860 protein-coding genes, 25 tRNA genes, 2 other RNA genes, 12 pseudogenes and 2 riboswitches (2 of these 901 running past the window's edge) are annotated in these 922,746 nt (G+C 60.8%); of the genes and pseudogenes, 543 read left to right on the top strand and 356 right to left on the bottom strand.

Going from position 1 to position 922,746, the window contains the following annotated elements:
* A protein-coding gene (locus FHS06_RS08835) for a hypothetical protein (RefSeq protein WP_167048516.1) crosses the window boundary here: on the top strand, positions 1-89 show its end. 364 nt of this gene lie to the left of the window's left edge; the window shows 89 of its 453 coding nt (coding positions 365-453); its start codon lies off the left edge, out of view; it ends in the stop codon at positions 87-89.
* 4 nt (positions 90-93) lie between these two features.
* Here the strand turns inward: FHS06_RS08835 and FHS06_RS08840 are convergent, their stop codons facing one another.
* Positions 94-987 carry an EamA family transporter gene (locus FHS06_RS08840; protein ID WP_167048518.1) on the bottom strand — a complete coding sequence of 298 codons (894 nt, stop codon included), beginning with the start codon at positions 985-987 and terminating at the stop codon, positions 94-96.
* A 56-nt stretch (positions 988-1,043) separates the two neighbouring features.
* On the opposite strand from FHS06_RS08840, the gene FHS06_RS08845 reads away from it, so the two are divergent.
* The 3 genes from FHS06_RS08845 to FHS06_RS08855 are packed head-to-tail and all read left to right on the top strand — an operon-like array spanning position 1,044 to position 5,064.
* Positions 1,044-3,299, top strand: coding sequence for an MMPL family transporter (locus tag FHS06_RS08845; protein ID WP_167048519.1), 2,256 nt, complete (start codon positions 1,044-1,046; stop codon positions 3,297-3,299).
* Positions 3,296-3,880 carry an isochorismatase family protein gene (locus tag FHS06_RS08850; protein WP_167048520.1) on the top strand — a complete coding sequence of 195 codons (585 nt, stop codon included), beginning with the start codon at positions 3,296-3,298 and terminating at the stop codon, positions 3,878-3,880. Before FHS06_RS08845 ends, FHS06_RS08850 begins: the two co-directional genes overlap by 4 nt.
* Complete coding sequence (locus FHS06_RS08855; protein WP_167048521.1) at positions 3,877-5,064, top strand: cation:proton antiporter; 1,188 nt, start codon at positions 3,877-3,879, stop codon at positions 5,062-5,064. The genes FHS06_RS08850 and FHS06_RS08855 overlap by 4 nt, the downstream gene beginning before the upstream one ends.
* Positions 5,065-5,233: 169 nt before the next feature.
* Here the strand turns inward: FHS06_RS08855 and FHS06_RS08860 are convergent, their stop codons facing one another.
* Entirely contained in the window at positions 5,234-6,580 is a 1,347-nt protein-coding gene (locus tag FHS06_RS08860; protein WP_167048522.1) for an HNH endonuclease signature motif containing protein, read from the bottom strand.
* 255 nt (positions 6,581-6,835) lie between these two features.
* On the opposite strand from FHS06_RS08860, the gene FHS06_RS08865 reads away from it, so the two are divergent.
* The 5 genes from FHS06_RS08865 (at position 6,836) to FHS06_RS08885 (ending at position 11,264) form a co-directional block, all read left to right on the top strand.
* Positions 6,836-8,500, top strand: a complete 1,665-nt coding sequence (locus tag FHS06_RS08865) for an excalibur calcium-binding domain-containing protein (RefSeq protein ID WP_182486477.1) — start codon at positions 6,836-6,838, stop codon at positions 8,498-8,500.
* A gap of 220 nt (positions 8,501-8,720) precedes the next feature.
* Positions 8,721-9,278, top strand: a complete 558-nt coding sequence (locus FHS06_RS08870) for a hypothetical protein (protein WP_167048523.1) — start codon at positions 8,721-8,723, stop codon at positions 9,276-9,278.
* A 163-nt stretch (positions 9,279-9,441) separates the two neighbouring features.
* The gene (locus tag FHS06_RS08875; RefSeq protein WP_167048524.1) at positions 9,442-9,942 is read left to right on the top strand and encodes a hypothetical protein; all 501 of its coding nucleotides are present in this window, start codon (positions 9,442-9,444) and stop codon (positions 9,940-9,942) included.
* A gap of 213 nt (positions 9,943-10,155) precedes the next feature.
* Positions 10,156-10,605, top strand: coding sequence for a hypothetical protein (locus tag FHS06_RS08880; protein WP_167048525.1), 450 nt, complete (start codon positions 10,156-10,158; stop codon positions 10,603-10,605).
* Between the two features lie 281 nt (positions 10,606-10,886).
* Positions 10,887-11,264 carry a hypothetical protein gene (locus FHS06_RS08885; RefSeq protein ID WP_167048526.1) on the top strand — a complete coding sequence of 126 codons (378 nt, stop codon included), beginning with the start codon at positions 10,887-10,889 and terminating at the stop codon, positions 11,262-11,264.
* 223 nt (positions 11,265-11,487) lie between these two features.
* On the opposite strand, the pseudogene FHS06_RS08890 reads toward FHS06_RS08885, so the two are convergent.
* Positions 11,488-12,692 (bottom strand): annotated as a pseudogene (locus FHS06_RS08890) (IS3 family transposase); the annotation flags it as partial.
* On the opposite strand from FHS06_RS08890, the gene FHS06_RS08895 reads away from it, so the two are divergent.
* From FHS06_RS08895 to FHS06_RS08910, 4 genes and pseudogenes are all read left to right on the top strand, one after another.
* Positions 12,691-13,056 (top strand): RHS repeat-associated core domain-containing protein, encoded by a 366-nt coding sequence (locus FHS06_RS08895; RefSeq protein WP_167048529.1) that lies wholly within the window; start codon positions 12,691-12,693, stop codon positions 13,054-13,056. The pseudogene FHS06_RS08890 and the gene FHS06_RS08895 sit on opposite strands and share 2 nt — an antisense overlap.
* A gap of 271 nt (positions 13,057-13,327) precedes the next feature.
* Positions 13,328-13,555, top strand: coding sequence for a hypothetical protein (locus tag FHS06_RS08900; RefSeq protein ID WP_167048531.1), 228 nt, complete (start codon positions 13,328-13,330; stop codon positions 13,553-13,555).
* A gap of 243 nt (positions 13,556-13,798) precedes the next feature.
* Positions 13,799-15,277 (top strand): RHS repeat-associated core domain-containing protein, encoded by a 1,479-nt coding sequence (locus tag FHS06_RS08905; protein WP_167048533.1) that lies wholly within the window; start codon positions 13,799-13,801, stop codon positions 15,275-15,277.
* Between the two features lie 313 nt (positions 15,278-15,590).
* Positions 15,591-16,597 (top strand): annotated as a pseudogene (locus FHS06_RS08910) (IS3 family transposase).
* A 44-nt stretch (positions 16,598-16,641) separates the two neighbouring features.
* Here FHS06_RS08910 and FHS06_RS08915 read toward each other — a convergent pair.
* The 3 genes and pseudogenes from FHS06_RS08915 to FHS06_RS08925 form a co-directional block, all read right to left on the bottom strand.
* Positions 16,642-17,798 (bottom strand): annotated as a pseudogene (locus tag FHS06_RS08915) (IS3 family transposase).
* Positions 17,799-17,988: 190 nt separating this feature from the next.
* A tRNA-Lys gene (locus FHS06_RS08920) sits at positions 17,989-18,064 on the bottom strand.
* Positions 18,065-18,169: 105 nt separating this feature from the next.
* Positions 18,170-18,835, bottom strand: a complete 666-nt coding sequence (locus FHS06_RS08925; RefSeq protein WP_167048535.1) for a fasciclin domain-containing protein — start codon at positions 18,833-18,835, stop codon at positions 18,170-18,172.
* Between the two features lie 161 nt (positions 18,836-18,996).
* On the opposite strand from FHS06_RS08925, the gene sigK reads away from it, so the two are divergent.
* From sigK to FHS06_RS08945, 4 genes are all read left to right on the top strand, one after another.
* A complete protein-coding gene (gene sigK, locus FHS06_RS08930) occupies positions 18,997-19,599 on the top strand; it encodes an ECF RNA polymerase sigma factor SigK (RefSeq protein WP_182486478.1) in 603 nt (200 codons plus the stop codon).
* Positions 19,596-20,339 carry an anti-sigma factor gene (locus FHS06_RS08935; RefSeq protein ID WP_167048537.1) on the top strand — a complete coding sequence of 248 codons (744 nt, stop codon included), beginning with the start codon at positions 19,596-19,598 and terminating at the stop codon, positions 20,337-20,339. Before sigK ends, FHS06_RS08935 begins: the two co-directional genes overlap by 4 nt.
* Positions 20,340-20,391: 52 nt before the next feature.
* Positions 20,392-21,030: a DNA-directed RNA polymerase subunit beta gene (locus FHS06_RS08940; protein WP_167048539.1), complete on the top strand. Its 639-nt coding sequence runs from the start codon at positions 20,392-20,394 to the stop codon at positions 21,028-21,030.
* A 161-nt stretch (positions 21,031-21,191) separates the two neighbouring features.
* Positions 21,192-22,076 (top strand): aminodeoxychorismate lyase, encoded by an 885-nt coding sequence (locus FHS06_RS08945; RefSeq protein ID WP_167048541.1) that lies wholly within the window; start codon positions 21,192-21,194, stop codon positions 22,074-22,076.
* A 12-nt stretch (positions 22,077-22,088) separates the two neighbouring features.
* Here FHS06_RS08945 and pstB read toward each other — a convergent pair whose 3' ends face one another.
* The 4 genes from pstB to FHS06_RS08965 all read right to left on the bottom strand — a co-directional run bounded on the left by pstB (position 22,089) and on the right by FHS06_RS08965 (position 26,187).
* Positions 22,089-22,868: a phosphate ABC transporter ATP-binding protein PstB gene (gene pstB, locus FHS06_RS08950; RefSeq protein ID WP_167048543.1), complete on the bottom strand. Its 780-nt coding sequence runs from the start codon at positions 22,866-22,868 to the stop codon at positions 22,089-22,091.
* Positions 22,869-22,887: 19 nt separating this feature from the next.
* Positions 22,888-23,985, bottom strand: coding sequence for a phosphate ABC transporter permease PstA (gene pstA, locus FHS06_RS08955; protein ID WP_167048545.1), 1,098 nt, complete (start codon positions 23,983-23,985; stop codon positions 22,888-22,890).
* On the bottom strand, positions 23,985-24,941 hold the full coding sequence (gene pstC / locus FHS06_RS08960; protein ID WP_165143403.1) for a phosphate ABC transporter permease subunit PstC: 957 nt from the start codon (positions 24,939-24,941) through the stop codon (positions 23,985-23,987). Before pstC ends, pstA begins: the two co-directional genes overlap by 1 nt.
* Before the next feature lie 142 nt (positions 24,942-25,083).
* Entirely contained in the window at positions 25,084-26,187 is a 1,104-nt protein-coding gene (locus tag FHS06_RS08965) for a phosphate ABC transporter substrate-binding protein PstS (RefSeq protein WP_167048547.1), read from the bottom strand.
* A 158-nt stretch (positions 26,188-26,345) separates the two neighbouring features.
* On the opposite strand from FHS06_RS08965, the gene FHS06_RS08970 reads away from it, so the two are divergent.
* A complete protein-coding gene (locus FHS06_RS08970; RefSeq protein WP_167048549.1) occupies positions 26,346-30,293 on the top strand; it encodes a Pls/PosA family non-ribosomal peptide synthetase in 3,948 nt (1,315 codons plus the stop codon).
* Positions 30,290-31,621, top strand: coding sequence for a M1 family metallopeptidase (locus tag FHS06_RS08975; protein ID WP_243845428.1), 1,332 nt, complete (start codon positions 30,290-30,292; stop codon positions 31,619-31,621). The genes FHS06_RS08970 and FHS06_RS08975 overlap by 4 nt, the downstream gene beginning before the upstream one ends.
* Here the strand turns inward: FHS06_RS08975 and FHS06_RS08980 are convergent.
* From FHS06_RS08980 to FHS06_RS08990, 3 genes are read right to left on the bottom strand one after another with little or no spacing between them, the layout of a single operon-like run.
* Positions 31,560-32,159: a 4'-phosphopantetheinyl transferase family protein gene (locus FHS06_RS08980; protein ID WP_167048551.1), complete on the bottom strand. Its 600-nt coding sequence runs from the start codon at positions 32,157-32,159 to the stop codon at positions 31,560-31,562. The genes FHS06_RS08975 and FHS06_RS08980 overlap by 62 nt on opposite strands.
* Position 32,160: 1 nt before the next feature.
* Positions 32,161-33,099, bottom strand: a complete 939-nt coding sequence (locus tag FHS06_RS08985; RefSeq protein ID WP_167048553.1) for an NUDIX hydrolase — start codon at positions 33,097-33,099, stop codon at positions 32,161-32,163.
* Entirely contained in the window at positions 33,096-35,267 is a 2,172-nt protein-coding gene (locus FHS06_RS08990; RefSeq protein WP_167048555.1) for an RNA degradosome polyphosphate kinase, read from the bottom strand. Before FHS06_RS08990 ends, FHS06_RS08985 begins: the two co-directional genes overlap by 4 nt.
* Positions 35,268-35,403: 136 nt before the next feature.
* Between FHS06_RS08990 and FHS06_RS08995 the strand changes: the two genes are divergently transcribed.
* Positions 35,404-36,654 carry an MFS transporter gene (locus tag FHS06_RS08995; RefSeq protein WP_167048557.1) on the top strand — a complete coding sequence of 417 codons (1,251 nt, stop codon included), beginning with the start codon at positions 35,404-35,406 and terminating at the stop codon, positions 36,652-36,654.
* 32 nt (positions 36,655-36,686) lie between these two features.
* Here FHS06_RS08995 and FHS06_RS09000 read toward each other — a convergent pair whose 3' ends face one another.
* Positions 36,687-37,385 carry a winged helix-turn-helix domain-containing protein gene (locus tag FHS06_RS09000; protein ID WP_167048559.1) on the bottom strand — a complete coding sequence of 233 codons (699 nt, stop codon included), beginning with the start codon at positions 37,383-37,385 and terminating at the stop codon, positions 36,687-36,689.
* A gap of 112 nt (positions 37,386-37,497) precedes the next feature.
* On the opposite strand from FHS06_RS09000, the gene FHS06_RS09005 reads away from it, so the two are divergent.
* The 5 genes from FHS06_RS09005 (at position 37,498) to FHS06_RS09025 (ending at position 41,541) form a co-directional block, all read left to right on the top strand.
* On the top strand, positions 37,498-37,788 hold the full coding sequence (locus tag FHS06_RS09005; RefSeq protein ID WP_167048561.1) for a hypothetical protein: 291 nt from the start codon (positions 37,498-37,500) through the stop codon (positions 37,786-37,788).
* 143 nt (positions 37,789-37,931) lie between these two features.
* A complete protein-coding gene (locus FHS06_RS09010; protein ID WP_167048563.1) occupies positions 37,932-38,534 on the top strand; it encodes a heme-binding beta-barrel domain-containing protein in 603 nt (200 codons plus the stop codon).
* Complete coding sequence (gene ygfZ / locus FHS06_RS09015) at positions 38,534-39,622, top strand: CAF17-like 4Fe-4S cluster assembly/insertion protein YgfZ (RefSeq protein ID WP_167048565.1); 1,089 nt, start codon at positions 38,534-38,536, stop codon at positions 39,620-39,622. The genes FHS06_RS09010 and ygfZ overlap by 1 nt, the downstream gene beginning before the upstream one ends.
* Positions 39,619-40,731 (top strand): aromatic acid exporter family protein, encoded by a 1,113-nt coding sequence (locus FHS06_RS09020; RefSeq protein WP_182486479.1) that lies wholly within the window; start codon positions 39,619-39,621, stop codon positions 40,729-40,731. Before ygfZ ends, FHS06_RS09020 begins: the two co-directional genes overlap by 4 nt.
* Positions 40,732-40,791: 60 nt before the next feature.
* Positions 40,792-41,541, top strand: a complete 750-nt coding sequence (locus tag FHS06_RS09025; RefSeq protein ID WP_165141941.1) for a phosphoglyceromutase — start codon at positions 40,792-40,794, stop codon at positions 41,539-41,541.
* A gap of 67 nt (positions 41,542-41,608) precedes the next feature.
* Here FHS06_RS09025 and phoU read toward each other — a convergent pair whose 3' ends face one another.
* Positions 41,609-42,268 (bottom strand): phosphate signaling complex protein PhoU, encoded by a 660-nt coding sequence (gene phoU / locus FHS06_RS09030; protein ID WP_167048567.1) that lies wholly within the window; start codon positions 42,266-42,268, stop codon positions 41,609-41,611.
* A gap of 161 nt (positions 42,269-42,429) precedes the next feature.
* Between phoU and FHS06_RS09035 the strand changes: the two genes are divergently transcribed.
* Entirely contained in the window at positions 42,430-43,629 is a 1,200-nt protein-coding gene (locus tag FHS06_RS09035) for a sensor histidine kinase (protein WP_167048569.1), read from the top strand.
* Positions 43,626-44,309 carry a response regulator transcription factor gene (locus FHS06_RS09040; RefSeq protein ID WP_167048571.1) on the top strand — a complete coding sequence of 228 codons (684 nt, stop codon included), beginning with the start codon at positions 43,626-43,628 and terminating at the stop codon, positions 44,307-44,309. Before FHS06_RS09035 ends, FHS06_RS09040 begins: the two co-directional genes overlap by 4 nt.
* Before the next feature lie 57 nt (positions 44,310-44,366).
* Here FHS06_RS09040 and FHS06_RS09045 read toward each other — a convergent pair whose 3' ends face one another.
* Positions 44,367-44,843, bottom strand: coding sequence for a DNA modification methylase (locus tag FHS06_RS09045; RefSeq protein WP_167048573.1), 477 nt, complete (start codon positions 44,841-44,843; stop codon positions 44,367-44,369).
* Positions 44,844-45,000: 157 nt separating this feature from the next.
* On the opposite strand from FHS06_RS09045, the gene FHS06_RS09050 reads away from it, so the two are divergent.
* Both FHS06_RS09050 and ispD read left to right on the top strand, forming a co-directional pair.
* Positions 45,001-45,483 carry a CarD family transcriptional regulator gene (locus tag FHS06_RS09050; protein WP_165141951.1) on the top strand — a complete coding sequence of 161 codons (483 nt, stop codon included), beginning with the start codon at positions 45,001-45,003 and terminating at the stop codon, positions 45,481-45,483.
* Between the two features lie 29 nt (positions 45,484-45,512).
* Complete coding sequence (gene ispD / locus FHS06_RS09055) at positions 45,513-46,703, top strand: 2-C-methyl-D-erythritol 4-phosphate cytidylyltransferase (protein WP_167048575.1); 1,191 nt, start codon at positions 45,513-45,515, stop codon at positions 46,701-46,703.
* A 3-nt stretch (positions 46,704-46,706) separates the two neighbouring features.
* Here the strand turns inward: ispD and FHS06_RS09060 are convergent, their stop codons facing one another.
* Positions 46,707-47,171: a GNAT family N-acetyltransferase gene (locus FHS06_RS09060; RefSeq protein ID WP_310734791.1), complete on the bottom strand. Its 465-nt coding sequence runs from the start codon at positions 47,169-47,171 to the stop codon at positions 46,707-46,709.
* Positions 47,172-47,252: 81 nt separating this feature from the next.
* Here FHS06_RS09060 and cysS point away from each other — a divergent pair, with 81 nt between their 5' ends.
* The 3 genes from cysS to FHS06_RS09075 are packed head-to-tail and all read left to right on the top strand — an operon-like array spanning position 47,253 to position 50,284.
* Positions 47,253-48,653 (top strand): cysteine--tRNA ligase, encoded by a 1,401-nt coding sequence (cysS, locus tag FHS06_RS09065; RefSeq protein WP_167048579.1) that lies wholly within the window; start codon positions 47,253-47,255, stop codon positions 48,651-48,653.
* Positions 48,622-49,635 carry a 23S rRNA (guanosine(2251)-2'-O)-methyltransferase RlmB gene (rlmB, locus tag FHS06_RS09070; protein WP_243845429.1) on the top strand — a complete coding sequence of 338 codons (1,014 nt, stop codon included), beginning with the start codon at positions 48,622-48,624 and terminating at the stop codon, positions 49,633-49,635. Before cysS ends, rlmB begins: the two co-directional genes overlap by 32 nt.
* A 10-nt stretch (positions 49,636-49,645) precedes the next feature.
* Complete coding sequence (locus FHS06_RS09075) at positions 49,646-50,284, top strand: NAD(P)-dependent oxidoreductase (RefSeq protein ID WP_167048581.1); 639 nt, start codon at positions 49,646-49,648, stop codon at positions 50,282-50,284.
* A gap of 38 nt (positions 50,285-50,322) precedes the next feature.
* Here FHS06_RS09075 and FHS06_RS09080 read toward each other — a convergent pair whose 3' ends face one another.
* Together FHS06_RS09080 and FHS06_RS09085 are read right to left on the bottom strand one after the other, a co-directional pair.
* Positions 50,323-51,633, bottom strand: coding sequence for a DUF4032 domain-containing protein (locus FHS06_RS09080; RefSeq protein ID WP_167048583.1), 1,311 nt, complete (start codon positions 51,631-51,633; stop codon positions 50,323-50,325).
* 94 nt (positions 51,634-51,727) lie between these two features.
* Positions 51,728-52,831, bottom strand: a complete 1,104-nt coding sequence (locus tag FHS06_RS09085; RefSeq protein ID WP_167048585.1) for an ABC transporter ATP-binding protein — start codon at positions 52,829-52,831, stop codon at positions 51,728-51,730.
* A 220-nt stretch (positions 52,832-53,051) separates the two neighbouring features.
* On the opposite strand from FHS06_RS09085, the gene FHS06_RS09090 reads away from it, so the two are divergent.
* From FHS06_RS09090 to FHS06_RS09110, 5 genes are all read left to right on the top strand, one after another.
* On the top strand, positions 53,052-53,999 hold the full coding sequence (locus FHS06_RS09090; RefSeq protein WP_167048587.1) for a DsbA family protein: 948 nt from the start codon (positions 53,052-53,054) through the stop codon (positions 53,997-53,999).
* Between the two features lie 37 nt (positions 54,000-54,036).
* Positions 54,037-54,109, top strand: a tRNA-Thr gene (locus FHS06_RS09095).
* Positions 54,110-54,660: 551 nt separating this feature from the next.
* Positions 54,661-55,245: a hypothetical protein gene (locus FHS06_RS09100; protein WP_167048589.1), complete on the top strand. Its 585-nt coding sequence runs from the start codon at positions 54,661-54,663 to the stop codon at positions 55,243-55,245.
* Positions 55,246-55,951: 706 nt separating this feature from the next.
* Positions 55,952-56,440, top strand: a complete 489-nt coding sequence (locus FHS06_RS09105) for a Panacea domain-containing protein (protein ID WP_167048592.1) — start codon at positions 55,952-55,954, stop codon at positions 56,438-56,440.
* A complete protein-coding gene (locus tag FHS06_RS09110) occupies positions 56,437-56,745 on the top strand; it encodes a hypothetical protein (RefSeq protein ID WP_167048594.1) in 309 nt (102 codons plus the stop codon). Before FHS06_RS09105 ends, FHS06_RS09110 begins: the two co-directional genes overlap by 4 nt.
* Before the next feature lie 760 nt (positions 56,746-57,505).
* On the opposite strand, the gene FHS06_RS09115 is transcribed toward FHS06_RS09110, so the two are convergent.
* Positions 57,506-57,811 carry a hypothetical protein gene (locus FHS06_RS09115; protein ID WP_167048596.1) on the bottom strand — a complete coding sequence of 102 codons (306 nt, stop codon included), beginning with the start codon at positions 57,809-57,811 and terminating at the stop codon, positions 57,506-57,508.
* Positions 57,812-58,146: 335 nt separating this feature from the next.
* Here FHS06_RS09115 and FHS06_RS09120 point away from each other — a divergent pair, with 335 nt between their 5' ends.
* Positions 58,147-58,425, top strand: coding sequence for a hypothetical protein (locus FHS06_RS09120; protein ID WP_167048598.1), 279 nt, complete (start codon positions 58,147-58,149; stop codon positions 58,423-58,425).
* Between the two features lie 171 nt (positions 58,426-58,596).
* On the opposite strand, the gene FHS06_RS09125 is transcribed toward FHS06_RS09120, so the two are convergent.
* The 5 genes from FHS06_RS09125 to FHS06_RS14350 form a co-directional block, all read right to left on the bottom strand.
* Positions 58,597-59,349: a hypothetical protein gene (locus FHS06_RS09125; protein WP_167048600.1), complete on the bottom strand. Its 753-nt coding sequence runs from the start codon at positions 59,347-59,349 to the stop codon at positions 58,597-58,599.
* Positions 59,350-59,601: 252 nt separating this feature from the next.
* Complete coding sequence (locus FHS06_RS09130) at positions 59,602-60,009, bottom strand: hypothetical protein (RefSeq protein ID WP_167048602.1); 408 nt, start codon at positions 60,007-60,009, stop codon at positions 59,602-59,604.
* A 77-nt stretch (positions 60,010-60,086) separates the two neighbouring features.
* Positions 60,087-60,719 carry a hypothetical protein gene (locus FHS06_RS09135; protein WP_167048604.1) on the bottom strand — a complete coding sequence of 211 codons (633 nt, stop codon included), beginning with the start codon at positions 60,717-60,719 and terminating at the stop codon, positions 60,087-60,089.
* 651 nt (positions 60,720-61,370) lie between these two features.
* Positions 61,371-61,760 carry a hypothetical protein gene (locus FHS06_RS09140; RefSeq protein ID WP_167048606.1) on the bottom strand — a complete coding sequence of 130 codons (390 nt, stop codon included), beginning with the start codon at positions 61,758-61,760 and terminating at the stop codon, positions 61,371-61,373.
* A gap of 9 nt (positions 61,761-61,769) precedes the next feature.
* Entirely contained in the window at positions 61,770-62,960 is a 1,191-nt protein-coding gene (locus FHS06_RS14350; protein WP_167048608.1) for a tyrosine-type recombinase/integrase, read from the bottom strand.
* A gap of 247 nt (positions 62,961-63,207) precedes the next feature.
* Between FHS06_RS14350 and FHS06_RS09150 the strand changes: the two genes are divergently transcribed.
* On the top strand, positions 63,208-64,158 hold the full coding sequence (locus FHS06_RS09150) for a DMT family transporter (protein ID WP_167048610.1): 951 nt from the start codon (positions 63,208-63,210) through the stop codon (positions 64,156-64,158).
* On the opposite strand, the gene FHS06_RS09155 is transcribed toward FHS06_RS09150, so the two are convergent.
* Both FHS06_RS09155 and msrB (FHS06_RS09160) read right to left on the bottom strand, forming a co-directional pair.
* Entirely contained in the window at positions 64,155-64,718 is a 564-nt protein-coding gene (locus FHS06_RS09155) for a nitroreductase family protein (RefSeq protein ID WP_310734792.1), read from the bottom strand. The genes FHS06_RS09150 and FHS06_RS09155 overlap by 4 nt on opposite strands.
* Positions 64,715-65,122, bottom strand: a complete 408-nt coding sequence (msrB, locus tag FHS06_RS09160) for a peptide-methionine (R)-S-oxide reductase MsrB (RefSeq protein ID WP_167048612.1) — start codon at positions 65,120-65,122, stop codon at positions 64,715-64,717. The genes FHS06_RS09155 and msrB (FHS06_RS09160) overlap by 4 nt, the downstream gene beginning before the upstream one ends.
* A 76-nt stretch (positions 65,123-65,198) precedes the next feature.
* On the opposite strand from msrB (FHS06_RS09160), the gene FHS06_RS09165 reads away from it, so the two are divergent.
* From FHS06_RS09165 to groL, 5 genes are all read left to right on the top strand, one after another.
* A complete protein-coding gene (locus FHS06_RS09165; protein WP_167048614.1) occupies positions 65,199-66,197 on the top strand; it encodes a DUF2332 domain-containing protein in 999 nt (332 codons plus the stop codon).
* A 9-nt stretch (positions 66,198-66,206) separates the two neighbouring features.
* Positions 66,207-66,464 (top strand): DUF3263 domain-containing protein, encoded by a 258-nt coding sequence (locus FHS06_RS09170; protein WP_167048615.1) that lies wholly within the window; start codon positions 66,207-66,209, stop codon positions 66,462-66,464.
* A gap of 9 nt (positions 66,465-66,473) precedes the next feature.
* Complete coding sequence (locus FHS06_RS09175; RefSeq protein ID WP_167048617.1) at positions 66,474-67,064, top strand: LytR C-terminal domain-containing protein; 591 nt, start codon at positions 66,474-66,476, stop codon at positions 67,062-67,064.
* A 155-nt stretch (positions 67,065-67,219) separates the two neighbouring features.
* Entirely contained in the window at positions 67,220-67,423 is a 204-nt protein-coding gene (locus FHS06_RS09180; protein WP_165141977.1) for a cold-shock protein, read from the top strand.
* 215 nt (positions 67,424-67,638) lie between these two features.
* Complete coding sequence (gene groL / locus FHS06_RS09185) at positions 67,639-69,267, top strand: chaperonin GroEL (RefSeq protein WP_167048619.1); 1,629 nt, start codon at positions 67,639-67,641, stop codon at positions 69,265-69,267.
* A 65-nt stretch (positions 69,268-69,332) separates the two neighbouring features.
* On the opposite strand, the gene FHS06_RS09190 is transcribed toward groL, so the two are convergent.
* The 6 genes from FHS06_RS09190 to FHS06_RS09215 form a co-directional block, all read right to left on the bottom strand.
* Complete coding sequence (locus FHS06_RS09190; protein WP_167048621.1) at positions 69,333-69,620, bottom strand: WXG100 family type VII secretion target; 288 nt, start codon at positions 69,618-69,620, stop codon at positions 69,333-69,335.
* 128 nt (positions 69,621-69,748) lie between these two features.
* Entirely contained in the window at positions 69,749-71,428 is a 1,680-nt protein-coding gene (locus tag FHS06_RS09195; protein ID WP_310734793.1) for a sensor histidine kinase, read from the bottom strand.
* An 86-nt stretch (positions 71,429-71,514) separates the two neighbouring features.
* The gene (locus FHS06_RS09200) at positions 71,515-72,207 is read right to left on the bottom strand and encodes a response regulator transcription factor (protein WP_167048623.1); all 693 of its coding nucleotides are present in this window, start codon (positions 72,205-72,207) and stop codon (positions 71,515-71,517) included.
* A 78-nt stretch (positions 72,208-72,285) separates the two neighbouring features.
* The gene (locus FHS06_RS09205) at positions 72,286-73,941 is read right to left on the bottom strand and encodes a DNA repair helicase XPB (RefSeq protein WP_167048625.1); all 1,656 of its coding nucleotides are present in this window, start codon (positions 73,939-73,941) and stop codon (positions 72,286-72,288) included.
* A gap of 56 nt (positions 73,942-73,997) precedes the next feature.
* Positions 73,998-75,767, bottom strand: a complete 1,770-nt coding sequence (locus FHS06_RS09210; protein ID WP_167048627.1) for a helicase-associated domain-containing protein — start codon at positions 75,765-75,767, stop codon at positions 73,998-74,000.
* Position 75,768: 1 nt separating this feature from the next.
* The gene (locus FHS06_RS09215) at positions 75,769-76,035 is read right to left on the bottom strand and encodes a multidrug ABC transporter ATPase (RefSeq protein WP_165141989.1); all 267 of its coding nucleotides are present in this window, start codon (positions 76,033-76,035) and stop codon (positions 75,769-75,771) included.
* A 108-nt stretch (positions 76,036-76,143) separates the two neighbouring features.
* Between FHS06_RS09215 and FHS06_RS09220 the strand changes: the two genes are divergently transcribed.
* Together FHS06_RS09220 and FHS06_RS09225 are read left to right on the top strand one after the other, a co-directional pair.
* The gene (locus FHS06_RS09220; protein WP_167048629.1) at positions 76,144-76,527 is read left to right on the top strand and encodes a cold-shock protein; all 384 of its coding nucleotides are present in this window, start codon (positions 76,144-76,146) and stop codon (positions 76,525-76,527) included.
* Complete coding sequence (locus tag FHS06_RS09225) at positions 76,511-77,116, top strand: DUF3027 domain-containing protein (RefSeq protein ID WP_167048631.1); 606 nt, start codon at positions 76,511-76,513, stop codon at positions 77,114-77,116. The genes FHS06_RS09220 and FHS06_RS09225 overlap by 17 nt, the downstream gene beginning before the upstream one ends.
* A gap of 8 nt (positions 77,117-77,124) precedes the next feature.
* Here FHS06_RS09225 and serC read toward each other — a convergent pair whose 3' ends face one another.
* Positions 77,125-78,237 (bottom strand): phosphoserine transaminase, encoded by a 1,113-nt coding sequence (gene serC, locus FHS06_RS09230; RefSeq protein WP_167048634.1) that lies wholly within the window; start codon positions 78,235-78,237, stop codon positions 77,125-77,127.
* A 117-nt stretch (positions 78,238-78,354) separates the two neighbouring features.
* On the opposite strand from serC, the gene FHS06_RS09235 reads away from it, so the two are divergent.
* The 3 genes from FHS06_RS09235 (at position 78,355) to FHS06_RS09245 (ending at position 80,977) form a co-directional block, all read left to right on the top strand.
* Positions 78,355-79,056 (top strand): iron-dependent transcriptional repressor DtxR, encoded by a 702-nt coding sequence (locus FHS06_RS09235; protein ID WP_167048636.1) that lies wholly within the window; start codon positions 78,355-78,357, stop codon positions 79,054-79,056.
* Positions 79,057-79,275: 219 nt separating this feature from the next.
* Complete coding sequence (locus FHS06_RS09240; RefSeq protein WP_243845430.1) at positions 79,276-80,181, top strand: M23 family metallopeptidase; 906 nt, start codon at positions 79,276-79,278, stop codon at positions 80,179-80,181.
* Positions 80,182-80,479: 298 nt separating this feature from the next.
* Positions 80,480-80,977, top strand: coding sequence for an HNH endonuclease (locus FHS06_RS09245; protein WP_167048638.1), 498 nt, complete (start codon positions 80,480-80,482; stop codon positions 80,975-80,977).
* 6 nt (positions 80,978-80,983) lie between these two features.
* Here FHS06_RS09245 and FHS06_RS09250 read toward each other — a convergent pair whose 3' ends face one another.
* Positions 80,984-81,490, bottom strand: a complete 507-nt coding sequence (locus tag FHS06_RS09250; RefSeq protein WP_167048640.1) for a MarR family winged helix-turn-helix transcriptional regulator — start codon at positions 81,488-81,490, stop codon at positions 80,984-80,986.
* A 39-nt stretch (positions 81,491-81,529) separates the two neighbouring features.
* Here FHS06_RS09250 and FHS06_RS09255 point away from each other — a divergent pair, with 39 nt between their 5' ends.
* From FHS06_RS09255 to FHS06_RS09270, 4 genes are all read left to right on the top strand, one after another.
* Positions 81,530-82,420: a DMT family transporter gene (locus FHS06_RS09255; protein WP_310734794.1), complete on the top strand. Its 891-nt coding sequence runs from the start codon at positions 81,530-81,532 to the stop codon at positions 82,418-82,420.
* 86 nt (positions 82,421-82,506) lie between these two features.
* The gene (locus FHS06_RS09260) at positions 82,507-83,187 is read left to right on the top strand and encodes a hypothetical protein (protein ID WP_167048642.1); all 681 of its coding nucleotides are present in this window, start codon (positions 82,507-82,509) and stop codon (positions 83,185-83,187) included.
* A gap of 1 nt (position 83,188) precedes the next feature.
* Positions 83,189-84,739 carry a DNA polymerase Y family protein gene (locus FHS06_RS09265; RefSeq protein ID WP_167048644.1) on the top strand — a complete coding sequence of 517 codons (1,551 nt, stop codon included), beginning with the start codon at positions 83,189-83,191 and terminating at the stop codon, positions 84,737-84,739.
* A complete protein-coding gene (locus tag FHS06_RS09270; protein ID WP_167048646.1) occupies positions 84,739-88,155 on the top strand; it encodes an error-prone DNA polymerase in 3,417 nt (1,138 codons plus the stop codon). Before FHS06_RS09265 ends, FHS06_RS09270 begins: the two co-directional genes overlap by 1 nt.
* Positions 88,156-88,157: 2 nt before the next feature.
* Here FHS06_RS09270 and FHS06_RS14355 read toward each other — a convergent pair whose 3' ends face one another.
* The gene (locus FHS06_RS14355; protein ID WP_167048648.1) at positions 88,158-90,797 is read right to left on the bottom strand and encodes a LuxR C-terminal-related transcriptional regulator; all 2,640 of its coding nucleotides are present in this window, start codon (positions 90,795-90,797) and stop codon (positions 88,158-88,160) included.
* Between the two features lie 235 nt (positions 90,798-91,032).
* On the opposite strand from FHS06_RS14355, the gene FHS06_RS09280 reads away from it, so the two are divergent.
* The 4 genes from FHS06_RS09280 to FHS06_RS09295 all read left to right on the top strand — a co-directional run bounded on the left by FHS06_RS09280 (position 91,033) and on the right by FHS06_RS09295 (position 95,007).
* Positions 91,033-91,734: a SipW-dependent-type signal peptide-containing protein gene (locus tag FHS06_RS09280; RefSeq protein ID WP_167048650.1), complete on the top strand. Its 702-nt coding sequence runs from the start codon at positions 91,033-91,035 to the stop codon at positions 91,732-91,734.
* A gap of 79 nt (positions 91,735-91,813) precedes the next feature.
* Positions 91,814-92,443, top strand: coding sequence for a signal peptidase I (locus tag FHS06_RS09285; protein ID WP_167048653.1), 630 nt, complete (start codon positions 91,814-91,816; stop codon positions 92,441-92,443).
* 3 nt (positions 92,444-92,446) lie between these two features.
* A complete protein-coding gene (locus FHS06_RS09290; RefSeq protein WP_167048655.1) occupies positions 92,447-93,247 on the top strand; it encodes a hypothetical protein in 801 nt (266 codons plus the stop codon).
* The gene (locus tag FHS06_RS09295; protein WP_167048657.1) at positions 93,244-95,007 is read left to right on the top strand and encodes a choice-of-anchor G family protein; all 1,764 of its coding nucleotides are present in this window, start codon (positions 93,244-93,246) and stop codon (positions 95,005-95,007) included. The genes FHS06_RS09290 and FHS06_RS09295 overlap by 4 nt, the downstream gene beginning before the upstream one ends.
* Here FHS06_RS09295 and FHS06_RS09300 read toward each other — a convergent pair.
* Both FHS06_RS09300 and FHS06_RS09305 read right to left on the bottom strand, forming a co-directional pair.
* On the bottom strand, positions 94,994-95,140 hold the full coding sequence (locus FHS06_RS09300; protein WP_167048658.1) for a hypothetical protein: 147 nt from the start codon (positions 95,138-95,140) through the stop codon (positions 94,994-94,996). The two genes, FHS06_RS09295 and FHS06_RS09300, sit on opposite strands and share 14 nt — an antisense overlap.
* Before the next feature lie 215 nt (positions 95,141-95,355).
* The gene (locus FHS06_RS09305) at positions 95,356-95,637 is read right to left on the bottom strand and encodes a HesB/IscA family protein (RefSeq protein WP_167048660.1); all 282 of its coding nucleotides are present in this window, start codon (positions 95,635-95,637) and stop codon (positions 95,356-95,358) included.
* A 176-nt stretch (positions 95,638-95,813) separates the two neighbouring features.
* Here FHS06_RS09305 and poxB point away from each other — a divergent pair, with 176 nt between their 5' ends.
* The 8 genes and pseudogenes from poxB (at position 95,814) to FHS06_RS09340 (ending at position 105,783) form a co-directional block, all read left to right on the top strand.
* The gene (gene poxB, locus FHS06_RS09310) at positions 95,814-97,547 is read left to right on the top strand and encodes a ubiquinone-dependent pyruvate dehydrogenase (RefSeq protein ID WP_167048662.1); all 1,734 of its coding nucleotides are present in this window, start codon (positions 95,814-95,816) and stop codon (positions 97,545-97,547) included.
* 33 nt (positions 97,548-97,580) lie between these two features.
* A tRNA-Arg gene (locus FHS06_RS09315) sits at positions 97,581-97,652 on the top strand.
* A gap of 261 nt (positions 97,653-97,913) precedes the next feature.
* Complete coding sequence (gene vsr / locus FHS06_RS09320) at positions 97,914-99,650, top strand: DNA mismatch endonuclease Vsr (protein ID WP_167048664.1); 1,737 nt, start codon at positions 97,914-97,916, stop codon at positions 99,648-99,650.
* Positions 99,634-101,256, top strand: coding sequence for an Eco57I restriction-modification methylase domain-containing protein (locus FHS06_RS09325; protein WP_167048666.1), 1,623 nt, complete (start codon positions 99,634-99,636; stop codon positions 101,254-101,256). The genes vsr and FHS06_RS09325 overlap by 17 nt, the downstream gene beginning before the upstream one ends.
* Positions 101,257-101,604: 348 nt before the next feature.
* Positions 101,605-101,862 (top strand): annotated as a pseudogene (locus tag FHS06_RS14405) (ATP-binding protein); the annotation flags it as partial.
* Between the two features lie 12 nt (positions 101,863-101,874).
* Positions 101,875-103,821 carry an ATP-binding protein gene (locus FHS06_RS09330; protein ID WP_341780039.1) on the top strand — a complete coding sequence of 649 codons (1,947 nt, stop codon included), beginning with the start codon at positions 101,875-101,877 and terminating at the stop codon, positions 103,819-103,821.
* Positions 103,822-104,143: 322 nt separating this feature from the next.
* Complete coding sequence (locus FHS06_RS09335) at positions 104,144-105,061, top strand: hypothetical protein (protein ID WP_167048670.1); 918 nt, start codon at positions 104,144-104,146, stop codon at positions 105,059-105,061.
* 290 nt (positions 105,062-105,351) lie between these two features.
* The gene (locus tag FHS06_RS09340; protein ID WP_167048672.1) at positions 105,352-105,783 is read left to right on the top strand and encodes a hypothetical protein; all 432 of its coding nucleotides are present in this window, start codon (positions 105,352-105,354) and stop codon (positions 105,781-105,783) included.
* Between the two features lie 330 nt (positions 105,784-106,113).
* Here the strand turns inward: FHS06_RS09340 and FHS06_RS09345 are convergent, their stop codons facing one another.
* Positions 106,114-107,316 (bottom strand): hypothetical protein, encoded by a 1,203-nt coding sequence (locus FHS06_RS09345; protein WP_375138696.1) that lies wholly within the window; start codon positions 107,314-107,316, stop codon positions 106,114-106,116.
* 757 nt (positions 107,317-108,073) lie between these two features.
* On the opposite strand from FHS06_RS09345, the gene FHS06_RS09350 reads away from it, so the two are divergent.
* The 4 genes and pseudogenes from FHS06_RS09350 (at position 108,074) to FHS06_RS09365 (ending at position 110,896) form a co-directional block, all read left to right on the top strand.
* A complete protein-coding gene (locus FHS06_RS09350) occupies positions 108,074-108,406 on the top strand; it encodes a hypothetical protein (RefSeq protein WP_167048676.1) in 333 nt (110 codons plus the stop codon).
* Positions 108,403-108,831 (top strand): hypothetical protein, encoded by a 429-nt coding sequence (locus FHS06_RS09355; protein ID WP_167048678.1) that lies wholly within the window; start codon positions 108,403-108,405, stop codon positions 108,829-108,831. The genes FHS06_RS09350 and FHS06_RS09355 overlap by 4 nt, the downstream gene beginning before the upstream one ends.
* Positions 108,832-109,118: 287 nt before the next feature.
* Positions 109,119-109,850: pseudogene (locus FHS06_RS09360) on the top strand (AAA family ATPase).
* Between the two features lie 74 nt (positions 109,851-109,924).
* Positions 109,925-110,896: a hypothetical protein gene (locus FHS06_RS09365; protein ID WP_167048680.1), complete on the top strand. Its 972-nt coding sequence runs from the start codon at positions 109,925-109,927 to the stop codon at positions 110,894-110,896.
* Between the two features lie 464 nt (positions 110,897-111,360).
* On the opposite strand, the gene FHS06_RS09370 is transcribed toward FHS06_RS09365, so the two are convergent.
* Together FHS06_RS09370 and FHS06_RS09375 are read right to left on the bottom strand one after the other, a co-directional pair.
* Entirely contained in the window at positions 111,361-111,693 is a 333-nt protein-coding gene (locus tag FHS06_RS09370) for a hypothetical protein (protein WP_167048682.1), read from the bottom strand.
* Between the two features lie 299 nt (positions 111,694-111,992).
* Complete coding sequence (locus FHS06_RS09375; RefSeq protein ID WP_167048684.1) at positions 111,993-112,352, bottom strand: TetR/AcrR family transcriptional regulator C-terminal ligand-binding domain-containing protein; 360 nt, start codon at positions 112,350-112,352, stop codon at positions 111,993-111,995.
* 353 nt (positions 112,353-112,705) lie between these two features.
* On the opposite strand from FHS06_RS09375, the gene FHS06_RS09380 reads away from it, so the two are divergent.
* The gene (locus FHS06_RS09380) at positions 112,706-113,068 is read left to right on the top strand and encodes a hypothetical protein (RefSeq protein ID WP_167048686.1); all 363 of its coding nucleotides are present in this window, start codon (positions 112,706-112,708) and stop codon (positions 113,066-113,068) included.
* A gap of 196 nt (positions 113,069-113,264) precedes the next feature.
* Here FHS06_RS09380 and FHS06_RS09385 read toward each other — a convergent pair whose 3' ends face one another.
* The gene (locus FHS06_RS09385; RefSeq protein WP_167048688.1) at positions 113,265-113,630 is read right to left on the bottom strand and encodes a hypothetical protein; all 366 of its coding nucleotides are present in this window, start codon (positions 113,628-113,630) and stop codon (positions 113,265-113,267) included.
* A gap of 243 nt (positions 113,631-113,873) precedes the next feature.
* Between FHS06_RS09385 and FHS06_RS09390 the strand changes: the two are divergent.
* Positions 113,874-114,131 (top strand): annotated as a pseudogene (locus FHS06_RS09390) (ferritin family protein); the annotation flags it as partial.
* A 130-nt stretch (positions 114,132-114,261) separates the two neighbouring features.
* Positions 114,262-117,762, top strand: a complete 3,501-nt coding sequence (locus FHS06_RS09395) for a carboxypeptidase regulatory-like domain-containing protein (protein ID WP_167048690.1) — start codon at positions 114,262-114,264, stop codon at positions 117,760-117,762.
* A 45-nt stretch (positions 117,763-117,807) separates the two neighbouring features.
* On the opposite strand, the gene FHS06_RS09400 is transcribed toward FHS06_RS09395, so the two are convergent.
* Positions 117,808-118,527, bottom strand: a complete 720-nt coding sequence (locus tag FHS06_RS09400) for a potassium channel family protein (RefSeq protein WP_167048692.1) — start codon at positions 118,525-118,527, stop codon at positions 117,808-117,810.
* 180 nt (positions 118,528-118,707) lie between these two features.
* Between FHS06_RS09400 and FHS06_RS09405 the strand changes: the two genes are divergently transcribed.
* Entirely contained in the window at positions 118,708-120,063 is a 1,356-nt protein-coding gene (locus FHS06_RS09405) for an HNH endonuclease signature motif containing protein (RefSeq protein WP_167048694.1), read from the top strand.
* Positions 120,064-120,265: 202 nt separating this feature from the next.
* Here the strand turns inward: FHS06_RS09405 and FHS06_RS09410 are convergent, their stop codons facing one another.
* From FHS06_RS09410 to FHS06_RS09445, 8 genes are all read right to left on the bottom strand, one after another.
* Positions 120,266-121,225: a sugar phosphate isomerase/epimerase family protein gene (locus FHS06_RS09410; protein ID WP_167048696.1), complete on the bottom strand. Its 960-nt coding sequence runs from the start codon at positions 121,223-121,225 to the stop codon at positions 120,266-120,268.
* Complete coding sequence (locus FHS06_RS09415; protein WP_167048698.1) at positions 121,222-122,790, bottom strand: GMC oxidoreductase; 1,569 nt, start codon at positions 122,788-122,790, stop codon at positions 121,222-121,224. Before FHS06_RS09415 ends, FHS06_RS09410 begins: the two co-directional genes overlap by 4 nt.
* A gap of 50 nt (positions 122,791-122,840) precedes the next feature.
* Positions 122,841-123,980: an ROK family transcriptional regulator gene (locus FHS06_RS09420; protein ID WP_167048700.1), complete on the bottom strand. Its 1,140-nt coding sequence runs from the start codon at positions 123,978-123,980 to the stop codon at positions 122,841-122,843.
* 51 nt (positions 123,981-124,031) lie between these two features.
* Positions 124,032-125,423, bottom strand: coding sequence for a carboxylesterase family protein (locus FHS06_RS09425; RefSeq protein WP_167048702.1), 1,392 nt, complete (start codon positions 125,421-125,423; stop codon positions 124,032-124,034).
* Positions 125,423-126,319 carry a carbohydrate ABC transporter permease gene (locus tag FHS06_RS09430; RefSeq protein WP_243845432.1) on the bottom strand — a complete coding sequence of 299 codons (897 nt, stop codon included), beginning with the start codon at positions 126,317-126,319 and terminating at the stop codon, positions 125,423-125,425. The genes FHS06_RS09425 and FHS06_RS09430 overlap by 1 nt, the downstream gene beginning before the upstream one ends.
* Complete coding sequence (locus FHS06_RS09435) at positions 126,316-127,236, bottom strand: carbohydrate ABC transporter permease (RefSeq protein ID WP_167048704.1); 921 nt, start codon at positions 127,234-127,236, stop codon at positions 126,316-126,318. The genes FHS06_RS09430 and FHS06_RS09435 overlap by 4 nt, the downstream gene beginning before the upstream one ends.
* A gap of 8 nt (positions 127,237-127,244) precedes the next feature.
* Complete coding sequence (locus FHS06_RS09440; RefSeq protein WP_167048706.1) at positions 127,245-128,549, bottom strand: extracellular solute-binding protein; 1,305 nt, start codon at positions 128,547-128,549, stop codon at positions 127,245-127,247.
* A gap of 208 nt (positions 128,550-128,757) precedes the next feature.
* On the bottom strand, positions 128,758-129,018 hold the full coding sequence (locus FHS06_RS09445) for a hypothetical protein (RefSeq protein WP_167048708.1): 261 nt from the start codon (positions 129,016-129,018) through the stop codon (positions 128,758-128,760).
* A 336-nt stretch (positions 129,019-129,354) separates the two neighbouring features.
* Between FHS06_RS09445 and FHS06_RS09450 the strand changes: the two genes are divergently transcribed.
* The 4 genes from FHS06_RS09450 to FHS06_RS09465 all read left to right on the top strand — a co-directional run bounded on the left by FHS06_RS09450 (position 129,355) and on the right by FHS06_RS09465 (position 134,387).
* Complete coding sequence (locus FHS06_RS09450) at positions 129,355-130,770, top strand: HNH endonuclease signature motif containing protein (RefSeq protein WP_167048710.1); 1,416 nt, start codon at positions 129,355-129,357, stop codon at positions 130,768-130,770.
* Between the two features lie 136 nt (positions 130,771-130,906).
* Complete coding sequence (locus FHS06_RS09455; RefSeq protein WP_167048712.1) at positions 130,907-131,890, top strand: alpha/beta hydrolase; 984 nt, start codon at positions 130,907-130,909, stop codon at positions 131,888-131,890.
* Positions 131,891-131,932: 42 nt separating this feature from the next.
* Positions 131,933-133,633, top strand: coding sequence for an ABC1 kinase family protein (locus FHS06_RS09460; RefSeq protein WP_167048714.1), 1,701 nt, complete (start codon positions 131,933-131,935; stop codon positions 133,631-133,633).
* Between the two features lie 10 nt (positions 133,634-133,643).
* The gene (locus FHS06_RS09465; protein WP_167048716.1) at positions 133,644-134,387 is read left to right on the top strand and encodes a formylglycine-generating enzyme family protein; all 744 of its coding nucleotides are present in this window, start codon (positions 133,644-133,646) and stop codon (positions 134,385-134,387) included.
* Positions 134,388-134,404: 17 nt separating this feature from the next.
* On the opposite strand, the gene FHS06_RS09470 is transcribed toward FHS06_RS09465, so the two are convergent.
* Together FHS06_RS09470 and FHS06_RS09475 are read right to left on the bottom strand one after the other, a co-directional pair.
* Complete coding sequence (locus tag FHS06_RS09470) at positions 134,405-134,752, bottom strand: histone-like nucleoid-structuring protein Lsr2 (protein ID WP_167048718.1); 348 nt, start codon at positions 134,750-134,752, stop codon at positions 134,405-134,407.
* A gap of 71 nt (positions 134,753-134,823) precedes the next feature.
* Complete coding sequence (locus tag FHS06_RS09475; protein ID WP_167048720.1) at positions 134,824-135,333, bottom strand: methylated-DNA--[protein]-cysteine S-methyltransferase; 510 nt, start codon at positions 135,331-135,333, stop codon at positions 134,824-134,826.
* Positions 135,334-135,500: 167 nt separating this feature from the next.
* Between FHS06_RS09475 and FHS06_RS09480 the strand changes: the two genes are divergently transcribed.
* Together FHS06_RS09480 and FHS06_RS09485 are read left to right on the top strand one after the other, a co-directional pair.
* Entirely contained in the window at positions 135,501-139,235 is a 3,735-nt protein-coding gene (locus tag FHS06_RS09480; RefSeq protein ID WP_167050254.1) for an AAA family ATPase, read from the top strand.
* Complete coding sequence (locus FHS06_RS09485) at positions 139,222-139,416, top strand: hypothetical protein (protein ID WP_167048722.1); 195 nt, start codon at positions 139,222-139,224, stop codon at positions 139,414-139,416. The genes FHS06_RS09480 and FHS06_RS09485 overlap by 14 nt, the downstream gene beginning before the upstream one ends.
* A 16-nt stretch (positions 139,417-139,432) precedes the next feature.
* Here FHS06_RS09485 and mscL read toward each other — a convergent pair whose 3' ends face one another.
* On the bottom strand, positions 139,433-139,861 hold the full coding sequence (gene mscL / locus FHS06_RS09490) for a large conductance mechanosensitive channel protein MscL (RefSeq protein ID WP_167048724.1): 429 nt from the start codon (positions 139,859-139,861) through the stop codon (positions 139,433-139,435).
* 35 nt (positions 139,862-139,896) lie between these two features.
* Here mscL and FHS06_RS14410 point away from each other — a divergent pair, with 35 nt between their 5' ends.
* On the top strand, positions 139,897-140,058 hold the full coding sequence (locus FHS06_RS14410; protein ID WP_375138699.1) for a hypothetical protein: 162 nt from the start codon (positions 139,897-139,899) through the stop codon (positions 140,056-140,058).
* A gap of 14 nt (positions 140,059-140,072) precedes the next feature.
* Here FHS06_RS14410 and FHS06_RS14415 read toward each other — a convergent pair.
* Together FHS06_RS14415 and FHS06_RS09500 are read right to left on the bottom strand one after the other, a co-directional pair.
* Positions 140,073-140,213, bottom strand: a pseudogene (locus tag FHS06_RS14415) (FmdB family zinc ribbon protein); the annotation flags it as partial.
* Between the two features lie 13 nt (positions 140,214-140,226).
* Entirely contained in the window at positions 140,227-140,823 is a 597-nt protein-coding gene (locus tag FHS06_RS09500) for a 5-formyltetrahydrofolate cyclo-ligase (RefSeq protein WP_167048728.1), read from the bottom strand.
* A 102-nt stretch (positions 140,824-140,925) separates the two neighbouring features.
* Here FHS06_RS09500 and galU point away from each other — a divergent pair, with 102 nt between their 5' ends.
* From galU to FHS06_RS09540, 8 genes are all read left to right on the top strand, one after another.
* On the top strand, positions 140,926-141,813 hold the full coding sequence (gene galU / locus FHS06_RS09505) for a UTP--glucose-1-phosphate uridylyltransferase GalU (RefSeq protein WP_165142069.1): 888 nt from the start codon (positions 140,926-140,928) through the stop codon (positions 141,811-141,813).
* Positions 141,814-141,837: 24 nt separating this feature from the next.
* Positions 141,838-142,467, top strand: coding sequence for a GNAT family N-acetyltransferase (locus FHS06_RS09510; RefSeq protein ID WP_167048730.1), 630 nt, complete (start codon positions 141,838-141,840; stop codon positions 142,465-142,467).
* Positions 142,468-142,505: 38 nt separating this feature from the next.
* Positions 142,506-143,420 carry a large exoprotein gene (locus FHS06_RS09515; RefSeq protein ID WP_310734795.1) on the top strand — a complete coding sequence of 305 codons (915 nt, stop codon included), beginning with the start codon at positions 142,506-142,508 and terminating at the stop codon, positions 143,418-143,420.
* Between the two features lie 53 nt (positions 143,421-143,473).
* A tRNA-Ala gene (locus FHS06_RS09520) sits at positions 143,474-143,549 on the top strand.
* 428 nt (positions 143,550-143,977) lie between these two features.
* Positions 143,978-147,199 (top strand): LamG domain-containing protein, encoded by a 3,222-nt coding sequence (locus FHS06_RS09525; RefSeq protein ID WP_167048732.1) that lies wholly within the window; start codon positions 143,978-143,980, stop codon positions 147,197-147,199.
* A gap of 2 nt (positions 147,200-147,201) precedes the next feature.
* Entirely contained in the window at positions 147,202-154,164 is a 6,963-nt protein-coding gene (locus FHS06_RS09530; RefSeq protein ID WP_167048734.1) for a polymorphic toxin-type HINT domain-containing protein, read from the top strand.
* A gap of 32 nt (positions 154,165-154,196) precedes the next feature.
* A complete protein-coding gene (locus tag FHS06_RS09535) occupies positions 154,197-154,580 on the top strand; it encodes an Imm26 family immunity protein (protein WP_341780040.1) in 384 nt (127 codons plus the stop codon).
* Positions 154,581-154,870: 290 nt separating this feature from the next.
* Positions 154,871-155,017, top strand: a complete 147-nt coding sequence (locus FHS06_RS09540; protein ID WP_167048738.1) for a hypothetical protein — start codon at positions 154,871-154,873, stop codon at positions 155,015-155,017.
* Positions 155,018-155,094: 77 nt separating this feature from the next.
* Here the strand turns inward: FHS06_RS09540 and FHS06_RS09545 are convergent, their stop codons facing one another.
* Positions 155,095-156,678, bottom strand: coding sequence for an SPFH domain-containing protein (locus tag FHS06_RS09545; RefSeq protein ID WP_167048740.1), 1,584 nt, complete (start codon positions 156,676-156,678; stop codon positions 155,095-155,097).
* 276 nt (positions 156,679-156,954) lie between these two features.
* On the opposite strand from FHS06_RS09545, the gene FHS06_RS14360 reads away from it, so the two are divergent.
* The 3 genes from FHS06_RS14360 (at position 156,955) to FHS06_RS09560 (ending at position 160,844) form a co-directional block, all read left to right on the top strand.
* A complete protein-coding gene (locus tag FHS06_RS14360; protein WP_167048742.1) occupies positions 156,955-158,724 on the top strand; it encodes a lipocalin family protein in 1,770 nt (589 codons plus the stop codon).
* A 171-nt stretch (positions 158,725-158,895) separates the two neighbouring features.
* Positions 158,896-160,245 carry an HNH endonuclease signature motif containing protein gene (locus FHS06_RS09555; protein ID WP_167048744.1) on the top strand — a complete coding sequence of 450 codons (1,350 nt, stop codon included), beginning with the start codon at positions 158,896-158,898 and terminating at the stop codon, positions 160,243-160,245.
* A 122-nt stretch (positions 160,246-160,367) separates the two neighbouring features.
* Positions 160,368-160,844 (top strand): YbaK/EbsC family protein, encoded by a 477-nt coding sequence (locus FHS06_RS09560; protein WP_167048745.1) that lies wholly within the window; start codon positions 160,368-160,370, stop codon positions 160,842-160,844.
* Between the two features lie 70 nt (positions 160,845-160,914).
* On the opposite strand, the gene hxlA is transcribed toward FHS06_RS09560, so the two are convergent.
* Entirely contained in the window at positions 160,915-161,538 is a 624-nt protein-coding gene (hxlA, locus tag FHS06_RS09565) for a 3-hexulose-6-phosphate synthase (protein WP_167048746.1), read from the bottom strand.
* An 11-nt stretch (positions 161,539-161,549) separates the two neighbouring features.
* On the bottom strand, positions 161,550-162,155 hold the full coding sequence (gene hxlB / locus FHS06_RS09570) for a 6-phospho-3-hexuloisomerase (RefSeq protein WP_243845434.1): 606 nt from the start codon (positions 162,153-162,155) through the stop codon (positions 161,550-161,552).
* A gap of 74 nt (positions 162,156-162,229) precedes the next feature.
* Here hxlB and FHS06_RS09575 point away from each other — a divergent pair, with 74 nt between their 5' ends.
* Positions 162,230-163,057 carry a helix-turn-helix transcriptional regulator gene (locus FHS06_RS09575; RefSeq protein WP_167048747.1) on the top strand — a complete coding sequence of 276 codons (828 nt, stop codon included), beginning with the start codon at positions 162,230-162,232 and terminating at the stop codon, positions 163,055-163,057.
* A 20-nt stretch (positions 163,058-163,077) separates the two neighbouring features.
* On the opposite strand, the gene FHS06_RS09580 is transcribed toward FHS06_RS09575, so the two are convergent.
* The 4 genes from FHS06_RS09580 to FHS06_RS09595 are packed head-to-tail and all read right to left on the bottom strand — an operon-like array spanning position 163,078 to position 166,366.
* On the bottom strand, positions 163,078-163,566 hold the full coding sequence (locus tag FHS06_RS09580) for a SixA phosphatase family protein (protein ID WP_167048748.1): 489 nt from the start codon (positions 163,564-163,566) through the stop codon (positions 163,078-163,080).
* Positions 163,563-163,916: a gamma-glutamylcyclotransferase family protein gene (locus FHS06_RS09585; protein ID WP_167048749.1), complete on the bottom strand. Its 354-nt coding sequence runs from the start codon at positions 163,914-163,916 to the stop codon at positions 163,563-163,565. The genes FHS06_RS09580 and FHS06_RS09585 overlap by 4 nt, the downstream gene beginning before the upstream one ends.
* Before the next feature lie 9 nt (positions 163,917-163,925).
* Positions 163,926-165,200 carry a DUF445 domain-containing protein gene (locus FHS06_RS09590; protein WP_167048750.1) on the bottom strand — a complete coding sequence of 425 codons (1,275 nt, stop codon included), beginning with the start codon at positions 165,198-165,200 and terminating at the stop codon, positions 163,926-163,928.
* A complete protein-coding gene (locus FHS06_RS09595; protein ID WP_310734796.1) occupies positions 165,200-166,366 on the bottom strand; it encodes an acyl-CoA dehydrogenase family protein in 1,167 nt (388 codons plus the stop codon). The genes FHS06_RS09590 and FHS06_RS09595 overlap by 1 nt, the downstream gene beginning before the upstream one ends.
* A gap of 81 nt (positions 166,367-166,447) precedes the next feature.
* Between FHS06_RS09595 and FHS06_RS09600 the strand changes: the two genes are divergently transcribed.
* The gene (locus FHS06_RS09600) at positions 166,448-167,440 is read left to right on the top strand and encodes a TIGR00341 family protein (protein ID WP_167048752.1); all 993 of its coding nucleotides are present in this window, start codon (positions 166,448-166,450) and stop codon (positions 167,438-167,440) included.
* 19 nt (positions 167,441-167,459) lie between these two features.
* Here FHS06_RS09600 and FHS06_RS09605 read toward each other — a convergent pair whose 3' ends face one another.
* Complete coding sequence (locus tag FHS06_RS09605; protein ID WP_167048753.1) at positions 167,460-168,665, bottom strand: MFS transporter; 1,206 nt, start codon at positions 168,663-168,665, stop codon at positions 167,460-167,462.
* Positions 168,666-169,037: 372 nt separating this feature from the next.
* Between FHS06_RS09605 and nrdH the strand changes: the two genes are divergently transcribed.
* From nrdH to FHS06_RS09630, 5 genes are all read left to right on the top strand, one after another.
* On the top strand, positions 169,038-169,271 hold the full coding sequence (gene nrdH / locus FHS06_RS09610; RefSeq protein WP_165142123.1) for a glutaredoxin-like protein NrdH: 234 nt from the start codon (positions 169,038-169,040) through the stop codon (positions 169,269-169,271).
* Between the two features lie 4 nt (positions 169,272-169,275).
* Positions 169,276-169,716: a class Ib ribonucleoside-diphosphate reductase assembly flavoprotein NrdI gene (nrdI, locus tag FHS06_RS09615; protein WP_167048755.1), complete on the top strand. Its 441-nt coding sequence runs from the start codon at positions 169,276-169,278 to the stop codon at positions 169,714-169,716.
* Positions 169,695-171,854, top strand: a complete 2,160-nt coding sequence (gene nrdE, locus FHS06_RS09620) for a class 1b ribonucleoside-diphosphate reductase subunit alpha (RefSeq protein WP_167048757.1) — start codon at positions 169,695-169,697, stop codon at positions 171,852-171,854. The genes nrdI and nrdE overlap by 22 nt, the downstream gene beginning before the upstream one ends.
* A 24-nt stretch (positions 171,855-171,878) precedes the next feature.
* Positions 171,879-172,853 carry a class 1b ribonucleoside-diphosphate reductase subunit beta gene (gene nrdF, locus FHS06_RS09625; RefSeq protein ID WP_167048759.1) on the top strand — a complete coding sequence of 325 codons (975 nt, stop codon included), beginning with the start codon at positions 171,879-171,881 and terminating at the stop codon, positions 172,851-172,853.
* 84 nt (positions 172,854-172,937) lie between these two features.
* On the top strand, positions 172,938-173,831 hold the full coding sequence (locus tag FHS06_RS09630; protein ID WP_167048761.1) for a hypothetical protein: 894 nt from the start codon (positions 172,938-172,940) through the stop codon (positions 173,829-173,831).
* Here FHS06_RS09630 and FHS06_RS09635 read toward each other — a convergent pair.
* From FHS06_RS09635 to FHS06_RS09645, 3 genes are read right to left on the bottom strand one after another with little or no spacing between them, the layout of a single operon-like run.
* Entirely contained in the window at positions 173,809-174,927 is a 1,119-nt protein-coding gene (locus FHS06_RS09635) for a class I SAM-dependent methyltransferase (protein ID WP_167048763.1), read from the bottom strand. The two genes, FHS06_RS09630 and FHS06_RS09635, sit on opposite strands and share 23 nt — an antisense overlap.
* Positions 174,928-174,939: 12 nt before the next feature.
* Positions 174,940-175,092: a hypothetical protein gene (locus FHS06_RS09640; protein WP_167048765.1), complete on the bottom strand. Its 153-nt coding sequence runs from the start codon at positions 175,090-175,092 to the stop codon at positions 174,940-174,942.
* Positions 175,093-175,112: 20 nt separating this feature from the next.
* Positions 175,113-175,865, bottom strand: coding sequence for an EI24 domain-containing protein (locus FHS06_RS09645; protein ID WP_167048767.1), 753 nt, complete (start codon positions 175,863-175,865; stop codon positions 175,113-175,115).
* A 209-nt stretch (positions 175,866-176,074) separates the two neighbouring features.
* Between FHS06_RS09645 and FHS06_RS09650 the strand changes: the two genes are divergently transcribed.
* From FHS06_RS09650 to FHS06_RS09675, 6 genes are all read left to right on the top strand, one after another.
* Positions 176,075-178,612, top strand: a complete 2,538-nt coding sequence (locus FHS06_RS09650) for an ATP-dependent Clp protease ATP-binding subunit (protein WP_167048769.1) — start codon at positions 176,075-176,077, stop codon at positions 178,610-178,612.
* Between the two features lie 9 nt (positions 178,613-178,621).
* Positions 178,622-179,404 (top strand): LLM class flavin-dependent oxidoreductase, encoded by a 783-nt coding sequence (locus FHS06_RS09655; RefSeq protein ID WP_167048771.1) that lies wholly within the window; start codon positions 178,622-178,624, stop codon positions 179,402-179,404.
* Positions 179,404-179,796 (top strand): DoxX family protein, encoded by a 393-nt coding sequence (locus FHS06_RS09660; RefSeq protein ID WP_167048773.1) that lies wholly within the window; start codon positions 179,404-179,406, stop codon positions 179,794-179,796. The genes FHS06_RS09655 and FHS06_RS09660 overlap by 1 nt, the downstream gene beginning before the upstream one ends.
* Before the next feature lie 70 nt (positions 179,797-179,866).
* Positions 179,867-180,568, top strand: a complete 702-nt coding sequence (locus FHS06_RS09665; RefSeq protein WP_167048775.1) for a GntR family transcriptional regulator — start codon at positions 179,867-179,869, stop codon at positions 180,566-180,568.
* Positions 180,565-181,587: a 1-aminocyclopropane-1-carboxylate deaminase gene (locus FHS06_RS09670; protein ID WP_167048777.1), complete on the top strand. Its 1,023-nt coding sequence runs from the start codon at positions 180,565-180,567 to the stop codon at positions 181,585-181,587. Before FHS06_RS09665 ends, FHS06_RS09670 begins: the two co-directional genes overlap by 4 nt.
* Before the next feature lie 56 nt (positions 181,588-181,643).
* Positions 181,644-182,033 carry a DoxX family protein gene (locus FHS06_RS09675; protein WP_167048779.1) on the top strand — a complete coding sequence of 130 codons (390 nt, stop codon included), beginning with the start codon at positions 181,644-181,646 and terminating at the stop codon, positions 182,031-182,033.
* A 7-nt stretch (positions 182,034-182,040) separates the two neighbouring features.
* On the opposite strand, the gene FHS06_RS09680 is transcribed toward FHS06_RS09675, so the two are convergent.
* Both FHS06_RS09680 and FHS06_RS09685 read right to left on the bottom strand, forming a co-directional pair.
* Complete coding sequence (locus FHS06_RS09680; RefSeq protein ID WP_167048781.1) at positions 182,041-182,910, bottom strand: NYN domain-containing protein; 870 nt, start codon at positions 182,908-182,910, stop codon at positions 182,041-182,043.
* A gap of 1 nt (position 182,911) precedes the next feature.
* Positions 182,912-183,910 (bottom strand): Gfo/Idh/MocA family protein, encoded by a 999-nt coding sequence (locus FHS06_RS09685; protein ID WP_167048784.1) that lies wholly within the window; start codon positions 183,908-183,910, stop codon positions 182,912-182,914.
* A 48-nt stretch (positions 183,911-183,958) separates the two neighbouring features.
* On the opposite strand from FHS06_RS09685, the gene FHS06_RS09690 reads away from it, so the two are divergent.
* Positions 183,959-185,287, top strand: a complete 1,329-nt coding sequence (locus FHS06_RS09690) for a M20/M25/M40 family metallo-hydrolase (RefSeq protein WP_167048786.1) — start codon at positions 183,959-183,961, stop codon at positions 185,285-185,287.
* Here FHS06_RS09690 and FHS06_RS09695 read toward each other — a convergent pair.
* Positions 185,284-185,838: a hypothetical protein gene (locus FHS06_RS09695; RefSeq protein ID WP_167048788.1), complete on the bottom strand. Its 555-nt coding sequence runs from the start codon at positions 185,836-185,838 to the stop codon at positions 185,284-185,286. The genes FHS06_RS09690 and FHS06_RS09695 overlap by 4 nt on opposite strands.
* A gap of 157 nt (positions 185,839-185,995) precedes the next feature.
* Between FHS06_RS09695 and FHS06_RS09700 the strand changes: the two genes are divergently transcribed.
* From FHS06_RS09700 to mmsB, 5 genes are all read left to right on the top strand, one after another.
* Positions 185,996-187,006, top strand: coding sequence for a LacI family DNA-binding transcriptional regulator (locus FHS06_RS09700; protein WP_167048790.1), 1,011 nt, complete (start codon positions 185,996-185,998; stop codon positions 187,004-187,006).
* A gap of 164 nt (positions 187,007-187,170) precedes the next feature.
* Complete coding sequence (locus FHS06_RS09705; RefSeq protein ID WP_310734801.1) at positions 187,171-187,851, top strand: L-ribulose-5-phosphate 4-epimerase; 681 nt, start codon at positions 187,171-187,173, stop codon at positions 187,849-187,851.
* 113 nt (positions 187,852-187,964) lie between these two features.
* The gene (gene chvE / locus FHS06_RS09710) at positions 187,965-189,089 is read left to right on the top strand and encodes a multiple monosaccharide ABC transporter substrate-binding protein (protein ID WP_167048792.1); all 1,125 of its coding nucleotides are present in this window, start codon (positions 187,965-187,967) and stop codon (positions 189,087-189,089) included.
* 74 nt (positions 189,090-189,163) lie between these two features.
* A complete protein-coding gene (mmsA, locus tag FHS06_RS09715) occupies positions 189,164-190,690 on the top strand; it encodes a multiple monosaccharide ABC transporter ATP-binding protein (RefSeq protein ID WP_167048794.1) in 1,527 nt (508 codons plus the stop codon).
* A 24-nt stretch (positions 190,691-190,714) separates the two neighbouring features.
* Positions 190,715-191,953 (top strand): multiple monosaccharide ABC transporter permease, encoded by a 1,239-nt coding sequence (mmsB, locus tag FHS06_RS09720; protein WP_167048796.1) that lies wholly within the window; start codon positions 190,715-190,717, stop codon positions 191,951-191,953.
* A 192-nt stretch (positions 191,954-192,145) separates the two neighbouring features.
* Here mmsB and FHS06_RS09725 read toward each other — a convergent pair whose 3' ends face one another.
* The 3 genes from FHS06_RS09725 to FHS06_RS09735 form a co-directional block, all read right to left on the bottom strand.
* Positions 192,146-193,066: an NmrA family NAD(P)-binding protein gene (locus FHS06_RS09725; protein ID WP_167048798.1), complete on the bottom strand. Its 921-nt coding sequence runs from the start codon at positions 193,064-193,066 to the stop codon at positions 192,146-192,148.
* A 40-nt stretch (positions 193,067-193,106) separates the two neighbouring features.
* Complete coding sequence (locus FHS06_RS09730) at positions 193,107-193,658, bottom strand: MarR family winged helix-turn-helix transcriptional regulator (RefSeq protein WP_167048800.1); 552 nt, start codon at positions 193,656-193,658, stop codon at positions 193,107-193,109.
* Positions 193,659-193,838: 180 nt separating this feature from the next.
* Positions 193,839-194,327, bottom strand: a complete 489-nt coding sequence (locus FHS06_RS09735) for a SecDF P1 head subdomain-containing protein (RefSeq protein WP_167048802.1) — start codon at positions 194,325-194,327, stop codon at positions 193,839-193,841.
* 251 nt (positions 194,328-194,578) lie between these two features.
* Here FHS06_RS09735 and FHS06_RS09740 point away from each other — a divergent pair, with 251 nt between their 5' ends.
* Positions 194,579-195,565 carry a linear amide C-N hydrolase gene (locus FHS06_RS09740; protein WP_167048804.1) on the top strand — a complete coding sequence of 329 codons (987 nt, stop codon included), beginning with the start codon at positions 194,579-194,581 and terminating at the stop codon, positions 195,563-195,565.
* A 28-nt stretch (positions 195,566-195,593) separates the two neighbouring features.
* Here the strand turns inward: FHS06_RS09740 and FHS06_RS09745 are convergent, their stop codons facing one another.
* Genes FHS06_RS09745 through FHS06_RS09755 form a run of 3 tightly spaced genes read right to left on the bottom strand, consistent with a single transcriptional unit; the run spans position 195,594 to position 202,025 of the window.
* Positions 195,594-196,535, bottom strand: a complete 942-nt coding sequence (locus FHS06_RS09745; protein ID WP_167048806.1) for a quinone oxidoreductase family protein — start codon at positions 196,533-196,535, stop codon at positions 195,594-195,596.
* A gap of 29 nt (positions 196,536-196,564) precedes the next feature.
* Positions 196,565-200,440 (bottom strand): ATP-dependent RNA helicase HrpA, encoded by a 3,876-nt coding sequence (gene hrpA / locus FHS06_RS09750; RefSeq protein WP_167048808.1) that lies wholly within the window; start codon positions 200,438-200,440, stop codon positions 196,565-196,567.
* 37 nt (positions 200,441-200,477) lie between these two features.
* Positions 200,478-202,025, bottom strand: a complete 1,548-nt coding sequence (locus FHS06_RS09755) for a dolichyl-phosphate-mannose--protein mannosyltransferase (RefSeq protein WP_167048810.1) — start codon at positions 202,023-202,025, stop codon at positions 200,478-200,480.
* Positions 202,026-202,048: 23 nt separating this feature from the next.
* Between FHS06_RS09755 and rsmI the strand changes: the two genes are divergently transcribed.
* Genes rsmI through FHS06_RS09770 form a run of 3 tightly spaced genes read left to right on the top strand, consistent with a single transcriptional unit; the run spans position 202,049 to position 205,528 of the window.
* Positions 202,049-202,903 (top strand): 16S rRNA (cytidine(1402)-2'-O)-methyltransferase, encoded by an 855-nt coding sequence (gene rsmI / locus FHS06_RS09760; RefSeq protein ID WP_167048812.1) that lies wholly within the window; start codon positions 202,049-202,051, stop codon positions 202,901-202,903.
* 46 nt (positions 202,904-202,949) lie between these two features.
* Positions 202,950-204,527, top strand: a complete 1,578-nt coding sequence (metG, locus tag FHS06_RS09765; RefSeq protein WP_167048814.1) for a methionine--tRNA ligase — start codon at positions 202,950-202,952, stop codon at positions 204,525-204,527.
* A complete protein-coding gene (locus FHS06_RS09770; protein ID WP_167048816.1) occupies positions 204,524-205,528 on the top strand; it encodes a TatD family hydrolase in 1,005 nt (334 codons plus the stop codon). Before metG ends, FHS06_RS09770 begins: the two co-directional genes overlap by 4 nt.
* A 40-nt stretch (positions 205,529-205,568) precedes the next feature.
* Here the strand turns inward: FHS06_RS09770 and FHS06_RS09775 are convergent, their stop codons facing one another.
* The gene (locus FHS06_RS09775; RefSeq protein ID WP_167048818.1) at positions 205,569-207,026 is read right to left on the bottom strand and encodes a sugar porter family MFS transporter; all 1,458 of its coding nucleotides are present in this window, start codon (positions 207,024-207,026) and stop codon (positions 205,569-205,571) included.
* A 69-nt stretch (positions 207,027-207,095) separates the two neighbouring features.
* Between FHS06_RS09775 and rsmA the strand changes: the two genes are divergently transcribed.
* Together rsmA and FHS06_RS09785 are read left to right on the top strand one after the other, a co-directional pair.
* Positions 207,096-207,941 carry a 16S rRNA (adenine(1518)-N(6)/adenine(1519)-N(6))-dimethyltransferase RsmA gene (rsmA, locus tag FHS06_RS09780; RefSeq protein WP_167048820.1) on the top strand — a complete coding sequence of 282 codons (846 nt, stop codon included), beginning with the start codon at positions 207,096-207,098 and terminating at the stop codon, positions 207,939-207,941.
* A 125-nt stretch (positions 207,942-208,066) separates the two neighbouring features.
* Positions 208,067-208,996 (top strand): phosphodiesterase, encoded by a 930-nt coding sequence (locus tag FHS06_RS09785; protein ID WP_167048822.1) that lies wholly within the window; start codon positions 208,067-208,069, stop codon positions 208,994-208,996.
* Here the strand turns inward: FHS06_RS09785 and FHS06_RS09790 are convergent.
* A complete protein-coding gene (locus tag FHS06_RS09790) occupies positions 208,941-210,530 on the bottom strand; it encodes a stealth conserved region 3 domain-containing protein (RefSeq protein ID WP_167048824.1) in 1,590 nt (529 codons plus the stop codon). The two genes, FHS06_RS09785 and FHS06_RS09790, sit on opposite strands and share 56 nt — an antisense overlap.
* Before the next feature lie 153 nt (positions 210,531-210,683).
* Here FHS06_RS09790 and mgrA point away from each other — a divergent pair, with 153 nt between their 5' ends.
* The 9 genes from mgrA (at position 210,684) to FHS06_RS09835 (ending at position 219,578) form a co-directional block, all read left to right on the top strand.
* Positions 210,684-211,742, top strand: a complete 1,059-nt coding sequence (gene mgrA / locus FHS06_RS09795) for an L-glyceraldehyde 3-phosphate reductase (RefSeq protein ID WP_182486489.1) — start codon at positions 210,684-210,686, stop codon at positions 211,740-211,742.
* Positions 211,739-212,692 (top strand): 4-(cytidine 5'-diphospho)-2-C-methyl-D-erythritol kinase, encoded by a 954-nt coding sequence (locus FHS06_RS09800; protein WP_167048829.1) that lies wholly within the window; start codon positions 211,739-211,741, stop codon positions 212,690-212,692. Before mgrA ends, FHS06_RS09800 begins: the two co-directional genes overlap by 4 nt.
* Positions 212,693-212,694: 2 nt before the next feature.
* Complete coding sequence (locus FHS06_RS09805) at positions 212,695-214,008, top strand: GNAT family N-acetyltransferase (RefSeq protein WP_167048831.1); 1,314 nt, start codon at positions 212,695-212,697, stop codon at positions 214,006-214,008.
* Positions 214,009-214,151: 143 nt separating this feature from the next.
* A complete protein-coding gene (locus tag FHS06_RS09810) occupies positions 214,152-214,457 on the top strand; it encodes a DUF427 domain-containing protein (protein ID WP_167048833.1) in 306 nt (101 codons plus the stop codon).
* A 27-nt stretch (positions 214,458-214,484) separates the two neighbouring features.
* Positions 214,485-215,312, top strand: coding sequence for an ABC transporter ATP-binding protein (locus FHS06_RS09815; RefSeq protein ID WP_167048835.1), 828 nt, complete (start codon positions 214,485-214,487; stop codon positions 215,310-215,312).
* On the top strand, positions 215,309-215,998 hold the full coding sequence (locus FHS06_RS09820; RefSeq protein WP_167048837.1) for an ABC transporter permease: 690 nt from the start codon (positions 215,309-215,311) through the stop codon (positions 215,996-215,998). Before FHS06_RS09815 ends, FHS06_RS09820 begins: the two co-directional genes overlap by 4 nt.
* Positions 215,995-216,729, top strand: a complete 735-nt coding sequence (locus FHS06_RS09825) for an ABC transporter permease (protein ID WP_167048839.1) — start codon at positions 215,995-215,997, stop codon at positions 216,727-216,729. Before FHS06_RS09820 ends, FHS06_RS09825 begins: the two co-directional genes overlap by 4 nt.
* Before the next feature lie 46 nt (positions 216,730-216,775).
* Complete coding sequence (locus FHS06_RS09830) at positions 216,776-217,696, top strand: ABC transporter substrate-binding protein (protein WP_167048841.1); 921 nt, start codon at positions 216,776-216,778, stop codon at positions 217,694-217,696.
* A gap of 82 nt (positions 217,697-217,778) precedes the next feature.
* Positions 217,779-219,578: an ABC-F family ATP-binding cassette domain-containing protein gene (locus FHS06_RS09835; protein ID WP_167048843.1), complete on the top strand. Its 1,800-nt coding sequence runs from the start codon at positions 217,779-217,781 to the stop codon at positions 219,576-219,578.
* Positions 219,579-219,584: 6 nt separating this feature from the next.
* On the opposite strand, the gene FHS06_RS09840 is transcribed toward FHS06_RS09835, so the two are convergent.
* Both FHS06_RS09840 and FHS06_RS09845 read right to left on the bottom strand, forming a co-directional pair.
* Entirely contained in the window at positions 219,585-220,115 is a 531-nt protein-coding gene (locus tag FHS06_RS09840; RefSeq protein WP_167048845.1) for a hypothetical protein, read from the bottom strand.
* A complete protein-coding gene (locus FHS06_RS09845) occupies positions 220,112-220,609 on the bottom strand; it encodes a MarR family winged helix-turn-helix transcriptional regulator (RefSeq protein WP_167048847.1) in 498 nt (165 codons plus the stop codon). The genes FHS06_RS09840 and FHS06_RS09845 overlap by 4 nt, the downstream gene beginning before the upstream one ends.
* A gap of 76 nt (positions 220,610-220,685) precedes the next feature.
* Here FHS06_RS09845 and FHS06_RS09850 point away from each other — a divergent pair.
* The 6 genes from FHS06_RS09850 (at position 220,686) to FHS06_RS09875 (ending at position 226,234) form a co-directional block, all read left to right on the top strand.
* Positions 220,686-220,757 (top strand) — tRNA-Gln (locus FHS06_RS09850).
* Position 220,758: 1 nt separating this feature from the next.
* Positions 220,759-222,228: a bifunctional UDP-N-acetylglucosamine diphosphorylase/glucosamine-1-phosphate N-acetyltransferase GlmU gene (glmU, locus tag FHS06_RS09855; protein WP_167048849.1), complete on the top strand. Its 1,470-nt coding sequence runs from the start codon at positions 220,759-220,761 to the stop codon at positions 222,226-222,228.
* Entirely contained in the window at positions 222,203-223,237 is a 1,035-nt protein-coding gene (locus FHS06_RS09860) for a ribose-phosphate diphosphokinase (protein WP_167048851.1), read from the top strand. The genes glmU and FHS06_RS09860 overlap by 26 nt, the downstream gene beginning before the upstream one ends.
* Before the next feature lie 89 nt (positions 223,238-223,326).
* Positions 223,327-223,797 (top strand): FMN-binding protein, encoded by a 471-nt coding sequence (locus tag FHS06_RS09865; RefSeq protein WP_167048853.1) that lies wholly within the window; start codon positions 223,327-223,329, stop codon positions 223,795-223,797.
* 20 nt (positions 223,798-223,817) lie between these two features.
* Complete coding sequence (locus FHS06_RS09870) at positions 223,818-224,669, top strand: FAD:protein FMN transferase (RefSeq protein ID WP_167050263.1); 852 nt, start codon at positions 223,818-223,820, stop codon at positions 224,667-224,669.
* Positions 224,666-226,234 carry an FAD-dependent oxidoreductase gene (locus tag FHS06_RS09875; protein WP_167048855.1) on the top strand — a complete coding sequence of 523 codons (1,569 nt, stop codon included), beginning with the start codon at positions 224,666-224,668 and terminating at the stop codon, positions 226,232-226,234. Before FHS06_RS09870 ends, FHS06_RS09875 begins: the two co-directional genes overlap by 4 nt.
* On the opposite strand, the gene FHS06_RS09880 is transcribed toward FHS06_RS09875, so the two are convergent.
* On the bottom strand, positions 226,228-227,655 hold the full coding sequence (locus tag FHS06_RS09880; protein ID WP_167048856.1) for a sensor histidine kinase: 1,428 nt from the start codon (positions 227,653-227,655) through the stop codon (positions 226,228-226,230). The genes FHS06_RS09875 and FHS06_RS09880 overlap by 7 nt on opposite strands.
* Positions 227,656-227,708: 53 nt before the next feature.
* Positions 227,709-228,443, bottom strand: a complete 735-nt coding sequence (locus tag FHS06_RS09885) for a response regulator transcription factor (RefSeq protein WP_167048858.1) — start codon at positions 228,441-228,443, stop codon at positions 227,709-227,711.
* Positions 228,444-228,624: 181 nt separating this feature from the next.
* Here FHS06_RS09885 and FHS06_RS09890 point away from each other — a divergent pair, with 181 nt between their 5' ends.
* The 3 genes from FHS06_RS09890 to FHS06_RS09900 all read left to right on the top strand — a co-directional run bounded on the left by FHS06_RS09890 (position 228,625) and on the right by FHS06_RS09900 (position 231,889).
* Positions 228,625-230,085: an ABC transporter permease gene (locus FHS06_RS09890; protein WP_167048860.1), complete on the top strand. Its 1,461-nt coding sequence runs from the start codon at positions 228,625-228,627 to the stop codon at positions 230,083-230,085.
* A 31-nt stretch (positions 230,086-230,116) separates the two neighbouring features.
* On the top strand, positions 230,117-230,812 hold the full coding sequence (locus tag FHS06_RS09895) for an ABC transporter ATP-binding protein (RefSeq protein ID WP_167048862.1): 696 nt from the start codon (positions 230,117-230,119) through the stop codon (positions 230,810-230,812).
* Positions 230,813-230,875: 63 nt separating this feature from the next.
* Positions 230,876-231,889, top strand: a complete 1,014-nt coding sequence (locus FHS06_RS09900) for a magnesium and cobalt transport protein CorA (protein WP_167048864.1) — start codon at positions 230,876-230,878, stop codon at positions 231,887-231,889.
* 53 nt (positions 231,890-231,942) lie between these two features.
* On the opposite strand, the gene gndA is transcribed toward FHS06_RS09900, so the two are convergent.
* Positions 231,943-233,391: an NADP-dependent phosphogluconate dehydrogenase gene (gene gndA / locus FHS06_RS09905; protein WP_167048866.1), complete on the bottom strand. Its 1,449-nt coding sequence runs from the start codon at positions 233,389-233,391 to the stop codon at positions 231,943-231,945.
* Between the two features lie 434 nt (positions 233,392-233,825).
* Between gndA and FHS06_RS09910 the strand changes: the two genes are divergently transcribed.
* The 3 genes from FHS06_RS09910 (at position 233,826) to mfd (ending at position 238,767) form a co-directional block, all read left to right on the top strand.
* The gene (locus tag FHS06_RS09910; RefSeq protein WP_167048868.1) at positions 233,826-234,458 is read left to right on the top strand and encodes a 50S ribosomal protein L25/general stress protein Ctc; all 633 of its coding nucleotides are present in this window, start codon (positions 233,826-233,828) and stop codon (positions 234,456-234,458) included.
* A 69-nt stretch (positions 234,459-234,527) separates the two neighbouring features.
* Entirely contained in the window at positions 234,528-235,109 is a 582-nt protein-coding gene (gene pth, locus FHS06_RS09915; RefSeq protein ID WP_167048870.1) for an aminoacyl-tRNA hydrolase, read from the top strand.
* Positions 235,110-235,155: 46 nt separating this feature from the next.
* Entirely contained in the window at positions 235,156-238,767 is a 3,612-nt protein-coding gene (gene mfd / locus FHS06_RS09920; protein WP_167048872.1) for a transcription-repair coupling factor, read from the top strand.
* Between the two features lie 20 nt (positions 238,768-238,787).
* Here the strand turns inward: mfd and FHS06_RS09925 are convergent, their stop codons facing one another.
* A complete protein-coding gene (locus FHS06_RS09925) occupies positions 238,788-241,460 on the bottom strand; it encodes a phosphoenolpyruvate carboxylase (RefSeq protein ID WP_167048874.1) in 2,673 nt (890 codons plus the stop codon).
* Between the two features lie 127 nt (positions 241,461-241,587).
* On the opposite strand from FHS06_RS09925, the gene FHS06_RS09930 reads away from it, so the two are divergent.
* The 9 genes from FHS06_RS09930 to FHS06_RS09970 all read left to right on the top strand — a co-directional run bounded on the left by FHS06_RS09930 (position 241,588) and on the right by FHS06_RS09970 (position 250,131).
* Positions 241,588-242,760, top strand: a complete 1,173-nt coding sequence (locus FHS06_RS09930; RefSeq protein ID WP_167048876.1) for a Na+/H+ antiporter NhaA — start codon at positions 241,588-241,590, stop codon at positions 242,758-242,760.
* Complete coding sequence (locus FHS06_RS09935; protein WP_167048878.1) at positions 242,757-243,404, top strand: nucleoside triphosphate pyrophosphohydrolase; 648 nt, start codon at positions 242,757-242,759, stop codon at positions 243,402-243,404. Before FHS06_RS09930 ends, FHS06_RS09935 begins: the two co-directional genes overlap by 4 nt.
* 39 nt (positions 243,405-243,443) lie before the next feature.
* Complete coding sequence (locus FHS06_RS09940) at positions 243,444-244,700, top strand: histidine--tRNA ligase (RefSeq protein ID WP_208388247.1); 1,257 nt, start codon at positions 243,444-243,446, stop codon at positions 244,698-244,700.
* 117 nt (positions 244,701-244,817) lie between these two features.
* Complete coding sequence (gene eno, locus FHS06_RS09945; RefSeq protein ID WP_167048882.1) at positions 244,818-246,098, top strand: phosphopyruvate hydratase; 1,281 nt, start codon at positions 244,818-244,820, stop codon at positions 246,096-246,098.
* Positions 246,099-246,131: 33 nt separating this feature from the next.
* Complete coding sequence (locus tag FHS06_RS09950; RefSeq protein ID WP_167048884.1) at positions 246,132-246,656, top strand: septum formation initiator family protein; 525 nt, start codon at positions 246,132-246,134, stop codon at positions 246,654-246,656.
* On the top strand, positions 246,653-247,183 hold the full coding sequence (locus FHS06_RS09955; RefSeq protein ID WP_167048886.1) for a DUF501 domain-containing protein: 531 nt from the start codon (positions 246,653-246,655) through the stop codon (positions 247,181-247,183). Before FHS06_RS09950 ends, FHS06_RS09955 begins: the two co-directional genes overlap by 4 nt.
* On the top strand, positions 247,180-248,460 hold the full coding sequence (locus FHS06_RS09960; RefSeq protein ID WP_167048888.1) for a S8 family serine peptidase: 1,281 nt from the start codon (positions 247,180-247,182) through the stop codon (positions 248,458-248,460). The genes FHS06_RS09955 and FHS06_RS09960 overlap by 4 nt, the downstream gene beginning before the upstream one ends.
* Before the next feature lie 33 nt (positions 248,461-248,493).
* Positions 248,494-250,023 (top strand): NAD(P)/FAD-dependent oxidoreductase, encoded by a 1,530-nt coding sequence (locus FHS06_RS09965; RefSeq protein ID WP_167050264.1) that lies wholly within the window; start codon positions 248,494-248,496, stop codon positions 250,021-250,023.
* Positions 250,024-250,058: 35 nt separating this feature from the next.
* A tRNA-Leu gene (locus FHS06_RS09970) sits at positions 250,059-250,131 on the top strand.
* Positions 250,132-250,328: 197 nt separating this feature from the next.
* Here FHS06_RS09970 and FHS06_RS09975 read toward each other — a convergent pair.
* Together FHS06_RS09975 and FHS06_RS09980 are read right to left on the bottom strand one after the other, a co-directional pair.
* Complete coding sequence (locus FHS06_RS09975; protein WP_167048890.1) at positions 250,329-253,229, bottom strand: TIM-barrel domain-containing protein; 2,901 nt, start codon at positions 253,227-253,229, stop codon at positions 250,329-250,331.
* Between the two features lie 19 nt (positions 253,230-253,248).
* Positions 253,249-256,617, bottom strand: coding sequence for a TIM-barrel domain-containing protein (locus FHS06_RS09980; RefSeq protein WP_167048892.1), 3,369 nt, complete (start codon positions 256,615-256,617; stop codon positions 253,249-253,251).
* Between the two features lie 170 nt (positions 256,618-256,787).
* Here FHS06_RS09980 and FHS06_RS09985 point away from each other — a divergent pair, with 170 nt between their 5' ends.
* From FHS06_RS09985 to FHS06_RS10025, 9 genes are all read left to right on the top strand, one after another.
* Positions 256,788-258,017, top strand: a complete 1,230-nt coding sequence (locus FHS06_RS09985) for an ROK family transcriptional regulator (RefSeq protein ID WP_208388145.1) — start codon at positions 256,788-256,790, stop codon at positions 258,015-258,017.
* The gene (locus FHS06_RS09990; RefSeq protein WP_167048897.1) at positions 258,014-258,961 is read left to right on the top strand and encodes a carbohydrate ABC transporter permease; all 948 of its coding nucleotides are present in this window, start codon (positions 258,014-258,016) and stop codon (positions 258,959-258,961) included. Before FHS06_RS09985 ends, FHS06_RS09990 begins: the two co-directional genes overlap by 4 nt.
* Positions 258,954-259,769 (top strand): carbohydrate ABC transporter permease, encoded by an 816-nt coding sequence (locus FHS06_RS09995; RefSeq protein WP_167048899.1) that lies wholly within the window; start codon positions 258,954-258,956, stop codon positions 259,767-259,769. The genes FHS06_RS09990 and FHS06_RS09995 overlap by 8 nt, the downstream gene beginning before the upstream one ends.
* A gap of 41 nt (positions 259,770-259,810) precedes the next feature.
* Positions 259,811-261,058 (top strand): ABC transporter substrate-binding protein, encoded by a 1,248-nt coding sequence (locus FHS06_RS10000; RefSeq protein WP_167048901.1) that lies wholly within the window; start codon positions 259,811-259,813, stop codon positions 261,056-261,058.
* A gap of 91 nt (positions 261,059-261,149) precedes the next feature.
* Positions 261,150-262,274 (top strand): glycoside hydrolase family 15 protein, encoded by a 1,125-nt coding sequence (locus tag FHS06_RS10005; RefSeq protein WP_167048903.1) that lies wholly within the window; start codon positions 261,150-261,152, stop codon positions 262,272-262,274.
* Entirely contained in the window at positions 262,271-264,505 is a 2,235-nt protein-coding gene (locus FHS06_RS10010) for a glycoside hydrolase family 31 protein (protein ID WP_167048905.1), read from the top strand. Before FHS06_RS10005 ends, FHS06_RS10010 begins: the two co-directional genes overlap by 4 nt.
* Positions 264,506-264,768: 263 nt before the next feature.
* A complete protein-coding gene (locus FHS06_RS10015; RefSeq protein WP_167048907.1) occupies positions 264,769-266,001 on the top strand; it encodes a type III PLP-dependent enzyme domain-containing protein in 1,233 nt (410 codons plus the stop codon).
* Complete coding sequence (locus tag FHS06_RS10020; RefSeq protein WP_167048909.1) at positions 265,998-267,311, top strand: D-arabinono-1,4-lactone oxidase; 1,314 nt, start codon at positions 265,998-266,000, stop codon at positions 267,309-267,311. The genes FHS06_RS10015 and FHS06_RS10020 overlap by 4 nt, the downstream gene beginning before the upstream one ends.
* Before the next feature lie 83 nt (positions 267,312-267,394).
* Entirely contained in the window at positions 267,395-267,964 is a 570-nt protein-coding gene (locus FHS06_RS10025; protein ID WP_167048911.1) for a LemA family protein, read from the top strand.
* On the opposite strand, the gene FHS06_RS10030 is transcribed toward FHS06_RS10025, so the two are convergent.
* Positions 267,961-269,190 (bottom strand): winged helix-turn-helix domain-containing protein, encoded by a 1,230-nt coding sequence (locus FHS06_RS10030; RefSeq protein ID WP_167048913.1) that lies wholly within the window; start codon positions 269,188-269,190, stop codon positions 267,961-267,963. The two genes, FHS06_RS10025 and FHS06_RS10030, sit on opposite strands and share 4 nt — an antisense overlap.
* A gap of 60 nt (positions 269,191-269,250) precedes the next feature.
* Here FHS06_RS10030 and FHS06_RS10035 point away from each other — a divergent pair, with 60 nt between their 5' ends.
* The gene (locus FHS06_RS10035; RefSeq protein ID WP_167048915.1) at positions 269,251-270,438 is read left to right on the top strand and encodes an AI-2E family transporter; all 1,188 of its coding nucleotides are present in this window, start codon (positions 269,251-269,253) and stop codon (positions 270,436-270,438) included.
* Positions 270,435-271,661: a threonine ammonia-lyase gene (gene ilvA, locus FHS06_RS10040; protein ID WP_167048917.1), complete on the top strand. Its 1,227-nt coding sequence runs from the start codon at positions 270,435-270,437 to the stop codon at positions 271,659-271,661. The genes FHS06_RS10035 and ilvA overlap by 4 nt, the downstream gene beginning before the upstream one ends.
* 25 nt (positions 271,662-271,686) lie before the next feature.
* Here the strand turns inward: ilvA and greA are convergent, their stop codons facing one another.
* Entirely contained in the window at positions 271,687-272,178 is a 492-nt protein-coding gene (gene greA, locus FHS06_RS10045) for a transcription elongation factor GreA (protein ID WP_167048919.1), read from the bottom strand.
* Positions 272,179-272,262: 84 nt separating this feature from the next.
* A complete protein-coding gene (locus FHS06_RS10050) occupies positions 272,263-272,658 on the bottom strand; it encodes a DUF4307 domain-containing protein (RefSeq protein WP_167048921.1) in 396 nt (131 codons plus the stop codon).
* A 67-nt stretch (positions 272,659-272,725) separates the two neighbouring features.
* On the opposite strand from FHS06_RS10050, the gene FHS06_RS10055 reads away from it, so the two are divergent.
* Positions 272,726-273,040, top strand: coding sequence for a hypothetical protein (locus FHS06_RS10055; protein ID WP_167048923.1), 315 nt, complete (start codon positions 272,726-272,728; stop codon positions 273,038-273,040).
* On the opposite strand, the gene trhA is transcribed toward FHS06_RS10055, so the two are convergent.
* A complete protein-coding gene (trhA, locus tag FHS06_RS10060; RefSeq protein ID WP_167050266.1) occupies positions 273,037-273,708 on the bottom strand; it encodes a PAQR family membrane homeostasis protein TrhA in 672 nt (223 codons plus the stop codon). The genes FHS06_RS10055 and trhA overlap by 4 nt on opposite strands.
* Before the next feature lie 157 nt (positions 273,709-273,865).
* Between trhA and FHS06_RS10065 the strand changes: the two genes are divergently transcribed.
* The 3 genes from FHS06_RS10065 to FHS06_RS10075 all read left to right on the top strand — a co-directional run bounded on the left by FHS06_RS10065 (position 273,866) and on the right by FHS06_RS10075 (position 276,737).
* Positions 273,866-274,654, top strand: a complete 789-nt coding sequence (locus FHS06_RS10065; RefSeq protein ID WP_167050267.1) for an isoprenyl transferase — start codon at positions 273,866-273,868, stop codon at positions 274,652-274,654.
* 28 nt (positions 274,655-274,682) lie between these two features.
* Positions 274,683-275,165: a GNAT family N-acetyltransferase gene (locus tag FHS06_RS10070; RefSeq protein ID WP_167048925.1), complete on the top strand. Its 483-nt coding sequence runs from the start codon at positions 274,683-274,685 to the stop codon at positions 275,163-275,165.
* 255 nt (positions 275,166-275,420) lie between these two features.
* Complete coding sequence (locus FHS06_RS10075) at positions 275,421-276,737, top strand: RNA 5'-3' helicase PhoH2 (protein ID WP_310734802.1); 1,317 nt, start codon at positions 275,421-275,423, stop codon at positions 276,735-276,737.
* Positions 276,738-276,968: 231 nt separating this feature from the next.
* Here the strand turns inward: FHS06_RS10075 and FHS06_RS10080 are convergent, their stop codons facing one another.
* The 7 genes from FHS06_RS10080 to xseA are packed head-to-tail and all read right to left on the bottom strand — an operon-like array spanning position 276,969 to position 283,053.
* Positions 276,969-277,625 carry a response regulator transcription factor gene (locus FHS06_RS10080; protein ID WP_167048929.1) on the bottom strand — a complete coding sequence of 219 codons (657 nt, stop codon included), beginning with the start codon at positions 277,623-277,625 and terminating at the stop codon, positions 276,969-276,971.
* The gene (locus FHS06_RS10085; protein WP_310734797.1) at positions 277,622-278,758 is read right to left on the bottom strand and encodes a sensor histidine kinase; all 1,137 of its coding nucleotides are present in this window, start codon (positions 278,756-278,758) and stop codon (positions 277,622-277,624) included. The genes FHS06_RS10080 and FHS06_RS10085 overlap by 4 nt, the downstream gene beginning before the upstream one ends.
* A 36-nt stretch (positions 278,759-278,794) precedes the next feature.
* Positions 278,795-280,189 carry a class II fumarate hydratase gene (locus FHS06_RS10090; protein ID WP_167048931.1) on the bottom strand — a complete coding sequence of 465 codons (1,395 nt, stop codon included), beginning with the start codon at positions 280,187-280,189 and terminating at the stop codon, positions 278,795-278,797.
* Positions 280,190-280,227: 38 nt separating this feature from the next.
* Complete coding sequence (locus FHS06_RS10095; protein WP_167048933.1) at positions 280,228-280,878, bottom strand: carbonic anhydrase; 651 nt, start codon at positions 280,876-280,878, stop codon at positions 280,228-280,230.
* Positions 280,875-281,519, bottom strand: a complete 645-nt coding sequence (locus FHS06_RS10100) for a DUF4245 family protein (protein WP_167048935.1) — start codon at positions 281,517-281,519, stop codon at positions 280,875-280,877. The genes FHS06_RS10095 and FHS06_RS10100 overlap by 4 nt, the downstream gene beginning before the upstream one ends.
* Positions 281,516-281,740: an exodeoxyribonuclease VII small subunit gene (locus FHS06_RS10105; RefSeq protein WP_167048937.1), complete on the bottom strand. Its 225-nt coding sequence runs from the start codon at positions 281,738-281,740 to the stop codon at positions 281,516-281,518. Before FHS06_RS10105 ends, FHS06_RS10100 begins: the two co-directional genes overlap by 4 nt.
* Positions 281,737-283,053, bottom strand: coding sequence for an exodeoxyribonuclease VII large subunit (gene xseA / locus FHS06_RS10110; RefSeq protein ID WP_167048939.1), 1,317 nt, complete (start codon positions 283,051-283,053; stop codon positions 281,737-281,739). Before xseA ends, FHS06_RS10105 begins: the two co-directional genes overlap by 4 nt.
* A 136-nt stretch (positions 283,054-283,189) precedes the next feature.
* On the opposite strand from xseA, the gene FHS06_RS10115 reads away from it, so the two are divergent.
* From FHS06_RS10115 to FHS06_RS10125, 3 genes are read left to right on the top strand one after another with little or no spacing between them, the layout of a single operon-like run.
* A complete protein-coding gene (locus tag FHS06_RS10115) occupies positions 283,190-284,164 on the top strand; it encodes a 4-hydroxy-3-methylbut-2-enyl diphosphate reductase (RefSeq protein WP_208388254.1) in 975 nt (324 codons plus the stop codon).
* Positions 284,161-284,739, top strand: a complete 579-nt coding sequence (locus tag FHS06_RS10120; protein ID WP_167048941.1) for a DUF6264 family protein — start codon at positions 284,161-284,163, stop codon at positions 284,737-284,739. The genes FHS06_RS10115 and FHS06_RS10120 overlap by 4 nt, the downstream gene beginning before the upstream one ends.
* 30 nt (positions 284,740-284,769) lie before the next feature.
* Positions 284,770-285,318 carry an MOSC domain-containing protein gene (locus tag FHS06_RS10125; RefSeq protein ID WP_167048943.1) on the top strand — a complete coding sequence of 183 codons (549 nt, stop codon included), beginning with the start codon at positions 284,770-284,772 and terminating at the stop codon, positions 285,316-285,318.
* A 70-nt stretch (positions 285,319-285,388) separates the two neighbouring features.
* Here FHS06_RS10125 and fbaA read toward each other — a convergent pair whose 3' ends face one another.
* Entirely contained in the window at positions 285,389-286,417 is a 1,029-nt protein-coding gene (fbaA, locus tag FHS06_RS10130; RefSeq protein ID WP_167048945.1) for a class II fructose-bisphosphate aldolase, read from the bottom strand.
* A 186-nt stretch (positions 286,418-286,603) separates the two neighbouring features.
* Between fbaA and glpX the strand changes: the two genes are divergently transcribed.
* Together glpX and FHS06_RS10140 are read left to right on the top strand one after the other, a co-directional pair.
* Entirely contained in the window at positions 286,604-287,593 is a 990-nt protein-coding gene (gene glpX, locus FHS06_RS10135) for a class II fructose-bisphosphatase (protein ID WP_167048947.1), read from the top strand.
* Between the two features lie 118 nt (positions 287,594-287,711).
* The gene (locus FHS06_RS10140) at positions 287,712-287,921 is read left to right on the top strand and encodes a UDP-N-acetylmuramyl pentapeptide phosphotransferase (RefSeq protein WP_167048949.1); all 210 of its coding nucleotides are present in this window, start codon (positions 287,712-287,714) and stop codon (positions 287,919-287,921) included.
* Here FHS06_RS10140 and FHS06_RS10145 read toward each other — a convergent pair.
* Both FHS06_RS10145 and FHS06_RS10150 read right to left on the bottom strand, forming a co-directional pair.
* On the bottom strand, positions 287,892-289,178 hold the full coding sequence (locus tag FHS06_RS10145; RefSeq protein ID WP_167048951.1) for a DNA recombination protein RmuC: 1,287 nt from the start codon (positions 289,176-289,178) through the stop codon (positions 287,892-287,894). The genes FHS06_RS10140 and FHS06_RS10145 overlap by 30 nt on opposite strands.
* A gap of 57 nt (positions 289,179-289,235) precedes the next feature.
* The gene (locus FHS06_RS10150) at positions 289,236-289,823 is read right to left on the bottom strand and encodes an exonuclease domain-containing protein (protein WP_167048953.1); all 588 of its coding nucleotides are present in this window, start codon (positions 289,821-289,823) and stop codon (positions 289,236-289,238) included.
* Positions 289,824-289,912: 89 nt separating this feature from the next.
* Between FHS06_RS10150 and ychF the strand changes: the two genes are divergently transcribed.
* Complete coding sequence (ychF, locus tag FHS06_RS10155) at positions 289,913-290,986, top strand: redox-regulated ATPase YchF (protein ID WP_167048955.1); 1,074 nt, start codon at positions 289,913-289,915, stop codon at positions 290,984-290,986.
* Positions 290,987-291,315: 329 nt separating this feature from the next.
* Entirely contained in the window at positions 291,316-292,272 is a 957-nt protein-coding gene (locus tag FHS06_RS10160) for an ATP-binding protein (protein WP_167048957.1), read from the top strand.
* A gap of 75 nt (positions 292,273-292,347) precedes the next feature.
* Here FHS06_RS10160 and FHS06_RS10165 read toward each other — a convergent pair whose 3' ends face one another.
* Positions 292,348-292,782, bottom strand: coding sequence for a GNAT family N-acetyltransferase (locus FHS06_RS10165; protein WP_167048959.1), 435 nt, complete (start codon positions 292,780-292,782; stop codon positions 292,348-292,350).
* 207 nt (positions 292,783-292,989) lie between these two features.
* A complete protein-coding gene (locus FHS06_RS10170; protein ID WP_167048961.1) occupies positions 292,990-294,387 on the bottom strand; it encodes a hypothetical protein in 1,398 nt (465 codons plus the stop codon).
* A 504-nt stretch (positions 294,388-294,891) separates the two neighbouring features.
* Here FHS06_RS10170 and FHS06_RS10175 point away from each other — a divergent pair.
* From FHS06_RS10175 to FHS06_RS10205, 7 genes are all read left to right on the top strand, one after another.
* Complete coding sequence (locus FHS06_RS10175) at positions 294,892-295,092, top strand: VOC family protein (protein WP_167048963.1); 201 nt, start codon at positions 294,892-294,894, stop codon at positions 295,090-295,092.
* Positions 295,093-295,283: 191 nt separating this feature from the next.
* The gene (locus FHS06_RS10180) at positions 295,284-295,946 is read left to right on the top strand and encodes an alpha/beta fold hydrolase (RefSeq protein ID WP_167048965.1); all 663 of its coding nucleotides are present in this window, start codon (positions 295,284-295,286) and stop codon (positions 295,944-295,946) included.
* A 103-nt stretch (positions 295,947-296,049) separates the two neighbouring features.
* Positions 296,050-297,144, top strand: coding sequence for a hypothetical protein (locus tag FHS06_RS10185; RefSeq protein WP_167048967.1), 1,095 nt, complete (start codon positions 296,050-296,052; stop codon positions 297,142-297,144).
* Between the two features lies 1 nt (position 297,145).
* A complete protein-coding gene (locus tag FHS06_RS10190) occupies positions 297,146-297,607 on the top strand; it encodes a hypothetical protein (protein ID WP_167048969.1) in 462 nt (153 codons plus the stop codon).
* Positions 297,597-298,136, top strand: a complete 540-nt coding sequence (locus FHS06_RS10195; protein WP_167048971.1) for a hypothetical protein — start codon at positions 297,597-297,599, stop codon at positions 298,134-298,136. Before FHS06_RS10190 ends, FHS06_RS10195 begins: the two co-directional genes overlap by 11 nt.
* Positions 298,137-298,280: 144 nt before the next feature.
* Positions 298,281-299,510: an alpha/beta hydrolase family protein gene (locus tag FHS06_RS10200; protein WP_167048973.1), complete on the top strand. Its 1,230-nt coding sequence runs from the start codon at positions 298,281-298,283 to the stop codon at positions 299,508-299,510.
* Between the two features lie 88 nt (positions 299,511-299,598).
* Entirely contained in the window at positions 299,599-299,964 is a 366-nt protein-coding gene (locus FHS06_RS10205; protein ID WP_167048975.1) for a zinc ribbon domain-containing protein YjdM, read from the top strand.
* Between the two features lie 4 nt (positions 299,965-299,968).
* Here the strand turns inward: FHS06_RS10205 and uvrA (FHS06_RS10210) are convergent, their stop codons facing one another.
* Complete coding sequence (uvrA, locus tag FHS06_RS10210) at positions 299,969-302,413, bottom strand: excinuclease ABC subunit UvrA (protein ID WP_167048977.1); 2,445 nt, start codon at positions 302,411-302,413, stop codon at positions 299,969-299,971.
* A gap of 130 nt (positions 302,414-302,543) precedes the next feature.
* On the opposite strand from uvrA (FHS06_RS10210), the gene FHS06_RS10215 reads away from it, so the two are divergent.
* A complete protein-coding gene (locus tag FHS06_RS10215) occupies positions 302,544-302,873 on the top strand; it encodes a hypothetical protein (RefSeq protein ID WP_167048978.1) in 330 nt (109 codons plus the stop codon).
* A 115-nt stretch (positions 302,874-302,988) separates the two neighbouring features.
* Entirely contained in the window at positions 302,989-304,650 is a 1,662-nt protein-coding gene (abc-f, locus tag FHS06_RS10220) for a ribosomal protection-like ABC-F family protein (protein WP_167048979.1), read from the top strand.
* A 9-nt stretch (positions 304,651-304,659) separates the two neighbouring features.
* Here abc-f and FHS06_RS10225 read toward each other — a convergent pair whose 3' ends face one another.
* Together FHS06_RS10225 and FHS06_RS10230 are read right to left on the bottom strand one after the other, a co-directional pair.
* Positions 304,660-305,007, bottom strand: a complete 348-nt coding sequence (locus tag FHS06_RS10225) for a LysR family transcriptional regulator (RefSeq protein WP_165142327.1) — start codon at positions 305,005-305,007, stop codon at positions 304,660-304,662.
* An 88-nt stretch (positions 305,008-305,095) separates the two neighbouring features.
* Positions 305,096-306,100 carry a TerC family protein gene (locus FHS06_RS10230; RefSeq protein ID WP_167048980.1) on the bottom strand — a complete coding sequence of 335 codons (1,005 nt, stop codon included), beginning with the start codon at positions 306,098-306,100 and terminating at the stop codon, positions 305,096-305,098.
* Positions 306,101-306,343: 243 nt separating this feature from the next.
* Here FHS06_RS10230 and FHS06_RS10235 point away from each other — a divergent pair, with 243 nt between their 5' ends.
* Positions 306,344-306,700, top strand: coding sequence for a hypothetical protein (locus tag FHS06_RS10235; protein ID WP_167048981.1), 357 nt, complete (start codon positions 306,344-306,346; stop codon positions 306,698-306,700).
* A 42-nt stretch (positions 306,701-306,742) separates the two neighbouring features.
* Positions 306,743-306,874, top strand: a complete 132-nt coding sequence (locus tag FHS06_RS14215; RefSeq protein WP_259392826.1) for a hypothetical protein — start codon at positions 306,743-306,745, stop codon at positions 306,872-306,874.
* Position 306,875: 1 nt separating this feature from the next.
* Here the strand turns inward: FHS06_RS14215 and FHS06_RS10240 are convergent, their stop codons facing one another.
* Both FHS06_RS10240 and FHS06_RS10245 read right to left on the bottom strand, forming a co-directional pair.
* Positions 306,876-308,369 carry an MDR family MFS transporter gene (locus tag FHS06_RS10240; protein ID WP_167048982.1) on the bottom strand — a complete coding sequence of 498 codons (1,494 nt, stop codon included), beginning with the start codon at positions 308,367-308,369 and terminating at the stop codon, positions 306,876-306,878.
* A gap of 120 nt (positions 308,370-308,489) precedes the next feature.
* The gene (locus FHS06_RS10245; protein ID WP_167048983.1) at positions 308,490-308,711 is read right to left on the bottom strand and encodes a hypothetical protein; all 222 of its coding nucleotides are present in this window, start codon (positions 308,709-308,711) and stop codon (positions 308,490-308,492) included.
* A 93-nt stretch (positions 308,712-308,804) separates the two neighbouring features.
* Between FHS06_RS10245 and FHS06_RS10250 the strand changes: the two genes are divergently transcribed.
* Positions 308,805-310,703 (top strand): ABC transporter ATP-binding protein, encoded by a 1,899-nt coding sequence (locus FHS06_RS10250; RefSeq protein WP_167048985.1) that lies wholly within the window; start codon positions 308,805-308,807, stop codon positions 310,701-310,703.
* A gap of 4 nt (positions 310,704-310,707) precedes the next feature.
* On the opposite strand, the gene FHS06_RS10255 is transcribed toward FHS06_RS10250, so the two are convergent.
* From FHS06_RS10255 to FHS06_RS10280, 6 genes are read right to left on the bottom strand one after another with little or no spacing between them, the layout of a single operon-like run.
* Complete coding sequence (locus FHS06_RS10255) at positions 310,708-311,655, bottom strand: glycosyltransferase family 2 protein (RefSeq protein ID WP_167048987.1); 948 nt, start codon at positions 311,653-311,655, stop codon at positions 310,708-310,710.
* Positions 311,652-312,785 (bottom strand): cysteine desulfurase family protein, encoded by a 1,134-nt coding sequence (locus tag FHS06_RS10260; RefSeq protein WP_167048989.1) that lies wholly within the window; start codon positions 312,783-312,785, stop codon positions 311,652-311,654. Before FHS06_RS10260 ends, FHS06_RS10255 begins: the two co-directional genes overlap by 4 nt.
* Before the next feature lie 2 nt (positions 312,786-312,787).
* Positions 312,788-313,654, bottom strand: coding sequence for a carboxylating nicotinate-nucleotide diphosphorylase (nadC, locus tag FHS06_RS10265; RefSeq protein WP_167048991.1), 867 nt, complete (start codon positions 313,652-313,654; stop codon positions 312,788-312,790).
* Positions 313,648-315,192 (bottom strand): L-aspartate oxidase, encoded by a 1,545-nt coding sequence (gene nadB, locus FHS06_RS10270; protein ID WP_167048993.1) that lies wholly within the window; start codon positions 315,190-315,192, stop codon positions 313,648-313,650. The genes nadC and nadB overlap by 7 nt, the downstream gene beginning before the upstream one ends.
* Positions 315,189-316,535 carry a quinolinate synthase NadA gene (gene nadA / locus FHS06_RS10275; RefSeq protein ID WP_167048995.1) on the bottom strand — a complete coding sequence of 449 codons (1,347 nt, stop codon included), beginning with the start codon at positions 316,533-316,535 and terminating at the stop codon, positions 315,189-315,191. The genes nadB and nadA overlap by 4 nt, the downstream gene beginning before the upstream one ends.
* 11 nt (positions 316,536-316,546) lie before the next feature.
* Positions 316,547-317,251 carry an NUDIX hydrolase gene (locus FHS06_RS10280; protein ID WP_167048997.1) on the bottom strand — a complete coding sequence of 235 codons (705 nt, stop codon included), beginning with the start codon at positions 317,249-317,251 and terminating at the stop codon, positions 316,547-316,549.
* A 113-nt stretch (positions 317,252-317,364) separates the two neighbouring features.
* Between FHS06_RS10280 and FHS06_RS10285 the strand changes: the two genes are divergently transcribed.
* The 7 genes from FHS06_RS10285 to gcvP all read left to right on the top strand — a co-directional run bounded on the left by FHS06_RS10285 (position 317,365) and on the right by gcvP (position 326,451).
* The gene (locus FHS06_RS10285; protein WP_167048999.1) at positions 317,365-318,561 is read left to right on the top strand and encodes a MarP family serine protease; all 1,197 of its coding nucleotides are present in this window, start codon (positions 317,365-317,367) and stop codon (positions 318,559-318,561) included.
* 177 nt (positions 318,562-318,738) lie between these two features.
* Positions 318,739-319,485 carry a DUF5058 family protein gene (locus FHS06_RS10290; RefSeq protein ID WP_167049001.1) on the top strand — a complete coding sequence of 249 codons (747 nt, stop codon included), beginning with the start codon at positions 318,739-318,741 and terminating at the stop codon, positions 319,483-319,485.
* Positions 319,486-319,511: 26 nt separating this feature from the next.
* Positions 319,512-320,252: a hypothetical protein gene (locus FHS06_RS10295; protein ID WP_167049003.1), complete on the top strand. Its 741-nt coding sequence runs from the start codon at positions 319,512-319,514 to the stop codon at positions 320,250-320,252.
* A gap of 49 nt (positions 320,253-320,301) precedes the next feature.
* Complete coding sequence (locus FHS06_RS10300) at positions 320,302-321,744, top strand: amidohydrolase (RefSeq protein WP_167049005.1); 1,443 nt, start codon at positions 320,302-320,304, stop codon at positions 321,742-321,744.
* Between the two features lie 61 nt (positions 321,745-321,805).
* Positions 321,806-321,896, top strand: a riboswitch (glycine riboswitch).
* Positions 321,897-321,990, top strand: a riboswitch (glycine riboswitch).
* A gap of 44 nt (positions 321,991-322,034) precedes the next feature.
* On the top strand, positions 322,035-323,201 hold the full coding sequence (gcvT, locus tag FHS06_RS10305; RefSeq protein ID WP_167049007.1) for a glycine cleavage system aminomethyltransferase GcvT: 1,167 nt from the start codon (positions 322,035-322,037) through the stop codon (positions 323,199-323,201).
* Positions 323,198-323,578, top strand: a complete 381-nt coding sequence (gcvH, locus tag FHS06_RS10310) for a glycine cleavage system protein GcvH (protein WP_167049009.1) — start codon at positions 323,198-323,200, stop codon at positions 323,576-323,578. Before gcvT ends, gcvH begins: the two co-directional genes overlap by 4 nt.
* 53 nt (positions 323,579-323,631) lie before the next feature.
* Complete coding sequence (gene gcvP / locus FHS06_RS10315) at positions 323,632-326,451, top strand: aminomethyl-transferring glycine dehydrogenase (RefSeq protein WP_220476524.1); 2,820 nt, start codon at positions 323,632-323,634, stop codon at positions 326,449-326,451.
* A gap of 4 nt (positions 326,452-326,455) precedes the next feature.
* On the opposite strand, the gene FHS06_RS10320 is transcribed toward gcvP, so the two are convergent.
* A complete protein-coding gene (locus FHS06_RS10320) occupies positions 326,456-327,274 on the bottom strand; it encodes a CPBP family intramembrane glutamic endopeptidase (protein ID WP_167049013.1) in 819 nt (272 codons plus the stop codon).
* 297 nt (positions 327,275-327,571) lie between these two features.
* On the opposite strand from FHS06_RS10320, the gene FHS06_RS10325 reads away from it, so the two are divergent.
* The 6 genes from FHS06_RS10325 (at position 327,572) to typA (ending at position 335,429) form a co-directional block, all read left to right on the top strand.
* Positions 327,572-329,197 carry a peptide ABC transporter substrate-binding protein gene (locus tag FHS06_RS10325; protein WP_243845435.1) on the top strand — a complete coding sequence of 542 codons (1,626 nt, stop codon included), beginning with the start codon at positions 327,572-327,574 and terminating at the stop codon, positions 329,195-329,197.
* 164 nt (positions 329,198-329,361) lie between these two features.
* On the top strand, positions 329,362-330,291 hold the full coding sequence (locus tag FHS06_RS10330) for an ABC transporter permease (RefSeq protein WP_167049015.1): 930 nt from the start codon (positions 329,362-329,364) through the stop codon (positions 330,289-330,291).
* On the top strand, positions 330,281-331,228 hold the full coding sequence (locus tag FHS06_RS10335) for an ABC transporter permease (protein WP_167049017.1): 948 nt from the start codon (positions 330,281-330,283) through the stop codon (positions 331,226-331,228). The genes FHS06_RS10330 and FHS06_RS10335 overlap by 11 nt, the downstream gene beginning before the upstream one ends.
* Positions 331,225-332,892 carry a dipeptide ABC transporter ATP-binding protein gene (locus FHS06_RS10340; RefSeq protein WP_167049019.1) on the top strand — a complete coding sequence of 556 codons (1,668 nt, stop codon included), beginning with the start codon at positions 331,225-331,227 and terminating at the stop codon, positions 332,890-332,892. The genes FHS06_RS10335 and FHS06_RS10340 overlap by 4 nt, the downstream gene beginning before the upstream one ends.
* Before the next feature lie 38 nt (positions 332,893-332,930).
* Positions 332,931-333,422 carry a PH domain-containing protein gene (locus FHS06_RS10345; protein WP_167049021.1) on the top strand — a complete coding sequence of 164 codons (492 nt, stop codon included), beginning with the start codon at positions 332,931-332,933 and terminating at the stop codon, positions 333,420-333,422.
* 93 nt (positions 333,423-333,515) lie between these two features.
* On the top strand, positions 333,516-335,429 hold the full coding sequence (gene typA, locus FHS06_RS10350; protein WP_167049023.1) for a translational GTPase TypA: 1,914 nt from the start codon (positions 333,516-333,518) through the stop codon (positions 335,427-335,429).
* Positions 335,430-335,432: 3 nt separating this feature from the next.
* Here the strand turns inward: typA and FHS06_RS10355 are convergent, their stop codons facing one another.
* Positions 335,433-336,092, bottom strand: a complete 660-nt coding sequence (locus tag FHS06_RS10355) for a serine hydrolase domain-containing protein (protein ID WP_310734896.1) — start codon at positions 336,090-336,092, stop codon at positions 335,433-335,435.
* A 9-nt stretch (positions 336,093-336,101) separates the two neighbouring features.
* On the bottom strand, positions 336,102-336,650 hold the full coding sequence (locus FHS06_RS10360) for a helix-turn-helix domain-containing protein (protein WP_167049027.1): 549 nt from the start codon (positions 336,648-336,650) through the stop codon (positions 336,102-336,104).
* A 115-nt stretch (positions 336,651-336,765) separates the two neighbouring features.
* Here FHS06_RS10360 and FHS06_RS10365 point away from each other — a divergent pair, with 115 nt between their 5' ends.
* The 6 genes from FHS06_RS10365 to FHS06_RS10390 all read left to right on the top strand — a co-directional run bounded on the left by FHS06_RS10365 (position 336,766) and on the right by FHS06_RS10390 (position 341,117).
* A complete protein-coding gene (locus tag FHS06_RS10365; RefSeq protein WP_167049029.1) occupies positions 336,766-337,488 on the top strand; it encodes an AzlC family ABC transporter permease in 723 nt (240 codons plus the stop codon).
* A complete protein-coding gene (locus tag FHS06_RS10370; RefSeq protein ID WP_167049031.1) occupies positions 337,485-337,799 on the top strand; it encodes an AzlD domain-containing protein in 315 nt (104 codons plus the stop codon). The genes FHS06_RS10365 and FHS06_RS10370 overlap by 4 nt, the downstream gene beginning before the upstream one ends.
* A gap of 34 nt (positions 337,800-337,833) precedes the next feature.
* Positions 337,834-338,199, top strand: coding sequence for a DUF6113 family protein (locus FHS06_RS10375; protein WP_167049033.1), 366 nt, complete (start codon positions 337,834-337,836; stop codon positions 338,197-338,199).
* Positions 338,200-338,208: 9 nt separating this feature from the next.
* Positions 338,209-338,529 carry a ferredoxin gene (gene fdxA, locus FHS06_RS10380; RefSeq protein WP_167049035.1) on the top strand — a complete coding sequence of 107 codons (321 nt, stop codon included), beginning with the start codon at positions 338,209-338,211 and terminating at the stop codon, positions 338,527-338,529.
* 14 nt (positions 338,530-338,543) lie between these two features.
* Entirely contained in the window at positions 338,544-339,656 is a 1,113-nt protein-coding gene (gene dapC, locus FHS06_RS10385) for a succinyldiaminopimelate transaminase (protein ID WP_167049037.1), read from the top strand.
* A gap of 165 nt (positions 339,657-339,821) precedes the next feature.
* Positions 339,822-341,117, top strand: a complete 1,296-nt coding sequence (locus FHS06_RS10390; protein ID WP_167049039.1) for a citrate synthase — start codon at positions 339,822-339,824, stop codon at positions 341,115-341,117.
* On the opposite strand, the gene ppk2 is transcribed toward FHS06_RS10390, so the two are convergent.
* Positions 341,114-341,929 carry a polyphosphate kinase 2 gene (gene ppk2, locus FHS06_RS10395; RefSeq protein WP_182486539.1) on the bottom strand — a complete coding sequence of 272 codons (816 nt, stop codon included), beginning with the start codon at positions 341,927-341,929 and terminating at the stop codon, positions 341,114-341,116. The genes FHS06_RS10390 and ppk2 overlap by 4 nt on opposite strands.
* Positions 341,930-341,959: 30 nt before the next feature.
* Entirely contained in the window at positions 341,960-342,916 is a 957-nt protein-coding gene (gene dapD / locus FHS06_RS10400; protein WP_167049042.1) for a 2,3,4,5-tetrahydropyridine-2,6-dicarboxylate N-succinyltransferase, read from the bottom strand.
* Between the two features lie 39 nt (positions 342,917-342,955).
* Between dapD and dapE the strand changes: the two genes are divergently transcribed.
* The 3 genes from dapE (at position 342,956) to FHS06_RS10415 (ending at position 345,499) form a co-directional block, all read left to right on the top strand.
* Entirely contained in the window at positions 342,956-344,032 is a 1,077-nt protein-coding gene (gene dapE / locus FHS06_RS10405) for a succinyl-diaminopimelate desuccinylase (RefSeq protein ID WP_167049044.1), read from the top strand.
* The gene (locus tag FHS06_RS10410; RefSeq protein WP_310734893.1) at positions 344,014-345,243 is read left to right on the top strand and encodes a hypothetical protein; all 1,230 of its coding nucleotides are present in this window, start codon (positions 344,014-344,016) and stop codon (positions 345,241-345,243) included. Before dapE ends, FHS06_RS10410 begins: the two co-directional genes overlap by 19 nt.
* A gap of 82 nt (positions 345,244-345,325) precedes the next feature.
* Entirely contained in the window at positions 345,326-345,499 is a 174-nt protein-coding gene (locus FHS06_RS10415; protein ID WP_167049046.1) for a DUF3117 domain-containing protein, read from the top strand.
* A gap of 77 nt (positions 345,500-345,576) precedes the next feature.
* Here the strand turns inward: FHS06_RS10415 and FHS06_RS10420 are convergent, their stop codons facing one another.
* On the bottom strand, positions 345,577-346,218 hold the full coding sequence (locus FHS06_RS10420; RefSeq protein WP_167049048.1) for an O-methyltransferase: 642 nt from the start codon (positions 346,216-346,218) through the stop codon (positions 345,577-345,579).
* Positions 346,219-346,289: 71 nt separating this feature from the next.
* Here FHS06_RS10420 and FHS06_RS10425 point away from each other — a divergent pair, with 71 nt between their 5' ends.
* The gene (locus FHS06_RS10425) at positions 346,290-346,670 is read left to right on the top strand and encodes a twin-arginine translocase TatA/TatE family subunit (protein WP_167049050.1); all 381 of its coding nucleotides are present in this window, start codon (positions 346,290-346,292) and stop codon (positions 346,668-346,670) included.
* Positions 346,671-346,674: 4 nt separating this feature from the next.
* On the opposite strand, the gene FHS06_RS10430 is transcribed toward FHS06_RS10425, so the two are convergent.
* From FHS06_RS10430 to FHS06_RS10440, 3 genes are read right to left on the bottom strand one after another with little or no spacing between them, the layout of a single operon-like run.
* Positions 346,675-347,832 (bottom strand): Mrp/NBP35 family ATP-binding protein, encoded by a 1,158-nt coding sequence (locus tag FHS06_RS10430; RefSeq protein WP_167049052.1) that lies wholly within the window; start codon positions 347,830-347,832, stop codon positions 346,675-346,677.
* Entirely contained in the window at positions 347,804-348,400 is a 597-nt protein-coding gene (locus FHS06_RS10435) for a DUF1003 domain-containing protein (RefSeq protein ID WP_167049054.1), read from the bottom strand. The genes FHS06_RS10430 and FHS06_RS10435 overlap by 29 nt, the downstream gene beginning before the upstream one ends.
* Positions 348,400-349,671 carry a magnesium transporter MgtE N-terminal domain-containing protein gene (locus FHS06_RS10440; RefSeq protein WP_167049056.1) on the bottom strand — a complete coding sequence of 424 codons (1,272 nt, stop codon included), beginning with the start codon at positions 349,669-349,671 and terminating at the stop codon, positions 348,400-348,402. Before FHS06_RS10440 ends, FHS06_RS10435 begins: the two co-directional genes overlap by 1 nt.
* A 72-nt stretch (positions 349,672-349,743) precedes the next feature.
* On the opposite strand from FHS06_RS10440, the gene FHS06_RS10445 reads away from it, so the two are divergent.
* Positions 349,744-350,406, top strand: a complete 663-nt coding sequence (locus FHS06_RS10445; protein WP_167049058.1) for a YflT domain-containing protein — start codon at positions 349,744-349,746, stop codon at positions 350,404-350,406.
* 13 nt (positions 350,407-350,419) lie between these two features.
* Here the strand turns inward: FHS06_RS10445 and FHS06_RS10450 are convergent, their stop codons facing one another.
* Both FHS06_RS10450 and FHS06_RS10455 read right to left on the bottom strand, forming a co-directional pair.
* Positions 350,420-351,859 carry an aminopeptidase P family protein gene (locus tag FHS06_RS10450; RefSeq protein WP_167049060.1) on the bottom strand — a complete coding sequence of 480 codons (1,440 nt, stop codon included), beginning with the start codon at positions 351,857-351,859 and terminating at the stop codon, positions 350,420-350,422.
* A gap of 47 nt (positions 351,860-351,906) precedes the next feature.
* Complete coding sequence (locus FHS06_RS10455) at positions 351,907-352,923, bottom strand: endonuclease/exonuclease/phosphatase family protein (protein ID WP_167049062.1); 1,017 nt, start codon at positions 352,921-352,923, stop codon at positions 351,907-351,909.
* A gap of 67 nt (positions 352,924-352,990) precedes the next feature.
* Here FHS06_RS10455 and FHS06_RS10460 point away from each other — a divergent pair, with 67 nt between their 5' ends.
* Positions 352,991-353,860, top strand: a complete 870-nt coding sequence (locus FHS06_RS10460; protein ID WP_167049064.1) for a PHP domain-containing protein — start codon at positions 352,991-352,993, stop codon at positions 353,858-353,860.
* Between the two features lie 35 nt (positions 353,861-353,895).
* On the opposite strand, the gene FHS06_RS10465 is transcribed toward FHS06_RS10460, so the two are convergent.
* Complete coding sequence (locus tag FHS06_RS10465; protein ID WP_182486540.1) at positions 353,896-354,312, bottom strand: SHOCT domain-containing protein; 417 nt, start codon at positions 354,310-354,312, stop codon at positions 353,896-353,898.
* 77 nt (positions 354,313-354,389) lie between these two features.
* Positions 354,390-355,820: a DEAD/DEAH box helicase gene (locus FHS06_RS10470; RefSeq protein WP_167049066.1), complete on the bottom strand. Its 1,431-nt coding sequence runs from the start codon at positions 355,818-355,820 to the stop codon at positions 354,390-354,392.
* 154 nt (positions 355,821-355,974) lie between these two features.
* Between FHS06_RS10470 and FHS06_RS10475 the strand changes: the two genes are divergently transcribed.
* Positions 355,975-356,691 carry a ferritin-like fold-containing protein gene (locus FHS06_RS10475; RefSeq protein WP_167049068.1) on the top strand — a complete coding sequence of 239 codons (717 nt, stop codon included), beginning with the start codon at positions 355,975-355,977 and terminating at the stop codon, positions 356,689-356,691.
* A 10-nt stretch (positions 356,692-356,701) separates the two neighbouring features.
* On the opposite strand, the gene FHS06_RS10480 is transcribed toward FHS06_RS10475, so the two are convergent.
* Both FHS06_RS10480 and FHS06_RS10485 read right to left on the bottom strand, forming a co-directional pair.
* Positions 356,702-356,992, bottom strand: a complete 291-nt coding sequence (locus tag FHS06_RS10480) for a hypothetical protein (protein ID WP_167049070.1) — start codon at positions 356,990-356,992, stop codon at positions 356,702-356,704.
* A 33-nt stretch (positions 356,993-357,025) separates the two neighbouring features.
* Positions 357,026-357,250 carry a DUF3107 domain-containing protein gene (locus FHS06_RS10485; RefSeq protein ID WP_167049072.1) on the bottom strand — a complete coding sequence of 75 codons (225 nt, stop codon included), beginning with the start codon at positions 357,248-357,250 and terminating at the stop codon, positions 357,026-357,028.
* Between the two features lie 166 nt (positions 357,251-357,416).
* On the opposite strand from FHS06_RS10485, the gene FHS06_RS10490 reads away from it, so the two are divergent.
* The gene (locus FHS06_RS10490; protein WP_167049074.1) at positions 357,417-360,527 is read left to right on the top strand and encodes an ATP-dependent DNA helicase; all 3,111 of its coding nucleotides are present in this window, start codon (positions 357,417-357,419) and stop codon (positions 360,525-360,527) included.
* The gene (locus FHS06_RS10495; protein WP_243845437.1) at positions 360,524-363,859 is read left to right on the top strand and encodes an ATP-dependent DNA helicase; all 3,336 of its coding nucleotides are present in this window, start codon (positions 360,524-360,526) and stop codon (positions 363,857-363,859) included. Before FHS06_RS10490 ends, FHS06_RS10495 begins: the two co-directional genes overlap by 4 nt.
* Positions 363,860-363,865: 6 nt before the next feature.
* On the opposite strand, the gene FHS06_RS10500 is transcribed toward FHS06_RS10495, so the two are convergent.
* Positions 363,866-365,107 (bottom strand): phosphotransferase, encoded by a 1,242-nt coding sequence (locus tag FHS06_RS10500; protein ID WP_167049076.1) that lies wholly within the window; start codon positions 365,105-365,107, stop codon positions 363,866-363,868.
* Between the two features lie 62 nt (positions 365,108-365,169).
* Here FHS06_RS10500 and nudC point away from each other — a divergent pair, with 62 nt between their 5' ends.
* Both nudC and FHS06_RS10510 read left to right on the top strand, forming a co-directional pair.
* On the top strand, positions 365,170-366,081 hold the full coding sequence (gene nudC / locus FHS06_RS10505; RefSeq protein ID WP_167049078.1) for an NAD(+) diphosphatase: 912 nt from the start codon (positions 365,170-365,172) through the stop codon (positions 366,079-366,081).
* Positions 366,078-367,841 carry an ATP-dependent helicase gene (locus tag FHS06_RS10510; RefSeq protein ID WP_167049080.1) on the top strand — a complete coding sequence of 588 codons (1,764 nt, stop codon included), beginning with the start codon at positions 366,078-366,080 and terminating at the stop codon, positions 367,839-367,841. The genes nudC and FHS06_RS10510 overlap by 4 nt, the downstream gene beginning before the upstream one ends.
* Positions 367,842-368,569: 728 nt before the next feature.
* Here the strand turns inward: FHS06_RS10510 and FHS06_RS10515 are convergent.
* Positions 368,570-369,955 carry a zinc-dependent metalloprotease gene (locus tag FHS06_RS10515; RefSeq protein WP_167049082.1) on the bottom strand — a complete coding sequence of 462 codons (1,386 nt, stop codon included), beginning with the start codon at positions 369,953-369,955 and terminating at the stop codon, positions 368,570-368,572.
* Between the two features lie 128 nt (positions 369,956-370,083).
* On the opposite strand from FHS06_RS10515, the gene FHS06_RS10520 reads away from it, so the two are divergent.
* Together FHS06_RS10520 and FHS06_RS10525 are read left to right on the top strand one after the other, a co-directional pair.
* On the top strand, positions 370,084-371,208 hold the full coding sequence (locus tag FHS06_RS10520; protein ID WP_167049084.1) for a YlbL family protein: 1,125 nt from the start codon (positions 370,084-370,086) through the stop codon (positions 371,206-371,208).
* A 66-nt stretch (positions 371,209-371,274) separates the two neighbouring features.
* Positions 371,275-374,205, top strand: coding sequence for a UPF0182 family membrane protein (locus tag FHS06_RS10525; protein WP_167049086.1), 2,931 nt, complete (start codon positions 371,275-371,277; stop codon positions 374,203-374,205).
* Between the two features lie 34 nt (positions 374,206-374,239).
* On the opposite strand, the gene FHS06_RS10530 is transcribed toward FHS06_RS10525, so the two are convergent.
* Genes FHS06_RS10530 through idi form a run of 7 tightly spaced genes read right to left on the bottom strand, consistent with a single transcriptional unit; the run spans position 374,240 to position 379,803 of the window.
* Positions 374,240-375,124 (bottom strand): prenyltransferase, encoded by an 885-nt coding sequence (locus FHS06_RS10530; protein WP_167049088.1) that lies wholly within the window; start codon positions 375,122-375,124, stop codon positions 374,240-374,242.
* On the bottom strand, positions 375,121-375,426 hold the full coding sequence (locus tag FHS06_RS10535) for a lycopene cyclase domain-containing protein (RefSeq protein WP_167049091.1): 306 nt from the start codon (positions 375,424-375,426) through the stop codon (positions 375,121-375,123). The genes FHS06_RS10530 and FHS06_RS10535 overlap by 4 nt, the downstream gene beginning before the upstream one ends.
* On the bottom strand, positions 375,423-375,758 hold the full coding sequence (locus tag FHS06_RS10540) for a lycopene cyclase domain-containing protein (protein ID WP_167049093.1): 336 nt from the start codon (positions 375,756-375,758) through the stop codon (positions 375,423-375,425). The genes FHS06_RS10535 and FHS06_RS10540 overlap by 4 nt, the downstream gene beginning before the upstream one ends.
* Before the next feature lies 1 nt (position 375,759).
* Complete coding sequence (gene crtI, locus FHS06_RS10545) at positions 375,760-377,331, bottom strand: phytoene desaturase family protein (protein WP_167049095.1); 1,572 nt, start codon at positions 377,329-377,331, stop codon at positions 375,760-375,762.
* Entirely contained in the window at positions 377,328-378,194 is an 867-nt protein-coding gene (locus FHS06_RS10550; protein ID WP_167049097.1) for a phytoene/squalene synthase family protein, read from the bottom strand. The genes crtI and FHS06_RS10550 overlap by 4 nt, the downstream gene beginning before the upstream one ends.
* Positions 378,191-379,255: a polyprenyl synthetase family protein gene (locus tag FHS06_RS10555; RefSeq protein ID WP_167049099.1), complete on the bottom strand. Its 1,065-nt coding sequence runs from the start codon at positions 379,253-379,255 to the stop codon at positions 378,191-378,193. Before FHS06_RS10555 ends, FHS06_RS10550 begins: the two co-directional genes overlap by 4 nt.
* On the bottom strand, positions 379,252-379,803 hold the full coding sequence (gene idi / locus FHS06_RS10560) for an isopentenyl-diphosphate Delta-isomerase (protein ID WP_167049101.1): 552 nt from the start codon (positions 379,801-379,803) through the stop codon (positions 379,252-379,254). Before idi ends, FHS06_RS10555 begins: the two co-directional genes overlap by 4 nt.
* Positions 379,804-379,880: 77 nt before the next feature.
* Between idi and FHS06_RS10565 the strand changes: the two genes are divergently transcribed.
* Entirely contained in the window at positions 379,881-380,354 is a 474-nt protein-coding gene (locus FHS06_RS10565) for a MarR family winged helix-turn-helix transcriptional regulator (RefSeq protein ID WP_167049103.1), read from the top strand.
* 75 nt (positions 380,355-380,429) lie between these two features.
* Here FHS06_RS10565 and FHS06_RS10570 read toward each other — a convergent pair.
* A tRNA-Met gene (locus FHS06_RS10570) sits at positions 380,430-380,506 on the bottom strand.
* A gap of 99 nt (positions 380,507-380,605) precedes the next feature.
* On the opposite strand from FHS06_RS10570, the gene FHS06_RS10575 reads away from it, so the two are divergent.
* Positions 380,606-381,415 (top strand): carbon-nitrogen hydrolase family protein, encoded by an 810-nt coding sequence (locus FHS06_RS10575; protein ID WP_167049105.1) that lies wholly within the window; start codon positions 380,606-380,608, stop codon positions 381,413-381,415.
* Between the two features lie 6 nt (positions 381,416-381,421).
* Here the strand turns inward: FHS06_RS10575 and FHS06_RS10580 are convergent, their stop codons facing one another.
* On the bottom strand, positions 381,422-382,627 hold the full coding sequence (locus FHS06_RS10580; protein ID WP_167049107.1) for an aminotransferase class I/II-fold pyridoxal phosphate-dependent enzyme: 1,206 nt from the start codon (positions 382,625-382,627) through the stop codon (positions 381,422-381,424).
* 97 nt (positions 382,628-382,724) lie between these two features.
* Here FHS06_RS10580 and FHS06_RS10585 point away from each other — a divergent pair, with 97 nt between their 5' ends.
* Genes FHS06_RS10585 through FHS06_RS10595 form a run of 3 tightly spaced genes read left to right on the top strand, consistent with a single transcriptional unit; the run spans position 382,725 to position 387,071 of the window.
* Positions 382,725-384,299: a S1C family serine protease gene (locus FHS06_RS10585; protein WP_167049109.1), complete on the top strand. Its 1,575-nt coding sequence runs from the start codon at positions 382,725-382,727 to the stop codon at positions 384,297-384,299.
* Positions 384,300-384,348: 49 nt separating this feature from the next.
* Positions 384,349-385,620, top strand: a complete 1,272-nt coding sequence (locus FHS06_RS10590; protein ID WP_167049111.1) for a CDP-glycerol glycerophosphotransferase family protein — start codon at positions 384,349-384,351, stop codon at positions 385,618-385,620.
* The gene (locus FHS06_RS10595) at positions 385,617-387,071 is read left to right on the top strand and encodes a CDP-glycerol glycerophosphotransferase family protein (RefSeq protein ID WP_167049113.1); all 1,455 of its coding nucleotides are present in this window, start codon (positions 385,617-385,619) and stop codon (positions 387,069-387,071) included. The genes FHS06_RS10590 and FHS06_RS10595 overlap by 4 nt, the downstream gene beginning before the upstream one ends.
* Positions 387,072-387,076: 5 nt before the next feature.
* On the opposite strand, the gene FHS06_RS10600 is transcribed toward FHS06_RS10595, so the two are convergent.
* Positions 387,077-388,171, bottom strand: coding sequence for a glycosyltransferase family 2 protein (locus tag FHS06_RS10600; protein WP_167049115.1), 1,095 nt, complete (start codon positions 388,169-388,171; stop codon positions 387,077-387,079).
* Positions 388,172-388,210: 39 nt separating this feature from the next.
* Between FHS06_RS10600 and FHS06_RS10605 the strand changes: the two genes are divergently transcribed.
* Positions 388,211-389,485 (top strand): CDP-glycerol glycerophosphotransferase family protein, encoded by a 1,275-nt coding sequence (locus FHS06_RS10605; RefSeq protein ID WP_167049117.1) that lies wholly within the window; start codon positions 388,211-388,213, stop codon positions 389,483-389,485.
* A 3-nt stretch (positions 389,486-389,488) separates the two neighbouring features.
* Here the strand turns inward: FHS06_RS10605 and FHS06_RS10610 are convergent, their stop codons facing one another.
* A complete protein-coding gene (locus tag FHS06_RS10610) occupies positions 389,489-390,400 on the bottom strand; it encodes a hypothetical protein (RefSeq protein ID WP_167049119.1) in 912 nt (303 codons plus the stop codon).
* A 51-nt stretch (positions 390,401-390,451) separates the two neighbouring features.
* Positions 390,452-391,144 carry a phosphocholine cytidylyltransferase family protein gene (locus tag FHS06_RS10615; protein ID WP_167049121.1) on the bottom strand — a complete coding sequence of 231 codons (693 nt, stop codon included), beginning with the start codon at positions 391,142-391,144 and terminating at the stop codon, positions 390,452-390,454.
* 188 nt (positions 391,145-391,332) lie between these two features.
* Here FHS06_RS10615 and FHS06_RS10620 point away from each other — a divergent pair, with 188 nt between their 5' ends.
* Genes FHS06_RS10620 through FHS06_RS10630 form a run of 3 tightly spaced genes read left to right on the top strand, consistent with a single transcriptional unit; the run spans position 391,333 to position 394,567 of the window.
* Positions 391,333-392,712 carry an ATP-binding cassette domain-containing protein gene (locus FHS06_RS10620; protein ID WP_167049123.1) on the top strand — a complete coding sequence of 460 codons (1,380 nt, stop codon included), beginning with the start codon at positions 391,333-391,335 and terminating at the stop codon, positions 392,710-392,712.
* The gene (locus FHS06_RS10625) at positions 392,688-394,256 is read left to right on the top strand and encodes a hypothetical protein (RefSeq protein WP_167049125.1); all 1,569 of its coding nucleotides are present in this window, start codon (positions 392,688-392,690) and stop codon (positions 394,254-394,256) included. Before FHS06_RS10620 ends, FHS06_RS10625 begins: the two co-directional genes overlap by 25 nt.
* A gap of 44 nt (positions 394,257-394,300) precedes the next feature.
* On the top strand, positions 394,301-394,567 hold the full coding sequence (locus FHS06_RS10630; protein WP_167049127.1) for a DUF3039 domain-containing protein: 267 nt from the start codon (positions 394,301-394,303) through the stop codon (positions 394,565-394,567).
* Here FHS06_RS10630 and FHS06_RS10635 read toward each other — a convergent pair.
* Positions 394,553-395,896, bottom strand: a complete 1,344-nt coding sequence (locus FHS06_RS10635) for a nicotinate phosphoribosyltransferase (protein WP_167049129.1) — start codon at positions 395,894-395,896, stop codon at positions 394,553-394,555. The genes FHS06_RS10630 and FHS06_RS10635 overlap by 15 nt on opposite strands.
* A gap of 52 nt (positions 395,897-395,948) precedes the next feature.
* On the opposite strand from FHS06_RS10635, the gene murI reads away from it, so the two are divergent.
* The 4 genes from murI to FHS06_RS10655 all read left to right on the top strand — a co-directional run bounded on the left by murI (position 395,949) and on the right by FHS06_RS10655 (position 399,144).
* Complete coding sequence (gene murI / locus FHS06_RS10640; RefSeq protein WP_167049131.1) at positions 395,949-396,767, top strand: glutamate racemase; 819 nt, start codon at positions 395,949-395,951, stop codon at positions 396,765-396,767.
* A gap of 28 nt (positions 396,768-396,795) precedes the next feature.
* Positions 396,796-397,548 carry a ribonuclease PH gene (rph, locus tag FHS06_RS10645; protein ID WP_167049133.1) on the top strand — a complete coding sequence of 251 codons (753 nt, stop codon included), beginning with the start codon at positions 396,796-396,798 and terminating at the stop codon, positions 397,546-397,548.
* Positions 397,545-398,153: an RdgB/HAM1 family non-canonical purine NTP pyrophosphatase gene (rdgB, locus tag FHS06_RS10650; protein WP_167049135.1), complete on the top strand. Its 609-nt coding sequence runs from the start codon at positions 397,545-397,547 to the stop codon at positions 398,151-398,153. The genes rph and rdgB overlap by 4 nt, the downstream gene beginning before the upstream one ends.
* A 73-nt stretch (positions 398,154-398,226) precedes the next feature.
* Positions 398,227-399,144 carry a cation diffusion facilitator family transporter gene (locus FHS06_RS10655; protein WP_167049137.1) on the top strand — a complete coding sequence of 306 codons (918 nt, stop codon included), beginning with the start codon at positions 398,227-398,229 and terminating at the stop codon, positions 399,142-399,144.
* A gap of 13 nt (positions 399,145-399,157) precedes the next feature.
* On the opposite strand, the gene FHS06_RS10660 is transcribed toward FHS06_RS10655, so the two are convergent.
* From FHS06_RS10660 to FHS06_RS10700, 9 genes are all read right to left on the bottom strand, one after another.
* Positions 399,158-399,883, bottom strand: coding sequence for a DedA family protein (locus FHS06_RS10660; RefSeq protein WP_167049139.1), 726 nt, complete (start codon positions 399,881-399,883; stop codon positions 399,158-399,160).
* A gap of 39 nt (positions 399,884-399,922) precedes the next feature.
* Positions 399,923-400,004, bottom strand: a tRNA-Leu gene (locus FHS06_RS10665).
* A 43-nt stretch (positions 400,005-400,047) separates the two neighbouring features.
* Complete coding sequence (locus tag FHS06_RS10670; RefSeq protein ID WP_243845438.1) at positions 400,048-400,488, bottom strand: pilus assembly protein TadG-related protein; 441 nt, start codon at positions 400,486-400,488, stop codon at positions 400,048-400,050.
* On the bottom strand, positions 400,470-400,961 hold the full coding sequence (locus FHS06_RS10675) for a TadE family protein (protein ID WP_167049141.1): 492 nt from the start codon (positions 400,959-400,961) through the stop codon (positions 400,470-400,472). The genes FHS06_RS10670 and FHS06_RS10675 overlap by 19 nt, the downstream gene beginning before the upstream one ends.
* Positions 400,936-401,334 carry a TadE/TadG family type IV pilus assembly protein gene (locus FHS06_RS10680; protein ID WP_167049143.1) on the bottom strand — a complete coding sequence of 133 codons (399 nt, stop codon included), beginning with the start codon at positions 401,332-401,334 and terminating at the stop codon, positions 400,936-400,938. The genes FHS06_RS10675 and FHS06_RS10680 overlap by 26 nt, the downstream gene beginning before the upstream one ends.
* Positions 401,335-401,338: 4 nt before the next feature.
* Positions 401,339-401,551, bottom strand: coding sequence for a hypothetical protein (locus FHS06_RS10685; RefSeq protein ID WP_182486541.1), 213 nt, complete (start codon positions 401,549-401,551; stop codon positions 401,339-401,341).
* Positions 401,552-401,577: 26 nt separating this feature from the next.
* Positions 401,578-402,507, bottom strand: coding sequence for a type II secretion system F family protein (locus FHS06_RS10690; RefSeq protein ID WP_167050288.1), 930 nt, complete (start codon positions 402,505-402,507; stop codon positions 401,578-401,580).
* Positions 402,504-403,364: a type II secretion system F family protein gene (locus tag FHS06_RS10695; protein WP_167049145.1), complete on the bottom strand. Its 861-nt coding sequence runs from the start codon at positions 403,362-403,364 to the stop codon at positions 402,504-402,506. Before FHS06_RS10695 ends, FHS06_RS10690 begins: the two co-directional genes overlap by 4 nt.
* A complete protein-coding gene (locus FHS06_RS10700) occupies positions 403,361-404,524 on the bottom strand; it encodes a TadA family conjugal transfer-associated ATPase (protein WP_182486542.1) in 1,164 nt (387 codons plus the stop codon). Before FHS06_RS10700 ends, FHS06_RS10695 begins: the two co-directional genes overlap by 4 nt.
* A gap of 119 nt (positions 404,525-404,643) precedes the next feature.
* On the opposite strand from FHS06_RS10700, the gene prfB reads away from it, so the two are divergent.
* The 4 genes from prfB (at position 404,644) to smpB (ending at position 408,321) form a co-directional block, all read left to right on the top strand.
* Positions 404,644-405,753, top strand: coding sequence for a peptide chain release factor 2 (prfB, locus tag FHS06_RS10705; RefSeq protein WP_167049149.1), 1,110 nt, complete (start codon positions 404,644-404,646; stop codon positions 405,751-405,753).
* Positions 405,754-405,863: 110 nt separating this feature from the next.
* Positions 405,864-406,841 carry a cell division ATP-binding protein FtsE gene (gene ftsE / locus FHS06_RS10710; protein ID WP_167049151.1) on the top strand — a complete coding sequence of 326 codons (978 nt, stop codon included), beginning with the start codon at positions 405,864-405,866 and terminating at the stop codon, positions 406,839-406,841.
* Entirely contained in the window at positions 406,838-407,752 is a 915-nt protein-coding gene (gene ftsX, locus FHS06_RS10715) for a permease-like cell division protein FtsX (protein ID WP_167049153.1), read from the top strand. Before ftsE ends, ftsX begins: the two co-directional genes overlap by 4 nt.
* Before the next feature lie 92 nt (positions 407,753-407,844).
* Complete coding sequence (gene smpB / locus FHS06_RS10720) at positions 407,845-408,321, top strand: SsrA-binding protein SmpB (protein WP_165142491.1); 477 nt, start codon at positions 407,845-407,847, stop codon at positions 408,319-408,321.
* 13 nt (positions 408,322-408,334) lie between these two features.
* On the opposite strand, the gene FHS06_RS10725 is transcribed toward smpB, so the two are convergent.
* Positions 408,335-409,000: an SIMPL domain-containing protein gene (locus tag FHS06_RS10725; RefSeq protein ID WP_167049154.1), complete on the bottom strand. Its 666-nt coding sequence runs from the start codon at positions 408,998-409,000 to the stop codon at positions 408,335-408,337.
* Between the two features lie 134 nt (positions 409,001-409,134).
* Here FHS06_RS10725 and ssrA point away from each other — a divergent pair.
* The 6 genes from ssrA to FHS06_RS10755 all read left to right on the top strand — a co-directional run bounded on the left by ssrA (position 409,135) and on the right by FHS06_RS10755 (position 412,619).
* Positions 409,135-409,505, top strand: a transfer-messenger RNA (tmRNA) gene (gene ssrA / locus FHS06_RS10730).
* A 99-nt stretch (positions 409,506-409,604) separates the two neighbouring features.
* On the top strand, positions 409,605-409,922 hold the full coding sequence (locus tag FHS06_RS10735) for a YbjQ family protein (protein ID WP_167049156.1): 318 nt from the start codon (positions 409,605-409,607) through the stop codon (positions 409,920-409,922).
* A 116-nt stretch (positions 409,923-410,038) separates the two neighbouring features.
* The gene (locus FHS06_RS10740) at positions 410,039-411,133 is read left to right on the top strand and encodes an N-acetyltransferase DgcN family protein (protein ID WP_167049158.1); all 1,095 of its coding nucleotides are present in this window, start codon (positions 410,039-410,041) and stop codon (positions 411,131-411,133) included.
* Between the two features lie 57 nt (positions 411,134-411,190).
* On the top strand, positions 411,191-411,496 hold the full coding sequence (locus tag FHS06_RS10745) for a hypothetical protein (RefSeq protein WP_167049160.1): 306 nt from the start codon (positions 411,191-411,193) through the stop codon (positions 411,494-411,496).
* An 80-nt stretch (positions 411,497-411,576) separates the two neighbouring features.
* Positions 411,577-411,723, top strand: a complete 147-nt coding sequence (locus FHS06_RS10750) for a hypothetical protein (RefSeq protein ID WP_167049162.1) — start codon at positions 411,577-411,579, stop codon at positions 411,721-411,723.
* 47 nt (positions 411,724-411,770) lie between these two features.
* Positions 411,771-412,619, top strand: coding sequence for an SDR family oxidoreductase (locus tag FHS06_RS10755; RefSeq protein WP_167049164.1), 849 nt, complete (start codon positions 411,771-411,773; stop codon positions 412,617-412,619).
* On the opposite strand, the gene crcB is transcribed toward FHS06_RS10755, so the two are convergent.
* Genes crcB through FHS06_RS10770 form a run of 3 tightly spaced genes read right to left on the bottom strand, consistent with a single transcriptional unit; the run spans position 412,616 to position 413,893 of the window.
* Positions 412,616-412,993, bottom strand: a complete 378-nt coding sequence (gene crcB, locus FHS06_RS10760) for a fluoride efflux transporter CrcB (RefSeq protein WP_167049166.1) — start codon at positions 412,991-412,993, stop codon at positions 412,616-412,618. The two genes, FHS06_RS10755 and crcB, sit on opposite strands and share 4 nt — an antisense overlap.
* On the bottom strand, positions 412,990-413,511 hold the full coding sequence (locus tag FHS06_RS10765; protein ID WP_182486543.1) for a fluoride efflux transporter FluC: 522 nt from the start codon (positions 413,509-413,511) through the stop codon (positions 412,990-412,992). Before FHS06_RS10765 ends, crcB begins: the two co-directional genes overlap by 4 nt.
* Before the next feature lies 1 nt (position 413,512).
* On the bottom strand, positions 413,513-413,893 hold the full coding sequence (locus tag FHS06_RS10770; RefSeq protein ID WP_167049168.1) for a response regulator transcription factor: 381 nt from the start codon (positions 413,891-413,893) through the stop codon (positions 413,513-413,515).
* A gap of 71 nt (positions 413,894-413,964) precedes the next feature.
* Between FHS06_RS10770 and FHS06_RS14365 the strand changes: the two genes are divergently transcribed.
* A complete protein-coding gene (locus tag FHS06_RS14365) occupies positions 413,965-415,968 on the top strand; it encodes a sensor histidine kinase (RefSeq protein ID WP_167049170.1) in 2,004 nt (667 codons plus the stop codon).
* Here FHS06_RS14365 and FHS06_RS10780 read toward each other — a convergent pair.
* Complete coding sequence (locus tag FHS06_RS10780; protein WP_167049172.1) at positions 415,946-416,524, bottom strand: hypothetical protein; 579 nt, start codon at positions 416,522-416,524, stop codon at positions 415,946-415,948. The genes FHS06_RS14365 and FHS06_RS10780 overlap by 23 nt on opposite strands.
* Entirely contained in the window at positions 416,524-417,375 is an 852-nt protein-coding gene (locus FHS06_RS10785) for an inositol monophosphatase family protein (protein WP_167049173.1), read from the bottom strand. Before FHS06_RS10785 ends, FHS06_RS10780 begins: the two co-directional genes overlap by 1 nt.
* A 104-nt stretch (positions 417,376-417,479) precedes the next feature.
* Between FHS06_RS10785 and FHS06_RS10790 the strand changes: the two genes are divergently transcribed.
* The 4 genes from FHS06_RS10790 (at position 417,480) to FHS06_RS10805 (ending at position 420,762) form a co-directional block, all read left to right on the top strand.
* Positions 417,480-417,552, top strand: a tRNA-Lys gene (locus FHS06_RS10790).
* Positions 417,553-417,628: 76 nt separating this feature from the next.
* A complete protein-coding gene (locus FHS06_RS13810) occupies positions 417,629-418,261 on the top strand; it encodes a DUF2510 domain-containing protein (RefSeq protein WP_208388151.1) in 633 nt (210 codons plus the stop codon).
* Positions 418,262-418,569: 308 nt separating this feature from the next.
* Complete coding sequence (locus tag FHS06_RS10800) at positions 418,570-419,979, top strand: hypothetical protein (RefSeq protein ID WP_167049175.1); 1,410 nt, start codon at positions 418,570-418,572, stop codon at positions 419,977-419,979.
* Between the two features lie 45 nt (positions 419,980-420,024).
* Positions 420,025-420,762: a hypothetical protein gene (locus FHS06_RS10805; protein ID WP_167049177.1), complete on the top strand. Its 738-nt coding sequence runs from the start codon at positions 420,025-420,027 to the stop codon at positions 420,760-420,762.
* Between the two features lie 9 nt (positions 420,763-420,771).
* On the opposite strand, the gene FHS06_RS10810 is transcribed toward FHS06_RS10805, so the two are convergent.
* Positions 420,772-421,278: an MFS transporter gene (locus tag FHS06_RS10810; RefSeq protein WP_375138711.1), complete on the bottom strand. Its 507-nt coding sequence runs from the start codon at positions 421,276-421,278 to the stop codon at positions 420,772-420,774.
* Between the two features lie 58 nt (positions 421,279-421,336).
* Between FHS06_RS10810 and FHS06_RS10815 the strand changes: the two genes are divergently transcribed.
* Entirely contained in the window at positions 421,337-421,984 is a 648-nt protein-coding gene (locus FHS06_RS10815; protein ID WP_167049179.1) for a CoA transferase subunit B, read from the top strand.
* Complete coding sequence (locus tag FHS06_RS10820) at positions 421,981-423,162, top strand: acetyl-CoA C-acetyltransferase (RefSeq protein WP_167049181.1); 1,182 nt, start codon at positions 421,981-421,983, stop codon at positions 423,160-423,162. Before FHS06_RS10815 ends, FHS06_RS10820 begins: the two co-directional genes overlap by 4 nt.
* 4 nt (positions 423,163-423,166) lie before the next feature.
* Here the strand turns inward: FHS06_RS10820 and FHS06_RS10825 are convergent, their stop codons facing one another.
* Positions 423,167-423,424 carry a hypothetical protein gene (locus FHS06_RS10825; protein WP_167049183.1) on the bottom strand — a complete coding sequence of 86 codons (258 nt, stop codon included), beginning with the start codon at positions 423,422-423,424 and terminating at the stop codon, positions 423,167-423,169.
* Positions 423,425-423,553: 129 nt separating this feature from the next.
* Here FHS06_RS10825 and FHS06_RS10830 point away from each other — a divergent pair, with 129 nt between their 5' ends.
* The 10 genes from FHS06_RS10830 to FHS06_RS10875 all read left to right on the top strand — a co-directional run bounded on the left by FHS06_RS10830 (position 423,554) and on the right by FHS06_RS10875 (position 434,798).
* Positions 423,554-424,969, top strand: coding sequence for an alpha,alpha-trehalose-phosphate synthase (UDP-forming) (locus tag FHS06_RS10830; protein WP_167049185.1), 1,416 nt, complete (start codon positions 423,554-423,556; stop codon positions 424,967-424,969).
* On the top strand, positions 424,966-425,772 hold the full coding sequence (otsB, locus tag FHS06_RS10835) for a trehalose-phosphatase (RefSeq protein ID WP_167049187.1): 807 nt from the start codon (positions 424,966-424,968) through the stop codon (positions 425,770-425,772). Before FHS06_RS10830 ends, otsB begins: the two co-directional genes overlap by 4 nt.
* A gap of 55 nt (positions 425,773-425,827) precedes the next feature.
* Positions 425,828-427,546: a dihydroxy-acid dehydratase gene (gene ilvD / locus FHS06_RS10840; RefSeq protein ID WP_167049189.1), complete on the top strand. Its 1,719-nt coding sequence runs from the start codon at positions 425,828-425,830 to the stop codon at positions 427,544-427,546.
* Between the two features lie 42 nt (positions 427,547-427,588).
* The gene (locus FHS06_RS10845) at positions 427,589-429,391 is read left to right on the top strand and encodes an acetolactate synthase large subunit (RefSeq protein ID WP_167049191.1); all 1,803 of its coding nucleotides are present in this window, start codon (positions 427,589-427,591) and stop codon (positions 429,389-429,391) included.
* 1 nt (position 429,392) lies between these two features.
* Complete coding sequence (ilvN, locus tag FHS06_RS10850; RefSeq protein ID WP_167049193.1) at positions 429,393-429,902, top strand: acetolactate synthase small subunit; 510 nt, start codon at positions 429,393-429,395, stop codon at positions 429,900-429,902.
* A 90-nt stretch (positions 429,903-429,992) separates the two neighbouring features.
* Positions 429,993-431,018 carry a ketol-acid reductoisomerase gene (gene ilvC, locus FHS06_RS10855; protein WP_167049195.1) on the top strand — a complete coding sequence of 342 codons (1,026 nt, stop codon included), beginning with the start codon at positions 429,993-429,995 and terminating at the stop codon, positions 431,016-431,018.
* Between the two features lie 125 nt (positions 431,019-431,143).
* Positions 431,144-431,644, top strand: a complete 501-nt coding sequence (locus FHS06_RS10860; RefSeq protein ID WP_167049197.1) for a DNA polymerase III subunit gamma/tau — start codon at positions 431,144-431,146, stop codon at positions 431,642-431,644.
* Positions 431,641-432,000 (top strand): bacitracin resistance protein, encoded by a 360-nt coding sequence (locus tag FHS06_RS10865; protein WP_167049199.1) that lies wholly within the window; start codon positions 431,641-431,643, stop codon positions 431,998-432,000. Before FHS06_RS10860 ends, FHS06_RS10865 begins: the two co-directional genes overlap by 4 nt.
* Before the next feature lie 134 nt (positions 432,001-432,134).
* Positions 432,135-433,739: a phosphoglycerate dehydrogenase gene (gene serA / locus FHS06_RS10870; protein WP_167049201.1), complete on the top strand. Its 1,605-nt coding sequence runs from the start codon at positions 432,135-432,137 to the stop codon at positions 433,737-433,739.
* A 153-nt stretch (positions 433,740-433,892) separates the two neighbouring features.
* On the top strand, positions 433,893-434,798 hold the full coding sequence (locus FHS06_RS10875) for a hypothetical protein (protein WP_167049203.1): 906 nt from the start codon (positions 433,893-433,895) through the stop codon (positions 434,796-434,798).
* Between the two features lie 72 nt (positions 434,799-434,870).
* Here the strand turns inward: FHS06_RS10875 and FHS06_RS10880 are convergent, their stop codons facing one another.
* Positions 434,871-435,416: a TetR/AcrR family transcriptional regulator gene (locus FHS06_RS10880; protein ID WP_167049205.1), complete on the bottom strand. Its 546-nt coding sequence runs from the start codon at positions 435,414-435,416 to the stop codon at positions 434,871-434,873.
* 66 nt (positions 435,417-435,482) lie between these two features.
* Between FHS06_RS10880 and FHS06_RS10885 the strand changes: the two genes are divergently transcribed.
* The 5 genes from FHS06_RS10885 to FHS06_RS10905 all read left to right on the top strand — a co-directional run bounded on the left by FHS06_RS10885 (position 435,483) and on the right by FHS06_RS10905 (position 441,342).
* On the top strand, positions 435,483-437,033 hold the full coding sequence (locus FHS06_RS10885; RefSeq protein WP_167049207.1) for an MFS transporter: 1,551 nt from the start codon (positions 435,483-435,485) through the stop codon (positions 437,031-437,033).
* A 43-nt stretch (positions 437,034-437,076) separates the two neighbouring features.
* A complete protein-coding gene (locus FHS06_RS10890) occupies positions 437,077-438,129 on the top strand; it encodes a 3-isopropylmalate dehydrogenase (RefSeq protein WP_167049209.1) in 1,053 nt (350 codons plus the stop codon).
* A 62-nt stretch (positions 438,130-438,191) separates the two neighbouring features.
* Positions 438,192-439,298 carry a branched-chain amino acid aminotransferase gene (locus tag FHS06_RS10895; protein ID WP_167050292.1) on the top strand — a complete coding sequence of 369 codons (1,107 nt, stop codon included), beginning with the start codon at positions 438,192-438,194 and terminating at the stop codon, positions 439,296-439,298.
* A 36-nt stretch (positions 439,299-439,334) separates the two neighbouring features.
* Complete coding sequence (locus FHS06_RS10900; RefSeq protein ID WP_167049210.1) at positions 439,335-440,102, top strand: fumarylacetoacetate hydrolase family protein; 768 nt, start codon at positions 439,335-439,337, stop codon at positions 440,100-440,102.
* Positions 440,095-441,342, top strand: a complete 1,248-nt coding sequence (locus FHS06_RS10905; RefSeq protein WP_167049211.1) for an MFS transporter — start codon at positions 440,095-440,097, stop codon at positions 441,340-441,342. Before FHS06_RS10900 ends, FHS06_RS10905 begins: the two co-directional genes overlap by 8 nt.
* On the opposite strand, the gene FHS06_RS10910 is transcribed toward FHS06_RS10905, so the two are convergent.
* The gene (locus tag FHS06_RS10910) at positions 441,323-442,372 is read right to left on the bottom strand and encodes an aminotransferase class V-fold PLP-dependent enzyme (protein ID WP_167049212.1); all 1,050 of its coding nucleotides are present in this window, start codon (positions 442,370-442,372) and stop codon (positions 441,323-441,325) included. The genes FHS06_RS10905 and FHS06_RS10910 overlap by 20 nt on opposite strands.
* Before the next feature lie 82 nt (positions 442,373-442,454).
* On the opposite strand from FHS06_RS10910, the gene FHS06_RS10915 reads away from it, so the two are divergent.
* The 7 genes from FHS06_RS10915 to FHS06_RS10945 all read left to right on the top strand — a co-directional run bounded on the left by FHS06_RS10915 (position 442,455) and on the right by FHS06_RS10945 (position 449,559).
* Complete coding sequence (locus tag FHS06_RS10915) at positions 442,455-443,396, top strand: LysR family transcriptional regulator (protein WP_167049213.1); 942 nt, start codon at positions 442,455-442,457, stop codon at positions 443,394-443,396.
* A gap of 49 nt (positions 443,397-443,445) precedes the next feature.
* Entirely contained in the window at positions 443,446-444,957 is a 1,512-nt protein-coding gene (gltX, locus tag FHS06_RS10920; protein ID WP_167049215.1) for a glutamate--tRNA ligase, read from the top strand.
* An 86-nt stretch (positions 444,958-445,043) separates the two neighbouring features.
* A tRNA-Gln gene (locus tag FHS06_RS10925) sits at positions 445,044-445,115 on the top strand.
* A gap of 303 nt (positions 445,116-445,418) precedes the next feature.
* Positions 445,419-446,204, top strand: coding sequence for a DeoR/GlpR family DNA-binding transcription regulator (locus FHS06_RS10930; protein WP_182486546.1), 786 nt, complete (start codon positions 445,419-445,421; stop codon positions 446,202-446,204).
* Entirely contained in the window at positions 446,201-447,157 is a 957-nt protein-coding gene (locus FHS06_RS10935) for a 1-phosphofructokinase family hexose kinase (RefSeq protein ID WP_167049219.1), read from the top strand. The genes FHS06_RS10930 and FHS06_RS10935 overlap by 4 nt, the downstream gene beginning before the upstream one ends.
* Positions 447,158-447,191: 34 nt before the next feature.
* A complete protein-coding gene (locus FHS06_RS10940; RefSeq protein WP_167049221.1) occupies positions 447,192-449,255 on the top strand; it encodes a PTS fructose transporter subunit IIABC in 2,064 nt (687 codons plus the stop codon).
* Positions 449,256-449,289: 34 nt separating this feature from the next.
* Positions 449,290-449,559: an HPr family phosphocarrier protein gene (locus tag FHS06_RS10945; RefSeq protein WP_167049223.1), complete on the top strand. Its 270-nt coding sequence runs from the start codon at positions 449,290-449,292 to the stop codon at positions 449,557-449,559.
* A 69-nt stretch (positions 449,560-449,628) separates the two neighbouring features.
* Here FHS06_RS10945 and FHS06_RS10950 read toward each other — a convergent pair whose 3' ends face one another.
* Positions 449,629-450,267 (bottom strand): MBL fold metallo-hydrolase, encoded by a 639-nt coding sequence (locus tag FHS06_RS10950; RefSeq protein ID WP_167049225.1) that lies wholly within the window; start codon positions 450,265-450,267, stop codon positions 449,629-449,631.
* Between the two features lie 108 nt (positions 450,268-450,375).
* Between FHS06_RS10950 and FHS06_RS10955 the strand changes: the two genes are divergently transcribed.
* The 5 genes from FHS06_RS10955 (at position 450,376) to FHS06_RS10975 (ending at position 454,404) form a co-directional block, all read left to right on the top strand.
* Positions 450,376-450,451, top strand: a tRNA-Glu gene (locus tag FHS06_RS10955).
* 283 nt (positions 450,452-450,734) lie between these two features.
* The gene (locus FHS06_RS10960; protein ID WP_167049227.1) at positions 450,735-452,129 is read left to right on the top strand and encodes a hemolysin family protein; all 1,395 of its coding nucleotides are present in this window, start codon (positions 450,735-450,737) and stop codon (positions 452,127-452,129) included.
* Positions 452,126-453,139 carry a CNNM domain-containing protein gene (locus FHS06_RS10965; protein WP_167049229.1) on the top strand — a complete coding sequence of 338 codons (1,014 nt, stop codon included), beginning with the start codon at positions 452,126-452,128 and terminating at the stop codon, positions 453,137-453,139. The genes FHS06_RS10960 and FHS06_RS10965 overlap by 4 nt, the downstream gene beginning before the upstream one ends.
* 168 nt (positions 453,140-453,307) lie before the next feature.
* Positions 453,308-453,586, top strand: coding sequence for a DUF6412 domain-containing protein (locus tag FHS06_RS10970; protein ID WP_167049232.1), 279 nt, complete (start codon positions 453,308-453,310; stop codon positions 453,584-453,586).
* A 101-nt stretch (positions 453,587-453,687) separates the two neighbouring features.
* Positions 453,688-454,404: a YidC/Oxa1 family membrane protein insertase gene (locus FHS06_RS10975; protein ID WP_167049234.1), complete on the top strand. Its 717-nt coding sequence runs from the start codon at positions 453,688-453,690 to the stop codon at positions 454,402-454,404.
* Positions 454,405-454,412: 8 nt separating this feature from the next.
* Here the strand turns inward: FHS06_RS10975 and FHS06_RS10980 are convergent, their stop codons facing one another.
* Complete coding sequence (locus FHS06_RS10980; RefSeq protein ID WP_167049236.1) at positions 454,413-456,128, bottom strand: long-chain-fatty-acid--CoA ligase; 1,716 nt, start codon at positions 456,126-456,128, stop codon at positions 454,413-454,415.
* A 127-nt stretch (positions 456,129-456,255) separates the two neighbouring features.
* The gene (locus FHS06_RS10985) at positions 456,256-457,338 is read right to left on the bottom strand and encodes an NADH:flavin oxidoreductase/NADH oxidase (RefSeq protein WP_167049238.1); all 1,083 of its coding nucleotides are present in this window, start codon (positions 457,336-457,338) and stop codon (positions 456,256-456,258) included.
* 157 nt (positions 457,339-457,495) lie between these two features.
* On the opposite strand from FHS06_RS10985, the gene msrB (FHS06_RS10990) reads away from it, so the two are divergent.
* From msrB (FHS06_RS10990) to FHS06_RS11000, 3 genes are all read left to right on the top strand, one after another.
* Positions 457,496-457,966: a peptide-methionine (R)-S-oxide reductase MsrB gene (gene msrB / locus FHS06_RS10990; RefSeq protein WP_167049240.1), complete on the top strand. Its 471-nt coding sequence runs from the start codon at positions 457,496-457,498 to the stop codon at positions 457,964-457,966.
* A complete protein-coding gene (gene msrA, locus FHS06_RS10995) occupies positions 457,963-458,508 on the top strand; it encodes a peptide-methionine (S)-S-oxide reductase MsrA (protein WP_167049242.1) in 546 nt (181 codons plus the stop codon). The genes msrB (FHS06_RS10990) and msrA overlap by 4 nt, the downstream gene beginning before the upstream one ends.
* 63 nt (positions 458,509-458,571) lie before the next feature.
* On the top strand, positions 458,572-459,675 hold the full coding sequence (locus FHS06_RS11000) for an NAD(P)-binding domain-containing protein (RefSeq protein ID WP_167049244.1): 1,104 nt from the start codon (positions 458,572-458,574) through the stop codon (positions 459,673-459,675).
* Here FHS06_RS11000 and FHS06_RS11005 read toward each other — a convergent pair.
* Genes FHS06_RS11005 through FHS06_RS11020 form a run of 4 tightly spaced genes read right to left on the bottom strand, consistent with a single transcriptional unit; the run spans position 459,638 to position 463,459 of the window.
* A complete protein-coding gene (locus FHS06_RS11005; protein WP_167049246.1) occupies positions 459,638-460,339 on the bottom strand; it encodes a potassium channel family protein in 702 nt (233 codons plus the stop codon). The two genes, FHS06_RS11000 and FHS06_RS11005, sit on opposite strands and share 38 nt — an antisense overlap.
* Positions 460,332-461,708: a TrkH family potassium uptake protein gene (locus FHS06_RS11010; RefSeq protein WP_167049248.1), complete on the bottom strand. Its 1,377-nt coding sequence runs from the start codon at positions 461,706-461,708 to the stop codon at positions 460,332-460,334. The genes FHS06_RS11005 and FHS06_RS11010 overlap by 8 nt, the downstream gene beginning before the upstream one ends.
* A 33-nt stretch (positions 461,709-461,741) precedes the next feature.
* Positions 461,742-462,905: a DUF4349 domain-containing protein gene (locus tag FHS06_RS11015; protein ID WP_167049250.1), complete on the bottom strand. Its 1,164-nt coding sequence runs from the start codon at positions 462,903-462,905 to the stop codon at positions 461,742-461,744.
* Positions 462,905-463,459, bottom strand: coding sequence for an RNA polymerase sigma factor (locus FHS06_RS11020; protein ID WP_167049252.1), 555 nt, complete (start codon positions 463,457-463,459; stop codon positions 462,905-462,907). The genes FHS06_RS11015 and FHS06_RS11020 overlap by 1 nt, the downstream gene beginning before the upstream one ends.
* A gap of 255 nt (positions 463,460-463,714) precedes the next feature.
* Here FHS06_RS11020 and FHS06_RS11025 point away from each other — a divergent pair, with 255 nt between their 5' ends.
* Positions 463,715-464,779 (top strand): TerC family protein, encoded by a 1,065-nt coding sequence (locus FHS06_RS11025; protein WP_167049254.1) that lies wholly within the window; start codon positions 463,715-463,717, stop codon positions 464,777-464,779.
* A 133-nt stretch (positions 464,780-464,912) separates the two neighbouring features.
* On the opposite strand, the gene FHS06_RS11030 is transcribed toward FHS06_RS11025, so the two are convergent.
* Entirely contained in the window at positions 464,913-465,764 is an 852-nt protein-coding gene (locus FHS06_RS11030; protein WP_167049256.1) for a hypothetical protein, read from the bottom strand.
* Between the two features lie 412 nt (positions 465,765-466,176).
* Here FHS06_RS11030 and leuC point away from each other — a divergent pair, with 412 nt between their 5' ends.
* The 6 genes from leuC to FHS06_RS11060 are packed head-to-tail and all read left to right on the top strand — an operon-like array spanning position 466,177 to position 472,546.
* On the top strand, positions 466,177-467,664 hold the full coding sequence (leuC, locus tag FHS06_RS11035) for a 3-isopropylmalate dehydratase large subunit (protein ID WP_167049258.1): 1,488 nt from the start codon (positions 466,177-466,179) through the stop codon (positions 467,662-467,664).
* A 1-nt stretch (position 467,665) separates the two neighbouring features.
* Complete coding sequence (gene leuD, locus FHS06_RS11040; RefSeq protein ID WP_167049260.1) at positions 467,666-468,277, top strand: 3-isopropylmalate dehydratase small subunit; 612 nt, start codon at positions 467,666-467,668, stop codon at positions 468,275-468,277.
* 13 nt (positions 468,278-468,290) lie between these two features.
* Positions 468,291-469,655, top strand: coding sequence for a UDP-N-acetylglucosamine 1-carboxyvinyltransferase (gene murA / locus FHS06_RS11045; RefSeq protein WP_167049262.1), 1,365 nt, complete (start codon positions 468,291-468,293; stop codon positions 469,653-469,655).
* A gap of 3 nt (positions 469,656-469,658) precedes the next feature.
* Positions 469,659-470,429, top strand: a complete 771-nt coding sequence (locus FHS06_RS11050) for a lysophospholipid acyltransferase family protein (protein ID WP_167049264.1) — start codon at positions 469,659-469,661, stop codon at positions 470,427-470,429.
* A complete protein-coding gene (locus FHS06_RS11055; protein WP_243845439.1) occupies positions 470,419-471,549 on the top strand; it encodes an NAD(P)H-dependent glycerol-3-phosphate dehydrogenase in 1,131 nt (376 codons plus the stop codon). Before FHS06_RS11050 ends, FHS06_RS11055 begins: the two co-directional genes overlap by 11 nt.
* The gene (locus tag FHS06_RS11060) at positions 471,455-472,546 is read left to right on the top strand and encodes a D-alanine--D-alanine ligase family protein (protein WP_167049268.1); all 1,092 of its coding nucleotides are present in this window, start codon (positions 471,455-471,457) and stop codon (positions 472,544-472,546) included. The genes FHS06_RS11055 and FHS06_RS11060 overlap by 95 nt, the downstream gene beginning before the upstream one ends.
* On the opposite strand, the gene FHS06_RS11065 is transcribed toward FHS06_RS11060, so the two are convergent.
* On the bottom strand, positions 472,543-473,016 hold the full coding sequence (locus FHS06_RS11065; RefSeq protein WP_167049269.1) for a DUF3515 domain-containing protein: 474 nt from the start codon (positions 473,014-473,016) through the stop codon (positions 472,543-472,545). The two genes, FHS06_RS11060 and FHS06_RS11065, sit on opposite strands and share 4 nt — an antisense overlap.
* 32 nt (positions 473,017-473,048) lie before the next feature.
* Between FHS06_RS11065 and thiL the strand changes: the two genes are divergently transcribed.
* Positions 473,049-474,041, top strand: a complete 993-nt coding sequence (gene thiL / locus FHS06_RS11070; protein WP_167049271.1) for a thiamine-phosphate kinase — start codon at positions 473,049-473,051, stop codon at positions 474,039-474,041.
* Here thiL and rsmD read toward each other — a convergent pair.
* Positions 474,011-474,583, bottom strand: coding sequence for a 16S rRNA (guanine(966)-N(2))-methyltransferase RsmD (rsmD, locus tag FHS06_RS11075; protein ID WP_167049273.1), 573 nt, complete (start codon positions 474,581-474,583; stop codon positions 474,011-474,013). The genes thiL and rsmD overlap by 31 nt on opposite strands.
* 52 nt (positions 474,584-474,635) lie before the next feature.
* Between rsmD and FHS06_RS11080 the strand changes: the two genes are divergently transcribed.
* The 9 genes from FHS06_RS11080 to FHS06_RS11120 all read left to right on the top strand — a co-directional run bounded on the left by FHS06_RS11080 (position 474,636) and on the right by FHS06_RS11120 (position 484,852).
* On the top strand, positions 474,636-476,822 hold the full coding sequence (locus FHS06_RS11080) for an ATP-dependent DNA helicase RecG (RefSeq protein ID WP_167049275.1): 2,187 nt from the start codon (positions 474,636-474,638) through the stop codon (positions 476,820-476,822).
* 34 nt (positions 476,823-476,856) lie between these two features.
* A complete protein-coding gene (gene coaD / locus FHS06_RS11085; RefSeq protein ID WP_167049277.1) occupies positions 476,857-477,354 on the top strand; it encodes a pantetheine-phosphate adenylyltransferase in 498 nt (165 codons plus the stop codon).
* 99 nt (positions 477,355-477,453) lie between these two features.
* Positions 477,454-477,948: a YceD family protein gene (locus tag FHS06_RS11090; RefSeq protein WP_167050294.1), complete on the top strand. Its 495-nt coding sequence runs from the start codon at positions 477,454-477,456 to the stop codon at positions 477,946-477,948.
* A gap of 18 nt (positions 477,949-477,966) precedes the next feature.
* Entirely contained in the window at positions 477,967-478,176 is a 210-nt protein-coding gene (gene rpmF / locus FHS06_RS11095) for a 50S ribosomal protein L32 (RefSeq protein WP_167049279.1), read from the top strand.
* An 8-nt stretch (positions 478,177-478,184) separates the two neighbouring features.
* Positions 478,185-478,877 (top strand): ribonuclease III, encoded by a 693-nt coding sequence (gene rnc / locus FHS06_RS11100; protein ID WP_167049280.1) that lies wholly within the window; start codon positions 478,185-478,187, stop codon positions 478,875-478,877.
* A complete protein-coding gene (gene mutM, locus FHS06_RS11105; RefSeq protein WP_167049282.1) occupies positions 478,870-479,760 on the top strand; it encodes a bifunctional DNA-formamidopyrimidine glycosylase/DNA-(apurinic or apyrimidinic site) lyase in 891 nt (296 codons plus the stop codon). The genes rnc and mutM overlap by 8 nt, the downstream gene beginning before the upstream one ends.
* A gap of 108 nt (positions 479,761-479,868) precedes the next feature.
* Positions 479,869-483,381, top strand: a complete 3,513-nt coding sequence (smc, locus tag FHS06_RS11110) for a chromosome segregation protein SMC (RefSeq protein WP_167049284.1) — start codon at positions 479,869-479,871, stop codon at positions 483,379-483,381.
* 26 nt (positions 483,382-483,407) lie between these two features.
* Positions 483,408-484,280, top strand: a complete 873-nt coding sequence (gene ftsY / locus FHS06_RS11115) for a signal recognition particle-docking protein FtsY (protein ID WP_167049286.1) — start codon at positions 483,408-483,410, stop codon at positions 484,278-484,280.
* Positions 484,281-484,351: 71 nt separating this feature from the next.
* Positions 484,352-484,852 (top strand): DUF2004 domain-containing protein, encoded by a 501-nt coding sequence (locus FHS06_RS11120; RefSeq protein ID WP_167049288.1) that lies wholly within the window; start codon positions 484,352-484,354, stop codon positions 484,850-484,852.
* Between the two features lies 1 nt (position 484,853).
* On the opposite strand, the gene lipA is transcribed toward FHS06_RS11120, so the two are convergent.
* Together lipA and lipB are read right to left on the bottom strand one after the other, a co-directional pair.
* Complete coding sequence (lipA, locus tag FHS06_RS11125; protein WP_167049290.1) at positions 484,854-485,894, bottom strand: lipoyl synthase; 1,041 nt, start codon at positions 485,892-485,894, stop codon at positions 484,854-484,856.
* The gene (lipB, locus tag FHS06_RS11130; protein ID WP_167049292.1) at positions 485,891-486,529 is read right to left on the bottom strand and encodes a lipoyl(octanoyl) transferase LipB; all 639 of its coding nucleotides are present in this window, start codon (positions 486,527-486,529) and stop codon (positions 485,891-485,893) included. Before lipB ends, lipA begins: the two co-directional genes overlap by 4 nt.
* Before the next feature lie 84 nt (positions 486,530-486,613).
* Here lipB and FHS06_RS11135 point away from each other — a divergent pair, with 84 nt between their 5' ends.
* Both FHS06_RS11135 and ffh read left to right on the top strand, forming a co-directional pair.
* A complete protein-coding gene (locus FHS06_RS11135) occupies positions 486,614-487,183 on the top strand; it encodes a TetR/AcrR family transcriptional regulator (protein ID WP_167049294.1) in 570 nt (189 codons plus the stop codon).
* 79 nt (positions 487,184-487,262) lie between these two features.
* Positions 487,263-488,816 (top strand): signal recognition particle protein, encoded by a 1,554-nt coding sequence (gene ffh / locus FHS06_RS11140; RefSeq protein ID WP_167049296.1) that lies wholly within the window; start codon positions 487,263-487,265, stop codon positions 488,814-488,816.
* A gap of 10 nt (positions 488,817-488,826) precedes the next feature.
* Here ffh and FHS06_RS11145 read toward each other — a convergent pair whose 3' ends face one another.
* The 3 genes from FHS06_RS11145 to FHS06_RS11155 all read right to left on the bottom strand — a co-directional run bounded on the left by FHS06_RS11145 (position 488,827) and on the right by FHS06_RS11155 (position 490,718).
* Entirely contained in the window at positions 488,827-489,984 is a 1,158-nt protein-coding gene (locus tag FHS06_RS11145) for a glutamate--cysteine ligase (RefSeq protein ID WP_167049298.1), read from the bottom strand.
* Positions 489,985-490,050: 66 nt separating this feature from the next.
* On the bottom strand, positions 490,051-490,371 hold the full coding sequence (locus FHS06_RS11150; protein ID WP_167049300.1) for a DMT family transporter: 321 nt from the start codon (positions 490,369-490,371) through the stop codon (positions 490,051-490,053).
* Entirely contained in the window at positions 490,368-490,718 is a 351-nt protein-coding gene (locus tag FHS06_RS11155) for a DMT family transporter (protein WP_167049302.1), read from the bottom strand. The genes FHS06_RS11150 and FHS06_RS11155 overlap by 4 nt, the downstream gene beginning before the upstream one ends.
* Before the next feature lie 263 nt (positions 490,719-490,981).
* Here FHS06_RS11155 and rpsP point away from each other — a divergent pair, with 263 nt between their 5' ends.
* From rpsP to FHS06_RS11185, 6 genes and pseudogenes are all read left to right on the top strand, one after another.
* Positions 490,982-491,452, top strand: a complete 471-nt coding sequence (gene rpsP, locus FHS06_RS11160; RefSeq protein ID WP_167049304.1) for a 30S ribosomal protein S16 — start codon at positions 490,982-490,984, stop codon at positions 491,450-491,452.
* Positions 491,453-491,457: 5 nt separating this feature from the next.
* On the top strand, positions 491,458-491,688 hold the full coding sequence (locus tag FHS06_RS11165) for an RNA-binding protein (protein WP_165142653.1): 231 nt from the start codon (positions 491,458-491,460) through the stop codon (positions 491,686-491,688).
* Complete coding sequence (gene rimM, locus FHS06_RS11170; RefSeq protein ID WP_167049306.1) at positions 491,688-492,323, top strand: ribosome maturation factor RimM; 636 nt, start codon at positions 491,688-491,690, stop codon at positions 492,321-492,323. Before FHS06_RS11165 ends, rimM begins: the two co-directional genes overlap by 1 nt.
* 75 nt (positions 492,324-492,398) lie before the next feature.
* A complete protein-coding gene (gene trmD / locus FHS06_RS11175) occupies positions 492,399-493,088 on the top strand; it encodes a tRNA (guanosine(37)-N1)-methyltransferase TrmD (RefSeq protein WP_167049308.1) in 690 nt (229 codons plus the stop codon).
* An 86-nt stretch (positions 493,089-493,174) separates the two neighbouring features.
* Positions 493,175-493,228, top strand: a pseudogene (locus FHS06_RS14015) (hypothetical protein); the annotation flags it as partial.
* Positions 493,229-493,466: 238 nt separating this feature from the next.
* Positions 493,467-493,619: pseudogene (locus tag FHS06_RS11185) on the top strand (pyruvate kinase); the annotation flags it as partial.
* On the opposite strand, the gene map reads toward FHS06_RS11185, so the two are convergent.
* Positions 493,619-494,401 (bottom strand): type I methionyl aminopeptidase, encoded by a 783-nt coding sequence (gene map, locus FHS06_RS11190; RefSeq protein ID WP_167049310.1) that lies wholly within the window; start codon positions 494,399-494,401, stop codon positions 493,619-493,621. The pseudogene FHS06_RS11185 and the gene map sit on opposite strands and share 1 nt — an antisense overlap.
* A 118-nt stretch (positions 494,402-494,519) precedes the next feature.
* Here map and FHS06_RS11195 point away from each other — a divergent pair, with 118 nt between their 5' ends.
* The 10 genes from FHS06_RS11195 to FHS06_RS11240 all read left to right on the top strand — a co-directional run bounded on the left by FHS06_RS11195 (position 494,520) and on the right by FHS06_RS11240 (position 502,200).
* The gene (locus FHS06_RS11195; RefSeq protein WP_167049312.1) at positions 494,520-495,014 is read left to right on the top strand and encodes an MFS transporter permease; all 495 of its coding nucleotides are present in this window, start codon (positions 494,520-494,522) and stop codon (positions 495,012-495,014) included.
* A 175-nt stretch (positions 495,015-495,189) separates the two neighbouring features.
* Entirely contained in the window at positions 495,190-495,534 is a 345-nt protein-coding gene (gene rplS, locus FHS06_RS11200) for a 50S ribosomal protein L19 (protein ID WP_165142663.1), read from the top strand.
* 105 nt (positions 495,535-495,639) lie between these two features.
* Positions 495,640-496,401: a signal peptidase I gene (gene lepB, locus FHS06_RS11205; RefSeq protein ID WP_167049314.1), complete on the top strand. Its 762-nt coding sequence runs from the start codon at positions 495,640-495,642 to the stop codon at positions 496,399-496,401.
* Entirely contained in the window at positions 496,398-497,057 is a 660-nt protein-coding gene (locus FHS06_RS11210) for a ribonuclease HII (protein WP_167049316.1), read from the top strand. The genes lepB and FHS06_RS11210 overlap by 4 nt, the downstream gene beginning before the upstream one ends.
* Positions 497,058-497,096: 39 nt before the next feature.
* The gene (locus FHS06_RS11215) at positions 497,097-497,420 is read left to right on the top strand and encodes a DUF2469 family protein (protein ID WP_165142669.1); all 324 of its coding nucleotides are present in this window, start codon (positions 497,097-497,099) and stop codon (positions 497,418-497,420) included.
* A gap of 98 nt (positions 497,421-497,518) precedes the next feature.
* Positions 497,519-497,881 (top strand): YraN family protein, encoded by a 363-nt coding sequence (locus FHS06_RS11220; RefSeq protein ID WP_167049318.1) that lies wholly within the window; start codon positions 497,519-497,521, stop codon positions 497,879-497,881.
* Positions 497,878-499,404 carry a YifB family Mg chelatase-like AAA ATPase gene (locus FHS06_RS11225; protein ID WP_167049320.1) on the top strand — a complete coding sequence of 509 codons (1,527 nt, stop codon included), beginning with the start codon at positions 497,878-497,880 and terminating at the stop codon, positions 499,402-499,404. The genes FHS06_RS11220 and FHS06_RS11225 overlap by 4 nt, the downstream gene beginning before the upstream one ends.
* Positions 499,401-500,603, top strand: coding sequence for a DNA-processing protein DprA (gene dprA / locus FHS06_RS11230; RefSeq protein ID WP_310734803.1), 1,203 nt, complete (start codon positions 499,401-499,403; stop codon positions 500,601-500,603). The genes FHS06_RS11225 and dprA overlap by 4 nt, the downstream gene beginning before the upstream one ends.
* A gap of 73 nt (positions 500,604-500,676) precedes the next feature.
* A complete protein-coding gene (locus FHS06_RS11235) occupies positions 500,677-501,582 on the top strand; it encodes a tyrosine recombinase XerC (RefSeq protein WP_167049322.1) in 906 nt (301 codons plus the stop codon).
* A gap of 237 nt (positions 501,583-501,819) precedes the next feature.
* Positions 501,820-502,200, top strand: a complete 381-nt coding sequence (locus FHS06_RS11240) for a DUF3060 domain-containing protein (protein ID WP_167049324.1) — start codon at positions 501,820-501,822, stop codon at positions 502,198-502,200.
* A gap of 15 nt (positions 502,201-502,215) precedes the next feature.
* On the opposite strand, the gene FHS06_RS11245 is transcribed toward FHS06_RS11240, so the two are convergent.
* Complete coding sequence (locus FHS06_RS11245) at positions 502,216-502,743, bottom strand: murein hydrolase activator EnvC family protein (RefSeq protein WP_243845440.1); 528 nt, start codon at positions 502,741-502,743, stop codon at positions 502,216-502,218.
* Between the two features lie 303 nt (positions 502,744-503,046).
* On the opposite strand from FHS06_RS11245, the gene rpsB reads away from it, so the two are divergent.
* The 9 genes from rpsB to FHS06_RS11290 all read left to right on the top strand — a co-directional run bounded on the left by rpsB (position 503,047) and on the right by FHS06_RS11290 (position 509,833).
* Positions 503,047-503,982 (top strand): 30S ribosomal protein S2, encoded by a 936-nt coding sequence (gene rpsB / locus FHS06_RS11250; RefSeq protein ID WP_167049326.1) that lies wholly within the window; start codon positions 503,047-503,049, stop codon positions 503,980-503,982.
* Between the two features lie 91 nt (positions 503,983-504,073).
* Positions 504,074-504,901 carry a translation elongation factor Ts gene (tsf, locus tag FHS06_RS11255; protein ID WP_167049328.1) on the top strand — a complete coding sequence of 276 codons (828 nt, stop codon included), beginning with the start codon at positions 504,074-504,076 and terminating at the stop codon, positions 504,899-504,901.
* An 84-nt stretch (positions 504,902-504,985) separates the two neighbouring features.
* The gene (gene pyrH / locus FHS06_RS11260) at positions 504,986-505,705 is read left to right on the top strand and encodes a UMP kinase (protein ID WP_167049330.1); all 720 of its coding nucleotides are present in this window, start codon (positions 504,986-504,988) and stop codon (positions 505,703-505,705) included.
* 61 nt (positions 505,706-505,766) lie between these two features.
* A complete protein-coding gene (frr, locus tag FHS06_RS11265) occupies positions 505,767-506,321 on the top strand; it encodes a ribosome recycling factor (RefSeq protein ID WP_167049332.1) in 555 nt (184 codons plus the stop codon).
* A gap of 11 nt (positions 506,322-506,332) precedes the next feature.
* Positions 506,333-507,334: a phosphatidate cytidylyltransferase gene (locus FHS06_RS11270; protein WP_167049334.1), complete on the top strand. Its 1,002-nt coding sequence runs from the start codon at positions 506,333-506,335 to the stop codon at positions 507,332-507,334.
* Positions 507,331-507,984, top strand: coding sequence for a DivIVA domain-containing protein (locus tag FHS06_RS11275; protein WP_167049336.1), 654 nt, complete (start codon positions 507,331-507,333; stop codon positions 507,982-507,984). Before FHS06_RS11270 ends, FHS06_RS11275 begins: the two co-directional genes overlap by 4 nt.
* An 82-nt stretch (positions 507,985-508,066) precedes the next feature.
* The gene (locus tag FHS06_RS11280) at positions 508,067-508,816 is read left to right on the top strand and encodes an aggregation-promoting factor C-terminal-like domain-containing protein (protein WP_310734804.1); all 750 of its coding nucleotides are present in this window, start codon (positions 508,067-508,069) and stop codon (positions 508,814-508,816) included.
* Between the two features lie 5 nt (positions 508,817-508,821).
* Positions 508,822-509,106, top strand: coding sequence for a hypothetical protein (locus tag FHS06_RS14020; protein WP_167049338.1), 285 nt, complete (start codon positions 508,822-508,824; stop codon positions 509,104-509,106).
* A 1-nt stretch (position 509,107) separates the two neighbouring features.
* Positions 509,108-509,833, top strand: a complete 726-nt coding sequence (locus FHS06_RS11290) for an alpha/beta hydrolase (RefSeq protein ID WP_167049340.1) — start codon at positions 509,108-509,110, stop codon at positions 509,831-509,833.
* A gap of 8 nt (positions 509,834-509,841) precedes the next feature.
* Here FHS06_RS11290 and FHS06_RS11295 read toward each other — a convergent pair whose 3' ends face one another.
* Positions 509,842-510,897, bottom strand: a complete 1,056-nt coding sequence (locus FHS06_RS11295; RefSeq protein WP_167049342.1) for an AI-2E family transporter — start codon at positions 510,895-510,897, stop codon at positions 509,842-509,844.
* A 167-nt stretch (positions 510,898-511,064) separates the two neighbouring features.
* Here FHS06_RS11295 and FHS06_RS11300 point away from each other — a divergent pair, with 167 nt between their 5' ends.
* Positions 511,065-512,870 carry a DUF8094 domain-containing protein gene (locus tag FHS06_RS11300; RefSeq protein WP_182486490.1) on the top strand — a complete coding sequence of 602 codons (1,806 nt, stop codon included), beginning with the start codon at positions 511,065-511,067 and terminating at the stop codon, positions 512,868-512,870.
* Positions 512,867-513,841 carry a tetratricopeptide repeat protein gene (locus FHS06_RS11305; RefSeq protein ID WP_167049345.1) on the top strand — a complete coding sequence of 325 codons (975 nt, stop codon included), beginning with the start codon at positions 512,867-512,869 and terminating at the stop codon, positions 513,839-513,841. Before FHS06_RS11300 ends, FHS06_RS11305 begins: the two co-directional genes overlap by 4 nt.
* Here the strand turns inward: FHS06_RS11305 and glgB are convergent.
* From glgB to glgX, 3 genes are read right to left on the bottom strand one after another with little or no spacing between them, the layout of a single operon-like run.
* Positions 513,838-515,991, bottom strand: a complete 2,154-nt coding sequence (gene glgB / locus FHS06_RS11310; protein WP_167049347.1) for a 1,4-alpha-glucan branching protein GlgB — start codon at positions 515,989-515,991, stop codon at positions 513,838-513,840. The two genes, FHS06_RS11305 and glgB, sit on opposite strands and share 4 nt — an antisense overlap.
* The gene (locus tag FHS06_RS11315; protein ID WP_167049349.1) at positions 515,988-518,069 is read right to left on the bottom strand and encodes an alpha-1,4-glucan--maltose-1-phosphate maltosyltransferase; all 2,082 of its coding nucleotides are present in this window, start codon (positions 518,067-518,069) and stop codon (positions 515,988-515,990) included. Before FHS06_RS11315 ends, glgB begins: the two co-directional genes overlap by 4 nt.
* A gap of 52 nt (positions 518,070-518,121) precedes the next feature.
* Positions 518,122-520,206, bottom strand: coding sequence for a glycogen debranching protein GlgX (glgX, locus tag FHS06_RS11320; RefSeq protein WP_167049351.1), 2,085 nt, complete (start codon positions 520,204-520,206; stop codon positions 518,122-518,124).
* A gap of 56 nt (positions 520,207-520,262) precedes the next feature.
* Here glgX and FHS06_RS11325 point away from each other — a divergent pair, with 56 nt between their 5' ends.
* Genes FHS06_RS11325 through ligA form a run of 3 tightly spaced genes read left to right on the top strand, consistent with a single transcriptional unit; the run spans position 520,263 to position 524,833 of the window.
* A complete protein-coding gene (locus tag FHS06_RS11325) occupies positions 520,263-521,444 on the top strand; it encodes a cysteine desulfurase family protein (protein WP_167049353.1) in 1,182 nt (393 codons plus the stop codon).
* A gap of 9 nt (positions 521,445-521,453) precedes the next feature.
* Entirely contained in the window at positions 521,454-522,551 is a 1,098-nt protein-coding gene (gene mnmA, locus FHS06_RS11330) for a tRNA 2-thiouridine(34) synthase MnmA (RefSeq protein WP_167049355.1), read from the top strand.
* Between the two features lie 32 nt (positions 522,552-522,583).
* Positions 522,584-524,833, top strand: a complete 2,250-nt coding sequence (gene ligA / locus FHS06_RS11335) for an NAD-dependent DNA ligase LigA (protein ID WP_167049357.1) — start codon at positions 522,584-522,586, stop codon at positions 524,831-524,833.
* Here ligA and FHS06_RS11340 read toward each other — a convergent pair.
* Positions 524,830-526,527, bottom strand: coding sequence for a long-chain-fatty-acid--CoA ligase (locus FHS06_RS11340; protein WP_167049359.1), 1,698 nt, complete (start codon positions 526,525-526,527; stop codon positions 524,830-524,832). The two genes, ligA and FHS06_RS11340, sit on opposite strands and share 4 nt — an antisense overlap.
* Positions 526,528-526,576: 49 nt before the next feature.
* On the opposite strand from FHS06_RS11340, the gene gatC reads away from it, so the two are divergent.
* Genes gatC through FHS06_RS11370 form a run of 6 tightly spaced genes read left to right on the top strand, consistent with a single transcriptional unit; the run spans position 526,577 to position 532,147 of the window.
* Positions 526,577-526,876: an Asp-tRNA(Asn)/Glu-tRNA(Gln) amidotransferase subunit GatC gene (gatC, locus tag FHS06_RS11345; protein WP_167049361.1), complete on the top strand. Its 300-nt coding sequence runs from the start codon at positions 526,577-526,579 to the stop codon at positions 526,874-526,876.
* A complete protein-coding gene (gene gatA, locus FHS06_RS11350) occupies positions 526,873-528,384 on the top strand; it encodes an Asp-tRNA(Asn)/Glu-tRNA(Gln) amidotransferase subunit GatA (protein ID WP_167049363.1) in 1,512 nt (503 codons plus the stop codon). The genes gatC and gatA overlap by 4 nt, the downstream gene beginning before the upstream one ends.
* Positions 528,384-529,898 (top strand): Asp-tRNA(Asn)/Glu-tRNA(Gln) amidotransferase subunit GatB, encoded by a 1,515-nt coding sequence (gatB, locus tag FHS06_RS11355; RefSeq protein ID WP_167049366.1) that lies wholly within the window; start codon positions 528,384-528,386, stop codon positions 529,896-529,898. Before gatA ends, gatB begins: the two co-directional genes overlap by 1 nt.
* A 50-nt stretch (positions 529,899-529,948) precedes the next feature.
* Positions 529,949-531,211, top strand: coding sequence for a DNA polymerase IV (gene dinB, locus FHS06_RS11360; protein ID WP_167049368.1), 1,263 nt, complete (start codon positions 529,949-529,951; stop codon positions 531,209-531,211).
* 47 nt (positions 531,212-531,258) lie between these two features.
* Positions 531,259-531,579 carry a hypothetical protein gene (locus FHS06_RS11365; RefSeq protein WP_167049370.1) on the top strand — a complete coding sequence of 107 codons (321 nt, stop codon included), beginning with the start codon at positions 531,259-531,261 and terminating at the stop codon, positions 531,577-531,579.
* Positions 531,554-532,147 (top strand): nucleoside/nucleotide kinase family protein, encoded by a 594-nt coding sequence (locus tag FHS06_RS11370; protein WP_167049373.1) that lies wholly within the window; start codon positions 531,554-531,556, stop codon positions 532,145-532,147. The genes FHS06_RS11365 and FHS06_RS11370 overlap by 26 nt, the downstream gene beginning before the upstream one ends.
* Before the next feature lie 15 nt (positions 532,148-532,162).
* Here the strand turns inward: FHS06_RS11370 and FHS06_RS11375 are convergent, their stop codons facing one another.
* The 5 genes from FHS06_RS11375 to orn form a co-directional block, all read right to left on the bottom strand.
* Positions 532,163-532,645, bottom strand: a complete 483-nt coding sequence (locus tag FHS06_RS11375; protein WP_310734805.1) for a DUF2017 family protein — start codon at positions 532,643-532,645, stop codon at positions 532,163-532,165.
* Positions 532,642-532,938 carry an ATP-dependent Clp protease adapter ClpS gene (gene clpS / locus FHS06_RS11380; protein ID WP_243845442.1) on the bottom strand — a complete coding sequence of 99 codons (297 nt, stop codon included), beginning with the start codon at positions 532,936-532,938 and terminating at the stop codon, positions 532,642-532,644. Before clpS ends, FHS06_RS11375 begins: the two co-directional genes overlap by 4 nt.
* Before the next feature lie 2 nt (positions 532,939-532,940).
* Positions 532,941-533,291 (bottom strand): metallopeptidase family protein, encoded by a 351-nt coding sequence (locus FHS06_RS11385; RefSeq protein ID WP_167049377.1) that lies wholly within the window; start codon positions 533,289-533,291, stop codon positions 532,941-532,943.
* A tRNA-His gene (locus FHS06_RS11390) sits at positions 533,292-533,367 on the bottom strand.
* A gap of 32 nt (positions 533,368-533,399) precedes the next feature.
* On the bottom strand, positions 533,400-534,026 hold the full coding sequence (gene orn, locus FHS06_RS11395; protein ID WP_167049379.1) for an oligoribonuclease: 627 nt from the start codon (positions 534,024-534,026) through the stop codon (positions 533,400-533,402).
* A 140-nt stretch (positions 534,027-534,166) separates the two neighbouring features.
* Between orn and FHS06_RS11400 the strand changes: the two genes are divergently transcribed.
* The 3 genes from FHS06_RS11400 to yczR all read left to right on the top strand — a co-directional run bounded on the left by FHS06_RS11400 (position 534,167) and on the right by yczR (position 537,197).
* Positions 534,167-534,239, top strand: a tRNA-Arg gene (locus tag FHS06_RS11400).
* A gap of 89 nt (positions 534,240-534,328) precedes the next feature.
* Complete coding sequence (mgtE, locus tag FHS06_RS11405; protein ID WP_167049381.1) at positions 534,329-535,675, top strand: magnesium transporter; 1,347 nt, start codon at positions 534,329-534,331, stop codon at positions 535,673-535,675.
* 115 nt (positions 535,676-535,790) lie between these two features.
* Positions 535,791-537,197, top strand: coding sequence for a MocR-like transcription factor YczR (gene yczR / locus FHS06_RS11410; RefSeq protein ID WP_243845443.1), 1,407 nt, complete (start codon positions 535,791-535,793; stop codon positions 537,195-537,197).
* Positions 537,198-537,204: 7 nt separating this feature from the next.
* On the opposite strand, the gene FHS06_RS11415 is transcribed toward yczR, so the two are convergent.
* On the bottom strand, positions 537,205-537,474 hold the full coding sequence (locus tag FHS06_RS11415) for a hypothetical protein (RefSeq protein WP_167049385.1): 270 nt from the start codon (positions 537,472-537,474) through the stop codon (positions 537,205-537,207).
* A gap of 215 nt (positions 537,475-537,689) precedes the next feature.
* Here FHS06_RS11415 and FHS06_RS11420 point away from each other — a divergent pair, with 215 nt between their 5' ends.
* The 4 genes from FHS06_RS11420 to FHS06_RS11435 all read left to right on the top strand — a co-directional run bounded on the left by FHS06_RS11420 (position 537,690) and on the right by FHS06_RS11435 (position 541,032).
* Complete coding sequence (locus FHS06_RS11420; RefSeq protein ID WP_167049387.1) at positions 537,690-538,220, top strand: single-stranded DNA-binding protein; 531 nt, start codon at positions 537,690-537,692, stop codon at positions 538,218-538,220.
* Positions 538,221-538,269: 49 nt separating this feature from the next.
* The gene (locus FHS06_RS13815; protein ID WP_182486491.1) at positions 538,270-538,764 is read left to right on the top strand and encodes a DUF6993 domain-containing protein; all 495 of its coding nucleotides are present in this window, start codon (positions 538,270-538,272) and stop codon (positions 538,762-538,764) included.
* 89 nt (positions 538,765-538,853) lie between these two features.
* Positions 538,854-540,536, top strand: coding sequence for an energy-dependent translational throttle protein EttA (gene ettA, locus FHS06_RS11430; protein ID WP_167049389.1), 1,683 nt, complete (start codon positions 538,854-538,856; stop codon positions 540,534-540,536).
* Positions 540,529-541,032 carry an acyl-CoA thioesterase gene (locus tag FHS06_RS11435; RefSeq protein WP_310734806.1) on the top strand — a complete coding sequence of 168 codons (504 nt, stop codon included), beginning with the start codon at positions 540,529-540,531 and terminating at the stop codon, positions 541,030-541,032. The genes ettA and FHS06_RS11435 overlap by 8 nt, the downstream gene beginning before the upstream one ends.
* Before the next feature lie 4 nt (positions 541,033-541,036).
* On the opposite strand, the gene FHS06_RS11440 is transcribed toward FHS06_RS11435, so the two are convergent.
* Entirely contained in the window at positions 541,037-541,897 is an 861-nt protein-coding gene (locus tag FHS06_RS11440; RefSeq protein WP_310734807.1) for an acyl-CoA thioesterase, read from the bottom strand.
* A 66-nt stretch (positions 541,898-541,963) separates the two neighbouring features.
* On the opposite strand from FHS06_RS11440, the gene FHS06_RS11445 reads away from it, so the two are divergent.
* Positions 541,964-542,638 (top strand): DUF8185 domain-containing protein, encoded by a 675-nt coding sequence (locus FHS06_RS11445; RefSeq protein ID WP_167049391.1) that lies wholly within the window; start codon positions 541,964-541,966, stop codon positions 542,636-542,638.
* Here the strand turns inward: FHS06_RS11445 and FHS06_RS11450 are convergent.
* The 8 genes from FHS06_RS11450 to pepN form a co-directional block, all read right to left on the bottom strand.
* Positions 542,635-544,290 carry an FAD-binding dehydrogenase gene (locus tag FHS06_RS11450; protein WP_167050311.1) on the bottom strand — a complete coding sequence of 552 codons (1,656 nt, stop codon included), beginning with the start codon at positions 544,288-544,290 and terminating at the stop codon, positions 542,635-542,637. The genes FHS06_RS11445 and FHS06_RS11450 overlap by 4 nt on opposite strands.
* Positions 544,291-544,321: 31 nt before the next feature.
* The gene (locus FHS06_RS11455; RefSeq protein ID WP_310734808.1) at positions 544,322-544,720 is read right to left on the bottom strand and encodes a globin; all 399 of its coding nucleotides are present in this window, start codon (positions 544,718-544,720) and stop codon (positions 544,322-544,324) included.
* Entirely contained in the window at positions 544,717-545,793 is a 1,077-nt protein-coding gene (locus FHS06_RS11460) for a mechanosensitive ion channel family protein (protein ID WP_167049395.1), read from the bottom strand. The genes FHS06_RS11455 and FHS06_RS11460 overlap by 4 nt, the downstream gene beginning before the upstream one ends.
* Before the next feature lie 51 nt (positions 545,794-545,844).
* Entirely contained in the window at positions 545,845-546,534 is a 690-nt protein-coding gene (locus tag FHS06_RS11465; RefSeq protein WP_310734809.1) for a response regulator transcription factor, read from the bottom strand.
* Entirely contained in the window at positions 546,527-547,783 is a 1,257-nt protein-coding gene (locus tag FHS06_RS14370) for a sensor histidine kinase (protein WP_167049397.1), read from the bottom strand. Before FHS06_RS14370 ends, FHS06_RS11465 begins: the two co-directional genes overlap by 8 nt.
* Before the next feature lie 9 nt (positions 547,784-547,792).
* Positions 547,793-548,647: an ABC transporter permease gene (locus tag FHS06_RS11475; protein ID WP_167049399.1), complete on the bottom strand. Its 855-nt coding sequence runs from the start codon at positions 548,645-548,647 to the stop codon at positions 547,793-547,795.
* Positions 548,644-549,555 (bottom strand): ABC transporter ATP-binding protein, encoded by a 912-nt coding sequence (locus tag FHS06_RS11480; RefSeq protein WP_167049401.1) that lies wholly within the window; start codon positions 549,553-549,555, stop codon positions 548,644-548,646. Before FHS06_RS11480 ends, FHS06_RS11475 begins: the two co-directional genes overlap by 4 nt.
* A 156-nt stretch (positions 549,556-549,711) precedes the next feature.
* Positions 549,712-552,258 carry an aminopeptidase N gene (gene pepN, locus FHS06_RS11485; protein WP_167049403.1) on the bottom strand — a complete coding sequence of 849 codons (2,547 nt, stop codon included), beginning with the start codon at positions 552,256-552,258 and terminating at the stop codon, positions 549,712-549,714.
* Between the two features lie 146 nt (positions 552,259-552,404).
* Here pepN and FHS06_RS11490 point away from each other — a divergent pair, with 146 nt between their 5' ends.
* Genes FHS06_RS11490 through FHS06_RS11510 form a run of 5 tightly spaced genes read left to right on the top strand, consistent with a single transcriptional unit; the run spans position 552,405 to position 557,294 of the window.
* Positions 552,405-553,571: a ferrochelatase gene (locus FHS06_RS11490; protein ID WP_167049405.1), complete on the top strand. Its 1,167-nt coding sequence runs from the start codon at positions 552,405-552,407 to the stop codon at positions 553,569-553,571.
* A 49-nt stretch (positions 553,572-553,620) separates the two neighbouring features.
* Positions 553,621-554,154: a ribose-5-phosphate isomerase gene (locus FHS06_RS11495; RefSeq protein WP_167049407.1), complete on the top strand. Its 534-nt coding sequence runs from the start codon at positions 553,621-553,623 to the stop codon at positions 554,152-554,154.
* Entirely contained in the window at positions 554,154-555,155 is a 1,002-nt protein-coding gene (locus FHS06_RS11500) for an Fpg/Nei family DNA glycosylase (protein ID WP_167049409.1), read from the top strand. Before FHS06_RS11495 ends, FHS06_RS11500 begins: the two co-directional genes overlap by 1 nt.
* A 7-nt stretch (positions 555,156-555,162) precedes the next feature.
* Positions 555,163-555,798 carry an FMN-binding negative transcriptional regulator gene (locus FHS06_RS11505; protein ID WP_167049411.1) on the top strand — a complete coding sequence of 212 codons (636 nt, stop codon included), beginning with the start codon at positions 555,163-555,165 and terminating at the stop codon, positions 555,796-555,798.
* Positions 555,795-557,294, top strand: coding sequence for an amidohydrolase (locus FHS06_RS11510; RefSeq protein ID WP_167049413.1), 1,500 nt, complete (start codon positions 555,795-555,797; stop codon positions 557,292-557,294). Before FHS06_RS11505 ends, FHS06_RS11510 begins: the two co-directional genes overlap by 4 nt.
* Before the next feature lie 54 nt (positions 557,295-557,348).
* Here the strand turns inward: FHS06_RS11510 and FHS06_RS11515 are convergent, their stop codons facing one another.
* Positions 557,349-557,834: a Dps family protein gene (locus tag FHS06_RS11515; protein WP_167049415.1), complete on the bottom strand. Its 486-nt coding sequence runs from the start codon at positions 557,832-557,834 to the stop codon at positions 557,349-557,351.
* Between the two features lie 137 nt (positions 557,835-557,971).
* On the opposite strand from FHS06_RS11515, the gene FHS06_RS11520 reads away from it, so the two are divergent.
* The gene (locus FHS06_RS11520; RefSeq protein ID WP_167049417.1) at positions 557,972-558,508 is read left to right on the top strand and encodes a gamma carbonic anhydrase family protein; all 537 of its coding nucleotides are present in this window, start codon (positions 557,972-557,974) and stop codon (positions 558,506-558,508) included.
* A 121-nt stretch (positions 558,509-558,629) separates the two neighbouring features.
* Here FHS06_RS11520 and FHS06_RS11525 read toward each other — a convergent pair whose 3' ends face one another.
* Positions 558,630-559,670 (bottom strand): NAD(P)-dependent alcohol dehydrogenase, encoded by a 1,041-nt coding sequence (locus FHS06_RS11525; RefSeq protein ID WP_167050315.1) that lies wholly within the window; start codon positions 559,668-559,670, stop codon positions 558,630-558,632.
* Positions 559,671-559,813: 143 nt separating this feature from the next.
* Positions 559,814-559,887: transfer RNA gene (locus tag FHS06_RS11530), tRNA-Gly, on the bottom strand.
* 200 nt (positions 559,888-560,087) lie between these two features.
* On the opposite strand from FHS06_RS11530, the gene FHS06_RS11535 reads away from it, so the two are divergent.
* From FHS06_RS11535 to clpX, 6 genes are all read left to right on the top strand, one after another.
* A tRNA-Pro gene (locus FHS06_RS11535) sits at positions 560,088-560,161 on the top strand.
* Positions 560,162-560,229: 68 nt separating this feature from the next.
* On the top strand, positions 560,230-561,600 hold the full coding sequence (gene tig, locus FHS06_RS11540) for a trigger factor (RefSeq protein ID WP_167049419.1): 1,371 nt from the start codon (positions 560,230-560,232) through the stop codon (positions 561,598-561,600).
* Between the two features lie 66 nt (positions 561,601-561,666).
* Positions 561,667-562,164 carry a tetratricopeptide repeat protein gene (locus FHS06_RS11545; protein ID WP_167049421.1) on the top strand — a complete coding sequence of 166 codons (498 nt, stop codon included), beginning with the start codon at positions 561,667-561,669 and terminating at the stop codon, positions 562,162-562,164.
* A 102-nt stretch (positions 562,165-562,266) separates the two neighbouring features.
* Positions 562,267-562,851: an ATP-dependent Clp protease proteolytic subunit gene (locus tag FHS06_RS11550; RefSeq protein ID WP_165142781.1), complete on the top strand. Its 585-nt coding sequence runs from the start codon at positions 562,267-562,269 to the stop codon at positions 562,849-562,851.
* A 29-nt stretch (positions 562,852-562,880) separates the two neighbouring features.
* Complete coding sequence (locus FHS06_RS11555) at positions 562,881-563,546, top strand: ATP-dependent Clp protease proteolytic subunit (protein WP_167049423.1); 666 nt, start codon at positions 562,881-562,883, stop codon at positions 563,544-563,546.
* 176 nt (positions 563,547-563,722) lie between these two features.
* Positions 563,723-564,991 (top strand): ATP-dependent Clp protease ATP-binding subunit ClpX, encoded by a 1,269-nt coding sequence (clpX, locus tag FHS06_RS11560; protein WP_167049425.1) that lies wholly within the window; start codon positions 563,723-563,725, stop codon positions 564,989-564,991.
* Positions 564,992-565,007: 16 nt separating this feature from the next.
* Here clpX and FHS06_RS11565 read toward each other — a convergent pair whose 3' ends face one another.
* On the bottom strand, positions 565,008-565,697 hold the full coding sequence (locus FHS06_RS11565; RefSeq protein ID WP_167049427.1) for an ABC transporter ATP-binding protein: 690 nt from the start codon (positions 565,695-565,697) through the stop codon (positions 565,008-565,010).
* A complete protein-coding gene (locus FHS06_RS11570; RefSeq protein ID WP_167049429.1) occupies positions 565,694-566,749 on the bottom strand; it encodes an ABC transporter permease in 1,056 nt (351 codons plus the stop codon). Before FHS06_RS11570 ends, FHS06_RS11565 begins: the two co-directional genes overlap by 4 nt.
* Before the next feature lie 156 nt (positions 566,750-566,905).
* Here FHS06_RS11570 and FHS06_RS11575 point away from each other — a divergent pair, with 156 nt between their 5' ends.
* Positions 566,906-568,096, top strand: a complete 1,191-nt coding sequence (locus FHS06_RS11575; RefSeq protein WP_167049431.1) for a sensor histidine kinase — start codon at positions 566,906-566,908, stop codon at positions 568,094-568,096.
* Positions 568,093-568,722, top strand: coding sequence for a response regulator transcription factor (locus FHS06_RS11580; protein WP_167049433.1), 630 nt, complete (start codon positions 568,093-568,095; stop codon positions 568,720-568,722). The genes FHS06_RS11575 and FHS06_RS11580 overlap by 4 nt, the downstream gene beginning before the upstream one ends.
* A gap of 4 nt (positions 568,723-568,726) precedes the next feature.
* Here FHS06_RS11580 and FHS06_RS11585 read toward each other — a convergent pair whose 3' ends face one another.
* The 5 genes from FHS06_RS11585 to FHS06_RS11605 form a co-directional block, all read right to left on the bottom strand.
* Positions 568,727-570,781: a M3 family metallopeptidase gene (locus FHS06_RS11585; RefSeq protein ID WP_167049435.1), complete on the bottom strand. Its 2,055-nt coding sequence runs from the start codon at positions 570,779-570,781 to the stop codon at positions 568,727-568,729.
* Positions 570,782-570,811: 30 nt separating this feature from the next.
* Positions 570,812-571,060, bottom strand: a complete 249-nt coding sequence (locus FHS06_RS11590) for a hypothetical protein (protein WP_167049437.1) — start codon at positions 571,058-571,060, stop codon at positions 570,812-570,814.
* Between the two features lies 1 nt (position 571,061).
* The gene (valS, locus tag FHS06_RS11595; protein WP_167049440.1) at positions 571,062-573,641 is read right to left on the bottom strand and encodes a valine--tRNA ligase; all 2,580 of its coding nucleotides are present in this window, start codon (positions 573,639-573,641) and stop codon (positions 571,062-571,064) included.
* 104 nt (positions 573,642-573,745) lie between these two features.
* On the bottom strand, positions 573,746-574,309 hold the full coding sequence (locus FHS06_RS11600) for a GNAT family N-acetyltransferase (RefSeq protein ID WP_167049442.1): 564 nt from the start codon (positions 574,307-574,309) through the stop codon (positions 573,746-573,748).
* 123 nt (positions 574,310-574,432) lie between these two features.
* Positions 574,433-575,749 (bottom strand): MFS transporter, encoded by a 1,317-nt coding sequence (locus FHS06_RS11605; RefSeq protein WP_310734810.1) that lies wholly within the window; start codon positions 575,747-575,749, stop codon positions 574,433-574,435.
* Between the two features lie 248 nt (positions 575,750-575,997).
* On the opposite strand from FHS06_RS11605, the pseudogene FHS06_RS14420 reads away from it, so the two are divergent.
* The 6 genes and pseudogenes from FHS06_RS14420 to ndk form a co-directional block, all read left to right on the top strand.
* Positions 575,998-576,126 (top strand): annotated as a pseudogene (locus FHS06_RS14420) (type IV toxin-antitoxin system AbiEi family antitoxin domain-containing protein); the annotation flags it as partial.
* A gap of 102 nt (positions 576,127-576,228) precedes the next feature.
* Entirely contained in the window at positions 576,229-576,822 is a 594-nt protein-coding gene (locus FHS06_RS14030) for an endonuclease domain-containing protein (RefSeq protein ID WP_341780195.1), read from the top strand.
* A gap of 376 nt (positions 576,823-577,198) precedes the next feature.
* Complete coding sequence (gene ileS / locus FHS06_RS11615) at positions 577,199-580,585, top strand: isoleucine--tRNA ligase (protein ID WP_167049446.1); 3,387 nt, start codon at positions 577,199-577,201, stop codon at positions 580,583-580,585.
* Positions 580,582-581,934 (top strand): bifunctional folylpolyglutamate synthase/dihydrofolate synthase, encoded by a 1,353-nt coding sequence (locus FHS06_RS11620; RefSeq protein WP_167049448.1) that lies wholly within the window; start codon positions 580,582-580,584, stop codon positions 581,932-581,934. The genes ileS and FHS06_RS11620 overlap by 4 nt, the downstream gene beginning before the upstream one ends.
* Complete coding sequence (locus FHS06_RS11625) at positions 581,922-582,347, top strand: DUF4233 domain-containing protein (protein ID WP_310734811.1); 426 nt, start codon at positions 581,922-581,924, stop codon at positions 582,345-582,347. The genes FHS06_RS11620 and FHS06_RS11625 overlap by 13 nt, the downstream gene beginning before the upstream one ends.
* Position 582,348: 1 nt before the next feature.
* Positions 582,349-582,765 (top strand): nucleoside-diphosphate kinase, encoded by a 417-nt coding sequence (ndk, locus tag FHS06_RS11630; protein WP_167049450.1) that lies wholly within the window; start codon positions 582,349-582,351, stop codon positions 582,763-582,765.
* A gap of 43 nt (positions 582,766-582,808) precedes the next feature.
* On the opposite strand, the gene FHS06_RS11635 is transcribed toward ndk, so the two are convergent.
* Complete coding sequence (locus tag FHS06_RS11635) at positions 582,809-583,402, bottom strand: vitamin K epoxide reductase family protein (protein WP_167049452.1); 594 nt, start codon at positions 583,400-583,402, stop codon at positions 582,809-582,811.
* A 293-nt stretch (positions 583,403-583,695) separates the two neighbouring features.
* Between FHS06_RS11635 and FHS06_RS11640 the strand changes: the two genes are divergently transcribed.
* Positions 583,696-586,062, top strand: a complete 2,367-nt coding sequence (locus tag FHS06_RS11640) for an Rne/Rng family ribonuclease (protein WP_167049454.1) — start codon at positions 583,696-583,698, stop codon at positions 586,060-586,062.
* Here the strand turns inward: FHS06_RS11640 and FHS06_RS11645 are convergent.
* On the bottom strand, positions 586,059-586,346 hold the full coding sequence (locus FHS06_RS11645) for a DUF4031 domain-containing protein (protein ID WP_167049456.1): 288 nt from the start codon (positions 586,344-586,346) through the stop codon (positions 586,059-586,061). The two genes, FHS06_RS11640 and FHS06_RS11645, sit on opposite strands and share 4 nt — an antisense overlap.
* Positions 586,347-586,593: 247 nt before the next feature.
* Between FHS06_RS11645 and rplU the strand changes: the two genes are divergently transcribed.
* The 10 genes from rplU (at position 586,594) to FHS06_RS11695 (ending at position 593,227) form a co-directional block, all read left to right on the top strand.
* On the top strand, positions 586,594-586,902 hold the full coding sequence (gene rplU / locus FHS06_RS11650; protein WP_165142809.1) for a 50S ribosomal protein L21: 309 nt from the start codon (positions 586,594-586,596) through the stop codon (positions 586,900-586,902).
* A gap of 18 nt (positions 586,903-586,920) precedes the next feature.
* Complete coding sequence (gene rpmA, locus FHS06_RS11655; RefSeq protein ID WP_167049458.1) at positions 586,921-587,178, top strand: 50S ribosomal protein L27; 258 nt, start codon at positions 586,921-586,923, stop codon at positions 587,176-587,178.
* A gap of 87 nt (positions 587,179-587,265) precedes the next feature.
* Positions 587,266-588,771, top strand: coding sequence for a GTPase ObgE (gene obgE / locus FHS06_RS11660; protein ID WP_167049460.1), 1,506 nt, complete (start codon positions 587,266-587,268; stop codon positions 588,769-588,771).
* A complete protein-coding gene (proB, locus tag FHS06_RS11665; RefSeq protein ID WP_167049462.1) occupies positions 588,768-589,598 on the top strand; it encodes a glutamate 5-kinase in 831 nt (276 codons plus the stop codon). The genes obgE and proB overlap by 4 nt, the downstream gene beginning before the upstream one ends.
* A 9-nt stretch (positions 589,599-589,607) precedes the next feature.
* Positions 589,608-590,867 carry a glutamate-5-semialdehyde dehydrogenase gene (locus tag FHS06_RS11670; protein WP_167049464.1) on the top strand — a complete coding sequence of 420 codons (1,260 nt, stop codon included), beginning with the start codon at positions 589,608-589,610 and terminating at the stop codon, positions 590,865-590,867.
* Positions 590,868-590,923: 56 nt separating this feature from the next.
* A complete protein-coding gene (locus FHS06_RS11675; protein ID WP_167049466.1) occupies positions 590,924-591,148 on the top strand; it encodes a hypothetical protein in 225 nt (74 codons plus the stop codon).
* 7 nt (positions 591,149-591,155) lie between these two features.
* On the top strand, positions 591,156-591,752 hold the full coding sequence (nadD, locus tag FHS06_RS11680) for a nicotinate-nucleotide adenylyltransferase (protein WP_182486492.1): 597 nt from the start codon (positions 591,156-591,158) through the stop codon (positions 591,750-591,752).
* Positions 591,749-592,693: a hypothetical protein gene (locus FHS06_RS11685; RefSeq protein WP_167049468.1), complete on the top strand. Its 945-nt coding sequence runs from the start codon at positions 591,749-591,751 to the stop codon at positions 592,691-592,693. Before nadD ends, FHS06_RS11685 begins: the two co-directional genes overlap by 4 nt.
* Positions 592,690-593,067: a ribosome silencing factor gene (gene rsfS / locus FHS06_RS11690; protein WP_167049470.1), complete on the top strand. Its 378-nt coding sequence runs from the start codon at positions 592,690-592,692 to the stop codon at positions 593,065-593,067. The genes FHS06_RS11685 and rsfS overlap by 4 nt, the downstream gene beginning before the upstream one ends.
* 87 nt (positions 593,068-593,154) lie before the next feature.
* Positions 593,155-593,227, top strand: a tRNA-Ala gene (locus FHS06_RS11695).
* Between the two features lie 107 nt (positions 593,228-593,334).
* Here FHS06_RS11695 and FHS06_RS11700 read toward each other — a convergent pair.
* Positions 593,335-594,225, bottom strand: a complete 891-nt coding sequence (locus tag FHS06_RS11700; RefSeq protein WP_167049472.1) for an alpha/beta hydrolase fold domain-containing protein — start codon at positions 594,223-594,225, stop codon at positions 593,335-593,337.
* A 123-nt stretch (positions 594,226-594,348) separates the two neighbouring features.
* Between FHS06_RS11700 and FHS06_RS11705 the strand changes: the two genes are divergently transcribed.
* Positions 594,349-595,599 (top strand): ice-binding family protein, encoded by a 1,251-nt coding sequence (locus FHS06_RS11705; RefSeq protein WP_167049474.1) that lies wholly within the window; start codon positions 594,349-594,351, stop codon positions 595,597-595,599.
* Here the strand turns inward: FHS06_RS11705 and FHS06_RS11710 are convergent.
* From FHS06_RS11710 to FHS06_RS11725, 4 genes are all read right to left on the bottom strand, one after another.
* Positions 595,588-596,460, bottom strand: a complete 873-nt coding sequence (locus FHS06_RS11710) for a 3-methyladenine DNA glycosylase (protein WP_167049476.1) — start codon at positions 596,458-596,460, stop codon at positions 595,588-595,590. The two genes, FHS06_RS11705 and FHS06_RS11710, sit on opposite strands and share 12 nt — an antisense overlap.
* A complete protein-coding gene (locus FHS06_RS11715) occupies positions 596,457-597,170 on the bottom strand; it encodes an SOS response-associated peptidase (protein WP_167049478.1) in 714 nt (237 codons plus the stop codon). Before FHS06_RS11715 ends, FHS06_RS11710 begins: the two co-directional genes overlap by 4 nt.
* Positions 597,171-597,204: 34 nt before the next feature.
* Complete coding sequence (locus FHS06_RS11720; RefSeq protein WP_167050323.1) at positions 597,205-598,167, bottom strand: App1 family protein; 963 nt, start codon at positions 598,165-598,167, stop codon at positions 597,205-597,207.
* A gap of 88 nt (positions 598,168-598,255) precedes the next feature.
* Complete coding sequence (locus tag FHS06_RS11725; protein ID WP_167049480.1) at positions 598,256-598,945, bottom strand: DedA family protein; 690 nt, start codon at positions 598,943-598,945, stop codon at positions 598,256-598,258.
* Between the two features lie 42 nt (positions 598,946-598,987).
* Between FHS06_RS11725 and FHS06_RS11730 the strand changes: the two genes are divergently transcribed.
* From FHS06_RS11730 to FHS06_RS14220, 6 genes are all read left to right on the top strand, one after another.
* A complete protein-coding gene (locus FHS06_RS11730; RefSeq protein ID WP_167049482.1) occupies positions 598,988-600,289 on the top strand; it encodes an anthranilate synthase component I family protein in 1,302 nt (433 codons plus the stop codon).
* Between the two features lie 64 nt (positions 600,290-600,353).
* Positions 600,354-602,942: a leucine--tRNA ligase gene (gene leuS / locus FHS06_RS11735; RefSeq protein ID WP_167049484.1), complete on the top strand. Its 2,589-nt coding sequence runs from the start codon at positions 600,354-600,356 to the stop codon at positions 602,940-602,942.
* A gap of 90 nt (positions 602,943-603,032) precedes the next feature.
* On the top strand, positions 603,033-603,653 hold the full coding sequence (locus FHS06_RS11740) for a ComEA family DNA-binding protein (protein WP_167049486.1): 621 nt from the start codon (positions 603,033-603,035) through the stop codon (positions 603,651-603,653).
* A gap of 44 nt (positions 603,654-603,697) precedes the next feature.
* Positions 603,698-606,004, top strand: a complete 2,307-nt coding sequence (locus FHS06_RS11745) for a ComEC/Rec2 family competence protein (protein WP_310734813.1) — start codon at positions 603,698-603,700, stop codon at positions 606,002-606,004.
* A 28-nt stretch (positions 606,005-606,032) separates the two neighbouring features.
* Positions 606,033-606,398, top strand: coding sequence for an META domain-containing protein (locus FHS06_RS11750; protein ID WP_167049488.1), 366 nt, complete (start codon positions 606,033-606,035; stop codon positions 606,396-606,398).
* A 128-nt stretch (positions 606,399-606,526) separates the two neighbouring features.
* On the top strand, positions 606,527-606,649 hold the full coding sequence (locus FHS06_RS14220; protein ID WP_259392922.1) for a hypothetical protein: 123 nt from the start codon (positions 606,527-606,529) through the stop codon (positions 606,647-606,649).
* Positions 606,650-607,244: 595 nt separating this feature from the next.
* Here the strand turns inward: FHS06_RS14220 and FHS06_RS11755 are convergent.
* From FHS06_RS11755 to FHS06_RS11765, 3 genes are all read right to left on the bottom strand, one after another.
* Positions 607,245-607,754, bottom strand: a complete 510-nt coding sequence (locus tag FHS06_RS11755) for a hypothetical protein (RefSeq protein ID WP_167049490.1) — start codon at positions 607,752-607,754, stop codon at positions 607,245-607,247.
* Positions 607,751-608,065, bottom strand: coding sequence for a hypothetical protein (locus FHS06_RS11760; protein ID WP_167049492.1), 315 nt, complete (start codon positions 608,063-608,065; stop codon positions 607,751-607,753). Before FHS06_RS11760 ends, FHS06_RS11755 begins: the two co-directional genes overlap by 4 nt.
* Positions 608,066-608,656: 591 nt before the next feature.
* Positions 608,657-609,133, bottom strand: coding sequence for a hypothetical protein (locus FHS06_RS11765; RefSeq protein ID WP_167049494.1), 477 nt, complete (start codon positions 609,131-609,133; stop codon positions 608,657-608,659).
* A 225-nt stretch (positions 609,134-609,358) separates the two neighbouring features.
* Here FHS06_RS11765 and holA point away from each other — a divergent pair, with 225 nt between their 5' ends.
* On the top strand, positions 609,359-610,396 hold the full coding sequence (gene holA / locus FHS06_RS11770) for a DNA polymerase III subunit delta (protein WP_167049496.1): 1,038 nt from the start codon (positions 609,359-609,361) through the stop codon (positions 610,394-610,396).
* Positions 610,396-610,905: a GNAT family N-acetyltransferase gene (locus tag FHS06_RS11775; RefSeq protein ID WP_167049498.1), complete on the top strand. Its 510-nt coding sequence runs from the start codon at positions 610,396-610,398 to the stop codon at positions 610,903-610,905. The genes holA and FHS06_RS11775 overlap by 1 nt, the downstream gene beginning before the upstream one ends.
* Positions 610,906-610,983: 78 nt before the next feature.
* On the opposite strand, the gene rpsT is transcribed toward FHS06_RS11775, so the two are convergent.
* Together rpsT and FHS06_RS11785 are read right to left on the bottom strand one after the other, a co-directional pair.
* Positions 610,984-611,244: a 30S ribosomal protein S20 gene (gene rpsT / locus FHS06_RS11780; RefSeq protein WP_167049500.1), complete on the bottom strand. Its 261-nt coding sequence runs from the start codon at positions 611,242-611,244 to the stop codon at positions 610,984-610,986.
* Positions 611,245-611,354: 110 nt separating this feature from the next.
* Complete coding sequence (locus FHS06_RS11785; protein ID WP_167049502.1) at positions 611,355-612,074, bottom strand: alpha/beta fold hydrolase; 720 nt, start codon at positions 612,072-612,074, stop codon at positions 611,355-611,357.
* A 71-nt stretch (positions 612,075-612,145) separates the two neighbouring features.
* Here FHS06_RS11785 and lepA point away from each other — a divergent pair, with 71 nt between their 5' ends.
* The 12 genes from lepA to leuA all read left to right on the top strand — a co-directional run bounded on the left by lepA (position 612,146) and on the right by leuA (position 625,156).
* Positions 612,146-613,996 (top strand): translation elongation factor 4, encoded by a 1,851-nt coding sequence (lepA, locus tag FHS06_RS11790; RefSeq protein ID WP_167049504.1) that lies wholly within the window; start codon positions 612,146-612,148, stop codon positions 613,994-613,996.
* Between the two features lie 48 nt (positions 613,997-614,044).
* The gene (locus tag FHS06_RS11795) at positions 614,045-614,695 is read left to right on the top strand and encodes a DUF1990 family protein (RefSeq protein ID WP_167049506.1); all 651 of its coding nucleotides are present in this window, start codon (positions 614,045-614,047) and stop codon (positions 614,693-614,695) included.
* Positions 614,695-615,912 carry a radical SAM family heme chaperone HemW gene (gene hemW / locus FHS06_RS11800; RefSeq protein ID WP_167049508.1) on the top strand — a complete coding sequence of 406 codons (1,218 nt, stop codon included), beginning with the start codon at positions 614,695-614,697 and terminating at the stop codon, positions 615,910-615,912. The genes FHS06_RS11795 and hemW overlap by 1 nt, the downstream gene beginning before the upstream one ends.
* 63 nt (positions 615,913-615,975) lie before the next feature.
* The gene (gene hrcA, locus FHS06_RS11805; RefSeq protein WP_167049510.1) at positions 615,976-617,016 is read left to right on the top strand and encodes a heat-inducible transcriptional repressor HrcA; all 1,041 of its coding nucleotides are present in this window, start codon (positions 615,976-615,978) and stop codon (positions 617,014-617,016) included.
* A 103-nt stretch (positions 617,017-617,119) separates the two neighbouring features.
* Positions 617,120-618,238, top strand: a complete 1,119-nt coding sequence (gene dnaJ, locus FHS06_RS11810; protein WP_167049512.1) for a molecular chaperone DnaJ — start codon at positions 617,120-617,122, stop codon at positions 618,236-618,238.
* A 5-nt stretch (positions 618,239-618,243) separates the two neighbouring features.
* A complete protein-coding gene (locus FHS06_RS11815) occupies positions 618,244-618,981 on the top strand; it encodes a 16S rRNA (uracil(1498)-N(3))-methyltransferase (RefSeq protein WP_167049514.1) in 738 nt (245 codons plus the stop codon).
* A 67-nt stretch (positions 618,982-619,048) separates the two neighbouring features.
* Positions 619,049-619,396, top strand: a complete 348-nt coding sequence (locus FHS06_RS11820; RefSeq protein WP_167049516.1) for an HIT domain-containing protein — start codon at positions 619,049-619,051, stop codon at positions 619,394-619,396.
* Positions 619,374-620,471 (top strand): PhoH family protein, encoded by a 1,098-nt coding sequence (locus FHS06_RS11825; RefSeq protein WP_167049518.1) that lies wholly within the window; start codon positions 619,374-619,376, stop codon positions 620,469-620,471. Before FHS06_RS11820 ends, FHS06_RS11825 begins: the two co-directional genes overlap by 23 nt.
* Entirely contained in the window at positions 620,468-620,944 is a 477-nt protein-coding gene (gene ybeY / locus FHS06_RS11830) for an rRNA maturation RNase YbeY (protein WP_167049520.1), read from the top strand. Before FHS06_RS11825 ends, ybeY begins: the two co-directional genes overlap by 4 nt.
* The gene (locus FHS06_RS11835; protein ID WP_167049522.1) at positions 620,941-622,320 is read left to right on the top strand and encodes a hemolysin family protein; all 1,380 of its coding nucleotides are present in this window, start codon (positions 620,941-620,943) and stop codon (positions 622,318-622,320) included. Before ybeY ends, FHS06_RS11835 begins: the two co-directional genes overlap by 4 nt.
* Position 622,321: 1 nt before the next feature.
* The gene (era, locus tag FHS06_RS11840) at positions 622,322-623,242 is read left to right on the top strand and encodes a GTPase Era (RefSeq protein ID WP_167049524.1); all 921 of its coding nucleotides are present in this window, start codon (positions 622,322-622,324) and stop codon (positions 623,240-623,242) included.
* 153 nt (positions 623,243-623,395) lie between these two features.
* The gene (gene leuA, locus FHS06_RS11845; RefSeq protein ID WP_167049526.1) at positions 623,396-625,156 is read left to right on the top strand and encodes a 2-isopropylmalate synthase; all 1,761 of its coding nucleotides are present in this window, start codon (positions 623,396-623,398) and stop codon (positions 625,154-625,156) included.
* 68 nt (positions 625,157-625,224) lie between these two features.
* Here the strand turns inward: leuA and FHS06_RS11850 are convergent, their stop codons facing one another.
* A complete protein-coding gene (locus FHS06_RS11850; RefSeq protein ID WP_167049528.1) occupies positions 625,225-625,917 on the bottom strand; it encodes a trimeric intracellular cation channel family protein in 693 nt (230 codons plus the stop codon).
* 115 nt (positions 625,918-626,032) lie between these two features.
* Here FHS06_RS11850 and FHS06_RS11855 point away from each other — a divergent pair, with 115 nt between their 5' ends.
* Genes FHS06_RS11855 through FHS06_RS11865 form a run of 3 tightly spaced genes read left to right on the top strand, consistent with a single transcriptional unit; the run spans position 626,033 to position 628,422 of the window.
* Complete coding sequence (locus FHS06_RS11855; protein WP_167049530.1) at positions 626,033-627,100, top strand: NAD-dependent epimerase/dehydratase family protein; 1,068 nt, start codon at positions 626,033-626,035, stop codon at positions 627,098-627,100.
* 9 nt (positions 627,101-627,109) lie between these two features.
* Positions 627,110-627,772, top strand: coding sequence for a glycosyltransferase family 2 protein (locus FHS06_RS11860; protein ID WP_208388157.1), 663 nt, complete (start codon positions 627,110-627,112; stop codon positions 627,770-627,772).
* Positions 627,769-628,422, top strand: coding sequence for a TIGR04282 family arsenosugar biosynthesis glycosyltransferase (locus FHS06_RS11865; protein ID WP_167049532.1), 654 nt, complete (start codon positions 627,769-627,771; stop codon positions 628,420-628,422). The genes FHS06_RS11860 and FHS06_RS11865 overlap by 4 nt, the downstream gene beginning before the upstream one ends.
* On the opposite strand, the gene FHS06_RS11870 is transcribed toward FHS06_RS11865, so the two are convergent.
* Both FHS06_RS11870 and FHS06_RS11875 read right to left on the bottom strand, forming a co-directional pair.
* On the bottom strand, positions 628,395-628,886 hold the full coding sequence (locus FHS06_RS11870) for a hypothetical protein (RefSeq protein ID WP_167049534.1): 492 nt from the start codon (positions 628,884-628,886) through the stop codon (positions 628,395-628,397). The two genes, FHS06_RS11865 and FHS06_RS11870, sit on opposite strands and share 28 nt — an antisense overlap.
* Complete coding sequence (locus tag FHS06_RS11875) at positions 628,883-630,151, bottom strand: molybdopterin-dependent oxidoreductase (RefSeq protein WP_310734814.1); 1,269 nt, start codon at positions 630,149-630,151, stop codon at positions 628,883-628,885. Before FHS06_RS11875 ends, FHS06_RS11870 begins: the two co-directional genes overlap by 4 nt.
* 15 nt (positions 630,152-630,166) lie before the next feature.
* On the opposite strand from FHS06_RS11875, the gene FHS06_RS11880 reads away from it, so the two are divergent.
* Genes FHS06_RS11880 through FHS06_RS11895 form a run of 4 tightly spaced genes read left to right on the top strand, consistent with a single transcriptional unit; the run spans position 630,167 to position 633,816 of the window.
* Positions 630,167-631,525: a hypothetical protein gene (locus FHS06_RS11880; protein WP_167049536.1), complete on the top strand. Its 1,359-nt coding sequence runs from the start codon at positions 630,167-630,169 to the stop codon at positions 631,523-631,525.
* A 48-nt stretch (positions 631,526-631,573) separates the two neighbouring features.
* Positions 631,574-632,302: a DNA repair protein RecO gene (gene recO / locus FHS06_RS11885; RefSeq protein WP_167049538.1), complete on the top strand. Its 729-nt coding sequence runs from the start codon at positions 631,574-631,576 to the stop codon at positions 632,300-632,302.
* On the top strand, positions 632,299-633,102 hold the full coding sequence (locus FHS06_RS11890; protein WP_167049540.1) for an isoprenyl transferase: 804 nt from the start codon (positions 632,299-632,301) through the stop codon (positions 633,100-633,102). The genes recO and FHS06_RS11890 overlap by 4 nt, the downstream gene beginning before the upstream one ends.
* A gap of 36 nt (positions 633,103-633,138) precedes the next feature.
* A complete protein-coding gene (locus tag FHS06_RS11895; protein WP_167050331.1) occupies positions 633,139-633,816 on the top strand; it encodes a DsbA family oxidoreductase in 678 nt (225 codons plus the stop codon).
* A gap of 41 nt (positions 633,817-633,857) precedes the next feature.
* Here the strand turns inward: FHS06_RS11895 and FHS06_RS11900 are convergent, their stop codons facing one another.
* Positions 633,858-634,358 (bottom strand): glutathione peroxidase, encoded by a 501-nt coding sequence (locus tag FHS06_RS11900; protein ID WP_167049542.1) that lies wholly within the window; start codon positions 634,356-634,358, stop codon positions 633,858-633,860.
* A 57-nt stretch (positions 634,359-634,415) separates the two neighbouring features.
* On the opposite strand from FHS06_RS11900, the gene dusB reads away from it, so the two are divergent.
* The 6 genes from dusB (at position 634,416) to FHS06_RS11930 (ending at position 641,417) form a co-directional block, all read left to right on the top strand.
* Complete coding sequence (gene dusB / locus FHS06_RS11905; RefSeq protein ID WP_167049544.1) at positions 634,416-635,570, top strand: tRNA dihydrouridine synthase DusB; 1,155 nt, start codon at positions 634,416-634,418, stop codon at positions 635,568-635,570.
* The gene (locus FHS06_RS11910; RefSeq protein WP_167049546.1) at positions 635,560-636,927 is read left to right on the top strand and encodes a deoxyguanosinetriphosphate triphosphohydrolase; all 1,368 of its coding nucleotides are present in this window, start codon (positions 635,560-635,562) and stop codon (positions 636,925-636,927) included. The genes dusB and FHS06_RS11910 overlap by 11 nt, the downstream gene beginning before the upstream one ends.
* A complete protein-coding gene (gene dnaG, locus FHS06_RS11915) occupies positions 636,927-638,813 on the top strand; it encodes a DNA primase (protein ID WP_167049548.1) in 1,887 nt (628 codons plus the stop codon). The genes FHS06_RS11910 and dnaG overlap by 1 nt, the downstream gene beginning before the upstream one ends.
* Positions 638,814-638,847: 34 nt before the next feature.
* Positions 638,848-639,660 carry an ATP-binding cassette domain-containing protein gene (locus tag FHS06_RS11920; protein WP_167049550.1) on the top strand — a complete coding sequence of 271 codons (813 nt, stop codon included), beginning with the start codon at positions 638,848-638,850 and terminating at the stop codon, positions 639,658-639,660.
* 90 nt (positions 639,661-639,750) lie between these two features.
* Positions 639,751-639,823: transfer RNA gene (locus FHS06_RS11925), tRNA-Asn, on the top strand.
* A gap of 190 nt (positions 639,824-640,013) precedes the next feature.
* Positions 640,014-641,417: an SPFH domain-containing protein gene (locus FHS06_RS11930; protein WP_167049552.1), complete on the top strand. Its 1,404-nt coding sequence runs from the start codon at positions 640,014-640,016 to the stop codon at positions 641,415-641,417.
* Positions 641,418-641,433: 16 nt separating this feature from the next.
* On the opposite strand, the gene def is transcribed toward FHS06_RS11930, so the two are convergent.
* Positions 641,434-642,000: a peptide deformylase gene (def, locus tag FHS06_RS11935; protein ID WP_167049554.1), complete on the bottom strand. Its 567-nt coding sequence runs from the start codon at positions 641,998-642,000 to the stop codon at positions 641,434-641,436.
* Positions 642,001-642,042: 42 nt separating this feature from the next.
* Between def and FHS06_RS11940 the strand changes: the two genes are divergently transcribed.
* The 3 genes from FHS06_RS11940 to FHS06_RS11950 all read left to right on the top strand — a co-directional run bounded on the left by FHS06_RS11940 (position 642,043) and on the right by FHS06_RS11950 (position 643,794).
* Positions 642,043-643,044 carry a DMT family transporter gene (locus tag FHS06_RS11940; RefSeq protein WP_375138700.1) on the top strand — a complete coding sequence of 334 codons (1,002 nt, stop codon included), beginning with the start codon at positions 642,043-642,045 and terminating at the stop codon, positions 643,042-643,044.
* A gap of 13 nt (positions 643,045-643,057) precedes the next feature.
* Positions 643,058-643,131: transfer RNA gene (locus FHS06_RS11945), tRNA-Ile, on the top strand.
* Positions 643,132-643,290: 159 nt separating this feature from the next.
* Entirely contained in the window at positions 643,291-643,794 is a 504-nt protein-coding gene (locus tag FHS06_RS11950; RefSeq protein ID WP_167049558.1) for a DUF3145 domain-containing protein, read from the top strand.
* Positions 643,795-643,931: 137 nt separating this feature from the next.
* Here FHS06_RS11950 and FHS06_RS11955 read toward each other — a convergent pair whose 3' ends face one another.
* The 6 genes from FHS06_RS11955 to aceE all read right to left on the bottom strand — a co-directional run bounded on the left by FHS06_RS11955 (position 643,932) and on the right by aceE (position 651,528).
* Positions 643,932-645,170: a beta-ketoacyl-[acyl-carrier-protein] synthase family protein gene (locus FHS06_RS11955; protein WP_167049560.1), complete on the bottom strand. Its 1,239-nt coding sequence runs from the start codon at positions 645,168-645,170 to the stop codon at positions 643,932-643,934.
* A gap of 54 nt (positions 645,171-645,224) precedes the next feature.
* Positions 645,225-645,473: an acyl carrier protein gene (locus FHS06_RS11960; RefSeq protein ID WP_167049563.1), complete on the bottom strand. Its 249-nt coding sequence runs from the start codon at positions 645,471-645,473 to the stop codon at positions 645,225-645,227.
* A 74-nt stretch (positions 645,474-645,547) separates the two neighbouring features.
* The gene (locus FHS06_RS11965) at positions 645,548-646,549 is read right to left on the bottom strand and encodes a beta-ketoacyl-ACP synthase III (protein ID WP_167049565.1); all 1,002 of its coding nucleotides are present in this window, start codon (positions 646,547-646,549) and stop codon (positions 645,548-645,550) included.
* Positions 646,546-647,466 (bottom strand): ACP S-malonyltransferase, encoded by a 921-nt coding sequence (locus FHS06_RS11970; RefSeq protein WP_167049567.1) that lies wholly within the window; start codon positions 647,464-647,466, stop codon positions 646,546-646,548. The genes FHS06_RS11965 and FHS06_RS11970 overlap by 4 nt, the downstream gene beginning before the upstream one ends.
* 113 nt (positions 647,467-647,579) lie before the next feature.
* Complete coding sequence (locus FHS06_RS11975; RefSeq protein WP_167049569.1) at positions 647,580-648,797, bottom strand: PucR family transcriptional regulator; 1,218 nt, start codon at positions 648,795-648,797, stop codon at positions 647,580-647,582.
* Positions 648,798-648,801: 4 nt separating this feature from the next.
* Positions 648,802-651,528 carry a pyruvate dehydrogenase (acetyl-transferring), homodimeric type gene (gene aceE, locus FHS06_RS11980; protein ID WP_167049571.1) on the bottom strand — a complete coding sequence of 909 codons (2,727 nt, stop codon included), beginning with the start codon at positions 651,526-651,528 and terminating at the stop codon, positions 648,802-648,804.
* Between the two features lie 199 nt (positions 651,529-651,727).
* Here aceE and FHS06_RS11985 point away from each other — a divergent pair.
* The 5 genes from FHS06_RS11985 to rnpB all read left to right on the top strand — a co-directional run bounded on the left by FHS06_RS11985 (position 651,728) and on the right by rnpB (position 655,393).
* Positions 651,728-651,800, top strand: a tRNA-Val gene (locus FHS06_RS11985).
* A 190-nt stretch (positions 651,801-651,990) separates the two neighbouring features.
* The gene (locus FHS06_RS11990; RefSeq protein ID WP_167049573.1) at positions 651,991-652,383 is read left to right on the top strand and encodes a hypothetical protein; all 393 of its coding nucleotides are present in this window, start codon (positions 651,991-651,993) and stop codon (positions 652,381-652,383) included.
* 134 nt (positions 652,384-652,517) lie between these two features.
* Positions 652,518-653,249: a zinc ribbon domain-containing protein gene (locus tag FHS06_RS11995; protein WP_167049575.1), complete on the top strand. Its 732-nt coding sequence runs from the start codon at positions 652,518-652,520 to the stop codon at positions 653,247-653,249.
* A 27-nt stretch (positions 653,250-653,276) separates the two neighbouring features.
* Positions 653,277-654,995 carry a bifunctional 3'-5' exonuclease/DNA polymerase gene (locus FHS06_RS12000; protein WP_167049577.1) on the top strand — a complete coding sequence of 573 codons (1,719 nt, stop codon included), beginning with the start codon at positions 653,277-653,279 and terminating at the stop codon, positions 654,993-654,995.
* Positions 654,996-655,028: 33 nt separating this feature from the next.
* Positions 655,029-655,393, top strand: an RNA gene (gene rnpB, locus FHS06_RS12005) — RNase P RNA component class A.
* Between the two features lie 3 nt (positions 655,394-655,396).
* Here the strand turns inward: rnpB and ppgK are convergent.
* Entirely contained in the window at positions 655,397-656,158 is a 762-nt protein-coding gene (ppgK, locus tag FHS06_RS12010; RefSeq protein WP_167049579.1) for a polyphosphate--glucose phosphotransferase, read from the bottom strand.
* Between the two features lie 66 nt (positions 656,159-656,224).
* On the opposite strand from ppgK, the gene FHS06_RS12015 reads away from it, so the two are divergent.
* From FHS06_RS12015 to FHS06_RS12025, 3 genes are read left to right on the top strand one after another with little or no spacing between them, the layout of a single operon-like run.
* A complete protein-coding gene (locus tag FHS06_RS12015; RefSeq protein ID WP_165142959.1) occupies positions 656,225-656,407 on the top strand; it encodes an SPOR domain-containing protein in 183 nt (60 codons plus the stop codon).
* A gap of 59 nt (positions 656,408-656,466) precedes the next feature.
* A complete protein-coding gene (locus FHS06_RS12020; protein WP_167049581.1) occupies positions 656,467-657,804 on the top strand; it encodes a glutamine synthetase family protein in 1,338 nt (445 codons plus the stop codon).
* Positions 657,805-657,821: 17 nt separating this feature from the next.
* Positions 657,822-660,815 (top strand): bifunctional [glutamine synthetase] adenylyltransferase/[glutamine synthetase]-adenylyl-L-tyrosine phosphorylase, encoded by a 2,994-nt coding sequence (locus FHS06_RS12025; RefSeq protein WP_167049583.1) that lies wholly within the window; start codon positions 657,822-657,824, stop codon positions 660,813-660,815.
* Positions 660,816-660,878: 63 nt separating this feature from the next.
* Here the strand turns inward: FHS06_RS12025 and glnA are convergent, their stop codons facing one another.
* Positions 660,879-662,303, bottom strand: a complete 1,425-nt coding sequence (gene glnA / locus FHS06_RS12030; RefSeq protein ID WP_167049586.1) for a type I glutamate--ammonia ligase — start codon at positions 662,301-662,303, stop codon at positions 660,879-660,881.
* A gap of 133 nt (positions 662,304-662,436) precedes the next feature.
* On the opposite strand from glnA, the gene FHS06_RS12035 reads away from it, so the two are divergent.
* The gene (locus FHS06_RS12035) at positions 662,437-662,871 is read left to right on the top strand and encodes an RDD family protein (protein WP_310734815.1); all 435 of its coding nucleotides are present in this window, start codon (positions 662,437-662,439) and stop codon (positions 662,869-662,871) included.
* A 10-nt stretch (positions 662,872-662,881) separates the two neighbouring features.
* Here FHS06_RS12035 and FHS06_RS12040 read toward each other — a convergent pair whose 3' ends face one another.
* The gene (locus FHS06_RS12040) at positions 662,882-663,592 is read right to left on the bottom strand and encodes a DUF4191 family protein (protein ID WP_167049590.1); all 711 of its coding nucleotides are present in this window, start codon (positions 663,590-663,592) and stop codon (positions 662,882-662,884) included.
* 125 nt (positions 663,593-663,717) lie between these two features.
* Here FHS06_RS12040 and FHS06_RS12045 point away from each other — a divergent pair, with 125 nt between their 5' ends.
* On the top strand, positions 663,718-665,025 hold the full coding sequence (locus FHS06_RS12045) for a hypothetical protein (protein ID WP_167049592.1): 1,308 nt from the start codon (positions 663,718-663,720) through the stop codon (positions 665,023-665,025).
* Between the two features lie 12 nt (positions 665,026-665,037).
* Here FHS06_RS12045 and sucB read toward each other — a convergent pair whose 3' ends face one another.
* The 3 genes from sucB to FHS06_RS12060 form a co-directional block, all read right to left on the bottom strand.
* Positions 665,038-666,762, bottom strand: a complete 1,725-nt coding sequence (sucB, locus tag FHS06_RS12050) for a 2-oxoglutarate dehydrogenase, E2 component, dihydrolipoamide succinyltransferase (protein ID WP_167049594.1) — start codon at positions 666,760-666,762, stop codon at positions 665,038-665,040.
* Between the two features lie 62 nt (positions 666,763-666,824).
* Positions 666,825-668,198: a dihydrolipoyl dehydrogenase gene (lpdA, locus tag FHS06_RS12055; protein WP_167049596.1), complete on the bottom strand. Its 1,374-nt coding sequence runs from the start codon at positions 668,196-668,198 to the stop codon at positions 666,825-666,827.
* A complete protein-coding gene (locus FHS06_RS12060; protein WP_167049598.1) occupies positions 668,198-669,673 on the bottom strand; it encodes a leucyl aminopeptidase in 1,476 nt (491 codons plus the stop codon). Before FHS06_RS12060 ends, lpdA begins: the two co-directional genes overlap by 1 nt.
* Positions 669,674-669,751: 78 nt before the next feature.
* Between FHS06_RS12060 and FHS06_RS12065 the strand changes: the two genes are divergently transcribed.
* The 3 genes from FHS06_RS12065 to FHS06_RS12075 all read left to right on the top strand — a co-directional run bounded on the left by FHS06_RS12065 (position 669,752) and on the right by FHS06_RS12075 (position 672,912).
* A complete protein-coding gene (locus FHS06_RS12065) occupies positions 669,752-670,678 on the top strand; it encodes a proteasome assembly chaperone family protein (RefSeq protein ID WP_167049600.1) in 927 nt (308 codons plus the stop codon).
* 216 nt (positions 670,679-670,894) lie between these two features.
* The gene (locus FHS06_RS12070) at positions 670,895-672,217 is read left to right on the top strand and encodes an RNA polymerase sigma factor (protein ID WP_167049602.1); all 1,323 of its coding nucleotides are present in this window, start codon (positions 670,895-670,897) and stop codon (positions 672,215-672,217) included.
* On the top strand, positions 672,217-672,912 hold the full coding sequence (locus tag FHS06_RS12075; protein WP_167050333.1) for a coenzyme F420-0:L-glutamate ligase: 696 nt from the start codon (positions 672,217-672,219) through the stop codon (positions 672,910-672,912). Before FHS06_RS12070 ends, FHS06_RS12075 begins: the two co-directional genes overlap by 1 nt.
* Positions 672,913-672,929: 17 nt before the next feature.
* Here the strand turns inward: FHS06_RS12075 and FHS06_RS12080 are convergent, their stop codons facing one another.
* On the bottom strand, positions 672,930-673,952 hold the full coding sequence (locus FHS06_RS12080; RefSeq protein WP_167049604.1) for a sugar-transfer associated ATP-grasp domain-containing protein: 1,023 nt from the start codon (positions 673,950-673,952) through the stop codon (positions 672,930-672,932).
* Positions 673,953-673,996: 44 nt separating this feature from the next.
* On the opposite strand from FHS06_RS12080, the gene FHS06_RS14035 reads away from it, so the two are divergent.
* Together FHS06_RS14035 and FHS06_RS14375 are read left to right on the top strand one after the other, a co-directional pair.
* Positions 673,997-674,668 carry an alanine racemase C-terminal domain-containing protein gene (locus FHS06_RS14035; protein WP_310734816.1) on the top strand — a complete coding sequence of 224 codons (672 nt, stop codon included), beginning with the start codon at positions 673,997-673,999 and terminating at the stop codon, positions 674,666-674,668.
* Positions 674,665-675,690 (top strand): alanine racemase, encoded by a 1,026-nt coding sequence (locus FHS06_RS14375; protein ID WP_167049608.1) that lies wholly within the window; start codon positions 674,665-674,667, stop codon positions 675,688-675,690. Before FHS06_RS14035 ends, FHS06_RS14375 begins: the two co-directional genes overlap by 4 nt.
* A gap of 3 nt (positions 675,691-675,693) precedes the next feature.
* On the opposite strand, the gene FHS06_RS12095 is transcribed toward FHS06_RS14375, so the two are convergent.
* On the bottom strand, positions 675,694-675,912 hold the full coding sequence (locus tag FHS06_RS12095; RefSeq protein WP_165138085.1) for a DUF7455 domain-containing protein: 219 nt from the start codon (positions 675,910-675,912) through the stop codon (positions 675,694-675,696).
* Positions 675,913-676,106: 194 nt separating this feature from the next.
* Here FHS06_RS12095 and FHS06_RS12100 point away from each other — a divergent pair, with 194 nt between their 5' ends.
* Positions 676,107-678,176, top strand: a complete 2,070-nt coding sequence (locus FHS06_RS12100) for a DNA gyrase/topoisomerase IV subunit B (RefSeq protein ID WP_375138701.1) — start codon at positions 676,107-676,109, stop codon at positions 678,174-678,176.
* A gap of 25 nt (positions 678,177-678,201) precedes the next feature.
* Here FHS06_RS12100 and FHS06_RS12105 read toward each other — a convergent pair whose 3' ends face one another.
* Positions 678,202-680,649 (bottom strand): DNA gyrase/topoisomerase IV subunit A, encoded by a 2,448-nt coding sequence (locus FHS06_RS12105; protein WP_167049610.1) that lies wholly within the window; start codon positions 680,647-680,649, stop codon positions 678,202-678,204.
* A gap of 60 nt (positions 680,650-680,709) precedes the next feature.
* Here FHS06_RS12105 and FHS06_RS12110 point away from each other — a divergent pair, with 60 nt between their 5' ends.
* Positions 680,710-681,837 (top strand): alkaline phosphatase family protein, encoded by a 1,128-nt coding sequence (locus FHS06_RS12110; RefSeq protein ID WP_167049612.1) that lies wholly within the window; start codon positions 680,710-680,712, stop codon positions 681,835-681,837.
* Here the strand turns inward: FHS06_RS12110 and sepH are convergent, their stop codons facing one another.
* The gene (sepH, locus tag FHS06_RS12115) at positions 681,838-682,875 is read right to left on the bottom strand and encodes a septation protein SepH (RefSeq protein WP_167049614.1); all 1,038 of its coding nucleotides are present in this window, start codon (positions 682,873-682,875) and stop codon (positions 681,838-681,840) included.
* A 206-nt stretch (positions 682,876-683,081) separates the two neighbouring features.
* On the opposite strand from sepH, the gene FHS06_RS12120 reads away from it, so the two are divergent.
* Positions 683,082-683,375, top strand: coding sequence for a DUF4193 domain-containing protein (locus FHS06_RS12120; protein ID WP_167049618.1), 294 nt, complete (start codon positions 683,082-683,084; stop codon positions 683,373-683,375).
* Here the strand turns inward: FHS06_RS12120 and FHS06_RS12125 are convergent.
* Complete coding sequence (locus tag FHS06_RS12125) at positions 683,350-683,838, bottom strand: DUF3093 domain-containing protein (RefSeq protein ID WP_167049620.1); 489 nt, start codon at positions 683,836-683,838, stop codon at positions 683,350-683,352. The genes FHS06_RS12120 and FHS06_RS12125 overlap by 26 nt on opposite strands.
* A gap of 18 nt (positions 683,839-683,856) precedes the next feature.
* Here FHS06_RS12125 and dut point away from each other — a divergent pair, with 18 nt between their 5' ends.
* The 5 genes from dut (at position 683,857) to dxs (ending at position 690,714) form a co-directional block, all read left to right on the top strand.
* The gene (gene dut, locus FHS06_RS12130; RefSeq protein WP_167049622.1) at positions 683,857-684,306 is read left to right on the top strand and encodes a dUTP diphosphatase; all 450 of its coding nucleotides are present in this window, start codon (positions 683,857-683,859) and stop codon (positions 684,304-684,306) included.
* Positions 684,303-684,905, top strand: coding sequence for a DUF3710 domain-containing protein (locus FHS06_RS12135; RefSeq protein WP_167049624.1), 603 nt, complete (start codon positions 684,303-684,305; stop codon positions 684,903-684,905). The genes dut and FHS06_RS12135 overlap by 4 nt, the downstream gene beginning before the upstream one ends.
* Positions 684,902-685,621, top strand: coding sequence for a DUF3159 domain-containing protein (locus FHS06_RS12140; protein WP_167049626.1), 720 nt, complete (start codon positions 684,902-684,904; stop codon positions 685,619-685,621). Before FHS06_RS12135 ends, FHS06_RS12140 begins: the two co-directional genes overlap by 4 nt.
* 139 nt (positions 685,622-685,760) lie before the next feature.
* Positions 685,761-688,589: an aconitate hydratase AcnA gene (acnA, locus tag FHS06_RS12145; protein WP_167049628.1), complete on the top strand. Its 2,829-nt coding sequence runs from the start codon at positions 685,761-685,763 to the stop codon at positions 688,587-688,589.
* Positions 688,590-688,752: 163 nt separating this feature from the next.
* On the top strand, positions 688,753-690,714 hold the full coding sequence (gene dxs, locus FHS06_RS12150) for a 1-deoxy-D-xylulose-5-phosphate synthase (RefSeq protein WP_167049630.1): 1,962 nt from the start codon (positions 688,753-688,755) through the stop codon (positions 690,712-690,714).
* Between the two features lie 57 nt (positions 690,715-690,771).
* On the opposite strand, the gene FHS06_RS12155 is transcribed toward dxs, so the two are convergent.
* The 4 genes from FHS06_RS12155 to FHS06_RS12170 all read right to left on the bottom strand — a co-directional run bounded on the left by FHS06_RS12155 (position 690,772) and on the right by FHS06_RS12170 (position 695,980).
* Complete coding sequence (locus FHS06_RS12155) at positions 690,772-692,916, bottom strand: 3-hydroxyacyl-CoA dehydrogenase NAD-binding domain-containing protein (RefSeq protein ID WP_167049632.1); 2,145 nt, start codon at positions 692,914-692,916, stop codon at positions 690,772-690,774.
* Between the two features lie 11 nt (positions 692,917-692,927).
* Positions 692,928-694,133, bottom strand: coding sequence for a thiolase family protein (locus FHS06_RS12160; protein WP_167049634.1), 1,206 nt, complete (start codon positions 694,131-694,133; stop codon positions 692,928-692,930).
* Between the two features lie 73 nt (positions 694,134-694,206).
* Positions 694,207-695,403, bottom strand: coding sequence for a ribonuclease D (locus FHS06_RS12165; RefSeq protein WP_167049636.1), 1,197 nt, complete (start codon positions 695,401-695,403; stop codon positions 694,207-694,209).
* Positions 695,396-695,980 carry a DUF3000 domain-containing protein gene (locus tag FHS06_RS12170; RefSeq protein ID WP_167049638.1) on the bottom strand — a complete coding sequence of 195 codons (585 nt, stop codon included), beginning with the start codon at positions 695,978-695,980 and terminating at the stop codon, positions 695,396-695,398. The genes FHS06_RS12165 and FHS06_RS12170 overlap by 8 nt, the downstream gene beginning before the upstream one ends.
* Before the next feature lie 25 nt (positions 695,981-696,005).
* Between FHS06_RS12170 and FHS06_RS12175 the strand changes: the two genes are divergently transcribed.
* Complete coding sequence (locus tag FHS06_RS12175) at positions 696,006-697,229, top strand: alpha/beta hydrolase family protein (protein WP_167049640.1); 1,224 nt, start codon at positions 696,006-696,008, stop codon at positions 697,227-697,229.
* On the opposite strand, the gene FHS06_RS12180 is transcribed toward FHS06_RS12175, so the two are convergent.
* Genes FHS06_RS12180 through FHS06_RS12190 form a run of 3 tightly spaced genes read right to left on the bottom strand, consistent with a single transcriptional unit; the run spans position 697,198 to position 699,300 of the window.
* On the bottom strand, positions 697,198-697,932 hold the full coding sequence (locus tag FHS06_RS12180; protein WP_310734817.1) for a dihydrofolate reductase family protein: 735 nt from the start codon (positions 697,930-697,932) through the stop codon (positions 697,198-697,200). The genes FHS06_RS12175 and FHS06_RS12180 overlap by 32 nt on opposite strands.
* 7 nt (positions 697,933-697,939) lie before the next feature.
* Positions 697,940-698,377, bottom strand: coding sequence for a SufE family protein (locus tag FHS06_RS12185; protein ID WP_167049642.1), 438 nt, complete (start codon positions 698,375-698,377; stop codon positions 697,940-697,942).
* Between the two features lie 20 nt (positions 698,378-698,397).
* Positions 698,398-699,300, bottom strand: coding sequence for a sulfurtransferase (locus FHS06_RS12190; RefSeq protein WP_167049644.1), 903 nt, complete (start codon positions 699,298-699,300; stop codon positions 698,398-698,400).
* 138 nt (positions 699,301-699,438) lie between these two features.
* Here FHS06_RS12190 and zapE point away from each other — a divergent pair, with 138 nt between their 5' ends.
* From zapE to FHS06_RS12205, 3 genes are all read left to right on the top strand, one after another.
* On the top strand, positions 699,439-700,476 hold the full coding sequence (zapE, locus tag FHS06_RS12195) for a cell division protein ZapE (RefSeq protein WP_167049646.1): 1,038 nt from the start codon (positions 699,439-699,441) through the stop codon (positions 700,474-700,476).
* A gap of 196 nt (positions 700,477-700,672) precedes the next feature.
* Complete coding sequence (locus FHS06_RS12200) at positions 700,673-701,893, top strand: ammonium transporter (RefSeq protein WP_167049649.1); 1,221 nt, start codon at positions 700,673-700,675, stop codon at positions 701,891-701,893.
* Between the two features lie 85 nt (positions 701,894-701,978).
* Positions 701,979-702,473, top strand: coding sequence for a type II toxin-antitoxin system PemK/MazF family toxin (locus FHS06_RS12205; protein WP_167049651.1), 495 nt, complete (start codon positions 701,979-701,981; stop codon positions 702,471-702,473).
* A gap of 16 nt (positions 702,474-702,489) precedes the next feature.
* On the opposite strand, the pseudogene FHS06_RS12210 reads toward FHS06_RS12205, so the two are convergent.
* A pseudogene (locus FHS06_RS12210) lies at positions 702,490-703,080 on the bottom strand (YoaK family protein).
* A 108-nt stretch (positions 703,081-703,188) separates the two neighbouring features.
* Positions 703,189-703,261 (bottom strand) — tRNA-Val (locus tag FHS06_RS12220).
* A 150-nt stretch (positions 703,262-703,411) separates the two neighbouring features.
* On the opposite strand from FHS06_RS12220, the gene FHS06_RS12225 reads away from it, so the two are divergent.
* The 3 genes from FHS06_RS12225 to FHS06_RS12235 all read left to right on the top strand — a co-directional run bounded on the left by FHS06_RS12225 (position 703,412) and on the right by FHS06_RS12235 (position 703,719).
* Positions 703,412-703,483 (top strand) — tRNA-Gly (locus FHS06_RS12225).
* A gap of 68 nt (positions 703,484-703,551) precedes the next feature.
* Positions 703,552-703,622 (top strand) — tRNA-Cys (locus FHS06_RS12230).
* A gap of 25 nt (positions 703,623-703,647) precedes the next feature.
* Positions 703,648-703,719, top strand: a tRNA-Val gene (locus FHS06_RS12235).
* A gap of 32 nt (positions 703,720-703,751) precedes the next feature.
* Here FHS06_RS12235 and FHS06_RS12240 read toward each other — a convergent pair.
* Entirely contained in the window at positions 703,752-704,948 is a 1,197-nt protein-coding gene (locus FHS06_RS12240) for an SLC13 family permease (RefSeq protein WP_243845444.1), read from the bottom strand.
* A gap of 23 nt (positions 704,949-704,971) precedes the next feature.
* Here FHS06_RS12240 and thrS point away from each other — a divergent pair, with 23 nt between their 5' ends.
* A complete protein-coding gene (thrS, locus tag FHS06_RS12245) occupies positions 704,972-706,984 on the top strand; it encodes a threonine--tRNA ligase (protein ID WP_167049658.1) in 2,013 nt (670 codons plus the stop codon).
* A gap of 44 nt (positions 706,985-707,028) precedes the next feature.
* Positions 707,029-707,535, top strand: a complete 507-nt coding sequence (locus FHS06_RS12250) for an HIT family protein (RefSeq protein ID WP_167050340.1) — start codon at positions 707,029-707,031, stop codon at positions 707,533-707,535.
* 4 nt (positions 707,536-707,539) lie between these two features.
* On the opposite strand, the gene pdxY is transcribed toward FHS06_RS12250, so the two are convergent.
* Entirely contained in the window at positions 707,540-708,391 is an 852-nt protein-coding gene (pdxY, locus tag FHS06_RS12255) for a pyridoxal kinase PdxY (RefSeq protein ID WP_167049660.1), read from the bottom strand.
* A gap of 73 nt (positions 708,392-708,464) precedes the next feature.
* On the opposite strand from pdxY, the gene pdxS reads away from it, so the two are divergent.
* The 11 genes from pdxS (at position 708,465) to FHS06_RS12310 (ending at position 719,225) form a co-directional block, all read left to right on the top strand.
* The gene (pdxS, locus tag FHS06_RS12260) at positions 708,465-709,373 is read left to right on the top strand and encodes a pyridoxal 5'-phosphate synthase lyase subunit PdxS (RefSeq protein WP_167049662.1); all 909 of its coding nucleotides are present in this window, start codon (positions 708,465-708,467) and stop codon (positions 709,371-709,373) included.
* Entirely contained in the window at positions 709,363-709,956 is a 594-nt protein-coding gene (gene pdxT, locus FHS06_RS12265; protein WP_375138702.1) for a pyridoxal 5'-phosphate synthase glutaminase subunit PdxT, read from the top strand. Before pdxS ends, pdxT begins: the two co-directional genes overlap by 11 nt.
* Positions 709,957-709,965: 9 nt before the next feature.
* Positions 709,966-710,526 (top strand): DUF1697 domain-containing protein, encoded by a 561-nt coding sequence (locus FHS06_RS12270; protein WP_167049664.1) that lies wholly within the window; start codon positions 709,966-709,968, stop codon positions 710,524-710,526.
* Between the two features lie 50 nt (positions 710,527-710,576).
* Positions 710,577-711,338: a YebC/PmpR family DNA-binding transcriptional regulator gene (locus FHS06_RS12275; protein ID WP_167049666.1), complete on the top strand. Its 762-nt coding sequence runs from the start codon at positions 710,577-710,579 to the stop codon at positions 711,336-711,338.
* Positions 711,339-711,384: 46 nt separating this feature from the next.
* The gene (gene ruvC / locus FHS06_RS12280) at positions 711,385-711,948 is read left to right on the top strand and encodes a crossover junction endodeoxyribonuclease RuvC (RefSeq protein ID WP_167049668.1); all 564 of its coding nucleotides are present in this window, start codon (positions 711,385-711,387) and stop codon (positions 711,946-711,948) included.
* A gap of 48 nt (positions 711,949-711,996) precedes the next feature.
* Positions 711,997-712,617, top strand: a complete 621-nt coding sequence (gene ruvA / locus FHS06_RS12285) for a Holliday junction branch migration protein RuvA (protein WP_167049670.1) — start codon at positions 711,997-711,999, stop codon at positions 712,615-712,617.
* Positions 712,610-713,650: a Holliday junction branch migration DNA helicase RuvB gene (gene ruvB / locus FHS06_RS12290; protein WP_167049672.1), complete on the top strand. Its 1,041-nt coding sequence runs from the start codon at positions 712,610-712,612 to the stop codon at positions 713,648-713,650. The genes ruvA and ruvB overlap by 8 nt, the downstream gene beginning before the upstream one ends.
* 78 nt (positions 713,651-713,728) lie before the next feature.
* Positions 713,729-714,166 (top strand): preprotein translocase subunit YajC, encoded by a 438-nt coding sequence (locus FHS06_RS12295; protein ID WP_167049674.1) that lies wholly within the window; start codon positions 713,729-713,731, stop codon positions 714,164-714,166.
* 41 nt (positions 714,167-714,207) lie between these two features.
* Complete coding sequence (gene secD / locus FHS06_RS12300; RefSeq protein WP_167049676.1) at positions 714,208-715,917, top strand: protein translocase subunit SecD; 1,710 nt, start codon at positions 714,208-714,210, stop codon at positions 715,915-715,917.
* Positions 715,917-716,906 (top strand): protein translocase subunit SecF, encoded by a 990-nt coding sequence (gene secF / locus FHS06_RS12305; RefSeq protein ID WP_167049678.1) that lies wholly within the window; start codon positions 715,917-715,919, stop codon positions 716,904-716,906. The genes secD and secF overlap by 1 nt, the downstream gene beginning before the upstream one ends.
* Before the next feature lie 66 nt (positions 716,907-716,972).
* On the top strand, positions 716,973-719,225 hold the full coding sequence (locus FHS06_RS12310; protein ID WP_167049681.1) for a RelA/SpoT family protein: 2,253 nt from the start codon (positions 716,973-716,975) through the stop codon (positions 719,223-719,225).
* On the opposite strand, the gene FHS06_RS12315 is transcribed toward FHS06_RS12310, so the two are convergent.
* Together FHS06_RS12315 and FHS06_RS12320 are read right to left on the bottom strand one after the other, a co-directional pair.
* Positions 719,212-719,760: a type IV toxin-antitoxin system AbiEi family antitoxin gene (locus tag FHS06_RS12315; RefSeq protein ID WP_167049683.1), complete on the bottom strand. Its 549-nt coding sequence runs from the start codon at positions 719,758-719,760 to the stop codon at positions 719,212-719,214. The genes FHS06_RS12310 and FHS06_RS12315 overlap by 14 nt on opposite strands.
* Before the next feature lie 100 nt (positions 719,761-719,860).
* Positions 719,861-721,165, bottom strand: a complete 1,305-nt coding sequence (locus FHS06_RS12320; RefSeq protein ID WP_167049685.1) for a DUF349 domain-containing protein — start codon at positions 721,163-721,165, stop codon at positions 719,861-719,863.
* Between the two features lie 440 nt (positions 721,166-721,605).
* Here FHS06_RS12320 and FHS06_RS12325 point away from each other — a divergent pair, with 440 nt between their 5' ends.
* The 30 genes from FHS06_RS12325 (at position 721,606) to FHS06_RS12470 (ending at position 753,955) form a co-directional block, all read left to right on the top strand.
* Positions 721,606-723,012 (top strand): replication-associated recombination protein A, encoded by a 1,407-nt coding sequence (locus FHS06_RS12325; RefSeq protein WP_167049687.1) that lies wholly within the window; start codon positions 721,606-721,608, stop codon positions 723,010-723,012.
* A 159-nt stretch (positions 723,013-723,171) separates the two neighbouring features.
* On the top strand, positions 723,172-723,801 hold the full coding sequence (gene rpsD, locus FHS06_RS12330) for a 30S ribosomal protein S4 (RefSeq protein WP_165138169.1): 630 nt from the start codon (positions 723,172-723,174) through the stop codon (positions 723,799-723,801).
* Positions 723,802-723,917: 116 nt separating this feature from the next.
* A complete protein-coding gene (locus tag FHS06_RS12335) occupies positions 723,918-724,178 on the top strand; it encodes an ATPase (RefSeq protein WP_165138171.1) in 261 nt (86 codons plus the stop codon).
* 54 nt (positions 724,179-724,232) lie between these two features.
* Positions 724,233-726,896: an alanine--tRNA ligase gene (gene alaS / locus FHS06_RS12340; protein WP_167049689.1), complete on the top strand. Its 2,664-nt coding sequence runs from the start codon at positions 724,233-724,235 to the stop codon at positions 726,894-726,896.
* Positions 726,893-727,351: a Holliday junction resolvase RuvX gene (ruvX, locus tag FHS06_RS12345; protein ID WP_167049691.1), complete on the top strand. Its 459-nt coding sequence runs from the start codon at positions 726,893-726,895 to the stop codon at positions 727,349-727,351. The genes alaS and ruvX overlap by 4 nt, the downstream gene beginning before the upstream one ends.
* 13 nt (positions 727,352-727,364) lie before the next feature.
* Positions 727,365-728,681, top strand: coding sequence for an endolytic transglycosylase MltG (gene mltG / locus FHS06_RS12350; RefSeq protein ID WP_167049693.1), 1,317 nt, complete (start codon positions 727,365-727,367; stop codon positions 728,679-728,681).
* On the top strand, positions 728,675-729,511 hold the full coding sequence (locus FHS06_RS12355) for a shikimate dehydrogenase (RefSeq protein WP_167049696.1): 837 nt from the start codon (positions 728,675-728,677) through the stop codon (positions 729,509-729,511). The genes mltG and FHS06_RS12355 overlap by 7 nt, the downstream gene beginning before the upstream one ends.
* A 4-nt stretch (positions 729,512-729,515) precedes the next feature.
* A complete protein-coding gene (aroC, locus tag FHS06_RS12360) occupies positions 729,516-730,742 on the top strand; it encodes a chorismate synthase (RefSeq protein ID WP_167049698.1) in 1,227 nt (408 codons plus the stop codon).
* Complete coding sequence (locus tag FHS06_RS12365; RefSeq protein WP_167049700.1) at positions 730,729-731,262, top strand: shikimate kinase; 534 nt, start codon at positions 730,729-730,731, stop codon at positions 731,260-731,262. The genes aroC and FHS06_RS12365 overlap by 14 nt, the downstream gene beginning before the upstream one ends.
* Positions 731,259-732,341 (top strand): 3-dehydroquinate synthase, encoded by a 1,083-nt coding sequence (aroB, locus tag FHS06_RS12370; protein WP_167049702.1) that lies wholly within the window; start codon positions 731,259-731,261, stop codon positions 732,339-732,341. Before FHS06_RS12365 ends, aroB begins: the two co-directional genes overlap by 4 nt.
* Before the next feature lie 2 nt (positions 732,342-732,343).
* Positions 732,344-732,796: a type II 3-dehydroquinate dehydratase gene (gene aroQ / locus FHS06_RS12375; protein ID WP_208388167.1), complete on the top strand. Its 453-nt coding sequence runs from the start codon at positions 732,344-732,346 to the stop codon at positions 732,794-732,796.
* Positions 732,797-732,887: 91 nt separating this feature from the next.
* Positions 732,888-733,448, top strand: a complete 561-nt coding sequence (gene efp, locus FHS06_RS12380; protein WP_167049706.1) for an elongation factor P — start codon at positions 732,888-732,890, stop codon at positions 733,446-733,448.
* A gap of 21 nt (positions 733,449-733,469) precedes the next feature.
* Positions 733,470-733,880, top strand: coding sequence for a transcription antitermination factor NusB (gene nusB, locus FHS06_RS12385; protein ID WP_167049708.1), 411 nt, complete (start codon positions 733,470-733,472; stop codon positions 733,878-733,880).
* Between the two features lie 95 nt (positions 733,881-733,975).
* On the top strand, positions 733,976-735,553 hold the full coding sequence (locus FHS06_RS12390) for a Rieske 2Fe-2S domain-containing protein (protein ID WP_167049711.1): 1,578 nt from the start codon (positions 733,976-733,978) through the stop codon (positions 735,551-735,553).
* Between the two features lie 60 nt (positions 735,554-735,613).
* The gene (gene pyrR / locus FHS06_RS12395; RefSeq protein WP_167049713.1) at positions 735,614-736,144 is read left to right on the top strand and encodes a bifunctional pyr operon transcriptional regulator/uracil phosphoribosyltransferase PyrR; all 531 of its coding nucleotides are present in this window, start codon (positions 735,614-735,616) and stop codon (positions 736,142-736,144) included.
* Complete coding sequence (locus tag FHS06_RS12400) at positions 736,141-737,103, top strand: aspartate carbamoyltransferase catalytic subunit (protein WP_167049715.1); 963 nt, start codon at positions 736,141-736,143, stop codon at positions 737,101-737,103. Before pyrR ends, FHS06_RS12400 begins: the two co-directional genes overlap by 4 nt.
* Positions 737,104-737,105: 2 nt before the next feature.
* Entirely contained in the window at positions 737,106-738,407 is a 1,302-nt protein-coding gene (locus FHS06_RS12405; RefSeq protein ID WP_167049717.1) for a dihydroorotase, read from the top strand.
* Complete coding sequence (locus FHS06_RS12410) at positions 738,404-738,931, top strand: PH-like domain-containing protein (RefSeq protein WP_167049719.1); 528 nt, start codon at positions 738,404-738,406, stop codon at positions 738,929-738,931. Before FHS06_RS12405 ends, FHS06_RS12410 begins: the two co-directional genes overlap by 4 nt.
* A complete protein-coding gene (carA, locus tag FHS06_RS12415) occupies positions 738,928-740,109 on the top strand; it encodes a glutamine-hydrolyzing carbamoyl-phosphate synthase small subunit (RefSeq protein ID WP_167049722.1) in 1,182 nt (393 codons plus the stop codon). The genes FHS06_RS12410 and carA overlap by 4 nt, the downstream gene beginning before the upstream one ends.
* On the top strand, positions 740,102-743,386 hold the full coding sequence (carB, locus tag FHS06_RS12420) for a carbamoyl-phosphate synthase large subunit (RefSeq protein ID WP_167049724.1): 3,285 nt from the start codon (positions 740,102-740,104) through the stop codon (positions 743,384-743,386). The genes carA and carB overlap by 8 nt, the downstream gene beginning before the upstream one ends.
* A complete protein-coding gene (gene pyrF, locus FHS06_RS12425; protein ID WP_167049726.1) occupies positions 743,383-744,234 on the top strand; it encodes an orotidine-5'-phosphate decarboxylase in 852 nt (283 codons plus the stop codon). The genes carB and pyrF overlap by 4 nt, the downstream gene beginning before the upstream one ends.
* A complete protein-coding gene (gene gmk, locus FHS06_RS12430; protein WP_167049728.1) occupies positions 744,231-745,130 on the top strand; it encodes a guanylate kinase in 900 nt (299 codons plus the stop codon). The genes pyrF and gmk overlap by 4 nt, the downstream gene beginning before the upstream one ends.
* Before the next feature lie 101 nt (positions 745,131-745,231).
* Entirely contained in the window at positions 745,232-746,065 is an 834-nt protein-coding gene (locus tag FHS06_RS12435) for an ABC transporter ATP-binding protein (RefSeq protein ID WP_167050344.1), read from the top strand.
* On the top strand, positions 746,062-747,099 hold the full coding sequence (locus FHS06_RS12440; RefSeq protein ID WP_167049730.1) for an aliphatic sulfonate ABC transporter substrate-binding protein: 1,038 nt from the start codon (positions 746,062-746,064) through the stop codon (positions 747,097-747,099). Before FHS06_RS12435 ends, FHS06_RS12440 begins: the two co-directional genes overlap by 4 nt.
* On the top strand, positions 747,096-747,941 hold the full coding sequence (locus tag FHS06_RS12445) for an ABC transporter permease (protein ID WP_167049732.1): 846 nt from the start codon (positions 747,096-747,098) through the stop codon (positions 747,939-747,941). The genes FHS06_RS12440 and FHS06_RS12445 overlap by 4 nt, the downstream gene beginning before the upstream one ends.
* Positions 747,942-748,060: 119 nt before the next feature.
* On the top strand, positions 748,061-748,315 hold the full coding sequence (rpoZ, locus tag FHS06_RS12450) for a DNA-directed RNA polymerase subunit omega (protein ID WP_165138209.1): 255 nt from the start codon (positions 748,061-748,063) through the stop codon (positions 748,313-748,315).
* A 130-nt stretch (positions 748,316-748,445) separates the two neighbouring features.
* The gene (metK, locus tag FHS06_RS12455) at positions 748,446-749,639 is read left to right on the top strand and encodes a methionine adenosyltransferase (RefSeq protein WP_167049734.1); all 1,194 of its coding nucleotides are present in this window, start codon (positions 748,446-748,448) and stop codon (positions 749,637-749,639) included.
* A gap of 1 nt (position 749,640) precedes the next feature.
* Positions 749,641-751,629: a primosomal protein N' family DNA-binding protein gene (locus FHS06_RS12460; protein ID WP_167049736.1), complete on the top strand. Its 1,989-nt coding sequence runs from the start codon at positions 749,641-749,643 to the stop codon at positions 751,627-751,629.
* Positions 751,630-751,637: 8 nt separating this feature from the next.
* The gene (fmt, locus tag FHS06_RS12465; protein WP_167049738.1) at positions 751,638-752,558 is read left to right on the top strand and encodes a methionyl-tRNA formyltransferase; all 921 of its coding nucleotides are present in this window, start codon (positions 751,638-751,640) and stop codon (positions 752,556-752,558) included.
* Complete coding sequence (locus FHS06_RS12470) at positions 752,555-753,955, top strand: RsmB/NOP family class I SAM-dependent RNA methyltransferase (protein ID WP_208388168.1); 1,401 nt, start codon at positions 752,555-752,557, stop codon at positions 753,953-753,955. Before fmt ends, FHS06_RS12470 begins: the two co-directional genes overlap by 4 nt.
* Positions 753,956-753,986: 31 nt before the next feature.
* On the opposite strand, the gene glsA is transcribed toward FHS06_RS12470, so the two are convergent.
* Positions 753,987-755,159: a glutaminase A gene (gene glsA, locus FHS06_RS12475; protein WP_167049740.1), complete on the bottom strand. Its 1,173-nt coding sequence runs from the start codon at positions 755,157-755,159 to the stop codon at positions 753,987-753,989.
* A 32-nt stretch (positions 755,160-755,191) separates the two neighbouring features.
* On the opposite strand from glsA, the gene rpe reads away from it, so the two are divergent.
* Genes rpe through pyk form a run of 14 tightly spaced genes read left to right on the top strand, consistent with a single transcriptional unit; the run spans position 755,192 to position 770,418 of the window.
* Positions 755,192-755,854: a ribulose-phosphate 3-epimerase gene (gene rpe, locus FHS06_RS12480; RefSeq protein WP_310734818.1), complete on the top strand. Its 663-nt coding sequence runs from the start codon at positions 755,192-755,194 to the stop codon at positions 755,852-755,854.
* A gap of 40 nt (positions 755,855-755,894) precedes the next feature.
* A complete protein-coding gene (locus FHS06_RS12485) occupies positions 755,895-756,158 on the top strand; it encodes a phosphoribosyl-ATP diphosphatase (protein WP_167049744.1) in 264 nt (87 codons plus the stop codon).
* A 49-nt stretch (positions 756,159-756,207) separates the two neighbouring features.
* Positions 756,208-757,050, top strand: coding sequence for an ATP phosphoribosyltransferase (gene hisG, locus FHS06_RS12490; RefSeq protein ID WP_167049746.1), 843 nt, complete (start codon positions 756,208-756,210; stop codon positions 757,048-757,050).
* The gene (gene hisF, locus FHS06_RS12495) at positions 757,050-757,811 is read left to right on the top strand and encodes an imidazole glycerol phosphate synthase subunit HisF (RefSeq protein ID WP_167049748.1); all 762 of its coding nucleotides are present in this window, start codon (positions 757,050-757,052) and stop codon (positions 757,809-757,811) included. Before hisG ends, hisF begins: the two co-directional genes overlap by 1 nt.
* Positions 757,811-758,182, top strand: coding sequence for a phosphoribosyl-AMP cyclohydrolase (hisI, locus tag FHS06_RS12500; protein WP_167049750.1), 372 nt, complete (start codon positions 757,811-757,813; stop codon positions 758,180-758,182). Before hisF ends, hisI begins: the two co-directional genes overlap by 1 nt.
* The gene (locus FHS06_RS12505; RefSeq protein ID WP_167049752.1) at positions 758,179-758,781 is read left to right on the top strand and encodes a Trp biosynthesis-associated membrane protein; all 603 of its coding nucleotides are present in this window, start codon (positions 758,179-758,181) and stop codon (positions 758,779-758,781) included. Before hisI ends, FHS06_RS12505 begins: the two co-directional genes overlap by 4 nt.
* 47 nt (positions 758,782-758,828) lie before the next feature.
* The gene (locus tag FHS06_RS12510) at positions 758,829-759,059 is read left to right on the top strand and encodes a DUF6704 family protein (RefSeq protein WP_167049754.1); all 231 of its coding nucleotides are present in this window, start codon (positions 758,829-758,831) and stop codon (positions 759,057-759,059) included.
* 2 nt (positions 759,060-759,061) lie between these two features.
* A complete protein-coding gene (gene trpC, locus FHS06_RS12515; protein WP_167049756.1) occupies positions 759,062-759,838 on the top strand; it encodes an indole-3-glycerol phosphate synthase TrpC in 777 nt (258 codons plus the stop codon).
* Positions 759,835-761,043 carry a tryptophan synthase subunit beta gene (trpB, locus tag FHS06_RS12520; protein WP_167049758.1) on the top strand — a complete coding sequence of 403 codons (1,209 nt, stop codon included), beginning with the start codon at positions 759,835-759,837 and terminating at the stop codon, positions 761,041-761,043. Before trpC ends, trpB begins: the two co-directional genes overlap by 4 nt.
* A complete protein-coding gene (gene trpA / locus FHS06_RS12525) occupies positions 761,040-761,831 on the top strand; it encodes a tryptophan synthase subunit alpha (protein WP_167049760.1) in 792 nt (263 codons plus the stop codon). Before trpB ends, trpA begins: the two co-directional genes overlap by 4 nt.
* 10 nt (positions 761,832-761,841) lie before the next feature.
* Complete coding sequence (gene lgt / locus FHS06_RS12530; protein WP_167049762.1) at positions 761,842-762,825, top strand: prolipoprotein diacylglyceryl transferase; 984 nt, start codon at positions 761,842-761,844, stop codon at positions 762,823-762,825.
* Positions 762,826-762,876: 51 nt separating this feature from the next.
* Positions 762,877-767,466 (top strand): glutamate synthase large subunit, encoded by a 4,590-nt coding sequence (gene gltB / locus FHS06_RS12535; protein WP_167049764.1) that lies wholly within the window; start codon positions 762,877-762,879, stop codon positions 767,464-767,466.
* On the top strand, positions 767,459-768,925 hold the full coding sequence (locus tag FHS06_RS12540; protein WP_167049766.1) for a glutamate synthase subunit beta: 1,467 nt from the start codon (positions 767,459-767,461) through the stop codon (positions 768,923-768,925). Before gltB ends, FHS06_RS12540 begins: the two co-directional genes overlap by 8 nt.
* 47 nt (positions 768,926-768,972) lie before the next feature.
* The gene (gene pyk / locus FHS06_RS12545) at positions 768,973-770,418 is read left to right on the top strand and encodes a pyruvate kinase (RefSeq protein WP_167049768.1); all 1,446 of its coding nucleotides are present in this window, start codon (positions 768,973-768,975) and stop codon (positions 770,416-770,418) included.
* A gap of 173 nt (positions 770,419-770,591) precedes the next feature.
* On the opposite strand, the gene FHS06_RS12550 is transcribed toward pyk, so the two are convergent.
* A tRNA-Leu gene (locus FHS06_RS12550) sits at positions 770,592-770,674 on the bottom strand.
* Between the two features lie 54 nt (positions 770,675-770,728).
* Between FHS06_RS12550 and FHS06_RS12555 the strand changes: the two genes are divergently transcribed.
* The gene (locus FHS06_RS12555; RefSeq protein ID WP_375138708.1) at positions 770,729-771,340 is read left to right on the top strand and encodes an ANTAR domain-containing response regulator; all 612 of its coding nucleotides are present in this window, start codon (positions 770,729-770,731) and stop codon (positions 771,338-771,340) included.
* A 25-nt stretch (positions 771,341-771,365) separates the two neighbouring features.
* On the opposite strand, the gene FHS06_RS12560 is transcribed toward FHS06_RS12555, so the two are convergent.
* On the bottom strand, positions 771,366-771,722 hold the full coding sequence (locus FHS06_RS12560; RefSeq protein ID WP_167050348.1) for a hotdog fold thioesterase: 357 nt from the start codon (positions 771,720-771,722) through the stop codon (positions 771,366-771,368).
* A 131-nt stretch (positions 771,723-771,853) separates the two neighbouring features.
* Here FHS06_RS12560 and polA point away from each other — a divergent pair, with 131 nt between their 5' ends.
* The 5 genes from polA (at position 771,854) to FHS06_RS12585 (ending at position 778,501) form a co-directional block, all read left to right on the top strand.
* Complete coding sequence (gene polA, locus FHS06_RS12565) at positions 771,854-774,490, top strand: DNA polymerase I (protein WP_167049772.1); 2,637 nt, start codon at positions 771,854-771,856, stop codon at positions 774,488-774,490.
* 40 nt (positions 774,491-774,530) lie between these two features.
* Positions 774,531-776,201 carry a DUF885 domain-containing protein gene (locus FHS06_RS12570; RefSeq protein WP_167049774.1) on the top strand — a complete coding sequence of 557 codons (1,671 nt, stop codon included), beginning with the start codon at positions 774,531-774,533 and terminating at the stop codon, positions 776,199-776,201.
* Between the two features lie 75 nt (positions 776,202-776,276).
* The gene (locus FHS06_RS12575) at positions 776,277-777,326 is read left to right on the top strand and encodes an LLM class flavin-dependent oxidoreductase (RefSeq protein WP_167049776.1); all 1,050 of its coding nucleotides are present in this window, start codon (positions 776,277-776,279) and stop codon (positions 777,324-777,326) included.
* A 32-nt stretch (positions 777,327-777,358) separates the two neighbouring features.
* Positions 777,359-778,123: an SGNH/GDSL hydrolase family protein gene (locus tag FHS06_RS12580; protein WP_182486496.1), complete on the top strand. Its 765-nt coding sequence runs from the start codon at positions 777,359-777,361 to the stop codon at positions 778,121-778,123.
* 123 nt (positions 778,124-778,246) lie between these two features.
* Positions 778,247-778,501: a DUF6458 family protein gene (locus FHS06_RS12585; RefSeq protein ID WP_167049778.1), complete on the top strand. Its 255-nt coding sequence runs from the start codon at positions 778,247-778,249 to the stop codon at positions 778,499-778,501.
* A 153-nt stretch (positions 778,502-778,654) separates the two neighbouring features.
* On the opposite strand, the gene FHS06_RS12590 is transcribed toward FHS06_RS12585, so the two are convergent.
* Entirely contained in the window at positions 778,655-779,065 is a 411-nt protein-coding gene (locus tag FHS06_RS12590; RefSeq protein ID WP_167049780.1) for a DoxX family protein, read from the bottom strand.
* Between the two features lie 134 nt (positions 779,066-779,199).
* Between FHS06_RS12590 and FHS06_RS12595 the strand changes: the two genes are divergently transcribed.
* Positions 779,200-779,577 carry a GntR family transcriptional regulator gene (locus tag FHS06_RS12595; RefSeq protein ID WP_167049782.1) on the top strand — a complete coding sequence of 126 codons (378 nt, stop codon included), beginning with the start codon at positions 779,200-779,202 and terminating at the stop codon, positions 779,575-779,577.
* Positions 779,578-779,670: 93 nt separating this feature from the next.
* A pseudogene (locus FHS06_RS12600) lies at positions 779,671-780,472 on the top strand (transposase family protein); the annotation flags it as partial.
* Positions 780,473-781,736: 1,264 nt separating this feature from the next.
* On the opposite strand, the gene FHS06_RS12605 reads toward FHS06_RS12600, so the two are convergent.
* The 6 genes from FHS06_RS12605 to FHS06_RS12625 all read right to left on the bottom strand — a co-directional run bounded on the left by FHS06_RS12605 (position 781,737) and on the right by FHS06_RS12625 (position 787,503).
* Positions 781,737-782,036 (bottom strand): hypothetical protein, encoded by a 300-nt coding sequence (locus FHS06_RS12605; protein WP_167049784.1) that lies wholly within the window; start codon positions 782,034-782,036, stop codon positions 781,737-781,739.
* On the bottom strand, positions 782,033-784,942 hold the full coding sequence (locus FHS06_RS12610; protein ID WP_167049786.1) for an RHS repeat-associated core domain-containing protein: 2,910 nt from the start codon (positions 784,940-784,942) through the stop codon (positions 782,033-782,035). Before FHS06_RS12610 ends, FHS06_RS12605 begins: the two co-directional genes overlap by 4 nt.
* Positions 784,943-785,786: 844 nt before the next feature.
* Entirely contained in the window at positions 785,787-786,089 is a 303-nt protein-coding gene (locus FHS06_RS12615) for a transposase family protein (protein ID WP_167049788.1), read from the bottom strand.
* On the bottom strand, positions 786,067-786,201 hold the full coding sequence (locus tag FHS06_RS14230; protein WP_259392929.1) for a hypothetical protein: 135 nt from the start codon (positions 786,199-786,201) through the stop codon (positions 786,067-786,069). Before FHS06_RS14230 ends, FHS06_RS12615 begins: the two co-directional genes overlap by 23 nt.
* 82 nt (positions 786,202-786,283) lie before the next feature.
* Positions 786,284-786,691, bottom strand: a complete 408-nt coding sequence (locus FHS06_RS12620) for a hypothetical protein (protein ID WP_167049790.1) — start codon at positions 786,689-786,691, stop codon at positions 786,284-786,286.
* A gap of 89 nt (positions 786,692-786,780) precedes the next feature.
* Complete coding sequence (locus tag FHS06_RS12625) at positions 786,781-787,503, bottom strand: hypothetical protein (protein WP_167049792.1); 723 nt, start codon at positions 787,501-787,503, stop codon at positions 786,781-786,783.
* A gap of 454 nt (positions 787,504-787,957) precedes the next feature.
* Here FHS06_RS12625 and FHS06_RS12630 point away from each other — a divergent pair, with 454 nt between their 5' ends.
* From FHS06_RS12630 to FHS06_RS12645, 4 genes are all read left to right on the top strand, one after another.
* Complete coding sequence (locus FHS06_RS12630; RefSeq protein WP_167049794.1) at positions 787,958-789,070, top strand: serine/threonine-protein kinase; 1,113 nt, start codon at positions 787,958-787,960, stop codon at positions 789,068-789,070.
* A complete protein-coding gene (locus FHS06_RS12635; RefSeq protein ID WP_167049796.1) occupies positions 789,067-789,549 on the top strand; it encodes a hypothetical protein in 483 nt (160 codons plus the stop codon). The genes FHS06_RS12630 and FHS06_RS12635 overlap by 4 nt, the downstream gene beginning before the upstream one ends.
* 29 nt (positions 789,550-789,578) lie before the next feature.
* Positions 789,579-790,499 carry an AEC family transporter gene (locus tag FHS06_RS12640; protein WP_167049798.1) on the top strand — a complete coding sequence of 307 codons (921 nt, stop codon included), beginning with the start codon at positions 789,579-789,581 and terminating at the stop codon, positions 790,497-790,499.
* 85 nt (positions 790,500-790,584) lie between these two features.
* Entirely contained in the window at positions 790,585-791,136 is a 552-nt protein-coding gene (locus FHS06_RS12645; RefSeq protein WP_167049800.1) for an HdeD family acid-resistance protein, read from the top strand.
* A gap of 72 nt (positions 791,137-791,208) precedes the next feature.
* Here FHS06_RS12645 and FHS06_RS12650 read toward each other — a convergent pair whose 3' ends face one another.
* Positions 791,209-791,982, bottom strand: coding sequence for an SDR family oxidoreductase (locus FHS06_RS12650; RefSeq protein ID WP_310734819.1), 774 nt, complete (start codon positions 791,980-791,982; stop codon positions 791,209-791,211).
* Positions 791,983-792,061: 79 nt separating this feature from the next.
* Here FHS06_RS12650 and FHS06_RS12655 point away from each other — a divergent pair, with 79 nt between their 5' ends.
* On the top strand, positions 792,062-792,832 hold the full coding sequence (locus FHS06_RS12655; protein ID WP_167049804.1) for a glycerophosphodiester phosphodiesterase family protein: 771 nt from the start codon (positions 792,062-792,064) through the stop codon (positions 792,830-792,832).
* 120 nt (positions 792,833-792,952) lie between these two features.
* Positions 792,953-793,336: an RNA polymerase-binding protein RbpA gene (locus tag FHS06_RS12660; protein WP_167049806.1), complete on the top strand. Its 384-nt coding sequence runs from the start codon at positions 792,953-792,955 to the stop codon at positions 793,334-793,336.
* 50 nt (positions 793,337-793,386) lie between these two features.
* Here FHS06_RS12660 and lnt read toward each other — a convergent pair whose 3' ends face one another.
* The 9 genes from lnt to FHS06_RS12705 form a co-directional block, all read right to left on the bottom strand.
* A complete protein-coding gene (lnt, locus tag FHS06_RS12665; RefSeq protein ID WP_310734820.1) occupies positions 793,387-794,931 on the bottom strand; it encodes an apolipoprotein N-acyltransferase in 1,545 nt (514 codons plus the stop codon).
* Between the two features lie 24 nt (positions 794,932-794,955).
* Positions 794,956-797,427 (bottom strand): DEAD/DEAH box helicase, encoded by a 2,472-nt coding sequence (locus tag FHS06_RS12670; RefSeq protein WP_167049808.1) that lies wholly within the window; start codon positions 797,425-797,427, stop codon positions 794,956-794,958.
* Positions 797,424-798,182, bottom strand: a complete 759-nt coding sequence (tatC, locus tag FHS06_RS12675) for a twin-arginine translocase subunit TatC (RefSeq protein WP_167050355.1) — start codon at positions 798,180-798,182, stop codon at positions 797,424-797,426. Before tatC ends, FHS06_RS12670 begins: the two co-directional genes overlap by 4 nt.
* Before the next feature lie 66 nt (positions 798,183-798,248).
* Positions 798,249-798,506, bottom strand: a complete 258-nt coding sequence (gene tatA / locus FHS06_RS12680; protein WP_167049810.1) for a twin-arginine translocase TatA/TatE family subunit — start codon at positions 798,504-798,506, stop codon at positions 798,249-798,251.
* A 72-nt stretch (positions 798,507-798,578) separates the two neighbouring features.
* Positions 798,579-799,556 (bottom strand): helix-turn-helix transcriptional regulator, encoded by a 978-nt coding sequence (locus tag FHS06_RS12685; RefSeq protein ID WP_167049812.1) that lies wholly within the window; start codon positions 799,554-799,556, stop codon positions 798,579-798,581.
* Positions 799,553-800,482: a helix-turn-helix transcriptional regulator gene (locus FHS06_RS12690; protein WP_182486508.1), complete on the bottom strand. Its 930-nt coding sequence runs from the start codon at positions 800,480-800,482 to the stop codon at positions 799,553-799,555. The genes FHS06_RS12685 and FHS06_RS12690 overlap by 4 nt, the downstream gene beginning before the upstream one ends.
* A 100-nt stretch (positions 800,483-800,582) precedes the next feature.
* Positions 800,583-801,539 carry an FKBP-type peptidyl-prolyl cis-trans isomerase gene (locus FHS06_RS12695; protein ID WP_167049816.1) on the bottom strand — a complete coding sequence of 319 codons (957 nt, stop codon included), beginning with the start codon at positions 801,537-801,539 and terminating at the stop codon, positions 800,583-800,585.
* A gap of 4 nt (positions 801,540-801,543) precedes the next feature.
* On the bottom strand, positions 801,544-802,554 hold the full coding sequence (locus FHS06_RS12700) for a tRNA (adenine-N1)-methyltransferase (protein WP_167049818.1): 1,011 nt from the start codon (positions 802,552-802,554) through the stop codon (positions 801,544-801,546).
* Entirely contained in the window at positions 802,554-803,237 is a 684-nt protein-coding gene (locus FHS06_RS12705) for an HAD family hydrolase (RefSeq protein ID WP_167049820.1), read from the bottom strand. Before FHS06_RS12705 ends, FHS06_RS12700 begins: the two co-directional genes overlap by 1 nt.
* Positions 803,238-803,347: 110 nt before the next feature.
* Here FHS06_RS12705 and FHS06_RS12710 point away from each other — a divergent pair, with 110 nt between their 5' ends.
* Positions 803,348-804,211 carry a PAC2 family protein gene (locus FHS06_RS12710; protein ID WP_167049822.1) on the top strand — a complete coding sequence of 288 codons (864 nt, stop codon included), beginning with the start codon at positions 803,348-803,350 and terminating at the stop codon, positions 804,209-804,211.
* Between the two features lie 41 nt (positions 804,212-804,252).
* Here the strand turns inward: FHS06_RS12710 and FHS06_RS12715 are convergent, their stop codons facing one another.
* Both FHS06_RS12715 and FHS06_RS12720 read right to left on the bottom strand, forming a co-directional pair.
* Positions 804,253-805,077 carry an undecaprenyl-diphosphate phosphatase gene (locus FHS06_RS12715; RefSeq protein WP_167049824.1) on the bottom strand — a complete coding sequence of 275 codons (825 nt, stop codon included), beginning with the start codon at positions 805,075-805,077 and terminating at the stop codon, positions 804,253-804,255.
* Positions 805,078-805,087: 10 nt separating this feature from the next.
* Complete coding sequence (locus tag FHS06_RS12720) at positions 805,088-806,410, bottom strand: M20/M25/M40 family metallo-hydrolase (protein WP_167049826.1); 1,323 nt, start codon at positions 806,408-806,410, stop codon at positions 805,088-805,090.
* 134 nt (positions 806,411-806,544) lie between these two features.
* On the opposite strand from FHS06_RS12720, the gene FHS06_RS12725 reads away from it, so the two are divergent.
* A tRNA-Leu gene (locus FHS06_RS12725) sits at positions 806,545-806,628 on the top strand.
* Between the two features lie 66 nt (positions 806,629-806,694).
* Here the strand turns inward: FHS06_RS12725 and FHS06_RS12730 are convergent.
* Both FHS06_RS12730 and FHS06_RS12735 read right to left on the bottom strand, forming a co-directional pair.
* Positions 806,695-807,786 carry a VIT1/CCC1 transporter family protein gene (locus FHS06_RS12730; protein WP_167049828.1) on the bottom strand — a complete coding sequence of 364 codons (1,092 nt, stop codon included), beginning with the start codon at positions 807,784-807,786 and terminating at the stop codon, positions 806,695-806,697.
* Between the two features lie 81 nt (positions 807,787-807,867).
* Positions 807,868-809,673: a DEAD/DEAH box helicase gene (locus tag FHS06_RS12735; protein WP_310734847.1), complete on the bottom strand. Its 1,806-nt coding sequence runs from the start codon at positions 809,671-809,673 to the stop codon at positions 807,868-807,870.
* A gap of 190 nt (positions 809,674-809,863) precedes the next feature.
* Between FHS06_RS12735 and FHS06_RS12740 the strand changes: the two genes are divergently transcribed.
* A complete protein-coding gene (locus tag FHS06_RS12740; protein ID WP_167049832.1) occupies positions 809,864-810,697 on the top strand; it encodes an SGNH/GDSL hydrolase family protein in 834 nt (277 codons plus the stop codon).
* Positions 810,698-810,705: 8 nt separating this feature from the next.
* On the opposite strand, the gene FHS06_RS12745 is transcribed toward FHS06_RS12740, so the two are convergent.
* Entirely contained in the window at positions 810,706-811,530 is an 825-nt protein-coding gene (locus FHS06_RS12745) for a TrmH family RNA methyltransferase (protein ID WP_167049834.1), read from the bottom strand.
* Positions 811,531-811,634: 104 nt separating this feature from the next.
* On the opposite strand from FHS06_RS12745, the gene FHS06_RS12750 reads away from it, so the two are divergent.
* The 3 genes from FHS06_RS12750 to FHS06_RS12760 all read left to right on the top strand — a co-directional run bounded on the left by FHS06_RS12750 (position 811,635) and on the right by FHS06_RS12760 (position 813,659).
* Positions 811,635-812,486, top strand: coding sequence for a Sir2 family NAD-dependent protein deacetylase (locus FHS06_RS12750; RefSeq protein ID WP_167049836.1), 852 nt, complete (start codon positions 811,635-811,637; stop codon positions 812,484-812,486).
* Positions 812,487-812,510: 24 nt separating this feature from the next.
* Positions 812,511-813,113 (top strand): histidine phosphatase family protein, encoded by a 603-nt coding sequence (locus tag FHS06_RS12755; protein ID WP_167049838.1) that lies wholly within the window; start codon positions 812,511-812,513, stop codon positions 813,111-813,113.
* A gap of 72 nt (positions 813,114-813,185) precedes the next feature.
* Complete coding sequence (locus FHS06_RS12760; RefSeq protein WP_167049840.1) at positions 813,186-813,659, top strand: Lrp/AsnC family transcriptional regulator; 474 nt, start codon at positions 813,186-813,188, stop codon at positions 813,657-813,659.
* Positions 813,660-813,662: 3 nt separating this feature from the next.
* Here FHS06_RS12760 and FHS06_RS12765 read toward each other — a convergent pair whose 3' ends face one another.
* Positions 813,663-814,544 (bottom strand): alpha/beta fold hydrolase, encoded by an 882-nt coding sequence (locus FHS06_RS12765; protein WP_167049842.1) that lies wholly within the window; start codon positions 814,542-814,544, stop codon positions 813,663-813,665.
* Positions 814,545-814,630: 86 nt separating this feature from the next.
* Between FHS06_RS12765 and FHS06_RS12770 the strand changes: the two genes are divergently transcribed.
* Positions 814,631-815,359 (top strand): exonuclease domain-containing protein, encoded by a 729-nt coding sequence (locus FHS06_RS12770; RefSeq protein ID WP_243845445.1) that lies wholly within the window; start codon positions 814,631-814,633, stop codon positions 815,357-815,359.
* 244 nt (positions 815,360-815,603) lie between these two features.
* Here the strand turns inward: FHS06_RS12770 and FHS06_RS14235 are convergent, their stop codons facing one another.
* The 5 genes from FHS06_RS14235 to glgA all read right to left on the bottom strand — a co-directional run bounded on the left by FHS06_RS14235 (position 815,604) and on the right by glgA (position 819,471).
* A complete protein-coding gene (locus FHS06_RS14235; protein ID WP_167049846.1) occupies positions 815,604-816,365 on the bottom strand; it encodes an HNH endonuclease signature motif containing protein in 762 nt (253 codons plus the stop codon).
* A 7-nt stretch (positions 816,366-816,372) separates the two neighbouring features.
* Positions 816,373-816,969: a DUF222 domain-containing protein gene (locus FHS06_RS14240; RefSeq protein ID WP_167049848.1), complete on the bottom strand. Its 597-nt coding sequence runs from the start codon at positions 816,967-816,969 to the stop codon at positions 816,373-816,375.
* A gap of 140 nt (positions 816,970-817,109) precedes the next feature.
* The gene (locus FHS06_RS12785) at positions 817,110-817,367 is read right to left on the bottom strand and encodes a type B 50S ribosomal protein L31 (RefSeq protein ID WP_165138317.1); all 258 of its coding nucleotides are present in this window, start codon (positions 817,365-817,367) and stop codon (positions 817,110-817,112) included.
* A gap of 115 nt (positions 817,368-817,482) precedes the next feature.
* Positions 817,483-818,268: an ABC transporter ATP-binding protein gene (locus FHS06_RS12790; protein ID WP_167049850.1), complete on the bottom strand. Its 786-nt coding sequence runs from the start codon at positions 818,266-818,268 to the stop codon at positions 817,483-817,485.
* Between the two features lie 9 nt (positions 818,269-818,277).
* On the bottom strand, positions 818,278-819,471 hold the full coding sequence (gene glgA, locus FHS06_RS12795; protein WP_167049852.1) for a glycogen synthase: 1,194 nt from the start codon (positions 819,469-819,471) through the stop codon (positions 818,278-818,280).
* 46 nt (positions 819,472-819,517) lie between these two features.
* Between glgA and glgC the strand changes: the two genes are divergently transcribed.
* Complete coding sequence (gene glgC / locus FHS06_RS12800) at positions 819,518-820,762, top strand: glucose-1-phosphate adenylyltransferase (protein ID WP_167049854.1); 1,245 nt, start codon at positions 819,518-819,520, stop codon at positions 820,760-820,762.
* A 74-nt stretch (positions 820,763-820,836) separates the two neighbouring features.
* Complete coding sequence (gene serB, locus FHS06_RS12805) at positions 820,837-821,481, top strand: phosphoserine phosphatase SerB (protein WP_167049856.1); 645 nt, start codon at positions 820,837-820,839, stop codon at positions 821,479-821,481.
* Positions 821,482-821,527: 46 nt separating this feature from the next.
* Here the strand turns inward: serB and fabG are convergent, their stop codons facing one another.
* Positions 821,528-822,238 carry a 3-oxoacyl-ACP reductase FabG gene (fabG, locus tag FHS06_RS12810; RefSeq protein WP_167049858.1) on the bottom strand — a complete coding sequence of 237 codons (711 nt, stop codon included), beginning with the start codon at positions 822,236-822,238 and terminating at the stop codon, positions 821,528-821,530.
* Positions 822,239-822,347: 109 nt separating this feature from the next.
* Here fabG and FHS06_RS14380 point away from each other — a divergent pair, with 109 nt between their 5' ends.
* From FHS06_RS14380 to FHS06_RS12830, 4 genes are read left to right on the top strand one after another with little or no spacing between them, the layout of a single operon-like run.
* A complete protein-coding gene (locus tag FHS06_RS14380) occupies positions 822,348-822,788 on the top strand; it encodes a DUF4190 domain-containing protein (RefSeq protein WP_167049860.1) in 441 nt (146 codons plus the stop codon).
* Positions 822,789-822,826: 38 nt separating this feature from the next.
* A complete protein-coding gene (locus FHS06_RS12820; RefSeq protein ID WP_167049862.1) occupies positions 822,827-823,186 on the top strand; it encodes a DUF3099 domain-containing protein in 360 nt (119 codons plus the stop codon).
* A complete protein-coding gene (locus tag FHS06_RS12825; RefSeq protein ID WP_167049864.1) occupies positions 823,183-823,392 on the top strand; it encodes a hypothetical protein in 210 nt (69 codons plus the stop codon). The genes FHS06_RS12820 and FHS06_RS12825 overlap by 4 nt, the downstream gene beginning before the upstream one ends.
* Positions 823,389-824,249, top strand: a complete 861-nt coding sequence (locus tag FHS06_RS12830; RefSeq protein WP_167049866.1) for an SURF1 family cytochrome oxidase biogenesis protein — start codon at positions 823,389-823,391, stop codon at positions 824,247-824,249. The genes FHS06_RS12825 and FHS06_RS12830 overlap by 4 nt, the downstream gene beginning before the upstream one ends.
* Here FHS06_RS12830 and FHS06_RS12835 read toward each other — a convergent pair whose 3' ends face one another.
* The 6 genes from FHS06_RS12835 to sufB all read right to left on the bottom strand — a co-directional run bounded on the left by FHS06_RS12835 (position 824,250) and on the right by sufB (position 830,139).
* Positions 824,250-825,848 (bottom strand): ABC-F family ATP-binding cassette domain-containing protein, encoded by a 1,599-nt coding sequence (locus FHS06_RS12835; protein ID WP_167049868.1) that lies wholly within the window; start codon positions 825,846-825,848, stop codon positions 824,250-824,252.
* Positions 825,849-826,104: 256 nt separating this feature from the next.
* The gene (locus tag FHS06_RS12840; protein ID WP_167049870.1) at positions 826,105-826,434 is read right to left on the bottom strand and encodes a metal-sulfur cluster assembly factor; all 330 of its coding nucleotides are present in this window, start codon (positions 826,432-826,434) and stop codon (positions 826,105-826,107) included.
* Positions 826,435-826,443: 9 nt separating this feature from the next.
* A complete protein-coding gene (sufC, locus tag FHS06_RS12845) occupies positions 826,444-827,214 on the bottom strand; it encodes a Fe-S cluster assembly ATPase SufC (RefSeq protein WP_167049872.1) in 771 nt (256 codons plus the stop codon).
* Positions 827,214-827,540, bottom strand: coding sequence for a non-heme iron oxygenase ferredoxin subunit (locus FHS06_RS12850; RefSeq protein ID WP_167049874.1), 327 nt, complete (start codon positions 827,538-827,540; stop codon positions 827,214-827,216). Before FHS06_RS12850 ends, sufC begins: the two co-directional genes overlap by 1 nt.
* Positions 827,537-828,721, bottom strand: a complete 1,185-nt coding sequence (sufD, locus tag FHS06_RS12855) for a Fe-S cluster assembly protein SufD (RefSeq protein WP_167049876.1) — start codon at positions 828,719-828,721, stop codon at positions 827,537-827,539. The genes FHS06_RS12850 and sufD overlap by 4 nt, the downstream gene beginning before the upstream one ends.
* Positions 828,721-830,139, bottom strand: a complete 1,419-nt coding sequence (gene sufB / locus FHS06_RS12860) for a Fe-S cluster assembly protein SufB (protein ID WP_167049878.1) — start codon at positions 830,137-830,139, stop codon at positions 828,721-828,723. The genes sufD and sufB overlap by 1 nt, the downstream gene beginning before the upstream one ends.
* 256 nt (positions 830,140-830,395) lie before the next feature.
* On the opposite strand from sufB, the gene FHS06_RS12865 reads away from it, so the two are divergent.
* Together FHS06_RS12865 and FHS06_RS12870 are read left to right on the top strand one after the other, a co-directional pair.
* Positions 830,396-831,367 (top strand): COX15/CtaA family protein, encoded by a 972-nt coding sequence (locus FHS06_RS12865; protein WP_167049880.1) that lies wholly within the window; start codon positions 830,396-830,398, stop codon positions 831,365-831,367.
* A 107-nt stretch (positions 831,368-831,474) separates the two neighbouring features.
* The gene (locus FHS06_RS12870) at positions 831,475-831,882 is read left to right on the top strand and encodes a dinucleotide-utilizing enzyme (RefSeq protein ID WP_167049882.1); all 408 of its coding nucleotides are present in this window, start codon (positions 831,475-831,477) and stop codon (positions 831,880-831,882) included.
* 92 nt (positions 831,883-831,974) lie between these two features.
* Here FHS06_RS12870 and FHS06_RS12875 read toward each other — a convergent pair whose 3' ends face one another.
* On the bottom strand, positions 831,975-832,898 hold the full coding sequence (locus tag FHS06_RS12875) for a heme o synthase (RefSeq protein WP_167049884.1): 924 nt from the start codon (positions 832,896-832,898) through the stop codon (positions 831,975-831,977).
* 261 nt (positions 832,899-833,159) lie between these two features.
* Between FHS06_RS12875 and tkt the strand changes: the two genes are divergently transcribed.
* From tkt to pgl, 6 genes are read left to right on the top strand one after another with little or no spacing between them, the layout of a single operon-like run.
* On the top strand, positions 833,160-835,256 hold the full coding sequence (gene tkt / locus FHS06_RS12880) for a transketolase (RefSeq protein ID WP_167049886.1): 2,097 nt from the start codon (positions 833,160-833,162) through the stop codon (positions 835,254-835,256).
* A complete protein-coding gene (gene tal, locus FHS06_RS12885) occupies positions 835,253-836,371 on the top strand; it encodes a transaldolase (protein WP_167049888.1) in 1,119 nt (372 codons plus the stop codon). Before tkt ends, tal begins: the two co-directional genes overlap by 4 nt.
* Entirely contained in the window at positions 836,368-837,990 is a 1,623-nt protein-coding gene (locus FHS06_RS12890; RefSeq protein WP_167049890.1) for a glucose-6-phosphate isomerase, read from the top strand. Before tal ends, FHS06_RS12890 begins: the two co-directional genes overlap by 4 nt.
* A gap of 12 nt (positions 837,991-838,002) precedes the next feature.
* Complete coding sequence (gene zwf, locus FHS06_RS12895; RefSeq protein WP_167049892.1) at positions 838,003-839,553, top strand: glucose-6-phosphate dehydrogenase; 1,551 nt, start codon at positions 838,003-838,005, stop codon at positions 839,551-839,553.
* Positions 839,550-840,491, top strand: a complete 942-nt coding sequence (locus FHS06_RS12900; RefSeq protein ID WP_167049894.1) for a glucose-6-phosphate dehydrogenase assembly protein OpcA — start codon at positions 839,550-839,552, stop codon at positions 840,489-840,491. Before zwf ends, FHS06_RS12900 begins: the two co-directional genes overlap by 4 nt.
* Position 840,492: 1 nt before the next feature.
* The gene (pgl, locus tag FHS06_RS12905; RefSeq protein ID WP_167049896.1) at positions 840,493-841,272 is read left to right on the top strand and encodes a 6-phosphogluconolactonase; all 780 of its coding nucleotides are present in this window, start codon (positions 840,493-840,495) and stop codon (positions 841,270-841,272) included.
* Between the two features lie 74 nt (positions 841,273-841,346).
* Here the strand turns inward: pgl and FHS06_RS12910 are convergent, their stop codons facing one another.
* The 16 genes from FHS06_RS12910 to FHS06_RS12990 all read right to left on the bottom strand — a co-directional run bounded on the left by FHS06_RS12910 (position 841,347) and on the right by FHS06_RS12990 (position 860,834).
* Positions 841,347-841,706, bottom strand: a complete 360-nt coding sequence (locus FHS06_RS12910; protein ID WP_167049898.1) for an RNA polymerase-binding protein RbpA — start codon at positions 841,704-841,706, stop codon at positions 841,347-841,349.
* Positions 841,707-841,708: 2 nt separating this feature from the next.
* Positions 841,709-841,957, bottom strand: a complete 249-nt coding sequence (gene secG / locus FHS06_RS12915) for a preprotein translocase subunit SecG (RefSeq protein ID WP_165138367.1) — start codon at positions 841,955-841,957, stop codon at positions 841,709-841,711.
* Positions 841,958-842,067: 110 nt separating this feature from the next.
* On the bottom strand, positions 842,068-842,856 hold the full coding sequence (gene tpiA / locus FHS06_RS12920; RefSeq protein WP_167049900.1) for a triose-phosphate isomerase: 789 nt from the start codon (positions 842,854-842,856) through the stop codon (positions 842,068-842,070).
* Positions 842,847-844,061: a phosphoglycerate kinase gene (locus FHS06_RS12925; protein ID WP_167049902.1), complete on the bottom strand. Its 1,215-nt coding sequence runs from the start codon at positions 844,059-844,061 to the stop codon at positions 842,847-842,849. Before FHS06_RS12925 ends, tpiA begins: the two co-directional genes overlap by 10 nt.
* A gap of 9 nt (positions 844,062-844,070) precedes the next feature.
* A complete protein-coding gene (gene gap, locus FHS06_RS12930) occupies positions 844,071-845,081 on the bottom strand; it encodes a type I glyceraldehyde-3-phosphate dehydrogenase (RefSeq protein ID WP_167049905.1) in 1,011 nt (336 codons plus the stop codon).
* A gap of 149 nt (positions 845,082-845,230) precedes the next feature.
* Entirely contained in the window at positions 845,231-845,857 is a 627-nt protein-coding gene (locus FHS06_RS12935; RefSeq protein ID WP_167049907.1) for a superoxide dismutase, read from the bottom strand.
* A 127-nt stretch (positions 845,858-845,984) separates the two neighbouring features.
* On the bottom strand, positions 845,985-846,953 hold the full coding sequence (whiA, locus tag FHS06_RS12940; protein WP_167049910.1) for a DNA-binding protein WhiA: 969 nt from the start codon (positions 846,951-846,953) through the stop codon (positions 845,985-845,987).
* A 41-nt stretch (positions 846,954-846,994) separates the two neighbouring features.
* On the bottom strand, positions 846,995-847,873 hold the full coding sequence (gene rapZ, locus FHS06_RS12945; RefSeq protein WP_167049912.1) for an RNase adapter RapZ: 879 nt from the start codon (positions 847,871-847,873) through the stop codon (positions 846,995-846,997).
* 49 nt (positions 847,874-847,922) lie between these two features.
* The gene (gene uvrC, locus FHS06_RS12950) at positions 847,923-849,827 is read right to left on the bottom strand and encodes an excinuclease ABC subunit UvrC (protein ID WP_167050357.1); all 1,905 of its coding nucleotides are present in this window, start codon (positions 849,825-849,827) and stop codon (positions 847,923-847,925) included.
* Positions 849,824-852,721: an excinuclease ABC subunit UvrA gene (gene uvrA, locus FHS06_RS12955; RefSeq protein ID WP_167049914.1), complete on the bottom strand. Its 2,898-nt coding sequence runs from the start codon at positions 852,719-852,721 to the stop codon at positions 849,824-849,826. Before uvrA (FHS06_RS12955) ends, uvrC begins: the two co-directional genes overlap by 4 nt.
* Positions 852,722-852,774: 53 nt before the next feature.
* The gene (locus FHS06_RS12960; RefSeq protein ID WP_167049916.1) at positions 852,775-853,209 is read right to left on the bottom strand and encodes a MarR family winged helix-turn-helix transcriptional regulator; all 435 of its coding nucleotides are present in this window, start codon (positions 853,207-853,209) and stop codon (positions 852,775-852,777) included.
* Positions 853,210-853,487: 278 nt separating this feature from the next.
* Positions 853,488-855,563: an excinuclease ABC subunit UvrB gene (gene uvrB / locus FHS06_RS12970; protein ID WP_167049919.1), complete on the bottom strand. Its 2,076-nt coding sequence runs from the start codon at positions 855,561-855,563 to the stop codon at positions 853,488-853,490.
* Positions 855,564-855,642: 79 nt separating this feature from the next.
* Complete coding sequence (coaE, locus tag FHS06_RS12975) at positions 855,643-856,248, bottom strand: dephospho-CoA kinase (protein WP_167049921.1); 606 nt, start codon at positions 856,246-856,248, stop codon at positions 855,643-855,645.
* Between the two features lie 34 nt (positions 856,249-856,282).
* Positions 856,283-857,470, bottom strand: a complete 1,188-nt coding sequence (locus FHS06_RS12980) for a diguanylate cyclase (protein WP_167049923.1) — start codon at positions 857,468-857,470, stop codon at positions 856,283-856,285.
* Positions 857,467-859,191: a sensor histidine kinase gene (locus FHS06_RS12985; RefSeq protein ID WP_167049925.1), complete on the bottom strand. Its 1,725-nt coding sequence runs from the start codon at positions 859,189-859,191 to the stop codon at positions 857,467-857,469. The genes FHS06_RS12980 and FHS06_RS12985 overlap by 4 nt, the downstream gene beginning before the upstream one ends.
* Positions 859,192-859,235: 44 nt before the next feature.
* Positions 859,236-860,834: an MFS transporter gene (locus FHS06_RS12990; protein ID WP_167049927.1), complete on the bottom strand. Its 1,599-nt coding sequence runs from the start codon at positions 860,832-860,834 to the stop codon at positions 859,236-859,238.
* Between the two features lie 72 nt (positions 860,835-860,906).
* On the opposite strand from FHS06_RS12990, the gene FHS06_RS12995 reads away from it, so the two are divergent.
* The 4 genes from FHS06_RS12995 to FHS06_RS13010 all read left to right on the top strand — a co-directional run bounded on the left by FHS06_RS12995 (position 860,907) and on the right by FHS06_RS13010 (position 865,034).
* On the top strand, positions 860,907-861,752 hold the full coding sequence (locus tag FHS06_RS12995) for a class I SAM-dependent methyltransferase (protein WP_167049929.1): 846 nt from the start codon (positions 860,907-860,909) through the stop codon (positions 861,750-861,752).
* Between the two features lie 183 nt (positions 861,753-861,935).
* On the top strand, positions 861,936-862,346 hold the full coding sequence (locus FHS06_RS13000) for a hypothetical protein (protein ID WP_167049931.1): 411 nt from the start codon (positions 861,936-861,938) through the stop codon (positions 862,344-862,346).
* Between the two features lie 155 nt (positions 862,347-862,501).
* Positions 862,502-863,896 (top strand): ATP-binding protein, encoded by a 1,395-nt coding sequence (locus FHS06_RS13005; protein ID WP_167049933.1) that lies wholly within the window; start codon positions 862,502-862,504, stop codon positions 863,894-863,896.
* A 112-nt stretch (positions 863,897-864,008) separates the two neighbouring features.
* The gene (locus FHS06_RS13010) at positions 864,009-865,034 is read left to right on the top strand and encodes a helix-turn-helix transcriptional regulator (protein WP_167049935.1); all 1,026 of its coding nucleotides are present in this window, start codon (positions 864,009-864,011) and stop codon (positions 865,032-865,034) included.
* Between the two features lie 81 nt (positions 865,035-865,115).
* On the opposite strand, the gene rpsA is transcribed toward FHS06_RS13010, so the two are convergent.
* The 3 genes from rpsA to FHS06_RS13025 all read right to left on the bottom strand — a co-directional run bounded on the left by rpsA (position 865,116) and on the right by FHS06_RS13025 (position 868,206).
* The gene (gene rpsA, locus FHS06_RS13015) at positions 865,116-866,579 is read right to left on the bottom strand and encodes a 30S ribosomal protein S1 (protein ID WP_167049937.1); all 1,464 of its coding nucleotides are present in this window, start codon (positions 866,577-866,579) and stop codon (positions 865,116-865,118) included.
* A gap of 196 nt (positions 866,580-866,775) precedes the next feature.
* A complete protein-coding gene (locus tag FHS06_RS13020; RefSeq protein ID WP_167049939.1) occupies positions 866,776-867,342 on the bottom strand; it encodes a ribonuclease H family protein in 567 nt (188 codons plus the stop codon).
* Positions 867,343-867,432: 90 nt separating this feature from the next.
* On the bottom strand, positions 867,433-868,206 hold the full coding sequence (locus FHS06_RS13025; protein ID WP_167049941.1) for a hypothetical protein: 774 nt from the start codon (positions 868,204-868,206) through the stop codon (positions 867,433-867,435).
* A 200-nt stretch (positions 868,207-868,406) separates the two neighbouring features.
* Between FHS06_RS13025 and FHS06_RS13030 the strand changes: the two genes are divergently transcribed.
* Complete coding sequence (locus tag FHS06_RS13030) at positions 868,407-870,413, top strand: DUF262 domain-containing protein (protein ID WP_167049943.1); 2,007 nt, start codon at positions 868,407-868,409, stop codon at positions 870,411-870,413.
* A gap of 10 nt (positions 870,414-870,423) precedes the next feature.
* Here FHS06_RS13030 and trhO read toward each other — a convergent pair whose 3' ends face one another.
* Positions 870,424-871,326 carry an oxygen-dependent tRNA uridine(34) hydroxylase TrhO gene (gene trhO / locus FHS06_RS13035; protein WP_167049945.1) on the bottom strand — a complete coding sequence of 301 codons (903 nt, stop codon included), beginning with the start codon at positions 871,324-871,326 and terminating at the stop codon, positions 870,424-870,426.
* A 53-nt stretch (positions 871,327-871,379) separates the two neighbouring features.
* Here trhO and FHS06_RS13040 point away from each other — a divergent pair, with 53 nt between their 5' ends.
* Positions 871,380-871,769, top strand: coding sequence for a DUF3054 domain-containing protein (locus FHS06_RS13040; RefSeq protein WP_167049947.1), 390 nt, complete (start codon positions 871,380-871,382; stop codon positions 871,767-871,769).
* Here the strand turns inward: FHS06_RS13040 and FHS06_RS13045 are convergent.
* The 4 genes from FHS06_RS13045 to FHS06_RS14245 form a co-directional block, all read right to left on the bottom strand.
* Complete coding sequence (locus FHS06_RS13045) at positions 871,766-872,821, bottom strand: zinc-dependent alcohol dehydrogenase family protein (RefSeq protein ID WP_167049949.1); 1,056 nt, start codon at positions 872,819-872,821, stop codon at positions 871,766-871,768. The two genes, FHS06_RS13040 and FHS06_RS13045, sit on opposite strands and share 4 nt — an antisense overlap.
* Before the next feature lie 26 nt (positions 872,822-872,847).
* The gene (locus FHS06_RS13050) at positions 872,848-873,369 is read right to left on the bottom strand and encodes a DUF427 domain-containing protein (protein WP_167049951.1); all 522 of its coding nucleotides are present in this window, start codon (positions 873,367-873,369) and stop codon (positions 872,848-872,850) included.
* Positions 873,370-873,379: 10 nt separating this feature from the next.
* On the bottom strand, positions 873,380-874,024 hold the full coding sequence (locus FHS06_RS13055) for an SDR family oxidoreductase (protein WP_167049953.1): 645 nt from the start codon (positions 874,022-874,024) through the stop codon (positions 873,380-873,382).
* Positions 874,025-874,119: 95 nt separating this feature from the next.
* Positions 874,120-874,515 carry a YchJ family protein gene (locus FHS06_RS14245; RefSeq protein ID WP_310734821.1) on the bottom strand — a complete coding sequence of 132 codons (396 nt, stop codon included), beginning with the start codon at positions 874,513-874,515 and terminating at the stop codon, positions 874,120-874,122.
* A gap of 35 nt (positions 874,516-874,550) precedes the next feature.
* Here FHS06_RS14245 and FHS06_RS13065 point away from each other — a divergent pair, with 35 nt between their 5' ends.
* Genes FHS06_RS13065 through FHS06_RS13075 form a run of 3 tightly spaced genes read left to right on the top strand, consistent with a single transcriptional unit; the run spans position 874,551 to position 876,882 of the window.
* A complete protein-coding gene (locus FHS06_RS13065; RefSeq protein ID WP_167049957.1) occupies positions 874,551-875,273 on the top strand; it encodes an LON peptidase substrate-binding domain-containing protein in 723 nt (240 codons plus the stop codon).
* 50 nt (positions 875,274-875,323) lie between these two features.
* The gene (locus FHS06_RS13070; RefSeq protein ID WP_167049959.1) at positions 875,324-875,803 is read left to right on the top strand and encodes an STM3941 family protein; all 480 of its coding nucleotides are present in this window, start codon (positions 875,324-875,326) and stop codon (positions 875,801-875,803) included.
* 2 nt (positions 875,804-875,805) lie between these two features.
* The gene (locus tag FHS06_RS13075; protein ID WP_167049961.1) at positions 875,806-876,882 is read left to right on the top strand and encodes an FUSC family protein; all 1,077 of its coding nucleotides are present in this window, start codon (positions 875,806-875,808) and stop codon (positions 876,880-876,882) included.
* A gap of 2 nt (positions 876,883-876,884) precedes the next feature.
* Here FHS06_RS13075 and FHS06_RS13080 read toward each other — a convergent pair whose 3' ends face one another.
* From FHS06_RS13080 to FHS06_RS13090, 3 genes are read right to left on the bottom strand one after another with little or no spacing between them, the layout of a single operon-like run.
* The gene (locus FHS06_RS13080; protein WP_167049963.1) at positions 876,885-877,268 is read right to left on the bottom strand and encodes a TraR/DksA family transcriptional regulator; all 384 of its coding nucleotides are present in this window, start codon (positions 877,266-877,268) and stop codon (positions 876,885-876,887) included.
* Between the two features lie 10 nt (positions 877,269-877,278).
* Positions 877,279-877,662 (bottom strand): hypothetical protein, encoded by a 384-nt coding sequence (locus tag FHS06_RS13085; RefSeq protein ID WP_167049965.1) that lies wholly within the window; start codon positions 877,660-877,662, stop codon positions 877,279-877,281.
* Between the two features lie 35 nt (positions 877,663-877,697).
* A complete protein-coding gene (locus tag FHS06_RS13090; protein WP_167049967.1) occupies positions 877,698-878,297 on the bottom strand; it encodes a nucleoside deaminase in 600 nt (199 codons plus the stop codon).
* A 78-nt stretch (positions 878,298-878,375) separates the two neighbouring features.
* Here FHS06_RS13090 and FHS06_RS13095 point away from each other — a divergent pair, with 78 nt between their 5' ends.
* The gene (locus FHS06_RS13095) at positions 878,376-879,299 is read left to right on the top strand and encodes a 5'-3' exonuclease (protein ID WP_167049969.1); all 924 of its coding nucleotides are present in this window, start codon (positions 878,376-878,378) and stop codon (positions 879,297-879,299) included.
* Here the strand turns inward: FHS06_RS13095 and FHS06_RS13100 are convergent.
* The gene (locus FHS06_RS13100; protein ID WP_167049971.1) at positions 879,293-880,588 is read right to left on the bottom strand and encodes an MFS transporter; all 1,296 of its coding nucleotides are present in this window, start codon (positions 880,586-880,588) and stop codon (positions 879,293-879,295) included. The genes FHS06_RS13095 and FHS06_RS13100 overlap by 7 nt on opposite strands.
* 31 nt (positions 880,589-880,619) lie before the next feature.
* Complete coding sequence (gene trpD / locus FHS06_RS13105; protein WP_167049973.1) at positions 880,620-881,681, bottom strand: anthranilate phosphoribosyltransferase; 1,062 nt, start codon at positions 881,679-881,681, stop codon at positions 880,620-880,622.
* A 182-nt stretch (positions 881,682-881,863) separates the two neighbouring features.
* Between trpD and ctaE the strand changes: the two genes are divergently transcribed.
* The 6 genes from ctaE (at position 881,864) to FHS06_RS13135 (ending at position 888,034) form a co-directional block, all read left to right on the top strand.
* Positions 881,864-882,490, top strand: a complete 627-nt coding sequence (gene ctaE / locus FHS06_RS13110; protein ID WP_167049975.1) for an aa3-type cytochrome oxidase subunit III — start codon at positions 881,864-881,866, stop codon at positions 882,488-882,490.
* A 21-nt stretch (positions 882,491-882,511) separates the two neighbouring features.
* Positions 882,512-883,315: a cytochrome bc1 complex diheme cytochrome c subunit gene (gene qcrC, locus FHS06_RS13115; protein WP_167049977.1), complete on the top strand. Its 804-nt coding sequence runs from the start codon at positions 882,512-882,514 to the stop codon at positions 883,313-883,315.
* A gap of 41 nt (positions 883,316-883,356) precedes the next feature.
* Entirely contained in the window at positions 883,357-884,415 is a 1,059-nt protein-coding gene (gene qcrA, locus FHS06_RS13120; protein WP_167049979.1) for a cytochrome bc1 complex Rieske iron-sulfur subunit, read from the top strand.
* On the top strand, positions 884,412-886,244 hold the full coding sequence (gene qcrB / locus FHS06_RS13125; RefSeq protein WP_167049981.1) for a cytochrome bc1 complex cytochrome b subunit: 1,833 nt from the start codon (positions 884,412-884,414) through the stop codon (positions 886,242-886,244). The genes qcrA and qcrB overlap by 4 nt, the downstream gene beginning before the upstream one ends.
* A 126-nt stretch (positions 886,245-886,370) precedes the next feature.
* Positions 886,371-887,552, top strand: a complete 1,182-nt coding sequence (gene hpxO, locus FHS06_RS13130) for an FAD-dependent urate hydroxylase HpxO (RefSeq protein WP_167049983.1) — start codon at positions 886,371-886,373, stop codon at positions 887,550-887,552.
* A 68-nt stretch (positions 887,553-887,620) separates the two neighbouring features.
* Positions 887,621-888,034 (top strand): rhodanese-like domain-containing protein, encoded by a 414-nt coding sequence (locus FHS06_RS13135; RefSeq protein WP_167049985.1) that lies wholly within the window; start codon positions 887,621-887,623, stop codon positions 888,032-888,034.
* A 6-nt stretch (positions 888,035-888,040) separates the two neighbouring features.
* On the opposite strand, the gene FHS06_RS13140 is transcribed toward FHS06_RS13135, so the two are convergent.
* From FHS06_RS13140 to FHS06_RS13165, 6 genes are all read right to left on the bottom strand, one after another.
* Positions 888,041-888,835, bottom strand: coding sequence for a PP2C family protein-serine/threonine phosphatase (locus FHS06_RS13140; protein WP_167049987.1), 795 nt, complete (start codon positions 888,833-888,835; stop codon positions 888,041-888,043).
* Between the two features lie 5 nt (positions 888,836-888,840).
* Positions 888,841-889,275, bottom strand: coding sequence for a cytochrome c oxidase subunit 4 (locus tag FHS06_RS13145; protein ID WP_167049989.1), 435 nt, complete (start codon positions 889,273-889,275; stop codon positions 888,841-888,843).
* A gap of 2 nt (positions 889,276-889,277) precedes the next feature.
* Positions 889,278-891,038 carry an aa3-type cytochrome oxidase subunit I gene (ctaD, locus tag FHS06_RS13150; protein WP_167049991.1) on the bottom strand — a complete coding sequence of 587 codons (1,761 nt, stop codon included), beginning with the start codon at positions 891,036-891,038 and terminating at the stop codon, positions 889,278-889,280.
* 2 nt (positions 891,039-891,040) lie between these two features.
* On the bottom strand, positions 891,041-891,931 hold the full coding sequence (ctaC, locus tag FHS06_RS13155) for an aa3-type cytochrome oxidase subunit II (RefSeq protein ID WP_167050360.1): 891 nt from the start codon (positions 891,929-891,931) through the stop codon (positions 891,041-891,043).
* A gap of 172 nt (positions 891,932-892,103) precedes the next feature.
* Positions 892,104-892,469: an iron-sulfur cluster insertion protein ErpA gene (gene erpA / locus FHS06_RS13160; RefSeq protein ID WP_167049993.1), complete on the bottom strand. Its 366-nt coding sequence runs from the start codon at positions 892,467-892,469 to the stop codon at positions 892,104-892,106.
* 80 nt (positions 892,470-892,549) lie between these two features.
* Positions 892,550-893,944, bottom strand: coding sequence for a dipeptidase (locus FHS06_RS13165; protein ID WP_167049995.1), 1,395 nt, complete (start codon positions 893,942-893,944; stop codon positions 892,550-892,552).
* Positions 893,945-893,993: 49 nt separating this feature from the next.
* On the opposite strand from FHS06_RS13165, the gene FHS06_RS13170 reads away from it, so the two are divergent.
* Positions 893,994-894,569 carry a DUF3043 domain-containing protein gene (locus tag FHS06_RS13170; RefSeq protein WP_310734822.1) on the top strand — a complete coding sequence of 192 codons (576 nt, stop codon included), beginning with the start codon at positions 893,994-893,996 and terminating at the stop codon, positions 894,567-894,569.
* A gap of 3 nt (positions 894,570-894,572) precedes the next feature.
* Here FHS06_RS13170 and FHS06_RS13175 read toward each other — a convergent pair whose 3' ends face one another.
* The 15 genes from FHS06_RS13175 to FHS06_RS13245 form a co-directional block, all read right to left on the bottom strand.
* On the bottom strand, positions 894,573-895,337 hold the full coding sequence (locus FHS06_RS13175) for a hypothetical protein (protein ID WP_167049999.1): 765 nt from the start codon (positions 895,335-895,337) through the stop codon (positions 894,573-894,575).
* Complete coding sequence (locus FHS06_RS13180; RefSeq protein ID WP_167050001.1) at positions 895,325-895,858, bottom strand: hypothetical protein; 534 nt, start codon at positions 895,856-895,858, stop codon at positions 895,325-895,327. The genes FHS06_RS13175 and FHS06_RS13180 overlap by 13 nt, the downstream gene beginning before the upstream one ends.
* A 60-nt stretch (positions 895,859-895,918) precedes the next feature.
* Positions 895,919-896,941 (bottom strand): quinone-dependent dihydroorotate dehydrogenase, encoded by a 1,023-nt coding sequence (locus FHS06_RS13185; RefSeq protein WP_167050003.1) that lies wholly within the window; start codon positions 896,939-896,941, stop codon positions 895,919-895,921.
* Positions 896,942-896,948: 7 nt separating this feature from the next.
* Entirely contained in the window at positions 896,949-897,425 is a 477-nt protein-coding gene (gene nrdR / locus FHS06_RS13190) for a transcriptional regulator NrdR (RefSeq protein ID WP_167050005.1), read from the bottom strand.
* Between the two features lie 3 nt (positions 897,426-897,428).
* Positions 897,429-898,730, bottom strand: a complete 1,302-nt coding sequence (gene hisD, locus FHS06_RS13195) for a histidinol dehydrogenase (RefSeq protein WP_167050007.1) — start codon at positions 898,728-898,730, stop codon at positions 897,429-897,431.
* On the bottom strand, positions 898,730-899,815 hold the full coding sequence (locus FHS06_RS13200; protein ID WP_208388173.1) for a hypothetical protein: 1,086 nt from the start codon (positions 899,813-899,815) through the stop codon (positions 898,730-898,732). The genes hisD and FHS06_RS13200 overlap by 1 nt, the downstream gene beginning before the upstream one ends.
* Before the next feature lie 72 nt (positions 899,816-899,887).
* Positions 899,888-903,406: a DNA polymerase III subunit alpha gene (dnaE, locus tag FHS06_RS13205; RefSeq protein WP_167050009.1), complete on the bottom strand. Its 3,519-nt coding sequence runs from the start codon at positions 903,404-903,406 to the stop codon at positions 899,888-899,890.
* A gap of 41 nt (positions 903,407-903,447) precedes the next feature.
* A complete protein-coding gene (locus FHS06_RS13210; RefSeq protein ID WP_167050011.1) occupies positions 903,448-904,827 on the bottom strand; it encodes a GH1 family beta-glucosidase in 1,380 nt (459 codons plus the stop codon).
* Entirely contained in the window at positions 904,824-906,074 is a 1,251-nt protein-coding gene (locus tag FHS06_RS13215; protein ID WP_167050013.1) for an MFS transporter, read from the bottom strand. Before FHS06_RS13215 ends, FHS06_RS13210 begins: the two co-directional genes overlap by 4 nt.
* Positions 906,062-908,128, bottom strand: a complete 2,067-nt coding sequence (locus FHS06_RS13220; RefSeq protein WP_167050015.1) for an amidohydrolase family protein — start codon at positions 908,126-908,128, stop codon at positions 906,062-906,064. The genes FHS06_RS13215 and FHS06_RS13220 overlap by 13 nt, the downstream gene beginning before the upstream one ends.
* Positions 908,129-908,256: 128 nt before the next feature.
* Positions 908,257-909,435 (bottom strand): MFS transporter, encoded by a 1,179-nt coding sequence (locus FHS06_RS13225; protein ID WP_167050017.1) that lies wholly within the window; start codon positions 909,433-909,435, stop codon positions 908,257-908,259.
* A gap of 1 nt (position 909,436) precedes the next feature.
* Complete coding sequence (locus FHS06_RS13230; RefSeq protein ID WP_167050018.1) at positions 909,437-910,720, bottom strand: aminotransferase class III-fold pyridoxal phosphate-dependent enzyme; 1,284 nt, start codon at positions 910,718-910,720, stop codon at positions 909,437-909,439.
* A 6-nt stretch (positions 910,721-910,726) separates the two neighbouring features.
* The gene (locus FHS06_RS13235; RefSeq protein WP_167050020.1) at positions 910,727-911,500 is read right to left on the bottom strand and encodes a hypothetical protein; all 774 of its coding nucleotides are present in this window, start codon (positions 911,498-911,500) and stop codon (positions 910,727-910,729) included.
* Complete coding sequence (locus tag FHS06_RS13240; protein WP_208388174.1) at positions 911,490-912,107, bottom strand: TetR/AcrR family transcriptional regulator; 618 nt, start codon at positions 912,105-912,107, stop codon at positions 911,490-911,492. The genes FHS06_RS13235 and FHS06_RS13240 overlap by 11 nt, the downstream gene beginning before the upstream one ends.
* Positions 912,107-912,895 (bottom strand): SDR family NAD(P)-dependent oxidoreductase, encoded by a 789-nt coding sequence (locus tag FHS06_RS13245; protein ID WP_167050022.1) that lies wholly within the window; start codon positions 912,893-912,895, stop codon positions 912,107-912,109. The genes FHS06_RS13240 and FHS06_RS13245 overlap by 1 nt, the downstream gene beginning before the upstream one ends.
* 156 nt (positions 912,896-913,051) lie before the next feature.
* Here FHS06_RS13245 and FHS06_RS13250 point away from each other — a divergent pair, with 156 nt between their 5' ends.
* Positions 913,052-913,525: an NUDIX hydrolase gene (locus FHS06_RS13250; RefSeq protein WP_167050024.1), complete on the top strand. Its 474-nt coding sequence runs from the start codon at positions 913,052-913,054 to the stop codon at positions 913,523-913,525.
* A 1-nt stretch (position 913,526) separates the two neighbouring features.
* On the opposite strand, the gene FHS06_RS13255 is transcribed toward FHS06_RS13250, so the two are convergent.
* The 11 genes from FHS06_RS13255 to FHS06_RS13305 form a co-directional block, all read right to left on the bottom strand.
* A complete protein-coding gene (locus tag FHS06_RS13255) occupies positions 913,527-914,447 on the bottom strand; it encodes an RluA family pseudouridine synthase (protein WP_167050026.1) in 921 nt (306 codons plus the stop codon).
* A gap of 1 nt (position 914,448) precedes the next feature.
* A complete protein-coding gene (gene lspA, locus FHS06_RS13260) occupies positions 914,449-915,015 on the bottom strand; it encodes a signal peptidase II (RefSeq protein ID WP_167050028.1) in 567 nt (188 codons plus the stop codon).
* A 9-nt stretch (positions 915,016-915,024) separates the two neighbouring features.
* Positions 915,025-915,624, bottom strand: a complete 600-nt coding sequence (locus FHS06_RS13265) for a DivIVA domain-containing protein (RefSeq protein ID WP_167050030.1) — start codon at positions 915,622-915,624, stop codon at positions 915,025-915,027.
* Positions 915,625-915,713: 89 nt separating this feature from the next.
* Complete coding sequence (locus FHS06_RS13270; protein ID WP_167050032.1) at positions 915,714-916,016, bottom strand: YggT family protein; 303 nt, start codon at positions 916,014-916,016, stop codon at positions 915,714-915,716.
* A gap of 9 nt (positions 916,017-916,025) precedes the next feature.
* Positions 916,026-916,487: a cell division protein SepF gene (locus FHS06_RS13275; protein WP_167050034.1), complete on the bottom strand. Its 462-nt coding sequence runs from the start codon at positions 916,485-916,487 to the stop codon at positions 916,026-916,028.
* Positions 916,488-916,519: 32 nt separating this feature from the next.
* Positions 916,520-917,212, bottom strand: a complete 693-nt coding sequence (locus FHS06_RS13280) for a YggS family pyridoxal phosphate-dependent enzyme (RefSeq protein WP_310734823.1) — start codon at positions 917,210-917,212, stop codon at positions 916,520-916,522.
* Between the two features lie 19 nt (positions 917,213-917,231).
* On the bottom strand, positions 917,232-918,389 hold the full coding sequence (ftsZ, locus tag FHS06_RS13285; protein WP_167050036.1) for a cell division protein FtsZ: 1,158 nt from the start codon (positions 918,387-918,389) through the stop codon (positions 917,232-917,234).
* 178 nt (positions 918,390-918,567) lie between these two features.
* Positions 918,568-919,233: an FtsQ-type POTRA domain-containing protein gene (locus FHS06_RS13290; RefSeq protein WP_243845446.1), complete on the bottom strand. Its 666-nt coding sequence runs from the start codon at positions 919,231-919,233 to the stop codon at positions 918,568-918,570.
* Positions 919,234-919,550: 317 nt separating this feature from the next.
* A complete protein-coding gene (gene murC / locus FHS06_RS13295; RefSeq protein ID WP_167050040.1) occupies positions 919,551-920,948 on the bottom strand; it encodes a UDP-N-acetylmuramate--L-alanine ligase in 1,398 nt (465 codons plus the stop codon).
* Between the two features lie 51 nt (positions 920,949-920,999).
* Positions 921,000-922,073: a UDP-N-acetylglucosamine--N-acetylmuramyl-(pentapeptide) pyrophosphoryl-undecaprenol N-acetylglucosamine transferase gene (locus FHS06_RS13300; RefSeq protein WP_167050042.1), complete on the bottom strand. Its 1,074-nt coding sequence runs from the start codon at positions 922,071-922,073 to the stop codon at positions 921,000-921,002.
* Positions 922,074-922,082: 9 nt separating this feature from the next.
* A protein-coding gene (locus FHS06_RS13305; protein ID WP_167050044.1) for a peptidoglycan glycosyltransferase FtsW crosses the window boundary here: on the bottom strand, positions 922,083-922,746 show its 3' portion. Its footprint extends 527 nt past the window's final position; only the last 664 of its 1,191 coding nucleotides appear in the window; its start codon lies off the right edge, out of view; it ends in the stop codon at positions 922,083-922,085.

Raw genomic sequence — 922,746 nt, forward strand, 5'->3', positions numbered from 1 at the left:
GAGCCACTGGTCTATTCGGTGCTGGGTTGCTTGCGCTCGGCATTGTGGCTGTGGCGGTCTCGTTCATTCTGCTTTTCGTACGCGGATAAACCCCTACGCGATTGCAAGCAGCGCGCCAGCGGCGACGGCAAGAACGAGGCCGATCGCTTGTACCGGCGCGATCCGCTCTCGCAGCACGATGGCCGCGAGCAGGATAGTTCCGGCCGGATACAGGGCAGTCAGGGCCGAAACTATCGACAGTTGTCCTTCGCGAAGCGCGATGAGCAAGAGCACGTTCGCAAGGGCATCGGTGACGCCGCAGCCGATTGCGAGCATCCACGCGCGTCGGAGCCCTGCAGTGCCGACTGCGCGCGGACGAAGCGGAGATGTTGCACCCTCGCCGCGGCGAACCGCAACAACAATGAGCGCGACCACAATCGACCCCGTAATCGCGGTATTGACGGCACGGTTAATAACCAACGGAATCAGTCCGCTGCTCTCTGATGTGTGGTTGATCAGTATGAGGAACGCCCCGATAGACAGACCAGAACCGATCGCCATCGCGACCCCGAGCGCCGAGGGTCGTACCGTCCGCTGCCCCGGAATGAAGCCCACGAGCACGACCGCGACAACAGCGAGTGCGAGGCCGATGTATCCCACGGATGCCAGTGTCTCCCCGTCGATCAGCAGCCCCCAGAGCATGGGGGCGATTGCCGAGACCACAGCCGTCAGCGGCGAGAGGATGCTCATCGGCCCGATTGCGAGGCACGCGTAGAGCAGGCCGATAGCGAGCGCTCCTGCAATGCCAGATAGTGCACCCCATATGACGTCTTCGCGGTTCCACGTGCCACCGAAAAACGGCGCGGCGACAAGCAAGAGCATCAGCCCAGAGCCGGCAGCTGTTGCCGTCACGACGATTGCTTTCAGCTGACGCGCGGCAAGGCCGCCGAGGAAGTCGGCGGAGCCATAGATGAGCGCGCCCACAAGCGCGACGACAGCAGAGAACATTCTGGCCAGCCTAAAGGGGCTAGCGAAAATATCTTTTCGCTAGATAAGCTAGTTACATGGCGAACGAACGACGTGTGCAACCGACGCGATGGCTTCGAGTCGGTATTCCTGTTCTTCTCGTGCTTGTGTGGCTCATCGGCGGATCTGTCGGTGGGCCCTACTTCGGCAAGGTCGACGAAGTCTCAAGCAACGATCAATCGAGTTACCTGCCTTCGAGTGCAGATGCTACCCAGGTCACTGAACGGCTCACCGACTTCACCGGCAACGACAGTATCCCGGCTCTCGTCGTTGTGACCGGTGATGGCGAATTGACCGATGCTCAGATCGCAGACCTACAGACACTCGTTACAGACATCGGCAATCTCCCCGGGGTTTTGGGCGATGTGTCGCCCCCGGTGATCTCTGACGACGGCGAAGCCGCGCAAATTTTCGTGCCGTTGAGCGCTGCGGATGACGTGGGCGATGTCGTGGGAGAGCTCCGCACCATGATCGCCGACGAATTACCGGCTGGACTCGACGCATGGGTCACAGGCCCTGCGGGGTTCACCGCTGATCTCGTTGCTGGCTTCCTCGGGATCGATGGGCTCCTGCTCCTCGTTGCGCTCGGTGCTGTGTTCGTCATTTTGATCATCGTCTACCGCTCGCCGCTTCTTCCCGTGCTTGTGCTGTTGACGTCGACGTTCGCGCTGTGCGTTGCGCTTTTGACCGTGTGGTGGCTCGCCAAAGCCGAAATTCTCGTACTCAACGGTCAGGTGCAAGGCATCCTGTTCATCCTGGTGATCGGTGCGGCGACGGATTACGCCCTGCTGTATGTTGCGCGGTTCCGAGAATCGATCGGTCAAGGACAACACCGATGGGATGCCACGCGCTCGGCCTGGCGAGGAGCATTTGAGCCCATTCTCGCCTCCGGTGGCACCGTCATCGCAGGTCTTCTCTGCCTGTTGCTCTCTGATCTCGCCACCAACCGCGCGCTCGGCCCCATTGCCTCGATCGGCATTGCGTTCTCGATGCTCTCGGCCCTGACGTTCTTGCCGGCGCTTCTGGCGCTTGTTGGCCGCGCTGCATTCTGGCCGTTCATTCCGAAGCACGGCATGGTGGCGATTCCGGACGACCTCACTCAGCCCGTGAAGGGTCTCTGGCCGCGCCAGGCGCGCTTTATCGCGCGTCACGCACGCCCGGTATGGATCATCTGCACGGTGGTGTTGCTTGCGGCATCCGTGGGCATTCTGCAGCTCAAAGCTGACGGTGTGCCAACGAGCGATCTTGTTCTTGGCGCATCGCAAGCGCGTGATGGTCAAGATGTGCTGGGTGAGCACTTTCCGGGTGGGTCTGGAAGCCCGGCCTACGTGATCGTGCCCGAGAACGACCTGGCCGAAACCGTCACCGTGCTTGATGAGTCGTCGGGAATTGACGCCGTCGCTGTCTCATCCGAAGACTCACCGACGGGTCAAGCGAGCGTCACTATTGAAGACGGCGCGCCAGTGTTTGCGGCCGTGGGCCCGCCCGGCACCGCGGCGCCCACAGCGACGGTTTCGGACGGTGACGTGTTGGTCGTTGCGACCCTTACGGATGCCGCAGACTCGATGGCCGCAGAAGACACCGTCCGCGAGCTGCGCACGTCGCTGGGCGACAGTCTCGGCGAGGGTACGGCGATTGTCGGGGGAGTGACCGCGACTGACATCGATACGAACGACACGTCGATTCGCGACCGCACTCTGATCATTCCGGTCGTGCTCATTGTGATCCTGCTGATCTTGATGCTGTTGCTACGCGCGGTTATCGCTCCGGTGCTGTTGATCCTCAGCGTGATTATTTCGTTTGGAGCGGCGCTCGGGGTGAGCGCGCTCGTCTTCAACCACCTCTTCAACTTTGCCGGCGCCGACCCAGCCGTTCCGCTTTATGGATTCGTGTTCCTCGTCGCCCTCGGTGTCGACTACAACATCTTCTTGATGTCGAGAGTGCGCGAGGAGGCGCTCGGTCACGGCACGAGGCGCGGCATTCTGCGTGGGCTTGTCGCCACGGGCGGCGTCATCACGTCCGCTGGTCTCGTGTTGGCTGCCACCTTCGCCGCGCTCGGCGTGATCCCGATCCTGTTCCTCGCGCAGCTGGCGTTCATCGTGGCCTTCGGTGTGCTGCTCGATACGTTTATCGTCCGCTCACTGTTGGTGCCGGCGGTGGCTTACGACATGGGCCGTGCGATCTGGTGGCCGTCTAAACTGTGGCGCCACGGCCCTGAAACTCTCGAGCAGTCGGGAGATGAGGCATCCGAGACGATGACACGAGCCGAGTACCGACGTACGCTCGAGTCATGAGTAAGGCACTGTTTATCGTTGACGTTCAGAACGACTTCACCGAACACGGCGCTTTAGGCGTTCAAGGTGGGGATGCCGTGGCTGCACGCATCTCGAAGTTTGTCGCCGAGCATGCCGGTGACTACGAGATCATCGTCGCATCCCGAGACTGGCACGACGGCTCGAATGACAATGGCGGCCATTTTGCGGAATCGCCAGACTTCGTTGACACCTGGCCTGTGCACTGCGTTGCTGGCACCGCTGGGGCCGAATATGACCCGGAATTCGACACGTCGCTTGTGACATACCACCTCAAAAAGGGCCAAGGAAAGCCGGCCTATTCTCTGTTTGAAGCGACGAGCGACGAAGGGCTCACCGCGACGGCACTTTTGGAACAACACGGCATTCTCGATATCGACGTCGTTGGTCTTGCCACCGACTATTGCGTGCGGGCATCTGCGCTTGACGCGGTAGCTGCAGGTAGGCGCGTGCGGGTGTTTACCGATCTTGTTGCGGGGGTTCACGCTGAATCGAGCGACTCAGCTCTTGCCGAGATCGCTCACGCGGGCGCTGAGCTGGCGCAGACTCCACTTCGCGAATGATCATCGCCTTCGGGGCGGTGCTCCTGGTCGCAATCCTCATCTCGGGGATCGCGAATCGCACGGTGTTATCGACAGCTGTGCTGTTCCTTTTTGCCGGCTTCGCACTCGGCGATGGTGTTCTTGGCGTCATTAATTTGGAAGCGGGAGATCCGGCAGTCAGCCTGATCGCTCAGCTCGCGCTGTTCGTTGTGCTTTTCACCGACGGCCAGCGCATCGCTGTGGGGGATCTCCGCCGTGCCTGGCGTTTGCCCGGTCGGGCGCTGCTCTTTGGCATGCCACTCACGTTCGTGGTTACGGCGTTCCTCGGGATGCTCCTCCTCGGTGTGCCCTGGATTCAAGCTGCCCTAGTAGCCGCTGTCCTTGCTCCGACCGACCCAGTGCTCTCGTCAGCAATCGTCGGCCGGGAAGAGATTCCTGGCCGCATCCGCCATCTGCTGAGTGTGGAGTCAGGGCTCAACGACGGCCTCGCGCTGCCGGCGGTATTGATCTTCTTGGCCATCGCTGATGGTCAGCAGACCGAGTTCGGACTTCTTGCGCTTGAGCTTGTCGGTGGCATCGTCTTGGGTGTTGCCGTGACGCTGCTGGTTGCACTGCTCGTGAAGCTTCGGTTCTTCCCCTCCACCCCGCTGTATGCGTCTTTGACGCCTGTCGCGATTGCGTGCCTGATCTTCGGCATCAGCACAGCTACCGGCGCCAACCTTTATCTCGCAGCGTTTGCCGCTGGCATCACGATTGCCACCGCTATGCCAGAGGTACGAGACTCGTTCATCGAGTTTGGCGACTACGTGGCCGAAGTGGTCAAGCTCCTGGCGCTGTTCGTTTTCGGAGCGCTGATCTCGCCCGCCGTTCTTGGTGACGTCAGCATAGGGGGCTACATCTTCTGCGCTCTCACGCTGGTGCTGGCTCGCCCGCTCGCGGTCGAAGTGTCGCTTATCGGTAGTCGGCTGCCGTGGGAAGAGCGGGCTACCGCAGCGTGGTTTGGGCCCAAGGGCTTCGCGTCGGTGCTTTATGGACTCCTCGTGCTGCAGAGCGGGCTCGTGGATGCCACACACCTCTTCCACATCATCGTGGTTGCGATTTCGTTCTCGATCATTGCGCACTCATCGACCGACGTGCCGATAGCCAGGTGGTTCGCGAAGCGCGAGCAAGAAGACCGCGATCGGGCCGCCGCCAGCCCGACCTAGGCCTTCATCGGCGCCATCTCTTGAAGCGCACGCGCTACCGGGGCCGGCTCTGGCTGGTCGGTCGAGGTTGATACCCAGGTCGAGGTCGAGGTTGATACCCAGGTCCAGGTCCAGGTCCAGGTCGAGCTCGTGACGTTGGCTTGATCGCGCGCCTGGCGCCACCTCGCGTTTAAAAGGGCGGATGCGGATCGGGCAAATCAGGTGACTCGGGCAAATCAGGTTCGAATGCGACCCCGGGTGGTTTGTCGGTGTAGCTTCGCCCGGTCGGTGACGTCCACTCCAGAACCCCGTCGCCGCGTTGCTTCACCGTCCACCTGCTCGCGTGTTTCAAACTGTGATGCCTTCGACACAGATGCGCCAGATTGTGTTGATGCGTTGGTCCGCCGAGGGCGGCATCTACTGTGTGGTCAATGTCGCAGCGGTGGGTGGGCATGCGGCATCCGACGAATCTGCAGTGTTGATCTCGTGCCCTGAGCTGCCGCTTCAATTGATCGCTTGGGCGGTACCGATCGACCGCGACCACTGTGCCTGTCACGGGCCGAGTGAACACTCGATCCCAACCCGGAGCGGTACCGGCGACCCGCCGCGCACTCTCGGGATCAACGAGACTCAAGCCCGACAGGTCCGCGGGCGTCGATGAGGTGCCCGCCAGCGTGGTCGCAGGCACCGTGACCTGCACGATCGCCCGGATCGCACCCAACCCGCCGCAATCATCGCCCGCGAGTGGGTCGAGACTCGGCACCGAGGTGAGCAGCATGTCGGAGAACAGGTCGGCCCGGATTTGGTCCGTCGTCCGCCGATCATCCACCACAGGCTCATCTTCGGCGTGAATCTTCGTGCCGTAGTCAGACCGCCCAGCCTGGAAGTCCTTCAATGCTCGGGCCTGCTGCGTGAGTCGGTTGAAGATCCCGTGCGCCTGCACTGACGGCAGCACCGCATTGATCGAACTCATCCCATCGGCAAGATCGAACACCCGCACCGTACGCGTCGCGTTCGCATCATTGAAGCGTTCCTGAAGAGTGCGCGGCTGTGCCTTCTCCGCCAACGCCACAGCAAAACCCCGCAGCCTCCCCGGTGTCTCGGCCTCAGCAACCGCTACGACGTCGCGGTCGTACCGGGCTTTAGCTGCGGCATCCGTGAGGTTCACGCCCGCTCGCAGGATCTCTTGCACGTGCCGTTCTGATATGCGCCCCGCGCTCCACGACGTGAATGTCTCGGGGTAGTGTTCGGTGATTTCCATCGCCTCGTCGATGCGGTTTTGCGTGGTGCGATCCGACATCCGCAATGCCGCCGCGAATTCTGCGGCCATGGATCGCATCGGAATCTCGCGCTCCCGCGATTCACGTGACGGAATGAGGCGCATCTCCGCGAGGGCCATACGCCCGCCTTCTGCGAAATCTTCTGCCAGTCCTGCCTGCAGCTGCGCGATCTGCGCCAGGCGAGATTCTGCCGACGACACAATCTCAGCCCGGGTGCGTGCCCCGGCCGAGTGGTGTGTGGTCGTGTTCTCTGACATGACTCAAGTATCGAACATACCTCCGACATTGACCACGCTAGGCCAGCTTGTGCGGTTTCGCCCGAAAGGCTTTGCGTCGATGCTGTCCGGGCTGCGGCGACTCGCTCGCCCCGACGATCTCTGACGTCTCGTCGGGCCCATGAATGTGGTATTCATTAGCTGTGCGTGAGTTGACGCTCACAACAGTGCATTCATCTACGTCGACGCGGCCGAAGTCCTCCGCAACGGCGCCTGGGGGTAGTAGGGGGTGCTGCGATGAGCAGCAAATTGCGCGCGCGCATCACGCGTTCTTCGGCGAAGTTGGCCGTGACCGCGCTGGTTGCGGTATCGATCAGTTTCATGCCACAGCAAGCGATGGCTGCAGAATCGCCGTTGCCCGAGCCGAGTGGCAGCGTGACCGTCGAGCCGAGTACATCGCCCACCATCGACGTTGTTTCGTCACTCTTGACGGATATTCCGACAATTTCGGGAACGCCCAAAGTCGGTTCCACGCTGACTGTTAACCCGGGTGAGTGGGAAGCAGGCGCGAGCTTCTCCTATCAATGGTTTGCTGACGATGCTCCACTTTTATCCGCGACACAAGCGACGCTGAAGCTCGCGAACACGATGGCTGGCACGCGCATTTCTGTGCAGGTCACCGGGGCAAAGGAAAGCTTTGAATCGGCATCAGAGACTTCGCTCGCGACCTCGGTGGTTGCGGGAGGCATTCTCGCCGCGGTGACGCCGAAAATCTCCGGCACCGCCGCGATCGGGTTGAAGCTCACGGCAGTTACCGGCTCCTGGACGATCGGCACAGCGATCTCGTTCCAGTGGTACGCGAGCGGTAAAGCTCTCTCGGGGGCGACATCTTCGACGTACGTCGTCACGTCGTCGCTTTCCGCAGCTCAGATATCGGTGAAGGTCACCGGAGCCAAGTCGGGCTTCACATCCGTCTCCAAGACATCGTCAGTGACGGCGCGGGTGCTCGCGTCGCCGGTACCGAAAATCTCCGGCTCTGCCGCTGTAGGTGCCAAACTGACGGCGAAGCCGGGGTCGTGGACGAGCGGGACGACCCTGAAATACCAGTGGTACGCGGACGGGAAGGCGATTTCAAAAGCGACCGGCGTGACGTATACGGTCAGCTCGTCGCTTGCGGGTAAGGCTATTTCGGTCAAGGTCGCTGGCACAAAATCGGGGTATGCATGGGTCTCACGCACATCGTCAGGCGCAGCCCTCGTGCTTCTGGCAGCGACGCCGAAGGTGTCTGGCACAGCTGCGATTGGTTCGAAACTGACGGTCTCGCGTGGTTCTTGGACAAGCGGCACGACCTTCAAATACCAGTGGTACGCGAGCGGCGAAGCAATCTCGGGTGCGACCTCGTCAACATATGTTGTGACTGCGGCTCGAGCCGGCGCGCAAATTTCTGTGAAGGTCACCGGTTCGAAGTCAGGCTTCACAACGGTCGCGAAGACGTCGACATCCACCGCGAAGGTTCTCGCGGCATCCACACCGAAAATCTCAGGCTCCGTCAAAGCTGGGTCGACGCTTTCTGCAAAACCGGGTTCGTGGACGAGCGGCACCACACTCAAATACCAGTGGTACGCGAACGGCAAGGCATTATCAAAGGCAACTGGCGCGACGTACACGACAACAGCGTCGGCAGTGGGCAAGAAAATCACGCTGCGAGTGACCGGATCGAAATCAGGATACGTCTCTGTGTCTCGCACGTCGACCGCGACGGCGATGATTGTGGCACCGCCAAAACCGCCAAAGCCCGCCGCGCCTGCGAAACCAAGCCGGCCGGCGGACAACAAGAACTGCAGTGACTTCGCAAGTCAAGCGGCTGCGCAAGCGGCTTTCAACAAGTACTACCGGTATTACGGCGACGTCTTCGGCTTGGATGCTGACAAGGACCGAATCGCTTGTGAGTCCCTGCGATAGCTGTGCAGCCCGTTCACGCCGCTGAGAGTTCTATCGCGGGTTTTTCGTTTGTCGTAGAAGATGCGGGGCAGCTCCACGCGCAGGCACAACCGTCCGGCACCGAACGCGGCGTTTTCCCTGCAGGATTTGCCACCGCTATTTGAGAGTTTCCGGTCATATGGGAGTAAGAAACAGGCGCAATGTCGCACTTATTTGGGCTGCGGGCATCGTTGGAGTGGTCTTGCTTTCCGCGCGGGCAATTGCCTCGTTATACGAAGCTGGCGAGAAGTACGACGATATTGCCACGACCGTCCTGATCCTCGTGCTGACGGTCGTGGTGTGTTTCGCGATTTTTGCACTGATGACTTTCTTCCTGCGTCGGAACTCTTTTGGCGGGCTTGGGGTACTTCGTGAGCGGCACCCTGCTGCGCTGCTCTTCGTCGGCATGATTGGCGAAGACCAGAGGGAAGTGCTTGCGCAGGTGGTGAGTTCCAAACGTGCTCTTAGACTCCCGGTGTACTACAGCATGGTTGTCGAGAGCAGGCAGATGTTGATCTACAAGGGAAAAAGATTTGTGGGCAGCATGGACCTTGTCGACACGCGGTTCGAGATCGGAAGTGTGGATTTCCCGCTTCTTACCACTCCTACGTTGCGGATACGTTTTTCGAATCGAGCTTCAACCGCTCTTGTTGTGGTGCCGCTTTCGAAGTGGACGGCGTGGTTACCGAAGATGATGAAAGAAGACCTACTAGGACCGCTGGTTGACCAGCTCAACCGTTCGGTGGCGACGGCCGCGTAGATGTTCTTTATGCGCGCCTCTGACGGAGGACCGATGATGGCTAACGAGAGGAAGCGCGTTCGTTCGCTAGGCTGGACTCACTATTTTGGGGGTACGTGCGGCTCTTGAATCGAAATGATGTCGCGCTGGTTGGATGGGCTACGAGTTCTCGCATTGAGTGGCTATGAGTGATTCTGCTGTCGGCATTGCCGGTTTTCTCGGTTTGACGTGGGCGGCGATATTCTTTGGTATCTGCGGAGTTCTGTTAGTGATCGCGCGCCCTGCCGCATTCTGGTTCGCGCAATTTATGGAGAAGTCGCCTCTCCTTCTGCCTATGGAGCGGAGCAAGAAAGCCGCAATAAAGAAGTCGACCCCGGCTCGGCTGAGGGCGCAGCTCGCGGTGGGTCTTCCCGTTGCGGTTATTGTGCTGTTCAATCTGGCTGCGCTCTTGCGGAGAAACGGTACTTTTCCAGAGTCTTTGTCTATTCCGTTATCGGTTTTGGCGACTCTTCTCGGAATTCTGGTGGCGTTGGCTGCTGTTTTGATGATCGCGGCACGTACGACCTTGTTGCCGGTAACACCATCACAAAAAGCCCGTCGCGCACGCTACGCCCTCGCTGCGATCGTATGCGCGCTCATCGTCTTAGGCGCAGGGGTCCTTCTGCTTCTCCTTCCTTCCTCGTAGGAGCATCCCCACCAAAGGGACCTGACTTCGCCTGGACGGGGTGGCGCTAAACCGGCGGTGCTGTGTCTGATGGAATCAGATAGTCAAAGCCGCTCCGCTTGGGCAGGCGGCCGGTTCACAACACTTGCAACGTCGGGTGCATCACTCTCCGTCGAAGGCCCTGTCAAGGTAGGTGTGGTGAGGCCATAGTTAAACGACAATGAGAAGGCTGACGTGCTTGCACCAAGCGAGAGAATGAACCGCGGTCGACTTTGGTGGGCGGAGGGTGTTTCCCTGGCTGTTATTGCGGCGTTCTTCGTTGTCGACGACGGTACGGCGGGTTGGCCGCTCCTGAGCGGCCGCTGGGAGTTACGGCCGGATGCGCTGACTCAGCTTGTTCCGCTATTTGCGTGGGCTCTGAGTGTTCAGCTTGTGTTGCTTGGCGGGTTGTATCTATTCTTGCGCAGCGTGTCGCGTCCGGCGGGGCATTGGGAAATCACATTCGTTGTCGCGACTTGCATGGCAACGTCAATAGCGCCAGCTTCAGGGGTTCTCGTGTCGATGGAATTGTCCGGCGTTGAGGTCGTTTCGCTGGTCGCGTTTGGCTCGGGAATCGCAGGTTGTGCTGCTTGGCTTCCCATCACGCTTGCTCTAGCTATCAAGCACGTTCGTTTCCAGGTATGAAGGCGGGCGTTGAATCGCTCTGGGTTTGTTAGCGACTCTTGGCCATTATTCGGTTTTGACCAATCTCCAATTCCGCGCAGAGTTTGCTTCGTATAGAAGCGCAGCGCGGGCGAGACAACCCGGCGGATTCGTCCGATGGGAGGCCTCTCTCCAGAGGGCGCGGGCGGCTGGACCCGTGCAGAGTTCGGGCTATCGGAATTATGGTCGGTGATATGAGGAGCCTTGCCCACGTATCTTTCCTGATCGTTCTTTGCCTCGCGCTAACCGGGTGCGATCCACACATGTTCCAGGGACCGATTGCGCTGAGAGACACCGAGGGGTCGCTCGAGGTTGCGATCTGCGTAGACGGCGACGTAAGCAGAATTTCCGGGCTGGAGCGAGGGCGATCAACATCTCAGCAGTGGACGGAGTTTTGGTCTCTTGATACCCAGCAGAGCGTAAGTCCCGGGACCACCTTTGTTGCGGGTGCGCCAGGGTCTAATGGAGCCGAGGTGTTCAATACGCCGACTCTCGCCCCAGGGAGCGAACTCGATATCGCGTTTTTCGACGGCGATGAGACGATCGCGTCGGCTGTTTTCCGGATACCGTCGGAGGGAGCCCCCGCAGATGATTGGTTGCAGCCCGATGGGACGACCTCGTCGTCGGCTTGTCCAGATTGAACTTTCCGCAACAGCCTAGGGAGTATGCAACGTGGTAGGAACGGGAAGTTTCGATACGGTTTTGGTTCCCGACATCCTGTTGCGTGGGTTTTTCCTGCTGCTGAATCTGATCGCCGCTGAAACGTTGTTTCTGGGGATCCTGATTGTCTTGATCTTGCGCTCAGATCCGCTAGGTGAAGCGCCCCAGGTTTTCTGCCGCTCCTATGCGGGTTGCGGCTCTCGGGTGAAGCCTACGAGTGTTGTACCAGTCGACCCAGCCGGCGGTCGTGAATTCGACGTCTGCGATGGTCCGGTAGGGGCCGTCGTGAAATACGGTGGTGCGGATGCACTCGGTCTTGTAGAGCCCGTTGATCGTCTCCATCAGTGCGTTATCAAACGCGTCGCCGACAGACCCGATCGAGGGCGCGATGCCATCGAGCGCCAGCTTCTCGGTGTAGGCCAGCGAAACGTATTGAGACCCGGCATCCGAATGTGCCCGCAGCTGCTCGGGCTGGACCGGGTGCCCATCACGCGCTCGTTCCCAGAGGGCCATGCGCACCGGGATCATCACCAGCTCAACCTGTTTGGTGGTCTGTGCGTGCCAGGCCACGATGCGTTGCGAGTAGACATCGACGATGAACGCGACGTAGACCCAGCCCGCCCAGGTGCGGCAATAGGTGAAGTCCATGACCCAGGTGTGATCCGGCCGGGGCGCGGTGAAGTCGCGGTTCAGCAGGTCGCCGGCACGGACCCCGTCCTTGGCGGGGATCGTGGTGCGGATGCTCTTGTCGCGGCGGATGCCCGACAGCCCGAGGCCTCGCATGGCCCGGTCGACCGCGCCACGGGACGCGCCGGGGATCGTGGTGCGGCGGATCAGCGCGGTCATCTTCCGCCGCCCGTAGAGGCCCTCGGGAGTCAGCACGCGACGCATCGTCCCGTTGCGTTCGACAATGGTCCAGGCCGCGGCGCGGACAGCGTCCTGGACCTGCGCGTCCGTGATCGTCCGCGCTGCGACGATGCCTTGCCGGTGGGCTCGGTAGGTGCGCGCGGCGATCTTCACGCCCTGCGCGTGCAGGACCCGGATGATCGACTCGACCGCGTGACCTTCGGCTCTCATCGTGTCGATGAAGCCCAGCATCAACGGTTGCGGGGGTCGAGTTCCCCCGCGAAGAAAGTCGTCGCAGCTCTCAGGATCGCGACATCCTCCCGCAGGCGACTGTTCTCGGCCTTGAGCCGCTTGATCTCGGCATGCTCGACGCTGGTGATCCCGTCGCGGGTGCCGTCGTCGATATCGGCTTGCAGCACCCACCGGCGCACCGACTCGTGGCCCACGCCGACCTGGCGGGTAACGGCCGCTGACGCGGCCGTCAACGAGGGATACTCCGAACGATGCTCGCGCACCAGCCGGACAGCGCGCTCACGGAGCGCGGGATCGATCTTCTTCGGCATGACATACATCCTTCCAACTCAAAATGATGCGGCATCAAACCTGGGGCGCTTCAGAGCCCGCTATTACGATCCGGCGCTCGGGCGCTTCACCCAGACCGACCCAAGCGGGCAAGAATCCAACCCTTACGTCTATGCCGCGTGTAACCCCACAAACTCGAGTGACCCAACGGGATTTGCGACATGCGCGGGAGCCGCTGCCGCTTTGGTCGCGAGTACCGCACTCGTAGCCGTGAGCTTCGTGGGCCTCATCGCGATTGGAGCTTCAGGAAACGTTCTGCTTTCGGGCGTTATTGCTTCGACGCTGTTCGCCTACGGCATCGCACGGACCGTCTATTACGCTGCCAATGCGGTGCGGGCATGTTGAGGAAAGCGACTAGGTGGATCTGGCTGTTGATCCCCGTGGCAGTAGGGGCGGGCATCTTTCTCGTTGCATGGAGTCCGGATCCGGCTAGTGCAGCTCTAGACCTCGTGTGGGTAGCAGCAGTGGTCGGCCTCCTTACCTATCTTTCCGTCTCATCTCGGCGCAAGGATCGGAAAGACGACGAACACCCTGACGCGTGACACGGGTGTCGGCGGCGAGCGAATCCTCGGCACCGTGATAGCGCTTGCAGAACTGGTGAAGGAGCGCCCCATCTATGTCGATCGCGCAGCTTCGTAGGTGGAGCATATTTCTCTGGGCGCTGAGCTTCGCCTTCTCCATCGCGGTATTACTGTTGATGACCGCGGTTGCCACAGGTGTCATTGCCGAGATGAATAGCGGGATCTTCGGTCTGATCGTCGTAGCGATGTCAGCGGGACTCGCAGTGACGGTCATATCGCTAGTTCTGACAACAAAATACCTTCGAAGATCGAGGCTTAGGTGAACGAATATCGAGACTGCGCCAGTCACGTTGGGCGGTTCAGGCCTGTGGTCAGGAGTCGCTCGTGAGAGCTGTTCTGGTCATCTCGGCGCTGTTCATAGTCACCAGCGTTGTTACGCTGATCGTCGCGCCCGAGGCGAGACTTTGGGGTCTCATTCTCCTTACCTCATGGTCGATCATCTTCCTGATAACCCTGGTGCGATCTGTGCGTGCAGGACGAGCGAGTAGGCGAGTCGGGAAATCGACTTGACCAGCGAGGTCAGCTACGAGTACGACGACCTCGGCCGGATCACCCTGCAGAAATACCCGGATTACGAGCATGAGTACACCTACGACGGTGTCGGTAACATGCTGACCTTCACCGACGGCGCCGGCACCGTCGCCTACGCATACGACGATTCCAACCAGCTCACCTCCATTCGGGAACCCGGCGGCACCTGCCCCGCAGCCGGGTTCCCCGCCGCGAACTCCGGGTGTGTGCTGCTGGAGTACGACGACAACGGCAACGAAACCAAACGCATCTACCCCGCCGGCGCCCACACCGACACCACCCGCGACGCGGCTGGCCGACCCACCCGGATCACCGCGAAAGCCGCCGACGGAACCACCGCCGTCGACATCGGATACAGCTACGCCGCCCCCGGATCAGGCGACGACCGGACAAACATCCAAACCCGCACCTCCCACAAAGAGGAAGGCATCATCGCGGGAGCGGTAACCACCTACAGCTACGACTCCCGCAACCGACTCACCGAAGCCGACGAAAAAGACGGGTCAACCGTCACCGCGGCCTGGACGTACGGGTACGACAACGCCGGCAACCGCACCACCCAAACTCGCGTCGGCGACACTGGAGAACCCGCCGGCACCATCGACTACACCTACAACGATGCCAACCAAATCACCGCCACCACCGACGACACCACCACCTGGACCTACGACAACGCCGGCAACCAAACCCGCAACGGCCAAACCGGCCAAACCATCACCTACAACGATCAACGCCAAGCCACCACCATCAACGGCACCACCCAGGAATACTTCGGCGGCGGCAACACCGACCGCCAATCCTCCGGCACAACCGATTACGAGAATGGTGCCCTCGGCACGATGCAGGCCTCAGACTCAGGGGCGGCTAACAAGTTCACACGTTCTCCTGACGGCGCCGGCATCAGCTTTGGTGCGACAACTCGGCACTACTACGTTGCCGACCACATCGGCTCACAGGTGGGTCTGTTCGACGGGACGGGCACCGCCATAGGCGGATATTCGTATAGCCCATACGGCGAGGAACGCTACACGGGCACCAATACACCGCTTGAATCCAACACGCTCCGCTACATCGGACAGCACCAGGACAGCACAGGGCTCTACAAGCTCGGGGAGCGCTACTACGATCCGAGCACGGGTCGCTTCACTCAGATGGACCCGAGCGGTCAGGAAGCGAATCCCTTCCTCTACGCTGAAGGCAATCCAACAAACTGGAGTGACCCCAGCGGGCTAGCTGTTGATTGGCGGGAAGTGGGGTATCAGACGACTGCGGTGGCCTTCGGACTTGTCTTTTCGGGCCTTCTTGGTGTGGGTGCCGCGCCGCTGTGTGTGACCGTCGTGGCCTGCATCGGTGTCGAACTGCTCGCAGCGGTCGGCGGCGGAATGCTCGGGGATGCTTCTGCATCCATCCTTTGGGGACGCGAGTACAGTGCCGGAAGTATGTGGGGCCTTTGACGACATCTCACAGGTGGCGATTCGGAATGCTTGCTGCCGGTATTCTCGCAATACTCGCCTCAGTACTGCTTGCCATTAGCGTCGAGGTGGAACCGCTATTCATCTGGTGCCTGAGGACGGCAGGTTTTGCTGCACTGCTCCTTTCGCTTGTACTGGCATGGATGCCCCACCGGCAATCAGGCATAGACGAAGACGAAGAGCCAACCGCTCCAGAGGGCGAATCACCTAGCGAGGCAGATGGCTAGGGCGTGAGGAACGGATCGGTGACGACTGATCGCCAGTGCCGGGAGGCGCTGGCGGGGAGGACGTCATCATGCCTGGTCCTTTTCCCAGAGAATTCAGCGAGGGCGTTTCCGCGGTCGCTCGTCGCCGTGAGAGCGGCGGCGTATCTGTCGCAGGCGAATCTGAAACTCGGTGGCTCCCCAAAATGACATACCCGCTCGTATCTGAGCTCGCCGAAGCGGCGATCCCCGTCCCGGTGTCGTGCCGCGTCCTCAAACTCGCAAGACAGCCCTACTACCGGTGGCGCAACGCTCCGATCCGGGACGCGGACATCCTCCGCGCGCATCGCCTCAACGCACTTCATGACGCGCACCACGACGGCTCGACGTTCGGACACCGATACCTGGCCGGCGAGGCCCGGCGGGCCGGGTGGCGAAAGAGCCGACGGACGGCATTGAAACTGTGCTCACAGGCGGGATTTTCTCGTCCGCGCAGCGCCACCGGCGCGGGAAGGAGAAGAGCGCGGGTCCGCCGGTATTCGATGACCATGTGGAGCGGGTCTTCCGCGCCGATGCCCCAAACAAGCTCTGGCTCACGGACATCACGGAGCATCGGACGACTGCTGGAATCCAAGCGAGTGAGGGCAAGCTCTACTGCTGCGCGATCAAGGACGTGTTCTCCAACCGGATCGTCGGCTATTCGATCTCGGACGGGATAACGGCGAAGATCGCCGGTAACGCCGTCCGCAACGCCGTCACCCGCCGAGGCGACGTCGCCAGATGCATTCTGCACGCTGACAGACGCAGACAGTTCCGACGCCGTGCCATGGCGCGCGAACTACGCCGCCACGACATGATCGGCGCGACGGGACGCCTCGGCGCCGACGGAGACAACGCCGCCATGGAATCGTTCTGGTCGCTTCTGCACACGAACGTGCTGAACCAACAATGATGGGCCACGCGCCAGGAGCTTCGCCTCGCGATCGTGGTCTGGATCGAGCGGAAGTATCACCGGCAACGGGCCCAGGACGCTCTCGGCGAGTTGACGCCCATCGAGTTCGAAGTCAAACCAACCGAGTCGTTCACACTCGCGGCCTAAACCGAAACTGACCTCCCCCGCGTTTTTGGTTCCGGTGGTGGTGACTAACCGGCGGCGAGGATGTTGTTCTCTCTGAGTGTCTCGTATTTGATCGGGGTGCGGTAGCCGAGCGCCGAATGTCGGCGTTGCCGGTTGTGGAAGATCTCGATGTATTCGAAGATCGCGTTGGCGAGTTCGACCCTGGTGTTCCACCTCTTCCGGTTCAGGAGTTCGATCTGCATCGAGGACCAGAAGCTCTCCATCATCGCGTTATCGAGCCCGTCACCGACGGAACCGAACGAGGGCAGGAGCCCTGCCGAGCGGATCTTCTCGCCGAAGACCCAGGAGGTGAATTGGGTTCCGTGATCGGCATGCACGATCCCTCCGGGTTCTGGCCGGCGGTTCCGGACGGCCATGTCGAGCGCGTTCACGACGAGAGCGGAGTCTTGCTTGGAATCGATCGACCAACCGATGATCCGGCGGCTATAAGCGTCGAGGACGGCGGCGCAATAGAGCCATCCTTCCCGCGTGCGATGTTGCGTGATATCCGTGACCCAGAGCTCGTTCGGACGAGCCCTGGCGAACTTCCGGTTCACGAGATCACCGACGGTGACCACGCCACGGAGCCGTTTGGTGCGGATAGGGCCTGGGAGCGCGTAGATGCCGGCGAGACGCATCAGTTTGAACACCGTTCTGCCGCTGACGCTCACTCCCATCGCCATCGTCAGCTCCGCATGCACCCGCCGATACCCGTAGGTGCCGCGGGACGCGACGTGAACCTCCCGGATCAGGCCGGTCAGCCATTGTCGGCGCAGCTCGGATTGCGTCATCGGCTTTCGCTTCTGCCGGTAATAGTGCTGCCGGGCGACTCCGAGAACCCGTCAGCAGCGATCGATCGGAATCCCGGCGTCGGCGAGACGGTCGATCACCGGGAAGAGTCTTTTGGGCGGGGACGCTCCTCGTCGAGGAACTTCGCCGCTTGCCGGACGATGAGGAGTTCGGTCTCGAGATCGCGAATGCGTCGGCGGGCCTCGCGCAGCTCCGCGGACTCCGACGTCGGAACTCCGGGCCGGCGGCCGTTGTCGATGTCGTCCTGGCGGATCCAGTTCGACAGGGTGACGGCATGGATACCAAGCTCGAACGCGGTCTGCTTGGCTTGCTTACCGGCCCGCACCAGCGCTACAGCGCGGGCACGGAACTCCGGCGGATAGGGACGGGGCATGATGATGAGCCTTCCGGATCAGGCCACCAATTAGCCACCCAAACTGGAACCTATTCCGTGGGGCAGGTCAAACTGTCACCAGCTCGTTCCTCACGCCCGAACAGTTCCCTAAGGTGTTCAGAAACCGACGCGCTTGATGCACAACCTTCCAACCTCTATCTCAGGGTTGTTGGTTCGAATAAGGCAGATGTGGTGGGCCCGGTGGGGCTCGAACCCACGACCCGCGGATTAAAAGTCCGATGCTCTACCGACTGAGCTACAGGCCCGTACCGGACTATCTTACTTGCCTTCGGCACTGCTCGTGACAAAGCGGCGGGGCCGCTGGCATCTGTTGAGAGATGTCAGCGGCCCCGCCGCTTAAAGGTGTTTAATTACTCGGCCGGGGGCATGAGTACCGTGTCAACGAGGTACACAACCGCGTTAGCGGTCTGTACTCCACCGCAGATAACCATCGACTCGCCGTTGACCATGAGATCGTCACCGCTGCCGGTCACCTCAAGGGTCGAGCCCTGAACTGTGTCGTGGGTACCGACGATGTCGGCGGGCTCGATCTCACCGGGAACCACGTGGTAAGTGAGGATCGATGTCAGCAGGTCGCTGTCGGTGGAAAGTGTGTCGATCGTCGCCGAGTCAATCTTGGCGAACGCGTCGTCAACGGGTGCGAAGACTGTGAACTCGCCACCGTTGAGTGTGTCGACGAGGTTGACGTCGGGGTTCAAGCCGCCGCTCACAGCTGCAGTCAGCGTGGTGAGGATCGGGTTGTTCGAGGCAGCGGTCGCTACCGGGTCTTCAGCCATTCCGGCAACCGAACCCGAACCATCGGGAACAGCAGCGTCGTAGTCGGCGCAACCGGCACCGACGAGGTTCGCGTACGCGTCAGACGACATTGTCTCTTCGGCCATCGGCGTCGACGAGTCCATCGGCTCCGATGACGTGTCGTCGGTGGTGCTCCCGGCGCCGGAACAAGCCGACAGTGCGAGTGCGCCAACAAAGGCGAGTGAGAGTCCGGCGCTGATTCGAGTCTTGGTGCTGAGCATGACTTCCTCCGTATGTGTGGTGCTCGCCGCTGTCTGCGACGTTCATAAGGTCTTCGAGACCCTCGTCGAATCGGATGGAAAGTTTTTTAAATCGGATGCCGCGGCCCGTATTCCTGTGTCAATCCCGGGGCGGCGATTCATATCTGCACCGGGTGTAAGGCATGCTGGTTCTCATGGTGATTGACGGCCTCGACGTACCCGAAGATTCGGGCGCCTCAGTCGATCACGTGGCTGAGCTTTTGCTGGCTGTAGCTAAGGGCGATCAAACCGCTTTTGCTCGCCTCTACGACATGATCTCTTCGCGCGTGTTCGGTCTTATCCTGCGTGTGCTCGTTGATCGATCGCAGAGCGAAGAGGTGCTCCAAGAGGTGTTCTTGGAGATCTGGCAATCCGCAAGCAAGTTCGCTCCGAATAAAGGCCAAGGAAGATCGTGGGTCTTCACGATGGCACACAGACGAGCTGTTGACCGTGTGCGGTCAGCGCAGTCAAGTGCTGATCGTGATGTGCGTGCGGGATTCAAAGATATGGGCGTCGCACATGACGGCGTCTCGGAGGAGGCGGAGTTGCGCATCGAAGGACGTCGGGTGGCCCAAGCTGTCTCGACGCTGCCCGAAGCACAACGAGAAGCTCTGACTCTTGCCTACTACGGCGGGTACAGTCAAAGCGAAATTTCAGCCCTCGTCGGGGCTCCGCTTGGAACAATCAAGACGAGAATGAGAGACGGCCTCACCAGGCTGCGAGCAGAAATGGGGGTGACATCGTGAACCGAGAAGAATTTGCTGAACTATCGGCAGGACACGCGCTTCGCGCGCTGTCACCCGAAGACCAGACTGCGTTCGATCACGCTCTCGCAGCGCACCCCGAATGGGCGGATCTCGCCACCGACGACATCATCACGGCGTCAGCGCTCGCCGATGCGACCCCGGCGGTCTCTCCACCGACTGCTCTTCGATCTGCGCTTCTCGCGCAAATCAACTCAGAGATACCTCTCGCGGTGACCGAATCGCAGGATGCTGCGGCACCTTCTCGCCCAGCTCGTGGGCGCTGGGGTTCTCGGGCGTGGTTCGCGCTCGCGGCATCCCTCGCTCTTGTTTTGGGTATCGGAAGCGGTGCCGTGTACGTCTCGCAGCAGCTCAACACGCCACCTGCGGTCGTGGCGCTTGATCGCATCGAGCAAGCGGACGATGCGCAGAGCGCGATGACAACCCTCGACGATGGGGGAGAAGCGACACTTCACTGGTCGGTTTCGCAGGGTGACGCGGTACTCGTCTCTGATGGTCTGCCGACTCTTACCGAAGAGCAGGCTTTTGAGCTCTGGTATGTGCGCGACGGTGAACCGATCGCGGCGGGTGTGTTCGACGCATCCGGTGGTGAAGCGACGGCTCTGCTCAGCGGGGAAATGCACGAGGGCGACATCATCGCCGTGACGGTGGAAGCTTCGGGTGGTTCACCCGATGGCCAGCCCACGTCAACTCCGATCATTGCGATCGAAACCGGAGCGTAGTTCGAATCTGGGCAGCGAGATCGCTGGCGAGATTGGCGAGTAGCCTTGATCGATGAGTGATGAGTCGAGGGAATTTCACAAACCCATTCGCCGGCCCGCAGAGCTCTTTGATCGACTGTTTGCCGCCGACGACCCCGCAGAGGTCTCTCGCGTCGCTCACAGCACCGCAGCGGCCCTCCTGTCGCGTGTGCGCGAAGATCCAGAGGCTAACGTCGTCGAACGCCTGGTCGCTTTCACGCGCGATCACGGCATCGACGACATCGCAGAACTGTGGTCGCGATCGCCAGCCCGCTCGTTGCCGGGTAGCCTCTGGCGCCTCTACCTCGTGCAGCTCATGATCCACGAGGACCCGCACACAGCAGCGCTTCTCTACGAACGAGGCCGAACCGACGAGTCGACTGCCGACGAAATCGTCGCGGGAGCCCCCGCACCCGCGGGCCCCGAAGAACTCGTGGCACTCATCGACCTGATCATGCGGGGCATCTTTCAGGGAGATTTCGCCGTCGCCCTTGAGCGCGCCTCGGCTTTTTGTCGTCTAGAGGCATCGGGAGCCGCTCATCTTGCCGACGATTATGACGCGACAGAACCGGAGCGCGCGTCAGCATTTACCACGCGTGCACTTCGCCTCACCACGTACGCGACAGATCTCGCGGCTTCTGCGATGCTCTGGCGACGCGATGCGCTCACGTAGAGCGAGCTGAGAAGAGAAAAATAAGTGCCGGGCCGCAGAACGCCTCTCGGCGCGAGGCCGCTCGAAGCGGCAGAGTATGGAGCCCGGGGTTACTGCGGCCCGACTATTCAAGTGTAACAAGCGCAGGGCAACGAGCATTCCTTCCGGCGTAGGGTGACGGTATGTCTTGGCGTTTTGCTCTGCTCATTGATCCGCTCGCAGCTGACGTTTCGCTGCCCGGCTACGGCCACACTTTCGAGGTGGTAGACCCAAGCGCGCCAGCGCTGAGCGTCGGTGAACTGAGTACCCAACGCGGCGACGGCATCTTTGAGTCGATCGGCGTGATCAACGGTCATGCCCAAGAGGTTGACGCGCACCTCGAGCGTCTCGAGCACTCTGCTCGCCTGTGCGATTTGCCGGCGCCTCACCTTGCACAGTGGCGCGAGGCCATCGAGGTCACCGCAGCCGTATGCCCAGAGGGCGAGTGCGTGATCAAACTCATCCTGAGTCGCGGCATCGAGCATGGCCCCACACCCACAGCGTGGGTGACTGCGGCCGAAGCGCCCAACAACGCTCCGGTGCGAGTGAATGGTGTGCGAGCCGTCACGCTCGATCGTGGGCTCGACAGCGGCGCATCTGAGCGTGCTCCGTGGCTCTTGCTGGGCGCCAAAACGCTTTCTTATGCCGTCAACATGGCAGCCCTCCGCGAGGCGAAACGCCAAGGGGCGGATGACGCGATCTTCGTTTCGTCCGACGGCATTGTGCTCGAGGGGCCCACATCGTCGGTGATTCTGCGCTTCGGCGACAGGTTCATCACACCTCAGCCGGGAGCTGGCATCCTTCATGGCACAACGCAGATGAGTGTTTTTGAGCACTTGACGGCACGGGGTCACGAGGCGACGTACGAAACGATCACGGCAGCAGAGCTCGAAGAAGCGGATGCTGCGTGGCTCGTCTCGAGCGTGCGACTGGCAGCTCCGGTTTCTGCCCTGAACGCAAAAAAACTCGTGATGGACGCCGAGTTCACGGCATCCATCAACGAGTATTTGCTTTCGCCTCGCGACTAGGCGTTTCGGGGTTTATCCGAAGCGGCCCGAGACGTAGTCTTCGGTGGCCTGTACGGCGGGAGTCGTGAAGATCGCCGACGTGTCGTTGTACTCGATGAGCTTGCCGGGCTTGCCGGTGCCGGCGATGTTGAAGAATGCCGTTTTCTCGCTCACGCGCGAAGCCTGCTGCATGTTGTGAGTGACGATCACGATCGTGTAGTCGTTCTTCAGCTCGCCGATCAGCTCTTCGATCGCGTAGGTCGAGATGGGGTCAAGGGCCGAGCAGGGCTCGTCCATCAGCAGCACATCGGGGGAGACTGCAATTGCGCGTGCGATGCACAGACGCTGCTGCTGACCACCGGAGAGTCCCGATCCCGGGCGCTCGAGGCGATCCTTCACTTCGTTCCAAAGGTTCGCACCCTTCAGCGAGTTCTCCACGAGTTCATCAGCGTCTGACTTCGAGATGCGCTTGTTGTTGAGCTTCACGCCCGCGAGCACATTGTCGCGAATCGACATCGTGGGGAAGGGGTTCGGACGCTGGAAGACCATTCCTACGTCGCGGCGCACGGCAACCGGGTCGACACCCGGGCCGTAGAGGTCGTCACCGTCGAGCAGCACTTCGCCTTCGACATAGGCGCCGGGGATCACCTCATGCATACGGTTGAGGGTTCGGAGGAATGTCGATTTGCCGCAGCCGGACGGGCCGATGAATGCTGTGACGGATCGGGGTTCAATCATCAGCGACACGTCTTCTACCGCGAGGAAATCGCCGTAGTACACGTTGAGGTCGTTGACTTCGATGCTCTTAGACACGGGGGCTCTTTCTTTCGGTTCAGCGACGGCCGGTCTTGGGGGAGAACAGCTTCGCGACCATTCGCGCAGCCAAGTTCAACACCATGACGATGAGAATAAGGGTGAGAGCGCCGGCCCATGCGCGGGCGACGGACTCGTCGGGGGATGTGCCCTGGTTCGCGTACTGGTTGTACACGTATACCGGCAGGGTCATCATGTTGCCGTGGAAGAGGTCAAGGTTAAGGCTCTGCGTGTACCCGGCGGTGAGAAGCAGTGGGGCAGTCTCACCGATAACACGAGCGATGGCGAGCATGATGCCGGTCGTAATACCCGCGATCGAGGTGGGGATCACGACCTTGAGAATCGTGAGCCACTTCGGCACGCCTAGCGCGTACGCGGCTTCACGAAGCTCGTTGGGAACGAGGCGCAGCATCTCTTCAGATGAGCGCACGACAACGGGAATCATGAGCACGCTCAACGCGATAGCTCCGATGATTCCCATTGAGATGCCAGGTCCGAAGAACAGCGCGAAGACTGCGTAGGCGAACAGACCGGCAACGATCGAGGGGATGCCGGTCATCACATCGACGAAGAAGGTGATCGCCCGAGAAAGCCGGCTGCCGGTGGAGTACTCGACGAGATAGATCGACGTCATGAGGCCGATCGGTACCGAGATCACAGTTGTTGCGGCCGTAATGAGCAGCGTGCCGTAGATGGCGTGGATCGCGCCGCCGCCGGCGCCCACGATATTCCGCATGCTGGAGCTGAAGAACTCGACGTCGAAGCGTTGTACGCCCTCGACGACGACCGTGTACAGCAGCGAAATGAGCGGCAGGAGAGCCACGATGAATGCTGCAGATACGACGGCGGTGACGACCCTGTCAGCGGCCTTACGGCGGCCTTCAACGATGCTCGACAGCACGCCAATGGCGATGACGAACAACAAAGTTCCGAGGAACACGGCGGCCGTGATGTTGAAGTTCTTGATCGGCTGGCCGACGTTCAAAATCGCAAAGACTGCGAACGTGATCAGCCATGAGGCGCCGAGAACCGTCCACGGTACTGACCTGGGCAGCTTGCCGCTCGTGAGGGAGTTCACCGACTTCACTGGGGAAGCGGTGGCTGTAGCAGTCGACATCAGTTTGCTCCCGAGAATTCGGAACGGCGGTTAACAATCCAACGGGCAAGAGCGTTGACCGCGAACGTGAGTACAAAGAGCACGAGGCCGGTCGCGATCAAGACGCTGACGCCGTCGCCGTAGGCCTCGGGGAACGACAGCGCGATGTTCGCGGGGATCGTCGTCGGGTTTGTGGCTGTGATGAGTTCGAATGTCACGGCTCCGGATACCGAGAGCACCATTGTGACGGCCATGGTTTCACCCAGGGCGCGGCCGAGGGCCAGCATCGCGGCCGACACCATGCCACCGCGAGCGAAGGGAAGCACCGCCATGCGGATCATCTCCCAGCGGGTCGCGCCGAGCGCGAGGGCTGCTTCTTCGTGAAGCTTGGGGGTTTGCAAGAAGACCTCACGGCAGATCGCGGTCATGATCGGCAGCACCATGATTGCCAGCACGAGGGCAGCGGTAAGAATTGTGCGACCTGTGGCTGACACCTGTCCGCCGAACAGCGGGATCCAGCCGAGGTACTCATTCAGCCACGCGTAGAACGGCTGGATGAGCCCCGCGAAAGTAACGCCGCCCCAGAGGCCGAAGACCACGGAGGGGACAGCCGCAAGCAGGTCGATGATGTAGCCGAGGAACGACGCGATCCGGCGCGGCGCGTAGTGCGAGATGAAGAGCGCAATGCCGATGGCAAGGGGTGCGGCGATGATCAGCGCGAGGATCGACGCCCAGATGGTACCGAAGACGAACGGGCCGACGTAGGCCCAGAACGACTCGCCCTTGAGGATGGGGTTGGCCTCGGGGTCGCCCGTGAAAGCAGGAATGCTCTCGGCGACGAGAAAGACGGTAACGGCGGCGAGAACAACCAGGATCGTGATTCCGGCGGCAACAGCGGTGCCAGAAAAGACAAGGTCGCCAGGCCGCCGGGGTGCCTTCGGTTTACTTCGCGGCTTGGTGTCCTTCGCCGTAGTCATCGCCATTCAAGCTTCCTTTGTGTGGAGTCCGATCGGGCTCAGCACGAGCCCCGGTGTGAAAAACGCCGAGGCTCCTGCAGAACCTGCCCAGCTCGGAGTGTAACGAGTGCCCCGAGCTGGGCAAGGATTCAGCGGGACTAAATTACTTGATCAGCGCGATCGCGGACTCAACCTCGGTACGCAGGCTGTCGGAGATCGGAGCCGAACCAGCGTTCGACGCTGCGGCATCCTGACCCTCGGGGCTTGCGATGTACGAGAAGTACTGCGACACGAGGTCAGCAACGCTCGAGTCTTCGTACTCGACGCAACCGATGAGGTAGCTCACGAGAGCGATCGGGTAGACGCCGGCTGCGTCGGTGGTGCGGTCAAGCTCGATAGCGATGTCGCCGTCGCTGCGTCCTTCAACCTCGGGCGAAGCGTCAACGAGCGCGGCAGCCGCCTCGGGCGAGTAGGAGACGAACTCTCCACCAACCTCGATAGCAACGGTGCCGAGGTCGCCGGCCTGCGAAGCATCGGCGTAACCGATCGTTCCCTGACCACCGGTCACGGCAGCAACGACACCGGAGGTGCCCTGTGCGGCCTCGCCGGAGTCGAGGGGCCATTCGCCGTCAGCCTCGTAGGTCCACACGTCGGGTGCGACAACGTTGAGGTAGTCGGTGAAGTTCTCGGTGGTACCCGAGTCGTCCGAGCGGTGCACGGGCGAGATCGCGAGGTCGGGCAGCTCAACACCCGGGTTGAGGTCAGCGATCGCTGCATCGTTCCAGTTGGTGATCGTGCCGGCGAAGATGCCAGCGACGGTCGCGGCATCCAGGTCGAGCGAGTCGATGCCATCGAGGTTGAAGATGATCGCGATCGGCGAGATGTAGAGCGGGAGCTCAACGATGCCAGCGGCACCGTCATCTGCACACGAAGCGAAACCGCCAGCGGCGATCTCCTCGTCGTTGAACGCACGGTCAGAACCGATGAAGTTGCTGGCGCCGGCGATGAAGTTCTCGCGGCCCGTTCCCGAACCGGTGGGCTCGTAGTTGATGGTGACGTCGGGGTTTGCCGTCTGGAACGCGGCGACCCAAGCTTCCTGAGCGGCCGTCTGCGACGAGGCTCCCGTTGCCGAGAGGGTGCCCGAGAGCGTTGATGCGCTTTCGGAATCGGTGGCGCTGCCGCCGCCTTCGTTTGAGGCGCAGCCGGCGAGAGCGAGAGCCGCGACAGCGGCGAGGGCGCCCACCTGGGCGATGCGGTTGATCTTCACTGTGAATCCTTCACAAATCAGGGTGGTGTGACCCGGTGCAGGGCACGCCCCGACGGTAGACACGAACTCTTACGAGAGTGCGCTGCAGGGGTGAACGGGAGGTGAACGGCTCCTGTGTATGCCAGATTGGGGCTCATGCAGAAAATAGTGTGATTGACATGCCTCACCTTCCCGACGTGGCGCAGCCTGTGCTGGATGCTGCCTCCCTCGCCCCCAAGGCCCGCACGCTGATGGATGTTCTCCATGAGACTGCAGCGCAGTTTCCGGAGGCATCCGCTCTCGATGATGGCTCCGGCGCGCTGAGCTATCGCGAGCTGCTGGCGCACGTTGGCCGCACCGCTGCTCGCCTCTACGACGCGGGCGTTCGTCGTGGTGACCGCGTGGGCGTTCGTGTGGCTTCGGGGTCGAAAGAGCTCTACATCTCGATCCTCGGCATTCTTGCGGCGGGCGCCGCCTACGTCCCCGTAGACGCCGATGACCCCGATGAGCGCGCGCGCCTCGTCTTTGGTGAGGCAGCAGTGAAGGGCATCATCGTCGGTTCGGGCGACTACGTGTCATCCGACGGCGACGCTGTAGAAGACGCGGAGTCACTGTTTTCGGGAGACGCACCGCATCCAGCGACGCAATCGATCGTGACTGTTTCTCCGCCGGAGCCGACCGACGATGCGTGGATCATTTTTACCTCTGGTTCAACAGGTGTACCCAAAGGTGTCGCTGTGACGCACCGCTCAGCAGCGGCCTTTGTCGACGCGGAGGCGGGCCTTTTCTTGCGCGATGCGCCTCTCACCGCCGGCGACCGTGTGCTGGCTGGCCTGTCTGTCGCATTCGATGCTTCGTGTGAAGAGATGTGGCTCGCATGGCGAAACGGGGCGTGCCTCGTGCCGGCTCCACGTGCCCTGGTTCGTTCGGGCGAAGACCTTGCGCCATGGCTGCTGCGCCAGGGGATCACGGCAGTATCAACTGTGCCGACTCTGGCCGCGATGTGGCCCTCGAACGCAATTGAGAACGTAAGGCTGCTGATTTTCGGTGGCGAAGCATGCCCACCCGAACTTGCCGCGCGGCTCGTTTCAGAGGGGCGCGAGGTGTGGAACACCTACGGCCCCACCGAAGCAACTGTCGTCGCGTGTGCTGCTCTTCTTGATGGCAGCGTGCCAGTGCGCATTGGCCTGCCTCTCGACGGTTGGAGCCTCGCTGTCGTCACTACCGAAGGCCTTCCGGTCAACGAGGGCGAGACCGGCGAATTGATCATCGGTGGGGTGGGGCTTGCCCGCTACCTCGACCCCGCAAAAGATGCCGAGAAGTACGCGCCCATGCCTACTCTCGGCTGGGAGCGCGCGTATCGCTCCGGCGACCTCGTGCGCTACGACACTGAGGGGCTCGTTTTTCAAGGCCGCGCAGACGATCAAGTAAAGGTGGGCGGTCGACGCATCGAGCTCGGCGAGGTCGAATCTGCTCTGCAAGACCTCCCGGGGGTCGCTGCGGCGACGGCGGCTGTGCGCACAACGGATGCCGGTGTCTCGGTGCTCGTCGGATACCTCGTCGCCGACAACCCTGCTGCCGGATTCGACGCCTCGTCTGCACGGATGACGCTGTCGGAGCGCCTTCCTGCCGCGATCGTGCCGCTTCTCGCGCTCGTCGATGAGTTGCCGGTGCGGACATCGGGAAAAGTCGATCGCGCAGCACTGCCGTGGCCGCTTCCGGGCATCGATACCCCCGTGGCTGGCCTCACCCCGGGCGAAGCCTGGCTCGCCGAGCAGTGGCAGGCCGTGCTGGGTGTGCCCGTGCCGGGGCCCAAAGCTGACTTCTTCGATCTCGGTGGTGGGTCACTTGCCGCGGCGCAGCTCGTTTCGCGGATCCGCCAGCGTGTGCCGGAGTTTGCCGTCGCCGACATCTATGACGTACCGCGGCTTGGCGCAATGGCAAAAGCGCTGGGTCCGCTCGTTTCCGATGACGACGCTCACTTTCATGAACCGCTCCCCACGCCCAGACGGATGCAGTGGCTTCAAACTCTTTTGGGCATCCCGTTGTTTGTGCTCACCGGCATCCGCTGGTTGTTGTACGTGCTGACGGCCTCAGCTGTGCTTCAGCCCTTCGGCGGATTCGACGTGTTGCCCACGGTGCCGTGGCCCGTGCTCGTCGTGGGCCTCCTGGTGTTCGCGACGCCGTTCGGCAAGATGGCGATTGCGGCGGGCTCCGCTCGACTGCTGTTGCGGGGGGTCACCCCCGGCGACTATCCGCGCGGCGGGGGAGTGCACTTGCGGTTGTGGCTCGCCGAGCAGATCGCTGACCAGATCGACGCCGTCGGTCTCGCCGGCGCGCCCTGGGTGAGTTACTACGCTCGTGCGTTGGGCGCTCGTATCGGCCGGAACGTCGACCTGCACACTCTGCCGCCCATCACGGGAATGCTCCGCATCGGAGATGGTGCGTCGATCGAACCCGAGGTTGACCTCTCGGCGTATTGGATCGACGGCGACCTCGTGCGCATCGGCGAAGTCCGGATCGGCGCTGAAGCGACCGTTGGTGCACGCAGCACTCTTGCTCCGGGTACCCGTATCGGCCAGCGTGCCGAAATCGCGCCAGGTTCTGCGGTTTTCGGCCGTGTTCGAGCTGACCAGTCGTGGGCGGGATCACCCGCGGTGCGAGTGGGCGGCACTTCGCGCGGCTGGCCCGACCAGCACGCGCCAGCGACGCACCGCTGGCTGTGGGCATATGCCGCATCCGCCATGGGACTCGCTCTGCTGCCGGTGATCGCATTCGCGTGTGGCGCTGCGGTACTCGCGCTCGGGATGCGCGGCGCTGCCACTCTTTCCGATGCCGCGCTCGCCGCAGCGACCTGGCTCGTGCCAGCAACACTTCTTACGGGTCTCGTCTTTGCGGCAGTCGTTGTGGTGCTTGTGCGTGTGCTTTCGCTCGGCCTCCGCGAGGGCATCACCCCGGTGCGCAGCCGAATCGGGTGGCAAGCCTGGTCTATCGAGCGCTTGCTCGACGCATCGCGGGTCATTCTGTTCCCGCTCTACTCGAGCCTTTTCACCCCGGTGTGGCTCCGGATGCTCGGAGCCTCGGTCGGTCGCGATGTTGAGGCATCCACGGTGTTGCTGCTTCCGTCGATGACGCGCATCGATGACGGCGCGTTCCTCGCTGACGACACGATGGTCGCGACCTACGAAATGCGTGGGGGTTGGGTGCGCATCGGTCACGTGCGGATCGGCAAGCGCGCGTTCCTCGGTAACTCCGGCATGGCCGCCCCCGGCCACCGCGTGCCGAAAGACAGTCTCGTAGCGGTGCTTTCTTCAGCGCCGTTCAAAGCGAAGGCTGGGTCATCATGGCTCGGCTCTCCGGCGGTGCGCCTTCGTCGCGTGTCAGCGACCGGAGATCAGACGCGCACGTATCAACCAACCGGCGCGCTCCGGGCAGCTCGGACGCTGTGGGAACTCTGCCGCATCGTGCCCGTCATCGTCACGTATGCCCTCGGGCTCGCCGTGCTCTTCACCTTCGCCGCTCTTGTGACCGCATGGGGGATCGGGTGGGCGATCGCGCTTTCGGGCATCGTCATGCTGATCGCGGGGGCCATTGCCGCGGCGATCTCGGCGGCGGCGAAGTGGGCAATCGTTGGTCCGATCCGGGCGGGCTCTCATCCGTTGTGGTCAAGCTTCGTCTGGCGCACCGAGGTTGCCGACACCTTTACTGAGATGGTCGCGGCGCCCTGGTTCGCTCGGAGCGCCGCCGGAACCCCCGCGTTGGCCGTGTGGCTGCGAGCGCTCGGGGCCAATATCGGCCGCGGTGTCTGGTGCGACAGCTACTGGCTGCCGGAGCCAGACCTCGTGACTTTGGGTGATGGATCAACCGTCAATCGAGGCTGCGTTGTGCAGACGCACCTTTTCCATGATCGAATCATGAGCATGGACACCGTTGAACTCGCGCCGGGGGCAACCCTCGGGCCTCACAGCGTGATCCTTCCTGCCGCTGTCATCGGGGCCCACGCGACCGTGGGCCCCGCTTCCCTCGTTATGCGAGGAGAAACCGTGCCCGTGGGGTCGCGCTGGAGTGGAAATCCGATCGGGCCATGGCGTGCCGTCAAAGCGCGCGCGTACCAATCCACCTCATGAGCGACGACCTCATGAGCGACGACGAGCACGAAGACTACGCGCCGCAAAGCGGCGATCTCGCGTTCGATGTGGAGTCTTACGATCTTGATCTGACCTACCGGGTGCGAACGAATCGGTTACAGGGCACCGCTGTGCTTTCAGCGGTTGTGCGGCAACCGACGCGCGTGTTTTCGCTTGATCTCATTGGGCTCCGCGCATCGCGGGTGCGTTTTGACGGCGAAAAGCACACGAAGTTTTCGCAAGGAGCACGAAAGCTTCAGATCAGCGCTCATCGAGAGCTGCGGGCCGGCGAGCGATTCTCCGTCGCGATCGAGTACGCGGGTTCTCCCGGCCCGCGACATTCGCGCTGGGGAACGATCGGTTGGGAAGAGCTCGACAACGGGGCGCTTGTTGCCAGCCAACCGGTGGGTGCACCCACCTGGTTTCCCTGTAACGACCGACCTGATAACCGCGCCACGTACGCGCTGAGTATCGCGGTCGACGCCGAATACACCGTCGCCGCGACCGGCGTGCGTGCAGACGTCGCTCGCAAGGGTGGCATGGTCGTATCCCGATTCCGGAGCGATGTTCCGACAGCGACGTATCTGCTCGCGCTGCAGATCGGTACCTATACCGCTTCGCCGTTCGATGTGCCGGGTGGGCTTACCGGCGAGCTCTACACGGCGCCAGCCCAGCGCGCTGCAGCGGCCCGAGCCTTTGCCGACGTGCCACAGATGCTGAGTGCTTTTGCGGATGCCTTCGGGCCATACCCCCAGCAGCACTGCACGCTCGTCGTCACCCCCGACGCGCTGGAGATACCGCTCGAGTCGCAGGGCATGGCCGTGTTCGGGTCAAACCATCTGGCCCCCGACAGTGAGCGTCTCGTCGCGCACGAGCTTGCGCACCAGTGGTTCGGCAACAGTGTCGGCATCGGGCAGTGGCACGATATCTGGCTCAACGAAGGATTCGCGTGCTACGCGGAATGGCTTTGGCTCGAGGCATCCGGTCGGCAAACGGCAGACGCGAGCGCGCGCGAGCACTACCGTCAGCTGCGCGGCGAGCCGCAAGATCTCGTCATCGCCGACCCGGGGCCTGATCTGATGTTCGACGATCGTCTCTACAAACGCGGCGCACTCACGCTGCATGCATTGCGCACATTGCTGGGAGACGCAGCATTTTTCGATCTGCTTCGCGAGTGGGCCGCGGATAACCGCCATGCGCTCGTCGACACAGATGACTTTCGGATGCTGATCGCTCGCTACTCGCCGCGCCACGGCGGCGCGACCCTCAGCGCATGGATCGACCAGCCGTCACTCCCGAGCTTCCCGCGGCGATACAGGTCGATCTAATAATCGCGCCGTTCTGAGTCGCACGCTCATACGTTGCAATACCAATTGCGATTCCCGCTGGGCCCGGAAAGTCCCAACCCTGAAATGCTCCGGATCCCGGGACAACCGCTGTCCACGCGTCCGCGTCGCCGGTGACCTCGACGCTGCGCGGATCAACACGCAGCCCTCGACCATCTGCTTTGAGGGCCGCTTCGACGCGCACCCAATCAGTGACCGTCGCTGACGCACGGCCTAGCGCTCTCGCGTACCCTTCGCGTGAGCGGATCGGATCGTCGGTAGCTTCGGCGTCGATTCCGAGCGATGCCACTGAGCGACTGTCCGCAACCGCCACGATCGCGAGTCCGCCGGCGTAAGAGACGCTCGCGCAGAGCGCTGCCCCTGAAATACGAACCGGACCATGATCACCGCCACAGCGAGCGCATCCCGTCGAAATGCGGGCCGAATCGCCGATGAGTCCGCCCAACAGCAACCACGCGGCATCCCGACGGCTGCGGCGTTCGGGCGCCGGCCCCCACGCCACCCGAACGTCAGAGCGCACGTCAGCCCTTTGGTACGTGAGTCTCAATCGCGATGATTCCGGAACCGGGGTTCGTGGCAGAAATATGAGCCACCGAGAACCCCGCGAGATCAAGCGCTGCCGCCGCACCGATGTATGAGCCAGCGACAGTACCTGTCGTCATCGCGATTTCATTGAGCACATCGGGCATGACCGGTCGGTGGCTACAGAGAACAGCGGCTTTTCGAGATCGCACTCGCTTGCTGATGACGCTTCGAGGATCCGCGGTACCGGCTTCCCACGCATCCTGGCTCAGTTCGGCAGTGGACGTAACTTTGATCCCCAGAGAAGCGGCAAGCGGCGCCACAGTATCGAGGCATCGGCGGGCATCGCTTGAGACGATACGACGGATGCCGAAAGCTCGCAGAGCCCCGACAATCGACTCTGCCTGTCGCGCACCGCGCGCCGTCAGTGGACGACCGCTGTCGATTCCTGCCCACGAATCACGTGGCAACGCCTTCGCGTGCCGAAGCGCGATGATCGGGAATGTCTCCAAAACGCCGTCATTGACGAATTTCAGAAACTCCTCGAGAATCTCGACATCAGCGGGGTAGCTCACCTGCGCGATAGCCTTCTTTGGGCTCAGCCAGGTCAGCGCTGAAATCTCCTTGTTCGGTAAGAACTCTGAAGCTCTGATTGCCTCATCGGTGGCATGCGCTGCCCAGTAGTGCACGATCTTCTTGCGTCCACTCGGCAGGTGGTACGTCGCGACGCCCACCGGAATCCCGAGAGACGTCCGGATGCCGGTCTCCTCGTGGATTTCTCGAACGGCAGTCTCCGCGAGCATCTCGCCAGGATCCACTTTGCCCTTCGGCAACGAAAGATCGCGGTACTGCTCTCGACTCACAAGAAGCACCCGTAGCTTGCCGTCGACAAGGCGCCACACGACGCCCCCGGCGGCGTATACAGCCGTAGCCGTCATCGAATAGCTCGCGCCCGTGCGCGACGCTGGCGTCGAAGCGCAGCCATCGTTTTGTCTTGGAGATCCTCGAGCGGTTTACCTTCGGCGTCAGTATTGTGGCGTGTCCACTTGCCGTCGGAACCGAGCCACCACGAGCTGGTTTCTTCGCTGAGCGCCTCACTGAAGAGTGACCCCAGATCCGCGATCTGCGTCGGCTCGACGATACGCACGAGAGCTTCGACACGGCGGTCGAGGTTTCGGTGCATCATGTCGGCGCTACCGATATAGACCTGCGGGTCACCATCGTTCTCGAAGCAGAAAAGTCGAGAGTGTTCCAGATACCGACCAAGGATGCTGCGCACAGTAATGTTCTCGCTCATCCCCGCAACACCGGGGCGAAGGCTGCAAATACCGCGCACCCACACGTCGACTGGCACGCCCGCTTGGCTTGCGCGGTAGAGCGCATCGATGATCTGCTCATCAACCATCGAGTTCACCTTGATACGGATGCCAGATGGGCGCCCAGCGAGAGCGTTCGTTCGCTCTTTGTCGATGAGTCGAACGAGACCCTTTCGCAAGTGCAGCGGGGCGACGAGCAGCCGCTTGAACTTCTTTTCGATCGCGTAGCCACTGAGCTCGTTGAAAAGACGAGTGAGGTCCCGGCCCACCTGGTTGTCAACCGTAAACAGGCCGAAGTCTTCGTAGATGCGGCTGGTCTTCGGGTTGTAGTTACCGGTTCCGACGTGGCTGTAGTGGCGCAGCACGTTGTCTTCTTGGCGAATAACGAGTGCGAGCTTGCAGTGAGTTTTCAATCCCACGAGGCCGTACACAACGTGGACGCCGGCTTTTTCAAGCTTGCGAGCCCACACGATGTTGTTCGCTTCGTCGAAGCGCGCCTTCACCTCAACGAGTGCTAGTACCTGCTTGCCAGCCTCAGCAGCATCGATGAGCGCTTGCACGATAGGGCTATCGCCCGAGGTGCGATAGAGCGTCTGCTTGATGGCAAGCACGTGCGGATCTTTCGCCGCCTGCTCGAGGAACGCCTGCACGCTTGTTGCGAACGACTCGTAGGGATGGTGCACGAGCACATCTGCCTTGCGGATAGCGGTGAAGAAATCTACCCGCTCGTTGTTGTCGCCAGGCTGAAACGCTGCCGCCGTAGTGGGAACGTGGGCTGCATAGTGCAAATCCGGGCGTTCGATGCGTGCGAGGTCAAATAGTCCACGCAGGTCGAGCGGTGCGGGAAGTCGATAGACCTCTTGCGTCGTGATGCCGAGCTCATCAACAAGTAGCTTGAGCGTCAGCTCATCCATGTCGTCGGCGATCTCGAGCCGGATGGGAGGACCGAACCGTCGGCGCATGAGTTCGGCTTCGAGAGCCTGAATGAGGTTTTCGGTTTCGTCTTCTTCGATCACCATGTCTTCGTTCCGAGTGAGTCGGAAGGCGTGGTGGTCGAGAATCTCCATTCCCGGGAACAAGTCCGCAAGGTTGTTGGAGATGAGATCTTCGAGGGGGAGATACCTCACCCGATCGCCCTCGCGCAGCACCTCGACGAAGCGGGGGAGCATCGGAGGCACCTTCAAGCGCGCGAACTCTTGCCGCCCTGTCTTCGCATTACGGATGCGGATGGCGAGGTTGAGGCTCAGACCAGAGATGTAGGGGAACGGGTGTGCCGGATCGACGGCGAGCGGCATCAGAACCGGAAAAACCTGGGTCTGAAAGTATTCGTACAGACGAGCACGATCCGGATCCGAAAGCTCATCCCAGCGCACAACGTCGATGCCTGCGTCAGCGAGTGCCGGTCGCACGAGGTTTCGCCACGCGTCAGCGTGGCGCATCTGAAGCGTGTGGGCCTCTTGTGAAATATCGGCCAAAACATCCTGGGGCGCACGGCCCACATTCGTAGGCACGGCAAGCCCGGTGACAATTCGCCGCTTGAGTCCGGCGACGCGCACCATAAAGAATTCGTCGAGGTTGCTGCCGAAAATCGCGAGGAAATTGGCGCGTTCGAGCGCCGGAAGATGAGGGTCCTCGGCAAGCTCGAGAACGCGCTGATTGAACGCGAGCCAGCTCAGCTCGCGATCAAGATATCTGTTCTCGGGCAGCTCTGAGTCGCGTGATTCGTCGACGCCATCGAAGTCGTCGTCGTCTGCGTCACCAAGACCGGTGTCCAATGCCTCGTGGATCATCCCCTCATCATGACATTCAGAAGTGACCGCTGTGTGAACTCTCACACGGATACTCATGCTGGTACTGTCGCTTCAGATCGATTGAACGGGCCAAGGCGTGATCCGGGTGGGGGACGCGTCAGAAAATAGGTCTGTCATGTCTGAAAACGACACCACGCCACCGTTATCCAAACAACGAGGCTTAACGAGCTACCAAGCACTTCCTCAGCGAGTCGGTTGGGCTTACCTCGCGGCGACGACATTTGGTCGGTTGCCGATGGCGATGGTGCCGCTGGCCATCCTCACCCTTGCGACATCTGCCACAGGATCGATCGCTATCGGCGGATTTGCGGCATCCGCGGCTGCGATCGGTGAAGCAATTGGTGCACCCGCGAGCGGCTACCTCGCTGACCGTTGGGGGCAGCGAGGCGTTCTGCTTGGCGGCGTCGTGCTTCACGTCACGTTTCTTGTCGTGCTGGTTATGACCGCAGGGGTGGGGCCCGACCCGACAACGGTCGCTCTCGCTGGTGCTGCCGGGCTCACGCTTCCGCAGGTGGGTGCGCTATCGCGCGCTCGGTGGATGGCCGTCGCAGATGATGATCTGCCCGCAGCATTTGCTTTTGAAGGCGTTGTCGACGAGCTTGCCTACATTTTCGGACCCGCAATCGTAGGAATTCTCGCGGTCGTACTCGCGCCACAGGCCGCAGTGATCGTCGCGGGAATTCTCGTCGTCGTGTTCGTGACGCAGTTTGCTGTGCACCGCACGCACCGACTCGTTCCACGGCGTCGTGATTTTCAGAACGACACGCCGACGGATGACGCAGCCCCCGCCCCCGCGGGCCGCAGATTTCTCGTTGCGGTGTCTTTCACCGGAATGCTCGCGATGGGCATGTTTTTTGGGGCTTCACAGACGGGTCTCACAGCGTTTGCCGAAGAGATCGGTATTCCGGACGCCGGAGCGCTGCTCTACGCGGTGATGGCGGTCGGTTCTGCGGCCACGACAATCGCCATGGTGTGGCTCCCGGCGCGCATCGGGCTCTGGACACGCTGGTGGATTGCTGGTGTCGGAATGAGCGTGGGAGCGACACTGTTGTTGCTGGCGCCCGGACTCGGGTTTGTGCTCGCGGCGGCAGTTTTCGCGGGGCTTTTTCAGGGCCCGCTGTTGCTTACGATCTTCACCGTCACCGGATCTGTTGTCGTAAACGGCCGAGCAGGGATCGCCATGACGCTCGCGGCAAGCGGCGTCGTGATCGGAATAGCCGCTGGCGCGGCTATCGCGGGCGTATGGGCAGAACAGAGCGGTTCGCACGGAGCATTTGCGCTCGTCCTTGCAGCGTCTGTTGCTCTCGCGGTCATCGGACTTGCGATGGCAGTTGCAGCTCGCGTACGCACGCGACTTGCGCGCTGAGCGTCAGTGTTTCTCTAAGCGCGCGTGCTTCGCTACGCGTCGGAGCGTTCCTTGCGCGCTGGAACCTGATCTTCTTCGTACACGTTGAAGCGATAGCCGACGTTTCGCACAGTTCCGATGAGCTGCTCTAGGTCGCCGAGCTTTGCCCGCAAACGACGAACGTGCACATCGACGGTGCGAGTGCCACCGAAGTAGTCGTATCCCCATACTTCGCTGAGCAGCTGCTCGCGAGTGAAAACGCGCGAAGGGTGGGTGGCGAAGAAGTGGAGGAGTTGGAACTCCTTGTATGTGAGATCGAGCGGCTTGCCGTGCACCTTTGCTGAGTACGACGACTCATCGATCGTGATGCCCGATGTCTGAATGCGGCTGGAAACCTGTTCTTTTGTGACGCGTCCAATGGCGAGACGGATTCGCGCATCAACTTCAGCGGGGCCCGCTGTGACGAGAATGACGTCGTCGACACCCCAGTCGGTTGATACCGCGGTGAGGCCGCCCTCCGTGACAACGAGCAACAACGGCGCGTCGAGACCTGTCGTATTGAGAATTTTGCACAAAGACTTTGCGCCGACAAGGTCAAGACGCGCGTCGACAAAGATCACATCGGCGCTCGGTGCGTTGACCAACTGCGCGGGTTCCGCAGGAATTTGCCGCACGCGGTGACTCAAGAGTTCGAGCGCGGGCAGGATCGGACCGCCGCCATGTGCGGAACTGAGTACAAGAAGCTGTGCCAAAGAGTCCTCCCGGCCGCGGTGAACCGCGTCGTGCCCTTATCTTAGGGGCTGACAAGTGCACGCCGGCGTCTCCGGCGTTCCACCAGCGCAGCGCATGCCCCACAATAGATGCATGTCAGCGCCCGTCCTCGCCCCACGCCGACCGCTCGGTGGCATCGTTACCGTTTGGATCGCTGCTGCCATCGCGGGACTTGCGATTGGATTCTTCGTCCCCCCAGAGCTGCGCTCCGCGTGGACGTTGGTCTCGCTGGGTGGTGCGATCATCCTGTCGTTTATCGTCCAGCTTTGGTACGGGCAAACCCAGCGTTTTATTCAGCGCACGTCACTCTCAATACTCGGGTCTCTTATCGTCTTGGGAATCATCAGTGCCGTGTTCGCGCTTGCCGCCCTCATCCCGGCTTAGATCGGTCTAGAATCGAAGCATGGACCTCGTCGCGCTCGAACTCTTCTTCGTGGGACTTCTGGGGCTTGCCTCGCTCGCGATCCTCTTCGTCTCTGGGGTCGTGATCAAGAACCTCTACCGCGGTCAGCGCTAGTGGCGACCTCGTGATCGATCTACCCACGGATCTACCCGCCGAACTAGTACCGCTGTCCTGGCTCATCGGAGTGTGGGAGGGCAGCGGTGTTATCGACTACGAAGCCGATGGCACGCACTATGCCGGCGAATTCGCTCATCGTGTGAGCTTTAGTCACGACGGTGGTTCTTACCTGAACTATTCGGCCTCGGCATGGCTTATTGGCGATGACGGCGAGCGAACCCCGCTGCTCGCAGAGATGGGATATTGGCGCCTCGGACGTGACGCGACGCCGTCAGATCCTGGCCCCGCACTTCTTCCGGCCAGCGCACCCGCTGTGGTGCGCACGGCTGATGACATCGAAAAGCTGCGCACGCCGGAGGGCGGGTTCGGTATCGAAGTCTCGCTCGTTCGCGCAGACGGAATGAGCGAGCTTTACATCGGTCATGTGAGCGGCCCGCGCATCGACATGGCAACGGATGCCGTAGTCCGCACCGCCGGAGCAAAACCCTATACGGCAGCGACCCGCATGTACGGTCTCGTCGATTCTCATCTGCTCTGGGCATGGGATATCGCCGCTCTGGGATCACCACTCGCTTCCCACGCCTCGGCTCGACTCGCGAAGGCGGAGTAATGAACGAACAATTCGCGGAACTTTCTGGCGTGGTTATTGACGAGATCGGTGTAGCGCACCTCGGGTCCCCGCTGCGGGAGCAGCGGTTGCTCGCCGACGGTAGTGCTGTTGTGCCGCTCTCGGGTCGATCGGTGCTCGCTGTGACAGGTGAGGACCGCCTCACATGGCTCGATTCCATTTCGTCACAGGCACTCGGCGTTTTGGCGCCGGACGGCAGCTCTGAGACCCTCATTCTTGGTCCGAACGGACACGTGGAGTACGCGGCATCCGTCTATGACGACGGTGAGACGACGTGGCTCATTGTCGACGCGCAGGGCGCTGAGGGACTGCTCACATGGCTTACCCGGATGCGATTCCGCCTACGGGTCGCACCGCGCGACGCTAGCGCGGAATATTCCGTTGTCGGCGGCACGCCAGAAGCTCTCGAAGCTGTCGCACCGAATGCTCCGATGTGGCGCGATGGGTGGCCAGATGTCGCCCCCGGCGGCCACGGCTACGCCGTTGTCGATAACCATCCCGGTTCGGAATACTCGTGGGCCGAGGCTCTGTTCAACCCGGATGAAATGTCGCAGCTCGCCCGTCGAGCGGCCGACGGAGAGATCGCGCTCGCGGGCTACATTGCGGCTGACGCACTGCGCCTCGCCGCGTGGCGGCCACGCCTTCGCGACATCGACGACCGCACTTTGCCCCACGAAGTCGATTGGCTTCGCACAGCTGTTCACCTCAGCAAGGGCTGCTACCGCGGTCAAGAAACCGTCGCGAAGGTGCACAACCTGGGGCATCCCCCACGGCGAATCGTGATGCTTCATCTTGACGGGAGCGACAGCGTGCTCCCGGCACGCGACGCCGAAGTATTCAACGGAGATACCTCCCTCGGAACCGTGTGGGCTGCGGCTTTGCACTACGAAGACGGGCCGATCGCACTCGCGATGCTCAAGCGCAATGCTCCGGTTGAGGGCGTTGTGCAGGTAGAGACTTCCGACGGGCGAATCGCCGCAACGATCGAAACCATCGTGCCGCCGGAGGCGGGAGCCGCAGCTAACGTGCCGCGTTTGCCGCGACTGTCGCGGCGCGCTGCGGTGCGGTGAGCGGCGACGACGACCCGTCACCGCTGACGGCGCCGATTCCTACCGGATGGCGCACACGTTGGGATGTTCGACCTCGACTTTCGCGCGTGCGCTGGTCGGCCGGCGCGATTCTTCAAATTGTCGTAGCTGTGACGGCTGCTGTCGCTGTCGCGCGGTGGGGCTTTGGGCACGCGACGCCCCTTCTCGCCGCGACCGTGACGATTTCGAGCCTCGGCCTTGTGCGAGACGCCCGCCCCATCCGAGTTCTCGAAACTGTTGCCGGGATGCTGGTGGGCATCCTGATCGCGGAGCTTCTTGTCATTACGCTCGGCATAGGGTGGTGGCAGCTCGCTCTTTCCCTGTCACTTGCGATGGCCGCGGCACGCTTTCTCGCGACGGCACCCGGCTTCACGATGGCCGCCGCAACTCAGGCTGCGATCGTCATGATCTTGCCGATCGACGTGCCCTTCGTGCGACTTCTTGATGGCGCCATCGGGGGAGCCGCCGCGCTCGCGGTCACCGCTCTTATTCCGCGCAACACCCGCCGAGCCGAACTCGCCGATGCCGACAGCGTCTTCTCGGGTTTTGACGACGCTGTGGCGACGGTGGTGCAGGCGTTACGCCGTGGCGATCGAATGCGCGCGGATCGAGCGCTCCAGAAAGCCCGCGCTTTGAGTACCCGCATCGATGCGTGGACGGCGTCGCTCGAATCTAGTCTCGCGATCGCACGTATCTCACCGATTCTGGCGCGCACCAAGCCGGAGCTTCTCCGCCATGAACGTGTGCGTTCCGCGATGGATCTTTCGGTACGAAACCTCCGAGTGATCGCGAGGCGTGCGCTCTATGTCGAAGACGACGGCGCCAAACGTCCACTCATCGCCGACGTTATCGCTGAAATTCAGCGTGGCGCGACGCTCATCCATCTCTCGCTTTCTGACATTTCCTACGAGCCATTGGCGCGCGAGTCGCTCCGCGCTGTTGCTGTGCGGCTTGATCCCGGAGCGATGCTGCCGGATGCTGCGCCGAGCGATCAGAACCTGATCCTTTCGCTCCGGCCCCTTGTGGTAGATCTCCTCACTGCCGCCGGTATGCCCGGGGAACAGGCGAGAAGCTCGGTACCACGACTCTGAGTCGGCGCACCCGGCACAGCGCGGCCTCGTCGGGGTAGGTCCGCTCGGTATCATTGGGGTATGACTGCGCCATACACGCTGATCCTCCTCCGCCACGGGCAGAGCGAATGGAACGAACTCAATCTCTTCACCGGGTGGGTGGATGTGCGACTCACCGAACAGGGGCGCGCCGAAGCCGCTCGCGGTGGCAAGCTCCTTGCCGAAGCGGGTCTTTTGCCTGACGTCCTGCACACCTCGGTGCTCAGCCGTGCGATCCAGACCGCGAATATCGCGCTCGATGCGGCCGACCGCCTCTGGATTCCCGTGAAGCGCTCCTGGCGCCTCAATGAGCGCCACTACGGTGCGCTCCAGGGCAAAGACAAGGCTCAGACGCTCGAAGAATTCGGTCAGGAGCAGTTCATGCTCTGGCGTCGTTCCTTCGACGTGCCGCCCCCCGAGCTCGCTGACGACAGCGAATTCAGCCAGATGAACGATCCTCGCTATGCCGGCATTGATGGTGACGTTCCCCGCACCGAATCGCTCAAGCTGGTCATCGATCGCATGCTCCCGTACTGGTCGAGTGAGATCGTTCCCGACCTCACGGCGGGCAAGACGGTACTCGTCACAGCTCACGGCAACTCACTGCGCGGTGTCGTGAAGCACCTCGAGGGCATCAGCGATGCTGATATTGCCGAGCTCAACATTCCCACCGGAATTCCGCTCGTCTATCGCCTCGACGCCGACCTCAAGCCGCTTGGCCCGGGCGAATACCTCGATCCCGAAGCCGCAGCCGCAGGTGCCGCGGCTGTCGCGTCGCAGGGCAAGAAGTAAGCCCAGCACGTACGAAGAAGGAGCGGATGCCACGTGGCATCCGCTCCTTCTTCGTTTATCTCAGCGCTTACGCGTCGTCTGCTACCGGCACCCAGTCACCGGTGGCGAGGTAGACGATCTTCTTCGACACCGACACCGCGTGGTCGCCGAAGCGCTCGAGGTAGCGGCTTGCGAGGGTCGCATCGACGGTGGCAGCAGCTTCGCCGCGCCATGAGTCGCTCAACACCTTCTCGAAGACGCTGATGTGAAGCTCGTCGAGCTTGTCGTCAGCGTTACGAATTTCTTCGGCGAGCTCGACGTCACGCGTACGAAGCAACTCGGCGAGCTTGTTTGCGAGCTCAACGTCAAGCTCACCCATCTTGGTGAACGTGCCCTTGAGGCCCTTCGGGATGGCCCGATCGGGGAAGCGCATACGCGTCAACTGTGCGATGTGCTCGGCGATGTCACCCATACGCTCGAGCGATGCGCTGATGCGCAATGCTGAGACGACAACGCGGAGGTCGCTTGCCACGGGCTGTTGGCGAGCGAGAATATCGATTGCGAGCTCATCGAGCGCAACCGTCTTCTCGTCGATCACAGGGTCATTTTCGATGACTTCTTCGGCGAGCGCTACATCACTCGTTCCGAATGATTGGGTCGCCTTGGCCATGGCTTCTGCCACAAGCTCAGCGATCTCAATGAGTCGATCTTGCACATCTGCCAGCGATTGCTGAAAAACCTCGCGCATCGACATTCCTTCCTGGCGGGGATAAGCGTTCGAACCGGCCTCGGCGATTCTCGCGAGTGAAGGTTAACGAACGGTGCCGCGAGAGTGAATAGTAGCTGGCCTGGGCGCATCTGCCTCAATCCGGTTCGGGAGCTATGTTCGGCGCCGTCTAATCTGGAGAAATGGAAACGACGCAGCTCGCGCTGCTCGCCCTGTTTCTCGGGGTGGCTATTGGCGGGTCCGCCGCGCTCGTTGTCGTGATTGCGTTTCGTGCGCGTGATCGACAGCTCGCCGAGGCATCCATTGACGTACCCGACGGGGTACGCGACGTTCTAGCGGGCATGGATGATGCGGCCATCGTGGTCGATGCATCCGGTACGGTCCGTGCAGCATCCGTTGCTGCGGGTGGCTTCGGGATGAACGTCGGCGAGGCGATCAGCGATGAGCAGCTGCGAACTCTCGCGCGTGCTGCGCGTGCAATCGATACCCCGGGGGCCGCAACGCTGACTCTCAAACGGGCGCTCGCTCCCGCCGAGCCGCGTCTCGTCTCTGCGCGGGCGATTGCGATTACGGGCCGACTCGTGCTCATCGTGGTGCGCGACATCACAGAGCGTGAACGCGTCGAACAGATGCGGCGTGACTTCGTCGCCAACACGAGCCACGAGCTCAAGACACCCGTCGGTGCTGTGAGCTTGTTGTCTGAGGCCATCGAATCTGCGGCCGATGATCCTGAGCAGGTGCGAATTTTCGCACGCCGGCTCAACGCGGAAGCTTCGCGGTTGTCGTCGTTGACATCTCGCATCATGAATCTCTCGCGACTTCAGGCGGCCGACGAACTCGCGAACGTGCGGGACGTATCTGTCGATGAGATCGTCACGGGCGCGATGGATGCCCACATGTTGCAGGCGGACGTTGCTGGGGTCGAGATTGCCCGTGGGGGCACGCGCGGGTTGTACGTGCGCGGTGACGCACAGATCCTCAGCGAAGCACTAGGAAACCTCGTCGCGAACGCAATTGCATACTCTCCGCGCTCTTCTCGAGTCGGGGTAGGCGTCAAGCTCGACGGCGATGCCGTCGAGATCTCAGTCACTGACCGGGGCATCGGCATGAGTGATGCCGAGCAAGAGCGGGTATTCGAACGCTTCTATCGTGCCGATCAAGCCCGCTCACGACGCACCGGCGGCACAGGGCTTGGGCTTTCGATCGTGAAGCACGCTGTGCAACGGCACGGCGGAGAGGTGCGACTCTGGTCGCGGCCAGGCAAGGGCTCGACCTTCACGATCAGCTTGCCGAGTGCAAAAACACCTGATGACATCCCGGAGCCGCGTAAGGCCCGGAAGAAGAAGACTAAAGTTCAGTCCACGAATGGAGCTTCATTATGACCCGCGTGCTCATTGTCGAGGACGAGCCGGATCTTGCCGATCCGCTCGCATATTTGTTGCGTCGCGAGGGCTTTGAAACCGAGATCGCGGAGGATGGCGCCGCAGCGCTTACAGCGTTCCGTGAGCGCGGCGCCGACATCGTCTTGCTCGATCTGATGCTCCCCGGTATGCCGGGCACTGAGGTGTGCCGACAACTGCGCACCACATCGAGCGTGCCTGTCATCATGCTGACCGCGAAGGACTCCGAAGTCGACATCGTCGTTGGGCTCGAGCTCGGAGCAGACGACTACGTGACGAAGCCCTACTCGGCGCGTGAGCTTCTCGCGCGCATGCGTGCGGTTCTGCGTCGGTTTGCAAGCGCTGATGCTGATCTTGATGAGCACGTGCTGAGCGGTGGCCGCGTGTCGCTGGATATCGACCGGCACACAGTCGCTGTCGGTGGCGGCGAGATCAGCATGCCTTTGAAAGAATTCGAACTCCTCGAAGTATTGATGCGTAATGCCGGCCGAGTGCTCACCCGCGGACAGCTCATCGATCGCGTGTGGGGGACTGACTACTTCGGCGACACGAAGACCCTCGACGTGCACATCAAACGCATTCGTTCGCGAATTGAAGAGCACCCGAGCCGACCGAGCATGCTCGTCACAGTGCGAGGGCTGGGCTACCGCTTCGAGGCGTGATGCAACGAAAAACCGCGGGGCGCATCGGCGCCCCGCGGTTTTTCGTTGACCCGTGGTTTACGGCACGAGGTCAGAAAGGTACGAAAGGTCGCCGTTGAGAACGGGGATGTCGACAGTGGCTCCGGTCGATGTGCCCGACTGGAACGTGATCGGAAGCGTCGCGCCAGCTGCCGTGTCGAGGTCGGTGAGTAGCAGTGGAGGAGTGTCTTCGTTGCCCAAGCTCACATTGGCGCCAGCGGGAATACGGAGCCGCTGGACGTTGGAACTCGCAGCGTCGCCGATGTCAAGCGTCACCGTCTGAGTTTCGTCTGACGTGTTGATGAGGGCTGCGACGAGGTTGCCCTCGGTGCCTTCTTCGTTCGTGACGATCAAGACGTTACGAATCTGGACCGGTCCGCTCTCGTTCGGAATGTTGATGCCATCCGAGGGCGAGTAGGGGACCGTCGTCGATACCGGCGTGATCAAGCTGCACCCGGTCGTTCCGACTAGGACAGCAGCGCTCACGACGAGCGACGCGATGAGGCGCGATTTCACGGTTCCTCCCACAGTGACTGAAAGCTTCTTTAGCATTCTATGGGGTAGCGCACGCACCCGCCGAGCGGCAGAAGGTACTCCGTGCCGGTCAGCGGCGGCATACCTTAGCGCACAAAGCCCTGTGGTATCCTTGAGGTTGCCGAAAGGACATAACTCCATGCTTTTTGAGGTTGGCGAAACAGTCGTTTACCCCCATCACGGGGCAGCAACCATTGCCGAAGTGAAGACCCGGACGGTCAGAGGCGAAGAGAAAATCTATCTCAAGCTCCGAGTCACCCAGGGCGATCTAACGATTGAGGTCCCGGCCGATAATGTCGATCTCGTCGGTGTACGAGATGTGATTGGCAAAGAAGGACTCGAGCGCGTTTTTGATGTTCTCCGCGCTCCCTTTACCGAAGAACCGACCAACTGGTCGCGTCGGTACAAGGCGAACTTGGAAAAACTCGCATCGGGCGATGTCATCAAAGTCAGCGAGGTCGTTCGTGACCTGTGGCGTCGAGACCAGGATCGTGGCCTGTCGGCGGGCGAGAAGCGCATGCTTGCAAAGGCGCGCCAGATCTTGATCTCTGAGCTTGCATTGGCTGAGAAGACCGACGAGGAGCGCGCTGGCGTTGTTCTCGACGAGGTGCTTGCGAGCTAGCGCTCGCTGCACAGCGAGAGACACCAGGGGTGGCAATTAGCCCCGTGCCACGAATAGCCGTGATCGTGGTCGCTGCGGGGTCGGGAACACGACTGTCAGCGGGCGCGCCCAAGGCTTTTGTAGGTCTTGATGAGCACACGATTCTTTGGCACGCCCTTCAGAGTGTGGTGCGTGCGCCCGCTGCGCAAGTCATCGTCGTCGCGCCCGCCGACCGAGTGGGTGACGCCCAGACCGACGTCCGCGAAGTGGCCGGCGACCGTGCCGATCTCATCTCTGTCGTTGCGGGCGGTGCGACGCGGCAGGCATCAGTCAATGCGGGTCGACTGGCCGTATGGCCCGACGTTGAAATCGTGCTCGTCCATGACGCTGCGCGCGCACTGACTCCACCTGAAGTGTTTGCTCGAGTGATCGGAGCGGTAGAGGGCGGAGCTGCGGCCGCGATACCGACGCTTCCTGTGATCGACACCATCAAGCGTGTTGACGGTGAACGCATCGTCGGGGTCGTAGACCGGTCAGAGTTGGCGGCAGCGCAAACACCTCAGGGGTTCGCGCGTCTCATCTTCGATGCCGCATACGAGTCATCTGATGTCGAGTTCACTGACGACGCCGCGCTGATCGCAGAATCCGGCCACGATGTCGTCTCGGTCGCTGGGGACACCCTGGCTTTTAAGATCACAACACCGCCTGATCTCGATCGAGCGCGACACCTTGTTTCACCCGCGCTGGCAGTACCAGCGCGGAGTTCCGCTGGACCGCGAATTGGCGTTGGTACCGACGTCCACGCCTTCGCGGGCGACGGCACGCTGTGGCTCGCAGGCCTCGAATGGCCGGGTGAGGCCCCGCTCTCGGGCCATTCCGACGGCGACGCTGTTGCGCACGCGATCGTTGACGCACTGCTCTCCGCCGCAGGGCTTGGCGATATCGGCACTCACTTCGGGGTAGACCGCCCCGAGTTCTCCGGTGCACACGCTGATGCATTCTTGGCACGTACTCGAGAGCTTCTGCTCGCCGAGGGATGGCGCATCGGCAACGTCTCGGTACAGGTTCAAGCGGTACGACCGAGATTTTCCGTGCGACGCGTTGAAGCTGAGGCAGCATTGTCAGCGGCACTGGGTGGCGCATCGGTTTCAGTCTCGGCGACAACCACCGATGGATTGGGGTTTACCGGCCGTGGCGAAGGTGTCGCTGCTACTGCTGTCGCATTCCTGCTACCTGCATAGCTCTCACAACTGCGCCGTCATGTAACGCGAATGCGGATCTTCGGCGTAGCCATCGAAGGGGCCGCATTCGATGAAGCCTTCGCTCGCGTAGAGCTTTGTCGCAGGCATGAACGCGGGTGCAGTTCCCGTTTCGAGCCACAGCGATGACATCCCCGCCTCTCTCGCGGCGGCAACGATGTGACGAAGCAATGCGCGTCCCACGCCGCTGCCGAGAAATCGGTCATCGACGCGCATGGACTTGATTTCGCCGCGATCTGCGTCGAGTGTCTTGAGCGCTCCGATTCCGGCAATTGAGTCATCGATCCACGCCGACCAGAAGGTGACGGCGGGATGCCGCAGCTGGTCGACGTCTAAGGCATGGCAACTGTCTGCGGGAGACGTCGCGTGCATCGACGCCAAATGGGAGCGAACGAGCGCGCGGACATCGTTGCCGGAAAGATCGTCGGTGCGGATCTCAATCTGTGACACGGTTCTCGCTGCTTTCTCCTGTGCTTTTCCATGCTGATGACTCATCAGCAACGGGCAGAGCGACGCCGGTAGGCTGGTGAAGTGACTCTCCGGCTATACGACACCAAGATGCGCTCGCTGCGCGATTTCGTGCCGCTCGAGGCTGACAGTGTTTCAGTTTATGTGTGCGGCGCGACCGTGCAGTCTGGCCCGCACATCGGGCATCTCCGCGCAGCACTCAGCTTCGACATCCTGCGCCGTTGGTTGCAGCGACGCTTCGAACGCGTCACCTTTGTGCGAAACGTCACAGACATTGATGACAAAGTCCTCGCGAACGCGACCGACAGTGAGCCGTGGTGGGCCCTCGCATATCGCGTGGAGCGTGAGTTTACGAGCGTCTACGACGCCATCGGCATCTTGCCTCCCACATACGAGCCCCGTGCGACGGGGAGCATTCCCCAGATGATCGAGCTCATCACCGAGCTGATCGAACGCGGCCACGCGTATGCGGCAGATGGCGACGTCTATTTCGACGTTGCATCGTGGCCGGCGTATGGCGAGCTCACTCGTCAATCCATCGATTCGATGGAACCCGCGGCCGATTCCGACCCGCGCTCGAAGCGTGACCCGCGTGACTTCGCGCTGTGGAAGGCTCGCAAAGACGGTGAACCCGCGGATGCCAGTTGGTCGGCGCCGTGGGGAGCCGGTCGGCCTGGTTGGCATATCGAATGCTCTGCGATGTCGCGGCGCTACCTTGGTGCGGAGTTCGACATTCACGGTGGCGGCTTGGATCTGAGATTCCCGCACCACGAAAATGAGCTTGCTCAGTCAACGGCCGCGGGTGACGGTTTCGCTCGGTATTGGGTCCACAACGGACTCGTCACCGTCGGTGATCAGAAGATGTCGAAGTCGCTCGGCAACTTCTTGCTCGCCGCTGATGTGTTGGACGAACGCGATCCTCTCGTCGTGCGATATGCGCTATCCGCAGCGCACTATCGGTCAAGCCTTGACCTCACAGCTTCATCTTTCGACGAAGCGGCTGTTGCACTCGAGCGCATCACGACCTTTGTGAAGCGCTCAGTCGCCGTGAGTGGGCAGGCTGCAGAAGTGCCGCTGCCACCGCTACCGATTGATTTCGAGCATGCGATGGATGACGATCTCAACGTTCCCGAAGCGCTCGCTGTGGTTCACCGGCGGGTTCGCGACGGCAATGCGGCGCTTGACGCGGGAGACAAAAACGCTGCCGCTGTGGCTGCGGCCGAAGTTACTGGCATGATGGGAACCTTGGGGATAGCTGTCGACAACGACAGCAGCGCGCGAACGGTTGCGGCTGAGGCATCCGCTCTTGACGTTTTGGTTCAGAGCATGATCGCTCAGCGTGCCGAGGCGCGCGCCGCAAAGGATTGGCCCGCTGCAGATCGCGTCAGAGACGCGATCGGTGCTGCGGGCATCGTTCTGGAGGACACTCCAGATGGAACTCATTGGAGTATTGATGGCCGGTAAGCCAGGGCGCCCAGGCGCCAGCAAGGGTAACAAGAAGGGCCCCACAAAGGGCGCGGGCGGCAAAAACAAGCGCTCGCTCGAAGGGCGTGGCCCGACACCCAAGGCCGAGGATCGTGCGTGGCATCCTGCGGGCAAGCGTAAAGCTGCCGCGGAGCGGTACGCGGCGGCCGGTGGTAAGAAGCCATCGTCTAGCCCCCAGAACTCACGCCCGCGTTCGGCGAAGCGCGACGACGACACCGAGATCGTGACGGGCCGCAACTCGGTTCTCGAGGCACTCCGCGCGAAGATCCCTGCGACTGCGTTCTACATTGCACAGCGCGTCGAAATGGACGATCGCGTCAAGGAGATGCTCTCGACCGCGACGCAGCGCGGCATCCCCGTCATGGAGGTCACCCGCCCCGAACTCGACCGCATGGCGGGCTTTGACGGTGTGCACCAGGGCGTCGCTATCAAGGTGCCCCCGTACGACTATCCGCACCCGCAGGACGTGCTTGAGAACATCATCGAAAGCGGCAAGGTGCCGCTCATGGTGGCGCTTGACGGCATCACCGATCCGCGAAACCTCGGCGCGATCATTCGGTCCACGGGCGCGTTCGGTGGACACGCCGTGATTCTTCCCCAGCGTCGCAGCGCGAGCGTGAACTCGGCAGCATGGAAGACCAGCGCCGGCGCCGTCGCACGCGTACCGGTGGCTCTTGCTCCGAACCTCACAGCCACGTTGAAAGAGCTGAAGAAGCAGGGCGTGTTTGTGCTCGGGCTCGACGGCGGTGGCGACGTGATGCTTCCCTCCATCGAGCTGGCTGATCGTCCCGTCGTGATTGTCGTCGGCAGTGAAGGTAAAGGCCTTTCTCGGCTCGTCGCTGAGACCTGCGACCAGATTGTTTCGATTCCGATCGAGGCGGCAACCGAATCACTGAATGCCGGTATTGCGGCATCCGTTGCGCTCTACCAGATCGCAACGTTCCGAACTGTCGCGAAGTAAGGGACAGGCCATGACACGTATCGCCGTCATCGGTGGCACCGGGTATGCCGGCCGCCACATCGTGAGTGAGGCCGTCGACCGTGGGCACACGGTCGTCTCCGTTGCGCGAAACATCGCAGCGGAACGCGTCGCTGGCGCAACGTACGTCGAGGGCACGCTTCTTGACGTTCCGAGGCTGATTGGCGAACTTGAAGGTGTTGAGGTCGTCGTGGTGAGTGTTCCCGCTCGCGGCGAGCTTGTCGGTGTGCTCAATGCCGCTGTAGCCGAGCTCGAAGTACACCTTGCTGCCGATGTACGTTTCGGTGTTGTCGGTGGGGCTGGCGGTAGCCTCGTTTCGGCGGATGGTCCGCGCCTTGTCGACACCGACTTTCCGGAAGATTTCAAGCCCGAAGCGCTCGAAGCAATCGCCGTTCTCGAACACTTGCAGGCGCTGGAATCGGCACGCGACTGGTTCTTCGTCCATCCGGCGGCCAGCTTCGGCTCGTTCAATCCGGGCGCACGAACCGGAAGCTACCGAGATGGCGGAGAAGTGCTCGTCGTCGACAAGTCCGGCAACTCATTCATCTCCGGCGAAGACCTTGCGGTGGCCGTCGTCGACGAAATCGAGTCACCGAAGCACTCTCGCGAACGCTTCACTGTCGGTTATTGAGCACCTTCGTCTACTGAACACCCTCGGTTGGAGCGTTCTCAGACGAGATCGCGCCAATCGATACTGTCTGCCTCATCGTCTTTTTCAAGCGGAGCATCTTCGCTGATGATCGACATCGAGACCGTCTCGGTGGGCGGACCCATCACTGTCGCTTCGTCTCGGCGGTATCGCAGTACGTTTTCTACATACGAGGTGAGAACCTCAGCGAGCGGCGCCGCTTTGCCGCGCTCTTGCGACATGTACCAGCGGTGCTCAAGTACCTGGTGAAAAACTTCGGCTGGTTCGAGCTTCGAACGGAGGTCGAACGGAATCGCTTTCACGACCGGCTCGAAAACACGGGTGAGCCACTCGTGTGCAACCATCTCTTCGTCGTCGCCCAGCCGTGAAATGCGCGCGCGGAACTCGTCGAGATCATTGAGTAGACGGCGAGCTTGGTTTTCTTCCACATCGAGACCCGTCAGCCGCAACAGGCGACGCTGGTGGTGACCTGCGTCAACAACCTTCGGCTGAATCGAGACCTTGGTGCCGTCGTTCCTGGTTTCGATCGACATCTCGCCGATGTCGAATCCCAATTCGTTGAGTCGCTGCACGCGCTCCGTGATGCGCCACGACTCGTTGGCGGCGAAGGTTTCCTGGTCGGTGAGTGCCGCCCACAGGGCGTGGTACGACGACATGATGCCGTCAGCTATCGCGACAGCATCAATGCCACCCTCTAGCCGTCCACCCGCTTCGAGGTCCATGATTTCGCCAGCGATATTCGTGCGCGCGACGTCGAGGTCGTGCATACGTTGACCCTGTGTGAGGCCGCCCTCGTGTAACTCGCCGGTTTCCGCGTCAACGAGATAGGCCGCGAAGCTACCGGCATCCCGTCGGAAGAGTGTGTTTGAGAGCGAAACGTCGCCCCAGAAGAACCCCACGTTGTGAAGCCGCACGAGAAGTAGCGCCAGCGCATCGACGAGTCGCGTGGCGGTGTGTGGGCGCAGCACCTGCGTGAACAGTGCTCGGTAGGGGAGCGAGAACCGAAGGTGAGCGGTGACGAGAGCGGCAGGGAGCGGCTCGCCGGCGGCGTCCGTGCGGCCACCGATCACCGCGAAGCGATCGACGCATGGCACCGCAAGGCGCGTGAGGTTGCCGAGCATGTCGTACTCGCGCCGTGCCATCTCGGCCGTCGTCTCTTTGATCGCCACGACTCGGCCTGAGAGGTTCGCAAACCGCACCAGGTGACGAGAAAGGCCTTTCGGGAGATACACGATTGCAGAACTCGGCCACTCAGCAAGCGGCGTCGCCCAGGGGAGTGAGAGCAGCCCGGGATCGATTGAACTCGCCGTGATCGTCAACGACTTCGCCATGTGTTCTCCTTTACGTAACGCGCGGCGCGGGGATCAAAGACCCGCCGCGCCGCGCGTGGAGTAAATGCCCGGCCGTGGCCGGACTGCAACGTGCTTAGGCCGACGCGATAGCGCGGTCGGTGAGGCGTTCGCCCGACTCGAGGTCGAACACGTGCATGTGTCCCGGAACCGGGGTGAGAACAACCGTCTCGCCGCTGTTCGGGTGGTTGCGACCGTCAACGCGAGCAACGACGTCTGTGCGCTTGCCGTTGATGTCGGTGTGGCCATAGAGGTAGCCGTCGGCGCCGAGTTCTTCAACCAGGTCGATCGTCACCGAGAGACCCTCGCTGCCGGCCGGGTTGAGCTCGATGTCTTCGGGGCGAATACCCACGGTCACTCCAGAGCTCGATGCGCGGCCGATGACGTCTGCCTCGATCGGTACGACGAGGCTACCGAAGGTCACGCCGCCTTCTGCGAGGTTGGCGGGGAAGAGGTTCATGGCAGGCGAACCGATGAAGCCAGCAACGAAGGTGTTGCGGGGCTTCTCGTACAGGTCACGCGGGGTGCCGACCTGCTGCAGGATGCCGTCCTTCAGAACCGCGATACGGTCACCCATCGTGAGCGCCTCTGTCTGGTCGTGCGTCACGTAGACAGTGGTGACACCGAGGCGACGCTGCAGCGAAGCGATCTGGGTACGAGTCTGCACACGGAGCTTCGCGTCGAGGTTCGACAGCGGCTCATCCATGAGGAAGACCTGGGGCTGACGGACGATTGCTCGGCCCATGGCAACGCGCTGACGCTGACCACCGGAAAGTGCCTTCGGCTTACGGGTGAGGTACTCCTCGAGGTCAAGAAGCTTTGCGGCCTCGAGAACGCGAGTGGCACGCTCGTCTTTGCCGATGCCAGCGATCTTGAGCGCGAAGCCCATGTTCTCAGCAACAGTCATGTGGGGGTACAGCGCGTAGTTCTGGAAAACCATCGCAATGTCGCGGTCTTTCGGCGGAACGTCTGTGACGTCGCGGTCGCCGATGCGGATGTGGCCCGAGTTGACTTCTTCGAGGCCGGCCAGCATTCGCAGCGAGGTGGACTTTCCGCAACCGGAGGGTCCGACGAGAACGAGGAATTCTCCGTCGCTCACTTCGAGGTTGAGCTTGTCGACTGCGGGGCGGGTTCCGCCCGGGTAAAGCCGAGTTGCATTGTCAAACGTCACTGACGCCATTTTTTCTTCTCCTTCACCGGCAGGTACGTGCCGGACGATCCGTTGTGAGGATTTAACGGGTGTTGCCCGTACGCCCATCATCGGGCGCATCCTCAGTATGTCACGTGAGTTATGGTCGCGTCTGGGCTTTTCTCAGCCTCTCTGGCTACCATCTACAAGGTCGCGTCTCCCTGCGCGGCATGCCGGCACCGCCGGCTCTCCGCTTGCTTTCCGAGGTTTCATGTCCAGCGACGACCCATCGAACGTGCCCGAAGCACGTGATCGGCGCGATGCCGTTCGCGAAAAAGCTGCACAGGTGCACGCGAAACAATCACGCGCGCGCAAAATCCGCTTCAGCATCCTCGCGGTCAGCGCGGTTGTGGTTGTGGCGCTTGTTGCCGGCGGCGTGACATGGGCCGTCGTTTCGAACGCATCGCAGCCCCAGCTTCAGCCGCAGAACACCAACGATGGCTTCGTCATCACCGAGGTTTCAGGCGTTGCCGGAGCGGCACAGTCGGTTCCGGACCCGGGCGAAACTGAGCAGGCTGACGACGAACCGACTCCGAAGGTCAGCACCGCAGTAGACGAGGTCGAAATTCGTGTCTACATCGACTATTTGTCGACGGGCGCGAGGGACTTCGAGCTGGCAAACGCCCAGCAACTGTCGACCTGGGTGTCGAATGACGTCGCAACTTTGACGTATTACCCCGTCGCGATGCTGACGGCGAAGTCGAACGGAACGAAATATTCGCTTCGCGCAGCGAGCGCTGTCGCCTGCGTCGCCACTTACTCGCCCGAAGCAGTTTTTGCTTTCAACCACAATGTCCTGGATAAGCAGCCAGCTGAGGCGACCGATGGGCTGAGCGATAGCGATTTGGCAGACATCGCGCAGGCATCAGGAGTCACGAGCCCGAAGCTTGTTCGCTCGTGCATCGAAGATGAAAAGTTCGTGTCATGGGCTCGAGGCGCAACGGATCGTGCGCTCGAAGGCATTCCTGACACTGATTCTGAGACGCTGACGGGCACGCCAACAATTCTGGTGAACGGCGAGCCCTACCTCGGATCACTCACCGATCCAAAGGAATTCTCGCAATTCGTCTTGACTGTCGCGAGCGATTCTTACTACACCACACCGTCTCCGACGCCGTCACCCACATCGGGTTCGGCGACACCCACCCCCACGCCGTAACGGTCTGGGTCCGGCGCCTAGTAGACTTAGTCGCCTTGCCGGCTTGGCGCAATTGGTAGCGCACCTAACTTGTAATTAGGGGGTTGCAGGTTCAAGTCCTGTAGCCGGCACAAGAAGGAAATAGCAGATCAGCGTACATAATCTCGCGATTTTTTCAATCGCCACGATTGCTACGTGCAGCGCCGCATGCAACTAGCGTGCAACCGGGACGAGTGTTCCCGCTCGATCGACTTCAACTAATTTCCCCAGATATGGTCCAAAATTTCTCTATTCAGCGACTTCAATGAAGTCTTGTCACCTTTCATCGAGTTTTTGAGGTCGCCAACTTTGCATCGCCGCCAGTCTGCAGAGATTGTTCTGATATTGAGTTGGCGTTGAAGTTCCTTTGCAGTGGCTAGAGGGGCCTAGGTCATTTTTTGGATCTCCAAGCTGGACCGCTCAAGCTCTGAACCCGACGTCTCGCAGGGCAATCAGTCACGTCTCACTTGTTTTCGGTCTGTTGGGTCCGCGGTAGACATCGGCTTGTTTTATATCGCGGTTGGTTGGTGGGGGGGAACAGTCCTCGATGAAAAGAGGTTTCGACGCGCACCGGGTGGAGAACTGTTGACATGCTTGCGGGCTCATCTATGATCAACTCACGCCGCTCGAAAGGACCCGAACTGTGACATCCCGCCCCGAACTTCAACGCGACGTTGAGGATGCAAAGAGCGCGACCTTCGATGCTTGGGGTGAGTACATCGGCGCGCAGGTCGATGAAATTGAGCGCTTTCTCACACTCCAAGCGAGACTGACTGTGGTCGAGCAGGATTCGGTTTCCGCTCAGACGGATCTTGCTGAATTGAAAAAGTCCGTCGAAGCGGCAATTTTGCAATGCGTCGATGGTGCGAAGAAATATTTGAAGGAGCTAAGCCGAGAGGCCGTCTTGGCTGGGTGGGAACCGGATCGGGACAAGTCCTGGCGATATGTGTTTGAGCCGTTCGCCGCCACTTTTGTTAGCGCCGGCTATGAGCCTTTCTCCGGTGCAGGGATCATGCTCACGCTGAGATCGAAGCCTGTCGAGGAATGGAAGTATTACCGAGAAAATCCATATCACTCGACGAGTCGTGAGGTTGAGAACGTTCCGGTTCCTCCGGCGTGGAAAGGCTACATGGCGACGATGCCTGCTCTTTCTAGCACCTTGCGAAAACTCGACGCTTGGGAAAGTCAAGAGCGGCGCAATCGGATCGCCGATGCATGGGGAAGCTGAAGCCGTTCCGTTACAGCAGTAGATAATCGAGATGTGAGCATCTGAGCGTCGACCGGCGAGGTCGATTTTTAGGACGTCAGTAGAAGCAGACTCGCAGTTCGACTGCGTTCTAGCACTCGAACCATTGCTAGATGATGGCAGAGGGAGTCCGCTAGAAGCTTGCGAGAGCAGTCCTCAAGAGAGAAGCGGTTTTTTCTTCTACGTCGTTTCTTTCGCGAGCGGTTGCAACAGGACGGCAATATTTGGACGCTCGGTCGCCAATTCACTATGGAAGATGTCCAGGCCAAGCGGCGAAGCGGCATCGCATGGGAGAAGATCGGAGCTGCAGAGCACGAGTCGACGACGTCTGGGGTCATGTCGATACGAGGTAGGTCAGCGAATGGTTTGTGACGCAGAGCTGATCGGGTGTGAGCTAGGGCGGATGGCAGACGCACTTACAGGATTTGATTTTGGTGTCTACCCTGTTCGCAACTATTGTCGGCGCTGGCGTGGCGACTGGAACGGCACTGTGGCTCGCATGGCGCGAGCGGCCAGCTCCGGTTTGGCGAGTTGAGGCGAAGTTGAATGACCTCGTCCGCATGCGAACTAGCGAACGGCGCGCTGGAGCAGGGATAGCGTGTGCTGGCTGGCTAGCTAGCTGCTCTATCTCCCAGGAATGTCGTAGAGCTGCGATACCGTTCACTCAAGAGATGACAGGAGAAAGCTGATGCCGTACAGCCCGATAAACGTCAGCAACAACATCCTGAAACGTGCGTTTCAGGAAAAGGTGGATGTTTCGCCGATGAAACTTCAGAAGCTCCTTTTCTTCGTGGCAAGTGAGTACGCGAAGCGGACAGGCAAGCCGATGATCGATGGGAATTTCCAGGCCTGGCAATATGGGCCCGTCGTTCGAAGTGTCTACGATGAGTTTCGTTCGTTCGGGGGTCGTGCTATTCGCTCTTACGGCAAAGACGCGGAGGGCAAGTCCTACCAGATCAAAGAAGCATCTGATCCGGCGCTGCACGAATCGCTAGACGTGGTGTGGAACGCTGCGAAGAATTATTCTGCGGTGGCGCTGTCGCGAATCACACACATTCAAGGTTCCGCCTGGGCAAACTCTTTCTCCAAAAGCACCTTCATCCCCGAGGAAGCTCTTAAAGCTGACCAAACTTATCGGTCAGAACTGGGGCTTCCTGAGATCAGGAACCCCAGGTGAGCGCGTCTGATATACCTGACGACGTGCAGGAAGATGTGCCGCCGAATCCAGCGTCGGGCTGGCTTGAGAGAGTAAATGACCCGGACGGCGCACATCGTCGAAGGATGGCCTCGTCGAAGCTTGGTTTCGGCATCTTTTTGATCAGTGCAACGCTCGTCGCAATCATCGGTCTAAGCGTCCTGCAGTTCTTAGTAAGCGGGGTGGCGGGAGTGACTATGAATGGTGCGATCGACACGCTCAAGCTCATTGCAACCACAGCTCTCGGCTTCGTCTTCGCCCGGAGCGTTGGTCGGGGCGAAGAATAGCTCTCTCTGTTCCAGCTCCGGTTCTTCCTGAGACCAAACACGCCGTTGAGGCCTCGCGGCTGAGGCACTGCGCTGGGGCGTTGATAGCGGGAATCTTTGTCTCGAAGTGGAAACGTAAGAGCAATGACATGACACGGCTTTCGTCCCCGTGATCGATTCAACGCTGAACGTGAATACGGGCGCTCTAAACGTCTTAGCGAGCGCAGCGCCGTTCTCGTCAATTCTGTAGTCGATTCCACCGATCGAGTTCCTTGCCCAAGTCGGTCACGTTGAAACTCACCACGTGATCGCTGTACGTGGGTTTGGTTGAGTCCGAAAGATCGCGGCACTTTCGGCAAGTGTTGAATCGGAAACCCATGTCGCTTGTGAGTAGCGGCGCACCGTAGGACTTCTCGGGCCAGACGAACCCGCACGGCGCAATGTAGGTAGCGGGTCCGCGGCGGCCCGACACGACTTTGGCGAACATCTCACGAACCAGGTGGCTCTTGCGCGGCCCAACGAAATTTGGAAGAAGAAGACCTTCTCGCCTGCTCATCCAAACCTCGAATCCACTTTCAAGGCGTTCTCTCGCGCCCTCATATTGATCGTGCATTGGCACCCCGCGTCACGCCTTCTGGGTTGGAACTTCTTCGCCGCATTCCGGACAGAAGTTTCGCTCGGTAGTTTCGCCGAAAGTAAGTGCGACTGAAAACACGTGACCTTTGGGCTTGCACTCCAGAGTGACCATGCCGCTGACCGTACCGCGTTGCAGGCCGCACGGCTAGGCCGTTTTACTTACCGCAGTGCGCCACACCACTGGTTGCATGCCTCCGTCGTTGACCAGCTCAACGATGACAACTTGGTCATTCCATCCGACCGCCAATGCGTCGCATCGCCGTGCCGGGCCCACGTTGAATTGCACCCAAACGCGCACTGCAGGGCGATCGTTGTTGGCAGCATATTCGAGTGGCTGCGGCCCCCATGCTTGCTGCGGAAGCGTTACTGGTCGCGGGTTTCGCATGGATTGTTCCCATTGTGCGCGCATGCGTTCGAGCGATTGCTCGCGGTAGCGATTCTGTTGCGTCACGAACGCACAATAGGCAGGCACCGCCGACATTGGTGATTTAGCCGAGTACAGCCATTTCGCAGTTTCGACACCACCAGGCCGGGCTCTTCGGCATCGTCCTGGTGCCGCACGCTGGGCAGTCTGGGTCGGTCGCGGGAATATCGTCGTCGTCCATAGTGGCGAGGGTAGTTCAGCCGAAAACGTGCCGCCGAGACTGTCCACAGGTCCGCAAATCGGAGTGCCGTTATCGACGCGTTGACCGCAGCGTGGGCCGTATGGTTGCGCTCGTGTAGATCGCACATCACGGCCAGGGGTGGCAGCGCCAGGGCGTACTCACACAAACGAATGGAACGATCATGCAGGAACCTACAGCGGACTTCAGCCGAGGCGACGAGAACGAACTCCTCGGGCGACACGTTTTCGCCCTTGGAACCGAGCTGCTTACGGTCGTCTGGTCAGACGGTCGGGTAGACGGGACGCTCGTTCAAGAGGTCGATCAGAACGCTAGCCCCGATGAGCTGCGAAGCATCGCTGACTTGTGGGAGTCATTTCCCGCGTGGCTGAGAGAGCGTGCTGCGGAGTTGGAGGAGTCCGGACGTGAACAGTCGAGGGTTGTGGCCTCCTCGGCCAGCTAAGCCAGCGCTCGGACCCGCGTCGCGATGATCTGAATGCCGAAGTCAGCGCGACCGTCTGAAGCTTCGCGCTGATCGTGCCGAAGTCAGATTCGTCGCTGCGACCAGGCGATGTAGAGCGCAGCAGTGCCCCCAGAAGCAAAGGCTGGGGGCACTGCTGCGGCTGTATGTTGCTTACGCCGACTGTCGAGCTGTTTCCGCTGGGCTCAAGCCCTTTAGCTGGGACTCGGCCCTATTCCCGACTAGACGCGCTGTGACAGCGGCTGTGAGCTGGTTGAAGGTTCGGTTTGCGGCGATCGCGCTGAGACCTTCCCACCACGCTACGGCCGCGACCAGATAGACGTCGATCTGCACGGAGAGCCGGAGTGCTGCAGCAAGTGCAGGGTCGGCGGACAGCTCAGCTAGGCGTAGCGCCGCCATCGCGTGCAGCTGCTCGACAGCCGCAGCCACTGGGTCGCCGGTCTGATCGGAGCGCACATCGACGAGCTTGGCGGGGTCGCGCTGAGCCTGCAGCCAGTGAACTCCGTATTCCTCAACGGCGAGTGTCATCGACTCATCAGCGCGGGAGAGGATATGCGCAAGGCTGTGGCCCTGATCAAGGTACATTGTTGCGGCCTGCCAACCGCTCTGTGCTCTGGCGTAGTCGCTGATGCGTGGGCGCTCCTGCTCGACGACGCTGCGAATCAGTGCGGCTGCGCTTTCTGCAGCTGCTCGTAGTCTGTTTTGCTCCTGCCCCGCTGCCTCCTGAGCACGAGCCACGCGGCGTTCGCGCTCGGAGCGCAGTTCGCTGGGGAGCAACTGTGCGTTTTCGTAGGACTTCGCGGACATCACCTCGCCGTTGAACTTCATATAGGCAGTGGATGCCACGTTGGGTGCTTCGCGCAGGGTTTCCTCGGTGCTGCTGATCATGCTGGAAGAGATAGTCATGGTGTTCCTTTCATTGGGTTGAGTGAGTCCCGCTGGCATTTGACGCACGGCAGCGGGTACTCGGGGTGTTGGGTGCACGCCGTTCCCGGCCAGTAGCCGAGTCGTGGCGTACCCAGGGGCTGTCCGCCGCTGTGCGCGGCGAACACGTTTACGTCGGGCAAGAAGCGGGGGAGAGGAGTGTTCGGCTGCGAGCGCGCCGTCTGCGGTTTCTCGTGTCTGCAGCGTTCTTGAAAGCGCTCCCCAATGCACCGGTCACAGGGCACGTCGCGCCTCCAGCTCTTCAACGGGCACATAGGTGTCGGGGCTATTGCGTAGCTGCACTTCGATGCTCTGCAGCAAGCTCACGCCCTCACGCTCCGCGCCGCTGGGGTTAGCGCGGTAGAGGTTGAGAAGCTTCGCGCGGCGGTCCATGATTTTCAGAACGCTGTCGATCGCTTTCACATCTCCATTGACAGCGCGGCGGTACACGCTCACGCTCATCTCGTCGAGGCGTTGCAGCTCAAGCTCCAAGAATTCCCGGGCAAGCTCGCGGCGCTGCTGGTCGAGCGCCCTATTCACTGCGCTCCACGCTCCACGTTTAGATGCGTAGCCCAGGCGGTCAGCGATGGTCTGGTAAGTGCATCCAGCAGCACGCAGCTTCAACGCTTGCACTTGCCTCATCTTCGCTTCGAACGTTCGTCCGCGTCCGCGCCCGCTTTTTGCGGAAGTTACCTTTCCTGGTGTCCTACTCGCGACGCTCATATGGATTCCCGTTCGCGTCGAGCTTCTTCAAGAGCTGGCAGCAACTCATCAGGCACGCTTCCGAATCCGCGTGCCGCTGCGTCGACCGCGGAGCGTTCGGAGCCGGTGAGCTGCGTCAGAGTTCTTGGTGTTGCGCGTTGCTCGTTCTGTGAGGGCGTGTGGTTCGCGTTTTGCTTTTCGGCCGCTCGGCGATCCTGACCACATGGACGGCATGGCTGATCGTGTTCCCAGGTCTGATGGCGTGTGCAAGATCGGGTCGGGGGAGCGCTCTCCTCCTTTTTTGTTCCTGACTCTTCCTTGGGGTACGTCTGAGACGTACCCATTTCGACGGCTGAGACGTACTCATCGGACGGCTGAGACGTACTCATTGACTCAGCGATGGGTACGGCTGAAACGTACCCATCGATGCGCTGCTCGGTTACTCGCTTCGTGAAGACATATTCGTTCGACAAGCCAGGGCGAGCTGAGCGGTAAAGCTCGATCGCACCCGCCGAAATGAGCTTCTGGCTTGCCTCGCGCGCCTGTCGCCAGCCCCGCTCGTTGCCGTCGTAGCCGAGAGCTGCCGCGTTGCTGTCGCGCCCCCGCCAATAGCGCGGAGGGTTCGCATCGTCGAGTGCGGTTACAGCCATATGAACGAGAAGCCGAGTGGGAGCATGACCCAGCTGTGCTTCCCTCGCGAACTGCAGCGCCTTTCTCACTAGATTCGCTCCCACTTAGCCTGCTCCTCGATGGTGAGCGGGGCTGCGAGCGAAGTGAGCGCAGCGGCAGCGCGCTGTGAAGCGCAGCCTGAGGTTGAGTCGACACGATGCGACGTCAGCCAGGTGGGTACGGCACTCGGCACCGAGTGCGCCGAGTGAACGCGAGTGTCGGCGGATTCAGCTACCGTGTTTGTGGAAGTTCTGCGACTGATCGCAGCGGACGCCCCGAGTCCCAAGCTCGGGGCGTTCTGCTTTCCAGTCACTTCGCTGAGCTGATCGGGCGCACTGGGCGAGCCTCGAATGAATTGAGGTCGATTCGTATCAGTCGAGAGCTGATCCGCTCGGCGTATACATCGCCCCGGCCAACCATCCTTCGAATGGTGTCGTAGCTAACGTCGTAGTGCTCTGCAACTTGTGCGATCGTGACCCAGGTGCGTCGGGGCCAATCCGCGGTAGTGGTAGACAAGAAAACCTCCCGGAGGGGATGCGAATTAACGCCCTCTTCCGGGAGGTGCTTAAACGAGCGGCAGACGTTGCGGCTGATGCGGCAAAACGGTCTATGCGGTTGCTCTGCGTCTAATGCTACATCCTGCCGCCCCGTGCCCAGTAATGCCGAACTGCCCGCACTTCTGCGAGGGTCCACATCGACTTCGTGAGGCTCGCTCGATTGAGGAACTCATGCAGAGAGGCATAGCGGAACGAGATTGGCTTGCGGTTTCGCGGTGAATGCGCCGTGCATACGATTTCGCGATTTTCGAACCATTTTCCGGTGGGCTTTTCAGTGGCGGCGTCCATCGCAGCCCCATGGGTCGAGGCTTCTAGCCCGTCTAAGTATCCAGCGGTAATCCATTCGCCATCCACCATTCCTGATCGCTCGAACTTAGCGACGAGCCTGGGCTGGTCGTCGTGGGCGTCGCAGTAGATGGAGATGGCATCGCTTTGTCCCGGGCTGGCATCAGGTGCTGATATCAAAGATGGCTCCTAAGCGTTCAGGTGAGTCAGGTTTGTTCGCGTCGAGCCGGGAAGAGGCATGAGGTCGGTTAGCTCCTGCATGCGCTCGTCAGCGGTGTGCTGGTAGGCCATCGCGGCGACAGTAGTGCTGTGCCCAAGAAGTCGCATGGTCTCGCGCAGTGTTGCGCCGGACTGCGCGAAAGTTGTACCCGCGAACGCTCGCAGGTCATGCTCGCGAACAACGTCCCGAACACCAGCCGCATCACGTGCTTTGTTCCACATTGCATTGAACTCTCCGTCACGCATAAATTCTGCGGGATCGACTCGGCGCGGGAACAATAGTGCGTCTGGAAACGGGCCGACGTGCGTGGATAGGTGGCGCTGGACATGCTCGGTGAGCGACAAGGGGAGTGGAACGAGACGGACCCCTTCAGCTGTTTTGGGCGGGCCTACGTGCCAGCCGTGCCCGTCGAGATACTGTGCGGTGCGTTCAACGTTAACGAGCACGCGCCCTTCCACGATTGTGAGATCGCGACGACGCAGCGCTCGCCACTCGGAGAGGCGCAGTCCGCCGTAGGCGGCGAGATAGATGGCGAGCTGAATCCTCGACGGCAGGTTCTCCAGAAGGGTGTGCAACTCGTTAAGTGTTGGCGGGCGATGCTTGCGGCCCGTCATGCTTCGCGTCAAGCCCACATCGACCGGGTTTCGGTCAATAATTCCATCGAGGATCGCGGTGTTGAGGATCGCACGCAGCAAGCGAGCGTCGACGCCAGCGGACGTTCTAGCGTGCTGCAGCCGCTTGCTGTGCCATTCCCGCACACGCGCGGGTGTGATTGCGCTGAGGCGATCATCAGCGAACTCAGCGAGCGTCGTGCTCAAGCGCTGCTCATACTGAATGCGTGTCGACGGACGGAGCGGCTCGCCCTTGCTGTTAACCCGCTGGAGCAGCCATGTATGCGCGTAGGTGCTGAACTTCTCAGCTCTTGCCCGCTTCTCGTGCTCGATTGCCTCGGCTTGCTGGTCTTGAGGTGACTTCCAAGCGCCACGCTGAATTTCAAGGCGGCGTTCAGTGAGCCAGACGCGCGCGTCGGCCTTGGTGTCGAAGGTGTAGGGGCCGTTGTATCGCGCAAGGTCAGGAGCGATATAGCTTGCTTGGTATCGACCGCTGGGGAGCTTGCGAATCGCGCCCCAACTTTCGGGTCGCGGCTTAGATCGTGCCACTGGGTATCCCTTCGTGCAATGTGCGTGCAACTAAATGTGCATAGTTGTGCATATCTGAGCGTACTAAATTAGGTACGGAGGCACTGCGCAAGCCCGTTAGAACAGCGTATTTCCGCAGCGCCGATATCGTATGCAACAATGTGTAGCACCTAACTTGTAATTAGGGGGTTGCAGGTTCAAGTCCTGTAGCCGGCACAACAAAGCTGCATTTCGCATTTCTCGCCGATCGCGCGGGCGAAGGTGGGCAATGAAAAACCGGATGCCGTCGGCCCTCTCCGTTGGCGGCGCGCTGGCCGGTGCGGTAACCGTCGGTGTGCTGACGGCGCTTCAGGCGCGCGCCAACGGCTCGCTCGGCGCGGAGCTTGGCGACGGGGTCGTTGCAGCGTTCATCTCATTCGCATCGGGCCTCGGCATCCTGCTGGTGCTTTGCCTCTTTGTTCCTTCGGGACGCGCCGGGGTCAGGGCGGTGGCACAGGGGGCTTTTCGTAGCATCCCGGCGTGGATGATGCTCGGCGGCCTAGCTGGTGCGTTGACGGTTGTGACGCAGAGCCTGACCGTCGCGACAGTGGGCGTGGCGTTGTTCACTGTCGGCGTCGTTGCGGGTCAAACCGTCAACGGGCTGCTGCTTGACCGATTCGGCTATGGCCCCGCAGGATTCGTCGCGGTCACCATGCCGCGCATCATCGGAGCATCGCTCGCCGTCGTCGCTGTCATCCTCTGTGTCGTCGGCGACACGAGTGCTGGTGACACGTGGTGGATGCTCATTCTGCCGTTTCTCGCGGGCGCTGGAATCGCGTGGCAACAGGCGACCAACGGACGACTCCGGCAGCGCATCGATAGCGCCCTTGTTGCGACGCTCGTCAATTTCGTGGGCGGCACTCTTACGCTTGGCATCATCGCGCTCGTGCACATCGCAATCGCCGGTGCGCCCACGAGCTTTCCAACGAGTCCCTGGGTATATCTTGGGGGAGCGCTCGGCGTCGTCTATATCTTCTTGTCGGCAGCTCTTGTGCGGGTGACGGGCGTGCTGCTGCTCGGACTCGGCTCCGTCGTCGGACTGCTGTCAACGGCGGTCGTGCTCGATGCCATCTGGCCTGCGCCTTCAGGCCCATCCACCCTGTTCGCTGTGCTCGCAGCGGTCGTCGCACTCATCGGCGTCGCGATCGCGGTGTTTCCGAAACGTCGCCGAAGCGTCTAGTTCGAAGCGTCGGACTTCTTTTTGCGCGGCATCCGGGCCAAAAACCGGTCGCCGTCGATACTCTTTCGCCGTCCGGTCCGTGTGCGCGGCGGCTTTCCTCCGACGTACAGCCACCCCAGCAACGCCTCGTTTTTGCCGAGACCATGTGCTTTCGCCACTGCCTTGCTTCGGGTCGCGCTGCCGGTGCGCCAGAACACGCCCCAGCCTGCTTCGTCGAGCAGCAGACTCAGCATGTGAGCGACACCAGAGGCAGTAGCCTCCTGCTCCCACCGCGGTACTTTTTCACTCTTGCTGTAGCTAACGACGACAGCGATCAAAAGGGGCGCACGCATGGGCTTTGTTGACGGATGCTTTTCGCCCTCTGCCTTCGCGAATGCACGACCGAGACGCTCGCGATCGGTGCCTCGCAGCTCGATCAGTCGCCAGGGGCGCAGTGCGGAGTGATCAGCAACCGTGCCGGCGGCCGACACGAACGACGCAAGCTCGGCGTGATTTGGAGCAGCGTCCGTGACGCGCGAAAGTGACTTGCGGGCCAGCACCGCATCCAATGCGCCGCTCACGACGCACCCTCGGGGCTGAACTCGAGTGCAAGCGAATTCATGCAGTACCTGTCGCCTGTGGGTGTGCCGAATCCATCGGGAAAGACGTGCCCGAGATGCGAACCGCACCCAGCGCACCGCACTTCGGTGCGCTGCATGCCGTGTGCATTGTCGGCGATGAGCTCGACAGCATCGGGGCGCACTGACTCGTAGAAGCTCGGCCACCCGCAGTGCGAATCAAACTTCGTTCCGCTCTCAAACAGCTCTGCGCCGCATCCAGCGCAGGTGTAAAGACCCGCACGCGCCTCGTCGAGCAACTCTCCCGTCCAGGGGCGTTCGGTGGCCGCCTCGCGGAGGACGGCGAATCGGTTGGGGTCGAGCTGCTCGCGCCACTGCTCATCTGACTTGTCGACTGCGTACGTCATGAAACCTCCTTGGGGCTGCCTCTATTCAACCCGAGCAGATGCTCACTGTCGCCCAGAGTGCGCCGAGAATGGACATATGACTTCATCCGAGCACGCGGCTGTCTCGGCGCGATATGCGAGATTTGCGCGGGATGAGGCGCCAGGGCGCTCTGCGCTCTATACCGAGTGGGCTCAGGGGGTGGCAGGCGACCCGCACGTGTGCGCAATTCTGGCGAGAATTCCAGCAACGCATCGTCAGCCTCCGTTGGTGTTCGCGGCCGCTCGAATTCTCGGTGCACCGCTTGCCCCCTACCCGGTGTGGTCGAAGTGGGTGCACGCTCACACCGATCTTCTTATCGCCGAGTGCGAGCGACGCTCGTTGCAGACGAACGAACCGCTGCGCTGCGCGGCGCTTCTCCCGGCGCTTTCGCTTATCGACGGTCCGATCGCCCTTATCGAGCTTGGTGCGAGTGCTGGGCTCTGCCTGTACCCGGACCAGTATTCGTATCGCTTCTCGCGCACGGACGGCACGCCCGTGGAGCTTGACCCCCTTCGTGGGCAGAGCGCTGTCGTTCTGCACGCTGAGCTCTCGGGTCATCCGGTCCTGCGGATGCCCGAGGTGGTGTGGCGCGCGGGAATCGACATTTCACCTCTTGATGCCCGAGATTCCGATGATCGTGAGTGGCTGAAAACTCTCGTCTGGCCGGGCGAGGAAGGTCGCGCAGAACGGATCGTCGCGGCTCTCGATATCGCCGCAGCCGACCCACCGATCCTCGTCGCGGGCGATGCCGAAGCTGAGTTGCCAGCGCTGATCGCGCGTGCGCCCCGCAACGCAACGCTCGTGGTGACGACACCTGGAGTGTTGATTCACATTCCGCGAGCGCGCCGCGACGCCGTGATCAACGCCGCCCGATCGAAGGCGCGATGGATCACGATCGATCCGCCGACAGCTCACGACGCGTGGCGTGAGCCGCCGGGCGAAAACTGGCCAGCATCCCGATTCGTGCTGGGCCTCGACGGTGAGATCGTCGCCGCCGTTGACCCACTTGGTGGTGTCGTGGAGTGGCATCCGTCGTCGACGACCGGTGCGCGTTAGCGTTGAAATATGCCTCTGACGGACCGCGACCGCGCGCTGCTTGCCTTCGAAGCGCAGCATCCACGGCACGTGGGAGACAAAGAAGAACGAATTCGCGCTGAACTGCAGGTGAGCCCCGCGCGCTACTACCAGCTTCTCGGGCGTCTCATCGATACTGCGGATGCACTCGAGTTCGACCCACTACTCGTGCACCGGTTGCGGCGTGTTCGCGACGCCGATGAACGATCACGCCGCGCGCATACCGCGCGCACTGGTTCTGCCAGATAGCATCGACGGATGCCGAGAACGCCTATTTCGCGTGACCGATTCGACGATCTCCCCGAAGGAATCGATCGCGTCGGGGCGCACCGCGCCGAGAATCCCCGGATGCGCGGTTGGTTGGTGCTGACGTGGGCGATCATTGCGACGGTTGTGTTGACCGTGGTCGGCATCTTCGGAAGCATGATTGTTTCGGGTCGAATCGACCTGTTTCCGACGTCTGCCCCCACTGTTTCGCAGTCGCCCGGCATCGAGCCCGTGATTGACGCGTCGTACACGGTGCTTGTCCTCAACGCCACGGGAGAATCCGGGCTCGGAAACGTCGTACGAGACGAGATCATCGCGGCGAATGTCGGCTGGACCGGTGACACAGTGCTTGCAGCGAATGCGGCATCCACTGATTTTGAACAGACGACTGTTTTCTACCCGTACCCAGAAGACGAGGCAGCGGCTCTCGGGCTCGCTGAACTTCTGGGCGACGTGCCGGTTGCGCAGAGCGAGGCATACCTTCAGGTTGAGCAGCCTGAGGACGGATCTCAGATTCGTCAGCTGACGGTTGTCATCGGTGCGGATCGTGCGACGACTGAAGAGAACGCGCCCGCGTCCTAGCTCGCGTCGTGCTCCGGGGCAGGGTGTGAAGACCCCTGTGTTTCCGGTCTGTAAAAAGTTTGCTGCCGCCGTGTCACAAGTTGCGGGAACGGCGATATCTCAAGGGAACGCCTGGATACGATTGCCGCGTCCTACCGCAATAACAGGAGATACGCATGGCCGAGGGTACCGTCAAGTGGTTCAACGCTGAGAAAGGCTTCGGCTTTATTACGGTGTCGGATGGGCAGGATGTTTTCGTCCACTATTCGAACATCGACATGTCTGGTTTCCGTGTTCTCGAAGAAGGCCAAGCCGTCGAGTTCACGGTGGGATCAGGGCAAAAAGGCCCCCAGGCCGAAGCCGTTCGCGTCGTCGCCTGAGCACCGACCTTCACCGGGCGGTTCTGCACTTCCCTCTCTGCGGAGGGTGGCGCAGAGCCGCCCGTTGTCGTGTGTGGCGCCACGCGCCCTCGTAGCGCAGCAATCGACGGTGTCCCGCGCTTGCACTCGGCACCCCCGAGTGCCAAAATGAGTTAGCACTCGCAATCGCCGAGTGCTAAGACGGTAAGGCAACGTCCGGGAGGGACGAGACACACATGGCAAAGATCATCGCTTTCGACGAAGAGGCCCGACGAGGCCTCGAGCGCGGCCTGAACATCCTGGCCGACGCCGTCAAGGTGACCCTGGGTCCCCGCGGTCGCAACGTCGTGCTCGAGAAGAAGTGGGGCGCTCCCACCATCACGAACGACGGTGTGTCGATCGCCAAGGAAATCGAACTCGACGACCCCTACGAGAAGATCGGCGCTGAGCTGGTCAAGGAGGTCGCCAAGAAGACTGACGACGTCGCAGGTGACGGTACGACCACGGCAACTGTTCTGGCTCAGGCGCTCGTCAAGGAAGGCCTGCGGAACGTCGCAGCCGGCGCCGACCCCATCTCCCTCAAGCGCGGAATCGAGAAGGCTGTCAAGTCCATCTCGGAAGAGCTGCTTGCATCGGCCAAGGAGATCGAGACCAAGGAAGAAATCGCCGCTACGGCATCGATCTCTGCTGCGGACCAGACCATCGGTGACCTGATCGCTGAGGCGATCGACAAGGTTGGTAAAGAAGGTGTCGTCACCGTTGAGGAGTCGAACACGTTCGGCACCGAGCTTGAGCTCACCGAAGGTATGCGCTTCGACAAGGGTTACATCAACCCCTACTTCGTTACCGACCCTGAGCGTCAGGAAGTCGTTTTCGAGGAGCCTTACATCCTCATCGCGAACCAGAAGATCTCGAACATCAAGGATCTTCTTCCCATCGTCGACAAGGTGATCCAGGACGGCAAAGAGCTCCTGATCATCGCTGAAGACGTTGAGGGCGAAGCTCTCGCGACGCTGGTTCTCAACAAGATCCGTGGCATCTTCAAGTCGGCAGCCGTTAAGGCTCCCGGTTTCGGTGACCGTCGCAAGGCGCAGCTGCAGGACATCGCGATCCTCACCGGCGGCCAGGTCATCACCGAAGAGGTGGGCCTCAAGCTTGAGAACGCGACGCTTGACCTTCTTGGTCGTGCCCGCAAGGTCATCATCACCAAGGACGAGACAACCATCGTCGAGGGTGCTGGCGAGTCGGCACAGATCGAGGGTCGCGTCACGCAGATCCGTCGCGAGATCGAGAACACCGACAGCGACTACGACCGTGAGAAGCTCCAGGAGCGTCTCGCGAAGCTTGCTGGTGGCGTCGCCGTCATCAAGGCTGGCGCGGCAACTGAGGTCGAGCTGAAGGAGCGCAAGCACCGCATCGAAGATGCAGTGCGTAACGCGAAGGCAGCCGTCGAAGAGGGCATCGTCGCCGGTGGTGGCGTTGCGCTCATCCAGGCAGGCAAGAACGTGTTCTCGAATCTCGAGCTCACGGGTGACGAAGCAACCGGAGCGAACATCGTTCGCGTTGCTATCGAAGCGCCTCTCAAGCAGATCGCGCTGAACGCCGGTCTCGAGCCTGGTGTCGTCGTGAACAAGGTTGCTGACCTCCCCGTGGGTCAGGGCCTCAACGCGGCAACCGGTGAGTACGTCGACATGTTCGCAGCCGGCATCATCGACCCGGCAAAGGTCACGCGTTCGGCTCTCCAGAACGCAGCATCGATCGCAGGTCTCTTCCTGACGACCGAGGTTGTCGTCGCTGACAAGCCCGAGAAGTCACAGGCTCCGGCCGGTGACCCCTCAGGTGGCATGGGCGGCATGGACTTCTGATCCAGTAAACGCAGTCGAAGGGCCCCGGCATCTGCCGGGGCCCTTCGTGTTTTCGCGACGACGAGCTAACGGAACATGCTCGCATTTGAGAGCTCGGCATCGGCGTACTGCTGCCCCGCCAGCGCGAGTGCCTGGTTGAGGGCACCGATCGTGTCTTCGACATGATGCTGTGTCGCACGCCACTGGTCCACGACGCCCTGAAAGGCAGTGGCCGCGGTACCGGTCCATGACGACTGAAGTTGGCTGAGCTGAGCGGTCAGCGACGTCGACTCGGTATGGAGCCGGTCGATCGTGGCGCGTGCGGCGGCAGTGGTCGTGAGGACGGCGTCGCTGTCGACGGCGAAAACAGCCATGGAGTACTCCTTCGATTGGGATGACGGAGACCCCACGCTAGGAGCGCCAACAGCTGCGCCCTGCGAAGACCTGTGTTCCGTGGAGCACCGTAACAACAGCTGTCGTTGGGGAGAAAGAAGGCCCGCCGTTAGGAGGACTTCATACGGGGCAGCGGCTGTGTTTCGATCAGGAGATGAGCTGAGGCATCCTTACCCAGCGCCAGCGGGAATGCGACGCGGAACGTTGCTCCGCCGCCCGGAGTATCTGTCACCTCGACGTTGCCGTTGAGAGATTCGACGATCGAAGCGACGATCGACAGGCCGAGTCCCGAGCCACCGGTGTCGCGCGTGCGTGAGGTGTCGGCGCGCCAGAATCGCTCGAAAATATGACCGCGGATCTGTGGCGGAATACCTTCACCATGATCGACTATTTCGAGCCAACCCATCTGCTGATCGTGGTCAACTCCCACTCGGACTTCGATCGGAGACTCTTCGGGTGAGTATCGGCGGGCGTTGCCGAGCAGGTTGGCGATGACCTGGCGGATACGGTTCTCATCGCCGAGCACAACCGGTGTGGCGCGCAGGACCGGAACAGCGTCAGTGGACAGGTCGAGCGGTCCCGTGGCTGTGTCGACGCCTGCGGTGCCGTCTTGGGCCCGTGAGCGGCGGCGCAGCAGCGAACCCGCGCGTTCTATGGGCGACACGCGGCGGCGTACCGCCTCGGTGGGTGTCGTCGGGGGAGACGACACAGCTGCATTCGGCAATGGTGGTCGCGGGGGGAGCGCTGTCGTATCGACGACGGTCACAGTTCGTGTCGGAGCGGCAGCTCCCACATCGAGCGCCGCATCGCGCGCAATCGGGCGTAGGTCGATGGGTGTGATCTCAACGCCACGTCGTTCGTCGAGCCGTGCGAGAGCGAGGAGATCTTCGACGAGCACACCCATGCGGATCGCTTCTTTTTCGATTCGCTCCATCGACTGCGCAATGTCGTCGGGGTTCTTAATCGCGCCCATGCGGTAAAGCTCGGCATACCCGCGCACAGTTACGAGGGGTGTGCGCAGCTCATGGCTTGCATCCCCCACGAATCGGCGCATCTGTCGCACCGTCGCGTCGCGCTGCGACAGCGCCCCATCGATGCGCCCGAGCATTGCGTTGATCGCAGACTTCGACCGACCGACTTCCGTTGTGGGTGCCTCCACATCGGTCATGCGCAAACTGAAATCTCCCGCAGCGATCGCTTCGGCTGTGGATTCGACCTGACCGAGGCTTCTGAATGTCAGAGTGACGACCCAGCGCACGAGAAAAGCACTCGCGATAACGGTGATGATGGCAAGAAAACTGTAGATACCCAGGAACGCCGCCATGAAGCGTTCGCTCGCGGCAGTGGGGAGCGCGACGAGCTGCGTGTACAACAGCCCTGTCTCCGATTCGGTGTCGACGGCAACTGCGGCGCGGTATGGCGCTCCACCCGAAGAGTTCTCAAGAGTGAACACTGAGTCAGAACCCTGTGCCATCGCTTGCGACATGGTGTAGCTGTCGGGAAATTCCGGCGCGGCCGCACCATCACCGCCGCCCTGATTCACCAGGTGGCCATCGGCCTCGGGGCTGTAGATGACGACGAAGTAGCTCGTGGCATTCGATTTGTCGACGAACGTCAGTCCGAGGTCGGAGACCTCGGCGTCGAAAACCGAGCTTGCCACTCCGGTCTTGACGAGCTGGCGTACCTGTTCGTCGAGGTTGTTTCCGAGGGTCTGGCGCAGAAAACCCATGGTGCCAACTCCCGCGGCAAGCAAACCGATTGCGAGCACAGCAACCGTCACTCCGGTCACTTTGGCGCGCAGGCTGACGCTCCGCCACCATCGAGTGACCGAGTCGGATGAGGTGGTGTCGGTGCCCAGGGTGTTCCTCCGCGTGCTCAGGCGCTTTTAGCGGCCTTGAGCATGTAGCCGAAGCCGCGCTTTGTCTGAATCAGCGCTTCGGAGGAGTGCGGATCGATCTTCCGACGCAGGTACGAGATGTAGCTTTCGACGATTCCGGCATCGCCGTTGAAGTCGTATTCCCACACGTGATCGAGAATCTGCGCTTTGCTCAGCACACGATTCGGGTTGAGCATGAGGTAGCGCAACAGCTTGAACTCTGTCGGGCTGAGATCGATGGGGGTCTCGCCCACGAACACATCGTGCGTGTCTTGATCCATCGTGATCTCGCCGGTGCGGATGACCGACTCTTCGTCTGCCTGCATCGTGCGACGAAGAATCGCCTGGATGCGAGCGACGATCTCATCGAGCGAGAACGGCTTGGTGACGTAGTCGTCGCCGCCGGCGTTCAGCCCGGTGATCTTGTCTTCGGTGTCGTCCTTCGCAGTGAGGAAGAGGATCGGAGCCGTGTAGCCAGCCTCCCGCAATCTCTTCGTCACGCTGAACCCGTTCATGTCGGGCAGCATGACATCGAGAACGATGAGATCGGGCTCCTCTTCGAGGACAGCCGAAATCGTCTGCGCGCCGTTGCCTACGGCGCGCACCTGGAATCCCGCGAACTTGAGGCTCGTAATGAGCAGGTCGCGGATGTTCGGCTCATCGTCTACGACGAGGATGCGAGGTGCGGTCATAGCCCCATTATGGTGACCTCAGTGATGGGTCTGCTGGATATTTGCCGGAACGCCGTAAGTTTGGTGCGTTTTGCGGGGTTACGCGGCGATGCCCTCGGCATCCAAAATCGTGTAGCTGTAGCCCTGTTCGGCAAGGAAACGCTGGCGATTCTGGGCAAAATCCTGGTCGACGGTATCGCGCGCGATCAATGTGTAGAAGCTCGCCGTGTGACCGTTTGTCTTCGGACGCAGCAGTCGGCCGAGACGTTGCGCCTCTTCTTGGCGCGAGCCGAAGGAGCCCGAGACCTGAATAGCAACGGATGCCTCGGGCAAATCGACTGAGAAGTTCGCTACCTTCGAGACCACCAGCAGGTTGATGTCGCCTTCGCGGAAGGCCCGATAGAGTTCTTCTCTTTCGTCGACCGGAGTCGCGCCAGTGATCTTTGGCGCGTTGAGCGCCTCGGCCAGCGTGTCGAGCTGATCGAGGTACTGGCCGATCACGAGGATCTGCTCACCCTGATGCCGCTCAGCAAGGGTCTTTACGACACCGATCTTGGCGGGCGCTGAGGCTGCGAGTCGGTATCGGTCATCGTCGGTGGCGGCGGCATACTCAAGGCGATCTCCGGCGGGAAGATCCACTCGTACCTCGTAGCAGGCGGCGGGTGAAATGAAACCCTGAGCTTCAATCTCTTTCCACGGTGCATCAAAGCGTTTGGGGCCGATGAGGCTGAAGACATCGCCCTCGCGGCCGTCTTCGCGAACGAGTGTTGCCGTAAGACCGAGGCGACGGCGAGCCTGGAGATCGGCCGTCAGCTTGAAGACGGGCGCTGGCAGCAGGTGAACTTCGTCGTACACGACGAGTCCCCAATCGAGCGCATCGAGCAACGCGAGGTGAGCGTACTCACCCTTTCGCTTCGCCGTGAGGATCTGGTAGGTCGCAATGGTGACGGGCTTGATCTCCTTGACCTGACCCGAGTATTCGCCGATTTCTTCGGGTGTCAGCGTCGTGCGCTTGAGCAGTTCGTCTCGCCACTGCCGGGCGCTCACCGTGTTGGTCACGAGAATCAGAGTGGTGGTCTTGGTGTCGGCCATCGCTGCGGCACCGACGAGTGTTTTTCCGGCACCGCAGGGGAGCACAACGACGCCCGAGCCGCCCTCCGAGAAGATGTCGACGGCTTTGCGCTGATAGGGGCGGAGCGTCCATCCGTCTTCGGCGAGTTCGATCTCATGAGGTGTGCCGGGTGTGTACCCCGCGAGATCCTCTGCGGGCCAGCCGATTTTCAACAGTTCCTGTTTGATCTGGCCGCGCGCCCATGCATCGACGACAAAAACGTTCGGTGCGGGGTGCCCGAGCAGAAGCGGTTGAATTCGCCGGTTCTTTGAGACCTCCGAAAGAACGGCGGCGTCGGTTGAGCGCAGCACGAGCGTGTTCTCGCCGTAGCCTTCGACGTTCGCGCGCTCGATGACGAGACGCCCGTAGCGCGCAACTGTCTCGCTGATGTCGATCGACACCGAGGGAGGCACCGGAAAACGCGTCCAGCGGTCAAGAGTTGCGAGCATATCGTCGGCGCTGTGGCCCGCAGCACGAGCGTTCCAGAGACCCAGCCGAGTGATTCGGTAGGTGTGAATATGCTCGGGTGCGCGCTCGAGCTCAGCGAAAATCGCCAGTTCGTGGCGCGCGCTTTCAGCGTCGGGATGCGCCACTTCGAGCAGCACGGTGCGGTCACTTTGCACGATCAGGGGGCCATCAGCCATAACGTACGAGCCTACCGTGGGTAACTATGTGCCTGGGCCTACCGAGCAGCGTTGCTTCAGGCGCGATCGACGCGAACGATGCTCGTGATCGGCAGCGTGCGCTCGACATCAGCTGCTCGGTCTCGCCCACGGAGTCGGCCGCCACCGATTCCGGTCGCTTCGATTGTGAACGAGCGAGTGGCCCCACCTGGCAGAGCGACTTCGATGATGAGAATCTCGTGTTCACGCACCGCGCGATCAAGTTCGCGTTCTCGCCAGACGGTGTCGATGTCGGCATCAGCGGGCGTTCCAGCGCGCAGCTGAGAAATCAAACCACCGAAACGCTCGATGGGCGACAGCGCAGTGCCACGCCCGGGAGTTGCGCGGCGGCGAATCTGTTGCCGCTCCCCATCGCTTCCTAACGCCATCGCGGGATAACCGGCGTCGATGAGCATCCAGTAGACGGCTTCGCGACCGACGCCGGTGGCAAGCACGGTCTCATCGAAGACGAGACCGACGCTCCGGACGCTCTGATCGACGGCGATTGTCGCGAGCACGTGCGGGTCGTCGCTCTCGACGTGGGTTCGCCCCGACACCTCGTCGACTAGCACCCGCACGAGGCCATGGCGATCGCTTGCGCGTTCGATCAGATAGTCGAGCGGCTGCGGGATGCCGGTGAGCGAGATTTCCGAGAGGAAAGCGCGCAGTGACTCTGCTGTTTCGCCGCTCGCGATGGCGCTCGAAAGACTCGAATCACTGAACCGGTATGTCGATGCCTGCGCACGAGACTCACGCTCGGCCATCGTGCGAAGACGCATTTCGACGCGGGGAAGAAGGGGCCCCGGTGCGATCGCCGAGAGATCGGCCTGCAGGTATATGCGGTCAATCTCGGCTGGGAAAGCTGCACTGAGCGTCGCCGGATCGGGATCAACTCCCGCGTGGACAGCGGCAGCCCACGGTGGAACCGTGCCGTTCGGCAAGAACAGTGCCCATCGCACGAGGCGCCGGTGCAGAAGCACTGCGCGCGCAGGCCAACTCGAGTCGAGAGGGTAGGCGGCACGCCACGCGTTCGGCTGGTAAATACCGCCGTGAGCCGTGCGGATGCCGTCGGGAAGACGTTCCACCATCGACTTTGCAACCTGGGACCACCGCGAAACAGTATCCGCGCTGAGCCACTGCTCGCCCTCGGATGTCACGATCCATTCGCGATCGATCCCGCGAATCAGCGCAGCATCTTCCGCTGCGCCAAGCAGATCTTCGAGCTCATCGCCGTCGGCAACGGCCGCTGATTCAATCAGACGACGTCGATCGGCCGCTCCGACAGCACCGCTTCCCACGCGCTGCAGCGGAGCCTGCTGGCATGCCAACAGCACATCTGTGAGTGCCGATACCGCGGTGAATGCTCGCTCGGCCGCAGCTGCCGTGTCGATGGCCGAGCTTTCGGCGGGATCCGGAGCGACGTCATCCGCGTCTGGTGCGAGCTCGCCGGTCGGCGCAGCGGGCTTCTCTGAAGCGCGCGCCCGTTCTGCGACCGCGCGGTATGCGTGCCCGTCATCGTTGGAGAGGCCGCGAGCCAAGAGCCAGTGTGCGATCTCGGGCGAAATTGAGCCTGTGCTCTCAGCCGAGGAGTCTGCGCTCGAAACCAAGATTTCGAGTACGCCACGAGGGGCGCGAACGAGGGCCCGATCAATCGAGGCTGAATCCAAGAGCGCTGCAGCAGCATCGTAGAAATCACGCCACGATGCGGCGGCATTCACCCCGCGAAGGGCAAGGAGCGACGCCAGCTCCTCCGGCGAACGCGCAGAAAGGTTAGCCGCAAGGGCGCGTTCGTCTGAGAGGCCGCTCACGTCATCGATCCTTGTTCGCCCTTGCCCTCCGGACGAAGGCTGTGATCAAGACAATGAACATGAGGACGAATGCGACGATGGGGGCGATATAGACAACGATTCCTACCGCAGGCCATACGCCCGTTGAGAAGTTGGCACCCGCCGAAGTGCCGATCAAGATCGCGAAGAACAGGGCGATCGTCAAGATCACGAGTCCAAGAGACATGAAGGCGAGTATGCGGTCGATCCGGCGTACCGGTAGATCATCGCCAGGGGCACGGGTGCTCATCGGCCCCACACTACTCCTGGTCGGCGGTGCCGTAGGCTAGCAACAGGGTCGGCATCCGGCCCCGTTCAGTTTTACCCGCGTCAGCGGGTCGTCTTCAGCGAGGTTTCCATGCCCACCGGCAAGGTTAGATTTTACGACGAAGAAAAAGGTTTTGGCTTCATCACCGCAGAGGATGGCCAAGACGTTTTCTTGCACGCCACAGCGCTTCCCGCGGGTGCTCCCGCCCCGAAGGCTGGTGCACGTCTGGAGTTCGGTGTCGCTGATGGAAAGCGTGGGCTTCAGGCGCTTTCGGTTCGTGTCCTCGATGCGCCGGTAAGCCTTGCGAAGCGCTCGCGGAAGCCCGCCGACGACATGGCGATCATCGTCGAAGATTTAGTGAAGCTTCTCGATGACATTGGTGGAGACCTCCGCCGCGGTCGTTACCCGAGCGGTTCGCACGCCAAGAAGGTCGCTGCGGTTCTCCGCAAGGTAGCCGATGATCTCGACGCCTGATTCCACGCTTATCGAGGCCCACGATCTTGCCCTTGCGGCACTGAAAGAGATCACGGCCGACGACACGATCGGCGCGCCGCAGGGTCATCGTGTTGAAGCGGATGGCGTTATTTCGCTGCTCTTCCAAAACCGGATGCGCGGCTACCCGGGGTGGCTGTGGGCAGTGTCTGTTGCTCGAGTCGACGGCAGCGAACCCACAGTTCTTGAGACAGAACTGATTCCGGACGATGGCGCGTTGCTTGCGCCGGAATGGGTTCCGTGGGCGGTGCGTCTCGCTGACTACCACGCGCAGCAGGCTGCCTCGAGCGCGGACGAAGAACTCGATGACTCAGACAATGACGACGTAGATAACGAAGCCTCAGACGACGACGACTCGGATGACGACGACGACTCGGATGACGACGACGACTCGGATGACGACGACGACTCGGATGACGAGTTCGGCGGGTCTCCGATTCTCCACTCCGGAGACGTTGACGGCGTTGACATCGACGAACTCGACGTCAGCGACTCCGATGATGACGCTGACGACGAAGAAGCTGACGACGAAGACGACGCCGCCGACGAAGACGACGCCGCCGACGAATAACCTCCGCGCTAGAGGTTTTTCAGCGTGTAGTCGATGCAGCGGATGAGTTGACGCACATCGTCGGGCTCGATCGAAACGAAGGTCGCAACACGTAGTTGATTGCGGCCGAGTTTGCGGTACGGCTCCGTGTCGACGACGCCGTTTGCACGCAGGCTCTTCGCGATGTTTGAGGCGTCGATTGACTCATCGAAGTCGATAGTGACGACAACAGGAGAGCGGTCGGCGGGGTTCGCCACAAACGGCGTCGCGAACGAGCTGGCTTCTGCCCACTCGTAGAGGGCGTCAGACGATTCGTGGGTACGCGCATCAGCCCAGGCGAGTCCGCCGTTGCTGAGCATCCAGGTGAGCTGCTCTTCCAACAAGAACAGCGTCGAAACTGCTGGCGTGTTGAGGGTTTGGTTGAGGCGCGAGTTGTCGAGCGCATTTTTCAGGCTCAAGAACTCGGGAATGTACCGATCGGATGCCGCGATTCGCTCAATCCGATCGATCGCAGCGGGTGACACGGCTGCGAACCAGAGGCCACCGTCAGAACCGAGGTTCTTCTGCGGTGCGAAGTAGTAGACATCTGCCTCAGCGAGTGAGAAATCGATGCCGCCGGCGGCGCTTGTCGCGTCGATGACAGTGAGTGCGCCCTCATCGCCGTGAACGCGTGCAATGGGCGCGCTCACTCCGGTCGAGGTTTCGTTGTGCGGCCAGGCGTAAACGTCTACCCCCTCGACAGCTTCAGCGACGGCGCGCGTTCCGGGCTCGGCCTTCCGTACGTCGGGGGCTGTCAGCCAGGGCGCTGCTGCGGCCGCTGCGAACTTGCCGCCGAACTCGCCGAATACGAGGTTCTGGGCGCGGTGCTCGATGAGGCCGAAGGCTGCGGCATCCCAAAACGCTGTCGAGCCACCGTTGCCGACGATGATCTCGTATCCCTCAGGAAGCGTGAACAGCTCGCCAAGGTGCTCACGCACGCTGCCTACGAGGTTCTTGACCGGTGCCTGTCGGTGTGAGGTTCCGAGAACCGACCAGCCCGACTGGGCGAGTGCCTTGAGCTGCGCCGGACGGATCTTGGAGGGGCCACATCCAAAACGTCCGTCAGCCGGAAGAAGGTTAGGGGGAAGCGCAACGTGAGACATGTCACGATTCTAGAGACAGCTCGCATGTCTTTGCTGCGAGCGTGGGCGTTGGAACGGTCTTCGATGAGCCGCGTATAGATAGGCTTGACTTACTAGTTCACAGCTCCGAGGAATGCCATGACTGATCTCATCGATACCACCGAGATGTACCTGCGCACGATCCTCGAACTCGAGGAAGAACACATCGTTCCGCTGCGTGCGCGCATCTCTGAGCGGCTTGGCCATTCGGGTCCGACGGTGTCTCAGACTGTGGGGCGCATGGAGCGCGATGGGCTTGTTGTCGTCTCTGACAACCGAACGCTCGAACTCACGACGGCGGGCCGTCAGAAGGCGATCGACGTGATGCGCAAGCACCGTCTCGCCGAACGTCTGCTGAGCGACGTGATCGGGCTCGATTGGGCGTACGTGCACGAGGAAGCGTGCCGCTGGGAGCACGTCATGAGCGAGCAGGTCGAGCGTCGACTTGTCGAATTGCTGGGGCATCCCACTGAGTCGCCGTACGGAAACCCGATTCCGGGTCTTGACCAGCTTGGCGACGCTGCATCATCGACGTTCGGCGAGGGCGTTGTGAGCCTCGTGCGCGCGCTAAACGCCAGTGGCGGACCGATGACGGGAACAATCCGACGTCTCGCTGAACCCGCCCAGGTTGACCCCGAGCTGCTTCAGCAGTTGCGCACCGCAGGAGTGATGCCCGGTGCGAAGGGCACGTTCCAGTTCAGCGAGGGCTATGTGCTCGTTCAGATGGATGGCAGCGATGAAGGACTTGAGCTTCCCGTTGAAGTTGCGAGTCACATTTTTCTTGTCCACAAGTCCGAGTAGCGGCCCCTGGGCTCGCCCTCGGCGTGACATATTCGTTACCATCCGGTAGCCTCGAGTGATCCCGAAGGCAAAAACCCGCCAAGGGGTTTTGCATCAGATCTCCGCGTCGATCGCTTCTCGGGATCATTCCGGATGATCGTCGTGGCCACATTTTTGTATACGTAACCGATATTGAGTGCCGACAAGCCAGCGCGAAGCGTTGAGGCGGCGGAGGACAGTTTGGCTGAAGTAACCGAGTCGTCTCAGGACGACACCGACCTCTCGCAGGCGACCCCCACGGGTTCGCGACGAGAAGCTCGTGCGGCGACCACTGCCTCGAACAAAACGGTTACAAAGTCTCGTCGTTCCGTTATGCCGAAACGCGTTGTCACCAAAGCTGCGGCGAAGAAGTCGGCTCGAAGCGTCGTCATCGTCGCGATGGTTGGTGGCCTCGTCGCAACCGTCGCTCTTCCCGCCTATGCGGCATGGCAGCCAGAGTCTGAAGCGGTAACTGTTCAGCAGATGGCCGCTGAAGACGCGCAGTCGCTCGTTATCGCATCGGATGCCACCGATGAATCCTTCAGTCGCGAGAGCTACTCCGCCACGACCTCTGAAGAAATTGACAAGAAGAAGGCCGAAGAAGCGGCAGCAGAGCGTGCTCGTCAGCTCGCAGCGAGTGTCTCGACCGCAGCGGCGTCAGTGCCAGTTTCTGTCGACCTGAGCATGGTTGCACCCGGCAGTGGAGAAGTCCGCTGGCCCGTCAGCAGCTTCACGTATACCGACATCAACCTCTTCCGTCCGCCGTCGCGTCCGAACCACAACGGGTTCGACATGCTCGCCCCGGCAGGGTCGCCGATTTACGCGGCAGCTTCTGGCACTGTGCGTGTATCGCAAGAGAGCCTTGGTGGCTATGGTGTTGCCGTTGTCATCGATTCGGTCATCAACGGCCAGTCAGTATCAACCCTCTACGGTCACATGACGTATGGCAGCCGGGTCGTGTCTCCCGGCCAGACAGTAACCGCGGGCCAGGTCATCGGGCTCGTCGGAAGCACCGGTAGCTCGACAGCCAACCACCTCCACTTCGAGGTCACCATCAACGGTTCGCTCGTCAACCCGCTTCCGTGGTTGCAGTCCAACGCCGGCTGAGTACGACACGACACTGATCGTTTACCACTGCGTTCTTCTTCTCCCCGTGGTGTGCGTTACCCTGTGACTCGACGCTGAGAGAAGCGGAGAGCGCCGATGGACGACATACCGAACATCCGAACCATGGATGCATTCGGCATGTTCGCACTTCGGCATTGTGTGACTGGATGCTGCGGCTCTGCCGTGTCTGCAAGGCGCTGTCTGTGAAGACGGCGCCTTTTTTCATACCCTCCGCGATTCGATCGTCCATTGAATCGAATATCCGGGAAGCCTTCCCGGCCATTCGGGAGGACAGGATATGCGCACACTGGTGCTGAATGCCGGCTATGAGCCGCTTGCTGTGGTCTCTTTCAAGCGAGCGCTCGTGCTCGTGATGAACGAGAAAGCAACCGTGATTGAACATGTTGAGGGCGCGCCCATCTGGAGCGCCAGCGGCCATTACGAGAGACCGGCGGTGATCGTTCTCACCCGGTACGTGCGCGTTCCCGGTGCGCGCCGTGCGCCGGTGACTCGCCGCGGTGTGCTGCGTCGTGATGGGCACCGCTGCGCGTACTGCGGAAATGCTGCGTCAACGATCGATCACGTGCTGCCGCGCTCGCGGGGAGGTAAGGGTACGTGGGAAAACCTCGTCGCCTGCTGTTTGCGGTGCAATAACGTCAAGGGCAACCGCACGCCGCAAGAAATGGCGTGGACACTGCGGCTCGTGCCGGGTGCACCGCGGGGGTCGCACTGGACGGTTCGTGGCGTGGAGCGCGCTGACCCGCAGTGGGAACCGTATCTGCCGCTTGCCGCGTAGCGCCTGCTATCGCGTCTCGAACAATCCCAGCCACCGGGCGAGGAGCGGTTCGAGGGCCGCGCGGTCGGCGGGGTCAAGCTGCCCAACGAGTCGGTGCTCATTTGCCATGTGGGCTGAGAATGCGTCGTCGATGAGCGTGAGGCCTGCGGGTGTCAGCTGCACGATTCGCTGACGTGCGTCGGCCTGCGAGGGTGCGCGTTCGACGAGCCCACGTTCGATGAGGCGGTCTACCCGCTTCGTGAGTCCGCCAGAAGTCACCATCGTGTGTGCTGCCAGATCGCTCGCGCGGTGCGCGTAGGGGGCGCCGGTGCGGCGGAGCGAGGCTAAGAGGTCAAACTCTGCTTCGGTGAGGCCGAACTGGTCGTACACCTCGGTGAGTTCTTCGGTGAGTGCGAGGGCGAGCCGGTGGAGTCTTCCGATGAGGCCCTGTGGTGAAGGGTCGAGATCGGGGCGTTCGCGCGCCCACTCGCGCTGAATGTGCGCGACGCGGTCATCGGGGAAAGTGGCATCCATGTCTCGACTTTATCTTCCTTGGAAGCTAAAGTATCTTCCGTGGAAGATAAAAGAGTCCGATGGATGCTGCTCACCGCAATCGCGCCGATTGCCTGGGGGAGTACGTACTTTGTGACTCGGCACCTCTTGCCAGCGGATGCTGCGCTCTGGGGCAGCGTGATCAGGTGCTTGCCGGCGGGGCTCTTGGTCTTGCTGCTTGCGCGCAAGCTCCCGCGAGGAAGCTGGTGGTGGCGCTCGACAGTATTGGGCGTGCTGAACGTGGGCGGCTTTTCGGTGCTCATCTACATCGTGGGTCAGCGGATTCCGACGAGTTTGGCTGCGTCTCTCATGTCGACCTCGGCGGCTGCGATGATGCTCTTTGCCTGGTTGCTCTTGCGACAGAAGCCGCGCGCTGCGGCAGCTCTGGGAGCGGGTGTGGGAATTCTGGGCGTGGTCATCATGCTGGGGCCGGGTGCTGGTCCGGTTGATGCGTGGGGCGTTGTTGCGTCGGTGGGGGCGATGTTGGCGTCTTCTGTCGGGTTTGTGTTGACGACTCGGTGGGGCAGTGATGTTCCGCCGCTCGCGATGACGGCATGGCAGCTGATTGCGGGTGCTCTGGTTGTGCTGCCGGTCGCCGTCGTGGTGGAGGGTGCACCACCCGTACTCGACGGCGGAGCGATTGCCGGCTTTGTCTACATCATCGTTATCGCGACAGCTCTGGCGTATGCCGTGTGGTTTACCGGACTTTCGAAGTTGCCAGCCGGTGTTGTCGGCATTATCGGATTGCTTAATCCGGTGACGGGTGTCGTGCTGGGAGTGGTTTTGGCCGGTGAAGCATTCGGCATTGCTCAGGCAATCGGCCTGGCGCTTGTGATTGTCGGGGTACTGTGGGGCAGCCTTCCGCCTCGCGTGCCGTCGCGCCAACTGGCAAGGAGCGACGCGACACCGTAACAGCCAGTGTCGGATGTCGTTGTTATCTTCGAAACCTGCATTGAATTGCTAGAACATAAGTTCTAGCCTGTAGGGATGAGGATGCCATGACAGCGGCGACGACCGAGAATGTGCAGCGCCTGCGCGCACAGCTCGAACGCGCCGAGGGGCGCCGCATGGATGCCCCGGTGTTTCCGGCACCTCCCGCCCTTTCGGCGATTCTGCCCGGGGGAGGATTACGCGCGGGAGCCTCCTATTCGCTCGCGCCATCGGGTGCGCTTCTTCTGTCGCTGTTGGCCCGCCCATCGCGTGCGGGGTCGTGGTGCGCAGCCGTCGGAATTCCGTACTTGGGCATCGAAGCCGCCGAACACGCGGGCGTTGACCTTGATCGGCTTGTGCTCATTCCTGACCCCGGTCCACGCTGGCTGGCAGTTGTTGCAACCCTGGCCGATGTGCTGCCGGTGGTGGCGGTGCGTCCGCCCGCGCGGGTGTCTGACGGCGATGCAGCTCGGCTCGCCGCGCGATTGCGCGAAAAAGGGACTGTGCTGCTCGTTCAGGGAGCGTGGCCGCAGAGCGAAGCAACCCTCGACGTGAGTGATCCGCAGTGGTCGGGGCTCGGGGCCGGCCACGGGCTTCTTGAAGAGCGCGCATTGACGGTCACTGTGCATTCACGGCGTACTGCTGTTCCGCGCCGAGCGCGCATTCTGCTGCCCGATGCGCAGGGCGAGGTTGCCGCGGCATCCGTTTCTGTTGGTTCTTATCGAGCCGCCATGAGAGCGGTGGGCTGACGTGTCAGAACCAGTGCGCACGCTCGTGCTGTGGGTGCCCGACTGGCCGATCATTGCGGCAGCACACAGCGGTCTTTTCGACGCTGCCGCACCTGTTGCCGAGCCTGTTGCGGTGGTGGAAAAGAACGTTGTCGTGGCGTGCTCTGCGGCTGCTCGGTCTGAGGGCGTGCGGCGCGGGCAGCGGCGGCGCGATGCGCAGGCGCGGTGTCCGCAGCTCACGATCATTTCGACCGATCTCGAACGAGACCACCGCGCATTTGCTCCCGCTGTTGCCGCTGTCGAAGAGCGGGCACCCGGAGTGCAGATTTTGCGTGCGGGGCTGCTGGCGCTTCGCATTCGCGGGCCAGCGCGCTATTACGGTGGCGAGAGCGAAGCCGCCCACGTGCTGCGAGAGGCTGTGATCGCTCTCGGTATCGCCGATGTACGCGCGGGAGTTGCCGATGGTGTCTTCACCGCGGAACGGGCCGCACGCAACGTCGCGACAGTGCAGGCGCCGGTGATTATCGTGCCCCCGGGGGAGTCAGCGAGCTTTTTGGCGCCGATGCCGGTGGCGGTTCTGGAAGATGCCGAGGTGGCACTGCTCCTCGGCCGATTGGGCGTGCAGACACTCGGCCAGTTCGCAGGCCTTGACTCATCCCGCGTCGCAGAGCGCCTCGGCCCGCACGGCGAGCGGCTGTTTGCGCTGGCATCCGGGCGTGACTCGCGCGGTGTCGACCCACGAACGCCACCGCCGGAGCTTGATCGAGAGGTCATATTCGAACCGCCCGTTGAGGCTGCAGAACACGTGGCGTTCGGTATCAGGCTTGCCGCTTCAGAATTCATCGATGCCCTCGGAGCGCTTGATCTTGTGTGCACCGAACTGCGGGTAGAGCTCACGGGAGACCGCGCCGAGCACAGTGAGCGGGTGTGGCTGCATCCGACGGCGTTCGATGCGGCGGCGGTGGTTGACCGGGTGAGGTGGCAACTGGGCGAAGATGCGCAGCATCTGGTGACAGGGGTGGGGCGAGTGCGGCTGTCTCCGGAGGCTGTGGATGCGGCATCCCACCACCACACCGGGCTCTTTGGCGGCGGACCCGATGAGCGAGTGCACCATGCGCTTTCGCGCGTGCAGGCGATGCTTGGGCACCGAGGTGTGGTGACTCCGGCTGTTGGTGGCGGGCGGTTACTCGCGGAGCGGCGGGTGCTGGTGCCGTGGGGAGACCGGGCTGTGCTCGCGCGCGAACGCGCACAGCCATGGCCGGGGCATCTGCCCGCGCCGTTGCCGGCGTCGGTGTTTCCGGAGCTTTTGCCGGTCGAAGTGAAAGCGGCGGGCGGCATGGACGTTGACGTCGATGAGCGCGGCACTCTCACCGCCGAGCCGGAGGTATTGATCGTTCGTGGCAGGCGTTCGGCCATTTCCTCGTGGGCGGGACCATGGCCCGTGATCGAGCGCGAGTGGGATGCCGACCGAGCTCATACGACGCATCGCTTTCAGATCGTCGACGACGATCAGCTCGCATGGCTGTTGGTGTGCACCAACGGGGTATGGGCGGCAGAGGCGAGGTATGACTGATGGGGTTCAATAACCCACCGGTGAGCTGGGCCGAATTCGAACGTGTACTGAGCGACTCTGGGCGTGAGGGCGAGCGACCTCCGGGCGCCGACGGCGGAGACAGCCCCGCCTGGTCGCACAAGCGTGGGCCCTACGTGCCGCCAGAGATTGAACGCCCAGTAGATGCGGTGCCGTACGCCGAACTGCACGTGCATTCGTCGTATTCATTTCTCGATGGGGCGTCTTCTCCCGAAGAGCTCGTAGAAGAGGCCGAGCGGCTGGGGCTCCACGCACTCGCTCTCACTGACCACGACGGGTTCTATGGCATCGTGCGCTTCGCCGAGGCCGCACAGACTCGACGTGTCGACACTGTTTTCGGTGCTGAGATGTCGCTAGAGCTACCCACACCTCAAAAGGGAGTGGCCGACCCCGTAGGCGCGCACTTGCTTGTGCTCGCGCGTGGTCAAGAGGGGTACCACCGGCTCGCGGGAGCCCTTACCTCCGCACAATTGCAGGGCGCCGAAAAAGGGCGCCCCCACTATGACCTCGACGAGCTCGCCCAGCGGGCCGACGGTCACTGGGCGATTCTCACCGGATGCCGCAAGGGCGCTGTGCGGCGGGCGCTCGCCGAGTCCGGGCCCCACGCCGCAGCGCGAGAGCTCGACATCCTTGTCGACCTCTTTGGCCACGACGCTGTGCAGGTCGAACTCATCGACCACGGCGACCCGACCGATCAGCGCACGAACGATGTGTTGGCAGGTCTTGCTGCCGAGCGGTCGTTGCCGGTGCTCGCCAGCGGCAACGTGCATTACGCCTCGCCGAAAAAGCGACTGCTTGCCACCGCGATTGCGGCCGTCCGCGCAAACCGCAGCATGGATGAACTCGACGGTTGGCTACCCGCACACGGTGGCGCGTTTTTGCGATCAGGTGCCGAGATGGCAGCGCGTTTCGCCCGCTACCCGGGGGCTGTTGCGCGCACCGTCACGCTCGCCGACGAGCTGGCTTTTCCGCTCCAGAGCGCTAAACCTGCACTGCCCAAGCAAGATGTTCCGCCCGGCCACACTCCCATGTCGCACCTGCGTCAATTGGTGTGGCGAGGGGCCGCAGAGCGCTACCCCGACATGCCAGAAGGGCATCGGGCTCGGCTCGATAAAGAGCTCAATGTGATCGAGGCAAAGGACTTTCCCGGCTACTTCTTGATCGTGCACGGCATCGTTGTCGAGGCGCGTCGCCGCGGCATCCTGTGTCAGGGGCGTGGGTCTGCGGCCTCGAGTGCTGTCTGTTACGTCTTGGGAATCACGGCTGTCGACGCGATCTTTTATGGCCTGCCGTTCGAGCGGTTTTTGTCGAGCATGCGCGAAGAAGAGCCCGACATCGATGTCGACTTCGACTCTGATCGCCGTGAAGAGATCATCCAGTGGGTGTACCAGACCTACGGACGCGAGCGTGCGGCGCAAGTGGCGAACGTCATTACGTACCGGCCGAAGAACGCCGTGCGCGACATGGCCCGGGCGCTCGGGTTCTCACCCGGCCAACAGGACGCATGGTCGAAGCAGGTTGACCGCTGGGGCGACGGGCCGCAAGCCGGCAGCCACGACATCCCCGACCAGGTGTTGGCGTTCGCGGGTGAGATGCTGAAGGCGCCGCGACATCTCGGCATTCACTCGGGTGGCATGGTGCTCACCGATCGTCCCGTGGGTGAGGTGGTGCCGATCGAGCACGCACGGATGCCGAACCGCACTGTCATCCAGTGGGACAAAGACGACGCCGCCTGGATGGGGCTCGTGAAGTTCGACCTGCTGGGCCTTGGCATGCTCGCAGCCCTCCAGTACTGCTTCGATCTCGTGCGTGATGCGACGGGGGAGACCTGGGACCTCGATGCGATTCCCAAAGAAGAAGCCGCCGTGTACGACATGCTGTGCCGGGCCGACTCGATCGGGGTATTCCAGGTGGAGTCGCGTGCGCAGATGGGGCTGCTGCCGCGCCTGCAGCCACGCCGGTTTTACGACCTCGTGATTGAGATCGCCCTCATTCGCCCGGGCCCGATTCAGGGTGGGGCCGTGCACCCTTTTGTGCGGCGCAAAATCGGTGACGAAGAGGTGACGTACCCACACGAGAAGCTCAAGCCGGTGCTCGAGCGCACTCTCGGCATTCCGGTTTTTCAAGAGCAACTGATGCAGATGGCTGTGGTGATCGGCAACTGCAGCGCCGAAGAAGCCGATACTCTGCGCCGTGCGATGGGGTCGAAGCGCGGGCTCGAACGCATCGACTCGATTCGTGAGCAGCTCTACATCGGCATGGCCGAAAACGGGCTGTCGCCGGAAGAGTCCGACGCGATCTATGCCCGCATTCAAGCGTTCGCCAACTTCGGTTTCGCTGAGTCGCACTCGCTCTCGTTCGGGCTGCTTGTGTATGCCAGCTCGTGGATCAAGCTGCACTACCCGGCGGCGTTTTTGGCGGGGCTCCTTCGCGCGCAACCCATGGGGTTTTACTCACCCGCCACCCTCGTGGCCGATGCTCGCCGGCATGGCGTCAAAGTGCTGCGCCCCGATATCCAACGTTCGTTCGCGCACGCGAGCCTTCAAACAGAACAGGCGGATGCCGCGCCCACAGCTGGCTCCAAAGCGCCACCGACCGGTATGCCGCCATGCACGCACCGCACGCAGCCCCCGGTCGACACGTTCGATGCCACTGCTCCCGACGAGTCAGCCGCGCATCGCCGCGATGGTTCGCTCTCTGTGCGCATGGGGCTTGCCGCCGTCAAGGGCGTGGGCGTTGCAGTGGCTGAGCGTATCGTCGCCGCGCGAGAAGCGGAGGGCCGGTTCCGCGATATGCGCGATCTCGTCCGCCGCACCGGTGTGACCGAAGCGCACCTCGAAGCCCTCTCGACAGCAGGTGCTTTCGAGAGCTTCGGCCTCAGCCGCCGTGAAGCGCTGTGGCTTGCGGGCTCGGCTGCAACCGACCGCGAGGAGTTTCTGCCGGGCTCACTCATCTCCGTGCAGCCCCCGTTGTTTTCTGATCCCTCCAGCTACGAGCAATTGGCCTCCGACCTCTGGGCTACCGGTATTTCGACCGACGATCACCCGATGACGCACTTTCGCGCTGCTCTTGATGCACGAGGTGTGTTGACCTCGCAAGAGCTGCGCACGCATGAACCGGGCCGCCGCGTCGAGATTGCTGGTCTTGTGACGCACCGGCAGCGGCCGGCGACGGCATCCGGTATTACGTTCTTCAATCTCGAAGACGAGCACGGCATCATCAACGTGATCTGCTCGGTGGGTGTCTTTACCCGTCACCGCCGGGTTGCGCGCGACTCGCCCGCCGTGATTGTGCGGGGTATTCTCGAGCGTTCTCCCGAGGGCGTGACAAACCTTGTCGCCGACCGGTTCGAAGACCTGCAGGTGGGGGTGGGGCACCGCTCGCGCGATTACCGGTGAGGCTAGGACTCAGGGAAGCCGAGAACGTCCACAAGGTCACGTCGCGACGGAACCCCAAGTTTTGCTCGTGCCTGGTAAAGGTGAGATTCGACGGTGCGCACCGAGAGAAAGAGATCTGCTGCGATTTGTTTGTCGCTATGCCCTTGGGCTACCAACGTCACGATTTCGTACTCGCGGGGTGTCAGCACCGCCGCCGGCGGACGAAAAGTCGTCGATTCCGCCGATGCGCCGGTGTGCATCCGCGCATCGCCTGCGCGTGCTGCGGCCACCGCCGAAGCACGCTTGTGGCCCTGATCTGCCTCGATTTCACTTGCAGCGGCAAACGCTTTGGCGGCTTGGTCGAACGCACCGAGTTCCTCAAAAACCAGGCCTGCTGCCATCAGCCGATCCGCATCTGCATCAGCAAGTCCGCGCACATGATCAGCCATTGCGCGAGTGAATGCTCCGCGGCTATCGACAACAAGCCCATCAAGCAGATCAGCGTATTTCGGTGGATCAATAAGCCCAGCCCGGTAAGAATCGTGAATATCGAGCATCGGGACACCCGTGGGCGCAAAAGTCTCTGTCGAGTGTGGCGACGTCATCTGTGCGCGACGAATGAGATATTTCAAAAGTGGACGCGCAGCTTCTGATGAGAGTGCGTCAGCGAGGTTGTCTGCAGCGTCATGTTCGCCGAGTGCTCTGAGGATCATCGCGCGCTGGGCGCGAATTGCCTGAGCGACTTGCGGCACGATGATGCGCACACGACGTTCGGAGGCTGCGATATCGGTACGTGCTCTGCGCAGGTCTCCGTGGAAGTACGAAAGAGTGGCGGTGATCCAGCTCAGCACGCTCAAAACGAGACGATCGTCACTAACGACAGCATTCGTCATGAGCTGAGATACTTTCGCGTTGATGGCATCCACCGAAACGCCGGTCAATACCCGGCATATTGTCTCGACGCACGCTGCTGCTGCAGCGGTTTGCGCGTTGCGGATACGACCGGTTACAGGGTCTCGGTTGAACTGATCCGCCAGCGCCAAGCATTCAATAGCCGTTGACCACGAATTATTGAGGGTCGCCGCTACCGCTGCTGTGAGAGCAGATGTGAGACGAGCGGTCCCGGTCGAGGTTTGCGAATTCATCGTGGTGAGTGCCACCTCGAGCGCTTCGTCGAGGCGGAGCTCCATGAGCGCGGTGAGCGCGCGACCAGCGTTGAGGATGCTGGTATCGGCGGGGGAGAGATCGCCGTTGATCCGTAAATGCGATTCAACGAGATCGACGGCGTCGGCGCTTGGGAGCGAAACGGCGACCGCTGTCCACAACGCGAGAACGTTGTCGTGCTCTTCGACTTTCTTGTCGATCGTCCACTCGCGAAGAAGCGCAGAAGCGGCGGATACGTTTCCGGTCGACAACAACGAAAACGCCATGATCGCGATGGCTTGAGCATCGAACCCGCCGCCGAGCGCTTCGCGTGCGAAGACACCCGCAAGATCGTGCTCTCCGGTCGACGTCGCCGACCGTGCAGCAGAAAGAAAAACCTGACTGCGATACGCCGGATCTGCTGCGGCATCTTCGCCGCGCAGCCAGCGCAACGCAAGTTCTGTGCCGATTCCTGGACCAGGTGGTGCGAGCGAGCCAAGGTCTTCGCCCGCTCTTCCGATCACTTCGTCGAGCAACCGCTCTACTTCTTCATCTGCGACGATCGAGTGCGCAACCATACTCACCGCAGGGTTCACGTAGAGCCGACGGACGGGGTAGCCACTTTCAATGATGAGGCGTATTGAGATAAGAGCCGCCACGGTCGTCGGGCGAATGACACGGCTCGCGCGAGCATAAGAAATCCCCCGAATGCGGGCAATAAGCGCAAGTGCGGTTCCGGCATCTTGTGGCAGGTTGCTCAGCTGATGACGAACAGTGTCAGCAATCGCAGGTAGCTGTGGCTCGCGTGCAGCGGGGAAATGATCGTCTTCGTGTTGAGTGGCGAGCATGCACAGCTCTCGCAAAATCAAGCGGGAGCCGCCTGACCACTCTTGGAGAGACGCTTGAGTCACGCTGTCGATGTCTGTTGTGCCGATAAAAGTTGCAATGAGCGCGTCTGCCTCGGCTTTTGTGAGATCGGTGAGATCGAGTCGGCGCGCCATTCCAGAAGACCACAGCTCGGTGAATGCGTGACGTGAGCGACTGGCGGCGCTATCGTGCTGCGTTGTCTCACTTGGTGTCATGAAGATCAGGGCGCACGCAAAGCGCTTGTAAAGCACGCGGAGAAGCGAGTCCGTTGTCGCGTCGTCAAGGTACTCGGCATCGTCGATCACAAGAATGGGTATCGGCGATTGACGCCGTGCAGAGGGTTGCGACGACTCAAGGTCGACAGCGCCAAGAAGTGGGAGCGCTCGGTCGTCTTCGCAGACGGTGACAGCACCGAAACGCACGGACTGCAGGGCGCGCACGCCGTGGAGGAGAAGTGGATCGTGCTCTCGTTCGCGAAGCTTTTCAACGACAGCTGCGCAAAGAAAACTCTTGCCTGATCCCTGGGTGCCGACGACGACCACGCTGATTCCGGCTTCGAGGATCTTCGCAAGCTGTGTCGGATCGCGGTCTGCTCCTACAACGTGCAACGGCCCGTCGTGCGCTCGCCATCCTGATGATTCTTCTGAAAACACGCCTCACCCCCTGCCCAACACAGCGAACGTTACCGGAATCGAGGGTCGACGGGCACCCCCTCTGAAAATTACTGAGAGCGCTCTCAGCTCACTACTGGTGCACTACTGAGCTCCTACTGGCATGCAGCTTTTCTGCGTCTCCGTGTGGTTTCGCCCGTCCTACTCTCTGGATGAGGCCGCAAGAGCGACCAGCGTTGGGGAGGCCTCAGCGTACGGAGAGTCAAGGGAGACGATCATGAACACCACCGGAGCAACGAAGACCCGCAACCGCAGACGTCGCATCCTGGCGCTCGCCGCGGGCGTCGGAGTGCTGGGGCTCGGCGCGACTGCAACGTTTGCAGCGTGGACAGATAGCGAGTGGATTTTCGGCGGAAACGGCGCGGATGCAGTCGGGGTAGCGACCAGCACGTTCGAGGTCGAGCAGTCGATCGATGGGGCGACGTGGGTGCAAGAAGAAGCCGCTCCTGGTAACGAAGTGACGTTCTCTCCAAACGCTCTCGCGTTGACGCCCGGCGATGCGACCTACTCCGGTGTTGCGCTTCGCACAACCTCCGATTCGATCACCGGCACTCTCGCTCTCAACCCCGCGCTGGCTGCAACTGCAGCGCAGGTCACCGGCGTGAACGACACTGACGATCTTCTTTTTGATGCGCTGCTTGTGCGAGTGGCGACGGTTGAACTTCAACCGGGCGACCCGATTCCTACCTGTGAAGCAGCAACATTCGCAGACGTCGCGTACACGACATCCGGAGTGGCCGCGGCGCTTTCGAGTACCGGTCTTGCCGCTGAGACACTCGATGCTGAATCCGGTGATGTGCAGTACTACTGCTTCGAGGTTTCGCTGCCCTCGCCGCTCGTGCCCGCAGGCGCCGCAACAGTCGATGACTACATGGGACGCGCAGTGTCGCCGATGTGGGAGTTCTTCGGACAGTCCTGATCGTGATGACGACGGTGTAGAGCACTGAGTTTTCGCAGAGCACTGAGTTTTCGCACAGCACTGAGGGGAGATGAGGACCATGACCACGACAGCACCTACGCTGCGTCGCGACTTGCGACCAACGCCCGCCACGATCACGGTTCGTGGTGCGCAGTCTCCGCGTCGCCAGCGTGGGCGCCACGTTGCACGCCACCACACCGATTGGCAGTACGTCGGTGACCGGGCACAGAGTGTTGTTGTGGGTGGCGTAGCCGTCGTCGCCATCGCGAGCGCACTGTGGTTCGTCGTCAGTGCACTTTTCCATCTCGCTCTGGTGATCATCCTTACGGGGTCGATGGCCCCGTCGATGCCCGCGGGAACACTCATCGTCGTGCAGGATGTGCGTGCCACTGCGCTCCAAGTAGGTGACGTGGTGACAGTTCCTCGCGAAACCTCGAGCATTCCGGTTACTCACCGCATCGTCAGCATTGAAACGGATGCCGCCGATGGCCAGGTGCGATTCCTCACAATGCAGGGCGACGCCAACGCCCGGGCAGACACCGAGATTTACCGCGTACGTGACGCGCAACGAGTTGTTTTCTCGCTACCAGGGGTAGGCACGGCCATCGGCCTTCTGGGGTCGCCACTGTTTGTCGGCATCGGGACTCTGATCGCCGCGATCATCATCGCCTGGGTTATGTGGCCCACGCGGGATGATGGTGCGGAGTGAATCATGACCCGCTCACCGAGACGTGCTTCGCGCGTCGGCGTCGCTGTTCTCACTCTTCTCGGGCTCGCAGCGATTGTTTTGGGGTCGACAGTGGTTGCGGCTCGGGCGGAAGCCCTCCTTCCCGTTATTCCCGAGACGGTGTCTGATGGCAGGCTGATCCTGGCTGCCGCACCCTACCCGGAAGTCGAATTCGTCGTCTCGCCGGGTGAGCCCACGCACTGGATGATTCAGACAGCTCTCGTGGGGGAGGAGCAGGGCCTTCTTGAGTTTCAACTTCAGAAGACTGGCGAGCTTGTGGAGCATCCGCAGGGGCTGCACGTGACTATGGAATTCTGCGACATGTCGTGGGTATCTTTTCCAGAAGCACCGACGTGCCCCAGCGGTTCTGTCGTCGTAGCTAACGCAACTCCTCGTGAAGATTTTCGTGAACCTTGCCCGAGAGAATCACTCGGTGTTCTTCGTGAAGGAGCGCCGCGTGAGTTTCTCGTCACACTGAGCGTGGCCGATGATGCGGACACGGAGATCGTCGGTCTTCCCGGGGAGGTCGGAATCGGCTTCATCGTGTCGGGAGATGACGGACCCATCGCGGTGGAGACTGTTGGGGGAACGTCCACCGGCGGTACTGGAAGCACGTCGGGGAACCCCGCGGCTAGTGATGCGGCACGACTCGCTTTCTTGCCCGCCACGGGCGGTGGCGAGGCGATCGGGTGGATGGTCACCGGACTCGTCGTTGTGGGTTCTGGGCTGATCATGCTGGTGATCGCTCGCCGCATCTCGCGCAATGCGCGGCGGGCACGGTCATGAACGACCGCGAGCGCCCTTCTGCGCTTCTGGGGTCGATCGCCGTCATCGCGGCAGCGGGAGTCGTGTTCCCCACCGCGTCGGTGGGTGCATGGAGCGATGAGGAATGGGTGCACCCCGCATCCGTCGGAACCTCACAGATCGAGTGCGGTGCAGATACCGGCTACGCGGCGGAATCGAATGCCCGGTTTTTACGCGGCGACCTGCTCGGGGTCGATCTTGACCCGCTGGTTGAGCTCAAGGGAGTCGGGCTGGCAATGGATAACGGTGGCTCGGTGACGGTTGATCCGGGCAGTGCCGCGAATCTCGGCGCGACACCCCCGGCGCACAGTTACGCCAACCCGCTTTCGCTGGGGGTCATTTCGCTTCCCATTCTTGACCTGAGCCCGTTGCAGATCGGCCTGCCGGTGGGAAGCCTGGGCGCTGTTAACCAATACGCGAGGGTTAACGGGCACGGGTCGGGTGCCGCGGCTGCTGGACTCGTGAACAACAGCGGCGCCGTCTTGGTGTCGGCGATCACCCCCGATGATCAGCTACCTGAGCCTGCGGTGCTCACTCTCGACTCTTTGTTGCCTGGCATCTCGGGGATCGCCGGCACTGACGTGCGCATCGGAGCTGTGGGCTCAAGCTCGCAACTGGACTGGTGTGATGCGCTCCGGTCCGATATCTGGGGTGATGGATCGGTCAGTGGGGTCTCACGCGACTACGGGGTTGCGTCGCTAGAGCTCGACATCGATAGCCCGCTCGTTGCTGGTTTGGGTAGCTCGATCACATCCACCGTGCTCCCCGGGCTGCAGACCGATCTCAACGCGCTGACCGGTGTCAACGGGCTCATCTCCAAGATATTCACGGATGCGCTCGCGCCGATCGTTGCGGGCCTGAACCTGGGCGCCACCACTGGTGATGTCACACTCACCGGACTCGACTTCACCGCGGTATCGGCTCTTCTCGACGACAACCTTGTGGGAGATGGCGTCAGCGTCGATCTTGTTAGCGGGCTCGTGCATGTTGATCTGGAGTACTTCATAGGTGCGCTGAACGACCAACCAGCGAATACCGAATTGGTGCTCGACGCCGGTGTCGTGTCCAGCATCCTGGCAAACACGACCGCGCTGCTGAACAACTGGCGTGCGGCAGTATTTACTACCATTCAGGATGCGGTGTATGCCGCGACGCTGACCATCGACCTGAGCGTTGTGGTGTCGTCGCCGGCGATTGTGGTGGCTCTCGTACCTATTGGCGCGACGAACATCGTGCGGGTCGATCTCGATGCCACCGCCACGATTGGCAGCATCATCGGTGGTGGGTTGGTGCTCGACGTCAACGTAACGGCGCTGTCGAATGTCACCCTGATCGGCACCATCCTGAACGCCATTCTCGGCATCACGCTGACGACGCTCACCAACTCAATCCTCGCGCTCGAGACGAGTCTCGTCGCTCCGATCGCCGCTCAGGTGACGGCAACCGTGAACGGCGCTCTCGACTCAGTCGACACGCAACTGGTTGATCTCGTTGCTGCTGTGCTTGGCGCGGTCTCGGCTGTGCTCACTGAGTTGCCCAGCATTTTGTCTGTCATGGTGAACGTTCAGCCGGATCAGCCGGGCGCTCCGCCGGGGACGAGCTTTATCGCAGAATCCGGACTCTCAAGCGCACAGCACGCAGTAAGTGCGCTGCGCCTCGGGTTGGCCTACGGTCTTGCCCCCGGCGGTGTTGCAGCGTTCGACCTCGCGACATCCAGCGTGGGACCGATTACCGCTCCATGACGCCGTGAGGTTGCCGCGAGTCGTAGTCGGCTCGTTCGGGGCGTGCGCTGTAGCCGTCGCGGATCACCGTGATGATCGTTCCCGAAACCGCCGCAAGAACTAGTGCTGCAATGAGGCACAAAAAGATGATCATGGGCTTCTCCTTTGGGATCGATACTTCGATTCCAAAGCACGGATTGGAGTGCTTCAAGAAGCCAATTGCGCCCGTGTGGCCCTACGCGGTGCTGTGCTCGCAAAAAATCAAGTGTTAACCCGGGCGGTGGATGCCACGGCATCCTGATTGGACTGCTACCCAGACACAGCACAACGCCCCCGGATGAACCCGGGGGCGTTGTGTAAAAGACTGCGTTATGCGGAAACGCCGAGGGCGAATCGAACCGATCCGTCTTCGGAAACTTCTGCATCGAGGATGCGGTCATCGAGCGCGACCTTTGCGACCTCGTCGACGAACACGCGTGCGCCGTCAGTTTCGACGACGGCATCTGTTTCTTCGGGGGCCTGCACGAGTGCGAGCTCGAAGCCTGAGTTTTCGGCTCCGGTGTCTCGAATGCGAAGACCACCGGTTTCGGTGGGAATCTGTGCCGTGATGTTCTTAACAGCGCTTGCTGCGTTCTCGGTGAGCGTGAGCATAAAAGCTCTCCTTCCGTGGATTGCTGCGGGGTTGGCTACGATTCCGAGAATTGGGGCGTGACGCAAGCCACAGCCACTTCTGCCAGGCAACTCACATGTTCATTACGGTGCCCTACAACAAGGGGATAAAAATGCAACCCCTGCCTCTCAGCGTGCCCGCCGCGTAGCGTGGAATCATGGCCGATTCGATCGCAGATCTGTTCGTCGACACACTCACTCGCGCCGGGGTGAAACGAGTGTGGGGTCTTCCCGGAGACTCCCTCAACGCCTTCACCGATTCGATGCGCACCCACGGCTCGCTGGAGTGGATGCACACCCGGCACGAAGAGGCAGCAGCGTTCGCTGCCGGTGCCGAAGCCGAGGTGACCGGCGAGCTCGCTGTCGTTGCGGGTAGCTGTGGCCCAGGAAACCTGCACTTCATCAATGGGCTCTTCGATGCGCAGCGCTCCCGGGTGCCGGTGCTGGCTATCGCCTCGCACATTCCGTCGTCAGAGATCGGCAGCAACTACTTTCAAGAGACCCACCCGCAGGAGCTCTTTCGCGAGTGCAGCGTCTATTGCGAGCTCGTCTCTGATCCGTCGCAAATGCCGTGGGTGCTCGAAACCGCCATGCGCGCAGCTGTCGAGCGTCGGGGTGTTGCCGTTGTTGTGGTTCCGGGGGATGTGTTCTTCGCCGATGCGCCCAAGCGCCGGCCGTCGGCTGCGATTCAGGCGTCGTCGTCGCACACTGTGCCAGCGGATGCCGTGCTGGCCAAGGCTGCGGGGCTCTTGAACGACGCCGAGAAGGTGACGATTCTCGCCGGTGCCGGAGTTGCCGGGGCTCATGCCGAGGTGCTCGCGCTCGCCGAGAAGCTGCAGGCGCCCATCGTGCACGCGTTCCGCGGCAAAGAGCACATCGAGTACGACAACCCGTACGACGTCGGGATGACGGGGCTGCTCGGGTTCGCATCGGGGTATCGCGCCATGGAGCACTGCGACGTGCTCCTGATGCTTGGCACCGACCTGCCGTATCGCCAGTTCTACCCCGAAAAAGCGACCATCATCCAGGTAGACATTCGCGGCGAACAGCTGGGGCGACGCACGCCAATCGACCTGGGGATGGTGGGCGACGTTAAGGCGACGGCATCCGCTCTGTTGCCGTTGCTTTCGGGGGAGCGAAGCGATGCGCACCTGAGCGACAGCGTGAAGCACTACAAGAAGACGCGGCGCGAGCTTGACGGTCTCGCCAACAACGACGGCAAGGCGCCGATTCACCCGCAGTACGTGGCGCGGTTGCTCGATGAACTGGCCGATAAGGATGCCGTTTTTACCGCCGACGTCGGAACGCCCGTGATTTGGGCGGCGCGCTACCTGCAGATGACGAAAGAGCGCCGGCTGATCGGGTCGTTCTCGCATGGGTCGATGGCTAACGCCATGCCGCAGGCGCTGGGTGCTCAGGGCGTGGATCGTTCGCGGCAGGTGATCGCGCTCGCGGGCGATGGCGGACTCTCAATGCTGATGGGCGATCTGCTGTCGATTCGGCAGAACAATCTGCCGATCAAGATCGTAGTGTTCAACAACTCTGCGCTCGGTTTTGTCGAGGTGGAGATGAAGGCCGCGGGTCTCGTAACCTACGCCACTGATCTGGACAACCCGAACTTTGCCGCCGTCGCCGAGTCGGTGGGGATGACGGGGATTCGGGTCGAGGACCCGAACGATCTCGAGGGCGCGCTGACGCGCGCGCTCGCCGACCCGGGCCCGGTGCTCGTTGATGTGGTTGTGGCGCGCGAAGAGATGTCGATTCCGCCGTCGATCACTGCCGCCCAAGCAAAGGGCTTCGCGCTCTATGCACTGCGCACAGTGATGTCGGGTCGCGGCGACGAACTGCTCGACCTCGCCGACACCAACGTGTGGCGCCGAGTGTTTGGTTGATCAACCAGCACGGCGGCTAGAATTGTGGCGCCAGCCTCTGTAGCTCAATGGAAGAGCAGTTCCGTCCTAAGGAAACGGTTGGGGGTTCGAGTCCCTCCAGGGGCACCGTGTGATGAGTCGGGACATAGGTCTCACTTGAGTCGCGACATATGTGTCATATGTCGCGGGACATCTGTTATTTGTGGGGACATCTGCCGGGTGGTTGTTGTTGGTTTCGCCAGTAGCCGCGGGTATCGAGGCAGCAGACGATGGGACGATCCGTGCGGTCTGCGAGATAGATCGCTTGACATTATGTCCTGAAACTCAAGCCGGTAGACGGGCTCCAGGGCTCGAGCTTTTTGCCCCATCCGAGTAGAGTCTTCAGTGATGACCATGGTAGAGCTCGACCCCTCACAGCGACCCCATGAGGCGGTCGAATCACTCCAAGCTTTGCGCGTGGTCAGCCTGTTTAGCGGGATCGGTGGGTTCGACCTTGGTCTACAGCGGGCGGGGCATGAAGTCGTGGAAATGTGCGAGTCGTGGGAGCCGGCGCGTCGCGTGCTTGCGGCCCAGTTTCCTGACATTCACGTAGATGAGGACGTTCAGTTCTACAGCCCTACGGTGGAGTTCGACCTGCTGACAGCAGGTTTCCCTTGTGTGGATCTGTCTCACGCCGGGTCTCAGCGTGGCATTTTTGGGGCGCAGTCTGGGCTCGTTGAGCATGTCTTCCGGATCGCTGCGCAATCGAGGCCGAACTGGATCTTGCTCGAGAACGTTCCTAACCTTCTGAAGCTTCAGAAGGGTGCGGGAATTCGATACATCATCGAATCGCTGGAGAGACTCGGATACTCTTGGGCGTACAGAGTGTTAGATTCTCGGGCGTTTGGCGTCGCCCAGCGCCGCAACCGCGTCATCGTCCTTGCCTCGCTGACTGGTAACCCTCGCGACGTGCTCTTGAACCAAGACACGTCTAAACAAGATCAACCGCCCGAGCACGTCGATGCCGACGCGTCTGGTTTTTATTGGACTGAGGGTCGCAGGGGAGTCGGTCTCGTCATCGGTGCTGTGCCCACCCTAAAAGGCGGCTCGACATTAGGGCTGCCGTCAGCACCAGCGATTTGGCTGCCGAAAGCCCCGCAAGGTCAACGAATTGTCCTGCCCTCTATCGAAGATGCAGAGGAGCTCCAGGGGTTTGACCGTGGTTGGACAAAAGAAGCCGATACCGATCAGAAGCGAAGCTATCGCTGGAAGGTGGTAGGAAACGCAGTCACTGTCGGGTTGGCCGAGTGGCTCGGTGCACGGCTAAGTTCCGCATCAATCGGTGAACCGAACGAACTGAGATCGCGGGTGCCTCACAATCTCGTGAAGCCTTGGCCCGATGCTGCATTTGGAGCGAATGGTGAGGTATGGCGTTCAACTGCATCAAGGATGCCGATCGTCGATGCAGGCAGAGCGCTCGTGGATGTCGTGGACCCTACGAAGACGACACCTCTCTCCTTTCGCGCAACTAAAGGTTTCCTTTCACGTATTGAGGAGTCGGGCATAGTTATTCCCGACCGATTCATGAAGGACCTGGAGTCGCACATGGCGCGGTTGCGCGAAAGTGTTAACGTCCGAACCCCCCAAGACCCTGAGCTTCCCGACGGATCGGGGGCTACCTCCGCAAGCGTTCGCAAGCGAATGCAGGCCAATAGGCCGAAGAACACCACGCCGGAAAGAAAGTTGCGTAGGGCTTTGGCTGATCGCGGAATGAGGTACCGGCTGCAGGCTCGGCCAGAGCAGGATATGCGGTGGAGATCGGACATCATCTTCCGTGGTGCGAAGGTGGTTGTCGATGTTCGAGGATGTTTCTGGCATGTCTGTCCAATTCACCAGACTCGGCCGAAAGCAAACGCTGAGCGGTGGGCTGAGAAGCTCGAACGAAATCGCTTGAGGGACCTCCGCATGGAAAGTGAATTGATGGCCCGAGGCTGGATGGTCATAACCGTTTGGGAGCACGACGACGCGGTTGTAGCTGCGGTCGAAATTGAAACCGCCGTGCGTGCACGGCGCACGACCAAGAGGCCAACCGTCAAAGTCGACGCGAATCGAGACGGGGAAGAACAATTTGTCCGGGCAGGTTGAGGCTTCGCCTCTTCCGGGCGTCGTTTACACGAGGCCATGGGTCGCTCGTTTCATCCTGGACCTCGTCGACTACCAGCCTCAGGAAGACCTAAGCGCCGGCCTCGTCATAGATCCCGGATGCGGCGACGGGACGTTCTTGGTTGAGATTGTCAAGCGGCTACTCGAATCGTCCAAAGCCTATCGTCGTTCGCCAGCGACATTAGTTGATGCCATTCGAGCATTCGATATCGATGTGGCCGCCATTGCTGTCGCAAAGGAGCGAGTAGGACGAATCTTGTCCGATGACGGTGTAGCCGCTGAAGTGGCGGACTTGCTTGTCGGTGCCTGGATTCGGGAGGCTGATTTTCTCCTCACGCCCACCGATAAACTCAAGGCCCGCTGGATTGTCGGCAATCCGCCGTACGTTCGCCTCGAAGACATCGATGCCAAGACGTACAAGAAGTATCGCGACCGATGGTCTGCAATGTCAGGGCGCGCAGACGTTTACATCGGGTTCTTCCAGGCCGGACTCTCGTTGCTCGAAGACGGCGGACGTCTAGCCTTTATTTGTGCTGATCGTTGGATGCACAACCAATACGGCTCTGCACTTCGACGCGACGTGATCGACAACTACGCGATGGATCTTCTCCTGGAGGTACATGATGTCGATGTATTTGCTACTTGTGTGGCGGCCTATCCAGCCATCACAGTCATGCGGAATGGCCGGCACAAGTCGACCGCGATGGCCACTGCTCGAGCGGGGTTTGACGACAAATCCTCGAAGGCCTTGTCCGAGTGGTTTCAGGACCACGAACGCGAGTCAGTGGGAATCACGGAAACCAACTTCTCCGCGGCGCTCCTTGACGGACCCTTCGAGGCGGCTTCGAGCTGGCCCTCGGGGCCCCCGGAGCGATTGTTTCTCATCGCCGACCTTGAACGGCGCTTTCCGTCGATCACTGAGGTTGGTGTGACGATAGGTGTCGGGATGGCTACCGGAGCGGACAAGGTCTATGTCGTAAAAGGCGACATCGATATAGAGCCAGAGCAGCTCAAACCGGCGCTCGGCCCCTCTGACTTAGTTGACGGGAAAGTCAGCTGGAGTGGGAGATTCATTGTGAGCCCCTGGGCTGACGGTAAATTGATTGACTTAGACGATTTTCCGAAGCTCAAGGGCTACTTTGTCAAGAATCGCGTGGTTCTAAGCGCCCGGTACGTGGCGCGGCGCAAGGACGGCAAATGGTGGAGGACAATCGATCGGCCCCGGCCGGACGAATATGCCGATCCGAAGCTAATCGTTGCCGATATCAACGACCGGATTGAACCTGTCCTAGACAAGGATGCTTACTGGCCTCTGCACAGCGCCTACTTTATAAAGAGCGACTCCTGGGACCTCGAAGCACTCGGGGGCTACCTCCTTTCCGACGCAGCCGCAGCATTCGTAGAGGCATATTCAGTAAAAATGGCAAACGGCCACCTCCGGATCAGCGCCCAATATTTGAAGAGGATTAGAGCACCCCACTATGAGCAGATACCCGAGTCGACTCGAGTCGACTTGATATCGGCCTTCCGAAATCGCGACAGGGCGGCCGCGTCTGCGGTTGTGGCGACGCTCTTTTCGGTGATGTAGCGGAGCGTCACATTTCCGCGCGTATAAGTAGCGTGATTCGGGAAGCTAGGGTTCTGAGCCAGATGAGGTGTGTGATTCACCAAATCAAAAGTGGGGGCTCAGCAGTTCGGACTGGTTCCCGACGTCCGACTAGCCAGGAACGGGAACTACATAGCATGACGGGCATCCGTTCTGTCGCTCTATTAGAGTGCGGCATGATGACGCGTGGACATTTCTCGGATACGTTGAATCGCGGACTTATAAACGGGTCCGCTACGAAACGGGGCCACAAGTTTGACCACCTACAATTTTACCGTTGATGCCGCCCTGTTGCGCGAGCTCGGAGAGCGACTTGTAGGTCGACCGTATATGGCGCTCGCGGAGCTGATCAAGAATAGCTACGACGCAGATGCGACAGATGTCGAGATTCGATTCGACAATGGCACTATTTCCGTGGCGGACAATGGCCATGGCATGTCCGAACACGATTTCGCTGCTCGTTGGATGCGTGTAGGGACTACTCGCAAAGTTCAGCAGTCTGAGTCGCCGGTCTACAAACGAGCTCTGACTGGCTCGAAGGGCGTAGGACGGTTGTCCGTGCAGATTCTAGGGCGACGAACGGAAGTTCGATCTCGGGCGTTGACTGATCCGGCCGACGTGGGCGGCCCGCTTTCGAAACCAATTGTCGCTCATGTCGACTGGGATGCTGCGGTCAATGAGGGCGAGCTCACGTCTGTGAAGGTCGAGGTCAATTCGCCCTCGTCCCTTCCTGATTTTCCTGCCTCCAAACAGCACGGGACGGTCGTGTCGATTTCTGAGCTTTCCGACGAGTGGGGCGCTCAAGAATTCACTCGACTCGCTCGCGAGATCTGGGCACTTAGACCGCCTTTTGACGATGAAACAGGTACGGGCATGCGAATCGCTCTCCGGACCGGTTCTGATCTTATTGACGCATCATTCAGGGAGCAGATGACTGCGATTCTCGATATTTGGACTGCGAGAGTAACGGGACGGCTTCTTCCGGTCGGTAGGTCTGTTGGACACGATGGGGTCCTGCCGCCACGCTTACCTGCACCCTTCGAGGATGGAGAAGGCGACAGCACTGTCGCAGCCGGTGCGAAGAGACGGCCGGATCGTATTCTCCGAGTCGATGTCGAAATTCAAGGTGGCAGCAAGCGAACTGTTCACTATCTTGTGCCAGCGTCCGCTATCAGCAAGGTCCGGTTCGACATCCGGATATTTTCGCTCCAGAATCGTCAGCCGCACAACATTTCGGTCAACGACGCGCGCGACTATCTCCATCGGTTCGGCGGGGTCAATTTGTTCGATAGTGGGTTTCGTCTGCCTTACTACGGCGTGGACCAGGATTGGCTCGAGGCCGAGCGTGATCACGGTCGACGACTAGACCGCAGTCGGCTCGTGCCTGACGCGCTGCAAGTAAAAAAGGGACTGCTCGATCTACCGGCGAACGCTCGCATTTACGGCGTTGTGCAGATATCGACGGCTGAAGAAGCCAAATATGCAGGAGGTAAGGGTGCGACTAATGACGCGCTTTCTATCCAGGTCAGCCGGGACCGTCTGACTGACAACGCGGCCTATCAGCAGCTTCGAGTTCTGGTGCGCGCGGGCCTTGACCTCTACGCGATGGAAAGGGCGAGAGCGAAGCTGCTTGACGTGACGAAGCTTCGTGAGCAGCGCCAGCGTACGCCATCTGAGTCCCTCGGAGCCTTAGCGGCGAGCGTGGAGCTTGTCCGTGATGAACTTCCTCCTGATAGCTATGAGACTCTTCGTTATGCCGTCGACGAAGCGTCGAGTGCTATCAAGCTCGCCGAGGCTTCGTCCAGTGCTTACGCAAGTCTGCTTGGTGCTCTCGCCACGGCCGGGAGCACGTCGCTGGCGTACGAACATGAAATCAGTAAGCAGGTCGCAGCACTTCATGATCTTTCCGTCGATCTGACAGAAGTGGCGCAATCTCTCCACGGTGCCGAGGCTGGCCGCGTGCGCAATGCCGTTGAGCGAATGGAAGAGTGGCAAGAGCGGATAGCGGGGATACGTGCGGTGTTCGGTCCGCTGCTTAGCAAGGAATCCAGAGATACGGTCCAAAGATATAGGGCTCGTCCGACGGTGCGGAAAGTGGTTCGTGAGATGCAGCCACTGGCCAGCGGCATCGAGGTTGATGTCACAGGCATACCGAACGATTTGATGTTCCCCGCCGCTACCCTCCCGGCGTGGACTTCCATCCTTCAGAATGTCTTCCTGAATGCGTATAACGCACTATCGGACACCGCCGATCCGGTCATCAGCGTCGTCGGAAGCCGAGGCAAGACCAGATCAAAGCTCTTGGTTCTCGATAACGGAGTCGGGGTGGATCCCGAGGCCTCTGAGAATCTATGGGAACCGTTCCACCGGGAACTTATGCTCGCTCCGGAGAAGGAGGCGGCTGGTTTGGGCGGAATGGGGCTGGGCCTCACCATTGTCCGAATGATCGCCGACGAGGTTGGCGTAAAGGCTCAGTTTGTTACGCCACCGACAGGTTTCAACACCGCACTTCAACTTGACTGGAGAGAACCTCGCGATGATCGCTAACGTATTGATCTGCGACGACAAGACTGATCGAGCGGAACGCTGGAAGACTACGGTCAAAACCCATCTACCTGAAGCGCAAGTGGATACTCTGACGGGCGCTGGCCTTGCTGACTTGCTGACAGAGTTGTCGGATGCGGAGGATGAGGCGCGTAGGGGCAATTCCTTAGACCACGAAACACGTCCGCGTATTCAGCGCGTTGAGCGAGCCCACCTTCTAATCCTCGACTCTGACTTGTCGCCGGCCCCAGGAGACCTTGACTTGCTCCAGGACTCTGAACGGGGGGCCGTCGCTTCTACCCTCAGAAACGGGTATGGCGATGACGTGGCTCGACAGCTCCGGAGTTATACGGCGGCCCCCGCAATCGTCGTAGTCAATATGTTCTGGGCACGACATGCCCGTCCAAAAGTATTCGACCTGACCTTGAATCAGAACGCCACGGCGATCGCTGATCTCACGATCACGGCCGGCGAGTTGGCAGATGACATGCTTTGGGGGAATGATGCGGGCAGAGACGATTCGCCCTACCGCCCGTGGCAACGGGCGACCATCCCGGAGGTAGTCGAGACATTCAGGCGTTCCACGGAGGCCGGTGCGAACCTGAACCTGGATGCGAGCGTGCTTACGGAACTCGATATTGATGCGTCACGACTGATGCCAAGTCAGTTGGACCCGTTCTCGAAATCGCCCGAGACGCTCACGTTCCGCGATTTTGCTGACAGTTCTCTCGGATTCAAGTACACGGGTGGCGGTGAAGGGGGAGCGACGCACGACGACTCCTGCGTAACAGCCATGGCGATCTCGGCTATTAGACGTTGGCTGGAGCGATTCGTAGTCCCAAGCCAAACCGTACTGCTTGATGCACCGCATCTCGCCGAACGCTACTGGCGGGTCATCAGCGCAGCTTCTTCCGATCTCTCAGCGCTCGACAGGTTTGCAAAGCTTGGCTGGGATGACGATTTCGATGCTATGCAGCCCGCTTTGAAGAAAACCGCCGAGCCCTACGTCGTGCGCCCAGTCTTCGACGACACTGCCGCCAGGAAACTTGCAGCAGCGCAATCTCGTTTGAATGTGGAGCCGAGCGGGTCTCTCGATGCTGCGTTTGCTGAAGACACCTCGAGGTTCCGTCTACTTGACGAGCTAGTGCAGTTCCCGACGGACGTGTCCGGGGAGTTTAAGTACCGCTGGTTGGAGGGCCTTGAGGGGATAGGTTACGAGCCGTCGAACAGGTTGCTTCTGTGAGTCGGGCGAGTAAAGAACTGGCCAAAGTTCAGGCCGTTGTGGGAGCTTGGTACCAGGCGGGACTAGCCGTTGTGACGAAGTCAGATGCGGCCGCGGAATTTAGAAATATGTTTCCTCCCATTGGTAACGGGGACCCCTCACAAAAGATCAAGGCGTGGGGGAAGCATGGCGATAAAGGATCGTGGCACCCAGTTGACGGTTACTTCAGTGCACAGCCAGTTACGACGCCTGGGCGGGACGGCGAACCGGACCAGACGTTGTGGCCCCTCATAGGGTTTCAGCTGAGAGAAATGGCTGGAGCGGTCCAGCTGATGATTCGCGTCGTGCTCTGCGCTGAAGATGACGAGGGGCGTGTTGATGGCTGGGGCTGGCGCTTCGACTCGGCGGATGCTGACAGCGGGGCCAATTCTCACCCGTATGCGCACGTTCAACACATCACGACGTGGGAGCCCGGATCACAAGGGTTTCGATGGCCAAAACTAGGCGGTTTCAACGTCGACGAGACTGGCGAGCCGGTTGAGCATCGCAAGACCACGCCAGAAACAAAGCCCGCCGTTCCGCTTTCGTGCACGGACGCTGGCGGGCTAGTGGTGGCCGCCATGATTTCTCTCTACGGTTCCACTCGGACGGCGGAGATGCTGAGAGCTGTGTCCCAAGCGGACTCTCAATTTCGATCACTATGCGGTCAAGAGAAGGTGGGCATTCTCGACCGAGACAACTGACGGACGATTATTCACCGCCGGCCAAGCGAGCATCTGCCGGACCCATCTCATCCATGACAGGGGCCTTTACTGCCTTAGGATCTCGCCCAATCGTGTTCAGCGAAAGCCGCTGCTCCTAGCGTTTTCGAGATCAAGCGATCTCACTGCTACTCAATGGTTGAGCACCTAGCGCTATCCCTCGATGCTTCAAATGCCAAGCGACCGTGCTGCGGTGCATGACACGTCGCTTCTGTAACTCGTAGACAGAAGCGTCGGCGGCGCGATATTCGCCGACGAGCTGGTGGGTTTGCCGTGGCCGCGAGTAGGTCGTCGTGGGGGCGGCCAGACCGACTAGCGAGCTAGGCCCTGGCGATGTTGTGGATCCGGCACACCGACAGTGCGTAGTAGGTGTAGGAGCTGGTCAAGGATGGTGTCGAGGCCCGACCAGTCCTGTGACGCGACGACTCTGGGGTTATCCCTGGCGGCCGTAACCTTAGAGCGAAACGCTTTTTGAATCGCGTCCTTCCCTATCACCTCGCCCTGATATGCGCCGAGGGTCGCGTTGTAGCCTTTCCACTGCACCGGACGGAGCCAGCCGGTCTTAGGGTCGGTGAGCACGTCGGTGCCTAGATAGAGCTCGATCGATGCCGAAGTGCCGTTGACGTTCATGGGCTTCTCACCAGCCGGCCCCAAGGTCGGGTATGCCTCGCACAGTTCAATGTTCGAGTACCGCTGAACCACGATGTGGCCAGACAGCTGCACCTTCTTGAGGGCGAGCATCGCCTCCTCCGCCGCGGTGTCGTTATCGAGCAGGGCGATCGCCCGGTTTGTAATGCCCGCGGCGTGGAACGATTTGGCCGTGCTGACGGCAGCACCCGCTCCACCCGGGGCGATTCGGAGCTCGTAGAATCGAATGAATTCCGTGAGATGGGGACGTCGTATCTCGACGGCTGCCCGGAGGAACTCCGCATCGGTCACGCCCTCAGTGATGACCACCGCAGGGGTCAGGTTGAGGAATGTCGAGCCGAACATTACGGTGGCGGCGGCCTGCGGGTCGAAACCCTGCGCATCGAGGTAGCCGCCGAGCTCCAAGTAGCTCAGGTCCAGCGTGATGAGCTCGTCGGATTCGCATACCTCAAGCAGCGCCCGCAAGAGCCATCTCGGGTCGTAGTCCTCCCACAGCGCCCTGAGACCGTCGAAGTGAGAAAGGTCCCACGTGCGCTCGTCGCGGGACATTCCATGCGGGGCGCTCAACGCCACCGCAACGGCATGGACCCACGTCTTGAGGCGCATCGATTGGAGTATGCCGAGCGTTCTAGTGTCGTCCTCGTCGATGTCGGCCCGCTCCAGTGCTCCGATGCGCTGTTCGACGGCATGTGCGAGACAGGATTCCAGCCCGTCATGTGATATGCCGAGTGCATCTAGGCGCTCAGCGAGCACCTGAGCGGTCGTCGTGAGGACGAGTGTCGGTGCGAGGTGCGGGTCTCCGTCTTCCTTTAGCGGGTCATAGACGACGTCGTCCTTCGTGAACAAGAAGAGAAAGGACGGGTCCACTTCGCTCTTCCAGAAGAACGCATCATGTCCGCGAATACGGAGATCTGCCCAAGTGCCCACCTTGTAACTCTAAGTGCGCGAGCCAGTACACCTCCGTCACGGTCCAGAGAACTTTTCATCGAAGTGATGGTGTTGAGTGACTCGTCCATAGCTAGTCGGCGGTAATTACACCGCGGCCACGCGTGCCTGCCGCAGTGGGCCGTAGAAAGCCGCAGCAGTCGGGTGCAGAGGCCGCGTCGACGAACGCTGGCTGGGGTGACGTTGCGGGTGCGCCACGAGCAACAATCCTGGAGAGCAACGGGAGGGACGACACGACGGCGTGGGGTAGACGAGGAGCGACCAACCCAAATCACCAAGAGAAGTGATTACCGAAACAAGATGAGCATCAAGAGCAATCTGGAGCGATGTAACAAGGGAAGAGCAATGCATTCAGACACCATTCGGCGAGGCCGTGAACCGAGCATCATCTCAGAGCACCGCGCTACATGTACCTCTAGTGCTTAAAAATTCCTGGCTAGTTAGCAAAATTACTCATACCCTGGCGCCATGCAGGGAATGCTGCAGCGCTGGGAGAGAGGCGCCGGATCCGGTGTGGTCAAGTGATCAATCGACTACGCCGTCAAGGGAACATGCGACGCTGATCTCCACCTGACCACCGGATCTGACGCGCTTGAGCTGTACAGCAACTCCGCCGATTCGACCGTCAGCCGATTCGTGGTGACGGATGGCGCCACTCACGTGGACGAGCTGATGGCGAGTGCACTCCGGGTGTGGCTACGCGGTCACGGGGGAGGAGCGCGGAACCCAGCGGCTCAGCGCAGACGCCGCCCTCTTGCGCGATGCAACGCTCAACCACCCCCAGTCGTACAGCATCGCCGCGCTGCTGCATCCGGACCTGGCGCTTGAGTTCGAGTCGCTGCAGGACCGCCGGCGTGACCGGATCCTGACCACCTGGCTAAACGAGCTCAATGCACGTCGCGGCCACGGGGGACTCATCCGAGAAGACATCACCCGCATCGAGATCCTTGAGCTTGACCACCGTCGCGCGCGCTCGACCCGTTCGCCCACCGTCACCTTTGGCTCAACGTGAAAGTGCTCGGCGCCGACTACAAGTGGCCCAACGTCGACTCCAGGGTCGCGATGAAGCTACATGCGTTCATCAACGCCGAGGGCGATCTCGCTGAGCGCAGCGACCCGCACTGGGTCGCTGCGCTCACCCGCCACGTCTTTGCGCTCGACGGGCTTACGAGCCTCGATGACCGGCTCACTCTCAACCGTGCACCTGTGCCGCTCCCCTTAAACCTGATCGAGGCACTGGACGTGGACCTACTTGCGGACGCCGCAGTCGTTGATGTGGACGAGCGGCCCACCCGCTCCGGCGGCACGTTCAGTTCGTTCGACCTCCGCGACGGCGCCGTGCGCACACTTTCACGCAGCGGCGTCGTCGCGCCTCGGCGAGAGCTGGCCCCGACGATCGATGTGATCGCAGAGCAAGTACACCGCAAGTACGTGTGACTGGTGAAGGACCCTGACATCCCACGCCATGTGAAGGCATTCATGACGACTGAAACCATGCGCCTGAAAATGCACCTCGCCAGTCGACTCGACGCTCTCGCAACCCCCGGGCCGCTCACTCCTACCGCAGGAGCTCCGTCAGGCTGCGGCATCCCTGGAGGTTGTCGACCAGCCGGATATCTGGCAGATCGCTACCGCGGGCTCGATCGCGGGGACGGGCGGGCTCGATCGCGGGGACGGGCGGGCTCGTCGCGATCATCGGGCCGGCCGGTGCTGGCAAGACCACCATGCGGCGCGTCGCGCGGAGAGGGCAGCGTCGGCTAATTCTGGTCGTCGCGCCAACCCGCAAGGCGGCGTCTGTCGCCTCACGCGAGATCGGTGCCGAGGTGTCCAGCCTGCATGCTCTGCTCGCCGACCATGGCTAGCGCTGGAGCGCGGCAGCCGGTGCCCAGGTGGGGACGCGGCTGTCGTTCGGCGAGTCGGACTCAACCACCGGGGTCGTCTGCAGGGGGCCTTCGAGGTTCGAGCTTCGACGCGGGGATCGGATCGTTGTGGATGAGGCAGAAATGTTTGACCTGCAGACGGCTCCCGCGCTTGTCGATCTCGCTCTTGAATGTCGCGTAGGCCTCGCATTAGTCGGAGATCCGTACCAGGCGCTTCCTGTCGGGCACGCGGGAGCAACGGCATCTGCAATGCGCTCTGCGGCTGCACCCGTCGAGCTCGACACCGCTCACCGGTTCAGCGGTCCCGAGTGCGCGGCACTCACCCTTCGCATGCGCAACCCGAGCGACCGGGACGGCGCTCTCACTATTGCGGGGGAGTTGTTCCGGCGCGGCCAAGTGCAACATGTGCGGTGCGCGGCAACCTCGCGATTGAAGCGAGCGCGCCGGAGGCTGCCGAGCCCGAGCGCGTTTGGCTGCCCCGGAGGAACACCGCGGACATCGGAGAGACCGGCCGCAGGTCGACGACGCGGCCAAATCAGTCCGGCGCGCGGTCGACGCGTCATTGGCCGTCCATAGTTTTGCTCTTCGAAGGGCAGGGCGGCAACCGGACCGCAATAGTCGACTAGCGCCAGTTCAACTACGGTGCATGTATGACGGTAATATCCGCGTTCCGGTTCCCAATAGAGCAGAACTTCATCGTTGGAATGACCGATGCCATCTGCATAGCGCCGAGCGACATCACTACGGCAACTGACGACTTTCCCAAGTTGGAGAACTTTCCGGTCTACGCCATTGCGCGCCGGCCACGTCTCTCCATCGTCGACGTTCGGGGCGACACACACGAGCTGCACGTTGTCATCAAGAATCCAGACGGCGATGAGCTGATCATCACATTTGAGGGTTTTGAAGCCAAAATGTTGGTGGAGGACGGCGGATTGTTCTTCGAGATTCAGAGTACGGCTGGAGAGCGCCTGGCATACGGTAGACCCGCTCAGCTGCTCACACTGGAGGGCACACCTACCCGGTTGCAAGACCGTCGAGAGCGAGCTGAAGAACCATTGCTCGACGAATCGATGCTGGATCTTGAGGTGCTATACATCGGCAAGAGCGACGACGAAGAGGGTGCGGTGGAGCATCGACTCTTATCTCACAGCAAACTTCAGGAGGTGCTCGCCGATCATGTTGATCACGCCCCCGGCTACGAATTGTGGGTCATCCCAATGCGGTTCGGTGCGAAAAATACGGTCTCCATCATTCACGGTCATCAAGCTGAGCTAGAGCTCGACGTGGATACGGTACTAGCGAGAATCAATCCTCCTTTTGAGCGCGCGACCATGGTAGCCCTGGCTGAGGCTGCCGCGATCAGACTTTTCGATCCTCCCTACAACAAGCACTATCGAGGGTCATTCCCGAGCCTCACGCACCGGAGCTACAACGAGGTTTTTCCATCCGACTACAACGGATTGGGGATCACGATCGATACGTTTGGCTCGATCTGCTGTCGACTTTGGAGCGACGCCCGCTCGGCCGACTTCATACATGAGGCCGTGTGGCCGCTCGACCCAACAAATCGGAAACCCCTCACGACAGTCGACGACATCCTCGCGCTCTTCGCTGATTGAATGCATCAAGCCCCAGTGCTCTTTGATGATCCACGCCGGAAGGGGCGTCTTGTTCCCGCTGCTTATTCTCAACCGCGAGGAGCCGCGAGCTGGCGGGCGCTGCGCTCCGCGCGCAGTGTCGTCTTGATGATTCTGTTCCCAGGCGCCACTTGCTTCCTTTGAACTGAGCGCGGTCGTGAGGTGTGTGAGAGTGCTAAGACAATGGGCGTAATTACTTCTTTCCGCGGCATCCTCGGCTGAATTGACGGGGCACGACTCCTGCCAGCTTTGAGGGAGCACATGCTTGATCGCCAGTTTTCCCCCGCTCGACCTGAGCCTGATTGGTTTCCGTCCGCTGAGCATCCTCGATCGTCTCGGTGAGCATTCGGAAGCACGACCTTGGCGCAACCACAACCCTCTCCGACATCGCCGCACCAGGTGCCCAGAAATGACAGCCTCTCTAGTGCGGGTCGGGCTACGGCGGTTCAGTTGAGGACCAATTTTCGTGACGGTGTCCAGGAGCGCCAGCGAAGAATTCCAATGACAACGAGCAGGGGCACCGCGATGCTCATACACGAACAGATCACCGCAGCGGTCGTGAACGTGCGGCGCGTCGTCGTAGGCTCGCCATCCACCCTTGACAACACAATTCCGGCGAGCACTAGCACGAAGTCTGCGAATACGGCGAAGAAACCGCCCGCAGTAGCGAAAAAGACGTCCATGCCTTCGAAGGGGTCAATCGCAGCCGAGTACATACATGTCTGTGATCCGGCTCCATGGAAGTAAATCGCTGGTGTAATTGGACGCGAGGTGGTCACTTCATCCGCTAGGCATGACCGGGGGCTGGGTGGTTCATGCCTCAACAAGTTGACGTGGTCGCCACAATCGGCTTTGACGGGGATCGCGTACTTGCTTGCAGGCGCAACAGAGATAGAGCGGCGGGCGGCAAATGGGAGCTCCCAGGGTGAGGCCGACAACGAGATGTGCGGGCACCGGGCTCACTCAAGTCTCCTAATCGCTACGCCGAACTAACCTCGCGCCCGTGCCCGTAGAGGAATCCATCTACGACATGCTCTGACCCAAGCTCGGGCGCCTGCATCCCGGGGGCCGCGCGCGCCTAGATTCCGGCGGTCACCAACGGAGCGCGGAGGTGCGTCAGCAAGACCAGCGGATTGGCAGGGGCGAGGGTGCCGCGCGCCTGGTGGGCGGCGATCACAGACGCCGCATTGATCAGGTTGGGCTGCAGGGTTGACATCACAGCGCGAATCTCGGGGTGTCGCGGAATCTCGGTGATCAGCACCGCAACCGCAGCGCCATAGGCACGGTTTGTCGTTTCGTAGGCGGTCGCAATCGCGAGAAGATCAGCCCTCGCATCGTCGCTGGCGTGTACGTGCGCAAACGGAAGCGCGGCGAGTCTCTCGCTGAGCGCCGCGCTGATGAGTGCCGCTTTCGTGCTGTAACGGCGAAATAGCGTCACCTCATTGATCTCGGCACGGTTGGAAATCGCCCGTGTGGAAGACTATTTCGCAGGGGGTCAGCGCATCGGATCTCTCCAATCTGCTGTCCGGGTAATGTGCGTTGAAGCATCGATCTTTACGCGCGCGGGAGGTGCTCACAGTCATGGCAAGCCGGTCTCTAGTCGCAGCTTGAGCTGCCTCCGCATGTGCGGTGGCATGTCTGGTCGCGCTTGTGCTGACGTCTTGCGGGAACGTCTGGGCTGCGGAGGGAAGCTCGAAGCGCAGCGCCACTCGTGGTATTGCGATAGGAACGGACAACGCCGCCCTTATCTTCAGTGACGTCGTATTTGCGTTGCCGCCCGGAGGCGTTGCAGTGACCGATCTCACCCCAATAGCGGAGAATATTCTCCTCACGCCCGAAGAACAGGCCACCGCTGTCGATCTTCGACGTGCGCCAACCATCTACGGCTTTACCTCGACTCCGAGCGCGGCTGTCATTGACGTCTTCATTCCTTCGGCGGCGAGCACTAACGCGGGTCTCTACGCCGAGTCCACGAGCCTCTATGGGTGCGGAGAACTTCGCGCGGACCAAGACGGTCGAGTGGTAACGATCAAAGACCTAAAGTGCCCTGACTGGCTTGTTACGCGGAACCCCGACGATGCCACGGAGGTATCGCTTTCAGAAGCGGTGAGTCAAGAACTTGAGAAGAAGGACGAGTGGGTCGAGGGAAGTTAAGGCTGCGCATCCCAGCATCCCAGCATCCCGAGTTTCCGCGAATGCTAAAGCGAGCTGGCGAGCGAACGTCCCTAAAAAGCGCGTGAGAACGACGCCGCAAGCGCCCTGGTCCTCGTTCTAAGGACAGCACCTTGAGTGCGAGTCGGTCTACGACTGTGCGGTTGACGACCGATTTCCGTGCCGGTATCCAAGAGCGTCAGCCGGCAATGCCAGTGATTGCGAGGAAGGGCACCGCGATGCTCATGCACAAACAGATCACCGCAGCCGTCGTGACCGTGCGACGCGGCGTCGTTGGCACGCCATCCGCCCTTGCCATCACAATTCCGGCGAGTGCTAGCACGAAGCCGGCGAAGAGGGCGAAGAAACCGCCTGCGGCAGGGGCAAGGACGACCAAGCCTTCGATGGGGTCAGTCGCAGCCAAGTACCTCGCGAACGCGATCATCCGCCAGGCCGCCAGGGTGGCGCCGATTGATGTGACGAGCAGGACAGCCGCGCCCCAGACCATACCCGTGCGATCTCGATTGGGCTGCCACGCCGGCGGCATTGGTTCAAACTCAGACACGGCCCAACCGTAGCCGTCGGGTTGCCCGCAGCAGATAACGATTCGTCTTCGCCGGGTCACGTTCCGGGGTCCTTACGTGTTCGCGAAGCGATCGTCTGGCGCTCGCTTCCCTCATGAAGCGCGGACTCGCGGTGCTATAGATGGAACGCCGAAATCAGCAGTCCGGCATCGCTTAGTCCGACGATGATCTGCACGAATTCATCCGCAACATTTGTGGAGTTTTACTGACAAGAGGTCCGCACTTTTGCGCGCATGTGCGCGAGCTTGTCTGAAGAGGCTGAAGCGATCGGATGGTACGACCAGCGCATTGCCGTTGAGAAGGATGCGGTTGCCAAAGCGATCATGAATGACTCGCTGGGAGAGGAGTACAAGCACTTCAGTATGGAACTCGAATTCCTGCTGCGCGCGAAGCCGAAATGGCGCGAAATCGCGCAGGGGATTCTGTTCAAAGACGGCGACATAGTCGCGCACGGCGAAGACGCAGAAGAGGTCGCTGGGTAGCGCGACGACCTCTCAAAGAAGCCACGTGGTGCAAGCCAAATAGTCGCCGCAGCCGCGATCGAACATCGGGCTACCTGCTGTAGCTCCAAATGTGGTGTGATCAAGGCATCCTTCTTGCCTGCTTTCACCCGTGGAGAATCGATTGTTCGGCACCGACGCCCCTGGCATCTCTGTGCGCTTCCTCCTCCGGGCGGCGCTAACGGCGGTTGTTGCCGTTGCTCTCGCGGTCTCAACGGTGCAGCCAGCCGCTGCAGAAGTACTGGCGGCGCCCGCGACTTCGGTGTCTGGCACGGTCACAGGCGCTGAGGGCCAGCCGTTGTCGGGTGGTCTCGTCTACCTGATGAAGGAGACCGCTCCCTCGTGGTCGTACACGGCATACGCCGAGACAGACGCGAACGGCGCATACCGTATCGAGGGCGCGGCCGCCGGTACCTACACGCTGAGGTTCTTCCCGGTGAATGGGCACGTCGGTGAGTGGTGGAATAACGAGGCCGCGGATTGGGCCGCGAAATCCTTCGAGCTCACAGCCGGCGCGCAACTGGTTGGTATGGACGCACAGCTCTCGACCGGCGCATCCATCTCAGGAACCGTAACTGATACCGCGGGTGTCGTCGTCCCCCACGCAACCGTCCACCTCTACGGAATGTCAAGCACCTGGCGATGGCTGAAGACGGTCGTTGCCGATGATGCGGGAGCGTATAGCTTCGGCGTCATCGATCCGGGAACGTACGCCGTCAAGGCCACACCGTTGCCTGAGACTCGACTCGTCGACCAGTGGTGGATCGATCCAACACAAAGTTCTACGAAGACGCGCTTTCAGGTCTCGCGTGATCAGACAGTCACCGGAATTGATGTACAACTGCCTTACGGCGCTCAGATTCGAGGCACCGTCACCGACCAGTCGGGCGAGCCACTCCGAGACGCGATCGTCGCCCTCTCCGCGCCGGCAAACATTGAGTACCCCAAAACGGCCCCGACCTTCTCCACCCGCACCGACAGCGAAGGGGGCTACTCGTTCGATCTGCTCAAAGCTGGTGAGTACGCCCTCGATGTCCACGCCGCCGAGGGGGCGAACTTTCTCTCCACAAGCTCCCGCGGGTTGATTGTCGGAGCGGGCGAGATGATCGCAGGTAAAGACTTCGCGTTGCAGGCAGGAGGGGTTGTTTCCGGCACCGTCACTGGCCGCGGTGGATTGCCGGTTGCAGGTGCGCGGGTCCGTCTATCATCCAAGGATTCCGGCGGTTTCATCGGCGAGGCATTCGCCGATGAAAATGGTGTTTACCGCATCGAGAAAGTAGTGGCCGGCAGCTACTCTCTTTACTTTTCCGAGCCGGCCTCCGGTGGCATGGGCGGCCCGGGCGGCAACCCCGACCATTTTGATCAGCAGTGGAGAGATTCACCAAACTCTTCCGCTAGCAAGTACTTCGACGTCGCACCCGGTCAGCACCTGTCGGGTATGGATGCTGCTCTGATACCCAAAGCAGCCATTTCCGGCACCGTAACCGACGCAGATGGCAACCTACTTTCAGCTGATGTCTCGCTCTACTCTGTCAAGGATGGTCAGCTCACGCCCGTCATTCATCCCGTTCGCCGTATCGACGGCCAGTACCGCATAAACGGCCTTAGCGCAGGCACGTACACGCTCAAATTCGCCGCTGCGAACTACCTCGCGCAGTGGTGGGGCAACGCACGCGAAAAGTCGCACGCCCAGACATTCGAAGTAGGTGCGGGTCAAATACTGACGGGTGCGGATGCCGTGCTTGAGCTTGGCGGATCGATCACTGGAACCGTCACACAGAAAGATGGCACACCCGTGCGGTCTGGCTTCATATCCGTGTACAAGGTCGGAGACGACGGCCCCGAGTTATTTACGAACCAGCTCACCGACATGGACGGCCGATACCTAATCGGCGGTCTCGCAGATGGCGACTACACCATTCGGTTCAGTTCACCCTTCAGCGGTGCAACCTTTGTGAAGGAGTGGTGGAAAGACAGTCAGGATGCCGAACACTCCAGCATCATCCGGGTCGTTGAGGGCGAAGCATCCGTTGGTATCGATGCCAGCCTTGCGCTCGATTCAGTTCGCGTATCTGTCCCCGTTGTGTCAGGCACGGCCGCGATGGGTGCAAAGCTCACGGCGAGCGTTTCGCGGACGCCGACCAGCGCGGCGCTCGCCTACGAATGGCGCGCCGATGGCGTTGTCATCGAAGGGGCAACCGACAAATTTTTGACGCTTCAGGCGGAAGAGGTCGGCAAGAAGATCACGGTGCGAGTCACCGGATCAGATCCTCGTTATCTCACCGGGGCGGCTGTGTCGGAGGCCACACCGGTCGTGGCTGCCGCAAAGCTCCGCGCCGAAACTCCGTGGATGTCAGGCTCGCCGACGACAGGCGGCACGCTCACCGCGCACGCAGACTACTGGACTTCGGGCACCACATTCACCTACGAGTGGTTCGCGAATGGGGTGGTGATCGCGGGCGCTACGAGTGCCAGCATGGTGGTGAAAAGCACGCATGCCGGAAAGATGATCAGTGTTCGCGTCACGGGCTCAAAGCCGGGCTATTCGTCGGTGCGCCTCGCATCCCCTCTGAGCTCGGCCGTCTATCTCGCTCGCACGCCGACCGTGACGGGAACGCCGATTCTCGGATCGACCCTCACAGCCAACTCGGGCACCTGGACGGCGGGCAGCGCCCTCAAATACCAGTGGTACGCGGCTGGATCGGCCATTAAGGGCGCCACGTCGAGCAAACTCAAGCTCACGAGCGCCCACGCCGGCAAAGAAATTACCGTGCGCGTGACCGGGTCCTTGACTGGATACCTCACAACAGCGCGCACCTCAGCGCCCACGGCCAAGACCGCCACTGTGGCCACCCCCACCATCAGCGGTGCAGCCGCCACAGGGGTGCCGCTGACAGCGAAGCCCGGAAAATGGACGACGCATACCTCCTTCACATACCGGTGGTACGCGAACGGTGAGGCGATCGCGGGGGCTACGGCATCCACCTTCACGCCAACGAGCGCGCAGGCCGGTAAGTCGATCAAGGTCAAAGTGACCGGGTCGCAATCGGGCTATCCAACGGTCGCGAAGGTGTCGTCATCGACGAAACTCGTCTACCGTGCCGCCACCCCAAAAATCTCTGGGACCGCCGTTGTCGGGTCGACCATGACGGTCGTGCCAGGTAAATGGACGACCGGGACGCACTACAGCTACCAGTGGTACGCGAACGGCAGCCCGCTTAAGAACGCGACGTCGTCGACTCTCAAACTGACGAGAGCGCACGCTGACAAGCAAATCACCGTGCGCGTCATAGGTGGGCTTCGCGGGTACCCAACGCTGCCCCGTGTGTCTTCGGCGACGTTGAAGGTAATGACTGCGGGCTCCGTATCCGTTGCCGGAAAGGCCGCGGTCGGATCGACCCTGACTGCGGATCGCGGCACGTGGGCCAAGGGCACAGTCTTTACCTACCAGTGGTACGCGAACGGTGTTGCCGTCTCGGGTGCGAAGTCGCGCGAATTCACGGTGACCAAGTCGCACGTCGGCAAACAGTTGGCGGTGCGCGTGACGGGAAAGTTGCCCGGGTATTCGACCATCGCGAAATACAGCGCGAAGACCAAGTCCGTCACGAAGTAGGTCGCGTGCATGGCCGGGCCGAGGCATCCGTATTCTTTGCTGTCGTCACTTCACCTGCAGCGCGCGGATCATGTCTTTGAGCTCAGCTACTTCGCCGCGCAGCTCGTCTACTTGAGTCGATGTGGCCGCCGTCGTCTTGTTTGCGTCGTCTGAAACCTTCTCGACAATCCACGAGGCGAGCGTCGCTGTCACCACACCGATAAGCGCAATTCCGCCGACCATGAGGCCTACGGCAACGATGCGCCCGGTGACTGTGACCGGAAAATAGTCGCCGTAGCCGACAGTTGTGATCGTGACGAATGCCCACCACACGGCGTCGCCGAGGCTCTGAATCGGGCCGCCGTTGCCTCGCTCGGCATCGAGCACCGCGAGCCCCGCAACGACGATGGTGAGCGCGGTCGCCCCCACCGTGTAGATCATCACCTTGCCACGCAGCACGTTGCCTGCTCCGCGCTGAACGATCGCGAGGATGGTGAGAAATCGCATGAGACGCAGCGGACGCAGAAGGGGAAGAGCAACGATCGCGAGGTCGAGGAGGTGGTGGTAAAACCACTTCCACCTGTTTTCAGTAATGACGAGGCGAACGACATAGTCGATGGCGAAAATGCCCCACGTCACCCAGATCGTCACCTCTGTGGCGAGCCTCACGGTATCCGTCGCCGTAACGAGAATCTGCACCGCGTATGCGATGAGAAACAGCACGGCCGCACCCATCAGTGGCCATTCGGCAGCTTTATCCCAACGCTCGAGCCGTTTACCGTACATGCGCTCTCTGCTCCGATCAGTCGCTTTCTTCGCTACCTAGGTATACCGGCTTGTGTTGAGGTGTGAGATTTCGTGGTCATCTTCTTCTCCACAAATTTCTTTTGAGGAAGTTATCCACAGCGGGCCTTTTTGGGCTGCTTTCGGGTGGTCAATGTCGGAGGTATATTCGATACTTGAGTCATGTCAGAGAACGAAACCGAGCAACAAGAAGCAGAGGCCTACGAGCTGTGTGCGTCTGTCGCGACGTTGATTTCGTTCGACCAGCAAGCCGCACGCAGTCAGGCCGCGGGGGCCGCAGTTCTTGCAAACATGGGGCGAATCGCACGTGCGCAAATGGAGCGCATGACATCGCGTGATTCACGTGATCGTGAGATTCCGATGCGGGCGGTCGCGGCAGAAGTCGGAGCGGCACGGCGAATGTCAGACCGCACTGCGCAAACCCGCATCGATGACGCGATGGAAGTCACCGAGCACTATCCCGAGACGTTCGCATCGTGGAGCGCGGGTCGGATATCCGAACGGCATGTGCAAGACATCTTGCGAGCAGGGGCGAACCTCACGGATGCCGCAGCCAAAGCCCGATATGACCGGGATGTGGTGGCCGTCGCAGAAGCCGAGACCCCGGGCCGGTTGCGAGGGCTTGCTGCCGCTTTGGCGGAGAAAGCGCAGCCGCGAACGCTCGAGGAACGCTTCGAAGACGCGAATGCGACGCGTACAGTGCGACTGTTTGATCTTGCTGATGGGATGAGTTCGATCAACGCCATACTCCCGTCGGTGCAGGCTCATGGGATTTTCAACCGGTTGACGCAGCAAGCCCGGGCGTTGAAGGATTTTCGGGCTGGGCGATCGGACTACGGCACGCGCGAACATGAGCAACCCGTGGATGATCCGCGAACGACGGATCAGATTCGCGCCGACCTGTTCTCCGACATGTTGCTCACTTCGGTTCCGAGCCTTGACTCGCTCGCGGGGGATGACTGCGGTGGGCTTGGCGCGATCAAAGCGATTGTGCAGGTCACGGTGCCTGCGACGACTCTTGCAGGCACTTCCTCAACACCCGCGGACCTGTCTGGGCTCAGCCTGGTCGATCCCGAAAGCGCACGGCGGCTCGCCGGAACTGCACCGGGCTGGGATCGCGTGTTCACCCGACCGGTCACGGGAACCGTGGTCGCCGTTGATCGATACCGACCGAGTGATCAACTGAAGCGACAGCTTCGAGCCCGCGATCAGCACTGCCGGTTCGTGGGATGCCGCATGCCCACCCATCGTTGCGATATTGATCACACGGTGGATGCTGCCCTCGGCGGTCCGACGCATCAGCAGAACTTGGCGCATCTGTGCCGAAGGCATCACAGCTTGAAGCACGCGAGTCGTTGGACCGTGAAACAAGTCGACGACGGTGTGCTCGAGTGGACATCACCAACCGGGCGAAGTTACACCGACAAGCCACCCGGGGTCGCATTCGAACCAGACCTGCCAGATCAACCAGACCTGCCAGATCAACCAGACCTGCCAGATCCGCCTCCGCCGTTCTAGCCACTCGGCTGGGGCCCGGCCGCCTCAATCGTTAGAACGCAGAAGCATCACGGCCAGTTGCAAGAGCTACGCCGTGCCCCGAATCGCAGAGCCGCCGCGCACCGCTGAACGGATCGGCGTCATCCCAGCGACTCAACAAGATCGCACGCACGCCAGAACCACACATCGGACCCACGAGTTCGCCGGCGTCTCGACCGGAGCCTCACTGCTGATGCGCCGCTGTCCACGCCCAGCTCACCGCGGCGCTCTCGGTGGGGTCCATCGAAGCGCGATCGACCTCGATGATCGTCCAGCCGTCCCAGTCGTCTGGGAGAGCCGAGATGATGCCGTCGAGATCGAGCTGGCCAAGACCAGGCTCGAGGAAGATTCCAGCATCCGTCGCTGCGCGGTAGGGCGTTGGCGTGTTGCGGCTTTGACCGGCGATCGACATGTTGAGGTCCTTGAGGTGAAGGTCCACCAGCCGCGACGCGTGCCGTTCGATCATCATGGCCGGATCGATCCCGGCCCACGCGAGATGTCCCACGTCAAACGAAGCACCAAGGAGAGAGTCAGGAATCGCCGCAAGCGTACGCTCGATCTCCTCCTCCGTCTCGATCCAGGTACCGATGTGGTTGTGGAGTCCGGCGTGAATGCCTTCGCTGCGAAGTACCTCGGCGGCCTCGCCAAGAATGTCGATGACCCGGTCGAGGCGCCCGGAGTCGAAAGCTGCCCCGACGCCCACGGCCTGCTGAGTGCGCACCGTGCTAGGCGCCCACGACACTTCGGGGGCCAAAAAGATTGTGGACAGGCCGAAGAAGTTTGACTCCTCCGCCTTTCGACGTACGCCATCGAACCAGTGCACCCATTCAGCGCTACCCGTGCGTAGTGTGATGCCGTGGTCTTCGGGGAGCCACACATTCGCATATCCCGGGGCAACGGTGAGGCCCGCGTCGTCGATCATGCGTCGATAATCTTGCAACGTCTGTGTGTTGAGTACTTCCATCATCGTTGCTGTGAAGCCAGCATCTCGAATGTGCTTGAGCACGCCCGGATAGTCCGACCGAAAAGCTGGATCGGCGAAGAGCCAGAGGTCCTCGCTCGATGGGTCGCTCGGGTCGGACTTCAGATTGATCCACTGGATCGCATTGAGAGCGACCCGTTCCCTTTTCAGCGCACTACTCATTTGATGCCACCCATCATGTCGTCGGCGAAGACTTCGCCGGAGATTGTCGTCGTGATCTGCCCGCAAATCGCACGCGCGGCGCATACCGCTGTCACTGTTCCTGTTAGCGTCGCGTTCGCAACGACTGCCGTCGGAATAACGCCGTTGCCGGCGAGGTAGAGGTTCTCGAACCCCCACACACGGCCATCTGGATCGCACACCGACGTGCCATCGTCGACGGCACCGGCACGCACCGTTCCGGTGAGGTGCAACGACGAACCCGCAGGCAACACCGCCAGTTCAGTGTCGATGTCTTGAGTGCCAAACTCCGCCGCGAGGCGCTGCAGCAGAGCCGTCGCCTGCTCGATCAGCGCCCGATCAGTATCGGAATAGTCGAACTCGAAGTGGATGCGCGGCATCCCGGCGAGGTCGCTCTCAGTGCTCGAAAATGACAGCCGGTTCGTGGCGCGAGATTCGACGGGCGCGTACAGCGAGATGCCCACGGAATATGCCAGCGGGTTGCTGTTTTCGTCAACGTAGGTCGTGTTCATGACCTGGCCGTGGAACGGCTGCGCGGGTGCGTTTTGAGGAATCCAGATCGAGTCGGTGCAAAACTCACCTTGCCGCACGAGTGGCAAATCGGCGAGCGAGAGACCGAACCTCTCGGTGTCCATAAGAACGCGACCCGTGATAAACGCGTGTTCGTTGAGATACCGGCCGAGGGCCGGGGGACGGATGCCGGAGGCAAACAGCAGTTGCGGCGTCCGAAGAGTGTCAGCACAGACCAGCACTGCGTCGGCGAACAGTCCTGATTCCGCCCCCGACGCGACATCACGCACCCGTACACCGCGCACCCGAGTGCCGTCTTCCGAAACTATCAACTCGAGCGCCAGGGTGCCCGTCATGAGCGTGAACGCGGCATCGGGTTCGCCCGCAATCGGAGGGAAAATGGTGCCGGGTCCTGTGCGCGGAAGCGGGCCCGCAGGCCGTTGCGCAACGGCCATTGGCATGGGCTGCGGCTCCCGGCCGTTCGGCGCTGTTCCGGCGAGCGATTTGCGCAGCACGTCGATGACGACACGGCCCGCGTTCGTCGGGCCCAGCGGCGAAGAATTGACCCCGAGCACCCGCCGCGCCGTATCGATATCTGCATTCCATTGCTCGGCATCCCCAAAATCGAAGACTTCTTCTCCGGCTGGCCACGGTGTGGCGGCAGTCCAGTGAACGCCCATTCCACCCGCATTCCACGACAGCGCGGATGCCGGCATCGCCTCTGCCTCTTCGCCGAAAGCCAGGCTGTGGAACATGCCGGGCGTGAGCTCGCGCACATCGTCGACAACGTCACGCACGACCTTGGCACCCGTGTACATACCCTGGATGCCTGTTGCTACCCGCTCGTTGTACGCGCGCCACAATGAGGGGTCAGCGACGTCGTGCAAGTGCAGACCCGGCGTATCGCCGATGGGATCGCCACCGTCGACCATAAGAATCCCTGCAGACGGGCGGGCTTCGCGGATGAGGCGCGCAGCGGTGGCCCCCATGATGCCGCTTCCGACTATGAGCACGTCAACGGTCTCAGTCTCAATCATGCGCTTCTCCTGGTGATGTATATCGAAAAATAGATGGCAGTCGTGGTGCCCTAGACATCGAGAACGAGCGGGCCGAAGAGCTCCGAGTCCATGCGGTCGAGCACGAATTTCAGCGCGCCGATGAGCGGTCCGTCGGCACCGAGAGTGCTTGCGCGCAGCTCGATATCGGGCGTCTGCGCGCGCCTCATTGCTTCTCGAACGCGCGGTAGGAGTACGTCGGCACCGCGCTCAAGGCCCCCACCCAACACGATCAGCGACGGCGCAAGAGTCCACGAGAGCGTCGTGAGAACACTGCCGATGTACCCGACGAACGCATCGACTTCGCTGAGTGCACCGGGGTCTCCCGCGCGCGCGAGCCGGTAGACCTCTTCGGCTGCCGCGCGCTCCTCCGCCACTGGGGAGGTGAGGAATGCAACGGGGCGCTTGTCGAAGAGCCCGGCATCGAGCGGCTGTGCCTCCACAATCTCACCCGCGGCGCCTTGAAAACCGCGATGGACCACGCCGCGGATCAGCACTCCGAGCCCCGATCTGCTTCCCAGAATCGACCAGACCACGTCTTCATGGTCGCCCGCGCTACCTCGCCAGCTTTCGGCGAGTGCGCCGAGATTCGCATCATTATCGGCAAACCATGCGACCGGCACGCGGATTCCGAGTTCTGTGGGGAGGTTGATGTTCACCCACGCGTCCGCATGCACGAGCCGGTGAACAACACCGTGCTCATCGATGGCGCCACCAGCTGCCATGGCTCCGGCGCGCAGTTGCTCGATCGTTCCGCCGGCATCGGCGAGGGCTTCATGCACAAGCTCCGCCACGACATCTAGCGTGCCGTGCGGGTCGAAGTAGTCAGGCAGGATGCGGTGAGCCCGACCGAGAATGTGCCCTCGCACGTCGGCGACGACAACCGTGGCATCGAGCGTTGAGATGCGTGCCGCGGCGAGGAGCGAGTGGTCGGCGCGCAGCTCGAAACGCCGCGGTGGGCGACCGGCACCGCCAGACAGAGGGAGACGTTCCAACTCCAACACCCACCCGGCATCAACGAGAGCCGAAAGGATAAGTTCCACCGTCCGTCGGGAGAGCCCCGTTTGTTCCGCGAGCGTTGACATCCCGACGGGCTCGGAAGCTGTCGCGAGGGCGCGGAGCGCAACCGAAGTGTTGAGGCGCCGAAGCGCGCGAGGATCAAGACCGGGCACTGGTGCACATTTCTCGTAGGCGGTTGATTGTTGGCGACTGTCTGTGAGCCGTCACGTGGGAGTCACCGGGTCGTACACGCCGAGGATGTCCGTCGTGAATGTGCTGCCGACGCGCCCGTAAACGCGGCTCGCCGCGCCCAAAGCACCGTTTGCCTGCGGCCATGCTGATTCGTTCCCGCGCACGAATGCGAGGAGATCAGCATGCATGACGTCGGCAAGTTCGGTCGGTGCCGACTCGCCGAGCGCGTCAACGACGCCGGGAGCGTCGAGCGCATCGAAGAAGAATGGCAAGTCTGTGCAGTGAGTCGCACCGCCGAGGAGCGGGTTTGGCCATTCGAAGCTGTACGACCAGGTGCCGCCATCGGCATTGGTGCGTGCCGCGGCGCACCGGGGCACGGCCGACCGAAACAGGAAATCGCTGACGCGCCTTCCCGACGCTCGAGCTTCAGCGCGCTCGGCGTCGCTGAGCTGCCGACGGTCGGGGTCTTCGGCAGTTGGCCCGCCGTCGAATTCATCCAGCGCGCTGCCGACAAGGAGCGGGAGGTGCAGGTTGTGTTGAGCGAGACCGGTTGCAATGTCAGTGGGCAACAGATCGTCGCCGACGACTGGGCTCAGCGTCAGTGGGGGAGTGTTTTCGCGGATACGCAGGTCGACAATCGCCTGCTGCACGTCACCGTCACTGCGGGCGCTAAAACCCTCGAACGTGGGTGGAATGCCGAGGAAATTTGCAATGCGCGAGACGGAACCCATGACGGTATTTCGTTCGAGCGCGAACGTGCCGCCCGAGATGCTGACGACGCGATGCATAAGCCCGACCGTGGCAGGCGATGACATCAGTGCGAGAGCAATACCGCCGCCGGCAGACTGGCCCGCGAGCGTCACCTGCCCGGGATCACCGCCGAATGCGGCGATATTTTTCTGAATCCATTGCAGTGCGAGAATCACATCGCGAAGTCCGAGGTTCGTCGGCACATCGTCGAGCGGAGCAAAGCCCTCGACGGCGAGCCGGTACGAAACTGAGACAAGAACGACACCTTCACGTGCGAACCCGGAACCGTCGTACCACGGGCTGGCGGCGGATCCACCGGCAAAGGCGCCGCCGTGCACCCATACGAGCACGGGAGCGCTGCCCGCTGCGCCTGTGGCCGGCGCGAAGATGTTGATGCTCAAAACGTCGTCGCCCGGGATCGTCGGCTCCGGCACAGTGGTTGTCGTGAAAAGCGGAACCCGCTGCGGCGTCGCGCCATAAGCGCTCGCATAGAACGGCTCCGTGAAGTCGGCGCGAGGCACCGGTAGCGCAAAGCGCCGTTCGCCGTATGGTGCCTCGGCGTACGGAATCCCGAGGAATGTGTTGACGCCGTGCACTGCCCGGCCCACGATAGGTCCAGCCGGTGCGTCGACGCTCACTGGGACTTCGAGGGGATCTGGGACGGCAGACTGCATTACTTGACTCCTGTCGCTGCGATGCCCTGCACGAAGTAACGCTGCAAGCTGAGGAACAACGCCAGTACAGGCAACATCACGATAACGGCGCCCGCCAGCACAATGCCATAGTCGGTGACGTTCGACGACGCCTGGCTCGTCGTCGCGAGGCCCACAGGCAGCGTGTACGTGCTTTTGCTTTGCGCCACCACGAGCGGCCAGATGAAGTTGTTCCACGAAGCGAGGAAAGACATGATCGTCACGGTCGCGACCGCTGGTCCAGCCAGCGGCATGAATATTCGGAAGAAGATCCGCCACTCGCCCGCACCATCGATTCGTGCCGCCTCGATGAGTTCGTCGGGGATCGACAGCGCGTACTGCCGCATGATGAAGATCGAGAGGGGTAGTGCAACTGACGGAAGCGCGATGCCCAGCAGGGTATCTGCGAGACCGATGTTGACAGTCACGATGAACTGCGGCACAAAGACGGCCGTATACGGAACCATCAAGCCCATCATGACGGCGCCGAACGCGAGCTTTTTCCCAGCGAAGTCGAACTTGGCGAGTGCGTAGCCTGCCGCCGATGCGGCGACGATATTTCCGCCGACCACTATCGCTGCGACCACGATGCTGTTGCTGAGATAACCGCCGAATCCTTCACTGCTGAAAAGGCGCACAAAGTTGTCGAATGTCACCTGGCTCGGGAACCATGCGCCCGGATCCGCCTGCATATCGTCGAGGGTGCGAAGCGATCCGCTCACCACCCAGAGAAAAGGCAGCAGGGTCAGTGCGGCGCCAACGACCAGCGCCGCGTAGAGCAGAGCAACCGGCAGGCGACGTTTGCGCGGTCGACGCTCATCGGGCGTGACCGTCAACTCGGGCATGTGTTCTGTGACCAGTTCAGCGATGGCGGTCATGCGCGGGGCCTCAGCAGCCGAAACTGGGCGATTGCAAAGATTGCAACGAGTGTGAGGATGACGAAGGATGCCGCTGATGACACACCGTAGTTACCGAATCCGAACTGCTGATACGTGTACAGAGCGACCGACTCGGTGGAGTTGAGCGGACCGCCGCCGGTAAGAAGATACGGCTCGTCGAACACCTGAAGGTAAAACGTCGAGAGCAAGATCGAGACGAGCAGGATCGTCGGCAGTAGCAGCGGCAAGCTGATCGACCAAAGTCGTCGCAACCAGCCCGCACCGTCGATCGAGGCTGCCTCATACACATCTTCTGGAACGGCCTGCAGGCCCGCGAGGAAGAGTAACATCGCTGTGCCGAAGTTCCGCCAGATGCCGAGGAGGATCACGACGGGCATTGCGAGGTTTTCGTCTCCGAGCCAATTTGGGCCAGCAAGTCCAATGTTCGATAGCAGGTTGTTGACAGTGCCGTCTTGGTTGAACGCGTACTGCCAGATCAACGCAATGGCCACGATGTTCGTGACAACCGGGGCATAGAAGATTGTGCGGAACGGGCCGCGGAATCGACGGATGCCGTTGTTCAGGGCGAGCGCGAGGCTGAATCCGACGAGCATCGTGAGGGGAACGCCGACCACAACGAAGATCAACGTGTTGAGGATCGAGCGCAAAAAAATCTTGTTACCGAAAAGGCTGATGTAGTTGTCGATGCCGATGAAATCGACATTGAACGGATTGCGGAGATCGGTGCCCTGCAAATCGGTGAGGCTGAAAGCGAGTGACGAGATCGTCGGAACGACCGTGAACAAAAGGAAGATCACGGCGAACGGCGCGAGAAAGACCCACGCAACGACCGTGTGCCGGGCGCGCCGGGGGCGCTGCGCGAAGCGCGGCACCCTCGGCGCGAATGAGCTTGTCATCGTGTTCGCTACTTCGTGCCCGTGCCGAGGTTTTCGGCGAAGGATTGGATATTGGCTGCGGCATCTTCGGGAGATTCGCCGCCTCTCACGACAGCTTCGAATTCGCTTCCGATTTGCGTCGATACCTGAGTCCAGGTCGTCGACTGCGGGAAGGAGCGGGTGTTCTGCAACTGGTCGAAGAAGGCATCGAGAAGTGGCTGATCCGAGATCGACGGGTCATCCCACGCGGACTGCACGGCGGGCAGAGAACCGAATGCTTTGTATTGCTCGACCTGGGTCTCGGGGTTGGAGAGGTAGCGAATGACCTTCCAGGCCGCATCCGAGTTCTCGCTGTCGCTCAGGACACCCCAGCTTCCGCCACCAACTGTGCCTGCGTTGTTTGCGGAGCCCTCCGGGAGTGGCGCAGTTGCAACGTGATCGGTAAGCCAGTCGTCGTCCGTGGCGCTTGTTATCTGGTTGAGCGCCCATGGGCCGGTCACCATCGCGCCGGTCTTTCCGTCGACGAAGTACGGGATCGAATCGAGGAACATTGGTCCGTCTGGTGAGGCTACGTCCTCAGAGAAAAACGATGCGTTGTACTCAATAGCCTCGACGACCTCGGGGGTGTCGAAGGTCCACTCGCTGCCATCCGCGCTCAGAATCTCGCCACCGTTTTGCCAGGTGTAGAGCGCAATGGACTGCCCGTTGTAGCCGTCCCAGCCGACATCCGTTCCGAGGCCCTTTTCTGCGCCGCCGGCCTCAAGCCCCTTGAGGAAAGGAACCATGTCATCTTGCGTCTTGGGTGCCGTCGCACCACCGGTTTCCGCGAAATCTTTGCGGTAGACGAGCGTGCGTGTGAAGGTGTACCACGGCACCGAGTACGCAGTGCCGTCGACGACGCCAGCATCCCACGCACCTGGGAAGAAGTCGGTGGATGTGGCGACACCGTCCGGCACCGCTTCGAAGATTGCAGGGTCAAGGAACTGCGCTTGCGCTTCGGTGTAGAGCTGGGCGATATCGGGCGTCGTTCCCGCCGCGATGGCCGCTTGGAGTTTGGTCGTGTACTCGTCCGACGGAATCAGGGTTACTTCGACGTCGAGGTCTGGATTTGCTTCCTCAAACGGGGCGATGACGTCTTCAATGACGGTGGCGTCGCCGTCGGGTGCCCAGAGTGTGACTGTGCCCGTGGCGGGTGAGTCGTCGATAGCGGCGCCGGCTGTGGCCGTGGCCTCATCGGCCGAGCGGCCGCAACCGGCGAGAAGCAGGGTGGCTGTTGTGACGACCGCGATGCTGGCGGTGAGCCGAGCAGAGCGAGAGCGGATGATGTTGGACACGCAGGACTCCTGGGGGTGAGGGGTGGAGCGGTGAGTGGAACAGGACGGTGAAGTGGGCCCGGGTTTTTCGGGGGATGTAGCGAAATAGGACAACTGGGCTTGAAGATGAAGCTAAAGAGGGGGCATTACGCATTTGTTACGGCGCAAATAAGAAGAATTTCGGCGCTTGTAGCGTTATTATCCGCGACCGTCGTTCAGCACTAGCCGTCTACTTCGCGCGGAGGGCGCGAATCATCTCTTTTAGCTCTGAGACTTCCTGCTGAAGCACATCTGCCTGGGTCGATTTCGCAGCGGGCGAGTCCTTTGAATCAATCGAGACCTTCTCGACGATCCACGAGGCGAAGGCGCGCCACGCCCCGTCAGCAAACGTCTGAATGCTGCGGCAGTGGTTTCGTTCAGGGTCACGTGCAGCCAGACCCGCTCCGTAATGAGGAGGCGTACGACGTAGTCCACGGCGAATGTGAGCCATGTTGCCCAGAGCACTCCATCGGTGGGAAGGGCGACGGCCCTTCTTGGCTCGGTCAAAATCTGCACTGCGGCGTAGTCAACGAGAAAGAGCACCGCCGCGCCCATCAGCGGCCATTCGGCAGCTTTATCCCAACGATCGATCCGTCTTCGGTTCATGCGTATTCGTTCCCTTTTACTGTCGCTTTTCCGCTCACCTGCATGCACCCGGTCATGATTTCGTGCTCGATGTCGTCGCATCCTCTGCTCCCCAAAATGCTCTTGAGAAAGTTGCCCACATGGGGGCTTTTTAGGCTGTTTTGGGATGGTCGATGTCGGAGGTATGTTCGATACTTGAGTCATGTCAGAGAACACGACCACACAACACTCACCCGGGCAACGCACCCGGGCTGAGATTGTGTTGTCGGCAGAATCTCGGCTCGCGCAGATCGCGCAGCTGCAGGCAGGGTTGGCAGAAGATTTCGCCGAAGGCGGGCGTATGGCACTCGCTGAGATGCGTCTCATTCCGTCGCGTGAGTCGCGGGAACGAGAGATTCCGATGCGATCCATGGCTGCAGAATTCGCGGCGGCATTGCGGATGTCGGATCGCACGACGCAGAATCGCATCGACGAGGCGATGGACGTCACCGAGCACTATCCCGAGACGTTCGCATCGTGGAGCGCAGGTCGCATCTCGGAACGACATGTGCAAGAAATACTGCGGGCAGGCATAAACCTCACGGATGCCACAGCCAAGGCCCGATACGACCAAGAAGTGGTAGAGGTCGCTGAGGCCGAGACACCGGGACGGTTGCGAGGGTTTGCTGCAGCTCTGGCGGAGAAGGCGCAGCCGCGGACGCTCGAGGAACGCTTCGAAGACGCGAACGCGACCCGCACGGTGCGACTGTTCGACCTGGCGGATGGGATGAGTTCGATCCAAGCGGTGTTGCCCTCAGTGCAGGCACATGGGATCTTCAACCGGCTCACGCAGCAAGCCCGAGCGTTGAAAGACTTCCGGGCGGGGCGATCGGATTACGGCACGAAGCTCCGCGCCGAGGATGAGCCTGTGGTGGATGATCGGCGGACGACGGACCAAATCCGGGCCGACCTGTTCTCCGACATGCTGCTCACGTCGGTTCCGAGCCTCGATCCGCTCGCGGGTGACGACTGTGGTGGGCTCGGGGCGATCCGGGCGATCGTGCAGGTCACGGTCCCCGCCACGACGCTCGCCGGCACGTCGTCGACACCCGCGGATCTGTCGGGGCTGAGTCTGGTTGACCCCGAGAGTGCACGACGGCTCGCGGGTACCGCGCCGCGGTGGGATCGGGTGTTCACGCGGCCCGTGACAGGCACCGTGGTTGCCGTTGATCGGTACCGACCGAGTGATCAACTAAAGCGACAGCTTCGAGCGCGAGATCAGCACTGCCGGTTCGTGGGATGCCGCATGCCCACGCATCGTTGCGATATTGATCACACGGTGGATGCTGCCCTCGGGGGTCCGACGCATCAGCAGAACTTGGCGCATCTGTGCCGAAGGCATCACAGCTTGAAGCACGCGAGTCGTTGGACGGTGAAACAAGTCGACGACGGTGTGCTCGAGTGGACATCACCAACCGGGCGAAGGTATACCGACAAACCGCCAGGGGTGGCATTCGAACCAGACCCCGATTCTCGCGTCCAGTCCGATTCTCGGGCCCACGCTGACGCCGAGAGCTGTTCGGCCGCGAGGGAGCAGTACGTCTCCGCGTCAAGTTCAGACGAGCCGGCACCGTTCTGACCTTCGCAGGGTCGCCGCACCCACAGCTCGCGTTCCCGCGTTTGAACCGCCCACATGCTGCGGGTACGGGAGAAGATGGAGGGTACGCATTCGATTCCCGGCCCGCGCCGAACGACTCAGCCCACACGGAGACTTCATGAGCACCGCACCCGCAACCCCATGCCGAGACTGGGTCATGTGGGCGGCCGCCATTGTCGCAGCGGCTGGAGTTGTCGTCGTGCTGTGGGCGACCATCACCGAATGGGGCGGTGTCGTTCATGGAAACCCCGCGTACGCAGTGCTGCTCGGCGTGACGCTCATCGCGTGCGTCGCCGTGCTGCTCTTCGCGTTCCTGCCGCGCAAAAACCATGAGCCCACACGGGGCCGTTGGCGAAGCGGGTGGCGCCGCGTCGTCCGCATCATTCTGGTCGTTCTCGCCATCGGGTTCATCGCGCTCATCGCATGGCTTCGCCCGCACACTGCAGAAGAACCGGCCCTCGCCGCAATGAAATCGGATGCCGCTGTCACCATCACCGAGTCGCCCACCGAGATCGTCATGACCCCCACCGGCGACCAGAGCACCACCGGGGTGTTCTTCCAGCCGGGAGCCCTCGTCGACGCCCGTGCTTACGCCGCTGTTCTTCGCCCACTCGCCGAAGCCGGCCACACTGTCGTCATCCCGAAGCAACCCCTCGGTATCGCATTCCTGTCGCTGGGGGCATTCGATGCGGCTCGGCCGCAGCATCCTGACGTTAGAGGCTGGGTCGTCGGCGGCCACTCTCTCGGCGGCACAGTCGCAGCGATCCAAGCCGAGGGTGCCGAAAGCGACACCACGGCGCCCGCCACCGGCCTGCTGTTCTTCGCCTCGTACCCCGCAACCGACATGAGTACGTCGCTCACGATTCCCGTCGAATCGATCTCTGGCACTCAAGACGGCCTTGCCACGCCCGAGAAGATCGACGCATCGCGCACAGAGCTCCCTGCCGACACCACATTCACGATCATCGACGGGGCATCGCACGCGCAGTTCGGCTCCTACGGGCCACAATCGGGCGACAACACCCCCGAGATCAGCAACGACGATGCGCGCACGCAGATTTCTGCAGCATCCCTCGCCTTCGTCGACTCGATCGCTGACTGACATCTCCGCCCGCGAGCTCGCGATGTCGGAGAGAATCGAAGTGTGACCTCTTCGTCGATGTTCGCCCCACCGCGTTTCGCTGATTTTGCCGCTGCAGCAGCGGGGGAGAAGCCGCTGAGCGCCAGGGCGCGACGCGCGCGGTTCTGGCAGATCATCCGCCTCGCCCGCACTCACAAGCTCTTTCCGATTCGCCGGCTCGACTTCACCGCCAATCCCGAAACCTCGGCTCTTCGTGCAGCCCAGGCCCGCGGGCTACGCACAGCGCTCGAAACCGCGGGTGGCGGCTTCATCAAAGCGGGGCAGCTGCTCTCGACCCGCGACGACCTGCTCCCCACCGAGTGGGTAGCCGAGCTCTCCCGCCTGCAAAAAGAGGTGTCGCCCGCTCCAACGGATGCCGTCCACGCCCTGCTCGAACGAGAGATCGGCGACCGTCGCACCACCTTCGCCACGTTCGACGACGAACCGATGGCCGCGGCATCCATCGCGCAAGTGCACCGCGCGACCCTCAAAGACGGCACCCAGGTCGCCGTCAAGATTCAGCGCCCGGGCATCGTCGCGCTGATCGAGTGCGACATCGACATCATGCTGCGGATCGCCAGATGGATCATGCGCGGCTCGAAGCAAGCACGACAATTCGGAGCACTCGACATTGCACGTCAGTACGCCGACGACCTCATGCGACAGACCGACTTTGGGCGTGAGGGCAGCAACCTCGAGGGGTTACGCGCGGCATCTGTCAAGGCCAACGACGGCCTCCACATCCCGAAGCTCTTCGCCGAACTCTCGACCGAGCGCGTCATCACGATGGAGTTCGTCTCCGGCGACACGATCAGTTCACTCACCCGCGGCAGCAGCTCTAACAGAGTGGATAACGCCCTCAAGATCGTCTTGCGCAGCTTCTTGCGTCAGCTCGTGATCGACGGCGTCTTTCACGCCGACCTCCACCCCGGCAACATCATCATTCGCCCCGACGGGTCACCGGCGCTCATCGACTTCGGCTCCGTCGGACGCCTCGACCGCGACCTCAACCGCACCGTGCAAGACCTCGCCATCGCGTTCTTGCAGGGCGACACGAGGCGAGTGGCGGATGCCGCGCTCGAAATCATGCCGTTGGCAAACTCCGCCGACGAACCCGCTTTCCGCCGCGACCTCGCGTCTTTCATCACGAACGAGCTCGGCGACGGTTCCCGCGTCACGCTTCGGACGGTTGACCGCGCCGTCGAAGTATTCACGCGCTGGGGCACCGCGCTCCCGGCCGACCTCGTGGCAGCAGGCCGCGCCTACGCAATCTTCGAGGGCACACTTCGCACCGCAGCACCCCGACTCGACATCCTCGCCGAGTCGCGTGCTGCCGCCGAAGGGCTTATCGCAAGCCAGTTCTCACCCCGCTCGCTTGCGGGCACGATCGGCAGAGGGGCGCTCGGAATGCTCCCCGGAATGCGCCGCATGCCCGAGCAAGTCGGTCGCATCGTGGGTGACCTCTCCGACGGCAACCTCACCGTGAATATCCGCCTGTTCGCCAACGAGCGCGACCGCAAAGTGATCACCGGAGTCGTTCGCCGCGTCTCGGGTGTCACCCTCGGGGGTGCTTTCGCGATCGGCTCGCTCGTCATGTTCTCGGTTCCCGACGTGAGCGGCGGAGTGATCGCCCCGGCAACAGCGGGACTCGTGCTCGCGGGCGGCGCGGTCGCAGCCTTCGTCACTGCGGCGATCGACACGATCATCGCGCGCGGCCGCCGATGACAGGCCAGCCATGAGCGATATAGAAATGGCACGCATCGCCGGCGGCTCGGTGATGCTGCACGATGCACGCCGCAAGATCCGTTGGAGCGTCGACCTCGAGCCGTTCGAAATCGGCGTCTTTGCGGTCACTGAAGAACAGCTCGCCGAAATCATCGGCGAAACGGCACACCACCCGCGACGCCCCGCGGTCGACGTGCCGTGGCTGCGCGCAATCCGCTTTTGCAACGCCGCATCGGAGTGGGAAGGCCTCGACTCCGCGTACTCGTTCGATGGTGAAGACATCACGTGGCACGTCGATTCAGACGGATACCGCCTCCCTACCGAAGCCGAGTGGGAATTTGCCTGCCGAGCCGGATCCAACGGCCCACACTACGGGCCCCTCACCGAAGTGGCATGGACCAGCGCCGACGGTGTGAGCGCGCCGCAAAACGTCGGTGGAAAGCTCCCTAACCTCAACGGACTGTTCGACACTCTCGGCAACGCATGGGAGTGGTGCTGGGACTTTCTCGACCCCGCACGATACGGCGACTACCGAGTCTTCCGTGGTGGCGGATTCGCCGACGACGCCTGGAACGTTCGCGCCTCAACGCGTCGAGGCGGTGCCCCGAGAATGCACCACGACGATGTCGGCTTTCGAGTCGCACGCGGCGGATTCGACACCACGAACGAAGCTCAGGGATGGTCGGCCCGCGCTGATCGCGAACGAGCCGACACCGATGCTCCACTGCCGACGGGCTGGACGCCGCGGCGTTGATAGTTAAGAACTACGGGTTAGCGAGAAGCTTCGAACGCTTCGAGGATCGTTGCGGGCACGCGGCCTCGATCTGAAATCTCGTAGCCGTTCTCTTTTGCCCACGCGCGGACGGCTGAGTAGTCCTGCTGTCCGCCCCGCTGACGCTTACGAGGTGCGCTGGTGCCCTGCGCGCGACGAGCCGCAACGGGCCTTGCCGCTTCGATGTACTGGCTGAGAGCCGCACGCAATGAGTCTGCGTTTTCGGTCGTCAGATCAATTTCATATGCAGCACCGTCGAGGGAGAAGAGCAGTGTTTCGCCCTCTCCGACTTCCAACAGGGTGCCATCGAGGTCGTCTACGAGCTGATGAACGATTCTGCGAGCCATGCACACACCTTACTCAGAGTCGCGTGAATTCAGCACTACTGAAGCACTGACCGGGGTGTGGGGCGAGCGGCCTACTCGCCCGCCCCACTCTCAAGGTCAAGGAGGAATCGTTTGATCTCGGGATGCCCGCCGTATTCGCCGATCGAGCCATCGGCGCGCACAACACGGTGCACCGGCACAACAACCGAGAAGGGGGTCGTGCGGCACGCGGTGCCGACAGCTCGATGCGCGCGGGGGCTCCCCGCGAGAGCCGCAACCTCGGCGTAGCTCGCCGTCTCGCCGTACGGCACCTCGCACACAGCTTTCAAAGCGCTCGCGGTGAAGCCGTTGGCAAGTTGCCAATCCAGGGTGAGATCGAAATCTTTCCGAGTGGCGGCAAAGTACTCATCCAGTTGGCTCGCTGCATCCTGCCCAGCATCGGCGTCGTGACGCGGAATCGATCGCAACTCGTGGGCGAGCGGCTCGAGCACGTGATCCAGTGGCGCGTGCAGCACTTGAGCGGCCACAAGACCGTCGGGGGAGTGAACCAGCAGGATGTCGCCGATGGGCGTGGAATGCACTGAATACGTCGTGGGGGTCATGTTTTCATCCTCAGTACTGCACGCTCAGCGAGTGCCTGCAAGCGAACAAGCGGTGGATGCCAACCGCTCAACACCCGTCGGGGAGGAACCGCCGATCCGCTCGGCGTGTCGCCCAATAACGCGAAACTCGGGCGCGCTAAGGCCTCTCTAAGCACCACGCGCCTAGTCTGACACCTGTGTGGCGTACAGAGGGAACCGCGGTGTCGGACGAAAAGGACACCCCGTCTTCAGTGAACCCCAGTGGTTTGGGGCTATCGGAGCCGGGTGTTGTCGTGACGCACATCGCCGAGCCCGAACGCAAAAGACTGCGCGAAGAGGCGGCCGACCTGGGTGGTCGTTCCACTCTTTTGCACTTCTCCGACACGCCGGAAGCCGGCATCGACATCACCAAGGCGCACCCCGGAAGCCTTCCGCAGTTTCTCACCGGCCGCGCAACCCTCCTCTCCAACCTGTTCCGTGACGAGGTGGCATTGCGCACAGCGCGTATCGCCGCCGAGCGCATCGCCGCCAAGAATGTCGAACTTCGCACAGCTCGCGGTATGGAAGCAGTTCACCTCGGCGTCGGAATGGCCGGATGGCGCATCGGTGGCCTCACGTGCGCGTCACCCGTGCTGCTGCGCCCGCTCGCGATTCGCCGCCACCACACCGACTTCGAGCTGAAACTGCACGGATCTTTCTCGGTCAACCCCGAGCTCGTGCACGCGCTCGGCACACACTTCGGTATGCGCCTCGACAGCGCAGCGCTCGCCGCCCTCGCCTACGACGGCAACGTCTTCAAGCCGCAGCCAGTGATCGATCACCTGCGCGCGCTCACACCCCACATTGCTTCTTTCACCGTCAAACCACGCCTCATCGTGTCGACTTTCGCCGACGTCGGTTCGCCCATGGCGCGGGATGCCGCAAACCTCGACCACCCACTTCTTAATGCGCTCGCCGGTCACCCCGATGACCGCGCCCGCGTCATGGTGCGCCCACCGATGCCGCCCGCTGCCGACCCCGATCACCGTTCTCCCGCGGCCGACACGCTGCTCCTTGACGCTGATGGCGAGCAAGAAGCCGTGCTGTCGCGGATTACCGCGGGGCACTCACTCACCGTTCACACGCTCCCCGGTACCGGTGGCACACAGACCGTCATCAATGCGATGGGCGCCATGGTGCAGCAGGGCAAGCGCGTGCTGATCGTGAGTGCACGTCGCTCAACGCTCGACGGCATCCGTCACCGTCTTTCGTCGATCGGCCTCGAGTCGCTCGCCGTCTCGCCGCGGCACATCCGGCGCGACCTCATTCGCGCCATCGGCCGGAACGAAAAAGCCGAGCAGCACAACGTCTCCGAAATCGACGACGCGCTTGTGCGCTTGCGCACGGTCCTTCGTGACTATCGCTCGTCGTTGACAGTGCAGCACCACTCGCTCGGGGTCTGTGCGCTCGATATCGTGCGCAAGCTCACAGAGCTGGCTTCGCAGTCGCCAGCGCCGAGCACCACGGCCCGATTCGACGTGGCAACGCTTGAGCGGCTGCGTGACTCGCGAAAGTCAGCTGCTGCAACGCTCACAGCATCGGCACGTCTTGGCGAGTTCAGGTTTGGGCCTGACGATTCTCCCTGGTACGGCGTCAGCTTCGCCGTGACCGACGAAGCTCGAGCAGCCCACGCGCTCGCCAAGCGGCTTCACGTGCAAGACACTCCGAGCCTGATCGAGCGCGGGTACGAGCTCATCGCCCAGACGCGCATGCGCCCGTACCGCTCGATCGCCGAGCTCGGCGAGTACCTGCGTCTCTTGCAGGGCATCCGCGAAACTCTCGACAAGTTCAGCCCCACGGTGTTCGAGCGTCCGCTTGCCGAGCTCATCAAGGCTCACTCGCCACGCAAAGACACCTCGGTCATGAGCGGAGCGAACCGCCGTCGCCTGAAGAACCTCTCGAAGGAGTATGTGCGCCCAGGCGTGCACGTCGCTGACATGTACGAGTCGCTCGTGCGCATTCACGAGCAGCGCTCGCAGTGGCAGCGCTTCGTTGAAGCGGGGGCGATTCCCGAGGTGCCGGTAGGGCTCGCCGATGTGAGCGTCGCTTGGCAGCGAGTGAACGCCGACCTCGGCGAACTCGACAAGATCCTCCGCCGTGACGGCGTCAACCGGCTCGCATCGCTTCCCATCGCGCAGCTCGTTCGAACCCTTGCGGGACTTGCCGCGGAGTCGTCGTACTTCGACAACCTCGTTGAGCGCGCCCACCTCCGTACCGAACTAGCGGGCCTCGGCCTTGAGCCGCTTCTCAAAGAGCTGTCGGTTCGTCACGTGTCCGAAAAAGACGTCGAGCGCGAGCTCGAATTCGCCTGGTGGCAGTCCGCTCTCGAGCACCTGCTGCGCACCGACCGTGCACTCTTGGGTGCGAACACGGCAGTTGTTGATCGCCTCGAACGCGACTACCGCCTCGTTGATGAAGCGCACGCGGCAGCAGCCGGAAAGCTCATGGCAGCCCAGCTCGCGACGCAGTGGCGTATCGGCATCATCGACGAAGAGCGCGAGGCATCCGCTCTCAAGCAGGCCCTCAAGCAGGGCGTATCTTCTGCCGCGGCCCTCACTCGCACGGCACCGAAGCTCATGCGCACGCTCGCGCCGGTGTGGCTCGCCTCGCCCTACGACGTGCCTGAGATTCCTGATACCGAAATGTTCGATGCGGTATTGATTGCGGATGCCGCGTCGCTCTGCCTCGCAGAGGGCGCTCCCGCGCTTCGCCGGGCACGGCAGATCGTCGCGTTCGGTGATCCCGTGACGCAGCGGCCGATGCCGTTCCGTGTCGCATCTGCTGCTGCTGCCGACATCGAGGAAGAGCCGGAGGTTCCCTTCGACGAGGTGTCACTGTTTGAGCGCCTCTCGGAGCTTTTCGACGTCGAGACCCTCACGCACAGCTACCGCGCCGGGGGAGAAGACCTCGCCGAGCTCGTGAACGACGCCTTCTACGGCGGCGAGATCGTCTCACTGCCGTGGGCTGGTTCGTATCTCGGTCGCGGCAGCCTGAGCGTTGACTACGTCGAAGGCGGCACCGGAACCCCCGACCCGATCAGCGGTGCGGTTGAGAGCCCCGATGCTGAGGTTTCTCGCATTGTGACCCTCGTCACCGAGCACGCTGTGAACCGCGGTTCGGAGTCCCTCATGGTGATCACCGCGAGCCGTCGTCACGCCGAGCGCGTGCGCGCAGCCATCGACGAGGCCTTCGCCGGTCGAGGCGACGTTGCCGAATTCGTCGGGCGCGACACCGCCGAACCATTCGCCGTGCTGACGCTCGAAGAGTCTGTTGCCGAAAGCCGCGACCGCGTCATCTTCTCGCTCGGTTTCGGCCTCACCCGCCATGGCCGCGTGCTGAGTGATTTTGGTGACCTTTCGACACCCGATGGCGAACGCCTCCTCACCGTCGGCATGACCCGTGCACGCCGCTCGATGGTGATCGTTTCTTCGATCCGCCCATCGGCGTTCGACGATGGCCGCCTCGAACACGGCGCCGCAACCCTCATGGGAATTCTCGGAAACGTTGCTTCTCGCCAGCGGTCGAACCAGCTCGAAGACCTGGCAGACCCGCCCACGCGAGTGCTGGCGCGAGAGCTTCGAAAGCTCGGGATCAAGGTGGACGTCAACTACCGCGGCCTCCTGCCGCTCGTTGCCCACTTCGAGGGCAAGGCCGTGGTCGCTGAAAGCGACCCGGAGACCCGCGACGAGTCACTTCGTGAGTCGCTGCGGCTTCGCCCACAGATTCTTCGGCGCCTCGGCTGGCACTACGTGCGCGTGCACGCGTTCGACCTTTACAGCGATCCGGCCCTGGTCGCTGCCCGCATCGGCGGCGTGCTCGGCATCACGACCGACAGCAGCACCATCACCGGTGCCACGACCCAACCGCTCGATGTCATCGAATGAGCGCCGTCAGCGCGTAGAGCGAGTGGCGGGCTCACGCCGCGCCAAGCTCACGCCGGCCCCGGGCACACGCCCTGAGCCCGTGCCAAGAGACGACACAAACGCCGTTGGGGCCGAGGCATCCGTTAATACCTCCGGCCCCAACGACGAGCGGATGCTGCGCGACGTACCGCCGCACTACTGATTCCAAGCGCTGAGCGCTACGGCTTCGGAGTAGATTCCGGCTTCTGCAGCAGGTCGCGAATCTGCATGAGAAGTTCTTGCTCGGTCGGAAGTGGTTCCGACTCGGGCTCTTTGTCGACACCGGCTTTTGTTGCGGCGCGAGCTTTGATGCGGTTCATCGGGAACACGAACGCGAAGTACACGACGACAGCGACCGCGAGGAAGTTGATGACCGCACCGATCATGCTGCCGATCGCGAAGGTGGAGACACCATCGCCGATGAGGACGGGAACATCCCAGGTCCACTCGTTGAGGCTGCCGACCTGGAAAATGACACCGATGAGCGGGTTGATGAACCCGGTCACCAGCGCCGTGACGATTGCAGTGAACGCTGCGCCAATGACGACCGCTACTGCGAGATCGATGACGTTGCCGCGGAGAATGAACTCCTTGAATCCCTTGATCATGTCTTTCCTCACTGCGCGCTCAGCTGGGTGTTGAAGTGCTCGAGGACTTGCTCCCCGACGACTCTTTCGACGTCGACTTTGACGCCGACTTTGATGACGACTCTTTCGATGATGACCCAGAAGACGACGAGCTGCCAGAAGAAGAACTACCCGAGTCGCTGCTCTTCTTCTCTGCTGGCCGCGAATCGGTGCGGTAGAAGCCCGACCCGTTGAACGTCACGCCAATCGTGCCGTACTGCTTGCGGAGCGTTCCGCCGCACTCGGGGCATTCGGTGAGAGCTGAGTCTGTGAACGATTGCACAGCGTCGAATCGGTGACCGCACTGAGTGCAGGCATAGGCATAGGTGGGCATGGCGTCTTTCGGATTAGAGCGATTGCGTCGCGAAGGTGAAGGTCTGTGTCGGGGTCACGACGCCGGTGACCGGCTGGTCGTGCACGTCTGCGGGAACTGTCTCGACGTATTCGGAGTCATAAATGACGGCGTACACCGGAGGGCAGCGCTCCATCGAACCAAGTGTCTTATCGAAGTAGCCACGACCCCACCCGAGGCGCATGCCGGTGTGATCGATAGCAGCCGCGGGAATGATGAGCAGATCGACGTCATTGACAGCGATCGGCCCGAGCACTTCGCCCACCGGCTCGGGGAGCCCGAACAGACCCTCAGCAATATCGCCGTCGGCCGTGGCCACAGCCCAGTCAAGAAGTCCGTCAGCGCGCGTGATCGGCAGTAACACGCGGATGCCGCGCTCAAGAGCTCCGTTGAGGAATTCGCGGGTGCTGGGCTCGGTCGAGGTGGAGAGGAAACAGGAGATAGAGGTTGCGCCGGTGCTCTCGAGGAGGGCATCGAGCTGGGCGCGTACGCCGGCGCCGGCAGCGTCTCGCGCGGCATCCGAAAGAATCTGTCGCCGTTCGCGGAGGTCGGCGCGGAGCGCTCGCTTCTCGTTATCAATGTCGTCGGGCATGAAATGAGTCTACGAGGCTCGGGTTTATCCGCGGGTCGGGTGAATTATCTCACCGTGTGTCACCGTGACAACTTCGAAACCTTGTCCCGTTAGGATCTGGGTATGTCTCACAAGCCCTTTAAGGCCGTTATTCCTGCGGCGGGACTCGGCACCCGCTTTCTGCCTGCGACCAAGGCGATGCCCAAAGAGATGCTGCCTGTTGTCGATAAGCCAGCTATTCAGTACGTCGTAGAAGAAGCCGCTGCCGCTGGCATCGAAGACGTGCTCATCATCACCGGACGCAACAAGCACAACATTGCGAACCACTTCGACTCGGTTCCCGAACTTGAAGAAAAACTCCGCGAAAAGGGCGACCTCGATCGCCTCGCACGCGTGCACAAGTCGAGTGAGCTCGCCGACATCCACATGGTGCGTCAGGGTGAGCCGAAGGGCCTCGGTCACGCAGTGTCGCGTGCACGCCGTCACGTCGGAGACCACCCGTTCGCAGTGTTGCTTGGCGACGACCTGATCGATGCGCGTGACCCTCTCCTCACCAAGATGCTGTCTGAGTACGACAAGCGCTCAGCGACCGTCATCGCTCTGATGGAGGTTGAGCCGTCGCAGATTCACATGTACGGCGCGGCAGCTGTTGAGCCCACCGATGACCCTGACGTCGTCAAGGTGACGGGCCTTGTTGAAAAGCCCGCCACTGAGGATGCCCCCTCAAACCTTGCGATCATCGGTCGCTACGTGCTCGACCCCTCTGTCTTCGATGTGCTGGAGCACACCGAGCCCGGCAAGGGTGGCGAAATCCAGCTGACTGATGCGCTGCAGGAGATGGCAAGCGACGAGACCGGTGGCGGCGTTTATGGCGTTATCTTCCGCGGCCGTCGCTACGACACCGGCGATAGAGTGGACTACATTAAGGCGATCGTGCAGCTCGCTGCCGATCGCGACGATCTCGGACCCGATCTGCGTCCGTGGTTCAAGGAATTTGCGGCCACTCTCTGAGCCACTGTTTGAAAGGGTGCCGGCATGGATTTGACGGTGCCACGTGCACAGGGGCCCATTTCGATTCGCCTTGTGCGTCCGAAAGACGCGCGAACCCTGCAAAATGAACTGATCAGCAACCGTGGTTGGTTGCGAAAGTGGGAAGCAACCAGTCCCGACAGCGCGGTCTCGTTTGACATGCGTGCTGGTGTGAAGCGACTTTTGCAGCAGTATCGTGACGGCGCCGGCATCCCCTTCGTCATGGAGTACAACGGCGAAGTGGCCGGGCAGCTGAACGTCTGGGGGATCGCACGCGGATCCCTCTCATCGGCGACGATCGGGTACTGGGTCAGCGAACGGTTTGCCGGGCACGGAGTGACACCGACATCTGTGGCGCTTGCAACCGACATCTGTTTCTTCGAGCTGGGCATCCACCGCATGGAGATCTGCATCCGACCCGAGAACGTTGCGAGCCTCCGGGTCGTTGAGAAGCTCGGTTTTCGTTATGAGGGATTGCGCCGAAAGTACATCCACATCAACGGTGACTGGCGCGATCACTACTCATTCGCGCTCGTTCGTGAAGATGTGCCCGGCGGTGTGCTGCGTCGTTGGATGAGTGGACAAGCGCCCGAGGATGCCGCGAGAATCCCACCGGGCGACCTTTTGCCAGAGTAACCCCAGGCGACACGCGCATTCCTAGCGTGCATTGAACGGTGTCGTCGCATACCGTTTACGACATGGGTGGGCAGGTATTAGGCGGCGGAGTGATCATTGCCGTCGCTGTCGCGCTCTGGCTAGTCTATCTTTTGCCGTCGCTGCACAGCTCGCACCAGTTCAATGCCGCCGAGCGAAACGCCGTTCGGCTGAACCAGGCGCTCCGGATTCTCGCCGAAACCAGCGAGACCCCGCAAGAAGTGCGCATGGAACTGAACGCCCGCACCGCGATGGCGCAACAAAAACTTGCACGCCGTGCCCAAGCTCAGCGCGAAAATGCTGAGCTCGATACGGCGAAAGCTGAACTTGAGACCGCTCGGCTTGAGCGCGAGCGCGTACGAGCGCTTCCTGCCACGCGACGAGCACGCGCCCGACGTCGGGCACGAACCACTGCGACCATGATGGCTTTGCTTGCCCTCGCTGTTGCCGGTGTCGGTACATGGCAGCTTGTGAGCGCTGGCACGTCGACCCTGCTGTGGGCCGCTGGCGCTGTTCTGCTCGGTTCAGTTGCAGTACTACAGCGAATGGCGGCAGTTTCGCGTCGCGCGCACACGGTCGTTGCGGCGCCCGCTGCTGTTCGAACCCAGCCTGTCGTGCAAGATGTTCCTCTCGTGCGTCAGCACCGAGACACCCAGTGGCAACCGCGCACACTTCCGCGTCCGTTGAGCTCGTCGGTGGGTTCTGCGGCAGCTGTCGTTCGTGATGCAGCGGATGCTCGTGAAGCTCTTCGTGCCGCCGCGATCGAAGAAGCGAAGCGGCAGCAAGCGGCGAAGGCTGCGCCCCGTTCTATTGACACTGCGCGCGTGGTTGAGCCTGCGGCATCCGCTTCTGCGTACTCGCGCATGGGGTATGTCGACGACGCCGAGATCGAAGCGCACGTCCGCGATCTGCTGGAGCGACGCGTCGCCGGATAGCCCGCCTGATGCGTGTCGCGCCGGACCGGCGTGATAATGTTTTTGAGGTTCAAGGGCCTGTGGCGCAGTTGGTAGCGCGCCTCGTTCGCATCGAGGAGGTCAGGGGTTCAAATCCCCTCAGGTCCACCATTTTTTGATATTTTCGCGCATCTATGGGGATGATGCTCGATCAGACGCGCAAGCCGGTACCTGTCGGCGGCCCTTTTCTTTGCGGGCGATTGTGTGGCTGACCCCTGTTTCTTCGTTCGTATGTCTTTAGGGTCGTTGACCATGCGAGTGCGTCGAAGGGACTTTAGCGACGTGCTCGAACCGTTTCAGTATCGGAGCGCTTCAGCGAGTTTTCGACAGGATTTTTGTCGTCGCTTGTCGAAGGTTTCGGCGCTTCAGGTTGGGTCCGATTTCTCGGCAAAAAAACATCTTCCTCATAGGTCGTTCATAGTGATACATTTCTGAAGCTTGTTCGGGTTTCTGGTTCGCCACAGGGGCGGCCGCAGCGCAAGTGTTTGGGGATGCGCGCGCTGCTAATGCTCCGCGCGCCCTCGCGTAGTGGGGGATACGTGGAAACTAGGGCTGAGGCGAGCGCGGCTTCGAAGGCGCGCATTACCGCACGGCGGGGCCGTTTTGTTCCGATCCTTCTGATCTCGTCTTTGATAGGCGCGAGCGTCGTGGCGGGTATCCAGTCATCGCAGACACCGCCGGGTGGGGTCGATTGCTCCCTCGCCGAGGTTGAGACATCCGATGAGGCGGGGAGCATAGCGGCCGCTTGTGACGTTGAGGTCGAAGTTCTTAGTGAGCGCACACCCTGGGTGACCGTGTTCGCTCGCCCCGACGGGCAGACGCGGATGACGGTGGACGCGGTCCCTGAGCACACGAACGTGAACGGTGTGTGGGAGCCGATTGATGTTTCTGTCATCCCTGCGGCTGTGCCCGCGAATGTGGCGGAGGACGCCACGAGTGTCTCTGGTCACGGCGGCGGTGTCGGTGCGCCAGCTACGACACGCACTGACGTCTTTCCGATTGTCGAAGAGCGCACAGTTGGCGACACCGTGGTGGACGACGAGGTCACAGACGACGGTGAAGATCCTGAGGATGAAGGCGGCGGGGCCATCGATATCGATACGGAGTCGATGCTCGGCGTCGCCGCTCCGGTGTTTCCACTCTGGTTCAACCCGGGTGGCGACGCAGGTGAAGGGCTTCCGCTCGGCGTCGTTGAACGTGACGACGCATGGGTCAAGTTGTGGTTTCCGCTTCCGCTACCAGAGCCCACGCTTGATGACAGGTTTGTGACGTACGAACTCGCCGCCGGGGCGCGCCTGATTGTCGCGGTGATGGTCGATGGATCGGGATTCCGACCCGTGGTCGAACTGGATACGCCGGAGGCCGCCGACTGGTTGGAGGACGAACTTTCGTTGGCACGTGAAGAGCGCGGATTGCCCGGGTCTGGTCTGCAGATGCCATTCGAGGTCGAGGCTTCTGACGGGGTGAGCATGCAGGGAGTAGAGGACACCGGGTTCGAGTTCGTCAATGAAAGCGGGGAGATCCTCTTCTCCAGCCCGCCGTCGCTGATGTGGGACTCTAGCGCCGACGCGGCGGAAGATAGCGGGGAGGTGCGCGCGGAATTTCCTCTTCCCGGCGACCGATCGCTCGTGATGCCGGTAGATGTCGTGGCAGGAGACGAGGGTGAGGGCACGGTCCTCGTGTCGCCAAATGAGGAGATGCTGTCGGATGCCGACACCGTCTGGCCAGTGAGGATTGACCCGACGCTGGGTGGACGGACACCAACAGCATGGGTCGCGGTGCGCACAGGCGGCTATACCAGCGCGATTTACAAGTGGGCCGACACGTCGTCCCGCGTCGGCGAGTCGATGGGGCACTGCTCCCTATCGTGGACCTCAGCATGTGTGACGACCTTCACATCGCGCCTGGTGTGGGAGTTCCGCGACAGCGGCAGCAACTCCGTAGGAAGTTGGCTCGACAAACTTTCGGGATCCGACATTACCTCCGCGACATTCTCCGCCGACCCAGGACAACGTGGAAACTGCACGTCAACCCGGACGGATGCTTACCAGACCGATGGGATCTCCAGTTCGCAGCAGAGCTGGAGCAGTATGGGTTTCCTCAAGTACGCCTCCAACATCACTGCTCCGCAAGGCGACGCATGCTCTGACTCCGGGGTGCGCCGAGAGTGGGACGTGAAGAGCGTCGTTGTCGACGGGTCTAACCAAAACTGGCCATCGGTGACCATCGGTCTTAAAGCGAACAATGAGTCCAGCTCAAGCGGGTATAAGACGTACAAGAACGACGCGCGCCTCGACATCGTTTTCAACCGGGCACCGAATGTCCCGACGAGCGTAAAAATGACATCGCCCGCGCAATCGTGTGTGTCGGGTAGTAGTCGCCCCGTGTTGGCGACTACGACGCCGACTTTTTCTGCGGTTGCTTCGGACCCCGACGGCGGAAATGTCCGCGTTCGGTTTCAGGTATATATTCCGAGCCCAGAGTCAGAAGCCTGGAACAGCGGTGACCTTGCCGCGAAGGCTTCCGGGTCTACCTTCTCCGCAAAGGTCGCGTCTGGAAAACTCGTTGCCGGAAAGGTTTACCGCTATAGGGCGTACACGACTGACGGGGCGCGGCGATCGTCGTGGTCGTCGGCGTTCTGCGAGTTCACGGTCGATGTGACGAAACCGGCATCGCCGACGGTGACTCCCGTGCGCACCGGTGTTGCCGCGATTTACGACAGCGATGTGGAGCGCGGTGGTGTCGGCGTGGCAGGAAAGTTCACCATCAGCCGCGGCAACTCAAGCGATGTAACGCAGTTTAAATACTCGTTCAACAACACCTCGCTAACCTCAACAGCCACGCCGAACACCTCGGGTACCGCGCAGATTGCGTTCACACCCACTACGGCCGGACCTGTGACGTTGCGGGTGTCGAGCCGCGACAAGGCCGGAAATGAATCACCACCGACCACCTACGTGTTTGACGTAGCCGCGGCGAAAGAAGATGCAATCTGGATGCTCGACGAAGGCGAGGGTGACGTCGCCGCCGACGCGAGCGGCACCACTCCCGCCCGTGACCTCGAAGTATCCGGTGCCGGCTGGCTTGCGGGCCCGCATGATTTGTTTGGGTCGCGGCCAGGGGATGGCTCGTTGAGTTTCGACGGAACGGACGACGTTGCCAGTACGGGCCCGGTAGTGGACACCAGTGAATCGTTCGTTGTCTCCGCATTCGTCTGGCTGAATGCCGAGGCGACTAGTGCGGACGACTTCACCGCTGTTTCGCAGGACGGGATCGTCACATCCGCTTTTCAGCTGGGTTATTCCCAGTCCTGTCCAGACACGACAGCTGGCTGCTGGTCGTTCCGGATGAGAGACGCGGACGCGGGCACCGCCCCTCTCACGTTCGTGAAATCGACGGTTCCTGGCGTTCGAGACGAGTGGGTCCATCTGGTCGCCGAACACGACGCCGCCACCAAGACGATGAGTATCTGGGTGTGCGAGATCGGTACCCCCGAGAGCCCCGCAACAGGTAACCCGGTTCAAACTACGGTGCCGCGAGCAGCGGCTCCGTGGGACTCCACTGGCGCGTTCGTCCTGGGCCGGGGGTACTCCAACTCGGCCGTATCGAGCTGGTGGCCGGGGAAGATCGACAACGTTCGCGTATTTAAAGGCGAGGTCGTCGCTGAATCGAAGATCCGTCGCATGTGTCAGGGCGCGGAAGCCACCGACTTCGATAGTGACCTCGATGCCCTCGACCCGACCATCATCGAAGGCGAGTGATCATGTCTTACCGCACAGGCTCGGAACGCCACCCTTTTATGCGTCGCCTTCTCGACTCTCGGTTCTCGCTGGCTGCTGTCGCGACCGTGATGGTCGTGGTTCTTACCATCGATCCGTTCGCCACGGGGAGTGCCGCCAACGGTGTCGCGGGCACGGTTGACACGGTCGAAGATCGCGCGACCAACCTGGCTGAGGCGCAGGCCGCTGTCGCGGAACCCGCTGCGGCCGAGGCGTCGGAGATTGTGGGCGACTGGCCCGAGCTTGAGGACAGCGTGCAGCCGGAGGCTCAGGCAACACTCCCGGATGCAGCGCAACAAACCGTGACGGTGCCCTCTGTCGACACCGCAACGGTCGATCTCGGCGGGATGGACGTCAACATCGCCGCCGCAAGCAGCGGAGGCTCCCCGGAGGCAGTGAAACTTCGTGTGGAGGACTCGTCTGTCGCCGAATCAGTGGGTGTCACGGGTGTCCTCATCGACGTCGCCCAGGTGGATTCTACCGAGGTGATCGACGGTGCGCAGATCGACCTCACGGTGTCGTACGAAAATTTCAGTGGTCTTGTTGGTGGGGACTGGGCGTCCCGATTGCGGCTGGTCTTCGTGCCCGAGTGCGCGGTAGAAACCCCTGACATTGAGGCTTGCCAGTTCTCCCCTCTCGCCTCAACGAACGACGAGGAGGCGCAGACGGTGACCGGCACGGTGCCGGTCGACTCGGAACCCGGCGCCATGGGATTCGGGATGGGTGCACGGCAGGCGCGTTCTTCATCCGGTACCGGGTCGGTGGCGCTGATGGCAGGAGTATCGGGTTCGGCCGGTGATTGGTCTAAGTCAGGGCTACCGGCGTCGTCCTCGTGGGGAACTTCCGGCAACACCGGTGCGTTCACGTGGTCCTATCCCTTGGCCGTCCCGGTTCCTGAAGCAGGCCCAGCACCGGAACTCACTCTCTCGTACTCATCTGCTGTCTCCGATGGTCGTGTGCCGTCGGCCAACAATCAGTCGGGTTGGATCGGCGAGGGATTTGATCTGACCTCGAGCTACATCGAGCGCCAGTACGAATCGTGCACTACAGACTCCGAACGTCCTGGCGCGAATAACGCAAACCGTGAATCTGGCGACCTCTGCTGGGGCCGAGAGAATGCCACTCTCGTGTTCAAAGGCGCCTCATTGCCGCTTGTCTACGATGCGGCCGCCGATGTGTGGCACTCAAAAATTGACGACGGTACCCGGGTGCAGCGCACTAACGGAGGCTGGAACGGGGTGGATGGCGGCGAATACTGGAAGGTCACTACCCCGGACGGCACTCAGTACACGTTCGGTCGGGGAAAGACCTCCGAAAACGGTGCCGACCTCAAGTCCGCGTGGACAGTCCCTGTGTACGGCAACCACGCAGGTGAGCCCTGTCATGCCGCAGGTTACGCGGAATCCGACTGCAGTCAGGTCTGGCGTTGGAACCTCGATCACGTGGTCGACCCGTCCGGAAACACCATGACGTACACGTACGCCACCGAGACAAACAACTATGTCGCCGACTACATGCACAACGATGACTGGGACACCACGGGCTACATTTCCGGGGGCCACATTGTCCGCATCGACTACGGCACGCGCACTGGATCTACCGCGAGCGCGCCTTACCGAGTCGCGTTCACGACCCAAGCACGTTGCCTCACCAATTTTGTAAATCCTGCTTCGCTGTGTGAGGGCGGACACACCGAGTCGGACAAGTCAAAATGGCCCGATACGCCGCGGGATCTGCAGTGCACAGCAACTGCAGATGACTGCATGAATGTCGTCCCTGTCTTCTTCGATACCACCAGGCTCAGCAATGTCACCGCGCAAGCATGGGATGGTTCCAGCTACCGCGATATCGACTCGTGGGCATTCGGCGGCCGATTCGTGGGTGAAAGCGACTTCGATCCGGTAGAGACATCTCGGTCGGTCGTGCTGCGTGTCGATAAGATCACCCGAACCGCACGCGCTGGCACCACGAGTACCAGTGATGACATCTCTTTGCAGCCGGTCCGATTCGCCTACGATTCACTTCCGAACCGTGTTGATACCGCAACCGACGGGCAGTCAGGGTTGTGGCGCCCGCGCGTTATCCAAGTTCGCACCGATGCGGGCGCTCAGATAAGCGTCAGCTACCGCACAGAATGCACTCCTGAATCGTTGCCCGCCTCCAGCGACGCCGCGCAAAGCGCCAACGCCGCCCTCTGCTACCTCGTGCGCTGGCAACCCGATGGTGAACTCCAACCGGCCGACCACTGGTTTCACAAATATGTCGTCGAAAGCATGGTTGAAGACGGTGCCCCCCATGTGGCGGGTTCGAGTGACCTCATCACTGGCTCGCAATCCAAAGTCACCCGATACAACTATCTCGGTGGGGCGAAGTGGGTGAAGCCAACTGGGCCGATGGTGGACGCCTCAAAAGTCACTTATACCGATTTCCGGGGCTTTGCTCGAGTGGACACGGTCGTTGGCGAAGGTGAGGAGCAAGCCACCACCGAGCGGGCGACGTACCTGCGCGGAACTGGCGGCACCCTCACAGCAGGACCCGCAGGCAATACCGTCTCCGTTGTCGACGTCGAAGAGTTCGCCGGTACGGTATTCAGCACCGAGACCCTCAACGGCTCGAAGACGATTACCCAGTCGATCACCAAACCCGGCACTCCCGTCACGGTCGCAACCGGTACCGGGGTGACGTCGAAGCGGATACCCTCGACCACCACGTACGGGTTTACCTTCGATGGGGGTGGAGCGCTTGAACACCGGACTTCGTCAACGATTACTAACGACAGCGCCGGCCTGCCGGTTACGGTCGAAGACCGTGGCGACCTCACAAAGAGCACCGACGACATCTGCACGAAGACCACATATCGACGCGATCAGGCGTACCTGGGTGCGCACATGCTCGCTTTCGCTTCGAAGACCGAAACATTTGAAGCGGCCTGTGCCTCCGCAGCAGCCGCGAACCTTCTCACTCGTGACACCGCCACCTACGACACGCTAGGACGCGCCCTTTCCACAGCATCGGTGGATCCGGCGAACGCCTCGGTGAACGTCACCCGAGCGACTTACACCTATGACGTCTACGGGCGCGTCACATCGGTGAAAGATGCCGCGGGCAACAAAACAACCACCGACTACACCGCATCGGCTGGGGGACAAGTTTCAAAGGTGACGACTACCTCGCCCGACCCTGACGGCACGGGGCCGCTGCCGAAGTTCGTTTCTGTCCAGACGCTGAGCCCGCTTACCGGGCAGCCGATCTCGATGACCGATCAGAACGGCCTGGTCACCACCGCAACCTACGACGCGTTGGGCCGACCCACCTCGATCCGCTACCCACAGCACGCAGACGCGCCGCACCCCTCTCTCGAATACGAGTACACAGTGTCGCCGAACGGCCTCAACGCTGTCGTGACACGCAGCCTCGCTGTCGACGGTAAGAACCAGCATTCTTCCGTCATTTTGTATGACGGATTGCTGCGTCCTTTCCAGCAACAGGTGGAAGGCGCCAACGCGACGCTCGCCGACCGGGGCCGGATGGTCTCGCATATCTTCTATGATTCGCTCGGTCGCGTGGAGTCGCGCACTTCCGCGTGGCATGTGAAGGGTGCGCCCGAGGCGTCTCCTGAACCGCCACCTGCCGTGCCTCCGGCGTCGACATCGTATGAGTACGACGGTGCCGGGCGGGTGACCGCCGAGATTTTGTGGGTCGGCACTGAATCCAACCCCGAGTACGAGATGTGGCGGAGCACCACCGTCTACGACGGCGCCAATACACTCACGATTCCCGCAGATGGGGGAACGCCGACCGAGACGATCATCGATGCGCGAGGTCGTGCCATCGAATTGCGCGAATACGTCCGAGACCCGCGGGCCGACGCAGACGCAGATACCGCCGCTGAGATCCGTGCACTCACGTCTCATACCACCACGTATGGGTACAACGGGGCCAGTGAATTGACCACGCTCACGAATCCGACCGGGGATGTTTGGAGCTATGAGTACGACCGCGCAGGGCAACTTCTTTCCCAAACCGATCCCGACAGTGGCAAGAGCAGCACGACGTACACCGTTCTAGGTCAGGTCGCGACACAGACCAATGCGAACGAGGAAACGCTGGTCTATACGTACGACGCGCTCGGTCGTGTGACGGAGCTTCGAGACGGTGACGGCACGCGCCGAGCCTCCTGGTCTTTCGATGTCACGCCTCTGGCTGGTGGTGGTGGTGACACTGCGCTCGGACAACCCAGCTCCACCATCCGCGTCGTTGACGGTCTCGAATACACAACCACATACGGCGAGTACGACACCGCGTACCAGGCGACGACGGTGAGGACAAGCCTTCCCGAAAGTCCCGGACTTCACACCCTGTCGGGGGAATCGTTCGATACGCAGATTGCGTACACGGAGGACGGGCAGGTCGCTCAGATCACCTACCCCGAAGTCACTGACGGCGACAGTATTGTGCTCGGCAAAGAAACCGTCACGACGATGTTCGATGAGGCCTCTATGCCCTCTTGGATGAGCGGCGGATTCGGGTGGGGCACCTACGTTGCCGATGCGCAGTGGAACTCGGACGCCACACCTGCCGTGCAAGACCTCGGTACTACGTACGGGGCTGCTGTCTCCTACGACTGGGAAATTGGTACGCAGAGGCTTGCGAGTATTCGGCTGGATCGTGAACGCGTCAGCGGCACAGAAGTCGCCCTGGAATATGGGTATGACGACGCCGGAAACGTCACGAGCATCAGCGACTTGCCGACCGCAGCGCGCGTGTCTAATCAAGCCGATGTGCAGTGCTTTGACTATGACGGACTGCGGCGGTTGGAAACGGCGTGGACAGAAGGCGCGCCGGGCTGCGAGTCCGTGCCTCGGTCGACGTCTGATGTTGGTGGGTATTCGCCGTACTGGATCGACTATACGTATGACGTGCTCGGGAACCGTACCCAGCAGACCAGCTTTGACGGGGCCGACACGACGGTTACCGAGTACACCCATGGCGGCGGCGGCGCTGGTCCTCACCAGCTGACGGAGATGGTCGAGACCACGGGACAACTGACCACGGTGGTCGGGTTTGACTGGGATGCCGCGGGAAACCAGACGTCTCGCACCGTGGACGGAGCATTGCAGACGCTCACGTGGGACGCCGAAGGCGAGCTTGCCTCGATCGCCGGCGCTGAGACGGACGTCGCCAACGTCTACGACGCGTCCGGTGAGCGGTTAGTCCGCGTCGACGACGGAGCAGCAACTGTCTACCTCCCCGGCGGGCAGGAAGTGACCGCGACCGACGAGAAGGTCACCGCGACCCGCTGGTACAGCTTCGCAGGCACAACTGTTGCTGTCCGCACCGGAACGGGCCTCGGGGGTGTGTCCAGTGTCGTTTCCGACGCGAACGGCACCCCCGTCGCTTATGTGCATAACACCGATTGGGCGGCAGGTGTGCAGCGGGTGCGCACGGAACCGTTCGGTGATGCGCGCGCTGGTGAGGCTGGCCAGGTCGAAGGTCGCGGATATCTTGGCGCTCCCGCCGATACGACAGGCTTGACGTTGCTCGGTGCAAGGTATTACGACTCTGCCACGGGCACCTTCATCAGTCCCGATCCACTGTTGGATCCCGGTGTGCCGGCGCAACTCAACGCCTATGTCTATTCCGGGAACAATCCGATTACCTGGTCGGATCCGTCAGGGTTGAGTTGGCTTGGCGACGCATGGAACAACGTCACCAAGTGGGTCGACAAGAACAAGTCTGTGATCGCGGGTGTCGTGGTCGGTGTGGCCGTTACCGCGGGATGTTTGGCTGTCACCGGGGGTGTCGGAAGCGTTGCGTGTGCCGTCGCGGGTGGTGCTGCCGGGGCCGCGGTCAGCAATATCTGGAGGCAGAAGGAGTCGGGTAAACCCTTCAACTGGGGGAGCTTCGCCGCCGAGACCGCTATGGGCGGGGCTCTGGGGTTGCTCGGCCCAGCCGCGGGCGCTGCTGCGCGAGCTTTCGCGCCTGCAGCGTCTGCTGTGGTCCGCACAGTTTCGAACGCGATCAGTGCAGGCGCGGGCAAAGCCGGAACAGTGTTCAAACCCGCGATGTCGGCCACCGCGAGTCGTGCCGCGAACGCCTCCGCGACCCGATCTGCCACCCAAGCCACGTCCGGTGCGCGGAACAGCTCTACATCGATGGCATCCTGTGCGATCAACAGTTTCGTGCCCGGTACCCTCGTTCTGCTCGCTGACGGCACACGTACTGCGATCGAAAACATCCGGGTCGGTGACCTAGTGCTCGCAACCGACCCGGAAACCGGAGAATCAAGCGCTGAACCGGTCAACGTCACCATCACCGGAACGGGCGAGAAAGATCTCGTGACCATCGCCGTCATGTCAGATGACGGCTCGGCAGGCGAAGTCACGGCCACCGCCGGCCACCCCTTCTGGGTCGCAGACAAGAGCGAGTGGGTCGAAGCGGGAGAACTGCAGTCCGGCCAGTGGTTGCGTACCTCTAACGGCACATGGGTTCAGATCACTGCGATCGAACACGACCACAGGGAACAGGCGGTCTACAATCTCACCGTCGAGGCAACCCACACGTACTACGTATACGCGGGCGAAGCTGAAGCACTCGCGCACAACTGTGGCGGCGCAGCAGGGATGGGTGCAGAGAAGACATTTCAGACTTACACGAAGTTCAATGCGAAGACTGGGCAGGTCTACGTCGGTCGCACCAGTGGATACGGTAACTCGCGTGTGAATGTTGCTCGGCGCGACTCGCGCCACGCTTATAATGAATCCGGCTTCGGACCCGCGAGATTAGAAAAATCGGGGAGTTACGAAGCCGTCCGAGGTCGTGAACAACAGCTGATCGAGTCGTACCGTAGCCTAGGTTTGTCTGCAAACAAGATCAACGGGATAAGCCCGTCCAATCCTCGGTTGCAGACATACATGAATGCGGCGCGGAACGAGTTCGGGGAGTAAAAGTGGGGCGCAGAAGGCCTGTTGTGGGGTCGGTGGTTCAATTTCCGCTTCCGGGTGGAGGGTTCGCATACGGGCGTGTGTTGAGGGATGCATCCGTTGCGTTCTACTCCACGAGATCGAACGAACCGGGCATGCCGCCGATAGGTGAGCGTGAGTACGAGTTCGTCGTTGGTGTGTATGACGATGTTCTCCGTGCGGAGGACGTGCCTGTCGTTGGCTATGACCCTGGTGTGGGGCCGGAGGATGAGTGGCCTCCGCCTAATGTGATCCGTGACGCTCTTACGGGGAAGCCGACGATCTACCACCACGGCACGATATCAAAAGCGAACGAGGACCAAGTAGTTGGCCTCGAGCCGGCCGCGGTGTGGGCTCGGTGGCACCTTATCGAGCGTCTTGTGGGTGGGTCAGCACCGTAACTCTTCTTGTTTTCGGCCGCGCGACACACAACACTCTCGAAGAGGCGGTGGAAAACGAGCTCGACGGTCGTCCACGGACGCTGGTCTCGATCTGCCATCCGTCTCGTCCCGCGGCGCTAGTCGATCCACGGAGACTACGGATCGCGCGGAATTGCGATGGACAGTGATCAATTCGCGAGGTTGGCACGCTTTAAGTTGATGTTTGACGTGGAGTAACTAGGCATGATGCTCGCGAGAGCATGACAACTCACCGCCGGTCTCGGGAAGCGCCGCCGGGGAGGAACACCATCATGCTTGTTCGCTACCTCGGAGAGTTCCGCGCGGACGCGGTCGCGAGCCGCCGCCAGATAGGCGTCGCCATAGAACAGATCGCGACTCAGGCTTTCATCTCCGCCCGAATCATTTTCACGACCGCGGCGGTATCTCGGCCAAGCTGAGTCGCGACATCGTTGAGATCATAAAAAGAGCCCGGCCATCGGCCGGGCTCTTTTTATGTCTTGCGGGGGTGAGGCTTCTAAGAAGCGGCGGGGTCAGCCGGTGCAGCAGGAGAACCCTGAGAAGTCGCGTTGATCCCTGCTCCGATCCCACGGCCAACAGCCTGGCCCTGGATGATCGCAGCCAGATCGAGGCCAGTTGCGGCCTCCACACTGTCGAACACCGCGCGCATGGCCTTGGCGTTCTCGGCGCCGACGACGCTCGATGCACCGTCATTTCCGCCGCCGCCACCGATGATCGAGACGCTCCCAATCGCCGCGTAGCCCTTGGCGAATTCCGCCATCATCGACGGCAGCACATCCAGCACGCGCTGCGAGAGGATCGCTTCCTGGTTCGAGGCAATCGCCTGCGCTTCGGCCTCGACAGCCGCGGCCCGCGCTTCACCTTCGGCGCGGATCGCGTCTGCCTCGGCTTGAGCACGCAAGCGACGCGCGCTGGCTTCGGCATCAGCGAGCGAGCGGAGAGCGCCGGCCTCACCGGTAGCCTTCGCCTCGGCGGCTGCTGCCTCACCACCGGCACGAGCCTTGTCGGCCTCCGCCTGCTGCTCCGCGATGCGCGTGCGAGCCTCGGCTTCTTTCACCTTCTCGATCGCAGCAGCTTCGGCTGAGCGCTCGCGCGTGTACAACTCGGCTTGTGCCCGGGTCTCGGCTTCGTAGCGCTGTGCGTCCGCAACGCGCTTGACGTCGGCATCCAACTGCGCCTGCTTGTTCTCCGCCTGCTGCTGCAGCACGGCCTGCTCAGCCTGTGCACGAGCGAGATGCCCAGCCTGCTCCGCCTCGGCGCGAGCCCGACCGACGCCGGAATCGGCGTTGGCGGTGTTGGTGTCGAGATCGGTCTGCTCGATCAGGTTGGCTTCTTGGTTCGCGATGACTTTCTGGTTGATCGCACGGTCGGCATTGGTCTCGGCAATCTCCGCCGCCTGGCGCTTCGCCTGAATCTCGGGGGCACCCAGCGACCGGATGTATCCCGTGGCATCCGTAATGCCCTTGATCTGGAAGGAGTCGAGGATCAGGCCCTGCTCGGCGAGCTCGTTGGAGACGTCGGCCGCGATTTGGTCGGAGAACTTCTTGCGCTCCCGCATCAGTTCGACCACCGACAGTGTCGCCACGATCCCTCGAAGCGCACCTTCGAGCTGCTCGGTCGTGAACTGCTCGATGGCCTTGTCTTGCGACGCGAAGCGCTCTGCGGCACGCCGCACGAGCAGCGGGTCGGAGCCGATCTTCACGATCGCGACTCCGTCGACGTTCAAAGTGACGTTGTCGAGCGACTGCGCTTCTGCATTCAGCGACACCTGGCGGGAGCGGAGCGAAATGATCTCGTGACGCTGTGTGATGGGGTTCACCAGCGACTTGCCGTTGACAATCACCGTCACCGGTGACTCAGACATCTCGGAGCGCAGCGCACCATCCGTGTCTATCACGGTGCTCTGCACCTTCTGCTTGCGCCCTGAAATCACGAGGGCCTCATCGGCGCGAGCGACCTTGATCCAGCTCTTCGCAAATATCAACACGATCAAACCGATGATGATCGCCGCAACCACGCTGATTCCTACGATGGTCAGAATGCCGACCGTCTCGTCGATTTTCACGTCAGACTCCCTCATGCGCGCAGGCTCTCGCGGGGAGCGTGAATGCCCGGGCCCAGGCTGCGCCAGACCCAAAGTGCTGCTGCAGAGCGCCCTCGCGCGGGGTTTCTGGTACGCCACCCGCTGCAAGATCGTTCTGGCAGAACCACCCCGAAGTCACTCTAGCGACACTCGGATGCCGCGATTTCACCCCCGCGGTTCACCACCCGCGAGTGCTCAGGTCGAATAGTGCTGACGCTGATTTCCCCGGTCTCGCGCTCGGGGCGCGTTTTAGGGCCATGCCAGACTGGCGGGGTGAAATCGAGACGCGCCTGGTCTTTGTCTGTCATCGGTATTTTCGTCACCTTGAGCCTTGCGGCGTGCGTGGCCGATGCCCCGAAACCGGATGCAAACGCGACCCAGGCGCCCGGGCCAACTGCCAGCCAGACCCCTCGTCCGACTGCGACCAAGTCCCCGCGGCCTACTGTGACGCCTTCGCCGACACTCTCACCGACACCCGTCGAGCCGGGAAATGGCGGGTCAAATGGCGGCACGTCGAACCCGCGCGGATCGAGTGGTTCGGGCGGCAACGTGCCGAACTCGACACCCACTCAGGCGCCTGCGCCTGCGCCGAATCCTGCCCCGAACCCGAACCCCGCTCCGACGACGGCACCGAGCCCGAGCCCGAGCCCGACGCCGGCACCGAACCCGATTCCCGCCGCGTGCTCGAGCAGCAACACGGCGCCCGGCATCCCTGCCGCTGATTTCGGATCGATCGCAGAGTACTCCACCACGCCGCTGGCCCAGGGCAAAGACTGCACTGGCTTTCGCGCCTACCTTTCGACCGGATTGCCGCAGTATGACTCGCAGTCATACGAGTTCTTCGGGCACCTGATCGACGATGACGGCAATGTGAATTCCATCGCGATGATGTCGCAGGGCAACAAAAACGAGTGGCCGCACACAAACACGGTCTATACATTTGAGGAAGCCGGGCTGATTTTCAACCGCCTAGACCAGCGCGAAGGCCCCGTTGTCGGAGGTATCGGTGGGATAGCCGACGTCACAACGCCGGTCTCGATCGACTACCAGCCATGGAAAATCGCCGTGGCCGACATTCCGCTCGGTCAGCCCGAACAGACGATGGAAATGCGTGTCGTTTCGGGCACGGTCGGAGCGGTCGGTGCGGTCTACGAGATCACTGCTGTCGTGCCGACCGGTACGTCGATCGGGGTCGACACCGAGCCCACGACACTGCACGTGCGGGCTAAGGATACGACCGGAATCATTCAGTGGGGATACGGCCCCAACGGCTTCTTCCCGCTCTGGATGTTCGACGGCGACCCCATCGACCCGACCGATCTCGACATCGCGACTCGCGATCAGCGTGGGCCGATCATGGACACTTACAACGGTGACATCGGTGCCTACCTGAAGGCCACCGGCGACCCGATGACCGGCCAGGGCTCCCACTACTACTCGATGCCGTTGGTCGAGGTCGAGGAGTGGTCTGTGCAACGCGGCTCGTCGTATATCGCCCGCGGAACCGGTGGTGACTTGTTCTTCGACAATCTGACTGAGACCTACAACGACTCTGCCGCCTACATCGTGCAGAACGGTTACCACTGGACCGAGTTCTCGGTGCAGCTGCCCGACTCGAAACAGGGCATGTTGATCGCCGTCACCGGCCAGGAGGATGTCGGAGATCTCTACTACGCGATGCTCGGCGGTGCCGGGTCCAAGCAGTCGAAGAATGGGACCCTAGCTCCGACCTCGAATTGGCCGCAGGGAGCCATCCACATCACCCCGAAGCCTTCGAGCACCTGGACTTCTCCGAACACTTGTTATGTCTACGAGCTCAGCTACGACGTGAAGCTCGATGCGTCGTCGACGCGGCCGGCGGTCGACCTCGTCTTCACCGCGGTCGAGAAAGAGCAAGAGATCGACGCGGGGGACCGTCCCGTCTACGAGGGGCTTTTCGCATACTCCGGCAAGCTCGATGGCAAGTCAGTGAACGGGTACGCCTGGGGCGAGATTCAGGGTACTAAGCCCGCAGCAGGGCACGACACGCCACCTACCTGTTAGAGGGCGTTCGCTGCTGGGTTCCGATCGGTAGGTTGCTCGGAATTCTCGGTGTCACGCTTGTTCTCGTGCGTTGATTTCTCCCCAAAAGTTTTTTGAGAAAGTTATCCACAGCAGGGCTTTTTGGGCTGGTTTGGGGTGCTCAATGTCGGAGGTATGTTCGATACTTGAGTCATGTCAGAGAACGAAACCGAGCAACAAGACGCAGAAGCGTACGAGCTGTCTGAGTCTGTGGCGACGTTGATTTCGTTCGATCAACAGATCGCACACATCCAGGCGGCACGCGCTGCGGTCCTTGCGAACATGGGGCGCATCGCGCTTGCGCAAATGCGGCGGATGACGTCGCGTGACTCACGAGACCGAGAGATTCCGATGCGGGCGGTCGCGGCAGAAGTTGGGGCTGCACTTCGGGTGTCAGATCGCACGGCGCAAATACGTATCGATGACGCGCTCGAAGTCACCGAGTCGTATCCGGAGACGTTTGCGTCGTGGAGCGCGGGGCGTGTCTCGGAACGCCATGTGCAAGAGATCTTGCGGGCGGGCGTGAACCTGACGGATGCCACAGCCAAGGCCCGGTACGACCGCGAGGTTATCGGGGTCGCTGAGGCCGAGACACCGGGGCGGTTGCGGGGGTTCGCTGCAGCTCTGGCCGAGAAAGCGCAACCGCGAACGCTTCAGGAACGCTTTGAAGACGCCAACGCGACGCGTACGGTGCGACTGTTCGACCTCGCCGATGGCATGAGTTCGATCAACGCCGTGCTGCCGTCGGTGCAGGCGCACGGGATTTTCAACCGGCTCACGCAGCAGGCCCGAGCGTTGAAAGACTTCCGGGCGGGGCGATCGGATTACGGCACGAAGCTCCGCGCCGAGGATGAGCCTGTGGTGGATGATCGGCGGACGACGGATCAGATCCGCGCCGACCTGTTCTCCGACATGCTGTTGACATCGGTGCCGAGCCTCGACCCGCTCGCGGGCGACGACTGTGGCGGGCTGGGTGCGATCAAAGCGATCGTGCAGGTCACGGTGCCTGCGACGACGCTGGCGGGCACCTCATCGACGCCAGCGGATCTGTCTGGGCTCAGCTTGGTTGACCCCGAGAGTGCACGACGGCTCGCGGGTACCGCGCCGGGGTGGGATCGGGTGTTCACCCGGCCCGTGACGGGCACCGTCGTCGCGGTCGATCGGTATCGACCCAGCGACCAACTGAAACGGCAGCTTCGGGCGAGAGACCAGCACTGCAGGTTCGTGGGGTGCCGCATGCCTACGCACCGCTGCGATATCGACCACACCGTCGATGCTGCCCTTGGCGGGCCAACTCATCAGCACAACCTGGCGCATCTGTGCCGAAGGCATCACAGTTTGAAACACGCGAGCAGGTGGTCGGTGAAGCAGCGCGGTGATGGGGTTTTGGAGTGGACGTCGCCGACCGGGCGAAGTTACACCGACAAACCGCCCTGGGTCGCATTCGAACCAGATGTCAACGAACCACTAGTTCATTCAGCTCCTACACCGCCGCCGTTCTAGCGTTCGGCGCGTCGGCGAGAAGCCAGAGAGTTAATACGCCGGTCTTACCTTTGGCGCCGTCGGCGTCTGCCGGCAGCGCCGCCGCCGTCCACCGGTACCGTCTCGCTCGATAGGGTGAGCGCGTGAGCGAACAATTGCATAAGCGAAACCTCATCGTCCGAAAGGCCCTCCGCGCCGCCGGAATTTTGTCTGACATCGTCGTGCTTCCGGATGCCGCAGCCACAGCTGCCGTGGCCGCAGCAGCCGTCGGAGTTGAGGTCGGCGCGATCGCCAACAGCCTCGTCTTCTGGTCGGACGACGCGCCCCTGCTCGTCATGACGAGCGGCGCACATCGGGTCGACACCGCAGCACTCGCGACGCGGCTCGGGCGCGACAGCATCCGTCGCGCGACAGCCGAACAGGTCAAGGACGCCACCGGTCAAGTCATCGGGGGAGTAGCTCCCGCGGGGCATCCGTCCCCGCTCACGACCGTTGTCGACGAGGCGCTCGCAACGTTCCCCGAAATCTGGGCTGCCGCGGGAACTCCGCACACAGTGTTTCCGCTGACGTTCGCCGAACTCGTCCGCCTGACGAACGGCGCTGTTGTCGCCGTCGACTAGTAGCTGAAGCTAGATGGAAGAGGCCGCCCGAGAATCGAAATCTCGAGCGGCCTCTTTCACTAGATGCGCGCTAGACGATCGCGGCACGCAGCTCTGCTGCGGCAGCGCCGACGTCGGGTGCGCCGTAGATTGCTCCGCCGGCGACAGCAACCTGCGCGCCCGACTTCTGCACCGATGCAATGGTCGAGGCGTTGATTCCGCCCGCGACCGAGAACGGCACGCCAGATGCTTCGCCGTCGCGCAGGAGCGTTGAGAAGGTGAAGCCTTCTTCGGCCTGCTCGTCGAGCCCGGCGTGCATCTCAACGAACTCAACACCGAGAGCAACGACTTCCTGGGCGCGCTTGGGCTTGTCCTGCACTCCGATGAGGTCGACCACGATGCCCTTGCCGTGCTTCTTCGCAGCCTTCACAGCGCCCGCAATGGTGCTGTCTCCTGCTGAACCGAGCACGGTGACGAGGTCGGCACCAGCGGCGAACGCGATGTCGGCCTCGAGCTCGCCGGCATCCATCGTCTTCAGATCTGCGAACACGATCTTGTCGGGATGGGCAGCCTTTACCGCGGTAACAGCCGAAAGCCCTGCGCTCTTGATGAGCGGCGTGCCGAGCTCGAGAATGTCGACGTGGGGCGCTGCAGCAGCGGCGAGCTCCAGAGCAGCCTCGGTGGTGAGCGTGTCCATTGCGAATTGCAGTTTCATGGTGTTCCTTTTCATTCGAGGTTTGAGTGGCGGGGCCAGAGGTCGTCAGCACTTGCTCCGGAACGTCGCCACAGGGCGTGGAAGACGGCGTCACCGATGAGTACGACGGCCTGTTCAAAAAGACTTCCCGCATACTGAACAGACGCGGCCTCGCTCCGATCGAGCTTTCCCGCGGCCGGCACGACGATGGTGGCCGACGAAAGTTTCGCCAAGGGCGATGACGCTGCGGTTGTGATGGCAGCGACTTTTGCGCCGAGCGACACAGCTGTCTCGGCGGCGCTCACAATTCCGGTGGTCGTTCCGGAGCCACTTGCAGTGATCAGAAGGTCCCCACTGCTGATTGCGGGGGTTGTCACCTCTCCTGCAACGTGCACTTCGAGTCCGAGGTGCATGAGTCGCATCGCAGTCATTTTGAGCGCCAGACCGGAACGCCCGGCACCGATCACGAAGACGCGTGGCGCCTCAGCGATGGCGTCAGCGAACGCCGATAGTGACCGCGACTCGTGCTGAGCAACATGTTCAAGCGACCGGCTCAGCTCTTGCGATACTCGCGAGAGCGCATAGCTGGGCCCGTGTTCCAAGACGTCCATGTGTTCCATCGTGGGCGGTGGGGCCATGAGGAGCCCCCACCCTTAGGGTGAGGTTTACCTATCCATAGGAATGGGATGGGTTACACGGGTAGGCTGTCGACATGGAAGCACAGGGGCAGCTACCGTCATCAGCATCGCGACGACTCGCGCTGGAGCATTCACGGGTGTTGGCCGAGCAAGCTGACCGTCATGCCGTAACGCTCGAATCAATCCTCGCGATTTTGCGATCGAATCGCCTCGACGACCGTGCAGCGCGAACAATGGTGACGGATGTCGCAACGACGGCGCTGGTCGGACTCCGCATGGTCACAGACGAGCAACGCAGCAGCATCCTCGAGCCAGTCGTTGGTGCGTTCGCGCGGTTGCGATCCGATCTTCATCCCCTGGTCCGCTTCGGTGAACTCGATGTGCAGTTTGTGGAGCCTCCCGCAACGGGGCGAGCACTGCCCGGCGAAGTTGCTCACGCCGCGCGAGCTATCGTTCGAAGCGCTGTGCTCGCTTTTGTCGACAAAGGCGAAACGCGTCGTGTGCGTATCCAATGGGACTGCGACGGCCTCAACCTGCTGATCGGCATTCGCGACGACGGTCGGGGCGATCTCACACCTCACGATGATTCGCTTCGGCCCATCGCCGAGAAGGTTTCAGCGCTCGACGGTGTACTCGCGGTTTCTGCGACGCCCGGTTGGGGGTCTTCCCTTGATATTCGGTTGCCCCTTGATCCACCCGCCGAGCCCGAGCCTCTTGCCGACTCAGTCGAATTGACTGCGCGTGAGCGCGATGTGCTGCGCCTGGTGGCTTCGGGCGCTCGCAATCGCCTCGTGGCATCGACCCTTGGCATTAGCGAGAACACCGTCAAGTTCCATGTCTCGAATCTGCTTCACAAAACAGGGACCAGTGGTCGCGCAGAACTTGCGGCGCTGGCGCACTGAGCCACGAAGCGCACCAATATTTAGCGCGCGCTCGGCTCGTCGAACGTCCAACGGTCGGGCTCGTCGAAGTCGATGGACGCCCAATCCGAAGCATTCCACTCGAACACGGCAACTGCGCACGTGGGCATTTCCGTCACTTCGCCGTCGGTGAGGCGCTCGACGAGCGTGCTGAGGCCAGGGTCGTGCGCCACGATCACGGCAGTACTGCCATCGGTCTCGGATGCCACCTCGAGAAGCACTCGGGGTGGGGCGCCATAGAGACGCGCGTCGCGAGTGACGTCGACACCCAGCGCGTGGCCGAAGGCATCCGCCGTCGTTGCTGCGCGAAGCGCGGTGCTCGACACAATCGCATCGGGCTTCACACCGGCGGCGGAAAAGGTGGCCGCCAGCCGCTCGGCCATACGGGGTGCGTCGCCCTGACCGCGGCGGTTGAGCGGACGCTCATGATCATCGAGAAAGGCATTGCCCCAGTCAGACTTCGCGTGGCGCACGAGCACGAGGGTGATCATGCTTTCACCGGCAAATACGCCCACGCGGTGCGTCCGCTGACGAGAGTGACTTCGCTGCGGCAACCGCGTGACGCTTCGTAATTATCGATGGCATCAAGCTCCGCATCAGTGACTTCGAAGACAAAACCAATGACTTTGTCGAGCGCACTGCCCGTGCCGCGCACGCGTGCGTGAGTGTTCACACCGGGTGCGTCATCTCGAGGATCGTCGACTTCTACGTAGTCAACCGTGTAACCAGTGAGCACATCTACCTCGCATGTCACCAAATGCCCGAGGGTGTCGAGCTGCACGGCGGGCGAGCGCAGCGTGCCGTAGCTGAAGAGCAGCTGAGCTGGTTGCGGAGTGGCCACGGCCCCAGGCTACCCGCGGAGGAACGCCTCGGCGAGTGTGAAAATTGCAAGTCCCGCAAGAGAGCCAACAATGGTTCCGTTGAGGCGGATATATTGCAGGTCACGGCCCACCATGAGCTCAATCTTCTCGGTTGTTTCAGCGGCATCCCACCGCTCGACTGTGTCGGTGATGATCGAGGCGATGTCGTGTCGGTAGCGCTCCACGAGGAACACGGCGGCGTCCGTCACCCAGCCATCGATTCGCGCTTGAAGCGCAGCGTCAGAGGTGAGGCGGTCACCGACGTCAGCGAGCGCCCGTGCGGCCCGAATGCGCAGCGCACTCTCGGGGTCCGCAAGAGATGTGAGAAGCCCAGACTTTGCCGTGTCCCACAGGCTCGCCGCAAGCTCGCGCACGCGCGGACTGTCGAACACCCCAGACTTCGTGCTCTCAAGACTCGCAATTGTTTCGGGATCATTCTGGAGGTTCTGGGCGAGGCGCGCCAGGTAACCATCAAGAGCAATACGGGCGGGATGCTGCGGCTCAGCAGCGATCGCGGCGACAAGTTTTACGGCCTCGTTGTATGCGGCTTCATCGACAAGGCGCCGCGCGACCGATGGCACCCACGACGGCAGCCTCCGCGAGAGGAGGCCCGTGAACGACGTCTGGTTGGTACGGAGCCAGGTGGCAATTGTGTCGACACCGAGGTCTACGGCGCCGTGATGCGCACCCGAGGAGACCACCTGTTCAAGGCGCTCGCCAAGAGGCGGGCCCCACTGTGGCTCGATCAGATGCTCCCGTGCGAGGCTTTCGAGCACATCTCCGACGTCATCATCGCTCAGCGCCTGCAGCACGCCGGCGGCCATGGTGGCGCCTTCGGCGCTCACGCGCTCTGCATGCGCTGGATCGCGCAGCCATTCACCGAGGCGCGCAGCAACAGACGTTTCCTCGAGCTTTGTGCGTACGACATCCGCTGACAAAAAGTTTGTCTCGACGAATTCGCCGAGCGATCGTCCGATCTCGTCTTTGCGGCTCGGAATGATCGCCGTGTGCGGGATCTTGATGCCGAGCGGATGCCGAAACAGCGCTGTCACGGCAAACCAGTCTGCGAGCGCGCCAACCATTCCGCCTTCCGCCGCGGCACGGACATATGCGAAAGCAGGCATGCTCTCTTGCAGCACGAACGAGATGACGAAGACTATCGCCAGCGCAACGAGTGCGCCGAGCGCTATGCCTTTCATCACTCGAAGGGCGCGGCGACGCTCCTGGTCTGCGGGGCTCAAGAGAGAAGTGGGAGTGTGGGGCATCAGCTACTCATCGGTCCGAGCCATGCCGACGCCGCAGTCGAGTGCGCGGACTCTGGGTCAGAGGGGTGGAACATGCCCGCGAGCACATCGCGGTAGAGGCGGCCAAGCTCTGACGCCGAACGGTAGGACGACCCGCCACCGACGAGCATGGCGTTGTCGACGACGTCTTTCGCAGCAACTACCGCGCGGTGCTTCACTCCGCTGAGGAGCGAGAACCAGCGTGCGCCGTGGTCGACGGCATTGTCGATGTCTTCGGAAAGCGCCGCGATCTGCGGACCGAGCGCATCGTAGGTAAGAGCCATATCGGCAATGCGCCAGCGGATGTCGGGATCATCGCTGTACGCTTTTCCTGTTTTCTTAGACGTGCGCTTCTTCGCAATCTCTACCGCAAGATCGAGGGCTCGCCGCGCGATACCGGTGTAGACAGACGCCACGAGCACTTCGAACACACTGAAGATTCCAAAGACGATCGGATCGGGGTTTGGCCCTGGCGCGATCTTTCGCACGACGCGATCAGGCGACGCCACCGCACCATGAAGCTCGGTCGTGCGGCTCTGCGTGCCGCGCATGCCGACCGTGTCCCAGTCATCATGCGTGACGATCGCTTCTGTTCGTGGCACGAACGCGTAGACCATCTTCGGGCCGTCAGGGCTTGTCGTGTCGAGCCCGTGGAGCCCCAACTGGGTCCACACCGGACTGAGCGAGGTGAAAATCTTGGTGCCGGTGAAAGAGTACGAGCCGTCGGGGTGAGGCGTGGCATCCGTATCGCTGCCGAAGAGCACGAGATCATTGCCAGCTTCGCTGATGCCGAAGGCGAAGACCTCGCCACCCACCGCGCCCTCTTGCACGAATCGGAGGTCATCGATGCCTCGGTCAGCGAGCACCTTGGCAACGCCCGTCCAGACGAGGTGCATGTTGATCGCAAGCGCCGTGGCGGGAGCCGCCCCCGCGAGACGCTGCTGCAACATTGCGACCTCGGCGATGCTGAGCCCGGCCCCACCGAGCTCTGTCGGCACCAACACCGACAGATACCCGGCTGCTTTCAACTCGCTGAGGTCTTCGTCGGGGAAGGCATTTTGCGCGTCGTAGCCCGCGCCGCGAGAGCGAATCCGCTCGATCAGATCATCAGGCAGGATGTCGCGAGGGTCGAACACCGAAGAAGTCACAGTCTTTATTCTTGCGCTCTTGACGACATCCGGACGTTTTTGCCCATTGGATACTGTTATTGGTTCGGCCAAGATGTGCATATGGCCTCGCTGTCGCAGTTTCTGCTGCCCGATTCACAACGGCAAGGCGTCGACGATGTGCGCGACGCGCTCGACCTCACCCGAGGTGATGCTGTCGGCAAGCGCAGCGGGTTCCTCATCATGCTCATTCTGTCGGGCGTCATCGCGGTCGCAGGGGTACTGGCCGATTCGACGGCGACAGTCATTGGCGCCATGATTATCGCGCCTCTCGGAACCCCGATTCTTGGAATTGGGCTTGCCCTCGTCATCGGTCGGCGAAGCCTGCTGGTGCGCTCGATTCTTTGGGTGCTTGCGAGTGTCGTCATCGTGGTGGTCATCGGGTACGGACTGTCGATCATCTTGCCGCACGGTTCTTCGCTCTCGACAAACTCGCAAATTACCGGCCGCACCTCCCCGCAACTCGTGGACCTTCTGGCCGCAATGGCGACGGGTACCGCCGGCGCCTTCGCGATGTGTCGGCGGGATCTGAGCGCCATCCTCCCCGGAGTCGCTATTGCGATCTCGCTCGTTCCACCACTCGGCGTGGTCGGCGTCTGCGCCGGGCAAGGCGACTGGGATAGCGCGCTCGGCGCACTGATCCTCTTTCTATCGAACGTGATTTCACTCGTGATCGCTGGCAGCATCGTCTTCACTCTTGCGGGATTCGCGCGCGCGGTTGGATCATCACGCACGGCCAACCGCAAACGTGCGTATGCGATCGTCGGTGTGCTTTCGACAGTGATCATTCTCCCGCTCGCGTTGAACACGACAGTGACAGTGCTGATCGCCACCTGGACGCAAGAAATTCACGCGTCTGCGGAAGAGTGGCTCAGCGACGTCGACGGCGCACGCGTGGGAGGTGTGTCATGGGTTGGCCTCGATGCCACTGTGAAGGTCGCGACTCCTGACGGCACAGTGCCAGCGACGAGTGGCTTGGAATCAGACCTCACCCTCCCGGATTTCGTGAGCGTTGTGGTCGAAGTCGGCGTCGAAGCGACGTACTCGGTGCGGTAACGCTCACAGCATCGCGGATTTACGTGATCGTTTCGACCGGTTCGGTGTCGGGTATCGGACTCGGGTCGCGGTGGCGCAAATCGGGGAAAGCCCGCACGAACACGATGCTGACGATGAGCCCTACGAACATGAAGCCAAACGCTGCGGCATAGGCCCCAACGTGACCGACTCCGTCAACGAGGAATCCCGCGACAGCCGAACCCGCTGCAGCTCCGATCAGCTGACCTGTGCCGATCCACCCGTACGCTTCGGCGGTTTCGCTGAACTTCACACTCGCCGAGGTCATCGCAAAGATCACGGCGAGTGCCGGCGCAATGCCGATACCGGCAATGATGAGTGAGCCGCCGAGCCACCACGCATTGAGCGCGAACATCGTGGTGGCGAGACCGATCGTGACGATGAGAAGGCGCCGAGCCATCGACCACGGGCTGATTGGTCGGTGGCCCATGCCCAATCCGCCCGCGAGGCTTCCGATACCGAAGACGGCGAGGATGAGGCCGGCTTCAAGTCCCCCCTCGTCGAATTCGGCGACAACGCCCGCTTCGACAGCCGAGCACGCGCCAATGAGAAGGAAACCGACAGCAGTTGCCATGAGTACCGGCGGCTTCGCGAGAACGCGGCCAAGCTTTCGGCGACTGCGCGGAATTCGGACGCGCCCGACCTCGGGGGAGAGGATGAACCACGACCCGCCGCCAACGAGGATTGCGGCGATCAGGAGAAGCGCCGGCACGGTGCCAGCCTGCGTTGCGACAAAAGTGATCAGCACCGGCGCCAAGATCCAGATGATCTCTTGCAGCGATGCATCGAGTGAATAGAGCGGAGAGAGCTGCCGCGAGTTCACAAGCTTGGGGTAGATGGTGCGCGCTGCAGATTGAATCGGCGGGGTCGTGAGCCCGGCAATGAGCCCGAGAGCCATGTAGGCCGGAAGAACCATCTCGACCAGCGCGAGTGTTGTGATGGCGATCGCGCAGAGCACTGTGGTGAGAGTGAGCACTTTACGCATGCCCCACAACCCCATCCAACGACTCGTGACAGGTCCAGAGATTGCCTGGCCCACAGAGGTCGCCGCAAGCACGAGGCCAGCGGAACCATAGGAACCCGTCACGTGCTCGATATGGAGCAGGATCGCAAGACTCGTCATTCCGTTGGGAAAACGTGCGGTCAACTGTGCTGCGATGATACGTCCGACACCCGGGGTGCGCAGAAGGTCGCGGTAGCTGGCCATGTCATAACGCTAGCGCTCAAAAAGACTTGACTTGGTGCATTCGATCGAGCGCTGCGCGACACGCCGAAGCCGTCGTCGTCGACGACATTGAATGTCGGAGGTGCCCCATATCGTCACATCTGTGGAGAACGGTCGAGTGGGAGCAAGAAAACCGCACGATTCAGGCTCTTTTCGGTGACGACTGCAGCTTCCATGCTGTGGATGAAACGGTGGAGAACCTGTGTTGAACATGGGGATAACGGTGGAAAACTACATCCGTGTAACTACTACCCCTAGTGGTGCTTTCCAATGTCCGTACCCATATGTAGTATTGAGTTCCTGGCGGCGCACCGTCGGGACACAGTAAAGATTTTGAGGGGAAACGGGGCCAATATGGCAATCACTGTTTACACCAAGCCCTCCTGCGTTCAGTGCACGGCGACATATCGCGCATTGGATTCCAAGGGCATCGAGTACGAAATTCACGACCTCTCGCAGGACCCCGCGGCCCTCGAGCAGGTAAAGGCACTGGGTTACCTCCAGGCACCGGTCGTCGTGACAGACGGCGACCACTGGTCGGGCTTCCGTCCCGACAAGATCGACGAGCTCGCCAGCCGTCTGGTCTAACGAAATGACCAGGGCGGTTGCAACATCGGCACCGCTCCTCGTCTACTTCTCGAGCGTGTCGGGAAACACCGCGCGTTTCATTGAGAAGTTGGGGATGCCGGCAGAGCGAATTCCGCTCCAGCCGAAAGATGCCCCCCTCGAGGTCAACGAACCTTTTGTCTTGGTCACCCCGACATATGGGGGTGGCCAAGGACGTGGGGAAGAGGGCGGCGCGGTTCCGAAGCAGGTTATTCGCTTCTTGAATCAAGAACAGAACCGCCGCCACATCCGAGGAGTGATCTCCGCGGGAAATACGAACTTCGGTGAGGCCTTTTGTCTTGCCGGTGACATCATCAGCCGCAAGTGCAACGTGCCGCACATGTACCGGCTAGAACTCTTCGGCACGCCTGAAGATGTCGATCGCGTGAGCGACGGATTGGAAAAATGGTGGAGACAACAGCACTGAAGGACCCCGCATTCAAGAGCGAGGCGCGTTTCGAAGGGCTTGATTACCACTCGCTCAACGCGATGCTCAATCTCTACGACGCTGACGGAAAGATCCAGTTCGACGCCGACAAGCGCGCCGCTCGCGAGTACTTCCTGCAGCACGTCAATCAGAACACTGTCTTCTTCCACTCCCTCAAAGAGCGCCTCGACTATCTCGTCGAGAAGGAGTACTACGAAGGCGCAGTTCTCGAGGCCTACCCCTTTGAGTTCATCGAGAAGCTCAACGACTTCGCGTACTCCAAGAAGTTCCGCTTCGCGACCTTCCTGGGTGCTTTCAAGTACTACACGAGCTACACGCTCAAGACATTCGACGGCAAGCGTTACCTCGAGCGTTTCGAAGACCGCGTCGTCATGACGGCTCTCGCTCTCGCCGATGGCGACCAGAAGCTCGCGATGAACCTTGTCGACGAGATTCTCGCCGGCCGATTCCAGCCGGCGACGCCGACGTTCTTGAACGCCGGTAAAGCTCAGCGCGGCGAACTCGTCTCGTGCTTCCTGCTTCGCATCGAAGACAACATGGAGTCGATCTCTCGCGGAATCAACTCGTCGCTACAGCTGTCTAAGCGCGGCGGCGGCGTGGCATTGCTGCTGTCGAACATCCGCGAGTCGGGCGCTCCGATCAAGCAGATCGAGAACCAGTCCAGTGGCATCATCCCTGTCATGAAGCTTCTCGAAGACAGCTTCAGCTACGCCAATCAGCTGGGTGCTCGTCAGGGCGCCGGTGCTGTGTACCTGTCGGCCCATCACCCCGACATCATGCGCTTCCTCGACACCAAGCGTGAGAACGCCGACGAGAAGATCCGCATCAAGACGCTTTCGCTGGGCGTTGTTGTTCCCGACATCACCTTCGAGCTCGCACGCAATGACGAAGATATGTACCTCTTCTCCCCGTACGACGTCGAGAAGGTGTACGGCGTACCGTTCGGCGACATTTCAGTCACCGAGAAGTACCGCGAAATGGTCGATGACTCCCGCATCAAGAAGACCAAGATCAACGCGCGTGAGTTCTTCCAGACGATCGCCGAGATTCAGTTCGAATCCGGCTACCCGTACGTCATGTTCGAAGACACGGTCAACAAGGCGAACCCGATCAAGGGCCGCATCAACATGTCGAACCTCTGCAGCGAAATTCTGCAGGTGAACACGCCGACCACATACAACGCTGACCTGTCGTACAACGAAATCGGTAAAGACATTTCGTGCAACCTCGGTTCGATGAACATCGCGCTGTCGATGGATGCCGAAGACCTCGGCAAGACAGTCGAAACCGCTATTCGTGCCCTGAGTGCGGTGAGCGAGCAGAGCCACATCGCTTCGGTTCGCTCTATCGAAGACGGAAACGACCGCTCGCACGCCATCGGCCTCGGCCAGATGAACCTCCACGGTTACCTCGCACGTGAGCACGTGTACTACGGCTCCGAAGAGGGCGTCGACTTCACGAACATCTACTTCTACACCGTGTTGTTCCACGCGCTTCGCGCATCGAACAACCTCGCCATTGAGCGCGGGCGGGCCTTCGATGGTTTCGAAGACTCCACGTACGCCAGCGGTGAGTTCTTCGACAAGTACATCGATGGCGTATGGGCACCTGCAACAGCCAAGGTCACCGAGATGTTCGCGGGTAAGCACATCCCGACGCAAGAAGACTGGGTAGCGCTGAAGGCTTCCATCCAGGAGCACGGTATCTACAACCAGAACCTGCAGGCTGTGCCTCCGACCGGTTCGATCTCGTACATCAACAACTCGACGTCGTCGATCCACCCGATCGCGTCGAAGGTTGAGATCCGCAAAGAAGGCAAGCTCGGGCGTGTGTACTACCCGGCGGCGTTCATGACGAACGACAACCTGGAGTACTACCAGGATGCCTACGAAATCGGCTACGAGAAGGTCATCGACACCTACGCCGCAGCCACTCAGCACGTTGACCAAGGGCTGTCGCTCACACTGTTCTTCAAGGACACCGCAACGACCCGCGACATCAACAAGGCGCAGATCTACGCATGGCGCAAGGGCATCAAGACGATTTACTACATCCGCCTGCGGCAGATGGCGCTTGAGGGCACTGACATGTCCGAGTGCGTCTCGTGCATGCTCTGATCTCGGCACCAAGAGAGAACTGATATGAGCGAAAAGCTTCAGCTCCTGAACCACGTTCAGGCCATCAACTGGAACCGTATCGAAGACGATAAAGACCTTGAGGTCTGGAACCGTCTCGTGAACAACTTCTGGCTGCCCGAGAAGGTGCCGCTGTCAAACGACATTCAGTCGTGGAACACGCTGACGCCCGATGAGCAGCTGTTGACCATGCGCGTGTTCACAGGCTTGACCCTGCTCGACACGATCCAGGGCACAGTGGGCGCAGTTTCACTGATTCCTGACGCGATCACACCCCACGAAGAAGCCGTCTACACGAACATCGCGTTCATGGAGTCGGTGCACGCGAAAAGCTACTCCTCGATCTTCTCGACGCTTGCGTCGACGAAAGAGATCGACGAGGCCTTCCGGTGGTCGGTGGAGAACCCGAACCTTCAGAAGAAGGCTTCGATCGTCATGGACTACTACCGCGGAGACTCGCCCCTCAAGCGCAAGGTCGCCTCGACCCTGCTCGAGAGCTTCCTCTTCTACTCGGGCTTCTACCTGCCGATGCACTGGTCGTCACGGGCAAAGCTCACCAACACTGCCGACCTCATTCGTCTCATCATTCGCGACGAGGCAGTGCACGGTTACTACATCGGTTACAAGTTCCAGAAGGGGCTTGAGAAGGTCTCGCAGGCAGAGCGTGACGAGATCAAGGACTACGCGTTCTCGTTGATGTACGAGCTCTACGACAACGAGGTGCAGTACACGCAGGATCTTTACGACGGTGTCGGTCTGACCGAAGACGTCAAGAAGTTCTTGCACTACAACGCGAACAAGGCCCTCATGAACCTCGGCTACGAGGCTATGTTCCCGGCATCCGTCACTGACGTGAACCCCGCGATCCTCTCGGCGCTCTCACCGAACGCCGACGAGAACCACGACTTCTTCTCGGGGTCGGGTTCGTCGTACGTGATCGGCAAGGCCGAAGCCACGAGCGACGACGACTGGGCTTTCTAGCGAACACCTGACAAACGAGAGGTGGGAGTTTCGCGGTTGCGAGGCTCCCACCTCTCGTTTCACCTCGAGAGGGTTCTTATGCGGATGCGTACGACATCGACGCAGCGTACGTATCGCTATGTTCGGCTCTCGATTGTGGGCGCAGTTTTTGCGCTCGGTATCGCTCTCGCTGCCGTATTTGTGACTGATGGCCCGCTTCCATCGATCAGTGCGGCATATTATTCGCCGGCACGAGATGTTTTTGTCGGGGCAATTTTCGCAATCACGCTCGCGCTCGTGGCTCTTTCGGGCCGCAGTATCGAGCAGGCGTTGCTCGATTACATGGCAATTCTTGCGCCGATTGTTGCGATCGTTCCGACGCCGATCGATCCCGCGTTCTGGGGCGGAACATGCGCCGACGCCCCCTCATGTGTGCCGCCCGAATTTGCTGCGAGCGTTAATGTCAGCGCTGTCGCGCTGATTGCGACGGCGGCAGCGGCCGTGGGAGGGGCGTGGGCTCTCGCCATCGTTCAGCGGACGCTGAGCCGTGCGTCGGAGCTTGCGCTGATCATCGCGGCGCTCATCGTCATCGCAATGGCGACGTGGTGGATCATCTGGCCACAAGGTTTCTTGCAGGGCGCGCACGCGGTCGCCGCGTCACTCTTTTTCGCGCTGATCGCGGCGGTCGCAACGATCGCGGCGCTGGGCGCGGGGCGGCTCTCACGTACCCGACGCACTGGACTCATCTACCGCGGCTCGTATGCGACGGTCGCTATCGGCATCGGTGTGAGCGTCGCGCTCCTCATCACCGTGGTGTTGTGCGACATCTGGGGGTTCGATATCTCGCGAGCCACCGGCATCCCACTCATCTTCGTGGGTGAAGCCCTCGCACTTGCGTTGTTCGCCGTCTTTTGGACAGTGCAAACAGTGCAGCTCTGGAACGACCCGGATGCCGCAGAAGACGATGCTGCGTCTTCTAGCGTCGCACCGAACGGGTAACCGTGAACTTGTTGTTGCGGGCAATCTGACGAGTGGGGCCGACGATCCGCTCGAGCGCGGCACGGTAAGCGAGGGGCGTGTTCCACACCGTCCAGAGCTCGCCGCCCGGGCGAAGGACGCGTGCGGCGTCTTCGAACATACGTGGCGCGATGGCATCGTGAACTGCCGCACCGGCGTGGAACGGCGGATTGAGTGCAATAAAAGATGCGCTCGCGTCAGGACGGAGTGAAAGTGCGTCATCGCGTTCCACCTCAACGCGCGACGAGAGTCCGTTCGCTTCTACTGTGGCCCTCGCAGATGCAACAGCCGCAGCCGATTGATCTGAAGCATAAACGCGCGCGTCAGGATGCCGTAAGGCTAGCGACGCCGCCACGACCCCGCTGCCGCACGCCATGTCGATGAGCGGATCAGCGGAACTGCCACCCGAAATGGCGGCTGGCAGGCACTCGAGCAGGAACCGTGTTCCGATATCGATAGAGGTGCCGGCGAACACGCCACCGAAGGCGCACACTGACAGTCCATCGTGCATAGCGCGTGATGGTTCTGGATCAGCACCATCGTGCGGTTGGCACGCGATAAGGACGCGCGACTTTTGTCGAGCATGTGTCACATCAACGCGATCGAAGAACTCCCGCAGTACGTCATTCATGGCCGGCGTCATGTGCTTGATGCGACCGCCGGCGTACACAATGACCTCGGGTGCTGCGTGGGCCGCAATCAATCCGGCGATATTGCGCAACGCATCGAGCGATCGCGGAAGTCGCAACAGAACAACCCGCGCTCCGCTGACGAGAGTGGCGTCGAGGGGCCTCGAGACGGCGGCATGCTCGAGCCCGACACGCTTGGAGTTGGTGTGGAGCGCACGTTCGCCCGTGAGCGAATCCTGGTGGGTGCGGATCCCCGTGGCGCCATCGGCTGCGGCACCCAGACTCAGCGCACCGTGTGTGTCTTCGATGACAACGAGGGTGCCGTCGCGGAGCTCGCCTCGCGCGGATGCTGATTCGTCGAGAATCAGCGTGTCTGCGGCATCCCACGCCCGAAGATCGGGCGCCTCAATGTCTGGCCAGCGGCGAAGAGTGTCGAAGGAGAATGCCACCTGTGCGGTGTGCTACTTCGCCCTGAGGTGGATGGGCAACGCCATCGCAAGAGAAATGAGCAGAATGCCCGAAATAAAGATCAGCGCCTCAAGTCCTGGAATGGAAAAGGAGATGCCGAAGGCGAACATGCCGAGCAGGAATAGCAGCAGCGAGATGATGAACATGAATCTCCCTCGAGGACGTCTCAATCAAGGGTACCCGGTGTCGGCGGGTCCGCAGCGACAAGTGAGCGGGCAAGAAGCGTTGAACCGGCCACAGCTGCGGGCATAGTCACGACGGCGCCGAGGGGCACAAGAAAACATGCCTGGGTCGCGACGCCGAATCCGAGCGCTCGCGCGCGGCTCGTTCCCAGCAGCGCCCGGCGCTCACGACGTGGGATGCCTCGGGCTCCGAGGGCCCGCGAGCTCAATTCGTCCGCGAGCAACCAGCCGGTGAGAGTGACGCCTACAGTCGCCCCGAGGATTCCGCCAACAGCCGGAATGAGTCCGAGGAGGCCCGCGAGGATAGACACCCCGATGCCACGCACAAGAAGCGAGAGCGCGTCGCGGATGCCCTGCCAAAACCCGGTGTCAACGCTCGGTGCCTGATTATCGAGGTCGTTCTCGATGCGCTGCCAAATACGGTTGTAGAACGGGTCGCCGATCATCAGGCACAGTGCCGTGAAAGAAACGGCGAGAAGCACAAGTGTTGCGCCGACGAGCGCTGTGCCCACGGTGACACGGAGAGCGGTGGCCCATATCCCTGGCCAATTCTCGGCAAAGGGCGTGACTGCGACGGTGACCGTCGGGAGCGCGAACCCGAGTGCGATGAGGGCCGCCAGCATCCCGACCCCAACGATGACCGCGGGAATGAGACCGCCGAGCATGACGCCGGGTCTTCTTCGCCACCATGCAAAGCCCTGCCCGAGCAGCATGACCCCGCGTAAGAACTCTCGCATCCGCCACATCCTATTCGCGAGGGGTCGCAACACGCCGTTCTCCGCTGCAGCGACGAGGGGTTATGCGGCGTGTTGCGACCCCTCGGCACGCCGGGAAAGCAATCGGGGCAGGCGGGAATACGCCGGAAGGGCATGTCGTTAACTTGATACGTAGCGGCGCAAGTTTGTAAAGTTGCTACGCAAGACATCAAGTTTTAGAGGAGCATCGCATGGCCGAAGACTTCACCCCCGACGGATCGAACGCGTTCAATGACTTCCTCGCGCGCTACCTCGAAGGTGAGCGCGCTCGCGCGGCACGATCAATTGATCTCAGCCGCTTCATGAGCGCGCGCACGCAGGAGATCCTTCAGTCGGCCGGACGATTCGCTCTCGAACGCGGACAGCGGGAGCTCGACGCACTGCACGTGTTGCGCGTTATTGTGACCGAGGCTCCAGCACGAGACGCCGTCGCGCGCCTCGGTGTTGACCCCGATCGCATCGCACGCGCCGTCGATGAGCGCCTCCCCGCGCCGAGCGTCGCCGCCGACATCGACGGTGCCGTCGTGACCACCTCGGTGCAGCGGCTGCTGTTCCACGCCTTCCAGGTTGCGCGGTCATCGGGCTCGACCTACATCGACCCGGAGCACATGTTCTTCGCCCTCGTGCTCGCCCAGGATGCCCCCGCAGGTCAGGTTTTGGCTGACGCCGGCGTCACTGCCGAAGCGCTCACTGAGGGGGCACGCGAGACGATGACATCGACCGGCGAAGCACCCGAACGGCAAGACTCAGATGCGTCGTCCACGACGCCGATGCTTGATCGGTTCGGCACCGACCTCACAGCGCGCGCCGAAGCCGGAAAGCTTGATCCGGTCATCGGTCGCGCCACCGAAATCGATCAGACCATCGAGATCTTGAGCCGCCGCACGAAGAACAACCCCGTGTTGGTCGGCGAAGCTGGCGTCGGCAAAACCGCCATCGTTGAGGGTCTTGCGAGCGCGATTGTTGCCGGCGACGTGCCAGCGCAGCTCGCCGATAAGCGGGTGATCTCACTCGACCTCGCAGCAATGCTCTCGGGCGCCCGCTACCGCGGCGACTTCGAAGAACGCCTCACCGGCACGATCGATGAGATCGTCGCGCAGGAGGGCAAGATCATCGTCTTCATCGACGAGGTGCACACGGTTGTGGGTGCCGGCGGTGGTGGCGACGGTGCGATGGACGCAGGAAACATTCTGAAACCACGCCTGGCTCGTGGTGAACTCCACCTCGTAGGAGCCACGACTCTGAGCGAGTACCGCACGATCGAGAAGGACCCAGCTCTCGAGCGTCGGTTCCAGCCGGTGCGTGTGGGGGAGCCGTCAATCGAGAATGCCGTCGCAATCCTCCACGGAGTAGCACCTGCCTACGCCGAACACCACGCTGTGACGTACACCGACGACGCCCTTCGCGCCGCCGTCGAGCTCAGCGACCGCTACCTGACCGAACGAGTGCTCCCCGATAAGGCGATCGATTTGATCGACCAGGCGGGTGCGCGGCTTCGGTTGCGGACGGGACCGACCGTCGACATCTCGGCACTGGTCGAGCAGCTTGCCGGTCTCGAAGCCGACAAGAACGCCGCGGTCTCTGCAGAGCATTACGAGGAAGCATCCCGTGTGCGTGACGAAATGACAGCGTTGCAGCAGCAGATCGACCGCGCCGCCGTGCCAGAAAAGCACACGAGCACGATCGTCGACGAAGCTCAGATCGCGGCGGTGATCAGCCGTGCAACGGGAATCCCCGCCAACCGCATCACCGAATCGGAGCGCGCGCGCTTGGGCACGCTCGAGACTGAGCTGCACGACCGAGTGATCGGGCAGGATGATGCCGTAGCCGCGGTGTCGCGTGCTGTGCGCCGTAACCGCACCGGCATGGGTGACACTCACCGCCCCGTCGGCTCCTTCCTTTTCTTGGGCCCGACCGGGGTCGGCAAGACCGAGCTCGCGAAGGCGCTCGCGTCGTCGCTGTTCGACGATGAATCTCACGTCATTCGGTTCGACATGAGCGAGTTCGGCGAGCGTCACACTGTCTCTCGGCTCGTCGGGGCCCCTCCCGGATACGTCGGGTACGACGAAGCCGGTCAGCTCACCGAGCGGGTACGGCGAAACCCGTACTCCGTAGTGCTGTTCGATGAGATCGAGAAGGCTCACCCGGATGTCTTCAACCTGCTGCTGCAGGTGCTCGACGATGGGCGTCTGACCGACGGTCAGGGGCGCACCATCGACTTTCGAAACACCGTCATCGTCATGACATCAAACCTGGGTAGCGAGTTTCTCGCGTCCCGATCTGGGGCCATCGGCTTCATCGCAGACGGTGGCGGCGCCACCGGGTTTGGCAGCGAGGCGGATCTTCGCGCTCGCGTGATGGGAAAGCTTCGCGAGTCGATGCGTCCCGAGTTCTTGAACCGTATCGATGAAATCGTGTTGTTCCGGAAGCTCGATTCGAACCAGCTGAACGACATCGTCCGACTGCTCCTGACTGATACCGCAGCTCGCCTGGAGCGTCAGAATGTGAGCTTTACGGTGACCGATGCGGCTGTTGCGTGGCTTGCTGAAACCGGGTACGAACCCGAGTTCGGTGCTCGGCCGCTGCGCCGCGTCATTCAGCGCGAAGTAGACGACCGTGTGGCCGACATGTTCGTTGCCGGAACGCTCGCCGATGGGGGCGTCGTGCAGGTCGACGTGATGGACGGCACACTCGTCGTGTCGTCGCCGGTGCTTTCAGCCGCGGCGTAGTCTCGAATCATGAACGATCGCCGCGGTCACGTCTCCATCGGCGTGGCTGCGGCGATCGGTACTGTCCGCATCCGCGCCATTGCCGCTCTCGTCGAGCAGGCAGGTTTTCACGCCCTGTGGATCAATGACACTCCGGGCGCGGATGCGTTGGCGGGGCTTGCTGCCGCCGCAGCAGTAACCGAGCGCATCAATCTGGCGACCGGTGTCGTTCCCTTGGATCGTCGGAGCGCCGACCAGATCGTCGACGAAGTGTCGTCGCTGGAGCTTCCTGAAGACCGATTGATAGTCGGAATCGGAACCGGCGGTATGCGCACCGGTGCTTTGGCGCACATGAGGGCTGCCGTTGACACCGTCAAAGATGGCACCCACGCGCGGGTCGTGGTGGGAGCACTCGGCCCGAAGATGCGCGCGTTGGCTGCGGAGCGGAGCGACGGTGTGCTTCTGAACTGGCTGACACCAGAGGCGGCAGCGGAGCAGACTGACGAGACCCGATCGCGGGGGAATGCTCGCAGCATCCTTTATGTCCGCACTGCGTTCGACCCGGCGGCGGCCGCCGCTCTCGAAGAAGAGAGCGACCGCTACGCCAGCTTCCCGCAGTATGCCGCCAACTTTGCCCGCCTTGGTGTTAGCGCCGTCGATACCGTGATCGCACCCGGCGAACACGCGGGGGAGCGTCTTTCCGCCTACCGCGGCGCAGTCGACGAAGTCGTGTTGCGCGCGATCACCCCGAGGAACACCGCGCGAGACGATGCCGCTTTCGTCGCGCGCGCAGCGATCGAGCGCGATAGCTGATGACTCGTGTGGTCGTGGGTGCCAGGTGGTTGCTTGCCGCGCTCCTGGTCGCGGCCGGCTTTTCTCACCTGACCTGGGGCCGTCGCGGGTACCGCATCGTGGTGCCCGACTGGGCGCCGCGGCTGACAGGGCTCGATAAGGATGCGATCGTGGTGGCATCCGGCGCGGTTGAGATCATGCTCGGAGCTGCGGCCATCGCGCTGCCGCGTGAGCGTCGCCGTGTCGGCGGTGTGATCGCAGCGCTCTTCATCGCGGTCTTGCCGGGAAACGTCCACCAGTGGCGCACCGGACGAAACGCCCCAATGCTCGGAAGCGATCGCGCGCGATTTGGGCGACTCTTCTTGCAGCCGGTTCTCGTCGCATGGGCGCTGTGGAGCACTTGGCGTTTGTAACTGTTGTTCGTAACTAAGACAACCCACGGATGACTTGACGCACTCGCTTCAGTGATGTGCAATATATTGCATGTCACTACCGCACGCCGAGCGTCCTAGGTCGCTGCGTGACTACGCCTACCAGCAGATCCGTGATGCGATTGTGTCGGGCGAGCTTGCTCCCGGCGTGCGACTGCGCGACCCTGAGCTCGAAGAATGGCTCGGAGTGAGCCGCACGCCCATTAGAGAAGCTCTGACCCGGTTAGAAGCCGCAGGCCTCGTGCACACACGCCGAGCGAAGCTCACTGAAGTTGCTCCACTCGATGCTCGGCAGGCGCTCGCCGCGGAGCGAGTGGCGGCTGCTCTCCACGAACTGGCAATGCGTGACGCGGTTCCGTTGATGACAGCCGATGACCATGAGTCGTTGCGGGCAGCCAACGCTCGATTCGCGGCGGCTCTCGGCGACGCCGACGTTGACGCTGCAATCGCCGCAGACGACGACTTCCATGCCGTAGCTGTCACGGCCAGCGCAAATCCACTCCTGCCTGGCCTGCTCGAACAGGTCAGTCCCGCACTTCGTCGACTCGAGCGTGCGCGGTTCGCGAGCCTTGCCGGTCGCGGCAGCGTCGCCGACCACGAACGCATCATCGCGCTGTGCGTCCGCGGCGACATCGACGCGGCAGCGGCGGCGACTCGCGAGAACTGGCTCACTCTCGAGCGGCTTTTGCCCGAGGCATCTGATCACCCACTCCGCACGACGCCGGCACCGACTTTGAATGAGGATCCGCAATGACACTGGCAGATTTTCCGCGCCATTCGCTGATGTTCGGGCCGAGCCCGGTGCATCCACTCAATCGATTGAGCGACCACCTCGGTGGGGCGCGAATATGGGCGAAGCGTGAGGATGTCTCGAGCGGCCTTGCCTACGGCGGAAACAAGGTGCGAAAGCTTGAGTACCTGGTGCCCGATGCACTCGCGCAGGGAGCCGACACGCTCGTCTCGATCGGGGGAGTTCAGTCGAACCACACGAGGCAGGTCGCGGCTGTCGCGGCGCACCTCGGGATGAAGGCCGTGCTTGTGCAAGAGCAATGGGTCGACTGGCCCGATTCTGTCAACGACCGCGTCGGCAACATCATGCTGTCGCGAATCATGGGCGCCGACGTGCGGCTTTCGCCGTCGGGCTTCGGAATCGGTTTCAAAGACTCGTGGAAGCAGGCGATCGCCGATGTAGAGGAGCGCGGTGGCACTCCCTACGCAATTCCAGCGGGCGCCAGTGACCACCCGCTGGGTGGCCACGGTTTTGCAAACTGGGCGCACGAAGTCGCCGCTCAAGAAGAAGCTCTGGGCGTGTTCTTCGACACGATCGTGGTGTGCTCAGTAACCGGTTCTACGCACGCGGGCATGATCGCCGGTTTCGCAGATCTCGCGGAGAACTTCGGGGGCAAGCCGAGACGAGTGATCGGCATCGACGCGTCGGCGAAGATCGACGAGACCCGCGCACAAGTGGCACGCATTGCCCGCCGGACCGCCGCATCGATCGAGGTTGGTCGTGAGATAAGCGATGAAGAGATCACGGTGTTGGAGGGATGGGCCGGTAACTTCTACGGCATCCCGGTCGAGTCGACCGACGCCGCGATTCATCTGACGGGCCGACTCGAAGGCGTCATTCTCGACCCGGTATATGAAGGCAAGTCGATGGCGGGCCTCATTGACCTCGTCACATCGGGCGAAATCGCAAAAGACTCCACGGTGCTCTACGCGCACTTGGGAGGCCAACCAGCTTTGAATGCGTACAGCGCGCGGTATCACTGATCCGGGAACGGCACGACCCACTCGACAAACCCACCCCGACGCGATTTGATCGAGGTATGAAGACAATCTTTCGCTGGCTACTTGCCTCGGCCATGGTTTTTGCTGGCATCAGCCACATGTTTTGGGCACGGAAAGAATTCCAGGCTCAAGTGCCAGATGCTGTCTCTGAGGTGACGGGTATCGACAAAGACGGCGTTGTTCTGGCCTCCGGAGTCGTTGAGGTCATGCTGGGCTCGGCACTTGTCTTGTTCCCCAAAGATCGTCGCCGCGTGGGTCGCATCTTGGCGGCGTTCTTTGTCGCTATTTTCCCCGGAAACATCGCGCAGTACACCGGCCGACGTGATGGATTTGGTCTAGATAGCGACCGCAAGCGTCTCGCTCGACTCTTCTTCCAGCCTGTGCTCGTGACCTGGGCGCTATGGTCGACATCTCGTTCGCACGTCTGACGAACGCCTAGCGTCGCGCTGCGGCGAGCCTGACGAGCACAATGTTCTCTGACTCGTCGATTTCAGCGACGTCGCCGTGCGCCTTTACATAGTCAGAGAAGCTGCGGTGGCCGAGGGCCTTTTCGCTGAACGACGGATCCATTCGTGTGATGAGGCTCTTCACCACCGAGGCGTGCTGCCAATCTGTGCCTTCTTTGTCGCCCTCCAACCGCAGCGCGCGCTCGAGCAGGTCTGCTGCCGGATCGACCGATCGTTTGCGAGCGCGTGCGCGCGCAGGCGTTGCATCCTTCTTCTCGGCGCTTTCGGGTCGTGTGACGCCCGGTAGCGCGTCGTAGGCATCGAATCGGTCGCAGGCCGCGGCGAGCGATTTTGCGGTGGAGCCTGCGACCCCCACGCCCACGACGAAACGTCCGAGGCGCTTGCAACGTTGGGCAAGCGGTACATAGTCGGAGTCGCCAGCAACGATGACCACGTGGGTGAGATCGGGCAAGCGAAACATGTCTTCGACGGCGTCGACGGCGAGCCGAATATCGGCGCCGTTTTTCGCATATGCGGCCGCCGGAAAGAGCTGCACGAGATCGACGGCGCGAGCAACCAGCTGCGAGCGATACTCCGAGTTCACGGGCGAGGACCAGTCTGCGTATGCCCGGGTGAGCACGAGGGTCCCGAAGGATGCCGCGTAGTCGATGACTGCGCCGACATCGATGGTTGCGGCCGTGAGCTTTTCGGCGACTTCGGGGTCCGCTGGGTTCTGAGCGATCTTTTGACGATCCCGCGAGTATGCATTGCGGCCGTGCACGCGGTCATACCAAGACATCACGATGTTGTCGAAGTCCATATAGACAGCGACACGGGCCTCGGTACGGTTGTCGGCCATGTCAGTCCTCGCTGGGGTAGTGCACACCGATTATTTTGCGGACTTCATCGAGGGTGCCCATGATCGCCACCGATTCAGCCACCGGAAGTAGGTCACTATCAAGAGCACCGCCAGCGACGAATTTCTCCGCGGCGAGAGCTTGATACTGCATGCCGCGCCCATCTACTTCTGAGGTGTATTCCTCGAGAATCGTGCCATCGGACGCGGTAACCCGGAACGATGTCGGGGTGTACCAGACAGCGTCAACGTCGATACGCGCATCCGTGCCGACAATGTGAGCGATATTTGGTCCGCGTCCTCGAGATGACGAAATAGACGTCGATAGGGCACCATCTGCGTGCGTGAGAATTGTCGCGACTTCGGCGTCGGAACCAGCATCACTCAGGCGTCCCGCGCTAACTATCGAAACCGGGGCGCCGAGAATGTCCCATGCGAACGAAATTGGATAGATGCCGAGATCCAAGAGCGCTCCGCCGCCGAGCTCTAGGGCATTGAGGCGGTGCGTTGGGTCAGTCGAAATCTTCTGCGTGTGATCGGCGAAGACCGTGCGCACCTCTCCCAAGGTGCCCTCGCCGAGGATTTCGCGGATCCGCACCATATGGGGGAGGTACCTCGTCCACATGGCCTCCATCGCGAGAAGACCAGCCTCTGCTGCGGCGTCCCGAAGCAGGTCAGCTTCGGATGCAGTGAGAGTGAAAGGCTTCTCGACCAGCACGTGCTTGCCCGCTCGAAGCGCGAGAAGTGCATTGTCGAGATGATTCGGATGCGGCGTCGCGATGTAGACGATATCGACGTCGGGGTCGGCCACGAGCGCTTCATAGGAACCGTGTGGGTTCGCGATATCGAACTCTGCCGCGAACTTCTTTGCGGATTGCAAGCTCCGCGAGCCAACAGCCGTCACGGTGCGGCCGGCGGTACGAAGGTCACTCGCGAATGCGTGTGCAATTCCTCCCGTTGCCAGAATTCCCCATCGCAGTTTTGGTGTCTGATCTCCGGTCATGCATCCGACCCTATGCCCACGAGCGGCTCTTCGGATTAGGCTCGGGCTGTGACCGCTGACGTTGACCGCTTTCGCGAGCTTTTGCGCATACCCACTGTTTCTCATGTGGATGAAGAACTCACCGATTGGTCGGCGTTCGCTGAATTCACTGCCGCACTCGAACGGCTGTACCCCAGAACTCATGCGACGCTGAGCCGCGAGATCATCGACGAGCATGCGCTGCTCTACCGCTGGCCCGGAAAGACGAGTGATGCGCCTCTCGTGCTGATGGCGCACATGGATGTTGTGCCGGTCGTGCCCGAAGAGTGGGAATATGACCCGTTTGTCGCAACTCTTGTCGGCACCGGAAACGACGCCACCATTCACGCCCGCGGCGCGATCGATGACAAGGGCGCTCTCGTCGCAATCCTTGAAGCTGTCGAGTCTCTTGCCGAATCCGGCTACGTGCCGGCTCACGACATCTATCTCGTGTTCGGCCACAACGAAGAGACCGCTGGTGGGGGAGCACGTGCAATCGCCCAGACCCTTGAAGACCGGGGCATTCGTCCGGCGCTGATCCTCGATGAGGGCGGCGCGATCGTTGATGGCGCAATCCCCGGAGTTTCTGTGCCGACGGCAATGGTGGGAGTTGCCGAGCGCGGAATCATGACAGTGATACTGACAGCACGAGAAAGCGGCGGTCACGCATCGACTCCGCTGCGGCTGCCAGCCACCGCACGACTCGCACGTGCGATCACTCGACTGTCACGTCGACCTTTCCGTGCGCGTATTTCCCCTCCGGTACGCGCGATGTTTCGAACTGTGGCGGCGTCAGCTCCAGGCTTGTTGGGATGGGCGTTTCGTCACATCGCGCTGACGGCGCCGCTCATGGCCGCAGTGTTGTCGCGGATGGGGCCGGAGATGAATGCGACTGTTCGCACGACTGCCGTTGTGACAGAACTGTCTGGTGCATCAGCCGACAACGTGCTCGCAACAACAGCTCGAGCATCGGTGAATGTGCGAATTTTGACGGGCGAGTCGGTGGGGTCAGTGCGAGAACGGATGCGTCGAGTGATCAGCGACCCCGACATTGCCATCGATGTGCGCCATGATTCGGAGCCATCACCGGTATCGCCTTGGCGCGGCGAGCCGTGGCGCCGAATCGCGACGGCGGTGTCGACTGCCATCGGTCCAGAGGTAGTCACGACGCCGTATCTTCAGTCGGGTGCAACTGACAGTCGCTGGTTCACTGGAATCAGCGAAAACGTCTACAGGTTTGCACCTTTTCATCTCACGCGAAGCGAGCGAGAAGCACTCCACTCTCATAACGAGCGGATTCGCGTCGATTCGTGGCAAGCCGGTGTCCGGTTTTATCAGGCCTTAATAGCAGCAAGCTAGGGCGAGACCGGACGACGCGGCGGTACGTCGCTCGCACCCAACAAGAAGGCTGCGATGTGCAGCGCCGACGCCGAAATCACCGGCCCCGCACCGAATGACCACTCAGCGTCAGTCGCACTGACGGTGTGACCCGAGATAGCGGCACGGCGCTCAAGCGGTGCGCGACCTGAGGCAAAAAGTGCGACTGCGCCCGACGTCAAGACGGGAACGTGTGGCGTCATGTCAACCGCGGCGGCGAGCACGAGAAGCGCTCGCAGTGCGTCGGCGAGATGCCGGACACGCCTCTTGGGCCCTTCGCGCACCTGAACTGCGCACTCCGCGACGTCTTTCGCTGAGGACACATCCGAGGAATCACGGATGCCTTTACCCAGCTTCGCCTCCCGCACGAAAGTCTCGGCCAGCTCTGCCGCCGACCCGTTCGGCGCATGCTCAAGGAGCCGAGCAGCCTCGGCAACGAGCTCGCTAATCTGCGTGCGTCGGTCAGATGAGACCTCAGTCGAATCGGACGGCTCACGCTGACTGAGTGGAAGGTATCGGGCCAAATCCGCCATGCGGCTCAGCGTACGCCACAACATGGATGTGACAACATGTGACAGAGAAACAGGGGTGCAGCTAAATAGCGCCGCTCTATGTGACAGTCACATTTGTCGCAAACACGTGCATAATGGGCTCACCAGTAGCTGGGGGCATCACAAGGAAGCGAGTGCCATGGGCGACGAAGCGAGCGGGCGTGCGCCCAGCATCCGCGATGTTGCGCGCCTCGCGAGTGTTTCTCACCAAACTGTCTCTCGCGTACTCAACGATCACCCGAGCATTCGGCCTGAAACGCGCGAGCGTGTACTTCAGGTAATGGCACAGCTGCAGTACCGGCCAAACCGTGCAGCTCGCGCTCTCGTTACGAGCAGATCGCAAACGCTCGGGGTTCTCGCCTCGTCCGCAACGCAGTACGGCCCGGCGTCGTCGATTGCGGCTATTGAAGCGGCTGCACGCGCTCGAGGCTATTGGGTTAGCACCGCGAATATCGATGCTTCTGACCCGGAATCGATTGCGGCCGGTCTTTCGCACCTGATGGCTCAGAACATCGAAGGCCTCGTCGTCATTGCGCCACAAGTGCGAGTTTTTCGGGCTCTCGCTATGCACGAACTCAACGTGCCCTACGTGACGCTGCAGTCAACCGATCTCGAGCCCGAGAATAACCTCACGGTGGACCAGGTTGCGGGTGCAAGGCTCGCAACCCGGCACCTCATCGAACTCGGCCACCGCCAGATATATCACCTCTCCGGGCCTCAGGACTGGATCGAGGCAGAGGCGAGAATGCGCGGTTTTCTCGAGGAAATGAGCGCGAACGACATCGCCACGACAGCGCCGATTCTGGGAGACTGGACGGCGGACTTCGGTTTCTTCGTGGGCCGCGAGTTGCTGCGTATTCGCGACTTCACGGCGATCTTCTCCTCAAACGACCAAATGGCGTTGGGACTCATTCACGCCGTGCGCGATGCCGGGCTCGACGTTCCCGGCGACATCAGCATCGTGGGATTCGACGATATTCCGGAAGCTGCACATTTCTGGCCTCCGCTCACCACTGTGCGCCAGGACTTTGCAGAACTGGGCCGTCGATGTGTTGATTTGTTGCTCGGATCCGCAACAGAGCGCGACTTCGCGACGGATCCGCTCATGCCCGAAGTTGTCGTCAGAAACTCCGCCGCACCGGTTCGTTGAGTCTCGTTACCAATCTGAGACACGGCCGGAGTTGACACGACCCGTTCCGACCTGGCTATAGTGACGCAATGTGAACGGTCACATTGACCGGGGACGAAGGGGTTCTGGACGTGGTTTTGGGCAATGATGCACGTGAGCAGCAGGCTGCTGAGGCGAAGACCGAAGTGGCCATCGCTCGTGCGCGGCAGCAGGTCGCGACGCTTCACGCTGAGCTCGTGCGGTACGGCCTGGTCGTCTGGACTGGCGGCAATGTCTCGGCACGCGTGCCGGACACCGAGTTGTTTGTGATCAAGCCGTCCGGCGTTTCCTACGATGAACTCGCACCCGAGAACATGATCGTGTGTGATCTCGATGGCTCTGTCGTGGTGGACACTCCGGGTAGCGATCGCTCTCCATCGTCCGACACCGCAGCGCACGCATACGTCTACCGGAACATGCCCGAAGTCGGCGGCGTTGTGCACACTCACTCGACGTACGCGGTCGCGTGGGCGGCGCGTGGCGAAGAGATTCCCTGTGTCACGACAGGGATGGCCGACGAATTCGGCGGACCAATCCCGGTCGGTCCATTCGCTGTCATCGGTGATGATTCGATTGGCCGCGGAATCGTTGAGACTCTTACCGGTCACCGCTCACGCGCGGTGCTGATGCAGAACCACGGCCCCTTCACGATCGGGGCCACAGCGAAAGACGCCGTCAAAGCGGCCGTCATGCTCGAAGACGCGGCGCGCACAATCCACATTTCGCGCCAAGGCGGGGACCTCCTGCCAATTCCGCCCGAGGCAATCGATCGGCTCTACGACCGATATCAAAATGTCTACGGGCAGACCACGGACGACCGTCGCTGAATTTGCGGCGGTGAACCACAACTGAATATCGACACCAAGACAAAACCGAATATCGACACCAAGACAAAGCTGTCAACGAAGGCGACAACGATGTCCATCAGAAAGGGAACACAGTGAACGGTAAGAAGATTCTTCTCGGAACGGCCACGGTCGTTGCGGGCGCTTTGCTTCTGTCCGGCTGCTCGGGGGCGAGTGGGGGCGACTCAGGCGGTAGCGGAGACGGCGGGCTCGTCGGCGTTGCAATGCCGACAAAGAGCTCAGAGCGCTGGATTCAGGACGGCGACGCAGTGAAGTCGCAGCTTGAAGAGCAGGGCTTCTCGGTTGACCTGCAGTACGCAGAAGACGACATCCCCACGCAGGTCTCTCAGATCGAGAACATGATCACGAAGGGCGCCGAAGCGTTGATCGTTGCATCGATCGATGGCACGACGCTCACGAGCGTGCTGCAAGAAGCAGCGGATGCCGGCATCCCGGTTATCGCGTATGACCGCCTGATTCGTGACACCGAGAACGTTGACTACTACGCGTCGTTCGACAACTACCAGGTTGGCGTTCAGCAGGCGACATCGATTCTCAACGGTCTCGGGTTCACCGAGCTCGATGGCACACCGATTGACGGAGCTCCTGAAGGTCCGTTCAACATCGAACTCTTCGCCGGTTCACCCGACGACAACAACGCGACCTTCTTCTGGAACGGTGCGATCGACACCCTGCAGCCGTACATGGACGAGGGAACGCTCGTCGTGGCGTCGGGTCAGACCGACTTCCAGCAGGCAGCTACCCTCCGCTGGGATGGAGAAACTGCCCAGAGCCGTATGGAAGACATTCTCGTGTCGACCTACTCGGGCGGCGAACAGGTCGACGCAGTGCTGTCTCCGTATGACGGCATTTCGCGAGGCATCATCTCGGCTCTCACCGACGCTGGCTACACGGTCGGCGATGAGTGGCCGATCATCTCGGGTCAGGATGCTGAGCTCGACTCCGTGAAGGCAATCAACCGTGGCGAGCAGTACGCCACGATCTTCAAGGACACGCGTCAGCTGGCTGAGGTTGCCGTGAACATGGCAGTTGCTCTTCTCAACGGCGAAGAGCCCGAGGTGAACAACACGACCGACTACGACAACGGCGTGACGGTTGTTCCTTCGTACCTTCTCGAGTCGGCAATCGTCGTCAAGGACAACATCCAAGAGGTGCTGGTCGACAGCGGTTACTGGACCGAAGCCGACATCACCGGTTAATAATCCACGAGTGCTCAGGCCGGGCGGTGGAAATTTCCATCGCCCGGCTCGGGCCCGTTTAACGAGGAGGCAGGATGTCCGAGCACATCCTTGAGATGCGGGGAATCACCAAAACGTTCCCCGGCGTGAAAGCGCTCGCTGATGTGAACTTCTCCGTAGAACGTGGCGAGATCCACGCCATCTGCGGCGAGAACGGCGCCGGCAAGTCGACGCTCATGAAAGTGCTGTCGGGGGTCTATCCCCACGGAACGTACGACGGCAAAATCGTCTACGTCGGCGACGAGGTGCAGTTCAAAAGCCTGAGCGAAAGCGAAGCGAAGGGCATCGTCATCATCCACCAGGAGTTGGCTCTGAGCCCATACCTGTCGATCGCCGAAAACATCTTCTTGAACAATGAGCGCACCCGGTTCGGGCTCGTTGACTGGAACGAAACCAACCTCGAAGCCTCGAAGCTCTTGAAGCGAGTGGGACTAAAAGACAACCCGATGACGAAGGTCAATCAGTTGGGTGTCGGAAAGCAGCAGCTCGTCGAGATCGCAAAGGCGCTCTCGAAGGAAGTGAAGCTCCTCATCCTCGATGAGCCGACTGCTGCGCTGAACGACGAGGACTCTGACCACCTGCTTGATCTCATTCTGAGTCTGCGCGAGCAGGGGATCACGTCGATCATCATCAGCCACAAACTGAACGAGATCAAAAAGGTCGCCGACACCGTCACGATCATTCGCGACGGCAAGACGATCGAGACCATCGCCAAAGCGGATGTCACCGAAGACCGCATCATCAAAGACATGGTGGGCCGCGATCTCGAGCACCGCTATCCCGACCACGAGCCGAGCATCGGCGAAGAGCTTATGCGCGTCGAGGACTGGACCGCACACCACCCGCAGGATTCCAACCGGGTGATGGTCGATAAGGTCTCGATCAACGTGCGCGCCGGAGAAATAGTCGGAATCGCTGGTCTCATGGGGGCCGGGCGTACCGAGTTCGCGATGAGCCTTTTCGGCCACAGCTACGGCAGCAAGATCTCCGGCAAGGTGTTCATGCGCGGTAAGGAGATCAAGACCCGCACCGTCGCTGAGGCTATCGACAATGGTATTGCGTATGCCACTGAAGATCGCAAGACCTACGGTCTCAACCTCATCGAAGACATCAAGCGCAACATTTCAGTTGCGTCTCTGAAGAAGCTAGAAAAGGCTGGCTTGGTCGACGACAACGAAGAGTTCCGTGTCGCGAATAAGTACCGCAAAGACATGAACATCAAGGCGCCGAACGTGTTGGTGAAAACCGGCAAGCTGTCCGGCGGAAATCAGCAGAAGGTCGTGCTGTCGAAGTGGATCTACTCAGATCCTGACGTGCTGATTCTCGATGAGCCCACCCGCGGCATCGATGTCGGCGCAAAGTACGAGATTTACACGATCATCAACAAGCTCGCAGCCGAGGGCAAGGGAATCATCGTGATCTCTTCCGAGCTTCCGGAGCTGCTCGGCATTTCTGATCGTGTCTACGCCCTTTCCGAGGGGCGCATTACCGGTGAACTGCCGATCGCCGAAGCAACACCCGAGTCCGTCCTCAAACTTATGACCATGGAGAAGTCCCGCTAACGGGGCTTGCAGGAGACACATTTCATGTCAAACGACAATCTCTCTCAAGATTCGCAGGCTGCGGGCGGTCTCGTTCAGCCTGAAGACAACAAGTTCACTCGCTGGATCACTACCGTCATCTCCGACCTCGGGAAGAACGGCATTTTCATCGCGCTTGTCGCGGTGGTTGCGCTCTTTGCGGTGCTGACCGATGGCATCCTGCTGCGTCCGCAGAACATCTCTAACCTCGTCGTCCAGAACGGGTACATTCTCGTGCTGGCGATCGGAATGGTGATGATCATCATCGCGGGTCACATCGACCTGTCGGTGGGATCAGTCGCAGCCTTTGTGGGCGCCTGTTCCGGTGTATTCGCCGTCAACATGGGACTTCCCTGGTGGCTTTCCGTCATCCTCTCGTTGCTCATCGGAGCGCTGGTGGGTGCCTGGCAGGGATTCTGGGTCGCGTTCGTTGGGATACCCGCGTTCATCGTGACGCTGGCGGGCATGCTCATTTTCCGCGGGCTCGCGCTCGTGGTGCTCGGCAACGCGAACATCGGATCGTTCCCCGAGGAGTACCGTGCCCTCGGTAACGGCTTCCTCGACGGCGTCTTCGGTTCAGTGAAGCCGGATATCTTCACGCTGCTTCTCGGGGCGGCGGCGATCATCGCGCTTGTTGTGCAGCAGCTACGCGCTCGCGCCGGCCGCGCAAAGTACGACCAGGATGTGGAGCCGGCTCTCTGGTTCTGGATCAAGCTCGTTCTGATCGCAGTCGTCATCGGGTTCTTCGCATACGCTCTCGCGTCTTACAAGGGTATCCCGGTCACGCTGATCATCCTGGCTGCGCTCGTCATGATCTACGGCATCGTCATGAACCGCACTGTCTTCGGCCGCCACGTCTACGCGATCGGTGGCAACCGCCACGCGGCTGAGCTCTCCGGTATCAAGACCCGTCGTGTCGACTTCCTGCTGTTCGTCAACATGGGAGTGCTTGCCGCCCTTGCCGGACTCATCTTCACCGCCCGGCTGAACCTCGCTGGCCCGAAAGCCGGTGATGGATTCGAGCTCGAAGCGATCTCGGCAGCCTTCATCGGTGGCGCGGCTGTGCAAGGTGGTGTTGGAACGATCGGTGGCGCAATCATCGGTGGTCTGATCATCGGTGTGCTGAACAACGGTATGTCGATCATGGGCATCGGTATTGAGTGGCAGCAGGCGGTAAAGGGCCTCGTGCTTTTGCTTGCCGTTGCCTTCGACGTCTACAACAAGCGTCGCGCCGGCCACAGCTAGGGCACGCAGTGACAACGAACGCGTAGTTACAACGAAAAGGGTCCCGTTTTTTGGCGGGGCCTTTTTCGTTGTCCACGTGTCTTTTTGACTGAGACGTCTATGACGTTTGACGCTTTCTGGCCGATGGCGGGTTTACCCCAACTGGCGTGACTTGTTCTCTTTCCGTTATGGGCAGTGATCGGGGTGCGCAGCTCAGGGCGTCGTATATGCACTCTGATGAGTGAGGTGAGCCTGGAGGACGTCGCGGACCGTAGTCCACGTGTGGGGGCCGTAACGGTCGTTGTCGACGTGGTGCAGTTGCGCTTGGCCGCTGAACATGCTGACGAAGTACTGCATTCCCTGCCAGGCGGGGAATGTCTCGTCCGGGTTTTTCGACAGTGTCTTTCCAATTTTGCTCATGGCCGAAAGTGTGGCTGTGGTGCCGGCCCATTGCAGTTTGAAGGGAGTGCCGGTCAGCTCGGTCATTGTGCGGGCGACGTCTCGGGCGGAGACCTGTGCGCCGGCGATCTCGATGACGCGGGGCGCGTCGTTATCGAGGGCGGCGAGCGCGGTGACTCGGGCGACATCGTCTTTGGTCGTGAAGTCCAGAATCTGGTCGGCGGAAGACCAGAACAGAACCCGGCGACGGCCGAAAAGGATCATCGGCGCCTCATTTGCGAGCAGGTCCGTAAACATGCCGTTAAGAATCGAGGTGGCTTGGACAGGGGCCGCATCGACGTCAGCGGCGAACTCACGGCGCAGCTCGAAGTTTCGGTTGCTGCCCGGGGAGATCTGGCGGTAGTCGGCCGCATAATCTGAAGGAATAAATCGGGGCACCCCGGCGGCAACGGTCGCTTTCAGGAGAGCGCGCTGAGCGTCGACGATCACGGGACGGACGCCACTAACCGCCGACACAACGACGTCGACGCCGGAGATGGCGGCAGTCAAAGCACCGTGATCGGAGTACGCGGCGGTGACGATGTCGACGCGGTCGGCGTCACCGAAGAGCGCGGCAGCTTTTGTACTACCGGGGCGAGTGAGGACTCGGAGCCTAACGTCGTGCTGAAGGAGTTCGCGGACGATGCGCTGGCCGAGGTCGCCGGTGGCGCCGGCTACAAGGATGGTGTTGGTCATGGGGTGAGGTCTCATTCTGTTGTGGTCGAAGGGGGATGCATCAGTGCGATCGGCGAGGGGGTTGCGAGGGGTGCTCGGCGGCGGCGCGAGCGTCAGTGATGCAGGCCTCAACATCCCCGGCGCCGAGTGCGACCCGAGCCAGGAGCCTGCGTAACTGCGTCTGCTCGTCCGGGCTGAGGTGACGCATGAGGACACCCTCGACCTCGCGCAGGGCGCCACGTGCTGAGGTCAGTAACGACCGGCCCGCACCTGTTGGGTGTACTTGGCGGATCCGCCGATCGTTCGGATCGGGGCGACGCTCGACGAACCCACCTGCCTCGAGGGCGTCGATCACATACGTCATCTGGGTTTTGTCGATCCCGAGCCGGTGAGCGAGCGCCAATTGCGAGGAGGGTTCCTCGGTGGTGATCGCCACGAGCACCTGATAGCCCCTCGGGCCCCCCGGGACATCGGCGACCGCACCGGTGGCAGACCGCGAGAACCCTTGATACGTCGCAGGCAGGGCCCAGCCGAGTTCGGTCTGAATTCCTCCCGCGTCCCAATCGATCGTGGGCAGCGCGACCGGCGCGTTGATAGTCGAGAAATCGTCCATTCTCGAAATAGTAACTTATCAAGATCATCTGGCATAAAGATGATCTTGCTCGGCGACGATATGTGTTGGGTGGCACACCGATAGGAGAAACGATGAGCACTTCCGAAATTCCGCTGCGGTTAGGCTCTCGGGGTTGGGAGCGGCCTCGTTCGAGCAGAACTCCGCATGAGATGTCGCGGATTAGCGGCCGTTGAGCCGGTCCACGATGTCTTGGGCGTCGTCGTCTGGTGAGAGCACAATCACTGCTTCGTTGCCTGTCAAAGGTTCCATCACTGTGACCGCAGACTGCATCGTGTCGTCGATCTTGAAGACCAGGCGTGAGTCTGGGCCGGCTTGAGCTGCCTGCTGAGTCAGAGCACCGAAGATCGCTGCCCCATCGTCTGTGAAGGTCACTTCAACGGCATTCTTCTGGTTTTCGGCAACAACCGCGCTCGAAACCTGAGCCCGTTCGAATGTGGCGGGGCTCACGATGGACCCGCTCCCAACCGGTACGCACTTCGGGTCGGATCCTGTGGCGCATGTCTCGGATACTGCTAGCTCGATCGTTCCTCCGGCAGGCGCCGCGGTTTCGCTGAGTGGAGTTTCGCCGGTAGGTGCCGGGGCGGAACAGCCGATGAGAAGGAACGCGGCCAGGATGATCGGGGCGAATCGATATGGGTAAAAGGCCATGAATCTCCAATAAAGCGTTGGCGGAGGCGCTGAATGCTCAGCCCATGATTTTGCCTAACGCTACGAGAGACTGCACGCGCTCGCCACCGTTGTCTGGTGTTGGTGCAGCTCACCTGGTTGACCGCTCTGCGAATAACCTGCTTTGCTCAGAGCAGGGAATCGTAAAATCCATGCGGCCGGTGGGCGTCCACACCGCAGCGCTTCCACAAGCCAGCAGCGCTTCCACAAGCAAGGTGAAGAGGATCCACAAGATGTGCACGAGAGTTGTTTATCTAGGAGAAGGCGACCGAGTGCTCACCGCGCGGTCAATGGACTGGAACGCCGACATGGGAACCAACATGTGGCTGTTTCCCCGCGGAATGGTGCGCAATGGTGCCGCCGGTGCGAACTCGCTCACATGGACATCGCGCTACGGAAGTGTCGTATCTGCGGCCTATGACGTCGCGACAACTGACGGAATGAATGAGAAGGGTCTCGTCGCGAGCGGACTCTGGCTCGCCGAATCTGAATATCCGGCAACGGATGACGGCCGCCCCAGGCTCTCAGTCGCGGCGTGGGCGCAGTACTTTCTCGATACTTTCGCGACGGTCACCGAAGCAGTAGACGCAGTCTCGGCGGATGACACGTTCGCGATCGCAACCTCTGGCGTGCCAGGGCAAGACCGCGACACGACGATGCATCTCGCGCTGTCGGATCCGACCGGCGACAGCGCGATCCTCGAATACCTGGGTGGCAAGCTGACGGTTCACCATGGTCGCTCGTACCAGGTCATGACGAACTCGCCCCCATACGACCAGCAGTTGGCGATCAACACGTATTGGGATGAAATCGGTGGCACAGTCATGCTCCCCGGCACCAACCGTGCGGCCGACCGCTATGTGCGAGCGGGCTTCTACGTGAACGCGATTCCGCAGGTCGAAGACCGGACGATCGCCACGGCGGCGGTCTTTGGCGTCATCCGCAATGCGTCAGTGCCGTATGGCATCACAACTCCCGGTCAGCCGAATATCTCATCGACGCGGTGGCGCACGGTCGCCGACCACAAAGACGGACGCTACTTCTTCGATTCGGTGCTGTCACCCAGTGTCATTTGGGTAGATCTCCCCAAGATCGATTTCTCAGAGTCGATGCCAACACGAAAGCTTGACCTCACGACAAATCCTTCGGAGATCCACGGCGGCGATGTCTCGACACTGTTTGAGCCTGCCGAACCGTTCGCATTCGCTAACGCTGGCTGACTGCGACGTCCTCGAAGGCCCGCGACGACTATGGGATGAGAGTCACTTTGCCGTCGGCGCCGTCGTGCACGAGTTGCTGAGCCTCGGCTGCGTCGCTCAGGGCGAATGACCCGGCAAGTTCCACCGAGAAGTGACCGGCGGCCATGAGCGACAGCGTCACGGGGATTGCTTCCGTGCGCCATGCCACCTGCTGTTCAGACAGGGGAGTGGGAGAGCCACCCGAGAACGCACGGATGCCAAGGCCCGCGGCATCCGCACCGCGGACGATCGTCGCAACCCGGTTTCGGTCGGGCGCAACGGCCAGCGAAACATCGAGAGCTTCTTCGGTGCCCGCCGCATCGAAGACGACGGTGATTCCGCCCCGGGCCGCCGCACGAACGCGATCTTCGAGCCCCGGACCGTACGCGATCGGAGTCGCTCCAAGCTCTTTTACGCGGTCGAACCGGCGCGGCGACGCCGTCGCGATGACTGTCGCGCCCCAGAGCCTTGCAAACTGAATTGCCGCCTGGCCGACGGCGCCAGACCCGCCGTGAATCAGAAGGGTGTCGTCTTCGCGCACTGCGAGCGAGCGAAGCGACTGGTACGCGGTGCCGACCGGAATGCCGAGGGCTGCTCCCGCCTCGGCTGAGACCTGCGGTGGCCGGTGCTGCACGTGGTCCGCTGCAACGATAACGTCGGTCGCATACATGCCGTGGCCGCTGAAAATGACAACATCGTCACCAACCCGGAGCCCATCGACGCCCTCTCCCACCGCTGTGATGGTGCCGGCAGCATCCGAGCCCGTTCGTCGTGGCTTCGTGATCGGCTTTGAGGAGCGCATTCCGGTGCGCAATTTGATGTCGATGGGATTGATGCCAGCGGCTTTCACGCTGACCGCGACCTCGCCGGCAGCAGGCACCGGTGTCGGGATCTCGATGACGTTGAGCACGTCAGGCCCACCGAACGTGTTGTAGACGATTGCGTGTGCCATTGAGCTGTCAACCTCCGAGTGCGCGTGCGCTATTCCTTCAGCGCCTTTTGGATCCGCTGCAGCGAAACAGACTCGGCCGTGCCGAGCGTTTGCGCGAACAGGCTCATACGGTACTCCTCCAAGAGCCAGCGCGCGTGAATGATTCCGGCGGGCGCGTCGGGGGCCGCAGGAATCGTGCCACCAGCATCTGTGAAGGCCACCTGGGCGCGTTCGAACTCAGTCATGCGAGAGCGGTCGCGCCCCGGATTGTCGGGCAATATCTGCAATCGGCCGAGAATACCGCTGAGATACCGCGGCAGATGCGTGAGCTGTCGCGACCCGGTGCGAGAGACGAACCCCGGAAAAATAAGCCCGGCAAGCTGCCCACGGATATCTCCGAGCGCTCCGAGGAGTGTCATCGAGTTCTGACCCTTGAGCGAGCGCTCAACGTCGCGAGAAAGTGTCAGGATGCGGGCGGTCAGCGCGACTGTATTGAACACCGTCTCAACCGACGCTGCCGAGAATGCGGCACGCACCTGCTCGAACTGTTCTTTCGTGCGCACACCATCTGCGCGTGCGTGGCGCGAGATCACATCGTCGGCGACAGCCACGCGGCAATCTTCGATCAGCGCCTTGGCTGAAGAGTAAGGGGATGCCGCCAACGCCAACTTCTCAGCAGCTGTCAGATGCTCGAGCACGTAGCTCGCAGCGGAAGGCACTGCGAGCAAGACCAAGCGGCGAACCCCCGCGGTGTTCGCTACCACTGCGGCATCCGCTGTCGCTTCAATGCGAAGCGACACACTCTCGCCGTCATCGACGAGGGCGGGGTAGCCGCGGACGATCCCGCCAGCGACCCGGCTATCGACAACAGCGGGAAGATCGTCGATGTCCCAACTCGTGAGTCCGCTTCGCGACGCAACCGACGCAGACGACGCCTGCGGCGCGAGAGCGGCAACGCGCGCGGCGTCTCGTGTCGGCTCTGGTTTTTTGGTTCGGAGCGACCGCTCAACGCTTGAGCGCGTGCGCGCTGCGAGGCGGGTTTGAAGCGCGATCAGATCGCGATCGCTCCCGACAGTGCGCCCTCGCTCGTCAACCGCCCGGAACGAGACATGGAGGTGGGCGGGAACGCGATCGAGCTCGAAAGAATCGGCGGTGACGGGCTGATTCGCCACGCGCTGGACGAGTGAAGCCAGAGCGGCACGAAGACTCTGCGCGGGTGCGCCATCGGTGTGCTCGGGGCCGAGATCGGCGACCTGCTCAGCGAAGGTCGCTGCCCAATCCGCCGCGGGAACAACGTGGCGTCGAATTGCTTTCGGGAGCGCGCGGAGAAGCCCTGTGATGAGTTCGGGGCGAAGCCCGGGCACTTGCCAATCAAAACCATCGACGGTGATGGATGCGAGGAGAGCAAGCGGCACAACGACCGTCACTCCGTCGTCGGCGGCACCCGGTTCGAAGCGGTAGGTCAGTGACAGCACCTGATCGCGCTGGTGCCACCGCGTCGGAAAATCACGCTCGTCAGCGCGCGAAGCGTCATCGACCAGGTCGCTCTCGCTCATGTCGAGCAGTCGTGGCGTGCGCGTCATCGCATCCCGCCACCACGCTTCAAACGAGCGCACATCAAAAACGTCACTGGGAATGCGGGTGTTGTAAAACGCGTAGACGGCCTCATCGCCGACGAGGATGTCGCGGCGCCGCTCTCGTTCTTCGATCTTTTCCAGACGGCGTCGAAGCTCAAGGTTTCGCCGCGAGAAGGCGGTCAGCTTCTTGTCGAGGCGGGTGGCATCCCACTCTTCTTCGACGAGCGCGTGGCGCAAGAACATCTCTCGCGCCAGTGGGCGATCGATCCGTGCGAGCTGGATGCGGCGGCGCGGCACGATTTCAACTCCGAAGAGCGTGATCTTCTCTGCGGCGACGGCCGCTCCGGCATCTTTCGACCAGTGCGGGTCGCTCACTTGGCGTTTGATCAGATCTGGCGCCAGAGCTTCGGCCCACTCCGGGTCGATCGCGGCGACCGTCCGCGCAAACAACCGACTTGTTTCGACGAGTTCAGCGGCCATGACAGCCGCGGGCCGCTTCTTCTTCAGGCCGGAGCCGGGAAAGATCGCAAACCGCGCGCCGCGGGCTCCGAGGTATTCGCCGCCGCGCCGGGTCGATGTCTCTTTGGACGCGCCCTTGGCATCACGCGTGGGTGTGCGCTCATCGAGAATGCCGATCTGCGACAGGAGGCCCGCCATGATCGCTTTGTGTACGGCATCCGGGTCTGCCGCATCGCTCGATCCACGCGGGCGACCAAGCTGCGCTGAGAGTTGGCGGTGCACATCAGTCCACTCGCGAACGCGCACGTAGTTGAGGTGTTCGCTCCGGCACAACCGCCGAAAAGCGCTTGAGCCGAGTGCCTCTTGCTGCTCCCGCAGATAGTTCCAGAGGTTCAGTAGCGCGAGAAAGTCGCTCGTCGGATCGGTGAATCTGGCGTGTAGGCGGTCAGCCTGCTCTCGTACCTCTTCGGGGCGCTCGCGCACGTCTTGAATCGACATGCCCGCAACAATCGGCATGACATCAGCCAAAACGTCGCCGCGCTTTGCCTCGACGAGCATGCGCGCAAAACGCGGGTCGATCGGGAGACGGGAGAGTTCGTGCCCGGTGTCGGTGAGCGTCGTGCGTGCGTTCTTGCCGATGCCGTTCGTGCGTACAGCGCCGAGCTCGAGCAGCAGATCGAACGCTGCCTTCACACCGCGCGAGTCCGGGGGAGTGAGGAACGGAAAAGCCGTGATGTCGCCGAAGCCGAGCGACAGCATCTGCAAAATAACCGACGCGAGCGATGTGCGAAGAATCTCGGGATCGGTGTACTCATCGCGGGATGCGAAATCATCCTCGGCGTATAGGCGAATCGCGATGCCCGGTGCTGTGCGGCCAGCGCGGCCAGCGCGCTGTTGCGCCGAAGCTTGCGAAATCGGCTCGATCGGCAAGCGCTGAATCTTGCTACGCGGGCTGTAGCGCGTGATGCGGGCCGTGCCGATGTCAACGACGTAGCGGATGCCGGGAACCGTCAGGCTCGTCTCGGCAACGTTGGTGGCGAGCACCACGCGGCGGCGGACCCCGGCTATCCGCGACGGCTCGAACACGCGGTGCTGTTCTGCCGCGCTCAGCCGGCCATAGAGCGGGAGCACTTCGGTGGGCGCGGCATCCTTCGCGTACGCTCCGCGCACAGCATCGGCAGCGTCGCGGATTTCAGCCTCGCCGGGCAGAAACACGAGCACGTCGCCCGCGGCTTCACGATCGAGTTCTCGAAGCGCCGCCACCAATCCGTCGAGGTCGTCTTCATCGTTCGGCGGACGGTACCTGATGTCGACGGGGTATGTGCGACCAGACACTTCAATGATGGGAGCGGGGGTGCCTGAGGCATCCGCGAAGTGGGCAGCAAAGCTCTGCGGATCGATCGTTGCCGACGTGATGATCACTTTGAGGTCGGGTCGCTCGGGAAGAATGCGGGTCAAATACCCGAGCAGAAAGTCGATGTTGAGCGAACGTTCATGGGCCTCGTCAACAATGATCGTGTCGTACCGGCGCAGCAGACGGTCGCGGTGGATCTCGTTCAACAGGATGCCGTCGGTCATCAACGCGATGCTTGTTTCAGCCGAAACCTTGTCGGTGAAGCGAACTTTGTAGCCCACCGTCGAGCCGAGCTCCACCTCGAGTTCGCTTGCGATGCGCTCGGCTATCGAACGCGCTGCAATTCGCCGCGGCTGGGTGTGTGCGATCTTGGTGCGGCCAAGCTCCAGGCAGATCTTCGGCAGCTGCGTCGTTTTACCCGACCCGGTTGCACCCGCGACAATGACGACCTGGTGGTCTGCAATCGCGCGCGAAATCTCTTCCCGCGCGGCGCTGACGGGCAGCTCGGGCGGAAACGTGATGACGGGCTGAGACATAGCCTCTTATCGTATTCCCTCGCGGTGCCTACTGCGGCTAGATCCAGGTCGGCAACCAGTTGTGCAGGCGCCAGAAGTCGTAGGGCACCGGAAGCGCTGTCCACACGGGATACCAGAATGCCGAAAGCGCAATCACCACGATCAAGAAAATGATCACGCTACGCTGCCCAGATTTTCGTCGGTGCACGGGTGCGTGCCGAGAACCCGCGATTTCACGAAGCGCAAAGGTGAGCGCCAGCACGAGGAAGGGCAGCATTGCGATTGTGTAGAACTGGAAAATTGTGCGCTCGGGGTAGAGCAGCCACGGAACGTACGTGACGGCGATTCCGGTGAGTACGAGCGCGAAGCGCCAGTCGCGAGTGACGACGAAGCGGTAGATCAAGAACAGAGCAGCGGCGATGCTTGCCCACCAGATGAGCGGGTTAGGAATCGATGACACTGCCTGGACGCTGCCGTCTTGATCCCAATACATCGACGTTGGACGTACAAGCAACGGCCACTGCCAGGCCGGGCTCGCGTAGCTGTGCGCCGTGGATAGTCCGACGTGGAACGCATACATCGACTCGTGGTAGTTCCAGAGGCTCTGGAACGACTCGGGGACCCATGCCCAAAAACCTGTCGCGGGGTTATCCACCGCAGACGAACGGTCGTAACCGCCCGACGTGACGAGCCAGCCCGTCCACGATGACAGGTAGACGATGACCGACACGGGCACCAGAAGCAGAAAAGATGCCACGCCCTGGCGGACGGCATCCAGCGGCCAGAATTCCACTCCCGCGCGCCGTCGCGCGAGAGCATCGGAGACAACGACGTAGATGCCGACACCGGCGATCACGTAGAGCCCCGACCACTTGACTGCCGTCGCCGCGCCGGCTGCGGCGCCGGCCGCGATCAGCCAGGGGCGGTTCCAGAGCATCGGGCCCCAGAACACTGGTCCCTCTCTGTTCGCCATGTTGATGGCTAGGCGCTCGAGATGCCAGCGGCGATCGAAGATCAAAAACCAGAACGTCAAGAGGATAAAGAACGTCAGAAACATGTCGAGCAGCGTTGTGCGGCTCATCACGATGGCGAGTCCATCTATTGCCATGAGAGACCCGGCAATGCTCGCAAACACCGTCGAGCGGGTCAGAGCACGAGCGACGAGGTAAACGAGCAGCACTGTTACCGTGCCGAAGAGGGCGACCGAGAACCGCCACCCGAACGATGAATCAGGCCCGAACAGACACATGCCCGCGCCGATAAGCCACTTGCCCAATGGCGGGTGTACAACGTAGCTGCCCGTCGACAAGAAGATGTCGGTTGACCCGGACGTGAAGAGGTCGTCCGCGCCATCGGGCCAGTTCGCGGGGTACCCGAGAATCCACTGGCTCCAGGCATCCTTCACGTAATAGGTCTCATCGAACACCAGCGAGTGCGGCTGGCCCAACCGGAAGAAACGCAAAAAGCCCGCCAGGAGGGTGATGGCAAGCGGGGCAAAAATATTGAGTCTGTGCTGCAGCCGCAACGAAGCGTGCAGACGCGCGGCCCACCTGTCGTAGTGAGAGGGCGGCTCGATCGGAACGAGCGGCGGCGCGGTATCCGTCACAGCGTCAAGCCTAAGCTGGAGTGGTGATCATCCTCGCGGCGACGCCGATCGGAAACCTCGGAGACGTAACTCGGCGACTCGTGGAAGCGCTCGAGAACGCGACGGTTGTCGCAGCCGAAGACACCCGCACGACGCAGCGACTGCTCGCGGGCCTTGGCATTACAAACCGGCCTCGCCTGATTGCGGTGCACGATCACAACGAGAAAGAGCGGGCAGCGGAGATCATCGCGCTCGCCGAGACCGACGACGTGCTGGTGATCTCGGATGCCGGAATGCCCACCGTCAGTGACCCCGGCTACGGGCTCGTTTCCGCTGCGATCGCCGCGGGCGTGACGGTCACGGCGCTGCCTGGCCCAAGCGCCGTGCTCACGGCGCTTGCCGTCGCGGGGCTACCGACAGACCGCTTCACTTTTGAAGGATTTTTGCCGCGTAAACCCGCTGAGCGTCGCGCGCAGCTGGTGGCATTGTCTTCTGAGACTCGCACGATGGTGTTTTTCGAGTCCCCCGCGCGGACGGGTGCCGCACTCGTCGACATGGCGGCGGCGTTCGGCGATGACCGGCAGGGAGCCGTTTGTCGCGAACTCACCAAGTTCTACGAAGAGGTCGTTCGTGGCCCTGTCGCCGAATTAGCGAAATGGGCAGAAGACGGTGTGCGCGGCGAAGTCGTGCTTGTCGTGGGCGGCTCACACGAAGAGCCGGTCTCTTTTCCGGCAGCTGTCGCGCAGGTGACTGAGCTGGTTGCCGCGGGCGGCCGCTTGAAAGAAGCCGTGCGCGAAGTCGCCGGTCACACTGGCCACTCCTCGCGCGACCTCTACCAGGCGGCTCTTGGCGCGAAAGGGCCCGGTGCGAAGGCGCCCGGCAACAAAGACAGCGCGTAATCGTCATACGGCGAGCGGCGGCATCCATCGCAACTAGAATTCTCTGGTGAGCACGGACCGATCTTTTTACATCACGACGCCGATTTACTATCCGAGCGACGTACCGCACATCGGCCATGGCTACACGACGGTCGCCGTCGATGCTCTGGCCCGCTGGCACCGTCAGTCAGGGGACGACACCTGGATGCTGACGGGCACCGACGAGCACGGTCAGAAAATGATGCGTGCCGCCGCCGCCAACGGAGCTACCCCGCAAGAGTGGGTCGACAAGCTCGTGAGCGAGTCGTGGTTTCCGCTGCTCGAGACTCTCGACGTCGCAAACGACGACTTCATTCGCACCACTCAGCCCCGTCACGAAGAGCGAGTACGCGAGTTCGTGCAGGCAATTTACGACCGCGGCTACATCTACGCCGGCGAATTCGAAGCGCTGTATTGCGTCGGCTGCGAAGAGTTCAAGACCGAGTCAGAGATTCTCGACGGCACCGGTGCTTTCGAAGGGCTCAAGGTGTGCGCCATCCACTCCAAGCCGCTTGAGCTGCTGCAGGAGAAGAACTATTTCTTCAAGCTCAGCGAGTTTCAAGACCGCTTGCTTGAGCTCTACCGCACCGAGCCCGACTTCGTGCGGCCCGAGTCTGCGCGCAACGAAGTTGTCTCGTTCGTCAAGCAGGGTCTGAAAGATCTTTCGATCTCGCGTTCGACCTTCGACTGGGGCATCACCGTCCCGTGGGACGAATCGCACGTCATCTACGTGTGGGTCGACGCTCTCCTCAACTACGCGACGGCCGTCGGTTTCGGTTCAGACCCCGAGCAGTTCGAGAAGCGCTGGCCCGCCTATCACGTCGTGGGTAAAGACATCCTGCGTTTTCACGCCGTCATCTGGCCCGCCATGCTCATGGCTGCCGGCGTCGACGTGCCCAAGGGTGTTTTCGCGCACGGCTGGTTGCTTGTCGGCGGCGAGAAAATGTCGAAGTCGAAACTCACGGGTATCGCGCCGACCGAAATCACGGACGTTTTCGGGTCCGATGCGTACCGCTTCTATTTCCTCTCAGCGATTGCGTTCGGGCAAGACGGCTCGTTCTCATGGGAAGACCTTTCTGCCCGCTACCAGGCTGAACTTGCCAACGGCTTCGGCAACCTGGCATCCCGCACGATCGCGATGATCGAGCGCTACTTCGACGGCGTTGTGCCGGCCGCGGGCGCATCGACTCCGGCCGACGATGTCGTTGCAAAGACGGTTGCGGATGCTGCATCCGCCGCCGACGCCGCCATCGAACGGTTCCGCATCGATGAGGCAGTCACCGCGATCTGGATGATCGTCGACGTGCTGAACGGGTACATCACCGAGAACGAACCGTGGGCGCTCGCAAAAGACGACGCGCAGCGTGAGCGGCTTGGCACGGTGCTGTACACGGCAGCCGAGGGGCTCCGTGCCCTCGCGGTGCTGCTGTCACCTGTGATGCCGGTAGCGACCGAGAAGCTGTGGACATCGCTTGGCGTCGCAGACGCACTCGGTGCCCTCCAGGCTCAGCCGCTTCGCGACGCAGGGCGGTGGGCGCAGCTCCCCGTCGGCACGAAGGTCGCGGCGCTGTCGCCCCTCTTCCCGCGCATCGAACAGTCAGTATGACCACCGACTCCACGCCCGACTTGCCCGTTTTTGCGGGTGGGGCGGCGCCCACACCCGCGAAAACGGGCAAGTCAGCGGGGGGGAACGGGGCCACACGACCCCAAACGGCGGCGGGAGAGTTCGACGCGAGCACGTATGTGCGCGAGCGCACGGCCGACGGGCGCAAAGAGCTGCGCTACCCCGAGTCGCCTGAGCCGCTCAGCGTGCCCGTGTACGACAACCACACCCACCTCGAGATCGCTGACGGCGACAATCCGATGACGCTCGAGCAGCAGCTCGACCGGGCCGCCGCGGTCGGGGTGATCGGTGTTGTGCAGGCGGGTGGCGACATTGAATCGAGCCGCTGGTCGGCGCATGCTGCGGCATCCGATCCGCGCGTGCTTGCCGCTGTTGCGATTCACCCTAACGAGGCTCCGGTCTACGCCGCCGCGGGCAGGCTCGACGAGGCTATCGCCGTGATCGATGAGCTTGCGGCACAGCCACGCGTGCGAGCGATTGGTGAGACAGGACTCGACTTTTTCCGGACGGAAGCCGACGGCATCCCGGCACAACTCGAAAGCTTCGAAGCGCACATCGCGCTCGCCAAGAAGCACGACATCGCGATGCAGATCCACGACCGAGATGCCCACGACGCCGTGCTCGAGACGCTGCTTCGTGTTGGCGCGCCAGAACTAACCGTGTTCCACTGCTTCTCCGGTGACGACGCGATGGCGCGACTGGCAGCCGAGCGCGGCTACTACCTGTCGTTCGCGGGCAACGTGACGTTCAAGAACGCACAGAACCTCCGTGACGCGCTAGCCGTTACTCCCCGGGAGCGCATCCTGGTTGAAACGGATGCCCCGTTCCTGACTCCGACCCCGCATCGAGGCCGTCCGAACGCGCCGTATCTCGTGCCCGTGACAGTGCGGTTCATGGCGGCAGAACTCGGCGTCGGCGTTGATGAGCTCTGTGCTCAGATATCGGCCAACACACTCGAGGTCTACGGTTCGTTCGGCGCGTAGCGCCAGCGGCGTCTAGCGCGCCGAACGAACCAGAGCTCCGCTAGGCCTTCGTCTTTTTCGGTTTTTGGGTGAAGAGGGTCTCGGTCTTCTCTAGCTCCATGCCCTTTGTCTCCGGTACGCGCAGCAGCACGTAGAAGAACGAGAGAGCGGCAAATGCGGCGTACATGCTGTACGTAAGCGGAAGCGACCAGCTCGACATCGCAGGGAACGACACTGTGATGAGGAAGTTGGCGATCCACTGCGCACCTGCGGCGACACCGAGTGCCTTGCCACGAATTCGGCTGGGGAAGATTTCGCCGAGCAGCACCCAGACGAGAGGGCCCCATGACGCTCCGAAGCCGACAACGAAGAGGTTGGCGGCAACAAGCGCGACGGGACCCCATGCACCGGGCAACGACACTTCGCCATCGACGGTGACCGAGAAAGCGAACGCGAGCGCCATGGCGCCGAGAGACACCGTCATCATGATGGAACCGGTCAAGAGAATCGGCTTTCGACCGATACGGTCGACCAAGAAGATGGCGATAAGAGTAACGAGAACGTTCGTGACCGAGGTGATCACACCGATAAGTAGCGAATTGCTTTCATTGAATCCGACCGCTTTCCAGAGCGTCGTGGAGTAGTAGAAGATCACGTTGATGCCGACGAACTGCTGGAAGACCGACAGGATGATTCCCACCCAGACGATCGACTGGAGTCCCAGCACGGGTCCTCGAAGCGTCGCGTTGGAGTTCTTACGGTCCGCGTCGATGCTGTTTCTGATGTCTCGCATCGTGTGCTTGAGGTCAGCGGAGGGCACGAGGCGCGCGAAGATTTCTTCTGCGTCGTCGTCGCGGCCCTTGGCCATCAGGTACCGCGGTGATTCCGGAATCGTGAACGACAGGAGTCCGTAGACAGCTGCGGGCACGACGCCCACGAGGAACATCCAGCGCCAGGCTTCGAGGCCGAGCCAGAGCGTTTCAGAGGCGCCCCCGGCGCCCCAGACCATGACCGCGTCGCTCAAAAGTGCGGCGAAAATACCGAGCGTGATGGCGAGCTGCTGGAGAGATGCCAGGCCGCCGCGAATCTGACGCGGCGCTATTTCGGCGATATACGCCGGGGCCACAACCGAGGCGATACCGATACCGATACCGCCGATGACTCGCCAAAGAATGAGATCGGGAACGCTGAACGTTAGTCCCGAACCGATGGAGCTGACGAGGAACATGATCGCCCCGAGTCGCATGACGCGCAGGCGCCCCCAGCGATCCGAAAGGTTTCCGGCCAGCAGCGCTCCCACGGCACAACCGAGAAGCGCGACAGCCACGACAAAACCGGTGAGCACGTCACCAATGTCGAAATTGCCTTGGATCGAATCGACGGCACCGTTGATGACGGATGAATCGAAACCAAAAAGAAAGCCGCCTACGGCGGCGGCTACCGAAAGCCCGATCGCGCGGCGCCCGAACGGGCTACGCAGCGAGAAGGCGTCGGAGGGAATCGCACCTGTGCTGGTCATAGCCGTCAGAATATCCCCTGCGGGGCGCCGAGACGTCGTATTGACAGAACCCTAGCTAGGGTGAGAAGTATGTCTGTGACCCTGCTCGGCGCTACCGAGATTCGCGCCCTCGCTGGCGAACTCGACGTGACACCCACCAAGAAGCTCGGCCAGAACTTCGTCGTTGATGCAAACTCGGTGCGCAAAATCGTGCACGTTGCCCGGGTTACCGACAGCGACAAGGTTGTTGAAATCGGCCCGGGGCTCGGCTCTTTGACGCTGGCGATCCTGGAAACGGGCGCCTCTATGGTTGCTGTCGAGATCGATCACAGGCTGGCCGCGCGACTCGCCCAGACTGCTGCAGCTCACGGGGTGCCCGACGGCGCGCTCACAGTGATCGACGCCGATGCGCTTCACATCCTGGAACTGCCGGGTGCCCCCGACGTTCTTGTCGCGAACCTGCCCTACAACATTTCGGTCCCCGTGCTGCTCCACTTTCTTGAGCACTTCGACTCGTTGAGGCGTGGCGTCGTGATGGTGCAGGCCGAAGTCGGCGAGCGTCTCGCCGCAGCTCCCGGATCTAAGATTTACGGCTCGCCGAGCGCAAAAGCTGCCTGGTATGGGTCGTGGCGTCTCGCAGGCACCGTTTCGCGGCAGGTGTTTTGGCCGGTCCCCAACGTCGATAGCGTGCTCGTGGCTTTCGAGCGGGATGCTGCGCCCCGAGGTAGTGACGACGAACGCCGCAGCACGTTCCGCATCATCGACGCCGCGTTCGGTCAACGACGCAAGATGCTGCGCCAGGCGCTCGCGAGCGTTCTGGGCGGAACCGCCGCCGAGGCATCCGAGATTCTGGTGCGCGCCGGCGTTGCCCCCACATCGCGAGGCGAACAGCTGGGCATAGACGACTTTCAGCGGATCGCTCAGACGCTCGGATAACGAACCTTTTTTGGAATGTTCATATGTTGTTACCAGCGCCGCTATGAAACATGCCGGTAACATAACGAGCACGTTCCGCTGAACCACCATCCCGATGCCCGAGATGCGGAGCGCCAGGAGACATCATGCGCACTGCAGAATATGCCGCACCTGAACGCGTGCTGCTGCACATTAGCGACACTCACCTGCGGGCACCCGGGCCGCAACTCTTCGGCTCTCTCGACGGTGCAGCTCAGCTAACGAAAGCCTTGAACGCAATTACGGCCTCGGGCGCAGCGCCGGATGCTGTGGTGTTCACCGGTGACCTTGTAGATCTCGGCGAAGTAGACGCGTACCGTGCTCTTCGCGAGCTTGTGGAACCGTGGGCTGCGGGCCTCGGTGCGCCGGTGCTGTGGGTCATGGGAAACCACGATGACCGCCGCGCCTTCCGTAACGTGCTTCTCGACACGGATGCCGCCGACCCAAATGCCACGATCGACCGAGTCGATGAGCTCGATGGGCTTCGCGTCATCACGCTCGATACGAGCATTCCCGGCGAGCACTACGGCGAACTCAGCGACGCTCAGCTGGAGTGGCTTGCGGCTGAGCTATCCACGCCGGCACCACTTGGCACGATCTTGGCCATGCACCACCCGCCTGTCCCGGCCGTTCTTCCTCTCGCAGCGAGTGTGGAGCTTCGTGACCAGCGTCGCCTCGCTGCTGTCATTCGCGGATCCGATGTTCGTTCGATCATCGCGGGCCACTTGCACTACTCGACGTTTGCGACGTTCGCGGGTATTCCGGTGTCGGTTGCATCATCGACCTGTTACGCCCAAGACCTCACAGTGCCCACCGGCGGCACGCGCCCGCAAGACGGTTCGCAGGCATTCAACCTGGTGCACGTCTATGACGACACGGTCGTGCACTCGGTGGTGCCGGTGGACGTGCCAGTGCCTCTTGAGTACATCGACGCCGCAGAAGCTGAGCGCCGACTCGCTGATGCCGGAGTTCGAGCTCGCGCTACGACAGCGCGCCGGAGCGCGCACCAAAACGTTCGGCTGACGACGCTGCGCTGACCGCGGCGATTTCCCACGGCGCGCGCACCGGGAACATGCGTTCCAGTGCATCGCTCAGTACGCGAACACGCACCTCTTCGGGAACTTCGGCTTCGCCGCCATCGTTGAGGCAGAACATGTCGATGGTCCCGTCGTCGAGACGTTCGATCTTGCGGAGAGAATCAGCAAGTGTCGTTTGCACGTATCGCGTGTGAGGAGCCGTGGTTGCCACAGCGCGACCCGTGAAGAGTGCGTAGTAGTGGTACAGGCAGTTCGTCACCGAGATGTCTGTCGCAGCGCGGAATCGAGAGGCAGCCGTACGTGCGAAGTCTTCGGGAAACACTCGCTCGAGTTCCTCGAGCACGCTGCGGCGAAGGGGCGTTGCGCAGTGCTCGAGGTCACGGACGATCGTGCGGCCGAAACGCTCGCGCAAGAGTTCGCGATTCAACCGCAGAGCGTTGTCGTGGCCGCTGCGGTGGAGAGCACGGTTTCCGGTGCCGATGCGAACATCGCATTCGACGAACTGCGTCAGCCCACCCGGAGTGAAGAACATCTCCGGCTGCACAGCGCGACCGAAGAACATGTCGTCGTTGGAGTACAAGAAGTGCTCGGCTAGGCCGTCGATCTTGTGAAGCTGTGACTCCACCGCGTGTGAATTGTGGGTCGGGAGAGCTGCCGAGTCATCAAAGAACTCTTCGCTTCGTACGATCGTCACACGCGGGTCGTCTGCGAGCCATGCCGGTCGAGGCGAATCCGTCGCGATGAAGATGCGTCGCACCCACGGTGCATACATGTGCACGCTGCGAAGTGCGTAGCGGAGTTCGTCCACGTGCCGAAAGCGCGCGGCGCCGTCATCGCCTTCGCCAACCACGTAACCGGCCATTTGGGCTGCCCGTTGGCGTTGAAATTCTGTCGACGATCCATCAACCCACGAGAACACCATGTCGATGTCGTGGGTGATCTCGCTCGGGTGCGCTTCGAACATTCCGCTGACGGTGCGCCATTCGCGCCCAAAACGTGTGACGTCAGCGAAGACGATATCTTCGGCGGGCATGATGCGGCGGGTGAGCGCGTTATTGAGGGGCGCTTCGATGAGCTCTTCACCGAAGTGCCAGAACTCAACTCGCGCGGCGTGCTCCGCACCGTAGCGCTTACCACCAGAAGCGGCGCGGCGAGGGCGGAAGATGCGCACAGACGAGGGTCCGCTGTTTCGAATAGCAACGTCCGGCAGCGGCACGGTCGTCTTACCTTTTGTCTTCGCGTAGAGCGGCTCGCTCGAGCAGAGCGCAACGAGCGCGTCGAATGCTTCCTGCCGCAGGCTGTCGTCGACGACGATCGCAGGCACTGTGTTGCTGTGGCGGATCAGGATAACCGGGATGCCGGCGCTCTCTAGAGTCGATGCGACAAGCAGCAGGTCGCTAATGCGGGCTTCCGCAGGGGTCACATCGTCATGGACGAGATGAAGCATCCCATGATCGAGAACGACGTCCTCGCGTTCGAGCAAGCTGGCCCAGGGGTGCTGGTGTGCGTCGAGCGCAGAGAGTGTCGTTGCCATTTAGTCCTTCTTGTTGACAGTGTGTGTGCTCAGAGTACGTCCTGTTCGTTGCCAGGATGTTACTTGCCGTTTGGCTGCGGTTCACAGTTCGCAACTCTTGTCGAGCCGATGGCCGCGAACGAGACCGCCGAGTAGTCTCGAATCGTGACTGATATGCCGCGTTTCCGTTCCGATATCTCCGACCTCCACCGTCCGTACTCCGCAGCAGCTGGGCGTGAAAACCATCTCGGATATCGCCGAGTGGGGATGTCTGGGCTGTATCTTCCACCGCTCTCTCTCGGGCTGTGGTGGAACTTTGGCGACAATTTCCCCTTCGACAATCAGCGTGAGATTCTGCGTCACGCGTTTGACTCCGGTATCACGCACTTCGATCTCGCCAATAATTACGGGCCGCCTTACGGGTCGGCAGAAACCAACTTCGGCCGCATGATGCGCGAAGACTTCGCTCGGTATCGCGATGAATTGATCATCTCGTCGAAGGCCGGATACGACATGTGGCCCGGCCCATACGGCGATTTCGGGTCACGGAAGTACATTCTTGCGAGCGCGGAACAGTCGCTGAAGCGAATGAGTATCGACTACGTCGACATTTTTTACTCCCACCGCGCCGACCCTGAGACGCCTCTTGAAGAGACGATCGGAGCACTCGACACACTTGTGCGCCAGGGTAAGGCCCTCTACGTCGGTATTTCTTCCTACAGCGCTGAGCGCACCTCCGAAGCGGCTCAAATCGCGCGAAACCTCGGTACACCGCTCATAATTCATCAGCCCTCGTATTCGATCCTCAACAGGTGGATCGAAGACGGTCTGACCGACGCGCTCCGCGAAGAGAAGATGGGGGCAATCGCGTTCACACCACTCGCGCAAGGCATCCTCACCGACAAGTATCTTGACGATGGCAGCGCGGATCGCGCTCAGAAGCGTAACTCTCTGCCGGGCGGGGCACTGTCGGAGAACGCACTCACATCGCTTCGCAGCCTGAATGACATTGCGCGCCAACGTGGTCAAACCCTGGCTCAGATGGCAATCCAATGGGTGTTGCGTGACGACGTTGTGGCCTCCGCTCTCGGCGGCGCGTCTTCGACACGCCAGCTCGATGAGAACTTGGCGGCGCTGAACGGGGCCGTATTCGACGATGATGAACTGCAGCGCATTGACAGTCTCGCCGGTGCGATCGACGTGAACCTCTGGGCGAAGTCTTCAGATCTATGAGCGGAGCCACGGCATCCACTTTCCAAGTGCACGTTCGTGCGCCTGGAAAGATCAACGTGTTTTTCGAGGTGGGCGCTGTCGAGTCCGACGGCTACCACGACGTTGCATCGGCTTATCAAGCTCTTTCGCTCTATGAAGACGTGTGGGCGGAGCACTCTGACGGCTTCTCGATTGAAGTTGCTGGCAGTGTCGATGTGGCCGGGGTGCCGCTCGACGAGAGCAATCTTGCTGTGCGTGCGGCGCGATTGCTCGCGAGCACGACGGGCTATTCCGGGGGAGTCCACCTCACTATCCATAAAGCGGTGCCAGTCGCCGGCGGGATGGGGGGTGGCTCCGCGGATGCTGCTGGGGCCCTTGTTGCGTGCGACGCGTTGTGGGGCACAGGCCTCGCGATGTCGGAACTCCATGAGCTCGCCGCAGAGCTCGGCGCCGATGTGCCATTTTCGCTTTTGGGCGGCACCGCTATCGGGACTGGCCGCGGCGATGAGTTGAGTCCAGCGCTCGCGCGCGGACGTTTCGAGTGGGTTCTGGTGTCGAATTCTCGGGGACTTTCCACTCCGGCGGTCTATCAGGCCCTGGACGAATATCGTGCGCAGCGCGTGTTGGATATTTCACCCGCACCGCGCGCGCCGATGGTCCCACCGGGCGTGATGCAAGCGCTGCGCGCAGGCGACCCCGATATGCTGGCTTTGCACGTGAGTAATGATCTTCAGGTTGCAGCGCTTGCGTTGCGTCCCGACCTGGCAGAGATCCTCGAACTCGGTGAACGTTCTGGGGCCCTTGCGGGCTTCGTTTCTGGGTCGGGCCCGACTCTTGCCTTCCTTGCACGAGATGAAGCATCTGCACTTGATTTGCAGGTGACGTTGAGTGCCGCGGGATGCGACGCGCTTCGAGCGCATGGGCCGGTTCCGGGCGCGCGCGTATCCACCGACCCAACACCCCGGAGGTGACGATGAATCTGACCACCGCACACCACGACGGCCCCGTCGATCAGCAGTCGAGTGAGAAGCTGGCACGTCGCGGTCTCGAACTGCGGCGCATGTCGAACGAACTCGAAGAGTTCGAGCCTTGGTTTCAAGCCGTATCTCGTGGATTCCTCGATGCTGAGCCCACTGATGTGCAGCGCGATGCTACGCACGAACGCTTTAACTACCGCCGACTCATCGGCGTGATCGACAGCACCGGCGTCATGCCCGAGGTGCCCGTCGGCACCTTCGCTTCATGGATGTCTGCTGTCTCGTTGCCGGGCGAACACGTTGTCACAACGTGCGCCATCAGCGACGTCACCGTTGCACCGACTCACCGACGTCGGGGGATCGCTCGCGCAATGATGGAGGGTGAACTTCGTCGCGCCGCGGCCGTCGGTATCCCGATGGCGACGCTCACCGTCACAGAGTCGAATATCTATGGCCGTTACGGTTTCGCCCCCGCGGCGACAGCAGGACGTTGGATCATCGATGCCAAGCGTGCCTCGTGGATTGGGCCCGATTACCCGGGCCGACTCGACTTCATTTCGCGCGCCGACTGGCGTGAGCGTGCACCGGAGATCTTTGAGCGTGTACGCCCGGGTCGCCCCGGCGAAGCCAAGATGCCCGGCGGATACTGGGATCGCTTTGCGGGAACTCGGCCCGATGTCGAAAAGCCGGGTAAGCGACGAGCCGTGCAGTACACCGATACCGAGGGTGTTGTTCGAGGGGTGGCGCTTTACGCGATCACCGAGAACAAAGAAGACTTCACGAAGTCTCACCTCGAGATTCTTTCGCTCATTTCGGATGACGATGAAGCGCACGGTGCACTCTGGCGGTTCTTTATCGATCATGACCTGATCGGCGAAATTCGGATGGACGAGGGTGGCATCGACGACCCGGTCCTCTGGATGATCTCTGACCAGAAGGCCGCGAAGGTGACTCTTTTTGACCACCACTACCTTCGTATCCTTGACCTCGCGGTCGTTCTGGCGTCGCGTACCTATGCCACCCCCGGACGCTTCGTGCTCGACATCTCGGATCCGCTCGACATCACCGGCGGGCGATGGATGCTCGACATCGATGCGTCCGGCGCAGCCGAGGTTTCACCGGCTCCAGCCGATGTGCCAGTCGGCGTGACTCAGGCGCGCATGGGTATCGGTGAGCTTGGCGCCATCATGGCTGGGCAGGTTTCAGCAGCCACGCTCGCTGCCGCTGGCCGTATCGAGACGACGGATGCCGTCGCCCTGGCTCGCGCATTCAGCTGGCATGAGCAGGCTCGTCTGAGCTTCGTCTACTGACACACCTCACCCCGGACATCGGTGCAGAACCTACACGATGAATTTGTTTCTCGACAAGTCTGCCCCGATGTCCGTTGGTGTCGATAGCGTTGGAGTAGCCGAAAACCAGGCGCATATATCGATTGCGCCTTTGGGAGGAAAACATGCAGGCACTACTGGGCACGACGGTTCTCGCTGAGGCCGAAGAAGCAGATCTCGTTCGTATCGAGGGCAACTGGTACTTTCCTCCCGCGAGCATCACCGCAGGTGTTCTCACCGAGAGCCCCACTGCCTACACGTGCCCGTGGAAGGGCGCGTGCCAGTACTACTCGGTAGTCGACGGCGACGCAGTGCAGCAGGTGGACGCCGCGTGGGCTTACCTCACTCCGTTCCCGTCTGCCATTGAGCGCGTTGGTTCTGACTTCTCTGGATATGTCGCCTTTTCGCCCCAGGTGAAGGTCGTCAGCTGACGCGCGAGCGTTGACGACCGCGACATCATGATTGAGTTTCGATCTGTCACTAAGACATTTCCGGGCGGTACAAACGCTGTTGAAGAGTTCTCTCTAAAGATTCCGGCTCACACGACGACGGTTTTCGTCGGCTCGTCCGGATGTGGAAAGACGACGCTTCTGCGCATGATCAATCGGATGGTTGAGCCATCCGCCGGCGCCATTGAGATTGATGGCGAGGATGTGTCATCTGGAGACCCCGTGGGCCTTCGGCGCCGGATCGGTTACGTGATGCAGAACGCGGGCTTGATGCCGCACTTCACCGTCGCCGACAACATCGCGACGGTGCCCGTCTTGGGCGGCCAGAAGCGCGCCGCCGCGCGAGCTCGTGCCCTTGAGCTCATGGACACTGTTGGCCTCGATCGCGCAATGGCCGACCGTTATCCAGCGCAGCTTTCGGGCGGCCAGCAGCAACGGGTGGGGGTTGCGCGCGGGCTCGCCGCAGACCCCAACATTCTGCTGATGGATGAGCCCTTCGGTGCCGTTGATCCAATTGTGCGAAGCGAGCTTCAGCAAGAGCTGCTGCGCTTGCAGCGAGACGTTGCTAAGACGATCGTGTTTGTGACCCACGACATCGACGAGGCGTTTCTTCTCGGGGACCAGGTCGTCATTCTCGAGAAAGGCGCACACGTCGCGCAGGTCGGTAGCCCGAACGAAATTATCGAAAACCCAGCGAGCGATTTCGTGCGCTCCTTCATCGGCGCCGACAAAGGAAAGCGGGCTCTCCGGCTCAAAGCTACCGACGAAGGCACAGTCGTCATTGATGGCGAAGGGCGCGCGCAGGGCGCCCTCATTGAGGACGGCCGAAGCGGATGAGCTGGGTTTTCGACAACCTCGGTCTCATTGGAGAGCTGACGCTCGTGCATGCGCGTCAAAGCGTGATCGCTCTCGTCATCGGCTTCGTTCTCTCGGTGCCGTTGGGTTGGGTCGCGTGGCGCTACAAAATCGTGCGGAGCGGGATCATCACGATCACCGGGCTTCTCTACACGATCCCCTCTATCGCTCTGCTACTTCTTCTGCCGCCGGTGCTTGGCTATCCGATACTCAGCGAAGCCAACCTCATCGTCGCGCTCACGATTTACGCGTTGGCCATCCTCGTGCGGGCTGTTGCCGACGGGCTTGATTCCGTGGACCCAGCGGTTCGTCAGGCTGCTATCGCAGTGGGTTTTGGGCCTTTCCGCCGATTTTGGGCAATCGAATTTCCACTTGCTGGCCCCGTGATCTTGGCCGGTCTCCGGGTCACGGCAGCAAGCACGGTTTCGCTTACAACCGTCGGAATTCTCGTCGGAATCATCAATCTCGGCTACCTGTTCACAAACGGGTTGCAGCGGCGAATCGTGCCTGAGGTGCTCACTGGTGTGGTCGTCGTGATGGTGCTCGCTCTCGTCATCGACGCGATCCTCGTGATTCTTGGGCGAGTTCTGATGCCCTGGGTGCGTGCGCACCGCACACGGTCTCGCTCTGGCTCTGTTCGCACTGCAGTGGCGGAGAAGGCCGCATGAACTATCTCCTTGAGGCGCTCGCCTGGATTTTTTCGCCCGACCGTTTCTCCGGCACTGTGTCTCTGCCTGCCGCTCTCGGTCAGCAGTTGGGTTACACGGCTGCCGCCATCGTGATCGCATCGCTCATCGCGGTTCCGCTCGGTTGGCTCATCGGCCACACCGGGCGTGGACGAGAAGTCGCTGTTGCGGTCTCGGGAGCCGCCCGCGCTATTCCGTCGTTCGGATTGCTCGTGCTCTTGGTGCTCGTCCTCGGAGTGGTGAAAAAGCCCGAGGCCGCGATCATCACCTTCGTTGTGTTGGCAATTCCTTCAATCCTCGCTGGCGCATACTCGGGGTTCGAAGCTGTTGATCGGCGGACGGTCGATTCTGCTCGCGCGCTAGGTATGACGGAATGGCAAATACTTTGGCGAGTCGAGGTGCCGCTCGGCCTACCCTTGCTTGTGGGTGGTCTGCGTTCAGCAACGCTGCAAGTTGTGGCCACAGTCACAATCGCCGCCTACGTCATGCCGGTAGGACTCGGCCAGTACATCATCACCGGCCTGCAACTTCGCCAGCTTGACGTTCTCATCGGCGGCGCGATACTTGTCGCAGTGCTTGCGCTTGTACTCGACGGGCTCTTCGCACTCGCGCAGCGACTGGTGGTTCCTGCCGGAGTCTCGGCGGCTGAACGAGTAAGTTCAGGCAAGCCGCCGAGGCAAGTCCGCAAACGCGCGATGTCCACCAGCTCATAGTTCCCGCACCCACCGCACCCACTGCACCAAGAAAGAGAGAATCGAAATGATACTCACACGAAAGAAAGGCGCCCTAGGCGTCGTTGGATTGACGGCCGTTGCGGCTCTAGCGCTCGCGGGATGCTCATCGGCTGACCCGCTTGACAGTGGCGACTCGAGTTCTGCAAGCTCCGACACGATCGTCATCGGATCTCAGGCGTACTACTCCAACGAGATCATCGCTGAGATTTACGCGCAGGCCCTGGAAAACGGTGGTTTCGAGGTTGAGCGCCAGTTCAACATCGGTCAGCGTGACGCGTATATTCCGTCGCTTGAAAGCGGCGAGATCACGCTGTTCCCGGAGTACAGCGGAAACCTGCTGCAGTATTTCGAGCCAGACACCGAGGCACGCACGTCTGATGACGTGTACGCGGCGTTGCAGGAGGCTCTGCCCGATAACCTGACCGTTCTTGACCAGTCGAGCGCAACTGACCAGGATTCCTACACCGTGACGGGAGCGTTCGCTGAAGAGAACAACCTCGTGTCGATCGGTGATCTCGCTGACGTCACAGAGCCGTTGACTCTCGGGGGACCTGCCGAACTGGCAGAGCGCCCGTACGGCCCGACCGGGCTGCAGGATGTCTATGGCGTTTCGGTAGATTTCACGGCGACCGGTGACACAACTGTCGATGACCTGATCGCAGGCACCGTCGACATGGCGAACGTCTACACGGCGGACCCGCGTATTTCGACGGACGACCTCGTCACGCTTGAAGACCCGGAGGGTCTCTTCCTCGCATCGAACGTCGTGCCTGTCGTTAACGCCGATGTGGCAGATGAAATCGCAAGTGTCATCAACGCTGTCAGTGCCGCGCTGACGCCTGAGGGCCTCGTGCAGCTGAACGTGGAGAGCACTGTAGACGAGATGTCATCCGCTGACATCGCTACCCAGTGGTTGACCGACAACGGCCTCATCGCAACCTCCTAGCGACAAAAAACGCCGACCGGAAGCGCTCACGCGCTCCCGGTCGGCGTTTTTTGTCAGCTCCGGTCGCTACGCTGGAATCAATATGGCGCATCTTCTCGGGGCCGAGGCCCTCCAGCTCGAATACCCGACCAAAGTCGTCTTCGACTCCATCTCTTTGGGAGTCAACGAGGGCGATCGCATCGGAATCGTCGGTCGCAATGGCGATGGCAAATCAAGTCTCATGGCGATGCTCGCTGGTCGAAAACAACCCGACGCCGGCCGAGTGACGGTGCGCAGCGGCGTACGGGTGGGCGTGCTCGATCAAGCTGACACCCTCGACGACGACGATACGGTAGGTCACGCGGTCGTTGGCGACCTTGAAGAATACGAGTGGGCAGGAGACGCCCGCATCCGCGACATCATCGCGGGACTGCTCGTTGATCTTGACTGGGGCAAGTCGCTCCGAGATCTTTCCGGCGGACAGCGTCGCCGCGTGGCGCTCGCTCAGCTTCTCGCGGGTGATTACGACATCCTCGCGCTCGACGAGCCCACAAACCACCTGGACGTTGAGGCGATCACGTGGCTTGCTGACCATCTCATCCGGCGCTGGCCCGCCTCGAGTGGCGGGCTCATGGTTGTGACGCACGACCGGTGGTTCCTGGATGCCGTCTGCACGGTGACCTGGGAAGTCCACGATCGGGTCGTCGACCCATTCGAGGGTGGGTATGCCGCCTACATCCTGCAGCGCGTCGAACGTGACCGGCAGTCCGCAACTATCGAAGCCCGCCGCCAGAATCTCGCTCGCAAAGAGCTGGCGTGGCTTCGACGAGGAGCCCCCGCGCGCACAACGAAGCCGAAGTTTCGGATTGATGCCGCCAACGAACTCATCTCAGATGTTCCAGAGATCCGTGACCCGGTAGCGCTCCAGTCGCTTGCCGTTTCTCGCCTCGGAAAGGACGTCGTCGATCTGCTTGACACCGGGGTTTCGTACGGTGACCACGAAGTTCTGCGTGATGTGGAATGGCGACTCGCGCCGGGGGAGCGCACCGGAATTCTCGGCGTCAACGGTGCAGGCAAGTCGACACTCCTTGGCCTCATCTCCGGTGATGTCGAGCCAACAGTTGGTCGCGTGAAGCGAGGCAAGACTGTTCAGGTCGCAACGCTCACTCAGCGACTCGATGAGCTCGAACAGCACCTCAATGATCCGGTACGCGTCGTCATCGCGAGTCTTCGCACGACGTACGCGTTCGGCTCTGGTTCGAAGTCTCAAGAGCTCACTCCGGGCCAGTTGCTCGAGCGGATGGGCTTCTCGACCGCGCAACTGTCTACTCCCGTGAAAGACCTCTCAGGAGGCCAGAAGCGTCGCCTTCAGCTGCTTCTCATTTTGCTTGAGCAGCCCAACGTGCTGATTCTCGATGAGCCCACAAACGACCTTGACACCGACATGCTCGCTGCCATGGAAGACCTACTCGACTCGTGGCCGGGAACACTGATCGTCGTTTCCCACGATCGCTACTTTCTTGAACGCGTTACCGATCAGCAGTATGCGATTCTCGGCGGGCGGCTCCGTCATCTCCCCGGAGGCGTTGATGAGTACCTCCGACTTCGCCACATCGAGCAAACGACGGGCGGCTCATCCGGGTCGACCTCGTCTTCGACCTCGACTGCTACTCCCGCGCTCTCAGGTGCAGACGCTCGTGCAGCACAAAAAGAGGTGTCATCTCTTGAGCGCCGATTGATGAAGATCGACAAGCAGGTCTCCGCGGCACGAACAGCGCTTGCCGACCGCGACCAATCTGACTACGAAGGTCTTGCCGCTGAGATGGCCCGAATTTCCGGCCTCGAGTCGGAACGGGACGCCATTGAGGAGCGCTGGTTCTCGCTCACCGAGCAGATCGGCTGAGCGAGATCAGTGAATTGCGTACTCGAGAAGAATGATCACGAGTCCGAGTAATGCAGTTCCGGCGGCTCCGAAGAGTCGCACGATGATGTGGGCGCCACGCTTCGCATACGCGGAGTATCCCAGCAGCGCAAGCATGGCTACGGCAACCCACATCGAGGAGATATAGGCGTCATCTGCGGAGGCGCCTTGAACTCCAGTGATGACCAAAACGAGTGTCGTGGGAATCGAGGCGTACAGCATCCCTGAGGCGTGAGCGATCCCGTGACGAATTGCTCGCCAAAGCCCGTGCTCCCCGTGCGACGTCAGCGTATGAGCGAAGACGTGCGCGATAAAAAAGACAATCAGCGTGCCAACTGCGGTGTCGAGCATGTCCCACGCATCGACGGCGTGGTCCGAAGCGATGGTGATGAAGGCTGTAAAGACGATCAGGCCGTAGACAGCTGGTGCGCTGCGAAACCGGCTATCGAACCAGGCGCCGAAACCGCCAGCGTTGTGGTGCGCGCCGTCGACGGCGGAATGATCAGAATTTTCGCTCATGACTCGAACCCCATGCTCAACTTTCGAAGCAGCGTAGCGAGTCTGTCTCGATCGCCGCGCGAAAGTGCTCCGAGCAGGACAGATTCGGCGTCCACGAGTCGAGTGATCGCCGCATCGACCCGCGTGCGCCCGTTTCCTGTGAGGATCACGAGAATACTTCGACCGTCTACCGGGTCTGCCTCGCGTCTCACAAGACCTCGATCAACCAGTCGGTCGATCCTGTTCGTCATCGTTCCGCTCGAAACCAGCGTTTGCTGAAGCAACAGCTTCGGGCTCATTTGAAACGGTTCGCCCGCACGTCGAAGTGCTGAGAGCACGTCCCACTCCCACGGTTCCAGCTCACTACGCCGAAATGCGTCGCGTCGTGCTCGATCAAGGTGCCGAGAGAGCCGGTCGACACGCGAGAGTACTTCGAGCGGTGAGAAGTCGAGATCGGGCCGTTGGCTCACCCAGGCACCAACGATTCTGTCGACTTCGTCGGTCTCGTGCGTCATGTCTCTCATATCGTCGTCGCTGCAACTTCTTCAGATTCTGGCAGACTGGAGGTAGTGGCGCCTTCGGGCGCCTCGGTCCGCTGTGGTGTAACGGCAGCACGACAGCCTTTGGAGCTGTTAGGTCTAGGTTCGAATCCTGGCGGCGGAGCATGTCCCCAAGCGCTGAGACCCCACTCGCAGTGATCATCCTCGCTGCGGGCCAGGGTACGCGCATGAAGTCCCGTCTGCCCAAAGTGTTGCACGAGATCGGCGGCCGCTCTCTCGTGGGGCACGTCTTGGATTCGGCACGAAGCTTGAACCCCACGCATGTGGTCGTTGTTGTTCGTCACGAACGTGACCTCGTCGAGTCAGAAATCCGGACGGTTGACCCGCATGTCGCTGTCGTGGATCAAGATGACGTCCCGGGTACCGGCCGTGCCGTGCAACTTGCGATGGACGCATTGAGCGATTTCGAAGGTGATGTGCTCGTGTTGAGCGGTGACGTGCCGCTGCTGGATGCTGACACGATCGCCCTGCTGGTTTCGGCGCACCGCGCCAGCACCGCCGCGGTAACGCTCCTCAGCGCCCTGATGGATGAACCATACGGTTACGGCCGCATCATTCGAAGCGCGCACGGCTCGGTCGAACGCATCGTGGAACAAAAGGATGCGACGAGCGATGAGACGGCTATCGATGAGATCAACGCGGGGGTCTATGTATTCCGGTCTCTCGAGCTTCAAAAGCGCATCGGTCAGATCGGGTCAGCCAACGCCCAGGGCGAGCGCTATCTGACCGACATGGTTTCGCTCCTGCGTGCCGACGGGCTCACTGCGGAAGCGACTGTTGCCCCGGATGCATCAATCGTGCTCGGCGTCAACGATCGTGTTCAGCTGAGCGAGGCCGCGCGCACCCTCAACGCGCGCACCGTCACTAAGTGGCAGCGTGAAGGCGTCACGGTTCTCGACACGGCGACCACATGGATCGACGTTAAAGCCGAGCTCGCGCCGGACGTGACGCTGCTACCGAACACGTTCATTCTCGGTGCGACCACTGTTGCCGCTGGCGCGACGATCGGCCCCGATACGACGCTTCGGGATTGCGAAATTGCCGAAGATGCAAAGATCACGCGCACTGATGCCACGCTTGCCGTCGTCGGGAAGCGCGTAAACATCGGTCCGTTCGCCTTTCTGCGACCGGGAACAGTTGTGCACGCAGACGGCAAGGTCGGCACGTTTGTTGAGACAAAGAACTCGACGATCGGTGCTGGCAGCAAAGTGCCGCACCTGTCGTACGTCGGTGACACGACAATCGGTGCGCACGTCAACCTTGGAGCTGGCGCTGTTACCGCCAACTATGACGATTTGACCAAGCATCGCACCGAGATCGGCGACGAAGTACACACTGGCTCGCACAACGTCTTCGTTGCGCCGGTTAAGATCGGAGACGGCGCGAAAACAGGCGCCGGTGCCGTCATCCGAAAGGATGTCCCCGCCGGTGCTCTTGCACTTAGCGTCGCCCCCCAGCGCAACATCACCGGGTGGGTCGAGACCAACAGACCGGGTACCGGTGCCGCAGACGCGGCCGCTGCGTCCCGTGCGGCACAGGAAACAGGCAATGGCACGCAAAAAGAAGACAGTTGACCTCGACCGCGAAAACGGAATCGCCCCGGGATTGGTCGCGAAGACCAAGAAGCGGCTGGTTGTCGTGTCAGGACGGTCGCACCTTGAACTCGCGCATGACGTTGCCACGGGGTTAGGTACTGAGCTCGTACCCACCGAGCACCGCACTTTTGCAAGCGGTGAAATCTACACCCGCTTCGAAGTATCAATTCGTGGGTGCGATGTCTTTGTCATCCAGTCCTTCGGCCCGCCCGTCAACGAGTGGTTGATGGAGCTGATGATTATGGTCGATGCGCTCAAGCGTGCATCCGCCAAGCGCATCACTATCGTCGCGCCGTACTATCCCTACTCGCGTCAAGACAAAAAGGGCCGCGGTCGCGAGCCCATCAGTGCGCGCCTCGTCGCCGACCTTCTGCGCACGGCCGGTGCTGACCGCATCATGAGCGTTGACCTTCACGCGCCCCAGATTCAGGGTTTCTTCGACGGTCCCGTTGACCACCTGTTCGCAAAGCCGGTGCTGCTTGAACACTTTGAACAGAACCTCACTGCCGAAGACCGTGCACAGCTCACTGTCGTCTCACCTGACATGGGTCGCGTTCGTGTTGCAGACACCTGGTCAGACAGCCTGGGTGCCCCGCTCGCGATCATCCACAAGCGTCGCGACCCGAAGGTTGCCAACCAGGTCACCGTGCACGACATCGTCGGAGAGGTCGACGGGCGCGTGTGCTTGCTCGTCGACGACATGATCGACACCGGTGGAACGATTGTTAAGGCGGCCCAAGCGCTGAAGGCGAGTGGGGCAAAGAAGGTCATCGTCGCCGCGACTCACGCGATCTTCAGTGATCCCGCGGTTGAGCGCCTGCAGGACTCCTCAATTGACCAGGTTGTGGTGACAGACACAGTTCCACTGCCCCCGGAGCGTCGCTGGGACGCGCTCGTGGTGCTTCCCATCGCGCCGCTGCTCGCTCGTGCAATTCATGAGGTCTTCGAAGACGGCTCCGTGACGAGCATGTTTGACGGTGCTGCGTAAAACCCTCACCACATGTCACATGGGACCGCTCGGAGTTTATTCATAGCCGCACACACGACGATGGTTTTTCACTACTCAGGAGGACGACCATGATCCGATCCACCATCGCGCCCCGACCCGTTCGCGTCGCCGCTGCCCTGGCGTCCGTTGCCGGACTCGTCGCCCTGGCAGGTTGCTCGACGACGGACACATCGACGACGACCGATTCGGCGGCTGCGACGCCAGAGAGCTCCGCCGCGGCCGGGTCCAACGCGTCGAGTGGCACGTACGACGACGGCACATACACTGCGGAGGGCACGTATCAGACGCCCGAATCCGTCGAGACGATCAGCGTGACTGTGACTCTCGCAGACAATGTGATCACCGATGTCGAGGTCACGGGCGATCCGCAAGCGCGCGAGTCGCAGCAATACCAGTCCGAGTTCATCGGTGGGATAGCCGATGTCGTCGAGGGCAAAAACATCGACGACATCTCGGTCAGCCGAGTCGCTGGCTCATCCCTCACGAGCTCCGGATTCAACTCGGCAATCGAAGAAATCAAGTCCGAAGCAGCCGCGTGACTGCGAATGGCGAAGCGTTGATGTGGCGCTTCGCCGCTATCGGTACGCAGTGGGAGATCGAGACGGCACGCCCACTCACCCGCGACGAGCGTTCCGAGATCAGCGACCTGATCGCTGAATTCGACCTCACCTGGTCACGATTTCGTGCTGACTCAGCCGTGACACTTCTCGCCGACGGCGGCGGCGTCATCCCTCTTCCGTCGGACGCTGATGACATTTTGACGGTCTACCGCGAACTCACCGCTGCAACTGCTGGTGCCGTCAACCCCCTGGTGGGGCACTCGCTCGCTCGGCGAGGGTATGACGCTCGTTTGTCGTTAGTTGACAGCGGGCCCGCACCGGCACCAGAGGTTTGGGAAGACATTCTGGCCTGGAACGAGACTCACCTGCGGGTCTCGGAGCCGGGGGCCATAATCGACATCGGGGCGATCGGAAAAGGCCGCCTCGTCGATCTGGTGTTCGCCCACGTTGTTACCCGCGTGGATGGCCCCGTGATCGTTGATGCGAGCGGTGACCTCGCTGTGCAGGGGACGCCGGTACGTGTAGGGCTCGAGCATCCCTTCGATAGCCGGCGCGTCGTTGGAGTGTACGAACTCCACGATGAGGCGCTGTGCGCGTCGGCGACCAACCGGAGATCTTGGGGTGACGGACTGCACCACGTTCTCGATGCCCGTACAGGCATTCCGGTGCGTACTATTGCGGCAACATGGGCTGTGCATCCGGATGCCATGCACGCGGATGCCGCAGCAACAGCCCTGTTCTTCGATGGCGGTCCAGAGCTTGCTGCCGCGTGGGGCGTTGACTGGGTACGCATGACGACAGACGGACGGGTGGAATGGTCACCCGGTGGAAGAGCTGAGATTTTCCGATGAGAACGACACTGGTATCGTCCTGGAACCGGATTTATGCGGCTCTCGGCCGCATTTCGATGTATCGGCTCGTACTGATGGCGCTCGGCTTGCTCGCCGTCATCGCGTTTGGGGCTTCTTTTTTTGCTCTCGTTGCTCCCAGCCCGCTCGAGATGATCGCAACCCTTGCTGTGCTGGCGATCGTCTGCGTGGGCGTCGATGCCGCGGCGCAGCGAATTTTGCGGCTGCCGCAGCGCTTTGAGTCATCGCTCATTACCGCGCTGATCCTGCTTTTCATTCTGCGACCGACGATAGAGCCTGTTGCTCTTCTAGGCATTGCGCTTGCCGGGTTCGTGGCGTCGGCGTCGAAATATCTGCTGGTGTGGCGCGGCCGGCATATCTTCAACCCCGCAGCCACCGGTGCTGCAGTACTGACGATCGTCTCAAGCTTTCTCCCATTCGAGGTGGGCCTTGGGAGCGCAGCATGGTGGGTGGGGACCCCGGTGCTTTTCGCACCGGCTCTCTTCCTCGGAGTGCTCGTACTCTCGCGCATAGAGAAACTGGCCGTTGTTGCGGTTTTCTTTGTCGTCGCGACGCTCGTCTCTTTTGTCCGTGTGGCAGTTCAGTTACAAGACGCTGGTCTCACCCTCGACATCGCCACCCAGCTTTCCCAGATTCTTACTGCCTCGCCCTTCCTCTTTCTCGGCGCATTCATGCTTTCTGAGCCGCTCACGATGCCGCCGCGACGCTGGCAGCAGTACGTCGTCGCCCTTGTCGTCGGCGCTCTTGCGGGCTGGCCCATAAGCGTCGGCGCGTTCACCCTCGGCCAAGAGCGTGCGCTCTTGATCGGAAACCTTCTGGCCTTCGCGTTTTGCTTGCGCCAAGCGATTCACCTCACGCTTGTCGCGCGCGGAATGCCGACGTCGACATCACACGAGCTCATTTTCAGTTCGCGTCGGCCGCTTTCGTTCACGGCGGGCCAATATCTCGAGCTCGATGTGCCTCACCGTCGCCCCGATGCTCGTGGAACACGCCGTGAGTTCAGCATTGTGTCAGCGCCGGCTGACCTCCCGGAGGTGCGCGTTGCCTACCGGGATGGTGCGGGACCGCAGAGTACGTACAAACGCGCTCTGGGTGAGGTCAGGCCGGGGGATGCGCTTGCCGTGACGGGAGTGTGGGGCGACTTCGTGCTGCCGCGCGATGTCACCCGACCTGTCCTGATGGTCGCCGCAGGCATCGGCATCACGCCGTTCATCTCTCAGCTTCGCCAGATGCGACTCGCAGGACCGAAACGCGACGTGGTACTGGTCTACGTCGCGCGAACCGGGGAAGAGCTCGCGTTCCGCGAAGAGCTCGAATCCGCGAATATTCCTGTCATCGTTTACAGCGCCGATGATCCCAACGATCTTCCGCGCTCGTGGCAGTGGACCGGAGGGCAGCGCCTCGATGCGGCATCCCTCGAGGTCGCTGTGCCTGACCTCGCGTCACGGCACGCATTCACTTCCGGTCCGCCGGCACTCATCGCAGACCTTGCCCCCGCGCTTCGGAAAGCGCGGGGGCTCACAACGGATGCCTTCAGCGGTTACTGAGCATGTTCCGCTGCGTCAGGAGCATCTGGTCGCGCAGGTAGGCGCACGGTGAAAGTGGTGTCTCCCGGCAGCGATGACACCGAGATGGTGCCTCGATGCGCATCGACAATTGCTCTCGCGATCGAGAGCCCGAGGCCGGTACCGCCGGTCCTGCGTGCCCGCGAGGTGTCAGCTCGAGCGAACCGCTCAAACAGTTCGTTAGCGATGGAAGGCTCAACGCCTGGCCCGTCGTCGTGCACTCGGATTACTGCTTCCGCAGCCTCGCGAGTCACTGAGAGCGTCACGTTGGTTCCGACCGCTGTGTGAGTGCGTGCGTTCGCAAGCAGATTTACGACGACCTGATGAAGTCGCGGCTCATCGCCGGCGACAATGATGGGTTCATCGTCGAGTTCGATTTCCCAGTTGTGGTCGGTCCCGGCCGCCTGCGCGTCACCGACAGTTTCGATTGCCATGCGGCTGAGGTCGACCGCGCCGTAGACGAGGTCTTGGCCCTCTTCGAGGCGTGCCAGCAGCAGCAGATCTTCGACGAGCGCTGTCATTCGCAGTGACTGCGCTTGGATGCGCTCGAGAGACGTCTCGGTGTTGGCGACTGGTTCAGCACCGTTTCCCTGGCGGATCGCTCGAAGCGAAAGTTCTGAATAGCCACGAATTGATGCCAGGGGAGTGCGCAGTTCATGGCTCGCATCGGCGACGAATCTGCGCATACGTTCTTCGTTTCGCTGACGTTCTTCGAGCGAGGAGTCGACATGGTCGAGAAGAGTGTTGAGAGCATCGCCGACGCTGCCGATTTCGGTATGGGGGTCGGACTGCTCGGCGGGTACCCGTTCTGAAATGCGCACGGAGCCCTCCGAAAGTGGCATCCGTGCGACTCGTTGCGCCGTTTCTGCGACAGCTCGAAGCGGCCGGAGGCTACGGCGAATGACGAGCACAATGACAACACCCAGCAAGATCAGGCCACCGATTGTCACGAGAGTGACGCTCGTCAGGATCGTGCCGAGCGTCGTTGTCACCTCGGAGGTGGGGAGTCCGTAGGCGGCAAAGAGGCCGGAGGGGGATCCCGTGTAATTCAGGCGGTATTCCCCGAGGCCTGGCAGATCAACTGTCACAAAACCTGGCTCATCGAGGGCCGCGACGACCGCGCTTAGTTGCTCCGAAGTGAGCTCGGCGACGTCGGCGTCAGTGGTGACGTACGCCCCTGTAAGTCCGCCCGGCACCTGCAAAATCATGAGGTAGCCCTGCGTCTGGCGCCCGGTGTCGAGAACATCGGACGCGGTAGATGTTGCTGTCACGCGTCGCAAATCTGGGGTCTCTTCGACTACTTGCGTATTGAGGTTCTCCTGCAGGATGCTCTCGAGAATGGCGCCAGTAGCAAGCCCCGCCCCCACGAAGATGAGCGAGACGATTCCGACAACTGCGGTCATCAGGCGCGCCTGAAGGCTCCAACTGCGACGCCGCCCGGGTGATGTCGCAGACGTCACTGCGGTGTTTTGATCATGTAGCCCACACCACGCACCGTGTGGATGAGGGGGTCATGGCCCTGATCGATCTTCTTCCGCAAGTACGAAATATAAAGCTCGACAACGCTGGAGCGTCCACCGAAGTCATAATTCCAGACTCGATCAAGGATCTGCGCCTTCGAGACGACTCGTCGCTGGTTGCGCATAAGGTAGCGCAGCAACTCGAACTCGGTAGCTGTCAGTTCGATTTCAGTTCCGGCTCGTTCCACTTCGTGGCTGTCTTCATTCAGGCTCAGATCGCCGACATGCAATATTGGCTCCGCGTCGCTCGCCTCAGCAGTTCCGGCGCGACGCATGAGGCCGCGCAGGCGCGCAACCACCTCTTCAAGACTGAAGGGCTTCGTTACGTAGTCATCACCGCCGGCGGTCAGACCTGCGACGCGGTCACCCACAGCATCCTTAGCTGTCAAAAAAAGCACCGGGACGTCGTCGCCGGACTGGCGCAGCCGCTGCAAGACGGCCATGCCGTCGAGGTCGGGCATCATGATGTCGAGCACCATGGCATCGGGATGGAATTCGCGAGCTGTCTGCAGAGCTTGAAAACCCGAACCCGCTGTTCGCACATCCCACCCCTCCATGCGCAAAGCCATGGCGAGGAGGTCGGTGAGCATCTGCTCATCGTCGACAACAAGCACGCGGGGCGCGCTACCGTCGGCCCGGCGGAGGGAGTGGGTGGGTGCGATCGTGGTCATACTCCGATTGTGTGGGTCGTTCTATGTGATTCCTATGGATGATGCTATGCGCAGCCTGTGAGTTTTTCTAGACCATCTCCGCTCGGTACATAGCTCTCCCTTAAGTCCTTCAAGCGTGGCGCATCGGCGCGCCTCCTAACTTCGAGTCAGATGGCCGGACCTTGCGGCCGAGAGGAGACGAATGTACTGGACATATCTGCGGCGTGAGTTAGCTGGTCGCAAGAAACAAACAGCCATCGTGGCGTCGGGACTCGCGATAGCGATTGCGCTCGTTATCATCGTGAATTCACTGTCGGCAGGAGTCAGCGACGCGCAGGCCGTCGCTCTGCAGTCTGTATACGGTGTCGGCACCGACCTCACAGTGAGCGGTGCGCAGGCTGAACCGGGGGAGGCGGGAGACCGTGGGCAGTTCGAGTTCGGTGGCGATGATGGTGAAACATCAGACGGAACTACAACTCTCAGCCAGTCGCGTCTGTCGACTGACATGCAGCGTGGCACATTGGATGCCACAGCGGTAACCACCGTAAGCGAGCTCGACGGGGTGTTGGGGGCGTCAGGCGCACTCAGCCTCACCAACATCACCTTCGATGGTGAGATTCCCGACATGTCGCAGAGCGACAGCGGCACGGCGGGTGGCGCTCCTGGCGATGCTACCGAAGGCGGAATGGGTGGACCCGGCGGTGACGGCGGGAGCGCCTTCAACGTCGACTCGTTCACGGTTCTCGGCATCGAATCTGCCGACACCGAGGTCGGACCGCTCTCGGCAGTCGAGGTGTCAGATGGGCGCCTACTCAGCGAGTCGGATGCCGGCGAGAACGTCGCGCTCTTGGACTCGACGTATGCCACGACGAACGAACTCGCTGTCGGCGACACTATTGACGTCGGCGGCAGCGACATGGAGATCATTGGGCTCGTGACGTCGACTTCGGATGAGGCCGACACTGCGGCCAACGTCTACATCTCGATCGACGTCGCGCAGAGCTTGGCCGGCGTTGAAGATGTCGTCTCAACCATCTACGTGCAAGCAGATTCTTCCGACAGCATCAGCACCGTGCAGAGCGAGATCGAGTCGGCGCTGCCCGATGCCACTGTCAGTTCGCAATCTGACTTGGCCTCGACCGTGTCGAGCTCGCTGTCGAGCGCTTCATCGCTCATCACCAACCTCGGAACGTGGCTCTCAGTGATCCTCCTGATCGTTGCGGTAGCCCTTGCCGTGCTCTTCACGATCTCGGGAGTCTCGCGTCGCACACGGGAGTTCGGAACGCTGAAGGCCATCGGTTGGTCGAATCGTCGGGTTGTCGGCCAGGTGGCCGGTGAATCGGTTGTCCAGGGCCTCGTGGGTGGCGTAGCGGGTCTTGCCATCGGTCTCGCTGGAATTCTTGCGATCAACATCATCGGGCCCACCATCTCGACATCATCAACCACCGATACCGGTGGCATGGGCGGAATGGGTGGCGGCGGAATGCCGGGAATGGATGCTGCAGCAAGTTCAGCGGATGTCGTCCTCAGCGCTCCCATCTCGATCACCATGATCCTCATTGCGATCGGACTCTCGATCGTGGGTGGCCTCGTCGCGGGAGCCTTTGGTGGCTGGCGCGCATCCCGCCTCAGTCCGGCTGAGGCACTTCGGTCAGTCGGCTAAGCGCCGTGATAGTTCAGAACAGGAGACAGACATGAGCATCGTAGACACCGCAAGCGCCTACCGGATTAAAGGCGTCACGAAGACGTACCAGCAGAAGGGGCGTGTCGTAAACGCATTGACGGGCGTTGACATCGACATCGCTCAGGGCGATTTCGTGACAATTCAGGGCCCGACAGGCGGAGGAAAGTCAACGTTCCTTCAGCTGCTGGGAGCGCTGGAGCGACCCACGAAAGGCGAGGTGATGCTGGGCGACACCGATATCGCAAAAGCATCGAACGCAGATCTGGGAAAAGTACGCGCGCACGAGATTGGGTTCGTCTTTCAGGGATTCAACCTGATCCCCACGCTCACTGCAGCTGAGAATGTGGATATGGGTCTTGAGCCGCTGGGGCTTGCCAAGGAGGAACGCGCGAAGCGTGTGGCTGAGGCGCTCATGCGCGTCGGCCTTGAAGAGCGCGGCGATCATCGACCGGGAGAACTTTCAGGTGGCCAGCAGCAGCGTGTCGCGATCGCACGCGCTATCGCAAAGCGGCCGCGCGTTCTTCTTGCGGATGAACCAACGGGAAACCTCGATGAGAGCATGCGCGACGAGATTCTCGTGGTTCTCGAAGAGCTCAACGCTGAGGGGCTCACACTCATCATGGTGACGCATGACTCAGCTGTTGCACGGCGCGCGAAGCGCCGACTTCGTCTCGAGAAGGGGACTGTGCGCGACATCACAAAGTGAACGCTCAGCAATGGGAGCGGACGGCGGTGCTGTGCGCACCCATTGCTGCATTACGTTTGCGGAATGAGTGTGCTGAGCGCCGAGGTTTATGCTGACGGCCGAAAGATCGCGGATGCGACAACCCTTGCGGATGCGGTAACGCAGGCCCGTGCTTCGGGCGGAATGGCGTGGGTATCCCTGCTCGACCCCGATCAGGCAGAACTTGACGAGGCGCTCTCTCTACTTGATATGCATCCGCTCCTCACCGGAGGGGTGCTGCGTCCAGGCCAGCGGACGAAGATTGCAGCATCCGATGGCAAGATTTTCGTCGCGCTGCAGCCAGCGCGCTACGACGATGCATCAGAGATGGTGTCGTGCTCAGAGATCGACGTGTTCGCGGGAGTGCACGACATCGTGACGGTGCAGCACAGTCGCACGATCGACGTCTCTCCGGCGCGCGACCACTTGGCGAACCACCCCGAGTATCTCGCCCGCGGGCCGATTGCGGCACTGACGGCGATCATTGATGAAGTCATCGGCCATTACAACCCGGTACTCGACGGGGTCGAGCACGATATCGACGAAATCGAAGAGCAGCTTTCATCGACAGACCCCCACGTCTCGAAGCGGATTTTTGCCCTGCAGCGCGAAGTGATCGATCTGCAGCACGCGACGGCAGAACTCCCCGGAATCCTGGAGCATCTCGAACAGATCGCAATAGATCGCGCGCAGATCACACGGGCACCGATCCTGAGCGACCTCGCTGACCGCGCACGCCACATGGTGGAACGTACGCAAGCTTTTCGTCACGCACTCGAATCAGCGCTGCAGGTCAACGCGATTCTTGTCGAACAGGAAAACAGCGTGCAAATGCGGCGGATGACCGAGATGAGTCTCGAGCAGAACGACCAGGTGAAGAAGGTGTCGAGTTGGGCGGCGATCTTGTTTGCGCCAACCCTCGTCGGAACTGTTTATGGAATGAACTTCAACAACATGCCGGAGTTGCATTGGACCTACGGCTATCCGATGGCGATCGCCCTCATGCTCGGAACCAGCATCACGCTGTACACGATCTTCAAGCGCAAACAGTGGTTATGAAAAACGAGGGTGGCCCGGCACATGTGCCGGGCCACCCTCGTTTTTTCAGACTGTCAGTGCGTGTCTTCAGCTTCGATCTCGGTGCGGTCTCCCGACCACAGCGTGTGGAAGGTGCCTTCCTTGTCGATGCGCTTGTACGTGTGCGCACCAAAGAAGTCGCGCTGGCCCTGAATCAGGGCAGCAGGCAGGCGCTCGGCGCGCAGCCCGTCGTAGTACGCGAGTGACGATGAGAACGCGGGGGCGGGAAGCCCCGCGGCGGCGGAGATCGAGACGATTCGACGCCAGGCATCCTGAGCGCGACCGAGCGCTTCGACAAAATACGGGGCCGTCAGCAACACGGGAAGCTCTACCGCATCGCGATATGCATCGGCGATGCGGTTGAGGAACTGTGCGCGGATGATGCAGCCACCACGCCAGATCTTCGAGACAGCACCAAGATCAATGTTCCAGCCGTACGCGCTAGCGCCGGCACGAATCTCATCAAACCCCTGCGAATACGCAACGATCTTTGACGCGAACAGGGCAAGGCGCACATCTTCGATGAAGCTGTCAGCATCGTCGACGGTGAGTGCCTGTGCGGGACCGGGCAGATCTCGCGATACCGCACGTTGTTCTGCGTGGCTGGAGAGTGAGCGGGCAAAAGTTGCCTCGGCAATACCGGAGACAGGTACACCGAGATCAAGTGCGGTTTGAACCGTCCATGCGCCGGTGCCCTTAGCACCCGCCTGGTCAAGGATGATGTCGACCAATGGCTTGTTGGTGTCGGCGTCTACCTGACGGAGAACCTCTGCGGTGATCTCGATGAGGTACGACTCGAGCTCTCCACCGTTCCACTCCGCGAAGACATCAGCGATCTCGGCGGGGGACTTGTTGGTTCCGCGTCGAATCAGGTCGTACGCTTCGGCGATGAGCTGCATGTCGGCGTATTCGATGCCGTTGTGCACCATCTTGACGAAGTGGCCAGCACCGTCGTGCCCGATGTGCGTGACACACGGCTCACCCTCAGCGATCGCCGCGATGGACTTGAGGATCGGGCCGAGAGTAACCCACGACTCATCGGAGCCACCGGGCATGATCGAGGGGCCGAGGAGCGCACCCTCTTCGCCACCGGAAACGCCCATTCCGACGAAGTTGATTCCGGTTTCGCGCACTGCTTTTTCGCGACGGATGGTGTCGGTGAACAGTGCGTTTCCGCCATCAACGATGATGTCGCCCGGTTCGAATACCTTCACGAGTTCTTCGATCACAGCATCGGTTCCGCGACCAGCTTTCACCATGATGATCGCGGTGCGTGGCTGCGAAAGGCTCGCCGCGAACTCTTCGTATGTCGAGGTGGAGATGAAGCCCGCCTCGGGGTGAGTCGAAACGAGATGCTCGGTTTTGTCGTGGCTGCGGTTGTAGACCGCAACCGTGTTGCCCTCGCGGCTTGCGAGGTTGCGGGCCAGATTAGAACCCATCACCGCCAGCCCGACGACACCGATATTTGCTGTTTTATCGCTCAACTCGTTCTCCTTGGGGTTGAAATACGAAAAATCTGTTCCGTGAGATTTCACGAAGAACAGAAAGAGCAGGTCAGGCGGCTCGCGCTGACGACGTCACTACTTTCGGTACGCCTGACGGCCCATTGACCAAAAAGCAAGAACAGTTCCAACGAAACCCACGGCGACGATAGCGCCGATCACGCCGAGCATGATGTCAGAGGAAAGCTGGGCGTCCATAAGAGGGCTCCTTCAAAGTCGTTGCGCTATTTATCGTAGCGGGCACGTATCGCGGGCGCTGCGCTGGTAGACTCACACACTGTACTTCGGCGAGGGATGCGCCACGCATCCGTTATCGACGCAGTGAAGCAGGCTCACGGCTTTCCTCACGCACTCGCGTTCGAGTCGAATCCAGACCCCAGACGAAACGGGCCCGTGCGCCCGCAAGGAGAATCATCATGGCGACAAAGACCGCCGACACCAAGCTCAGCGCGGAACTCCGCGAAAACTTCGGCAAGGGCTTCGCTCGCCGCCTTCGCGCTGCAGGCAAGATCCCCGCCGTCATCTACGGTCACGGCACCGACCCCGTGCACGTCGCGCTTCCCGGCCACGAGACAGCCCTCATCGTGCGTCGTGCAAACGTCGTGCTCGAGATCGAGGTTGACGGCTCGCAGGTCCTCGCGCTTGTCAAAGACATTCAGCGCGACCCGGTACGCCAGGTCATTGAGCACATTGACCTGCTCGTTGTTATCAAGGGTGAAAAGGTTGAGGTCGATGTTCCTATCATCTTCACCGGTGACCCCGCCGCTGGCATGAATGTGAACGTCGATGCGAACACGGTTCTGCTCGAGGTCGAAGCGACGCACATCCCGCAGTCGGTTGAGGTCAGCGTCGAAGGCCTCGAAGCCGGATCTCACATCACTGCTGCCGATATCAAGCTTCCCGCCGGTGCGGTTCTCGTGGTTGACCCCGAGACCCTCATCGTTGCGATCTCGTCGCCCGCTGGCGACAGCGACATCGACGAAATTGCCGAGGCAGACGCTGCTGTTGCTGCCGAGCAGGCCGCTGAGTCAGCTGAGTCGGCCGAATAGTCGAAACGGTTTCGTAGTGAGGGGGTGCGGATGCGCGCCCCCTCACTTTTTTGTCGGAGGAGACCTGTGATGGCGACGACCTGGATAGTTCTCGGTCTCGGTAATCCCGGACCGCAATACGAGAAAACGCGCCACAACGTCGGACAGCTCGTCATTGACGAGCTCGCCACGCGTCGGCAAGAGAAGTTGCGCACGCACAAGGCAAACGCCCGCGTCGCCGAAAGCTGGGTTCGTGTCGGCGGTGACCGTTTCGTGCTCGCTAAGCCGAATACATTCATGAACGTCTCGGGTGGGCCCGCGGCCGCACTTGCCGCTTTTTATGGCGTTACGCCCGATCACGTCATCGTTGTGCACGATGAGCTCGACATTCCCTTTGACACGATCAAGCTCAAAGTGGGTGGCGGTCATGGGGGACACAACGGCGTTCGTGACGTTGCTAAAGCCCTCGGCACGCCTGAATTTCCGCGCGTTCGAGTGGGTATTGGGCGACCACCCGGGCGGATGGATGCCGCGGACTGGGTGCTTGATCCGTTCGGGGCCACTGAACGAAGCGCACTGCCGTCTCTGGTTTCAGATGCCGCCGATGCCGTCGAAGAGCTCATCGAAGACGGCCTCGTTGCCGCGCAGCAGCGACATCACGCGCCTCGCTGATGGACTGCTGACCCTGGGTGTCGTTCAGGCGCTCTAGAATCATTCGGTGACAGTTCCCGGGATTTCGCGCGCCCTCGCGTCCACAGACACCTTCCGGGAGGCACTGGAGTCAGCATCTGTTGACGCCGACTTCTCGCTCGTAGACGGGCTCGATGCGCCGCTCATTGCCGCGCTATTGCAGCGCCGCAGAGAGAATGGTCGCGTGCCAGCGGTGCTGGCGATTACTCCGACGGGTCGACGCGCCGAAGCGGTTGGCCCCGCCATCCAGGCCCTCATTCCTGGCGCCATCGTGCTTCATATCCCGGCGTGGGAAACCCTTCCGCATGAGCGACTGAGTCCCAGCACAGAGACCGTCGGTCGTCGTCTTTCGGCGCTCCGGGCTATTGCCGAATGGGACCGCACGACACCACTCGTCGTGACGTCTTCTGTCCGTGGAGCGCTGCAGCCGCTCGCGGCAGGTCTCGCTGATGTGGCCAGCTTGAAGGTTCGCCGGGGCGAGCGCGGATACGACCTCGGCGAAATCAGCGCAGCGCTCGTTGAACGGGCATACCTGCGGGTCGATATGGTTTCGCGGCGCGGAGAGTTCGCCGTGCGCGGCGGCATTCTTGATGTGTTCCCACCGATCGCCGATCATCCGTATCGTGTGGAGTTCTTCGGCGACGAGGTCGACCAGATTCGCTCGTTCTCTGTCGCCGATCAGCGATCCCTTCCCGAAGAGATCAGCGAAGTGGATTTTTTGCCGAGCCGCGAGCTACTCCTCACGGATGCTGTGCGTACCCGCGCTGTGGAGCTTCAAGAAAAGTTCCCCGGTGTGCGCGGCATGCTCGAGAAGATGAGTGAAGGCATCCCGGTAGAGGGAATGGAATCGCTTCTCCCGGCTCTCGCCGACCGTCTTGTGACTCTCGCTGAGTACCTGCCTGATGGAGCCGCCATCGCGCTGGTCGACCCGGAACGTGCGGCGTCGCGCGCAAAAACTCTCGGCGACACCAACCGAGAGTTCCTGGAGGCAGCGTGGTCGGTGGCAACGGCCGGGGGCGAAAGCCCCGTCGACCTCGGATCCGGCGATTTCGTCACTCTTACCCAGCTCAAAGAGGCCGTGCATGACCGCCACGGCGCGTGGTGGACGTTCAGCGCCTTCGATTCCGGCGCCGCGGATGCCGCAGATGAGGGCCTGACCGCCGGCGACGATGTCGTGCGTATCGCCGCGAACCCGGTGCCGTCGTTTCAGGGCATGGTGGACGGCGCGATCGATCACGTCGCTGATTTGGTCGCGCGCGGCTGGAGCGTTGTCGTTGCAGCCTCTGGCGTAGGACTCGCTGATCGCGCTCGTGACGTGCTCGCTGAACGGGGCGTTGCAGCACGCCGTGTCGACGACATTGATGCCGCTCCGCCCGCTGGCGTCGTGCTCGTTGTTCCGGCACCACTCGAGCGAGGGTTCGAAGCGCCAGCGGCCCAGTTTGCCGTGCTGACCGAGACCGAGTTTTACGGTCGCACGATCGGAAGCGATCAGCGGGTTGTCAAAAAGCTCGCGTCACGTCGTCGAAACGTCGTCGACCCGATGCAGCTGAAGGCCGGCGACGTGGTGGTGCACGCCACTCACGGCATTGGAAAATTCGTCGAGCTTGTGCAGCGTGAAGTATCGAGTGGCGGGCGCAACCCGGTCAAAAGCAAGCGCGAGTATCTGCTGCTTGAGTACGCACCAACCAAACGCGGCTATCCCGGCGACAAGCTTTTTGTTCCCACCGACCAGCTCGATCTGCTTTCTCGCTACGTCGGCGGCGAAGCTCCGACGCTGTCGAAAATGGGCGGTAGCGACTGGGCTCAGGCCAAGGGGCGAGCGCGGAAGGCCGTGCGAGACATTGCCGTCGAGCTCGTCAAGCTCTATTCGGCGCGCATGGCCTCGAAGGGCTATGCCTTCGGTCCCGATACTCCGTGGCAGCGCGAGCTAGAAGAAGCGTTCCCGTTCGCTGAGACACCTGACCAGCTGCAAACGATCGATGAGATCAAAGCAGACATGGAAAAGCCGATTCCGATGGACCGATTGCTCTCGGGCGACGTAGGTTTCGGAAAGACTGAGGTCGCCGTCCGTGCCGCCTTCAAAGCGATTCAAGATGGCAAACAGGTCGCCATGCTCGTGCCGACAACTCTGCTCGTGAAACAGCATCTCGAGACCTTCAACGAGCGCTTCGCGGGTTTCCCGGTGAAGGTGCACGCACTGTCGCGATTCCAGACCGACAAACAGGCGCGCGAGACGCTCGCCGGCATCACCGACGGCACGGTCGACATGGTGATCGGTACACATCGCATCCTCACCGAGAAGGTGATCTTCAAAGACCTTGGTCTCATGATCATCGACGAGGAGCAGCGGTTCGGCGTTGAGCACAAAGACTCGCTGAAAAAGCTCAAGACCAACGTCGACATTCTCTCGATGAGCGCGACGCCGATTCCTCGCACGCTAGAGATGGCTGTCACGGGGATTCGTGAGATGTCGACGCTTCAGACTCCACCGGAGGACCGGCATCCGATTCTGTCGTACGTCGGACCGCGAAACGACAAGCAGATCGCAGCAGCTATTCGCCGAGAGCTACTCCGCGAAGGTCAGGTCTTTTACGTGCACAACCGCGTGCAATCCATCCAAAGAGTTGCCGCGCACTTGGCCGAGCTCATTCCCGAGGCTCGCGTGGCTGTGGCACACGGCCAGATGGGAGAGCACGCGCTTGAGCAGGTCGTCGACGACTTCTGGGAGCGCCGCGCCGACGTCCTGGTCTCCACCACGATTGTGGAAACCGGCCTCGACATCTCGAACGCCAACACGATCATCATCGACCGCGCCGACAAATACGGCCTCTCGCAGCTGCATCAACTGCGAGGGCGTGTCGGACGTGCTCGTGAGCGCGCGTACGCCTACTTCCTCTACGACGACGTTAAGCCGCTGTCTGAGACAGCAGCAGACCGCCTCGAGACGATCGCGGTGAACAACGAGCTCGGAAGCGGCATGCAGGTCGCATTGAAAGACCTCGAGTTGCGAGGCGCCGGAAACCTGCTCGGCGCAGAGCAGGCGGGTCACATCGCCGGGGTGGGCTTTGACCTGTACCTGCGTATGATCGGCGAAGCTGTGTCGACCTTCCGGGGTGACGACACCGAGGGTCCGGCAGAATTGCGGCTGGAGCTGCCGGTGCAGGCACGTATTCCCGAGTCGTACATCGACAGCGAGCGTCTGCGCCTTGAGGCCTACCAGAAGCTCTCCGCCGCCGCGTCGTCAACCGCGAAAGACGATGCGCTGGATGCTGTCATCGATGAACTCCGCGATCGCTACGGCGAGCCCCCCGCGGATGTCGATGGACTCGTGGCTGTCGCCCACCTGCGCCGACGTGCTGCACGCGCCGGCCTCGCTGACGTCGTTGCGATGGGTCCAAACCTGCGTATTGCGCCCGCACACCTTGCCGACTCGATGCGCATTCGACTGCAGCGTCTGTACCCCAAGGCCAAGCTCATCTCGGGGGGAGACGCGATGGTCGTGCCGCTGCCCACAGCTGATGGCGGTGCCTTGACCGATGCCGCCCTGCTGCAGTGGGTGGCACAGCTTCTCGACCAGCTCTTCCCCGCACCCGTGACGGAGAACGCTACCGATGGGGGCACAACGGCGACTTCCGCCTGAGTGCACCCCACCGGGCTACGTCATCCGGTGTTCTGGAGGCCCGCGGCAACACCGCTGACCGACAGCAGGAGAAGCCGCTGCAGGTCGGGATCCGGCGCTGGCTGATCGGTGGGAGCGTCGCGGAGAGCACGAAGTGCCCGCAGCTGCAGCAATGACAGCGCGTCGACGTACGGGCTACGGAGCTTCACAGCGCGCTGCAGTACCGGCTTGTTTTCAAGAAGGCCCGTGCCGCCCGCGATCCGAATGACCCACGACTGCGTGAGGGTCATCTCGTCCATGACGAGGTCAGCGAGATCCTGACGGTCGCCGAGCTCGAGGTAGCGCCGAGCGATCCGGTCATCAGCCTTTGCGAGACTCATACCGACGTTGTCGATCATCGTGCGAAACAGCGGCCACTCGGCGTACGCCTGACGAAGGCGTTCTTCATCGCCCACGGTTTCGAGCGCCGTGCCGAGACCGAACCAGCCTGCGAGGTTGATGCGGGCTTGCGTCCACGCAAAGACCCATGGAATGGCGCGGAGATCTTCCAGCGACTCGACCGACAGTCCGCGACGAGCGGGACGCGAACCGAGCGCCAGAAGTCCAACCTCTTCCATCGGGGTCACAGTTGCGAACCACGGGGCAAATCCTGGCGCCTTTACGAGGCTGAAGAACCGCTCACGCGATGCCGTATCCATCGTTGCGGCGATGTCAGCGTAGGTCTCGGCTGCAGAAGAGTTCCGTTGCTCGTTCGACGGCGACGACGCCTGCAGAATCGCTGCTGCGACCTGGTCGATGTGGCGCTTCGCGATCGTCGCGTCGCCGTAGCGAGCGAAGATCACTTCGCCCTGCTCGGTGAGTTTGAATCGACCGTCGACCGAGTGCGGCGGCTGCGCCAGGATCGCACTGTTGGCAGGTCCGCCGCCGCGCCCAAGCGCTCCGCCTCGACCGTGGAACAGTGTGAGTTCGATGCGCTCATTCTTCGCCCACGCGGCGATCTTCGCCTGTGCTTCGTAGAGGGCGAGGGTAGCGGCGACTGGCCCGACGTCTTTCGACGAGTCGGAATAGCCGAGCATGACTTCAAGGCGACGATCGGTCGCTTCGAGCCGAGCGGCGAACGTGGGGTGGTCGACGATTTCGGCCAGGATGCCGGGGGCCGCCTGCAGATCGGCAAACGTCTCGAACAGGGGGACAACATCGAGAACGGGCGTCGCGGACTCGGCACCCATCGCGAAGCGTGCCAGCTTGTGCACGTTCTCGAGGTCTTCTGCTGACTGCGTGAACGACACGATGTATCGTCCAGCAGCTCGCGGACCGAAACGCTCTTGGATGAAAGCGATCGAACGGAAGACTTCGAGAACCTCGTCGGTCTGTTCGCTCCGCTCACCTCCCGCTTCGAGCTCCTCGAGTACTTTCTTGTGCACAGCGGAGTGCTGTCGCACTTCGAGCTCGGCCAGGTGAAAACCGTACGTCTCGACCTGCCAGATCAGCTCCTGCAGGTTTCCGTACGCCTGGCGGGCAGCACCGGCTGCCACCAGGGAGTCCTGTACGACACGCAAATCGGCCAAGAGCTCTTCTGGATCGCTGTACGCGAGGTCGGCATTCCGCGTGCGCGTTGCCGCGATCTTTCGTGCAACCAACAGCACGATGCGGCGATGCGGCTCGTCGGGGGAGCGCTTCGCGATATCGGCGGCCGCTTCTTCGTCTGCCGCACGAAGCCTTCGCCAAAGCGACATCAACTCGTCGGTCGGCGGTGTCGACGTGCCGTCGAGGGTGAGGCCTCGGCCGATACGATTCGTGGCGCGCTCAAGACCCAGCAGCACATGCTCGCTGGCGATTCCTGCGGCTTTTCGAGTGATCGACGCCGTGACGAAGGGGTTTCCGTCACGGTCACCGGCAACCCACGAGCCAACGCGAACGAACGGACGCACAACGGGGGCGGCACGGCCAGAAAGGCCCGGCTGAAGCGTGTCATCGATGCGGCGGTAGACCTGCGGCATCGACGTGAAGAGAGTGTCGTCGAAGACCGACATCACAGCACGGACTTCGTCTGTCGGCGAAGGCTTTTCGGGACGAAGCGGAGCTGTGCGCCACAGCGTGTCAATCTCTTCGAGCATTTGTCGCTGACGTCGCCGCCGGTCGCCGCCGTGGGTCGCAGCATCCTGTTCGTCAAGAAGCACCGAAAGGCGACGGATGCCGGTGGAAACAGCCCGTCGGCGAGCCTCAGTGGGGTGCGCGGTGAATACCGGGTGGAAGCGCAGAGCCTGAAGTCGCTCAAGCGCTTTCTCTCCGCCGATTTCTGCAGTGAGGTTCGTAAAGGCGCCAGCGACTGAATCAGTCGCGTCACCGCGCTCAGGCTGCCCATCGCGGTCGCGAAGAATCCGCACGCGCTGGTGCTCTTCGGCGAGATTCACCAGGTGGAAGTAGACGGTGAACGCTCGTGCGACTTCGTCTGCCCTCGCAACAGAAAATGAGTCCGCGACCGCTGTCGCGCGCTCAAATGCCTCGGGGGTCTCGTCGGTATAAGCCTGAATCGTGGCGATCCGAAGCCGTTCGACGTCTTCGTACAGGCCGGGAGAGCCGCTTTCGCGCAGCACTCGTCCGAGAAGGGATCCGAGTAGGCGCACGTCACCGCGCATGTTTTCAGGGATTTCTTGTCCAGCCTCGAAGCGGCCGACGAGGTCGACGGCTTCCGTGGGGGTGGGTTCACGCATGTACCCACGCTAGCGGGCCTGTGTTTCTTCTTCGTCACGCCATCACCGATAGACTGGTATCTGGTGTGCCGGGAAGTCTGGTCGGCGATGTATGTGTGACCCCCCTGCTCCCTACGGAAGGAAATCCGTGTCTCTTTTGCGCTCAGATCGTTTTCCCGCGATCGTGCTGCTCGCCGCTGCCGCTCTCGGCTTGATAATCGCCAACTCCGCAGCTGGAGCGTTTGCACAAGACGTGCAACACGCCTACATCGGTATTCCCGGTGTGTTTGAACTTTCGGTCGGCCACTGGATTGCCGATGGACTGCTCGTCTTGTTTTTCTTTGTCGTTGCGGTTGAACTTCAATACGAACTGACCAAGGGGCAGCTTGCCTCGGCACGAAAGGCGCTTCAGCCTGCGATTGCGGCGGCCGGTGGTGTGATTGTTCCGATCATTATTTTCTTGATTTTCACCGCCGGAAGTGATGTGACCTCCGGGTGGCCTATCCCGACCGCCACCGACATCGCCTTTGCGCTCGGTGTGCTTGCCATTTTCGGCCGCGGACTCCCGTCGGGCGTGCGTATCTTCTTGCTCGCGCTCGCGATCCTCGATGACATCGTCGGTATCGTCTTCATCGCGGTGCTCTTCACTTCAGACGTGAATTACGGGCTTCTGGCCCTCTCTGTTGTGACAGTGGCTGCCTTCGGCTTCGTGAGCCGCAGACTCGATGGCCGTGCCCGTGGTGCCGTGATTGCACTCATGATCGTTTTGGCAATTGCTACCTGGGTGCTGGTGTACCTCTCCGGTGTGCACGCCACGATCGCGGGAGTCGCGCTCGGTCTGGTGATGGCACAACAGCCAGCGCTCCGGGTGCGCCACGAAATGGAGCCGTGGGTCAACGGCATCGTGCTGCCACTCTTTGCCCTGTCGTCGGCACTCGTGATCATTCCGAACGTTCCACTGTCCGAGCTTTCACCGGCGTTCTGGGGAATCTTGGTGGCGTTGCCGGTCGGCAAGATCCTCGGCATCATGGTGTTTGGCTGGATCTCACAACGGGTCGTCAAAGGTGGCGGAAAACGACTCCCGATTGGTGATCTCCTCGCGGCTGGAGCGCTGGGTGGAATCGGGTTCACGGTTTCGCTGCTGCTATCTGAACTCGCTTTCGCGACCAATGAAGAGGTGCGCGACGAAGCAACACTCGGTGTGCTGGGAGGCTCCGGCATCGCAGTCATTCTCGCGGCCGTCATCGTGTCGTGGCGCGCACGCTACTACCGTCGTATTGCCGCTTCGGAAGGTGCGGCAGAGAGCGCAGCGACAGCATGACGAACGATCCTCTGCGGGATGCCGCGAGAGCGATGCGCGATATTCGTGATCGCTGCGTCTGGACGCAGGGGATTGATCATCGTGACCTCGTGCCGTACCTGATCGAAGAGAGCGCAGAACTTGTCGACGCGGTCGAGGCTGGCACGCGTGCCGATCTTCGCGAAGAGCTCGGAGATGTGCTCTGGCAGGTACTCTTCCACGCCGAGATCGCATCGCGCGACGTCGACGATCCATTTGATATCGACGACGTCGCGCGGGGCCTCACCGAGAAGATGGTGCGACGGCATCCGCATGTCTTTGCGGGGGAGACCGCCCGCACTCCCGAAGAAGTGCTCGTGCTATGGAATGCGGCGAAGGCTCTCGAAAAGCACGAGCGCCGCAGTGTGCTTGATGGAGTCTCGTCGCACATGCCGTCGCTCGCTCTCGCCCAAAAGGTGCTCGGTAAGGCCGCTCAGGTAGGCGTCTCTTCGGATGGAAGTGACACGGCACCCCTTTCTGAGGCACAGCTCGGCGACGAGCTGCTCGCTCTTGTCGCGACGGCCAAAGCTCAAGGTTTTGACGCTGAACGTGCGCTTCGTGAGCGCGTGCGTCAGCTTGAAGACGACATTCGTCGGGCTGAGCTGAAAGCCCCTCCGGCAACCTGAGACAATAGGCACGTGCCTTCGGTCAATCCTCCGCGCGGTATGCGCGACATCCTTCCTGCCGAAAAGAGTCGCCGCGAACGCGTGCTCACCGTCATCCGTGACCGCTATCGCGCTCATGGGTTCGACGAGATCGAAACGCCCGTCATGGAGGAATACGCCCGCTTGCACGCGGGCATCGGCGGCGACAACGAAAAACTCGCCTTCAATGTGATGAAGCGTGGACTTGATGCTGAGGCAATTCGTGCCGCAGCCGATAGCCCGGCGTCTCTGACAGATCTCGGCCTCCGCTACGACCTCACTGTGCCGTTGGCCCGGTATTACGCGAGCCACCGGGCCGAGCTGCCCACCGTCTTTCGTGCCATTCAGATCGCGCCGGTGTGGCGAGCTGAGCGTCCGCAAAAGGGACGGTATCGCCAATTCATGCAGTGCGATATCGACATCATTGGCGATGCATCGTCGCGGGCCGAAGCCGAACTTATCGTGGCGAGCCTCGACACTCTCGACGCGCTGGAACTGACCGGTGCGAGCGTTCGTATCAACGATCGGCGTGCGCTTATTTGGATGCTGGAATCTTTCGGTTTCAGCGAGACCGAGCGCCCCGGCGTGCTCATCACGATCGACAAACTCGACAAGGTCGGCGCTGACGGGGTGGTCGCGGAGCTTCGATCGCGAGAAGCGACGGCCCCGGCTGTGGATGCTTTCGAGATCTTCCTCAATCGAGAGCACGCCGTGGACGGCGGCGGCTTCGGAGACCAGCAGATTCGCGGCATGCTTCCTCCGGGAGCGCCGGACGAGATCGTTGATCACCTTGTCTCGCTCGGCGCAGCCGTGGCCTCCGCACGTCCCGGCGCCGATGTTCCCCTCGTCTTCGACCCCTTTCTCGTGCGTGGAATGGGTTACTACACCGGCACGATTTTCGAGTTGGCCCACCCGTCGGTGACGTATTCACTTGGCGGGGGCGGTCGCTACGACGGCATGATCGGTCGATTCCTCGGCCAAGAAGTGCCGGCGGTGGGCTTCTCCATCGGTTTCGAGCGCATTGTCGACCTGGTCGATTCGCAGGATTCGACAGACGCTCTGGCAGTCGTCATCGTCCACGACCGGGATGTGCCGACGGCAGAACTTCTCGCAGCGAAGAGCGCTCTCGTCGCAGATGGGGTGCGGGTGCGCCTTGAGCAACGCACAAAGAACTTGAAGGGTTTGCTGGAGCGCGCAGCATCCGATGGCTACCGACAGTTCGCCACTTTGCAGGCGGGCCAAGCGCCAGACACGCTCGATCTGAAGCCCCTGTCTTAAACCGGCAATTTGCCGTTCACCCCGAGCCCCCCTGGCAGCTGCCGCTCAGATCGCTAGACTCGGGAGAGGACCGACGTTGCTCCGTGAAACTTTTCTCCACTACCCAAGGAGTCCTCTGTGGCACTAATTGAGGCTGTCAACGCGCGCGAGATTCTCGACTCACGCGGAAACCCGACCGTCGAGGTGGAGGTGTTGCTCGACGATGGCATCGTCCAGCGCGCGGCAGTTCCCTCCGGCGCATCGACCGGTGCGTTCGAAGCGTACGAACTGCGCGATGGCGACAAGGATCGCTACAACGGCAAGGGCGTGCTCAAGGCCGTCGCCGCTGTGATTGACGAGCTCGGCCCGGCTATCGAAGGCGTCGACGCCACCGAGCAGCGCATCATCGACCAGATCTTGATCGAAACCGACGGCACCGAGAACAAGTCGCGCTCCGGCGCGAACGCGATCCTCGGTGTGAGCCTCGCTGTGGCAAAAGCTGCAGCTGACTCCGCTGACCTGCCGCTGTTCCGCTACCTCGGCGGACCCAACGCGCACGTCATGCCCGTGCCGTTGTTCAACGTCATCAACGGTGGCGAGCACGCCGACAACGGTATCGATTGCCAGGAGTTCTTCCTCGCGCCCATCGGCGCATCGAGCTTCGCTGAGGCACTCCGCTGGGGCGCTCAGACCTACCACGTGCTGCGCAGCGAACTGAAGGCTGCCGGCTACGCAACTGGCCTCGGCGACGAGGGTGGCTTTGCTCCCGACCTGCCGAGCAACCGTGAGGGTCTTGACTTCCTCGTGCGCGCCATCGAAAAGGCCGGCTTCACGCCCGGGACCGACATCGCGCTCGGCCTCGACGTTGCAGCGACCGAGTTCTTCAACGACGGCGTCTACCGCTTCGACAACAAGGACTGGACAGCCGCCGAGCTCACCGACTACTACGTCGATCTCGTTGATTCCTACCCGATCGTCACGATCGAGGACGCTCTCGCGGAAGACGACTGGGACAACTGGAAGCACCTCACCGACAAGCTCGGCACCAAGACGCAGCTCGTGGGTGACGACCTGTTCGTCACGAACCCCGCGCGTCTCGCTGACGGCATTTCGCGTGGCGTTGCCAACTCGCTGCTCGTCAAGGTCAACCAGATCGGTACTCTCACCGAGACGCTCGATGCTGTCGAGATGGCGCACCGCGCAGGCTACACGGCGATGTTCTCGCACCGCTCGGGTGAGACCGAAGACACCACGATCGCCGACCTCGTTGTTGCAACGAACTCGGGTCAGATCAAGAGCGGCGCGCCCGCGCGCAGCGAGCGTGTCGCCAAATACAATCAGCTTCTGCGCATTGAAGAAGAACTCGGGGATGCCGCGACCTTCATCGGTCGTGCCGCGTTCCCGCGTTTCAAGGGCTAAGCACTAAGTACGGCAAGTAACGAAGGGGGAGTCATGTCGAGACCGACGGCTCCCCCTTCTGCTGTCTCCGCGAAGTCGGCACAGCGGGCGAAGCCACCGACACGCAAGGTCGACGCGCGGGAGTGGCTCGGAGGCATCCGGCTCTCGGGCTTCATGGTCATCATGCTGGGTCTTGTCGTGCTCGGAGTTTTTGTTCTCGTGCCGACCTTTGGCACGTACCTCGATCAGCGACAGCAAATCGAAGCGCTCGAAAACTCGATCCAACTGACCAAAGATGACGTTGCCGACCTCGAGGCGCAGCGTGACCGGTGGAGTGACCCGGCGTACATCACGACTCAGGCAAGGGAGCGGCTCTACTACTTCAACCCGGGCGAAGTTGGCTATCTCATCGACAACGACCTGCCAGATTCGGCCATCCCGCAAGAAGAAGCCCCGATCAGCACGGATGTCGAGCAGACGAAAACAGACTGGATGACGCAGATGGTGCGCTCCGTCACGGCCGCGGGACTCGCGCAGACTGCGACCGAAGTGGATGACGACGGTACTCTGTCGCAGTGAGTACTCCGCCTTTTGCACCCGTCACCGATGCAGAGTTGGCTGTCGTCCGCGCTCAACTCGGACGCCCCGCCCGCGGAGTGGTAGGAATTGCCGCGCGCTGTGTGTGCGGCAACCCGACGGTTGTCGCAACGACGCCTCGGCTCGATGACGGCACGCCCTTTCCGACGTTTTATTACCTCACGCACCCCGGTGCGACTGCCGCTATGTCTGTGCTCGAAGCCGAACACATCATGCGCGAGCTGCAAGATTCGCTCGCAGAAGATGAAGAGATCGCTGCCGCGTATACGCGTGCTCATGAGGCCTATCTAGCCGATCGCGCGCAGTATGGCGACGTCGAAGAGATCAAGGGAATTTCCGCCGGGGGCATGCCGGTGCGCGTCAAGTGTCTGCACGCCCTCGCCGGTCATGCTCTTGCCGCGGGCCCCGGAGTGAACCCCATCGGTGACGCAGCCCTCGCGCGTAGTTCATGGTCTCCCGAGCGCTGCACGTGCGCCGAGCCGAATGCTGCGAGTACAGCAGCGCGATGAAACGGCCTTTCATTGCCGCGGCAACGGGCACCCTTGTGGCCGCTCTCGCCCTGATTCTCACCGCGGGTGCCGCGGTGCCAGCGACTCCCAACGTCGATCCTGTTCGTCAAGCTGAGTACTGGCTCGACGATTATGGCGTGAGCGCGGCGTGGCAAACGACGCGGGGTGTCGGTACGCGTATCGCGATTATCGACACTGGTATCGGATTCGCACCCGAGTTCGAGGGCGCTGTTGTTGGGGGTACTGACATGTCGGGCCTCGGGTCGCCAGACGGTCGCACTCCGGTCGGCGGCTCTGACTCCAACCACGGGAGTTGGGTCGCGTCGCTCGCGGCCTCGCGTGGCCTCCCTGATGGCACCGGGATGCTGGGCGTCGCCCCGCAGGCAGAGTTGCTGTCAGTGTCGGTCGGTTTCGGCGTGGAGTCGTCGGTGCCGTTCGTGACACAGGTGGCCGAAGGCATCCGCTGGGCTGTTGATAACGGCGCCGACGTGATCAACATGTCGTTTACGACGAACACTTTGGACTGGGATCCGAGCTGGGATGACGCATTCTTGTACGCGTTCGATCACAATGTCGTGGTCGTTGTCGCCGCGGGTAACCGAGGTGCGGGTACCGACCAGATCGGGGCTCCCGCAACTATTCCTGGTGTGCTCGTTGTTGGTGGAGTTGACCCGGAGGGCAACGCGAGTCAAGAGGCCTCAACACAGGGTGTGACGATCGGTGTTTCGGCGCCCAGCGAGCGCCTGCTGGGCGTCTCGGCAGACGGTGATGTTGTCGTGTGGAACGGTACGAGCGGTGCCGCGCCAATCGTTTCGGCTGTCGCCGCTCTCGTGCGTTCTGCCGACCCGGGGATGAGTGCGGCTGATGTCATCAACCACGTAGTTTCGACCGCAACCCCGGCAGCTGCGGCGACGTCAGTTCCCGACGTGCTGTATGGCTACGGGCTTGTCAACGCAGAGGCGGCGGTAACCACGTGGCTTCCGTCGGTGACGGAAAACCCGATGGGCAGCCTCGCGGAGTGGATCCGCCTCTATCGACGTGCCGACGCCGGGAGCGACCCTGAGCCGAGCACCAACCCTGTAACGATAGCTCCGCTCGAGCCGCCAGAAGAGGCGGTAACCGAAGCGTCAGCGCTCATACCGACCGCTGAATCCTTGACGTATGGCACTCTTCCGCTCGTTGCGGTGACTGTCCCGGCTATACTGGGAGCGCTCGGCGTCACTGCTGCTGTCCGACGTATCCGTTCGGCGCGCCACTCTCGTACGCCAACCCGTTAAATGTCTAGGAGTAATTCCACTGTGACTAGCACTGTGCCCAAGATCCTCGTTGTCGGTGGCGGATACGCCGGTTTTTACACCGCATGGAAGCTCGAAAAGCACTTGCGTAAGGGCGAAGCTGAGGTCACCATGGTTGACCCCCTGCCTTACATGACCTACCAGCCGTTCCTTCCCGAGATTGCTGCCGGCGAGATCGAGCCACGCCACGCTGTCGTCGGCCACCGTCGCCATCTCAAGACCACCAAGGTGATTGGCGCGAAAGTCACTGGCATCAATCACGCCACCAAGTCTGCGACGATCACGCCGCTCGTGGGGGAGCCCTGGACCGAGACCTACGACCAGATCGTCGTCACCGCGGGGGCCGTATCGCGCACCTTCCCGATCCCCGGTATCGCCGACAATGCCATCGGGCTCAAGTCGATCGAAGAGGCAGTTGCTATCCGCGACCGCATCATCACGAACTTCAACAAGGCTGAAAACCTCCCCGCTGGTCCCGAGCGCGACCGTCTGCTGACGGTCGTTGTTGTCGGCGGTGGATTCGCCGGAATCGAAGTCTTCGCCGAGCTTCGTGCGATGGCATCCTCGCTGCTGAAGAATCGCCCCAACATCCGTTTCGAAGACACGCACTTCCACCTCATCGAAGCCATGGGGCGCATCATGCCCGAGGTTTCGCTGAAGACATCGGAGTGGGTGTTGAAGGACCTCGCCAAGCGTGGCGCACACGTTCACCTCGACACTCAGGTGAAGGGTGCCGTTGACGGAAACGTCGAGATTTCAACCGGTGAAGTAATCCCAAGTGATGTGATCATCTGGACCGCCGGAGTTATGGCCAACCCGACCGTCGTTCGCGGCGGCGACCTTCCTGTCGAAGAGCGCGGTCGCATCCAGACCCGGGCCGACCTTCGGGTTGGTACTGCCGAGGAGCCCTTGGAGGGCGCCTGGGCCGCGGGTGACGTAGCAGCAGTTCCCGACCTCAGTGGTGGCGGCGTAGGCGGCTTCTGTGTGCCGAATGCTCAGCACGCCGTGCGTCAGGCAAAGCTGATGGCCAAGAACGTTGTTGCTGTTCTGCGCGGAGAGCTTCCTCGTGAGTACAAGCACAAGAACCTCGGTGCCGTTGCGGGCCTTGGCCTCTACAACGGTGTCTTCCAGTCCGGCAACATCGCGCTCAAGGGCTTCATCGCCTGGTGTGCACACCGCGGCTACCACGGTCTGGCTATGCCGTCGTGGGAGCGCAAGTGGCGCGTCATTGGTGACTGGTGGCTCAACTTCTGGATGGGCCGCGACAACGTTTCGCTTCTCGCCGTGCAGACGCCGCGTCAGTACTTCGCTGAATTCGCAACGCGTCCGCGTCCGGCCGAGCCCGAGGCCAAGCCCGCTGAAGAGGAGGCTCCGGCCGCGAAAAAGCCTGCTGCCAAGAAGGCTCCTGCGACGAAAGCCGCGTCAGCTGAGAACGCTGCAGCTCCCGCGGATGCAGCATCCGCTCCAGCCGCGAAGAAGCCCGCTGCCAAGAAGCCTGCTGTGAAGAAGGCAGCAACGCCGAAGACTGACGCCACCGAAAGCTGAAGTCGCGTTACGGTGGATTCGCCGTAGTTGGTGATGCCCCCGTAGCCCAATGGCAGAGGCAGGCGACTTAAAATCGCTCCAGTATGGGTTCGAGTCCCATCGGGGGTACTGCAAGAATTGGCGCTGAGAAAATTGTCTCCGGTGATACGGCCCCCATCAGTTTTCGGCTGATGGGGGCCGTTCGCTGTCTAGCCGCTGTTGTCGGAGGCGAGTCCGCCTGCATCCGAAGTGGTGCCCTAGTATTGTCCGCTTCGGCGAGGCGGCGGCAGCAGCCTGCGTCTGCGAGGCTCGTGTGCGCCTTTACCTCAGAACGCCCCAGTGGTTATCCCAGCTGTACCGTACGGCGGAGTGACGAGAACGTTGTTATCACCTGACTCCCACTCATCCGCAGTGCTGGGGAACCCGGCCTCCTGACGCTTGATGCACTTCCATTCGATCGTGGTAGACGGTGGCAACCCCTCGATGACGCCGGTCCACGTCGGGTAGCCGCTGGGGTTGAGCTTCACGGCGCTGGAGGGTGACCAGTTGCCGAGCTGCGCGATGCTGCCCACCGCGTAGACCGACTGGCCGAACGTCGTACTCGCGTTCTCGCAAGCGAAAGTGGCCCACGACGCAGCTTGGCCCAGTGTGAACGAGAACGTTTTAGCGCTTGTTACCGTGCTGCTGGCCGCTTTTGCCACCACGAGTCCGCTTCCGGCGTTGTACCAACCGCTGGAGGCGGCGTCGAATGCCGCCTTGTTGGCGCGCTGCGTCAGTGCGCTGCCGCCTAGTGTCACTGCCGACGCTTGGCTGCCGTCGGTCACCAGCTCGACGACCGTGGGCCGTGACGATGGTGCGCCGTTGTAGGCGCCCGACGAGGTGCCGACAGTCACCGCCACGGTGCTGCCCGAGATTGCCTGACTGATCTGCGTCGTGCGTACCGCGCCGCTCTCGTAGGCCGTGGTGGCACCGTCGTCTTCATAAAGGGTGAAGTCGCTCGCGGTGTCATCGGCGTACACAGTGGCGATCAGCTCGTCGTGAACGGTCGTGTCAGACCGTTTGCCGGTGATGTCTTTCGTCTCGGCATCGACGAACGCCTTCGGAATGATCGCCCCCGAGCGCGCGTACGCAGGAAGGGTAAACACGCCGTTGCGCCACAGCGGAACGTCTTCGATCCACTGGCCGGTGCTCGCGATGCGCTCGTTCGTGTGCACGTCGACCCAGTCGCCATCCGGCAGGTAGACGTCACGCTGACGCTCGCCTTCCGCCGCGGCGATCGCGACGAGCAGGTCGCGACCGAGCATTTTCTGGTGCCCCATCTCTCGCACGGTGTCATCGTTCTGGTAGTAGTACACGAGCGGCGGAGCCAACGGCTCTCCGTACTGGTTCGCCCGGTGAGCGAGCGAGTAGTAGTACGGCGCCAACTCATACCGCCGCTGCAGGTTCTCGAGGTTGCTGGCCTCGTCGCCGATGGCGTCAGGACTCGTCTCGAGGCAGTTGCAGAGGTTCTCGGTGTGCGGACGCAGCGGAGTGTCGAACCAGGCGCTGTTCGCGAACCACTGCGTATAAAGCTCGTCTTGATCGCTGTCGAGCATCTCGCGGCGGAAGCCGCCGACATCCGAGCCGTAGTAATCGATGCCCGACATCGACATGTGCATCTGCGCATTCTGCTGCGAGGCGAGAGCCTTCATCGTCGAACCGATGTCAGCCGACCACATCGCCGTGCCGTGCCGCTGGATGCCGCCTGCCGCGGCACGCGACAGCATGAACGGGCGTGCGTCTTCATCGTTGCGCTCGTAGCCGTCGGCGATGCTCTCGGCCCACAACAGGTTGTAGGCGTTGTGGTAGTCGGCGTGCGCGTTCTTTCCGGGGATCACGCCGGCTGTCCAGTCGTTCGCGTCATACATCTCGGGCTCACCGAGGTCGAGCCAGTGACCCGTCACGCTCTCGTCGACCAGGTGCTGGCGCTGCTCGTCATGCCATGCGGCACCCGCCGCCGACTGGGTCCAGTCGATCATGCCGCCCTTGCCCCACCAGGGGTTGCCGGTGAGGTAGACCGGTGCGCACGTGGCGCAGCCCGACCGAACGAGGTAGCCGTCGGTGGCCATGTCGGCGTGCTCGGGAAGGTTCTTGCCGATATAAGACTCCTCGATAGGGATGACACCCACGCCGTCGGCTGAGAGCGACGCGATCTTCGACGCGGGGGAGGGGAACTTGCTGGTGTCCCAGTCGAGTGTCCCCATCCTCGTATCGTCGGAGTTCGCCGTGACGCCACCGAACCACTGCACATCGAGCATCACGCCGTCGACCGGGAAGTCGGCCGACCGCAGGCCCGAGATCGTGTTATCGACCTCGGCCCAGTCGTCGTAGCCGAACTCTGACACCCATAGACCGAACGCCTTCTTAGGCGGCACGGGTGGTGTGCCGGTGAGCTCCATGTAGTCCTGGCGCAGGTCCGGGAGGTCTGGGCCCGACATCACGTACCAGCGCACCTGGTCGCCCCACGTTCGCATCGTCCACGGGTCGCCCGTGAGGTTCCACTCCTGCTTGTAGAGCTGGTCGACGAACAATCCGTGGTTGGCGTTGTCGTCACCGACGGCGAACAGCACCGGGATCTGCGTGTTGCCCACCGGGCCGTTCTCGGCGTCGTAGACCATCGCATTGCCGTACGTGCCACCGGGTGTTCGGGTGCGACCCACCCAGTCGCCGTCAGAACTGGCGCCGGTGAAGAACTGCTGGCCGAGGCCGTAGGCGTTCTCCATCGACGACTTTGTGATGTTCAACCCCTTCCACGCTTGACTGAGATCGGCGGGGCACGACGTCTGCAGCACCAGCTCAGGAGAGCGGGTGATGTCCGTCGTCGTCACACAGAGCGTCGTGGGAGCAACCGACACGCGCAGATCGGAGGTCTCAATGACCGAACCGGTCAGCGAATACACGTCGGGCCCGGCGTAGTCGGTCTTATCGACTTGAGGGGTCGTCAAGAGCGCGTTCGACGTGCCCGGAGGGGTGCCGCCGCCAGCGAGCTCGAAGTGCACGAGGTCGTCGTCGAGCACCTCGACCACGAGGTAGCTCGACCCCGCGGTGAACTGGGCCCGCTGCGCGCCGAGGGGTGCCGCAGCCGCCGGGTCGACGTCGTAGACACCCCCGACCGAGGTGAGGGTCGCGGTCGCGAGAGAGGCCGCGACGATGACAGCGACGCGTCGTCGCAGAGGAACGGTGTGCATATGTGAGTCCTTCGTGAGGTCAGCGTGCGAGCACGAGGTTGTCGAGGTTGATGCCGCCCGAACTGTCGCTGCCGTACTCGATGCGCACGGTATGACGGCCGGGAGACAGGGATGCGGCGATGGATGCTGTCGTCCACTGATCCCACGAACCACCAGACGAGGGCAGCGAGAGCGTGTCGACGACCGTCCCGTCGACGCGGACGGTGCGCACGGCGGCCGTCGCGGCGCCGTTACTGTAACGGAAGCGCAGCTGGTGTGTGGCGCTCGCATCGGCCCACACGTCGAACTGCACCGCATCCCCGTTCGTGGCGAAGCCGTCGACGAAACCGTCACCCGTGTAGCCGGGGTGGTCGGTGTTCGTGTTGACGGCCGTCTGTGTGGCGAACTCCGCCTCGTACGCCGCCTTGTCGACGCCGTTCAGCACGATCAACCGGGTGGCCGTGCTCATGCCGACCTTCACGAAGGTGAGCTGCTGCACAGCATCCCAATACCAACCGGTACCCGCGGCCGCCAGTGCGCTCACTGACCCCACCTCGGTGAGAGTCGACCCCGCCACCGTCACGGTGGCGGGTTTGGTACCCGACACCTGGTACGTCGCGGCGGCGGTCAACGGCGGTGCAGAGACCGTGACCGTGCGAGCGACGCGGTCTGACGCGACAGAGATCGCGCGGTGCGCATCGGCCGAATCCTCGAAGTAGTCGTAGCTGCTCGAGGCCGCCGGGTAGATGCGGAACGCGAGGTTGTCGTACACGTCGACATCGTTGCCGATCGTGCCGCCCAGCTCGTACGCGTCGTTCAGGTTGAGCGGGATGACCGCACCCGCCTTCGCGTAGACGGGGATGCCGTCGGTGCCGGCGTAATACTGCTTCACGCCCGCGCCGGTCGCCGGCCCACCGTTCCAGAAGTCGTACCACTCGCCCTCGGGCAGGTACACGTCTTTCACCGTCTGCCCCTGCGTTGTGATGGGCGCCACCAGCAACTGCGAACCGAACATGTACTGCTGGTCGGAGCCGGCGGCGGCCGCGTCGCCCGGGAAGGCGAGGCTCATCGCGCGCATCATCGGCACACCCGTCGTCGCGCTGTCATCCGCCTCGGTGTAGAGGTAGGGGATGAGGTTCATGCGCACGTTGGCGAACTTCGCGAATGTCGGCACAACCGAGGTGTTGCCAGTGCGAGACTGCACGTTCCACGGTGTGCGAGCCTCGGACGGGCTCGGATCCGACTTCTCGGAGTGGTATTGCATGATCGGCGAGAACGCGGCCTGCGACGTCGAACGCAGGTACAGCTCGGCGGTGGGGAACGAGCCGGTGAAACCGGCGAGATCCCACGCCCAGAACGGCACGCCCGACTGCCCGGCGCTGAGTCCTGCCCGCACGGCTTCCTGGAAAGCGCCGAACGTCGACGCCTGGTCGCCGGCCCAGAAGATCGACTGGCTCTGCCCGCCCGACGTGCCCGCACGGCTGAAGATCGTGCCGTCGCCGCCTGTCTCCTGTTGCACGTAGTCGTTGTAGGCGCGTGTGTACTCGTTCGGATAGGCGTTGTGCATCTCGTCGCCCCGACGGCCGTCGGCCACCTGCAGGTCGCGTCCGAACAGCGCCTCGCTGCCGTCGGTCTTGAAACCGTCGACGCCCAGGTCGAGCAAGTACTGGCGCTTGTTCATCCACCAGTCGGTTGCGGCCGCGCTCGTGAAGTCGGGAACCGTGCTGTCACCGAACCACTGCCCCGTGGGGATGCGATAGGGCTGGCCCGCACCGTCTTCGACGAGGTAGCCCTGCGACTGCGCGTAGGCCTTATCGTTGATGTGCTGCTGCGGGGCCTCCGACGGGTTCGAGGTGAAGCTCTCCTTCAGCACCGGAATCTGCCAGAGGATGACGCGGATGTTCTGGTCGTGCGCGTCGGCAATCATCTGCTCGGGATCGCTCCACGCACCGCCCGTCGGGAATGTCAGGTCGTTGTAGTCAAGCGCGCCAGAGCCGGCGGCCGGGGTGTACTGCGCGTCTTTCCAGAGGTAGAAGGTGGCCTCGTCGCTCCACTGCTCGAGCACCAGTGCGCTGTGCGGAATGCCGGAGTTCTCGACCTGCGCGAGCCAGGCGTCGACCTCGGCTTGGGTGTTCCACTCGTTCGCCGAGCCCCAGAGCCCGAAGGCCCACTTGGGAGGCAGCAACGGCCGTCCAGTCTCGGCTGTGTAGTCGTCGAGCATCGCCGTCTGGTCGCCGGTGAAGATCTGGTAGGTCAGCGTCGAGTCGAGCGCGCCGCCCGTGTCGACCGTGAAGCCGGCCATGTCGGTGCGGTACGTCGCGAGGTTGAAGATCGCGTAACGAGTGCTCGGCACGTGCACGCCGTAACCCGCGGAGTTCGCGAAGTAGGGAACCGAGTAGTAGGTGCGACGCGTCGCACCCTGATCCTGGTACTGGTTGTAGACGTAGTTGTGCACGTCGGTGCCACGGTGGTCGAGCCGGTCGTACCGCTCGCCAAAGCCTTCGAATCGCTCACCAGTGGGCGTCAGATAGTGGTCTTCGATCTTCGTCACGGTCGTCGCGCCGTCGCTCGCCCAACCGATGTTGCGGAAGGTGGCGGGGTCGTACTGCCGGGTGATGAGGGTCGTGCCGTCGCCCTTGTAGACCGAGAGTCGGTAGGGATTCTTGTCGATGCGCAGGACGAGCTCGGAGGTCGAGATCGTGAGCTGCGATGAGCCGTCCGTCACCGAATAGCCCGACACACCGCTGAGGTCGAGACCCGCGCCGTTCGGGGCGATCTGCACGTCGAAGCCATCGAGACGGGGGAAGGCGAAGCGCACCTTCGGTGTGAAGTCTCCGGCGCTGTCGCCCGTGACGATGTCGATCGAGGTGCCGTTGTCGACATATGAGACCACGTTGGTCACCGTGCTCCACGACGTCGTGGCGAAGGAGAAGGAACCGGTGCTCTTCTGGCCGCTGCCGTTCACGTCGGCGTTCACGGTGTACTCGACGACGTCGCCGCGGGCGAAGGTGCCCAGCTCGAGCCTCCAGTAGGTGTTGTTGCCCGAGTTGTAGTCGTAAGCGGCGCCCTTCGGCGTCTGCGTGACACCGTTCAGCGACCAGGTGACCCAAACTGACTGGCCCGATGCGATTGGCCACGTGGTGGCGCGCACCGTTACATTCTCGCCCGCCATCGGATCGCGCGGCGCGCGCTCCGTGGGCTCGGTCGCGTAGAGTTCGTCGGCGCCATGGGGGTCGTGGAACACCCCGTCGAGGCCGGCCGCCTGAGCCGGAGTCGCGGAGAGCAGCGTGAACACCAGGGCCGCTGCGACCGCCAACGCCACACCCGCGATACGTCGGCGACCGGTCAGCCCCGCCTGTCGCGGCGGGTAAGCAGTGCCTCTACGAGGAGCGTGAACCGGTTCAGACATGGAAACCCCTTTGTTCAGGTCTGTAGTTAGTGACAAATATGTCGTGGGTTCTCGGGTGTGTCAAGGTTCTTTCGAGCACCGATTAGCAGCACGAAACCCGAGAAGCGTTCGGCTTGACGTCCATGCGCAATCCCCTTACTCTTTATTTAATTCTGAACAAAGAGGTTTCCTTGACCCAGTCCACCGCACGCGCCGACGTCATGCGATCGGCCGTTCTCGCTCACATCGGCGCGAGCGGTCCGACCTCTCGCGCCGACCTCGCCCGCGAGCTCGGCGTCTCGCCGGCGCTCATCACGCAGCACACCCGACAGTTGATCGCGGACGGTCTGCTCGTCGAGCTCGAGCACAGCCCCTCGCAGGGCGGACGCCCCGCACGCCTCCTCGGGCTCGTCGCCGACGCCGGCCGCGCCATCGGGGTGAAGATCGTCGCCGACCACATCACTGCGGTGGAGGTCGGCATCGACGGCGCCGTCGTGCGCTCGGCCACCGAGCCCTTCGACGCTGCCGCCGGCACCGCCGTCACGCGCCTCGGCGAAGTGCTGCGAGGCTTTATCGCCGGGGGCGGCGACGCGCCCCTGCTTGGCGTCGGGGTCGGCGTTCCCGGCAACGTCGACGAGCAGGCCGTCGGCACCGTCGACTCGACGCAGCTCGGCTGGCTGCGGGTGCCCCTCGGGGAGGCACTGCGACGAGAGCTCGACCTGCCAGTGCTCGTCGAGAACAACGTCAACGCCCTCGCCATCGCCGAAGCACTGCACGGCCAGGCCCGGGGGCACGAAAATGTGATGGTCATCACTATCGGAACCGGCGTTGGCGCAGGGCTTCTCAGCGATAGCCGTGTGCTTCGCGGTCGAAGCGGCGGCGCGGGCGAAATCGGGCATACCCCCGTTCAGGAAGACGGACCCCTCTGCCAGTGCGGTGGCCACGGCTGCCTCGAAGCGCTCATCGGTCAGAGCGCCCTCGTCACGCAGGCGCGTGAGCGCGGCCTCATATCGGCAGACGCCGGTATCCCGGTGCTGCGCGGTCTGGCCGACGCGGGCGACGAAGGTGCACAGCAGCTTTTCTCGCGCGCAGGCCATCTGCTCGGCCGCGTGCTCGCCGGAGCGGTGAATCTGGTCGATCCCGAGATCGTGATCGTGCTGGGCGAGGGCGTAGAGGCGTGGAGCCACTGGTCGTTTGGTTTCGAACCCGCCTTCCGCGAGGGCCTCATACCCCGAAATCGCGCCGTGCCCGTCGCAGTCGAGACCTGGCAAGACGACCGATGGGCGCAGGGCGCCGCATCCCTCGTGCTCTCCACCCCGTTCGACGCGCAAGGTCAGTCGGGCGAGCAAGGACGCCTCGTGCGCGAGCGCCTCGCTGTCTCGCGCACGGCGACCCCCGATGCCGGGCTGGTGAAGGAATGACGCTGACCTACCGTCCGGTTCCGGCGACCGAGGGCCGCGAGGCGATCGAGAACCCTCCCGTTCGCCGCCGAAACAAGAGGGTGCGCTACGCACTCACGGTGCTCGTCTTCCTGCTGCCGAGCGCGCTGCCGCTCGCCTTCTTCACGATCTACCCGATGTTCGGCGCCCTGTGGGCAAGCTTCCACAAGTGGAATTTGCTCGCACCGATGCAGTGGGTCGGCATCGATAACTACATCTCCCTGGCGCAAGATCCCATGACGCAGCGGGCGTTCTTCAACACCTTCTACTACCTCGCCGGCTACCTGCCGCTGGTGTTCGTGGGTGGTCTCGCTCTCGCTCTCGCTCTTAACGAACGCATCAAAGGGCGCAACATACTTCGTGGTGTCTACTTTCTTCCGGTCGTCACGAGCTGGATCGTCGTCGCGCTCGTGTGGCGGTGGCTACTCAACCCTTCGGTTGGCATCGTCAACGCCATGCTCGGCGTCTTCGGTATCGATGGACCGGGATGGTGGACCGACCCGGCCTGGGCTATGCCATCGATCATCATTGCCTCGGCGTGGAAAGACCTCGGCTTCGTCATGATTATCCTGCTCGCAGGTCTGCAGGCGATCCCGCAGGAGATGTACGAGGCGGCGAAGGTCGACGGCGCCGGGGCGTGGCGGCGGTTGTTTAACGTCACGTTGCCGCTCCTGTCGCCGTCGACGTTTTTCGTCGTCGTAATCTCGCTGATCAACGGGTTCCAGGTATTTGACCAGGTGTACGCGATGACCGGGGGCGGTCCCGCGGGAGCAAGCACAGTAGTGGTGCAGCAGATTTTCGACCTGACTTTCCGCTACGGCGCGGCAGGCGAAGCATCCGCCCTGTCATGGATGCTCTTTGTGCTCGTGCTCGGCGTCACCGTTGTGCAGATCATCGGCCAGCGAAAGTGGGTCACCTATGCGTGAGAACACTCAGCGCATCGCGCTCACTATCGTGCTCATCATCGGGGCACTCGTCATGTTCTTCCCTTTCCTGTGGACGCTGACGACGTCGCTCTCACCGGGGGCGGGCCTCGACGCTACGCCGCAGCTCATCCCCAAAAATCCCTCGTTCTCGGCCTACCAGACACTGTTCGCGGAGCTGCCGTTCGCCCGCATTATCGCGAACTCGCTTGGGCTCGCTGTGGTTACCGCGCTGTTGCAGATCGTGACGAGCGCGCTCGCCGCCTACGCGTTCAGCCGCCTGCCGTTCCGCGGTCGCGGCGCCGTCTTCGCGCTGTACTTGGCGACGATGATGATCCCGATCCAGGTGTTGATCGTGCCGCTCTTCGTGCAGATGCGGGACCTCGGCCTCGTCGACACTTACTTGGGTGTGTTGTTGCCGAGCGTTGCAAACGCGTTCGGGGTTTTCCTGCTCCGTCAGGCGATGAACGCTGTGCCGCGCGAGCTCGACGAAGCGGCCACCCTCGATGGTGCCGGGCATTTCCGCATCTTCGGCACGGTGGTGCTGCCACTGGTCGGCCCGTCGATCGCGACGCTCGCGGTGTTCGCTTTCATGAATAGCTGGAACAGCTTCCTCTGGCCACTCATCATCCTGCGATCAAGCGAATTGCAGACCCTCCCGCTCGCGCTCGCCGGCCTGCAGGGGCAGTACACCACTCAATGGGACGTCATGATGGCAGGCTCTGTCGTCAGCATCCTGCCCATGCTCGCCATCTACCTGTTTGCTCAGCGCTTCGTCATTCAGGGCGTCGCGTCGAGCGGCATCAAATAACCCGCACCTCACCCGTAATTCACTATCAAAGGAGATACCACATGGCTCACACAGCACGCCTGGTCGGAGTCGGCATCGTCGCCGTCGCTGGACTCGCCCTCGCAGGATGCTCCGGCGGCGAAACGCCTACCGGAGACGGACCCATCACCATCACGTATACCAACTTCACCTCCAATGGTGGCAACGAAGCGAACCTGCAGAAGATCATTGATGCCTTCGAAGCTGAGAACGATAGCGTTACCGTCGAGGTCACGACGCTGCCCTATGCTGACTACTTCACGGCACTCCAGACCGACCTTGCAGGCGGCACGGTGTCTGACGTGTTCGACATCGAGTTCGCGAACTACGCCGCTTACCAAGAGAGCGGCGTGCTCGCGCCGATCGAAGGTGTCGACACCAGCATCTATCAATCGACCCTCGCCGACGCGTACGCTACCGACGGCACCCAGTACGCGCTGCCCAGCTCATTCTCGAATGTCGTGCTGTTCTACAATGCCGACCTCTTCGATGCTGCAGGCATCGAGTACCCGACGTCGGAGTGGAACTGGGAAGACGAGCAGGCCGCTGCCGAGAAGCTGACGGATGCTGCGGCTGGCGTCTGGGGCGACTATCAGCCCATTAGCTACAACGAGTTCTATAAAACCGTAGCTCAAGCTGGTGGCGAGTTCCTCAGCGCAGATGGTTCATCGGTCGAATTCAACTCGCCCGAGGGCGTTGCCGCCGCTGAGTGGCTGATCGGTAAGAGCGGAACGACGATGCCGACGGCCGAGCAAGGCGCGGGCACGCCCGACTTCGATAGCACGCTGTTCGCCGACGGCAAGCTCGGGATGTGGCACACCGGGATCTGGATGTTCGGCAGCCTCGCTGACACCACCTTTACCTGGGATGTCGCCGTTGAGCCGGGAGACTCCCAGCACGCGAGCGCACTGTTTTCCAACGGTGTCGCCATCTCCGCGGGTTCGAAAAACATCGAAGCGGCCACCACATTTGCCGACTTTCTGACGAGCTCGCAGACGACCGTCGACGTGCGGCTCGACGCCGGTTGGGAGCTCCCACCCATCGCCGACCAGGCAGCTCTTGAGCCGTACCTCGAGAAGACGCCCCCGACGAACCGCCAGGCCGTATTCGACTCGCTTGAAGAGGTCGCTCTGGCACCGTCGATCGGGGAAGGTCAGGCAGAGATGCAGGACATCGTCACTGAAGAGTTGACCGAAGCTGCAGCCGGTCGCAAGAGCGTCGAGCAGGCGTTAACCGACGCTGAGGAACGCGTCGCACCACTGCTCGGCTGACGCGTCGCGTGGGTCCCGGCCCTCGGCCGGGACCCACGGCGGTCGCTTCGGCAGACTCCCCTCCCGCATTTTCTTCTTACAGGAACGACACATGACCACGACACCCGGCGTCGACCTCGACGCGCTTCTCGACCGTTCTCGCGCCATCATAACGACGCTGCAGCAGCCGAACGGCGCCTACCCCGCGTCGCCGACGTTCTCGGCCTATCGCGGGTATTGCTGGCTGCGCGATGGTGCTTTCATCGCCGACGGCGCATCGGCCGCTGGCGAGGTCGCTTCGGCGTCGGCATTTTTCGACTGGTGCGCGATGGTCGTCACACGCCACGGCTCGCGCATCGACGAAATCGTGACGGCTGCTGCCGCGGGCACCCCGTTGCCTGACGATCGGATGTTACCGGCACGTTTCAATTTCGACGGGTCGCTCGGCGACGAGGACTGGTGGGACTTCCAGCTCGACGGCTATGGCACGTGGCTATGGGCCGCAGCGCAGCACGCGTCGCGTCACAGCGTCGACCTGAGCCGGTGGTCGGATGCGGCAGCGCTCACAGTCGATTATCTGCTGAGCTCGTGGCAGCGCCCGTGCTTTGACTGGTGGGAGGAGCACAGCGAAGAAGTGCATGTCTCCACACTCGGCTGCGTCGCCGCCGGCTTGTCTGGCGCCGCGGACGCGGGTCTCGTCTCTGGCGAGCGTGCGACACGCGCTCGTGCGGGTGCCGAGCGCGTGCGTGCCCGGATCGAGGAATCGGGGGTAGTGGGTGGGCACCTGGTCAAGTGGTTCGGATCAAGGGACGTCGATGCCAGCCTCAGCGCCCTCATTGCGCCGCTCGGCGTGATCGACGCGCGTTCCGAGCTCGGCGCAATGACGCTGCGGGCGGTCTCAGCAGATCTCGAGGCTGATGGGGGAGTGCACCGTTTCCGCGCCGACACCTTCTACGGCGGCGGCCAGTGGCCGTTGCTGTCGTGCTTTCTAGGGCTCGCCTACGCTGCATCCGGGGACAGTGAGTCCGCGCGCAGGTTGCTCGACTGGGCAGCCTCGACAGCGAGCGAGGATGGGACGCTCCCCGAGCAAGTCGCGGAGAGGCTCCTCTCTCCCCAACACCAGCAAGAGTGGATCGACCGGTGGGGACCGGTCGCGAATCCGCTGCTGTGGAGCCACGCCATGGTGCTGCGTCTTGCCGCCGAGCTCAGCGCCGGCCGCGGTGAGGTCGCCGCATGATCCGGCACCGCCCGTCTGGATCGGGCCATCCATACTCCGATGACACCGAGCAGCGCTCGCCTGTGCAGCCCGTCGCTGGTGAGCCGTTGCGGATTGGCGCACGTACATCCTCTGACGTGGAAAACGTCACGCTCGAGTTGCGCATCGACGGAGGTGGCGTCCGGGAGGTGCCCCTCGACCGTGTCGCACGGTCGTCGCGCGGGCAGGCCGTCGACGGCGGGCACCTTGCATCGGCGCAGGCGCGCACCGCCCGATCGACGGGTGGGTGGGAGGTCGTGTTCGATACACCCGACGCCGGCAGCGCGATCGAGTATCGACTCGTCGCGATCGCGGCGGACCGCCCGCAGGCGACGCGGTGGTTCCGCACACGCGCGGCAGGGTGGCGCCCCGCGCCGAACGGCGCGCTGGAGGTCGATGGGAACGCTGTCGAGGTCGATGTCGACAGCATCGACGTACTCGACGACGGCGAGAGGATCCACCGCATTCGCTTCGCTGTGCCTCTGCAGCCCAGCGAGCACGTGTCCGGTTTCGGCGAACGCTACGACGCGCTCGACCAACGTGGGGAGGCACTGGATTCAGTTGTATTCGAGCAGTACAAGAGTCAGGGTGAGAACCGACGCACCTACCTCCCGATGCCGTTCGCGCATGTCGTCGGAGGCGAAGGGTGGGGATTCCATGTGCGCACATCGCGCCGCGTGTGGTTCGACGTCGGGCGCTCGTACCCCGATCGTCTGGCTGTGGAAGCCGAGGTCGACGCAGCGGCGGGAGAGCAACGCGTTCTGAGTCTCGGGCTCTACGCCGGCCACCCGACCGCAGTGCTCGAGGCCTTCGTCGCAGAGACGGGACGGGCGCAGGCCCTGCCCGACTGGGTATTCGGGCTGTGGGCGAGTGGGAACGAGTGGAACACGCAGGCCGAGGTAGAGCGTCAGATGGCGCTGCATCGCGAGCACCGTATCCCGGTGCGAAACGTCGTGATCGAGGCGTGGAGCGACGAGGCGACGTTCACCATCTTCCGCGACGCGGAATACACCGTGCGCGAAGACAGCACACCGATGCGATTGGGTGACTTCGTGTTCCCCGCAGAAGGTGCCTGGCCCGACCCGAAGGGCATGGTCGACGACCTCCACTCGCACGACGTGCGTGTGCACCTATGGCAGATACCGCTCATGAAGCTGCGCCCCCACCCGAAGGGACAAGCCGCCGCTGACGCCCGCGCGGCGATTGAGGCTGGAGTGCTTATCCGAGAGACCGCGCCGGGTGGAGACCTGCGCCCTTACCGAAACCGCGGCTGGTGGTTCCCACTGTCGCTGATGCCCGATTTGACCGACGAGCGCTCCGCTGATTGGTGGACAGAAAAGCGCCGCTACCTCGTGGAGGAAGTGGGCATCGACGGCTTCAAGACCGACGGGGGTGAGCATGCCTGGGGAAAGGACCTGGTCTACCTCGACGGGTCGAGCGGTGCCGAATCGAACAACCGCTTTCCTGTCGCGTACGCGGCCGCCTATGGCAAGTTGCTGGCCTCGGCGGGTAAGGAACCGGTGACGTTCAGTCGCGCTGGCTTCACGGGGTCGGGCGCCCATGGTGCGTTCTGGGCCGGCGACGAGAACTCGACGTGGGATGCGTTCCGATGGTCGCTGCTCGCTGGACTCTCCGCGAGCTCTTGCGGGATCGTCTATTGGGGGTGGGACATCGCGGGCTTCTCGGGACCGATCCCCGACCCCGAGCTCTATCTGCGCGCGATGGCGGCGAGCGTGTTCGTACCTATCATGCAATATCACTCCGAGTTCAACCATCACCGGCTGCCTTCCAACGACCGAACGCCGTGGAATATCGCCGATCGCTTCCACGACCAGACCGTGATCGATGAGGTGCGTGCGCTCGTCGAGCTGCGAGAGCGGCTCGTGCCCTACCTCGCTGCTTCCGCGGAGCGGGCGGTCAATGCATCCGTTCCTCTCATGCGTCCCCTCTACTTCGATCACCCGCTTGACGAGCGGGTGTGGGACATGCCGGTGCAGTGGATGCTGGGCGACGCGCTACTTATCGCGCCCGTGCTCGAGCCCGGTGCTCTCTCGTGGCAGGTGTACCTGCCAGCGGGAGAATGGGTGGATGTCACCACCGGGGTTCGATTCGAGGGCCGCCAAGTGATCGATGTCGATGTCGCGGAGCGCGCGAGCGTGCCGGTGTTCGTCGCGTCACAGAACTGGGAGGGGCTGCGCGCAGTGTTCGAATGAGCTGAGGAGCGCGTCCGTCGCGCGCAAGCACATCGTGTCGGGGCTGACACTGTGGGACACGGTCATCGGCGCACTGGGCGCGCAAAGAAAAATCTCCGTGGCGCCGGCAAGACTGATTTCGCCGCACCTGACAGGTGTTCGACCGTCCCAGGCTGCTTGTGTCGCGAGAGAAATGGGCTATTCGTGTTTCGCGTTCTACAGGATGTCCGGCAGCATCGCCGTATGGTGAACAGAGCACCGTCTCGACGAGGAAGCGTGGTGGTATGAGCATCGACATGCTGACATCGGCCCCAGGCCCGGCAGAGCCCTGGCGTCGACCTGAGGAATTTTGGGGATCGCTTAGCGCCGCAGTCGCTGATGTCTCCGGTCCCGTCGCGGTGCTCGACCTTGGTGCGCTGCGCTACAACGCACTCGACATGGTGGTGCGATCGAGCGGCGTGCCGATTCGCGTCGCCAGCAAGTCGGTGCGCGTGCGAGAAGTTGTCAACGCAACCCTGCGGTTGCCGGGCTATCACGGCATCCTGGCTTTCACTCTGCCCGAGGCTCTCTGGCTCGCCGAAGATCACGACGACGTCGTGCTGGGGTACCCAACGGCAGACAAAGCGGCCCTCCGGGCGCTCATCGCGAACGAGCGAGCCGCCGCGCGCATCACGCTCATGGTCGATGACATCGCACAGCTCGATCTCGTCGACTCACTCGTAGCGCCCGACAAACGACCCGCTCTACGACTCGCGATCGACGCGGATGCCTCATGGCGCTCGAGCGCGATGGGGCATGTGGGCGTGCGCCGATCGCCTCTTCACGAACCGCACGAGGTCGCCGCCTTCGCACGGAAGATCGCGGTACGCGATGGCTTCACGCTCGTGGGCCTCATGATGTACGAAGCGCAGATCGCCGGGCAACCAGACGCTGCGGGCCCGGCCGACCCCGTGATCAGATGGATGCAGCGGCGCTCCGGCGCCGAACTACTCGAACGCCGCGCGGCAATCGTTGAAGCAGTGTCTTCCGTATCTCCACTGGAATTCGTGAACGGCGGAGGGACGGGTTCGCTCGAGCTCACGTCATCCGATCATGCTGTCACCGAAGTCACCGCGGGCAGCGGCCTGTTTGCCGGCCATCTCTTCGACCACTACCGCGTGTTCTCGCCAGCGCCGGCGGCAGCCTTCTCTCTCGAAGTGGTGCGAAAGCCCACCGACGACATCGCGACAGTGCTCGGCGGTGGGTGGATTGCATCGGGGCCACCTGTTGCGTCGCGTCAGCCACTGCCGGTGTGGCCAGAAGGACTCCACACGCTCGCGCGCGAAGGCGCGGGCGAAGTGCAGACACCGTTGCAGGGGCCAGCTGCTCGTTCGCTGCGCGTGGGCGATCGGGTGTGGTTTCGACATGCGAAAAGCGGCGAGCTTGCCGAGCGAGTCGATCGCTACCAGCTCGTCGAAAACGGCGCGATCGTGGGAGAGGCGCCGACCTACCGCGGTGAGGGAAAGGCGTTCCTGTGACGCGGCCCGGGGGAGTGTGGCACAACTGGGCGCGAACCGCCGAGGCACGACCGCAGCGCGTCGAATTTCCCACCAGCGTCGGCGCCGTTCAGCGCGCCGTGCGCGCCGCTGCCACACGGGGTCTTTTCGTCAAGGCGGTTGGAGCTGGCCACAGCTTCACCGATATTGCGGCGACCACCGGAGTGCTCCTCGACCTAGCAGACCTCACCGGCCTCATCGCGATTGACCGTGAGCGGGGTCGCGCTACTTTTCGAGGCGGCACCCGGCTTCGTCAAATTCCGAGGCTGCTCGCACCCTACGGGCTCGCGATGGCTAACCTCGGTGACATCGACCGGCAGACGATCGCGGGCGCAATTTCTACCGGCACTCACGGTACCGGAGCCGACTTCGGCGGAATCTCCACTCAAGTTGTCGGAGTCAGAGTCGTCACTGCCGACGGCGAGATCCTCACGGTCGACGAAGAACAGAACCCTGAGCTACTGCCCGCTTTTGCGCTCAGTCTCGGAGCCCTCGGAGTCATTGTCGAGGTCACGCTGCAGTGTGTGCCGGCATTCGTGCTGCATGCTATCGAAGCACGTGAACCATTGAACGCTGTCGCGCAGCGCATCGAGGAGCGCGCATCGGCGGCCGATCACTTTGAGCTGTACTGGTTTCCCCACACCGATATCGCGCATACGAAAACAAACACCCGGCTGCCCGAGAGCGCGCCGCGGCATCCGTTGCCGAAAGTTTCGAAGTGGCTCGATGAAGAGGTGCTCTCGAACGGCGTGTGGGGTCTCGCGTGTGCGGCGGGCACCGCGATGCCGGCCATCGTCCCGCGTCTCACGCGATTTGCCGCTGCGTTTACTGGATCCCGCGAATACACGGATGCTTCCACCCGCGTCTTCACTCAGCACAGGGGTGTCCGCTTCGTTGAGATGGAGTACGCAGTGCCGCGAGCATCGCTGAACGCGGCCTTTGCTGAGGTACGGGCCGCGATCACGCGAAGCCCTTGGCGCATTTCATTTCCCCTTGAGGTACGTGTTGCGGCGGCGGATAACCTGTGGCTGTCGACGGCTCACGAACAAGACTCCGGATATATCGCAGTGCATCGCTATTGGAGGGAAGATCCGGGGCCGTACTTTCGTGTCATGGAGGAGATCTTCCTCTCGCACGGTGGGCGCCCGCACTGGGGAAAAATGCACACGGTCGGTAGCGACGTGCTGCAGAACCGCTACCCACGGTTCGATGACTTCGTCGCCGTGCGCGACCGCCTCGATCCGAAGCGACATTTTCAGAATGCGTACCTTGCACGTGTACTGGGTGAGTAGTGACTGAGAGTACGGGCCTCGACCGAGGTCTTGACGCGCCCGCTCGATAGAATAAACACCTATCGTGAACGGAGTTTCAAGCTATGTGGGAATGGCTTATCCCGGTCCTTATTGTTGTTGTACTGCTGGTTTTGGTCGGCGTATATCTCTGGGCCAGCTACAGATCGCTCGTGCAGCTCAACGCTCGCGTTGATGAAGCATGGAACGACATCACGGTGCAGTTGACCCATCGCGCGGATGCTGTGAATAGCCTTGTGGAAGCTGTCCGCGCTTATGCTCCGCACGAGCGCGTGGTGCTCGCGCAGGCAGCCGATGCGAGTGCAGAAGCCTCAACGTCGCTGACTCCGACCGAGGCCGGGGTTGTTGAGGGCAAGCTGCAGCGCACAGTTGTGCCGCTGTTCTCCGCGGCAGAATCCTACCCGCAGCTCCACTCGAGCCATGACTTTCTCCAGCTTCAGCAATCGCTCGCTGAAGTCGAAGACAAAATTCATGCCTCGCGTCGCTTTTATAACGGTGGCGTCCGCGAGCTCAACACGAAAATGAATGTTTTTCCTGCGAGCATGTTTGCCCGCAGACTTGGCTGGGACTCACGTGAGTTCTTCGAGGTCGTTGGTGGCTCGAACGTCTCCGAGCCGCCGCGAGTTCAGTTCTAGCCGTGGCGAGCAGCGCGCGGTAACGCTCGCGCGAGATCAGCCGTTGCGTCGCCCCAGCTCGATACCGACACATTTTCGAGGCCTTGCCACGCCGCGGCTTCGTTGAGTACGCCTGCTGTTCGTTCGGCCCAGCGAGGCTCCGGAGGGCCTTCCCACCACGCTGACTGTACGAGCAACGTCGAGCGTGCACGATCTGCCTTGAGGTCAACGCGCGCGACGATTCGATCGTCGATGAGCACGGGCAAGGAGTAATAGCCGTAGATTCGCTTCTGCGCCGGCGTATAGATCTCAATCCGGTAGTCGAAGTTGAAAAGCCGTGACGCACGGTCCCGAAACCACACCATCGGATCGAACGGCGTGAGAACCGCGGCGGCATCGATGCGTCGGGGAACTGACGCACGAGCATCCATCCATGCCGGAATTGGTTTATCGCGGGACTCCCACCCGTCAACAGTCACGGGTGTAAGGGTTCCTCCCTCAACGAGGGCATCGAGAGATTCCGTGACAGCGCGACGATCTTTAATGCGCCAGTAGTCCGCGACGTCTGCGGCCGTCGCGACACCGAGCGCACGCGTTGCGCGTTCCACGAGCCGCAGTATCGCCTCATCGCGTGGCACGGTCGCATTCATGACTGCGGGAGGGATTAGCTGCTCAGCAAGGGCGTACCGGCGCTCGAAACCCCGACGACCAGCGATCGCGACGTCGCCACAGAGCCAAAGAAGCTCGAGTGCACGCTTCACATCGCTCCAGCCCCACCAGCTGCTCTTTCGAGAATGCTCCACGTCAAATTCAATTTCTGCCGGACGAAGAGGCCCTCTCGCTGAAAGTTCGCGATAAACCCACTCGACCACTTCAGGTTTTGAGGAGAGCCAGGCATCGGGACCATCACGGTAGCGCGCGCGCATGTCGCGCATGCGAAAGTTGAAGAGCGCCCAGTCCTCGATGGCGATGAACGCGGCCATATGCGCCCAGTATTCGACAAAGGGTGCGCGTTCTTCGAAGAGCAGCTGGTCAAGCTGGGCGCGGTCGTACGCTCCCAAACGAGAGAACATCGGCATGTAATGCGAACGCGAAAACACGTTCACCGAATCGATTTGCACGGTCGCCATACGTCCGAAAGCGCGACGGAGATGCTCTGCCGTGACGCGATCGGGGCGGGCGCGTCCGAAGCCTTGCGCGGCTAAGGCGAGGCGCCGAGCTTCTGCTGCACTGAGGGTCTGTCTCACCCCGGAAGACTACGGGTGAGCGCCGACACCGTGTGTCAATAGCGCAACTAGACTGAGCGGGTGACCGGTTCTGACGACAAGCGGCGCGGTGCATTTCTCGAGGCACTGCGAGGCAGAGTGGTGAGCACCGAGAGCTCGGAAGTTGTTCCACGGGGTATGAGGGTAGCGACTGCGTTCGCCTGGCGACTGCTCGTCATCGCTGCGGCCGTTGGCGTTGGAATCTGGCTGATCATTCAGCTCAAGCTTCTTGTCATCCCATTGCTCGTTGCGATTCTTGTCACGGCGCTGCTGTGGCCGGCTTTCACCTGGATGCTTCGTCATCGCGTGCCGCGCTGGGTCGCTATCGTGATCGCGCTCGTCGGTACTCTCTCGATTGTCTCTGGCTTGCTATGGCTGGCCGGCTGGCAGGTAGCACGCCAATGGTCGTCAGTGCAGGATCGAACGGTCGAGGCAACAGGTCAGTTTCGTGACTACTTGATCCAGGGGCCCCTTCACCTCACGGCTCAAGATATCGACGGCATCCTGAGCCAGATCGTCTCTCTTGTGCAAGAGCAGGCCCAACTGTTGTTGTCGGGGGCACTCGCGATCGGCAGCACAGTGGGGCACGTGGCCACGGGTTTTCTCCTCGCCATCTTCATTTTGCTCTGCATCCTCGCTGACGGAGGCGGCATCTGGCGCTGGACCACGCGTCTCTTTCCTCGAGCTGCGCGCCCCGCTATCGACCATGCCTCTCGGGCCGGCTGGGTGACTGTCGTGAACTATGCACGCACACAGATGCTCGTCGCAACGATCGACGCGGTGGGTATCGGCTTGGGCGCATTCTTTCTGGGCGTACCCCTCGCGGTACCAGTCGCCATTCTTGTCTTCCTCGGTGCCTTTGTGCCGATCGTTGGTGCGGTTGTGACGGGCGCCGTCGCTGTATTCCTTGCTCTCGTTTACAACGGACCCTGGATCGCGCTCTGGATGCTCGTGGTCGTGCTTGCGGTGCAGCAAATCGAGGGCCACATCCTGCAGCCGATCCTCATGGGTTCCGCCGTCAAAGTTCATCCCCTCGCTGTTGTGCTGGTGGTGACCGGGGGCGCAATGATTGCAGGCATCCCCGGCGCCCTATTCGCGGTGCCGCTTTCGGCTTTCGTGAATGTGGTCGCAGTTTCGCTTGCGAATAAATCGTGGAAGACGGGTCACGACCCAGCTTCTGCTGACCTCATTTGGAGCACTGTTCCCCGGCAAAGGAGGCCCAGCCGATGACGATCCCCACACTTGCTGATTTCGAGGATGCCGCGGCCACGCTCCGCGGCATCATTACGCGAACGCCGCTTGATGAGTCTTTGCACCTGTCCGAGGTGCTTGGTGTGCCGGTACACCTGAAGCTCGAGAACCTGCAGCGTACTGGCTCATTCAAGATCCGTGGCGCCACATACCGGCTCTCCCGCCTGACCGAAGAAGAGCGAGCTCGCGGCGTCGTTGCAGCCTCTGCCGGAAACCACGCTCAGGGCGTGGCGCTTGCCGCGCAGCGACTCGGCATCGCGGCGACGATTTTCATGCCTCTGGGTGTGCCTGTTCCGAAGCTGCTGGCAACGCGAGGCTACGGCGCCGAGGTCATTCTGGAGGGTGCCACGGTCGAGACACCGCTTCGCCTCGCCGCGGAGTTTGCCGAGCGCACCGGTGCTGTGCTCATCCACCCGTTCGATCACCGCGACATCATCGTCGGTCAGGGAACGCTGGGTCTTGAGCTATTCGAAGATCTGCCCGACATCGACACGGTCGTGATGGGAATTGGCGGCGGAGGCTTGATCGCTGGCGTCACCGCAGCGATCAAGGCACGTGCCGCCGCCGTGGGGCGCACTGTGCGTGTTATTGGAGTGCAGGCGGAGAACTCCGCACCTTACCCATCGTCGCTCGCAGCGGGCTCACCGCTGCAGATAGAAACGCTCCCAACCATCGCGGACGGCATCGCTGTCGCACGCCCGGGCGACCTCCCGTTTGAGATCATCAAAGAGCTCGTTGACGAGGTCGTCACAGTCACCGAAGACGACATCGCTCGCGCGCTGCTCGTGCTGCTTGAGCGTGCAAAACAGGTTGTCGAGCCAGCGGGCGCCGTGGGCGTCGCTGCGATGCTCGCGGGCAAAGTGGTGCCCAAGGGGCGCACAGTTACTGTGCTCTCTGGGGGCAACATCGATCCGCTGCTTTTGCAGCGTGTCGTCGCGCATGGGCTTGCGGCATCCGGTCGCTATATGTCGCTACGCATTCCGCTGCCCGACCGCCCCGGTCAACTGGCCCGCGTATCTGAGCTGCTCGCTCTCGTCGGCGCGAACGTCACTGAGGTGCTGCACACCCGTCACGGACAAGGCATGCAGATCAGTGAAGTGGTGCTTCAGCTCAGCGTGGAAACCCGCGGTGAAGAGCACCGCGCTCTCGTCATCACCACATTGAAAGAGGCAGGGTTTTTTCCCACGGTCGTCGCAGACTAAGCGATGACGCAGCGACGAGGACTGGCTACTGACCCGAGTAGGTTTCGACCTTGACGACCTCTACTGAGATCTCGCGCCCATTGGGTGCCGTGTAGCTCGTCTTCGTGCCTTCGCGCTGGCCCATGATCGCGGCGCCCAACGGAGAGGCCTCGCTGTAGACGTCAAGCTCGCTGTCAGCTGCGATCTCCCGGTTTCCGAGCAGGAAGACTTCTTCGCCACCTGCAACGATCGCCGTGACGACTGTGCCTGACTCGACGACGCCGGAGCTCTCCGGCGCCGTGCCGACCTTCGCGTCCTTGAGGAAGCTTGTGAGCGTGCGAATGCGGGCTTCTTGCTTTCCCTGCTCATCTTTGGCGGCGTGGTATCCACCGTTTTCTTTGAGGTCGCCTTCCTCGCGGGCGGCTTCAATGCGCTTAGCGATCTCTTCGCGGCCCGTCGTCGAGAGGTACTCGAGTTCGTTTGCAAGACGGTCGTAGGCGTCCTGAGTGAGGAACGTTTCAGGTGCGTCTGCAGACACGGCTGTCTCCTTCTTTGGGTACGTCGGCTAAAGCTAAACGCCCCGGCTCTTGCCAGGGCGTTCGTCGACTTCGTTCCCGATAGGTTACGACACCCAGCAAGAGTTGACAAACCCGGTCGTGGCTTGATCAAGGGTCGGAATGGTCTCGGTGTAAGAATGCGTCGCGTCAGTGGATGCCTCGTACTCGACGATGCGCCATCCTACGATTCCGTGGTCCTCGTCTTGTGCTTCGATGGCGCACGCGACAGTCGCACCTACCTGAGCCGTCACCTGGAATCGCACATCCACCTGGTGTTCGCTGACGAGGCTGTAGCCCGTGTCGACAGCATCAACTGTGTCGAAAACGCCACTTACTGCGCCCCAAGCAAGGCAGCCGAGCGCTGCGATCGCGACAACGCTGCCGGATATATAGGCGCCTCTCCTGGCTGCCGACAAACGGCCGCGACCGTATCTAGCATCGAGTTTTTCTTGCGTCGTCATGCTGTCTCTCACAGGGGGAATAAGCTATAACTCTACGCTATGCGCTTTAGCGCGAAACGAGGAAAACATGCCCTTCGCGGTCGCCGCGGTACTCGCGGCTGCGACGCCGAGTCCGTCATCCACTCTGGACCCGGACCTCGTCACCCCAGGACCTTGGGGCTTTGCCGCCATAGCGTTCGTGGCAATCGCCGTGATGCTGCTCGTATGGGACATGCTCCGGCGAATCCGTCGAGCTCGCTACCGATTCGAGGTGGGCGAAGATCTCGACGCTGAGCAAGCTGAGGCCGAGGCGCAGGAGAAAGCCGACAGTCACAACGACAGCGCGGCAGCTGAGCGCACCGAGGTCGATGACACGGACGGGTCAAAGCCCGGTTCTGACTAGCCGTTGTAGGCGGGCTGCAGCGCAATCAAGAGGCATGCGGTCCAGTGGCAAAGAAACGCCAGCACCGTGCACACGTGAAAGATCTCGTGGAAGCCGAACTTTCCGGGCCAGGGATTGGGCTTCTTCATCGCGTAGACGATCGCCCCACCCGTGTACAAGAGTCCGCCGACGATGACCAACACCATCATGGCGGGGTTCGCATTGAAGAGATCGACCATGTACATGACGGCCGCCCATCCGAGCACGAGGTAGAGCGCCACGTAAAGCCACCGCGGAGCGTTGATCCAGAAGACTCGGAACAAAATCCCGAGAACCGCGCCTGACCACACGAGGCTGAGCAGCAGTATGGACTTGCTGGGCGGAAGCGCAAGCACTGCGATCGGGGTGTAGGTCCCGGCGATCAACAGCAGGATGTTGGCGTGGTCTATTCGCTTGAGTACTGCTAGTGTCTTCGGGCCCCAATCGAAGCGGTGGTAAAGCGCGGAGTTTCCAAAAAGCAGAAGCGACGTCGCCATGAATACCGCAGACGCCCACTTCGCAGCCGCACCGTCAGCAAGCACGATCAGCACGATTCCCGCGGCGATTGCTACTGGAAACGTGCCGGCGTGAATCCACCCTCGCCAGGTCGGCTTGACCTCGACGATCGCATCGACGTGCGCTGCCTCCATGAGGGGGAGCTCAGGAACCGGAATGTCGGTCGGGCGAATTTTGGGGGCCACACAGCGAGCCTACGACCAGCGGTATGCCGTGTCGCGCACGTAAGGCCGTGAGATTACCTTGCACACGTGTCTTCCGGCTTTGACACATGCAGGCGGTAGCGTAGTGATCGTGAAAACGGGCTGGTCAAGTGAGGGGAGAGGCCCCCTCTACCGCTTGTACATCGCGCGGTTGCGGCGGGGTCTCACGCCAGAGACAGTGCCGCGTCACGTCGCGATGATGATCGACGGTAACCGGCGCTGGGCGCGGCAGCTTGGTTTTGACTCGGCGGCGCACGGCCACCGCGCTGGCGCTGCGAAAATGCGCGAGTTCTTGCGGTGGTGTGACGACATCGGTGTGCGTGTCGTGTCGTTATATCTCCTCTCCAACGACAACTTGCGTAAACGCGATACTCAAGAGCTTGCCGATCTTCTCCAGATCATTGCGGACCTCGCAAATGAGCTGTCGCACGAAAACAACTGGCGTGTGCATCACATGGGTCGCTCCGACCTCTTGCCGCCGGACCTCGCCGACGTCGTCTCGGAAGCCGCGGAGCGCACTAAAGGGCACACCGGCCTTCACGTGAACCTGGCAATTGGCTACGGAGGCCGCAGCGAAATCGTGCATGCCGTCCGCAGTATCATCGCCGAACACGACGGGGTCGGCGGCTCTCTCGAAGAGCTCGCTGAGAACCTCACTCCCGAACAAATCGGCGAACACCTTTATACGGGTGGTCAGCCTGACCCGGACCTCGTTATCCGAACATCGGGCGAGCAGCGTCTCAGTGATTTTCTGCTCTGGCAGAGCGCTCACAGCGAGTTCTATTTCGTTGAAGCGCTCGGCCCGGACCTCCGCGAAGTCGATTTTCTGCGAGCGATTCGCGATTACGCCACAAGAGACCGTCGATACGGCAGCTAGCACGTTACCGCTCGATAGGCTGAGTCGTATGGCTCGCGTGCATGCCGAATCCGCTGCTTCACCTCCGGCGCAGATTCTTCTCAGGGAGTATTTGGCGTTTCGCATCGAGAGATTTCCGGGCGGAGGTTACCGGCCCGCCCCCGCTGATCCGAGCGCGTTTGTCGCGCCGTTGGGCGTGTTCCTCATACTCACCGACGACAACGGGGGAGAAGTCGGATGCGGCGGTGTTCGCCGCATCCAGATACCAGGTGAGAGCGGCGCTGTCTGTTTCGAGATAAAGCATCTCTACGTGCGCGATTCCGCGCGCGGAACAGGTGGTGGTGGCATGCTTCTCGCAGCTCTTGAGCAGAACGCGCGAGAACTGGGCGCAACCGACCTGGTCCTTGATACTCACCATTCGCTGGATGCTGCGGCGCGGCTGTACGCGAGGGCCGGTTTCGCGCCTATCGCGGCGTATAACGACAACCCCAACGCGACGGTGTGGCTGCGCAAGGTGCTCGCGAAGAGCTGACTCACTCATCGACCGTGGAAGCCGCTCGCTCGACTCTTGGAGTTAACGGAGCTGTAACTCACAAAAGGGCGTGTCGGCATACGTCCGTGACAATTGCGGCGTAACTTCTGACTCATCGGGCAAGGAGCCCGATCGGGTCGGCCTCCAGGACTGCGACTCGTGGCCCACAGGTCGACTTGCGATAACCGGGATCGTGTCCCGGGTCGGGAGCGGGTTGTGACCACACAAGAAGCACAGCAGCGACAGCACGAAGCCATTCACGAGAGCGCCGATCTTGATCAAGATCTGCGCTCTTATGTTTTGGATACGTCGGTTCTCCTCAGCGATCCCCGGGCGTTCTTCCGGTTCGCAGAGCACTCGGTCGTTATCCCGGTCGTCGTGATCACCGAACTCGAGGCAAAACGACACGATGCCGAACTCGGCTATTTCGCACGCCGAGCACTTCGTCATCTCGACGAGCTTCGCGTCGAACATGGCCGACTCGATTTTCCTGTGCCGGTGGGTAGCGGCGGCACGCTTCGCGTCGAACTCAACAACACGGATGTCTCGGTGTTGCCGTCGGGAATGCGTCTCGGTGATAACGACACCCGCATCCTGGCTATCGCCATGCACCTCATGAACGGCGGTCAAGAAGTCACGATCGTTTCGAAAGACCTTCCGATGCGAGTCAAGGCAGCCGCTCTCGGAATCACGGCCGAAGAGTATCTGGCGGAGCAAGCTGTAGATTCGGGTTGGACAGGCATCGCGACGATCGATGTTGCGGGGGATGAAATCAGCGATCTCTACGAGACCGAGATTGGCACGAGCGAGTCGGTACGTGGTCTCCCTGTCAATACTGGCCTTGTCGTCCACTCCGAGCGTGGTTCGGCCCTGGGCCGCGTCACAGGCGACGGTGAGTATGCGCTGGTGCGCGGTGACCGCGAAGCATTCGGCCTGCACGGTCGTTCTGCCGAACAGCGCATCGCCATCGACCTGCTGCTTGACCCTGAGGTTGGCATCGTTTCACTCGGTGGCCGTGCCGGAACTGGCAAATCGGCGCTCGCGCTCTGCGCAGGGCTCGAAGCTGTCTTGGAACGGCAACAGCAGCGGAAGATCATCGTCTTTCGACCGCTCTTTGCCGTGGGCGGTCAGGAACTCGGTTTCCTTCCGGGCGACGCGCAAGAAAAAATGAATCCGTGGGGTCAGGCAGTTTTCGACACCCTGGGTTCGATTGTGTCGCCGAACGTCGTGGAAGAAGTGGTTGAGAGAGGGCTGCTCGAGGTGCTGCCACTCACGCACATTCGTGGACGTTCGCTGCACGACGCGTTTGTCATCGTTGACGAAGCCCAATCGCTCGAAAGGAATGTTTTGCTCACTGTGCTGAGCCGCATCGGGCAGAACTCCCGCGTCGTGTTGACTCACGACGTGGCACAGCGCGACAACCTGCGCGTCGGTCGGCACGACGGCGTCGCCTCTGTGATCGAGACGCTTAAGGGTCACGGGCTGTTCGGGCACGTCACGCTGTCGCGTTCGGAACGGTCGGCGATCGCCGCGCTTGTCACGGATCTTCTCGAGGCAGGCGAGCTCAGCTAGAAAAGGCCAAGGCGAGTGGTGGATGAGAGGTTTCTCATCCACCACTCGCCTTGCTCTCACAAAAGTCATTCATGATCTAGATGTGGCGAAAGTCACACTCCTCCGACGTTTCCCCCAAGTGCGTCGGAGAAGTTTTGAGAGGACGCCGTTTGCCCCGGTAGCGGTAGCGAAGCTTCGGCCTCGCACCTCTCTTCTGCCCCCGACGTCCCCCAGCGTCGGGGGCATCCTCTTTTACTCCCAGCGGTATCCAGCGCCGCGTACTGTCGTGATGACGGCCGTGCCGAACTTGTTTCGCAGGTAGCGCACGTAGACGTCGACGACGTTCGATCCCGGGTCGAAGTCCAGACCCCAGACCCGGCTGAGAAGTTGTTCGCGACTCAACACCTGCCCCGGGTGCCTCAGGAAGTATTCGGCCAGCGAAAATTCGCGTGCCGAAAGCTCGACGTCACGTCCGGCCGAAGTGGCGCGACGGCTGAGGGGGTCCAGGGTGACGGCACCGCGCACAAGGGCCGTCGACTCCGCAGGTCCCGGGTCCCGCAGCCGTGTTCTGACGCGTGCGAGCAACTCATCGAACCGGAAGGGTTTTGCTATGTAGTCGTTTGCCCCGGCATCGAGACCATCGACTGTGTCTCGGATGCTCGAACGCGCTGTCAGCATGATGATCGGCAAGGTGAAACCCTGGCCCCGCAGCTGGTGAAGCACCTCGAAACCGTCGATGGAGGGAAGCCCGACATCGAGAAGCACAAGGTGAAATGTGGTTTCGAACATGCGTCGGAGGGCCACCGCACCGTCGTCGACGACATCCGTTTCGTAGCCTGCAGCGACTAAACCCTTGCTCACGAATTCTGATATGCGAGGTTCGTCTTCGACGATGAGTATGCGGGTCATCCTGTTACTTCCCGTTGCGTCACGACATCCTCAGCTCGCACCGGTGCGGGCGCCGCAGGTTCTTGGTCATGAATCGGGATCTCGATGGTGAATGTTGCACCACCGCCCACTGTCTCTGTAATTGCACATGTTCCCCCGTGTGCTTTCGCAATAGCGTCGACGATTGCCAACCCCAGCCCCGATCCACCAACGCTACGCTGTCCGTTCGCTCGGTCGAAACGTCGAAATACTCGATGACGCGACGCGGGCGGAATGCCAGGCCCGTGGTCTCGAATCCACAAAGACGCGCGGACATCGTCGACCGCGCTACCAATTTCGATCGGACTCTCGTCGGGCGTGTACTTCGCAGCATTGTCTGCGAGCTGTAACCACGCCTGAAGCAACCGGTCGAAATCACCGTGCACCTGTCCTCGCGCTCGCGATTCAACGCGCCACGTGTGACCTGAGATGACAGACGCGCGCTGTGCAACTGCCTGGGTCAATGCGCGAAGGTCGACAACACCCATCGAGAGTTGACCGCCGCCTTCCACCGTCGCCAGCAGATCAATGTCGTCAATGAGCCGGCTCATCCGATCGAGTTCCGACATCGCAACTTCGCGTGCGCCCTGTACATCGACCGGGTCGGTGGCGTCCATGATCTCGAGATGACCGCGGACGATCGTCAGGGGCGTCTTCAGCTCATGACGGATGTCGTCGAGCAACTGCCTCTGCACATCTACAGATCCTTCGAGCCGCTCGAACATTTCGTTGATCGTGCGATTCAGTGAGCCGAAATTGTCTTTACCACGATCCGGCAAGCGAGCGCCGAGATCGGCGAGAGTGACTTGGGCCGCGGTCTCTTGCAAATTGCGAAGCGGCGAATATACCCGTCGACTGACGTACCACCCTGCTGCGGCGATTGCGCCGAGCACGACGATTCCAGCGGCGGCATACGTGACGCTCGAGGTCAAAACAGGTTCAAGCGCGGCGTCGATGTCTGCTCGGCTTGCACCTCGCGGGAGCGCCGCGAGAATACGGGCACGCTGCAGAGCGAACACCGATATTCCGGTGACCGCCAGACCAACCCCTGCCGCGGCGAGTACCGGCCCAAGCACGGTGGCGCGCCCTGCTAGCGGGTTGCGCACCGTGAACACGTATCGATTATGGCCCGCACTCAGTTGATTGTCGTCTTAGCCCGGGTGAGTCATCGAGAGGAGATCAAGCTTTGCATCGAGCTGCTCGATGCTGATCTCGCCGCGGTGGACGTACCCGAGGTCCAGCACTGCTTCTCGAACTGTCACTGCGTTGGCTACCGCGTGCTTTGCGATCTTGGCGGCAGCCTCGTAGCCGATGATCTTGTTAAGGGGCGTCACGATCGACGGAGACATCCCAGCAAAAGCTGTGGCGCGCTCGATATTGGCTTCGAGGCCGTCAACTGTCTTGTCCGCGAGTACACGCATCGCGTTCGAGAGGAGACGAATCGACTCGAGCAGCGCTGTGCCCATCACCGGAATGGCCACGTTCAGTTCGAAGGAGCCCGATGCGCCAGCCCAGGCCACTGTGGCGTCGTTTCCGATGACCCGCGCGCAGACCATCAGGGTAGCTTCCGGAACGACCGGGTTGACCTTTCCCGGCATGATCGAGGAACCCGGCTGCAGATCGGGGATGTGAAGTTCGCCGAGCCCGGTATTGGGACCTGAACCCATCCACCGAATGTCATTGTTGATCTTCGTCAGCGATACCGCAATCGTGCGCAGTGCGCCAGAGGCCTCGACGAGAGCGTCACGGTTTGCCTGAGCCTCGAAATGGTCCTTTGCTTCGGTGATTGGCAGCTCGGTCTCGCTCGCGAGAAGCTCGATGACCTTTTGCGGAAAACCCAGGGGAGTGTTGATGCCGGTGCCGACCGCGGTTCCACCGAGGGGAACTTCGCTCACGTGCGGGATGACAGCCTGTACGCGTTCGATGCCGAGTCGGATTTGTCGGGCATAGCCGCCGAATTCCTGACCCATCGTCACCGGCGTGGCATCCATCAAGTGTGTGCGTCCCGATTTCACGACGTCTTTCCACTCAACCGCTTTTGCTTCCAACGCGACCGCGAGGTGATCAAGCGCGGGGATGAGATCGTCGATGAGGGCCTGCGTCACGGCGATGTGCACGGAGGTCGGAAACACGTCGTTCGATGACTGTGAAGCGTTGACGTGGTCGTTGGGGTGAACATTCGCGCCGAGGATGCGAGTCGCGAGAGCCGCGAGCACCTCGTTCATGTTCATGTTCGAGGAAGTACCACTGCCGGTCTGGTAGGTGTCGACCGGGAACTGCCCATCGTGGGCTCCGGTAACGACTTCGTCGGCGGCGGCAGCAATGGCGTCAGCGATGGCTCCATCGAGAACGTTGAGTTCTTTATTCGCGAGCGCTGCAGCCTTCTTGATACGAGCGAGCGCCGCGATCTGAGTTGACTCGAGCCCATGTCCTGAAATCGGGAAGTTTTCCACCGCACGTTGCGTCTGTGCGCCATACAGCGCGTTGACGGGCACGCGTACTTCACCCATGGTGTCGTGTTCGATGCGGTATTCAGTGTCGGTCACGTCGTTGTTCCTTCTCTGCTGAGGGATATGGTGGAAAGTTACTTTGGAGGGGCCTCGCCGACGCCAACGAGGACGTCGGGTATAGCGGTACCTTCGCCGAGGCGGTAGTTGGCGCCGACGATGCCCACGCGGCTCTCGGCGACAGCTTCGCTGATGAGCTCCGACGAGCGAAGCAGCTCGGCGACGGTATCGCGGAGGTGCTCTTTGCCGACGTGCTCTGCATCGACCTGTGCGGTGGGAGCTTTGTCGGCTGCCATGACGCGTCGCACCGCAGGGACGATCGGTGAGATGAGGCGCCAGATGTGCGTCGGCAGCGGGGGAGCATCGTTGCTTGTGCTGTCGATTGCAGCGCGCACGGCGCCGCACTCGTCATGCCCGAGAACCACGATGAGCGGAACGTTCAGCACGGCGACCGCGTATTCGAGACTGCCGATCACAGAGTCAGAGATGACCTGGCCGGCGTTCCGGACGACGAAGAGGTCGCCGAGGCCCTTGTCGAAGATGATCTCAGCGGCGAGGCGCGAGTCCGAGCATCCGAAAAGTGCGGCCCGTGGCGTTTGCGCTCCTGCTAGTTCGTGACGTCGTTCCACGTCTTGACGGGGGTGCCGGGGCTCTCCGGCAACGAAACGCGCGTTGCCGCGTTGCATTTCGTTCCAGACTTGCTGTGGCGCAGACTGCGTTTCGCTCATGAAGGTGATTCCTCCCGCATTGCTCGGATGTCTCTCGTCAGTGACGCAGCAACGGATGCTGTCGTGCCGTGATCGGCTGTGCCATATACGAGGATGTGGTCGGTTCCTGCTTGAGTACCGAGAGCGTACGTGACGTTGCCGGTCGAAGACGGGTCCGAGATTACGTACTCGTCCCAGACGATGCCGTTGATGGTTGTGGTACCGGTAGGCGCACTGCCGTTGAATTCGGTACGAGCCCACGCGTCATCGGCGTCGAAGGCTTGGGAGACGACCAAGAATGATGTGTCCTGCGGCACGTATGACACTGTCCACGCCAGAACCGAGTCACCTTTCACCGCGGCGGAATTTACACGCCACGCTGAGGACACGTCTGCGACGACGACGTCACGCCCATAGGCGGACTCAGCATCAGCCGCGAGAGACACGACATCGATCTCTGGATCATCGGGGATTTCGCCGCGGGGGACAGCAAAAATGACAATGGCAACGATGACGAGGGTAACTCCCAGAGCCGCCAAGAGGTTGCGGAACGTCTGGCTGCCGCGATAGGCGCGCGATGACGCGGCCTTTCGGGCTGCGGTTTCGTCGGGCGTTTCGGGGCGCCCGAGTTCCGCCACTACACGCTGTTCTTTCTGGCTCACGAACGCGCCTCATCGTCGCGCGACGGGGCATCGAGGCGCTGCTTGGCGCCCAGCAGCCACTGCTCACAGCGGGATGCAAGTGCTTCGCCGCGTTCCCAGAGGGCCAGCGACTCTTCGAGGGTGGGGGCACCCTGTTCCAGCTCCGCAACAACGCGAATCAGCTCGTCGCGTGCCTTTTCAAACGAAAGCGATTCCACTTCGCCGGTGCTCTCGTCGGTCATGATTCCATCCTACGTGCGGGGGATGACTCCTGCGGTTCGGCGGACTCTGCTACTTCACCCTCTGACACAGCGGCAAACGAGCCACGCTCGACCGTCACCACAATGTGCGCGCCCGCAGGCGCATCGGCGGCATCCCGCAGCACTTTTCCGCCGTCGTGGTGCGCGATCGCATACCCGCGAGCGAGCGTTGCACCAGGAGAGAGCGCGCGAAGGGACGCACGAAGCTCGGAGACCGAACGCTCGGCTTGAGCGCGATGACGGTCTATAACGTCGCGAGCTCGCGCTGTGAGTAGGTGCACTTCCTGACTGCGCGAATTGAGCATCGCTGATGGGTCTCGAAGTGAGGGGCGAGAGCGCAACTGTTCGAGCTGTGCGATGTCGTGATTGACGCGCAACGTCAGACGCCCCGTGAGTCTTGCTCGTAACTGCTGCACGAGGGCATGCTGCTCGCTGACATCAGGAACCACTCGTTTCGCGGCGTCAGTAGGGGTTGATGCGCGGAGGTCTGCGACGTCATCCAACAGCGGATGGTCGTTTTCGTGCCCAATCGCGCTCACCACCGGCGTCTGGGCTGCCGCAACAGCTCGGACCACACGCTCATCACTGAAACCCAGCAGGTGCTGCGGGTCGCCGCCGCCGCGGGCAATGATGATCACGTCAACGTCAGGGTCGGCGTCAAGACGCTCGAGGGCCGCGAGGACGTCCGGAACACAACGCTCGCCCTGGACCGCCGCATACTCGTTGCGAAAGCGCACACGGGGCCATCGCAGTTCGGCGTTTCGATGCACGTCACGTTCGGCGTCGGATCGCTCGCCCGTAATGAGGCCGATGGTCTGGGGCAGAAACGGCAGCGGCTTTTTGCGGTCGAGGTCGAAGAGTCCTTCGCGGCGCAACTGCGCGCGGAGTTTCTCAAGCTTTTCCAACTGCTCGCCAAGCCCGACGTGTTTCATCGCCGAGACGATGAAACTGAAGTCGCCGCCACGCACAAAATAGTCAGCTTTCACGCACGCGATGACGTGATCGCCGACAGAAAGATCGTCAGGCAGTCGTCGTGTCGTCGTTGACCATACGCGGAAAGCAATTGTGGCGTCGGTTTCCAGATCTTTCATTCGCCCGAAGACATTGCCGCCGCGAACGTTCCACGACGTGATCTCGCCTTCGACCCAGATCGTGCCCCAGCGTTCAATGAAACCGCGGATCGTGTCGCCCAGTCGACCAACAGATGTGGGGGTGTCTTTCGACGAGTCGCGGGGGTGCACAGCGCCCGGGGGCGTCGGCTCGCCGGCGGTCGCGTCGGGTTCAAAGATCGTCATTAAAAGTTTTCTCGCAAGCGTTATCGGCAGTCCACGGCCCGCGTCCAGCGGGCGCCCATAGAATCAAGGTGTGACTTCCCCAGCCGTGCATCTGCCCGTGCCCCGTATCCCAGGACGACGGGGCAGCCTTCAGGATATGCCCGTTGCCGGACCCAAACGTGTGATACTCGCAGCTCCGCGGGGTTATTGCGCCGGTGTTGACCGCGCTGTGATCGCTGTGGAGAAGGCGCTAGAGCGCTACGGTGCGCCGGTATATGTGCGAAAGCAAATCGTGCACAACACCCATGTCGTGAGCGAACTCGAAGCGCTCGGTGCGATTTTCGTCGAAGAAGTCGACGAGGTTCCCTTGGGCTCCCACGTCGTATTCAGCGCGCACGGTGTTTCGCCCGCCGTGGTGTCGGCGGCATCCGATCGTGGTCTTCAGGCGATCGACGCAACGTGCCCGCTCGTAACGAAGGTGCACCGCGAAGCAGTGCGTTTTGCGCGCGATGATTTTGAAATTTTGCTGATCGGCCACGACGGTCACGAAGAGGTTGAGGGCACGGCCGGAGAAGCTCCGGAGCACGTGACAGTCGTTAATTCCCCCGAACACGCCGACACCGTAGAGGTGCGCGACCCCGAGAAGGTTGTGTGGCTTTCGCAGACGACGCTTTCGGTCGACGAGACTATGGAGACTGTGCGCCGGTTGCGGATTCGCTTTCCGCACCTACAGGACCCGCCCTCGGATGACATTTGCTACGCGACTCAGAACCGCCAGGTTGCTATCAAGAAGGTCGCAACAGGCGCCGACCTCGTGATCGTTGTGGGCTCGGCGAACTCTTCCAACAGCGTGCGACTCGTCGAGGTCGCCCTCGAGCACGGTGCAAAAGCTGCATACCGAGTCGACTACGCCGACGAGGTCAAGCAGGAATGGCTTGACGGGGTCGAAACCGTTGGCATCACGAGCGGCGCCTCGGTGCCCGAGGTGCTCGTGCAGCAGGTGCTTGAGGACCTCGCTGGCGCAGGCTACCGCGACATTGAGGAAGTTCGCACTGCGGAAGAAGATCTGATCTTCTCGCTGCCCAAGGAACTGCGCGAAGGGCGCGGAACCGGCGGACGGGCAAGCGCGTGAGCGACGAACGTACCGAGGCTGATAGCCGCCCGGCACCGCAGTACGGCGAGTATGCGACGCCAGAGGAACAGCGCTCACGGATTCAGCAGCCCGACGCTACTTTTGCCCTCGAAACCGGGCAGGCTCTCGAGGAGCCTTCCACCGAGCAGGCCCCGCCCGCGTCGCCGAAGCCTGTCGCGCCGGTCTTGTCGGCGCCCACACGCGGCCGTGTCGCTGATCGCATCATCACGTACGCCCTCCTTGGCTACGGGCTCTTCTCAACGATCACGTCGATTCCCACCATGACTGACTACTCGACGTTCGCGTCGAATCTTTTCTCGGTGATGGGTGTCGATGCCACCCTGAGCGACCCTGCTGCCGGAAACGGCTGGGCGCTCGCCGCGGCTATTTTCCTCGGGCTCGGATGGTTGGCGACGGCAACGTTGTCGTGGGCGAATCTTCGCGCCGGACGCGTGTCATGGTGGATTCCGCTCGTCGGAGGCATCGTCTTCAACTTCATCACGGGCATCCTGATCATCATTCCGATCATGAACGATCCGAGCGTTCTCGCCGCTTTGATGGGGACCGCTGGATAGGCAAGCTGCGTTGTCTGGCACACTCTCTCTATGGCAAGTGTGCTCGCGGTGTGCCGCGTTTTCGAACTGACACCCGACTCCGGTACAAACGGGGTTACGGCCATCGATAAGCGCCCGATTTCGGGCGAGATAAAGATCGGGCCCTACGGCGTCTACGGTGACGTACAGGCAAATCGCAAGCACCACGGCGGGCTCGACAAGGCTGTCTACGCCTACAGTCAGGATGATGCTGACTTCTGGTCTGCGGAGCTTGACCGAGAAATCGTTCCCGGCCTCTTCGGCGAGAATCTGCGCATCGAAGGGTATGACGTCAACGACGCCCGCATCGGCGAGCGTTGGAACATTGGTGAACGTCTCGTACTTGAGGTAACAATGCCGCGTCAGCCGTGCCAAACGTTTGCTCGCAGAATGGGTGGTGCTAGTGCGCGCGGCTGGGTCAAGCGGTTTGCCGCTGAACGTCGCCTCGGTACCTACCTGAAGGTCGTGCGTTCGGGCGCCATCTCTGTCGGAGACGAACTCGATATCTTGCCAGCCCCCGAGGGGTCACCGACGGTACGAGAGATTTTTCGGATGTCGTGAGGCCAGGCATCCGTCATATGAAAAACGCCCAGTCGCAATGACTGGGCGTTTTTCATAGATCTGCGGGAGCTTAGCTCTGCGACTTGCCTGCGGAACCGAGCTGCTGCGTTGCCTCGACAACGCGGGCGGCCATCGCCGATTCGGCAACCTTGCCCCAGGCGCGCGGGTCGTAGGCCTTCTTGTTGCCCACTTCACCGTCGACCTTGAGGACGCCGTCGTACTTGCTGAACATGTAGCCGGCCACTGCGCGCGTGAAGGCATACTGAGTGTCGGTGTCGATGTTCATCTTGACGACACCGTTGGCGACTGCCAGAGCGATTTCGTCAGCGGTCGAACCGCTACCGCCGTGGAAGACGAGGTCGAGGGGCTTCGCCGCGGTACCGAACTTGTCGGAGATACCGGCTTGGATTTCGCCAAGCAGTTCGGGGCGAAGCTTGACGCCACCGGGCTTGTACACGCCGTGCACGTTGCCGAAGGTGAGGGCGGCGATCCAGCGGCCCTGGTCGCCGAGGCCGAGGGCTTCGACAGCCTTCGCGACGTCTGCTGTGGTCGTGTAGAGGGCTTCGTTCGATCCCTCGTGCTGCACACCGTCTTCTTCGCCGCCGACGACGCCGATTTCGACCTCGAGGATCGAGTTGATCGCCTTCATGCGGGGGAGGAGGCTCTTGGCGATTTCGATGTTCTCGTCGAGGGGAACGGCCGAGCCGTCCCACATGTGCGACTGGAAGATCGGCTGACCGCCGTCTGCGACAACTTTTTCGCTCTCGGAGATGAGGGGGAGCAGGAAGTCGTCGAGTGCCGGCTTCGGGCAGTGGTCGGTGTGGAGTGCAACCGTAATGGGGTAGCTCTTCGCAACCTCGTGTGCAAACTTGGCAAAAGCCAAAGCGCCAGTTGCGCGGCCCTTTACAGTGTGGCCGGCGAAGTAATCAGCGCCGCCGGTCGTGACCTGGATGATGCCGTCGGAGCCGGCTTCGGTGAGCCCCTGCAGGATGGCGTTGATGCTCTGCGAGCTCGATGCGTTGAAAGCCGGGTAGGCAAAACCACCGGACTTCGCGCGGTCTAGCATCTCGGCGTACTGTTCGGGGGTTGCGATTGGCATTCGCGGGCTCCTTCGATGATGACGGATGTCTTCTTCGATTGTACCGACCGGGCCCGTCGCGCCATTGCGCCGATGTCGGGATCGCTGAGCACTCAAGGTTTCGCTGGTGATAAATACCGCGAAACCTTCGTCTCTGAGCGCGCCTGATCGGCAAGATTCGGCAATCTTCCTGCCTAGGCTGGCCCAATGGTGAGTATTACGGGGGACATGAGCCCTCTGCATCCCGACCGAAACCTCGCTCTTGAACTGGTGCGCGCGACGGAAGCGGCATCGATCCGCTCGGTTCCGTTTATTGGGCGCGGGCAGAAAGAAGTTGCCGATGGTGCCGCCGTCGACGCGATGCGCGCCTTCTTGACGACAGTGAACTTCGACGGCGTCATCGTGATTGGCGAGGGCGAAAAAGATAACGCCCCCATGCTGTTCAACGGCGAGCACGTCGGTACGGGTCGAGGCCCGAAGTGCGACATCGCGGTGGACCCGATCGATGGCACCTCGCTCACGGCAGCTGGCCGAAACAACGCGTTGTCGGTCATCGCGGTATCTGACCACGGCGCGATGCTGGATGCCTCCACGGTGTTCTACATGGACAAGCTCGTCACCGGTCCTGCTGGCGTGGGAGTCGTCGATATCCGCCTCCCTATCGGCGAAAACATCAGGTTGCTCGCGAAAGCACTCGGCAAGCCAGTCGATGAGATCGTTGTGTCGGTGCTGCACCGGCCGCGCCATGAACAGCTCATCCAAGAGATTCGGGATGCAGGCGCCGGCACACGCCTCATGAGCGATGGCGACGTCGCAGGCGGCATCAACGCGGCCCGCCACAACGCGCGCACCGACATGTGTGTCGGCATCGGTGGCAGCCCGGAAGGCATCGTGACAGCGTGCGCAATCAAGGCGCTCGGCGGGCACATTCAGGGGCGTTTTGTGCCCGGCAACGATGACGAGAGGCAGCGAGGCCTTGACGCCGGACTCAAGGTCGACGGTGAGGTTTACGAAGCTGATGGGCTCGTCAAGGGCAGCAACACGATCTTCGTTGCTACTGGCGTGACCGATGGCCAGCTGGTCGCCGGAGTGCGACGCGAGGGTGACTTCATCTATACCGAGAGCGTCGTGCTGCGTGGTTCTTCGGGAACGCTTCGTCGCATTACCTCCGAGCACCTCGCATCGAAGTGGCTGTGAGCTGACGCCGGTCGTGAAGGTGCGTTGATCGGAGACGTTCAGGAGCTGTCTGGCAGAATCGACGTAGCGGTCACGCGCATTCGCGCGCGACGTCACGCAACCTGCGGAGGGCATCTCAATGAACGCACCTGCGACTGGATCGACACCTCGCACCGGCGCCGAAGCCGTTGTTGCCAACGCGGTTGACCCTGCACGGCGACCCGATGTGCTGCTGCGCAAGCGCCGTGAAGATGGTCACGAAGTGAGCGCGTGGTGGCTCATTGGCGCTTTCGTGTTCGTTTCTGGCGCTGTGATCGCGCTACTGAGCTTCGTTCCCGGCGGCGCGTGAGTCTGTCTCGATAGCCCCTTCAGTCACCGCGTCGGTTGCTTCTAGGAGTTCGGGCGCTGTCCACCTGCGCGCACTCGTCTCGACAACTTTCGCTTCGCCCAGTGCATCGAGTTTGGTCTGATCGATGCCGGGGAAACGCCGCGCTGTCACAAGCACACGGCTTTCGAGAGACCCGGCAAACTTGTTGTAGCTGTCGACAGTACGTTCGATTGCGCGGCGGAGGTCGTCAGCGTGGCCGGCGAGGGCGCCGAGTCGGTTGTACAGCTCGGTGCCGAGTTCGAACAGCCGGCGAGCCTCGTGTGAGACCTCTTGCTGCGTCCACGTGTAGGCCACGGTTTTGAGCACTGCCCACAGATTGACGGGGGATGCGAGCGCTACCCGCTTGCTGAATGCGTAGTCGAGCAGCGACGGGTCTTCTTCTAGGGCAGACGAGAACAGAGACTCGCTTGGCAAGAAGCAGATGACGAACTCGGGGCTCGAATCGAGTCCGCTCCAGTACGTCCTCTTTGCCAGCGCGTCGATATGTGCACGCACGGCCCTTGCATGCTTGCTCAGGAGAGCTGCGCGCCGTGCCCCCTCTTCGCCCTGGGCCGTCACCGGGATTGCGCTCGCTTCGAGGTACGCATCGAGGGGTGCTTTCGCATCGACGGCCAGCGCCTTGTCGCCGGGCAGACGGATCACCATGTCGGGGCGGCCGGCTCCGGCATCCGATGTGATCGACGACTGGGTGTCGAAGTCGACGTAGCGAGTGAGACCTGCTGCCTCCACAACACGGCGCAGCTGAGTTTCGCCCCACACACCACGCGTTGTTCCCGAGCGAAGAGCGCCCGCCAGCGACTCTGTGGTTGCACGCAAAGCTTCATCTGATTCCTGTGCCCGGCGCAGTTGCTCGGCGAGCGAACCGTATTGGTTGTGTCGGTCGCGCTCGAGGTCATCGACTTTGGTCTGCATCGTCTGCAGGGCTTCGCGCACGGGTTCGAGAGCCCGGAGCACAGCTTGATCGCGCCGTTCTCGCTCTTCGCGCTGAGCGAGGTCATGCCGAGCGGATGCCGCCAACTCGCGCTGCAGGTCGCGTTGCCGTTCGAGTTCGTTCATTGCCCCCGCAGCCGACGCCTCGGCCGCGGCCATGCGTGCAGAAAGCACAGCTTGTGCCTCGGAGTGTGCGGCGCGGGCCCGAGCCGAGCCGACAAACGCCCCGGCGACTACGCCGATCGCGAGAAAGAGCACGGCGATCAGTGCCGCCAGCAGAAGATCCATGTGTTCAGTCTCGCTGAGGGCGCCGACATCGTGCGCAGCGGCTTGCCAGAGGGATCGTTAGGCGACAGCGTGAACCGGAAGCCCCACACGCGACATGTTCACACCGGCGGCGCGGGCGAGCTCGGCGATCGAGTCGACCTTGTAGCGGCGCGCGGCATCGATCATGATGTGCGCGCAAGCGAGAGCATCGGCGGTGGCATCGTGGTGCGCGAAGTCATGAAAGCCGGCTTCGGCTGCGGCCAACGGAAGGCGGTACGACGGAATGTCGTAGGCCTTTCGTGCCACCTGCAGGCTGCACGCGTACTCGAACGTGGGGCAAACGGCATCCGTTGCTTCGCATGCGCGACGCAGCACGGCCATGTCGAATCCTGCGTTGTGTGCGACGAGCACGTCAGTGCCCGCGAAGGCGGCGAGGTCTTCGAGCTGGGCGATCCAGCTCTTGGCGCTCAGTACGTCATCGGGACGGATGCCGTGGATACCGATGTTGAGCTCAAAAAACGCATCGTGACCGGGAGGCGGCTTGATGAGCCATCCGGTCGTTTCCACGATTTGGCCGTCGCGCACGCGGGCGAGACCCACGCTGCAGGCAGACGCACTACTGGAATTGGCAGTCTCAAAGTCGATCGCGGTGAAATCCAGTGGCACCCCTCCACCTTCTCACGCGTGTTTGTCGGCGGAGGCCGCACTCGCCGCTGGAGCGGGGGATGGGCGTCGGCAACGTAGACTGGACTCCCGTGGCTCTCAGCATTGGAATCGTCGGACTGCCCAACGTTGGCAAGTCAACTCTTTTTAACGCGCTCACCAAGAATCAGGTTCTCGCGGCGAACTACCCGTTCGCCACGATCGAACCCAACGTGGGTGTCGTCAACCTGCCGGATTCACGGCTGAACGCGCTCGCCGAAATCTTCGGTAGCGAGCGCATTTTGCCCGCGGTCGTGTCGTTCGTCGACATCGCCGGCATCGTTCGCGGCGCGAGTGAAGGTGAGGGCTTGGGCAATCAGTTCCTGGCGAACATTCGTGAAGCGGATGCCATCGCCCAGGTCGTGCGCGGATTCGCTGACTCTGACGTCGTTCACGTCGAGGGTGCTGTCAATCCGCAAAACGACATGGAGACGATCAACGCTGAGCTGCAGCTCGCCGACCTCCAGACACTCGAAAAGGCCATCCCGCGTTTCGAAAAAGAGATCAAGGGCAAGAAGCTTGACCCTTCAGTTCTTGAAGCCGCGGTTGCCGCCAAAGATGCTCTTGAGCGCGGCATTGTGCTGTCGGGCTCGGGTATCGACTTGGCGCCCATTCGCGAACTGGGGTTACTGACGGCAAAGCCCTTTATCTTCGTGTTCAACGTCGACGAAGCCGTGCTGACGGACGCTGCTCGCACTGCCGAGCTTGCTGCCCTTGTTGCTCCGGCCAAGGCTGTTTTCCTTGACGCGAAGATCGAGTCAGAGCTCATCGAGCTTGATCCAGAAGATGCTGCCGAGCTTCTGGCATCGACCGGGCAAGAAGAGTCGGGCCTTGACCAGCTCGCTCGTATCGGCTTCGACACTCTCGGCCTCCAGACCTACCTCACCGCTGGCCCGAAAGAAGCCCGCGCATGGACGATCGGTAAGGGCTGGAAGGCTCCGCAGGCAGCCGGTGTGATTCACACCGACTTCGAAAAGGGCTTCATCAAAGCCGAGGTCATCTCGTTCGATGACCTGGTCGCGACCGGCTCCGTTCTCGAAGCTCGCTCGAAAGGCAAAGCGCGCCTTGAGGGCAAAGAATATGTGATGCAAGACGGCGACGTCGTGGAGTTCCGGTTTAACAACTAGCGGGCGTCGCGCTTAGTTCTGATCCCAGGCATCATGTAGGGATGGTCACGCTTGCGACTGCAGCCCTTGAATTGAGGAATCTCGATTACCGAGACAATGACAACCTTATTCGTGCCTCACGCAAGTGGAGCAAACCTACTCGTGTTTCCCTTTCGATTGGGCCTAACGCGAGGGCTTATCCGAACCATGTGGTCCCGCTTGCAGCGACCCTTGATTTCCTTCGAGCCCGAGGGCATCAGTTTGTCCTGTCTGACGACTCAACAGACCTGGGCATGCCGAGGCGGGCGGCGGGAATAGCGACATTCTTGCAACCTGTGTCGACGTCGACAATGGATTCCGTACCGACTGACGTAGTTATTCGGTACGACAGCGAAAGTGACGCGCAGGTAATCTCAAGTCGCTTCATGGACGCACTGACGGAAGCTATCGTTTGCGAGTCAGGCGTAATAGACGCGCTCAACTGGTGCGTTTACGAAGTGCTTGACAATGTGTTTCAGCACAGCACAGCTTCGTCTGGCTACGTCATGATGCAGCTGCATGCGAGATCTCGAAAGCTCGCCATTGCCGTCAGCGATACGGGTAGAGGGATTCACAAATCGATGGTCGAGGCGATCGACGCTTCGAAGATCGATCGCACAAAGTTATCTCATGCGCACCTCGCGATCGAACATGCGCTTCAGCAGGGCGTGACGAGCAAAGGCAACCTGAACCAGGGAAATGGCTTGCATGGACTTCGCCGGTCGGTTGAAATCAATGGTGGTAGCCTCGCTGTTCGGTCGGGGCGCGGGCTTTGGAGTTACGCACGAGCAAACGTGCTACAGAACACTGACCTTCTGCGTCCCGTGCTCGACGTTGACCGCGCCCACGCCACGACCGTCGATTGGCAGCTGGATTGCGCAACTCCAGTGAGCATCAATGATGCGCTCGGCCGGTCTGAGCGCTCAAGCGAACTGTTGTTACAGATCGAAGTCGGGCTGGAGCATTATCGAATTGATGCGCGCGAGATCGAAGAATATGTCGGTTCGCGCTCGAAAGGGTCTGAGATTCGTACCCGGATTCGGAACTACTTGAATAGCGGCGCGCAGCAAGTTGTCATCGACCTCGCGAACATCGGGGTTGTTTCGTCTAGTTTTGCTGATGAAGTCGCGGGTAAGCTCGCGGCTGAGCTTGGGGAGCTTGAGTATCGTAGGCGCGTGTTCATTGATGGAGCTTCGCCAACGAATCGAGGATTGATTGAGCGAGCGATTGAGTTGCGTCTATCGAGCGGCGACGGTACTAGCTGGTAGTGCTAAGAGTGGCACACCGCTAACTGTGACGTAACGTGGTGGAGTTCCGCTTCAACAACTGACCGTCGGTCCGGCTCATGCTGGGGCGGGGCCTCCGTGCGTCATCCAAACGTCCACCTCATCTTCGGAGTCGACGGTGAAACCATGGCGCTCGTAGAGGCGGCGAGCGGGGCTGCCTTGGAGGACATTCAGTCGATGGGAACGCGGATTGCTCTCGGCGAGAATGAGGGTCAGTACCTTCGTCCCGATGCCTCTGTTCTGCACTACCGGCGCGATATAGAAGTGCTCAATCCAGCGAGTATCCGGCTCTTCCCGCACTGAGATGGAGCCCACATCCTCGCCCTCGAAGACGATGATCCGCATGCTCTCGGGTCGGAATCCGTCCCGCATCCGCTGACGGACTCGGCTGGGGTCATATCGTCCGAGCCGTTCCATGTCATCGTGCAGCACCTGGGCGCGGAGTTCCACGAGCCAGTCGACGTCGGTGGCCTTCGCCGAGCGTAGTTCCATCCTTGACAGCATAGGAGCCGGTCCGCGCTGGCAGCTTCTGTGTACCGTGTGCGGGTTTCGTGCGGTCGCGCGTGATGCCTATCGGCGACGTAACGTGGTCGAGTTCCGCTTCAACAACTAGTAGCACGGTCTTGAGCCAATAGCGTGCTCTTGTCCTTGCTGGGTCGTCGCAGTGGAGTTGTTCATCGATGGTCAACGATGTTCGAGTCAGATGGCCGTCGCATTCTTGGCGATCCGCGAGCCAACCACCTCGTGAACGACGCTGTCGAGCTCCCATAGCCATCCTCGATGCCCGCTTACGACCGAGAGCGTCTTGACCGCCCACGGGTACCACTTTGACTGCGCCTGCTGTACCGGATCGGTGGGGGTGAAACGCCCATAGTGTGCTGTTGCATTCCGTCGCCCGTACACGGTGCGAATGAAGTCATAAAGGTCACCTCCGTCGGGCCATTGGCGTCCGGCGAGGCTGGCGGATCTGACGAGCTCGAATACGCGAGGAGCGGCTTGGCTGGTGGTGCCCCCATCTGGCCATTGAGTGCCGTCGTCGAGGAATACCTTCGTGGCTTCGGGGACCTCGTTGATCGCGATCGTCTCGAGGACGGCCCAGAGCTTGAAGTACCGAGAATCCTCCTGCTTCTCGCGTCGGGCTTCGAGATAGAGATTGACATACAGCTCGACCTCGGGCGCCGCGGTGAGGGCGCTCCCGACACGGAGGACGTCGCGAGAGCTTTCACCGCCCATGAATCCACCGATGAGGTTCCCGGTGTAGCCTTCGCGGAGGCTCCGGAAGCGGATGTGCTGTGGCGTGCGGCTCTCGAGCGCGATCAGGATGGGCCGAGGCGCCGCGGATCGCAGGTATGCGAGAGAAAGTACGAGTTTTTCTGTCTCGGCCATGACGAGAGTGTCGGCTTCGATTTCGTTTTCCGCCCAAATCTGCGGGAACTCGAACACCGCAAAGTCGTTGCGGCGAAGTCGTTGATTCCATGCTTCGTGGTTGACGCGTCCTGGCCACCCGAGGTGCTCGAGGGAGGCGTTCGTGAGGTCGCGGAGGTCGCCGTCGTGGACCTCAAGCACCTGCGGGTGCACGACGCCGTATGTGGTCGGGATTGGCTGGGTGATTAGCAGCCCTTCGACGAGGACGGCCGCTCGGAACTGTGAGCCCTGACCGGGCGTGCCGAGGGGCTGCTCGAATCGTGTCGCCCTGCGCCTCTGCAGGCCGAGATACAAATCGACGACCTTGTCACCGGCCGTGTTCGGCGAGTTCAGCGCTGTCATTGACACGAACTCGGGATAGACGAGGTCGGGCGCGACAGGAGGTTGCGGCGACGCGGGATCAAACGGCGCCGGGGCGATCCCGGCCGCCGAGACGAAGACGACGCTTTCTCGGTCGATCTCGAATCCGGAAGCGTGGTGCCAGCTTCCCGTGCCGTCGTCTCCGATCTCCATCGAGAACGACATCACCATCACTACCGGTTCGATGTCGTCACTCGAATCGATCTGCGCACTGATGGTTTTGTTGGACCACTCCGGCGCATCGTTGACGAAAACGGTGAACGGCTGCCCGGCCTCAAGGACATAGGGCTCGATCCGGGCGTTGAAGGTCACTCGCGAACGTTACCCAAAACCGCAATATTCCGCGATGCTGGCAATGTATTCGGTGTGGTTAATGAGCTGGCGATCTTACTGACCGGGCTCGGCCGGGAAATCTTGCTTCTCGACGAGCTCGTTGGCTGAATGGACGCGGCAGCCCATCTGAACTGACAGGCTCCGCACCGCGGGTCGTGATACCTATCCGCAACGCGACGTCGTGGAGTTCCGGTTTAACAACTGAAAGTCGACCGCGGCAGGTCTCCTTCCTCGACGTGTGCCCGCCATCGCTGGTGGGCGGGGAGATTTGGGGTGGTGTCTGCGCGCTGACGTTCGCGCCGCCATCTGGCTACTGGTCTGGCCGTATGGCCCTGGTCCACCCGCTAGCCAGGGACATTCGCTGCTCCGGGAGCGTGCTAGCGTTACGGCCCCCGCAAGCTTGAGGACGGGGCGCCGTATGAGGAGCTGGCTTTCGTCGGATGGCTCGAAGCCGCTTGGCATCTCGAACTCGTCAAGGACGCGATGGTTACGCCGAACCCCACGGAAGAAGATCTCCTGGTGCTCTACCTGGCGGAACCCATCGACGACGCGCTGGTTGCTCGCATCGAGGCCGCAGGCGGCGTTGCTGTCGACGCGCGCAACCCGTACTGGAACGAAAATGGCGTCACGGTCGAGGATCCTGACGGGTATCGGCTCGTTCTCTCGACTCGCGTTTGGTCGTGAGGCTCTCGTCTGAGATCTGCGTCAACCTCTGGCCACTGACAGGCTGCGGTTGCTGGTCACTTAGACTTTATTCGGCTACGGAACGTTGTGGAGTTCCGGTTTAATAGCGGACCCCCGTCCGGTCGGTGTGCACGCGGTTCTCCGCGTGCACATTTATGTGACACGACCACACCCCGAGAGGACTCGAGACCATGGCCGATACCCAGATTTTCGAACCCGATGCCCGGGCTATTCCCTACGCCATTGAGGGCAATGGGGCTGCTGTCGTGCTGATTGCGGGGCAGGGGCTTAACATCGATTCGCTCGGGACGCTCGCGCACTCGGTTGCGGCCGAAGACTTCACGCTCGTGCGAATCGGCTCGCGCCGACCGTCGGATGCCGCAGTCTCGATGCGAGACATCGCACAAGACGTGATTGACGTGATGGACCACCTCAAGGTTGCAGATGCCTGGGTCGGCGGCCACGGCTTCGGCGGCTCTGTCGCACGCGAGGTCGCTGTCGACTACGCTGCTCGCGTCAATGGTCTGCTGCTCCTCGGTGTCGAATCTGCGGATCAGTCCGGTGGGCTCGACGTTGCGCTGATTCCCGAGCACCTGCGCGATGTAGACGTTGCAGAGCTCCAGGGCGCAGCGCGCGAAGCATCTGATCTTGCGCCGCTGGCTGACGGCATCCCCGTGCTCGTCATTCAGGCAACGGAAGACCCCATCACGCCCGCCGCGAATGGCGATGCGCTGCAGGCTGCCGCGCCCGACCGGGTGAGCGTTGTGCGTGTGGAGGGTGCTGCGCATATGTTTCCTGTGACGCATATTGGCGAGGCATCCTGGGCCATCGAGGACTACCTCGACTGGGACTAGAAGTGCCGCCTGCGGGTTCTTGCCCTGCCGTTATCTACGACCTGAATCGTGAATTTGGTTTGCTGAGTTTTCGCAGACTAGTCTTCCGACGACAGGGGAGCATATGTCCGTCACGGTAGATACGTCGTCGATCTATTCGGCTGAGACTGCGACGGAAGAGTTAGCGTCCGACGCCAATGGCGCCATCGGTTACCTTTCGACGCACATCGATTCGTCACAACAGTGGGTTAAAGGCGCGCTGATGGACATGCTGCTCGAGAGCCATGCCGAGTACGTGTCAGCGGTCGAGCGAGGCCTCGATGCGACTCGCACATGCCTCTCATCGGCTTCTGTTGCACTCCGAGACGTCGCGAAACGGTACGACCTGTCGGAAGAGGATGCACTCGAGCTCGTTCGTGATCTCTTCAAAGACTTAGACGGCTCGGTAGTTTCCGAACCCATCACAGGTTCCTCGCCGCGGCTCAACACGAGCGCAGCGTTGCCGTCAGCGTCGCTTGTCGAGCCACAGTCAGTGATGTCGGACTCTGGTTTTGCCGTGGTGTGGGCGATTTTGGCCTGGCCTGACTACCTCTCGATTTCATTTTGGGCGCGCCAGCTGATCAACGGCGCGGTGCAGCTCATCAGCCCGGGGACCTTCGGCGGGCAAGACATGTTCGACTACCTAGCCCAGCAGCTCGGCGGGGATTGGGACCGAGTGGCTCTTGCGGGGGACGCCTTCGGCAACCTCGGTGATTATTACCAAGGACTATCAAACTCAGTAAACGACGTAGGTGTCGACCTGTTCTCGGGATGGTCTGAGGGCGACGGGGCGTCAACCGCTGGCGAATATTTTGCGGAACTCGTCTCCGCGTTCGCTTCGCAGCGCACTGTCTACGAAGACCTCGATCAGAAGTACACGAATGCTGCGTGGACTGCGTTCGGTGCCTGCAAAGCGATGATTTCAGCAATCGACGCGCTCGTTGATGCTGTGATCGCAGCGGTGATGGGCGTCGAGTCGATTGGTTCGGCAATCGCTGCAGTATTCACGGCGGGCGGTACTGCACCCGCGGCGGTCGTCACCGCTGTGATCGCGGCTGTCGAAGCATTCTCGGCCGCCTGGGGGATCATGGTCACGGCTTTTTCAGCCAGTATCGCGGTTGGCGCGGCGCTGGGCTCGGCAACTCAAGAAATTGAGTTCTTGCCACTACCAGGAGCGTGATGTGACCGATCCCGATATCTCCCCGATGTTGAGGCGCCTTGTCGACGACGACTATCGCAGTGAGCTGAAGTCTCGGCTGGAAGCGATCGCTGACGAGACAGAAGACGAGGCCTATGCGAGTCGATTGCGGCTTGTCGCTCGCGGAGAACGGCCGCTTCGAACATTGCTTGCTGATCCGGCCTGGAACAAGCAGTTTCAGCCGGCGGTCGAGGCACTCGACGTCGCACCGGAGTTCTCTCAAAAGGAGCGGGAAGTGCTTGACCGTCGAGTGGCCCAGGCGCGAGACCGAGCGTTGGACGTGATCTCGAACACCGCCGAAGCGCAGCAGGATGCAGTGGAGATCGCTGACCGTGCAGAAAGGGTCCGCGAAACCATCCGCCAGGAAGAAATTTCAGGATGGACCTACGTTCACCCGGCAGCGGATGAGAGCGAAGCCGATGACGGGGGAGCCCATGAGCGTTAACGCCGACGTGCGAGAAGTTCGGTATTTGCCGGCTGCGCGTACGCGCTATGCAGAGACGCTAGCGCCGTTGGTGCGGAAACAGGCGATTCTGCTCATCATTCTCGGGTGCCTGTTTGTCTTCATGGCGGTCGTCGTTCCGGCGATAGCGTTCTCTATGGGTGGCAGCGCTGAACCGCTCCGTGTGGTTATCGGGTTGGGCATACTCAGTCTGATCCCGATCGCCCTGCTCGTCGCCGGCATTCGACAGCTCCGCTTGAGGCCAGCGCTTCCTGAGGTCGCGTTCACGGTTTCTTCGGAGTCAGTGGTCTTTTCTCGACGTGAGAAGACCACGCTGTTGAGCCGCACCCGCCCAGAGCTGCGGTGGGATCGACGAGCAACCACGGTGCGCGTCGACACGGTGGGCCCGAAGGCTGATGAGGTCTTGATTTTCACGACGAAAATCGGCAGTGCGACGCGAACCGAGCGCCAGACCACGGACGTTTTAGACACACCGGTTGCCGAGATCCTCGCGGCTGTTCAAGCGCCGTAGGTCGGGCGGCGTCTTCTGGGGTGTCGACCAAGGGTAGCGCGAGGAGAAAATTCCTCGCGCTACGCCTTCCGTGTTCTATAAGCTGCTGGCGGCCGCGCCGCTAAACCAGGCAGCTTGGCCCACACACATAAGGGGCACCTCGCCATGTCACGCGCATCCAGTTCTCACGCTCACAAATTCTCTGAAGACGCCGATTACGACTTCGAGATTCGCACCGTGCTCGGGCTGAGTAGCGAAGGTGCATCCGACATCGGCGAGGTGCTCGCAGCCACGGCCGGGATCAAGAAAGGCGATCACAAAGCGTGGCTCGAGGCGTGGCGCACGCTGGCGCAACGAACCCTCGATACAGCGGATGCCTCGGCCTCGGCCGGACGCCGTGTCAGCGCTGCCGAAGCCTACCTGCGAGCGTCGGTTTACTTCGGTGTAGCGGTTAATGCGATCAGCGCCACCGACGACCTCACCGCGCTTGTGCCGACTTTCGCCACCCAGCAAGCAGCATGGGATTCATTCGTAGATCATTCGGCAACTGACATCGAACGAGTGGCGATTCCTTATGAGAGTTCAACGCTGCCGGGCTACTTCTTGCGTCCCCGAGCGAATGCGAATGGCCGAACGATCATCGCTGTGAACGGCAGCGACGGGTCCACTGCCGCGCTCTGGGCTGTGTGCGCGTCGCCTGCTCTGAAGCGCGGGTACAACGTGCTCCTCTTTGACGGGCCCGGCCAGCAGTCGCAACTTTTCGAGCACAATGTTCCGTTTCGGCCCGACTGGGAGAACGTCCTCACTCCGGTGTTTGACTTTGTCGCCGGGGTCGACGGTGTCAACGAAGACCGTATTGCGGTTTATGGCATAAGCCAAGGCGGCTATTGGGTACCACGTGCGCTCGCCTTCGAACACCGATTCGCGGCAGCGATAGCCGACCCTGGGGTCGTTGATGTCTCGACATCATGGACAGCACACATTCCCAAGAGCCTGATGAAGTTGCTTGACGAAAAGGAGGAAGCGAAGTTCGATAACCAGATGCGCATGGGGATGAAGTTCTCGTCAGAGACCGCCAACACTTGGAGGTTTCGTGCGAGGCCCTACGGCATGTCGGGCTACGCCGAGACAGTCGAAGCTGTGCGCACTTACAACCTTGAAGCGCACGCAGCAAAGATCACGACGCCGATATTTGTCACCGACCCCGAAGACGAACAGTTCTGGCCAGGGCAGTCAGAACGTCTCGCCGAGCTCACAAGCAGCGTGTCTACCCTGAGCCATTTCACCGCAGCAGAAGGTGCGAGCGGCCACTGTCAGCCCCTTGCCCGTGACCTCACAGCGCAGCGCATGTTCGACTGGCTTGACGAGCACTTCGACTCGCTGGAAGCTCGGTAACTCTGAGGCGGGTGCGCCTGGAAGATAGTCTCGATGGTGAGGAGCACGTCGGCCCGCTGGGGGAAGACGGTGAGCTCCCTGGGGATAAATGTCTACTGTTTTGCCGCCGTGTCCTGCGTGTGCGAGTGAATACGCGTATGAGTCGGGTGCGATGCTCGTTTGCCCGATGTGCGGACATGAGTGGACGCCCGAATCCGCAGACAGCACCGATTCGGCTGAAACCGAGCGCGTCGTGAAGGATGCCGTCGGCAACGTGCTCGCGGATGGCGACACCGTGTCGATCCTGAAAGACCTGAAGGTCAAAGGTGCCGGAGGCGGCACGGTGAAGGTCGGCACAAAGGTGCGCGGCATCCGTCTCATCTCGCACGGCGTCGGAGACCATGACATCGATGCGAAGGTTCCCGGTTTCGGCCAGATGCAACTGAAATCGAGCGTGGTCAAGAAGGTTCTTTGAAGCCCTAGCGCCCCAGCCACATCGCAAGGTGCTCCGCCGTCGCGCCCTCGCCGCGCGCAACGTCCCGAGGTGTACCTGTGGTGACCACTTGGCCGCCCACATCGCCGCCACCGGGGCCCATGTCGATCATCCAGTCGCTCGCGGTGATTGCTGACTGGTCGTGCTCGACGAGAACGACCGTGTTGCCGGCATCCACGAGCTGTTGCAGCTGGTCGAGCAGAAGCTCGACATCGGCCGGATGAAGGCCAGAAGTTGGCTCGTCAAGCAGGTAGAGCGTGTGGCCGCGGTGGGCGCGCTGCAGCTCGGTCGCGAGTTTGATGCGCTGGGCTTCGCCGCCGCTCAGTTCGGTGGCGGGCTGACCGAGGCGCAGGTATCCGAGGCCGACATCACTCAGCGTCTCAAGGCTGCGGGATGCTGCGGGCACATCGGCGAAGAACACTGCGGCATCCTTCACTGTCATACCCAAGACATCCGCAATCGACGTGTCGCGGTACGTCACCTCGAGAGTCTCGGCGTTGTATCGGGCTCCGTGGCAGGTGTGGCACGCGGCGTACGTGCCGGGCAAGAACATGAGTTCGACCGAGACGAATCCCTCGCCCTGGCAGGTCTCGCATCGCCCTCCCGCGACGTTGAACGAGAAGCGGCCGGCGTTGTAGCCGCGAGATTTTGCTTCGTCGGTAGCCGCGAAGAGCTTTCGCACTGTGTCGAACATGCCGGTGTAGGTCGCCAGGTTCGAGCGTGGGGTGCGGCCGATCGGGCGCTGATCCACCACGACGAGCCGATCGAAAGCTTCAGCGCCCGAGACGTTCTGCACATCGAGATCGAGCACGGCTTCATCCGGATCTTCGGGTGTCGTGCCCAATCGATCGCGAACGACGTGGGCCAGCACCTGGGTGACGAGCGTCGACTTGCCCGAGCCTGAAACCCCGGTGACAGCCGTCATCACACCGAGTGGCACCTCGACCGATGTCTCTCGCAGATTGTGCCGTGTGATGCCATCGAGTCGCAGCCACCCGGTGGGTGTGCGGGGCTCGTGCTCTGGCGCCGACGCAGTGGGGAAGAGATAGCGCGCAGTGACGGAGTTTGTGGCTTCACGCATCCCGTCGACGGGACCTGAGTAGACCACGTGTCCGCCGCCTTCACCGGCTGCGGGTCCGATGTCGACAACCCAGTCGGCACGACGGATCACATCGAGGTCGTGCTCGACGACAAAGAGCGAGTTGCCCGACGCTTTGAGCCGTTCGAGTACTTCGAGCAGCGGCTTGGCGTCGGCCGGATGCAGCCCCGCAGACGGTTCGTCAAGCACATAGACCACCCCGAAGAGTCCGGACCGCAACTGGGTCGCGATGCGCAGGCGCTGCGCTTCGCCGGGCGACAGCGTGGTGGAGTTGCGGCCGAGGCTGAGGTATCCGAGGCCCAGGTCGAGCAATACATCGACGCGCGAAATGACGTCGGCAGCGATCCGTTCCGCGGCCTCGCTGTTGTCTCCAGCGGATGCCCCGGCGCCCACGCCGACGCCGCGCTTCAGTTCACCCGCGAGCTCGGCAAGCGGTACAGCGTTCATCTCGGCGATCGTGCGGTCGGAGTATGTCACCGCACGTGCCTCGGCACGCAGGCCACTACCGCCGCACTCGGGGCACGACATACTTTGCACGAAGCGGAGAGCGCGCTCCCGCATCCGGTCGCTTTGAGACGACGAGAGCACGTGCATAACGTGCTTGCGAGCGCTCCAGAACTTGCCGTAGTAGCCGTGGTCGACACGGCCCTCTTCGGGCTTGATCAACACGGAGGGCTGCTCGTCGGTATAGAGCAGCCAGTCACGGTTTTTGCGGGGGAGCGCGCGCCAGGGCTTTTCGATGTCGATGTCGAGGCCCCGCACAATGCTGCGGAGGTTCGCGCCCTGCCACGCGCCGGGCCACGCGGCGATTGCGCCGTCGCGGATGCTGAGCGATGTATCGGGAACGAGGAGTTCTTCGGTGACGTCGTGCACAGTGCCGAGACCCTGGCAGCGCGGGCACGCGCCAGCGGCGGTGTTGGGGGAGAAGGCTTCTGCCGAAAGGTGTCCCGCGCCCTCGGGGTACGTGCCCGCGCGGGAGTAAAGCATGCGCAGCAGATTGGAGAGCGTGGTGATCGTGCCGACTGTCGAGCGCGAGCTCGGGGCCCCGCGGCGTTGCTGCAGCGCGACCGCCGGGGGAAGACCCGTGATCTCATCGACCTCAGGTGCGCCAACCTGATTCAGGAGGCGACGAGCGTAGGGCGCGACCGACTCGAAATAGCGGCGCTGCGCCTCGGCGTACAGTGTGCCGAACGCCAGCGACGACTTGCCCGAGCCAGATACCCCAGTGAAGACGACCATGCAATCGCGGGGAACATCGATGTCGATGTTCTGCAGATTGTGCTCGCGGGCGCCGCGAACGTGCACCCAGCCATCGTGGTCGTCGGGGTTCATCCAGTCACCGTTCTCGTTGCTTCGGGTGCGCTCGTTTCGAACACAGCGCCCCACGATACGCGTGAATAGAAAACGGCCCCGAGGGTTGCGGAGGTGGGTAGGGTGTGCCGTCCACTCGTAAACTCTGGGCATGAGCGACGATCCGCTGCGCACGCTATTTGGAGCGCTCCCGCCGCCGAAGCAGACGGCGCGGGCCCGAACGCGGCGCGACACCGCCACGGGGGCCGCGTTCATGTTGCTCGGCGTCACGATATTTCTTGGTGGCGTGCTCATCGCGGCGATCGCGGTTATCTTGTTTTTCTACGACATCTGGATAGCGCTATTTGGCGGCTTCACCACCATCGAGAACGTGGTCCTGACAGTGGGGCTGCAGCTACTTCTCGGAATCAGCGGAATCGTCGTCACCTGGATCGGTATCAGTCTTGGTCTCTACGGCGTCAAACGATTGCTGCGCGACTGAACCTCGGTTATTCGGTTATTCGGCCGTCGGGGCGAACGAACCCGACGCCCTCGACCTGCCCCCTCGAACCCATGACCAGGCGCTGGCGCCCGTGCGGCAATGCGAAGATTGAGGGATGACCGCAACACTCGTCGCCCATGGAATCGCTGGCGGGTACGGCCATCGCACGCTCTTCGACTCGCTTGAACTCACAGTTGCTCCAGGCGACGTTGTCGGGGTCGTCGGTGCGAACGGCGCAGGCAAGTCGACGCTGCTCCGGTTGCTCGCCGGCATCGACGCGCCGCAGGCCGGAACCATCACGCTGCAGCCGGCTGATGCGTTTGTGGGCTGGCTGCCGCAAGAGCACGAGCGCGTAGTGGGCGAGACGGTCTCCGAATACATCGCGCGCCGCACGGGGTGCAAAGAGGCGACGACAGAGATGGATGCCGCAGCCACAGCCCTCGGCGACACATCACTCTCGGCGGGCAACGGCCCCGACCCGGCCGATGTGTACTCAGCGGCTCTTGAGCGTTGGCTTGCAAGCGGCGCCGCCGACCTCGATGAGCGCCTCCCTGTTGTGCTCGCGGACCTCGGGCTCACAGCCGTAGGCTTTGAACATGCGGAGATGACGTCACTTTCGGGTGGTCAAGCTGCTCGGGTGGGACTTGCGGCGCTGATGCTCTCCCGCTTCGACATCGTGCTGCTCGATGAACCCACCAATGATCTCGACCTCGATGGGCTCGAACGCCTCGAAACCTTTGTGCGGCAACTGCGCGGCGGCGTGGTGCTGGTCAGCCACGACCGTGAGTTTCTCGCACGCTGTGTCACGCGGGTACTGGAACTCGACCTGGCGCAGAATTCGAACCGCGTTTTCGGCGGCGGATACGACGCGTATCTCGAAGAGCGCGCAACGGTGCGCCGTCATGCCCGCGAGAAATACGACGAGTTCGCTGACAAAAGGGCTGATCTTGTTTCTCGCGCCCGAACTCAGCGCGAGTGGTCGAGCCAGGGCGTTCGCAACGCGATGAAGAAGTCGCCCGACAACGACAAGATCCGGCGCAAAGCTTCGGTCGAATCGAGCGAAAAGCAAGCCCAGAAGGTGCGCCAGATGGAAAGCCGCATCGCTCGGCTCGACGAGGTGGATGAACCGCGCAAGGAATGGCAGCTCGAATTCACGATCGGTGCGGCTCCACGTTCGGGCTCCGTCGTGTCGACGCTCAGCGCGGCAGTCCTCACCCAGGGCGACTTCACGCTGGGTCCGGTTTCGCTTCAAGTCAACTCGGGGGAGCGCATCGGTATCACTGGCCCGAACGGTGCAGGTAAGTCGACGCTGCTTCGCGCTTTACTCGGCCGGCAAGCGCCGACCGAGGGAACGGCGAGTCTCGGCTCGAGTGTGCAAATTGGGGAGATCGACCAGGCGCGCTCGAAGCTTTCGGGAACACAGCCACTTGCGGCGGCCTTCGAAGAGCTTGTGCCGTCGATGGCATCTGGCGAGGTGCGCACGCTCCTTGCCAAGTTCGGTCTCAAAGTCGATCACGTGAATCGACCTGCCAACGAGCTCTCGCCGGGGGAGCGCACGCGAGCGGGCCTTGCACTATTGCAGGCAGAAGGCATCAACCTGCTCGTGCTCGATGAGCCCACAAACCACCTCGACCTCGTCGCTATCGAGCAGCTTGAGCAGGCGCTTGAGTCCTACGAAGGCACACTGCTACTCGTTACACACGACCGGCGGATGCTCGACACTGTGCGTATCGACCGCCGCTGGCGCGTCGAGGCAGGCCGCGTTTCTGAGCTTTAAGCAGGCCTTTTAGCGGCCCTGGCGCTTCTTGTAGGGCTTGGGCTGGCCCTTGACTACGGGCGCGCGTCCTTTACCCTTCGACGCTTTAGCTTTACCGCCCGCGGGTACCTTCGGTTTCTCAGCAGGAGCGGGGGCCGCTGCAATCTCTTCTTTCGCGTCGGCGAGCAGCAAAATTCCTGCCTGAGTTAGTGCAGTCTTGCCCTGCTCAGTGGTGAAGAGAGGATGCCCGATCTCGGCCTCGAGCTTCTCAATCGAGGTGTAGAGCGAGGGGAGCGGAATGTTCAAGGCCTGGGCCGTCCGCGGAAAGTGCAGTTCTTCGGCTACCGCGACAAAGCGCTGAAGCTGTGTGATGTTCACGGGTGCCTTTCGTCAGTGCGCGCGGATCAAGCGGGGTGGGGTAGCGCCTACCCATCATTCCAGGATAGGTGCCACAGCTCACGCGGCCTTACTCGGCGTCGGGAGCGCCGAGATGCGCCGTTTCTGCGCGCCGATCGCCGCGCGTCTTGATCAGGCTCGCGACGGTGGCGACGGTGATCGTTGCGCCGATGAAGAGCAGCGAGAACCAGATCGGTATTTCGGGTGCCCATTCCACGTGTTGTCCACCGTTGATGAATGGCAGCTCATTGACGTGCAGGGCGTGCAGTACGAGCTTCACACCGATGAACGCGAGGATGACGGCGAGTCCCTGCGCGAGATAAACCAAACGCTCCAGGAGGCCACCGATCAGGAAGTAGAGCTGGCGCAGCCCCATGAGTGCGAATGCGTTCGCGGTAAAGACGATGTAGGCCTCTGATGTGAGGCCGTAGATCGCGGGAATCGAATCCAGGGCAAAGACGAGGTCGATGAAGCCGATGGCAATAATCGTGAGAAAAAGCGGTGTCACCCACCGGCGTCCGTCTTTGCGAACTGTCAGCCTGTCGCCGTGATATTCGTCGGTGACGGGCAGGATTCGGCGAACAAAGCGCATGAAGAGGCCGTTCGCCGGGTCGCTTTCGTGGCTACCTCGCGCCTGCTGTATCGCGAGGTAGAGCAGGAAACCACCGAAGATGTAAAAGACCCACGAGTAGTTTTCGATCAGTGCAGCACCGGCCGCAATGAAGATGCCCCGAAGGATCAGCGCGATGATGATTCCGATCATCAGCACCTTCTGCTGATAGATCTTCGGTACGGCAAAGCCCGTCATGATGATGAGAAAGACAAAAAGATTGTCGATCGACAGTGCCTTCTCGGTGAGATACCCGGCGAAGTACTCGCCGCCGAATGTCCAACCCGAAACAACGCCTATTCCGACGCCGAATAGCAGTGCGAGTCCGATATAGAACGCTGACCAGCGAGCCGACTCACCGATTGTGGGCTCGTGGGGCTTTCGCACGTGTACGAAGAATTCGTAGACGAAGAACGCGATCGTCACAGCGATCGTAATGACCCAGACGAGGGGGGTGATGTTCAAGAGATACTCCAAGCTTGGCGTGAGGTTATCAGCGCCAAGGTCTCTTCCATTCCCCGAATCAGGAACCGGTGGCCCGGGATGCCGATCGCATCCGTATTGACGAGCCGACCGTATCGGAATACTCCCCTTGGACTTTCAATAGTAGGGGATGCCGCAGCACTGTTGCTTCGCTCGCCAAGCCCCGACAGGATGTACACAACGAGCGGCGTGTCCGATGCGTTGCTTCCGAGGTGAGGATCCACCATGGCAGCACGACGACCCTTTGGCGTGACGCTTGTCGCGCTGTTCGCATGGATCACTGGCGTGCTTCAAATAGTCACCGGCATTCTTGCCCTGTTCGGCGGTGCTGCGATCGTGGGGCTTGTTGCGATCGCCGTAGGTGCGATCACAATCCTCGTGAGCCTTGGGCTGTTCGGTGGCAGTCGCGGATCGCGGATTCTCGTGACGATCGTGTTCATCATCAACATCGCCGGGTCGATCGCGTTGATGATCACCGGGGACTATTCGTTCTGGACTGCTCTGGGTAGCGCCTTCTTGCCTGTGATCGCACTCATCTTGCTCTACACCGGCCGCGCGAATTCATTCTTTGGTCGCTCGTAGCGAAACACGCCCTTATCTGGGGCAAGTGTCTAAGCTGGAGAGATGTCCGAAAACGTGACTCCTCTGCAACCGCTGCTCTCGACGACGCTTGTCGGAGAAAAGCCGCTTCTTGAGATCCTCGAATCTGAGGGCAATTGCTGCTCCGGGGATACCTGCGGCATCCCCGGAGCGTAACTCAGTGCCCGACGACGGGCGCTGAATCGTTGTCGGCGGGCTTCTTGATAAGAGGCGCTCCGACCAGCAGCAAAGTCGCGATCGCGGCTGAGATGAAGAACGCGGCCCGCGTGCCTGCGGCACCCGCCGCAGATTCGGTCGCTCCCGCGGCGATTTCGGATGCTGACACCGACGACATGACGGTGATCATCACTGCGATACCGGCGGCGCCGGCTACCTGCTGAATGGTATTCACTACCGCACTGCCGTACGAGTACATCTTCGGGTTCAATGATCCGAGCGACGCCGTAAACAGTGGCGTGAACGACAGGGCGAGCCCGACCGAAAGAAGACCCTGAGCGAGAACGAGGAACCATACCGGCGTCGAGTCGGTGAGGGTTGTGAACGTCCACAGTGTTCCGACGATGAGTATCGACCCGGGGATCAGCAGCGGCTTCGTTCCCCAGCGGTCGTAGAGACGTCCGACGACGGGTGCCGCGAGCCCCATGGCGATCGCGCCGGGAAGCACAATCAGGCCCGAATCGAGAGCACTCATGCCGAGAGGGCCCTGCGCATAAAGGGGAAGGATAGTGATTGCTCCGAAGAATGCCATTGACATTACGGCGAGATAGATCACGCACAGCGTGAAGTTGGAGACGCGAAAGACGCGCATGTCCATAAGTGCGTTATCGGTGCGCTGCAGTCGCAACTGTCGCCACACGAAGATGCCGAGCGAGATCACGCCGATCGCGAGCGAGATGACCAGTGAAGCTGTGCTGGCGGATGCTGCCGCCGAATCGCCACCGTGAGCTTCGGCGCCGCCGATCTGGCTGAGACCGAAGACGATTCCACCGAAACCGAAGGCAGAGAGCACGACCGATGCGATATCGATGGGCGCGCGACGAGTCTCACCAATGTTGCGAATCCAGCGCGATCCGACGAAAAGAGACGCGAGCGCGATGGGCAGAATGATGCCGAAGATCCAGCGCCACGAAAGAGTGTCGAGGATGAGACCCGAAAGTGTCGGTCCGATCGCGGGAGCGAAAGCGATAACGATGCTGACGCGGCCCATCATGCGCCCGCGAGCGTGTGCGGGAATGACTGTCATGAGTGTTGTCATGAGCAGCGGCATCATGATCGCGGTACCGGAGGCTTGCACCACGCGCGCTGCGAGCAGAAACTCGAAGGTGGGGGCAAGAAGCGCAATCGTCGTACCTGCTGAGAAAAGACTCATCGCCGCGATAAAGACAGCGCGCGTCGTGAAACGCTGCAGCAAAAACCCGGTAATCGGAATGACGACGGCCATCGTGAGCATGAATGCCGTCGTCAGCCATTGCGCGGCGACAGCTGTGATCCCGAAGTCATCGATGAGGTGCGGGATTGCAATACTCATTGTCGTCTCGTTCAAGATGGCGACAAAAGCTGCTGTCAACAGCAACCAGATGAGGCGCGTGGCCTCGGGCGTCACAACCTGGGGTGCGGCAGTTGGGGTGGTGGCGGTGGCGGGGGAAGCCATGGGTCTCCTCGTCAAAGATGCGCCGTGGCGCATCGAGTACTGCTGCGTGTGTGCAACGTGTGTTGAAACAACGGTCCCCCCGGCGGCATTCCGTCGAGGGGACAAAAAGTCTAGAGAGATTTAATTCTCGTCTGACTCACTGTCGGGGTTCGGGTCGGCCCGATCCCAATCGGTAGAACCGATTGCCTCGGTCGGATGCGGTGCGCCCTCTGCTTCTCGCAAAGCTTCGGGCTCCGGGTCGACAAGTTCTTCCTTCGACTTGCTCGCGAGCTCATCAATGACCTTGCGAAGTTCGGCAAGATCGGATCCGTTGTGGGCGGGATGCTCGGGCGTCGTTGTCATCCAACAACTCTAAGGCAACCTCTCGAGACTGGCACCTCAAAACGCATGTAGTGTGACATGTAAAGCGTAGATGTCGGCGCGCGAGGAGATTTTATGAGTGGACCAGGCGGTCACGGCGGAGGATTCAGAGGCGTCTATGTTTCTGCGCAAAAGGAACTCAACGCCTCGGCGCCCCGTATCCCCAATCTCGGTCGTCGCGTCGTCGCTCTCTTCAGCGCATATCGCCTAAAGCTCTCGTTCACCGTCTTTCTTGTGTTGGTTGGCGCGGGTGTCGCCGTCATCCCGCCGCTGCTGGTGGAGCGTGTGTTCGATGACGCGCTTTTCCCCACCACTGGCGGGCCCGATGTGCCACTGCTCGTGCGGTTAGTAAGCATTATGGTGGGACTCTTCTTTTTGTCAGCCGTGCTGGGCGTCGGCCAGACGTGGTTGACCTCCACCGTCGGCAATCAGGTCACGGGTGACCTGCGCCAGCGGCTCTTTGACCGCCTCCAAGAGATGGAATTGAGCTTTTTCACTCGCACCAAGACCGGTGTGATCCAGTCACGTCTGCAGAATGACGTGGGTGGTGTTTCTGATGTGCTGACGAACGCCGTGACGAGCATCCTCGGCAACACCGTGACTGTCATCGCTTCGCTCGTCGCGATGATTTTGATCGACTGGCGATTGACGATCGTCGCTGTGGTGCTCATGCCGATACTCGCTGTCATCCAGCGTCGCGTCGGCCAGGTGCGCGCGCGGATTGCGACCAAGACTCAAGAGTCTCTGTCTGAACTCACGGCGATCACTCAAGAGACGCTGAGCGTCTCCGGCATCCTTCTTTCGAAGTCTTTCAACCGTCAGCAGGCGGAGTCGACCCGGTACTCCTCAGAGAATTCGAACCAGATTCACCTACAGGTGCGGCGAGCAATGAGCGGCCAAGGATTCTTCGCCATTGTCATGGTGGTCATGTCGAGCGTTCCTGCTGTCATCTATCTGGTAGCCGGGTTGCTCCTCGACGGCGGATCGAGCGGGCTCACCGCAGGCACCATCGTCGCATTCACCACGGTACAAGCGCGTTTGCTGCAGCCGCTGATGGGCCTCATGCGAGTGAGTCTTGACGTGCAGACTTCGACAGCGCTCTTCGCGCGCATTTTTGAGTATCTCGACCTGAAGCCGTCGATTGTCGATGCGCCGGATGCAACGGACGTCGCTGACGGGCCGGGTCCCATGGGTCGAGTGGAATTTCGCGACGTCGAGTTTCGCTACAGCGATGCGTCGGATGACTCGACAGCGACGCTCGACGGGGTGTCGTTCGTCGCCGAACCGGGAGCTCACGTCGCGCTTGTCGGGCCCTCAGGGGCGGGAAAGTCAACAGTGTTATCGCTGGCGTCGCGGCTTTATGAGGCCACGGGTGGCGCGGTGCTGTTTGCTGGCAGCGACGTGCGTCAGGTGAAACAGCACTCGATCATCGACCACGTCGGCATCGTCTCTCAAGAGACGTATCTTTTTCACGCGAGCATCGCTGACAACCTGCGCTATGCGAAGCCGGACGCGACTGATGAAGAGCTCATCGAAGCGTGCCGAGCCGCCAGCATCCATCACGTTATTGAAACCTTCGAGCAGGGCTACGACACGATCGTCGGAGAACGCGGATACCGCCTCTCCGGCGGAGAAAAGCAGCGCATCGCGATCGCACGGGTGCTGCTGAAAGATCCACCCGTCCTCCTGCTCGATGAAGCGACCTCGGCTCTCGACACCGTGTCGGAGCGCATCGTGCAAGAGGCATTGGATGCCGCAGCCAACGGCCGCACGACAATTACGATCGCCCATCGGCTCTCGACGGTCATTGGTGCCGACGTCATCCATGTCGTCGATCACGGCCACATCGTCGAGAGCGGAAGCCATGCAACTCTTCTTGCGGAGGGTGGTTTGTACGCTGACCTCGTGGCGGAGCAGCTCGCCTCATCACGCGTACTTGCCGATGAAGAGACCCTCGCCGAGCAAGAACGGTAGGCCGCTACCAGGCGCTCGCCGCGATGATCGATTTCTTCAAGGCCTCCCCAGCGGGTACGCGTGCGATCAGCTCTCGAGTAAATGCGCCGAGAGTCGCCCGATAAACCGGGTCGGGGTGAGAGCCGGCGATCTCCACAAGCCGGGGCACGTCCATGCGCAGGATCTGACCGATCCGAGCGGATGCCGCAGCGGTACTTCCGGTGGCATCGAGTACATCGATGCCATCACGCATTGCTGTGATGCAGGCCGTGAGTACTGTCAGGTTCGCTTCTGCCTGCGTGATCGAAGACCCATCAGCGCGGACTCGCCAGAGCGCCACAACATCGGGAATGACATCAAACGCTCGGGCGCCCACGTAGAGGTGCTGGGCGATTGCCTGGTCTTCATAGAGCTGATCATTGGGAAATCGCAACGAAAGTCGCTCCCACAACGACGAACGAGTGACTTTCGACCACGCCACGACGTTCGCAGTCACCTCGGGATGGGTGACGAGTGTGGCCGCGTCGCGAGCGGGCGATGTCGAAGCTGATACCCACGGCTGCACGTCGCCGCGGAGGTAGGTTCCGTCGGGCTGTGGCCGCAACCGCACATACGCTCCGGTGACAAGATCACTGCCCGTGCGCTGGACGGTGGCAACCATTCGTTCCAGGGCGGTCTCGGTGAGTACGTCATCGGCGTCGAGGAACGCGACGAACTCGGTGTCGACCAGATCGAGACCGGTATTGCGTGCGGCGCCGAGTCCGCGGCGGAATGGGTGGTGCACGACGCGGAACCGGGGATCGGTCGTCGTCGCCTCGTCGAACCGGGTGCCAGTGGCATCCGTTGACCCGTCATCGACGAGAATCGCCTGCCACGCCGTCATCGTTTGGGCGCGGAGAGAATCGATCGCTTCGGCAACGTAGCGCGCGACGTTGAAGCCGGGAACGATTACCGTGACGAGCGCGGGACTCATGCTGTGAGCTGCGCAACAGCGGCGGCGACCGCGTCGGCGACGGGAGCGAGCGGGTCGTGCTGAGTGTGAGCGAAGGTGAAGCGCACAGCGGTCTGTGCCGTATCGGGGGCAACGCCCAGAGCTGTCAAAACGTGTGATGGCTCATCACTTCCGGCAGCGCATGCCGAGCCGCTCGATGACACGACGCCGCGACGCTCGAGTTCGAGGAGAACTGCCTCGCCGCTCGTACCTTCGAACGTAAAGCTCGCACTGTTGGCGAGGCGATGCGCGACCGAGCCTGTCAGTCGGGCGCTCGGTACACGCTGCAGGACCCGTGTCACGAATTCATCGCGGAGGTGCCCCACGCGATGAACCGACTCGATTCGTTCGGCTTCCGCGAGTTCTAGGGCGAGCGCAAAGCCAACGGCTCCGGCAACGTTTTCGGTGCCGCTGCGGCGATCACGCTCTTGCCCGCCGCCGTGGAGGAGCGGCTCGAGCGGGATTCTTCCGCGGATGGCCAGCACGCCGGTGCCGGGAGGAGCCCCAATTTTATGACCTGCAATGGCCATCGAATCCGCGCCGAGCCCGGCCAACGGCAGCCAACCTGCGGCTTGCACGGCATCGACATGGAGGGGAACCCGGTGTGCCTTGGCCACGGTGCTGAGGGACGCGGCATCCTGCACGGTGCCGACTTCGTTGTTGGCGTAGCCGATGGCGGCAAGCGCGGTGCGGTCGCTGAGGGCTTCGTCGAGTGCCGCCGCATCGAGTCGACCTGCGCTGTCGACCTCAAGCAGCGTGGCGGTGAATCCATGAATGCGTTGCAGATAGTCGACCGACTGCAAAATCGACTCGTGCTCAATGGCCGTCGTGATCACATGCGACGCGCCTCGCGCGGATGCCGCGGCCACAGCGATTCCCTTGATCGCGAGGTTGTTCGCCTCGGTGCCGCCGGAGGTGAACACGATGTCGCCCGTTCGCATACCGACGACCCTGGCGACCCGTGCGCGAGCGTCGGCGAGAGCGGAAGCCGCAGCCTCACCGACCGTGTGATGGCTCGAAGGGTTACCGAACCACTCCGCGAGGTACGGCCAGATAGCGTCTCTCACCTCTGGGCGCACGGGTGTTGTCGCCGCATTGTCGAGGTAGAGCATGGCTACGCGTTCAGGGCGGTGCTGATCGAGATGTCGAGCCCGAGATCGAGCGCCCGCGCCGAGTGGGTAAGCGCGCCGACCGAGATGACGTCGACACCCGTTGCGGCGATGTCGCCAACGGTTTCGAGTGAGACCCCACCGGATGCCTCGATGGTGGCGCGCCCGGCGACCTGAGCGACACCGGTTCGGAGGTCATCGAGTGAGAAATTGTCGAGCATGATCGTGCCAATACCGGCCGCGAGCACAGCTTCAATCTGCTCTAGCCGGTCAACCTCCACTTCGACGTGCGTGGTGTGGGGGAGCTTTGCAATCGCCTGCTGCAACGCTGTCGTCACGTCGAGGCCGCCGGCGGTGAGGACCGCAAGGTGATTGTCTTTGGCCATCACCGCGTCAGAGAGCGAGAAACGGTGGTTGTATCCGCCGCCCGAGCGAACGGCATGACGCTCGAAAGCCCGGAGTCCTGGTGTGGTCTTGCGGGTATCGACGATGCGCGCTTTCGTGCCAGCGACCTTGGTGACATACGTCGCTGTCAAAGTCGCGATGCCCGACATGCGCTGCGCAAAATTCAACCCGATGCGCTCCCCGGTGAGCACGCCCTGAGCGGGTCCACTCACTCGAGCGAGGATGTCGCCCGGCGCGAAACTATCGCCGTCGGCGACGAGAAGCTCAACCTCGATGCGCGGATCGGTCTTCGTGAAAGCCGCGGCAAAGACTTCGCCACCCGAAAAGACACCAGGTTCGCGCGCGACGAGGTCGGCTCGAGCGTTAGCCGACGATGGGATAAGCGACTCGCTTGTGATGTCTCCCCACGGAGCGTCCTCGGCGAGAGCCGCGGCAACTGTGGTCTGAATCTGGGCGTGCGTCAGCATGTGACTGCCTCTCGCGCGAGCGCTGCTGTCTCTGGCGCTGTTGTCTCTGGTGCTGCAGAGTCGACTCGAAAATGCGCGCCGACCGAGATCGGGCGTCGGCGGGCGGCATCAACAACTGCACGTGCGACGAGGAGCAGGTTCTCGTCCTCGTGCGCTGCGACGGATGTGGGTGTGCGATCGAGCGAACTCCACCACGCCAACACGGATGCCGCGTGCTCGAGTCCTGCGGCAGAGCGCACCAATCCGGCGTCATTCCACATGAGGTCCTGCAGTGCGGCACGGCTGAAGGTTGGAAATGACGCAGCAACGTCTGCCGACGGCGTGGCATTTGCTGTTCGCGGAGCGTGAGGAAGCTGACCCGAAGTGGGCATAACCGAAGGCGGGAGAGCGGCGGCCGTGCGCGCCGCAAAGACGGCACCCTCGAGTAGCGAGTTGGATGCGAGGCGATTGGCGCCGTGTACGCCGGTGCGAGCTGCTTCGCCCACGGCGAAGAGACCGGCAAGGCTTGTGCGGCCATCGAGATCGGTAGAAATTCCACCCATCAAATAGTGTGCCGCAGGCGTCACCGGAATGGGATTGTTGCCCCAGTCGAGCCCACGGTCATGCACCGCTGCATCGATTGTAGGAAATCGGGTAGCGAGAAAATTGCCGCCGAGAGCTGTGGCATCGAGGCGCACCGGGCGGCCATCTTGCTCCGCCATCTTTCGCGCGATTGCGCGGGCAACAACGTCGCGCGGAGCAAGCTCGCCGTCGGGGTGTGAATCGAAGCAGAAGCGGTAGCCGTTGTCATCGATGAGAGTTGCACCTTCGCCTCGCACAGCCTCTGACACGAGGAATGCCTCGCCGGCAGCGAGGACGGTGGGGTGGAACTGCACGAACTCCATGTCTGTCACGGCAGCACCGGCGCGAAGAGCCGCCGCGATGCCGTCACCGGTAGCGACGGACGGGTTAGTGGTGTGCGCGTAAAGACGCCCGGCCCCGCCGGTGGCGAGGACAACGGCATCCGCTCTGAGCGACAGCGTTGCGTCGTCGGTAATGAGCGTCACTCCAACGACGGCGCCGTGTTCAAGCATGAGGTCTTCGAGGAAAGCGTGTTCGATGACCCGCACTCCACGAGCGGCAACCCGAGCGACAAGCGCCTGCTCGATTGCGGTGCCCGTCGCATCGCCACCGGCGTGGAGAACGCGCGGATACGAATGGGCGGCCTCGAGCCCCTTGACGAACTCGCCGGAAGCATCGCGGTCAAATGCGACGCCCCACTGCACGAGCTCCCGGATGCGTTCGGGCCCCTCCGAAACGAGGACCCGCACCGCCTCCGGGTCCGCAATACCCGCGCCCGCAGTCACCGTGTCGGCGATATGCGACTCGGTGCTGTCGTCGGCAAAACTCACAGCGGCGATGCCGCCCTGTGCGTAGCGCGTGTTGGCTTGAGAGAGCTCGTCTTTCGTGACGACAGTAACCTCGAGCCCGCGCTCAGCGGCATGCAGCGCCGTCACGAGCCCCGCGATGCCGCTGCCCACAACGATCACGGAGGTCATGACTTATTCCGACCATCCGCGATCGGCTTTGCCGCCAGCATCCGCTCAAGAGCAACGCGTGCCGGGTCAGCGACGTCAGCGGGCACTGTGATCTGGTTGATGACGTTTCCGGAGACCAGGCCCTCGAGCACCCACGCCAGGTAGCCCGGGTGAATTCGGTACATCGTCGAGCAGGGGCACACCACCGGGTCAAGGCAGAAGATCGTGTGCTGCGGGTACTCCGCCGCGAGCCGCTGCACGAGGTTGATTTCGGTGCCGACGGCAAAGACTGTCGGCTCGGTCGCGGCGGCGATTGCCTTCCGGATGTAGTCAGTCGAACCGGCCTCATCTGCGGCGTCGACAACGTCCATCGGGCACTCGGGGTGCACGATCACTCGTACGCCCGGAAAATCCGAGCGTGCCTTGTCGATCTGCGCCACGGTGAATCGGCGATGCACTGAGCAAAAACCGTGCCACAGGATGACGCGAGCATCTTCGAGTGTTGACTCATCGTTGCCACCGAGCGCGCGATTGGGGTTCCACATCGGCATCTGCTCAAGCGGTACGCCCATCGCTTTCGCGGTGTTGCGACCAAGGTGCTGATCGGGAAAGAAGAGCACGCGACGGCCGCGTGCAAAGGCCCACTCGAGCACCGTGCGCGCGTTCGACGAGGTGCAGACGATGCCGCCGTGGCGTCCGACGAAGCCCTTGATGGCTGCGGAAGAGTTCATGTAGGTCACGGGAACGACCGGAACAAGACCATCGGCATCCTGCTGATCCATCGGGCCGTAGACCTCTTCGAGGTCTTCCCAGCACTCTTCGACCTGGTCGATATTGGCCATATCGGCCATCGAGCAGCCGGCGGCAAGGTTCGGCAAGATGACGGCCTGCTTGGGGGTTGAGAGAAGGTCGGCGGTTTCTGCCATGAAGTGCACGCCGCAGAACACGATCGCTTCGGCCTCGGGATGCTCTTTCGCGGCCCCCGCAAGCTGGAACGAATCACCCACGTAGTCCGCGTGCTCGATCACCTCTTCACGCTGATAAAAGTGCCCGAGCACCATCACGCGATCACCAAGAGTCTGCTTTGCTGCCAAAATTCGTGCGTGCAGATCGGCATCGGATGCCTCGCGGTACTCGAGCGGCAGTTCTCCCTGTCGGGGTGACCCGGCGGGTATCACGTCGCCCATCGACGCACCCGGGCCGTAGCCGGGGCGAGTGTCGAAGTTCCAGGGACCAGCGGCAAGGTCTGTGTTACACGTTTCGGTGTTGGTTTCACCCGAGACGATGGCCTGAATCTCGTGATCGACGCTGGGGTCAATCGGTGTGCCGGGGCGGTCTTGCAGTGTCAGGGGAGTGGCGGTCATAGCGATGTCCTTCAGTGGGCGAGCGGGCCGCGATCGGCGAGCTCGACATCCTGGTTATAGCGATAAAGGCGGGCCGGTCGGTGGCTACCGGTGCGGAAAGATTCGGTGGGCAAAAGCGTGTCTGCGCTCTCTACCTGCCGGCGAAAATTCGCCGGGTCCAGGCGTCTGCCAAGAATTGCCTCATACACCTCGCGAAGTTCGGCAAGAGTGAATTCATCTGCGAGAAGTCCGTGGGCGATCTGGCTGTAGCCAACCTTGTTACGCAAGCGCCAAAGGGCGTAACCCACAATCTGGTTGTGATCGAAAGCCAACGGCGGAAGCGAAGCCGCATCGAACCACGCCACGTTCTCAAACGACTCGGTGCGCGAGATGTCTTCTCGCACGAGTGCCCAGTAGACGATCGACACGACACGAGTCGGTGAACGGTCAACGGCCCCGAAAGCGTAGAGCTGCTCAAGATAGCTCGGCGAGAGTCCGGTTGTCTCAGCGAGCGTCCGAGACGCCGCACTCTCGAGGTTCTCGGCGATATCCAGCCAGCCGCCGGGGAGTGCCCATGCGCTTTCGTGCGGGTCACGGGTGCGCTTCACCAGCGGAAGCACAAGCGTTGGCCGCACTTCGCCCGGTTCGCGGCGCAGGCTGAAGATCACTGTCGATACCGCGACGCGGGTGACGTCGGTGCCGACAGCGGCAGAAGCAACGGATGCTGTTCGTGTCATGGTGACCTTAACCTCAGCACGATCTTAATGTCTCTTTGACTAGAAGGTCAATTTCATGATCGGCACAGCTTCGACACCTACGCTTAGCGTCGCAAACGTGAGGGAGTGGTTCAGTGCTGGTTGTTGACGTCATCGCGATAGTGATGCTCGTGCTCGCGCTCCTCATCGGCTTCCGGCGGGGACTCTTGTCATCGCTCGGAGTGCTCGGCGGGCTCGTGTTCGGCTGCATAGCCGTCTTCTGGGTCGTGCCGCTTCTTACTCCGTACCTCCCAGAACTCGTTCCCGACGCTGGATGGCGTGCCGCGGCATCCGTCGCTTTGCCCATCTTGATCATCGTTGTGTGCGCGAGCATCGGGTCAGCGATCGGCGGATTTCTCCGGCGCGGCGTTGACCGCACGCCATTGCGCGGCATCGAGAGGCTGCTCGGGGGTGCGCTCGGCGTCGTGGTTGCAGCTCTCACGCTGTCGCTTGTCGGCCAATCCGTGGCACTCGCGGGAGTACCGGTGGTTTCCGCTGCGGTGTCATCATCGCGAGTTCTTGGCGTTATCGATTCGCTCACTCCGGAGCCGGTAGACACCGGGCTTGCGCGGGTGCAGGCCCTCTTGCGAGACGAAGCTTTGCCGCAGCTCAGTGATGTGCTCGATATAGGTCTCGCGCTCGGAAACTCGCAACCCGCGCCCGAAATCTCACTCGACGATCCCGCGCTCAACGACGCTGCGCAGTCGGTAGCGCGCGTGTCGGGAGCGGCATACCTGTGTGGCACCACATCGAGCGGCACGGGCTTTGTGATCTCCTCTGATCGCGTGCTGACCAACGCGCACGTCGTCGCTGGCGTTGATACGCCGATGGTGGAGTTCCCGGGCGAAAGCGTGAGAGAGGGTCGCGTCGTGTACTTCGACCCTGTTGACGATCTTGCCGTCATCGCCGTCGATGATCTTGGGGTCGCCCCGTTGTCGGTTGCACCAACGCTCGAAGCCGGGGCGGAAGCCGTCATGCAGGGATATCCATACGGTGGTCCGTTCAGCATGGTCGGGGCGCGAGTGATCTCAACGGGTTCGGCCTCAGTGCCGGACGTGTACGGCACGTCGAGCTCGCCGCGCGAGATATACGCACTGACGGCGGATGTCTTTCCAGGCAACTCGGGAGGTCCGCTGTTGTCTGTTGACGGAGAGGTGGTGGGCGTGATCTTCGCCCGCGCCGATAGCGGTGAAAGCATCGGCTACGCGATGACTCCGAGCGAGTTTCTGCCCGTCGTTGCAGAATCTGTCGCCGACACTGAACCTGTCGACACCGGGGCTTGCGTGAGCTGAGGCTCATTTACGGCACTGCCAGTGAGGGTGCTTTACGCGGCGGGCGTCCCGTCGTTACTGTCGGGAAACATATCGCTAGTTGACTGCGGTGTCGGGACGTAGGCCGCAGCGCGATGGCGGCGTATGCCAAAAATCCGTGCGACGGCCCGTCTCGTTTCGCCTGCCTGGAGACCCAAAATGAACCTGCTGCACCAATCTGTCGATGCTGATTCGACAGACATTCTCGCGATCGCGAATTCGCCTGTTCTCTGGATCTGCGCTCTCTCAGTTCTTGCAGTCATCGTGATTCAGTCGGTCATTTACTTTCTTGCAGTTCGGCGGGTCTCGCCCGACGCGGGGTTGACACCGTCCGACAGTGCAAAAGCCATGCGTACCGGAGCGTTCGCTGCCATCGGTCCATCTCTCGCAGTGGCGATGATCGCGATCGCGCTGATATCGCTGTTTGGCACGCCAGCAACTCTCGTCCGCATTGGACTCATCGGATCGGCACCGTACGAGACGCTCTCAGCCAGCATCGCCACGAACGTGCAGGGGGCAACACTCGGCGGAGAGGGATACACACAGGGCGTCTTCGCGGTAGCTCTCCTCGCGATGGCGATCGCCGGCTCGATGTGGATGATCGTCACGTTGATCGCTACCCCGTTTCTCTCCCGTGGTTCGGTAAAGCTCTCTAAGGCGAATCCACTCGTAATGACGATCATCCCCGCCGCGGCGCTCGCCGGTGCCTTCTTCACCAATGTGCTCATCGAGGGCGCTAAAGGGTGGATCAACGCCGTCGTGGTCATCGTTTCGGCAGGCATCGTGGCACTCGCTGTTTTTTTGGCTAAGCGACTGCGCGCCGGTTGGCTGCAGGAATGGGCGCTGGGTTTCGGAATCATCGGCAGCGTGCTCGTTGCCTACGCCCTCAGCAGCGCTACAGCCTGATCGACGACGAGACAAGGACTATTGATATGACGAATTCGCCTCTTGCCGCCGCATCCGAAGCACGCGACACCCCGGAATGGGCTGCTTTCGACAAGACCACAGCCCGGTGGGGTCGCATCACGATGCTTGTGGGTCTGCTGTTTTCGCTTGCTGGCCCCGTCTGGCTTGTGTACTTCTCTGGGCTCCAGGTCGATGCTGGAAAAGTATGGGTGGCGTTTCTCGCGATCGCCGCCGTCGTCGGCGTGATCTGGGTGCTCGAACCATTTGCCTACTTTCCGATCCTCGGACCGGCCGCGATGTACCAGGCCTTCATGATCGGCAACATCTCCAACAAACTCTTGCCCTCAGCAGTTGCCGGGCAGGCAAGTATCGGGGCGAAAACCGGCACCAAGCGCGCCGACCTTGCCGCCATTCTGGCAATCTGTGGTGCCGCTCTTGTCCACGTCGTTTCACTCGTGGTTTTTGTCGGACTCCTCGGAACCGTGCTGCTCCAGGTGCTCCCCGAAGCCTTTCTTGCAGCGGTGAGCACCTACATTTTTCCGGCGGTCCTGGGTGGCTTCGTCGTGCAGATCATCATGACCAACCGCTCGCAGCCTCGTGTCCTCATCGTCGCCGCGCTCGTGAGCGTCGTGCTCTTCGGACTCTCGCTGCTTGTCCCAGCACTTTCAGCGTTGGCGACAGTGCTCGCCGTGGTTTTGACCGCCACGATTGCCTGGCTGACACGCTCGAAGAAAACTGCCACCGAACCGATTGAAGACGTGTCGTAGCGGGATCCTGCTTTCGAGTGATCACCCGCCTGCGGAGAAAAGAGATCTGATGAACGACACCACCCCCATCGCCGAGATCGTCGCCGAGATCGGTGCGCGCTTCACTCGACTGAGCGACGAGATTTGGTCTGACCCGCACTTGAGGTGGCAAGAGCACGCCTCCGTTGAAAAACAGATCGAGGTGGCCGCCGAATTCGGGTTTCAGGTGCAACGGAACGTCGCGGGCATTCCGACAGCGTTTTGGGCAGAAAAGGGCGAAGCGGGCCCGCTGATTGCCGTCCTCGGCGAGTTCGATGCCCTCGCGGGTATGAGCCAGCAGGCAGGAGCGCTCGAGGCGACCCCGAACCCCGACACTGCCAACACGAACGGGCATGGATGCGGTCACAACCTGCTCGGGAGTGGTTCGCTACTCGCGGCGGTCGCTGCCGCACGCTATCTCGAGCTGAACGGACTACCGGGGCGCGTGCGGTACTACGGGTGCCCCGCCGAAGAGGCCGCGGCCGGAAAAACCTTCATGGTGAAGGGCGGGGCATTCGACGGCATCGACGCCGCGGTGTCGTGGCATCCGGGCTCTGTCATGAGCACTCGACAGGTGCTCTCTCTCGCGTATACACAGGTCTACTTTCGATTCACAGGAGTTGCCGCTCATGCGGGGTCTGCGCCCCATCTTGGGCGGAGCGCGCTCGACGCCGTGGAGCTCTTGAACGTCGGGGCGAACTTCTTGCGCGAACACATGCCCGATAGCGCCCGAGTTCACTATGCGATCACCGACGCCGGGGGAACCTCTCCCAATGTGGTGCAAGCAAACGCGTCGGTGTACTACATCGTTCGTGCCGTTGACGTGGCGCAGATGAGCACCCTGTACGACCGGGTTGTCAAGATCGCGCAGGGCGCCGCGCTCATGACCGAAACCACACTCGAGGTCGATTTCGATGGGGCGTGCGCCGAGCTTCTGCCAAATCATGTGCTCGAGCAGGCGCTCCATGCCAACGTGGAGAACATCGGGGGAGTGCCGTTCGATGATGTCGACCAGAAAACAGCAGCGCCATACACCGATGCGTACCCGGCCGCCGAAGTGGTCGGCATCCGGCGGCTTCTGGGCGTCGAGGGAGACGAACCGCTCTTCAGCGGTGTGGCACCCCTGGGTAGCCCCTATGCGCGTTATCAAATGACAGGTTCGACCGACGTCGGAGACGTGAGCTGGATCGCCCCCACGGTGCAGATTTCGGGGGGAACCCATGCGGTCGGCACGCCAGCGCACTCGTGGCAGATGGTCGCCCAAGGAACCCTGCCGGCGGCGCACAAAGGCATGCTGCATGCGGCCGAAGCGATGGCTGCCACGACTGTTGATATTGCGACCGATGCTCAGTTACTCGCTGCAGCTACAGCCGAGTTTGACGCCGTCGTCGCACGGACTCCGTACGACTGCCCGATTCCGGACGGTATCGTGCCACCACCGCTGCGCGTCGGAAATGAAGCATTCATCGGCTAGCGCGGATGCCACGGCGGCGCCGCGAATTCCACTACACTCGACAGCACAACTACATGACCGCACACCCGTCACGGGAGAACGTCGCTTTACTGCGGCTGCCGTAGGAGCAACTCCTCCCGGAATCTCTCAGGCTCACGTACCGTGGCGGCAGGTCACTCTGGAAAGTGGTGCTTCGCGCATCCGCCGACGGGGCAAGCGTGATTTCGGTCGCGCGGAAACTCTCAGGCTTATGACAGAGCGGGAGGAACCCATCACATCCCCTCATCGGGTGCCGTAACTGGAGTTCCTTCATGACGAGTACCGTACGTGCCGAATCGTCCTCTCCCGAGGTGCGTCGCAGCCCGCTTCACGCGGTGCACGAAGCCCTTGGCGCGTCATTCACCGATTTCGGTGGCTGGCTCATGCCGGTGCGCTACACATCAGATCTCGCCGAACATCACGCAGTTCGAACTGCCGCAGGCATGTTCGACATCTCGCACATGGGTGAATTCTTCATCGAGGGATCCGATACCGGACGCTTCCTCGATTTCGCGCTGGCCGGAAAAATCTCAGCGCTCGTTGACGACCAGGCCAAATACAGCCTCGTGCTCGATGAAAACGGCGGGATCATCGACGACGTCATCGTCTACCGGCTGAACGCCGAGAAAACTATGGTTGTCGCCAACGCGGGTAATCGCGACGCTGTTGCAGAGGCGTTCCGCGAGCGTGCTGCGGGCTTTGACATCAGCATCATCGATGCCTCCGACGAGATCGCACTCATCGCAGTGCAGGGTCCGGCGTCGGAAGCGATCCTCGCCGAGACAGCCCAACTCACTGTCACGAGCGGCGAGCTTGAGCAGCTGAAGTACTACCGACTCGGCCACGGCGATTTCCAGCCCGACGGTGGACTTCCGGTGCTCGTGCAGATCGCCCGCACCGGGTACACCGGCGAAGATGGATTCGAAATCTACGTGCCGGCGGCATCCGCTGCACCGCTTTGGGCCGCGTTGCTGCGTGCTGGTGAAATCCATGGCCTCGTCCCGGCCGGGCTGGCTGCTCGCGACACCCTTCGACTCGAAGCGGGAATGCCGCTCTACGGGCATGAGCTTTCGCGCGATGTGCAACCGGCACAAGCTGGTCTCGGGCGCGTCGTTGTCTTCGATAAGGCTGATTTCGTTGGACGTGATGCGCTCGCCGCTGCGCGCACCACCACGCAGACCGCTGAAGCCCGTGTGCTCGTCGGCCTTGTGTCGGCTGGCAAACGTGCAGGCCGCGCCGGCTACGCCGTGTTCTCGGGTGATGACTTCGTCGGCGAAGTCACAAGCGGTGCGCTCAGTCCGACGCTTGGATACCCCATCGCCATGGCGTACGTCGCACCGGCGGTCTCGGCGCCGGGAACCGAACTCGCTCTCGACGTGCGAGGAACCCGCATACCGGCCACCGTTACCGCACCAACTTTTTACCGGAGGAAGAAATGACCGATCTCGCAGCACTTTCGTACACGCCCGAGCACGAGTGGATCTCCGTCGAGGGCGACCTGGCCCGATTCGGTGTCACCGACTTCGCCGCTGACAAGCTCGGCGACGTTGTCTTCGTAGACCTTCCGGCCGTCGGTAGCTCTGTTGTCGCAGGCGAAGTATGCGGCGAAATCGAATCGACGAAATCGGTTGGTGAACTCTACGCACCTGTCACCGGAGAAGTCGTTTCGATCAACGACGCTGTCGTCGATGACCCCTCTATCGTGAATGCTGAGCCGTTCGAAGCCGGGTGGCTTATCACCGTGCGCATTTCGGAGCCGGCACCCGATTTGCTCGATCGTGACGCGTACGTCGAGCTCACCGGCGCTGACGCGTGAGCGGGGAGTTCGCAGCACGTCACATCGGCATCGATGCGTCAGCTCAGACACAAATGCTGAAGGCCATCGGCTACGACGGCGTCGACGCGATGATGGCAGCGGCAGTTCCCGCATCCATTCACGTCACTCCGCGTTCGACGACAGAGCTGCCACCGGCGGCAACGGAGGCTGAAGCTCTTGCCGAGCTGCGGGCGCTCGCATCGCAGAATCAGAGCGCACGCAGCATGATCGGGCTCGGGTACTACGACACGTTCACTCCCACCGTCATCGCGAGAAATGTGTTTGAGAACCCGTCGTGGTACACGGCGTACACGCCCTACCAGCCAGAAATTTCGCAGGGTCGACTCGAAGCGCTCATCAACTTTCAAACGATGGTCACCGATCTCACGGGGCTGACGACCGCGAACGCGTCGATGCTCGATGAGTCGACAGCTGTCGTCGAGGGGATGCTGTTGGCACGACGCGCGTCGAAGAGCGCTTCGCCGGTATTCGCCGTAGACACCGATGCGCTGCCGCAGACTCGTGCGCTCTTGCAGCACCGCGCGGCCGCTGTCGGAATTGACATCGTCGAAGTAGATTTCGCCGCGGGCCAGACTCTCTCCGGCGATGTCTTCGGCTCGTTCGTGCAGTACCCAGGCGCATCAGGACGAGTGTGGGATCCGTCCGGTGCGATCGAGGCCACTCACCTCGCTGGCGGCCTCGCGGTTGTTGCCGCCGACCTCTTGGCGCTGACGCTGATTCGATCGCCTGGCACCCTCGGCGCCGATGTCGCGGTGGGCACGACCCAGCGTTTCGGCGTACCGATGGGGTTCGGCGGCCCCCACGCCGGCTACATGGCAGTGCGCACGGGACTTGAGCGTCAGCTCCCCGGTCGCCTCGTCGGCGTGTCACAGGATGCCGTCGGCCACCTCGCCTATCGACTGTCGCTGCAAACACGCGAACAGCACATCCGCCGCGAAAAGGCGACGTCGAACATCTGCACAGCGCAGGTGTTGCTGGCTGTCATGGCATCGATGTATGCCGTCTACCACGGCGCTGATGGCCTTCGGAAAATCGCTCTCGGCGTCGCAACGAAGACCGAAGCTCTCGCGGAACGGCTCCGCTCGTACGGACTGTCGCTCGCGTCTGATTCGTTCTTCGACACGATCAGGATCTCAACCCCGGGACCTTCCTCGCGTGTCATCGAACGCGCTCGTAGCCGCGGTATCCAACTCGCCGACATCGACGACGCCACCGTCGGTATCTCGCTCGATGAGACCACGACGACGGCCGAGCTCGCCGATGTCGCGTGGGCATTCGGGCTTCCGAACGAGTCCGACGCCGAACCCACGGTTGATCTGACCGATGCCACCGCGCTTGCTGGCGTTCCGCAGCACCTGCACCGCACGGAGTCGTACCTGCAGCATCCCGTGTTTTCAGCGCACCGCTCCGAAACGGCGATGATGCGGTACCTGAAGACCCTCGCAGACCGTGACTACGCCCTTGATCGGGGCATGATTCCACTCGGCTCCTGCACGATGAAACTCAACGCCGCCACCGAGATGGCTGCTGTGTCGTGGCCCGAATTCTCGCGCGTGCACCCCTTTGCGCCCGAAGCTGACGTGCGCGGATACCTGGCTCTCGTTGAGCAGCTCGAAACCTGGCTCGCTGAAGCAACCGGGTACGACGCCGTCTCGTTGCAACCGAACGCCGGTTCGCAGGGGGAGCTCGCAGGTCTTCTCGCGATCCGCGGCTATCACGCGGCCAACGGCGACACTCAGCGCACTGTGTGCCTGATCCCCTCATCGGCGCACGGCACGAATGCCGCATCCGCTGTGCTTGCGGGCATGAAGGTTGTTGTCGTGGCCTGTGACGAGGCCGGAAACGTCGACCTCGACGACCTGCGGGCAAAGATCGCAGCACACGCGGAGACACTGGCCGCTCTCATGATCACGTACCCGTCGACCCACGGCGTGTATGAGCACGACGTTCTCGACATCACCCAGGCGGTTCATGACGCCGGCGGTCAGGTCTACGTCGACGGTGCAAACCTCAACGCGCTGCTGGGCTTCGCGCGCTTCGGCGATTTGGGTGGCGACGTCTCTCACCTCAACCTTCACAAAACATTCGCGATCCCACACGGCGGCGGCGGCCCGGGCGTTGGCCCGGTTGCGGCAAAAGCTCACCTCGCGCAGTTCTTGCCATCGCACCCGCTGGCTCAGCGCGCTGACCATGCCTCAGGATTTGTTTTCGAGGGCGGCCCGGTGTCAGCGGCTCCCTATGGATCGGCATCGATTTTGCCGATCTCATGGGCCTACATGCGCATGATGGGCTCGGAAGGACTGCAGGATGCCACGGCTGCTGCCGTCCTTGCTGCCAACTACATCGCGGTGCAGCTACGTGACCACTTTCCGGTGCTGTACACGGGGGAGGACGGCCTCGTCGCCCACGAATGCATTCTTGACCTTCGGCCGCTTCGCGAAGCGACCGGAATCACGGTTGACGATGTCGCCAAGCGCCTGATCGACTACGGCTTCCACGCGCCGACGATGTCATTCCCGGTGGCGGGCACCCTGATGGTCGAGCCCACCGAGTCCGAAGACCTTGCGGAGCTCGACAGGTTCGTCGCGGCGATGATCGCGATCAAAGCCGAAGCGGACGCCGTGGCCGCAGGGGAGTGGCCAGCTGAAGATAACCCGCTGGTAAATGCGCCGCACACCGTCGAAGCCGTGATCGATGATGAATGGCAGCATCCGTATTCGCGCGAGACTGCTGTGTATCCGGTGCGCTCGCTTGTTCGTAACAAGTACTGGCCGCCGGTGCGACGCATCGACAACGCGTACGGCGACCGCAACCTGGTATGCGCCTGCCCGCCAATCGAAGCCTTCGCGTGACGCCCTACGACGTTGGCCCGAAGATCCCAGGAAAAAGCGACACCGCAAGGGGATAACCCACGAAGGCGATGATGTCGATGAGGGTGTGCGCGATGACGAGTGGCATCACGCGCCCCCATCGGCGGTAGCACCAGCCGAACACAACGCCCATCGCGAAGTTGCCGACGATTGAACCGACGCCCTGGTACGCGTGGTAGGCGCCGCGGAGCGCTGCTGTCGAAAGAATGATCGCCCACCACGACCAGCCGAGCCTCCGCAGCCGATCGAAGAGATAGCCGATGAAGATGATCTCCTCGGTGAGTCCGGCTCGCGCTGCCGCGAGAATCAGCAGCGGGATCGTGTACCACGCAGCGTCGAGCGGAGAAGCGTCGACCTGCAGCGTGACACCGAGCATGCGCCCGAGGGCATACACCCCCAGCCCGGGAATGCCGATGACCGCGACGAGCAGGATGCCACGCCCGGCATCCGCGAATGGGCTTCTGAAGTCGAGGCCAATGCGCCTCAACGCGTTTTGGCCGGGAGTCCACATCAGGTAGATCACGAGCGCGACAAGAGCCAGCCCGAAGAAGATTGCGAGCAACTGGTAAGCCGCGTCCCACAGAGCGGCCGAATCGCGCGTCGGATTCAACTGCGTTTGCTGGGAACCAATCCTCGACTGCTCTTCGAGCGATCGCAGGTACGAGCGAAGGAGCGAAAGTACGGAGTAGAGCGCTGACTGCCCCACCGTCACGGCGAGTACAAGCACGACCTCCCAGGTGAGGCGTACCCGAGATGAGTCCGGGCCGGGGTCGGCGAATGCTTCTCGACGTGGCTCTACGTGCACGGGAAAAGGCTCGCACACTTATGCATGTCGAGAGTGACAATCCTCGTGCAGAGCGCTCATCGCTCATCGCTTTCACATAGGTTCGAATACTCTGATTTCGACAAGAAAAGCGACGCCGGAGCACCTGCGACTTGTCATATTGCTCAACGCGGAAGTTTTTCAGTTAAAGCTATGTAACTTTTCCGCTCAGCGTTTTGACCATTGGGTAAACGCATGCTTATGTTTTGCTTATCCGCGGCAGGCGAATCACACAGGTTCGTCGTGCCCGCACTCATCCCTTTGCACAGGAGGAACACATTGTCTGAAAAGGCATGGCGCAAGCGCGTTCTCGGTTCTCTGGCAGTCGCAGCGGTGGGCTCTCTTGCCCTCGCTGGCTGCTCGAGCAGCGGTTCGTCTGACTCGGGCGACTCATCGTCGTCGGCGGTTATTCGCACCAACGGCTCGGAGCCGCAGAACCCACTTATCCCCACCAACACGAACGAAACCGGTGGCGGAAAGATTCTTGACTCGATCTTCGCGGGTCTGGTCTACTACGACGCTGATGGCGACCCCGTCAACGACGTGGCTGACTCGATCACGGTCGACGACGCACAGCACCTCACGGTGAAGATCAAGGAAGGCCAGTACTTCACCGATGGTGAAGAAGTGACGGCCGATAACTTCATCAACGCGTGGAACTACGGAGCGCTTGCTTCGAACGAGCAGCTCTCGAGCTACTTCTTCGAGGACATTGAAGGCTTCAGCTACGACGAGGACTCGGAGCTCACCGGCCTCGAGCAGGTCGATGACTACACCTTCACGATCGCTTTGAACAAGCCGGCGGCCGACTTCGCGCTGCGCCTGGGCTACTCGGCGTTCTACCCGCTGCCTGACGCAGCATTCGACGACATGGATGCGTTCGGTGAGAACCCCATCGGTAACGGTCCTTACATGCTCGATGGCGATGGCGCGTGGCAGCACGATGTTCAGATCGACCTCGTAGCCAACCCCGACTACACCGGTGGCCGTACCCCCGTAAATGGTGGACTCGACATCATCTTCTACGCCACCCAGGAAGCAGCCTATGCTGACCTCCTCGGCGGTAACGTCGACGTGATTGACGGAATCCCGGACTCCGCGTTGGCCACTTACGAGAGCGACCTCGGCGAGCGCGCAGTCAATCAGCCTGCCGCCATCTTCCAGTCGTTCACGACACCGGAGCGGCTCCCGCACTTCTCGGGTGAAGAAGGCGAGCTTCGCCGTGCCGCGATCTCGATGTCTATCAACCGTGAAGAAATCACCGACACAGTATTCCAGGGCACGCGTACCCCCGCGAAGGACTTCACTTCACCGGTTATCGCAGGTTGGTCTGACTCACTCGAGGGGTCTGAGGTTCTGGACTACAACCCCGACGAGGCTGTCAAGCTGTGGGCCGAGGCCGACGCTATCGCCCCTTGGGACGGCTCGTTCCAGATCGCGTACAACTCCGACGGTGGACACCAGGCTTGGGTCGACGCAGTATCGAACTCGATCAAAAACACGCTCGGTATCGACGCATCAGGTGCGCCGTATGTTGACTTCGCTTCGTTCCGCGACGCGATCACCACAGGCGAGATCACGACGGCATTCCGTACCGGATGGCAGGCTGACTACCCGGGTCTGTACAACTTCCTCGGGCCGTTGTATGCGACGAACGCCGGCTCCAATGACGGTGACTACTCGAACGCTGAGTTCGACGCGCTGCTTGCTGAAGGCATCTCGAGTGATGACATCGAGGTTCAGAACGAGGACTTCCAGTCCGCTCAGGAAATCCTGTTGAAGGATCTTCCTGCGACACCACTCTGGTACTCGAACGTCAACGGTGGATACGGCGAAGCTGTAGACAACGTCCAGTTTGGCTGGAACTCCGTTCCGCTGTACTACGCGATCACCAAGTCCGAGTAATCTCGGATGATCGCACCCGCGAGGCGGTGACACAACGTCACCGCCTCGCGGTCTGTTCCATGGACTGACCCAGCGCCACACCAGCCGGGTTTAGTCTTTAGCGGGCGGAGGATCGCACCCGATCGGTTGCGATAGTCCAACGTCCTTAGCCGGAGGGAGCGCACATGCTCGGCTACATCCTCAGACGTGTGCTGCAGGTAATCCCCGTATTCTTCGGGGCTACGCTGCTGATTTATTTCCTGGTGTTTGCCATGCCCGGCGACCCGATTCTCGCCCTCTTCGGCGACAAGACACCGAACCCGGCTTTGTTGGCTTCGATTCAAGACCAGTACCACCTGAACGACCCGTTCATCGTGCAGTACTTCTACTACATCACCGGTGTCTTTCGAGGTGACCTGGGTGACACCTTCTCTGGCCAGTCCGTCAACGACGTTCTTGCGAGAACCTTGCCTGTAACGGGTCGACTGGCCGTCATGGCGATCGGTATCGAGTTCGTTCTCGCGATCATCATCGGCACTGTCTCGGCTCTTCGCAAGGGCAAGATCTTCGACAACACCTCGCTGATTATTTCGCTTCTTTTCGTTGCCATGCCGATCTTCGTGTTGGCATTCCTTGCACAGTACTTTTTGGCCATTCAATGGGGATGGTTCAGTCCAACGGTGGGCGCCCAAAATGACTGGGGTGATCTCTGGCTCCCCGCGATCGTTCTCGGTCTAAGCCTCTACGCGACGAGCATGCGCCTCATGCGCGGATCTGTTATCGACACGCTTAATCAAGATTGGGTCCGGACCGCATACAGCAAGGGGATGTCGCGACGACAGGTTCTGCCGACACACGTGCTTCGCAATTCGCTCATCCCGGTGATCACGAACTCGGCGACAAACTTCGGAGTGCTGCTGGTCGGAGCGACCGTCACCGAAGGTATCTTCAACGTTCCCGGGGTCGGAAATACGCTCTTCCAGGCGACGCTGCGCCACGAAGGCCCCACGATCGTTTCGTTCGTCACCGTCTTCGTCATCATCTACGTGCTCGTCAATCTCGTGATTGACCTGCTCTACGGTCTGCTCGACCCGAGGATTCGCTATGTCAAGTAATCAAGATCTCAATGGGCATTACGTCGCGCCCATTAAAGACGCGAACGTGGCGGTCGACGCTGTTCGCGTCGACGAAAAACCTTCGAGCCTGTGGCGCGACGCATGGCGGGACCTCAGGAAGCGCCCCACGTTCTGGATCGCTCTCGTCGTCGTGTTCATCGTGCTGCTGATGTCGGTGTGGCCGACGTTGTTCACGCAGACGCCACCGAACGACAATTGCCAGCTAGCGAATTCCAACGGCGGACCGGCGCCTGGTCACCCCCTCGGGTTTACATTCCAAGGCTGCGACATCTATGCCCGCGTTGTCTGGGGTGCACGTACCTCTCTTGCGGTCGGTATCATCGCGACTCTGATCGGTTCGACCATCGGCCTCATCATGGGAGCTCTTGCAGGCTTCTACGGTGGATGGCTCGACTCGCTGCTGTCACGAATCGGCGACATCTTCTTCTCGATTCCTTACATCCTCGCCGCCATCGTCGTCATGAGCGTTCTCGCCGATTACCGAAACGTCTTCGTCCTCGCGTTCGCGATCGGCGGATTCGCGTGGGCTTCCACTGCGCGAGTCGTGCGTGCTGAGGTCCTGCGCGTGAGGCAGGCCGATTACATCACCGCATCGATGGCTCTCGGCCAAACACGTTTCCAGACTCTGATCTATCACGTCATCCCCAACGCCATTGCGCCGCTACTTGTCATCTCGACTCTGTCGCTTGCTGCGGCGATCGTTGCGGAAGCAACGTTGTCGTTCCTCGGCGTCGGTCTCGGCAGCGGCACGATGTCGTGGGGCAACGACATCTCGCAGGCTCAGACGTCGCTTCGCGTAGCCCCGATGGCGCTTATCTATCCTTCGATCGCGTTGACCGTAACTGTTCTCGCGTTTATCCTTTTGGGCGAGCTCACAAGAGACGCCCTCGACCCGAGAGCGAGGGCCCGCCGATGAGCGAAGTAAAATCGGAACCTCTGCTGAGCATCCGAGACCTGCGGGTCGCATTCGATACCCAAGAGGGTTCTCGCGAGGTCCTTCACAGCGTGAGTCTTGACGTCTTCCCCGGCGAAACCGTCGCGATCGTGGGTGAGTCAGGCTCTGGCAAGTCGACAACGGCATCCGCTGTCATTTCGCTTCTGCCGGGAACCGGCCACGTCACTTCCGGATCGATCACTCTTGCTGGGCGGGAACTCACCACGCTGACACCGCGCCAGATGGAGAATATCCGCGGTCGAGAAATCGGATACGTACCGCAAGACCCGATGTCGAACCTCAACCCGGTCTGGAGCATCGGCTTTCAGGTGAAGGAAGCGATTCGTGCAAACGGAATCGCCACCAACCGCAAAGACGTCGAGGCGCGTGCCATCGAAGTTCTGCAGCAGGCGGGCCTCGCGGATGCTGCCAAACGCCTGCACCAGTTTCCTCATCAGTTCTCGGGTGGTATGCGCCAGCGTGCGTTAATCGGTATCGGCCTCGCGGCCGACCCCAAGCTCTTGATCGCGGATGAGCCCACATCGGCGCTTGACGTCACTGTGCAGCGCGTGATTCTCGACCACATGGCAAGCCTCACCCGTGAGAAGTCCACATCCGTGCTGTTGATCACTCACGACCTCGGGCTTGCCGCTGAGCGCGCCGAGAAGATCATCGTGATGCAGCACGGTGAGATCGTGGAATCGGGTCCGAGCCGGGAAATCTTGCAGAACCCGATTCACCCGTACACGAAGAAGCTTGTCGCCGCTGCTCCTTCCATTGCGTCTCAGCGAATGGCAGCAGTCGCAACGCCGCGTGAACACATCGTGGCTGCCGCGACTGACGCCGCTCCGGCCATCCGGGTTTCTGACCTCACCAAGGAATACAAGATTCGGATGGGCTCGTTTAAGTCCGAAGCCTTCCGCGCTGTTGACGACGTCTCGTTCGAGATCCCCAAGGGCAAGACTCTGGCACTCGTGGGCGAGTCAGGATCCGGCAAGTCAACTGTGGCCAAGATGGTGTTGCGCCTTGAGAAGCCCACAAGCGGTTCTATCGAGATCGATGGAGTGGACATCGCATCGATGCCGAACCGTGAGGTTTTTGATCTCCGACGCAGGCTGCAGCCGGTCTTCCAGGACCCGTATGGTTCGCTGGACCCGCAGCGGAACATCGGTAACACGATTTCTGAGCCGTTGGAAATTCACAAGGTCGGCGATAAGAAGTCGCACCGGGAGCGAGTGCGAGAACTGCTCGACCAGGTGTCTCTTCCGCAAGACCTGGCAACTCGGTATCCGAGTGAGCTTTCGGGTGGCCAGCGACAGCGTGTCGCTATCGCTCGTGCGCTCGCGTTGAAACCCGACATTGTCGTCCTCGACGAAGCCGTGTCGGCTCTTGACGTGCTCGTACAGGATCAGATTTTGCAGCTGCTTGCTGAACTGCAGTCAGAACTGGGCCTCTCGTACCTCTTCATCACGCACGACCTCGCGGTCGTGCGGGTTGCAGCTGACACCGTGAGCGTTATGGAGCGCGGGCGTATCGTCGAGCAGGGGAGCGTGGACGAGATCTTCGCGAACCCCGCCGAGGAGTACACTCGCAAGCTGCTTGATGCCATCCCGGGTGCGTCGATCCCGCTCGGGGGGAACCTCTGAGCGGATCACGGGTCATACGCCCGGCGTCGAGCGCCGTGATGCTCGCCGTCGTCGCGATCATCGCCGCTGCGCTACTCATCGATGCGGGCGTACGTGCTGGTTTCGTTGAGCTGCTGTTGCTCGCTCCGTGGCTCTTGCTCATGGTGTGGGGTGCGTACGTCGCGTCGTTTGCATCCCACATCAAAGTCGACTCTTCGGGTGTGAGCGTGCAGAATTTTCTCCGCCGCACCTGGATTCCCTGGAGCGAGGTAGAGGACGTCGTCCTGCGTTGGCAACTCGAGTTCGTTCTGGTGGACGGTTCGAAAGTCACCGGTATGGGCGGCCCCGCGGTTGGCGCCATAGCGCGGACTCGTGGTGGCGGGCGAGGCGAGCGAGACGCCGAGGTCGTCCGTGACTTTTGGCGAAGCGCCGACGGGCACCCTGGCGCGCAGCCGAAGTCTCGCTCCTGGGACTTGCGCGCTGTACTTGCTTTGGTCGTAATTCTGGTGTGGGCCGCCATCGCGATTCTCGTCGCTGGCTCCCCGTCCTAGCCGAATATCGGCCATCAAAGAACACCGCGGAACCCTGCGGTACGATAGAGATGCCGGAATCCCGGCCCCACTCAGCTTTCAAGGACTTCTTTCATGGCGCACGCCCTCCGTTCGGACCTTCGTAACGTCGCAATTGTCGCGCACGTTGACCACGGCAAGACGACTCTCGTCGACGCCATGCTTCGGCAGACAGGGTCTTTCGGTGAACACGCACACGTCGATGACCGCGCGATGGACTCGAACGACCTCGAGCGCGAAAAGGGCATCACGATCCTTGCGAAGAACACCGCGATCACCTACTCGGGTATCCACGCAACCGAAGGTGCTGTCACGATCAACGTGATCGACACCCCGGGACACGCGGACTTCGGTGGTGAGGTCGAGCGCGGCCTGTCAATGGTTGACGGTGTCGTGCTTCTTGTCGACGCATCCGAGGGCCCGCTGCCGCAGACTCGCTTCGTGCTTCGTAAGGCTCTCGAATCAAAGCTTCCCGTCATCCTCCTCGTGAACAAGACCGACCGTCCTGACGCGCGCATCGCCGAGGTCGAAGAAGAGAGCCACGACCTTCTGCTCGGTCTTGCATCCGACCTCCAGGATGATGTTCCTGATCTTGACGTCGACGCGCTCCTCGACGTGCCTGTCGTTTACGCGTCAGGTCGTGCAGGTGCTGCATCGCACAACCGTCCCGCCGACGGCTCACTCCCCGACAACGAAGATCTTGAGCCGCTCTTCGAAGCGATTCTGGAGCACGTTCCAGCTCCGGCGTACGACGACGAAGCTCCGCTGCAGGCGTGGGTTACGAACCTCGATTCGTCGCCGTTCCTCGGTCGTCTTGCACTGTTGCGTGTCTTCAACGGCACGCTGAAAAAGGGTCAGACTGTTGCGTGGGTTCGTGCCGATGGCACGGTGAGCAATGCGCGCATCACCGAGCTCTTCAAGACTCGCGCGCTCGAGCGCTACTCCGCCGAGAGTGCAGGACCCGGTGACATCGTCGCCATCGCAGGATTTGAAGAGATCACCATCGGTGAGACGATTGCTGATCCCGACGACGTTCGCCCGTTGAAGGCGATCACGGTTGACGACCCAGCGATCTCGATGACGATCGGCACGAACACGTCGCCGCTCGTCGGCAAGGTCCGTGGCCACAAGCTCACCGCTCGCATGGTGAAAGAGCGTCTTGACCGCGAACTCATCGGTAACGTCTCGCTCAAGGTCGTCGACGTCGGACGCCCGGATGCCTGGGAAGTTCAGGGTCGCGGTGAGCTTGCTCTCGCAATCCTCGTTGAGAACATGCGCCGTGAGGGCTTCGAACTCACGGTCGGTAAGCCGCAGGTTGTGACCAAGAAGGTCGACGGAAAGACCCACGAGCCTTTCGAGCACCTCACGATCGATGCACCCGAAGAGTACTTGGGTGCGATCACGCAGCTTCTTGCTGTCCGTAAGGGACGCATGGACAACATGACGAACCACGGCACCGGCTGGGTTCGTATGGAGTTCATCGTTCCCTCGCGTGGTCTCATCGGTTTCCGTACCGAGTTCCTCACAACGACCCGCGGTACCGGAATCGCCAACGCGATTTCCCACGGCTACGAGCCGTGGGCCGGTCACATCTCGACGCGTCAGAACGGGTCGATCGTCGCTGACCGTACCGGTGTCGTGACACCGTTCGCGATCATCGCTCTGCAGGAGCGCATGAGCTTCTTCGTGCAGCCCACTCAAGAGGTGTACGAAGGAATGGTCATCGGCGAGAACTCACGTAGCGATGACATGGACGTCAACATCACGAAGGAAAAGAAGCTCACGAACATGCGTGCCGCGAGCTCGGATACCTTCGAGTCGATGACGCCCCCGCGTCAACTTTCGCTCGAGGAGAGCCTTGAGTTCGCTCGTGAAGACGAGTGCGTCGAAGTGACGCCTGAGATCGTGCGTATCCGCAAGGTTGTGCTCGACGCGACCGAACGTGGACGCTCCGCCTCACGCCTCAAGCGCCAGGACGCGAACGCCTGACGCTTATCGCATAGCGATGTCATCCTCGAGGGCTTCGAGGATGTGCGCTGGGAGGTCCCCGTCCTCGCCACTCGCGTTCAGGCAGATCGCAATCGACGTGCCTGTTGTGACGTTGTACATCGCGAGTGACTGATAGCCGAGACCGTTGCCGGTGTGCCCCACCCAATCACCGATTCTGCCGATACCCAGCCCGTACTCTTCGTAGTACGGGCTGGCTTCGTCTGCAGACGTGGATGAAAAAGATGCGAGACGTTCTTGCTGCGCGGTGGTACCGAGGACGCTTCCGGTGCCGAGGGCCTCGGCCCAGGCTGCGAGATCGGATGCCGTTCCGTACAGTCCGCCCGCCGCGCTGAATGCACTCGCTTGCACTACAGGCAGCGCCTCTGCACCGTCTGAGGTAATCGCGTACGGCGAGGCTATGTTCGTAATGCTCGTGTCATTGTCCGGATAGACGACGCTGTCGAGTCCCAGAGGCGTCAGAATACGATCCTTGACGACCTGATTCCAGGCGCTTCCGGTTGCGGCCTCAACAATCTGACCGATCAAAACCGTGTTCGTGTTGGAGTACTGGTACGAAGTGCCCGGCGCGAAGCTCTCTGGTGCACCCGCCACCAAACTCAGAAGTTCACTGTCGTCCCACCGGCGTTCGGGGTTTTCTTGTATGAGAGAGTGTCATCGCATCTCGGAGATTAAGACCGCGGACGTCCCGGCGCTGAGAGCTTCGAAGATGTGTGGCTCGTCACCCGGGTACGAGAGGTAGTCGCCCGGTGCGAGGATGAACGGCGCATCAGTTGGACCTACTCGAGCCTCGCCGGAGATGAGTACAAGGTGCTCGGTGGTACCCCGCGGGTGCGGTTCCGATCGTCGCGCAGAGCCCGGCTCGGCATTGATCAGGTACAGATCCCGTCGGGTCTGCGGGGGACCGGGTGCCAGAAGTGTCGCGGTATACATCGCCTGCGATGAGCGGATTCCGGAGGAGGTCGTGCTTCGCACGAGAGTAGGCGCCGGCGAACGCTCGTCTACGAGAGCCGCAAATGGGAGACCGAGCGCCGTAGCGAGGGCCCACAGCGTCTCGACGTTGGGGTTTCCGCCGCTGCTTTCCAGCTGCGAGACGGTCGCCTTCGACACGCCCGAGCGGCGAGCAAGTTCTGACACCGAGAGGCCAGCGGCCTCGCGTTCGCGCTTCAGAGCGCGCGCTATCCGCTGTCCAAGGTTGTTCATACCGTTCAGTATGGCAAACATTCGTTCAGCTTGACAGTCAAGATTGTGATCCCCAGGATGGTGAGTATGCGGGTGTTGCGAAAGGTGGCTATAGCTCAGGTTCGAGGCGGTGTGCGTGACCCGCGGTGAGAAGAATGAGTCGCAGCGTGCGTCGCGCCAAGCATGGTCGGTCGCGCTCGCCTCGAGCGCGTATGGCGTCTCATTCGGTGCACTCGCGGTTGCCTCGGGTTTGGATGTCTGGCAAACCTGCGTGCTGAGTCTTTTGATGTTCACGGGCGGTTCGCAGTTCGCGTTCATCGGCGTGATCGGCGCGGGGGGTCTCGCCGCGGCGCCCTCAGCAATCACTTCGGCGGCGCTCCTTGGTGTACGAAACGCGGCCTATGGCATCCGGATGTCCCCGGTCGTCGGAGACGGCTTTTGGCGAAGGCTTGCAGCCGCACAGCTCACTATCGACGAATCAACGGCTGTGGCTCTCGCCCAGCCGACTCCCCGCGGGCGCACGATCGGCTTCTGGGCGACGGGCATCGCCATCTTTGCGGGTTGGAACATCACCACTCTTGCCGGGGCACTCGCGGGCGACGTTCTCGGGGACGTGAGCAAGTACGGTCTGGACGCGGCTGCTGCCGCAGCATTTCTCGCGCTACTGTGGCCGAGGCTTCGTAGCCGCCAGACTGTCGCTGTTGCCGCTGCAGCCGCCGTCGTTGCGACGATGATGACGCCGGTAACTATGCCGGGGGTTCCGGTGATTGTGGCAGCGCTCGTGGCGATCGTGGTCGGCTGGTTCAACTGGTTGCAACCGTCAAAGCCGCGAACGGTCGAAGGAGAGGCGCCGCTATGACCGTGTGGACAGCTGTGCTCCTGGCGTCAATCGCGTGCGTTCTGCTGAAGACGCTGGGGTATCTCGTGCCGCCGGCCCTGCTTTCGGCTCCGCGGCCGGCGCGAATCTCCGAGCTGCTTACTGTGGCGCTTCTCGGCGCGCTCGTCGCGGTGCAAACCTTTGCCACGGGTCAAGAGCTCGTCGTTGATGCACGCATTCCAGCGCTACTTGCCGCGGGCGTGCTGTTGTGGCTGCGCACGCCCTTCGTCGTGGTAGTAATCGCTGCGGCTCTCGTCGCCGCGGTGCTACGTGCCGTCGGGCTTGCCAGATAGGTTTCTTCAAAACATCCCGTCGTACGATGAGAGCGTGAATCTCGGACGTATTGGCGCATGGGTTGTCAGCCTCGTCGTGGGAGCCGTATATGGCGCCGCCGGCACGATTTCGCAGGCCTACATGCTGTGGGGCGTGCCACTGGGGCTCGTCATCGCAGTTGTAGCGTGCGCCGCGGTGCTCGCGGCCATCCGTCTTCTTTCAGAAGATCGGTGGTCAACGCTGGCTGCAGGCGTGGGGATGGTGCTGACGACCTTGGTGCTTTCCGGTACTGGTCCCGGCGGTTCCGTGGTTGTGGAGGCCTCAACTCTGGGTGTCGTCTGGACTGTGGCCGTTCCACTCGTCGTCGCAATTGTCGTCGCATGGCCCGACCTTCGCAGCCCGAGCTCTGCGGACGCTTAGACTGGAAGCATGACGTATGTGATCGCCCTTCCGTGCGTCGATGTGAAGGATCGTGCCTGCATCGACGAGTGTCCCGTCGACTGCATTTATGAGGGGGAGCGTTCGCTATACATTCACCCCGACGAATGCGTCGACTGCGGTGCGTGTGAGCCCGCCTGTCCGGTAGAAGCGATCTATTACGAAGATGATCTTCCGGATGAGTGGCAGGACTACTACAAGGCAAACGTCGAGTTCTTCGACGACGTCGGGTCTCCCGGCGGCGCTGCGAAGGTCGGAGTCATCGCGAGCGATCACCCCTTCATCGCAGCTCTCCCGCCACAAGCGCACTGAGTCGGACGTCGATTATGGGCGTTGCAGACCTCGCGGAATACCCATGGGATGCTGTTGCTCCGTATGCAACGACAGCCCGCTCCCATCCAGACGGCATCGTAGATCTTTCGATCGGTTCGCCGGTTGATCCGACTCCAGAACTGATCGCGACAGAGTTGGCCGCGGCGACGGATGCGCATGCGTATCCGCAGACTATGGGGACGTCTGATCTTCGTGACGCGATTGTGCAGTGGTATTCGCGGCGTCGGGGCGTGGCGGGACTCGGTCGGAATCACGTCTTGCCTACGGTTGGGTCCAAAGAACTTGTCGCCCTGCTTCCGCTGCTTCTGGGCTTGGGGCGAGGCGACGTCGTCGTGCACCCGCGTGCTGCCTACCCGACCTACGAGGTTGGTGCTCGACTTGTCGACGCAACCCCGTTCGCGTCGGACGAACCGGATGAATGGCCCGAATCGACACGACTCGTGTGGATCAACTCACCGGGTAACCCCGACGGTCACGTGTGGGATGCCGCTTCTCTTCGCCGCGCGAAAGAACGCGCCGAGTCTCTTGGCGCGGTGCTCGCGGGTGACGAATGCTACGCCGAGTTGGGCTGGGATGCTCCGTGGGATGCCGAGCCGATCCCCTCTGTGCTCGATGCGCGCGTCGCGCAGGGAAGCTTCGCGGGTCTACTCTCGGTCTACTCGCTCAGCAAGCAGTCGAACTTGGCGGGCTACCGCGCTGCCTTCGTAGCGGGCGATGAAAAGCTGATTGCTCGGCTTCTCACCGCGCGAAAGCACCTCGGTTTGATGCCACCCGCGCCAGTGCAGGCCGCGATGACCGTTGCCCTCGGTGATGACGAGCATGTGGCAGCACAGAAGGAACGCTACCGGGCACGACGTGAGCTTTTGAAGCCCGCAATTGAGTCAGCCGGGTTTCGGGTCGATAGAAGTGAAGCGGGTCTGTACCTGTGGGCTACCGAGGGCAAAGACGCATGGGAAAGCCTCGCGACACTTGCAGATCTCGGCATCCTGGCAGGTCCCGGACACTTCTATGGCGCTGACTTCTCTCAGCACGTACGGTTTTCGCTGACGGCCACGGACGAGAGAATCCGCGCTGCGGCGACTCGACTCGCTACTTTTTCGTCGTAGACCTCTCGGAGATTACGGCATCCTTTGGACGATGTCGGCATAGCCTCGGGCGCAGACTAGGCTGTATTGGACGGAAGTCACGGCGGACTGTTCGAGACTCCCACGGAGCATCAACCGGTGCCTCCACCAACGACCCTCGACGACCAGAAATCGCAAGGAGGCGCCGTGAGCGACGCGGACACGCACCAGAACAAGGCCACACTGAATGTGGGGGAGCGTTCTGCAGAGTTCCCGGTTCTGCTCGGCACCGATGGTGCCCCCGCCATCGACATCTCGACGTTTACACGTCAAACCGGGCACACGGCGCTTGACTATGGATTCGTCAACACGTCGGCGACAAAATCCGCCATCACCTACATCGACGGCGATGAGGGGATCCTCCGCTATCGCGGCTACCCGATTGAACAGCTCGCGACGCACTCGAGTTATCTCGAAGTGGCATGGCTTTTGATTTACGGTGAGCTTCCATCCGAGAGCGAGCTTGCCGAGTTCGACAACAAGATTCGTCGTCACACTCTTCTGCACGAAGATCTGAAGCGCTTCTTCTCATCGCTTCCGCCGACGGCGCACCCGATGTCGGTGCTTTCCGCAGCTACTGCTGCGCTATCGACCTATTACGAAGGCGAATCGGATCCGTCGAATCCGGAACACGTCGAATTGAACACGATTCGGATGCTGGCAAAGCTCCCCGTCATCGCCGCATACGCGCACAAGAAGAGCGTCGGCCAGGCGTTTTTGTACCCGGACAATTCGATGAGCTTCGTCGACAACTTCTTGAAGCTCAACTTCGGTGTTCTGAGCGAGCTTTACGAAATCAACCCTGTGATGTCGCGTGCGCTTGAGCGACTGCTCATTTTGCACGAGGACCACGAACAGAACGCTTCGACTTCGACTGTGCGTCTCGTGGGATCGACGGGCGCTAACCAGTTCTCGTCGATTTCAGCAGGCATCAATGCTCTCTACGGTCCGTTGCACGGTGGTGCGAACGAGGCCGTTCTCGACATGCTCGGCCGAATTCGCGACTCAGGCGAATCGGTGCAGCGCTTCGTCGAACGCGTGAAGAATAAAGAAGACGGCGTGAAGCTCATGGGCTTCGGCCACCGCGTCTACAAGAACTACGACCCGCGCGCGCGTCTCGTGAAAGAGTCAGCCGATGAAGTGCTCCGCGAACTCGGGGTTAAAGATCCGCTTCTCGACCTTGCGAAAGAACTCGAAGACATCGCGTTGAACGACGACTACTTCAAAGAGCGCCGGCTATACCCCAACGTCGACTTCTACACCGGGGTTATCTACAAGGCGATGGGCTTCCCGACCCGCATGTTTACGGTGCTCTTCGCTATCGGGCGTCTGCCCGGCTGGCTCGCGCACTGGCGCGAAATGCAGACTGACCCGCAAACGAAGATTGGTCGCCCTCAGCAGCTCTACACCGGCTCGCCGCAGCGCGACTACCCGGGCGTCTAACCCTTCTTCTTTTTCTTGCCAATCACTTCAGAGGCGTAGTCGGGAACCGTCACGATATTGTCGCGCGGTGGCCGCTCGTACCCCTGCGACGTTGGGCGTGAGGGAATTTCTACCGCCTCGCGGTCGATTGTTGTCCACGGCACCTGGCTCAGTAGATGCGAAATCATATTCAAGCGCCCGCGTCGTTTGTCTTCGTTGTCGACCTCGAACCATGGCGCCTCAGGAATGTCGGTGTGGATGAGCATTGCGTCTTTAGCGCGCGAATAGCTCTCCCACTCGGTGATTGACGACACATCATTGGGGCTCAGCTTCCATCGACGCATCGGGTCAGCGGCGCGATCGCGAAAACGGCGCTCCTGCTCCACATCAGACACACTGAACCAGTACTTCAAGAGCAGGATGCCGTCTTCTACCAGCATCCGCTCAAAGATCGGTGCTTGACGCAAGAACCTGGTGTACTCCTCTTGCGTGCAATACCCCATGACGCGCTCAACACCCGCCCGGTTGTACCAAGACCGATCCATCAGCACTATCTCACCCGCAGCGGGTAGGTGCGCGATGTAGCGCTGAAAGTACCACTCGCTCTTTTGTCGTGGCGTGGGTGTCGGGAGCGCGACTGTGCGGGTAACGCGAGGATTGAGGTACTCGGAAACGCGTTTGATCGTCGAGCCCTTTCCGGCGGCATCCCGGCCCTCGAAGATGACGACGACGCGGGCGCCGGTCTCTTGGACCCATGCCTGCATGTCGACCAGCTGTGCCTGGAGCTTCTTCAACTCAGTTTTGTAGGGCTTCTTTGGCAGTCGCGCGGACATGCGTGCTCCTTCACTCGAGGTGAGAGAACTCTACGCGTGGAGGGCCGCGTTCAAGGTGACGCCGACGCCGCCACGTTTGACTGCTTCAATCGCGCCAGTGAGTGAGTTTCGTCGAATCAGGATGCCGCTGCTTCCCGATAGTGCTGCGCCTTTGACCACCGGTCGGGCGCCATTCGCCTGCACCGGCTCGTCAGCGAGGACGATTTTCGAGCCAGCTGTGACGTACAAACCTGCCTCGACGATGCAGTCGTCTCCCAGTGAGATGCCGATCCCGGCGTTCGCGCCCAAGAGCGTTCGCTCACCGATCGAGACCCGGTGATTGCCGCCTCCCGAGAGCGTACCCATGATCGATGCGCCGCCGCCGATATCACTGCCGTCACCGACAACAACGCCCTGTGAGATCCGCCCCTCCACCATTGATGCGCCCAATGTGCCGGCGTTGAAGTTGACGAACCCCTCGTGCATCACGGTTGTACCGGGAGCGAGGTGAGCGCCCAAGCGCACGCGTGAGGCATCCGCGATGCGCACACCGTGGGGAGTGACGTAGTCGAGTAGACGCGGGAATTTATCGATGCTCTGCACCTGAATGCCCGCACGCATCAGCGCTGGGCGAATTCGGGTGAGGTCATCTGGGTGAACCGGTCCAGCGGTTGTCCATGCCACGTTAGGGAGCACGCCGAAGAGCCCATCGAGATTGAGTGTGTTTGGAGAAACAATGAGGTGAGAGAGCGCATGAAGACGCAGGTACGCATCGGCGGTCGATGCGGGCGCGGCATCCAGATCGATTTCGACGGTGACCACGTCGACGGTAACTGAACGACGGTGATCGGGAGTTGCGAGTGCTGAGAGTTCGGCGGCCGGTTCGGGGCGAACTGACGCGGCCGGCGCTTTTCCTTCGTTCACCTCCGGAAACCAGGCGTCGAGAACGGTGCCGTTCTCTGCGGTCGTCGACAGGCCTTGCGCCCAGATCCATCGTTCAGTGCTCATCCCATCAGGCTATCGAATCAGGATCGGTAGAATCGGCCCATGCCTTCGCTTGATCTGTCCGCGTCGTCGATCGAGCTCACTAGAGCCATCTGCGATATTCCGAGTGTTTCTGACGATGAGCAGACGCTCGCCGATGCGATCACTGAAGCGGTGAGTGGCCTCGCTCATCTCGATGTGTACCGCGATGGAGACACGATTGTGGCGCGAACCGACACGGGCAAGGCGCAGCGTGTGGTTATCGCAGGTCACATCGACACGGTGCCGCTCAACGACAATTTGCCAACGCGCTTCATCGAGGTCGATGGCCAGCCAATGCTGTGGGGGCGCGGAACGGTCGATATGAAAGCGGGAGTTGCCGTGCAACTGAAGCTCGCAGCAGAACTCGTCGATCCTCGCGTTGACATCACATGGATGTGGTACGACCACGAAGAGGTTGCCGCCGATCTCAACGGACTCACTCGCCTGGCGAAAACTCGCCCGGATCTCTTTGCTGGCGACTTCGCGATCCTCGGTGAACCGTCGAACGCTGATATCGAGGGTGGCTGTAACGGCAACATTCGCGCCATTGTCCGTACAGCCGGGGTCCGTGCTCACAGCGCACGCGCGTGGATCGGCGAGAACGCCATCCACAAGGTCGCTCCCATCCTGATGCGATTGTCGGAATACCGCCCGAAAACAGTTGCGGTAGACGGCTTGGATTACCGCGAGGGCCTCAACGCGGTGCGTATCGCCGGAGGAATCGCAGGCAATGTCATCCCCGACGCTTGTGAGGTCGAAGTGAACTACCGCTTCGCGCCGAATAAGAACGCTGATGACGCAGAGAGCCACATGCGCGACGTCTTCGCGGGCTTCGACCTCGAGGTTATCGATGTCTCTGAAGGAGCCCGCCCGGGGCTTGACGCGCCGCTCGCGCAGGAGTTTATCGCCGCCGTGGGCGGTGTGCCGCGGCCGAAGTACGGCTGGACTGATGTGGCGCGCTTCTCGGCGCTCGGAGTCCCGGCGGTTAACTACGGCCCGGGTGACCCCCACCTCGCTCACCACGATAACGAGCAGGTACCGCTCTCCCAGATCGAGAGTGTTGAGCGAGGCCTGCGCGCGTGGTTGAGCAACCCCTGATCGAATCCCGCAGTGCGGGGGCACGATGGCGGGCGCTCCCGCCGTGGCTTCGGATCGGTGCGCTTTACCTAGCTGCGCGCGCGGTGACAACCGGATTCTTCTTGATCGCCGCAGCGATGTCCGGCGTGGGATCTCGGTTCGGAGAGAACGCGACAATCGCCGACTTTGCTGTCGGCTGGGACGCGCAGTGGTACTGGCTCACAGCGGTGAGTGGATATCCACTGGAGCTTCCGCTGACCGATAGTGGACAGGTCGCGGAGAACCAGTGGGCTTTCATGCCGATCTACGCGTATCTCGCGGCGGCGCTCGGGACAGTGCTGGGATCATGGATCGCGGGCGCTGTCGTCATCTCATTGAGTGCCGGCTATCTTTCAGCACTCGTGCTTTACCGGTTATGGCTGCCGCGCGTGGGGGAGTCGGCAGCGATGTGGGCTGTGCTGTTCTTCGTTTCGGGTCCGCTCGCCGCTCTCTTCCATGTGGGATATGCGGAATCCCTATTTATGCTGTGGCTTTTTCTGGCGCTTTTGCTTGTTGCACGGCGGCGCTATGGCTGGCTGTACCTTGTCATTCCACTTATGGGTTTCACTCGCCCCGGCGTGCTCGCGTTCGCGTTGTTTCTCGGACTCTTCGGGATTTGGCGATGGACGCGCCGGCGAAGCGAAGCTCTTTCTGGGCGCGAAATTTCCCATATTGTCGCGCTGGGCGCTCTCGGGGTGATCGTCGGATTTGGGTGGCAAGTGATCGCAGCAGTTGCCACCGGTGATGCCGGGGCGTATCTCGCAACTGAACTTGCCTGGCGGCGGAACTGGCTCACGGGCGACGCATCTGGCTTCATCCCGTTCGAAGGCTTCATCCAGGGAGCGGAGTTCTGGTTCGTTTCCTGGGGAAGCTCAGCACTCATCGGGGTAATCGCGCTGAGTATTGCGGTCGTCGGTGTGAGCGCCCTGCTGCTGTTTCACCCAGCCGCGCGACGTGTTGGTGTGGAGATTCGGTGGTGGGCCGCGAGTTACTTGCTGTATCTCCTTGCTGTGTTCTTTCCGCAGTCGAGTATCTTTCGACTGCTCGTGCCGCTGTCCCCGCTCTGGGGCGCTGTCGCTGTGCCGAAGCGGACTGCGTGGCGTGTCGGTGTCGTCGTCGTTGCGCTCGTTGGCCAGTGGTGGTGGATTTACAACATGTATGCGCTCGGCAACACGTATTGGCAGATTCCGTAAGCGTGTGATGCGCGAGCGTTCTCCGTCGCGCGATCCATCACGGTAAACTCATTGCTAAGACATGTTAGGAAAGGGAGCCACGATGGCAGCCATGAAGCCGAGAACCGGAGACGGGCCGATGGAGGCCGTGAAGGAAGGGCGCCTTATCATCGTTCGCGTGCCGCTTGAGGGTGGCGGACGTCTCGTCGTCTCCGTCAACGACGCGGAAGCGAAGGAGCTTTACGACGTGCTTAGCGGAGTCGTAAAGCCAGCCTGATCCTTACGACGAAATCGACGGTCGGCCCCTTTCGGGGCCGACCGTTTCGTTTTCTACCGCACGTCCGTGCGCGAGGTCTATGACGAGTAGTCGCGGAGCGTTGTGAGCTGCAGAAGCCCTTCACCAACAATCGACAGCGCGCCAATTACCGCGAGGGAAGCCTGCGTTTCTTGAATCAGTGAGCGGTACGCCACGGTCGTGGGGTCGCGCCGCACCGGGTCGGACACTCCACCGCCCGCCAGGACACGAGGAACGAGCACAGTGCCGCCCGGCCGAACGAGACGAAGACCATGCTCGACGTATTCGATGACAGCTTCCGGATCGGCGTCGACTAATACGACATCGTAAGAAGCCTCGTTCATGCGGGGCAAGACGCTGGAGGCGCGTCCGGTGATGAAGCGCGCACGTGCGGGCGGAATCTTTGCGTCGATGAAGGCTTGACGCGCGGCGCTGAGGTGTTCAGGTTCGCTGTCGATCGTCGTCAAGGTCGCTCGTGGTGCTCCGCGCATGAGCCACAACCCGGAAACGCCCGCTCCAGTGCCTATCTCGACAATGTTCAGTGCATTCGACGCGGCTGCGATGACAGAGATCTGCGAGCCGACTGCGGCACTCACGGGTGCAGCGCCGAGTTCGAGCGCGTGAGCGCGTGCTCGTGTGATGTAGTCAGGTTCGACCGAGACCTCGTCGGCGAAGCGTGCGTTCGCTGTGTGTTCGCCCATGGGTGACCTCCTCATTCAGAGTACGCGGCCACAATGACCGAACGGCGCAGGCGCGGCGGTAATCTGAAGTCATGATCTTCGGTCTCACCTTCGAGAAGCTTTTGGTGATTGCGGTGATAGCTGGACTCATCATCGGACCGGAGCGGCTACCTCGCTACGCGGAGGGCGCCGCGCGCTTCATCGGCCAAGCGCGCGACTATCTGCGCGGAGCGAAGACTCGTGTGCGTGACGAAATGGGCGCGGATTTCGATGACGTCGACTGGCGCAAACTCGACCCGAGACAGTACGACCCACGCCGCATCATTCGCGAAGCTCTCTTGGACGATCCGCCGACGGCAACTGTAAAGGCAGTTTCAGCCGCCGCGATACTCTCCGGGACTGGTTCTGACGCAGAGTCGACATCCACTCAGAAGGAGGATGGTTCGTTTCCTTTCGATGACGAGGCGACGTAGCCAATCATCTTGGTTGGAACGGTAGCTTTCGACCGGCAAGTCCGCGGGGTTCGGTAGCGAGTTTCGTCGCAAGTTCTGTGATCGCGCGTGCCGCGGGGTCTTCTGGATCGGCGAGAACGACGGGAGCGCCCGAATCTCCGGCCACTCTAAGTGCCGAGCTGAGCGGCACGGAGGCGACAAGCGAAACATTCTCGCCTCCCGCAGACAGCGAGGCGGCGACGGCAGCTCCGCCTCCCGAGCCGAACAGTTCCAGTGTGGTGCCGTCCGGGAGAGTCATAGGCGCCATGTTTTCGATGACCCCCACAACGCGTTGGCCGGTCTGACGCGCGAGCACGCCGCTGCGCACAGCCACGTCTGAGGCGGCAGGTTGGGGGGTCGTTACGACGAGGACTTCGGCGTGAGGCAGGAGCTGACCAACTGAAATTGCAACGTCTCCGGTACCTGGAGGCATGTCGAGGAGCAAGATATCAAGGTCGCCGAAGTGCACATCGGTCAAAAATTGTTGCACGGTGCGATGCAGCATCGGGCCGCGCCATGCGACGGCGGCTCCTTCATCACCCTCGCGAAGAAACATGCCAATTGACACTGTTTTCACGTCGTACGCGATGGGCGGAAGGATGAGCTGATCGATGCGAGTCGGGCGAACGGTTCGTCCCGCTTCGTCAACGAGGCCCAACAACCCAGGAATTGAGAAGCCGTGCACGTCGGCGTCGATGAGGCCAACGGAGAGTCCACGTGCGGCCAGCGCGACAGCGAGGTTTGCCGTGAGCGTGGACTTGCCGACTCCGCCCTTACCACTTGTGACGGCGATGACGCGGGTGAGGCTTTCGGCCGTGAAGGCGACACCGCGAGGACGCCCGGCTCGAAGCCGTTCGGTGAGCGCCGCTCGTTGCTCCGGGGTCATCACCCCCATCTCAATGTCGGTCTCGATGACTCCTGGCACACGTGCAGCAGCTTCACGGACGTCGCTTTCGATGCGGACGGCAGCGGGACATCCGACAATCGTTAGAGCCACCCGTACATGTGCGACGCCATCAGCGACAGTGACGTCGCCAATCATGTCTAGCTCCCCGAGTGGGCGCCGAAGCTCCGGGTCAATAACAGCTGAGACCGCGGACCGAACGCTCTGGACGTCAGCGCTCACGCGCGCGCCGTTCTGCATTCTCCGCGCGTTCGCGGCGCTCGCGGCGCTCTTCACGCTCAGCAACGACCTCTTCAGATTCGCCGGCTGCGCGAGCATCTAGGTCTTCGACGAACGACTTGAGCGCATCGCGTAGCGAATCTCTTGTAACGATCTCTTCGGAGAGGTCGGTGATCTTCATGCGCAGGGCCACGACTTCGCGAGCAAGGTATTCGGTATCGGCGAGGTTTCGCTCTGAACGTTGACGGTCCTGTTCGATCTGCACGCGATCCCGATCGTCCTGTCGGTTCTGGGCCAACAGAATGAGCGGAGCCGCATACGAGGCCTGCAGCGAGAGCACGAGGGTAAGCGCGGTGAACCCGTTTGCGGCGGAATCGAACCTCAGCGCGTTGGGTGCCATGGTGTTCCACGAGATCCATGCGACGCAGAACAGGGTAAGCGCGATCAGGAACCAGGGTGTCCCCATGGCTCGCGCAATCCACTCCGTGCCGCGCCCGAACCTGTCGCGAGATGGGCGCGGAGTGCGCGCCAGCATCCCGGAGCGTCCGCGGGGTGCGTCGAGCTCGGGGATACGTCCCTTTCGTGCCATCATCGCGTCCTCGCGACAACTGTCTCGGTGCCGTCATCAGAGTCGCCCGATCGCCAGTCATCAGGCAAGAGGTAATCGAGGACATCATCGACGCTCACGGCCCCGACCAGTCGGTGTGCGCCGTCTGTGACTGGCAGCGACACGAGGTTATAGCTGGCGAGCATTCGTGCGACTTCTGCCGCGGGAGCTGTCGCTGGCACTGGATCGATCGTGTCGTCGATGATCGCGCCCAGCCGTTCGTGCGGCGGGTAGCGGAGCATTCGCTGGAAATGCACAGTGCCGAGCAAGCGTCCCGTGGGGGTTTCGTACGGGGGGAGGGTTACATAAACCGCCGCCGCAAGCGCTGGGTGCAACTCGTGGCGCCTGATCAGAGCTAGGGCTTCCGCGACGGTTGCATCGGCCGAGAGAACGATGGGTTCGGGCGTCATGAGGCCACCCGCAGTCTCTGGGCCGTACTTCAACAGCGCGCGGACGTCTTCGGCCTCTTCAGGCTCCATGAGGTCGAGAAGTTCCTCAGAGCGGGCATCTGGCAACTGGCCGAGGAGGTCTGCGGCGTCGTCGGGCTCCATCGCGTCGAGAATGTCGGCAGCTCTTTCGTCGCCGAGGGCCTCGAGAATGTGGACTTGATCTTCCTCCGGCATTTCCTCGAGTGCATCAGCCAGGCGATCATCAGGGAGCTCCCCAGCGACCTCGATGAAGCGCTCCTCAGGAAGATCGAGAAGTGTGTTGGCGAGGTCTGCGGGCTTCAGCTCAGCAAGGCTCGCGACGAGTTGTTCGGCAGACTGCGGCTCGCCGGGCTCTTGCGTTTCGCGGATCGCCTTCCAATCCGCGAACGTCGTGGCACCCTTCGCGAACGGCGCAGAGCTCGTCTTCGGGCGGCGGAGGAAGAGCTGACCGACATCCCACTCGCCGAGCCGGTTCCGTTCGATCGCGACGTCTTCGATGACGGCTCGACCGGAGCCATCTTTCAAATACACCTTGCGCCCGAGTAGCTCCGTGATGACGCGCACTTCTCCGCCACGCTGCTGGAAGCGGCGAACGTTGATGAGCCCTGTCGTAATCACCTGGCCGGTCGCGATGGATGTCACACGGCCGATCGACACGAAAACATGCCGTCTACCGGGGATTTCAACGACGAGTCCAACGACGCGCGGAGCGTCGGTGGTGCGATATATCACGACCACGTCGCGGACCTTGCCGAGACGGTCGCCAGCGGGGTCGAAAACCGAACACCCGGCTAGGCGTGCGGCAAAAACCCGTTGCGTACTCACAGACTCAAGAGTAGTCGGCGCCAACGCACGGTGCCCGCGTCACCACGCCAGATGCGATGCGATGATGGGTACATGAGTATTTCGGGTGGATATCCTCCGGCACGGGGAGAAGTTGGCGACACAATCGCGAGCTACCCCTCTTATGAGGCGGCGCAGAAGGCAGTTTCTTCTCTCATCGCGGGGGAGGTGCCTGCGAAGCACATCGCGATAGTGGGCAACGGTTTGCGTTCAATTGAACGTGTCACCGGCCGATTGGGATACGCGGCGGCCGCGCGAAGCGGAGCACTCAACGGACTGCTTCTGGGGCTGCTATTTTCTTTCATCTTCGTCCTCGGAGATCCGGCGGCACCCATTCAGACATTCGCAGGCGTGCTGCTCGTTGGTATCGCCGTCGGAATGCTGCTGAGCATCATTACCTACTCGTTTTTACGGCGTCGACGCGATTTCGCGTCCGTCATGCAGATCGTCGCTGATAGCTACGACGTGACAGTTTCACCTACGAGCGTGCAACGCGCGCGTCAGGTACTGAACGGCGGCGGAGGAGCACCAGCATCCGTGCCGACCGCGCCGTCAGCATCGGAGGGAACACCCTCGTCATCATCAACACGTCCGCCAGTCTCCGCGCCCTCACGCGTTGATTCCGAGCCGCCGAGATATGGGGAGCGCATTGCGCCGCCGGCGGCTGCGGACGACACGAACGAGGGGCACCCCGATCAGGAGCGCCCCTCGTCTTAGCGTGCTTCGCTGTTTAATTCGTGAGTCGCGCGATCCACTGCTCAATCTCGTCGGCCGTGCGGGGCATTCCACCGGAAAGATTCACCGGACCGTCTTCAGCGAGCAGGATGTCATCTTCAATGCGGACACCAATTCCACGGAACTCTTCTGGAACAGTCAGATCGTCGATCTGGAAGTAGAGGCCGGGTTCGATCGTGAATACCATTCCCGGTAGCAACACGCCGTCGTAGTACATCTCTCGCCGCGCTGCGGCACAATCGTGCACATCGATGCCGAGGTGGTGGCTCGTGCCATGCACCATGTACCGGCGGTGCTGGCCGCCTGAGTCCGCGTCGAGCGCCTCCTCAGCGGTCACGGGAAGCAGACCCCACTCTGCAACTCGCTGGGCAATAACGCTCATTGCAGTGTTGTGGAGATCGCGAAATTTCACGCCGGGGGCAGCGACTGCGAATGCCGCGTCGGCGGCTTCACGCACGGCCTCGTAAACCTTTCGCTGTACCTCGCTGAACGTGCCGTTGACCGGCAGCGTCCGCGTGATGTCAGCTGTGTAGAGGCTGTCGACCTCAACACCTGCGTCCACAAGAATCAGGTCGCCGGGTGACACCGCGCCATCGTTACGTGTCCAGTGCAGGTAGCACGCGTGCGGGCCGGAGGCTGCGATGGTGTCGTACCCTTCGCCGTTGCCATCACTTCGCGCGCGGCTGTGGAAAACGCCCTCCACAACCCTCTCGCCACGTGGGTGATCGACGATGGACGGCAACGCGCGGACGATGTCGTCGAAGCCGGCCGCGGTGGTGTTGACCGCGAGCTGCAGCTGTTCGATTTCGAAGTCATCTTTGATGAGCCGAAGCTCCGAGACGAACTGGGTGATTTCGGCATCTTCCTCAACGACCAGATCACCAGGAACGGACGTGAAATCCGCGATGTGTGCTGTGGCGATATCGAGGTTCTCTGCGACCTCTGAGAGAGACGGCCGGGGGCCAATCCAGAACTCACCCACCGTCGAGTCCGCATAGAACTCGGTTGTCGTGCGGTCTGCTCGTTCGCGAAAATACAGCGTGATGTCGTGGCCGTTGTCATTCGGATCGAACACGAGCACGGCACCCGGTTCTGTGTCGCTCGCCCATCCGGTCAAGTGAGAGAAAGCCGAGTGCGCACGAAACGGATAGTCGGTGTCGTTGCTGCGTTGTTTCAGTTCGCCGGCAGGAACCACAATTCGGCGGCCGACGAACGTTGCTGAGACAGCTGAACGTCGTCGCGCCGCAAACTCTGCCTGCGCGCGGGCTCTGACGCGAGTAGGAGTGCGCTCTGCCCATCCCGTTGAGATCGTCGTCAGGAATCCCTGTGGGAAGGGCTGTCGTCGGTTGGTTGTGCCAACTTCTGTCTCAGCCTCCGGGGGAGTCTCCGGCGTCGCTGCGGATGCAATCGTGTCGCTGTCGCCTGTGGTTGTCATTCCTCAATTCTCGCACTTCGTGCATGAGGCAACACTGATTGCTTTGGCTATTCGTACGGCTCGAGCTGAACGACGAGTGGTCGGTGGTCGCTACCGGCGTCATCGAGTGACTGCAGCACGACGGATCCTGTGGCTGTCCAGTGCGCACTCACCATAACGTGATCGATGGGTGCACCGGCAAGCGCGGGGAGTGCCGTTGACCATGTGCCGATCGCACCGTTTCCGGTTGCCGCGGCAGTGTCGGTGCATTGGCCGAGATCTCCGCCATCGACGCCGAGTCCAGACATGTGGTCGACAGTCGCGTTGAAATCTCCCGCCATGATGACGTTGGCGTCGCCCGCGCACTGATCAGCGAGCCATTGAAGATCGCCTCGCCACTGGGGCATGTAGTCTTCCCGCGGAGCGACGGCGTGTGCCGCGACAACGATGGGCCCGTCTCCGCTGTTTGGCATGGCGACGGCGCTGGGAAGGGTCGACGTATTGCTCGTGCCATCTGCGGAAGACTCAATGACGGAGTAGTCGCCAAGATCTGGGGAAATCAAGATTGTGGTGGACTCAGAGTCCCACTCGCCGGACTGCGTGTGATGCGCCCACATCGGGTGCCCGAGTTCTCCCATTGAAACTGCGACCGCGGTACCGGTTTCGATCGTCGTCTCCGGCAGGGTGACGATGTCGGCATCCATCGCGACAGCTGTCTGCGCAATAGTGTCCGCCGATGTTGCAACACCGGCGGTATTCCAGGTCATGACTCGCACACTGGTTTCGGTCTGCTCGGGGAGCGTTTGCGATCCGAGTCCGCGTGACGCGAGGATCGCGCCGTTTACCCCCGCTCCGGCAAGAAAAACAAACGCGAGCGACAATGCCAACGCGCGGATGGGACGCACGACCGCGAGGAACAGCGCGAGCACAAAAAGTGCGGCGAATCCGACAGCGATAAGAGCCCGAAACGAGACGAGCTGGGCGATGGGAAGGTCGCGTTCGAGGCGAAAAAACTGCGGCCAAGAAATCACCGCCACAGCAATCGCGCCAAGCACAGTGAGGAGGAGTCCGAACAGGCGCAGCACGACGGCGACTCTACGTCAGGAGGCTGAGAGATCGGCGGAAGCCGTCGGCTCGGACTACGCTCAAAGGATGGCTGAGCAGGAGCGGTTTCGCGGACCAAGCGATCTGCATCTGCACTCGCTGCGCTCGGACGGCACAGACTCGCCTGCCGAAGTGATGGACGCAGTCCATCGCCATGGCATCCGGACGGCTGCGTTGACAGACCATGACACCACCGCTGGGTGGGCGGAAGCCGCGGAGGCCGCCCGAGCGCTGGGTATGACTTTCGTGCCCGGTATGGAGCTCAGCACCCGACAGAGCGGTCGAAGCGTTCACCTGCTGGCCTACCTTTTCGACCCCGCGGATCCTGCTCTCAACGCCGAGATTGCACGCATCCGTGAGTCCCGGATGGGACGAGCAGCCGCGATTGTCGCCAACATCGGGCGCGACTACGACCTCACCTGGGCGGACGTCGTTGCCCAGACTTTCGACGATGCAACCGTCGGACGCCCTCATATCGCCGACGCTCTCGTGGCGAGAGGCCTCGCTGTCGATCGGAGCGCCGCGTTTGACGGCATCCTTCACCCTCGTGCCGGATATTACATTCCGCACTATGCGCCGTCGGTCGAGGATGCTGTGCGACTCGTCGTTGCGGCCGGAGGAGTGCCGATCGTCGCCCATCCGACGCCGGCCGGACGCGATCGGATGATGCCAGTTCCGGTGTTGGAAAAGCTCATTGCCGCCGGGCTTGCTGGGTTCGAAATCAATCATCGTGAGAACACTGAAGCAGGCAAGGCCGTCCTGCGGGAGCTGAGCCATAAACACGACCTCATCGTGACGGGGTCGAGCGATTATCACGGCTGGGGAAAGCCAAATGTGCCGGGGGAGAACACCACAGCGGATGCAGCTGTTGCGCGCATTATCAGCGGTGCACGAGGAAGCGCCCCCGTCTACCCGTAGGCAGATGAGGGCGCTTCGTCTTGTGAAGATGAGGCTTAGCTCAGCGCCTTTGCTTTGAGCTGCTCAAATTCAGCCGCTGTAATAGCGCCTGCGTCAAGCATTTCTTTCGCCTTAGCGATTTCTTCGGTCGGGCTCGTGCCCGCGACCTGCTTTATGTACGAGTCCTGCGCGTCCCGGAACTGCTTCGCCTGCGCAGCACTACGTTCACCCATGCCGCCCCCGCGGACAATGAGGTATACCAGGGGTCCGAGGAACATGAAGAAGATGATGAAGAGGAGCCAGAGGGCTTTCCACCCACCCGCAAGCGTGTGATCACGGAAGATGTCGCTGACAATCGCGAACAGCGCGAAGATGTAGCCAACCAAAATGATGATCGACAGGAACCACCAGATGGTTTCGCCAAGTGATCCCCAAAACCCCTGGTACTCAACAGTCTGAGCGAATACGTGCACGGGTGTGCCTTTCTAGAAAAGTCCGATGACACTCCCTGGTGCCATCGGACTCACTCTAGCGGCGACCTGAATTTTCGCTAGACGTTTGTTCCCGCGCTATCTGTGGGGCGCGGGCCGCGGCGGCGTCGACGACGGCGAGGAGCCGCGTTGCCATCGTGGTGTTCACTTCCGCCACCGTCATGTGTTCCCGCACCTTCAGTGCTGCGCGCATCATTCGACGCGCTTTCTGGCTTGCTCGCCGAATCGTGACGACGGCGGCGCTGTTCGCCACTTCGGGAAGAGGGCGCTTTGCTGGCTGTTTTGACACTCGAGGTCCTAGGCGCGGTTGAAATGCGGCCCTTCGTGCCTTCGGGAATGTTGAGGTCGGAATAGAGGTGCGGGCTCGACGAATACGTTTCGGTCGGCTCCGGCTGACCGAACTCCAGAGCTCGGTTGATCAGTGCCCACTTGTGCAAGTCTTCCCAGTCGACGAACGTCACCGCGATTCCGGTGCGGCCAGCACGACCGGTGCGGCCCGCGCGGTGCAGATAAGTCTTCTCGTCGTCGGGGATCGTGTGGTTGATCACGTGGGTCACGTCATCGACGTCGATACCGCGGGCAGCGACGTCGGTGGCAATGAGCACGTCACGCTTCCCTGCCTTGAACGCGGCCATCGAGCGCTCGCGCGCTTCCTGGCTCATGTCGCCGTGTACGGCTCCCGCGTTGAAGCCGCGGTCGCTGAGTTCATCAACGAGACGCTGCGCTGCGCGCTTCGTGCGCGTGAAGATCACGGACTTGCCACGGCCTTCGGCCTGCAGCATCCGGGCGATCACTTCATCTTTGTCGAGCGAGTGAGCACGATAAACAAGGTGTCGGATGTTTGCCTGAGTGAGGCCTTCGTCAGGATCGCTTGCACGCATGTGAATCGGGTTTGACATGAAGCGGCGGGCCAAGGTGATGATGAGTCCGGGCATCGTTGCGCTGAACAGCTGTGTGTGGCGAACAGCCGGCACCATCTGGAAGATCTTTTCGATATCGGGAAGGAACCCGAGGTCGAGCATCTTGTCAGCCTCATCAAGCACGACCTCGGTCGCGTGCGACAGATCAAGGAGGCGCTGGTTTGCGAGGTCGATAAGTCGACCGGGCGTGCCCACAACAATCTGGGCACCAGCGCGAAGCTGGTCGATCTGGCCCTCGTACGCTTTGCCACCGTAGATGGCAACAACGTTTGTCGGCCGGTTCTGGGTCAGCATTGCCATGTCTTCGAAGACCTGCACTGCGAGTTCGCGTGTCGGCACAACGATGAGAGCTTTAACTCCCGGCGCCGGGTCGTGACCGAGTCGCTGTACGACTGGAATGCCAAAGCCGAAAGTCTTTCCGGTACCCGTCTTGGCCTGGCCGATGATGTCTTGCCCGGGAAGCCCGAGCGGAATTGTCTGTTCTTGAATCGGAAAGGCATCCACGATGCCTTTCGCTGCGAGAGCGTCGACGATGTCTTGATCGACGCCGAGCTCGGCGAAAGTCGTCACTATATGAACCTGTCTGGTGAGTGGCGGCGCGGTGCGCCACCGATGCGGATCCACGCCTTTCACTCAACCAGAGGCGCGGGGGCCCCGATCCGTCGCCGGGACACCTCCACGATAGCGGAGGCGACTGAGGATGCCCTGGCTCTATGCTGGGGGCGTGTTCGAATGGTTCCGACGGCGACGCCGTCCCGTGCGTAACCTCCGGCTTCGCACCCGAGATGAGCTCCAGGCTGCCCGCAAAGTGGATTTCGCGGCCCTCGCACCCGATATCGACACGTATTTGGGTCAGGCCGCGTATCTCCAACTTGGATACGTCGAAACTCTCAGCGAGCTCATCGCCGCGACACCTGAGCTCTCGCAGAAGGAATCGCTCTCGCGCGCCGCTGGTGCCGCGCTAAGAAAGCACGGCGAGTTGGTCGGCCTCATTCGTGATCGGGGCGACGATCCCACGGCTCTTATGCTGCCGTTTCGCGAACCACTCGACACGTTTCGCCGGGCGACCCATGGCAGCAGGCCACAAGAGACGATGCTTTCTGTCCATCTGACAGCGGGTCTCCTTGACGACTTCTACCGCACTCTTTCCGCGGGATACGGTGACACCGGTCGACGCGTGGCCCGAATCCTTGCGCAAGACAGCGACCGCGACGCTCTCGTTGAGATGTTGACAACGACGATCTCGAGCAGCGACGAGTGGGCATCGCTTCTCGGCCTATGGGGTCGACGTCTCGTCGGTGACACCCTTTTGATTGCCCGGGCGGCACTTCGCCCGCATGTCTTAGAAATCGAAGAGCAAGAAAAACAGGTCGAGCCGGTTTTCACCGAGATCATGGGCATTCATGCCCGCCGGATGGAAGCGATGGGTCTCGCTTCCTGACGGACAACGTTCAGACCAGTTTTAGGCTTTTCTTTACACGCTCATCGCGGGCAACCCGCGAGCGAGTGAGCAGGACCGTTGCTGCGAAGACAACTGCTGCGGGAACTACAACCGCGGCGGCCCACAACAAAAAACTCGCGCTGGTGAGACCAAGCCACGTCAATGCGAGCCAGACCGCTCCGCCCGTCACCGAGCCCACGAGCGGCATGAGGGCTGCGCCGCGCAGATGACGCCCAGGCAGAACGAAATGGGCAGCGAGTCCCAGTGTTGCGCCCAAGATGAAGGCAAGCAGGATGTCCACGGGTGGTTACGCGACTCGAGCGGCTACAGCGCGCTAGGCGACGAAGCCGACGCGGCGAGACTCTTCGGTTCCGAACTCGACGAAAGCAAGGCTTGTGGTCGGCACCATGTAGGAGTTGCCCTTGACGTCGGTGAAGGACACGTATGTCGCCCCTTCGTCGAGCGCTGTCGAAACTGAACTCTTCACTTTTTCGGCCGGTTCATTGGTCTCGAAGTTCAGTTCGCGGCCGGTGTTTGCGATGCCGATGCGGATCTCCACGGTGTCTCCTTCTCTCTCGCCCGAAGGCGCACCACGACTCTACGACACGTCCGGACGCGTACTGCCCGGAGCATGAACGCTGTTGGCGAACGCGCCGCGATGTTGGCACCTCGGAAGTACTTGTCGCCTCTTCTGATGTCGCCACCGAGCGATACCGTTGTCGGCGATGACTGTTAGTTCTCTCTTCGACTCGTCGCGCCTGGTTTCCGAGCAGCGCGACGTTGTCGACGCCGACCCCGAAGCATCCTTCGTAGTCGTTGGTGCACCTGGCACAGGAAAGACCGCGACAGTCGTGGCGCGCGTTGCTGCGCTGGTCGCTCAGGGGGTCAGCGTCGACTCGATTGTGGTGTTGACTGCAACACGCTCCGCGGCGACGGGACTGCGCGACGAACTTGGCCTTGCCGCTGGCGCTGCAACGTCTGGACCACTGGCACGTTCGGTGGCTTCGTTTGCGTACGGACTCGTGAGATCAGCGGAGGTCGCGGCGGGTCGCGAAAGCCCACAGCTGCTCACCGGTGGCGACGAAGATCAGATCATCCGTGACCTTCTCGACGGCGATGCCGAGGACGAAGCAGAATCCACATCGCGATGGCCGGTTGAACTGAGCGCAGACGTACGCGCAACGACAGGGTTTCGAAGCGAGGTGCGTGCGTTCATCGCAGAGTGCACGACTCTCGGGATCGATCCGCGCAGCTTGACCTCTTGGGCTGAAAAACGCGACATTCCTGCGTGGGGTGCGATGGCGACGTTTATGAGCGAGTATCTGGGGGTCCGCGCGCGCATGCGCGGCGCATATCGAGATGCCGCGACGTTGATTCGCGAGGCCATTCCGCTTGCCCGCTCGGGGGCAGCGCCTCACCTCAAAGCTGTGATCGTCGATGATGCGCAAGAACTCACGCGGGGCGGCGTCGAACTTGTGGAGGCGCTTTTTCATCGCGGAGTTCCGGTGACCGCGTTCGGAGACCCAGACGTTGGCTCGGGGGCATTCCGTGGTGCGACGCCTGAGAACTTCGCGAGACTGGCTGCATCGCTGGGGAGTATGCGTGTTCTGCGCTCCCACCATCGGGGTACGGCTTGTCAGATTGATCTGGTGAGCCGCGTGACGCAGCATATTGGCGCTGTGGGAGTGGTGGACCACCGTCGTGCGCCCACGCACGTGCCACCAGATGGCACTGTGCGTTCTCGGCTCGCACGTTCTGCCGGCGAAGAGCTCGACATGATTGCGCGTGCCCTGCGCGAACGACACGTCCACGACAACGTGCCGTGGTCCGAGTGCGCTGTCATCGCGCACGACGGCCGTCAAATCGCGCAGCTCGAGGCGGAGCTTGTGGCGCGAGAGGTGCCGGCGCATGCCAGCGGGCCAGGCACGGCGCTCGGTGCTCTTCGGCCCGTACGTGACCTGCTGCGCGTCGTGGCACTCGCCGTCGATGAGACCGCCTGGGAGGTGTCGGTTGTCGAGGACGCGCTTCAGGGTGCAGGTATGGACCCCATCGAACTGCGGAGACTTCGCTCGGCTCTTCGCCATACCGAACTTGCCAATGGCGGGGGTCGCCCGGCGCGAGAGCTCTTGATGTCCGCGATGCGCAATCCGATCGAGTTCGTGCTGCTCGACACGCGCGAGGGACGCCGCGCCGCGCGCGTCGCCGAGACGATCGCACTTCTGGCCGAGCAACGTCTCGGCGGTGCGAGCGCGCACGAGTTGCTCTGGACAGCATGGGAGCGCAGCGGCAACGAGCGAACCTGGCACGAGGCCACGCGAGGTACGGGTCCACTTGCCGCAGCGGCGAACCGAGACCTCGATGCGGTCGTGTCGTTGTTCCAAGCAGCCAAAAGATTCGGTGAGCGACTCCCGGATGCTGAAGCGCTCGATTTCGTGCGCAGCGTGAGCGAAAGTGATGTCGCAGAAGATCGCCTTGAGACCTCGCTCTCACGCGATGCCGTTCGCATCCTGACCCCCGCGGCGGCTGCTTCGACCGAATTCGACACGGTAATCGTTGCTGGAGTGCAAGAGGGCGTGTGGCCAAATACCCGGCTGCGCGGCAGCGCCCTCGACACCTGGCGGCTTGCCGCGGTTCATGACGGTGCCGATGCCGGAGCTGACACCGTCGACCGACGTCGGAGCGCTATGCATGACGAACTTCGACTTTTTGTGCGAGCGATTTCTCGCGTGCGGCGTCGGCTGATGGTCACGGCTGTCGACGATGACGACAACGGCCCCAGCGTGATTTTTGAGCTGCTCCCACCGCCGGAGCCGATCGGCGTGGGATCGGAACATCCGCTGACGCTCCGTGGCCTCGTCGCCGCGCACCGACGGACCCTCACGGAGCCTCGGAGCGCCAATGGTGCCCGTCTCGCAGCGGCCGAACAGTTGGCGCTTCTGGCTGACGCTGGTGTCGCGGGTGCGCACCCAGACTCCTGGTATACGGGCCTTTTCCCGACATCGACTGAGCCGCTTCGAGACATTTCGCGTGAAGACATTCGCGTCTCGCCGTCTCTCATGCACACGATCGAAGAGTGTCAACTCAACTGGGTCATTGGTGACCTTGGCGGGGATCCGGGCGGTGCTGTTGCCGGTCTTGGCACAATCATTCACGCTGCTCTCGAAACAGCGGACTCGATTTCCGAAGAGAGCATGTTGCGCGTCGTCGATGCGAGGTGGGGGGAGCTGGAGTTCGAATCTCCCTGGCGTGATCGAGCAGAACGAGCGCGCGCACAAGATCTCGTTCGACGACTCCATGTCTATTTGAGACGATTTGAAGCCGAAGGAGGCAGGCTGATCGATGCGGAGCCACATTTCGAAGTCCCGCTCGCGCTTGCTGGCTTCGAAACGGATCCCGGCGATGAAGAGCATCACCACGTGATTTTGAGCGGATATATCGATCGAGTGGAACAACGCCCCGATGGAGCTGTCGAGATCGTCGATCTGAAAACCGGGAAGAGCGAGCCGCAAACGGACAACAAGGTCACAGACAACGCGCAGCTCGCCGCGTATCAGCTGGCCTTCGCGGCTGGTGCGATACCGGGGACAGCCGGTCTCCCCTCAGGCGGGGCCAAGCTCCTCGTTTTACGTCCGACCGCGGCGTCGCGCGACTTTGTCACTCCCCATCAACCACCGTTGTCTGAGGAGGAGCGCGCGCTTTTCATCACCCGAGTGCACGCTGCGGCGTCTGTCATGCGTGGCGTGAGCTTCACGGCGCCGTACGAACAGCATTGCAGAGACGAGCACTCGTTCGGTCTGTGCCGAATCCACACGATCAGCGCGGTGAGTGCTTCATGAGTGGGGTCGTGCCGCCCTCGGTGCCGGCGTCGCCGAGCATGTCAGCACGTGCGATCGCTGCGGCTCTTGGCCAGTTTCCGCCCACCGACGAACAGATCGCCGTTATTGAATCTCCGCTGTCGCCTGCGCTCGTCGTTGCCGGTGCAGGAAGCGGGAAAACCGAGACGATGGCATCGCGCGTGGTGTGGCTTGTTGCAAATGGCCTCGTCGCGCGCGACGAAGTGTTGGGTCTGACGTTCACGCGCAAAGCGGCAGGAGAGCTGGCTGAGCGAATCCATCGAAGGCTCACGCGTCTCGACGAATTCGCTCGCCACGGCTTGCTATCGCAACTCGGCGAGCTCCATTCTTCAGGAAAGCTCGACGTGTTCGCCCGCATCGAGCGTGAAGGGGATGAGGCAGCGCGCTTTCACGCTCTCGCCGCACTTGAACAACAGGTCGCGAGCACCGACAGGAGCGGCGAGATTGTCGATCTGCTTTCACGCCCGACTGTGTCGACCTACAACAGCTTCGCTGACGCGATTGTTCGCGAACACGCTGTGCGTGCAGGACGCGATCCTGAAGCTGTTGTGATGTCAGAATCAGCCGCCTGGCTCTTGATGCGACGTGCTGTGCTGGCAAGTGACGACACGCGACTCGAAGAGCGACCGGAGTCGCTCAGGATCATCATTGACGCAGCGTTACGGATTGCACGAGACGGGGTCGATAACGGCGTAGATTTCGACAGCGTCGACGCATACGCGCGTGAGTTCTCTGCGGTGCGCGAACGCCCCTCAACGAACGCGCGAACGACTGTGTACGCCGATATCGCCGAAGCCGAACGTCGGGTATCGGCGTTGCCGCTGTTGACATCGCTCGCGCGCGAATATTCCGCCATGAAGCAGCGGAACGGTGTCATCGACTTCTCGGATCAGGTTGCGGGGGCGCTCGCGCTCGTAACTGGATACCCCGCAACGTCAGCTGAGATACGGGCGCGTTATCGCGTTGTGCTTCTCGATGAGTACCAAGACACGTCCGTTGCGCAGACAGAGCTGCTCGCCGAGCTATTTCGTGGCGGAGCGGTCATGGCTGTGGGTGATCCTCACCAGGCGATCTACGGGTGGCGAGGAGCAAGCGCCGGCAACCTCGGCGGTTTCGCCCATGCCTTCGTCAGCCGAGATGACAATGCTCATGAGCAGAGCAATGCAGTGTCGACATTTTCGTTGCTGACGAGTTGGCGCAACGCGTCGAGCGTATTGAACGTGGCCAATGCATTGCTCGAACCGCTCGCGGCGGGGTCTCCCGTGGCTGTGGGCGAGCTTAAACCTCGCCCGAGCGCTCCGCCGGGCGAGGTGCATATCGGACTCGAGGCTGATATCGACACAGAGGCAGACCGGGTCGCCGCGTGGTTTGCCGAGATAAAAGCCGAGCAAAAAGAATCAAAGACGGGCGCTGTGCTCTTTCGGAGCAAACGTCATATGACCAGATTTGCTGAGGCGCTCGGTCGCCACGGCATCCCGCATCGAATACTCGGGCTTGGCGGCTTGCTGTCGACGCCAGAAGTGGTGGACGTGGTGTCAGCGCTTCGGGTCGTGTGTCAGCCCACGGCGGGGTCTGCTTTGATCCGCCTGCTGGCAGGTCCGCGTTGGTCGATCGGACTCGCAGACCTGAGGGTCCTCGCGAACCTTGCGCGCCGGCTCGCGACTCACGACGCGGCTCTTCGCCCGCTTCAGTCGAACGTGAGGGAAGGGCTCCGCAATTCCACCGACGGAGATCGCGGCACGCTCACCGACGCTCTGGATTTCGTGGTTCGGCACGGTGACGATCACCGTTGGCTGGAGGACTTCACACCGCTCGCTCGCGAGCGTTTGAGGGATGCGGGCGCCACGTTCGCGGGGCTGCGGCGGGCGGCGGGCGCACCGATACCCGAGCTCATTCGGCTCATAGAAATCGAGCTCAGGCTCGATATCGAATTGGCCGCCAACGAGACACGAGGGCCAGCGCGCGTCGCGTCGGCCCAACTGCGAGCCTTCCTTGCGGAGGTCCACGGTTTTCTCGCAGCTGATGAATCCGGCTCGGTTCAAAGCTTGCTGGCCTGGCTCGAACATGCAGAGCAGCTAGACGAATTCGCTCCACGCACCGAGCCACCTGAATCAGACGTTGTACAGCTTCTGACGATTCACGGCTCGAAAGGGCTCGAGTGGGATGCCGTCGCCGTAGTGCGAATGGTTGAGGACGAACTACCGACGGCGGCAAAAGATACGAAAGGCTGGCTCACGTTCGGGGTGTTGCCATACGACTTTCGCGGTGACGTGGACTGGTTACCGACTTTCGCGTGGCGGAGCGCCGAGACTCAGCAAGAGCTGAAAGCTGCGCTCGAAGCCAGCGTTGAGGCCCACCGTAAGCGACAACTCGATGAAGACCGGAGACTTGCCTACGTTGCTGTCACTCGTGCCCGCGATCGGCTACTCCTCACTGCATCCGCCTGGTCAGGGACGAAGCGGCCGCGACGAGCGAGTCGTTTCCTTCGGGAAGCCGCATTAGTTCTCAACGTTTCTCTCACTGATGATGATCCGGGTTATGATCCGTACGCAGGGGAGCGCCGCACGCTGAACTGGCCACTCGATGCGCTCGGCTCGCGAGCTGCGCGTGTCGTCGCTGGCGCCGATCTCGTTGAACAAGCTCGTGCCTCGAATCGCGCCGCTCCCACGCGAGACCTCGCTCTTCTGCTGGCAGAGCGAGAAGCGTTGAATGCTCCTGTCGCCGCTGGTCGTGCGCCGACGCGTATTCCTGCTTCGCGATACAAAGATTTCGTGCACGACTATGCAGGCACTGTTGCCGCGATCGAACGTCCAATGCCGGAGCGACCGTATCGCGAGACGAGGCGGGGCACGCTTTTTCACGCATGGGTGGAGCAGCGATCGGGACACTCAAGCACAACCGGATCCCTTGACGATGCGCTCTGGGAAGACGATGACAGCGAAGGAAGCGTAGACAGCGGTGAGGCGGCCGCGCTTTCCGAACTGCAACGGCGCTTCGAAGCGTCAGAGTGGGGTCACCGTCAGCCGATCGAAGTGGAGACCGAAATTGACTTCACCTTTGTCGGGCTCGATGAGCGCCCGCATATCGCTATTTGCAAGATCGATGCTGTTTACGTGCGAGAAGATCGTGGAAATCGGATCGAGATTGTTGATTGGAAGACAGGCGCGCCCCCGCGCACACCTGCTGAAAAAGAAGCCAGGATGCTTCAAATCGAGCTCTACCGGCGCGCATACAATGCAAAGCACGGCGTCCCCATGGACGAAATCGACGTCGCGTTGTACTACGTCGCGCACGACATCATCGTTCGCGGCTAAACGCTCCTAGTCGCTTTGACCCCACCGGCGAAGCGCCGCGGCAGAGGCGCGCGCAGCCTCTCGATCTTCGTCGGTTATGAGCTCGCCAGTGTCATCCGGAGAGGTCCATGCACCGAGATCGATGGGTGCCGTGTCGTCAGCCGACCCGCCAACATCGCGAAGCGGCTCTTCGCGATCCGCGGCGAGATAGGCCGAAAGCTTCTCGGGGTCATACGCGTCTGTCTGCATCGAGGTGCTCGATGCGTCAGATGTCGGCGGGGTTGCGGCGGCGGGCACGTGTGCAAGCAGAGCGATCGCGTCGTCAACGCCCGGTGCACGCGGAACGAAGTCGTCGCCTGCGGTTCCCTCTGCCAGCGAAACGAGCAGTTCCTGCGCGTCAGACACAATGTCTTGTCGCTCGGTGTCGACGCCATGAACGAGCCAACGCGCGAACTCGAGCTCGGCGTAGAGCCGCGAGCGCTCGTTGAGCATGGCATCGGGTGAGCGTCGAACAGCGTTGAGGTACGCGTCGTTGACATCTGCGGCGGCGAGCGGTGCACCGGCGAGCCATCTCAGATCGCTCGCGGGGTCACCGACGCTGAGCTCATGCCAGTCGAGTACTGCCCCCACACGCGGCTCAAGGTCGTCGTCGATGAAGACAAATGACGACGCATCCGCGCTGCCGAGGATCACGGTCGGTTCGAACCGCCAAAGTGCATCGCTTTCTACCGCACTGTGCCAGCGATCCCGCAGCTCATCAGGGATGCGCCCAGTTGCGATCGCACGCTCGACGAGGCGGCGTACGTCGGTTCGTACATGTTCGGGAAGCCGCACCGGGAGTCCATCGTCGCGAACGATCGACACCGGCAAGCCGTGTATCGCAGCAATAGCCGCGCCGATCGAGTGCGCAGCTCCCGGCCCCGCGGGCAGATCAGCCGCATCGATGCGGTAGCCCTCGAGGAAATCGACGACGAGTACCCGTGCATCGGCTATCTCGGTGTCGCCGAGCACCTCTGGTGCACGAAATGGAAGCAGGGCGCGCACTCCCGGGCTCAAAGCACGCAAGGCGCGCGCCGAAGTGGTGAGTTCTCGCGCAGCATCCGTGTCGACAGGCGCTCTCACGACGACGCGCGTTCCATCGGAAAGGTCGACGACGGCTGAGTCGAAACGACCGGAGGCGCCTTCGCTGAGCGCGCCGACACGAACGACCTCCGCGTGCGGGAGAGCTGCTGTGACAGCCGCGGCTAGAGTGAAGGAAGAGCGTGCCATGCCCCCAGGGTAGGTCGGGCGTCACGCCGCGCGTTCGCGCCACGCCCTTCGAGGAGGTATCGATGACGGCTGATGATGTCGTTTTGCAGCCATTACTATCTGTTGGCGAGTGGAACAGGTCCGCAGCAGAACGGGATGAACCGGAGCTGCTTGAGCATCTGCGAGATGACGCGCTCACGCGAGTTGTCGCCGTCTGCGGTGATAAGGCCGCGCTGGAATCCCGCACGAAGATTCGATATTTCGCGCCATACGCCGTGCCCGCACCATCATCCTGGGCGTTTCTTGGGCGGGATGACGAAGCTCGCGCAGTCATTGTCGCGGTGTTCAAGCCAGAGGATTTCGATTCGGTTGAGTCGCTCTCAGAATGGGGAGCACTTCGCACTCACGCGGCATTTTTGGGAGAGGATGACGTCGAGGTCTTCGTCACTGCGGTCAGTATCGGGCGCTGGCTCGTGGCCGCTCCATTTTGCTCCGCGTGCGGCTCACTGACAGATGTCACTCAAGCCGGCTGGTCGAGGCATTGCCCCGCGTGCGGACGCCAACACTTTCCTCGTACTGACCCCGCCGTGATCGTTGCCGTGACCGACGAATCGTCTTCGCGATTGCTTCTCGGCTCGAATGCGATGTGGGAGTCGAATCGTTACTCCTGCTTTGCGGGCTTCGTCGAGGCGGGGGAGTCGCTCGAGAACGCCGTAGTGCGCGAAGTATCGGAAGAGTCCGGAATTGACGTTGCGAATATCCATTACTTGGGCTCTCAGCCATGGCCCTATCCACGGTCACTGATGTTGGGATTTCGAGCTACAGCAGTGGACGCTGGCGCAGCAGTTGCGGATGGCACCGAAATTTTGCAGGTGCGATGGTTTGACCATGATGAGATCGGCGCGGCGCTTGCAGGTGTGGGGGATGTGCGCCTACCCGGCGCTTCTTCGATTGCCGCGAGACTCATCTCGCACTGGCATGCGGAGGGCTCGTGAGCACGGAGATCTGGGACGGACTGGATGAAGAGCAGACCGAAGCGGTCCGAACACTCCGTGGACCAGTGTGCGTGCTCGCCGGAGCAGGTACCGGAAAGACGCGTGTGATCACGCGCAGAATTGCGCACGGAGTCGATACGGGTGCCTACTCACCCGGACGCGTCATGGCTGTTACGTTCACAGCGAAAGCTGCGGGTGAGATGCGCGGGCGCTTGCGCGCACTCGGCGTGGTTGGCGTTTCAGCCCGAACCTTTCACGCTGCGGCTCTTGCACAGCTCAATTTCTTCTGGCCGACGATCGCTGGGGACGCACCCCCGTCTCTCATCGACAATAAAGTTCGCCTGCTCGCTCACGCGGCCGACGAGGTGGGCCTTCATCCCGACACTCCAACGCTTCGTGATGTGGCAAGTCACATCGAATGGCGAAAGGTCACGATGCGCAGCATCGAGGACGGACTCGCCGAGCGCCCCGATGGTGTTGGCAGGTTGTCGGGTGCAGCTCTCGCGGACCTCCAACGCTCATACGAGCGGGTGAAAGACGCGCGGCGCCAGCTCGACTTCGAAGATGTTTTGCTCGCATGCGCGGGAATGATCGAGAGCGAGCCGCGCGTCGCGAAGGCAGTTCGTGAGCAATATCGCCACTTCACAGTGGATGAGTTTCAGGACGTATCGCCACTGCAGAATCGTTTGCTTGAGCTCTGGTTGGGCGACCGACGCGATATCTGTGTTGTGGGAGACGCGAGTCAGACGATCTACTCGTTCGCGGGCGCACAACCTCATTTCTTGCTTGATTTTGAACGGCGCTATGAAGACGCGCACGTTGTTAGGCTCCAGCAGAACTATCGGTCCTCGCCGCAGGTTGTGGCGGTAGCAAACTCCCTCATGCGCGGCCGCCCGGGCGCGCTCGTACTGTCGGCCGCGAGCGCCGCACCAGCGCCAACGCCGGTCGCGACGGCGTACCCCGATGAGGTTGCCGAAGCGCGTGGTGTTGCAGCCGCGGTGGCCGCTCAGGTGCGCGATGGCATCCCAGTTGAAGACATAGCTGTGCTCTATCGTGCGCACTCGCAGTCACCAGAAATCATCACAGCACTATCGGACGCGTCGATTTCTACGACAGTTCTCGGTGGAAAACGCTTCTTCGATCTTCCGGAGGTACGCCAGGCGATTATGGCCCTGCGCGCGGCCTCTGTTGCCCCGCAACAACATGGATTTCGGGATGCTGTTCGCGATGTGCTCCGTTCGCTGGGTCTCGTTGACGAAGCGCCACCCGCGGGCGGCGCTCTTCGTGAGGCTTGGGAGGCGCGCTCGGCAATATTGCGTCTCGCGGAGGAGGCCGCAGCGGGCGTGACGCTGCGTGAATTTGCAGACCAGCTTCTCGCACGAGCGAAAGACCAGCACGAACCCTCGATGCGCACTGTCACTCTCTCAACGCTCCACGCGGCCAAAGGTCTCGAATGGAAGCACGTCTACTTCGTGGGACTTGCCGAGGGCCAGCTGCCAATTTCGTATGCGACCACTTTCGAGCAGATCGATGAAGAACGTCGGCTCGCATACGTCGGTATCACGCGGGCTGAGCAAACACTGTCGTTGTCTTGGTCTCGGGGGGCTGGTGCGCGCGAGCGACAGCCTTCCCGTTTCCTTCGAGAGATTGGCAGCGACACTCTGGGTGCGGTTGATGCACGCGAACCTTCGGCCGCAGCTCGTGCGCGGCGACAGTCACCGACAGTGCGGAGCTCGGGCTCACGCGCCTCGAGCGCGTGAGCCGCCCCGCGGCCGCACCCGCTTCGAGAACAAGAGCGGGGTCAAGATCGATGATTGGTCGCCCGAGTGCTTGGGCTGCAACGATTGGCCATTCCGGCTGCGCATCACGCTGATACGCATGACCGCAGGCTACGCACGGGGTGGTGCCTGGAACGACGATGGGTCCGACGGTCACGTTGTGGCCCCAAAAGACGATCGGCAAGTGCACGATATCGTTGCGTGCTGCAGCCGCGGCACGATGCGGGTCGATAACGTCGCGTGCCACCAGGATCTCGAAGTCCGCATCGTTCGTGGACGCGACAACTTCGATCCCGTATTTCTGAAGTGCACCAGCAAGTGTGTCGCGTGCTGCAGCATCGGGTCTGTCGCCCATGCACAGCCGTACACGTGCATGCGGATGCCGTTGTTTCTCGAGTACTGGCGAAAGCGATGTTAAGAGAGCATCTGCTTCCCCCGGGCCCGCGCCGACGCTTCGTGCAACCCCGACGAATGCCAGCTCCGGTATGCCCTTACGTAGCTCGTGCACGACCCGCTGAACCCAGGGCGCCGGGTTCGGAATCGTAACGACAGCAACGACGCCGAATTGCAATCGCTCAGGCGTCGCCCACACGGGCGGGAAAGCAGGATCAAGTCGGAACATGTCCCGATTGTGCGCGTTCGCGACGCGCGACGCGGGTTATCCACAGAAAATCCTGTTCGCCGGTTTTGAGGCGACCAGTGGAGGGAAATCAGACGGGTTGCGGCCCCGCGGGGTTCTCGTCGCCCGTGTCGTCGTCGTCGATCTCTCCCGCGAGCAGCTTCGCGAGCGCATCGTCCATCGCATCGGGGGCAGGCTCCTCGCCGCGGGCACGTGCTTCCAGGCGCGCGATCAATGCTGCGGGATCATCGATATCTTCCGCCGTCGGCATGAGATCGGGATAGTCCCACAGCGCGTCACGTGAAGCGACACCTACCGCGTTGGTGACGGCGCGCCACATGGCAGCGGCCTCACGCATACGCCGGGGACGAAGTTCGAGCCCCACAAGTGAGCCGAGAGCCTTCTCTGCGGGCCCTCCTGCTGCCCGGCGACGGCGCACTGTCTCGGCAATTCGGTCGGCGCTCGGCAGTCGCGACGTGGCATCCTCTGTCACGACGTCGACCCAGCCTTCGATCATCGCAAGGAGATTCTCCAGACGTCCGAGGGCGGCGACCTGCAGGGGCGAGTGGGCGGGGAGGAGCGCTCCGCTTTCCAAAGCTCGCCGAAGTTCTTCTGGCTCAGAAGGATCGAATCGGCCTGCGAGATCTTCGAGGGCGTCGGTGTCGACGTGGATTCCTTGCGCAAACTCGGTGACCTGAGTGATCACGTCGAGACGCAACCACTTCGCGTGCCGGAACAGTCGAGCGTGTGCGAGTTCGCGTGTCGCTATGTAAAGAGCGAGCTGGTCTTCGGGAATCTCGAGGTCGCGGCCAAAATCTGCGAAGTTCTGTGGCAGGATCGCTGCTTCGCCCGCTGGCATTACGGGGATTCCGACATCACCACCGCTGACGACTTCGGTTGAAAGCTGACCGACGACCTGACCGAGCTGCGCCGCGAAGAGCGAACCGCCCACGGAACGCATTAGGCGTCCGGCTCCCTCGACGAGTCCCTGCATCTCTTCTGGGACCTGCTGGTCAAGCGCCGATGTCAGTGCGTCGGCAATGCTTCCAGCCACGGGCTGGGCGAGCTCTTGCCAGACGTCGAGAGTCTTTTCAACCCACGCACCGCGGGTGATTGCCTGTGGGGGAGTCGCAAGCTCAGACACGGTCGTGGCTTCACCGAGCCACAGCGTGGCGAGGGTGAACGCCTGATCGAGATCTCGGCGATTGCCGCTCGTGATGCCGCGATCGCTCTGATTGGCGATGTGCAAGGCCGCACGCTTCGCGTTGTCCCACGAAATCTGGGGATCGCTGTCGTTCCCCGCCTGGGCGAACGCGCCCTGCAGCTGCTGCATCATTTGCTGCATCATCGCGGGGTCGACGTTCATGCCCGACAACTTCGACAATTGTTCCGGGTCTATCGTGCCGTCACCGCCAAATAGCTGGCGCAGTAGCTCTTGGAACTCATCTTCGGGGCGCTGCCCCTCGTCGTCTGCCATGTCAGCCGCCTTTCAGCCCGATCGAAGCCTGTCCATCTACGCTAGTCGCAGGATCATCGCACTGCCCGACTCAGCTTCTCGACGTCGTACGCCGGTCGCGAACGATAACAAATCGAGAGAAGGAACCTGTGGCGCTGTTTGACGATGATGTGACAATAGTGCCGCCCACTCGACGGCGCCCGTCTAAACGCACAGTCGCTGGCATTTGGGCACTCGTTGTCGCACTTTCGCTGCTGCTCGTGCTGTCGTTCTTGCCGACATCGTTCGTCGTTCAACAACCAGGACCGGTCTACAACACGCTGGGCAGCGTGACGGACGCCGATGGTGAAGACGTGCCGCTGATCGCCGTTGACGGTGCCGAGTCCTACCCAACGTCCGGCACTTTGGACTTGCTGACGGTACAGGTGCTGGGTAATCGTGATCGCACGCCCTCCTGGTTTGAACTGGCAATGGCCTGGTTCGACAAGTCGAAAGCTGTCGTTCCGATCGATTCGGTCTTCCCCGAGGGGCAGACGGCCGAGGAGCGGGATGCCGCGAGCACCGCGATGATGGTCGACTCCCAGGCCGAGGCGAAGGCTGCGGCCCTCACCGAGCTTGCCTACGACGTGCCGTCTGTCCTTACCGTCTACGCGGTCCAGGAGGGCTCTGCCGCTGAGGGCGCGCTGCAGGAGGGTGATGTCATCTTTTCAGCGGACGGCCAAGCGATCGCAGACGCCGACGCGCTACGTGCCGTCATCGCGGTCGGACAAGGCGCACCTCTCGAGCTCGTTATTGAGCGTGATGGCGCTGAGCAGCAGCTGACCGTGACGCCAGAAGAGTCGACAACCGACGGTGAGACCAGCTGGCTCCTCGGCGTTTCGCTACTTCACGACTACGACTTTCCGATCGATGTGTCGATTGAACTCAACAACGTCGGCGGTCCTAGCGCGGGAATGATGTTCGCGCTGGGAATCATCGACACGCTCACTCCTGATGACATCAATGGTGGACAAGACGTTGCAGGGACCGGAACCATCACGGCAGATGGCACAGTGGGAGCCATTGGCGGTATCCGCCAAAAGCTCTGGGGGGCGCTAGACGCTGGGGCAGAGTACTTTCTTGCGCCGGAATCCAACTGTGACGAGGTCGTCGGTCACGTGCCAGACGGGTTGCAAGTGTTTGCTGTCGCCACCCTCGACGATGCGCTTGATGTGATGACCGCGCTGAGCGACGCGGGAGACCTCGACGCACTGCCGACATGCACGGCAGGCTGAGCAGCTATCGAGCAAGCTGAGCGAATCCTCGGCGTTCGCCCAGAACTACGCACGTAGGATGGTCACGTGACCTCGACCTCAGCGCCGACACCGGCCACGCCTTCACGTTCCCGTCGTATTATTGCGATCTCCTTCGTGGTTATCGCGGCAATCGTGGTGGCGTTCTTCATATTTGCCAGCCTCTATACCGATTGGCTGTGGTTCGCCCAGCTCGGATTCGAATCGGTCCTGCTCACGCAGTGGGTCGCCAGGGTCGTGATGTTCGTCATCGGCTTCGTCGCGATGGCCGTTCCGGTCTGGCTTTCGATCACGTTGGCGTATCGATTGCGACCTGTCTATGTGCGGTTGAGCTCTCAACTCGACCGTTATCAGGAGGTTGTGGAGCCGCTTCGCAGGCTCGCAACGTGGGGGATTCCGATCTTCTTCGGCTTCTTCGCGGGCTTCGCGGCTTCTGCCGGGTGGGAAACCACAGCGCTCTGGCTCAACGGAGTGCAGACCTCGGTCACCGATCCGCAGTTCAACCTGGACACCGGTTTCTACCTGTTCGCGCTGCCGTTCTACTCGAGCGTCGTCGGCTTTGCGTCGGCGACAATCCTCATCTGTCTTCTCGTTACCGCCGCCGTCACGTACCTCTACGGCTCGGTGCGGGTCGGTCAGCGCGAACTCCGAATCTCGAAGGCCGCTCGTATCCAGGTCGCGATTCTCGCCGGCGTTTATCTCCTGCTGCAGGCGGTGAGCCTTTTCCTCGATCGTTTCAACACGATGACGGATGCTGGCAGCCGCATCACCGGACCCGGGTACACCGGCGTCAACGCCGTGATTCCAGGGCTTGCGATCCTCTCCGTTGCTGCAGCAATTGTCGCGATTTTGTTCTTCGTCACAGCGGCGATCGGTCGCTGGCGCTATCCCCTGATCGCCACGGCACTGTTGGTTGTGTCGTCGCTCGTCGTGGGTGTGGGTTACCCCTGGGTTTTGAACACCGTTCAGGTGCAGCCGAACCAGCTCGCGCTTGAGCGTGACTACTATCAGCGGAACATCGACTCGACGAAAGAGGCCTTCGGTATTGATGGCCTCGAGAAGACGAACTACGACGCCGTCACCGATGCCGAGGCGGGTCAGTTGCGCGCCGATGCTGAGACAACGGCATCCATTCGCATCATGGACCCCGCGATCATTAATCCGACCGTGAGCCAGTTGCAGCAATATCGTGCGTACTACCAGTTCTCATCACCGCTTGATGTTGACCGCTATGAAATCGATGGAGAATCACAGGACACGATTGTGTCTGTACGTGATCTCAACGTGAACGCCCTCGATTCTGCAGCGTCTTGGCAGAACACCACCCTGGTATATACCCACGGCTACGGCATGGTTGTTGCGAAGGGCAACGAGCGCACGACTGACGGTGACCCTGTCTTTATCGAGAGTGGAATTCCGGCGTCTGGTTTCTTGTCATCTGATGACTTCGAACCTCGCATCTACTTCGGCGAGACCTCGCCGACGTATTCCATCGTGGGCGGATCTGAGGACACTGAGCCGATCGAGCTGGACTACCCGTCGGGCTCGGATGGATCGAGTGAGACCAAGACGACCTTCACAGGCGATGGTGGGCCGAGTGTCGGAAACGTCTTCAGCCGCTTGCTCTACGCGCTGAAGTTCCAGTCCGAGCAGATTCTGTTCTCGGATTACGTGAATGAGGGCTCGCAGATCCTCTACGACCGTGACCCGACCGAGCGCGTGCAAAAGGTTGCTCCTTACCTCACCGTCGACTCCGACCCGTACCCGAGCGTTGTAGACGGTCGGATCGTCTGGATCATCGACGGTTACACGACGAGCGATGCGTACCCCTACTCAACAGCGCAGAGTCTTTCGCAGGCGATCGCCGACACCAACAACACCGCGCCGACCTACCAGCTCGATGACATCAACTACATTCGCAACTCCGTAAAGGCGACAGTCGATGCCTACGACGGCAGCGTCACGCTTTATGCCTGGGATGAAGAAGACCCGGTGCTGGAGACGTGGCAGAAGGTGTACCCATCGACGCTCAAGCCGATCAGCGAAATGAGCGGCGAGCTCATGAGCCACGTGCGTTACCCCACCGACCTGTTCAAGGTGCAACGCGCGATGCTGGGTCAGTATCACGTTGACGACGCGCAGTCGTTCTACCAGAGCGATAACCGCTGGGTGACTCCGAACGACCCGCAGAGCGACCAGCTGTTGCAGCCGCCGTACTACTTGACGATGCGGATGCCCGGTCAAGACTCTCCGACGTACTCAATGTTCACGAGCTTCATTCCTGAAGCAAGTGGTACGAATTCTCGTAACGTCCTGATGGGCTATCTCGCGGTCGATTCTGACGCGGGAACAGAAGACGGAGTCGTAGGCGAAGACTATGGCAAGCTCCGGATGCTGGAGATCGATGCCGACACGACTGTTCCCGGACCTGGTCAGGTGCAGAACACGTTCAACTCGGATACCGCGATTTCGTCGCAGATCAACATCCTGAAGCAGGGCCAGTCAGACGTTATCAACGGAAACTTGCTTACGCTTCCCGTTGGAGGCGGTTTCCTTTATGTGCAGCCCGTCTTTGTGCAAGCCTCTAGCGGAACTCAGCTCCCGCAACTTCAGAAAGTCCTTGTTGCCTTCGGTAACGAAGTTGCATTCGAAGATACGCTCAATGACGCACTCGATGCGCTCTTCGGTGGCGACTCCGGCGCGAACGCCGGTGACGAAGAAGTTGCGCCTGACACCGGCACGACCGACGGAACCGGAGACGGGACCGACTCAACGGACGGGACCGATTCAACGGGTGGTTCCACTGACGAGATCGTGGTTCCCGCGACGGAATACGAAGCGGCTCTCGAAGAGGCACGTCAGGCAATGCTCGATCGCAACACCGCGCTTCAGTCTTCAGACTGGACCGCATACGGTGAGGCCGATGCACGTCTTACAGACGCGATCAACACGCTGCTTGAGCTCGACGGTTCTGAGTAATCGATTTGGTATGTCGTGACGCTGTCGTGGAGGATCACGCAGTGATCACGACATACCAAATCAGCAGCATCGTTACGCCGAAGCCAGCGATCTGGTTCAGCCACAGGAAGCGGCGCCACCCGGCCGTCGCTTCGTGAGCCGTGGCGTCGGTGATTGAGCGGTAAGGCCACACCGCAATGAGATATGGGATCACCAAGACGGCAGCGAGCTGGCCTGGCCAGGCCGCGAACAGGATCGCAACACCGGATGCCGCGTAACAGGCGAGCGCGAAGCGCGCCGTCCAGCGTGCGCCGCGTGCGGTCGCGATCGATGAGATGTCAGCTTCGCGGTCTGCGACGACATCCTGCACAGCGCCAAAAGCATGCGACGCAATGCCCCACAGTGCGAAAGCGACGATGATCGCGACCAGCGCCGGCGTCCAGGCGGCCTGCGCGAGAACCAGTGCGTACACCGCCGGGGAGAAGAAGTGGATGCTGCTGGTCATCGAGTCGGCAAATGGCACCTCTTTTAGCCGCAGCGGCGGGGCAGAGTAGAAGACAACGAAGAAGAGGCTGAGAGCAAGTACGAGCCACGACAACGGGTTGCCGACGATCACGAGGTACACAACGAATGGCAGGCAGGTGAGACCCGCCGCCCACAACGTCATTTTGTGCATCCCCCGATCCAGAATTGCGCCGTGTGTCCCACCTTTTCTTGGGTTTCGCAGGTCTGACTCGTAGTCGAACACATCATTGATGCCGTACATCGCGAGGTTGTACGGCACGAGGAAAAAGATTGTGCCGACGATAAGGGTCACATCAATCTCGCGAGTCGCAAGCAGCCATGCCGCCGCGAATGGGTAGGCCGTGTTCACCCAGCTCACGGGGCGTGACGATACGAATAGTGTCTCAAGAACACCGGTGCGTGCGGGCGTGGTCAAGAGGGCTTCCTCCGGCTTAGCAGGACGAACAGCGCGGGCACACCGTATGCGGCGCACAGCGTGTATGCGAAGTCCTCGATGGGTGCGATGCCGATCGCAATCCCACTGAGGTTCTCCTCGGGGTATACAACGAGGCCCGCTCCGATCATGAGATTGTCAAAGATCGCAGTGAGCGTCAGTAGGATCACGGCAGCAACTGTCGAGGCGACCATCCGCTTGCCGAAATCAGGTCTTCGTGCGCTGAGAAACGTCAGGATGGCTGCTGCAGTGAGAAACGGCAGAATCAGCAACTGGTAGGTCACGACGGATCCCCCGCCCGCGAGCGGCGTTCTAGTGCGCGCATGACGGCACTCCACACGACCAGCGACAGGTAGCAAAGAAACGCGAGGAAGACCGGCTCTTCGAGGGGAAGGTCGGGGGCTAGATCGACCCCGATGAAGAGTGTGCTTTCTCCCTTGAGGAAGATCTCGTTGATGATCCCTGCTGCATCCCACACGAGAAAGAATCCGACGCCTATGAGTGTCGCGGCGATCGTTCGTATCGGTGCGTCTGCGAAAACAAGCCGAAATCGGGCATCGAGGATTGCGATGCCCGCGAAGCTCACAATCAACGCGGCCAGGTATATGCCCGGCACGTCAGCTCCCTGCGCTCACCGGTTCGGGCAGGGGCCCCGCAGTTCGGTCGCCGCGCAACCTCTTGATCACAAGCTCAGCTGAGATCAAGCACATCGGAAGGCCGATTCCAGGAAGTGCCGAAGTGCCAGCGTAATAAAGGCCATCCACCTTTTTCGAAACGTTTCCAGGTCGGAAAAATGCGCTCTGGCCCAGTGTGTGAGCGAGCCCAAGCGAATTTCCGCGCCACGAATTGAGGTCGGTCATAAAGTCACCCGGGCCGATCGTGCGGCGCACAACGATGCGATCGGCGAGATCTGGCACACCGCACCACTGCGAGATTTGAGAGATGACGGCGTCCGCCGCCTTCTCTATCGTGGCATCGCCCGCCCCATCGATTCCGCCGTAGCCGAGTGTCGGGTCGGCAGGTATCGGCACCAGAACAAAGAGATTCTCGTGATCTGCCGGAGCGACGTTGTCGTCGGTTGCGCTCGGTCGGCAGACGTAGATCGATGCTGGGTCGGGAATATGCGTCTCCGCGCCGAAAATCGCATCAAAATTTGAACGCCAGTCATCAGCGAACAAGAGAGTGTGATGGGGGAGTTCGGGTAGTGAGCCACTCACGCCTAGCAGGATGAGGAGGGCACCAGGGCTGGGGACTCGTTTATCCCACCATTTCTGGGGGTATGTCTGTTCATTCTGCTCGAGCAAGGTGGTTTCGGTATGGTGCAGATCCGCAGTGGAGACGACGATATCTGCCGACAGCTCCTCCCCGGATTCGAGCGTGATGCCCTGTGCGCGCCCGCTTCGTGTGCGGATTCGACTCACCGATGCGTTCGTTCGGAGATGCACGCCTTGGGCCCGGGCAAGTACGGCGATGGCATCGATCACTGTCACGAATCCGCCGCGGGGATAGCGAACGCCGTCATCCAGGTCTAAGTGGCTCATCAAGTGGTAAAGGCTTGGCACCCCATAGGGAGAGCCGCCGAGGAAGACGGCGGGGTAAGCCAAGATCTTTTGGAGCTGCGGATCCGTGAACTGTTTGTCGATGTGTGAAGCGAGGTTTCGCGTTAATAGCGGCAGGAGCTGGGGGAGTCGTCGCAAGAGGGCCGGGTCGACGAGCCCCGTCTTCGTCTCATAGGTGTCGTAGAGAAACCGTGAAATTGCGAGATCGTATGCATCACCGGCTGAGTCGAGATACTTGTCGATGCGCGCGCCAGCGCCCGGTTCTATCTGTTCGAAGAGCTCGATAGCTTCTGCTCTTCCAGAGACGACGTCGACCGAGCGAGTTGACCCGGATTTGGCTGGCTCGGAATACACCCGGTACGCCGGAGTGAGCGGAGCGAGGTCGAGCTGCTCGTCTGCCGTTGTGCCGAGCAGTCGAAAGAAGTGCTCAAAAACCTCTGGCATGAGATACCAGCTGGGGCCGGTGTCGAAGCGAAAGCCGTCCTGCTCCCAGCTTCCGGCACGACCGCCGAGGTCGCTGCGGGCTTCGCATAGCGTGACGCTGTACCCCTCGCGACCGAGAAGCGCAGCTGTGGCAAGACCGGCAATGCCGCCACCTATGACGATTGCGCTTTTTCCGTGCGCGCTCATGAGTTGACGCTCCGCGGCCCGCGGCGCAGCCATGCCTGCGCTGCGATCGTCGCTTTGCGTCCATCGGGGATCCGTACTCGACGCACAGGGGGGCCTTCCTTACGCAATCGTTGGGAGAGTTCGGCGAAAAGATCATGAGCGAGCGACACTGCGCGACGACAATCGGGCGGCAAGAGGGAGATGACAGCGGCAGCGGCGCTGAGGTCCGCATCAATTCGGTCCAACGCGCGTTCACGATCGGCGGGCTCGGTTATCGCTAGATAGTTGCGCCCGAGTGCTGACTGGTCGTGTTCGATATCCCTCATGAAATTCACGTCTTGGAACGCGGCGCCCAGGCGCCTTGCGCCCGTGATGAGCTCGGTGGCGGGAGCGACCGGGCGAACCGCGCCCGCGTTGACGAAGACGTACACGCACATGAGCCCCACCACTTCCGCTGACCCGTACACGTAGGTGTCATGCGAGAGATCATCGTGCTCATCTGTGGTGATGTCGGTGCGCATTGAGGCGAAGAACGGTGCGATCTGTTCGATGCCGATACCGCACTCACGAGCGGTTCGCGCAAAGGCATGCACGATGAGGTTTGAGCTGAAGCCGCGGTCGATGGCCGCGAGAGTCTCGGCTTCTAGTTGGTCGAGAACATCTCGCTGCGCCTCTTGCGAGAGCCCGGCCTCGGCACCTGGGCCGTCGACGATCTCATCGGCCACCCGCACGAGTGCGTAGATAGCGCGCACATGGTTTCGAACGCGTGGCCCGAGCATCCGGCAGGCGAGTGCGAAGGATGTCGAATACGCCGAGATAACCACGGCCGACGCTTGAGCCGAGGTGTGATCGTACAGGCTGAGACCTGTCGGTTCCGATGTCACGGGATGCGCTCCTCAACGGCGTTGGCGATATCTGCCAGCAATGCGCCAACCCGGGGTGGCAGCGAGTGTACTTCGGACTGGGCACGTGCAGTGCGAACGGTTCTGATGATGAGATTCATCAGCTCGTCGCGTGCGCCAGACTCGGCGATGGCGTGCTGAGCTTCGCGAACGGCAACAGGGCCCGTGTGAGCTTGCGAGAGGGCTGCGCTGACCCGCGGCCACGTTGTGGTCTGTCGTGCGAGTGCGATGAGCGCGGTTTGTTTCGACTCTCGAAGATCCGCGCCCGGCTCCCGCCCCGCCTGCTGCTGCGTCCCAAACGCCCCGATGAGGTCGTCAACGAGTTGAAAAGCGAGTCCCAGGCTTGAGCCGGCGGTGCCGACCGCGGCGATGGCGACTTCATCTGCGCCGGCAAGAAGAGCGCCTGCGCGAAGCGGCGAGCTGAATGAATAGACGGCAGTTTTGTCATGCGCAGTCGCGATCAGCGACGCCGTCTGCGCGCTGTTGCCGGTCAGGGAGTTTTCGACGTCAGCGAGCTCGCCGACGGCGGATACAAAAACAGCGTCATCGATGAGATCGATGATTCTCGTTCTGGTCTCGCCCGCGAGGGGGGCGAGGGCCACGAGTCGATTCGCTTCGTGAAGCAGGAGATCGCCTGCCAAGATCGCTGCTGCCTCACCGAAAAGCGCCGACCCCGCCGGACTGGCTCCCTGCGCTTGTGCGCGCTCGAAAAAGGTGCCGGAAATGTTCAGCTCACCGCGGCGCATCGTGTCGTGATCGATGACGTCATCGTGGACCACGAAGGCGGTGTGAAGTAACTCGAAGGCTGCGGCGATGTCGGACACCGACTGCTCGGCATCTGCACTTCCGCCAAATGCGTTGAAACTTGCCGAAACGAGCAGTGGGCGAAATCGTTTCCCTCCCGCCGCTGCGTGACGAATAGCGTCCGCGAGAGCTTGAGTGCTCGCTCCGTACCCTTGTGCACGAGCGGAAATTCTGGCAATCGCACTGTTTATCGCGTCATTGATGTTCGTGAGATCTTCGGTGTGCGTCAGCGTGATCATGATGCTCCTGCGTGGGAGCGCGCGTGAGTGAAGAGGTCAAGCTGCTGAGCCTGCAAAACGAGCCACGGGCTGAACATCCACGGTGTGGCGTGTAGCGACGATGCGAGGTCGGCGGGCGATACCCACCGGTAGTCGACAACCTCTTGCGGATTGGGTCGCGGCTCGGTATCGGCGTGTGCGATGAATACGGGGCATATCTCGTTCTCGACGATTCCGCTCGCGTCAACAGCGCGGTATCGGAAGTCTGGAAGCACGAGGGAGATATCGCTAATATCTAGGCCGAGTTCGAAGGAGGCGCGGCGGAGTACCGCAGCAACCATTTCTTCCCCCGGCTGGGGGTGGCCGCAAAAAGAGTTGGTCCACACTCCGGGCCAGGTGAGCTTCTCGATCGCACGGCGAGTGACAAGGACTTCGCCGCTTGCATTCACCACGTGGCAAGAGAACGCCAAATGTAGGGGCGTATCAGTGTTGTGAACGTTGAGCTTGGAGGCAGTTCCCGTCGCTTGGCCCTCGTCGTCGAGGAGGATTACCTCTTCTGAAACTGACATTGCTCCTCCAGGTACTTGCTAGCTAAACTAGCAATATTTCACTGATGATGCTACAACGGGTGCGGGGAGGTGTCCATATGAACGCACAAAGGTCAGTCGAGCTGACGCACGACGAACTCGTGCGAGAAACACTACTTGCTTTGCGCTCCCTGACAGATTCGCTCGACCGGATGCACGGTGTCCTGAAGGACGCGATGGGGATGAACGGCACAGACCTCGCCGCGCTTCGGATGATGGTGATTCGCGAAGAGCGCGGCGAATCGGTGAGTCCGCACGACGTTGCTCGGCACCTCCACATCTCGACGGCATCCACCACCAAGCTTCTTGACCGGTTGACCACGGCGGGCTTCGTTGAACGGCATTTGCACCCGCATGATCGTCGTGCGCGGGTGGTCGTTTTGACGAAGTCGCTGCGACAGACGTTCGGTCAGCATTTCGGCACAAGGATGTCGCCGATCCGCGAGGTTGTCGAGCAATATGACGATCGCGAACTCGGCATTATCGAAAGATTCTTAAGCGAACTATCGGAGCGTATCGAAGGGGTCGAATAGCGCTCGCACTCCTGTCGTGCAGAAGCTTTTAGGCAAAAAGAAAAGGCGTCCGAATCGGACGCCTTTTCTTCTATTTGGTTGCGGGGGCAGGATTTGAACCTACGACCTCTGGGTTATGAGCCCAGCGAGCTACCGAACTGCTCCACCCCGCGGCACAAGAGATAAACCTAGCATGGGATTTCAGAGTGCGCCAATCGAGGTCAGTTTGCCGATCGAACGTGTCGTCGCCAGGATGGTCGCAGGAGGCGCCAATGTCGCAGCAATACGTTCCGGTCGCGGTCGCGCAGTTCGAACCGATCGCAGATACAGAAGCAAATTTGACCGCTATTGCGGCGATGGCGAAGGACGCGGCCGATCGGGGAGCGCGGGTTGTAGTCTTCCCCGAATACTCGAGCTACTTCATCGATCCCTTTGACTCAACGTTGGTTGCTCATTCGGAGCATCTCGATGGGCCATTTGTGCGCCGTCTTACTGAGATTGCGAGCCAGTTCGATCTCCACATCGTTGCCGGACTTTTGGAGACCGCCGATGATGGCGCGCGGATTCGCAACACAGTCGTCGCGGTCAACGGCGGCGGACTCCAGTCGATGTATCGCAAATTGCATCTGTATGACGCTTTCGGTCAGCGAGAAAGTGATTGGGTAGAACCAGGCCAACTCGATGCTCCACAGACCTTCACAGTTGAGGGCATGCGCTTCGGCATGATGACCTGCTACGACCTGCGGTTCCCTGAAGTGACTCGTGTGCTCGTTGACGCCGGCGTCGATGCGGTCATTGTCGCGGCCGAATGGGTACGTGGCCCGCTCAAGGAATACCACTGGCGGACGCTTCTGGCCGCGCGCGCAATCGAGAACACGGTGTACGTGGTCGCTGCAGACCACGCGCCTCCACTCGGCGTGGGCCATTCAAGCATCGTGGACCCCACGGGTGTTGCAATTGCAACTATCGGTTCGGGCGCAGGTATCGTTGTGGGCCACCTCGAACTCGAAGCGATCGCGCGAATCCGCAAAGTTAACCCTGCCCTCGCACTGCGTCGATACAGCGTCATGCCGCGGGGCTAGGAAGCCTCAGCGGCCTGCTCCCACGAGTCGTGACGCGGCTTCGGCTAAAACATCGCGACGTTTGCACGCAGCGAACCTTAAGAAAGTCGCGTACTCGTGACGGCGTTTCGGAGTGGTGAAAGCCGTGATGGGGATGGCAGCAACTCCTGCCGTGCGGGCGAGCTCACGGCAGAACTCTGCGGCATCCGTGGCGCCTAGCGGGCGCGCATCTGCCACTGTGAAGTAGGTGCCTGACGGCACTGAAACGTCGAAACCCGCCGCAGTGAGCCCGGCAACGAGCAAATCGCGCTTGGCGGCGAGAGTCGCAGCCAAGCCATCGAAATATGTCTGCGGCAGTCGGAGTCCCGTCGCGATTGCTGGCTGAAACGGTGCGCCGTTCGCGTAGGTCAAGAATTGTTTGACCGCCATGACGGCGTCGACCAGTTCGGCGGGCCCCGTGACCCATCCAATTTTCCATCCGGTCGTTGCGAACGTCTTCCCTGCCGATGAAATCGTGAGCGTGCGAAGCGCTGCATCTTCACGCGCAGCGATAGGGCTGTGAAGTTCACCGTCGAAAACAAGGTGCTCGTAAACCTCGTCGGTGACGATGACCGCATCGTGCCGGTTGGCCAGACGAACAATCTCGTCGCGAACTTCGGGTATGAAGACCGCACCTGTTGGGTTGTGCGGGTCGTTCACGAGGATGATTCGTGTGCGGGCAGTGACTGCCCGGCGGAGTTCATCGAGATCGGGTTGAAAATTCGGCCACCGTAACGGCACACCCACAAGCTTCGCGCCGCTCAGCGCGATGCACGCGGCGTATGAATCATAAAACGGCTCAAAGACGACGACCTCGTCGTCGGGGCCGTGAATGAGCGCCAATAATGTTGCGGCCAACGCTTCAGTCGCGCCGGCGGTCACGAGCACATTCCGGTCGGGATCGACGGGGATGTTGTAGAAGCGCGCCTGGTGTTCGCTGATGGCAAGTCGCAGATCGTCGATACCTCGGCCCGGAGGGTACTGATTAGCCCCCTCGGAGATGGCCTCACGTGCGCGTTCCAATACAGCGGCCGGGCCATCCTCATCGGGAAAGCCTTGGCCGAGATTAATTGCGCCCGTCTCCGCCGCCAGGGCCGTCATCTCGGCGAAGATGGTAGGTATGGGTGAGCCAGTGGGGGATAGGAGCCCCGCGCCGGCAGCAGTGCGGCGCCACGCGCCAGGAATCTCTCGCATCGACTACACGCTAGTCGCATAGGCGTATCCCATTCGGGTCATAAGAAACACACAGTCTTGGGCGACAGGCTGAGAGCGCTTGTCAGAAGGAGCACCTATGAGCGATAACGAGGGCATCAGCCCAGAGCAGACACCTGCAGCATCCGCCCAGGACGCGTCGACCACCGACGGTGCGACGCCCGCGAATCAGTCAGCGCAGGCGACGCTTGCCGCCCCGGCAACTTCAGCTACGCCGACGGGTAACACCCCTACGCCGAGTGCTAGCCCAGCATCGACGCCGGTGCCTCCGCGACCCCCGCTCCCGGCGAACACCGCGGGATCTGGCCAGGCCGCGAAGCAACCAGCGCTACCGGCATACGCCGGGGTGCCCTATCCCACTCCGGGCGCATCGTTCGGGCAAGCTGCGCAGTCGCAGCCGACGCTTCCCATGAATCAAGGAATCCGTCAGCCCGCGCCGAAGAAGAAATCTGGCGCAGGCAAGGTTGTCGGACTCCTCGTTGCTGCAGCCCTTGTTGGCGGCGCCGCGGGGCTCGGCGGTACCTACGCCGGAATGAGCTTGTGGGGAACCACAGCGTCGGGGGCGTCGTCGTCGCCTTCCGTTGTGACGGTGAACGATGCTGACAACGTCAACACAGCGACAGCCGTGGCGACGAAGGTGCTGCCGAGTGTCGTGACAATCTCGGCGTCATCGGGAAGCAGCGGCGGAACTGGATCGGGTGTCGTCCTCTCTGATGACGGCTACATTCTGACCAACACGCACGTCGTCACACTTGACGGTGCAACGGCGGACCCGACATTGTCTGTCACGACGTCCGACGGATCGGTCTACAGTGCCACAGTCGTTGGAATCGACCCCACGTATGACCTCGCTGTGATCAAGCTCGACAACGCGACGGGTCTTACCCCGATCGACTTCGCCGACTCGAGCGATCTCAACGTCGGTGAAACCGCAATCGCTGTCGGTGCGCCGCTTGGGCTGTCGAACACCGTGACGACGGGAATCGTGAGCGCTCTCAATCGCTCCATCGAAATTGCATCTTCCGCTGCACCCGAAGACAACTCGGACTCGTCCGGACCGGATCAGAGCCCGCAGCAAGAAGAGGGCCAGAGCCCGTTCCAGTTCGACTTCGGCCAGGGCGAATCGCAGGGGTCGAATACGACGACATCAACAATCAAAATCGCTGTCATTCAAACTGACGCTGCCATCAACCCGGGTAACTCCGGAGGTGCACTCGTTGACAGTGACGGAAAGTTGATCGGAATCAACGTGGCTATTGCTTCCTCGGGTTCGACGAGCGACGGCCAATCAGGCAACATCGGGGTGGGCTTTGCCATTCCATCGAACGTGGCCGAGCGCGTCGCGAACGAGCTGATCGAAAACGGCACGGCGACGCACGGACTGCTGGGCGCTCTCGTACAGGACGCATCGTCGGTTGAGGGTGCGACGACTGAGGGCGCATACATCTCGGAGGTTACTGACGCAGGAGCAGCCGCGGCAGGCGGGCTTCAGGCCGGAGACGTCGTGACATCGTTCAACGGTGTACCGGTGTCGGACTCGGTCGATCTCACCGCACAGGTGAGGGCGGCAGCGGCAGGAAGCGATGCCACCGTCACCATTGTTCGAAACGGAAACACGCAGACGCTTGACGTCACGCTCGGCGCTCTGGAATAGCCACCGGCCGCGTGCCTCCAAGGACGCCACCTCGCGATAGGCTCGCGAGGTGGCGTCCTTTTCGTTTGGGGCGGGCAATGCAGCAAAGATTCTGCGCATCCCGCTATATGCGGCAGGACGTGTGCTGACGTCTCTGGTCCCTCGCAAAGCCGACATGTGGGTCATGGGGTGCGGCGTCGGCATCGGTGATGGCGCGCTCGAGCTTTGGGAGTATGCGCACGAGCGCGGAGAAGATCCGCTGTGGCTGATCTCGTCTCAACAAGAAGCAGCGGATGCAGCGAGGCGCGGCATCCGCTTCGCGCATAAGCATTCGCTGCGCGGGCTATGGTCAACCGCGCGTGCGGGGGTCGTCGTCGTCACGCATGGCTTCGGGGATGTAAACCGCTACGCGGTGTCCGGGAGCTTTCTCGTGCAGCTCTGGCACGGTATTCCGCTGAAGCGCATCGGCGTTGACTCCCCCGAGACTCTGCGAAGCGGCATCCTTCCTGGTTCCAGAGCTGTGAGAAGGCTGCTGCGTTTCATGTATCTGAGTGCGACGCGTCGTATTCACCTTCTTCCCGCGGCGTCGCATCTCGTTCGTGGTCGACTGCAGTCGGCCTTCGGCCTCGCTGACGCCGCCGTTCCTGTCACCGGCGAGCCGCGCGTTGACGTGCTTTCACGTGATACCGCGGTCGCTCGCCGTGCGCGAGCGCGCGCCGAAATCTCCGCATTGACCGGCGTGGATGCTGCGGCCCGGTTCGTGCTTTACGCGCCGACGTGGCGTGACGGCGAGCCAGACCCGGCGGTGCCCACGGCGGCGGAGTGGCAAGAGATTGTGGCGGTTTTGAATACGCAGGATGCCGTGCTGTTTGTTCGCTCGCACCCGTTAGGAGCGGGCGCTTATGTGCCGCCGGATTCCACTACGCGGGTGAAAGCGCTCGGCAGCGATGTCGTCCTCAACGTGACGCCGCTGCTTTCGGGATTCGATCTGCTTGTGAGCGACTACTCTTCCCTCGTTTTCGACTCATCACTCGTTCCACTACCCGTCGTGTACTTCGCACCGGATCTGGAGGAGTACGAATCTCGCCGTGGTTTTTACGGCACGTACAGCGATGTTGCCGACCCCGATGGGTGGGTTACCGACTGGCGCGCCGTGCTCGACGACGTGCAGGAGATTTTCAACGACGGCGCCGAGGCAGCTCGCCGCCACGCGCAAGCCCTTGCACTCAGTAAGCGATTTCACGCATATCGTGACGGAAAGAATACTGAGCGTGTGTACCGCGCAATCTCCGCGCGGGCTGGCGGGCACGGTGGCGTTGGTGCACCGAAAGGAAGAGCGTGACTCACGCACATTTCACGGAAGAGCCGGCTGCTTCTCTCGTGTTGTCTGGCAGCGGAGCCAGACCCGCAGCTGTATCGCTGATCGGTAGTCGCGCCCAAACGCACGGCTCGATTACGGGTCGTGGAAAGACCTGGAAGGCGATCGTTCCCCTCCGTGCTGCGCGATGGGGTGGGCCCGAGCTGCCGCTGCCCTCGGGCGAGTATCGACTTGAGATCACGACATCAAGCGACGAGGTGCATTTTGATGGCCCCACGGCACAAATCGAAAACGCTGTCGTCGGTGAAGTGAGAGCGTCACTCAAGAATGACCGCGTGACTATCGCACCGCCGCTCGACCCCGCTTACGCGTCACCTGAGGGGCAGGCCGCTCTTGAACGGCGTTACGCGGCGGGCGGTGGGGAGCTCGAGAACGCGGTATTTTTTGAGAGTTTCTACGGACGAAATGCGAGCTGTAACCCGCTCGCAATTGATGCGGAGCTGGCTCGTGTCGCGCCGGGTGTTGCTCGCTACTGGAGCGTCGTTGATCTGTCGGTTCGTGTGCCCGACGGAGCTATTGCGGTAGTCGAGGGCAGCCCGGAATGGTGGCATGCTCGCGCAACATCTCGACTTCTGGTTGTCAACGATTGGTTGCGCAGGCGGTTTGCACGCAGAAAAGGTCAGCACGTGCTGCAGACCTGGCACGGAACACCTCTGAAACGTCTGGCGTTGCATCGTCCCGGCTTCGACGTGCGACGAGCGCTCGCCGTTGTCCGCGAGTCTCGTCGATGGGATGTCCTCCTCGCTCAGAGCCCTGCGGCTGGTCGCATCCTGCGTAAGGCATACGCGTTTCTTCGCCGGCCGATGTGGATCGAAGGCTACCCGCGCAACGACGTGCTGACAGTAGGCGACGGCCGCGACGTTCGAGCGCTTTTGGCCATTGAACCGCATGAACGAGTTCTGCTTTACGCTCCGACATGGCGAGACGATCGCGAGGAGATCGTTGATTTTGTCGACGCTGAGAAACTTGCAATAGCGACGGATGCCGTGGTTCTTGTGCGCGGTCATTCGAGGACACTGCACCCCGGTTCCGATGCCCGCGGCGCGCGCGTTGTTGATGTCACCGGGTTTCCCGATACAGCTCAGCTGTTGCTCGCAGCTGATGCGCTGATCACTGACTACTCATCGGTCATGTTCGACTTCAGCGTTACAGGCAAGCCAATGTACTTTCTCGTGCCAGATCTTGAGCACTATCGAGGCGAGCTGCGAGGCTTTTACTTTGACCTTGTCGAGCATGCTCCGGGACCACTCGTGCAGACACAGGAGCAACTCGTTCGTGCGATTGCCACGTCGAAGCCGTCGGACTACGCACGTCAGTACACCGCATGGCGTGCGCGCTTCAACGGTCGCGATGACGGCCACGCTGCCGAGCGCGTTGTTGCCCGCATCTTGGACCAGGGATTCGTGACGCGGTAGCCGCGCTACGGAAGCGGGGTATTGCGATCACTCAGCCGGGAAGTGTCGACAGTGTCGCCCGCCCCGGCCAATGCGCCCTGTACAAAGCCCCAGCCCCATGACAAGTGCATTGTCGGCAACACCGCAACCGTCCATATTTTGTCTCGCCATCCTTTTCCGCCACCTCGACCAAGAGCTGTGGCAACGATGGCGACGGCGTACAGTGCGACGGGCACGTAAACAACTGACGCGAAAATCGAAATCCAACCTGTCACCAGTTGCGCTCCTTGCAAGATCGCGAGAAGTGGAGCGAGCACGACGAATCCAACGAGAACGGGTGGAGCAAAGAAGCGTAGCGAGTTGCGCCTCCCAAAGCGACGGACCAGCTCACCACGCCATGCTCCGGTTGCCCGGAACTGCTGGGCGAGGCGCACCCAACTCTCCCGTGGCCAGTACGTTACTGAAAGCGCGGGGTCAAACCAGACGCGGTATCCAGCATTGCGGATCCGCAGGTTCAGCTCCCAATCTTCGCCACGGCGAATGGACTCATCGAAGCCGCCGACTTCTGTGATCACAGCTCGGCGCATCACGCCGAGATAAGCGGACTCAGCATCGCCCTCGCGGGTGCCGCCGTGGTAGGCGCCACCACCGAGACCTATTGGTGAGTTGTATGCCCGGGCAACAGCTCGTTGGAAAGGAGAGCGACCGTCGGCACGCATCACCCCGCCGACGTTTGCCGCGCCGACGCGGGCGAGCGTGGCGAGGGCACGTTGGGTGTAACCAGGCGAGAGCTCTGAGTGTGCGTCAACGCGCACGATGGTGGGCAACGTGCTGGCTGCGATCGCAAGGTTGAGGCCACGCGGAATATCCGCCTCGGGATTCGCGACCAATCGAATCCGCTCGTCTTGGGCTGCCAGTTGCTCCGCGAGTTGTGTCGTGCCATCTGTTGACGGACCCAGCGCCAAAACCAGCTCGGTGGGTCCGGGCACTTCTTGGGCGAGCACGGTCTCGACGGCGCGCTCTAGGTACGCAACCTCGTTCAGCACTGGCATCACAAAAGAGACTCCCGCGCCCTCGGCGGGAACTGGTGCCTCTCGGGGTGCTGACTCGTCGGCATGCATCCGTCGATCATCCCACGGTCATCGACGTAAACTGATGGGATGCAACTGGCCTCCGATATTCGCAAGACGGTGGCCCTGGTGGGTAGAGCTCTTGAGAACCGCTCGGCGGCCCGCGAAGTGAGACGCTCCGACAACGCCCGCGGACCCCATCCGGCTGGGCAATTCGAGGTTGCGGTCTACTTCGCGGACGGCGTCGTCAACATGTACCAAATGCGGCAGTGGTATCGGCCACTTCAGGAGCTCGCTAAGACTCGCCCCGTTGTGATCCTCAGCCGAGTAGCCTCCGGAGCGCGCGCACTCGTGCGTGAAAGTGGGCTGCCGGTTGCGTTCGTGCCCTCGGTACGCAGCCTTGAATCTGCAATCGCAAGGCAGAATATCCGAGTCGTTTTGTATGTGAACCAGAACACACGGAACTTCCAGATGTTCCGCTACGGCCACCGTTGGCATGTCTTCATCAACCACGGTGAGTCCGACAAGATGTACATGACGACGAACCAGTTCAAGGCGTACGACTACGCATTCGTCGCGGGAGACGCCGCTCGAGAGCGCCTGAAGCGAGTGCTCTGGAACTACGACATCGCCGCTCGAACGATAGAGATCGGTCGTCCCCAGGCCGATCACTATTCCGGAAAGCTTCCGTACGCGCCCGACGAGCGCCGCGTGATCCTTTACGCGCCCACCTGGGAGGGAGACCGGCCTTCGGCGCACTACGGTTCGCTGGTAACCCATGGCGAAGCCCTTGTCGGAGCTCTCTTACGCACGGGTCAGCATCGCGTGATCTACCGCCCGCATCCGCGTTCTGGAGTGGTTGATCACGAATACGGTTCTGCCCATCGGCGAATCGTGGCGATGATTGCTGCAGCCAACGCCAAAGACCCGACTGCTCATCATTTTTACGACGATGGCCCCGAGCTTGGTTGGCAGTTGGCGGCCGCGGACGTGGCGGTTGTCGACATCTCAGCGATGGTTTACGACAGGCTTGCAGCGGGGAAGGCGTTGATGATCACCCGCCCTGATGATCCTGCCGCAGCCATTGATGAGCACGGCTATCTTTCCGACTGCGAATGGCTTGATTCCGCTGAGGCTGGCAACATCGTTGCCGAGACAGATCGAATCCTCGCAGATCCCGGCGCGACGGAACGTCTCGACCACTGGGTCCACCACTACTTCGGCGACACCATGCCCGGTTCAGCGACAGCACGATTCCATGCCGCGATTGAACACCTCATGAATGAAGCTCAGCGATGGGCGGGGGCTTCGCCGGAGGGCGAGGACGATCCGTTTGATGAGGATTCCGCGGAGCTAGACGACTGAGGTCTACTCTTCGATTTCTTTGCGCGCCTTGTTCGCGCGACGAGGATGAAGTACGGACCCGGTTCGCTTGCCCGCCGTGCTCACCGCCTGCCCGATAGCAGTCGTTGCGCGAACGACAGCTGCACCTGCGGCGCGCTCAAGGCGAAGTTTCCCCGCTTGTGGTTCAAGCTCTGCGGGGAGGGCCATCGGTGCCGGGCCGAAGGCGCGGCGGGAGGTAACCATCACTCGACGTCCGAGCACATGATTTCCCACTCCGCCGATGGCGGCCCCGATCCCGAACGGTAGTGCTTTTCCGATCCACGAGGCGCTACCGCGGGTAGCGAACTGGCGCACGAAACTTGTTTTTAGCCGGTCGACCATCGGTCCGACCGCCGCACGGGGGAGAGTCTTCGTGATGAGTTCACCCCAATACCGGTCGCGGGTAGGTCCTTTTCCTGCTGCTTGCTTCGTAAGTTGCGCAACGAGGTCGATACCTTCTTGCCCGAGCATCAGCGTGAGAACGAGCGCCCGCGCGCGGTCTGGGTTCTCGACAGGGATTCCGTGGACTTCAGCGAGCGACTGCGCAAAAAGTGCGCACGCTTCGAGGAAACCGACCGTTTCAACGCCGCTGAGGGCCAGGGTGATTCCGGTACCGATGCCGGGAACCACCGCTGTTGCGCCGACAGCTGCGCCACTCGTGGTGACTGCCGCGAGAAAACGGCGTTCGAGCATGCTGACGATCTCTTGAGGAGATGCGTGTGGATGCCGCAATCGCACACTTCGAAGATGTGCGAGTACGACGGGTCGTTGAATCGCCATCACGCGATCCAACGCACGAATAGTCATCGGATGCTCTGCAGAGCCGGCGGGTGGGATGCCACCCGCCCACGGGGAATCACCGGAGAGGGAGTGGATTTGTTGCACCTTTTCAGCCATCGTGGACTGATCTTAGGAGGCGCTCCTGTGGATTACGAGGGGATTGACGGCTCAGACGTAGAGGTTCGCTCGCTCAAGATCTTCAGCGAAATCAACTTCAACCGCGTAGAGATCTGAGATGTCGAGGGGTTCGAGGCGCATGCCGTTCTCCGCTATTGCGAGCTCAAGCCCGCGCTCGAAGTAGTCCTGATCATCGACCCGCGTGAGCTGGTGCATGAAGGCTTTCTTATCAGCGCGTGAGATGTAGTTGATCCCGACGGCTTCGCCGATTCCGGAAGACACAGTTTTTGACAGCCCGGAAATGAAACCGTGAGCGTCAGTTGTGTACTTCACTTCTTCGTCGCTGACCTTCGCCGTGTTCACAGTGACGAAAGACTGTTCGCGCTCGATGAGTTCAATTGCACGACCAAGAATGCGGGGATCGAAAACCACATCACCGTTCATCCAGAGAACCCCAGCCTTACCCGTCGCGGACAAGGCGCGCAGAAGGCTTTTGGACGTGTTGGTCTGGTCGTAGCGGTCGTTGTAGACGTAAGACGCGTCCGGGAAGGCTTCAACGATTGTTTCTGCGCGATAGCCCACCACGGTCGTCACTCGTGCGTCGCTGCCGAAGGCTGCACGGATGTTGTCGTGCTGTTGCTGCATGATGCTGCGTCCATCGGAAAGCGCAGTCAGTGGTTTCGGAAGGCTGCGTCCCAGGCGCGAGCCCATACCGGCCGCAAGGATGACGGTCTGAAGAGTCACGTTTAGCTCCTGGAGTGTGTGAATTCACCATGGGTTCATGGAAGGGCCACCACGTCGTGTTCCGCTTATGGTACCGATGGAGGCTGAGTGCAAACTGGCTCTTGCCCTCCCGTTGCCGTTTCGTGACAAAACTCTCATCTCTCACGCAGTCGCGCTGCGATGTCGAAAGCGCTTGATACGTTAGATACGTGACACCTTCGTCGACTGATAGCCCCGATTCTGCCGGAAACGTCCCGGGTGAAAGTGACGATGGACGTGAATCGAGCGAAGGTGAAAAAAAGCCCGTAGCGCCGCGAAAACCGCGCGCTCCGCGCAAGGCTTCGACTCCACGCAAACCTGCCGCTCCTCGAAAGTCGACGACAGCGCGCAAGCCGAGCACACCGCGCAAACCGAGCTCCGCCTCCAAAGCGACTTCTCAGTCCGGTGAGACTTCGGCATCCAGTTCACTGACAGGTCCGCCGAAGTCCGCACTTCCGGTGCAATTCGGAGAAGAGTTCGCCGACGTGGTTGTCCCACCGCGGCCGCCGCTTCCGACGGCCGACCATCAGCAAGTAGTCGAGCCGAATCTCGATGACGCTTCCAACGGCGCTGTCGACACAGCGCCGGATATAGAGACAGAGCTAGAGCCTGTCGTAGACCAGGCAGAAGCAGAAGCAGAAGCAGAAGCAGAAGCAGAAGCAGAAACATCCGCAGTTGAGGCGGATGCGGTAGTCGACGCTGTAGACGACGCCGTCGCCAATGCCGATGACGATGATCTCACTGCGGTGGTGGGCTACGTCTCTGATCCGCTCGCAGAGACGTCTCAGCCTGTTGACGCGCTTGTTGTGCGTGGCGTGACCAAAGTGTTCGGCGCAACACGTGCCGCGGACGATGTGAATCTCACTGTTCCTGCCGGCAGCTTCTATGGGCTTGTGGGTCCCAATGGAGCTGGAAAGACAACGACCCTGTCGATCATTTCGGGCCTTCTCGGTGCCGACAGCGGTTCGGTCGAAGTGTGCGGTGTCGATGCCCGCAAACATACTCGCGATGCGAAGCGGATGATTGGGGTGCTACCCGATCGGCTGCGCACCTTCGATCGGCTCACAGGCCGCCAACTTCTCTATTACTGCGGCGTGCTCCGCGGGCTTTCACCGGCCGTCGTTGAGAAGCGCACAGTCGACCTGGCGCGTGCCTTCGACCTCTCCGAGGCTCTGGCCCGACCCGTCTCCGACTACTCAGCAGGCATGACCAAAAAAGTGATGCTCGCTGGCGCGATGATTCACTCTCCGCGCCTGCTGATTCTCGATGAACCGTTCGAATCGGTCGACCCCGTGTCGAGCGCTGTCATTCTTGAGATTCTCAGCACGTACGTAGAACACGGCGGCACCGTGATTCTTTCGAGCCACGGGATGGACCTGGTCGAGCGTGTGTGTTCGCGAGTTGCGGTGCTTGTCTCTGGTCGCGTGCTTGCCGAGGGAACCATCGATGAAGTACGAGGTGAGTCGACTCTTGAGGAGCGCTTCCTCGAGCTTGCCGGTGGCTCAAGCGACCTGGAGGGCCTGGAGTGGTTGCACACGTTCTCCGGCTGAGGTTCGACCTCCTGCTCGGTGGCCTACGCGGAGAGCCCGATCACGTTATCCGGGTTCTCGTGGGCCTTGTGGCCGCTGCTGCGGCGGTTGTAGCGGCCGGATGGGCGCTGCTGAGCCTCGAATCCGCGGCGAATACGACAGCGATGGTCGTCACCGTCTTTGCCGGTGCCGCGGTCACCACCGGATTCGCAGTCGCGCCACTCATCGCGGGCTCGGCCGACCCGCTTGATCCCCGTCGCTTTGCGCTATTTGGAATCGCCCCTGGCCCGCTCGCTGCAGCGGTCGCACTAGCAAGCCTCGTGAGTGTTCCGATGATGGCGCTTGTTGCTCTCGCCTGCTGCGCGGCTGTGATGTGGGGCGCGCAAGGCGCACCCGTGGCCATCTCGGTTGTCTCCGCAGTGATCAGCGTCGTGACCTGCGTGCTGCTCGCACGTGTGGGGCTGGCGGCGGCAGCGCTCTTTTTGCGCGAGCGTCGATCTCGCGAGCTGAGCGGCGTTTTTCTGGTCGGGATTTTGGTCGTCGTTGTGCCTGTGGGCGTCTTCTTCGCGTCTCTCGAATGGCGGGGGACAGTACCGACCCAGCTTGCAGAAGCGGCCAACGTATTGGCTCTCACTCCGTTAGGCGCTGCCTGGGCACTGCCCGCAGCTGTCGTCTCGTCCGAAATGAATGCGGGCGCAAGCGCACTCATCGCCGTTGCCACAATTCTTGTTTTGGGGTTGCTCTGGTCGTGGCTTGTGCAGCGACTTCTGACGACCGCCGAGCGGCCGGTTGCCGTGCGCGAACGCGGTGGCCTTGGTTGGTTTGCGGTCGCGCCCGGAAACGCCGCAGGCGCTGTGGCGGCGCGCAGCATCATTTATTGGGCACGTGACCGCCGCTACGCCGTGAATGTGCTCATCGTTCCATTTGCGGCGTTACTGACTACTGTGCCGTTGACTATTGCCGGGGTTCCGCCAGCGCTGGTTGCGCTCGTGCCGGTTCCTATTGTGGCGCTCTTTTTCGGATGGCTGCCTCACAACGACCTCGCGTACGACTCCACAGCGGTGTGGCTGCATGTAGTGAGCGGGATGCGGGGCGTCGCCGATCGCATAGGCAGACTTGTACCCATCATTTTGGTGGCCGTGCCCACTTTGGCGATTGGTATTCCGCTGGCGATTTCCCTCCATGGCAGATGGGCACTCCTGCCTGGCATGGTCGGTGTCTGCGCCTGTCTTTTCTTCAGCGGACTGGGGCTCTCCAGCATTTCGTCTGCGCTTACCCCGTATGCGGTTTCTCGACCTGGCGACAGCCCGTTCCAACAGCCACAGCGCACGGGCGGAACCGGGGTTCTCGGCCAAGCGTTTGTGATGCTCGGCGCTTTGGCGTTTAGTATTCCCGCACTCTGGTGGGCGTGGTTAGCGCTCACGAAAGATGTCGGTTACGCCGAACCTGCGCTCTGGGGCGGTCTTGGTATCGGAGTTGCGGTCCTCAGTATCGGCATCGCAGTGGGCGGGGCGGTTTTTAATCGTCGCGGCGAATCGATTATGGAATTTGCGCAGGCAGGATGATGAAAACGCCCGGCACTAGCAACTCGCCGATAGACTGACTCACCATGAGCACGCCGCTTGATCGCCCCGATGATGGGGGCATTGCCACTCTCGATCGCGACCTCGAGGACCTTGTCCAAGAAGAGAACGTTGAACCGGGCGACCACGAACGCTTCTCTCACTACGTCAAGAAAGAGAAGATTCTGGAGTCCGCTCTCAGCGGTAAACCCGTGCGAGCCTTGTGTGGAAAAAAATGGACGCCCGGCCGGGACCCGGAGAAATTTCCGGTGTGTCCCTCGTGTAAAGAGATTTACGAATCACTCATGTCCTAAAGTCTCGTCGAGGGTGACGTAGACGGTTTCCAGGGCCGGGTCTGACCGGCTGAGGGCTAGTGCTGATACTGGGAGTTCAGCTCGCGCCGATTTGTGGTGCATTCGCGCGTCGGCGACGGCTTCGATGCCCTCGTACTCCGAATGGATCTCGCCAGCAGAGACGAGGCTCACTTGAAGGGCGCGTGCGTCGTAGGTGGATGAGGCATCCGTCAGGGAGTCAAATCGTGGCGAGATCGCGATGAGTTCGCTGGTCGCTATTGAATCGGTACGAGTGCGAAACGCGGTCTTGCGACCCCCGGTTGTTGCTTTGGCTGCTGATTTTTTCGCGACGGGCACCCATGACCCGTCAGTCGATTCCCGGGCGACGATTTTGAAGACCATTCCGGCCGTGGGGGAGCCCGCTCCGGTAACGACAGAAGTGCCGACACCGTACGAATCCACAGGGGATGCCGCGAGAGCCGCGATCGCGTGTTCATCGAGGTCACTCGTCACAGTGATCTTTGTGCGTGACGCGCCGAGACTGTCGAGCTGCGCGCGAACTTGCGCGGCAACGAGGGGGAGGTCGCCTGAGTCGATGCGTACCCCTCCAAGCTCGGTGCCCGCGACATCAATCGCTGTTCGCACACCACGCGTAATGTCGTAGGTGTCGATGAGGAGAGTCGTGTCGGTGCCGAGCGCATCAATTTGCGCGCGGAACGCATCTGATTCGTGTTCGTGCAACAGCGTCCATGCGTGTGCCGCGGTTCCCATCGTGGGGATGCCGAATCGCCGCCCTGCTTCGAGATTGCTCGTTGCGTCGAAACCGGTGATGTAACAGGCACGGGCCGCAGCGACCGCCGATTCCTCGCCCGTGCGACGAGAACCCATCTCAGCGAGCGGCCGATCCCCAGCAGCGATGCTCATACGAGCAGCCGCAGTCGCGACTGCTGAGTCGTGATTCAACACACTCAACGCGAGCGTCTCGAGAATAACCGCCTCCGCGAAGGTGCCTTCGATGGTGAGAACCGGCGAACCTGGAAAATAGAGTTCACCTTCGCGATACCCGACGATATTTCCGGTGAAACGGTAGTCGGCGAGATATTTGAGGGTGGGTTCGTCTACGACACGAGCGTCACGCAGAAACCTGAGTTCGTCGTCTCCGAAACGAAACTCACGAAGCAGCGACAGAAGGCGCCCGGTACCGGCGACGACGCCGAAACGACGCGCGCCAGGGAGCCTGCGAGCAAAGAGTTCGAAGACGCACCGGCGGTGAGCAGTCCCGTCACGGAGAGCCGCAGTGAGCATTGTGAGTTCGTAGCGATCGGTTAGCAGGGCTGAGCTGCGTGTCATTGCGCCAGCCTACGCGCGGAACTCGCAGCGAAACCGCGTAGGCTGAGTCATCGTGAACGACGCACCCATCGGAATCTTCGACTCCGGTGTGGGCGGTCTCACTGTGGCACGTGCGGTTTCGCAGTTACTGCCGCGGGAGTCGATTGTCTACATCGGTGACACTGCGCGCTCTCCCTATGGCCCGAAACCGATCGCCGATGTGCGCCGGTACTCGCTCGAAGTGCTCGACGATCTTGTTGAGCAGGGCGTGAAGATGCTCGTCATCGCCTGCAACACTGCGTCGGCCGCAATGCTGCGCGATGCGCGTGAGCGCTACGACGTGCCCGTCGTGGAAGTTATCGGACCGGCAGTTCGCACGGCGATGTCAACGACGCGCAACGGTCGAATCGGCGTCATCGGTACATCCGGAACCATCGGATCACGTGCGTATCAAGACATGCTTGAGGTCAATGAGAATCTGACGGTATTCGCTGAAGCCTGCCCGCGTTTCGTGGAGTTTGTCGAAGCCGGTATTACCGACTCGCCCGAGGTGCTGGCGGTAGCTGAGGAGTACCTTGCGCCGCTTCGGCACGCGGGCGTTGACACGCTTGTGCTGGGGTGCACACACTATCCGTTCCTCGAGGGTGCGATCAGCTACGTGATGGGACCTGATGTGAGTCTCGTCTCGAGCGATTCGGAGACCGCAAAGGACGTCTACCGTCAGCTGGTCGGACGCGATCTTCTTGCTGGTCTTGACGCGCAGTCGCACCACACTTACGAAGCAACAGGCTCATCGGCCGACGACTTCGTGCAGCTTGCCCATCGGCTCATGGGACGCGAAGTGCGCGATGTGCGCCTCGTGCAAACCGGGGCCATTGATCTGCCGCGCTGAGCGCCGGCATCCGTTCGAGGAGAGTTCTATGACTGAAATCACGCGCGCCGACGGCCGCAACATCGACGACTTGCGTACCGTGACGATCGAGCGCGGCTGGAATAACCAGGCAGAAGGCTCTGCTCTTGTGAGTTTCGGGAACACCCGGGTGCTCTGCACGGCATCATTTACAAATGGCGTACCACGGTGGCTGACGGGCAAGGGCAAAGGGTGGGTCACCGCCGAATACGCGATGCTGCCGCGCGCGACCAACAGCCGGAACGATCGCGAAAGCGTCAAGGGCAAGATCGGTGGTCGCACACACGAGATTTCTCGTCTCATCGGGCGGTCACTTCGTGCTGTCGTTGACACGAAGGCGCTGGGTGAGAACACGATCGTGATCGACTGCGACGTTTTGCAGGCTGACGGTGGCACACGCACAGCTGCGATCACAGGCGCCTACGTCGCTTTGGCGGACGCGATCGAGTGGGGACGCCGCAAGAAGTTCATCGGGCAGAAGTCTCAGGTGCTCATCGACTCTGTGGCTGCGGTGTCGGTGGGAATCATCGACGGTGAGCCGATGCTCGACCTCGCTTACGTCGAAGACGTGCGTGCCGAAACCGACATGAACATCGTGGTCACCGGCCGCGGCTTGTTCGTGGAGGTGCAGGGCACAGCTGAAGGCGCGCCCTTCGACAAGCGTGAACTCGATGCCTTGCTCGAGCTTGGGGTCGCAGGGTGCGCTGACCTTCGCGATTTTCAGATCGCTGCGCTGGCTGAAGGCGATGAGGCTTCGGCGTGACAGGTGCTTCGCGTCAGCGCGTCGTTCTCGCAACTCACAACACCCACAAGATCACGGAGTTTCAGGCGATCATTTCGGCTACGAGACCCGATCTTGAGGTCGTGGGATACGACGGCCCAGAGCCCGTCGAAGACGGTGTCAGTTTTCGCGAGAATGCGCTGATCAAAGCGCGGGCAGCTTCCGCTCATACCGGGCTTCCGTCGCTCGCTGATGACTCGGGTATTTGCGTCGACGCGCTGGGAGGTGCGCCCGGCGCGTTTTCGGCGTACTGGGCCGGACACGCGAAAGATGCCGCGGCCAATCTTCGACTGTTACTCGATCAGCTTTCGGACATTTCCGATCCGCGTCGAGTCGCGCAGTTCGCATGCACCATCGCGCTGGTTCATCCCAGCGGCACCGAGCACGTTGTCGAGGGCATCTGGCCCGGACGCTTGGCTGTCGCCGCGCACGGTGAGGGTGGTTTCGGGTACGACCCCATCTTCATTCCGGACGGTCAGGCCGGCTCCGAGCGAACCGTCGCTGAGTGGAGCGCGGCGGAGAAGAACGCGGCATCCCATCGTGCGCGCGCATTTGAGAGCCTTGTGCCGTTGCTGTCAGCCCTGTAGATGAGAATCGGCATCATTCCCGACTAGAGCAAATCAGTTCTCGGTGCATGCCTGCGGCTCTAGTGTGAAAGAGATGCACGATCACTCGCACTCACCGACGGGGATTCGCGGAGCTCGCAATCGCCGTCTTTTGGCGATCTCTCTTGCCATCACATCCGTTGTCATGGTCGTACAGATCATCGGCGCATGGCTCTCGGGCTCGCTGGCGCTGCTGGCAGACGCAGCCCATATGTTCACGGATGCTGCGGCGCTCATCATCGCGCTCATCGCTACCGCGGTGGCGGCGCGGCCGGCGGATGATCGCAGCACGTTTGGCTATCAACGCGCTGAGGTGTTTGGTGCGCTGATCAACGGTGTGATTTTGATTGGTATCGCGCTGTGGGTCGGCATCGAGGCTGTGTTGCGACTGATCGATCCGGGCGACTATGAGGTGGCCGGCGGCATCATGCTCGTCACCGCCGCCGTGGGCCTCATCGCGAACGCGACTGCCATGTGGCTGCTGAGTTCTGCTCAGCGCGAGAGCATCAACGTGCGTGGCGCGTATCTCGAAGTTCTGGGCGACCTGCTCGGATCGGTCGCCGTGATCGTCGCGGCCGTAGTCGTGCTGACGACGGGCTGGGTCGCAGCGGATGCTGTGGCCTCGCTTGCGATTGCGGGGATGATCGTGCCGCGAGCTATCGGGCTTCTACGAGAAGTCGTGGTCGTGCTCGCTGAACGCGTTCCGGTCGGAACCCACGTAGCGGAAATTCGCGAGCACATTTTGAGTACTGACGGAGTGCGCGCGGTTCACGATGTTCATGTGTGGGCTCTGACGCGGGGTGCTCCCGTCTTCACCGCTCACGTCGTCGTCGACGGCAGTGTGTTGGCTGAAGGTCGTTCACCCGAGCTGTTGCAGCAACTGCAGACGTGTCTCGCTACCCACTTCGACGTCGAACACTCGACGTTTCAATTCGAAACGGCAGAGCACGTGGAGCGCGAAACTCACGGCTGAGCGCTCGGGATCGCTAGTTGCCTTCGCTGAGGTCTGGTACTTCTGGCGTTGCAGCCGCTGATTCTTTCTTCGCCTTGGAGCGTTCGCGGAAGTAGTGCACGAGCGTGACAAGGACTGTACCGAGGACGACGGCGAGCAGAATCAGATCGATGTACTCCGTGACGATGTCGCGAATCCAGGGTACGTATCCAATCGCATAGCCGAGCATTGTGAGGCCGAAGCCCCACAGAAGCGCGCCGATGAGGTTGTAGAGACTGTACTTACGCCACGGCATATGACCGACACCGGCTGCTACTGGGGCGAACGTGCGGACGATCGGGACGAACCGCGCAAGGATGACGGTGAGGCCACCGAATCGCTCAAAGAACGCATTTGTGCGGTCGACATTGGCTCTGCTGAAGAGCCCGGAATCTTTCCGCTCGAAGATAGCGGGTCCGCCCTTATGTCCGATGAAATAGCCGACCTCGCCGCCCACGAAGGCCGAAAGTGCGATCAATAGGGCAACCACCCACACGTTGAGCCCAAAAACACCGTTCGGCGCAACTGGGCTCGAGTGTGACAGGAGCCCAGCGATAACAAGCAAAGTGTCGCCGGGGAGAAGGAAACCGATCAAAAGGCCAGTCTCGGCGAAGATGATGAAACAGACAATGAAAAGCGCCCAGGGGCCAGCCCCCTCAATGATTGTCTGAGGGTCGAGCCAAGGTATGAGGCCGAGTGAATGCACGCTGGTTCCCGTCATTGCGGCGGTAAAAGGTGGCGCGCAAAAACGCACGACCCGTGCGGAAGGTGGGACTTGAACCCACACGCCCGGAGGCACAGGATCCTAAATCCTGCGTGTCTGCCAATTTCACCACTCCCGCGAGTGGTCACAGTCTACCGATGACGGGTGGACGTTTTCATCCCTCACCGAAGTGCGGTGCGACTCGTCGCCGTGGCGGCGAGAGGAATCCCCTCGGGGACAAAAGGCGCAAGAAACGGTGGATGCCAGGTCGTCGAGAGTGAGACGCGTGCTGACACCCCGTCAGGCGTGAATGCTTCGTCAACGCGCGCGGGTATTGCAGATATCTCGACGAGTGCGAGCGCCTGGTCGCGCACAGATGCGCTGTTGAGCTGGGGTGTCGGGCCGCGCTCGGTCAGCGTGAGCGAAAACCCGTCGGACCCGGCCAGCGCGGCTGCGTCGGCTGCAGCATCCAGCTCCTTTTGGCCGAGGTACAAGCTTGTCGCGCAGACGCAGACATAGATCAGCAGCAGGGCAATCGCTGCATACCCGAGGGCAAGCGGCAGGATGCTGCCCTCGTCGCTGCGCTCGTGGACAGCGATTCGTTCTACGAGTCTGCGGTCCAAAATCGTGAAACTTTCTGTGTTGATGTTGCTTCGACGGGCACAGAGGCGGCGCGGTCCAAACCGAATATTGGTGGAATGAGGGGAAGCGCTGCACCCGCGGTGACAGTGACGGTGATTGTGGCTCCGGCCGTAGGACATGTCGCGCCACTCGGCGTGCACTCCACTCGAACTTCAAGGCGTGTCGGGTTTATCGAATATTCGTCGGCGAGTGCCTGGAGCGTGCGTTCGGTCGCTGCACTCGCGGTCGCTTCAGATTCAGCTGTCGCGATGGTGCGCGCTACGTATCGCGCCGCGGCTGCTGTTCCCATGGCGTGTGACTGAATCGTGCCGAGAGCAACTATCAGGTAGACGAGCGGCACAAGCAGCAGCATTCCGACGACGAGGTACTCCACAGACGCCGAACCGGAATCATCGCTCGTCAATGGAACAAAAGTGCGTAGACGTCGATCATTCAAAGGTTTCGATCGGTGCATGTCCGCTCACCTCCCACGTGCCAGGAACGCCGAGGAGACCGATGAGCGGCATGGTGGTGCGAACCGAGATGACCACCGTCGGATACCCCAACGAGACATCCTCACCAACGGTGACATCATCGGCGTACTCGGCTCCGACTGTACGGCTCACGATGTCGCGGGTTCTCTCCGCTCCCTCAGCAAGTGTCGTGTCTGCTAGGGCCGCGTGATACGCGCCATCGATTGCCGCGTCGTGAACAACATTTCGCACATATACGGCGACTCCAAATTGCATCACACCGAGCGTAAGCACGGTAAGCATGATGCCCACGAGCACAAACTCGACCGGTGCCGAGCCGTCCTCGTCAGCGATCAGACCACCCGTCGACGACATGGCGTCAAATACCTGAGACGCGAGAGATGGCTTGTTCGAAGAGCTGGGAAAGCGCGGGTCCTGCGAGTGCCCAGATGACGACCACGAGCCCTGCCGTCATCAGCGTGATGAGCACCCAGCCAGGCACATCGCCACGTTCATCTCTGGCGGTGTCTCCCCACGATGAGCGAAGGCGCACAGCGATGCGGTGTGAAGTGGACGTTACAAGGTGGAGCATGAGCGATTCCTTTCGGTCTTGCGCGGTCAGGAGAGACCCAAACGAAGGATGACGATCCCGGGAAAGACAGCGAAGAGCACACTGAGCGGCAGGATGAGGAACACGAGCGGAATGAGCATTCCAATTTCCTTGCGTCCGGCTTGCTCGATGAGGCTGCGCTTCGCTTGCTCACGTGCATCGTTCGCTTGAGATTGAAGGACGTGTGCGAGCGGCGCCCCGCGATCAATGGCCGAGACGATGTGATCGATGCTGCGCCCGAGGGCGGGATGATTTGCTCGCCGTGCGAGTTCAGTCAGTGAGTCAGCGAGCGAGGACCCTGTGCCGACGGCAAGGGTTGCGGTTTCAATCTCGGTGGCAAGTTCGCCAGCACCGGTATTGCCGACACGTTTGAGTGAATCGAAGAGACCCTCACCGGCTGAAACGCACAGCGCGAGAAACTCCAGCACTGTGGGGAGTTCTGACCCGATGCGAGCGGTGCGTGCTTTTGCGGCTCGCGAGAGAAGTATGTCGCTGATGAAAACTCCTCCAGCACCGCCGAATGCTGGGAGCGCTAGTGTGGCTAGGTTGAACTGCCCCATCAGAGAGAGCGCAACGATGGCCAGAGCGCCAACAGTGCACCCGGCGAGTACCGCTGAGAGCTGGCGGACGCGATAGGTCGGAACGTCGATGTGCCAACCTGCACTTCGGAGCCTTCTGGTGATGTTGCTCGACCCGCCGATCAGTACATCGAGTCGACTGCGTGCCCCCTGCCATGCACCTGCCAATGAGGTGGGGCGCGATGCGAGGGGAGTTAGCCCTAGGGGATCAGCGACATCCCGGATATAGGGCGCAATACGACGACTAAGACTGGGAGCACCCCACCGCGGCGATGCGGCTACGACGCAGCAGACACCCGCCCCGAAAGCTGCTCCGAGAATCACTGACAGCGCGAGGCTCGTGGCGGTGAGTGGCATCATGCGAGCCACCGCCGATCATCTGGGAGGCGTCCGATCCGCAACATCAGGCGGAACGCGATCACTGACACGACAGCGCCGATGACTATGAGTCCGATGCCTTGAGGGCTCGAGTACGCGCTCGCCGCTTCTGGGCGAAACGCCAACAGGGTGAGAACTACCCACGGCGCCACAACACCAAGCACAGCAGCGCCGCGCGTCCAGGACTGTCGGGCCTCCACTTCTGCGCGAAGGGCAGCATCGGCGCGAACAGAACTACTGAGTGAGCGGAGGACCGGAACGAGTTCGGTTCCGCCCACCTGCCGTGCCATGCGAAGAGTCTCGATAATGCGGTCGGCTGCGGGGTCGGCAAGCGTCGCCTTCATGCGGAGAATGCTCGTATCGAAGTGGCCCGATGTATCCATATCGTTTTCAAATGCTCCGAACGCTGGGCGCAAAACATCAGGCGCTGAAAGCGATAGAGCTCCGACGGCGGCGGGGAGGGACATACCTGACCGCACCGATGCGATGAGAAGGTCGCAAACATCGGGCCACATGCTGCGACGCGCACGTATGCGCTTTTCGCGGCGGGTGCGCAGCCACGCGGCGGGCGCGAAAACCCCGGCAATGCCGGCAAGAAGTGACACGACAGCAACCGGAATTATCAACCAAGCCGCTGCCGAGGCGAGGATGCCAGTAGCCGCAGACGCGACGAACAATGCCCGCTGATCGGCGTGGGCGAAGCCCGCTTCGTCGAGAAGTCGGCTTGCTCGCGACTCTCGTGCGCGCTCGGCAGATGGAGCTTCGCGCGCGGGCCACACCCACGGCGAGAGCGCGAGCAGGATGCCGGCGGCCAACACCGCTCCCAACAACGCTGTCATGCCGCTGGCTTTCGATAAAGCGTCCGCGCCTCGATTTCACCGGCGACAATATGCCCTGTCGGGGCAACGATCTCGCTGACGCAGCGCTCGCCGCTGGAGCGCCGCTCGCAATGAACGACGACATCGACGCTGGACGCAACGGCAGGCATGACAAACCCGGCATCGATGTTGCGTCCGGCAAGCAAGGGGAGTGCAGTGAGCTTTCGTAGTGCGTCGCGTGGTGAGTTCGCGTGCACGGTCGCAGCTCCGGGCACACCTGTATTGAGCGCGAGTACGAGATCGAGCGCTTCTGCGTCACGGACTTCGCCGACGACAATGCGGTCGGGGCGCATGCGGAGCGCCTCTTTCACGAGCCTTCGGAGAGCGACTTCTCCCGTGCCTTCCAAGCTCGGTTGCCGACCCTGCAACGAGACAAGGTCTGGCGCATCGATTGCGAGCTCGAATGTCTCCTCAACCGTCACGATGCGTTGCGACGTTGCACACGCTGCGATGAGGGCTCCGAGCAGAGTGGTCTTTCCGGAGTGCGTGGCGCCCGAGACGATCACACTTTTCCCCTTGAGCATCGCGGTTTCAAGGAGGGAAGACACCTGCTCGGGAAACGAGCCCGCATTAACCAGATCGTCAAGCTCTCGATATGCGGGCAGGAACTTCCGAATGTTCACGGCCCAGTGGCGCCGCGTGATGTCCGGGATAACGACGTGGAGCCGGCTGCCGTCGGGGAGTGACGCGTCTACGAACGGTTGGCTGAGGTCTACGCGTCTGCCGGTGGTGTGCAGCATCCGTTCGACGAGGTCATGGACGGCTGAGTCGGTGAGCGTCACGGGCAGACGCTCAGAGACTCCCCGGCGGGCAGCAAAAACACGGTCGGGGCGATTGAGCCAGATTTCTTCGACCTCGGGATCATCAAGGTATGGCTGCAGGGGTCCAAACCCTGAGACGGCGGCCAGTACGTCGCGCACAAGTGCCGCTTCATCATCGATTGTCGCTGTGCCGTGGGCTAGCGCGAGATCGTTGTGGCGTCGCACTTCGGCGTGAGCAACCCGACGCGCGGTGTCGGGATCGCGCGCCGGGTCGGTCCTGTCGCCACGCAAGCGATCTCGCACGCGCTCAGCGACGGTCACCGAGGCAGAAGGGCCTGGCAAAGAAAAAGCTGGCGACATGCGCAGCATCCTGACAATCGGATGCCGTCACGCGCTGAAGTTATCCACAGTCTTTGATCAGCGGGCGAATGTGCGTGCGGGCTCGGGCCCGGCGCAGATCCGCGTTAGTCTGAACTGTCATGCTCGAAATCGATCTCTCCGCCGACATCCAGGCCTTGCGCTCCACCTTCAACGACATCAAGAGCGTTGTAGATGTGGCGTCGCTGCGCACCGAGATTGAACGACTGTCTGAAGCGGCGGGTGTTCCCGACCTCTGGGACGATCCTGAGTCGGCTCAGAAAGTGACGAGCGCGCTGAGCCACCGTCAGAGCGAACTTGCTCGCATCGAAAGCCTCGAGCGTCGACTCGACGACCTCGAAGTGCTCATCGAGCTCGCCAATGAAATGGGCGATGAAGACTCGGCCGACGAGGCTCGTAAGGAGCTCGCCGAGATCGTCGATGTCATCGGCCAGCTCGAAGTGCAGACGCTGCTCGACGGTGAATACGATGCCCGTCCGGCTGTCATCACTATTCGTTCGGGAGCGGGCGGCGTCGATGCTGCCGACTTCGCCGAAATGCTCCTGCGCATGTATCTCCGTTGGGCCGAGCAGCACAACTACTCAACGACTGTCATGGACACGTCGTACGCCGAAGAAGCGGGCATCAAGTCGGCTACATTCGAGGTCGATGCGCCCTACGCGTTCGGAACTCTCAGCGTCGAAGCCGGTACCCACCGGCTTGTGCGCATGAGCCCGTTCGGTGCCGCTGGCAAGCGTCAGACGTCGTTTGCGGCCGTCGAAGTCATTCCGCTCATGGAAGAGGCTGTCGCCGTCGACGTTCCCGAGGGCGATATTCGCGTAGACGTTTTCAGGTCGTCAGGTCCTGGCGGACAGTCGGTCAACACGACCGACTCAGCTGTGCGCATCACGCACCTTCCGACCGGCATCGTCGTTTCGATGCAGAACGAGAAGAGCCAGATCCAGAACCGGGCCGCAGCTCTTCGCGTGTTGCAGTCTCGCCTTTTGCTGCTACAAAAAGAGCAAGAAGCCGCAACGAAGAAAGAACTCGCGGGAACGATCACCGCGAGCTGGGGCGACCAGATGCGCTCGTACGTGCTCGCGCCCTACCAAATGGTCAAAGACCTCCGCACCGACTACGAGGTCAACAACCCGAGCGCCGTGTTCGATGGCGATCTCGACGGGTTTATTGCTGCTGGCATCCGTTGGCGCAAGCGTCGCGACGACGACTGAGAAGTGCCGGTCGGGTTCGCGCCGCGACCGATTTTCACAGGCGACACGCATACCGGCGCGCCGTGAGCTTTCCCACCGATCACCCGGTGCGAGCTTAGGCTGACACAGCCATGATCCGGTTTGAAAATGTCACTAAGCGGTATCGCGGCACCTCTCGTCCCGCGTTGAATAACGTCGACTTCGAGGTGCAACGCGGAGAGTTCGTGTTCCTCGTGGGAGCTTCGGGGTCGGGAAAGTCGTCGTGTTTGCGGCTTATCCTCCGCGAAGATGCCCCCTCTGAGGGGCGTGTCGTCGTGCTCGGTCGCGACCTTCGCTCGCTCTCGAACCGCAAAGTTCCCTACTTTCGTCGTCACATCGGCTCGGTGTTTCAGGACTTCCGCCTGCTGCCGAACAAGACAGTCTTCCAAAACGTTGCGTTCACCCTTCAGGTGATTGGCGCGTCACGCGGATTCATCCAGCAGGCTGTTCCCGAGGCGCTTGCGCTCGTAGGGCTCGACGGCAAACAGAAGCGGATGCCGCACGAACTTTCCGGTGGTGAGCAACAGCGTGTCGCCATCGCGCGCGCGCTGGTGAACCGTCCGCAGGTGCTGCTCGCCGATGAGCCAACCGGAAACCTTGACCCCGCGACATCCGTCGACATCATGCAGCTACTCGCTCGCATCAACGCCGGAGGCACGACAGTCGTCATGGCCACCCACGAAGCGAGCTTCGTGGACCAGATGCGTCGACGTGTGATCGAGCTGAGCAACGGTGACATCGTGCGCGACGAGCGCCACGGTGGCTACGGAGACATTTCGGGTGTTCCGAAGCTTGCTCCGCAGGCGGAGAAGGGTGCGGCATCCGTTGCTGCGCTGACTGCCGTGCTCGAGCTGCAGCGGGAAATCGTCGAAACCGGTGAGATTGAGCCGCTCGTCATCGACGCTGCGGTCGATGCTGCGGCTCGTGCTGCCTACTCTGCAACGAACGAAAATGAAGCTGTCGATGCATCGGCCGCAGCCCAAGACGCCGGCGTCGATATCGCCGAGCTGGGGCTAGCCGATCGGCTTGGATTAGAGAAGAACGACGACGAAGTGGGACCAACGCGATGAGGCTCGGTCTCGTTCTTTCGGAAGCCTTCGGCGGACTCCGCCGCAACATCTCGATGGTGATCTCGGTCATTTTGGTGACTTTTGTCTCGTTGACTTTCGTCGGCTCGGCGATGTTGATGCAGATGCAGATCGGCCAGATGCGTGATTACTGGATTGATCGTGCGCAGGTTGCCGTGTACATGTGCACTTCAGTATCGACTGCAGCGACGTGCACAGACGGAGCAGCTGACGAAGATCAGCTCCAGGCGGTGCGCGACCAGCTTGATGGTGCGGCACTCGCTCCGCTTATCCGTGACTACGACTTCCAGACGAACGATGAAGCGTATGACGAAGCCATCCAGCAGCTTGGCGAAGAGTACGAGGGCATCATCACGCCCGAGCAGCTCAACGCCACGTTCTGGATCAACCTCGTAGACCAGACCCAGTCGGACGTGCTTTCTGAGGCATTCAGCGGCATGGATGGCGTCGAAGAAGTGCAAGACCAGATGCAGTATCTGGAGCCTCTTTTCTCTGCCCTCACCGTCGCAACATATATTGCGGTCGGCATCGCCGGTCTGATGCTTATCGCCGCGGTGCTCTTGATCGCGACGACAATTCGGCTCTCTGCTTTTGCTCGGCGAAAAGAGCTTGGCATCATGCGGCTCGTTGGTGCATCCAACCGTTTCATCCAGACGCCCTTCATCCTTGAAGGTGTGTTTGCAGCGCTCATCGGTTCAGCTCTCGCGAGCGTTGCTGTGTGGGGGATCGTAAACGTGGGGGTTGACGACTACCTGCGAAGTCGAATTACCTTCGTTACGACGTGGGTGAGCGGGCCTGAACTTGCCATCGTGATTCCGGTGATCATCGTGATCGGCGTCGTGTTGGCAGCATTCTCTGCTGGCTTCGCTATCCGGCGGTGGCTGCGCGCCTAGCCACGGCTCTCAGGGCAGTGCGGATGCCGTGTTGTCACTGATAGACTGACCGGCTGCTGCATGGTCGGTGCGGCGAGGATTTTGGAGTCGGTATGCCTAGGGAACGCGGCGAGAAGGTCATCGCAACCAACCGTCGCGCGCGCCATGAGTACAACATCGAGAAGACCTACGAGGCCGGCATGGTCTTGACCGGCACGGAGGTCAAGTCGCTACGCCAAGGGCGCGCCAATCTTTCCGACGGATACGCGTACGTGGATGGCGGAGAGATCTTTCTCGACTCCGTGCACATCCCGGAATACTCGCAGGGGCACTGGACGAATCACGCTTCTAAACGTGTGCGTAAGTTGCTGTTGCACAAAGAAGAGATCGTCAAGATCTCACATGCAGTTTCAGCCGGTGGCTACACGCTCGTGCCGCTGAAGCTTTACTTCTCGGATGGCCGCGCGAAGGTAGAAATTGCTATCGCGAAGGGTAAGCACGAGTGGGACAAGCGTCAGACTCTTCGCGAGCGTCAAGACAAGCGTGAAGCTGAGCGCGCTATGCGCACTCGCAACCGCATGGGTGACTAACGCTAGTTTTCGTTCACGACGCGCGGAAGCGGGCGTCGACTGTGGTCGCGACCACGATGTCGTCTGGGCGAAGAGCGAGGCCTTGAGATGAGGCATCCGCAGCCATTGCACGCATTCCGTACACGGCAGTGGGCGGGGAGGGCGTGGCGGGGGCGTCAGAGAGCATTCCACTGTCGGCAACCTCCATCGCAATGACGGACGAAAGTCCGAGCGCTTCGGCGTAAGCCTTCGCGCGTGCGACAGCGACCGATACAGCGCGTTCCGCAGCGTCGGACTCTGCTCGGGCTGCCGAGGCGGACTCCAGTCGCCAAACCACGCTTTCGACCGACACGGCGTCGAGGGTGGATATCTCTTCAATCCATGACGACAGCTCAGCCGCAGCAACGAAAACCACGGTGAACTGAATTGAGGCGTGGTGCACGAGATCTGATCGCTGACCTTCACCGATCCAAGGGCGATCTGACCAGACTGCAATACGTTCGCTCGTCCAATGAGACACTGAGCCGGACTTCTGACGATGCTCGAGAGCTGTGCTAATCGGAGAGGCTTGAGCGGTGGCGTCGTCGACAACTGCGGCGCGCTCTCGTCCTTCGGTGTGAACAGCGATGCGTACAACACCTTCTTGCGGCGCGTACCGGTCTTCGTGTTCACCGCGGACGGTGATGATGACGTTGCTCATGTTCACGAGCCTACGGTTATGCCTCGGGAATTCCGTAGCAACGGGATCCGTTGTAAGCTGTAAAGCTCGAACGTATTTAAGGTTCGAGTTGGTAATTCAACAGTGTGACAACGGCCCTTCGCAAGAAGGATCACGGGGATGATCGGTTTCGACATCGCCTGCGAATCTGCGAGAAGCGGGCCGAGGATGCAGGGTTATCTCGAGAACGCTCCCTGCAAAAACTATAGTTGCCGATTCCAATCGCAACGACTTCGCCCTCGCTGCATAAGCGAGCCCGATAGTCCGTCAGACCGTGGGCGACCCCGCCACGGACCCTGGCGTCATTTAGGGGTCTTGCTGAACGGTGGCGTCTGGACGCCGTTCGGGACTTTTCCCAGGCTGGGCCCGTCGACTTAGGTGTCTGTGACAAATGTCGGGGCCGAGTAGAACGTCTTCACAGACTGCGCCCGGAGAAGCCCCAGAGACTCAGTGATGGACGGGGGTTCGATTCCCCCCATCTCCACGCAGCCGTTGTCACGCAAGTGAAAGTCCCATTCGTCGTGAAACTATGCGGAGGATGGGATTTTTTCTTGTGCGAAGCGCGAACAGCCGTAACACTGAGCACATGATTATCGTTACGACCAATGACGTCCCTGGCCACTCCATCACCAACGTGGTCGGCGAGGTGTTCGGACTCACCGTCCGCTCACGCCACATCGGCTCCAACATTGGCGCGTCGTTCAAGGCACTTGCCGGAGGAGAGCTGAAGGGGATCACCCAGCTTCTCCACGAAACGCGTGATGAGGCACTATCGCGTCTAGCCGCTGAGGCGACCAGCAAGGGCGCCAACGCTGTCGTCGCTTTTCGCTTCGAGACCAACGACTACGGCGACGGCGGTGGCGTCGAGGTGTGTGCATACGGCACCGCAGTCACCATTAGCTGACGTCACACCGACGTTCGCCCAGGAACCCCTGCTAGCTTTCGCGGGCTGGCACTTTGCTTGCGTCAGGGAAGACACGTCACGATTGTCGCCTCCTCTGGGTTCTTCAGAGGAGCATCATGTCCGTTCGCGCTACCGCCGTTGTCTACTGCGAGGGTAAATTCGGCCAGCAAGACGGCAAGACTGCAAACGGTCTCGTTCGCAACTCGCAAAAGTACGAGATTGTGAGTGTGATCGATAGCACCCTCGCAGGCCAAGATGCAGGTTTCGTGCTCAATGGGGTCGTGAACGGCATTCCTGTGTTGGCGAATCTAGCGGAAGCAATTGCGCACGCAGGTGCGGTGCCTGACTCCCTCATCTTCGGTATGGCGCCAGCAGGAGGGCTTCTGACCGATACCCAACGCGTTGATCTTCTTGACGGCATTTCTCGCGGCATGAATCTCGTCAACGGTCTGCACGAATTCTTGAACGAAGACGCCGAATTTGCATCCGCCGCTCTGCTGTCGGGCGTCACGATCACTGATGTGCGACGCACGAAAGATCGCAAAGATCTGCGCCTGTTCTCCGGCCGTATTTTCGATGTGACATGCCCGAGGGTCGCTGTGCTCGGAACAGACGGTGCTATCGGAAAACGCACGACGACCACTCTCCTTGTCGAAGCACTCAACGCCCGTGGCGTCAAAGCCGTGATGATCGGTACCGGCCAGACGGCGCTCATTCAGGGGGCCAAATACGCCGTCGCCTTGGACGCGACAGTGCCGCAATTCTGCTCGGGTGAAGTCGAAGCTCAGGTGGTGGCGGCGTTCGAGAACGAAGATCCCGACATCATCGTGATTGAGGGCCAGGGTGCACTCAGCCATCCGGCCTATTTGACTTCCGCGTACATTCTGCGCGGAAGTCGCCCGGATGGCGTCATCGTTCAGCATGCGCCAAAGCGCGCGATGCTCGACGACTACCGATTTCTGCCGATGCCTACAGCCGCAAGTGAGATAGCTCTGATCGAATCTTTCGCGGAGACGCGTGTGATTGGCATCACAATCAACCACGAACACATGACTGACGAGCAAATCGCTACCTCGATCGACGAGCACGAACTCGAACTGGGTATTCCCGCGACCGACCCGCTCACACGCCCGCTCGACAGGCTCGTTGAGATGGTGCTGCTGGCCTACCCAGCCCTCGCCGAGCGTAGCCGGATCACAGTGCCGAGCTAATACCGCGTCAGCTCTCGGGACCTTCACCCGGGCGCGTATCTCGGTTAGCGTGAATGTATGGAAAAGTGCAGAATTGATCGTCGCGACTCCGTGTGGCGGCTGCGTCAAGTAGGTACGGTTGTCGCACTCGCAGCAGGTTCGGCCGCATTCGGCTTTCTTCTTGGGTTTTTCTCCCAGAGCGTGGCTATCGGAGTGACCGGGGGAGTTATTTTCGCTCTCATTTCCGGGGTTTGGGCGTGGCGGGTACACCGGTCCGGCGAGAAGTCTGAGGACTATACGGACTTCGATGAGGAAAAGCGCGCGCAGGCGAAACGCTATGGCCCACTCGGGGACGCGAAATCGCGCGTCACAGGGCTCGGCTGAAAGCCGATGAATCCAGTGCCTCGATGCGCGTGTAGCCTCAGCACAACAGGGTCACCGTGACTCTCGAAGGAGCACGACCCATGGCTGAAAAAAACACGCGTAAAGAGGGCGGTAAAACTGCGCCCGCAAAGACGCTGAAAGAAAAGCGCCAGGCGAAGGCTGACAAGAAGGCTGTCGCCAACCGCGGCGCCGACTCTGATGTCGTTGCAAGGTCAAAAAAGCGTTAGATCGTGCAGCAAGCGCAGAGACTAGCGCTCGGAGAAAACGGGGCACCATGACAACTTCTAAATCACCGATCGCTGTCACAGGCAGCACGGGGGCACTAGGTGGCAAAGTTGCTTCATTGCTTTCCGACGATGGCTATTCTCTGCGACTGCTTGCTCGCTCGCCCGAGCGCGCACCAGCGTTGCCAAACAGCGCGGTCGTCGAATGCAATTTTGGCGACCTGGATCAAGCAACCGAAGCGCTTCGCGGAGTTGAGGTGCTTTTCATGGTGTCTGCGGCGGAGCACGAGGACCGCCTCGCACAGCACCTCACGTTCGTTGATGCCGCCCAAGCCGCGGGCATTAAGCACATCATCTACACGTCTTTTCAAGGTGCGGCGCCCGGAGCGCTCTTCACCCTCGCGCGGGATCACTACGCGACGGAGCAGCACATCAAGGCATCCGGGATGTCATGGACCATGCTCCGCGATAGTTTCTATCTCGACTTTTTGACCGCCGTGGTCGGTGAAGACGGCGTGATTCGTGGTCCGGCGGGCGACGGTCGTGTAGCCGCCGTGTCGCGGGATGACGTAGCGCGAGTAGCCGCAGAAGTTCTGCGCAACCCCAAAGCGCACGCGGTCACGACGTATGATCTCACCGGACCTACGGCTGTCTCGTTCGACGAAACCGCGAAGATCATCAGCAAGGCCACCGGTCAGCGCGTGACCTTCCATAACGAAACTCTCGCCGAAGCATACGAGTCACGAAAGCCGTGGGGAGCGCCCGACTGGCAAAACGATGCATGGGTGAGCACGTACACGGCGATCGCGGCAGGCGAAGTCTCAGCTGTCAGCGACGCCGTCGAAAAGATCACCGGGCAAAAGCCGATGTCGCTGGAGCAGTTCGTCGCCGCGCGCTAGACAAGCCCGCCCAACCACAGCCCAAATCCGGCAGCCGCAACACAAATAACTAGGACGCCGAAACCGTTGAAGACGGCGGCTCCCCAGCGTTTTTCTTGCACCAACCGCACTGTCTCGAAGCTTGCGGTCGAGAAAGTGGTGTATCCACCCAAGAATCCGGTGCCGATCACGAGATGCCAGGCTTCCGGTAGCACGCTCGCCATCACAAGGCCCGTGACGAATCCCAAAATAAGCGATCCCGTCGCGTTGATTGCGAAGGTCCCGACCGGAAATGTCGAGCTCAGCCGGCTTCGAATGAGCCCGTCGAGCGTGAGCCGAGATACGGCGCCGAGGCCGCCAGCAAGCGCGATCGCAACAAACAGCAGGGGTGTCATTGTGAGCCTTCAGCTCGGGTCTGCTGGTGACGGTAGCGTGCCGCGCCCAGAAGAATACCGAGCCCGGTCGCAGCGGCTCCAACGAGGACAGTACCCACGGCGTATACGATCGCGGTGGCCAGATGGCCCGTTGCAAGCAGCGCGGCGCTGTCGACGGCAAAGGCGCTATAGGTAGTGAACCCACCCATGAAGCCCGTGCCCACCAAGAGCCGCGCGGCGCGGCGAGCCCCCGCATCCGGGCCTCGCCGCGCGAGCGCCTCGAGAAGGAGCCCGAGGAGGAGGGCGCCCAAGACGTTGACGACGAAGATCGCCCACGGCACCTCGCCTCCAGAAGGCAGGGCGATACCCACACCCTCGCGAGCGGCGGTGCCTAGCGCCCCACCGATGAAGACAAGAATCAAGGATGCTGGCCGCAAATGCAGTGGTAAAAGGGTTTGTCCGGGTGCCTCGACAACCTCAATGTCGGGGTCTTCGGGAAGATCGCGCTCGGAGTTAGTTGAAGGTTCGGTGGCGGCCATGTCAGACGTCGAGGGGACGAGCGTCGGACAAACGCGCAACAGCACTCAGAAGCGATTCTCGCGTAAACGGCTTAGTCATCACGTCGTCAAAACCCTGCGTTTTTGCGAAAACGAGGTCGTCCGGATCAGATCGGGCGGTCACAAGAAGGAGACGGATGTGCGCCGTTGATTCTTGAGCGCGCAAAGCTCGTGCGAGCGCAATTCCATCAAGCTTCGGCATCATCCAATCGACGACAGCAATCTCTGTCGGGTGTGCTGTGATGCCTTCGAGTGCGGCTGCGCCGTCGGAATACAGTGCCACCTCGTGGCCGGCGCGTTGCAAGCGCGCAGCGATGAGCCGGGCAATATCTTGCTCGTCATCAACAACCGCAACTGTTGCCATAGGAGGAGCGCCTTTCCAGGATGCGCGTCTTTCCGTCTATCGTAGGGCGTACTCACCGGAGAGGTCATACCGTGTTCGACATCAGCATGGCCGAGTGGTCGCAAAATGCGCCCGCTCGTGCGCGGCTTTTGCTCGTTGGGGGGCTCGTGGCACTCACCGGTGTGCTTGCTCTTGTGTTTTCACTGCGAGAACCCGGATCCATAGCAATCGCAGAATGGTGGCCAGCGGCATCAGCCGCGGTAGCTGCGGCACTTTGCGCGCGTAAGCATGAACGTCCATACGTTGCCGTCGGCGTCGTGTTGTTGGTTTTCCTCGGGCTGCTCTCGGGTGGTCGGTCGTTGGAGCTGTCGTTCTTAGACAGTGTTGGCAACGCCGTCGAGGCTTGGCTCGTTGCGGCGATAATTGCCGCGCGACGGCAGCAACTGAGCCTCAAGACTGTCGCCGATGTCGGCCGCCTGCTTGTCGCCACGGTGGCTGGAGCGGCCGTTGCGGCCCTATGCGTGGCAACCGGAGCGCATCTCGTCGGTCTCGATTTTGCCGCATCCTTCGTGCCCATAGCCGCCGCTCACGCGCTCACAATCGTCTGCATTGTTCCGCTCGTCATTATTCCTCGGCTGCATTTTCGAGTTTCGACTCCGCCGAAAACCATTGCGATCAGCGGCGCCCTGGTGTTGTCTGTCCTTGCTGCTTTCTATCCAGGGAGCCCTGCCCCACTGACGTTTCTGCCCGTCCCCATATTGGCGTGGGCTGCACTTTCGCAATCCATGTTCACTGCGGTGTTTCAACTCATCGGTGTGCTTGGCGGGATAAGTGCGTTGACTATTTTTGGCGGAGGCCCCTTCGCGTATGTGACGGGGGCCGTGCCAGGTATTGCTTTTCTTCAGCTGTACTCATTCACGCTGGCTGCACTGGCTCTTTTGATCGGTGCCGCGGCGCAAGAGCGACGCGTAATCGAACGGGAGAGGTTGGCTCTCGCGAGCCTTGTCAGGGGTGCGTTTGAGCGTGGGCCGAATGGGTTTGCTGTGCTGCAAGAAGCAGCCAGCAATTGGTTTGAATTGATCGAAATCAACGCGGCCGCACCAGCGCTGGTTCCTGACTCCTTCGAGCATTCGGCGGGACAATGGCGATTGCAACGAGCGAGCCGACTCCACGAGATAATTTCGCGACTTTCCGCCGGTACTGAACAGACTTTTGAGTGGAGCGCGGCGCCTGGAGCGGCCTCGACTGCGCAGCTTACGATCACCGTGGGGCATCAACCGAATGGAAGCCGAACGGTAGTTCTCGCAATTACCGACCTTGCACCAATGCGTGAAGCTCAACGCAAGCTCGAAGAACAACTCGCGCGAGAGCGAGCCATCAGCAACGAGTTACGCAAGCTCAATCAGCAAAAAGATGACTTTGTCGCGAGCGTGTCGCATGAGTTGCGCACCCCTATCACGTCGATCCTTGGATACGCGGAAGACATGCGGGAGAACCACGGCGTGACCGCGGATGAGGAATCACTCGAAGTCATTGAGAGAAACGCTATGCGGCTTCTCGCGGTGGTGGACGACGTGCTCTTAATATCTCGCCGCAACAGCGACACAAGCGAGCCCCCCGCACGTCGTCGAATCGCGGTTGGTAGAGCGATCGATCAGTGCGTATCGGATCTTGGAAGATTTGCCGCTAGCAAGAGCGTCGAGGTGCACGTAAAAGTTGCCCCTGACACCTATCTTTATGTGCCAGAATCCGACTTTGCGCGAGTGCTTTCAAATCTTGTGACAAACGCGATCAAATTCTCCGTGCCGGGCGCAACAGTCAAAATCACTGCGGACACCAAGGGTGACGAGGTCATGCTGGAAGTCGAAGACAGCGGACGGGGGATTAGCCGAGAAGACCGCGATCGCATTTTTGACCCGTTTTACCGAAGCCCGCAAGCCATCCGTGACGGAATTCCTGGGACCGGGCTCGGCCTCCCAATCTCACGAGATCTCGTGCATTCAATGGGTGGGAGCATCGGGCTCAAATCCGTGCTCGGTGAAGGTACCTGTGTCGAGGTTCGTATACCCCTCGTTAGGCCGGAGGCCACTCAATAAGAAGCAGACCCTGCTTGGTGTCTGCCAGCTTGATGCCATCGTCGGTGAACCAGTAGGTCATCCCGAACCCGTCGTCGTCTGTGGCTATCGCCGTCTCAGGGTTCTCGGTGACGAAGTTGCCCGAATCATCGTTTACGACGACCCACCCTTGCTCAATCAGTTCGCTGCGTGCTTCGGATGCTTCGGCTCCCGTTGTTGGTGCCCACCCGAACACCTGCACGTGATCGGTGGCGACGGAGAAATCTCCCCACGTGCACATCACGCTGCCTGCTAGCTGGAGCGTGCCGACGCGCATCAGGTCTTCGCGTGCGCTCCACCCGACGCTCTCAAAGTCCGCGACAGTGGCTTCCGGCAGAATTGTTGTGCAGGTGGGATCCACGTGTTCCGTTGGCTCCGGCGTCACAGTCGCAGTCGGTTCTAACGGCTCTTCTGCCTGGGACGCTGCGGTTGAGGGCTCAGCAGCCGGTTCTTCAGCAGAGGCGCAACCCGAAACGAGGAGTGAGCCCGTCAGAAGCGCAGCGGTGGCCAGGGTACGGGCGACGATCGGTCGAATCATTAAGCGCTCTCTGCGTGGACTGTGAGTGGAGCATTGTGGGCAACGTTAAGAAGCGCGTCGTGCAAGACGCCGTTTGAGGCAAAGCTTGAGCGCTCGGAGAGCGTGTGTGTGCCGCTATATGCAGTGAAGGCACCGCCCGCCTCGATAATGATGGGCACTATGGCGGCGATGTCGTACTCCTTGACGTCGAACTCAGCAACGAGCTCGAGACGTCCTTCTGCGAGCAGCATGTACGGCCACGCATCGCCGTAGCCGCGGTCGCGCCACACACTCCGCGTGAGGTGGATGAGACTCTCGAGGTGGCCCGCGTCATCCCATTGATCGATGCTTTGAAAGCTGAAGGATGCCTCGGCCACTGTGTCTACGTCAGACACCTTGAGACGCCGAGGCTCGGTGTCGGTATTTGTCCACGCGCCGAGGTTTGTCGCAGCCCACCAGCGACGACCGATCGCAGGTTGGCTGACGACACCGACGCGCGGAACGCCGTCGATCGCGAGGGCGATGAGGGTCGTCCACATCGGGATGCCCTTGAGGTAGTTGGCGGTGCCATCGATTGGGTCGATGATCCACTGGCGATTCGAATCACCCGTTATGCCGAATTCTTCGCCGAAAACGCCATCGTTCGGGCGCTCAGTTTCGAGCAGAGCGCGGATTGCTTGTTCGGCAGCGAGGTCCGCCTCGGTGACGTGGGTGGCATCCGCTTTCGTGCTGATATCTAGGTCGGGGGTGTCGAATTTTGCCATCGTGACTGAGTCGGCAGCATCCGCCAACTTCAGGGCCAGGCGGAGATCATCTTGCAGGTCACCGTCGAAAGGCGAAGCGAAATCGAGAGCTGGGTTACCTGGTGTCACCCCATAAGGATATCCGCAGGTTCCGATCTCGATTGGCGTTAGAGCCAGTCGTGATGATAATGTTGACCCTCGGTTCACAGTGATGTTTTTCACTGCAAAATCACGCACCTCTAGCTCAATCGGCAGAGCAACTGACTCTTAATCAGTGGGTTCCGGGTTCAAGTCCCGGGGGGTGCACGGATCAGCCTCGTAGACTCTCGCCAGTTTGCGGGGCTTTTTCATTTCGAGCACGCATTCGCCGTAGCATCGTTGAATGAGCGATCTCGCACCGCAACAGGCTCCCGCCGGCTGGTACCCGGATCCTTCAAATCCCGGCGTTTCGCGCTACTGGGATGGAATGGCGTGGACTGATCACGTGCATGGCGGCGCGATCCCAGCCGCAGAGTTGAAAGCTGAACCAGGAACCGGGTGGAACACGCCTTGGATTTGGCTCATCATTTTGCTGCCGATTATTCCGGCGCTGCTGAGCTTGTTCGTGCCGTGGCGAGACGCTTTCAACTTTGACTACTCGGCTGACGATCCGATGGCCATGAATCGAGGGATGCTGGGGCTTTACCTCTCACCCGCCTACCTTTTGAGCGTTAGCTTGGGCTGGGTCATATTTGGGCTCAACGTATTCTTCGCCTACCGGGACTATGCGCAGCTGAGGGCGATGGGCGTACCGAGACCTTTTCACTGGGCCTGGCAATTCTTAAGTCCTGTGTATGCGATCGGGCGCTCGGTCGTCGTGATCCGGCGCACCGGTCGGGGGGCCGCGCCACTTTTGGTGGTTGGGACAACCATCGTGCTCTCATTGGTTATCGGAGGCGTTTTAGTTGCCGTGGTGTTCTCAGATATGAGCGACATGATGATCGATATCGTGCGTTCTTCTTCTACATCGCCTTAGCGCGCGATGACGACCGACCACTCGGCTGGCGTCGACGTCTCGCCGGAATCGAGAATCGAGCGTGTATGCCCAACGCTGACATCGCCGAGGGAAACTCCCTTCGAAGCTGTAGCAGCGTCTGAACGCGCGTTGTGAGCTGGTGCGCTGAGACGACCACTGTCCCCGCAGCGTCGAAGCGTGAGCGGTCACAGGCGCTACCGGTTGCGAGGGTGGCTCCCCGGGTGTGGCATGACGAGAGAGAGTCTCGGTCGCAGCGTGTCGAGGGCGTTGTCTCCGTGTAATCCGCTGGACCCGAATGGGCTCTTCGCATGTCTATCTCTGCTGCACAATCCGCCGCACGGGCCGCTTCACAGCGTCACACCCGCGCTCGGCTCACCGCAACTGCCGTAGCCGTTGTGGCAGGCGTCATCTTTGGTGGTGTGGTCACGCCGATGCCCGCGCGTGCGGCATCCGTTGCGTCTAATGCGCCCGAGGTCGTCACGTTCACGGAATCGAGCTCCTGGACCGTGCCGCAGGGTGTGTCATCCGTATCGGTTTCGGTCACCGGCGGAGGTGGAGGTAAAGAAGTGGATGGTCATGCCGTCGGCGGAAGCGGCGGAATCATCTCCGGCGCCTTTGCTGTGGAACCCGGAAATCGACTGTATTTCCAGATCGGTGGTGCCGGCGGAAGCGGTCGCGACGAGGGAGGCGGATACTCCGCAGGCGGGCATGGCGGAGGAAGCGGTTTCGACGGATCGAACGGGGCAGGTGGCGGTGGTTCCACCGGTGTCACTGTGATCGACGGTGAAAGTACCCAGCTGATGGTGCTGGCCGCCGGCGGTGGAGGTGGCGGGGGATATGGGGGCCGGGGCGGCGATGCCGATGTGGACAACGCGGAAGGTGGGGAATCCGACGCGGGTCGACTCGGGCGGGGCGACCACGGAAGCGTGGGCGGAAAGGGCGACAGTTCTTCCACCGGGTCGGGGGGCGGCGGTGGAGGCGGCGGCCTCCTGCCCCCGAACGTTCCCGAGGACGCCGGTCTCGGAGGCGGTGCGGGCGGTGGTGCCGACAGTTTCAGTACCGGCGGGGGTGGCGGGGGCGGTACGAGCTGGACAGACCCTGCCGTGGCCGATGTCGTCAGTACGCCAAGCGTCGCATATCCAGGTGCTTCCGGCTCGGTGACGCTCACCTACTTCGCGGTCCCGGAGACGACCATCAGTGTCGCCCCGTCGAGTGTTCTCACCGCAGGTCTCGGATCATCGATCATCGTTGATGCCGTCGTCGTTTCCTCCTCGGGCGCGACGCCGACCGGCGCGGTCAAGATGGTCATGGTTTACCCCGTTGCAGGAGTGCAGCTTCTGAGCGGAACGCTGGATGCCGCCGGCAAGGTCACCCTTGAATTCACCGTCGAAGACATCGGGCTCGAGACGGTCAATCTTGTCTTCACGCCCGCGGATGCGACGGCCTACCAGTCGTCGGTCAGCGCTGACTTTCAAATCGTGAAACAGTGGGCGGGTCCTCTCCCTGACGATGCCTTGGCCCCGGGCGTTAGCAGCCAAGGCGACACGGTGATTCCGGCGAATGGTCCGCCGGATTCTGTGCCCGTGTCAAGGCTCGCTGAATCAGGAGTGGACGTCAGACCGGAAGTGCTTTTGGCAACCGGAGCCCTCCTCGTGGGAATCGTGCTGTTCTTCGGGTCCAAAGTTCGCCGGCGCCGAAGTGTGCACGGTCGCCGATAGGCGCACTGAGTAGGTCGTCGCCGCGGTGGGTGCGAGGATCGAACCGTGAGCGATGAGGCGCGGGAACGGGAGCTGGCAGCACTCCGTGAGCGCGCGTACGGGCGCGAGGCAGACATCGCCTCTGACCCGTTAGCTCTCAGTCGCTTGCGCGAGCTCGAAGGAGCGATATCCGAGGGCGCGATGTCCGACAGCCCGATACGCCGTGAGGGGTTGCCCATCGTCGACGCTTCCCACGGCCGCGAAGCCGGTACTTCGGAGCCGGTGCCCGTCGCTGAGGCAGATGAGACAGACGTCGACGACCCCGTGGTCGCGAAGGGGGTGGGCAAACGGCTGCTCTGGGCGTGGGCAGTCAGTCTCGTTGCAGTGGCGGTTGCGGCATCCGTGATCACCGCCGCGCTCACGAGCGGGGAGGCGACGCCGTACGCAACTCTTTCGATTCTTCCGGCTGCTGAGGTGCCGGCGTCAGCACTACAAGGGCTGAACGAATCGGATGCCGTGCGATACACGGACTTCTACGGAGTGATTCTGGCGTCAGGCGTCTCAGACTTTTCGCGCGGCGAAGATCGGATGTGTCTGATAGTTCTTACCGATGGAGCAGCCACATCGGGGGAAGGCACCTATGGGGCGTGCGCTGCTCCGGGCTTAAATCCTGTCCTGGACTATGTGGTTGACGGATTCAGCTCGGAACAGCTGCGCGCGGTCTTTGCCAGCGGCACACCGCTGCGGTTTGCTCTCAACGGAGACCGGATCGACGTGTACGTGGGGGACCAGCCTGAGGTGTAAGTCCAAGATCTAGGCGGCATCCCCGACGAGAATAGCCGCGGCTTCTTCCCCTGCGTCCGCATCGTGCCCATCAATACGACCGAGAAATCGGCGTCCGACCAGAACGGTGATACCGGCGAGTAGTACCGATCCTGCGGCAAAGAGATAAGGGATCGGCGCGCCGTACGCGTGCCAGAGCAGCGCTGCGATCGGGGGCGCTGCGGCACCGCCGAGAAAGCGCACTGCCGAATAAGCGGAGGACGCCACCGAACGGGGAAGCGTGGTCGCTTCCATCACAGATTCTGTGAGCACGGTGTTCATGATCCCGAGGAAGAGTCCGCCGACGATGATGCAGACCACCAGCGCAGCGGCGGAGTCAACGACAATGGCGGCCGCGATGAGATCGAGTGCCAACAGCGGCAACGTGATGAGGAGGGCAGTACTGCGAGGCATCCATCGAAGAAGGAGCGGTGCCACCCACACGCTTGTGATCGCCAGGGCGATACCCCAGCCGAAGAAGGTGAACCCGATTCCCATAGCCCCGAACCCCAACGGAAAGGGCGAACTGTCTCGACCCCAAAGGTAGGCAACTGAGATGCCACGCACGCGTGACGAAATGGCTGCGCGGGCAGCTCTAGAACTGAGCGACGGCTCGTATGTAAATCTCGGTATCGGCTTGCCCACCCTCGTTCCGAACCACGTGCCGAGCGGGGTAACCGTCGTCCTGCAATCGGAGAACGGCATCCTGGGAGTCGGTCCTTACCCGGAAGAAGGTGAGGTGGACCCTGACCTCATCAACGCGGGAAAAGAAACTGTTTCGACACTGCCAGGCGCCTCCTTTTTCGACTCGGCTATGAGTTTTGGCATGATCCGCGGTGGCAAGATCGATGCTGCGATTCTCGGCGCGATGCAAGTATCGGCGAGCGGTGACCTGGCGAACTGGATGATTCCCGAAAAAATGGTGAAGGGGGCGGGCGGTGCGATGGATCTCGTGCACGGCGCAGCACGCGTCATAATTCTCATGGACCACATGTCGAAGGACGGCTCGCCCAAGATTCTGCACGAATGCTCGTTGCCGCTCACTGGACGTGGCGTCGTGAATCGCATCATCACCGACCTCGCAGTCATAGATGCGACAGATGATGGACTTGTGCTTGTGGAACTTGCCGACGGCGTGAGTATTTCCGACGTGATCGCGGCCACGGAACCGAAACTGTTGATTGCTCTCGAGGAGGAAGCATGAAAGATGACATCGTGATTGTGGCTGCGGCACGAACACCACATGGCCGCCTCAAAGGGCAACTTTCGTCCTTGGGCGCAACAAAGCTCGGCGCCGCGGCGATCCGGGGCGCTCTTGCCTCGAGTGATATCTCGCCCGACGCTGTTGATGCCGTCCTCGTCGGACAGGTGCTTTCGGCAGGTGCGGGGCAGAACCCCGCACGACAGGCAGCGATCGGTGCCGGAATCGGATGGCGAGCGCACGCTGCGGTTGTCAACAAAGTCTGTCTCTCAGGCCTGACCGCAGTCATCGATGCGCAGCGAATGCTGGCGGTGGGCGATGCGAAAGTCGTCGTCGCGGCCGGAATGGAATCGATGACACGCGCGCCGCACTTGCTGATGGGATCCCGTGACGGCTGGAACTACGGCTCCATCGAAGTACTTGACCACATGGCGTACGACGGTCTTACCGACGCATACGAGAACGACAGTATGGGGGCGTCCACCGAGCGCGGCAACGGTCAGCGTGAGATTACGCGCACACAGCAAGACGCTGTCGCCGCGCGCTCTCATCAGCGTGCTGCGAAAGCATGGGAGGACGGCATCTTCGACGGAGAGATCGTCGAGATAGAGGTCGAGCAGCGAAAGGGCCCCGCGATAGTTGTTTCGCGCGATGAGGGGATTCGTGCCGACACGACCGTCGAGACGCTGTCACGACTTCGCCCGGCGTTTGCCTCCGACGGCACGATCACCGCTGGCAATTCGTCTCAGATATCCGATGGCGCGTCAGCGGTGGTACTCACAACCCGCACACATGCCGATGAGAACGGATGGGAGGTGCTCGCGTGTCTGGGCGCCAATGGGCAAGTTGCAGGACCCGACAACTCGTTGCACTCCCAGCCCGCACGCGCAATCGCACAAGCATGCGAGAAGGAAGGAATCAGCGCCAGCGATCTCGATCTCATTGAGATCAATGAGGCCTTTGCGTCCGTCGTGGTGCAGTCACAGCGCGAACTCGGCGTCGACGACGATGTGGTTAACCCACACGGTGGTGGAATTGCCATCGGGCACCCGATCGGCGCCAGCGGAAATCGGCTCGTAGTCCATGCTGTGCATGAACTCGTCCGTCGCGGACGTGGTGTCGCCGCTGTGGCGCTATGCGGCGGAGGAGGCCAGGGCGAAGCGTTGATTCTTCGCCGCTGAATTCTTACTGTCGGCGAAGCCGTTTCTCGAGAATCTCTTGTTGGCGGTCAGCAATAGGAGAGTCGCCAGGAATGCCCTTGCCTCGCCCAGCGCGATGAATGTCGACGACCGCGCCGGCGACGAGTACAACCGTGATGATCCAACTTGCCCACGCGAGTGCACTACGCCAGGTGAAGGGGTCTCGCTCGCGGAGACTCTCGAAGAGCGGCTTGCCCATGACGAATGCGTTGATGAGCCCGGTGCCGAACAGATACTTGCGCATGCGAGTAACGCTACCGTGCGCGAAGGTTTGCGGTTGCCTCTTGACAGCATTCGGCGGGGAAAGCAAGCCCGCGGGGTCGCGTCTGCCCGCTGTTAGATTAAAGACAATCCGAATCCCCAGGAGTTTTCTGTGTCTAAAGCCGAGTTCGTCGTCGTCGCGAATCGTCTCCCCGTTGATCACGATCCCGACTCAGACAGCGGTTGGCGGCGCTCACCGGGCGGTCTCGTGACCGCTCTTGAGCCGGTTATGCGCAAGGCAGACGGCGCATGGGTGGGGTGGGCGGGAAAGCCCAACCTCCAGGTGGACCCGTTTGATTTCGAAGGCACACATCTCGTGCCTGTCTCGTTGAGCGAAGACGAAGTGCAGAACTACTACGAGGGCATGTCGAACGATACGTTTTGGCCGCTTTATCACGACGTGATCGCTGCACCTCGCTACCGGCGTGCCTGGTGGGACTCCTACGTCACAGTCAACCGACGATTCGCCGAGGCCGCTGCGGAAGCTGCGGCCGAGGGCGCGACAGTGTGGGTGCAGGACTATCAGCTTCAGCTCGTGCCACAGATGGTGCGTGAGCTCCGGCCCGATCTCACCATCGGATACTTCCACCACATTCCGTTCCCGGCATACGGACTTTTCGCGCAGCTTCCCTGGCGTCGTCAGGTTATCCAGGGCCTCCTTGGCGCCGACGTCATCGGCTTCCAACGGGTAGCGGACGCTGGCAACTTCGCTCGCGCTGTGCGTCGTGTCTTTCACTATGAAACGAAAGCCACCGGCATCCGCGTGCCAAATGGCGACGGAACTACCCGCAAGACCATCGCTCGAGCGTTCCCGATTTCAATCGACACGGAGTCGTACATCGAGTTGGCGCAGCGGGATGACATCAAGGCGAGAGCGGCGGAGATTCGCGAGAACCTCGGCAACCCGAAGAAGATTCTTTTGGGTGTCGATCGCCTCGACTACACCAAGGGAATCCGCCACCGCCTCAAGGCATACGGCGAACTTCTCAATGACGGTCGGCTGAGTGTAGAAGATGTCGTACTCGTGCAGGTCGCAAGCCCAAGCCGTGAACGCGTGGAGGCCTACATGCAGCTGCGTGACGAAATCGAACTCACCGTCGGGCGCATCAATGGCGACCGCGACACCATGGATCACAGTGCAATCCGCTATCTGCACCAGGCGTATCCACGCGAAGAAATGGTCGCGCTCTACCTTGCAGCGGATGTCATGCTCGTCACTGCCTTACGTGACGGAATGAACCTCGTTGCAAAAGAGTACGTGGCTAGCCGCGTCGACAACCGGGGTGTACTCGTGCTGAGCGAGTTCGCAGGAGCCGCGGACGAGCTGGGTAGCGCATTGCTGATGAACCCGCACGACATCGGTGGCCTCAAAGACACGATCGTTCGAGCGGTCGATATGCCGGCCGCTGAGCAGGGTCGACGTATGCGCTCGCTGCGAAAGCGGGTGCGCGAGAACGATGTGGAGCGGTGGTCGCAGCTGTTCCTCAGCGCGCTGGCGAAGGCAAAAGAGCCGGAGGTCGGCGCATGAGCTCGCCAGCTGAATCGCCCGATGAAGTGAAGGCGCTACTCAAAAGCCTCGCAGCGACTGAGCGCCTTCTGGTTGCACTCGACTTCGATGGCACGCTTTCGGCACTCACCGATCGCCCTATGGAATCGCGGATGTTGCCAGAAGCGCGTCAAGCCCTCGATGCGCTTATTGCGACCCCACAAACCGCTGTGGCGCTCGTCTCAGGCAGAACTCTCCACGATCTTGAGATCATCTCCGAGCACGACGATGCTTCGTCGATTCACCTCGCTGGATCTCACGGTGCTGAGTTTTGGCATCCGGGGGAGGGTCGAACCCCTCGGGAGTTCTCGGAAGAAGAGGCAGCAGATCAAGCTCTTCGTGACGACGTGCGGGCTCGTGCAGAAGACACTGTCGCCGAGTTCGAAGGTGCATGGATTGAGCCGAAAGAGTTCGGAATCGGACTTCACACGCGGTTGGCAACGCCAACTGACGCAGCTGAAGCAACCCGGCGCATTGAGAACCTGTTGTCAGAGTGCGCCCCGTCGTGGCGCAAGCGTACCGGGCACAATATCTTGGAGTACGCGTATCGCCACGAGGGTAAAGACACCGCGATCGCGGCTCTGCGCACACGTCTCGGCGCGACCGCAGTTCTTTTTGCGGGCGACGATGTGACCGACGAAGACGCTCTCGCGAGCCTTGAATCAGCTGACCTCGGAGTGCGGGTTGGCGACGGTGACACTCACGCCCGAGTGCGAGTGCCGGATGCCGCAGCCCTCTCGCACGTGCTGCTCACACTCGCAGAAATTCGCTCCGCATCCGACTAGAAGACGCGCCCGCGTAACGCGCGAGGAGCACCGAGGCAGGAATACACTCTGTTACATGCCTGAAATCCAACCTTCCTCCGCTGCGCCTATCGACATCAAGCCCCGCAGCCGCGTCGTTACCGATGGCATCGAAGCGACGACCTCCCGTGGGATGCTCCGCGCCGTCGGCATGGGAGACGAAGACTGGGAGAAACCCCAGATCGGTATTGCGTCGAGCTGGAACGAAATCACCCCCTGCAACCTGAGCCTTGACCGCCTCGCTCAGGGAGCGAAGGAGGGTGTGCACTCTGGCGGTGGCTACCCGCTTCAATTCGGCACGATTTCCGTCTCGGACGGTATTTCCATGGGCCACGAGGGTATGCACTTCTCCCTAGTCTCACGCGAAGTCATTGCCGACTCGGTCGAGACCGTCATGATGGCTGAGCGCCTCGACGGCTCCGTGCTGTTGGCCGGTTGCGACAAATCGTTGCCGGGAATGTTGATGTCGGCTGCTCGGCTCGACCTGGCGAGTGTCTTTCTTTATGCCGGATCCATCGCGCCCGGTTGGGTCAAGTTGAGCGATGGCACCGAGAAGGAAGTCACAATCATTGACTCCTTCGAGGCCGTCGGAGCTTGCAAAGCCGGAAACATGAGCGCAGAGGACCTCAAACGCATCGAGTGCGCCATTGCTCCTGGCGAAGGCGCGTGTGGTGGTATGTACACCGCAAACACGATGGCCTCGGTCGCTGAGGCACTCGGGATGAGCTTGCCAGGTTCGGCATCACCGCCCTCCGCAGACCGACGCCGCGACTACTTCGCCCACCGTTCTGGCGAGGCCGTCGTCAACATGCTCCGCTTGGGCATCACGGCGCGCGACATCATGACGAAGAAGGCGTTCGAAAACGCGATTACGGTCGCGATGGCACTTGGCGGCTCGACCAACGTCGTATTGCACTTGCTGGCGATCGCAAGCGAAGCCGAAGTTGAGCTCACTCTCGATGACTTCAACCGCATCGGCGACAAGGTGCCTCACCTCGCCGATATGAAGCCATTCGGGCAGTTCGTCATGGCCGACGTCGACCGTCACGGCGGTATCCCTGTGCTGATGAAGGCTCTGCTCGACGCAGGTCTTCTGCACGGTGACGCGTTGACTGTCACGGGTAAGACAGTTGCCGAGAACCTCGAGGCTCTCAACCCCGACCCCATTGACGGCACTGTCATCCGCACGCTCGACAACCCAATCCACGCCACCGGGGGAATCACGATCCTTAAGGGCTCCTTCGCACCGGACGGTGCCGTGGTCAAGACCGCCGGATTCGATGCCTCCGTCTTCGAAGGCCCCGCGAAGGTCTTCGAACGCGAGCGCGGTGCAATGGATGCGCTCACCAACGGTGAGATTGTCGCGGGAGATGTGATTGTCATTCGCTATGAAGGTCCGAAGGGTGGACCGGGAATGCGCGAGATGCTCGCCATCACGGCAGCCATCAAGGGCGCGGGCCTCGGTAAAGATGTATTACTCTTGACAGACGGCAGATTCTCAGGCGGCACAACCGGCCTGTGCATCGGCCACATAGCACCCGAAGCAGTGGACGCAGGTCCAATTGCATTCGTGCGCGATGGTGATCTGATACGGGTCGATATCGCAGCTCGCACTCTCGACCTACTCGTCGATGAGGCAGAGCTCAACTCCCGCCGTGAAGGCTGGGAGCCGCTACCTCCCCGCTATACCCGTGGCGTTCTTGCCAAGTACTCGAAGCTCGTGCGTTCCGCCGCCGAAGGCGCAACCACAGGCTGATCAGACATTCATCCGCTTTTGCCGAACTCGAGGTTATTCACCATGCCCGCCGAATCCGCCACGGCCGTACCCCGGCCCCCCGCTCGAAGCGCATCGGCGCCCGTGCTCACGGGCGCACAAGCGGTCGTCCGTTCTCTTGAGCTTCTGGGAGTCACCGATGTGTTCGGCCTTCCCGGGGGTGCCATCCTGCCGGTCTACGACCCCCTCATGGACACCGATGAGATTCGTCACATTCTCGTCCGCCATGAGCAGGGTGCAGGCCACGCCGCCGAGGGGTACGCCTCGGCATCCGGTCGCACGGGTGTCGCAATCGCAACTTCCGGTCCGGGAGCTACCAACCTCGTAACGGCTATCGCCGACGCGTACATGGACTCCGTTCCGATCGTGGCGATTACAGGTCAGGTTTTCAGCACGCTGATGGGAACGGATGCGTTCCAAGAAGCTGACATCGTTGGAATCACGATGCCGATCACGAAGCACTCGATCCTCGTGAAGACTCCGGAAGAGATTCCTGGCGCTATCGCGGCTGCGTACGAGATTGCCAGCACCGGTCGACCGGGTCCTGTGCTCGTTGACATCACAAAAGATGCGCAGCAGGCCGAGGCGCCCTTCATCTGGCCGCCGAAGATCGATCTGCCCGGGTATCGACCGGTCACGAAAGCGCATGGCAAACAGATTCACGCTGCGGCGCAGCTTCTAGCGACGGCTAAGAAGCCGGTGCTGTACGTCGGCGGTGGCGTTATCCGTGCTCGCGCATCGCAAGAGCTGCTTGCTCTCGCGAACGCCACAGGCGCGCCGGTTGTCACAACGCTTATGGCGCGTGGTGCTTTCCCCGACTCTCACCAGCAGAACCTCGGAATGCCGGGTATGCACGGCACAGTTCCCGCTGTTCTGGCGCTCCAAGAGGCTGACCTCATCGTGGCCCTGGGCGCACGATTCGATGATCGAGTAACGGGTAAAGCGGCGTTGTTCGCCCCGAACGCTCAGGTCGTACACGTCGATATCGATCCTGCTGAGATCTCGAAGATCCGCTACGCGGATGTTCCGATCGTGGGGGACCTGCGCGACGTGCTGGTCGACCTCGAAGCCGCCTACCGCGGAGCAGTTTCCGAAGAGGAACCTGACACTGCAGAGTGGTGGTCGTACCTCGATGGTCTCCGTAATGAATTCCCGCTCGGATATTCGCAGCCGACCGACGGTCTCATGGCCCCGCAGTACGTCATCCAGCGCATTGGCGAGATGACAGGGCCCGAGGGTGTGTTCGCCTCAGGCGTTGGACAGCACCAGATGTGGGCAGCACAGTTCATCAAGTACGAGCGTCCGAACTCATGGCTCAACTCCGGAGGCGCCGGCACGATGGGCTACTCGGTTCCCGCTGCGATGGGTGCGAAGGTTGCCGAACCCGACCGCGTTGTGTGGGCGATTGACGGTGACGGCTGCTTCCAGATGACGAATCAGGAGCTTGCAACCTGTGCCATCAACAACATCCCGATCAAGGTCGCGATCATCAACAACTCGTCGCTCGGTATGGTGCGGCAGTGGCAGACGCTGTTCTACAACGGTCGCTACTCGAACACTGACCTGAACACGGGTCACAACTCGATTCGCATTCCCGACTTCGTCAAGCTCGCTGAAGCATACGGATGCCTCGCCATCCGCGTTGAGCGAGAAGAAGATGTCGATGCTGCGATCCAAACAGCGTTGGAGACGAACGATCGCCCCGTCGTGATCGACTTCGTCGTCAGCGCCGATGCCATGGTGTGGCCGATGGTGCCGCAGGGCGTGAGCAACAGCTACGTTCAGTACGCCCGCGATCACGCGCCGGCATTCGACGAGGAGGACTGAGATGACAAAGCACGTCCTGAGCCTCCTGGTGGAGGACAAACCGGGTCTACTCACCCGTGTCGCCGGCCTATTTGCCCGCCGCGGCTTCAACATCGAGTCGCTCGCCGTGGGCGTCACCGAGGTGCCCGGGCTTTCTCGCATCACTGTTGTCGTCGATGTCGACCAGCTGCCGCTTGAGCAGGTGACGAAGCAGCTCAACAAACTGATCAACGTCATCAAGATCGTTGAACTTGAAGATGCGGCATCCGTACAGCGTCACCACATGCTCATCAAGGTGCGTGCCGACAATGCGACTCGCTCGAACGTACTCGAAGTGGTGAATCTCTTTCGTGCATCGGTCGTGGATTACGCACCTGATGCTGTTGTGATCGAAGTCACCGGCGATAAGGGCAAGGTCGACGCACTCTTGCGCGCTCTCGAGCCCTTCGGTGTCAAGGAACTTGCCCAGTCGGGCCTACTCGCAATGGGCCGCGGAAGTAAGAGCATCACCGAACGCGTTCTGCGCGGTTAGCGTCTGCCATCCCGCCCATTGCGCGGGGTACTCAAGGCCAAACCAGCAGAATCCGGACATTGAAAAACCAACAACAAGGAGAAACACAAAGTGGCTGAAATCTTCTATGACGACGACGCAGACCTCTCGCTCATCCAGGGCAAGAAGGTAGCGATCGTCGGCTATGGCTCGCAGGGCCACGCCCACGCGCAGAACCTGCGTGACTCGGGCGTTGAGGTCGTTATCGCCCTCAAAGACGGCTCTAAGTCTGCTGCCAAGGCGCAGGAAGACGGCTTCGAGGTCAAGTCTGTTGCTGACGCGACGGCGTGGGCCGACCTCATCATGATTCTGGCTCCCGACCAGTACCAGCGTTCGATCTTCACCGATCAGATCAAGGGCCAGCTGACCCCCGGCAAGACGCTCGCGTTTGCACACGGATTCAACATCCGCTTCGGTTACATCGATGCTCCCGAGGGAGTAGACGTCATCCTGATCGCCCCGAAGGCTCCCGGTCACACAGTGCGCCGCGAGTTCGTCGCGGGCCGCGGTATCCCCGACATCATCGCCGTCGAGAACGACGCCTCAGGTCAGGCGTGGGATGTCGCGAAGTCGTATGCCAAGGCCATCGGTGGTACCCGCGCCGGCGTCATCAAGACAACATTCACCGAAGAGACCGAGACAGACCTGTTCGGCGAGCAGGCAGTGCTCTGCGGTGGCGTTTCACAGCTCGTCCAGTACGGCTTCGAGACCCTCACCGAAGCGGGCTACCAGCCGCAGATCGCTTACTTCGAGGTGTTGCACGAGCTCAAGCTCATCGTCGACCTCATGTGGGAGGGCGGCATCGCCAAGCAGCGCTGGTCGATCTCAGACACCGCCGAGTACGGCGACTACGTTTCGGGTCCGCGCGTGATCTCGCCCGAGGTCAAAGAGAGCATGCAGGCGGTGCTCGGCGACATCCAGTCGGGCGCGTTTGCGAAGCGGTTCATCGATGACCAGGATGCTGGCGCCCCCGAGTTCCTCGCGCTTCGCGCGAAAGCTCAGGGCCACCCAATCGAAGCCACGGGCAAGGAACTCCGCGCCCTGTTCGCATGGAAGCAGACGGACGAGGACTACACCGAGGGTTCCGCCGCGCGCTAAGCACGACAGACCGCCGTTCCTAACCGGCACGGCTTTGGCCCGAGTACGCCACCGCATCAAGTGGCGTGCTCGGGTCTTTCTGCTCTCCACGCGTCGGCGCGTCGAGACGCAGATAAGCTTGTCCTATGGCCCGCGATGACGACGAAGCTCTTTCTTGGGGCGGCGACGACGATCCCACTCTCGATGTTTCTTCGCCAGACCCGGCAGATTCACTTCCCGATGGCTACACGGCAGTAGGTAAGGGGAGTAAGCCTCACATTGACGAAGCACTCACCACCGATGCGGACACTGATGCCGATGTGTCGACAACGGATGAAGGCACTTCTCATGGGATGGGAAACGCGGCTCTCGTCACGCTCGGTGTGATCGGTGGCGTGTATTTGCTATGGACAATCGCCTGGCTTCTCGGTGGTCTTCGCCTTGCTGACTACGCGCAATTCCTCGTCTCGCCAGTGGGCTTTCAGGTCAGTTTGTGGCTTGCCGTTGCGGCATCCCCGATCTGGTTTGTCACGGTTATTTTGTTAACGCGACGTTCGAAGCTGTGGCTGCGGATTGTGCTCTTGATCGTCGGAATTCTGTTGCTGCTCCCGTGGCCCTTCATCATGGTGGGAGCAATCGGAACATGATTTCATCGACAACTGGCGCCAAACCTGCGCGACGTTCGGCGTTGCCGACATGGCTCATTGCCACCATCGCAGGCCTATTTGGACTCTTCTACGCATACGCCGCGTGGAATGCGCTTGACTTGCTCGTTCGTCAAGCGAGCGGTCCGCTCGGCCTCAGCGGCTACGGCTGGTTTGTGATGTCGATAGCTGTGCTGTTCCCGATTATCGCTTTCGCGGGGGCATTCGCCCTCGGCTGGCGTCGGAAAATCGGCCCGCTCTTTCTCATCATGCTCACGGGTCTGGCTCTCGTATCAGTGTTTTGGCTGAACGTCGTTGCGTACGCGAGCGTGTACGGCGCGAGCCTCCTCGGATCCTGAGGCGCGTCACACTGCATTTCGTAGCGTGAGCGAACGATAGGCTAGTACCGGTCCCGCCCGCGGACTCGCGCTGCGAGGCATTCGATCGTCCCCCGTGCTCTGCACGTCACCCGCGCTGCAAAAGGATCCACCACGTGACGAAGCCCGTTGTGCTTATCGCCGAAGAACTATCACCCGCTACGATCGACGCGCTCGGTCCCGACTTCGAGGTACGTCACGTTGACGGAGTCGACCGAGCGGCTCTGCTGCCAGCTTTGGCCACCGCTAACGCAGTGCTGATTCGCTCCGCAACGAAGATGGATGCCGAAGCAATCGCCGCCGCTCCAGCGTTGAAGGTCATTGCCCGCGCTGGCGTAGGTCTCGACAACGTCGACATCAAATCGGCGACGACTGCTGGCGTCATGGTCGTCAACGCGCCGACATCGAACATCATCTCTGCTGCGGAGCTGACGGTTGGGCACGTGCTGAGCCTTGCCCGACGCATTCCTGCAGCCCACGCATCGCTGTCGGAGGGGCTGTGGAAGCGCAGCTCGTACACGGGAACAGAGCTTTTCGAGAAGACGATCGGCATTATCGGGCTCGGACGGATCGGTGCGCTCATCGCCGCACGCGTTCAAGCCTTCGACATGAACGTTGTGGCGTACGACCCGTATGTCACGAGCGCCCGCGCGCAGCAGCTCGGCGTGCAACTCGTGAGTCTTGACGAACTGCTCGAACAGAGCGACTTCGTGACCATCCACATGCCGAAAACGCCTGAAACCACAGGCATGATCAGCACAGACGAGCTGCGCCGCATGAAGTCGAGTGCGTATGTCGTAAACGTTGCCCGCGGTGGGCTCATCGATGAAGAGGCACTCTACACGGCACTTACCACTGGCGAGATCGCCGGCGCGGGTCTTGATGTGTTCACGAGCGAGCCGCCTAAAGATGATTCTTCAGCTGCGAAGCTGCTTGGTCTTCCCAACGTCGTTGTCACTCCGCACCTCGGCGCCTCGACCGAGGAGGCGCAAGAAAAGGCGGGCGTGTCGGTCGCGAAGTCCGTGCGCCTTGCGCTCGGCGGAGAGCTTGTGCCCGATGCTGTGAACGTGGCCGGTGGAGTTATCGATCCGTATGTGCGCCCAGGCATCCCGTTGGTCGAGAAGCTCGGACAGATTTTCTCGGCGCTGGCGCTCTCGCCGGTAACGAGCCTTGACGTTGAGGTCCACGGTGACCTGAGCGAATACGACGTTAGCGTGCTCAAGCTTGCCGCGCTAAAGGGCGTATTCACCAATGTCGTGAGCGAGAGTGTTTCATACGTCAACGCGCCGTTGCTTGCTGAGCAGCGTGGACTTGAGGTGCGCCTCATCGTCGATGACCAGTCGGCGGAATATCGCAACGTGATCACGATCGCCGGCGCGCTTTCGGATGGATCTCAGGTGTCGGTTTCGGGCACGCTCACCGGCACGAAGCAGATCGAAAAGCTCGTCGGAATTAACGGTCACGCGCTCGAACTGCCGATCGAGAAGAACCACGTCGTGATGATGTACACCGACCGCCCTGGCATCGTTGCGGTCTATGGGCAGAAGTTTGGCGATGCTGGGGTGAACATCGCCGGCATGCAGATTGCTCGCCAGGCAGCTGGCGGACAGGCCCTGTCGATTCTCACGGTCGACTCGCCCGTGCCTGAAGAGGTTTTGGTTGAGGTGCGTAGCGCGATCGACGGCGCTCTCATTCGCCAGATCGAAATCACCGAGGCTTAATCAGCCGTAACCACTCCTGACTTGCCCGTTTTTGCGGGTTTTTCGCGCGCGAAACCCGCAAAAACGGGCAAGTCACGTTGTGGATATCGCAAGTTCTACACATCACGAGCCATCCGACTCCGCGCGGAGAATCGCGGGAGCACCCTTGAGGGCGTGGCTCGACGCAATCCTCTTCCGCCCGAGCTGCTCGCCGAGCCCTTTCGAACGCGGGATGCCGCGGCTCTCGGTGTGTCGCCCGGTCGACTCCGCGCTCACGATCTGTTGGCGTTCGCCGCGGGACTTCGGCTCGTCGGCGACCAAGAGCCGTCTCTGCTCGCGCGCTGCGCCGCACTCTGCGAGCGGCTCGGACCAGCGGCTGCGATAAGCGATGAGACTGCCGCGCTCTTGCACCGGATGCCGCTCCCGCTGCGCCTCGAACGCGAAATACCCGTGCACCTCACCGTCGCCACGGGCCACCGTGCACCGCACGCCGCAGATATCGTCGGCCACCAGCGAGCTCTTTGGCCAGGCGATGTCGACGAGCGCTTCGGTTTTCGCGTAACAACCCCACTTCGCACATTCTGCGACGTGAGCGCTCGGCTGCGGGTCGCTGAGGCCGTAGCGATGGCGGACATGATGGTTCACGCGGAGCGGGGGAGCGTGACCCCGACCCAACTCGCGGACGCTGTGGGGAGGCATCCGGGCCGCCGCGGCAAGCGCACGCGCGAGCGTGTGCTGGAGCTCGTGGATGAGCATTCCGAATCGCCGAAAGAATCTGAGCTGCGGGTGTTGTTGATCGATGCAGGTTTCGCGAAACCCGAGTGCAATATCGATGTTTTCGATAGCTTTGGCGCGTTCGTTGCGCGCGTTGACCTCGCCTACCGGAGCCTGCGTATCGCCGTTGAGTACGAGGGCGACTACCACCGTGACCCAGAACAGTTTCGACGTGACTTGGCGCGCCGCCGTCGATTGGAAGCGGCCGGCTGGACCTACATCCCCGTCACACAGCGCGACTTAACGGCGCCGACTCAGCTCCTCAGAGACCTGCGTGCGACGATTTACCGCCTGAACCACGCCTGACTTGCCCGTTTTTGTGGGTGCGCGCAGCGCGAAACCCGCAAAAACGGGCAAGTCGCGAACAGGTGAAGGGGCCTACGCGTGGGTCGAGTGCTCGACCAGGGCGATGAGCGCGGCGAGCTCGGGTTCATCGAACTTTGGGCCGGGTAGCGCTCCAACTGTGAGCGCATTGTTGAAGTAGAGCCCGTCGCTCACGAGCATGACGAGCTGGAGCGCCGACTCGTCGCGCACATGCGGGCGAATCGCACCCTCCCACATGTCGCGCACGCGGCGAAGAGCATCCGTCGCCAGCGGGTGGCCATTCTGAGCGAGCCGCGAGACGGCGATGATAGATCGGTCAAGAGGTGAGTCCGTCATGATCGAGCTGCGCATGAAGGCTGCAACCGGACCATCGGATGCCGCAACAATCTGCTCGACGTCGAGCACAGCGCGCTCTTCCATGCGCTCGATGACGCCATTTTCGAGGGCGTCTTTCGAAGCGAAGTGGTAGAGCAGGCCGCCCTTGGACACTCCTGCCACACGAGCAACCGCATCCATCGTCGCACCTCGTTCGCCGTCGCTTCGGACCACCTGCTCGAATGCATCGAGCACGGTCTCACGGGCACGCGGTGGTCTGCTCATCGGATAAATCGTACCGATCTGGGGGAGATCATCGTGTTACTATACCAGCTGGACGGTATAGAAATAATGACGACTTTTACGCAAGAAATTGAAATTGCCAACGCAGGCGGCCAGAAGGTGGGCGCCCGCGGCTGGTCAGCGCTCGTTGTGTTGATGCTGCCGGTATTGCTTGTTTCGGTAGACAACACGGTGCTGAGCTTCGCGCTGCCCGCCATCGCTTCAGACCTCGCGCCCACGAGCGTGCAGCAGCTGTGGATCATCGACGCCTACCCGCTGGTTCTCGCGGGACTCCTCGTGACAATGGGTACGCTCGGCGACCGCTTTGGGCGCCGCCGGATGCTCTTGATCGGCGCCATCGGATTCGCCGCTGTTTCGGCGCTTGCAGCCTTCGCGCCCACGGCGGAGTTGCTCATTGCTGCTCGGGCGCTCCTCGGCGTTTTCGGCGCCATGCTGATGCCCTCAACGATGTCGTTGCTGCGGAGCATCTTCACCGATCGGGATCAGCGCCGCATCGCAATCGCGGTGTGGGCCGCAATGTTCTCGGCGGGAGCCGCCGCCGGGCCCATCGTTGGCGGAATTCTTCTCGAGCACTTCGCTTGGGGGTCGGTGTTCCTCCTCGCGGTTCCCGTCCTCGTGCCGCTGCTTGTCTTCGCACCGCTCTTGCTCCCCGAAAGCCGTGACCCGCACCCCGGCCGTATCGATGGGCTCAGCATCGTGCTGTCGCTGGCGACAATGGTTCCGATTGTCTATGCGATCAAGGAGATCGCCATTCATGGTCCCGCGCTACTGAGCCTCGGCCTCCTGGCTGTCGGCGGGCTTATCGGCTGGATCTTCGTCAAGCGTCAGCTCGCCTTGCCAGTACCAATGCTCGACATGAGGCTGTTTCGTCGCTCGTCATTCAGCGGAGCGCTCCTCGTCAACACGTTGACGGTCATGGCGCTCGTTGGATTTCTCTACTTCGTAGCGCAGCACCTGCAACTTGTTGTGCAGCTCAGCCCGATCGAGGCAGGATTCGCACTCGTCCCAGGCCTCATTGCCACGATCGTTGCGGGTTTGGCAATTGTGCCGATCGCTAAGCGTGCATCACCGAGCATTGTGGTTCCGAGCGCGCTCGTTTTCACAGTGGTCGGGTATTTGATCATCGCTGCATCATCAGCAGATGCCGGTAACGTCAGCGTGCTGGTCACAGCGTTCGCTGTACTGGGCTTTGGAATCGGCGCCGCTCAAACAGTGTCAAACGACCTCGTTATATCCAACGCACCGCCGAACAAGGCCGGCGCCGCGGCTGCTGTCTCTGAAATGTCATACGAGCTCGGTGCGGTGCTCGGCACCGCTGTGTTGGGTGGCATTTTGACGGCGCTTTACCGCACGAACTTGACGGTTCCCGAGGGAATCTCGGCTGCAGGCGGAGCGGCGGCTCACGAGACTCTTGCCGGCGCTATGGCAGTGTCTGAAAGCGTCGGGGGAGACCTCGGCGCGCAGCTGCGGCAGGCTGCGTCGCACGCTTTCGACGCGGGGATCAGTGTCACATCGTTGATCGGAGCTGCGCTCGTCGTGGCGGCCGCAATCATTGCTGCCACTACCCTGGGAATGTCCCGTCGCGTTCGGGCGCGCTGACGACCGTCGCCGCCCACGCGGCATTCCCCGCGAGGAGAAAGCTATGTCGCGCGTTGTGAAGCTCGCCGTCATCCCCGGAGACGGCATCGGCCCAGAAGTGATCGCTGAAGCAGAAAAGGTGCTGGATGCTGCCACCGCTGGCAGCGGCATCCGGTTTGAAAAAACCCATTTCTCTCTCGGCGCTGGCCGTTTTCTTGAAACCGGCGAGACGTTGACGGATGCCGACCTCGCGTCCATCAAGTCGCACGACGCCATCATGCTCGGTGCCGTCGGGGGAATTCCCGGCGACGTCCGCCTCAAAGACGCGAATATCGAGCGCGGATTGCTGCTGAAACTGCGCTTCGAGCTCGACCACTATGTCAACCTGCGTCCGTCAAAGCTCTACCCGGGAGCGCCAGGTCCCCTCGCAAACCCCGGTGAGGTCGACTTTGTTGTCGTGCGTGAAGGCACAGAGGGGCCGTACGTCGGCAACGGTGGCGCAATTCGACGCGGTACTGCGCAGGAGGTTGCAAACGAGACATCCGTCAACACAGCCTTCGGTGTTGAGCGCGTCGTTCGTGCAGCGTTTGCTCTCGCTGAGCGGCGACGCAAGAAGCTCACTCTCGTGCACAAGACGAATGTGCTTGTGTACGCAGGCGCCATCTGGAAGCGCGTGGTCGACGAGGTGGCAGAGGAGCACCCAGGGGTGGCCGTAGACTATCTCCACGTCGACGCGGCAACGATCTTCCTGGTCACGAACCCGGGCCGCTTTGATGTAATCGTCACCGACAACCTTTTCGGCGATATCTTGACAGACCTGGCAGGCGCCGTCACCGGTGGCATCGGCCTCGCGGCCTCGGGAAACATCAATCCCGATCGCGCATTCCCCTCGATGTTCGAGCCCGTCCACGGGTCGGCGCCCGACATCGCAGGCCAGCAGAAGGCCGACCCTACGGCCGCGATTTTCTCGACTGCTTTGCTCCTCGATCACCTCGGGCTCACAGCGGAAGCAGCTCGCGTCACCCGCGCTGCTGAAGAAGACATCGCTCACCGTGATGGTGAGCCCCGCACCACTTCCCAGATTGGCGACGCGATCGCCGCACGAGTGCAGGCGTAACCTGGACTCGCCGGCCGCGCGGCCCAATCCCGCCCCATGGGCGTAGAGACAGCGAGATGAAAATGACCACGATCGACACTGACCCCGACACCGGACTCGACCCGCTCCAGTTCTTGGTGAGGAAAAACCTCGCGGCGAAGTCTCCCGGGGCACGTGAAGAGATACTGGCCAACCCCGGCTTTGGTACGCACTTCACCGACCACATGGTTGACGTGTGCTGGTCGGTGGGCGGTGGTTGGCACCGCCCGCGCGTTCAGCCGTACGGGCCGATCAGCCTCGACCCGGCCGCAGCCGTGTTGCACTACGCGCAAGAGGTATTCGAGGGCATCAAGGCGTACCGGCACGCCGATGGCTCGATCCACACATTCCGCCCCGACCAGAACGCGCGTCGTCTGCAGCGCTCCGCACGTCGACTGGCGCTCCCAGAACTGCCCGTCACGTATTTCTTGCAGTCGATTCGTGAGCTGCTCGCAGTTGATGGGGATTGGGTTCCGAATGGGGCAGACCAGAGTCTCTATCTGCGGCCGTTCATGTTCGCAAAAGAAGCCTTCTTGGGTGTAAGGCCTGCCAACAAGGTGAACTATTACGTGATCGCAAGCCCCGCTGGCGCGTACTTCAAAGGCGGCGTGCAGCCCGTGTCGATCTGGCTGAGCGAGGACTACTCTCGCGCGGGTAAGGGCGGCACAGGAGCTGCCAAGACGGGCGGTAACTACGCGTCGAGCCTGCTGCCCCAGTCCGAGGCGTATGAGAACGAATGCGACCAAGTTGTTTTCCTTGATCAGGACCGCAACGTAGAAGAGCTCGGTGGGATGAACATCGTGTTCGTCTACAAAGACGGAACCCTCGTCACGCCGCAGTCCGAGTCGATTCTCGAGGGCATCACGCGCGACTCGATCTTGCAGCTCGCTGTTGATCGTGGGCACAAGGTGGAAGGCCGCAATGTGTCGCTCAACGAATGGCGTGCGGGCGTGGCATCCGGTGACATCGTCGAGGTATTTGCGTGTGGCACCGCAGCGGTTGTGACACCGATTGGGGTGCTGAAGGGTCGCGATTTCTTCGACCAGCAGCCGACCGGAACACTTGCGCTCGAACTGCGCGAAGAGCTCACCGACATTCAGTATGGTCGCCGCGAAGACAAGCACGGGTGGCTGTACCGCCTCGACGCGTAGCCGCATTCCGGTGAGTATCGTCGGTAGGCTAGAACTGTGAGAATCGCACGCTTTAGCTACGAAGACGCCATTACGTACGGGATTGTGGACGGCGGTGAACTTGTTGTGCTCGCTGGCGACCCGATGTTCGCTGGCTTCCAGCCGACGGGAACCCGAGTCCCGCTCGGAGACGTCGCTCTGCTGGCGCCTGTCATTCCGCGTTCGAAGATCGTGTGCGTCGGTAAGAACTATCACGACCACGCGGCCGAGATGGGAAGCGATGCACCGGCCGAGCCGCTGTTGTTCCTGAAGCCAAACACCTCGGTTATTGGTCCCGGTGATGCGATCGTTCGACCGGCTCAGTCGCAACGGACCGATCACGAGGGCGAACTCGCCGTTGTCATCGGACGTATCGCCAAAAATGTCACGACAGACAAAGCTCTTGAGTACGTCTTCGGCTACACCATCGGAAACGACGTGACAGCCCGTGACCTGCAGAAGAGTGACGGTCAGTGGGCGCGCGCAAAGGGCTTCGACACCTTCTGCCCTCTCGGGCCCGCCATCGAGACGGAGTTTGACCCGGCAGGGGACGCTCGCGTAGTGACGCGAGTGAACGGCGAGGTACGTCAAGACGCGGCAATCTCCGACATGATCCACTCGGTCGCAGAAATCATTGCGTATGCCTCGGCCGCCTTTACCCTGCTGCCGGGAGACGTCATTCTTACCGGTACGCCGGCGGGCGTTGGCGAGTTTGTTGCGGGTGACAAAGTGGAAGTGGAAATCACGGGACTCGGCCTTCTCGGTAACACCGTCCGGGATGCCTGAAGCCTCAGCGTCAGCTGTGCTCACTGAAGCGCAGCTGAGCGCCGTCCGCCGCCGCACAATCGGCGTTCTGTCGATCGGGCAAGTTCTTGGCGGCGTCGCCTTTGGCGCCACTATTTCGCTCGGCGCGGTGCTCGCTACCGATATCGCGGGCGATGAGGCTGTCGCGGGCTTTGCCACCGCCGCTGTCACGTTGGGGGCCGCAGCGCTCGCAATTCCACTGGCACGACTGGCTCAGCGCCGCGGCCGGCGCCTGTCGCTCGCCACGGGAATGCTCATCGCTCTCGGTGGCGTCGCGCTTGTCATTTCGGCCGCAGCGATGCGCTCGTTTCCGGCGCTTCTCGTGGGCTTTGCACTCATTGGGGCGGGGCAAGCAGCCAACCTGCAGTCGCGATTTGCGGCATCCGATCTGGCGACAGACGCGTCGCGTGGCCGTGACCTTTCTCTTGTCGTCTGGGCGACGACAATTGGAGCCGTTCTGGGGCCCAACCTGGTTGGTCCGGGTGAGTCGATCGGTGCGTCTCTGGGCATGCCTCAGCTCACTGGCGCCTATGTCTTCACGATTGTGTGCCAAGTGCTCGGGGTGGTGCTCTATCTTGTTGCGCTTCGTCCTGACCCCTTGCTTCTAGCGCAGAAAGTCGCGGCAGATGATGCTGCATCTGGCACAGCGCGTATTGCGCGTGCCGACAGACCGCGGGCGGCACGATACGCAATTTTTGCAGTCGCTGGCGCGCACGGAGTGATGGTTGCCGTCATGGCGATGACTCCGGTGCACCTGCTGCACCACGGAGCGACGCTCATGATTGTGGGACTCACAATCAGTCTGCACATCGCTGGGATGTACGCCCTTGCACCGGTGTTCGGTTTTCTCGCAGACCGTGTGGGCCGCATCACCGTTATTCTCATCGGTCAGGTGTTGTTGGCTGCGGCACTTCTCACGGCCGGCCTTGGTCAGGATTCGACCGCGGCCGTGACGATCGGTCTCGTGCTTCTTGGACTCGGCTGGAGCGCATCGACAGTTGCAGGCTCAGCTCTCTTGACCGAAATGTCATCTGAGGATCGGCGCACGAGCCGTCAGGGCCGAAGTGATCTCGCGATGAACCTGGTTGGAGCGATCGGTGCAATTCTTGCCGGTGTCGTTCTCGGCGCGATTGGCTACGGCGGCCTCGCCCTCATCGCACTGGTTGTCGTGGCCGCGGTGAGCGCACTCTCGCCTTTTGCTTCTAGGGTCGCAGCGCGCTGATTGCGCGGTTTACGTCTTCTTCGTCGTTGAACAGATGGAACGCGACGCGAGCACGCCCGGCGCGGCCTGACGCGGTGATTTCTCGCGCTCCGAGGACGCCCACGGCGGTGCCTTCGTCGTCAGCCCATGTGACGATCGCGCTTTCGCGCGTCGGCTCGGGCAAGTCCATTCCTTCACGAAAAAGTCGGGCGAGATGGGTGGAGTGATCGTAGAGCCTGTGCTGGCGCGTGCGTGCGAACATCGCGAGTGCTGGAGCTGCGCCAATGAACGCTTGCCACGCGGGGGATACGTCAAACCGGCGCGCGTCGGATGCGAGCGTGGCTTCAGCGCCGTAGCACGATTCCCAAGGGTTACCACCCGCGTACCATCCGGCAAAAAGTGACGGCATCCGCTTTTGGAGCTCACTCGACACAGTGAGAAACGAGACTCCGCGTGGTGCACACAGCCACTTGTATGCGTGGCAGATCACGGCGTCGAACACGGATGCCTCCACCGGAAACCAGCCGACTGCTTGCGTCGCGTCGCACAGCGTCAGGGCACCGTGTGTACGGGCTGCGCGCGCGATTGCGGCAGCATCGGCAACTTCGCCCGTCGCGGACTGCACGAGCGAGAATGCAACCATCGATGTCTTCTCGGTGATCTCGCCCGCGAGTTCCGCTAACGGCACACAACGAACCTGAAGGTCTCGCCCAGCGTGAACAAAAGGCAACACGATTGATGAAAAGTCACCCTCCGCGACGAGGACTTCGGCGTGGTCGGGCAGCGCCGCCGCGACGAGCGCGGTCATCACGGAAGCTTGAGATCCGATTGCAACGTGCTGGGGGCTCACCTTCACAAGCTGCGCGAAGCTGCGTCGCGACTTCTCAACGGCGTTCGTATAAGCCGCCAGATCGGGTCGGCCAGCGGCCGCCGAATCGAGATCTGCGATCAGTGCTTCGCGGGTCCCGCGTGTGGGAAGGCCAACTGTGCAGCTCGCGAGATATCCGCGCCCACCGCTGAACTGTGCGCGCGCTGAGGTGAATGTGTCCATATGAATAGCCTCCGACGCACTGGCTCATTCGTCTACGGCAAGTTTGGGATCGAAAGCATGACGAATAGTTATGCTTCAGGTTATGAGCGCTGAATACGAAAGTGAAAACGGCCTTGACGTGCATTCGCTACGTGTTGTGAAAGCAATCAGCGATGAGGGATCCATCACACGCGCGGCGCAGTCTCTCGGATTCAGCCAGCCGGCTCTCAGTCAGCACGTGCGGCGGTTGGAACATAAGCTGGGAATTGGCATCGTGGAGCGGGTTGGGCGCACTGTGCGACTCACGGAAGCTGGCCGAATTTTGGCTCGCCACGCGCCGGCTGTGAAAAATGCCTTGGATGCGGCATCCGAAGAGCTTGATGAGTTGCGCGGTCTTCGGTCTGGTCGAGTACGACTCGTTGGGTTTCCGTCGGCGTCACCGACGGTTCTTCCGAAGCTCTTGGCTGACCTCGCTGAGCGGCACGCGGGAATTTCGGTCTCGTATGTCGAGGCGGAGCCGCCAGAAGCTGTTGGGGCTGTGCGGCAGGATCGTGCCGATGTTGCGCTCACGTTTAGTTACCCTGGTGACCGCGATGATCCGCATCTATCGAGCGCACGCGGGCTATCTGTGCGCTCCATCGGCCGTGACCAAATGCTGGCCGTGCTTCCCTCGAATCACCCGGTTGCTCGCGCGACATATTCCGGGGGAGAGGTCGACGTTTCTCTTCTTGCCGAAGAAGACTGGATTGCCGGCTGCCCGCGCTGCCGTGGGCACCTTTTGGAGCTTTGCGGGCGTGCTGGTTTCGAGCCTCGCATCACGTTCGAAACCGACAACTTCATCGCGGTGGAAAGCCTTGTGGCTCAGGGTATTGGCGTGGCGACGCTTCCTCGGCTCGCTGTTGACTCAGTGCCCCCGATGCCCGGAGTGGTGACAATTGCGCTGCCACGCGGTGAAGAGCGCACTGTCCACGTCGTGACAGCGCACGGCGCCGAAAGTGTGCCCACGGTCCGTGCGACTCTCGCGGCTCTCCGCCGCGTGCTGTGATTCTCAGTTTTTCAACGCCATCAGATCGAGCCCGGTAGTCTAGAAATCTATGTCGAGCTCACCCGATCCCCGCACCACCACTGCTACTGGCAGCGACGTGCGCGTGCGTTTTTGTCCTTCTCCTACGGGTCTCCCGCACGTTGGTCTTGTGCGAACCGCTCTCTTCAACTGGGCCTATGCCCGCCACAACGGTGGCAAGCTCGTGTTTCGCATCGAAGACACGGATGCCGCACGCGACAGCGAGGAGAGCTATGCGCAGCTCCTTGACGCGCTGCGTTGGCTGAAGATCGACTGGGATGAGGGCGTAGAGGTGGGCGGCCCGCACGCCCCTTACCGTCAGTCGTTGCGGCACGATATCTACCGTGAAGTGCTCGACAAGCTGATCTCCGCGGGTGTTGTCTACGAGAGCTACTCCAACGCCGCCGAGATCGATGCACGTAACGAAGCCAATGGCCGCGCCAAGCAGCTTGGCTACGACAACTACGATCGTGAGCTCACTGACGAGCAGAAGACTGCGTTCCGGGCCGAGGGTCGCGAGCCGGCTTGGCGTTTGCGTGTACCCGATCACGACATCACGTATGTCGACCTCGTCCGTGGCGAAGTCACGTTCCCCGCCGGTTCATTCCCTGACTTCGTCATCGTCCGCGCCGGGGGAGTGCCGCTCTATACCTTCGTGAACCCGGTCGATGATGCTGTCATGGGCATCACTCACGTACTTCGCGGTGAAGACCTCATGCCGTCGACGGCCCGTCAGCTCGCGCTCTACGACGCGCTTATCGAGGCCGGAGTCACCGACTTCGTTCCGAGATTCGGACACCTGCCGCTGGTTCTCGGAGACGGCAACAAGAAGCTATCAAAGCGCGACCCTCGCGCCGACCTTTTCCTCCAGCGCGACAAGGGCTTCATTCACGAGGGCCTTCTCAACTACCTCGCGTTGCTCGGTTGGTCGATCGGCCCCGATCGCGACATTTTCTCTCTCGCTGAGCTGATAGCCGCGTTCGACGTCGAGAATGTCAACCCGAACCCCGCTCGATTCGACCAGAAAAAGGCCGAGTCGATCAACGGTGATCACATTCGGATGCTGCGGCCGGTGGTGTTCGTTGAAAGAATCATGCCGTACCTGCTGTCGGCCGGCATTGTGAGTGACCCGCCGACCGCGGAGCAGATGCAGATGATCGTTGCATCAGCTCCGCTCGTCCAAGAGCGCGTGCAGTTGCTCGGCGACGTACCTGGGCTCTTGGGTTTCTTGTTCACAGAAGAAGTCGTCTACGAAGAGGCGGCGCTCGCAACTTTGCCCGACAATGCTGGTGAGGTACTTGTAGCCGGCGTCGGTGCACTCGAGCTCATTCCCGAAACCGAATTTACGACGACAGTCATCCAAGATGCGCTTGCCAGCGCGCTCGTGGAGGGCCTCGGGCTCAAGCCGCGCATTGCCTATGGGCCGCTGCGAGTCGCGGTCAGCGGACGACGTGTCTCGCCGCCATTGTTCGAATCTATGGAGCTACTTGGAAAAGCCGAGACGATCGCTCGACTCGGAGCTTTGGTTTCGCAGCGGGGCTAACCGCGGCTCGCCCAAGCTGCTCGGTTTGGCTTCACCCCCAGCGTCGAGTAAGCTTGATCCTCGGTACGACTTCGGTCGAATACCGATGGGGTATGGTGTAATTGGCAACACGGAGGTTTCTGGTACCTTTGTTCTTGGTTCGAGTCCAGGTACCCCAGCTTTAAAAAACCCCCGCTTAGCGGGGGTTTTTGCTTTACCCGTGCGTGTTCTCCATTGACAGCTTCCGCAGAGGGGTGAACCTCACGGAATCTGAGGAGTCTCACATTGAGAGCGTGTCTCGCTCGCGTGTGAGTGAGCAATGTACGCTCCATCGCCACGCGTTTGATGCGCTGGCCGTTCTCGTTTAGGCGGGCCCACCTCTATGTGGATCGTATTTCGAGCAAAAACCTCATAAAACAACATGCATAAATGTTGTTTTATGTTGAAGTGCGTTGTAATCTTTCATGCAACACGGAGGTTGCATGTACGCAATGGAGCGCAGAGAACACATCGAGACTGTGTTGCGCGAAGAAGGTCGGGTCGTCGTTGTTGACCTTGCGCTGAGATTCGATGTCACAACTGAGACCGTTCGTCGCGATCTTGACGCGATGGAAAGCGAAGGACGTCTGCGCCGCGTGCACGGCGGCGCGGTCGCGAAGGAGCGCGGTAGCACGCGTGAAGTCCCAGTCTTCGAAAGAACCGGGCAACGAGCCGACGCAAAGCGAGCGATAGCGCTACGAGCCCTCGACGCGATTCCACCAGGGTTCAGCGGCTCGATCTATCTTGACGCCGGAACCACCACGGCCGCGATCGCGGCAATGCTTCCCGAACGCCTCGCTGCCTTCGGGAGCTCAGCTGAAGTCGTGACGCACTCGCTCACGCTTGCACCCATTGTTGCGGGGGTCCCGAATATTTCTCTTCTCCTCATCGGCGGACGCATTCGTGGTGTTACCGCTGCTGCCGTTGGCGCATCGACGGTGCGGTCGATTGCCGCTATTCGCCCCGACATCGCATTTATCGGTGCGAACGGAATTTCCGGCGAGTTCGGCTTGAGTACCCCCGATGCCGAAGAAGCTGCCGTTAAAGAGGCAATCGTGCGCGCCGCACGTCGTGTTGTCGTCCTTGCCGACTCAAGCAAGTTCGGGCAGGAATTGCTCGTTGGATTCGCGGCGCTGAACGAAATCGATGTCATCGTGAGCGACGCTCCCATGCAAACCGAACTCGCGGATGCGGTGTCAGCCGCCGGCGTTGAGGCGTGGATCGCATGATCGTCACCGTCACAGCAAATCCTTCGCTTGACCGAGCGATGGTTCTTGACGCGCCTCTTGACGTGGGAGCTGTACAGCTGGCTGCGTCTTCACGTGAGGACGCCGGCGGTAAAGGGATCAATGTCGGCCGAGTGATCGGCGCCGCTGGAGAAGAAACGCTGGCAGTGCTCCCGCTGGCGCTGCACGATCCTTTCGCGGCGCTTCTTGCCGACACCGGGCTGCCCTTTCACGCTGTGCCCGTGCATGGCCACGCTCGTTCAAACCTGACAATTACCGACCCCGCAGGCGTGACAACGAAGCTCAACTTGCCCGGGGCATCCCTGCGGAGTGGCGAAACAGACGCCCTGCTTGCGATCATCGTGTCGGCGTGTGAAGGCGCTGATTGGCTTGTGCTTGCTGGTTCGTTGCCGAAGGGGATGGATGCGGGCTTCTACGTCGAGGTCATTGCTGCGGTTCGAGCGCGATGGGGGGAGACTGCTCCTCGAATCGCCGTCGACACTTCGGGTGCGCCGTTGCGCGCAGTCGTTGCGTCTGCCCACCCTGATCTCATCAAACCGAATGAGCATGAACTCGCAGATCTTGCTGGGGTAGCTGCTCCGACCGAAGATCTCATGAACGCTGTTTTGCCGATCGCCGCGGCTTTGGTTCCGGAGCGTGTCGGCGCGGCGCTCATCACCCTCGGCGGCGACGGTGCCGTCTTCGTAGACGGCTCTGGTGCGCTATCGGCGCCCGCCCCCCGTATCCAGGTCGCGAGCACCGTTGGTGCAGGTGACAGCTCTCTCGCCGGATTTCTCCTGGCAGATGTTCGGGGCGGAGACCCAAGCGAATGCTTGGCCAACGCGATTCGGTATGGCGCTGCGGCTGCGACCCTGCCGGGCACACAACCGCCGACATCCGCGGACTTTCCGCCCGGTGAAATCGCCGTCACACGGCGCGCGAACCCTCTTACCTAACTAAGCCCCTCACCACCGAAATATGGAGGACATCGTGTCCCACACCATCACCTCTGAGCTCGTGTCTCTTGATGCGAGCCTCGGAGCAGACAAGGCAGCCGTTATTCGTGCCCTCGCGGAGCGAGTCGTTGCGCAGGGCCGCGCGACCGATGCTGAAGCGCTGTTTGCCGACGCTTGGGCTCGTGAACAGAAAGATGAAACCGGTCTTCCCGGTGGCATCGCTATTCCCCATGCAAAGAGCGCCGCTGTAACCGAAGCATCACTCGCGTTCGCCCGCCTTGCACCCGGAATTGACTTCGGAGCAGACGACGGACCTGCCGACCTCGTCTTTTTGATTGCGGCTCCCGCGGATGCCGCCGAGGCACACCTCGCAGTGCTCTCTAAGCTTGCGCGCAGCCTGATGCAAGACGACTTCACTTCGGGACTTCGCGCTGCGAAGACTGCGGATGACGTCGTCACGATCGTGCAGAACGCCATCGGTGAAGGTTCGGCCGCTCCTGCGGCGACAGCCGCGGCGCCCACCGAGGCATCGACGTCAGCGTCGGATGACCTTTCGATCGACGGACACCCCGTTCGCATCGTGGCAGTTACGGCGTGTGCGACTGGCATTGCCCACACATTCATGGCTGCCGATGCCCTCACCGCGGCAGGCAAGAAAGCCGGAATTGACCTGGTCGTTGAACCGCAGGGATCCAGCGGATACCAGGCGATTGATCCTTCGGTCATCGCGAACGCGGATGCCGTGATCTTCGCTGTCGATGTTGATGTTCGCGAGCCGCAACGTTTTGCGGGAAAGCCTGTCGCTCGCGCCGGAGTGAAGCGCGGCATCGAGCACCCCGATCAGATGATCGCTGACGCGATCGCTGCAGCCAAGAACCCACAGGGTCCACGTGTGAGTGGCTCGGCGGCGGCTTCAACGTCGGATGCTCCCTCGCAGCCGACTTCTTGGGGCGCTCGCATCCAGCGTATTTTGCTCACCGGTGTGAGCTACATGATTCCGTTCGTCGCTGGTGGCGGTTTGTTGATCGCTCTGGGATTCCTGCTCGGCGGATACCAGGTCACCGACAACGCGGCAACGGTCATCACACAGAACTCCCTCTGGGATCTGCCCACGACGGACATCACTTCGAATCTTGGCCCGCTCGGCCAATATCTCGGCTCGGTGTTCTTCATGATCGGCGCGACGTCGATGGGCTTCTTGGTGTCAGCCCTCGCCGGCTATATCGCTTTCGCCATCGCGGACCGGCCCGGTATCGCTCCCGGGTTCGTCGCTGGAGCCGTTGCGGTTCTCATGAACGCCGGCTTCATTGGTGGCATCATCGGTGGTCTGCTCGCCGGTTTCATCGCATGGTGGCTCGGCCGTTTCAACCCGCCCGCATGGCTCCGCGGTCTCATGCCGGTTGTCATCATCCCGCTGATCGGCTCTCTCATCGCCTCTGGTTTGCTGATTCTCTTCCTCGGTCGACCCATCGCATCTCTTATGGAGTTGCTGAATGACGGCCTCACAAACCTCGCGGCGACAGACGCGATTGTGGTCGTGGGAATCATCCTCGGTCTCATGATGTGCTTCGATCTCGGTGGCCCGGTCAACAAGGTCGCTTACGCGTTCGCCACGGCAGGACTCGCGAGTGCGTCTACCGCCGACATCCACGCCGTGCCCTTCCTCATCATGGCCGCGGTTATGGCTTCGGGTATGGTTCCGCCGCTCGCTATGGCGCTCGCATCCACACTGCTTTCCCGCAAGGTGTTTACCCCGGTCGAGCGCGAAAACGGTAAGGCCGCATGGTTGCTTGGTGCTTCGTTCATCAGCGAAGGCGCAATCCCGTTCGCAGCTGCTGATCCATTGCGTGTGATCCCAGCTTCGATGGTCGGTGGAGCAATTACCGGTGGAATGAGTATGCTGCTCGGTGTCTCGTCGCTTGCCCCCCACGGTGGTATTTTCGTGTTCTTTGCGATCAACCCATTCTGGGCATTCGCCCTTTCAATCGCCATTGGTACGGTCGTAACGGCCCTGATCGTCGTCGCATTGAAGACGTTCGTCGGACGAAAAGAACTCCAGGAAGCTGAAGAGAACCCAGCCGTAGCCGTCCCGGTCTGATTAGCTGGTGACAGGACCAACGTAAGGAGACACCATGGCAGAACGCCAGGCCACAATCGCGAGCTCGTCGGGGCTTCATGCTCGCCCCGCAAAGCTATTCGTACAGGCGGTGCAAGAGAAGAAGGTTCCCGTGACCATCGCAGTCGAGGGTGGTGCTGACCTCAATGCGGGAAGCATCCTTTCGCTCATGGGCCTGGGCGCTGGCCAGGGCACCGTGGTCACACTCAAGGCAGAGGGCGAGGGTGCCGAGCAGGCGCTCGACGAACTCGTCGCACTCCTCGAGACGGATCTCGACGCAGCATAACGAGCCAAAAAGACGGATGCCGCGGTAACCCCGATGGGGTGCCGCGGCATCCGTCTTTCGTTTGAGCTGTTAAAGCTCTGTGGAGTCCCCAGGGTTGAGCTCTACGAGTTCGCCGCCGACCTGTTCGACAGCCCATTTGAGACGCTCGCGTCCCATGCCGAGCCCGGCTTGGGAGAGAGTCATATCGTGCGTTGCAAATACCGCTCGCGGCGAGACGGCAAGAACGAAATCGATAGCGTCGCCGATCTTGAGCCACGGCGCACCCACTGGGGCTGCAAGCAGCTGAACCTTCGTGTGCTTGGGCACGGCGTAGGAATCGCCCGGGTAATAAAACTCGTCGTTCACGAGCACGCCGACATTGTCGATCATTGGAATGCTTTCGTGGATCACAGCGTGATCGCCGCCGAAGAACTTCAGCGTGAAGGGAGCAAGCTCGACAGTGTCACCCGGCTTCACCACCGTTATCTCGTAGCCGGCCGCGGCTTTTGCTACGCCTTCTGGTGCATAGATCGGGGTGCCAGGGCGTGCGGCAAGAATCCGGTCGAGATGCGCGGGGGTCCAATGGTCTGGATGCTCGTGTGTGAGAACGACGCCAACGACGTCACGCAGATCTGGAAGGGGAGAAGTGAAGACGCCCGGATCGATGATGAGGGCGCTGCCCTCGCTGTCGATTTTTAGGGCAGCATGTTCGTACTTGGTCACTCGCATGCTCCTCAGTCAACTCCCGCAATTACGTTGCAGCAAGCTGAAGTGGCGCATCGGCTTCGATTTGTCTGGGGTGCATTTCTCATGGCATAATCGAACGGTTGCGTGAACGGCCCCATCGTATAGCGGCCTAGTACCTCGCCCTCTCACGGCGGTAACGCGGGTTCGAATCCCGCTGGGGTCACCAACCCAAAACGCTCGTCCAAAGGACGGGCGTTTTTGCGTTGCCACCCGGAACTTTTTGGAGTTAATCCCTTCGGAACCGCTGGGAAAGTGTGCCGGTCGATCGTAGCTCCTGAGCCAAAACGTTACCTTTGTTGTGTTCTCCAACACCCCGGAGGCGTTGAGTACCCCGTGTACACCACCCTGACTGCCGGTTTGTCCAGCGACGACCCCAGCCATACTTCGACAACAGTTTCCATCTTTCGCGCCGTAGCAACGCGCTCGTCTCGCGCTATGGGAATTACTCGATGATTACCGCGCTTTTGCTGCTGCTGGCTGGTCTCGTGCTGACGGTGATCATCATTGCCGCGAATGGATACTTCGTAGCGCAAGAGTTTGCCTACATGTCGGTTGACCGGGCGACCCTACGCGCGAGAGCGGAAAAGGGCGATGCGTCCGCGAAGCGCGCTCTGGCAGTTACCCGTCGTACATCGTTCATGCTCTCAGGCGCGCAGCTGGGTATTACGGTGACCGGACTTTTGGTCGGCTATGTCGCCGAGCCCTTCATCGGTGAGTCTCTCGGCATCCTGCTCGGCGGTGCGGGCGTGCCGCTGGCTCTTGGCATCACGATTGGAACCGTGCTCGCGCTCGTACTGGCGACGGTCGTACAGATGACCTTCGGAGAGCTTTTTCCTAAGAACTTGGCTATCGCTAACCCCGATCCGCTCGCGCGGGGGCTCGCGCGCTCCACTCTTATTTACCTGACAGTTTTCGGTTGGCTGATCACCTTCTTCGATAAGTCCTCGAATGCTCTGCTCCGGCTCATACGAGTTGAGCCCGTGCACGATGTAGACAGCAGCGCCAACGCTGAGGACCTCGAGCGGATCATCGATGATTCGCGCGCGAGCGGTGATCTGCCGGAAGAACTTTCCCTCCTTATGGATCGCATTCTCGACTTTCCGGATCAGGATGCCGAGCACGCAATGATCCCGCGCGTACATGTCGACGTCATCTCGTACGACTCGACGGTTGGTGAGGTGCGCGCGCGAATGGCACACAAGCACAGCCGCTACCCAGTACTCGACGAAAGAGCCGAACCGATTGGCGTCGTGCATCTCGGTGAAGTCCTCAAAACCGACAAGAGCGACGATCGCCCAGTCACCGCCATCATGCGCGAACCTCTTTTTGTTCCGACTCGCATGCCGCTTCCAGATGTGCTTCAGCAGCTCACGCGTACCCGAAATGAGTTAGCCTGCGTGATCGACGAGTACGGCAGTTTCACGGGGGTTCTCACGATTGAGGACCTTGCGGAAGAACTCGTGGGAGAGATCACCGACGAACATGACCCCGATGCGCTCACTGGAGCTGAGCGCGACGCTGATGGCGTGTGGGTGATGGATGGCGACATGCACGTCGACGAGGTCGAGCGGGCTGTCGGCCGCCCCCTGCCTAAGGGTGAGTATGAGACGCTCGCTGGCCTTCTCATCGCGGAGAGTCGAAGCCTCCCAGCGGTAGGGGACGCGCTTCAGATCGTTCTTCCTGCCGAGCGAGCCGAACTTGTCGACGATGAACCCGCGCGCAGAATTCTCATGGTTGAGGTGACAGCGATCGACAAGCATGTCCCCAGTGAGTTGAAGATGCGTGTGCGCGAAGAGCCGGCAGAAGCTGCGGCATCTGCCAACGATGAGCGGGGTGATCTATGAACGCGTGGATCGTCCTTCCTGTCACGGCGTTGCTTATTGTGCTGAGCGGATTTTTCGTCGTAATCGAGTTCGCACTCCTCGGCGCGCGCCGTCATCGTTTGGAGATGCAGGCCGCCAGCAGTAAGTCTGCGCGCGCAGCTCTGCGCGGCATGAATGAGCTGACAGTGATGCTCGCCGGTGCGCAGCTGGGCATTACCGTCTGCACCCTTGCTCTGGGCGCTGTCACAAAGCCCGCCGTCGACGGCCTACTCGGGCCGCTATTCGAAACATGGGGTGCGCCTGACTGGCTTTCCGGTGGGGCAGCGTTCGTGCTGTCGCTGCTCGCAGTGACATTCCTGCATCTGGTCGTTGGCGAAATGGCACCGAAGTCGTGGGCGATTGCGCACCCTGAGTTCGCCGCGAAGATCATTGGGATTCCGTCTCGCGCTTTTGTGTGGCCGCTGCGACCATTCCTGCTGTGGGTAAATCGCATCGCGAACGCGCTGGTCGCCCGTACCGGCGTGCAGCCTGTCGACAGCGCTGCCGTCGGGGGGAGAGATGCTGACACGATCCGTAATCTTGTCGAGTACTCATCGCAAGTGGGAGTGCTCGAGCCTGACCTCAGAACAGAGATCACCAAGGTGATCGAGTTGCAGACTGTAACTGTCGACCAGCTCACGGAGCACAGTTCCACCCCCACGTCGGTGGCGCACGATGCATCGGTCGCAGATGTGCAGGCCGCGGCTTTGGAAAGTGGACATTTGCGTGTGCTGCTGACAGGTGAGGGCGGGCAGACTCCCGCGGTCGTTCATGTACGTGACACCCTGCTCGCTGATCAGAGCACACCGGCCGCAGAATACGCGCGCCAAGCGCTATCCGTCGACGCGACCACACCTGTCTACGACCTGCTGCGTCAGATGCGCGAAATGCGGGTCCAGCTTGCCGTTGTAGAAGACGACGGGGAGTTCAAAGGAGTCGTCACGCTCACCGACGTCGTCGAGCGCGTGCTTCCTAGCGCGAAAGCAGCGTGAGTGAGCGGATCTGCGAAAGTGGGGTAGTATTGACGTCGATAGGCGGACTCTCATTCGTCTCGCCCCGGTTGTGTGGTAACGGCCGGGGCTTTTTCTCTGCCCATTTGCTTTCCCACGCGCCTTGTCAGCGTGTTAGTTTGGGGCATCCTTAACGAGGGGAGAGCGCACATGTTCGAGTCGATCGGCTCCATGCTGCAGTTCTTCCTTCTCACGGTCGGCGTGACTGCTCTCCAGGGCTCGTCATCGACAGTCGTCGTTGTCGCATTGATGGCGTTGGTCCTGGTCGCGCTCTCGGCGCGCATGATTGCCATGAGGGCGAATTCACCGCATGGAGCTACGCGGCCTGCGACAGAAATTGACGTTTCGTCGCCGCTTACGCAGAGTGACCCGGATGCGGCGGGCCACATCCGCTCGCGAGCCCCAGGGTTCGTGGCCTCGGCCACGTAGCTCGCGCACATTCACGTCCCCCGCTCTAGGGGTCCGACGCTGATTCTCGGCGCAGATCGTGGCCATGCAGCCCGAACTCGACTCCGACGAACGGACACGTCATGGACCCATTTTCTTTTCCACCACTTGCCGCAATTCTCGACGCCGCGTACAGCGGGCTCATGTTGCTCGCGCAATTTCTCGATCCGATTGCGGGCAGTGCAGCTGCTGCCGCGGCCATCGTCCTGATCACCGTGCTGGCACGGGCTGTGCTCATTCCGGCTGGGGTACTACAGGCGAAGTTTGAGCAAACGCAGTCTCGACTCGCCCCAGCGCTCGCTAAGTTGCGGCTTCGGTACGGCAAAGATCGGGAACGACTGCAACGAGAGACGATGCAGCTTTATGCGTCCGAAAAGGTGTCTCCAGCTGCGGGGTGCCTTCCGGTGCTTTTACAAGCCCCGGTCGTCGGCATTATCTACGCGCTCTTTCTGCACACCAGCATTGCGGGACACACGAATGCGCTTATGGCAGAGCAGCTTTTTGGGGTTTCTCTCGGCGCAAGCTTCGTGTCTTCGGCGGGATCAGGCGCACTCGAGCTTTCCACGATTGCGGTGTTTGGCGCGTTGGTGCTGGTGATCGTTCTTGTAGCCGAGCTGTCGCGAAGGTCCTTTTCGATACCAACTGCGCCGCGGTTTGTGGGCGTGCTGCAGTTCGTCACAGCGGTATTCGCGCTTTTCGTGCCGCTCGCCGCGGTGCTCTACCTCACCGTTACCGTCGCATGGACGTTGGTGCAGCGCACCCTTTTGCGAAGGAGGTATCCGCTTTCACCGCCTCGGTGAGCGCCTGACTAGGAGGTCTGTTTTGGAGCACCGATGATGCGATCACGCACTTCGCGTCGAAGAACCTTGCCGACGAGCGAGCGTGGCAGGTCCTCGACGAACACGATTCGACGTGGCACCTTGTGCTCGGCGAGCCGCGAGCGGGCGAAGTCGCGAATGGCTGCGGCATCCTGGTCAAAATTTTCGCGGAGGACAATGGCGGCACCAACCTGTTCGCCGCCTTGGCCACGGGGAAGAGCGACCACCGCGACGTCAGCGACCGATGGGTGCGCACGAATCGCTTCTTCTACTTCAGTGGGCGCGACATTAAATCCGCCCGTGACAATGAGTTCTTTCAGCCTGTCGACCACGGTGACGAATCCATCTTCGGCGACGGTGACGATGTCGCCGGTGCGCAACCAGCCGCCGTCGAGCAGAACTTCTTGGGTCTGTTCAGGTTGGCCCCAGTACCCAGAAAAGACCTGCGGGCCACGGACGAGGAGTTCACCCGCCTCGCCAAATCCGCGGTCGACCGAGGTGTTCTCCGGGTCGATGACGCGAATATCTGTACTCGGGAACGGCACCCCGACAGTCCCGGGTCGGCGGCTTTCTCCAATGGGATTCCCGAGTGCGATTGGCGAAGCCTCCGTCATTCCATAGCCTTCAACGAGGAGGCCACCGGTGGCTTTCTCCCACCGCTCAACTGTCGACACGGGAAGGCTCATAGCACCAGAAATAGCGAAGCGAATTGAGTGAAGATCAATAGTGCCGTTGTTCGACGCGCGTGAGAGTTGGTCGTATATCGGCGGAACGGCCGGCAGGAATGTTGGGGGACTCTTACGTACTGCGTCCTTGATGAGATCAACATCGAACGTCGGAAACAGAACGAGTCGCGCACCGATGCTCATCGCGAATGTCAGGCACAGTGTGAGACCGTACGCGTGAAAGAGGGGGAGTACTCCGTAGAAGACTTCTTCGCCTTCAGTGAGGCCAGGTACCCAAGCGCGGCCCTGCATCGCATTTGCGCGGAGATTGCGGTGAGTGAGAATTGCACCCTTAGGAGCGCCCGTCGTCCCGCTCGTGTACTGAAGAAGAGCGACGTCATTAAGTTCGGGCCTCGGGGCACTCGGAGATAACGGCGCCGCGGACACTATCTTCTGCCACGGAATGAGCCCCTTGGCTGTGGGAGTCGCGGTGATGCGCTCACGCGCAGCGCGCGCCTTCGCGACGGGCAGTCGCAACGCAAGCTGCTTTGCGACCGGCATATCGCGAGTGATATCGACGCTCACGATGTGCTGGGGCCGTGTGTCTTCTGGCAGACCCGCAACGGTGTCGGCGACCCGGTTCCACACGATGGCGACAGTTGCGCCGTGATCGGCAAACTGTCGGCCGAGCTCATGAGCTGTGTACAACGGGTTGTGTTCGACGACGATCGCGCCCAGCCGAAGAGTGGCGTAGAAGGCCACGATGTGGGCGGGGCTGTTTGGCATCACCAAGGCGACACGAGTGCCAGCTCTCACTCCCAAAAGCCGGAGCCCCTCAGCCGCCCGCGTAATCTGCTCGCCGAGAAGACCATATGTCGTCGTGGCACCGAAGAACTCAAGTGCGACACTCGGCGCATGCCGCTCAACACTCGCCTCGATCATGTCGGGCAACGTTTCGGTGATATCACCGATCTGGTGCGGAACATTCTGGGCGTATGCCGACAACCAAGACTGGGAAGAAAACGGGTAACGCTCATTCATGAGGATGCCCCTAACGGCTGGAGAGCGGACCCTCAGCGTAACTGCGGGCGTATGCCGGCGGAGGTATTCCTCAGCCTTCTCATGGTGGTTACCTAGGAAGTCGGTTTTGGCGAGATAGCAGCAGACTTTACATCGATGCCGCACGGTAGGCGCGGATGTACTGTGGCGGCCAGATCGACTCAGGGTCCTCGCCAAGCTCGGATGCCGCCCGAAGCGCAAAGTGCGGGTCGCGCAAAAACTCACGTCCAGCAAATATCGCGTCCGCGTCGCCCGATTGCAGGATCTGTTCAGCCTGCCCGCCGCTTGTGATGATGCCGACTGCTGCGGTGAGCGCGCCGCTCACTTCTCGAATACGTGCCGCGTGCGCGACTTGATATCCCGGACCGATTGCGATCGCTTGGTGCGCAACCAATCCCGCGGTCGAGACGTCCGAGAGGTCAGCTCCGGCTTCGCTGGTCCATCGGGCGACGATCGCCACATCCTCGGTGGTCAAGCCGCCGGGAGCCGCGTCTGTCGCTGAGAAGCGCACGAAAAGGGGCGCACCCGCCCCAACTTCGTCGCGCACGACACGGACAAGCTCGAGGAGCAACCGTGCCCGGTTCTCAAGGCTGCCGCCCCACTCATCGGTGCGCTGGTTGCTGAGAGGGGAGAGGAACTCGTGGAGAAGGTACCCGTGTGCTGCGTGCAGCTCGATCACGTCGAATCCGGCGTCGACAGAACGGCGGGCAGCCGCACGAAATGCATCAACAGTGGTGGCAATCTCGGCGGATGTCATCGCCTTGGGCGAGGTGAACCCTTCGTAAGCAATGTCGGAAGGAGCAGCCGTGTCCCATCCGCCTTCCGAAACGCTCACGCTGCCGGATCGCCCGGAGAATGGCCACCAGGTGGATGCCTTGCGCCCGGCGTGTGCGAGCTGAATCCCGGCCAGCGAGCCTCGGGCGTGAATTGAGGTGATGATGTTGGCCCACGCATCGCGCTGTTCGTCGTTCCAGATGCCGGCATCGCGTGGGCTGATTCTGCCCTCTGGAACGACCGCTGCGGCTTCAGAAACGATGAGGCCCGCCCCGCCGCTGGCGAACTGCGCGAGATGCACGTGGTGCCAATCGTTGACGACACCATCTTCCGCGCTGTACTGGCACATGGGTGCGACCCACAGGCGATTCTTGAAGGTGACGTCGCGCACAGATAACGGGGAAAACAACAAGCTCATGACACAATTCTGGCTTCTCCCGGTGGGGCTGAGGCCGACGGGCCGCCACCACTTCGAAAAACTCGCAGCCCGCTCCCAGCCTCAGCGGAACAGGAAGCGGCCGACATCCGTTGTCACTAAAGACGCCGCAGCCAGTGGCGTCCACAAAGGAGGAATCGTGTCAAACGACTACCGCAAGACTCCCGAGGCGCTCGCGCGCCTCACACCCAATCAGTTCCGCGTCACGCAGGAAGATGGCACCGAGCCGGCGTTTCGTAACGAGTACTGGGACAACCATGACGATGGCATCTACGTCGATGTTGTGTCGGGCGAGCCCCTGTTTTCGTCCACAGACAAGTACGAGAGCGGCTCTGGGTGGCCGAGCTTCACTAAGCCATTAAAGACAGACGCTGTGAACGAGAAGGTTGACCGTTCACTCTGGATGAAGCGCACAGAGGTACGTTCGGCCTTTGCGGATAGCCACCTCGGACATCTTTTCGACGACGGTCCTCGCGAAGCTGGCGGCATGCGTTACTGCATGAACTCCGCGTCATTGCGCTTCGTGCCGGTCGCAGAACTCCAGGCACAGGGTTACGGTGAGTACCGCCACCTCTTCGATTCAACAACCTCTCAGGAGCAGGAATCATGACCGATAACGGCACAATCACACGGACCCCCGGAAGTGAAACTGCAGTGCTCGCTGGCGGCTGTTTCTGGGGAATGGAAGACCTCATCCGCCGCCAGCCTGGCGTGCTCGACACGCGGGTTGGGTACACCGGTGGCTCGAACGACCACGCGACATACCGAAATCACCCCGGGCACGCAGAGGCTGTCGAGATCATCTTCGACCCTCAGAAGACGACGTATCGCGACATCCTGGCGTTCTTCTTCCAAATTCACGATCCCTCGACCCTGAACCGGCAGGGAAATGATGTGGGAAGTAGTTATCGCTCCGCGATTTTCCCGCTCTCCGATGAGCAGGCGCGTGTTGCGCGCGACACAATTGCGGATGTTAACGCTTCCGGGCTGTGGCCCGGCGATGCAGTGACGACTCTCGAAGCCGCGGGGCCATTCTGGGAAGCTGAGCCAGAGCACCAGGATTACCTGCAGCGCATTCCCAATGGTTATACCTGCCACTTCCCGCGCAAGGGTTGGGTGCTTCCCGCCCGCGAGGAGAGTACGGCGCTCTAGCGGCGCATCGGCGCTCTAGCGACACAGGGGAATGCCCGGCTCAGCGCGGGTGTTCCCCTTCTCATGACAGCTCGCGAGGTGGACGTCGTCATAATCGGCGCCGGGCAGGCCGGGCTATCAGCCGCGTACCACCTGCGGCGTCGCGGATTCGGTGCTGAAGGTGCTGACTCTGACGCCGGTCAGACTTTTGCGGTTCTCGATGCGAACGCCGCGGCTGGAGGGGCATGGCAGCACCGGTGGGAGACACTGCGCATGGCAACGGTCAACGGCATACACGAATTGCCCGGCTTCGCGGTTCCTCCCGCCGATCCACAGGCCCCAAGTCGAGACGTATTGCCGGCGTACTTTGCCGAGTACGAAGCGCGTTTCGAGCTTCGGGTTCAACGCCCCGTCGACGTTCGATCTGTCAGGCGTGAAGATGATGACCCGCACGGCAGATTGCTCATCGAGACAACTCGAGGTGAGTGGCGAGCGCGATTTGTCATCAACGCAACTGGTACGTGGACGAAGCCATTTTGGCCGCACTACGCGGGCGCAGAAAAGTTCCAAGGTCGCCAACTGCACGTTGCCGACTACGTCTCGGCCACAGAATTTGAGGGTCAACGCGTCATCATCGTCGGCGCGGGGGTCTCTGCGGTTCAGCTTCTCGATGAGATCTCTCATGTCGCCGAAACGACCTGGATGACTCGGACTGAACCGCAGTGGATAAACCGCGACTTCGATATCCCCACGCGCGTTGCTGCCATTGCAGGTATCGAAGAGCGTGTGCGGCAGGGACTCGCGCCGGGAAGCGTGATTTCGGTGACCGGGATGCATTGGACTCCCTGGGCACGCGCCGCAGAAGCTCGCGGAGTGCTCGTTCGTCATCCGATGTTTAGCTCGATCGAAGCGCACGGCGTTCGGATGCCGGATGGCTCTTTTATTGCTGCTGGCGTCATTGTGTGGGCCACAGGTTTTCGCGCAGCGCTCAACCATTTAGCTCCTCTCCACCTCCGTCTGCCAGGAGGTGGAATCCGCGCCGATCGGGCTCGATCCATCGACGAACCACGGCTGTTTCTCGTTGGCTACGGCCCATCAGCGTCCACGGTTGGAGCAAACCGCGCCGGACGAGCGGCAGCAAGAGCGATCGTCAACGAAGCTGTGCAAACGCCTCTGCGTCGGCTGTAGCTCCCACGATGAGGATCGTGTCGCCTTCTACCAACACAGTGGCGTTATCCGCATTAGTCCAGGGCTGATCGCCGTGTTGGAAAGCTGCAACCGTCACACGGTGAGTTTTCCGAAGATCCGTCGCGCCGAGCGCAACGCCCTGGAAAATACCGGGCACAGGCGCCTTTACGAGGGCGTAGCCCTTGGCTACCTCGATGTAGTCGAGTGCGGCCCCACGGACCAGGTGCGCGACGCGGCGACCCATATCCTTCTCGGGGTATATGACGTGTTGCACCCCGAGTTGTTCAAGGATCAGCCCGTGCTGATCGTTGACCGCTTTGGCCCAAATGACGGGGCTCTTCATATTCAGCAAGACGGAGCACGTCAGGATCGAGGCGGAGACGTCGTTTCCGATTGCAACGACTACTCGGTCAAACTCATCGAGCGCCAGTTGGGCCAGAACCTCGGGCTTCGTTGCATCTGCGCGAACGACCTGTGTCAGTTCTCCGTTGAGCGACTGAACCAGTTCCTCGTGGTTGTCGATTCCGAGCACTTCCGTACCGCTCGCCATCAATTCGAGCGCAAGCGAGCTGCCAAAGCGTCCAAGTCCGATGACGGCAACTGAATCTGCTTCGGCAATACGTCGCGATGTGTCTCTCGCGCTGAAAATCGGGAACCTACCCAATGGCCGGCCTTTCTTTCGGTAGTTCGTAAAGGATGTGTCGTTCGCGAAGGGCGATCGCACTCCCAAGTGTGAGTGGACCGAGGCGCCCAAGGAACATGAGCACGATGAGAACGATCTGGCCGAACGTCGAAATCTCGTTCGTGATACCGGTCGAAAGTCCCACCGTTGCAAAAGCTGACACGGTTTCAAAAAGGGATTGATCCATCGGCTCACCCGAAATCACCATGAGAAGTGCGGCGCCCGCAACGACTGCGCCCACGGCGATGAGAACGACGGTGATCGCCTGACGGTGTACAGCGCGAGAGAGACGCTTGCCGAAAATATTTACAGCGCCTTCTCCGCGCAACTCGGTGACCATGATGAAGAAAAGCACAGCAAAGGTAGTGACTTTGATTCCGCCGCCGGTTCCTGCGGGGCCCGCACCGATGAACATCAGCACGTCCATGCCGAGCCACGTTTCATCGTGCATCATCCCAATATCGACGGAATTGAAGCCTGCGGTTCGCGTTTGCACTGAGTGGAAGAAACCGGCGAGGATTTTTCCCCATGGCGTGAGCGGACCGAAAGTGTCGGGGTTATTCCATTCGAGCGCGGTGATATATGCCCAGCCTCCGACCAACAGGACCCCGGTTCCCCACAGCACGATCTTCGTGTTCATTGACCAGTGAAGCGGCTTCCGGAATTCCTTTTTCAGCTGCATGATCACCGGGAAGCCCAGCCCCCCGAGAATGATCGCGGCGCACAGCGGCAGGCAAATGAAGGGGTCATCGACGAAGCCCATCAAGCTGTCGCTGTACAGCGCAAAACCGGCGTTATTGAAAGAAGAAACTGCGTGGAAGAGGCCGAACCACACGCCTTCGCCGAACGTGTATCCGTACCCGAGAGTGAAACGAAGAAGCAGCATTAAAAAGACCGCGGCTTCGATCAGGAGCGAAATCTTTACGATGCCTCGAACGAGTCCTCGTACGTCATCGAATCCGATCTGCTTGGCTTCGGTGACGGTGTTGAGCCGCGACCGCACGCTGAGCTTTCGTGCAATAACGAGACCGATCAGCGAGGCGAAGATCATGATTCCCAGCCCACCGAGCTGAATTAAGAGCATGATCACGACCTGGCCGAAGGGTGACCAAAAGACGGCAGTATCGACAACCGTGAGCCCTGTGACGCACACGGCGCTGGTCGCTGTGAACAGCGCCTCGACGAAGTTCGCCCCGCCCGGCCCCGCCTTCGCGATTGGCAAAACCAACAGGGCTGTGCCTGCGGCAATCGTCAGCGCGAAGCCGACCACGACGGCCTGCGCCGGGTGTAGTCGGAAACGTTGGTGTCGTGCCGTGCGGCGTTGCCGGGACGGGCTCGAGCGAAAGCTCACTCGAAGACATTAGCGCTGTGTGGTGCCGTTAGTTCACTTCTGCGAAGAGTCGTCGATATTCTTTGCCGTTTTCGCTGCATCCGAGCTCGCTGAAGTTGGCGCGTGGTCGTCGGCCGATGCTGCTGAATCGGCGCGACCGCGAGCGCGCTTGACCGCGCGCGATATTCCCCATACGACGAGGGATGCCACGGCAATGACGGCAATCCACGGCAAAAGGAATCCGAGCGAAATCACGATCGCGTTGAGCGTGACGATCAAACCGTTCCATCCCGCGCCAACGCCATCGACAAATCCGACCGGCTCCGGTGTGGCAACCGGTTCAGCAGCGGAGAGGTTTATCGAAATACTCGACATTGAGACCTGGCTTTCCAGCCAATCTAGTTGTTGCTGATACGACTCGAGAGTCGCTTGACGATCAGACAAAGCTGTTTCAGCGGCCAAGAGATCGGACGTGGACTCCGCTTGTGCCATCAGCTCGGTCAACCGAGTAACAGAAGCTTCAGCCGCATCGATACGTGCTCGAAGGTCAACGGTTTGGTCTGTCACATCGTCCTGAGACATCGACGACGACGTCACGGTTCCTATTCCGCGGAGATCCGACATGACCGCGGTGAGGTCGTCGGCGGGAACACGGACATTCATCCAGACGCCATCGCTAGCCGCAGGCGCGGGCATACTGGTGTCGTACATCAGGCCCGACATGTCGCCGCCGCTGGTTCGCGACTCGTTCTCGATGTAGCCTCCGGCATCCGCTATCACCGATGTGACGCTCGCGGCTGCTTCGTCGAGATCATCAACCGTGAGTGAAAGCGCACCAGAAGCGATGATGTCTGTGCCTGTCGCACTCCGGTCACCGCCCTCAGCGGCAGCACCGTCAAGAGTGGTGAGGCCGGCTTCGCCGCTCGTAGTCATCGGAACGTCCATCGCAGCGCTGCTATCGCTCAGCGTTTCGTTTGTGGCCGTCATCGAGCGGGTGTTCGCTCCGCGAAGGTCTCCAACAACCGCGGGCGAGATGACAGCGGCGACGACCACAACAGCGGCCGCGGCACTTACCGACGTCCAGATGCGCCGGCGACGAGTTCGTGTTTTAGCGCGGTCAGCACGGATCGCCTCGAGCATTTTTTGCTCGACGATATCCATGCGATCAGCGGGGAAAGTGGGGAGTTCTTCGTGCCGCGCGGGCGTGGACTCGTTCATCAGTTTGTCTCCTTCACGACGGTGCGCAATTTAGTGCGAATACGGGAGAGACGATTTCTGACAACACCGTGCGTAACTCCGAGCTCTTCTGCCGCAGCAACGTATGCGTAGCCTTCGCTGACACACAACACGAAGATCCGACGATCAAGATCCGGAAGTCCCTGCACTTCGCGAGCGATCCTGTCAGCGAGATCAGCCGAAATAATCTGCTGCTCAACGTCGATCGACAGCAGAACCTTTTCACCGTCACTCGCTGTTGTGTGCTCTCGCTCACGTTTCTGGCGACGCATACGATTAGCCGCGTGAAAGCGACAGATCGTTGCGAGCCAGGGAAGCGCGCTCGTGCTTTCGAGCTCGAACCCGTGGAGCTTCCGCCACGCCGTAACAAACGTCTCTTGCACGACGTCTTCGGCATCGGATGCCTGACGCGTTATTGCAAAAGCGATCCGATACACGGCTTCACCGTATGCGCGGTATAGCTCTCGGAACGCGGAGTCACTTCCGGCTGTTGCGCGCGCGATCAGGTCGGCGTCGCTCGCTCGCGTATGGGGCATCCCGGCTCCGTCCGTCAGAGGTGCCCTGTTGTCAAGGCATCCCGTTATCAGTCTCTCAGTAGCTATGTGTCGGGTGTGCGGCGATCGTCTCAAAGATTCTTAGCCCGATACAGTGGACGCGCGAAGGGGAGTATCCCGAGAACGCGTGGTCGTCATCACGAAGTGCTGTGCAGCATTTCCGGTCACGTGTCGCAGCCCAGGCTGCGGGGAGAGACTTTCGGTGCTCTTTGACCCTCTTTGCCTGAAAGGCCCGGAATGGACCTGCAACTCCCGCTGTGGTTTGAAATCGGCTCTTTGGTCGGCCTGACCCTGATTCTTCTGGCTGATCTGCTGATCATTCTGCGGCGCCCGCATATCCCCTCGACACGCGAGTCTGCGCTGTGGGTTGCGTTCTACGTGTTGCTTGCTCTGGTCTTCGCGGGACTCATGTGGCTCTTTGCCGGGGGAGAGTACGCGGGACAATTCGTCGCGGGCTGGCTTACGGAGTACAGCCTGTCGATCGATAACCTGTTCGTCTTCGTGCTGATCATGACGCAGTTCGCGGTGCCTCGCCGTTACCAGCAAGAAGTATTGATGGTGGGCATCATCATCGCCCTCGTTCTTCGCGGAGCGTTCATCTTGGTGGGCGCGACGGTTATCGAAAACTTCAGCCCGGTGTTTTACCTCTTCGGCGCCTTTTTGGTCTGGACAGCGATCCGGCAGGCTTTCCCAGGTGGAGATCAGGACTCCGACACCAATACTGAGAGCTTCATCGTGCGGGTGCTCCGCCGGACGGTAGACATCAGCGACCACTACGACGGCGCAAAGGTGCGAACAGTCGTCGACGGTAAGAAGATGTTCACCCCGATGATCATCGTGTTCGTGGCGATCGGCGTAACCGACCTGCTGTTCGCGTTCGACTCGATCCCGGCAATTTTCGGAATAACACAGAGCGCTTTCATCGTCTTTACGGCCAATATTTTCGCGCTCATGGGGTTGCGTCAGCTCTACTTCTTGCTGGGCGATCTGCTCGATCGACTGCGCTACCTGCACTACGGCATCGCTTTCATCCTGGCTTTCATCGGCGTCAAGCTCGTGCTCCACGCGATGCACGTCAACGAACTCCCGTTCATCAACGGCGGTGAACCGATCGGCTGGGCACCAGAAATCTCCACCTGGATGTCTCTTGCCGTCATCGTTCTATCGATGGCTGTGGCAACCGGTGCAAGCCTCATCGCATCAGCACGTGACAAACGAGCTTCGACGGCGACCGATGCCGCCGCCGCCGTTGCTGAAGAAAAGGGAACCCCGCCCACGGTCGACCATCCCGGCACCGACTGAACTCGCCGCGTCTGTGCCCCCTCGTCTGTGCCCCGCCGAGGGGTCGCAACACGCCGCATCTCGTGGCCTCGGCGCGATGCATAGCGGCATGTTGTGACCCCTCGCGGAGGGGTCCGAGAGCAAGTCGGGGCGGTCAGCGGGCTCGCCAGCCGCGTGATCGCAGCGCTCGGGCGGTCGCTGCGACGATTTCGGGAGGCAGCATCCGTTTCGTGATTCGAATCGTGACCCAACCAGCGGCGCTCAGATCGTTGTATCTGCGCAAGTCGCTTGCCCACTGAGCGTCGTCATACAGATGCTGCTCGCCTTCGTATTCAAGAACGAGCCGCCAGCTTCGCCACACGAGATCACCGTGGACTACATTTCCGTTCAAGAGCACAATCGGGGCGTTGAGCGTCGGCTCAGGAAGACCGCCTCGCGTGATAGCGAGTCGCGTGAGCGTTTCACGAGGCGATCGTGACCCAGCTCGTATTTCGTCGAATGCAAGACGAGCGTTTCGGATGCCACGGGCACCTGTTCTCGCTCGTATTGCATCGTCCATCGCCTCTTTCGTGGCGAGCTCCCCTCGCCACTGCAGTAACCGATCGCCCGCCACGATCAGCTCGTCGACGGTGAGGGATGGCGCGAGCATGAGCCAGGTGTCGATGGGAGAGGTGGCGTCGAGACCCTCCACGCGTTCCGGCACTAGCCGCTTCGAGGTTTTATGTCCAACGACCCCACGACCGCGAGGCGCACGGCCGCCGCGAAGGTGCAGGACATGGAGATCTGTGCCGCGCTCCAACCAACTTGGCATAGGAAAATCCCACAGCTTCGCGGCCGTCGCGTGTGCAAAGACAAATTCGTCTGTGGAGCGCGCCGCAAACGCGCGGGCGAGTTCTAAGCCGTCGAGATGCGTGGATGCCGGTGCTCGCACGCCGTGGAATGGAGCATACAGATCGCCGCGGCGGAGGCGCTGCGTCGGGACACCGGATGCCACAGCATCTGCCACGGAAAAGCTTCGGTCCTGCCAGGTTTTCGGTAGCGGGTGTGCTGTTTTCATCGCACCAGAGTGAGCCGCGGCATCCGTGGTCGTTCATTCATTCTCGAACACGTGCACAACGCGCAGTCGTGCCCTCGTGTGCAGGGGGTCCGTTGGCGCCAACCACTGCCGCCGAGGGGTCGCAACACGCCGTATTGCATCGCGGCGAGTGCCCGCGCTGCGGCGTGTTGCGACCCCTCGCGGGGTTCGGCGGGAAGGGCAGAGGGAAAGGGTCGCGAGGCGCACGCGGGAGCTGGTGGTAACCTCTTGGGGTGTGGATCGCTCGCCTTCTCCTTAGCGGCCGCGACGAGGCCTAACCCCAGGCCACCCTCGTCGCGGAGTCTGTCGCGGGCTTGATCCTCTGTCCCAGGAGAACGACGCAATGAGCACACCCATCCCTGACGAAACCGTCATTCCGGAACGCCCCCGTACCCTCGCTGAAAAAGTGTGGGACGACCACTTGGTGGTCAAAGGTGACAACGGCGAGCCGGACATCATCTACATCGATCTGCACCTCGTGCATGAGGTCACGAGCCCGCAGGCGTTCGACGGCCTTCGCACGGAAGGTCGGCCACTTCGACGCGTTGACCTGACGATCGCGACGGAAGATCACAACACTCCCACGCTCGCGATCGACAAACCGATCGCCGACCTCACTTCGCGCACGCAAATCGAGACGCTCCGCAGTAACGCGGAAGAATTCGGTGTGCGCCTGCACTCGCTTGGCGACAAGGAACAGGGCATCGTGCACGTCGTGGGTCCGCAGCTCGGCCTCACGATGCCCGGTGTCACAGTCGTATGCGGTGACAGTCACACCAGTACTCACGGCGCTTTCGGCGCTATGGCATTCGGGATCGGCACCAGCGAAGTCGAACACGTTATGGCTACGCAGACGCTTCCGCTCACGCCCTTCAAAACGATGGCGATCACAGTCGAAGGCGATCTGAAGCCCGGCGTCACGGCGAAAGACATCATCCTTGCTGTCATCGCGAAGATTGGCACGAACGGGGGCCAGGGTTACGTGCTCGAATTCCGGGGCAGCGCGATTCGTGCACTCTCGATGGAGGGGCGCATGACGATGTGCAACATGTCGATCGAGGCCGGTGCGCGCGCCGGAATGGTCGCTCCCGACGAAACGACATTTGAATACGTGCAGGGTCGCGACCACGCTCCGCAAGGACAAGACTGGGAGGATGCCGTGGCGTACTGGCGGACTCTGCCGTCGGATGAAGGCGCCGCCTATGACGCCGAAGTCTTCCTCGATGCCAACGAGCTCGAACCTTTCGTCACGTGGGGTACGAACCCTGGGCAGGGCGTTTCGCTCAGCGATGTCGTGCCGTCTCCTGACGACTTCAACGACCCCAACGATCGTGTTGCCGCAGAGCGCGCCCTGGAGTACATGGCGCTCACGCCTGGCGTTCCGCTGAAGGAAGTACCCGTCGACGCTGTTTTCATGGGCTCATGCACAAACAGCCGCATCGAAGACCTTCGCGCTTTCGCTTCCGTTATTGAGGGGCGCAAGAAGGCTGATGGTGTTCGCGTCATGGTCGTGCCAGGGTCTGCCCGCGTACGTCTCGAGGCCGAGGCGGAAGGGCTCGACAAGGTCTTCATCGAATTCGGTGCGGAGTGGCGTTTCGCCGGGTGCTCGATGTGTCTCGGTATGAATCCCGACCAGCTGGCTCCGGGGGAGCGATGCGCCTCGACGAGTAACCGCAACTTCGAAGGCCGGCAGGGTAAAGGTGGCCGCACGCACCTCGTGTCGCCGCTGGTAGCTGCAGCAACAGCGGTGCGCGGCACACTTTCGAGCCCGAGTGATCTTGAAGAAACCGACGCCGCCCCAGCGGTGCAGAACACGGCGGAGGTGCGCTGACATGGAAAAATTCTCCACTCACACCGGAATCGCAGCGCCGATGCGTCGCTCATCGGTCGACACCGACCAAATCATCCCCGCGGTGTATTTGAAGCGAGTAACGAAGACCGGGTTCGATGACGCTCTCTTTGCGAACTGGCGTCAGGATCCAGATTTTCTCCTCAACCAGGAGGCCTATAAGAATGCTTCGGTACTGGTCGCTGGACCAGATTTCGGCACCGGCTCGAGCCGCGAGCACGCGGTGTGGGCGCTGCGGGACTATGGATTCCGAGTTGTGCTCAGCCCGAAGTTCGCTGACATCTTCCGGGGAAACGCTGGCAAGCAAGGGTTGCTTACCGGCATCATCACCGAGGCGGACCTCGAGGCATTGTGGGCGTCAATCGAGTCGGACCCCTCAACACCGATGACCGTTGACCTCGAAACACGTATTGCTGAACACGGCAACCTCCGCGTCGCTTTCGAGATCGATGATTACACTAGGTGGCGGCTCCTTGAGGGACTCGACGACATCGGGCTTACCCTCCGGAACGAAGACAAGATCGCCGCCTACGAAGCGCGACGCGAATCCTGGAGGCCCCGCACCTTACCGGTGCCGCCGCTTCCCATACAGTGAGGCACCACCGCTTATGACACTCCTCAGCGATATCTCAACTCCAGGAGGCCCGAAGGGCCCGACGGGCGAAACGCTCGCGATTCGTGGCGGTCAGCCCCTCTCCGGTGAGGTGTGGGTAAAGGGTGCGAAGAACCTCGTCACCAAGGCGATGGTTGCGGCTCTGCTCGGCGAAAGTCCGAGCGTGCTGCGTGATGTGCCGTCCATTAGCGATGTTGCGGTTGTGCGTTCGCTTCTCGAGGTGCACGGCGTGCGCGTTGTTGACGGCGACGAAGACGGAACGCTTCACCTCGACCCGAGTGATGTCGAGTCTGCGCATATGGAAGAGATCGACGCTCATGCGGGTGCGTCCCGCATCCCGATTCTTTTCTGCGGTCCGCTGCTGCACCGGCTCGGTCAGGCGTTCATCCCCGACCTTGGTGGATGCCGCATTGGGGATCGTCCGATCGACTTCCACCTCGATGCGCTGCGCAAGTTCGGCGCAGTCGTGGAGAAGCTGCCGACGGGTATCCGTCTTTCTGCTCCGAACGGTCTTCACGGCGCGAACATTCACCTGCCGTATCCGAGCGTTGGCGCCACCGAACAGGTGCTGCTCACAGCCGTGCGTTCCAAGGGCGTGACAGAGCTGCGAAACGCCGCGATCGAGCCCGAGATCATGGATCTCATCGCTGTGCTGCAGAAAATGGGCGCGATCATTTCGTACGAGCCCAACCGCGTCATCCTCATCGAGGGCGTAGACAAGCTCCACGGTTACGACCACCGCGCGATCTTCGATCGCAACGAAGCTGCGAGCTGGGCTTGCGCCGCGCTCGCAACCGACGGCGAGATTTTCGTCAAGGGCGCAAAGCAGCAAGAAATGCTGACGTTCCTCAACGTGATGCGCAAGGTCGGTGCTGACTTCGACATTCAAGAAAACGGCATCCTGTTCCGACGTGGCGAGTCGCTTCGTCCCGTCACCGTCGAAACTGATGTGCACCCGGGGTTCATGACCGACTGGCAGCAGCCGCTCATCGTGGCACTCACTCAAGCGACGGGCGAGTCGATCGTGCATGAGACCGTCTACGAGAATCGCTTTGGCTTCACCAACGCTCTCGTGAAAATGGGCGCGAACATCGTCGTGCACCCTCATGGGCTGCAGGAGGGCCCGCGCCGAGTGCCGCGCCGAAGCCTTGAGCAGGCGGCCGTGATCAACGGTCCGACTCATCTTCGCGGCGCGGAGATCACTGTTCCAGACCTCCGCGGCGGCTACAGTCACGTCATCGCAGCGCTCACAGCTGAAGGCGAGTCCGTCGTAAAGAACGTTGGAATCATCAGCCGTGGCTACGAGAAATTCTTCGACAAACTCTCCGCTCTTGGCGCAGATTTTGACGTGATCGGCTAACGCGTGAGTGCTGAAGCCCCGCGACGACGTCAGTCGCCGGAGAGGTCGCGGCCGAGCGTCTTTTGGCCGTTGGCTGCGATCATCGTTCCGATCATCGGCATCTTTACGAAGATTGAGGTCTCGGGCGAAGAAAACCTTCCCACCGAAGGTGCGTATGTCCTGGCACCGAATCACTACTCCGAACTTGACCCAGTGATCGTGGCTGTCGCCGTGTGGCGAATCGGCCGTGCCCCGAGATTCATGGCCAAAGAAAGTCTCTTCAAGGTTCCAGTGCTTGGCTGGGCACTGCGTGCAACCGGAATGATTCCCGTTGCACGCACCTCGAACGCCTCCTCCGCTAAACACACGATTCAAACCGCACATCATCTCGTCGAGAATGGCAGTGGCGTGATCGTGTACCCGGAAGGCTCACTCACTCGCGACCCTGACGCATGGCCGATGCGCGGGAAAACCGGGGCCGTGCGAGTTGCGGTGGCCGGCGGTATCCCGTTGATTCCGATGGCGCACTGGGGTGTGCAAGAGATCATGCCGCGCTACGGCAAGTTGAGCCTGTGGCCGCTGCGCAAGCGGATCAAAGTTGTGTTTGGGCCGGCAGTGCCAATGCCTGAGCGCGGTGAAAAACCGACCCCTCCGTCGGTTCTTGTCGCAGCGACGGATGCCGTCATGGCACAGGTCGCTCAGATGCTCGGAGAGATCCGCGGCACGCAGCCGCCCACCGAACGGTGGAATCCGTCTGATCACGGCCAGAGGGAAACGGGCCGACTTGACTCGTAAAAACGATGCTTCTGCGCCTCGCGTTGCGGTCATCGGCGCCGGCAGTTGGGGCACCACCTTCGGCAAGATTCTGGCTGACGGCGGCGCTGATGTTGTGATGTGGGCGCGCAGGCCCGAGCTTGCTCAAGAGATCAACGAAGCGAAGCGCAATAGCAAGTATCTGCCGGGGGTCAACCTGCCGCGCTCGATGTCTGCGACGTCTGACCTGGCTGATGCGCTCAACGGTGCGGAGCAGATCTTCTTATCGGTACCGAGCCAGAGCCTTCGCGACAATCTCAGCGCGTTGCGTCCATTCGTCGGCGACAGTCGCGTTCCGCTCGTATCGCTCATGAAGGGCGTCGAAAAGCGCACCGGGCTTCGGATGAGCCAGGTGATCGAGCAAGCTCTCGAATGCGACCCTGCACGTATCGCCGTGGCATCCGGACCGAACCTGGCACTTGAGATCGCGCGCGAACAGCCCACTGCGGCCGTTATTTCTTCTGTCAGCGCCGAGACAGCCGAGGCCGTGGCGCGACGCGCCCGCAACAGTTACTTTCGCAGTTTTGTGAACATGGATGTCGTCGGCACGGAGTTCGGTGGTGTCTTGAAGAACCTGATCGCTGTCGCCATTGGAATCGTCGATGGTGTCGGCTACGGCGAAAACACCAAGGCATCCATCATTACCCGCGGCTTGGTGGAGATGACCGACTTTGCTGTCGCGCAGGGCGCCGAACGGGAGACGCTCCAGGGACTTGCGGGCCTCGGCGACCTCATCGCGACGTGTCAGTCGCCGCTGAGTCGCAACAACACGGCGGGTCGTCTGCTCGGCCAGGGGTATAGCTTTCAAGATGTTGTTAAGCAGATGCAACAGACCGCCGAAGGCCTTGCCTCGGTTGCTCCGATTCTGCAGCTTGCCCGCGCCGCGGGTGTACAGATGCCCATCGTTGAGCAGGTCAAGCGAGTCCTCGACGGCACCATGGATCCTCGAGACATCGCTCCGCACCTAACAACAGACGACGACACGCCGCAAGGCGAGAGGACCAACAATGGACAAGCCGGCGGTGGTGCTGCTCTTTGGCGGTCGTTCCAGCGAGCATTCGATCAGTTCCTTAACGGCGGGCGGAGTGCTCAAGGCGATTGATCGGGATCGGTTCCGGGTCATCCCGATCGGTATCACCCGAGAGGGCGCATTCGTTCTCGAAGAGGACGATTTTCAGAAGTTCGCCCTCATCCCCGAAAACATGCCAGAAGTCGCCGACAACGGCACTCGCGTGCTGTGGCCGGAAGCTGCCGGAAAGCGCACTCTGCGAGTCCGGCGCGCCGATGGCGAGATCATCGACCTCGGCGCCGTGGATGTCGTTCTGCCCATCTTGCATGGTCCGCACGGTGAAGATGGCACTATTCAAGGGTTCTTCGACACGCTAGACATCCCGTATGCCGGAGGAGGCGTGTTGGATTCTGCTGTCTGCATGGACAAGCACTTTATGAAGATTGTGCTTGCTGCCGCGGGCGTACCTGTCGCTCCATCGATTACGATTCGCCAGGAGGAATGGGCGGGGGACCTCGGCGAGCTCGTTGCACGGACCGCGCACCTAACGTTGCCGTGGTTTATCAAACCTGCGCGGGCAGGATCAAGCGTGGGGGTGTCGAAGGTTCACACCATCGATGAGCTTCCGGCCGCACTCGAAGTTGCTTTCCGTGAGGACGAAAAAGTTCTCATCGAGCAGGGCGTTCGTGGCCGCGAGATCGAGGTCGGTGTGCTCGAGGGCCGCTCGGGCGGCGAGGCAAAAGTGTCGCTTCCCGGCGAGATCGTCTTGACGACGCGCGAGTTCTATGACTTCGAAGGCAAATACCTCGGCGGCGAGGGAGTCGAAGTCGTCTGCCCAGCCGATATGACGGATGCTGACACCGCTTCGGTAAAGGATCTTGCACGCCGAGCCTTTGCTGCTGTTGACGGCATCGGTCTTGCGCGCGTTGACTTTTTTCTCACCGCCGACGGCCCTGTGGTCAACGAGCTCAACACGATGCCCGGTTTCACACCGATCTCGATGTTCCCGAAGTGCTGGGAGGCATCGGGCCTGAGCTACGCGGATCTTGTGTCCGAGCTCATCGAGACAGCGCTCGAACGTATCGCTTAGCTATCGCCCGCGGGACGGTCGGTGCATGCGCCGCCGGTCTGTGGGATCTGGAAAACAGCGCTCGCAAGAGCCTGCAGCACATCGTTTCCTGATACCTCGTCGTAGTTCAGATACACCTGCACTGCGGGGCTTCGTCCAAAGGTCGTGAAGCGGTAGTTCGGTGACTCACTGTCATCGATGAGCCAGTCGATGCCGCCGGGAGACTGGCAGGGAAGCGTTGATGGACCGGGCTCCTCGAGCCCGCAGGTGAGGATGACGGCGGTCGGGTCCCCCCAGGCTGCTGTCGCCTGCGAGTCTGTCCACCGGCGATCAAGATTGTCAACGCTTGAGGGCAGTCGAACCATCATTTCTGCGCAGAGTGGATCGTTCGAGTCGACGGCAGGCTCTGTTGACACTGTTGACGTGCACCCCGAAATGACGACGGCTATTGCCAGCAGCGCAACGACAAAGGCGCGAAGGGATCGGGTCACTCTTCCAGGCTAACCGCCGCTAGCGTTGGGGGATGACCGTGTCTGATCCGACCGTTGGTGAACTCTCCGAGGGAGAGATTCTCGCTCGCATTCTTTCTCGGTTTGGCCCGAGCAACGCGTTGCTGGGTCCGGGTGACGATGCCGCTGTTCTCGAAGCACCCATGGGGCGAATCGTTGCAACTGTCGACACGCTTGTGCATGGCCCAGATTTTCGGCTGGCGTGGTCGACTGGTTTTGACCTGGGCTGGAAGGCCGCGGCAGTCAATCTCTCCGATATCGCAGCGATGGGTGCGCGCCCGACCGCGCTCTTGGTCGCTCTCGCCATGCCGGATGACACCCGCATATCGTTCATCGAGCAGCTCGCTGATGGCTTGCGTGCGGCCTGTGAGACCTTAGCGCCCGGATGCGCGGTCGAAGGTGGAGATCTCACGATTTCCGACACTCTTATCGTTGCCGTGACCGCGCTCGGCACCCTCGAGACGGAGCCTGTGACACGTTCTGGGGCGCGGCCGGGAGACGTTATCGCGATCGCGGGAGATATGGGGGTCGCGGCTCGCGGGCTCGATGTGCTTTTTTCACAATTCGTTGACGCGAGCGGCGCACCATTGACGCTGACTGATGCCGACCTTCAGGCTTTACCTGATGCGGACGGGACTGCAGTCGCACGGCAGTTACGGCCACGTCCGCCGGTGGTACTTGGCCCGGCGGCAGCTTCGGGCCGCGCGACCGCGATGATGGATGTCTCCGATGGTCTCGTTCTCGACGCAGGGCGGATGGCTGCGGCATCCGGTGTCACGCTCGACTTCGACAGCGAGCGCGTTGGAGAAGACCCGCGCTCACTTTCTGGGGGAGAAGATCACGCGCTATTGGCAACTTTTCCCGGTGATGTCACACTCCCGGAGGGGTTCATGGCCATCGGAAGCGTGCATGAGCAAGAAGACGTGCCGGTAACTATCGATGGCGAGCCGTACGACGGCAAGAGCGGCTGGGACCCCTATCGTGATTGGGATTCTGCGCGCGGCTGAGCCCACCACATCACAGTGTCGCCGTACACGCGGTCGCGTATGCGTTCGACAACGACGGGCCATGCGGGTTCGGGTGACCGGCGGCCTCGCTCGACGACGAGCAGGGCATCCGGGTCGAGCAGCGGCGCGAGAAGCTCGAGTACCTGAGAGAGTTCGGATTCGGTGAGGTCATAGGGCGGATCGATGAGCACCAGATCGAACGTCTCACGGGAACCCTCAAGGTATTTGACGACTGTGCTCCGCTGCACGGCGGCTCGTCCGCCGGTCACTTTGATCACCCGCGTCGCATTTTTTTGTGCGATGGATGCCGCAGGGCCGCCACGTTCTACGAGCGTTGCTGTGGCAGCGCCCCGGCTGAGTGCTTCGAGCCCGAGCGCGCCTGACCCCGCGTAGAGATCGAGCACCCGCGCACCATCGACTGCATCCGCTGCTTCGAGCGCGCTGAAGAGAGCCTCGCGCACGCGCTCGCTCGTGGGCCTGGTACCTGCGGCGGGAACATCAAGGCGGATGCCGCCAGCGTTTCCGGAAATAATGCGCGTCACGCTACTCACCCTACAAACACGAGTGTCGGATGCCGCAGCTAGAGTCGAAGACATGACGTCTGTAGGTCTTGCCACACGCCTTGAAGGCGTGGTTGGGGGCAAAACCTCGAAGGCGCTCAAACGTGCGTTCGGTATGGAAACCGTGGGCGACTTGTTGAGCCACTATCCGCGTCGTTACGCCATGAGCGGTGAGCTGACCCCGATTGATTCGTTGATCGAAGGCGAGCAAGTGACAATCATCGCTCTGATCAAGTCGGTGAACGAGCGCTCGATGCGCCAGCGCAAAGGATCACTGCTCGAAGTTGTCATTACCGACGGCCGCGGCGAAGTGAAGTTGACCTTCTTCAACCAGAAGTGGCGGATCAACGAGCTCATTCCGGGCAAGCGCGGCATTTTTTCGGGAAAAGTGGGCGCGTACGGCCAAGAAATGCAGTTCGCTCATCCCGATTACGACATTTTCGACGATGACGAGCAGGCGCGATCGTCTGCGGAGACCTACACAAATCATCCGATTCCGATCTATCCGGCCACCTCGTCGTTGTCGAGCTGGCAGCTGGGCAAGATTGTGTCGATTGTGCTCGATGTGTTGGGTCCGATCGACGATCCACTTCCAGACGACCTCCGTGCGCGCCAGGGCCTCCTCTCGTTCCGGGAAGCGATCGAGCGGATGCATCGGCCTGATTCCCGCGAGGTGATCCCAGAAGCCGTCCACACTTTGAGGTGGCAAGAGGCTCTTGTTCTGCAAACCGCGCTGTTGCAGCAGCGTCAGTTCGTGCGCGCGCTTTCTGCGACAGGACGCCCGGCGGGCGACCTGCTCGAAGTATTCGATGCCAACCTGCCATTCGCGCGAACGGCAGACCAGTTGACCGTTGGCGAGAGCATCGCGCAAGATTTGGTGGCGCCGTGGCCGATGAACCGCCTCGTTCAGGGTGAGGTCGGATCGGGCAAGACACTCGTCGCTCTCCGCGCGATGCTGCAGGTCGCACAATCGGGTGGCCAATCAGCGCTCATCGCGCCGACTGAAGTTTTGGCGTCTCAGCACCTCCGCTCGATGACACGGATGCTCGGCCCTGACCTAGCGCCGAAATTGATGCCGACGCTACTTACCGGCCAGCTGACAGCCGCGGATCGTCGGCGCGCGGCGCTCCGCGTCGCATCGGGGCAAGCTCTCATCGTCATCGGAACACACGCCCTGCTGAGCGACTCGACGACCTTCGCCGATCTAGGTCTCGTCGTCGTCGATGAGCAGCACCGATTCGGCGTTGAACAGCGTGAGACGCTCCGTGCGAAGGGTTCCAGCCCGCACGCCCTCGTTTTGACCGCAACACCGATCCCTCGCACTGTCGCTATGACTGTCTTCGGAGATCTTGATGTCTCGACAATCAAGACGCTCCCGGAGGGGCGTGCCGGAATCAAAACGTTCGTTGCTCCGATTGCGGAGAAGCCCTCCTGGTTTCCCCGAGTGTGGGCACGGGTCGCCGAGGAGGTTGAGAAGGGACTCCAAGTTTTCGTCGTGTGTCCCGCTATCGATACTGCCCCGGAGGCGCCCGATTCTGATGCCGACGACGAAGAGGCAAGTGAGCCTCCCGTAGCGGCAGCGCCCGCAGACGGTGCGGCGCCCAAAGCGCGCTGGGGAGTTGTGCAGGCTGCGGCCCTGTTGGCGGAGCATCCGCTCTTCAAGAATATTCGCGTAGAGATCCTGCACGGTCGCATGACTGGCGAAGAAAAAGACACGATCATGCGGGCATTCGCCGTCGGAGATATCGATGTGCTTGTTGCGACGACTGTGATCGAAGTGGGTGTCGACGTACCGAACGCATCGACGATGGTCGTGCTCGAAGCAGACCGCTTTGGTGTGTCTCAATTGCATCAGTTGCGAGGCCGTGTCGGCCGGGGGAGCGTTCCTGGGCTCTGTCTCCTTGTCACCGAGTCGGCGCCTCGGTCGGGAGCCCGCAGTCGCGTTGAGGCAGTAGCGGCCACGACCGACGGCTTTGAGCTCGCTGAAGTAGACCTCACTCTGCGAGGGGAAGGAAACGTGCTTGGCGACGCACAGTCAGGCGCGCGCTCGTCGTTGCGTCTCTTACGTGTTGTGACTGACGCTGATCTCATCGCCGTCGCGCGCGAAGAGGGGGAGAGGATTCTGGGCGAGGATCCCGCTCTCATGAAGAATCAGGGCCTCGCTGGCGCGATTGAGCGTCGCTTGGATACCACCGAGCGTGCTGCAATGGCGAAGAACTGACCAGTCCCGCACTTGCGCGGCTAGGCTTGCACACGTGAGCAACCGGATCGCCGTCGTTCCTGGATCGTTCGATCCTCCAACGCTCGGACACCTCGACGTCATTCGCCGTGCTGCTGCGCTCTATGACGAGACGCACATACTGGTGGTCCATAACCCAGCCAAAGAGGCGATGCTCCCGATCGCACAGCGTCTGGCACTGCTTGAGCAATCGATCGCAGAGGGTGGCATCGAGGGCAAGGTTGTTGTCGCATCGTGGAGTGTAGGTTTGCTCGTCGACTATGCCACCGATGTGGGGGCCGGGGTGCTCGTAAAAGGCATTCGCTCTCAGATCGACGTTGCGTACGAGTCTCCTATGGCGATTGTGAATCGGCACCTCGCAGGAATCGAGACAGTGTTTTTGCTGCCAGACCCCGCGCACGCGCTGGTCTCCAGCTCTTTGGTGCGCCAAGTGGCGAATCTCGGTGGAGACGTCGCTCCATTCGTTCCCCCGGTGGTCGCTGCATTTCTCGACACGGGATCTCGCGGTATCTGACCCGGCAACGTCTGTCCCTTGTAGGGTTTACGAGTGAGAACTCGTAGACCCGGACCTTTCAGCATCAATGTGCGTGACATCGTCCGACGCCCGGGCGAGATGCGCGAAACCGAACGTGAAGTGACCCTTACCGAAAAATGGGGAGAAGGGTTGGTGTGGGTACCCGCATCGTCTGACATCGCCCTAGACATGCGGTTGGAATCGGTGCACGAGGGAATCCTCGTCTCCGGAACGGCAACTGCGCGGTACGAGGGAGAGTGCAGCCGTTGCCTCAAAGAGATCGAGGCGCCAGTCGAAGTCGAGATTCAAGAGCTTTTCGCGTACCCTGGTGGGGAAGCGAATGACTTCGAGGTTCAAGACGACCACGTGGATCTTGAAACTCTGGTCAGGGATGCAACTGTCCTTTCGCTTCCGTTCCAGCCGGTATGCCGGCCAGACTGCCCCGGGTTAGATCCCGTTACGGGCGAGCGTTTGGCTGACAATTCCGGTGCGGCACCGCGCGAAACCCTCGATCCACGCTGGGCGGCGTTAGCGGAGCTGGCATCGGAGCAGGCTGATGGCTTGTCTGATGATGAGCCCACACCCCAGACCTAAGACCGAAAAGAGAAGACCATGGCAGGTAACCCCCCGAAGCGGAAAGTTTCGCGCTCCAACACTCGCTCGCGCCGCGCGCAGTGGAAAGCCGATCCCATTGCTCTCGTAAAGACCGTTGAAAACGGCAAGACGGTTTACAGCCGTCCCCACCAGGCGAAGGTCGTCACGGACTCACAGGGAACCGAATTGTTCCTGGAGTACAAGGGCCGCAAGGTCGCTGACGTCTGAATCCGTCAATGACGGATGCTCCGGTGGATAACACCGAACTTCTGAACAAGCTCGGGGTCGATATCGACCCCGAGCTTGTCTCGTTGGCGCTCACTCATCGTTCTTTCGCGTATGAGAATGGTCAGATTCCGCACAACGAACGGCTTGAGTTCCTCGGTGACTCGGTTTTGGGTCAAGCCGTCACCGTGATGCTTTACAAGACGCATCCAAATCTTGATGAGGGCTCGCTCGCGAAACGTCGCGCTGCGGTCGTCTCAACTGTCGCACTGGCCGAGGTTGCTCGCAGGATCGGACTTGGCAGCTTTGTGCGCCTAGGACGCGGCGAGGAGCTCACCGGCGGGCGCGACAAAGATTCGATCCTTGCCGACACCACCGAGGCACTCATCGGTGCGAGTTATCTGTCGGCTGGAGCGGATGCGGCTTCGGCTCTCGTGCTGCGGCTGATTGATCCACTTCTCGCCGACCCGGATCGCTATGGGGCCGCGATGGATCCCAAGACCAGCCTTCAAGAGCTTGTGGCGCACCATCGTCTTTCGGCGCCGGTGTATTCCGTGAGTGCATCCGGGCCGGATCACCACCGCTTCTTCACAGCGACTGTCAGCACCGAGGGCGTGTCGGCCTCGGGAACCGGCTCAAGCAAGAAGTCGGCCGAGATGGCTGCCGCGCTGGCCGCGTGGCACGAACTCAGCGGTCGTGCCTGAACTCCCCGAAGTCGAGGTCGTGCGATCGGGGCTTGAGCCTGCGCTGACGGGTGCCAGCATCATTGCTGTTGAAGTACTCGATGCGCGCGCCCTGACGCGGCATCCGGGGACTGCTGTCGATTTTGAAGCAGCGTTGACCGGATCGGTGATGGACGCGGTAGTGCGTCGAGGAAAATTTCTTTGGGTGCCACTACGCGCTCGAAATGATGCGCTTTTGACTCACTTGGGGATGAGCGGCCAGATGCTGCTTCGCGCGAGTGGTGCGCCGCGTGAGCGCCACGAGCGCGTGCGCATCGCTGTGAGCCATCCTCGTCACGGCAATCTCGATGTCGTCTTCGCGGATCAACGAACCTTCGGCTCCCTTGCGATCGACACTCTCGTAGACACCCTGGACAGTGCGGCGGCTGGGTCTGGCTCCGGTCGTGCATCGGTGCCGAGCCAGGTCGCCCACATCGCGCGCGATCCGCTCGACCCGGCTTTTAGTGATGCCGATTTTCGTCTGCTGCTCAAGAAAAAATCCTCCGGAATAAAGCGCGTTCTCCTCGATCAGACCGTGGTCAGCGGGATTGGCAATATCTACGCCGATGAGTCTTTGTGGGCTGCTCGAATTCACCCTGAGACGCTCGCGAAGGACATCCCATCGCCGAAAGCCACTGAGCTGCTCCAGGAAGTTCGGTTCGTGTTGCAGAAGGCGCTTGCTGAAGGTGGCACGAGCTTTGATGCGCAATACGTGAACGTCAACGGACAAGCTGGCTACTTCGCCCACTCGCTGAACGCCTACGGGCGAACCGGCGATGCGTGCCCTCGCTGTGGTCACCCGATCATTCGTTTGGCGTTCGCCAACCGGTCCAGCCATTTTTGTGCCCACTGCCAACAGCGCTAGGTGCGCGAGTTTGACAGCGCTGCGGTTCTAGCCCGGCCCGCCGCTCGGGTGTTTGAGCGAAGTCCGATAGCGTAGGCCGGTAATCTCCTCGGCGAAAGGGACAACCGCATGTACCTGAAGAGCCTCACGCTCAAAGGGTTCAAGTCGTTCGCGCAGCCCACGACTTTCGCGCTTGAGACCGGAGTGACATGCATCGTCGGGCCTAACGGCTCGGGCAAGTCAAACGTCGTTGATGCCCTTGCTTGGGTCATGGGCGAACAGGCAGTGAAGACGCTGCGTGGCGGCAAGATGGAAGACGTTATCTTTGCCGGAACGTCGACTCGTGGACCACTCGGTCGTGCTGAGGTCCAACTCACCATCGATAACTCCGACGGCGCGCTACCGATTGAATACGCCGAAGTAACTATCAGCCGCACTCTTTTTCGAAACGGAGCGAGCGAGTACGCCATCAACGGCGATACGTGTCGCCTCCTCGATGTGCAGGAGCTTCTTAGCGACTCTGGCCTCGGCCGCGAGATGCACGTCATCGTCGGGCAGGGCAGACTCGATACAGTTTTGCAGGCCACCCCTGAAGACCGCCGTGGCTTCATCGAAGAAGCCGCGGGCATCTTGAAGCACCGACGTCGCAAAGAGAAGACGATGCGGAAGCTCCAGGCGATGGAGGGAAACCTCACGAGGTTGAGCGACCTCGCTGGGGAGCTCAGACGTCAGCTGAAGCCACTTGGGCGGCAAGCAGAGGTCGCACGAGAAGCCGCGACGATTGCAGCCGAGGTCCGTGATGCCAAGGCGCGCTTGTTTGCTGACGAACTCGTGACGCTTCGTAGCCAGCTTGGTGCGTATGCGAGCAGTGAACAGGAGAGACATACGGAACGCCTTGTGCTGCAGACGCAAGCTGACGAATTTCGAACTCGTATTGCGGCGCTTGAAGCGCGGCAGCGATCGGAGGCCGTCGATGAGGCCCGTGGAGTCTCTTTTGCACTCGAACGCGTGCAAGAACGCCTGCGAGGGCTTTATTCGCTGACAGGCCAGCGACTTGCTCTCCTCGGTAACGATGACGATGCGCTGATAGATCCTGTGACCGTGACTCCACGCGATATCGATGATGCTAGAGGGGAAATCGACGCTGTTGCGGCAGGTCTTGGCGCTGCGCAGGATGCTGCAGCCGCTGCGGGACGAGAGGTCATCAAATCGCGGGCTGAGCTTGATGCGCTCGACTCCGATATTGCGGCGCAAAGCGCGCTCGTTTCGGAGCACGACATGAAGCTGACTGCGCTTCGCGGGTCGGCGGAATCCGCCGCTTCGACGCTCGCGGCAGTTCGCCAGGGTGTCGAACGACAGCAGACCGCGCTAGACGCGGCGCTGATTCGTCGGGCTGAGGCCGAGGAAGCACTCGCGGGTGTCGAACCTACATTGACGCCAGAGGAGTCGACGGCAGCGCTTGCCGCCGATTATGAGAATACTCAGCGGCTTGCGACCGAGGCTGAGAACGATGTTTCGGGAATGCGGGAGCGCCTTCACTCCGCCGAACGAGAGGTAGAGGCTCTCACTGCTCAAACGGCAGCGCTTGGACGCGCCCTTGATGTGCGAAACGGTGCGACTGCCCTCGTCGGAACAGGCGGACCCGGAATTCGTGGCTTGGTTGGAGACGCCCTACAGGTCCGCTCAGGATATGAAGCGGCTATCGCTGCAGCGCTTGGTCCCTTGGCTGAAGGTGCACTTGTCGATACCTACGACGACGCGTTTGCGGCTGCCGCCAAAGCGCGGGATTCGGACTCTGGGGTTGTCGATATTGTGATTGCGACTGCACAATCGAACGACGTTGACCTACCCACGGGTCATGGGCTTATTGCAGCAACAGACGTTGTGACGGCACCGTCCGGCGTGAAAGGCCTCCTTTCCCACGTTCTGATCGCCGACGATCTCGATGATGCTCGTTCCGCCTTTTCTCGGAACGGCAGCGTGATCGATCATTTGCTCACTGTGGTGACGAGAGCAGGTGAAGTAACGACTGCCTTCTTGCTGCGCGCGGGATCGGGAGCTGGGCAGTCTCGACTTGAACTCGCAGCAGAGCGCGATAGTGCGACCGAGCGCCTCGCCGACGTGAGGGTGATTGCCGACGCGCTGCGGGACGCCCTCGTCGAGCGAACCCAAGACTTGCAGTCTGCCCGCCAGCGCACGAAACGAGCCCTCGAGACGCTTCGAGCGAATGATGCGGCCCTCGCGGCTCATGCCGAAAAAGTCAACCGCGCCACAGTGCGGCACGAGTCGGCTGTGGCTGAGTGCGAGCGACTCGCGACAGGTCTGCAGCAAGCGCAGAGTGCCGTCGAGGATGCTGAAGCTGGAGCGAGAGCAAGCCAGGATCGACTGAATGCCGCGCTCGAAGCGCCCCGTCCGATTCTCGACGTGTCGGCCCGCGACGGGATGCTTGCGCGCCTCGAGTCAGCGCGGGACACCGAGATGCGTGCAAGGCTCGACGTCGAGACGCTTCGTGAGCGCATCCGCGCCGAAGAAGCCCGCGTTGTGGCGCTTGAGCGCCAGCGCGAACGGGAACAGGCGGCGGCAGCCGAGGCGGCCCGCAAAGCCGTCATCAGGCGTGGGCAGCGTGCACGTGCCGAAAACGTCGCAGCGCAGCTTCCACCGTTGCTTGATTCGGTGGACCGATCAGTGTCTCAGTCCCGAGTGGAGCTTGCGACGGCGGAACAGGCTCGGACCGCGCTCACCGCCGAGCTTGATGGGCTTCGGCAACAGGATGCCGCCATTCGCGAACGACTCGCGAGGCTCACTGAGAGCGTCCATGGCCTCGAGATGAGTATTCACGAGAAGAAGCTGCACGTCACGAGCTTGCTGGAGCGGGTTGCGTCTGAACTGAGCCTCGATGAAAACATTCTTGTCGCAGAATACGCGCCATCCGGGCCAGAAACGACGGATGAAGCAGCGGAGGCTGCATCGGAGCCTTTTGACCGGGCCGCCCAGCAAAAGCGACTACGCGAGGCTGAGCGAAAGCTCGCACAGCTCGGCCGAGTCAATCCGCTCGCGCTCGAAGAATTCGCCGCGTTGGAGCAGCGCCACGCCTTTCTCACCGAGCAGCTCAACGACCTCGCAGAGACCCGCAAAGATCTCATGACGATCATCGATGAACTTGATGAGCGGATGCAGACGATTTTCTTGGCCGCGTTCGAAGATACGAAGGCCGCTTTCGCGGAGATCTTTCCGATTCTCTTTCCCGGCGGTACCGGTCATATTGCGTTGACCGCGCCGGATGACCTTCTCAACACCGGAATAGAGGTCGCGGTGCGTCCCGCAGGTAAGAAGATCGAGAGGCTGTCGCTCCTGTCGGGAGGCGAGCGGTCGCTCGCGGCGGTCGCTCTTCTCGTCGCGATCTTCACGGCTCGCCCGAGCCCGTTCTACATCCTCGATGAGGTTGAGGCCGCGCTTGATGACGCGAACCTCGGGCGCCTTCTCGCGATCTTCGAAAAACTCCGCGAAAACAGCCAATTGATCGTCATCACTCACCAGAAACGCACCATGGAGATTGCAGACGCGCTCTACGGCGTCTCCATGCGGCAAGACGGCGTATCGGCTGTCGTCGGACAGCGCGTACGCGAGGCCGCGGCTTCGTGAGCCCAAACGCACTCTAGGCTGGAACCATGGCGGAGAAGTCTTGGTCGCTCGGCCGCGCACTGCGTGGCATGTTTGTGAGACCTGTGATCGATGAAACGACGTGGGAGGACTTGGAGACGGCGCTTCTAACAGCCGATTTCGGTCCCGACATCACCGAGCGCATCGTGGATGAGCTGCGGGAGAAGGTCGAGCGTTTCCGCACGACAGATCCCAAAGATCTTCAACGGATGCTGCGCGAGACGCTGGAGGAGCACTTCGCGAAGTTCGATACCACGCTCCGGCTCAGCGAACGCCCGGCTGTCGTTCTCGTTGTTGGAGTCAACGGCGTCGGTAAGACGACAACGATCGGTAAATTCGCGAAGTTCCTCCAGGGCTATGGCCGTTCGGTTGTCGTCGGCGCGGCCGATACGTTTCGCGCCGCCGCGGTCGACCAGCTCGCGACGTGGGCCGAGCGCGGGGGAGCGGCGATCACTCGCCCGCAGCACGAGGGTCAAGATCCGGCATCCGTAGCTTTTCAAACCGTCGAATATGCCAAGAGCACCGGTACTGAGATTGTTTTGATCGACACCGCAGGACGCCTCCACACCAAGGGCGGTCTGATGGACGAACTTGGCAAGATTCGTCGTGTCGTAGAAAAGCAGGCCCCCATCAGTGAGGTCCTTCTCGTGTTGGACGCAACGACCGGTCAAAATGGCGTTATGCAGGCTCAAGCATTTCTCGAGCACGCCGGAGTTACCGGTCTCGTGCTGACGAAGCTCGACGGATCTGCGAAGGGTGGGTTTGTTCTCGCCGTGCAGGAACGAACCGGAATTCCGGTCAAGCTTTTGGGTCAAGGTGAGGGAATCGGTGACCTGACAGGCTTCACCCCCCACGTCTTTGTTGCGTCGCTCGTTGACTGATTTTTGATACTGGCGCCTCTTCTCGGCGCATTGACCTATCGCCGCGGCGATACTGCTGGTTTTATGGAGGTATGACCATCGAGCACGACTATTTCGGGCTTCTCGAATCCGGACCCGACGGATCGATCTTTTGGTCGGAAACAGTGGAGTTCGCCGATCAGAGTGTGACGGTCGACCTCACGGCGCCCGATCAAGAAGATGTGTCCATCGACGCCCTGGATGTTGCCGCAGCGATGATTTCAGCACTCGAAGACATTGATATGCGTGCTCGCAATGCGATGGTGACTGAGCTTGACGATCGCACGAGCGAAGTGACGGAGTACATCCTGCAGCAGCAAGCGGAGCGCGGCGATGAGATTGAAGGCCTGCTCGTTGACATCTCTGGAGACGTGCACGTTGACGTTATCCGGTCGCTTCAGCTGATGAGCATGACGATTCTTGCTGATGAACTCGGGGGCTCGGACCCGTTCGCTGTCTTGGAATACGCGCTCGACCCGGATGCCACCGATGACGTGCTGCTTGTCAACCTTGACTCGACCGCGCAAGTTCAGTCGGTCACGAGCGCGGAGTAACTCAGACCGCCTGCGCGAAACCGTGATCTGTGGCGGCGATCTCTGATGCGAGGTGGCCGAGGTGCGCAGATATTTGATGGCCTTTAGACTCCATCGATTGCGCCCAAAGTCGACCCGCACGGTAAGACGAGCGCACGAGCGGGCCCGCCAATACCCCGAGGAAGCCGATCCGCTCCGCTTCTTCCTTGAATTCAACGAATTCAGCTGGCTTCACCCATCGCGACACTGGGAGATGACGCGGTGATGGCCGCAGGTACTGAGTGATCGTGATGATGTCGGTTCCGGCCTCGCGCAGATCGTGAAGTGCTGAGACAACCTCGTGTGGCTCCTCGCCCATGCCCAAGATCAAATTCGACTTTGTGATGAGCCGTTCTTCTCGGGCTGCGGTCAATACGCCGAGCGAACGGTCGTAGCGAAACGCTGGCCGAATGCGTTTGAAAATTCGCGGCACCGTTTCGACGTTGTGGGCAAATACCTCGGGGCGCGAATCAAAGACGGTCTTCAGCTGGGAAGGGTTTCCGCTGAAGTCGGTGGCGAGAAGCTCGACACCAGTGTGTGGATTTTCGGCGTGAATTCGGCGGACTGTTTCGGCGTGGAGCCACGCCCCACCGTCATCGAGGTCGTCGCGTGCGACACCCGTCACGGTTGCGTACCTCAGCTGCATTCGGGCGACGCTTTCGGCCACTCGGTGCGGCTCGTCCTTGTCGTAATCATCCGGCTTTCCGGTATCGATCTGACAGAAGTCGCAACGTCGAGTGCACTGTGAGCCGCCAATGAGAAACGTGGCTTCGCGGTCTTCCCAGCATTCGTAGATGTTGGGGCACCCTGCTTCTTGGCACACGGTGTGCAGCCCCTCGTCTTTAACGAGCGCCTGCAGAGCTGAGTACTCCGGTCCCATTTTTGCGCGAGTCTTTATCCAGTCGGGCTTCCGCTCAATGGGCGTCTGGGCGTTTCGCACCTCAAGGCGGAGGAGACGCCGCTCGCCGTGGTTCGTCGCGGCGGAACTCGCCGAAGGCTGCGAACCGATCGCGCAGCCGCTCATGCTGCGATCCCGGCGTACTGCGCTTCAAAGCTGGCGCTCACGGCGCCGCACAGATCGTGCGGGCGGACAGTGCGACCGAGAACATCGCTGATGGTCGTCACCCCGGCATCCGTTATGCCACAGGGAATGATTTCTGCGAATCCAGAAAGAGTGTTGTTGCAGTTGACGGCGAAGCCGTGCATGGTGACCCCTTTTTCGACGCGGACGCCGATCGCGGCAATTTTGTCTTGCGAGCCCGGGCGACCCACCCACACTCCGCTTCGACCAGGCACTTGACAGCCATCGATGTTGACCGTCTTCAGCGCGTCGATAATGATGTTTTCTAGTCGCCGAACGTGAGCTACGACGTCTACGGGCTCTGGAAGCCGCATGATTGGATATCCCACGAGCTGTCCGGGACCATGCCAGGTGATCTTTCCCCCGCGATCGACATCGATGACCTCAGTGCCATCCGTCGGTCGTTCCTCTGGCTGTGTCCGTGTGCCAGCCGTATACACCGCTTCGTGTTCGAGAAGGATGAGCGTGTCAGCGCGTTCGCGCGCGACGACGGAGGAGTGCAAGCGACGCTGAAGCTCCCATCCGTTGGCATACGGCACGTAGTCCGGAGCGAGTCCAGCTATCAAAATATCCATCATGGCTGCCTTGGAAAAAAGGATTGTTGTATTGAGTGCAACAATAGTGATCTCCGTCTAGATAAGCCAGCATCGTAGGCTGAGCGCATGGTGAATTTCTCGCGCTCTGGTCGTCCTCGGGCGTCTTCCCCCGCTGAGATATCCGAGGCCGCCTGCGAACTCTTTCTCGAGCAGGGATACGACCGCACATCAATCTCACAAATCGCGCAACGTGCGGGCGTCAGCCGATCGAGCTTTTTCAACTACTTTGCTTCGAAGGCGGATGTGCTGTGGTCGGGCTTGGACGAGCGAATCGAAACGCTCGCGTTGCAGCTAAGAAATGGTTCTCCCGAGGATGCCTTTTTGCGAGTTCGTAGCCATATCGCAGGAATTGCAACCGACTTCACCCCCGACAGCCTTGCGCTGGCTTTGGTGAATGCAGAGGCGATGGGCCTTTCTGCGGAGCTCGAACGAGACGCGGCGCTCCGCCAAGCGCGAATCGGGGCACTCGTGGCAGAGCAGCTTCACCGCGCAGGTATCGACGAACTCATCGCCAGCGTGCGTGGTGCAGCCTACGGCGGAGCGGTACTTGCCGCGCTGAGAGCCTGGGCCGCCGCCGGGGCGGGCCGTACCTCGCTCACTGACGTTCTCAGACGCGCTCTTTCCGCGGCAAAGTAGCCGCTCAGTAGAAAACCTTTTGAGCGTTGCGTGGCGAGGTATCCGCCCTTGCCTCCCGCTCGCGTAAACTTGCTGCATCATGGCGACATTCGGCACTCTTTCCGACAGGCTCACCGAGACCTTCCGCAACCTCCGCACGAAAGGCAAGCTTTCTCCCGCGGATGTTGACGGCACGGTCCGCGAGATCCGGCGCGCGCTGCTAGACGCAGACGTCGCGCTGCCGGTGGTGAAAGACTTCACAGCGAAAGTTCGCGAGCGGGCTCTCGGCGATGAGGTGAGCCGGGCGCTGAATCCAGCGCAGCAGGTCGTGCAAATCGTCAACGAAGAGCTCGTCGCGATTCTTGGTGGCGAGCAGCGCCGACTGCAATTCGCAAAGAACCCCCCGACGGTGATCATGCTGGCGGGATTGCAAGGTTCGGGTAAGACCACGTTTGCGGGCAAGCTCGCGAGACTTCTCGAAAAAGATGGCCACACCCCACTTCTGATCGCGGCTGACTTGCAGCGGCCCAACGCCGTCAACCAACTCCAGGTTGTCGCTGAGCGCGCCGGTGCTGCTGTCTACGCACCTGAGCCAGGTAACGGCGTCGGTGACCCGGTAAAGGTCGCCAAAGAGGGCGTTGAGTACGCCAAGCGGCACCAGCACGACACCGTGATCATCGACACCGCGGGCCGGCTCGGTGTCGATGCCGAACTCATGAAGCAAGCCTCCGACATCCGCCGGGTGACCTCGCCCGACGAAGTGCTTTTCGTGATAGACGCGATGATCGGTCAGGACGCCGTTAACACCGCGAAAGCCTTCCAAGAGGGCGTAGATTTCACAGGTGTCGTGCTCTCGAAGCTCGATGGCGACGCGCGAGGTGGCGCTGCACTTTCGGTAGCCTCCGTCACAGGTCGACCAATCATCTACGCGTCGACCGGTGAAGGCCTCGAAGATCTGGAGCCTTTCCACCCAGACCGCATGGCGAGCCGCATTCTCGACCTCGGCGACATCCTGACCCTCATCGAACAAGCCCAGCAGGCATTCGATGAAGACGAAGCGATGAAGGTCGCCGAGAAGCTTGCGACTGAGCAGTTCACTCTCGAAGATTTTCTTGAGCAAATGCAGCAGCTCAAGAAGATGGGCTCCATGAAGAAGATGCTCGGCATGCTGCCGGGCATGGGGCAAATGAAGCAGCAGATCGACAACTTCGACGAGCGAGAGATTGACCGAACCGAGGCAATCATCCGCTCTATGACGCCGGGCGAGCGCCGGAGCCCAAAGCTTCTTAACGGGTCACGACGTCTGCGTATTGCGCGCGGTTCAGGTATGACGGTGACCGATGTCAACCAGCTCGTGCAGCGCTTCGAGCAGGCAGCAAAGATGATGAAGACAGTGGCGCGCGGCGGTGTCCCCAACATGCCGGGCATGGGTGCGATGGGAAAGCCAGGAGCCTCGAGCAAGCGTGGCAAACAGCAGAAGGCGAAGGGCTCGCGGTCGGGAAATCCTGCGAAGCGCGCTGCTGAGAATTCGGGTATCACGGCGACGGCAGAACAGAGTGCACCAACCGGTTCGGGCTTTGGTCTGGGTGCAAAGGGTGCTGCTCCGAGCGAAGCCGATCTTGCCGAGTTACAGAAGCTTCTCGGTAAGCCGTAGCGCCTGGCGTCTAGACCCCTGCGAGGTGTTCTCGCAGGGTTGGCCCTCCGCGGAACTCTCTAATCAGGTGCTGCACAACGGCGTGTAGATCTCCGTTAGTGCTGTCGGCGACGACGAGCTGACGCTCATAACTGGATCCGCCAGCAAGGATTTCCGCGACGCCGGCGAACTCGCGTGCGCAGTGAAGGTCTTCGGCAATAGGGGTCAGCTCAGCTGCCGTCTCGGCGAGGTGTTCGCGGACAGGGCGTTGTGTGCCGGCCGAATCGACGATGATCTGTGCATCAAGGCCGAATCGAGCCGCGCGCCACTTGTTTTCGCGGACAAACCATGGGGGCAGAGTCTCAAGCGTTTTTCCCTCGTCGAGCATGCGTGAGAGGTGCTCAACCAGAACCTGAGCGAGAGCTGCAACGGCGGCAAGCTCGGGGAGGGTCGACATTCCGTCGCACGCGCGGATCTCAATGGTTCCCCAGCGCGGCGCTGGACGAATGTCCCAGCGGACCTCGCTGGCATCGGCCATGACTCCCGTGCGTGCCATGTCGTCGAGATAGCTCTCGAACTCAGTCCAGTTCTGCAGTGGCCAGGGCAATCCAGCTGTGGGTAGCTGCTGAAAGACCAATGCGCGGTTCGATGCATAGCCGGTGCGCTCTCCTGCCCAGAACGGGCTAGAAGCTGAAAGCGCCTGCAGATGGGGGAGATAGAGCGTCAGCGCGTTGATGATGGGGAAGACCTTGTTGACGTCTTCAACGCCAACGTGAACATGGATGCCCCAAATCATCATGTTTCGGCCCCACCACTGGGTCCGCTCAATCAATGAGTGGTATCGCGTCTTGTCGGTGACTTGCTGGTCATACCACTGCGCGAATGGATGGCTGCCAGCGCTCAGCAGCTCAATGCCTGCCGGTTCAGCGACCGACCTGACGGCCGAGATAGCGTCGTCGATGTCGTCGACGGCTGCCTGCACGGTGTCACCCACGCCGCTGGTCACTTCGATCGTGTTCGTTAGCAACTCTTCGGTCACGACATACCGTTCGAGCGCGGTCGCATCGGAGAGAGAATCGATGATTTCGGGAGCACGCGGGACGAGCTCACCCGTCACGCGATCCGCGAGCATGATCTCCCACTCGATGCCTACTGAGGAGCGTGGAGACTGAGAAAACGTCACTGTCACGGCGCTAGTTTCGCACGCCTACGGTCTGGGGTCTGTTCCGGGCGCGCCCGAAAAATTCTGCGGAAACTACTGCGCACCGAGTTCGATGAGCAAAACTCCTCCGGCGATAGCGACCACGCCCAGCCCCATGACCCAGGTGAACGGCTCTTGGAAGAGGATGCGAGCAAGAATTGCTGTCAGCGCGACACCGCAGGCCGACCAAATACCGTAGGCAACACCGACCGGCATTCCCTGCCCGAGGCACAGGAAGAGGAGTGTGAAAGCGAGGATGTATGAAATGAGGACAGGAGCAATCCATAGCTTTTTGCGTAGGCCTTCTGAAGCTCGCAGAGACATCGTGCCGGTCACTTCGAAGATGATCGCGCCGGCGAGCATGATCCAGATCATTGCTTCGCTCCGCTAGCGGTCCGGCGGTGCGTTGTCGCACCGATCTCAACCAGTAGCACCCCACCGATGACAACGATGATGCCGAGGCTCATAAGCCACGTGAGCGGGTCGCCAAAAAGGAGCGCTGCGGCAACCGCGGTCAACGCCACGCCGGATGCCGCCCAGACTCCGTACGTCAGTCCGATCGGCGCGCCAGCGCGCAGCAAAAGAGCGAGGCATAGGAAGGCCCCGACGTACCCGATCGACACTGCGACAACCCATGCGAAGTTTTCAGTCATCATCCTGAGCGAAAGCGTCGCGGAAACTTCTAGCAGAATCGCGCCGACGAGATATAACCACTTCGTCACGGGGACATTCCCTTCGGGTGGGCGAGTGTATTCAGCGCTGAGCGCGCTTTCGAACCACACTAGTGAACGACGGGAGTCTTGCCAGCGAGACGCATTTCACGCTTCAGTTCGCGGCATCCGTCTTGATCTGGCAGAATAAAGGGTCGGACGTGGCACTCGACCCTCTATCCAGTGCAAACGTCCTCCTTTTGAGCTTCCGCCGGGTGTGCACCCCACTCTCCAGGCGATCGGTTCGCTTCACTTTCCACACATTCAGGAGAATCGTGGCTGTCAAGATCCGCCTTAAGCGCATGGGTAAAATCCGCGCGCCGTACTACCGCATCGTTGTTGCTGACTCGCGCACAAAGCGCGACGGTCGTGTCATCGAAGAAATCGGCAAGTACCACCCCACCCACGAGCCCTCTGTCATCGAGGTTGACTCGGAGCGTGCGCAGTACTGGCTCAGCGTTGGCGCACAGCCCACGGAGCAGGTCCGCGCACTTCTCAAGCTGACCGGCGACTGGGGCCAGTACAAGGGCGACAAGAACGCGGTTTCGACCGTGAAGATTGCCGAGCCCAAGCCGGCATTCTCGCTTGACGCGTCAAAGAAGTCGGTCATCAAGCCGAAGGCGGAGAAGAAGGCTGACGCGCCCGCCGCTGACGCGCCCGCCGCTGACGCGCCCGCCGCTGACGCGCCCGCCGCTGACGCGCCCGCCGCTGACGCGCCCGCCGCAGACGCGACAGACGCGGAGTAATCGCAGTGCTTTCCGCCGCGCTCGAGCACGTTGTTAAGGGGATCGTCGATCACCCCGATGACGTGCGTATCGACTCGTCCACCTCGCCGCGGGGTGACGTTCTCGAAGTTCACGTCCACCCTGACGACCGGGGTCGAGTGATCGGGCGCGGCGGACGCACAGCCAAGGCCTTGCGGACTGTTGTCTCAGCGCTGGCCGACGGCCGCCGAGTGCGCGTCGACGTAGCTGACGACTGATGGTGGCTGACACGTCATCCGGGGAATCAAGCAGCGATTCTGGCGCGCGCCCTCCGCAAGATACAAAGACGCAGCTGCGGGTTGGCCGTCTTGTTAAGGCGCACGGGCTAAAGGGCGCCCTCAAGATTGAGTTGTATACCGACGATCCCGACGGAAGATTCATTCCGGGAGCGTCGTTCACACTCCAAGTGCCAGAGTCATCGGAGTGGCACGGGAAAACCCTTACAGTGCGTGAGTTTCGATGGATGAATTCGCACCCTGTGGCCTTCTTCGATGGCGTAGAGGATCGCTCTGCGGCTGAAGGCCTCGTACGCGCCATTCTCTGGATAGATCAGGATGCCGCGGCGACCGCACCAGAAGAAGACGCCTGGTACGACCACCAGCTTGTCGGTCTCGACGTTCTTCGCGATGGAGTCTCGGTTGGACGTGTGATGCGTGTCGACCATTTTCCCGCTCATGACCTCCTCCTTGTCCGTTCCGGTGAACGCGAAGTGCTTGTGCCATTCGTGAAAGCAATCGTTCCCGAAGTAGATCCTGCGGCGGGATTCGTCGTTGTCACGCCTCCCGCGGGTCTGTTCGAAGAGCTACCGGTTGACGCCGACGGAGAGCCAACTGACGACGGCTCCGACGCCTAGCAGAACTGCAATCGACCGAAGAATGCCCACCCAGTGAACCCGACCACGTCGGGCGCCTTGCCTAAACTTGCCCCTATGCGCATCGACGTCGTCACGATCTTTCCGGCATTTTTCGACGCGCTAGATCTTTCGCTGATTGGTAAAGCTCGAGAACGCGGCATCGTGAAGCTTGGTGTTCATGATTTGCGCGCCTGGACGAGCGACCGGCACCGAACCGTCGACGACACGCCTTACGGCGGCGGGGCAGGCATGGTGATGAAGCCGGAGCCATGGGGCGCTGCGCTCGACGAAATCTTGACCGATGATGCTGTGCTTATTGTGCCGTCGCCCTCCGGCGAAGTGTTTACACAACCTATCGCGCGGGAGCTTGCCCAAACATCGCACATCGTCTTCGCCTGCGGACGATACGAGGGCATCGACCAGCGAGTGATCGATGAGTACAGTGAGCGCGGACGAGTTCGCCCGATGAGCATCGGCGATTACGTGCTCAATGGTGGTGAAGTTGCCTCTATTGCGATGATTGAAGCGATCTCTCGCCTGGTGCCCGGTGTAGTCGGCAATCCGGACAGTCTTGTCGAGGAGTCGCACGAGGACGGGCTCCTTGAATACCCGATCTATACGAAGCCTCCACTCTGGCGTGACCGTGCGGTCCCTGATGTCTTGTTATCTGGCAACCATGCCGCGATTTCTTCTTGGCGCCACGATCAGTCGATTGCGCGTACCCGCGCTCAACGACCAGATCTGCTTCCGCCAGAAGGCGCGTAGCTCAGCCTGACGTGTAGCTCGTCAAGCGATGTTCACCTCGACAGTGTGAGATTGACCACCATTGGCGATCGCCGGGGGAGTCACGCATGAGAAGAGCAAAGATCATCGCGACGATCGGTCCAGCCTCGTCGTCATACGAGGTGATCGAGAAACTTGTGCGGGCCGGGATGAACGTCGCGCGGCTCACGACGGGTTTGGCGGTCGGTGTTCTCGTCGACTTGCAAAGGCCAAAAAATTCGAGTTGGCCGATTCGTGCTGACGGGGCCGCTGAGTTGGTCGCAGGTCAATCGTTCAGTATTACGGCGACACAATCTTCCTCGACGACGGCCGTATCCGATCGCGAGTTACTACTACAGCGGAAAAGGAAGTGCGCACTATGCGACGCAGATGCTCGAAGCGATGATTCCAAGTCCCGCGCCAACGAGAGCCGAAACAAGCGATGTGGCGAATGCGGTACTCGATGGTGCGGATGCTGTCGTGTTGTCCGGCGAGACCGGAGTCGGTGTGTTTCCAGCAGAGACCGTCGAAACTTAACTAACGCCGAGGAAGCCACGATCGGTGAGAACGATAGGTCCATCGGTTGTGATTGCGACGGTGTGCTCTGAGTGAGAGCCGCGCGAGCCGTCGGCGCTCCGTAGCGTCCAGCCGTCCGGATCAGTGATGAGCTCGTCGGTGGTTGCGAGAAGCCACGGTTCAAGTGCGACCACAAGCCCACTTCGAAGTGGATACCCGCGCCCGGCTCGGCCATTGTTGGGAATGTGCGGGTCGCCGTGCATGATCCGACCGACGCCGTGCCCCCCAAAGTCTGTGTTTATCGAGTACCCGCCAGCGTGACCCACCTCTGCGATTGCGGCCGATACATCGCCAATCCGATTGTCGACAGTCGCCGCAGCTATCGCCGCATCTAGAGCGCGCTCGGTTGTGTCGATGAGTTGCAGATCTTCGTCTCGCGCACTGCCAACGACGAAGGAGACGGCCGAGTCAGCGACCCAGCCGTCGACAGAGACTGCGAAATCAAGGGAAACGAGATCTCCGTCCCGAAGCACGTAATCATGGGGAAGGCCATGGAGGACTCCATCGTTGATTGACGTGCAGATCACTTTGCCGAACGGACTCGCCCCGAACGACGGGTGATAGTCGATGTAGCAAGACGTCGCGCCTGCTGCGCGAATCATTTCGTGCGCTCGTTTGTCGATCGATAAGAGGTTTGTGCCGACCTTCGTGTCGTCGCGAAGCGTCGCAAGTACTTCGGCGACGAATCTTCCCGCCGGGCGCATCTGCTCGATCTCGGCGGGAGTGCGTAATTCGATCATTCTTTTCCTCTCGATCCTCATTCATTCTGCCCGACGAGTTCGGCGGCCGCCTGAAAGGGTTCTCGGTATCAGGTTAGTTCGGTCTGTATCTGCGTCAACGCGGCGTAACATCTCAGATATGTGGTTGCGGCGCGCGTTCTTCGGGTGGCTCTTCCCCTCTGCGTTTCTCCTCCCACTCTGGCTGTTCATCGGGTGGGGCGTATTCAACGCTGGGGCCTGGGCTTTCTTATGGGTCTTGTTCGTGGCGATTCCAGCGGTGTTCGTAGGCCAGCTAGTGCTCACTCTTCTTGTTCGGGCGCGCGGAACGGTTCGTACACAGCGGGCGGTTTCGTGGTGGGACGTGATCGGGTTCACCCTCTGGCATGGCTTGACGATTTCGCTCGGCTTTTTCGGTCATGACTGGTGGGCCCCGGTGTTCGTGCTCACGGTTGTTGTAGCACTGGCGTTGTTCTGGCTCGAAATCTGGCAACTTCTGAGCGAGTCGAGGCAGGGCACGATGCTCATGCGTGCCAGTAACGGAATCGGATATTTGCGCCCGCAGCCTCGACCTGCGAAGGCTACTGCCGGAGCTCGCGACATTTACGTGATTGCCGAAGAAGAGCGCCTGCGTTAGCAGCGTGGTTTTGTGCTTGTCGCTATTCGTGGCATCATTGATAGCTGTGCCCTGACCAGTTCTGCCTCAGGGGAATAACGCAAGAAGAGCTTCGCTCTCACTGCGCGGGTACACATACTTTTCATTTCATACTATTTCGCGGTCCGACCTGTGGCGGCCGCAGGAAGAGACGATCATGCAGATCCTCGACGCAGTCGATGCGGCATCACTCCGTAGCGACATTCCCGAGTTTGGCCCCGGTGACACCGTCAAGGTGCACGTCAACATCACCGAGGGTAGCCGTTCACGTATCCAGGTATTTCAGGGCGCAGTTCTCGGACGCTCTGGAGACGGTGTTCGCGAAACCTTCACAGTTCGCAAGGTGAGCTTCCAGGTTGGCGTGGAGCGCACGTTCCCCGTGCACAGCCCGGTAATCGACCACATCGAGGTCGTTACTCGCGGCGACGTTCGTCGCGCCAAGCTGTACTACCTTCGTAATCTGCGCGGCAAGAAGGCGAAGATCAAAGAGAAGCGCGGCTAACGCACTTTCTAGAAGAAGCCCCGGAGGAAGTCCTCCGGGGCTTCTTCTGTGTGCGAGGCTTAACCTCGGGCGAGTATGCGCCGAACCTGCCTGTGAAGGACTCCGATGACAACTGAGAACACCGATTCGACATCACCGTCGGGCGAGATAAGCGCACAGCGTGGTCGTGGTGGGCTTACTTTCCTCCGGGATGTCTTGATAATCATCCTGATTGCTGTTCTTGTCTCGTTTCTGGTCAAAACTTTTCTTGTCCGCTCTTTTTACATTCCCTCAAAGTCGATGGAGAACACGCTCGTTGTGAACGACCGCATTCTCGTCGACGAGATCACTCCGAAGTTTGGCGCGTACGAACGAGGAGACGTCGTCGTCTTCCGAGATCCAGGCGGATGGCTTCCTGCGTCTGCCGAATCGGAACAGTCCGCCCTCGTGCAGGCGGGTGACTGGATTCTGTCGCTCGTTGGTCTCTCAGCTTCTGATAGCGATGATCACCTCATCAAGCGCGTGATCGGCCTACCCGGAGATCACGTGGTGTGCTGCAACGATCTTGGGCAAATAACCGTCAACGGCGTGCCGATCGATGAGAGCTCCTACATTCTGGTCCCGGATCCGGGCGCAGCAGCTTCAGCTGTTGACTTCGACGTTGTCGTCCCAGACGATTCATTGTGGGTATTGGGGGATAACCGCTACAGCTCGAAAGACTCGCGTTACAACCAGGATCAACCTGGTCGCGGATTCGTCCCGATCAGCAACGTGGTCGGTCGTGCATTCTGGATAACGTGGCCGTTTGACCGGTTCGGACCCATTGATTTTCACCACTCAGTCTTTGCGAGCATCCCTAAGGCGGAAGATGTGGCTGCAGCACAGTGACGGTTGTGGTTCCAGATCTCACTCGCGAGAAGGCGCTTCTGCGCGAATTCGACGTTGTGATTTCATGTGATGAAGTTGGCCGAGGTGCGTTGGCCGGGCCAGTCGCAGTGGGCGCTGTCGCTCTCGACGCTGTGCGGGCGCGAAAGCGAGTGCCCGAGGGGCTCCGCGACTCCAAACTCGTCCCCGAGCTCCGACGCCCGGACGTCGCCCAGCGAGCCAAAGAATGGGTAACTCACAGTGCCGTTGGCTGGGCCAGCGCCGCCGAGATAGATGAGTTCGGGATTATTGGTGCGCTCGGTCTTGCCGCAGTACGAGCGCTTGAGGAGCTATCCACGCAGGATGTTGCGATTTCGGATGCTGTCATTATTCTCGACGGCAATCACGACTACATTTCCCCTATCTCGACAACGGCACTCACCGTGCGACCGGTTATTAAAGCGGACCGATACTGTGCCAGCGCTGCTGCGGCATCCGTCATCGCGAAGGTTGCGAGAGATACTCTGATGGTCGAGCTCGATCAGAGCGAGCCACAGTACGGGTGGACTCGCAACAAGGGCTACGGGAGTGCCGCGCACCGAGATGCCATACGCGAGCATGGCTTAAGCGTTCATCATCGTGCTTCATGGGCGATTCGCGATGAAGTGAGTCTGTTCTGAACCTCACCGACAGTTCACGCACCATAAGATGGAGACACCATGGATGACGAAGTCTTCGAGGACTACGACCGTGAGCTGGAACTTGCGCTTTACCGCGAGTACCGCGACGTCGTTTCGCAGTTCCAGTACGTAATTGAGACCGAGCGACGGTTCTATCTCGCCAACGATGTCAACGTTGTGCGCCGAGACACCGAGCATGATTTCTACTTCGAGATCACGATGACTGATGTCTGGGTCTGGGATATCTATCGTGCCGACCGCTTCGTGAAGTCGGTGCGAGTGCTCACATTCAAAGACGTCAACGTTGAAGAACTCTCACGACGCGATTTTCAGCTTCCCGAAGAGCTCTCGCTCGACAACTGATTCGTAGAGCTTTCTCCCCACGCGACACATCGCGCTCGCTGTGCACGGGCGTTGGATCCTGGCCGTGAACGCGTGGAGCATCACGGCACGCTGGTGCGATGGCGGAAAAAGACGACCTCGGTCGTGCTGGAGAAGATTGCGCGGCTGAATACCTTGAGCGAAAAGGCTATAAGGTGCTGGCTCGCAACTGGCGCGGTGAGCGTGGAGAAATTGATCTCGTCGTGGCTCGTGGGCAGTCGCTCGTTTTCGTTGAGGTCAAGACGAGGCGAACGGAGTTGTTCGGACACCCGCTAGAAGCAATCGGCATTCTTAAGCTGAGACGGATCTGGCGACTCGCCTGGCAATGGTGTGCGGCGCACCCAGCCGAGGCGAAGGGCCGATCAGTAAGAGTGGATGCCGTCGGCATCACCGGTGTCGACAACTTATCTGCCAAGATCGAGCACCTTGAGGATCTCCGGTGAGTACGTCGCGAACGTGGGCACTTGCGCTCACCGGGATTCACGCGGCACCGGTTGAGGTGGAAGCCGATCTCTCTGCGCAGACGCCGGACTTTCGACTCATCGGTCTGCCCGACAAGTCGCTCGGCGAGGCTGTGCAACGTGTTCACAACGCGTGCGCGAATAGTGAACTCCCACTGCCGCGCCGTCGCCTTACGATCAATCTTTCTCCAGCGAGTCTTCCCAAACATGGATCGAGTTTCGATGTCGCGATAGCAATTGCCGCCCTAGGGACTGAGCACGCTTTCCATAACGGTTCACTTGCCACGACGGTTCATATCGGCGAACTCGGCCTCGACGGTCGGATTCGTCCCGTGCCGGGCATCCTTCCCGCGGTCCTCGGGGCGCGCGACGCGGGTTTTCGGAGGGTAGTCGTTCCACACGCCAACTTTGGCGAGGCAGCCCTTGTCGACGGGATGGAGGTGCTCGGCGCCGCCTCTCTTGCAGAAGTCGTGCGCTGGCACGGCGCAAATATCGATGTGCCTGAAGTGACCCCGGTCGTCGCACCTAACGGATCGGCACCGGTTCATGATCGCACCGAGCTCGCGGATGTGATCGGGCAAACCGACGCGGTCGAAGCGCTTGTGACAGCAGCAGCAGGCGGACACCATTTGATGATGAGTGGCCCACCGGGCGCCGGAAAGACCATGTTGGCCAGACGGATGCCGGGCATCCTGCCGGCGCTCAGCGACGAGGCGGCTCTGCGGGTGGCCTCGGTGCGATCCGTGAGCGGCACCTCTGTGACGATGCTTGAGCGAACGCCGCCATTCGAAGCGCCACATCACAGCGCAAGCGTTGCTGCGCTGGTGGGAGGCGGTTCACGCGTCGTGCGCCCAGGGGCGATCGCTAGAGCTGGCGAGGGGGTGCTTTTTCTCGATGAGGCCGCGGAGTTTCCTCGCCACGTCTTGGACTCGCTTCGGCAGCCGCTCGAAACCGGTCGCATTGTGATTCATCGCGCGGGGTTCGTGGCAGAGTTTCCCGCTCGTTTCCAGCTGATCATCGCCACGAACCCTTGTCCGTGTGGCAACTATGGCGTCAGGGCGGCTGAATGTGTGTGCCCACCGCAGGCTATTCGACGATACCTCGGCAGGCTGTCCGGTCCGCTGCTCGACAGAATCGATATCGAGTTCCATGTTCTGCGGATAACCACTGTGCCGACCGGCAGCGCACGCGGCAAGGTGACCACCGCACAAGCGCGAGAGCGCGTTGCGCTCGCACGGGATAGGGCAAAATATCGACTTCGCGAGACCCGCTGGGAAAGAAACGCCGATGTGGATGGGGAGTGGCTTCGGCACGGCCCTCTTGCCCCGAGCGTTGCGATTCGCCGCCCGCTCGATGCTGCGCTTCATCGAGGCGCGTTGACGCTCCGCGCCTATGACCGTGTGTTGCGCGTGGCGTGGTCATTGGCGGACCTAGACGGTGCGGACTCACTGCGCCTCGAGCATGTTGGGCGCGCGCTCTATCTCAAGAAGGGAATCGTTTCGTGATCACTATCGACCTTGCTCGGTCGCGTGCAGCACTCGCGAGACTCGGGTGCCTACCTGAGACAGATCAAGAAACGGTCGCGGCTTTCGCAGCGGCCGCCTGGAGTTGTCTTGTCGAGCCGGGAGACGCCGTCGCCGGGCGAATGATTTCGGTTTTCGGCGCTGCGGAGGCGCTGCGTTTTGCGCAAGGCAGTGATGTCAAGGATCTCGCGCTCGAAATGGGCGTCGAAAGCGATGACGTAGCGCGTGCACGATCTCGCTGGGCGCCACGCTTTAACGACATGGCTGTCGATGACGCGTTTGCTCGCGCAGCGCGGGCAAACGTTCGCCTGATAACACCCGATCATGAGTCGTGGCCGCGCTCGTTAACTGATCTGGGCGACCATGCGCCACGGTGCTTGTGGTTCCGAGGAAACGCTTCTGTTTTTTCGCGTTATTCAGCACACGTGGCGATAGTCGGTGCCCGGGCCGCAACAGGGTACGGCGAACATGTGGCGAGCGAGTTTGCCGCCGAACTTGCTGCGCGTGGAGTCGTCATCGTGTCCGGAGCCGCGTACGGCATCGACGGGTTCGCTCATCGTGCCGCGCTCGCGGCGGGCGGCACGTCGATCGCTGTGCTGGCCGGAGGTGCGGACCGTCCATATCCATCGGGACATGCGCGTCTTATCGATTCAATCGCGACGAAGGGGGTGGTCTGCAGCGAAGTGCCGTGCGGTTCCGCTCCGACGAAGTGGAGATTTCTGCAGCGGAATAGAGTCATTGCGGCGCTGGCGGATGCAACGGTCGTTGTCGAGGCAGGCTGGCGCAGTGGCTCATTGAATACGGCGGGGCATGCGGCTGCGCTATCTCGGCCGCTTGGCGCTGTTCCCGGGCCGGTGACCTCAGCCGCGTCCGCCGGATGTCATCGCCTACTCCGCGAGTTCGACGCGCGCTGCATCACAGGAGTTGACGACGTGGTCGAGCTTCTGGGGCTCGATAGCGCGCAAACACTTTTCGACAGCGAGAGTGATGATACTGCGGCCCGCACTAATGAGAGAACGCGGGTAACCGACGCATTGAGCACACGGAGCGCGCGGAACATAGATGACATCGCAAGGAGGAGTGGGATGTCGAATACTGAGGTGCAACAGGTACTCGGCATACTGCAACTTGAGGAGAAAGTGCGTCGCGTCGAGGGCGGCTGGCTCGTGATGGGCAACTGATAACTACCGGCGTAGCTTGCGGTGTCGGCGCGCCACTACTTCGGTGGCCCAACTACCGGTCCATGCTGGACATATGCGGATTGAAGAAGCGCTGAACGATTGGGAGCGCCATCTCGTCGGTGTTCGCAGGCTCTCCGCAGCCACGGTGCGGGCGTATACGTCAGATCTCCGGGATGTGGTGAGAAATGTGGGCGCTGCAACAGACACTTCGAAGATTGACCTTGAGGCGCTTCGTTCTTGGCAGTGGGCCGCGACGAAAAGAGGAGACTCGCGTGCGACGGTTGCACGTCGTACCTCGAGCGTGAAAGCTTTTTTCTCATGGGCCCTGGAGTCTGGCATTGTGCTCGCTGACCCGGCAGTGAGATTGAGCGCTCCCAAACGAGGTAGAACTCTTCCGAAAGTCGCTACTTCTGGCGCGCTGGCTGAGGTGCTGAATAAAGAACATGACGCGGGGGCCGATGGTGATCCACTTGTTCTTCGCGATAGCGCCATCCTGGAAACGCTTTATGGCTCTGGAATGCGCGTGTCGGAGCTTTGCAGTCTCGACATCGATGATGTAGATCTCTCGCGTCGCACGGCTCGCGTGAGAGGAAAAGGCGCGAAAGAACGCGTTGTTCCGTTCGGAGACCCCGCCGCATCCGCGATCGATCTCTATCGCCGGAGCGCGCGGCCTGCTCTCGTGGAGCGGGGTAGCGGAGAGGTATCGGCACTCTTTCTCGGTGCGCGTGGCGGCCGCATCGGTCCTCGTTCCGTTTACGACGTCGTATCTCGTCTCGTTTCGCCCGCAGTTGGCGGCGGCGATGTCGGTCCTCACACGCTTCGTCACTCGGCCGCGACGCATCTTCTCGACGGCGGCGCAGACTTACGTGCGGTGCAGGAAATTCTCGGCCACGCTAGCCTCGGCACCACCCAGATCTACACACATGTGTCGGCTGAGCGATTAGCAGCCTCGTATCGCCTCGCGCATCCGCGCGCTTAAATGGCATTCGCGTCGCGCTCGCAATAGCGTGGGCGCATGACGAGATATCGCACGAAGAAAATAGCTCTTCTGGGGCTCGTATTTTGCTGCGCACTCGTCGCGGGCTGCTCTGCGCAAGTGAGCGCAGAGCGACGTACGGTTGTTCCCTCGGCGCCGAGTGCCACAGCTACACCTGCGCCCTCTGTGACGCCGACCGCGTCGCCTGCGCCAACCGCTGCGAATATAAACGCAGATTCCATGGATTGTGGGGGAGAGCCGCTCACGCTGAACGGCTCTGCGTCGAGCTTCACGGTCGTCGGTGATTGCCCGACGGTACTTGTCAGCGGAAGCGGCAACACTATCGACCTCACGCGAGCCGTCGTCACATCAATCGAAGTCAACGGTGACAGCAACAGCATTCAAGCGACGGAAGTTTCGTCTATCGATATCAGTGGTCAGGGCAACAGTGGCCTGGCGGAGATGATCGATACCTTGAGCATCAACGGCAACGCGAATAACGTGACTGTGAGCGGAGACCTCGCAGCCGCAGCGATTTCGGGAAACGAAAACACCGTCATCGCGGGTTCGGATCCGGTTGTGGATGTCAGCGGCAGTGACAACGTGGTTTCACGCGGTTGAAGCACGCGCAGCACGTCAGCAACACGGCAATAGGACAGCTCTTGGTATCTGCTCAAACAACGTGAGTGGATTGATGTACACGCCGGCTTTTCGAACGCCAAAGTGAAGTGTTCCGAGTGACGCATGACCACCCGTCGCGACCTCGCCCACTGGTGCTCCTGCATCGACCACCGAGCCGGCCACCAGCGTCGGAGAGACCGGCTCGAGCGTAGTAACGAACCCATCGCTGTGACTGATTGTCACGAGTGAGCGATCGGCTACTTTTCCCGCGAACGCGACGATTCCGGCTGCTGGTGCAAACACAGAGTTGCCGTCGAGCGGCACGATATCGAGGCCGCGGTGTCCTGGACCGTATGCGTGGGCGGGCGCGGCGAAGCTAGCTGTGACACGAAAAGCCGCAATGGGCCAAACCCACTCGATCTCGGCGCTCGAGCGTTCAACCGCCGATGCAGGACGAGCGGATGCTGGGCTGCTCAGCGCGAGGATGCTCGCGAGCGGAGCCAACATGACGATAAAGACGAGTGCCCGCTTCATGCTGATCATTGGGCTATCGTGCGCTTGTGACCGTCATTCGGGGTTGCCGTCGCCTCATTGCCGGGAAAACCCTGCGCTTCATGTATCCGGGGGAGAGCTAGACCTGGGGCGCTGCTGATACACTTGACCGGCACCTCGCTCGTCGGGGTGACTACGCGTGCCCACAGTCCGTTTCTTCGGATGGCACCACTCCCTTCGGTCCCGCACACACGCGTGCGGGTGGGAATGGGTCGGGCACCAGGACTGCCGGGAAATTCTCCCGGACAAACAAACCGCAAACGGCGCGAACGCGTCGAGAACAGGAGAACGGCCATGGCCGTCGTCACCATTCGCCAGCTGCTCGACAGCGGCGTCCACTTCGGACACCAGACTCGCCGGTGGAACCCGAAAGTTAAGCGCTTTATTCTTACCGAGCGCAGCGGCATTCACATCATCGACCTCCAGCAGTCGCTGTCGTACATCGACAAGGCTTATGAGTTCGTCAAGGAGACTGTCGCTCATGGCGGAACAGTCCTCTTCGTCGGCACCAAGAAGCAGGCTCAGGAAGTCATCGCCGAGCAGGCAATGCGCGTCGGCCAGCCCTACGTCAACCAGCGTTGGCTCGGTGGCCTCCTAACCAACTTCCAGACGATCTCGAAGCGTCTCGCTCGCATGAAGGAGCTCGAAGAGCTTGACTATGAGGTTCCCGCGAACAGTGGCTTCACCAAGAAGGAACTGCTGATCAAGAAGCGCGAGCTCGACAAGCTTCACAAGTCGCTCGGTGGAATCCGCAACCTCACCAAAACGCCTTCTGCGATCTGGATTGTTGACGCCAAGCGTGAGCACCTCGCAGTAGACGAAGCGATGAAGCTCGGTATCCCGGTTATCGGAATTCTTGACACCAACGCTGACCCCGACGAGTTCCAGTTCCCGATCCCGGGCAACGATGACGCCATCCGTTCCGTGAGCCTGCTCACTCGAATCATCGCGGATGCCGCGGCCGAGGGCCTTGTTCAGCGCCACCAGCCGACCGACGAGGCAGAAGCTGTTGAGCCGCTCGCCGATTGGGAGCGCGAACTGCTCGAAAAGGGTGGATCGGCTCCGGAGGCTGACGCCGCTGAGAAATCGGCTGACGCCGAAGAGGTCAAGGCAGAGCCTGTTGGTTCGCCTGAAGCCGCAGCCGAGGAGGCTCCCGCATCCGAGGAGGCTCCCGCAGCAGCCGAAGACGCAGCTGACGCACCCGCCGAAGCAACAGCGACCGAGAAGTAGTCGCTCGTTCCCAATTTGTTGATCGGCGGTCCGGCTGCGGCCGGTCCGCCGATTCTTCCGAGAATTCCCCAAATACAAGGAGCCGCCAATCATGGCAAACTTCACCATCGCCGAAATTAAGGCGTTGCGCGAGCAGCTCGGCACGGGCATGGTCGACACTAAAAAGGCCCTCGAGGAAGCTGACGGAGACGTCGAAAAAGCAACCGAGATCCTGCGACTGAAGGGCGCAAAGGGCAACGCGAAGCGCGCTGACCGTTCCACGAGCGAGGGTCTCATCGTCGCTCGCGAGGTCGACGGTAAAGTAACGCTGATCGAGCTCGCTTGCGAGACCGACTTCGTTGCGAAGAATGACCGCTTCATCACGCTTGCAGACAAGGTCGCTGATGCTGCGGCATCCGCGAGTGCAGAATCTGCCGAGGCAGCCCTGGCTGTCACCGTCGGATCCCAGACCGTCGAACAGATCATCTCGGATGAAGCCGCAATTATCGGCGAGAAGGTCGAATTGCGTCGCGTCCGCACTCTCACGGGTGACAAGTTCGAGACTTACCTCCACAAGACCAGCAAGGATCTACCGCCGCAGATCGGTGTCGTGGTGGCCTACTCGGGCGACGACGCAGAGACTGCACGCAGCATTGCGCAGCACATCTCTTTCGCCAACCCTTCCTACCTCTCGCGCTCGGACGTTCCCGATGCAGATGTCGAGAAGGAGCGTGAGATCGTCACCGAAATCTCACGTAACGAAGGCAAGCCCGAAGCAGCTTTGCCGAAGATCGTCGAAGGTCGCGTCAACGCGTTCTTCAAGCAGGTCGCGCTTCTCGACCAGGACTACGCAAAAGACAACAAGTTGTCAGTAGCCAAGGTTGCTCAGGAAGCCGGCATCACAATTACTGATTTCGCCCGGTTCAAGGTCGGCGCGTAACTCATATGAAAGGCCCGCATCGTTTTCGATGCGGGCCTTTCTGCTGCGCCCGGGTAGTTTTAAACGCGACGAAAGGACTGACACGTGACTAATGAGGGATCTGGACGCCGGCGTGTTCTGCTGAAGCTCTCCGGGGAGGCTTTCGGTGGGGGACAACTTGGTGTCAACCCCGACGTCGTTGGACAGATGGCGCGCGAAATTGCCGAAGCGGTAGATCGGGTTGAGATCGCTGTTGTTGTTGGGGGCGGAAACTTCTTTCGCGGGGCTGAACTAAGCCAGCGCGGCATGGACCGCGGCCGCGCAGATTATATGGGCATGCTCGGTACCGTGATGAATTCGCTTGCACTTCAGGACTTCCTTGAGCAGGCGGGTGCCGCGACCCGCGTGCAGTCTGCTATTTCGATGACTCAGGTCGCTGAGCCGTACATCCCGCGCCGCGCCGAGCGTCACATGGAGAAGGGGCGCGTCGTCATTTTTGGTGCCGGTGCGGGACTCCCTTACTTTTCTACCGACACTGTCGCCGCCCAGCGCGCATTGGAAATCAAAGCTGACGAAGTATTGGTGGCGAAGAACGGAGTAGACGGCGTGTACACGGCTGACCCGAAAAAGGATGCATCAGCGACCCGTCTTGATCGCATCACATATTCTGACGCTTTGATAAAGGGCCTCAAGGTCGTTGATTCCACTGCTTTCAGCCTGTGCATGGACAACAGTATTGATATGCGAGTCTTTGGTATGGAGCCAGCTGGCAATGTGACCCGCGCACTTCTGGGAGACCAGATTGGCACGCTCGTCACAACGTGAGTCCTATCTGAGGCGGTAGCCCCGGATAGGATGTTCTCAAGCCCCACTGAATGGAGTACCCGTGATCGCCGACGTTTTGGCTGATACCACCACCCGCATGAATCGGGCCGTCGATGCTGCAAAAGAAGACTTTGCAACGGTCCGCACCGGGCGAGCAAACCCGCAACTGTTCCAGAAGATTCCGGTCGACTACTACGGAACTCCCACTCCGCTCGCGCAGTTGGCTTCTCTCAACAGTCAAGACGCGCGAAGCATTATCGTTACGCCCTATGACAAGACAGCGCTGAAGGCCATCGAGCAGGCCATTCGCGACACTCCGAATCTCGGTGTCAACCCGACCAACGACGGAAACATCATTCGAGTGGCAATGCCCGAACTGACCGAAGAGCGTCGTAAAGAGTACGTCAAGCTCGTCCGCACAAAGGGCGAAGACGCCAAGGTTCATGTGCGCGGCATCCGTCGCAAGGCAAAAGATGACCTCGATGCCTTGAAAAGCGACGTCGGCGAGGACGAGATTGCTCGCGCCGAGAAAGAACTTGATGCGCTCACAAGGTCGCATGTGGACGCGATCGACGAATCCCTCAAGCGCAAGGAAGCTGAACTTCTCGAGGTCTGAGGAGTACGTCGATGACCGACCCTGCGGACTATCAAAAACGGGATGACGAGCTTCCCTCTCAGTCAGAATCCCCACACGCGTTTGGTGACCAGGTTCGCTCTGCACGGACCGAGTTCGAAACCCAGGTAGCGCATGCGCGCGCCGAGTTTGAAGAAGCGAACGCTCGTATTCGCGAGCGCACCGGTCGCGATCTCATTCTGGCAATCCTCATCGGTGTGAGTATTGGCGCAATCGTTCTTGCTTCGCTGTTGTTCGCCAGCTGGCCGTTCGCGGTTTTTGCAGCGGCAGCGACGGTGCTCAGCATCTTTGAATTTACGAGAGCATTGCAGGCTTCGGGTCGTCGAATCGATCTTGTTCCGCAAGTAGCTTCGGGTCTCGCAATTGTCGCGTCTGGTTACCTGCTGGGGCTCCGGGTGCACTGGGTCGTTGTCTTCGTTGCCGTCGCTTTTGTCGTCGTCTGGCGCTTGATCGCCCAGATGAGCGCTCAAGATGCACGCTCATACGGCGATGTCGTGGATGACATCTTGTATTCCACGTTCGTGCAGATGTACATCCCGTTCCTCGCAAGCCTCGTCCTGATTTTGCTTCGAAATGAAAACGGCGCGTGGTGGGTGCTCGCTTTCTTGATAGTCGTGGTTGTATCGGATACAGGTGCGTATGCCTCGGGCCTCACGATGGGCCGTCACCCGATGGCGCCTCGCATTAGCCCAAAAAAGACCTGGGAGGGCTTCGCAGGTGCTGCCTTCGCCGCAATTGTCGCTGGTGTGCTGCTCGCTTGGCTGTTGCTCGGATTGCCATGGTGGACCGGCATAATTTTCGGAGCAGTTGTGCTGTGCACTGCGACGATTGGTGATTTGGGCGAATCAATGGTCAAACGCGACCTCGGGATTAAAGATATGAGTTCCTGGCTTCCCGGCCACGGCGGGGTTCTTGATCGCTTGGACTCAATTCTTCCTTCAACCGTGCCAGCGCTCGTTCTCTACTATCTGCTCACGCCATTGGTAATGACATGATTCTTGACGATCAGCCCGCGCGAGACGCGGACCAGCCTGACAGCGAAGGTAGCGACGTAGAGGCCGAAACTGTTGCTGTCGAAAGCAATGGGAGCGCCGCACCAGCTTTGCCTGTCGAACGTGGTCGGCGTAAGGGCTACGAGCAGCGCGCTGTAGATGCCTTTCTTAGCCACGCGCGAGCTGCATTTGAAGACCAGGTCGACGAGAACACGCCACGTATGACCTCATCTTCAGTCCGATCGGCGGCGTTTCCGCTCGCAAAAGGCGGATACGTCGTTGCCGCTGTTGACGCCGCGCTCGGTCGTCTCGAAGATGCTTTCTTCGCTCGTGAACGAGCAGAGAGCCTTGAGACTGACGGCGTTCAAGAGTGGGTGGATCGCAGCCGAGGAGACGCCCAGGTGATTCTCGACAGGCTCTCACGCCGGCGGGGACGACGTTTTCGCCATGTTTCCTGGATGCGCTACGGGTATCGCGTCGATGAAGTCGATATCGTTGCTGACAAGATCTCAGGGTACCTGTCCGAAGGTGAGCCCGTAACGGTGGAGCAGGTGCGCGCAGTTGCATTTCGGATGCAGCGCGGCGGATATCAAGAAACTCAGGTGGACGCTGTTTTGGACGCTGTCGTGGAAGTGATGTTGGCGGTCCGCTAATCGATAGATCTCCTAGATCTGCGACGCTGATGTGTCGGCGATGATGACACGTTCAGCGTTTGGCCGGTAGACTCGCCACACTGTGACTTCCGGTAACGAGCTGAATCCCCAGCAATCCCGCCCGATTTCTCGGCGTTCTCAGAACGCTCAGGTCTCGCGACGGTCGTCTGCTGTACCGCCGCCGCGCTGGTCGCGTCGACGTGGTGTACTTGGAATTTTCGCGGCGCTTGCTGCAGTCGGATTTATCGCGGCGTATGCCGGACCTACAGGACTTGCGGTCTCTCAAGCGACCGCAGCAGACGAGGTGCCGACGACGTTGTACGCCAGCACGCTCGCAGACGCACAAACGATGCTCGTTTCGGAAGCGTCATCAGACGAAGCAGAGAGCCTCGACCGCGGGAACTACGAGGTTTACGTAACTCCCACTCCTACTCCAACTCCCACCCCCACTGAAACTGCCGAGGCTGCTTCATCCTCATCTTCCTCCTCGCCCTCGACCGGCTGGGCGCCGCCATTTGTAAGCCCGGACCCGGGCAGTGCGCAAGCCGCCGCTTACGACATGGTTATGTCCCGCGGTTGGGGTGATGGCGAGTTCTCTTGTCTGGTGGCGCTGTGGAATAAAGAGTCAGGCTGGCGCGTGAACGCTTACAACGCCGGCAGCGGTGCATATGGCATTCCGCAGGCGTTGCCGGGTGGAAAAATGGCCAGCGCTGGCGGCGACTGGGAGACGAATGCTGCAACTCAGATCTCCTGGGGTTTGGGTTACATCTCCGGGCGTTACGGCACGCCCTGTGGGGCGTGGGGTCATTCTCAAAGCACCGGCTGGTACTGATCAACGTGCCGCGCTCACATAGGCGGCGACCGCAAGAGGGCGCTGGCGATTCTTTCGAGCGAATGCTCGCGGGGTGGAAGCGATCCGAGACGCGGCGCGGCTCGCAGTGGACAGTTCAGCCTGTTTCAGCAACACAAGCCAACAAGACCTACGTTTGTCCTGGGTGCGGCGGATCGGTTGCTCCCGGCGTCTCGCACCTCGTGGTGTGGCGAGCAGACGGGGTGCTCGGCGACGCTGCAGATCTCGCTGGACGTAGGCACTGGCACTCTCACTGTTGGAAGGTGTACTGAAGTGGAAATTCGCGGGCCGCTCTTGTTACCTGCCTCTCGGCAGGAAATTGAACTCACGACGTCAGACGGTCTCACGCTGGTAGGAGAACTCGCGCTCCCGCTGGATCGACCTCCCGTGGCAACTCTTGTGACGCTGCATCCGCTTCCGACCGCCGGAGGCTTTATGGATTCTCATATCCTGCGGAAGGCCGCGGCGAGACTGCCCGCGCTTGCATCGCTAGCGGTCCTTAGGTTCAATACGCGGGGGACGGCGTCACCGCGGGGGACAAGTGAGGGAACTTTTGACGGCGGAAAGTCTGAGGCGCTGGACGTCGAAGCTGCGATGGCATTCGTGGCGGCACAGTCTCTCCCGGCCCCGTGGCTCGTGGGCTGGTCGTTCGGAACGGAACTCGCGTTGAAGTACGGTCGCAAGTTTGAGGTCGAGGGAGCGATTCTGCTCTCACCGCCCCTCCACCGAACTAGTGCTGAAGAGGTTGCTGCGTGGCGGGGCGATCCTCGGACGCTTACTGCCCTCATCCCCGAGTTCGATGACTACTTGCGACCAGCGGAAGCTGTTCAGCGCTTCGCATCGGTGCCAGAGGCTACGATCATTCCCGTAGCGGGAGGAAAGCACCTGTGGGTAGGCGAAGCCCAAACTCGCCGTGTGCTGAGCGAGATTGTTGCCGTGGTCAACCCAGATGCGCTGCCGCTTGCGACCAACTGGGATGACGAAGCGAGCATGCCTTAGCGCTTGGCTCAGCGTTCGTTTTGCCGCGGAATGACGACCTGCCGATAGATGATGAGGATGCTCGCGGCCACCGGAATGGCGATGAGTGCGCCGAGCAGGCCGAGTAGCGAACCACCCGCCAACGCCGCGATAACTACTACGGCGCCGGGCACTGCAACGGCGCGGCTCATGATTCGTGGTGAAATCACGTAAGCCTCGATCTGCATGTAGATGAGGTAATAGATCGCCGCGATGAGTGCAGTTGTCGGCGAACCAAGTCCGCCGGGCAGAAGGCACGCGAGAACGATGAGGGTCGAGCCAGTGAGTGTGCCGACGAGCGGAATGAGCGAGAAAAAGAAAGCGACAACCGCGAGTACCGCAGGAAACGGTGCGCCAATGATCGTGAGAAAGATGGCACTCAGGATGCCGTTTGCGACGCCCAGGCTTACTTGCCCGATGACGTAGAAGCCAACGGAGTCGGTGATCTGCTCGGAAAGATCGATGAAGCGGGGGCGGCGAGAAGCCGGGACGAGCTGATACACCGCGGCTTTCAACGACGGGGTCGAAGCCGTGAAGTAGATCGTGAGGATGAGCACGATGAAGGCTCCGGCGAATCCCGAGAGGATGGACGCGCCTACGGCGAGAACGCTCTCCCCGATTGAGCCAATATCGAGGGACCGCATCCAGTCGGTGGCGTACTCAAAGATCAGGTCGACGCGGAGATTTGGGAACGTTGTCTCGAGCCAATTGCGGAGGTCGTCGAAGAAGGTGCCTTTTTCAACGAGGTCGGCAATGACCTTGACGAGCTGACCGACTTGGCTGGCAATGACGGGCACGACCATGACCACAATCCCGGTGAAAATGGCGAGCACTCCGAGCACGGTAAGAAGTACCGCAGCCCATCGAGGTAGGCGCTGTTTCTCTAGCCACGAGATGATCGGATCGAGACCTAGGGAAAGGAAGAGCGCAGTTCCGACATAGAGCAGAATCGTCGAGAGCGTTGTAATGCTCTCCAGCAGCATGATTCCGAGGCCCACCCCAAGGGTGGCCACCAGCGCAACCCGAAAGGGATTTTGAATCTTCACAGTTGTCCCCTCCGACAGGTGTAGTTCTCCTGTTCAGAGAATACGCATTGTTTCGCGACGCGGGGTGATCGACGCCTTCCCGGGGCGCTCTCAGCCGCGATTGGATAGTCTGGAACGTCGAGTCTTAGCTTCACCGCGCCCTGAGGTGAAGCACAGGAGGTATATTCGTGCGTTTTGTGTGGGCCGTAGCCGCGTTTGTGCTCGCTGCGTTGCTGATTGGCGGAGGCATCGCGCAACGGACCGTATTTAGCGGCCCATCGACGCAAACAGCGAACATCGAAGTTGATGCTGATGCGCCATACGTTGTCATTGATGGCGATGTCATGTCGATGCTTACCGGAACTCAGACCCTGCGGATTGAAGACACGGGCAGCGTATTCGCGGCATACGGCAGGACGACCGATGTCGATGCATGGGTGGCGAGGTCGGAGTACACCCGCGTAGCCCTCGACGATGACGGTGCTATCACGAGCTCACTTGTAGAGCCCGAAGTCGTCGATGAGGAAACCGATGGCTCTGATGACGCGACTACGACCCCGGTCGGGTCGGACTTGTGGCTCGACGAGTTTCAACAAGACGGCGTAGTGACGACGCCGTTGCAGATTCCCTCGACGATGAGCGTCATCATCGCCACAGATGGCCAATCTCCCGCACCCGCAAGTGTCACTGTCTCGTGGCCCTTAGACAACGCGACACCGTGGGCGGGTCCGCTCATCGTGCTGGGGGGTGCGTTTCTCGGCGCGGGCGTGATTCTGTATGTGCTGGGAATTCGGCATGCCCGCCGTTCTCGTGGGCCGCGCCGCAAGGCGCCGCCGCCGTTGGCACACACCCAGCCCATCGACGTCGCCGGAGATATTGAAAGTGGCTCAGGGAAGAAGGGCGTCATTTCCGCAACGGGCAGGCGCAGATCTATCGGTAAGCGCAGTTTGGCTGCCGTGCCTGTGCTCGCGGTCTCGGTGGGCCTCCTCGCGGGCTGTTCTGCAGAAGCATGGCCGCAGCTGGCTCCAAGTCCGACTCCATCGCCGAGCACAACGGTGATTGATGCAGAAGACCAGCAATTACCTGCCGTCACCGAAGCTCAAGCAAAGGCTATCCTCGTCGAGATTTCTCAGACAGTTGCTCAGGCCGACGCCGATATGGACTCAGATCTTGCCGCGACGCGACTCGACGGCGCGGCGCTCGATGTGCGCGACACGAACTACACGCTGAGATCACAGATCGCCGACTACGCGACGCCTGATGCGATACCGACGGATCCGGTATCGATCATTCTCCCGCAGGCCTACGACGGGTGGCCCCGGACCGTGATGATGGTCGTCGGTGATGAAGACGACACTGACCCCGCGCCGACAATCATGATGATGACTCAAGAAGACGCGTGGTCTCAGTACAAGCTCACCTACATCGGTGGGATCGAAGCGGCAACCGCGATGCCTGATCTGGCTCCCACATACGTCGGCGCTGTTCAGGTGCGGCCGGATACTTCGTTCTTGGTCATCTCGCCGGATGAGCTACCTGCCGCGTATGCGGATGTCTTGAACAACGGTGAGGACAGCGAATACGCGGTTCTCTTCGACGACGAGAGCGATAAATTCCGCCAGATGATCGTGGATGATCGCCAGAAGCGTCTGGATGAGTTCAATCAGACCGCGACTGACACCGGTACTCTCTCGTTCTCCGCGGAGGCTGGGGAGAACGATCCTCTGGCGTTGGCCACTCTGGAGAGCGGAGCGATCGTAGCCGTGGACGTCTCGGAGGTTGATACCGTGAAGCCGACCAACAGCGACGCCGTGATCAAGCTTGACAATAACCCCACGGTAAAGACGCTGTCAGGGAGCGATGAATCGCAGTCGGGCTTCACGACGACATTCAAAGACCAGCTTTTCTTCTACGTTCCAGGCCAAGGCTCAACGGAGAAGATCCGATTGCTCGGCTACTCTTCCGACATTCTCAATGCAAAGGTGATTCAGTGAGCAACGTCACACCCGGCGCCGTGATGCGAGGCGCCATCGATCTTTCAGCGCTGCGTCAGCGTCACGATGCGCAATCCGCAACTTCTGCGGCGTCGCCCACAGGCACTCCTGCTGTGCCCGCAAACGCACCGTCAGATGTTTCGGTTCCGTCCCTCGTCATGGACGTGAGCGATCAGACATTCGGCCAGATTTTGGAGCTTTCTCGAACTGTTCCAGTTGTGGTCGACTTGTGGTCTGCGCGCAGCGAAGCGAGCGCGCAGCTGAGCCCCATCGTGGAAAAGATCGTTCGTGAAGCCGATGGCGCTCTCTTGCTTGCGAGAGTCGACGCCGATACGAACCCGCAGGTTGCCCAGAGCTTCCGCGCACAGTCGATACCTATGGTCGTTGCACTCGTTGCGGGACAACCTGTCCCGCTCTTCAACGGAACGGTCACTGAACAGCAGGTCCGTGAGGTCTTCGGCCAGTTGCTCCAGGTCGCCGGGCAAAACGGAGTCTCCGGCCGCGTCAGCGTGACCGAATCCGCCGAAGACTCTGCGGATGAGGCGACGGAACCGCCGCTTCCGCCATTGCACGCTGAAGCATACGAAGCCATCGAGGCGGGCGACTACCCGAGGGCTGCGCTCGCATATGAAAAGGCTATTCAAGAGAACCCGAGAGACGTCGATGCGCGCACCGGGTTAGCTCAGGTACGTCTTCTCCAACGCGTCCAGGATCTTGATGCGCAGGACGTGCGCGTCGCTGCAGCTGCCGGGCCACGAGATGTGAACGCTCAGTTCGCTGTTGCTGACCTCGATCTCGCGGGTGGGCACGTCGAGGATGCGTTTGGACGCTTGCTCGAGCTGTTTGCGTCGCTGCCAATCGACGAGCGTCCGCTTGTGCGCGAACGGATCGTCGAGTTTTTCGGCCTCGTGGGCGACGCCGATCCCCGAGTGCTCCGCGCGCGCAGCCAGCTTGCGTCGCTGCTCTTCTAGTCCACCTGCGTTGCTTTTTGGCTGAGCCACAGCACACCGAGCGGGGGCAGCGTCATCGTTGCAAGGCTCGCGTCTGATGCGGTGACGTGTCCGAAATTGCCGCTTCCTGAACCTCCGAAGTCCGTGGCATCCGTGTTGAGGATCTCTGCCCACACGCCTGGACGCGGCAGCTCGAGCTGAAAGTTCTCGATCTGAACACCCGAAAAGTTACATACGATAACGACGGCATTGCCGTCGTCGTCGAGTCGTGAATACGAGAGAACGTTAGGGTTCCACGTTGGTGCGCCGATCCGAGAGAAAGCGGAGCCGTCATGATCCCGCTGCCACAGCGGCGCATTGTCGCGATAGATGCGATTGAGCGAGCCGACAAAGTCGTGAAGCTGCCGGTGAGAAGGCTGATCGAGAGTCCACCAGTCCAGGCTTCTTGACTCAGACCACTCGGAAAACTGTCCGAATTCTTGGCCCATAAACAGCAACTGCTTGCCGGGATGACTCCACATGTACGCCAGGAACGCACGCATACTGGCGAGCTGCTGCCAATGGTCGCCGGGCATCCGACTGAGGAGGCTGCCTTTTCCGTGCACAACTTCGTCGTGGCTGATGGGGAGAATAAAGTTCTCGCTGAAGGCATACACAAACGAAAACGCGAGTTCGCTCTCGTGATGAGACCGGTACATCGGGTCACGGCCCATGTACACGAGAGAGTCGTTCATCCAGCCCATGTTCCACTTGCTGCCAAAGCCAAGACCTGACTGACTAGTTGGAGCCGTGACACCTGGATAGCTGGTGGATTCTTCGGCGATCATCGCGACGCCCGGGTGCTGCTTGTAGACGGTCGCATTCACCTCTTGGAGAAAACGAATAGCCTCGAGGTTTTCTCGACCACCATAGATGTTTGGCTCCCACTCGCCTTCTTCTCGCGAGTAGTCGAGGTATAGCATCGACGCGACTGCATCTACGCGAAGTCCATCGACGTGGAACTCCTCGAACCAGTAGAGCGCGTTCGCGACGAGAAAGTTGCGCACCTCGCTGCGTCCGTAATCGAAAATCAACGTTCCCCATTCGCGGTGCTCACCGCGGCGAGGGTCCGGGTGCTCGTAGACCGCTTCGCCATCGAATTGAGCGAGCGCAAAAGCGTCTTTCGGAAAGTGGCCCGGTACCCAATCGACGATCACTCCGATGCCGGCTTCGTGGAGCCGATCAATCAGATATCGAACATCATCGGGTGAGCCGAACCTACTGGTTGGAGCGTAATAGCCGCTGACCTGGTAGCCCCACGAACCTCCAAAAGGGTGCTCCGCGAGAGGCATGAATTCGACGTGCGTGAAGCCCAACGAGGTGACGTACGGAATGAGTTCATCCGCGAGCTCACGGTACGAGAGGCCTTCGCGCCACGACCCGACGTGAAGCTCGTAGATCGACATCGGTTGCCGGTGCGGAGCGGATTCAGCACGTGTCGCGATCCACGCCGAGTCCTGCCACTCATAGTCAGAATCAGTAACGATTGACGCTGTTCCGGGCGGAACTTCGGCAGCGCGCGCCATCGGGTCAGCCTTCATAATCCATGCCCCATTGCGGGTCAAGATTTCGAACTTGTAGGTAGACCCAACTCCAACCTTGGGCACGAACAGCTCCCAGATACCACTCGATCCGAGCGATCGCATCGAGTGTCCACCACCGTCCCAGCCGTTGAAGTCGCCTACGACGCGCACTGCCTGCGCATGCGGAGCCCACACTGCGAAGGCCGTTCCTGATACACCGTCATCGACGAGTTGGTGCGAGCCCAGTACCGTCCAAAGCTTTTCGTGTCTGCCCTCATGAATGAGGTGGGTGTCGAGCTCTCCGAGCGTGGGGAGGTGCCGGTACGGGTCATCCTCGACGTACTCAGTACCGTCTTCGTACGTCGCGGAAATCTCATAGGAGGAAGGATCGACGAAGAACGAACCTTCCCATATTCCCGCCCGTACATGGTCGAGTTCCACGGTGCGGCCGTCTATGAACTGAGCCGCTACGGTTTTGGCCAGCGGCCTACGCACACGAAGAACCCATCCGACGCCTGAGGGGTCGGCGTGGATGCCCAGAACGTCGTGCGGCGCGTAGTACGAACCGGTAGCGAGAGTGTCAAGTATGCGCGGATCTATTGTGCTCATGAGTTCTCCTTGACGTGCAGGATGTGGACGGGTTCGTTGAAGGCATCGAGGCGCACAAAGTTGTGATCGCTCCACGCCCACCGCGCACCCGTCACGAGGTCTTCAACATCGAATGTGTCGCCCGGTGAGACGCCCCAGATGCGGGTGTCGAGGTGCACAGTGGTTTGGCGGGCGGAATGGGGATCGACGTTTACGACAACGATGATCGTGTCGGAACGACCGTCTTCGGTGAAAGCTCCATCGATGTGTTTCGAATAGACGAGAATCGCGTCGTCGTCGCTCCAGTGCGCGGAGAAATTCCTCAGTTGTCGAAGCGCCGGATGCGCGGCTCGAATCTCGTTGAGTTTTCGAATAAACGGAGCGAGAGAATCATCGGCTGCCGCGGCCGCTTCCCAATCGCGGAACTTGTATTCGTACTTCTCGTTGTCGATGTTCTCTTCGGCGCCAGGACGAGCAACGTTTTCGAAGAGCTCGAATCCGGCGTACACGCCGTAGCTTGGCGCAGCTGTCGCGGCGACTGCCGCCCGAATCTGAAATCCTGGCCGGCCGCCGTACTGGAGGTACTCGGTGAGGATGTCTGGTGTGTTCACGAAAAGGTTCGGCCGCATAAAGTCGGCGGTTTCGTGAGAGACCTCACCAAGAAATTCTTCGAGCTCCTGCTTCGTATTGCGCCACGTGAAGTAGGAGTAACTCTGCTGGAAACCTGCTGTGGCGAGTCCCTGCATAATTGCGGGTCGTGAGAACGCTTCCGCTAGGAACACGACGTCAGGGAACTCGTCATTTACTCGCGCGATAAGCCATTCCCAAAACTGGAGTGGCTTTGTGTGAGGGTTATCCACCCGAAAGATCTGAACACCCTGCGAGATCCAAAGACGCACAACGCGAAGTACTTCTGCGCTGAGACCATCCGGATCGATATCGAAGTTCAGCGGGTAAATGTCTTGGTATTTCTTCGGCGGGTTTTCCGCGTATGCGATCGTGCCGTCCGGCAAAGTCGTGAACCACTCCGGGTGCGCTGCCACCCACGGGTGGTCGGGTGCTGCTTGGAGTGCGAGGTCGAGAGCGACCTCGATCCCGTATTCTCGCGCCGCAGATACGAACTCACGGAAGTCTTCTAGCGTGCCGAGATCTGGATGGACGCTATCGTGGCCGCCGTCCGCGCTCCCGATCGCCCAGGGTGAGCCTGGCTCTCCTGCGGCCGCAGTAAGCGAGTTGTTCTTCCCCTTGCGATTGCGGTGGCCAATCGGGTGAATCGGCGGCAGATACAGCACATCGAAGCCCATGTCCGCCACAGCGGGGAGCCGCTTCGCGGCAGTGGCAAATGTGCCGCTGTGCACAGCACCATCGTTATCGATGAAAGCTCCTTCTGACCTCGGAAAAAACTCGTACCACGCGCCGACGCCAGCGCGTTCGCGCTCAACGATGATCGTTGATTGCTCGGTTAGCGTGCTCAACGACTGAAGCGGGCGTGCCCGCAGGAACGCAGCGATTTGGGCATCTCCGACGAGGTCCAACGCGGCTGCGTCGTCTACTGTGTCGTCTCGAAGCGAGGCTGCGGCTTTCTTCAGTGTGCGCCGCTCGGCTGTTGGCCGAGTGCTCTCAGCCGCTGCCCTGAGGAGCAGGAGTGCTCCAGTTTCACGCATGAGTTCGCTATCGACACCAGCCGCTATTTTCAGAGCAGCCGCATGACGCCACGTCGCGAAGTCGTCGGTGAAAGACTCAAAGTGAAACTGCCATACCCCGGGCTCACGCAGTTCGACGTCGCACGACCAGCGGTCAAGACCCGGAGCTGTGTGCTCAAGTCGATGAAGCGACGTGTCACCAGAAGGCGCCTGTAAACGCAGGTGAACGCCGATGAGGTCGTGGCCATCCCGAAAAGCAGTCACCATGAACGGCACAACCTCGCCGACAAACGCCTTCGGTCTATACCTCCCGGGTGCCGAAGGATGCAAAACCGACGTGGGGATCCGCCCAACCAGAGTCGGGAAGCTCGTCGGCCACTGCTCGATCGAGCGATTCGGCAACGCTGTCGCGCTGCGCCACGAAGAAGAGGTCACGGATTGCTCTGTGGTATCCACCTACCGAACCTATCGCGAGCATGGCAACCCTGCAGCTATCAACTTGAGTGTGCTAAGAGGCGCGAAAAAGATGCATCGAGGTCGGCGGCATGTTGACGGCGCCACCCGGGACGTAGCTATCGCCCGGTACGAGCGGGACGTCGTCGGCGCTCGACCACAGGGACGTGAATCCCTGCACATCGTCAACGAGAGGAAGCGTGACATCGATTGAGGTCTCGTTGCCGTGGACTATCAGCAAGATGCGGTTGAACTCTTCGGATTCCGGAGTCGACGAGGCAACATACTGCAAGGTGCGGTGAGAGGGGTCAGTCCATCGTTCGCTCGACATTGTCTGCCCGCCTTCGTCGAACCACTCCATCACCGATGCAGATGGGGTGAGTTCTCCGAGTCGCGCGAAATGGACCGGGCGGAGCGCGGGGTTTTCCGCGCGAACAGCGAGAAGGCGTTGTACATGTGCGAAAAGGTCCTCTTGCCAAGGCGAGTTTTGCCACGACATCCAGGTGAGTGCGGAATCGTGACAGTACGCGTTGTTGTTGCCGCGCTGTGTCCGACCGAATTCGTCGCCTGCGGTAAGCATCGGAACACCGGCCGAGAGGAGCAGCGTCCCGAGGAGGTTGCGCATGGCTTTCCTGCGTGTGGCAAGGATTCCCTCATCAGTCGTTGGCCCCTCAGCGCCATGATTGAAGGATCGGTTTGTACTTGCGCCATCGCGGTTTTGCTCACCGTTGCCCATGTTGTGCTTGACGTCGTAAGAAACGAGGTCGCGCAGGGTGAATCCGTCATGTGCTGTGACGAAATTGACGCTCGCCAACGGACCACGCTCGGCGCTGAAGGTGTTTGACGAACCCGCGAGGCGTGTCGCGAATCCGCCGATGCCTACCGGAGCACTCGCGGCGCGACGCGCATAGTCCACATCGCTTAACCAGAAGTTCCGTACGCGATCACGGTACCTGTCGTTCCATTCGAGCCAGCCTTCGCCAAAGTTGCCGGTCTGCCATCCGCCGAGTCCGACATCCCACGGCTCGGCGATCTTCTTCACACCAGCGAGCTGCGGATCGTCGATGATCGCACGCAGCAACGGATGCTCGGGGGTGAAGCTGTGGTGACTGTCACGGCCGAGCGTCGCCGCAAGATCAAAACGGAATCCGTCGATCTGCACGTCTTGTGCCCAGTAGCGCAGCGAGTCGAGCACAAGCCTTGCTGCGGCATCCGTCGCAGTGTTCACCGAATTGCCACATCCTGTGACGTCGATGTACGTGCCTTCATCCTGCTGGCGGTAGTAATTGCGGTTGTCAATCCCGCGAAAGCTACTTCGCGGTCCCCCGATGCCCTCCTCTGCTGTGTGGTTGTAGACCACATCGAGGATGACTTCGAGCCCCGCTTCGTGGAGAAGCTTCACCATGCCTTTAAACTCGCGCAACACAGCCTCTGGCCCCTCGCTTCGTGCGGCTTGAGTCGCGTAGGCGCTGTGTGGCGTAAAGAAATTGACGGAGTTATAGCCCCAGTAGTTGGTGAGTCCGAGTTGCAACAATCGCGGCTCGGAAGCGAACTGATGCACCGGCAGAAGTTGGATGCTGGTGATACCGAGCTTCAGGTAGTGCTCAATCATCGCCGGATGGGCAAGCCCCGCATAGGTGCCGTGCAGAGAGGGCGGCACATCGGGGTGCCGTTTGGAGATTCCTTTGACGTGAGTCTCGTATATGACGGTTCGATCCATCGGAATAGCTGGTTTCTGGACGCCGCCCCAGTTGAATTCACCGTCCACAACAACCGAGCGCCAGTCCTGGTAGCCCGTGCTCACGAGTCCTTTCGAGTAGGGCTCGATGAGAAGCGTCTGAGGATTGAACGTGTTACCAGGCCCGTAGGGCCCGTTCGCCCGCACCGCATACCGCACGCCGGGGCGAAGGGCCGTGGTCGTGATCTCCCACACGTCATCGCCGCGAGGTTCTAACGGGAGAGTGTCGAGGGCCCAATCGAGGTCGGTGTCATCAAAAATAACGAGCTCGAGACTCGACGCCGATGCGGACCAGACTCGCAGAGTCGCGCCGTCGGCATGCAAGGTAATTCCAAGGTCGTTGAAAATGGGGTCTAGGAGACCCGCACGGGGAGAGGGCGCTGAGGGCTCCGTTGTGAGCATGCGATCTACAGTAGTAATGCCAGGGCTAGTCAGAACACAGTGGAGGGAGAACTGCTTTGTCGGTTTATCTTGACCACGCCGCCACAAGCCCGTTGCGGCCCGAGGCTCGGGACGCGTGGCTCGCGGCTGTAGATGTGACGGGCAACGCCTCTTCAATCCACGGTAGCGGTCAGTCGGCACGGCGTTTGCTTGAAGAATCACGTGAAAAACTCGCACACGTTCTGGGCTGTGATCCGGTTGAAGTGCTGTTCACTTCTGGTGGCACCGAATCCATCAACCTTGCTGTGAAGGGACTTTGGTGGGCGCGGCAAAGCGGTGGCGTAGTCGTTCTTCCTGACGGAGAACATCACGCGACAATGGATGCCGTGACCTGGCTGACGACTCACGAGGGTGCCGAGGTCCGCGCAGTCTCGCTCGATGGAGTGGGTCGAATATCTCTTGATGGCTTCGCCGACAGCCTGCAGGGAGCGGCTTTAGCCACAGCTCTTGTAGCGAACAACGAGGTCGGCACGGTGAATGAGGTGGCGCGGCTCTCTGCGCTTTCAGCCGAGGCACACGTACCGCTTCACCTCGATGCAGTTGCAGCATTCGGCCACATTCCGCTCTCGTTCTCATCCATCCGTGCCGAAGCCGACGCAGGGGTGGGCCTCGTGGCGTTGAGCGTGTCGGCCCACAAAGTGGGCGGCCCGGTCGGAGTCGGTGCTCTTGTCGCATCGCGCACTGCGAGGCTGTCGCCGCTCCAACATGGTGGGGGGCAACAGCGCGGGCTCCGCGCAGGCACCCAGGACGTTCCGGGAGCCGCGGCGTTCGCTGCGGCGGCTGTTGCGGCAGAGGCCGAGCGGGAACACGAGAGCGCCCGGCTGAGTGCTTTAGCGCAGCATCTCGTGCGCGGCATCCGCTTGGCTGTCCCTGACGCCGAGCTGCTGGGGGACCCGAGCGATCGGATACCCGGCAACGTGAATATTCTCTTTCCTCGTGCACACGGCGAAACGTTGCTCTTTATGCTCGATCAGGCCCAAATCTCGGTTTCGACGGGTTCTGCCTGCCAAGCGGGAGTGGCCGAACCCTCTCACGTTGTTCGCGCTTTGGGTCGATCGGATGCCGATGCGCGCTCTGTACTACGAATTTCTCTCGGACGAACAACCGCCGCCGCCGATGTCGATGAATTGCTCTTTGCGCTCCCTGTTGCGCACGAGCGAGCTGCGGCGTCTCGCGCCCGTGCCGACGCGCGCTCGTAGACTGTTCTTATGCGTGTTCTTGCAGCAATGAGTGGTGGTGTTGATTCTGCCGTGGCGGCTGCCCGGGCAGTCGACGAAGGTCATGACGTCGTGGGCGTGCATCTTGCTCTCTCACGCGCCGGTGGCACGCTCCGCGCGGGTAGTCGTGGGTGCTGCACGATCGAAGATGCGATGGACGCTCGTCGGGCATCTGACCTCCTTGGGATTCCCTTCTACGTGTGGGACTTCTCGGAGCGCTTCCGCGACGACGTCATCGAGGATTTCATCTCGGAGTATCAGGCCGGACGTACCCCCAACCCCTGCATGCGTTGCAACGAGAAAATCAAGTTCGCGGCTCTCTTGGAGCGTGCGATTGAGCTCGGGTTCGATGCTGTCTGCACGGGCCACTATGCGACGCTGGTCGATGAGGGGAACGGTCTCGAGCTGCACCGCGCATCGGATGCCGCGAAGGACCAGTCGTATGTGCTCGGGGTTTTGACGGAAGAGCAGCTGCGGTACACGTACTTTCCGCTCGGGTCGACACCATCGAAAGCGATTGTGCGGGCCGAAGCGCAGGCGCGGGGACTGACGGTTGCGAACAAGCCCGACAGCCACGACATTTGTTTTATTCCCGACGGCGACACCCGCGGTTGGCTCGGCGAACGAGTCGGTGCTGAGACTGGCGAAGTTCTTGACCGGAACGGCGACGTCGTGGGAAGCCACGAAGGCGCGCACGCCTTCACTGTTGGTCAGCGGCGCGGGCTGAAATTGGGCGTGCCGGCATCCGATGGAAAGCCCCGTTTCGTTCTTGAGGTTCGACCCGTATCAAACACAGTTGTTGTCGGTCCAAAAGAGGCGCTCGCGACAGCAGAGATTTCGGGAGTTCGCTTTTCATGGGCTGGCCGTGCCCCCCTTGAAACAGAATTTCGTTGTCACGTGCAGATTCGTGCGCATTCAGAACCTGTTCCGGCTCTCGCGACCTGGCAAAACGGCACAGTGACGGCGACCCCCGATGTGCCTTTTGATGGCGTCGCGCCTGGTCAGACAGCTGTGCTTTACGACGGTACCCGCGTCGTCGGGCAGTTCACCGTCGACAAAACGGTTTCTGCGGTTCCTGTCAACGCATGACGCGTGTCGGTGGCCCTCTCTAGAATTGAGAGGTGGCACCTGAGAACACTGAGGCAGAGACTCCTGACGATGCCCGCGAAGAGGTTGCGGAACTCGTCAAGCGTATTTCGGCGTCTCGCGACGCGTATTACGGACGCGACGCAGAGATGGTCGACGACGCCACCTATGACTCATGGATGCAGCGGCTCGAAGAGCTGGAGCGCCTTCATCCCGAGCTTCAGAGCCAGGATTCGCCGACACTAACGGTTGGTGCGGCTTCAGGCACGCTTTTCGATCCGGTGACGCACGCCGAGCGCATGCTGAGCCTCGACAACGTCTTTAGCAGAGAAGAATTCGCCGCCTGGGGTGCGCGCGTCGAACGCGACGCTGGTCATCCACTGGCCTACCTGTGCGAGGTAAAGATCGACGGTCTTGCGCTCTCGCTCCGCTACGAGAACGGACGCCTCGTGACTGCGGCCACTCGTGGCGATGGTCGCGTCGGCGAAGACGTGACCGAGAATGTGCGCCGCATCCCGTCGATTCCGCAGCGGTTGCACGGCGACGACATCCCTTCGCTGTTTGAAGTGCGTGGTGAGGTGTTCTTCACCGTGGATGACTTCACCGCGTTGAATGCTCGTCAGGAAGAACTGGGCGACAGGCTCTTTGCCAATCCGCGGAACGCGGCGTCGGGTTCACTGCGTCAAAAGAGCGAGGGCAAGAATCCGCGTCAACGCGAAGCAATGGATGCGCGACTTGCCCGTCTCCGCTTGACTGTCCACGGGATAGGCGCATGGGAGAACCCGCCCGCAGCTACCCAGAGCGGACTCTACGAGTTGCTCGGCACGTGGGGCTTACCGACGAGTGCTTACTATCGCGTTGTCGACTCTGTGTCGGATGCTGATGACTTCATCCGCTACTACGGCGAACATCGTCACGAAGTTGAGCATGAGATAGACGGCATCGTGATCAAAGTGGATGATTTGGCGCTCCACGATGAGCTCGGCGCGACGAGTCGAGCACCGCGGTGGGCAATCGCCTACAAGTACCCTCCGGAACAGGTGAATACGAGATTGCTTGACGTCGTCGTCTCTGTTGGCCGAACCGGCCGCGCGACGCCGTTCGCTGTCATGGAACCCGCGCTTGTTGCAGGAAGCGTGGTTCGCCAAGCGACTCTTCATAATCAGGGAGTTGTGAAGGCTAAGGGCGTGTTGATCGGTGACATGGTCGTTCTCCGGAAAGCCGGAGATGTCATCCCTGAAGTGCTCGGGCCGGTGGTCGAGCTCCGCGATGGGAGCGAACGCGCCTTCGTCATGCCGTCGGCTTGTCCCGACTGTGGATCACTGCTTGCCCCCGCAAAAGAGGGGGACATTGATCTTCGCTGTCCGAACACGCGCTCGTGTCCGGCGCAGGTTCGCGGTCGCGTTGAGCACATTGGTTCGCGCGGCGGGTTAGACATCGAAGGGCTCGGCGAGGTTTCGGCTGCTGCGTTGACTCAACCGTTGCGTCCCGAAAGTCCGCCGCTTGCTACGGAAGCAGGCCTGTTCGACCTGACACCTGAACAACTCTTTCCGATTGACGTCATTGTGCGCGACCCCGAAACCGGACTCGCTCGGCTCACCGAATCCGGCGAACCAGATACACGCTCTCCGTTTCGGCGCCAGCGAAAGCGGACCGACCCGCCCGCGGGGACAGGTGGGACCTTCGACGGCGATGCCGACTGGGTGCTCTCTAAAGCGGCTGTCGAGTTACTCGCCAACATCGAGAAAGCTAAGGCAGCGGAACTGTGGCGATTTCTTGTTGCACTGAATATTCGCCACGTGGGTCCCGTGGCAGGCCGGGCTCTCGCTCAATGGTTCGGCTCGATAGCGGCAATTCGGAGTGCCTCGCGCGAAGACCTGGCAGCCGTCGAAGGCGTCGGCGGGATCATCGCCGATGCGGTGCTCGATTGGTTCGAAGTCGATTGGCACCGAGACATCGTGGAAAATTGGACCTCAGCAGGCGCGCAGCTTGCTACTCCGGGACATCCTGGACCGGGCGCTGCGGCAACCGTCGGCGGCGTACTCGAGGGTGTCACCGTCGTCGCTACGGGAACCCTCGACGGATACACACGCGATGGTGCGCAAGAAGCGATCATCACGGCTGGCGGCAAAGCGGCGTCGAGCGTGTCGAAAAAGACGGACTTTGTCGCGGCCGGCCCCGGAGCAGGGTCAAAGCTTTCGAAAGCCGAAGATTTGGGTGTGCGCGTTATCGACGCTGCCCAGTTCCACCTGTTGGTGACAGAGGGGCCGTCGGCGCTCGACTAGTCGTTGTCGCTGGAGAGCAGATCGTCCCGCACGCGCCGGCGCAGAACTTTGCCGATTAGTGACTTAGGAAGAGAGTCGACAACGACTATGCGGCGAGGAACTTTATAAGGCGTGAGGATGCTGCGAGCGAATTCGCGCACGGCCGCTTCGTCGATTGCTTGACCTGAGGTGGCAACAACAGCAGCCACTACGTCTTCTCCCGAACGCTCGCTTGGGAGCCCTACGACGGCGACGTCAGCAATATCCGGGTGCTGACGGAGCACATTCTCAACTTCGGTCGGAGCAACGTTGAAGCCGCCCGTGATGATCAGCTCCTTAATCCGATCGACGATTCGAACGAATCCTCCGTCATCAATCGTCACGATATCGCCGGTGCGAAACCAATCGTCAACGAAAACTTCAGACGTCGCCTCGGGGTTGCCGTAGTAGCCCCGGAAGACCTGCGGCCCGCGCACGATGAGCTCCCCAGCAGTTCCGGGCTCAACATCCTGCGTTGGGTTCTCCGGATCCACGACACGACACTCTGTTCCGGGAAGCGGAAGCCCCACCGTGCCAGGAACACGATTGTCGGCGACAGGGTTTGCCATGAGTACGGGGGAGCACTCGCTGAGCCCATAACCTTCGACGAGGTATCCCTCGGAGGCCTGCTCGAACGGGACGACAAGGGTGTGCGGGAGTGGCATGGCCCCCGAGATCGCAACCTCGGTGCCGTGTAGCGAAACGTTCTGCTCCTTGGCGGCAGTGAGGAGGCGTTCCGCAATAGGTGGCACTAGAGGGAGGAAAGTCGCGGGCCGTTTTCGAGCAACGGCGAGGACCATGTCGGGATCAAAACGGGGAAAGAGCACTAGTCGTGCTGCCATCGACATGGCAAACGTGAGACAGAGCGTGAGCCCGTACGCGTGGAACATTGGGAGGACTGCGTAGACCACGCATCCTTCACCGCGATGGATGGAAGGAACCCATGCCCGGGATTGTGCTGCGTTCGCCAGCAGATTGCGGTGGCTCAGCGCAGCGCCCTTCGGCGTACCGGTGGTGCCGCTTGTGTATTGAATGATCGCGAGATCATCGGTACCAGGAAACGGGTGCGTGGCCGCAAGCGCGGCGGTATTGAGCAACTCGGTCCACTCGATCGCGCCGCGAACAGGCACATGAAGAGCAGCGCGGGCCTCTTTGGCTTTGTGGATCGGCAGCCGAAGAGCTGCTCGGGTGGTGAACGGCATCGCGCGAGTGATGTCTACAGATACCAGTGTCCGCACGGCGAGATCGGTGGGTAAAGCCTGCACCGTGGAGGCGACCTTGCTCCACACAATTGCGTGCACGGCGCCGTGATCCTGAAACTGCGTGCGTAGCTCTCGCGCTGTGTAGAGCGGATTGTGCTCGACAACAACAGCACCAAGGCGAAGCACGGCGTAGAAGGCCACGATGTGCTGAGGGCAGTTCGGAAGAACGATCGCGACCGGATCACCCGCGCGCACGCCACGCTGGTGAAGACCAGCTGCAGCGCGCTCGATCTGATCTTGAAGCTCGCGGTATGACGTTGTGCGTCCGAAGAATTCGAGCGCAGGAGCATCAGGATGATCTCGTGCGGATTGTTCCACGATGTCAAGTAGCGAACCGGATACCGCCGCGAGATCTTCAGGGACGCCGTCGGCGTAGCTTGCGGTCCAGGGCCGGGGCGGATCAAACGTCGTCACGCGATTAGCCTAGGCGGGCCAAACGATGTCGACGGCCTAGACTTGTGCGGTGTCTGAAATCACCCCCGAACTCGTCCACCATCTCGGTGTCCTCGCCCGGATTCAGCTGAGTGCCGACGAGGTGGAACGCCTCACCGATCAGCTCGACGCCATTGTCGACAATGTCGCGAAGGTGTCGCAGGTCGCGACGGCTGAAGTGCCCGCGATGAGTCATCCGATCGCGCTGCAGAATGTGTATCGTCCAGATGTTCCTGAAGCCGTGCTGACTCCGGCTCAGGCTCTGCAGAATGCACCTGATGCGGCTGAAGGTAGATTCCGCGTGACAGCGATCTTGGGAGAAGAGCAGTGAGCGATCTCATAAAGCTGAGCGCGGCCGAACTTGCGGGCAAGCTCGCCGCGGGCGAAGTATCAAGCGTTGAAGCAACGACTGCACACCTCGAGCGAATTCGCGCTGTAGACGGTGAGATCCACGCGTTTCTCCACGTCAATGAAGCTGCTCTTGAAGCCGCGGCAGACATCGACCGGCGACGGGCGGCGGGGGAGAAACTCGGCCCAGTAGCCGGCGTTCCGCTTGCGATCAAAGATGTGTTGGTCACCACCGACATGCCTTCGACGAGCGGCTCACGAATTCTTGAGGGTTACATGTCACCGTTCGACGCGACGGTTGTGGCGAACGCGCGGGCTGCAGGTCTCATTCCCCTCGGAAAGACCAACATGGATGAATTTGCCATGGGTTCCTCCACTGAGCACTCGGCCTACGGTCCGACGCACAACCCGTGGCACCTCGACCGCGTGCCTGGTGGCTCCGGTGGTGGGTCTGCTGCGGCTGTAGCTGCATTTGAAGCGCCATTGGCGCTCGGGTCAGACACCGGTGGCTCCATTCGCCAGCCCGCACATATGACGGGAACGGTGGGCGTGAAGCCGACCTACGGTGGCGTGAGTCGCTACGGTGCTATTGCGCTCGCTTCAAGCCTTGATCAGGTCGGCCCGGTCACCAGGACTGTGCTTGACGCCGGCCTGTTGCACGATGTCATCGCCGGTCACGACGTTCGAGACTCGACATCGCTTGTCGAGGCGTGGCCTTCATTCGCGGATGCCGCGCGTGAAGGTGCCCGCGGTGATGTTTTGAAAGGCCTCCGCGTCGGCGTTGTGCGCGAACTGCCGGAAGCTGGTTTCCAACCCGGTGTTGCGTCATCTTTCCGGAATGCTCTGAATAAGCTCGAGCAACTTGGAGCGGAGATCGTGGAGGTAAGCGCGCCTCACTTCGAGCACGGTGTTGCTGCCTACTACCTGATTTTGCCCGCTGAGGCTTCGAGCAACCTCGCCAAATTCGACTCGGTGCGATTCGGTATGCGCGTCGACGTACCCGGTGGAACAGTCGAGGACGTCATGGCTGCAACACGCGACGCAGGATTCGGCGACGAGGTGAAGCGTCGAATCATCCTCGGCACATACGCGCTGAGCGCTGGTTATTACGATGCGTATTACGGTTCGGCACAGAAGGTTCGCACCTTGATTCAGCAGGACTTCGACGCGGCTTTCAGCTCGGTCGATGTGATTGCCACGCCCACCGCACCAACGACAGCATTCCGTCTTGGCGAACAGCTTGAAGACCCGCTGCAGATGTACCTCAACGACGTCGCAACGATCCCGGCGAACCTCGCTGGCATCCCCGGAATCTCGATCCCGTCAGGGCTCGCCGAAGAAGACGGTCTGCCGGTGGGTATTCAGTTCCTGGCCCCGGCCCGAGAGGATGCCCGGTTGTATCGAGTAGGCGCGGCAATGGAAGCGGCTTTGGTCGCGGAGTGGGGCGGCCCGCTATGGGACCGCGCACCTGTTCTGGGAGGGGCACGCTGATGGCTAAGGCTCAGTTGATGGATTTCGACGAGGCTCTTGAAATGTTCGAGCCCGTCATGGGCTTCGAAGTTCACGTCGAACTCAATACCAAAACGAAGATGTTCTCGCCCGCAGCTAATCCTGCTGCACTAGAGAACCATGGCGCGGCGCCGAACACTCTGGTGGCGCCGGTAGACATGGGTCTTCCCGGCGCGATGCCGGTTGTCAACGAAGAAGCCATTCGCTCTTCGATCAGCCTTGGTCTAGCTTTGGGCTGTTCGATTGCGCCCTCGAGCCGATTCGCGCGGAAGAACTACTTCTACCCGGACCTCGGCAAGAACTACCAGATTTCGCAGTTCGATGAGCCGATTGCATTCGAAGGATCGGTGGAGATCGAGCTATCTGACGGCACGATCATCCAGCTTCCTATCGAGCGTGCGCACATGGAAGAAGACGCCGGCAAGCTCACCCACATGGGCGGGTCAACCGGCCGAATTCAGGGTGCCGAGTATTCGCTCGTTGACTACAACCGTGCTGGTGTTCCTCTCGTGGAGATCGTCACCAAGCCGATCTATGGCGGCGAACACCGCTCGCCCGAGATCGCGAAAGCCTACGTCTCGACTATTCGTGACATCGTGCGTTCGCTAGGGATCTCGGAAGCACGCATGGAACTCGGAAACCTCCGCTGTGACGCGAACGTTTCGCTTCGCCCGCGCGGTGCCGAAAAGCTTGGCACGCGCACCGAGACCAAGAACGTGAATTCCATGCGTTCGGTCGAGCGCGCGGTGAAGTATGAGATTCAGCGACAGGCCGCGATTCTCGCCTCGGGCGGAACGATTACTCAAGAAACCCGACACTGGCACGAAGACACCGGAACAACATCGCCGGGTCGCCCGAAGTCGGATGCAGATGACTACCGGTACTTTCCGGAGCCGGATCTTTTGCCGGTGGCACCGTCTATCGAGTTGATTGACTCGCTGCGTGCGGCTCTTCCGGAGCCTCCGGTAGCTCGTCGTCGTCGTCTGAAGATCGCTTGGGATTTCACTGACCTCGACTTCCAGAGTGTCGTGAACGGTGGAGTTCTCGCTGAGGTTGAGGCGACGATTGACGCGGGCGCAAGCCCGGCCGCTGCCCGCAAGTGGTGGACAGGCGAAATTACACGTATTGCGAACGCCGAAAACCGGGAGCCGTCTGAGCTTGTGAGCCCATCGCATATCGCGCAGCTGCAGGAGCTCATCGATGAGGGAACACTCAACGACAAGCTCGCCCGGCAGGTGCTCGAGGGCTTGATTGCAGGTGAAGGGACGCCGCAAGAGATCGTCGACGCGCGCGGACTCGCTGTCGTTTCGGATGACGGCCCACTGATCGCTGCAATCGATGAAGCGCTCCAGTCTCAGCCGGACGTGCTCGCGAAGATTCGCGATGGAAAAGTTCAGGCTGCGGGCGCAGTCATCGGAGCCGTGATGAAGGCTATGAGAGGCCAAGCTGATGCTGCTCGAGTGCGTGAGCTAGTCCTGGAGCGTGCAGCGGGCTAAGTCTCGATTCTCCCACCCCGCATGTCGGTGGGGTGGGAGAGAATTGTGCCATGGGTAAAGGGGATGGTCGGGGTCGCCTGACGTCGCCCGCCGACGTCGACGACACCGGTGCGCACGTGCTGCACGTCGACATGGACGCTTTCTACCCGTCGGTAGCGATTCTTGATAACCCCACGCTTCGCGGCAAGCCGGTCATCATCGGTTCTCCCGAAGGTAGGAGCGTCGTATCGAGTGCCTCATATGAGGCGCGAGTTTACGGAGTGAGGTCCGCGATGCCGGTGTCGCAGGCCTTGCGGTTGTGCCCGAAAGCAATCGTTGTCCCGCCGAATTTTGCGCGATACCGCGAACTCTCCCAGCAGGTCATGGAGGTCTTCCATGAGGTGACTCCACTCGTCGAGCAGCTGTCGATCGACGAAGCGTTTCTCGATGTCAGCGGATCACGCCGCCTGTGGGGAAGACCGAGAGAAATCGCGCAGATGGTCCGGGAGCGTGTCTATGAGAAGACTGGTCTAACCTGCAGCGTCGGGGCGGCCGCGACGAAGCACGTCGCAAAGATGGCATCCACTCTGAGTAAGCCGGATGGCTTACTGGTGGTGTCCGCCGCCTCCACAACGTCGTTTCTCGCGCCGTTGTCGGTGCGCAACCTCTGGGGCGTGGGTCCGAAGTCTGCTGATCTTCTAGAAGCCCGTGGCATCCGCATCGTCGCTGATGTACTCACGACACCGATCGAGGTGCTGCAACGAGTGCTCGGCGCGTCGATGGGGGAGCGGGTGTGGCAGCTTGCCCGTGGAATCGACGCTCGCTCGGTACAAACTGAACGCATCGAAAAGAGCGTCGGCCACGAAGAGACATTTGACGTAGACGTCAGTGATGATGATGCGCTCCGTGCAGAACTGCGAAGGTTGTCGGATCGTGTGGGAGCGCGCCTGCGCCGCCACGACTGGAGTGCTCAAACCGTGTCGATCAAGATTAGATTCGCTGATTTCACCACTGTCACTCGTGGCCTTACGCTCGCTGAACCGTCGAACGTGAGTCAGCGCATCGGTGATGTAGCGCTTGACTTGTTCTCGCAGTTGCACCGTGGGCAAGCTGTGCGTTTGGTCGGTGTGCGAGCTGAGAATCTTCGTCCAGCGTCGATGCAAGGCGCAGGGCTGTGGGATGACGACGCGGAGTGGCGGCGAGTGGATGGCGCTCTAGACGGCGCTGCGACGCGCTTTGGTGCCGGCGCAATAACCCGCGCAGCGCTAATCGGACCCAAGCGAGGTGGCGGCTCGTTGCCGAGCCATCCGCGGCCCGACGACGACCTTTCGTGAACGGATGCGTTCTGGGCAGGAAGCGTTTCACGGGGTAGCGTGGGAGCATGCCAAACATCGCACTCGACATCGGTAAGCAAACTGCGACACTGGGCGTGAAGGCGGCCTACGGGGAACAGCAGGATGTCGATGGCATCCGAATCATTCCTGTCGCTCTCACGTGGACCGGCTTCGGCGGCGGGTCCGACGAATCTGGCAACGGTGGCGGCGGTGGCGGCGGATACGCTGTGCCGCTCGGCGCATACATCCGTACGGGTGACGAATTGCGTTTCGTCCCGAACGTCGTGTCGTTTGTTGCGGTGGCAATTCCGTTCGTGTGGGTCGCCGGTCGCGCGCTGAGCCGTGTCATCCGCGCGCTCAAAAAGTAGCTCTGCGCCGCTAGATTCGGCCTTACAGAACGCTGCACGGCACGTACTCCGCGCAGCCGACGGGTTCCGACAATCAGCACCGGTTGTTCTGATCGACGGCCGAAGTGGCGCGGGAAAGTCGACGCTTGCGCGACTTTTAACTGAGTTCGAGTCAAATTCGGCTCGTATGCAGTTGATTGCTCTCGACGATATTTATCCCGGGTGGGACGGTCTCGACGATGGTGTGGCCTACGTGCGACAACACGTTCTTGAGCCGCACGCGCGTGGTGAGGTTGCGCGGTGGCAGCGATGGGACTGGGAGCGGGACTGTCGCGCGGAACACAGCGAGGTTGACCCCGATCGGAGCCTCGTCATTGAAGGCTCCGGCATCATCACCGAGCTGACGATGCCCTTTGCTTCTGTCGCAGTATGGCTCGACGCTCCAGATCTCGCACGGAAACAACGGGCGCTCGGGCGTGACGGTGACACGTATTCTCCCCACTGGGAACGGTGGGCGGCTCAGGAGGAGGCGCACATACTTCGAGATCAACCTTCCGCCCGCGCGACTTTGAGGTTCGACCTGCCGTAACAACCGTCGGTGGCGTCAGGCGTTTATTGCGTTCACTAGACCGTCGAGGCGGTAGCCGACCCATTCGTAGATTCCGAAGCGGGGATCTTCGGAATCAAGATCATCCTCGGTGGTAATGCCGAGCCGCGTCGCGAGAACGAGCCGGATTGCGCTGAGCGTCCGCAACCAGGATTCGGCATCGGACGCTGAAAGAGTGAGTACGACCTCTTCCAGCGCGCTCGCATGCGCCACATCTGCGGTATCGGTTGTCAGGCCCGCATCATTCAGGGCAGCGAGCACAACAGCTGAGTCCATGCGGCGACGTTCGAGCAGGGCGCTTCGCGTAAGGTCTCGGAATTCCGCCGATGCGGCAGCATCGTCGGGGTAAACCGACGGAGAGAGCCGTTCGATTGCTGGATCTTGATCGGGTTCAGAGAGAACCGTGGCGAATTGCGACACGAGGTCAGCAAGATGCGCTGCCTCAATCCGCGTGATTGTCATCAAGACGAGACCTGTCACTGTGGACTCCTTCTCACTGTTGCCCAAAGGCCGTAATCGTGCATCGCGTGCGCATGAAGCTCCATCACTTCGCGCGCGCCCTCAGCAACAACAGCCAAACCGTCGTTATGAACGGCGAGCATCAATCGGTTTGCTTCAGTCTGCGAGTATCCAAAATACGACCGAAACACGTGGACGACGTAACTCATGAGGTTGACGGGATCATTCCAGACAACTGTCTGCCAACTGCGGTCACGCTCGCTGCTCGCGGTTGTGTTTACTCGTTCATCGAGATCCAGGTCGGCGGTCGCCATGCCTACGCCCATCCGAGTTCGTGGAGTCTGTCGTCGTCGATGCCGTAGAAATGCGCGATTTCGTGCACAAGGGTTGTGTGGACCTCGGCTCTGAGCTCATCTATCGCATCGACAGCGGCGAGATGAGACTCGCGGAAAATTACAATTCGATCGGGGAGTTCGGCCATCCCATAGGTATCACGCTCGGGGAGAGACCATCCGTCATACAGGCCGAGAAGATCAAGGCTTCCGTCTTCAGGGCGATCCTCTACGACGAAGATAACGTTGTCGAGGCCCTCAACCATGTCGTCCGGGAGCTGGTCTAGCTCCTCGACGACGAGGCGTTCGAACGCTTCTGCATCCATTTCACACATTGGGGTGAGTAACGGGACTTGAACCCGCGACCACCTGGACCACAACCAGGTGCTCTACCAACTGAGCTATACCCACCATGTGCCCTCGCGGGCAACTAAATAATTCTCTCACAAAGTGGAGGAAAAAGATGACACAACTGACGCGGATGCCGTTTTGGCTTGGTCACTTGTCGGTCCGGGCTCTGGAACAAATACCGCTTCGCGATAGTAGGCGAGCTCGCGGATGGACTCCAGAATGTCTGCAAGTGCCCGGTGCCCGCCATTTTTGTCGGGCGCGTTGAAGTAGGCCCGTGGATACCAGCGTCGTGAAAGTTCTTTGATGCTCGACACGTCGACGTTGCGGTAGTGAAGCCATCGATCGACACGCGGCATATATTTGGCGAGGAACATGCGGTCTGTTCCGATCGTGTTCCCTGCGAGCGGCGCCTTGCCCTCGACCGGAGCAAAACGCTGGATGTATTCCAACGCCTGAAACTCAGCGTCGGCGAGACTCACTCCGTGCGGGATTTCTTCGATAAGCCCGGATGTCGTGTGCATCTGCGTGACGAAGTCGTTCATGTTCGCCAGCGCGGAGTCATCCGGTTTGATTACGACCTGGAATCCGGGATCAAGAATGCGCAGTTCGAAATCTGTGACGACAATAGCGATTTCGACGAGTTCGTCGACCTCGAGATCTAGTCCCGTCATTTCGCAGTCGATCCAGACAAGTCTGTCGTTTTCGGAGGTTCCCATCATGCGATCCATCCTGTCAGGGGGGTCGGACATCCCCGGGGGTTCCCTGCCGACTTTACCGGTGACTGAAAGAGTTGAAGACAGGTCACGACGCGCAAAGCGTTTCGCTCTGTTCGGGGTGCGCGGTATCTTAGGAGCAGTACGCCCTCGTAGCTCAGTGGATAGAGCAGCGGCCTTCTAATCCGCCGGTCGCACGTTCGAATCGTGCCGAGGGCACCGTGGAATCAGGCCTGAGGGCTCGTCGAAGGGTCCGTCGATACGCCACATTTTGGCGACAGGATCTTTTCGTCTGGCATTATGCCCGGGTGGATCGTGAACTTGATGAGTTGAAAGCTCAGGTCGAACCGGCTCTCAGGCGGCGGGATCTGCCGACTCTGGCAGGCCTGTTGTACGGGACGAGCGCGGCAATTGTTAGCCGTCTGCTCGAAAGAGAAGATGCGGCAGACCGCGCCGTCTTGTACCGACTTCTTCCGCGCGAGCAAGCGCTGGAGGTATTTGAACTTTTAGACAGCGCAATGCGCGCAGAGCTTTTCGTTGGATTGCGCCACGAAGACGTCGCCCGCGTTTTCGAGGAGCTTGACCCCGACGATCGCGCGCAGCTCGTTGACGAGCTGCCCGCGGGTGTCGCGCGACGACTTATGAGTGGTCTGTCCGCGGGGGAGCGAGAGCTCACTGCCCCAATGCTGGGGTACGCACGAGGCACGATCGGTCGTCATATGAGTACGGAGTACGTGCGGCTGCAGCCTCAGCTCACGGTCGGAGATGCTCTCTCACATGTACGCCATCGTGGCCACAGTGCAGAAACCATCTACACGCTCCCGGTCACCGACAGTGCGCGACGGATGCTGGGTGTCGTCGGCCTACGCGAGCTAGTGATGGGCGATGCGCACGTACTCGTTGGTGATGTCATGGTGGACGCCCACCAGGTGCACGCCACCGACGATGCAGAAGTCGCCGCACGCTCGCTTGTGGATGCGCAGCTCTTGGCCGCTCCCGTGGTGGACGGCGAGGACCGTTTGCTCGGCATTCTGACGGTTGACGATGCGTCGCGGATCTTGGACGATGCTGAAGCTGAAGACGCGGCACGCCAGGGCGCCTCCGAACCGTTGCGTCGGCCTTACCTCACGACGCCCGTGCTCGGCATCGTGCGAGCACGCGTGACGTGGCTGCTGGTCTTGGCAGTTTCAGCACTACTCACAGTGCAAGTACTGGATGTCTTCGAAGCGACTCTCGAGCAGGTCGTCACTCTCGCCCTCTTCATCCCACTTCTCACCGGAACCGCCGGGAACACCGGAGCGCAAGCGGCAACGACGGTGACCCGCGCGCTTGCCGTGGGCGATGTTCGCCCACGTGACTCACTGCTGGTGGCGTGGCGTGAAGTGCGCGTCGGGCTGCTCCTCGGAGGACTCCTGGGGATTCTCGGACTCGTCTTGGGAAGTATCGCATTCGACTTCGGGCTCGGTGCGGTCATCGGTCTCACTCTGCTCGCAGTGTGCACGCTTGCCGCAACCGTCGGCGGGGTGATGCCCATGCTTGCACGTGCTGTCGGGGCGGATCCTGCGGTGTTCAGCACACCATTTATCTCCACGTTCTGCGATGCAACGAGCCTGATTATCTACTTCGGTATGGCTACCTGGATTCTTCAGCTGTGAAGGAGGCAGTCCACTAAAGGGCATGTGGACTGCCCGAGATTCGCATATTGGCACGTTCTCGGCGTGCCAATCTCAGTAATCTGTATAAATGGACTCTCGGATTTCGGCAAGATCGATGAGCGCACTTATCGGAAGCTGGCGTCTGAGCGATCCCGCCTATGAAGCACTAGCGAACAGCATCCGGTTGTTAAGCCTCGACAACCGGATCGCGCCGGGCACAGGACTCCCCGCAGAGCGAGAGCTAGCGGCGCACCTCAACATCAGCCGCACGACCGTTGCGGCGGCATATCAGAGCCTCAGAGACTCCGGCAACATCGAGAGTCTCCGCGGCTCGGGCAGCGTTACGAGGTCACTACCGGGTCGCGAGGGCGCGTCTATCGGCGCGCCCGGCGACACTATCGATCTCAGCCAAGCGAGCCCTGCCGCGTGGCCCGGCCTCGTGAGCGCATTCGCCGAAACGGCAGCGGTTGTCGCCTCGCTTCTCGGGCGGTCGGGATATGACGTGGTCGGTGCTCCGGAGCTACGACAGGCCATCGCTGCGCGATACACCGACGCCGGAATCCCGACATCCGAGTCGGAAATTCTTGTGACTAATGGCGCGCAAAGCGCCATCTTCCTGATCGCATCGGTCGCGCTCGGTCGCGGTGACCGTGTTGCAATGGAAACCCCGACATATCCGCACGCGGCCGACGCGATGCGTCGCGCTGGCGCGAGGGTGGTTGGGATCCCGGTGAGCACCGTGAGCGGGTGGGACCTTGACCGCGCCGAACAGGTATTCCGCCGAACGTCACCGACGCTCGCGTATGTGATGCCTGACTTCCACAACCCCACGGGCATGTCGATGACCAACAAGGCTCGCCGCATCTTCGAGGAGTCATCGGCGCGTGCGGGCACCATTCTGGTTGTCGACGAAACCACCGCGGAACTCGATATCGATCGAGTCGGTCTTTTTCGTCCATTGGGCCGCGGCGAATCGGCCGACGAACAGAATGTGGTTCGCCTTGGCTCGCTCGGAAAGACCGTGTGGGGCGGGCTCAGAATCGGCTGGGTACGCGCACAACCTGAATTTATCCGTCGGCTCGTCGTCGCCCGTTTTGCGCACGAACTCGGAACTGCCGAATTCGAGCAGTCGCTGGCAGTGCGGTTGCTCGACCGGATGCCCGAGATCATTGCCCATCGAGCTGCTCTGATGAGAGAAAGCCGTGACACCCTCATCAACGCGCTCTCTCAAAAGTTGCCGCAGTGGCAGGTGCCGCACACTCCAGGAGGAGTTTCGTTGTGGGTCGAGCTGGATGCCCCACTGAGCGGGCCACTCACAATGGCAGCGCGCTCCCAGGGCTTGATTCTTTCGTCCGGCTCACGATTCTCGCTCGAGGGCGGCCACGAACGTCATCTTCGTATTCCCTTCACCGCAGCGCCGGCAGACTTGGAGCGTGCTGTCGAAATTCTCGCTGCGCAGTGGGGAAGTGTGCGAGCGGATGCTCCGCGGGTGATGAGTCATCCGCTCGAATCGGTTGTATAACCCTCCGCTAGGAGTGTCGCAAGCATTCAATCGCGTCGGCGGCGCTCCAGAATGCCCCGACATCTCTGAAATTGCGGGTGGCGGCATGAAAACGCCGCGCGACAAACTGTGTACCTGAGGCGGTCTCCTCGGCTTTTAGATGGCCGATGATGCGGTCCCGGCCGTCGGTAACGCGCCACATGTTTTCCGGCAGAGGATGACATTTCAGACGCGATGTCGCGAAGGAAACATCTGGGATGAGGCGGTCGAGAGCGGGTGCTGCGTCGAGTGCTGTCATGGTTTTCTCCTTCGCTGATTCGAAAGTATCTGTAGCCACCGACACCGACGCGGAAGTTGGATTCTCCCCACAGCTGCGGGCGCGCAGTTCCGTCCACAAAGCGAGGCATCTGCGTCGCTGTCTCGTCAGCGTCGTCGAGAGTGGATACCGCCCTGGCGCCCGCCGGGCACTCGGGCGCCAGGGCACCCGAATCAATAAGGAGAGGAGTCGCTCCGATGAGTGACAGCATCACGATCACGGGAAACATCACAGAGCCAGAGCGGCGAGAAACGAACGCAGGCGTGCCAGTCACGACGTTTCGGCTCGCGCGAACCGAGCGGCGTTACGACCGTGAAAAGGGTTCGTGGGCGGACGGCATAACGAGTTGGTTTACCGTGTCGGTATTTCGCACACTGGCAGATCATGCTTTTCAATCGCTTCATCGCGGCGACCGCGTGATTGTGCACGGTCGTTTGCGCTTACGAGAGTGGGACACCGGCACCAAAAAGGGAGTCTCGGCTGAAGTGGACGCTGAGTCAATCGGCCCGGACCTGCTCTGGGGCACCACGACATTTCGACGGGGCAGCTCCGGTGATTCTGACAGTTCTCGATCGACGAGTTCGGCAGAGCAGGAATGGGCGGCACCAACAGGTGACGACGTGTGGAAAGCGCCCATGAGCGCGACAGCAGACGCGTCGTCACGTTCTGATTCAGGCAGCGAAGCGCTTCTGGCGAGCAGCGAAGGCGGCGTCGAGGTGCCGTTCTAGACGCTCTCCTCACGACAACGCCACAGCGCAGGGCACATAGACTTGCCGCGTGAATCGCCGTCGGAACGTTCGCTTGTCAATCGCAGTAGTGGCTTTAGCGTCACTCGGCGTGATCGTTGCTGGATGTACAGCCACGCCAATCACCCCAAGCCCGACAGTGACAAAATCTCCAGTTGCCACGGCGGAACCGACTGTCGACGCCGCGCCAGCGCTCGTGCCGAACGGAACCGCTGACGAGAACCTCCCGTTCTTCGCTCAGATTGTGCAAAGAGTGTGGGACGGAGGCGGGTCCGACGCTGTTTCTGGGCGTGCGTACATCGATGCGCTTTCTGCAGCCGGCTTCGATAAGGCATCGATGCAGGTGACCCAAGATATGACGACCGTTGGCAACCCCGCTGAAAGTATTCAGTTTTCAGTGCTGTTGGGGGAGGACTGCCTCGTCGGACAGGTGGGGCCAGCAACAGGCGAAGCCGTGAGCGTCGTTCTGCCTGTTTTGGGTACGGGTACTTGCCTCCTCGGCGAGACGCGTCTCATCGACTGGTAGGCGTCACAACGGTTCTGGATACATGCCGGTGGCTACACCGGTAGGCTGGGTCGCTGACGTCATCACCCAGAGGAGAACGTTCAAAAGCTATGGCTGAGTACATCTATCAGATGGTCCGTGCCCGCAAAACGGTGGGCGACAAGCTCATTCTCGACGATGTAACCATGGCGTTCTTGCCAGGGGCAAAAATCGGAATGGTCGGCCCTAACGGGGCCGGTAAGTCGACGATTCTGAAGATTATGGCGGGGCTCGATCAACCTTCAAACGGTGACGCGAACCTAAGCCCCGGGTTTACCGTCGGCATCTTGATGCAAGAACCCGAACTGAACGAATCGAAGTCAGTTCTCGAAAACGTCGAAGAGGGCGTCGGCGAGATCAAGGCCAAGGTTGACCGATTCAACGAGATTTCAGCGCTGATGGCTGAGCCTGATGCTGACTTCGACGCGCTGCTCGCCGAAATGGGCACGCTGCAAGAAGACATCGATGCCGCCGACGCGTGGGACCTCACTTCCCAACTCGAACAGGCGATGGACGCTCTGCGCACCCCGCCTGGCGACGCAACGGTCGCCAACCTTTCCGGTGGTGAGAAGCGCCGAGTTGCGCTGACAAAACTGCTGTTGCAAAAGCCTGACCTGCTCTTGCTCGATGAGCCGACGAACCACCTGGATGCCGAGAGTGTGCTGTGGCTTGAACAGCACCTCCAGAAGTACCCAGGAGCTGTCATCGCGATCACTCACGATCGATACTTCCTCGATAACGTGGCCCAGTGGATCGCTGAAGTCGACCGTGGTCGACTGATCGGGTATGAGGGAAACTACTCCACGTATCTCGAAAAGAAGGCCGAGCGCCTCAACGTTCAGGGCAAGAAAGACGCCAAACTTGCGAAGCGCCTCACCGAAGAACTCGCGTGGGTTCGCTCCAACGCGAAGGGCCGCCAGGCGAAGTCGAAGGCACGACTCGCTCGCTACGAGGAAATGGCGACCGAGGCTGAGCGCACAAAGAAGCTCGATTTCGATGAAATCCAGATCCCGGCTGGCCCGCGTCTTGGATCCGTTGTCATTGAAGCGAAGAAGCTGCAAAAGGGCTTCGACGGCCGAATGCTCATCAATGGGCTGAGTTTTAGCCTTCCGCCGAACGGAATCATCGGCGTTATCGGCCCCAACGGTGTCGGAAAGACGACTCTGTTCAAGACGATCGTGGGCCTGGAGCCAATCGATGGCGGTGACCTCAAAATCGGCGAGACCGTGAAGATCAGCTATGTCGATCAGACGCGCGGCGGTATCGATCCCAACAAGACGCTCTGGGAAGTGGTCTCGGACGGGCTCGATATCATCACGATCGGAAAGACCGAGATTCCGTCACGCGCATACGTGTCGAAATTCGGGTTCAAGGGTCCGGACCAGCAAAAGAAAGCCGGCGTTCTCTCCGGCGGTGAGCGCAACCGCTTGAACCTCGCGCTCACGCTGAAGCAGGGCGGAAACTTGCTGCTTCTTGACGAACCGACCAACGACCTGGACGTGGAAACACTCCAGTCCCTGGAAAACGCACTTCTCGAGTTTCCTGGTTGTGCTGTGGTCATCACGCACGATCGGTGGTTCCTCGACCGAATTGCGACGCACATCTTGTCTTACGAGGGCACGGAAGAGCATCCCGACCAGTGGCACTGGTTCGAGGGGAACTTCGAGGCATACGAAGAAAACAAGATCGAGCGACTCGGGCCCGACGCTGCCAAGCCATCGCGCGCGACATATCGCAAGCTGACGCGTGACTAATACATCAATCCCTGGGGTGGCTCGTCGAATTCATATTCCGATTCACCTCAGGTGGGGTGATGTTGACGCGTTCAATCACGTCAACAACACCTCGATGCTAAAGCTCCTCGAAGAAGCCAGAGTCCGCGCATTTTGGCGACCCGGCGCTCACGAGACGGCGCCGGAGACTGCGGTTGTCGATGCGTCATCCGAGGTTGGCGCGATGACGCTCATCGCTCGTCAGGAGATCGAATACCTCGCCCCGGTGCCGTATCAACGACCGCCGCTCGACGTGCAAATGTGGTTCGGAGCGCTCGGCGGTTCAAGTCTCGAAGTCTGCTACGAAGTGTTCTCTGGCGAGGGACACTTAGCGGCTCCAGTTCTCTACGCCAGGGCTACAGTCGTCATCGTGATGGTGAGCGTTGAGACTGGGCGACCGGTACGGCTAACCAACGAGCAACGTTCGGTGTGGTCCCAATACGTTGGCGAACCGATCGTCTACGCGCACCGCAGGTGAAGCGCTAACCAGCAGGAACCCGCACCATGACTTCTTGTGCCACGCTGACCAGTAATTCCCCCGCGCGCGAGTAGATGCGTCCGGTCGCAAGGCCTCGACCGCCGCGCGCGCTTGGGGACTCTTGCATGTAGAGCACCCATTCGTCGGCGCGTCCATCTCGGTGCCACCACATCGCGTGATCCAAGCTCGCAACTTTCAAACCAGGCGTCATCCATGCGATTCCGTGCGCCCGCAGAATTGTCTCTTGAATCGTCAAGTCGCTCATGTACGCGAGAGCGGCGCGGTGCACACCCGGCTCGTCCGGCAGAGCACCGCGCGTACGCATCCACACGGCCTGCGTCGCCGACGGCTCGACTGCTTCTGTGTATAACGCGCCGTGAACATGCCTTACATCGAGTGGCTGCTCGCTGAAGATTCGGTCTGAGAACGGGTGCGACCCATCGCTGTCGGGATCAGGCAGGCTCTCCGGGTCCGGGATGCCTGTCGGCATTGCGGCGTGGTGTTCCATTCCTGGGGACTCATCTTGAAACGAGGCGATCATAGAGAAAATGGGAACGCCGTCCTGAAATGCTTGCGTTCGTCGGGTTGAGAACGAGCGACCGTCGTGAATGCGATCAACCGAAAACGTGATGCTTCTCGACGCGTCACCTGGTCGCAAAAAGTAGCCATGCATCGAGTGCGGCAGCCGTTCATCGGGCAGTGTACGGCCGGCAGCTACGACCGCCTGCGCGAGAACCTGTCCGCCAAAAACTCGTCCGTACGGCATCGGTTGCGAACGCCCCGTGAAGATGTCTTCGGTCGTCCGCGCATCTGATGACTCCAGTGCGAGTACACCGAGCAGGTTGACGATTGGATCTTCGGGCACAGGGTTCACCGTTCTTCTCCCGTCGAGAGCGAACCGGACGCACTCCCTGTTGATAGTTTAGGACGGGTGCCCGCTCGCCTACATTTTCCCGATTCCGCCGCCGCCTCTGATCTCGTCACCTTCGCCTCCCGCGCGTCGAAACTCGGTGCAGAATCTCGTATTCGTCTCCAGGCCGCGGGCGGAACGATCGCGATGACAACCGCGATTCTCTCCCCAAAGGGTTTGTTGGACGCGACCCCGACGATTCTTGCGATGCGCGCGATCCCCGTGGATGCCGATCTCGTCTGTGACTTCGTTGTAGCGGCGAGTGACCTCGTTGCCGATGCGGATGATTCGAATCAGGTCGTGCTGCCAGAAAACAGCGTGACCGCGGCTTGGGCCGGAATCGCGCCCCCGCGTGCCGGTTGGGAATCTTCTGAGCCGATTGCAGCATCTGTCATCGCCGCTCGAGCGCAGTGGGGGATAGCTGCGGTGTCCGATGCAATGCCGCAGGACGCGGGCGAAGACATCGTGCATGGAGTTCGGGCTTCGATCTGGGGCGTGGCTGATGCCGAACTTGCCGGGCTACCGCTAGGAGTCGCTTTCGCGGCGTTCACCATGGGGTTCATTGCTGGTGACGAGCTCGCTCAACTTCGGCGTGCGCCGTCATGGCAACGGCTCACTCTGTCTCGAGGTCATGTGTTGGTGCGCGTTCCCAAGCACAGCGGACTAACTCCGGTGCGAGCAACCGGGTCGCGCTAGACCGCCGCAGCAGCGGCGCGTCCTGCGGCCCGCCCGGAGAAAAGGCAGCCACCTAAGAAGGTTCCCTCCAAGGCTCGGTAGCCGTGTATACCTCCACCCCCGAAACCGCTCGCTTCCCCAGCGGCGTAGAGCCCTGGAATAGCAGCACCGTTGTTTCCGAGGGCTCGGGAAGACAGATCCGTCTCGATCCCGCCGAGAGATTTACGCGTGATCACGTGCAGCTTGACGGCGATTAGTGGCCCTGCCGCAGGATCGAGAATGCGATGCGGCGAAGCGGTTCGAACGAGCTTGTCACCGCGGTACGCGCGTGCCGAGCGGAGCATCGCAATTTGGGCGTCTTTTGTGAACTCGTTCGTGAGCTCGCGGTCGCGAGCTTCGACTTCGGCGCGGACCCGGTTCGCGTCGAGTGCCTCACCGCCGGGCAGCGCGCGCATACCTGCGATGAGTGCATCGAGGTTGTGACGCACAACGAAGTCCTCACCATGGTCGAGGAAAGACTGAACGGGGCCGGCTGCGCCGGGCCCGAGCCGTGAGCGCAGGAGCAGGGGGATGTCTTTTCCTGTGAGGTCTGGGTTTTGTTCGCTGCCTGAAAGCGTGAATTCCTTCTCCACGATGCGTTGTGAAAGAACGAACCAGGAATGATCGTGTCCGGTCCGTCGCAGGTACTCAAGCGTCCCGAGCGTATCGAAGCCAGGGAACAGCGGCACCGGTAGTCGTTTGCCCGTGGCATCCAACCAGATCGACGAGGGCCCCGGAAGAATTCGGATGCCGTGAGAAGGCCAGACCGGGCTCCAGTTTTTGATTCCCTCGACGTAGTGCCACATTCGGTCGCCGTTGATGAGTCGCGCTCCGGCAGCTTCTGACACTGATTGCATAGAACCATCTACGTACGCTGGCACGCCCGTGAGCATTGACTCGGGTGGGGCTCCCAATCGTGGCGGCCACTGCTTTCGTACGAGGTCGTGGTTTCCACCAATTCCTCCGGTGCTGACAATCGTGGATTGCGCGCGAATCGAGAAATCGCCAACAGGTTCACGTGACGTCGCGATGCCGCGGGCGTCGTCGGCGGGGGCGAGGACGACTCCGGTGGCGCCGGTGACCGAGCCATCCGCGGAGGTTAGCTCGGTGACCCGGTGCCGCGGCAGGATCGTGAGGCGACCGTTTTCTTCTGCGGTTTCGACAGTGCGCTGGAATGGCGAAACAACTCCCGGTCCGGTACCCCACGTGATGTGGAATCGTGGCACCGAGTTTCCGGGCCCCATTGCCGTATAGCCGCCGCGCTCGGCCCACCCCACTACAGGGAAAAAAGACACACCTTTGCTGCGCAGCCACGCGCGCTTTTCTCCCGCCGCAAAATCGAGATATGCCTCTGCCCAGCGACGAGGCCACGCATCTTCATCGCGATCGAAACCAGCGGTTGCCTCCCAGTCTTGACGGGCCAGCGCCACGGAGTCCCGAATACCCATCCGTCGCTGTTCCGGAGAATCGACGAAGAAGAGGCCCCCGAAGGACCACCACGCTTGACCACCGAGGTTCGATCGTGATTCTTGATCGATAAGAGTGACAGATACTCCTGCTGCAAGCGCTTCGGAGGCGGCAACAAGCCCCGCGAGTCCCCAACCGATCACAAGCACGTCGGTGTCGTAATTCATTGTCATGGCGACTCCTTTGTCGGCCTTGGACTTATGGTGTTGGTTCGAAGGTGTTCACCATAGCGAGCGCAGCTCTTTGGAGATAGTCCCACAGAGTCGCTTCGTGCAGTGGAGACAGCCCGAGCTCATCGACAGCTTTTCGCATGTGTGCGAGCCAGCGATCGCGCGCATCCGGGTTGATGTGAAATCCCGCGTGCCGCATCCTTAGACGAGGATGACCGCGTTCCTGGCTGTAGGTCGTTGGGCCGCCCCAGTACTGCTCAAGAAAAAGGAGCAGGCGCTCCTTGGCAGGCCCGAGGTCCGCTTCGGGGTACATGGGTTCGAGAACCTCATCATTTGCGACGCCGTCGTAGAAGACATCGACGAGTTTGGCAAACGTCGGACGGCCACCTATTTGCTCATAAAAGCTCGGTGCTGCGTGATCTGTCACTCGTTCGGTTCCTTTGATACATCCTGGACTTTGGGCTCCGGGCGCGGCAGCGTCGTGCGCCATAGCGGCCGGTCCGGGGTCGTCGCGATGGGGGTGGGGCGCGTGCGAGGCGGGTTTGCTCCGCGCACACGTTGCGCAGCATCGTTGCCTGTGAGCGTGACCGAGCTGAGGCTCGGCACTGTGAGTCCGAGCGCCTCTACCGCGCTTTTCAAGCGGAGCTTCAATTCACTTGTCACGTCATCTTTTGCAGTGGCGCGCGTTTTCATGACCACTCGAATCACGAGGAGATCGCCCGAGATGGTCTCCAAACCCCATGTCTCGGGATGCTCCAAGATTCTGCTGTGCCACTTTGGCTCCTTCGCGAGATCGTTCGCCGCGTCAAGCATGGCAGATTCTGCTTCGGTGATATTGGTTCCAGAGGGAACTCCAACATCGACGATCGCGCGAGACCAACCCTGAGACATGTTTCCGATGCGGGTGATCTCGCCGTTTCGGACGTACCAAAGCGTGCCGTTCGCGTCACGCACGTGCGTGACCCGCACACTGACGAATTCGACGATTCCGGTCGCGAGACCGACGTCGACGATATCGCCGATTCCTATTTGGTCTTCCGCCACAATGAAGATGCCGTTGAGGACATCTTTCACAATGTTCTGGGCTCCAAATCCGAGCCCAGCGCCAATCGCGGCGGTCAGGAGAGTCAAGGAGCCGAGGGTGCCAGGTGCGAGAAGCTGCACGACGAGAACAAGCGCGATGATGACGATCGTTACGTTGGCGATGTTCTGCAGGATCGAGCCGAGAGTGCGTGTGCGCTGCACAACACGCACCGCCGCGAGTGGCGAGCGATCGAGGGCCTGGGTGTCTTCGACGTTCGCCTTGTTCTTCGTTCGGTTCACAATGCGATTGACGACCCGGTGAATGATTATGCGAAGCACCCAAGACAGCAGGATGCCACCAACGACAATTCCGGCGACGTTCGCAACGTTCCATCCCACCGCCACCAATGCGGTGAGGATGTCGCTCCACCACAGCGTCGAGCCGATTTCGTTCGACTCGAGCGCGACGGTGTTCATTCTTTCGATCCTAACGAGGGCCGCTGAGACTTGCGCGTGAGCGCGCTATGGTCAGGAATCGCCCGGAACAACATCCCATTCGTAGGCAAGAATGACGAGATGAATGCGGTCGCGAGCCTGCAGCTTGCCGAGTATGCGACCGACGTGTGTTTTGACGGTCGACTCGCTGAGAAAGAGAACTGTCGCGATCTCCGCATTTGTTTTTCCGTCGGCGATCTCACGAAAGACATCCAGCTCTCGGGGTGTCAGCTCGGCGAGCGGCAGGGACTGCGTTGGTGTTTCGCTTGTCCCGGACGGGACACGATGCGAAAAGAGATCGAGCATCTTTCGTGTGACGCGTGGCGAAAGCATCGCGTCGCCGTTGTGAACAGCACGGATCGCTGACGTTAGCTCGGGAGCGCGTACGTCCTTGAGGAGAAAGCCGCTTGCTCCGGCGTGCAGCGCACCGAAGGCGTATTCATCGAGGTCGAATGTCGTCAGCACGATGATGCGCGCCGACGGCTGCGCACTCACGATCTGTCTCGTCGCTGTGATGCCATCGATGCGTGGCATCCGGACGTCCATAAGAATCACATCGGGTTTCAGTGCCATCGCCCGCTCGATGCCTTCGGAGCCATCCGATGCTTCGCCGACGACATCAACATCGTCTTCGGCATCGAGAATCATCCGGAAGCCCATCCGGATGAGCTGTTGGTCATCAACGATAAGGACGCTGATGGGAGTTGACGCACTTTCAGGCACGAGTGTCTTCTTTCGGGATGCGGGCGCGAAGACGCCAGATTGAGTCTGCGACGAACCCGGCCGTCATCGTTCCGCCGACGAAGGTAAGCCGCTCTCCCAGGCCTTTGAGACCGTAGCCGGAGCCCTGCGATGGCTCCGAGGGATGCGCGCCATCGTTTTCAATGCTGACTTCGATCTCGTTATCGGTGTAGATGACCGACAATGAGATCTGCGCGGGGTCGTGGCTGTATCGCATTGCGTTGGTGAGTCCTTCGCGTGCGATGCGGAGGACAGCAAGGCGTGCTGCGGAGGACCCTCCAGGCTCACCCGAAGTGCTCAGCACGACGCGGAATCCGGCCGCTCGGGCGGCATCCACCAATTCTGAAAGCGAAGATGCGAGATCAGGCACCAACGGAACGATGTCGTTGTTGTCGTCGTCTCTCAACACACCAAGCATGACGCGCATTTCGTCGAGCGCGCTCCGTGCCGTGCCTGCGATGGCTCGATTCGCTTCTGCGGCGCGTTCGCGGTCATTTGTCACACTGGCACCTTCTGAGAGCGCGACGATCACTGTGAGCGAATGGGAGACAATGTCGTGCATTTCGCGGGCGATGCGTGTGCGTTCGGCCGCTGCCGCGAGCCGTGAGTGTTGATTGCGCTCGATCAAGATCTGGCGTGAGCGACCGATAAGGGCCTCAAGGTATCGCTTGCGGTTGCCGACGTTGATGCCGATGAGTACGCCGAGGAGCAGCAAGAATATAGCGCTCACATTGACGTTGATCGTCGTCATTCCATTTGCACCTGCCATTGAAATCGAAATCCACGAAACAACTGCGAACAGCACGATGGCGGAACCAAACGCGTACCAGCTCGCACGAGCGTTTCGATAAACGGCAATGGAGTAGATCGCGACGAGAGCCGCAGGCCCCAGCAATTCGACCCCGCCGCCTTCGAGAAGAAGGAGTGGCGCCACTGCGGCGATGAAGACAAGGATCGGCCAGCGGCGTCGCCAGACGAGGGCGACGCATCCACCCACCGTCAACGCAATGGTCGCCGCGACTGTTGCGCTGCTCGGCTCGACGCTCGTACTAGCGGAGACTCGAGCACCGGCAGCCGACAGAAGGAGGGCAAGCGTTGCGATCAGGATGTCGGTGGCGAGCGGATGCCGTGCCCAAAACCTCCGCACGACACCGGGAGGGCGAGGCAGGCGCAGCTCATCCTCGGGGGAGCCAGCGGCCCCGCCGAGGATGAACGCTTGAGAATCGTGCACGGCGTGACTCTACGCGTCGCGCATTCTCAACACAGCAGCACCTCCGACAAGTGCAAGCAATGCCCATGCGATCAGCGTGGCGATGGCTGGCCACGTCTCAAGTGCATTTCCGGACATGCCGCTGCCCATGAAGAGCGATTGGCCAGCATTGGACGGCGCGTAGCTTGCGATCGTCTGGATCCAGGCGTAGCTGTCGGCGCGGGGGAAGAATAAGAACAGGATTGGTGCGACGAAGACGAGTCCGATTCCAATCGCGAGTGCGCCGGGGCCGTTCCGGATGACGAAGCCGATACCGACGCCCAAGATCGAGATCAGGCCGAGGTAAAGAGCTGCGCCGAGAAGCGGCATGAGTGAAGATGACAGATCACTGAAGTCGAGTGATGCGTCGCCCAGGATGGGTGCCGTGACCGCAACTGAGATTGCGAATGAGATCAGGCCGGTGATGAACATCGCGACGCCGACGACAAGTGCCTTCGCGAGCAGCGATCCGAACCGGCGCGGGGCCGCGGTGAGGGTCGATCTGATCATTCCCGTGGAGTATTCCCCGGTCACGGTGATGGCGCCGAGAATGACCGCAAGGAGTTGAGTAAGAATCGTACTGAAAACGATTGCCTGCACAGCGGCGTTGTTGGACGCGACCACTGATGCAGAAGCCTCACCGCCGAAAGAAGCAATTGCCGAGGCCATGAGCGCGCTCAGGCCCGCTGAAAGCACGGTGACAAGACAGATCGACCACCACGTCGATCTGACGGTTGTGAACTTGATCCACTCGGAGCGCACGAGGTGCGCGAAGCTGAGGCGGTATGCACTACCACCGGCGGTTGTCGTGTTGCGCGGAGCCTGAACGGTGTCGATGGTGCTCATGCGAGGTCCTTTGTTTTGTACTCGACGTCGTCACCGGTAAGCCGGAGGTACGCGTCTTCGAGGGTTCCAGAAGCTGGTGTCAGTTCGTGCAGGGCAATACCGCGCGCCGCAGCGAGATCACCGATGTCAGCGGCTTCGACGCCGCTGACATCGAGAAGGTGGGCTTCCTGGCTTGTCGTCGTGACACCGTCACGTTCGAGCGCTGCAGCGAGGAGAGGTGCCTGAGGGCTCCGTACGCGCACAGACGCGCGAGTCCACTGCTTGACGAGTGCATCGACCGATGCATCCGCGAGTACTTTTCCCCGACCGAGCACGATGATGTGGTCTGCTGTCACTGCCATTTCGCTCATCAGATGGCTCGAAAGCAATACGGTTTTTCCTTCCGATGCCGCGTGACGGACGAACCGACGTACCCACAACACGCCCTCGGGGTCTAGTCCGTTGACTGGTTCGTCGAGCACAAGCGTGTGCGGGTCGCCAAGGAGCGCGGCCGCAATTCCCAGTCGCTGGCCCATGCCGAGCGAGAATCCGCCGGCGCGCTTTTTTGCAACAGAGGTGAGACCCGTGATCTCGATAACTTCATCGACCCGCGAGCGGCGGATGCCGTGGGTCGCCGCCATCGCGCGCAGATGGTTCCGTGCGCTTCGTCCCGTGTGGACCGCCTTCGCGTCGAGCAGTACGCCGACTTCAGCTAGTGGAGCGCGGAGCTTCGTGTAGTCACGACCATTCACCGTGACCTGGCCATTGGTGGGCCGGTCGAGGCCGACGATCATGCGCATCGTGGTGGATTTACCTGCGCCGTTCGGGCCGAGGAATCCTGTCACTTTGCCGGGTTGGACTGTGAAACTTACATCGGAGACGGCATTTTTGGCCCCGAAGCTCTTGCTGAGGTTCTCTGCAACGATCATGTCTTCAGGTTAGGAAGACATCGCCGCTGCCCGAATCGGACGTGGGTATCATCCTGGTTGGGCACCGTGGCACCACGGGACCATTTCCAGACCAAAAGGTGAGTCCCCACGCCTACGAGAGGCATGGGGACTCACCGGATGTGGTGCGTTGGGGTGCTAGCTCGCGTCACGTTCCTGCGCGGCAAGTGAGCGAACAGTGCCTGCGAGATTCTCGCTCACGAGTCGGCGAAGAGCGCCGGGCGCATCGGAGTTGTCTGCAAGCCAGGCGCGCGTGGCATCGCGAAGGCTCACGTTTGCGAGCGCTGCGGGGTACAACCCGACAATCAGATAGCTAGCGATCTGGTAGCTGCGGCTGTTCCACACCGGCAGAAGCATGTCGAAGTACGCCGAGACGAAGTCCTCGAGAAGCTCGGCACTAGCCGGGTTTGTGAAACCGAGTGCCGTCGAGCGAACGATGGTGTTCGGAGCGTCTCCCGAAACGACGAGAGAATCCCACGCTGCGCGCTTTGCTTCGGCGGTAGGAATCGCAGCTTTTGCCTGGGCTGCGAACTCGCCACCCTTCGCGGTGTTGTCGGATTCGAGAGCAGTATCGATTTCTGATGCCGTCACGACGCCACCCGCGGCCAGTGAGACCAAGAGCTGCCACGACAGATCTGTGTCGATCTCCAGGCCTTCGAGGACGTGCTCGCCGTCGCGAAGCGCGCGGACGGTCTGCCATTGGGCAGCATTCGATGCAGCCGCCGCAAATGACGTGACGAACTGCAGCTGGCTGTCGCTTCCCTTTTCGGCATGCTGTGCGAGTTCCCACAGCGCGTCGGCAACCTTGATGCGAGTGGCCTCGCGCTTGGCTGGAACGACGTAACTGTTGGCCGCGAGCAGAAGCTGGCCGAGGGTGGTTCGAACCGTCGTCGATTCGCTCTCGGAGCCAATGTTTCGGAGCACGAGATCGACATAGGCGGATGCGGCAGTCTCAGCATCGCGGGTCTGATCCCATGCCGCGCCCCAGACGAGGGAGCGGGCCAGAGGGTCACTGATGTCACGAAGGTGCGCGATCGCGGTGGCCAGCGAGCGCTCATCGAGACGGATCTTGGCGTAGGCCAGATCGCTGTCGTTGAGTAGCACGAGGTCTGGGCGTTCGATACCGATCAGTGCGGGCACATCGGTTCGGTCGCCATCAACATCGATTTCGACGCTGTTGACGCGCTCAAGGCGGCCATCGCGCAGGCTGTAGAAGCCCACGCCGAGGCGGTGCGGGCGGATTGTCGGGTAGTCGGCCGGCGCTGTCTGCACGATTGCGAACCGTGTGATCTTGCCGTCTCTCTCTTCGATGAGCGGCGACAGAGTGTTGACGCCGGCGGTTTCGAGCCACTTCTTGGCCCATTCGCCGAGTTCACGTCCACTCGTGGCTTCGAGCTCAACGAGCAGGTCGCTCAGTTCGGTGTTGCTCCACTCGTGCTTAGCGAAGTAGGCGGCAACACCGGCGAAGAACTGCTCGACGCCAACCCATGCGGCCAGCTGTTTGAGCACTGATCCGCCCTTGGCATATGTAATGCCATCGAAGTTCACCTGTACGTCATCGAGATCGTTGATCTCAGCCACAACCGGGTGAGTGGAGGGGAGCTGGTCTTGACGGTAAGCCCAGGTCTTTTCCATCGCGTTGAAGGTAGTCCAAGCAGCAGTCCACTCGGTTGCTTCTGCCGTGGCGATCGTAGAGGCCCACTCCGCGAACGACTCGTTGAGCCACAGTCCGTTCCACCACTTCATGGTGACGAGGTCACCGAACCACATGTGGGCGAGCTCATGCAGGATCGTCACAACGCGGCGTTCCTTGACGGCATCCGTCACCTTGCTGCGGAAGACGTAGGTCTCCGTGAACGTGACAGCGCCAGCGTTCTCCATGGCGCCGGCGTTGAACTCCGGCACGAAGAGCTGGTCATACTTGGCGAACGGGTAGGGATAGTTGAACTTCTCTTCGTAGTACGCAAAGCCCTCACGGGTTTTGTCGAAGATGTAGTCAGCATCAAGGTGCTGCCACAGGCTCTTGCGACCGAAGACTCCGAGCGGGATGACGCGGCCTGATGCGCTCGTGAGTTCTGAGTACGTCGACTCATACGGACCGGCGATTAAGGCCGTGATGTATGACGAGATGCGGGGCGTCGGCTCGAAGGCCCACGTCGCGGATCCGTTGCCGTGGTCTTCTGGAGCGCTCGCTTCGGGTGAGTTCGAAATGACCTTCCACGCGGCGGGTGCTGTCACCGTGAACGTGAACGCAGCTTTGAGGTCGGGCTGCTCGAACACGGCGTACATGCGACGCGAGTCGGGGACCTCGAACTGTGAGTAGAGATACACCTCTTCGTCTACGGGGTCAACGAAACGGTGCAGTCCTTCGCCAGTGTTGGTGTACACACAGTTGGCATCGACGACAAGCTCGTTTTCAGCGGCGAGGTCGTCAAGCGAGATGCGCGAGTCAGCGAACGCAGTCGCTGGGTCGATAGCGCGTCCGTTGAGTGTGATCGAGTGCACATCACGTGCGATGAGGTCTATAAAGGTGCTGGCACCGGCGGTTGCTGCGAAGCGCACAGTCGATCGCGAACGGAATATCTCCGGTCCTGTTGTCAGGTCGAGCGCGATGTCATAGGAGCGGGTGTCGACGACGGCACGGCGCTCCTGTGCTTCGATTCGGGTGAGGTTCTCTCCAGGCACTACGTTGCTCCCAGGTTCGGGGTGGATGCTTCGTGAGGCTGAGCTCACATGGCGCGCTTGGGCGGATCGCGGCGGCGCGGCATATCAACCCTATCGTCGCCCGCTGTAGCGATCCAGGAGCGCCGCCGAGGTGCGAGGATAGCAAGATGAGTGTTCCCTTCTCATCTGCCGCCGCCTCCACTGGCGCGCCCCACATCGAAACTCCCACCGCATACGACGGCATCCTGCTCGCAGGCTTTGGCGGACCCGAGGGCCAGGATGATGTCATCCCCTTCCTCCGTAACGTCACCCGCGGCCGAGGCATCCCTGATGAACGGCTCGAGGAGGTTGCGCATCACTATCGCGCCTTTGGCGGGATCAGCCCCATCAACGCACAGAACCGTGCGCTCAAGGCCGCACTCGAAGACGAACTTGCCCGGCGCGAGATCGACATCCCCATTTACTGGGGCAACCGCAACTGGGCGCCTTATCTCAACGAGGCAGTCCAAGAAGCAGCGGATGCCGGCGACCACACCCTCCTCGGGCTCGCCACAAGTGCTTACAGCTCGTTCTCAAGCTGTCGTCAGTACCGCGAAGATTACGCACGAGTACTTACCGAAACCGGGCTGAGCGACACGGTCACGATCGACAAGGTGCGGCAGTTCTTCGATCACCCGGGCTTCGTCGCTCCGTTCGTTGACGGCGTCAAAGCCGCGGTTGTTCAGATGCTGGCAGACGGTGAAGAAGCTGACGGCATCCGAATTCTCTTCTCGACCCACTCGGTACCGATGGCTGACGCTGAGCGATCGGGTCCCCGGGATCTTGATCTCGGCCCGGGTGGAGCATACGCGGCGCAGCACGAAGCTGTCGCTGCCTACGTGATGTCTGAGGTCACGAGCGAAGTTCCCGCCGCAGCTGTTATCGATTGGCAGCTCGTTTATCAGTCGCGTTCGGGCCCGCCGACACAACCCTGGCTCGAGCCCGACGTCTGCGATGTCATTGAGGAGCTTCCCGCGACTGGCGCTACCGCCGTCATCGTTGTGCCGCTCGGCTTTGTCAGCGACCACATGGAAGTTATGTGGGACCTCGATACCGAAGCGATGGAAGCCGCGGCTGAAGCTAACCTTCGTTTCGCGCGGACTCCGACGCCGGGCACTGCCCCCGAGTACGTTGCTGGCCTCGTCGACCTGATCGAAGAGCGCCTCAACGGAACTCCTGTGGCTGAGCGTCCACACGTCACGAAACTCGGCCCCTGGTTCGACGTGTGCCGACCGGGTTGCTGTGAGAACGTGCGCGCCGGGTTTAAACCTGCCGCCGCCGGTATCGTCCCGTAACCGAAGGCAGCGTTTATTCGCCGCTCGCCCAAATCTCTAGGATCGACACATGCGCATCCACATCGCGACAGATCATGCTGGCCTCGAGTTCTCGACGGAGTTGCAACGCCATTTGGCGAACGCGGGCCACGAGGTCGTTGACCACGGCCCGATCGCGTACGAGCCGCTCGATGACTATCCCGCTTTTTGTATTCGCGCGGCGCAAGCTGTCGTTCGCGACCAAGCTGCGGGAATCGAGACGCTCGGCGTGGTGTTCGGCGGTTCGGGAAACGGTGAACAGATCGCTGCGAACAAGGTATTGGGCGTCCGCGCGGCACTCGTGTGGAATCTGTCGACCGCAGAACTTGCGCGACAGCACAACGATGCGAATGTGATTGCTATCGGGGCTCGCCAGCACACCTTTGCCGAGGCATCCGAACTCATCGATCGATTCATCGCGACACCCTTTTCAGACGAAGAGCGCCATGCGCGCCGCATCGCGCAGCTGGCCGAGTATGAGACTGACGGGTCTCTCGTGGCCGACCCGCGCGCTGGTCGCACAGGTGTGAGCGCCCCCGATTCGTTCGACCCCGAAGCCGGCTGATGCCCGAAGGACATTCCGTCCACCGGATCGCACGCCAATTTGCACGTAATTTTCAAGGCCGCACGGTTGCCGCGTCGAGCCCACAAGGACGGTTTTCTGAGGGGGCGTCCCTGCTGTCGGGCCGTACGCTCCTCGGTGCGCGCGCCGTGGGCAAGCAGATGTTCTTGGAGTTTGAAGGCGATCTTTGGCTTCGAGTGCACCTCGGCCTTTACGGTGCATGGGACTTTTCCGGCGAGATTCTCGTGGATTCGACTATTGCTTCGGCGAACGGGCGCATGGGTCAGACCAACCAACGCGGGACTGTTCTCGAAGACCAAGCAATCATGGATGCAGCGGGTGAAAACTCTCTCGCCTCAATAGGTGCACCGCGAAAAGCTCGGGTGCATGTGCGGATGTCTGAGCAGACGAAGGGGCTCGCCGAGGATGACGCGGAGTGGCCTCCGCCGATTGTTGGACAGGTGCGACTGCGACTTCTCACAGACTCGACGTGTGCCGACCTCCGCGGGCCCACAGCGTGTCAAGTGCAGACATCTGATGAGATGGCGGCGTCGGTTGCAAAACTCGGCCCTGATCCGCTCGTTGATGACCCCGCAGTGGGGGAGGAACGCTTTGTCTCGGTCGTTGCCCGTAAACCTACGGCGATCGGACTTCTCCTGATGGACCAGGCCGTGATCAGTGGCATCGGAAACGTGTATCGCGCCGAGATGCTCTTTCGCGCCCGCCAAAATCCGCACACGCCCGGGCGGGAGGTTCCAACGGCGACCGTTCGTGAGCTGTGGCGGGACTGGGTTCGTTTGCTGTCGATTGGCGTTGAGACCGGTCAAATGATGACAATGGACGATCTCGATCCGGAGTCGTACCGTCGCGCCATGGCTTCGCGGGACGACCGCCACTGGGTCTACCACCGTGCCGGACTGCCATGTCGAGTCTGCGGTACGGCGATATTGCTCGAAGAGGCGGCCGGTCGAAAACTCTACTGGTGCCCCAAATGCCAAGCGTAAGGAAAAGATGAGACAGAACCCGAGTTTCGTGATGACGGATGTCGCCGAGCTGCGACGTCTCATCGAACTCAACCCCTGGGTCACATTGGTGAGCACCGGTCCCGATGGCCTGGTGGCATCTCACTACGCTGTGCTGCTCGACGACAGCCGCGATGACCTGACAATTGTCGGTCATGTGGGCAAACCAGACGACGCGATTCTTGGCCTCGGTGAGCGCGAGTTGCTTGTTGTCGTGCAGGGTCCGCATGGATACATCTCACCGTCTTGGTACGGCGACGTCGCGGCCGTGCCCACGTGGAACTTCATCTCGGCACATTTGAGCGGCGTCCCGGAGCTTCTTAGCGCCGAAGAGAATCTGGCGGTCCTTGATCGCCTGGTGAACCGATTCGAAAATGGAATGCCGCATCCCAGAGGCATGTGGGAGCGTCCCAATGATGAAGCCTTCGTGCAGCGCTTGGCCAGTGGAACTGTGGGCTTCCGTCTCACTCCGTCGCGAGTCGTCGGTAAACGAAAGATGAGTCAGAACCGGCCGGCGGACGTCATCGACACGATCATCGGCGAACTCGAGGATGACGGTGTGCATTCGAACCAGTCGCTCGCCGAAGAGATGCGCCGAGCGCGTGTGAGGGGTGTGAACGCATGACTGCGGTAGGGGAGCACGTCGGCACGATTCGCGGTGGTCGAATTTCGGGCTCTGGCAGCGCGCTTCTGCCCTGGGACGGCCCATCCGACATCTTCATTGCGAACGGGCACATCGCAGATATTGCGCCTGCGGGGGCTGTGCCACCGCAGGGCGAGGTCGTTGATGCCCACGGCGGCTGGGTGCTGCCGGGTCTCTGGGATCATCACGTGCACGTTCTTCAAACCGCACTGAGCGCACAACGTCGTGATGTTGGCGAAGCTGTTTCTGCCGTTCATGCCGCATCGATCATGGCTGATACGCCGCCGCTCGTGGACGGTCGTCGCGTCGGTGTCGGCTTTCGAGACGCACTCTGGAACGATGTGCCCAGCTTGGCTTTGCTCGACGAGGCAACGGGCCAAATACCGACCTACATCATCAATGCAGATGTGCACAGCGTGTGGATGAACTCTGCCGCTCTCCGTCGCGAACAGATGGATGCCGCTGACGGAGTTGTGCGCGAAGAGCCCGCTTTCGAGATCTCTCGGCGGTTGAATCATGTCGATCCGCGAATGGGAGATGCGCACGTGCGCCAGATGGCGCGTGCCGCGGCGGCGCGGGGAGTCGTCGGTCTCATCGACTTCGACATGGAATGGAACGACGAATCATGGGCGCGCCGCCTCGAGGGTGGATTCGACGAACTCCGCGTTCGGTTTGGCATCTACCCAATGTTTTTGGAGCGTGCAATAACCGAGGGTCTTCGTACCGGCGACACAGTGCGAGGCGCGGCATCCGATCTTGTTCGCGTTGGTCCACTGAAAGTGATTCGCGATGGCTCACTGGGCACGCGCACTGCTGCATGCTCCCACCCATATACCGGCGATCCGTTGAACCACGGCGTGCTCACAATCGATAACGACACACTTCGTGAACTCATGACGATCGCGACCGCCAACGGCATCGACAGCGCAATTCACGCCATTGGCGACGTCGCAGGTTCGGGTGCTCTGGATGCTTTCGCCCTCACGGGCGCGCGTGGATCGATTGAGCATGCACAATTGGTTGCGCACGCCGATATTCAGCGATTCGCGCGGCTTGGCATCACCGCAAGCGTGCAGCCGGAACACGCGATTGATGACCGCGATATCACCGATGTGGAGTGGGCCGGGCAGACGGCTCTCGCCTACCCGCTTCGGGCGCTGGCTGACGCAGGAATTGCGCTCCAGTTTGGCTCCGACGCTCCTGTCTCGCCGCTGGATCCGTGGGCAGCTCTTGCAGCGGCGACATTCCGCACTCGTGATGGGCGCGAACCGTGGCGACCCGAGCAGGCGCTCGATATTGATACGGCGCTTGCCGCGTCCACTCACTCCGGCTCGCTTTCTCCGGAGACTATTGTTCCTGGTGCGCTAGCGGACCTCATCGTTGTAGACGCTGATCCGCGTACCGCCGATCAGTCAGAGCTTCGCGCGATGTCGGTGCGAGCAACGATGATCTCGTCTCGTCTCACTCACCTCGCTTAAACGATGACGGCCCCGCTGGCATAGCGCCAGCGGGGCCGTCATCGTGTGAATGATTCAGCCGCTGATGTGTGCGACGAGGAACCAACGGTCCTTCTCGAGGCTCCGCTGAATCTCGATCGCGACGTCCTGGCTGGTCTGGTCGATCTCGTCGAGGCCTTCTACTGCCGCGCGCACGTCGACAAGAACTGTGTCCATGTCGGTCACGATGTTTGCGACAATCGCGTCCCACTGGGTGAATCCTGCCGGAACTGCAGTCTCAGCGGTCTTCTGCGCGATGGTGCTGAGGCGGGCGTCGATGGGGAGACCCAGAGCGACGATGCGCTCAGCAGCAGTGTCGGCGCCTGCCTGGGCGTTGCTCACGACGGTGTCGAGCAGTTCGTGGATAGCGATGAAGTTCGCGCCGCGCACGTTCCAGTGTGCCTGCTTGCCATTGACGGCGAGGGCCTGAAGACCGAGGGCTACGGGGGCGAGGAACTGTGCCGTGCCCGCTGCAACGGTGGGGTCGGCGGTGGTTGCGAGGGTGGTCTTTGTGTCAGTCATAGTCGTACCTCCGGGTCTTGCAGTTGTTCTGCTTTGTTCAACGGTACTGAGCGGAAAATATTCCGCAAGCAAGTTGAGGCAACGCTTATCAAGGTTCTGCTTACCTTCCTTCGTAGAGCACCACTACCGTGATTCGTATGACGATTGCTCAGAGTGCTTCAGTCCTCAGCCTCCCCGGCCATGTTCCGACCATCGATTCGACGGCATTCGTGGCAGATGGCGCACGCGTTGTGGGGGCAGTCACCCTCGCTGAAGGCGCGAGCATTTGGTACAACGCCGTTCTTCGAGCCGACAGCGCGGCAGTCACGATCGGGGCCGGAAGCAATGTGCAAGACAACGTATCGATTCACGTCGACAGCGGCCACGCGGCATCCGTGGGAGAAAACGTGTCGATCGGGCACAACGCTGTCGTCCACGGCTGCATAATCGAAGACGGATGCCTCATCGGAATGGGCAGCGTTATTCTTTCTGGCGCCGTCATCGGTGCCGGAAGCCTGGTCGCCGGGGGAGCAGTGGTGCTGGAAGGCGCGGTGATTCCGCCCGGATCACTTGTTGCTGGTGTCCCGGCGAAGGTGCGACGTGAGCTCACCGCGGAAGAGCGCGCCGGCATCCTGAAAAACGCAGCCTCTTATCGTGCGCACAGCGCCGAGCACCGCGGCGCACTACCCGCCTGAGCCTCGAGTCACACTCCGTCTGAATAGAAACAGCGTCGGAGAATCGCACAAATTCGGAGACTCTTTGCGAGAAACCTCCTATGGAGTGCGATTCTCCGACGCAGTGAAGTGATGTTTTGGACTACGGGACGATGACCGCGCGCGCCGACAGCGTGCCAGCCTGCATCCGCTTGTATGCCTCGGGGGCCTCATCGAGAGTGAAACGCTCGATGTCAGGTGTGATCTGGCCTGCCTGGTACATCGAGACAACCTCGTGAAGGTCGGCGATCGATCCCCAATAGGTGTTTGTGATGACAGCCTCGTACGGGTTCGTGAAGAACGACCACGTAGCTTCGCCGCCCGCGATGCCGACGACTGTGAGGCGCCCGCCCTGGGCGAGAACTGACTGTCCGAGCTTGATCGTGGGAGTGACGCCGACGAAGTCGAAGATAGCGTCCACGCCACGACCGCCCGTGATTTCTCGAATGCGCGCGGCCTGGTCTTCGCCCGCGCCTACAGTGATTGCACCACGCTCAGCGGCGCGAGTCATGGCGTCTTCTTTCGCATCTGTTGCGATGATCGTTGCGCCGGTCAATGCCTTGAGAATCTGTACGGCAATCTGACCAAGCCCACCGAGACCAATCACGAGCGCTGTCGCGCCGCCCTTGGCGAGAACCGGCTGCGCGAGGGTGATCGCGTGATAGGGCGTCAGCGCGGCATCCGCCAGGGGAGCTGCAGCTACGGGGTCGGCGTCGCCGAGGGCGACAAGGTTTCGGGTGGGGACAACGACATACTCAGCCATGCCGCCATCGCGACCGAGGCCGATTCCAAGGTAGGGCTGTGTCGCGACGTTCTGGCAATACGTGTCCTGGCCGCGAGTGCATGGGATGCAGTGGCCACACCCGATGGGGCCGTACACAAGGTAGGCATCGCCTTTTTCAAAACCCGTCACGCCAGGGCCGACCTCTTCGATCCAGCCAGAGTTCTCATGACCAAGGGTGAACGGTGCGTTCATTCCGCCCGGTGCTGTCTCCGCCGTGAAGTCAGAGAAGATCGATACGTCAGAGTGGCAGGCTCCCGCGCCCGCGACTTTTAACAAGACTTCACCGGGACCCGGCGTCGGCCGCTCAATCTCTTCGAGTGTCGGAAAGCTCTGCCAGGCAGTAAAGCGCATCGCACGCATATTCATGTACTCACTTTCGTGGCCTTTTTGCGCACGACCGTCGCACGTTCCGAAGCCTCAAATAGGCTACGCCCGCAATACCGCTGCGAGCTGAGCGTGCTGCCGGAAGGCTAGCTGAGGTCTTCATCGGAAGACCTAATGTATGGAGGGGCTGACGAGAATCGAACTCGCATCATCTGTTTGGAAGACAGAGGCTTTACCACTAAGCTACAGCCCCGCATGCGGCCAATCTTGGCCACAACGTGAGTGTTCAGTTATCGCGGATAACTTTCGCTTTCCGCTGCCCGTAGGCACCGACTAATCGTAATACACATTCGACCGTCTCTCGTTCGCTCTTTCGCCCCGGTAGGGAGAACGGCGCGGGTCAGCTAGAGTAATGGGGGCCGATTTTCGTGCACGTTCGCGTGCGCGCCCGTCCGGGGCGTAGCTCAGCTTGGTAGAGCGCCCGCTTTGGGAGCGGGAGGCCGCAGGTTCGAATCCTGTCGCCCCGACACAATTAGGCCCCCAGACCTTCAGCCCACGGCTCATGCGCGTGGAAATCAGAGGAGAACGAACAGGTATGGTCACCAGCACCGTCGAGACACTCACGCCCACACGTGTGAAGCTCCACATCACGGTCACCCCCGACGAGCTCAAGCCGAGCATCGCGCACGCCTACGAGCACATCGCTCAGGACATCCAGGTTCCTGGTTTCCGCAAGGGTAAGGTTCCCGCGCCGATCATCGACCAGCGCGTTGGGCGCGGTGCCGTCATTGAGCACGCCGTGAGTGAAGGCCTTGACACCTTCTATCGCGAAGCCGTCTCGGCTCACGAGATTCGCGTGATCGGCCGCCCGAGCGCCGACATCGTCGAATGGCCCAACGACAAAGACTTCTCCGGCGACCTGCTCGTCACCGTCGAGGTCGACGTGCGTCCCGAGTTTGAACTCCCCGCATTCGAAGGCACAACCATTACGGTCGACGCCGTCGAGACCGACGAGGCCGCCATCGACAAGGAGCTCGACGAGCTCCGCGCACGCTTCGGCACGCTTGTCACCGTTGACCGTCCCGCGGCAACTGGTGACTTCGTTGAGCTTGACCTCGTCGCCACGATTGATGGCAACGAAATCGACCGGGCCGAAGGCGTCTCTTACGAAGTTGGCTCCGGCGAGCTGCTCCAGGGTATCGACGAAGCACTTGACTCGTTGACCGCCGGTGAAGACACGACCTTCCGCTCGAAGCTCGTCGGCGGCGACCACGCCGGCGAAGAGGCCGAAGTTGCTCTTTCAGTGAAGGCCGTCAAGGAGCGCGAGCTTCCCGAAGCTGACGATGACTTCGCACAGATCTCCAGCGAGTTCGACACGCTGGCAGAGCTTCGTGGTTCGCTTGCCGACCGCGTTGCTCAGCAGTCGACCTTCTCGCAGGGTTCAGCCGCACGCGACAAGCTCGTTGAGGCGCTGCTTGAGCAGGTTGAGATCCCCGTCCCGCCGCAGCTGGTGGAAGACGAGGTACACACTCACCTTGAAGGCGAAAACCGTCTTGACGACGACGAGCACCGCGCCGAGGTCACCGAAGCGAGCGAGAAGCAGTTCCGTACGCAGGTTCTGCTCGACAAAATCGCGGAAGAGAACAACGTTCAGGTCTCGCAAGACGAACTGACGCAGTACCTCATCCAGTCGGCCGCTCAGTACGGCATGGCTCCGCAGGACTTCGTCAACGCACTGCAGGAGAACAACCAGCTTCCTGCACTCATGGGTGAGGTTGCTCGAAACAAGGCTCTCGCCGTCGCGCTCGGTCGCGTCAACGTTGTTGACACCAACGGAAACGCTGTTGACCTTTCCGGTTTCATCGCTGTGGAAGATGAGGCTGAAGCCGAAGAAGAAATCGTCGACGAGGCTGAAGAAATCACCGAAGCCGCAGCAGACGCTGAGGCCGACGAAGACACCAAGTAAAGACGTTACTGACGAAGGCGTGGGTGCTGCGGCATCCGCGCCTTCGTCATTTGAGGAGACTGCGCCATGAGCCTGAGCTGGCAAGAGCGCATCGATGCAGTGTGGGCCGACGCGGCTTTGAACGATGTAGAACGCATCGCCGCTATCGACCGTGTCGCCGCGGAACGAGATGAATCGGATCCGGTTGCCCTCTTCGAACGCGGGGGAGCCCGAGATTCAGCCGGTGTCGAACAGGATGCTGTCGCCTTCTACCGCCGTGCGCTTAAAGCAGGCCTTCCCGAGCTGCAGCGCGTGCAAGCGTCGATCCAACTAGCGAGCACTCTTCGAAATCTCGGCGATGTGACGGAAAGTATCAGGCTGCTGCAAGCTGAGCGCCAGACCGCCCACCGCCACGGTCTCGCGGACGCCGTCGAAGCCTTCTATGCGCTCGCGCTCGCGAGCGATGGCCGGCCTGCCGAAGCCGCCTCGGTTGCGCTTGCTGCTCTCTCTCCCCATTTGCCGCAATATTCACGTTCTGTGCGCGCGTACGCCGATGAGCTGCGATCTCCTACCCGCGAGATTTAGAGACCAGGATGCCGACACGTCGTATGCCGACGGCGAACACGGGCTGAGCCTCCATTTCCCGCCGGTAGATTCAATGTCACGTCCACGAAATCAGGAGTGAACATGGCCGAACCTCTCATGGCAACCAGCGTCTTTGACAGGCTGCTGAAGGATCGCATCATCTGGCTCGGTTCAGAGGTGCGCGACGAGAACGCAAACGAAATCTGCGCCAAGATCTTGCTTCTGGCAGCTGAGGACGCGCAGAAAGACATCTACCTTTACATCAACTCTCCCGGTGGTTCTATCACCGCAGGCATGGCGATCTACGACACGATGCAGTTCGTTCCGAACGACATCGTGACAGTCGGAATTGGCATGGCAGCATCGATGGGACAGCTTCTGCTGACAAGCGGAACGAAGGGCAAGCGCTACATCACCCCGAACGCGCGTGTTTTGCTCCACCAGCCGCACGGTGGCTTCGGCGGTACCTCAAGCGACATTCAGACCCAGGCGCAGCTCATTCTCGACATGAAGCGCCGTCTCGCTGAGATCACAGCGGGCCAGACCGGCAAGAGCGTCGAGCAGATTAACGCCGATGGTGACCGTGATCGCTGGTTCGGCGCTGAAGAGGCCCTTGAATACGGCTTCGTTGACCACATTCGCGAACACGCCACCGACGTCACTGGCGGCGGCGGTACCAAAAACTGAGTATCGAAGGCGAAAGAGAGAATATCCGCATGAACACCCCCTCCTTCGGTTACCCGCAGGGCCTTCAGATGCCCAGCAGCCGCTACGTACTGCCGCAGTTCGAAGAGCGCACGGCTTATGGCTACAAGCGTCAGGACCCGTACAACAAACTCTTCGAAGACCGCGTCATCTTCCTCGGTGTGCAGGTTGACGACGCATCTGCGGATGACGTCATGGCACAGTTGCTGGTTCTCGAGAGCCAGGATCCTGACCGCGACATCATCATGTACATCAACTCACCCGGTGGATCGTTCACCGCGATGACGGCGATCTACGACACCATGCAGTACGTCTCTCCGCAGATCCAGACAGTCGTTTTGGGCCAGGCGGCATCCGCTGCGTCTGTTCTGCTCGCGGCTGGCGCACCCGGCAAGCGTCTCGCTTTGCCCAATGCTCGTATTCTGATTCACCAGCCTGCCGTCGGCGAGGCCGGTCAGGGTCAAGCCTCGGACATTGAAATCCAGGCGGCTGAGATCCTGCGCATGCGCACGTGGCTTGAAGCGACGCTCTCCAAGCACTCCAACCGCACCCAGGAGCAGGTGAACCGCGATATCGATCGTGACAACATCCTCTCGGCAGACCAGGCAGTGGAATACGGCCTTGTCGACCAGGTGCTGACGACTCGCAAGCGCACCCCCGCTGCGATCACGTCCTGAGCATGACCTCATGCGGCGACGCTCCGGTTCTGTATACCGGAGCGTCGCCGCTTTTTTATCGGATCTACCGGCGAGCGTGAAGCCATTCACGGCGAGCGCGCGACAATACCGGCGGATGTCGGTTGCAGCGGCTAGGCTCGAAAACCACGGTGAAAGCCGCCTTAAGGAGGAGCGAAATGGCACGAATCGGTGAAAGCGCCGACCTGTTCAAGTGTTCCTTCTGCGGCAAGAGCCAAAAGCAGGTGCAACAACTCATCGCCGGCCCCGGCGTCTATATTTGCGATGAGTGCGTTGAGTTGTGCAACGAGATCATCGAAGAGCGGATGGCCGAGCAGGGCTCCGGAGTCGTCTCCGACTTCGAGCTACCGAAGCCCCGCGAAATTTTCGACTTTCTCGAGGAATATGTCGTCGGACAGAAAGACGCCAAGCGTGCTCTTTCCGTCGCGGTCTACAACCATTACAAGCGCGTGCGTTCGCACACGACAATTACTTCTGCTGAACAGCGTGCCGATGAGGTAGAAATCGCGAAGAGCAATATTTTGCTTCTTGGACCCACCGGTTGCGGAAAGACGTATCTGGCGCAGACGCTGGCGAAACGACTTAATGTACCTTTCGCTGTCGCAGATGCGACGGCGCTAACCGAAGCGGGCTACGTCGGTGAGGATGTCGAGAACATCCTTCTCAAACTCTTGCAGGCAGCCGACTTCGACACGAAGCGCGCCGAGACCGGAATCATCTACATCGATGAGGTCGACAAGGTGGCTCGGAAAGCCGAGAACCCGTCGATCACCCGTGATGTCTCGGGTGAGGGCGTGCAGCAGGCGCTGCTGAAGATCCTCGAGGGCACAGTGGCATCCGTCCCGCCTCAGGGTGGACGCAAGCACCCTCACCAAGAGTTCATCCAAATTGACACGACAAACGTGCTCTTCATCGTTGCTGGCGCGTTCGCGGGTCTCGAAGACATCATTTCTTCGAGAGTTGGTCGCCACGGAGTCGGATTCGGCGCTCAGCTGCAAGACAAAGACGCACAGGCGAATCTTTTCGGTGAGGTTCTTCCTGAAGACCTGCACAAGTTCGGTTTGATTCCCGAATTCATTGGCCGTCTTCCGGTCGTCGCGTCGGTTGCACCGCTCGACCAGTCCGCACTGATGGAGATCTTGACGACTCCGCGGAACGCGCTCGTGAAGCAGTACCAGCGTATGTTCGAGATCGACGGCGTCGAGCTCGAATTCGAAAGCGGCGCTCTCGAAGCAATTGCCGACCTTGCCGTCTTGCGAAAGACAGGCGCACGCGGATTGCGTGCGATTTTGGAAGATGTTCTCGGACCGATCATGTTCGAGATTCCGTCTGCCGACGACGTCGACAAGGTCATCATCACCCGCGAATCTGTAGAGACCAACGCTGCCCCGACCTTCATACTGCAGCAGAAGCGCAAGAGCGCCTGAGGCAGTAACGCCTCTGCTACGCGCTCACGCGTGACTTCGTAAGAATCCCGTCACGCAGTTCCACGACCTCGTGCATTTGCGGTGCGAGCGCAAGGTCGTGGGTGACGAGCAGTGTGGCGGTTGATCGCTGAGTCGTGAGGTCGACTAAGAGCGACATAATCTGCACGCTTCGTTGACTGTCGAGTGCGCTGGTCGGTTCGTCCACGATAAGGACACTTGGCTCATTGATGAGTGCGCGCGCGATGTTGATGCGCTGACGCTGGCCACCCGATAGCTGGTGAGGCCGTTTGTGACTGTGCTCACTCATTCCGACAGCATCGAGCAGCTCGTCGGCATGAGACCCGACGTCACCCCGTGCTCGACGTTTCCGCCCCGCGAGTTCATTCATTACGATCAGCTGCTCGCGAGCTGTCAACGACGGCAGGAGATTCGCCGACTGGAAGACTATTCCGATGCGTTCGCGGCGGAGCGTTGTGGCGTCATCGGCTGAGAGCGCTGCGGCATCCACTCCATCGATCACGACCTGACCGCTGTCGGGACGGATGAGTGTGGAAGCGACGGCAAGCAAGCTCGACTTACCTGACCCCGATGGGCCGGTCACACCTGTGACTGTGCCGGGCAGCACGCTAAGCGACACGTCGTCGACGGCTCGAACGCGCGTTGCGCCATCGGGGAAGGTGAGCGTTACGGAGGTGAGGGTGATCATCGGTTGCTCCCGAGTGCTGTGAGTGGATCTGCAGTTGTTACGGAGCGAAGGGCGAACGCAGCGCCGACGAGACCGACAACGATCATGAGGAGAGCCGGCACAACTGTGGTGAGCGGGCTCAGCAGAAACGGCAGCGAACCCTGTATCGCGAGGCCTGCTCCGGTGACTACCAGCATCCCGACGGCTGTGCCGCCTGTGAGCACCACGAGCGCTTGCCCCAGCGCGTCGCGGCGCAGAGCGGATGTGCTCGCCCCGAGCGCTTTAAGAATCGCCACATCGCCGCGGCGCTGCATCGTCCAGACCGTGAAGAAAGCTCCAACGACGAGAGAAGAGATTCCAAAAAGAAGGGCGACGATCAGCAGAAGCGAACCTATTTCGGAGCGGAATGCCGGCAGGGTGGCGAGAGCGCCGACGACGGATGCTGAGGTTGTGCCGGCTTCCGCGTCGACCGTGCTCCACGACGCTTCTCCCTTGACGAGCAGTGCCGTCGCGAACGCATCGTTATTGCCCGTCGCTGCCTGCAGCGCTTGCCAATCGCCGAGAGTGAGGCGAACAATCGGAGTATGGCTGTACCAGTCGTCGCCGGCCACGGCACTGACTGTAAAGTCCAAACCGGCAATCGTCACGGTGTCACCGACGGCGGCATTCAGCTCCGATGCAGCCGGCGTCGACAGCAGAACATCGCCCTTCGAAACGCCCGCGACATCATCTTCGCCGTAGACGGCTACCGCGATTCGCTCGTCGCTCGTCTGTGCGCGGAGCTGACTGATTCCAAGACCCGTAACGCTGTCTATGCCAGGACTGTTCGCCCACTCAGTTTTCTGGGCCGTGGTAACGGCGGAGTCGGCGAGCGAAGGCGTTGCGCCAGTGCTGCTTGGCGCGAGGACAACTCGGTCGGCGGGCAAGCTCACCACACCGGAGATGTTCTGCCATGCCAACCCACCCGTGAGCCCACTCAGAAACCCGACGAGAATTGTGATGAGTGTGACCACCGCGACGATGAGTGCGAACCGGCCACGGGCAAATCGAATATCTCGCCAAGCGACGAACATGTGTGCTCCTCAGTCGAAATGTGTGATCTCAGCCTCTCGCCGCATACTCGATTGCGCATCGGTAGTCAGAGTGAGGGTTCGCAACCCCGGGGATGAGAGCCACTCCACCTTTTGAACGATGTCTGTGCCTGTTGCTCCCCATAGTCTTGTGAGGATATGAGTGCGCATCATCAGACGGTGAGTCCAATCGTCGTGGGGCTGCAAATCGGTTTGCAGGCGCTGTTTGCGTTGTTGCTCGTCTTTGTCGTCTTCATTACCGGAATCGACGGAAACTCGCGTTGGGGCCTGATTCTGGCCGCGAGTGTAGCGATCGCTGTCGCTTACGCCTTGATATTGCTTTCTCACACGCTGCGTTCTGCCGCGCGTCGCATCCGCGCGCAGCGAATCTGGTTCGTCGTCCTCGCGTTGCTTTGGATAGCTCTCGTGATAGTCACGCCCTACGCCGCATACCTCGTGTTCCCACTGTTTTTTCTCGCACTCGATATCTCCCCACCGCGCTGGGAAGTACCGCTGGTCTTGTTGCTCACAGCAGCCTCGATCGGAGCGCTGGGTGTTCACGGGGAATGGACCGTTGGAGGCGTTGTCGGGCCGATCATCGGAGCGGGCGTCGCGCTCCTCATCGGGATGTCGTCGCTCGCACTCCGGCGCGAAAGCGAGGCGTACGAGCGGCTCTACACAGACCTTTTGGCGACACAGGGCCGCTTAGCTGCCAGCGAGCGTGCGGCGGGAGTGCTCGCCGAGCGCGAGCGACTGGCACGGGAAATTCACGACACCGTTGCTCAGGGGCTTTCGAGCATCACACTCCTGTTGAGTGCCGCCGAGCGTAAAGATCCAGCATCAGCTGCAAGGTCTCAAGTGAGCTTGGCCCGCGAAGCCGCCACGGCAAGTCTCGCTGAAGCTCGACGGTTTGTGCGCGAACTCGTGCCGCCGCCGCTCGACGAGCAGAGCCTTGGTGGAGCGCTGCGCCGACTCGCGGCGAGTGCATGGGCGGCGTCAGAGCTTGAGATCGATATTCGCGTGGCCGACGCGCTTGAAATTGCGATGCCCATCCAAACTGCGCTCCTGCGCGTCACTCAGGGCGCGATGGCGAACGTCGTTGCACATTCGTCGGCACGCCACGCTTGTATTGAAATCGTCCGGGAACCGGATGTGCTCGTTCTCACAGTAGAAGATGATGGAGTCGGTTTCGATCAGACCCTCGTCGAGCGAGACGCAGAAGCTCGCGGCTCCTTTGGTCTGCGGGCTACCCGCGAACGCGTCGAACAATTTGGGGGATCTGTGCGCATTTCAACGCAGCCCGGTCAGGGTACCCGCATGACAGTGCGCATTCCGGACGAACTGCAATGAGCCGGGTTGTACGTGTTGTCATCGGGGATGATCACCCAGTGGTGCGCGCAGGGCTTCTTGCGCTGCTCAGTACAGCTCCCGATGTCGAGGTTGTCGGTGAGGCAGCAACTCCCACCGAAGCGGTAAGCGCTGCGGCCAGCACGAAGCCCGATGTTGTATTGATGGATCTGCAGTTCGGAGCCGCTGAGACCGGCGCAGACGCAACGCGTGCGATCATCGCGAGCGAGCCGCATCCTGCCGTGCTCATCCTCACGAACTACGACACGGATGCTGACATCCTCACCGCGATCGAAGCCGGAGCGAGCGGATACCTCCTCAAAGATGCGCCGGCGGACGACTTGCTTGCTGCGATTCGCGCTGCGGCGGCAGGAGAAAGCGCCCTTGCCCCCGCGATAGCTGGCCGCCTAATGAATCGTCTCCGGAGCCCCGCCGTTTCACTATCTGCACGCGAAATTGACGTCCTCAGCGCTGTTGCCGAGGGATTGAGCAACGCAGAAGTAGCCGCGCGCTTGTTCGTCAGCGAAGCGACCGTGAAGACGCACCTAGCGCACGTGTACACGAAGCTTGGAGTCGCTTCACGCAGCGCTGCCGTCGCCGCAGCGCGGACGCACGGCATCTTCCGGTGAACGCTTAGCTCGTGAGTCCCCGACGCTCCAACAACGGAGCGATGTCGGCATCCCGTCCGCGGAAGTTACGAAACGCATCGAGCGGGTTCTGTGACCCACCGACCCCGAGTACGAGCGAGCGGAAACGTTCACCATTTTCGAGCGCGAGCCCGCCGTTTTCGCCGAACCACTTCACGGTGTCAGCGTCGAGGACTTCGCTCCAGATGTAGGAGTAATACCCCGCGCTGTATCCACCGGAGAAGACATGCGCGAAGTAGGTGGACGAGTACCGCGGCGGAATGACGGGGTTCTGTAGGCCAATGTCGTCGAGAGCGTCTCGTTCGAATGCTGCGACGTCACTGACTGTGGCGGCATCCGCTGCACTGAGCGAATGCCACGCCTGATCGAGCCAGGCTGCAGCCAGATATTCGCTCGTTGCAAATCCCTCATTGAAAACCGCCGACGCTGTGAGGCTCTCAACAATCTCTTGCGGAAGCGGCGCACCGGTTTCGACATGGCGAGCGTAGTTCTGCAGGACCTCTGGCCAGTAGATCCACATCTCATTGACTTGGCTCGGGAACTCGACGAAGTCGCGGAAGACGTTAGTTCCACCGAACGAAGGGAACGTCACACGTGCGAAAAGACCGTGGAGCGCGTGTCCGAACTCGTGAAAAAGCGTGGTCACCTCGTCGAGGGTCAGAAGCGTCGGTTCGCCTTCGGCTGGCTTCGAAACGTTGAGATTGTTGACGACGATCGGATGCTCGTCGCCCAATGCCGACTGCACCGTGATGGAATTCATCCACGCACCGCCGCGCTTAGAGTCGCGCGTGTACAGATCGAGAATGAACAGCCCAATGGGTGAACCGTCGGACTCGTGCACTTCGAACACTCGCGCGTCTGGGTGGTACGCGCCGACATCTTCGCGTTCGGTGAACGTGACGCCGTAGAGGGCGGATGCCGCGAAGAACACTCCGTCTTTGAGTACGCGGTTGGCCTCGAACCATGGTCGAAGCGCGGCGGTATCTAGATCATATTCTGCCGCGCGCACTTTTTCGGTGGCGTACGCCCAGTCATAGGCCTTCAGCGGGTATGACTCATCTACGCCTTCGTCGATGATGCGCTGCAGCGCACTTTGCTCCGCGGCGGCATTTCGAGCGGCGGGCACGGCAAGACGGCGCAGCATTGCTGCTACGGCATCCGGCGAACCGGCTGTTTCGCCCGACGTGATGAACGCCGCATGGGACTCGAACCCGAGGAGCTCTGCGCGTTCGGCACGCAGCCGCACGATCTCAAGAAGTACGTGATCATTTGGGTGAGCGCCGCCCGCGGTGCCGCGCGCACGGGACGCATGCATGAGCTTCGCGCGAGTTTCTCGTGACGTGAGCGAGGCGAGAAGCGGATGCCCTGTGAACAGGCGGAGGGTGATCAAATACCCCTCAAGCCCGCGTTCGCCGGCCGCAGCCTTCGCCGACTGCAACTCGCCTGAGCCGAGACCGGAAAGTTCCGAATCATCAGTGAAATGCAGTGCGAGGTCGTTTGTGTCAGCGAGCAGGTTCTTTTCAAACGAAGTTGTGAGCACCGAGAGGCGCTGGTTGAGTTCGCGAAGGTCGCGTTTCGCTTCATCATTCAGGCCCGCACCTGCGCGAGTCATGGCGGTGAATCGCCGTTCGACGAGATACCGCGGCTCAGGGTCGGTAAGCGCGCCGCGCTCCGCGTGGACCGCGGAAACGCGTTTGTAGAGCGCGCTATCGAGCAATATTCCATCGAAGTGCGCGGACATGAGCGGTGCGAGGAGCTCGTCGATCTCTTGAATCGCTGCCGTCGCATCGGCGGAGGAAACAGTGTAAAAAGTCCGCGAAACTCGACCGAGTAGCTCTCCGCTTCGCTCCCACGCGACGAGCGTGTTCTCGAATGTTGCAGGCTCCTCAGACGCGGTGATCGCAGCAATCTGAGCGCGGTGCTCGGCGAAGCCCGCCTCGAACGCTGGCAGGTAATGGCTCGACTCGATCAGGTCGTACGGCGGAAGCCCGTACGGACGATCGCTGAGCGTTAGAAGGGGATTGGCCGAGGCATCCGTCATTGTTCGAGGGTAGCCCGCGCGAAGGGCTGCTTACGCGAACTCGTCGTCTTCGTCGTGCCGCACGACCGCGTTGCCTTCATGGTCAAGAGTGACGATTGTGCCGGTCTCAAGCTCTGCGACGGGGCGACCCTCGAGAAACGTGAGCGTCCAGCGAGGTGTCGCTGCGGCAAGCCCGTCCGGGATCATTGACTCTTCAACGCGCGCGATTTCGGCGTGCAGTGCGGCCGGTACGGCGGTCGGCGGTTGCGTGCCGACGCTCCAGCGGGTTCCGAGTTGCATGTCAGACCTCCTGCGGTGCGAGTTCGATGTGGGTGACGGCGGTTGTCTCACCCGAAACGTAGTCGATTTCTGCGATGCGGCCCACGGCCTTGAGGTCGTCTTCGGCGAGCCGGAGCGCCGCGAGTGCGACCGGCGCCCCCGCGATCGTCATCCGTGCGACGGCTGTCTTTTGCGACGCTTTGGCCTCAGTCTTGGCGCGTCGAATACCGATCAGGGCTTCTCCGACGATCGACAGTACGGCAGTGTCACCGTGGGTTTCTTGAACCTCGGGCCACGCTGCTGTGTGAATCGAGCCTTCGTTGAACCACGACCATGATTCTTCGGTGGCAAACGACAGGACGGGCGCGAGCAGCCGCAGCAAGGACGAGAGGGCGATACGCAGCGCGAGAGCCGCAGATGCCTGAGCTTCGTGACGCTGGTCGTACGCGCGTTCTTTTACGAGCTCGAGGTAGTCATCGCAGAATGTCCAGAAGAACGACTCAGTGATTTCGAGCGCGCGGGCGTGATCGTAGTTTTCGAGAGCTGTTGTGGCATCCCGAATCACCGTGTTGAGGTTTGCGAGCATCGACGCGTCGAGCGGGTGCGTCACTTCTGCACCCTCGGGCACCGGGAACGACAGCACGAACTTCGCCGCATTCAGCACCTTGATCGCAAGGCGACGACCAATTTTGATCTGGGTCGGGTTCTGTGGGTCGAAAGCCGCGTCCGTGCCGAGGCGGCTAGAGGCTGCCCAGTAGCGCACAGCATCCGATCCATGCTTTTCGAGGATGTCGGCAGGCGTAACGACGTTGCCCTTCGACTTCGACATTTTCTTGCGGTCGGGGTCAACGATGAAGCCAGAGATGGCCGCGTTTTTCCACGGTGTGCGGTTGTCTTCGAGCGCGCTTCGCAGCATGGTCGAAAAGAGCCACGTGCGAATGATGTCTTGACCCTGCGGGCGAAGGTCGAACGGCGCAACAAGGTTCCAGAGCTCCGGGTCGCGCTCCCAGCCACCCGCGAGCTGCGGCGTAAGCGATGACGTCGCCCAGGTGTCGAAAATGTCGCGTTCGGCATCAAAACCGCCGGCGACGCCGCGCTGGTCTTCGCTGTAACCGGCAGGCACATCGGTGGTGGGGTCCACAGGAAGAAGCGAAGCGTCGGGCACGAGTACGCGGTCGTAGTCGCGCTCACCGTTCTCATCGAGCGCGTACCAAAGCGGAATCGGCACGCCGAAGAAGCGCTGACGCGAAACGAGCCAGTCGCCGGTGAGCCCGTTGGTCCAGTTTTCGTAGCGCACGCGCATGAAATCCGGATGCCACGCCACCTCATGACCGAGGCTCACCAGCTTCTCGCGAAGTTCCGCATCACGAGCGCCGTTTCGCACGTACCACTGGCGGGTCGACACGATTTCAAGCGGGCGGTCACCCTTCTCGAAGAACTTCACGGCGTGCGAGAAGGGCTTTCCAACTTCCAGCAGCTCGCCCGATTCGGTCAGCAGCTCAACGATGCGCTTTTTCGCGCTGAACACAGTCTTTCCAGCGAGCTCTGCGTAGTGTGCCTTCGCCGAGTCGCTGACAAGTGCAGCGGGAGCATCGGCGACGATGCGGCCGTCCTTGCCCATGATTGTGCGGTTGGGGAGATCGAGTTCGCGCCACCAGATGATGTCGGTGACGTCACCGAACGTACAGATCATCGCGATGCCCGAGCCCTTGTCTTTCTGCGCAAGCTGGTGCGCGAGAACTGGCACTTCAACGTCGAAAAGTGGGCTGCGAACAGTGGTGCCAAACAGCGGCTGGTAGCGCTCGTCATCCGGGTGTGCAACGAGCGCGACGCACGCAGCGAGCAGCTCGGGGCGGGTGGTTTCAATCACTACGTCACCGCTGCCGTCGCTCTTGTGGAAAGCCACTCGGTGGTAGGCGGCCTGCTGCTCACGGTCTTCAAGCTCGGCCTGTGCGATCGCCGAGCGGAAGTCGACATCCCAGAGCGTGGGTGCCATCGACTGGTACGCCTCGCCCCGTTCGATGTTTTTAAGGAAAGCGAGCTGACTGCTACGCATCGTCTCGTCCGAGATTGTGCGGTACGTCTGCGACCAATCGACGCTGAGTCCGAGGCTTCGCCAAAGCTCCTCGAAGAACTTCTCATCTTCGACAGTCAGCTGTTCGCACAGTTCGATGAAGTTGCGGCGGCTGATCGGCAGCTGGTCGGCAGCCTTGCTGCTCTTGTTGTCGCCACCTTCGTAGGGCGGCACGAAGTCGGGTGTGTAGGGGAGCGACGTGTCGCAGCGCACGCCATAGTAGTTCTGAACGCGACGTTCGGTGGGGAGTCCGTTGTCGTCCCAACCCATCGGGTAGAAGACAGTCTTGCCACGCATGCGCTCAAAGCGCACCTTGACATCGGTGTGGGTGTAGCTGAATACGTGTCCGATGTGGAGGCTCCCCGACGCCGTCGGCGGGGGAGTATCGATGCTGAACACACCGGCCCGGCCGACCTTCGCCGCAGCGGCACGGTCAAAGGCGTAGGTTGCGGCCGCTGACCACGCGGCATCCCACTTCTTTTCGAGTCCTTCGAGGGCGGGCTTGTCGGGAATGATTGCTTCGGCCACGGGAGACTCCTCGGCGATATGTGCGGCACTGTGTGAGCGTGCCTGAATGTCGGAACCCACCGATTCTAACGGCGCTTGTGGCGCTTGCGTTCCCGCGATCGCGCTCACACCCGGTCTGAACCGGATCGCCACGTCGCGCGGTCGATCGCGAACGCCAAGTGGCGCATGTCAACGCCGCGGTAGTTGACGGTGAAGCTTCGCTGCACTGTCATTCCGAGCCTGATTGCGACATTCATAGACGCAATGTTGGTATCTCGCACTTTTGCAAAGATCGCATCGGCATCCAGCGCTTCAAAGGCCCAATCGCGAGATGCCGATGCGGCTTCCGTAGCAAAGCCGCGCCCCCAGACATCGCGTCGAAAGAGGTACCCGACTTCCCACACCTCATCGGAGTCGATCAGCTGACGCGTGATCCCGCACTGACCCACTAGTTCTCCGGTCGATCGCTCGACTACAGCCCAAAGCCCGCAGCCGTCGGTTGCGTAGCGTTCACGCTGTCGACGCAGCCATGACGCGCATTCCCTGGGCGAAAAGGCACCCTCGTACGCTGTCATCGTTATCGCATCGCCGAGGATGAGTTCGAGGGCTGGGAGGTCATGCTCTTGCAGCGGACGAATGCTGAGTCTCGTCGTCTCGATCCTGAGGTCGTAGCCTTCGGTGTCTTTCACTCAACAATCCTCAGGCACTCGGCCCACACTGCTCAAGCCCAATCCTCGTGCGGTCGGAGAAGCGCACTGTGTCGGGAGGTTCTTTGCGAAGGGATCCGACGGAATGCGATTCTCCGACCGAACTCAGACGCGCTCTTGGATGCTGTCGACCTTTGTCATGCGAGATGCCGCCCACGCGGCCACTAGCGTTATCGCCGACATCGCGCCCAACACAATTCCGGGATGCCACCACGCGAAGTCGGTGGACTTGCCGAGCTCAAGCGTGATGCTCGGAACGAATCCACTCACCGTCGCCGCGATCGCATAGGCGAACGAGAGCGCCGAATAGCGGAAGTGCGCTGGGAAGAGATCTGACATGAGTCCGCCGAGGCCCGCCCACGCCATGGTGGGCAGGATGCCGCCAACGATCATCGTGCTGACGAGAATCGGGAAAGTTGCGAACTGCAGCAGGTAATACATCGGGAACGCAATCAGCAGCGTGCCAAGTGACCCGAACATCACGAGACGTGCGGATCCGATGCGCGTGGCCCACGCTCCGAATAGGGGAATAGTGACAAGCTGCAGTAACGCTCCGATAGTGGTCGCAACGAGCAGGCTCTGGTACGAAAAGCCGAGCTCAGTCACGCCGTAGTTGATCGTGTAGGTGTTCATGAGGGCGTACGAGCCGATTCCGAGAAGGGCGGCACCGATTGCTACGGCCATTGCGATTGGGCTGCTCTTGAACATCGTCAAGAAGGGAACGCGGTCGCGGCGTTTCTGCTCTTTCACACCTTCGAACACGGGAGTTTCGGTGATGTTGAGGCGGAGATAGATCGAGACTGCGAGCAGTGGGAAAGCGACGAGGAAGGGGACTCTCCATCCCCACGCGGAGAGATCCTCTGCGGGTAGCGCCGTGGTCATGATGATGAACAAAGTGGCGGAGAGGATCGAACCAACGGGCGATCCTAGTTGCGGAATTGCAGCGTAGAAAGCGCGCTTCACGGGGCTTGCATGCTCTGTTGCGATCAGGATCGATCCGCCCCACTCGCCGCCGAGCGAGATGCCCTGGGCGATGCGGAGAACGACGAGCAAAACCGCGCCCAGCCATCCTGCCTGCGCGTAGGTGGGCAATACGCCGATTAGACCCGTTGCGACTCCCATGATGCCGATTGTCCAGAGGAGCGTCGTGCGCCGGCCGAGACGATCTCCCATGTAGCCGAAGATCAGGGCGCCAATGGGGCGAACGACGAAAGCAATCGCGATCGTCAGGAAAGCGAGCGTCGTGCCGCCGACCGCGCCGAGCGGATCGAAGAAGAGCGGTCCAACGAAGAACGCGGCGAAGTACGCATAGACGTAGAAGTCGAACGATTCGAGGGACGTACCGACCATTGATGCCCACGCCACGCGGCGAGTGGGCTTCGTCGACGCGGATGAGGGGGGAAGTGTCGCAGCAGAAGTCACGAGAGACCATCCTGCCACTGCTTTCGCGTGTTGTTGCACGCAGGCCAACAATTGCTTCAACCCTTCAGGCCGAGGTGTTGCGACGGAGAATCGCGCTCGGGCGGATGAAATGCCTATTTCCGTTCCGACTTACGGCGATTCTCCGACCGATTCTTGTTCGTTCTCCACAGCTCGTTATCCGTCGCTGAAGTTCAGGAATGCGGTGCACGTCGCCGTCTAGGGCGTGCCAGCGACTCATCCTGATCTCTATGAATCTCCTTGACGCCGTCGAATCGTCTAGTGGAGTCGCACGCGTTGCGACGTTGGAGCGACGGGGTGTGAGGCGACATCGCATCGCCGACGCTCTTCACAGAGGCACTTTGATCCGCCCTCGGCGGGGGTGGGTTGCGCTTCCACACGCTGACATTGAACTTGTCGCGGCTGCTCGATCGGGCGTCGTGCTCTCTTGCATTACCGCGGCGCGTCGACGCTCCTTGTGGGTGCTTGAAGAACCCGAATATCACGTCGCTGCGGCTCCGCACGCTCGCGGTGGCACGCGTCCAGGTGCCCATGTGCACTGGGCTCAACCCGTCGTGCCGCGGCATCCTGATCACTTGGTCGACGGCGTCGAGAACATGCTGGCGATTGTCTCGTTGTGTCAACCTTTCGAGCCAGCACTCGCTGTGTGGGAATCGGCGCTTCGGGTCGGACTCATTACGAAGACAGCATTGGAGGCGCTGCCATTCCAGGCTCGCGCACGAGAAATTCTCTCCATCGCGTCGCCCTACTCTGATTCCGGCTTAGAGAGTTTTGTCATGCCGAGGTTGAAATGGATGCGGGTCCGCATCGTTCCTCAAGCGTGGATACTCGGGCATCGGGTCGATTTTCTTATTGGTGCGAGGCTCATCCTGCAGATTGATGGCGCGCACCATGTGGGCGACCAGCGAACGAGTGACAACGCCCATAATGCGCTCCTGATGATCAATGGGTTTCATGTCGTCCGTATCGGCTACGCACAGGTTGTGGGGGACTGGCCGAGCGTGCAAGACATCATCATGAGGGCAGTTGCCCAGGGATTGCACCTCGCAAAGTGACGCCGAGGCGTCCGCGTTGCGTCGGAGAATCTCATTCCCTCGGAAGATATTGCCGAAATAGCTCCGACGCCGCGCGATTCTCCGACGTAGCGGTGCTGAGCGGCACCCCGCCCCGTGATGCGGAACGGATGAGGAACATCAGCGAGCGCGCAGCGTGTGTAGCGAGTAGAATCGCTGCACACGCATTGATCCGGCTATCACCGGGGAGCACTCGGAAGAACGGCTTCGGCCAGGTAGAACCGAGCGGGTCAGGCCCGTTACAGCCGCTGTGAGAGAGGTCGGATGCTTCGGCAACCGGCAACGCAGGGTGGTATCGCGGTCCTTCCCAGGGTCGTCCCGGCACAACCGAAACGCCGACACACCTGCGAGAACACTCATGAGCTATCCGCGTCGCTCCGCCTTCGGAGCTGCAGCAGATTCAACGACCGCGAACGCCGTCGTTCCGAGCCCGCGCTTTCCCGATATCGAGCGCGACGTGCTCGATTTTTGGAAGGCAGACGACACGTTCCGTGCGTCGATCGCGCAGCGCGAAGGCGCCGAGGAGTGGGTCTTCTACGACGGCCCTCCTTTTGCCAACGGGCTGCCGCACTACGGGCACTTGCTCACCGGTTACGCCAAAGATCTCTTCCCGCGCTTCCAGACAATGCGTGGCAAGAAGGTTGACCGTGTCTTCGGTTGGGACACCCACGGTCTCCCCGCAGAGCTGGAGGCGATGAAGCAGCTCGGCATCACCGAGAAGAGCGAGATCGAAGCCATGGGCATCGAGACCTTCAACGCCAAGGCGCGAGCTTCGGTGCTGGAGTACACGCACGAGTGGGAAGACTATGTCACTCGCCAGGCGCGCTGGGTCGACTTCGAACGTGGCTACAAGACGCTCGACACGGGCTTTATGGAGTCAGTGCTGTGGGCGTTCAAGAGCCTCTACGACAAAGACCTCGCCTACGAGGGCTACCGCGTTCTGCCCTATTGCTGGCGCGACGAAACGCCGTTGTCGAACCACGAGCTGCGCATGGACGACGATGTCTACAAGATGCGCCAGGACCCCTCCGTCACTGTCACGTTCCCGTTAACGGGAGTCAAAGCCGAGTCGCTCGGACTCACGGCAGTGCGCGCACTCGCGTGGACAACGACACCCTGGACGCTCCCGACGAACCTCGCACTCGCCGTTGGACCCGAGATCACCTACGCCGTGCTCTCGGCCGGCCCCGCGGGCGCCGCCGACGTTCACCACACCCCTGAGGGTGCGTCCGATGACAAGCTTGAAGCAACGGCGCACCGCTACCTTCTTGCCGAAGATCTGGTTGGCGCACACGCGAAAGATCTGGGTTACGAGACTGCGGATGCCGCGATCGCCGCTATCGAGCGGACGATCACCGGTGCCGAGCTCGAAGACGTCACGTACGACCGTCTTTTTGACTACTACGCGGACGCCGAGACGTGGGGAACTGAGTCAGCATGGCGCATCCTCGTCGACGACTACGTCACGACCACCGACGGCACCGGCATCGTGCACCAGGCTCCGGCTTACGGTGAAGATGACCAGCGTGTCACGGGGGCTGCCGGCATCCCGCTCATCATGAGCCTTGACGACGGCGGCAAGTTCTTGCCGCAGGTGACGGATGTCGCGGGCGAACTGTGGATGGATGCCAACCGTCCGCTCATCCGCCTGCTTCGCCAGGAGGGACGCTTGCTGCGCGAAGCAAGCTACGAGCACTCTTATCCGCACTGCTGGCGCTGCCGTAACCCCCTGATCTACAAAGCTGTCTCGAGCTGGTTCGTGCGTGTCACGTCGATCAAAGACCGTCTCGTTGAACTCAACGAGCAGATCACATGGGCGCCCGACAACGTCAAGCACGGCCAGTTCGGCAAATGGCTCGAGGGCGCGCGCGACTGGTCGATCAGCCGCAATAGGTACTGGGGTTCACCGATCCCGATCTGGAAGAGCGACGACCCGGCCTACCCGCGGGTCGACGCGTACGGCTCGCTCGAAGATATGGAACGTGACTTTGGCCGGTTGCCGAAGAACGAAAAGGGCGAGGTTGATCTGCACCGCCCGTACATCGATGACTTGACTCGGCCCAACCCCGACGACCCAACTGGGCAATCGACGATGCGTCGGATCGAAGACGTCTTCGACGTGTGGTTCGACTCCGGGTCTATGCCGTACGCGCAGGTTCACTACCCATTCGAGAACCGAGAATGGTTCGACTCGCACGCGCCCGCCGACTTCATCGTGGAGTACATCGGTCAGACGCGCGGCTGGTTCTACGTGATGCACGTGCTGTCCGGGGCGCTCTTTGATCGTCCGGCATTCACTGGAGTGTCGTGCCACGGAATCGTGCTCGGTAGCGACGGCCAGAAAATGTCGAAGTCGCTGCGCAACTATCCCGACGTCAGTGAAGTGTTCGACCGTGACGGTTCCGACGCGATGCGCTGGTTCCTGATGTCGAGTTCAGTGCTTCGTGGCGGCAACCTCGTCGTGACAGAAGAGGGCATCCGCTCGGGCGTGCGCGAGTTCATGCTTCCGCTCTGGAACACGTGGTACTTCTTCTCGACCTACGCGAACGCTGCTGGGGGGCAGGCGGGGCAAGGCTATGAAGCGACCTGGCGCACGGACTCGACAGACGTTCTCGACCGCTACATCCTCGCGCTGTTGGGTGATCTTGTGCGAGATGTCGCGACCGATTTGGATGCCCTCGATTCCACGTCTGCGACAGCCAAGCTGCGTGAGTTCAGCGAAGCTCTCACCAACTGGTACATCCGTCGTTCGCGCGACCGCTTCTGGACCGGCGTGGATGCTTCGAAGCCCGAATCACGTGATGCTTTCGACACGCTTTACACGGTGCTCGAAACTCTCACGCGAGTGGCAGCCCCGCTTCTTCCGCTCATCTCTGAGCGCATCTGGCAGGGCCTGACGGGTGGCCGAAGCGTACACCTCACGGACTGGCCGGATGCCTCCGCCTTTCCCGCAGCCCGTGACATTCGTACGGCAATGGATGCTGTGCGCGAAGTGTCATCAACCGCGAACGCGCTGCGTAAGCGCGAGGGGAAGCGCGTTCGGCTTCCGCTTCCGCAGCTCACTGTGGTTGTTTCAGACGCCGCCTCGCTCGCGCAGTTCGATGAAATCGTGCGCGACGAACTCAACGTCAAGAGTGTCGCGCTCGTTGAACTGACAGAAACCGCCGCGGCTGACTATGGGATCACTCACCGCCTGTCTGTCAACGCTCGAGCCGCTGGTCCGCGCCTTGGTAAGCAGGTGCAGAATGCGATCAAGGCTGCTCGCGCAGGGGAGTGGTCGGATGAGAACGGCGTCGTCGTCGCCGGTGGCATCCAGCTCGAAGCGGGTGAGTACGACCTGGTACTTGAAACCACTGGCCGCCCAGAAGGCGAAGCACTCGGAACGCTCGATCGCGGCGGCTTCGTGCTGCTTGACACCGCAACAACACCTGAGCTCGAAGCTGAGGGGTTGGCTCGCGACCTGATCCGCGCAATTCAAGACACTCGTAAGGCTGCGGGATTCGATGTGAGTGATCGCATCGATCTCGTTCTTGCGTTCGAAAGCGACGAAGACCAGCAAGCCGTCGACAGCGTTTTCGACGCAGTCGGGGTTGCCGCTGACACTCTCGCGGTTTCCGCGTCAATCACTGCACGTAACGACAATTCGACATTCGGCACCGCACACGTTGCTGAGTTCGCCGCGGGGGCATTCGCGAATGCCGGCGACTTCACCGTTGCGGTGTCGAGGGCAGAGGAGAACCGATGAGCGCAAAAGACAAAGCGGATGCCGTCTACTCGGCTCTCCTGCAAAGACAGGGCGAGCAGTGGGTCCAGCCTCGCATCGAGCGCACGCAAAGGCTGTTGACGCTGCTTGCGGATCCGCAGCACACGTACCGCGTTATTCACGTCACGGGCACGAATGGTAAGACGTCGACGAGCCGAATTATTGAAGCCCTGTTGCGTGCGCATGGCCTGCGTACCGGTTTGTTTACGAGCCCTCATCTTGAGCGTTTCACAGAGCGAATCATGATCGATGGCGAACCGATCATCGACGATGCCGTGGCTGACGTGTGGGAAGAGATTCAGCCGTTTGTTGAGCTGATCGACAACGAACTCGTGGGCGAGGGGGATGCGCCACTGACGTTCTTTGAACTGCTAACAGTGCTCGCGTTCGTGGCTTTCGCGGACGCTCCTGTCGACGTTGCAGTCGTAGAGGTCGGGATGGGCGGATTGTGGGACTCGACGAATACCGCCGACGGTGATGTCGCAGTGTTTACACCAATCGACATCGACCACGCGAACCGCTTGGGTTCCACGGTGGCCGAGATCGCCACGGTCAAGTCGGGAATCATCAAAGACGGTGCCGCCGTCGTTTCAGCCCTTCAGAGCCCCGAAGCCGCCGCCGTTCTGCAGCGGGCTGCGGCTGCGCGCGGCACACGCGTGGCAATTGACGGGGAAGACTTTGCTCTGACAACGGGTCGACTGGCGGTGGGCGGACAACTCATCTCAGTTCGAGGCCTCGCGGGGCAATATGACGATGTCTACCTGCCCATGTATGGCGAACACCAGGGTGCCAATGCTGCTCTGGCTGTCGCGGCCGTCGAGTCTCTCATCGGAGCTGGAACCCAGCCGATTTCTGACCAGATCGTTACCGACGGTTTCAGTATCGCGACATCACCAGGTCGCCTTGAACTCGTCGGAATCGCACCAACGGTGCTGGTCGATGCAGCGCACAACCCGCACGGAATACACGCGCTTGTGGAGGCTTTGAAAACCGCCTTCGACTTCGACGATTGGGGCGTTGTGCTCGGCGTTCTAGACGACAAGGATACTGCCGGCATCGTCGCTGAAATTGCCTCCGTGGCGTCCCACGTGTTCGCTACCGCACCAGACTCAGACCGGGCCCGTGACGCCGATGGCGTAGCGGACCTTGCAGAGGCGGCTGGCCTGACTGTGACGGTTCACCCCGGAATTTCGGATGCCGCCGACGCGGCGCGTGCGTGGGCATCGGAGGGCGATCGACGAGCTGTTGTGATAGCCGGGTCTATCGTTCTCGCGGGCGAGGCTCTTCTGCTGGCGCGGGAAGAAGACTGGAAAGCTGGGTGGAACAATTGACTGCCAGCAGTGCCCCACAGCCAGCACCACAGCGCCGTGCACGCGGGGCTGCTGAATCACTCGGGTCGATCGTGCTGGGCTTCGAATCGGTCATCGTCTTTCTCGGCGGCTTAGTGGTGTACGGCCTTCGTGCGTTGCCCGACTTGGTGGCACCGTGGTGGGGGATTGTGGGCGGTGCGGTCGTAGCGCTTGTGATGATCGTGACATCCGGTCTGCTCCGACACCGTTGGGCATTTGGCCTCGGGTGGGCGCTGCAAGTGCTGCTCGCACTCAGCGCATTTCTTGTTCCCGCCATGCTTTTTGTTGCCCTCATTTTTGGCGGCATGTGGGCGTATGCAACGATCAAAGGGGCCTCACTCGACCGGCGCAACGCGCAGCTGGCACGTGAGGCCAACAACCTGAACGGAGAGTGACATGTCCACGGAAGAGACCCTCGTCTTGGTCAAGCCCGATGGTGTGGCTCGCGGCCTTACCGGCGCGATTCTTGCCCGCATCGAAGCGAAAGGGTATGCGCTTGTCGATATCCGCCTCGTGGAGCCTGATCGCGAGCGCCTTGAGCGCCACTACGAAGAGCACGCTGGTAAGCCGTTTTACGAACCGCTCGTCGAGTTCATGATGTCGGGCCCATCTGTCGCCATCCGGCTCGCAGGAAACCGCGTCATCGAGGGGTTCCGCTCCCTCGCGGGCACGACCGATCCGACGTCCGCCGCTCCCGGAACGATTCGTGGAGATTTTGGTCGCGACTGGGGCCTCAAAGTTCAGCAGAACCTTGTGCACGGCAGCGACAGCCCGGAATCAGCAGCACGCGAGCTTGGAATTTGGTTCCGCTAACGCGCTAAGCCGGGATACTGGGCGTCTTCCGCTGAGCGAGTGCTTAGAAGAAGACGCCCAGTTCTAGCTGAGCCAGGAGTGCGATCAGCGCGTAGCTCAGGATCGTCATGAGGACGATCCACGGTGTCAGTGCTCGCGCCGCACGGCGGATGCTCGTTGTCGCCGGTAGAAGCCCGCTTCGAAGTATGTAGAGGGTTACGGCGTAGAACGTTGGTATTACGACTGACCAGGTGACCATGCACCACGGGCACAGCGTATGGATAACGAAAATACTCTGACCGATGAGCCAGATGACGAACCCGATAGCGAACAGCATCCCCAGTTCGAAAAGCCACCAGAACCAGTTTGCGAATTTAGCACCTGCCAACAACGCGACGCCAACAACGATGGGCGCAATCCACGCCCCCAAGCCGATGATCGGGTTGGGAAAGCCGAAAACACTGCCTTGCGGCGAGTTGAGGTTTTCTCCACACTGCACGAGAACGCTGAAGTCACACGCCGCTTTTGAACCGGGGTTCTCAAGGAGATGGAACTTCTCCATCGTCAGAGAGAATGCCGCCCACCAACCCACAACTCCGGCAATGATGAGCCAAATGGCGAGGGTGGTAGGTCGTCTCGTTGAGGCGCTATGAGGCATGTGGGAATTATCGCATCCACTCGTGTGAGTCTGGCCCCAAGCAGTAGCCCCTGAATTGCCGTTAGCTTGCGCATTCACACAATTGGGCATCGATAGTGCGATAATGGCTCTTGATACCGTTCGCGGCCGCGCCGTAAGAGGGTATCGACGCAGACTTTGGGGGCAACGATCGCCCTCGCAGCACGAGCCAGGGGCCTGCTGCATACCGAAAGAGCTGATGGCGCCGCAGGTGCGGTGCCGCACAAGATTTTGCCGGGCGACGCGCGGTGTCGTCCGCTAGGAGTACAGCGGTGATGGCCGATGACCAGAACACTCAGTCCAATTCAGATGATCCTTCGGGAGCTGACGCTCTCGTAGCTGTCGCGCTTGACACGCTTGCGGTGACGACGGCTGACGCCGACGCCACGCCTGACGCAACGGAATCGTCTGTCTCGATAGAAGAAGATGCCGAGTCGAAACCGGCCGAAGATGCCGAGCCGTCGGTGCCGGACGGGCCGAAGACAGCTGTGAGCCTGGGCTTGCTGCCGGAGACGTTCGTTTCGCAGGTGTCGACCGCGCTCCACTTCTACGCTCCGGAGTTGCCGCCTCTGCCGGCGAGGGAGTTTGTCGATAACGAAAACCGTCGTGAGAACGAACGCGACGATCGTGACGATGAAACTTCGTCCGGCTCAGCTCGGCGACGTAATCGACGCCGAGGCGGCAGCGATCAGCGTGGCGAAAACGAGCCGCGCGAGTCGGCTCCCAGACAGCGCCCCGTCGAGGTCATCACCGAGCCGCAGCGGATCAAGGGCTCGACTCGACTCGAGGCCAAGAAGCAGCGGCGTCGGGACGGACGTGAGGCGGGACGTCGTCGGCCCGTTGTCACTGAAGCTGAGTTCCTTGCTCGCCGCGAGTCCGTCGATCGCGCGATGATCGTTCGGTCGAAGAACGGACGAATTCAGATCGGTGTGCTGGAAGATAAAGTGCTCGTCGAGCATTACGTGGCGCGAAACCAGGACGCGTCGCTGATCGGCAACGTCTATCTTGGCCGCGTGCAGAACGTGCTGCCCAGCATGGAGGCGGCGTTCGTCGACATCGGTCGTGGACGAAACGCTGTGCTCTATTCGGGAGAGGTCGATTGGGATGCCGCGGAAACCGGCAACCAGCCGCGCCGAATCGAACTCGCGCTGAAGTCTGGCGACAAAGTTCTCGTCCAGGTTACGAAAGACCCTGTCGGGCACAAAGGGGCGCGTCTGACGAGTCAGATTTCGCTTCCCGGTCGATACCTTGTGTACGTACCTGCAGGCTCGATGAATGGAATTTCCCGCAAGCTTCCTGACACCGAGCGTGCGCGCCTCAAGCGCATCCTGAAAGAAGTTCTGCCTGAGTCGTCCGGCGTGATCGTGCGTACTGCTGCCGAGGGAGCCACCGAAGAGCAGCTCACGCGAGACGTGCAGCGGTTGACCGCACAATGGGAGCACGTCAGCCAGCAGATTGAGTTGATGCAGGCTCCTGCGCTGCTGCACTCTGAGCCTGATCTGCTCGTAAAGATCGTCCGAGATGTTTTCAACGAGGACTTCACGAAGCTCCTTATTCAGGGCGAAGAAGCACAGCGCACAATCGAGGGATACCTCGAAGCTGTCGCGCCTGACCTGCTAGAGCGCGTAGAACGCTATGACGGCGATGGTGATCCCTTCGACGAGTTCCGTATCACTGAGCAGATCGAGAAAGCACTCGACCGTAAGGTGTGGCTGCCGTCGGGTGGATCACTCGTTATCGACCGAACCGAGGCGATGACGGTTGTTGACGTCAATACAGGAAAGTTCGTCGGCTCCGGAGGAAACCTCGAAGAAACCGTAACCAAGAACAACCTCGAAGCTGCTGAGGAGATCGTTCGTCAGCTCCGGTTGCGAGACATCGGCGGGATCATCGTTGTTGACTTCATCGACATGGTGCTTGAGTCCAACCGAGATCTGGTTTTGCGTCGACTTATCGAGTGCCTCAGTCGCGACCGCACGAAGCATCAGGTTGCCGAGGTCACGTCTCTCGGCCTCGTCCAGATGACGCGTAAGAAGCTGGGTCTTGGCCTGCTAGAGACCTTTAGCGAGGCATGCGAGGTGTGCGCCGGCCGTGGAGTCGTCGTTCACCACGATCCTGTCGTTCGCCACCGCTCTTCGCAGGGCAATGGCAACGGCAGCGGTAGCAACGGGACTAGCAACAACAATGGCGGAAACAACCGTCGCGGCCGCAACCAGCCTCAGGCGTCCTCTGCACAGACGCCCACGGGGTCCACCCACGTCATCACTGAAGGTGTGAAATCGGCGATCGCTCAGATTGCCGCATCGACGATTTCTTCAACCGGCGAAGAGAACTTTGACGCTGCAGCACTCGAAGCCGCGGCTGTCGTGGTTGCTGAGGCATCCGTCGCGGCAGACGCGGCGTCCGAGCGTCCTGAGCGCCCCAAGAAGCAGCGGAGAAAGCGTTCCGACAGTTCGTCGAAGTCAGACTCCAACCCGTCGGCGCCACGAAAAGAGCGCGACGAAAAGGATTTGCTTCTCGATTCTGTGCTGAACGCTTTGCCTGCTCCGAAAGCGCCAGGACAGGGTAGGTCTCGCCGTCGGGTATCGACAGCTGGGCTCACGCCCGGATCACCGATTCTGCCGCCAGCGTCAGACAGCTAGCTGGAAGCTTTGGGTTTGCGTGTGCGATCTTTTGCTCGCACACGCAAACCTGAAGCGATCAGCGTTTTGACAAGCGTGTGCCCGTCAACGTGGCGGGCTCCGGCAGCGACCAGTCTCTCGTGCGACTTTTCTGGCACGTCGTAGTGGTCAAGGTCAAAACCACGGCGGGGTATGCCTTCTGCTGCGGCGAACTTATGCAGCTCTTCCAGCGAGGTGTCGCTCACCAGATGTGCCCACAGCATCCCGTGCGCGGGCCAGAGTGGATCGTCAATCAGGATCGCCATCTTCTGATCGTATGTCTGGCGGCGGCCTCGCGTGCCGGATGCTGACGTCGTCGTAATCGAACTCGGCGTTTCACTACAGCGGATCTGCTTTTGCCCTGTAGCTTCGCATCAGGTAAAGTATTCCTTTGGTGCGTCTTGTGTAGCAGTTTTGCTGCGTCACGAATGAGAGCCTGGCTTCCGCACCAAAGACTTCCCAGTCTCACAAGGACAACCGGAGCAGTGCGCTCCCAGAAGAAATAGGTGTGAAGTGGTTTACGCAGTAGTGCGCGCCGGTGGTCGGCAGGAGAAGGTCGAAGTTGGCACGGTAGTCGTTCTCGACCGCCTTAAGGCGAAGGTCGGCGACAAGGTCGAACTCCCCGCTGTGCTGTTCGTTGATGGCGATGCCGTCACGACCGACTCAGACAAGCTCGCGAAGATCTCGGTTACGGCCGAGGTTGTCGGCGAAGAGCGCGGCCCCAAGATTGTTATCCAGAAGTTCAAAAACAAGACCGGCTACAAGAAGCGCCAGGGGCACCGTCAGGACCTCACGCGCGTCAAAGTAACCGGCATCAAGTAAGCCAGGAGAGGCGCAGAGATGGCACATAAAAAGGGCGCAAGCTCTACTCGTAACGGTCGCGACTCTAATGCTCAGCGACTGGGTGTAAAGCGCTTCGGTGGTCAGGCTGTTGGTGCGGGCGAGATCATCGTTCGCCAGCGCGGCACCCACTTCCACCCCGGCGACAATGTCGGTCGCGGTGGGGATGACACGCTTTTCGCTCTCGCGGCTGGCGCAGTCGAATTCGGCAACAAGGGCGGCCGCAAGGTCGTCAACATCGTCGCCGCAGCGGAGTAATACCCGCTCAAATTTACAGCGTCGCGAGGGGTGGGCTTCGGCTCGCCCCTCGCGTTGTTTTCACCCCTTACCGACAAGGAGATCGTTATGGTCACGTTCGTCGATCGTGTCACCCTTCATCTTCGCGCCGGAAAGGGCGGAAACGGCTGCGTGTCGGTGCGCCGCGAGAAATTCAAGCCACTCGCGGGCCCTGACGGCGGCAACGGCGGCAACGGCGGTGACGTCATCCTCGTTGCTGATCCCAACGTGACGACACTGCTGTCGTATCACCACTCACCGCACCGCGACGGTGGCAACGGCGGATTCGGTATGGGGGATAACCGCTCCGGTTTGCTCGGAGAATCGGTTGAGCTCCCGGTTCCCGTGGGAACAGTCGTGAAAGATGCCGACGGTGAGCTGCTCGTCGACATGATCGAACCGGGTATGCGGTTTGTCGTGGCGCCCGGTGGTCGTGGTGGCCTCGGGAATGCTGCACTTTCTTCACAGAAGCGGAAAGCGCCGGGCTTCGCTCTGCTCGGCACCCCCGGGTGGGAAGGTGACGCTCAACTCGAGCTAAAGACCGTTGCGGACGTCGCGCTCGTGGGCTTCCCCTCTGCCGGTAAGTCGAGCCTGGTCGCGGCGGTTTCTGCTGCTCGTCCCAAAATCGCTGACTATCCATTCACCACGCTGCATCCGAATCTTGGTGTTGTCGAGGCCGGCGACGTGCGATACACGATCGCTGACGTACCTGGCCTCATCGAAGGCGCGAGCGAAGGCAAGGGCCTAGGGCTCGAATTCCTCCGTCACGTCGAACGCTGCACCGTGCTCGTCCACGTTCTCGATTGTGCAACTCTCGACCCCGGTCGTGACCCGCTCTCTGACCTCGACGTGATTCTCGCTGAGCTCAAGGCGTATCCAGTGCCTGAGGGGCAGCGCCCCCTCCTCGAGCGCCCCCAGCTCATCGCCCTGAACAAGCTTGACGTTCCGGAAGCGAAAGATCTCGCTGACCTCGTTCGTCCAGAGCTTGAGGAACGCGGTTTTCGCGTATTCGATATTTCGGCGGTCAGCCGTGATGGCCTCCGCGCACTCACCCTCGCTATCGGTCAGATCGTTGCCGAGGAGCGCGCGGCGATCGCGGCTCAGCCGGTTCCTGAGCGCATCGTGATTCGTCCGAAGGGCGCCGAAGCGAACTTCACCATTCGCGTCGAGGGTGGCACGTACGGAAATGTGTACCGCATCCTTGGTGAGAAGCCGGTGCGATGGGTGCAGCAGACAGACTTCCAGAACGAAGAAGCGGTGGGATTCCTTGCCGACCGTCTTGACCGTCTCGGAATCGAAGATGGCCTCTTCCGTGCGGGCGCAACAGCCGGTGCGACAGTCGTTATCGGCGAAGGCGAAGGAATCGTCTTCGATTGGGAGCCGACAGTCCGCTCTGCAGCAGAACTGATGACGGCGCCGCGCGGCACCGACCCGCGACTCATCCAGAATGGGCGCCGTAATACCGCCGAACGCCGCGAGGGCTATCGCGAGCGTATGGATGCTAAGGCCGCTGCGCGTGATGAGCTCGAAGCTGAACGACGCGCGGAGCGAGAGGCACCCGGAGCGTCTGAGTGACCGCACATCGTCGCGCCGACATTGCCGGCGCTCGTCGCATTGTCGTCAAGGTGGGCTCGTCATCGATTAGTGGCACCAACGCGCACAACATCAAGCCCCTCGTCGAAGCGCTTGCCGCGGCGCACGCTCGCGGTGTCGAGGTTGTTCTGGTGTCGTCTGGAGCGATCGCGACGGGGATGCCTTACCTGAATCTGGAAGCTCGTCCCTCTGATCTTGCGACTCAGCAGGCTGCGGCAGCCGTAGGCCAGAATGTCTTGATATATCGATACCAAGAGGCCCTCCGACCCTTCGCTATCGTTGCCGGTCAGGTGCTCTTGACCGCGGGTGATCTCGAGAATGCGACCCACCGTTCGAACGCCCGACGCGCAATGGAGCGCCTGCTTGGCCTGCGCATTTTGACGATCGTGAACGAGAACGACACTGTCGCGACGCATGAGATTCGCTTTGGAGACAACGATCGGCTCGCGGCTCTCGTCGCACAGCTCATCGGCGCGGATGCCCTTGTGCTTCTGAGCGACATTGAGGCTCTCTACACGCGACCACCGGATGAGCCCGGAGCCACCCCGATTGACACCGTCGCGTTCGACGACGACATGACGGGGTTCCAATTCGGCTCAGTTGTCGTGAACAGCGTCGGCACCGGGGGAGCAGCAACGAAAGCGTCGGCTGCGCGTCTGGCCGCGGCATCCGGTGTCGGAGTGCTGGTCACCAGCATCGACCTCGTGACTCCTGCACTAAACGGTGAGAACATCGGCACCTGGTTTACGCCTGATCCGGACGCGATTCCCGCACTGACGACAGCGTCAGTGGATACGTCACATCGATAGGACTGCTTGATGATCGAGACTGTCGTGAGCGCGCGTGATCGAATGCTGCGCGCAAAAACTGCGGCGCGGGAGATTGCGTTGCTCAGAGATGCGCAGAAGACTGAGGCGCTTGAAGCGATGGCAGCGGCGATCTCAGCCGATGCCGCGGATATTGTGGCCGCGAACGTCGTGGATATTTCTCGCGGTGAGGCGAGTGGGCTTTCGCTCGCGCTTCAAGACCGCCTGCGGCTTGATCACGCCCGCGTAAAGTCGCTTGCCGACGCGGTGGCCCTTGTCGCTGTGCTTCCGGATCCGGTCGGCCGAGTGCTTGATGACCGGACGCTTGCAAATGGGCTGCATCTGCAGAAGGTCGCGGTGCCCTTCGGCGTCGTCGGATCCATCTACGAAGCGCGGCCGAATGTCACTGTCGATATCGCAGCGCTCGCACTGCGCTCAGGCAACTCCATTGTGTTGCGCGGCGGAACTGCCGCCGAAATGACCAACGCTGCTCTTGTGGCTACGATGCGACGTGCGCTGACGTCTGTGGGTATCACTCCCGAGGCTATTCAGACGATCGATAAGTTCGGACGTGAAGGTGCACGCGAGTTAATGCACGCACGCGGCATCATCGATGTTCTCGTCCCGCGGGGGAGCGCAGAACTGATTTCGACTGTCGTCACAGAGTCGACAGTTCCCGTAATCGAGACCGGGGCAGGTGTCGTACACATTGTGCTCGACGCAACGGCACCGCTTGAGTGGGCGCGTGAGATTGTCGTTAACGCGAAGGTACAGCGGCCGAGTGTCTGCAACGCGGTGGAGACCGTTTTGGTGCACCGTGGTGCCGCAGAGCGGCTTGTGCCGCCGATCACCTCGGCGCTTCAGGCGAGCGGAGTTGTCGTTCACGGAGATACCGACGTACAGAAATTGGGCACGGATATTGTTCCGGCTACTCCGGAAGACTGGAAAACGGAGTACCTCGGACTTGAGATCGCCATGCGCGTGGTCGACGACCTCGACGGTGCGCTTGCCCATATTCGCGAGTATTCGACGCATCACACTGAGTCGATCATCACGACTGACGACGCGTCTGCTGACCGATTTCTTGCCGAGGTGGATTCCGCGGTAGTGATGGTCAACTCGTCGACACGATTCACAGACGGCAGCGAGTTTGGTTTCGGCGCAGAAGTGGGAATTTCCACTCAAAAACTTCATGCCCGGGGCCCAATGGGTCTAGCCGAGCTCACGAGCACGAAGTGGCTGGCGCGCGGCGCCGGTCAGGTTCGTGCCTGACCGCCTAGACTGGTGAGGCGCACGCGCGCCACCCCGACATCCCGAACGGAGTACAGATGACCTTGTCAACGCTCGTCGCATTTGCGGCTGAGGAGTCAGAGCACCACGGAAACGTCGCGCTCGAGACGATCGGGTATTTTTTTGTAGCGCTACTGGTGTTCGCGGTGCTCGGTTTCGTTGCGTGGTCGTACCGCGGAGTTGCTAACCGTCACCCGCAGAAGGCGCAAGCGTACGCAGCTACTCACGTGAAAGAGCTCCAAAAACCGGAGCACGGCCACTAGGCATCCGGTGACAGCTGCACAACGGACGCGTATTGGCGTCATGGGCGGCACTTTCGATCCCATCCACCACGGTCACCTTGTGGCAGCGAGCGAGGTCGCCGCGTCCTTTGACCTTGACGAAGTGGTTTTCGTGCCAACCGGAGAGCCCTGGCAAAAAAAGAGTGTCACGGCGAGCGAGCATCGCTACCTGATGACAGTCGTTGCTACGGCATCCAATCCCAGTTTTACTGTGAGCCGGGTAGATATCGACCGTGGGGGGCCGACCTACACGATCGACACGTTGCGTGATCTGAAAGCTGAGCGTCCTGATGCAGATTTCTTCTTCATCAGCGGGGCGGACGCCGTAGCGCAAATTCTCAGTTGGAGAGACCATGATGAACTGTGGGATCTCGCGCACTTTGTGGCCGTATCTCGCCCAGGGCACGTGCTGAGCACTGCAGGGCTTCCGAGCAGCGGCGCGAGTCAGCTTGAAATTCCCGCGTTGTCTATCTCATCGACGGCGTGCCGCCAGCGCGTTCGGAGCGGAAAACCCGTGTGGTACCTCGTACCTGACGGAGTTGTCCAGTACATTGCGAAACACCACCTCTATCGGAGCAAGGCATGAGTAACTCAGACGAGACGAGCACACGGTCGCTCACGCGTCGGCAACTGCGGGAACAGCGCAGCACCGGGTCGACTCCCATCATCTCTCCCGAAGCAGACGCCAAGGAAGAGTCGGCGCCGCAGGCAGTAGCACCGCGCGCACGCGCCGCCGAACCCGCTCCGATGGCGCCCGCGCCGCGTGCGGACGCACAGGTGGACCTTGGCGCGTCACCACTCACTCGGCGTCAAGCACGGGAGCAGGAGCGTATTCGTACAGCTTCGGTACCTGTGATCTTGCGTGATGTGCCTGAGGCCGAGCCCAGCCCCGAGCCGAGGAAGCCGAAGACATCCGGCAAGCCCAAGAAGGCCGAGCCGTCGCCAGCTGTTCCCGACCACGAGTCTCAGCCGATCAGCGACGCGGCTGCTCACCTTGCACTAGAGGCTGAAGAAGAGCCGGCGGCGATGGTGAGCCCGAGCCTTGGACAGAAGTTGCTTGAAGGCGAGCCCGAGAAGGTCGTCCTGTCTAATTCTTTCGACCAGCTCATCGCCCGCGGCGCTACGACAACTGGATCGCTGGGTTCTTCGAACGCGCTTATTCTCTCGCAGACGCCTAATGGCGCGGGGCTTTCTTCACCGGTCGCCTCGACCGGTGAAGTGTTGATCACTGGAACTTTTGCGCTGCCGGAAGGGCTCGGGTCGACCGGGCACGCTCCGGGTATGGCAGATGGAAAAGAAGCGGATGCCATTTTGTTGGATGGTGAGCTTCCTGCAGCTTCTTCTCCGACGCCGATCGCGGCAAGCGCGGCGATCAGCACAATCAAAAGCTCCGATGACATGATTCGTCCGCCGGCGCCCGAAAAGGGCAGTCGACTTATGCTCGCCCTCGTGATCACCGCGGGTGCGTTAGCCCTCGCGCTGGTCGGAGTAACTATTCTCGCTTTCGTTACAGGAGTCTTCCCATGACAGCCACCCCTCAGTCCATTGAAATGCTGCAGATCGCGGCAAACGCCGCTGACGCCAAGGGCGGCGATGATCTCGTTGCGCTCGACGTCTCAGAGCCTCTGCCCCTCGTAGACATTTTCTTGCTCGTCACGGGACGTAACGAGCGCAACGTCGCTGCCATCGGCGATGAAATTGAAGAGCGGCTCCTGGCTGCCGGTCATAAGCGCCTTCGACGCGAAGGACGCCAGGAATCCCGCTGGTTGCTTATTGACTTCGGCGACCTGGTTGTGCACATCTTCCATGAGGAAGAGCGCAACTATTACGGTCTCGAGCGTCTCTGGAAGGACTGCCCCGTCGTTCCCTTTGAGATTGCAACCCCGGCGCCTGCGGAATGATCGGCGAACTACATATTCGCGGCCGTCGAATTCGTTCTCGCGCGGGAATGTAGTAATCTAGTCAGGTTGCCTCACGCAGGTAACTATGGGCCTGTGGCGCAGCTGGTAGCGCACCTGCATGGCATGCAGGGGGTCGGGGGTTCGAGTCCCCCCAGGTCCACAAAAACCCCGGTTAATCCGGGGTTTTTGTTTTCTACGCATCGCCTGAGAGTGCTACGCGGCGTGGGTACGTGTGGTAAAAGGAGAGCGCCATTGCGCCGCCCGGGCTCAGTGTGAGTCGCGAATGATCTCAATGAACTTTTTCTGTGCGTGACGCCCCGAATTAGTGGGGATGAGTGGGTAGACATGTACCTGCCCGTGCGCTTCGTGAACGTGAAATGGCACGTGCGCTTTGACTGCTTTTTCTGCGAGGACGTGGGCGTCGGGGTTAAGTACGTCGCGGGTGCCTGTGAAAACGGTTATCGGGCCGATGCCCGTGAGGTCGCCAAACAACGGACTGACAATCGGATCCCGAAGCTCAAGCTCACCACGCCAACTTTCAGCGAGTACGCGGCCGCCGGGGGTGCCGAGCCACGGGTCGGTTGGTTGCACTTCGGGTATGCGTGGGTTACTCCATGACAGGTCTAGCGCCGGGGAAATGAGTGCCGTCTGGGGGAGGGTGATGCCCTCGTCACGCAGAGCAAGCGCAGTCGAGAGAGCAATCTGTCCACCCGCAGAATCTCCCGCGAGCGATGTCGGCCCAAACTTCTCGCGGCTTCGATGCACCAGCGCGCGGACGCCTTCGAGTGCTTCGAGTGCAGTGCCGAAAGGTACGAGCGGGTAGATCGGAAGCGTCACTACCAATGACGCTTCGCTCGCGAGGCGGGCAGCGAGGTGCCAGTGCTGTGGAGCAATCTCGTTGACCCACCCGCCGCCGTGCACGTAGACGAGGCCTCCTCGGCCCGTTTCGGGCCGGATGGTATACACAGGCCAGCCACCCACGTGCTCGACATCAACACGGATGTCTTGGCGCAGCCGAGCTGGTGGGCCGTATGACGCGGGGCGCAACTCACGCTCACGGATACGTCGCATCGCGCCGTTTGCCGTGATGAATGTGCGGTTTGCTCGAAGCAGCTTCAACGCGATGGGAACCAAGGCATCGGGCAAAGATGGCGTCATCCTCTAAGCATTGCGCACGCTTCTGGTGATGTCATCGATGACTTCTGGGCGATAGACCGGAGAGCTGCGCATTGTGTCGTTTAGGTACCGGAGTTCGGAAACCTGGGTTTTAAATTTGAATCGGTGATAGATTTCCGCCAGGAGCAGTCGCCGTTTATGGCCTTGACGATTATTGCCCTCCTTAATGGAAGGGATCTCGTCGTGATCCGTATTTTTTCGTCTGCTCGCGCCACTGCAATCGTTGCCGCGGCCGTCGCTCTCGTTGTAATTCCCGCCACCGCCGCATCGGCGGACACCACGATTGACGGGCCCATTGGGCTTGGCACCGCGGGGGACTATTCTGTGCTCGCGGCCTCAACAGTCACGAACACAAATGTTTCGACACTGTCGGACGATCTAGGCCTCAGCCCTGGTTCGTCCATCACTGGCTTTCCGCCAGGAATTGTCGGGGGCACTATCCACCAGACGGATGCAGAGGCAGCACAAGCACAGGTTGATCTGACAACCGCGTACAACGTGGCGGCATCGCTTACGCCCATTCAAACCGGGCTCGAAGAGCTCACTGGTCTTTCGCTCGTTCCGGGCGTGTACTCCGGCGGAACGCTCGCGGTCAGCGGGGCGCTTGTCCTCGAAGGTACGGCTGAGTCAGTGTGGGTCTTCCAAGCGGCATCTTCCCTGACAGTCGGTTCGGCTGCGAACATCACAGTCACCGGTGGTGCAAGCGCGTGCAATGTCTTCTGGCAGGTGGGTAGTTCCGCAACGCTCAAAACCGGTGCGCAGTTCATCGGCACTGTTATGGCGGACATCTCAGTGACCGCTGAAACCGCAGCCACCGTAACCGGCCGTCTCCTCGCCCGTACTGGAGCTGTGACGCTTGATACGAACACCATCACAGCACCCACCGGGTGTGCGACAGCGCCCGGTGAGGTTTCGACCAGCCCCGAAATAACTTCGGAAGCTCCCGCGGATGGCACTGTCGGCGGCCCGTATTCACACACGATTACTTCGTCTGGTACCCCAGACGCGAGCTATAGCGTGACCAGCGGACAGCTACCTGCAGGGCTCGTGCTCAATGAGGTTACTGGAGAAATTTCTGGCACGCCGACTGCCTCGGGATCAACGACGTTCACGGTAACGGCGAGCAATGGCACGTCCCCTGACGCAGAGGTGACCTATGTGCTGGTCGTGAATCCCGCCAGTGTCGAGGCAACGCCGGAAACACCCGTAGACAACCAACCTATTTCGGCAGAAGTGACACCTGGACTCGCCGAGAGCGGCCTTTCGGTGGGAGCCACGCCTTTTGTGGGCGCGGTCATGATCGCCCTGGGTGTGCTCGCGGTCCTTCGTTCGCGGCGGCTAACTTCACGCGGCTAGGGCGTTGTTCGCAATGCGTAACAGCTGATTGCGGATGGGAGCAGCGCGCGCTTCGAACGCGCGCTGCATCCTGCCGTACTCGGTCTTGCCCGCTGTCGTTTCGATGGTGATCGGCTCATAGCCCCAGTCGCTCAGATCATATGGCGATGCACGCATATCTATTTCTCTGATCGATCGCGCAAGGTCGAAAGTTTCGAGAAGTAGTCGCCCAGGTACCAACGGACCGAGCTTCACAGCCCACTTGTACAGATCCATGTTCGAGTGAAGACACCCGGGTTGCTCGTTCTCGACTCTGGCGTCTGCTGATAGCTCGCTTGCGTTCCTTGGCACCGCGTCGAGGGTGAAGAATCGGAAGGCATCGAAGTGCGTGCACCGCAGTTCATGACTTTCGACGACAGCATCCGTGCCCGAAGCGCCTAGACGAAGCGGGGCGTCATGGCGGACTTCACCATTCTTGTAGAGCATCGCCCACTCGTGTAGACCGAAGCAGCCAAACGCGGGAGTCTTCAACGCTGTTGCCTTAAGAACGCCAGCAATTGCGCGCACGAGGATTGGCCTCTCGCGCGCGAAGCTTGCCGCATCAACCACCAAATCATCGCCCGCGCTCAGATATCCGCGCCAGTGAGCGCGCGGCGATTGGGCTGCATTGAGTAAGCGAACGCCGGCGCCAGGGTGCCAGCGGCGAAGAATCGCGGGCTTGTACGAATAGTACGTGTAGAGAAAATCATCGACGGGGTGCGTCTGACCGCGGGCCGCGCGTGCCCGTCGATCGACGGTCATGATGTCTGCTGAGCGCTGATGGTGGCGTTCGAGCGCTTGCCATTCATCGAACTCGAGAGTCTCAGAAGACGAACTCGTCACTCGAACGTCACCGGCTCGATGAGCTCAGGAGAGTTGTTGCGCACGTTGCCTACGGCGGACGCCACGATGTGATTGTCGAGCGTCTCGGCAAGATCGGGCGCAGCATCGACAGCTGCATCGAGGATGTCGCCAACGTTGTCGATAGTGGGATCGAGCCAAGCTTCAGCGACATCTGCGTCGACAAAAAGCGGCATCCGATCATGGATTGAGCCAAGAGTGCCGATCGCCGAACGAGTGAGGATAGTGAAGCTCAACATCCAAGGGTTCGTGCCGTCGGTCGCTGCCGGGTTCTTCCACCACTCGTAAAGGCCTGCGAAGAACATAGATCCCTCGTCCGAGGGGTGGATGTAGTGCGGAGTTTTACCCGCTGCCGTCGTCTTCCACTCGTAGTAACCGGATGCGGGAACGATCGCGCGGCGCTTTTCAAGAGCCCCGCGGAACATGGGTTTAGTCTCAATTTCTTCTACGCGGGCGTTGAATGCACGAGAACCGATGGATGGATCTTTCGCCCACGCGGGCACGAGTCCCCAGCGTGCAGGTTCTACCCGCCTGGTCGGGGGTTCGGTCTTGACCGAATCGAGAACAATAGCCGCCAGACTGGTCGGCGCGATGTTGTACGAGGGAGCAGGTAACGCCTCGTTCACGATGTCGGCGCGCAACACGCCCACGAGCTCGGCTCCGGGTTTAGCGACTACGAAACGCCCACACATGTTTCCAGCCTACGGCGCGGCTCTGACACTTGGCTCAGTGCTTTGGTGCCTCGACCAACCCGAGATCCTGAAGTTTATCGAGAAGACCCGCACCATCGCCATCTGTCACCCACGGCACTTCAGCAGCTGCGTGGTTGTTGACGACGGTTCGTCCACCCGCGAGTACAGCTTCGGCGGGGGAGAGCTGTCGAATGGCAACGCCCGCCACATGGTCAGGGTGAGCGCTTGTGAAGTCGGTATAAATTGCGTCGTCGTGTTGGCCATCGTCTCCGATAAGAAGCCACTTGACATCGGGAAACTCGTTCGCGAGGCGCTCGAGGTTTTCGCTCTTATGGATTTTTCCACTTCGGAACCACCGGTCGTGTGTCGGTCCCCAGTCGGTGAGAAGCATTGCCCCAGCGGGAAAAAGGTGGCGGCGGAGAAAACGTGCGAGTGTGGGCGCGATGTTCCATGCGCCCGTCGACAAGTACACAATTGGCGCGCCGGGATGTTCGCGCACTAGTCGTTCAAGGAGCACCGACATGCCCGGAACCGGCTGACGAGCATGTTCGTTGATCACGAAGGAATTCCACGCCGCCAGGAACGGGCGGGGGAGCGCCGTCACCATGACGGTGTCATCGACGTCTGAAATGACGCCGAAGCGCGTATCTCTTCCGACAATGAAAACGCGGGTTTCTACCGGGTTTCCACCCTCAACCGACATGCGCAGAGATTGCCAACCGGGAGTGAGCGTTGCGGGAATCTCCGTGTCGATAACCCCGCCTCGATCGGCGACAACTTCGTGCGTGGCTCCATCGACAGTAATTGTGACGCGCGCAAATCCGATCGGCACGGATGCAAAGCTTCGCCAACCTCGTACGCCGGCATATTCGCCAGCGCCGCGCTCACGTGCACGTGGGGGAATAACGACTCGTCCGAGAACGCGCACCCAATCCGCGCCACCATAGCCTGGAAAAGCTGCGACAGTCGGGGTTCGTCCGGCACGGCGCGCCCACATTTCTCGCCACGCATTGATGCGGTGCTCCAGTCGGGCCAACCACAGCACCTTGAGCGGTCGTTCTGGATCGCTTGAAGGGGACACGTGCTCAGTCTTCCATGTCTGCCGTGTTCGGGCGTGCGGAGCTATCTAGCTCTTCGTCGTCATGAAGATGTCTGCGCTCGACTCGCTCCACAATCTTTTTAACGGCATAAACAAGAACGAGGAATGCAGCAATGATTCCAACGAAAATGTAGCCAGCACCGTGGATGCTCTCGCTCAATTCTCGATAGGTGCCGGCTGCGGCTGAGGCAACGCTCACATAAAGCGCTGCCCAAACAAAACAGGCGGGTGTTGTCCACGCGAGAAACCGCCGATACGAGTACCCACTCATTCCCACAGTGAGGGGCACGAGCGAGTGCAAGACGGGGAGGAATCGGGAGAGAAAGATTGCTGGTCCTCCTCGACGCTTCAGGTAGTTTTCTGAGCGCTGCCAGTTCTTTTCGCCAATGCGTCTGCCAACTCGAGAGGTGCGGATAACTGGTCCGAGGTAACGTCCGAGCCAAAAACCGATACTTTCGCCGATGAGTGCGCCGACTATGACGGCGAGCGCGAGAAACACGGCTTCCCACGGCGATGAAACAGCGGTGCCTGCGACGATGACGATCGAGTCGCCCGGCACCACGAGACCGACAAGCACGCTGGTTTCGAGCATCATTGCGATACCGGCGAGCACCGTTCGCAACACGGGATCGACATTCTGCACCGCATCGAGGAGCCAGGTGAGGACGTCGTTCACGCCTTGAGCATAGAGAACACTGCTAGCGCGTAGCCTGAGAATGTGCCATTGCCGTCCACAGTCGCGGAATTACATCCCGCGTGTTCTCCCGAATATGTCTTCACCGCGGTTGCCGCTGAGGCGCATGAAGTCTTCTGGATAGACGCGGGCGTCGGCGTGTCAACGGGGTGGAGCTGGATCGGAACCGGCCGTGTGGTGCCTTACACGTCCCCGCGTGAGGTCGATATTGCGCCACAGAATTCGGTGGCGCCGTCGCGGTTCCCGCACGGGCCGACGCCCGGATCGTGGGTGGGATGGATCGCCTACGAAACCGGTGCTGTCGCTGCTGGTGCGCCGTCGATACCTGATGAAGCGGTTGAGGACGCGAGCTGGCTGTTGGTGGACCGCGTCGTCGCGTTCGATCACGCCGCGGGAAGGGCGTGGGCAATTGGTCCAGACGCAGACAGATGGAGCTCGACCCTTTCGGAGACGATTTCGAAACCCGCGGCCGAAGAGACAAAAGAGAAAGTCATAGCGCGCGCCCGACATACCCCGGCAGAGTACGCGTCTCTCATCGAACAGGCCCGCGAAGCGATTCGCGAGGGTGATGCCTATCAGCTGTGTGTCACAACACGGTTCACTGTTGACCGGAAAATCGATGCTGTCGCTGCATATCTGATGCATCGACGCGCTTCAGGCGCACCACACGGTGGATTTTTTCGGTCAGGTGCGACCGCTCTTTTGAGCGCCAGTCCCGAACTCTTCTTGGCGGCATCCGACGGCACGATACGTACGCGCCCGATAAAGGGAACCCGTCCGCGGGGAACGACTCTCGAACGCGATGAGGCCCTTCGACGAGAACTTGCGACTGACCCGAAAGAGCAGGCTGAGAACGTCATGATCGTTGATCTGATGCGAAACGACCTGTCACGAGTCTCACGCAAGAATTCAGTCGCCGTCACGCAGCTCCGCGAAATCGAAAGCTATCCACATGTCCATCAACTCGTGAGCACAGTAGTGGGCAGCGCCAACGCCGGCACCACATGTGGCGATCTGCTTGACGCGACATTCCCTGCGGGCAGCATGACTGGCGCGCCTAAGCTCTCGGCGATGACGATCCTTCATCGACTGGAACGGATGCCTCGCGGCATCTTCTCTGGATGCTTCGGATGGGTACACCCCGAAGGGTCGCTCGAGCTCGGAATGGTCATTCGATCCATCGTGGTCACGGCGGATGCCGCCACTGTCAGCGCTGGCGGCGGGATCACCTGGTTGTCGGTTCCACAGGCCGAAGTGGAAGAAGTTGGGATCAAAGCGCGGGCGCCCTTAGCCGCCCTTGGCGCGACGCTGCCACCGGGCTGGTGATTACGCCGCTACTCTGGAAGACGCGCTGCACGCGCACCACCCGCATCGCACGATTGGTTTTTCCGTGTCTCATTCCATTTCGCCTGATTCCTCCGCGCCCGCCGAAGGCGGCTTTGACGTGCACGCGATTCAAGAGAAGTGGCAGGAGCGCTGGGTAGCGGCCGACCCGTTCCGCGCAGGAGCCGAATCCGATACTCGCCCACGTAAGTACGTCCTGGCGATGTTCCCCTATCCCTCGGGCGACCTGCACATGGGGCACGCGGAGAACTACCTGTACTCCGACATCGTTGCGCGGTTCTGGCGCCACCGCGGCTACAACGTGCTGCACCCCATCGGCTGGGATTCGTTTGGTCTGCCCGCTGAGAATGCCGCGATTAAACGGGGCGTCGATCCCGTCAGCTGGACCTACGACAACATTGCGCAGCAGAAAACAAGTCTGAAGCGCTACGGCGTCTCGTTCGACTGGAGCCGCGTTCTTCACACGAGTGACCCCGAGTACTACCACTGGAACCAGTGGCTGTTCCAGCAGCTGTATGAGCGCGGCCTCGCGTATCGCAAAGACGGCGAGGTGAACTGGGACCCGGTAGACCAGACGGTGCTTGCGAACGAGCAGGTTCTCGCTGACGGAACGTCGGAGCGCAGCGGCGCGATTGTCGAGAAAAAGAAGCTCACGCAGTGGTACTTCCGTATCACCGACTACGCGGACCGTCTGCTCGATGATCTCAACCAGCTCGAGGGTTCGTGGCCGCAGAAGGTCATCCAAATGCAGCGCAACTGGATCGGTCGCTCGATCGGTGCTGACGTCGAGTTCGAGGTCGAAGGCCGTGAACAACGCGTCCCGGTGTTCACCACGCGACCGGACACGTTGCACGGCGCCACGTTCATGGTTGTGGCTCCTGATTCTGACCTTGCGTCGGAGCTCGTCGCAGACCGCGCCGACGATGTAAAGAAGCGTTTCGCCGACTATCTCGCGTCGGTACGAAAGATTACGTCAATCGATCGTCAGAGCACTGACCGACCGAAGACAGGTGTCTTTCTTGATCGCTTTGCCATAAACCCCGTAAACGGTGAGCGTCTCCCCATTTGGGCGGCAGATTACGTCCTCGCGGATTACGGGCACGGTGCGGTTATGGCGGTCCCCGCTCATGATCAGCGTGACCTCGATTTTGCTCGTGCTTTCGATCTTCCTGTCCGCGTGGTCGTCGACACACACGCGCCGATCACGGGTGCGATCCCCGTGATTGAGCTTGATGACGATGGCGTGCCGATCGATCCGGGCTCCGACCTCGACTTCGACTCGATCGACCCGGTCAAGACCGGTATCGCTCTTGCAGGCGAAGGTCGCATGATGAACTCTGGTTCATTGGATGGCCTGTCCAAACGAAACGCGATCGCTCGCGTCATTGCAGAACTCACTGAGGCTGGCACCGGTCGCGCGGCGAAGACGTATCGGCTGCGTGATTGGTTGATTTCGCGTCAGCGCTTCTGGGGCACACCGATCCCGATGGTGCACTCTGAAGACGGCGATATCTCTCCGGTACCCGAGAACGAGCTGCCTGTACGTCTTCCGTCGACAGAGGGCCTTGACCTTGTACCCAAAGGCTCATCGCCGCTGGGAGCTGCAACCGAGTGGGTTTCGACAATTGACCCGCTGACGGGGGATGCGGCCCGTCGTGACCCCGACACGATGGACACGTTCGTCGACAGTTCTTGGTACTACCTGCGCTTCTTGTCGCCGGGCGCCGAGACTGAGCCGTTCTCGCGACGTGAGGCAGACAAGTGGGGTCCGGTGGACTTCTACATCGGCGGCGTTGAGCACGCGATCTTGCACCTCCTGTACGCGCGGTTCATCACAAAAGCCCTCTTCGATATGGGCAAGGTCGAGTTCACAGAGCCGTTCTCCAACCTGATCAACCAGGGAATGGTCATTCTTGGTGGCTCGAAGATGTCGAAGAGCAAAGGCAACCTGGTTCTCTTCTCCGAGGAGCTTGATGCGCATGGCGCAGACGCGCTTCGGGTGGCGCTTGCGTTTGCTGGCCCGGTCGAGGACGACAAGGACTGGGATGACGTTTCGACCACTGGTGCGACAAAGTTCTTGGCGCGCGCGCTTCGGATTGCTCACGATGTCTCGAGCGACACGGGCGTTGTGTGGGCGGAAGGCGACGCGAAGCTCCGCCGTGTGACCCATCGGTTGTGGGCGGATGCTCCGGGCTTGATTGAGCAGACCAAGTTCAATGTCGTCGTGGCTCGTCTTATGGAGCTCGTCAACGCAACGCGTAAAGCGATCGACACAGGAGCTGGTCCAGCCGATCCTGCGGTGCGCGAAGCGGCCGAAGCGATCGCGATGATCATCGACCTTTTTGCACCGCACACTGCTGAAGAGATGTGGGAAACCCTCGGATATCAGCCGTTTGTCGGACTCGCGGTATGGCGCCAGCCCGACCCGACACTTCTGGTCGAAGAGTCTGTGACAGCGATCGTTCAAATCGACGGCAAGGTACGCGCGACGATCGATGTGCCAGCGCGGATCGAGAGCAGTGCTCTCGAGTCGCTTGCTCGGGAAGATGCACGCGTTGTGAAGTCTCTGGCGGGACGCGAGATCACTCGCGCTATCGTCCGTGCTCCCAAGGTCGTGAGTTTCAGTACGCACTAGCGTTCTCCCCAGCGTGAGTTCTTAGGGCTGCCTTCCACGGGGCTGAACGCACGTGCGGGTTGGCACCTCGTGTCGACCTAGCGTGTGGGCATGGTCGAGCGTAGTGAGAGCATCGCACCGCGCACGCGTCTCGGCGTCGGAGCGGCGATTGTCGTTGTGCTCGTCGCAATTGCCGGCACTGTCGTGATCGGGATCGCTCGCGGCAGCTCGCCGCCGGACGAGGTCGTCTCGACTGCTGAATCGTCTTTTGCTGTCTCGAGTGCCCCGCTTGATGCGTCGGTCTACGTGCATGTTTCCGGTGCCGTAGCCGACCCGGGCCTCTATCAGTTGCCCGCTGGTGCTCGCGTTATGGACGCGGTTGCCGCAGCTGGGGGATTCGCTGAAGACGCCGACAGCGACTCAATTAACCTCGCTCGATCGGTCTCTGACGGTGAACAGCTCCATGTTGCGACTCCCGGTGAACAACCCGCCGCTGGATCCGGGCCGGGTGGTGGTGGTAGTGGTGCCGCAGGTGGCTCAGCCCTCGTGAACGTCAACACAGCGGATGTCGCGATCCTCGATACCCTCCCCGGTGTCGGTCCAGCCATCGCGCAGCGCATCGTCGACTGGCGCACCGCGAACGGACGGTTCAATAGCGTCGATGACTTGCTCGCCGTTCCCGGGATCGGGGATTCTATCCTCGCCGGGCTTCGCGAACTCGTTTCGGTGTGAAGACGCGTCGACGCGGGGGCGTCCCGCGATTGCTGATTGCTGGGGTGGTTGTTTGGGCAGCGGCGTGGTGCACTACAGCTGATACTTCTGCCGCACGGGCAGTCGCGACGTCGGCATGGATCCTTTGCGCCGTATTGCTCCTAATGCTGTTCGGATCGGGCATTGGGTCTCGCGCTACGCGCACGTGGCTGGGAGCCATACTCGCCTGCGCCGCGGTCGCGGCGTGTGCCACTGTGACAGCAACCGCCGCGGAGGATCGCGAACTACTCTCGGAGCTTTCTCTCTCGGGAGGCCGGGTTGTATCCGTCGAAGCAAGTGTTGTGGGGAAGATCGAACCTACTGGTTCTGGAGCGCAACGAGGCATCCGCTTCGACGCGGTCACGCAGTCGATAAGCGACGGTGAATACACGGTGACGCGTTCGCTGTCGATCCTCGTGTTCGCAAGCAACCCAAATCCGCCGCGCGAATTGGACATCGGGTCACGGGTGAAGCTTCGCGTGACGGTATTTCCTCCGGAGCCATCTGACCGTGCGGTGTTGATTGCCCGCGTGCGTGGTGACCCTGAGATATTGGAAGCGCCGAGCGGGATCTGGGCACTGTCATCGGACCTGAGAAGCAACCTGATCTCCGCAACCGACGGACTGCCTCAGCCTGGCGCAGGCCTGGTGGCGGGCCTTGCCGTGGGTGACACCTCAGCGGTCGAGCCGTCACTCGATAAATCGATGAAGGCATCCTCGTTGTCTCACCTCACAGCTGTCTCCGGTGCGAACTGTGCCCTTGTTGTCGGCGCGGGATTTGGATTGGGCGCCCTCTGTGGTTGGCGTCGCAGCACGCGCGCGTTGGTGGCTGTCACTGCATTGGCCGGTTTTGTGGTTTTGGTGAGTCCAGAGCCGAGCGTTGTGCGGGCCGCTGCAATGGGACTTATTGCGATGCTTGGAGTTGCGCTCGGACGTGCAAGTGCGGGAATCAATGTGCTCTCGAGCGCGATTGTCGTGATCTTGGTCATCGATCCGTGGCTGTCGCATTCGTTGGGCTTCGCGCTTTCATCGGCCGCGACTGCCGCGCTCCTGATTCTGGCTGGGCCGCTCGCTCGGGGACTGACGCGATGGATGCCGCGATCCCTTGCTGTGGTGATCGCGATCCCGCTTGCAGCCCAACTCGCGTGTGGTCCAATTCTCGTGCTTATCGATCCGACAGTGCCGCTTTATGGCGTTGTGGCCAATCTTCTTGCGGCCCCAGCCGCACCCGTGGCGACAGTCATCGGCCTTCTCGCCTGTTTGTCGGCACCACTTCCAGTACTGCAGCTGGGGCTGACAGCGATCGCTTGGGTGCCCGCCGCCTGGGTTGCTGGTGTCGCGCAGGTCACCACTGAGATCCCGGGCAACGCGGTGGTGTGGCTCCCGGGCGTGGTCGGGGCAATCCTTCTCACCCTCGTCAGCGCCGCGCTCGTTGTCGTCGTCTTGCGAAGCACGTCGCAGCGCCCAGTGGCGAAGATCGCTTTTGTTCTGTCTGTCGCCGTGGTTGCAGGCGTTGGGGGAGTGACGATCGGGAGCGCCGTGATCTCAGGCCCCGCTGCCACGCTGACGGTGCCGGGCGATCGCGACATTGTCGCGTGCGATATCGGGCAGGGCGACGGTTTCATTGTCCAATCGGCGGGGTTTACCGCTGTCGTGGATACCGGGCCTGACAGTGATGCACTCGACGAGTGTCTAGATAAGTTTGGTGTGGGCCGAGTTGACCTGCTGGTTCTGACGCATTTTGATGTTGATCATGCCGGTGGCGCTGAAGCGCTCGTGGGCCGCGTCGACGTTGTCTTTCATAGTCCGCCCGAGTCAGACGCTGACGCGGCTTTGCTCGCAAGACTGGGTGGGCGGACAATCTCGGCGCACGCGGGAATGACTGGCACGTCGGGAGATGCGCGATGGAGAGTCTTGTGGCCGCGGGAGAATTCGACCCTTGAGCTTGGCAATGACTCAAGTGTCGTGATCGAATTTTCGGGAACCAACATGCCGACGAGTATCTTTCTTGGTGATCTCGGTGAACAGCCGCAGCAAATGCTTCTCGCCACGGGAACTCTCGCCGAGCATTACGACGTCGTCAAGGTCTCTCATCACGGCAGCGCAGATCAATCCGATGCTCTCTACGAGCGAATCAACGCCTCCATAGCGCTGATATCCGTCGGGATTGACAATACGTATGGCCACCCCCGCGACACTCTCCTCGCAACGCTTGAACGCTTGGGAACCCACATCGCCCGAACCGATACTGACGGCATCATTGTGGTCTCGGGCGGGGAAAAGCTCGGCATTTGGCGAGAGCATCCCGACATGCGTGTCCCGATCGACGATTAGTGCGGGAGGCGCTACGGAAGGCAACTCGGTGAAACCAATGCGGAAAAATGCACTTTTGATTTTTCTCCTGGCAGCGAGCACAGTTGGGTTGGTTTCCTGCGCCGAATCTAACCACGTCGGTCCCACCAATGCAGCTCTTGGTGCCGACTGCTCGGATGCCTCAACCGCTTTGATCGGATGCGACACGTTTCATTCGGTCAGCGCGGCAGACGGCGGGACTGCAGTCGAATGGGTAGGTGATTTGGCCATAGACCTCCGGGCTGAATTCATGAACGCGCAGTCGACGCTTGTGGTGACGACGCCCTGCAACACGCTGAACGTGGCTGTGGAGATTGAAGGAGATACGCTCACGCCAGACAGTATTGCGAGCACTATGAAGGGTTTGCGACGCTGACCAGAGCGCACAGGAGCACTGGGTTAAAGAGTTATTCAGCGGCCAAGTGCGATGGGAACGATCAGGCAGTGATCTCACCCTCTCCACGGATGACGCAACGGTGTATTTCACGCTCAAATGACTCGCGGATGGTCGCGCCGATGCCGGGCATGCCGTGGCGAAGAGCAGCCGGTTTCGCTGTACTCGTCGCGGCGATGATCGGCGGCGCGGGCTACGCGCTCGGGCGCAGGCGAAACCGCGCCCGCGACTGAAGTCGTCTCGATGCAAGAGCGCCTCTCATCTAGCGGCAGGGGCGCTTTTTTGCTGCTCCTAGGCGACTGGGTCTGCGTCAGACTGTCGAACTAGTCTCGCGACATGGGCAAAGTTGGTGCAGCCATTATTGGAGTCATTTTCTTCGCAATCGGCGTTTGGGGACTTGCGTCCGGAGGCAATCTCGCGGCTAGTTGGAGTGAAGTAGCTCTCGGGATTGTTTACTGGATATACGCGGTGATACTTCTTCGCCGTACACGATCTTCGAGCTCCAAGTCGTCGCACCCTGAGTCTCCGCAGTAGAGCATTTGATGTGTCCTGGGGGTCTCAGTATCTGTCACTCAGCGTTCGATATCGCCTGTGCGCCTGCAACGTGACAATGCAAGCAACCGCGGTGAAAGCAGCGAAAACAACGCCATAAGAAACGAGTGGCATTCGTTCGCTCGGCAGGTTGGGAAGAGCGATGCCACCCGGCGGCCTCCTACTCCTTCGAACCGGCGATCTGCAACGCCTAGTGAGACGGGCAGACTGAAGAGTTATTGCTCGTAGCCCCGGGATCAGCCGCACACGTTGATGAGAAGTAAATAAAGTTCGCGGTCAGAAATTCCCACGAGGAGACGTACCTTCGGGGAGGACGAAGCACGGGGAGAACGACAGAATCTCGATCGCTGTACGGTCCGGGCTTTGATTGACGAGGTAACCAGCACCGTGTTGGCCGATGACGTGTGCACCTGGTCCACCATCAGGGGTCGGTGAACTTTTCGCGGTGTATAACTCCTGGGTCGAGTAGCGATCAATGATCGCGTCGACCAAAGCCGCAGGGTCAAGATCGCCCTGGACGACGATGTTCATACCCCCCGTCCACTGATATCCGCGCTTGTCATCGCAACTCAGTAGGACACCCGTCTGGCTCTGGTCCACAGACGCGACGTTCTCATCTGGGATCATCTCGGCAAGTTCGAGTTCCATCGCCATCGCGGTCTGTTTCGCCTGCTCGAGGGACAGCTCAGGGTCGACACGATTATCGTTTGAAAACGCCCCACAGCCGGTCAGCAGTGCAGCGGCGAGGAGTAAGGCAATGGTCTTAGTGGGCAGTCTTCGGTTCATCTTGATTCCTCTGATCTCAACTCGAACAGGATATTCCTCCGAGCTTGTTGATTTGACGAGCGGTCGCTGGCGATGAGGTTGTGGCTATGAAGCGCGGCGGCTGAGGCGGGCATCGACGACGGGGCGATATCGACATCCCAGTCCTGCTGATCGTGCTCGGAAGATACAAGGTGAAAGAGAGCAAGCCGCTCGCCGGTATCTCGCGCTCCCTGTTGGTTGACGCCAAGCCCGCTCCACCAGGTCGCTGCATCTTCAGGTGAATTCCCGGAATGTGGCTGAGAGGCGATATCTGGGCGCAGCGTCGGCAGCATCGTTTGATGGTGTCCATACCGGCCAGTGAGTCGTCGACTTTAACGTCAGGGGTTGGATGCGTAGCTGCCTTTGGAGCCAGCTTCGGTGGTTTGTGATTCAGTAGCGGTCACTTGGACTCATGTCTTCCTGGAGGGGAAAACACGGAGACCAACAAGATAGTGCAAGCGTTGTCTGATTTGCGCTAGGCCCAATAGTCCAAGTGGATTGGTTGTTTCCGATGACGTCTAAGACCTCACGGCTCCCATCTAGATGCCGCCCGGTCGAGTAATTCTCAGACTCGGAGAACTTAGCTTCAATTGCAGCAAGTATCTCCTCGAAATTCGGGGAGTTCTTTAAATACACAGTTGCTCCGCCGGCCCATTGGACATCACCGTCGGAGGAACAAGTCATGAGAACGCCCTCCTTCTGCTGTTCGACTCGATCAACGTACAGTTCGGGGATCGTGTCTGTGATTTCGAGCTCGACGCGCTGAGTCAGAGACTTGGCTTCCGCCACAGTCATGTTTTCGTCCACTTTCTTATCGGGCTGCGAAGCGCAACCGGCCATCGACACAAGCAGTACCGCTAGTGCGGCAACGACTAGCCAGCCCTTCATTGTGATTTCAGCTTCTTTGAGACGGAATCAAGGACGACTCGATTCCCGACGGCATCGCTTGCGACGAGGTTATGTGTGGCGAGCGGGTCGGAGTTGATCCTTAACTCAGCGGGCGGCGTGGGTGGCATGACAGAAGTTTTAGGTGTTGTGGTCGGTGGATAGAGCAAGAAATCGCAGCCTGACGGCGTCGGCGGGGCGAAGTTGAGCTGGTGGAGGACATCCTCCTCGAGTTTTGCGTAGTTTGCGGGGTCGGAACTGTTCGCTGGGTTGCGGATTACGGTGTAGCTGCGGGCCGCGTGACCAGAACCCACCCCTGCGCTGTCTCTGCTGCGGACGTAAGAGCCGAGTCCGAACTCCTCAATCGTGGGCTGCGGAACCAATCCGAAGATCGAAAATGGCATTCGCGCGATTTGTTGCCATTGCCGCTCCGCGGGGTCCAGCGCATCTTCCGCTTCTACTTCTCCGAGTTCCATGCACCTAAGTGTTGTTCATTTCGCCGCGGTCAGAAAAAAGCTTTCCTCGGCGTCCAAAAAATGCTCGAGGCTAAATCTTGAACGCTTAAGCGTTGACATCGCTTGAGAACTCACATCGCTCGCACCGCTGCTGACGGCGTCATTCTGGTCTCGGGTGGAGTGCGTCTTGTCAGCTGGCGAGAGCATCCTGACATGCGTGTCCCGCACGAGGATTAAGCTGGGAGGATGCCTCCTGCAGCTCGCCGTGCCGCGCCTCGCCGTACCGCGTCTGCAATCAAACAGATGGCGTGGCGAGACCCGCAGCCAGCACCGATCGTTCTGATTTCAGGGCCGGAAGAAGTGTGCGCCGAGCGGGCGACAGCGACGCTGAGAGCCTACCTGCGGGCCGAAGACCCAAGTCTTGAAGTCTCCGATGTGCGCGCTGACGACTATGCTCCGGGAACCCTACTTTCGTTGACGTCACCTTCGCTCTTCGGCGAGCCGCGACTTGTGCGTATCGCCGGGGTCGAGAAGTGTTCCGACGAGTTCTTGGCAGAAGCGTTGCAATACATCCAGCACCCGCAAGACGGCGCAACTGTCATCTTGCGGCACACCGGCGCGAGTGTGCGTGGCAAGAAGCTTCTCGAGGCGATTCGCGCGGGAACAGGCGGTGGTGCGGAGGTGGCGTGCCCCGCAGTGAAGCGCGATTCTGACCGCTTCGACTTCGCAGCGGGGGAGTTCCGAAGCGCTGAAAAGCGAATCGCTCCACCCGCGTTGCGTGCTCTCGTTTCAGCATTCGCAGACGATCTCACCGAGCTCGCTGCTGCATGTCAGCAATTGATCTCTGACGTGCCAGGAGACATCACTGAGGCCACTGTCGAGCGCTACTACGGCGGACGAGTCGAGATTTCAGCGTTTACAGTGGCCGACACTGCGATCGCTGGTCGGCTGGGTGAGGCGCTTGTCTCGCTTCGACACGCGCTGTCGTCGGGAGCTGACCCGGTACCGCTGGTTGCCGCTATTGCGTCAAAGCTTCGCTCAATGGCGAGAGTCGCGGGAACACGCGAGTCTTCGGCGGCTCTCGGTGCTCGTCTCGGAATGAAGGATTGGCAAATTGACCGCGCCCGCCGCGATCTTGTCGGCTGGAGCGAAGCCAGTCTCGGCCTCGCCATTCAGGCCGCGGCTCGAGCCGACGCCGAGGTGAAGGGCGGTTCGCGCGACAGCGTTTTTGCCGTAGAACGGCTGGTTACCGTCATCGCTACACGTGCACCGTTTGGATCCTGATGCTCGAAACGCTTACTTTGCCGGTCACGTTGCCGACGCTAACTTCACCAGTCACACTCCGTCGGGCGGCGCTCGATGACGTCGAATCAGTCATGACTCTTCTCACCGACGATCCCATCAGCGCTGCGCGCGGCGATGCCGCCGACACACCTGATGTTGCGATCTATTCCGACGCCTTGCACCGCATCACCAATAATCCGAGCAATGAATTGCTCGTCTGTGTTGATGGCGACGGTCATGTGGTCGGCACAATGCAGCTGACACTCATTCCCGGAATGGCGCGTCGCGGGTCTACTCGGCTTCTCGTCGAAGCGGTGCGAGTGGCTCGACAGACCCGATCCGGCGGGATCGGTAGCGCATTGATTCAATGGGTAACCGCTACTGCGGCGCCAGCACTCGGATCATCGCTCGTCCAACTCACATCAGACGTCGCTCGCACAGATGCTCACAGGTTTTACACGCGCCTGGGATTCGAAGACTCCCACGTGGGGTTCAAGTACGTCGTGTGAGTACATCGGCACTTATTTGCCGCATGGCACAAAAATAAAGGGCCCGCCGAAGGCGGGCCCTTTATTGAATGCTGAAACTCAGAGAGCAGCAACCTTCTTGGCGATAGCCGACTTGCGGTTCGCTGCCTGGTTCTCGTGAATGACGCCCTTGCTCACAGCCTTGTCGAGCTTCTTGGACGCTGCGACGAGAGCCTTCTCGGCTGCGGCCTTGTCGCCGGCAGCAATGGCCTCGCGAGTGCGACGCACCTCGGTGCGAAGGCCGCTCTTCACGGCCTTGTTGCGCTCGTTTGCCTTGTCGTTGGTCTTGTTGCGCTTGATCTGCGACTTAATGTTCGCCACGTGTCAGAGTTCTTTCGTTGCAGTGAATGGATGGGTTGCCAAGCGACATGAGAGGGATGTGCTCAACGTTCGTGAGGGTAAACCCACACGCAAGTCAAAACGAGAGTCTATCAGGTCTGCTCAAGAGTCGTGAGAGCAACGTCCAGAACGGCATTAAACACTCTCGGACGCATTGCCGTTACGAGGTGCGTCGTGCGGGGCACAATAACCAGCTCAGGATCGTGGGCGATGTCGACGAAGAGGTTTTCGTTGAGCCGCAGCTGATCCCACTGACCATTGACGAACCACAGCGGCACGCGGATTCTCTCCAGGGCCGCCAATAAATCTAAGACCGAAAGACTTCGAAGCGCGACGTCCTGTGCGTCGTATGCGTAGCCACCGGCGCCAAAATCAGTGCGGGTCTCGGGCGGGAGGGTGGCGTCGAGCACGCGGTCAGTGAGCCACTGCCCGCGCCCGGGCAGTGCGTTGAAGCTGCGCGCGAGCAATCGGTACGCGACGAGTCCTGCGCCGCGCGGAATCGCGGTACACGATGCAGCAATGAATCCGGCGACGGGTGGTGCGGGGTCTGAACCCACGTATGAGGTGGAAAGGATGCCGCCCATCGAGTGAGCCACAAGAAGCACAGGGCCCGACTCGGCCGCGCTTCGCACGGCGTCATCGATTGTCTCGAACGCACCCTCAAGCGTGAAGGATTCATCGCGTCGCGTCCCGTGTCCGGGTAGATCAACGGCTATCGCGGGGTTACCCCGACGCTCCAAATGTTCCACTTGGCTGCGCCACATCGTCGCCGACGTGCGGATGCCGTGAGCCAGAACCACTTGCACGGTCATTTCAGCAGCCTAACCGGCGTGTCGGCTCGTGCCAGGAGCATTCGGCTGCGCCCGCGTAGAATCGAACGGATATGTCACCCCGTGCCCTCACACCACTCGAGCCGAGTGCGACGCCGCCTGAGTCCATCCGCAATTTTTGCATCATTGCGCACATCGATCACGGCAAGTCGACACTCGCCGACCGGATGCTGCAGATAACCGGCGTCGTTGCCGATCGCGACATGCGCGCCCAATATCTCGACCGCATGGATATCGAACGAGAACGCGGCATCACGATCAAGAGCCAGGCTGTTCGCATGCCCTGGGCAGGCGAAGCAGGCACCGTGGCGCTCAACATGATCGACACACCGGGCCACGTCGACTTCACCTACGAGGTGAGCCGCTCTCTCGCTGCGTGCGAGGGCGCGATCCTCCTTGTCGACGCAGCCCAGGGAATCGAGGCCCAGACGCTCGCGAACCTCTACCTGGCGCTCGAAAATGATCTCACGATCATTCCGGTACTCAACAAAATTGACCTGCCGGCCGCAGATCCAGACAAATTCGCAGCCGAACTTGCCAACCTCATCGGCGGAAGCCCTGACGACGTTCTTCGCGTGAGTGGCAAAACCGGTCAGGGTGTCGAAGCGCTACTTGATCGCATTGTTGCTGAAATTCCGGCGCCGAAAGGCGATGCGAAAGCGCCGGCGCGTGCGATGATCTTCGACTCTGTGTACGACGCATATCGAGGTGTCGTCACCTATGTGCGAATGATCGATGGCCACCTGCATCCGCGTGAACGTATTCAGATGATGTCGACGCGAGCCACGCACGAACTTCTCGAAATCGGGGTTTCGAGCCCTGAGCCGAAGCCCAGTACCGGCCTCGGCGTCGGTGAAGTGGGCTATCTCATCACCGGCGTGAAGGATGTGCGCCAGTCGAAAGTCGGCGACACCGTCACGACGGCGCGCACGCCCGCAACCCAGGCGCTTCCGGGATATACCGATCCGAAGCCCATGGTGTATTCCGGGCTCTATCCCATCGACGGCAGTGACTACCCAGATCTTCGTGAGGCACTCGACAAGCTCAAGCTCTCGGATGCTGCCCTCGTATATGAACCCGAGACATCTGTCGCACTCGGATTCGGGTTTCGTTGCGGGTTCCTCGGCCTCTTGCACTTGGAAATCGTGTCCGAGCGTCTCTCACGCGAATTCGGGTTGGATCTCATTACCACCGCTCCCAGCGTCATTTACGAAGTGACAACGGATGCCGGGGCCCAAATCACCGTGACCAACCCCAGCGAGTACCCCGACGGCAAGATCGCCTCGGTGACCGAGCCCATGGTGAAAGCTGCAATCCTCCTTCCGAAGGACTACGTCGGCACTGTGATGGAGCTTTGCCAGACGCGCCGAGGCACTCTGCTGGGTATGGAATATCTTTCTGAGGAACGAGTCGAGCTTCGCTACAACATTCCGCTGGGTGAGATCGTCTTCGACTTCTTCGACCAGCTGAAGTCGAAGACACAGGGCTACGCGAGTTTGGACTACGAACCGAGCGGAGATCAGGCATCCGATCTTGTGAAAGTCGACATCCTGTTGCAAGGCGACAAGGTCGATGCATTCAGCTCTATCGTTCATCGCGACAAGGCCTACGCCTACGGCGTTCTCATGACCGAGCGCCTGAAGAAACTGATTCCTCGACAGCAGTTCGAAGTGCCGATTCAGGCTGCGATCGGCGCGCGGATTATTGCGCGCGAGTCGATTCGCGCGATGCGAAAAGACGTGCTGGCCAAATGCTACGGCGGCGATATTTCCCGCAAGCGCAAGCTTCTCGAGAAGCAAAAAGAGGGCAAGAAGCGCATGAAAATGGTGGGTCGCGTCGAAGTCCCCCAGGATGCCTTCATCGCTGCACTTTCAGGCGATGTCGAGAGCAAAGACGCAAAGTAACGGAATACCAGCAGGATGAGTGGCGTGCAAGCGCCTAGGGTGGAGATCATGCGCCGAGGGACGTTCCGAGACGAAACCGTCGATTATGCAGCAGTGGGGGCGACGCAGGCTTCTGACCTCATGCAGTACCCGCCGGAGCGCAGTGTTCCGGCGGAGCAGACGATCAAGCTCGGCAGTGGCGAAGAGCGTTTTCGCTCCGCAGGAGACGCGCTGCTCGCATGGCGATCGCTGCGTGACGCGGGACTCGTTGTGAGCGATGTTCGTCCCGCCGCGGGACCGATGTACTCCGGCGTGAGCTTTGACGAAGACGGCAACCCGGTCGAGCCATCTCGACTCGAAGCAGAGCAAAGATTCGATGAAGACGGCACACCCTTCGTTGGGGCCGGCACCACCATTCGCGTTCACGGCAGCGTCGGACGTTTCAGCGCTGATGGCGAGCTCCGCGTTATTTATGCGATTGAGGAGACGCGCCGCATTGGGTTCGCCCTCGGTACCGTGGGCGGCTCCGTCGTGAGCGGTGAAGAGTCATTCATCGTGGACTGGCTGCCCAACGACGAGGTTTGGTTCACAGTGCGTGCCTTCGACGCTCCAATTTCGGCCTGGTACAAGCTTTTCGGCGCTCTTGTGAAGCGCCGTCGACGCGAGCTTTTCACCCGTTACCTTCGTGCCATTTCACCCATGTACACGACTCCCGCCTGATGGGGGCTGCGCTTCCCCTCGGTGAGGCCGCGCCCGTAGACGGTCGAATGCCGGACGGTGTTCGGGTACACCCAAACGTGGACTTTGGGGTCTATTTGCATGTGCCTTTTTGCAGCGTGCGCTGCGGCTATTGCGATTTCAACACCTACACGGCGGATGAGCTCCGTGGTGCGCGGCGCGACCAATACGCTGACACGCTGATTGACGAGATTGGCTTGGCGCGCGGGGTACTCGAAGCCGCAGGCGGCCTACGCGCTGCCCAAACTGTGTTCTTCGGGGGTGGTACCCCAACTCTTCTTCCGCCCGAAGACCTGGCCCGGATGTTGGATGCTGTCCGCGACAATTTCGGAATCGCCGATGATGCTGAGATCACAGTTGAAGCGAACCCTGACACGGTGACAGAACGGGTCGCCGGGAGTCTCGCAGCGGCAGGGATCACACGCGTCTCGATCGGAATGCAGTCTTCGGTGCCTCATGTCCTCGAGGCGCTGGATCGCACACACTCGCCAGAAAATATCGCGACGGCCGTTGCTGCGGTGAAGGCACAGGGGCTTGATGTCAGTCTCGATCTCATTTATGGGGCCCCTGGAGAGTCGCTCGATGACTGGCGTCAGTCCCTTGACACAGCGCTGTCGCACGACCCCGATCATCTTTCCGCATACGCGCTGATTATCGAGGACGGCACGAAGCTTGCTCGTCAGATACGGCGCGGTGAACGGCCCGCACCCGATGACGATCTCCAGGCTGACATGTACGAACTGGCTGATGAGGTTCTCGAATCAGCGGGCTACAGCTGGTACGAAGTGTCGAATTGGGCGCGCAAGGAGAGCCAGCGCTCACGTCACAACCTCGCTTACTGGCGGGGTACAGATTGGTGGGGTTTCGGCCCCGGGGCGCACAGTCATCTCGATGGGCTCCGCTGGTGGAACGTCAAGCATCCTGCGGCGTACGCCGCCCGTTTGGCCGACGGGTCATCGCCTGCGGCCGGAAGAGAGCAACCGGATGCTGACGCGCGCTATCTCGAGCGGGTGCTCTTGCAATCGCGCATCCGCGAGGGGCTGCCGGTAGCCGACCTGTCACCGTCGGGTCGGCTGGGTGTTGCCTCGCTCATTGCGGATCAGCTGATCGAGGCGGACACGGCAATCAAGGGTCGAATAGTGCTCACTCGTCGTGGTCGACTTCTCGCAGATGCCGTTGTTCGCTCGTTAACGGAGTAGCGCGCTCGCTCCTCGGCTAGAATTGGCACTCTCGATCGAAGAGTGCCAAGAGGGAGGCGACGCGTGGTCAGTGAACGAGGACTTCAGGTGCTGCGCGCCATCGTCCAGGATTACGTTGAAACTCACGAGCCTGTCGGTAGCAAAGCAATTGTCGATCGTCACTCTTTCGGGGTTTCTGCCGCGACGATCCGCAACGATATGGCCCTCCTCGAAGACGAAGAACTCATTACTGCGCCGCACACTTCGTCTGGGCGAATTCCGACCGACAAGGGATATCGCGTGTTCGTCGACCATCTTGCGGAGCTTCGGCCGCTCTCACCGGCTCAGCGCTCAGCTATTGCGTCGTTTCTTGAGGGTTCGAATGACTTAGATGACGTCCTTGCTCGAACGGTTCGCGCTCTGACGCAGGTGACGGGTCAGGTTGCGCTGGTGCAGTACCCGTCGTTCGCGCGGGCTAACGTCACCCACGTTGAGCTCGTCGCGCTCGGCATGGGAAAAGTGTTGGTCATTCTGGTGACTGACACGGGTCGGGTATCGCAGCGGATTGCGTTCGTGCCTGATGACTTGGACGAGACAGACGTTGCGCAGTTGCGAGCGCAAGCCTCGGTCGTCGTGACAGGATTTTCGGTTCGCGAGGGTGTGCGCCGTGTCGAAGACATCCTCGGCGCCGAGCCATCGACGTCTACTCGTCTCGACAACGCGCTCCGCCCGATCTTGCGCGTCGTTGGAGAAGAGCTCGACGAATTCCGCCAGGATCGCCTCGTCCTTGCCGGGGCCGCCAACTTAGCGCGCCGCGAGTCCGACTTCCGCGGCAGCATCTCACCTCTGCTTGAAGCCATCGAAGAGCAAGTGACCCTTTTGCGCCTCATGACAGAGATGGTGGCTGATGGCAACGGGCTCGCTGCGAGTATTGGACGAGAAAACGAGCCGTTCGGTTTGCCCGAGGCATCCGTCCTGGCCAGCACGTACGACACGACCGGATCGCAGTCACGCATCGGGCTCCTGGGCCCGATGCGGATGGACTATTCCACCAACCTCGCGGCTGTCCGCGCGGTTGCCCACTACCTCAGTCAGCTGCTCGATGAGGATGAGAACCACAAATGAGCAACACTGACGAACAGCTCTGATGACCAACACCGAAGTACAACTCTGAAAACGACGTTCGACACCGAACGATCCCGCATAAAGTGCGGGCAGGAAGGCGAAAGTGGCTGACCACTACGAAGTGCTCGGGGTATCGCGGGAAGCGACGCCGGACGAGATCAAGAAGGCTTATCGACGACTGGCGCGCCAGCTTCACCCGGATGTGAATCCAGGCGAAGACGCGTCAGAGAAGTTCAAACTCGTCACACACGCGTACGACGTGTTGAGCGACCCAGAACAGCGCCGCCGGTATGACATGGGTGGCGATTCGTCGCCCTTTGGAGGCGGAGGTGGTGGGGCCAACTTCGGTGGCTTCGGCGACATCTTCGAGACCTTCTTCGGCGGAGGCGGTCAGACCCGCGGCGCGCGCGCGCGTTCGCGTGCTGAACGCGGGCAAGACGCACTCGTTCGACTCGATCTGGAATTGGGCGATGTGGTGTTCGGTGTGCACCGCGATCTTGAAGTAGACACCGCGGTTCTATGCCACACGTGCGAGGGTTCGTGCTGCCAGCCGGGTACTTCACCCGTGACCTGCGATATCTGCCATGGCAGTGGCCACATTCAGCGCACGGTCAGGAGCCTGCTCGGCAACGTGGTCACGAATCAGCCGTGTGCGACATGCCAGGGCTACGGCACGACTATTCCGTACCCGTGCGCCACGTGCCAAGGGCAGGGACGGGTGCGCGAGCGTCGCACGGTTTCTCTCGACATCCCCGCTGGTGTAGAAAACGGGCTTCGCTTGCAGCTGCCAGGTTCGGGCGAAGTTGGTCCCGCGGGTGGGCCGAACGGAGACCTGTATATCGAGGTCAGCGTTGCACCGCACGAAACGTTCAGCCGCGAAGGCGACGATCTCCTCGCAACCATCGAAGTTTCGATGCCGGATGCAATTCTTGGCACGAGCACGAAGATCGATTCGCTTGACGGCTCGGTAGAACTCGAGCTGCGTGCGGGTGTGCAAAGCGGAGACATACTCACCATCAAAGGGCGCGGTATTACCCCGCTTCGCGGATCTCAGCGCGGCGACCTCCGGATTGGCGTCCAGGTCGTGACCCCGACACGCCTCGACAGCAAAGAGCGGCAGATGATCGCCGAGTTTGCGGCTCGCACCAAGGCGCCGGCGCCTCACCTCGCCGAGTTCCACCAGGGGCTGTTTTCAAAGCTGCGCGATAGGTTCCGAGGTTAAAACCCTTGGCGCTGCATTTTCTGCACGACACCCCACTCTCACCCGAGCTCGGTGAAGGATCCGAGATCACGTTGACGGGCACCGAGGCGCATCACGCCGCAACGGTGCGTCGAGTTCGGGTGGGCGAAGGTGTCACCGTCGGTGATGGTCGCGGTGTGTGGATTGAGGCTGTCACGACGACGGTGTCACCCAAAGAGGTGCGGCTTCGTGTTGTCGCTCGAGAAGATGTGGCGCCGGCATCCCCTCGAACGGTGCTCGTTCAGGCGCTCGCTAAGGGGGACCGTGACGAGCTGGCGGTGCAAACAGCAACTGAGCTCGGTGTCGACGAGATTGTGCCGTGGCAGTCCTCTCGCAGCATCTCGCGTTGGGAAGGCGCGAAGGCCGAGAAAGGCCGACTGCGGTGGGAATCGATCGTTCGTGAGGCGTCTAAGCAGGCGCATCGAGCGTTTACGCCGACGGTATCGGGGGTGGTTTCTACTGCCTCGCTCGTGGCGATGGCAAAGGAATTTCGGATGCTGCTGCTTGATCCGACAGCTTCGGAGCGCTTGACGACAGTCGATATCGCGGACGCTACCGGGATCGTGCTCGTCGTTGGGCCTGAGGGCGGATTCACGCCCGCCGAAATTGACACGCTCGTCGGCGCGGGCGCCCAAAACGTGAGGCTCGGCGGCACTGTCTTGCGAACCTCGAGTGCGGGGCCGGCGGCACTCGCTGTTCTCAACGCTCGCCTTGACCGATGGTGATTCGGCGGTCCTCACGCTGATCCAGCTGGGGGAGCTCGTCGTGAGGCACCCTCGGTAGGATGGAGGTATGAGTGAACCTTCGATTTTTACGCGAATTCTCACGGGAGAAATTCCCGCGGAGATCGTGGGGGAGTCCGCCAACGTTTTTGCGATTCGCGACATTGCTCCGCAGGCTCCCGTCCATCTCTTGGTGATTCCTAAAACTCAAGAGTTTCGCGACGTCGTGGAACTTGCCGCTGCGGCCCCGGCGCTAATGGCCGAAATGGTTGCTCTTGCTCGATCGCTCGCTGTGGAGCACTCAGATGGTGACTTCCGTTTGATTTTCAACACTGGTGAAGGCGCAGGCCAAACGGTGTTTCACGTTCACGCTCATGTCCTTTCCGGATCTCTCAATGAAAAGAGCCTTGGTGGCTGATAGTTCTGATTCCTCGACCGTCGAGCGCATCCTTGTCGATGGCATCGCAATGGTGAAATTGTTGGGGCCGGGCGACCGACTTCTGCGCGTGCTTGAGCGCGAGCATCCCGGTGTCGACCTGCATGTCCGCGGCAATGAGATCACGCTGACAGGCACGCCCGAGGTCGTTGCGGGGGCGAAAGAGCTCGTGAACGAGCTGATCACAATGACACGTGCAGGTCACGATCTTGCACCCGCAGATGTTGCAACGTCGCAGCGAATTCTCGAGAAGGACGGAGCTATGCGACCTTCTGAGGTGCTCGGCGAAGTGATTCTGAGCTCTCGCGGCAAGATCGTGCGCCCGAAGACACTGGGTCAAAAAGACTATGTCGATGCGATTGAAGAGAACACGATCGTGTTCGGCATCGGTCCTGCCGGTACAGGTAAGACCTATCTTGCGATGGCGAAGGCCGTGCAAGCACTCCAGCGCAAAGAGGTGAGCCGCATCATTCTCACGCGGCCGGCCGTTGAGGCTGGCGAACGCTTGGGCTTTCTGCCTGGCAGCTTGACAGACAAGATTGATCCGTACCTGCGTCCGCTCTACGACGCTCTCAACGAGATGATGGACCCAGAACTCGTTCCAAAGCTCATGGCCTCAGGAACTATTGAGGTTGCACCGTTGGCTTACATGCGAGGCCGTACGCTCAACGACTCGTTCGTCGTGCTCGATGAAGCTCAGAACACGACGCCGGAGCAGATGAAGATGTTTTTGACACGTCTTGGCTTCGGCACCCGCATGGTCGTCACGGGCGACATCACCCAGGTCGATCTGCCCCAGGGCTCTTCGGGACTTCGTCTCGTGACTCGGGTGCTTCGTGACATTGACGACATTCACTTTGCCGTGCTGACAAGCGCTGACGTTGTGCGTCACTCACTCGTTGGGCGGATCGTCGACGCGTACACCGAGTACGACGAACGTGCGGTCGCTGCGCGACGGGAACGCGACGAAGCAGCGGAGTTCGCGAGCCGCGTTGATCGCCGCGCGCCACGCGCTGGCGCCACACGAGACAGGCTTCCGAAGCGAGGACGTTCATGACGATTGAAATCAACAACGAGTCGGGTTTTGAGGTCGATGAGTCGGTATTTTTACGGCTCATGGAGAGTAACTTCGCGCAGTTGCACGTGAGCCCTGACGCGGATGTCGCAATCCTGCTGGTGGATGAGGGCGCGATGGAAGCGCTGCACGTACAGTGGATGGATGAGCCGGGCCCCACCGACGTTCTCAGTTTTCCGATGGATGAATTGCGGCCGGGTACCGAGGAGCAGCCGACGGCGCCAGGCCTTCTCGGCGACATCGTGTTGTGTCCTCAAGTCGCCCAGACGCAAGCTCAGGCAGCGACGCCACCCCAGTCCACGCAGGATGAACTCGTGATGTTGACGACACACGGTTTGCTGCACCTCTTGGGATTCGACCACGCTGAGCCAGCTGAGGAACGCGAGATGTTCGGTCTTCAGCGCGAACTCATCGCGACCTTCGCCGCGGCAGAGCGGCGCCGGAATCACGCATGACACCTGTTTTACTGCTCGTCCTCGCCGTCATCTTGACGGCGTTTGGAGCGCTGATGGCTGCCATCGACGCCGCGCTCAGCGTGACGTCTCGGCAAGATCTCGCGGAGGCTGCGGAGCAGGGAAAGAACGCTGACCTGCTGCGGCGAATCGCGGCAGATCCTGATGCGCACGAAAACGCGGTGATCTTCATTCGTGTGCTCGCAGAAACCACAGCTGCTGTGCTTGTCACTGTGTCGTTCACGATGCTGATCCAAAACATCTGGTGGGCGATGCTCGGCGCCGCCGTATTGATGACCGGCATTTCGTTCGTCGTCGTGGGTGCAAGCCCTCGTTCAGTGGGCCGTCGTCACTCCCGAGGACTCCTTAGCGGAACCGCACCGATCATTCGTGGTGCACGAATTGTTCTTGGTCCGCTCGCGCACGCACTTGTGGCACTCGGCGACCGTGTCACTCCGGGCGCCTCCCGCGGCGCATCGTTCGACTCCGAAGAACAACTGCTCAGCATGCTTGATGAAGCTGCTGACCACGACCTCATCGAAGAGGACGACCGCGACCTCATTCACTCGGTCTTCGACTTCACAGATACATACGTGCGTGCGGTGATGATTCCGCATACTGACATGGTCACGCTGCCAGCAAGCACACCCACCCGCGAAGCAATCGCCCTCTTTCTTGAAAAGGGCGTTTCTCGCATCCCGCTCTTAAGAGATGAGCGCGACGACGTGCAGGGTGTGCTCTATTTGAAGGATCTCGTGCAATTCGCCTTTCGTGACGAGACGAAATGGGCTGAGGCCCCGGTCGGGCCGCTCGCACGACGCCCCGTCTTCGTACCGGAATCGATGAAGGCAGAGACGCTGCTCCAGCAGATGAAGCGCGACGCTGTGCACGTCTGTCTTGTGATCGACGAGTACGGGGGAATATCGGGTCTCGTCACTTTGGAAGACCTTTTGGAAGAGCTCGTCGGTGAGATTTCTGACGAATATGACCCGAGGGTCGAGGAGGTCGTCGAGCTCGAGCCGGGTCGCTATCGCGTTTCTGCCCGGCTTTCGCTCGACAGCGTCGGTGACTTGTTTGGTCTCGACCTCGAAGACGATGATGTTGATTCGGTAGGCGGTCTGCTTTCTAAAGCACTCGGACGAGTGCCGCAACCGGGAGCGCGAGCCGAGCGTGACGGGCTCATCCTCGTCGGCGGAACTTCTCGTGGGCGTGGCCGGGGACTCGACACAGTTTTCGTCGAACGCGCCCAACCGCCTGCAGCGGTTGAAGAAACCAATGAGGATGATTCGGACACCATTGCCGAAAGCATTCTCTCCGCAGATACGGGTGCCGTACGCATTCCGAAAACTAAAGGCAAGAATGCCAAGCGACGGGATTGACATGACGGACACAAACTCATCTACTAACGCGGTACCCACCCACAGCGGTTTTGCAACATTTGTCGGACGCCCAAACGTCGGAAAATCAACGCTGACGAACGCGCTTGTGGGAGAAAAGGTAGCGATCACGAGCGATAAGCCGCAGACCACGCGGCGCGCGATCCGAGGGATTCTGAATCGACCAGCCGGACAGCTGGTAATCGTTGACACTCCGGGGATCCACAAGCCTCGGACGCTGCTCGGGCAGAGGCTAAATGATCTCGTCGATCAGGTTCTCGGCGACGTAGACGTGATTGTGTTCTGCGCTCCGGCAAACGAAAAAGTAGGACCGGGCGACACACGAATTGCTCACTCGCTTGATGGATACAAACGGGCCGTCAAAGTCGCACTGGTCACAAAGACCGATGTGGCGACACGGGAGCAGATCACCGAACGCCTGCTCGAGGTGGATGCGCTCCGCGAGGACTGGTCCGCGGTGATTCCTGTTTCTGCGCTGACGAACGACCAGCTCGACGTGCTCACTGACGAGTTGCTCGCGCTCATGCCGATCGGTCCGGCTCTGTATCCCGCGGGTGTGGTGACAGATGAGTCGATCGAAGACCGCATTGCAGAGATTATTCGTGAGGCATCTCTCGAGGGTGTCCGCGATGAGCTGCCGCACTCGATTGCCGTCACCATCGAAGATATGTCGCCTCGTGAAAACTCTGACCTCACGGATATCTTTGCGAACATCGTTGTCGAACGCGACAGCCAGAAGGCCATCATCCTCGGTCGGGGCGGTTCGCGCCTCCGGGATGTTGGAGCGACCGCGCGTGCCCAGATTGAACCGCTCGTTGGCACACGAGTGTTTCTTTCGCTCCGCGTACGCGTTGCGAAAGAGTGGCAACGCGACGCCAAGCAGCTGGGGCGGCTGGGCTTCTAAGGATTCAGTGCTTTCTATCCCTGCTACCATCTTTTACATGCGCTTCGGTGGGCTTCTTCTTCTTAGCTGCCGCGACGAGTCCTCGATTTAGGGCCTTCCTCGTCGCGGAGCTTGTGCTGGCCCGCCTCAACACACGAGAGAAGAAGCGAAGAAATGCACAAGACACAAAAGCCTTCCGGAATGCCGATCCACAAGTATCGGCCGTACCAGGATCAAATTCAGGTCGACGTTCCCGACCGCACCTGGCCCGATGCTCGAATCACGCAAGCACCTCGCTGGTGCGCTGTAGATTTGCGCGATGGAAACCAAGCGCTCATCGATCCTATGAGTCCCGAGCGCAAACGAGTGATGTTCGATCTGCTCGTGAGCATGGGGTACAAAGAGATCGAGGTTGGCTTTCCGAGCGCGAGTCAGACCGACTTTGACTTCGTGCGCCACCTCATCGAAGACAACGTCATCCCCGACGACGTCACCATTCAGGTACTGACGCAGGCGCGAGAGCACCTGATCGCGCGAACCTACGATTCGATTGCCGGAGCCAAACAGGCGATCGTTCACCTCTACAACTCGACCAGCGTGCTTCAGCGTGATGTCGTCTTTCGCACCGACAAACAGGGCATCATCGACATTGCGCTCGAGGGCGCGCGGTTGTGCCGTGAGTACGAAAAGACAATCCCGGATACCACGGTTTACTACGAGTACTCTCCCGAGAGCTACACCGGCACCGAACTCGAGTTCGCTGTAGACGTCTGCAACCAGGTCATCGAGATTTTCGAACCGACGCCCGAGCGCAAAGTCATCATCAACCTGCCCGCGACGGTCGAGATGGCGACCCCGAATGTCTACGCCGACTCGATCGAGTGGATGAACCGCCACCTCGCGCACCGCGACAACATCATCATTTCGCTGCACCCGCACAACGACCGCGGTACAGCGATCGCAGCTGCCGAGCTGGGTTACATGGCGGGCGCTGACCGGATTGAAGGATGCCTCTTCGGCAATGGAGAGCGCACCGGAAACGTCGATCTCGTTGCGCTGGGGATCAACCTGTTCACGCAGGGAATTGACCCCGAGATCAACTTCAACGACATCGACCAGATCAAGCGAACGGTCGAATATTGCAATCAACTGCCTGTGCACGAACGCAGCCCATGGGCCGGTGATCTGGTGTTCACGGCGTTCAGCGGCTCGCACCAGGATGCCATCAAGAAAGGTCTTGAAGCGATGGAGGCGCGCGCGGCATCCGAAGGCGTTGGCGTTGATGACATTGAGTGGACTGTTCCTTACCTGCCCATTGATCCCAAAGATCTTGGACGCTCCTACGAGGCTGTTATTCGCGTGAACTCGCAGTCAGGCAAGGGTGGCGTGGCCTACCTGTTGAAGACTGATCATTCGCTTGATCTGCCGCGTCGGTTGCAGATTGAGTTCTCTGGCGTCGTTCAAGCTAAGACTGACTCGGAGGGTGGCGAAGTGACGAGCGACCAAATTTGGTCGATCTTCACCGACGAGTACCTGCCAGCTGTTCAAAGTGACAGCAAATGGGGACGCTTTGAGCTGCTCGCGACCAGAAGCACGAGTGAAATGACTGGCGATGTCGAACTTGCGGTGCGGCTGCGCGACGGCGAAACGGTCTCTGACACGACGGGGCACGGAAACGGCCCGGTAGCTGCGTTCATTGATGTTCTCCGCGGGCACGGATTCGACATTTCGCTCTACGACTACGTCGAACACACTCTCAGCGCGGGCGGCGATGCGCAGGCTGCGGCTTATGTGGAACTCCAAGTAGACGGCGAGCGGCTGTGGGGTGTCGGCATCGATGGTGACATCTCGACAGCTTCTTTGAAAGCCGTCGTGTCGTGCGTCAACCGCGCGGTGCGCACTCGCACGGTAGCGGGTGAGCTCACCGCCGTTTAAGACGTATTCGATGGAGGGCCGGGTGAGCAAATTTAGCTCACCCGGCCCTCCATTGCTGTCTCCCTCGGCTAGGCCTTGGGGTGCACAATCGGAATAGCCGCAGTCTCCACTGCAACCTTTCGCCGATAAAGCATCCGTTGTTCCGGCAGAGAGAGGTCGAAGATGACTGCGAGGAGCCGGATGACGGTTGTGAAGCTCACCCCGATCACCGCGGCGAGCCCGATGTCTAGTCCTAATGCTGCTGCTGAAGCGAGGGCGAGGCATCCGGCACCTGCCGCTACCGCGTAAAGCGACCCGACGTGCATGATCGCGACCGGCAAGCCCATCATCACGTCACGCAGCACGCCGCCGCCCACCGCGGCGCAGACCCCTACGAATACAGCGGGAACGAGGGGAAGCCCGACGACCAGCGCCTTGCTCGTCCCAAATGCGCCAAAAAGACCGATAACGACAGCATCCAGCCCAACGATGAGCCAGTTCACTCTCGCGAGTATGCCCGCAAGCAACATACCCACGAGCGCCGCGGCAATTGCTGTTAGCAGATACCAGTTTGATTGCAGCGTCGCGGGTGGCAGCCCCAGCAAGAGGTCGCGAATGAGGCCGCCGCCCATGCCCATGAGAATTCCGATGATGGCGACTCCGAGAAAATCGAGTCGACGATCGCCGCGGAACCCGGAGGCGAAGAGCGCACCTTGGATTCCACCAAGTCCGACCGCGACGAGATCGGCCCAGAGCGGGATGACGAAGAGCGGCTGAGGCACATCACCTATTGTGCGCGGCACTCGCTGTGGCGACTCGTTTCAGCACGCCGGAAGTCTAAAATTTGCTCGCCGTCAAGCCGCCTCGTGAACAGGAGATGGCGCTTAGGGTAAGTAAATGCGAAGGATGCTCATCACCGGTGGCGCGGGATTTATCGGTTCCCGGCTACATCGTCTGGCGGCCAGTTCCGGATGGGACGTGCGAATACTCGACTCGCTACGTGCTGACGTGCACGGTTCTGCACCGAGCGGCAGACGAAGCGACACTGATTTCATACACGGTGATGTGACTGACCCCGATGTACTCGACGCCGCGCTTGAAGGTGTTGACGTCGTTTCTCATCAGGCAGCGAAAGTCGGGCTCGGTGTCAACATGGCAGACGCACCCGACTACGCGCGCACCAATGTCGCAGGAACCGCAGAAGTCTTGGCTGCGATGCGCCGTCACGGAGTGCAACGCCTCGTTCTGGCTTCGTCGATGGTGATCTACGGCGAGGGCGCTTACCGAGTTCCTGGTAGTGGCGTGGTTGCTCGGCCGGCGCCGCGGCTCGCGGCGGACCTCATCGCCGGTAACTTCGATCCCTACGATGCCGATACGAAGGAGCTTCTGGTGCCGGAGCTCTTGTCAGAGGACGCACCCACCGATCCGCGAAACGTGTACGCGACAACGAAGTTGGCGCAGGAGCACCTCGCATCGTCTTGGGCTCGTGAGACGGGTGGCCGAGCCGCGATACTTCGCTACCACAACGTATATGGACCAGGAATGCCGCGTGATACGCCCTACGCGGGAGTCGCGTCGCTGTTTCGGTCTGCTCTTGAGCGAGGCGAAGCGCCTCGGGTGTACGAAGACGGCGCTCAGCGTCGGGATTTTGTGCACGTTTCCGATGTCGCTGGAGCGAACATGGCGTCTGCTGACTGGACAGATAGCGCGCCGGAGGGCGCGGTGCGTGCGTTCAACGTCGGCAGTGGCCGGGTGAGCACGATTGGTGAAATGGCAACTGCACTGAGTGATGCATTCGGCGGACCCGCCCCGCTCACAACGGGTGAATTTCGTCTTGGAGATGTGCGGCACATCACCGCGTCGTCTGAGCGCGCTTCAAAAGAACTTGGATGGCACGCAGCGGTGCCGTTCGAGGAGGGCATGCGGGAATTCGCTACTGCTCCACTTCGGTCTGCAGGAAGCTGAGCACCAAAGTTGAATGAAATCGATATTGTCTTTCCCTGTTTGAACGAGGCGGCAGCGCTGCCGTGGGTGCTTTCTCACATCCCACCCTCCTGCCGCGCGATCGTCGTCGACAACGGATCCACCGATGGTTCGGCGCAGATCGCAGCTGAATTCGGTGCACTTGTTGTTTCTGAGTCTCGACGAGGATTCGGCGCGGCGGCTCATGCCGGTTTGGAGGCGGCGACCGCGCCAATTGTGGCTTTCGCGGATGCTGACGCTTCTTTGAATCCTGAAGAACTCCCCACTCTTTCGGCAATCGTGCGCGACGGCGCCGCCGATCTTGTCTTAGGGTGCCGAGTACCCACGCAGAGAGGTGCATGGCCGTGGCACGCGCGCCTCGCCAACTACGAGCTTGCCCGGCGCATTACGCGGGCGACCGGGGTTCGCGTGCGGGACCTGGGACCTATGCGAGCAGCGCGCCGAGAAGATTTGCTTTCGCTGGATCTGAAAGATCGTCGCAGTGGATACCCGCTCGAAATGATGCTCAAAGCTGCGGCGGCCAGGTGGCGCATCGTCGAAAAGGAGGTTGCGTACCACCCACGGGTCGGGCGCTCTAAAGTCACCGGGACGGCGAGGGGCACTCTGATCGCCGTGAAAGATATGTCGAAACTGCTGCGGGAGTATTCAGCATGAGCTCATCTCTCACCGTGGCGATCATTGCGAAAGAGTGCCGTCCGGGTTTCGTCAAGACCAGGTTGAGTCCGCTGCTCACGCCGAATGAGGCTGCTGAGCTCGCAGCGGCGAGTCTTGCCGACACGATCGAGTTCGTGTCGGCAATTCCTGCGACGCGACGCATCCTATTTTTCGACGGTATCCCGCCGCAGGGCGCGAAGCGTCTCGGGTTCGAGGTCTTGCCGCAACCTTCGGGTGGGCTCGACCAGCGCCTGGGGTTTCTTTTTGACGAGATGACCGGCCCAAGTTTGATGATCGGGATGGATACACCTCAGGTCACGATTCAAGATCTAGCCGGGCCACTGACGGGGTGGGAGAAGTCGATAGATTGCTGGTTCGGACCAGCTATAGACGGCGGGTTTTGGGCACTCGCCATGAAAGAACCCGACGGCAGTGTTATTCGAGGCGTTGAGATGTCACAGCCCGACACCGGGCAGCAGCAGCGATCTCGCCTTGTTGACGCTGGTTTGCAGGTTCGCGACCTGTCGACATTGCGCGATTTTGATCACGTTGAAGATATTGACGAGATCGCCAGCTCTATTCCGGGCTCGCGCACCGAGAAAGTGTGGAGTGCTATGCGATCTCATCTGTCCGCACGAGCCGACTCGTAGTTGCCCCTGTCTGCCCTGCGTTTTCTCGCTAGCCATCCTGCGAGGACGCAAGCTGCGCTCATGGTGAGAGCCGACAGCCACATGATCGCGACGACGAAGAGATAGTCAGTCGTATGGATGGTGCTGTTGCGGGGCCCCGCTATCCGCACCGCGATACCCGGGATAGCCACGAGCGCGGCGCATGCCGATGCCACGAGCGATGCGCGGGCGATGGCCGCATACACCGGACCGATCGTGCGAGCGAGCGGTAGCGCGAAGCTCGCGGCCACCGCGACGATCGGGGCGATCACCGCATCATGAATGATGAGCGCCATGACTAGCCAGATGCCGAGATGGCCGATGTCGTCTAGTGGCAGAGACATGAGAGCGAACACGAGGCCGAGGCCGATGAGTACTACTCCGCCTGCACCAATGAAGACACGGAGAAATAGCAGACGTGGAGGATCAGCAGCGATAGAACTCATCGGATCACCTCGATACGGCTGAGCCATTTCGTTTGCAACACTCCTGGTCGGCCGGGAGCGATGACTCGCAACGGGTACCCATGGTCAATGTCGAGGGGTTCGTCGCCGAGAAAGAGCGCGGCGAGAGTCGTGGGGTCGGCGACGTACGCTGCCTGCATCGTTGTCGTGGCAAACGCGCCACGCACCTGGAGGCTTTCGAGTCGCACATCAACGTTTCTCTCGTCCACGAGTTCCAAGAGATCCTTCAGGCGCACACCCCGCCAGGTCGCTTGCTGGCTCCAGCCTTCCACGCAAGCAATAGGAAGCTCGACCGTCGTTTGGTTCATGCTGAGTAGATCTTCGCGGCTCAATTCGATGCTCTTCGTTGCGCCGGTGATTGTCAGCCGCCACGAGGGAGAACGAGCTGAATCAAGGACTCCGGCCTCTGCGGCAGTCCGGTTCACGGGCAGACTCTGAGGGCCGGTATAGGGGCGACGAGGAGCCAGAAACGCAATTGATCGCAGCGGTGCAAAGGTCTGACCGGCGGTTGTGGCGACGATCAAGCCTGCGGCTGTTCCCACCGCGATAAGGGCGCCGCGGCGCGAAACGGCTTCAGCATGCGAGCTAGTGTCGCCGCTGGCAGGCGCGTCGGTGGTCGTGTGTGAGTCAACGCTAGGGCGTCGCCAAAAGCTGACGATCGCAGGCAGTTTGATCGCAACGTGCAGCGCGATGCTGCCGATCAATATCCACGCAAGCGCGAAGTGCACCCGACGAAAGGAGAAAGGAAATATGTACCACTGTGCAATGTTCATGACACCGAGTGCGACTTCGAGCAGCGCGGTCGAAACCAGAACTGCGACCGCCAGCCGTTCCAAAAACGACAGCACACCGGTGACAGGGGGCCAGACAAAAAGTCGCGGAAAAACCGACCACAGTTTTCCGAGCAGCACGGGGACGAGCGCAAGACCCGCGAGTACGTGCGTTCCTTGCGTGAATCTATAGAGCTGCGCTGGCTGGGGAGACAGCGGAAACCACTCCGGTGGGTTTTGCAGCACGTGACTGTAGAGACCGGTTGAGAAACAGACGAGCATGAGGATGCCGAGCACTCGGCCCAGCACGACTGTTGTACGAGTGCGCCGACCCGGTGTGTTTACACGCATGCCGGATGTGCGGACGAAGGCCTCGGCTCGGGCCGAAAGGCGGTCGGTGACGCTTTGGTGCATAATCACAGCAAACACTGACTTCACCGTCAGCGGAACGCCCGACACCAAAATTTCGCAATCCACGTTTAGGCTCAGTTCATGCCGACGCATCCGACTGCGGCCGAAGACACTCGCCGCGGCAGCCGCGCCGCGTGGACCGGTCTGATCCTGGCGCTGGTGCTGATAGCGGCAGCCATCGTGATTCCCAATGTCACCGGCTGGGACGTAGCCACGCGGGCGTCCCGCTCCGAAAACCCAAACGCTCTGGCGCCGCTTCATGGGTTGTGGTCACCGCACGCCGGCATTGCGAGCGCGGTGGCAATCATCGTGGCGATGCTTGCTTGGCGCTACGCGCCCCGATTCTCGCGTGAGCTCTCGTGGCGCGCGCTTCTTGCCGCAGCATTCTTGGCGTCACTCGTCTGGATGCTGGCGCTGGCTTTCGTTGACGGTCCGAGCGGAATCTCGCGAGTTCTCGGTAATCCCTACGAATACCTCGAGACAGCGCGGGGTGTGACGAACGTGGGGGTGCTCCTGCAGGAGTACATATCGCGCATCCCTCTCGACGCAGAAAACAATTGGGTGACGCATGTTGCAGGTCATCCGCCAGCGACGCTCCTGTTTTTTGTGGGGTTGGTTCGTATCGGACTCGGCTCGGATTTCGTCGCGGGCCTCGTCGTCACTGTGATTGCGGCATCCCTGGCTCCCGCCGTGTTGGTCACGATGCGTGCGTTGAAGGTGGAAGACGTTGCCCGCCGCGCAGCGCCGTTTCTGGTTTTCACACCGGCCGCTGTTTTTCTTGCAGTCTCAGCAGACGCAGTCTTCGCCGTCGTGGGTGCATGGGGCGTTGCCGCACTCGCGCTTGCCGCAGCCGCCCGCAATCGAATTATGTGCATTATCTGGGCAGTGGGTGGGGGACTATTACTCGGGCTGCTCCTCGAGATGTCGTACGGGATGCTGCTGTTCGGTGTTCTCGCAATCGCTGTGTTGATCGCGGGCAAGAAGTGGCTCGTCTTGCCGATTGCCGCGGCTGCCGCGCTCGCGGTCATACTGGCTTTTGCCGCCGGGGGTTTTTCGCTGTGGGAAGCATTTGCGGTCATACGCGAACGGTATTGGGACGGTATTGCCCGCCGCCGTCCCTTCGAATACTGGGTTTGGGGCAACCTTGCTGCCCTCGCGATAAGCGCTGGTCCGTTCGTCGCGGCAGGAATTGCTGCAATGAGCCTAAAGCTCCGAAAACTGAGCGTTCCCGTCTTGTTGGTCGCCGCGGCCGCCGTCATGATCGTTCTCGCCGATCTCTCTGGCATGAGTAAAGCCGAGGTTGAGCGAATCTGGCTGCCGTTCATCCCATGGCTGACGATTTCGTTGGCGTATTTGTCGCCACGGTGGCGTTCAGCAGCACTCGGCGGACAGCTGGTGTGGGCGCTCGTCGTGCAACACCTGTTTTATACCGTGTGGTAGTCGGCCCGTCTTCGAGCGAACCCAGTGTTTGCGGGAGATAATTAGAAGATGCCTACCTATCGCGACGAAGCTGTTGTGCTGCGCACACACAAGCTCGGCGAAGCTGACCGCATCGTGACGATGCTGAGTAGGCGACACGGAAAAATTCGCGCCGTCGCAAAAGGGGTCCGTCGCACGTCGTCCAAGTTCGGATCACGGCTGGAGCCATTCATGGTGGCAGATGTGCAGCTCTATATCGGCCGTTCGCTAGACGTCATTCAGCAGGCTGAGTCTCTGGGCTCCTACGGGAGTGAGATCGTCGCTCACTACGACAGATATACGGCTGCGAGCGCCATGGTTGAAACTGCTGATCGCCTGGGTGACGCCGAGGCGTCGACGTCTCATTACTTGCTTCTCGTAGGCGGCCTGCGTGCACTCTCGCGGGGTGATCACGCCCCGCGCAACATACTTGATTCATATTTGCTGCGTGCTTTGGCTTTGTCGGGATGGGCGCCGGCGTTTGATGAGTGTGCGCGTTGCGCCCAACCTGGACCACACGACATTTTCGTTGCGCAGATGGGCGGTGCCGTCTGTGCGTCTTGCGCGCCGGTGGGAGCGCCGCGTCTGTCGCGGGAGACTGCCACGCATCTTCGTGCGCTGATGGCGGGGGAGTGGGAGATCGTCGACGGCGCAGAAAACGCGGCGTCCTCGGCGGCGTCAGGCTTGATCGCGGCGTACACGCAATATCACTTGGAGCGCGGCATCCGCTCTCTCAGCCACATGGAGACAACCCGATGACGCCGAAGCCTTACACACACCGTGACGCCGTGGAATACCGTGCGCTGGACTGGACGGGCATTTACCCTCCAGAATTCCCTCGTGGTTCGGTGCCAAACCACGTCGCAATCGTGATGGACGGTAACGGTCGATGGGCAAACCGCAAAGGTCTTACGCGCGTGGAAGGGCATAAAGCGGGCGAAGCGGCACTTCTCGACGTTGTCGCTGGTGCGATACAGGCCGGAGTCAAGCACCTCTCGGTTTATGCCTTTTCGACTGAAAACTGGTCACGTTCGCCCGACGAGGTTCGATTTCTCATGGGGTTTAACCGTGACGTGCTGCATCGCCGTCGCGATCAACTCAACGAGTGGGGTGTGCGCGTGCGTTGGGCTGGGCGCAAACCTCGGCTGTGGGGTTCGGTGATCAAGGAGCTGCAGTACGCGGAAGAGCTCACGCGCAACAACGACACACTCACACTCACGATGTGTGTGAACTACGGTGGCCGAGTCGAAATTATCGACGCGATGCGCTCGATCGTCGATGAGGTGGCGGCGGGAAAGCTTCGCCCTCGTGCTGTGAGCGAGAAGCTTCTTCGCCAGCACCTCTATCTTCCGGATATGCCGGATGTCGACCTCTTCTTGCGATCGAGCGGCGAACAGCGCACTTCCAACTTTCTCCTGTGGCAATCCGCGTACGCAGAGTTCGTCTTTCTCGATACTTTGTGGCCCGACTTTTCGCGCACCGATCTTTGGGAAGGTGTCTCTCGCTATCTCGATCGGGACCGCCGATTCGGCGGTGCGAAAGACGCACCAACTAAGTAAGGGAATAGCGTCGCCGTCTTGGCGGTTTCGTCCTATATGACGGATGCCATCAAGATCGACGTGTGGAGCGACATCGCCTGCCCGTGGTGCTATATCGGTAAGAGAAATCTCGAAACAGGCCTGGCTGAGGTTGCCGGCGATGCTGACGCACCTCGGGTCGAGGTCACATACCACTCGTACGAACTCTCACCCGATACACCGGTCGACTTTGAGGGCGATCAAACGGAGTACCTTGTGCAGCACAAGGGGATTTCACGCGAGCAAGCCCTCGAAATGGCGGCTCGTGTTACAGATGTCGCGCGCGACGCCGGACTTGATTATCACTTCGACAATCTCAAGCACACCAACACGGTTAAGGCACACGAGCTTGTGCACTTCGCGAAAGAAAAAGGCCTTCAGGGCTCGATGAAGGAGCGCCTTCTGTCAGCGCACTTCGTCGAGGGCCGCCACGTGGGGCGCATCGACGACCTGGTCGAGCTCGCCGTAGAGATCGGGTTAGACGCGGATGAGGCGCGTGAAGCTTTGATCTCGGAAAAGTACGTGGAAGCAGTGCGTGCCGACGAGGAACAGGCTCGCGCGTACGGCATCAACGGTGTGCCATTTTTTGTGATCGATGGAAAGTACGGCATCAGCGGCGCTCAGCCTCCTGCCGCCTTCTCTCAGATCGCGCGCCAGGTGTGGGCGGAGCATCAAGGGGAACCGGCAGCGGTCTAACGTACGGGCGGCGCAGGCCTAAAGGGCTGCGCCGCCGAACGTTACTTCGGAAGATTGCTTTCGATCACTGAAACGATCGCGGGGTCGTCGGGCTTCGTCTGCGGGCGGAATCGGTGCACAGTTCCCGAGGGCGTGAGGACGAACTTTTCGAAATTCCACATGATGGGTCCTCGTCGACCCTCTTCATCCTTCGCCTTCTTCAGCGCCTTGTAGACGGGCGCAGCTCCCATGCCGTTCACCTTAACCTTGTCGAGGATTGGGAAGGTAACTCCCCACGTCATCGAGCAGTATTCTTGGATCTCTTCGCTCGTGCCGGGTTCTTGTCCCATGAACTGATTGCACGGAAAGCCGAGCACGGTAAAGCCGCGGTCCTGGTATGTGCGTTGGAGCTCTTCCAACTGCTCGTACTGCGGCGCGAGACCGCACTTGGAGGCCACGTTCACAACGAGCACAACCTGGTCGCTGAAATCAGCGAGTCGTGCGTGTGTGCCGTCGGAAGTGAGGAAATCTATGTCGCGCAGTGAAGTCGTCGTCTCGCTCATGTTCACAGCGTATGCCCGCGCCACCATGAGTGGGCTGAGGTGAGAGAGAATAAACATGTGACTTCTGTACTCGCTACTGCTCCGACTCTTCGGATCGGACCTCACGCGCTCGAGGTACCCGTCGTGCTCGCCCCCATGGCAGGGATCACAAACACAGCGTTCCGGCGGCTGTGCCGCGAATACGGCGCGGGGCTGTACGTCAGCGAAATGATTACGTCTCGTGCTCTCGTTGAGCGTAACGACACGACCATGCGGCTCATCACACACCACGAATCAGAGACTCCACGCTCGATTCAGCTTTACGGCGTCGACCCCCAGACGATGGCCGAGGCTGTTCGCATTCTCGTCTCGGAGGATCGCGCCGATCACATCGATTTGAACTTCGGATGCCCCGTCCCCAAAGTCACACGCAAGGGTGGCGGTTCGGCGCTGCCATGGAAGCTCGATCTTTTCCGTGACATTGTCGGCGGCGCCGTGCGCGCGGCAGGAGACGTTCCGCTGACTGTCAAAATGCGAAAAGGCATCGATGATGATCACCTCACATACCTCGAAGCGGGCCGGATCGCCGAAGGCGAGGGTGTAGCTGCTGTCGCTCTGCACGCCCGCACAGCCGCCGAGTTTTACTCCGGCCACGCCGACTGGTCTGCAATTGCGAATTTGAAAGAAGCAGTGACCTCCGTACCGGTGCTCGGAAACGGCGATATTTGGTCGGCCGATGACGCCGTGCGCATGATGGCAGAAACCGGCTGTGATGGTGTCGTGGTGGGCCGTGGATGTCTTGGGCGTCCGTGGCTGTTCGGTGATCTTGCCGCAGCGTTCGGAGCGGATGTGGCACCGGTGGATGCCACCCTTGGATTCGTCGCCAATGCGTTCCGGCGTCATGCCGAGCTCCTCGTTGAATTCTTCGATGACGAAGGTCGCGGGTGCCGGGATGTGAGAAAGCACGTTGCCTGGTATTTCAAGGGCTATCCGGTCGGAGGCGAGACGCGTGCGCAGCTCGCGACCGGTAGTTCGCTCGCCGAATTCGATGAAATCCTTGGAACTCTTGACACGCATGCTCCGTATCCGGGGGCTGCTGCAGAGGGCCAGCGCGGACGCGCCGGTACTCCGAAGCGTCCGGCGCTCCCAGAAGGCTGGTTGGACTCGCGCGACGTCACACGCGAAGCTTCCCGAATGATCGCTGACGCAGAAGTGGAAAACAGTGGCGGTTGAATCAACAATCTCGGGCATTTCGACAGGTCGTCCGAGCGGGTACTCGAACGATGACGCCTCGCGCTTTTTTTCTGAGGAGCATCGCTCACAGCGCGACGACTTCGCTCGTGATCGTGCGCGCGTACTTCACTCCGCGGCCCTTCGGCGGTTGGCGGCGAAAACTCAGGTGCTGAGCCCGGCAAGTCCCGCCGACTTCGCACGCAACCGTCTCACTCATTCGCTGGAGGTTGCGCAAGTAGGCCGCGAACTCGCGACTGCTTTGCAGCTGTCGCCGGATGTCGTCGATACTGCCTGTCTCAGCCATGACCTTGGCCACCCGCCTTTTGGGCACAACGGTGAACGTGCTCTCAACGAGTGGGCCGAAGACATCGGCGGATTTGAGGGCAACGCACAGTCCCTTCGGATTCTGACCCGACTTGAGCCGAAGGTAGTATCGAATGGCCGTAGCTACGGGCTCAACCTCACCCGAGCGAGCCTGGATGCGACGAGTAAATATCCATGGACGAGCGCTAACCCGCTTCCAGATCCCGGCGGTCGGCTCAAATTCGGCGTATATCCGGACGATGAAGATGTCTTCCACTGGCTGAGGTCCGGTGCGCCGGGGCGGGTGCGCTGCATCGAGGCCGAAGTGATGGATCTCTCGGATGACATTGCCTACTCGGTACACGACTTCGAAGACGCCGTCGTCAATGGATATCTTGATCCGCGACGCCTTTCTGATGTGCGTGAGCACTCAGCACTCCTCAGCGCAATTCAAGCCTGGGTCGGGTACGACTTCACTCGAGATGAACTCGCAGACGCGCTTTACCGACTCTTGCAACTCGACGAATGGGTCGAAGACTTCGACGGATCACGCGCATCTCTCGCGCGGTTGAAGAACCTCACGTCTGACCTCATTGGGCGGTTCGCCCGTGCTGCGACGTCAGCAACCCGCGACGCCTACGAGTCGCCGACACTCACGCGCTACCACGGCCACGTCGTCGTGCCGCGCGTGATCGAGGCTGAAATGGCAGTCCTGAAAGGCACGATTGGTGCATTTGTTGTGACCATTGAGGGTAGAAAGAGCCTGTACAAAGAACAACGTCATGTGCTCAAGCGGCTTGCGACAGCGCTCTGGGAAAAGCCCGAGCATCTCGACGCGATTCACGTGGAAGATTTTGCGACGGCAACATCGGATGCCTCACGCAAGCGTGTGATTGTGGACCAGGTCGCGACCCTCACCGACCGGTTTGCCATTTCATGGCACGGCCGGCTCGTCTCTGAACTTGATATGGCGGCGCTTGGTATGTGGGTGCCCGACATCCGCCCGATGGTGCGTTCGTCGTACGCGCTGCCCGAACCCCTCGAAGGCCTCTGATGGCGGGGCTGATCGCTCAGGCAGACATCGAAGAGGTGAAGTCGCGCGTCAACATTGCTGACGTCATCGGTGAGCGTGTTGCGTTGAAGTCAGCAGGCGTCGGCTCGCTCAAGGGACTCTGCCCTTTTCACGACGAGCGCAGTCCAAGCTTTCATGTGCGCCCGCAAGTGGGTTTTTATCACTGTTTCGGATGCGGGGAATCCGGCGACGTCTATACCTTTCTGCGCCAGATGGACCACGTCTCGTTTACAGAGGCCGTCGAGATACTTGCGGGCCGTGTCGGTTACTCGTTGCATTACGAGGAGGGCGGTGCGGCCCCGGAGACCTCGGGTCGCTCTCGGCTTTATGCCGCAAATGCTGCTGCTGCTGAGTACTTCCGCGGGCAGCTGAGTAGCAGCGAAGCTGCAATCGGGCGAAAGTTTCTCGGCGAGCGTGGCTTTGACGCCGGAGCCGCGGCGCGCTTCGGCGTGGGATACGCGCCTAAAGGGTGGTCACACCTTCTGGATGCGCTGACGGCAAAGGGGTTCTCGAAAGAGGAACTCACGATAGCGGGACTCGTCTCTCAGGGGCAGCGGGGGATCTACGACCGTTTTCGTGGGCGTCTGGTGTGGCCGATTCGAGACCTCACCGGACAGGTGCTCGGATTTGGCGCGCGTCGCCTCCACGACGATGACAATGGTCCGAAGTATCTCAACACCCCTGAAACACCGATATATAAAAAAGCTCAGGTGCTGTACGGGCTCGACCTCGCGAAGCGAGACATTTCGCGTTCCCACAGTGTCGTCGTGGTTGAGGGATACACCGACGTTATGGCGTGTCACCTCGCCGGCATCACCACCGCAATTGCGACCTGCGGAACGGCCTTCGGCACCGACCACATCACGGTGCTTCGCCGTGTCATGGGTGATGACAACTCGTCTGGCGAGGTTATTTTCACCTTCGACCCCGACGAAGCCGGCCAGAAGGCAGCGCTCCGTGCATTCGGCGATGAAAAGCGCTTCGCAGCTCAGACCTACGTAGCGATTGCTCCCGAGGGCCTTGACCCCTGTGACCTCCGGCTGAAACGGGGCGATGGCGCCGTACGCAGCTTGATCGATGCCAAATCACCCATGTTCGAGTTCGCAATCGACCGCCGGCTTGAAGGATTCGATCTCGCGACAGTCGAGGGTCGCGCGGGTGCGCTCGGCGCCGCGGCTCCGATCGTCGCAGATATTCGCGACCCATCGCTTCGTCCGGGTTACGTGCGTGTTCTTGCCCGCCGCATCGGTCTGGAACTTGGCGAGGTGCGCGCGGCTGTCGAGCGCGCAGCGCGTCGTGGAAACGACGCCGCGAAGAACCCTCGGAAGATGACGACGCCGCAAAATGGCGCTGCAGGAGTGGACGGAGCGCCAAACACAAACGATGCTCCCGCGATCCGGGTGAGCGTTCGTGACCTACCTCGCACGGCAGAGACCGCTTTGGAGCGCGACACGCTCATGGGCGCGCTCCAGTACGGGCACCGTATGGACGCAGACCTTTTCCGGCGCGCAATGGCGGTAGATTTTCATACTCCAGGTCTCGATGCCGTGCGCCAGTCCGTCGCGGCCGCCCCCGATCCGCAACGAGCCGGTTGGGCAGTGGATGCGGTATCTCGGGTACGTGAGCCGTACCGCACGCTGGCCGCGGAACTACTGACGTCAGACTTTCCTGCTCGGGATGACGAACACGCAGTAGCTTCTGCCAATGACCTCGCACGGCGGGTGTTGATGCGTGCTCTTGATCGCGAAAAATCTGAACTTGTCCGGCAGATGAAGCAGTTCCCTGGCGACTCAATAGAGAGCCGCAAAGCGCAAATACGCGCGAGAGAAATAGACATTGAGCGGGCGCAGGTTCGCGGCGAGCAGTAGCGAAGAGCTCTTCAGACAGGGCAGGATGAACCGTATGGTTCGCTCTAAACCGGCTTCTGTCGCTGTCGATGTTAACGACCTCTCAATCGAGCGGGTCTCCGGCCGCGGTGGTGACACTGCGCGAGTCGTGGACGGGGTCACTTTCACTCTCGAACGCGCTAATACGCTCGTGTTGATGGGACCGACCGGTTCCGGAAAAAGCTCGCTCGCTGCGATGCTTGCCGGGCACGGCGGACCAGACATGAAAGTTGTGGGCGGCGACGCACGCGTTGAAGGAATCTCTATCCGCAAGGGCGGTCACCCGCTTCGGCAGATTACCTATCACGCGGGTTTTCTCGCGCAGGGAGATGCCGCACGCCTTGCGCCACGGTCGACGGTCGCCGAGATCATCGCTGAACCGGTCACAAGTCGCGATCGTCGGGCCAACGCGCGTGCGATCGCGGTGCGTGTGGCTACGTTGCTCGACGAATTCGCGCTGCCCTTGGGTATGACATCGAAATATCCTTATGAGCTCAGCGCGGGAATGCGCCAACGCGTGGCACTCGCTCGGGCCTTCATGCTCGAACCGCGATTGCTCATCGCTGACGACGCTTTTGCGAACCTCGACGTCGATTCACGGCGGCTTGTGCGCGAGGCAATCATGCGACGCCGAGACGAGCGTGGGATGGCTGCGGTGCTCGTGACGAACGATACGGATGCCGTGAACGCTCTCGACCCCTACGTTCTCGTTCTGCGGGCTGGGCACCCGATCGCCTTCGGGCGCGGAACGAAAGATCTGCTGTGGACGCCGAGTTCGGAGGCGGACTCAAGGCTCGTCGCGCCGAGCACACTTCCGACGACGCGCTGACGGAGTTTTCTCGACAAAGCAGCAAACGTGCACGGGCACCCTTTGACGTTTGCTAAGCTTGTCTGGTTGCCCGTTAAGGGCAGTGAATATTCCTCCATAGCTCAATTGGCAGAGCAATCGGCTGTTAACCGGTAGGTTCTTGGTTCGAGTCCAAGTGGGGGAGCAATTTCCTCAAAAAAGCCCCTCAACAGGGGCTTTTTTGTGTTTGAGGCAACGCTGATGCGAGTTTGTCACAGCAACATTTGCACACTCTGTGGTGCGAATAAGTTTGCGCAGGATCTCCACCTTCGGGAAATCGGTAGGGTTGAAGAACCGCGTAGTGAACGCTCGCGGGCACGCTGTCTGGAGGAACTATGGAGTTCGCCGCACTAGGGGCTGTCGGTCTCATTGCGATCATTGCCGTCGTAGTCATCATCGTCGTTGCCATCATCGTGGCGATCCTGATTCGTGCCTGGTATCGCGTGGCGCGCGCAGATGAAGCTCTTGTCATCGTCGGTAAGCGCCAGAAGAGCAATGACGGCGGTTCATCGCGCATCACTGTGATTACCGGCGGCGGTGCAATAGTCAATCCGCTGACGCAGCGCGCCGAAATGATCTCCCTTCGCGCCCGTCAGATCAAGATGGAGCCGACGGCGCAATCGTCGAACGGCGTGACGGTAAACGTCAACGGAGTGGCCCTGGTCAAAATCGGGTCTGACCCCGAGTCTGTGCGGCGAGCGGCAGAGCGGTTCGCGTCTCAAGACAAGGCAATCGAACAGTTCACGACCGAGCAGCTCGAGGGTGCGCTTCGTGGCGTAGTCGCGACGCTTACCGTCGAAGAACTGATGCGCGACCGGCAGCGGCTCGCAGATCAGATTGCAGAAGGAATCAAGGGCGACCTGTCTTCCCAGGGTCTTATCCTCGATTCTTTCCAGATTCAGGGCATTACTGACTCGAACGGTTACATCGCAGCTCTTGGCGCGACCGAGGTTGAGCGCGTAAAGCGCGATGCAGACGTCGCCAAGATCAACGCAGATCGCGAGATTCGCGCTCGCCAAATTGCGACCGATGAGGCGAACCTGATCGAGCAGACAGCGCTCGACAAGAACACGGCGGCGGCCAAGGCTCAGGTCGGTCGGGCCAATGCTGAGGCAGAGCAGGCCGAGGCGCTCGAGCGTTCCGAGCGGCAGCAGGCAGTTCTTCTGCAAGAGGCTGAGAACAAGCAAGCGCAGCTCGACGCGGACGTGCAGAAGGTTGCTGACGCGAACCTTTACGAGCGCCAGCGTGCAGCGGATGCCGACGCTTACGCTCACGTGAAAGAAGCTGAAGCTCACGCCCAGATCGCTGAGCAGCAGGCAGCCGCGACGCGTGTACGCGCCCAGGCAGACGCCGATGCAATTCGCCTCGAGGGTGACGCCCGAGCTGGAGCTATTCGAGCAGAAGCTGAAGCGCTCTCTCAGAACCAGGAAGCGCTTCTCGCGCAGCGTGCGCTTGAATCGCTTGTTCCGATGATGACCGAGTTCGCAAAGGGATACGACAAGGTCGGCTCCATCACCGTTCTCGGGGGAGAGGGCGCCAGTAGCCACCTCGCCAGCGAGTCGGCTTCGGGACTCCGTGCCACCTTCGACGCCGTCCGAGCGGCGACGGGCCTCGATCTCGCCTCGGTTATCCAGGGACGGGTTGTTGGGCAGAGCGTCGGTGACGCTATCGCCGATGCCTCACCGGCAACGCCGGCTGCAGCTTCAACAGAGGCTACGAAGACCGCGACCGAGTCCTAGAGCACGTCCTAGGACGTCACGCGTCGACGTCGTCGACTCCCGGCATCCAGGAGACGCCCGGCCGGTTCCAACCGCGCTTCCGCGCGATCTTCTGTACCGTCTTCCAGTCGCTGTCATCAATACGATCGATATAGAGCACGCCATCCAGGTGATCGAACTCGTGTTGCAGAATTCGCGCACGCCATCCGGAAACCTCGATGCGAACCGGCGCGCCGTCAAGATCAGTTCCTGACACAACGGCTGCGTCGGACCGGCGAAGGGGGAATCTTTCTCCTGGCACAGAGAGGCAGCCCTCAGCTTCGTCGTCTGGGTCAGGCTCTCCAGGTTCGATCGGACGTATCCACAGCTCGGGGTTGATGATCACACCGCGCCAGGGGGCGCCGTCGTCGTCGGGATAGGTGTACGTGAAGATCCGGAGCGCGACGCCCACCTGCGGGGCCGCTAAGCCCACTCCGGGCGCGGCATCCATCGTCTCCAACATGTCGGCGACGAGGGTTCGGATTTCGTCGGTGATCACATCGACAGGCGCGGCAGGCGCGTGAAGAACAGGATCACCCATGATGCAAATTGGAAGAACAGCCACGCCTTGAGCCTATCGAGCACACCTGCCAGCTAGTGTTTTATGGTGTCCTGGTTTTCTCCCACGCTCGACGACGTCAGCAACCAGCTGGTAGGGGTTTTCGATAACCCCGCTTTGCTTCTCGGCATTCCGCTGGCCCTCGCTGGCGCCGTCTTCATGTCGTTTGGAGCGCAGTACCAGCACCGAGGTGTGACAAAAGTTGGCGAGCTCGCCGGCGGTGCCAACTCAAACGGCCTGACGCTCTCTCAGCTTGGCCGCCTACTCACGCGCCCGTCATGGGTGTTGGGTACTGTCATGCTTGGTCTCGCAATTGTGTGCCAGCTGGGCGCACTGAGCGTGGCGCCCCTCATCGTTGTGCAACCGCTTGGTGCGATCTCGCTGGTGATCACAACCCTCTTGAATGCACGCGTGACCGGACACACCCCGACTCGCCGCTCCATCACTGCGATCATTGCCTGCGTCGGTGGCATTTTCCTCTTCGTAACGGTTGCAGCGTTGTTTGCCGTGGAGCAGGCCGTGACGACGCGTCAGATCTCGGTCGTGCTCGTCCTCTTGTTCGTGATATCCGTCGCTCTCGTGCTGCTGTGGCTGCTCTTTCGTCGCCGTAAGGCACGCGCACTTTTTTACGTCATTGCGGCTGGCATTGTGTACGGCTTTGTCGCGACTCTGGCAAAGATCGTGATTCTTCGGCTCCAAGCTGGCAACTTCGACTGGTTGACGCTCCTGAGCCTGCTCGCGCTTGTCGCCGGAACGGCGCTCGGTGCGTACTTTGTGCAGACCGCATACTCGTCGGGTCCGCCCGACTTGGCAATTGCAGGCCTTACTGTGGTGGATCCTATGGTCGCCGTAGTCATCGGGCTTGCCGTGCTCGGTGAAGGATCAGCTGTCCCGATCTGGGGCTACGTCATCTTTGTCGTTGCCGGTGCGATCGCCATCTGGGGCGTGATCAATCTTGCGATTTATCACCCACAGGTTATGAAAGACAGTCAAGAGCTCAAAATCCAACGCGGCAGCGGCGGACTTCTTGACCCGGACGAGACCGACTAAGCTCGTTCGCTGAGGGGCGGTGGCCAAGCTGGTTAAGGCAGCGGGCTCATAACCCGACGATCGTGGGTTCAAGTCCCACCCGCCCCACAATAAGTTTCTCAAGCCTCGTACTTTTGAACTTCGTGCATATCAGTGCTTGTGATTTCCCAGTCGCGTCGGCAATAATGGCCGCAGACAACAGAAGAACCGCCAGAGATGGCTCCGTCAGGTCGTAGGGGAAGACGCACCTGAAGAAACGGAGAAATCATGGCTACACCTCATGCGCGGGGAGTGATTTACATTCACTCCGCGCCACGTGCGTTGTGCCCCCACATTGAGTGGGCGGTAGGTCGTGCGCTTGGCCGTGCCGTCAATTTTGAATGGGACGACCAACCCGTTCAGGCGGGATCCAAGCGGATGGAGTTCTACTGGGAAGGTCCAGCCGGAACCGGCGCGACTCTCTCAAGCGCGATTCGTGGTTGGGAACACCTCAGGTTCGAGGTGAGCGAAGACCCGACACCTCGATCCGACGGCGGCCGGTGGCTGCACACCCCAGATCTTGGTATTCACTACGCCCAGACGGATGCCGCAGGCAACATCGTCATCGGCGAGGATCGCGTGCGCTACGCCATGGAGATCGCTGCCGGTGACGCCAGTGAGCTCCAGCGTGAGCTCACGGTGGCCCTGGGGTCAGCCTGGGACGAAGAACTTGAGCCGTTCCGCCACGCAAGCGATGACAGCCATGTCATCTGGCTTCACAAGGTGGGCTGAGTCAGATAAGCGTCAGATGCGCTGAAGGCCACGGTATCCGCTGTCGGTTGACATAGTCCCGGCCCGGAGAATGGGCGTCTCGCGTCTGCAAATGGAAAATGCCCTGACCGTAACGGTCAGGGCATTTTCACGTATGATTACTCGCTAGCGAACGCGACGACGGCGTTGTGGCCGCCGAAGCCAAATGAGTTGCTGATTGCGAGTTGCGCACCAGAACCGAGCGGTTGCGCGTCACCAGAAACGCTGAGCGGGATGTCGGGGTCTTGGTTCGTGAGGTTGATCGTCGGGGGAGCTTTGCGGTCGCGCACAGCGAGAAGCGTGAAGACTGCTTCTAGCGCGCCCGTGCCACCCAGCAAGTGCCCTGTCGATGCCTTCGTGGCCGAGACGGGGATGTCGTCGATCCGGGCTCCGAAGACCTTACGAAGCGCCGTGTACTCGGCGATGTCACCGACCGGGGTCGATGTTGCGTGAGCGTTGATATGTGTCACATCGTCGGGCGAGGCATCCGCCATGTCAAGCGCGAGCTTGACCGCGCGTGATGCACCACGACCCTCAGGGTCGTTCGCAGTGATGTGGTACGAGTCGGCCGTGACGCCGCCACCCACGAGATAGCCGTATATCTTCGCACCACGAGCCTTCGCGTGCTCTTCAGTTTCAAGTACGAGAGCTGCAGCGCCCTCGCCCATCACGAATCCATCGCGGTCGCTGTTGTACGGACGGGATGCCGTGGCGGGATCATCGTTCCGCTTTGACAGTGCCTGCATCGAGGAAAATGATGCCATCGTGATCGGGTGGATGGCTGACTCTGTTCCACCGGCGATGACGATATCGGCCAAGCCGGAGGTGAGGTGTTCGAGACCGTTCACAATGGCTTCGGTGCTCGACGCGCACGCAGACGCCACGGTGCGGGCAAATGCCCGTGCCTCGAAGTGCATCGAAATTGCGGCAGCAGCGGCGTTCGGCATGAGCATGGGTACCGTCATCGGCATGACACGACGCGGTCCTTTTTCACGGAGTGTGTCCCAGGCGTCAAGCAACGTCCACACGCCACCGATACCGGTAGCGAAGTCCACTCCCAAGCGCTCGGGGTCGACCTCGGGGGTACCGGCATCGGCCCACGCCTCGCGGGCTGCGACAAGCGCGAACTGAGATGCGGGGTCGAGCCGCTTCGCTTCGGGTCGTGACAGCGTCGCTTCGGGGCGAACCAGTGCTTCGGCCGCGAACTTTACGGGGATCTGGTACTTCTCCACCCACTCATGCGTGAGCGTACGGGTACCGGATGCGCCGTCAAGCAGCGCCGACCAGCTATCTGGGGCAGTACCACCGATCGGCGACGAAGCGCCGATGCCGGTGACGACAATGCGGGAAGAGCTCATTGTGTGTATTCCTTTGCCGGGCCGGTGGGGGCGTGATACCCCCACCGAGGCGATTTAGGACTGGTTCGAAGAGATGTAGCTGACGGCGTCGCCGACAGTCTTGAGGTTCTTGACCTCGTCATCGGGAATCGTGACGCCGAACTTCTCCTCGGCGTTCACGACGATGGTCATCATCGAGATCGAGTCAATGTCGAGGTCGTCGGTGAACGACTTGCCGAGTGCAACCTCGTCGGCCGAGATGCCGGTCTCATCGGTGATGAGCTCTGCGAGTCCCGCGAGGACCTCGTCGTTGGTGAATGCCATGGTTCTCTCTCCTGTTTCTTAGGGGTTTGAAGGCTGTCGGGCCGCACACAAGTCTAGGTGCGGCAGTAGCACGGTTAGGGGAGGACGACGACCTGCGCGCCGAAAACGAGTCCAGCGCCGAAACCGATCTGCAGCGCGAGGCCACCGCTCAGTTCGGGCTGCTCTTCCAAAAGACGGTGAGTCGCGAGCGGAATCGATGCGGCCGACGTGTTGCCAGTCGTCGCGATGTCGCGACCGATCGCTACCGTGTCCGGAAGACCCAACTGCTTCGCGAACTCATCGATGATGCGCATGTTTGCCTGGTGGGGAATGAACGCGGCCAGATCGGCTGCTTCGATACCCGCAGCCTCGATAGCCTGGCGTGCGACCTTCACCATTTCCCAGACTGCCCAGCGAAAGACAGTTTGGCCCTCCTGCCGGAGAGTCGGCCACTCTGCAGTGCCGTCACGAAACTCCGTCAGGGTGGCATTCATCCCGACAGCGTCGGCTTTGGATCCGTCTGAGCCCCAGATCGTGGGCCCGATTCCGGGTGTATCGCTCGGACCAACAACGACGGCGCCGGCGCCGTCACCGAGGAGGAAAGAGATGCTGCGGTCTGTGGGGTCGACGACGTCGCTGAGCTTTTCTGCCCCGACGACCACCGCGTAGTGCGCGGCACCGCTTCGAATGAGTGCGTCGGCTTGAGCAACGCCATACGCGAAGCCCGCACACGCTGCGTTGACGTCATAGGCGGCGGCAGGATTTGCGCCGATACGATCAGCGACCACTGCCGACATCGATGGAGTCTGGCGGACGTTGCTGATCGTCGCAACGATCACTGCGTCGATTTGCTCCGGTGCGATGCCCGAGCGCTCAATTGCTTCAGCGGCGGCAACACTTGCGAGGTCTGTTGCCGAAGTGTCGGCGCCAGCGCGTGTGCGCGTGACGATGCCGGTGCGCTTCTGAATCCACTCATCGCTCGAATCGATGGGCCCTATGAGATCATCGTTGGGCACAACGAGTTCGCCGCGTGCAGCGCCGTACGCGTAAAGACGCGTAAAAGCCGCGCCCTCGGACTGGCGGAGCGTGACACTCATGCGGCTGTTCCCTTCACAAGGTCGATCGCGCCCGACAGATCGTCGGGCGACTTTACGGCAACCGTTGGAACGCCCTTGAGGCCGCGCTTGGCAAGTCCCGTCAGTGTTCCCGCGGGTGCGAATTCAATGAGTGCTGTCACGCCGGCAGCGGCGAATGACTCCATGCACAGGTCCCAACGTACTGGCGACGAGACCTGGTTGACGAGAAGCGACAGTGCGGCGGCACCGTCAACGACGACTGATCCGTCGCTGTTGGTCCAGAGCGTAGCTGCCGGATCGGAAACCGCAACCGAAGCCGAAGCCTCTCGAAGCGCGCCCACAGCCGCAGCCATGTACTCGGTGTGAAAAGCGCCCGCAACCTGCAGCGGAATCACTCGAGTGCCGCGCGGTGCCGATTCGGCGAGGGCGTTGAGTCCCTCGCGTGCGCCAGCGGCAACGATTTGACCGGGGCCGTTGTAGTTCGCGGGAGTCAGATTCGCCGCGGAAAGCGCATCAAGTACGTCGGACTGTGTCCCACCCACAACGGCGCTCATGCCGGTGTCTGCAGCGGTCGCAGCGTCTGCCATGGAACGGCCACGGATGCCCACGAGCTTCATGCCGTCGACAGCTGAGAGCACGCCTGCGGCAACGAGCGCGGCGACCTCTCCCACACTGTGTCCGGCCATGCCGTCGAAAGTGACATCAGCACGCTGACCCAACACCTCATACGACAGGATGCTGGCGGCAACAATCAACGGCTGGGCGACAGCCGTATCGCGGATTCGGTCGGTATCCCACTCGGTTCCGGCGGCAATCAAATCCACGCCGGCGGCGTCAGAAAACTCAAGGAGGCGTTCGCGAACGCCGTCGAGGTCAAGCCACGGGGAGAGGAACCCGGGGGTCTGCGAACCCTGTCCCGGGAAAAGAGCGATGATCACAATTCCATCCTGTCAAGCAATAGGCGGCGGGTTATGGCGACTCACACACAAGAATCGGCCAATCGTTTGTGCACTCGGCACACTTTAGCGGCGGTGGAGTGCGCGCAGCGCCACTAACGACGGCGCAGTGTGGTTGGCTTTCGTCGACCGACGTCAGAACCGGCCGCACCGAGAATGAGCGCTGTCTGCAAGATCAGCGCCTCGCGGGGACCGGTAGCATCCCACCCGATTACTTCGGAGACGCGCTTAAGCCGGTAACGCACGGTGTTCGGGTGCACGAAGAGTTCGCGCGCTGTCGCTTCCAACGAACGCCCATTGTCGAGGTAACTCCACAGAGTCGCCACGAGGTCGGGGCTATGAGCTTGAAGAGGGCGAAAGATTCTTTCCACCAGAGTCAGCTTGGCCAACGCATCTCCAGCGAGCGCGCGCTCGGGCAGAAGATCGTCGGCCTCTACGGGGCGCGGGGCGTGCCGCCACGCGCGCGCAACGGCGAACCCCGCGAGGGCGGCCCTCGCGCTCTGACTTGCATCGACGAGGGCGGGAACCGTTGGGCCCAAGACGAGGTATCCAGCGCCGAACCGTGGTTCCAGACGCGTTGCAATGTCGGGGAACGGTAGCTCTACGAGAGTTTCGTCTGCGCCCTTGCCGCCGGTTTCGGTGCGTCCGATCACGAGCACAAGGCGTGAACCCTGCACACCTACCAGTACGTCGACTCCGAGCTTTCGGGCCGTGCGACGCAGGTGATCGATATCGAATTGCGGGGGAGTCGTTCCCACGAGAACGGCGACCTCGCCGTGACCGTGCCATCCGAGGGCAGCGATCCGGCTGGGGAGCTCCTCATCTGATTCGCCACTCAGTATCGAGTCAACGACAAGTGCCTCGAGGCGAGCGTCCCAGAGACCTCGTGCCTCGGCTGCACGTGCGTAGACATCGGCAGCTGTGAACGCGACCTCGCGGGAGTAGAGCAAGATTGCTTCGCGCAACTGTGCGCCGCGGTCGGCAACTCTTTCTTCTGTCACTTCTACCGTGACGCGAATCAGTTGCAGTGTCTGCTGCAGGCTAATGCTCCGAAGCAACTCGCGGGGTGCTGCCGCGAAGATGTCGGCGGCTATCCAGGGAGTCGAGGTGGGGTCGTCGTACCACTGGATGAATGACGTGATGCCCGCCTGCGCGACCAGCCCCACAGAGGAGCGTCGCGCAGGCGGCATCTCGGCGTACCACGGCAGTGCATCTTCGAGCCGCTTGGTAGTGACGGTCGCGATGTCTCCCGAAATTCGCCTCAACCAAGCGAGAGTCTCGGCTTTGTCGAGAGGCGCCGCGGGTGTTGTCATTCGCTCAGCTCTCGCCGCCCGCGTTGCCACTGGTACCAGCGGAAACATCGTGCAGACGATACTTCTCGATTGCCTGAGCGGCGAGTGAGCGGTCGACGACACCGTCTTCTGCGAGTGACTGCAGAGTGCGAACGACCATCGACGGCCCGTCGATCTTGAAGAAACGACGCGCGGCCGCGCGGGTGTCAGAGAAACCGAAGCCGTCGGCGCCGAGTGAGGCGAAGCGATTAGGAACCCACTGACGAATCTGGTCTTGGACCGCGTGCATGAAGTCACTGACCGCGGTAACCGGGCCTTCGGCATCCTTCAGCTTTTCAGTGATGTACGCCGTGTGCGGCTCTTCTTCGGGGTGGAGGAAGTTGTGCTCGTCAGCTGCGAGACCATCGCGGCGAAGCTCGGTCCACGAGGTGACCGACCAGACGTCTGCGACAACGCCCCAGTCATCCTTCAGGAGCTGCTGCGCTTCAAGCGCCCACGGCACACCAACGCCCGAAGCGAGTAGCTGCGCCTTGGGTCCGTCGCCGGTTCCCTCAGAGATCTTGTGGATACCACGGACGATGCCATCAACGTCGACGCCCTCGGGTTCTGCCGGGTGAATGATCGGCTCGTTGTACACAGTGATGTAGTACATGACGTTCGGGTCGGAGTGCTCGCCGCCGTACATGCGCTCAAGACCTGAACGCACGATGTGCGCGATCTCGTAGCCGTAGGCCGGGTCGTACGAGACCGTTGCCGGGTTGGTTGACGCCAACAGGTGCGAGTGGCCATCAGCGTGTTGCAGGCCTTCACCCGTGAGGGTGGTGCGGCCCGCTGTTGCGCCGATGATGAATCCGCGCGCCATCTGGTCACCGGCTGCCCACTGGGCATCGCCCGTGCGCTGGAAGCCGAACATCGAATAGAAGAGGTAGACCGGAATCAGCGGTTCGCCGTGTGTTGAGTACGAAGTACCCGTCGCGGTGAACGCGGCAAGCGCGCCCGCCTCGTTGATGCCGACGTGAATGATCTGGCCCTGCGGGCTCTCCTTGTAGGCAAGAAGCAGCTCGCGGTCAACCGACGTGTAGTGCTGGCCGTTCGGGTTGTAGATCTTCGCCGTCGGGAAGTACGCGTCCATACCGAACGTGCGTGCTTCGTCGGGGATGATCGGCACAATGCGGTGTCCGAAGTTCTTCGAACGCAGCAGATCTTTCAGCAGACGGACGAAAGCCATCGTGGTGGCGATCTCCTGCGTGCCAGAGCCCTTCTTGGGAAGCGCGTATGCGGCATCCCCGGGCAATTCCAGACCCACGTGGTGGGTGCGGCGCTCGGGCAAGAAGCCGCCCAGTGCCTTGCGACGCTCGAGCAAGTACTGAATCGTCTCGTCCTGCGGTCCCGGGTTGTAGTACGGGGGAAGGTACGGGTTCTCTTCGAGCTTGGCGTCGGTGATCGGGATGTGCATCACGTCACGGAACTGCTTGAGGTCTTCGAGGGTCATCTTCTTCATCTGGTGCGTAGCGTTACGCCCCTCGAAGTGCGGACCGAGACCGTATCCCTTGATGGTCTTCGCGAGGATGACAGTGGGCTGACCCTTGTGCTCTTTCGCTGCCTTGAATGCGGCGTAGACCTTGCGGTAGTCGTGTCCACCGCGCTTGAGGTTCCAGATTTGCTCGTCGGAGTAGTCCTTGACGAGGGCTGCTGCTCGCTCGTCGCGGCCGAAGAAGTTTTCGCGGACGTACGCGCCGTTTTCAGCTTTGTACGTCTGGAAGTCACCGTCGGGAGTGGTGTTCATCAGGTTGAGCAGCGCACCGTCGGTGTCGCGGGCAAGGAGGTCATCCCACTCGCGGCCCCACACGACTTTGATGACGTTCCAGCCAGCACCGCGGAAGAAGCTTTCGAGCTCCTGAACGATCTTGCCGTTACCGCGAACGGGACCATCGAGGCGCTGCAGGTTGCAGTTAACGATGAACGTGAGGTTGTCGAGGCCTTCGTTCGCTGCGACCTGAAGCTGTCCGCGGCTTTCGACCTCGTCCATTTCGCCATCGCCGAGGTAGGCCCAGACGTGTGAGTCGGAGACATCCTTGATGCCTCGGTTGCCGAGGTACTTATTGGCCATCGCCTGGTAGATCGCATTGATCGGGCCAAGACCCATCGAAACGGTCGGGAACTGCCAGAACTCCGGCATGAGGCGGGGGTGCGGGTACGAGGGGATGCCGTTCGATCCCTGCGACTTCTCCTGGCGGAAACCGTCGAGCTGCGCCTCGGTGAGGCGGCCCTCGAGGAATGCGCGGGCATAGGTACCGGGGGAGGCGTGACCCTGGACGAAGATCTGATCGCCACCGGAGGGGTGGTCCTGGCCGCGGAAGAAGTGGTTGAAGCCCACTTCATACAGCGCAGCTGACGACGCGTAGGTGGAGATGTGTCCGCCGACGCCGATGCCGGGGCGCTGTGCGCGGTGCACTGTGACCGCGGCATTCCAACGGATCCAGGCACGGTAGCGACGTTCAACCTCTTCGTCGCCGGGGAACGAAGGCTCGTTCTCGGACGCGATGGTGTTGATGTAGTCGGTGGTCGGCACCATCGGCACGCCGAGGTGCAGATCATTCGAGCGCTTCAACAGGCTCAGCATGATCTCGCGGCCACGCCCGTGGCCTCGCGCTTCGACGAGCTGCTGCAGGGATTCCTGCCACTCGGCAGTTTCTTCAGGATCGCTATCGAGGTTGTCCTGAGAATAGGGATCTTGATCGTGAACAGTCACGGCAGACCTTTCGTCGTCTGGCAGATCGTGCCAGGAATTCGCTAGAGGCGCGGTGCACGCTTTGTTTGCCGTGCACAACACACCGCGCACAAGCCTATCGACTTCTCACCAGACCGGATGCTGCAGCACCCTATGGAAAACAAGATTCGCTGCAGAGTGTGCACAAACCACTCCCGACAGATCGTAAGATGGTCTGGAAGGGCCTTTAGCTCAGCTGGTAGAGCGCCACGTTTACACCGTGGATGTCGTCGGTTCGATCCCGGCAGGGCCCACAACACATGGGTAAGTGGAATCATCCTCTCAGAAGAGTTTTCTACGAGTTCTTCGTTGACTGTTTTCGAGAGCTAGCTGCTTCCATCGGAGAAGATTTTGAACCAAGTGGTGAACCACGAGGCTGAGACGCGACGACTACTCCGCCGAATAGGTGTAGTGCCGCGCTGGATCCTTCTTACGCTATTCGTTTTGTTCACACTCACGGCCATTGTGGGCCATGCCAACGGCTTGGCCGTCTGGGAAGCTGCGCTCATAGTTACTCCGTCGCTCGTCGGGTTCGTGCTGTCGCTGCGGATTCGGGTGAAGCTCTATGACGACCGGGTTGAGTTTCGCGGGTATGTGCGACGTCGCACGTTTTACTTTCGTGACGTCGCAGGTTTTGATGATGTGGGTTATTCCGGATTGTGGAGTAATTCCAACACTCAATCGGATGGCTGGACTGGGTTTGGCATGCGGATGATCGAAGTTGATACCGGCCGACGCGACATTGAGCTTCCTGCGACGCTCTGCGGTCCAAAGACTGCTGTCGAGTTGGTTCTCCATCTCAATGAGCGAGTCGACGAACACCAGGCGTATTCCTAGTCCGTGCCGTCAAAACCAGAAGCGACAGACCGACCTGTGTTTCCGTGGCGCGCGTGGAAGAACTGCTGACCGGTTCGATCCCGGAGGCACCCACAGCAAACGCAATACAGCGCCACCCGCGATAGGTTGGTGTTGTGAAAGCCAGCCCTACTGATCAACGAGTGCTCCTCGACATCGCCGAGCTTGACGCTCGTATCAAAAGCGCTGAAATTGCGCGCAAGAACCCGCCCCAGGCTGGCCGGGTTAAAGAACTTCTCGCGCGGCGGCAAGAACTGTCGCACGAACTGACTCTGCGCATGGGCGCGCGCGACGACGTGCAGACCGAGATCAAGCGCCTTGAGTCAGATGTCGCCGTCGTCGACGCTCGACGCCTTCGCGACGAGCAGCGCCTGCAGACGGTGACCAACCCTAAAGATGCGCAGGGTCTCGAGAGTGAACTTGAATCGCTTTTGCGTCGCAAGCGCGCGCTCGAAGACACCGAACTCGAACTCATGGAGCGCCTTGAAGAAGCAGACGCCTCCGTTGCTGAGCAAGAGCGCATTATCTCTGACGTTAACGATGAGGGTCAGCGTCTAAGCGGCGAAGCGAAGGTGGCAGTGGCGGCGTCTACCGCTGAGTATGACGCTGCAACACGCGATCGTGCGGCACGAGCATCCCGTATCCCGGCGGAGCTCCTCGCCCTTTACACGACGCTCGCAACGCGGAGCGCCGGCGCAGCACTCTTTCGCCGTCAGACCTGCGAGGGCTGCCGCATGATGCTTTCAGGAACAGACCTGCAAGATCTTCGCCAAATGGCGGCAGACCAGGTCGCCACCTGCCCCGAATGCGGCTGCATTCTGGTGCGCACCGAAGAATCCGGCGTGTGATCGCCCTCACTCAAGGCAGCGTGTGCGGTGGCGACCGCTGAACAATCGCCGTGGGTGATTCTCGCGCGAAACAACGACGGCGCGGTCGTTGCGCTCTCAACAAACACGGATGCGGCGCGCACCGGTACCGAGATCGTCACTGACCTTTCGGCCTACGTCGCCGAGCCGTCACGCGCCCGCACCCGCTGGGTGTGGAACGACACTCGCAACTGGTATCCCGAGCTTCTCGGCGCTGGCGTGCGGGTTGATCGCTGCCAAGACCTGCGCCTCTCACACGCCATCCTGCGACAGTCGACGCTCGTCGACGACGATCACGGAATCCGCGCTCAGGCTGCATGGGAGAACGATCCGGCGCAGCAGATCCCGCGTGGTCAAGCGCTATTCGCTCTCGAACACGATGACGTCAGTGCACTACCTTCGAACCCGGATGAAGTGTTCGCCGAGTTTGCCCGGCAACATGCCGCAGTCGCTGGGTCGCGTGATTCGCAGCGTCTGCGCCTGCTGATAGCCGCGGAGTCGGCGGGTGCGCTTGTCGCGGCCGAGCTTCATGAAGCGGGTGTGCCGTGGGACGCGAATGCGCATCGCGACTTGCTGCACGACGTTCTTGGCGCAAGAGGTGCCGGCGGCATCCCTCAAAAACTTGCACAGGCAGCGGATGTCGTGCGCGAGGTACTTGATGCCCCTGATCTCAGGGTCGATTCTCCGGCGCACTTGCTTAAGGCGCTGCACCGCGCGGGAGTGATGGTCCCGTCAACCAGCAGATGGGTGCTCGGTGATGTGGAGCATCCATCGATTGCGCCGATTTTGCGCTACAAAAAGCTTTCACGTTTGCATACAGCCAACGGTGAAGCATGGCTGAGTGAATGGGTGCACGACGGTCGCTATCGCCCGACCTATCTGCCTGGCGGAGTTGTCACGGGGCGTTGGGCTGCCACCGGCGGGGGAGCGCTTCAGATTCCGCGCTCTCTGCGTGGCGCTGTGCGCGCGGATCCGGGCTGGACGTTCATCGTGGCCGACGTCGCCCAGCTCGAACCCCGGGCGCTTGCGGCGATCGCCGGCGACAACAAATTGGCGGAGGCTGCTCGCGGACGTGATCTTTACAGTGGAATCGTCGAAAGCGGCACGCTGCCCACGCGTGCTGATGCGAAGGCCGCCATGCTCGGGGCGATGTACGGAGCAACCACTGGCGACAGCGGGCGATTGGTCCCGACGCTCCGAAAGGCATACCCGAAAGCGATGAAGTACGTCGACCATGCCGCCCTAGAAGGCGAACGCGGTGGAGTCGTGTCCACGTGGCTGGGACGCAGTTGCGAGGTTCCGAGCGGCCGCTGGCGTGAGGAGCAAGCTGAGGCATCCGACCCGGCAGCATCCACCGCTGCTCAGTCGGCGGCTCGCGGGCGGGCACGTGAGCGTGGCCGCTTCACGCGGAACTTCGTCGTGCAGGGGACCGCTGCCGAGTGGGCGTTGTGCTGGATGGCGCAGTTACGCACCAAACTCGCCGCGTTCAGCCCTATTCCGGACACAGCACAGCGTGCGGAGTCGTCGGGCCCCACGATGTCACGCCGACCACACCTCGCGTTCTTTCTCCACGACGAGATCATTGTGCACACCCCGGTTGACCAGGCAGAGGCCGCAGCGGATGCCGTGAGGTCAGCGGCAGCAGAGGCGACCAGCATCCTGTTTGGATCTTTTCCCATCGATTTTCCGCTCGATCTGCGGATCGCGATGAGTGCAGCGAAAGAGTAACCGGATCCCGCCGCGTAGACTCAAGCGTGCGAATGGGTCGGCTGGATGGTCACGTCGCGTCGGTTCGCCGCCGCGCCGAGGAACGTCCGGGCTCCACAGGGCAGGACGGTGGGTAACACCCACCCGGAGAAATCCGCGAGACAGTGCCACAGAGAGCAGACCGCCGGGGCTTGCCCCGGTAAGGGTGAAAGGGTGGTGTAAGAGACCACCGGGGTCGTGGTGACACGACCTGCAAGGTAAACCTCGTCCGGAGCAAGGTCAGACAGGGGATGTTGACGCGGCTCGCCGAGTCCCCGGGTAGGCCGCTAGAGCGGCACGGCAACGTGTCGCCGAGAGAGATGACCGTCGAAGGAGTTCACACTCCGGAACAGAACCCGGCGTACAGGCTGGCCCATTCGCCCTTACTCGGCCGCTAGTGCAGCGGCGCCGATGATGCCGGAGTTGTTGCGGTGCACCGCGGCAACGATCGGCGTCTTGATGTCGAGCAGGTTCAAGAACTTGTCACCGTGCTTCGACACGCCACCGCCGACGACGAAGAGGTCAGGGCTGAAGAGAAACTCGAGGTGGCTGTAGTACCACTGCAAGCGCTTCGCCCACTTTTCCCATGACAACTCTTCGCGCTCCATTGCCGAGTAGGCCGCGTAGTGCTCAGCGTCGTGTTTGTGCTTGGCGCGGTCGAGGTGACCGAGCTCAGAGTTCGGGATCAACGTGCCGTTGTAGATCATGGCTGACCCGATGCCCGTGCCAAGAGTCGTGAGAATCGTGAGACCCGATCGATCGCGGGCTGCGCCGTAGCGAACCTCCGCGATACCGGCGACATCAGCGTCATTGGCGAAATGAATCTTGCGGTCGAGACCCTTTTCGAAGAAATCCTCTGCGGCAAAGTTGATCCAAGAATCAGACACGTTTGCGGCCGAAAGGGTATACCCGCCCTTGATGATCGCGGGGAAGGCGACGCCAAGCGGCAGGCCAGTGGTAGGGGCATCCAGCTTGCTGAGCACCTCTTTAACGGTCTCGAGCACATCTTGCGGCTCGGCACCCTCAGGAGTCGCGACCTTCACGCGCTCGCTCACAAGAGTTCCTGCGTCAAGATCGACGATGCCGCCCTTGATTCCCGTTCCACCGATATCTACGCCGACAGCGAGTCGAGTCTGAGTTGCCATGCCCTCAGCCTAGCCAGGTCTTGGCCCATGATCAGTAGGATCAAGAGTGGACCTTAAGGAGCGAACGTGAGCGACAACGAGAAGTACTGGTACAACTTCGCCACAGGCGCAGTTGAGCACGGATTTGAATCGCCCGCGATTGATCGGGCTGGCCCTTTTGATACCCCTGAGGACGCGGCCAAAGCGCCCGAACTCTTGCGTGAGCGCTCGCGCGCTTGGGCAGAAGAAGACGCACGAGACGACGCCTAAAGAACTACCAATGCCTCAGGCATCGGTCTCTACACACGGCAGCTGACAGAAAGGGAAATATGGACAAGCAGCGTGACTTCGTTCTGCGCACGATTGAAGAGCGGGGAGTGAAGTTCATCCGACTGTGGTTCACCGATGTCATCGGAACCCTGAAGTCGGTTGCTATTGCCCCCGCCGAGGTCGAAGGTGCGTTCGCCGAAGGCCTCGGTTTTGACGGATCTGCGATCGAGGGCCTCACCCGGTCGTTCGAATCCGATCTGCTGGCCCACCCGGACCCCACCACTTTCCAGATCCTCCCGTGGCGCGGCGAAGTCGACCCGACCGCGCGGATGTTCTGCGACATCACAACGCCAGACGGGCAGCCCGCTGTGGCAGACCCGCGTCACGTGCTCAAACGCACGCTTGCAAAAGCTGCGGACGCCGGCTTCACGTTCTACACGCACCCCGAGATCGAGTTCTACCTCCTGAAGTCGTCTTCGTATGGTCCCAACGGGCCGGAGCCGGTCGACTCGGCTGGTTACTTCGACAACGTGCCCGGTGGCACGGCCCACGATTTCCGTCGCCGCTCCGTGCGCATGCTCGAAGACCTCGGAATCTCCGTTGAGTTCAGCCACCACGAGGGTGGGCCGGGCCAGAACGAGATCGACCTTCGTTACGCAGACGCGCTCACGACGGCCGACAACATCATGACGTTCCGCACCGTCATCAAAGAGGTTGCAATCGAGCAGGGCGTCTATGCGACGTTCATGCCGAAGCCGATGGGTGGCAAGCCCGGCAGCGGCATGCACACGCACATGTCGCTCTTCGAAGGCGACATGAACGCGTTTTACGAAGAGGGCGCCCAGTACCAGCTTTCGAAGGTCGGCCGTCAGTTCATCGCTGGCCTCCTGACACACGCGCCTGAGATTTCGGCCGTGACGAACCAGTTCGTCAACTCATACAAGCGGCTCTGGGGCGGCGACGAAGCGCCGAGCTTCATCTGCTGGGGCCACAACAACCGCTCGGCTCTCGTTCGCGTACCGCTCTACAAGCCCAACAAGGGTCAGTCGTCCCGCGTTGAATACCGCGGTCTCGATTCTGCCGCGAACCCCTATTTGGCCTACGCGCTCATGCTCGCGGCGGGTCTCAAGGGCATCGAAGAAGAGTACGAGCTTCCCGCTGAGGCTGAAGACAACGTGTGGACGATGACGGATGCTGAGCGCCGGGCGATGGGTTACAAGCCGTTGCCGCCGAGCCTCGATGTCGCGCTTGACCGCATGGAAGAGTCTGAGCTCGTTGCCGAAACCCTCGGCGAGCAGGTCTTCAACTACGTGCTGCTGAACAAACGTCGGGAATGGCAGGGCTACCGCGCCCAGGTCACCCCGTTCGAGCTCCAGAGCAACCTCGAGATGCTCTAGGCGCCGACCCGACGACGATGTCGACGATCGATCGCTCCTCGGCGCGCACAGAACTCGCGCGCCGAGGATTCGGCGATGCCACCGGGGCCGATGAATATCTGACCGAGCTGGAAGAGCTGATGGAGATCAGCCGCAGCCAACTTCTCGCCGATGTTGCCGCGGCTGCTGATTCTGACGGAGCGCTGGCGGCGATTGCCCGTGTCGCGCGGCGCGACCCTGAACCAGTGCGTTCAGTGTTTCGCACCGAACGTGGCCGCCGGTCACTGTGGGCTGTGCTCGGTGCATCTGAGGGGTTCGCAGACTTTTACCTGCGGCATCCTGAAGAAATCATTGATCTTCGCGATGCCGGAGACCAACTTCCGTCAGCCGACGAGATGCGCGCATCACTTCTTGAGTCAGTCGGCTCGGTGGATGGATTCGCGAGCAACGGCGAGGAAGACCTCTGGGTCGCCCTGCGCGTGCGTTATCGCCGGCTTCTCGCACGAATCGCTGCGTTCGACCTCACCCAGCCAGATGCCACCGAGATCATGCCGCGGGTGTCGGCTGCACTTGCGGATGCTGCGGGCGCGGCACTCGAAGCATCACTGAGCGTTGCGCGTGAGCGTCTCGCCTGTGGTGCCGCGGGCGCCGGAATCTTTCCGCGTGAACAGGTCGCCCAGACCACTTTCGCCATTATTGGCATGGGAAAAACTGGTGCACGCGAGCTGAACTACGTCAGTGACGTCGACGTGATTTTCGTTGCTGGCTCAGCGGACGAAGACCAACTCGCCGAAAGTCGCGCGATCGACATCTCTATCCGACTCGCGGTGCAGACAATGCGCGGCATCGCCGGGGCTGAGATTGAACCGCCCCTATGGGAGGTCGATGCGAACCTTCGACCGGAAGGTAAGCAGGGTGCTCTCGTGCGCACGCTTGAATCCCACCTTTCGTACTACGACAGGTGGGCGAAGAGCTGGGAGTTCCAGGCACTTCTTAAAGCGCGCCCGATCGCTGGAGACCTCGCCCTCGGCACGCAATACGTCGAGGGCGTGCTCCCTAAAGTCTGGACGAGCGCGGCTCGTGAGAACTTCGTCGAGAATGTGCAACGCATGCGTGAGCGCGTTACAGACCACATTCCCAAAGAAGAAGTCGCGCTACAGATAAAGCTTGGGCCCGGCGGAATCCGCGATATTGAGTTCACGGTGCAGCTGCTGCAGCTGGTGCATGGGCTCACCGACGAGAACATTCGTCAGCAGGGCACCCTCGATGCACTCGACGCTCTGGTGCAAGAGGGGTACATCGGTCGCTCAGACGCCAGTGCTTTCGCGAAGGACTATCGCATACTGCGTGTCCTTGAACATCGGATGCAGTTGCGCAACCTTCGTCGCACTCATCTCATGCCCGACACCGCTGAAGAGCAACGCGTACTTGCCCGAGCGAGCGGACTCGCGCCCTCGGCGTCCGCTGTCTGGTCGCTGTGGGAATCGGTAAAGCGTGAAGTCCGCGACATTCACGTGCGGTTGTTTTATCGGCCGCTCCTCTCAGCGGTTGCCGCCCTCCCCGAAGACGAGCGTGTCATCTCGACAGCTCAGGCTCACGACCGTTTGGCCGCGATTGGCTTCCAAGACCCCACCGGCGCGCTTCGGCACATTGCAGCGCTGACAACAGGGCTGAGCCGTAAGAAGACCATCCAGCGGCATCTGATGCCCATCATGCTCAGATGGTTCGCTGACGGTACCGATCCTGACTACGGCCTTCTGGCATTTCGTCGGCTGAGCGAACGGCTGGGGGACACCCCATGGTTCCTTCGCATGCTCCGCGATTCTGCGGGTGCTGCCGAGCGGCTGACAGCAGTTCTTTCGGGTTCCCGCTATATCGGCGAGCTCATGGAGTGGATCCCGGAGGCTGCAGCCTGGCTCGACTCCGATGCGCATCTGCAACCGAGAAGCGGCCAGGCTTTGCAGAACGAAGCACGAGCGATTCAGACACGACATGTGAACATCGAAGACGCGATGCGATCTGTGCGCGCGTTGAGGCGCCGAGAGCTACTTCGTACCGCGCTTGGCGCTGTACTAGGTGTCGTAAGCGTCGAGGAGCTCGCAGCGTCTCTCACAACGATCACCGAGGTCTCGATCCAGGCAACGCTTCGAGCAGTGCGCCGTGAGATCGTCCCGCCAGAAGACAACGCTCTTGATTTCTCCGTCGTCGCGATGGGCCGATTCGGTGGTCGCGAGCTCGGCTTCGGTTCTGACGCTGACGTCATGTACGTATATCGAGCGAACGGCGTTGATCCTCAGCGGGCGCAGGCGCTGTCGACCAAGCTTGTGTCTGCGCTCCGTCATCACTCAGAAGATCAGCGCCTGCCGCTCGATTTGGATGCTGACCTGAGACCTGAAGGAAAGTCCGGGCCGCTCGTTCGCTCTCTCGATTCGTACCGCGAGTACTACGCACGTTGGTCGCTCTCGTGGGAAGCGCAAGCGTTGCTGCGTGCCCGCGGCGTCGCAGGAAGCGTAAAGCTCATCAATGCCTTCATTGAGGTGGCCGACGAGGTTCGGTATCCAGCGAAGGTTGATCTTCAGGGCATCCGTGAAATCAAGCGCATCAAGGCCCGCGTAGAGAGCGAGCGTCTGCCGCAGGGTGTCGACCCGGCGCGCCATCTGAAGCTTGGACCGGGCGGTCTGAGCGATGTCGAGTGGTTGGTTCAGATCCTGCAGCTGCAGCACGCCCACGATGTGTTGGGGATGCGCACGACATCCACGATCCAGGCTCTCGAAGAAGCCGTCCGAGCCGGCCATATGCATGAGACAGCGGCGTCGCGGCTGCGGGCCGCGTGGCGTCTGGCATCCCGGCTCCGTTCGGCCAACACTCTGCTCTCCGGCCAAACGAGCGATGTGCTGCCGCCTGATCGCCAGCGTCTTGCCGGCATTGGTCGACTGCTTGAACCCATGCGCACCGCAACGCAGGTCGAAGAGACGTGGATGGGAACGGCGCGACGCTCCCGTCGCACGTTCGAGAAGCTCTTCTACGGGTGATCTCGACATAAGTAAAACGCCCCCACGCACGAATGCGTGGGGGCGTTTTACTGTGCGATGTCGTTAGACGCCGAAGTACAGCTCGTACTCGAACGGGTGCGGACGCGCAGCCAGGGGCTTGATCTCGTTCTCGATCTTGTAGTCGATCCAGGTCTCGATCAGTTCCTTGGTGAAGACGCCACCGGCGAGCAAGAACTCGTGGTCCTCGGCGAGAGCATCGAGCGAGTCCTGAAGCGAGTTCGGAACCTGAGGAATGTTCTTCGCTTCCTCGGGAGGCAACTCGTAGAGGTCCTTGTCGACGGGCTCGTGGGGCTCGATGCGGTTCTTGATTCCGTCAAGGCCGGCCATGAGCTGTGCCGCGAACGCGAGGTACGGGTTACCCGAGGCATCCGGTGCGCGGAACTCGATGCGCTTGGCCTTGGGGTTCGTGCCCGTGATCGGGATACGGATAGCTGCCGAGCGGTTACCGGCCGAGTAGACCAGGTTGACGGGAGCTTCGTAGCCCTTGACGAGACGGTGGTAGCTGTTGAGCGTCGGGTTCGTGAACGCGAGAACAGCAGCCGCGTGCTTCAGGAGCCCACCGATATACCAACGAGCAACATCGGAAAGTCCGCCGTAGCCCTTTTCGTCGTAGAAGAGCGGCTCAGAGCCGTTCCAGAGCGACTGGTGCGTGTGCATACCGGAGCCGTTATCGCCGAAGAGCGGCTTGGGCATGAAGGTCGCAACCTTGCCCCATTCTTCAGCCGTGTTCTTAACGATGTACTTGAACTTCAAGATGTCGTCAGCGGCGTGAACCATGGTGTCGAAGCGGTAGTTGATCTCCTGCTGGCCGCCGGTGCCCACCTCGTGGTGTGCGCGCTCGAGCTGGAGTCCGGACTCGATCAGCCGCAGGCTGATGTCATCGCGAAGGTCTGCTGTCTTGTCGACGGGAGCGACCGGGAAGTAACCACCCTTGTAAGGGGTCTTGTTGGCGAGGTTTCCGCCTTCTTCTTCGCGACCGGTGTTCCACGCGCCTTCCTCGGAGTCAACCGAGTAGAAGCTCGAGTTCTGGGTGACGCCGTAACGTACGTCATCGAAGATGTAGAACTCAGCCTCGGGAGCGAAGAACGCGGTGTCGGCGATACCTGTGGAGGCGAGATACTTCTCAGCCTTCTTGGCAACCTGACGCGGGTCCTTGCCGTAGATCTCACCCGTGCGCGGGTTGTAGATGTCGAAGATCATGATGAGCGTCTTCGCTTCACGGAACTGATCGAGGTACGCCGTCGAAACGTCGGGGATCAGCTGCATGTCTGATTCGTGGATGTTTGCGAAACCACGAATCGAAGAGCCGTCGAAGAGCTGACCAACCGTGAAGAACTCTTCGTCAACGGTTGAGGCGGGAATGTTGAAGTGCTGCTGCACACCAGGAAGATCCGTAAAACGGATGTCGAGGAACTGAATGTCCTCGTCCTTGATGAACTTCAGTACCTCGGATGAATCTTTAAACATTAAGGCTCCAGAGATAGGGCATCGGGAACGGCCGCATGAAATGCGAACTTCCCTAACGTTATCGCTGAGCCGTTGCCCTCCAGTATCTCTAATGTTTCCGGCATGTTACAGGTCGCCCGATTAGGCTTATGTGGTGCCACAGACCCCCGCAGAATCCACATATCCCGGCGAACGATTGGGACTTCCCCCTCAAGGGCGAAGAAGCGTCGGGCGTGTCGGGCGACGAATCGCCGCACTCGTGATCGATTGGGTAACCGCAACGATCCTGGCCACGGCTTTTCTCGGCTACAGCATGTACGCACTGCCATCAGAGGCCGGGCTCACTCAATTCGCGCCATTGCTCGTGTTTGTAATCGTGCAGGTGCTCTTCATTCCCACTATCGGTGGGAGTCCCGGACACCGCCTCGTCGGACTGCGCGTCGTCAACGTGGCGGGCGGATGGATCGGGCTGTGGCGCCCGATCGTACGTTCGTTGCTGCTCGTTCTGGTCATTCCCGCAGTTATTTGGGACGCCGACCAGCGCGGACTTCACGACAAAATCGCTGGCACCGTCGCTCTTCGGTGGTGAAGAACGAACGTCAGCGTGGGCGCGGAGCGCGTGCTCTCGTCGGATCGATTCCCTTAGGAATCGGCAACGAAGCGACCGACTGCGAGACCGAATCGATGCGCTTGATAACGGCGCCCATTGTGGAACGATCGATCTTCGTCGGAAGAGCCTTCACTGTCTTGGCGAGCTTGGCGATCGGCACTTCATCGTCGCCGTGGCCGACGTACAGAACTGTGACAGGCACACCCGAGGCCACGCGCTTTACCTTCGAGCGTTCCTCATTAATCAAACGGGTGAGCCGTCCGCGCGCGCCCTCGCCCACGATAACGACACCGCCACGGCCGACAGCGCGGTAGACAGCTTCTTGCGTCTTGGGGTTAATGCCGACCGGCATGTCGTTTCCACGCCACTTGCGGCCGAGAGAAGTCGACAACACCTGGCCTGCGGCCCCTGGCATCCCATCGATCCTGCGGTACATAGCGCGAGTCGACAGGCGAGTCATCGTGATCATTGAGCCGAGCACACCGGCGAGGAGACCCGTGATGCCCCAAAGAATGACGCTCCAAATGGCGAAAGGGGGCAGCAAAAAACCTACCGCTACACCGAGTGCCACACCCACGATAAGGATGCAGATCAGCACTGTGGGAAGCCACGCGTAGGCCTCACTGGTGAATTTGTAGAGGGTCTTCAACTGCGAGAAGAATCCTGGACGCTTCTCTGGTGCGGTACTACGAGCTGCCATGAGAACAGCCTACCTTTTCGGCCGCGCTCGCACCGTCTCCTCCTCAGCTAGCTCATTGCCAGCGAATTCCCCCGAATAGTTTTCGCTGGACACCCCTCGCGGCCTCCGCGGCGACACTCGGTGGCATGCCCTTCGCGTCTCCTGACGACATCGATGCACGACTCCTGCGTCCGTATACGCGCATTCGTCATGTCGAGCCACCTGAGGCTCCGTGGTCCTCGGTGCTCTCGCGAACTGAAGACGGCAGCGAAGTGCTGCTTGTAGACACCGAAAAGTTCTCACCTGGTTGGGCGTGGAGTGCAGAGCCGACGGGTCACGTGCTTGGTGCGCTGGAAGTTATCCGCACGCATTCGGGCCACATCGTCGCGCTTCCGCTCTGCACGGAGCACCTGATGTCATTTCTCCAGCGCCGACGCCAGTCAGCAACGCCACTGAGCGCGGGAGAGAGCGTCACGATCCTGGTGTCAGTCCTCCGCGGCACGTTGGAGTCGTTCGCTTTGGGCGGCGACGACGCTGCCGGCGCATGGTGGCTCACAAATGAAGGCCGCCCCGTACTCGTGCCGGGCGGTAATCAGCGGCTTCTCGAGGTCGCAGTTGAGGTTGTCACCGAAACAGCCATGGCCACCGATGACGAGCAACTCAATCTAGCGGTGGACGAGTTCTCACGTGCGCTGTACACCCGTGCTTCACTCGAAGCGCACGCCACGGAGATCGAGACAGTGCTCTTTTCACGCGCCGCGCCCCAGCCCATTGCTACGGCCGGAATACGTGCATCTGCGTCGCTCCTCGCCCCAAAACACGACCGCACGACCGAAAAAGCCCAGGAGGATCTCCAGCGCGCTTCGCCATCTTGGGCAACGACGCTCATGCCGCACATCGACTCCGGTGTGCGAGAGCTCTATGAAATCGTGCTCGGTCAACTGAAGTCAGTTCGGCGCAAAACGCCGCGAACGGGCACGCCTCGCCGACTCCGCTATTCGTGGCTGTGGGCGGCGGGCGTTGCTGCAGCCCTCGTTGCCGCGGGGCTTGCTTGGCCCGCCGAATCTGAAATGGGGCCCGAGCAGCACGAAAGCAAAACATCCACCACGCCCACGCCGACGGCAGGCATGGCAGACAGCGTCTTGCCCGTCGCAGATGACGATCCAGTCTCAGCGGCGAGCATGCTGCTGGCCGCTCGCAATATTTGCCGGGCAAAGAAAGACGCCGGATGCCTCGAGGCAGTCATGGCGGACTCGTCAATCTCGATACCAGAAGGGGCTGTCGATCTTCCGCGTGACGAGATGGAACTCGCGCTCATTGACGACTACGGCGGGGCTGCGTCTGTGGGAATTCGCGCCCGGGGCGAACAGGCAAACAGCCAAGTGGCTGTTGTGGTGCAAACCGAAAAAACATGGGTGCTGCGCGAGGTTTTCACCGTCGCGCAGCACCCATGAGGTGTCCTGAAATCAGGCGCCGAGTTGAGCCTCGAACTGCGCTGCTTCAAGGCGAACCTTCATTGCCGAGAGGAAGCGCGCAGCGTCGGCACCGTCGACGATGCGGTGATCGTAAGACAGCGCGAGGAAGACGTAAGAACGCACCGAAATTGCATCCCGTCCGTCCACCGTCACGACACCCGGGCGCTTCACGACAGCACCCGTGCCGAGAATTGCCGACTGCGGCAAGAACACGACTGGTGTGTCGAAGAGCGCACCGCGTGAGCCTGTGTTCGTCAGTGTGAACGTGCCACCTGCGAGCTCATCGGGCTTCAGCTTGTTGTTGCGCGTACGTGCTGCAAGATCACCGATCTCGTGAGCGATCTCAGCGATGTTCTTGTCGCCAGCGTCTCGCAGCACCGGTGTGAGCAAACCTCGCTCAGTGTCCACGGCAATCGAGAGGTTCTCGCCGGCGGGGTAGACGATCTTGTCGCCATCCACCGTTGCGTTGACGACGGGGAACGCCTTGAGCGCCTCAGCCGCGGCGAGGGCAAAGAAGGGGAGGAACGACAGCTTGTCGCCCGTCTTCTCGAGGAACTCAGCCTTCACCTTGTCGCGGTAACCAGAGAGCTTCGTCACGTCAACTTCAACAACCGTTGTCAGCTGCGCTGTGGCCTGCATCGACGCAACTGCACGCTCGGCGAGTACCTTGCGCAAGCGAGACATCGGCTGCGTCGTTCCGCGAAGCGGTGAGACCTCGACGGGAGCCGCGGCAGCGGGCGCCGACGGGGCGGCAGGTGCTGATGCGGCAACAGGAGCCTTCGCGGCTTCGGCGGCCTTGAGCACGTCTTCTTTTCGAATACGGCCACCAACACCGCTGCCCTTGACCGAAGCCAAGTCGACGCCCTGTTGTGAGGCGAGACGACGAACGAGCGGCGTCACATACGTGACTCCGTCATCGTCTGAGGATTCCGCCGGGGCTGGCGCGGGAGCCTCGGGGGCCTTTTCGGATGCTGCGGGCTCAGCCTTTGCCGGCGCTTCTGCTGCTTCTACTTCGACAGGCTTTTCCGTCGAAGGAGCTTCAGGTGCAGCTTCAGCCGCGGGTGCGTTGTCTGCTGCTGGCGCCTCGGCCGGAGCTTCAGCCGGAGCCGCTGCACCGTCACCGATGCGAGCAAGCACGCTGCCGACCTCGATGGTCTCGTCTTCTTGCACGAGAATCTCTTGGAGCGTGCCGCTGAAGGGCGAAGGAATTTCGGTGTCGACCTTGTCAGTCGAAATCTCGAGCAATGCTTCGTCGGTCTCAACAGAGTCACCGACCTGCTTGAGCCAGCGGGTTACTGTGCCCTCGGTGACGCTTTCACCGAGTTCGGGGAGGACAACGTCTTTTCCACCGCTCGATGCGGGCGCGGGCGTTGGCTCGGCTGGCGCAGACTCTTCTTCCTTCGCAGGTTCGGCCGGCGCAGGCTCTTCAGCTGCGGGGGTCTCCTCTGCAGGAGCGGGGGACTCTTGCGGCGCGGATGATCCGTCGCCGATCTTCGCCAACACGGCGCCGACCTCAATTGTCTCGTCTTCTTCTACGAGGATTTCTTCGATAACGCCACTGACGGGCGAAGGAATTTCGGTGTCGACCTTGTCGGTCGAGATCTCGAGAAGACCTTCGTCTTCCTGGACGGTGTCGCCGACCTTTTTGAGCCAGCGGGTCACCGTACCCTCGGTGACGCTCTCGCCGAGCGCGGGGAGGACCACGGAAGTGCTCATGAGCTTGTCTCCTTCAATGTGAAACTTTCGTTCTAGCTTAGTGATGACTGCAGCCGGCCACGTCAAAGGCCGTGCAGCGGTTTTCCTGCAAGCGCGAGAAAGGCTTCGCCTAGTGCCTCGCTTTGCGTGGGGTGGGCGTGGATGTAAGGCGCGATGTCTTCGGGATGTGCATCCCAACCGACGACCAGTTGCGCTTCTGAGATCAGCTCGCCGACACGGTCGCCCAGAAGATGAACGCCCAATACCGGGCCTCCTACGCGGCGAACGACCTTAACAACCCCGGCGGTACCGAGAATTTCGCTACGGGCGTTTCCGGCAAGGTTGTACGTGTACGAACTGACGTCTTTCGCACCATACTCGGCTTCGGCGGCAGCAACGGATAGCCCGACTGATGCAACTTCGGGGTGGGAGTAGGTCACTTTTGGAATGTGTGTCTCGGGAATAACGACGGGCGCTAGCCCGGCAATCTCTTCTGCGACGAAAATTCCGTGTTGGAAACTTCGATGCGCCAGCTGAAGACCTGCAACCACATCTCCGACGGCCCACACACCGGGATGAGACGTTGCCAAACGCTCGTTCGCCACGATGAATCCGCGCTCCGTGCTGATTCCTGCCTCAGTCAATCCAAGGTCGGCAGTAACAGGCGCGCGCCCCACGGCGACAAGCAAGTAGTCGGCGGAGTGGGTTGCACCATTCGCGAGAGTGACTTCAACGGCATCCGACGTTTGAGCAACTCCGCTGAAGGGGGTTCCCAACGAGAAGGCGATGCCTCGTTTGCGGAATGCGCGCTCGAGCCCCTTCGACACATCGATGTCTTCGGTGGGCAAGAGGTGGTCGGCGCCCTCAACGATGGTGACGTCTGCGCCAAGAGAACGCCACATGCTCGCGAACTCCACGCCGATGACTCCGCCCCCGAGCACGACGACGCGCTCAGGAATTTCTGGAAGAGAAAGGGCTTCTTCGCTTGTGAGTACACGACCACCGATCTCGAGCCCCGGAAGCGTGCGCGAGGCCGATCCCGTTGCGATAACCAATGCATCGCCGCGGTAGGTGTCTTCACCTACGGTGACGATACGGTCCGCAGATACGACTCCTGCTCCCGAAACAACAGTGACACCACGAGTGCTGAGCAGTCCTTGGAGTCCTTGAAACTTTTTCGCGACGATCTTGTCTCGGTATGCGTGGAGAGCACCGACATCAACCCCGTTGTACTCGGCATTGATACCCACCAGAGCGGCGTCTCGCGCGGCATCCGCCACTTCACCGGCATGGAGCATCGCCTTCGTCGGAATGCATCCTCGGTGCAGGCATGTGCCGCCCACCTTGTCTTTCTCGATGAGGATGACGGACTTGCCAAGTTCACGGGCGCGAAGTGCCGTTGCGTAACCGCCGCTCCCGCCACCCAACACCACAATGTCTGCGGAGTGCGCCGCCATCATCGGCCGCCAGCGAGGAGCGCGACGAGGCTGCGCACAGTTGCTGCTGTCGGTCCCTTATCGGTGTAACCGAATCCGCCGCCTTTGTTCATGCCGACGCCGGCGATATCGAGGTGAACCCAAGGAATCCGGGCAGCGTCGGCGTCTTCCGACACGCGACCAACAAAGCGCCGAAGGAATAGTCCCGCAAACATTGAGCCCCCTGCAGGGTCACCGATCTTCGCGTTCTGCATGTCGGCGATGGGGGAGTCGAGCTCATCTTCCATGTGAGCGGGAAGCGGCAGCTGCCATGCGAGCTCACCGACCTCATTCGCCGTCCGAAGATAGGCACTGACAGCGTCGTCGTCACCCATGACACCGGTGTGCCGAGTCCCGAGGGCGACGGTCACGGCGCCCGTGAGAGTCGCGATGTCGACGATCAAGTCCGGGTTCTCGCGGCTCGCCGCAACGAGGCCGTCAGCGAGTACGAGGCGGCCTTCGGCATCTGTATTGAGAACCTCAACGGTTGTGCCATCGAGCATCCGCAGTACGTCTCCGGGCCGCGTCGCGCGCCCCGAGGGCATGTTGTCGGCGATGCACAACCACGCTGTCACGTGAACCGGAAGCTCGAGGGTCGCGGCGGCACGCAAAACAGCGAGCGCCGTCGCGGCGCCGCACATGTCGTACTTCATGCCGACCATCGACCCGGCGGGCTTGAGGGAAAGACCACCTGTGTCGAATGTGATTCCCTTGCCGACAAGAGCGACGTGGCGCTCGGCGTTTGCCGGTGCGTAGTCGAGCCGAACGAGACGCGGCGGGCGATCTGAGCCCTGACCGACGCCAAGGATGCCGCCATAACCCTGCTCGGCAAGTTGCTTTTCGTCGAGCACAGTAACGTCAACGCCCAGGTCTGCGACCTCCGCGATGGCTCGTTCGGCGAAATCGGCGGGACCGAGCCACTCGGCGGGCGTCGATACGAGGTCCTTCACCAGCGCGGACGCTGAGGCGATCGCCTGAGCCGTGCGCAATGCCTTATCGGAATCCGAGTCGGCATCGGCGTGAATGATCACGCGAGATGCACGGCGAGTAGCGCCCGACTTCTTGTAGCCCTCGAATCGGTAGCCGCCGAGCGCAGCACCTTCTGCTGCGGCACTCCAGTACTGTTCTGCGCCGGGAAGCGAAACGGCGACGGTGTCAAAGCCAGTGAAGAGGCGCACGCCTGCGCCGACCGCATTTCGGATGCTGTTGGCATCGGGGGCCGCGCCAGTGCCGACAACGGCTAGGGGGAGCGATGTGGTCTCTGGTGCGTAGATGCGGCTGAGAGCACCCGCAGCACCGGTGAATCCGACGGCCTTCAATGCTTCGGATACACCTGGAAAAGATGTGAGATCAGTTGCGCCGGCCGCATCGAGCGGCGGAAGAGCGAGAAGAATCGCGTCGGCGTCGGCGGGGGACGATGGCAGAGCGCTGCTGAGCGCGAGCTCGGGAAACGGCATACCTCCATCCTAGGTTCGTGTCGCCGGTCGGGCGCGAAAGACGGCGCCAGGGTGCGCGTCGGATCGTAGAGTGGAGCTATGTCCTTTTCCGCTTCCTTGTTCGAAAGCCCTGAGCCGTCGCCGCACGTGCCGCAAGGTCTTCCGCTTGTCATTGCTCTGACAGGATTCACCGACGCCGGCGGAACAGTTTCGCAACTCGTTGACTACCTGCGCGGCGAACTCGGGCATGAGGTTATTGCCTCGTATCGCAATGACGTTCTCTTGGACTATCGAGCTCGCCGTCCGCTTATTTCTTTCGATGCTGATCACCTCACGGCGTACATTCCGCCGCGTCTCGAACTCAGCACTGCGCACGACGCTCTCGGTCAGCCGTTCCTTCTTCTCGCCGGATACGAGCCAGACTTCGGCTGGGAAGCGTTCGTTCAATCGGTACTCAGCTTCGCCGAGCGCTACGCGGTTTCTCACGTGACCTGGGTTCACGCCATCCCCATGCCTGTCCCTCATACGCGCCCTCTCGGAACAACAGTGTCTGGGACGCGTAAGGAGCTCACCGAAGCGCACTCGGTGTGGAAGCCACACACACAGATTCCAGCGACGGTAGGCCATCTCATTGAATATCGATTCGCACAGCAGGGCGATAAAATCGCTGGTTTTGCGCTTCTCGTTCCGCACTACTTGGGCGATACGGAATATCCGGGAGCAACGCTTGCGGCTCTCGACAGCATCACTGTGGCAACGGATTTGGTCTTCGCTGTCGATGAACTGCGCGAAGAGAACCGCGAGTACCTCGAGAAGGTGACCGAGCAGGTTTCGGGAAGCGAAGAACTCACTCGGATGCTCGAGAACCTCGAAGAACGTCATGACGCCTACATGGCTGGATCTACCCTCGGAACTCCTATTCTTCATGCCGGCGATTTGCCGAGCGCTGATGAACTCACGGCAGAACTTGAACGGTTCCTTGCCAATCGTCCGGGCGACGACGACACGCGCAATCCACTGCAATAGCGGTTCAGGGAATGTGCGCGCGGTCTCGGGCGTTGTCTCTTCCATAGAAGGACTCATCGTGTCAAGAGCGCGATGACAATGTGAGACAATGGATTTCTTGACCCGTTGTCACGGGGTCTACCGAGAAGTATTTGCGGCAGATCGACTTGACAAGGGTCTTACTAGTGTCCGAAAACTACCGGATGTGTGAAGATCGCTCCCGGTGAAAGGCGAACCGTGACCGCAGGCACGAAGACGAGTACCCGCTCCACCACGAAGAAGGACACCGACAACGAGGCTGTGGAGCCCGAGACTGAAACCACCAGCGCGGCGAAGAAGCCTGCTGCCGGTGCGACGGCTAAGAAGGCAGCAGCAACCAAAGCTGCCCCAAAGCGTAAAGCCAAGGCAGCTGCCACAGACGACGACGAGTCGGCTCAGGGCGACGAGGAAGTTGATTCCGCGGCCGACGCCGGCGATGACAGCGCTGCAAAGAAGTCCACCGCGAAGGCCGATGGCAGCGATGATGATGATGACGATGACGGCTCGGCGAAGCCGGCGTTCACCGAGGCACTTCCTACCGGCGCTATTGTCATCTCTTCGAGTGACGAAGACGATGCTCCGGTTTACTCGACACAGATCACCGGTGCGACAGCTGACCCGGTCAAGGACTACCTGAAGCAAATCGGTAAGGTTCCACTCCTCAACGCAGCCGAAGAGGTTGAGTTGGCGATGCGAATCGAAGCTGGCCTGTTTGCCGAAGAGAAGCTTTCGGCGATGTCAGCGGCAGAGAAGTCCGCGCAGCTGGGTCTTGACCTGCAGTGGGTTGCGCGCGACGGTCAGCGCGCGAAGTCGCACCTTCTGGGTGCCAACCTTCGACTCGTCGTCTCGCTCGCCAAGCGCTACACCGGACGCGGAATGCAGTTCCTCGATCTCATCCAAGAGGGAAACCTCGGATTGATCCGTGCTGTTGAGAAGTTCGATTACACCAAGGGCTTCAAGTTCTCGACCTACGCCACCTGGTGGATTCGTCAGGCGATCACTCGCGCTATGGCTGATCAAGCTCGCACGATCCGCATCCCGGTGCACATGGTTGAGGTCATCAACAAGCTCGCTCGTGTGCAGCGCCAGATGCTTCAGGATCTCGGTCGCGAACCCACGCCCGAAGAACTGAGCCGCGAACTCGACATGACCCCTGAAAAGGTCGTTGAGGTGCAGAAGTACGGTCGCGAGCCTATTTCGCTCCACACTCCACTCGGTGAAGACGGCGACAGCGAGTTCGGCGACCTTATTGAGGACACCGAAGCAGTTGTTCCCGCGGATGCTGTTGGTTTCACAATGTTGCAGCGCCAACTCGAGTCTCTTCTTGATTCGCTCTCTGAGCGTGAGGCCGGAGTGATCCGGATGCGATTCGGCCTTGGCGATGGCCAACCGAAGACTCTCGATCAGATTGGCGACACCTTCGGTGTCACGCGTGAGCGAATTCGTCAGATTGAGTCCAAGACGATGGCGAAGCTTCGCCACCCGTCCCGTTCGCAGTCTCTTCGGGACTACCTCGAGTGATCGGCGATGCCAATGAGGGCAAGGCTCTCACCGTTGATGTTGACGGTGAGAGCTTCGCCCGCATCCCGATTCGTACCCGAGTGGTTATGCCGGGTGACGATCTCGACGTCTTCATTTCGGATTACGCCAAAACCGAAGTGCGATCAGGTGACCTGCTTTTCGTGACCGAAAAGATCGTCGCGATCACGCAGGGTCGATCGTTTCCGATCAGTGACATCACTCCGCGCCTCCTGGCGCGTGTGCTGTCGCGTTATGTCGTCAAAACGCCATACGGCATCGGGCTCGGTATGCCCGAGACGATGGAAATGGCTCTTCGTGAGTGCGGGACACCCCGCATCCTGTTTGCTGCTGCGGTATCTGCGGTTACGAAGGTTTTCGGGCGTCGTGGCGATTTTTACCGAGTAGCGGGCGATAAAGCTCGCGCCATCGATGGCCCGACCAGCGGCACAATTCCTCCGTACAACGAGGCAGTGGTTCTCGGCCCGGAACGTCCCCGCGACGTTGCACGCCACCTGAAGAGCCTGCTGCCCGCAGGTGTGGAGGTCGCTGTCGTTGATATCAATGACATCGGCGGCAACATTCTGGGCTCGACGCTTGATCGCGCCGGAGAGTCACGTCTCGTGAAGATCCTCGGCGACAACCCGCTGGGCCAGGGCCACCAGTCCACGCCGCTCGGAATTATCCGAGCGGCGTAAGCCTGAGTAGATCGGCTTTAGAAGCCGATCGCTTTGCGGTACCGGTCCTTGTTGCCGGTTCGGATGCCGGTGGCACTCGGTTTGTTCTCGTACACGCCAGCGCCCCAGTTTCCTTCTACAAGTACTGGGCCGTCTGGTGTGACGACGATGTCCCAGCCGACGTACTGCACCTGCGGAATTACCCGGGCGACCTGGTCGACGAACGCAATGACGTCGTCGATCATCGGCAGCTGGAAGTCTGCGATGCGTGCGCCGCTATCGGGGTGGAATTCGTGCACGTGGCTGTGTGAGTCGTATCCCGGCCCCATGGAATGGCCGCGCTCGTCGAGCATCGTGTAAAAGCCACCGAACGTCATCTGATCGCTCACCTCACCGCGACCAAACTTCTGTGCCATCGCGAGAATGTGTGTCTTCGTGCCGTCAAAGAACGCCGTGACTCGTGTTGTGTTCACAGTCCCGGGGCAAACGGCAGCGAGGTCAGCGTGCTGCGTGATGACTTCTTCGATCAGCAGCTCGCCTCGCGAAAGAAGTCCCGCGTGAAATTCTGCCCAGTCTGTGACATCGGCGGCGTGATAGCGGTGAACACCGGTACCCGCTTGTCCGATCGGTTCCTTCGTGACGATTGTGCCTAGACGCTCGGTAAGCTCTCGCACCGCCTCGGCATTGTCAGGAGCTACCACGAGCCATTCGCGGCGGAGGTAGTCGGCAAAAACTCGGTCGAATTCAAGCTTGTCGTGGAAGATGTGACGAAAAGCCGGATCGTCATACTTTTGCGACAGCTGGTTGGAAACCGGGTGGGTCATATACGTTGCGCGCTCATCGCGCGTCAGGATCGCGAAGTCGTAGTCGATGTAGTCCTGAAATCCCACATTCCGAAAGCCAGCCTGCCAGAGCATGTCGGCGACAACTGCTGGTGTCCACTTGCTGTGAGCAGTAGACGCCTCCTTGGCCCGCTCGATCACTGAGCCGACGTTGATGCGCTGCGCACGGGCGGCGAGGTAGCGAAGACGAGTAGAGAGGCCGAGGCGCTGGGATGACATGCATTCTCCGAATAAGAACAGGGGACCCGGATAGTCTAGATGGCGTGAATGTAGACCAGTCGGAAGCAGACCGCACCACTGGAACATCAACACCCATCGCGTTCGTCAACATGACAGCTCTGACATCAAACGCGCGTCGCATCGCCGCGGAAGATGGCACGGATCCGATCTTTGACCTGCGCGCCAATGCCTGGGGGTTTGACCTCCGTCGCGTGAGCGAGGTCGTTCTCGCTGCCGGCATCTCCGCGTCGAAGGAGGAGGAGATGCCGGCCGATGTCGCGGCCACTGAGCGCCTCTACGGCTTCACCGGAGCACAGTCTTCGTCTGTGCTGAGCCTGCACGGCACCGTGCTCTCAGCGAAGCCGTTGCGCCGAGGCGAAGGTGTCTCGTACGGATACCGCTACCGTGCGCGTCACGACACGAATGTCGCACTCGTCACCGGGGGCTATGCGCAAGGGATTGTGCGGATGCTGGGCAACCGTGCTCATGTGACGGTAGCGGGTGCTCGTTGCCCCATTGTGGGCCGCGTCGCAATGGACGTGAGTGTGATTGACGTCGGCACTCTTCCCATCCGCAGAGGCGACAGTGTCGTCTACCTGGGTGACCACTTGCTAGGGGAGACAACTGTGCAGGACTGGTCAGCCATGACCGGGATGACGACGCGTGAGATTGCCGCCGGCATCCTGACACGCGCACGAACGGAGCACATTTCGTGACCGCCCATCTCGATGTGAATCTCACCCTTCTTGCGGCGAATATCGCGAGCGTTAGCGGTCGCATTGCGCCCGCGGAGCTCATGCTCGTGGTGAAAGACGATGCCTATGCCCACGGCATCATCTCCGTTGTCGCGCGCGCTTTTGATGAGGGAGTTCGCTGGTTCGGAGCGTTCGACATCGCGTCCGCCGCCAAAGTCCGTCGGACCGTTGGCTCACAGGCACGAATCTTCGTATGGATTGCTGTGACGCGGAAGGAGATCGAAGAGGCCTTGGATCTCGACCTCGATTTCGGCGTCGGCGATCCCGGAATGCTCGAAGATGTGGCCGCAGCGTCAGGCGCACGTCGAGCACGCGTGCATCTGAAGATTGATACTGGGCTTCACCGCAACGGCATACGGCCTGAGGACTGGGTTGCGGTCGCCGCACGAGCCAGGTCCCTTGAGGCTGCCGGAGCGATCGACGTGGTCGGTGTGTGGAGCCATATCGCTGAAGCATCCGATGAAGAAGACGATAAGGCCCGCGAACTTTTCGATGCCGCCGTCTTGCAGGCCAGGGATGCTGGGCTAACGCCTTCAATTCTGCATCTGGCGGCAAGTGCTGCATCGTGGGAACGACCGGAGTTCCGATACGACATGGCTCGAGTTGGCGCATATTGCTACGGCATCCGCCCCGCCGGTGGCCCGTCAGAGGCGGACCTGTCGATCTCGCCCGTCGCATCGCTTCGTTCTGTCGTAACTGCGATAGGGGAGACTGTCACCGTCGGGGTGGGTTCACTTCACGGTTTACCTTCGATCCTCGCGGCAAAAATGAAGGTGAAGACTCCGGACGGCTGGCGACTCGTCGTACGCGTCGATGACCTCGAAATGCAAGTGGAAAGCTGGCCATCAGCGCATGTCGGTGACGACGTGACCATTTACGGGCCCGACGCGATGTCGGCAACGGATCTTGCGGAAAAAATAGAAACGATCGGCGAAGAAATCGCGTTGCGCGTCTCGCCGATCGTTTCTCGAAGGTATATGTGAGCGCTAAACCGCTTCGGTAAGGCGCGATGTTTCGTCGTGCCACGATGTAGCGATGCTACGGAGCTTCTCTTCGTACTTGCGGCCGTGGTGGGCGCAAAAGAGAAGTTCGCTGCCGTTGACTTCGGCGGCGATGTAAGCCTGCGCGCCGCAAGAATCGCAACGGTCGGCGGCGGTCAGGCGGTACTCCATCGTGGGCTCAGCGGTACTCGTGAGCGTGGTCATGTCGGTGCCTCCTCTGTCATACAGCCTGTGACTGCGGGTGTCATCAATACAACCACGCGATTGTTTCTGGTATGCCGCCATGCGGTGACATTTCGCTCAGCGCGTACGCGCCAACATGACAAGCACGCGTCAGGCATGAAACATGCCGAGTGTCTGCGGCTCGCGTGTCGTCGCGGCTTATACCCTTGAAGATTGTGACCCCAGAGTATTCCGCCCATCATCTGCAGGTTCTCGAAGGACTTGAGGCCGTGCGTAAACGGCCGGGTATGTATATCGGGTCCACCGACTCACGTGGGCTCATGCACTGCTTGTGGGAGATCATCGATAATTCGGTCGATGAGGCACTCGGTGGCTACGGCGACAAGATTGAGATCGTCCTTCACTCCGACGGCAGCGTCGAGGTTCGCGACCGTGCCCGCGGGATTCCGGTAGATATCGAGCCACGCACGGGGCTCAGCGGTGTTGAAGTCGTTTTCACCAAGCTTCACGCGGGCGGCAAGTTCGGCGGGGGCTCCTATGCGGCATCCGGCGGCCTACACGGTGTTGGTGCCTCGGTGGTGAACGCGCTTTCGGAGCGGCTAGACGTAGAAGTTGACCGCGGTGGAAAAACCTGGGCCATGTCCTTCCACCGGGGCGAACCCGGCAACTTCGAAGGTGACACTCCCGACTCGACCTTCACCCCCTTTGAGTTTGGAAGCGAGTTGCGCGTTGCGGGCAAAGCTCCGCGTGGTGTGACAGGCACTCGTATTAGGTACTGGGCAGACAGCCAGATCTTCACGAAGGATGCCGCGTTCAATCTCGCCGAGTTGGAGCAACGCGCACGCCAAACTGCCTTCCTGGTTCCGGGCCTTGAAATCGCAATTCGCGACGAGCGGGAAGACGAACCGATCGAAACCAGCTATCGATTCGATGGCGGCATCTCAGAGTTCGCTGAATTCCTCGCACCCGATGCGCCCATTACCGACATCTGGCGTCTCACGGGCACGGGAACATTCACCGAAACCGTGCCCGTTCTTCAGCCAACCGGCGCGATGATTCCGACCGAAGTTGAGCGTTTGTGCGAAGTTGACCTCGCCGTTCGATGGGGTATCGGCTACGAAACAAGCTCGCGCTCATTCGTCAACATCATCGCGACTCCCAAGGGTGGAACTCACCAGCAGGGATTCGAACAGGGTCTGATGAAGTTTCTGCGTTCTCAAGTGGAGCAGAACGCTCGTCGCTTAAAAGTGGGTAACGACAAACTTGAAAAAGACGACGTCCTCGCGGGCCTCACTGCTGTGCTGACTGTGCGGGTTCCCGAACCCCAGTTCGAGGGACAGACCAAAGAGATTCTGGGTACGCCCGCTGTTCGCCAGATCGTCTCCCAGGTTGTGACGGCAGCTTTGAAAGAGCGGTTCGCGTCGACAAAGCGCGACGACAAAGCGCAAACCTCTCAGCTTCTCGAAAAGATCGTCTCCGAGATGAAGGCGCGGATTTCGGCACGCACTCACAAGGAGACCCAGCGTCGTAAGAACGCATTGGAGTCTTCAACGCTCCCGGCGAAGCTCGTCGACTGCCGGTCAAGTGACGTCGCCGATTCCGAACTCTTCATCGTGGAGGGTGACTCTGCGCTCGGCACAGCAAAACTTGGGCGCAACAGCGAGTACCAGGCTCTGCTGCCGATCCGAGGCAAGATCCTCAACGTACAGAAGGCGTCGATCAGCGACATGCTCTCGAATGCCGAGTGCGCGTCGATCATTCAGGTCGTGGGAGCTGGTTCTGGTCGAAGCTTTGATCTGAGTGCCGCGCGCTACGGCAAAATCATTCTGATGAGCGACGCCGACGTTGACGGAGCGCACATTCGGACGCTCCTTCTCACACTGTTCTTCCGCTACATGCGGCCCCTGATCGAGGACGGCCGTGTCTACGCCGCGGTTCCCCCGCTTCATCGCGTCATCGTGCATCATCCCGGCACAAAACCCAACGAAATGATCTACACCTATAGCGAGAAGGAGCTTCACGATCTGATGAAGAAGCTCCGCTCATCGGGCAAGAAGTGGCAAGAGCCAGTGCAGCGTTACAAGGGTCTCGGCGAGATGGACGCCGAGCAGCTGGCAACCACCACGATGGACCGCGAAGGCCGTTTGCTCCGACGCGTGCGAGTGCAGGATGCCGAAGCCGCAGCATCGATGTTCGAACTCCTCATGGGCAATGAAGTGGCTCCTCGACGTGACTTCATCGTTACCTCCAGCGATCAACTAGGTCGGGAACGTATCGACGCGTAGTTCGCTATCGCGTGCTGGAGCTCGTTTAGCTGACGCTCGATCCAATAGCGCCGATCACACCGTCCGCGGGTTGACCCGAACCGTCGCGTTTCGCGCCACCGTCGGGAAGTTTCCGCACAGCACCATCCGTACCGACAGCGCGCGCACCGGCACCAACCCACGCAAGAGCGAGCGTGTCTTCTCCGCGACCGAATCTGTGTGCACGCACTCCACCGGTAGCACGGCCCTTTGCAGGGAACTCCGAGTAGGCACTTACTTTCGTGCTGCCGATATCAGTTCCAGGCAGGGCCGCAGAATTGGTGGACACCGTAATCACGGATGCCTCGTCAGCGGCGTCTGGAGCGACAACAGAGAACGCAATCACTGTGGTGCCGACCGAGAGCCTGATACCGGCCATGCCTCCCGCTGAACGTCCCTGGGGGCGCACTGTGCTGGTAGAAAAGCGCAGGAGCTGCGCGTCGGATGTGACGAAAACAATTTCGGAGTCGTCTGGCGCGGGACTTGCCCCGACGACATAATCACGCGGCTTGAGCGCAATGATTTCGACTTCTTGCTTCGTGCCGAGTTCGGTCGCGGACACGCGCTTCACGACGCCCTGCGCGGTTCCGAGAGCGATCGCTGGGGCATCGTCGGCCAGCGGCACAAGAGCGAGAAGCTTCTCGGACTTCCCCAGGCCAAGATACTGATCCGCCCGCACTCCAGCAGAAAGCTGAACAGAGTTTCCTGGCACGGATGGGAGATCAACGGGGGAGAAGCGCACGAGGCGTCCTAGCGATGTCACGGCCCCGATGTCGCCGCGGGTTGTAGCGTTGACTGAGGAACGAACAGCGTCGTGTTTCATTCGGCGGGTGGGCGGCACGATACCTTCGCCGTCTTCGGCAAGTTCGGCACGTACCATTCGGCCAGTTGCCGAAAGGAATACACGGCACGGTGTGTCGGCAATCTGCAGATCGCCCTTCGGCTTCGCCGATCGCGACACGACCGGGCCACCGTTGAGTAGCACCGTGCGGCGCGGGTCACCGTGTGCTTCAGCAACAGCGTCAAGTTCCAGCGCGACCTGAGCGCGCAAGCGTGCATCGCTGCCGAGCAGCTCTTCCAGCTCGGCAATCTCCGCGCGCAACGCGTCGCGCTCGGCCTCTAGCTCTACCCGAGAGAATCGGGTGAGGCGACGAAGGCGGAGCTCCAGGATGTATTCGGCCTGCGGATGTGAGAGATCGAACACGCCCATGAGCCGAGTGCGCGCTTGCTCTGCATCATCAGAGCTCCGAATAACCTGAATGACCTCATCGATGTCGAGGATCGCGATGAGTAGACCTTCAACAAGGTGCAGCCGTTCTTTGCGCCGCGCGAGGCGATAGCGGCTGCGTCTCGTGATGACCTGAATGCGGTGGTCGAGGTAGACGCGCAGCATCTCTTTGATGCCCAGAGTGCGTGGCCGACCGTCGACAAGCGCCACGTTGTTGATCGAGAAAGAATCTTCGATCGGCGTGTAGCGGTAAAGCTGCTCAAGCACAGCCTGCGGATCAAAACCGGTTTTAATCCCGATCACGAGCTGGAGTCCACGCGTGCGGTCGGTCAAGTCGGTGACGTCCGAAATACCCGTGAGCTTCTTGCTGCCTACGGCATCCTTGATCTTTTCAATGACCCGCTCTGGACCCACCATGTATGGCAGCTCCGTGATGATGATGCCGGTGCGTCGCGGCCCGATTGACTCGATGGAGGTCTTCGCGCGGGTGCGGAACGACCCACGCCCCGTCGTGTATGCCTCTTTGATGCCATCGAGTCCGACGATGATGCCGCCGGAAGGAAGGTCGGGACCCGGCATGTACTCCATCAGATCTTCGACGGATGCCTCGGGGTGCTCAAGCAGGTAAATGGCGGCGCCCACGACCTCAATGAGGTTGTGGGGCGCCATGTTGGTGGCCATTCCCACGGCAATTCCGGTAGCGCCGTTCACTAACAGGTTAGGGAACGCGGCGGGGAGAACTTCGGGCTGCTGAAACTGGCCATCGTAGTTGGGGATGAAATCTACGACGTCTTCGTCAAGGTCCGCTGTTAACGCGAGAGCCGCCGGCGCCAGGCGCGCCTCGGTGTAGCGCGCAGCTGCTGGACCGTCATCGAGAGAGCCGAAGTTGCCGTGCCCATCGACCAGCGGCACCCTAAGAGCCCATGACTGCGCGAGACGCACGAGAGCGTCATAAATCGGAGAGTCGCCGTGCGGGTGCAGCTTTCCCATGACTTCACCGACGACTCGAGCGCTCTTCACATGCCCACGATCGGGGCGGAGTCCCATTTCAGCCATCTGGTACAGGATTCGACGCTGAACCGGCTTCAAACCGTCCCGCGCGTCGGGCAGCGCCCGCGAGTAGATAACCGAGTAGGCGTACTCGAGGAATGAGCCTTGCATTTCGGCGGAGACGTCAATGTCTTCGATGCGGCCGTGATCTGTGGAAGCTTTGGAGGCAGAGGGCATCGTGGAGAACCTCGGATGGCGGTCGGGAGGGGTCAAGTGACGTATGAAAGACTGACCCAGATGTTAGAAAGCCTACCTGCGGAGCCTGCAAACGCCCGGAGCCTCACCGAATTACTCCCTGAAGTTCTGGCCTCGTTGGGTGGCGCCGCTCGTTGGTTGAAGCCAGCGCGGAGCGCAATAGTTTTCGTCGTTGACGGTCTCGGCGCCGCCCAGCTTTCTGCCCGTTCTGGCCACGCGCGGACTCTGTCAGCGGCCATGGGTAAGAAAGACACCGCACGCACGGTTTTTCCCAGCACGACTGCGGCCGCGTTGACGAGTCTCCTCACAGCATCGCCTCCTGGTGTGCACGGCTTGCTCGGTTACACGGTGCGAATCCCCGGAACGGATGTCGTGGCGAACCAGCTGAAGGGTTGGGAGACAGACGGGCTCGACCCCCATACCTGGCAACGAGCTATTCCGCTCTTTGCCAGAGAAGCTTCGTCGGGTCGTCCTTGTTTTGTTGTGTCGCGGCCCGAGTTCGAGCGAAGTGGATTCACCGAGGCAACGATGCGTGGCGCGACTTTCGTTGGCGCATCCTCGTTGCAGGACCGCGTTGCAGCAGCGACACAACTCGCGGTAGATCACCGCGGAGCGATCATCTACCTATACGCGCCCGAACTTGATAGCGCCGGGCATAAGAGCGGATGGGAATCCGGCGAGTGGGAAGCCGCGCTCGAAGACATCGATGCGGCTGCTTCACAACTCATCCGAACGATTCCCAGCGATGTCGGCATCGTCCTGACAGCTGATCACGGCATGGTCGATGTGCCGGCGTCGAAGCATGTGCTGCTCCAAGAAGATGATGAGGTTCTGACGGGGCTCGCGCGAATCGGCGGAGAGCCACGGATGCTTCACCTCTACGCCGAGCCGGGGAAACAAGGCGAGCTTTTCGACAGATGGCTGAAGGCTGAAGCTCACCGCTCGTGGGTTCTTTCTCGCGAACAAGCGGTCGAAGCGGGCCTGTTCGGCCCTGTTGCGAGCGAAGTGCTCGCGCGAATCGGTGACGTTATCGTTGCGGCTCGCGCAGATATCGCCTACTACGACGATCGACTTCCAAACAAAGGGCCGCAGCGGATGATCGGCCAGCACGGCTCGTTGACGGCTGCTGAGCGAGTCGTTCCACTCATCAGAGCTGGCGCCTACGCATAGTCATTCGTCGGTGCGTGCGCCGAAGACGATCTCGTCCCAGGACGGCATCGATGAACGGCCCTTGCGGCGGCTAGTGTCGCCCGTCGCGCGTCCCTCGGCCGAGCGCTCAGAAGAAAGAGATTCATCTGACTTCTCTGTTTCGTATCCCGGCTCGAGGGCGTCGAACAATGCGACGGGTGCGGGAGACTGCTCATCGCTGCTCGAATCGGGTGCAGGCTCCCGTTGACCGCGTCGACGACGGAGAGCTTCGAGAAGGTCAGCGGTCTCGCTCGACGCACTCGGCGCGTCGGGTGCGCGTTTGATTGCCGCATCCTGGGCAGCAGAATGCGCATGCGGGACAGGCCCGGTTGGTGACGTTGTCGGTTCTTCTGGCTCTTCGATCGTGCGGCGAGGTCCGAAAGCGGCACTGTCGAATCGTGATTCGTCTTTGAGGCCCGGCACATCGAGAGCTCGAAGGCGGGGGATAAGTCCCTCTGGCATCGCGCCCTGTCGAGACAGTTGAGTCGCATCAGCATTCAGCGGTGCGAGAGTGCTCCTGCGAGGGTCAAAGCTCCATCTCGCGTCGCGTTCCACTTCGCCGGCGGCGAACTCAAGCTTCACAACCCAACCGGTCTCGTCTTTCCAGCTGCTCCAGCGTTCGTCAGTGGCGCCCGCTTCTGCGAGTTTTGCGCGCACCGCTGTGCCGAAGGTCGCTGGGCCATCGTGATCAAAGTCGCCACCGAGCAGTACGGGAACCGAAAGCGCCTGCCCAACGATGAATTCACGCTCCGCTAGCACGGGACGTTCGTAGCGAACAACATCCTCGAGTTCGATGCCGAGCACCGCGGCCACTTCGGCGGTAGACAACCCAGAACGAATCTGAGCCTGAATATCGCGAGGGCTTGGGCGGGCCGCCCTAGACGACGGATCGCGGTCTCGCTGCGATCGACGCACCTCGGCCCGCAGTACTTCGTCGACGGGAACTGAAAAGCGTTCACCGGACTCGGTGGCCAAAATAAGTTTGCCGTCTTCGTTTCCGATGACTCTGAGTTGTTCCATGCGAGACACCCCTCCGATCTGCGGTGTTCAGACATCGTGACACAGCAGATTCAACCTGCTTGGAATATCCAGCGCGCGCCGCGAGTTTCACACATGCGACCACTCAAAAATCGCCAGCATTTGCGAATTGTCGAGAGGTCGTGCAAACTATGCCCGCCCGTTGGAGAAACGGCACAAAAGCATTCTGGAAGTAGAGACACACACGCATGGCCACCGATTACGACGCACCCCGCAAAACTGAGGACGACAGCGAGTCGATTGAAGCGCTCAAAGAACGCGTTCCTGACAGCCGTTCTGCCTCTGTGGGCGACGAAGACGCCGACAACCCTTCGGGATTCGAACTGCCCGGAGCAGACCTCTCCGACCTCGAACTCGATGTCGTTGTCCTCCCGCCTCAGGAAGACGAATTCACCTGTATGTCATGTTTCTTGGTGAAGCACCGCTCGCAGCTCGACAGCAATGGCGGCTCCGGCCCTATCTGCGTGGAGTGCGCGGCGTAACTTTCGCTCGGCGAATTGCCGCCGCTACCCGTTCCGGCGTGCGCGTGGAAAACACCCACGTCGGAACCGGGTCGTCCGCGTCATCGACCGGAACGACCAATATTCCGTCAATTCCGCCTCGAACGAAATGCCAAGACCGTGAGTCCAACCCGGGACCGCGCTGCATCCGCGCTTCTTCGCCAAGGTATACCGACGGATCACCGAGATAGTCGACGTCGATTCTGGCGCGACCAACACGGAGGATTCCGTCGCGCAATTCGATCACGGGCGAGAGTGCAATCGCACCGACGACAATAACTACAGCGACGACTACACCGACGATCAGCGCGATAGCGGCTCCAAGCGGAACGAACACGAGCGCCGCCATTGGCGCGAAAATTGCCGCTGCGAAGAGCGTCCACAGCGACGGACTTAGCCGTTCGCGGTACGTTGTCGCGGGTTGGCGGGTGCTGACGATTGTCATCTGCATTAGCCTCGTGGGGTGAGTGAATCGGTGGACGTTCCCATTATCGCGCCGGAAGTGCCCCGGTATGCGCACCCCGGCGACGCGGGCGCAGATCTCGTCTCGACCGAAACGGTGCTTCTACAGCCCGGCCAACGGTCGCTCGTCGGCACGGGCGTGAGCATTGCGCTCCCCGAGGGCTTTGTCGCGTTCGTTGTGCCACGCAGCGGGCTTGCCGCGAAGCACGGCATCACCGTCGTCAATTCTCCCGGCACTGTCGATGCCGGATATCGCGGCGAGATTAAGGTCGCGCTCCTCAACACAGACGCCACCGAGGCCTACGAAATCACGATCGGGGATCGCATCGCGCAGCTCGTGGTGATGGCAATTCCGCGGGTGCAATTTCTTCCCGTCACGACCCTTCCTGACAGCGCGCGAGGCGCCGGCGGATTTGGATCTACGGGTTACCAGACAGGGAGCATGAAATGACAGATGTGACACCGGAAAATCTCCCACGCAAGGCGGCACCTGCCGAACGTGAAACGACCGGGCCGTTCGACGACAGTGAAGCAAATCCGGTTCGCCCATATATCGACCTCGGCGGCATCAAAGTTCTGCCGCGGGAGGGCTTGAATCTTCGCCTCGAGGTTGAGGAACAGACGAAGCGAATTGTCGCAGTCGGACTTGATTACGCTGATTCGACTCTCCAGATCCAGCCTTTCGCAGCGCCACGAACAAGTGGACTCTGGGACGAAACACGCGAGCAGATCAAGGCTCAAGTCAAACAACAGGGTGGCCGCGTTGAAGAACGGGAAGGGCCCCTCGGCGCCGAACTCCTAGCGGAGGTTCCGGTAACGGTTGGTGGAGATTCATCGCAGTCAGCGAAACGCCTCGCGAGATTCGTCGGCGTTGACGGCCCGAGATGGTTTTTGCGCGGTGTCATCGGAGGATCTGCAACTTCTGACGTTGAAGCCGCGGCGAAGGTAGAGGACCTGTTTCGGTCTCTCGTCGTCGTGCGAGGTAACACTCCGATGCCGCCGCGTGACCTCATCCCTTTGAAGATGCCTGCCACACCAGGGACGGCATGAGCCAGCAGCACCCGGATGACCGCGACTCAGAGCGCGCCACATCCGCTGCCGACGTCTTTGGAGCCGCATTAAGCGGCGCAGCGCGCAAAGCAGGATTTGACCCGAACGACTCTCGCACTACCGGTCACGTTGTGTGGCACGCGATGGGCGGCTGGCGTGGCGTTATCGAGTCGGTTCTTCCGTCTCTTGCGTTTTTACTCGTTTACACCCTCTCGACCAATCTTCCGTGGGCGCTCGGCATCTCCGTAGGAACTGCATTGCTGTTCACAGTTGTGCGTTTCGTGCAGCGTCAGCCGCCGAGCGCAGCGCTTGGGGGCCTGGTTGCTGTTGCGGTAGCCGCAGCTCTCGCGCTTTTCACCGGGCGAGCTCAAGACAATTTTGTTCCTGGCCTGATCATCAACGGCGTCTATGCCAGCGGACTATTGATCTCTGCGCTCATCGGATGGGCGATCATTGGCGTCGCCGTGGGGTTCCTCATGGGTGAAGGCACCGCGTGGCGAGCCGACAAACGCAAGCGTCGAGTGTTTTTCTGGCTGACCATTGCGTGGGCTGGACTCTTCGCGGCGCGACTTGCCGTTCAACTACCGCTTTATCTTGCCGGAAACGTTGCGGCGCTTGGCACTCTAAAACTCGTCATGGGGTTGCCGCTCTTCGCTCCGTTGGTCGCGCTGACGTGGCTCACCGTTCGTGCCCTCTATCGCTCTGCTCCTGAGTGATACATTTATCTTGACATCAAGATAAATGTGGCTCGTGGTCGGCAGTAAGGATTACCTTGCTAGCCCCACGATCCGGGGGCAGGGATGATGGACGTCAGGCCCTCTCTATGAGCCTCTTGGCCGACGAAGGAGACGAACAGTGTCCACTGTTGACAGCTTCGGTGCGAAAAGCACCCTGACGGTCGGCAGCACCGACTACGAGATCTTCCGCATTGACACGGTGCCGGGCTACGAAAAGCTCCCATTCAGTCTCAAGGTGCTCCTTGAAAACCTGCTTCGCACCGAAGATGGCGCGAATGTGACGAAGGCGCAGATCGAGGCTTTGGGTTCGTGGGATGCCGCCGCCGAACCCGATACAGAGATTCAGTTCTCCCCGGCACGTGTTGTAATGCAAGACTTCACCGGCGTTCCCTGCATCGTCGACCTCGCCACGATGCGTGAAGCTGTCGCTGAGCTCGGCGGCGACCCGACCAAGATCAACCCGCTGTCGCCTGCTGAGATGGTCATCGACCACTCAGTGATCGCCGATCTGTTCGGAAGCGAAAACGCCCTCGAACGTAACGTCGAGATCGAATATCAGCGCAACGGTGAGCGGTACCAGTTCTTGCGCTGGGGTCAGACGGCGTTCGATGATTTCAAAGTTGTGCCTCCCGGAACCGGTATCGTGCACCAGGTCAACATCGAGCACCTCGCAAAGGTCACGTACGACCGCGAGGTAGGGGGAGTGCTTCGGGCGTATCCCGACACCTGCGTCGGCACTGACTCACACACGACGATGGTCAACGGCCTCGGCGTTCTCGGATGGGGTGTCGGCGGTATCGAAGCCGAAGCCGCCATGCTCGGTCAGCCCGTTTCGATGCTGATTCCTCGCGTTGTCGGTTTCAAGCTCACGGGGTCTATCCCCGCCGGTGTGACTGCGACTGACGTTGTACTCACCATTACCGACATGCTGCGCAAGCACGGCGTCGTCGGAAAATTTGTCGAGTTCTACGGCGAGGGTGTGGCATCCGTCCCCCTCGCAAACCGCGCCACCATCGGCAACATGAGCCCCGAATTCGGTTCTACCGCCGCGATGTTCCCAATTGACTCGGTCACAGTCGACTACCTTCGCCTGACAGGGCGTAGCGAGCAGACTCTCGCCCTCGTCGAGGCATACGCGAAGGAGCAGACGCTCTGGCACAACTCGGATCACGAGCCAATCTTCAGTGAATACATGGAGCTGGATCTTTCCACTGTTGTTCCATCGATTGCTGGGCCGAAGCGCCCTCAGGACCGCATCGAGCTTTCGCGGTCGAAGGAGCAGTTCGAGATTGACCTGACGAATTACGCCCACGTCGAACAGGATCTCGTCGACCTCGAAGGATCAGAGTCGTTCCCCGCCTCAGACCCGCCCGGAAACACTCCCGAAGATGCCGACAACGACCACGACTATCGCGCGCACTCCTACGCGCCGAAGTCGGTCTCGAAGCCAACGAGCGTGACACTTCCCGATGGGCAGTCCTTCACTCTTGACCATGGCGCTGTCACCATCGCCGCCATCACGTCATGCACCAACACATCAAACCCGTCGGTCATGCTCGCGGCCGGGCTGCTCGCTCGGAACGCAGTGAAGAAGGGCTTGAAGGCTAAGCCGTGGGTCAAGACAACTCTCGCGCCCGGGTCGAAGGTCGTTACCGATTACTACGAGAAGGCTGGCCTCACAAAAGATCTTGAGGACCTCGGCTTCTTCACAGTCGGGTACGGCTGCACCACGTGTATCGGAAACTCCGGGCCGCTGATCGAAGAGGTTTCTACCGCGATCAATGACAGCGACCTCGCTGTCACGGCTGTGCTCTCGGGTAACCGCAACTTCGAGGGTCGCATTAACCCCGATGTGAAAATGAACTACCTCGCGAGCCCCCCGCTCGTCATTGCGTATTCGCTTGCCGGATCGATGAACTTCGACTTCGAATCTGATCCGCTTGGCACCGATGCAGATGGCAAGGATGTCTTCTTGGCAGACATCTGGCCCGATGCTGCCGAGGTCCAGGCGACGATCGATTCCTCGATCAACAAAGAGATGTTCGACACGCAATATGCGAGCGTTTTCGAAGGCGACGACCGCTGGAAGAACCTTCCGACGCCCACTGGCAATGTTTTCGAATGGGATGCCGAGTCCACCTACGTGCGGAAGCCCCCGTACTTCGAGGGCATGACGATGGAGCTGACTCCTGTCAGCGACATCACGGGTGCTCGCGTGATGGCTACGCTCCTCGATTCGGTGACGACTGACCACATCAGCCCCGCCGGAAACATCAAGGTCGATAGCCCCGCAGGGCACTACCTTGCTGAACACGGCGTCGAGCGTAAAGACTTCAACTCCTACGGCTCGCGTCGCGGCAACCACGAGGTGATGATTCGTGGCACTTTCGCGAACATTCGACTCAAGAACCAGCTCGTTCGCTCGGTGAACGATGGTGCCGAGGTCGAGGGTGGTTACACACGCGACTTCACGCAGGCCGGTGGCCCGCAGTCGTTCATCTACGACGCCAGCGAGCACTACCAAGAGCAGGGCACGCCGCTCGTGATCTTTGGTGGCAAGGAATACGGCTCCGGCTCATCGCGTGACTGGGCAGCCAAGGGCACAAGCCTTCTTGGCGTAAAGGCAGTCATCACCGAAAGTTTTGAGCGCATCCACCGCTCGAACCTCATCGGTATGGGTGTTGTGCCGCTGCAGTTCCCGGCAGGAGAATCATGGACGTCGCTCGGGCTCGACGGCACCGAAGTGGTGTCGATCACAGGGCTCGAACAGCTCAATGAAGGCACGACGCCGAAGACCGTGAAGGTAACGGCTACTCCGAGTGAGTTCTCGGATGCGGGTAAGGCCACCGTAGAGTTTGATGCGATCGTTCGTATCGATACGCCCGGTGAGGCCGACTACTACCGCAACGGTGGGATCTTGCAGTACGTACTTCGCTCGCTCGTTTAGCAGCAACGTTGGAGGGCTCCGCGGGATTTACTCCGTGGAGCCCTCCAACGTTTTTTGTAGCGAGCTCGCCTCTTCCCAGCCAGGCACTCCTGCGCGGACTAGACTCGCCAGAAGGCCACAACGCACTATCGGCCATTGGCCGTTAGCAAGCGAAAGGACACGTATGGCGATCCTTCCTCAGATTCGTAGCCCCCGTGATCTGGATCACCTCTCCGAGTCTCAGCTCGTCGCTTTGGCGCAGGAGATTCGCGAATTTCTCGTTGAGAATGTCGCACGAACCGGTGGCCACCTCGGCCCGAACCTTGGTGTTGTCGAACTGACAATCGCGATGCACCGGGTATTCGACTCGCCGAACGATCCGATGATCTTCGACACCGGGCATCAGTCCTACGTGCACAAGATGCTCACTGGGCGACAGGACTTCTCAGATCTCCGCACTCGTGATGGCCTTGCGGGTTACCCACAGCGTTCAGAAAGCATCCACGACGTCGTGGAGTCGTCGCACGCATCAAGCTCGCTGAGCTGGGCTGACGGAATTTCCCGTGCGCTATCTCGCACCGGGAGGCGTGACCGACACGTCATCGCGATGGTCGGTGACGGCGCGCTGACCGGTGGAATGACCTGGGAAGCGCTCAACAACATCTCAGACGACAATGATCGCAATCTGGTCATCATCGTGAATGACAATGGCCGCTCCTACGCGCCCACGATCGGCGGTATGGCCAGATACCTAAACCGCGTGCGAACAGCTGACACCTACCGTGAGCTACGTCACCGCTCTGACACCATGTCGCGACGCCTTGGTCCCGCTGCGCGCGCGCTTTATCGCGGCCTCCGCGGAGGAATGCATGGTTTTCTCTCCCGCTTCACGAACAACGAAGCACTGTATTCGAACCTCGATATCAAATATCTCGGCCCCGTCGACGGTCACGACCTGCCCGTGATGATCGAGACATTGCGTCTCGCAAAAGACTATGGCGCTCCTGTGATTGTGCACGCGATCACCGAAAAGGGCCGCGGTTACGAACCAGCACGAAATGACGAAGCCGATCAGTTCCACGCGGTTGGGCGCATCGATCCCATTACGGGTGAAGCAATCGGGGGTGGCGGCGGTAATTCCTGGACTGATGTGTTTGCCCAGGAACTCCCCGAGATCGCTGCAGAACGCACCGACGTTATCGCGATCACAGCCGCAATGCTTCGTCCAACCGGACTGCAACTTTTCGCGGAAAAGTACCCCGATCGGGTACTTGATGTTGGCATCGCCGAACAACACGCTGTGACGTCAGCGGCGGGTCTGGCATTTGGCGGACTGCATCCTGTCGTTGCCCTCTATGCAACGTTCATCAATCGAGCATTCGATCAAGTCTTGATGGATGTCGCCCTTCACCGCGCCGGCGTCACATTCGTTCTCGATCGCGCTGGCGTGACCGGTCCAGACGGGCCGAGCCATCACGGAATCTGGGATCTCGCGATGCTCCAAATCGTTCCGGGCATCCGCATTGCGGTGCCACGTGATGCTCCGCGGGTGCGTGAGGAACTCCGTGAAGCGTTAGACGTGAGCGATGGCCCGACCGTCATACGTTTCCCCAAGGGCAATGTGGGGGAGGATCTCCCCGCGATTGAACGTCTCGAAGACGGTGTTGATGTCTTGGCTCGCGGCGAAACCCACGATGTCCTCGTCATAGGCATCGGCCCAATGGCACACATCGCGGTCGACGTCGCGACGCGGCTGGAAGCCCAGGGGATTGGGGCCACAGTGGTCGACCCTCGCTGGGTTGTGCCGGTCCAGCAGTCGCTCGTGGATCTCGCAGCACAGCACCGCCTCGTCATAACTATCGAAGACGGCATCCGCGTTGGTGGGATCGGCACTCGCATTCGACAGGTTTTCCGAGAAGCCGGAGTCGACACCGCGGTCGACGAGCTGGGTGTACCCGACGAGTTCATTGCTCACGCCAGTCGCGAGCAGATTCTTGAGGATGCCGGGCTCACCGCTGCGAAGATCGCTCAGGACGTCGTCGCGCAGGTTCTTGGCACTCGCATCCCAATGGCACGTCAATCACGTGACACATCGACGTTGTGGATTACTGACGACGCCAACGACAACGCTAGGGACGACGCGTAGAAAGAAAACGGTGGCGGGCGACAGAAACAACCTCTGTCGCCCGCCACAGCTTTGCGCTTAGGAGCTGAGTCCTACTATCGGCGGATTGTGGAAAGTGCCGGCGAAGACCCGCTCAGATGCTCCCTCTCGGTCAAGATATGGCGACGCGCCACCATCGATGAAAGGCCAACCAGCGCCGAGAATGAGGCACAGGTCGATATCTTCGACCTCGGGCACCACGCTGTCATCGAGCATCATTTTGATCTCTCGCGCAAGTCCATCTTGGACTCGCGCGAGGATTTCCTCTTCTGTCGCAGGCGCTGTTCCGACGTTACCCTTCAACACCTTGTCAGCAGCTTTGGTCCAGCCTGTGACCTTGCCGTTCTTGTCCTTCTCAACGACGCTCTCGAGCGCCGCCAGCTCATGCAGGTTTTCAGATGAGAAGAATCGCTCCGGAAACGCATTAGCCATCGTGTCTTGGACGTGGGCCGCAACTTTCCAGCCGACAAGGTCGATGAGCTGAAACGGTGTCATTGGAAGCCCCAACGGGCCAAAAGCCTTCTCCACAGTCAACAAGGGCGTGCCTTCGTACACCGCTCGCGCGGCCTCGCCCATAACCTTTGCCAGCAACCTGTTGACGACGAATCCGGGAGCGTCTGCGGTTAACACAGCGTTCTTTCCCAGCCCCCTCGCCACCACGAATGCTGTTGAGAGTGCGGCGTCATTCGCTTGTGGGGTGTTGACGATCTCGATCAGGGGCATCACGGCGACTGGGTTGAAAAAGTGAAAGCCGACGAGGCGTTCGGGGTGTTCAAGATGCGCACCGATCTCTTCGACCGAGAGTGACGATGTGTTGGTTGCCAAAATTGCGTCGGGAGCGATGATCTTTTCGATCTCGCCGAAGACTGCCTGTTTGACCCCCACCTCTTCGAACACCGCCTCAATAACGAAATCGCAATCGGCGTACTCGCTCTTGTCTGTGGTGCCGCGAACAAGCGCACGAAGTCGATTGGCCGAGTCGCTGTCGAGACGGCCTTTCGCTTCAAGCTTGGAAATCTCGCCGTGTATCGACTCGACCCCTTTGTCGACGCGCGACTGGTCGAGGTCGGTGATGAGCACCGGCACCTGAAGTTTGCGCACGAACAGGAGCGCGAACTGACTTGCCATGAGTCCAGCACCGATGATTCCGACCTTCGTGACCTTCTTCGCCAAAGACTTATCAGGTGCACCGACCGGACGCTTCGCTCGCTTCTGCACGAGATCGAACGCGTACATGGATGCCGCGAATTGATCTCCCGAGATCAGGTCCGCGAGCGCTTCATCTTCGCGTGAGAATCCGTCCAGAGCGGTGCCGCTCTTCGCACGATCAAGCAGGTCAAGCGCGACGTACGGTGAGCGAGGCACAGTTCCGATGCGGTTTTCGAGCATCGTCCTTGCCATCTTGATAGCAATTGGCCACTTTGTGAGGCGTTCGAGCTTTCCGGGTACGCTCTTGCGCTCGACTTTGGTGGCACCTGTCAAGACTTGATCTGCCCACCTCAGCGAATCTTCGAGATAATTCGCGGCCGGAAAAATCGCGTCCATGATTCCTAGTTCGTACGCCGCAGCAGGTTTCAGAGTCCTATTTTGCTTTAGCGGATTAGAGATCACGACGTCGAGGGCTTTCTCGATTCCGATCAGGTTCGGAAGCAAGTAGGCCCCGCCCCAGCCGGGGATGATTCCAAGAAAAACTTCCGGTAGTGCGATTGCGGCAGCCGACGCGTCGACAGTGCGGTACGTCGCGTGCAGTGCGATTTCAAGACCACCACCGAGCGCGAGTCCATTCACAAAGACGAACGAGGGCACGTCAAGGGAGCTAAGTTTCGAGAGCACCTGATGCCCACGCTGGGCAACCAGGCGTGCGTTCTCTTTCGATCCGACGCGTGAAATGTCGCTCAGGTCGGCACCAGCGGCAAGTATGTACTGTTTGCCGGTGATTGCAACGGCGTCGATTTCACCAGCGGCAGCCCTTGTCTCGAGCGTCTCGAGAGTTGCTTTGAGTTCAGCCAGAGTTGCGGGACCGAGAGTGTTGGGACGCGTGTGATCGCGACCGTTGTCGAGAGTGATGAGCGCAAGCTTCCGGCCAGATGCGAGCGTTATGTCGCGGCTCACAGAATGGGTTACGACTTCGCCCTCAGTGAGTGCGTCGAGCGGCGTGAAGTCAATATCTTCATAGGTCGTCATGGCGTCGCTACTCACTTCTTCTTTTTGCCGTCAAAGAACGGGTTTTCCCAGATAACTGAGCCACCCTGGCCAAGACCCACGCACATTGCAGTGAGGCCGTACCGAACATCAGGTCGTTCGGCAAACTGGGCAGCAAGCTGAATCATGAGTCGCACACCAGATGCCGCGAGCGGATGCCCCACCGCAATCGCGCCGCCCCACTGGTTGACGCGCGGGTCGTCATCGGCGACGCCGAAGTGGTCGAGGAAGGAGATGACCTGCACGGCGAATGCTTCATTGAGTTCGAACAACCCAATGTCGGAAATTGCGAGCCCTGCCTTCTTGAGGGCCTTCTCGGTCGAAGGAATCGGGCCGATGCCCATGATCTCTGGTTGCACTCCCGCGAAAGCGAATGAGACAAGCTTCATCTTGGGCGTGAGCGACAGCTCTTTCACCGCCTGGCCGCCAGCGAGGAGACCCATTGTGGCACCGTCAGTGAGTGGAGACGCGGTGCCCGCGGTCACACGACCATGCGGACGAAACGGAGTCTTCAAGGTTGCGAGTCCGGCCATTGTCGTCTCCGGCCGTCGCCCCTCATCCTCGGCGGCAAGGCCCCAAGCACCATTCACGTCTTTCGTGGCGACAGAAACGAGATCGGGCTGGATCTTTCCAGCGTCGTACGCGGCTTGTGCCTTCTGTTGACTCAGCATTCCGAAAGTATCGGTGCGCTCTTTCGTCAGGTGGGGAAAGCGGTCGTGAATGCGCTCCGCAGTGACGCCCATGTTGAGCGCTCCAGGGTCGACCATGCGCTCTGAGACAAAGCGAGGATTCGGGTCGGCGTTCGCTCCGATTGGATGGCGACCCATGTGCTCGACGCCACCGGCCAGCGCTATGTCATACATGCCGATTCCGATGGATCCCGCCATTGTCGTCACGCTCGTCATGGCGCCTGCGCACATACGGTCGATCGCAAACCCCGGAACCGTCATCGGAAGTCCCGCGAGAATCGCGGCTGATCGTCCGAGAGTCAGCCCCTGGTCGCCAGTCTGACTCGTCGCAGCGATCGCTACGTCATCCACCCGCTCCGATGGAACGCCTGGATTTCTCTCCATCACCCCGATGATCGTCTTGACAACAAGGTCATCTGCCCGGGTGTTCCAGTACATGCCCTTCTCGCCGGCGCGTCCGAACGGGGTTCTCATACCATCGACGAAAAAGACGTCTGCAATGTGGGCCACTCTGCCTCCAACTTTCGGGAATTACCTCAGCCTAAAGAGCGGGCGTGACCCCAAAGAATCGCTTGGGTTGAACCTACGAAGAGTTCTCCGCAGTCGTCTCAACCGTTTGCACGGAATCCACAAAGGCTGAGGCGATCACCTGTGCAGTGTGCGCAATCTGCCACCGACGTGCGTGAGCCGCAAGGAGGGCCTCCGCAATGGACCCCTCGTCTATCGGCTCGGGTGGCGACCATGCGAGACGGCGGAGCGTGTCAGGAGTAAGCAGGTTCTCCGTAGGCATTCCGAGCGCCTCAGCGATTTCTTCCACACGAGGTCGAGCGGTCTTCAACCGGGCATCCGCAGCGGGGTTTCGGTCGATCCATGCCCGAGGAGGCGGCAGCGTGTCACTCTGAATGCGTTCTGGAGGAAGCACCTCGGTGGCCCGTCCCCGCTCGATCGCCTCCCACCAGCGGTCAAGTTGAGTACGACTCGCGCGGCCCGTGAAATCCTTCAATGCACCGAGCTCCCGCTTGGTTTTTGGATTTGCCCGGATTGCCGCAACGAGCGAACGGTCTGGAACCAAGCGGCCCGGTGAGACATCTTCCGCACGTGCGAAGTCTTCTCGGGCGGACCAAAGCTCCTTCGCCACAGCGAGCGACTGGCGCCCACGCACGGTGTGGAGGCCGCTCAGGCGACGCCATGGATCTTCTCGCGGCGGTTTTGGCAGACGCTCGAGAACAGCTGCAAACTCTTCTGCGGCGATTTCTGTCTTGTGTTGTTCTTGCAGTTCCTCCACCAGCGCGTCGCGCACATCGATCAGATGCGCGACATCCAGGGCGGCGTATTCCAACCAGCTTTGAGGGAGTGGTCGCGTAGACCAGTCCGCAGCTGAGTGCGCTTTCGCCAGCGAAATTCCGAGGGTGGATTCGACGACCGCTCCAAGACCAACGCGTTCATGTCCGAGAAGACGAGCGGCCAGCTCGGTGTCAAAAATCGTGACAGGGGATAGATCGAGCTCCCTCAGCGAGGGTAGGTCCTGGCTCGCTGCATGCAAGACCCACTCGACTTCTCCGATTGCCGCTTGGAGCGCAGAAAAGTCTCCGATCGGCGGCGGGTCAAAAAGGAAGAGTCCGGCCCCTCGCCGGAAAACCTGAACGAGGTAGGCGCGCTGGGAGTACCGAAAACCAGACGCCCGTTCGACGTCAACCGCGACAGGCCCATGCCCCCTGGCCAATGACTCCGCTGCCGTTGCAAAATCCTCTTGGCGATCAATGACCTGATATTCAGTCATCCTGTCGCGCTCCTGCACTAATCACCTGGATTCCTTCCGAGCCGGGCGGAAGCCCAGCAAGCATACAAACAAGTTCTGCCCATGCCTCTACATGCACGGCAAGTGAACCAGCCGGCGTCCAGGACGCGCGCAGTTCTATTTGCGCTCCGTCACCCGCATCGGCAAGGTGCCCAAAACCCTTAGACAGAGTTTTTGTTGCTGTGCCTGATGCCGATCGATACTCAGCTCCGCGAGAATTGAGAGCATCGACCAGCCACGACCATGCCACATCTGTGACGAGCGGATCGATCCCGATATCAGCTTCGAGCGGAGCCTGGGCAAAACACACCACTCGCCAAGAACCCTCCCACGCTTCTGGAGAGTCTGGATCGTGGAGCAAGATGAAGCGCCCAGTTCCGTACGGAGAATCTTCGGCGTGTTCTTCGGGCCGCACATCCCCGGCAAGAGCCAGTGCGAATGGTGCGAGACCGGCTGGCGCCGGGATTTCTCGCACGACGAAGTCGTCGCGAAAGCTAATTTCTCGGATTTCAGCTTCGGCGCGCTCGAATGTCGCAGAGAGAAGACGGGGGTCGGCCACGGCGACAGACTAGGATGAACCGACGATGATGCCTTCCAGGCGCGCCGGGTCGCGCACCGCCTCTCCCGCCCTTAAAACCAGTCTTAAGACCGCTCTTGTTGTTCTGAGCGCATCTTTCACCCTCGTGTTGAGTGCACTCGGGCTCGTGTCTGCGCGCGTCGCTCGGCTTGTGGTGACACCTGCGGCGCGACGAGCTGATCTTAAGATCCTCGCTCTCGACACGAGCGCTCAAACGATTACTGTCTCGCGAACGCCGGACACTGCACTCCCTGGTCGGTACGGGCTGTTCACCGTCGGTACCGAGCAATACGTGAAAATCGGCACAGTGCTTGCCGAGGACGAGAAGACTGTCACCAGAAAGCTGCTGACCCATATTGGCGCGCACGCCCGACTTGCTCCGGATGCGGCCTTCAGCGGTTGGTATTTCGATCGTCCTGAGCAACTTCACTTGCCCTACGTCTCTGAACTCATCGGCTCGGCCGTCGGGCCGTGCCCAGCGTGGCTGTTTCCATCCCCCGAACCGTCTGACACCTGGTGCATTCAGGTACACGGCCGCGGCACGACTCGCGCGGAGTGTCTGCGGGCTGTTCCGCTCTTTCACGCCCAGGGGATTAACACCCTCGTCGTGTCGTACCGAAACGACGGTGAGGCACCGAGAAGCCGCACTGGTACATACGCGCTTGGTGCCACCGAGTGGCGAGACGTCGATGCGGCAGTCGGCTTCGCGCGGCGTCGTGGTGCGCAGCGAATCATTCTGATGGGGTGGTCCATGGGAGGCGCCATTGCGCTCCAGCTTGCTCTCACCTCAGCCCATCGTGACCGTATTTCCGGAATCATTCTCGATTCGCCGGTTATCGACTGGCGTGTGGTTTTGAACTACCAGGCGGCGCAACTGGGTCTGCCGCGGGTTGTACGTGACCTCGCGATCGAAACTCTCAGCTCCGAGTGGGGAACCGTCATCACTCGCACCGGTGCTCCGATTCCGTTTGATCGGCTCGATGTGGTTTCACGTGCAGATCAGCTGCAGCATCCTGTGTTGATTCTTCACAGCGATGATGACGGATTTGTTCCCTCGGATGCTTCACACGACCTTGCGTCAGCGCGGCCCGATCTGGTCGAGATGAATGTGTTCGACACTGCGCGCCATACCAAGCTGTGGAACTACGATCCTGAACGTTGGGAAAAGACAATTCGCTCGTGGGTGCAGACTCACGCTGTTACGACACCACACGAAGGCGAAGGTAGCTAAAACCCGCACTGTCGGCCAGATGGCCAGCGATCTCAGTGCGAAGACGAGTTGTCGCGTCGATGGCCAAGAACGGCGCGACGACTGGTTCGACTACCGGAGCGACTGTGATGCAGTATTCGTCGATCACTCCAGCTTGCACAAACTGAGAAGCCAACGACGGGCCGCCTTCACAGACAACGCGGTGAAGCGCACGATCCGCGAGCGCTTGGATGATGTCTTTCGGGGCGAGCCTGCCATGTGCATCGCTTTCCACCGCGGCAATCTCGACGGGATGCGTTCCGAACTGGTGACGTATCGCTTCGGCTCGCTCGGTTGGACACACGATCAATACCTGCCCGAGCAAGGTGTCGTCATCCAGGCTCAGCTGATGTCCGCTCAGGTCACCGGATGAGGTCACCACGGCAAGCTGGGCGGTTCGGGGGACGATGTACCCCTCTGCCCGCACGCTCTGTGCACCAACCACCACCACATCGGCCTCACCTCTCACGACGCCCAGGATCATTCGGTCCACGGCATTCGTGAGTGTGTCGCTCGTGCCATCTGCGCCTGCGGCGGATCCCGTCAGGCTCGTGATCATGTTGAGGCGGACGTACGAGGTTTCTGATCGGGCGTACTGGCGTGTGACGAGTTCTCGACACTCGGATGCATCAAGGTCCACATCTACGGCTGCGCTGTGTTCAGTCGCTATTTGAGTGAGACGCACGGCTACTTCACATCATCGCTTTAGCGCGCACCTGGCGCTTTGCCCGAAGCAGCATGCCTGTCATTCCCGATATCCGGAGCGGCGACACCACACGCGTCAGCCCGATCGACTGGGGAAAGTCATCGGGCACGGCGAGAACTTCGGCTGCGGTGAGACCGGAGAGGCCCTGAGCCAGGATGCTCGCGAAGCCCCGTGTTGTCGGAGCTTCCTCAGGGGCGGTGGCATGCATAGTTACGACGTCGCCCTCTAGCTCGATCGCGATGAAGACGGGCGATTGGCATTCAGCGACACGCTCGTAAAGCTCGGGGTGATCCGCGTACTCGGGCGGCGCTTCCGGAAGTTCCTGTGAGAATTCGAGCAGGAGTTGCAATCGCTCGGGTTCAGGCAGGTCGAGAAAGTCATCGCGAATCTCAGCGAGCGACTCTGGAAGCTCGTCTTCAGTCATCCTGACATCCTTCCATTGCGTCACAGAGCGTTGGGAATTTCACCGGGCTCAGTACCGACCGCAATGGGCACGCGCACGGCGCTACCCCATTCAGTCCATGAGCCGTCGTAGTTACGAACGTTCGCCAGGCCAAGCAGATGGGCGAGAACAAACCACGTGTGGCTCGACCGCTCACCGATACGGCAGTAGGCGACTACGGCATCGTCGGACGCGATGCCGGTCTCGCTGAGGTAGATCTCTTCGAGCGTGGCTCGATCTTTGAAGCGGCCGTCCTCGGCGACCGCGCGAGCCCAGGGAACGCTCCGTGCTGTCGGAATGTGCCCAGCGCGCAGTGCCCCTTCTTCGGGGTACGCGGGCGCAGAAGTCCGCTCTCCGCTGTATTCCTCTGGCGAGCGAACGTCGATCAGGGGCGAACCGAGGTGAGCGAGCACGTCGTCTTTGTACGCACGCAGCACGCTGTCGTCGCGGACCACGACGGGGTAGTCGGTAGTTTCGCGCACGCTGCGTTCGGTTGTGAAGGGGCGCTTCTCTCGAACCCAAGCATCGCGTCCGCCATCGAGCAAGCGCACGTCTTCGTGTCCAAAGAGAGAGAAAACCCACAGTGCGTACGCAGCCCACCAGTTGTTCTTATCCCCGTAGATCACGATCGTGTCGTCGCGCTTAATTCCCTTGCGCGAGAGCAAGTCAGCGAAGCCGTCACCGTCGAGATAGTCCCGCACGACAGGATCGTTCAGCTCGGTGTGCCAATCGACCTTTACGGCACCGGGGATATGACCGGTCTCATAAAGCAGAACATCTTCGTCTGACTCGACCACGACAAGACCCGGTGTCTGAAGTCGTTCTTCGAGCCACTCGGTGGACACGAGTCGCTCGCCGTGGGCAAAACCGGAAAATGCGGGGGAGTTGTCGAACTCAACGGTCACAGGTACTCCTTGAATCATCGGGTGGGTGGCAAAAGTTTGTAGTCGTACGACGGCCTAGGCTTGTACCGCCTCCTCGACTCTATGTACCACTGGCGCGGAGTGCACCTCGTTTCCCTCCCAGCGACACAGGATGCCTGTATGAGTTCGCCCACACCCACAGTCGGCCGCATGCGTCTCACCGACCGACTTCCGGAGCTTTCGGGCGCTGAGATGTTGGCGACACTTGTTCCGCCTCCGCAGTTTGATGGTGCGACATTCGATACCTACCGAGTCGATGCTGACTTCCCTTCGCAACAAGACGCGAAGGATTTGCTGATTGCTTTCAGCGGCGGCGGTGCCCCGACGAAAGCGCGCGGCGGCCTTTTTCGACGCGCGCCCAAGCGGCCGGACGTTAAACCCGGTGTGTACCTTGATGGCGGATTCGGCGTCGGAAAGACTCACCTTCTTGCAGCGATCTACCACGCAATGCCTGCGCGTCGAAAATATCTCGGATCCTTCATCGAGTACACAGCGCTCGTGGGCGCGACGGGCTATAAGAACACTGTCGAACTCTTCCGCGGCGCTGACCTTCTGTGTATTGACGAGTTCGAGCTTGATGATCCAGGCGACACGATGGTGATGACCCGGCTTCTGGGCGAGCTTGTGGCATCCGGGACAAAACTTGCAGCAACATCGAACACTCCACCCAACGCTTTGGGCGAGGGACGCTTTGCGGCTCAGGACTTCTTGCGCGAGATTCACGCAATGGCCGAAAACTTCGACACCATTCGGATCGACGGTGTCGACTTTCGTCAGCGAACGCTCGACGGACACGCGCTCGCGCTGACCGCTGATGAGTACGATTCAGCGCTTTCGGATGCCGCCGGCAACGGGGTCGTCTCTGACGACGTTTTCGCCGATCTCATCGCGCACCTCGCTCGCGTGCACCCGTCGCGCTACATCCGTTTGATAGACGAAATCAATGTGATCGGACTTCGAGACGTCACTGAGCTCACTGATCAGTCCGCCGCCCTCAGATTCGTCGCGTTCATCGACCGCGCCTACGACGCGCAGATTCCGCTTCGTGCCACAGGGCTCAGCTTGGATCACGTATTTAGCGAAGAGATGCGCGCCGGTGGATATCGGAAGAAGTACCTGCGTGCAATCTCACGACTGATCGCGCTCACGCATAGCTGAGAGCAACTAAAGAGCGAGTTCGAGGCGCTCTGAAACACGATGTTTACACAGGACGCCACCGCGTTACCTCCTGGAAACACTTCTCGCATCCGACCGGAATTCGCTTTCGCGAAACTAGGGCTCGCCCGACGCACCGCGACCCGACGTGCGGCCGCTATGGGCCAAAGTTACAAAACACACATGGATGAGGAATCTCATGGATAGCGGAAATCTCGCCTGGTCCGTCGCTGCGACGGCGCTGGTGCTCTTCATGACGCCCGGTGTGGCCTTCTTCTACGGAGGTCTGGTCAAAGCAAAGAGCGTCATCAGCATGATGATGATGAGCTTCGGAGCTTTGGGGCTCGTCAGCGTTTTGTGGATCCTTTACGGATTCAACATGAGCGCTGTCGAGAGCACTTGGGCGTTTGCAGGCAACCCCTTCTCAGACTTCGGTCTGACTAACCTCGACGACAACGGCTTGGTCGGTGCCACGTTCGGCGCGACCTTCGCCATCATCACCGTCGCGCTGATTTCTGGCGCAATCGCTGACCGCGCAAAGTTCGGTGCGTGGATGATCTTCGCCGGCATCTGGTCGACGGTCGTCTACTTCCCGGTAGCCGCTTGGGTCTGGGGCGGTGGCTGGATTATGGGTCTCGGAGAGACCTTCGGCTTCTCAACCAGCGTTATTGACTACGCCGGTGGTACGGCGGTTCACATCAACGCTGGTGCTGCGGCACTCGCGCTTGCTCTGGTCCTCGGAAAGCGCATTGGCTTCCAAAAGGGCATCCAGAAGCCTCACAACGTGCCGCTCGTCATGCTCGGTGCAGCAATCCTGTGGTTCGGTTGGTTCGGCTTCAACGCCGGCGCCGAGGGTACCTTCGGCCTTCTCGGCACGGAAGACTCCTCGGTTGGTCTCATCATCGTCAACACGCTGGGTGCAACTGCTGCAGCCATCATCGGTTGGTTGATCGTTGAGAAGCTGAAAGACGGCAAAGCGACGTCGGTTGGCGCTGCGTCCGGTGCTGTTGCCGGTCTGGTTGCCATCACGCCCGCGTGTGCAAACCTTGCGCCCGGTTGGGCACTGCTGCTCGGTGTTCTCACCGGTGCCGTCTGTGCTCTCGCTGTTGAACTCAAGTGGAAGCTTGGCTACGACGACTCGCTCGACGTTGTGGGTATCCACCTCGTCGGTGGAATCATCGGAACCGTCTACCTCGGATTCTTCGCGACCGAGACCGGCCTGTTCCTCGGTGGCGGTGCAGAGCAGTTGATCCTCCAGGTCATCGCCGCTCTCGGCGTGCTGATCTACTCGTTCGTTGTTGCCTTCATCATTGGCTTCGCGATCGACAAGACGATCGGTTTCCGCATCAAGAACGAAGACGAGCTTGCTGGCGTCGACACTTCTGTGCACGGCGAAGAGGGTTACGCCCTCGCAGAGTAATTCTCGCGTCTGACAAAAAGTCAGAACGAAGGGGCGTCGCGGTTATCCGCGGCGCCCCTTTTCCTTGCGCCGGTAACATTTCGCCATGGCTGTCTTTGCAAAGATCACGATTGCTCTGCGCAGTCTCCTGGCGCCGCGCCGAACGAAAGCTACCGATGGTGGCACGCATACGCTCACGCGCGAGGTAGACCCGAAGACAATTCGGGGGATACGCGTCGCATATTCGCCCGATGCCAATGGGCGAGCGGATGCCGGAGAAATTGTGTGGACGTGGGTTCCCTACGCCGAAAACGATGGGCGCGGTAAAGATCGACCCGTGCTTGTTATCGCTCGAGAGAGTGCAGACCGCGTCTACGCGGTGAAACTCACAAGCCGTTCCCATATCGGTGATCGCGACTACCAACCGATCGGTTCCGGCTCGTGGGACAGCCAACGCAGGCCCTCGTGGGTGGACCTCGATCAGCTCTACAGCGTGCACAACGACGGCCTGAGGCGGGAGGCATCCGCTCTGGACACTCAGCGCTTCGCTGCCGTCGCAGAAACGCTGCGGCGTCGGTATGGCTGGGCGATCGACGCTTGAGGCGCTAGAAGCGCTATCAGGCCGCGCGTTTGGATGGGACAGCGTAGATGGTGGCCAGCACGAGCACTATCGCCCAGAGCGCGCCCTTTTGGATAGCCGCATAACTCAGCGCGCCTAGTGCTGCTCCCACCGCGATCGATGCCCACATGACGAAATGACGCACCCACACGGTGCGGCTGCCGCCCCTGGCTGCCGCGACGAGACCTTGACCAAGCTTGACGAGAGCGCCCGTCATATAGGTGACGCCAAAAGAAATCTCGCCGTCTCGAGTAAACACGGTGTTGAGCGCGCCCATCGCAAGAGCCAGCAGGATGCCCGAAAGCCAACGGGAATCGAACGTGGCGGAGGTCGCCGCAAAGGCGACTATCAGGACGACGAAGCCGAGAATTCGTTTTTGGTCACGGACGTGGCCACGGAGAATGAGCGTTCCCGCCATTGCGCCAGCGACGCACGCACCAATCAGCGCGAATGCGACTCCAGCGGCTCACCACGAGCTGCCGGCGAGATCGACGCTCGCTCGGGTGGTGTTACCGCTCATGAACGACACAAAATAGCCGCCGAGGTAGACAAACGCGAAGCCGTCTACGTATCCAGCGCACAGCGACAAGAGGAGGCTGAGATCAGGCTTCTTCCGCTGAGCTGCCTAACCACGACGTGTCAATTCCATAGCCTCGCTGAACGATGCAAATGCTGCCGGAATTTCAAGAGCGAACTGTGGGCGATACCGGACTCGAACCGATGACCTCTTCCGTGTGAAGGAAGCGCGCTACCAACTGCGCCAATCGCCCTTTAGGCCCTGAGGACCAGTTAATTATCTTAGCGGATACCGGTAGCTGGCATCGAATTACACGGGTGTGACACGCGCGGACGGCGCGGGTTTTGCGTTGGCGGAAACGTCGGCTAAAGTCGTTCAAGCGCCGGGAGAGATTCCGGAGCATGCGGATGTAGCGCAGTGGTAGCGCATAACCTTGCCAAGGTTAGGGTCGCGAGTTCGAATCTCGTCATCCGCTCGAGTGCTGGGGATCGCCACACGGAGAAATTCGAAAGACGATCACTACACGTGGGTCGAACCACATATGGTGGCGTGGCCGAGCGGCTAGGCACCGGCCTGCAAAGCCGTTTACACGGGTTCGAATCCCGTCGCCACCTCGTACACAACTTAATAGCCTTTTAGGCGCGATTGGCGCAGCGGTAGCGCGCTTCCCTGACACGGAAGAGGTCACTGGTTCGATCCCAGTATCGCGCACAAACAGAAACCCCCGAGAAATCGGGGGTTTCTTACGTTGTGGCGAAGAGCACCAGGGTAGACGCTGCCACTGTCAGCGGCACCACCACCAGGCCAGTCAGTACGAATGAACGCCACGTGATCTTCACGTCCATCGCGGTAAGCCGTTGGTACCAAAGCAGGGTGGCAAGAGACGCCCAGGGCGTGATGAGCGGCCCCGCGTTGACGCCAATGAGAAGCGCACCGACCCGCGGTGCACTGGTGGCGACAGGCTCGATCGCGAGGTAAGCGGGCAGGTTGTCGATCAGATTTGCAGTGGCTGCTGACACGAACGACAACCGCAGAAGATCAAGAAGACTCTCACCTTCGCCTGCGATCGCCGCGACGATCTGCGAGGAACCCACAGCTTCTACCGCAGCTGTGACGAGAAAGAGTCCAGATGCAAAGATCAGAAGCGACCAGGGCACCAGCCTTAAGCGGACATCACGTGGACGACGCCACAGAAACAACAGCGTCAAAACCACCGCAGCTATGGCTGCGGGGACCCACGGGCTGCTCGCCACAACGAGAAACGGCAGCAGCGCCACGACCACAACTGCTGTCAGTCGGAAGAGCAAGATGTCGGCCGGCTGAGTTGCGTGCATCGGCGCGAAATCCCCAGCAAGCGATCGCCGGTATTTCACTCCAAGTACCGAGGCACTCACCACGATCGCAGCAAGGGATGCCGCTCCCATCAGCGTGAGGAACGGCACATCATCCAGCCGGTCCAAGAGGTCCGCTGCGAGAAGGTTCGTCAGGTTTGACACCGGCAGCGTCAACGACGCTGTGTTGGCAATGACAACGGTCGCCATCGCGAACGGCAGCACCGGCAGCCCGTTCGATCGGGCGAGCACGACCACAATCGGTGTCAACAAGACCGCCGTTGTGTCGAGTGACAAGAATGCCGTTGCTACGACGCCAAACACCACGACGAGAACCCACAACACCCAGATACGACCACGGGAGACGCGGGCAAGGACCGCTGCGACCGCATCAAAGATGCCCGCGCAAGCGCTGAGTTCGGCCACGATCGTAATTGCGGCGACGAAACCAAGAATCGGCAGCACGCGGTCCGCCACCACCGCAACGTCTGCGGGCAGGAGCAAGCCGCTCAGCATGGCCGCAAATCCGGCAGCGAGCAGGAGCACTCCAACAGCGGTGAGTTTCACGGCATCCATCATGTGCCCTTGGCGCGCGATAGGATTTCCCATCGAGCGACTTACAGGAGATTTCCTTGACCGACCCCGCTGTGCCCGCAGATATCGTTTATCCCACCGACGGTTTCACCCTCTTCCCTGATCGCAACGTTGTTGCCATTCGCATCGATGGGGAACTGAAAGACCTCGCGACGACGATTGACGCGCAAGACAACGCCGAGGCAGTCACGATCGACAGTCCAGAAGGTCTCAGCATCCTGCGCCATTCCGCAGCCCACGTGCTCGCGCAGGCGGTACAGCGGATCAATCCCCAAGCAAATCTTGGAATTGGCCCGCCCGTCACCGACGGTTTTTACTACGACTTCGGCGTCGACAACGCCTTCACCCCCGAAGACATCAAGGCCATCGACAAAGAGATGCAGCGAATCGTGCGCGAAGGCCAGCACTTCGTTCGCCGGGTCGTCACTGATGACGAGGCCCGCGCAGAACTCGGGGCAGAGCCTTTCAAGCTAGAGCTAATCGGACTGAAGGGCGGCAAGAAAGAAGCCGCCGAAGGCGCATCTGTTGAAGTCGGCGCCGGTGAGCTCACGATTTACGACAACGTCAACCCGAAGACACGGGAAACAATCTGGAAAGACCTCTGCCGCGGACCGCACGTTCCGAGCACGCGGATGCTTGGCAACGGTTGGGCACTCACACGTATCGCCGGCGCGTACTGGCGGGGTAGCGAAAAGAACCCACAGCTCCAGCGCATCTACGGCACCGCGTGGCCCTCGAAAGACGAGCTGCGGGCCTACCAGGAGCGCCTCGCGGAAGCCGCCAAGCGCGACCACCGGAAGCTCGGCAAAGAGCTCGATCTGTTCTCGTTTCCCGATGAGATCGGATCCGGTCTTTCCGTCTGGCACCCGAAAGGCGGCATAGTTCGCCAAGAGATGGAGCAGCACGCGCTCCACCGTCATCGCGCTGCTGGGTACACCTACGTGTACACCCCCCACATCGCAAAAGAGGATCTCTTCTTGCAGTCGAATCACCTCGTGACATACCGCGAAGGGATGTTCCCTCCGATCCGCATGGACGAGGAGCGGGACGAAGCCGGCGAAATCACCAAGGCTGGCCACGATTACTATCTGAAGCCGATGAACTGCCCCATGCACATTCTGATCTTCAAAGAACGTGCTCGCAGTTATCGCGACCTTCCGATGCGACTCGCCGAGAACGGCACGGTCTATCGCAACGAGCTCTCAGGAGCCCTCCACGGCCTCACACGCGTGCGCGGGTTCACTCAAGACGACTCACACCTGTTCGTGCGGCCTGACCAGCTCGAAGAGGAGACCGCGCGGGTTCTCGACTTCGTGATTTCGATGCTGCGCGACTTCGGTCTGAGCGATTTCGAGCTCGAGTTGTCGATGCGCGACGACGAGAAGTCGAAGTGGATCGGAACTGACGAGTTCTGGGAAGACTCCACAAACGCGCTCCGCAAGGTAGCAAAGGCCAGCGGTCTGAAACTCACTGAAGTTCCGGGTGAAGCTGCGTTCTACGGGCCCAAGATTGATCTGAAGACGAAGGACGCCATCGGCCGCACCTGGCAGCTTTCCACAGTGCAGGTTGACCCCAACCTGCCGGAACGCTTCGAACTCGAGTACACCGATCGTGACGGCCAGAAGAAACGCCCCATCATGATCCACCGCGCACTGTTCGGATCGATTGAGCGCTTCTTCGCGATTTTGCTCGAGCACTATGCCGGGGCGTTCCCGGTGTGGCTGAGCCCGGTGCAGGTAATGGGAATTCCCGTTGCCGACGAATTCGGCGACTACCTGAGCGACATCGTCGGTCGCTTGCAGATCGAAGGCGTCCGCGCTGAGGTCGACCACAGCGACGACCGGATGCAGAAGAAGATTCGCACCCATACGACGCAGAAAGTACCGCTGCAGTTGATCGCGGGGGAGCAGGATCGCGCTGCGGGCACTGTCTCGTTCCGTTTCCGCGATGGCACCCAGACGAATGGGGTGCCGGTCGACGAAGCGATTTCGCGAATCCGTGCGGCAATCGACGAAAAGATCCTCGTCAATACTGCTGAGGATTTTGCGTGACGACGGAATCTTCACACGACGTGCCAGTCGTGTCGTCTGCCGACATGGCAGGCGTTCCCGACGAATTTCAACGGCTGTGGACGCCCCACCGGATGGTCTACATTCAAGCCGGTGCCCAAGCAATGCGCGACGAGTGTCCGTTCTGTGCGGCGCCGGGGAAGACCGACGAAGAGGGACTCATTGTTCGTCGCGGTCGCACCGCATATGTGCTTTTGAATCTTTTCCCCTACAACTCCGGCCACCTTTTGGTTTGTCCCTATCGTCACGTAGCCACGTACGACCAGGCAACGCCGGAGGAGACCGCTGAGATTGCCTTGCTCACTCAGCAGGGAATGCGCGCGCTGCGGCAAGTGTCGCGGTCTGACGGCTTCAACATCGGAATGAATCAGGGGCAGATCGCAGGTGCTGGCGTAGACGAGCATCTGCACCAGCACATCGTGCCCCGATGGGCCTCAGACGCAAACTTCTTCCCGATTATCGCGAAGACCAAGGCCCTCCCGCAGCTTCTCGGCGACGTAAGAAACGCCGTTGCAACTGCATGGGAAAGCTAAATCGTCACCGCACCTGGCGTACTGAGAACTGCATGCGCGGATGAGCATATACCTCTTGCGATTCGATAAGTTGCAACTCGCGCTCACCCGATAGGTGCGTGCGTTCGAGCAGGTCGTAGACGCTTGACGTCGTACGAGCGAGCGCATCCGCGGCGTCACCTGACGCCCGGTAGCGGGCAGTGAAGAGCGCCGCCGTTACGTCGCCGGAACCGTTTGCTTTTATCGGAAGCAGCGGGGTCTCAACGATCCATGCGCCACGATCATCGACAGCGAGCATTTCGATCGACGCCGGATCACGATCGGGACGCTCGACGCTCGTGACCAACACCGTTTTGGGTCCGATCGCACGCGCCGCATCGACCGAAGCGAGCGTTTCTTCCAGTGTCTTGGGTTCCGTGCCGGTGAGGTATCCGAGCTCGAACTGGTTTGGAGTGATGATGTCGGCAACCGGAACAACACGCTCTCGCAGCAACTGCGGAATGGACGGGGCCACGAAGCATCCTGATTTTGCGTTTCCCATGACGGGGTCGCACGCATAGATCGCGTTCGGGTTTGCGGCCTTCACCCGGGCGACCGCATCGACGATGACATCGCCGATGCCCTCTCCGCCCTGATAACCCGACAGGACAACGTCGATCTGTGAGAGCACGCCGCGCTCTTCGATGCCGGTGATGACATCGCGCACATCGTCGGGGGAGATCAACGGCCCCCGCCAGGAACCGTAGCCGGTGTGGTTCGAGAAGTTAACGGTGTAGACCGGCAACACCTCGACGCCGATTCGCTGCAGCGGGAAGACCGCGGCAGAATTTCCCACGTGACCGTATGCGACTGCGGACTGAATCGAGAGGATCTTCATCGCTCGATCTTCGCATTTCTCTCCGCGTCGTGCGCGGTCGCCCCGTGCCCTTGCATCGGAATAGAATCTGACTATGACGGACAGCACGCCCCAGGGTGAAGCACAGCACGGATCACGACGCGTGAAGCGCGGCCTCGCAGAGATGCTCAAGGGCGGCGTCATCATGGACGTCGTCACAGCAGAGCAGGCAAAGATCGCAGAGGATGCCGGTGCGGTTGCAGTGATGGCGCTGGAGCGCGTACCCGCCGATATTCGGGCACAGGGTGGCGTCGCCCGCATGAGCGACCCAGACCTGATCGACGAGATCATCGCGACGGTATCGATCCCGGTGATGGCCAAAGCACGTATTGGCCACTTCGTCGAAGCTCAGATTTTGCAGCAGCTCGGTGTCGACTACATCGACGAATCCGAAGTGCTCTCACCAGCTGACTATGTGAACCACATCGACAAGTGGGGCTACACGGTGCCGTTCGTGTGCGGTGCGACCAACCTCGGTGAGGCCCTTCGTCGCATCAACGAGGGCGCGGCAATGATCCGATCCAAGGGTGAAGCAGGCACCGGTGATGTTTCTGAGGCCACCAAACACATCCGCAAGATCACAAGCGAAATCAACACACTGCGGTCGATGACGAAGAACGAGCTTTACGTCGCGGCCAAGGATCTCCAGGCGCCCTATGAGCTGGTCGCGGAGATCGCTGAAACCGGAAAGCTTCCCGTTGTGCTCTTCACCGCCGGTGGGGTCGCGACACCAGCTGACGCTGCGATGATGATGCAGCTCGGCGCCGATGGTGTCTTCGTTGGCTCAGGCATCTTCAAATCCGGAAATCCAGCCGAGCGCGCTGCGTCCATCGTGAAGGCAACGACCTTCTTTGACGATGCTGCCGTGGTTACCGAAGCCTCGCGTGGTCTCGGCGAGGCGATGGTCGGCATCAACGTCACTGATCTAGCGGCGCCTCACCGCCTCGCTGAGCGTGGCTGGTAAGCCCCACGTCGGCGTTCTCGCGCTGCAAGGCGATGTTCGTGAACACGCGCACGTCCTGACGCGTCTCGGCGCCGACGTCACACTTGTGCGGCGTCCAGCAGAGCTGGCTCTCGTCTCAGGGCTTGTGCTGCCCGGTGGGGAATCGAGCGTGATTGACAAGCTTTCGCGGTCATTCGGTATGCAAGATCCGATCAAGACCGCGATTGCAGCGGGCATGCCAATGTACGGGACGTGCGCCGGTCTCATCCTTCTTGCCGATCGAATCGTCGATGGAATTTCTGGACAGCAGACCTTCGGTGGACTCGATGTGACAGTGCGACGAAATGCATTCGGCACTCAAGCTGATTCCTTCGAAACCGACGTCGCCGTGCCCGCTCTTGGCGAGACACCGGTGCACGCGGTTTTCATTCGTGCGCCGATCGTCGATGAAGTAGGGGCCCTTGCGGAGTCACTAGCGTCACTTGACGACGGACGAATTGTCGCTGTGAGTCAAGGACCTCTGATGGGAACATCGTTTCACCCCGAGGTCACGGGGGAGTACCGCTTTCATGAGCGCTTTCTCGATGTCGTGCGCTCGGCCTAACCTCGACCCATGACTTTATGGGTTGCGTTGCTACGCGGCGTAAACGTCGGCGGAGTGACGGTCAAAAACAACGATCTGGTCGACGTTTTCGGCGCGTTGGGTTTCTCGCCCGTTCGAGCTATTCTCGCGAGCGGGAACGTGGTGTTCGAGACTATGGATGCCACGGCTGATCGCGAGACTCTCGCGCAAAAGATCGAAGGCGCTCTACGCGCCCGTTTCTCTTACGACGCCCGAGTTCATCTGCGAAACGCCCATGAACTGGGTGAAGCGCTGACTTCCTTCCCTTTCGATGCGAGCGACACTTCTCGCCAGCCGTACATAGTTTTTTGCTTGGACGGTTCGACAGTCGAAGAGCTCACGACCTCCGTCACGCCACCCGAAGATCCAGCTGAGAGCGTGACCGCGGGCCGAAACGCGATCTACTGGTGGCCTGTCAAAGGGCGATCAACCGATACGCCATTCGCCAAGACACTTACGAGAGCGGTATACAAGGCGCGCACGACAACCAGAAACGTGAGAACTGTTGAGCGCATCCTCGCAGCGATGCATCAGAGCGGGCCCACTACCTGAACTAGAATTGTCTGTGGCCTTTCCGGCCAAAGAACACGAGCGGGGGTCTTATGTCCGGGCATTCCAAGTGGGCAACAACCAAACACAAGAAGGCGGTCATTGACGGACGCCGCGCGAAGTCGTTTGCGAAGCTCATCAAGAACATCGAAGTCGCCGCCAAACTTGGTGGAGCAGACCTCACGGGTAACCCCACACTCTACGACGCTATTCAAAAAGCGAAGAAGACCTCGGTTCCCAATGACAACATCGACCGTGCTGTCAAGCGCGGAGCCGGAATTTCTGGCGAATCGATCGAGTACCTCACCATCATTTACGAGGGCTACGGGCCCAACGGCGTCGCCCTGATGATCGAGTGCCTCACCGACAATAAGAATCGTGCTGCGGCCGAGGTGCGCACAACGCTGTCTCGAAACGGCGGCACGCTCGCTGATCCAGGCTCCGTCGCGTACAACTTTGCGCGCAAGGGTGTCATCGTCGTCTCAGGCGAAGGTACGACCGAGGATGACGTCATGCTCGCCGCCCTCGAAGCTGGCGCTGAGGAAGTCGAGCCGCACGCCCAGGGCTTCGAAGTGATTACCGATGCATCTGATCTGGTGAGCGTAAGAGCTGCGCTGCAGGCAGCTGGACTTGATTACGAATCGGCTGACGTGGAGTTTGTGCCGAGCCTCAAGGTCGAGGTTGATGCTGACACCGCGCGCAAGGTTTTCCGCCTGATCGATGCGCTCGAAGACAGCGACGACGTGCAGAATATCTTCAGCAATTTCGACCTCACTCCCGAAGTTCAGGCAGAGCTCGAGAACGACGAAGAGTAGGGCGCGCCTGGAAGTCTGTCGTTCGAAGTCGACGTAGCTTAGAGAAATGGTTGGCCCTTTGCGCGTGCTCGGTATCGACCCCGGACTCACCCGCTGCGGGGTCGGGATCGTGGATGTCGCGAGCAATAGGTCCGCCACTCTTGTGCATGTCGGCGTGATTCGTTCGGCGGCGAATGCGCCAATTGAAAAGCGTCTCGCGACGATAGCGGCGGGAATTCGAGCAGCAATCGCTGAGCACCATCCGCATGTGGTTGCGGTGGAACGGGTTTTTTCGCAACAGAACCGCAGCACCGTAATGGGCACGGCGCAAGCATCGGGAATCGCACTGTTGGTCGCGGCTGAGAATGATTTGCCTGCTGCGACACACACGCCGACCGAGGTCAAGGCAGCGGTGACCGGCTACGGCGCCGCAGACAAGCTTCAGGTGCAAACGATGGTCGCCCGCATTCTGCGTCTTGATGCGCTCCCGCAGCCCGCGGATGCGGCAGATGCCCTCGCACTCGCGCTCTGCCATGCATGGCGGTCGGGGCCGCGCGCAACGTCAACAGGCGGCAGCCTCACTCCCGCGCAAAAAGCGTGGGCGGATGCTGAGCGGCTGACCCGACGCTAACGCGTGTCGCTCGAACAAATGTTCGCTAAACATCCATAGAGTGACCACATGATCGCTTCCCTCCACGGCACTGTCGTGCATGTTGAAGATGACGCTCTCGTCATCGACGTAGGTGGTGTCGGTTACGCAGTTGCCGCGAGCCCGGGACTGACTCGCGCTGCCGTTGTCGGCACGGACATTTTCGTCCACACGATGATGATTGTTCGCGAAGACTCGTTGTCTCTTTTCGCATTCGACGATCGCGACGAGCTGAAAGCATTTTCACTGCTTCTCGGAGTGTCAGGGGTTGGGCCCAAGTCAGCTCTTGGTGTGCTCTCGCATCTCACAGTGCCGCAGATTGCTCAGGCGATCGAGGCCGACGACGACGCAGCGTTCCGCCGCGTGTCGGGTATCGGCCCGAAGACGGCCAAGCTGATTGTGGTTCAGCTCGCGGGCAAGCTTGTGGCCCCGACAACGGTCACAGGGCAGTCTGTGACAGCGAAGACTGATGTGTCAGCGCAAGTCATCGCCGCTCTCGTGGGCTTGGGTTGGTCGGAGAGAGTTGCTGACGAAGCTGTCTCCCGCGTCGTGAACTTCGACGCCGCAGCGACATCCAGTACTGTCTCTTCGCTCTTGCGTACAACTCTCGCGCAGCTGGGCCCGGCACGTAAGGAGATGGCCGATGGGTGATCTGACTGACGCCGCTGAGCCCGCAGACGACAACGAACTTGCCATCGAGGGCGCTTTGCGCCCGGCAGCTCTCGCGGAGTTCATCGGTCAGCAAAAAGTTCGAGGGCAGCTTCAACTGCTCCTCGAGGCGGCACGGATTCAGCAGCGCCCGGCAGACCACATCCTCTTGGCGGGCCCGCCGGGCCTCGGTAAGACCACGCTCGCCATGATCGTGGCTCACGAAAGTCAGCGACCTCTCCGGATGTCGAGCGGGCCAGCCATTCAGCACGCTGGTGACCTCGCCGCGTTACTTTCAAGCCTCACACCGGGTGAGGTGCTCTTTATCGATGAAATCCACCGCATGGCCCGCGCCGCAGAAGAAATGCTGTACCTCGCGATGGAAGACTTTCGGATCGACATCATGGTGGGTAAGGGCGCCGGTGCCACCAGCATCCCTCTCGACCTCGCGCCTTTCACCCTCGTGGGCGCAACCACACGTTCGGGAATGTTGCCCAACCCGCTTCGGGATCGTTTCGGTTTCACCGGCCATCTCGAGTTCTACGAAGCTTCGGAACTCGAAGAAGTTGTTGCACGGTCAGCCACCATGCTGGAAATAGATCTCCCCACGAGTGCGCGTGCTGAGATCGCGCGCCGATCGCGCGGCACGCCCCGCATTGCCAACCGCTTGCTGCGCCGGGTGCGCGACTATCTGGTTGTACACGGCCATGACGGCGGCCGCGATGGCACGGTCGATGTTGCTCTCGTGGATGCCGCGCTCGATCTCTACGATGTCGACTCCATCGGGCTCGATCGCCTCGACCGCGCCGTGCTCGACATGGTCGTACGACGCTTTCGTGGGGGGCCAGTAGGACTCAATACGCTTGCGGTCGCTGTTGGAGAAGAATCCGACACGATTGAATCTGTCGTTGAGCCATATCTCGTTCGAATTGGGTTCCTCGGACGATCACCGCGCGGTCGAATAGCTATGCCGGAGGCTTACGCCCACCTGGGCGTAAGCCATCCGGATGGGGCAGTGACAATCGATGACCTATAATCACTGAAGGCTTTCGCCCGAATCCCCTCACTTGTCATCGCCCCGCGATGCGCCTGATCCGAAAGGCCCATTTCCTCCATGGATTTCGCGTCATTCTTTGCCAACTACGGTCTGATCATTCTGCTGGTCGTTCTCCTCGTCTTCATGTTTTGGAGTTCGCGCCGTCGCATGCAGAAGCAGAAGCTCGAGCAAGAAGCGAAGGCACGTGAGACCGTTCCCGGCTCTGAGGTGCTTTTGCAGGGCGGCGTTTACGGCACGATCGTGGAGTACGACGCAGAGAACCTTGATGAGCCGGCTCACGTCGAGATTGCTCCCGGCACGATCATTCGCGTGCACAGCCAGGCAATTCTTCGCGTAGTGAACCCTGTAACCGGCATCGTCACCGAAGACGAGTTCATCGATGCAGAGGCATCCGAAGAGGGATACATCGAAGGCGTTGCTGACGGCGAGATCACCTCGATCAGCGACGACCAGAAGCGTGCCAGCGCAGAGAAGAAAGATAACCCCGAGGTCTGAGTCGGGCTTCCACCCTTCTTTCTCGAGAAAGCTGAACCTTCGTGGCGACATCCACTACCGTCCGGCACGCCTGGCGTGCGCTGACTGGCCTCCTGATCATTACCGGTGTGCTCTTCGGCATTAACGCTCTTGGCGTTTATGTCTTCAAGGGCAGTGCCTGGACTCCTGATCTTGCACTCGATCTTCAGGGCGGCACGCAGATCATTCTGCAAGCCCAGACAGAAGACGGCGCCGACCCGACAACCGAACAGCTGGATCAGGCAGTCACGATCATCCGTCAGCGTGTTGATGCAACGGGCGTGGGTGAAGCAGATGTCACCACCGAGGGCGGAAGGAACATCGTTGTTCAGATCCCAGGCGAAGCAGACGAGCAGACGCGCGAACGCATTCAAGCTGCCGCGCAACTCCAGCTGCGTCCTGTTCTTTACAGCGGCACGCCCGCAAACACCTACATCGGTGAAGACAACGTCGCCACGCCTTATCCGACGCCCGATCCGTCGCTCGAGTCAACTCCGACGACGTCACCCACCAATGGCAGCGACACGAGCTGGATAACGCCAGCGTTACAGGCGGAGTTCCTCGCCTACGACTGCGCAGACGACAACAACTCTCCAGGCACCGCGCCCACGGATGAGCCTCTTATTACCTGCGACTCAGCTGGAACTGCGAAATACATTCTCGGCCCGGTAGAACTTGACGGCACAGCGATCGACGATGCAACCGCTGGGATTAATTCACAAAACGGCCAGTGGGTCATCAACATCACCTTTGACGGCGACGGCACGACGACGTTCGGGGAAATCAGCCAGCGCCTCTATAGCGAAACGGCGCCGCTCAACCAGTTTGCGTTCGTGCTTGACGGCAGCGTGTTGTCGGCTCCTTCGATGAACGGTGTGATTCTCGATGGAAAGCCCCAGATCTCGGGAAGCTTCACTCAAGAGACCGCTCAGACCCTTGCTGACCAGCTCAAGTACGGTGCTTTGCCGCTCAGCTTCGCGGTCGTCAGCTCCGATACGATTTCGGCAACCCTGGGTTCCCAGCAGTTGCAAATCGGTTTCATCGCGGGGCTGATCGGACTTGCGCTCGTCGCGTTGTACTCGCTCGTCGTGTACCGAGCACTCGGTTCGATCATCATCGCTTCCCTCGGCGTGATGGCAGTACTGACCTACATCGCGCTCTGCATCCTCGCGTGGCGAATGGGATTCCGTTTGTCTCTTGCTGGCGTCGCCGGCTTGATCGTGACAATCGGATTCACAGCCGACTCGTTCATCGTTTATTTCGAACGAATACGAGACGAGCTGCGAGACGGTAAGTCGATCACTGCTGCCGTAGAAGACGGCTGGGGCCGCGCGAAGCGGACGATCTACATCTCGAAGTCGGTCAACATTGTCGCCGCCGTGGTGCTTTATATCCTGGCCGACTCAACGGTGAAGGGGTTCGCTTTCACACTAGGCCTCACGACAGCTATCGACATCTTGATATTCATCTTGTTCACTCACCCCGTGTTGCAGCTCCTCGCGCGAACCCGTTTCTTCGGATCCGGGCACCCGCTTTCCGGCCTTGACCCGACAGCGCTCGGCGCCGTGTACCGAGGCCGTGCAGAGTTCCGGACGCCGGTGGCTGCGGCAACGGGTCGCTCGTCGCGCTCGCGCGGCGAAGCCGAACGACGCCAGACAATCGCCGAACGCAAGCGCGCTGCGGAGCTTGAAAACACCGACGCGGCTGCAAAGTCAAAGAAGGGCGAAGACTGATGCGCTCCATGAGCCAGGTCGGTAACGACCTCTACTCGGGAAAGACATCTTTTCCCTTCGTCGACCGTCGCCGACTGTGGTTCCTGATCGCGGCGATCCTCGTGATCGGTTCCGCACTCGTGCCGTTGTTTCGTCCGATTCAGCTGTCGATTGAGTTCACGGGTGGTTCGCAATTCACGGTGACAGGGCTGTCGAGTCCGGACCAAGATGTGGCGACGACAGCAGTGCAGACGGTAGTGCCGGAAGCGGCGACCAAGGTCACCACCATCGGTGGCTCGGCCGTCCGCTTGCAAACAGATCAGATGACGTCCGACCAGACCCAGCAGGTAACGAATGCGCTTGCAGAGGCATACTCGGTCCCGACTTCTGAAGTCACGGCTTCCTTCATCGGCCCGTCGTGGGGTAACGACGTGACTCGTCAGTCACTGTGGGGACTCGCAATCTTCCTCGCGCTCACATTCCTGATCCTGGCGCTGTACTTCCGCACCTGGAAGATGTCAGCAGCCGCGGTTATTGGCGTCGTTGACGTTCTCATCATCACCGTCGGTGTCTACGCACTGTGCGGTTTCGCGATTTCGCCTGCTGCGGTCATCGGCTTCCTCACGGTCCTGTCTTACTCGCTCTACGACACCACCGTCGTGTTCGATAAGATTCGAGAAAACACCCATGAAGACGGTGAAGTATCTGAGCGCACCTTCGGTGAGTCGGTTAACCTCGCGGTGAACCAAACTCTCATCCGATCGATCAACACGACAGTCGTGGCAATCTTGCCGACCGGCGCCATCCTGTTCATCGGCGCCTTTGCACTCGGCGCGCAAACGCTCACTGACATCTCTCTCTCCATCTTCGTGGGCACCATCGTTGCTGCGTACTCAACGCTTTTCGTCGCAGCGCCGCTTTACTCCTACTTCCGCGAGAGCGAGCCGAAGATTAAAGCCCGGGATGCGCGTGTGCGTGCTGCACGTGAGATTGCTCGCGACAACGCGTGAACACAACTGGCGAGGCGGTCCGGGGATTAGAATTGATCTACCGCGAGCAAGGGCGGAGGTAGTCCGATGGCCGAGACGGTTCCAGGCGCCCCACCGAACTCATCGCTTCGCAGGCTGATACCGAGAATTTTCTCTCGCGCCAATCGCGTCAATGATGTTGAGCATCTTGAGCGAGCTGTTCGTATGCACCACCCGAAGGGTGATCTCACGATCATCAAGAGGGCTTACGTTGTCGCGGAGCGCGCCCACAAAGATCAGAAACGCCAAAGCGGTGAGCCATACATCACTCATCCGCTCGCGGTCGCTCAGATTCTCGCTGAACTAGGCCTCGGCCCGAAGGCCATTGCGGCGGCTCTTCTTCATGACACGGTAGAAGATACTGGCTACGGTCTCGACGAGCTGACAGCCGAATTCGGTGATGAAGTGGCCATGCTGGTCGACGGGGTCACGAAGCTCGACAAGGTCAAGTACGGGGATGCGGCGCAAGCCGAGACGGTTCGGAAGATGATCGTCGCGATGTCGCGTGACATCCGAGTTCTTCTCATCAAACTGGCCGATCGACTTCATAACGCCCGGACCTGGGGATTTGTGCCGCCGGAGAAGGCGTCGAAGAAGGCTACGGAGACGCTCGAGATTTACGCGCCTCTGGCGAACCGCCTCGGTATCCAGGCGATTAAATCCGAACTTGAAGATCTTTCGTTCGCCGTACTCCACCCAAAGATTTATGTCGAGATCGACAGTCTCGTTAAGCAGCGAACACCGCAACGTGAGCAGTACGTTGGCCACGTCATCGACGACGTTGAGAAGGATCTTCGCGAGCTTCGCATCAAGGGTCGAGTTGCGGGGCGACCAAAGCAGCTTTACTCGGTGTACCAAAAGATGATCGTGCGGGGTCGTGAATTTGACGACATCTACGATCTGATTGGAATTCGAATCATTGTCGGCACTGTCCGCGATTGCTATGGCGTGCTCGGCGCTATTCACGCTCGTTGGACTCCGCTACCCGGTCGATTCAAGGATTACATCGCGACCCCCAAGTTCAATCTCTACCAGTCGCTCCACACGACGGTCATCGGCCCAAGCGGACGCACGGTAGAAATTCAGATCCGCACGAACGAGATGCACCAACAGGCCGAATACGGCGTGGCGGCGCACTGGAAGTACAAGGAACGGATGGCTGGCAAGGCCACCGACTCTCGCGCTGCCGATAGTGACATGGCGTGGTTAGCCCACATCTCAGATTGGCAAGCGGAAACAGCCGATCCCGGAGAGTTCCTGGACTCATTGCGCTTTGAAATCGGCGCAAAAGAGGTCTACGTCTTCACCCCGAAGGGTCGCGTAATTGGCCTCCCGTCAGGCGCTACCCCGGTCGACTTCGCATACGCGGTCCACACCGAAGTCGGACACCGGACCATGGGCGCAAAGGTCAATGGGCGCCTCGTTCCGCTTGAGTCGGAGCTGACGAGCGGTGACGTTGTTGAAGTCTTCACGTCCAAGAATCCCGACGCTGGCCCGAGTCAGGATTGGCTTGGTTTCGTCAAGAGCACGCGTGCTCGCAACAAGATTCGTGGTTGGTTCACCAAGGAACGTCGCGAAGAGGCCATCGAGCAGGGCAAAGAGTCCATTGCGCGAGCGATGCGTCGGCAGAACCTTCCGCTACAGCGCCTCATGGCAGAAGACACTTTCACCGAACTCGCTCACCAGCTCAACTATGAAGATGTTTCGGCCCTGTACGCGGCTGTCGGCGAAGGTCACGTTTCGACTCAGTCAGTACTTGAAAAAGTCACCGCGATGGTTAAGGCGGATGACTCCTCGACCGGACCAATCGATATTCCGACGATTGGTCGAAGCCGCGCTCCACGCCACGGTGACTCCGGGGTACTGGTACGCGGTGCTCCGGACATCTTGGTGAAGGTCGCGAAGTGCTGCACGCCGGTACCCGGGGACGACATCGTCGGGTTCGTCACGCGGGGGAGCGGCGTATCCGTGCACCGCGCGGACTGCACAAACGTAAAGACTCTGATGAACGAGCCTGAGCGCATGATCGACGTCGAGTGGGCGCCCACAACAAAGAGTGTGTTTCTCGTACAGATCCAGGTTGAAGCGCTCGACCGCGCCGGGCTACTCAGCGATGTCACACGGGTGCTCAGCGAGCATCACGTCAATATCTTGTCGGCGACCGTCGCGACGAACAACGATCGTCTGGCGATCAGCAAGTTCGTCTTCGAGATGGGGGATACCGTCCATCTCGACCGAGTTCTGAACGCGGTACGCAGAATTGACGCTGTCTACGATGTGTATCGGGTCACGTCGTCGTAGTCGCGGTTTCTTTTAGAAAGGCGATCGCGCGGCGTTTGTAGGGGAAAGGCGCCCTGTGCTGTTCGATCCACGCCAGCGCAGCTAGTTTTCGTTCTGGCGCACGCGAAATCATGAGAGCGGCGGCTGCGTAGCAAACTGGGCTTTCGCCGCGCAGCAAGTCGATCACCGTTCGTGTCGGCGTTGTGACGCGAATACCTGCCCATTCCTCGAGATCTTCACCGGGCACAAATGCGTCTCGGTAGATAAAGCGCCGCCCCATACGAAAATGTACGCGCCGACTTACCGCGCGCAGCACGGTGTGCCTCGCAGGGGGAACTTCGAGCCCGCCATGTATCCACGCGGCGCTAAGGTGCGATGCCGCAAGTTCTGGCGGCAACAGGGGCGCGAGCGATGCGGCCCGAAGCGCCGTCGTCTCGATCGCGTCAGCGGGAATGAAACCTTCGCCGAGCTCCACGAGATGGCCATCCAGGCACGCCGCGCTTAACTCAGCCACCGAAAGCCGGGCGTCAGCAAAATACAGAAACGGGGATGCCATGAAAGGCATCGTCCCTCACTTTTCACGGCGAGTGACGATGACCCAACACATCTGTGGACAGGGTCGCCTGCACGGCATCCCTGAAAACTTGGTTGGACAGCTAGTTTCCGATGACCTTAAGCCACGCGCGGCGTGCTTCGAGGGCCTCGCGAGCTTTGGAGATCGCTAGCGCGTCTCCCGACTTCTCTGCCTTAGCGAGCTCAGCTTCAAGCTTGTCGATAGCGTCCGTCAGTTGACGGGTCATATCGTTCGCTCGGGCTTTCGTCTCCGGATTGTTTCGTTTCCAGTCGACCTCTTCGCGTGATCGAAGAGCTTGCTCGATCTTGCGCAGCTCATCGTCAAGCGCGCGCTCTTGATCGCGCGGGAAGATGCGCCCGATGTCGTCCCATTTGCGCTGGATACTCGTCAGTAGCTGGCGAGCTGCCGTGATGTTGGATTCGTCGGAGACTGCCGCCGCTTCAACGAGAAGCTCTCGTCGAGCAACGATTTTCTCTTTCGACTCCTCGGCCTCAACGCTTTCACGTTCGACCCGAGCTCCGTAGAGAGCGTCACCGGCTGCCTTGAAACGTGCCCAAAGCGCGTCATCAACCTTTTTGCCGGCACGTCCAGCGGCTTTCCACTCCTCAAGGAGGTTGCGGTAGTCCGCGATTCCATCCTCGCCCTTGGGGGCGAGAGCTTCCGCGCGTTCTGCCAGGCGAGATTTGCGTTCCCGCGCACCCTTGTGGGTTTCGTCCAGCTCAGCAAAAAATTCACGGCGGTGCTTCTCGACAGTGCTTCGTGCGTCACGGAATCGCTTCCACAGCTCCTGCGCAGCGCCCTTAGGCAGACGAGGTCCGTTCTGCTGGTGCGACTGCCACTGATCGAACATTGTTTGAAGCTCAGCGGAAGCCTGCTTCCACTGCACGGTCTGCGGGTCACGCGCCGCCAGGGCCTCCGCCTGCTCGACAAGAACCGTACGCTCGGCAATAGCAGCGTCTACCGCAGCACGTGCTTCTTGTGCCTCAGTCGCCGACGCGGCCTCAAGTGAAGCTGTCAAGGCAACAACTCGGGCATCAAGCGCAGCAAGGTCGCCGACAGCAGCGGCGTCTACAAGCTTCTTCCGAATTGTCTTTGACGTGCTGCGCAGGTCAGATGCCGATGCTCCACCACGACGGTGACGAACTTCAAGGAGCGTCACTTCGCTCGCGAGATCGTTGTACTTTCGCTCGTAGTAGGCGAGGGCTTCTGCAGGAGGAGAATCGGGGAACTGGCCTACTACTCTCCAGTCATCGCCGCTGCGCACCGAAACAGTGCCATCCTCGTCGACCCGACCCCATGGGGATGCGGATGTCGGGGATGCGGTTGTCGTCTCGACCTCGTCACTCGTAAGTGGCTTGTCGTTGGTGGGGTCTGCGTCAGCAGTCACGTTGGCACCTCAATGCGGCTCGCACCGTATGCGGGGAAGGAACATTCCCACCTTATACGGGTCAGCCAGTTTGGTTTGATGGTTGGGTCGCTAGGGCGTTGGTATGAGTATGGGCGCCCCGGGCACTGTCGCACTCGGCGCGGGGGAGGCGCTTGCTTCCGGCGCACCTGGTCCGCCTACATGGTAGGAATATTGCCCCGCCGAGATGACAACAATCAGAACTGCACCGACGAGGCTTGCAATGACGTTGTCGCGACGCCGGCGACGCTGTTGAGCGGAATGAAATTGCAATCGGCCAGCGTAAACGCGAGCCCTCTCGCGTTCGGCGCGTGTGCGGTCCTGCTTGGCCACCGATTCCCCCTCCGTCGCTGTCGAAAGTGACAGTAGAAGAAAATCTTACGCATCAGTCCGATGTCGGCACGCACCGTTACCCTGATGGGATGTCTTCTGCGCTCTTCCCCGGGCAAACCCCGCTCGCGGTGCGGATGCGACCTGTGTCTCTTGATGAAGTGGCCGGACAACGCCACCTTCTTCGCGCCGGCTCACCCCTTGTTTCTCTCGCCGATTCAGATTCGAAGAGTCCCGCCGCGACATCAGTCATTCTCTGGGGGCCCCCAGGAACGGGAAAGACAACGCTCGCGCAGGCGATCGCGCGGTCGTCGGGCAGACGATTCGTTGAGTTGTCCGCAGTCACAGCCGGTGTGCGCGACGTTCGCGAAGTCATGCAAGACGCCTTGACGCAACGCGACATGTATGGGATGGCGACCATCCTTTTTCTCGATGAAATACATCGCTTCACGAAGGCTCAGCAGGATGCCTTGCTCCCCGGCGTCGAGAACGGCTGGGTAGTCCTTATTGCTGCGACGACGGAGAATCCTTCATTTTCGGTCATTTCCCCGCTCCTGTCGCGATCACTGCTGCTGACGCTTCGTCCATTGTCCGACGAAGATCTCGGCAGCCTTATCGATCGCGCCGTTGTCGACCCGCGCGGTCTCGCTGGTGCGATCACACTCGAAGCCGAAGCGCGCTCCGCACTCATTCGACTTGCATCGGGTGACGCCCGGCGGGCACTCACGGCCTTAGAAGCGGCTGCATCGATGGCGGGGCTGCCGACGTCAGACCACGAAGACTCAGATGACGACTCAAGTTCAGACTCAGACGAGATTGATGAGAGCGTGGCGTCATCGTCGGGCGCGGACACCGAGTCACCGCCAGTGATCTCGGCCGAGCATATCGCGCAAGCAGTTGACCGGGCGCTCCTACGCTACGACCGCCAGGGCGACGAGCACTACGACGTCATCAGCGCGTTCATCAAGTCAATCAGGGGCTCAGACGTTGATGCCGCTCTGCACTACCTGGCGCGAATGATCGAAGCCGGGGAAGATGCTCGATTCATCGCTCGACGGCTTGTCATCTCAGCATCCGAAGACATTGGACTCGCAGATCCACTCGCGTTGAATATCGCGGTGGCGGCCGCTGATGCCGTGCAATTTATTGGAATGCCTGAGGGGCGAATACCGCTCGCCGAGGCCACGACGTATCTCGCGACGGCCGCAAAGTCGAACGCGTCCTATGTTGCGATAGACAAGGCGATCGCAGATGTGAAAGCTGGTGGCTTCGGTTCCGTGCCGCTGCATTTGCGAGACGCACACTATGCGGGAGCTAAACGCCTTGGACATGGCAAGGGCTACAAGTATCCGCACGACAGCGAAATTGGCGTCGTAGCGCAGCAGTACTTACCGGATGAACTTCGTGGGCGCCGATACTACGAGCCGACCATGCATGGCCAGGAGCGCGATATCAGCGCACGTCTTGAGAAGATCCGCCGGATCCTCGGCTCGACATAACCCGTCTGATAAGATGAATCGGCTCTAGACCCAGTTCTCGAGCATCTCCTTTCCTCCATGAAACCACCGGTGCGCTGCGACGTGCGCCCGATTGGCGGAGGTTGGTGATACGTCCGTGAGCCGTGAAATGCATGGCCACGTCATCGGAAGGACACACCTGTGCCCACGAAATCCCAGGACCGCCGCAAGGTCCGCCTGTCCCGCGCGCTCGGCATCCCGCTGACACCGAAGGCTGCACGCTATCTCGAAAAGCGCCCCTATGCTCCCGGTGAGCACGGCCGCACGAAGCGTAAAGCTGACAGCGACTACGCCGTTCGCCTCCGTGAGAAGCAGCGTCTGCGTGAGCAGTACGGCATCCGCGAGAAGCAGTTGCGCATTGCGTTCAACGAAGCTCGTCGCCACGACGGCCTGACGGGTGAAAACCTCGTCGAGCAGCTCGAAATGCGACTCGACGCTCTTGTCGTTCGTTCGGGCTTTGCTCGCACGACCGCGCAGGCTCGCCAGTTCGTTGTGCACCGCCACATCATGGTGGATGGCCAGCTCGTTGACCGCCCATCGTTCCGCGTCAAACCGGGTCAGCTCATTCACGTGAAAGAGCGAAGCGAAGGCACCGAGCCGTTCCAGGTTGCCGCCGCAGGCGCGCACGCCGAGGTTCTGCCCCCGGTTCCGTCCTACCTTGAGGTTGAACTCGATAAGCTGCAGGCACGCCTCGTGCGTCGCCCCAAGCGCGCCGAGGTGCCCGTCACCTGTGACGTGCAGCTCGTCGTTGAGTACTACGCGGCACGCTAAGCAGCGCATCGCAATTTTGCCAAGGGCGTCGGGAGTTATCCCGGCGCCCTTGGTCGTTCTCGCCTACGATGGTTGAACCCGCCGAGATTCGTGCGGCCAAAACGAGGGAGTCTCACGTGAAAAATGTGGTGTGGTTCGTACTGGGGGCCGGTGCCGGTTTCGTTCTCGCCCATTTCGTGGACAAAGACCCACGGGGGCACGAAGTCTTGGCCGACATCGACTCGAGAATCACCGAGTTCACCGATCGGATCGGCGATGCGTATCGCGAGCAGCAATCGCGCTTTACCGAGCTAGCCGAAGAGATGAAAGACGCGGCAACAGACGCAGCAGAAAAGCTTGCGAGTGCCGCAGCCGACGTGACCTCCGACAAAGACTGACTTCGCCTCGACCGGGGTTCCCGGATGAACTGCGCCTGAAAAAGGAACACCCGCATGAAAACTGCCGAAATCGCTCAGCGATACCTCAACTACTTCGAGAAAAACGACCACACCATCGTGCCGTCGTCGTCATTGGTCACCGATGACCCCTCGCTGCTCTTCACTGTCGCCGGGATGGTTCCGTTCATTCCTTACCTGACGGGCATGGTTCCGCCGCCATATCGTCGCGCCGCGGACGTGCAGAAGTGCATCCGTACCAACGACATTGAAGAGGTCGGCCACACGGCTCGACACGGTACTTTCTTCCAGATGCTCGGCAACTGGTCGTTTGGCGACTACTTCAAAGAAGGCGCGATCGGCTACGCCTGGGAGCTTTTGACCAGCTCTGAGTCCGACGGCGGTTTGGGATTCGAAGAACGGGACCTCTGGGTCACTGTTTACGAAGATGACGACGAAGCTGCGGGCCTTTGGCAAAAGATTGCTGGACTTCCCGAAAGCCGGATTCAACGCCTCGGCCGCGAAGACAACTACTGGTCGACCGGACAGCCCGGCCCTGCGGGCCCCTGCTCGGAGATCTACTTCGATCGCGGTCCGAAATACGGACGCGATGGCGGCCCTGCTGTCGACGACAGCCGCTTTACTGAGATCTGGAATCTCGTCTTCATGCAGTATTCGATCGCGAACGTGCGTTCGAAAATCGATTTCGACATCGTGGGCGATCTTCCACATCGGAACATCGACACGGGTATGGGCCTCGAACGTGTTGCTTTTATCAAGCAGGGCGTCGACAACATGTACGAGACGGATCAAGTACGCCCTGTTCTTGACCGCGCTGTCGAGCTGTCGGGGCGCCGCTACGGTGCCGAGCACGAAGACGACATCCGATTCCGCGTGATCGCTGATCACGTGCGTTCGTCTCTCATGCTCCTCTCCGACGGCGTGACTCCGTCAAACGAAGGTCGTGGTTACATCCTCCGTCGCCTGATGCGTCGCACCGTGCGATCGATGCGACTGCTCGGCGTTGACGGCGCGACATTCCCCGAACTCTTCTCGGCATCTCGAGACGCGATGTCGACTTCGTATCCCGTCGTCGCTGACGATTGGTCTCGCATTTCTCAATACGCGTTTGCTGAAGAGGAAACGTTCCTGCGCACCCTCGCATCTGGATCGACCATCCTTGATGTCGCGGTCTCGGAAGCAAAAGGTAGCGGCAAAAGCGCCTTGAGCGGCCCCGACGCATTCCTGCTCCATGACACGTACGGTTTCCCGATCGACCTGACGCTAGAAATAGCGGAGGAAGCTGGCATATCGGTCGACCGTGAAGCGTTCAACACGCTCATGCAAGAACAGCGTTCTCGTGCGAAAGCTGACGCGAAGTCACGTAAGCGAGCCATCGCCGACCACAGTGTCTACCGCGACTTTCGCGCGCTCGGCGAGACTGTCTTCACCGGATACAGCGACATGGAAACAACATCGCGTGTCTTGGGTGTCCTCGTTGATGGGATCTCAGTGCCGTCGGCTTCGCAGGGGCAGATTGCCGAGGTCATCCTTTCTGAGACCGCGCTTTACGCTGAATCGGGCGGCCAGGTCGCTGACAAGGGCATCATCGTCGGACCGGGTTACGAGCTCAAGGTACTCGACGTCCAAAAGCCCGTTCCGGGGCTCATCAGCCACACCGTGGAGGTCATTCAGGGCGAGGTCGGCGTCAACCAGGCGGCTACGAGCATCGTCGACGCCGTAAATCGACGCTCAGCCCAGCAGGCTCACTCGGCGACGCACTTGGTTCACGCAGCTCTTCGCGACACCTTGGGCAAGAGCGCAACCCAGGCTGGGTCGCTCAACCGTGCCGGGTACCTTCGGTTCGACTTCACGTGGAACCAAGCCCTTTCGGCTGCCACCAAGAGCGAAATCGAAGAGATCTCCAACAACGCAGTTCGCGACAATCTTGCGGTCACAACTCGAGTGCTCCCGCTCGACGAAGCACGAAAGCTCGGCGCCATGGCCCTCTTCGGAGAGAAATACGGCGAGAGCGTGCGCATGGTCGACATCGGTGGCCCGTGGTCGCGGGAACTGTGCGGCGGAACTCACGTGTCATCGAGCGCTGAGATCGGCCTAATCAACCTCGTGGGGGAGTCTTCAGTTGGAGCTTCAAACCGCAGAGTCGAGGCACTCGTCGGGCTCGATGCTTTCCGCGATCTCGCCGCGGAGCGCGCGATCGTATCTCAGCTCACCTCATCGCTGAAGACACCTCGAGAGCAGTTGCCAACACGAATTGCGGAACTTTCTGCAAGCCTCAAAGCCGCTGAGAAAAAGATCGCGGCCTATGAAGCCCGCGCCCTCGCGGACCGCGCGCCCGAACTTGCTTCCCGGGCGAAGACCCTTGGTGCATACCGAGTCGTCGCTGAATCAATGGGAAATGCCAGCTCAGCCGATGATGTGCGTGCGCTCGCATTGCAGATTCGTGACCGCCTCACCGCAGAACCCGCTGTGATTGCGCTCGGAGCAGACATTGGCGGACGTGCTGTCGTGATTGTTGCGACGACTCCTGCCGCGCGCGAGGCAGGCGCGAAAGCGGGAGCCCTCGCTAAAGCCGCAGCCGCAACACTCGGCGGCGGCGGCGGCGGTCGTGACGATGTCGCCCAGGGTGGAGGCACAGATGTCGCAGCTCTTCCTGCGGCTCTCACCGCAGTGACCACGGCACTGTCGATGGGCGTATGAGCGAGTTTCGCCGTGGCGCGCGCTTGGGCGTTGATGTCGGCAAGGCTCGCGTAGGCGTCGCGCGGTGCGATCCAGACGGAATGCTTGCCACTCCTGTCGAGACAGTGCCCCGCGACGACAACGCGATTCGCCGTGTTCTGGAACTCAGCAATGAGTTGGAAGTTCTCGAGATTGTGGTCGGATTGCCGCTCAATTTGAGTGGCAACGACACCGCGTCAACCGCCGACGCGCGAGAATTCGCGGCTGGCCTCGCATTAGGAAATCGGCCAGTGCGGCTCTCAGACGAGCGGCTCAGCACGGTGTCAGCACATGCCGCGCTTCGACAGTCCGGGCGATCACAACGTAATTCTCGTAGCATTGTCGATCAGGTCGCCGCGGTTATTCTGTTACAAAATGCGATCGACGTCGAAAAGCGCACAGGAAAAGCACCCGGCATTCCCGTTTCTTCGGCATAGGAGCCCGCCCATCATGACTGACGCCACGCCGCCCGACGATTCGTTCACAGGCGTGAACGGATCGTCGCCCAGACGAGCAGACGCATCGGCCCCGACGTCCCGTCGCGCGGCACGGGACGCGCAGCGTGAACAGGTTCCGTCACAGCCGACCGCCGCGCAGCCGAGCGCGCCCCAACCGACACGACCACCCACACAGTCACCGCCGGTTTACGAAATGTTTCAACCTGATCCGTCAGGCCAGGGTCCTCGCTCACCGAAAGGCAAAACTCGCCTCGGCTGCGGAATCGTCCTTGCCCTCATACTGTTGCTCCTCGGGGGCGTTGTCGTCGGCGGATTCTGGGTCTGGACCACCTACGAAACGCAGATTCGCGAATTTATGGGATGGGAAGAGCCCAAAGATTTCGACGCCGGAATCGCCGAGGGCGAAGTGCTGGTGACGATTTCTGAAGGAGACGGCGGACAGCAGATTTCGCAGACACTCTACGACCAGGGTGTAACGAAGACATCTAGCGCGTTCTACGACATGCTCGTAGACACCGGCGCCACGACCACCTTCTATCCGGGCACCTACCAGCTTCAGTTGAAAATGACTTCGGCCGCAGCTCTCGAGGCTCTCGAAGACCCGGCGAACAAGTTAGAGAATTCGGCGCAGCTGCCGGAGGGCCTCACCGTCGCTCAGACTCTTACGAGACTGAGCGAAAGCACGTCGCTCTCACTCGAAGACCTCAATGCCGCTGTGGCGAACCCTTCGGACTACAGCATCGCTGCAGATTCGCTCGAAGGCTGGCTTTTTCCAGCCACATACACCTTCGAACCTGGCGTTACCGCGCCACAGGTGATCCAAACTCTTGTGGACCGCACAGTGCAGTCGCTGGACGCCGCGAGCGTTCCCGTGGATCAACGCCAGCGCATCCTCACAATCGCATCGATCATCCAACGTGAGGCGGGCGCCGAGGCTGACTTCTACAAGGTCTCCCGAGTCATCCAGAATCGCCTTGACGACGGCATGCTGCTCCAGATGGACTCCACCGCGCAGTACGGCTACGGCGAGATGCATGACGGGACCGTCAGCTCGTCGGCTGAAGCGCTCTCTGACGACAATGCGTGGAACACCTACGTGCGCTCCGGGTTGCCCGCAGGCCCTATCGCCAATCCAGGCGACGCGGCGATCGACGCGGCGATGCATCCCGCTGATGGTGACTGGCTCTATTTCGTCACTGTCAACCTGAATACCGGCGAGACCGAATTCACGAATAACCTCGCTGATCACGAGGCTGCGGTGGCGAAGTGGCGTGCGTGGTGCACAGAGAACCCTGACGCAGGATGCTAGTCACGCCCCGCTGCGAGGTATGGGGCGACCCCATCGGACACAGTCGTTCTCCAGAGTTGCATCATGCTGCGTACCGGGTGCTTGGTCTTGATTGGGAATATGAGCGACGTCAGGTCACTGAAGCTCAGTTCGCGGATGAGCTGAATTTGCTCGGCCCGCGCTTCCGAGGTCTCTCCGTCACGATGCCGCTCAAAGCAGCCGCATACCGTGCCGCCGGTCGCCGGGACAGGCGCGCTCAGCTGACGGGTGCCGTCAATACGCTGTCGTTGTCATCGCGCGGGGCCCTTGGTTTCAATACAGACGTCGGTGGTCTCGTGCAGGCCCTCGGTGACGAAGGGCTGCACGAACTCGAACGTGTGCAGATCGTGGGTGCAGGCGCAACAGCCACGTCGGCAATTGTTGCCGCCGTTGAGATGGGAGCATCGCACGTCGATATCGTTGCCCGTCGCCCCGAGGCAACTCACCACCTCGTCGTGCTCGGTGAGGCGCTCGACGTCAAGGTGAACGTGCGTGCTTTCGATACCTCCGCTGCGGGTGATGTCGACGTGACTATCGCCACTCTTCCCGGCGATGCGCCGTTGTCGGACGCTCATTCCGATGCGCTTGCGAGGACCGGTGGCATCCTGTTTGACGTCGTCTACGGACAATGGCCGACTCCCCTCGCGACAGCGTGGGAGCGAAGCGGTGGAACGGCGGTCTCGGGCCTTGGGATGCTGCTTCACCAGGCAGTCCTGCAGGTGAGAGCATTCACTACCGGTGACATCGAAGAACCGATTGCCGACGAACCCGCAGTGCTCGCCGCGATGCGCGCCGCTCTCATGGGAGACTAGAACAATGCTCCGCGTGCTCACGGCCGGCGAATCGCACGGCCCCGAACTCATTGCTGTCATGGAAGGGCTGCCTGCTGGCGTCCCCATTTCCCGTGCAGCTATCCAAGCCGACCTCGCCCGCAGAAAGCTCGGCTACGGTCGCGGCTCGCGTATGAAATTCGAAGAGGACGAGCTCACACTCTCGACCGGGGTTCGCCACGGCTCTAGCCTTGGCAGCCCCATTGCGCTGCGCATCGGTAACACGGAATGGCCGAAGTGGGCAGAGGTTATGAGCCCCGAACCGACGGAAATCACTGAGAAATCCCGGGGGAGGAGCGCAGCACTTACGCGTCCACGCCCAGGTCACGCAGATCTCGTCGGTATGCAGAAGTACGGGTTCGACGAAGCCCGCCCCATTCTTGAGCGCGCGAGCGCCCGCGAGACAGCGGCGCGTGTCGCGCTTGGAGCGATCGCACGATCATTCTTGTCGGAGCTCGGCATTCGTCTCGTCAGCCACACGCTGTCTATCGGCCCAGTGCAGGTTCCCGAGGGTGCTGCGCTCCCGACAGCTGATGACGTCGACGCGCTCGATGCAGATCCGTTGCGGTGCTTCGACGCTGAAACGTCGGCACGGATGGTCGCCGAGGTGGACGCAGCGCGCAAGGATGGTGACACTCTCGGCGGAATCGTCGAGGTGCTCGCCTACGGTCTTCCGCCGGGGCTCGGCTCTCACGTGCAGTGGGACCGCAAGCTCGACGCGAAGCTTGCCCAGGCCCTCATGAGCATTCAGGCGATAAAGGGCGTCGAGATCGGCGACGGCTTCGAGACCACGAGACGACGCGGCTCTGCCGCTCACGACGAACTTTTCGCCGACGACGGTGGCATCACTCGTGCAACTGATCGCGCCGGTGGTACCGAGGGTGGGATGTCGACGGGAACTCTCTTGCGCGTGCGCGCCGGAATGAAGCCCATCGCGACTGTGCCGCACGCGCTTCGGACAATCGACGTGGCAACGGGAGAAACGGCATCCGCTCACCATCAGCGTTCTGACGTCTGCGCAGTACCTGCTTCAGGTGTTGTCGCCGAGGCGATGGTTGCGATCACACTCGCCGACGTCATTCTCGAAAAGTTCGGGGGCGATAGCGTCGCGGAGACTGCCCGTAACCTCGCAAGCTACCTCGCAGCGATTCCCGGGACGCTCCGCACTGCATCCGAAAGCTCCAGCACGCTCGGTTCGGATGACCGTTCCTGATTCGCGAGCGCTCGTTCTCGTCGGCCCGATGGGAGCCGGCAAGACGAGTGTCGGTCGTCGTGTTGCACGCACACTCGGCCAGCGGTTCATCGATACAGATAAGTCAGTCATCCGCGACCACGGGCCGATTCCCGAGATTTTCGCCCGCACCGGCGAGGCACATTTTCGCGCGCTCGAGAGAGCCGCGGTGGTTGAAGCACTCGCTCATGGCGGCGTTGTCGCGCTGGGGGGTGGCGCTGTACTCGATCCAGACACTCGATCGGACCTCGCGGCTCACCGGGTCGTCTTTCTCACCGTCAGTGCAAAGCTTGTCGCATCGCGCGTGGTTGGCGACGGCAGACCGCTGCTCGCCGGTGAAGATCCCGTTGCTCGATGGCAACAGATTTACGACGAACGGCTCCCGCTGTATCAAGAAGTCGCGGATGCTACGTTCGACACCTCCGTTGGCCCACTCGCCCTTGCTGTGACATCGATCGTCAATTGGGCCACACATGAAGACGACCGTCTGGAGAACGTATGAGTGAGAACACGATCATTTCCGTGTCCGGTACCGACCCCTACGACATCACAGTCGGCCGCGACCTCCTGACACTCACAGCGGCATCACTCGCGCCGACGGTGAAGAAAGTCCTCGTAGTTCACGCGCCAACTGTCAGTGCGAAGGCAGCTGAGCTACGCGAGCTTCTGATGGCATCCGGCGAACGCGAGGTTCTCCTCGCTGAAATCCCCGACGCCGAAGCCGGAAAACGCATCGAGGTTGCCGCCTTCTGCTGGCAGATCCTGGGCCAGGCAGATTTCACCCGCACGGATGCTGTCATTGGATTCGGTGGTGGATCGGTCACCGACCTTGCCGGTTTTGTCGCAGCGACCTGGCTACGTGGCGTGCAGATTGTGCAAATCCCTACGACAGTGCTCGCTATGGTCGACGCGGCTGTCGGAGGAAAGACCGGAGTCAACACCGCCGAGGGCAAGAACCTGGTCGGAGCCTTCTGGCCACCGAGGGCAGTGCTGTGCGATCTCGATCTCCTTGAGACACTGAGCGAAAACGAGCGTGTCGCGGGGTTTGCTGAGGTCGTGAAAGCCGGGTTCATTTGGTATCCCGAAATCCTGGATCTCATTGAGGCAGACCCGGTCGCCGCGGTTGATCCGTCAAGCGCGGCGTTTCGTCGATGCATCGAACTCGCGATTGAGATGAAAGCGCGAGTCGTGGGCGAGGATCTGCGGGAGGCTGGCCTTCGCGAAGTGCTCAACTACGGTCACACGTTGGGTCACGCGATCGAACACGCTGAGCGCTATCAGTGGCGACATGGCGCTGCGATATCGATCGGCATGATGTTCGCAGCTGAACTCTCTCGCCTCGCGGGACGCCTCTCCGACGAGTCGGCTACGAGACATCGCACTATTCTCGAACTCCTCGGACTTCCCACCTCCTACCGTGCCGGTGCGTGGGGTCAGCTTCTTGCGTCCATGCAGCGCGACAAGAAGTCCCGCGGTGGCATGTTGCGTTTCATCGTTCTCGACGACATTGCGAAGCCCACGGTTCTGCGAGCACCAGACGAGTCGCTCCTGTTCGCGGCATACCAAGAAATAGGCGCGTGAGCATGACTAATCAGCTTCTGCTGGTGAACGGTCCGAATCTCAATCTCCTCGGCATCCGTGAGCCTAAGGTCTACGGCACTCAAACCCTGCACGATGTCGAGACCCTGGTGTCGGAGACGGCCAGCGCACGCGGGTTTGCGGTGCGAGCGGTGCAGAGCAATCACGAGGGTGTCTTGATCGACGCGATCCATGCGGCACGCGAAGACTGCGAGGGAATCATCATCAACCCGGGCGGGCTCACTCACACATCGGTTGTGCTTCGTGACGCCCTTTCGGGCGTTGCGCTGCCGGTCGCAGAAGTCCATATTTCAGATGTACGCACGCGAGAGCAATTTCGCCACTTTTCTTACATCGCTGACGTCGCAGCAATTCACGTCATCGGCGAGGGAGTCGCGGGTTACGCCACCGCTGTGGAGCGCCTCTGCGCTCTCATCACCGGTACCTCCGCGGACTAAACGAGACCATCACGTAGGATAGGACGTCGGCCACTCGCGTAAGAACGCATGTGACCGCATTCCACAAGACGAAACGGACCTTTTCTCTCTCATGGCATCCACAGCAGACATCAAGAACGGCGTCGTCCTCAGCATCGACGGACAGCTCTGGACCGTCATTGAGTTCCAGCACGTCAAGCCCGGCAAGGGTGGCGCGTTTGTGCGTACCAAGATGAAGAACGTCATGACTGGCAAAGTCGTCGACAAGACCTACAACGCCGGCGCCAAGATCGACATTCAGAACGTCGATCGCCGCGACTTCACCTACCTCTACGCAGACGGTGAAAGCTTCGTCTTCATGGACATGGCCGACTACGACCAGATCAACGTGCCCGCAACCGTCGTGGGCGACACCGCCAACTTCCTGCTCGAAAACCAGCAGGTGACGATCGCGACGCACGACGGTAACCCGCTCTACGTAGAGCTGCCGGCATCCGTTGTGCTCGAAATCACCTACACCGAGCCGGGCCTTCAGGGCGACCGCTCATCCGCCGGCACGAAGTCTGCGACGCTTGAAACCGGCTACGAAATCCAAGTACCGCTGTTCGTTGACAACAACACCAAGGTCAAGGTGGACACCCGGACGGGTGACTACCTCGGACGCATTAGCTGAGACGGCGAGCATCACTAGTTCATGAGTGCCCGCAGCAAAGCGCGCAAACGCGCGCTCGACATCCTTTTCCAAGCCGACGTGCGCGGCGACGGCCTCCCCGACACGTTGGCGGCAGAAGCCAAACGTGCCGCGGGGGAGCCGCAACGATCAGGATCGTGGCTTTACGCGCGAGATATCGTCGACGGCGTGATCGACCACCGCGATGAGATCGACGAGCAAATCTCCACCTTCGCGAAGGACTGGTCACTTTCGCGTATGCCCGCTGTAGACCGCGCGGTGCTCCGTCTCGGTGTGTGGGAAGTGCTTTTCAACGATGAGGTGCCGACAGCCGTCGCGATTGACGAAGCAGTCGAACTCGCGAAAGAGTTTTCGACCGATGAATCGGGAGCCTTCGTTCACGGAGTGCTCGCGCGCGTGGCTCGATCTAGCTAGCGCAGCAACGTGAGTGGGCGCGCGCTTTTTGCACGGCGCAGCTGCGGCATTGTTTTCAGGATGGATGCCTACACTCGATTTTGAAGGGAGTGCGCATGCGCATCACAGGACTCGGCCACGCCGGAATGTTCATCGAGACTCTGGGCGGCAGCATTCTGTGCGACCCGTGGGTGAAATCAGCGTTCTACGGGTCATGGTTCCCGTTTCCCGACAATCGTCGCCTCGACTGGGAGCGTTTCGGTAAAGCCGACTTTCTCTATGTGAGCCACCGCCACCGAGATCACTTCGATCCCTGGTTGCTTGAGACTTATGTGCCGAAGGACATCGAGGTTCTCCTCCCGGACTACCCAACCGATGATCTCGAACGGGACCTCCGCGCGCTCGGCTTCAACAACATCACGTACACGCAGTCCGGCGAGATCATCGAACGCGGCGCGCTCCGCATGATGGTCACACCGCTTCGTGCGCCAAGCGACGGCCCGATCGGTGATTCAAGCCTTTCGATTGATGACGGCACGGCCAGCATCCTCAATCAGAATGACTCGCACCCGCTCGATCTCGAGAAGCTGCTTTCGTTCTCGAAGCCCGAGGCGTACTTCACGCAGTTCTCAGGCGCCATTTGGTGGCCGATGGTCTATGACCTTCCAGAGGACGCGAAGCAGAACTTTGCACGACTCAAGCGCGATGCTCAGCACAAGCGCGCGATGTATTACATCGAAAAGGTCGATGCCCCCCACGTCTTTCCGATGGCGGGGCCACCCATGTTCTTGCGGGACGAGCTGTTCCGCTACAACGGACTCGGTCAGCAGAACGACTCGATCTTCACTGACCAAGCCGAGTTCATCTCTCGTATGCGTGAAGAAGCTCCTCAGTACGCGGGTCACGTTTTCATCCCGGGCACCGTCGTCACCATCGAGAACGGCGAACAGACCGTCGAGCAGACGCTCTATACCGACGCTGAAATCGATGCGATTTTCACCGACAAGTGGGGCTATCTCGAGGAGCAGCGAGCAAGCCGCCAGGCCGAGATACGCGCCGAAGAAGACTCGCGCGCACCCGTTCTTCCTCCGGCAGAAATGCTTGCTGAGCTCAAGGCCTGGTGGGAACCACTCTTGCGCCGAGGTCGAATCTTCCGTGACGGTGTCGGTGGCCCGGTACGAATGACAATCGGCGAGCTCGACATGGTCGTTGATTTCCCTAAGGCAAAGCTCCGGGAATATGCGGGGGAGGAGTGTTCTTACTGGTTCACGATTCCCGCCGATCTCGTGTCGACGAATATCGCAGACCATGAAATCGACTGGTCGAACTCGATCTTCCTCTCAATGCAGTTCGCTGCTGGACGCATTGGAAAGTTCAACGAGTTCATCTACACCTTCATGAAGTGCCTTTCGCGTGATCGGCTCGAATATGTCGAGAACTGGTATGCGGAACAGTCCGACGTCACCGAAGATGTCGAACTCGGCGATTGGGTTGTGCAGCGTCGTTGCCCTCACCTCCGTGCAGATTTGTCGAAGACGGGAAAGATCGAAGACGGCGTGCTGACGTGTTCACTCCACGATTGGAAGTGGGATCTTTCCACAGGAAAGTGCCTCAGCACTTTGGGACACCCCATTCGCGCTCATGCTAAAGAAGATGAGCTACACCGAGAAGCGAGTGCCCCGGCCGCGATGTAGAGTTGTACTGCATCTAGCAACCTTTAACACCGTCCTGTGAGGCGGAGAAGGGAGCGGCGAATGAGCACACGCACTGTGCTGCACGAAGCCGACATCGCACGCGCTCTTACACGTATTGCTCACGAGATCCTCGAATCCAATCGTGGCGCTGATGGGCTCGTCATTCTTGGAATACCCACGCGCGGTATCACCCTTGCGGAGCGCATAGGCGCGCTCATCGAAGAGTTTTCGGAACGCAGCGTTCCCGTCGGCGAACTTGACGTGACGATGTATCGCGATGATCTCTCGCAAAACCCGACGCGCTCACCGCAGCGCACTGACATTCCCGCCGGCGGTATCGACGGAAAAGTAGTCATCCTCGTCGATGACGTGCTGTTTTCCGGACGCACGATCCGCGCGGCTCTCGATGCATTGCAGGATATCGGCCGTCCCGCGGCCGTCAGGCTCGCAACACTCATTGACCGGGGACATCGCGAACTCCCGATTCGACCCGACTTCGTCGGCAAGAATCTCCCGAGCGCGCGCGACGAGCGAGTGAATGTTCGCCTCGCCGGAATCGATGACATCGAAGAGGTGACGATCGGCTCATGAGGCATTTACTCGACACGAAGACCCTGACTCGCTCCGATGCCATCGGGATTTTGGACGTGGCAGAAGATATGGCTGCGACGCAACAACGCGAGGTGAAGAAGCTACCTACCCTGCGCGGTAAAACTGTTGTCAATCTCTTTTTTGAAGATTCGACCAGAACTCGCATCTCTTTCGAAGCAGCAGCAAAGCGTCTATCTGCGGATGTCATCAATTTCTCGGCCAAGGGTTCTTCGGTGTCCAAGGGCGAATCGCTGCAAGACACGGCGCAGACGCTACAGGCAATGGGCGCCGATGCCGTGGTCATCCGTCACGGAGCCTCCGGTGCGCCACGAACGCTCGCGACAAGCGGATGGATCACCGCGGGTGTCATCAACGCGGGCGATGGTACCCACGAGCATCCGACCCAAGCGCTTCTTGATGCCTTCACGTTGCGAAAGCGCACATTCGGTGACGCCAGCCGAGGCCGCGACCTGGAGGGGCTGCGTGTCACCATCGTCGGCGACATCTTGCACTCACGTGTCGCCCGCTCGAATGTATGGCTCCTTACGACGCTTGGCGCTGAGGTAACACTCGTTGCGCCCCCAACTCTGGTTCCTCAAGATGTCTCGGCATGGCCGGCAACCATTCGGTATGACCTGGATGAGGCCATCGCGGCTGAGCCAGATGCTGTCATGATGCTTCGGATCCAGCTTGAGCGGATGAATGCGGCGTATTTCCCCACTGAACGGGAGTATTCACGCACATGGGGACTCGACGCTGAACGCGTGAGCAGGCTTCCGGCCGGTAGCATTGTGATGCATCCAGGCCCGATGAATCGGGGATTGGAAATCTCCGCCGAAGCAGCCGACTCGCCACGCTCCACAGTCTTGGAGCAAGTGACAAACGGTGTTTCGGTGCGTATGGCCGTGTTGTATCTGCTGATGGCAGGAGAACGCCCGACCGATGAGAAAGAAGGCTGACGATGAGTGAGAAGTTCCTCCTCCGCGGCGCGCAGATTGAGGGCGGCGCGACAGCCGACATCTTGCTCGCAGACGGACGCATTTCCGCCGTCGGAAAGAGCCTCAGCGCCCAGGGCGCAACGGTTGTCGATGCGGATGGGCTCATTGCCCTGCCAGGTTTGGTCGACCTCCACACTCACTTGCGTGAGCCTGGATTCGAGGCATCCGAGACGATTCTGTCTGGATCACGCGCGGGTGCTGCCGGCGGGTATACGGCGCTCTTTGCGATGCCCAACACTTCACCTGTCGCAGACACTGCAGGCGTCGTTGAACAAGAACTCGCACTGGGTGAGGCCGCCGGCTACGTCACGGTTCAGCCCATCGGCGCCGTCACCGTGGGACAGAAGGGTGAGCGCCTCGCTGAGCTTGGCGCGATGGCGACGTCTCGCGCTCGAGTGCGCGTCTTTAGCGACGATGGCTTTTGCGTGTGGGACCCGCTCATCATGCGTCGCGCGCTTGAGTATGTGAAGGCGTTTGATGGTGTGGTGGCGCAACACGCGCAAGACCCGCGGCTTACAGAGGGCGCGCAAATGAACGAAGGCGCGGTGTCAGCGGAACTCGGCCTCACCGGTTGGCCCGCTGTTGCTGAAGAATCGATCATTGCGCGGGATGTGCTGTTGGCCGAACACGTGGGTTCACGCCTTCACGTATGCCACCTATCCACGGCGGGCTCTGTCGACATCATCCGCTGGGCGAAGAAGCGTGGAATTTCGGTGACCGCAGAGGTGACTCCCCACCACCTGCTGCTTACTGACGAACTCGTGCGTGGGTACGACGCTCGTTTTAAGGTGAACCCGCCGCTTCGCCGGGACGAAGACGTGCAAGCGGTGCGCGAAGGACTCGCAGACGGCACGATCGACATCGTCGCCACCGATCACGCACCTCACCCCGCCGAAGCTAAAGCTTGCGAGTGGCCAGCGGCCGCGAACGGCATGGTCGGACTCGAAAGCGCCGTTCGCGTTGTGCAACAGGCGATGGTCGACACCGGCATGCTCACGTGGGCAGACATCGCCCGTGTCATGAGCCGAACGCCCGCGAAGATCGGCCAGCTGTCTGGGCAAGGCATGCCGCTAGCCGCGGGCGAGCCGGCCGAGCTCACGCTCTATGACCCGGCACAAAACGCTGAGTTCACACGCGGCGACCTCAAAGGTCGAAGCACGAACTCGCCGTACCTTGGCAGAACACTGCCGGGACGGGTGCTCTGGACGTTCCATCAGGGTCGTCCAACCGTTCGCGAGGGCGGTCTTCCGGAGATGGCATCATGACGCGCGAAGGTGCACTTCTCGTGATGCTCGGCGTCGCAGTGGCGCTCGTCGGCCTCATGGTGTGGGGGTGGTTGCGAAGAAAAAATCGGGATTCTGGACTGATCGCACCTTTTGGTGACGCACCTCAGGGATCCCGATTGGTTGCAACTTTTCCTGGCCTCTACGTCGCTACTACGGCTCATTCGGTTGCGCTTGAGCGACTCGCGATAAAGGGACTTAGTTTTCGCGCCGCGATCACTCTCGTGGTTTTCGACACTGGTGTAGCCCTCGACCTCGCGGGAGAAGAGCGAATCTTCATTCCGCGCGAACGCATCATCGAAGCACGTCAAGCCACCGTCACGATCGACCGAGTCGTCGAACGTGACGGTCTCACACGACTCGTCTGGCGACTCGAGGACGAAACCACCGTCGACTCATATTTCCGACCCCAGGAAACATCATCTCGAGCACTCGCAGCCGCACTCGAGGCTTTGATTTCCGATACTCAGAATTCCGCGAAGACGTCAACAGGAGACGAAGCATGACCTCAGCACTATCAGCATCCTGGTCACGGGAACCAGCCGTTCTCGTGCTCGAAGACGGCACGCGGTTGCCAGGCCGTCGCTTCGGCGCCGCCGGAACCACGCTTGGCGAGGTTGTCTTCTCCACCGGTATGACTGGCTACCAGGAAACGCTGACTGACCCGTCTTACGCTGGCCAGATTGTTTTGCAGACAGCGCCGCACATCGGAAACACCGGGATGAACTCCGAAGATCGCGAGTCGAGACAGATCTGGGTATCTGGCTACATCGTGCGGGACCCATCGCGGGTCGTGTCGAATTGGCGGAGTGAAATGTCGCTCGACGACGCCCTGGTTGCAGACGGCATTGTGGGAATCAGTGGCGTCGACACCCGCGCTATCACGCGGCACATCCGTTCGGCGGGCAGCATGCGTGGCGGGATCTTCTCCGGCGAGTCCCTGAACATCGACTCGACTGAGCAGCTTCGCATCGTGCAGGAGGCACCAGAAATGTCTGGGCTAAACCTCTCCAGTGAGGTGTCGGTCGCATCGGCCGAAGTGACTCCGGCAACGTCAGAGCTCGTCGGTTCGGTCGCGGTAATCGACCTCGGTATCAAGCAGGCGACGATCGTGAACCTTGCAGCGCGCGGGTTCGACGTTCACGTGCTGCCGCAGTCGACAACGATCGATGAGATTCGTCGCATCAACCCGGTTGCAGTGTTCTACTCCAACGGTCCGGGGGATCCCGCGGCATCCGAGGATCACGTCTCGCTGCTGCGTGCAGTGCTAGATGCGAAGCTTCCGTTCTTTGGTATCTGCTTCGGAAATCAGCTCCTCGGTCGCGCACTCGGGTTCGGCACCTACAAGCTGCCCTTCGGGCACCGGGGCATCAACCAGCCCGTACTCGACAAAACAACGGGTCGTGTGGAAATTACGGCGCATAACCACGGCTTCGCTGTCGATGCACCGATCGAAGGTGTGGTGGAAAGCCCGAGCGGCTACGGCCGCGTCGAGGTGAGCCACATCGGCCTCAACGACAACGTCGTGGAGGGGCTGCGGGCCCTTGATATCCCAGCTTTCAGTGTGCAATATCACCCAGAAGCTGCCGGCGGACCACACGACGCCAACTACCTATTTGACCGCTTCCGCGACATGGTGACTGACCATCTTGCCGCTGCAACAAAGAAAGATGCGAATGCCTAAGCGCGACGACATCCGCTCCGTTCTCGTTATCGGCTCCGGGCCGATCGTCATCGGTCAAGCCTGCGAATTTGACTACTCGGGTACACAGGCTTGCCGAGTGCTTCGCGAAGAGGGCGTACGCGTCATCCTCGTGAACTCGAACCCTGCGACGATCATGACTGATCCAGACTTCGCTGACGCGACCTATATCGAGCCCATCAGCTCAGCCGTCATCGAGACCATCATTGCCAAGGAGCGCCCCGACGCGATCCTGCCGACGCTCGGTGGGCAAACGGCGCTCAACGCAGCGCTCGCCCTCGACAAGGCCGGCATCCTCGAAAAGTACGGTGTCGAGCTCATCGGGGCAAAGGTCGAAGCCATCAACAAGGGTGAAGATCGCCAGATTTTCAAGCAGCTCGTCATCGACGCTGGCGCCGACGTCGCCGCGTCACGTATCTGCAGCACAATGGATGAGATTATCGCCGGAGCCGAAGAGCTCGGTTACCCGCTCGTCGTGCGCCCGAGCTTCACCATGGGTGGGCTCGGTTCAGGGTTTGCCTACAACGAAAAAGATCTGCGCCGCATCGCCGGTGCGGGCCTTCGTGATTCGCCGTCACACGAAGTACTGCTCGAAGAGTCGATCCTCGGCTGGAAAGAGTACGAACTCGAGCTCATGCGCGACACCGCCGACAACACAGTCGTCGTGTGTTCCATCGAAAACGTCGACCCAGTGGGCGTGCACACGGGCGACTCGATCACCGTTGCCCCGGCGCTCACGCTCACCGATAACGAGTACCAGAAGCTTCGCGACATCGGCATCGACATCATCCGCCTTGTGGGCGTCGACACCGGCGGCTGCAACATTCAGTTCGCCATCGACCCAGCAACCGGTCGCATTATTGTCATCGAGATGAACCCGCGAGTATCGCGTTCATCGGCTCTGGCCTCGAAAGCGACCGGCTTCCCGATCGCAAAGATCGCAGCAAAACTGGCCATCGGTTATCGCCTCGACGAAATCCCGAACGACATCACGAAGGTCACTCCGGCGAGCTTCGAGCCGACGCTCGATTATGTCGTCGTCAAGGTACCTCGCTTCAACTTCGAGAAGTTCCCGGCGGCCGACACAACGCTTACGACCACGATGAAGTCTGTGGGGGAGGCGATGGCGATCGGTCGCAACTATGCGACAGCACTCCAGAAGGCGCTGCGTTCGCTCGAAAAGCGTGGGTCAAGTTTCCACTGGGACGAGGAGTCTCGCTCAGCCGAAGAGCTGATGGAAATTGCGAAGACGCCTACCGACGGCCGCATCATCTTCGTGCAGCAGGCTCTCCGGAAGGGCGCCACAGTTGCTCAACTGTTCGACGCAACGGGCATCGATCCGTGGTTCCTCGATCAGATGGTGTTGATCAACGAGGTCGCTGAATTCATCGCGTCTGCCCCAGAACTGGATGCCGAGACTATTCGCGTTGCGAAAGATCACGGATTCAGCGACGTCCAGATGGCGTCACTTCGTGGCACAACTGAGGCAGAGGTGCGTGGCATCCGTTACGCGCTCGGCGTGCGTCCGGTCTACAAGACGGTCGACACCTGCGCCGGAGAATTCCCCGCTCTCACGCCCTATCACTACTCGAGCTATGACTCGGAAACCGAGGTCGCTCCGTCTGAGCGAACCAAGGTCGTCATCATCGGATCTGGCCCGAACCGAATCGGGCAGGGTGTGGAATTCGACTACTCCTGCGTGCATGCCTCGTTTGCGTTATCTGATGCGGGCTACGAAACCATCATGGTCAACTGCAACCCTGAGACGGTATCGACCGACTACGACACCTCCGATCGTCTGTACTTCGAGCCACTGACGCTCGAAGATGTGCTTGAAGTGCTACATGCAGAGGCCGCATCGGGCACGATTCTCGGCGTGATCTGCCAGCTTGGTGGACAGACACCGCTGGGGCTTGCCAAGGGCATTGAAGACGCGGGCTACAACATCCTCGGAACCAGCCCCGCCGCAATTGACCTGGCAGAGGAGCGAGAACTCTTCTCGCAACTTCTTGACCGCGCTGGTCTCGTGGCGCCGCGAAACGGTACCGCTATCGACGTCGAGGGTGCTGTCACGATTGCCGAGAAGATCGGCTACCCGGTTCTCGTGCGACCGAGCTTCGTCCTCGGCGGGCGCGGAATGGAGATCGTCTACGACACCGTCAGTCTCCGCGACTACTTCGTGCGCGTTGCCGATCAAGCAATCATCGGACCCGGAATGCCGCTGTTGGTTGACCGTTTTCTCGACGACGCGATCGAGATCGATGTCGACGCGCTCTACGACGGCAACGAGCTCTACATCGGTGGCGTCATGGAACACCTCGAAGAGGCGGGCATCCACTCGGGTGACTCAAGCTGCACCCTGCCGCCTGTTTCACTCGGACGATCCGACATCGACCGGGTGCGCGCGGCGACAGAAGCGATCGCGAAGGGCATCGGTGTGCTCGGTCTCCTGAACGTGCAGTTTGCCATCAGCGCGAGCGTTCTCTACGTCATCGAGGCGAATCCCCGCGCAAGCCGCACTGTGCCCTTCGTTTCCAAAGCACTTGGATTCCCGCTCGCAAAAGCTGCATCACGCATCATGGTCGGCGCGACGGTCAGAGATCTGATCGCCGAGGGGATGATTCCCGAGGTCGACGGCTCGCGTGTACCGCTGGGTGCGCCGGTAGCGGTGAAAGAAGCGGTACTGCCCTTCAAGCGTTTCCGCACAAAAGATGGCCAGACAGTCGACTCCATCCTCGGACCCGAGATGAGATCGACCGGTGAAGTCATGGGGATCGACCGCGATTTCCCGACGGCGTTCGCAAAGAGCCAGGATGCGGCCTACGGTGGCATTCCGCTCTCGGGCACCGTTTTCATCTCCGTGTCAGACAGCGACAAGCGCGCGGTGATTCTCCCCGCTCACCGGCTACAACAGCTCGGTTTCACGCTCATCGCGACAGAGGGCACTGCCGAGATTCTCGGCCGCAACGGCATCCGTGTCGAAACCGTCAACAAGTACAGCGCGACTCAAGAATCAGGTGAGACCAACATCGTTGATTTGATTAACGATGGCAAGGTCGACATCATCATCAACACGCCGAGTGGGATGTCGGCACGAGCCGATGGCTACGAGATTCGTGCCGCTGCGGTGGCGGCCGACAAGGCGCTGTTTACGACGATATCGACGCTCGGCGCGGCGGTTGCGGCTATGGACGCGATGACTTCCGGCTTCGACGTGCGGAGCTTGCAGGAGTATGCGGCCGATCGGGCAGCGCTGTGACGCCTACGAAGTCATTCGGCTCGCGTCTGCAATCGGCCGTCGCTGAACGCGGCCGGCTTTGCGTCGGTATCGATCCGCACGAATCGGTTTTGAGCAACTGGGGGCTCGCAGCAAGCGCTGAAGGTGCACGTGAGTTCTCGATGCGAGTCATCGATGCTGCCGCCGGTCGAGTGAGCGTCGTCAAGCCGCAAGTAGCTTTCTTCGAACGCTTCGGTGCTACCGGCTACCTGGCACTGGAAGAAGTGCTGGCAAGCGCCCGCGACGCAGGGCTCCTCGTGATTGCCGACGCAAAACGAGGAGACATTGGTTCGACAATGGCTGCATACGCCGAGGCGTGGTTGACGCCCGGCTCGCCGCTCGAAGCTGATGCCCTCACTGTCAGCCCCTACCTCGGGGTCGGAGCATTAACTGAATCGATGACGTTTGCGCTCGAGCATGGCAAGGGACTCTTCGTGCTCGCGGCAACGAGCAACCCCGAGGCGCGCGATGTGCAAGGCGCCGCATTCTCCGATGCTGAGAGCCTCGCGTCTCGCGTTCTTGACGACGTCTGGGAATTCAATTCGCGGACATCAGCCCCAGATACGTGGGGGAGCATCGGTGTTGTCATCGGCGCAACCGTTAATCGCGTGCGCTTCGGAATTGGCGGCGCGATCGCGCCTATCGCACCGGTGCTCGCTCCGGGATTTGGTGCTCAGGGCGCGAAGCTCAGCGAAATTGACGACATTTTCGCCGAGCTCAGCCCCGTCGTGCTCGCCAGCGAAAGTCGCGGCATCGTTTCAGGCGGCCCGAATGAAATAGTCAGTCGCATCGAAGCACGCACTGCAGAGTTGCGGGGGGAGCGGTCATGAGTCAAAAACAAACTCCGCCTGAGGTTGACCGGGTTGCAGCATCCCGCAAAGCAGTCGCTGCCCGCCAAGCTCGAGCCAGTTTGAAACGGGACATTTCAACGCGTGTCGTGACGCCGAGCGAAGTTCTCGCGCGAGCGTTCGCAGACCAGACTTCAGCGTCCGGCACGTTGCGCGTGACCGACTTCTTAACCGCACTACCCGCGATCGGCAGCGGTAAACGCGACCGAATACTTGAGGACCTCGAGATTTCTCCTGTGAAACGCCTCGGTGGGCTCGGCTCACGCCAACGAGCGAGCCTCAGTGAGTGGTTAGAGACACGTTTCCCCTCGGTCGAGCCGCGCGCTGGCCGCAGTTCTCTGCTGGTTCTTGCAGGACCCACGGCTGTAGGTAAGGGAACTGTCGCGGCTCACATCAAAGCTACGCACCCCGAGATTCACCTTTCGGTGTCAGCGACCACCCGCAAACCTCGTCCCGGCGAGACCGAGGGCGAACACTATTTCTTTGTCGACGACCCCGAGTTTGATCGTCTTATCGCGTCAGGAGAGCTGCTCGAATACGCAACAGTTCACAATCGGTTCCGCTACGGCACACCTCGCAAACCCATCGAGCACGCTCTGAGCGAGGGTAAGACAGTTTTGCTTGAGATTGACCTTCAAGGCGCACGACAGGTGCGAGATGCCGAGGAGTCAGCGACGCTTGTGTTTCTTTTGCCGCCGAGTTGGGATGAACTCGTTAATCGGCTCGTGGGTCGCGGTACTGAAGATACCGAGGAACGAGCGCGACGCCTCCGCACCGCGAAAGCAGAATTGGCAGCTCAAACCGAGTTCGATTACCTGGTTGTGAACGACGATGTCGCGTCGGCTGCTGGAGAGATTGCGGCACTCGCGCGAGACTGAGGTGCTACCGCAGTGAAGCTCATCGCACTCTCTGGATAACGCGATGTTACGGCGGACTTCGGGTTCGCACCCAGGGCCGAAACAATCATCTCGTGCCCGCAATCGCCGTCGATTCTCTTTCACGTCAGCATCCACTGGTTGCTGTTCCTGACGCTCACGTCGTACTCACCGACGTGTCGCGGACCTTCGCGACATCGCATGGTCAGCGCGAGGTATTGCGGAACGTTGATATAGCGATCCGCGCCGGTGAAATCATCGCGATCGTCGGACCGTCAGGGTGTGGAAAGTCGACGCTGCTGCGCATACTCGGGGGTATAGATCGTCCCTCGGGCGGCTTCGTCCGAGTTGATGGGACAGCCGTGGCAGATACCGATGCACGCACCGCGATGGCCTTCCAAGAGCCTCGTTTGCTCGCCTGGCGCACACTCGCCCAGAACGTAGCCATCGGACTTCCGCGCAGTGCGCGATCCGCCGGCAGACGAGTGAAGACACTGCTAGAGCTCGTCGGCCTGACGCACGCCGCAGACCAAAAGCCTCGCGAGGTTTCTGGCGGCATGGCAGGGCGAGCGTCCCTTGCTCGCGCTCTCGCCCGCGACCCCGAAGTGCTACTTCTCGACGAGCCTTTTGGCGCGCTCGACGCGCTGACGCGCCTTCGCATGCAGGATCTGCTGCTTGATGTTCATGCCGCCCAGCCCACAACAGTTGTCTTGGTAACTCACGACGTTGAGGAAGCACTGTTCCTCGCGGATCGCGTAGTGCTCCTTCGGCCCGTGGGCTCCGACCCCTCGGCGAGTTCGATAGCTCGCACGATCGTCATACCCGGCGAGCGCCCGCGAGATCGCGCCGACAAATCTTTCACCGAGTTGCGTGCCGAGCTCCTGCAAGGACTTGGCGTCGACACCCATCACCACCACCACTCCAAGGAGATTCGATGAGCACCATCATCCGCCGCACAGTTCCTGCGATCATTCTGTCGGCCGCGATGATGCTCGCCGCGACCGGTTGCGTCGCTGGGGAAAACGCCGAGGCATCTGTCGATGGCACAGGCGGTGCCACTGATTGGTCGACAGATACGCTCTCAATCGACTTCGCGACATACAACCCGCTGAGCCTCATCATCAAGGACCAGGGTCTCCTAGAAGAAACCCTCGGTGACAGCGTGACTGTTGAATGGGTTCAGTCGGCTGGTTCGAATAAAGCCAACGAACTGTTGCGCTCCGGATCCATAGACATCGGCTCCACAGCTGGTTCCGCCGCTCTTCTCGCCCGCGCTAACGGGTCGCCGATCCAGGTTATCGACATCTATTCACAACCCGAGTGGTCAGCGCTTGTTGTGCCCGAAGGCAGCGGTATCACGTCGATCACCGATCTGAAGGGAAAAGCCGTCGCGGCTACCGCTGGCACGGACCCCTACTTCTTCCTGCTGCAGGCGCTCGAAACCGACGGGATGACAGTCGACGACATCGAGGTACAGAACCTTCAGCATGCTGATGGCCGGGCTGCACTCGACGCCGGCTCTGTGGATGCATGGGCGGGGCTTGATCCGATCATGGCTGCCGCCGAGGTTGAATCCAGCGACACATTGATTTACCGAAACGTCGATTTCAATTCCTACGGCTTCCTCAACGCGACCGAGGATTTCATCACAGCTCATCCAGATGTGACGCAAGTTGTCGTTGATGCCTATGAACAGGCCCGCAGCTGGTCGCTCGAGCATCCTGACGAAACCGCAGCGCTGCTCGCAGACGTAGCGGGAATCGACTCGGCCGTTGCGAAGACAGTCATTCAAGAGCGTTCGAACCTTGATGTGAGCGGCATCCCCGGTGACGCGCAGCTCGGTGTGCTCGAGAAGATCGCGCCAGTACTTGTATCGTCTAATGCGGTTCAGGGCGGCGAACCGGCGGTATCCCAAGCGCTCGACAGCATCGTGAACGCCACCTTCGCTCAGAAGGCGACAGAAACCCAATGAGAACGCTCAGCGGAGTGTCAACGGATGACGCGCATAACTCGGTTGACCCGCCCGGCCACGGTGCTCTCGCTACGCCGCATTGGTTCTTCCCCCGGCGTCTCGCTCGCGTCATCGGCGGACTCCTCATACCGATCGCGATACTCGGTGTATGGCAGGCAGTAACCGCGACGGGGCTTATTCCGTCCTACCGTCTGCCAGCACCCGCTGCGGTTGTGGACGCTGCGATTCAACTCTCTGAGAGCGGCGAGCTCTGGTTTCATGTCGCGATCTCGGTGCAGCGGGTACTCCTCGGATTTACAATCGGATCTACTGTCGGGCTCATCTTCGCCGCACTGGTCGGACTGACACGAGTTGGAGACATCCTGCTCACGCCGATATTCGCCGCCCTCCGCGCCGTGCCCTCGCTCGCGTTGGTTCCGCTGCTCTTGCTGTGGATGGGCATCGGCGAAGATTCCAAGGTCACTCTCATCGCGATCGGTGCATTCTTTCCGGTCTTCACCACCGTGAGCGGCGCGCTTCGCCAGGTTGACCCGCAGTCGGTCGAGATGGCTCGCTCATTCAGCCTGCGCGGGTTTGCACTCTTTCGCACCGTGCAGTTGCCCGCTGTCGTGCCATCGATCATGTCGGGACTGCGCCTCGCAATGGCTCAGTCGTGGCTCTTTCTTGTCGCGGCCGAACTGCTGGCGGCTGCGATGGGTCTGGGATTTCTCCTCACACTGGCGCAGTCAACCGGTCGAGTGGACCAGATCTTGCTCGCGATAGTCTTGCTCGCGATTCTCGGTACCCTGAGCAACGCCGTGTTGAGCGGCGCACAAAAGTACCTGCTCCGAAGATGGATATGACGAGAACGTCCCCGCTTCGGCCACCGACGTCGTAGAATTACAGAAGGTATCGTCCGCCGCTTACGCGCGCGACTGATTCCGTCATCTCACCGCCAACATCCGAACCAGGAGGTTCCGCCATGGCCGGAATGAACCAGGGCATTATCGAGCCGCCCATCGACAGCCTTCTCGAAAAGGTCGACTCGAAGTACCAGTTGGTGATTTACGCATCCAAGCGGGCGCGCCAGATCAACGACTACTACTCCGACCTTCACGAGGGAAATCTCTTTGATAATGTCGGCCCGCTTGTCGACTCTTCAGTCGAAGACAAGCCGCTGACAATTGCGCTTCACGAGATTCACGAAGACAAGCTTCGCCTCCGTCACGCAGAGTAATTTTGCGGCAGCCTCCGAGTGAGCTGCCTCACCTCAGGCCCCGGGACACCAATGTCCGGGGCCTGAGGCACACTCGGAACACCTCGACGCCATTTGGCCTCATCACATAGCCACGCCACGGGAGCTTCGTTTGACCGGTCTGCGCCTCTTCACCTCCGAATCTGTAACAGAGGGACACCCCGATAAGATCTGCGACCAGATCTCAGACAGCATCCTCGATGCGATTCTGACCGACGACCCCCAGGGTCGCGTCGCGGTTGAGACGCTCGTCACAACGGGTCTCGTACATGTCGCTGGCGAGGTATCGACCAGTGCCTATGTAGAGATTCCTGCGATCGTTCGAAGCGTCGTCAACCGGATCGGCTACACATCGAGCGACACCGGCTTCGATGGAGAGTCTTGCGGAGTGAGCGTATCGATCGGTGCGCAGTCTTCTGATATCGCCGCTGGTGTCGACAAGGCTTTCGAACGGCGCGAAGGTGGCTCGGCAGACCCGCGCGATGAGCAAGGCGCTGGTGACCAGGGAATCATGTTCGGGTACGCAACGAACGAGACACCCCAGTACATGCCGATGGCAGCGTGGACCGCTCACAGAATCGCTGAAAGGCTCGCGGACGTGCGTCGCTCCGGCGTGCTTCCTTTCCTTCGACCCGATGGAAAAACGCAGGTTACCCTCGGCTACGAAGGTCACGTTCCTCGCACGATCGACTCTGTAGTCCTCTCGACTCAGCATCACCCCGACATCTCACAAGATGACTTGCGAGCTGCCGTTCAAGCTGAGGTGATTGACCCCGTGCTCGATGCAACCGGGCTCGACCGCCCCGGTCTCAAATACTTCATCAACCCGGCAGGACCCTTCGTGATCGGCGGCCCCAAGGGCGACGCTGGCCTCACTGGACGAAAAATCATCATTGACACTTATGGTGGAGCGGCTCGCCACGGCGGCGGCGCGTTCAGCGGCAAAGACCCCTCGAAGGTCGACCGTTCGGCAGCGTACGCCATGCGCTGGGTCGCAAAGAACGCTGTTGCTGCGGGCATGGCCGAGCGCCTGGAAGTCCAGGTGGCGTATGCGATCGGCAAGGCAAAGCCCGTAGGTCTCTACGTCGAGACATTCGGTACCGGCGCAGTTTCTGATGATGTCATCACTTCAGCCATCCGAGACGTTTTTGATCTCCGACCCAAAGCGATCATCGACCAGCTCGATCTTCTGCGACCGATCTACGCTCAGACGGCCGCCTATGGTCACTTCGGGCGCGAGAATCCCGATTTCACGTGGGAACGGCTCGACAAGGTCGAGGCGCTCCGAAGCGCCGCCGGAATGTGACATGAGTCGGCGACGCGTCGCACGCGTTCTGCTCGATTCCCCGGTGCCACAGTTAGATCGACTTTTCGACTACGAGATACCCGATTCACTCGCCGAAGCAGCCATTCCCGGCGTGCGAGTTCGCGTGCCGCTGAGATCTGCTGGACGCATGATCGACGGCTACATCGTCGAGGTCGATGAGAGCAGTGATTCCGATCGTCCGCTATCGGAGCTCGAAGAAGTAGTTTCCCCCATCGCTGTGCTGCCGAACACGTTGTACACGCTGGCACGACGAGCTGCAGACCGCGCGGCGGGTTCCGCAAGCGACGTTCTCCGTGTCGCGGTACCGAAGCGAATGGTGCGCGCAGAGAAGGCGTGGCTTGCGGCGGACCCACCGGCTTTCCCGCAGTGTGATCTCGACGCGATAGGTCGCGCCCGCGCCGTTCTCGATGAGTTCCCTGGCGCGACAGCCGCAATCTCGGAAGGAAACCGGCTTGCGATCGATGCGCCGCCGCGCCTTACCTCTACAAACGACGGCGCTCATGTTGGTGCATGGGCTCATGTCATTGCTGCGAGTGCGGCAGTAACGCTTGCTACGGGCCGCAGCGCAATAATCGTCGTGCCCGATCATCGTGACCGCGCGCAAGTGACGGCAGCCCTCGCTGACTTCTTGCCAGCCGACGCAATCGTCCGGGATGACGCGGCACAGTCTGGTCCCGCACGGTACGCCGCTTACCTTCGGGTGCTAGCAAAAGCACCCTGTGTCGTTGTCGGCACCAGATCAACTGTCTATTCACCTGCTGCGCGCACGGGGCTCGTGATCATCTGGGACGACGGTGATCCGCTGCTTTCCGAACCTCTGAGTCCTGGAGTGCATGCGCGGGACGCCGCGCTACTCCGACAAGAAATTGAGGGAAGCGCGCTGCTTTTCATCGGCCACACGCGAACGTCCGATGTCGAACGGCTGGTCGCGGTCGGATGGGTAAGAGAAATTGCAGCACGGCGTCGCCAGTCGCCGCGAGTCGTGCTCGCCGCTGCGAACGACGGCGACGGCCGTGGTGCACGAATTCCTTCTTCGGCTTACCGCGCTGCGCGCGAAGCTCTGGCGCTTGGTCCGGTACTCGTGCAGGTTTCGCGGCCGGGGTATGCGCCCACGCTTGTGTGCAGTGATTGCCGCAAACCGGCCCGTTGTCGTCACTGCGCGGGACCCTTACATGCACGGCGTCCGAAAGCCGCACCGGAATGCACCTGGTGCGGACGCACCGCCAACAATTGGACGTGTGCAAATTGCGACTCCGATCGTCTTCGCATGGCCTCCGCCGGAAGCGAACGCACAGCCGATGAACTCGGGCGCGCCTTTCCTGGTGTGCGCGTAGTTGTTGCCGACGGCGAACACCCCGTCACTCACCTCGATGATCGCCCGGCACTTGTCATAGCCACTCGTGGCGCAGAACCAATTGCTGCGGGCGGATACCGCGCCATCCTTCTCCTCGACGGAGAGCGGATGCTGCTGGCCGAGGATCTTCGTATCGGCGAGTCCGCATTGCGGTGGTGGTCCAACGCTGCCGCGCTCGCGGCTCCCGGAGCATCTGTGCATCTCGTGGGCGTGGTCGGGCCAGTTGCTCGCGCGCTCGCGACATGGACACAGCCTGCGTACGCACGCGCAGAACTCGAAGACCGCGGCCCCCTGCGAATGCCGCCGACAGTGCGGGTTGCGAGTCTCGAGGGCGAGCTTGCCGCGGTGACGGATGCTCTTCAATCACTCCACGACACGGTACCCGCTGTCGACTCTCCCGCCGTTCTCGGGCCGGTTCCGATTGAGAGCGAAGATGGTCCTCGGGTTCGTGCGCTGGTGCGATTCGACTACAACCTTGGTTCGGCGGTCACCGCCGCTCTTCGCGCCGCCGTCATCGCTGCCGCGATGCGCGCTCGGAAGCCACGGGGACCTCGCGCTCCACGGGTCCGGAATACACTCAAAGTTCGGGTCGACGTGCCCGATCTGCAACTGTAAGGAATCCGATGCGAATCGTCTTCGCGGGCACACCCGCTCCCGCCGTGCCCTCACTTGAGGCACTTATTGCGAGCCGCCACGAAATCGCTGCTGTCGTCACCCGACCGGACGCAGCGCTTGGCCGCAAGCGCGTTGTGACGCCCTCGCCGGTAGGAAGCGCCGCAGATGCTCACGGCATCCCGACTATTAAAGCTGCGAAGCTCGACGACGATGCGACAGCTCGAATTGCTGCGCTGCAGCCAGATCTCGGAGTAATCGTGGCCTATGGTGGCCTCGTCCGCGAGCCTTTGCTGTCGACTCCCCGGTTGGGTTGGATCAATCTCCACTTTTCGCTGTTGCCGAGGTGGCGCGGAGCAGCACCTGTGCAGCACTCGCTTATTGCCGGGGATATTACGACAGGAGTGACGGTATTCCACCTTGTGCCCGCGCTCGACGCCGGCGATATTTTGGCAGCGTCTGAGATGGTGGTGCCCCCACTCGCAACGGCGGGAACACTGCTCGATGCCCTCGCGATCGAGGGAGCTGCGGTACTCGTCGACGTAGTGAATGCACTCGGCGAAGAGCGCACCACGGCCAAACCGCAAAAGGGCGAAGTGACCCTTGCGCCTAAAATTTCTCTCGACGACGCGCGCATTCGCTGGAACGACGGACAGGATGCCGTGCTGAACAGAGTGCGTGGTGTGACCCCCGAACCTGGCGCTTTCACGCTTATTGCCGGCTCGCGACTGAAAATTCTTGCTGCGCATCGCGCAGAAAGCCACTCGCTGTTGCAGCCGGGGGTCATGCGTTCTATTGAGGGTGATGTCTCGGTCGGAACAGCGACGGAACCCATCGTTCTTACGCGCGTCCAGCCCGCGGGAAAAGCTGCGATGAATGCAACTGACTGGTGGCGGGGACTTCGCACCGACGAACTGAGGACAGACTCTTGAGACGCTCGCGAAACTCGCACACTCCGCCGACACGAACTGCATCTGCGCGCACAGTGGCCTACGACACGATAAGGGCCGTCTCCGAGTCGGATGCTTACGCGAACCTATTGCTGCCAACTCTCATTGCGCGTGCCGGGCTCGACACGGCTGATGCAGCTCTTGCCACTGAGCTCACCTATGGAACGCTCCGAAAGCAGGGTACTTATGACGCGATGATCGCTCTTGCCGCGAACCGCGAGGTGTCTCTCATCGACCCTCCGGTTCTTGACGCCTTGCGGCTAGGAGTGCATCAACTTCTATCGACACGAATCGCGTCACATGCAGCTGTCAACGAATCAGTCAGTCTCGTTCGCCGCGAGGGCGGAGCTTCTGCTGCCGGGTTCGCGAACGCCGTGCTCCGTCGCATTTCTCTTGATACTCCGGGGGAGTGGGCTGCTCGTGTCTCGGATGCCGCGCGGTCCGAGGATGAACGCATTGGTGTGACTCGCTCGCATCCGGTCTGGATCGTGCGCGCTTTCCGGAGAGCGCTGGCCGCGGAAGGACGTGCAGATGAACTCGATGCTCTGCTGCTTGCCGACAACGAGGCCCCTGGGGTGACGATGGCGGCTCTTCCGGGTGTCGCGGATGCACCCCAGGGAAAGACCGCGACGCGATATTCTCCCATCGGCTTTCAGCTGGGTGGCGGCGATCCGGATGCTGTGGTCACTGGTTCTGGTGGCGGTCTTCGCGTGCAAGACGAAGGGTCGCAGCTTGTCGCCCTTGCGCTCACGCGCGTGACTCCCGTCGGCGCCGACGAACGGTGGCTCGATCTGTGTGCTGGCCCCGGTGGGAAGACAGCGATTCTTGCGGCAGAAGCTGTTTCTCACGGAGCGACGATCGACGCCAATGAGGTCATTCCCGCACGGGCAGGCCTGGTGCGCCGTGCCGTCGTCGCAGTCCCACTCGACGTGAACGTTGCAGAAGAAGACGGGCGCGCTTTCGCGACCGAACACGCCGGAGAGTACGACCGCGTTCTCGTGGATGCTCCGTGCACGGGTCTCGGCGCTCTGCGTCGCCGACCTGAAGCACGGTGGCGAAAGTCATCGAGTGACGTCGCAGACCTCGTCGACGTGCAACGTGATCTCGTGGATGCCGGGCTTCGCGCGCTCGCGCCGGGTGGGATTCTCGCCTACGTGACATGTTCACCGCATCTTGCGGAGACTGTCGGCGTGATGGCTGATGTTCGCCGTGACTGGGCCGACAAGATCGAGGAACTCGATGCGCGTGCTGCGCTCAACGCGGTGGCGCGCGAACCCCTTGATCTTCCGGTCCCGAGCGACGGTTCTGGCCGCGCTCAGCTTTGGCCGCATCGGCACGGTACTGACGCGATGTTCCTCACGCTGCTCCGACGACGCTGAGGGCGAGTCGCCGCGCCGGCGTGAGCTCGGTTTACTTAATGATGCGCACCTGCGTGCCGAGATCACGCAACTGTGCCTCTAGCGCAGTGAGTGCCGCGGGATGCAGGTGCGCAAGTTCGCTCACATCGAGTGACACCGGGAAGTTCGCATCAGCGCCGTGAATCAGCTCGCGAAGGGTAACGAGTACCCGCTCAGCTCCTGAGAATGCGAGTTCTCCGCCGAGCCGCACGATCATTCCTTCCGGCGTGCGATCAACGGTGATTCCGGGGCGGGTAATGCTTTCGTGACGGTCAAAGACATGCATGCCGAACTCGCGGGAGAGACGCTCCACCAGGATGCTGCCTCTCACGCTGTTGCCGTGGCTATCGAGGCGCGGGCTGAACGCGCCGACTCCGAACTGTGACGGCGCAACCGATACGAGCCCACCGGCGACGCCACTCTTGCTCGGCAGCCCCACGCGCATGAGCCACTCTCCAGAGAAGTCATACATGCCACAACTCGTCATGATCGACACGACGTCGCGTGCCACCGATTCAGGGATCACCTGTTCATTGTTGACAGGATTTCTGCCCGAGAACGCCAGTGTTCCCGACATCACTGCGATGTCTCGTGCCGTCACAAGAACGGAGCACTGGCGAAAGTACGCCTCGACTACTTCATCGACTCGCTCGTGCAGTACTCCGTAGGAACGCATGAGGTAGGCAAGCGCACGGTTCCGGTCGCCAGTTTCGGATTCGGACTCGTATACCGACTCATCGACGGTGAGCTGGCGCCCAGCAAACCGGGAGAGTCCCGCAACGATCGTCCGGGTGCGTTCATGTCTGTCAGCGCCCGGAATCAAACCGGTGGTGGCTATCGCTCCCGCGTTGACGAGCGGGTTTGCAGGCCTACCTGTCTGCGGCTCCAAGCTGATGGCGTTGAAAGGTTCACCGCTCGGCTCCACCCCGACGCGCGCGAGCACGTCGTCTCGTCCATGCATTGCGAACGCGAGCGCCAGGACAAACGGCTTTGATACTGACTGGATCGTAAATTCAACCTCGTCATCGCCGACCGATCTCACAACTCCGCGCGGGCCAACGACTGCCAATGCGAATCGATCCGGATCGGCTTTGGCGAGCTCAGGGATGTACTGGGCCGGCTCTCCCGCGTCAAGCGGACGAACATTTTCAAGCAACGAAGACAACAACGAAACGATGGGATCCACAAACTGACCCTACGCGGCGGGATAATGGTTGCGTGCCTGAATTTCGAGTGAACCCCAGCATCCTCGCCGCCGATTTCGTGAACATGGAACGAGAATTAGGCCGAATCAGCTCCGCCGACTTCGTGCACGTCGACGTCATGGATAACCACTTCGTGCCGAACCTCACGTTCGGACTCCAAATGGTGGAACGTATCGCCGAGACGAGTCCAGTGCCTCTCGACGTGCATTTGATGATCGATAATCCCGAAAAATGGGCGCCCGGCTACGCCGAAGCTGGTGCTGCATCCGTGACTTTTCATCTTGAAGCTTCGAGCAATCCTGTCGCTCTTGCCCGCCGCCTTCGCGCGATGGGCGCACGCGCGGGAGTTGCGTTAAAACCCGGCACCGACGCATCCTCGCTCTTGGAAACCATCGACGAATTCGATCAGATTCTTGTGATGACCGTGGAACCGGGGTTTGGCGGCCAGTCATTTATGCCCGAAACGATGCCGAAGCTGCAGCAGCTCGCCGCGGAGGCGAAACAACGCGGATCTGCCGTCTGGTTGCAGGTCGATGGTGGCATCAGCGAGTCGACGATCGCCCAAGCAGCAGCTGCCGGTGCCGATACATTCGTCGCGGGTTCCGCAGTGTTCGGCGCCGCCGACCCTGATGCGGCGATCGCTGGTCTTCGCTCACTCGCAGCACACGCTCACTGAAGCGGCGCCGCGAGCTCGGTTCGTTCGATACCCTGAGAGGGTGAAGACGTTCGACGGCCTATTTGAAGAGCTCACCGCCAAGGCTGCAGCTCGGCCACAAGGCTCGGGAACAATTGCCCAGCTCGATGCTGGAGTCCACGCGATCGGCAAGAAGATCGTCGAAGAAGCCGCAGAAGTGTGGATGGCAGCCGAGTACGAGTCCAACGACGAGGCGGCCGAAGAGATTTCGCAGCTGCTGTACCACCTGCAGGTCATGATGGTCGCCAAGGGGCTCAGCCTCGAAGACGTGTACCGACATCTCTGATTCACGTCTCCGACCTTTCACTCAAATCGCTCCCGAAAGTCACTCAGTCATGCTGCGAATCGCCGTGCCAAACAAAGGATCGCTGTCCGAGACAGCATCCGAAATGCTCCACGAAGCCGGCTATGTCGGTCGACGTGACCCCAAAGACCTTTACGTGGCCGACCCCGAAAACGAGGTCGAATTCTTCTACCTTCGCCCACGGGACATCGCCACCTACGTTGGCTCCGGTGCACTCGACGTCGGCATCACCGGGCGTGATTTGCTTCTTGACGCGCGGATGCCAGGGGCACACGAGATCGAAGCGCTCGGTTTTGGGGCGTCGACATTCCGCTTTGCCGCCCGGCCCGGTCGGTTCTCAACACTCGCTGAGCTCGACGGTGTGCGAGTCGCGACAGCGTATCCGGGTTTGGTTGACAGCTACCTCGACGAGCAGGGCATTGCCGTTGATCTGGTGCCGCTCGACGGCGCCGTCGAATCAGCAGTTCAGCTCGGTGTGGCTGACGCTGTCGCCGATGTTGTCTCCACGGGAACAACACTCCGCCAGGCTGGGCTCGAAATCTTCGGGCCGAAGCTTCTCGAATCTGAAGCAGTACTGATCAGCGGCGCCGACGAGCCCGAGGGGCTGGCTACCCTCCTTCGACGTTTGCGCGGTGTGCTCGTGGCCCGCCGTTACGTCATGGTCGACTACGACCTTCCTGCCAAGCTCGTTGATGCGGCTGTCGCTCTTGCTCCCGGAATCGAATCGCCCACGGTATCGCCACTTCGTGACCCCGACTGGGTTGCCGTGCGAGTCATGAGCCCCCGTCGCGGCGTCAATCAGGTGATGGATTCGCTCTATGGATTGGGTGCTCGGGCGATCCTCGTCACTGAGATCACCGCAGCGAGACTGTAATGACCCTCGTTTCGCGCGTGATCCCGTGTCTCGACGTCGCTGCTGGGCGTGTTGTTAAGGGCGTGAACTTCGAGAATCTGCGCGACATGGGTGACCCGGTCGAACTAGCCCGCCTGTACTTCGAACAGGGCGCTGACGAACTCACGTTTCTGGATGTCACAGCGACCGTCGATCAGCGCGCGACAACGTACGACGTCGTGCGTCGAACCGCCGAAGAAGTCTTTATCCCGTTGACAGTCGGTGGCGGGGTGCGAACAACAGACGACGTCGCGCGGCTGCTCGCCGTCGGAGCCGACAAAATTGGTGTCAACTCTGCTGCCATCGCGCGGCCTGAACTCATCGACGAGATCGCTGATCGATTCGGCGCACAGGTCCTCGTCCTGTCTCTTGATATCAAGCGCGCGGACACGACCTCATCGGGCTTTGTCGTAACCACACACGGCGGACGAACAGCAACCACGCTCGATGCGCTCGACTGGGCCCGCGAAGCAATAGCGCGTGGTGCTGGCGAGCTTCTTGTGAACTCGATCGACGCAGATGGCACGCGCGACGGCTTCGACGTTGAGCTCGTCGCCCTCATGCGCGAAGTATCGAGTGTGCCCGTTATCGCGTCCGGTGGCGCGGGGGAGGCCGCACACTTCGCGCCGGCAGTTCACGCTGGTGCCGACGCGGTACTCGCGGCATCCGTGTTCCACTCTGGTTACTTGACAATTGGCGACGTGAAACGCGCGATGACATCCGACGGAATTGAGGTGCGCTGATGAGCGAAGAACCGACCGAAGATGTCGCAGAACGCATCAAGCGTGTCACTTTCAACGATGTTGGCCTCGTCGGTGCCATCGTGCAGCAGTGGGACACAAAAGAGGTCCTCATGATGGGCTGGATGGATGCTGAAGCTCTCCGCCGCACGCTGCTATCTGGCCGGGCTACCTATTGGTCGCGCTCTCGCCAGGAGTACTGGCGGAAGGGCGACACCTCGGGAAATATTCAACTTGTACGCGGTGCGAGACTCGACTGCGATGGCGACGCCATTCTCTTGAGTGTCGAGCAGGTTGGCCCGGCCTGCCACACAGGTACTCGCACCTGTTTCGACGCCGATGATCTCCACCCGGTAACGGCCTCAAGTTCATGACCGCGCGCGCACGACTCATCAGCGTCCTTGCCGTATTGTCTGCTGGCGCACTAGGGATTATCTCGTCAACGCAAACGTGGCTCAGCGTCACGGTTGCTGACGGATCTTCGTCGAGCCTTCCTGTCTCCGGTGCAGCAACGATACCTGTGCTCGCCCCATTGAGCCTCGCTGTGCTCGCTGCGGGAGCCGCCCTTTCGATCATTGGTCTCGTGCTGCGCTATATTTTTGGCGTCCTGACACTGGTGATCGCGGGCGGGCTGTCGTACGCCACCGCCCAGGTCGCGTTCGCGCCGCCTGTGACAGCAGTTTCGTCGACCGTGACCGAGGCGACAGGCATTAGCGGAATCGACGCGATCACAGATCTCGTTTCTGACATCGTGGTCACACCGTGGCCATTCATATCGCTACTGGCCTGGATCATCTTGATCTTCGGCAGTATCTTCATGCTCTTCACCGCTCGGCGTTGGAATCGCGGCGGGAGACGGTACGACACAGCCGCGCGCCGCGAGGTGGACGATGGAAAGCCACTTGATTCAATCGATTCGTGGGACGGGCTCTCACGTGGCGATGATCCGACTGCCCCAGGTGACGCCCGCTAGACTTAACTGTGCGCGCTGATCGGCGCGCCCGCACCCGAAGGAGACTCATGAGCAACCCCATCGGCGACCCCGGCCACGGTCATTCGCCGGCGGCATGGACAGCCGTGATCATCATGCTCGTTGCCACCGCCATCGGCACCCTCGCATTCTTCCTGGACATGCCTTGGCTCGTGTGGACGTCGGTCGTGTTCATCGCAATTGGCGCACTCGTCGGTTGGATTTTGGCGAAGGTCGGCTACGGCGTCAACGGCCCGAAGTACGCGCCGAAAGAGCATTGAGCATGCTCGCCGAGCTCACTGCCGGCGCTGTCGAAGATGCCCAAAGCCGCGAACGAGTCCGAGCATTTGAGGTCGTCGAGAAGGAAGCCTTTGAGGCCGCGCCCGCGCGCGATGCTCTGAGCGCGCTCGCTCCGGCCGACCAGGTCAAGATCATCGCCGAGATCAAGCGTGCGAGCCCGTCGCGCGGAGATCTTGCTTCGATTACCGATCCGGCCCTGCAAGCACGTCGCTATGAGCAGGGCGGCGCAAGCGCTATCTCCGTGCTCACCGAAGGCCGTAAGTTCAAGGGCAGCCTCGCCGACCTTGAAGCGGTAAAAGCTGCGGTGTCACTTCCGGTGCTCCGCAAAGACTTCATCGCAACGAGCTACCAGGTCTTCGAAGCTCGCGCAGCTGGTGCAGATCTCGTCCTGTTGATCGTCGCCGCGCTCGACCAGAAGCTCCTTTCAGATCTCCACGACCTCGTGCGAGAACTCGGCATGACTGCACTCGTTGAAACCCACTCTGCCGACGAAGTTTCGCGGGCCGTGGACATTGGCGCTGAAGTTATCGGAGTCAATGCAAGGGATTTGTCGACCTTCCAGCTTGATCGAGATCTCTTCGGTCGTCTCGTCGGCAGGATTCCCAGCGGTGTCGTCAAAATCGCTGAGTCTGCGGTCGTGGCGCCATCAGATGTTTCCCACTACCGCGCAGCGGGAGCCGACGTCGTGCTTGTCGGCGAAGCTCTCGTGACGGGTGACCCCGTTGCCACGCTGCGTGCATTTCGAGGAGAGAACGCATGAGCCTTCGCGACATCCACGGACCATTCTTCGGCGACTTCGGCGGCAGATTCATGCCCGAATCGCTCATCGCTGCGATCGATGAGCTGACAGCTGTGTACGAGTCAGCGATGGTTGACCCGAAGTTCACGGCCGAGCTCGCATCGCTGTTGCATTCGTATGCCGGAAGGCCCTCGCCAATCACCGAGGTTCCACGTTTCGCGGAGTACGCCGGCGGAGCGCGGGTCTTTCTCAAGCGTGAAGATCTCAACCACACTGGCTCTCACAAAATCAACAACGTCTTGGGGCAGGCACTTCTCACCAAACGCCTCGGTAAGACTCGTGTCATCGCCGAGACCGGCGCCGGACAGCACGGTGTAGCCACAGCGACCGCCGCTGCGCTCTTCGGGTTCGAGTGCACGATTTACATGGGCGAGGTTGACACCGAACGTCAGGCGCTGAATGTCGCCCGCATGCGGCTTTTGGGCGCGGAAGTGATTCCAGTGACCACCGGTTCACGCACGCTCAAAGACGCCATCAACGAGGCATATCGCGACTGGGTGGCTTCCGTCGAAACGACGAACTACATTTTCGGCACCGCTGCGGGCCCCCACCCGTTCCCCTCGATGGTGCGTGATTTCCAGAAAGTTATCGGCGAAGAAGCCCGCGCGCAGCTCATTGCGGAAGCCGGTCGGCTTCCCGACGCCGTCTTTGCTTGCGTCGGAGGCGGCTCGAACGCAATCGGCATGTTCGATGCGTTCCTTGATGACGCAGATGTGCGTCTCTACGGCGTTGAAGCTGCCGGTGACGGAGTAGACACGCCGAAGCATGCGGCCTCAATTGAGCGTGGTCGACCCGGGGTTCTTCACGGGGCGAAGACCTTTGTTCTGCAAGACGAAGACGGCCAGACTGTGGAGTCGCACTCCATTTCTGCGGGGCTTGACTATCCGGGCGTCGGTCCGGCTCACGCGTGGCTTTCGGAGTTAGGTCGAGCCGAGTACATTCCTGCCACCGACGACGAAGCAATGCAGGCGCTGAGATTGCTGTCGAAGACTGAGGGAATCATCCCCGCAATCGAGACAGCTCACGCTCTCGCCGGCGCAATGCGCATCGGACGGGAGATGGGCCCTGACGGCGTTATCGCCATCTGCCTCTCCGGGCGTGGCGATAAAGACATGGACACCGCCGCTCGGTACTTCGAGCTGTACGACGAACAGGCCACATCTTGACTTCACGTGTTGCCGCCGCGATCGATGCGGCTCATGCCGAGGGGCGCGCAGCCTTCATCGGGTATCTTCCCCTTGGTTTTCCTGACTTGGAAACAAGCATCGAAGCTGCTGTGACGCTCGCTGAAAGCGGTGCAGATGTCATCGAACTTGGGCCCCCCTATTCGGATCCTGTGATGGACGGCGTCGTCATTCAAGAAGCCACGCAGGCAGCACTAGCCGGCGGGTTCCGACTGCGCGATATTTTTCCCGCGATCGCTGAAATCACGAGCCGAACAGACGTGCCTGTCGTTGTGATGACATATTGGAACCCGGTTTTCCAATACGGCGTCGATCGATATGCCGATGATCTCGCGGCAGCCGGGGGAGCAGGGCTGATCACTCCCGACGTCACACCCGAGTCGGCTCCGGAGTGGATTGCAGCGAGTGATCGCACGGGTCTTGACCGCATTTTTCTTGCATCGCCGACATCATCGGATGACCGACTTCGAGTCGTGGTCGAAAACTCTCGCGGGTTTGTCTACACGGTGTCCACGATGGGGATCACTGGGGAGCGCGCTGACCTAGACGCTGCGGCGCGCACGCTTGTGGGGCGCTTGCGAGACGCTGGCGCAGAGCATGCCTGCGTGGGAATTGGCATCTCAACTTCTGCTCACGTTGCAGGTGTTTCCGAATACGCCGATGGTGCAATCGTGGGTACAGCGCTCGTTCGAGCCCTGCGGGATGGCGGTTTGTCTGAGCTCGCGGCGACAGCAAAAGAGCTGTCGAGCGGAACTCGGCGTCAGTCGTAGACTCTTGAGCATGACGTTCGCCTCCACGAGTGCGCTCTCCGGCGTTCTCGCCAGCATCCCGAGCCCTTCGATCAGTTACTTCGACATCGGTCCGGTGCGTATCCATTTCTACGCGCTGTGCATCATCGCCGGAATTATCGTCGCTGTCCTCCTCACGAACCGGCGTTTGACCAAGCGAGGGGTAGAGCCCTGGGCGGTTATCGACGTCGCACTTCTCGCGGTGCCGCTGGCGATAATCGGCGCACGTATTTTCCATGTGCTCACCCACCCGGGGTTCTACTTCGGTGAGGGAAAAGACATTCTCGCAGTCTTTTACATTTGGGAAGGCGGTATCGCAATCTTCGGTGCCCTCCTTGGCGGGGCAGTCGGTGCATGGCTCGGTTGCAAATGGACGGGAATCCGCTTTTCTGCTTTTGCCGACGCTCTCGCTCCAGGCATGATCATTGCCCAGGCGCTAGGTCGATTCGGCAACTGGTTCAATCAGGAACTCTTCGGGCTTCCCACAAATCTGCCGTGGGGACTCGAGATCAATCCTGACAATTCCGCGTTTCTGGCTGGATTGCCCACAGACACTCTCTTTCACCCCACGTTTTTGTATGAGGTGATCTGGAACCTCCTCGGTGCCGCGGTCATCCTCTGGGCCGGTCGACGTTTTATGTTGCAGTGGGGCCGCTTGTTCGGTCTGTACCTGATTTGGTACAGCGCAGGGCGTATCTTCTGGGAGTCGATTCGCATTGACCCTAGCGAGATCATCTTTGGCCTGCGGACAAACGTGTGGGCCGCAATCTTCGGCGTCATCGTCGGTCTTGTCATTATGATCGTGCAGCATTACCGTCACACCGGTTTCGAACCATCGCCCTACATGCCGGGTCGCGAGTGGAGCGGCGCTAGCACGGTACAATCACAAGAAGCTGATGACTACGTGGACGTGAGCGAGCCGCCCGCTTCCACTGTCGATCAAGGCAACGCCACAAGCTCCGCCGCCGCAAACTAAGTCTCCGGGCCAACGTAGTCCCACTCCAGCATCAACGTGAGGACGGTAGGTATGGCTTCGAGCCCCCGTCACAGCCCGACCGAAGCTTCGGTCGGCGGCGCATTCCCGCACAAGCAGGGTATGTACAACCCGGCATTCGAAAAGGATGCCTGTGGTTTGGCGATGGTCGCGACTCTGCGCGGTGAGCCAGGTCACGACATCATCGATTTGGCGCTCACGGCGCTTCGTAACCTCGAACACCGCGGTGCCATCGGATCGGATGCGGGCACCGGCGATGGCGCCGGCATCCTGACACAGATGCCTGACGCATTCTTGCGTGCGGTCGTCGACTTCGAGTTGCCTCCCATGGGCGAATATGCGGCAGGAATGATCTTCCTGCCCATGGACTCCGAGCAGCGAGAAGCTCAGAAGGCTGGGATCGAGCAGATCGCACAAAGCGAGAACCTCGAGGTCTTGGGATGGCGTGAAGTTCCGACCGACGCTGAACACCTCGGCAAGCTCGCGTACAACGCGCGACCTGCCTTCGAACAGCTCTTCGTGAGCCGCCCGGCGGTCGGTGACGCTGCCGCGCTGTCTGGGATCGAGCTCGACCGACGCGTGTACCGACTTCGGAAGCGCTCTCGACACGACCTGGGCGCATACTTCGTTTCGTTGTCTGCGCGAACGCTCGGCTACAAGGGCATGGTCACGACTCTGCAGCTGGAGCCGTTCTACCCGGATCTCCAAGACGAGCGGTTCGCCTCTGAGCTCGCAGTCGTCCACTCGCGTTACTCCACGAACACTTTCCCGTCCTGGCCGCTCGCCCAGCCCCTTCGCATGCTCGCCCACAACGGTGAGATAAACACCGTCAAGGGCAACCGCAACTGGATGCGGGCTCGCCAGTCACAGCTCGAATCGGAACTGCTTGGTGATATCAAGCCCCTCCTGCCGATCTGCTCAACCGGCGTAAGCGACTCAGCCTCATTCGACGAGGTTCTTGAGTTACTGACCCTCACCGGTCGCAGCCTCCCACACGCAATCATGATGATGGTGCCCGAGGCATACGAGAAGCAGACCGACATCGATCCGGACCTGCGCGCCTTCTACGACTACCACTCCATGCAGATGGAGCCGTGGGACGGACCTGCCGCGCTCATCTTCACCGACGGAACCCTCGTCGGTGCGACGCTCGACCGCAATGGACTACGTCCGGGCCGCTGGACAGAAACCACCGACGGACTCATCGTCATCGGTAGTGAAACCGGTGTGCTCGATTTTGCTCCCGAACGCATCAAGCGCCGCGGCCGCTTGCAGCCTGGCCGAATGTTCCTCGTTGACACGGCAGCGGGACGGATCGTTGAAGACGAAGAGATCAAGACCGACCTCGCGACAATGAAGCCTTGGAAGCAGTGGCTTGACGCGGGACGGGTGCGGCTTTCAGAGCTGCCTGAACGCGAGCACATTGTGCACCCGATCGCATCGATTACGCGTCGCCAGCGCACCTTCGGCTATACCGAAGAAGAGGTTCGCATTCTGCTCACGCCCATGGGTCAAAAGGGCGCCGAGCCGCTCGGTGCCATGGGAAGCGACACGCCCGTCGCTGTTCTGAGCGACCGCCCCCGTCTGCTCTTTGATTACTTCACTCAGCAGTTCGCGCAGGTGACCAACCCACCGCTCGACTCAATTCGAGAAGAAGTAGTGACGTCTCTGTCTCTCGGACTCGGCCCTGAGCCGAACCTCCTCACTTGGGGAGCGGACCACGCGCGCACTGTCACACTCGACTTCCCGGTTATCGACAACGATGAACTGGCCAAGATCCAGCACATCGACACCGCCCTGCCTGGACGCACTTCGGTCACGATTCGCGGTTTGTACCGCGTCGAGGCCGGTGCCAAGGGAATGCAGAAACGCCTCACCCAGATGTGCTCTGAGGTCGACCGCGCTATCGAAGACGGTGCCGAGTTCATCGTTCTGAGTGATCGCGACTCCAATAAGGATCTCGCACCCATTCCGTCGCTCCTCATGCTTGCGGCAATCCACCATCACCTGATTCGACGCGAAACGCGCATGAAGGTCGGGCTTGTCGTTGAAGCTGGTGACGTGCGGGAAGTGCACCACGTCGCGACACTCATCGGCTATGGGGCGTCCGCGGTTAACCCGTATCTCGCAATGGAAACTGCCGAGTATCTGGTGCGCGCGGGCTTCATCACCGGTATTACGCCCGAAAAGGCCGTCAAGAACCTCATCTACGCGCTCGGCAAGGGCGTGTTGAAGATCATGTCGAAGATGGGCATTTCGACCGTGTCGTCGTACGCCGGCGCACAGGTATTCGAAGCGGTCGGGCTCTCTCAAGACTTCGTCGACGAGTTCTTCTCTGGAACTGAGACGAAGCTCAGCGGCGTAGGCCTTGACGTCATCGCTAAGGAAAACGCCGCGCGCCATGCGTTTGCGTACCCAGAAGATGGTGCCGTGCGAGCTCACGAGAGGCTCTGGACCGGCGGCGAATATCAGTGGCGCCGCGATGGCACCCCCCACTTGTTCAACCCCGATACTGTTTTCCGGCTGCAGCACTCCACGCGAAACCGTCGATATGACATCTTCCGCGAGTACACAAAGTTGGTGGACGATCAGGCGGCAGAGCTGAAGACGCTTCGTGGTCTCTTCACGCTCCGCACCGGAACTCGCCCGCGTGTCCCTCTCGATGAGGTTGAGTCGGTGGCATCCATCGTCAAGCGCTTCTCTACCGGCGCGATGAGCTACGGCTCTATCTCGAAGGAAGCTCACGAGACACTTGCTATTGCGATGAACTCCATCGGCGCGAAGTCCAATACGGGTGAGGGTGGCGAAGATGTTGATCGGCTGCTTGATCCCACTCGACGCAGCGCGATCAAACAGGTCGCATCCGGACGATTCGGCGTAACGAGCCTCTACCTGACGAATGCGGACGACATCCAGATCAAGCTCGCTCAGGGTGCAAAGCCAGGCGAAGGCGGACAGCTTCCGCCGACGAAGGTCTACCCATGGGTGGCACGTACCCGGCATGCGACCGCTGGTGTCGGCCTCATCTCGCCTCCACCGCACCACGACATCTATTCGATCGAAGACCTCAAGCAGCTCATTTTCGATTTGAAGCGCGCCAACCCTGCCGCACGCGTTCACGTCAAGCTCGTGAGTCAGTCCGGAATCGGTGCTGTCGCGGCCGGTACGGCGAAAGCTCTTGCCGACGTCATCCTGGTGTCCGGACATGACGGTGGTACGGGTGCGAGCCCACTCAACTCTCTCAAGCACGCAGGAACTCCCTGGGAGTTGGGGCTTGCTGAGACGCAACAGACGCTCATGCTCAACGGCATGCGCGACCGCGTCTCTGTGCAGGTCGATGGCCAGCTGAAAACTGGCCGTGACGTAGTGATTGGTGCTCTTCTCGGCGCCGAAGAATTCGGCTTCGCAACTGCTCCTCTTGTCGTCGAGGGGTGCATCATGATGCGTGTATGCCACCTCGACACCTGCCCGGTCGGTGTTGCGACGCAGAACCCTGTGCTGCGTCAGCGCTTCTCAGGCAAGCCGGAGTTCGTCGTAAACTTCATGGAATTCATCGCCGAAGAAGTGCGCGAGTATCTTTCGGAGCTCGGTTTCCGTTCACTCGATGAAGCTGTCGGTCGCACCGATTTGATTGACATCAACGGAGCTGTGAACCACTGGAAAGCCAACGGGCTCGACCTCGCTCCCATCCTCGACGGACCGACGTTCGCTGAAGATGAGGCGCGACGCCGTATGCGTGTCCAGGAGCATGAGCTCGAGGAGCACTTCGACGTGCAACTCATCGAGCGTGCGCAGGACGTCATTGCTCACGGCGGTCACATCGAAATCGACTTGCCGATCCGCAATACTGAACGCGCCGTCGGAACGATGCTCGGTCACGAGGTCACCAAAGCTCAGGGTGAACACGGATTGCTGAACGACTCAATTGTTGTGAACCTTCGCGGTTCCGCAGGACAGTCGTTTGGGGCGTTCATGCCCGCGGGGATCACGCTGCGTCTCGAGGGTGACTCGAACGACTATGTCGGCAAGGGCCTTTCAGGTGGCCAGATTGTTGTTCGCCCCCCACGCGGCACAACGTTCGAGGCATCCGAGAACGTCATCGCTGGCAATGTCATCGGCTACGGCGCAACCCAAGGAACGATGTTCTTAAGTGGTGTCGTCGGCGAACGATTCTTCGTGCGCAACTCTGGCGCGACCGCTGTTGTCGAGGGTGTGGGCGATCATGCGCTGGAGTACATGACCGGCGGTCTGGCTGTTGTCCTCGGAACCACAGGCAGAAACCTTGGGGCGGGAATGTCGGGCGGCACCGCGTACATCTACAAGCTTGACGAAACGCTCGTGAACACTCAGTCACTCGAAGCTGGTGAACTTCAGCTGGGCGAGTTGGGATCTAGCGACGCGGAGATTTTGCGTGACCTTCTGACCAGACACGTGACAGAAACCGGCTCGACGCTCGCTGCGGCGATGCTCGACAATTTTGAAGTCGAAGTAAGCAAGTTCGTGCGCGTCATGCCCCGTGACTACGCAGCTGTCTTGCAAACCCGCCAGGATGCCGCCGATGAGGGGCTCGACCCCGACGGCGATGTGGTGTGGCGACGTATTTTGGAGGTGACGGGTGGCTGACCCAAAGGGTTTTCTTAAGGTAACCGAGCGAGAGGTTCCCGCTCGGCGTCCAGTGCCAGTTCGAATCATGGACTGGAAAGAGGTGTACGAGCCCGGCGATAGCGCTGTCTTGAAACGCCAAGCAGGGCGCTGCATGGACTGCGGCGTGCCCTTCTGCCACCAAGGATGTCCGCTCGGAAACCTTATTCCGGAGTGGAACGACCTCACGTGGCGCGGCGAAGGCCGCGCGGCAATTGAGCGACTTCACGCGACCAACAACTTTCCAGAGTTCACCGGACGCTTGTGCCCGGCACCCTGTGAAAGCTCGTGCGTGCTGGGCATCAATCAGCCGGCCGTCACTATCAAGCAGGTCGAAGTCTCGATCATTGATGAGGCATTCTCAAGCGGCTGGGTCGAACCAGAACCGCCGGAGCGCCTTACCGGAAAGACTGTCGCTGTCGTCGGTTCTGGTCCCGCTGGACTTGCCGCGGCGCAGCAGCTCACGCGAGCCGGCCACACAGTTGCCGTATACGAGCGCGATGACAGAATCGGCGGCCTTCTGCGCTACGGCATTCCTGATTTCAAAATGGAGAAGCGCCACGTCGAAGCACGCCTTCGTCAGATGCGCGACGAAGGAACTCGTTTCCGCGCGGGTGTTGAGATCGGTAAAGACATCGCGTGGGATGAACTTCGCGCGCGCTACGACGCCGTCGTCATCGCCACGGGTGCAACCGTTCCGCGCGACCTAGCAATCCCTGGTCGGGACCTTGCCGGCGTGCACTTCGCCATGGAATACCTTGTTGAGTCGAATAAGGCTGTGGCGGGGGACCAGGTCACCAACCAGATCAGCGCCGAAGGAAAACACGTCGTTGTCATCGGTGGCGGTGACACCGGCGCTGACTGCATCGGAACCGCACACCGTCAGGGCGCTCTGAGCGTCACAAACCTCGCGATTGGCAAGCAGCCTCCCGAAGCGCGAACCGAAGCCCACCCGTGGCCGACCACTCCGACCCTGTTCGAAGTCACATCGGCGCACGAAGAAGGTGGCGAGCGAATGTTCCTCGCGTCGACAGTGGAATTTCTGACGAACGATGTCGGAGAGGTCCGCGGTTTGCGGGTCGCAGAGACCGAGTACGTCGACGGACGACGCGTTCCGAAAAGCGGTACCGAACGCGACATCCCCGCTGACCTCGTGTTGATCGCGATGGGCTTCACTGGTCCTGATCGTCCAGAACTCGAAAGCCAGTTGCAGACGCAGTTCACGTCGCGTGGCGCTCTCGAACGAGCTGACGACTACCAGTCGACCGCTCCCGGAGTGTTCGTCGCGGGTGACGCTGGCCGAGGCCAGTCGCTGATTGTCTGGGCCATCGCCGAGGGCCGCGCTGCGGCCGCGAGCGTTGATCAGTACCTCATGGGAGAGACCCTCCTGCCAGCACCCGTGCGGCCAACCGATATCGCTATCGGACTCCAGCCCGCGTAGGCTGGCAACGCATTCAATACCCGAAACCAGACCGGAGCACATACGGAATGAGACGCGCGAAAATCGTCGCAACACTCGGCCCGGCAACGTCAACCTACGAGATGGTCCGCGCGATCATCGATGCCGGTGTTGACGTCGCCAGACTTAACTTGAGCCACGGAGACTACTCCGTTCACGAAGCCAACTTCGCTAACGTGCGAAAGGCCGCGGACGATGCTGACCGTGCAGTCGCTGTGCTTGTAGATCTCCAAGGTCCGAAAATTCGCCTTGGCAAGTTCTCTGATGGCCCCCATGACCTCGCTGTGGGTGACATCTTCAAGATCACGATCGAAGACGTCGTCGGCACGAAAGAGCTCGTCTCGACGACGTTCAAAGGGCTCCCAGCCGATGTAAAGCCTGGTGATTTTCTTCTGATCGATGATGGGAAGGTAAAAGTCCAGGTCGTCGAGACCGACGGCACAGTTGTCACGACCAAGGTCATCGTCGCCGGCCCCGTCTCTAACAACAAAGGAATCAACCTTCCTGGTGTTGCAGTGAACGTGCCTGCGCTCAGCGAAAAAGACGAGGCAGACCTTCGCTGGGGATTGCGTATCGGAGCGGACGTCATCGCGCTCTCGTTCGTGCGTGACGCACAGGATGTTGACCGTGTGCACGAAATCATGGCCGAAGAAGGTCGCCGCGTTCCCGTGATCGCGAAGATTGAGAAGCCGCAAGCCGTCGATCACCTTGAAGAGATCATTGATGCCTTCGACGGCATCATGGTCGCTCGTGGCGATCTCGGTGTTGAGCTTCCGCTGGAAGCTGTGCCGATCGTTCAGAAGCGCGCCGTCGAGCTTTGCCGTCGCATGGCAAAGCCCGTCATCGTCGCGACTCAGATGCTCGAGTCGATGATCTCGAATCCTGTGCCCACGCGTGCGGAAACCAGTGACGTCGCCAACGCCGTGCTCGATGGCGCGGACGCGGTGATGCTTTCCGGTGAGACAAGTGTTGGAGACTACCCCGTAGTGGTTGTCGAAACCATGGCCCGGATTGTCGAGTCAACCGAAGAGCACGGTCTCGAGCGCATCGCGCCGCTCAAGGCAAAACCGCGCACTCAGGGTGGTGCTATTACACTGGCCGCCGTTGAGGTTGCCAATTTTGTCGATGCCAAGTTCCTCTGCATCTTCACCGAGTCGGGAGACACGGCACGCCGTCTATCTCGCATCCGTTCGAAGATCCCGATGGTCGCTTTCGCGCCTGAGCCCGCGATCCGCCGCCGCATGGCGGTCACATGGGGCGTGAGCTCTACGATTGTGGAACACGTATCCCACACGGACAAGATGTTCGTCCAGGTCGATGATTACTTCCTCTCGAATGACCTCGCGAAGGTCGGAGACAAGGTTGTCGTCATCTCTGGTTCCCCTCCAGGAATCATCGGAAGTACCAATGACATCCGCGTGCACAAGATCGGTGACGCCGTAAATGGCGCCGCTCCCGTCTACCGCGGCGAATAGCCGCTAACCGCGCAGAAAAGCGGGCTGGAGAGTCTTTCAAAGGCTCTCCAGCCCGCTTTTTTTCGAATAGTCGACACGCCCGGGCACCGTACGCTTTACGGAAGTTGCAGCATCCAAAAGTCATTGCCGGATACAAGAAAAGGACGTCTCATAGAGACGTCCTTTTCTTGCTGTGCCGGCGGTGGGAGTCGAACCCACACGCCCTTTCGGGCAACCGATTTTGAGTCGGTCGCGTCTGCCATTCCGCCACGCCGGCTCACGCGTCTCGTCGTACGACGCGCGCTTACCTACGACGATACCGTAGGATTCAATAGTGACAGAGCAAGATCAAGCCTCCGGCTCCAGCCCACGTCGAGTCGTCGTCGCGGAGGATGAGTCTCTCATCCGCCTCGACATCGTCGAGATCCTCCGAGACAACGGATTCGATGTCGTTGGTGAAGCAGGCGACGGCGAAACAGCCGTCCAGCTCGCAACCGAACTCCGTCCAGATCTGGTGATCATGGACGTGAAGATGCCGCAGCTCGACGGCATCAGCGCCGCGGAGAAGCTCAGCAAGAACAACATCGCTCCCGTTGTGCTCCTGACTGCTTTCAGTCAGAAAGAGCTTGTAGAGCGCGCGAGCGAAGCTGGCGCGCTGGCCTACGTCGTGAAGCCATTCACGCCGAACGACCTGCTGCCGGCGATCGAGATCGCTCTCGCGCGTCATGAACAGATCATCACCCTCGAGGCCGAAGTTGCTGACATGGTTGAGCGGTTCGAGACCCGCAAGCTTGTTGACCGCGCCAAGGGCCTCCTCAACGAGAAGATGGGCCTCGCTGAGCCCGATGCTTTCCGTTGGATCCAGAAAGCATCCATGGATCGCCGTCTGACGATGCAGGATGTCGCCAAGGCAATCATCGAGCAGCTCGCTCCCAAGAAATAGCGCGAGACCGCTGGCTCGTTCGCGCCTATACGTCGGCAGGCATGTCCTTCACCATGTTGGTGATGCGAACTGTTGAGCAGCGGCGACCCTGATCATCTGAAATCACGATCTCGTGGACCAAGATCGATCGACCGATGTGGATCGGCGTGCATACGCCGATAACTCGTCCTGTCGTCGCCGAGCGCGTGTGAGTGGCGTTGATATCAACGCCAACAGCAAGCCGCCCCTCACCAACGAGTGAATTGGCGTGCATAGAGCCGAGCGATTCACCGAGTACCACGTACGCACCGCCGTGCAGCAGACCAGCAGGCTGTGTGTTTCCTGTGACGGGCATGGATGCCACGGCGCGGTCCGCCGTGAACTCAATCCATTCGATACCCATCTTGTCGGCCAAAGCGCCGTTGCCTCTTTGCAAAGCCCAAGCGATGCCATCAAACGGAACAGGGGTAGTCACAGAAGTTACTCCTGGGTCTAGGGGACGACGACGTCAGACCCGCTGACTAGGCTGGCAGGGTGACGAACTCCGCAAAGCCTACCCTCCTCGTCGTCGACGGCCACTCGCTGGCATATCGCGCTTTCTACGCTCTTCCCGTCGATAATTTCACGACCAAAGATGGTCAGCACACGAATGGAATCTACGGATTTCTTTCGATGTTCGTAAATCTTCTGAAGGCCGAAAAACCCACGCATGTCGCGGTTGCCTTCGACACGTCACGCACTTCTTTCCGAACGCGTGAATACCCCGAGTACAAGGCGACACGATCAGAAACACCTTCAGAGTTCAAAGGCCAGATTCCGATCCTGCAGGACTGCTTGCGAGCAATGAATATCGAAGTCCTCACGAAAGAGGATTTCGAAGCCGATGACATTTTGGCGACGCTCGCGACAGAAGGGGCAGCTGCCGGTCTGCATGTGCTGGTCTGCTCGGGCGACCGAGACACGATCCAGCTCGTGAACGACAACGTCACGCTGCTCTACCCGAGTGTTCAGGGCGTCTCTCAGCTCAAGCGATACGACCCAGAAACTGTGCGAGAGCGTTACGGGGTCGCGCCTGAGCAGTACCCCGAGATCGCTGCCCTGGTCGGCGAAACCAGCGATAACCTTCCGGGTGTTCCGAAGGTGGGGGAGAAGACGGCTGTCAAGTGGCTCACTCAGTTCGGCAGTCTCGATGAGATTCTTTCCCGTGCCGACGAGATCAAGGGCGTCGTCGGAGGCAACCTGCGCGACCACATCGAAGACGTCCGTCGCAACCGCCGTCTGAATAGGTTGCTCACCGACGTGGAATTGCCGGTAGCACCGCTTGATCTCGCTGTTCGACCTATTGATGCGCAGGCCGTGCGGGACATTTTTTCGCAGCTAGAGTTTCGCGCGCTTCTCTCACGCGTGTTCGAAGCGACCGGAACGATCGCAGACGACGAGGAATCCACAACGCCTGGCGTGGCCGCTCCAGTGCCCGTCGATGTCGATGCGCCGGCACTCACGGAGTGGCTCGGTGCAGCAGAGTCCGAGGTCGCTGTGACTGTCGCTATTCAGGAGCGGCTGCCGCATCGCGTCGGCCTCGCCCGGGCCGAATCTGCAATCGAAGCAACATGGTCAGCAGAGATCGCAACGGCCCTCGAGGGCTTTCTCGCGTCCGAGTCGCCCAAGATCTTCAGTGACGCCAAGCCGCAGATCAAAGCGCTCCGACGTGCCGGATTGCGCGTCGCAGGCCTCGGTTACGACACGATCATCGCCGGATGGCTTCGACGACCAAGCTTTCCAGATAAGACACTCGCGCACCTTGTCGAGCGCTACCTGGACGAGAAATTGCCAGAAGCCGACCCCACGCAGCTGGTACCGGAGACCGAGGGGGCAACCCCTGGCCAGCTCGCTTGGTACACGCTGCGGGTGGCCGCCGCACAACGTGACGACCTGGACGGGCCGGTCGCTGCGCTTCTGCACGATGTAGAGCTCCCCACGCTCCTTGCCCTGGCAGATATGGAGCTCGCGGGTGTTTCTGTCTCTCACGAAGCGCTCAGCGGCTTTTCCGCCGAACTCGGCGCCCGCGCCGACGACATAGCAAAGCGGGCGTTCGCAGCTATCGGTCGTGAAGTAAACCTCGGCTCTCCGAAGCAGCTGCAGCAAGTACTTTTCGAAGACCTGGAATTGCCGAAGACCCGAAAAACAAAGACGGGGTATTCGACCGACGCAGCGGTGCTCGCAGATCTCCAGGAGTCGAATCCTCACCCATTCCTCGATCTGTTGCTCCAGCATCGAGAAGCGACAAAGCTCCGTCAGATCATCGAATCCCTCGATGGTGCAATCGGAGCCGACGGGCGCATTCGCACCACGTACGTGCAGACCGGAAGCCAGACAGGCCGGCTCTCAAGCACTGATCCGAACCTGCAGAACATTCCGGTCCGCACTGAAGAGAGCCACCGCATCCGCTCAGCATTTGAAGTGGGTGAAGGATACGAAACTCTCTTGACAGCTGACTACTCGCAGATTGAGATGCGAATCATGGCGCACCTCTCTGAAGATCCAGGACTCATCGAAGCATTCCGTTCGGGGGAGGACCTTCACAGATTCGTGGGGGCACGCGTGTTCGGCGTTGAGCCGTCGGATGTGACGCCTGCGATGCGTTCGAAGGTCAAGGCAATGTCATATGGGCTCGTGTACGGGCTCTCGGCTTTCGGGCTCTCAAAACAACTCCGCATAGAGCAATCAGAAGCTAAGCAGTTAATGCTCGAGTACTTCGCTCGATTCGGGGGAGTCCGCGACTACCTTCGTTCCTCGGTGGAGCAGGCTCGTATCGATGGTCACACGACAACCATTTTCGGTCGCCGGCGGCCATTCCCAGATCTCACGAGCCCAAATCGGGTGCTGCGTGAGAACGCTGAACGGGCCGCACTTAATGCGCCGATTCAAGGCAGCGCTGCGGACATCATGAAGATCGCACTCGTCAATATTCACGCTGATCTCCAGAAAGAAAACCTTGCTTCGCGCGTGCTCCTGCAGATTCACGATGAGCTCGTAGTAGAAGTTGCGCCGGGGGAGTGGGACGCGACTGAACGCATAGTTCGCACGCGCATGGGAGACGCCGCGAGCTTGTCGGTGCCGCTCGATGTGCAAATAGGCAGAGGTCGCGACTGGACGGAGGCCGCGCACTAGTCGACTGGTCCAGCGCGCTCTGGTTGCTTAGGCTCGTCTTATGACTGATTCTTCGCGCGCAAGCACACCGATCGACTCGATCGCCGATGCGTGGGTCGACACCGTCGCCGAACTTTCTCCGACGGCAGCAACGTACATCGGGCGATTCGAATACAACGACCGGCTTGGCGATTACTCTCCAGCGGGCGCTGAGGCCTCCGCGAACGCTGCTCGCGCGACGCTTGCGAACCTCGAAGCAGCGGAAGCTGTCGACGACGTCGATCGGGTGACAAAACAAGACCTCGCGCGGGAACTGCGGTTGCAGCTTCAATTGCATGAGAAGCAGACGCACCTCAACGACCTCAACGTCATCGCCTCACCGTCGCAGGATATTCGGCAGGTGTTTGACCTCATGCCGACCGACACCGTGGACGACTGGAGCGTCGTCTCCACGCGGCTTGCTGCGGTTCCCGGAGCAATCGACGGTTACGTCGAAACGCTGCGCCAGGGGATTCGTGTTGGGCGCACTCCCGCGCGACGCCAGGTTCTTGAGGTACTCGGACAAGCGGAGCGATACACAACAGCCAACGGCTTTTTTGCAACATTTGTGGGCGACGCCGCGGTGAACGACGGACAGATTCCGGCATCTCTTGCCCGCGACCTCGCCAACAGCTCAAATGCGGCACGCGTGGCGTACGACCGGCTCGCGTCGTTCCTCGGAACCGAGCTCGCGCCGAACGCTCGCGAGCAGGATGCTGTCGGCCGCGAAGAGTATGCGCTGCGCTCGCAGCAGTTCCTCGGCGCCACAATCGATCTCGATGAGACGTACGAGTGGGGAATAGACGAACTCGCCCGAATGGTCGCGGAGCAAGAGTCGATCGCACGCGACATTTTGCCCGGCGCATCTGTTGCTGAAGCTGTCGCCCATCTGGAAGCCGATCCGAGCCGCAAACTGCGCGGAACCGAAGAGCTTCAACGCTGGATGCAGCAAACCAGTGATCGCGCGGTAGAAGAACTCGGACGCACCCACTTCGATATTCCAGAGCCGATTCGCCGACTTGAGTGCATGATTGCACCGACGAATGACGGGGGCATCTACTACACCGGACCGACGGACGATTTCTCCCGCCCCGGACGCATGTGGTGGTCTGTGCCGGAGGGCGTTACCGAATTCGATGCGTGGCGAGAACTCACAACCGTCTACCACGAGGGCATTCCGGGTCACCATCTTCAGATCGCGCAAGCTGTATACAACCGCTCGCAACTGAACTCGTGGCGCCGACTACTCGCTGGCACGTCTGGTCACGCGGAAGGTTGGGCGCTCTATGCCGAACGGCTCATGCAGAGCCTCGGCTACCTCGATGACCCAGCGGACCGGTTGGGAATGCTCGATGGCCAACGGATGAGAGCAGCCCGCGTCGTCCTCGACATCGGAGTGCACCTGCAAAAACCCCGGCCTGACGGTCACGGCAACTGGGATGCCGATTTCGCGCTCGAATTCATGCGACAGAACGTCAACATGTCGGATGAATTCATTCGATTCGAAGTCAACCGCTACCTCGGGTGGCCAGGCCAAGCGCCCTCTTACAAGGTCGGACAGCGCATCTGGGAACAGCTGCGCGACGATGTCGCCGCAGCCGAGGGAGCTTCATTTTCAATGAAGGCGTTCCACAAGCGGGCGCTGGATATTGGCGGTGTCGGCCTCGATACCCTCCGCGCGGCGTTGGCGTAACGAGAGCCGAAACGTACCGGGAATACTCGTGGGGTGGCATCCGTTGTTACATTCGACTGAATAGAAGGGTCGAGCATGAGAAAAGCTGATTTCACCCAGGTCGAGTTCGGACTCGACACGTTTGGCGACGTCACACGCGACGAGAACGGCGAGCGGTTGACGGATGCTCAGACGATCCGCAACGTGGTTGAGCAAGCAGTACAGGCTGACAGCGTGGGCCTGTCGTACTTCGGCGTGGGGGAGCACCACCGTGCTGACTTTGCCATCTCGAGCCCCGAGATCGTGCTTGCAGCTGCTGCAGCGCGAACGAAGAATATTCGTTTGGGTACCGGGGTTACTGTGCTTTCAAGTGACGACTCGGTACGCCTCTACGAGAGGTTCGCGACGCTGGCTGCGATCTCTGGCGGCCGCGCAGAAGTGACACTCGGTCGCGGATCGTTCATCGAATCTTTTCCGCTCTTCGGTTACGAATTGAGCGACTACGAGGTGCTGTTCGAGGAGAAGCTTGATCTCTTCAGCCAGCTGCTTCGCGAAGAACCAGTGACGTGGCAGGGTCGTACCCGCGCTCCGTTGAACGGAGCGAACGTTTTTCCGAAGACTGAGAACGGCATTCGTGCGTGGGTTGGTGTCGGCGGAACTCCGGAGTCAGTTGTGCGGGCTGCGCGATACGGCTATGGCCTTGCGCTTGCCATCATTGGCGGCCCGGCCGCACGCTTCCGCCCGTTTGTCGATCTCTTCCACCAGTCCGTCGAGAGCTTCGGACACGAACCGCTCCCGGTAGCCGTGCACTCACCCGGGCACATCGCCGACACCGACGACGAAGCTTGGGAACAGGCATACCCGAACTTCGCTGATTCCAACAACCGCATCGGACGCGAGCGTGGATGGCCCGCTTACAACCGCCTACGGTTCCAACACGATGTCGGACCCGAAGGTTCTGTCTACGCCGGATCGCCAGAAACTGTCGCCGCGAAGATGGCAGACACGATTCGCATCCTCGGGCTTCAGCGATTCGATCTCAAGTTCTCAAACGGTCCGCTCTCGCACGAGCACATGATGCGCTCGATTGAGCTTTACGGCACCGAGGTCGTGCCACGAGTTCGTGCTCTGCTTGCTGCTGGCTAAATCGTTCATGTCATCCGTTTTAAGCTGACCCAATGGATGCTGTGCGGTACGTGGCGATCGGTGATTCGTTCACCGAGGGCGTCGGAGATGGACTTCCCGACGGAACCGTGCGCGGATGGGCGGATCTCGTCGCGGAAGGGTGGGCTGCGGCATCCGGCGTGCCCGTCGGGTACGCCAACCTTGCCATTCGGGGCAAGTTGGCGTGGCCGATTATTGCGCAGCAACTTGAGCCCGCCCTCGCCCTGAAGCCGACGCACTTGTCGTTCAACGGGGGCGGCAACGACATGATCCGGCCGCGCACGAACATCCCGCACATTGCGGATGCATTCGCACACGTGCTGCGCCGCTGTGACGAGGAGGGAGTCCACGCGGTGCTGATCTCTGGCGCTAATCCCTCTGCTCAGCTTCCGCTTCGACGATTGATTCAGCGCCGCGGTGACATGCTTACCGCAGCAGCAAGCGCGAGAATCGCAGACCGCCAAGATGTCATTACAGCGTTCAACTGGCCCGACCGCGAGCTTTCGCTTCCGCCGTTCTGGTCAGAAGATCGTCTGCACTTGAACTCGCGCGGACATCACCGGGTTGCCGCCCGTGTGCTGACGGCGCTCGGGCTGGAGCCGCCAGGGGAGTGGTGGTGGATGCCGGAATTTGTTGACCGCCGCGGCCCACGAGGAACTGCCTACTATCGCGAACACTTGGGACCGTGGATTCGACGTCGTTTGACGGGGACATCTTCGGGGGACGGTCGGACCGCGAAGTTTCCCGATTTTGTGACCATCCCGCCGTCGAAAAGCTAATTCGGCTGGTAGCCGTCGCTGTCAAGCCCCCTACGAGATGTCCTCCTCTTGGGCATGATTATCACTCGGCGCTGTGGACACGGTGCCGAATTGAATCATCGTTCAACGTGGAAGGACTCACTCATGAGTATCGGAGCTGGCATTGCTCTTTTCGTGATCGGCGCGATTTTGGCGTTCGCTCTCAACTTCGAAGTTGAGTGGGTAAATCTCGACCTTATCGGCTACATCTTCATGGGCGCTGGAGTACTCGTCTTCATCCTTGGCATCATTCTTTTGGCGCGTCGCCGTCAGACAGATTCGGTTACCCGCACGTCGGTCGACCCGACATCTGGCGACACCGTCACTCGCCGCAGCGCTCGTCGCGACGACACGCTGTAGGCAGATAGCGGCACAAACTCTGTGAAATCACGAGGCTTCGGAATCCGAGGTACGCGAACTCGTGATTCGACTCCGCGGTACGAATCCAATCGTTCATGTCGAGCAGGGCGTCATCGCGGTCGTCGAAGTGCACTTTATGTGGTTCATCACTCATCAAGCGCGCCGTCGGTGATCACGCCACGCTTTCCACGCACCTGTTGACCACAGAGCCCAGATCACGAGTACGGGCTGAAAGAGCAAACGGATGCCACGGGCAAGATCTGTGTCGAGACCGAAAGCATCGGTCCCGCTGACAAACTGTGCGATGTTGCCAGGAAAAACGGCGACGAAGAAGGCTGCGACGATCCATCCGATCCACACGCGATATCGGGCGAGAAGAATCAGTGACAGCCCGAGGGCTATTTCAACGACGCCGGAAGCCAGAACGACAAAGTCAGTAGGAAGTGGAAGCCAATGCGGTACCTGGGCGACGAAAGAATCGCGTGCGAACGTCAGATGTCCGACTCCTGCGAAAACGAGCCCCACACCAAGCAGCCAGCGAGCGATCGTGCGGAGGAAACTCATAGTCTGAGCGTAGTGCGGGCAACTCACTCAGCCTGAATTTGCGGCGTGGTGCTGACGTGCCCAGGAGTCCCGGATCGTGAGGGCATTGCGGCGCCCCGATACGATGTGGTGATGCCAGGGGAGGAGAACATCACATGATCGTCGTAGATCATCGCTCGCCGCTGCCGCCATTCGAGCAGCTGCGCGCCCAGCTTCTCGACGCGGTGGCGGAGGGCGAACTTGCGCCCGGTGCTCGTCTGCCAACGGTCCGGCGCTTCGCGGAGGAACTCGGTATCGCGGCGGGAACGGTCGCGCGCGCATACCGAGAGCTCGAAGCATCCGGCGTCGTTGAAACGCGCGGGCGCAACGGCACCTTCATCTCACCGCACGGCGACGCCGCACACCGCGAAGCACAGCGAGCAGCGACAGTATTTGCCGATCAAATACGCACGCTGCGCCTCGATTCCGAAGAAGCGATCGCGCTCGTAGCTGCGGCGCTCCGAAACGGCCCAACCACCAATGCGGTGAACTAACCTTCCAGCGCGCTTGCCCGTTGCCATTAGAAACGTCAGTTGAACCGCTCTGAGTTTGTTGGAGACTCCTGACCTTGGAAACGAGGATGGGTTATGTCGAAAGAGCAGGCATCAGGGAAGCCGATGACGCGTCGGTATTCGCCAGAGGAGATGGCCCCGGCGGTCCGGATGGTGAGGACTCTGCGGGGGGGGAGTTGGGGACCGATCATGGGACGGTTCATCGGGTCGCGACGCAGCTCGGATACGGCGTCGAGTCGGGGCGGATGTGGGTCAAGCAAGCCGACATCGACGACGGGACCGTCGCCGGGGTGAGCACGACCGAGGCGCGTGGGGTGCGGGAGTTGGAGCAGGAGGTCCGCGAGTTGCGGCGGGCCAACGAGATACTCAAGCGGGCTGCGAGTTTCTTCCGGGCGGAGCTCGACCGCCGACACCGGAAGTGGTCGCGTTCATCGACGCGAACAAGGACGACGTCGTCGAAGGTCGCCCGCTCGGGGTCGAGCCCATCTGCACGCTTTTGCAGGTGGCGCCGAGTACGTATTACGCGGCGAAAGACCGTGCGCCGTCGGCGCGCGCAGTCAGCGACTCGGTCCTCACTCCGGAGCTGGTCACGCTCTGGAAGGCCGCGCGTCGCGCTGGGCTCGACATCGGGAGGAACCAGACGTGCTGGCTCATGCGCGCAGCAGGGATCGAGGGTGCGATTCGGACGAAGCGGGTGAAGACGACCCGGCCTGATCCGGCCTCGGCGCGGCACCCGGATCTGGTGCGGCGGGAGTGCACCGCGACCGCGCCGCACCGGCTCTGGGTCACCGACCTCACATTCGTGCCGACCTGGGCCAGCGTCGCTACGTCTGCCTCATCATCGACGCGTACTCGCGGATGATCGTCGGCCGCGGTGAAGGCGCAGCAGACTCAGAGCGCGAAGGCGCGACCGACCCTGTCGCGGTCGCCCAAGCTGCAGCGCACAGACATGGGGCGTTAACCGGTGGACGAGATCCTCGCGGAACTCTTGGGGATAGGGAACGGGCATGATGACATCCTCCCTGCCAGCGCTGGGCGGCGTTAACAATCAGTCGTCATCGATCCGTTCCTCTCGCCCTTCTCAGCTACCGCGCTCGGTCTTGCCGACCTGCACCGCTGCCATTCTTGGCCTCGAACGCCTTCAATCTTTTCTTTGCCTTTCGCCAGAGGAACACGCCGTAGATCCCCATAGCTGCAAAAAACCAGATAGACCTATCGACCAGAGGTCCCAGCCCCGGAGTGTCGTGGAGTAGTAGACGAGATTCCCCAGAGCGAAGAAGGCTCCCACGAACGTCACGACTTTTGCCCACAGAAGCGCCCGCTCTATCGACATCCGCGACTGGATGAGGGACATCAGCTTCTCAATCCCGGATCAGACATTTGGCCAGCGCGGGTCCCACTCGAGTTCACATAAAGAATAGCCTTCTTCATTGACTTTTCCGCTCTCGTAAAGGCCCTGGTTCCATCCGATGCAGCTCGGAACCGCCCAGATCGCACCCACGACAGTTGCGGCCCCAATCATAAATCCCGCTGTGTTATCGATCACATCCCAGGCCTGAGCGAGACAGCCCACTAGGCCACTGGGATCTTTCGAATTGATCGGGTTGCAGCTGGCGTACGCGTTTGGGTTCCTCGTCACGCGCAGATTCGGCTCTCCGCTCGAACAAGTACTTTCGCGGCTCTCGGCGCAATTGTTCCCGTCGCCCCCGATCTGATTGTCACACCCCGCCGTACCTCACGCCCCGCCTTCTCGTTCTCTCTTGCGCGAACGGGAGAGCCCTACATATCCCAGGGCGGAGACTATTGCGCCGCCCGCGAAGAGACACGCCGCGGCGACCATCCCTCCCGCTGAGCCTTCCGTTGAAGGGGACGCTGCAAGAAGGATCGCCATGACGATGCCCAGTAACCCGACTACGGCACCACCGAATAGCCACACTCGATAGAGTCGGGAAGTCTTGCTGGCCATGATCAGTATCCGAATCCCTGGACAATTGCATCAGTCACAATGCCTCCGATTGCTGTTCTTTGATGTGATGCTCCGCGTGGTCACGCAACCAGACGCTCATGTTCGTGGCAGCAGTTGTCGGCGATGTAGCCGAGAAAACCAACCTCGGCGCCGAGGATGGGCAACCGACGGGAGGCTAGAACGCCATCCATACGACTGTCGTTAACACGAGCAGGAGTATGACGGACAGAACAAGATTGACAGCCGCACTTGTGGCCCGCGCCACCACCGACCAAGATGAAGCCTTTGTGATCCACACCAGCAGCGCGGTCGTAAAGATTCCACCCATTCCAGCCACCATGACCCGCGAGAACCAGTTGTCTGGATCCGTTGCCCCTAGGAAGAGTTGCGTTACGAGAAGCACCACGCTCGCTGCGAAAAGAACACCCAGTATGGCGAGCATCGATGTGCTTATATGAAGCCGGTCTTCAGTCATGAGGAACATCCAAACTCTGAGACGGCGAACCAGAAGCTGCCGACTACTAGCCCTACTACTATGCCAGCTCCTATGGACGCGCCGCCTGTGAACGCCGCGCCGGCTGCTGCGCTCCATATCACACCGTGGAGCACCCCCGCGATGCCAGCGGCAGCCGTGCATGCGGCTAGGCCGCTGGGATCGATCGAGTTGACCGGGTTACAGCCAGCATATTCGTACGGGTTAGCTTCTTGTCCACTTGGGTCCATCTGGGTGAAGCGACCTTGGGCGGTGTCATAGTAGCGAGCCCCGAGCTTGTAGATCCCCGCGCCGTCGTGGTGTTCGCCGATGTACCGGAGCGCGTTGTTGGTGATGACGGAGCTGGTGCTGGTGAATCGTGCTTCGCCGTACGGGCTGTAGGTGTAACCGCCGATCCAGGTGCCGGTGGCGCTGAAGAGGCCGGCAACCGATCCGAGCTGGTCGGCCACGTAGTAGTAGGAGGCGCTGGCGCGCATCCCCAGAGGTTCTCCCTCAGGGGAGCGGGTGTAGGTGTGCGTTGTTGATCCTGAGGTGCGTTGGGTCATCCCGAGTGGGCCGTTGGCGAATGTGGTGTTGCCGCGGCTCAGTCTGTCGGTGTTCCCGGTGCCGAAGTAGTCGGCACCGGTGCTCCCGAACGCTGTTGCTTCGCCACGGGGCCCGTAGGTGATGGTGGCTCCGGTGAGGCCGTTGCGGGTTTGGTTGCCGGCAGCGTCGTACGTCCAGCTTGTGCTCTGCCCGGTGGCAGAGGTCATTTGGTTGGCGTCGTTGTAGGTGTAGTCGATGGTGCCGGCGATTTGTCCGGTGGCGCCGGTTCGGGTCTGGGTGGTGCGGTTGCCGGCGTTGTCGTACCCGTATGACCAGGCCGCGGTGAGCGTTGACCCGTCTTTCTCTTCCGCGTTGGTGAGGCGGTTGCGGTTGTCGTAGCTGTAGGTGGTCACCGCGCCAGCTGTGATCCCTTCCTCCTTGTGGGAGGTGCGGGTTTGGATGTTGATCTGGTCGTCGCCTGATCCGGGGGCGGCGTAGCTGTATCCGATGTCGACGGCGGTGGATCCGTCGGTGGCTTTCGCGGTGATTCGAATGGGGCGGCCGGACGCGTCACGGGTGGTGTCGGTGTGGGCGCCGGCGGGGTAGATGCGTTTGGTTTCGTTGCTGTTGTCGTCGTATTCCAGCAGCACGCATCCGGAGTTCGCGGCGGGGTTTCCGCTGCTGGGGCAGGTGCCGCCGGGTTCCCGGATCGAGGTCAGCTGGTTGGAGTCGTCGTAGGTGTAGGTGACGGTGCCGGCGCTGTCGGTGAAGGTAAGCATGTTCCCGACATCGTCGTAGGTGTACTCCTGCGCCGCGCCGATGTGGGGGCCGGTCTGGCGGGCCAATCTTCCCTGGCTGTCGTAGGTGTATTGCGCAGCGTTGGAGCTGTAGTCGGCGACGTACTCTTCGAGGCCGTTGGGGTAATAGGTCTTATAGATCGCCTGGTCGTTGGTGTGGGTGGTGAGTACCGGCCGGTCACGGAGGTCGTAAGAGTAGGAGGTTGTTAGCCCACGTCCGTCTGTGACGGATGTGACTCTGTTGAGGCTGTCGTAGCTGTAGGTCGTTTCGCCGAGGGGTGCGGGCGGGGTGACTTTGACGAGGAGGCCATCGTCGTAGGTGTACTGCGTGGTCTTGCCGTTGGCATCCGTGGCGGTGACGGGGTTGCCGTATCCCGAGGTTCCACTGCCCGGTGCAGCGTAGGTGTAGGTGAATTCGTCGACGGGCGTCGTATCGCTGGTGTCTGTCTTCTTGATGATCTGCCCGTATTGGTCGTACTCGTACTGGGTGGTCGCTCCCGAAGCGGAAACGCTGCACTTGATCTGGTAGGTGGTGCCGGTGTCGGGGGCGTTGCAATCCGGTCCGAGCGCGTAAATGGCGGCGGAAGCAGCACCGGTGGGTAGCTGGGCTCCCGTGCGGTTTCCGGTCTGGTCATAGGTGTAGGTCGTGGTGTGCGATGCGAGGGCATCGGTCGTCGTTGCGATGGCGTTGTCGGCCGTCCATGTTTGGCTTCGCTCTCGGCCGAGAGCATCCTTCGTGGCGGTTACGCGGCCTTGACTATCGATCGCGTATGTCGAGGTATGTCCGTTCGCGTCGGTAACTTCTGTAGAACCGGGCAGGTACTCGAACGTCGTGACAATCTGAGGCTCTTGGGTCACAGTTGTGATTCGCCCAGACGAGTCGTATTCAAAGGTGATCGTGGAAGTGTCCGAAGCGGCGCCAGGAAACTCGATCGAAGCGAGGTACTCGTAGCTGTAGGTGTACGTCGTTTCCTCACCGTCAGCCGCGGTTACGCCCATGAGCGGACCGAGGTAGCCGCGCGAACCGCCATAGTGATACTGGACCTCCCGACCGCCACTTTCTGCCCAGTAGGGATCCGATCCATCGCGATTCGAGTTAGCGCCGTGTAGCGAGACGCTTGCACCTGACGGGTTCGAGAAGTACTCAATCCCGCCGGACGCACTGGAGCGCGTCCGTACTTCTTCGCCGGCACGGTTGTCTTCGTGAGCGAGGCGCCCGGTGGACGAAAAGACGGACTCGGTTCCGGTTTCATGCTCGGTGAGGGTGTACCACTCTCCATCGAAAGTCAGAGACATGCGGGAACCCGACGGCGAGGAGTACTGGGTGATGCCGTTTCCGTCGACCGGTTCCTGTTCGAACGAGTACCTTGCCCCGTTCACTGCGTTGTAGATCACGTGGTCAGATTCGATCGTGAGCCCCTCATCGAGGAGAGAGTTCCGCCACACATTCGAGCTGCCAGCTGGGGCGAAGCTGTTGAACCAGCGATCCATCCGCACCTCCGTCCCTGCGGCGCTCACTCGGAAGTCGTTCTCTTTCACAAGAAGGTTGCCGTTGGCAATGTTCACGCGCGCTGTCGAATACGGAGTCAAAGAAAAGTCCTGAAACGTAAACCACGGCTTCTCACCGATGCCCGGTGCCCCGGCAAGAGGCGGATCGCCGTCGTAGGGCGGGCTCGAAAACGATCTAGCCCGAGGCTGCTCGCGGAGCTCTGGTGAGGGGGACCACGGCAGTAACCAACTTGCTTCGGTTTCCTCCCGGGTGGGAAGTTCCTCGTTAAGACCCTCAGCCGGGACCCACACAGATGCCTTCGCTGCGGCTGCGATATGTTCGATATCCAGGTTCGACTCAGCTCGAGCCGGTGGCGGTGCTATGACGCTTCCGACAAAGACTGACGTGATAGCAGCGATTCCAAGAGCAGCGGAGCTTAAACGCAACGGAGCATCCAATCGGGGGAGCGTGGAGGTGGAACGACATCCACCCGGCGCTTGCCCGGCGGAAGGTCTTTAACCCAAGCAACCACAAACCCCCAAGCCTCACAGTGAACACTCAGTAAACAGTGTCCCGCGTCAAGGAGTTGGCAGGATTTCTTCCGTTTCAAAGGTGGGGTGGTGGCAACTGGACCCCTGGACCAGGCCCTCGAACGTCTCTGCATCTCCGCCGCGAACCCCACTAGCGAAACACCTGGATTGGAGGGCACAAAAGGTCGGCGTCATAGATCAGCCCGCCGAGGTTGATGCCGTAGGGCTGCACCGTCCGCCAGACCAGGGGCAGCAGGGCAATGCGGTCGTCCCTGCCTAGGCTTACGGGCACGTGCGGTGCGACGGCGGAGAGCGCGGAATACATCTGATTGGGGGAGAGCTTGGAGTGGGGCATTCCCGGCAGGCGCAGACCCAATTGTGGCGTCGTCTGTCAATGCAGGATCACCCAAAGATCTAGTAGCAGCTGCACCTCGGAAAGCGTCCATACTGCTTCCGCGCGCGGGTCATCACCGCGATTTGAAATGGTGCCACCTGTGTAGCCAGCAAAATACTGGACAAAGCCCTCACGGATTCGTTTGAATCCACTCTCTACATGTGGTTTGTCGGTGCCCTGCTTTGGGTTGGCACGGGTTTGAGATATTTCCAGTCGCTCGCATGCAGCGGTGAAGGTGGACCCGATGAACACCTTGCCGCGGTCCACCGTCACTGACTCAGGGACGATGAGAGATGGCACCAATATCCACTGATTTTGCCGCGCTCGGATGCAGGAGCGTCGCACCAATCGTTCCTGTGGCGATATCAATGGCGTAGGTGAGTTCTGGGCGTTCGATGCGCCCATCGGGCATTTAGACGAACAGATCGAGCGGCGTTGCGTCTATTTCGACAACCTCACCCGGACGTGAGGGCGCGAGCGGATGGAAGGTTCGGTCAGGTCTCGCGGCCATTGACCGACCTGTAGTTGCTGCACCAAAAGTCCCACGCTTTCGATCCAGTTGCTCGAGCAATCGATACATCGTGCGCTGCGGGCAGCGGTATGTCACGTTGCGATGCTTCCCATTGAACGCGCGCAATCGTTCTGGACATCGTCCCCGTTGAAGTGGCTTGCTGAGATTCCAACTCCGCCTCAATAAGGTCGCTGACCCGCGGATCGGTCTTTACCTCTCGAATAGTGCGTGTCTTTCGCGAATCTGCGAGACCGGCTACTCCCGCAGCTCGGTACGCGGCGAGGTACCGATAGACCTGTCGCTGACTGACACAAATATTGAGCTGGTCGTTAAGCCTGCGCTGAATGCGAGCGGCGCGCTCCAGGCCATCATTCGTGGGGTCCGCGTCCACGGCATCTATAACACTTGCAATCGAAACGCACCTGGCCTGCAGGGCAGGGGAGTACCTCGCTATTTCGGCGAGCGGAGAAAGATCTATGTTCATGCTGCGCGCACCAGGGATACGTCGGAGATGAACTCGGCTCTGTCGATGAGCTCAACTTTGCGCCGCCACATTTGGGAGTAAAAGTTCGCGCGGATCGCGGACAGATCTTTGTCGGTTATCGCAGCAGCACACTTCACCGCCTCGAGAAGTGGCATCGGCGTCAAACATGACCCGCGTACCTCTTCCTCAACTTCGCCTGGCAGGCGGAAGCGACTGAACTGATAACCTGCCAACCATCTGACGAGGCGAAGCTCAGCTTTGGCTGGCAGATCGAGGATTGCGACATTTACACCGCTGCCCGCAAGGATGCCGGCGAGCTCGGAGGAACGGTCGTGATCTGCGGTCTTGAAGAGAACGACGCGGATACCCTCGCTGTTCTGGAAGAGCAGCCAAGGCCGAAGCAGGGGAGTGCGCATGGTTCGCGCTGAGACGAAGACTGCAGGATCGCGCACGAGCACAGTCACGTCTTCTTGGTAGTCGAGGATCGTCAGCACATCTCGTTCCCATGCTGACGCGAAAGCGACATGATGGCCCATTCGCGCAAACCACCAACGGCCTTCGTAGGACTGCTTGCCGCGCCAAGAAGATATCCCAACGACGGGCACCAGAAATTCGGTGGAGATCGCCGAGAACTCAGAGACGCCCAGATTCACCGGCGCTCGGTCTCCGTCACGTCGGTAGACCACCCTGGGCTCGGCCATCAGACTGTAAACATCCACGCGTGCCACCTCGTCCCTTGACCCTCAAACCGCCTCTCTGGTGAAGCATCGCGAATGATCCCAGGCATGACAAGTGAGATGGCACAACTGATCCGAGACTGGGCAATAGTTCTTCTAACCAGGCATTATTCGCTAGACCGACTGCGCCGATAAAAACGATTTGGCGCGAACACCGACTGCCACATCAAATGGCAGAGATGCCTCGAATCAGACCGTTTCCGTAGATTGACACATGCAATGGCAGGAATGACATTTCTAATGGCGACGGGCAACACTCGTGCGGGAGGGTAGTAGCCCCCTTTCCATGAACTGACATAATGCGCATTATCGGCAATCAGCTATTTGCCAAGGAAGTTTGGTCGATGGAATGACAACAGTGTCAATGACAACACTGTTTCGGACCGCACGCGCAACCCCACCCACGCAAGCCACCGCCTTGAATAAAATTTGAGGCGTGAGTGCACCTACGCAGCCCGAATCGAGCAAAACGGTTCTCGGCGATCGCTTTTTGCTTGCAGAGCTTTTGGGTTCGGGCGGGTCCGGCCGAGTGTTTGCCGCCACTGATCTACAGCTTGAACGCCGTGTCGCGGTGAAGGTATTTTCTCCCGCAATTGTTTCTGGCACAGATGGAGTGCGAGCGCGCAAAGAGACAACAATTCTCGCGGGGCTCTCACATCCGGCGCTCGTGACGCTTCACGATGCTCAACTCGAGCATGACCCGCCCTACATCGTCATGCAGCTCATTGACGGCCCAACACTCTCAGATGCCATCGCAAACGGTGAGTTTTCCACGAAGCTCGCTCGCGCAGTTGCGATAAACGTGGCGGGCGCGCTGGAGGTAGTTCACTCTTCGGGAATCGTGCACCGAGATATTAAGCCATCGAACATCCTTCTGAGTCGGACCGAGGACGGCCATCGACCAGTGCTCGCAGACTTCGGTATCGCGGTCGAAATGGATGCGACTCGTATCACTCAACCTGGCGTAACGATCGGTACTGCGGCGTACCTTAGCCCCGAGCAGGTAAAGGGCTACTCCCCCTCTCCCGCCGGCGATATTTACTCACTCGGCCTTGTACTGATCGAAGCACTGACAGGAGAGCGCGCTTTTCCTAGCGCATCAGCACACGCAACAATGTTGGCCCGCCTTGACACAGATCCTTCGCTCCCGCAGGACCTCCCCGAAGGCTGGCGAGCGATGCTCACAGCAATGACAGCCGCGAGGCCAGAACAACGGCCGAGCGGTCGCCAAGTCGTCGAAATGGCTAAGTCACTTTCCCAAGATGCATACTCCCCCCAGCAGGCGACGGCGAGCACAGCGAAACTTACCAAGCCGATGCCTTCTTCACCCGCGACGCTTCGATCTGCCAAGAGCCGCAAGCCGGCGCGGCGAGTTATCGCGAGCATCTCGTTTGGGGTAGCCGCAGTTGTGGTCGCAGTCATCGTCGTTGCGAGCGTTAATCTCAATCAGCCGGCAGCTGCACAGCCATCCCCGGCGCCCACACTGCCTGCGCTCGAAGAACCGCTGCAATCACATTTGCAAGAACTTCTGGATGCGGTGACGCCATGACTTCAGGTAATTTTTCCGCACGTTCGATGGGCCTGACCGCGGCGCTTCTCCTCGGCATACTTCTGCTTTCAGGATGTCAGGCAGCGTCAGATCCAGATGGCACAGCAGAGAGTGATGCTTTGCAGTCCCTTGTCGTCGACGCCGCCGATGCCTCCGCGGTAGGCGACTATGAAACAGCACTCGGCATCCTCGACGAGGTCACAGCGACAGCCGAGGCTCAGTCTTCATCGGGATCTATCGAGGTCGACGAGCTGACGCGCATCACGACCGCGGTACAAGTCGTCAGAGACGATATCGCGACTCTCCTGGCGGCGGAGGTTGCGGAGCAAGAAGCGATCACACCCTCGGAATCGCCGGTTGCCACCGAACAGACCGACTCCAACGAGTCGAATCAAAACATGAATGACTCAACAGAGAACTCTTCCAACGGCAAAGCGAAGGGAAAAGATAAAGAGAAGAGCAATAAGAAGGGCAAATAGCGCGGCAGGCAACGCCCTAGGCTCGGTAGATGCTTGATGTGTTGACGGGCTTCGCCGTCGTTGGCGTCGCCATCTTCATCGGCTACATCCTTGGGCGAATCAATTTACTCGGAGAGCATGCTCGTTTTGTCCTGAGCCGCTTGACCTTTTTCGTCCTTTCACCGTTTCTTCTTTTCGTTGTGCTTGCCCGCGCCGACATCCACAGCCTTTTTTCTGCGCTGTTGCCGGTGTCAGCCATCGCAGCGATCGCCGTGATGCTCGTCTATACCGTGATCGCCCGAGTCTTCTGGCGGAGATCCGTCGGTAACACGCTCATCGGAGCTCTTTCTGCTGGGCAGGTCAACTCGAATAACATCGGAATTCCGCTCTCGTTGTACCTGCTCGGCAGCGCCGCATATCCCGCGCCCGTGATTCTGCTGCAGTTGCTCATCTTCACGCCGATCTCAATGGCAATTCTGGATGCAGTCACAACCGGCCAGCGGAAGATGCTGCCCCTCGTTCGCCGCACCGCGACTAATCCCATCGTTATCGGTTCTGTGCTTGGGACTCTCGTTTCAGTGTCCGGTATCGAGGTACCCGAAATCGTCATGGCGCCAACTGAGCTCATCGCGAACGCGTGTGTCCCTGTGCTTCTCATTTCTTACGGAATCTCGCTCCACGGCCAACGCGTCCTCAGCACAGCGGGGCACCGCGCGGACGTATTGCTCGCGAGCGCCCTGAAGCTCTTCGCTATGCCGGCGATCGCGTGGTTCGTCGCTGCGTTCGTGTTCTCGCTTTCGCCGACAGACATCTTGATTGTGGTCGTTCTCGCTGCTCTCCCAACCGCTCAGAACGTCTTCAACTACTCGCAGCGCTACGGCATCGGCGAAGCGATATCTCGCGACACTGTGTTCATCACGACCATCGGCTGCGTACCGGCGCTGCTGCTGTTGCTCCTTTTGCTCGCTTGAGCTCCCCCGCTACCCACAGAAACGCCCGCAAAACGCTACCCTGGTAGGCGAACACTCTCAGGCTTCTCCCAGAAAGGGCCTTGTCATGGCTACATCATCACCCGAAAAGGTTGCCGTCAACGGCATCCGCACCGCTCTTGGCATTGGCGGCGTTGTCGCGCTCATTGTCGGCATTCTCATTCTCGTCTGGCCAGGAAAGACTGCGATGGTGGTCGCAGCGATGATCGCTGTCTACGCCGTCGTGGGTGGCCTCGTTTACGCGGGACTCGGCATCTTCTCCAAATCGATGGGCGGCTGGGGTCGCGTCGGGCACATCGCGCTCGGTGTAATTTTCGTCGTGGCCGGCGTAATCGCTTTTAGTAATCTCGGTATGGCCGCAGCGAGCATGGCTCTCTTCATCGGCTACCTCGTCGCCATCCTGTGGATCATCGAAGGCGTCGTTTCACTCACGACGCTGAGTGGCACATCATCAAAGGGCCTGACGATCTTCTTCGCGATCGTCAGCATCATCGCTGGTATCTTGCTCTTTTTTTCGCCCCTTCTCGGCGTTGCAGTGCTGTGGTGGATCATCGGCATCTCGCTGGTTGTTCTCGGAATCTTGCAGATCGTTCGCGCATTCACCTTCAAGTCGCTGTAGATCACTTCTCTGGATATACGAGAGAAGCCGCCGACACTCAACGTGTCGGCGGCTTCTCTTATTTCAGCGGGGCTACTCCCCCACAAAGGATGTGGTGTCGCCCACGAGGCGCGTATTGTCTTCCGGAATCGGGTCGACAACTGCAAGCGCCACTTCAGCAGCGAACTCAGCAACGTTGTAGAGCTTTCCTGCGGAATCGCGACGCGACGCGATAGCTCCTGGGTTCGCGCGCTCGAGAAGAGTCGCGGTGATGGTTCCCTCGATCATGTCTCCGGACACCGTGACGAAATCGATTCCGGCCTCGGAGAGCGCCGGAATACGGTCGCGAAGCGCGTCTTCACCGGCACGCTTCGACAGCGCGACCTGCTCGTACTCCGGCATGGTTTCGGTTGTCCTGATGAAGTGGGCTTGATGACTCGTGACGAAGACAACTCGAGCACCTGAGCTGAGCAACGGTCGGGCAGTTTCTAGAACGCGCACCTGTGCGTCGCGATTCAGCTGGAGCGCATAGTCTTCCGCCATTCCGGCTTCCATGCCTCCAGACGCATTTAACACGAGCACGTCGAGCCCACCGAACTCGCTCTTCACTTCGTCGAACATCGCCTGGACAGAATCAGCATCGGTGAGGTCTGCGCCGACGACGAGAACACGTACCCCCAGTTCACGAAGCTGAGTTGCCAGCTTCTCAGCGCGCGGCGCTTTGTTCCGGAAGTTAACGACGACATTAGCGCCGGCCTCGGCGAGATAGCGCACAGTGTCCGCGCCGATACCACGGGAGGATCCAGTAACGAGCGCGGTCTTACCCGCAAGCGATCCTGGGCTCAAAACAGACGAAGATTCGGTCACAAACAACTCCTGACAAAACGGATGCCGCCCGAGATCGGGGCGCGTCTCGACACTATCAATCACCGCTATTGTTCGATGCGTGACGCATCCGTTCTTTACCGGCACAGCTACACCTCGCATTTTTGCGCACCGCGGACTTGTGTTGCCAGAGGCCGCGGCGCATGGAGTTGTTGAGAACTCATTCGCTGCCGTTGCGACGGCCCACGCCGAGGGCGTTGAGTACGTCGAGTCGGACTGCCACCTCACTGCCGATGGTGTGGTCGTGCTCTTCCACGACTCCGATCTGGCTCGGGTAGCCGGTGACCCTCGCGCAGTCGCTGACGTGAGTTCTCACGAGCTCGAAGAGATCATGTCGCAGCGTGGCGGCTTGATTACGCTCCGTCAGGCGCTCGAGTCTTTCCCCGACCTCAGATTCAATCTCGACGTCAAAGCAGCAGCCGCAGCCGAGCAGGTGGGCCAACTCGTCGCTCCACACTCCAATCGTGTCCTGATCACCAGTTTCTCGGACGAGCGCAGGATGCTCGCGCTCGCGTCCGCGGCACGCGCGGGTGGCACACCTGCCACTTCAGCAGGTACACGAACGGTCGCAACCCTCTTAGCTGCATCCTCTCTTGGCGTCCAACGCCTCGCGCATCGACGTGTTGAGAAGGTGGACGCATTGCAGATTCCGGAACGGAAAGGGATGCTCCGCATCCTCACTCCGCGCTTGATTCGCGCAGCGCATCAGTTCGAAATCGAAGTGCACGTATGGACAGTGAACGATGTGGAAACGATGCTTCGGCTCCTGCGTATGGGCATCGACGGAATCGTCACGGATCGCGCCGATCTCGCCCTGGCTGTGCTGCGCTAGCTCCGAGCCCCTACGGGCTGAGCATCGGCTGTGAAAAGAGCGTTCGGAGGCCCCGTTCGGATGATGCACACAGGTCATGACGTTATACCGGATAACGACCTGTGACGAGAGGACCACACAATGGCAGACCGGAGCCTTCGCGGTATACGTCTCGGCGCCCAGAGCTTACAAAGCGAAGAGGGCGTCGTTTTTCATCAGCGCGTGCAGCACTCATACGTTTGCACGACGTGCCAGCACGAGACGACGCTGACCTTTGCGGCTGACGCAGAGGCACCGCAGACGTGGGAGTGCCGCGCATGCGGTGCTGAAGCACTTCTGCGTGTCGGTGACAGCACTGTGACTGTTGACCATAGCGACGACAAGGCAGCACGTACCCACTGGGACATGCTGCTCGAACGCCGCAGCGTTCCTGAACTCGAGGAACTCCTCGAGGAGCGCCTGGCTTACATTCGCGCCCGCCGTGGTGCGGGTGATGACGTGAGCAAGGAAAAACTGAGCGCGTAACCACCTCTCAACAAAAGAGCACCAGCCCTAACCGGGTTGGTGCTCTTTTGTTATTGCTGCAAGCGACGGCGGCGGCGCATCACGACGCCGCACCCGACAATAAAGAGCAGACTCCCCCACGCGAGAACACCCTGCACCCAGCCACCCAGCACTACTGCGGGCGTGAGCCCGGTGCGAAGCGGAACATCGGTAAGCATTGCACCCGCAACACCGGCAGAAAGCCCGTCGATCACCGTGCCGTCTGGGGCGATAACCTGGCTGGTTCCCACGGTCGAGATGTTCACGACGGATCGACCTGTTTCGATCGCGCGCATCCGGGCAAACGCGAGCTGTTGCAGATTTTCGTCAGTGTCACGGAAATCAGCGTTATTCGTCTGGAACATGTAAATCTCTGCCCCCTCGCGCGCTCCTGCCCAGACGACGTCGTCGTAAATCACGTCAAAACAGATCGCGAGTCCGACGGTTGTCCCGTCGACATCGAGCGTCGGTGAATTGGTGCCGGGCGTGTATTCGCGCTGAATCAGATCGATAAGGTCCGGCGCGAGCGCCCGAAAAAACCATCGATCCGGAACGTACTCGCCGAAGGGCACAGGGTGAGTCTTGTCGTGGACTTGCACCGCTCCTTCGCCGCCGATCCAGAGCATCGAAGTATTGAAAATGTCATCGCCGCGCACCGTCGCTGCGTTCACGATGAGTGGCGCATTGACCTCTTCCGCGACCTGATCAAGCGCGGCCGCCGTTGACGGTGATGTCGTCGGATCTGAGTCGATGCCACCTTCGGGCCAGAGCAAGACGTCCATCTCTTCGCCAAAGAGCGCAGACGACGCATCAATTTGAGCGCTGAGCACGGAGTTCGCCGACCGTGAATCGAAGTAGCCAGATGGACCATTTCCTTGAACGGATCCGACGCGCATCCCACCTGCATCCGTCGTCACATATTGCGGCGTAAAGAAGAGAAGCAGCACGATCGCGACTGAAGGAATGAGGCGACGGACATTACGTAACGCTCCCCCGCGAACCGCCTCAAGGACTGCGGCAGTGGCGGCGACCATCAGGAAAGTCAGCCCGCTCAGGCCAACCCAGGATGCAATGTGGGCGAGAGGGCTCTCCGACTGGCTCATTCCAATGCGCGCCCAGGGGAAGCCCGTGTAAGGCCAGGAACCCATGACGATTTCTCGAAGCGTCCAGACCCCGCCGATCAGAACTGGAAGCCCGACAAGGCTTGCCCATCGTGCCGGGAAAGCTCGTGGAAACCAGCGATAGGCAAGCGTCAACAACACCGACCCGACGGCCATGAGAATCGACTCGAGACCCGCCAGCGCGAACCACGGCACGGCGCCTAGGTATCGAGTAATCCACTCGATGTGGACGAGATAGAAGGAAGCTCCAAAGACGAACCCCACGATAAGCGAACCCCATACGCTGCGGCCGACCAGAGCGATCAGGCTAAACGCAATGCCGACGAATGCCAGCGGCCACCACCCCACAGATGGGTACGCGAGATCGAGAGTTGGGCCAGCCACCGCGGATGCCAAAAGAGCAGCCCAGATGGGAAGAAGCGGACGCGGTTGCGGGCGCAGTTGCGATTCAGGCACGGCTCAACACTAAGTTGCGCTCGCTTACACAGCGCTGTAAGCGACGATTCCCCGTCGCACAGAATCCAAGGCGCGGCGAGCCACCCGCCCCACATCGCCGTCAGCGACGAGTGACAACTGATCGAGCAGGTCGATAGTCTGCTTCGTCCACCGCACAAAATCGCCAGCTGCCATATCTGCCTCGGTCAGCACCCGATCGAGAGACCCTCCGCGCGCCCACGCGTGCATCGCGGCGGAGAGACCAACAGCTGGCGCCTCAGAGCCCGGGAGATGATGATCGCGTTCCAGGTCATCCAGCCGCTGCCACAGGCTCTCAGTGGCGCTGAGCGCCGAGCGGAAGGCGCCGCGCGGCAGCCCGCGATCGCCAACTCCTGCTTCGTCGCGTCGAGGCTCGTACACGAGCGAGCAAACCAGGGCCGCAAGTGACGGTGCATCGAGATCATTCCATATTCCGGTGCGCAAAGATTCCGAGACCAAAAGGTCGCGCTCGCCATAAATACGCCGCATAGTGCGCCCGGCGGGCGTGAGGCTAGTGGCACCTTCCGCGTCAATTTGCACGTAGTCGAGCTCAGTGAGCACATCTACAACGCGGTCGAACACCCGCGCGACAGTGCCGGTGCGCGCGTCAATCTGACGCCTGATGCGCTCAACTGTCCGCCGCAGCTTCCAATAGCGCTCTGCCCACCTCGCATGGTTCTCACGATCAGGACACGCCTGGCAGGGATGCCGCGACATACGTTTGCGCAGAGAGTTCAGCTCTTTTTGACGTTTCTCGCGAGTCGCGCGTGAGGCATTCGCGTCTTTTCGATTCAGCTTTTCGAGGTCACTGAGATCACGTCGGATTTGTGAATATTCGGTGAAGTCGCCCCGGTCGCATGCCATCGCTGTTGCGTAACCGGCGAGAGACTCTTCGGAATCACGTACCTGTCGAGCAAGCCCTACTACCGCACGATCCGCTTGGAACTGCGCGAACGAAGATTCGAGTACCTCACGCGCCCTCGCTCGCCCGAATTGATCGATGAGGTTCACGGCCATGTTGCACGTCGGTCGGAAACTCGAATTGAGTGGATACGTTCGACGCGAAGCGAGAGAAGCTACCGCCTGCGGATCAAGCGCCTCAGTCCATTGCACGACGGCGTGGCCTTCAACATCGATGCCGCGCCGTCCTGCGCGCCCAGTGAGCTGGGTGTATTCACCCGAGGTGATGGGTACTCGCGCCTCGCCATTGAACTTCTCGAGTTTTTCCAGCACGACGGTTCGTGCTGGCATGTTGATCCCGAGCGCGAGCGTCTCAGTAGCAAAAATGACCTTGACAAGCTTTCGCTGAAACAGCTCTTCGACGACTTCCTTGAATGCCGGGAGCATTCCTGCGTGGTGCGCCGCAATGCCTCGCTGCAGGTTTTCAGTCCAATCCCAATAGCCGAGCACGGCCAAGTCCTCGTCGACCATTGCGCTCATGCGCTCTTCGATAATGTCGCGAATCTGGTCGCGCTCTTGCGGTGATGTCAGTCGCACGCCGGAGCGTCGAACCTGTTCAACAGCAGCTTCACACCCGACGCGGCTGAAAACGAAGAAGATTGCGGGGAGCAAATTAGCTTTCGCCAATAGTTCGACAGCTTCAGGGCGATTGACGCGCTCTGAGCGCACTGGATGCCGTGTCCGCGGGGCGTTGTTAGCACCGCCGCCGCGTCGAGACCCACCAGAACGGTAAGCGTGCGATCGCCGCCCGCCTTCTTCGCGACCGCCACCTGATCGGTCACCGGGCCGAAGGCGCATCAACTCTTGATTCACCTTGGCCGTCGCGACACCAGCCCGATCATCGAACAGCGGTAAAAGATCGCCTCGAACGAGAACATGCTGTTCCAGGGGCACCGGTCGTATCTCAGAGACCACCACTTCGGTGTCGCCTCGAACCGTATCGAGCCAATCGCCAAACTCTTCGGCATTCGAAACGGTGGCAGAAAGCGACACGAGACGGACAGCTGGGGGCAAGTGGATGATGACTTCTTCCCACACAGCGCCGCGAAAACGGTCAGCGAGAAAGTGAACTTCATCCATCACCACGAACCGAAGTCCGCGAAGGGCGGGAGAGTTGGCATAAAGCATGTTTCGGAGCACTTCGGTGGTCATGACGACCACTCGCGCATTGCCGTTTATGTTGGTGTCGCCAGTGAGCAAACCAACGTTCTCTGCCCCGTACACGGCCTGTAACTCGCGAAACTTCTGGTTGGACAGCGCCTTCATCGGCGTTGTGTAGAAGGCTTTGTCGGAGCTCTCCCTCATTGCGAGATGAACAGCGAACTCACCCACGACCGTCTTACCTGCGCCGGTGGGCGCGGCGACCAAGACGCTCTGTCCGTCTTCGAGGGCTTCACATCCAGCGATTTGGAACGGGTCGAGCGAGAACCGCTGGGTCGCAGCGAACTCTCGCGAAAGCGGATGTTCCTGTGCTCGTTGCGCGCGTTGATACTTCTCGGCCGGACTGGGCGCACTCATGAACTGGAGTCCGCCGAGAGAAATGATTCTTCGCGCTTACTCCGACGGCGGTCAAAGAGCATCGACACTGCTGCGGCCGCGATATAAAGCACGATCAGGATGCCTCCCAGCATCAGCATAGACAGCACGTCGGCCGCGGGCGTCGCGATTGCAGCGAAAATCGTTGCGGCCAGTACGGCGACTCGCCAGCCTTTGAGAATCGCAATGCCGCTGATGATTCCTGCGAAATTCAGGGCAACGAGAAAGACCGGCAAGACGAAAGCGACCCCGATGACCAGCAGAAGTTTAAGGACGAAGTCGTAGTAGACGTCGTACTGGTAGAAAAGCGCGCCCTGCTCCGGAACAAACGTCGCCATAACTTCGATGACGTGGGGCATAACACACAGGCCTAGGGCGCAGCCGGCGAAAAACAGCGGAATAGCAGCGCTAAGAAAGCCGACCGTGTATCTGACTTCTTTACGCGTGAGGCCGGGCATGATGAACGCCCAGATCTGCCACAGCCACACGGGCGCCGAGAGAATGATTCCGATGGCGAACGCAATCCGTACGTGGAAATCAAACCCGGCAGTGACGGTGTTGAAGTTGAGCGCGGCAAAATCGGAAGCTCGGCTGTTTGAGACGATCCGGATCGGCTCAGTAAGAAGATCGATTATCTGATTGGAAATCAGGGCAGCGATGATCATGCCGATGACGAGAGCAATTGCTCCGATAATCGCACGCCGACGCAGCTCTACGAGGTGCTGCGCAAGCGACATTCGCCTGTCGCGCTTGGGCGCATCGGGCTCTTCGACGCGCGGCGGTCCTGCCGTAACCACTCCGGTCTAGGCAGATTTGTCGGGCGATCCGCTCGATGGCGGGCTCGCCGTCGATGTTGTCGTCGCCGACTCCGTTGAATTGTTCTTGTTGTCGGCGGCAGTCGAAGAAACGTCGTCGTCCTTCATTGCCTTCATCTCACCCTTGAAAACACGTGCCGACTGACCGACGCTTTTCGCGAGCGCGGGGAGCTTTGCAGCCCCGAACAGCAAGAGGATCACCGCGAGGATGATCAACAGGTGAGGCCAACCGAATGCGTTGCCCATGGTTACTCCTCGAAGATTGTGCAGTACATCCCAGTGTAGTCGTCAGCCCCTCACCGCGGGCCAACCAGCTAACTACCGCGAGTCCTCGGTCAGATACTGTTCTAACCCGGCCTGCGCCCACGCCACAGCAGCCGCTCGAGCCGACGCGGGAGAGATAATTTCTATCTCGCCGCCGCCGCGTGCAGCGAGACGCTTCATGCTCTGCTCGTCTGCGACACGCAAAGTAGCGATTGCGCTGTTTCCCGAAACTGAAATGTTCGCGCGGTCAATGTATCCGCCCAGCAACGGCGCCATTGCACTCGGATACTTCACTTCGACGAGCACATCATCTTCGCCGGGCGCGAAAAGAGCGGGTATCGGTTCTTCCCCGTGAGTGATGGGGATGCCGGTGAGTTCGATCTCGCTCACTCTGTCGAGGTGGAACGTGCGCATCGACTGGCGCAGATGACACCATCCCTGGAGGTACCACTGACCGCCGGCGATGTGCACCTTGACGGGGTCGACGGTGCGAATTGTGGTCGCGGCATCCGGAGCTTTGTAAGTAAACGACACCGCGACGGCAGTTTTCAGCGCCTGATCAACAACGTCGCGGGCGTCATCGACCGGTCCCGGCGCGACGATGACCTCAGCGGGGGTAGAAGATGCTCCTCTGCTCAGCTTAGAAAGCAGCTCTTGCACGATGTCGCTGTCGCCGACCCCGGGCAACGTGCGGGCTAGTTGGAGCCCAGCAAGCAGCGCCGCTGCTTCACGAGCGGTCAAGCGCGGCGCATTCTCCAGACCAACCGTGTTGGTGATCGAGATGGTGTCGTGCGTGTCGAGCAAATCCCAGTCAATGTCGAACAGGTCGTGCGGAAGCTGCCAGAAACCGCCATCACCGGGAAGCCCGATGACAGTGAGTTTCTCGACCATTGCTCGCATTTGCTCAGGTGAAACATCGAAATCCCGCGCCGCGTCTACAACCGATACTTCACCCTGACTAATGAGGTACGGCACCAGCTGCATCATGAGAGCTGCGCGGTCGAGCGCGAGAAGCGGTTTGCTATCTGTCATGCCGCTCCACCATGAAGCATCAGTGTTGCGCGCAGGCGAGCCACGACAGCATCGCGCAGGCTCAAGGGCTCGATTACCCGTACTTCAGGGCCGAAAGACGCGAGCTCGTCCGCAAACACATCACCATCGACGAACTGAATGTGAATGCCTCTATCGACTCGTTTTCCCCGGCGAGATAAGCGAAGTGACGCCTCAGTTCCGGGGTGCACTTCGAGAATTGCGACGTTTCGAGCCGCAACATCCTTGAGGCCCCGCAGTGCCCGAGTGCCTGCGCCCTCTCTGAGCGACTCATCAAAAAGAGTGCGGGTCACTTCGACGCTGCCAGTGATACGTGCAAGCAAAAAAGTGCGCTCGGCGTTTGCATCAAGATCAATGCCGTGGACATGCCAACGCGCCTCGTACTCCACGAGGGCGAGCGGTTTCATCCGTCTTGTGCGAGCTGCCCTCTCTCCCGGCTTCAAATACGCGAACCGGACGACGCGCGCTGACTCAATAGCATCCTGGATCTTCGCGAACGAAGGTTCCCGCAGGCTAATACGTGGCGAGTAACCGATGATCGGTTCGTCCACGCTGTTTCCCAGCGCGCGAATCTTCCGGAGCGCACTCCGGGCGTTGTCCGACATCGAGCTCTGACCCCACACTCCCCCAGCAAGGTTCAAAAGTGCCACTTCGGCCGGGGTGAAGGAAATATCGCTCGGCAGCGAATATTCAGCGGTGGGGACCCGATACCGCGCTTCGCGCAGGTCGTCCGGGTCTGCGAAGTCGCCAATCGTCTCGATAGGAACCCCGAGGCGACGCAAATTTTCTTTGTCGCGCTCGAACATCTTCTCGAGCGCGTCCTTAGACGCACCGGATTCGCTCTGCTCACGGTATCCCGCAACAGAATGCAGAATCGCATCTTTTGTCAGGCCTTGCTCCGTCGCCATCAGCGCAACGACCAGGTTCACCAGACGTTCCTCGGGTGCACTCCGGTTTGCAGCTGTGGATGTCACGACGCCATTCTATTGGCCGGAAGACAGGCTGAGATCAGGCGTTGAAGTCATCGATCCCGAGGATGTCGAAAATGTAGATGAGCGATTGTTCGAGACCTGAAGCGGGGTCGGACGGAACAACGAGCATGACCTGCGAACCGACCGGCTGCCCGACGAGAGCATCAGCAATTTCTGCGGGCACAGTCGACATGTCGAGCGCTTGCGGCGCCGCACCCCAGCTGGTCTGTTGAACTTCACGGGTGTCCCAGTCGACGCTCGTGTAGTTGACAAGGATGGAGTCATCGGCGGCCACTTCTGCTCCGTCGCCGCGAATAACTACCTCCGAAACGGCTGCGTCGGGCACAGCCGCGTCGTGGTCTGGGAAGCTGATACCGGGCTGGCCGTTTGGCGCCCGCACGACCGTAGGAAGCCCCCGGCCCTCGGCGAACTGTTCTGTTCCTTCAGCCTTCGCAAGGTAAACCTTCTGAACATCAACAACGGCTACAAGCGCCTCGTCTTCGCCGAGGCCCAAGCTTTGCGCCGAGTCGGGGGCGATATCGTCGCTCGCCAAAACAGCCACCACGCGTGATCCACCCGTTGCACACTCGAGAGCAGGTTCAAGACCGGGCAGTGCCCCGTAAAGACTGGATACGATAGCTGGCTGGTTGCCAGAACTGGCGTACTCGGTCGTGGCGACTACTTCGCCCGTGACTCCGTCGAGTAAAACAAAATCAAGAATCGCCGCTTGGGTGTCTGAGACCAGCGTGGGACCCTCTTCTCCTCGCGCAATATCGACGAATTCCGTCTGGGATGTGTAGACGGGTGTTCTCACATCAATGTTCGGCTCGGAGCCACCCTCACCGGTGACAGTCACGAGGTCGGTCGCGGCGGTAGACGAACTCTGCTCGCGAGTGCAAGACGCCGAGCCATTAGTTGACGCGGCGGATGAGCACCCCGTCAACGCGATAGCGAACAGACTTACGGCGGCAACAACTGCGGGAAATCTACGCACGATTTCAGTCTAGAGTCGCGGCGCTGTCATCCGCATCACGAGCGATCCGCGCGCCGTCCGCCGCGCGTTGCGCTTCACGCACGCGCTTACGAAGGTTTTTGTCGGTGATCTCGCGATCGCCGACAGCTCCCGGAGTCCACACTTCGACGTCTTCGTCGCCGTAGCTTGTCTTCGACGCTCGTTTCTTTCGTTCCGGAACCACGGTTCCAGGAGCGAGGCGCCGCGCACTAATGAGGAAGCCTGTGTGCGCCACCATTCGATGATCCGGGCGTACAGCGAGGCCGTCTACGTGCCAACCACGCACCATCGTTTCGTTCGCCTCGGGCTCGGTGAACAGACCAGTGGCGCGCAAATACTCTGCTGTGCGGCTCAACTGGGTGGCAGTAGCGACATAGCAAAGAACGACACCGCCCGGCGTCAATGCACTGGCGACCACATCGATGCACTCCCACGGCGCAAGCATGTCGAGCACGACACGATCCACAGAACCATCGGGCATCGTTTCAGGCAGTGCCGCAACGAGATCACCAATCACCACATCCCACTGCGACGGCACTTCGCCGAAGAAGGTCTCGACGTTGGCACGCGCGACATCCGAGAACTCTTCGCGTCGCTCGAACGAAACGAGGCGTCCATCAGCACCGACAGCACGCAGGAGTGAGAGTGAAAGCGCACCAGAACCGACGCCTGCTTCAACGACCACCGCGCCGGGAAAGATGTCTGCATGCACGACAATCTGCGCTGCATCCTTCGGATAAACGATGGCAGCTCCACGCGGCATTGACATCACGAAGTCGCGTAGTAGCGGTCGGAGCGCGAGATATTCCTGATCGGAGCTGTTGCGCACAACCGAACCATCCGGAAGGCCAACAAGTGCATCATGCGGCAACACACCGTGGTGTGTGTGAAGCTCGCCACGCTCGCGAAGAGTGATCGTGTGCATTCTGGCTTTCGGCCCGGTCAGCTGCACGCGATCACCGTAACGAAAGGGGCCGCTGGGGCGCTGAGTAGACACTAATTAATTTCCTTGCTCGACGCATGCGCCGTATGAAGATCGGTGATGTCGGCAACCGTGCGCCCGTCGAGAGACGGCCACAGCGCGTGAGCGCCGACTCCCGTGAGCGAAACCATATGTGGAACGCCAAGAGATACGGTGCCGGCCGCGATCGCTGAACGCAGCCCGTTCGGTGAATCCTCGATCGCTACAGTGCGGGCCGGATCAACACCCAGCGCCGCGCATGCCTGCAGATACGGATCGGGGAATGGCTTAGGTCGATCGACATCGTCGCCAGCGATCACAAGATCGAAAGCATCGAAGTCGATCAAGTCGACAACGTGCGTCGCCATCCTTCGCAGTGACATCGTCACGAGCGCTGTCTTGATCCCGGCGGCGCGAAGGCCGAATAACAGCTCCCGGGCGCCGGGACGAAACGGCACCCCATCCGTTGACAGCCGATCAATCACGTTGTCCGTCAAACGAGTCACGATCTCAGTCGTAGGTAGCCGAACGCCAGCCGATTGCAAGATGCGCGCTGCGTCATCAAGTCCGAGTCCCACGAGGCTCAGTGCCTGCTCGTGATTCCAGGTTCCGCCGAAGCTCTCAACCAGTGGAGTCTCCGCTGCCATCCAGTATGGCTCCGTGTCGACAAGAGTGCCGTCCATGTCCCAAAGCACGGCGGCCGGCAGTGAAGAAGTCATCCCGCAATGCTATCCGGCGCGATTCCATCCATCAGTCGCGTCCGCCGAGACGACGTGCCCATGTACGCCTATCCTTGAGGGACCCGTTCGACGGGAGAAAGGGTGGTCGCGTGGACGGACTTGGTCATCGTGTGCTGGTCACAGCATTTGATGGATGGAATGACGCTGGTGAGGCAGCTTCTGCTGCCATGAGCCTCCTGCAGAAGGATGATGCTTACGAGCCAGTCTTCTCTGTCGACCCCGAACTCTATTTCGACTATCAATACACCCGCCCGCACATCCACACCGATGCCGACGGCGGCCGCAGCCTGCACTGGCCCGAGACGACTCTCCTGCGGCCTAGGAATCCAGGTCGTGGCACTCAACTTTGGCTCCTCACCGGCGTTGAACCAGCGCGCTCGTGGCAAGCGTTCGCCGCGGAACTCACCGACGTCGCGTTGCGCGAGGACATCACCGGCGTTGTATCGCTCGGATCGATGATGTCGGACGTTCCCCACACCCGACCCATCACGATTTTTTCTGGCAGTGAGAACGAGCGACTCCGCACTGAGCTATCGCTCGAACGCAGCAGCTACGAGGGGCCGGTCGGGATTCTCAGTGTGCTGAGCGAAGCGGTCGAAAAAGTTGGTATCCCCACGGCAAGTTTGTGGGCGAGTGTTCCCCACTACGTGGCGGGACATACCCCGTCGCCCAAAGCCACTCTCGCGTTGCTCGACCGGCTTGAAGATCTCACTGGCGTCCAGATTCCCCGTGGAACGCTTCCGACAGAGGCGGCTGCATGGGAAGCGTCCATTGACGCCGCGGCGGCAGACGACGAAGAAATGACGGAGTACATCCGCGGCCTCGAGCAGACTCGCGATACCTGGGACTCCCCCGATGCATCTGGTGATGCGATCGCGAAAGAATTCGAGCAGTATCTGCGTCGACGCGGTGAAGGTCCCGGCAAGCCCGGGCGTGACGATCCCCGCCGCTGATCAAGCCGCGGTGAGCTGGGCATGCGCCCACCGCATAGCTCTTAGGCCTGGATGACGCCGAGGCTCAGCAATACCAGCAGAGTTGATCCGAGAGCCACCCGGTAAATCACGAACGGCAAGAAGCTGCGCTTGGATATGTAGCTCATGAAGAACGCAATCACGCCGAGAGCGACAACGAACGCGATAACCGTCGCGACAAGTGTTTCCGGAAGCGAGTAGACGCCCGGCTCATCCCAGCTCTTGAAGAGCTGGTAGAAACCGCTACCGAATACCGCAGGAATCGCGAGGAGAAAGGCGTATCTCGCTGCGGCCGCACGCTCGTAGCCCATAAACAGCCCGGCAGTAATTGTGCCTCCCGAGCGAGATACGCCCGGAATCAATGCGAGCGCTTGTGCGCCGCCATAGATCAGGCCGTGCGGCACGGTGATATCGGCGAGCTTGCGCTTTTTCGCACCCACATGGTCGGCGATCCCAAGCAATACGCCAAACAGAATCAGCATGGCCGCTACCAACCAGAGCGATCGAAAGACGGTTTCAATCTGGTCTTGAAATCCAAGCCCGAGAACCACAATCGGGATCGACCCGATGATGATGAGCCAGCCCATTCGCGCGTCAGGGTCGTGCCGCGGCACTCGACCAACCAGCGACTTGAACCAATGCGAAATTATTCGAACGATGTCACGCCAGAAGAAAATCACCACGGCGGTTTCGGTACCGATTTGCGTGATCGCGGTGAACGCAGCACCGGGATCTTGAGCATTCGGAAGGAACGTGCCCACTATCCTCAGGTGTGCGCTCGACGACACCGGAAGGAACTCTGTCAAGCCCTGAACCAGCCCCAAGAACATCGCCTCGAGAAAATGCATATCGGGCCTTTCAGTAAGTCCGAAGAAGATCAGTCAATACGCGCTGACCGAAAACTAGCGCATCAATAGGCACCCGCTCGTCAACACCATGAAACATGCCTGTGAAGTCGAGGTCGGCAGGCAGCCGCAGCGGCGCGAACCCATAACCAGCGATTCCGAGAGCCGACAAGGCCTTGTTGTCAGTTCCGCCGCCCATCAGGTACGGGATGACAGGTACATCAGGATCGTGACGCTCAAGCGACGCGACCATCGCTTCGACGATTTCTCCAGCGAACGGCACTTCGAGTCCGATGTCCTGGTGCACTATCTCGATCTCGATGTCGGGGCCGATGATCCGCCTTATGTCGGCAAGGGCCGCGTTCTCCGTACCTGGAAGCACTCGGACGTCGATGAGGGCTTCAGCGCGATCGGGGATGACGTTGTGCTTGTATCCCGCAGTAAGCCCGGTCGGGTTAGTTGTGGTTCGGAGTGTCGACCGAAGAAACGGAGCTGCAGGACCCGCACCAAGCGCGAGAACATCCGGATCGTCAGTGGGAATGCCGGTAAGACTTGAAAGCCCATCAAGGAGCTGGGTTGTCGTCTCCGTGAGGCGGATCGGCCACTCAGTCCTCCCCAATGCTACGACGGCCTCCGAGAGGCGGGTGAGAGCGTTCTCGGGGTGCAACCGGCTTCCATGGCCCGCTCGCCCTTTCGCAACAAGACGAATCCACATGAGCGCCTTTTCGCCGACCTGCAGAAGGTAAGCGCGGCGATCGCCAGCAGCAATCGAATAACCGCCAACTTCGCTGATGGCTTCGGTTGCGCCTTCGAACCACTCCGGGTGTTGGGCAACGACGAGGCCTGATCCTTCGACTCCACCATTTTCTTCATCAGCGAAGAACGTAACGATGATGTCGCGCTCTGGTTGATCCCCAGATCGCAAAATTTCTCCGACAGAAGTCAGGATCATGGCATCCATATCCTTCATGTCCACCGCACCGCGGCCCCACAGCATGCCATCGCGAATCTCTCCCGCGAATGGATCGACGCTCCAGTCCTCTGCGATGGCAGGCACAACATCGAGGTGTCCGTGCAGCACCAGAGCGGGCTTTGAGGGGTTCCTACCTCGGATACGCGCGTGAACGTTCGTTCGCCGGTGAATCGGCTCGAACACGTTGACTTCAAGACCCAGCGATTCGAGATATTGCGTCACGTATTCGGCGGCCTCACGCTCGCCGTTCGCGCGACCCCCACCGAAGTTTGTGGTGTCGAACCTAATGAGGTCCCGCGCAACGCGAGCGACTTCAGGAAGATTGGACTCTGGCTCAGGGACGAATGCCGCGGGGTTGGACATGGCATCAACGCTACCCGCTGAGACTGGGGTCCTACGCACAGCACCGACGGTCCTCATTCAACCGCGGCTGGCGTTCTCGAGTCGCTCAGGTTCGTGATAGCGTTGTTCCTCGGTTGCGAAACCAAAAAAACAATGCGCGGGTGGCGGAATAGGTAGACGCGCTAGCTTGAGGTGCTAGTGCCCTAACGGGCGTGGGGGTTCAAGTCCCCCCTCGCGCACATTGTGGAAAGGCCCTCGATCTGAAGTTTCAGATCGAGGGCCTTTTTTGTTTTGCATGATTATTACTACGCCGAAACTCCAAAGAGCAATCCGAGAACGTAGGTAATCGCTGCTGCTCCAAAACCGATCGCCAACTGTCGCAGTGCGCGCGCGAGCGGCGGTGCGCCCGAAAGAAGCCCAACGGCCGCGCCGGTTGCCATGAGCGCAATTCCGACGAGCAAAAGCGCCACGACAACAGCGAGAAGTCCTTCGGCACCGAAAATCCATGGCACCACGGGGATAATCGCGCCGGAGGCGAAGAAGAGAAAGCTTGAGGTCGCGGCGCCAAAAGCGCTCCCGACTACGTCATGACTATCAACGCGCTCTGTCGGGCGCCGATAGGGCACCGAGCTGTCGGCACTCCGCGCCTTTTCTAGTTCAGCGTTCGCACGTGACAACGACTCTTCTTCGCTCATTCCGCGTGTGCGATACACCAGCGCTAGTTCATTGGCATCCAAATTCAGGTCTGGTAATACAGCGTCGACGTCGTTGTTGGGCTCGGTTGACTCGAGCAGCTCTCGTTGCGAACGTACCGAAACGAACTCACCCGCGCCCATCGATAGCGCGCCAGCCAGAAGCCCAGCGATGCCGCTGAAAAGCACAAACTGTGGTGCGACACCGGTGGCCCCGATGCCCATGACAAGCGCGAGATTGGATACGAGACCATCATTCGCACCAAACACTGACGCGCGGAATGTGCCCGAAAGCCTCCTGCGCCCCTTTGCTGCGAGTCCCCTGACAACCTCGTGGTGCACTTTTTCGTCAGCGCTCATCTCTGCAGTGGCGTGCGGATCATCGTCGTATGGCGACCGCGCTTCCGCGTTTTGCGCCAACGCTAGAACGAAGATCGATCCGAATCGTGCAGCTGCCCATCCCAGAAGCCGGGTCGACATCGAAGCTCGCGGCAGTTTTCTTGGCTCGCCGCCCAGCAGCTCCACCCAGTGCGCCTCGTGACGCCCTTCTGCGGCAGCGAGGGCCAGCAGGATGTCCCGCTCCTCGCCCTCTCGGCGACGCGCGAGTCCCGAGTACACAGCTGCTTCGGCGCGCTCGTTAACGAGGTACTTCGCCCATCTACGCCGATCGCGCGCTTTCGACACGCGTAGCGATGCATCATTCACAACTGTCCTCCTAGACGACTCCAGCTTTCGAGAGTAATCAGGCGGGAACTCCGCTGCAGTTCGGTCTACCGAACTGCAGCGCTATGAACGAACACGCGAGCGCAGGAGTTCGATGCGCGCTTGGAGCTGGGCGACTGTCGCGTGTGACACGGCGGGGCCTCCGCATACGCGACGCAGCTCGGCGTGGACAGCACCGTGTGGTTCACCGCTTTGACGTGCGTAAAGCCCCACAAGACTGTTCAGCAATTGGCGTTGTTCTTTCAGCGTGCGATGGAGCGGCTCGGGAAGCGAGGATTCGTCCTTCGGCTGATCTGATTCCGACTCGAGCGCCTCGCGCTCACTCCGATGCTTACCTTGGCGGGCCTGCCGCTGCATGAGGAGTTCGTGGACGTGCTCAGGTTCAAGAAGGCCCGGTAGGCCCAAAAACTCTTCTTCTTCGGGCGTGCCCGGAACAGCGAGCTGGCCGAACTCCTTGCCATCAAACATGACGCGGTCAAAGTGCGCGAGAGAGCCGAGGGCTTGATAGGCGAACTCTTGGGTAAGCGCGTCGGAGGCCGAATCTTCTCGCTCCGCCATGTTCATGGCGTCCTCGTCGAGCCCCCACTCTTCATCGCCATCGCCGTCGCGATCGAGTGCGTGGTCTCGCTGACGCTCCATTTCGCCTGCAAGCGCCAGAAGGATCGGGACGTTCGGCAAAAATACGCTCGCAGTTTCGCCCCGGCGCCGTGCGCGCACGAAGCGGCCGATCGCTTGCGCAAAATAGAGCGGAGTCGACGCGCTCGTCGCGTACACACCAACGGCGAGCCGCGGCACGTCCACTCCCTCCGACACCATGCGGACAGCCACCATCCATCGTGCATTAGAGGCTGAGAACGTCTCGATACGACTCGACGCTTCAGCTTCGTCCGAGAGCACCACTGTTGGCGCCTCGCCGGTCAGCTTCTCCAGAATGGCTGCGTAGGCTCGCGCCGCTGTCTGATCGGTCGCAATGATGAGGCCACCTGCGTCCGGAATCTGCTCACGAACCTCAGTCAGGCGCCTATCAGCGCTTCGAAGAACCGCTGGAATCCAATCACCGTCGGGGTCCAGAGCTGTGCGCCAGGCCTGCGACGTAATATCTTTCGTGTTGTCTTGGCCAAGATGAGCTTCCATCTCGTCGCCTGTTTTTGTTCGCCACCGCATTTTTCCGGCATAGACAAGAAACATGACGGGTCGCACCACTCCGTCTTCGAGGGCGCGGCGATACCCGTACGCATAATCCGTGCGGGAAACCCGGATGCCGTGTGCATCAGGGTGGTACTCAACAAAAGGAATCGGCGCGGTATCACTGCGAAATGGCGTACCCGAAAGAAGGAGACGGCGTGTTGCTCTTGCATAGGCTTCACGCAGCGCGTCGCCCCAGCTGAGCGCGTCTCCCCCATGATGAACCTCGTCGAGGATCACAAGGGTGCGCGCGTTGAGAATCAACGCTTGGTGAACAGCAGCCTTCGTCGCCACTTGCGCGTAGGTCACGGCAACACCGTGGTACTGGCGTGAGGGCATCGAATGCCGGTTGCTGAAGTTAGGGTCTAGGCGAAGAGACACCCGAGCCGCGGCGTCAGCCCACTGCGTCTTGAGGTGCTCCGTTGGAGCCACAACCACGAGCCGATCGACGACACCACGTCTGAGAAGTTCGGTCGCTAGTCGGAGTGCGAAGGTCGTTTTTCCGGCGCCGGGTGTGGCAGCCGCAAGAAAATCGCGCGGCCCTTTGCCGACGCCATCCGGTCCGTCGAGCGCGAAATACTCATCAAGGGCCTCTGCCTGCCAGGCGCGAAGGCGCTGCGCTGTACCCCACGGGGCGCGCTGCGGGTACGACGGTGACAGGTGCTCCGCCGCGAAGCTCCCGATGTGATCGGAATCGGATGCCGCAGAATTCGCCGCGCTGAGGGTATCGCTGGCGAGAGATTCGTCGTCCACCGCACTTCCTCTCCAGAACTAGAGCGCAACCATCAACGATAGGCGACACAACCGACATCGCCTTAGGCTGTCGACAAGATCGACACTCGCAACGGCGGGTTTCTGAAGTTGAGGAGGCACCATGTCGAGCGAATCGGATACACCCCAGTCTGTGCCCGTGCCAGAGAACCAGGGTGCTCACCCATGGCGTCGATACGTCGCACTCGGTGATTCATTCACCGAAGGGATAGGCGATCCCATTGCTGGGTCCCCAGGAAGTCACCGCGGTTGGGCCGATCGTGTCGCAGAGGTGCTTGGCTCTCAGGTGCCCGACTTCGCATACGCGAATCTTGCAGTCCGCGGCAAACTCATCGCGCAGATCATCGCCAACCAGGTCGAGCCGGCAGTTGCATTGAAGCCGGACCTCGTCACATTCTGCGCGGGCGGCAACGACGTGATCCGTCCAGGAACGGACCCCGACGACATCGCCGCGCAGTTCGAAGACGCGATAGTCCGCTTGACGTCGTCCGGTGCCACGGTCGTCGTGTTCACGGGCATCGATACCGCGTTTACTCCCGTATTGCGAGCATTTCGCGGAAAAGTGGCGATCTACAACGAAAACGTCCGCGCCATCGCCGAAAAATATGACTGTGTGGTCGCCGATCAGTGGGCGTTGAAAGAGATTCAAGATCCACGATTCTTTGCGGACGATCGCCTACATCTCAACGCACTTGGGCACCACGAAGTTGCGCGCATGGTCTTGCGGGCGCTTGCGGTTCCGAACGATCTGAGACCGATGCAGCCTGACCCCTACCCCACGCGAACCTGGCGTACAGCTCGCTCAAACGACCTGGTGTGGGCGCGCACGCACCTCGTACCGTGGGTGTTGCGTCGACTCAGGCATCAATCCTCGGGTGACACTGTGACGGCTAAGCGGCCGGATGCGTCGCCGTTCAACATCCCGCCTAGCCCGTAAAGCGATGGTTAATCGCCGCGCACTGCAGTCCGAAACGCAGGTCTCAGCGCCCACAAGGCCACCGCACTCGCGGCAGCGACGTTGAGCGAATCGACTCCCCCGAACATCGGAATCGTCACGATTGTGTCGGCCGCAGCCAAAGCGTGTCGACTTAATCCGTCGCCCTCGGAGCCCAGCACCACAGCGACGGCGGGTGGTGGCGATAGCGCGAACTCCTCAAGTCCGACAGCTCTCTCGCTGAGAGCGAGAGCCGCGATGTGGAAACCAGCGTCATGAAGCTCTGATGCTGCAATTGGCCACTCCGGCAGCCGCGTCCATGGCACTTGGAAAACAGTGCCCATGCTCACACGGACACTTCGCCGATAAAGCGGATCAGCGCACCGAGGACTGATCAGCACAGCGTCTGCTCCGAGACCAGCAGCGGCCCGGAACGCGGCCCCAACGTTTGTGTGGTCGACGATGTCATCAAGTACGACAACCAAACGTGCGCCTCTCACCACATCGGCCACCGAGTCGATGACTGGGCGGTGCATCGACGCCAACGCGCCACGATGCACCGCGTATCCAGTCAAGTCTTCTGCGACCTCTGGCTCTACCACGTAGACCGTTGTTTCGTCGGGCAGGAGCGTTTCGATGTCAGGCAGCCACTTCTCCTGCACGAGAACCGATCGCGGCGTGTGCCCGGCACGAAGCGCGCGGGCGATTACTTTTGCAGACTCTGCGATGTACAAACCGCCCTCTGGCTCAAGCACGCGCCGCAGCACCACATCAGTGAGGTCGCGGTAGTCCGCCAGCCTGGGATCGCTGCCGTCGGAGACGTGTTCTACCTGCATTAAAGTGCCTTCTTTTCGACGGTCGATCGCGGGATGCACGGCGCCTCGTAACATCACGGCAACTCGTCCAGCGTAGAGTCGAAGTGACGGAGGAGGTGAGCGCCGTGACCGTCCTGTCCGGATTTGATACTGAAACGACCGCTCTCGTTGGTCGTGCCATAGACGCCCTCGCGGGCCGAAAAGTCGCGATAGTTACCGGCGCTGGCGTCTCCACGGACTCAGGAATCCCTGATTACCGCGGGAAAGGCGCTCCGACTCGCACGCCCATGTCTGTGGATCAGTTTTTTTCCAGTGAGGATGCGCGCCGCCGATACTGGGTCGGCAGCCATCTGGGTTGGCGCTCATTTTCGTCAGCGCAGCCAAATAGTGGGCACCGCGCCATTGCCGAACTTGAGACGCAGGGCATCGCGACCGGCGTTGTTACGCAAAATGTTGACGGCCTCCATGTGCGAGCTGGGAGCAGACGTGTCGTTGAGTTACACGGCACCATGCGGCGTGTTTTTTGCACCCGGTGCGGTCAAGTCTTCGATCGACGTGACGTCGCTGTGCGGGTCGAGCAAGAGAATCCATCGCTTCACCTGGACGCCGACATTCCGCTTGGCCCGGACGGCGACGTTCTCCCAGAAACGGTGGAAGGCTTCGTCATACCCGTGTGCACTATCTGCCGAGGCATGCTTAAACCCGATGTCGTGTTTTTCGGTGAGTTCATTCCCGCAGAAAAGTTCCGAGAGGCCGAGCAGCTCGTCGCGACAAGCGAAGCGCTGATTGTTGCTGGATCATCGCTAGTGGTAAATTCGGGCATTCGTCTTGTCGAGCGAGCACGCCGACGGAAGTTGCCAATCGTCATCATCAATCGAGGCGAAACGCGCGCAGACTCGAGAGCGACCGTCAAAATCGATGGCGGCGCCAGTGATGTTCTACAAGCGCTCGCAGTCGCTCTCCCGGCGTCTCACTGAGGACAGAGGCCGTAAGCTCATTGAGTGACATATGTGACTCTCGTGCGGCACGGCGAAACCGAATGGAACCGAGCGCTTCGCGTTCAGGGAACAACGGATATTCCTCTCAATGACACCGGACGCGCACAGGCACTTCAGGCAGCTGTCGCTCTTCGCGGGGCGCTGGGCGAGGGCCCGGTGTTTCTCGCCTCAAGCGATCTGTCGCGCGCGCGAGAGACAGCGGAAATCATCGGCTCGGAGCTCGGCCTCGAGGGCCCACGTCAGTACCCCGGCCTCCGGGAACGCGCTTACGGCGAGGGCGAGGGCCTCACTGCTGCCGAATTTGCTGAACGCTGGGGCCCGTGGCACAGTGCGGATGTTCCTGGCTCCGAGAACCGAGACGACCTACGAGAGCGCGCAGTGCGCGGACTACTCGAAGTCGTAGAGCACAGCCGTGCAGAGTCATCTCCTGCGGCGATTCCAGTCATCATCGTCTCGCACGGAGCCCTCATTCGAGAGGTTATACGTCACGCCACTGGGGGTTTACTGCCGCCTGACGGGTCGCGCCTGGCGAATGGTTCGCAGTGGCACTTTCTCGTGGAACGTGACCGCCTTCGTTTCCTGGCAGACGACCTTGTTTTCGCATAACCAGTTGTTACGTTTCGCGTCCGTCTCTTTGCCGCCGCTGCGGGGATCCACCGCGTGCTAAGGTCTCGCAGCATGGCACCGCTCGACCACGTCGACCTCGAACTGCTCGCTGCACTATCCTGCGATCCACGGGCGACCGTCGTGGCACTTTCTGATCGACTCGGCATGTCGCGAAATACTGTACAGGCGAGGATGGCACGCCTCGACAAGGCGGGGGTTTTTTTGTCGTACGAGCGTTCGATATCGTCGCGCGCGCTCGGGTTTCCCATTGAGGCGTTCATCAACGTCATCCTGCGACAAGCAGCACTCCCCTCGATCACGGCAGAGCTCGCCCGCATTCCCGAGGTCCTTCAGGCCCACGGCCTCAGCGGACAGGTTGATCTGCTCGTACGAGTAGCGTGCCGAGACACACAACACCTCTTTGACACGGACGCACGCATCCTCTCGATCGAAGGTGTCGATCGCACAGAGACGTCGCTGGCAATGGGAGAAGTGATCGACTATCGGCTTTCGCCTCTTATCGAGATGGCTCGAGCTGACGAGTAGATCTTAGGAAGCGAGATAGCGACGGATAGCGTCAGCGGCCGGTGCGGGTGTCTCGTAGTGGATGAGGTGACCGACACCCTCGATCTCAACCAGTTCTGCGTCGGCAAAGAGCCTTTGGAGCCTGCGTTCTGCCTCAATCGGCGTGATGTCGTCGCGGTCGGCCGCAATCAGCAACACGGGTTGATCGATTTTTCCCGCGAACTCACTGACGTCGTGAGAAACCGAAGCGATGAATGCTTCGTGGAGCACGTCTCGATCAAAAAATCCTGAAAAGTAACGATCATGTTGGTCGTGAATAAAGCGGCGAAGCTCAGGGTCGCGCGTCTTCGCCATGGATACGCTCATGACTCGCACAACGATCCCATTGCGAAGCAGCAACTCCCCCACGTTGCGCGGGAGTCTTGCGCCCGCCCAGTAATAAAACACCGCCAGACGCGTGAGAATGCCACGTGGCCCCTCAAGAGCGGGAGCACCTATCGGGTTGACCAGGATCACGCGCGGCGTGCTGAGGCCGTCGGCAACCGCGGCCGCAACAACAATCGAGCCAAACGAATGGCCGAGCATGACGGCGCCGGGTGCTTCGGTCGATACAAAACTGTCGAGCCACGAGGCGTAGGTGGCCAGCGAATGCTTCTTTTCCGGGAGCGGTGGACTCTGACCAAAACCGGGGATGTCCGGCGCGATGATGCGATAGCCCTCCAGGTGCGCAATGACTGGCTCCAGTCCGTGGTGGTCACCCCGAAAACCGTGCACGAAGACGATGGTCTTATCAGCGTCTGCGGCGCCGTAGACCCAATATGCGGTGGTCGCTCCGTGAATGACGACTTCACGCCGCTCAACAGGAATGGCCGCGAGGCGTTCGGCATACGGATCGAAGACATTCACACGATCGATTCTATGAGCGCGATGTCCACCGGAGGTCCGGCGCGCCCGCTGCGATGGTCGAGCGCACATCGCCTACCGTGAATTGCATGCTCGACAAACCAGAGACCTCTGAATCCTCTCCCCTGCCAGCGTGGGCTGCGAATCTCGGAGTTTTCGATCTTGAGACCACCGGTATCGACGTTGCACGTGATCGCATCGTTTCAGCACACGTAGGCGTGATCGATACGACTGGGCGGCAAACAAGCTCCCGAACATGGCTGGCTGATCCCGGCGTGGATATCCCAGCTGGCGCCACAGCGGTGCATGGGATCACAACAGAGCACGCACGTCGCCATGGTCAGCCGGCGGCCGACGTTGTGTATGAGATTGTTGCAGCGCTCGCCGAGCTCTTCGCTGCGGGAACACCGGTCGTCGCCTATAACGCCCCCTTCGACTTCTCGCTGCTAAACCACGAAGCGCTGCGACATCAGGTTTCGCCACTCCAGCTACCATTTCCCGTCGTCGATCCGCTCGTTCTCGATAAAGCACTGGATCGATATCGGAGGGGCAAGCGGACACTCGAGTCGGTATCTGAGCACTACGACATCTCGTTGACGGGTGCGCATAATGCGGAAGCGGATGCAGTCGCTGGTGGCCGCGTGGCGCAGGAGATAGCTCGTCGCTACCGGGACGAACTGCCGGGCAGCACGAGCGAGCTACACGAGCGCCAAGCGGAATGGGCGGCTGAGCAAGCAGCAAGCCTCTCGGAGTACTTCGTGAGGATCGGGCGCATTGCGGCTACGGATCCGATCGATGGGCGCTGGCCCGTCCGGTAGTCCTTGGAGTCCTCTCACGCAGGTCGAGATGAGATTGCATAAGAAAGGGCCGGTCAGAATGAGTTCTGATCGGCCCTTTGCCCCTTATGCACCAAGAGTGTCCTGCAATCACATGTTGGTCGCCGCCACAGCAAACAACGACCTGACATCACTGTATAACGAAAAGATAACGCAGCATGCGTAGATCGTGCCGTGTAGCGAAGTTTCTTAACAAACCCAAAGATTCACCCCGCGAAACCGCACCCTAAAACGGTGGCGGATCGGGCTCTGGGTCGGGATCTAGGTCCGGGTCGGGGATGAAGCGGAGCATCGGTGCGGGCGTGTCGAGGTAGGCCCGCCCTGTCGGGCTCAACCATTTGAGCTTGCCCGAATCGAGTTGGGTCACGCTCCATGTGGTCTGGTGTTTCAACACGTGGTGTCTTCGACAAAGGTGCGCCAGGTTCGTGTGCACTGTCGCACCGCCCAAGGCCGCATCGATCGTGTGGTCGATATCTGACCGCCACGGTGCCATCCGGCATCCCGGAAACCTGCAGTGCTCATCCCTCACCCGCAGAAACCGACACATTTCAGTGGTTGGCCGATACGTGTCGACGCCGATCACACCGCCCGACACGGGATCCGTCAACACCCGATCCCAGATGCCTGTCCGGCCGGCAATGTCGCGCAGGGTGCCAGGATCCGCTGGCCCGTACCCGGACAGATCACCCGCAGCATCCGAAATCCCAGCAGGTGTTGTCGCGGGAACCGTGACTTGCACGTGCGCACGGATACCCTCAGTCGCGTCTTGACCGTGCACGCACGCGTCGCCCGTGAGGAGCAGGTCGAAGAACGCATCCGTGCGGGCTTCATCCATCGTCCGCAAAGGTGCACGGTCACCGTCGTCGCCGACTGGCTTTTCGACGTCAAGGGCTTTCTCGGCATCGAGTGCGGTTCGGGCGAACTGACACAACCGGTCGAAGACGCCGTGGACGAGCACAGCAGGACCGATCGCGGACAGCTCAGCCATCCCATCGTCAAGAATCTGGCACCGACACCCGTCGCCCACCCAACGCTTCCCGCTGGCGCTCCGCCAACGATTGCGGGGTGAGTTTCTCGGCAATCGCTTTCGCGATACCGCGCAGTCGCCCCGAGGTTTCCACGCGGGCTCGCTCCAGAACGACGTCTTCGTACCGTGCGCGTACCGCAGCATCGGTGATCCTTGCGTCCTCGCTCGTGATCACGTTCGCGTGCGACCGGCTGATCTCACCACTCTGCAACGCCCGGTGTGTGGCGGGAGAATCTTCGACGAGGGTCAACGCCGAACTGAACTGGGCTTGCACTGTCCGCTCGCTCACACGCAACGCCGCCGCGACTTCTGCTGTCACTTCCCGCATCTGCAACTCCGCCGTCCCGGACGAGGAGCTGCCAAGGGCAAGATCAACCGTCGCCGCCATCAGCGTGGCCTCAACTGCCTGATACGCCGCAACCGCACGCCGCGCATGTGCAAGACCATCGATCATCACGTTCAGAGCCTGCAGATCAACACCCGTCACCGACACCGAGGCCGATGCCGATGCCTCGGCGCGGCCATAGCCGTCCGGTGCAGGATCGTTGAGAGGTTCGATGCTCATACCGAAAGCATGACACCAACCTCAGACATTGCTTCGACATCAGGTGTCAAGACCTGGGCATGCAGAAGGGCCGGTCGGAGAGGCCTCCGGCAAATAAGAAAAGGACCCCGCGATTGCGGGGTCCTTTTCTATATGAGTGACTACTTGCTGGAGCCACCGAAGTTCTTGAAGCGCTGGTTGAACTTCTCGACGCGACCGGCGGAGTCCATGATGCGCTGCTTACCCGTGTAGAACGGGTGAGACGCGGATGAGATCTCAACGTCGATGACCGGGTACTCAACACCGTCGAGCTCGATCTTCTTGTCACTCGACACTGTCGAACGCGTGAGGAACGTGTCACCCGAACCGAGGTCACGGAAAACGACGGCCTGGTAGTCGGGGTGGAGGTCAGTCTTCATAGCGGATCCTTGTGATGGTGCGGTTCTGAGCGATTCAAAACCAGGGAAGTCTGCGGTGCAAACGCACCAAACATCGATCTTATCAGCAACAGCGCAGCGTTGCCACACGCACGCGTCAGCTCGTGGCGCGAGCCGAATAGCGCCCGTGTTCGCTGGACAGCGAAATCTTCATGCCGAACGTTTCGGTCAATGCCTCAGAAGTGAGCGTCTCCGAGAGCGGGCCCGAAGCGATGATTCGCCCGTCGCGCATCAAGAGGACGTGAGTGAACCCGACCGGGATCTCTTCGACGTGATGGGTCACCATGATCATGGCCGGCGTCGAGGGAGCTTGCGCGTACCCGCCTAGCAGGGTCAACAGCTCCTCTCGGGCACCAAGGTCAAGGCTTGCACTCGGCTCATCGAGCAGCAGGAGTTCAGGGTCGGTCATGACAGCGCGCGCGATCTGGACTCTCTTCTGTTCTCCATCTGAGAGTGTGCCAAATGTGCGATCAGCAAGGTGGTCGAGCTTCCACTCCGCCAACACGCGCAGTGCACGCCGCTCATCGACATTCTCGTAAGACTCGTTCCACCTGCCAACGACAGAGAACGCCGCAGTGAGAACGACGTTGAGGACTGTCTCGTTGGGCGGGACTCGCTTCGCGAGCGCGGATGAAGCGAAGCCGATGCGTGGCCGTAGTTCAAATACGTCGGTGCGTCCAAGCCGCTCACCCAGGATCGTCACCGAACCACTCGTCGGGTGATCAAGCGTGTCCGCAAGCTGGAGCAGCGTCGTCTTGCCTGCACCGTTGGGTCCAAGAATCACCCAACGCTGATCATCGGCGACCTGCCAATCCAGGTGGGAAACGATCTCCCGGGCGTTTCGGCGGACGACAACGTCAGAGAAATCGAGAACCTGCGTCATACCTCAACCTTAACGGCCAGCCGCCGTAACCTCTGCGTACAACGCCGCAGTCTGAGCGGCAATCGAATCCCAACTGAAGTCTTCTGCGGCTCGCTTCCGACCAGCCGCGCCGTACGCTGCCGCCTGATCACGATCGCTGACGACTTCCTGCAGAGCGCGTGCAAGATCTGCGACGAATTCGTCAGGGTTCACGGGAGTTCCCGTACCATCTTGCAGCTGTTCGATCGGAACGATCCGGCCGGTGATCCCATCGAGCACAACTTCGGGAATTCCACCCGTTGCAGTACCAACCACTGCCGCACCACAGGCCATTGCCTCAAGATTCACAATGCCCAACGGCTCATAAATCGACGGGCACACAAAGGTCGTTGCGGAGGTCAAAATTACGCAGAGGTCACGACGTGGCAGGTGTCGATCAATCCACACAACGCCAGTTCGAGTGCTTTGGAGCGCAGCAACGAGGGCCTCCACCTCAGCCAGAATCTCTGGTGTGTCAGGCGCGCCCGCGCAGAGGACTATCTGAACTTCAGGCGGAAGCTGCTCGACGGCACGCAAGAGGTAAGGGAGGCCCTTCTGTCTCGTGATTCGTCCAACGAAGACAACAGAAGGACGCTCGGGATCGATGCCCAGCTCTCGCAGCACGTCATTGTCATGCTCCGGATGCCACGCCTCCACATCAATACCGTTGTAGATAACGCGAACCTTTTCCGGGTCCAGATCCGGGTAGCTGCGCAGAATATCGCGGCGCATTCCGTCGCTCACCGCCACAACAGCTGCTGCCGACTCGTATGCCGTTTTCTCGATATAGCTAGAGACGGCGTACCCGCCGCCCAGCTGCTCCGCCTTCCACGGACGCAAAGGCTCGAGGCTGTGTGCCGTGACGATGTGAGGGATGCCATGAAGAAGCGATGCGACGTGTCCGGCGAAGTTCGCGTACCAGGTGTGGGTGTGAACCACATCGGCCCCCGCAACGTCGGAGACGATTTCGAGATCGATACCCAACGTCTGTATCGCTGGATTCGTAGCGGCCAATTCTTGCGGGACCGTGTACGACGTGGTGTCTGATTCGTCGCGATCGGCGCCAAAGGCTCGCACCCTGACATCAAGCGTCGCACGGAGAGCTTTGACAAGTTCGGTGACGTGCACTCCGGCACCACCATAAATTTCGGGTGGATATTCCTTGGAGACGATATCGACGCGCATGTCAAGGACGCTAGTACACGCGCGGTGGGGGGCATAGTCTTGGCGCATGCCTGCTGCCCCCAAGGTCTTCGGAATCATTCTCGCTGGCGGAGAAGGCAAGCGCCTGATGCCGCTCACCGCCGATCGTGCCAAGCCCGCTGTGCCATTTGGAGGTCAATACCGCCTTATTGACTTCGCGATATCCAATCTCATCAATTCAGGGCTCGGCCAGATCGTTGTGCTGACCCAATACAAGTCACACAGCCTTGATCGCCACGTGTCTCAGACGTGGCGGATGTCGCCGCTGCTTGACTCATACGTCACATCCGTTCCGGCTCAGCAACGTCTGGGCAAGCGCTGGTTCTCCGGCTCGGCTGATGCGATTTTGCAAAGCCTCAATTTGATCAACGATGAGAAGCCCGACATTGTCGTCGTGGTCGGCGCAGACCACGTCTATCGGATGGACTTCCGGCAGATGTTGGACGCTCACATCGAATCCGGTGCGTCAGCAACTGTCGCCGGAATCCGACAGCCGATCGGGATGGCTAATCAGTTCGGGGTCATCGACGTCGAAGAAAGCGACCCGACTCGCATCCGTCAGTTTCTGGAGAAACCACAGGAGATTTCCGGGCTCCCCGACAGCCCACACGAAATTCTTGCGTCAATGGGCAACTACATCTTCAACACCGATGCCCTCATCGCAGCTGTCGAAGCTGACGGTGAAATGCCGACGTCGAATCACGACATGGGCGGCGACATCGTGCCCTACTTCGTCAATCGAGGCGAAGCTGCCGTCTATGACATGAAACGCAACGATGTTCCCGGCTCGACCGAACGCGATCGCTCCTACTGGCGCGACGTGGGAACCATCGATTCGTTCTTCGACGCCCACATGGACCTCATCTCGACTCTGCCAATCTTCAACCTCTACAACATGCAGTGGCCTATCCACTCCCAGCTCGTCAACTCGCCGCCCGCGAAGTTCGTACGGGATTCGGTAGGCCGTATCGGCAACACGATCGATTCCATTGTTTCGCTCGGATCTGTGCTCTCTGGAACCCATCTCGAACGCAGCGTGGTTGGTCCCTGGACACTCGCCGAAGCGGGTGCGACGGTCACAGATTCGGTCGTGTTCGACCGAGTGCACGTCGGAGCAGGCGCCCGCATTCATCGCGCAATTTTGGACAAGAACGTCGTTCTCGCTGACGGGGCGACAGTCGGTGTCGACCGCGAACGCGACCTCGCCCGCGGTTTTGCCGTCACAGAGTCCGGAATCACAGTTGTCGGAAAGAATGTCTACGTCGAAGCGTAAAAATCACTGCCCTGCTGAGCATGATCTCCATGCTGAAGTGATTGGTCGTGCGGCGGGTTCGATAGCGTGATCTGGTGACAAACCGAACCAAAGCCCGTTTTCTCGTTGTACTCGACGCGGACTCGACCCTCATTCGTAATGAAGTCATTGAACTGCTCGCGGACGAGGCGGGGCGCGGGCCAGAGGTTGCAGCTGCGACTGAAGCAGCGATGCGAGGAGAGGTCGACTTCGCCACCAGCCTTAGGTCGCGTGTTTCAGCACTTCGCGGTGTCCCGACGACTTCTTTTTCGAACGTGCTGTCCCGCATTGAGCCGACACCAGGGGTCAAAGATCTCACGATGGCGGTCCACGAGCGTGGCGGCATCGTCGGTGTGGTCTCTGGCGGCTTCCACGAGATACTCGACACCGTTGCACCGGAGCTCGGGGTCGATGTGTGGCGTGCCAACCGGCTTGACGTCGCAGACGGAATGCTCTCCGGATTGGTGCGCGGGGAGATTGTCGACGCTCAGGTGAAAGCAGACACGCTTCTCGAATGGGCACGCGAATACGGAGTTGACCAGCAGCGCACTCTCGCCATCGGGGACGGCTCAAACGATCTGCGGATGATGGGGGTCGCGGCGCTCGGCTTGGCCTTCAACGCCAAGCCGCTCGTCAAGTCTCAGGCAGATCTCGTGATCGGTCGACTCGATCTGGCCGAGGTTATTCCTCTACTCCCCTGAGATGAGCCGACGGAGGCTCCCGAGGAGATACCAGCGGCGTCACGAATCAGTGGCCCATTCCGAGGCCACCGTCGACGGGGATCACAGCACCTGAGATGTATGCCGCGTCATCAGAAGCCAGCCACGTGACGACACCGGCTACCTCATCGGCCGTAGCGAACCGTCCAGCCGGGATGCTGCGCTTGTATTCAGCCTGAGTCTCTTCAGCGAGGGCAGCGGTCATATCAGTTTCGATAAACCCTGGAGCGACGACGTTCGCGGTAATGCCGCGCGACCCCAGTTCACGGGTTAGTGATCTTGCGAAGCCAACAAGACCACTCTTCGAACTCGCATAGTTAATCTGCCCCGCAGAGCCGTACAACCCAACAACGCTAGAGATGAGGATGACGCGTCCCCAGCGAGCTTTGAGCATGCCTTTCGACGCCCTCTTCACGACGCGAAATGCGCCGCCGAGGTTTGTCGCAACGACGGAGTCGAAGTCGTCCTCGGACATGCGCAGAAGGAGAGTGTCTTTCGTGATGCCAGCATTGGCAACCACGACTTCAATCGGGCCTAGCTCTCGCTCGATCTCAGAAAATGCGATGTTTATGCTGGCTGCATCGGTGACATCGGCCCGCACTGTGAGGGTCCCTTCGGGCCCTTCACCCGACCGTGCTGTGACAGCGACCTTCGCACCTTCGGCTACGAAACGCGCAGCGATCGCGCGGCCAATCCCACGATTTCCGCCGGTGACAACCACAACACGACCTGAAGACACAACAACTCCCGAGAAAAGAAAGAAAAGGGTCTGACCAGCCTATCGATCCGAGGTTTGACACTTGGTGCTCACACTGCGAATCTGAAAGAAACAACGAAAGGGAACTACCGTGAGCACTAACGAGCCCAACAGTGGGCAGCCCGGCTACAGTTCCGACTCACCCGCACCGCCAGCTCCTCCCACTCCGCCCGCACCGCCCACTCCCCCCACTCCGGATAAGTACTCGCCACCGGCGCCGTATCAAGGTCCTGGTTATGCATACCCGCCGCAAGCACCAACGAACTCGCTCGCAATCATTGCTTTTGTGTCATCGCTCGTTGGACTGACGGTCCTTCCATTCGTAGGTTCTGTTGCCGCGGTCATCATGGGGCATATTTCGCTGAAACAGCTCAAAACCAGCGCTGAGTCCGGGCGTGGTTTCGCGCTTGCCGGAACCATCATCGGGTGGGTTGGCGTGGGGCTGGGTGTTTTGACCATCGTCGGGATCTTGCTCTTCTTCCTTTTTGTCTTCGGCGTCGCGGCATCTTCGTCGGGTGGCTACTACTCTTGAGAGCCCAGCACGTTGCATCGGCGTAGGCTGATAGCACCGTGAAAACCTCGCCGAAGCCTCAATCAGCTACCTCGTTGCCGCGCGCTCCGCGCGAGGCTTCAGACGCACGCAACACGAAGTATCTCGTGATGATGGTGATTCGCGTCATCTGTTTCATTTTGATGGCAGCAATCACGCCATATGGCTGGTATACCTGGCTCTTTGCTATCGGGGCAGTTTTCTTGCCATACGTCGCGGTTGTCGTCGCGAATGTGGGGAAGGAATCAGACGTTCCCGAGCGAGAGGTTCCCGACCGACAGATCGCGGCCGAGGACCAGGAAGTCCTTCCACAAGATGACACCCCCCTCGTCATCACGATCACTGAATCCCCGATGAATCCGGAGGATCCGTCGCGATGAGCGATGTCACGTGTTCACGCGCTGGATGCCGAGAAGCCGCTACGTCACGGATCGACTGGCGAAACCCCCGTATTCACGATGCTGAGCGTCGGAAGACCTGGGTGGCATGCGGTGAGCATGTGCTCTTTCTGCGTGACTATCTTTCGAGCCGTGGATTTCCGGTAGAGGCCCAAGCGCTCGTGAGCTCTGCGGAGGAAAAGGCGTGAGCAACACCCTTAGCCCGTCCGCGCGAACCAGATGGCGTTGGGCGGGGTACATCGCTATCGCGATCGTTTTCGCGATCGTTTGTGCCTATTTGTCCCATTGGCAATTCAGTCGAAACTCGGATCGAAACGCCGAGCTCGCCCTGGTTGCGCTGAACTACGACGCTGAAGCCGTGCCGGTCGAAGAACTGATCCCTGAGCCGGATGTCTTCTCTCCCAGCGACGAGTGGCATCCGGTGACTCTTCAAGGCCACTACATCGAGGATGAGCAGCTGCTCGTGCGAAATCGTGCGCGAGGTGGCACATCAGCATTTGAGGTGCTGGTGCCTTTTGAATTGACGAGCGGACGCGTGTTCCTCGTCAATCGCGGCTGGATTCCGCCAGGAGAAGGTGCGCTCCCCGAAGACATCCCCGCAGCACCCTCCGGAGAAGTCACTGTCACCGCACGAATTCGCGATGGTGAAGCGCTCCCGACATCCGGACGCTCGGCACCTGAGGGACAGGTACCGACGATAAATCTTTCTCTCATCGATGGGATCGTCGACTCGACTATCGACACCAGCGCATATCTCTTGATGGAATCGGAAAGTCCCGCGCCAGCAACATCACCGAATACTATTGAATCTCCATCAGACGACCCTGGGCCGTACCTTTCATACGCTGTGCAGTGGATTCTTTTCGCGGTGATGGGCTTTATCTTTATCGGCTACATCATTCGAACAGAACGCAAGCACCGTCGCGAAGACGAGGAATCAGACGACGAAAGTCCCGGCGACGAGCACCAACGGCGGCCGCTGTTCGCACGCAGCCGCGACCGAGATATGCAAGACGAAGACGCGCTTCTCGACCACGCGCGCTGATTACGCGAGCGTGATCAGGTCGACGTAGTCGCGACCCCAGATGTCTTCGACACCATCGGGCAAGATTAGGACCCGTTCCGGGTTCAACGCTTCTACAGCGCCTGCATCGTGGGAGACCAAAACAACAGCTCCTTCGTAGTGTGCAAGCGCGTCGAGGATCTCGTCCCGTGATGCGGGGTCAAGGTTGTTCGTTGGCTCGTCGAGAAGCAACATGTTCGCCGATGAAACCACGAGCGTTGCAAGCGAAAGACGTGTCTTTTCACCGCCGGAAAGAACTCCTGCTGGCTTCAGCACATCATCTCCCGTGAAGAGGAACGATCCGAGAACCTTGCGGGCTTCTGTCGCAGTAATGTTGGGCGCCGAGGACATCATGTTCTCGAGCACGGAACGATTAACGTCGAGATTTTCGTGCTCCTGGGCGTAGTAACCAATCTTCAACCCATGGCCCGGTTCGAGCTGTCCGGTATCAGGTGCATCGACGCCGGCGAGAATTCGCAAAAGAGTCGTCTTACCCGCTCCATTGAGGCCGAGCACAACAACTTTCGACCCGCGGTCAATTGCAAGATCCACGTCGGTGAAGATCTCAAGCGAGCCATAAGACTTGGAGAGTCCCGAGGCCATGAGGGGAGTCTTTCCGCACGCAGCTGGTTTCGGGAAGCGAAGCTTCGCGACGCGCTCATCTTGACGCACATCGTCGAGGCCAGAAAGCATCTTCTCCGCACGCGCGACCATCTGGTGTGCTGCAGCCGCCTTCGATGCCTTTGCGCCGAATTTTGCCGCCTGCAGCTGGAGAGCCGTGGCTTTCTTCTCGACGTTGACGCGCTCTTTCTTACGCCGCTCTTCGTCAGCCACGCGCTGCCGAAGGTAGTTCTTCCAATTCATGTTGTAGACGTCGATGCTTTGGCGATTAGCGTCGAGATAGAAAACGCGGTTGACGGTCTCCCCCACGAGTTCAACATCGTGACTGATCACGATTAGCCCGCCTTTGTACCCCTTCAGGAACTCACGAAGCCACACGACTGAATCTGCGTCGAGGTGGTTTGTTGGCTCGTCGAGAATCATCGTCTGTGCGTCAGAGAACAGGATGCGGGCAAGTTCGATGCGACGACGCTGACCGCCTGAGAGCGTCTTCAGCGGCTGATCGAGAATGCGGTCCGGCAGCGAGAGGTTGTGAGAGATCGATGCGGCCTCGGCCTCTGCAGTGTATCCACCGAGAGATTCGAAGCGCTCCATCAGGTTGCCGTATCTCCGCATTGCGCGATCCGCGACATCAGGGTCTTCATCAGCCATCGCTAGCGAGGCCTCAACCATCCCAAGTGAGATTGTTCCCAATCCTCGCGCGTCGAGAATTCGAGTGCGTGCAAGCATCTCGGGGTCTCCCGAACGCGGGTCTTGAGGCAGATACCCCAGCTCCCCACGACGTTCGACGCCACCATCGGCTGGGAGCAGGTCGCCAGCAAGCACTTTGGTAAGAGTGGTCTTACCCGCTCCGTTTCGTCCGACGAGTCCGATCTTGTCGCCGTCCGACACTCGAAAAGAGACGTCTGACATCAGCACGCGGGCGCCCACGCGAATTTCTAGGTCGTGCACCGCGAGCACAGTGATCGTCCGTTTCTTTTGGGGGCAGGGAACAAAAATGACCGATGGCCAGCCCTCTAGTGTATCGGAGAGAGCGGCGAGCACGCTCCACTCGCACTTCCCAGGTCAGGTCATCTCCTGTCTATCGTCGGTTTGGCCCGACACACCGCATGATCATCCGTCGGCTTCTTCGGCAACGACAAGTAGCCTGCGCCGACCGACAAAAAAAGGTGGTTCTCCAAAACTTTTTGAGAACCACCTCTTTTGCTAGCTAAATTCAGATCGAAAACCCGAGAGCGCGCATCATGTCTCGGCCGTCGTCCGTGATTTTCTCCGGACCCCACGGCGGCATCCACACCCAATTGATGCGGAAGCGCTCTACGACGTTGTCGAGAGCCTGCGCCGTCTGCTCCTCCAGAACATCGGTAAGCGGGCAGCCTGCCGATGTGAGTGTCATGTGAATGACAAGAGCATCGTTCTCGTCATCCCACGCGAGATCATAGATGAGGCCAAGGTCCACGATGTTGATCCCGAGCTCGGGATCCATCACGTCTTTTAAGGACTCCGTGACTTCGTCAAACTTGTCCGGGCTAAGTGTCGCCGTCATGATGCGATTCTACGCGTCCGCGTCAACAACGGGCTCGAGAAAGCGGTCGTAGCCTTCGTCTTCGAGCCGTGCAGCCAGCTCCGGGCCACCCTGCTCAGCAACTCGGCCCGCGACGAGCACGTGCACATGATCAGGGGTGATGTATTTCAGGATGCGGGTGTAGTGCGTGATCAGGAGTACGCCGAGTCCGGTTTCTTCCTTCGCGCGGTTGACACCTTCTGAAACGATCTTCAAAGCGTCAACGTCAAGTCCCGAATCAGTTTCATCGAGTACTGCGAACCGTGGTTTGAGCAGCTCCAACTGGAGAATCTCATGGCGCTTCTTCTCGCCACCAGAGAAACCTTCGTTGACGTTACGAGACGCGAACTTCGGATCCATTCGCAGCCCCTTCATCGACTGCTTAACGTCTTTTGTCCACGTACGAATCGAGGGGGCTTCACCGTCGATCGCTGTCTTGGCAGTGCGTAAGAAGTTTGTCACCGTGACGCCAGGAATCTCCACTGGGTACTGCATAGCAAGGAAGAGTCCTGCGCGTGCCCGCTCATCTACGGTCATCGCCAGCACGTCTTCGCCGTCGAGGGTGATCGATCCGCCAGTGACCGTGTACTTCGGGTGGCCGGCGATCGTATAAGCAAGCGTGGACTTGCCAGAACCATTCGGCCCCATGATGGCGTGCGTCTCCCCCGTACGGAGGGTGAGCGTGACGCCGTTGAGGATCGGCGTGGTTCCTTCTTCCGTGTCGACCGTGACGTGCAGGTCGCGGATCTCGAGGACAGACATCAGATTTCCTTCTTCACAGTGGGATCGATGAGCACGTCATCGCCGTCGATGACGACGGCGTATACGGGTACTGGCTCATACGCGGGTAGATTAAGGGGTTTGCCGGTAAGAAGCGAGAATGCAGAACCGTGCGCCCAGCACTCCAGAGTTTCGCCTTCTACGAAACCGTCTGCGAGTGAGATGTCACCGTGAGTGCAGACATCACCGATGGCGTGCACGTCACCCGCGGAATCGAGAACTACAGCGATCGCGACGCCATCGACTTCGACGCGAGTGGCCGCATCCTGTTCGAGCTCGCTAAGGGCGCACACGCGAGTCGCGGTCATTGCACGACCTCACGTGTGAGTTCGGCCTCAATCGCTGTCATCAGCTCAGCCTCAAGCGAGTCGATGCCAATCTTCTGAACGATCTCGGTCAGAAAGCCCATCACAACGAGACGTCGAGCTTCTTCTTCGGAGATGCCGCGGGCCTGCAGATAAAACAACTGCTCGTCGTCGAAACGACCAGTAGCGCTGGCGTGGCCGGCCCCTCGGATATCGCCAGTCTCGATCTCCAGGTTTGGGATCGAATCTGCCCTAGCGCCCTCGGTCAAGACGAGGTTTCGGTTCGCCTCGTAAGAGTCGGTGCCGGTGGCATCCGGGCCGATGAGAACATCGCCGATCCACACCGTGCGGGCGCCCTCGCCTTGAAGTGCGCTCTTGAAAAGCACATCGCCGCGAGTCTGAGCACCCTTGTGGTGAAGATAAACCTGACTTTCGAGATGCTGGCCAGCGTCTGCATAGCTCAGACCGAACATCTCTCCGTGAGATCCGGTGCCCGAAAGCTGGAGGCTGGGGTTGACCCGGGTGAGCGCTCCCCCGAAACTCACGGTCGTGTGACGGAGAGAGGCGTCTTTATCCACACGTGCCTGATGGGATGCCGCGTGAACCGCATCATCGTCCCATTGCTGGACCGAGACAACCTCGAGGTGTGCGCCGTCGCGAACGATAATTTCAACGTTCTCGCCGAAAGCGAGTGTTCCGTGGTGCCGAAGTACAACTTTTGCCCGGGACTGCGGCTCTGCAACGAGCACGACATGCGCGTGTGCAACGCCGCCGTGGCCCTGCACGGTGATGACGACCGGCTCAGCGGTTTCGACGCCGCTCGGAACGCGGATGTACGTCGCGTTGTCATCTTGCTTCCACGTCACGGCCGCGATGCGGTCTTCAGGGACGAAAAACTCGCCTCGGGGAGACTCACCCGATGCCAGAGTCCCTACGCTGACGACACTCGGCGCGTTCACCGTGATCGTTACGGCGTCAGAGCGGTCGGAAACGTCTTGCAGAAGAGGTTCGATAATCCGCTGCGGTGTGTGCTTCCAGTTGACCTCACGGCCAGTCGGAATGCCGAAATCATCAGGCTCAAACGACGTTGGACGCGCGGATCTTGTTTGAACCGGTACGAACGCCGCGGCAGGGTCGATATGACCCTCCGCAACGCTCACGGGGGTCTGAGTCGCAGAACTCATCAGCCGACGGATCCTTCCATGCCCATCTCAATGAGCTTGTTTAGTTCGAGTGCATATTCCATCGGCAGCTCCCGCGCGATGGGTTCGATGAACCCGCGCACGATCATGGCCATAGCTTCAGCCTCGTCGAGGCCTCGGCTCATCAGATAGAAAAGCTGCTCTTCGCTGACTTTGGAGACAGTTGCTTCATGCCCGAGCTGCACATCATCCACGCGAATATCGATTGACGGATACGTGTCACTTCGCGAGATGGAGTCGACCAGCAGAGCGTCGCATCGCACAGTGTTCGCAGAGTGATGGGCATTCGCGTCGACGCGAACCTCACCACGATAGCCAGCGCGCCCACCGCCGCGTGCGATCGACTTCGAAACGATCGAGGACTGCGTGTAAGGAGCCATGTGCACCATCTTGGCGCCGGCATCCTGATGCTGGCCGGGGCCGGCGAATGCGACAGACAGCGTCTCGCCCTTGGCATGCTCCCCCACGAGGAAGATCGACGGGTACTTCATGGTCACCTTCGAGCCGATGTTGCCATCGACCCACTCCATCGTGGCACCCTCGTGCGCTATTGCGCGCTTTGTGACGAGGTTGTACACGTTGTTCGACCAGTTCTGGATGGTCGTGTAGCGAACGCGAGCGTTCTTCTTGACGATGATTTCCACAACAGCCGAGTGCAGTGAGTCGCTCTTGTAGATAGGAGCAGTACATCCTTCGATGTAGTGCACGTAAGAACCCTCATCGGCGATGATCAATGTTCGTTCGAACTGACCCATGTTCTCGGTGTTGATCCGGAAGTAGGCCTGCAGAGGAATCTCGACGTGCACTCCCGGAGGAACGTAGACGAACGAACCACCCGACCAGACCGCGGTGTTGAGCGCGGAGAACTTGTTGTCGCCGGCGGGAATGACGGAGCAGAAGTACTCTTCGAAGAACTCGGGGTGCTCACGCAACGCGGTGTCGGTGTCCATGAAGATGACACCCTGCTCTTCGAGGTCTTCACGAATCTGGTGATAGACAACCTCAGATTCGTACTGGGCCGCGACGCCCGCCACGAGACGCTGACGCTCGGCTTCGGGGATACCGAGCTTTTCGTACGTGTTCCGGATCTCTTCCGGCAGGTCTTCCCAGCTCTGGGCCTGCTTTTCGGTCGAGCGCACGAAGTACTTAATGTTCTCGAAGTCAATATCGCTGAGGTCAGCGCCCCAGGTCGGCATTGGCTTCTTGCCGAAGAGCTGAAGGCCCTTGAGGCGATTCTTCAGCATCCATTCGGGTTCGTTCTTGAGGGCAGAAATATCGCGCACAACGAGTTCATTGATACCTCGCTTGGCGCTCATGCCCGCCGCGTCGGCGTCGTGCCATCCGAATTCGTAGACTCCCAGGCTCTCGAGCTCGGGGCGGTCAATCAGTACATCAGACATTGCGTCTCACTCTCCTTTCGGTACCCAACGGTTTCAGCCGTGCCAACATTCCTTACCTTCTTTGGAGTGCGAAGGGGAATGCTGCTTGTGGGTCCGCTCATTCGGCGCTGGCTTCGACGCGCCTAGACTGTCTGTGATGCGGAACGCTTTTGCGTTGCATCCCGACACGACCGATTCTACAGGTAACGCCCCTTCGCCGGGCCGCCGCTCTTGCGTGGCACGCTGCGCCGGACGCACCTCCAGGAGGCAAGACACGATGTCTGCGCAGCCCACATCTTCCCCCGCAGTGTCGAAATGGCGACGCATCGCGCGCTGGCTTCCCGCGCGTGTCGACAGAAGGGTCATCACTGCGGCCTGGGTCACGCTCGTCGTGCAGATCGGCATCGTCGGCACAGGCGGGCTGGTACGACTTACGGGCTCCGGATTGGGATGCCCGACGTGGCCCCGATGCACAGACGGTTCATTTGTTGCCACCGAGGAGATGGGGATCCACGGCGTCATCGAATTCGGCAACCGGCTTCTGACGTTCGTGCTAGTCATCGTTGCGATCGTGACCTTCTTATTTGTCGTGCGGATGCGTCGACAGCGACGCGACCTGTTCTGGCTGGCCCTCATCATCGGGCTGTACGTGCCGCTGCAGGCAATCATCGGCGGGATAACAGTTCTCTCGAACCTCAACCCCTATGTAGTTGGCTTGCACTATCTGGCGTCAGCGCTTCTCGTTGCTTTCGCTGCCGCGCTCGTTGCGCGGGTTTATGCAACTCCTGGGCCGCGTATTCGAGCGGTGCCGAGATGGTACGCCGCTTCCGTGCACCTCACGAGCGCGGCCGTGGCCATTACTGTCATCGTTGGTGTGCTGGTAACTGGATCCGGACCACACTCCGGGGACGGCGGCGCGAGCCGAAATGGACTGGATCCCGCTTTCATGCAGCACGTCCACTCCTGGCCCGCGTACGTTACTTTGGCGCTGACTCTCATTCTTTTAGTGGGATCCTGGCGTACGCCGGCAGCTCTTCGGCTGCGGTTATGGACCGGACTCCTGCTCGCGACTGAGGCCGTGCAAGTTGCGGTGGGGTTGTGGCAAGCTCGGACCGCACTCCCTATTGTCCTGGTCAACATCCATATGGTTCTGGCGATGGTCCTCGTGGCCGCCATGGTCGCTGTCGTGATGCACATCAAAGAACCAGCAACGAAGGCCGCGCCCGAGCGGATCAACGCGAATGCATAACGCACAGTAAATGCATAGCTGATCCATCGATCCTGCTATAAAGCTGCAGTGAACATAGAAAACATGCGTCGGCGGAATGCGCTGACCACACCAATGAGAGGCCCTCAATGAACAACCGTCCCCGTCTGTACCGCAGCATTCCCTACTGGGTGCTTGTCATCGCGTCCGTTGCGGCAATTGCCTATGGCGCATGGTTGACCGTCGACAAACTTTCAATCATGACTGCAACGCTCGCTGACGGAACAGCCACGGGTGTAGAGGTTTACGCCGGACAGGCATGGGTCGCGTTTGCCGCGGCATTCGTCGCAGCCGGCCTCATTGGTCTCGTATCAGCCCTTTCGCTCGCTGTCGCACGCTCCGTGTTCGCGTCGCCGGCAGCTGCTGTTGTCGACGTCGTCGAAATCGTCGAAGAGCCCGCTTCCGAGTCCGTCGAGAGCGTTGAGCCCACCAACGATGCAAGCGACTCGGTCGAGCAGCCCGTCGAAGAAGTCAGCGACAGCTCAGCTCAGCGCTGATCCCGCGACTCGCATCGCATCGCATCGCATCGCATCGATAAGAAGTGCCCCTCACCGCATGGTGGGGGGCACTTCTTATTGTGTATCGGTACTTAGAACGGAAGCAGCGGGTCGATCGCTATCGCGACGAAGAGAAGCGTCAGGTAGGTAATCGACGCGTGGAATACGCGCATGGGACGTGGCTCGTTGCCTCGAACAGCGCGTGCGTAAAGACGATGTGATTCGTAGATGAACCAGCCGCCGAAAACCAGAGCAGAAACGCTGTAGACGAGGCCCATGTGCGCTACAGGAATCAGCAGCAGCGAACAAGCAATCGTTGCCCACGCATACAAGATGACCTGAAGACCGACCTGCGAGCCGGACCGGGTGGAACCGAGCATGGGAACGTCGACATCGTCGTACTGACTTTTGTACTTCATTGACAACGGCCAGTAATGCGGCGGTGTCCAGAGGAAGACGAGCACAAAAAGTATGACGGCGCTCCAAGAAAGCGAACCTGTCACCGCAGACCAACCGATAACGACAGGGAAGCACCCGGCGATTCCACCCCACACGATGTTCTGCTCCGTGCGCCGCTTGAGCAAGATGGTGTAGATGACGACGTAGAAGAAGATCGCCGCTGCCGAGAGCGCCGCGGCGAGCCAATTGGTCGTTATCAAGAGCCACACCGTGGAAAAAACCGTGAGCGTCCAGGCAAAAACTAGCGCGCCGCGCGGCGTAACTTCTCCTGTGACGAGCGGACGATTTATCGTCCGCTGCATGTGCGCATCGATATCGCGGTCGAGATACATGTTGAACGTTGCCGCCGCGCCAGCGCTCATCGAGCCACCAATGACCGTAGCGAGAACCAACCAAATGTTCGGAAGTCCGCGTTCCGCGAGAATCATCACGGGCACGGTCGTCACGAGCAAGAGCTCGAGCACACGAGGCTTGGTCAGCGCGACATACGCGCGAATTTTCCGTCCAAAAGAGGAACCGGGTGATGCCTCGATTGCCGACGTCGTCGTGATGTCCATCGTCCCCACTATCGGCTGTTACAAAGTCCATCCAAGTCTATTGCATCAAGGTTCTTCACTGGCACGACTATCGTGCTGCCCCGCGACCCGAGAGAATATTGCTGAGCGACGCAAGATGCGGAACCCTCAACCGAGGCGTGGTCGCTATGCTGAAAACACAGGCGCACCTCGCGCAATCCCGATTTCTCCAATATCGCTCCGGCGTGCGGGAATAACGGATGCCGCAGGCGCGCTCCCTCTTCTTTAGGAAAGGTGGTCCGTGTGTCGGAACTGCAATGGGATGAGATCGACCAGCGCGCTGTGGATACAGCTCGCGTGCTCGCGGCGGATTCCGTCGAGAAAGTGGGAAACGGCCACCCCGGGACAGCCATGAGCTTGGCACCCGCGGCGTATCTGCTCTACCAGCGGGTTCTTCGCCACGATCCAGCCGATACGCATTGGCCTGGACGCGACCGTTTCATTCTCTCCGCCGGTCACTCATCGCTAACACAGTACGTCCAGCTGTACTTGGGCGGCTTCGGACTCGAGATCGATGATCTGAAGTCCCTTCGTACGTGGGGTTCGCTCACGCCGGGACACCCGGAATACGGCCACACCAAGGGTGTGGAGATGACAACAGGGCCACTCGGCCAGGGACTGTCCTCGTCGGTTGGCTTCGCATACGCAGCTCGCTACGAGCGCGGCCTCTTCGACCCAGAGACTCCTGCAGGCAAGAGCCCCTTTGACCATTTCGTCTACGTCATTGCATCCGACGGCGACCTCGAAGAAGGCGTCACCAGCGAAGCCTCATCGCTCGCCGGACACCAGCAGCTCGGCAATCTGGTCGTCATTTACGACTCCAACCAGATCTCGATCGAAGACGATACGAACGTTGCGTTCACCGAGGATGTCGCAAAGCGATATGACGCCTATGGCTGGCACGTTCAGACTGTCGACTGGAAGAAGACCGGCGAGTACGTCGAGGATGCTGCTGAGCTCTACGACGCGATCGAAGCTGCCAAGGGCGAGAGCTCGAAGCCATCCATCATCATCCTGAAGACCATCATCGGCTGGCCTTCACCGGGCAAGCAGAACAGCGGAAAGATCCACGGTTCGGCACTCGGCGCCGACGAGCTCAAGGCCACGAAAGAGGTCCTTGGCTTCGACCCCGAGAAGTCATTCGAAGTCGACGAAGACGTTCTATCACGTACGCGTTCGCTTGCAGACCGGGCATCCGAGGACCGCGCATCCTGGCAGAAGGCCTTCGACGAGTGGGCTGCGGCGCACCCTGATCGCAAGGCTCTCTTTGATCGCCTTCAGGCCCGCGAGCTGCCCGCGGACATCGAATCCGCACTTCCGAAGTTCGCGGCAGGCAAAGACGTATCGACCCGCGCGGCGTCAGGCCAGGTCATCAATGCTCTTGCGGAACAGCTCCCCGAGTTGTGGGGTGGCTCAGCCGACCTCGCAGAGTCGAATTTGACCACGATCAAAAACGCACCTTCGTTTATTCCTGAAGAGTGGTCGACACACGAATGGAACGGAAGTCCTTACGGTCGCGTGCTCCACTTCGGAATTCGCGAGCACGCAATGGGCGCGATCATTAACGGCATCGTTCTCCACGGTCCGACGCGCGCCTTCGGCGGAACTTTCCTCATCTTCAGCGACTACATGCGGCCGCCCGTGCGTCTCGCGGCGCTGATGAACGTGCCGTCTATCTTCGTCTGGACCCACGACTCGGTTGCACTGGGTGAAGACGGCCCAACTCACCAGCCCATCGAACAGATCGCGGCGCTTCGCGCCATCCCGAACTTCGCGCTGGTGCGTCCGGCTGACGCCAACGAGACAGCAGAAGTCTGGCTCGAAATGTTGCGTCGGCACGCTGGTCCGTCCGGAATTGCGCTCACACGCCAGAACATCCCGGTATTCGAGCGCGGCGAGGGCGCAGCTTCAGGCGAAACCTTTGCCGCCGCTTCGGAAGCTGTCAAGGGAGCATACGTTCTCGCAGAAGCGCCTAACGGAAAGCCTGACGTGATCCTCATCGCGACCGGCTCTGAAGTCCAGCTTGCTGTCGACGCCCGCGAAGCGCTGAAGAGCGAAGGCGTCAATGCGCGTGTTGTTTCGGCGCCCTCGCTTGAGTGGTTCGCCGAGCAAGACGCTGAGTACCGCGAAAGTGTTCTTCCGGCGTCTGTGACGGCGCGTGTATCTGTCGAAGCGGGTACAGCTCTCAGCTGGCGCGGCATCGTCGGTGATCGCGGACGGTCTGTCTCGATCGAGCACTTTGGCGCTTCCGCTGACTACAAAACACTTTTCCAGAAATTCGGCATCACAACCGAAGCCGTTGTTGAAGCGGCACGCGAAACTCTTAAGGAGAACGCATGAGCACCCCCACCGAACAACTTGCAGCCGCCGGCGTCAGCATCTGGCTCGACGATCTGTCACGTGAACGTATCGCTACCGGTAACCTCCAGGGACTAATCGTCCAGCGGAATGTCAGCGGCGTGACGACCAACCCCACTATCTTCGCTGGCGCTCTTGCCAAAGGTGAGGCCTACCAAGACCAGGTGAACGCGCTTGCAGCCTCTGGCGCAACTGTTGACAGCGCGATCTTCGAGATCACGACCGATGACGTGCAAGCGGCATCCGACATCTTCCGCCCGGTGTACGACGCGACAGGTGGCGTCGATGGGCGCGTGTCAATCGAGGTCTCCCCCGACGTCGCGCACGACACCGAGGTGACAATCTCGGACGCCAAGAAGCTTTGGGCGAAGGTTGATCGTCCCAACGCTCTGATTAAGATTCCTGCGACGAAGGCTGGCCTTCCGGCCATCACCGAAGTTATTGGTGCTGGCATCAGTGTCAACGTGACCTTGATCTTCAGTCTCGAGCGTCACGCGGCTGTTATTGACGCCTACCTTTCGGGACTCGAAAAGGCGCAGGCAGCGGGCATCGACCTGTCGACCATCCATTCGGTCGCATCGTTCTTCGTGTCACGCGTCGACACGGAGGTTGACAAGCGTTTGACGGCGATCGGCACGGATGCAGCGATCTCCCTCAAGAGTGCGGCGGGCATCGCAAATGCTCGCCTTGCGTTTGAGCTCTACGAGGCTGAGTTCGCAACTCCTCGCGCCAAGGCGTTGTTGGCTGCTGGCGCGAACGCTCAGCGTCCGCTCTGGGCATCGACCGGCGTCAAGGATCCCGCACTGCCGGACACGCTCTACGTGACCGAGCTGGTCACCGCTGGCACCGTTAATACCATGCCCGAAAAGACGCTCGAGGCAACATATGATCACGGTGAAATTGCAGGTGACACGATCACCAATAATTACGCGGACGCGCATGGCGTGTTTGACCAGCTCGCGTCGGTCGGCGTTGATTTCAACGACGTCACGCAGGTGCTCGAGGACGAGGGCGTAGAGAAATTCATCGTCTCGTGGCACGAGCTGCAAGAAAGTGTTAAAACAGCGCTGAGTGGCGCAGCAGAGGGAAACCGATGAGCTTTGAGCTCAAGTTGACGGGGCACGTGAAGTCGGTCGTAGACCACACGCTTCCGGGCCTCGTCGCCTCTCTCGTCGCTTCTGGGATAACCGCCCAAGACGAAACTCTCTGGGGACTCACGGCGCAGGAAGAGGCTTCTCACCGACTGGGGTGGGTGAACGCAGTCAGCGTTTCTCGCCCCTTGGTTGCAGAGATTGAAGCGCTCCGCGAAGTACTGCGTAGCAACGGGGTCACTCGAATTGTTCTCGCTGGAATGGGCGGCTCGTCGCTTGCGCCTGAAGTCATAGCGCAAACTGCGGGGGTGCCGTTGGTCATTCTCGATTCGACAGCACCAGGTCAGGTTCTCGCTGCGCTCGATGGTGATGCCGAAGCTGGCGGTCTCGCGCAAACAGCTCTCGTTGTGTCGTCGAAGTCGGGTTCAACCGTTGAAACTGACTCTGCGAAACGTGCGTTCGAGACGGCCTTCCGTGATATCGGCATCAACCCCGCTGAACGCATCATCGTTGTGACTGACCCGGGATCTCCTCTTGACACGTCAGCACGGAGAGACGGATACAAGGTCTTCAACGCGGATCCGACTGTCGGTGGACGGTATTCAGCTCTGACCGCATTCGGACTGGTCCCAGCTGGCCTTGCAGGCGTGGACATCAACGAGCTGCTCGACGAGGCAGATGCGACCCTCCTTGAAGTCGCGATTGACTCCCCCGAAAACCCTGCGCTCGTGCTAGCAGCAGCGATTGCCGGCGGCGAACCACGGCGCGACAAGCTCGGTTTGGTGAGCGACGGCACTCACATCATCGGTCTGCCCGACTGGATTGAACAGCTGATCGCTGAGTCCACGGGCAAGGGCGGAACCGGCATCCTGCCTGTCGTCCTTCTTCCGGTCTCCCCCGAGCTGGAAAGTAAGCCCGCGGACCTTCAGACTGTGCGGTTCGTGAGTGACGCTCACGAATTTCATCTCTTTGCGCACCATGAAGGCGAAGTCCTCATCAGCGGTTCGCTGGGCGCGCAGTTCATCGTGTGGGAATACGCGACCGCGATAGCCGGTCGTATTCTCGGCATCAATCCGTTCGATCAGCCCGATGTGGAGTCAGCGAAATCCGCGACGCGCGGCCTTCTCGACTCTCGCCCAGAACCGACGCCGCCGGCGTTTGCTCTCAACGGAGTCGAGGTTCGAGTATCTGATCCCGCACTTGCAGCTTCAGGAACAGTCTCCGGAGTGCTGGAAGCGCTCTGGGCGCTTGTCCCCTCAGACGGCTACGTAGCGGTTCAGGCGTACGTCAATCGACTCGAGCTTTCTCAGATTCGAGGATTGCGCGAACTCGTGGCAGCTGACTCTGGGCGCCCCACGACGTTCGGGTGGGGACCGCGTTTTCTCCACTCGACGGGGCAGTTCCACAAGGGTGGACCCGCGAACGGTGTATATCTGCAGATTCTTGAAAGCACCGACGTTGATCTCGAGGTTCCCGGGCGACCATTCACTTTCGGTGAGTTGATCCGGGCACAGGCGGCCGGCGACGAGGCAGTTCTGGCGAATGAGCACGGTCGTCCAGTTGTGACCTTGACGCTGACGGATCCGCAAGCCGATGTACTTTCTTTATTCGAAGCGGCGCAGTAGGAGCAGTTGGTAATGGTGGTAGAAATTTCGCGCGGCAACAATCCGTTGCGCGACCCAGATGATCGTCGCCTCAATCGTATTGCTGGCCCCAGCGCGCTCGTGATCTTCGGCGTAACAGGAGATCTGTCGCGCAAAAAGCTGATGCCCGCCGTATACGATCTCGCAAACCGCGGGCTTTTGCCACCGGGCTTCGCTCTCGTCGGGTTCGCTCGGCGTGACTGGGAAGATCAGGACTTTGCCAACGTCGTCTATGACGCTGTCAAAGAACACGCACGCACAGAGTTTCGTGATGAGACATGGCAGCAGCTGCTGCAAGGCATCCGTTTCGTTTCGGGAGAGTTCGGCGACCCGGATGCTTTCCGCCGCTTGCGTGAAACTGTCGAGAAGCTTGACGTCGAACGCGGCACGATGGGCAACCACGCGTACTACCTGTCGATACCTCCGAAGGGCTTTGCTGAAGTTGCCAAGCAGCTGAAGGATTCCGGTCTGGTCGATGAGACTGCCGACAATCCAGAGGGCTGGCGCCGAGTCGTCATCGAGAAGCCTTTCGGCCATGACCTCGCTTCGGCACGCGAACTCAACGACTCGCTGCGAACTGCTTTTCCCGCAGATTCCATCTTCCGCATCGATCACTACCTCGGTAAAGAAACAGTTCAGAACATCTTGGCGCTTCGTTTCGCGAACGAACTTTACGAGCCGCTGTGGAACCGCAACTACGTCGATCACGTACAGATCACGATGGCCGAGGATATCGGCGTCGGTGGCCGCGCTGGCTACTACGACGGAATCGGCGCCGCGCGTGACGTCATTCAGAACCACCTTCTTCAGCTTCTGGCGCTCACAGCAATGGAAGAACCCATCACGTTTAACGCGGCGGACCTCCGCGCCGAGAAGGAAAAGGTACTCGCGGCCGTCTCGCTCCCGGAAGATCTGTCTGAGGCAACCGCGCGCGGTCAGTATGCGGGTGGATGGCAGGGCGGCGAGCACGTCCCCGGCTTCCTAGAAGAAGATGGAATGGATCCGGAGTCCGCTACTGAGACGTACGCTGCGATCAAGCTCGAAATCAACACTCGACGATGGGCGGGGGTTCCGTTCTACCTTCGCGCTGGAAAGCGCCTCGGTCGCCGAGTGACCGAAATTGCTGTTGTTTTCAAACGATCGCCCGAGCACCTCTTCAGCCGTAGTCAGACATCTGGCCTAGGACAAAACGCGCTCGTCATCCGCGTGCAGCCCGATGAGGGCGTCACGATCCGTTTCGGCTCGAAGGTTCCTGGCGCTGGTACTCAAGTACGCGATGTGACGATGGACTTCGGCTACGGGCATGCTTTCACCGAGGCGAGCCCCGAGGCGTACGAGCGTTTGATCCTCGATGTACTTCTGGGCGACCCGCCCCTCTTTCCTCGGCACGAAGAAGTCGAGTTGAGCTGGAAGATACTCGATCCCATCGAAGAGTTTTGGAGCGCTCAGGGTGGACCCCTTGAGCAATATTCCCCGGGATCGTGGGGTCCGGCAGCAGCCGATGAGCTCCTCGCCCGTGACGGCCGTACTTGGAGGCGCCCATGATCGTCGATATGCCCGACACGAATGTCAGCAAGATCACTCGTGCGCTCGTCAACGTGCGAGAAGAAGGTGGTGCGGTTGCACTCGGAAGAGTGCTCACGCTCGTGATTGTGACGCGTCACGGCGCCGAAGAAGAAGTGATCGAAGCTGCGAATGACGCTTCGCGTGAGCACCCGATGCGCGTGATCGTCCTGATGATCGGCGAGAGCGACGAAGAAGCGAGACTTGACGCTCAAATTCGAGTGGGTGGTGACGCCGGCGCAAGCGAGGTCGTTCTCCTCAGCGCCCATGGTGCTACCGGGTCGAATGCCGAGAGCCTGGTCACAGGTCTCCTCCTCCCCGATGCTCCGGTGGTGGCCTGGTGGCCGACGCGCACGCCCGATCAGCCCTCGCGCTCGTCGGTAGGCAAGATTGCGCAGCGCCGTATCACCGATGCCGCCACTCAACCTGATCCTTCCGCGTGGGTGGGCGCATTGGGGGCCCACTACAGCCCGGGCGACACCGATTTTGCATGGACCCGCATCACGCGTTGGCGCGAGCAGCTCGCGGCAGTTCTGGATCAGCCGCCGTTCGAGCCAGTCACTCAAGCCGAAGTGCTGGGAGCGGCGGATTCGCCCTCCACTCCCCTGCTCGCGGCTTGGTTGCGACTCAAGCTCGGGGTTCCAGTCGAATGGCGCTACCTCTCTTCCGAAGAGTGGGTGAGTGGAATCAAATCAGTGCGGCTCACACGCGAGAGCGGCGACACCCTGTTGGAGCGCCCAGACGCGTCTACTGCGGTTTTGACACAGCCGGGCCAGCCCAGTCATGAACTCGCTTTTCCACGGCGAACACTGCGAGAGTGCCTTGCAGAAGAACTACGAAGCCTCGATCCTGACATCCTGTACGGTCGAGTGATCACGGACGGGTGGGACCTTTTGTCAGCCTCACCCACGGAGGAATGACATGACGAATGCTGTCAGCGAAAAACGCGTCATCATAAGTCCCGACCAGGAACATCTTGCCGCCACGGTATCGAAAAAGTTCCTCAATCGTGTCGTACGTCGAATCGAGGGCGACCGCCTCGCTCATATCGCGCTTACTGGCGGATCTATGGGTGGAGCGGTCCTCGCTGCAGCCGCAAAAAATCCGCTCGCGCAGGAGATCGATTGGTCGAAGGTTCACTTCTGGTGGGGTGACGAGAGGTTCGTTGCAGCCGCAGACCCCGACCGTAATGATGTTCAAGCGCGCTCCGCATTCCTCGACTCGATCGACATTCCCAGATCGAATATTCATTCCGTTGCGTCAACCGATTCCGGACAAGACATCGATGCTGCCGCCGCGGCGTACGCCGAGGAGCTTGCGCAGTTCTCGACCGGTGAGCAAGCGTGGCCTAGTTTCGATATATGTTTCTTAGGCGTCGGCCCGGACGCGCACATCGCGTCGCTCTTCCCAGACCGCGCTGAGATTCAGGTGACTGATCGCTCAACTGTCGCAGTTCGTGACTCTCCGAAGCCTCCGCCCAACCGCGTAAGTCTGACTCGACCCGTGATCAATTCGGCAAAGCGAGTGTGGCTTGTGATGTCCGGGCCCGACAAAGCTGCGGCTCTCGGGCTCGCGTTAGCTGGGGCGAGCTATGAGAGTGTCCCCGCAGCGGGTGCAAAGGGTCGCCGACGCACCGCGTTCTTCGTCGACGAAGCAGCAGCATCGCAGGTTCCGCCCGAACTGATCGATGGCGAATACTGAGCGCGTGCGGCTGATATGAAGAAGAGCGGATGCCTGACGGCATCCGCTCTTCTTCATATCAATGATGACGTGGGTCAGCTTGGCTGTCCCCGCCGTTCACGAAGCTGCTGAAGCGCGTCGCCGAGAAGGGTCTCTGCCTCTTCATCGGTACGGCGCTCTTTGACGTAAGCCAAGTGCGTTTTGTAAGGCTCGTTTCGTGACAACGCGGGAGGGTTCGCACGATCGCGTCCCGCAGGAAGACCAGAATGCGGCGAGTCGATCGTCTCTGGAATCTCTTCTTCTGCGATTCCGGCGGCGAAATGACGCACTGTCTCATTGCCTAGGGCGTCCCAATATGAAATCGACACGCGATCCGCATGAAAGCCGCGGTCCTGCTCTCCCATGGGCCCCGCCCCGACCCGAGTCCCACGAATAGCGTTTCCCCCAGTTGCCATGGCTAAATCCCTTGAAACTTGGTGATGAGGCCGAGGGCCACGATGGATGTGAACCACGCGAGCGCGAGGATCACCGTGAAGCGATTGAGGTTACGCTCGGCGAGACCGGAAGAGCCCAGGGCCGAGCTCATACCTCCGCCGAACATGTCGGAGAGACCCCCACCGCGCCCCTTATGGAGCAAAATGAGAAGGGTCAGCAAGAGGCTCGTGATGCCTAGAAGCACCTGGAGGACGAACTCGAGGATCTGCACAGTCTTTGCGGCCTTTCAGTGCGCCACCGTCGAAGCGCACGGTGTTCAAGTATACGGGTAGACGCGTCGCGATCTGTGACCAAACTTCGCTGGTCACAGATCGCTCAGCATCAAACTCCGACGTGCTTTTGGAAACGAATGATTGCGGCGAACTCGTCGGCGACCAAACTGCCGCCTCCAACGAGTGCACCATCAACATCGGGCTCACGCATGAAGCTCGCAATGTTGTTGGACTTTACCGACCCACCATAGAGCACGCGTGTACGCTCGGCCGCGTCAGCACCGAGCGTCTCAGCTACAACCGAACGCAACGTCGCGCAGACATCTTGCGCTTGCTCGGGTGTGGCCGCCTGCCCTGAGCCAATGGCCCAGACGGGCTCGTACGCAACGACAATGTCGCCCGTTGCGGGAACATTCTCCAAAGCAATCTTGAGCTGCCCGACGGGCACCGCACTCGCACCGAACTTCTCGAGATCTTCGGCCGTTTCACCAACGCAGATCACGGGTACTACTCCGTGACGCAATGCCGCCTGAACCTTGCTTGCCACGACCTCGTCAGTCTCGTTGTGGTGCTCGCGCCGCTCAGAGTGACCAATGATCACGTATGAGCAATCAAGTTTTGCAAGAAACGCACCCGATATCTCACCGGTGTAAGCGCCCGAGTCGTGAGCGGAGATGTCTTGCGCGCCGAGTGCGAATGGAATCTTGTCAGCATCCACCAGCGTCTGCACTGTGCGCAGATCGGTGAACGGAGGAAAGAGCGCGACCTCGACAGTGTCCGATTCGTGCTTCGCATCTTTCAACGCCCAGTGCAGTTTCTGAACGAGAGCCACAGACTGGAGATGATCGAGGTTCATCTTCCAGTTGCCTGCGATGAGAGGCTTTCTGCTTACGACCATCCGAGCACTTCCAATCCGGGGAGTTTCTTGCCCTCGAGGAATTCGAGGCTCGCGCCACCGCCGGTCGAGATGTGGCCGAATGCCGCATCCTCGAAACCGAGTTGGCGTACCGCTGCTGCTGAATCGCCGCCGCCGACGACGCTCAGTCCGTCGACTTCGGTGAGTGAACGAGCGACCGTTTTAGTTCCAGCGGCAAACGCCTCCATCTCGAACACACCCATCGGTCCGTTCCAGAAGACAGTCTTCGATCTGCGAATTACGTCCGCGAAAAGCTCGGCTGTCTGCGGTCCGATATCGAGACCGATCCCCGATGCGCCGAACGGAGTCGACTCGAGAGATTCCGCGCCAGCAACGACGTGGTCCGCGTCGGCAGCAAATGCCGAAGCTACGACAGCATCCACAGGAAGGACGATCTCAACCCCGCGCTCTTTTGCGTCGGCGAGGTAGCCGCGAACGGTGTCGAGCTGGTCTTTCTCCAACAAGCTCGCCCCCACGGCGTATCCCTGCGCAGCGAGGAACGTGAACATCATCCCGCCGCCAACAAGGATCGTGTTGACCCGAGGAAGCAGGTGTTCGATGACGCCCAACTTGTCGCTGACCTTTGAGCCGCCGAGAACGACCGCGTATGGGCGTTCCGGATTCTCGGTCAGACGGTCGAGAACCTCGACCTCTTTCTCGATCAAATATCCGGCCGCGGACGGGAGGAGCTCCGCGAGCTCATAGACGCTGGCTTGCTTACGGTGCACGACACCAAAGCCGTCCGAAACGAGAGCGTCACCGAGGGCCGCAAGCTGATGAGCGAAGGCGCGACGCTCGTCTGCATCCTTCGACGTCTCGCCTGGATTGAAGCGCAGATTTTCGATGACGGTGACGTCGCCGTCTTCGAGTGCGGCGACGGCTTCAGAAGCCGACTCCCCCACGGTGTCGCGGGCAAACGCAATCGGCTTGCCCAACAGCTCAGATAGCCGCTGTGCCACGGGTTCGAGACTGTATTTCGCGTTGGGCTCGCCATCAGGCCGGCCAAGGTGCGAGCAAACAATCAAACGAGCGCCCTGGTATATCAGGGCGTTGAGGGTTGGAAGCGTCGCCCGTACGCGACCATCGTCCGTGATGACCCCGTCCCGCAAGGGGACGTTGAGGTCAGCACGGACGATGATCCGCTTACCAGCGAGCGAACCCAACGAGGCGAGGGTGCGCAGTGACATGGTCGAGTCTCAGAGACGCTCTGCGACGTACTCGGTCAGGTCGACGAGGCGGTTGGAGTAACCCCACTCGTTGTCGTACCAAGCCGAAACCTTGACCAGGTTGCCGCTGACGTTGGTCAGTTCAGCGTCGAAGATCGAGGAGTGCGCGTTGAGTTGAATGTCGCTCGAAACAATCGGGTCCTCGGTGTACTCGAGGTATCCCTTGAGGCTGCCATCCGCTGCGGCTGCTTTGTATGCTGCGTTGATCTGCTCGACCGTCAGTCCCTCGGTGGGTGTGACGATCGTCAGGTCGACGATTGAACCGGTGGGCACCGGCACGCGGTAAGAAGAGCCGCTCAGCTTGCCGTTAAGCTCGGGCAGCACGAGGCCGATCGCCTTCGCAGCGCCTGTAGAAGCCGGAACGATGTTGATAGCGGCACCACGTGCACGACGAAGGTCGCTGTGTGGGCCGTCCTGGAGGTTCTGGTCAGCAGTGTAGGCGTGAGCGGTCATCATGAAGCCGCGCTCGATGCCGAAGTTGTCGTTGAAGACCTTCGCAAGGGGTGCGAGGCAGTTCGTGGTGCACGACGCGTTCGAGATGATCACGTCAGTCTCGGGGTTGTAGTCGCCCTCGTTAACGCCCATAACGATGGTCGCATCGTTACCCGTAGCGGGTGCCGAGATCAGAACCTTCTTGGCGCCACCAGCGATGTGCTTCTTAGCATCTTCCGCCTTGGTGAAACGACCCGTCGACTCAATGACGATGTCAACGCCCAGCTCACCCCAGGGGAGGTTTGCTGGGTCGCGCTCTGCGAATACCTTGATGGTTTTTCCGCCCACTGTGATCGACTCGCCGTCGTACGAAACGTCCTCTGAGAGGGGTCCGCCAACGGAGTCGTACTTCAACAGGTGAGCGAGAGTCTTGTTGTCGGTGAGGTCATTCACCGCCACGATTTCGATGTCCGCGCCCTGCGCAAGTGCTGCGCGCAGGTAGTTGCGTCCGATACGGCCGAAGCCGTTGATGCCAATCTTGACAGACACGGTGTCTCCCGGTTTCTCTTAGCGCTTTAGCGCCTTCGTTCCCCGGGTGGACGACCCGGAGATGGGGGGTCGTGCGGGTGCGACAACTCCCCGTAAGAAGGTAGCCTCGGAGCCTCGGTGAGCGAGGTCTCCGAGGCATCCTTACCTAGTTACGACACTACCAGCAGACCCGCTGCCTTCTCGCGAGCTGTGACAAAACGCTCTTGGACGTTGGCCCAGTTAGCGATGTTCCAGAACGCTTTCACGTAGTCCGCGCGAACGTTCTTGTAATCGAGGTAGTACGCGTGCTCCCACACGTCGAGCAGCAAAACCGGAATCGTGCCGGCGGCAAACTGCGCCTGCTGGTCGAAGAACTGCTGGATGATGAGGTTCTCACCGATGGAGTCCCAAAAGAGACCTGCCCAGCCGGAGCCCTGAACGCCGAGCGCCGCGGCGGTGAAATGAGCCTGGAACTTGTCGAACGAACCAAAGTTATCGTCGATTGCGGCCTGAAGTTCACCGGTCGGCTTGTCTCCACCGTTGGGCGAGAGGTTCGTCCAGAAGATCGAGTGGTTGGTGTGTCCACCGAGATTGAACGCAAGGTCCTTCTCGAGCTTGTTCACGTTCGAAAGGTTGCCTGAGTCACGAGCTTCTGCGAGCTGCTCAAGCGCGGTGTTCGCGCCAGTCACGTAGGCCTGGTGGTGCTTACTGTGGTGCAGCTCCATGATCGTCGCGCTGATGCTGGGCTCAAGCGCTGAGTAGTCGTAGGGGAGTTCGGGCAGCGTGTATGTCGCCATTATCTCTTCTTCCTGTCGGCGCCGCGCAAGGAGATCCTCGCGCGGCGAGGGGGACTTAGTCATCCTACCGAGCACCAACGACAGACGTGGGGGCTTGATTCCCGCAATGCGCAGGTATAGCGAATCGTCAGTCTTCAGCGCCGATGGGAACGGCGGACTCAGTGCCGGGTATGCCGTCAATCTCCGCCTTCTTATCGGCCATCGCCAACAAGCGCCGGATGCGCCCGGCGACAGCGTCCTTGGTCAGCGGCGGGTCGGCGTGGTGACCCAGTTCATCGAGACTGGCGTCACGATGTGCAAGTCGGAGATCGCCCGCTTCGCGGAGATGATCAGGGACGGTGTCAGCAAGTATTTCGAGCGCCCGCTCCACACGAGCACAAGCAGCAACCGCCGCCTGTGCGGATCGGCGAAGATTCGCGTCATCGAAATTAACAAGTCGGTTCACGCCCGCACGAACTTCGCGCCGCTGCCGAAGCTGATCCCACTCCTCGGCGGCCAACCGAGCGCCCATTTCGTGAAGCGTCTGACGAATTGCTTCGCCTTCTCTCACAACAACGCGAGGTACACCACGAACTTCACGAGCTTTAGACGGCACACCGATGCGGTGCGCGGCACCGACCAAAGCCATCGCTGCCTCGGGAGCAGGGCATGAAATCTCGAGAGCTGCGGACCGACCCGGATCGCTTAAAGTCCCCGCCGCCAGAAAAGCGCCACGCCAGATAGCCGCGAGATCTGCGGGTGCGCCCGTCGTGAGCTTGTTGGGTAGACCGCGAACAGGTCGCCTGCGCTGATCGAGCAAACCGGTCTGGCGCGCAAGGGTCTCTCCCCCATCGATCACCCGCACCGCGAAATGGCCAGCGCCAGATGACTGCACTGCAGCCAGCTGTGGGCGAACTCCGTAGATCTCAACGAGGTCTCGCGCAACACGGCGTGCGAGGAGGTCAGAGTCAAGCTCCGCCTCGACTGCAACACGACCAGCGATCGAGTGAAGTCCTCCGGAAAATCGCAAGATTGTTGTCAGCTCGGCGACTCGCGCGCTCGGGCGGGGGTCGCGCACCCGCAGCAGTTCTGCCTTTACGTCGGCGGTCAGGGGCACGGCTCTCCTCGGGGTCTTACGATTCTCATTGACGTTCCAGCCTACTCGCGACCGAGGTCGCGATGTTTGACTCGGATGGCGACGCCTGGAGTATCTCCAAGGAGGCGGGCAAGCTCTTGCGCGACAGCGACGGACCGATGTTTGCCCCCCGTGCACCCCACAGCAACAACGGAGTGGCGCTTGTTCTCCCGCTGATATCCCGCAAGAACCGGGCTCAGCGCGGCCGAATAGGAGTCAAGAAAAGCTCTGGCTCCTTCTTGAGAAAGCACGAAGTCACGCACAGCGGTGTCTTCGCCCGTCAAGCTACGGAGCTCTTCTACCCAGTAAGGATTCGGAAGAAATCTCATGTCAGCGACGATGTCGGCGTCGGGCGGCAGCCCGTACTTGAATCCAAAACTCATGATTGTAAGCGTGTGCCGCGCTGACCCCTGCGCGCTAAAGAGGTCGTACACGTGAGATGCAAGTTCGTGCACGTTATATGTGGATGTGTCGATGACGATATCCGCGTTTTCCCGGATAACCGCCAATCGCTCGCGCTCGCGGCGAATACCATCGATGATCGTGCCGTCACCCTGCAAGGGATGCGGGCGGCGAACAGCTTCAAAGCGACGCACGAGTACACCGTCAGTAGCGTCCAGAAAAACTGTGCGCGTCTGGCGTCCATCGCGAAGTGATCGAATTTCGCGAGGAAGCTCCGTGAACAGACCGCGGCCACGAACGTCCACGATCGCTGCGACTCTCGGCAACGCTCCCCCGGCTCGCTCGGTGATATCAAGCAGCGGGGTGAGCATCTGCGGCGGAAGATTATCTACGACGTACCAGTCGAGATCTTCCAAGGCGTTGGCCACCGTCGATCTGCCCGCGCCCGACATGCCGGTCACGACGAGTACTTCGCCGGCTTGCTGAGGCCCCTCGGCCATCACACTTCCTCCTCACGGACGCACAGCGTCGCCCTTCGGTGCGTCCAGCCTACTGATCGGCTAAGTGCTGCTGAACCGAAGCGGCAAGTTTCGGACCGATACCCGGCAACTCAGTAATCTGCTCGACTGTGGCACCACGAAGTGCTGAGACCGAACCAAAGTGACGCAATAACGCGCGTATCCGCGACGCACCAAGTCCGGGAACGTCCGAAAGAACGGTGGTGATGTCTCGCTTGCGACGCTTGCGCTGGTGGGTGATCGCGAAGCGGTGAGCCTCGTCACGTAGTCGCTGCAGAAGATAGAGCGACTCCGACGCGCGCGGCAAGATCACTGGATAATCCTCACCGGGTAGCCACACTTCTTCGAGGCGCTTCGCGATGCCGCAGAGCGCTATCTCGGTGTGCCCGGAGTCTTCGAGCGCACGCGCTGCAGCAGCAACTTGAGGCGCGCCTCCATCTACAACAAGAAGTTGCGGACGATAGGCGAAGCGTGGTCTGGGCGCCGGGGGAATTGAGACGCCTTCGACGTCGACGGTCGGATCAGGCGGCGAAGCTTCCGGCTCGTCGCGCCCATCGAGATGCGCCAATCTGCGAGTCAATACCTGATAGATAGAGTCGGTGTCGTCGGTCGTCTCCGGAATCGAGAACGATCGATACTGATCTTTTCTCGGAAGTCCGTCCTCAAAAACCACCATCGAGGCGACCACATTTGTTCCAGATAGATGGGACACGTCGAAACACTCGATGCGCAGGGGTGCCTCTTCGAGCGCGAGTGCTGACTGGAGGTCGGTGAGTGCCTGCGTGCGCGCAACGTAATCACTCGTGCGTCGAGTTTTGTAGAGCATCAGGGCTTGACGCGCGTTGAGTTCGGCGGTCTTCATCAGTTCAGCTTTATGTCCGCGCTGCGCTACCTGAATGGTGACGTTCTTGCCTCTTTTGGCGCGAAGCCACTGCGTGAGTTCGTCGATGTCGTCTGGAAGCGAAGGCACGAGGACTTGCTTTGGAATATCGGATGCCGCGGCGTCACCGTATGTGCGCTGGATTATCTGATCCACCAAATCAGCGCCCGAAATATCTATCTCTTTCTCGATTGTCACCGCCTGCACTCCGCGTACGCGTCCGCCGCGCACGACAAAGTGCTGCACTGCAGCCGCTAGCTCGTCTTCAGCGATACCGAAAAGGTCTGCTTCAGTTTCGTCCGGCAACACGAGGGCGCTTCGAGAGAGCACGGCATCAATGGCCTGAAGCTTGTCGCGGTAAGAACCGGCAGCCTCGTAATCCATGGCGGCGGATGCCTCCCGCATCCGTGCCGTCAGCTCCTTTGCGAAACGCTGGTCGCTGCCCGACATGAAAGCGACGAAGTCATTGACGATCGCCCGGTGCTCGTCGATCGTTACACGCATCGAACAGGGCCCACCGCATCGGCCGATTTGACCGGGGAAACAGGGCCTTCCGGTCGCCATCGCCTTTTTGTATGAGGAATCCGAGCAGGTGCGAATCGGGAATACCTTGATCATGAGATCGATGGTGTCGTGAACGGCCCAGATCTTCGGATAGGGCCCGAAGTACTTCGCCCCTTTGATCTTGCGATTGCGGGTGACGATCACTCGTGGAGCCTCGTCTGCCAGAGTGATTGCCATGAACGGGTACGACTTGTCGTCCTTGTACCTGACGTTGAACTGCGGCGAGTACTCCTGGATCCACATGTACTCCAGTTGGAGAGCTTCGACATCGCTGCCCACCACTGTCCATTCGACAGACGAGGCAGTTGTCACCATCCGCCTCGTGCGCTCGTGAAGAGTGCGAAGCGGAGCGAAGTAGTTAGAGAGCCTCGCGCGCAGGTTCTTCGCTTTGCCGACGTAGAGCACTCGACCCTCTGCGTCGCGAAAACGATAGACGCCAGGGTCGGTGGGAATCTCCCCCTGTTTCGGCTTGTACGGAAGCTGAGACACTATCCCGCCTCGCGTTGTGCCTGAGAGCCGAGCACCTCCGCGAGGAATACTCCTGTGTAGCTGGCCTTTTCTTTGGCCACCACCTCTGGCGTGCCGGTTGCAACGATTGTTCCGCCGCCAGAGCCACCTTCGGGGCCAAGATCAATGACCCAGTCGGCAGACTTGATGACGTCGAGGTTGTGCTCGATAACTACGACAGTGTTGCCTTTGTCGACAAGGCTGTTCAGCACACCCAAGAGAAGCGAGACATCTTCAAAATGCAGGCCTGTCGTCGGCTCATCGAGCACATAGATCGAGCGCCCATTGCTTCTCCGCTGCAGCTCGGTCGCAAGTTTGACGCGCTGGGCCTCTCCTCCAGAAAGAGTGGTCGCTGACTGACCGAGCCGCACATATCCGAGGCCAACATCGACAAGCGTCTTCATGTAGCGATAGATCGCTTGGATGGGCTCGAAGAACTCTGCTGCTTCGGCGATCGGCATCTCAAGGACCTCGGCAATATTCTTGCCCTTGTAGTGCACCGAAAGAGTGTCGCGGTTGTAGCGCTTACCCTGACAGACCTCACAGTCCACATAAACGTCCGGCAAGAAGTTCATCTCGATCTTGATCGTTCCGTCGCCCGAACAGGCTTCGCAGCGACCGCCCTTGACGTTGAAGCTGAAGCGACCCGCTTGATAACCCCGTGCTTTCGCCTCGGGAGTATCGCTGAAGAGGTTACGGATGCGATCGAAGACGCCCGTGTATGTGGCCGGATTCGATCGCGGCGTACGACCGATAGGCGCCTGATCGACGTGGACGACCTTGTCGAGGTTGTCTAGTCCCGTCACACGGGTGTGCTTACCGGGCACGCGACGTGCACCGTTGAGCCGTGAGGCCAATACCTCGTACAGGATGCCGTTCACCAAAGACGACTTACCCGAGCCACTCACTCCGGTAACCGCCGTCAGCACGCCGAGAGGAAAGTTCGCGGTGACATTTTGCAGGTTGTTTGCGCGAGCCCCAACGACCGAGATTTGGCGCTTCTTGTCGATCGGTCGTCGTTTCGCTGGCAAATCGATCTGTCGGCGTCCAGACAAATAGTCGGCGGTCAAAGATTTCGATTCAGCGAGGAGCTGCGAGTACGGCCCCGAGTGCACGACGTTTCCGCCGTCCACACCCGCGCGTGGACCGATATCAACAACCCAGTCAGCTGCCTGGATTGTCTCTTCGTCGTGTTCAACGACGATGAGCGTGTTTCCAAGATTCTTGAGCGCCAAGAGCGTGTCAATCAATCGCCGATTATCGCGCTGGTGAAGGCCGATTGAAGGCTCATCGAGCACGTAGAGCACGCCGGTGAGTCCGGAACCGATTTGCGTTGCGAGACGGATGCGCTGGGCCTCGCCACCCGAAAGTGACCCTGCCGCTCGCGACAAACTGAGGTACGTCAGACCCACCTGAATAAGGAAGTCGAGCCGCGCACGAATCTCCCGCAGTACCGCAGCGGCAATCTTGGCTTCCCGATCGGTGAGCTGAAGCTGGGCGAAGAAGACTTGAGCGTCAGCCAGGCTCAAACTCGCGGCATCCGCGATCGAGTGTTCGTTGACCATAACGGCGAGCACTTCTGGCTTGAGTCGTGCGCCGTTGCACGCAACGCATGGAATTTCACGGAGGTACTCCGCCCAACGCTGTCGAGCGCCGTCTGACTCGGCCTGCTGATACTGCCGCTCGATGTACGGAGCGACGCCTTCGAATCCCGAGGTGTACCGCATCTCGCGACCGAAGCGGTTTTTCCATTTCACGGAAACTTTGAAGTCATTGCCGTGCAATACGGCATCTTTTACCTCTTGAGGAAGCGACTTCCACGGTGTGTCGAGTGAGAACTCGAGGTCTGCCGAAAGGCCTTCGAGAAGTCGCTCGTAGTACTGAAAGAGGCCCTTACCCTGAGTCGTCCAAGGAATCACGACCCCCTCGTTAATCGACAAGTCTTCGTCGCCGAGCAACAGTTCGATATCGACCGACATGCGCGTTCCGAGCCCCGAGCACGTGGGGCACGCGCCGAACGGCGCGTTGAAGGAAAATGTCCGAGGTTCGATTTCGGTGAGCTGGAGCGGGTGGCCGTTCGGGCAGGCGAGTCTCTCGCTGAAGTTCTGCCACGCCTCGTCGCCCTCTTCGTCCACGAAATTCACCTGGAGCGTGCCACCGGCGAGTCCGAGAGCTGTTTCGACCGAGTCGGTGACACGGCTCAGGATTTCGGAACTGGCCACGAGACGATCGACCACAACCGCAATGTCGTGCTTATAGCTTTTCTTCAGGGTGGGGGGCTCGGCCAGTTGCACGAGATCGCCATCCACGACCGCGCGCGCATATCCCTTCGCAGAAAGCTCTTTGAAGAGGTCGACGAACTCACCCTTCTTCTGCGACACGATGGGCGCAACGACCTGATAGCGCGTGCCATCGGCGAGCTCCATCAACTGATCTGCGATCTGCTGCACAGTTTGGCGCTGAATGATTTCGCCACACTCTGGACAGTGGGGAACACCGATGCGGGCCCATAGCAGACGCATATAGTCGTATATCTCGGTGATAGTACCGACGGTGGAGCGCGGGTTGCGGTTGGTCGACTTCTGATCGATGGAGACAGCGGGGCTGAGTCCTTCGATAAAGTCAACATCGGGTCGATCTACCTGTCCAAGAAATTGACGTGCGTACGCACTCAAAGATTCGACGTAGCGACGTTGGCCTTCAGCGAAAATGGTGTCGAACGCCAGGCTCGACTTGCCGGAACCGGAAAGACCCGTGAAAACAACGAGAGAATCTCGCGGGATATCGAGGTCGACGTTCTTGAGGTTGTGGACGCGAGCACCACGAACACTGAGCGTTCCAGTGTTGTGGCCGAGGTCAGAAACAGGCACGATGGGCACACCACAAGTCTAGAGCGACCCTCCGACATCGGCTCCGGGGAGGTCGCCTCGGCTTACTCTCTTCGCTGTGATGCGAACGGTGCGAGTCCATCACGAAGCTGCACAAGAGCAGCCTCATCCACTCCAACGCGTCGCATGATTTCGGCGGGGATGCCGAGCGCCGCAGTTCTCAACTCCGCGCCCGACGACGTGAGTGAAATATCAAGTACACGTTCGTCCGCAGCCCGGCGAGTTCGCTTGACCCTCCCCTGCGCCTCGAGACGTTTGATTAGTGGGGACAGGGTCGCCGGTTCCATCGCAAGATCGCTAGCAATATCGCCGAGCGATCGAGGTGAGCGTTCCCACAACGCCAGCATTACTAGGTATTGCGGGTGCGTGAGTCCCAATGGTTCCAACACCGGTCGGTAGATCGACACGATGTTTCGCGCTGCGGTCACGAGGGCGAAGCACACCTGGTTTTCGAGACGGAGTGCGTTTTCGTCTGACATTTATCGCCTCCCGGAAATTAATTAGTACACTAAGTAATTATGGCAGATAGAAATGACCCGGCCGCCAAGCGCTCGTTTCGCACAAGGATCCGCGAAGCCGGTGGCTGGTACGCGTGGATCAACGCGACATTAATAAAAGCCGCAGGCCCGGCCTCGGTCGGCCCGTATGAGACTTCTCCTGAACCGACGCGCACTGCGAGACCGTGCCCGTTATGCGGCGCTCCGATGGACGCTCACACATTCGACCGCAGCGGTCCGAAGCCGCTCATGCACTGCCCCTAGGCGTGGCCGGCACGTTCCATCGCTCGCAAGTCTTTCTTCATATCTTGGACTTCATCGCGAAGCCGAGCCGCTAGCTCGAATTTCAATTCGGATGCCGCGGTCAGCATTTGGTCCGACAGATCAGCGATCGTGGATCTCAGCTGGTCGGCACCTTCAGATGCAATACCGCCGCTACGAAGGTTCGGGGTCGGGGCTTTCTTCTTTCCTTTTCCAGCTGACTCGCTTCGCGCCAACATCGCTTTGGTGTCTGCACCTTCGCGCAGGAGCGCATCGGTGATGTCAGCAATCTTCTTGCGGAGCGGTTGAGGGTCTACCCCGTGCTCTGTGTTGTAGGAAATCTGTTTCTCACGACGACGATCGGTCTCATCAATCGCCTTACGCATCGAATCGGTTATCTTGTCGGCATACATGTGGACTTGTCCCGACACATTTCGCGCCGCACGACCGATGGTCTGGATCAGCGAGGTTCCAGAACGAAGGAAGCCCTCTTTGTCGGCATCCAAAATCGAAACGAGCGAAACCTCAGGCAGGTCGAGCCCCTCACGTAGCAGGTTGATGCCAACGAGTACGTCGTAAACGCCAGCACGAAGCTCGGTGAGCAATTCGACACGGCGGAGCGTATCGACATCCGAATGCAAGTAGCGCACTCGCACGCCGTGCTCGCTCAGAAAGTCAGTCAGCTCTTCTGACATCTTCTTTGTCAACGTGGTGACCAATACGCGTTCATCACGCTCGACACGAAGCCGAATCTCTTCGAGAAGATCGTCAATCTGGCCCTTCGATGGCTTAACGACAATCTCCGGGTCAACCAAGCCCGTCGGCCGAATGATCTGCTCGACAATTCCGTCAGCGATGCCCATTTCGTAGCGCCCGGGTGTGGCGGAGAGGTAAACGGTCTGACCGATTCGATTCTTGAACTCGTCCCAGCGAAGTGGGCGATTGTCCATGGCGCTGGGCAGACGGAATCCGTGCTCCACGAGCGTGCGCTTGCGCGAGGCATCGCCCTCGTACATTGCACCGATCTGCGGAACGGTTACGTGAGACTCATCAATTACCAACAAGAAGTCGTCTGGAAAAAAGTCCAGAAGTGTGTGGGGTGGCTCCCCCGGCTCACGCACATCGAGGTGTCGTGAATAGTTCTCGATTCCGGAGCAGAATCCCAGTTGCTGAAGCATTTCAAGGTCGAATGTCGTTCGCATCCGCAACCGCTGCGCTTCCAACAGTTTTCCCTGGGATTCGAACTCTTTGAGTCGCTCAGCGAGTTCTTCTTCAATAGTCCCAATTGCGCGCTGCACAACGTCTGCTCCTGCAACGTAGTGTGACGCAGGAAAAATGGGCACAGACTGCATCTTTTGGACCACGTCACCCGTCAAAGGATGCAACATGTAGAGCGCCTCGATCTCGTCGCCGAAGAGCTCGATACGAATCGCGTATTCCTCGTACACCGGAATAATCTCAATCGTGTCGCCACGTACACGGAAATTGCCGCGCGAAAAATCGACATCATTGCGGTTGTACTGCATCGAAATGAACTGTCGAATCAATGCGTCACGGTCGTATCGCTCCCCCACTTGGAGCGCGACCATCGCACGAAGGTACTCCTCCGGCGCGCCGAGACCGTAGATACACGAAACCGTCGAAACCACCACGACGTCTCGTCGAGATAGCAGGGAGTTCGTTGTGGAGTGACGCAGCCGCTCAACTTCTGAGTTGATCGACGAGTCTTTCTCAATGAAGGTGTCGGTCTGTGGAACGTACGCTTCCGGTTGGTAATAGTCGTAGTACGAGACAAAATACTCAACCGCGTTGTGAGGAAGTAGCTCGCGAAACTCGTTTGCAAGCTGCGCAGCCAGCGTCTTATTGTGCGCGAGTATGAGCGTTGGCCGCTGAACCTGCTCTACAAGCCAAGCCGTCGTCGCTGACTTTCCGGTGCCCGTGGCTCCGAGCAAGACGACATCTGTTTCGCCAGCGTTGACGCGTGCCGCAAGGTCTGCGATCGCCTTCGGCTGGTCACCTGAAGGTTCATAGTCGCTGACGACCTCGAAGGGACGTACGGAACGAGTCGGCTGCATAAAACTAGGTTACGGCGGGGTTCCGACATCAGCGTCGCCGTTCGCGTGGAGCGCATCGGACCTCAACGCAAATCACACGTCAATGTGAGATCTGCGCAAGTTGGGTCCACAGGCGCTCGACTTGTGAGGTCGTCTCAGCGATGGAGCCCGTCGTGTCAATGATCACATCTGCGACAGCAAGTCGATCTTCGTCCGCAACTTGTGCCGCAATACGCTCTTCAGCGTGACGTCTTTCCATCCCACGAAGATGCACGAGTCTCTCGATGCGCATTGCGGCCGGTGCGTGCGTGACCACAATCAGGTCCCACGGATCGTCCACGCGTGCTTCGACCAACAACGGCACGTCGTAGACCACGATTGCTCGTGAGTTCGATGCGAATGCGGCAGCGAATCTTCGCTGCGATTCTTCACGAACCGCAGGGTGCACAATCGCGTTGAGCTTCGAGAGGGCGTCTGGATCGGCGAACACACGCGAGCCGAGCGCTGCCCGATCAAGCGAGCCATCTGGACTGACCATGTCTGCCCCGAAGTCAGAGGCGATCCTCGCAAGCACCCCTGATCCGGGTGACTGAACATCGCGCACGATCTGGTCGGCGTCGACGATGACGGCCCCTTTCTCCTCGAGCAATCGTGCAACTGTCGATTTTCCCGAGGCGATCCCGCCCGTCAATGCAACTAAAGGCATGTCTCGAGCATGGCACGTGTAAGGCGGAACGACGTTACCCGCTCGTATGCGGGATGGTTGCTGGGGCAGCAAAAAGCACAGAAGCTTCGGCGCTTGTCGCCGCCCGTTTGGCAGCGTCCCTTGCGGCCCGGATCATTCCGCGTGGATCGTAGCCAAAATCACTACTAAGCGCGACCCCGACGCCCACGATGGGCATGACATCGGGCGCTACCGTGGCGAATGCGTCGAGAAGTCCGCGGTACACAGTCGCCGCATATCTCCGGGCCTCCGCTGCTGTTTCGGGGCGTGCGCAGATAAGCAGCCCAGCCTCACCATCTTCTCCCACCACTGATGTCGACGGCGCGAAGCGACGGACACCCTGCCGAGTGACATTGACGAGGTCACTACCGAGATCGGCGCCGAAAGCTCGAGACAACTCGGTGACATCGTCGACTCGGATAGAGATCACGCTGATAAGTTCGCTACGCCACCGGGCACGTTCGGCGATGTCACGCATGGCCCCCACGAACGTTGGGCCTAACAAAATGCCATCCGAGGCGACCCCATCAGCGCTGAGCCAGGCATATCCGCGCACCTGCAACCGAGTAGCCCTCAGCACCGATGTGACCACAAGCCCAGTGATCGTGAGCGTCATGACCAGGATGCTCGTCGCAACTGTGCCGAAGTATGCCTGGAAAAATGGACTATCGACTCCCCACGCAATATAGAAAATGATTCGCGTCAGAAAATAGACCGCTTCCAGTGCGAAGACCAGACTCAGCGTCCATGCGCTCGAAACTCGTACCATCGGCGAACGCAAGCTTTCGTAGCACGCAGCTATGGCGAAAAAGACAAGTGCCGCGAAGAGCACAACAGAACCTGCCCAGTAGCCGGCATCCGGACCTTCGAGCAAGACTGCGCTCGCGACCACCACACCAATCGAAGCAACGAGCACGCCGGGCCATAAGAGCGAACGGTCGTTGAATCGGCGGGCGCCGAGCCATAAAAATCCGGTCGTGAATGCGAAAAGCGCATTTCCAACCGCGATGACAGCGAAACTTTCGCCGCCTGAAGACCAAATGATGTAAGAAATCGTTGTCGACATTCCGCACAGATACGCAAAGGCCCACACGCGCCCTGGGCCGTCGTCACGACGGATCAGGGTTTCTGATATGAAAAGTACTCCAGCGACCACACCGACCAGGCCGGACATCACCGACACCGTCAAATCATCGAGGATCACGACGTGATCTCGCTCTCAGAGTGTCGCAATCCGCTCAGACTCGCCGCGCGCGGCGGCAAATGCACTGTGAACGAAGAGCCAGAACCGAGGTCGGTCGAAAACGAAATGTCCCCGCTATGGGCTCTCACTATGTCCCGGCTAATCGATAGGCCAAGCCCCGTACCACCGGTTGTGCGACTCTGCCCACGGAAGAAGCGGTCAAAAAGTCGCTCTTGGGCCGCGAGTGGAACTCCGCTTCCCGTGTCGTGCACGGTCACCGTGGTTCCCAATTCGCTGTCTTCGTGTGACACCACAGTGACGAGACCACCATCCCGATTGAACTGGATCGCGTTACTTATCAGGTTGTCAAAGACTTGACGCAGTCGAACGGGGTCACCGCACACACGAGCAGAGTGAACACCATCCGTATTGATAGTTATCGCACGTTCGTCCGCCGCCGCGCGCCACTCTTCTGCTGTTCGCAGAAGCAAGCGCGCCACATCAAGATCCTCAGGTGACATATTCATATCGAGCGAAAGTCGAGACGTTCGGGATGCCGTCAAAACCTCTGCGACGATCTCGCCGAGGCGATCTCCACTGCGTGCGGCAACCGTGAGATTCTCCCGCGCGCGCGTAGAGAGGTCAGCATCATCGAGCGCGAGGTCAAGATGACCCATCAACGAAGTCAGCGGGGTTCTCAACTCATGGGAGATAGAGGCCACAAGTTCGTCTCGCGCGCGCTGGGCAGTGAGCGCAGCTGTCACGTCCTGCACAATTACCACCGTGCCAGCGTCGACGCCGCGCTCATCCCGGATCTTTCGAGCTGTGCTGCTCACAGCCCAACGTCGCTCATTCGGCGCACCGTGCCAGAGAACGTCACGATCGAAAACCTCGCCTCTAAGTGCACGCGCGATCGAGCTGGCGGTTGCCGAGACTTCAGTCGTTCCGTCCGAGGCGTAGAGGTTCGCTGCAGTGATGTTCGGGTCAGCGAACCCGGGAATCATGTCAACAAGACGGCAGTACGCATCGTTCATGAAGGCGGTATCGCCGCCCGCAGTAAAACGAACGACGCCGAAATCGACAGAATCGAGAACATCTGTGACGAGTTGTTCGTGCCGCTGCGCGCGAGCCAAAGCACCAGCCAGCACTTCTGATCTCGAAACAGTGAGGACGCGCTGCGCTCCGCTGCGCCGGGCCGCGGTAAAACTCGCGAAAGAAACCGCGGCGATCACAGCAGGGAGAACAAACGCGGAGAACAGCCCGAAGGCCGCATTCGAGAGCACCAGCAGCACCCAGTACAGCGGCGGTATCACGACAAGGCTCGTTATCATCGTCGCCAATCCAAGCGAACCCAGCCACATCGCAGGGAACACCCACAGCAACCCATATCCGCCGGCGGGACTGGCGGAACGCAGAATCGCAATCGCGAATATGTCGATGATCGGGATGACCGCGATCAAAAGAGCACTGCCACGATTCCACGGCACGATCAGGGTCGCACCGGCAGACGCGAAGATGAGTAATACCCCGAGGAGAAAGAAGCCGGGGTCAGTGGTCGCACCGACAGCGAATTCAAGAACAAGAATCACAAGAACGACGGCGCAGAGCGGTACTTGATTCAACAGTGCGCTACGCGCGCGATCTGCGTCCGCGTACGTGCCAGGCTGACGTCCAATGTGGGCCAATGCCCACGTGCCGCGCGAAGTCTCCCCCGACGCAACGTTGCCCTCAGCACGCTTCATAGTCTGACGGTACCGCTAGATGTCGAGGCGCGGCGACGGCGAATTTAGGGCGCTGCCATCGCATCCTGCTTTTCATAGCCTATGAGCAACTCTTTTTCGTGCTCATGGGATGGCACAAAGATAGCGATCAAAGCGGCACCTACAACAATCGCGATCGCCCCCACGAGGTAGGCGCCGAGAGCACCCGCAACCAGACTCTGGGTCGCGCCCGCGAGAATTTGATCTTTGAACTGTGGGTACTGCTCAGCTACATGGAGCGCAGACGAGTAGGACGCTTGAAGCGCACGGGTAACCTCCGCTGTCACAGTGGTCGATTCCGAGCTAGCCGCGATGAGATTACCGAACGAACGCGCGAAGCCGGCAGCGAGGATCGCGCCGAGCAACGCTTGCAAGATGGAGCCACCCAGATCACGCTGAAGGTCGGATGTCGCGGATGCCATACCGATGCGATGAATCGGCGTCGAGTCGGTCAGTGCGCGAGACGCCGGTGTCATGGCGAAAGCCACTCCGCATCCGATGACGAAAAACCCGGCGCCTACTAGCCAATAGGGAGTGTGTTCGCGCCAGAACAACGTCGTGACGAACCCCACAAGCACAAGTCCGTAACCTGTGAGCATCGTTACCCGGGTGCCTCGCGTCGAGACGAGGCGCGCTGAGAAAGGTGCGAAGAGGAGCAAGCCGACAGCTGCTGGTATTGCCGCGAGTCCAGCATCGAGAGTGCCGTATCCCAAGATGTCTTGCAGGAACTGCTGCGCGACGAACATGAATCCCATGAGCGCGCCGAAAACAATCATGCCCGCCACAGCAGGCACCCAGAACATTCGCCGCCGCGCGACCTTGAGGTCGTATAGCGGGTTCACGGCCGTCATCTGACGCCAGGCAAAACCGACGAGGAACACGACGGCGACAGAGATAAGGGTGAGGCCCGCTGCCCCATCCCCGGGAGCGAAGACGATACCGATACCCAACACCAGTGTCGCGACAGCGAATACCGAGAGAACTCCACCGAAGTGATCCACTTTCTCTTTCGACTCTGCAACATGCGAAGGAACAAAGAGGAATACCAGGATGAAGCCGAGCGCTGCGATTGGAGCCGCGAGAAGAAAAGCAGACCCCCACCAGAACTTTTCGAGGAGAAGTCCAGCCAAAACTGACCCGATGACCGTTGACATGGCGGAAACGCTCGACCACAGCGCGATCGCGGTAGTTCGCTGTTTTCCTTGCGCCCACAGCGCTGTAATGAGCGAAAGCGTCGTGGGGTAGGCCATTCCGGCAGCAATCCCGGTGAAGAGCCGAGCAACGATAAGGAGCTCAATAGACGGGGCGAAGGCGGCAAAGAAGCTGACAATAACCGTCAATGCAAGCCCGAGGAGTAAAAGCTGTTTACGTCCGTATCGATCGGCTAAAGCTCCGAGATAGAGCACTGACATCGCAAGCCCGAGCGAACAGCCCAGCGCGACAAGATTTAGCGACGTTTGACCGGCACCAAAGGCATCCCCAATTTCCGGCAGCGCAATATTGGCCGCGGCGAGGTTGATATTGCACACCAGCGCGGCGAGTATCAGAGCCGAGAGCACGAGTACCGGGCGTTTGGGCGCTTCGGGAGCTATCGACGTAGCTGTGCTCGCAGCGGGGTCGTTCATGCGCCTACCCTACCGGTGGCAGGAAGACCGCTCGCTCCGATGGCACCGGACCTCGACGCTATCCTTCAGATTATGAACGGGGACGATGCCGACATCGAGTGGTCGGACGCAAGAGATGCGAATCTCAAGAATTGGAACGATCGCGTCGCGATCCACGAGGAAGCATATGAGCTCGGGAGGTTCGACGACCCGCACTATATTTCGCGCGTGGTCCAAGACGACCTTCCGGTGCTTTCGCGGTTCCTGCCCGCGCAATCGCTGCGTGGGCTTGAGTTGTGTCATTTGCAGTGCCACATCGGTACCGACACGGTTTCGCTCGCCCGTTCTGGTGCCACGGTCACCGGTGTCGACTTTTCGGCCCCTGCACTTGAGTCCGCCGAGCGACTGGCTGACCGCGCGCAAGTGCCCGCGTCCTGGGTCTTGACCGATGTTCTCGACGCGGCAGCCGCAGTGCGCGCCACGTTTGATGTTGTCTACACAAGCATTGGGACAATCACCTGGCTCGGTGATCTAAACAAATGGGCCAGGCAGATCGCCTCCCTCCTCAAACCCGGAGGCGTATTCTTCATCCGGGATGGGCATCCGATCCTCTATTCGCTCGACGAGAGTGCTCCCAGTTTGCAGCTGCGATATCGCTACTTCAACGTCGGCCGTGCGCAGGAGTGGGACGACGAATCGACGTATGCTGGCGACGGCAAAATCACGAATACGCGCACCTACGAGTGGCCGCATCCGTTGTCGCAGATCGTCATGTCGCTCATCGCGGCTGGGCTTCGCATCGAGTTCTTCGACGAGGGCGATACTTTGCCCTGGCGGTTCAGCGACCGCATGATCGAGGTAGACAGAGCGTACGTGTGGCCAGCGCCGGAGCGGGATGTCGTGCCCTGCACTTACACGATTGTTGCGCGGAAAAACTGACGAGCGCTAACAGCTCGATAGCGAGCCTAGGTAACTTCTACCTATCGACGGGAGAAAAAGTTCAGTGCACGCTCTAAATGAATAGTCATTCGGAGAGAGGTTCAGACGGTGTCGGACACACGTGCAACGAAATTCGCTGAAATAGCCGTTATCACGGTCATCGCCGCAGCCTAGTCTGGTTGCATGGCCAACCCTATTGATCAGCTCGTTCAGGGTGGAGCTGAGATTCTCGTAGCGCAAGCAGTAGGGGGCGCGAGCGGTGCGGACGTCGATATCGACGTCAACGGCGGTTCAGATATAGGTCCGCCAGATGGGTGGCCTGGCCTCCCCATGCCAGAGGGAGAAGTGATATCCGCGATGCGGATTGATGACTCATACTCCGCGACCATCTTGACGGCTGATGAACGAACCGTGGAAGACACCATCGCTGACTTGAATGCTCTCGGCTACGCAGAAGTCACTACGGCCGACCTGGGTGGATTCAAAACAGTGAGCGTCGCCGATGACGACCTGACAATTCTGTTGTCGTGGTTTCAGGATGAAGAAAACGGCGGGTATTCAGTCAGTTACTCAGTGGTCGCGACCCAGTCATAGCGCGAGTTCCGTCCGTGGTAGCTGAGCGCTCCAAGTTAGCGTTGCTGCGCCCCTCACCCTCTCGCTACTCTCAGAGCGATGGGGAACATCGTAGCGATCCGGCGTCCTGGCCGTTGCTTGCGCGCGGCGCACTCGTTGCCCACATCATCAGCGCAGTGACACGGCGTCCTGCACGTTCGCAGCTCATCCGCGGTCCGAGCGGAATCGGCAAAACCACAATCGCGGCCCACGCTGCGCGAGCACTCTCCGAACGCGGTTTGCGTGTCGTGCCGATCGTGGGTCTTGCTGAGCTCACGCACGTACCGCTCGCAGCTCTAGCTCCACTTCTCGCCACGGCCCCAGCATCTGAGAAGCGCATCGATCTGCGCGCGCAGTCCCTGGTGACGCTGATCGGCGCGGCGCCGAACGAGTACATTTTGGTCGTCGATGATGCACCCCTTCTTGACGATATCTCGGCGAGCACTCTGTATCAGCTCATAAGAGTGTTCGGAGTCGCCGCGGTGATGACGGCTCGTGACGAGCACAAGATTCACGGCCCGTTGGAAAGGCTGCATCACGAGAATCTCCTCGATGTGATCGACGTGCCACCACTGTCAGCCGTGGAAGTCGAAGAGATCGTCGAACGTTACCTCGACAGGCCACTTCAGCCCGATATGGGGGCAACTCTGCAGCGACACGTTGAGGGCAATCCCCTCTACCTTCGTGAAATTGTCTTCGAGGCCCAGCACGCGGGGCGAGTGCTGGCGAAGGACTTCGGTGTCGTAATCGAGCCAACTTCTCTTCCGCGATACTGGCTCGACAACGTGCGAACACGAATAATCGACCTTCATCCTGCAGCGCGCCAACTGGCGCAACTGCTCAGTGTGTCGCAGCCCTGGCCTGCATCCTTGGCGTTGTCCATGGGTGCTGATGCACTCGACGAACTGCGACGCCGAGCGGTTGTGTCAATAGCGCCAGACGAACGGCAACTCGTTCGTCTGGCGCATCCATTCTTTACGGAAGCGATTGCTGGTGACATGAGCACCACCGTTCACAAGGAAACTGTGCGCCGGGCCGCCGCCGCGCTGCGCTCCACGGGCGTCGACTCTGATCGTTTCACCGCCGCGCATCTCCTCCTCGGAGAGCCCGAAACGGATGTCCGAGAATTGGAGTGGGCTGCGAGCTTTGCTCGCGACGCCCGCGACGCGGCAGCCGGGTTACGGCTCGCACGCGCTGCCCGATACCGCGGAGGAGACTTCACGACAGACTTCATTCTCGCCGTAGCGGCGCCTGCTGTCGGGGATGTCACGGAAGCAGAAGAAGGATTCGCGTCATCGATGTTGGCGGCGCCGTCCGATGAGGATCGCGCTCTCGTTCTACTCCGATGGGGACAGCATGAGGCTTACAGAATGCGCCGGCCTGAGCTCGCGATCTCGCGATCTCGCGATCTCGCGAACAACGCTCAGCCTTCCCGCGCTCTCTGCAACGGCGAGAGAGATCGTGCTGCCCGAACTCATCAAGTGGCGATTGATGGCAGGAGAGCAAGCGAATCTAGGAGAACTGAACGGTAGTGCCCGAACCGACGCACTCAGCGCGGTATCCCACGGTTTGGTCCGGCCATGGTCGCCACCATGGCCGGACATTCGACGGATGCTGTGGCCGCGGATCTCCGCGACACGGGCAATGTTGCCGCAAACACACAAGGATCTGCCGCACGCGTCGGATTTGCTTGATCTCTCTGAGTTTCTCGTCGCCGTCGCCGATGGTCGAATTGTCGACGCTCATGACTTTGCGGCATTGCGCCGAGCGAGTGGGCCGACGGAAGCGGCCGGTATCTGGGCGTACACTCTCGCCCTCATCCATGTGCATGCCGGCGCCCACGGCAAAGCTGAAGATCTTGCAGAGTTGGCAGTGCGCCAACTTGAGTGGCGAGACTCCACCGGCCTCGTTGGGTGCGCTCGAGCCCTTTCTGCAACGACAGCGGCGCTCGTAGGTGACGTAGATCTCGCCCGCACGCGCTTAGCTGAGCTACCTGCGGCGTCCTTGCAAGATGTGAAAACTGTCCTCCAGCGAGCTGAAGTCCTCGCCTGGCTAGATGTCTCCGCGGGTAGGCGCGAAGAGGCCGCGCAACGCCTCCGCGCGGCTGTCGAGCAAGCGCTCGCGCAAGAGCACGACGTGCTGGCGGCCATCACCGCGACTATCGCGATCCGGATAGGAATGCCGAATGCTGTGTTCGACGTCTTGAAGAAATCCACCTCCGAGCGCTCATCGGAAATATTTACCGCCGTATGCCAAGCCGCCGATGCAGCATCGCGAGAGGATCACGCTGTCGCTGTATCGCTGACTTCGAGGTTGCGCGCTGCCGGTCTCGATGCTTTCGCGCTTCACCTCTGCAGCGTCGCTGCCGCCCAATCCTCCGATGCCATGATTCGCCGCAGAACTCTGCTTGTCTGTGCGGAGCTCAACGAAAGCGCCTCGGCAGATCCGGCACTGCGGCAATCGCAAACGAAAACACTCAGAGTTGGGCTGTTATCACGACGAGAACTTGAGATTGCTCACCTCGCGGCGCGGCGAATACGCAGCCGACACATCGCCGAACAGCTCGGCGTTTCAGTGCGAACTGTTGAGAATCGCCTCGGGAATATCTACCGCAAGCTCGAGGTGAATGGTCGCGAAGAGCTCGCGGCTCTCGAGGTCAAAAGTCCCTGACTTCCGTTGGCGGCCCATCGACATGCAAGAAAAGAGGGCCGGAACCAAACGGTTCCGGCCCTCTTCAGAATGCTACGAAGATCAGCGACCCGCGAGCTTCTCGCGGAGTGCCGCGAGGGCCTCGTCATCTGCCAGCGTGCCAGCGGAGCTCGAAGAGCTCGCCGGAGCTGCAGAGCTGGAGACGCTCATGTCTTCACCGATCGGGTTAGCTGCCTCGGCTTCTGCTGCCTTGGTGACAGCTGCCTTGTGCGCTTCCCAACGGCCCTGTGCAGCAGCGTATTCCTGCTCCCAAGCCTCGCGCTGGGTGTCGAAGCCTTCCTTCCAGGCATTGGTCTCGGAGTCGAAGCCCTCGGGGTACTTGTACTCCCCGTTCTCGTCGTACTCGGTGACCATGCCGTAGAGGGCGGGATCGAACTCGGTGCCGAACGGGTCGACTGCCTCGTTGGCCTGCTTCAGCGAGAGCGAGATGCGGCGACGCTCGAGGTCAATGTCGATGACCTTGACGAAAACCTCTTCGCCAACCGAAACGACCTGCTCAGCGAGTTCAACGTGCTTGCCCGAAAGCTCCGAGATGTGCACGAGGCCCTCGATGCCGTCGGCGACGCGAACGAAAGCGCCGAAGGGAACGAGCTTGGTGACCTTACCGGGCGCGACCTGGCCGATTGCGTGGGTACGCGCAAATACCTGCCACGGGTCTTCCTGCGTTGCCTTAAGCGAGAGCGATACACGCTCGCGGTCCAGGTCAACCTCGAGGATCTCGACAGTAACTTCCTGGCCAACTTCGACAACCTCAGAAGCGTGCTCGATGTGCTTCCAGGAGAGCTCAGAGACGTGAACAAGACCGTCGACGCCGCCGAGGTCAACGAACGCACCGAAGTTAACGATCGACGAAACGACACCCTTGCGGACCTGGCCCTTGTGAAGGTTGTTCAGGAAGCTGGTGCGCGACTCGGACTGCGTCTGCTCAAGCAATGCGCGACGCGAGAGCACAACGTTGTTGCGGTTCTTGTCAAGCTCGAGAATCTTCGCTTCGAGTTCCTGGCCGAGGTAAGGCGTGAGGTCACGAACACGACGCAGCTCGATGAGCGATGCGGGAAGGAAGCCACGGAGCCCGATGTCGACGATCAGGCCACCCTTGACGACCTCGATAACCGAACCGGTGACGACGCCGTCGTCTTCCTTGATCTTCTCGACGTCTCCCCATGCACGCTCGTACTGTGCGCGCTTCTTGGAGAGGATGAGGCGGCCTTCTTTGTCTTCCTTCTGGAGAACAAGAGCTTCGACCTCGTCGCCGACCTTGACAACCTCATTGGGGTCAACATCGTGCTTGATGGAAAGTTCGCGAGAGGGGATGACACCCTCAGTCTTGTAACCGACATCGAGGAGGACCTCGTCGCGATCGATCTTGACGACGGTGCCTTCAATCAGGTCTCCGTCGTTGAAGAACTTGAGGGTCTTCTCGACCGCGGCCAGGAAGTCCTCAGCAGATCCGATGTCATTGATGGCGACCTGCTTGGTGGCCGGGGCGGTCGTTGCGGTAGTCATGTAGTGGGTTGTCCTTGTTGGGTTGGGTGTCAGGCTGCGACACACGGGCAAAATGATGCCAGGGCACACAGCGAAGCGGATTTTTGTTGCGATATCACGGTTGCACGCCAAAACAGACGAAAATCGTGACGTCTAAGGCTATCAGAATCCACGCATGCACTACAGGCAGAGCAGGACACGCGTAACAATCCGTTTCTTAGCGGCGGCCAGCCTTATCAGCAGCACTCTTCGGAGGATCCACAGTCACCTCGAGCGGGTGCAGTCCTCGTGCCGATGACCAGATCAGGCGCTCACCCTTTGCTGCATGCTCGGATGCTCGAACAGCACGCTCGTCGGCCCAGCTGTTGAGACGATGTCCGCTGTGACCGCGCACGTGCTCCAGGATGACATCAGGCATCCCACTGGCGCGTCGTTCGTCACGCGCCACAATGAGCTGCTCCAAAATGTCCCGGTTCGCGGTGGGCTTCTTTGCACTCGTCAACCAGCCCCGGCGGGCATGACCGTCCATCCATTTGGAGTATGTATCGATTGCGTACATCGAATCCGCCTGAACTGTGAGGCGACGTACGTGCGGGTGATCAGTAATGGCGTACAAGAGCGCGAGCAGCTCACCGATATTGTTCGTGCCTTCCGGGATTGACCCGGCAGACCAATGTCCGTCTTCGCCTACCCAGGCCCATCCCGCAGGGCCAGGGTTCCCCTTGCACGCACCATCAGTGGCGAGGGTATAGGTATCAATCTCGGTCGTGTGATGCTCGGGCATCCGCCAATTCTTTCAGCATCACCAAGGGTCGATGCACATGAAGAAGGCCTCGGACCACACTCCGAGGCCTTCTTCATGTGGAATGCGAGGTTATGCCTCGCTCATTGCTGTCTTCTCGGCCTGGCCCTTTGCGGCGTAATATGCGGCGCGAGCGGCCAGACGGCGAGACTGCTCGGCCTGACCTGCATCGAGCACGTCCTGCGGAACGTCAACGCTCTCGACATGCGAGACACCGTTGTACTTCTCGATGTAGGCGTCCAGCTCGGGGCCAGACGTCCACGATGTGATGAGGCAGTAGCGTGCTTCATCACCGGGGTGAGTGGCCGCGTGCCACAAGCGCTGCGTGTCGACGATCAGCTGCGCACCAGCAGGCAGTGCGATACGCACTTCACCCTCCGGGTCGGTGCGGTTGTGACGCAAAACGAAGTAGCTATCTTTATCGTCGGTGAGGTTGAAGAACCCCCGTACGACCCAACCGGTCCCGTCCGGATTCAAGCGATTGTTGTCGTCCTGGTGAAGGTTGTAAAGGCAGTCCGCGTAGGTGTTGGGCTGCAGCTCGATCACGCGACAACGACCCACGTTCGCGCCGGGCTCCTGTGCGCGACGGGTGAGTTCGGGTGCCTTCTCTACCTGCGAATCGATCCAGACACCGTCTTTGTCGGTACGCGGCGGCTTGTGATTCCAGAAGCCATTGCACTCGATGTCGCCGAAGGCGCTTGCCAACGGAGCAAAGCGAGTATCGCCCGACGACTTCCAGTCGTTGTATTCGATATCGAGCCACTCTTTGGGGTCGAGTTCCCTGTTGTAGGAGTCGAGAACGACGTAGCCGGTCTCTTCGAGAGCGGCGGATTTGATATAACCCATGAGGTAAATCATGCCTTTCGTAGGGGGCCAGCGAAGTTTTTACAGGCCCAGGTAAGGTCAGCCTACCGATGCTCCGGTTGTCGCCACCGAGAACCGCCCGGGAATAAAACCGCTGCATCCGGATCAACTAAACTCGCCGGGGCCGCGAAGCACCGCCGAGTTCGCGCGGAACCGATGAAGGCAAGGAGTGAAGCCGAATCATGGGCACTGCCACAAACGTCGACGCCACAGCGGTCAATACGATCGACTGGCTCTCTACTCCCGGCACGACGATCGTCGTCCCCGTGTACCAGCGGCAATACCGCTGGGACATCGGCGGGTGCGAGCAGCTCCTCGGCGATGTTCGAGCCGTTGCCGATTCTGATGAAAGCCACACCCACTTCATCGGTTCGATTCTTTCAACGCAGGCATCCAAAGCGGATGCCGCCGAGCTTGTGTTGATCGATGGGCAGCAGCGAATCACGACGCTGATGCTCTTGGTCGCGGCCGTGCACCATGCGGTGAAAGATAGCGATCCGGAGATGGCCGCGGAACTTGCGCGCGTGCTCATGCACGACCCGGATGAAGCAAAAACGAAGTTGCGACCCCACAAGGCATGGGCAGACGTGTTCCAAAGCGTCGTACTGGATCGCCGCGCGCCCGGTGATGAGGATCGCTCGTCGCGATTTGATGACAACTATGCGTTCTTCCGCAGTCAGGTTGGCACATCGGAAGCGCCTCGCATTTGGCGGGGTCTGAAGAAACTCGAGCACGTCTCGATCTCTCTCGGCGCCGATGCAAACGCGCAACAGACATTTGAGAGCCTGAACTCGACCGGCGAGCCGCTACGCGACCACGAGCTGATTCACAACTACGTACTCATGGGGCTGACTCACGCAGAGCAGACCGAGATTGAAGAACTCTTCTGGGTGCCGCTCGAACGGAACACCGGTGAATCGATCGGGGGCTTCTGGCAGCACTATCTGATCATGACGACAGGTAGAGAGGTCGCTATCGCGGGCGAACGCGGAGTTTACGACGCGTTCCGCAACAGTTTTCCGCGGCTCACAATCGACACGCTTCGCGGTCACGCAGCGCAGTGGCTGAGCTATTCCGAGGTCTATCGGACCTTACTTGACCCCTCCGAGGCAGAAGACGGCGAAATCGCGGCCCATTTGATTCACATCAACACCTTCGCACGCGGCATGTATCCGCTCGTCATGCGGGTGTACCGGGAGTATCTCGATGGGCTGCTCACGAAAGAAGCTGCGATAGAAACCCTCGAATACGTGCAGGCGCTGCTCCTACGTCGCGCGGTCGTCGGCATCAGCAACGACAGGCTCGTTGCCCGCCTTTGCCGGGCCAGAGAGGACGGCCCCGATGCGCTCCGGCATGCAGTAGCGCGGATCACTCCATCAGATGAACGCGTCAAAGTAGCGCTTAAATACGGTCAGCTCCCTCACGCGCTGTATGTTCTCGGACGCCTCGCCGGGGCCACCGACCTCTCAGAGTGCGATGTCGAGCACATCTTCCCGCTCGCTCCCGGAGATAACTGGAGCGGAGATGGCAAGCGCGAGTGGGCCGATTACACCGACGATGAGCAAAACAGCCACCGCGCTCTCGCGCCGACGCTGGGAAACCTCACCCTTTTGGAGGAGTCGCTCGCCGAGCGCGCATTCGACAGGTCATTCCACGAGAAGCAGCCCACCTACGGCGCGAGCGGATTTCTTATGACATCCGATCTCGCCTCTGAGGGGTCCTGGGGAACCGCAGCGATCGCTGCCCGCACAGCGCGACTGACGGAGAAGTTCCTGCAGATCTGGGCGCGGCCGGTGACGGTCGGAATCGACGACGACGACCTCACCCCGATCCTCGACGCGAAACGCCGCCGAGGCTGGCCGAGAGGCTGGGAGCGGGAATTCGACTACGTGGAATACCGCGGAGAACACTGGGAAGTCCACGACGTGAAATATCTGTTTCACCGCATTTTCACGAGACTGTGGGCAGACTCGCGAGCCGAAGTGGTCGCGTTCAGTGCGCGACGCGGGGGTCCGATCTTTGACGCTCAGGCGTGGAATGGCGAGTGGGACGCGCTCGACGAATCCCACTTTCTGTACATGGGATGGGATTCGAAGTACATGCTCACCGCTGTCCAAGGTCTACTCGACGAAGCGGGCTTTGCTCCCGAGGTCTTCGTGAAGTATTCCTACTTCGGCGCGGTGATGTGAGTAACGCGTTCTACGCCGCGTGCGCGCGCTCGCACCTCGGCGCGCCGGCGTGGCTGCAATCGGCACACTGAACGACCCGGCTCTGGCAATTCGGATCAGCACAGTTCACCATGCGAGATTCGGGCACCCCGCATCCGCTGCACTTTCCGATGACCGCTGCATCGGGGCCAAACGTCAGAGCCTCACGCGCGTCGAAGACGTAGAGCGAGCCTTCCCACAGTCCGGAGTTTCCAAAGCGCTCGCCGTATCGAACGATGCCGCCATCGATCTGGTAGACCTCCGAAAAACCCCGCGAGATCATGAGGCTAGAGAGCACCTCGCAGCGCACTCCGCCCGTGCAGTACGTGACGATTGGCTTGTCTTTGAGGTGATCGTACTGACCGGAGTCGATCGCGGTCACAAGGTCACGTGTGGTTGCGGCATCCGGGACGACGGCGTCCTTGAACTTGCCGATTTGGGCCTCGAAGGAGTTTCGGCCGTCGAAAAACACCACTTCGTCCGCACGTTCAGCCACCAATTCGTTGACTGCCTCGGGCGAAAGGTGAGTACCGCCACCGCGCACGCCACCTTCGTCAACCCGAAGCTCGTCAGGTGCACCGAAGCTCACGATCTCATCCCGCACCTTTACGACCAATCGCGGAAAATCGTTGCTGAGCCCGCGAGCGTCGAGCTCCGATCCCTCCGACCATTTGAAGTCAGTTTCAGCGAAAGGTGCGTATGCGCGCATCTTGCGCCAGTAGGTTTTAACGGCCTTCAGCTCGCCGCCGACCGTGCCGTTGATCCCGTCTTTGGAGATCAGGATGCGGCCGCGAAGCCCCAAGAGCTCGCACAGGTCGCGCTGCCACACACGAATAGCCTCAGGGTCGGCGATCGGTGTGAACCGGTAATACAGGAGAATCTTAGAGACGGCCACCGAACAATGGTAGGCCGTGCGCGACGACAGAGTTCGTTGTTGAAAGGAACCCAGTGGCTAAACCATCATCGGCGCGGGCTGTTTCGACAGCACTGGCGCTCGACGTTGTGCTCGTTGTGCTCTTCGCCTTGATTGGACGAGCGAGTCATGATGAGGGTGTTTTTGGCGCGAACGGGTGGGGCCTCGCCACGACCGCGTGGCCCTTTCTCGTCGGGCTCGCGGTGGGTTGGCTCATCACCGTCGCGTGGCGGCGGCCCACAGCACCCGTCCGCACAGGTCTCGGGCTCTGGATGACGACAGTTGTCGTCGGGATGCTGCTGCGCGCTGTGAGCGGTCAAGGCACAGCCTTAGCATTCATCGTCGTTGCGACGATTACCCTCTTGGTCTTCCTGGTGGGCTTGCGAGCCCTCGCCTCGGCTTTCAGCCGCCGCCGGCGCGCCTAAGCGCTCGGCTTCAGCATCACTTTCGTCGCACGACGCTCATCCATGGCTGCGTACGCTTCGGCTGCTTCTTCAAGCGGAAGCACCAGGTCGAAAACCTTGCCAGGAGTGATCTTTCCAGAACGCACATCGGGCAACAGCTCGGCGATATAGCCGCGGACAGGGGCAACGCCGCCGTTAACTCCAACGTTTCGTCCAAACATCGCCTGCACCGGAAGTTCTGGGCCCCCGTTCGGAACTCCGACGTAGCCGACCATTCCGCCGGGGCGAGTCGAGCGAAGCGCCTGGTCCATCGATTCCTTCGTTCCGACGCATTCAAGCACCCGATCTGCGCCGATTCCTCCAGTGAGCTCCCGCACTCGCTCCACACCCTCATCTCCGCGCTCTGAAACGATGTGAGTGGCACCGAATTCGCGAGCAAGAGCTTGACGCTCGGGATGCCGCGACATCGCGATGATCGTGCTCGCACCGAGTCGATGGGCCGCGATGATGGCGCACAGGCCAACAGCGCCGTCTCCAACGACCACCACAGCGTCTCCTGGCTCTACGCCAGCCGACACCGCGGCGTGGTGCCCAGTTCCCATCACGTCGCTGAGGGTGAGGAGCCCGGGAATTTCGGAATCTGCTACCGGGCCTTCGACGACTGTCAGCGTTCCGTCCGCGAGAGGAACACGCACGAACTCGCCCTGCCCGCCATCGGCGAATCCGCCTTCACGGTCCTCGCTCCCCCACCAGCCGCCGTTGAGGCACGACGTACTCACGCCATTTCGGCAGTTCGCGCATGTGTTGTCACACACGTAAAAAGGAGCGATCACAAAATCGCCGGGCGAAACAAGAGCTACGTCGTCACCGACGCTCTCGACGACTCCGACAAATTCATGACCAATACGGTGCGCGGACTCGGTCGGCGTCACACCGCGATAGGGCCAGAGATCAGAGCCACAAACGCACGCGGCAACGACACGCACTATGGCATCGCGCCCTGTGGAGAGCTGGGGAGTGGGTACGTCTTCAACGCGAATATCTCGCGGAGCATGAATCACTGTGGCACGCATATTTTCAGCGTACGCCCGCTTTTCACTCACCAGCTGTGAGAGCCTGGAATCCCTTTGAAAGGTCCGACGATCCCTGACGTGATCCATCCGCCGTAGAACTCGCCCGGCTGCGGAATAACCGTCTCGCCGTTCACCGTGCATCGATCCATCAGCTGCGGATAGACGGCCACGCGATTGCGCAGTAGTTCGAATCCTGGCATCGGGCGCGCGTAACCCCACGCGGCGCGTGGCACTACGACCGGCCGCGCATCGGGCGTAGCGCGGCCGGCCGAGACCACATCGAAATAGTGCGCGGCACCCTTCCATTCGCACATCGATGACCCCGCCGCCGAGACGAGGCATCCGCTTTCGAATGCATCTTCCGGCAGGTAATACACGGGAGGATGGCTCGTTTCAAGCACTCTGAGAACGTCGTCGGTGTCGACGATCTCAACACCGCCGAGAGTGATCTTTATCCGTGCATTCTGCCGCTCAAGGCGCGGAGGTCGTGGGTAGTCCCACACTGACTCCTGCCCAGGCTTTACCCGGTCTGGCGTTGGCCGTCGCATACTCGAAAACTTAGCCGCGAAGAGCCTCAGCGATAAGCGTTTCTCCGGAACCGAACCGAATCGTTCGACGGATCGTCGAATCATCTTCGAGAGAGGCGGCGAGCACAGCTGCAACATCCGCGCGGGGAACCTCGCCGTTCCCTTCCGGGTTCAGCGTGATTTTTCCGGTGCCGTCGTCGAGTGTGAGCGTGCCCGGCCCGAAAACTGTGTAGTCAAGTTCGGATGCCGTCAGGTGCTCATCTGCGGCAAGTTTCGCGTCGGCGTAGGCGAAGAAGTCGTCGTCTTCGGGAACGCCGTGATCGGGACGTGAACCAATCCACGAGACCATCAGGTACCGCTTCACGCCCGCAGCTTTCGCGGCGTCCATGGTGCGGATTGCGGCGTCTCTATCGATGGCATATGTGCTCTCGGCAGAGCCACCGCCAGCGCCGGCAGACCATACGACAGCGTCGTGGCCCGCTATGAGATCAGCTAGCGCATCGACATCGAGTGCTGCAACATCGGCGACGTGAGGCGTTGCGCCAGTCTCCGAAACTTCTGCGGACTGTTCGGGCTTGCGGATAACAGCTGTGACTTCGTCTCCTCGCTTCGCGAGCAGGGGTGCCAAAAGCATCGAAACGCGGCCGTGGCCGCCGAAAATCAGAATTCGCGACATGGGTGTTTATCCTTTCGTCGTCCTCACTCCACCCTACGAACCAGCCATCGGATCAGCGGGGTGCTGGCATCTGCAGCGATCTCGTGTTACGGCCGCTACTCAGCCTGCTCGACAACCTCACCATCCAGGTACCACCATCGCTCGCTCTGCCAGACGAAACGGCTCCGTTCCGTGAGAATTCCTCGCCGTCCGTGTTCGCGCCAATGCGCACGAAATGCCACATAGCCGCGGCGATCACCCGGTTTCCCGGCCTCGACGCTGACAACATCGAGCCCTGTCCAGGTCACATCGGGGTCGAGCGCGAGGTCTGCAGGGCAAGTGCCCGGATGCCAGGACGCACGCAGATGGTTGAGGTCACCGAGGACAAAAGCTGTGTACCTCGACCGCATAAGCGCTTCAGCTGTTGGGGCAGGTATGCCGCGAATAATCGCTCCACAGCACTCCACGAACGCAATATCACTGCCGCATGCGCACGTTTCTGCGTTTTTCACGCTCCCCACACTCTCATGAGTGCTTGACTGGCCGCATGGAGCAGGTTGCGATGTTCCCCCTGAGCACAGTGCTTATGCCGCACATGCCGCTCACTGTGCGCATATTCGAAGAACGTTATCAACGCATGCTCGGTGTACTTCTTGAGGCTGAACCCCCCACAGAGCCGCACTTTGGCGTCGTGCTTATTGAGCGCGGGCACGAAGCTGGCGGCGGGGATAGGCGTTTTCCGATCGGCACGATGGCACGCATCGACAGGGTCGTGTCGGCCGCACCAGACGATTTTGTTGTGTTCGCCCACGGCACCCACCGGGTCGACGTTGTTTCATGGCAAGAAGACGCACCATACCCGCAAGCTCACGTGAGCCCCATCGCAGAGCTGCCGTGGAGCCCAACGCTCGAACCGCTTCGGCATGAGGCTGAACGTGTCGTTCGCCGTGTCCTCACGCGCGCAAGCGAGTTCGCCGACGTCGGATGGGATCCAGCTATCGAGCTTTCTGACGCTCCAATAGCGTCATCGTGGCAACTTGCTGGCATCGCACCCATTCCCGATGTAGACCGAATGGCGCTGCTGCGATCCGACAGCCTCGCTGAACTCCTCGCCGGCGTCATCGCGCTGACTCGAGATGCTGAGCCGGCGCTCACGGCCGCGAGCACCGATGCAGAATTTGCTGATGCGATCGCTCAGCTCCTTGCCGAACCCGGTGACCAGATCGATAAAGACGACCGCGACGACGATCCTGACGAGAGCAAGTCGTAGCCGCGCGCGTGCACGCGCGCTGGCGGTCTCCCCCGTCTAGTCTTGGTCGAGTGTCAGCTACGTCGCTTCGAATCATCACCCCACGAGGAAAGCTCGTGATCATCGCTGCGGTGTGCTCGCTCTTCGCAGCAATGGGGGTTGTCACCGTTGCGCTCAGCCCAGAGACGATGCTGAACCTCATCATTGGAGTCGCTGCGGTCGGCTTCTTCGGTATCGGAGGTGGCATTTCCCTTATATCGCTGTGGCGCCGAAGTCTGCTTCTCGAAGCAGATGCCGACGGCATCCGCTTCTCGCATCGCACCTTGATCGAGTGGAGTGGTGTTGAGCGTGTGGGCTCAACGTCCTCGCAACTCGGCATCCGGCTGCGAAACCCTGACTCCCTCATCGCGCAGGATCCACGAGGGTTTTCACGAGACGAGCTTCGCGAGAATCGCCGCAGTTCTGGCGGTTGGGATCTCGTTTTCGCAGATAACCTGCTCGATAGAAGCCCAGCGGATGCTGCAGCCGCCATCAACGCGCAACGCCCCTAGCCATGCAAATCACACGTCGGGTCACTGATCGCCTCAACACAGCAATCCGCGCCCCGCGTCGTACTCCGCTGCTGCAGGTCTTGAAGTCAGCTATCGCGACAATTGCCGCCTGGTTGACGGCATCGTTGGTGTTCCCCGACGCCACACCAGTCTTTGCCGCAATCGCCGCCCTCCTGGTGGTGCAGCCAAGCCTCAACCAATCTTTGGCAAAGGCGCTCGAGCGCAGCGCGGGGGTCATCGCAGGCGTCGCCGTCGCGTCAGGGCTCGGAATCCTATTTGGCGAATCGACGTGGGTTGTCGTCCTCGCAATCGCGCTGGGGCTGCTCATCGCGTGGGCGCTCAAGATGACTGCGGCGACGGCGAATCAGGTCGCGATCAGCGCGATTCTCGTTATCGCCCTCGGACAAACAACGCCCGGCTATGCCATAGACCGAGTGCTGGAAACAATTCTCGGTGCGGCGATCGGAGTGATCGCGAACCTTGCGATCGTCCCACCTCTTGCCCTCCAGCCTGCGCGCGAGCGAATCGACGCGCTCGGGAATGAAATCGCGCAGACTCTCGATCGTCTAGCTGATGCACTAACGACAGAGCACACGCGATCAAATCTCGAGGAACTTCTCCTCACTGCCCGGTTACTTCGGCCGATGCAACAGGGCGCTCAAACTGCTATCGATGTCAGTGTTGATTCGCTCACGCTCAATCCGCGTGCGCGCGCACACCGCCACGAGCTTCGTGAGCTCAACGCTCAGTTGGAGTACTTCACTCCGATCGTGAATCAAGTCGTTGGCATGGCGCGAGCCGTATACGACAGGTACGACTCAAGCGTCATCGTCGAACCCGCCGCGCGCGCTATCGCAGACCAGCTCCGTCGTGCCGCGCACGACGTTCGCCTCATACAGAGTTCGTCAGATGTCGCTGCGCGCGATAGCGGCGAGGAAAAGATTCAGCAAAGCACTGCAGAAATTCCGGCCCTCACTACCCCGTTGACTATTCTCATGCCGTCATCCGAAAACTGGATTCTGATCGGGGCACTCATGGAAGATTTGCGGCGCATTCACGAAACGCTTAGCGATCGATAACGTCAGCTCGCGCAACTCACACACTGAGTCGCGAACGGGCGCACTGCGAGACGATCCGCGGGAATAGGACGACCGCACGTTTCACAGATTCCATAGAGGCCCGAACTCAATCGTTCTAATGCACGAGAGATCGCGGCGGCTTCGTCTGCCTCGGCGCCCCGGATTGCTTCGAGTCTCGACCACTCCGCCGACAACGTTGAACCTTCTGGGTCGTGCTCGTCGTCGGCGACGTCTTCGCCGCGCGCGGCTCGTAGAGCGTGGGCGTCCGCCCCGTGCTCTCGAATACGCGCACTTAATTCACGCTGACGGCTGAGAAGCAGCGCGGCAAAGTCGACGGGCTCGCCGTCGGGAGTGTTGCCATCGAAATTATTCGCTCGAGTGGTCATACTCGCGGTGCTACGAGCGTGGTGACACCACAACAGTGAATTCGAGGGGCTGGATTCCACCGTCATCGTTCGTGAGCGTCACGCTTGACTCGCCGGTTGCAAGAGCCGATACGCCCGGGTTGAACGTGGTGCCATCCTGCTCATACCCCGCGACGAACTCGGCGACTTCTTCATCGGCGACTTCTCCGGTATAGCTATCGACTGCAAGATCACCCGTGTTGATGTTCAACACCTGACCCACGACGAGATCGACCGTCTTGCCCTGCAGATCGCCAGCATCCATTGTGATTGGCGCGATGACGTCGCCCGGCTCATCCGACGATGTCGAGCAACCGGAAAGGCCAACGCCTGCCACGACAAGCACGGCGGCGACAACAAACTTGGAGATTTTCACCAAGTCAGTATGACATCGCCAACGTGCCGACAGGGTTACGAATCGGTGTCAACCGCGCCGCGAGCGTTGTACACGAGAACGTCGGCTTCGCCGTAGGCGCGATAAACCTCGAGAGCCGCCTCATGTCCGACGCCGATCGTGACGCGAATTCCTCGGCGCTCGAACTGCTCAGCCCAATCGTCTACGACGGGTCCTTCATCGAAACCGGTCAGTTCCTCAAGAAGCGGGCCTTCACCAGCAACCACCAAGGAACGGATGCCGCTCCACATCGTCGCGCCGTAGCACATGACACACGGACGCCAATTGACAACCAGCTCGAGGTCGGCTCCGTCCGCACCCAGGTCCCAGCGCCCGAGGCGTGTCTGGGCCAAGCTCAGCGCTGTGACCTCCGCGTGAGCGGAACTCAGCCCCGAGCTCAGCACAACATTCACGCCGACAGCGACGATCTCGTCGGTCGCGTTATTCACCACGATCGCAGCGAAGGGGCCGCCGTTGCCCGCTCGCCAATTGCGATCAGCGAGCTCGTTCACCAGCGCCATTCGTGCTTCGCCGCTCGGGAGCGACTGCGGCAGGGTTTCAAGATCTGCCAGAAGCCATTCGGGTAGCGCGGCTTGATAGGAGGTTGCGAAAGTCATGAATCCATTGTGCCGACGGAATGTTTCGCCAAATCGCTTTCCCTCGCCAGCGTGCACCCGCCGTGCCAAAATAACCGTGTGAATCCCCGACTCATGCTGCTCGACACTGCATCGTTGTACTTTCGCGCGTTCTACGGGGTTCCCGATACTGTGCGGTCTCCCGACGGTGTTCCCGTCAACGCAGCACGAGGGCTGCTCGATATCATCACGAAGCTCGTGACCGTCTATGAGCCCACCCATATCGTGGCGTGTTGGGATGACGATTGGAGACCGCAGTGGCGGGTCGATCTGGTGCCGTCCTACAAGGCTCATCGCGTGGCCGAGATCGTAGCGACCGGACCCGACGTCGAAGAGGTCCCTGATTCCCTGGAGGCACAGCTCCCCCTTATTCGTGATGCTCTCGCGGTTGTCGGTATCGCAGTACTCGGAGCTCCCGGGTACGAAGCAGATGACGTCATTGGAACCCTCGCGAGTTCAGCGGAAATCCCCGTCGATATCGTCACAGGCGACCGTGACCTTTTTCAGCTGATAGACGACGTTCGTGACATTCGCGTCATATACACAGCCAAAGGTATGAGCCACCTCGAAGTCATGACAGAACAAACTCTGCGCGACAAGTACGGGGTCACCGGGGCACAGTACGCCGACTTCGCAACACTGCGGGGTGATTCGTCCGATGGGCTGCCGGGGGTGCGAGGCGTCGGAGACAAGACCGCGGCAGCACTCCTCAGCGCGCACGGAGATCTAGCAGGCGTCATTTCTGAAGCGGATCATGGCGATGCACTGAGCCCGAATCTGCAAGCGAAGATTCGGGATGCGGCGGAATACCTCGCTGTAGCACCTCAGGTGGTCGCAGTCGCGCGCGACGTACCACTCACAGTGCTCGACACCGCACTGCAGTCGCTCACACCAGAAGAAATGGTGGATGCTGAGCGCCTCGCGAGCCAATGGGGACTCGGTGCCGCAATCACCCGGCTGACCGACGCTCTCACCCGCTATTGATTGGCCTTCATCACCGGATTGCGGCCACGGCGAGACGCCGAGATCAGGGCAGCCAGGAGAGCAAAAGCATAGAGAGATGCAAGCACGATCAGCAGTGACTCTCCCGCCGCCCAGCCCCCGGTAGCTTCATGGAGAGCTCCCACCACGGGGGCGCCCACGGCGCCCACGGCGTAGCCGCCGCCTTGAACGAATGCTGACATGCCAGCGGCCTCCCGATCAGAGCGCGACACAGCCACCAAGACGGTGAAGATAACGACGAAGCCTCCCGAGTGCGCGATAGCTCCAAATATCAACCACACCCAGGTGAGACCCGGCAGGGCAAGCATTCCGATAGTGAGCAAGAGCCAGCACACACAAATGACGCTCGCTGGCACCCAGTGTGGCGCAAACCTGCCGAGGATCGGCACGACGAATGCCCCGAGAATTCCCATCCCTTGAAAAAGGGATGCAAGCGCGCCGGCGCCCACGCGGTCAAGACCGAGCTCATCCGCGGTGATAGAAGGTAGCCAGGTCGAAAACGCGTAATAGATGGTGGTCTGACAGCTGAACGTTGCTAGCAGCAGCCAGGCAGTCGGGTTTCGAAAAACAGAACGGGATTTCGTGACCACCGGCAGCGGGCCTGTGACAGTTGCTGGATCAATTCCCCCGGTATTCGAGTCATCCGAGCTGACACCTGAATATCTCTCACCGGAAAGATTGCCACTTGCGCGGATTCGCCGTAGGTGAACGCCCCATAGAAACAGACCGATGACGGTAATGAAACCCCAGAACACAAGTGCCCATGACCAGCCGACGACATCTGCCAGTGGTGCTGTGAGAAGTGACGTGAGCAGCGAACCGGCGTTGAGAGTCGCAACGTATGCAGCTGTGATCATTCCGACGCGTGGCCCCGGCACATCCCGTCGAATAATCACTGGGATGACGACGTTACCGAGCGTGATGGCCGCCCCGATGACCAGCATGCCGGTGAGCATCCACCCGAATCCGGGCAGTGCCCGGATGAGAGTTCCAGCCAACACTCCGGAAAGTGACAATAGAAGTGCTCGCTCTGCGCCAGAGCGTCGAATCACAATCGCGGCGATCGGCGTCAGTAACGCAAACATCAAGACCGGTGCTGTCGTCAGCAAGCCGACACTTGCTGAGCCGAGACCTAAATCCCGCTCGATGTCACGCAGAACGGGTGTTGGCGCAACGATTGGCCCTCGCAGACTCAACGCAGCGACAAGCACACCTGCGATCACGAGCCACGGGATACCCCGAGACGCCACCGAACGGACAGACGAGGTCATCGTCTCAGTCTAAGAACTCAACTGCCTCGGCTCACACCGACAGGGACCGCGTGGTTTCGACCCACTCGTCGAGCTTTGCAGCGGCGTCGCCGTCGTCGATTGTTCGAGCGGCGAGATCTTTAGCTTCACGAAGTCGCTCAAGAATGGGGCGTTGAACCTGAGAGGCATCCTGCGAGAGCCGATAAGCCACGATGCCTGCGGCCGCGTTGAGGAGAACGATGTCGCGCACTGCCCCCCTCTTCCCTCCAACCGTCTCTCGCACGATTGTTGCGTTGAGGCGCGGCTCGCCGCCAATCAAATCTTCGATGCGCGCCAGCGGTATATCCAGATCGCGCGGGTCAATATCGTGCTCATGAATGTCGCCGCGGCTCACTTCCCAGATGCGAGAGTGGCCGGTGGTTGTGAGCTCGTCAAGACCGTCATCCCCACGGAACACCAACGCGGTCGCGCCCCGGGTGCGGAAAACTCCGGTAATCAGCGGAACGCGGTCAAGCTGAGCGACGCCGACTGCGTTTGCTTCGGCCCGAGCCGGATTGCACAGAGGACCCAGGAAGTTGAAAACGGTCGGAACCCCCAACTCGACACGCGTAGGCCCAGCGTGGCGAAATCCGGGATGAAAAGCGGAGGCGAACGCGAACGTGATTCCGGTTCGTTCCAGCGTTTTTGCGACCGCATCCGGAGCCAGAGTCAGATCAATGCCCAGAGCCGCAAGGACATCAGACGAACCTGACTTCGAGCTCGCGGCCTTGTTACCGTGCTTCACGACCGGGATGCCTGCCGCAGCAGCAACGATCGCAGCCATGGTGGAGATATTCACCGTTCCGAACCGGTCTCCACCCGTTCCGACGATGTCAAGAACGTGCGAGTCGACCGAAAGCGGAAGCGCCGCTTCAAGGATCGCGTCACGAAACCCAACGATCTCATCGACTGTCTCGCCCTTGGCACGCAGCGCGACGAGAAACCCGGCGAGCTGAGAGGGTGTGGCGTCACCAGCCATTACGGATCGCATCGCCCACGTCGACTCCGAAACGCTGAGGTCATCACCGTCGAGAAGTGAAGTGAGAATTCCGGGCCAAGAATAAAGCTCAGTCATGAGCATTGATCCTACTCAGCGTGAAAAAATCCTCCGACACATTTGGCACCGCCTCGAAGCCGCGTTCTCAGCGGCATGAAGCAAGTTCATGGGTAGCTCTTAGGCGATCGTAAGTGCGCAGCACGGGTAAATCGGAGGTCGAGGTGCGAGACTCGGTCCCGAACTTCGGTCATAATAAGAATGTGACGACCCAAGCGACGTATAACCAGGCTCTGCGCACAGTAAAGCGCCCAGATCCCGTTGCGGTGGGCACAATCGTCTGGCTCGGCAGCGAAGTCATGTTCTTCGCTGGCCTCTTTGCGATCTACTTCACACTGCGCAGCACTTCTCCCGAGCTGTGGGCGCAGGAGTCATCGCTACTGAACGTTCCGTTCGCACTCGTGAACACGATCATTCTGATCGCATCGTCGTTCACCTGCCAGGCTGGTGTGTTTGCTGCCGAAAAGTTCCAGCCCTACCGCGTAGGCAAGTCCCCGCGACAGTGGGGAATGGTGGAGTGGTTCTTCCTGACATTTGCATTGGGCGCGATCTTCGTGTCCGGCCAGGTGTGGGAATACTCCCAGCTCGTCGCCGAAGGCATGTCGATCTCGTCGAGCTCCTATGCCTCAGCGTTCTATCTGACAACTGGTTTCCACGCGCTGCACGTTACTGGCGGCCTCATCGCCTTCTTGCTGACCATCGGACGCGCCTACGCCGTCAAGAACTTTGGACGCAAAGAGATGACCACTTCGATCGTCGTGTCGTACTACTGGCACTTTGTCGACGTCGTGTGGGTCGCCCTCTTCATCGTCATTTACTTCCTGAAGTAGAAAGCGGAGTACCAACTCGACATGGCACGCCACAACTCACGCCGCAAGAGCGGCAGACGCAGCCCACTTGCCGCAGCCGCTCTCATCGGAATCGGTCTCCTCATCACGGGCGGAGCATACGCCGGTGCTTCAGCCGCGATGGCTGCAACCAGTGATTCTTCTGTCGCCGCATCGACCTTGACGGTCGAAGACGGCCAAAAGCTCTTCCAGGCGAACTGTGCCACGTGCCACGGTCTCGATCTACAGGGAACCGACTCCGGTCCTTCGCTTTACGGCGTCGGCGAGCTTGCCGTTCATTTCCAGGTGTCGACCGGACGTATGCCGCTGCAAGCTCAAGGCCCGCAGGCTCTGCAGAAGCCGGTGCAGTTCACCGAGGAGCAGACGGCAGCGATGGCGGCCTACGTCCAGTCGGTAGCCCCTGGGCCCACCTACCCAGACGAAGATGTTCTCGATGGCAACGGTGACGTAGCCAACGGCGCCGAGCTCTTCCGCATCAACTGCGCTATGTGCCACAACGTAGCCGGTGCCGGCGGCGCACTCACCGAAGGCAAGTTCGCTCCGAACCTGCACAGCACCTCGGCTCTCAACATGTATGCCGCGATGGTGACCGGCCCGCAGAACATGCCCGTCTTCAACGACATGAACCTCTCGGATGACGAGAAGCGCGACGTCATTTCAGCGCTTTTGTACATGCAAAACACCGAGTCGCCGGGCGGGTTCGAACTCGGCTCACTCGGCCCTGTATCTGAGGGCTTGTTCATTTGGATCTTTGGCATCGGCACGCTGATTGCCCTCACGGTGTGGATCACCGCGAAATCCAACTGACATTCCGTATCTGACCCGACTTTCAACGCACGAGGAGCACCATGGCACACGAGGAAGACCCGCTCGGGCACGAGAGGGCATCCTGGAAGCCCGAATCTGGGCTCGCGGTGGCTGTTCCTGACCCTGTCAAGGGCACTGAACTGCCCCCGCACCGTGAACGCCTGACGGACAAAGATCCGGCGACCATGAACCGGGCTGTCCGCACGATTTACACCCTGTTCTACTTGTCGGTGGCGGGCAGCATCTGGGCAGTTATTGCCTACATGATCTTCCCGATCGAAGACGGCTCGATGGTCAGCATCCGCCACAACAACCTCTTTATCGGTCTCGGCATCGCGCTCGCGCTGCTCGCGATCGGCATCGGTGCTATTCACTGGTCCAAAGCGGTGATGAGTGACAAAGAGCACATCGAGCCACGTCATGCCACGCGCGGTCGCGACACAACGCGTGAAGGTGCAATCGCTGTCTTCTCAGTAGCGAACGAAGAATCAGGCTTCGGTCGCCGCACGATGATCAGAAACTCACTGTTCGCCGCTCTCGCGGCTTCTGTGATCCCCGGCGTGACTCTCTTCCGCGGTCTCGCGCCGCAGTATGACAACCCAGCAGAGCTGCTGCGTCACACCATGTGGAAGGCGGGCTCGCGCCTCGCTCACGATCCCAGCGGCATTCCGATCAAGGCGTCGGACGTAACTTTCGGATCTGCGTTCCACGTCATCCCCGAAGAGCTCGCGGCCCTGAGCCACGAAGAGGGATACCTCGACGAAAAAGCGAAGGCGATCGTGCTGCTCGTGCGGATGCCGCAGGAGACTCTCACCGAAGCTGATGACCGAAAAGACTGGTCATACGACGGCATTGTTGCGTACTCCAAAGTGTGCACTCACGTCGGCTGCCCAGTTGCCCTCTACGAGCAGCAGACACACCACTTGCTGTGCCCGTGTCACCAATCGCAGTTCGACGTCGCAAACGGAGCCGCTGTCATCTTCGGGCCCGCCGCTCGTCCGCTTCCTCAGCTTCCGATCACTGTCGATGATGAGGGATATATCGTCGCACGCAGCGACTTCACCGAGCCTGTTGGCCCGAGCTTCTGGGAGCGCCATTGAGTACCGCCACCGTCAACGGCGCCATCACTGAGCAGCCGGACGGATCTGAAAAAGAAAAGCCGCTCGGCGGCCGATTCGTGGGATTCGCCGCGAACTACATTGATGAGCGCACAAGCCTTTCCGGACTCGTTAAGGAACTCGGACGGAAGATCTTTCCCGACCACTGGTCGTTCATGCTCGGCGAGATCGCACTCTGGAGCTTCGTAGTTGTCTTGATCTCCGGAACGTTCCTGACGTTCTTCTTCCAGGCGTCAATGGTGCCAACGCACTACGCCGGGGCTTACATCCCCATGCGAGGCATCGAAATGTCGGCTGCGCTCGATTCTTCGCTGCGTATCTCGTTTGATATCCGCGGCGGTCTTCTCGTTCGGCAGATTCACCACTGGGCTGCGCTCACATTTGTGGCAGGTATCGGCGTCCACATGTTGCGCGTGTTCTTCACTGGCGCGTTCCGTAAGCCTCGCGAAATCAACTGGGTCATCGGCTTCGTGTTGTTCGTGTTGGCAATGGCTGAGGGCTTCACCGGCTACTCGCTCCCCGACGATCTGCTCTCGGGTAACGGTCTTCGCATCATCGATGGAATGGTCAAAGGAATCCCGCTCATCGGCACGTGGATCTCTTATCTGCTGTTTGGCGGAGAGTTTCCTGGTGACCAGATTGTGGGACGTCTCTACACGCTCCACATCCTGTTGTTGCCTGCGATTCTCGTAGCGCTCTTGGCGCTGCACCTTGTGTTGATGATCATCAACAAGCACACGCAGTTTGCTGGCCCGGCTCGTACCAACAGCAACGTCGTGGGTTACCCGATGCTTCCGGTATACGTCTCGAAGATGGGTGGGTTCTTCTTCATCACGTTCGGCGTGATCGTGCTGATCGCATCTCTCTTCACGATCAACCCGATCTGGAACTACGGTCCGTACGATCCATCACCGGTATCGGCAGGAACGCAACCTGACTGGTATATCGGATTCGCGGATGGCGCGCTTCGCCTTGTGCCTCCGCACTTGGAGAGCGTCTTCTGGGGACACACCTGGTCGTGGAACATCATCCTCCCGCTTGCGGTTCTGGTGGTCTTCATCGTGATCGTTGCGCTGTATCCCTTCCTTGAGGCTTGGATTACCGGCGACAAGCGTGAGCACCACATCGCTCAGCGTCCCCGTAACGCGGCGACGCGAACCGCTATCGGCGCTGCCGGTGTCACGTTCTACGCCGCGCTGTGGGCAGCAGCATCGTCTGACATCATTGCGACGCACTTCTGGGTCACGATGGAAGGTGTCATACACGTTCTGCAGGCAACCCTCATCCTCGGTCCGGTTCTCGCCTACTTCGTTACGAAGCGCATCTGTATTGCGCTTCAAAAGAAGGACCGTGAAATCGCGCTGCACGGTTACGAGTCGGGACGCATCGTTCGACTTCCCGGTGGCGAGTACATCGAGGTTCACCAACCAGTCGACGAGTACGAACGCTGGAAGCTTGTTGACTTCGAGACATACGCCCCGCTGGTCGTGCGTCCCAATGACAAGGGCAACATCCCCTGGCACCAGAACGTTCGCGCATCACTGTCGCGTTGGTTTTTCGAGGATCGCCTGTCCCCCGTCACCCAGGCCGAGCTCGACGAGGCTGTGGCGCACCAGCACCACACGCTTGACGATATTGCGCACGAAGAGGCCGAAGAGATCGATGGAGCTCGTCAGCGCGCGATCGAAGACGGAAAACCCGTTGTCGAATCCGGTGTTCGCGCCGAAGTTGAGCTTCCTCTTCCGTCTTTCCTTGATGACAAAGAAGACGACAAGAAGGATGCCACGGACGGCGACGATCCGCGGAGTTAGCTCGCGATGAACGTGAAAAAGGGTCCGCACCTCATCATCGAGGTGCTGACCCTTTTTCGTGCAATCACGCCACGCTCTGAGCCGTCTGTAACAGTCCCGTGACAGAGACCGCATAGCGTTGAGTATGTGCGAATCATCATCATCGGAGCAGGTATCGGCGGCGCAAGCGCAGGTATCGCGCTTAAGCGACTAGGCCACGACGTCACCATTTACGACCAGATCCGAGAGAACAAACCTGTTGGCGCGGCACTATCGCTCTGGTCAAACGGCGTTAAGGTACTCAACTGGCTCGGTCTCGCCGACGAAGTAGCAGAGCTCGGCGGCCGAATGGACATGATGTCGTACGTCGACGGCCACACCGGCGAGACGATGTGTCGTTTCAGCCTCGAACCCGTCACGACGAAAACCGGCCAGCGCCCCTACCCCGTCGCACGCGCCGACCTTCAAGCACTCCTAATGGAGACGTTCGGCATGGCAGACATCCAACTAGGCATGAAGGTCGTCGAGATTGCTGAGAGTGACGACACCGTCACTGTCACGTTCGCGAATGGCGAGACCGCAACCGGCGACATGCTCATCGGCGCGGACGGTGCACGTTCACTCACGCGCGACTATGTAACGGGCGGCGGCATCGAGCGTAGCTACTCGGGATACACAAACTTCAACGGGCTAATCCCCGTTGACGAGCGCGTGAGCGCGCTGGACCAGTGGACCACTTATGTCGCCGATGGCAAGCGCATGAGTGTCATGCCGGTGGCTGGCGACCGCTTCTACTACTTCTGCGACATCCCTCAGCCCTCGGGACTCCCCTATGACCGCTCAGACGGCGCGGCGCCGCTCCGTGAGGCCTTTGCAGGTTGGGCGCCAGCCGTACAGCATCTGATCGATGCTATCGAGCCTGAAGTTTCACTCAATCGTGTGGAGATCTGGGACATCGATCCCTTTCACACGTGGGTTCGCGGGCGTGTAGCCATTCTGGGAGATGCCGCGCACAACACGGCTCCCGATATCGGCCAGGGAGCCTGCTCGGCGCTCGAGGACAGTTTTGTTCTGGGCATAGTTTTCGCGACGAACACCATGGGTGTCGAAGATGCTCTCACGCGATACCAGCGCATCCGTAGCGAGCGGGCGGGAGATCTCGTGCTGCGAGCTCGTCGACGGAGCCAAGAGACGCACGCATACGATGAAGCCGTCACCCAAGCCTGGTACGACGGCCTGTGGAAAGAGACCGGCGAAGGAGTCATAAAGGGCATCGTCGGCAACATCGTCGGCAGCCCCGTGAATCTCGGCGGCGGCCTACTCGACTGACACACTTGCGGCAGAAATTGCGCGCATCTTGGCACTCGCTCGCATTCGGTGGCTCTTAAGCTGACCGCATGACCTCGACTGCATACTTTGATGCCAAGCTCGCACACGAAACCGATCCGAGCGACGTTTACGCCGACCAGAAGGCGGGATTGGATTTCGTGTTAGTCGATGTGCGAAGTGTCGAAGCGTGGCAGCAGGGCCACATCCGAGGCGCTCTCCACATGCCCTATCGCGATATCGAGCAACGCGCACCGCAAGACATCTTGCGTTCGACGCCAGTCGTGGTCTACTGCTGGAGCCCAGGTTGCAACGCCGGCGCGAAGGGAGCGCGGGGATTCGCGAAGCTGGGTTACGCAGTTAAAGAAATGATTGGTGGCTACGAGTATTGGGCCCGTGAAGGGCAACCCACGGAAGATTCAAACGGCGACTTGCCCCGAATCTTCGACCCGCTCGTGATGTTGGTTCGAGATGGCAAAGGCTAGAACAACTCAAGCGATCTGCGCATTGGGCGCTTGAACACTCGCCGCAGACCCGAAGTAGCACGCGTCAGCTTTGAGCGGCAAAAGTCCGGCGTCAGCGACATCGCACACCACTGCTGTGACGTTGTCCCGGGTACCAGCCTCTAGCGCGAGCGAGACGATGGCGGATGCCGCAGACGCAGCATCACGTGCACGAATCAGGGTGATCGCGATCTCTTCTTCTGGCACGTAGTCAGTGAGCCCATCGCTGCAGAGCAGCCAGCGATCCCCGACTTGCGTATCGCGCTCTGTCACTGTCACAGCATCCGTCTCAGCGCCACGGAGTGAGGCCGTGATGATATTGCGCCGCGGGTGGTACGCGGCGTCCTCAGGAGCGAGCAAACCGTGCTCGACGAGCACCTGAACGTACGAGTCGTCCCGCGTCTCTCGGGTGAAAGCTCCGTGACGCAACAAGTAGCCACGCGAATCGCCGGCATGTGCGAGAAGTAACGACCCCGAGGCCGAGAGGAAAAGCCCGGTGAATGTTGTCGCCATGCCCTCAAGAGATGCATCCGAGTCGACTAACGAGCGAAGATCCCAGTTCGCATCACTGATCCGCGCTGTGACAGCATCAGCGTTGGCAATGCGCCCGCCAAGAGCGCCCACCCGCTGCACGAGAGCCGCGGATGCGATATCTCCCGACGGACCCCCTCCAACGCCGTCAGCCACAGCAGCACCCCAGTGCGCCGCGAAGGCGGCGTCCTGGTTTGTCTGCCGAAACGCGCCGATGTCAGAAACGGCCGTGGCATGGAGCCTCAGCTGCACGGTATTCAGCGCGCGAAGTATCCGCGATAGTACTCGAAGACCCAGCCCACGATTGCGATGACGAAGACGCCAACGCCAACCGGCACCATCCAGGTACCGACAGCGAAGCCAATCATCGCGATACCAGCAGATCCTGCAAGTACGATGGGCCACCACGACCACGGGCTGAACTCGCCCATCTCGGGATCCCCGTCGTCGATATCTGCCGTGAGGCTATCTTCGGGCAGCTCACCGCTCTGAGCCTTGTGCACCTGGTTGACGTAGAAACCGATCATCAGAGCCATCAACGTTGCAAAGAGCAGCGCAGTCGAGCCGACCCATTCGACCGCGTTTACAAACGCGAGGTCAGGGTGCGCGATGACACTCCATACCGTGTACACCACGGCCATGAGGAAAAAGAAGCCGGCGAGAATCCACCAGAGGTTGGTATTCGTGCGCACGACTACTTGACCTTTCCGTTTTCAGCGTCCACTACCGGCGCGTCAGGCGCATCCTTGCTGGGTCCGACGCCAACCGTCAACGCTGCTTCGGGGTGGTTGAGGTCAAAGGCCGGACGCTCGCTGCGAATGCGAGGGATAGAGGTGAAGTTGTGACGCGGGGGCGGGCAACTTGTCGCCCACTCCAACGATCCTCCGTAGCCCCACGGATCGTTGACCGTGACTGTTGCAGCTTTGCGAGACGTGATCCAGATGTTGAACAAGAACGGGATCATCGACGCGGCCAAAATCATTGCCCCGACTGTCGAAACCTGGTTCTGCCAGGTCCATCCGTCAGCGTTGGAATAGTCAGCGTAGCGACGAACCATGCCATCGACACCCAGCCAGTGCTGGATGAGGAAGGTCATGTGGAAACCGACGAAGAGCAACCAGAAGTGTATGTAGCCGAGACGCTCGTTGAGCATGCGTCCGGTCCACTTCGGCCACCAGAAGTAGAAGCCCGCGAACATCGCAAACACAACAGTGCCGAACACGACGTAGTGGAAGTGCGCCACCACGAAGTAGGAGTCCGACAGCGCGAAGTCGAGCGGAGGCGACGCGAGGATCACACCGGTCAGACCGCCGAAGACGAAGGTCACGAGGAATCCGAGCGAGAACACCATGGGCGTCTCGAACGTCACGGATCCTCGCCAGAGCGTTCCGATCCAGTTGAAGATCTTCACTCCGGTCGGAACCGCGATCAGCATCGTCATGAGAGCGAAGAACGGCAGCAGCACAGATCCGGTGACGTACATGTGGTGAGCCCACACCGCAACGGAGAGCGCAGCGATCGAGATCGTTGCGTACACCAGAGTCTTGTATCCGAAAATCGGCTTGCGGCTAAATACCGGGAAGATTTCCGACACGATACCGAAGAACGGCAGGGCGATGATGTAGACCTCGGGGTGACCGAAGAACCAGAACAGGTGCTGCCACAGCAGAACTCCGCCATTTTGCGGATCATAAATGTGGGCACCGAGAATTCGGTCGGCGGCGGCGGCGAAGATCGCAGCAGCGAGAACCGGGAACGCCATCAGAATCAGGATGCTGGTAATCAGCGTGTTCCAGGTGAAGATCGGCATGCGCCACATCGTCATTCCGGGTGCACGCATCGTGATGATCGTCGTGATGAAGTTGACGGCACCGAGGATCGTACCGAATCCACTCATGCCGAGGCCAACCATCCACAGGTTTCCTCCGGCACCTGGTGTGAAGCTCGCACTCGCCAACGGCTGATATGCAAACCAGCCGAACGAAGCGGCACCCTGCGGTGTGAGAAATCCAGCCACGGCGATTGTGGAGCCGAACAAGAACAGCCAGAACGCGAAGGCATTCAAACGCGGGAATGCGACGTCGGGCGCACCGATCTGCAACGGCAGGATGGCATTCGCAAAACCCGCGAATAGTGGAGTCGCGAACATCAGCAGCATGATCGTGCCGTGCATCGTGAACAGCTGGTTGTACTGCTCTTTTGTCGGGACGATCTGCATGCCCGGCTCGAACAGTTCGGCACGAATGATAAGTGCCATCACGCCGCCGAGCATGAAGAAAATCACCGAGGCGATGAGGTACATGTACCCGATCGTCTTGTGGTCAGTGGATGTAATCCACTTGACGATGATGTTGCCCTTTTGCTCGGTTCGCGACGATGTCAAAAGCGCGGCCTGGCGGGGTGGGATCGTCTTCGGTCGAGAAGACTTCTCTTGCGGCGGAAGTGTCGTCGCCATGATCAGTCGTCTCCTTCAGTGGATCCAGTGCCCGGCAGGTTCGAGAGCCGGTCGTATTGGTCGTTGATGTTGCCCGTCTGACCTTCGGCACGAAGCGACGCAAGGTAGCTTTCATACTCGTCCGCGCTCACGACCTTGACGTTGAAGAGCATGGCGGAGTGGTACTCGCCGCAGAGCTCAGCACACTTACCGGCGTAGGTCCCCTCGCGGGTCGGTGTGAACGACCAGAAGTTCTCTTTGCCGATGTACATGTCTTTCTTGTACAGGAAGTCAATGATCCAGAAGGAGTGGATCACATCGCGCGACTCAAGCTGAATCTGCACGGTTTGATCCACCGGCATGTAGAGCGTCGGAAGCTGCGACTCGTCAACGTTGCCGGCACCGTCGTACTGGGCCTGAATGCCCATCGACCAGACAGCATCCGAACCGTCTTCGGCGTCGCCGTTGTACTGGAAGTCCCACGCCCACTGCTTGCCAATCGCGATGATCGACACGTCGGGGTCTTCGGTCTGCGTTTCAAGGATCGTCTGATCCCGCGCCGTGAACGCGAAGAGACCGATGACAAGAATGAGGGGCACGACCGTGTAGAAGATCTCGATCGGCATGTTGTAACGCATCTGTACCGGAAGGCCGGTCTGGCCTTTGCGGCGACGGTAGGCGATCATCGCCCAGAGCATGAGACCCCAGGTGATGACGCCTACACCCAGCAACACGAGCCAGGAGTTGACCCAAAGGCCAGCGACCATGTCGGTCTGATTCGTCGCCGGGGTTCCGTCTTCGACGAATCCGGGAAGGAAGCCATGGAGCTCCGTAGGGCTGCATCCTGCAAGGACGGCAACTGCGGCCAGTCCGAGGGGCAAAGCTGCCCAGCGGATGCGACTCTTGGGAGGCACTCGTTTCGACTGCACGGGGCACCTTTCCGGGTAAGAATTGTAGCTTCGCCCAGTCTACGGCAACCTCACACTGGATTCAGGCCATGCGCCCAGGCCGATTTTCAAGTTTGGGGCGGTCGTAGCGGGAGATTCCGCGTTCGACCGCCCCAAAAGTGGCGAAGAAAAAGATTGCTTAGTGGAAGCTGTCACCACATGCGCAGGACCCCTGAGCGTTCGGGTTGTCGATCGTGAAGCCCTGCTCCGCGATCGTGTCCTTGAAGTCGATGTTGGCGCCGTCGAGGTACGGAACGCTCATGTCGTCGACGATGACTTCAACGCCACCGAAGTCGACAGCCTGGTCACCTTCGAGGTAACGCTCGTCGAAGTAGAGCTGGTAAATCAGGCCGGAACAACCACCGGGCTGAACTGCGACGCGCAGACGAAGGTCGTCGCGTCCTTCCTGATCGAGCAGGCTCTTCACCTTCGCGGCGGCAGCGTCGGTCAGGCCAACGCCGTGCGGGCGGGTCTGCAGGTCGGGCGACAGTGCGGTGTCGGTCATGTCACACTCCATCTCGAGAATTTGGCCGCGAAAGGCGGGATGTCTCGATTGTACGCCGCGAGTGCCAGCGATGGGCCGGTCTACATTGTCCGCGCGTCGAGCCCCGCGAGGAGCAGTGCTTCTGAGAGCACCGCGCGCCGAAAGGTCTCAAGGTGCAGCGACTCATTTGGACTATGGGCTCTCGTATGAGGGTCTTCCACACCAGTCACGAGAATCTGAGCGCCCGGAAATTCACGCACAAGATCAGAAATGAAGGGGATCGAGCCGCCTACGCCCACATCGACGGCATCCTTCCCGTATCCACGACCGAGAGCGTCACGGGCGAGTTCCACGGCCCACCCGCTCGTATCTACGAGGAACGCGTCGCCACAGTCGACATCAGAGAATTCGAGCTCCGCACCGAAAGGCGCGTGTGCGCGCAAATGCTCTTCAATCGCGGCGTATGCGTCGTCGGCTTGTTGACCGGGCGCGACCCGAGCACTGATGACGACGGTGACTTCCGGCGCGAGCGTGTTGGATGCCGAGGCCACACTCGTCGCGTCGATGCCGGTAATAGTGATCGATGGCTTGTTCCAAATGCGACCGAGCAGCGAACCTGTGCCGATCGGCTTCACGCCCGCGGGAAGTCCCGCTTCGTCGCGCAGAGTTTCCTCGCTGTACTCCGGAGTTTCGGCATCCCGCTCGTGGAGGCCCTTAACTGCAACAGAGCCGTCGTCATCCCACAGCGTCGAGAGGAGCTTCACTGTCGCCATCATCGCGTCCGGCACCACTCCCCCGAACATTCCGGAATGCGACGCATGGTCAAGGGTCCGCACGCGCAGCGTGAAACGAGCGTTCCCCCGCAACGAAACCGTGAGCGCCGGGGTGTCAACGTCCCAGTTGCCGGAGTCAGCGACGACGATGACATCACTTCGAAGTGCGTCGGCGTTGTCGGAGAGGAACTGGCCGAAAGACCGTGAGCCGTACTCTTCTTCTCCCTCGATGAAGAGCGCTACGCCGAGATCAAGATCGTCGCCGATTGCTTCTTTCACTGCGCGCAACGCGGCAATGTGCACCATGATCCCAGCTTTGTCGTCGGCGGCTCCGCGCCCGTAGAGGCGGCCGTCGCGCACCGTGGGCTCAAAGGGTGGCGAGTCCCACAGAGCGTCGTCACCGTGGGGCTGCACGTCGTGGTGCGCGTACAGCAATACAGTTGGGCGTCCGTTTCGCGCAGCACGAGTGGCGAGGACTGCGGGCTGACCGTGCTCATCTGTACCCGGGATGGCGGCCGATGTCACCTCGACGCTGTCGAAGATTCCGGTGCTCTCCGCCAGAGCCGCGACAGAGTCGGCGCTGCGGCGCAACTGAGACTGATCGAATGCCGGCCACGCGATGGAGGGAATGCGCACCAGCGCGCCCAAATCAGCCAGAGCCGTCGGAATCGCGGAGTGAGCGCTTTCGCGAACAGCTTGTTCTCGGGTGTACTCAAAGGTCATGCGGGTAATCTTAATTGCACCCGTTTTCCAACGATCTGAGGATCTTCCCGTGGCCACCTCTTCTGCCGCCCCCGCACCGAAGGACGCACCGACGTCTGAACCGACCGACACAACGTCGGGAAAGGGTCGGCCAACGCCGTCCCGCGCCGAGCAAGAAGCTGCGCGAAAGCGTCCGCTCGTCGCCAACACCAAGGAAGCGAAAGCCCGCGCGAAAGCTGAGCTCGCAGCGCAGCGAGAGAAGGCGCGTATCGGGATGGCTGCCGGCGATGACCGCTACCTTCCGGTGCGTGACAAGGGGCCGCAGCGAAAGTATGTTCGCGACTTCATCGACGCCGGTTGGCACATTGGTGAGGGCGTTATGCCCTTCATGGTGCTCGTCATTCTCATCACGTTCGTGCAGATCCAGTTGCTGCAGTACTGGTCGTTCTTGGCGCTGTGGGTCTACGTCATTTTTGTGATCGGCGACATGGTCTTCACCTCCATACGCATTAAGCGTCGCGCGCGCGCTCGCTGGGGCGACCGTATGGAGAAGGGCCTCGGCTGGTATGGCGCAATGCGCACCATCCAGATGCGCTTCATGCGTCTTCCGAAGGCTCAGGTCAAGCGCGGACAGTACCCCGTCTGATTTTCAGCACCCAACCCCGGCTGGATTCTCTTGGCAGGTATTGTCTACGAGCGCTGTATGAACCTCGACAACGCGGATGCCGTAGCCTGACGCCGTCGACTCAACGATGCCGGGGACAGCACGCCAGGTGCCGGAGCCAAAGTCGACGGACGCCGCGTATTCGACGGTGACACTCGCAGTATAGGTGCCTGCTGCACGATAGGCATGGCTCGTCGGCGTCGATGTGAAGTCTGGTTGGCCGAGCTGTTGCCACGAGCTACCGCCGGTTTGGGCTGCATTTGTCGATCCGTCGCCGTAGTCGAAGACGAAACGCTGGGGCACAAAGCGCACTGTGACGTCGTAGTCGAGCACTGTTCCCGCCATTCGCTGCTCGGTTGCCGATGCCACGACGTTTGTCGGCATGGCAACGACCCCGAGCCCCGCGGGCTCTCCCCCGAGCGTCGGCCGAGCCGGCACGAACGACGCGATATCGGCAAGGGTCACGTCGGGAAGCCCAACGACCATGTAACCGCCACGACACAGCTCGGTCGTGCATTCTGGCATTGCCTCGGCGGGTGAATCCTGCTGATTCGCGCCGCCCCCGCCGCTGTCGCTGCCACTGCCTCCCGCTGAACCGTCTCCGTTCCCCGGAATAGTGCTGCCAGCCCCGACATCCACCTGTGACCCGTCGGACGAAGAATGGCAATAGCTGTCCCAGGGCGCACCCCCGCCGCACGAGCCGGTTGATATCGGAACGACAAAGCTAGCGATCAGGATCAAAGGCCACATATTGAGTCGTCCTCATACCCGTCGAGGAGTTCGATCAGCTGACCGCTCGCGCTGTGTTGATCAGGCACAGTGTCGACCCGAACAATTTGGATATCTGGGCGATCTGCAGCGACCGTCGACTCGCCCGAAGGATCGACCAGGGTCACAGCCGCTACGTCGAGGCAAGCAACAATCGTCGTGCGACTGTCCGACGCGCTAATTTGCGAAACATTCCTCACAATCGATTCGCCACCGACAGTCAGCCCATCGGCGTGCATCTGGCTGAAAGACTCACGCGCGCCAGTATTGGCATCACCGGTTGTCCAGGCGTATACCGTTTCAAAGGTGTCGGGGTCGCTGAGATCAACCTCGTTCAGGGCATCAACATAGGAACGATAGGTTTCCTCGGCCGCGGCGAAGGCTTCTGCCTCGGTCCAGGCGGCCGTGGTCTCTTCCGGGATTTCCGGAGTCGCAACGCAGCCGCTGACGCCGAGTGCGACGGCGAGAGCGATCGTCAGCGCTGTCATGGTCCGTGAATTCACGGGCCCACGGTACAACGCAGCCTCTCAGCGCCGCAGAATTATCCACAGCGTGCCCGCTGATTAGTTTGCGACAAGTCCACGGTTGATCTGTCGCGCCCAAAGCGGACCACGATAGAGAAACGCTGTGTACCCCTGCACGAGGGTTGCGCCGGCATCCAGTCGTTCCTGAACGTCATCGGCAGTTTCCACACCACCCACCGAGATGACGCAGAAATCCGACGGGACAACACCTCGAACGACACGCAACACTTCGAGGGCGCGTGACTTAAGCGGCGCCCCCGAGAGCCCGCCCGCCCCGGCTGCAGCGACGATCGCAGCGTCGGTCGTAAGCGCATCTCGACTCAGCGTGGTATTCGTTGCGATAAGGCCCGAAAGTCCCACATCTACCGCGAGGCGAGATACTGCTTCGACCTCGTCATCGGGAAGGTCAGGAGCAATCTTCACCAGAAGCGGGGTTGAGCCGGAGGCATCGCGCACAGCCTCAAGCAATGGACGAAGCGTGTCGATCGCCTGCAGCCCTCGGAGCCCAGGCGTGTTGGGTGAAGACACATTCACAACAAGGTAGTCAGCAAGAGGTGCGAGAAGCCGAGTGCTTCTCACATAATCGAGGGTTGCGTCGGCAACATCGACAACGCGACTCTTGCCGATGTTTACACCGAGAACAGCGCGCTGGCGCTTGCGGCGAAGCTTCGTGAGCCGCACTGCGGCAGCCTGAGCACCATGATTGTTGAAGCCCATGCGGTTGATGACGGCACGGTCGGGGATCAGGCGAAAGAGGCGAGGCTTCGGGTTGCCGCCTTGTGCGAGCGCTGTGACGGTTCCCACCTCGACGTGTCCGAATCCGAATGCGTAGAGCCCTGCGGTGCCGATCGCATCTTTATCGAATCCCGCGGCGACGCCGAAGGGGGAATCAAACGTCAAGCCGAGGGCGTCGACGCGCAATGACTCTGCTGGCCGAGTAAAGCTCCGCACCGCCCAAGAAAAAGGTGCAACACCAAGCACTCGGATGAGAAGCATCGCCGAGTGGTGCGCGGTCTCGGGGTCCATGCGCGAAAGGATGTGACGGAAGAGCAGCGGGTACATCGAATTCCTATTCGGATTCGGCGGGATTGGAATCCGCGCGGTGATCGGCACGCAGCTGACCGATCGAAGCTTCAAAGTCTTCGAGCGATTCAAACGCCTGATACACGCTGGCGAATCGCAAGTACGCGACCTCGTCGAGTTCGCGCAACGGGCCGAGAATTGCGAGTCCGATTTCATTGGTGTCGATCTGCGAGGCTCCGGTCTGACGCACCGACTCCTCGACTTTTTGCGCCAGCATGGCGAGATCGCCCTCAGTAACTGGTCGTCCCTGGCATGCTTTTCGCACACCGGACGCGACTTTTTCACGGCTGAACGGCTCGACCACTCCAGAACGTTTGATGACGTTCAGACTTGCTGTCTCGATAGTTGTAAAGCGTCCACCGCATTCGGGGCACTGGCGACGACGACGGATGCTGAGGCCGTCATCGCTCGTGCGGGAATCGATGACTCTCGAATCAGGGTGGCGGCAGAACGGACAGTGCATTTTTCAGCCCTCGAATCGAGCGTCAATGGCTTCGCCGTGAGCGGGAAGCGCCTCAGCATTGGCCAGCGACACGATGTGCGCGCGCACGGCCGAAAGGGCGGCGTGGTCGTACGAAATTACCTGCTGCGGGCGAAGAAAAGTCATAGCCGAAAGCCCGGCGGCGTATCGCGCTTGCCCGCCAGTTGGCAAGACGTGATTGCTCCCCGCCAAGTAGTCGCCAAGGCTCACCGGTGAGTCTGCCCCGACGAAAATGGCTCCCGCGTTGACGAAGTCATCAACACGAGGCTCGGCGAGGTGGAGTTCGAGGTGCTCGGGGGCGTACGCGTTACTGAAGGCTGCCGCGGTTTCATGATCGTCGACGAGAACGATGGCGGACTGCTCCCCCGCGAATGCCACTGCGACTCGTTCGCTGTGACGTGTTCGCGGCACACGATTTGCAAGCTCAACGGCAACTGAATCAGCAAGCTCGATCGAGTTGGTCACGAGCACAGCCGATGCTTGCTCATCGTGCTCCGCTTGGCTGATGAGGTCAGCCGCAACAAGCCCGGGGTTGGCTTCGCTATCAGCCACGATCAGAATCTCGGTGGCGCCCGCCTCGGAGTCAGTGCCGACGACGCCGGACACAACGCGCTTGGCTGCAGCGACGAAGTTGTTACCGGGCCCTGTCACAACATCGACGGGCTCAAGACCGATGTCTAGAACGCCGTGGGCGAGAGCGCCGATGGCACCCGCGCCTCCCATGGCGTAAACCTCTGTGACGTCGAGAAGCTTTGCTGCAGCAAGAATCACTGGGTGCACACGACCGTTGTGCTCTCGTTGTGGGGGCGAAGCAACAACGACCTCCGACACGCCAGCGACCTGCGCCGGAACGACGTTCATCACAACGCTCGACGGATACACGGCTTTACCACCCGGCACGTACAGACCTACGCGGCGCACGGGCTGCCAACGCTGAACCACCTGAGCACCCGACGAAAGCTCAGTCGTGGTGCGCTCAGGCACTTGGGCCGCTGACGCGACCCGCACTCGCGCAATCGCTTCTTTAAGTGCACCGCGAACGTCATCGGATAGTTCTTCTAACGCCTCGTCGAGATGAGCTTGCGGAACGCGAATCGCGTGCCCGAGGCATCCGTCAAATCTCTCGGCTTGCTCGCGAAGTGCCGCCTCACCACGAGCCGCGACATCGTCAACGATCGTTCGCGCTGTCGTCAAGGCGAGCTCTCGCGCGGCGTGCGCCCGAGGAACGATTGCAAGCAACTCGGATGTCGAGAGCACCCGCCCACGCAGGTCAATGGTGCGCAGCATCAGCCGCGCGTGATTCCAGAGACGTCGTGCAAGAAGCCAACGCGACCATCTTCATGGCGTACGACAAAGACTTCGCCGCGATCTTCGATGACGAGTGCCCATGCGGTCGGGCCGACACTGAAGATCGGATTACCCTGCACATCGAGAACGTCACGTTCCACCGGAGACAACGCCCAGAAGGCCTGGTGCGCCGTGGGCTGAACGGTGGTGGTGAGATCTTCAGCAGCGGGAGCTGCTTCATTGCTCGGCGACTCAGAACTCAACGATGTAAATGCGTCAGGCGCATACGCATCGGTTACCGCCTCGTTGGACGGCTCAGATACGGCAGCCGGGGCGGCGTAGACAGGGGCCGGTGCCGGACGCGGTTCGGGACGAGGACGCGCAATGATCTTGCGGACGGCGCGCGCATTGCGGTGCGCGGGTGCTTCCGGGCGTCCAGCAAAATCTTCCTTCAGCGTCGGGAGGAAGGGCGCGAACACTGTCAGCACCACTCCGCCGGCCATGAGAACCAGCTCTACCCATGCGACCCATGAGTGCAGCATCGGTCCACCCTGGACTGCGAACGAAACCGAGTCCCAGACCATCTGAAGCCAGAGCATTGCCGAAACAGAAAATGCGACCGACGCGAACTGGTCGATGCCAAGCGAACCGACACGACGGATGCCCTCGGGAGAAAGCCGACGCATCACAATCAGGATGACAGCAAGAGTCGGGAGTCCGATGGTAAGAATCCAGGAAAGACCCGAAGTCCATACCGAGTTGAAGCCGACACTCGCGACAGAAAAGAACGACACGATGAAAGCAACGAACCACACCGACGTGAGCGCGATCTCGCGAACAGAAAAAGGACCGACGCCATACTGCACGTCATCGACACTCGGCGTACTCGCCGCAACCGGAGCCGAAGTGGGCTCCTCGGCCTCGGCATATTCAGCGACAGCTTCTTCAGCAATAGCTGTGTCAGTGACCTCACCCGGTGCCGCCGCCTCAGCGGGGGCCGCGCTCGTGGGGGCCTCAGCTGACTGCTCGCCAGCCTGGGTTACGTCGTCAGTCGGAACCGCGGCGTCTCGTTCTTCATTCGTCACGAAAAATCCCTCCATTCGATGCGATTTCGCACCGGTTTTGATCTTACCCGCGCCGTGGCTCAATCCCCGAGATCAGCCAAGGCAGTTCGGGCCGAGCAGGCCCTTCAGATCACCAAAGAGGTCAGCTGTGACGCGGACAGGATGGGGCACCTCAAAGACCTTCGCGATCGACCCCTTGTGCAGCTTCAGCGTCACTTCGGTGTCGCCGGAATGGCGCCCGAGCACCGAGGCGAGGTCTCGCACAACGCCTTCTGTCGCGCGACTCTCGGGGAGCAAAAGCACGAGCGGACCCGAAGCGTCCATCGACCCGAGGTCAGGCGAAAACGCCGACTGCGCGTGCAGGTTCATACCGTCGTCGCGTCGCGAAACCCTTCCACGCACGACCAGGATGGCGTCTGCCACGAGCATCGGCGCGAATTCGGTGTAGGTCTTGCCCATGAACATCACAGTGATCTCACCATTGAAGTCTTCGACGGTGATCATGCCGTAAGGGTTGCCACTTTGTTTGGCGACCCTGTGCTGGACACTGGTCACAAGACCCGCGATCGTGACCTGGTCACCATCTGTGAGATCTTCCGACGCCAGCAGATTGTGAATTGAAAGCGAAGCGTGTTTCGCGAGCGGAACTTCAAGTCCTGCCAGCGGGTGGTCCGAAACGTAAAGTCCGAGCATCTCGCGCTCGAAAGCGAGCTTGTCTTTCTTCGTCCACTCGGGGCGCTCCGGAACCTTCGCGGGCATGATCTCTTCGGTCTCGTCATACAGACTGTCGAAATCAAAGCCGATAGCTCCCGTCGCGGCCTTTCGCTTCGTCTCGACAGCGGCCTCGGTGGCATCCTCGTGTATCTCCAAAAGTGCCCGACGCGTTGACCCGAGCGAGTCGAAAGCTCCGGCTTTGATCAGCGACTCAACCGTGCGTTTGTTCGCAACGTGCAACGGAACTTTGGTCAAGAAGTCGTGGAAGCTCACAAAGCTGTCATCAGCGCGCGCTTTCACAATTCCATCGACGACGTTGGCACCGACGTTTCGAACCGCACCGAGGCCGAAACGGATGTCCTCGCCGACGGCGGCAAAATAGCGGATCGATTCGCCCACGTCGGGCGGCAGAACCTTGATTCCCATGCGACGGCACTCATTGAGATACACCGCGAGCTTGTCTTTCGAGTCGCCGACGCTCGTGAGGAGGGCGGCCATGTATTCGGCCGGATAGTGAGCCTTGAGGTACGCGGTCCAATATGCGATGAGGCCGTATGCCGCGGAGTGCGCCTTGTTGAAGGCGTAGTCGGAGAACGGCAGCAGGATGTCCCAGAGGGTTTTGACCGCGGCATCCGAATAGCCGTTGGCCTTCATGCCGCCCTCGAAGCCTTCGAACTGTTTATCCAGCTCCGACTTCTTCTTCTTACCCATGGCCCGGCGCAAAATGTCAGCCTGGCCCAGCGTGAAGCCTGCGACCTTCTGCGCGATCGCCATCACCTGCTCTTGGTAGATGATGAGGCCATAGCTCGTACTGAGTACCTCTTCGAGGGCTTCTTCGAGCTCGGGGTGGATCGGCGTGATGTCTTGCTGTCCGGTTTTTCGCAGGGCGTAGTTGATGTGGGAGTTTGCACCCATCGGGCCCGGTCGATAGAGCGCGATGACAGCCGAAATATCTTCGAAGTTGTCGGGTTTCATCAAGCGCAAGAGAGAGCGCATGGGCCCACCATCGAGCTGGAAGACTCCGAGAGTGTCGCCTCGGGAGAGAAGCTCGTACGCTTCGCGATCGTCAAAAGTGAGCTCTTCGAGCACGAGGGGTTCACCGCGGTTCGCCTCGATGTTGTCGAGAGCGTCGTTGATGATCGTGAGGTTTCGCAGCCCCAAGAAGTCCATTTTGATGAGACCGAGCGACTCACAGGACGGATAGTCAAACTGCGTGACGATCTGTCCATCCTGCTCACGACGCATGATGGGGATGATGTCCAGCAAAGGTTCGCTCGACATGATGACGCCGGCCGCGTGCACACCCCACTGGCGCTTCAGGTTTTCAAGACCAACGGCGGTATCGAACACCGTTTTGGCTTCGGGATCGGTCTCGATGAGAGTGCGGAATTCCCCTGCCTCCTTGAAGCGCGGGTGATCCTTGTCGAACATGCCGCCGAGCGGCATATCTTTGCCCATAACGGGTGGCGGCATCGCCTTCGTCAGGCGCTCACCCATGCTGAACGGAAATCCGAGGACCCGACCAGCATCTTTCAGAGCCTGCTTGGCCTTAATCGTGCCGTATGTGACGATCTGAGCCACGCGGTCGTCGCCATATTTTTCGGTGACGTACTGGATGACTTCGCCACGGCGACGATCGTCGAAGTCGACGTCGAAGTCGGGCATCGAGACACGATCGGGGTTCAAGAAGCGCTCGAAGATCAGACCGTGCTGGAGAGGGTCAAGGTCCGTGATGCGCATGGCATACGCGGCCATCGAACCTGCACCCGATCCACGGCCCGGGCCGACACGGATGCCGTTGTCTTTCGCCCAGTTGATGAAGTCGGCGACGACGAGGAAGTAGCCCGGGAACCCCATCTGCACGATGACGCCGGTTTCGTACTCGGCTTGCTTTCGCACCGCGTCGGGAATCCCACCGGGATACCGGAAGTTGAGACCGTTCTCGACTTCTTTGACGAACCATGACTCTTCGGTTTCGCCATCAGGAACCGGATATCGAGGCATGTAGTTCGCGCTCGTGTTGAACTCAACCTCAGACCGCTCGGCGATCAACAGCGTGTTGTCGCACGCTTCGGGGTAGTCGCGAAAGATCTGACGCATCTCGGCTGCAGTTTTGACGTAGTAGCCGTCGCCGTCGAACTTGAATCGCTTGGGGTCGTCGAGGGTTGTTCCTGACTGCACGCAAAGGAGCGCTGCGTGGCTCGTCGACTCGTGCTGATGCGTGTAGTGCAAGTCGTTCGTGGCGAGGAGCGGAATATCGAGATCCTTCGATATTTTGACGAGATCGCTCATGACTCGACGTTCGATCGAGAGGCCGTGATCCATGATTTCGGCAAAGTAATTCTCTTTGCCGAAGATGTCTTGAAACTCTGCCGCGGCAGCGCGCGCCGCGTCGTACTGCCCGAGCCGCAGGCGCGTTTGCACTTCACCCGACGGGCAACCGGTGGTCGCGATGAGACCGTCGGAATATTTCTGCAGCAGCTCGCGGTCCATGCGGGGCTTGAAGTAGTAGCCCTCAAGGCTGGCCAGCGATGAGAGTCGAAAGAGGTTATGCATGCCCTGCGTCGAATGAGACAGCAACGTCATGTGGGTATACGCGCCGGCACCGGAGACGTCGTCACTATTTTGCTCCGGGCCGCCCCAGCGAACGCGCGACTTATCGCTGCGGTGGGTGCCCGGCGTGACATAAGCCTCGATACCGATGATCGGTTTGATCCCGGCATCCTTCGCTGTCTTATAGAACTCGTAGGCAGCAAACGTGTTGCCATGGTCCGTGACCGCGAGTGCCGGCATCTCAAGTCGCGCCGCTTCCTTGACCATGGGGCCGATGCGAGCTGCACCATCGAGCATCGAATACTCGCTATGCACGTGCAGGTGTACGAAAGAGTCGGATGCCACCACCCGATTCTACGTTGCGTCTACGTCACCGGCTCGAGGACTCACAGCAGACTCGCCACCACGTCCCGGTACCAGAACCACGAGTCTTTTCGGGTACGCACAAGCGTGTCGTAGTCGACATGAACGAGGCCGAAGCGCTCCGTGTACCCGGCTGCCCACTCGAAGTTGTCGAACGCCGACCAGCAGTAGTAGCCCCTCACATCTACACCCGCCTCAACCGCGGCGGCCACGGCTATCAGATGCGCGTTCACGAACGCAATCCGGCGTGCATCGTGGACCGCACCGTCGGCATCCACGACGTCATGGAATGACGCCCCATTCTCGGTGATGACGACCGGAGGCAGACTCGGGTAGCGCGCGTGCAGCTCCAGAAGAATCGCTGTGAGTGCCTCAGGCACAATAGACCAGCCAAAATCCGTGTGATCATCCGCGCCGTACGAAACCGGTGAGAACGGCAATCCTTCGGGGATGTCTACCTCCAGAATTCCGTTGTAGTCCTTGCCCGCCTTCGGCGCCTCAATCCTCGTGGGCTCGTAATAGTTCACACCGTAGAAATCCAGTGGAGCACTGATCAGCGCGAGGTCCTCCGCCAGTTGCACGTCCGAGACGGGCAGTGCCGCACGGATCTGCTCAGACGGGTATTCACCACGCAGAATCGGATCAGAGAAGGTCCAGTTCGTCAGGGCGGAGAACATCATCGCCGCTTCGATGTCGCTTGGGGCATCGGACGCGGGCTCTACCGGGAAATGCTGATTGACGACGCCGACCCGTTCAGCTCCACCGGCGCGTAACACCTGCACGGCGAGGCCGTGCCCAAGCAGCAGATGATGTGCGGCTGGCAGCGCACCCAACCCCAGTCCCAGGGCCGGAGCGTGATCGGTCAGTGCATACCCGTAGAGCGTATGCACGCTCATCTCATTCATTGTCGACCAGTCCTTCACCCGGTCCCCCAGGTGGGTCACCGCAACATCCGCATATTCAGCAAACGCATATGCTGTCTCGCGTGACATCCAGCCACCAGCATCCTGCAACGGCTGCGGCAGATCCCAGTGATAGAGCGTCGGAACGGGCCGGATGCCGCGCTCGAGCAGCCCATCCACCATTCGGTCGTAGAAGGCAAGCCCTGCTGAGTTACGCTCGCCCAGCCCACCGGGAACGATCCGCGGCCACGCGAGAGAAAAACGGTAGTCGCTCACCCCGAGCGCAGCGATGTGGTCGAGGTCTTCGTCCAGCCGGTGATAATGATCGATCGCGATATCGGCCGTGTCACCGTTCTTGATCACACCCGGTCGTTGCGCGAACGTATCCCAAATGCTCGAACCACGACCATCCGCGTTGGTCGCCCCCTCGATCTGGTACGCCGCTGTTGCCACCCCCAGACGAAATCCGGCGGGCAGCGTGGGTGGAGCTGGGTAAGTCATGATTTTCCTTTCACAGCGGCAGGAGTTCCCACGAAGGGCAACACGGCAAGAGACAGCAGAGCGATGACGGCTGTCGCCGCGTACAGCGCCGGGTATCCTCCGGCGCTCAGCACGATCGGAGCGGCGACCACGGGGGCGAGCACTTGCGGAGCCGTGCTCGCGATGTTGGCGACACCGAGGAAGGTGGCTCGTGTGTGCGGGTCGGGCAAAGCATCCGTCACGATGGCGATGTCGATCGAGAGGTACAAGCCGTATCCGGCACCGAATGCGGCGACTGCGGCAACGATCGCCGGTGCCGAACCAGCGAAGACAAACACGAGGGCACCCACTGCCAGGATGACCGCCGCAACAGCGGCGACCGCACGACGTGCACGCAACCGGTCGGCGATCATGCCACCGACCACCGCGACGACACCGGCGATGACGACGTAGATGAGCGTCAGGATGAGCACCCACTCACCGACGTCGTCGACGCCGGTGCGGGCAGACAGGAAGTAATACAGGTAGAGCAGCCCCAGCGCGCTCACAAGGTTCATGAGGAATCGCAGCACGAACGCAGCGACGAACGGGCGAGGGATACCGATGTCTCGCAGCCGTTGGCGCGGGGCCGATTCCACCTGAACGACTGCTGGGGCGGAGCGCTCTGGGAAGGCGAGAAGCGGTACCGCAAGAAGCGGTACTGCGATCGCGATCGCCGCATATCCCCACGCCCCCTCCCCCAGCGCGACCGCGATCAGGGTTCCCGCGACCGTACCTGCGAGTTGCGCGACACCGAACAGCGAGCCGACGACCCCTCGCCGCTCTTCCGGCACCCGATCAGCGATCAGCGCGGCGAGCACAGCGAAAGGCCCATTAAGTCCTGCTTGCGCGATGACCCACCCGATCACCATCGGGGCGGGCGTTTGCGCCGCCGACAAGATGACGAGCCCCACCACCGCCACGACAAGTCCGATGATGATCACCGGGGTGCGCGAACCTCGTCGCAGGCGGAGCCGGTCAGAAAGCACACCCCAAAGCGGGTTGGCGATCATCGATGCCGCAGCACCGGAGCCGGTCACAACCGCCAGCAATGCTTCTCGCCCCGCGGGAGCGATTGCTTGTGCTTGTGCCGGAAGCAGAACCTGAATGGGCCCGTACCAGCCGATCGCGATGCCGACCATAGCGAGGATTAGTGCGAACACCCATGCGTTGGATGGTCCCGGGCCGATCACCTCGGTGGAGGGCTTACCGTTCGTCACTCGGTCCATGAGAGGGCCTCCTCCCACATCTGCACGTAGCTCTCAGCACCGCCCATCATTTGCTGTTCGAGCAGTGCACTGTCGCTACCCGCGTAGGCAATGACGTCAGCGAACCAGTCCGCATACATCCCGTACTGAGACACACCGTCAGTATTCAAATCCCACGTGCGATCCCCGAAGACTTGGCGCTCAAAGACCGCACCGTTGGGAGTCGTGAACGGATACTGGAGCGGGACGGTGTCGGCATCGAGACGAGCTCCCGGCTGCACAGCCAGACCATTCACATCTGAACCGACGCCGTAGGCATTCATCGTGCCCGCGGCGGCGGCCGAGTTCTCCCGCCATTGGGTCAAGAAGTCCGGTTCGCCGTTGCCTGCATCCGCGGCGGAGTACGCGTAGCCGGCGACGAACCCACCGCTTTGGGCGATTCGACCAGTGATGGTGGGATCCGACCAGCTGTGCACCGAGGCAACACCGGAGTAGTCAGCATCCTCCGTGATATCGAGCACGGCCTGCGCAGTGCGCACACCCATGTGATCGATGTGGATGATCATGCCGCGATCCATCATGCCTTCGACGAGGTACTCCCCAAGAGCTGTGAGTTCCTGCACGTTGCAAATCGGACCTTCGGGGTAGACCGGGAGAGTTGTACCCGCGGGCACGTTGACACCGGCCGAGAGCAGATCGGCGATCGCGTCGTTGGAAATCGGTTGTTCATTGTCCGATGGGCCCGCACACGACTCTGCCTGCCACCAAGAACCAGTGCTGATGAGGTTTCCCACATTGATGGCTGCCCCAGTGACTCCGGCATCGAACCGGGTGCCACCGAACGCATTGTCGAATTTGTGGATCGGGTAGAGCCCGCTCACTCCCAGCGCGGACATCTCGTCGAGGCCAGTGTCGATGTCTTCCTCGTCACACTGCGCGACGCCATCGATCACGCGGCACCCGAAAAGCTCAGATGTCTCAGCGCCGAGCACGACGGCGAGCTTTCCCTCATCGGCGATCTCACGCACTTCCACGGGGGTGGTCGCAATCTGGAACCACCCCTCGCCCGGACCACCACTTTGCGCGTCGATGTAGTCCTGCATGTCGTTCAAAAGCTGAGCCTGGGCGAGGATTTGCTCGCCTTCGTCGCAACTGGTCACTCGCTCTGGGTACAGCTCGCAAATGACCCGGTTTCCTACGAGGAGTGCATTAAGCACACGCATCCCGCCTTGCCACGCACGCTCGACACCTTTGTAGTAGGCCTGCTCGTGAAGCATGGCTTCGCTGCTCGGCCAGTCGCTGAAGCCTGGCCACCCTTCATCGCCCGCGAATGGGTCCGACCCGCCGATGACTGCCTCGAAGAGCGCACCGGCACCGATCGTATGGGAAGTGCAGCCACCGAGCGCAACCTCTATCCCACCGGGAGCAAAGGGGCTCCCACACACGAATTCACCACCGAAAGCGGCGCTACCCGCCGGGTGCGCATGCGCATCGATATAGCCGTTGAGGGTGCCGTCGGCGTTGACGGCCGGCTCGGTCGCGGGAGTGATCAGCCCCGTCGTCGCGGCGGGCGGGAAAGAGCAACCTGTAGCAGGCTCGAACGTGAAGCTCCCGGCGGCAACCGTGAGCTTGCCGGAGCGACTACCGATACCAGTGCCGCTCGTCGTCGCTGTGATGCGGTATGCGCCTTCGGTCCCTGTGATCGTCCAATCGGCTTCGGGTCCATAGCCATCGCCCGCCCACACGTAGCCTAAAACGCTCTCATAGAGATCGCTGCCGCCCGAATCGGTGAGCTGGTAAGTACCGAGCCCCGTCGCATCAAATGCAATGGGTTCCGCGGAGGCGGCATCAGCTCGAGTTCCGTACCCGACAGATGCCTTTTCGATGTAGTTGTTTTGCCCCGCGGTCGTGCCGTCTGCAATCACGCGTAGCAGCATGCACGAGCCATCTAAATCGGTCACGGGTGTGGATTCCGATGCCGCAGCCGGCGCGGTAAGCGCACCGGCTGCGACGACGAGAACTATTCCCGCGACGGCAACATTCCTGAGGGAGGCACGGGTGGGTCGAGTCTTCATGGATCACTCCTGGTCGGTGGGGCACGTTGAGGTGGGACACGGACTACGGGTGGAACTCGGACTGCGGATGGTAGATGAACTGCGGGTGGTGCGAGTGCTGCGGATGTGGTCGTGATCGATTGACGGGTTTAGGTGTGGGGTGTGTTGGTTCGCTGAGAGATTTTCGAGCGGAGCGCGGGAATCACAAGCAGAAGTGCTGCGGCTGGGATGGCGAACGCGAGGGCTGATCCGCCGATATCCAGGAGCAGTCCGATCCCTACAGCACCGATCAGCGCCCCGCCGTAGTTGAAGAGATTGACGCGGGCCACGATCTCGTCGCTGCGAGCGGGGTCGATGCGACCGGCCAAGCCAAAAGCTATGGGCACCAGAGCACCCACACAGAGCCCGGCGAACAAGAAACCCGCCAGAGCGAAGCCGAAGAGGGGGACGAATCCCACCACAAGGCATCCCAAGACGCCCGCGATGACACACATCAGCATGACGCGCCGCATACCGGCGCCGCGCACGAGCGGATCCGTCGCGAGCCGCGCCGCGAGTACGCCTCCCTGATACACGGCGTAACCCAAAGGCGCGAACGCGAGAGCCGCTCCGATACCCACCAGATGCACGCTGCTCCAGGTACTGATACCGGAGTCGACGGTGAACGCTGCGAGGACCACGAGACCGACGACCACAATCGAGGCGCGCGGTAGCGCACCCCTGCGTGCCCCCGCCTCGCGCGCGGCGCGCTCGGCGTCGAGAGTGCGTGCACTGAGCATGACGTAGATGACTTGAAGAAGAGCCGCAGCGAGAAGTGCTGACACGGCGCCGGCGCCCCACTGAAGTCCCGCACTCATCACGAGAGCCCCGACGATCGCACCCACCGTGTACACCGCGAAGAAGCGACCCAGAATGGACCCTCCCCAGTGCCTCTGCACGAGCACGCCCTGCATATTGGATGCAGCGTCGATCACGCCGAGCCCCACTCCGTAGATGGCAATCGCCACGATGAAAACGACGGCATCCGGTGAAAGAGCGGCAAGCACGAGGCCCGCAGCCTCCAGTAGGAATCCCACGACGACGCCCAAACGGCTATTGCGCCAGATCGCGAGCACATCGGCGATCACCGACCCGATTGCGGCGGCAACGCATACCCCGAGCAGAACGATCGACACAGCTGTCTCGCTCAGATCGTGCCGTGCTTGAAAGGAAGGAACAGCGGTCACGACCACGGCGTACCCGAGGCCCTGTGCGCCGTACGCACCGGCCACCGCAATAGCGGTGCGTCGTAATGCCGCCGACTGCGAGCTCTTCTGCTGTGTCGTCATGTCAGAATCCCAACCCGTGGCGCGCCGCGACGATCGCGAAGGATTCGTCGGCGATCTCGATCGTGCGGTCGACGTCTGCTTCGGTGAGGGCCGCGTTGATGAAGTGGTTGTGATGTGAAGTCACGAAAACACCGCGCTGTACGCACTCGGCTACCCACTCCTGGTGCAGCATCAATGAGCCGGTCGGATCATCGAGTCGAAGATAGAAAAGTGCTGGCGCGCCCGATGCGATCATCGAGAGTCCGTGATCGGCTGCCGCAGAAACGAGACCATCCGTCAACCGACGACCAAGCCTGTCGAACAGCGCCGGAGCGTCGAGCTCGACAAGCTTCGTGATTGTGGCGATTCCCGCAGCGAATGGAACCGCACTCATCCAGTAACTACCGGTGTAGGTGATGCTACTGACGGCTTCTTTCAGTGCATCTTTGCCGCACAGAGCAGAGACGTTGTACCCGTTCGCGAGTGCCTTACAAAAGCAAATCAGATCGGCTTCAAATCCGAAATAGTGATCGCTGCCTGCAAGGTCCAGCCGGAATCCTGCTCGAACATCATCGACGATCAGCACGACTCCATGCTCGGTGCATAGACGCCGCACCTGCTGCCAGTAGTCAGCAGCAGGCAGCTCGTTGTCGGTGAAGTTTCCATGCATGTAGGGCTGGGCGATGAGCGCCGCAACTTCGCCGCGGTAGTCAGCGAGCATCTGTCGTAGGGCACCGAGGTCGTTCCAGGGCACCATCAGATTGTTCGCAACGTCTTCTTCGAGAACGCCGGGGTAGTCAAGCTTCTGCGTCCATGGTGCGACACCGTGGTAATAACCCTTGACGAAGACTATCTTTTTGCGACCGGTCGCCGCCCGTGCCGTCATGATCGCGAGTGTCGTCGTGTCTCCACCGTTCTTCGCGAAGAACGCCCAGTCAGCGCTCGCGACGGTATCGACGAGCAGCTCGGCAAAGTCGATCATGATGCTGGAGGGCAACGTGACGACGTCTTCGCGCCGCGCTTGATCGTTCGCCGCGGCTGCAACATCGGGGTCGTTGTATCCAAGCACGTTCGGTCCGTAACCGCACATGTAATCGATGTACTCGTTGCCATCGAGGTCCCAAAAGCGCGTCCCTTCTGCCCGCGAAGAGAACTTAGGAAATGCGTCGTGCGGAATGTGAAGTCCTTCCGCGGGACCGAGGTGCCCCGGGATGCCTGCGGGGATTACTCGGGCTGCACGGGCGAATGCTTCGCGACTCTTATCGAAACGAAACGGGGTCGTGGCTGTGGGTGTTGCGAGAGTCATTTCAGTTCACTTTCCGAGGTACTGGCCGACGCGGTCAAGGATGCGGTTGGTGTTGTCTACGAGCGGGATATAGCCGCGCATTGCAATGCGGCCATCGCAGACACATGCGAGCGCGCTTTCTCGCCCTGCGATCACGTCGCCCGCTGTGGCGAGATCCGCGAACCCGAACACGGCGCGCGCTGGTGATTCAGCTGGGGTTACGAGAGTGAGCCGGTGTGCCTCGACACTGATGCGATAACGCAGCGAATTTCCCACCTCGATATCGAGTTCGCCATCGCTCATTTGCGCGGCGCTGAATCGCCCACTGCGATCGTCATTTGCCACGATCGTGATCGCGTTCGCCGCGACATTGAGAGTCAGGAGGCTGCTGGCTTCAAAAAAGTCCGCGGCTGCAAGGTCTTCCGTGTTCGGCTCCAAGTACTTCGAAAGCAGAGCCGTCAATGGGGTGAACACGCCGGTGAGAAAGCGTAGTCCGCGCGGACCCGCCACGGGCAGAGGCTGAGAAGTTCCCGCAACGACAGCGTTGAGATGACTTGGAGAACGAAAGTAAAGACGTGCCCTCGTACCGAGGGCGTCCCCGCCCTGCCGTATGCCCTCGGGAGTAAAGATCAGTCGGGAGTGGGTGCCCCCGACGATCGATAGATCAAGCGTCACTGGCCCTGAAAGCTCACCGACGAGAGACTTTGCGGCTGGAACGAGTTCCACGAGCCTAGGCAACGTGCCGAAGACGGCGTGCATATTGATCGCGGCGAGAACTTTTTCGTCGGTTTCAGTGAGCATGGGGCGTCTCCTTAGTGATAGTGCGAGTGTGGGCAGTAAAAGCTGATGCGAAGAATGCCGCAGTGCTGCGAGCGGCGACACCGTCGCCGTCGGCGAGGAAAGTTGTCGTGATGCCGTCGAGCGCGGCGATGAGCGAACGTGCGAGATCAGACACCGGCACAGTCCACTCCGCCCCGCCCCGAGCGGCCGCTGCTTCCAACAGCTCGGTTGCGGTTACGTAGTAGCCGGACCATTGCGCGCGCATTCGACCGGCTGTGTCGTTTCGGCGCGCGAACAGCCCGAGTTCTAAGACTGCGAGTTCACGCGTGGGATCCCTTTCGAGAACCGCGATGTATGCCTCGAGCCCGTCTCTGACAGCCTCTTCGACCGATGCTGACTCCATGGTTGTGCTCTCGGCTGCGATGCGTTCCTCTTCGGTAACAGCATCGACAACAGCACCCATGAGATCGTCCTGTGACTCGAAAATGTAGTGAATCGTGCCGAGGGGCATGTTGGCTTCGGCGGCGACCGCCCGTGTGGTGAGAGCAGAGACCCCGCCGCGTACGATCACCCGAATCGCCGCGGCAATGAGCTCCTGCCGGCGCTGCGCGGCGGGAATTCGACGCATCAGGATGCCTCCGCAACAAGTCGTGCTGCCACTGCTAGGCGAAGGCGCCGCGGGGAGGTGCGGGAAAGCACACCCTGAAGCTGGTTTCGTTTACCCACTGTGAGAACGGGCCCCGCCTGAGATCGAGCAAGATGCCGAAACGCGCCGTCGATAACGTTCTTCACCTCCGCGACCGCTCCGACTTTGAACGTCTCGCTTCCGGCGACGGCAAAGAATTCGGTGGCGGTCGGGCCCGGGCAGAGCGCAAGCACTCTCACTCCGCTCCCCTTCATCTCGCGCCAGAGGGCCTCAGTGAACGACGTCACATAGGCCTTGGTGGCGGCGTACACCGCCATACCGGGCAACGGTTGGTGCGAGGCGTTGCTCGACACCTGCACGATCACTCCACGCGTCGCCACCAACTGCGGAAGCAGAAGTCGGGTCAGAAGGGTGAGTGCACCAACATTGAGCAAGATCTCTGAGGTGATTCGATTCGGGTCTTCAGCTATAAATTCCCCCGCGGTTCCAAACCCCGCGCTGTTGATCAGACCCGACGCTGTCACTCCCCGCTCCAGGAGCGCCGTCGGCAAATTCGCGGCCGCATCCAGGTCGGAAAGGTCACAAGCGATGACGTCAATGTGCACATCATGCGCATTACGCAAAGTGCGAGCGATGGTTTCCAAGGCCGCTGCGCGGCGCGCCACCAGAACGAGGTCGTTGCCGCGCCGCGCGAATTCGTGCGCGAATCCTTCGCCGATACCGGAACTTGCGCCCGTAATGACGACAGCACGCCGCTGAATGTCAACCATGTTTTCTCCAAGTTGGTCACTTGACCAAAAACATAGAGGCAAACCATCGCAGATCTGGCAGGTTTGGCTGACTATTAACGTCGGAGAAACAACGCTTAGCGCTGCTGACACATTCGCGCACAGCGCGGAGGGTGTGTGCCGCACTACGGTGGCAAGATGGCAACCCCGGAATTCATTCTTGAACTACGCCGTTTCGTCGGAAATCGACCACTCTCGTTGTCGGGAGTTACCGCGGTGATCATTCGCGACGAGTCAGTACTTCTCGGACGCCGGAGCGACAACGGTGCGCTGACGCCCATCACGGGAATCATCGACCCTGGTGAAGAACCAGCGGTAGCTGCCGCTCGTGAGGCGCTCGAAGAGGCCGGTGTCAGAATCAGGGTCGATAGCCTGACGTGGGTACATCAGATCCCCAGGGTCACCTACGACAACGGCGATCAAACCGACTATCTAGATCTCACGTTCCGGTGCACATGGCTCGATGGCGAACCGTATCCAGCAGATGGCGAGATGACTTCCGTCGGCTGGTACCGGCTAGACGAACTCGGCGGAATCGGCCATGACATGCAGCAGCGAATTGCTTCAGCTGTCGATTTTCGGGGCACAACTCGATTCGAAAACAGCGTTTAGTTCATTCACCACGAAGCATGTGGAGCGCGTGAGCTAGATCCGTGGGGTATTCCGAATTGAACGTCACCCATTCGCCGGTGCCGGGGTGGGTGAAGCTGAGTTGGCGCGCGTGAAGCCACTGCCGACTGAGCCCAAGCCGCGCGGACATCGTCGGGTCAGCGCCGTACAGGGGGTCGCCCACGCACGGATGCCGATGGGCCGCCATGTGCACACGAATTTGGTGCGTACGCCCCGTCTCAAGATGAACCTCGAGCAGCGATGCACCGCGAAATGCCTCAAGGGTCTCGTAGTGGGTAACCGAATCCTTGCCATCGGGAACGACAGCGAACTTCCACGAATGAGATGGATGCCGTCCGATTGGAGCGTCGATAGTTCCCGCTAGCGGGTCAGGGTGCCCCTGAACGACGGTGTGATAAATCTTGTCTACATCACGCTCTTTGAACGCGCGCTTCAAAGCCGTGTATCCCTGTTCGCTCTTAGCCACCACCATGAGGCCGCTCGTTCCAGCATCCAGGCGATGCACGATCCCTTGACGCTCGGCCGGACCGGTCGTCGCAATACGAAATCCTGCGGCCGCGAGGGCGCCAAGCACGGTCGGCCCCTCCCAACCGACGGAGGGGTGAGCGGCGACTCCGACAGGCTTGTCGATCACTACGAGGTCATCGTCATCCCAAATGATGCCGAGATCCGGTACCGCGAGCGGCACGATCTCTGCCGCGCGTTTGGGCTCCCATGACACCTCTAGCCAGCTCCCACCGCGAAGTCGATCTGACTTCGATAGTGGGCGATTGTCCGCGAGCACGCCGCCCGCGTCGGCGACTTCGGCTGCGAAGGTGCGAGAAAACCCGAGCATCTTGGCGAGTGCGGCATCCACGCGCACACCCTCAAGGCCGTCCGGGACAGGCAGGCTTCTCAGTTCCACGTCAGTCCTCGTGCACCGCGGAAGCGTCTTCGCCCTCTGACGGTGTACTGCGACGCTCACGTGTGCCGTCGAGACCCAGGCCAATAAGCACCAGCACAGCCACAGCAATCATGGTCGTAACGATGAACATGTCCGCGACGTTGTAAATCGCGGGCATCATCCAGGGTGTTGAGATGAAATCGACGACGTGCCCCACGGGAAAACCGGGTTCCCGAAAAAGACGATCGGTGAGATTTCCGAGCACACCGCCGAGGAGCAAACCGAGCACAATGGCCCACGCGCGTGAACGAACCCGCCGAGATACAAAGAGATAAATCACCGCGAGGGCGACGAGCGCTAGCGCGATCGTGAAAATCCAAGTCACACCCTCGCCGAGCGAAAATGCAGCGCCGGGATTGCGGATGAGGTAAAAGATCAAAAAATCGCCGATAACCGGAACCGGCTCTTCGGCGGGAAGATTCGTGATCGCCAGTAGCTTCGTCAACTGGTCAGCGGCCAGCACCACACTCGCGAGAATCGCAAGGATAGTGCCGGCCGCTGCCGAACGAAGAGGCGCTCGGCCTGTCAACAGGCCTTCTTAGAGACCAATAGCCGACACAGGCGTGTTGCCCGAGTTGGTGGCTGTGGTCTCAAGGTCGCGCAACTTACCTTCGATGTAGCCGCGAAGCTCCGAACGGTAATCACGCTCAAACTGGCGCAGCTCCGAGATGCGGTTTTCAAGCGCGGAGCGCTCTTTCTCAAGGCGCGCCATCTCATCGCGACCCGTGGCTTCAGCGTCAGCGACAATCGTCGCTGCCTGAGACTTGGCGTCTGCAACGAGCTGGTCGCGAGTTGCCTTGCCTTCGGCGACGTGCTCGTCGTGCAGGCGCTGGGCAAGCTCGATGATTCCTGCGCTCTGCGCTGCTGGCTGCGGAGCTTCAGTAGCGGCCGGCGCGGGCTTCTCAACGGGAGTCTCGACAGCAGGCTTCTCCGCTTCAGGAGCTACCGCGGGAGCGGCCGATTCACCGGACTCGAGAGCTGCGAGTTTTTCTTTCAGCTCATCGTTCTCAGCGATCGTCTTTCGCCACTCAACAACGATTTCGTCAAGGAAGTCATCGACCTCATCCGGGTCAAAACCTTCCTTAAACCGGACGTGCTGAAACTGCTTGGTGACGACGTCATCCGGAGTCAATGCCATTGTGGTTCCTCTTTCGGGGCTCTGGCGGCTGGCCGAGGTCAGGGGGAAGTGCCCAATTGGAACACTTCAAGAAAGCATAGTCGCGTCCGCTAGGCGGCCGCGAGAGTGCGGGTCACGCTCAGCAAAACGAAGCAGACGAGCATCGTGAGCGCGAAGGCAAAATCGATGGATACCATTCCGACACGCAGTGGCGGAATGAATCGACGAAAAAGCTTAATGGGCGGATCCGTGAGGGTGTAGACGATCTCGGCGGCAACCAGGCTTGCGCCCTTGGGTCGCCATTCGCGATTGAAAATAGGAATGTATTCCAGTATCAATCGCCCGAAAAGCGTGAACACGTACAGCAGGAGAAGAACGTTGGCGATGGACGCAACGAGGCGAAACACCTCCACGATCAGCGACTACTGCGCAAAGGGCGCCGACTCGGCGTCGGCCTGAGCGACCGCGCCATCGCCGGAGACCGCGACGTTCTCGGGAGAGAGCAAGAAGACTTTGCTCGTCACGCGTTCGATACGACCGTAGAGACCCAATGACAGGCCGCTCGCGAAGTCGATCAGGCGGCGAGCGTCTGCATCGCTCATTTGCGAAAGATTGATGATCACGGGCACTCCGTCACGGAAGTTCTCCGCAATGATCTGAGCATCGCGATACTGCTTGGGGTGCACAGTGAGAATTTCACTCACTGTGCCCACGGCAGGCTGACGCACGACGGCGGGTCGATGAATGGGGGTCACGGGTGCATCCGTCTTCTCCACCGCTTGCATTTTGCGGCTCGTAGGCTGCTGCGCGGTGGTCTCTTCGTAGACCTCTTCCTCGTCTGCGAGGCCCAGGTACACCATGGTTTTCTTGAGCGGGTTCGACATCGGATCCTCCGTTTTGCTCGTCTCTTTCGAGGCTAACCGTGCACGGGCCTTGGACCCGTGATTGCCGAGCCGATGCGCAGGTGTGTCGCACCCGCAGCGATCGCCTCAGCGAAATCTGTTGTCATGCCCGCTGACATCCAGGTCGCTCCTGGAACGACGCGTTGCACGCGTGCACGATATTCATGGAGGCGAGCGAAGGCGGATGCTGGCGGCTCATCGAGCGGTGCCACAGCCATCACTCCCCGAAGTTGCAGGCGAGAAAGACCGGCGATGTGCGTCGCAAGTGCTTCTATGTCGTCCGGAGCGACGCCACCTCGACCGAGGTCATCGGTCAAATTGATCTGGACAAGCACATCGAGCGGGCTATCGCCTTCGGCCCGGTCCAGCGCATCGGCGACCCGCTCGCGGTCAACCGAATGCACGAGCGTTGCGCTCGCGCGCACAGCCTTGGCTTTTTTGGATTGAATCTGTCCAATGAAATGCCAGTTCAGGTCGACGAGGTCCGCAAGCGCTTCAGTTTTTGCGCTGTATTCCTGCTGTCGGTTCTCTCCGACATCACGGACGCCGAGACGGTAGAGCTCACGTATCAACTCCGGCGGGTGAAATTTCGTCACGACGATACGCGTGATGTCCGAGAGCTCGCGACCTGAGGCACGAGCGGCATCGGCAATGCGCTCATCGATCGCACGAAGACGCTCGAGCAGCGCGTTTGCAGGAATCGTCACGGCCTGAACAACCGAACGACTACTTGAGGAAGTCGGGGATGTCGAGGTCGTCTTCTGAGAACGCCGAATCGTACGACGACGCTTCAGAAACGCCCGCTGTCACCGGAACGACCGGCGAGCGGTCTTCACTGTCGTCCCGCTCGTTCGCAGCTTCGGAGGCGGGTACCGCGGGCGCTGCTGGCACAGCCGGTGCACGTGACGCCGTTACAGGCTCGATTCGCAGCTGAGGCTCGCCACCGTCGAATCCAGCCGCGATGACAGTGACGCGCACTTCATCGCCGAGTGTGTCATCGATGACTGTTCCGAAGATGATGTTCGCCTCGGGGTGAGCTGCTTCTTTCACGAGCTGTGCCGCATCATTGATCTCGAAAATTCCAAGATTGGAACCGCCCTGGATCGACAGAAGCACGCCATGCGCACCTTCAATCGATGCTTCGAGCAGCGGGGACTCAACCGCAAGTTCAGCCGCCTTGATGGCGCGGTCAGCGCCGCGCGCCGAGCCAATGCCCATGAGCGCCGAACCGGCACCCTGCATGACCGACTTCACATCGGCAAAGTCGAGGTTTATGAGCCCGGGCGTCGTGATCAGATCGGTGATGCCCTGCACACCGGCAAGAAGCACCTGGTCTGCTGTGGCAAACGCCTCGATCATCGAGATTCCGCGGTCACTGATTTCCAGTAGACGGTCATTCGGAACGACGATGAGAGTGTCGACCTCTTCTTTGAGCTTCGCCACGCCCTCGTCGGCTTGGCTCTGCCTACGACGGCCTTCGAAGGAGAAGGGACGGGTAACAACACCAATGGTGAGAGCGCCGATCGACTTAGCGATGCGCGCAACAACGGGTGCGCCACCGGTTCCGGTTCCGCCACCTTCGCCAGCGGTGACGAACACCATGTCAGCACCAGAAAGCGCCTCTTCAATCTCTTCGGCGTGATCTTCGGCGGCGCGACGTCCGACCTCAGGATCAGCCCCGGCACCGAGTCCGCGGGTGAGCTCACGCCCAACATCGAGCTTGACGTCGGCATCGCTCATGAGGAGCGCCTGAGCGTCGGTGTTCACAGCGATGAACTCGACACCCCGCAGCCCAAGTTCGATCATGCGGTTGACAGCATTTACGCCGCCACCACCCACGCCGACAACCTTGATTACCGCGAGGTAGTTCTGATTCTGGCTCATGCCGGCCTCCGTCTCGTCCCGAACTTGTCTCTAACCTTCAACCTCTCGTTGAGGCTTAAAGAGCAGTTCAGCATGCATTTCCTGAATCGAAATTACGAGCCAGGTGATCATGCGAAGGGACGCCGCCCCGCGTGTCGCGACTTCGCTCGCGAGAACGGTTCAACCTCTGGTCGAGGGTTTATCCGACGACAGCAACGTCGGGCGATGAGACATCGTAAAAAGAGACGCTCTCCGACGGTTTCGCGACCATCAGCTTCTGCAGAGTGAGTGACTTCAAGGCCGACTCGTCTGCGCTCCCCCACACAATGCTGGTGTCTGTTCCGCCGAGGGTTAACGTGACGTCGTTCGCTGAGGTTGCGGTCACCGCCGTGACTTGCGGCCGCAAGTCATCTGACAGGCTCCGGAGCACCTGCCCCGCGGCAAGAAAAGCATCAGACCCAAGGCCCCCCTCGACGTCGATTGTCGGCAGGTTTTCGGGTGCTGACTCGGTGGTCGACAAGACCACACCTGCACCGTCGACCGTGCTAAAACCGGCGGGTGTTTCGACGATGCCAAGCGGCGTGCGTTCCACAATTCTCACCACAAGCTCATGTGGGGGCTTGGCTTCCAGGGCGTACGTCTCGACGAGCGGAAAAGCAACGAGTGCAGCCTTAATCGCGCTGGAATCAATCTGCGCGAGCGGGGTACCGAGCTGATCGGCAAGGGCGTTTTGCACCTCCTCCGCATCGAGCTGCGAGGTTCCCACGACAGAAATCTGCTCGACGGCGAACAGCGGGCTGTATGCAGCCCCAACGGTAACGAGCACAAGTAAACCGAGCGACGAGACGACACCGAGCGCGAGCATCCGTCGTCGTCTTTGCCGAACTGTGAATCTGCGAACCTCAGCCCGAAGTGCCTTGCGCCGAGCGCGGGCAGCACGCCACACGTCCCGCCATCGGACATTCGGTTGAGAAGGGAGATGTTCGCGGTCGCGCATATCTCGGGTGTCAGGTATTTCACCCGAATTCTGATCGGCTGAGGCGCCATCGACGCCCAACGGCACGACCGGGGCGAGGATCTCACTGTCGCTCGGCGCACTCGTTTCGGACGCCCTCGCAGTCGAATATGACTCGCGCGCGGGTCGGCCCGTCGGCGGAAGCGGAGTCGGGCGACGCATCCGTCTCAGTTTCCAGACAGCGCGAGAGCGTGGAGTACCTGCGGAATTATCTGATAAACATTTCCGCAACCCAGGGTGATGACGTAGTCACCGTCTTTTGCCACAGCCGCGGTGTACTCAGCTGCCTCTTGCCAATCCGACACAAAGCGAACATCTGAGGCTTCTGTGAATGCCGAGCTCACCAGTTCGCCGGTGACGCCCGGAATCGGATCCTCTCGCGCCCCGTAGACATCGAGCACGACAGTGTGGTCAGCGTATTGCTCGAGCACCTGGGCGAACTCGCGCGACATCAGCTGCGTTCGCGAATACGTGTGCGGCTGATGCACCGCAATGATGCGCCCACTACCCACCACACTGCGCGCGGCCGCGAGCGCGGCAGCCACTTCGGTCGGGTGATGGGCGTAATCGTCATAAACGCTGACTCCGCGCTCAACCCCATGAAGCTCGAAGCGGCGGACGGTGCCGGTGAACCCTGCGACGGCGCGAACTGCGTCCGAAAGTCCGTAGCCGAGCTCCAGGAGGACTGCGATAGCTCCGGCGGCATTGATCGCGTTGTGAACGCCAGGTATCGCCAGGCGAGCATCAACAGAGTCGGCACCAGCTGTGAGCGTGAACGAGACGGGACCGTCAGTACGTATATTGCTCAGGCGCACATCAGCGTGATCTGACGTGCCAAAAGTTGTCACGTTGCGGTGCGAAAGAGCAGCGTGCACGCGGCGTGCACCCGAATCGTCTGCGGATATGACGACAGCATCTCTCGCGCCCCCTGCGAACTTCACGAAGCCGCCGAAGAACGCGTCTTCGCTCCCCCAGTGATCAAGATGATCGGGATCGACATTCGTCACGAGCGCAACCGAGGTGTTGTACAGGGCGAACGTGCCGTCAGACTCGTCTGCCTCGATAACGAAAAGATCATCGGCGCCCGGGCCGCTTGAAGCGCCCAACTGGGCGATGACACCGCCATTGACGAAGTTTGGATCGGCTCCTAGCTGCTGGAGCGCCGTCACGATCATGCCGGTTGACGTGGTCTTGCCGTGAGCGCCCGCGACCGAAACCAACGGCCTGTCACCAATGAGCCAGTGCAGCGCTTGAGAACGGTGAATCACCGGCATCCCACGCTCTTTCGCCGTAACGAACTCAGGATTTTCGGGCCAGATCGCGCCCGTGTGAATCACAGTGTCGGCGTCGCCGAGGTGAGCCGCATCATGCCCGATGTGCACGCGCGCGCCGGCATCGGCCAATGCACGAAGGGCGGCGCTGTCGGCGCGATCGGATCCTGACACACGGATGCCGCGGGCCAAAAACATCTGGGCAAGGCCCGACATGCCGGAACCGCCGATGCCGATGAAGTGCGCGGCCTCGATGGACTCGGGAATCGGGAGGCTCAAATCAGGTCTGATCATGACGTGACAATTCTAGATCGGGGCGCCTGGGAGAAGCCGTCGGCGCGCCCGTCAGCGTCGCAGCGACGCATCAATCAGCTCGATGAAATTCTCCGACCCACGCCGGGTTCCGACTCGTGAAGCTGCGGTGCGCATCCGCTCGACCCGGGCATCGTCGTGCAAAAGCGGCACGATCACGGTGCGCACGCATTCGCCGGTGAATTCGGCATCCGGAATGATGATGGCGGCACCTGCCCGCACAGATGCCGAAGCGTTGAGCGCCTGCTCGCCGTTTCCTACTGCATACGGAACGTAAACAGCGGGAATACCGAGAGCACCAATTTCGCTCACGGTCGCAGCTCCGGAACGCGACACGATCACATCAGCCATGGCAAAAGCCAGATCCATCCGGTCGACGTATCGACGGAGCGCGTATCCGGGGATCTCGGGATCAGGAAGCTCTGAGCGTTCCCCCGTGACGTGGAGGATCTGCCACCCCGCTTCGGGCACTGCGTTCGCCGCGTCACCGAAGGCAGTGTTGAGGCGCAGGGCGCCGAGGGAGCCGCCGAACACCAGCAGTGTCGGAGTCTTGGGGTCTAGCCCAAAGAAATCAGCTGCCTCGTTCCGCAGGGCGTCTCGGTCAAGGTCAACGATCTCTCGACGCAGCGGCATTCCGACAACCGTGCTGCGCGCGAGCGGTGTTCCTTCAAAAGCGACACCGACCGCAGTGGCTCTTCTCGCACCGAGCCGGTTAGCAAGTCCTGGCTTCGCGTTGGCTTCGTGCACCACGAAGGGCACTTTTTCTCGTCGAGCAGCTACGTATGCGGGAGCGGCAGCGTATCCACCAAACCCCACAACAACGTCGACAGCTCTCTCGCGCAGTAGCGAGCGGACGTGGGAGATCGCGCCGCGATACTTCGCAGGGAATGCGAATGCAGCGCGATTCGGCCGCCGCGGAAACGGCACTTTATCGACGAAGAGCAGCTCGTAGCCGCGCAACGGCACTAGGCGCGCTTCGAGACCCTCTCGGGTACCGAGAACGAGAATCTGAGCGCTTGGATCGCGCTCTCGCAGCGAGTCAGCAACGGCGAGCAAAGGATTGACGTGGCCTGCGGTGCCGCCGCCGGCCAAAAGATACGTGGTCACCGTACGACGTTACCTTCGTACCGGAGCCTTCACGGGCAGAGTGCGTGCGAATGAGAGCAATACACCGCACGCGAGCAGCACCGATAAGAGAGACGTGCCACCCTGCGACATGAATGGCAGCGGTACGCCGAAGACGGGCAGCAGGCGAAGAACCACACCCACGTTCAGCAGTGCCTGGCCGACGATCCAAATCGTGATGGCTCCAGAGGTGATGCGCACGAACGGATCGTCGGTCTTCCGCACGATATGAAAAGCACCGACTGCAAACAGTGCGAACAACAAAAGCACCACGATGCACCCGATCATGCCGAGTTCTTCGCCGACAATTGCGTAAATATAGTCGTTCGCCGCGGCCGGCAACCAGCTGTACTTCTCTTTTGAATTGCCAAGACCCAGGCCGAAGAAACCACCGCTGGCGAGGCCCCAGATGCCGTGCAGGGGCTGGTAACAACCGTTGTAGTAGTCAGCAAGACAATCCTCGCTGATGAAGCTCATGAAACGGCGCATACGGTCAGGACTCGTGATGGCAAGGAAGGCGACAGCTCCTGCCGAGAGAATCACCGGCAGGATAAAGATGCGGAGCTTTACTCCCGAGAAAAAAAGTGCCGCCAAGACGATGAGAAAGAGAATCATCGCGGTTCCAAGGTCGTGCCCCGCCATAACCGTGGCGATG

It is taken from the genome of Microbacterium halimionae (assembly GCF_011761265.1).
In the GTDB taxonomy this organism is placed as follows: domain Bacteria; phylum Actinomycetota; class Actinomycetes; order Actinomycetales; family Microbacteriaceae; genus Microbacterium; species Microbacterium halimionae.

Bases quoted from the DNA above. Each gene is read 5' to 3' on its own strand.
- lgt (WP_167049762.1), top strand. From the start codon at position 761,842: ATGACGTTCGCCTCCACGAGTGCGCTCTCCGGCGTTCTCGCCAGCATC.
- FHS06_RS09910 (WP_167048868.1), top strand. From the start codon at position 233,826: ATGGCGACAAAGACCGCCGACACCAAGCTCAGCGCGGAACTCCGCGAA.
- ppgK (WP_167049579.1), bottom strand. From the start codon at position 656,158: ATGGCAACTCAGACTCGACTCGCTGTCGGCGTAGATATCGGTGGAACG.
- FHS06_RS12125 (WP_167049620.1), bottom strand. From the start codon at position 683,838: ATGACAATCGTCAGCACCCGCCAACCCGCGACAACGTACCGCGAACGG.
- FHS06_RS09695 (WP_167048788.1), bottom strand. From the start codon at position 185,838: ATGGCGGATTTGGCCCGATACCTTCCACTCAGTCAGCGTGAGCCGTCC.
- era (WP_167049524.1), top strand. From the start codon at position 622,322: ATGACGGACACAAACTCATCTACTAACGCGGTACCCACCCACAGCGGT.
- FHS06_RS09040 (WP_167048571.1), top strand. From the start codon at position 43,626: ATGACCCGCGTGCTCATTGTCGAGGACGAGCCGGATCTTGCCGATCCG.
- FHS06_RS08925 (WP_167048535.1), bottom strand. From the start codon at position 18,835: ATGCTCAGCACCAAGACTCGAATCAGCGCCGGACTCTCACTCGCCTTT.
- FHS06_RS09125 (WP_167048600.1), bottom strand. From the start codon at position 59,349: ATGACTATCTCTTCCAGCATGATCAGCAGCACCGAGGAAACCCTGCGC.
- FHS06_RS12110 (WP_167049612.1), top strand. From the start codon at position 680,710: ATGTTAGAAAGCCTACCTGCGGAGCCTGCAAACGCCCGGAGCCTCACC.
- pstC (WP_165143403.1), bottom strand. From the start codon at position 24,941: ATGACTACGGCGAAGGACACCAAGCCGCGAAGTAAACCGAAGGCACCC.
- aroC (WP_167049698.1), top strand. From the start codon at position 729,516: ATGCTCCGCGTGCTCACGGCCGGCGAATCGCACGGCCCCGAACTCATT.
- gcvH (WP_167049009.1), top strand. From the start codon at position 323,198: ATGACCGATCTCGCAGCACTTTCGTACACGCCCGAGCACGAGTGGATC.
- FHS06_RS08875 (WP_167048524.1), top strand. From the start codon at position 9,442: ATGAGTGATTCTGCTGTCGGCATTGCCGGTTTTCTCGGTTTGACGTGG.
- FHS06_RS09880 (WP_167048856.1), bottom strand. From the start codon at position 227,655: ATGACCGCAGTTGTCGGAATCGTCTCGCTCATCTTCGTGGGGGCGGGG.
- FHS06_RS09455 (WP_167048712.1), top strand. From the start codon at position 130,907: ATGAGCACCGCACCCGCAACCCCATGCCGAGACTGGGTCATGTGGGCG.
- FHS06_RS09820 (WP_167048837.1), top strand. From the start codon at position 215,309: ATGAGCTGGGTTTTCGACAACCTCGGTCTCATTGGAGAGCTGACGCTC.
- FHS06_RS10280 (WP_167048997.1), bottom strand. From the start codon at position 317,251: ATGACACGAACAGCATCCGTTGCTTCTGCCGCTGTCGGCACCGACGTC.
- nrdR (WP_167050005.1), bottom strand. From the start codon at position 897,425: ATGCACTGTCCGTTCTGCCGCCACCCTGATTCGAGAGTCATCGATTCC.
- ffh (WP_167049296.1), top strand. From the start codon at position 487,263: ATGGCGACATTCGGCACTCTTTCCGACAGGCTCACCGAGACCTTCCGC.
- FHS06_RS10800 (WP_167049175.1), top strand. From the start codon at position 418,570: ATGTCTATCTCTGCTGCACAATCCGCCGCACGGGCCGCTTCACAGCGT.
- FHS06_RS08990 (WP_167048555.1), bottom strand. From the start codon at position 35,267: ATGATCCACGAGGCATTGGACACCGGTCTTGGTGACGCAGACGACGAC.
- FHS06_RS12585 (WP_167049778.1), top strand. From the start codon at position 778,247: ATGAGTATCGGAGCTGGCATTGCTCTTTTCGTGATCGGCGCGATTTTG.
- FHS06_RS09430 (WP_243845432.1), bottom strand. From the start codon at position 126,319: ATGACCGCCATCGCTGAACTGGTCACAGAACACATGCCCGAGTTGACG.
- FHS06_RS14230 (WP_259392929.1), bottom strand. From the start codon at position 786,201: ATGCCCGATGGGCGCATCGAACGCCCAGAACTCACCTACGCCATTGAT.
- FHS06_RS10580 (WP_167049107.1), bottom strand. From the start codon at position 382,627: ATGCGAGAGATTCCTGGCGCGTGGCGCCGCACTGCTGCCGGCGCGGGG.
- FHS06_RS09775 (WP_167048818.1), bottom strand. From the start codon at position 207,026: ATGACCAGCACAGGTGCGATTCCCTCCGACGCCTTCTCGCTGCGTAGC.
- FHS06_RS14235 (WP_167049846.1), bottom strand. From the start codon at position 816,365: ATGGCTGAGCTGTCCGCGATCGGTCCTGCTGTGCTCGTCCACGGCGTC.
- murC (WP_167050040.1), bottom strand. From the start codon at position 920,948: ATGATCAGACCTGATTTGAGCCTCCCGATTCCCGAGTCCATCGAGGCC.
- FHS06_RS13220 (WP_167050015.1), bottom strand. From the start codon at position 908,128: ATGAAGACTCGACCCACCCGTGCCTCCCTCAGGAATGTTGCCGTCGCG.
- FHS06_RS10890 (WP_167049209.1), top strand. From the start codon at position 437,077: ATGTCGCGCGTTGTGAAGCTCGCCGTCATCCCCGGAGACGGCATCGGC.
- FHS06_RS11755 (WP_167049490.1), bottom strand. From the start codon at position 607,754: ATGAACCGAAGACTGCCCACTAAGACCATTGCCTTACTCCTCGCCGCT.
- FHS06_RS09545 (WP_167048740.1), bottom strand. From the start codon at position 156,678: ATGAGGGAGTCTGACGTGAAAATCGACGAGACGGTCGGCATTCTGACC.
- FHS06_RS12720 (WP_167049826.1), bottom strand. From the start codon at position 806,410: ATGTCCAACCCCGCGGCATTCGTCCCTGAGCCAGAGTCCAATCTTCCT.
- FHS06_RS09250 (WP_167048640.1), bottom strand. From the start codon at position 81,490: ATGGATGCCACTTTCCCCGATGACCGCGTCGCGCACATTCAGCGCGAG.
- FHS06_RS09845 (WP_167048847.1), bottom strand. From the start codon at position 220,609: ATGACGCACGAGACCGACGAAGTCGACAGAATCGTTGGTGCCTGGGTG.
- rsfS (WP_167049470.1), top strand. From the start codon at position 592,690: ATGACAGCCACCCCTCAGTCCATTGAAATGCTGCAGATCGCGGCAAAC.
- FHS06_RS13000 (WP_167049931.1), top strand. From the start codon at position 861,936: ATGGCCAACCCTATTGATCAGCTCGTTCAGGGTGGAGCTGAGATTCTC.
- FHS06_RS09285 (WP_167048653.1), top strand. From the start codon at position 91,814: ATGACCACGACAGCACCTACGCTGCGTCGCGACTTGCGACCAACGCCC.
- FHS06_RS09650 (WP_167048769.1), top strand. From the start codon at position 176,075: ATGGCCGAAGACTTCACCCCCGACGGATCGAACGCGTTCAATGACTTC.
- abc-f (WP_167048979.1), top strand. From the start codon at position 302,989: ATGACCGCAACACTCGTCGCCCATGGAATCGCTGGCGGGTACGGCCAT.
- sufB (WP_167049878.1), bottom strand. From the start codon at position 830,139: ATGTCTGATGTACTGATTGACCGCCCCGAGCTCGAGAGCCTGGGAGTC.
- galU (WP_165142069.1), top strand. From the start codon at position 140,926: ATGTCTCACAAGCCCTTTAAGGCCGTTATTCCTGCGGCGGGACTCGGC.
- FHS06_RS09410 (WP_167048696.1), bottom strand. From the start codon at position 121,225: ATGAGTAGTGCGCTGAAAAGGGAACGGGTCGCTCTCAATGCGATCCAG.
- FHS06_RS09655 (WP_167048771.1), top strand. From the start codon at position 178,622: ATGAACGATCGCCGCGGTCACGTCTCCATCGGCGTGGCTGCGGCGATC.
- FHS06_RS12900 (WP_167049894.1), top strand. From the start codon at position 839,550: ATGATCGTCGATATGCCCGACACGAATGTCAGCAAGATCACTCGTGCG.
- FHS06_RS09825 (WP_167048839.1), top strand. From the start codon at position 215,995: ATGAACTATCTCCTTGAGGCGCTCGCCTGGATTTTTTCGCCCGACCGT.
- FHS06_RS10105 (WP_167048937.1), bottom strand. From the start codon at position 281,740: ATGACCGACGAGAGCACCGGCGAAGTGGAATCGCTTTCGTTTGAAAAG.
- FHS06_RS13250 (WP_167050024.1), top strand. From the start codon at position 913,052: ATGGCAACCCCGGAATTCATTCTTGAACTACGCCGTTTCGTCGGAAAT.
- FHS06_RS13100 (WP_167049971.1), bottom strand. From the start codon at position 880,588: ATGACCTCGTCTGTCCGTTCGGTGGCGTCTCGGGGTATCCCGTGGCTC.
- obgE (WP_167049460.1), top strand. From the start codon at position 587,266: ATGGTCACGTTCGTCGATCGTGTCACCCTTCATCTTCGCGCCGGAAAG.
- mmsB (WP_167048796.1), top strand. From the start codon at position 190,715: ATGTCAAACGACAATCTCTCTCAAGATTCGCAGGCTGCGGGCGGTCTC.
- FHS06_RS11870 (WP_167049534.1), bottom strand. From the start codon at position 628,886: ATGAGTTCTATCGCTGCTGATCCTCCACGTCTGCTATTTCTCCGTGTC.
- FHS06_RS12790 (WP_167049850.1), bottom strand. From the start codon at position 818,268: ATGACGCAGGTTCTCGATTTCTCTGACGTTGTCGTCCGCCGAAACGCC.
- nadB (WP_167048993.1), bottom strand. From the start codon at position 315,192: ATGACCTCCGTGATCGTTGTGGGCAGCGGCATCGCGGGGCTCGTGACG.
- pyrR (WP_167049713.1), top strand. From the start codon at position 735,614: ATGAGCACACGCACTGTGCTGCACGAAGCCGACATCGCACGCGCTCTT.
- FHS06_RS10425 (WP_167049050.1), top strand. From the start codon at position 346,290: ATGATCTTCGGTCTCACCTTCGAGAAGCTTTTGGTGATTGCGGTGATA.
- FHS06_RS10370 (WP_167049031.1), top strand. From the start codon at position 337,485: ATGACCGTGTGGACAGCTGTGCTCCTGGCGTCAATCGCGTGCGTTCTG.
- FHS06_RS10025 (WP_167048911.1), top strand. From the start codon at position 267,395: ATGTGGGAATGGCTTATCCCGGTCCTTATTGTTGTTGTACTGCTGGTT.
- FHS06_RS12410 (WP_167049719.1), top strand. From the start codon at position 738,404: ATGACGCGCGAAGGTGCACTTCTCGTGATGCTCGGCGTCGCAGTGGCG.
- FHS06_RS10865 (WP_167049199.1), top strand. From the start codon at position 431,641: ATGATTTCATCGACAACTGGCGCCAAACCTGCGCGACGTTCGGCGTTG.
- FHS06_RS10245 (WP_167048983.1), bottom strand. From the start codon at position 308,711: ATGACAACGACGCCCGAGCATCCCGCCCACAACGGATCCGATCTTGCC.
- FHS06_RS11550 (WP_165142781.1), top strand. From the start codon at position 562,267: ATGGCCGAACCTCTCATGGCAACCAGCGTCTTTGACAGGCTGCTGAAG.
- prfB (WP_167049149.1), top strand. From the start codon at position 404,644: ATGCTCGAAATCGATCTCTCCGCCGACATCCAGGCCTTGCGCTCCACC.
- FHS06_RS10495 (WP_243845437.1), top strand. From the start codon at position 360,524: ATGAGTGGGGTCGTGCCGCCCTCGGTGCCGGCGTCGCCGAGCATGTCA.
- FHS06_RS13135 (WP_167049985.1), top strand. From the start codon at position 887,621: ATGACCTCGACTGCATACTTTGATGCCAAGCTCGCACACGAAACCGAT.
- FHS06_RS11510 (WP_167049413.1), top strand. From the start codon at position 555,795: ATGACTGCGGTAGGGGAGCACGTCGGCACGATTCGCGGTGGTCGAATT.
- FHS06_RS09630 (WP_167048761.1), top strand. From the start codon at position 172,938: ATGCGTACGACATCGACGCAGCGTACGTATCGCTATGTTCGGCTCTCG.
- FHS06_RS12715 (WP_167049824.1), bottom strand. From the start codon at position 805,077: ATGCATTTTCTCGAGGCGATGTTCTTGGGGCTGGTTCAGGGCTTGACA.
- FHS06_RS09405 (WP_167048694.1), top strand. From the start codon at position 118,708: ATGTCAGAGAACGAAACCGAGCAACAAGAAGCAGAGGCCTACGAGCTG.
- tig (WP_167049419.1), top strand. From the start codon at position 560,230: ATGGTCACCAGCACCGTCGAGACACTCACGCCCACACGTGTGAAGCTC.
- FHS06_RS09200 (WP_167048623.1), bottom strand. From the start codon at position 72,207: ATGACCGCACCTCGCATCCTCGTCGTAGACGATGAGCCGAACATCCGC.
- FHS06_RS12095 (WP_165138085.1), bottom strand. From the start codon at position 675,912: ATGACCACGCTCACGAGTACCGCTGAGCCCACGATGGAGTACCGCCTG.
- FHS06_RS10255 (WP_167048987.1), bottom strand. From the start codon at position 311,655: ATGAGTCCCGCGCTCGTCACGGTAATCGTTCCCGGCTTCAACGTCGCG.
- FHS06_RS11505 (WP_167049411.1), top strand. From the start codon at position 555,163: ATGAGACAGAACCCGAGTTTCGTGATGACGGATGTCGCCGAGCTGCGA.
- carB (WP_167049724.1), top strand. From the start codon at position 740,102: ATGCCTAAGCGCGACGACATCCGCTCCGTTCTCGTTATCGGCTCCGGG.
- FHS06_RS09270 (WP_167048646.1), top strand. From the start codon at position 84,739: ATGGGGTTCAATAACCCACCGGTGAGCTGGGCCGAATTCGAACGTGTA.
- FHS06_RS09400 (WP_167048692.1), bottom strand. From the start codon at position 118,527: ATGTACGGTAAACGGCTCGAGCGTTGGGATAAAGCTGCCGAATGGCCA.
- ftsE (WP_167049151.1), top strand. From the start codon at position 405,864: ATGATCCGGTTTGAAAATGTCACTAAGCGGTATCGCGGCACCTCTCGT.
- FHS06_RS12840 (WP_167049870.1), bottom strand. From the start codon at position 826,434: ATGACGGCGACACTTAGCCCGGACAAGTTTGACGAAGTCACGGAGTCC.
- FHS06_RS13175 (WP_167049999.1), bottom strand. From the start codon at position 895,337: ATGTGGCCTTTGATCCTGATCGCTAGCTTTGTCGTTCCGATATCAACC.
- FHS06_RS12205 (WP_167049651.1), top strand. From the start codon at position 701,979: ATGGCTGTCTTTGCAAAGATCACGATTGCTCTGCGCAGTCTCCTGGCG.
- clpS (WP_243845442.1), bottom strand. From the start codon at position 532,938: ATGGCGACCGCCGACCTGGATCTCGATGAACGAGTAAACACAACCGCG.
- FHS06_RS09150 (WP_167048610.1), top strand. From the start codon at position 63,208: ATGAAAAACCGGATGCCGTCGGCCCTCTCCGTTGGCGGCGCGCTGGCC.
- typA (WP_167049023.1), top strand. From the start codon at position 333,516: ATGGCGCACGCCCTCCGTTCGGACCTTCGTAACGTCGCAATTGTCGCG.
- FHS06_RS09685 (WP_167048784.1), bottom strand. From the start codon at position 183,910: ATGACCGGAGATCAGACACCAAAACTGCGATGGGGAATTCTGGCAACG.
- ruvC (WP_167049668.1), top strand. From the start codon at position 711,385: ATGGTTGGCCCTTTGCGCGTGCTCGGTATCGACCCCGGACTCACCCGC.
- FHS06_RS10970 (WP_167049232.1), top strand. From the start codon at position 453,308: ATGTTCGAGTCGATCGGCTCCATGCTGCAGTTCTTCCTTCTCACGGTC.
- xseA (WP_167048939.1), bottom strand. From the start codon at position 283,053: ATGACGATCTTTGAACCCGACGCGACCGCCGGCGAGCCGACGCCCCCG.
- FHS06_RS09865 (WP_167048853.1), top strand. From the start codon at position 223,327: ATGATCCGATCCACCATCGCGCCCCGACCCGTTCGCGTCGCCGCTGCC.
- FHS06_RS10600 (WP_167049115.1), bottom strand. From the start codon at position 388,171: ATGCATGCCGACGAGTCAGCACCCCGAGAGGCACCAGTTCCCGCCGAG.
- FHS06_RS10335 (WP_167049017.1), top strand. From the start codon at position 330,281: ATGTCAAGTAATCAAGATCTCAATGGGCATTACGTCGCGCCCATTAAA.
- FHS06_RS13075 (WP_167049961.1), top strand. From the start codon at position 875,806: ATGCAAATCACACGTCGGGTCACTGATCGCCTCAACACAGCAATCCGC.
- FHS06_RS10575 (WP_167049105.1), top strand. From the start codon at position 380,606: ATGTCGCAGCAATACGTTCCGGTCGCGGTCGCGCAGTTCGAACCGATC.
- FHS06_RS09465 (WP_167048716.1), top strand. From the start codon at position 133,644: ATGAGCGATATAGAAATGGCACGCATCGCCGGCGGCTCGGTGATGCTG.
- FHS06_RS09790 (WP_167048824.1), bottom strand. From the start codon at position 210,530: ATGGCAACGACACTCTCTGCGCTCGACGCACACCAGCACCCCTGGGCC.
- holA (WP_167049496.1), top strand. From the start codon at position 609,359: ATGCCTCCTGCAGCTCGCCGTGCCGCGCCTCGCCGTACCGCGTCTGCA.
- lipB (WP_167049292.1), bottom strand. From the start codon at position 486,529: ATGATGGATATTTTGATAGCTGGACTCGCTCCGGACTACGTGCCGTAT.
- FHS06_RS10445 (WP_167049058.1), top strand. From the start codon at position 349,744: ATGAGTATTTCGGGTGGATATCCTCCGGCACGGGGAGAAGTTGGCGAC.
- uvrB (WP_167049919.1), bottom strand. From the start codon at position 855,563: ATGCAGCCGACTCGTTCCGTACGTCCCTTCGAGGTCGTCAGCGACTAT.
- mnmA (WP_167049355.1), top strand. From the start codon at position 521,454: ATGCGTGTTCTTGCAGCAATGAGTGGTGGTGTTGATTCTGCCGTGGCG.
- ruvX (WP_167049691.1), top strand. From the start codon at position 726,893: ATGAGCGAGTTTCGCCGTGGCGCGCGCTTGGGCGTTGATGTCGGCAAG.
- trpC (WP_167049756.1), top strand. From the start codon at position 759,062: ATGCTCGCCGAGCTCACTGCCGGCGCTGTCGAAGATGCCCAAAGCCGC.
- ndk (WP_167049450.1), top strand. From the start codon at position 582,349: ATGTCCACGGAAGAGACCCTCGTCTTGGTCAAGCCCGATGGTGTGGCT.
- FHS06_RS12745 (WP_167049834.1), bottom strand. From the start codon at position 811,530: ATGCAGGTAGAACACGTCTCCGACGGCAGCGATCCCAGGCTGGCGGAC.
- ruvB (WP_167049672.1), top strand. From the start codon at position 712,610: ATGGGTGATCTGACTGACGCCGCTGAGCCCGCAGACGACAACGAACTT.
- FHS06_RS13240 (WP_208388174.1), bottom strand. From the start codon at position 912,107: ATGCGTCGAATTCCCGCCGCGCAGCGCCGGCAGGAGCTCATTGCCGCG.
- gatB (WP_167049366.1), top strand. From the start codon at position 528,384: ATGGCTAAGGCTCAGTTGATGGATTTCGACGAGGCTCTTGAAATGTTC.
- FHS06_RS09530 (WP_167048734.1), top strand. From the start codon at position 147,202: ATGTCTTACCGCACAGGCTCGGAACGCCACCCTTTTATGCGTCGCCTT.
- trpB (WP_167049758.1), top strand. From the start codon at position 759,835: ATGAGCCTTCGCGACATCCACGGACCATTCTTCGGCGACTTCGGCGGC.
- fmt (WP_167049738.1), top strand. From the start codon at position 751,638: ATGCGAATCGTCTTCGCGGGCACACCCGCTCCCGCCGTGCCCTCACTT.
- FHS06_RS10755 (WP_167049164.1), top strand. From the start codon at position 411,771: ATGACAACTTCTAAATCACCGATCGCTGTCACAGGCAGCACGGGGGCA.
- qcrA (WP_167049979.1), top strand. From the start codon at position 883,357: ATGGCACACGAGGAAGACCCGCTCGGGCACGAGAGGGCATCCTGGAAG.
- FHS06_RS11890 (WP_167049540.1), top strand. From the start codon at position 632,299: ATGACGCCGAAGCCTTACACACACCGTGACGCCGTGGAATACCGTGCG.
- FHS06_RS12325 (WP_167049687.1), top strand. From the start codon at position 721,606: ATGTCTTCTGCGCTCTTCCCCGGGCAAACCCCGCTCGCGGTGCGGATG.
- trhA (WP_167050266.1), bottom strand. From the start codon at position 273,708: ATGGAGGCAGCGCACGTCGATGCGATCGTCGAGGTCAAGCCGACCTGG.
- FHS06_RS11640 (WP_167049454.1), top strand. From the start codon at position 583,696: ATGGCCGATGACCAGAACACTCAGTCCAATTCAGATGATCCTTCGGGA.
- lepB (WP_167049314.1), top strand. From the start codon at position 495,640: ATGACAACTGAGAACACCGATTCGACATCACCGTCGGGCGAGATAAGC.
- FHS06_RS13165 (WP_167049995.1), bottom strand. From the start codon at position 893,944: ATGACCTTTGAGTACACCCGAGAACAAGCTGTTCGCGAAAGCGCTCAC.
- hxlB (WP_243845434.1), bottom strand. From the start codon at position 162,155: ATGGCCCCACCGCCCACGATGGAACACATGGACGTCTTGGAACACGGG.
- FHS06_RS10345 (WP_167049021.1), top strand. From the start codon at position 332,931: ATGCTCGCCGTCGTCGCGATCATCGCCGCTGCGCTACTCATCGATGCG.
- FHS06_RS09940 (WP_208388247.1), top strand. From the start codon at position 243,444: ATGCGCGACATCCTTCCTGCCGAAAAGAGTCGCCGCGAACGCGTGCTC.
- FHS06_RS12405 (WP_167049717.1), top strand. From the start codon at position 737,106: ATGAGTGAGAAGTTCCTCCTCCGCGGCGCGCAGATTGAGGGCGGCGCG.
- tpiA (WP_167049900.1), bottom strand. From the start codon at position 842,856: ATGGTCGTAAGCAGAAAGCCTCTCATCGCAGGCAACTGGAAGATGAAC.
- FHS06_RS11975 (WP_167049569.1), bottom strand. From the start codon at position 648,797: ATGACAACACCCGCGGCGCCTCTCGACAAAGCCGAGACTCTCGCTTGG.
- FHS06_RS10630 (WP_167049127.1), top strand. From the start codon at position 394,301: ATGAGCACGCCGCTTGATCGCCCCGATGATGGGGGCATTGCCACTCTC.
- FHS06_RS09435 (WP_167048704.1), bottom strand. From the start codon at position 127,236: ATGACAAGCTCATTCGCGCCGAGGGTGCCGCGCTTCGCGCAGCGCCCC.
- FHS06_RS09075 (WP_167048581.1), top strand. From the start codon at position 49,646: ATGACACGTATCGCCGTCATCGGTGGCACCGGGTATGCCGGCCGCCAC.
- FHS06_RS09605 (WP_167048753.1), bottom strand. From the start codon at position 168,665: ATGGCCAGCTACCGCGACCTTCTGCGCACCCCGGGTGTCGGACGTATC.
- FHS06_RS11855 (WP_167049530.1), top strand. From the start codon at position 626,033: ATGCGAAGGATGCTCATCACCGGTGGCGCGGGATTTATCGGTTCCCGG.
- FHS06_RS09890 (WP_167048860.1), top strand. From the start codon at position 228,625: ATGTACTGGACATATCTGCGGCGTGAGTTAGCTGGTCGCAAGAAACAA.
- crtI (WP_167049095.1), bottom strand. From the start codon at position 377,331: ATGAGCGCGCACGGAAAAAGCGCAATCGTCATAGGTGGCGGCATTGCC.
- FHS06_RS12825 (WP_167049864.1), top strand. From the start codon at position 823,183: ATGAGCGATGTCACGTGTTCACGCGCTGGATGCCGAGAAGCCGCTACG.
- vsr (WP_167048664.1), top strand. From the start codon at position 97,914: ATGACCATGGTAGAGCTCGACCCCTCACAGCGACCCCATGAGGCGGTC.
- FHS06_RS12570 (WP_167049774.1), top strand. From the start codon at position 774,531: ATGACTGATTCTTCGCGCGCAAGCACACCGATCGACTCGATCGCCGAT.
- FHS06_RS08865 (WP_182486477.1), top strand. From the start codon at position 6,836: ATGAGCAGCAAATTGCGCGCGCGCATCACGCGTTCTTCGGCGAAGTTG.
- murA (WP_167049262.1), top strand. From the start codon at position 468,291: ATGACACTCCTCAGCGATATCTCAACTCCAGGAGGCCCGAAGGGCCCG.
- FHS06_RS12960 (WP_167049916.1), bottom strand. From the start codon at position 853,209: ATGTCAGACGAAAACGCACTCCGTCTCGAAAACCAGGTGTGCTTCGCC.
- leuC (WP_167049258.1), top strand. From the start codon at position 466,177: ATGAGCACACCCATCCCTGACGAAACCGTCATTCCGGAACGCCCCCGT.
- hxlA (WP_167048746.1), bottom strand. From the start codon at position 161,538: ATGAAACTGCAATTCGCAATGGACACGCTCACCACCGAGGCTGCTCTG.
- FHS06_RS11880 (WP_167049536.1), top strand. From the start codon at position 630,167: ATGCCGACGCATCCGACTGCGGCCGAAGACACTCGCCGCGGCAGCCGC.
- FHS06_RS11700 (WP_167049472.1), bottom strand. From the start codon at position 594,225: ATGACGCCATCTTTGCCCGATGCCTTGGTTCCCATCGCGTTGAAGCTG.
- FHS06_RS12060 (WP_167049598.1), bottom strand. From the start codon at position 669,673: ATGCCGTTTCCCGAGCTCGCGCTCAGCAGCGCTCTGCCATCGTCCCCC.
- FHS06_RS09815 (WP_167048835.1), top strand. From the start codon at position 214,485: ATGATTGAGTTTCGATCTGTCACTAAGACATTTCCGGGCGGTACAAAC.
- FHS06_RS11775 (WP_167049498.1), top strand. From the start codon at position 610,396: ATGCTCGAAACGCTTACTTTGCCGGTCACGTTGCCGACGCTAACTTCA.
- FHS06_RS09300 (WP_167048658.1), bottom strand. From the start codon at position 95,140: ATGATCATCTTTTTGTGCCTCATTGCAGCACTAGTTCTTGCGGCGGTT.
- FHS06_RS11965 (WP_167049565.1), bottom strand. From the start codon at position 646,549: ATGAGTGTCACGCTCCGCCAGTCCGAGGGCGCGGCTTTTACGCGTCTT.
- FHS06_RS08885 (WP_167048526.1), top strand. From the start codon at position 10,887: ATGTTCCAGGGACCGATTGCGCTGAGAGACACCGAGGGGTCGCTCGAG.
- FHS06_RS10050 (WP_167048921.1), bottom strand. From the start codon at position 272,658: ATGACGACGCAAGAAAAACTCGATGCTAGATACGGTCGCGGCCGTTTG.
- FHS06_RS09730 (WP_167048800.1), bottom strand. From the start codon at position 193,658: ATGGACGATTTCTCGACTATCAACGCGCCGGTCGCGCTGCCCACGATC.
- nrdE (WP_167048757.1), top strand. From the start codon at position 169,695: ATGGTGGAGACAACAGCACTGAAGGACCCCGCATTCAAGAGCGAGGCG.
- hrpA (WP_167048808.1), bottom strand. From the start codon at position 200,440: ATGTCTCAGCCCGTCATCACGTTTCCGCCCGAGCTGCCCGTCAGCGCC.
- FHS06_RS09770 (WP_167048816.1), top strand. From the start codon at position 204,524: ATGACCACCGACTCCACGCCCGACTTGCCCGTTTTTGCGGGTGGGGCG.
- FHS06_RS12445 (WP_167049732.1), top strand. From the start codon at position 747,096: ATGAGAACGCTCAGCGGAGTGTCAACGGATGACGCGCATAACTCGGTT.
- FHS06_RS10930 (WP_182486546.1), top strand. From the start codon at position 445,419: ATGTACGCAATGGAGCGCAGAGAACACATCGAGACTGTGTTGCGCGAA.
- FHS06_RS09975 (WP_167048890.1), bottom strand. From the start codon at position 253,229: ATGCACACCGTTCCTCTGCGACGACGCGTCGCTGTCATCGTCGCGGCC.
- FHS06_RS09860 (WP_167048851.1), top strand. From the start codon at position 222,203: ATGGCACGCAAAAAGAAGACAGTTGACCTCGACCGCGAAAACGGAATC.
- FHS06_RS12310 (WP_167049681.1), top strand. From the start codon at position 716,973: ATGGCCGAGACGGTTCCAGGCGCCCCACCGAACTCATCGCTTCGCAGG.
- FHS06_RS09260 (WP_167048642.1), top strand. From the start codon at position 82,507: ATGACAGCGGCGACGACCGAGAATGTGCAGCGCCTGCGCGCACAGCTC.
- FHS06_RS11930 (WP_167049552.1), top strand. From the start codon at position 640,014: ATGGAGTTCGCCGCACTAGGGGCTGTCGGTCTCATTGCGATCATTGCC.
- FHS06_RS09740 (WP_167048804.1), top strand. From the start codon at position 194,579: ATGTGCACGAGAGTTGTTTATCTAGGAGAAGGCGACCGAGTGCTCACC.
- zapE (WP_167049646.1), top strand. From the start codon at position 699,439: ATGAGTTCGCCCACACCCACAGTCGGCCGCATGCGTCTCACCGACCGA.
- FHS06_RS11555 (WP_167049423.1), top strand. From the start codon at position 562,881: ATGAACACCCCCTCCTTCGGTTACCCGCAGGGCCTTCAGATGCCCAGC.
- FHS06_RS12690 (WP_182486508.1), bottom strand. From the start codon at position 800,482: ATGGCGACGGAGCAAGGCCTGACAAAAGATGCGATTCTGCATTCTGTT.
- FHS06_RS11900 (WP_167049542.1), bottom strand. From the start codon at position 634,358: ATGAGCGAGACGACGACTTCACTGCGCGACATAGATTTCCTCACTTCC.
- FHS06_RS12365 (WP_167049700.1), top strand. From the start codon at position 730,729: ATGACCGTTCCTGATTCGCGAGCGCTCGTTCTCGTCGGCCCGATGGGA.
- FHS06_RS12740 (WP_167049832.1), top strand. From the start codon at position 809,864: ATGTCGAGCGAATCGGATACACCCCAGTCTGTGCCCGTGCCAGAGAAC.
- FHS06_RS10500 (WP_167049076.1), bottom strand. From the start codon at position 365,107: ATGGCACGCTCTTCCTTCACTCTAGCCGCGGCTGTCACAGCAGCTCTC.
- FHS06_RS10605 (WP_167049117.1), top strand. From the start codon at position 388,211: ATGCAACTGGCCTCCGATATTCGCAAGACGGTGGCCCTGGTGGGTAGA.
- FHS06_RS10685 (WP_182486541.1), bottom strand. From the start codon at position 401,551: ATGCTCCACCTTGTAACGTCCACTTCACACCGCATCGCTGTGCGCCTT.
- ftsZ (WP_167050036.1), bottom strand. From the start codon at position 918,389: ATGAGCCAGAATCAGAACTACCTCGCGGTAATCAAGGTTGTCGGCGTG.
- FHS06_RS11235 (WP_167049322.1), top strand. From the start codon at position 500,677: ATGCGGATTGAAGAAGCGCTGAACGATTGGGAGCGCCATCTCGTCGGT.
- FHS06_RS09225 (WP_167048631.1), top strand. From the start codon at position 76,511: ATGATCTCGACGCCTGATTCCACGCTTATCGAGGCCCACGATCTTGCC.
- FHS06_RS13265 (WP_167050030.1), bottom strand. From the start codon at position 915,624: ATGGCATTGACTCCGGATGACGTCGTCACCAAGCAGTTTCAGCACGTC.
- recO (WP_167049538.1), top strand. From the start codon at position 631,574: ATGCCTACCTATCGCGACGAAGCTGTTGTGCTGCGCACACACAAGCTC.
- FHS06_RS09220 (WP_167048629.1), top strand. From the start codon at position 76,144: ATGCCCACCGGCAAGGTTAGATTTTACGACGAAGAAAAAGGTTTTGGC.
- FHS06_RS09925 (WP_167048874.1), bottom strand. From the start codon at position 241,460: ATGCGTGAACCCACCCCCACGGAAGCCGTCGACCTCGTCGGCCGCTTC.
- FHS06_RS12200 (WP_167049649.1), top strand. From the start codon at position 700,673: ATGGATAGCGGAAATCTCGCCTGGTCCGTCGCTGCGACGGCGCTGGTG.
- glgC (WP_167049854.1), top strand. From the start codon at position 819,518: ATGCCTGCTGCCCCCAAGGTCTTCGGAATCATTCTCGCTGGCGGAGAA.
- pth (WP_167048870.1), top strand. From the start codon at position 234,528: ATGGCGACGACCTGGATAGTTCTCGGTCTCGGTAATCCCGGACCGCAA.
- FHS06_RS09215 (WP_165141989.1), bottom strand. From the start codon at position 76,035: ATGAGCACCCGTGCCCCTGGCGATGATCTACCGGTACGCCGGATCGAC.
- FHS06_RS12025 (WP_167049583.1), top strand. From the start codon at position 657,822: ATGTCGACGATCGATCGCTCCTCGGCGCGCACAGAACTCGCGCGCCGA.
- FHS06_RS09025 (WP_165141941.1), top strand. From the start codon at position 40,792: ATGACTGCGCCATACACGCTGATCCTCCTCCGCCACGGGCAGAGCGAA.
- tsf (WP_167049328.1), top strand. From the start codon at position 504,074: ATGGCAAACTTCACCATCGCCGAAATTAAGGCGTTGCGCGAGCAGCTC.
- FHS06_RS12155 (WP_167049632.1), bottom strand. From the start codon at position 692,916: ATGACGACCTATGAAGATATTGACTTCACGCCGCTCGACGCACTCACT.
- FHS06_RS11275 (WP_167049336.1), top strand. From the start codon at position 507,331: ATGATTCTTGACGATCAGCCCGCGCGAGACGCGGACCAGCCTGACAGC.
- FHS06_RS11545 (WP_167049421.1), top strand. From the start codon at position 561,667: ATGAGCCTGAGCTGGCAAGAGCGCATCGATGCAGTGTGGGCCGACGCG.
- FHS06_RS08940 (WP_167048539.1), top strand. From the start codon at position 20,392: ATGAGTGATGAGTCGAGGGAATTTCACAAACCCATTCGCCGGCCCGCA.
- FHS06_RS10725 (WP_167049154.1), bottom strand. From the start codon at position 409,000: ATGAGCAACGTCATCATCACCGTCCGCGGTGAACACGAAGACCGGTAC.
- FHS06_RS09575 (WP_167048747.1), top strand. From the start codon at position 162,230: ATGGAAGCACAGGGGCAGCTACCGTCATCAGCATCGCGACGACTCGCG.
- FHS06_RS11570 (WP_167049429.1), bottom strand. From the start codon at position 566,749: ATGTTCGTCGCTTGGCGAGATATTCGATTTGCCCGTGGCCGGTTCGCA.
- tatA (WP_167049810.1), bottom strand. From the start codon at position 798,506: ATGGGCAACGCATTCGGTTGGCCTCACCTGTTGATCATCCTCGCGGTG.
- FHS06_RS13215 (WP_167050013.1), bottom strand. From the start codon at position 906,074: ATGGACCGAGTGACGAACGGTAAGCCCTCCACCGAGGTGATCGGCCCG.
- FHS06_RS10695 (WP_167049145.1), bottom strand. From the start codon at position 403,364: ATGACAGCGTTGTTGGGAGCGGTGTTGGCCGCCGGCATCCTGCTCGCG.
- ygfZ (WP_167048565.1), top strand. From the start codon at position 38,534: ATGAACGAACAATTCGCGGAACTTTCTGGCGTGGTTATTGACGAGATC.
- glgA (WP_167049852.1), bottom strand. From the start codon at position 819,471: ATGCGCGTCGATATCGTCTCCAAGGAATATCCACCCGAAATTTATGGT.
- smpB (WP_165142491.1), top strand. From the start codon at position 407,845: ATGCCTAGGGAACGCGGCGAGAAGGTCATCGCAACCAACCGTCGCGCG.
- dapD (WP_167049042.1), bottom strand. From the start codon at position 342,916: ATGAGCACTGAACGATGGATCTGGGCGCAAGGCCTGTCGACGACCGCA.
- FHS06_RS12850 (WP_167049874.1), bottom strand. From the start codon at position 827,540: ATGACCGCGACTCGCGTGTGCGCCCTTAGCGAGCTCGAACAGGATGCG.
- FHS06_RS09085 (WP_167048585.1), bottom strand. From the start codon at position 52,831: ATGGCGTCAGTGACGTTTGACAATGCAACTCGGCTTTACCCGGGCGGA.
- FHS06_RS09425 (WP_167048702.1), bottom strand. From the start codon at position 125,423: ATGCAGTCTGCCGTCCCAGATCCCCTCGAAGTCCCAGTGAGCGTCGAC.
- FHS06_RS11525 (WP_167050315.1), bottom strand. From the start codon at position 559,670: ATGCGTGCGATGCGCTTTACTGCCTGGCAGAGCTTTCCGACACTCGAA.
- FHS06_RS13050 (WP_167049951.1), bottom strand. From the start codon at position 873,369: ATGCGACGGCCAACGCCAGACCGGGTAAAGCCTGGGCAGGAGTCAGTG.
- FHS06_RS09445 (WP_167048708.1), bottom strand. From the start codon at position 129,018: ATGGCTCACATTCGCCGTGGACTACGTCGTACGCCTCCTCATTACGGA.
- FHS06_RS10960 (WP_167049227.1), top strand. From the start codon at position 450,735: ATGATTACCGCGCTTTTGCTGCTGCTGGCTGGTCTCGTGCTGACGGTG.
- FHS06_RS10080 (WP_167048929.1), bottom strand. From the start codon at position 277,625: ATGACCCGCATACTCATCGTCGAAGACGAACCTCGCATATCAGAATTC.
- zwf (WP_167049892.1), top strand. From the start codon at position 838,003: ATGGTGGTAGAAATTTCGCGCGGCAACAATCCGTTGCGCGACCCAGAT.
- rimM (WP_167049306.1), top strand. From the start codon at position 491,688: ATGGTGGCTGACACGTCATCCGGGGAATCAAGCAGCGATTCTGGCGCG.
- FHS06_RS11795 (WP_167049506.1), top strand. From the start codon at position 614,045: ATGCGCCGAGGGACGTTCCGAGACGAAACCGTCGATTATGCAGCAGTG.
- FHS06_RS12640 (WP_167049798.1), top strand. From the start codon at position 789,579: ATGCTTGATGTGTTGACGGGCTTCGCCGTCGTTGGCGTCGCCATCTTC.
- FHS06_RS10980 (WP_167049236.1), bottom strand. From the start codon at position 456,128: ATGAATGAGCGTTACCCGTTTTCTTCCCAGTCTTGGTTGTCGGCATAC.
- FHS06_RS10005 (WP_167048903.1), top strand. From the start codon at position 261,150: ATGACCACGACACCCGGCGTCGACCTCGACGCGCTTCTCGACCGTTCT.
- mgrA (WP_182486489.1), top strand. From the start codon at position 210,684: ATGCCGCGTTTCCGTTCCGATATCTCCGACCTCCACCGTCCGTACTCC.
- FHS06_RS09280 (WP_167048650.1), top strand. From the start codon at position 91,033: ATGAACACCACCGGAGCAACGAAGACCCGCAACCGCAGACGTCGCATC.
- FHS06_RS09870 (WP_167050263.1), top strand. From the start codon at position 223,818: ATGTGGCGCTTCGCCGCTATCGGTACGCAGTGGGAGATCGAGACGGCA.
- FHS06_RS10965 (WP_167049229.1), top strand. From the start codon at position 452,126: ATGAACGCGTGGATCGTCCTTCCTGTCACGGCGTTGCTTATTGTGCTG.
- FHS06_RS09875 (WP_167048855.1), top strand. From the start codon at position 224,666: ATGAGAACGACACTGGTATCGTCCTGGAACCGGATTTATGCGGCTCTC.
- FHS06_RS09725 (WP_167048798.1), bottom strand. From the start codon at position 193,066: ATGACCAACACCATCCTTGTAGCCGGCGCCACCGGCGACCTCGGCCAG.
- FHS06_RS10055 (WP_167048923.1), top strand. From the start codon at position 272,726: ATGCCCTTCGCGGTCGCCGCGGTACTCGCGGCTGCGACGCCGAGTCCG.
- rsmA (WP_167048820.1), top strand. From the start codon at position 207,096: ATGTCTGTGACCCTGCTCGGCGCTACCGAGATTCGCGCCCTCGCTGGC.
- FHS06_RS11960 (WP_167049563.1), bottom strand. From the start codon at position 645,473: ATGGCATTCACCAACGACGAGGTCCTCGCGGGACTCGCAGAGCTCATC.
- FHS06_RS09090 (WP_167048587.1), top strand. From the start codon at position 53,052: ATGTCCAGCGACGACCCATCGAACGTGCCCGAAGCACGTGATCGGCGC.
- FHS06_RS08840 (WP_167048518.1), bottom strand. From the start codon at position 987: ATGTTCTCTGCTGTCGTCGCGCTTGTGGGCGCGCTCATCTATGGCTCC.
- FHS06_RS11590 (WP_167049437.1), bottom strand. From the start codon at position 571,060: ATGCAACTCGGAACCCGCTGGAGCGTCGGCACGCAACCGCCGACCGCC.
- FHS06_RS13230 (WP_167050018.1), bottom strand. From the start codon at position 910,720: ATGACTCTCGCAACACCCACAGCCACGACCCCGTTTCGTTTCGATAAG.
- FHS06_RS13090 (WP_167049967.1), bottom strand. From the start codon at position 878,297: ATGACTTTCGCAACCTCCTATCAAGCCGCGCTACCCGAATGGCTTCTG.
- FHS06_RS10660 (WP_167049139.1), bottom strand. From the start codon at position 399,883: ATGACGGGAACCAGCGTGCATTCACTCGGCCTCATACCTTGGCTCGAC.
- FHS06_RS12985 (WP_167049925.1), bottom strand. From the start codon at position 859,191: ATGAAGCGTGCTGAGGGCAACGTTGCGTCGGGGGAGACTTCGCGCGGC.
- FHS06_RS10690 (WP_167050288.1), bottom strand. From the start codon at position 402,507: ATGATGCCACTCACCGCCACGAGCCTCGCGCTGTCAGTGATTCTCGGA.
- trmD (WP_167049308.1), top strand. From the start codon at position 492,399: ATGCGCATCGACGTCGTCACGATCTTTCCGGCATTTTTCGACGCGCTA.
- FHS06_RS09785 (WP_167048822.1), top strand. From the start codon at position 208,067: ATGCGCACTGCAGAATATGCCGCACCTGAACGCGTGCTGCTGCACATT.
- FHS06_RS09580 (WP_167048748.1), bottom strand. From the start codon at position 163,566: ATGATCACCCTCGTGCTCGTGCGCCACGCGAAGTCTGACTGGGGCAAT.
- FHS06_RS12355 (WP_167049696.1), top strand. From the start codon at position 728,675: ATGCTAGTCACGCCCCGCTGCGAGGTATGGGGCGACCCCATCGGACAC.
- ilvN (WP_167049193.1), top strand. From the start codon at position 429,393: ATGACAAAGCACGTCCTGAGCCTCCTGGTGGAGGACAAACCGGGTCTA.
- FHS06_RS11825 (WP_167049518.1), top strand. From the start codon at position 619,374: ATGAAAAGAGCCTTGGTGGCTGATAGTTCTGATTCCTCGACCGTCGAG.
- FHS06_RS10435 (WP_167049054.1), bottom strand. From the start codon at position 348,400: ATGGCACGAAAGGGACGTATCCCCGAGCTCGACGCACCCCGCGGACGC.
- FHS06_RS10235 (WP_167048981.1), top strand. From the start codon at position 306,344: ATGGCAGCACGACGACCCTTTGGCGTGACGCTTGTCGCGCTGTTCGCA.
- FHS06_RS10895 (WP_167050292.1), top strand. From the start codon at position 438,192: ATGACCACGATCGACACTGACCCCGACACCGGACTCGACCCGCTCCAG.
- msrA (WP_167049242.1), top strand. From the start codon at position 457,963: ATGACCGATAACGGCACAATCACACGGACCCCCGGAAGTGAAACTGCA.
- FHS06_RS09005 (WP_167048561.1), top strand. From the start codon at position 37,498: ATGTCAGCGCCCGTCCTCGCCCCACGCCGACCGCTCGGTGGCATCGTT.
- mltG (WP_167049693.1), top strand. From the start codon at position 727,365: ATGACTGACGCCACGCCGCCCGACGATTCGTTCACAGGCGTGAACGGA.
- FHS06_RS12080 (WP_167049604.1), bottom strand. From the start codon at position 673,952: ATGTCATCCCAGCGCCTCGGCCTCTCTACTCGTCTTCGCTACCTCGCC.
- sufC (WP_167049872.1), bottom strand. From the start codon at position 827,214: ATGTCTGTCCTCGAGATCCGCGACCTGCACGTCACGGTCGACACGGAA.
- FHS06_RS11450 (WP_167050311.1), bottom strand. From the start codon at position 544,290: ATGAATTACGACACCGACGTGCTTGTGATCGGTTGGGGACTCGCGGGG.
- sepH (WP_167049614.1), bottom strand. From the start codon at position 682,875: ATGGAACAACTCAGAGTCATCGGAAACGAAGACGGCAAACTTATTTTG.
- FHS06_RS09510 (WP_167048730.1), top strand. From the start codon at position 141,838: ATGGATTTGACGGTGCCACGTGCACAGGGGCCCATTTCGATTCGCCTT.
- idi (WP_167049101.1), bottom strand. From the start codon at position 379,803: ATGTCAGTTTCAGAAGAGGTAATCCTCCTCGACGACGAGGGCCAAGCG.
- FHS06_RS12785 (WP_165138317.1), bottom strand. From the start codon at position 817,367: ATGAAGACTGACCTCCACCCCGACTACCAGGCCGTCGTTTTCCGTGAC.
- ilvA (WP_167048917.1), top strand. From the start codon at position 270,435: ATGACGATCCCCACACTTGCTGATTTCGAGGATGCCGCGGCCACGCTC.
- FHS06_RS09895 (WP_167048862.1), top strand. From the start codon at position 230,117: ATGAGCATCGTAGACACCGCAAGCGCCTACCGGATTAAAGGCGTCACG.
- FHS06_RS08845 (WP_167048519.1), top strand. From the start codon at position 1,044: ATGGCGAACGAACGACGTGTGCAACCGACGCGATGGCTTCGAGTCGGT.
- pstA (WP_167048545.1), bottom strand. From the start codon at position 23,985: ATGTCGACTGCTACAGCCACCGCTTCCCCAGTGAAGTCGGTGAACTCC.
- FHS06_RS09190 (WP_167048621.1), bottom strand. From the start codon at position 69,620: ATGGCTGTTTTCGCCGTCGACAGCGACGCCGTCCTCACGACCACTGCC.
- FHS06_RS11025 (WP_167049254.1), top strand. From the start codon at position 463,715: ATGGACCTGCAACTCCCGCTGTGGTTTGAAATCGGCTCTTTGGTCGGC.
- FHS06_RS13275 (WP_167050034.1), bottom strand. From the start codon at position 916,487: ATGTCGAACCCGCTCAAGAAAACCATGGTGTACCTGGGCCTCGCAGAC.
- FHS06_RS11495 (WP_167049407.1), top strand. From the start codon at position 553,621: ATGCGCATCCACATCGCGACAGATCATGCTGGCCTCGAGTTCTCGACG.
- rpsB (WP_167049326.1), top strand. From the start codon at position 503,047: ATGGCCGTCGTCACCATTCGCCAGCTGCTCGACAGCGGCGTCCACTTC.
- secF (WP_167049678.1), top strand. From the start codon at position 715,917: ATGCGCTCCATGAGCCAGGTCGGTAACGACCTCTACTCGGGAAAGACA.
- FHS06_RS09670 (WP_167048777.1), top strand. From the start codon at position 180,565: ATGACACTGGCAGATTTTCCGCGCCATTCGCTGATGTTCGGGCCGAGC.
- FHS06_RS11720 (WP_167050323.1), bottom strand. From the start codon at position 598,167: ATGTGGGCGCGCCGTGCCGGACGAACCCCGACTGTCGCAGCTTTTCCA.
- FHS06_RS08900 (WP_167048531.1), top strand. From the start codon at position 13,328: ATGTCGATCGCGCAGCTTCGTAGGTGGAGCATATTTCTCTGGGCGCTG.
- FHS06_RS10175 (WP_167048963.1), top strand. From the start codon at position 294,892: ATGGTTACGCCGAACCCCACGGAAGAAGATCTCCTGGTGCTCTACCTG.
- FHS06_RS10450 (WP_167049060.1), bottom strand. From the start codon at position 351,859: ATGACAACCACAGGCGACAGCGACACGATTGCATCCGCAGCGACGCCG.
- FHS06_RS13225 (WP_167050017.1), bottom strand. From the start codon at position 909,435: ATGACGACACAGCAGAAGAGCTCGCAGTCGGCGGCATTACGACGCACC.
- FHS06_RS11955 (WP_167049560.1), bottom strand. From the start codon at position 645,170: ATGAGCTCTTCCCGCATTGTCGTCACCGGCATCGGCGCTTCGTCGCCG.
- FHS06_RS11865 (WP_167049532.1), top strand. From the start codon at position 627,769: ATGAGCTCATCTCTCACCGTGGCGATCATTGCGAAAGAGTGCCGTCCG.
- trpD (WP_167049973.1), bottom strand. From the start codon at position 881,681: ATGACTGAGCTTTATTCTTGGCCCGGAATTCTCACTTCACTTCTCGAC.
- FHS06_RS09645 (WP_167048767.1), bottom strand. From the start codon at position 175,865: ATGCGAGAGTTCTTACGCGGGGTCATGCTGCTCGGGCAGGGCTTTGCA.
- FHS06_RS12580 (WP_182486496.1), top strand. From the start codon at position 777,359: ATGGATGCTGTGCGGTACGTGGCGATCGGTGATTCGTTCACCGAGGGC.
- alaS (WP_167049689.1), top strand. From the start codon at position 724,233: ATGAAAACTGCCGAAATCGCTCAGCGATACCTCAACTACTTCGAGAAA.
- FHS06_RS10680 (WP_167049143.1), bottom strand. From the start codon at position 401,334: ATGTCGTCGACGGGTGGTCTGATCGCTGACGAGGACGGCTCGGCACCG.
- glnA (WP_167049586.1), bottom strand. From the start codon at position 662,303: ATGTTTAAAGATTCATCCGAGGTACTGAAGTTCATCAAGGACGAGGAC.
- FHS06_RS10340 (WP_167049019.1), top strand. From the start codon at position 331,225: ATGAGCGAAGTAAAATCGGAACCTCTGCTGAGCATCCGAGACCTGCGG.
- FHS06_RS10945 (WP_167049223.1), top strand. From the start codon at position 449,290: ATGGCAGAACGCCAGGCCACAATCGCGAGCTCGTCGGGGCTTCATGCT.
- FHS06_RS11950 (WP_167049558.1), top strand. From the start codon at position 643,291: ATGGCTACACCTCATGCGCGGGGAGTGATTTACATTCACTCCGCGCCA.
- FHS06_RS11475 (WP_167049399.1), bottom strand. From the start codon at position 548,647: ATGAGCACCATCGACACCGTTCAGGCTCCGCGCAACACGACAACCGCC.
- phoU (WP_167048567.1), bottom strand. From the start codon at position 42,268: ATGCGCGAGGTTTTTCAGCAATCGCTGGCAGATGTGCAAGATCGACTC.
- glmU (WP_167048849.1), top strand. From the start codon at position 220,759: ATGTCCCCAAGCGCTGAGACCCCACTCGCAGTGATCATCCTCGCTGCG.
- FHS06_RS09675 (WP_167048779.1), top strand. From the start codon at position 181,644: ATGAAGACAATCTTTCGCTGGCTACTTGCCTCGGCCATGGTTTTTGCT.
- ppk2 (WP_182486539.1), bottom strand. From the start codon at position 341,929: ATGTCCGCGCGACTGCCAAAGAAGCCCTACAAAACTGAGTTGAAGAAG.
- ruvA (WP_167049670.1), top strand. From the start codon at position 711,997: ATGATCGCTTCCCTCCACGGCACTGTCGTGCATGTTGAAGATGACGCT.
- FHS06_RS11490 (WP_167049405.1), top strand. From the start codon at position 552,405: ATGAGTGTTCCCTTCTCATCTGCCGCCGCCTCCACTGGCGCGCCCCAC.
- FHS06_RS12040 (WP_167049590.1), bottom strand. From the start codon at position 663,592: ATGGCAGCTCGTAGTACCGCACCAGAGAAGCGTCCAGGATTCTTCTCG.
- FHS06_RS11120 (WP_167049288.1), top strand. From the start codon at position 484,352: ATGACCATCGAGCACGACTATTTCGGGCTTCTCGAATCCGGACCCGAC.
- FHS06_RS09700 (WP_167048790.1), top strand. From the start codon at position 185,996: ATGGGCGACGAAGCGAGCGGGCGTGCGCCCAGCATCCGCGATGTTGCG.
- FHS06_RS09935 (WP_167048878.1), top strand. From the start codon at position 242,757: ATGACGAACGATCCTCTGCGGGATGCCGCGAGAGCGATGCGCGATATT.
- FHS06_RS10555 (WP_167049099.1), bottom strand. From the start codon at position 379,255: ATGATCACGCTGACGCACACCGAAGATCTCACGAACATCAATGACGCG.
- glpX (WP_167048947.1), top strand. From the start codon at position 286,604: ATGGTGAGTATTACGGGGGACATGAGCCCTCTGCATCCCGACCGAAAC.
- FHS06_RS11835 (WP_167049522.1), top strand. From the start codon at position 620,941: ATGACACCTGTTTTACTGCTCGTCCTCGCCGTCATCTTGACGGCGTTT.
- FHS06_RS12185 (WP_167049642.1), bottom strand. From the start codon at position 698,377: ATGACTGAAGACGAGCTTCCAGAGTCGCTCGCTGAGATTCGCGATGAC.
- FHS06_RS10260 (WP_167048989.1), bottom strand. From the start codon at position 312,785: ATGCTCTACCTCGACAATGCGGCGACAACACCCGTGCGCCCAGAGGTG.
- thiL (WP_167049271.1), top strand. From the start codon at position 473,049: ATGACCGTGTCTGATCCGACCGTTGGTGAACTCTCCGAGGGAGAGATT.
- FHS06_RS10905 (WP_167049211.1), top strand. From the start codon at position 440,095: ATGCCTGAAGCCTCAGCGTCAGCTGTGCTCACTGAAGCGCAGCTGAGC.
- FHS06_RS13010 (WP_167049935.1), top strand. From the start codon at position 864,009: ATGTTGCCGCAAACACACAAGGATCTGCCGCACGCGTCGGATTTGCTT.
- hisI (WP_167049750.1), top strand. From the start codon at position 757,811: ATGAGCGAAGAACCGACCGAAGATGTCGCAGAACGCATCAAGCGTGTC.
- FHS06_RS10935 (WP_167049219.1), top strand. From the start codon at position 446,201: ATGATCGTCACCGTCACAGCAAATCCTTCGCTTGACCGAGCGATGGTT.
- FHS06_RS11220 (WP_167049318.1), top strand. From the start codon at position 497,519: ATGGCGGAAAAAGACGACCTCGGTCGTGCTGGAGAAGATTGCGCGGCT.
- FHS06_RS11080 (WP_167049275.1), top strand. From the start codon at position 474,636: ATGACGTCTGTAGGTCTTGCCACACGCCTTGAAGGCGTGGTTGGGGGC.
- FHS06_RS11685 (WP_167049468.1), top strand. From the start codon at position 591,749: ATGAGTAACTCAGACGAGACGAGCACACGGTCGCTCACGCGTCGGCAA.
- FHS06_RS10985 (WP_167049238.1), bottom strand. From the start codon at position 457,338: ATGAGCTTGTTGTTTTCCCCGTTATCTGTGCGCGACGTCACCTTCAAG.
- rpmF (WP_167049279.1), top strand. From the start codon at position 477,967: ATGGCAGGTAACCCCCCGAAGCGGAAAGTTTCGCGCTCCAACACTCGC.
- FHS06_RS10765 (WP_182486543.1), bottom strand. From the start codon at position 413,511: ATGGCCGCCACCGAACCTTCAACTAACTCCGAGCGCGATCTTCCCGAA.
- FHS06_RS12400 (WP_167049715.1), top strand. From the start codon at position 736,141: ATGAGGCATTTACTCGACACGAAGACCCTGACTCGCTCCGATGCCATC.
- FHS06_RS10250 (WP_167048985.1), top strand. From the start codon at position 308,805: ATGAGTGGACCAGGCGGTCACGGCGGAGGATTCAGAGGCGTCTATGTT.
- fdxA (WP_167049035.1), top strand. From the start codon at position 338,209: ATGACGTATGTGATCGCCCTTCCGTGCGTCGATGTGAAGGATCGTGCC.
- rpmA (WP_167049458.1), top strand. From the start codon at position 586,921: ATGGCACATAAAAAGGGCGCAAGCTCTACTCGTAACGGTCGCGACTCT.
- FHS06_RS09475 (WP_167048720.1), bottom strand. From the start codon at position 135,333: ATGACCCCCACGACGTATTCAGTGCATTCCACGCCCATCGGCGACATC.
- FHS06_RS12175 (WP_167049640.1), top strand. From the start codon at position 696,006: ATGATGCCTTCCAGGCGCGCCGGGTCGCGCACCGCCTCTCCCGCCCTT.
- FHS06_RS10860 (WP_167049197.1), top strand. From the start codon at position 431,144: ATGGCCCGCGATGACGACGAAGCTCTTTCTTGGGGCGGCGACGACGAT.
- FHS06_RS10200 (WP_167048973.1), top strand. From the start codon at position 298,281: ATGTCACGCGCATCCAGTTCTCACGCTCACAAATTCTCTGAAGACGCC.
- mscL (WP_167048724.1), bottom strand. From the start codon at position 139,861: ATGATCAAGGGATTCAAGGAGTTCATTCTCCGCGGCAACGTCATCGAT.
- dapC (WP_167049037.1), top strand. From the start codon at position 338,544: ATGGGCGTTGCAGACCTCGCGGAATACCCATGGGATGCTGTTGCTCCG.
- FHS06_RS09995 (WP_167048899.1), top strand. From the start codon at position 258,954: ATGCGTGAGAACACTCAGCGCATCGCGCTCACTATCGTGCTCATCATC.
- FHS06_RS11645 (WP_167049456.1), bottom strand. From the start codon at position 586,346: ATGGCGATCCTGATTGACGATCCACTCTGGCCCGCGCACGGGATGCTG.
- FHS06_RS10610 (WP_167049119.1), bottom strand. From the start codon at position 390,400: ATGGCTGAAAAGGTGCAACAAATCCACTCCCTCTCCGGTGATTCCCCG.
- FHS06_RS12460 (WP_167049736.1), top strand. From the start codon at position 749,641: ATGAGTCGGCGACGCGTCGCACGCGTTCTGCTCGATTCCCCGGTGCCA.
- hisG (WP_167049746.1), top strand. From the start codon at position 756,208: ATGCTGCGAATCGCCGTGCCAAACAAAGGATCGCTGTCCGAGACAGCA.
- FHS06_RS12240 (WP_243845444.1), bottom strand. From the start codon at position 704,948: ATGGGAAATCCTATCGCGCGCCAAGGGCACATGATGGATGCCGTGAAA.
- FHS06_RS11670 (WP_167049464.1), top strand. From the start codon at position 589,608: ATGATCGAGACTGTCGTGAGCGCGCGTGATCGAATGCTGCGCGCAAAA.
- FHS06_RS10820 (WP_167049181.1), top strand. From the start codon at position 421,981: ATGAAAGATGACATCGTGATTGTGGCTGCGGCACGAACACCACATGGC.
- FHS06_RS11060 (WP_167049268.1), top strand. From the start codon at position 471,455: ATGGACAAGCCGGCGGTGGTGCTGCTCTTTGGCGGTCGTTCCAGCGAG.
- FHS06_RS12890 (WP_167049890.1), top strand. From the start codon at position 836,368: ATGAGCTTTGAGCTCAAGTTGACGGGGCACGTGAAGTCGGTCGTAGAC.
- FHS06_RS09680 (WP_167048781.1), bottom strand. From the start codon at position 182,910: ATGGCCGACAACCGTACCGAGGCCCGTGTCGCTGTCTATATGGACTTC.
- qcrC (WP_167049977.1), top strand. From the start codon at position 882,512: ATGGCACGCCACAACTCACGCCGCAAGAGCGGCAGACGCAGCCCACTT.
- FHS06_RS10675 (WP_167049141.1), bottom strand. From the start codon at position 400,961: ATGCACCGATCGAAACCTTTGAATGATCGACGTCTACGCACTTTTGTT.
- FHS06_RS10915 (WP_167049213.1), top strand. From the start codon at position 442,455: ATGAGCGCTGAATACGAAAGTGAAAACGGCCTTGACGTGCATTCGCTA.
- glgX (WP_167049351.1), bottom strand. From the start codon at position 520,206: ATGCTCACAACGGAGCCCTCAGCGCCCTCTCCCCGTGCGGGTCTCCTA.
- FHS06_RS11245 (WP_243845440.1), bottom strand. From the start codon at position 502,743: ATGATCAGCATGAAGCGGGCACTCGTCTTTATCGTCATGTTGGCTCCG.
- FHS06_RS09950 (WP_167048884.1), top strand. From the start codon at position 246,132: ATGTCGAGACCGACGGCTCCCCCTTCTGCTGTCTCCGCGAAGTCGGCA.
- FHS06_RS10880 (WP_167049205.1), bottom strand. From the start codon at position 435,416: ATGAGCAGACCACCGCGTGCCCGTGAGACCGTGCTCGATGCATTCGAG.
- FHS06_RS11620 (WP_167049448.1), top strand. From the start codon at position 580,582: ATGAGCGCAAAAGACAAAGCGGATGCCGTCTACTCGGCTCTCCTGCAA.
- FHS06_RS12770 (WP_243845445.1), top strand. From the start codon at position 814,631: ATGCTCGACAAACCAGAGACCTCTGAATCCTCTCCCCTGCCAGCGTGG.
- FHS06_RS11715 (WP_167049478.1), bottom strand. From the start codon at position 597,170: ATGTGTGGGCGTTTCGTAGTCGCTAAACCCGGAGCCGAGCTCGTGGGC.
- FHS06_RS08995 (WP_167048557.1), top strand. From the start codon at position 35,404: ATGTCTGAAAACGACACCACGCCACCGTTATCCAAACAACGAGGCTTA.
- FHS06_RS12995 (WP_167049929.1), top strand. From the start codon at position 860,907: ATGAACGGGGACGATGCCGACATCGAGTGGTCGGACGCAAGAGATGCG.
- FHS06_RS13025 (WP_167049941.1), bottom strand. From the start codon at position 868,206: ATGGGTTATATCAAATCCGCCGCTCTCGAAGAGACCGGCTACGTCGTT.
- FHS06_RS09745 (WP_167048806.1), bottom strand. From the start codon at position 196,535: ATGGCACACGCAATCGTCTACAACACGTTCGGTGGGCCTGACGTGCTC.
- ybeY (WP_167049520.1), top strand. From the start codon at position 620,468: ATGACGATTGAAATCAACAACGAGTCGGGTTTTGAGGTCGATGAGTCG.
- FHS06_RS09640 (WP_167048765.1), bottom strand. From the start codon at position 175,092: ATGTTCATCATCTCGCTGCTGCTATTCCTGCTCGGCATGTTCGCCTTC.
- FHS06_RS13245 (WP_167050022.1), bottom strand. From the start codon at position 912,895: ATGGTTGACATTCAGCGGCGTGCTGTCGTCATTACGGGCGCAAGTTCC.
- FHS06_RS11015 (WP_167049250.1), bottom strand. From the start codon at position 462,905: ATGAACGAGTCCACGCCCGCGCGGCACGAAGAACTCCCCACTTTCCCC.
- orn (WP_167049379.1), bottom strand. From the start codon at position 534,026: ATGATGGGAACCTCCGAAAACGACAGACTTGTCTGGATCGACTGCGAA.
- FHS06_RS12670 (WP_167049808.1), bottom strand. From the start codon at position 797,427: ATGAGTGCGCCCAGTCCGGCCGAGAAGTATCAACGCGCGCAACGAGCA.
- gltX (WP_167049215.1), top strand. From the start codon at position 443,446: ATGTCGAGCTCACCCGATCCCCGCACCACCACTGCTACTGGCAGCGAC.
- FHS06_RS10585 (WP_167049109.1), top strand. From the start codon at position 382,725: ATGAGCGATAACGAGGGCATCAGCCCAGAGCAGACACCTGCAGCATCC.
- FHS06_RS09205 (WP_167048625.1), bottom strand. From the start codon at position 73,941: ATGGCTGATGGCCCCCTGATCGTGCAAAGTGACCGCACCGTGCTGCTC.
- FHS06_RS09050 (WP_165141951.1), top strand. From the start codon at position 45,001: ATGCTTTTTGAGGTTGGCGAAACAGTCGTTTACCCCCATCACGGGGCA.
- FHS06_RS10195 (WP_167048971.1), top strand. From the start codon at position 297,597: ATGAGCGTTAACGCCGACGTGCGAGAAGTTCGGTATTTGCCGGCTGCG.
- FHS06_RS11920 (WP_167049550.1), top strand. From the start codon at position 638,848: ATGGTTCGCTCTAAACCGGCTTCTGTCGCTGTCGATGTTAACGACCTC.
- FHS06_RS11480 (WP_167049401.1), bottom strand. From the start codon at position 549,555: ATGATCGTTGCAGAGAACCTCAGCAAGAGCTTCGGGGCCAAAAATGCC.
- FHS06_RS12910 (WP_167049898.1), bottom strand. From the start codon at position 841,706: ATGGCAACTGGGGGAAACGCTATTCGTGGGACTCGGGTCGGGGCGGGG.
- FHS06_RS12875 (WP_167049884.1), bottom strand. From the start codon at position 832,898: ATGGACATCACGACGACGTCGGCAATCGAGGCATCACCCGGTTCCTCT.
- FHS06_RS12595 (WP_167049782.1), top strand. From the start codon at position 779,200: ATGATCGTCGTAGATCATCGCTCGCCGCTGCCGCCATTCGAGCAGCTG.
- nrdH (WP_165142123.1), top strand. From the start codon at position 169,038: ATGGCAATCACTGTTTACACCAAGCCCTCCTGCGTTCAGTGCACGGCG.
- FHS06_RS11195 (WP_167049312.1), top strand. From the start codon at position 494,520: ATGTGGTTGCGGCGCGCGTTCTTCGGGTGGCTCTTCCCCTCTGCGTTT.
- hisD (WP_167050007.1), bottom strand. From the start codon at position 898,730: ATGCTGCGCACCATTGACCTGCGTGGGCGGGTGCTCTCGACATCCGAG.
- FHS06_RS09365 (WP_167048680.1), top strand. From the start codon at position 109,925: ATGACGGTAATATCCGCGTTCCGGTTCCCAATAGAGCAGAACTTCATC.
- FHS06_RS08850 (WP_167048520.1), top strand. From the start codon at position 3,296: ATGAGTAAGGCACTGTTTATCGTTGACGTTCAGAACGACTTCACCGAA.
- FHS06_RS09980 (WP_167048892.1), bottom strand. From the start codon at position 256,617: ATGTCTGAACCGGTTCACGCTCCTCGTAGAGGCACTGCTTACCCGCCG.
- FHS06_RS10000 (WP_167048901.1), top strand. From the start codon at position 259,811: ATGGCTCACACAGCACGCCTGGTCGGAGTCGGCATCGTCGCCGTCGCT.
- nadA (WP_167048995.1), bottom strand. From the start codon at position 316,535: ATGACCGCCACTCCCCTGACACTGCAAGACCGCCCCGGCACACCGATT.
- FHS06_RS13030 (WP_167049943.1), top strand. From the start codon at position 868,407: ATGGGCACTGCCACAAACGTCGACGCCACAGCGGTCAATACGATCGAC.
- serC (WP_167048634.1), bottom strand. From the start codon at position 78,237: ATGTCTCACGTTGCGCTTCCCCCTAACCTTCTTCCGGCTGACGGACGT.
- FHS06_RS10910 (WP_167049212.1), bottom strand. From the start codon at position 442,372: ATGGACACATTCACCTCAGCGCGCGCACAGTTCAGCGGTGGGCGCGGA.
- FHS06_RS13065 (WP_167049957.1), top strand. From the start codon at position 874,551: ATGGAGCAGGTTGCGATGTTCCCCCTGAGCACAGTGCTTATGCCGCAC.
- mmsA (WP_167048794.1), top strand. From the start codon at position 189,164: ATGTCCGAGCACATCCTTGAGATGCGGGGAATCACCAAAACGTTCCCC.
- FHS06_RS11675 (WP_167049466.1), top strand. From the start codon at position 590,924: ATGACCTTGTCAACGCTCGTCGCATTTGCGGCTGAGGAGTCAGAGCAC.
- FHS06_RS12605 (WP_167049784.1), bottom strand. From the start codon at position 782,036: ATGACTGAAGACCGGCTTCATATAAGCACATCGATGCTCGCCATACTG.
- FHS06_RS11415 (WP_167049385.1), bottom strand. From the start codon at position 537,474: ATGACAGCACTCGACGCAGCACCCGCTCTCGACCGCCTCATCCCAGAT.
- FHS06_RS12575 (WP_167049776.1), top strand. From the start codon at position 776,277: ATGAGAAAAGCTGATTTCACCCAGGTCGAGTTCGGACTCGACACGTTT.
- FHS06_RS11635 (WP_167049452.1), bottom strand. From the start codon at position 583,402: ATGCCTCATAGCGCCTCAACGAGACGACCTACCACCCTCGCCATTTGG.
- FHS06_RS12315 (WP_167049683.1), bottom strand. From the start codon at position 719,760: ATGGCATCCCCGTTTCTGTATTTTGCTGACGCCCGGCTTTCGGTGGCT.
- FHS06_RS08860 (WP_167048522.1), bottom strand. From the start codon at position 6,580: ATGTCAGAGAACACGACCACACACCACTCGGCCGGGGCACGCACCCGG.
- FHS06_RS08970 (WP_167048549.1), top strand. From the start codon at position 26,346: ATGCCTCACCTTCCCGACGTGGCGCAGCCTGTGCTGGATGCTGCCTCC.
- FHS06_RS11820 (WP_167049516.1), top strand. From the start codon at position 619,049: ATGAGTGAACCTTCGATTTTTACGCGAATTCTCACGGGAGAAATTCCC.
- FHS06_RS11895 (WP_167050331.1), top strand. From the start codon at position 633,139: ATGACGGATGCCATCAAGATCGACGTGTGGAGCGACATCGCCTGCCCG.
- FHS06_RS10070 (WP_167048925.1), top strand. From the start codon at position 274,683: ATGGCTCGCGTGCATGCCGAATCCGCTGCTTCACCTCCGGCGCAGATT.
- FHS06_RS10950 (WP_167049225.1), bottom strand. From the start codon at position 450,267: ATGCGAGTGACCAAGTACGAACATGCTGCCCTAAAAATCGACAGCGAG.
- FHS06_RS09960 (WP_167048888.1), top strand. From the start codon at position 247,180: ATGAAACGGCCTTTCATTGCCGCGGCAACGGGCACCCTTGTGGCCGCT.
- FHS06_RS09415 (WP_167048698.1), bottom strand. From the start codon at position 122,790: ATGATTGAGACTGAGACCGTTGACGTGCTCATAGTCGGAAGCGGCATC.
- FHS06_RS12275 (WP_167049666.1), top strand. From the start codon at position 710,577: ATGTCCGGGCATTCCAAGTGGGCAACAACCAAACACAAGAAGGCGGTC.
- FHS06_RS12140 (WP_167049626.1), top strand. From the start codon at position 684,902: ATGAGCCAGCAGCACCCGGATGACCGCGACTCAGAGCGCGCCACATCC.
- FHS06_RS13210 (WP_167050011.1), bottom strand. From the start codon at position 904,827: ATGACTTACCCAGCTCCACCCACGCTGCCCGCCGGATTTCGTCTGGGG.
- FHS06_RS11135 (WP_167049294.1), top strand. From the start codon at position 486,614: ATGGTGAATTTCTCGCGCTCTGGTCGTCCTCGGGCGTCTTCCCCCGCT.
- FHS06_RS12020 (WP_167049581.1), top strand. From the start codon at position 656,467: ATGGACAAGCAGCGTGACTTCGTTCTGCGCACGATTGAAGAGCGGGGA.
- FHS06_RS12990 (WP_167049927.1), bottom strand. From the start codon at position 860,834: ATGAACGACCCCGCTGCGAGCACAGCTACGTCGATAGCTCCCGAAGCG.
- ilvD (WP_167049189.1), top strand. From the start codon at position 425,828: ATGCCTGAAATCCAACCTTCCTCCGCTGCGCCTATCGACATCAAGCCC.
- FHS06_RS10750 (WP_167049162.1), top strand. From the start codon at position 411,577: ATGGCTGAAAAAAACACGCGTAAAGAGGGCGGTAAAACTGCGCCCGCA.
- pyk (WP_167049768.1), top strand. From the start codon at position 768,973: ATGAGACGCGCGAAAATCGTCGCAACACTCGGCCCGGCAACGTCAACC.
- FHS06_RS10015 (WP_167048907.1), top strand. From the start codon at position 264,769: ATGAGCATCGACATGCTGACATCGGCCCCAGGCCCGGCAGAGCCCTGG.
- FHS06_RS12295 (WP_167049674.1), top strand. From the start codon at position 713,729: ATGGATTTCGCGTCATTCTTTGCCAACTACGGTCTGATCATTCTGCTG.
- FHS06_RS08895 (WP_167048529.1), top strand. From the start codon at position 12,691: ATGACATACATCCTTCCAACTCAAAATGATGCGGCATCAAACCTGGGG.
- FHS06_RS12065 (WP_167049600.1), top strand. From the start codon at position 669,752: ATGTCCTTTTCCGCTTCCTTGTTCGAAAGCCCTGAGCCGTCGCCGCAC.
- FHS06_RS10655 (WP_167049137.1), top strand. From the start codon at position 398,227: ATGCACGATCACTCGCACTCACCGACGGGGATTCGCGGAGCTCGCAAT.
- FHS06_RS09540 (WP_167048738.1), top strand. From the start codon at position 154,871: ATGCTTGTTCGCTACCTCGGAGAGTTCCGCGCGGACGCGGTCGCGAGC.
- FHS06_RS11460 (WP_167049395.1), bottom strand. From the start codon at position 545,793: ATGAACACCGTCGCGCTCGAGTCGAACGAAATCGGCTCGACGCTGTGG.
- FHS06_RS11270 (WP_167049334.1), top strand. From the start codon at position 506,333: ATGACCGACCCTGCGGACTATCAAAAACGGGATGACGAGCTTCCCTCT.
- FHS06_RS12705 (WP_167049820.1), bottom strand. From the start codon at position 803,237: ATGACTTCTTCACTGCCGGCCGCCGTGCTTTGGGACATGGACGGCACT.
- FHS06_RS09035 (WP_167048569.1), top strand. From the start codon at position 42,430: ATGGAAACGACGCAGCTCGCGCTGCTCGCCCTGTTTCTCGGGGTGGCT.
- FHS06_RS12865 (WP_167049880.1), top strand. From the start codon at position 830,396: ATGTCTGCGCAGCCCACATCTTCCCCCGCAGTGTCGAAATGGCGACGC.
- FHS06_RS11515 (WP_167049415.1), bottom strand. From the start codon at position 557,834: ATGACTGACACAAAGACCACCCTCGCAACCACCGCCGACCCCACCGTT.
- FHS06_RS10095 (WP_167048933.1), bottom strand. From the start codon at position 280,878: ATGAGCGAAACGCAGTCTGCGCCACAGCAAGTCTGGAACGAAATGCAA.
- FHS06_RS10735 (WP_167049156.1), top strand. From the start codon at position 409,605: ATGATTATCGTTACGACCAATGACGTCCCTGGCCACTCCATCACCAAC.
- FHS06_RS12590 (WP_167049780.1), bottom strand. From the start codon at position 779,065: ATGAGTTTCCTCCGCACGATCGCTCGCTGGCTGCTTGGTGTGGGGCTC.
- FHS06_RS09805 (WP_167048831.1), top strand. From the start codon at position 212,695: ATGAATCTGACCACCGCACACCACGACGGCCCCGTCGATCAGCAGTCG.
- pdxS (WP_167049662.1), top strand. From the start codon at position 708,465: ATGACGGACAGCACGCCCCAGGGTGAAGCACAGCACGGATCACGACGC.
- FHS06_RS10125 (WP_167048943.1), top strand. From the start codon at position 284,770: ATGGCAAGTGTGCTCGCGGTGTGCCGCGTTTTCGAACTGACACCCGAC.
- FHS06_RS09180 (WP_165141977.1), top strand. From the start codon at position 67,220: ATGGCCGAGGGTACCGTCAAGTGGTTCAACGCTGAGAAAGGCTTCGGC.
- gmk (WP_167049728.1), top strand. From the start codon at position 744,231: ATGAGTCAAAAACAAACTCCGCCTGAGGTTGACCGGGTTGCAGCATCC.
- FHS06_RS12270 (WP_167049664.1), top strand. From the start codon at position 709,966: ATGACTTTATGGGTTGCGTTGCTACGCGGCGTAAACGTCGGCGGAGTG.
- FHS06_RS14215 (WP_259392826.1), top strand. From the start codon at position 306,743: ATGTCCGAAAACGTGACTCCTCTGCAACCGCTGCTCTCGACGACGCTT.
- sucB (WP_167049594.1), bottom strand. From the start codon at position 666,762: ATGAGCACTTCCGTGGTCCTCCCCGCGCTCGGCGAGAGCGTCACCGAG.
- FHS06_RS09555 (WP_167048744.1), top strand. From the start codon at position 158,896: ATGTCAGAGAACGAAACCGAGCAACAAGACGCAGAAGCGTACGAGCTG.
- FHS06_RS10330 (WP_167049015.1), top strand. From the start codon at position 329,362: ATGCTCGGCTACATCCTCAGACGTGTGCTGCAGGTAATCCCCGTATTC.
- FHS06_RS09080 (WP_167048583.1), bottom strand. From the start codon at position 51,633: ATGGCGAAGTCGTTGACGATCACGGCGAGTTCAATCGATCCCGGGCTG.
- FHS06_RS10430 (WP_167049052.1), bottom strand. From the start codon at position 347,832: ATGCAGAACGGCGCGCGCGTGAGCGCTGACGTCCAGAGCGTTCGGTCC.
- poxB (WP_167048662.1), top strand. From the start codon at position 95,814: ATGGCCGATTCGATCGCAGATCTGTTCGTCGACACACTCACTCGCGCC.
- FHS06_RS11580 (WP_167049433.1), top strand. From the start codon at position 568,093: ATGAGCCGGGTTGTACGTGTTGTCATCGGGGATGATCACCCAGTGGTG.
- fbaA (WP_167048945.1), bottom strand. From the start codon at position 286,417: ATGCCAATCGCAACCCCCGAACAGTACGCCGAGATGCTAGACCGCGCG.
- FHS06_RS08985 (WP_167048553.1), bottom strand. From the start codon at position 33,099: ATGACGGCTACGGCTGTATACGCCGCCGGGGGCGTCGTGTGGCGCCTT.
- FHS06_RS09170 (WP_167048615.1), top strand. From the start codon at position 66,207: ATGCCTCTGACGGACCGCGACCGCGCGCTGCTTGCCTTCGAAGCGCAG.
- lpdA (WP_167049596.1), bottom strand. From the start codon at position 668,198: ATGGCGGCGCACTCCGCAGACATTGTGGTGTTGGGTGGCGGGAGCGGC.
- FHS06_RS12440 (WP_167049730.1), top strand. From the start codon at position 746,062: ATGAGCACCATCATCCGCCGCACAGTTCCTGCGATCATTCTGTCGGCC.
- FHS06_RS10490 (WP_167049074.1), top strand. From the start codon at position 357,417: ATGACTGTTAGTTCTCTCTTCGACTCGTCGCGCCTGGTTTCCGAGCAG.
- sufD (WP_167049876.1), bottom strand. From the start codon at position 828,721: ATGAGTTCTGCGACTCAGACCCCCGTGAGCGTTGCGGAGGGTCATATC.
- FHS06_RS10290 (WP_167049001.1), top strand. From the start codon at position 318,739: ATGAACCTGCTGCACCAATCTGTCGATGCTGATTCGACAGACATTCTC.
- FHS06_RS09830 (WP_167048841.1), top strand. From the start codon at position 216,776: ATGATACTCACACGAAAGAAAGGCGCCCTAGGCGTCGTTGGATTGACG.
- FHS06_RS09835 (WP_167048843.1), top strand. From the start codon at position 217,779: ATGGCGCATCTTCTCGGGGCCGAGGCCCTCCAGCTCGAATACCCGACC.
- rph (WP_167049133.1), top strand. From the start codon at position 396,796: ATGACTGAAATCACGCGCGCCGACGGCCGCAACATCGACGACTTGCGT.
- FHS06_RS13080 (WP_167049963.1), bottom strand. From the start codon at position 877,268: ATGACCACTCGAGCGAATAATTTCGATGGCAACACTCCCGACGGCGAG.
- dinB (WP_167049368.1), top strand. From the start codon at position 529,949: ATGGGTAAAGGGGATGGTCGGGGTCGCCTGACGTCGCCCGCCGACGTC.
- nrdF (WP_167048759.1), top strand. From the start codon at position 171,879: ATGAGCGAAAAGCTTCAGCTCCTGAACCACGTTCAGGCCATCAACTGG.
- FHS06_RS12505 (WP_167049752.1), top strand. From the start codon at position 758,179: ATGACCGCGCGCGCACGACTCATCAGCGTCCTTGCCGTATTGTCTGCT.
- dapE (WP_167049044.1), top strand. From the start codon at position 342,956: ATGCCTTCGCTTGATCTGTCCGCGTCGTCGATCGAGCTCACTAGAGCC.
- FHS06_RS10740 (WP_167049158.1), top strand. From the start codon at position 410,039: ATGTCCGTTCGCGCTACCGCCGTTGTCTACTGCGAGGGTAAATTCGGC.
- rlmB (WP_243845429.1), top strand. From the start codon at position 48,622: ATGGAACTCATTGGAGTATTGATGGCCGGTAAGCCAGGGCGCCCAGGC.
- FHS06_RS10770 (WP_167049168.1), bottom strand. From the start codon at position 413,893: ATGGCAACAGTTGCGGTTGTTGATGACGAGCAAGATATTGCCCGGCTC.
- FHS06_RS09290 (WP_167048655.1), top strand. From the start codon at position 92,447: ATGACCCGCTCACCGAGACGTGCTTCGCGCGTCGGCGTCGCTGTTCTC.
- FHS06_RS11500 (WP_167049409.1), top strand. From the start codon at position 554,154: ATGCCCGAAGGACATTCCGTCCACCGGATCGCACGCCAATTTGCACGT.
- FHS06_RS10845 (WP_167049191.1), top strand. From the start codon at position 427,589: ATGCCCGCCGAATCCGCCACGGCCGTACCCCGGCCCCCCGCTCGAAGC.
- FHS06_RS10700 (WP_182486542.1), bottom strand. From the start codon at position 404,524: ATGTCGCCAGCTTTTTCTTTGCCAGGCCCTTCTGCCTCGGTGACCGTC.
- ettA (WP_167049389.1), top strand. From the start codon at position 538,854: ATGGCTGAGTACATCTATCAGATGGTCCGTGCCCGCAAAACGGTGGGC.
- FHS06_RS11520 (WP_167049417.1), top strand. From the start codon at position 557,972: ATGACGATTGCTCAGAGTGCTTCAGTCCTCAGCCTCCCCGGCCATGTT.
- FHS06_RS10635 (WP_167049129.1), bottom strand. From the start codon at position 395,896: ATGACACGCAGCTCAGCCCTGCTAACCGATCGCTACGAACTCACAATG.
- FHS06_RS10115 (WP_208388254.1), top strand. From the start codon at position 283,190: ATGCCCGTTGCCGGACCCAAACGTGTGATACTCGCAGCTCCGCGGGGT.
- FHS06_RS11765 (WP_167049494.1), bottom strand. From the start codon at position 609,133: ATGGAACTCGGAGAAGTAGAAGCGGAAGATGCGCTGGACCCCGCGGAG.
- FHS06_RS10565 (WP_167049103.1), top strand. From the start codon at position 379,881: ATGAACGCACAAAGGTCAGTCGAGCTGACGCACGACGAACTCGTGCGA.
- FHS06_RS10815 (WP_167049179.1), top strand. From the start codon at position 421,337: ATGCCACGCACGCGTGACGAAATGGCTGCGCGGGCAGCTCTAGAACTG.
- FHS06_RS10205 (WP_167048975.1), top strand. From the start codon at position 299,599: ATGTCTACTGTTTTGCCGCCGTGTCCTGCGTGTGCGAGTGAATACGCG.
- FHS06_RS12935 (WP_167049907.1), bottom strand. From the start codon at position 845,857: ATGGCGACATACACGCTGCCCGAACTCCCCTACGACTACTCAGCGCTT.
- FHS06_RS11090 (WP_167050294.1), top strand. From the start codon at position 477,454: ATGCGCGAAACCGAACGTGAAGTGACCCTTACCGAAAAATGGGGAGAA.
- FHS06_RS09900 (WP_167048864.1), top strand. From the start codon at position 230,876: ATGAGTGTGCTGAGCGCCGAGGTTTATGCTGACGGCCGAAAGATCGCG.
- FHS06_RS13290 (WP_243845446.1), bottom strand. From the start codon at position 919,233: ATGCTCGCGCTCGGTGTCGTCTCGTCGCTCGGTTTACTTGTGCTCGTT.
- FHS06_RS10240 (WP_167048982.1), bottom strand. From the start codon at position 308,369: ATGGCTTCCCCCGCCACCGCCACCACCCCAACTGCCGCACCCCAGGTT.
- smc (WP_167049284.1), top strand. From the start codon at position 479,869: ATGTACCTGAAGAGCCTCACGCTCAAAGGGTTCAAGTCGTTCGCGCAG.
- FHS06_RS13045 (WP_167049949.1), bottom strand. From the start codon at position 872,821: ATGCGTGCCACAGTGATTCATGCTCCGCGAGATATTCGCGTTGAAGAC.
- FHS06_RS12645 (WP_167049800.1), top strand. From the start codon at position 790,585: ATGGCTACATCATCACCCGAAAAGGTTGCCGTCAACGGCATCCGCACC.
- gcvT (WP_167049007.1), top strand. From the start codon at position 322,035: ATGACGAGTACCGTACGTGCCGAATCGTCCTCTCCCGAGGTGCGTCGC.
- FHS06_RS09885 (WP_167048858.1), bottom strand. From the start codon at position 228,443: ATGACCACGATCGCACCCACCCACTCCCTCCGCCGGGCCGACGGTAGC.
- FHS06_RS10975 (WP_167049234.1), top strand. From the start codon at position 453,688: ATGGACCCATTTTCTTTTCCACCACTTGCCGCAATTCTCGACGCCGCG.
- FHS06_RS09450 (WP_167048710.1), top strand. From the start codon at position 129,355: ATGTCAGAGAACACGACCACACAACACTCACCCGGGCAACGCACCCGG.
- FHS06_RS10780 (WP_167049172.1), bottom strand. From the start codon at position 416,524: ATGATTCGACCGATCGTCGCCCGTACCCTGGCCACCGCTGCGCTTCTG.
- FHS06_RS10885 (WP_167049207.1), top strand. From the start codon at position 435,483: ATGACGACTTTTACGCAAGAAATTGAAATTGCCAACGCAGGCGGCCAG.
- FHS06_RS09590 (WP_167048750.1), bottom strand. From the start codon at position 165,200: ATGCCCCACACTCCCACTTCTCTCTTGAGCCCCGCAGACCAGGAGCGT.
- FHS06_RS11150 (WP_167049300.1), bottom strand. From the start codon at position 490,371: ATGATCTGGATCATGCTCGCCGGCGCGATCATCTTCGAAGTGACCGGC.
- crcB (WP_167049166.1), bottom strand. From the start codon at position 412,993: ATGACACCCCTGCTGTTTGTTGCGATCGCGCTTGCTGGCGGCCTCGGC.
- FHS06_RS09800 (WP_167048829.1), top strand. From the start codon at position 211,739: ATGAGCGGAGCCACGGCATCCACTTTCCAAGTGCACGTTCGTGCGCCT.
- map (WP_167049310.1), bottom strand. From the start codon at position 494,401: ATGATCGAATTACGCACTCCCGCCGAGATCGAGCAGATGCGCCCGGCG.
- carA (WP_167049722.1), top strand. From the start codon at position 738,928: ATGACCTCAGCACTATCAGCATCCTGGTCACGGGAACCAGCCGTTCTC.
- FHS06_RS13810 (WP_208388151.1), top strand. From the start codon at position 417,629: ATGAGCGATCTCGCACCGCAACAGGCTCCCGCCGGCTGGTACCCGGAT.
- FHS06_RS09175 (WP_167048617.1), top strand. From the start codon at position 66,474: ATGCCGAGAACGCCTATTTCGCGTGACCGATTCGACGATCTCCCCGAA.
- rplS (WP_165142663.1), top strand. From the start codon at position 495,190: ATGCAGATCCTCGACGCAGTCGATGCGGCATCACTCCGTAGCGACATT.
- FHS06_RS08855 (WP_167048521.1), top strand. From the start codon at position 3,877: ATGATCATCGCCTTCGGGGCGGTGCTCCTGGTCGCAATCCTCATCTCG.
- FHS06_RS10515 (WP_167049082.1), bottom strand. From the start codon at position 369,955: ATGGCAGACGACGAGGGGCAGCGCCCCGAAGATGAGTTCCAAGAGCTA.
- FHS06_RS12105 (WP_167049610.1), bottom strand. From the start codon at position 680,649: ATGCCCTCTGCCTCCAAAGCTTCCACAGATCACGGCCGCATCGAAGAC.
- FHS06_RS12925 (WP_167049902.1), bottom strand. From the start codon at position 844,061: ATGTCACTGCGCACCCTCGCCTCGTTGGGTTCGCTCGCTGGTAAGCGG.
- FHS06_RS09665 (WP_167048775.1), top strand. From the start codon at position 179,867: ATGTCACTACCGCACGCCGAGCGTCCTAGGTCGCTGCGTGACTACGCC.
- FHS06_RS09340 (WP_167048672.1), top strand. From the start codon at position 105,352: ATGGCTGGAGCGGTCCAGCTGATGATTCGCGTCGTGCTCTGCGCTGAA.
- rpsA (WP_167049937.1), bottom strand. From the start codon at position 866,579: ATGACTACCGCAACGACCGCCCCGGCCACCAAGCAGGTCGCCATCAAT.
- rpoZ (WP_165138209.1), top strand. From the start codon at position 748,061: ATGGCCGGAATGAACCAGGGCATTATCGAGCCGCCCATCGACAGCCTT.
- FHS06_RS10180 (WP_167048965.1), top strand. From the start codon at position 295,284: ATGGCCGATACCCAGATTTTCGAACCCGATGCCCGGGCTATTCCCTAC.
- FHS06_RS11575 (WP_167049431.1), top strand. From the start codon at position 566,906: ATGAGTGCGCATCATCAGACGGTGAGTCCAATCGTCGTGGGGCTGCAA.
- FHS06_RS09500 (WP_167048728.1), bottom strand. From the start codon at position 140,823: ATGCCCGACGACATTGATAACGAGAAGCGAGCGCTCCGCGCCGACCTC.
- FHS06_RS12045 (WP_167049592.1), top strand. From the start codon at position 663,718: ATGCCCTTCGCGTCTCCTGACGACATCGATGCACGACTCCTGCGTCCG.
- gltB (WP_167049764.1), top strand. From the start codon at position 762,877: ATGGCTTCGAGCCCCCGTCACAGCCCGACCGAAGCTTCGGTCGGCGGC.
- efp (WP_167049706.1), top strand. From the start codon at position 732,888: ATGGCATCCACAGCAGACATCAAGAACGGCGTCGTCCTCAGCATCGAC.
- FHS06_RS10010 (WP_167048905.1), top strand. From the start codon at position 262,271: ATGATCCGGCACCGCCCGTCTGGATCGGGCCATCCATACTCCGATGAC.
- FHS06_RS12120 (WP_167049618.1), top strand. From the start codon at position 683,082: ATGGCCACCGATTACGACGCACCCCGCAAAACTGAGGACGACAGCGAG.
- FHS06_RS08975 (WP_243845428.1), top strand. From the start codon at position 30,290: ATGAGCGACGACCTCATGAGCGACGACGAGCACGAAGACTACGCGCCG.
- FHS06_RS11565 (WP_167049427.1), bottom strand. From the start codon at position 565,697: ATGATCACCCTCACCTCCGTAACGCTCACCTTCCCCGATGGCGCAACG.
- lepA (WP_167049504.1), top strand. From the start codon at position 612,146: ATGTCACCCCGTGCCCTCACACCACTCGAGCCGAGTGCGACGCCGCCT.
- erpA (WP_167049993.1), bottom strand. From the start codon at position 892,469: ATGACCGACACCGCACTGTCGCCCGACCTGCAGACCCGCCCGCACGGC.
- gcvP (WP_220476524.1), top strand. From the start codon at position 323,632: ATGCTGAAGGCCATCGGCTACGACGGCGTCGACGCGATGATGGCAGCG.
- FHS06_RS11785 (WP_167049502.1), bottom strand. From the start codon at position 612,074: ATGACCGTGCAAGTGGTTCTGGCTCACGGCATCCGCACGTCGGCGACG.
- pgl (WP_167049896.1), top strand. From the start codon at position 840,493: ATGACGAATGCTGTCAGCGAAAAACGCGTCATCATAAGTCCCGACCAG.
- FHS06_RS10215 (WP_167048978.1), top strand. From the start codon at position 302,544: ATGAGCGACGATCCGCTGCGCACGCTATTTGGAGCGCTCCCGCCGCCG.
- FHS06_RS09130 (WP_167048602.1), bottom strand. From the start codon at position 60,009: ATGAGGCAAGTGCAAGCGTTGAAGCTGCGTGCTGCTGGATGCACTTAC.
- FHS06_RS11740 (WP_167049486.1), top strand. From the start codon at position 603,033: ATGGTCGAGCGTAGTGAGAGCATCGCACCGCGCACGCGTCTCGGCGTC.
- FHS06_RS10160 (WP_167048957.1), top strand. From the start codon at position 291,316: ATGGATTCCGTACCGACTGACGTAGTTATTCGGTACGACAGCGAAAGT.
- FHS06_RS10360 (WP_167049027.1), bottom strand. From the start codon at position 336,650: ATGAACAACCTTGGACAGCGGATAGCGCGCGCTCTGAAGCGCGAACGC.
- FHS06_RS13185 (WP_167050003.1), bottom strand. From the start codon at position 896,941: ATGTACCCGCTGCTCTTCCGTCACATCCTTTCGCGCATGGACCCCGAG.
- FHS06_RS09235 (WP_167048636.1), top strand. From the start codon at position 78,355: ATGACTGATCTCATCGATACCACCGAGATGTACCTGCGCACGATCCTC.
- FHS06_RS12250 (WP_167050340.1), top strand. From the start codon at position 707,029: ATGGCAGGCGTTCCCGACGAATTTCAACGGCTGTGGACGCCCCACCGG.
- ftsY (WP_167049286.1), top strand. From the start codon at position 483,408: ATGGCGGAGAAGTCTTGGTCGCTCGGCCGCGCACTGCGTGGCATGTTT.
- FHS06_RS13055 (WP_167049953.1), bottom strand. From the start codon at position 874,024: ATGTCGCGAATTCTGATTTTCGGCGGCCACGGCCGCGTTTCGATGCTT.
- nadC (WP_167048991.1), bottom strand. From the start codon at position 313,654: ATGCTGACGCACGCCCAGATTCAGACCACAGTTGCCGCGGCTCTCGCC.
- FHS06_RS11215 (WP_165142669.1), top strand. From the start codon at position 497,097: ATGGATGACGAAGTCTTCGAGGACTACGACCGTGAGCTGGAACTTGCG.
- FHS06_RS12760 (WP_167049840.1), top strand. From the start codon at position 813,186: ATGGCACCGCTCGACCACGTCGACCTCGAACTGCTCGCTGCACTATCC.
- FHS06_RS09305 (WP_167048660.1), bottom strand. From the start codon at position 95,637: ATGCTCACGCTCACCGAGAACGCAGCAAGCGCTGTTAAGAACATCACG.
- pdxY (WP_167049660.1), bottom strand. From the start codon at position 708,391: ATGAAGATCCTCTCGATTCAGTCCGCAGTCGCATACGGTCACGTGGGA.
- FHS06_RS10295 (WP_167049003.1), top strand. From the start codon at position 319,512: ATGACGAATTCGCCTCTTGCCGCCGCATCCGAAGCACGCGACACCCCG.
- lipA (WP_167049290.1), bottom strand. From the start codon at position 485,894: ATGAGCGGCTGCGCGATCGGTTCGCAGCCTTCGGCGAGTTCCGCCGCG.
- FHS06_RS09470 (WP_167048718.1), bottom strand. From the start codon at position 134,752: ATGGCTCGCAGAATCGTTCATCAGCTCGTAGACGACCTCGATGGCACC.
- FHS06_RS09105 (WP_167048592.1), top strand. From the start codon at position 55,952: ATGCCGTACAGCCCGATAAACGTCAGCAACAACATCCTGAAACGTGCG.
- FHS06_RS11420 (WP_167049387.1), top strand. From the start codon at position 537,690: ATGAGTGACAGCATCACGATCACGGGAAACATCACAGAGCCAGAGCGG.
- FHS06_RS11020 (WP_167049252.1), bottom strand. From the start codon at position 463,459: ATGCCCCATACGCGAGCGAGCGACGCCGACCTGATCGCGCGCGCAACA.
- tatC (WP_167050355.1), bottom strand. From the start codon at position 798,182: ATGTCGCTTGCGCAGCACCTCGTAGAGCTGCGTCGGCGTGCGATTATC.
- FHS06_RS10810 (WP_375138711.1), bottom strand. From the start codon at position 421,278: ATGGGAATCGGGTTCACCTTCTTCGGCTGGGGTATCGCCCTGGCGATC.
- FHS06_RS11000 (WP_167049244.1), top strand. From the start codon at position 458,572: ATGACAGCTCGCGAGGTGGACGTCGTCATAATCGGCGCCGGGCAGGCC.
- FHS06_RS10460 (WP_167049064.1), top strand. From the start codon at position 352,991: ATGGCTGAGCAGGAGCGGTTTCGCGGACCAAGCGATCTGCATCTGCAC.
- FHS06_RS11240 (WP_167049324.1), top strand. From the start codon at position 501,820: ATGGATTGTGGGGGAGAGCCGCTCACGCTGAACGGCTCTGCGTCGAGC.
- leuA (WP_167049526.1), top strand. From the start codon at position 623,396: ATGCACAAGACACAAAAGCCTTCCGGAATGCCGATCCACAAGTATCGG.
- FHS06_RS11385 (WP_167049377.1), bottom strand. From the start codon at position 533,291: ATGTGTGAAATGGATGCAGAAGCGTTCGAACGCCTCGTCGTCGAGGAG.
- nudC (WP_167049078.1), top strand. From the start codon at position 365,170: ATGACGGCTGATGATGTCGTTTTGCAGCCATTACTATCTGTTGGCGAG.
- FHS06_RS11585 (WP_167049435.1), bottom strand. From the start codon at position 570,781: ATGACGGATGCCTCGGCCAATCCCCTTCTAACGCTCAGCGATCGTCCG.
- FHS06_RS11760 (WP_167049492.1), bottom strand. From the start codon at position 608,065: ATGCTGCCGACGCTGCGCCCAGATATCGCCTCTCAGCCACATTCCGGG.
- FHS06_RS09165 (WP_167048614.1), top strand. From the start codon at position 65,199: ATGACTTCATCCGAGCACGCGGCTGTCTCGGCGCGATATGCGAGATTT.
- FHS06_RS10415 (WP_167049046.1), top strand. From the start codon at position 345,326: ATGGCAGCCATGAAGCCGAGAACCGGAGACGGGCCGATGGAGGCCGTG.
- FHS06_RS10165 (WP_167048959.1), bottom strand. From the start codon at position 292,782: ATGGAACTACGCTCGGCGAAGGCCACCGACGTCGACTGGCTCGTGGAA.
- FHS06_RS09135 (WP_167048604.1), bottom strand. From the start codon at position 60,719: ATGGCTGTAACCGCACTCGACGATGCGAACCCTCCGCGCTATTGGCGG.
- FHS06_RS13235 (WP_167050020.1), bottom strand. From the start codon at position 911,500: ATGCTCACTGAAACCGACGAAAAAGTTCTCGCCGCGATCAATATGCAC.
- ctaD (WP_167049991.1), bottom strand. From the start codon at position 891,038: ATGGCGACGACACTTCCGCCGCAAGAGAAGTCTTCTCGACCGAAGACG.
- FHS06_RS12870 (WP_167049882.1), top strand. From the start codon at position 831,475: ATGAACAACCGTCCCCGTCTGTACCGCAGCATTCCCTACTGGGTGCTT.
- FHS06_RS12635 (WP_167049796.1), top strand. From the start codon at position 789,067: ATGACTTCAGGTAATTTTTCCGCACGTTCGATGGGCCTGACCGCGGCG.
- FHS06_RS09810 (WP_167048833.1), top strand. From the start codon at position 214,152: ATGCAGGCACTACTGGGCACGACGGTTCTCGCTGAGGCCGAAGAAGCA.
- FHS06_RS10420 (WP_167049048.1), bottom strand. From the start codon at position 346,218: ATGGGCGAACACACAGCGAACGCACGCTTCGCCGACGAGGTCTCGGTC.
- FHS06_RS10140 (WP_167048949.1), top strand. From the start codon at position 287,712: ATGAACGCACCTGCGACTGGATCGACACCTCGCACCGGCGCCGAAGCC.
- FHS06_RS12560 (WP_167050348.1), bottom strand. From the start codon at position 771,722: ATGGGTATCGAATGGATTGAGTTCACGGCGGACCGCGCCGTGGCATCC.
- aroQ (WP_208388167.1), top strand. From the start codon at position 732,344: ATGACTAATCAGCTTCTGCTGGTGAACGGTCCGAATCTCAATCTCCTC.
- FHS06_RS10825 (WP_167049183.1), bottom strand. From the start codon at position 423,424: ATGCGCAAGTATCTGTTCGGCACCGGGCTCATCAACGCATTCGTCATG.
- FHS06_RS12510 (WP_167049754.1), top strand. From the start codon at position 758,829: ATGAGCAACCCCATCGGCGACCCCGGCCACGGTCATTCGCCGGCGGCA.
- coaE (WP_167049921.1), bottom strand. From the start codon at position 856,248: ATGCCTTTAGTTGCATTGACGGGCGGGATCGCCTCGGGAAAATCGACA.
- FHS06_RS09485 (WP_167048722.1), top strand. From the start codon at position 139,222: ATGTCATCGAATGAGCGCCGTCAGCGCGTAGAGCGAGTGGCGGGCTCA.
- FHS06_RS12165 (WP_167049636.1), bottom strand. From the start codon at position 695,403: ATGACTGAATATCAGGTCATTGATCGCCAAGAGGATTTTGCAACGGCA.
- FHS06_RS08945 (WP_167048541.1), top strand. From the start codon at position 21,192: ATGTCTTGGCGTTTTGCTCTGCTCATTGATCCGCTCGCAGCTGACGTT.
- yczR (WP_243845443.1), top strand. From the start codon at position 535,791: ATGAGCGCACTTATCGGAAGCTGGCGTCTGAGCGATCCCGCCTATGAA.
- FHS06_RS09990 (WP_167048897.1), top strand. From the start codon at position 258,014: ATGACGCTGACCTACCGTCCGGTTCCGGCGACCGAGGGCCGCGAGGCG.
- FHS06_RS10745 (WP_167049160.1), top strand. From the start codon at position 411,191: ATGGAAAAGTGCAGAATTGATCGTCGCGACTCCGTGTGGCGGCTGCGT.
- sigK (WP_182486478.1), top strand. From the start codon at position 18,997: ATGCTGGTTCTCATGGTGATTGACGGCCTCGACGTACCCGAAGATTCG.
- rapZ (WP_167049912.1), bottom strand. From the start codon at position 847,873: ATGGCCGAGGGGCCTCAGCAAGCCGGCGAAGTACTCGTCGTGACCGGC.
- FHS06_RS12390 (WP_167049711.1), top strand. From the start codon at position 733,976: ATGCGCATCACAGGACTCGGCCACGCCGGAATGTTCATCGAGACTCTG.
- FHS06_RS09120 (WP_167048598.1), top strand. From the start codon at position 58,147: ATGCAGGAACCTACAGCGGACTTCAGCCGAGGCGACGAGAACGAACTC.
- msrB (WP_167048612.1), bottom strand. From the start codon at position 65,122: ATGACGTACGCAGTCGACAAGTCAGATGAGCAGTGGCGCGAGCAGCTC.
- hemW (WP_167049508.1), top strand. From the start codon at position 614,695: ATGGGGGCTGCGCTTCCCCTCGGTGAGGCCGCGCCCGTAGACGGTCGA.
- FHS06_RS10300 (WP_167049005.1), top strand. From the start codon at position 320,302: ATGAACGACACCACCCCCATCGCCGAGATCGTCGCCGAGATCGGTGCG.
- tal (WP_167049888.1), top strand. From the start codon at position 835,253: ATGAGCACCCCCACCGAACAACTTGCAGCCGCCGGCGTCAGCATCTGG.
- aroB (WP_167049702.1), top strand. From the start codon at position 731,259: ATGAGTGAGAACACGATCATTTCCGTGTCCGGTACCGACCCCTACGAC.
- FHS06_RS12685 (WP_167049812.1), bottom strand. From the start codon at position 799,556: ATGACAGATAGCAAACCGCTTCTCGCGCTCGACCGCGCAGCTCTCATG.
- uvrA (WP_167048977.1), bottom strand. From the start codon at position 302,413: ATGAACCCCGACGACCACGATGGCTGGGTGCACGTTCGCGGCGCCCGC.
- FHS06_RS10185 (WP_167048967.1), top strand. From the start codon at position 296,050: ATGTCCGTCACGGTAGATACGTCGTCGATCTATTCGGCTGAGACTGCG.
- nrdI (WP_167048755.1), top strand. From the start codon at position 169,276: ATGACCAGGGCGGTTGCAACATCGGCACCGCTCCTCGTCTACTTCTCG.
- FHS06_RS09600 (WP_167048752.1), top strand. From the start codon at position 166,448: ATGGCCTCGCTGTCGCAGTTTCTGCTGCCCGATTCACAACGGCAAGGC.
- ftsX (WP_167049153.1), top strand. From the start codon at position 406,838: ATGAGGCTCGGTCTCGTTCTTTCGGAAGCCTTCGGCGGACTCCGCCGC.
- FHS06_RS14220 (WP_259392922.1), top strand. From the start codon at position 606,527: ATGGTCGCGCCGATGCCGGGCATGCCGTGGCGAAGAGCAGCCGGTTTC.
- groL (WP_167048619.1), top strand. From the start codon at position 67,639: ATGGCAAAGATCATCGCTTTCGACGAAGAGGCCCGACGAGGCCTCGAG.
- FHS06_RS13020 (WP_167049939.1), bottom strand. From the start codon at position 867,342: ATGCCCGAGCATCACACGACCGAGATTGATACCTATACCCTCGCCACT.
- FHS06_RS09735 (WP_167048802.1), bottom strand. From the start codon at position 194,327: ATGGCCTTTTACCCATATCGATTCGCCCCGATCATCCTGGCCGCGTTC.
- FHS06_RS12660 (WP_167049806.1), top strand. From the start codon at position 792,953: ATGGCAGACCGGAGCCTTCGCGGTATACGTCTCGGCGCCCAGAGCTTA.
- dnaG (WP_167049548.1), top strand. From the start codon at position 636,927: ATGGCGGGGCTGATCGCTCAGGCAGACATCGAAGAGGTGAAGTCGCGC.
- FHS06_RS10145 (WP_167048951.1), bottom strand. From the start codon at position 289,178: ATGGATCTTCTGCTGGCGGCACTGATCGCCGTGCTCTTTCTCGCGATC.
- FHS06_RS09245 (WP_167048638.1), top strand. From the start codon at position 80,480: ATGCGCACACTGGTGCTGAATGCCGGCTATGAGCCGCTTGCTGTGGTC.
- FHS06_RS09660 (WP_167048773.1), top strand. From the start codon at position 179,404: ATGACTCGTGTGGTCGTGGGTGCCAGGTGGTTGCTTGCCGCGCTCCTG.
- glgB (WP_167049347.1), bottom strand. From the start codon at position 515,991: ATGAGCACAATAGATCCGCGCATACTTGACACTCTCGCTACCGGTTCG.
- rnc (WP_167049280.1), top strand. From the start codon at position 478,185: ATGACGGATGCTCCGGTGGATAACACCGAACTTCTGAACAAGCTCGGG.
- hisF (WP_167049748.1), top strand. From the start codon at position 757,050: ATGACCCTCGTTTCGCGCGTGATCCCGTGTCTCGACGTCGCTGCTGGG.
- FHS06_RS12135 (WP_167049624.1), top strand. From the start codon at position 684,303: ATGACAGATGTGACACCGGAAAATCTCCCACGCAAGGCGGCACCTGCC.
- FHS06_RS11365 (WP_167049370.1), top strand. From the start codon at position 531,259: ATGCCAAACATCGCACTCGACATCGGTAAGCAAACTGCGACACTGGGC.
- FHS06_RS09840 (WP_167048845.1), bottom strand. From the start codon at position 220,115: ATGAGCGAAAATTCTGATCATTCCGCCGTCGACGGCGCGCACCACAAC.
- clpX (WP_167049425.1), top strand. From the start codon at position 563,723: ATGGCACGAATCGGTGAAAGCGCCGACCTGTTCAAGTGTTCCTTCTGC.
- FHS06_RS09295 (WP_167048657.1), top strand. From the start codon at position 93,244: ATGAACGACCGCGAGCGCCCTTCTGCGCTTCTGGGGTCGATCGCCGTC.
- dxs (WP_167049630.1), top strand. From the start codon at position 688,753: ATGGCGATCCTTCCTCAGATTCGTAGCCCCCGTGATCTGGATCACCTC.
- otsB (WP_167049187.1), top strand. From the start codon at position 424,966: ATGAGCTCGCCAGCTGAATCGCCCGATGAAGTGAAGGCGCTACTCAAA.
- FHS06_RS14240 (WP_167049848.1), bottom strand. From the start codon at position 816,969: ATGAGCATCGAACCTCTCAACGATCCTGCACCGGACGGCTATGGCCGC.
- leuD (WP_167049260.1), top strand. From the start codon at position 467,666: ATGGAAAAATTCTCCACTCACACCGGAATCGCAGCGCCGATGCGTCGC.
- ileS (WP_167049446.1), top strand. From the start codon at position 577,199: ATGAGCTATCCGCGTCGCTCCGCCTTCGGAGCTGCAGCAGATTCAACG.
- nusB (WP_167049708.1), top strand. From the start codon at position 733,470: ATGAGTGCCCGCAGCAAAGCGCGCAAACGCGCGCTCGACATCCTTTTC.